The 922,746-nt window shown below is 72.2% G+C and carries 814 protein-coding genes, 13 tRNA genes, 4 pseudogenes and 3 riboswitches (2 of these 834 running past the window's edge); of the genes and pseudogenes, 496 read left to right on the forward strand and 335 right to left on the reverse strand.

Going from position 1 to position 922,746, the window contains the following annotated elements; translation table 11 throughout:
- The 7 genes from dnaA to gyrA all read left to right on the forward strand — a co-directional run.
- On the forward strand, window positions 1–1,375 hold the 3' portion of the coding sequence (dnaA, locus tag ASD16_RS09015) for a chromosomal replication initiator protein DnaA (RefSeq protein ID WP_055916031.1). 170 nt of this gene lie to the left of the window's left edge; only the last 1,375 of its 1,545 coding nucleotides appear in the window; its start codon lies off the left edge, out of view; it ends in the stop codon at window positions 1,373–1,375.
- Window positions 1,376–2,061: 686 nt separating this feature from the next.
- A complete protein-coding gene (gene dnaN, locus ASD16_RS09020; protein ID WP_055916033.1) occupies window positions 2,062–3,192 on the forward strand; it encodes a DNA polymerase III subunit beta in 1,131 nt (376 codons plus the stop codon).
- Between the two features lie 76 nt (window positions 3,193–3,268).
- On the forward strand, window positions 3,269–4,198 hold the full coding sequence (gene gnd / locus ASD16_RS09025) for a phosphogluconate dehydrogenase (NAD(+)-dependent, decarboxylating) (RefSeq protein ID WP_055916036.1): 930 nt from the start codon (window positions 3,269–3,271) through the stop codon (window positions 4,196–4,198).
- A gap of 9 nt (window positions 4,199–4,207) precedes the next feature.
- On the forward strand, window positions 4,208–5,389 hold the full coding sequence (gene recF / locus ASD16_RS09030; RefSeq protein ID WP_055916038.1) for a DNA replication/repair protein RecF: 1,182 nt from the start codon (window positions 4,208–4,210) through the stop codon (window positions 5,387–5,389).
- The gene (locus tag ASD16_RS09035; protein WP_082570730.1) at window positions 5,379–5,939 is read left to right on the forward strand and encodes a DUF721 domain-containing protein; all 561 of its coding nucleotides are present in this window, start codon (window positions 5,379–5,381) and stop codon (window positions 5,937–5,939) included. Before recF ends, ASD16_RS09035 begins: the two co-directional genes overlap by 11 nt.
- A gap of 183 nt (window positions 5,940–6,122) precedes the next feature.
- Window positions 6,123–8,159, forward strand: coding sequence for a DNA topoisomerase (ATP-hydrolyzing) subunit B (gene gyrB / locus ASD16_RS09040; protein WP_055916040.1), 2,037 nt, complete (start codon window positions 6,123–6,125; stop codon window positions 8,157–8,159).
- 49 nt (window positions 8,160–8,208) lie between these two features.
- The gene (gene gyrA, locus ASD16_RS09045) at window positions 8,209–10,815 is read left to right on the forward strand and encodes a DNA gyrase subunit A (protein ID WP_055916042.1); all 2,607 of its coding nucleotides are present in this window, start codon (window positions 8,209–8,211) and stop codon (window positions 10,813–10,815) included.
- A 64-nt stretch (window positions 10,816–10,879) separates the two neighbouring features.
- Here the strand turns inward: gyrA and ASD16_RS22195 are convergent, their stop codons facing one another.
- Entirely contained in the window at window positions 10,880–11,101 is a 222-nt protein-coding gene (locus ASD16_RS22195) for a hypothetical protein (protein ID WP_235523223.1), read from the reverse strand.
- Window positions 11,102–11,183: 82 nt separating this feature from the next.
- On the opposite strand from ASD16_RS22195, the gene ASD16_RS22200 reads away from it, so the two are divergent.
- The 10 genes from ASD16_RS22200 (at window position 11,184) to ASD16_RS09090 (ending at window position 16,604) form a co-directional block, all read left to right on the forward strand.
- On the forward strand, window positions 11,184–11,744 hold the full coding sequence (locus ASD16_RS22200) for a DUF3566 domain-containing protein (protein ID WP_235523224.1): 561 nt from the start codon (window positions 11,184–11,186) through the stop codon (window positions 11,742–11,744).
- Window positions 11,745–11,814: 70 nt separating this feature from the next.
- Window positions 11,815–11,888: transfer RNA gene (locus ASD16_RS09055), tRNA-Ile, on the forward strand.
- Window positions 11,889–11,910: 22 nt separating this feature from the next.
- Window positions 11,911–12,030 carry a DLW-39 family protein gene (locus ASD16_RS22205; protein WP_222595508.1) on the forward strand — a complete coding sequence of 40 codons (120 nt, stop codon included), beginning with the start codon at window positions 11,911–11,913 and terminating at the stop codon, window positions 12,028–12,030.
- A gap of 30 nt (window positions 12,031–12,060) precedes the next feature.
- A tRNA-Ala gene (locus tag ASD16_RS09060) sits at window positions 12,061–12,133 on the forward strand.
- A 401-nt stretch (window positions 12,134–12,534) separates the two neighbouring features.
- A complete protein-coding gene (locus ASD16_RS09065; RefSeq protein ID WP_055916046.1) occupies window positions 12,535–13,293 on the forward strand; it encodes a hypothetical protein in 759 nt (252 codons plus the stop codon).
- On the forward strand, window positions 13,290–14,150 hold the full coding sequence (gene pyrF / locus ASD16_RS09070) for an orotidine-5'-phosphate decarboxylase (protein ID WP_055916048.1): 861 nt from the start codon (window positions 13,290–13,292) through the stop codon (window positions 14,148–14,150). The genes ASD16_RS09065 and pyrF overlap by 4 nt, the downstream gene beginning before the upstream one ends.
- Entirely contained in the window at window positions 14,147–14,767 is a 621-nt protein-coding gene (gene tmk, locus ASD16_RS09075) for a dTMP kinase (RefSeq protein WP_055916051.1), read from the forward strand. Before pyrF ends, tmk (ASD16_RS09075) begins: the two co-directional genes overlap by 4 nt.
- Window positions 14,764–15,456 carry an SDR family NAD(P)-dependent oxidoreductase gene (locus tag ASD16_RS09080; protein ID WP_055916053.1) on the forward strand — a complete coding sequence of 231 codons (693 nt, stop codon included), beginning with the start codon at window positions 14,764–14,766 and terminating at the stop codon, window positions 15,454–15,456. The genes tmk (ASD16_RS09075) and ASD16_RS09080 overlap by 4 nt, the downstream gene beginning before the upstream one ends.
- Window positions 15,453–16,082, forward strand: a complete 630-nt coding sequence (gene ribA / locus ASD16_RS09085) for a GTP cyclohydrolase II (RefSeq protein WP_055916055.1) — start codon at window positions 15,453–15,455, stop codon at window positions 16,080–16,082. Before ASD16_RS09080 ends, ribA begins: the two co-directional genes overlap by 4 nt.
- Window positions 16,083–16,127: 45 nt before the next feature.
- A complete protein-coding gene (locus ASD16_RS09090; protein WP_055916057.1) occupies window positions 16,128–16,604 on the forward strand; it encodes a CYTH domain-containing protein in 477 nt (158 codons plus the stop codon).
- Window positions 16,605–16,620: 16 nt separating this feature from the next.
- On the opposite strand, the gene ASD16_RS09095 is transcribed toward ASD16_RS09090, so the two are convergent.
- Window positions 16,621–17,418: a class I SAM-dependent methyltransferase gene (locus ASD16_RS09095; RefSeq protein ID WP_055916060.1), complete on the reverse strand. Its 798-nt coding sequence runs from the start codon at window positions 17,416–17,418 to the stop codon at window positions 16,621–16,623.
- A 316-nt stretch (window positions 17,419–17,734) separates the two neighbouring features.
- Here ASD16_RS09095 and ASD16_RS09100 point away from each other — a divergent pair, with 316 nt between their 5' ends.
- From ASD16_RS09100 to ASD16_RS09180, 17 genes and pseudogenes are all read left to right on the forward strand, one after another.
- Window positions 17,735–20,233: a PEP/pyruvate-binding domain-containing protein gene (locus ASD16_RS09100; protein WP_055918177.1), complete on the forward strand. Its 2,499-nt coding sequence runs from the start codon at window positions 17,735–17,737 to the stop codon at window positions 20,231–20,233.
- Window positions 20,230–21,444, forward strand: a complete 1,215-nt coding sequence (locus tag ASD16_RS09105; protein WP_055916062.1) for a hypothetical protein — start codon at window positions 20,230–20,232, stop codon at window positions 21,442–21,444. Before ASD16_RS09100 ends, ASD16_RS09105 begins: the two co-directional genes overlap by 4 nt.
- Window positions 21,441–22,223, forward strand: coding sequence for an HAD hydrolase-like protein (locus ASD16_RS09110; protein WP_055916064.1), 783 nt, complete (start codon window positions 21,441–21,443; stop codon window positions 22,221–22,223). The genes ASD16_RS09105 and ASD16_RS09110 overlap by 4 nt, the downstream gene beginning before the upstream one ends.
- A complete protein-coding gene (locus ASD16_RS09115; RefSeq protein ID WP_055916067.1) occupies window positions 22,220–23,920 on the forward strand; it encodes an alkaline phosphatase family protein in 1,701 nt (566 codons plus the stop codon). Before ASD16_RS09110 ends, ASD16_RS09115 begins: the two co-directional genes overlap by 4 nt.
- A complete protein-coding gene (locus tag ASD16_RS09120) occupies window positions 23,907–25,055 on the forward strand; it encodes a hypothetical protein (protein WP_200942917.1) in 1,149 nt (382 codons plus the stop codon). The genes ASD16_RS09115 and ASD16_RS09120 overlap by 14 nt, the downstream gene beginning before the upstream one ends.
- 11 nt (window positions 25,056–25,066) lie before the next feature.
- The gene (locus ASD16_RS09125) at window positions 25,067–25,642 is read left to right on the forward strand and encodes a hypothetical protein (RefSeq protein WP_200942918.1); all 576 of its coding nucleotides are present in this window, start codon (window positions 25,067–25,069) and stop codon (window positions 25,640–25,642) included.
- Complete coding sequence (locus tag ASD16_RS09130) at window positions 25,639–26,268, forward strand: deoxycytidine deaminase (RefSeq protein WP_200942919.1); 630 nt, start codon at window positions 25,639–25,641, stop codon at window positions 26,266–26,268. Before ASD16_RS09125 ends, ASD16_RS09130 begins: the two co-directional genes overlap by 4 nt.
- Window positions 26,265–27,029, forward strand: a complete 765-nt coding sequence (locus tag ASD16_RS09135) for a metallophosphoesterase (RefSeq protein WP_055916073.1) — start codon at window positions 26,265–26,267, stop codon at window positions 27,027–27,029. Before ASD16_RS09130 ends, ASD16_RS09135 begins: the two co-directional genes overlap by 4 nt.
- 109 nt (window positions 27,030–27,138) lie before the next feature.
- Window positions 27,139–28,698 (forward strand): nucleotidyltransferase family protein, encoded by a 1,560-nt coding sequence (locus ASD16_RS09140; protein ID WP_157453866.1) that lies wholly within the window; start codon window positions 27,139–27,141, stop codon window positions 28,696–28,698.
- Window positions 28,695–29,957: a glycosyltransferase family 2 protein gene (locus ASD16_RS09145; RefSeq protein ID WP_157453867.1), complete on the forward strand. Its 1,263-nt coding sequence runs from the start codon at window positions 28,695–28,697 to the stop codon at window positions 29,955–29,957. The genes ASD16_RS09140 and ASD16_RS09145 overlap by 4 nt, the downstream gene beginning before the upstream one ends.
- Window positions 29,954–30,907 (forward strand): hypothetical protein, encoded by a 954-nt coding sequence (locus ASD16_RS09150; RefSeq protein WP_157453868.1) that lies wholly within the window; start codon window positions 29,954–29,956, stop codon window positions 30,905–30,907. The genes ASD16_RS09145 and ASD16_RS09150 overlap by 4 nt, the downstream gene beginning before the upstream one ends.
- A complete protein-coding gene (locus ASD16_RS09155; protein ID WP_055916080.1) occupies window positions 30,904–31,641 on the forward strand; it encodes a HisA/HisF-related TIM barrel protein in 738 nt (245 codons plus the stop codon). The genes ASD16_RS09150 and ASD16_RS09155 overlap by 4 nt, the downstream gene beginning before the upstream one ends.
- On the forward strand, window positions 31,638–32,402 hold the full coding sequence (locus tag ASD16_RS09160; RefSeq protein ID WP_055916083.1) for an HAD family phosphatase: 765 nt from the start codon (window positions 31,638–31,640) through the stop codon (window positions 32,400–32,402). Before ASD16_RS09155 ends, ASD16_RS09160 begins: the two co-directional genes overlap by 4 nt.
- Window positions 32,399–32,671, forward strand: coding sequence for a MoaD/ThiS family protein (locus ASD16_RS09165; protein WP_055916085.1), 273 nt, complete (start codon window positions 32,399–32,401; stop codon window positions 32,669–32,671). The genes ASD16_RS09160 and ASD16_RS09165 overlap by 4 nt, the downstream gene beginning before the upstream one ends.
- A gap of 5 nt (window positions 32,672–32,676) precedes the next feature.
- Entirely contained in the window at window positions 32,677–33,837 is a 1,161-nt protein-coding gene (moeB, locus tag ASD16_RS09170) for a molybdopterin-synthase adenylyltransferase MoeB (RefSeq protein ID WP_157453869.1), read from the forward strand.
- Between the two features lie 1,160 nt (window positions 33,838–34,997).
- Window positions 34,998–35,642: pseudogene (locus tag ASD16_RS22450) on the forward strand (ATP-binding cassette domain-containing protein); the annotation flags it as partial.
- A gap of 104 nt (window positions 35,643–35,746) precedes the next feature.
- Complete coding sequence (locus tag ASD16_RS09180) at window positions 35,747–37,531, forward strand: ABC transporter ATP-binding protein (protein WP_055916088.1); 1,785 nt, start codon at window positions 35,747–35,749, stop codon at window positions 37,529–37,531.
- Between the two features lie 72 nt (window positions 37,532–37,603).
- Here the strand turns inward: ASD16_RS09180 and ASD16_RS09185 are convergent, their stop codons facing one another.
- Entirely contained in the window at window positions 37,604–38,287 is a 684-nt protein-coding gene (locus tag ASD16_RS09185) for a DUF4386 domain-containing protein (protein WP_055916089.1), read from the reverse strand.
- A gap of 130 nt (window positions 38,288–38,417) precedes the next feature.
- Between ASD16_RS09185 and ASD16_RS09190 the strand changes: the two genes are divergently transcribed.
- Window positions 38,418–39,620 carry a sensor histidine kinase gene (locus tag ASD16_RS09190; protein WP_055916091.1) on the forward strand — a complete coding sequence of 401 codons (1,203 nt, stop codon included), beginning with the start codon at window positions 38,418–38,420 and terminating at the stop codon, window positions 39,618–39,620.
- A complete protein-coding gene (locus tag ASD16_RS09195; protein ID WP_200942921.1) occupies window positions 39,608–40,276 on the forward strand; it encodes a response regulator transcription factor in 669 nt (222 codons plus the stop codon). Before ASD16_RS09190 ends, ASD16_RS09195 begins: the two co-directional genes overlap by 13 nt.
- Here ASD16_RS09195 and ASD16_RS09200 read toward each other — a convergent pair.
- The gene (locus ASD16_RS09200) at window positions 40,273–40,920 is read right to left on the reverse strand and encodes a GNAT family N-acetyltransferase (RefSeq protein ID WP_055916093.1); all 648 of its coding nucleotides are present in this window, start codon (window positions 40,918–40,920) and stop codon (window positions 40,273–40,275) included. The genes ASD16_RS09195 and ASD16_RS09200 overlap by 4 nt on opposite strands.
- An 84-nt stretch (window positions 40,921–41,004) precedes the next feature.
- On the opposite strand from ASD16_RS09200, the gene ASD16_RS09205 reads away from it, so the two are divergent.
- From ASD16_RS09205 to hisF, 5 genes are read left to right on the forward strand one after another with little or no spacing between them, the layout of a single operon-like run.
- On the forward strand, window positions 41,005–41,931 hold the full coding sequence (locus ASD16_RS09205) for an ABC transporter ATP-binding protein (RefSeq protein ID WP_055916096.1): 927 nt from the start codon (window positions 41,005–41,007) through the stop codon (window positions 41,929–41,931).
- Window positions 41,928–42,764, forward strand: coding sequence for an ABC transporter permease (locus tag ASD16_RS09210; protein ID WP_055916098.1), 837 nt, complete (start codon window positions 41,928–41,930; stop codon window positions 42,762–42,764). Before ASD16_RS09205 ends, ASD16_RS09210 begins: the two co-directional genes overlap by 4 nt.
- Window positions 42,761–43,579 (forward strand): ABC transporter permease, encoded by an 819-nt coding sequence (locus ASD16_RS09215; RefSeq protein WP_055916099.1) that lies wholly within the window; start codon window positions 42,761–42,763, stop codon window positions 43,577–43,579. Before ASD16_RS09210 ends, ASD16_RS09215 begins: the two co-directional genes overlap by 4 nt.
- A gap of 42 nt (window positions 43,580–43,621) precedes the next feature.
- Window positions 43,622–44,251 carry an imidazole glycerol phosphate synthase subunit HisH gene (hisH, locus tag ASD16_RS09220; protein WP_055916101.1) on the forward strand — a complete coding sequence of 210 codons (630 nt, stop codon included), beginning with the start codon at window positions 43,622–43,624 and terminating at the stop codon, window positions 44,249–44,251.
- On the forward strand, window positions 44,241–45,038 hold the full coding sequence (hisF, locus tag ASD16_RS09225; protein WP_055916103.1) for an imidazole glycerol phosphate synthase subunit HisF: 798 nt from the start codon (window positions 44,241–44,243) through the stop codon (window positions 45,036–45,038). The genes hisH and hisF overlap by 11 nt, the downstream gene beginning before the upstream one ends.
- A 145-nt stretch (window positions 45,039–45,183) precedes the next feature.
- On the opposite strand, the gene ASD16_RS09230 is transcribed toward hisF, so the two are convergent.
- Together ASD16_RS09230 and ASD16_RS09235 are read right to left on the reverse strand one after the other, a co-directional pair.
- Entirely contained in the window at window positions 45,184–48,342 is a 3,159-nt protein-coding gene (locus ASD16_RS09230) for a glycoside hydrolase family 9 protein (protein WP_055916105.1), read from the reverse strand.
- A 191-nt stretch (window positions 48,343–48,533) separates the two neighbouring features.
- Entirely contained in the window at window positions 48,534–49,490 is a 957-nt protein-coding gene (locus ASD16_RS09235) for a hypothetical protein (protein ID WP_082570732.1), read from the reverse strand.
- A gap of 141 nt (window positions 49,491–49,631) precedes the next feature.
- On the opposite strand from ASD16_RS09235, the gene ASD16_RS09240 reads away from it, so the two are divergent.
- Window positions 49,632–50,171 (forward strand): peptidylprolyl isomerase, encoded by a 540-nt coding sequence (locus ASD16_RS09240; protein ID WP_055916107.1) that lies wholly within the window; start codon window positions 49,632–49,634, stop codon window positions 50,169–50,171.
- 73 nt (window positions 50,172–50,244) lie between these two features.
- Window positions 50,245–51,066 (forward strand): rhomboid family intramembrane serine protease, encoded by an 822-nt coding sequence (locus tag ASD16_RS09245; protein ID WP_235523225.1) that lies wholly within the window; start codon window positions 50,245–50,247, stop codon window positions 51,064–51,066.
- Between the two features lie 331 nt (window positions 51,067–51,397).
- Here ASD16_RS09245 and crgA read toward each other — a convergent pair whose 3' ends face one another.
- Window positions 51,398–51,646 (reverse strand): cell division protein CrgA, encoded by a 249-nt coding sequence (crgA, locus tag ASD16_RS09250; RefSeq protein WP_055916109.1) that lies wholly within the window; start codon window positions 51,644–51,646, stop codon window positions 51,398–51,400.
- Window positions 51,647–51,855: 209 nt separating this feature from the next.
- Here crgA and ASD16_RS09255 point away from each other — a divergent pair, with 209 nt between their 5' ends.
- From ASD16_RS09255 to ASD16_RS09265, 4 genes are read left to right on the forward strand one after another with little or no spacing between them, the layout of a single operon-like run.
- On the forward strand, window positions 51,856–52,683 hold the full coding sequence (locus ASD16_RS09255; protein WP_055916111.1) for a DUF881 domain-containing protein: 828 nt from the start codon (window positions 51,856–51,858) through the stop codon (window positions 52,681–52,683).
- Window positions 52,680–53,486 (forward strand): class E sortase, encoded by an 807-nt coding sequence (locus tag ASD16_RS09260; RefSeq protein ID WP_055916113.1) that lies wholly within the window; start codon window positions 52,680–52,682, stop codon window positions 53,484–53,486. Before ASD16_RS09255 ends, ASD16_RS09260 begins: the two co-directional genes overlap by 4 nt.
- A gap of 31 nt (window positions 53,487–53,517) precedes the next feature.
- On the forward strand, window positions 53,518–53,676 hold the full coding sequence (locus ASD16_RS22030; RefSeq protein WP_200942922.1) for a hypothetical protein: 159 nt from the start codon (window positions 53,518–53,520) through the stop codon (window positions 53,674–53,676).
- Between the two features lies 1 nt (window position 53,677).
- Window positions 53,678–54,301 (forward strand): aminodeoxychorismate/anthranilate synthase component II, encoded by a 624-nt coding sequence (locus ASD16_RS09265; RefSeq protein WP_055916115.1) that lies wholly within the window; start codon window positions 53,678–53,680, stop codon window positions 54,299–54,301.
- A gap of 47 nt (window positions 54,302–54,348) precedes the next feature.
- Here ASD16_RS09265 and pknB read toward each other — a convergent pair whose 3' ends face one another.
- Genes pknB through ASD16_RS09300 form a run of 7 tightly spaced genes read right to left on the reverse strand, consistent with a single transcriptional unit; the run spans window position 54,349 to window position 63,047 of the window.
- A complete protein-coding gene (gene pknB, locus ASD16_RS09270; protein ID WP_055916116.1) occupies window positions 54,349–56,343 on the reverse strand; it encodes a Stk1 family PASTA domain-containing Ser/Thr kinase in 1,995 nt (664 codons plus the stop codon).
- Window positions 56,343–57,605: a serine/threonine-protein kinase gene (locus tag ASD16_RS09275; RefSeq protein ID WP_055916118.1), complete on the reverse strand. Its 1,263-nt coding sequence runs from the start codon at window positions 57,603–57,605 to the stop codon at window positions 56,343–56,345. Before ASD16_RS09275 ends, pknB begins: the two co-directional genes overlap by 1 nt.
- Window positions 57,602–59,053, reverse strand: a complete 1,452-nt coding sequence (locus ASD16_RS09280) for a penicillin-binding protein 2 (RefSeq protein ID WP_055916120.1) — start codon at window positions 59,051–59,053, stop codon at window positions 57,602–57,604. Before ASD16_RS09280 ends, ASD16_RS09275 begins: the two co-directional genes overlap by 4 nt.
- A complete protein-coding gene (locus tag ASD16_RS09285; RefSeq protein ID WP_055916122.1) occupies window positions 59,050–60,486 on the reverse strand; it encodes an FtsW/RodA/SpoVE family cell cycle protein in 1,437 nt (478 codons plus the stop codon). Before ASD16_RS09285 ends, ASD16_RS09280 begins: the two co-directional genes overlap by 4 nt.
- 10 nt (window positions 60,487–60,496) lie before the next feature.
- Window positions 60,497–61,801, reverse strand: a complete 1,305-nt coding sequence (locus ASD16_RS09290) for a Stp1/IreP family PP2C-type Ser/Thr phosphatase (protein ID WP_055916125.1) — start codon at window positions 61,799–61,801, stop codon at window positions 60,497–60,499.
- Window positions 61,802–61,805: 4 nt separating this feature from the next.
- On the reverse strand, window positions 61,806–62,327 hold the full coding sequence (locus tag ASD16_RS09295) for an FHA domain-containing protein (RefSeq protein WP_055916127.1): 522 nt from the start codon (window positions 62,325–62,327) through the stop codon (window positions 61,806–61,808).
- Between the two features lie 9 nt (window positions 62,328–62,336).
- Window positions 62,337–63,047, reverse strand: coding sequence for a DUF3662 and FHA domain-containing protein (locus tag ASD16_RS09300; protein ID WP_055918186.1), 711 nt, complete (start codon window positions 63,045–63,047; stop codon window positions 62,337–62,339).
- 181 nt (window positions 63,048–63,228) lie between these two features.
- Here ASD16_RS09300 and ASD16_RS09305 point away from each other — a divergent pair.
- Window positions 63,229–63,311: transfer RNA gene (locus tag ASD16_RS09305), tRNA-Leu, on the forward strand.
- 188 nt (window positions 63,312–63,499) lie between these two features.
- Here ASD16_RS09305 and ASD16_RS09310 read toward each other — a convergent pair.
- The 4 genes from ASD16_RS09310 to ASD16_RS21370 all read right to left on the reverse strand — a co-directional run bounded on the left by ASD16_RS09310 (window position 63,500) and on the right by ASD16_RS21370 (window position 68,440).
- A complete protein-coding gene (locus ASD16_RS09310; protein WP_055916129.1) occupies window positions 63,500–65,140 on the reverse strand; it encodes a hypothetical protein in 1,641 nt (546 codons plus the stop codon).
- Complete coding sequence (locus tag ASD16_RS09315) at window positions 65,137–65,907, reverse strand: site-specific integrase (RefSeq protein WP_157453871.1); 771 nt, start codon at window positions 65,905–65,907, stop codon at window positions 65,137–65,139. The genes ASD16_RS09310 and ASD16_RS09315 overlap by 4 nt, the downstream gene beginning before the upstream one ends.
- Before the next feature lie 878 nt (window positions 65,908–66,785).
- Window positions 66,786–67,862, reverse strand: coding sequence for a DNA cytosine methyltransferase (locus ASD16_RS09320; protein ID WP_055916133.1), 1,077 nt, complete (start codon window positions 67,860–67,862; stop codon window positions 66,786–66,788).
- A gap of 161 nt (window positions 67,863–68,023) precedes the next feature.
- The gene (locus ASD16_RS21370) at window positions 68,024–68,440 is read right to left on the reverse strand and encodes a very short patch repair endonuclease (RefSeq protein WP_369817954.1); all 417 of its coding nucleotides are present in this window, start codon (window positions 68,438–68,440) and stop codon (window positions 68,024–68,026) included.
- A gap of 162 nt (window positions 68,441–68,602) precedes the next feature.
- Here ASD16_RS21370 and ASD16_RS09325 point away from each other — a divergent pair, with 162 nt between their 5' ends.
- The 4 genes from ASD16_RS09325 to dgt all read left to right on the forward strand — a co-directional run bounded on the left by ASD16_RS09325 (window position 68,603) and on the right by dgt (window position 78,853).
- A complete protein-coding gene (locus ASD16_RS09325; protein WP_055916135.1) occupies window positions 68,603–70,369 on the forward strand; it encodes a hypothetical protein in 1,767 nt (588 codons plus the stop codon).
- 53 nt (window positions 70,370–70,422) lie between these two features.
- Entirely contained in the window at window positions 70,423–71,721 is a 1,299-nt protein-coding gene (locus tag ASD16_RS09330; protein WP_157453872.1) for a hypothetical protein, read from the forward strand.
- On the forward strand, window positions 71,718–76,649 hold the full coding sequence (locus ASD16_RS09335; protein WP_055916139.1) for an FtsK/SpoIIIE domain-containing protein: 4,932 nt from the start codon (window positions 71,718–71,720) through the stop codon (window positions 76,647–76,649). The genes ASD16_RS09330 and ASD16_RS09335 overlap by 4 nt, the downstream gene beginning before the upstream one ends.
- Before the next feature lie 542 nt (window positions 76,650–77,191).
- The gene (dgt, locus tag ASD16_RS21375) at window positions 77,192–78,853 is read left to right on the forward strand and encodes a dGTP triphosphohydrolase (RefSeq protein WP_082570736.1); all 1,662 of its coding nucleotides are present in this window, start codon (window positions 77,192–77,194) and stop codon (window positions 78,851–78,853) included.
- A 296-nt stretch (window positions 78,854–79,149) separates the two neighbouring features.
- Here dgt and ASD16_RS09345 read toward each other — a convergent pair whose 3' ends face one another.
- Window positions 79,150–79,725, reverse strand: coding sequence for a type IV toxin-antitoxin system AbiEi family antitoxin domain-containing protein (locus ASD16_RS09345; protein WP_082570737.1), 576 nt, complete (start codon window positions 79,723–79,725; stop codon window positions 79,150–79,152).
- Window positions 79,726–79,959: 234 nt separating this feature from the next.
- On the opposite strand from ASD16_RS09345, the gene ASD16_RS09350 reads away from it, so the two are divergent.
- From ASD16_RS09350 to ASD16_RS09360, 3 genes are all read left to right on the forward strand, one after another.
- A complete protein-coding gene (locus tag ASD16_RS09350) occupies window positions 79,960–80,631 on the forward strand; it encodes a hypothetical protein (RefSeq protein WP_055916146.1) in 672 nt (223 codons plus the stop codon).
- Between the two features lie 82 nt (window positions 80,632–80,713).
- The gene (locus tag ASD16_RS09355; RefSeq protein ID WP_162250292.1) at window positions 80,714–81,742 is read left to right on the forward strand and encodes an ImmA/IrrE family metallo-endopeptidase; all 1,029 of its coding nucleotides are present in this window, start codon (window positions 80,714–80,716) and stop codon (window positions 81,740–81,742) included.
- A 393-nt stretch (window positions 81,743–82,135) separates the two neighbouring features.
- Entirely contained in the window at window positions 82,136–83,239 is a 1,104-nt protein-coding gene (locus ASD16_RS09360) for a restriction endonuclease (protein ID WP_055916150.1), read from the forward strand.
- Window positions 83,240–83,510: 271 nt separating this feature from the next.
- Here the strand turns inward: ASD16_RS09360 and ASD16_RS21380 are convergent, their stop codons facing one another.
- Window positions 83,511–84,839 carry a helix-turn-helix domain-containing protein gene (locus ASD16_RS21380; protein ID WP_082570740.1) on the reverse strand — a complete coding sequence of 443 codons (1,329 nt, stop codon included), beginning with the start codon at window positions 84,837–84,839 and terminating at the stop codon, window positions 83,511–83,513.
- 568 nt (window positions 84,840–85,407) lie between these two features.
- On the opposite strand from ASD16_RS21380, the gene ASD16_RS22210 reads away from it, so the two are divergent.
- The 10 genes and pseudogenes from ASD16_RS22210 to ASD16_RS22340 all read left to right on the forward strand — a co-directional run bounded on the left by ASD16_RS22210 (window position 85,408) and on the right by ASD16_RS22340 (window position 97,199).
- Window positions 85,408–85,728, forward strand: a complete 321-nt coding sequence (locus tag ASD16_RS22210; protein ID WP_055916157.1) for a hypothetical protein — start codon at window positions 85,408–85,410, stop codon at window positions 85,726–85,728.
- Window positions 85,725–86,355: pseudogene (locus ASD16_RS09380) on the forward strand (GyrI-like domain-containing protein). Before ASD16_RS22210 ends, ASD16_RS09380 begins: the two are co-directional and overlap by 4 nt.
- Window positions 86,356–86,482: 127 nt before the next feature.
- Window positions 86,483–87,055 carry a hypothetical protein gene (locus ASD16_RS21710; protein ID WP_157453874.1) on the forward strand — a complete coding sequence of 191 codons (573 nt, stop codon included), beginning with the start codon at window positions 86,483–86,485 and terminating at the stop codon, window positions 87,053–87,055.
- Window positions 87,056–87,267: 212 nt separating this feature from the next.
- Window positions 87,268–88,851, forward strand: coding sequence for a polysaccharide lyase family 1 protein (locus ASD16_RS09390; protein WP_055916159.1), 1,584 nt, complete (start codon window positions 87,268–87,270; stop codon window positions 88,849–88,851).
- Between the two features lie 69 nt (window positions 88,852–88,920).
- Window positions 88,921–90,162 carry a pectate lyase gene (locus tag ASD16_RS09395; RefSeq protein WP_055916161.1) on the forward strand — a complete coding sequence of 414 codons (1,242 nt, stop codon included), beginning with the start codon at window positions 88,921–88,923 and terminating at the stop codon, window positions 90,160–90,162.
- Window positions 90,163–90,424: 262 nt separating this feature from the next.
- Window positions 90,425–92,260 carry an HSP90 family protein gene (locus ASD16_RS09400; RefSeq protein ID WP_055916163.1) on the forward strand — a complete coding sequence of 612 codons (1,836 nt, stop codon included), beginning with the start codon at window positions 90,425–90,427 and terminating at the stop codon, window positions 92,258–92,260.
- Window positions 92,257–95,109, forward strand: a complete 2,853-nt coding sequence (locus ASD16_RS09405) for a hypothetical protein (protein ID WP_055916165.1) — start codon at window positions 92,257–92,259, stop codon at window positions 95,107–95,109. Before ASD16_RS09400 ends, ASD16_RS09405 begins: the two co-directional genes overlap by 4 nt.
- A gap of 58 nt (window positions 95,110–95,167) precedes the next feature.
- Window positions 95,168–95,731, forward strand: a complete 564-nt coding sequence (locus ASD16_RS09410; RefSeq protein ID WP_157453875.1) for a hypothetical protein — start codon at window positions 95,168–95,170, stop codon at window positions 95,729–95,731.
- 29 nt (window positions 95,732–95,760) lie between these two features.
- Window positions 95,761–96,879, forward strand: a complete 1,119-nt coding sequence (locus ASD16_RS09415; RefSeq protein WP_055916170.1) for an FAD-dependent monooxygenase — start codon at window positions 95,761–95,763, stop codon at window positions 96,877–96,879.
- Window positions 96,880–97,070: 191 nt separating this feature from the next.
- Entirely contained in the window at window positions 97,071–97,199 is a 129-nt protein-coding gene (locus ASD16_RS22340) for a hypothetical protein (RefSeq protein WP_255356341.1), read from the forward strand.
- On the opposite strand, the gene ASD16_RS09420 is transcribed toward ASD16_RS22340, so the two are convergent.
- Window positions 97,196–98,647 carry a helix-turn-helix transcriptional regulator gene (locus tag ASD16_RS09420; protein WP_235523226.1) on the reverse strand — a complete coding sequence of 484 codons (1,452 nt, stop codon included), beginning with the start codon at window positions 98,645–98,647 and terminating at the stop codon, window positions 97,196–97,198. The two genes, ASD16_RS22340 and ASD16_RS09420, sit on opposite strands and share 4 nt — an antisense overlap.
- 150 nt (window positions 98,648–98,797) lie before the next feature.
- Here ASD16_RS09420 and aceA point away from each other — a divergent pair, with 150 nt between their 5' ends.
- From aceA to ASD16_RS09435, 3 genes are all read left to right on the forward strand, one after another.
- Window positions 98,798–100,096 carry an isocitrate lyase gene (aceA, locus tag ASD16_RS09425; protein WP_082570841.1) on the forward strand — a complete coding sequence of 433 codons (1,299 nt, stop codon included), beginning with the start codon at window positions 98,798–98,800 and terminating at the stop codon, window positions 100,094–100,096.
- 102 nt (window positions 100,097–100,198) lie between these two features.
- Window positions 100,199–101,839 (forward strand): malate synthase A, encoded by a 1,641-nt coding sequence (gene aceB, locus ASD16_RS09430; RefSeq protein WP_055916175.1) that lies wholly within the window; start codon window positions 100,199–100,201, stop codon window positions 101,837–101,839.
- A gap of 104 nt (window positions 101,840–101,943) precedes the next feature.
- On the forward strand, window positions 101,944–102,723 hold the full coding sequence (locus ASD16_RS09435; RefSeq protein ID WP_055916177.1) for an SDR family oxidoreductase: 780 nt from the start codon (window positions 101,944–101,946) through the stop codon (window positions 102,721–102,723).
- Window positions 102,724–102,726: 3 nt separating this feature from the next.
- On the opposite strand, the gene ASD16_RS09440 is transcribed toward ASD16_RS09435, so the two are convergent.
- Window positions 102,727–103,479: a DUF2510 domain-containing protein gene (locus ASD16_RS09440; protein WP_162250293.1), complete on the reverse strand. Its 753-nt coding sequence runs from the start codon at window positions 103,477–103,479 to the stop codon at window positions 102,727–102,729.
- Window positions 103,480–103,867: 388 nt separating this feature from the next.
- Here ASD16_RS09440 and map point away from each other — a divergent pair, with 388 nt between their 5' ends.
- The 4 genes from map (at window position 103,868) to ASD16_RS09460 (ending at window position 107,389) form a co-directional block, all read left to right on the forward strand.
- Entirely contained in the window at window positions 103,868–104,632 is a 765-nt protein-coding gene (map, locus tag ASD16_RS09445) for a type I methionyl aminopeptidase (protein ID WP_082570741.1), read from the forward strand.
- A gap of 49 nt (window positions 104,633–104,681) precedes the next feature.
- A complete protein-coding gene (locus ASD16_RS09450) occupies window positions 104,682–105,332 on the forward strand; it encodes a nucleotidyltransferase domain-containing protein (protein ID WP_082570742.1) in 651 nt (216 codons plus the stop codon).
- A gap of 29 nt (window positions 105,333–105,361) precedes the next feature.
- The gene (locus tag ASD16_RS09455; RefSeq protein ID WP_157453876.1) at window positions 105,362–105,745 is read left to right on the forward strand and encodes a hypothetical protein; all 384 of its coding nucleotides are present in this window, start codon (window positions 105,362–105,364) and stop codon (window positions 105,743–105,745) included.
- Window positions 105,746–105,871: 126 nt separating this feature from the next.
- Window positions 105,872–107,389 carry a CoA-acylating methylmalonate-semialdehyde dehydrogenase gene (locus ASD16_RS09460; RefSeq protein WP_055916186.1) on the forward strand — a complete coding sequence of 506 codons (1,518 nt, stop codon included), beginning with the start codon at window positions 105,872–105,874 and terminating at the stop codon, window positions 107,387–107,389.
- A gap of 126 nt (window positions 107,390–107,515) precedes the next feature.
- Here the strand turns inward: ASD16_RS09460 and ASD16_RS09465 are convergent, their stop codons facing one another.
- Window positions 107,516–108,442 carry an NADP-dependent oxidoreductase gene (locus tag ASD16_RS09465; RefSeq protein ID WP_055916188.1) on the reverse strand — a complete coding sequence of 309 codons (927 nt, stop codon included), beginning with the start codon at window positions 108,440–108,442 and terminating at the stop codon, window positions 107,516–107,518.
- Window positions 108,443–108,553: 111 nt separating this feature from the next.
- Between ASD16_RS09465 and ASD16_RS09470 the strand changes: the two genes are divergently transcribed.
- The gene (locus tag ASD16_RS09470) at window positions 108,554–109,018 is read left to right on the forward strand and encodes a low molecular weight protein-tyrosine-phosphatase (RefSeq protein WP_055918192.1); all 465 of its coding nucleotides are present in this window, start codon (window positions 108,554–108,556) and stop codon (window positions 109,016–109,018) included.
- Window positions 109,019–109,025: 7 nt separating this feature from the next.
- Entirely contained in the window at window positions 109,026–109,508 is a 483-nt protein-coding gene (locus tag ASD16_RS09475; RefSeq protein WP_055916190.1) for a glutathione peroxidase, read from the forward strand.
- Here the strand turns inward: ASD16_RS09475 and ASD16_RS09480 are convergent.
- Window positions 109,505–110,500 carry a magnesium and cobalt transport protein CorA gene (locus tag ASD16_RS09480; protein WP_055916192.1) on the reverse strand — a complete coding sequence of 332 codons (996 nt, stop codon included), beginning with the start codon at window positions 110,498–110,500 and terminating at the stop codon, window positions 109,505–109,507. The genes ASD16_RS09475 and ASD16_RS09480 overlap by 4 nt on opposite strands.
- Before the next feature lie 103 nt (window positions 110,501–110,603).
- Here ASD16_RS09480 and ASD16_RS21390 point away from each other — a divergent pair, with 103 nt between their 5' ends.
- The 8 genes from ASD16_RS21390 (at window position 110,604) to ASD16_RS09515 (ending at window position 116,038) form a co-directional block, all read left to right on the forward strand.
- On the forward strand, window positions 110,604–110,777 hold the full coding sequence (locus ASD16_RS21390) for a DUF1508 domain-containing protein (RefSeq protein WP_082570743.1): 174 nt from the start codon (window positions 110,604–110,606) through the stop codon (window positions 110,775–110,777).
- Window positions 110,778–110,828: 51 nt separating this feature from the next.
- Entirely contained in the window at window positions 110,829–112,004 is a 1,176-nt protein-coding gene (locus ASD16_RS09485; protein ID WP_055916194.1) for a pyridoxal phosphate-dependent aminotransferase, read from the forward strand.
- Between the two features lie 62 nt (window positions 112,005–112,066).
- A complete protein-coding gene (gene moeB, locus ASD16_RS09490) occupies window positions 112,067–113,173 on the forward strand; it encodes a molybdopterin-synthase adenylyltransferase MoeB (protein ID WP_055916196.1) in 1,107 nt (368 codons plus the stop codon).
- A gap of 2 nt (window positions 113,174–113,175) precedes the next feature.
- Window positions 113,176–114,366 (forward strand): gephyrin-like molybdotransferase Glp, encoded by a 1,191-nt coding sequence (gene glp / locus ASD16_RS09495; protein ID WP_055916198.1) that lies wholly within the window; start codon window positions 113,176–113,178, stop codon window positions 114,364–114,366.
- Entirely contained in the window at window positions 114,363–114,839 is a 477-nt protein-coding gene (gene moaC, locus ASD16_RS09500) for a cyclic pyranopterin monophosphate synthase MoaC (RefSeq protein WP_055916200.1), read from the forward strand. The genes glp (ASD16_RS09495) and moaC overlap by 4 nt, the downstream gene beginning before the upstream one ends.
- Before the next feature lie 71 nt (window positions 114,840–114,910).
- A complete protein-coding gene (locus ASD16_RS09505; RefSeq protein WP_235523227.1) occupies window positions 114,911–115,507 on the forward strand; it encodes a molybdenum cofactor guanylyltransferase in 597 nt (198 codons plus the stop codon).
- Window positions 115,504–115,764 carry a DUF6457 domain-containing protein gene (locus ASD16_RS09510; RefSeq protein WP_055916202.1) on the forward strand — a complete coding sequence of 87 codons (261 nt, stop codon included), beginning with the start codon at window positions 115,504–115,506 and terminating at the stop codon, window positions 115,762–115,764. Before ASD16_RS09505 ends, ASD16_RS09510 begins: the two co-directional genes overlap by 4 nt.
- A gap of 37 nt (window positions 115,765–115,801) precedes the next feature.
- Window positions 115,802–116,038, forward strand: coding sequence for a MoaD/ThiS family protein (locus ASD16_RS09515; RefSeq protein ID WP_055916204.1), 237 nt, complete (start codon window positions 115,802–115,804; stop codon window positions 116,036–116,038).
- A 128-nt stretch (window positions 116,039–116,166) separates the two neighbouring features.
- Here the strand turns inward: ASD16_RS09515 and moaA are convergent, their stop codons facing one another.
- From moaA to ASD16_RS09530, 3 genes are read right to left on the reverse strand one after another with little or no spacing between them, the layout of a single operon-like run.
- Window positions 116,167–117,261: a GTP 3',8-cyclase MoaA gene (gene moaA / locus ASD16_RS09520; protein ID WP_200942928.1), complete on the reverse strand. Its 1,095-nt coding sequence runs from the start codon at window positions 117,259–117,261 to the stop codon at window positions 116,167–116,169.
- Entirely contained in the window at window positions 117,261–117,674 is a 414-nt protein-coding gene (locus ASD16_RS09525; protein WP_055916208.1) for a molybdenum cofactor biosynthesis protein MoaE, read from the reverse strand. Before ASD16_RS09525 ends, moaA begins: the two co-directional genes overlap by 1 nt.
- On the reverse strand, window positions 117,671–118,165 hold the full coding sequence (locus ASD16_RS09530; RefSeq protein ID WP_055916210.1) for a molybdenum cofactor biosynthesis protein B: 495 nt from the start codon (window positions 118,163–118,165) through the stop codon (window positions 117,671–117,673). Before ASD16_RS09530 ends, ASD16_RS09525 begins: the two co-directional genes overlap by 4 nt.
- 254 nt (window positions 118,166–118,419) lie before the next feature.
- Between ASD16_RS09530 and ASD16_RS09535 the strand changes: the two genes are divergently transcribed.
- The 6 genes from ASD16_RS09535 (at window position 118,420) to ASD16_RS09560 (ending at window position 125,080) form a co-directional block, all read left to right on the forward strand.
- Window positions 118,420–119,196 (forward strand): hypothetical protein, encoded by a 777-nt coding sequence (locus tag ASD16_RS09535; RefSeq protein ID WP_055916213.1) that lies wholly within the window; start codon window positions 118,420–118,422, stop codon window positions 119,194–119,196.
- 41 nt (window positions 119,197–119,237) lie between these two features.
- Window positions 119,238–119,330, forward strand: a riboswitch (glycine riboswitch).
- 239 nt (window positions 119,331–119,569) lie between these two features.
- Window positions 119,570–122,494: an aminomethyl-transferring glycine dehydrogenase gene (gene gcvP, locus ASD16_RS09540; RefSeq protein WP_200942948.1), complete on the forward strand. Its 2,925-nt coding sequence runs from the start codon at window positions 119,570–119,572 to the stop codon at window positions 122,492–122,494.
- Between the two features lie 12 nt (window positions 122,495–122,506).
- On the forward strand, window positions 122,507–123,649 hold the full coding sequence (gcvT, locus tag ASD16_RS09545; RefSeq protein WP_055916215.1) for a glycine cleavage system aminomethyltransferase GcvT: 1,143 nt from the start codon (window positions 122,507–122,509) through the stop codon (window positions 123,647–123,649).
- A gap of 36 nt (window positions 123,650–123,685) precedes the next feature.
- Complete coding sequence (gene gcvH, locus ASD16_RS09550) at window positions 123,686–124,057, forward strand: glycine cleavage system protein GcvH (protein WP_055916217.1); 372 nt, start codon at window positions 123,686–123,688, stop codon at window positions 124,055–124,057.
- A gap of 284 nt (window positions 124,058–124,341) precedes the next feature.
- Window positions 124,342–124,575 carry a helix-turn-helix transcriptional regulator gene (locus ASD16_RS09555; protein WP_055916219.1) on the forward strand — a complete coding sequence of 78 codons (234 nt, stop codon included), beginning with the start codon at window positions 124,342–124,344 and terminating at the stop codon, window positions 124,573–124,575.
- A 79-nt stretch (window positions 124,576–124,654) separates the two neighbouring features.
- Window positions 124,655–125,080 carry a (deoxy)nucleoside triphosphate pyrophosphohydrolase gene (locus ASD16_RS09560; protein WP_055916222.1) on the forward strand — a complete coding sequence of 142 codons (426 nt, stop codon included), beginning with the start codon at window positions 124,655–124,657 and terminating at the stop codon, window positions 125,078–125,080.
- A gap of 72 nt (window positions 125,081–125,152) precedes the next feature.
- On the opposite strand, the gene ASD16_RS21715 is transcribed toward ASD16_RS09560, so the two are convergent.
- The 7 genes from ASD16_RS21715 to ASD16_RS09590 form a co-directional block, all read right to left on the reverse strand.
- The gene (locus tag ASD16_RS21715) at window positions 125,153–125,296 is read right to left on the reverse strand and encodes a hypothetical protein (protein WP_157453877.1); all 144 of its coding nucleotides are present in this window, start codon (window positions 125,294–125,296) and stop codon (window positions 125,153–125,155) included.
- 110 nt (window positions 125,297–125,406) lie between these two features.
- Window positions 125,407–126,573 (reverse strand): MalY/PatB family protein, encoded by a 1,167-nt coding sequence (locus tag ASD16_RS09565; RefSeq protein WP_055916224.1) that lies wholly within the window; start codon window positions 126,571–126,573, stop codon window positions 125,407–125,409.
- A gap of 67 nt (window positions 126,574–126,640) precedes the next feature.
- Complete coding sequence (gene metE, locus ASD16_RS09570) at window positions 126,641–128,974, reverse strand: 5-methyltetrahydropteroyltriglutamate--homocysteine S-methyltransferase (protein ID WP_055916226.1); 2,334 nt, start codon at window positions 128,972–128,974, stop codon at window positions 126,641–126,643.
- Window positions 128,975–128,982: 8 nt separating this feature from the next.
- Window positions 128,983–130,020 carry a methylenetetrahydrofolate reductase gene (locus tag ASD16_RS09575; protein ID WP_055916228.1) on the reverse strand — a complete coding sequence of 346 codons (1,038 nt, stop codon included), beginning with the start codon at window positions 130,018–130,020 and terminating at the stop codon, window positions 128,983–128,985.
- Window positions 130,021–130,087: 67 nt separating this feature from the next.
- Window positions 130,088–130,183: riboswitch (SAM riboswitch) on the reverse strand.
- Window positions 130,184–130,335: 152 nt separating this feature from the next.
- Complete coding sequence (locus ASD16_RS09580; RefSeq protein WP_055916230.1) at window positions 130,336–130,551, reverse strand: hypothetical protein; 216 nt, start codon at window positions 130,549–130,551, stop codon at window positions 130,336–130,338.
- A gap of 103 nt (window positions 130,552–130,654) precedes the next feature.
- Window positions 130,655–131,266: a DNA-3-methyladenine glycosylase I gene (locus ASD16_RS09585; RefSeq protein ID WP_055916232.1), complete on the reverse strand. Its 612-nt coding sequence runs from the start codon at window positions 131,264–131,266 to the stop codon at window positions 130,655–130,657.
- A gap of 67 nt (window positions 131,267–131,333) precedes the next feature.
- Complete coding sequence (locus tag ASD16_RS09590; protein ID WP_055916234.1) at window positions 131,334–132,494, reverse strand: TetR family transcriptional regulator; 1,161 nt, start codon at window positions 132,492–132,494, stop codon at window positions 131,334–131,336.
- 80 nt (window positions 132,495–132,574) lie between these two features.
- On the opposite strand from ASD16_RS09590, the gene ASD16_RS09595 reads away from it, so the two are divergent.
- Together ASD16_RS09595 and ASD16_RS09600 are read left to right on the forward strand one after the other, a co-directional pair.
- On the forward strand, window positions 132,575–133,486 hold the full coding sequence (locus tag ASD16_RS09595) for an ATP-binding cassette domain-containing protein (protein WP_055916237.1): 912 nt from the start codon (window positions 132,575–132,577) through the stop codon (window positions 133,484–133,486).
- A complete protein-coding gene (locus tag ASD16_RS09600; RefSeq protein WP_055916239.1) occupies window positions 133,486–134,268 on the forward strand; it encodes an ABC transporter permease in 783 nt (260 codons plus the stop codon). Before ASD16_RS09595 ends, ASD16_RS09600 begins: the two co-directional genes overlap by 1 nt.
- 39 nt (window positions 134,269–134,307) lie before the next feature.
- Here the strand turns inward: ASD16_RS09600 and ASD16_RS09605 are convergent, their stop codons facing one another.
- The 5 genes from ASD16_RS09605 to ASD16_RS09625 all read right to left on the reverse strand — a co-directional run bounded on the left by ASD16_RS09605 (window position 134,308) and on the right by ASD16_RS09625 (window position 144,226).
- Window positions 134,308–134,655: a hypothetical protein gene (locus tag ASD16_RS09605; RefSeq protein ID WP_055916241.1), complete on the reverse strand. Its 348-nt coding sequence runs from the start codon at window positions 134,653–134,655 to the stop codon at window positions 134,308–134,310.
- 22 nt (window positions 134,656–134,677) lie between these two features.
- A complete protein-coding gene (locus tag ASD16_RS22035) occupies window positions 134,678–136,723 on the reverse strand; it encodes a DUF4157 domain-containing protein (RefSeq protein ID WP_055916243.1) in 2,046 nt (681 codons plus the stop codon).
- Between the two features lie 24 nt (window positions 136,724–136,747).
- A complete protein-coding gene (locus ASD16_RS09615) occupies window positions 136,748–138,670 on the reverse strand; it encodes an ATP-binding protein (RefSeq protein ID WP_055916245.1) in 1,923 nt (640 codons plus the stop codon).
- An 86-nt stretch (window positions 138,671–138,756) separates the two neighbouring features.
- Entirely contained in the window at window positions 138,757–143,109 is a 4,353-nt protein-coding gene (gene hrpA / locus ASD16_RS09620; protein WP_055918200.1) for an ATP-dependent RNA helicase HrpA, read from the reverse strand.
- Window positions 143,110–143,149: 40 nt separating this feature from the next.
- Window positions 143,150–144,226: a phosphotransferase gene (locus tag ASD16_RS09625; protein ID WP_055916247.1), complete on the reverse strand. Its 1,077-nt coding sequence runs from the start codon at window positions 144,224–144,226 to the stop codon at window positions 143,150–143,152.
- A gap of 173 nt (window positions 144,227–144,399) precedes the next feature.
- Here ASD16_RS09625 and ASD16_RS09630 point away from each other — a divergent pair, with 173 nt between their 5' ends.
- From ASD16_RS09630 to ASD16_RS09640, 3 genes are read left to right on the forward strand one after another with little or no spacing between them, the layout of a single operon-like run.
- A complete protein-coding gene (locus tag ASD16_RS09630) occupies window positions 144,400–144,711 on the forward strand; it encodes a helix-turn-helix transcriptional regulator (protein WP_157453878.1) in 312 nt (103 codons plus the stop codon).
- The gene (locus ASD16_RS09635; protein WP_055918203.1) at window positions 144,704–145,129 is read left to right on the forward strand and encodes an SRPBCC domain-containing protein; all 426 of its coding nucleotides are present in this window, start codon (window positions 144,704–144,706) and stop codon (window positions 145,127–145,129) included. The genes ASD16_RS09630 and ASD16_RS09635 overlap by 8 nt, the downstream gene beginning before the upstream one ends.
- Window positions 145,130–145,153: 24 nt before the next feature.
- Window positions 145,154–145,531, forward strand: a complete 378-nt coding sequence (locus tag ASD16_RS09640) for a nuclear transport factor 2 family protein (protein WP_055916251.1) — start codon at window positions 145,154–145,156, stop codon at window positions 145,529–145,531.
- Between the two features lie 64 nt (window positions 145,532–145,595).
- Here ASD16_RS09640 and ASD16_RS09645 read toward each other — a convergent pair whose 3' ends face one another.
- Complete coding sequence (locus ASD16_RS09645; protein WP_055916253.1) at window positions 145,596–146,258, reverse strand: hypothetical protein; 663 nt, start codon at window positions 146,256–146,258, stop codon at window positions 145,596–145,598.
- Window positions 146,255–146,800 carry an RNA polymerase sigma factor gene (locus ASD16_RS09650; protein ID WP_055916255.1) on the reverse strand — a complete coding sequence of 182 codons (546 nt, stop codon included), beginning with the start codon at window positions 146,798–146,800 and terminating at the stop codon, window positions 146,255–146,257. Before ASD16_RS09650 ends, ASD16_RS09645 begins: the two co-directional genes overlap by 4 nt.
- Before the next feature lie 146 nt (window positions 146,801–146,946).
- On the opposite strand from ASD16_RS09650, the gene ASD16_RS09655 reads away from it, so the two are divergent.
- Entirely contained in the window at window positions 146,947–147,456 is a 510-nt protein-coding gene (locus ASD16_RS09655) for an aminoacyl-tRNA deacylase (RefSeq protein WP_055916257.1), read from the forward strand.
- Here ASD16_RS09655 and ASD16_RS09660 read toward each other — a convergent pair.
- Window positions 147,446–147,838: a PPOX class F420-dependent oxidoreductase gene (locus ASD16_RS09660; protein ID WP_055916259.1), complete on the reverse strand. Its 393-nt coding sequence runs from the start codon at window positions 147,836–147,838 to the stop codon at window positions 147,446–147,448. The genes ASD16_RS09655 and ASD16_RS09660 overlap by 11 nt on opposite strands.
- 149 nt (window positions 147,839–147,987) lie before the next feature.
- Here ASD16_RS09660 and ASD16_RS09665 point away from each other — a divergent pair, with 149 nt between their 5' ends.
- Genes ASD16_RS09665 through ASD16_RS09675 form a run of 3 tightly spaced genes read left to right on the forward strand, consistent with a single transcriptional unit; the run spans window position 147,988 to window position 152,592 of the window.
- The gene (locus ASD16_RS09665; protein WP_055916261.1) at window positions 147,988–148,317 is read left to right on the forward strand and encodes an STAS domain-containing protein; all 330 of its coding nucleotides are present in this window, start codon (window positions 147,988–147,990) and stop codon (window positions 148,315–148,317) included.
- 55 nt (window positions 148,318–148,372) lie between these two features.
- Window positions 148,373–149,536, forward strand: coding sequence for an exonuclease SbcCD subunit D (locus ASD16_RS09670; RefSeq protein WP_055916263.1), 1,164 nt, complete (start codon window positions 148,373–148,375; stop codon window positions 149,534–149,536).
- Window positions 149,536–152,592 carry an AAA family ATPase gene (locus tag ASD16_RS09675; RefSeq protein ID WP_055916265.1) on the forward strand — a complete coding sequence of 1,019 codons (3,057 nt, stop codon included), beginning with the start codon at window positions 149,536–149,538 and terminating at the stop codon, window positions 152,590–152,592. Before ASD16_RS09670 ends, ASD16_RS09675 begins: the two co-directional genes overlap by 1 nt.
- 88 nt (window positions 152,593–152,680) lie before the next feature.
- On the opposite strand, the gene ASD16_RS09680 is transcribed toward ASD16_RS09675, so the two are convergent.
- Both ASD16_RS09680 and ASD16_RS09685 read right to left on the reverse strand, forming a co-directional pair.
- Window positions 152,681–153,097, reverse strand: coding sequence for a hypothetical protein (locus tag ASD16_RS09680; protein WP_055916267.1), 417 nt, complete (start codon window positions 153,095–153,097; stop codon window positions 152,681–152,683).
- Window positions 153,098–153,209: 112 nt separating this feature from the next.
- Window positions 153,210–154,475 (reverse strand): multidrug effflux MFS transporter, encoded by a 1,266-nt coding sequence (locus ASD16_RS09685; RefSeq protein WP_157453879.1) that lies wholly within the window; start codon window positions 154,473–154,475, stop codon window positions 153,210–153,212.
- A 121-nt stretch (window positions 154,476–154,596) separates the two neighbouring features.
- Here ASD16_RS09685 and ASD16_RS09690 point away from each other — a divergent pair, with 121 nt between their 5' ends.
- The 4 genes from ASD16_RS09690 to ASD16_RS09705 all read left to right on the forward strand — a co-directional run bounded on the left by ASD16_RS09690 (window position 154,597) and on the right by ASD16_RS09705 (window position 157,611).
- On the forward strand, window positions 154,597–155,598 hold the full coding sequence (locus ASD16_RS09690; protein ID WP_055916272.1) for a DUF1524 domain-containing protein: 1,002 nt from the start codon (window positions 154,597–154,599) through the stop codon (window positions 155,596–155,598).
- A gap of 38 nt (window positions 155,599–155,636) precedes the next feature.
- Window positions 155,637–156,341 carry a DUF2993 domain-containing protein gene (locus ASD16_RS09695; protein WP_055916274.1) on the forward strand — a complete coding sequence of 235 codons (705 nt, stop codon included), beginning with the start codon at window positions 155,637–155,639 and terminating at the stop codon, window positions 156,339–156,341.
- A 54-nt stretch (window positions 156,342–156,395) separates the two neighbouring features.
- Window positions 156,396–157,121, forward strand: coding sequence for a M50 family metallopeptidase (locus tag ASD16_RS09700; RefSeq protein WP_055916276.1), 726 nt, complete (start codon window positions 156,396–156,398; stop codon window positions 157,119–157,121).
- Between the two features lie 103 nt (window positions 157,122–157,224).
- On the forward strand, window positions 157,225–157,611 hold the full coding sequence (locus ASD16_RS09705) for a RidA family protein (RefSeq protein WP_055916278.1): 387 nt from the start codon (window positions 157,225–157,227) through the stop codon (window positions 157,609–157,611).
- 59 nt (window positions 157,612–157,670) lie between these two features.
- On the opposite strand, the gene ASD16_RS09710 is transcribed toward ASD16_RS09705, so the two are convergent.
- The 3 genes from ASD16_RS09710 to ASD16_RS09720 all read right to left on the reverse strand — a co-directional run bounded on the left by ASD16_RS09710 (window position 157,671) and on the right by ASD16_RS09720 (window position 160,190).
- Complete coding sequence (locus tag ASD16_RS09710; protein ID WP_055918206.1) at window positions 157,671–158,903, reverse strand: alanine racemase; 1,233 nt, start codon at window positions 158,901–158,903, stop codon at window positions 157,671–157,673.
- Window positions 158,900–159,583, reverse strand: coding sequence for an HNH endonuclease family protein (locus ASD16_RS09715; protein WP_055916280.1), 684 nt, complete (start codon window positions 159,581–159,583; stop codon window positions 158,900–158,902). Before ASD16_RS09715 ends, ASD16_RS09710 begins: the two co-directional genes overlap by 4 nt.
- A 142-nt stretch (window positions 159,584–159,725) precedes the next feature.
- Entirely contained in the window at window positions 159,726–160,190 is a 465-nt protein-coding gene (locus ASD16_RS09720) for a DUF1772 domain-containing protein (protein WP_055916282.1), read from the reverse strand.
- Window positions 160,191–160,356: 166 nt separating this feature from the next.
- Here ASD16_RS09720 and ASD16_RS09725 point away from each other — a divergent pair, with 166 nt between their 5' ends.
- Genes ASD16_RS09725 through ASD16_RS09740 form a run of 4 tightly spaced genes read left to right on the forward strand, consistent with a single transcriptional unit; the run spans window position 160,357 to window position 163,589 of the window.
- Entirely contained in the window at window positions 160,357–160,752 is a 396-nt protein-coding gene (locus ASD16_RS09725) for a MerR family transcriptional regulator (protein ID WP_055916283.1), read from the forward strand.
- A gap of 35 nt (window positions 160,753–160,787) precedes the next feature.
- Window positions 160,788–161,255 (forward strand): DUF2809 domain-containing protein, encoded by a 468-nt coding sequence (locus ASD16_RS09730; RefSeq protein WP_055916286.1) that lies wholly within the window; start codon window positions 160,788–160,790, stop codon window positions 161,253–161,255.
- Window positions 161,256–161,292: 37 nt separating this feature from the next.
- Entirely contained in the window at window positions 161,293–162,030 is a 738-nt protein-coding gene (locus ASD16_RS09735; protein WP_055916288.1) for an MIP/aquaporin family protein, read from the forward strand.
- A 56-nt stretch (window positions 162,031–162,086) separates the two neighbouring features.
- Entirely contained in the window at window positions 162,087–163,589 is a 1,503-nt protein-coding gene (locus tag ASD16_RS09740; RefSeq protein ID WP_055916290.1) for an APC family permease, read from the forward strand.
- On the opposite strand, the gene ASD16_RS09745 is transcribed toward ASD16_RS09740, so the two are convergent.
- Window positions 163,586–164,023: a nitroreductase family deazaflavin-dependent oxidoreductase gene (locus ASD16_RS09745; RefSeq protein ID WP_055918209.1), complete on the reverse strand. Its 438-nt coding sequence runs from the start codon at window positions 164,021–164,023 to the stop codon at window positions 163,586–163,588. The two genes, ASD16_RS09740 and ASD16_RS09745, sit on opposite strands and share 4 nt — an antisense overlap.
- A 140-nt stretch (window positions 164,024–164,163) precedes the next feature.
- Here ASD16_RS09745 and ASD16_RS09750 point away from each other — a divergent pair, with 140 nt between their 5' ends.
- Window positions 164,164–164,793 carry a hypothetical protein gene (locus tag ASD16_RS09750; RefSeq protein ID WP_055916292.1) on the forward strand — a complete coding sequence of 210 codons (630 nt, stop codon included), beginning with the start codon at window positions 164,164–164,166 and terminating at the stop codon, window positions 164,791–164,793.
- A gap of 42 nt (window positions 164,794–164,835) precedes the next feature.
- Here the strand turns inward: ASD16_RS09750 and ASD16_RS09755 are convergent, their stop codons facing one another.
- Together ASD16_RS09755 and ASD16_RS09760 are read right to left on the reverse strand one after the other, a co-directional pair.
- A complete protein-coding gene (locus ASD16_RS09755) occupies window positions 164,836–165,018 on the reverse strand; it encodes an antitoxin (RefSeq protein ID WP_055916295.1) in 183 nt (60 codons plus the stop codon).
- A 27-nt stretch (window positions 165,019–165,045) separates the two neighbouring features.
- Window positions 165,046–166,425 carry an MFS transporter gene (locus ASD16_RS09760; RefSeq protein ID WP_082570747.1) on the reverse strand — a complete coding sequence of 460 codons (1,380 nt, stop codon included), beginning with the start codon at window positions 166,423–166,425 and terminating at the stop codon, window positions 165,046–165,048.
- Between the two features lie 134 nt (window positions 166,426–166,559).
- On the opposite strand from ASD16_RS09760, the gene ASD16_RS09765 reads away from it, so the two are divergent.
- Complete coding sequence (locus ASD16_RS09765; RefSeq protein WP_235523228.1) at window positions 166,560–167,837, forward strand: alpha/beta fold hydrolase; 1,278 nt, start codon at window positions 166,560–166,562, stop codon at window positions 167,835–167,837.
- A gap of 40 nt (window positions 167,838–167,877) precedes the next feature.
- Here ASD16_RS09765 and ASD16_RS09770 read toward each other — a convergent pair whose 3' ends face one another.
- The 5 genes from ASD16_RS09770 to ASD16_RS09790 all read right to left on the reverse strand — a co-directional run bounded on the left by ASD16_RS09770 (window position 167,878) and on the right by ASD16_RS09790 (window position 173,239).
- A complete protein-coding gene (locus tag ASD16_RS09770) occupies window positions 167,878–168,312 on the reverse strand; it encodes a hypothetical protein (protein WP_055916301.1) in 435 nt (144 codons plus the stop codon).
- Window positions 168,313–168,539: 227 nt separating this feature from the next.
- Window positions 168,540–170,309 (reverse strand): carbohydrate-binding domain-containing protein, encoded by a 1,770-nt coding sequence (locus ASD16_RS09775; protein WP_055916302.1) that lies wholly within the window; start codon window positions 170,307–170,309, stop codon window positions 168,540–168,542.
- A 12-nt stretch (window positions 170,310–170,321) separates the two neighbouring features.
- Window positions 170,322–171,038, reverse strand: coding sequence for a polyphosphate polymerase domain-containing protein (locus ASD16_RS09780; RefSeq protein WP_055916304.1), 717 nt, complete (start codon window positions 171,036–171,038; stop codon window positions 170,322–170,324).
- Complete coding sequence (locus ASD16_RS09785) at window positions 171,035–171,601, reverse strand: DUF4956 domain-containing protein (RefSeq protein ID WP_055916306.1); 567 nt, start codon at window positions 171,599–171,601, stop codon at window positions 171,035–171,037. The genes ASD16_RS09780 and ASD16_RS09785 overlap by 4 nt, the downstream gene beginning before the upstream one ends.
- 237 nt (window positions 171,602–171,838) lie before the next feature.
- On the reverse strand, window positions 171,839–173,239 hold the full coding sequence (locus ASD16_RS09790; protein WP_055916308.1) for a glucose-6-phosphate dehydrogenase: 1,401 nt from the start codon (window positions 173,237–173,239) through the stop codon (window positions 171,839–171,841).
- A 98-nt stretch (window positions 173,240–173,337) separates the two neighbouring features.
- Here ASD16_RS09790 and ASD16_RS09795 point away from each other — a divergent pair, with 98 nt between their 5' ends.
- Window positions 173,338–174,117, forward strand: coding sequence for a DUF429 domain-containing protein (locus ASD16_RS09795; protein WP_055916310.1), 780 nt, complete (start codon window positions 173,338–173,340; stop codon window positions 174,115–174,117).
- A gap of 199 nt (window positions 174,118–174,316) precedes the next feature.
- On the forward strand, window positions 174,317–177,205 hold the full coding sequence (locus tag ASD16_RS09800; protein ID WP_200942929.1) for a glycoside hydrolase N-terminal domain-containing protein: 2,889 nt from the start codon (window positions 174,317–174,319) through the stop codon (window positions 177,203–177,205).
- A 50-nt stretch (window positions 177,206–177,255) separates the two neighbouring features.
- On the opposite strand, the gene ASD16_RS09805 is transcribed toward ASD16_RS09800, so the two are convergent.
- Entirely contained in the window at window positions 177,256–179,880 is a 2,625-nt protein-coding gene (locus ASD16_RS09805; RefSeq protein WP_055916312.1) for a DUF6493 family protein, read from the reverse strand.
- Between the two features lie 42 nt (window positions 179,881–179,922).
- Here ASD16_RS09805 and ASD16_RS09810 point away from each other — a divergent pair, with 42 nt between their 5' ends.
- The gene (locus tag ASD16_RS09810) at window positions 179,923–181,290 is read left to right on the forward strand and encodes an SWIM zinc finger family protein (protein WP_055916314.1); all 1,368 of its coding nucleotides are present in this window, start codon (window positions 179,923–179,925) and stop codon (window positions 181,288–181,290) included.
- Here ASD16_RS09810 and ASD16_RS09815 read toward each other — a convergent pair.
- The 7 genes from ASD16_RS09815 to ASD16_RS09845 form a co-directional block, all read right to left on the reverse strand.
- On the reverse strand, window positions 181,244–181,777 hold the full coding sequence (locus ASD16_RS09815) for a hypothetical protein (protein ID WP_055916316.1): 534 nt from the start codon (window positions 181,775–181,777) through the stop codon (window positions 181,244–181,246). The genes ASD16_RS09810 and ASD16_RS09815 overlap by 47 nt on opposite strands.
- Window positions 181,774–182,346: a hypothetical protein gene (locus tag ASD16_RS09820; RefSeq protein ID WP_157453880.1), complete on the reverse strand. Its 573-nt coding sequence runs from the start codon at window positions 182,344–182,346 to the stop codon at window positions 181,774–181,776. The genes ASD16_RS09815 and ASD16_RS09820 overlap by 4 nt, the downstream gene beginning before the upstream one ends.
- Window positions 182,347–182,402: 56 nt before the next feature.
- The gene (locus ASD16_RS09825) at window positions 182,403–183,806 is read right to left on the reverse strand and encodes a hypothetical protein (protein ID WP_055916320.1); all 1,404 of its coding nucleotides are present in this window, start codon (window positions 183,804–183,806) and stop codon (window positions 182,403–182,405) included.
- Between the two features lie 101 nt (window positions 183,807–183,907).
- The gene (locus tag ASD16_RS09830; RefSeq protein WP_055916322.1) at window positions 183,908–184,336 is read right to left on the reverse strand and encodes a type II toxin-antitoxin system VapC family toxin; all 429 of its coding nucleotides are present in this window, start codon (window positions 184,334–184,336) and stop codon (window positions 183,908–183,910) included.
- On the reverse strand, window positions 184,333–184,575 hold the full coding sequence (locus ASD16_RS09835) for a DUF2191 domain-containing protein (RefSeq protein WP_235523229.1): 243 nt from the start codon (window positions 184,573–184,575) through the stop codon (window positions 184,333–184,335). The genes ASD16_RS09830 and ASD16_RS09835 overlap by 4 nt, the downstream gene beginning before the upstream one ends.
- A gap of 33 nt (window positions 184,576–184,608) precedes the next feature.
- Entirely contained in the window at window positions 184,609–185,898 is a 1,290-nt protein-coding gene (locus ASD16_RS09840; protein ID WP_055916326.1) for a glycosyltransferase, read from the reverse strand.
- 13 nt (window positions 185,899–185,911) lie between these two features.
- A complete protein-coding gene (locus tag ASD16_RS09845; RefSeq protein WP_055916328.1) occupies window positions 185,912–188,131 on the reverse strand; it encodes a glycoside hydrolase domain-containing protein in 2,220 nt (739 codons plus the stop codon).
- Between the two features lie 304 nt (window positions 188,132–188,435).
- Here ASD16_RS09845 and ASD16_RS09850 point away from each other — a divergent pair, with 304 nt between their 5' ends.
- Complete coding sequence (locus ASD16_RS09850) at window positions 188,436–189,824, forward strand: DNA cytosine methyltransferase (protein ID WP_055916329.1); 1,389 nt, start codon at window positions 188,436–188,438, stop codon at window positions 189,822–189,824.
- On the opposite strand, the gene ASD16_RS21400 is transcribed toward ASD16_RS09850, so the two are convergent.
- From ASD16_RS21400 to ASD16_RS09865, 4 genes are all read right to left on the reverse strand, one after another.
- Window positions 189,786–190,178, reverse strand: coding sequence for a very short patch repair endonuclease (locus ASD16_RS21400; RefSeq protein WP_082570751.1), 393 nt, complete (start codon window positions 190,176–190,178; stop codon window positions 189,786–189,788). The genes ASD16_RS09850 and ASD16_RS21400 overlap by 39 nt on opposite strands.
- A 105-nt stretch (window positions 190,179–190,283) precedes the next feature.
- Window positions 190,284–191,417, reverse strand: coding sequence for a PD-(D/E)XK motif protein (locus ASD16_RS09855; RefSeq protein WP_082570752.1), 1,134 nt, complete (start codon window positions 191,415–191,417; stop codon window positions 190,284–190,286).
- On the reverse strand, window positions 191,383–194,136 hold the full coding sequence (locus ASD16_RS09860) for a Z1 domain-containing protein (protein WP_082570753.1): 2,754 nt from the start codon (window positions 194,134–194,136) through the stop codon (window positions 191,383–191,385). Before ASD16_RS09860 ends, ASD16_RS09855 begins: the two co-directional genes overlap by 35 nt.
- Window positions 194,136–196,340, reverse strand: a complete 2,205-nt coding sequence (locus ASD16_RS09865) for a DUF262 domain-containing protein (protein ID WP_082570754.1) — start codon at window positions 196,338–196,340, stop codon at window positions 194,136–194,138. Before ASD16_RS09865 ends, ASD16_RS09860 begins: the two co-directional genes overlap by 1 nt.
- A 288-nt stretch (window positions 196,341–196,628) precedes the next feature.
- On the opposite strand from ASD16_RS09865, the gene ASD16_RS09870 reads away from it, so the two are divergent.
- From ASD16_RS09870 to ASD16_RS09900, 7 genes are all read left to right on the forward strand, one after another.
- On the forward strand, window positions 196,629–198,086 hold the full coding sequence (locus ASD16_RS09870) for a DHA2 family efflux MFS transporter permease subunit (RefSeq protein WP_235523230.1): 1,458 nt from the start codon (window positions 196,629–196,631) through the stop codon (window positions 198,084–198,086).
- 77 nt (window positions 198,087–198,163) lie between these two features.
- On the forward strand, window positions 198,164–198,799 hold the full coding sequence (locus tag ASD16_RS09875; protein ID WP_157453881.1) for a DUF6318 family protein: 636 nt from the start codon (window positions 198,164–198,166) through the stop codon (window positions 198,797–198,799).
- Window positions 198,800–199,167: 368 nt separating this feature from the next.
- The gene (locus ASD16_RS09880) at window positions 199,168–199,707 is read left to right on the forward strand and encodes a hypothetical protein (protein WP_055916341.1); all 540 of its coding nucleotides are present in this window, start codon (window positions 199,168–199,170) and stop codon (window positions 199,705–199,707) included.
- A gap of 39 nt (window positions 199,708–199,746) precedes the next feature.
- Complete coding sequence (locus ASD16_RS09885; protein WP_157453882.1) at window positions 199,747–200,328, forward strand: ArsR family transcriptional regulator; 582 nt, start codon at window positions 199,747–199,749, stop codon at window positions 200,326–200,328.
- The gene (locus ASD16_RS09890) at window positions 200,328–200,792 is read left to right on the forward strand and encodes a HEPN domain-containing protein (protein WP_055916346.1); all 465 of its coding nucleotides are present in this window, start codon (window positions 200,328–200,330) and stop codon (window positions 200,790–200,792) included. Before ASD16_RS09885 ends, ASD16_RS09890 begins: the two co-directional genes overlap by 1 nt.
- Window positions 200,793–200,879: 87 nt before the next feature.
- Complete coding sequence (locus ASD16_RS09895; protein ID WP_055916348.1) at window positions 200,880–201,203, forward strand: hypothetical protein; 324 nt, start codon at window positions 200,880–200,882, stop codon at window positions 201,201–201,203.
- A 45-nt stretch (window positions 201,204–201,248) separates the two neighbouring features.
- Window positions 201,249–201,632 (forward strand): SseB family protein, encoded by a 384-nt coding sequence (locus tag ASD16_RS09900; RefSeq protein WP_157453883.1) that lies wholly within the window; start codon window positions 201,249–201,251, stop codon window positions 201,630–201,632.
- A 20-nt stretch (window positions 201,633–201,652) separates the two neighbouring features.
- Here the strand turns inward: ASD16_RS09900 and ASD16_RS09905 are convergent, their stop codons facing one another.
- The 3 genes from ASD16_RS09905 to ASD16_RS09915 form a co-directional block, all read right to left on the reverse strand.
- Window positions 201,653–202,444, reverse strand: coding sequence for a hypothetical protein (locus tag ASD16_RS09905; protein ID WP_157453884.1), 792 nt, complete (start codon window positions 202,442–202,444; stop codon window positions 201,653–201,655).
- A 64-nt stretch (window positions 202,445–202,508) separates the two neighbouring features.
- Window positions 202,509–203,333 carry an LLM class flavin-dependent oxidoreductase gene (locus ASD16_RS09910; protein ID WP_055916353.1) on the reverse strand — a complete coding sequence of 275 codons (825 nt, stop codon included), beginning with the start codon at window positions 203,331–203,333 and terminating at the stop codon, window positions 202,509–202,511.
- 11 nt (window positions 203,334–203,344) lie between these two features.
- Window positions 203,345–204,274, reverse strand: coding sequence for an NAD-dependent epimerase/dehydratase family protein (locus tag ASD16_RS09915; RefSeq protein WP_055916355.1), 930 nt, complete (start codon window positions 204,272–204,274; stop codon window positions 203,345–203,347).
- Between the two features lie 122 nt (window positions 204,275–204,396).
- Here ASD16_RS09915 and ASD16_RS09920 point away from each other — a divergent pair, with 122 nt between their 5' ends.
- The 4 genes from ASD16_RS09920 to ASD16_RS09935 all read left to right on the forward strand — a co-directional run bounded on the left by ASD16_RS09920 (window position 204,397) and on the right by ASD16_RS09935 (window position 206,783).
- Entirely contained in the window at window positions 204,397–205,164 is a 768-nt protein-coding gene (locus tag ASD16_RS09920) for a TetR/AcrR family transcriptional regulator (RefSeq protein ID WP_200942930.1), read from the forward strand.
- Window positions 205,165–205,294: 130 nt separating this feature from the next.
- Window positions 205,295–205,368: transfer RNA gene (locus ASD16_RS09925), tRNA-Arg, on the forward strand.
- An 18-nt stretch (window positions 205,369–205,386) separates the two neighbouring features.
- Window positions 205,387–205,836 carry an HNH endonuclease gene (locus ASD16_RS09930; protein WP_055916357.1) on the forward strand — a complete coding sequence of 150 codons (450 nt, stop codon included), beginning with the start codon at window positions 205,387–205,389 and terminating at the stop codon, window positions 205,834–205,836.
- Between the two features lie 146 nt (window positions 205,837–205,982).
- Window positions 205,983–206,783 carry an RDD family protein gene (locus tag ASD16_RS09935; protein WP_157453885.1) on the forward strand — a complete coding sequence of 267 codons (801 nt, stop codon included), beginning with the start codon at window positions 205,983–205,985 and terminating at the stop codon, window positions 206,781–206,783.
- Here the strand turns inward: ASD16_RS09935 and ASD16_RS09940 are convergent.
- The 4 genes from ASD16_RS09940 to ASD16_RS09955 form a co-directional block, all read right to left on the reverse strand.
- Window positions 206,758–207,705: a hypothetical protein gene (locus ASD16_RS09940; protein ID WP_055918218.1), complete on the reverse strand. Its 948-nt coding sequence runs from the start codon at window positions 207,703–207,705 to the stop codon at window positions 206,758–206,760. The genes ASD16_RS09935 and ASD16_RS09940 overlap by 26 nt on opposite strands.
- Before the next feature lie 85 nt (window positions 207,706–207,790).
- Window positions 207,791–208,204, reverse strand: a complete 414-nt coding sequence (locus tag ASD16_RS09945) for a glyoxalase/bleomycin resistance/dioxygenase family protein (protein WP_055916359.1) — start codon at window positions 208,202–208,204, stop codon at window positions 207,791–207,793.
- 10 nt (window positions 208,205–208,214) lie between these two features.
- Entirely contained in the window at window positions 208,215–208,970 is a 756-nt protein-coding gene (locus tag ASD16_RS09950; RefSeq protein WP_200942931.1) for a uracil-DNA glycosylase, read from the reverse strand.
- 65 nt (window positions 208,971–209,035) lie between these two features.
- Window positions 209,036–210,487, reverse strand: coding sequence for a cellulose binding domain-containing protein (locus tag ASD16_RS09955; protein WP_055916361.1), 1,452 nt, complete (start codon window positions 210,485–210,487; stop codon window positions 209,036–209,038).
- A gap of 163 nt (window positions 210,488–210,650) precedes the next feature.
- On the opposite strand from ASD16_RS09955, the gene ASD16_RS09960 reads away from it, so the two are divergent.
- A complete protein-coding gene (locus ASD16_RS09960; protein WP_200942933.1) occupies window positions 210,651–211,535 on the forward strand; it encodes a DNA-3-methyladenine glycosylase in 885 nt (294 codons plus the stop codon).
- Window positions 211,536–211,645: 110 nt separating this feature from the next.
- Here the strand turns inward: ASD16_RS09960 and ASD16_RS09965 are convergent, their stop codons facing one another.
- The 8 genes from ASD16_RS09965 to ASD16_RS10000 all read right to left on the reverse strand — a co-directional run bounded on the left by ASD16_RS09965 (window position 211,646) and on the right by ASD16_RS10000 (window position 222,938).
- Window positions 211,646–212,122 (reverse strand): TIGR00725 family protein, encoded by a 477-nt coding sequence (locus ASD16_RS09965; protein ID WP_055916365.1) that lies wholly within the window; start codon window positions 212,120–212,122, stop codon window positions 211,646–211,648.
- Between the two features lie 99 nt (window positions 212,123–212,221).
- Entirely contained in the window at window positions 212,222–212,842 is a 621-nt protein-coding gene (locus ASD16_RS09970) for an L-threonylcarbamoyladenylate synthase (protein ID WP_055916368.1), read from the reverse strand.
- Between the two features lie 10 nt (window positions 212,843–212,852).
- Window positions 212,853–213,209 carry a nucleotide pyrophosphohydrolase gene (locus tag ASD16_RS09975; RefSeq protein WP_082570757.1) on the reverse strand — a complete coding sequence of 119 codons (357 nt, stop codon included), beginning with the start codon at window positions 213,207–213,209 and terminating at the stop codon, window positions 212,853–212,855.
- A complete protein-coding gene (locus ASD16_RS09980) occupies window positions 213,206–215,257 on the reverse strand; it encodes an elongation factor G (protein ID WP_055916370.1) in 2,052 nt (683 codons plus the stop codon). The genes ASD16_RS09975 and ASD16_RS09980 overlap by 4 nt, the downstream gene beginning before the upstream one ends.
- Window positions 215,258–215,386: 129 nt before the next feature.
- The gene (locus ASD16_RS09985; RefSeq protein ID WP_055916372.1) at window positions 215,387–216,331 is read right to left on the reverse strand and encodes an FKBP-type peptidyl-prolyl cis-trans isomerase; all 945 of its coding nucleotides are present in this window, start codon (window positions 216,329–216,331) and stop codon (window positions 215,387–215,389) included.
- Window positions 216,332–216,640: 309 nt separating this feature from the next.
- The gene (locus tag ASD16_RS09990) at window positions 216,641–218,323 is read right to left on the reverse strand and encodes an alpha-amylase family protein (RefSeq protein ID WP_055916374.1); all 1,683 of its coding nucleotides are present in this window, start codon (window positions 218,321–218,323) and stop codon (window positions 216,641–216,643) included.
- Entirely contained in the window at window positions 218,320–219,351 is a 1,032-nt protein-coding gene (locus ASD16_RS09995; protein WP_055916376.1) for a TIGR03885 family FMN-dependent LLM class oxidoreductase, read from the reverse strand. The genes ASD16_RS09990 and ASD16_RS09995 overlap by 4 nt, the downstream gene beginning before the upstream one ends.
- Before the next feature lie 89 nt (window positions 219,352–219,440).
- Complete coding sequence (locus ASD16_RS10000; RefSeq protein WP_055916377.1) at window positions 219,441–222,938, reverse strand: bifunctional RecB family nuclease/DEAD/DEAH box helicase; 3,498 nt, start codon at window positions 222,936–222,938, stop codon at window positions 219,441–219,443.
- Window positions 222,939–223,080: 142 nt separating this feature from the next.
- On the opposite strand from ASD16_RS10000, the gene ASD16_RS10005 reads away from it, so the two are divergent.
- On the forward strand, window positions 223,081–224,499 hold the full coding sequence (locus ASD16_RS10005; RefSeq protein ID WP_055916379.1) for a LamG domain-containing protein: 1,419 nt from the start codon (window positions 223,081–223,083) through the stop codon (window positions 224,497–224,499).
- A gap of 49 nt (window positions 224,500–224,548) precedes the next feature.
- Entirely contained in the window at window positions 224,549–226,207 is a 1,659-nt protein-coding gene (locus ASD16_RS10010) for an NERD domain-containing protein/DEAD/DEAH box helicase (protein ID WP_055916381.1), read from the forward strand.
- On the opposite strand, the gene ASD16_RS10015 is transcribed toward ASD16_RS10010, so the two are convergent.
- Both ASD16_RS10015 and ASD16_RS10020 read right to left on the reverse strand, forming a co-directional pair.
- On the reverse strand, window positions 226,204–228,264 hold the full coding sequence (locus tag ASD16_RS10015; protein ID WP_055916383.1) for a DEAD/DEAH box helicase: 2,061 nt from the start codon (window positions 228,262–228,264) through the stop codon (window positions 226,204–226,206). The genes ASD16_RS10010 and ASD16_RS10015 overlap by 4 nt on opposite strands.
- 121 nt (window positions 228,265–228,385) lie before the next feature.
- Window positions 228,386–228,781 carry a helix-turn-helix domain-containing protein gene (locus ASD16_RS10020; protein WP_055916385.1) on the reverse strand — a complete coding sequence of 132 codons (396 nt, stop codon included), beginning with the start codon at window positions 228,779–228,781 and terminating at the stop codon, window positions 228,386–228,388.
- Window positions 228,782–228,885: 104 nt separating this feature from the next.
- On the opposite strand from ASD16_RS10020, the gene ASD16_RS10025 reads away from it, so the two are divergent.
- Window positions 228,886–229,734 (forward strand): SDR family oxidoreductase, encoded by an 849-nt coding sequence (locus tag ASD16_RS10025; protein WP_055916387.1) that lies wholly within the window; start codon window positions 228,886–228,888, stop codon window positions 229,732–229,734.
- Window positions 229,735–229,916: 182 nt separating this feature from the next.
- Window positions 229,917–231,563 carry an ABC-F family ATP-binding cassette domain-containing protein gene (locus ASD16_RS10030; protein WP_055916389.1) on the forward strand — a complete coding sequence of 549 codons (1,647 nt, stop codon included), beginning with the start codon at window positions 229,917–229,919 and terminating at the stop codon, window positions 231,561–231,563.
- Between the two features lie 56 nt (window positions 231,564–231,619).
- Here ASD16_RS10030 and ASD16_RS10035 read toward each other — a convergent pair whose 3' ends face one another.
- Window positions 231,620–232,057 carry a TA system VapC family ribonuclease toxin gene (locus tag ASD16_RS10035; RefSeq protein ID WP_055916391.1) on the reverse strand — a complete coding sequence of 146 codons (438 nt, stop codon included), beginning with the start codon at window positions 232,055–232,057 and terminating at the stop codon, window positions 231,620–231,622.
- Window positions 232,047–232,268 (reverse strand): hypothetical protein, encoded by a 222-nt coding sequence (locus ASD16_RS10040; RefSeq protein WP_055916392.1) that lies wholly within the window; start codon window positions 232,266–232,268, stop codon window positions 232,047–232,049. The genes ASD16_RS10035 and ASD16_RS10040 overlap by 11 nt, the downstream gene beginning before the upstream one ends.
- 147 nt (window positions 232,269–232,415) lie before the next feature.
- Between ASD16_RS10040 and ASD16_RS10045 the strand changes: the two genes are divergently transcribed.
- From ASD16_RS10045 to ASD16_RS10055, 3 genes are all read left to right on the forward strand, one after another.
- Complete coding sequence (locus ASD16_RS10045) at window positions 232,416–233,519, forward strand: Gfo/Idh/MocA family protein (protein WP_055916395.1); 1,104 nt, start codon at window positions 232,416–232,418, stop codon at window positions 233,517–233,519.
- 38 nt (window positions 233,520–233,557) lie between these two features.
- The gene (locus tag ASD16_RS10050) at window positions 233,558–234,544 is read left to right on the forward strand and encodes a TIGR03557 family F420-dependent LLM class oxidoreductase (protein WP_055916397.1); all 987 of its coding nucleotides are present in this window, start codon (window positions 233,558–233,560) and stop codon (window positions 234,542–234,544) included.
- Window positions 234,545–234,647: 103 nt separating this feature from the next.
- Window positions 234,648–235,013, forward strand: a complete 366-nt coding sequence (locus ASD16_RS10055; RefSeq protein WP_055916399.1) for a hypothetical protein — start codon at window positions 234,648–234,650, stop codon at window positions 235,011–235,013.
- Window position 235,014: 1 nt separating this feature from the next.
- Here ASD16_RS10055 and ASD16_RS10060 read toward each other — a convergent pair whose 3' ends face one another.
- The gene (locus tag ASD16_RS10060; RefSeq protein ID WP_055916401.1) at window positions 235,015–235,677 is read right to left on the reverse strand and encodes a response regulator transcription factor; all 663 of its coding nucleotides are present in this window, start codon (window positions 235,675–235,677) and stop codon (window positions 235,015–235,017) included.
- Window positions 235,674–236,861, reverse strand: coding sequence for a sensor histidine kinase (locus ASD16_RS10065; protein WP_055916403.1), 1,188 nt, complete (start codon window positions 236,859–236,861; stop codon window positions 235,674–235,676). Before ASD16_RS10065 ends, ASD16_RS10060 begins: the two co-directional genes overlap by 4 nt.
- A gap of 109 nt (window positions 236,862–236,970) precedes the next feature.
- Between ASD16_RS10065 and ASD16_RS10070 the strand changes: the two genes are divergently transcribed.
- Window positions 236,971–237,552 carry a hypothetical protein gene (locus tag ASD16_RS10070; protein ID WP_055916405.1) on the forward strand — a complete coding sequence of 194 codons (582 nt, stop codon included), beginning with the start codon at window positions 236,971–236,973 and terminating at the stop codon, window positions 237,550–237,552.
- Here ASD16_RS10070 and ASD16_RS10075 read toward each other — a convergent pair.
- Window positions 237,536–237,949, reverse strand: a complete 414-nt coding sequence (locus ASD16_RS10075) for an ATP-binding protein (RefSeq protein WP_055916408.1) — start codon at window positions 237,947–237,949, stop codon at window positions 237,536–237,538. The genes ASD16_RS10070 and ASD16_RS10075 overlap by 17 nt on opposite strands.
- Window positions 237,950–238,089: 140 nt before the next feature.
- Here ASD16_RS10075 and ASD16_RS10080 point away from each other — a divergent pair, with 140 nt between their 5' ends.
- The 6 genes from ASD16_RS10080 to ASD16_RS10105 all read left to right on the forward strand — a co-directional run bounded on the left by ASD16_RS10080 (window position 238,090) and on the right by ASD16_RS10105 (window position 245,049).
- Window positions 238,090–239,178, forward strand: a complete 1,089-nt coding sequence (locus ASD16_RS10080) for a VIT1/CCC1 family protein (RefSeq protein WP_055916410.1) — start codon at window positions 238,090–238,092, stop codon at window positions 239,176–239,178.
- A gap of 58 nt (window positions 239,179–239,236) precedes the next feature.
- Complete coding sequence (locus ASD16_RS10085; RefSeq protein ID WP_055916412.1) at window positions 239,237–240,064, forward strand: ABC transporter ATP-binding protein; 828 nt, start codon at window positions 239,237–239,239, stop codon at window positions 240,062–240,064.
- Between the two features lie 34 nt (window positions 240,065–240,098).
- On the forward strand, window positions 240,099–241,082 hold the full coding sequence (locus tag ASD16_RS10090; protein WP_055916414.1) for an ABC transporter substrate-binding protein: 984 nt from the start codon (window positions 240,099–240,101) through the stop codon (window positions 241,080–241,082).
- A gap of 8 nt (window positions 241,083–241,090) precedes the next feature.
- Window positions 241,091–243,196, forward strand: coding sequence for an iron ABC transporter permease (locus ASD16_RS10095; protein WP_055916416.1), 2,106 nt, complete (start codon window positions 241,091–241,093; stop codon window positions 243,194–243,196).
- A gap of 86 nt (window positions 243,197–243,282) precedes the next feature.
- On the forward strand, window positions 243,283–244,185 hold the full coding sequence (locus ASD16_RS10100) for a siderophore-interacting protein (protein ID WP_055918230.1): 903 nt from the start codon (window positions 243,283–243,285) through the stop codon (window positions 244,183–244,185).
- A gap of 183 nt (window positions 244,186–244,368) precedes the next feature.
- On the forward strand, window positions 244,369–245,049 hold the full coding sequence (locus ASD16_RS10105) for a hypothetical protein (protein WP_157453886.1): 681 nt from the start codon (window positions 244,369–244,371) through the stop codon (window positions 245,047–245,049).
- Here ASD16_RS10105 and ASD16_RS10110 read toward each other — a convergent pair.
- Window positions 244,982–247,357 carry a P-loop NTPase fold protein gene (locus tag ASD16_RS10110; protein WP_055916420.1) on the reverse strand — a complete coding sequence of 792 codons (2,376 nt, stop codon included), beginning with the start codon at window positions 247,355–247,357 and terminating at the stop codon, window positions 244,982–244,984. The genes ASD16_RS10105 and ASD16_RS10110 overlap by 68 nt on opposite strands.
- A 113-nt stretch (window positions 247,358–247,470) precedes the next feature.
- Between ASD16_RS10110 and ASD16_RS10115 the strand changes: the two genes are divergently transcribed.
- A complete protein-coding gene (locus tag ASD16_RS10115) occupies window positions 247,471–248,388 on the forward strand; it encodes a pseudouridine synthase (RefSeq protein WP_055916422.1) in 918 nt (305 codons plus the stop codon).
- Window positions 248,389–248,395: 7 nt separating this feature from the next.
- The gene (locus ASD16_RS10120; protein ID WP_055916424.1) at window positions 248,396–248,692 is read left to right on the forward strand and encodes a hypothetical protein; all 297 of its coding nucleotides are present in this window, start codon (window positions 248,396–248,398) and stop codon (window positions 248,690–248,692) included.
- 27 nt (window positions 248,693–248,719) lie between these two features.
- Here ASD16_RS10120 and ASD16_RS10125 read toward each other — a convergent pair whose 3' ends face one another.
- Together ASD16_RS10125 and ASD16_RS10130 are read right to left on the reverse strand one after the other, a co-directional pair.
- Window positions 248,720–249,778 carry a DMT family transporter gene (locus tag ASD16_RS10125; protein ID WP_055916426.1) on the reverse strand — a complete coding sequence of 353 codons (1,059 nt, stop codon included), beginning with the start codon at window positions 249,776–249,778 and terminating at the stop codon, window positions 248,720–248,722.
- A 17-nt stretch (window positions 249,779–249,795) separates the two neighbouring features.
- Complete coding sequence (locus ASD16_RS10130) at window positions 249,796–251,160, reverse strand: APC family permease (RefSeq protein ID WP_055916428.1); 1,365 nt, start codon at window positions 251,158–251,160, stop codon at window positions 249,796–249,798.
- A gap of 121 nt (window positions 251,161–251,281) precedes the next feature.
- Between ASD16_RS10130 and ASD16_RS10135 the strand changes: the two genes are divergently transcribed.
- The 3 genes from ASD16_RS10135 to ASD16_RS10145 are packed head-to-tail and all read left to right on the forward strand — an operon-like array spanning window position 251,282 to window position 252,961.
- Window positions 251,282–251,605, forward strand: coding sequence for a hypothetical protein (locus ASD16_RS10135; RefSeq protein WP_055916429.1), 324 nt, complete (start codon window positions 251,282–251,284; stop codon window positions 251,603–251,605).
- The gene (locus tag ASD16_RS10140) at window positions 251,602–252,093 is read left to right on the forward strand and encodes a DUF427 domain-containing protein (RefSeq protein ID WP_055916431.1); all 492 of its coding nucleotides are present in this window, start codon (window positions 251,602–251,604) and stop codon (window positions 252,091–252,093) included. The genes ASD16_RS10135 and ASD16_RS10140 overlap by 4 nt, the downstream gene beginning before the upstream one ends.
- Before the next feature lie 40 nt (window positions 252,094–252,133).
- Window positions 252,134–252,961: an SRPBCC domain-containing protein gene (locus ASD16_RS10145; protein ID WP_055916433.1), complete on the forward strand. Its 828-nt coding sequence runs from the start codon at window positions 252,134–252,136 to the stop codon at window positions 252,959–252,961.
- Between the two features lie 276 nt (window positions 252,962–253,237).
- On the opposite strand, the gene ASD16_RS10150 is transcribed toward ASD16_RS10145, so the two are convergent.
- Window positions 253,238–253,759, reverse strand: a complete 522-nt coding sequence (locus tag ASD16_RS10150; protein ID WP_369817959.1) for a gluconokinase — start codon at window positions 253,757–253,759, stop codon at window positions 253,238–253,240.
- Between the two features lie 131 nt (window positions 253,760–253,890).
- Between ASD16_RS10150 and ASD16_RS10155 the strand changes: the two genes are divergently transcribed.
- Window positions 253,891–255,174 (forward strand): MFS transporter, encoded by a 1,284-nt coding sequence (locus tag ASD16_RS10155; protein ID WP_055916435.1) that lies wholly within the window; start codon window positions 253,891–253,893, stop codon window positions 255,172–255,174.
- Between the two features lie 40 nt (window positions 255,175–255,214).
- Here the strand turns inward: ASD16_RS10155 and ASD16_RS10160 are convergent, their stop codons facing one another.
- The 4 genes from ASD16_RS10160 to ASD16_RS10175 all read right to left on the reverse strand — a co-directional run bounded on the left by ASD16_RS10160 (window position 255,215) and on the right by ASD16_RS10175 (window position 260,154).
- Window positions 255,215–256,972: a pyruvate dehydrogenase gene (locus ASD16_RS10160; RefSeq protein WP_055916437.1), complete on the reverse strand. Its 1,758-nt coding sequence runs from the start codon at window positions 256,970–256,972 to the stop codon at window positions 255,215–255,217.
- Between the two features lie 63 nt (window positions 256,973–257,035).
- Window positions 257,036–257,836, reverse strand: coding sequence for a hypothetical protein (locus ASD16_RS10165; protein WP_055916439.1), 801 nt, complete (start codon window positions 257,834–257,836; stop codon window positions 257,036–257,038).
- 72 nt (window positions 257,837–257,908) lie between these two features.
- Window positions 257,909–258,844, reverse strand: coding sequence for a phosphotransferase family protein (locus ASD16_RS10170; protein ID WP_055916441.1), 936 nt, complete (start codon window positions 258,842–258,844; stop codon window positions 257,909–257,911).
- Window positions 258,841–260,154, reverse strand: coding sequence for an MFS transporter (locus ASD16_RS10175; RefSeq protein ID WP_055916442.1), 1,314 nt, complete (start codon window positions 260,152–260,154; stop codon window positions 258,841–258,843). The genes ASD16_RS10170 and ASD16_RS10175 overlap by 4 nt, the downstream gene beginning before the upstream one ends.
- Before the next feature lie 57 nt (window positions 260,155–260,211).
- Here ASD16_RS10175 and ASD16_RS10180 point away from each other — a divergent pair, with 57 nt between their 5' ends.
- Window positions 260,212–260,508 (forward strand): GNAT family N-acetyltransferase, encoded by a 297-nt coding sequence (locus ASD16_RS10180; protein WP_055916444.1) that lies wholly within the window; start codon window positions 260,212–260,214, stop codon window positions 260,506–260,508.
- A gap of 49 nt (window positions 260,509–260,557) precedes the next feature.
- Here the strand turns inward: ASD16_RS10180 and pgm are convergent, their stop codons facing one another.
- The gene (pgm, locus tag ASD16_RS10185; RefSeq protein WP_055916446.1) at window positions 260,558–262,231 is read right to left on the reverse strand and encodes a phosphoglucomutase (alpha-D-glucose-1,6-bisphosphate-dependent); all 1,674 of its coding nucleotides are present in this window, start codon (window positions 262,229–262,231) and stop codon (window positions 260,558–260,560) included.
- An 83-nt stretch (window positions 262,232–262,314) separates the two neighbouring features.
- Between pgm and ASD16_RS10190 the strand changes: the two genes are divergently transcribed.
- Window positions 262,315–263,139, forward strand: a complete 825-nt coding sequence (locus ASD16_RS10190) for a DUF5926 family protein (protein ID WP_055916448.1) — start codon at window positions 262,315–262,317, stop codon at window positions 263,137–263,139.
- Window positions 263,140–263,174: 35 nt separating this feature from the next.
- Window positions 263,175–264,080: a glycosyltransferase family 2 protein gene (locus ASD16_RS10195; protein ID WP_369817960.1), complete on the forward strand. Its 906-nt coding sequence runs from the start codon at window positions 263,175–263,177 to the stop codon at window positions 264,078–264,080.
- Here ASD16_RS10195 and ASD16_RS10200 read toward each other — a convergent pair.
- The gene (locus ASD16_RS10200; RefSeq protein WP_200942934.1) at window positions 264,043–266,373 is read right to left on the reverse strand and encodes a hypothetical protein; all 2,331 of its coding nucleotides are present in this window, start codon (window positions 266,371–266,373) and stop codon (window positions 264,043–264,045) included. The genes ASD16_RS10195 and ASD16_RS10200 overlap by 38 nt on opposite strands.
- A gap of 90 nt (window positions 266,374–266,463) precedes the next feature.
- On the opposite strand from ASD16_RS10200, the gene pheA reads away from it, so the two are divergent.
- Window positions 266,464–267,411 carry a prephenate dehydratase gene (gene pheA, locus ASD16_RS10205; protein WP_055916449.1) on the forward strand — a complete coding sequence of 316 codons (948 nt, stop codon included), beginning with the start codon at window positions 266,464–266,466 and terminating at the stop codon, window positions 267,409–267,411.
- On the opposite strand, the gene ASD16_RS10210 is transcribed toward pheA, so the two are convergent.
- Entirely contained in the window at window positions 267,408–269,249 is a 1,842-nt protein-coding gene (locus tag ASD16_RS10210) for a M48 family metallopeptidase (protein ID WP_055916451.1), read from the reverse strand. The genes pheA and ASD16_RS10210 overlap by 4 nt on opposite strands.
- Before the next feature lie 111 nt (window positions 269,250–269,360).
- A complete protein-coding gene (locus ASD16_RS10215; RefSeq protein ID WP_055916453.1) occupies window positions 269,361–270,524 on the reverse strand; it encodes a diacylglycerol kinase family protein in 1,164 nt (387 codons plus the stop codon).
- 185 nt (window positions 270,525–270,709) lie between these two features.
- Here ASD16_RS10215 and serS point away from each other — a divergent pair, with 185 nt between their 5' ends.
- The 6 genes from serS (at window position 270,710) to ASD16_RS10245 (ending at window position 277,286) form a co-directional block, all read left to right on the forward strand.
- Window positions 270,710–271,975: a serine--tRNA ligase gene (gene serS, locus ASD16_RS10220; RefSeq protein WP_055916455.1), complete on the forward strand. Its 1,266-nt coding sequence runs from the start codon at window positions 270,710–270,712 to the stop codon at window positions 271,973–271,975.
- Window positions 271,972–272,769, forward strand: coding sequence for an HAD family hydrolase (locus ASD16_RS10225; RefSeq protein WP_055916457.1), 798 nt, complete (start codon window positions 271,972–271,974; stop codon window positions 272,767–272,769). The genes serS and ASD16_RS10225 overlap by 4 nt, the downstream gene beginning before the upstream one ends.
- A 208-nt stretch (window positions 272,770–272,977) precedes the next feature.
- Window positions 272,978–274,354 carry an ABC transporter substrate-binding protein gene (locus ASD16_RS10230; RefSeq protein ID WP_055916459.1) on the forward strand — a complete coding sequence of 459 codons (1,377 nt, stop codon included), beginning with the start codon at window positions 272,978–272,980 and terminating at the stop codon, window positions 274,352–274,354.
- A gap of 107 nt (window positions 274,355–274,461) precedes the next feature.
- Complete coding sequence (locus tag ASD16_RS10235; protein ID WP_055916461.1) at window positions 274,462–275,451, forward strand: carbohydrate ABC transporter permease; 990 nt, start codon at window positions 274,462–274,464, stop codon at window positions 275,449–275,451.
- On the forward strand, window positions 275,448–276,407 hold the full coding sequence (locus ASD16_RS10240) for a carbohydrate ABC transporter permease (RefSeq protein WP_055916462.1): 960 nt from the start codon (window positions 275,448–275,450) through the stop codon (window positions 276,405–276,407). Before ASD16_RS10235 ends, ASD16_RS10240 begins: the two co-directional genes overlap by 4 nt.
- A gap of 15 nt (window positions 276,408–276,422) precedes the next feature.
- Window positions 276,423–277,286, forward strand: a complete 864-nt coding sequence (locus ASD16_RS10245) for a DMT family transporter (RefSeq protein ID WP_055916464.1) — start codon at window positions 276,423–276,425, stop codon at window positions 277,284–277,286.
- Between the two features lie 6 nt (window positions 277,287–277,292).
- Here the strand turns inward: ASD16_RS10245 and ASD16_RS10250 are convergent, their stop codons facing one another.
- Complete coding sequence (locus ASD16_RS10250; protein ID WP_055916466.1) at window positions 277,293–277,829, reverse strand: bacterial proteasome activator family protein; 537 nt, start codon at window positions 277,827–277,829, stop codon at window positions 277,293–277,295.
- Between the two features lie 66 nt (window positions 277,830–277,895).
- Here ASD16_RS10250 and ASD16_RS10255 point away from each other — a divergent pair, with 66 nt between their 5' ends.
- Window positions 277,896–279,125 carry an AGE family epimerase/isomerase gene (locus tag ASD16_RS10255; RefSeq protein WP_055916468.1) on the forward strand — a complete coding sequence of 410 codons (1,230 nt, stop codon included), beginning with the start codon at window positions 277,896–277,898 and terminating at the stop codon, window positions 279,123–279,125.
- Window positions 279,126–279,262: 137 nt separating this feature from the next.
- Here ASD16_RS10255 and ASD16_RS10260 read toward each other — a convergent pair whose 3' ends face one another.
- A complete protein-coding gene (locus tag ASD16_RS10260) occupies window positions 279,263–280,243 on the reverse strand; it encodes an NAD(P)H-quinone oxidoreductase (protein WP_055916470.1) in 981 nt (326 codons plus the stop codon).
- Window positions 280,244–280,494: 251 nt separating this feature from the next.
- Between ASD16_RS10260 and ASD16_RS10265 the strand changes: the two genes are divergently transcribed.
- The 6 genes from ASD16_RS10265 to ASD16_RS10290 all read left to right on the forward strand — a co-directional run bounded on the left by ASD16_RS10265 (window position 280,495) and on the right by ASD16_RS10290 (window position 288,797).
- Window positions 280,495–285,141 (forward strand): ATP-binding protein, encoded by a 4,647-nt coding sequence (locus ASD16_RS10265; RefSeq protein WP_162250294.1) that lies wholly within the window; start codon window positions 280,495–280,497, stop codon window positions 285,139–285,141.
- A gap of 85 nt (window positions 285,142–285,226) precedes the next feature.
- Window positions 285,227–285,676, forward strand: coding sequence for a roadblock/LC7 domain-containing protein (locus ASD16_RS10270; RefSeq protein ID WP_055916474.1), 450 nt, complete (start codon window positions 285,227–285,229; stop codon window positions 285,674–285,676).
- Between the two features lie 20 nt (window positions 285,677–285,696).
- Window positions 285,697–286,074: a DUF742 domain-containing protein gene (locus tag ASD16_RS10275; RefSeq protein WP_055916477.1), complete on the forward strand. Its 378-nt coding sequence runs from the start codon at window positions 285,697–285,699 to the stop codon at window positions 286,072–286,074.
- A complete protein-coding gene (locus ASD16_RS10280; RefSeq protein ID WP_055916480.1) occupies window positions 286,055–286,666 on the forward strand; it encodes an ATP/GTP-binding protein in 612 nt (203 codons plus the stop codon). Before ASD16_RS10275 ends, ASD16_RS10280 begins: the two co-directional genes overlap by 20 nt.
- An 86-nt stretch (window positions 286,667–286,752) precedes the next feature.
- Complete coding sequence (locus tag ASD16_RS10285; RefSeq protein ID WP_235523232.1) at window positions 286,753–287,274, forward strand: hypothetical protein; 522 nt, start codon at window positions 286,753–286,755, stop codon at window positions 287,272–287,274.
- Between the two features lie 32 nt (window positions 287,275–287,306).
- On the forward strand, window positions 287,307–288,797 hold the full coding sequence (locus ASD16_RS10290) for a DUF2252 domain-containing protein (RefSeq protein ID WP_082570761.1): 1,491 nt from the start codon (window positions 287,307–287,309) through the stop codon (window positions 288,795–288,797).
- Between the two features lie 129 nt (window positions 288,798–288,926).
- Here the strand turns inward: ASD16_RS10290 and ASD16_RS10295 are convergent, their stop codons facing one another.
- Genes ASD16_RS10295 through ASD16_RS10315 form a run of 5 tightly spaced genes read right to left on the reverse strand, consistent with a single transcriptional unit; the run spans window position 288,927 to window position 291,357 of the window.
- Complete coding sequence (locus tag ASD16_RS10295) at window positions 288,927–289,649, reverse strand: copper homeostasis protein CutC (protein ID WP_055916482.1); 723 nt, start codon at window positions 289,647–289,649, stop codon at window positions 288,927–288,929.
- Window positions 289,640–290,095 (reverse strand): PTS glucose transporter subunit IIA, encoded by a 456-nt coding sequence (locus ASD16_RS10300; protein WP_055916484.1) that lies wholly within the window; start codon window positions 290,093–290,095, stop codon window positions 289,640–289,642. The genes ASD16_RS10295 and ASD16_RS10300 overlap by 10 nt, the downstream gene beginning before the upstream one ends.
- Window positions 290,095–290,325 carry a glucose PTS transporter subunit EIIB gene (locus tag ASD16_RS10305; protein ID WP_055916486.1) on the reverse strand — a complete coding sequence of 77 codons (231 nt, stop codon included), beginning with the start codon at window positions 290,323–290,325 and terminating at the stop codon, window positions 290,095–290,097. Before ASD16_RS10305 ends, ASD16_RS10300 begins: the two co-directional genes overlap by 1 nt.
- Before the next feature lie 10 nt (window positions 290,326–290,335).
- Entirely contained in the window at window positions 290,336–290,581 is a 246-nt protein-coding gene (locus ASD16_RS10310) for a glucose PTS transporter subunit EIIB (protein WP_055916488.1), read from the reverse strand.
- Window positions 290,578–291,357 (reverse strand): GntR family transcriptional regulator, encoded by a 780-nt coding sequence (locus ASD16_RS10315; protein WP_055916490.1) that lies wholly within the window; start codon window positions 291,355–291,357, stop codon window positions 290,578–290,580. The genes ASD16_RS10310 and ASD16_RS10315 overlap by 4 nt, the downstream gene beginning before the upstream one ends.
- Window positions 291,358–291,524: 167 nt before the next feature.
- Here ASD16_RS10315 and ASD16_RS10320 point away from each other — a divergent pair, with 167 nt between their 5' ends.
- Window positions 291,525–292,850 (forward strand): PTS transporter subunit EIIC, encoded by a 1,326-nt coding sequence (locus ASD16_RS10320; protein WP_055916492.1) that lies wholly within the window; start codon window positions 291,525–291,527, stop codon window positions 292,848–292,850.
- Window positions 292,847–294,544, forward strand: a complete 1,698-nt coding sequence (ptsP, locus tag ASD16_RS10325; RefSeq protein WP_055916494.1) for a phosphoenolpyruvate--protein phosphotransferase — start codon at window positions 292,847–292,849, stop codon at window positions 294,542–294,544. The genes ASD16_RS10320 and ptsP overlap by 4 nt, the downstream gene beginning before the upstream one ends.
- A 44-nt stretch (window positions 294,545–294,588) precedes the next feature.
- Here ptsP and ASD16_RS10330 read toward each other — a convergent pair whose 3' ends face one another.
- Complete coding sequence (locus ASD16_RS10330) at window positions 294,589–294,852, reverse strand: HPr family phosphocarrier protein (RefSeq protein ID WP_055916496.1); 264 nt, start codon at window positions 294,850–294,852, stop codon at window positions 294,589–294,591.
- Between the two features lie 109 nt (window positions 294,853–294,961).
- Between ASD16_RS10330 and ASD16_RS10335 the strand changes: the two genes are divergently transcribed.
- A tRNA-Ser gene (locus tag ASD16_RS10335) sits at window positions 294,962–295,053 on the forward strand.
- A gap of 18 nt (window positions 295,054–295,071) precedes the next feature.
- On the opposite strand, the gene ASD16_RS10340 is transcribed toward ASD16_RS10335, so the two are convergent.
- Entirely contained in the window at window positions 295,072–296,292 is a 1,221-nt protein-coding gene (locus ASD16_RS10340; RefSeq protein ID WP_055916498.1) for an MFS transporter, read from the reverse strand.
- An 83-nt stretch (window positions 296,293–296,375) separates the two neighbouring features.
- Here ASD16_RS10340 and ASD16_RS10345 point away from each other — a divergent pair, with 83 nt between their 5' ends.
- Window positions 296,376–296,840: a helix-turn-helix domain-containing protein gene (locus tag ASD16_RS10345; RefSeq protein WP_235523234.1), complete on the forward strand. Its 465-nt coding sequence runs from the start codon at window positions 296,376–296,378 to the stop codon at window positions 296,838–296,840.
- Window positions 296,841–296,985: 145 nt separating this feature from the next.
- The gene (locus tag ASD16_RS10350; protein WP_055916502.1) at window positions 296,986–297,495 is read left to right on the forward strand and encodes a hypothetical protein; all 510 of its coding nucleotides are present in this window, start codon (window positions 296,986–296,988) and stop codon (window positions 297,493–297,495) included.
- A gap of 100 nt (window positions 297,496–297,595) precedes the next feature.
- On the opposite strand, the gene ASD16_RS10355 is transcribed toward ASD16_RS10350, so the two are convergent.
- Both ASD16_RS10355 and ASD16_RS10360 read right to left on the reverse strand, forming a co-directional pair.
- Complete coding sequence (locus tag ASD16_RS10355) at window positions 297,596–298,339, reverse strand: phosphatase PAP2 family protein (RefSeq protein WP_055916504.1); 744 nt, start codon at window positions 298,337–298,339, stop codon at window positions 297,596–297,598.
- The gene (locus ASD16_RS10360) at window positions 298,336–299,013 is read right to left on the reverse strand and encodes a phosphatase PAP2 family protein (RefSeq protein WP_055916506.1); all 678 of its coding nucleotides are present in this window, start codon (window positions 299,011–299,013) and stop codon (window positions 298,336–298,338) included. The genes ASD16_RS10355 and ASD16_RS10360 overlap by 4 nt, the downstream gene beginning before the upstream one ends.
- 129 nt (window positions 299,014–299,142) lie before the next feature.
- Between ASD16_RS10360 and ASD16_RS10365 the strand changes: the two genes are divergently transcribed.
- Window positions 299,143–300,648: an RNB domain-containing ribonuclease gene (locus ASD16_RS10365; RefSeq protein WP_235523236.1), complete on the forward strand. Its 1,506-nt coding sequence runs from the start codon at window positions 299,143–299,145 to the stop codon at window positions 300,646–300,648.
- On the opposite strand, the gene ASD16_RS10370 is transcribed toward ASD16_RS10365, so the two are convergent.
- Genes ASD16_RS10370 through ASD16_RS21730 form a run of 3 tightly spaced genes read right to left on the reverse strand, consistent with a single transcriptional unit; the run spans window position 300,600 to window position 303,669 of the window.
- On the reverse strand, window positions 300,600–301,322 hold the full coding sequence (locus ASD16_RS10370; protein WP_055916508.1) for a glycosyltransferase family 2 protein: 723 nt from the start codon (window positions 301,320–301,322) through the stop codon (window positions 300,600–300,602). The two genes, ASD16_RS10365 and ASD16_RS10370, sit on opposite strands and share 49 nt — an antisense overlap.
- Window positions 301,319–302,680, reverse strand: a complete 1,362-nt coding sequence (locus ASD16_RS21725; RefSeq protein ID WP_055916510.1) for a PIG-L family deacetylase — start codon at window positions 302,678–302,680, stop codon at window positions 301,319–301,321. The genes ASD16_RS10370 and ASD16_RS21725 overlap by 4 nt, the downstream gene beginning before the upstream one ends.
- The gene (locus ASD16_RS21730; RefSeq protein WP_055918246.1) at window positions 302,674–303,669 is read right to left on the reverse strand and encodes an acyl-CoA dehydrogenase family protein; all 996 of its coding nucleotides are present in this window, start codon (window positions 303,667–303,669) and stop codon (window positions 302,674–302,676) included. Before ASD16_RS21730 ends, ASD16_RS21725 begins: the two co-directional genes overlap by 7 nt.
- Before the next feature lie 160 nt (window positions 303,670–303,829).
- Here ASD16_RS21730 and ASD16_RS10385 point away from each other — a divergent pair, with 160 nt between their 5' ends.
- From ASD16_RS10385 to ASD16_RS10395, 3 genes are all read left to right on the forward strand, one after another.
- Window positions 303,830–304,852, forward strand: a complete 1,023-nt coding sequence (locus ASD16_RS10385) for a hypothetical protein (protein WP_055916513.1) — start codon at window positions 303,830–303,832, stop codon at window positions 304,850–304,852.
- Between the two features lie 15 nt (window positions 304,853–304,867).
- Window positions 304,868–305,461 carry a YdeI family protein gene (locus ASD16_RS10390; RefSeq protein WP_055916515.1) on the forward strand — a complete coding sequence of 198 codons (594 nt, stop codon included), beginning with the start codon at window positions 304,868–304,870 and terminating at the stop codon, window positions 305,459–305,461.
- A gap of 60 nt (window positions 305,462–305,521) precedes the next feature.
- Window positions 305,522–305,610: transfer RNA gene (locus tag ASD16_RS10395), tRNA-Ser, on the forward strand.
- Window positions 305,611–305,631: 21 nt separating this feature from the next.
- Here ASD16_RS10395 and ASD16_RS10400 read toward each other — a convergent pair.
- Window positions 305,632–306,864: a low temperature requirement protein A gene (locus ASD16_RS10400; RefSeq protein WP_055916517.1), complete on the reverse strand. Its 1,233-nt coding sequence runs from the start codon at window positions 306,862–306,864 to the stop codon at window positions 305,632–305,634.
- 99 nt (window positions 306,865–306,963) lie between these two features.
- Between ASD16_RS10400 and ASD16_RS10405 the strand changes: the two genes are divergently transcribed.
- A tRNA-Arg gene (locus ASD16_RS10405) sits at window positions 306,964–307,036 on the forward strand.
- A 63-nt stretch (window positions 307,037–307,099) separates the two neighbouring features.
- On the opposite strand, the gene ASD16_RS10410 is transcribed toward ASD16_RS10405, so the two are convergent.
- Complete coding sequence (locus ASD16_RS10410; protein ID WP_055916519.1) at window positions 307,100–307,492, reverse strand: phage holin family protein; 393 nt, start codon at window positions 307,490–307,492, stop codon at window positions 307,100–307,102.
- A 164-nt stretch (window positions 307,493–307,656) separates the two neighbouring features.
- Between ASD16_RS10410 and ASD16_RS10415 the strand changes: the two genes are divergently transcribed.
- Both ASD16_RS10415 and ASD16_RS10420 read left to right on the forward strand, forming a co-directional pair.
- Entirely contained in the window at window positions 307,657–310,125 is a 2,469-nt protein-coding gene (locus tag ASD16_RS10415; RefSeq protein WP_055916522.1) for a glycogen/starch/alpha-glucan phosphorylase, read from the forward strand.
- 115 nt (window positions 310,126–310,240) lie between these two features.
- Window positions 310,241–310,630 (forward strand): DUF5997 family protein, encoded by a 390-nt coding sequence (locus ASD16_RS10420; protein WP_055918249.1) that lies wholly within the window; start codon window positions 310,241–310,243, stop codon window positions 310,628–310,630.
- On the opposite strand, the gene ASD16_RS10425 is transcribed toward ASD16_RS10420, so the two are convergent.
- From ASD16_RS10425 to trmB, 3 genes are all read right to left on the reverse strand, one after another.
- Complete coding sequence (locus ASD16_RS10425; RefSeq protein WP_055916524.1) at window positions 310,631–312,160, reverse strand: APC family permease; 1,530 nt, start codon at window positions 312,158–312,160, stop codon at window positions 310,631–310,633.
- Between the two features lie 240 nt (window positions 312,161–312,400).
- On the reverse strand, window positions 312,401–313,165 hold the full coding sequence (locus tag ASD16_RS10430; RefSeq protein ID WP_082570764.1) for a LysR substrate-binding domain-containing protein: 765 nt from the start codon (window positions 313,163–313,165) through the stop codon (window positions 312,401–312,403).
- Window positions 313,166–313,190: 25 nt separating this feature from the next.
- Window positions 313,191–313,931: a tRNA (guanosine(46)-N7)-methyltransferase TrmB gene (trmB, locus tag ASD16_RS10435; RefSeq protein ID WP_055916526.1), complete on the reverse strand. Its 741-nt coding sequence runs from the start codon at window positions 313,929–313,931 to the stop codon at window positions 313,191–313,193.
- A gap of 230 nt (window positions 313,932–314,161) precedes the next feature.
- On the opposite strand from trmB, the gene ASD16_RS10440 reads away from it, so the two are divergent.
- Window positions 314,162–314,893 carry a BTAD domain-containing putative transcriptional regulator gene (locus tag ASD16_RS10440; protein WP_055916528.1) on the forward strand — a complete coding sequence of 244 codons (732 nt, stop codon included), beginning with the start codon at window positions 314,162–314,164 and terminating at the stop codon, window positions 314,891–314,893.
- 1 nt (window position 314,894) lies between these two features.
- On the opposite strand, the gene ASD16_RS10445 is transcribed toward ASD16_RS10440, so the two are convergent.
- From ASD16_RS10445 to ASD16_RS10540, 20 genes are all read right to left on the reverse strand, one after another.
- Window positions 314,895–322,793, reverse strand: coding sequence for a hypothetical protein (locus ASD16_RS10445; RefSeq protein ID WP_055916530.1), 7,899 nt, complete (start codon window positions 322,791–322,793; stop codon window positions 314,895–314,897).
- A gap of 2 nt (window positions 322,794–322,795) precedes the next feature.
- The gene (locus ASD16_RS10450; protein ID WP_055916532.1) at window positions 322,796–325,906 is read right to left on the reverse strand and encodes a DUF6519 domain-containing protein; all 3,111 of its coding nucleotides are present in this window, start codon (window positions 325,904–325,906) and stop codon (window positions 322,796–322,798) included.
- Window positions 325,891–328,440 (reverse strand): hypothetical protein, encoded by a 2,550-nt coding sequence (locus tag ASD16_RS10455; protein WP_055916535.1) that lies wholly within the window; start codon window positions 328,438–328,440, stop codon window positions 325,891–325,893. The genes ASD16_RS10450 and ASD16_RS10455 overlap by 16 nt, the downstream gene beginning before the upstream one ends.
- The gene (locus ASD16_RS10460) at window positions 328,437–330,869 is read right to left on the reverse strand and encodes a baseplate J/gp47 family protein (RefSeq protein WP_157453887.1); all 2,433 of its coding nucleotides are present in this window, start codon (window positions 330,867–330,869) and stop codon (window positions 328,437–328,439) included. The genes ASD16_RS10455 and ASD16_RS10460 overlap by 4 nt, the downstream gene beginning before the upstream one ends.
- Before the next feature lie 53 nt (window positions 330,870–330,922).
- Entirely contained in the window at window positions 330,923–333,346 is a 2,424-nt protein-coding gene (locus ASD16_RS10465; protein ID WP_055916539.1) for a baseplate J/gp47 family protein, read from the reverse strand.
- Complete coding sequence (locus ASD16_RS10470; RefSeq protein ID WP_055916541.1) at window positions 333,346–333,735, reverse strand: GPW/gp25 family protein; 390 nt, start codon at window positions 333,733–333,735, stop codon at window positions 333,346–333,348. Before ASD16_RS10470 ends, ASD16_RS10465 begins: the two co-directional genes overlap by 1 nt.
- Window positions 333,732–334,061 (reverse strand): hypothetical protein, encoded by a 330-nt coding sequence (locus ASD16_RS10475; RefSeq protein WP_055916542.1) that lies wholly within the window; start codon window positions 334,059–334,061, stop codon window positions 333,732–333,734. The genes ASD16_RS10470 and ASD16_RS10475 overlap by 4 nt, the downstream gene beginning before the upstream one ends.
- On the reverse strand, window positions 334,061–334,573 hold the full coding sequence (locus ASD16_RS10480) for a phage baseplate assembly protein V (RefSeq protein WP_055916545.1): 513 nt from the start codon (window positions 334,571–334,573) through the stop codon (window positions 334,061–334,063). Before ASD16_RS10480 ends, ASD16_RS10475 begins: the two co-directional genes overlap by 1 nt.
- Complete coding sequence (locus ASD16_RS10485) at window positions 334,570–335,658, reverse strand: phage late control D family protein (protein ID WP_055916548.1); 1,089 nt, start codon at window positions 335,656–335,658, stop codon at window positions 334,570–334,572. Before ASD16_RS10485 ends, ASD16_RS10480 begins: the two co-directional genes overlap by 4 nt.
- Window positions 335,655–335,924: a hypothetical protein gene (locus ASD16_RS10490; RefSeq protein WP_055916550.1), complete on the reverse strand. Its 270-nt coding sequence runs from the start codon at window positions 335,922–335,924 to the stop codon at window positions 335,655–335,657. The genes ASD16_RS10485 and ASD16_RS10490 overlap by 4 nt, the downstream gene beginning before the upstream one ends.
- 11 nt (window positions 335,925–335,935) lie before the next feature.
- A complete protein-coding gene (locus ASD16_RS10495; RefSeq protein WP_055916553.1) occupies window positions 335,936–336,637 on the reverse strand; it encodes a hypothetical protein in 702 nt (233 codons plus the stop codon).
- Window positions 336,634–336,876 carry a hypothetical protein gene (locus ASD16_RS10500; RefSeq protein ID WP_055916556.1) on the reverse strand — a complete coding sequence of 81 codons (243 nt, stop codon included), beginning with the start codon at window positions 336,874–336,876 and terminating at the stop codon, window positions 336,634–336,636. The genes ASD16_RS10495 and ASD16_RS10500 overlap by 4 nt, the downstream gene beginning before the upstream one ends.
- Window positions 336,873–338,798: an ATP-binding protein gene (locus ASD16_RS10505; RefSeq protein ID WP_055916557.1), complete on the reverse strand. Its 1,926-nt coding sequence runs from the start codon at window positions 338,796–338,798 to the stop codon at window positions 336,873–336,875. Before ASD16_RS10505 ends, ASD16_RS10500 begins: the two co-directional genes overlap by 4 nt.
- Entirely contained in the window at window positions 338,799–340,085 is a 1,287-nt protein-coding gene (locus tag ASD16_RS10510) for a DUF4255 domain-containing protein (protein ID WP_055916560.1), read from the reverse strand.
- A gap of 3 nt (window positions 340,086–340,088) precedes the next feature.
- On the reverse strand, window positions 340,089–340,919 hold the full coding sequence (locus ASD16_RS10515; protein WP_055916562.1) for a hypothetical protein: 831 nt from the start codon (window positions 340,917–340,919) through the stop codon (window positions 340,089–340,091).
- Complete coding sequence (locus ASD16_RS10520) at window positions 340,912–341,694, reverse strand: hypothetical protein (RefSeq protein ID WP_055916564.1); 783 nt, start codon at window positions 341,692–341,694, stop codon at window positions 340,912–340,914. Before ASD16_RS10520 ends, ASD16_RS10515 begins: the two co-directional genes overlap by 8 nt.
- 3 nt (window positions 341,695–341,697) lie before the next feature.
- Window positions 341,698–342,207: a phage tail protein gene (locus ASD16_RS10525; protein ID WP_055916566.1), complete on the reverse strand. Its 510-nt coding sequence runs from the start codon at window positions 342,205–342,207 to the stop codon at window positions 341,698–341,700.
- 10 nt (window positions 342,208–342,217) lie between these two features.
- Window positions 342,218–343,831, reverse strand: coding sequence for a phage tail sheath subtilisin-like domain-containing protein (locus tag ASD16_RS10530; protein ID WP_055916570.1), 1,614 nt, complete (start codon window positions 343,829–343,831; stop codon window positions 342,218–342,220).
- Window positions 343,832–343,846: 15 nt separating this feature from the next.
- Window positions 343,847–344,719: a hypothetical protein gene (locus ASD16_RS10535; RefSeq protein WP_157453889.1), complete on the reverse strand. Its 873-nt coding sequence runs from the start codon at window positions 344,717–344,719 to the stop codon at window positions 343,847–343,849.
- Window positions 344,720–344,813: 94 nt separating this feature from the next.
- Window positions 344,814–345,596 carry a VOC family protein gene (locus ASD16_RS10540; RefSeq protein WP_055916574.1) on the reverse strand — a complete coding sequence of 261 codons (783 nt, stop codon included), beginning with the start codon at window positions 345,594–345,596 and terminating at the stop codon, window positions 344,814–344,816.
- Between the two features lie 90 nt (window positions 345,597–345,686).
- Here ASD16_RS10540 and ASD16_RS10545 point away from each other — a divergent pair, with 90 nt between their 5' ends.
- Window positions 345,687–346,676, forward strand: a complete 990-nt coding sequence (locus ASD16_RS10545; protein ID WP_055916579.1) for a cation diffusion facilitator family transporter — start codon at window positions 345,687–345,689, stop codon at window positions 346,674–346,676.
- A gap of 82 nt (window positions 346,677–346,758) precedes the next feature.
- Window positions 346,759–348,054 (forward strand): ion channel protein, encoded by a 1,296-nt coding sequence (locus ASD16_RS10550; RefSeq protein WP_055916581.1) that lies wholly within the window; start codon window positions 346,759–346,761, stop codon window positions 348,052–348,054.
- Here ASD16_RS10550 and ASD16_RS10555 read toward each other — a convergent pair.
- Window positions 348,044–348,928, reverse strand: coding sequence for a YhjD/YihY/BrkB family envelope integrity protein (locus tag ASD16_RS10555; RefSeq protein ID WP_055916584.1), 885 nt, complete (start codon window positions 348,926–348,928; stop codon window positions 348,044–348,046). The genes ASD16_RS10550 and ASD16_RS10555 overlap by 11 nt on opposite strands.
- The gene (locus tag ASD16_RS10560) at window positions 348,925–349,866 is read right to left on the reverse strand and encodes an alpha/beta hydrolase (RefSeq protein WP_055916588.1); all 942 of its coding nucleotides are present in this window, start codon (window positions 349,864–349,866) and stop codon (window positions 348,925–348,927) included. Before ASD16_RS10560 ends, ASD16_RS10555 begins: the two co-directional genes overlap by 4 nt.
- 108 nt (window positions 349,867–349,974) lie before the next feature.
- On the opposite strand from ASD16_RS10560, the gene clpB reads away from it, so the two are divergent.
- Window positions 349,975–352,563, forward strand: coding sequence for an ATP-dependent chaperone ClpB (clpB, locus tag ASD16_RS10565; RefSeq protein WP_055916590.1), 2,589 nt, complete (start codon window positions 349,975–349,977; stop codon window positions 352,561–352,563).
- Window positions 352,564–352,567: 4 nt separating this feature from the next.
- Here clpB and ASD16_RS10570 read toward each other — a convergent pair whose 3' ends face one another.
- Complete coding sequence (locus ASD16_RS10570) at window positions 352,568–354,001, reverse strand: PQQ-binding-like beta-propeller repeat protein (RefSeq protein ID WP_055916595.1); 1,434 nt, start codon at window positions 353,999–354,001, stop codon at window positions 352,568–352,570.
- An 83-nt stretch (window positions 354,002–354,084) separates the two neighbouring features.
- Here ASD16_RS10570 and ASD16_RS10575 point away from each other — a divergent pair, with 83 nt between their 5' ends.
- On the forward strand, window positions 354,085–354,705 hold the full coding sequence (locus ASD16_RS10575; protein ID WP_055916597.1) for a TetR/AcrR family transcriptional regulator: 621 nt from the start codon (window positions 354,085–354,087) through the stop codon (window positions 354,703–354,705).
- A gap of 4 nt (window positions 354,706–354,709) precedes the next feature.
- On the opposite strand, the gene ASD16_RS10580 is transcribed toward ASD16_RS10575, so the two are convergent.
- The 4 genes from ASD16_RS10580 to ASD16_RS10595 form a co-directional block, all read right to left on the reverse strand.
- Window positions 354,710–356,950: a glycoside hydrolase family 3 C-terminal domain-containing protein gene (locus ASD16_RS10580; RefSeq protein WP_055916599.1), complete on the reverse strand. Its 2,241-nt coding sequence runs from the start codon at window positions 356,948–356,950 to the stop codon at window positions 354,710–354,712.
- An 83-nt stretch (window positions 356,951–357,033) separates the two neighbouring features.
- A complete protein-coding gene (locus ASD16_RS10585; protein WP_235523241.1) occupies window positions 357,034–357,669 on the reverse strand; it encodes a DUF4190 domain-containing protein in 636 nt (211 codons plus the stop codon).
- A gap of 38 nt (window positions 357,670–357,707) precedes the next feature.
- Complete coding sequence (locus ASD16_RS21735; protein ID WP_055916600.1) at window positions 357,708–358,931, reverse strand: DUF4190 domain-containing protein; 1,224 nt, start codon at window positions 358,929–358,931, stop codon at window positions 357,708–357,710.
- 52 nt (window positions 358,932–358,983) lie between these two features.
- Window positions 358,984–359,775: an exodeoxyribonuclease III gene (locus ASD16_RS10595; RefSeq protein WP_055916604.1), complete on the reverse strand. Its 792-nt coding sequence runs from the start codon at window positions 359,773–359,775 to the stop codon at window positions 358,984–358,986.
- A 125-nt stretch (window positions 359,776–359,900) separates the two neighbouring features.
- On the opposite strand from ASD16_RS10595, the gene ASD16_RS10600 reads away from it, so the two are divergent.
- Window positions 359,901–360,656, forward strand: a complete 756-nt coding sequence (locus ASD16_RS10600; protein ID WP_055916609.1) for an SDR family NAD(P)-dependent oxidoreductase — start codon at window positions 359,901–359,903, stop codon at window positions 360,654–360,656.
- 120 nt (window positions 360,657–360,776) lie between these two features.
- Here ASD16_RS10600 and ASD16_RS10605 read toward each other — a convergent pair whose 3' ends face one another.
- Window positions 360,777–361,379, reverse strand: coding sequence for a TetR/AcrR family transcriptional regulator (locus ASD16_RS10605; protein ID WP_162250295.1), 603 nt, complete (start codon window positions 361,377–361,379; stop codon window positions 360,777–360,779).
- Window positions 361,380–361,450: 71 nt separating this feature from the next.
- Between ASD16_RS10605 and ASD16_RS10610 the strand changes: the two genes are divergently transcribed.
- Entirely contained in the window at window positions 361,451–363,742 is a 2,292-nt protein-coding gene (locus ASD16_RS10610) for an MMPL family transporter (RefSeq protein WP_082570850.1), read from the forward strand.
- A 57-nt stretch (window positions 363,743–363,799) separates the two neighbouring features.
- Here the strand turns inward: ASD16_RS10610 and glpK are convergent, their stop codons facing one another.
- The 3 genes from glpK to ASD16_RS10625 form a co-directional block, all read right to left on the reverse strand.
- Window positions 363,800–365,323, reverse strand: a complete 1,524-nt coding sequence (glpK, locus tag ASD16_RS10615; protein WP_055916612.1) for a glycerol kinase GlpK — start codon at window positions 365,321–365,323, stop codon at window positions 363,800–363,802.
- 92 nt (window positions 365,324–365,415) lie between these two features.
- Window positions 365,416–366,141: an MIP/aquaporin family protein gene (locus ASD16_RS10620; protein WP_055916615.1), complete on the reverse strand. Its 726-nt coding sequence runs from the start codon at window positions 366,139–366,141 to the stop codon at window positions 365,416–365,418.
- 74 nt (window positions 366,142–366,215) lie between these two features.
- Complete coding sequence (locus tag ASD16_RS10625) at window positions 366,216–368,024, reverse strand: glycerol-3-phosphate dehydrogenase/oxidase (RefSeq protein ID WP_055916616.1); 1,809 nt, start codon at window positions 368,022–368,024, stop codon at window positions 366,216–366,218.
- Window positions 368,025–368,184: 160 nt separating this feature from the next.
- Between ASD16_RS10625 and ASD16_RS10630 the strand changes: the two genes are divergently transcribed.
- Complete coding sequence (locus ASD16_RS10630; protein WP_055918257.1) at window positions 368,185–369,180, forward strand: sugar-binding transcriptional regulator; 996 nt, start codon at window positions 368,185–368,187, stop codon at window positions 369,178–369,180.
- 1 nt (window position 369,181) lies between these two features.
- Here ASD16_RS10630 and uca (ASD16_RS10635) read toward each other — a convergent pair whose 3' ends face one another.
- Genes uca (ASD16_RS10635) through ASD16_RS10645 form a run of 3 tightly spaced genes read right to left on the reverse strand, consistent with a single transcriptional unit; the run spans window position 369,182 to window position 374,303 of the window.
- The gene (gene uca, locus ASD16_RS10635; RefSeq protein ID WP_055916618.1) at window positions 369,182–372,766 is read right to left on the reverse strand and encodes an urea carboxylase; all 3,585 of its coding nucleotides are present in this window, start codon (window positions 372,764–372,766) and stop codon (window positions 369,182–369,184) included.
- Window positions 372,763–373,461, reverse strand: coding sequence for an urea amidolyase associated protein UAAP2 (locus tag ASD16_RS10640; protein ID WP_082570766.1), 699 nt, complete (start codon window positions 373,459–373,461; stop codon window positions 372,763–372,765). The genes uca (ASD16_RS10635) and ASD16_RS10640 overlap by 4 nt, the downstream gene beginning before the upstream one ends.
- On the reverse strand, window positions 373,458–374,303 hold the full coding sequence (locus tag ASD16_RS10645) for an urea amidolyase associated protein UAAP1 (protein ID WP_055916620.1): 846 nt from the start codon (window positions 374,301–374,303) through the stop codon (window positions 373,458–373,460). The genes ASD16_RS10640 and ASD16_RS10645 overlap by 4 nt, the downstream gene beginning before the upstream one ends.
- Window positions 374,304–374,481: 178 nt before the next feature.
- Here ASD16_RS10645 and ASD16_RS10650 point away from each other — a divergent pair, with 178 nt between their 5' ends.
- From ASD16_RS10650 to ASD16_RS10665, 4 genes are all read left to right on the forward strand, one after another.
- Window positions 374,482–375,123 carry a TetR/AcrR family transcriptional regulator gene (locus tag ASD16_RS10650; protein ID WP_082570767.1) on the forward strand — a complete coding sequence of 214 codons (642 nt, stop codon included), beginning with the start codon at window positions 374,482–374,484 and terminating at the stop codon, window positions 375,121–375,123.
- A gap of 297 nt (window positions 375,124–375,420) precedes the next feature.
- Entirely contained in the window at window positions 375,421–376,938 is a 1,518-nt protein-coding gene (locus tag ASD16_RS10655) for a sodium:solute symporter family protein (protein WP_055916625.1), read from the forward strand.
- Window positions 376,939–377,024: 86 nt separating this feature from the next.
- The gene (locus ASD16_RS10660) at window positions 377,025–377,528 is read left to right on the forward strand and encodes an amino-acid N-acetyltransferase (protein ID WP_055916628.1); all 504 of its coding nucleotides are present in this window, start codon (window positions 377,025–377,027) and stop codon (window positions 377,526–377,528) included.
- 42 nt (window positions 377,529–377,570) lie between these two features.
- Complete coding sequence (locus tag ASD16_RS10665) at window positions 377,571–378,149, forward strand: GNAT family N-acetyltransferase (protein ID WP_055918259.1); 579 nt, start codon at window positions 377,571–377,573, stop codon at window positions 378,147–378,149.
- Here ASD16_RS10665 and ASD16_RS10670 read toward each other — a convergent pair.
- Together ASD16_RS10670 and ASD16_RS10675 are read right to left on the reverse strand one after the other, a co-directional pair.
- Complete coding sequence (locus ASD16_RS10670) at window positions 378,131–379,033, reverse strand: A/G-specific adenine glycosylase (protein WP_235523243.1); 903 nt, start codon at window positions 379,031–379,033, stop codon at window positions 378,131–378,133. The genes ASD16_RS10665 and ASD16_RS10670 overlap by 19 nt on opposite strands.
- Before the next feature lie 105 nt (window positions 379,034–379,138).
- Window positions 379,139–379,960 carry an oxidoreductase gene (locus ASD16_RS10675; RefSeq protein WP_235523244.1) on the reverse strand — a complete coding sequence of 274 codons (822 nt, stop codon included), beginning with the start codon at window positions 379,958–379,960 and terminating at the stop codon, window positions 379,139–379,141.
- 67 nt (window positions 379,961–380,027) lie between these two features.
- Between ASD16_RS10675 and ASD16_RS10680 the strand changes: the two genes are divergently transcribed.
- Both ASD16_RS10680 and ASD16_RS10685 read left to right on the forward strand, forming a co-directional pair.
- On the forward strand, window positions 380,028–380,708 hold the full coding sequence (locus ASD16_RS10680) for a TetR/AcrR family transcriptional regulator (protein WP_162250296.1): 681 nt from the start codon (window positions 380,028–380,030) through the stop codon (window positions 380,706–380,708).
- Between the two features lie 206 nt (window positions 380,709–380,914).
- Complete coding sequence (locus ASD16_RS10685) at window positions 380,915–381,508, forward strand: hypothetical protein (RefSeq protein ID WP_055916635.1); 594 nt, start codon at window positions 380,915–380,917, stop codon at window positions 381,506–381,508.
- Here the strand turns inward: ASD16_RS10685 and disA are convergent.
- From disA to radA, 4 genes are all read right to left on the reverse strand, one after another.
- Window positions 381,505–382,581 (reverse strand): DNA integrity scanning diadenylate cyclase DisA, encoded by a 1,077-nt coding sequence (disA, locus tag ASD16_RS10690; protein ID WP_055916637.1) that lies wholly within the window; start codon window positions 382,579–382,581, stop codon window positions 381,505–381,507. The two genes, ASD16_RS10685 and disA, sit on opposite strands and share 4 nt — an antisense overlap.
- 91 nt (window positions 382,582–382,672) lie before the next feature.
- Window positions 382,673–383,734, reverse strand: a complete 1,062-nt coding sequence (locus tag ASD16_RS10695; protein ID WP_055916639.1) for a LacI family DNA-binding transcriptional regulator — start codon at window positions 383,732–383,734, stop codon at window positions 382,673–382,675.
- A 68-nt stretch (window positions 383,735–383,802) separates the two neighbouring features.
- Complete coding sequence (locus tag ASD16_RS10700) at window positions 383,803–384,033, reverse strand: hypothetical protein (protein WP_055916641.1); 231 nt, start codon at window positions 384,031–384,033, stop codon at window positions 383,803–383,805.
- Between the two features lie 239 nt (window positions 384,034–384,272).
- Window positions 384,273–385,694, reverse strand: coding sequence for a DNA repair protein RadA (gene radA / locus ASD16_RS10705; RefSeq protein ID WP_055916643.1), 1,422 nt, complete (start codon window positions 385,692–385,694; stop codon window positions 384,273–384,275).
- A gap of 74 nt (window positions 385,695–385,768) precedes the next feature.
- On the opposite strand from radA, the gene ASD16_RS10710 reads away from it, so the two are divergent.
- The 4 genes from ASD16_RS10710 to ASD16_RS10725 all read left to right on the forward strand — a co-directional run bounded on the left by ASD16_RS10710 (window position 385,769) and on the right by ASD16_RS10725 (window position 389,866).
- Window positions 385,769–386,419, forward strand: coding sequence for a TetR/AcrR family transcriptional regulator (locus ASD16_RS10710; RefSeq protein ID WP_082570852.1), 651 nt, complete (start codon window positions 385,769–385,771; stop codon window positions 386,417–386,419).
- Window positions 386,416–387,339 carry an ABC transporter ATP-binding protein gene (locus ASD16_RS10715; protein WP_055916647.1) on the forward strand — a complete coding sequence of 308 codons (924 nt, stop codon included), beginning with the start codon at window positions 386,416–386,418 and terminating at the stop codon, window positions 387,337–387,339. The genes ASD16_RS10710 and ASD16_RS10715 overlap by 4 nt, the downstream gene beginning before the upstream one ends.
- Entirely contained in the window at window positions 387,336–388,949 is a 1,614-nt protein-coding gene (locus ASD16_RS10720) for an ABC transporter permease (protein WP_055916649.1), read from the forward strand. The genes ASD16_RS10715 and ASD16_RS10720 overlap by 4 nt, the downstream gene beginning before the upstream one ends.
- Window positions 388,950–389,017: 68 nt before the next feature.
- The gene (locus tag ASD16_RS10725; protein ID WP_055916652.1) at window positions 389,018–389,866 is read left to right on the forward strand and encodes a hypothetical protein; all 849 of its coding nucleotides are present in this window, start codon (window positions 389,018–389,020) and stop codon (window positions 389,864–389,866) included.
- Here ASD16_RS10725 and ASD16_RS10730 read toward each other — a convergent pair.
- Window positions 389,845–390,681 carry a helix-turn-helix domain-containing protein gene (locus ASD16_RS10730; protein WP_055916654.1) on the reverse strand — a complete coding sequence of 279 codons (837 nt, stop codon included), beginning with the start codon at window positions 390,679–390,681 and terminating at the stop codon, window positions 389,845–389,847. The genes ASD16_RS10725 and ASD16_RS10730 overlap by 22 nt on opposite strands.
- A gap of 68 nt (window positions 390,682–390,749) precedes the next feature.
- Between ASD16_RS10730 and ASD16_RS10735 the strand changes: the two genes are divergently transcribed.
- The gene (locus ASD16_RS10735; RefSeq protein ID WP_055916656.1) at window positions 390,750–391,160 is read left to right on the forward strand and encodes a DUF1761 domain-containing protein; all 411 of its coding nucleotides are present in this window, start codon (window positions 390,750–390,752) and stop codon (window positions 391,158–391,160) included.
- Between the two features lie 51 nt (window positions 391,161–391,211).
- Here ASD16_RS10735 and ASD16_RS10740 read toward each other — a convergent pair whose 3' ends face one another.
- The 4 genes from ASD16_RS10740 to ASD16_RS10755 form a co-directional block, all read right to left on the reverse strand.
- Complete coding sequence (locus tag ASD16_RS10740; protein WP_055916658.1) at window positions 391,212–391,592, reverse strand: VOC family protein; 381 nt, start codon at window positions 391,590–391,592, stop codon at window positions 391,212–391,214.
- 199 nt (window positions 391,593–391,791) lie between these two features.
- The gene (locus tag ASD16_RS10745; RefSeq protein ID WP_235523245.1) at window positions 391,792–393,279 is read right to left on the reverse strand and encodes a cell wall metabolism sensor histidine kinase WalK; all 1,488 of its coding nucleotides are present in this window, start codon (window positions 393,277–393,279) and stop codon (window positions 391,792–391,794) included.
- Window positions 393,280–393,281: 2 nt separating this feature from the next.
- Window positions 393,282–394,019, reverse strand: a complete 738-nt coding sequence (locus ASD16_RS10750; RefSeq protein ID WP_055916660.1) for a response regulator transcription factor — start codon at window positions 394,017–394,019, stop codon at window positions 393,282–393,284.
- Window positions 394,020–394,070: 51 nt separating this feature from the next.
- The gene (locus ASD16_RS10755; RefSeq protein ID WP_055916662.1) at window positions 394,071–394,724 is read right to left on the reverse strand and encodes a TetR/AcrR family transcriptional regulator; all 654 of its coding nucleotides are present in this window, start codon (window positions 394,722–394,724) and stop codon (window positions 394,071–394,073) included.
- Window positions 394,725–394,865: 141 nt separating this feature from the next.
- On the opposite strand from ASD16_RS10755, the gene ASD16_RS10760 reads away from it, so the two are divergent.
- The 7 genes from ASD16_RS10760 to ASD16_RS21420 all read left to right on the forward strand — a co-directional run bounded on the left by ASD16_RS10760 (window position 394,866) and on the right by ASD16_RS21420 (window position 406,357).
- Window positions 394,866–397,370, forward strand: coding sequence for a beta-glucosidase (locus tag ASD16_RS10760; RefSeq protein WP_055916665.1), 2,505 nt, complete (start codon window positions 394,866–394,868; stop codon window positions 397,368–397,370).
- A gap of 92 nt (window positions 397,371–397,462) precedes the next feature.
- A complete protein-coding gene (locus ASD16_RS10765; RefSeq protein WP_055916666.1) occupies window positions 397,463–399,148 on the forward strand; it encodes an ABC transporter substrate-binding protein in 1,686 nt (561 codons plus the stop codon).
- A gap of 60 nt (window positions 399,149–399,208) precedes the next feature.
- On the forward strand, window positions 399,209–400,282 hold the full coding sequence (locus ASD16_RS10770) for an ABC transporter ATP-binding protein (RefSeq protein WP_055916668.1): 1,074 nt from the start codon (window positions 399,209–399,211) through the stop codon (window positions 400,280–400,282).
- Complete coding sequence (locus ASD16_RS10775; RefSeq protein WP_055916671.1) at window positions 400,279–401,256, forward strand: ABC transporter permease; 978 nt, start codon at window positions 400,279–400,281, stop codon at window positions 401,254–401,256. The genes ASD16_RS10770 and ASD16_RS10775 overlap by 4 nt, the downstream gene beginning before the upstream one ends.
- A 1-nt stretch (window position 401,257) precedes the next feature.
- Entirely contained in the window at window positions 401,258–402,250 is a 993-nt protein-coding gene (locus tag ASD16_RS10780) for an ABC transporter permease (protein ID WP_055916673.1), read from the forward strand.
- Window positions 402,247–403,347 carry an ABC transporter ATP-binding protein gene (locus ASD16_RS10785; RefSeq protein WP_055916674.1) on the forward strand — a complete coding sequence of 367 codons (1,101 nt, stop codon included), beginning with the start codon at window positions 402,247–402,249 and terminating at the stop codon, window positions 403,345–403,347. The genes ASD16_RS10780 and ASD16_RS10785 overlap by 4 nt, the downstream gene beginning before the upstream one ends.
- Window positions 403,348–403,702: 355 nt before the next feature.
- Complete coding sequence (locus tag ASD16_RS21420) at window positions 403,703–406,357, forward strand: RICIN domain-containing protein (RefSeq protein ID WP_200942935.1); 2,655 nt, start codon at window positions 403,703–403,705, stop codon at window positions 406,355–406,357.
- Window positions 406,358–406,429: 72 nt separating this feature from the next.
- Here the strand turns inward: ASD16_RS21420 and ASD16_RS10795 are convergent, their stop codons facing one another.
- Complete coding sequence (locus tag ASD16_RS10795) at window positions 406,430–407,041, reverse strand: helix-turn-helix domain-containing protein (protein ID WP_055916676.1); 612 nt, start codon at window positions 407,039–407,041, stop codon at window positions 406,430–406,432.
- A 67-nt stretch (window positions 407,042–407,108) separates the two neighbouring features.
- Between ASD16_RS10795 and ASD16_RS10800 the strand changes: the two genes are divergently transcribed.
- The 4 genes from ASD16_RS10800 to topA all read left to right on the forward strand — a co-directional run bounded on the left by ASD16_RS10800 (window position 407,109) and on the right by topA (window position 412,300).
- Complete coding sequence (locus ASD16_RS10800) at window positions 407,109–408,041, forward strand: NAD(P)/FAD-dependent oxidoreductase (RefSeq protein WP_055916678.1); 933 nt, start codon at window positions 407,109–407,111, stop codon at window positions 408,039–408,041.
- A 97-nt stretch (window positions 408,042–408,138) separates the two neighbouring features.
- Window positions 408,139–408,510 (forward strand): hypothetical protein, encoded by a 372-nt coding sequence (locus tag ASD16_RS10805; protein WP_055916680.1) that lies wholly within the window; start codon window positions 408,139–408,141, stop codon window positions 408,508–408,510.
- Between the two features lie 42 nt (window positions 408,511–408,552).
- Window positions 408,553–409,500, forward strand: a complete 948-nt coding sequence (locus tag ASD16_RS10810; RefSeq protein ID WP_235523247.1) for a phosphatase PAP2 family protein — start codon at window positions 408,553–408,555, stop codon at window positions 409,498–409,500.
- 70 nt (window positions 409,501–409,570) lie between these two features.
- Window positions 409,571–412,300 carry a type I DNA topoisomerase gene (gene topA / locus ASD16_RS10815; protein WP_055916684.1) on the forward strand — a complete coding sequence of 910 codons (2,730 nt, stop codon included), beginning with the start codon at window positions 409,571–409,573 and terminating at the stop codon, window positions 412,298–412,300.
- 22 nt (window positions 412,301–412,322) lie between these two features.
- Here the strand turns inward: topA and ASD16_RS10820 are convergent, their stop codons facing one another.
- Window positions 412,323–412,787 carry a hemerythrin domain-containing protein gene (locus ASD16_RS10820; protein WP_082570772.1) on the reverse strand — a complete coding sequence of 155 codons (465 nt, stop codon included), beginning with the start codon at window positions 412,785–412,787 and terminating at the stop codon, window positions 412,323–412,325.
- Window positions 412,788–412,851: 64 nt separating this feature from the next.
- Here ASD16_RS10820 and ASD16_RS10825 point away from each other — a divergent pair, with 64 nt between their 5' ends.
- The 7 genes from ASD16_RS10825 to ASD16_RS10855 all read left to right on the forward strand — a co-directional run bounded on the left by ASD16_RS10825 (window position 412,852) and on the right by ASD16_RS10855 (window position 418,794).
- Entirely contained in the window at window positions 412,852–413,859 is a 1,008-nt protein-coding gene (locus tag ASD16_RS10825; protein ID WP_055916688.1) for a Gfo/Idh/MocA family protein, read from the forward strand.
- 29 nt (window positions 413,860–413,888) lie between these two features.
- Window positions 413,889–414,515, forward strand: coding sequence for a dTMP kinase (gene tmk, locus ASD16_RS10830; protein ID WP_055916690.1), 627 nt, complete (start codon window positions 413,889–413,891; stop codon window positions 414,513–414,515).
- The gene (locus tag ASD16_RS10835; RefSeq protein ID WP_055916692.1) at window positions 414,512–415,651 is read left to right on the forward strand and encodes a DNA polymerase III subunit delta'; all 1,140 of its coding nucleotides are present in this window, start codon (window positions 414,512–414,514) and stop codon (window positions 415,649–415,651) included. Before tmk (ASD16_RS10830) ends, ASD16_RS10835 begins: the two co-directional genes overlap by 4 nt.
- Before the next feature lie 87 nt (window positions 415,652–415,738).
- The gene (locus ASD16_RS10840) at window positions 415,739–417,307 is read left to right on the forward strand and encodes an alpha/beta hydrolase (protein ID WP_055918270.1); all 1,569 of its coding nucleotides are present in this window, start codon (window positions 415,739–415,741) and stop codon (window positions 417,305–417,307) included.
- A gap of 43 nt (window positions 417,308–417,350) precedes the next feature.
- A complete protein-coding gene (locus ASD16_RS10845) occupies window positions 417,351–417,803 on the forward strand; it encodes a hypothetical protein (protein ID WP_055916693.1) in 453 nt (150 codons plus the stop codon).
- A 33-nt stretch (window positions 417,804–417,836) separates the two neighbouring features.
- A tRNA-Thr gene (locus tag ASD16_RS10850) sits at window positions 417,837–417,909 on the forward strand.
- A gap of 132 nt (window positions 417,910–418,041) precedes the next feature.
- Window positions 418,042–418,794, forward strand: coding sequence for an SDR family NAD(P)-dependent oxidoreductase (locus tag ASD16_RS10855; RefSeq protein ID WP_055916695.1), 753 nt, complete (start codon window positions 418,042–418,044; stop codon window positions 418,792–418,794).
- A gap of 100 nt (window positions 418,795–418,894) precedes the next feature.
- On the opposite strand, the gene ASD16_RS10860 is transcribed toward ASD16_RS10855, so the two are convergent.
- Window positions 418,895–419,143 (reverse strand): SCO4226 family nickel-binding protein, encoded by a 249-nt coding sequence (locus ASD16_RS10860; protein WP_055916698.1) that lies wholly within the window; start codon window positions 419,141–419,143, stop codon window positions 418,895–418,897.
- A gap of 153 nt (window positions 419,144–419,296) precedes the next feature.
- Here ASD16_RS10860 and ASD16_RS10865 point away from each other — a divergent pair, with 153 nt between their 5' ends.
- The 3 genes from ASD16_RS10865 (at window position 419,297) to ASD16_RS10875 (ending at window position 421,727) form a co-directional block, all read left to right on the forward strand.
- Complete coding sequence (locus tag ASD16_RS10865; RefSeq protein ID WP_055916700.1) at window positions 419,297–419,659, forward strand: PadR family transcriptional regulator; 363 nt, start codon at window positions 419,297–419,299, stop codon at window positions 419,657–419,659.
- Window positions 419,659–421,011 carry a permease prefix domain 1-containing protein gene (locus tag ASD16_RS10870; RefSeq protein ID WP_157453892.1) on the forward strand — a complete coding sequence of 451 codons (1,353 nt, stop codon included), beginning with the start codon at window positions 419,659–419,661 and terminating at the stop codon, window positions 421,009–421,011. Before ASD16_RS10865 ends, ASD16_RS10870 begins: the two co-directional genes overlap by 1 nt.
- A 77-nt stretch (window positions 421,012–421,088) precedes the next feature.
- Window positions 421,089–421,727 (forward strand): hypothetical protein, encoded by a 639-nt coding sequence (locus ASD16_RS10875; protein WP_055916702.1) that lies wholly within the window; start codon window positions 421,089–421,091, stop codon window positions 421,725–421,727.
- Between the two features lie 3 nt (window positions 421,728–421,730).
- Here ASD16_RS10875 and ASD16_RS10880 read toward each other — a convergent pair whose 3' ends face one another.
- Window positions 421,731–422,264 carry a hypothetical protein gene (locus ASD16_RS10880; protein ID WP_055916703.1) on the reverse strand — a complete coding sequence of 178 codons (534 nt, stop codon included), beginning with the start codon at window positions 422,262–422,264 and terminating at the stop codon, window positions 421,731–421,733.
- Window positions 422,265–422,434: 170 nt separating this feature from the next.
- Between ASD16_RS10880 and ASD16_RS10885 the strand changes: the two genes are divergently transcribed.
- Complete coding sequence (locus ASD16_RS10885) at window positions 422,435–425,860, forward strand: hypothetical protein (RefSeq protein WP_055916706.1); 3,426 nt, start codon at window positions 422,435–422,437, stop codon at window positions 425,858–425,860.
- A gap of 32 nt (window positions 425,861–425,892) precedes the next feature.
- On the opposite strand, the gene ASD16_RS10890 is transcribed toward ASD16_RS10885, so the two are convergent.
- From ASD16_RS10890 to ASD16_RS10900, 3 genes are all read right to left on the reverse strand, one after another.
- Complete coding sequence (locus ASD16_RS10890; RefSeq protein WP_055916707.1) at window positions 425,893–426,813, reverse strand: hypothetical protein; 921 nt, start codon at window positions 426,811–426,813, stop codon at window positions 425,893–425,895.
- Between the two features lie 29 nt (window positions 426,814–426,842).
- Window positions 426,843–427,763, reverse strand: coding sequence for a hypothetical protein (locus ASD16_RS10895; protein ID WP_055916708.1), 921 nt, complete (start codon window positions 427,761–427,763; stop codon window positions 426,843–426,845).
- 121 nt (window positions 427,764–427,884) lie between these two features.
- Window positions 427,885–429,063: an RtcB family protein gene (locus ASD16_RS10900; RefSeq protein ID WP_055916709.1), complete on the reverse strand. Its 1,179-nt coding sequence runs from the start codon at window positions 429,061–429,063 to the stop codon at window positions 427,885–427,887.
- Between the two features lie 84 nt (window positions 429,064–429,147).
- Here ASD16_RS10900 and ASD16_RS10905 point away from each other — a divergent pair, with 84 nt between their 5' ends.
- Both ASD16_RS10905 and ASD16_RS10910 read left to right on the forward strand, forming a co-directional pair.
- On the forward strand, window positions 429,148–430,176 hold the full coding sequence (locus ASD16_RS10905) for an RDD family protein (RefSeq protein ID WP_162250297.1): 1,029 nt from the start codon (window positions 429,148–429,150) through the stop codon (window positions 430,174–430,176).
- Window positions 430,177–430,236: 60 nt separating this feature from the next.
- Complete coding sequence (locus ASD16_RS10910) at window positions 430,237–430,536, forward strand: hypothetical protein (protein ID WP_055916713.1); 300 nt, start codon at window positions 430,237–430,239, stop codon at window positions 430,534–430,536.
- Window positions 430,537–430,576: 40 nt separating this feature from the next.
- Here ASD16_RS10910 and ASD16_RS10915 read toward each other — a convergent pair whose 3' ends face one another.
- Genes ASD16_RS10915 through ASD16_RS10925 form a run of 3 tightly spaced genes read right to left on the reverse strand, consistent with a single transcriptional unit; the run spans window position 430,577 to window position 433,086 of the window.
- Complete coding sequence (locus ASD16_RS10915; RefSeq protein ID WP_055916715.1) at window positions 430,577–431,005, reverse strand: YdeI/OmpD-associated family protein; 429 nt, start codon at window positions 431,003–431,005, stop codon at window positions 430,577–430,579.
- Between the two features lie 13 nt (window positions 431,006–431,018).
- On the reverse strand, window positions 431,019–431,735 hold the full coding sequence (locus ASD16_RS10920) for a DUF5701 family protein (protein WP_055916717.1): 717 nt from the start codon (window positions 431,733–431,735) through the stop codon (window positions 431,019–431,021).
- Between the two features lie 49 nt (window positions 431,736–431,784).
- Window positions 431,785–433,086, reverse strand: a complete 1,302-nt coding sequence (locus tag ASD16_RS10925) for a DUF3806 domain-containing protein (protein ID WP_055916719.1) — start codon at window positions 433,084–433,086, stop codon at window positions 431,785–431,787.
- 260 nt (window positions 433,087–433,346) lie between these two features.
- On the opposite strand from ASD16_RS10925, the gene ASD16_RS10930 reads away from it, so the two are divergent.
- Window positions 433,347–434,300, forward strand: coding sequence for a D-alanyl-D-alanine carboxypeptidase family protein (locus ASD16_RS10930; RefSeq protein WP_235523249.1), 954 nt, complete (start codon window positions 433,347–433,349; stop codon window positions 434,298–434,300).
- 4 nt (window positions 434,301–434,304) lie between these two features.
- Here ASD16_RS10930 and ASD16_RS10935 read toward each other — a convergent pair whose 3' ends face one another.
- From ASD16_RS10935 to ASD16_RS10950, 4 genes are read right to left on the reverse strand one after another with little or no spacing between them, the layout of a single operon-like run.
- The gene (locus tag ASD16_RS10935; protein ID WP_055916721.1) at window positions 434,305–435,732 is read right to left on the reverse strand and encodes a DHA2 family efflux MFS transporter permease subunit; all 1,428 of its coding nucleotides are present in this window, start codon (window positions 435,730–435,732) and stop codon (window positions 434,305–434,307) included.
- On the reverse strand, window positions 435,716–436,786 hold the full coding sequence (gene ligD, locus ASD16_RS10940; protein ID WP_055916723.1) for a non-homologous end-joining DNA ligase: 1,071 nt from the start codon (window positions 436,784–436,786) through the stop codon (window positions 435,716–435,718). The genes ASD16_RS10935 and ligD overlap by 17 nt, the downstream gene beginning before the upstream one ends.
- A 39-nt stretch (window positions 436,787–436,825) precedes the next feature.
- Window positions 436,826–439,738, reverse strand: a complete 2,913-nt coding sequence (locus ASD16_RS22375; protein ID WP_304438006.1) for a helix-turn-helix transcriptional regulator — start codon at window positions 439,736–439,738, stop codon at window positions 436,826–436,828.
- Window positions 439,720–439,998 carry a hypothetical protein gene (locus ASD16_RS10950; protein WP_055916725.1) on the reverse strand — a complete coding sequence of 93 codons (279 nt, stop codon included), beginning with the start codon at window positions 439,996–439,998 and terminating at the stop codon, window positions 439,720–439,722. The genes ASD16_RS22375 and ASD16_RS10950 overlap by 19 nt, the downstream gene beginning before the upstream one ends.
- Window positions 439,999–440,224: 226 nt before the next feature.
- On the opposite strand from ASD16_RS10950, the gene ASD16_RS10955 reads away from it, so the two are divergent.
- The 8 genes from ASD16_RS10955 to ASD16_RS10990 all read left to right on the forward strand — a co-directional run bounded on the left by ASD16_RS10955 (window position 440,225) and on the right by ASD16_RS10990 (window position 447,818).
- Window positions 440,225–440,587 (forward strand): VOC family protein, encoded by a 363-nt coding sequence (locus ASD16_RS10955; RefSeq protein ID WP_055916729.1) that lies wholly within the window; start codon window positions 440,225–440,227, stop codon window positions 440,585–440,587.
- A gap of 68 nt (window positions 440,588–440,655) precedes the next feature.
- The gene (locus ASD16_RS10960) at window positions 440,656–441,096 is read left to right on the forward strand and encodes an ATP-binding protein (RefSeq protein ID WP_055916732.1); all 441 of its coding nucleotides are present in this window, start codon (window positions 440,656–440,658) and stop codon (window positions 441,094–441,096) included.
- A 189-nt stretch (window positions 441,097–441,285) separates the two neighbouring features.
- Complete coding sequence (locus ASD16_RS10965; RefSeq protein ID WP_055918279.1) at window positions 441,286–442,914, forward strand: chromosome partitioning protein; 1,629 nt, start codon at window positions 441,286–441,288, stop codon at window positions 442,912–442,914.
- Between the two features lie 283 nt (window positions 442,915–443,197).
- On the forward strand, window positions 443,198–443,719 hold the full coding sequence (locus tag ASD16_RS10970) for an RNA polymerase sigma factor (protein WP_055918282.1): 522 nt from the start codon (window positions 443,198–443,200) through the stop codon (window positions 443,717–443,719).
- Between the two features lie 275 nt (window positions 443,720–443,994).
- The gene (locus ASD16_RS10975; protein WP_055916735.1) at window positions 443,995–445,407 is read left to right on the forward strand and encodes a hypothetical protein; all 1,413 of its coding nucleotides are present in this window, start codon (window positions 443,995–443,997) and stop codon (window positions 445,405–445,407) included.
- 173 nt (window positions 445,408–445,580) lie between these two features.
- Window positions 445,581–445,931: a hypothetical protein gene (locus ASD16_RS10980; protein WP_055916738.1), complete on the forward strand. Its 351-nt coding sequence runs from the start codon at window positions 445,581–445,583 to the stop codon at window positions 445,929–445,931.
- A 223-nt stretch (window positions 445,932–446,154) separates the two neighbouring features.
- Complete coding sequence (locus tag ASD16_RS10985) at window positions 446,155–447,105, forward strand: 5'-3' exonuclease (RefSeq protein WP_055916741.1); 951 nt, start codon at window positions 446,155–446,157, stop codon at window positions 447,103–447,105.
- Window positions 447,106–447,269: 164 nt separating this feature from the next.
- Window positions 447,270–447,818 carry a DoxX family protein gene (locus ASD16_RS10990; RefSeq protein WP_235523250.1) on the forward strand — a complete coding sequence of 183 codons (549 nt, stop codon included), beginning with the start codon at window positions 447,270–447,272 and terminating at the stop codon, window positions 447,816–447,818.
- A gap of 4 nt (window positions 447,819–447,822) precedes the next feature.
- Here the strand turns inward: ASD16_RS10990 and ASD16_RS10995 are convergent, their stop codons facing one another.
- Window positions 447,823–448,341, reverse strand: a complete 519-nt coding sequence (locus ASD16_RS10995; protein ID WP_055916744.1) for a hypothetical protein — start codon at window positions 448,339–448,341, stop codon at window positions 447,823–447,825.
- Between the two features lie 114 nt (window positions 448,342–448,455).
- Between ASD16_RS10995 and ASD16_RS11000 the strand changes: the two genes are divergently transcribed.
- Genes ASD16_RS11000 through ASD16_RS11010 form a run of 3 tightly spaced genes read left to right on the forward strand, consistent with a single transcriptional unit; the run spans window position 448,456 to window position 450,277 of the window.
- Window positions 448,456–448,938, forward strand: a complete 483-nt coding sequence (locus ASD16_RS11000) for a ribonuclease H (RefSeq protein WP_055916747.1) — start codon at window positions 448,456–448,458, stop codon at window positions 448,936–448,938.
- A gap of 11 nt (window positions 448,939–448,949) precedes the next feature.
- Window positions 448,950–449,381 (forward strand): hypothetical protein, encoded by a 432-nt coding sequence (locus ASD16_RS11005; RefSeq protein WP_055916750.1) that lies wholly within the window; start codon window positions 448,950–448,952, stop codon window positions 449,379–449,381.
- Window positions 449,378–450,277, forward strand: coding sequence for a hypothetical protein (locus ASD16_RS11010; protein ID WP_082570774.1), 900 nt, complete (start codon window positions 449,378–449,380; stop codon window positions 450,275–450,277). Before ASD16_RS11005 ends, ASD16_RS11010 begins: the two co-directional genes overlap by 4 nt.
- Here the strand turns inward: ASD16_RS11010 and ASD16_RS11015 are convergent.
- The 3 genes from ASD16_RS11015 to ASD16_RS11025 form a co-directional block, all read right to left on the reverse strand.
- A complete protein-coding gene (locus tag ASD16_RS11015; RefSeq protein ID WP_055916756.1) occupies window positions 450,249–450,716 on the reverse strand; it encodes a DUF3806 domain-containing protein in 468 nt (155 codons plus the stop codon). The two genes, ASD16_RS11010 and ASD16_RS11015, sit on opposite strands and share 29 nt — an antisense overlap.
- Before the next feature lie 204 nt (window positions 450,717–450,920).
- Window positions 450,921–455,069: a S8 family serine peptidase gene (locus ASD16_RS11020; protein WP_055916760.1), complete on the reverse strand. Its 4,149-nt coding sequence runs from the start codon at window positions 455,067–455,069 to the stop codon at window positions 450,921–450,923.
- Between the two features lie 152 nt (window positions 455,070–455,221).
- Window positions 455,222–455,815 (reverse strand): protein-L-isoaspartate O-methyltransferase, encoded by a 594-nt coding sequence (locus ASD16_RS11025; protein ID WP_082570775.1) that lies wholly within the window; start codon window positions 455,813–455,815, stop codon window positions 455,222–455,224.
- A gap of 41 nt (window positions 455,816–455,856) precedes the next feature.
- On the opposite strand from ASD16_RS11025, the gene ASD16_RS11030 reads away from it, so the two are divergent.
- Window positions 455,857–457,545: an FAD-dependent oxidoreductase gene (locus tag ASD16_RS11030; RefSeq protein WP_055916761.1), complete on the forward strand. Its 1,689-nt coding sequence runs from the start codon at window positions 455,857–455,859 to the stop codon at window positions 457,543–457,545.
- Here ASD16_RS11030 and ASD16_RS11035 read toward each other — a convergent pair.
- A complete protein-coding gene (locus ASD16_RS11035) occupies window positions 457,542–457,883 on the reverse strand; it encodes a hypothetical protein (protein ID WP_157453894.1) in 342 nt (113 codons plus the stop codon). The two genes, ASD16_RS11030 and ASD16_RS11035, sit on opposite strands and share 4 nt — an antisense overlap.
- Window positions 457,884–458,074: 191 nt before the next feature.
- Here ASD16_RS11035 and ASD16_RS11040 point away from each other — a divergent pair, with 191 nt between their 5' ends.
- The 3 genes from ASD16_RS11040 to ASD16_RS11050 all read left to right on the forward strand — a co-directional run bounded on the left by ASD16_RS11040 (window position 458,075) and on the right by ASD16_RS11050 (window position 460,957).
- Window positions 458,075–459,211 carry a M15 family metallopeptidase gene (locus ASD16_RS11040; RefSeq protein ID WP_055916767.1) on the forward strand — a complete coding sequence of 379 codons (1,137 nt, stop codon included), beginning with the start codon at window positions 458,075–458,077 and terminating at the stop codon, window positions 459,209–459,211.
- A 67-nt stretch (window positions 459,212–459,278) separates the two neighbouring features.
- Window positions 459,279–460,454: an AAA family ATPase gene (locus ASD16_RS11045; protein WP_055916770.1), complete on the forward strand. Its 1,176-nt coding sequence runs from the start codon at window positions 459,279–459,281 to the stop codon at window positions 460,452–460,454.
- 65 nt (window positions 460,455–460,519) lie between these two features.
- Entirely contained in the window at window positions 460,520–460,957 is a 438-nt protein-coding gene (locus ASD16_RS11050; RefSeq protein ID WP_055916774.1) for an OsmC family peroxiredoxin, read from the forward strand.
- A gap of 89 nt (window positions 460,958–461,046) precedes the next feature.
- Here the strand turns inward: ASD16_RS11050 and ASD16_RS11055 are convergent, their stop codons facing one another.
- Window positions 461,047–461,556, reverse strand: coding sequence for a septum formation family protein (locus ASD16_RS11055; protein WP_162250298.1), 510 nt, complete (start codon window positions 461,554–461,556; stop codon window positions 461,047–461,049).
- A gap of 205 nt (window positions 461,557–461,761) precedes the next feature.
- On the opposite strand from ASD16_RS11055, the gene ASD16_RS11060 reads away from it, so the two are divergent.
- The 3 genes from ASD16_RS11060 to ASD16_RS11070 all read left to right on the forward strand — a co-directional run bounded on the left by ASD16_RS11060 (window position 461,762) and on the right by ASD16_RS11070 (window position 466,719).
- On the forward strand, window positions 461,762–464,779 hold the full coding sequence (locus ASD16_RS11060) for an FAD-binding and (Fe-S)-binding domain-containing protein (protein ID WP_369817965.1): 3,018 nt from the start codon (window positions 461,762–461,764) through the stop codon (window positions 464,777–464,779).
- Between the two features lie 9 nt (window positions 464,780–464,788).
- On the forward strand, window positions 464,789–465,085 hold the full coding sequence (locus ASD16_RS11065; RefSeq protein ID WP_055916781.1) for an MTH1187 family thiamine-binding protein: 297 nt from the start codon (window positions 464,789–464,791) through the stop codon (window positions 465,083–465,085).
- A 173-nt stretch (window positions 465,086–465,258) separates the two neighbouring features.
- Window positions 465,259–466,719, forward strand: coding sequence for a hypothetical protein (locus ASD16_RS11070; RefSeq protein ID WP_055916784.1), 1,461 nt, complete (start codon window positions 465,259–465,261; stop codon window positions 466,717–466,719).
- Between the two features lie 6 nt (window positions 466,720–466,725).
- On the opposite strand, the gene ASD16_RS11075 is transcribed toward ASD16_RS11070, so the two are convergent.
- Both ASD16_RS11075 and ASD16_RS11080 read right to left on the reverse strand, forming a co-directional pair.
- A complete protein-coding gene (locus ASD16_RS11075) occupies window positions 466,726–467,697 on the reverse strand; it encodes an alpha/beta hydrolase (RefSeq protein WP_055916787.1) in 972 nt (323 codons plus the stop codon).
- On the reverse strand, window positions 467,694–468,653 hold the full coding sequence (locus ASD16_RS11080) for a zinc-binding dehydrogenase (protein ID WP_055918295.1): 960 nt from the start codon (window positions 468,651–468,653) through the stop codon (window positions 467,694–467,696). The genes ASD16_RS11075 and ASD16_RS11080 overlap by 4 nt, the downstream gene beginning before the upstream one ends.
- Before the next feature lie 46 nt (window positions 468,654–468,699).
- Between ASD16_RS11080 and ASD16_RS11085 the strand changes: the two genes are divergently transcribed.
- A complete protein-coding gene (locus ASD16_RS11085; RefSeq protein WP_157453896.1) occupies window positions 468,700–469,386 on the forward strand; it encodes a DUF5995 family protein in 687 nt (228 codons plus the stop codon).
- On the opposite strand, the gene ASD16_RS11090 is transcribed toward ASD16_RS11085, so the two are convergent.
- The 3 genes from ASD16_RS11090 to ASD16_RS11100 are packed head-to-tail and all read right to left on the reverse strand — an operon-like array spanning window position 469,383 to window position 472,705.
- A complete protein-coding gene (locus ASD16_RS11090) occupies window positions 469,383–470,090 on the reverse strand; it encodes a maleylpyruvate isomerase N-terminal domain-containing protein (RefSeq protein ID WP_055916794.1) in 708 nt (235 codons plus the stop codon). The two genes, ASD16_RS11085 and ASD16_RS11090, sit on opposite strands and share 4 nt — an antisense overlap.
- Window positions 470,091–470,143: 53 nt before the next feature.
- The gene (locus ASD16_RS11095; protein ID WP_055916797.1) at window positions 470,144–471,379 is read right to left on the reverse strand and encodes a homoserine O-acetyltransferase; all 1,236 of its coding nucleotides are present in this window, start codon (window positions 471,377–471,379) and stop codon (window positions 470,144–470,146) included.
- A 6-nt stretch (window positions 471,380–471,385) separates the two neighbouring features.
- A complete protein-coding gene (locus ASD16_RS11100) occupies window positions 471,386–472,705 on the reverse strand; it encodes a bifunctional o-acetylhomoserine/o-acetylserine sulfhydrylase (protein ID WP_055916800.1) in 1,320 nt (439 codons plus the stop codon).
- 451 nt (window positions 472,706–473,156) lie between these two features.
- On the opposite strand from ASD16_RS11100, the gene ASD16_RS22345 reads away from it, so the two are divergent.
- Complete coding sequence (locus ASD16_RS22345) at window positions 473,157–474,584, forward strand: NlpC/P60 family protein (protein ID WP_255356343.1); 1,428 nt, start codon at window positions 473,157–473,159, stop codon at window positions 474,582–474,584.
- A 154-nt stretch (window positions 474,585–474,738) separates the two neighbouring features.
- On the opposite strand, the gene ASD16_RS11110 is transcribed toward ASD16_RS22345, so the two are convergent.
- Both ASD16_RS11110 and ASD16_RS11115 read right to left on the reverse strand, forming a co-directional pair.
- On the reverse strand, window positions 474,739–475,710 hold the full coding sequence (locus tag ASD16_RS11110; protein WP_157453897.1) for a hypothetical protein: 972 nt from the start codon (window positions 475,708–475,710) through the stop codon (window positions 474,739–474,741).
- 220 nt (window positions 475,711–475,930) lie between these two features.
- The gene (locus tag ASD16_RS11115) at window positions 475,931–476,428 is read right to left on the reverse strand and encodes an inorganic diphosphatase (RefSeq protein ID WP_055916810.1); all 498 of its coding nucleotides are present in this window, start codon (window positions 476,426–476,428) and stop codon (window positions 475,931–475,933) included.
- Window positions 476,429–476,580: 152 nt separating this feature from the next.
- Here ASD16_RS11115 and dacB point away from each other — a divergent pair, with 152 nt between their 5' ends.
- The 20 genes from dacB (at window position 476,581) to ASD16_RS11215 (ending at window position 500,581) form a co-directional block, all read left to right on the forward strand.
- A complete protein-coding gene (gene dacB, locus ASD16_RS11120; RefSeq protein ID WP_055918298.1) occupies window positions 476,581–477,993 on the forward strand; it encodes a D-alanyl-D-alanine carboxypeptidase/D-alanyl-D-alanine-endopeptidase in 1,413 nt (470 codons plus the stop codon).
- Between the two features lie 9 nt (window positions 477,994–478,002).
- On the forward strand, window positions 478,003–479,064 hold the full coding sequence (locus tag ASD16_RS11125) for a zinc-dependent metalloprotease (protein ID WP_055916813.1): 1,062 nt from the start codon (window positions 478,003–478,005) through the stop codon (window positions 479,062–479,064).
- On the forward strand, window positions 479,061–480,044 hold the full coding sequence (gene tilS / locus ASD16_RS11130) for a tRNA lysidine(34) synthetase TilS (protein ID WP_055918301.1): 984 nt from the start codon (window positions 479,061–479,063) through the stop codon (window positions 480,042–480,044). The genes ASD16_RS11125 and tilS overlap by 4 nt, the downstream gene beginning before the upstream one ends.
- A 34-nt stretch (window positions 480,045–480,078) precedes the next feature.
- On the forward strand, window positions 480,079–480,633 hold the full coding sequence (gene hpt / locus ASD16_RS11135; RefSeq protein WP_055916816.1) for a hypoxanthine phosphoribosyltransferase: 555 nt from the start codon (window positions 480,079–480,081) through the stop codon (window positions 480,631–480,633).
- Window positions 480,634–480,742: 109 nt separating this feature from the next.
- Window positions 480,743–482,770: an ATP-dependent zinc metalloprotease FtsH gene (ftsH, locus tag ASD16_RS11140; protein WP_055916819.1), complete on the forward strand. Its 2,028-nt coding sequence runs from the start codon at window positions 480,743–480,745 to the stop codon at window positions 482,768–482,770.
- Between the two features lie 24 nt (window positions 482,771–482,794).
- Window positions 482,795–483,403, forward strand: coding sequence for a GTP cyclohydrolase I FolE (gene folE, locus ASD16_RS11145; RefSeq protein ID WP_055918304.1), 609 nt, complete (start codon window positions 482,795–482,797; stop codon window positions 483,401–483,403).
- A gap of 107 nt (window positions 483,404–483,510) precedes the next feature.
- Entirely contained in the window at window positions 483,511–484,380 is an 870-nt protein-coding gene (gene folP, locus ASD16_RS11150) for a dihydropteroate synthase (protein ID WP_082570777.1), read from the forward strand.
- Between the two features lie 2 nt (window positions 484,381–484,382).
- Window positions 484,383–485,657, forward strand: a complete 1,275-nt coding sequence (gene folK, locus ASD16_RS11155) for a 2-amino-4-hydroxy-6-hydroxymethyldihydropteridine diphosphokinase (protein ID WP_055916824.1) — start codon at window positions 484,383–484,385, stop codon at window positions 485,655–485,657.
- Entirely contained in the window at window positions 485,657–486,148 is a 492-nt protein-coding gene (locus ASD16_RS11160) for a DUF3180 domain-containing protein (protein ID WP_055916827.1), read from the forward strand. The genes folK and ASD16_RS11160 overlap by 1 nt, the downstream gene beginning before the upstream one ends.
- A gap of 20 nt (window positions 486,149–486,168) precedes the next feature.
- Entirely contained in the window at window positions 486,169–486,678 is a 510-nt protein-coding gene (locus tag ASD16_RS11165) for a PH domain-containing protein (RefSeq protein ID WP_055916830.1), read from the forward strand.
- Complete coding sequence (locus ASD16_RS11170) at window positions 486,675–488,345, forward strand: PH domain-containing protein (protein WP_235523251.1); 1,671 nt, start codon at window positions 486,675–486,677, stop codon at window positions 488,343–488,345. The genes ASD16_RS11165 and ASD16_RS11170 overlap by 4 nt, the downstream gene beginning before the upstream one ends.
- Complete coding sequence (locus ASD16_RS11175) at window positions 488,342–489,319, forward strand: Rossmann-like and DUF2520 domain-containing protein (protein WP_055916833.1); 978 nt, start codon at window positions 488,342–488,344, stop codon at window positions 489,317–489,319. The genes ASD16_RS11170 and ASD16_RS11175 overlap by 4 nt, the downstream gene beginning before the upstream one ends.
- Window positions 489,316–490,221 carry a pantoate--beta-alanine ligase gene (gene panC / locus ASD16_RS11180; RefSeq protein ID WP_055916836.1) on the forward strand — a complete coding sequence of 302 codons (906 nt, stop codon included), beginning with the start codon at window positions 489,316–489,318 and terminating at the stop codon, window positions 490,219–490,221. Before ASD16_RS11175 ends, panC begins: the two co-directional genes overlap by 4 nt.
- The gene (gene panD / locus ASD16_RS11185) at window positions 490,218–490,670 is read left to right on the forward strand and encodes an aspartate 1-decarboxylase (RefSeq protein ID WP_055916839.1); all 453 of its coding nucleotides are present in this window, start codon (window positions 490,218–490,220) and stop codon (window positions 490,668–490,670) included. Before panC ends, panD begins: the two co-directional genes overlap by 4 nt.
- Window positions 490,667–492,361, forward strand: a complete 1,695-nt coding sequence (locus ASD16_RS11190; RefSeq protein ID WP_055916842.1) for an L-aspartate oxidase — start codon at window positions 490,667–490,669, stop codon at window positions 492,359–492,361. The genes panD and ASD16_RS11190 overlap by 4 nt, the downstream gene beginning before the upstream one ends.
- Window positions 492,362–492,544: 183 nt before the next feature.
- A complete protein-coding gene (locus ASD16_RS11195) occupies window positions 492,545–497,329 on the forward strand; it encodes an endo-1,4-beta-xylanase (protein ID WP_082570778.1) in 4,785 nt (1,594 codons plus the stop codon).
- A 203-nt stretch (window positions 497,330–497,532) separates the two neighbouring features.
- On the forward strand, window positions 497,533–498,429 hold the full coding sequence (nadC, locus tag ASD16_RS11200) for a carboxylating nicotinate-nucleotide diphosphorylase (protein ID WP_055916848.1): 897 nt from the start codon (window positions 497,533–497,535) through the stop codon (window positions 498,427–498,429).
- Between the two features lie 47 nt (window positions 498,430–498,476).
- Window positions 498,477–499,997 carry a lysine--tRNA ligase gene (gene lysS / locus ASD16_RS11205; RefSeq protein ID WP_055916850.1) on the forward strand — a complete coding sequence of 507 codons (1,521 nt, stop codon included), beginning with the start codon at window positions 498,477–498,479 and terminating at the stop codon, window positions 499,995–499,997.
- A complete protein-coding gene (locus ASD16_RS11210) occupies window positions 499,994–500,182 on the forward strand; it encodes a hypothetical protein (protein ID WP_055916853.1) in 189 nt (62 codons plus the stop codon). Before lysS ends, ASD16_RS11210 begins: the two co-directional genes overlap by 4 nt.
- Window positions 500,183–500,248: 66 nt before the next feature.
- Window positions 500,249–500,581, forward strand: a complete 333-nt coding sequence (locus ASD16_RS11215; RefSeq protein WP_055916857.1) for an Lsr2 family protein — start codon at window positions 500,249–500,251, stop codon at window positions 500,579–500,581.
- Window positions 500,582–500,653: 72 nt separating this feature from the next.
- On the opposite strand, the gene xylB is transcribed toward ASD16_RS11215, so the two are convergent.
- The gene (xylB, locus tag ASD16_RS11220; RefSeq protein WP_055916860.1) at window positions 500,654–502,057 is read right to left on the reverse strand and encodes a xylulokinase; all 1,404 of its coding nucleotides are present in this window, start codon (window positions 502,055–502,057) and stop codon (window positions 500,654–500,656) included.
- A 149-nt stretch (window positions 502,058–502,206) separates the two neighbouring features.
- Window positions 502,207–503,394: a xylose isomerase gene (gene xylA, locus ASD16_RS11225; protein ID WP_055916864.1), complete on the reverse strand. Its 1,188-nt coding sequence runs from the start codon at window positions 503,392–503,394 to the stop codon at window positions 502,207–502,209.
- 78 nt (window positions 503,395–503,472) lie between these two features.
- On the opposite strand from xylA, the gene ASD16_RS11230 reads away from it, so the two are divergent.
- A complete protein-coding gene (locus ASD16_RS11230) occupies window positions 503,473–504,678 on the forward strand; it encodes an ROK family protein (protein ID WP_055916867.1) in 1,206 nt (401 codons plus the stop codon).
- A gap of 131 nt (window positions 504,679–504,809) precedes the next feature.
- Here the strand turns inward: ASD16_RS11230 and ASD16_RS11235 are convergent, their stop codons facing one another.
- Window positions 504,810–504,968, reverse strand: a complete 159-nt coding sequence (locus ASD16_RS11235; RefSeq protein WP_055916870.1) for a hypothetical protein — start codon at window positions 504,966–504,968, stop codon at window positions 504,810–504,812.
- A 204-nt stretch (window positions 504,969–505,172) separates the two neighbouring features.
- Between ASD16_RS11235 and ASD16_RS11240 the strand changes: the two genes are divergently transcribed.
- Window positions 505,173–506,198: a lactonase family protein gene (locus ASD16_RS11240; protein WP_055916873.1), complete on the forward strand. Its 1,026-nt coding sequence runs from the start codon at window positions 505,173–505,175 to the stop codon at window positions 506,196–506,198.
- 17 nt (window positions 506,199–506,215) lie between these two features.
- Here ASD16_RS11240 and ASD16_RS11245 read toward each other — a convergent pair whose 3' ends face one another.
- Complete coding sequence (locus ASD16_RS11245; protein WP_055916876.1) at window positions 506,216–506,989, reverse strand: DUF899 family protein; 774 nt, start codon at window positions 506,987–506,989, stop codon at window positions 506,216–506,218.
- Window positions 506,990–507,236: 247 nt separating this feature from the next.
- Between ASD16_RS11245 and ASD16_RS11250 the strand changes: the two genes are divergently transcribed.
- From ASD16_RS11250 to ASD16_RS11265, 4 genes are all read left to right on the forward strand, one after another.
- Window positions 507,237–512,276 (forward strand): glycoside hydrolase family 3 N-terminal domain-containing protein, encoded by a 5,040-nt coding sequence (locus ASD16_RS11250; RefSeq protein ID WP_162250299.1) that lies wholly within the window; start codon window positions 507,237–507,239, stop codon window positions 512,274–512,276.
- A gap of 90 nt (window positions 512,277–512,366) precedes the next feature.
- Entirely contained in the window at window positions 512,367–512,753 is a 387-nt protein-coding gene (locus ASD16_RS11255; RefSeq protein ID WP_055916882.1) for a hypothetical protein, read from the forward strand.
- A gap of 63 nt (window positions 512,754–512,816) precedes the next feature.
- Entirely contained in the window at window positions 512,817–514,151 is a 1,335-nt protein-coding gene (locus ASD16_RS11260; RefSeq protein WP_055916885.1) for a glycosyltransferase, read from the forward strand.
- A gap of 49 nt (window positions 514,152–514,200) precedes the next feature.
- Window positions 514,201–514,941, forward strand: a complete 741-nt coding sequence (locus ASD16_RS11265) for a phosphoglyceromutase (RefSeq protein WP_055916888.1) — start codon at window positions 514,201–514,203, stop codon at window positions 514,939–514,941.
- Window positions 514,942–515,092: 151 nt separating this feature from the next.
- Here the strand turns inward: ASD16_RS11265 and ASD16_RS11270 are convergent, their stop codons facing one another.
- Window positions 515,093–515,500 carry an MmcQ/YjbR family DNA-binding protein gene (locus ASD16_RS11270; protein WP_055916892.1) on the reverse strand — a complete coding sequence of 136 codons (408 nt, stop codon included), beginning with the start codon at window positions 515,498–515,500 and terminating at the stop codon, window positions 515,093–515,095.
- A 119-nt stretch (window positions 515,501–515,619) separates the two neighbouring features.
- Entirely contained in the window at window positions 515,620–516,285 is a 666-nt protein-coding gene (phoU, locus tag ASD16_RS11275) for a phosphate signaling complex protein PhoU (protein ID WP_055916894.1), read from the reverse strand.
- Between the two features lie 231 nt (window positions 516,286–516,516).
- Here phoU and ASD16_RS11280 point away from each other — a divergent pair, with 231 nt between their 5' ends.
- From ASD16_RS11280 to pstB, 8 genes are all read left to right on the forward strand, one after another.
- A complete protein-coding gene (locus ASD16_RS11280; RefSeq protein ID WP_055916896.1) occupies window positions 516,517–516,918 on the forward strand; it encodes a hypothetical protein in 402 nt (133 codons plus the stop codon).
- 31 nt (window positions 516,919–516,949) lie between these two features.
- On the forward strand, window positions 516,950–517,432 hold the full coding sequence (locus tag ASD16_RS11285; protein ID WP_055916899.1) for a DUF1269 domain-containing protein: 483 nt from the start codon (window positions 516,950–516,952) through the stop codon (window positions 517,430–517,432).
- A gap of 130 nt (window positions 517,433–517,562) precedes the next feature.
- Window positions 517,563–518,765, forward strand: a complete 1,203-nt coding sequence (locus ASD16_RS11290; protein ID WP_055916902.1) for a cell wall metabolism sensor histidine kinase WalK — start codon at window positions 517,563–517,565, stop codon at window positions 518,763–518,765.
- Window positions 518,762–519,487 (forward strand): response regulator transcription factor, encoded by a 726-nt coding sequence (locus ASD16_RS11295; RefSeq protein WP_055916905.1) that lies wholly within the window; start codon window positions 518,762–518,764, stop codon window positions 519,485–519,487. The genes ASD16_RS11290 and ASD16_RS11295 overlap by 4 nt, the downstream gene beginning before the upstream one ends.
- 186 nt (window positions 519,488–519,673) lie before the next feature.
- The gene (gene pstS, locus ASD16_RS11300; RefSeq protein ID WP_055916908.1) at window positions 519,674–520,789 is read left to right on the forward strand and encodes a phosphate ABC transporter substrate-binding protein PstS; all 1,116 of its coding nucleotides are present in this window, start codon (window positions 519,674–519,676) and stop codon (window positions 520,787–520,789) included.
- A gap of 90 nt (window positions 520,790–520,879) precedes the next feature.
- On the forward strand, window positions 520,880–521,902 hold the full coding sequence (gene pstC, locus ASD16_RS11305) for a phosphate ABC transporter permease subunit PstC (RefSeq protein ID WP_082570780.1): 1,023 nt from the start codon (window positions 520,880–520,882) through the stop codon (window positions 521,900–521,902).
- Complete coding sequence (gene pstA, locus ASD16_RS11310) at window positions 521,902–522,852, forward strand: phosphate ABC transporter permease PstA (protein WP_055916911.1); 951 nt, start codon at window positions 521,902–521,904, stop codon at window positions 522,850–522,852. Before pstC ends, pstA begins: the two co-directional genes overlap by 1 nt.
- Window positions 522,853–522,863: 11 nt before the next feature.
- On the forward strand, window positions 522,864–523,643 hold the full coding sequence (gene pstB, locus ASD16_RS11315) for a phosphate ABC transporter ATP-binding protein PstB (protein WP_055916914.1): 780 nt from the start codon (window positions 522,864–522,866) through the stop codon (window positions 523,641–523,643).
- A 55-nt stretch (window positions 523,644–523,698) separates the two neighbouring features.
- On the opposite strand, the gene ASD16_RS11320 is transcribed toward pstB, so the two are convergent.
- A complete protein-coding gene (locus ASD16_RS11320) occupies window positions 523,699–524,208 on the reverse strand; it encodes a hypothetical protein (protein ID WP_055916917.1) in 510 nt (169 codons plus the stop codon).
- Window positions 524,209–524,453: 245 nt separating this feature from the next.
- Between ASD16_RS11320 and ASD16_RS11325 the strand changes: the two genes are divergently transcribed.
- The 3 genes from ASD16_RS11325 to ispF are packed head-to-tail and all read left to right on the forward strand — an operon-like array spanning window position 524,454 to window position 526,187.
- Window positions 524,454–524,936, forward strand: a complete 483-nt coding sequence (locus tag ASD16_RS11325; RefSeq protein WP_055916922.1) for a CarD family transcriptional regulator — start codon at window positions 524,454–524,456, stop codon at window positions 524,934–524,936.
- Window positions 524,937–524,949: 13 nt separating this feature from the next.
- The gene (ispD, locus tag ASD16_RS11330; protein ID WP_055916925.1) at window positions 524,950–525,696 is read left to right on the forward strand and encodes a 2-C-methyl-D-erythritol 4-phosphate cytidylyltransferase; all 747 of its coding nucleotides are present in this window, start codon (window positions 524,950–524,952) and stop codon (window positions 525,694–525,696) included.
- On the forward strand, window positions 525,693–526,187 hold the full coding sequence (gene ispF, locus ASD16_RS21425) for a 2-C-methyl-D-erythritol 2,4-cyclodiphosphate synthase (protein WP_082570781.1): 495 nt from the start codon (window positions 525,693–525,695) through the stop codon (window positions 526,185–526,187). The genes ispD and ispF overlap by 4 nt, the downstream gene beginning before the upstream one ends.
- A gap of 29 nt (window positions 526,188–526,216) precedes the next feature.
- On the opposite strand, the pseudogene ASD16_RS11335 reads toward ispF, so the two are convergent.
- Window positions 526,217–527,080: pseudogene (locus ASD16_RS11335) on the reverse strand (EamA family transporter); the annotation flags it as partial.
- A gap of 61 nt (window positions 527,081–527,141) precedes the next feature.
- Between ASD16_RS11335 and ASD16_RS11340 the strand changes: the two are divergent.
- A complete protein-coding gene (locus tag ASD16_RS11340; protein WP_055916928.1) occupies window positions 527,142–528,047 on the forward strand; it encodes a LysR family transcriptional regulator in 906 nt (301 codons plus the stop codon).
- Window positions 528,048–528,129: 82 nt separating this feature from the next.
- A complete protein-coding gene (locus ASD16_RS11345; protein WP_055916931.1) occupies window positions 528,130–528,345 on the forward strand; it encodes a hypothetical protein in 216 nt (71 codons plus the stop codon).
- A gap of 8 nt (window positions 528,346–528,353) precedes the next feature.
- Here the strand turns inward: ASD16_RS11345 and ASD16_RS11350 are convergent, their stop codons facing one another.
- From ASD16_RS11350 to ASD16_RS11370, 5 genes are all read right to left on the reverse strand, one after another.
- On the reverse strand, window positions 528,354–529,301 hold the full coding sequence (locus ASD16_RS11350; RefSeq protein WP_082570858.1) for an NADP-dependent oxidoreductase: 948 nt from the start codon (window positions 529,299–529,301) through the stop codon (window positions 528,354–528,356).
- A 79-nt stretch (window positions 529,302–529,380) separates the two neighbouring features.
- Window positions 529,381–531,297, reverse strand: coding sequence for a glycoside hydrolase family 127 protein (locus ASD16_RS11355; protein WP_055916933.1), 1,917 nt, complete (start codon window positions 531,295–531,297; stop codon window positions 529,381–529,383).
- Between the two features lie 2 nt (window positions 531,298–531,299).
- Window positions 531,300–532,202 carry a carbohydrate ABC transporter permease gene (locus ASD16_RS11360; protein ID WP_082570783.1) on the reverse strand — a complete coding sequence of 301 codons (903 nt, stop codon included), beginning with the start codon at window positions 532,200–532,202 and terminating at the stop codon, window positions 531,300–531,302.
- A gap of 10 nt (window positions 532,203–532,212) precedes the next feature.
- Window positions 532,213–533,118: a carbohydrate ABC transporter permease gene (locus ASD16_RS11365; protein ID WP_055916938.1), complete on the reverse strand. Its 906-nt coding sequence runs from the start codon at window positions 533,116–533,118 to the stop codon at window positions 532,213–532,215.
- Between the two features lie 77 nt (window positions 533,119–533,195).
- Entirely contained in the window at window positions 533,196–534,503 is a 1,308-nt protein-coding gene (locus ASD16_RS11370; RefSeq protein ID WP_055916941.1) for a sugar ABC transporter substrate-binding protein, read from the reverse strand.
- A 292-nt stretch (window positions 534,504–534,795) separates the two neighbouring features.
- On the opposite strand from ASD16_RS11370, the gene ASD16_RS11375 reads away from it, so the two are divergent.
- On the forward strand, window positions 534,796–535,818 hold the full coding sequence (locus ASD16_RS11375) for a LacI family DNA-binding transcriptional regulator (RefSeq protein WP_082570859.1): 1,023 nt from the start codon (window positions 534,796–534,798) through the stop codon (window positions 535,816–535,818).
- A 5-nt stretch (window positions 535,819–535,823) separates the two neighbouring features.
- On the opposite strand, the gene ASD16_RS11380 is transcribed toward ASD16_RS11375, so the two are convergent.
- The gene (locus ASD16_RS11380; RefSeq protein WP_055916946.1) at window positions 535,824–537,176 is read right to left on the reverse strand and encodes a D-arabinono-1,4-lactone oxidase; all 1,353 of its coding nucleotides are present in this window, start codon (window positions 537,174–537,176) and stop codon (window positions 535,824–535,826) included.
- 162 nt (window positions 537,177–537,338) lie between these two features.
- Here ASD16_RS11380 and ASD16_RS11385 point away from each other — a divergent pair, with 162 nt between their 5' ends.
- The 5 genes from ASD16_RS11385 (at window position 537,339) to rlmB (ending at window position 543,223) form a co-directional block, all read left to right on the forward strand.
- The gene (locus ASD16_RS11385) at window positions 537,339–537,971 is read left to right on the forward strand and encodes a TetR/AcrR family transcriptional regulator (protein ID WP_055916950.1); all 633 of its coding nucleotides are present in this window, start codon (window positions 537,339–537,341) and stop codon (window positions 537,969–537,971) included.
- The gene (locus tag ASD16_RS11390) at window positions 537,968–539,209 is read left to right on the forward strand and encodes an MFS transporter (protein ID WP_055916954.1); all 1,242 of its coding nucleotides are present in this window, start codon (window positions 537,968–537,970) and stop codon (window positions 539,207–539,209) included. Before ASD16_RS11385 ends, ASD16_RS11390 begins: the two co-directional genes overlap by 4 nt.
- Complete coding sequence (locus ASD16_RS11395; RefSeq protein WP_055916957.1) at window positions 539,206–540,390, forward strand: alanine racemase; 1,185 nt, start codon at window positions 539,206–539,208, stop codon at window positions 540,388–540,390. The genes ASD16_RS11390 and ASD16_RS11395 overlap by 4 nt, the downstream gene beginning before the upstream one ends.
- A 325-nt stretch (window positions 540,391–540,715) precedes the next feature.
- Window positions 540,716–542,167, forward strand: a complete 1,452-nt coding sequence (gene cysS, locus ASD16_RS11400) for a cysteine--tRNA ligase (protein ID WP_055916960.1) — start codon at window positions 540,716–540,718, stop codon at window positions 542,165–542,167.
- Window positions 542,168–542,215: 48 nt separating this feature from the next.
- Window positions 542,216–543,223, forward strand: coding sequence for a 23S rRNA (guanosine(2251)-2'-O)-methyltransferase RlmB (gene rlmB, locus ASD16_RS11405; RefSeq protein ID WP_055916963.1), 1,008 nt, complete (start codon window positions 542,216–542,218; stop codon window positions 543,221–543,223).
- On the opposite strand, the gene ASD16_RS11410 is transcribed toward rlmB, so the two are convergent.
- The 6 genes from ASD16_RS11410 to ASD16_RS11435 form a co-directional block, all read right to left on the reverse strand.
- On the reverse strand, window positions 543,220–544,506 hold the full coding sequence (locus ASD16_RS11410) for a DUF4032 domain-containing protein (RefSeq protein ID WP_055916966.1): 1,287 nt from the start codon (window positions 544,504–544,506) through the stop codon (window positions 543,220–543,222). The genes rlmB and ASD16_RS11410 overlap by 4 nt on opposite strands.
- Window positions 544,507–544,628: 122 nt before the next feature.
- On the reverse strand, window positions 544,629–545,756 hold the full coding sequence (locus ASD16_RS11415; RefSeq protein ID WP_055916969.1) for an ABC transporter ATP-binding protein: 1,128 nt from the start codon (window positions 545,754–545,756) through the stop codon (window positions 544,629–544,631).
- 178 nt (window positions 545,757–545,934) lie between these two features.
- Window positions 545,935–547,422 carry a PQQ-binding-like beta-propeller repeat protein gene (locus tag ASD16_RS11420; protein ID WP_055916972.1) on the reverse strand — a complete coding sequence of 496 codons (1,488 nt, stop codon included), beginning with the start codon at window positions 547,420–547,422 and terminating at the stop codon, window positions 545,935–545,937.
- A gap of 2 nt (window positions 547,423–547,424) precedes the next feature.
- Entirely contained in the window at window positions 547,425–548,948 is a 1,524-nt protein-coding gene (locus tag ASD16_RS11425; protein WP_157453899.1) for a PQQ-binding-like beta-propeller repeat protein, read from the reverse strand.
- A gap of 55 nt (window positions 548,949–549,003) precedes the next feature.
- Window positions 549,004–549,777: a trehalose-phosphatase gene (gene otsB, locus ASD16_RS11430; RefSeq protein WP_055916978.1), complete on the reverse strand. Its 774-nt coding sequence runs from the start codon at window positions 549,775–549,777 to the stop codon at window positions 549,004–549,006.
- Window positions 549,770–551,218 carry a trehalose-6-phosphate synthase gene (locus ASD16_RS11435; protein ID WP_055916982.1) on the reverse strand — a complete coding sequence of 483 codons (1,449 nt, stop codon included), beginning with the start codon at window positions 551,216–551,218 and terminating at the stop codon, window positions 549,770–549,772. The genes otsB and ASD16_RS11435 overlap by 8 nt, the downstream gene beginning before the upstream one ends.
- Before the next feature lie 95 nt (window positions 551,219–551,313).
- Between ASD16_RS11435 and ASD16_RS11440 the strand changes: the two genes are divergently transcribed.
- The 6 genes from ASD16_RS11440 to ASD16_RS11460 all read left to right on the forward strand — a co-directional run bounded on the left by ASD16_RS11440 (window position 551,314) and on the right by ASD16_RS11460 (window position 555,324).
- On the forward strand, window positions 551,314–553,020 hold the full coding sequence (locus ASD16_RS11440; protein ID WP_055916985.1) for a serine/threonine-protein kinase: 1,707 nt from the start codon (window positions 551,314–551,316) through the stop codon (window positions 553,018–553,020).
- Between the two features lie 105 nt (window positions 553,021–553,125).
- Window positions 553,126–553,296 (forward strand): hypothetical protein, encoded by a 171-nt coding sequence (locus tag ASD16_RS21740; protein WP_157453900.1) that lies wholly within the window; start codon window positions 553,126–553,128, stop codon window positions 553,294–553,296.
- A complete protein-coding gene (locus tag ASD16_RS11445; protein ID WP_055916989.1) occupies window positions 553,293–553,709 on the forward strand; it encodes a hypothetical protein in 417 nt (138 codons plus the stop codon). The genes ASD16_RS21740 and ASD16_RS11445 overlap by 4 nt, the downstream gene beginning before the upstream one ends.
- Before the next feature lie 29 nt (window positions 553,710–553,738).
- Window positions 553,739–554,236, forward strand: coding sequence for a hypothetical protein (locus tag ASD16_RS11450; protein ID WP_055916992.1), 498 nt, complete (start codon window positions 553,739–553,741; stop codon window positions 554,234–554,236).
- 49 nt (window positions 554,237–554,285) lie between these two features.
- On the forward strand, window positions 554,286–555,191 hold the full coding sequence (locus ASD16_RS11455) for a thioredoxin domain-containing protein (RefSeq protein ID WP_055916995.1): 906 nt from the start codon (window positions 554,286–554,288) through the stop codon (window positions 555,189–555,191).
- 56 nt (window positions 555,192–555,247) lie between these two features.
- Window positions 555,248–555,324: transfer RNA gene (locus ASD16_RS11460), tRNA-Thr, on the forward strand.
- Between the two features lie 38 nt (window positions 555,325–555,362).
- Here the strand turns inward: ASD16_RS11460 and ASD16_RS11465 are convergent.
- From ASD16_RS11465 to ASD16_RS11475, 3 genes are all read right to left on the reverse strand, one after another.
- Window positions 555,363–556,178, reverse strand: a complete 816-nt coding sequence (locus ASD16_RS11465) for a M15 family metallopeptidase (RefSeq protein ID WP_055916998.1) — start codon at window positions 556,176–556,178, stop codon at window positions 555,363–555,365.
- 153 nt (window positions 556,179–556,331) lie between these two features.
- The gene (locus ASD16_RS11470) at window positions 556,332–556,949 is read right to left on the reverse strand and encodes a pentapeptide repeat-containing protein (protein WP_055917001.1); all 618 of its coding nucleotides are present in this window, start codon (window positions 556,947–556,949) and stop codon (window positions 556,332–556,334) included.
- Between the two features lie 35 nt (window positions 556,950–556,984).
- A complete protein-coding gene (locus ASD16_RS11475) occupies window positions 556,985–557,656 on the reverse strand; it encodes a response regulator transcription factor (protein ID WP_055918320.1) in 672 nt (223 codons plus the stop codon).
- A 91-nt stretch (window positions 557,657–557,747) separates the two neighbouring features.
- On the opposite strand from ASD16_RS11475, the gene ASD16_RS11480 reads away from it, so the two are divergent.
- From ASD16_RS11480 to ASD16_RS11495, 4 genes are all read left to right on the forward strand, one after another.
- A complete protein-coding gene (locus ASD16_RS11480) occupies window positions 557,748–558,914 on the forward strand; it encodes a sensor histidine kinase (protein ID WP_055917004.1) in 1,167 nt (388 codons plus the stop codon).
- 229 nt (window positions 558,915–559,143) lie between these two features.
- The gene (locus tag ASD16_RS11485) at window positions 559,144–559,572 is read left to right on the forward strand and encodes a hypothetical protein (RefSeq protein ID WP_055917006.1); all 429 of its coding nucleotides are present in this window, start codon (window positions 559,144–559,146) and stop codon (window positions 559,570–559,572) included.
- Window positions 559,573–559,586: 14 nt separating this feature from the next.
- Entirely contained in the window at window positions 559,587–560,174 is a 588-nt protein-coding gene (locus tag ASD16_RS11490) for a signal peptidase I (RefSeq protein WP_055917009.1), read from the forward strand.
- Complete coding sequence (locus ASD16_RS11495) at window positions 560,171–560,998, forward strand: hypothetical protein (protein WP_055917013.1); 828 nt, start codon at window positions 560,171–560,173, stop codon at window positions 560,996–560,998. The genes ASD16_RS11490 and ASD16_RS11495 overlap by 4 nt, the downstream gene beginning before the upstream one ends.
- A 4-nt stretch (window positions 560,999–561,002) precedes the next feature.
- On the opposite strand, the gene ASD16_RS11500 is transcribed toward ASD16_RS11495, so the two are convergent.
- Together ASD16_RS11500 and ASD16_RS11505 are read right to left on the reverse strand one after the other, a co-directional pair.
- A complete protein-coding gene (locus ASD16_RS11500) occupies window positions 561,003–561,812 on the reverse strand; it encodes an SGNH/GDSL hydrolase family protein (protein ID WP_055917016.1) in 810 nt (269 codons plus the stop codon).
- Between the two features lie 13 nt (window positions 561,813–561,825).
- Window positions 561,826–562,503, reverse strand: coding sequence for a uracil-DNA glycosylase (locus ASD16_RS11505; protein WP_055917019.1), 678 nt, complete (start codon window positions 562,501–562,503; stop codon window positions 561,826–561,828).
- A 171-nt stretch (window positions 562,504–562,674) separates the two neighbouring features.
- On the opposite strand from ASD16_RS11505, the gene ASD16_RS11510 reads away from it, so the two are divergent.
- The 3 genes from ASD16_RS11510 (at window position 562,675) to ASD16_RS11520 (ending at window position 563,988) form a co-directional block, all read left to right on the forward strand.
- Window positions 562,675–562,989: a DUF3263 domain-containing protein gene (locus ASD16_RS11510; protein WP_055918323.1), complete on the forward strand. Its 315-nt coding sequence runs from the start codon at window positions 562,675–562,677 to the stop codon at window positions 562,987–562,989.
- Window positions 562,990–563,093: 104 nt separating this feature from the next.
- Window positions 563,094–563,684, forward strand: a complete 591-nt coding sequence (locus ASD16_RS11515) for a LytR C-terminal domain-containing protein (RefSeq protein WP_055917022.1) — start codon at window positions 563,094–563,096, stop codon at window positions 563,682–563,684.
- A 100-nt stretch (window positions 563,685–563,784) separates the two neighbouring features.
- A complete protein-coding gene (locus ASD16_RS11520; RefSeq protein ID WP_055917025.1) occupies window positions 563,785–563,988 on the forward strand; it encodes a cold-shock protein in 204 nt (67 codons plus the stop codon).
- Between the two features lie 50 nt (window positions 563,989–564,038).
- On the opposite strand, the gene ASD16_RS11525 is transcribed toward ASD16_RS11520, so the two are convergent.
- Complete coding sequence (locus ASD16_RS11525) at window positions 564,039–565,529, reverse strand: glycoside hydrolase family 15 (RefSeq protein WP_200942937.1); 1,491 nt, start codon at window positions 565,527–565,529, stop codon at window positions 564,039–564,041.
- Window positions 565,530–565,816: 287 nt separating this feature from the next.
- On the opposite strand from ASD16_RS11525, the gene groL reads away from it, so the two are divergent.
- Window positions 565,817–567,442 carry a chaperonin GroEL gene (groL, locus tag ASD16_RS11530; RefSeq protein ID WP_055917028.1) on the forward strand — a complete coding sequence of 542 codons (1,626 nt, stop codon included), beginning with the start codon at window positions 565,817–565,819 and terminating at the stop codon, window positions 567,440–567,442.
- Between the two features lie 59 nt (window positions 567,443–567,501).
- Here groL and ASD16_RS11535 read toward each other — a convergent pair whose 3' ends face one another.
- Window positions 567,502–568,728, reverse strand: a complete 1,227-nt coding sequence (locus tag ASD16_RS11535) for a pyridoxal phosphate-dependent aminotransferase (RefSeq protein WP_055917030.1) — start codon at window positions 568,726–568,728, stop codon at window positions 567,502–567,504.
- 225 nt (window positions 568,729–568,953) lie between these two features.
- Here ASD16_RS11535 and urtA point away from each other — a divergent pair, with 225 nt between their 5' ends.
- The 8 genes from urtA (at window position 568,954) to atzF (ending at window position 580,306) form a co-directional block, all read left to right on the forward strand.
- Window positions 568,954–570,213 carry an urea ABC transporter substrate-binding protein gene (gene urtA, locus ASD16_RS11540; protein WP_055917033.1) on the forward strand — a complete coding sequence of 420 codons (1,260 nt, stop codon included), beginning with the start codon at window positions 568,954–568,956 and terminating at the stop codon, window positions 570,211–570,213.
- A 74-nt stretch (window positions 570,214–570,287) separates the two neighbouring features.
- Window positions 570,288–571,172: an urea ABC transporter permease subunit UrtB gene (urtB, locus tag ASD16_RS11545; protein WP_055917036.1), complete on the forward strand. Its 885-nt coding sequence runs from the start codon at window positions 570,288–570,290 to the stop codon at window positions 571,170–571,172.
- The gene (gene urtC / locus ASD16_RS11550) at window positions 571,169–572,263 is read left to right on the forward strand and encodes an urea ABC transporter permease subunit UrtC (RefSeq protein WP_055917038.1); all 1,095 of its coding nucleotides are present in this window, start codon (window positions 571,169–571,171) and stop codon (window positions 572,261–572,263) included. Before urtB ends, urtC begins: the two co-directional genes overlap by 4 nt.
- Window positions 572,260–573,123, forward strand: a complete 864-nt coding sequence (urtD, locus tag ASD16_RS11555; protein ID WP_235523252.1) for an urea ABC transporter ATP-binding protein UrtD — start codon at window positions 572,260–572,262, stop codon at window positions 573,121–573,123. Before urtC ends, urtD begins: the two co-directional genes overlap by 4 nt.
- Window positions 573,116–573,808, forward strand: a complete 693-nt coding sequence (gene urtE, locus ASD16_RS11560; RefSeq protein ID WP_055917041.1) for an urea ABC transporter ATP-binding subunit UrtE — start codon at window positions 573,116–573,118, stop codon at window positions 573,806–573,808. The genes urtD and urtE overlap by 8 nt, the downstream gene beginning before the upstream one ends.
- 25 nt (window positions 573,809–573,833) lie before the next feature.
- Entirely contained in the window at window positions 573,834–574,538 is a 705-nt protein-coding gene (locus ASD16_RS11565) for a GntR family transcriptional regulator (protein ID WP_055917045.1), read from the forward strand.
- A 288-nt stretch (window positions 574,539–574,826) separates the two neighbouring features.
- Window positions 574,827–578,429 (forward strand): urea carboxylase, encoded by a 3,603-nt coding sequence (gene uca / locus ASD16_RS11570; RefSeq protein ID WP_055917047.1) that lies wholly within the window; start codon window positions 574,827–574,829, stop codon window positions 578,427–578,429.
- Entirely contained in the window at window positions 578,426–580,306 is a 1,881-nt protein-coding gene (gene atzF / locus ASD16_RS11575; RefSeq protein ID WP_235523253.1) for an allophanate hydrolase, read from the forward strand. The genes uca (ASD16_RS11570) and atzF overlap by 4 nt, the downstream gene beginning before the upstream one ends.
- Before the next feature lie 106 nt (window positions 580,307–580,412).
- Here atzF and ASD16_RS11580 read toward each other — a convergent pair whose 3' ends face one another.
- The 5 genes from ASD16_RS11580 to ASD16_RS11600 all read right to left on the reverse strand — a co-directional run bounded on the left by ASD16_RS11580 (window position 580,413) and on the right by ASD16_RS11600 (window position 584,249).
- Complete coding sequence (locus ASD16_RS11580) at window positions 580,413–580,688, reverse strand: DUF4031 domain-containing protein (RefSeq protein WP_055917050.1); 276 nt, start codon at window positions 580,686–580,688, stop codon at window positions 580,413–580,415.
- Between the two features lie 30 nt (window positions 580,689–580,718).
- Complete coding sequence (locus ASD16_RS11585; protein ID WP_055917053.1) at window positions 580,719–581,009, reverse strand: WXG100 family type VII secretion target; 291 nt, start codon at window positions 581,007–581,009, stop codon at window positions 580,719–580,721.
- Window positions 581,010–581,195: 186 nt separating this feature from the next.
- On the reverse strand, window positions 581,196–581,960 hold the full coding sequence (locus ASD16_RS11590; RefSeq protein WP_055917055.1) for a hypothetical protein: 765 nt from the start codon (window positions 581,958–581,960) through the stop codon (window positions 581,196–581,198).
- A 43-nt stretch (window positions 581,961–582,003) separates the two neighbouring features.
- Window positions 582,004–583,518 carry a cell wall metabolism sensor histidine kinase WalK gene (locus ASD16_RS11595; RefSeq protein ID WP_082570788.1) on the reverse strand — a complete coding sequence of 505 codons (1,515 nt, stop codon included), beginning with the start codon at window positions 583,516–583,518 and terminating at the stop codon, window positions 582,004–582,006.
- Window positions 583,515–584,249 carry a response regulator transcription factor gene (locus ASD16_RS11600; protein WP_055917059.1) on the reverse strand — a complete coding sequence of 245 codons (735 nt, stop codon included), beginning with the start codon at window positions 584,247–584,249 and terminating at the stop codon, window positions 583,515–583,517. The genes ASD16_RS11595 and ASD16_RS11600 overlap by 4 nt, the downstream gene beginning before the upstream one ends.
- Before the next feature lie 181 nt (window positions 584,250–584,430).
- Here ASD16_RS11600 and ASD16_RS11605 point away from each other — a divergent pair, with 181 nt between their 5' ends.
- The gene (locus tag ASD16_RS11605) at window positions 584,431–585,192 is read left to right on the forward strand and encodes a type 1 glutamine amidotransferase (protein WP_082570789.1); all 762 of its coding nucleotides are present in this window, start codon (window positions 584,431–584,433) and stop codon (window positions 585,190–585,192) included.
- Window positions 585,193–585,240: 48 nt separating this feature from the next.
- Here ASD16_RS11605 and ASD16_RS11610 read toward each other — a convergent pair whose 3' ends face one another.
- From ASD16_RS11610 to ASD16_RS11620, 3 genes are all read right to left on the reverse strand, one after another.
- A complete protein-coding gene (locus ASD16_RS11610; RefSeq protein ID WP_055917063.1) occupies window positions 585,241–586,902 on the reverse strand; it encodes a DNA repair helicase XPB in 1,662 nt (553 codons plus the stop codon).
- Entirely contained in the window at window positions 586,899–589,298 is a 2,400-nt protein-coding gene (locus ASD16_RS11615; protein WP_055917066.1) for a helicase-associated domain-containing protein, read from the reverse strand. The genes ASD16_RS11610 and ASD16_RS11615 overlap by 4 nt, the downstream gene beginning before the upstream one ends.
- Window positions 589,299–589,408: 110 nt before the next feature.
- Window positions 589,409–589,987, reverse strand: coding sequence for a DUF6318 family protein (locus ASD16_RS11620; protein WP_157453901.1), 579 nt, complete (start codon window positions 589,985–589,987; stop codon window positions 589,409–589,411).
- A gap of 51 nt (window positions 589,988–590,038) precedes the next feature.
- On the opposite strand from ASD16_RS11620, the gene ASD16_RS11625 reads away from it, so the two are divergent.
- Window positions 590,039–591,259: a M20 family metallopeptidase gene (locus ASD16_RS11625; RefSeq protein ID WP_082570790.1), complete on the forward strand. Its 1,221-nt coding sequence runs from the start codon at window positions 590,039–590,041 to the stop codon at window positions 591,257–591,259.
- Window positions 591,260–591,261: 2 nt separating this feature from the next.
- Here ASD16_RS11625 and ASD16_RS11630 read toward each other — a convergent pair whose 3' ends face one another.
- Window positions 591,262–591,603 carry a TraR/DksA C4-type zinc finger protein gene (locus tag ASD16_RS11630; protein ID WP_055918342.1) on the reverse strand — a complete coding sequence of 114 codons (342 nt, stop codon included), beginning with the start codon at window positions 591,601–591,603 and terminating at the stop codon, window positions 591,262–591,264.
- Between the two features lie 125 nt (window positions 591,604–591,728).
- Here ASD16_RS11630 and ASD16_RS11635 point away from each other — a divergent pair, with 125 nt between their 5' ends.
- Genes ASD16_RS11635 through ASD16_RS11650 form a run of 4 tightly spaced genes read left to right on the forward strand, consistent with a single transcriptional unit; the run spans window position 591,729 to window position 597,004 of the window.
- Window positions 591,729–592,112, forward strand: a complete 384-nt coding sequence (locus tag ASD16_RS11635) for a cold-shock protein (protein ID WP_055917071.1) — start codon at window positions 591,729–591,731, stop codon at window positions 592,110–592,112.
- A 2-nt stretch (window positions 592,113–592,114) separates the two neighbouring features.
- Window positions 592,115–593,233: a DUF3027 domain-containing protein gene (locus tag ASD16_RS11640; RefSeq protein WP_082570791.1), complete on the forward strand. Its 1,119-nt coding sequence runs from the start codon at window positions 592,115–592,117 to the stop codon at window positions 593,231–593,233.
- The gene (locus ASD16_RS11645) at window positions 593,230–596,253 is read left to right on the forward strand and encodes an ATP-binding protein (RefSeq protein WP_055917074.1); all 3,024 of its coding nucleotides are present in this window, start codon (window positions 593,230–593,232) and stop codon (window positions 596,251–596,253) included. Before ASD16_RS11640 ends, ASD16_RS11645 begins: the two co-directional genes overlap by 4 nt.
- 10 nt (window positions 596,254–596,263) lie before the next feature.
- Window positions 596,264–597,004: a CAP domain-containing protein gene (locus ASD16_RS11650; protein WP_157453902.1), complete on the forward strand. Its 741-nt coding sequence runs from the start codon at window positions 596,264–596,266 to the stop codon at window positions 597,002–597,004.
- Between the two features lie 10 nt (window positions 597,005–597,014).
- Here ASD16_RS11650 and ASD16_RS11655 read toward each other — a convergent pair whose 3' ends face one another.
- Entirely contained in the window at window positions 597,015–597,257 is a 243-nt protein-coding gene (locus ASD16_RS11655) for a DUF2530 domain-containing protein (RefSeq protein WP_055917080.1), read from the reverse strand.
- 81 nt (window positions 597,258–597,338) lie between these two features.
- Here ASD16_RS11655 and ASD16_RS11660 point away from each other — a divergent pair, with 81 nt between their 5' ends.
- Entirely contained in the window at window positions 597,339–598,838 is a 1,500-nt protein-coding gene (locus ASD16_RS11660; protein WP_055917083.1) for an NCS2 family permease, read from the forward strand.
- A gap of 52 nt (window positions 598,839–598,890) precedes the next feature.
- Here the strand turns inward: ASD16_RS11660 and ASD16_RS11665 are convergent, their stop codons facing one another.
- Window positions 598,891–599,508 carry a low molecular weight phosphatase family protein gene (locus ASD16_RS11665; protein WP_304438007.1) on the reverse strand — a complete coding sequence of 206 codons (618 nt, stop codon included), beginning with the start codon at window positions 599,506–599,508 and terminating at the stop codon, window positions 598,891–598,893.
- Between the two features lie 215 nt (window positions 599,509–599,723).
- Between ASD16_RS11665 and ASD16_RS11670 the strand changes: the two genes are divergently transcribed.
- The 3 genes from ASD16_RS11670 (at window position 599,724) to ASD16_RS11680 (ending at window position 602,910) form a co-directional block, all read left to right on the forward strand.
- Window positions 599,724–600,332, forward strand: a complete 609-nt coding sequence (locus tag ASD16_RS11670) for a hypothetical protein (RefSeq protein WP_055917086.1) — start codon at window positions 599,724–599,726, stop codon at window positions 600,330–600,332.
- A gap of 123 nt (window positions 600,333–600,455) precedes the next feature.
- The gene (locus ASD16_RS11675; protein ID WP_055917088.1) at window positions 600,456–602,321 is read left to right on the forward strand and encodes a DUF4012 domain-containing protein; all 1,866 of its coding nucleotides are present in this window, start codon (window positions 600,456–600,458) and stop codon (window positions 602,319–602,321) included.
- Between the two features lie 67 nt (window positions 602,322–602,388).
- Window positions 602,389–602,910, forward strand: a complete 522-nt coding sequence (locus tag ASD16_RS11680) for an LPXTG cell wall anchor domain-containing protein (RefSeq protein WP_055917091.1) — start codon at window positions 602,389–602,391, stop codon at window positions 602,908–602,910.
- A gap of 386 nt (window positions 602,911–603,296) precedes the next feature.
- On the opposite strand, the gene ASD16_RS11685 is transcribed toward ASD16_RS11680, so the two are convergent.
- Complete coding sequence (locus ASD16_RS11685; protein WP_055917094.1) at window positions 603,297–604,853, reverse strand: polysaccharide biosynthesis tyrosine autokinase; 1,557 nt, start codon at window positions 604,851–604,853, stop codon at window positions 603,297–603,299.
- A gap of 208 nt (window positions 604,854–605,061) precedes the next feature.
- On the opposite strand from ASD16_RS11685, the gene ASD16_RS11690 reads away from it, so the two are divergent.
- From ASD16_RS11690 to ASD16_RS11700, 3 genes are all read left to right on the forward strand, one after another.
- A complete protein-coding gene (locus ASD16_RS11690) occupies window positions 605,062–606,570 on the forward strand; it encodes a sugar transferase (RefSeq protein ID WP_235523255.1) in 1,509 nt (502 codons plus the stop codon).
- Window positions 606,571–606,638: 68 nt separating this feature from the next.
- Window positions 606,639–607,688 (forward strand): glycosyltransferase, encoded by a 1,050-nt coding sequence (locus ASD16_RS11695; protein ID WP_082570863.1) that lies wholly within the window; start codon window positions 606,639–606,641, stop codon window positions 607,686–607,688.
- On the forward strand, window positions 607,685–608,812 hold the full coding sequence (locus ASD16_RS11700) for a glycosyltransferase (protein ID WP_055917103.1): 1,128 nt from the start codon (window positions 607,685–607,687) through the stop codon (window positions 608,810–608,812). Before ASD16_RS11695 ends, ASD16_RS11700 begins: the two co-directional genes overlap by 4 nt.
- Window positions 608,813–608,849: 37 nt before the next feature.
- Here ASD16_RS11700 and ASD16_RS22350 read toward each other — a convergent pair whose 3' ends face one another.
- On the reverse strand, window positions 608,850–610,133 hold the full coding sequence (locus tag ASD16_RS22350; RefSeq protein WP_082570794.1) for a glycosyltransferase family 4 protein: 1,284 nt from the start codon (window positions 610,131–610,133) through the stop codon (window positions 608,850–608,852).
- On the opposite strand from ASD16_RS22350, the gene ASD16_RS22040 reads away from it, so the two are divergent.
- The 6 genes from ASD16_RS22040 to ASD16_RS21745 all read left to right on the forward strand — a co-directional run bounded on the left by ASD16_RS22040 (window position 610,128) and on the right by ASD16_RS21745 (window position 616,429).
- The gene (locus ASD16_RS22040; protein ID WP_082570795.1) at window positions 610,128–610,712 is read left to right on the forward strand and encodes a DapH/DapD/GlmU-related protein; all 585 of its coding nucleotides are present in this window, start codon (window positions 610,128–610,130) and stop codon (window positions 610,710–610,712) included. The two genes, ASD16_RS22350 and ASD16_RS22040, sit on opposite strands and share 6 nt — an antisense overlap.
- 16 nt (window positions 610,713–610,728) lie before the next feature.
- A complete protein-coding gene (locus ASD16_RS11710; RefSeq protein WP_157453904.1) occupies window positions 610,729–612,186 on the forward strand; it encodes an oligosaccharide flippase family protein in 1,458 nt (485 codons plus the stop codon).
- A 44-nt stretch (window positions 612,187–612,230) separates the two neighbouring features.
- Complete coding sequence (locus tag ASD16_RS21440) at window positions 612,231–613,178, forward strand: glycosyltransferase family 4 protein (RefSeq protein ID WP_162250302.1); 948 nt, start codon at window positions 612,231–612,233, stop codon at window positions 613,176–613,178.
- The gene (locus ASD16_RS11720) at window positions 613,165–614,256 is read left to right on the forward strand and encodes a glycosyltransferase family 4 protein (RefSeq protein WP_082570797.1); all 1,092 of its coding nucleotides are present in this window, start codon (window positions 613,165–613,167) and stop codon (window positions 614,254–614,256) included. Before ASD16_RS21440 ends, ASD16_RS11720 begins: the two co-directional genes overlap by 14 nt.
- A gap of 488 nt (window positions 614,257–614,744) precedes the next feature.
- Window positions 614,745–615,395, forward strand: coding sequence for a glycosyltransferase family 4 protein (locus ASD16_RS11725; protein ID WP_157453905.1), 651 nt, complete (start codon window positions 614,745–614,747; stop codon window positions 615,393–615,395).
- Complete coding sequence (locus ASD16_RS21745) at window positions 615,392–616,429, forward strand: hypothetical protein (protein ID WP_157453906.1); 1,038 nt, start codon at window positions 615,392–615,394, stop codon at window positions 616,427–616,429. Before ASD16_RS11725 ends, ASD16_RS21745 begins: the two co-directional genes overlap by 4 nt.
- Here ASD16_RS21745 and ASD16_RS11730 read toward each other — a convergent pair.
- Window positions 616,381–617,754 carry an O-antigen ligase gene (locus tag ASD16_RS11730; protein ID WP_055917122.1) on the reverse strand — a complete coding sequence of 458 codons (1,374 nt, stop codon included), beginning with the start codon at window positions 617,752–617,754 and terminating at the stop codon, window positions 616,381–616,383. The genes ASD16_RS21745 and ASD16_RS11730 overlap by 49 nt on opposite strands.
- Window positions 617,755–618,112: 358 nt before the next feature.
- Between ASD16_RS11730 and ASD16_RS11735 the strand changes: the two genes are divergently transcribed.
- From ASD16_RS11735 to ASD16_RS11745, 3 genes are all read left to right on the forward strand, one after another.
- Entirely contained in the window at window positions 618,113–619,438 is a 1,326-nt protein-coding gene (locus tag ASD16_RS11735) for a UDP-glucose/GDP-mannose dehydrogenase family protein (protein ID WP_055917124.1), read from the forward strand.
- A 2-nt stretch (window positions 619,439–619,440) separates the two neighbouring features.
- Complete coding sequence (locus tag ASD16_RS11740; protein WP_162250303.1) at window positions 619,441–619,935, forward strand: CAP domain-containing protein; 495 nt, start codon at window positions 619,441–619,443, stop codon at window positions 619,933–619,935.
- Between the two features lie 113 nt (window positions 619,936–620,048).
- A complete protein-coding gene (locus ASD16_RS11745) occupies window positions 620,049–620,900 on the forward strand; it encodes a class I SAM-dependent methyltransferase (protein ID WP_055917128.1) in 852 nt (283 codons plus the stop codon).
- 419 nt (window positions 620,901–621,319) lie between these two features.
- On the opposite strand, the gene ASD16_RS11750 is transcribed toward ASD16_RS11745, so the two are convergent.
- Window positions 621,320–621,748, reverse strand: coding sequence for a VanZ family protein (locus ASD16_RS11750; protein WP_235523256.1), 429 nt, complete (start codon window positions 621,746–621,748; stop codon window positions 621,320–621,322).
- Between the two features lie 60 nt (window positions 621,749–621,808).
- Between ASD16_RS11750 and ASD16_RS11755 the strand changes: the two genes are divergently transcribed.
- The 5 genes from ASD16_RS11755 (at window position 621,809) to ASD16_RS11775 (ending at window position 629,404) form a co-directional block, all read left to right on the forward strand.
- The gene (locus ASD16_RS11755; protein WP_055917134.1) at window positions 621,809–622,231 is read left to right on the forward strand and encodes a MarR family winged helix-turn-helix transcriptional regulator; all 423 of its coding nucleotides are present in this window, start codon (window positions 621,809–621,811) and stop codon (window positions 622,229–622,231) included.
- Window positions 622,228–623,559 carry an MFS transporter gene (locus tag ASD16_RS11760; protein ID WP_055917137.1) on the forward strand — a complete coding sequence of 444 codons (1,332 nt, stop codon included), beginning with the start codon at window positions 622,228–622,230 and terminating at the stop codon, window positions 623,557–623,559. Before ASD16_RS11755 ends, ASD16_RS11760 begins: the two co-directional genes overlap by 4 nt.
- A 141-nt stretch (window positions 623,560–623,700) precedes the next feature.
- Complete coding sequence (locus ASD16_RS11765; RefSeq protein WP_162250304.1) at window positions 623,701–626,688, forward strand: Ig-like domain repeat protein; 2,988 nt, start codon at window positions 623,701–623,703, stop codon at window positions 626,686–626,688.
- 86 nt (window positions 626,689–626,774) lie between these two features.
- Window positions 626,775–628,589, forward strand: coding sequence for a DUF4012 domain-containing protein (locus tag ASD16_RS11770; protein ID WP_055918348.1), 1,815 nt, complete (start codon window positions 626,775–626,777; stop codon window positions 628,587–628,589).
- A 119-nt stretch (window positions 628,590–628,708) separates the two neighbouring features.
- Complete coding sequence (locus ASD16_RS11775; RefSeq protein WP_055917141.1) at window positions 628,709–629,404, forward strand: hypothetical protein; 696 nt, start codon at window positions 628,709–628,711, stop codon at window positions 629,402–629,404.
- A 74-nt stretch (window positions 629,405–629,478) separates the two neighbouring features.
- Here ASD16_RS11775 and serC read toward each other — a convergent pair whose 3' ends face one another.
- Window positions 629,479–630,612, reverse strand: a complete 1,134-nt coding sequence (serC, locus tag ASD16_RS11780; RefSeq protein ID WP_055917144.1) for a phosphoserine transaminase — start codon at window positions 630,610–630,612, stop codon at window positions 629,479–629,481.
- Window positions 630,613–630,736: 124 nt separating this feature from the next.
- Here serC and ASD16_RS11785 point away from each other — a divergent pair, with 124 nt between their 5' ends.
- From ASD16_RS11785 to ASD16_RS11800, 4 genes are all read left to right on the forward strand, one after another.
- Window positions 630,737–631,441 (forward strand): metal-dependent transcriptional regulator, encoded by a 705-nt coding sequence (locus tag ASD16_RS11785; protein ID WP_055917147.1) that lies wholly within the window; start codon window positions 630,737–630,739, stop codon window positions 631,439–631,441.
- A 326-nt stretch (window positions 631,442–631,767) separates the two neighbouring features.
- Window positions 631,768–631,933, forward strand: a riboswitch (cyclic di-AMP (ydaO/yuaA leader).
- Window positions 631,934–631,935: 2 nt separating this feature from the next.
- Window positions 631,936–632,709, forward strand: a complete 774-nt coding sequence (locus tag ASD16_RS11790) for a C40 family peptidase (protein ID WP_055917152.1) — start codon at window positions 631,936–631,938, stop codon at window positions 632,707–632,709.
- 293 nt (window positions 632,710–633,002) lie between these two features.
- Entirely contained in the window at window positions 633,003–633,464 is a 462-nt protein-coding gene (locus ASD16_RS11795; RefSeq protein ID WP_055918351.1) for an HNH endonuclease, read from the forward strand.
- 127 nt (window positions 633,465–633,591) lie between these two features.
- Window positions 633,592–634,530, forward strand: a complete 939-nt coding sequence (locus ASD16_RS11800; protein WP_055917155.1) for a universal stress protein — start codon at window positions 633,592–633,594, stop codon at window positions 634,528–634,530.
- Here the strand turns inward: ASD16_RS11800 and ASD16_RS11805 are convergent, their stop codons facing one another.
- A complete protein-coding gene (locus ASD16_RS11805) occupies window positions 634,531–635,013 on the reverse strand; it encodes an Lrp/AsnC family transcriptional regulator (protein ID WP_055918354.1) in 483 nt (160 codons plus the stop codon).
- Between the two features lie 193 nt (window positions 635,014–635,206).
- On the opposite strand from ASD16_RS11805, the gene ASD16_RS11810 reads away from it, so the two are divergent.
- On the forward strand, window positions 635,207–636,370 hold the full coding sequence (locus tag ASD16_RS11810; protein WP_055917158.1) for a CAP domain-containing protein: 1,164 nt from the start codon (window positions 635,207–635,209) through the stop codon (window positions 636,368–636,370).
- 76 nt (window positions 636,371–636,446) lie between these two features.
- Here ASD16_RS11810 and rocD read toward each other — a convergent pair whose 3' ends face one another.
- The 3 genes from rocD to ASD16_RS11825 form a co-directional block, all read right to left on the reverse strand.
- Window positions 636,447–637,649, reverse strand: coding sequence for an ornithine--oxo-acid transaminase (rocD, locus tag ASD16_RS11815; RefSeq protein ID WP_055917161.1), 1,203 nt, complete (start codon window positions 637,647–637,649; stop codon window positions 636,447–636,449).
- On the reverse strand, window positions 637,646–638,491 hold the full coding sequence (gene ddaH, locus ASD16_RS11820; RefSeq protein WP_055917164.1) for a dimethylargininase: 846 nt from the start codon (window positions 638,489–638,491) through the stop codon (window positions 637,646–637,648). Before ddaH ends, rocD begins: the two co-directional genes overlap by 4 nt.
- Before the next feature lie 105 nt (window positions 638,492–638,596).
- Complete coding sequence (locus tag ASD16_RS11825) at window positions 638,597–639,079, reverse strand: SRPBCC family protein (protein ID WP_055917167.1); 483 nt, start codon at window positions 639,077–639,079, stop codon at window positions 638,597–638,599.
- 34 nt (window positions 639,080–639,113) lie between these two features.
- On the opposite strand from ASD16_RS11825, the gene ASD16_RS11830 reads away from it, so the two are divergent.
- Complete coding sequence (locus tag ASD16_RS11830; protein WP_055917170.1) at window positions 639,114–640,103, forward strand: aldo/keto reductase; 990 nt, start codon at window positions 639,114–639,116, stop codon at window positions 640,101–640,103.
- 2 nt (window positions 640,104–640,105) lie between these two features.
- Here ASD16_RS11830 and ASD16_RS11835 read toward each other — a convergent pair whose 3' ends face one another.
- On the reverse strand, window positions 640,106–640,846 hold the full coding sequence (locus tag ASD16_RS11835; RefSeq protein ID WP_055917173.1) for a hypothetical protein: 741 nt from the start codon (window positions 640,844–640,846) through the stop codon (window positions 640,106–640,108).
- On the reverse strand, window positions 640,846–641,301 hold the full coding sequence (locus tag ASD16_RS11840; protein ID WP_055917176.1) for an OsmC family protein: 456 nt from the start codon (window positions 641,299–641,301) through the stop codon (window positions 640,846–640,848). The genes ASD16_RS11835 and ASD16_RS11840 overlap by 1 nt, the downstream gene beginning before the upstream one ends.
- Before the next feature lie 101 nt (window positions 641,302–641,402).
- On the opposite strand from ASD16_RS11840, the gene ASD16_RS11845 reads away from it, so the two are divergent.
- From ASD16_RS11845 to ASD16_RS11880, 8 genes are all read left to right on the forward strand, one after another.
- The gene (locus ASD16_RS11845) at window positions 641,403–641,876 is read left to right on the forward strand and encodes a septum formation family protein (protein WP_055917179.1); all 474 of its coding nucleotides are present in this window, start codon (window positions 641,403–641,405) and stop codon (window positions 641,874–641,876) included.
- Window positions 641,877–641,880: 4 nt separating this feature from the next.
- On the forward strand, window positions 641,881–642,273 hold the full coding sequence (locus ASD16_RS11850; protein ID WP_055917182.1) for a DUF4280 domain-containing protein: 393 nt from the start codon (window positions 641,881–641,883) through the stop codon (window positions 642,271–642,273).
- A gap of 116 nt (window positions 642,274–642,389) precedes the next feature.
- Window positions 642,390–642,962 (forward strand): DUF4255 domain-containing protein, encoded by a 573-nt coding sequence (locus ASD16_RS11855; protein WP_055917185.1) that lies wholly within the window; start codon window positions 642,390–642,392, stop codon window positions 642,960–642,962.
- Window positions 642,959–645,169 carry a carboxypeptidase regulatory-like domain-containing protein gene (locus ASD16_RS11860; protein ID WP_055917188.1) on the forward strand — a complete coding sequence of 737 codons (2,211 nt, stop codon included), beginning with the start codon at window positions 642,959–642,961 and terminating at the stop codon, window positions 645,167–645,169. The genes ASD16_RS11855 and ASD16_RS11860 overlap by 4 nt, the downstream gene beginning before the upstream one ends.
- A gap of 1 nt (window position 645,170) precedes the next feature.
- Complete coding sequence (locus tag ASD16_RS11865; RefSeq protein ID WP_055917190.1) at window positions 645,171–647,693, forward strand: carboxypeptidase-like regulatory domain-containing protein; 2,523 nt, start codon at window positions 645,171–645,173, stop codon at window positions 647,691–647,693.
- Between the two features lie 13 nt (window positions 647,694–647,706).
- Window positions 647,707–653,694: a carboxypeptidase regulatory-like domain-containing protein gene (locus ASD16_RS11870; protein ID WP_055917194.1), complete on the forward strand. Its 5,988-nt coding sequence runs from the start codon at window positions 647,707–647,709 to the stop codon at window positions 653,692–653,694.
- Window positions 653,695–653,715: 21 nt separating this feature from the next.
- Entirely contained in the window at window positions 653,716–654,642 is a 927-nt protein-coding gene (locus ASD16_RS11875) for a PaaX family transcriptional regulator C-terminal domain-containing protein (RefSeq protein WP_235523257.1), read from the forward strand.
- 160 nt (window positions 654,643–654,802) lie between these two features.
- Window positions 654,803–656,023: a cellulose binding domain-containing protein gene (locus tag ASD16_RS11880; RefSeq protein WP_055917197.1), complete on the forward strand. Its 1,221-nt coding sequence runs from the start codon at window positions 654,803–654,805 to the stop codon at window positions 656,021–656,023.
- Between the two features lie 46 nt (window positions 656,024–656,069).
- Here the strand turns inward: ASD16_RS11880 and ASD16_RS11885 are convergent, their stop codons facing one another.
- The 7 genes from ASD16_RS11885 to ASD16_RS21750 are packed head-to-tail and all read right to left on the reverse strand — an operon-like array spanning window position 656,070 to window position 662,171.
- Window positions 656,070–656,594 (reverse strand): hypothetical protein, encoded by a 525-nt coding sequence (locus ASD16_RS11885; protein ID WP_055917200.1) that lies wholly within the window; start codon window positions 656,592–656,594, stop codon window positions 656,070–656,072.
- Complete coding sequence (locus ASD16_RS11890; protein WP_055917203.1) at window positions 656,591–657,139, reverse strand: phage tail protein; 549 nt, start codon at window positions 657,137–657,139, stop codon at window positions 656,591–656,593. The genes ASD16_RS11885 and ASD16_RS11890 overlap by 4 nt, the downstream gene beginning before the upstream one ends.
- Window positions 657,136–659,082: a putative baseplate assembly protein gene (locus ASD16_RS11895; RefSeq protein ID WP_055917207.1), complete on the reverse strand. Its 1,947-nt coding sequence runs from the start codon at window positions 659,080–659,082 to the stop codon at window positions 657,136–657,138. Before ASD16_RS11895 ends, ASD16_RS11890 begins: the two co-directional genes overlap by 4 nt.
- A complete protein-coding gene (locus tag ASD16_RS11900) occupies window positions 659,082–659,504 on the reverse strand; it encodes a GPW/gp25 family protein (RefSeq protein ID WP_055917210.1) in 423 nt (140 codons plus the stop codon). The genes ASD16_RS11895 and ASD16_RS11900 overlap by 1 nt, the downstream gene beginning before the upstream one ends.
- Window positions 659,501–661,261 (reverse strand): phage baseplate assembly protein V, encoded by a 1,761-nt coding sequence (locus tag ASD16_RS11905; protein ID WP_055917213.1) that lies wholly within the window; start codon window positions 661,259–661,261, stop codon window positions 659,501–659,503. The genes ASD16_RS11900 and ASD16_RS11905 overlap by 4 nt, the downstream gene beginning before the upstream one ends.
- The gene (locus ASD16_RS11910; RefSeq protein WP_055917216.1) at window positions 661,258–661,959 is read right to left on the reverse strand and encodes a LysM peptidoglycan-binding domain-containing protein; all 702 of its coding nucleotides are present in this window, start codon (window positions 661,957–661,959) and stop codon (window positions 661,258–661,260) included. Before ASD16_RS11910 ends, ASD16_RS11905 begins: the two co-directional genes overlap by 4 nt.
- Window positions 661,959–662,171: a hypothetical protein gene (locus ASD16_RS21750; RefSeq protein WP_157453907.1), complete on the reverse strand. Its 213-nt coding sequence runs from the start codon at window positions 662,169–662,171 to the stop codon at window positions 661,959–661,961. Before ASD16_RS21750 ends, ASD16_RS11910 begins: the two co-directional genes overlap by 1 nt.
- A gap of 94 nt (window positions 662,172–662,265) precedes the next feature.
- Between ASD16_RS21750 and ASD16_RS11920 the strand changes: the two genes are divergently transcribed.
- Genes ASD16_RS11920 through ASD16_RS11930 form a run of 3 tightly spaced genes read left to right on the forward strand, consistent with a single transcriptional unit; the run spans window position 662,266 to window position 665,604 of the window.
- Window positions 662,266–662,646, forward strand: coding sequence for a hypothetical protein (locus ASD16_RS11920; RefSeq protein ID WP_162250305.1), 381 nt, complete (start codon window positions 662,266–662,268; stop codon window positions 662,644–662,646).
- 42 nt (window positions 662,647–662,688) lie between these two features.
- On the forward strand, window positions 662,689–663,606 hold the full coding sequence (locus ASD16_RS11925) for a hypothetical protein (RefSeq protein WP_055917225.1): 918 nt from the start codon (window positions 662,689–662,691) through the stop codon (window positions 663,604–663,606).
- Window positions 663,607–663,663: 57 nt separating this feature from the next.
- Window positions 663,664–665,604 carry a hypothetical protein gene (locus tag ASD16_RS11930; RefSeq protein ID WP_055917229.1) on the forward strand — a complete coding sequence of 647 codons (1,941 nt, stop codon included), beginning with the start codon at window positions 663,664–663,666 and terminating at the stop codon, window positions 665,602–665,604.
- Window positions 665,605–665,935: 331 nt separating this feature from the next.
- On the opposite strand, the gene ASD16_RS11935 is transcribed toward ASD16_RS11930, so the two are convergent.
- From ASD16_RS11935 to ASD16_RS11950, 5 genes are read right to left on the reverse strand one after another with little or no spacing between them, the layout of a single operon-like run.
- Window positions 665,936–666,400: a phage tail protein gene (locus tag ASD16_RS11935; protein WP_055917232.1), complete on the reverse strand. Its 465-nt coding sequence runs from the start codon at window positions 666,398–666,400 to the stop codon at window positions 665,936–665,938.
- The gene (locus tag ASD16_RS22045; protein ID WP_186814811.1) at window positions 666,393–666,566 is read right to left on the reverse strand and encodes a DUF6760 family protein; all 174 of its coding nucleotides are present in this window, start codon (window positions 666,564–666,566) and stop codon (window positions 666,393–666,395) included. Before ASD16_RS22045 ends, ASD16_RS11935 begins: the two co-directional genes overlap by 8 nt.
- A gap of 5 nt (window positions 666,567–666,571) precedes the next feature.
- The gene (locus ASD16_RS11940; RefSeq protein WP_082570802.1) at window positions 666,572–667,042 is read right to left on the reverse strand and encodes a hypothetical protein; all 471 of its coding nucleotides are present in this window, start codon (window positions 667,040–667,042) and stop codon (window positions 666,572–666,574) included.
- Window positions 667,039–667,518: a phage tail protein gene (locus tag ASD16_RS11945; protein WP_055917234.1), complete on the reverse strand. Its 480-nt coding sequence runs from the start codon at window positions 667,516–667,518 to the stop codon at window positions 667,039–667,041. Before ASD16_RS11945 ends, ASD16_RS11940 begins: the two co-directional genes overlap by 4 nt.
- A 32-nt stretch (window positions 667,519–667,550) precedes the next feature.
- Window positions 667,551–669,119 carry a phage tail sheath C-terminal domain-containing protein gene (locus tag ASD16_RS11950; RefSeq protein ID WP_055917237.1) on the reverse strand — a complete coding sequence of 523 codons (1,569 nt, stop codon included), beginning with the start codon at window positions 669,117–669,119 and terminating at the stop codon, window positions 667,551–667,553.
- Window positions 669,120–669,407: 288 nt separating this feature from the next.
- Here ASD16_RS11950 and ASD16_RS11955 point away from each other — a divergent pair, with 288 nt between their 5' ends.
- The 3 genes from ASD16_RS11955 (at window position 669,408) to ASD16_RS11965 (ending at window position 673,412) form a co-directional block, all read left to right on the forward strand.
- Window positions 669,408–672,026: a LuxR family transcriptional regulator gene (locus tag ASD16_RS11955; RefSeq protein WP_055917241.1), complete on the forward strand. Its 2,619-nt coding sequence runs from the start codon at window positions 669,408–669,410 to the stop codon at window positions 672,024–672,026.
- A 10-nt stretch (window positions 672,027–672,036) separates the two neighbouring features.
- Window positions 672,037–672,225, forward strand: coding sequence for a hypothetical protein (locus ASD16_RS11960; protein WP_055917245.1), 189 nt, complete (start codon window positions 672,037–672,039; stop codon window positions 672,223–672,225).
- Between the two features lie 89 nt (window positions 672,226–672,314).
- Window positions 672,315–673,412, forward strand: coding sequence for a right-handed parallel beta-helix repeat-containing protein (locus ASD16_RS11965; RefSeq protein ID WP_055917248.1), 1,098 nt, complete (start codon window positions 672,315–672,317; stop codon window positions 673,410–673,412).
- A 1-nt stretch (window position 673,413) separates the two neighbouring features.
- Here ASD16_RS11965 and ASD16_RS11970 read toward each other — a convergent pair whose 3' ends face one another.
- The gene (locus ASD16_RS11970) at window positions 673,414–674,736 is read right to left on the reverse strand and encodes an FAD-binding oxidoreductase (RefSeq protein WP_055917251.1); all 1,323 of its coding nucleotides are present in this window, start codon (window positions 674,734–674,736) and stop codon (window positions 673,414–673,416) included.
- A 196-nt stretch (window positions 674,737–674,932) separates the two neighbouring features.
- Here ASD16_RS11970 and ASD16_RS11975 point away from each other — a divergent pair.
- Together ASD16_RS11975 and ASD16_RS11980 are read left to right on the forward strand one after the other, a co-directional pair.
- Window positions 674,933–675,005: transfer RNA gene (locus ASD16_RS11975), tRNA-Arg, on the forward strand.
- Window positions 675,006–676,122: 1,117 nt separating this feature from the next.
- Window positions 676,123–676,938, forward strand: a complete 816-nt coding sequence (locus ASD16_RS11980; protein WP_055917254.1) for a hypothetical protein — start codon at window positions 676,123–676,125, stop codon at window positions 676,936–676,938.
- A gap of 13 nt (window positions 676,939–676,951) precedes the next feature.
- On the opposite strand, the gene ASD16_RS11985 is transcribed toward ASD16_RS11980, so the two are convergent.
- From ASD16_RS11985 to ASD16_RS12005, 5 genes are all read right to left on the reverse strand, one after another.
- Complete coding sequence (locus ASD16_RS11985) at window positions 676,952–678,415, reverse strand: serine/threonine-protein kinase (protein WP_055917257.1); 1,464 nt, start codon at window positions 678,413–678,415, stop codon at window positions 676,952–676,954.
- Between the two features lie 135 nt (window positions 678,416–678,550).
- Entirely contained in the window at window positions 678,551–679,675 is a 1,125-nt protein-coding gene (locus ASD16_RS11990; protein ID WP_055917260.1) for a site-specific integrase, read from the reverse strand.
- Window positions 679,675–679,878, reverse strand: a complete 204-nt coding sequence (locus tag ASD16_RS11995; RefSeq protein WP_055917263.1) for a helix-turn-helix domain-containing protein — start codon at window positions 679,876–679,878, stop codon at window positions 679,675–679,677. The genes ASD16_RS11990 and ASD16_RS11995 overlap by 1 nt, the downstream gene beginning before the upstream one ends.
- A 29-nt stretch (window positions 679,879–679,907) precedes the next feature.
- The gene (gene mobF / locus ASD16_RS12000; protein WP_235523258.1) at window positions 679,908–682,787 is read right to left on the reverse strand and encodes a MobF family relaxase; all 2,880 of its coding nucleotides are present in this window, start codon (window positions 682,785–682,787) and stop codon (window positions 679,908–679,910) included.
- A 245-nt stretch (window positions 682,788–683,032) separates the two neighbouring features.
- A complete protein-coding gene (locus tag ASD16_RS12005) occupies window positions 683,033–683,545 on the reverse strand; it encodes a hypothetical protein (RefSeq protein ID WP_157453909.1) in 513 nt (170 codons plus the stop codon).
- A gap of 486 nt (window positions 683,546–684,031) precedes the next feature.
- Here ASD16_RS12005 and ASD16_RS12010 point away from each other — a divergent pair, with 486 nt between their 5' ends.
- Together ASD16_RS12010 and ASD16_RS12015 are read left to right on the forward strand one after the other, a co-directional pair.
- Entirely contained in the window at window positions 684,032–685,273 is a 1,242-nt protein-coding gene (locus ASD16_RS12010; protein WP_082570803.1) for a 26S protease regulatory subunit, read from the forward strand.
- Window positions 685,274–685,394: 121 nt separating this feature from the next.
- On the forward strand, window positions 685,395–686,612 hold the full coding sequence (locus ASD16_RS12015) for a hypothetical protein (protein ID WP_157453910.1): 1,218 nt from the start codon (window positions 685,395–685,397) through the stop codon (window positions 686,610–686,612).
- Window positions 686,613–686,806: 194 nt separating this feature from the next.
- On the opposite strand, the gene ASD16_RS12020 is transcribed toward ASD16_RS12015, so the two are convergent.
- A complete protein-coding gene (locus ASD16_RS12020; RefSeq protein WP_055917280.1) occupies window positions 686,807–688,420 on the reverse strand; it encodes an LCP family protein in 1,614 nt (537 codons plus the stop codon).
- A gap of 153 nt (window positions 688,421–688,573) precedes the next feature.
- Between ASD16_RS12020 and ASD16_RS12025 the strand changes: the two genes are divergently transcribed.
- The 4 genes from ASD16_RS12025 (at window position 688,574) to ASD16_RS12040 (ending at window position 691,264) form a co-directional block, all read left to right on the forward strand.
- Complete coding sequence (locus tag ASD16_RS12025; RefSeq protein ID WP_055917283.1) at window positions 688,574–689,026, forward strand: hypothetical protein; 453 nt, start codon at window positions 688,574–688,576, stop codon at window positions 689,024–689,026.
- Between the two features lie 35 nt (window positions 689,027–689,061).
- Window positions 689,062–689,541, forward strand: coding sequence for an isoprenylcysteine carboxylmethyltransferase family protein (locus tag ASD16_RS12030; protein ID WP_055917285.1), 480 nt, complete (start codon window positions 689,062–689,064; stop codon window positions 689,539–689,541).
- A 38-nt stretch (window positions 689,542–689,579) separates the two neighbouring features.
- Window positions 689,580–689,990 carry a hypothetical protein gene (locus ASD16_RS12035; RefSeq protein ID WP_055917288.1) on the forward strand — a complete coding sequence of 137 codons (411 nt, stop codon included), beginning with the start codon at window positions 689,580–689,582 and terminating at the stop codon, window positions 689,988–689,990.
- Between the two features lie 134 nt (window positions 689,991–690,124).
- Window positions 690,125–691,264, forward strand: a complete 1,140-nt coding sequence (locus ASD16_RS12040) for an endo-1,4-beta-xylanase (RefSeq protein WP_055917291.1) — start codon at window positions 690,125–690,127, stop codon at window positions 691,262–691,264.
- 77 nt (window positions 691,265–691,341) lie between these two features.
- On the opposite strand, the gene ASD16_RS12045 is transcribed toward ASD16_RS12040, so the two are convergent.
- Window positions 691,342–691,983, reverse strand: a complete 642-nt coding sequence (locus ASD16_RS12045; RefSeq protein WP_055917294.1) for a helix-turn-helix domain-containing protein — start codon at window positions 691,981–691,983, stop codon at window positions 691,342–691,344.
- 5 nt (window positions 691,984–691,988) lie between these two features.
- A complete protein-coding gene (locus tag ASD16_RS12050; protein ID WP_055917297.1) occupies window positions 691,989–692,423 on the reverse strand; it encodes a VOC family protein in 435 nt (144 codons plus the stop codon).
- Between the two features lie 169 nt (window positions 692,424–692,592).
- Between ASD16_RS12050 and ASD16_RS12055 the strand changes: the two genes are divergently transcribed.
- Window positions 692,593–693,783: a hypothetical protein gene (locus ASD16_RS12055; RefSeq protein WP_055917303.1), complete on the forward strand. Its 1,191-nt coding sequence runs from the start codon at window positions 692,593–692,595 to the stop codon at window positions 693,781–693,783.
- Between the two features lie 29 nt (window positions 693,784–693,812).
- Here ASD16_RS12055 and ASD16_RS12060 read toward each other — a convergent pair whose 3' ends face one another.
- The 5 genes from ASD16_RS12060 to ASD16_RS12080 all read right to left on the reverse strand — a co-directional run bounded on the left by ASD16_RS12060 (window position 693,813) and on the right by ASD16_RS12080 (window position 697,865).
- Window positions 693,813–694,319 carry a DUF6584 family protein gene (locus ASD16_RS12060; protein WP_157453911.1) on the reverse strand — a complete coding sequence of 169 codons (507 nt, stop codon included), beginning with the start codon at window positions 694,317–694,319 and terminating at the stop codon, window positions 693,813–693,815.
- A gap of 188 nt (window positions 694,320–694,507) precedes the next feature.
- Entirely contained in the window at window positions 694,508–695,743 is a 1,236-nt protein-coding gene (locus tag ASD16_RS12065; RefSeq protein WP_157453912.1) for an RNA polymerase sigma factor, read from the reverse strand.
- Window positions 695,740–696,066 (reverse strand): YciI family protein, encoded by a 327-nt coding sequence (locus tag ASD16_RS12070; protein ID WP_055917312.1) that lies wholly within the window; start codon window positions 696,064–696,066, stop codon window positions 695,740–695,742. Before ASD16_RS12070 ends, ASD16_RS12065 begins: the two co-directional genes overlap by 4 nt.
- A 25-nt stretch (window positions 696,067–696,091) precedes the next feature.
- A complete protein-coding gene (locus tag ASD16_RS12075; protein WP_055917315.1) occupies window positions 696,092–696,691 on the reverse strand; it encodes a dihydrofolate reductase family protein in 600 nt (199 codons plus the stop codon).
- Window positions 696,692–696,740: 49 nt separating this feature from the next.
- Window positions 696,741–697,865 (reverse strand): epoxide hydrolase family protein, encoded by a 1,125-nt coding sequence (locus tag ASD16_RS12080; RefSeq protein ID WP_055917317.1) that lies wholly within the window; start codon window positions 697,863–697,865, stop codon window positions 696,741–696,743.
- 90 nt (window positions 697,866–697,955) lie between these two features.
- Here ASD16_RS12080 and ASD16_RS12085 point away from each other — a divergent pair.
- Window positions 697,956–698,701, forward strand: a pseudogene (locus ASD16_RS12085) (DinB family protein).
- Here the strand turns inward: ASD16_RS12085 and ASD16_RS12090 are convergent.
- Window positions 698,702–699,091, reverse strand: a complete 390-nt coding sequence (locus ASD16_RS12090) for a hypothetical protein (RefSeq protein ID WP_055917320.1) — start codon at window positions 699,089–699,091, stop codon at window positions 698,702–698,704.
- Window positions 699,092–699,145: 54 nt separating this feature from the next.
- Here ASD16_RS12090 and ASD16_RS12095 point away from each other — a divergent pair, with 54 nt between their 5' ends.
- Window positions 699,146–699,883, forward strand: a complete 738-nt coding sequence (locus ASD16_RS12095; protein WP_055917322.1) for a hypothetical protein — start codon at window positions 699,146–699,148, stop codon at window positions 699,881–699,883.
- Here ASD16_RS12095 and ASD16_RS12100 read toward each other — a convergent pair.
- Window positions 699,868–700,650 (reverse strand): class I SAM-dependent methyltransferase, encoded by a 783-nt coding sequence (locus ASD16_RS12100; protein WP_055917325.1) that lies wholly within the window; start codon window positions 700,648–700,650, stop codon window positions 699,868–699,870. The two genes, ASD16_RS12095 and ASD16_RS12100, sit on opposite strands and share 16 nt — an antisense overlap.
- Before the next feature lie 357 nt (window positions 700,651–701,007).
- On the opposite strand from ASD16_RS12100, the gene ASD16_RS12105 reads away from it, so the two are divergent.
- Window positions 701,008–702,438, forward strand: a complete 1,431-nt coding sequence (locus tag ASD16_RS12105; protein ID WP_055917329.1) for an MATE family efflux transporter — start codon at window positions 701,008–701,010, stop codon at window positions 702,436–702,438.
- On the opposite strand, the gene ASD16_RS12110 is transcribed toward ASD16_RS12105, so the two are convergent.
- Window positions 702,410–703,033, reverse strand: a complete 624-nt coding sequence (locus ASD16_RS12110; RefSeq protein WP_055917332.1) for a TetR/AcrR family transcriptional regulator — start codon at window positions 703,031–703,033, stop codon at window positions 702,410–702,412. The genes ASD16_RS12105 and ASD16_RS12110 overlap by 29 nt on opposite strands.
- A 101-nt stretch (window positions 703,034–703,134) precedes the next feature.
- Between ASD16_RS12110 and ASD16_RS12115 the strand changes: the two genes are divergently transcribed.
- From ASD16_RS12115 to ASD16_RS12125, 3 genes are all read left to right on the forward strand, one after another.
- Window positions 703,135–704,628 (forward strand): MFS transporter, encoded by a 1,494-nt coding sequence (locus tag ASD16_RS12115; RefSeq protein WP_055917334.1) that lies wholly within the window; start codon window positions 703,135–703,137, stop codon window positions 704,626–704,628.
- A gap of 78 nt (window positions 704,629–704,706) precedes the next feature.
- Window positions 704,707–705,390 (forward strand): TetR/AcrR family transcriptional regulator, encoded by a 684-nt coding sequence (locus ASD16_RS12120; protein ID WP_235523260.1) that lies wholly within the window; start codon window positions 704,707–704,709, stop codon window positions 705,388–705,390.
- A gap of 48 nt (window positions 705,391–705,438) precedes the next feature.
- Entirely contained in the window at window positions 705,439–706,413 is a 975-nt protein-coding gene (locus ASD16_RS12125) for an NAD(P)-dependent alcohol dehydrogenase (RefSeq protein ID WP_055917337.1), read from the forward strand.
- Here ASD16_RS12125 and ASD16_RS12130 read toward each other — a convergent pair.
- Entirely contained in the window at window positions 706,403–707,347 is a 945-nt protein-coding gene (locus tag ASD16_RS12130) for a right-handed parallel beta-helix repeat-containing protein (RefSeq protein WP_157453913.1), read from the reverse strand. The genes ASD16_RS12125 and ASD16_RS12130 overlap by 11 nt on opposite strands.
- Before the next feature lie 354 nt (window positions 707,348–707,701).
- On the opposite strand from ASD16_RS12130, the gene ASD16_RS12135 reads away from it, so the two are divergent.
- The 6 genes from ASD16_RS12135 (at window position 707,702) to ASD16_RS12150 (ending at window position 715,651) form a co-directional block, all read left to right on the forward strand.
- The gene (locus ASD16_RS12135; RefSeq protein ID WP_055917342.1) at window positions 707,702–709,012 is read left to right on the forward strand and encodes a helix-turn-helix transcriptional regulator; all 1,311 of its coding nucleotides are present in this window, start codon (window positions 707,702–707,704) and stop codon (window positions 709,010–709,012) included.
- 117 nt (window positions 709,013–709,129) lie between these two features.
- On the forward strand, window positions 709,130–709,252 hold the full coding sequence (locus ASD16_RS22355; RefSeq protein ID WP_255356347.1) for a hypothetical protein: 123 nt from the start codon (window positions 709,130–709,132) through the stop codon (window positions 709,250–709,252).
- Window positions 709,253–709,345: 93 nt separating this feature from the next.
- On the forward strand, window positions 709,346–709,468 hold the full coding sequence (locus ASD16_RS22360) for a hypothetical protein (protein WP_255356348.1): 123 nt from the start codon (window positions 709,346–709,348) through the stop codon (window positions 709,466–709,468).
- Between the two features lie 473 nt (window positions 709,469–709,941).
- Window positions 709,942–714,618 carry a hypothetical protein gene (locus tag ASD16_RS12140; protein WP_055917345.1) on the forward strand — a complete coding sequence of 1,559 codons (4,677 nt, stop codon included), beginning with the start codon at window positions 709,942–709,944 and terminating at the stop codon, window positions 714,616–714,618.
- Between the two features lie 38 nt (window positions 714,619–714,656).
- Window positions 714,657–714,995: a hypothetical protein gene (locus ASD16_RS12145; protein WP_055917348.1), complete on the forward strand. Its 339-nt coding sequence runs from the start codon at window positions 714,657–714,659 to the stop codon at window positions 714,993–714,995.
- 5 nt (window positions 714,996–715,000) lie between these two features.
- Window positions 715,001–715,651 (forward strand): dienelactone hydrolase family protein, encoded by a 651-nt coding sequence (locus ASD16_RS12150; RefSeq protein WP_369817971.1) that lies wholly within the window; start codon window positions 715,001–715,003, stop codon window positions 715,649–715,651.
- Between the two features lie 144 nt (window positions 715,652–715,795).
- Here ASD16_RS12150 and mscL read toward each other — a convergent pair whose 3' ends face one another.
- The 3 genes from mscL to ASD16_RS12165 form a co-directional block, all read right to left on the reverse strand.
- Window positions 715,796–716,386, reverse strand: a complete 591-nt coding sequence (gene mscL / locus ASD16_RS12155) for a large conductance mechanosensitive channel protein MscL (protein ID WP_200942939.1) — start codon at window positions 716,384–716,386, stop codon at window positions 715,796–715,798.
- A gap of 67 nt (window positions 716,387–716,453) precedes the next feature.
- On the reverse strand, window positions 716,454–717,137 hold the full coding sequence (gene cpaB, locus ASD16_RS12160) for a Flp pilus assembly protein CpaB (RefSeq protein ID WP_082570805.1): 684 nt from the start codon (window positions 717,135–717,137) through the stop codon (window positions 716,454–716,456).
- 306 nt (window positions 717,138–717,443) lie between these two features.
- The gene (locus ASD16_RS12165) at window positions 717,444–717,782 is read right to left on the reverse strand and encodes an FmdB family zinc ribbon protein (protein ID WP_055917356.1); all 339 of its coding nucleotides are present in this window, start codon (window positions 717,780–717,782) and stop codon (window positions 717,444–717,446) included.
- A 147-nt stretch (window positions 717,783–717,929) separates the two neighbouring features.
- Here ASD16_RS12165 and ASD16_RS12170 point away from each other — a divergent pair, with 147 nt between their 5' ends.
- Complete coding sequence (locus tag ASD16_RS12170) at window positions 717,930–720,497, forward strand: penicillin acylase family protein (protein WP_055917358.1); 2,568 nt, start codon at window positions 717,930–717,932, stop codon at window positions 720,495–720,497.
- On the opposite strand, the gene ASD16_RS12175 is transcribed toward ASD16_RS12170, so the two are convergent.
- Window positions 720,487–721,125, reverse strand: a complete 639-nt coding sequence (locus ASD16_RS12175; protein ID WP_055917360.1) for a 5-formyltetrahydrofolate cyclo-ligase — start codon at window positions 721,123–721,125, stop codon at window positions 720,487–720,489. The two genes, ASD16_RS12170 and ASD16_RS12175, sit on opposite strands and share 11 nt — an antisense overlap.
- A 121-nt stretch (window positions 721,126–721,246) precedes the next feature.
- Here ASD16_RS12175 and galU point away from each other — a divergent pair, with 121 nt between their 5' ends.
- The 5 genes from galU (at window position 721,247) to ASD16_RS12200 (ending at window position 725,336) form a co-directional block, all read left to right on the forward strand.
- A complete protein-coding gene (galU, locus tag ASD16_RS12180; RefSeq protein WP_055917363.1) occupies window positions 721,247–722,149 on the forward strand; it encodes a UTP--glucose-1-phosphate uridylyltransferase GalU in 903 nt (300 codons plus the stop codon).
- Window positions 722,150–722,175: 26 nt separating this feature from the next.
- The gene (glp, locus tag ASD16_RS12185) at window positions 722,176–723,411 is read left to right on the forward strand and encodes a gephyrin-like molybdotransferase Glp (protein ID WP_055917367.1); all 1,236 of its coding nucleotides are present in this window, start codon (window positions 722,176–722,178) and stop codon (window positions 723,409–723,411) included.
- Window positions 723,411–724,010: a GNAT family N-acetyltransferase gene (locus ASD16_RS12190; RefSeq protein ID WP_055917370.1), complete on the forward strand. Its 600-nt coding sequence runs from the start codon at window positions 723,411–723,413 to the stop codon at window positions 724,008–724,010. The genes glp (ASD16_RS12185) and ASD16_RS12190 overlap by 1 nt, the downstream gene beginning before the upstream one ends.
- Window positions 724,011–724,073: 63 nt before the next feature.
- The gene (locus ASD16_RS12195; RefSeq protein WP_055917373.1) at window positions 724,074–725,210 is read left to right on the forward strand and encodes a hypothetical protein; all 1,137 of its coding nucleotides are present in this window, start codon (window positions 724,074–724,076) and stop codon (window positions 725,208–725,210) included.
- Between the two features lie 53 nt (window positions 725,211–725,263).
- Window positions 725,264–725,336 (forward strand) — tRNA-Ala (locus ASD16_RS12200).
- Window positions 725,337–725,392: 56 nt separating this feature from the next.
- On the opposite strand, the gene ASD16_RS12205 is transcribed toward ASD16_RS12200, so the two are convergent.
- From ASD16_RS12205 to ASD16_RS12215, 3 genes are all read right to left on the reverse strand, one after another.
- The gene (locus tag ASD16_RS12205; protein WP_055917376.1) at window positions 725,393–725,908 is read right to left on the reverse strand and encodes an SRPBCC family protein; all 516 of its coding nucleotides are present in this window, start codon (window positions 725,906–725,908) and stop codon (window positions 725,393–725,395) included.
- Window positions 725,905–726,264, reverse strand: a complete 360-nt coding sequence (locus ASD16_RS12210) for a helix-turn-helix transcriptional regulator (RefSeq protein ID WP_055917379.1) — start codon at window positions 726,262–726,264, stop codon at window positions 725,905–725,907. Before ASD16_RS12210 ends, ASD16_RS12205 begins: the two co-directional genes overlap by 4 nt.
- A 92-nt stretch (window positions 726,265–726,356) precedes the next feature.
- Complete coding sequence (locus ASD16_RS12215; protein WP_055917383.1) at window positions 726,357–726,632, reverse strand: GlsB/YeaQ/YmgE family stress response membrane protein; 276 nt, start codon at window positions 726,630–726,632, stop codon at window positions 726,357–726,359.
- 102 nt (window positions 726,633–726,734) lie between these two features.
- Here ASD16_RS12215 and ASD16_RS12220 point away from each other — a divergent pair, with 102 nt between their 5' ends.
- A complete protein-coding gene (locus ASD16_RS12220) occupies window positions 726,735–727,736 on the forward strand; it encodes a bile acid:sodium symporter family protein (protein ID WP_235523261.1) in 1,002 nt (333 codons plus the stop codon).
- A gap of 44 nt (window positions 727,737–727,780) precedes the next feature.
- Window positions 727,781–729,256 (forward strand): family 20 glycosylhydrolase, encoded by a 1,476-nt coding sequence (locus tag ASD16_RS12225; protein ID WP_055917386.1) that lies wholly within the window; start codon window positions 727,781–727,783, stop codon window positions 729,254–729,256.
- 12 nt (window positions 729,257–729,268) lie between these two features.
- Here the strand turns inward: ASD16_RS12225 and ASD16_RS12230 are convergent, their stop codons facing one another.
- Window positions 729,269–731,416: a dolichyl-phosphate-mannose--protein mannosyltransferase gene (locus tag ASD16_RS12230; RefSeq protein WP_235523262.1), complete on the reverse strand. Its 2,148-nt coding sequence runs from the start codon at window positions 731,414–731,416 to the stop codon at window positions 729,269–729,271.
- Between the two features lie 67 nt (window positions 731,417–731,483).
- Between ASD16_RS12230 and rsmI the strand changes: the two genes are divergently transcribed.
- Window positions 731,484–732,350, forward strand: a complete 867-nt coding sequence (gene rsmI / locus ASD16_RS12235) for a 16S rRNA (cytidine(1402)-2'-O)-methyltransferase (RefSeq protein WP_235523264.1) — start codon at window positions 731,484–731,486, stop codon at window positions 732,348–732,350.
- 208 nt (window positions 732,351–732,558) lie between these two features.
- Here rsmI and ASD16_RS12240 read toward each other — a convergent pair whose 3' ends face one another.
- Both ASD16_RS12240 and ASD16_RS12245 read right to left on the reverse strand, forming a co-directional pair.
- A complete protein-coding gene (locus ASD16_RS12240; protein ID WP_055917389.1) occupies window positions 732,559–733,482 on the reverse strand; it encodes a cytochrome d ubiquinol oxidase subunit II in 924 nt (307 codons plus the stop codon).
- Window positions 733,479–734,678: a cytochrome ubiquinol oxidase subunit I gene (locus ASD16_RS12245; protein WP_055917392.1), complete on the reverse strand. Its 1,200-nt coding sequence runs from the start codon at window positions 734,676–734,678 to the stop codon at window positions 733,479–733,481. The genes ASD16_RS12240 and ASD16_RS12245 overlap by 4 nt, the downstream gene beginning before the upstream one ends.
- A 148-nt stretch (window positions 734,679–734,826) precedes the next feature.
- On the opposite strand from ASD16_RS12245, the gene ASD16_RS12250 reads away from it, so the two are divergent.
- From ASD16_RS12250 to ASD16_RS12295, 10 genes are all read left to right on the forward strand, one after another.
- A complete protein-coding gene (locus ASD16_RS12250) occupies window positions 734,827–735,939 on the forward strand; it encodes a sorbosone dehydrogenase family protein (protein ID WP_055917395.1) in 1,113 nt (370 codons plus the stop codon).
- Window positions 735,940–735,970: 31 nt separating this feature from the next.
- Window positions 735,971–737,764 carry a methionine--tRNA ligase gene (gene metG / locus ASD16_RS12255; protein WP_055917398.1) on the forward strand — a complete coding sequence of 598 codons (1,794 nt, stop codon included), beginning with the start codon at window positions 735,971–735,973 and terminating at the stop codon, window positions 737,762–737,764.
- Window positions 737,764–738,666: a TatD family hydrolase gene (locus ASD16_RS12260; protein ID WP_055917401.1), complete on the forward strand. Its 903-nt coding sequence runs from the start codon at window positions 737,764–737,766 to the stop codon at window positions 738,664–738,666. The genes metG and ASD16_RS12260 overlap by 1 nt, the downstream gene beginning before the upstream one ends.
- 214 nt (window positions 738,667–738,880) lie before the next feature.
- Window positions 738,881–740,017 carry a ubiquitin-like domain-containing protein gene (locus ASD16_RS12265; RefSeq protein WP_235523265.1) on the forward strand — a complete coding sequence of 379 codons (1,137 nt, stop codon included), beginning with the start codon at window positions 738,881–738,883 and terminating at the stop codon, window positions 740,015–740,017.
- A 339-nt stretch (window positions 740,018–740,356) separates the two neighbouring features.
- The gene (locus tag ASD16_RS12270) at window positions 740,357–741,610 is read left to right on the forward strand and encodes a resuscitation-promoting factor (protein WP_082570868.1); all 1,254 of its coding nucleotides are present in this window, start codon (window positions 740,357–740,359) and stop codon (window positions 741,608–741,610) included.
- Between the two features lie 68 nt (window positions 741,611–741,678).
- Entirely contained in the window at window positions 741,679–742,626 is a 948-nt protein-coding gene (gene rsmA, locus ASD16_RS12275) for a 16S rRNA (adenine(1518)-N(6)/adenine(1519)-N(6))-dimethyltransferase RsmA (protein WP_055917410.1), read from the forward strand.
- Entirely contained in the window at window positions 742,623–743,561 is a 939-nt protein-coding gene (locus tag ASD16_RS12280) for a 4-(cytidine 5'-diphospho)-2-C-methyl-D-erythritol kinase (protein ID WP_055917413.1), read from the forward strand. Before rsmA ends, ASD16_RS12280 begins: the two co-directional genes overlap by 4 nt.
- Before the next feature lie 47 nt (window positions 743,562–743,608).
- A complete protein-coding gene (locus ASD16_RS12285; RefSeq protein ID WP_055917417.1) occupies window positions 743,609–743,938 on the forward strand; it encodes a helix-turn-helix transcriptional regulator in 330 nt (109 codons plus the stop codon).
- Between the two features lie 2 nt (window positions 743,939–743,940).
- Entirely contained in the window at window positions 743,941–744,411 is a 471-nt protein-coding gene (locus ASD16_RS12290; protein WP_055917420.1) for an SRPBCC domain-containing protein, read from the forward strand.
- Window positions 744,412–744,458: 47 nt separating this feature from the next.
- Window positions 744,459–745,160: a hypothetical protein gene (locus ASD16_RS12295; RefSeq protein ID WP_157453914.1), complete on the forward strand. Its 702-nt coding sequence runs from the start codon at window positions 744,459–744,461 to the stop codon at window positions 745,158–745,160.
- Between the two features lie 5 nt (window positions 745,161–745,165).
- Here ASD16_RS12295 and ASD16_RS12300 read toward each other — a convergent pair whose 3' ends face one another.
- Window positions 745,166–746,350: an LCP family protein gene (locus tag ASD16_RS12300; RefSeq protein ID WP_082570807.1), complete on the reverse strand. Its 1,185-nt coding sequence runs from the start codon at window positions 746,348–746,350 to the stop codon at window positions 745,166–745,168.
- An 87-nt stretch (window positions 746,351–746,437) separates the two neighbouring features.
- Here ASD16_RS12300 and ASD16_RS12305 point away from each other — a divergent pair, with 87 nt between their 5' ends.
- The gene (locus tag ASD16_RS12305; protein WP_055917428.1) at window positions 746,438–748,225 is read left to right on the forward strand and encodes an ABC-F family ATP-binding cassette domain-containing protein; all 1,788 of its coding nucleotides are present in this window, start codon (window positions 746,438–746,440) and stop codon (window positions 748,223–748,225) included.
- On the opposite strand, the gene ASD16_RS12310 is transcribed toward ASD16_RS12305, so the two are convergent.
- The 3 genes from ASD16_RS12310 to ASD16_RS12320 are packed head-to-tail and all read right to left on the reverse strand — an operon-like array spanning window position 748,222 to window position 750,567.
- Window positions 748,222–749,406, reverse strand: a complete 1,185-nt coding sequence (locus ASD16_RS12310) for a CynX/NimT family MFS transporter (protein ID WP_055917431.1) — start codon at window positions 749,404–749,406, stop codon at window positions 748,222–748,224. The genes ASD16_RS12305 and ASD16_RS12310 overlap by 4 nt on opposite strands.
- Window positions 749,407–749,410: 4 nt before the next feature.
- Window positions 749,411–749,935 (reverse strand): MarR family winged helix-turn-helix transcriptional regulator, encoded by a 525-nt coding sequence (locus tag ASD16_RS12315; protein WP_055917434.1) that lies wholly within the window; start codon window positions 749,933–749,935, stop codon window positions 749,411–749,413.
- 35 nt (window positions 749,936–749,970) lie between these two features.
- Entirely contained in the window at window positions 749,971–750,567 is a 597-nt protein-coding gene (locus tag ASD16_RS12320) for a TetR/AcrR family transcriptional regulator (protein WP_055918375.1), read from the reverse strand.
- A gap of 104 nt (window positions 750,568–750,671) precedes the next feature.
- Between ASD16_RS12320 and ASD16_RS12325 the strand changes: the two genes are divergently transcribed.
- From ASD16_RS12325 to pth, 8 genes are all read left to right on the forward strand, one after another.
- A tRNA-Gln gene (locus tag ASD16_RS12325) sits at window positions 750,672–750,743 on the forward strand.
- A 75-nt stretch (window positions 750,744–750,818) separates the two neighbouring features.
- Window positions 750,819–751,340, forward strand: a complete 522-nt coding sequence (locus ASD16_RS12330; RefSeq protein ID WP_157453915.1) for a hypothetical protein — start codon at window positions 750,819–750,821, stop codon at window positions 751,338–751,340.
- A gap of 66 nt (window positions 751,341–751,406) precedes the next feature.
- Window positions 751,407–751,682 carry a hypothetical protein gene (locus ASD16_RS12335; RefSeq protein WP_055917439.1) on the forward strand — a complete coding sequence of 92 codons (276 nt, stop codon included), beginning with the start codon at window positions 751,407–751,409 and terminating at the stop codon, window positions 751,680–751,682.
- Window positions 751,683–751,746: 64 nt separating this feature from the next.
- Entirely contained in the window at window positions 751,747–753,360 is a 1,614-nt protein-coding gene (gene glmU, locus ASD16_RS12340) for a bifunctional UDP-N-acetylglucosamine diphosphorylase/glucosamine-1-phosphate N-acetyltransferase GlmU (protein ID WP_055918378.1), read from the forward strand.
- The gene (locus ASD16_RS12345; protein WP_055917442.1) at window positions 753,357–754,340 is read left to right on the forward strand and encodes a ribose-phosphate diphosphokinase; all 984 of its coding nucleotides are present in this window, start codon (window positions 753,357–753,359) and stop codon (window positions 754,338–754,340) included. The genes glmU and ASD16_RS12345 overlap by 4 nt, the downstream gene beginning before the upstream one ends.
- A gap of 53 nt (window positions 754,341–754,393) precedes the next feature.
- Window positions 754,394–755,041 carry an SIMPL domain-containing protein gene (locus ASD16_RS12350; protein WP_235523266.1) on the forward strand — a complete coding sequence of 216 codons (648 nt, stop codon included), beginning with the start codon at window positions 754,394–754,396 and terminating at the stop codon, window positions 755,039–755,041.
- A 225-nt stretch (window positions 755,042–755,266) separates the two neighbouring features.
- The gene (locus tag ASD16_RS12355) at window positions 755,267–755,896 is read left to right on the forward strand and encodes a 50S ribosomal protein L25/general stress protein Ctc (protein WP_055917448.1); all 630 of its coding nucleotides are present in this window, start codon (window positions 755,267–755,269) and stop codon (window positions 755,894–755,896) included.
- Window positions 755,897–756,160: 264 nt separating this feature from the next.
- Entirely contained in the window at window positions 756,161–756,781 is a 621-nt protein-coding gene (pth, locus tag ASD16_RS12360) for an aminoacyl-tRNA hydrolase (protein WP_055917451.1), read from the forward strand.
- A gap of 63 nt (window positions 756,782–756,844) precedes the next feature.
- Here pth and ASD16_RS12365 read toward each other — a convergent pair whose 3' ends face one another.
- The 4 genes from ASD16_RS12365 to ASD16_RS12380 form a co-directional block, all read right to left on the reverse strand.
- Window positions 756,845–759,001 (reverse strand): right-handed parallel beta-helix repeat-containing protein, encoded by a 2,157-nt coding sequence (locus ASD16_RS12365; protein ID WP_055917454.1) that lies wholly within the window; start codon window positions 758,999–759,001, stop codon window positions 756,845–756,847.
- A gap of 391 nt (window positions 759,002–759,392) precedes the next feature.
- Complete coding sequence (locus ASD16_RS12370) at window positions 759,393–761,009, reverse strand: right-handed parallel beta-helix repeat-containing protein (RefSeq protein ID WP_235523267.1); 1,617 nt, start codon at window positions 761,007–761,009, stop codon at window positions 759,393–759,395.
- 225 nt (window positions 761,010–761,234) lie between these two features.
- On the reverse strand, window positions 761,235–762,326 hold the full coding sequence (locus tag ASD16_RS12375) for a glycosyltransferase family 1 protein (RefSeq protein WP_055917460.1): 1,092 nt from the start codon (window positions 762,324–762,326) through the stop codon (window positions 761,235–761,237).
- The gene (locus ASD16_RS12380) at window positions 762,323–763,243 is read right to left on the reverse strand and encodes a glycosyltransferase family 2 protein (protein ID WP_055917463.1); all 921 of its coding nucleotides are present in this window, start codon (window positions 763,241–763,243) and stop codon (window positions 762,323–762,325) included. Before ASD16_RS12380 ends, ASD16_RS12375 begins: the two co-directional genes overlap by 4 nt.
- Before the next feature lie 69 nt (window positions 763,244–763,312).
- Here ASD16_RS12380 and ASD16_RS12385 point away from each other — a divergent pair, with 69 nt between their 5' ends.
- From ASD16_RS12385 to ASD16_RS12425, 9 genes are all read left to right on the forward strand, one after another.
- Window positions 763,313–764,407, forward strand: coding sequence for a glycosyltransferase family 4 protein (locus ASD16_RS12385; protein WP_055917466.1), 1,095 nt, complete (start codon window positions 763,313–763,315; stop codon window positions 764,405–764,407).
- Window positions 764,408–764,516: 109 nt separating this feature from the next.
- Complete coding sequence (locus ASD16_RS12390) at window positions 764,517–766,049, forward strand: sugar transferase (protein ID WP_055917468.1); 1,533 nt, start codon at window positions 764,517–764,519, stop codon at window positions 766,047–766,049.
- Window positions 766,050–766,160: 111 nt separating this feature from the next.
- Entirely contained in the window at window positions 766,161–767,375 is a 1,215-nt protein-coding gene (locus ASD16_RS12395; protein ID WP_055917471.1) for a DUF1972 domain-containing protein, read from the forward strand.
- Between the two features lie 5 nt (window positions 767,376–767,380).
- Window positions 767,381–768,181 (forward strand): CDP-alcohol phosphatidyltransferase family protein, encoded by an 801-nt coding sequence (locus ASD16_RS12400; RefSeq protein ID WP_082570870.1) that lies wholly within the window; start codon window positions 767,381–767,383, stop codon window positions 768,179–768,181.
- Entirely contained in the window at window positions 768,178–768,873 is a 696-nt protein-coding gene (locus ASD16_RS12405; protein WP_055917474.1) for a hypothetical protein, read from the forward strand. The genes ASD16_RS12400 and ASD16_RS12405 overlap by 4 nt, the downstream gene beginning before the upstream one ends.
- A 1,794-nt stretch (window positions 768,874–770,667) precedes the next feature.
- Window positions 770,668–772,232 (forward strand): PKD domain-containing protein (locus tag ASD16_RS22235; RefSeq protein WP_235523306.1); only part of this gene is annotated, 1,565 nt, incomplete at its 3' end.
- A 522-nt stretch (window positions 772,233–772,754) separates the two neighbouring features.
- Window positions 772,755–777,971, forward strand: a complete 5,217-nt coding sequence (locus ASD16_RS12415) for a PKD domain-containing protein (RefSeq protein ID WP_055917479.1) — start codon at window positions 772,755–772,757, stop codon at window positions 777,969–777,971.
- Window positions 777,972–778,036: 65 nt separating this feature from the next.
- Window positions 778,037–779,029: a glycosyltransferase family 2 protein gene (locus tag ASD16_RS12420; protein WP_055918384.1), complete on the forward strand. Its 993-nt coding sequence runs from the start codon at window positions 778,037–778,039 to the stop codon at window positions 779,027–779,029.
- A gap of 80 nt (window positions 779,030–779,109) precedes the next feature.
- Complete coding sequence (locus ASD16_RS12425) at window positions 779,110–780,399, forward strand: oligosaccharide flippase family protein (protein ID WP_157453917.1); 1,290 nt, start codon at window positions 779,110–779,112, stop codon at window positions 780,397–780,399.
- Between the two features lie 4 nt (window positions 780,400–780,403).
- Here ASD16_RS12425 and ASD16_RS12430 read toward each other — a convergent pair whose 3' ends face one another.
- From ASD16_RS12430 to ASD16_RS12445, 4 genes are read right to left on the reverse strand one after another with little or no spacing between them, the layout of a single operon-like run.
- The gene (locus tag ASD16_RS12430) at window positions 780,404–781,423 is read right to left on the reverse strand and encodes a glycosyltransferase family 4 protein (protein ID WP_055917487.1); all 1,020 of its coding nucleotides are present in this window, start codon (window positions 781,421–781,423) and stop codon (window positions 780,404–780,406) included.
- Window positions 781,420–782,490 (reverse strand): glycosyltransferase, encoded by a 1,071-nt coding sequence (locus tag ASD16_RS12435; RefSeq protein ID WP_055917489.1) that lies wholly within the window; start codon window positions 782,488–782,490, stop codon window positions 781,420–781,422. Before ASD16_RS12435 ends, ASD16_RS12430 begins: the two co-directional genes overlap by 4 nt.
- Window positions 782,487–783,791 (reverse strand): O-antigen ligase family protein, encoded by a 1,305-nt coding sequence (locus ASD16_RS12440; RefSeq protein ID WP_055917492.1) that lies wholly within the window; start codon window positions 783,789–783,791, stop codon window positions 782,487–782,489. The genes ASD16_RS12435 and ASD16_RS12440 overlap by 4 nt, the downstream gene beginning before the upstream one ends.
- Window positions 783,788–785,887: a polysaccharide biosynthesis tyrosine autokinase gene (locus ASD16_RS12445; protein ID WP_055917495.1), complete on the reverse strand. Its 2,100-nt coding sequence runs from the start codon at window positions 785,885–785,887 to the stop codon at window positions 783,788–783,790. The genes ASD16_RS12440 and ASD16_RS12445 overlap by 4 nt, the downstream gene beginning before the upstream one ends.
- A gap of 310 nt (window positions 785,888–786,197) precedes the next feature.
- Here ASD16_RS12445 and ASD16_RS12450 point away from each other — a divergent pair, with 310 nt between their 5' ends.
- The 15 genes from ASD16_RS12450 to ASD16_RS12520 all read left to right on the forward strand — a co-directional run bounded on the left by ASD16_RS12450 (window position 786,198) and on the right by ASD16_RS12520 (window position 803,819).
- Window positions 786,198–786,647 carry an adenylyltransferase/cytidyltransferase family protein gene (locus ASD16_RS12450; protein ID WP_055917498.1) on the forward strand — a complete coding sequence of 150 codons (450 nt, stop codon included), beginning with the start codon at window positions 786,198–786,200 and terminating at the stop codon, window positions 786,645–786,647.
- A gap of 148 nt (window positions 786,648–786,795) precedes the next feature.
- Window positions 786,796–790,461, forward strand: a complete 3,666-nt coding sequence (gene mfd / locus ASD16_RS12455; protein WP_055917501.1) for a transcription-repair coupling factor — start codon at window positions 786,796–786,798, stop codon at window positions 790,459–790,461.
- A gap of 67 nt (window positions 790,462–790,528) precedes the next feature.
- Complete coding sequence (locus tag ASD16_RS12460) at window positions 790,529–791,134, forward strand: hypothetical protein (protein WP_157453918.1); 606 nt, start codon at window positions 790,529–790,531, stop codon at window positions 791,132–791,134.
- A 41-nt stretch (window positions 791,135–791,175) separates the two neighbouring features.
- Window positions 791,176–791,763 (forward strand): MazG family protein, encoded by a 588-nt coding sequence (locus tag ASD16_RS12465; RefSeq protein WP_055918387.1) that lies wholly within the window; start codon window positions 791,176–791,178, stop codon window positions 791,761–791,763.
- Window positions 791,764–791,891: 128 nt separating this feature from the next.
- Window positions 791,892–793,445: a Re/Si-specific NAD(P)(+) transhydrogenase subunit alpha gene (locus tag ASD16_RS12470; RefSeq protein ID WP_055917507.1), complete on the forward strand. Its 1,554-nt coding sequence runs from the start codon at window positions 791,892–791,894 to the stop codon at window positions 793,443–793,445.
- Between the two features lie 4 nt (window positions 793,446–793,449).
- Window positions 793,450–794,832, forward strand: coding sequence for a Re/Si-specific NAD(P)(+) transhydrogenase subunit beta (gene pntB / locus ASD16_RS12475; protein WP_055917510.1), 1,383 nt, complete (start codon window positions 793,450–793,452; stop codon window positions 794,830–794,832).
- A gap of 86 nt (window positions 794,833–794,918) precedes the next feature.
- Window positions 794,919–796,199 carry a phosphopyruvate hydratase gene (gene eno, locus ASD16_RS12480; RefSeq protein WP_055917512.1) on the forward strand — a complete coding sequence of 427 codons (1,281 nt, stop codon included), beginning with the start codon at window positions 794,919–794,921 and terminating at the stop codon, window positions 796,197–796,199.
- A 410-nt stretch (window positions 796,200–796,609) separates the two neighbouring features.
- Window positions 796,610–797,068 (forward strand): septum formation initiator family protein, encoded by a 459-nt coding sequence (locus ASD16_RS12485; protein ID WP_235523268.1) that lies wholly within the window; start codon window positions 796,610–796,612, stop codon window positions 797,066–797,068.
- 21 nt (window positions 797,069–797,089) lie between these two features.
- Window positions 797,090–797,599 carry a DUF501 domain-containing protein gene (locus ASD16_RS12490; RefSeq protein ID WP_055917515.1) on the forward strand — a complete coding sequence of 170 codons (510 nt, stop codon included), beginning with the start codon at window positions 797,090–797,092 and terminating at the stop codon, window positions 797,597–797,599.
- 192 nt (window positions 797,600–797,791) lie between these two features.
- A complete protein-coding gene (locus tag ASD16_RS12495; protein WP_082570808.1) occupies window positions 797,792–798,745 on the forward strand; it encodes a Ppx/GppA phosphatase family protein in 954 nt (317 codons plus the stop codon).
- 340 nt (window positions 798,746–799,085) lie between these two features.
- On the forward strand, window positions 799,086–799,415 hold the full coding sequence (locus ASD16_RS12500) for a PadR family transcriptional regulator (protein WP_055917522.1): 330 nt from the start codon (window positions 799,086–799,088) through the stop codon (window positions 799,413–799,415).
- Window positions 799,412–800,530 carry a hypothetical protein gene (locus ASD16_RS12505; protein WP_055917526.1) on the forward strand — a complete coding sequence of 373 codons (1,119 nt, stop codon included), beginning with the start codon at window positions 799,412–799,414 and terminating at the stop codon, window positions 800,528–800,530. The genes ASD16_RS12500 and ASD16_RS12505 overlap by 4 nt, the downstream gene beginning before the upstream one ends.
- A 97-nt stretch (window positions 800,531–800,627) precedes the next feature.
- Window positions 800,628–802,100 carry a GH1 family beta-glucosidase gene (locus ASD16_RS12510; protein WP_082570809.1) on the forward strand — a complete coding sequence of 491 codons (1,473 nt, stop codon included), beginning with the start codon at window positions 800,628–800,630 and terminating at the stop codon, window positions 802,098–802,100.
- A 70-nt stretch (window positions 802,101–802,170) separates the two neighbouring features.
- The gene (locus ASD16_RS12515) at window positions 802,171–803,658 is read left to right on the forward strand and encodes an NAD(P)/FAD-dependent oxidoreductase (protein ID WP_055917528.1); all 1,488 of its coding nucleotides are present in this window, start codon (window positions 802,171–802,173) and stop codon (window positions 803,656–803,658) included.
- A gap of 87 nt (window positions 803,659–803,745) precedes the next feature.
- Window positions 803,746–803,819, forward strand: a tRNA-Leu gene (locus ASD16_RS12520).
- A gap of 66 nt (window positions 803,820–803,885) precedes the next feature.
- Here ASD16_RS12520 and ASD16_RS21445 read toward each other — a convergent pair.
- The 6 genes from ASD16_RS21445 to ASD16_RS12550 all read right to left on the reverse strand — a co-directional run bounded on the left by ASD16_RS21445 (window position 803,886) and on the right by ASD16_RS12550 (window position 809,112).
- Entirely contained in the window at window positions 803,886–805,250 is a 1,365-nt protein-coding gene (locus tag ASD16_RS21445) for a family 43 glycosylhydrolase (RefSeq protein ID WP_157453920.1), read from the reverse strand.
- 135 nt (window positions 805,251–805,385) lie between these two features.
- Window positions 805,386–805,709: a PQ-loop repeat-containing protein gene (locus ASD16_RS12530; protein WP_055917531.1), complete on the reverse strand. Its 324-nt coding sequence runs from the start codon at window positions 805,707–805,709 to the stop codon at window positions 805,386–805,388.
- 109 nt (window positions 805,710–805,818) lie between these two features.
- Complete coding sequence (locus tag ASD16_RS12535; RefSeq protein ID WP_055917534.1) at window positions 805,819–806,253, reverse strand: VOC family protein; 435 nt, start codon at window positions 806,251–806,253, stop codon at window positions 805,819–805,821.
- Window positions 806,250–807,110, reverse strand: a complete 861-nt coding sequence (locus tag ASD16_RS12540) for a siderophore-interacting protein (protein WP_055917537.1) — start codon at window positions 807,108–807,110, stop codon at window positions 806,250–806,252. The genes ASD16_RS12535 and ASD16_RS12540 overlap by 4 nt, the downstream gene beginning before the upstream one ends.
- Before the next feature lie 155 nt (window positions 807,111–807,265).
- Complete coding sequence (locus tag ASD16_RS12545) at window positions 807,266–808,138, reverse strand: ABC transporter permease subunit (RefSeq protein ID WP_055917540.1); 873 nt, start codon at window positions 808,136–808,138, stop codon at window positions 807,266–807,268.
- On the reverse strand, window positions 808,135–809,112 hold the full coding sequence (locus ASD16_RS12550; RefSeq protein WP_055917542.1) for an ABC transporter ATP-binding protein: 978 nt from the start codon (window positions 809,110–809,112) through the stop codon (window positions 808,135–808,137). The genes ASD16_RS12545 and ASD16_RS12550 overlap by 4 nt, the downstream gene beginning before the upstream one ends.
- Window positions 809,113–809,308: 196 nt before the next feature.
- On the opposite strand from ASD16_RS12550, the gene ASD16_RS12555 reads away from it, so the two are divergent.
- The 3 genes from ASD16_RS12555 (at window position 809,309) to ASD16_RS12565 (ending at window position 812,666) form a co-directional block, all read left to right on the forward strand.
- A complete protein-coding gene (locus ASD16_RS12555; RefSeq protein WP_055917544.1) occupies window positions 809,309–810,133 on the forward strand; it encodes a Bax inhibitor-1/YccA family protein in 825 nt (274 codons plus the stop codon).
- 97 nt (window positions 810,134–810,230) lie between these two features.
- Window positions 810,231–811,616 carry a cystathionine beta-synthase gene (locus tag ASD16_RS12560; protein ID WP_055917547.1) on the forward strand — a complete coding sequence of 462 codons (1,386 nt, stop codon included), beginning with the start codon at window positions 810,231–810,233 and terminating at the stop codon, window positions 811,614–811,616.
- A gap of 42 nt (window positions 811,617–811,658) precedes the next feature.
- Window positions 811,659–812,666: an acetylxylan esterase gene (locus tag ASD16_RS12565; protein ID WP_055917550.1), complete on the forward strand. Its 1,008-nt coding sequence runs from the start codon at window positions 811,659–811,661 to the stop codon at window positions 812,664–812,666.
- Here ASD16_RS12565 and ASD16_RS12570 read toward each other — a convergent pair.
- Window positions 812,659–813,246 carry a TetR/AcrR family transcriptional regulator gene (locus ASD16_RS12570; RefSeq protein WP_055917553.1) on the reverse strand — a complete coding sequence of 196 codons (588 nt, stop codon included), beginning with the start codon at window positions 813,244–813,246 and terminating at the stop codon, window positions 812,659–812,661. The two genes, ASD16_RS12565 and ASD16_RS12570, sit on opposite strands and share 8 nt — an antisense overlap.
- Window positions 813,239–814,102: an alpha/beta fold hydrolase gene (locus ASD16_RS12575; protein WP_055917556.1), complete on the reverse strand. Its 864-nt coding sequence runs from the start codon at window positions 814,100–814,102 to the stop codon at window positions 813,239–813,241. Before ASD16_RS12575 ends, ASD16_RS12570 begins: the two co-directional genes overlap by 8 nt.
- 110 nt (window positions 814,103–814,212) lie before the next feature.
- Here ASD16_RS12575 and ASD16_RS12580 point away from each other — a divergent pair, with 110 nt between their 5' ends.
- Genes ASD16_RS12580 through ASD16_RS12590 form a run of 3 tightly spaced genes read left to right on the forward strand, consistent with a single transcriptional unit; the run spans window position 814,213 to window position 816,452 of the window.
- A complete protein-coding gene (locus ASD16_RS12580; RefSeq protein WP_055917559.1) occupies window positions 814,213–814,623 on the forward strand; it encodes an FKBP-type peptidyl-prolyl cis-trans isomerase in 411 nt (136 codons plus the stop codon).
- 56 nt (window positions 814,624–814,679) lie between these two features.
- Complete coding sequence (locus ASD16_RS12585) at window positions 814,680–815,504, forward strand: MerR family transcriptional regulator (protein WP_055917562.1); 825 nt, start codon at window positions 814,680–814,682, stop codon at window positions 815,502–815,504.
- Between the two features lie 33 nt (window positions 815,505–815,537).
- Window positions 815,538–816,452, forward strand: coding sequence for a transglutaminase-like domain-containing protein (locus ASD16_RS12590; RefSeq protein WP_055917565.1), 915 nt, complete (start codon window positions 815,538–815,540; stop codon window positions 816,450–816,452).
- On the opposite strand, the gene ASD16_RS12595 is transcribed toward ASD16_RS12590, so the two are convergent.
- Complete coding sequence (locus ASD16_RS12595; RefSeq protein WP_055917568.1) at window positions 816,449–817,693, reverse strand: D-arabinono-1,4-lactone oxidase; 1,245 nt, start codon at window positions 817,691–817,693, stop codon at window positions 816,449–816,451. The two genes, ASD16_RS12590 and ASD16_RS12595, sit on opposite strands and share 4 nt — an antisense overlap.
- Before the next feature lie 9 nt (window positions 817,694–817,702).
- The gene (locus tag ASD16_RS12600; protein ID WP_055917571.1) at window positions 817,703–818,554 is read right to left on the reverse strand and encodes a CPBP family intramembrane glutamic endopeptidase; all 852 of its coding nucleotides are present in this window, start codon (window positions 818,552–818,554) and stop codon (window positions 817,703–817,705) included.
- Window positions 818,555–818,621: 67 nt separating this feature from the next.
- On the opposite strand from ASD16_RS12600, the gene ASD16_RS12605 reads away from it, so the two are divergent.
- A complete protein-coding gene (locus ASD16_RS12605) occupies window positions 818,622–818,909 on the forward strand; it encodes a SelT/SelW/SelH family protein (RefSeq protein ID WP_055917574.1) in 288 nt (95 codons plus the stop codon).
- Window positions 818,910–819,278: 369 nt separating this feature from the next.
- Here ASD16_RS12605 and msrA read toward each other — a convergent pair whose 3' ends face one another.
- Window positions 819,279–819,947, reverse strand: a complete 669-nt coding sequence (gene msrA, locus ASD16_RS12610) for a peptide-methionine (S)-S-oxide reductase MsrA (protein WP_082570812.1) — start codon at window positions 819,945–819,947, stop codon at window positions 819,279–819,281.
- Window positions 819,948–820,140: 193 nt separating this feature from the next.
- On the opposite strand from msrA, the gene ASD16_RS12615 reads away from it, so the two are divergent.
- Genes ASD16_RS12615 through ilvA form a run of 3 tightly spaced genes read left to right on the forward strand, consistent with a single transcriptional unit; the run spans window position 820,141 to window position 823,870 of the window.
- Window positions 820,141–821,373, forward strand: coding sequence for a cystathionine gamma-synthase (locus tag ASD16_RS12615; protein WP_055917578.1), 1,233 nt, complete (start codon window positions 820,141–820,143; stop codon window positions 821,371–821,373).
- Window positions 821,370–822,674 carry an AI-2E family transporter gene (locus tag ASD16_RS12620; RefSeq protein WP_082570813.1) on the forward strand — a complete coding sequence of 435 codons (1,305 nt, stop codon included), beginning with the start codon at window positions 821,370–821,372 and terminating at the stop codon, window positions 822,672–822,674. The genes ASD16_RS12615 and ASD16_RS12620 overlap by 4 nt, the downstream gene beginning before the upstream one ends.
- Complete coding sequence (ilvA, locus tag ASD16_RS12625; protein WP_055917581.1) at window positions 822,671–823,870, forward strand: threonine ammonia-lyase; 1,200 nt, start codon at window positions 822,671–822,673, stop codon at window positions 823,868–823,870. Before ASD16_RS12620 ends, ilvA begins: the two co-directional genes overlap by 4 nt.
- 54 nt (window positions 823,871–823,924) lie before the next feature.
- On the opposite strand, the gene greA is transcribed toward ilvA, so the two are convergent.
- Together greA and ASD16_RS12635 are read right to left on the reverse strand one after the other, a co-directional pair.
- Window positions 823,925–824,410, reverse strand: a complete 486-nt coding sequence (greA, locus tag ASD16_RS12630) for a transcription elongation factor GreA (RefSeq protein WP_055917584.1) — start codon at window positions 824,408–824,410, stop codon at window positions 823,925–823,927.
- 249 nt (window positions 824,411–824,659) lie between these two features.
- Window positions 824,660–825,121 carry a DUF4307 domain-containing protein gene (locus ASD16_RS12635; protein ID WP_235523270.1) on the reverse strand — a complete coding sequence of 154 codons (462 nt, stop codon included), beginning with the start codon at window positions 825,119–825,121 and terminating at the stop codon, window positions 824,660–824,662.
- 146 nt (window positions 825,122–825,267) lie between these two features.
- On the opposite strand from ASD16_RS12635, the gene mca reads away from it, so the two are divergent.
- Genes mca through ASD16_RS12650 form a run of 3 tightly spaced genes read left to right on the forward strand, consistent with a single transcriptional unit; the run spans window position 825,268 to window position 827,332 of the window.
- Entirely contained in the window at window positions 825,268–826,152 is an 885-nt protein-coding gene (gene mca, locus ASD16_RS12640) for a mycothiol conjugate amidase Mca (RefSeq protein WP_055917587.1), read from the forward strand.
- Window positions 826,149–826,511: a hypothetical protein gene (locus ASD16_RS12645; RefSeq protein ID WP_055917589.1), complete on the forward strand. Its 363-nt coding sequence runs from the start codon at window positions 826,149–826,151 to the stop codon at window positions 826,509–826,511. The genes mca and ASD16_RS12645 overlap by 4 nt, the downstream gene beginning before the upstream one ends.
- Window positions 826,508–827,332 (forward strand): carbon-nitrogen hydrolase family protein, encoded by an 825-nt coding sequence (locus ASD16_RS12650; protein ID WP_055917592.1) that lies wholly within the window; start codon window positions 826,508–826,510, stop codon window positions 827,330–827,332. The genes ASD16_RS12645 and ASD16_RS12650 overlap by 4 nt, the downstream gene beginning before the upstream one ends.
- 4 nt (window positions 827,333–827,336) lie before the next feature.
- Here the strand turns inward: ASD16_RS12650 and ASD16_RS12655 are convergent, their stop codons facing one another.
- Window positions 827,337–828,056 carry a hemolysin III family protein gene (locus ASD16_RS12655; RefSeq protein WP_055917597.1) on the reverse strand — a complete coding sequence of 240 codons (720 nt, stop codon included), beginning with the start codon at window positions 828,054–828,056 and terminating at the stop codon, window positions 827,337–827,339.
- Window positions 828,057–828,306: 250 nt separating this feature from the next.
- On the opposite strand from ASD16_RS12655, the gene ASD16_RS12660 reads away from it, so the two are divergent.
- Together ASD16_RS12660 and ASD16_RS12665 are read left to right on the forward strand one after the other, a co-directional pair.
- On the forward strand, window positions 828,307–829,068 hold the full coding sequence (locus tag ASD16_RS12660) for an isoprenyl transferase (protein ID WP_055917600.1): 762 nt from the start codon (window positions 828,307–828,309) through the stop codon (window positions 829,066–829,068).
- A gap of 376 nt (window positions 829,069–829,444) precedes the next feature.
- Window positions 829,445–830,812 (forward strand): PhoH family protein, encoded by a 1,368-nt coding sequence (locus ASD16_RS12665; RefSeq protein ID WP_055917603.1) that lies wholly within the window; start codon window positions 829,445–829,447, stop codon window positions 830,810–830,812.
- Between the two features lie 44 nt (window positions 830,813–830,856).
- Here the strand turns inward: ASD16_RS12665 and ASD16_RS12670 are convergent, their stop codons facing one another.
- Entirely contained in the window at window positions 830,857–831,318 is a 462-nt protein-coding gene (locus ASD16_RS12670; protein ID WP_055917606.1) for a MarR family winged helix-turn-helix transcriptional regulator, read from the reverse strand.
- A 58-nt stretch (window positions 831,319–831,376) separates the two neighbouring features.
- Here ASD16_RS12670 and ASD16_RS12675 point away from each other — a divergent pair, with 58 nt between their 5' ends.
- Complete coding sequence (locus ASD16_RS12675; RefSeq protein WP_055917609.1) at window positions 831,377–832,000, forward strand: class I SAM-dependent methyltransferase; 624 nt, start codon at window positions 831,377–831,379, stop codon at window positions 831,998–832,000.
- A 4-nt stretch (window positions 832,001–832,004) separates the two neighbouring features.
- Here ASD16_RS12675 and ASD16_RS12680 read toward each other — a convergent pair whose 3' ends face one another.
- The 4 genes from ASD16_RS12680 to ASD16_RS12695 are packed head-to-tail and all read right to left on the reverse strand — an operon-like array spanning window position 832,005 to window position 839,887.
- Window positions 832,005–832,727 (reverse strand): ABC transporter ATP-binding protein, encoded by a 723-nt coding sequence (locus ASD16_RS12680; RefSeq protein ID WP_055917612.1) that lies wholly within the window; start codon window positions 832,725–832,727, stop codon window positions 832,005–832,007.
- Window positions 832,724–833,770, reverse strand: a complete 1,047-nt coding sequence (locus ASD16_RS12685) for an ABC transporter ATP-binding protein (RefSeq protein WP_055918400.1) — start codon at window positions 833,768–833,770, stop codon at window positions 832,724–832,726. The genes ASD16_RS12680 and ASD16_RS12685 overlap by 4 nt, the downstream gene beginning before the upstream one ends.
- Window positions 833,771–833,795: 25 nt before the next feature.
- Window positions 833,796–836,597: an ABC transporter permease gene (locus tag ASD16_RS12690; RefSeq protein WP_055917615.1), complete on the reverse strand. Its 2,802-nt coding sequence runs from the start codon at window positions 836,595–836,597 to the stop codon at window positions 833,796–833,798.
- On the reverse strand, window positions 836,594–839,887 hold the full coding sequence (locus ASD16_RS12695; protein WP_055917619.1) for an FtsX-like permease family protein: 3,294 nt from the start codon (window positions 839,885–839,887) through the stop codon (window positions 836,594–836,596). The genes ASD16_RS12690 and ASD16_RS12695 overlap by 4 nt, the downstream gene beginning before the upstream one ends.
- A 184-nt stretch (window positions 839,888–840,071) precedes the next feature.
- On the opposite strand from ASD16_RS12695, the gene ASD16_RS12700 reads away from it, so the two are divergent.
- Window positions 840,072–840,704: a PadR family transcriptional regulator gene (locus ASD16_RS12700; protein ID WP_055917622.1), complete on the forward strand. Its 633-nt coding sequence runs from the start codon at window positions 840,072–840,074 to the stop codon at window positions 840,702–840,704.
- The gene (locus tag ASD16_RS12705; RefSeq protein ID WP_082570816.1) at window positions 840,701–842,323 is read left to right on the forward strand and encodes a DHA2 family efflux MFS transporter permease subunit; all 1,623 of its coding nucleotides are present in this window, start codon (window positions 840,701–840,703) and stop codon (window positions 842,321–842,323) included. Before ASD16_RS12700 ends, ASD16_RS12705 begins: the two co-directional genes overlap by 4 nt.
- A gap of 96 nt (window positions 842,324–842,419) precedes the next feature.
- On the opposite strand, the gene ASD16_RS12710 is transcribed toward ASD16_RS12705, so the two are convergent.
- Complete coding sequence (locus ASD16_RS12710; RefSeq protein ID WP_055917625.1) at window positions 842,420–843,817, reverse strand: class II fumarate hydratase; 1,398 nt, start codon at window positions 843,815–843,817, stop codon at window positions 842,420–842,422.
- Window positions 843,818–843,838: 21 nt separating this feature from the next.
- Window positions 843,839–844,474 carry a carbonic anhydrase gene (locus tag ASD16_RS12715; protein ID WP_055917627.1) on the reverse strand — a complete coding sequence of 212 codons (636 nt, stop codon included), beginning with the start codon at window positions 844,472–844,474 and terminating at the stop codon, window positions 843,839–843,841.
- A gap of 139 nt (window positions 844,475–844,613) precedes the next feature.
- Between ASD16_RS12715 and ASD16_RS12720 the strand changes: the two genes are divergently transcribed.
- Genes ASD16_RS12720 through ASD16_RS12735 form a run of 4 tightly spaced genes read left to right on the forward strand, consistent with a single transcriptional unit; the run spans window position 844,614 to window position 848,986 of the window.
- Window positions 844,614–845,909, forward strand: coding sequence for an extracellular solute-binding protein (locus ASD16_RS12720; protein ID WP_055917630.1), 1,296 nt, complete (start codon window positions 844,614–844,616; stop codon window positions 845,907–845,909).
- Entirely contained in the window at window positions 845,906–846,865 is a 960-nt protein-coding gene (locus ASD16_RS12725) for a carbohydrate ABC transporter permease (RefSeq protein WP_055917633.1), read from the forward strand. Before ASD16_RS12720 ends, ASD16_RS12725 begins: the two co-directional genes overlap by 4 nt.
- The gene (locus ASD16_RS12730) at window positions 846,865–847,713 is read left to right on the forward strand and encodes a carbohydrate ABC transporter permease (protein WP_055917635.1); all 849 of its coding nucleotides are present in this window, start codon (window positions 846,865–846,867) and stop codon (window positions 847,711–847,713) included. The genes ASD16_RS12725 and ASD16_RS12730 overlap by 1 nt, the downstream gene beginning before the upstream one ends.
- 16 nt (window positions 847,714–847,729) lie before the next feature.
- Complete coding sequence (locus tag ASD16_RS12735) at window positions 847,730–848,986, forward strand: ABC transporter ATP-binding protein (protein ID WP_055917639.1); 1,257 nt, start codon at window positions 847,730–847,732, stop codon at window positions 848,984–848,986.
- Window positions 848,987–849,007: 21 nt separating this feature from the next.
- Here ASD16_RS12735 and ASD16_RS12740 read toward each other — a convergent pair whose 3' ends face one another.
- Both ASD16_RS12740 and ASD16_RS12745 read right to left on the reverse strand, forming a co-directional pair.
- Window positions 849,008–849,940: a carbohydrate kinase gene (locus ASD16_RS12740; RefSeq protein WP_055917642.1), complete on the reverse strand. Its 933-nt coding sequence runs from the start codon at window positions 849,938–849,940 to the stop codon at window positions 849,008–849,010.
- Entirely contained in the window at window positions 849,937–850,221 is a 285-nt protein-coding gene (locus ASD16_RS12745) for an exodeoxyribonuclease VII small subunit (protein WP_055917645.1), read from the reverse strand. Before ASD16_RS12745 ends, ASD16_RS12740 begins: the two co-directional genes overlap by 4 nt.
- Before the next feature lie 139 nt (window positions 850,222–850,360).
- Here ASD16_RS12745 and ASD16_RS12750 point away from each other — a divergent pair, with 139 nt between their 5' ends.
- Entirely contained in the window at window positions 850,361–850,825 is a 465-nt protein-coding gene (locus tag ASD16_RS12750) for a hypothetical protein (protein WP_055917648.1), read from the forward strand.
- A 50-nt stretch (window positions 850,826–850,875) separates the two neighbouring features.
- Here the strand turns inward: ASD16_RS12750 and xseA are convergent, their stop codons facing one another.
- Window positions 850,876–852,132 carry an exodeoxyribonuclease VII large subunit gene (gene xseA / locus ASD16_RS12755; RefSeq protein ID WP_055917651.1) on the reverse strand — a complete coding sequence of 419 codons (1,257 nt, stop codon included), beginning with the start codon at window positions 852,130–852,132 and terminating at the stop codon, window positions 850,876–850,878.
- A gap of 135 nt (window positions 852,133–852,267) precedes the next feature.
- Here xseA and ASD16_RS12760 point away from each other — a divergent pair, with 135 nt between their 5' ends.
- Window positions 852,268–853,326 carry a 4-hydroxy-3-methylbut-2-enyl diphosphate reductase gene (locus ASD16_RS12760; RefSeq protein WP_055917653.1) on the forward strand — a complete coding sequence of 353 codons (1,059 nt, stop codon included), beginning with the start codon at window positions 852,268–852,270 and terminating at the stop codon, window positions 853,324–853,326.
- A gap of 218 nt (window positions 853,327–853,544) precedes the next feature.
- On the opposite strand, the gene rmuC is transcribed toward ASD16_RS12760, so the two are convergent.
- Window positions 853,545–854,891 carry a DNA recombination protein RmuC gene (gene rmuC, locus ASD16_RS12765; RefSeq protein ID WP_055917656.1) on the reverse strand — a complete coding sequence of 449 codons (1,347 nt, stop codon included), beginning with the start codon at window positions 854,889–854,891 and terminating at the stop codon, window positions 853,545–853,547.
- Between the two features lie 137 nt (window positions 854,892–855,028).
- On the opposite strand from rmuC, the gene ASD16_RS12770 reads away from it, so the two are divergent.
- From ASD16_RS12770 to ASD16_RS12800, 7 genes are all read left to right on the forward strand, one after another.
- A complete protein-coding gene (locus tag ASD16_RS12770) occupies window positions 855,029–855,796 on the forward strand; it encodes an ABC transporter ATP-binding protein (RefSeq protein WP_055917659.1) in 768 nt (255 codons plus the stop codon).
- Window positions 855,772–857,331, forward strand: a complete 1,560-nt coding sequence (locus ASD16_RS12775; RefSeq protein WP_055917662.1) for a hypothetical protein — start codon at window positions 855,772–855,774, stop codon at window positions 857,329–857,331. The genes ASD16_RS12770 and ASD16_RS12775 overlap by 25 nt, the downstream gene beginning before the upstream one ends.
- 27 nt (window positions 857,332–857,358) lie before the next feature.
- Window positions 857,359–858,432: a redox-regulated ATPase YchF gene (gene ychF / locus ASD16_RS12780; protein ID WP_055917665.1), complete on the forward strand. Its 1,074-nt coding sequence runs from the start codon at window positions 857,359–857,361 to the stop codon at window positions 858,430–858,432.
- Between the two features lie 22 nt (window positions 858,433–858,454).
- Entirely contained in the window at window positions 858,455–858,841 is a 387-nt protein-coding gene (locus ASD16_RS12785; protein ID WP_055917668.1) for a hypothetical protein, read from the forward strand.
- 45 nt (window positions 858,842–858,886) lie between these two features.
- A complete protein-coding gene (locus ASD16_RS12790) occupies window positions 858,887–859,111 on the forward strand; it encodes a hypothetical protein (protein WP_055917670.1) in 225 nt (74 codons plus the stop codon).
- 210 nt (window positions 859,112–859,321) lie between these two features.
- Entirely contained in the window at window positions 859,322–859,750 is a 429-nt protein-coding gene (locus ASD16_RS12795) for a hypothetical protein (protein ID WP_055917673.1), read from the forward strand.
- Between the two features lie 172 nt (window positions 859,751–859,922).
- Window positions 859,923–860,867, forward strand: coding sequence for a sugar phosphate isomerase/epimerase (locus tag ASD16_RS12800; RefSeq protein ID WP_055917676.1), 945 nt, complete (start codon window positions 859,923–859,925; stop codon window positions 860,865–860,867).
- A gap of 59 nt (window positions 860,868–860,926) precedes the next feature.
- Here the strand turns inward: ASD16_RS12800 and ASD16_RS12805 are convergent, their stop codons facing one another.
- Window positions 860,927–861,364 carry a hypothetical protein gene (locus tag ASD16_RS12805; protein ID WP_157453923.1) on the reverse strand — a complete coding sequence of 146 codons (438 nt, stop codon included), beginning with the start codon at window positions 861,362–861,364 and terminating at the stop codon, window positions 860,927–860,929.
- Between the two features lie 190 nt (window positions 861,365–861,554).
- On the opposite strand from ASD16_RS12805, the gene ASD16_RS12810 reads away from it, so the two are divergent.
- The gene (locus ASD16_RS12810) at window positions 861,555–863,726 is read left to right on the forward strand and encodes an MMPL family transporter (RefSeq protein ID WP_082570873.1); all 2,172 of its coding nucleotides are present in this window, start codon (window positions 861,555–861,557) and stop codon (window positions 863,724–863,726) included.
- Between the two features lie 9 nt (window positions 863,727–863,735).
- Here ASD16_RS12810 and ASD16_RS12815 read toward each other — a convergent pair whose 3' ends face one another.
- Complete coding sequence (locus tag ASD16_RS12815) at window positions 863,736–865,004, reverse strand: lactate 2-monooxygenase (RefSeq protein WP_055917684.1); 1,269 nt, start codon at window positions 865,002–865,004, stop codon at window positions 863,736–863,738.
- A 52-nt stretch (window positions 865,005–865,056) separates the two neighbouring features.
- Between ASD16_RS12815 and ASD16_RS12820 the strand changes: the two genes are divergently transcribed.
- A complete protein-coding gene (locus tag ASD16_RS12820) occupies window positions 865,057–865,830 on the forward strand; it encodes a VOC family protein (protein WP_055917688.1) in 774 nt (257 codons plus the stop codon).
- Window positions 865,831–865,874: 44 nt separating this feature from the next.
- On the opposite strand, the gene ASD16_RS12825 is transcribed toward ASD16_RS12820, so the two are convergent.
- Entirely contained in the window at window positions 865,875–866,153 is a 279-nt protein-coding gene (locus ASD16_RS12825; RefSeq protein WP_055917690.1) for a GlsB/YeaQ/YmgE family stress response membrane protein, read from the reverse strand.
- Between the two features lie 91 nt (window positions 866,154–866,244).
- Between ASD16_RS12825 and ASD16_RS12830 the strand changes: the two genes are divergently transcribed.
- Entirely contained in the window at window positions 866,245–866,901 is a 657-nt protein-coding gene (locus ASD16_RS12830) for a response regulator transcription factor (RefSeq protein ID WP_055917694.1), read from the forward strand.
- A 41-nt stretch (window positions 866,902–866,942) separates the two neighbouring features.
- Complete coding sequence (locus ASD16_RS12835) at window positions 866,943–867,671, forward strand: bifunctional 2-polyprenyl-6-hydroxyphenol methylase/3-demethylubiquinol 3-O-methyltransferase UbiG (RefSeq protein WP_055917697.1); 729 nt, start codon at window positions 866,943–866,945, stop codon at window positions 867,669–867,671.
- Here the strand turns inward: ASD16_RS12835 and ASD16_RS12840 are convergent.
- Window positions 867,662–868,330, reverse strand: coding sequence for a hemerythrin domain-containing protein (locus ASD16_RS12840; RefSeq protein WP_055917700.1), 669 nt, complete (start codon window positions 868,328–868,330; stop codon window positions 867,662–867,664). The two genes, ASD16_RS12835 and ASD16_RS12840, sit on opposite strands and share 10 nt — an antisense overlap.
- Window positions 868,331–868,437: 107 nt before the next feature.
- Between ASD16_RS12840 and ASD16_RS12845 the strand changes: the two genes are divergently transcribed.
- Window positions 868,438–868,920: a CGNR zinc finger domain-containing protein gene (locus ASD16_RS12845; RefSeq protein ID WP_157453924.1), complete on the forward strand. Its 483-nt coding sequence runs from the start codon at window positions 868,438–868,440 to the stop codon at window positions 868,918–868,920.
- Here ASD16_RS12845 and ASD16_RS12850 read toward each other — a convergent pair.
- Window positions 868,911–869,459, reverse strand: coding sequence for a GNAT family N-acetyltransferase (locus tag ASD16_RS12850; protein WP_055917706.1), 549 nt, complete (start codon window positions 869,457–869,459; stop codon window positions 868,911–868,913). The two genes, ASD16_RS12845 and ASD16_RS12850, sit on opposite strands and share 10 nt — an antisense overlap.
- Window positions 869,456–869,920 (reverse strand): nitroreductase family deazaflavin-dependent oxidoreductase, encoded by a 465-nt coding sequence (locus ASD16_RS12855; RefSeq protein ID WP_055917709.1) that lies wholly within the window; start codon window positions 869,918–869,920, stop codon window positions 869,456–869,458. Before ASD16_RS12855 ends, ASD16_RS12850 begins: the two co-directional genes overlap by 4 nt.
- Window positions 869,921–870,284: 364 nt before the next feature.
- On the opposite strand from ASD16_RS12855, the gene ASD16_RS12860 reads away from it, so the two are divergent.
- The 3 genes from ASD16_RS12860 (at window position 870,285) to ASD16_RS12870 (ending at window position 874,918) form a co-directional block, all read left to right on the forward strand.
- Window positions 870,285–872,123 (forward strand): ABC transporter family substrate-binding protein, encoded by a 1,839-nt coding sequence (locus ASD16_RS12860; protein ID WP_055917712.1) that lies wholly within the window; start codon window positions 870,285–870,287, stop codon window positions 872,121–872,123.
- Between the two features lie 189 nt (window positions 872,124–872,312).
- Window positions 872,313–873,833, forward strand: coding sequence for an ABC transporter permease (locus tag ASD16_RS12865; RefSeq protein ID WP_055917716.1), 1,521 nt, complete (start codon window positions 872,313–872,315; stop codon window positions 873,831–873,833).
- A complete protein-coding gene (locus ASD16_RS12870) occupies window positions 873,830–874,918 on the forward strand; it encodes an ABC transporter permease (protein WP_055917719.1) in 1,089 nt (362 codons plus the stop codon). Before ASD16_RS12865 ends, ASD16_RS12870 begins: the two co-directional genes overlap by 4 nt.
- A gap of 23 nt (window positions 874,919–874,941) precedes the next feature.
- Here ASD16_RS12870 and ASD16_RS12875 read toward each other — a convergent pair whose 3' ends face one another.
- Window positions 874,942–875,550, reverse strand: coding sequence for a PH domain-containing protein (locus ASD16_RS12875; protein ID WP_157453925.1), 609 nt, complete (start codon window positions 875,548–875,550; stop codon window positions 874,942–874,944).
- A 79-nt stretch (window positions 875,551–875,629) separates the two neighbouring features.
- Between ASD16_RS12875 and ASD16_RS12880 the strand changes: the two genes are divergently transcribed.
- From ASD16_RS12880 to ASD16_RS21450, 7 genes are all read left to right on the forward strand, one after another.
- Window positions 875,630–877,474 (forward strand): ABC transporter ATP-binding protein, encoded by a 1,845-nt coding sequence (locus tag ASD16_RS12880; protein WP_055917726.1) that lies wholly within the window; start codon window positions 875,630–875,632, stop codon window positions 877,472–877,474.
- A gap of 192 nt (window positions 877,475–877,666) precedes the next feature.
- Entirely contained in the window at window positions 877,667–879,478 is a 1,812-nt protein-coding gene (locus ASD16_RS12885) for an ABC transporter substrate-binding protein (RefSeq protein ID WP_162250306.1), read from the forward strand.
- A 106-nt stretch (window positions 879,479–879,584) separates the two neighbouring features.
- Window positions 879,585–881,525, forward strand: a complete 1,941-nt coding sequence (gene typA, locus ASD16_RS12890; RefSeq protein WP_055917732.1) for a translational GTPase TypA — start codon at window positions 879,585–879,587, stop codon at window positions 881,523–881,525.
- Between the two features lie 7 nt (window positions 881,526–881,532).
- Window positions 881,533–882,483 (forward strand): PIG-L family deacetylase, encoded by a 951-nt coding sequence (locus tag ASD16_RS12895; protein WP_055917735.1) that lies wholly within the window; start codon window positions 881,533–881,535, stop codon window positions 882,481–882,483.
- A gap of 5 nt (window positions 882,484–882,488) precedes the next feature.
- On the forward strand, window positions 882,489–882,908 hold the full coding sequence (locus ASD16_RS12900) for a DUF6113 family protein (protein ID WP_157453926.1): 420 nt from the start codon (window positions 882,489–882,491) through the stop codon (window positions 882,906–882,908).
- Window positions 882,905–883,390: a flavin reductase family protein gene (locus tag ASD16_RS12905; RefSeq protein ID WP_055917741.1), complete on the forward strand. Its 486-nt coding sequence runs from the start codon at window positions 882,905–882,907 to the stop codon at window positions 883,388–883,390. Before ASD16_RS12900 ends, ASD16_RS12905 begins: the two co-directional genes overlap by 4 nt.
- Window positions 883,391–883,546: 156 nt before the next feature.
- Window positions 883,547–887,224 carry a VanW family protein gene (locus ASD16_RS21450; RefSeq protein WP_082570822.1) on the forward strand — a complete coding sequence of 1,226 codons (3,678 nt, stop codon included), beginning with the start codon at window positions 883,547–883,549 and terminating at the stop codon, window positions 887,222–887,224.
- Here ASD16_RS21450 and ASD16_RS12915 read toward each other — a convergent pair whose 3' ends face one another.
- A complete protein-coding gene (locus tag ASD16_RS12915; protein WP_055917744.1) occupies window positions 887,225–887,497 on the reverse strand; it encodes a hypothetical protein in 273 nt (90 codons plus the stop codon).
- An 84-nt stretch (window positions 887,498–887,581) separates the two neighbouring features.
- Here ASD16_RS12915 and fdxA point away from each other — a divergent pair, with 84 nt between their 5' ends.
- From fdxA to ASD16_RS12930, 3 genes are all read left to right on the forward strand, one after another.
- On the forward strand, window positions 887,582–887,908 hold the full coding sequence (gene fdxA, locus ASD16_RS12920; protein WP_028050935.1) for a ferredoxin: 327 nt from the start codon (window positions 887,582–887,584) through the stop codon (window positions 887,906–887,908).
- A gap of 10 nt (window positions 887,909–887,918) precedes the next feature.
- Window positions 887,919–889,049: a succinyldiaminopimelate transaminase gene (gene dapC / locus ASD16_RS12925; RefSeq protein ID WP_200942941.1), complete on the forward strand. Its 1,131-nt coding sequence runs from the start codon at window positions 887,919–887,921 to the stop codon at window positions 889,047–889,049.
- Window positions 889,050–889,247: 198 nt separating this feature from the next.
- Window positions 889,248–890,546, forward strand: a complete 1,299-nt coding sequence (locus tag ASD16_RS12930) for a citrate synthase (protein ID WP_055917746.1) — start codon at window positions 889,248–889,250, stop codon at window positions 890,544–890,546.
- Between the two features lie 21 nt (window positions 890,547–890,567).
- Here ASD16_RS12930 and ASD16_RS12935 read toward each other — a convergent pair whose 3' ends face one another.
- Complete coding sequence (locus tag ASD16_RS12935; RefSeq protein ID WP_055917749.1) at window positions 890,568–891,455, reverse strand: hypothetical protein; 888 nt, start codon at window positions 891,453–891,455, stop codon at window positions 890,568–890,570.
- Window positions 891,452–892,399, reverse strand: a complete 948-nt coding sequence (gene dapD / locus ASD16_RS12940; protein ID WP_055917751.1) for a 2,3,4,5-tetrahydropyridine-2,6-dicarboxylate N-succinyltransferase — start codon at window positions 892,397–892,399, stop codon at window positions 891,452–891,454. Before dapD ends, ASD16_RS12935 begins: the two co-directional genes overlap by 4 nt.
- A 44-nt stretch (window positions 892,400–892,443) precedes the next feature.
- Here dapD and dapE point away from each other — a divergent pair, with 44 nt between their 5' ends.
- The 6 genes from dapE to ASD16_RS12965 all read left to right on the forward strand — a co-directional run bounded on the left by dapE (window position 892,444) and on the right by ASD16_RS12965 (window position 898,532).
- The gene (gene dapE / locus ASD16_RS12945) at window positions 892,444–893,532 is read left to right on the forward strand and encodes a succinyl-diaminopimelate desuccinylase (RefSeq protein ID WP_055917754.1); all 1,089 of its coding nucleotides are present in this window, start codon (window positions 892,444–892,446) and stop codon (window positions 893,530–893,532) included.
- 68 nt (window positions 893,533–893,600) lie between these two features.
- A complete protein-coding gene (locus tag ASD16_RS12950; protein ID WP_055917758.1) occupies window positions 893,601–894,422 on the forward strand; it encodes a TIGR00730 family Rossman fold protein in 822 nt (273 codons plus the stop codon).
- A complete protein-coding gene (gene folP / locus ASD16_RS12955; protein ID WP_200942942.1) occupies window positions 894,419–895,327 on the forward strand; it encodes a dihydropteroate synthase in 909 nt (302 codons plus the stop codon). The genes ASD16_RS12950 and folP (ASD16_RS12955) overlap by 4 nt, the downstream gene beginning before the upstream one ends.
- A complete protein-coding gene (locus tag ASD16_RS12960) occupies window positions 895,324–896,592 on the forward strand; it encodes a hypothetical protein (RefSeq protein ID WP_055917761.1) in 1,269 nt (422 codons plus the stop codon). The genes folP (ASD16_RS12955) and ASD16_RS12960 overlap by 4 nt, the downstream gene beginning before the upstream one ends.
- Before the next feature lie 177 nt (window positions 896,593–896,769).
- Entirely contained in the window at window positions 896,770–896,937 is a 168-nt protein-coding gene (locus ASD16_RS21455) for a DUF3117 domain-containing protein (RefSeq protein WP_013772033.1), read from the forward strand.
- Window positions 896,938–896,987: 50 nt separating this feature from the next.
- The gene (locus ASD16_RS12965) at window positions 896,988–898,532 is read left to right on the forward strand and encodes a M17 family metallopeptidase (RefSeq protein ID WP_369817975.1); all 1,545 of its coding nucleotides are present in this window, start codon (window positions 896,988–896,990) and stop codon (window positions 898,530–898,532) included.
- Between the two features lie 46 nt (window positions 898,533–898,578).
- On the opposite strand, the gene ASD16_RS12970 is transcribed toward ASD16_RS12965, so the two are convergent.
- Both ASD16_RS12970 and ASD16_RS12975 read right to left on the reverse strand, forming a co-directional pair.
- The gene (locus ASD16_RS12970; RefSeq protein WP_055917767.1) at window positions 898,579–899,460 is read right to left on the reverse strand and encodes a dienelactone hydrolase family protein; all 882 of its coding nucleotides are present in this window, start codon (window positions 899,458–899,460) and stop codon (window positions 898,579–898,581) included.
- Window positions 899,461–899,689: 229 nt separating this feature from the next.
- Window positions 899,690–900,322 carry an O-methyltransferase gene (locus ASD16_RS12975; protein WP_055918414.1) on the reverse strand — a complete coding sequence of 211 codons (633 nt, stop codon included), beginning with the start codon at window positions 900,320–900,322 and terminating at the stop codon, window positions 899,690–899,692.
- A gap of 173 nt (window positions 900,323–900,495) precedes the next feature.
- On the opposite strand from ASD16_RS12975, the gene sigE reads away from it, so the two are divergent.
- From sigE to ASD16_RS13015, 8 genes are all read left to right on the forward strand, one after another.
- Window positions 900,496–901,107: an RNA polymerase sigma factor SigE gene (sigE, locus tag ASD16_RS12980; protein WP_055917771.1), complete on the forward strand. Its 612-nt coding sequence runs from the start codon at window positions 900,496–900,498 to the stop codon at window positions 901,105–901,107.
- Window positions 901,104–902,102, forward strand: coding sequence for a zf-HC2 domain-containing protein (locus ASD16_RS12985; protein ID WP_055917774.1), 999 nt, complete (start codon window positions 901,104–901,106; stop codon window positions 902,100–902,102). The genes sigE and ASD16_RS12985 overlap by 4 nt, the downstream gene beginning before the upstream one ends.
- Window positions 902,099–903,664, forward strand: coding sequence for a S1C family serine protease (locus ASD16_RS12990; protein WP_055917777.1), 1,566 nt, complete (start codon window positions 902,099–902,101; stop codon window positions 903,662–903,664). The genes ASD16_RS12985 and ASD16_RS12990 overlap by 4 nt, the downstream gene beginning before the upstream one ends.
- 60 nt (window positions 903,665–903,724) lie before the next feature.
- Window positions 903,725–904,120 (forward strand): twin-arginine translocase TatA/TatE family subunit, encoded by a 396-nt coding sequence (locus ASD16_RS12995; protein ID WP_055917780.1) that lies wholly within the window; start codon window positions 903,725–903,727, stop codon window positions 904,118–904,120.
- Between the two features lie 69 nt (window positions 904,121–904,189).
- A complete protein-coding gene (gene trpS, locus ASD16_RS13000) occupies window positions 904,190–905,230 on the forward strand; it encodes a tryptophan--tRNA ligase (protein WP_055917783.1) in 1,041 nt (346 codons plus the stop codon).
- Window positions 905,227–905,799 carry a 2'-5' RNA ligase family protein gene (locus ASD16_RS13005; protein WP_055917786.1) on the forward strand — a complete coding sequence of 191 codons (573 nt, stop codon included), beginning with the start codon at window positions 905,227–905,229 and terminating at the stop codon, window positions 905,797–905,799. The genes trpS and ASD16_RS13005 overlap by 4 nt, the downstream gene beginning before the upstream one ends.
- A gap of 9 nt (window positions 905,800–905,808) precedes the next feature.
- The gene (locus ASD16_RS13010; RefSeq protein WP_055917789.1) at window positions 905,809–906,840 is read left to right on the forward strand and encodes a YihY/virulence factor BrkB family protein; all 1,032 of its coding nucleotides are present in this window, start codon (window positions 905,809–905,811) and stop codon (window positions 906,838–906,840) included.
- Between the two features lie 126 nt (window positions 906,841–906,966).
- Entirely contained in the window at window positions 906,967–907,956 is a 990-nt protein-coding gene (locus ASD16_RS13015; RefSeq protein ID WP_055917792.1) for a YihY/virulence factor BrkB family protein, read from the forward strand.
- A gap of 31 nt (window positions 907,957–907,987) precedes the next feature.
- Here ASD16_RS13015 and ASD16_RS13020 read toward each other — a convergent pair whose 3' ends face one another.
- From ASD16_RS13020 to sdhC, 5 genes are read right to left on the reverse strand one after another with little or no spacing between them, the layout of a single operon-like run.
- Window positions 907,988–908,758, reverse strand: a complete 771-nt coding sequence (locus tag ASD16_RS13020) for an aminoglycoside phosphotransferase family protein (RefSeq protein ID WP_235523272.1) — start codon at window positions 908,756–908,758, stop codon at window positions 907,988–907,990.
- Window positions 908,759–908,809: 51 nt separating this feature from the next.
- Entirely contained in the window at window positions 908,810–909,574 is a 765-nt protein-coding gene (locus ASD16_RS13025) for a succinate dehydrogenase iron-sulfur subunit (protein WP_055917799.1), read from the reverse strand.
- Window positions 909,574–911,424, reverse strand: a complete 1,851-nt coding sequence (gene sdhA, locus ASD16_RS13030) for a succinate dehydrogenase flavoprotein subunit (protein ID WP_055917801.1) — start codon at window positions 911,422–911,424, stop codon at window positions 909,574–909,576. Before sdhA ends, ASD16_RS13025 begins: the two co-directional genes overlap by 1 nt.
- A 33-nt stretch (window positions 911,425–911,457) precedes the next feature.
- Entirely contained in the window at window positions 911,458–911,916 is a 459-nt protein-coding gene (gene sdhD / locus ASD16_RS13035) for a succinate dehydrogenase, hydrophobic membrane anchor protein (RefSeq protein WP_055917804.1), read from the reverse strand.
- Window positions 911,916–912,287 carry a succinate dehydrogenase, cytochrome b556 subunit gene (sdhC, locus tag ASD16_RS13040; RefSeq protein WP_369817984.1) on the reverse strand — a complete coding sequence of 124 codons (372 nt, stop codon included), beginning with the start codon at window positions 912,285–912,287 and terminating at the stop codon, window positions 911,916–911,918. Before sdhC ends, sdhD begins: the two co-directional genes overlap by 1 nt.
- Before the next feature lie 191 nt (window positions 912,288–912,478).
- On the opposite strand from sdhC, the gene ASD16_RS13045 reads away from it, so the two are divergent.
- The 10 genes from ASD16_RS13045 to ASD16_RS13090 form a co-directional block, all read left to right on the forward strand.
- Window positions 912,479–913,579, forward strand: a complete 1,101-nt coding sequence (locus tag ASD16_RS13045; RefSeq protein WP_055917810.1) for a mannose-1-phosphate guanylyltransferase — start codon at window positions 912,479–912,481, stop codon at window positions 913,577–913,579.
- Between the two features lie 106 nt (window positions 913,580–913,685).
- Window positions 913,686–914,858, forward strand: coding sequence for an amidohydrolase (locus ASD16_RS13050; protein ID WP_055917813.1), 1,173 nt, complete (start codon window positions 913,686–913,688; stop codon window positions 914,856–914,858).
- Between the two features lie 208 nt (window positions 914,859–915,066).
- Window positions 915,067–916,164, forward strand: coding sequence for a BMP family protein (locus ASD16_RS13055; RefSeq protein WP_055917816.1), 1,098 nt, complete (start codon window positions 915,067–915,069; stop codon window positions 916,162–916,164).
- A gap of 125 nt (window positions 916,165–916,289) precedes the next feature.
- On the forward strand, window positions 916,290–917,897 hold the full coding sequence (locus tag ASD16_RS13060) for an ABC transporter ATP-binding protein (protein WP_055917819.1): 1,608 nt from the start codon (window positions 916,290–916,292) through the stop codon (window positions 917,895–917,897).
- Window positions 917,894–919,183 carry an ABC transporter permease gene (locus ASD16_RS13065; RefSeq protein WP_055917822.1) on the forward strand — a complete coding sequence of 430 codons (1,290 nt, stop codon included), beginning with the start codon at window positions 917,894–917,896 and terminating at the stop codon, window positions 919,181–919,183. The genes ASD16_RS13060 and ASD16_RS13065 overlap by 4 nt, the downstream gene beginning before the upstream one ends.
- A complete protein-coding gene (locus tag ASD16_RS13070; RefSeq protein ID WP_055917825.1) occupies window positions 919,180–920,478 on the forward strand; it encodes an ABC transporter permease in 1,299 nt (432 codons plus the stop codon). Before ASD16_RS13065 ends, ASD16_RS13070 begins: the two co-directional genes overlap by 4 nt.
- 5 nt (window positions 920,479–920,483) lie before the next feature.
- Complete coding sequence (locus ASD16_RS13075; RefSeq protein ID WP_082570824.1) at window positions 920,484–920,879, forward strand: cytidine deaminase; 396 nt, start codon at window positions 920,484–920,486, stop codon at window positions 920,877–920,879.
- Complete coding sequence (locus ASD16_RS13080; protein ID WP_055917828.1) at window positions 920,876–922,168, forward strand: thymidine phosphorylase; 1,293 nt, start codon at window positions 920,876–920,878, stop codon at window positions 922,166–922,168. The genes ASD16_RS13075 and ASD16_RS13080 overlap by 4 nt, the downstream gene beginning before the upstream one ends.
- A gap of 39 nt (window positions 922,169–922,207) precedes the next feature.
- A complete protein-coding gene (locus tag ASD16_RS13085; RefSeq protein WP_055917831.1) occupies window positions 922,208–922,429 on the forward strand; it encodes a hypothetical protein in 222 nt (73 codons plus the stop codon).
- Between the two features lie 37 nt (window positions 922,430–922,466).
- Window positions 922,467–922,746, forward strand: partial view of an adenosine deaminase gene (locus tag ASD16_RS13090; RefSeq protein ID WP_082570825.1) — the start only. Its footprint extends 887 nt past the window's final position; only the first 280 of its 1,167 coding nucleotides appear in the window; its start codon is at window positions 922,467–922,469; its stop codon lies beyond the right edge, outside the window.

Consider the following 922,746-nt stretch of genomic DNA (forward strand, 5'->3'; position numbering starts at 1 on the left):
CCTGGAGTCTCGCGTCCGTGGCGAGGTGACGGCTGCGCTGAGCGCGGCCCTCGACCGTGAGGCGCGGTTCGCGATCACGGTGGACCCGGAGCTCGCGGAGGACGCGCCGCCTGCCCTCCGGGTGGTCGGCTCGGGTGCGGACCAGCGCCACGAGCCGTACAGCCAGTCCCGCGACGAGCGCGAGGCCGACGAGGCAGATGCGCGTCGCGAAGCCCGCCCTGATCTGTCGCTCGTTCCCGACGACGGTCAGGACGACCGCGACGACCAGGTGCGTGAGCGCCGGTACGGCGGCCGCAACGACGACCGGCCGCCGCCGGCGAACCGACGGATGCCGGCGGAGCCCGCGCGTCTGAACCCGAAGTACCTCTTCGAGACGTTCGTCATCGGCAGCTCGAACCGCTTCGCGCACGCTGCCGCGGTCGCGGTCGCCGAGGCGCCGGCCAAGGCGTACAACCCGCTGTTCATCTACGGCGACTCGGGTCTGGGCAAGACGCACCTGCTGCACGCGATCGGCCACTACGCGCAGAACCTGTACCCGAGCGTCCGGGTGCGGTACGTGAACTCCGAGGAGTTCACGAACGACTTCATCAACTCGATCAGCGAGGGCAAGGCAGGCGCGTTCCAGCGGCGTTACCGCGAGGTCGACGTGCTCCTCATCGACGACATCCAGTTCCTGCAGGGCAAGGAACAGACGATGGAGGAGTTCTTCCACACGTTCAACACGCTGCACAACGCGAACAAGCAGGTCGTCATCACGTCCGACCTGCCGCCCAAGCAGCTGAACGGTTTCGAGGACCGCATGCGGTCGCGCTTCGAGTGGGGCCTGATCACCGACGTGCAGCCGCCCGACCTCGAGACGCGCATCGCCATCCTGCGCAAGAAGGCCGGCAGCGAGCGGCTCCAGGCTCCGCCGGACGTCCTGGAGTACATCGCCAGCAAGATCTCGACCAACATCCGCGAGCTCGAGGGTGCTCTGATCCGGGTCACGGCGTTCGCCAACCTCAACCGGCAGCAGGTCGACCTGTCGCTCGCGGAGATCGTCCTCAAGGACCTGATCACCGACGACCAGACGACGGAGATCACCGCGACGCAGGTCATCGGCCAGACGGCGGCGTACTTCGGCCTCAGCATCGACGACCTGTGCGGGTCCAGCCGCTCGCGCGTGCTCGTCACCGCCCGCCAGATCGCCATGTACCTGTGCCGGGAGCTGACGGACCTGTCCCTGCCGAAGATCGGGCAGGCCTTCGGTGGGCGGGACCACACCACGGTCATGCACGCGAACCGCAAGATCCGTGAGCTCATGGCGGAACGCCGGTCGATCTACAACCAGGTCACCGAGCTGACGAACCGGATCAAGCAGCAGAACAGAGGCTGACGGGCCCTAGTTATCCACAGCTGTCCACAGGCACCTGGGGACACTTGTGACGAGGTTCACCCATTCGGCGCACCCATCCCCCTGAGGCGTGCTGACGCTCCTCTGACCTGCGATTACGCCGTAAAGCGGACATCGTGGGAGCAATGTGTGCGTTCACAAAGGGGTGATTCGGGCTTCCGGGGATGAGACAACTCTCACCGTCGAAACGATACGAGTCCCTTGACTCCAACCTTCACCCTCCGGATGAGACATGCATGGGACGAATCTCCACACCTGTGCACTCACCTGTGGACGACGGTGGATGACACGCCATCGAGGTGTGGACGGGACGCCCCCGAGCGGTGGACACAGACGCGGCCTTCTCCAGCCGTCCACGGTCGTCCACCGGACGTCCGAATCGGCCCACACCCCGGGTACACAGCCTGATCGGGGCGTGACCTGCACGGACATCGACGATCCACACAGTGCACAGGACCGATGACGACGATGACACTTCTCTAGATGGGGGATCCACACACCGCCAGAGGACGTGAGGCGGCCGGCGAACGACACGGCTGTCGTTGTCATCCCCATGCCCGTACCGAGCGTCGGACCACTCGCGTAGTGTTCGCCTGACGCCTGCCCGCCCGGACCCCGCACAACCCGTGACGGCACACCGGCCAGGCCAGCTCGACGAGAGGTGAGGTATGAGGTTCCGGGTCGACCGTGACGTTCTCGCGGACGCCGTCACGTGGACGGCGCGCAGCCTGCCCACTCGGCCGCCGGTCCCTGTCCTGGCAGGTGTCCGCCTCGAGGCCGACACCACAGGCACGGTCCAGCTCTCGAGCTTCGACTACGAGGTCTCCGCGCGGTCGCAGATCCCCGCCGACGTGAGCGAGGCCGGCACCGTCCTGGTCTCGGGCCGTCTGCTCGCGGAGATCTCCCGCGCCCTGCCCGACAAGCCGGTGGACGTGGTCCTCGACGGCACCAAGGTCGTCGTGACCTGCGGTGCCAGCCGGTTCACGCTCCTGACGATGCCGGTCGAGGACTACCCGAACCTCCCGGTGATGCCCCCGACCACGGGAACCGTCGACGGCGACGAGCTCACCCACGCGGTCGCCCAGGTGTCCGTCGCCGCGAGCCGCGACGACACGTTGCCGCTGCTCACGGGCGTGCGCGTCGAGATCGAGGGCGAGAAGGTCACGCTGCTGGCCACCGACCGCTACCGGCTCGCGCTGCGCGAGCTCACGTGGAAGCCGTCGTCCCCGGACATCTCGACCGTCGCGCTCGTGCGTGCCCGGACGCTGTCCGACGCCGCCAAGTCGCTCGGCAGCGCCGGCTCCGTCACGGTGGCGCTGTCCACCGGCTCGGGTGTCGACATGATCGGGTTCGAGGCGGCCGGCAGGCAGACCACCAGCCTGCTGGTCGACGGCGACTACCCCGCGGTCCGTCGGCTGTTCCCCGACGAGACGCCCATCCACGCCATCGTCAGCACGCACGCACTGGCGGACGCTGCCAAGCGCGTGAGCCTCGTCGCGGAGCGCAACACGCCGATCCGCCTGTCGTTCAGCGAGGGACAGGTCGTCCTCGATGCCGGCCAGGGCGACGACGCGCAGGCGTCGGAGGCGCTCGAGGCGACCCTCGTCGGTGACGACATCTCGGTGGCGTTCAACCCGCAGTTCCTGCTGGACGGTCTGGGCGCGCTGAGCACCACGTTCGTCCGGCTGTCGTTCACGCACCCGAACAAGCCCGTGGAGTTCACGGGCCAGGAGTCGCTCGACGGCGAGGACAACCCGGAGTACCGGTACCTGCTGGTCCCCATCCGCTTCGCCAGCTGAGGCCGGCAAACCGGCGCACCGCCGTCACGTGCGGCACAGTGGGACGCGCGATCGCGGCTCCGAGAGAGGCACAGTCATGCACATCGGTCTGGTGGGTCTGGGCAAGATGGGTGCGAACATGCGCACCCGCATCCGTGCCGCGGGCATCGAGGTCACGGGGTACGACCGGAATCCGGACGTCACCGACGTCCCCTCGCTCGAGGCGCTGGTCGACGCGCTGCCCGCGGGTGAGCGTGTCGTCTGGGTCATGGTGCCCTCGGGCGTCATCACCGACAGCGTCGTGAACGACCTCGCCGGTCTGCTGACGGCGGGTGACGTCCTCATCGACGGCGGGAACTCGTACTACCAGGACGACCAGAAGCACGCCGACGTGCTCGCCAAGATGGGTGTCGACTTCCTGGACGCCGGCGTCTCGGGCGGCGTCTGGGGCCTCGAGAACGGGTACGGCCTCATGGTCGGAGGCGACGCAGCCGTCGTCGAGAAGGTCATGCCGGTGTTCGACGCGCTGCGTCCGGAGGGCCCGAGGGACGAGGGCTTCGTGCACGCGGGGACGGTCGGCGCCGGCCACTTCGCCAAGATGGTGCACAACGGCATCGAGTACGGGCTGATGCAGTCCTACGCCGAGGGCTACGAGCTGCTGGCCGCGAAGGACCTGGTCACGGACGTGCACGGCACCATGCGGGCGTGGCAGCGCGGGACGGTCGTGCGGTCCTGGCTGCTGGAGCTGCTGGTCAAGGCGCTCGAGCAGGACCCGGGCCTGGGCGAGATCGACGACTGGGTCGAGGACTCCGGCGAGGGCCGGTGGACGGTCGACGAGGCAATCGACCTGGCGGTGCCGGCACCGGTGATCTCGGCCTCCCTGTTCGCCCGGTTCCAGTCCCGGCAGGAGGAGTCCCCGGCGATGAAGGCCGTGGCCGCCCTGCGCCAGCAGTTCGGGGGCCACGCCGTGAAGCCCGCGGGAACGACCGGACCGGTCACCGGCACTCCGCCGTCGCAGTCGCTGTAGCCGGGACCGATGTACGTCGCCCACCTCTCCTTGACGGACTTCCGCTCGTACGCGCAGGTCGAGCTCCCGCTGGAGCCGGGGATCACCGCGCTCGTCGGCCCCAACGGGCAGGGCAAGACGAACCTGGTCGAGGCGCTGGGCTACGTCGCGACGCTCGGCAGCCACCGGGTCCCCACGGATGCCGCGCTCGTGCGCGCGGGGACCACCCGTGCGGTGGTCCGGGCGAAGGTCGTCCGCGAGCTGGAGCCCGGGCGTCTGCGCTCGACGCTCGTCGAGATCGAGGTCACACCCGGCAAGGCGAACCGGGCGCGCGTGAACGGCGGCTCGCCCACCCGGGCGCGGGACGTGCTCGGCATCCTGCGCACGGTGCTCTTCGCGCCGGAGGACCTGTCCCTGGTCAAGGGCGACCCGGACGGCCGACGACGCTTCCTCGACGACCTCCTGGTCCAGCTCACCCCGCGGGTCGCGGGGACGGTCGCCGACTACGACCGGGTGCTCCGGCAGCGGTCGGCGCTGCTGAAGTCCGCAGCCGTGGCGCGTCGGGGTGCGGGGGCGGACCTGCGCACGCTGGACGTCTGGGATGCCAAGCTCGCACAGACCGGGGCGCAGATCATCGTCGCGCGCAGGAGCCTGGTCAGGGCGCTGGCGCCGCACATCGAGAAGGCATACGCGCAGGTCAGCGCCGGTCAGGGCGATGCGATCGTCACCTACAAGGCGTCGTTGGACGCGGTGCTCGAGACCGATGACGACACCGCCGGCGTCGACCTGGTGGAGGCGCAGCTGCTCGAGGCGATGGGCCGGCTGCGCAGCAAGGAGATCGAGCGCGGAGTCAGCCTCGTCGGGCCGCACCGGGACGACCTGGTCCTCACGCTCGGCGGGCTGCCGGCCAAGGGGTATGCGAGCCACGGGGAGTCGTGGTCGTTCGCGCTGGCGCTACGGCTCGCCTCGTACGAGCTGCTGACCCGTGGCGACGAGGGGGTCGGCGGCGACTGGGGACCGGACGGTGAGCCGGTGCTGATCCTCGACGACGTGTTCGCGGAGCTGGACGCCCGCCGACGCGACCGACTCGCGGAGCTCGTCGCGCCCGCACGGCAGGTGCTCATCACGGCGGCGGTGGCCGACGACGTCCCGGCTCCGCTGGCCGGGGCACGGGTGGACGTCATGGGCGGGGAGGTGGCACGTGTCCTCTGAGGAGCTCTTCCCCGAGCCGAAGGCGGCAGACACCCCGCTCCGGGACCTGGTCGAGCTGACCCCGCCGCGCCAGGTGGCGCTCGGTGCGCTGGGCCGCGCGAAGGCAGCGGCGGCACAGCGCGGCTATCGGCCGGGCGATCCCGCCCGTCGTCGGCCCTTGGTCCCGGTGGCCGTGGGGACCGCCGGGCCGGGCGCTCGCGACCCGCAGCTCATCGGCTCGACGGTCAGCGGCCTGCTCGACCAGCTCGGCGGGCCGTCCGACCAGGTCGCGGGCGTGCTCAAGCACCGGTGGTCGGAGCTCGTCGGTCCGCAGGTGGCGGAGCACTGCGAGTACGTGTCGTTCGAGGGTGGGGCCCTGACGCTGCGGGCGCACTCGACGTCGTGGGCGACGCAGCTGAAGTTCCTGGCGCCGGCGATGCTGGGCCGGTTCGCCGCGGATCTCGGCGAGGGGATCGTCCTGGAGATCACGGTGCTGAACCCGGGTGGGCCCCGGTTCAAGACGGGTCCGAAGAGGGTCGCCGGACGCGGCGAGCGCGACACGTTCCGCTGACCGAGGAATGCGTGGCTCGACGCCGGTGGGAAAAGAGGGTCCAGGCCCGTCCACCAGGTAGACTGTGAAGGTCATTCCTGGCGCGCCTGTGCCTGGAACTCCAGCGTCATGGAGTGATCCGCCCCGGAGAAGTTCGGTCGGCGCCCTCCGTCGCGTGTGAGAGCTTGAGGAGCACCACCGCCCGTGGCCGAGCAGAGCACCACCCCGTCCAGCACGACGAAGAGCCTCAAGGACGGCAACGGCGGGTACGACGCCAGTGCGATCACGGTGCTCGAGGGGCTCGAGGCGGTACGCAAGCGTCCCGGCATGTACATCGGCTCGACCGGCGAGCGCGGCCTGCACCACCTGGTGTCCGAGGTCGTCGACAACTCCGTGGACGAGGCCCTCGCCGGCTACTGCGACCACGTCGAGGTCACGCTGCTCCCGGACGGCGGTGTGCGCGTGGTCGACAACGGCCGTGGCATCCCGGTCGCGATCCACCCGACCGAGGGCCGTCCGACGGTCGAGGTCGTCATGACGATCCTGCACGCCGGCGGGAAGTTCGGTGGCGCGGGCTACGCGGTCTCGGGCGGTCTGCACGGCGTCGGCATCTCGGTCGTGAACGCGCTGTCCACGCGCGTGGAGACCGTGGTCAAGCGCGACGGCTTCGTCTGGCAGCAGGACTTCTCCGACGGCGGCAAGCCGCTGGGCGAGCTGCAGAAGGGCGAGCCCACCGACGAGACCGGCACGTCGCAGACGTTCTGGGCCGATCCCAGCATCTTCGAGACCACCGAGTACGACTTCGAGACGCTGCGCGCGCGCTTCCAGCAGTACGCGTTCCTCAACAAGGGCCTGCAGATCTCGCTGACGGACGAGCGCCCGGAGCACGTGACCGCCGGCGACGAGGTCGCGGGGGACGACGAGACCGCGCCGACGTCGCGGAACGTCACCTACAAGTACGACGACGGCCTGGTCGACTACGTCAAGCACCTGAACAGCGCCAAGAAGGTGGAGGTCGTCCACCCCGAGATCATCGACTTCGAGTCCGAGGACACCGAGCGCCGGATCGCCGTCGAGATCGCCATGCAGTGGACCAACGCGTACTCCGAGTCGGTGCACACGTACGCGAACACGATCTCGACCACCGAGGGTGGCACGCACGAAGAGGGCTTCCGTGCCGCGATGACGTCCCTGATCAACCGCTATGCGCGGGAGAAGGGGATCCTCAAGGAGAAGGACGAGAACCTCACGGGTGACGACATCCGTGAAGGCCTGACGGCCGTCATCTCCATCAAGCTGGGCGAGCCCCAGTTCGAGGGCCAGACGAAGACGAAGCTCGGCAACACCGAGGCCAAGACGTTCGTGCAGCGCGTGGTCAACGAGCAGCTGGGCGACTGGCTGGACTCGCACCCGACCGAGGCGCGGGACGTCATCCGCAAGTCGATCCAGGCCGCGTCCGCGCGGATGGCGGCCCGCAAGGCCCGCGAGGCGACCCGCCGCAAGGGGCTGCTCGAGTCCGGCGGCATGCCGGGCAAGCTCCGCGACTGCCAGTCGAACCGTGCCGACGAGTGCGAGGTCTTCATCGTCGAGGGCGACTCGGCCGGTGGCTCCGCGGTGCGTGGGCGCAACCCGCGTACGCAGGCGATCCTCCCGATCCGCGGAAAGATCCTGAATGTCGAGCGCGCCCGGCTGGACCGCGCGCTGGGCAACCAGGAGGTCCAGGCGCTGATCACCGCGTTCGGTACCGGCATCGGCGAGGACTTCGACCTGTCCAAGCTGAGGTACCACAAGATCGTGATCATGGCCGACGCCGACGTCGACGGTCAGCACATCCGGACGCTGCTGCTCACGCTCCTGTTCCGCTACATGCCCAACCTGATCACGCAGGGGCACGTGTACCTGGCGCAGCCGCCGCTGTACCGGATCAAGTGGTCGAACGCCGAGCACGACTACGTGTACTCCGATCGCGAGCGGGACACCGTCATCGTCGACGGCCAGGCCGCCGGCAAGCGGCTGCCGAAGGACAACGCCGTCCAGCGGTACAAGGGTCTGGGCGAGATGGACTACCAGGAGCTGTGGGAGACGACCATGTCGCCCGAGCACCGCACGCTCCTGCAGGTCACGCTCGACGAGGCCGCGGCGGCGGACGAGATCTTCTCGGTCCTCATGGGTGAGGACGTCGAGTCCCGCCGCTCGTTCATCCAGCGCAACGCGAAGGACGTGAGGTTCCTCGACGTCTAGTCGAGGAGCTCCGTCGTCCGAACCGCCCGCACCGAAGTAAGGAACCACGTTGAGCGAGACCACCGGCAACGAGATCGAGCACGGCAACATCGAGCAGATCGACCTGCAGCTGGAGATGCAGCGGTCGTACCTCGACTACGCCATGTCCGTCATCGTCGGCCGTGCACTGCCGGACGTCCGCGACGGGCTGAAGCCGGTGCACCGCCGCGTGCTCTATGCCATGTACGACGGCGGCTACCGTCCGGACCGCCAGTTCTCCAAGTGCTCGCGCGTGGTCGGCGACGTCATGGGCAAGTACCACCCGCACGGTGACACGTCGATCTACGACGCCCTCGTGCGGCTGGTCCAGGACTGGTCGCTGCGGTACCCGCTGGTGTCCGGCCAGGGGAACTTCGGCTCCCCGGGCGACGACCCGGCCGCCGCCCCGCGGTACACCGAGTGCAAGATGGCTCCGATGTCCATGGAGATGGTCCGGGACATCGACAAGGACACCGTCGACTTCCAGGACAACTACGACGGCCGCACGCAGGAGCCGACGGTCCTGCCGTCACGATTCCCGAACCTGCTGGTCAACGGCTCGGCCGGCATCGCGGTCGGCATGGCCACGAACATCCCGCCGCACAACCTCCGTGAGGTCGCCGAGGGTGTGCAGTGGCACCTGGACCACCCGGAGGCATCCCGCGAGGAGCTTCTGGCGGCGCTCCTGCAGCGCGTCAAGGGCCCGGACTTCCCCACCGGCGCGACAATCCTCGGGCACAAGGGCATCGAGGAGGCGTACCGCACAGGTCGCGGCTCCATCACGATGCGCGCGGTGGTCCAGGTCGAGGAGATCCAGGGCCGGATCTGCCTCGTCGTCACCGAGCTGCCGTACCAGGTGAACCCGGACACGCTGGCGAAGAAGATCGCGGACCTCGTCCGCGACAACAAGGTGACGGGCATCGCGGACATGCGCGACGAGACGTCGGGCCGCGCCGGCCAGCGCCTGGTGATCGTGCTCAAGCGCGACGCCGTCGCGAAGGTCGTGCTGAACAACCTCTACAAGCACACGCAGCTGCAGGAGACGTTCGGCGCCAACATGCTGGCGCTGGTCGACGCGGTCCCGCGCACGCTGAGCATCGACGCGTTCGTGCGCCACTGGGTCACCCACCAGCTCGAGGTCATCGTCCGCCGCACCGCGTACAAGCTGCGCGAGGCGGAGGCGGACATCCACATCTACCGCGGTTACCTCAAGGCGCTCGACGCGCTCGACGAGGTCATCGCCCTCATCCGCCGCTCCCCTGACGCGGACGAGGCCCGCGCAGGCCTGATGGACATGCTCGACATCGACGAGCTGCAGGCCAACGCGATCCTCAACCTCCAGCTGCGTCGGCTCGCCGCGCTGCAGCGCCAGGAGATCCTCGAGCGGTACGCCAAGCTCGAGGCGGAGATCACGGAGTACCGGGCGATCCTGGAGTCGGAGGAGCGCCAGCGCGACATCGTCTCCGAGGAGCTGGCCGAGATCGTCGCGAAGTACGGCGACGAGCGGCGCACCACGATCCTGCCGTTCGACGGCGAGGTCAACGTCGAGGACCTCATCGCCGAGGAGGAGATGGTCGTCACGATCACCCGCGGCGGCTACGCCAAGCGGACCCGGTCGGACAACTACCGGGCGCAGCGGCGCGGCGGCAAGGGCGTGCGCGGTGCACAGCTGCGCGAGGACGACCTGGTCGACCACTTCTTCGTCACGACGACCCACCACTGGCTGCTCTTCTTCACCAACCTCGGCCGCGTGTACCGCGCCAAGGCGTACGAGCTGCCCGAGGGCGGTCGCGACGCGAAGGGCCAGCACGTCGCCAACCTGCTCGCGTTCCAGCCGGGCGAGAAGATCGCCCAGGTGCTCGACATCCGCGACTACACCAAGGCCGAGTACCTGGTGCTCGCCACGCAGCGTGGCCTGGTGAAGAAGACGCGCCTGTCCGACTACGACTCGAACCGGTCCGGCGGCGTCATCGCGATCAACCTGCGCGAGGACGAGGACGGCCTGCCGGACGAGCTGGTCTCGGCACGCCTGGTCGACTCGGACCAGGACCTGATCCTGGTGTCCCGCAAGGGCCAGTCGGTGCGGTTCACCGCCTCCGACGAGTCGCTGCGGCCCATGGGCCGGGCCACGTCGGGCGTCACGGGCATGAAGTTCCGGGCCGACGACGAGCTCCTGGCGATGGATGTCGTGCGGGAGGACGCCTACCTGTTCACCGTGACGCAGGGTGGCATCGCCAAGCGCACCGCGCTCACCGTGGAGAACTACCGTCAGCAGGGCCGTGGCGGTCTGGGCATCAAGGTCGCGAACCTGCCCGAGGCGAACGGTGACCTGGTCGGTGCCCTCGTGGTGGACCCCGAGGACGAGGTTCTCGTCATCATGGAGCGCGGCAAGATCGTGCGATCGGCCACCGCGGAGGTCAACGCCACGGGTCGGACGACGCAGGGTGTCATCTTCGCCAAGCCCGACAACGGCGACAGGATCATCGCCGTCGCCCGCAACACTGAGCGACACCTGGCCGACGAGGCAGGTACCGTGGGCGCTGAGAATGGCCAGGTATCGGACGTCCCGGACTCCCCTGACGATGCAGAGGTGCCGGCCGCCGAGACCGTGACCGACCCGTCAGCGGAGGACGCATGACCGATTCCACGCCCCCCTCGATCCCGCCACGCAAGCGCCCGACGACTCCGACGACCGCCGGCCGTCAGACGACGTCTGCGCCGCGCACGGGATCCGGACCGACGTGGAGCGACGGCGAGGACGCGGCGACGCACGTCCCGAACCTCAACGGTTCGAACGGGTCGACCGCGTTCACGGTGCCCGCGAGCGTCATGCCCCCGACGGTGACCCCGACGCGGACGTCCACGTCGGCGGCCCGGACGGCGACGCCGATCCGTCCGGAAAGTACCGACACCCTGACGGCCACCGCGACATCTCCACAGGATCGTGACGGTTCCGTCCCCGGAACCGGCGCTGAGCCCGAGCCTCCGTCACCGATGATGGTGGCGGTGGACACCGCCACCGTCTGGCTCAAGAAGGCCGGCGTCGCCACGTCCGCCGCGTTCACTGCGGCCACCCGACCCCGTCCTCCCAAGGAGCCGTCCATGACCACCACTCCGGCGGCCCCCCGGACGGCGACGTCGACCGACAACCTCACGGGAGCGCGACCGAGCACGGGGCGCATCCCGACGGTCGGATCGCACGGCGCACCGCGTCGGGTCCGCCTCGCCATCTCCCGGGTCGACCCGTGGTCCGTGATGAAGCTGTCGTTCCTGCTGTCGGTGGCCGTCGGCGTGATGATCGTCGTCGCCGCAGCCGTCATCTGGTTCACGCTCAACGGGTTGCAGGTCTTCACCAAGGCCGACGACCTGGTCACGCAGATCACCGGGACGGAGAGCGGGATCGACATCCTGCAGTACGTCGAGTTCCAGCGGATCATCTCCGGCGCGACGCTCATCGCGGTCATCGACGTCTTCCTGCTCACGGCCCTCGCGACCATCGGCGCGTTCCTCTACAACATCGTGGCGGCGCTCGTCGGCGGCGTGCACGTGACCATGACGGACGAGTGATCACCGGTTTGGGCGGTGCCCCTGACCTGGGGTAGTCTCATCCGGCGCCACTGCGGCGCGCGTAGTGCACGGGCCTATAGCTCAGACGGTTAGAGCGCTTCCCTGATAAGGAAGAGGTCACAGGTTCAAGTCCTGTTAGGCCCACTCCCGACCCGTGGGGGAACCGATGAAGAAGCTCCTGCTCCTGGCGGCCGTTGCCGCCATCGGATTCGTCGTGTGGCAGAAGTACGCACAGGATCGTGACGAGCGAGACCTGTGGGCAGAGGTCACCGACACGTTCGAATGACGGTCGGGTCCTCGGCGCTTTGTCAGGCACGGGGCCATGGCGCAATTGGTAGCGCACCTGCTTTGCAAGCAGGGGGTTAGGGGTTCGAGTCCCCTTGGCTCCACGCAGCACTCACCCTCGACCCCACGGGTCGGGGGTGTCTGCTTTTCCGGAGTCCTCCGCGGCCCGCGGGTGACGGTGTCCGTCTCACGATACGGATGCGGATCTCCGGCGGTCGAGGGTGCGCGACGGAGCGCCCGCGCCGGGGCGCCGAGCACGACCGACATCCGCGCGAACGTCGAGATCCGGACGTATCGGGCGCGGTCCCGAAGCGCGCTCGCGCTGCCCTGACAGAGCCGGCAGCTGCCGCCCCCACGCTGCACGAGCGCGTGACCTGCACGGTCGCGCTTCCCTGGTCGGTCCGCCACCGGTAAGTTCTCGCGGCGGCGATGAAGCCCGCCCGAGCCGATGCCGACTCCCGGCACCGCGAGAGCTGTGAATCCTCCACGACCGAAGGGGCACCGCGTGCCGACGGAACTTCGCACCAGGGCCGGTCTCGGCACCGCACAGTCCGCGTTCGACGACCTGCGGGCGCAGCTCGCGGTGGCGACGGCGACGTCCGGCGACGGCGACTCCCTTGCGCAGACCGGACGCCTGCTGGCCGACGCGTTCGCGGACCCGCGCAACGGTGCCGCGATCCTCGGCTCCTGGGCCGACGCGATAGACGCCGGTGTCGAGCTCGACCGCGGCCGGTCCCAGATGCACAACAACGGGTTCTCGAAGATCTCGCTCGCCCGGTTCGGCGCGTGGAACCTCCGGCTGCACGTCTGGCCCGCGGGGCGCGGCGATGCGCGGATCCACGACCACCGGTGGTCCTTCGCGTCGATCGCGGTCGACGGGGCGCTCGACGTCATGAACTACACGCCCGACCACGACGCCACGGGCGAGGGCCGGCACACGTATCGCCTCTACGACGCCACGGGCGCCGGCGAGAAGCGGCTCGAGCGTGTCGAGGACGCGGTCCTGCGCCCCACGAGCGCCTACCGGATCGCCGCGGGCGCGTTCCACGTGCTCGACTACCGGGACCCGCACGTCGTCTGGAACACCACCTCGACGGACGCGGTCACGCTGATGCTGTCCGGTCCGGCACGGCGTGAGTACTCGCACTCGTACGGTGCTCGGGACGTGACCGAGGTCCTCCCCGCGCCCGCGGTCGTCGACGATGGGAGCGCGACCACGCAGGTACGCGCCCTCGCAGCGAGGCTCGACGGGAGGGTCTCATGAGCACCGTGGTCCCCTTCGGCCGGCGGCTGCACGACGCGATCGAGCGGACGGGGCGGCTCTGCGTCGGCATCGACCCCACGTCGAAGGACCTCGCCGCGTGGGGGCTGCCCGACGACGCGCGGGGTGCCGCACGTCTCGCGGCCACGATCGTGGAGGCGTCGGCCGGCCGGGTGCCGATCGTCAAGCCGCAGTCGGCGTACTTCGAGCGGTTCGGCCCGGGCGGAATCGACGCGCTCGCGCAGACGATCGGACTCGCGCACGAGGCCGGTCTCCTGGTCCTGCTGGATGCCAAGCGCGGCGACATCGGCTCCACGAACGCGGCGTACGCGGAGGCGTACCTGCGGGTCGGGGCGCCGCTGGCGGTGGACGCGATCACGGTGTCGCCGATCGCGGGCGTCGGGTCGCTCGACCCGTTCGTCCACGTCGCGCGCGAGGAAGGCGCCGGGCTGTTCGTGCTGGCCAGGACGTCGAACCCGGAGGCGCACCAGCTCCAGTCGTCCCGGGACCAGGACGGCCGGACGGTCGCGCAGAACGTCCTGGAGTGGCTGCGCGTCCAGAACGGCGACGAGGAGATCGGGTCGTTCGGGTGCGTCTTCGGCGCCACCGTGGAGGACAGCCGGGAGTGGCTCGACGGTCTCGACGCCTTCGTCCTGGCTCCTGGCGTCGGCGTCCAGGGGGCGACGCCCGACGACCTCGCGCGGCGCTTCCCGAACGGCCGCCTCGTGCTGCCGACGACGTCCCGCGCGATCGCGGCGGCCGGGCCGTCGGTCGACGCGGTGGCGGAGGCCGTCGCCTCGATGGCGGCGGCGTGCACCGACGCGCTGCGCGGCGCGGTCGACGAGGAGGTGTCCCGATGACCCGCGGCAAGCTCGTCGCGGTCTGCGGCATCGACGGGTCGGGGAAGACGACCCAGATCGAGCGTGCGGTCGACCACCTGCGGTCGCTGGACCACGAGGTCCTGGCGACGCGGCAGCCGACGGACCGGTACCGCCAGGATCCGACCGTGCGCGCAGCCCTGGACCTGCAGCTCGACTTCCGCGAGATCGCCCCCGAGCTGGCGCTGTTCGCTGCGTTCGACCGCTTGCGGCACCTGCGCGAGGTCGTCGTCCCGGCACTCGACGCCGGGACGTGGGTCGTCACGGACCGCTACGTCTACTCGAGCTACGCCTACTTCCTGAGCCGGGGGATCGCTGACGTCGAGTGGCTCGCTGCCCTGAACCGGCACGCGCCACGACCCGATCTCACGATCGTCGTGGACGTCCCCCCGGAGCTCGCTGCGGCGCGGATCATCCGGCGGGACGGCTCCTCACGAAAGCGCGAGGAGCTCGACCTGGAGCGGATGACCGCCGTCCGGGCCGCGTTCCGGGACCAGCCGTGGGGCGGTCACGCCAGCTACCACCTCGTCGACGGCACGGAGCCTGCGGACATCGTCTGGCAGTCGGTGCAGAAGCTGCTGGACGGGCTCTCGGCATGAGCTCCGCGCTCGTCCTGGGGGCGAACGGCGGCGTCGGGCGCGAGGTCGTCGCCCAGCTGACGGCGGCGGGCTGCGCCCAGGTGGTGACGGCGGACCGCACCGGTGACGTCGACCACCGGGTCGACGTCGCCGACTCGACGGAGGGGTCCGGCTACTCCCGGTGGCTCGCCGGGCTGGACCGAGGAGAGCCCGTGCCGGACCTCCTCGTCTGGTCCGTGGGCGTCTACCCGCGCGTCCCGCCGCACGCGTACGGCGCCGGCGAGCTCCGGGCGGTGCTCGACTCGAACCTCACCGGCTTCCTGATGTTCGTCGGAGCACTGACGCGCGCGCAACGTCGCGACCAGCGGCAGCGTCGGTTGGTCGTGGTGGGGAGCCAGGCCGCCGCGACGGGGGGCACGGACGCGGTGTACGCGGCGTCGAAGGCCGGGCTGACCGCGGCGATGAAGTCGCTCGCCCGGGAGTACTCGTCGCTGCGACTGATCGCGAACTGCGTCAGCCCGGGTCCCACGGACACGCCGATGGCGGCGGTGATGGGCGACCGGCGCGCGCACTACGAGAAGACGATCCCCTTGGGGCGCTTCAACCGCGCGGCGGAGGTGGCGCAGGTCGTCGTCTGGCTGCTCACGCAGGCGCCTGAGGCCGTCCTGGGTGCGGTCATCGACATCGACGGTGGGCTGGTGCGGCGATGAGCGTCCGGATCCTCGAGCGGACGGGCCCGATCCGTCTGCGCAACGAGATCGGCGAGTTCACGCTCGAAGCGTTCATCGTCGCCGAGGGCCGCGCGATCGACACGCACCTCACGCTGACGTACGGGCAGCTCGGCGACACTGTCCCCGTGCGGATCAACTCCGCCTGCCTGACCAGCGAGGTGTTCGGCGACGACCGGTGCGACTGCGCGTGGCAGCTGGAGGAGACGCTGCGCCGGATCGTCGACGCCGGTTCGGGCGTGATCCTCTACCACCCGAACCAGGAGGGCCGAGGGATCGGCCTGTTCCGCAAGATCCAGTCCTACCAGCTGATGAGCGAAGGTCTCACGACCAACGAGGCGTTCGCCGCGCTGGGCGAGCCCACCGACGCGCGGACGTACGGTCCGGCGGCGAGCATCCTGCTCGAGCTCGGCATCCGTCGGGTCAGGCTCATCAGCAACAATCCCGAGAAGGCGAACGCGCTGCACGACGCCGGCATCGAGGTCGTCGAGGTCGACGACGTCATCGGCTCGCACAACCCGCAGTGGCGGGGGTACCTCCTCAGCAAGGCGCAGGACTTCGGCCACACCATCTCGTTGCCGGTCCACGCGAGCACGATCGGTTCCTAGGGGCTCCGCGCCACGGTGCGCACCGACCGACACGAGGAGGGTCCAGTGCAGGAGATCGAGCGGAAGTTCCTGCTCGCGTCGGTTCCGGCCGGGGTGCGCGAGTGGGTGCCGATCCGGCAGGGCTACCTGGCCGTCGGCACCGATGCCGCGGTCCGGGTCCGCCAGCACGGCGACCGCTGCTGGCTGACCTGCAAGCGCGGCGTCGGGATGGTCCGGGACGAGTGGGAGGTGGAGCTCACGGCCGACCAGTGGGAGACGCTGTGGCCTGCGACGACGACGGCGCGCGTCGAGAAGAGCCGCGGTCACCTGGCGGTCGACGATGCCATCGCGGTCGTCGACGTGTTCCACGGCGACCTCGCCGGGCTGGTCCTGGCGGAGGTCGAGTTCCGGACGGAGCAGGACGCCCGCGCCTTCGTGCCGCCGGCGTGGATGGCTCACGACGTCACGGACGACCCGCGGTACGGGAACCGGTCGCTGGCCGTGGCCGGTCTCCCGGCCCCCGGCGGGGAGACCCGAGAGTGACGGCGGTCCGGCCCGGTCAGACGGCTCTGCCCACGACGACGTAAGAGGCCGCGCTGCCCTCGGCCAGGGCCGTCGTCCGCGTGCGTCCGTGATCCGTCGAGAACCACTCGACCTCGAACCCGCACGTCCGCAGCAGGGCCGCGATCTCTGCCGGGGACACGAAGCGGCGGGACGACTCGAAGGTGAACCTCTCGCCGTCGTGCTCGTACGTCTGCGTCCGCTCCTCGACGAGCCCGGACATCCTGCGCCGGTCGTGCCTCGTGAGGAGAGGCTCCTCCTGCACGACCACGTCCCGCTGCTCCCACACGTCGACGCCCACCGCCAGCGTCTTCGGCCAGAACAGGTCGAGCACGACGACACCGCCGGGGGTCGTCGCGCGCCGGACGTTCCGGAGCATCGCGACCTGGTCGCTCTCGCTCAGGACGTAGTTGAACGTGAACCAGGAGAGGATGCACAGGTCGAAGGTCGACGTGAAGGGCGCCCTGCAGAAGTCGTGCTGGACCAGGCTGACGCGGTCCCGCGCCGACGAGGGGATCTTGCTCTCGAACACCTGCAGCATCTTCGGGCTGATGTCGACGCCGATGACCGTACGCCCCGCGTCGAGGAGCGGGAGCGCGACCCGGCCCGTCCCGCAGCCCAGGTCGAGCGTCACGCCCGCGCCGTCCGACAGCTCCAGGTAGAGGGGCAGGTCCGCGCGTCCGGTGGCCGCGCACACGTCGTAGAACTCGGAGTACTTGTCATAGAGGGACTCGACGTCGTCGTACGTCGGGAGCGGCGTCTCGGCCGCTCCGACCGTCGTCTGCGCAGTGCTCATCTCTCGTCTCCGTGGGCTCGCCGAGCGTCGGTTCCGACAATCGATCGCGGAGCCTACAGGCCTGTCGACCTCGGCGAACGGCCTTTCGGCACACCGGTGTGGAGGCCCGTCGGACCTGTCCGGTCCGTCCGCATGGTCGGTTTTGCGCCGCGTCACGGCGAGCCGCTACTGTTCCGACGCTCCGCAGGGACAACAGGTCGGTCACCACTGTGACGACCGCTGTGACTGGGAGCGACATCGTCGGCGCGACCACGTGCAGACGTCCGACCGCGACGACGCGGGCGCCCCGGCGCCGCGCCTCAGGGGGTGGCCACCGATGATCCTGACCGGACCCGAGATCGAGCGCGAGCGCGCCGACGGGCGGATCACGATCGAGCCGTTCACCCCCGAGCAGGTGAACCCCAACAGCTACAACTTCCGGCTCGGCCGGACGCTGCGGGTGTACCGCGACGGCGTGCTGGACGCGCGGGCCGAGAACCGGTACGACGAGATCGAGATCCCGGACGACGGCTACGTGCTCGAACCGGGCCACCTGTACCTCGCGCACACGGTCGAGGTGCTCGGCAGCGAGCACTACGCACCGACGTTCGCGGCGCGCTCGTCCGTCGCGCGGCTGGGCGTCTTCATCAACCTCTCCGCGAGCCTCGGTGACATCGGCTACTGCGGCCAGTGGACGCTGCAGCTGTACTCGCTGAACCGGGTGCGGGTGTACCCCGGCCTGAACATCGGCCAGATGATGTGGTGGCGCCCGCAGGGCGACGTCGCGCTGTACGCCGGCAAGTACCAGGGCTCGACCGGCCCGCGCTCGAGCGACCTGCACGTCGACTTCGAGAAGCAGATCGCCCGCCAGCGCCTGCCCCACCTGCGTGCGAGCGTCGACGTCCAGGAGGTCGGCCCGAAGTTCGCGGCGTTGTCCGCCGCGGCGTGCACCGCGAGCGTCCCGGAGGCGTTCTGCATCCCGGCCGGCGAGCTCGAGCAGTCGCTCGACCCGTCGACTCGTGCGGCGCTCGCGGAGGCGTTCGACGACCTCCAGGCGACCGTCGGGGCGTTCTTCGGCGAGAGCACGGCACGCATCGAGCAGATCGCCGAGCAGGTCGTGATGAGCGACGAGCTCGCGCGGCTCGTGCGCTGGCGGGTGCGCGAGCTCGTCGCCGGCAGGCCCGGCCTACGGCTCGCCGTCCGCAGCTCGGGCATCGCCGAGGACACCGCCGGGTCGAGCCTCGCGGGGGTGCACGACTCGGTGCTCGGCGTCACGCAGGACGACGTGGTCGCCGCGGTCGAGCGGTGCTGGCGCTCGGTGTACGCACCCAGCGCCATCGCGGCGCGGCTGCGAGCCGGTGACCTGGACTGGACGCCACGCCTCGCCGTGTTCGTCCAGCGGCAGGTGGAACCGGTCGTCGCCGGTGTCGCCTTCACCGGGCAGGACGGCGTCGAGGTCGTCGTCGAGTACGTCGAAGGACTCGCGGACGTCCTCGTCTCGGGGGTGACGGTGCCCGTCATGGTCACCTCCGTCCAGCTCGCCGCGGACCAGGAGGGCGACCAGGTCCAGCACCGTGGCACCCTCACCGACGTCGTGGCGCTCGCCCGGGACCTGCACGAGCGGCACGGCCGTCCAGTCGACGTCGAGTGGGCCGCCGACGCCGACGGCGTCCACCTCGTCCAGGTCCGCCCCCAGACGTCGACCGCGACCGTGACGGACAGCGCGACGCCGTGGTTCGAGGCGCACGATCTCTACACCGAGGACCTCTCCCCGGGGTTCACCCTCGGCGAGGTCGCGGGCGTCTACGGCAGCTATGTCGGCAAGCGCGCGCCGGCCTACCGGTTGGCCGTGGCGACCGGCGTCGCGGTGGGCCGCGGTTGGGTGTGCCGGCTGAACGGCAAGGCCCTCGCCGACGACGACACCGTCGCCCGGCTGCGCTCGCTGGTCGACGGCGGTCCGGCGGACGAGTGCGTGCTGGACCTCGGCGAACACGTCCGGCAGATCGTCGTGCCGAAGGAGCGGCTGGTCGAGCACCTCACCGAGTTCGTCGGCGGCCCGTCGGGCACCGCGCTGCGCTCGTTCGTGATGCGCGACTTCCTGCGCGGTGAGCTGGGGATGATCAGCCGGCTCGCCGGCGACGGCATCGTCGTGGAGTTCACCGCAGACGGTCTGATGGCGCTGAACCGGGGGACGGCGGGTGCGCGGGCCCTCACCGTGCCGAACCGGGCCGACCTTGCGGCCGGCCCCGTGATGTCCGTCGACGAGGGCGGCGAGGCGCTCGTCCCCCACCTCGACGAGATCGTCCGCCTCACCGAGGCCATGCGGGACGTCCACGGCGAGGTGACCCTCGAGTGGGTCCTCGTGGGCGGACGGCCCCACTTCGTCGACTACTCGGCGCTCGGTCAGGACGTCGTGACCATGGATGCGTCGGGCATCGTGCAGATCTCGCCCGGGACCGCACGGGGTCCGCTGCTGCGCCTGCGGGACGACGCCCTGCTCGCCCGTCTGTCGGTGGGCCCGGCGGTGAGCATCGACAAGGCGACCGCGGTGGTCGAGCACGACGGGCTGCGCGCGATCATCGCCCGCGTCGCGGCGCTGCCCGACGCGCCGATCGTCCACGCCAGCCGGCCGTACGCGGTCCTGTCCGTCCTCATCGGCCACGTCGCGGGCTTCGTGTTCGACCAGGGCTCGACGCTGGGGCACCTGCCGATCCTGCTGCGCGAGGCGGGCGTGCCCGCCGTGGCGGTCGCGGACCTGGACCTGGCGGACGGCACCGAGGTGGTCGTCAGCGACGGCACCCTGACGACTCTCGTCGCGGCGGGAGCACGCGCATGAGCACCGCGACGTGGCTGGTCGTGGGGGGCATCCACCTCCTCAACGGGACCGCCCCCCTCCGGCCGGACGAGCCGGTCGTCACCGTCCGGATCGAGTCCGGAGCCACTCCCACCTGGGGTGACAACACGGTCGTGCTCCGCTGGGACACCCTCGGGACGGTCGAGCTCACCGCTCGCCCGGCCGGGGACGCGCCGGCGTCACGGCTCCGGGCGACCGGCAGCACCCTGTTCGACCGGATGCGTCCCGGCGCCGAGCTGCGCGCCCTGGGCGGCACCGCCGCAGGCGCCCTCGTGCCTCTGTTCCTGGTGCACGCGGTCACGGACGCCGACGCGACGCGGGTGCACGTGTACTCGCAGATCCGGTTCCTCGCCGAGGACGCGTGCTTCATCCGGACGACGTCCGAGCCGCTGGTCGTCGGGGACCCGCAGGAGCTCGCGTGGCTCCCCGAGGCCGTGCGGCTGCACGCGCGTGACGCGCTCTTCCTCAACAACCACCAGCGCTCCTACCGGCGGTGCTTCCACGGCATGGAGCTCGAGCACAAGTACACGCTCGACCCGCCGACCGCCGACATCTGGACGCTGACCTGCGACCTCCTCGACGCGGTGCGCGACGGTGACCTCCCCGGCCACGTCCTGGAGTACCACGACGAGTTCCAGGCGTGGGACTACCTCAACCACCTGTACCGGGTCGAGGCGCCGGAGGACGACCGCGGCTACGTCTCGTTCATCCCCACCACGGACGGCAAGAACCTCGTCAAGCGCAAGTGGTTCGCCGCCGACGCGTTCTCGCGCCGCGAGGAGCACACGTACGGCGTGGAGCTGACCGACGCCGGCTTCGACGACTACGTCGCCGGCCACCTCGGCGTGACGGCCACCCGGCTCCCGTCGTTCCGGCGGGCGCGGTACGACGTGAACTTCGAGAGCCTGCGCACCGGCCACGTGTACGGGATCTTCTTCGACACGGTCACCCTCGTGGCTGACCCGGAGGTGCGCATGCAGCAGTGCGAGCTCGAGTACCTGCGCAGCCGGACGGTGCTCGAACCGGACGCCGACGCGGTGCTCGACGAGATGAGCGCGCTGGCGGCGTGGCTCGAGGGCTTCCTGCGTGCGCACGGTGTGAGCGACACGCAGGGCTGCTACTCGAAGCTGAGCTTCCTGACCGACAGCGTCGCGGCGCAGCCGCACCTCGCGGTCCAGGTGGGTGCGCGATGAGGGCGCTCGACGGGACGCGCGCCGTCCTCATGGACCTCGAGGGCACGCTGTACGCGGCCGGGCAGAGCCTGCCGGGTGCGGCCGACGCGATCACGGCCCTGCGCACCAGCGGCATCGCCGTCCGGTTCCTCACCAACATCGACTCGCGCACGCCGCACGAGATCGCCCTCGAGCTCGTCGGCCTGGGCCTGCCGGTCCAGGCCGAGCACCTCTCGACGCCGGTGACGGCGGCTGCGGAGGTGATCGCTCGCTCGCCCGGAGCGCGGGTGCTCGCGCTGATGTCGCCGGCGCTCGCCGCGAACCTGCCGTCCGTCGTGGCCGAGCCGCCGTACACGCACGTGGTCGTCGGCGACTGCCGCGAGGTCCTGGACTACGCCCTCCTGGACGCGGCCTTCCGTGCCGTCCGGTCCGGTGCCGAGCTCGTCGCGCTGCAGCGAGGAAAGTACTTCAAGCGTCCGGACGGCGACCACGTCGACACCGGGGCGATCGTCGCCGCCGTGGAGTACGCCGCGGACGTGACGGCGCGCGTCGTCGGCAAGCCGTCGGTCGAGTACTTCCAGGCGGCGGCCGTGTCCGCCGGGGTCGACCTCGCGGCGTGCCTGGTGATCGGCGACGACGCGACGACCGACATCGCGGGCGGGCGTGCGGCCGGTGCCGTGACCGTCCAGGTCCGCACGGGCAAGTTCGCCGACCAGTCGCGCACGGGTGCGGGCGAGCAGGCGGACGTCACGCTCGACTCGGTCGCCGACCTGCCAGCCCTGCTCGTGGGGCGCTCGTGACGGTCCTGTGGGTCGTCTGGGACGCCGCGGCGGCCTGGGTCGTCGACCGGCTGGTCGACGAGGGAGCGCTCCCAGCCGTGAGCGGGCTGCGCGCCCGTGGGGTCCGCGCGGCGGCCCGACCCCCGCAGCCGAACTGCCAGACCGCGCCCTCGCTGGCCACGCTGTTCACGGGCACCTGGACCGACGAGCACGGCATCAGCGGGTTCACCGTGCCGTCCCCGCGCCCCGCCGCCGTCGACGACCGCAGCTCCGGCTTCCAGCCGGGGCTGCTCGCCCGGCCGCCCGTCTGGCGCACGCTCGGTGAGCGCGGCGTCTCGGCGAGCTTCGTGCACGTGCCGTGGGTCGTGGACGAGGAAGGTGCCGTGCCGGACTACGTCCACGCGGCGGTCGAGGCGTACAGCGACCGGGTGGTTCGGTGCGCGCTGCTCGCGCTGACGGACGGCGAAGCGTGGTCGTGGCCGGTCCGCGAGCACACGGTCGAGGTCGGGCGCCGCGGGGACGACGTCGTGATCACCACCGGCTGCGACGAGCACGTGCTCGCCGCCGACCGGTCGTGGACGCCCATCCGCCTCCCGGAGCGGACCGGCTTCTGGGTGTCGCGTGTCCGCACGGCCGACGGCGGCGAGGCTCTCGTGCGCACGGGGAGCTGGCGGCCGCGGGCGGCCGGGTCGGACCGGGCGGCGGTCGCGCTCCTCGAGGACGCCGAGGTGTTCGCCGGCGAGGGTGTCGGCTCCCTGTACCGGGCGGGCGCCTTCGGGCCGCGGCTCGTGGACGGGGGCGACGGCGAGGCCGAGGGCACGTTCCTCGGCTCCCTGTCCTGCGTCGCGGCGTCGTTCAGGTCCGCGGTGCGCGCCGTCCTCGCCGCCCCCCTGCCGGACCTCGTCGTGGTGTACCTGCCGCTCACGGACGATGTCGGCCACGAGCTCCTGGGCTGGTGCGACACCCGGAGCGCGGCGTACCGCGCGGACGTCGCCCCGCAGGTCTGGGACGTCGTCCGGCGCTGCTACGCGTGGGCCGACGAGGTGATCGGGGACGTCCTCGACGCGGCCGACCTCGACGCCGGGGACACCGTGCTGCTGACCGCCGACCACGGGATCGTCGGCAGCGCCTGGCTGGTGCACCCCAACACGGTGCTCGTCGGGTGCGGCCTCGCGGCGGCCGGGGTGGACGGGACGGTCGACGCAGCGTCGTCGTCGGTCCTCTACCACCCGGCCGGCAACGGCGCCCTCGTGGTCAACACCGACGACCGGCTGCACGGCCGCGTCCCGGCCACGGCGGCAGGGGACGTGCTCCGTACCGCGATGCACGCCCTCCTCGCACTGCGTGCTCCGGCGGGCGGACCGGAGCCTGTCGTGCGCGGGTTCGTCGGCGAGCTCGGCGAGCCGCTCGACCCCCGCGACGTCGAGGACACGCGCGACGTCGCCTACCTCGTGCTTGCCGACGACTACCAGCCGAGCGCCGCGCACCACCCGGGGCAGGCCGTGCGGCCGATGCTCAAGAGCGCCTCCCACGTGGTCAACACCGGGGACTCCCGGCTGCACGCGACGTTCGCGGCCGCCGGCCCCGGGATCCCGGCGGACACGGACTGGGGCACCGTGCCCAACACGCTCCCGGCCCACCTCGTCACCACGGCGCTCACCGCGGACCCGGTCGCACCCGGCCTGGCCCTCGGGGAGCCGGTGGGTGGTCGGCGATGACACCCGCAGCGCACCTGTCCTGGACCCGACGCACGAAAGGCACCCCGTGATCGAGTACCTGTCGTTCCTGAGCACGGTCGTCCGGCTCGACGTCGACGAGGACGCGCTCCCCGCGCTCGCCGAGGTCCGCCGGTTCTTCCGGCACTCCCTCTCGCCCCACGCCGACCAGGAGCCGACGTTCGTCGTCACCGTCGCGAGCTACGTGCCGGAGCGTGACGTGCCGGCCGAGGTCTGGGCCGGCGAGCGCGTCGACATCCGGCGCAGCACGGCACCGGCGTTCACGTTCGACGCGCACCTCGTCGACCACGGCCGCCGCCGCACCTACATCAACCGCCGCACCTGGCTCGACACCCCCCGGGACGCGCGGACCGATCCCCGCTTCGCGCTGCGGGTGGCCGAGGGCTGCACGATCCAGGTGGTCGACTTCCTGCGTGACCTCGTGATCCGCAACGAGGAGTCGTCCGGCACGGTGATCCTGCACGCCTCGGGCGCGACGGACGGCACGACGGTCGTCGCGGTGACCGGTCCGAAGGGGGCCGGCAAGACCACGACCCTGCTGTCGATGCTCCGCCGGCCCGGCTGGTCCTACTTCACCGGCGACAAGCTGTTCTGCCGGCTCACGGACGACGGCGTGGACGTGTACCCGTGGCGCGACTACCCGCACGTGGGCGTCGGGACGATCCTCGCCGACGAGCGCCTGGCGGACCTCGTCCGCAGCCAGGTGGACCCCGGGCTCGACGACCGGCCCGCCACGGACAAGCTGCTGCTCGACCCGGACCTCTTCGAGGGCTGGCTGGGCTCGGAGTTCTCCGCACGACCCGGCCGGCTGGGTGCCCTGCTGCTGCCGCGCGTCCAGCCGGGGCGGGCGTTGCGGACCACGCCCGTCGACGACGCGAACGAGCGGTGGGCCGCGTTGCAGCGGTCCATCGAGAGGCAGGCGGACACGTCGTTCTTCACCTGGCAGTCGTACCTGGTGCCGGACTACACCCGCTTCTTCGCGTCCCTCGCGCAGCTGCACGAGGCGCTGCGCGACGTGCCCGTCCTGCGCGTCGAGGGCACGCTCGACGTGGATCCGGCCGCTGTGCTCACCGCGGGCGACGAGGGCCGGCTCGTCGCGCACGGGACGTCGGTGTGATGGGCGCGGGCGTGACCGTGGATCCGGTCGCCGACGTCGAGCGCGGGCAGCTGCGCATCGCGGTCATCGGTCTGGCCGGTTCGGGCAAGTCGACCTTCGCGGGCGTCGTGGCCGAGCTCGCGCACGAGCGGGGGCTCCGGTGCGCCCGGCTGGGCCTCGCCGCTCCGCTGTACGCCCTGCAGGAACGCGTCTACGAGGCCGCGCGGACGCCGCTGCGGGAGGGCGCCCAGGACCAGGTCCTGATGGAGACGCTCGCCCGCGCCCTGCGTCGGATCAGCCCGACCTCGCTCGTGGACCACTTCCTCGACCGCCTGGGGGCCGTCGAGGCGGACGTCGTCGTCAACGACGACCTGCGGGACCCGCACGTCGACGCCGTCCGGCTGGCCGCGCAGGGCTTCCGGGTCGTCCGGGTCCGTGCGACCGAGCCCGTGCGCGCCGCCCGCCTCTCGGGCCGGGGGGACCTCACCCGCTCGGACCGGTCGACGGACGAGCTCGACCGGATCGTCCCGGACGCGGTGATCGACAACGACGGCGACCTCGACGCCTTCCGTGCGGCGGTCCGGGCGCTCGTCGGGAGCTGGCTGTGATCCTCACGGGCGCCGACATCGCACGCGAGGTCCGCGCCGGCATCATCGAGATCGGCGAGTTCGATCCGGCGCGGCTCGAGCCCAACAGCTACGGGTTCCGGCTCGCACCCGAGCTCGTCCGCTACGAGACGGACGCCATCGACTGCTACGCGCCGCCGGTCACGGTGCGCGAGCACATCGGCGCCGAGGGCTACGTGCTCGAGCCGGGCCGGTTCTACCTCGGCAGCACGATGGAGGCGATGGGCAGCGCCCGCTACGTCGCCACGCTCCACGCCAGCCGCTCCGTCTCGACGCTCGGGATGTGGATCCAGTTCTCCGCGCCGCTCGGACACTGCGGCAGCGTCTTCCCCTGGACTCTCGAGATCGCCGTCGCGCAGCCGCTGCGGGTCTACCCGGGGATGCTCGTCGGCAAGCTGGCGTTCTGGGCGATGCAGGGCGAGCCCCTCCAGTACCGCGGCAAGTACACCGGCTCGACCTCGACCGTGGCGTCCCGGCTCGGCGCCGAGGGCCCCGCCGTGCCGCGGGTGCACGGGCCCGTCGCGCTCCGGACCCGTCGGCACGGGTCGCGCCCGGCTGCGCCCGGGCTGACGCGCACCGGCCCGACCGACGCGCAGGGCCTGTCGTGAGCGCCGTCGTCCTGGGACACCTCAGCGACCTGCATCTCGACGGCGGCGCGGCGGCGCGCGACCGCGTCGAGGCTGCCGTGGCGCACCTCGCGAGGATGGCGGCCGGGTTCACCGCCGTCCTGGTGACCGGTGACGTGAGCGACCGAGGTGCGGCGGAGGACTACGAGACCGCCGGGGCGCTCCTGTCGTCGCTCCCGGTGCCGGTCCTGCTCGTCCCGGGCAACCACGACGACCGGGCCGCGTTCGCCTCCGGTCTCCTCGGCCGCGACGGGCACGTCCCGGGCGCCCCGGTCGACCAGGTGGTGGTGGCGGGTGCCGTGCGCTTCGTCCTGCTCGACTCGACGGTCCCGGGCGAGCCGTGGGGCCGGCTCGCGCCGGAGAGCCTGGCGCTCCTCGCCGAGGCGGCGTCCACCGCGGACGGGCTCCCGACGGTCGTCGCGTTCCACCACCCGCCCGTGGCGCTGGGCATCCCCGAGATCGACGCGATCCGGCTGCGCGACGCCGACGAGCTCGCCTCCGTCGTCCGCGCGCACGAGCGGATCGTCGCGGTGCTCTGCGGGCACGCGCACACGGCGGCGGCGGCGACGTTCGCCGGGCGCCCGCTGCGGGTCGCGCCCGGCGTCCGGTCGACCGCGGCGCTGCCGGGAGAGCCGTCGGTCGGCGCCATGGTGCCCGGCGCACCGCCCGCCGCCGCGGTTCACGTGCTGCGGGACGGCGACCTCGTCACCCACGTCCGCGCCTTCTCGGGGTTCCCGTCGTGACCGGGGGCGGACCGCGTGCAGGACGACCACCGATACCGCGTGACCCGCGGGCGAGCCGCACGTGCGACCGCCCGCCGCACCATCCGACCGTGACGACCTGGAGGACCCGATGACCCCGTTCCAGACGATCCGACGTGCGCTCGTGTGGGCCGCCGGCGGACCGACGGCGCCCGACCTGTCCGACGTCCCGCAGGGCGAGCTCCTCGCCGCCGTCCGGCAGCACCGGCTCGAGGCCCGTCTGCTCGCCCGCGCGCGCCGCGAGAACGTCCCGCTGCCTGCAGGGCTCGAGGACCGGCTGGCCGACGCGCACGCCACGATCGTCGACGGGGTGCACGCGCAGCTGCGGCTGTTCACGACGGTGCGCGACGCGATCGTCGACGTGGAGCGCGGGCCGGGACTGGTCCCGATCAAGGGATTCGGTCTGTACGCGCTCACGAACGACCTCGAGCACCTCTCGCGGAGCGCGGACATCGACGTGCTCGGTGCCGACCCGAAGGGTGTCGCCGCCGCCGTCGAGGCCACGGGTGGAGCGGGCTACCACTTCCACGGCGAGGAGCACCCGTACGTGTTCGCCCACATGGACGCGCTCGAGGTGCACAGCCGCTACATCGTGACGGGCATCGACGCCGCCCTGCGCGCCGACGACGTCGACGTCCGTCGCCGCACCGGCAGGCTCGCGCTGGCGACGCCGTTCTCCATCACGTCGATCACGTACGACGACCTCGTGGACCAGCTCGCACCGGGCACCGGGCCCGCGGAGGGCATCGACGTGCTCCGTCCGGAGATCGCGGTGCTCATCCGGTGCGCGCACGTGTACGTCGGGTACGCCATGGAGGCCCAGCCGCTCCCGTGGGCGACGGTCCGCCTCGAGGAGCTCGCTCAGATGCGCGACTACCTGGCGCTCGACTCGTTCGACGCCGCGCGGTTCCGCGAGCTGCACGAGCGCTACGACGCCGGGCTCGTCACCGACTTCGCGCGGCGGCTGCACCTCGACCTCTTCGGGGCCGACCCGTTCGACGCGGTCCTGGGCGGCGCACCGGTCCGCGACTGGTTCCCGCACAACCTGTGGTGGGACGGCATCGGGGCCGGGTTCGCCGTCGACCTTCCGTGGGACGTCGAGAACCTCGTCGGGTGCGCGGAGGACTTCGGCGACCTCGCCACGGTCCTCGGGGCGTCGCCCGTGGTCCTGCCGGAGGGGGGTCGGGTGACGGTCTCCCTGCTCGACGACGAGGCCGACGACCACGCAGAACGGTACGTGTCCCACGGGTACGGCGGGGGTCTCGGTCCTGTCCGCCTCGAGCTCGAGGAGACGGCCGCCGGCCTGCGCGCGACGGTCCGCATGCCCCCGGTCGCCGACAGCCAGATGGCCGCCATCGGGTGGGCGACGGGCAACTTCCGGTACGAGCTGTTCTACCGTCCGCTCGACGGCAGCCACGACTTCAGCGACTACTCGACCACCCCGTCGTTGCTCCCGCCGGTGGTCCGCTCCTGCGAGCACGACGAGCACGGGGTGACGCTCGACGTCGAGCTGCCGTGGCCTGCGCTCGGGCTCAGTGCCGCTCCGGGGTCGGCGGACCGGCTCCCGCTCACCTTGCGCGCCAGGGTGCAGGAGCGCCCCTGGGACGACGTCGTGGGCGGCGTCGTGCTGCCGCTGGAGCTGTGTCGATGAGCGCATCGCCCGACCTCGGGTGCTGGCCGACGGCCGAGCGCGACGACGCGATCCTGAGCAGCGTCCTGCTCGTGGCCGACCCGCACGCCCAGGAGGCGGCGGCCGACTACTGGGACATGTCGCGCAGCGCTCACCTCGCGGTGGTCGCTGCCGTGCGCGCGCTGGACGACGCGGACGTGGCCGGCGCGCTCGACGACGTGCTCGCCGAGCCGTCCGAGCCGTCCCGGCTCGCTGAGCTCGCGCGTCTCGTCGCCCGGGGGTCGGCGGCCGGTGACCCGGCGTGGGATCGCGTCGGCCGCGTCGCGCTGCAGGCGGACGCGCTCGGGCGGCTGGCCGCGCACCTGGGCCCGGAGCACCGGCCCGGCGGTCCGGTGATCACGGCGGAGGACCTGCTGGCGCTGACGTCGCTCGCGCCCGCGCGTCCGCCGGCGCCGGCGAGCGCGCCGGTGTGCGTCGTGATCCCCTTCCGGGACCGCACCCCGACGCGCTCGCGCCTGCGCAACCTCCTCGCGTGCGTCCGCGCGCTGCAGGACCAGAGCGCCGACCGCGCGGCGTACCGGGTGGTCGTCGTCGAGGCGGACACGGAGCCGCGATGGGCTCGCGAGATCTCGGCCGTGGCCGACGACTACCTGCACCTGCCCGCGTCGGGGCACTTCAACAAGGCGTGGGCGGTCAACGTCGGCGTCGTCCAGCGCGCGACCGGCGCGGAGCTGCTGTGCGTGCTGGACGGGGACGTCCTCGTGGATCGCGACTTCGTCGCGCGCAACGTCGCACGGTTCGGCGTCCGGGGTGTGCAGGCGCACCTGCCCTACCGCGACGCGCTGTGTCTCGACGAGGCGTCGTCGAGCCACGCGATCGCCGCGCGCGTCCTGGAGGGCCGGTCCGAGAGCCCGCTCGCCGAGCTGCGGGGCGTCGTGCTCAGGCGCCCCCCGGGGCACTGCGTGTGGGTGCGGCGCGGCCTGTTCGAGCGCGTCGGGGGGTTCGACGAACGGTTCGAGGGCTGGGGCGGCGAGGACCTCGACCTGGTGTTCCGGCTCGACGTGGTGGGTGCCGTGGACCGGTACCCCGACCCCCTGCTCCACCTGTTCCACGACCGCCCGCAGACCCAGGAGAACGGCCGGCGCTTCTACGCCGGGCGGCGCCTGCTGTCCTGGAACCCGGTGGGACCGGTGGGCCAGCTCGATGCGCCGGCCACGTCGCACGACGACGACCTCGCCGGGCTCATCGAGCACGTCGACGACGTCCCGGCGTCGACGTGAGAGCGGTGCTGTGTCTCGACCCGCGCACGCCGTTCGACCGGATCGAGGAGGTGACCCGCGCGGCACGGCTCGACGGTGTGGTCGTGGGCATGGACGCGGCGGACGACGACGACCTGTGCGCCCGCCTCGCGGACAGCGCGCTGCGCGTGATCGTCAACGTGCCGCTGCTGCACTCCCCGGAGGTGCTGGCGGAGCATCCGGAGCTCTACGCGGTGACGAGCACCGGCCGCCGTGCCGCCGTGGACTGGCTGCACATGGCCTGCCCGAGCTCGGAGCGGTTCTGGGAGCTCCAGTCGGCACGGATCGCCGACCGGGTCGCGCGGCTGGAGCCCGACCTGGTGTCGCTCGACTTCGCCCGGGGCTTCGTGCGGTGGGAGACGGTGCCGCCGGGAGCGGTCGCCGCGGACATCGAGCACGGCTGCTGCTGCGCTCGGTGCGTAGGCGACCGGCCGTACGGGCTGGCTGAGCTCGCGCGTCGTCGCACCGACCTCGTGACGGCCCGCGTCGCGCAGGCGGCGGACCTGGTCCGGAGCGTGCACCCCGGCGTGCCGGTCGCGGTGAAGGTGGTGCCGTGGCTGGCGGCCGACCACGAGGGTGCCCGCGCGTGGGCGTGCGGGCAGGACCCGGCCCGGCTGGCCCCGCTGGTGGACGTCCTGATGCCGATGTCGTACACCGCGATGATCGGCCGCCCCGCCCAGCACGTCCGCGACGTGCACGACGAGCTGAGCGGCGCGACCGGCCTCCCGGTCATGCCCTGGCTCCAGGCCGCGCACGCCGACGAGCCGGGCGACCTGCCGCTCGACGTCGTCGCCCAGATGCTCGCCGCGGTGGAGCAGGACGCAGAGCACGGCTACTGCGTCTTCCACCTCGACGGCATCGCCCACCGACCCGAGCTCCTCGCACTCCTCGCCGAGGGCTCACCGATGTCCGACCTGAAGGAGATGCTGTGACTGACCTCGAGCTCGACGTGTTCGGACCGGAGCCGTGGCTGCAGATCGGTGAGCGCGCGTTCCGCTCCCGCCTGCTCCTGGGCGTCGAGCAGTACACCGAGCCGGCGCTCGTGCGCGACGTCCTGGACGGCAGCGGCGCCGACGTGTTCATCACGACGTACGACCTGGAGCGCACGCGCAGCAGCCTGCTGCTGTCGGACCTGGACCGCGAGCTCGACCTCGACCGGTTCATCTGGATCGGCACGACGTCGTTCGCGCACTCGGCGGCGGACGCCGTGGCGACCGCCCGGCAGCTGCGCACCGCCCTGGGCCTCGACATCATCAAGCTCGACGTGCGGGACACGACGAACATGCCGGACGCCGAGGCGACGATCCTGGCCGCCAAGGAGCTCCTCGCGGACGGGTTCAGCCTGCTGCCGTTCATCCTCCCGGAGGTCGAGACCGCCCGGGTGCTCGAGGGCATGGGCTGCTCGGCGCTGCGTCTGATGGCCGCACCGGTCGCCAGCTACCGCGGGATCGTGGACGCCGAGCCGCTGCGCGCCTGCATGGACGCCGTCGAGATCCCGACGGTCGTGGAGGGCGGGATCGGCAGCCCCGCCGACGTGACGCGTGCCTTCGAGCTCGGCGCCGACGCGGTGCTGGTCAACACGCTCGTGGCCCGTGCCGCGAGTCCCGAGCGGATGGCACGGGCGGTGCGTCACGCCGCGCTCGCCGGAGGGCTCGTCCGGGCATGACGACCGACGCAGGCGTGCGGTGCTCGGCGGTGCTCCTCGACGTCGACGGCGTCCTGGTGACCACCGAGGGTGCCGTGCTCGAGCTGTGGGCCGAGGTCTGCGCACGCCGGGGCCGCGCGGCGCCGGGCGAGGAGTCGTCGACCCACATCGTCGGGTGCAGCCCGGAGCACACGGTGCGCCACCTCTTCCCGGAGGCGGACGCGGCCGGGGTCGAGGAGGTCCTCGCGATCGTGCGGACGCTCGAGCCCGGGCTGCGGTCGGCACCGGTGCCGGGCGCGGCCGACCTCGTGCGAGGGCTGCACGCCGCGGGGGTGCCGGTCGCCCTCGTGACCGGCGCCTCGCGGGAGCGGCTGGCCGCGGTGGTCGGGGCGCTCGGCCTGCACGACGAGGTCACCGCCACGGTGACCTGGGGCGAGACGCGCGGCAAGCCGAGCCCGGACCCCTACGTGCTCGCCGCGCGGCGGCTCGGGCTGGACGCGGCCGACTGCGTCGTCGTCGAGGACGCGCCGGCCGGCGTGACGAGCGCGGTCACCGCCGGCGCGACGTGCATCGGTCTCGCCCCGCCGGCGTCCGCGGAGCGGTCCGCGCTCGAGCAGGCGGGGGCCGCCGCCGTCGTCGGCACGGTGCTCGACCTGCGGGTGAGCGCGAGCGCCCCGGCGCCCGGCACGACCGCGTACGCCGTCCGGCTCGGCGAGCACGCGTACCTCACAGCCGGGGCGAACGACCCCGCACAGTCCGCACCACGAGAGGAACCTTCATGACCGCGACCATGCTGCTGCCCGCCGTCCTGGCCGGACGGGCCGGTGGCGCCCGGACCCTGCACGTCACCGGTGCGACGATCGCCGAGGTGCTCGAGCACGTCGGTGCCGAGCACGCGGACCTCGTCGAGGTGATCCGCGGGCGCGAGGGCCTCTCGCGCTACGTGAACGTGTACGTCAACGAGGTCGACGTGCGCGGCTCCGGGGGTCTCGACACGCCGGTCGCGGCCGGCGACGAGATCGCCGTCATCCCTGCCGTGGCGGGGGGCTGAGCGCCGTGACGACGACCACCGCTCCCCGCGTCGTCGTACCCGGGCCGCTCGTCGAGCCGACGCACGACCTCAGCCGGGAGGAGATCGCCCGGTACAGCCGCCACCTGCTCCTGCCCGAGGTGGGCCTCGAGGGGCAGCGCCGGCTGAAGTCCGCACGCATCCTCGTCGTCGGCGCCGGCGGCCTCGGCGCGCCGATCCTGACGTACCTGGCTGCGGCAGGTGTCGGCACGCTCGGGGTGGTCGACGACGACGTCGTGGACGCCTCCAACCTGCAGCGGCAGGTCCTGTTCGGCTCGGACGACCTGGGCCGGCCGAAGGTCGAGGTGACCGCCGAGCGGCTCGCGACCATCAACCCGCACGTCGAGGTAGTCGCGCACCCCGTCCGCGTGGACGCCACGAACGCGCTCGACCTGTTCGCCGGCTACGACCTCGTCCTCGACGGAGCCGACAACTTCGCGACCCGCTACCTGGTCAACGACGCGTGCGTCCTGCTCGGCCTGCCGTACGTGTGGGGGTCGGTGTTCCGCTTCGAAGGGCAGGTCAGCCTCTTCTGGGAACGGTACGGGCCGCAGTACCGCGACCTGTACAGCGAGCCGCCGCCCGCCGGCCTGGTGCCGTCCTGCGCCGAGGGTGGGGTCCTCGGCTCGTTGTGCGCGATGATCGGCGCGACGATGGCGAGCGAGGCCCTCAAGCTCGTCGTGGGCGCGGGCGACCCGCTGGTGGGGCGCCTGCTGGTCCTCGACGCGCTGAGCATGCGGTGGCGCAGCTTCCCGATCGCCCGCCAGCCGGGCACCCTGCGCGTCGGCTCGCTCGACGAGTGGGACTACGTCGCCCGGTGCGACCTCCCCCAGGCCGCGCCCGGTGCGGACGACCAGATCACGCCCGCCGAGCTCCGCCGCCGGCTCGACGAGCCCGACGGAGCGCGCCGGTTCGCGCTCGTCGACGTGCGCGAGCCGTTCGAGCACGAGCTCGGCGCGATCCCGGGCAGCATCCTGCTTCCCCGGGCCCAGGTGACGACGCCCGAGGGAGTCGCGCTGCTCAGCGAGTTCGACGACGTCGTCCTCTACTGCAAGTCCGGGGCGCGCTCGCAGGCGTGCCTCGCCCGTCTGCGGGACGCCGGTCATCCGGGCGTCCGCAGCCTCGCTGGAGGGATCGACGCATGGTGATGTCCTGGTACAAGACGGCGGTGGTGCCTCGGGTCGACACGGCACGGCTCCTCCCGACGGGCGGGGCAGGGCTCGTCCTGGCGCTGACGCTGCTCAACGTCGTCCTCGGGCTGCTCCCCGTCGTGTTCGTCCTCGCCACGAGCGCCGTGGTCGGTCACGTCCCGCTCGCGGTCCAGGGCGGCGTCGGCTCGGACGCGTGGGACGCGCTGGTGCGTTACTTCCTCGTCGCCGCGGCGGCGTTCGGCGGCCAGCAGCTGCTCACGCCCGCGCAGACGGCTCTCGGCATGCGGCTGAAGCGTCGGGTCAACGGGCGGCTCCGCGACCGCATGCTCGCGAGCACGCTCCGCTCGACCGGCATCGGGCCGATGGAGGACCAGGCCACGCTCGACGCACTGAGCGAGGCGACCCGCCAGATGGACTCCGACACCATCACCCCGGGCGACGCGTGCGCCGGCCAGCTCGCGCTGATCGCGCGGTACGTGCGCCTCGCCGGCTTCGCGCTCGTCGTCGCCGTCGTGTCGACGTGGTGGGCCGCCGCCGCGCTCGTCGTCGCGACCCTGGTGTTCCGCTACGGGCAGCGGGGCGGTCTGCGGAAGTACTCCACGGCGTGGTCGACGGTCGTGGGCGTCCGCCGCCGGGCGGAGTACCTGCGCGACGTGTCGATGGGTGCCGGCGCCGCGAAGGAGATGCGCGTGTTCGGCCTCGCCGGCTGGTTCGCCGACCGGTACGAGGAGTCGACGCGCGAGATGCTCGCCCCCGTCACCGCGCGCCGCCGACGGATCTACCTGCGTCCCTACCTGGTGTACACGTCGGTGGGCCTCGCCATCGCGGCCGGCGTCCTCGTCGTGATCGCGCGGCTCGCCGTGTCCGGTGACATCGACCTCACGGGTCTGACGCTGGGACTGCAGTCCGTCGTCGCGGCGCTCCTGCTCGGCGAGTACTACCCCGAGGCCGACGTCGCGACGCAGTACGGGATGCAGCAGATGTCGGCGCTGCGCGAGTTCGAGACGCGCATCGACGACGCGCAGGAGGCCGCGCCGCCGCACGGCCGGACGGCCGTCCCGGACGGCAGCACCACGCTGCGGTTCGAGGGGGTGGACTTCCGGTACCCGGGCAGCTCGCGGGTCGTGCTCGACGGACTGGACCTCGAGCTCACCGCGGGCCGGAGCACCGCGCTCGTCGGCATCAACGGTGCCGGCAAGACCACGCTGGTGAAGCTGCTCACGCGCCTGCACGAGCCCACGGCGGGCAGGATCACGTGCGACGGCGTCGACCTGACCGAGATCGACGTCGCGCTGTGGCGGCGCGAGGTCTCGGTGATCTTCCAGGACTTCGTGCGGTACGAGCTCACCGCGCTCGACAACATCGCGCTCGGTGCCGCGCACGTGCCGGTACGTCGGGAGGCGGTGCGCGAGGCAGCACGACGCGCCGGGATCCTCGACGTCCTGGAGCGGTTGCCGCTCGGGCTCGACACGCCGCTGTCCCGCGCGTACGAGGGAGGTGCGGACCTCTCCGGGGGTCAGTGGCAGCGGGTCGCGATCGCGCGCGCCCTGTACGCGCTGGACGCGGGCGCCCGGGTCCTCGTGCTCGACGAGCCCACCTCGGCGCTCGACGTCCGCGCCGAGGCGGCGTTCTTCGACCAGTTCGTCGAGCTGACGCGGGGCGTGACGTCCCTGCTGATCTCGCACCGGTTCTCGAGCGTGCGCCGCGCCGACACGATCGTCGTCGTGGACGGCGGGCGGGTCGTCGAACAGGGCTCGCACGACGAGCTGCTGGCCGCGGACGGCCACTACGCGCGACTGTTCCGGCTCCAGGCGGAACGCTTCGAGGCCGGGCTGGACGTCGACGGCGACGAGGTCCCGGCGGACATGGCGACCGCCACGTCCGGGACGGCAACGGGAGGACGGCTGTGAGACAGACACTGAGCGGTTCGTGGGCTCTCATGCGCCTGGCGTACCGCATCGATCCCCGCCGGCTGCTGCTCGCGCTGGTGCTGATGCTGCTGCAGGCGCTCGCGCTGCCGCTGTCCGCGCCCGCCCTCGCCGCGGTGACGGACGCCGCGGTGGCCGGTGACGCGTCAGCGGCGACGAGTGCCGCGGTCGTCGTCGCGGTCCTGGTCATCGCGTCGTTGACCGCCGGCCACTTCGCGCACATCTTCTACTTCGAGCTCGGCGACCTCGCGGTCATGAAGCTGGAGCGCGAGCTCGTCGAGCTGGCCAACGGGTCACCGGGCCTCGAGCACCACGAGCGCCCCGACTACGCGGACAAGCTGCAGGTGCTGCGCGGCGAGCTCCACCGGTCGGGGTGGGGTTCGATGCAGGCGCTGCTCTCGAGCGTCGGGCTCGCCGTCGCCGTCGTGCTCACGGCGGTGCTGCTGGGCCGCGTCAACCCGTGGCTCCTGGCGCTGCCGCTGGCCGCGGTCCCGCCGCTCGTGCTGGGGCGGCGCGCGGAGAGCAGGCTCGCCGCGGCACGCGAGAGTGCCGCGCTGGAGAGCCGGCGTGCGCGTCACCTGTTCCTGCTCGCGAACGACGCGGGCCCCGCGAAGGAGCTGCGGGTGTGCGGGCTCGAGGACGAGCTGCGCTCGCGGCACGCTCGCGCGTGGGAGCTCGCGACGACGACCCTGTGGCGCGGTGAGCTGCAGGCGGGAGGGCTCCGGGTCGCCGGCCAGCTCGTCTTCGCCGCCGCGTACGTGGGGGCGACGCTGCTCGTCGTGCGGGACGCGGTCTCGGGTCAGCGGACCGTCGGCGACGTGATCCTCGTGATCACGCTCGCCGCGCAGGTGAACCAGCAGGTGACGTCGTCGGTCACGATCCTCCAGCAGCTCCAGCGTGCCGCGCGCACGGTCAACGACCTCGCGTGGGTCCGCCGGGTCGTGTCGGCGGAGACGACGCCGGGGACGGCTCCCGCTCCGGACCAGCTCCGGACGGGAATCACGTTCGAGGACGTCGCCTTCACGTACCCCGGTACGGACGCTCCCGTCCTCGCGGGGGTCGACCTGACGCTGCCGGCGGGGAGCACCGTCGCGATCGTCGGGGAGAACGGTGCGGGCAAGACGACGCTCGTGAAGCTCCTGTGCCGCTTCTACGAGGCGAGCAGCGGTGTGGTCCGCGTCGACGGCGAGGACCTGCGGGACATCGACGTCGACGCGTGGCGAGAGCGGGTGTCGGCCGGGTTCCAGGACTTCTGCCGGTTCGAGCTGGTCGCCCGGGAGAACGTCGGCGTCGGCGACCTGGAGAACATCGCGTCCGAGGATGCGGTCCTCGGGGCGCTGGGTCGCGCACACGCGCTCGACGTGCTGGACCGGCTCGACGACGGGCTCTCCACCCAGCTCGGCACGACGTACACCGACGGCGCACAGCTCTCGGGAGGTCAGTGGCAGAAGCTCGCGCTGGGCCGCGCCATGATGCGCGAGGCGCCGCTGCTCCTCGTGCTCGACGAACCGACGTCGGCGCTCGACGCCCAGGCCGAGCACGACCTCTTCGAGCAGTACGCGCGCCACGCGAGGCATGTCGGAGAGCTCTCCGGGGCGATCACGCTGCTCGTCTCGCACCGGTTCTCGACGGTGCGGATGGCCGACCTGATCCTCGTCGTCGCCGACGGGAGGGTGGCGGAGTCGGGCAGCCACGAGGAGCTGGTGGCGGCCGACGGTCTGTACGCCGAGCTGTTCGACCTGCAGGCCGCGGCCTACCGCTAGTCGGGGCCACGCCCTGGACGACGCGGGACATCGATGACCGATGTCCCGCGTCGTCGTCTCATGAGCAGGTCGTCACCGGGTGAGGACAGGCAGCTCGGCCGGGGCGGGCCGACGCACGCCGCGGACCAGCAGGTACCCGATCAGGGTCAGCTCGGCGACGGTGGTGACCGTGGCGACGACGCCGGTCAGGACGGTCGCGTCGGGAAGACCGAAGAGGATCACCGGGTCGAGCACCCAGGCGACGGAGCCGGCGATCAGGAGCACGCCGAGCCAGGTCGGGAACAGGGTGGTCCGGACCGCGGCCCAGCCCATCGGGAGCAGCCAGAGACCGAAGAAGACCCCGCCGAGCGCGTAGCCGTACCTGTGCAGGTCGAGCAGCAGCAGGGTGGTCGCCGCGTCGTACGCGGGGTCGGTCGCGGTGAGCAGGGCGACGACCTGGAACGTGAGGTTGACCAGGATCGAGCCGGCGCCGACGGCGACGAACACCAGGAGTGCGGTCCCCGCCCGGCGGTGCACGCCGTCGAGCAGCCGGAAGAGCGTGAGGCCGAGGAGCACGAAGACGACGGCCATGAGGATGTCGGCCACCAGGCTGAGCCGGAACAGGGTCTCGTGCTCGACGATCCCGGCGGCGGTGGCCGCCGCGTCGGCGGGCACGTACACGGAGCCGCGTGCCACCAGCTGCGCCCAGGCGCCGAGCACGGCGAGCAGGAGGTACAGGGTGCCCGCGGTGCGCGCGAGCGTGAGTGGTCTGGTCATGGCCCCACCGTGGCGGTGCCCGGTACGCCGCAGCATCGGCGCTGCGGTCAGCCCAGGCTCCACCGGACGGTGGAGACGGAGCGGCCGGAAGGTGGGCGAAGGGCGCTGACCCACTGCCTAGGCTGCCGTCATGCTCTTCGCGACCCCGACCCCCCCGCAGGCCGCGCTGTCGCGCTGGTCCCGGGTGTGGCGTTACTTGGTCGCGGCCGTCGTGGGGCTGGGCGCCTGGGCGGTGACGCTCGCCGAGCACACCAGCTTCATGCCCGAGCTGAGCGGCGTCGTGGTCGTGCTGACCGCGCTCGACCTGCTCCTCGGGGTGGTCACCCTCTGCCTGCTGCCGCTGCGCCGGCGGTACCCGGTGGCGGTCGCGTGCCTGACCCTCGCCGCCACGACCGTCTCGACGGCGAGCATCGGGCCGGCGACGATCGCGCTGGTCTCGATGGCCACCTGGCGCCGACGGTCGTGGGTGGTCGTCACCGCAGCGGTCGCGCTCGTCACGGGGGTGGTGTCGGAGGTCTACTACCGCACGGCCTTCCCCGGCCCTCCGACCGAGGGCTTCGAGGTCCTGCTGGCCGTCCTGGTCGGCATCATCTACTTCATCGCCACGATGGCCACGGGCTACTACATCGGCACCCGTCGCGAGCTGGTCGCGTCCCTCCAGGAACAGGTGGCGACGGCGGACCGCGAGCGGGAGCTGGCCTCGGAGCGGGCGCGAGACGCGGAGCGGACCCGGATCGCGCGGGAGATGCACGACGTCCTGGCGCACCGGATCTCCCTGGTCGCGCTGCACGCGGGAGCGTTGGCCTACCGGGACGACCTCACCCGCGAGGAGACCCGGGAGACGGCGCAGACCATCCAGTCGAACGCGCAGCTCGCCCTCAGTGAGCTCCGGCAGGTGCTCGGGGTGCTGCGGGCCGGGGCGGACGCGGTCGGCATCGAACCTCCGCAGCCCACCCTGGCGGAGCTTCCCGCCCTGCTGGCCGACGCCCGGGAGGCCGGGTCGGACGTCACGCTCGACACCACGGACCTGGCCGGGGAGCCCGGACCGCAGACGCTGTCCCGCACGTCGTTCCGGATCGTCCAGGAGGCCCTGACCAATGCCCGCAAGCACGCACCCGGTGAGCCCGTGAGCGTCCGGCTGGCCGGCGGACCCGGCGGCCGGCTCCAGATCGAGGTGCGGAACAGGGTCGGCGCGCTGCCCGGCGGGCGTCCCGGCGGGGTCGGCCTCGCGGGCCTGACCGAGCGGGCCGAGCTGGCGGGCGGCGAGCTCGAGCACGGCGTGGGGCGCGACGGGCAGTTCGTCGTCGAGGCGAGGCTGCCGTGGCCGGCGTGAGCACCGTGCGCGTGGTCGTGGTGGACGACGATCCCCTGGTGCGCGCCGGGCTGCGGATGATCCTCGGCGGTGCGCCCGACCTGGACGTCGTGGGCGAGGCGGTCGACGGGCAGGACGCGCTGGACGTGATCGCCCGTGAGCTCCCCGACGTGGTGCTCATGGACATCCGGATGCCCCGGATGGACGGGCTCGCGGCGACCCGACGGCTCAAGGAGCGAGGCACCAGCGCGCGCATCATCGTGCTGACCACGTTCGACACCGACGAGATGGTCCTGACCGCCCTCCAGCTCGGCGCCTCCGGGTTCCTGCTCAAGGACACCGCCCCTGCCGACCTCGTCGTCGCCGTGCGTCGGGTCGCGCTCGGTGAGCCCATGCTGTCGCCGAGCGTGACCAACCAGCTGATCGCGGCGGTCACCCGACCGTCCGACGACGGGCGGCGACGCAAGGCCCGCACGCTCCTCGCGCGCCTCACCGAGCGGGAGCGGGAGGTGGCCGACGCGGTGTCCGACGGGATGACGAACACCGAGATCGCCCGGTCGCTGCACCTCGGGGTCGCCACGGTGAAGACGCACGTGGGCAGCGTGTTCACCAAGCTGGAGGTGACCAACCGCGTGCAGGTGGCGCGGTACGTGCACGACGCTGCCGACGACCGCTAGATGCCGAGCTGTTCCCGGGCGCCGTCGACGCCGACGAGGGTGACCTCGGGACGCAGACCGGCCGGCCGCGCGTCCCAGGCAGCACGGTCCAGCACGTACCGACGGCTCGTGGCGGGCTTCCCCTCGCGGGCGAGGACGTCGACGCCGTTCTCGGTGTAGCCGATGCGGCGCGTGACGCCGTTGGACGGGGCGTTGTCGTCGAACGCGCTGGTCGTCGCGCGCAGGCCGTCGAACCCCTCGAAGAACAGGTGCAGGATCATCAGGCGCATGCGGGTGCCGATGCCCTGACCGTGGTGGCGCAGGCCGAGCCACGAGCCGGTCTCGGCGGTGCGCGTGACGGGGAAGTCGTGGGCCCCCAGTCCCTGGCTGCCCAGCACCTCGCCGTCGCGCACCACGGCGAGCTCGAGGTTCCACTTCGCGGGGGTCGCCGACGCGCGCGCACCCCACTGGTAGGTGAGCACGCTGCGGGCCACCTCGGTCGGGGTGCCGCGCGTCCAGGACACGGTGAACGGCATCGCGTCGGGGGTGTGGACACCGTCGGCGGCCAGCCGCGCGAGCGCGTGGACGTCCGCGTCGTCCATGTACCGCAGCTCGAGGTCGCCGCTGCGGACGCGCAGGGCTGCGAGGGGCCAGAGGTCGTCCATCGGTGCAGGCTGCCCGGCGACGCTGCCCCGGTCAACCGGATTGTGCTGGGGCGCTGTCGGTCGTCTCGTCTAGGTTGGACCGCTGTGACCGCACCCGTCATCGCCGCCCACGGCCTCACCAAGCGCTTCGGCGACTTCACCGCCGTCGACGGCATCGACTTCGAGGTCCCGCCCGGGGAGTCGTTCGGTCTCCTCGGCCCCAACGGTGCGGGCAAGTCCACGACCATGCGGATGGTCGGAGCGGTGTCGCAGCGCACCGCCGGAGACCTGACGGTCCTCGGCCTCGACCCCGACTCCCACGGCCCCGAGATCCGCTCGCTGCTCGGGGTGGTGCCGCAGGAGGACAACCTCGACACCGAGCTGCGCGTGCGCGACAACCTGATCGTCTACGGCCGCTACTTCGGCATCCCCCGGTCGGTGTGCGCGACGCGGGCCGACGAGCTCCTGGGCTTCGCGCAGCTGGAGGAGAAGCGCAACGCCAAGGTCGACGACCTGTCGGGCGGCATGAAGCGGCGCCTGACCATCGCCCGCGCGCTGATCAACGAGCCGCGCATCCTCATGCTCGACGAGCCGACGACCGGCCTCGACCCGCAGGCCCGGCACGTGCTCTGGGACCGGCTGTTCCGACTCAAGGAGCGCGGCACCACCCTGGTGCTCACCACGCACTACATGGACGAGGCCGAGCAGCTGTGCGACCGGATCGTGGTCGTCGACAAGGGCGCGATCATGGCCGAGGGCAGCCCGTCCGCGCTGATCCGGCAGTACTCGACGCGCGAGGTGGTCGAGCTGCGGTTCGGGTCGGAGCGCAACGCGGAGGCCGCGGTGCGGATGGCCGGGCTGGTGGAGCGGATCGAGGTGCTCCCCGACCGGGTGCTGCTGTACGCGGACGACGGCGAGGCGGTGCTGGAGCGCGTGACCGACCTCGGCCTGCACCCGACGACGTCGCTGGTGCGCCGGTCCAGCCTGGAGGACGTGTTCCTGCGGCTCACGGGACGGAGCCTCATCGAATGACGACGACTCTGACCGACGCAGCCGTCGCGGCCGCGGCCAAGCCCCGGCGGTTCGGCGCCTGGTACATCGCGGAGCACCAGCTGCGCGGCATGAAGGCGTACGGCTGGACCATCGTGGCCGGCAGCGTCGGCAACCCGCTGCTCTACCTGCTGGGCATCGGGCTCGGCCTGGCGGCGTTCCTCGACCAGCCGATCGCGTCCGGCGCCGACGGGCTCGTGGACTACGTGTGGTTCGTCGCGCCCGCGCTCCTGGCCACGGCGGCGGTCACGGTCGCGATGGACGAGTTCACGTTCGTCATCATGGCCGGGTTCAAGTGGCGCCGGATCTTCTGGGGCATGAACGCGTCCCCGATCGCTCCGCCGCAGATCGCCGCCGGGCTGGTGATCTCGGTGGTGCTGCGGATGCTGTTCACCTGCACCATCTACTACCTGCTCATCCTGGCGTTCGGCGCGGTGGGCGACCCGGTGACCGGAGCGCTCATGCCGCTGGTCGGCGTGCTCGGCGGGTTGGCGTTCGGCCTGCCGCTGATGGCGTTCTCCGCGAGCCTGACCGAGGACAAGGGGCAGTTCGCGCTGGTGCAGCGGTTCGTCTTCACGCCGCTGTTCCTGTTCTCGGGCACGTTCTTCCCGCTCACCACGCTCCCGGTCTGGTTGCAGTGGATCGGCTGGATCTCGCCCCTGTGGCATGCGAGCGAGATCGGCCGGACCCTCTCGTACGGGTCGCCCCCGGGGGCGTGGCCGGTCGGCTGGCACCTCGCGGTCCTGGTCGTGCTCGCCGTCGTCGGCTGGGTGGTCGCGCGGCGCGTGTTCGTGAGGAGGTTGCGGGCCGGATGACGACCACCACGACCGAACCCACCCACAAGGCCACGATCAGCTCGCTGTACGCGCGCAACGCGCGCGCGGTCGTCGCCCGCGGGCTCAAGGCGACCAAGAGCAGCAACTGGGTCATCGTGCTGTCCGGCTTCTTCGAGCCGGTGTTCTTCCTGCTGGCGATGGGCCTCGGGCTGGGCACGTTCATCGGCGACGTCGAGCTGCCGAACGGCACGTCGGTGTCGTACGCGGCCTTCATCGCGCCGGCGCTCCTCGCGGTCTCCGCGATGAACGGCGCCGTGTACGACTCGACGTGGAACGTGTTCTTCAAGATGCACTTCGGCAAGCTCTACGACGGGATGCTCGCCACGTCGCTGGGCCCGCTGGACGTGGCGTTCGGCGAGATCACGTACGCACTGCTGCGCGGCGGTGTCTACGCCATCGGCTTCCTGACCGTCATGCAGGTCATGGGCCTGAACCTCGCGTGGAGCGCCGCGCTGGCCATCCCCGCCGTGCTGCTCGTGGCGTTCGGGTTCGCCAGCGTCGGGATGGCCGTCACCAGCTACATGAAGACGTTCCAGCAGATGGACTGGATCAACTTCGTGATGCTGCCGATGTTCCTGTTCTCGGCGACGTTCTACCCGATCACCGTCTACCCCGGCTGGATCCAGGGACTGATCAAGGCGCTGCCGCTGTGGCACGCCGTGGAGCTGGTCCGTGGCCTGACGCTCGGGGTGCTCGACGGCTCGATGCTCACGCACGTGGCCTACTTCGTCGTGATGATCGGCCTGGGTCTGGCGTTCACGACCGTCCGGTTGAGGGCGCTGTTCCTCGACTGACGTCCGGCATGTGAGACAGGTGTCCAGTGTAGGATTGGGCAAGTGATCGGGATCATCGACTACCGCACCGGTAATTCGCAGAGCATTTCTTATGCGCTCGAACATCTCGGTGTCCCGCACGCGCTCGTGACCAAGCCGGGTGAGTGCGACGAGGTCGACAAGTACATCCTGCCCGGGGTCGGAGCCGCCGGCGTGACCATGGAGTCGCTGGCGCAGGAAGGGTGGATCGACCACCTCACCGAGAAGGTTCTGGGCGATGGCCAGGGGTTTCTCGGCGTGTGCGTCGGGCTCCAGGTGCTGTTCGAGCACTCCGCGGAAGGGGATGTCGAGTGCCTCGGCTGGCTCCGGGGCAGCGTCCACGAGTTCGACAACTCCCAGGTCCGCGTGCCGCACATGGGCTGGAACAATGTCGACGTGCGCGGCGACCACCCCTTTTCCCGCGCATTCACGCCGGGTGGCTACTACTACTTCGTGAATTCATTCTTTGCGCGGCCCACCGACGATTCCACCCTGGTTGGTGTGACCACGTACGGCCAGGAGTTCGCGGCGGCCGTCGCGCACAAGAACATCATGGCGACGCAGTTCCACACCGAGAAGAGCGCGCGCGCCGGCCTGCAGGTGCTCAAGTCGTTCTGCGACCTCGACATCAAGGACGTGAACGATGCTCGCTAACCGGCTCATCGCCTGCTTCGACGTCAAGGACGGGCGCGTCACCAAGGCCCAGCAGTTCCAGGACAACATCGACGTGGGGGACCCGGCCGAGCTGGCCGACCGGCTGTACCACGAGGACGTCGACGAGATCGTCATCTACGACATCATGGCCAGCGCCCAGAAGCGGCAGATCGACCTGGCCATGGTCCGCAAGGCGGCGCACCGCACGTTCGTCCCACTGACGGTCGGTGGCGGCATCCGGCACCTCGAGGACATGCACGAGGTCCTGCGCGCCGGTGCGGAGAAGATCAGCATCGACTCCATGGCCGTCCGCAACCCGCAGATCATCACGCAGGGGTCGGTCGAGTTCGGCCGGCAGTGCATCGTGCTGAGCATGCAGGTCAAGCGCGTGGAGAAGACCGCGAAGATCCCCAGCGGCTACGAGATCGCCATCGACGGTGCGCGGACGTTCACCGGCATGGACGCGGTCGAGTGGGCCAGGCGGGGTCAGGACCTCGGGGCCGGCGAGATCGTGGTGAACAGCATCGACCGCGACGGGACGGGATCCGGCTACGACCTGGACATCACGCAGCAGATCACCGAGGCGGTCTCGCTGCCGGTCATCGCGTCGGGCGGAGCGGGCCTGGTCAGCCACGTGGCGGACGCGTTCCGGATCGGTGCCACGGGGGCGATCACGAGCTCGATGCTCTACTCGCCGCGCGTCGAGCACACCCTCACCGTCGGGGAGATGAAGGCGCAGCTGGCCGACCTGGGCGAGCGTGTGCGCCCGGTGCACAGCGCCGACTGACAGCGCACGCTCACGACGGGCGCCCCCTCACCGAGGGAGGCGCCCTTCGTCGTCCCTCCCCGCCGACCCACCCTCGTGCACGCCGAAGGGCGCCCACCCCGGTCAGCGAGGTGGACGCCCTTCGTCGTCGCGCAGTCGTCTCAGGTCAGCCGACCGTGCAGGTCGCCCCGTTCACCGTGAAGGCGGTCGGGGCCGTGTTGGTGCCGGTGTGCGACCCGTTGAACCCGATGTCCGTGCTGGCCCCCGGGGCGAGGGTGGCGTTCCACCCGAGCCCGGTCGCCGTCACGGCGGACCCCGTCTGGGACCACGTGGCGCTCCAGCCCTGGGTCACCTGCTGGCCCGAGGGGAAGGTGAACGCGAGCTTCCAGGTCAGCGGCGAGGTCGACGTGTTGGTGACCTTCACGCTGCCCGTGAAGCCCACGTTCCAGCTGTTGGCCGAGTACGTCACGGCGCAGCTGCTGGTGGACGTCGTCGGGAGGGTCGTGAAGGTGACCGACGAGCTCGCCGCCGAGGTGTTGCCGGCCGCGTCCTTGGCCCGCACCGCGTACGTGTACGCGGTGTTCGCCGTGAGCCCGGTGAGGGTCGTCGACGCCGACGTCGGCGAGGCCACCAGGGTCGAGGTCGAGCCCTGGACCCGGTACACGTCGTACCCGGCCAGCCCGCTGCCACCGGAGTCGGTCGACGCGGTCCAGGTGAGGGTCGCGCCGGTCTGGGTGATCGACGAGGCCGCCGGGGTGCCGGGCACGGTGGGCGCCGTGGTGTCGGCGGCGGTCGTGGTGGTGAACGTGACCGCGGTCGAGGGCGACGAGGTATAGCCGAGCGAGTCCTTGGCCCGCACCGTGTAGGTGTACGCGGTCCCGGCGGCGAGGCCGGTGAGCGCGAACGTCGTGCCGGTGGCCGTGCCGACGACTGTGCTCGTCGACCCGCTGACCCGGAGCACCTCGTACCCGCTCAGCGGGTTGGTCCCCGCGGTGGAGGCCGTCCAGGTCAGGGTGGCCCCCGACGAGGTGACGGACGACGCGACGGGGGTCCCCGGCGTGGTCGGCGGGATGACGCCGTCGTTCGGGGCCGCCGTCGTGAACGTGCCGGCCGACGACGCGGCCGAGACGTTGCCCGCGACGTCCTTCGCCTTGACCGTGTACGAGTACGCGGTGCTCGGCGTGAGGCCGGACAGGATCGTCGACGCCGACGTGGTGGAGGCCACGAGGGTCGAGGTCGACCCCTGCACCCGGTACACGTCGTACCCGGCGACACCGCTGCCCGAGTCCGTGGACGCCGTCCAGCTCAGCGACGCACCCGTGGAGGTGATGCCGGACGCCACGGGGGTGCCGGGCACGCTCGGTGCAGTGGTGTCGGTGACCGTGCCGGTGGGCTCGGTGCCCCAGATCAGCTTGCCGCCGTCATAGAGCGTGATCGCCTTGGTCTTGGCCAGCGCGGTGCTGTTCAGACCGGCTGCCGACGGGTCGTTCGCCGCGTTCCACGTGGAACCGCCGGTCACCCGGAACTGCAGCTCACGCCGGTGCTGGGACTGACCGCCGGGGTAGATGTTCTGGCCGACGCAGCTCAGCTCGGCGTAGTAGAGCGTGCCGCCCGCGCTGACCGGCTTCGCCGTCTGCGGACCGCACTCGCTGTAGTTGGCCGAGAGCGACAGGTTCGCCGCCGAGTCACCGGAGTCGAGCGTGAACCAGTAGCGCAGCGTGCCGTTCTTCAACGCCCGCGCCGGGAACGCCGACTGGTTGCGGATCATGGCCTTGACCTCGGTGAACGTGCCACCGGGGGGCTGGTTGAACATGGCCTCGACGAAGATCTCGTCGCCGTCCGGCTGCTCGGCGACGGGGAAGCCCGACAGCGCGGTGCCGCCGTACTCCTGCGTCAGCCGCGCGAGCGCGCTCGAGAACCCGGCGTTGTAGTCCGTGGCCACCTCGTTGGCGGTGTAGTCGGACCGCAGGTCGGTGTAGGAGTCGTTCGCCCCGCTGGGTCCGCCGACGAGCGCGCCGTACAGGACGTGCCGCGTCGCGGTCGGCGCGGTCAGGGAGTCGAGCCATGAGCCGTGCGCGGTGCGGTGGTGCGGGTTCTGCGGCGGGTTGGCGCCGAAGCCCACGACGTAGCTGGACTTGCGGGGGTTGTCGCCGAGCGCGTAGTTGATCTGGCGGACACCGAAGTCGTGGTACCGCGCCTTGCGCGTGGCGTCGGTCAGCCAGTCGGAGTAGACGAGCGCGACGAACGACGTGTTCGCGGCGTAGCGCAGCGATCCCCACGAGTCGAGGACGGCCTGGCCGCCGGGCGAGTACGGGATCCGCTGGCCGTTCACGCCGACCGTCCAGTAGTCGAGCCACCGGTTGGCGTCGTCGATGTACTGCTGCTTGCCGGTCGCCATGGCGAGCAGCGGGTACATCGCGTAGGACTTGTCGTCCCACGCGACGGTCCACTTGTAGGACCGGGTCGTCGTCTGGTTCTCGACGCTCAGCTTCTGGTACTCCGCCTCCGCCTTGGCCAGGTACGTGGCGTCACCGGTCGCCTTGTAGAGCCAGTACGCGCCCCAGACGAGCTCGTCCTGGTAGCCGGACCACGACTTGTAGTACGCCGCCGCGGCTGTGACGCAGTCGGAGTACTTGCCGCGGTACGTGTCCGCGAACGAGTAGAGCTGCTTGGCGTGCGACAGCAGCGTCGCGGAGTAGGTCGGGTCGTCGGTCTTGAACACGATGGACGCCGACGCCAGCGACGCTGCGGTCTCGCCGGCGACGTCCGATCCGGGGCAGGACGCGCTGACCTTGTACGACGGCCGCGCCATCGCCATGACCTCGGCGGGTCCCCACCACTTGTGGTCGGCCTCGCCGTCACCGATCTGCACGTAGAGCTCGTTGGGCGCGGTGTGCGCCTTGATGAAGTAGTCGTTGACCCACCGCAGGTTGCCCTTGAGCTCGTCGAGCTGGCCGGCCTTGGTGTAGCCCTGCGGCGCGGCGATGGCGCCCCACGCGAGCATGGTCGAGCTGAACGCCATCGGCAGGCCGAACTTCACGTGGTCGCCCGCGTCGTACCAGCCACCCGTCAGGTCCTTGCCGACGTCGGCGCCGTCGGTCAGCGCGGAGTCGCCGCGCCACGAGACGGGATTGTCGGCGGGCAGGTCACCGGCGCGCTGCGCCTGGTAGAAGAACATCGACTTCTGGAGCGCCTCGGCGTAGTTGTACGCCGGGTCCGCGGCAGTGGCGGCGCCGGCCAGCGGGGCGACGAGCAGCCCGGCGGCGACAGTGAGTGCGGTCGAGCACGCGATCGCGACGCGACCGCGGGATCTGGGGCGGGGCATGGGGTCCTCTTCCACGGCACGGGAGAAACAGGGGCCGGCGGGTGGCCCCGGCGTCGCCTCGCTGCGGCCCCGGCACGACGCGCCTGGCGCATCGTGCAGAGCGCCTGGTCCGAGGGTCAACGGCCAAAACGTTTCGGTAGACGACGACGGCCCCCGGTCCGAGGGGACCGGGGGCCGTGCGACGAGCTGGGTCAGACCTGCTTGTCGCGCTCCTCGAGGTCACGCACCGGGTCGGGGATGGGGCCGGCGGTCGGGTCCACGACCGGACCGGCGCCGGTGTCGACGACCGCGGGGGCCGTGACGTCGTCCGCCGGCTTCGTCGTGCGCCGCGTCGTGGCCTTCTTCGCCGCGTCCGTCGCGCCCGCAACCTTCTCCTTGGCGGCGTCGGTCGCCTCGGCAACCTTCTCGGTGGCGTCCGCGACCTTCTCCTTGGCGGCGTCCGTCACGGCGGAGACCTTCTCGGCGGCCTTGCGGGTGGCGTCGCGTCCCTTGGCGACGGCGCTGCCCGCCGCCTCACCGACGGCGTCGGCAGCATCGCCGACGCGGGTGTGCGCGGTGCCGGCGTCCGTCGGCTCCCACGGCTCGGCCCACGGGTCCACGCTCGAGCGCGAACGCGTCCAGGCGGCGACCCCCGCCCCGATGCCGATGAGGGCGGCGAGCAGCCAGAACACCTTGGCGCCGGTGTGCTTCTTCTTGCCGGACGCGGCCTCGGCCGCCGCGGCGAGGGCGGCCGCCTGCTTCTTGCCACCCTTGGCGGCGCTGCCGGCGGCCTGCTCGACCGCGGCGCCGGCGCGGACGGCGGCATCGTTCATCGCGGCGACCAGCTTGGGCAGGAGGTCGTCGACCAGCTTGTCGTGCGCCGTGTCGATGGCGGGCGACACCTTCTCGGCGGCGCTCTCCACCTTCGGCGCGGCTGCCTTCACGCTCTCCTTGTACAGGTGCTCCACCCGCGGCAGCAGCCAGTCGATGGCCTGCTCGACCTTCGGGGTGGTCCAGTCCTTGGCCTGGGCGGCCGCATCCCCGGCCTTTGACGCGGCGGTCCCGGCGGTCTCCTTGGCGCTCTTGGCGGCGTCGGCGAGCGTGGCACCCAGGTCGGCCAGCTTGTCGCTGTCGACTTCGATCTTTGCGCGGCTCTTGGTGAACGGCATTCTCGGCTCCCGGGTCGTCGGCTGCACTGGCCTCCCACTCTGCCACCGAGCGCGCGGCAGCGCAGGGGCTGTGGCCTGCAGACCTGTGTGATCCACGGCGTGATCTCCCTGCTCCCGAGGGCAGCGTGCGAGACTTCTCGCATGTTTGCGACCCTCCACACGACCGCCGGAGACATCCGGATCGAGCTGTACCCCAACCACGCGCCCCGCACGGTGCAGAACTTCACGGGGCTCGCCACGGGATCGACCCCGTGGACGGACCCGACCACCGGTGAGGAGCGGACCGACCCGCTGTACGACGGCGTCGTGTTCCACCGTGTGATCTCCGGGTTCATGATCCAGGGCGGGGACCCGCTGGGCACCGGCCGCGGGGGTCCGGGGTACACGTTCGACGACGAGATCCACCCCGAGCTGTCCTTCAACGAGCCCTACCTGCTCGCCATGGCCAACGCCGGCAAGCGCCTCGACCCCACCACGGGCAAGGTCGGCGGCACCAACGGCTCGCAGTTCTTCATCTCCGTGGCCCCCACCGAGTGGCTCAACGGCAAGCACACGATCTTCGGCAAGGTCGCCGACGACGAGAGCCGTGCCGTGGTCGACGCCATCGAGAGCACGCGCGTGCGTCCCGGTGACCGTCCCGTCGAGGACATCGTCATCAACTCGATCACCATCGAGGACTGAGGGCACCATCAGTCAGTCCCCCGACCCGGGCGCGCCGGTCGCGCCGCCGGTCTGCCCTCGGCACCCCGACCGGGTGTCGTACGTGCGGTGCCAGCGGTGCGGCCGGCCGACCTGTCCCGAGTGCCAGCGCCAGGCCGCCGTCGGCATCCACTGCGTCGACTGCGTCGCCGAGGCCGCCCGCGCGCTGCCGACCACGCGCACCGCCCTCGGTGGCGTCCGGCACGCGGGCCGGCCGATCGTCACGCTCACGCTGATCGGCCTGTGCGTGGTCAGCTTCGTCCTGCAGCTCGTCGTGCCCACGTGGACGACGCGCTGGCTCTTCGCGCCGATCCTCCTGGTCAGCGGGACGCCCATCGTCGCGCTGGAGGAGCCGTGGCGCTTCCTCACTGCGGCGTTCCTGCACTCCCCCGGGCAGTACCTGCACATCGTGTTCAACATGATCGCGCTGTGGTTCGTGGGGCCCACGCTCGAGAACACCCTCGGCCGCGCGCGGTACATCACCCTCTACCTGATGTCGGCCGTCGGCGGCTCCGTCGGCTCGGTGCTGCTGGCCAGCGCCACGGACAGCTGGGGCGTCAGCACGGTCGGTGCGTCCGGTGCGGTGTTCGGCCTGTTCGGCGCGATGCTCGTGATCAGCAGACGCCTGGGCGGCGACGTGCGCGGCATCCTCGTGCTCATCGGCATCAACCTGGCGCTCGGGTTCGTCATGTCGGGTGTCGCCTGGCAGGCGCACCTGGGCGGGCTGGTCACCGGTGGCCTTCTCGCGGCCGCCTACGCCTACGCGCCGCCGGCCCGGCGCAAGCTCGTCGCGATCCTCGCGCCGGTGGCGCTCGGTGTCGCGCTCGTCGTGGCCACGCTGCTCACGTACGCGTCGATCGGCGTCCTCTCCTTCTGACCGGTCCGGTGACGGCGATCCGGCGCGAGCCGCTGAACGACATCGTGCGGTGCTGCGCGCGCCCGCCGCACGATGGCCTGGAGAGCCGGTTTCGACGGCGCCAGCACCGTCCCCACCGTTCCCCACACCTGTGGAACTACAACCGTGTAGTTATCCACAGACTTGTGCACCACTGGGGACAGAGCCGATGTTCCTGCAGGTCAGAAACGCTGGTTGTGGACAGGTCGTCGGGTGAGGGTGGGGACGAAGCGGACATCGGGCGGGCCGGCCCCGGGGTCGACGAAGGCGCCGCCCGCGAGTGCGGACGGCGCCCATGGACGTGCGACCGGCGTCAGCGCCAGCGCGTGGTCATGGCGAACCCGGCGACGATGAAGCCGAACCCGATGAGCAGGTTCCACTGGTCGATGCCCGGGATCGGGTACTGCGACTGCGTGAGGTACGTGACGACGATCCAGGCCAGTCCGAGGATCATCAGCCCGAGCATCACGGGGAGGAACCAGGGTGCGTTGACCTTGGGTCCCGTCGACTTGGCGGGCGGCGGTGTGTACGTCGCCTTCTTGCGCGACTTCGACTCAGGCACGTCCGGTGCTCCTGTCCTGCGGCGATGCGGCCCTCGGGCCACGGGGGACCACGCGGGTGACGTCGTGGTCGTAGGGCGGTCGATCATGTTGCGACGGGACCGCATCGTCACGGACTCGTCGCTTCGTGACCTAGCGTAGTGCCCGCCCGTACTGTGCCCGACGTCGCACCCGCACCCCGTCGTCGGGCGTCCCGTCCCAGGAGCCGTTCGTGACCGACCACCCGCACCGCGCGCGTCGCTTCGTCGCGCGCGGCACGCTGTCGGTCGCGCTCGTCCTGGCACTGTCAGGTGCGCTCTTCGCGGCGAACGCCAAGTTCGCGCGGGCGTCCGGCGAGCGCCACCCGCAGGACCTGAAGGAGCTGGCCCAGGTCGAGACGGAACGGGTGGAGCGGCTGTCCTCCGAGGTCGACTCCCTGCGCGCGGTCGTCGACGACCTGACGGCGAGCGAGAACGCCGGGACGCCCGTGGGCGAGCCCAGCACCGCGTACGTCGTCGAGGGCGGGATCGTGCCCGTCACCGGGCCGGGCGTGACCGTGCGTCTCGACGACGCACCCGCCGACTCCCCGCGACGCGAGGACGCGCTGGCCGACACGCTCGTGGTGCACCAGCAGGACCTGCAGGCCGTGATGAACGCCCTGTGGGCCGGCGGTGCCGAGGCGATGACGCTGATGGACCAGCGGGTGATCTCGACGAGCGCCTTCCAGTGCGTCGGCAACGTCCTGAAGCTGCACGGGCGGGTGTACTCACCGCCGTACGTGGTGCAGGCGATCGGCGACCCGGGCGACCTGCGCAAGGCCCTGAACGCGTCGCCGGCCGTCCAGCTGTACCTGCGTGACGCCGCGGAGGTGGGCCTGGGCTGGTCCGTCACGGACGCGGACCAGCCGCTCGAGCTCGCCGCCTACTCGGGCACCACCGAGCTGAGCTCCGCGACGGTTCCCGACGGCATCGAGATCCTTCCTGGGCTGGAGGCGGCCGAGGAGGCCCAGCGGGCCAGTACCGGACCCACCAGCACGCCCGGACCCGAGGACAAGCAGTGAGCAGCGAGACGACGACCGAGCCGGCTCCGCTCAGCCGGCGCGAGCGCCGCAAGGCGGGCCGCAGCCATGCCCGCGACGTGGCCTACGGGATCGTCGGGGTGATCGGCGAGCTGCTGATCACGCTCGGCGTCCTGCTCTTCGCGTTCCTGCTGTGGCAGCTGTGGTGGACGGACGTCGTCGGCAACCGGGTGCAGGCCGACATCGTGGCGGAGCTCCCGTTCGAACCGGTGCCGACGGCCACACCGACCGCTTCCGGTGCACCCGCCGGACCCGTCGTCGCGCCGCCGCGTCGCGACGAGCCGCCCGTCATGGCGGAGCCGCCGCACGCCACGACGTTCGCGACGATCCAGGTGCCGCGCTGGGCGGGTGAGCCGGAACGCCCGATCAGCCAGGGGACCGACCGGGCGACGGTGCTCGACGTGCTCGGCGCCGGACACTACGAGGGCACGGCGATGCCCGGGGGGCTCGGCAACTTCGCCGTCGCCGGCCACCGGACCACGTACGCCAAGCCGTTCAACCGGGTCGAGGAGCTGCAGGTCGGGGACCCGCTGGTCATCCGGACGACCGACAACATCTGGTACGTCTACCGGGTGACGTCGACGGAGATCGTGGACCCGTCGAACGTCGGCGTCATCGCGCCCGTGCCCGGCGACCCCGGCGCGGTGCCCACCGAACGCCTGATCACGCTGACCACCTGCCACCCGATGTTCTCCGCACGGGAGCGGTTCATCGTGCACGGCGTCCTGGACTACTGGGCGCCCACCTCGGACGGGACCCCGGCCGAGCTGCTCGGTGGCGCATGATGGTCACCTGCACGAGGGACGGAGGACGCTGATGTACGGATGGCTGTGGCACCGGCTGCCCGGACCCGCCGCCGTGCGCGCGCTGATCCTCACGGTCGCGGCACTCGCTGTGCTGGCGGCGTGCTTCCTGTGGGTGTTCCCGGCGGTCGCGCCGTTCATGCCGTTCAACGAGACCACGGTGGGTGAGTGAGATGACGCGGATCCTGGTGATCGACAACTACGACTCGTTCGTCTACACGATCGTCGGCTACCTCAACCAGCTCGGCGCGGAGACGGTCGTGGTCCGCAACGACGCGGTGCCGCCCGTGGCGGAGCGCACCGGGTTCGACGGTGTGCTGGTGAGCCCTGGTCCCGGTACGCCTGCCGACGCCGGCGAGAGCATGCAGGTCATCCGCGACTGCGCCGACGCGGGCCTGCCGATGCTCGGGGTGTGCCTGGGCCACCAGGCGCTCGGCGAGGTGTTCGGCGGCACCGTCACGCACGCCCCGGAGCTCATGCACGGCAAGACCAGCCAGGTGGAGCACAAGGGCGAGGGTGTGCTCGCCGGACTGCCTTACCCGTTCACCGCCACGCGCTACCACTCGCTCGCAGTCGTCAACGACACGGTGAGCGACGAGCTCGAGGTCACGGCCACCGCCCACGGGATCATCATGGGTCTGCAGCACGTGAGCCTCCCGCTGCACGGGGTGCAGTTCCACCCTGAGTCGGTGCTCACCGAGGGCGGCCACCGCCTGCTCGCCAACTGGCTCGAGATCTGCGGCGACGACCAGGCCGTGGCGCGCTCCGAGGGGCTGCACCCGCTCGTCCGCCTCTGACGCACGACGAAGGGGCCGTCCCAGCCGGGACGGCCCCTTCGTCATGCTCAGGTGTTCGTCGGTTTCGGCGTCGGGTTGCCCGCCGGCCCCTTCGCCACGTGGATGTCGATCTGCTGGTCCAGCGGGACCTCGTCGCCCGACGTGGGATCGGTCCGGATCACGGTGCCGACGGGGGACTCGGACTGGTCGTCGATCCGGTTGAAGTTGCTCAGCCCGAGCGCCTGCAGCTGCTGCACCACCTGGTCGTACGTCTTGCCGACCAGGTCGTTCGGGATGATCGCCGTGGTCGGTGCGATGGCGACCTGCAGGTTGATGACCCGGCCCTGCTTGACGGGCGTGCCCGCGGGGACGTCCTGCGCGACGACCGCGTCGGGCGCCTGGCTGGTGGACTCGACCGGCGACGTGTTGACCTGCAGCTTGGCGTCGTTGAGGACCTGCGTCGCCTCGGCCTTCGTCTTCCCGACGACATCCGGGACCAGCACGTTGCCCGTGGACACGAAGAGGGTGACGCTGGACCCGGCGCTCACGGAGGTGCCCGAGGCGGGGTCGGTCTTGGTGACCTGACCCTGGGGGTAGGCGGGGTTGTCGTCGTCCTGCCGGTTGGCCGAGACGGTCAGACCCGCGTCCGTCAGGATGTCGGTCGCCTCCTGCTCGGTCCTCCCGGCGACGTCCGGCACGGCCAGGCTGGCAGGCCCGGTCGAGATGATGGCCTTCACGGACGACTCGGGCTCCACCGGGGTGCCCTCGGCCGGTTCGGTGCGGATGACGTGCCCGGACGCGACCTCGTCGCTCGCCTCTTCTGCCCGGTCGTACACGAGGTCCGCATCGGTGATCTTCTGCTTGGCGTCGGCCTCCAGCATCCCGGCGACGGCCGGCACGGCCACGGTCGTGTCCGGGGCGGTCTTGTTCGCGTTCGCGATCAGCAACGCGACGATCCCCGCCACCGCGAGCACGGCGATCGCGATGAGGAGGGGCAGCAACCAGGGCCGCTTGTTCTCCTCCTCCTCGACGTCCGGGCCTGTCGTCGCCACTGCGGCGCCGGTGGACGCCCACGGCGACGTGGCGGGCGGCATCGTCTGCGTCGTCGCGACCGGCGGGGCCATGACCTGCGTGGCCTCGGTGGCGGGCGTCGCCAGGAGCGCCGCGGCGGCGAGCGCCCCGACTGCGGGCGCACCCACGGCACCGCCGCGCACGGCGGCCTCCAGGTCGGAGCGGAACTCGGCGGCGCTGGAGTAGCGGGAGTCACGCTCCTTGGCCAGGGCCTTGAGCGTGATGCGGTCGAGCGAGTCCGGCACGTCGGAGGCGAACGTCGACGGCACCGGCGCGGCCTCCCGGACATGCTGGTAGGCCACGGCCACCGGCGAGTCGCCGGTGAACGGCGGGCGGCCGGTGAGCAGCTCGAAGAGCAGGCAGCCGGTGGAGTACAGGTCGGAGCGGGCGTCCACGGTCTCGCCGCGCGCCTGCTCCGGCGACAGGTACTGCGCGGTGCCGATGACGGCCTGCGTCTGGGTCATGGTCGCGGCGGAGTCGGCCATCGCGCGGGCGATGCCGAAGTCCATGACCTTGACCGCACCCGTCGGGGTGAGCATGACGTTGGCGGGCTTGATGTCGCGGTGCACGATGCCCGCGTGGTGCGAGTACTCGAGGGCGGACAGGACGCCGGAGGTGATCTCCACGGCCTCCTCGATCGGCACGGCGTGGCCGTCGCGCAGGATGTCCCGCACCGTGTGGCCCTCGACGTACTCCATGACGATGAACGGGACGTGGGCGACGACGCCCGTCGGCTCCGTGAAGACGTCCTCGCCGGTGTCGTAGACCGAGACGATCGCGGGGTGGTTCAGCGCGGCGGCGGACTGCGCCTCGCGCCGGAACCGGTTCTGGAACGACGGGTCCCGGGCCAGGTCGGAGCGCAGGATCTTGATGGCCACCGTGCGACCGAGCCGGGTGTCGTGGCCGATGTGCACCTCGGCCATGCCACCACGGCCGATGAGCTCGCCGACCTCGTACCGTCCGGCGAGGGTGCGGGATCCGTCGTCCACCACTAGGCGTCCTTTGCTTCCGTCGATGCAGGGTTCGCGGCGAACGCCGTGGACCCGTTGTCGGTGATCATCCCATCCCGGGCATCGGCACGAGGGTAGTGGGCCACGGAGGCCACGAGCTGAGTTCGGTCCTGCGCAGGTCCGTCGGCGTTGGTGATCCTCGTCGCAAGGGCTGCGCCCAGCAGGCCGATGAGCAGCAGGACGAGCGCGAGGAGCGGCCACGACAGCCGGCCGGTCCGGCCCAGCCGCACCCCGGTGGTCGTCGACGCCCGGCGGGCTGCCGCGCGACCCGTGGGCTCCTCGGTCCGGCGGGTCCGCCGTGGCGGGTACGACGGCGGGGGACCGGCGGGCGCGTCGACCGGCGCGGACGTGGAGGTGGACGCGGTCGCGAACGTGTCCGGGGTGCGCTGCAGCTTGCTGATCAGCACCGGGATGCCCGAGGGCGGCGTGCGCGGGACCAGCTTGTCCAGCAGCTGCGCCAGCTCCTCGCCCGACGCCGGCCGCGCGGTCGGCTCCTTGGAGAGCAGCCGCAGGACCAGGGCGGCCAGCGGCTTGTCGACGCTCGCGGGCAGGGGCGGGACGGCGTTGTTCACGTGGGCCACGGCGATGTCGACCGCCGTCGGGCCGGTGAAGGGCCGGTGCCCGACGAGCGCCTCGTACGCGATGATCCCCAGCGAGTAGAGGTCCGACAGTGGCGTCGCGGGCTTGCCGACGGCCTGCTCGGGCGACAGGTACTGCGCCGTGCCCATCACCATGCCCGTGGCGGTCATCGTGACCTGGTTGCGGGCCAGCGAGACGCCGAAGTCGGTGATCTTCACGCGCCCGCCGCGGCCGAGCAGGATGTTGCCCGGCTTGACGTCGCGGTGGACCACGCCCGCCAGGTGCGCGGCGTGCAGGGCGCGCGCCGTCTGGGCGAGGATCGGCAGCAGGCGCCGGGTGGGCAGCACGGGCTCGCGCTCGAGCAGGTCGGACAGCGGCTCGCCGACGACGAGCTCCATGATCAGGAAGCCGGAGCCCTCCTGCTCGCCGTAGTCGAACAGCTGCGCGATGTTGGGGTGCGACAGGGACGCGGAGTTGCGGGCCTCGGTGCGGAACCGTTCGAGGAAGCCGCGGTCGCCCGCGAACTCCGAGCGCAGCACCTTGACCGCGACCGGGCGGGCGAGGGCGTCGTCGTACCCCTCCCACACCTCGCCCATGCCGCCGACGGCGATCTGCCGGACCAGCCGGTAGCGCTCGCCGAGCAGGAGACCCGATGCCGTCTTCACGATCCCAGCACCGCCTCGATGACGGCCTTCGCGATGGGTGCCGCGACCCGTCCGCCCGTCGCCTCGTTGCCGGCGTTCCCGCCGTGCTCCACGATCACCGCGACCGCGACGCGCGGGGCGTCGGCCGGCGCGAACGCCGTGAACCACGCGTGCGGCGCCTGACCCTCGGCCGTCTGGGCGGTGCCGGTCTTGCCGGCCACCTGGACGCCGGGGATCTGCGCGGCGGCGCCCGAGCCGCTCTCCACGACGCCGACCATCATGTCGCGCATCGACGCGGCCGTGCCGGGCGACATCGCGGTCGAGTACAGGGTGGGCTTCGTCTCCGAGACCCGGTGCAGGTCCGCCGACCGCACGGTCTGCACCGTGTAGGGGGTCATCAGCTGGCCGTTGTTCGCGATCGCCGCCGAGACCATCGCCATCTGCAGGGGCGTGGCCCGCACGTCGCGCTGGCCGATGGCCGACTGGGCCGTGACGGGCTGGTCCATGTCCGCGGGGAACACGCTCTCGGCGACCGGCATCGGGATCGTCAGGTCGGGGTCGTTGAACCCGAACCGCTCCGCCTGCGTCCGCAGGGCGTCCGCCCCGACGTTGAGGCCCAGCTGCCCGAACGCGGTGTTGCACGAGACGCGCAGCGCGTCGGCCAGGGTGATCGGGTCGGCGCCGCAGCCACCCCCACCGAAATTGCCGATGGTCGCGGTGGTCTGCGGCAGCGTGAGCCGCTCGGGCGCGGGCAGCGTGCTCTCGGGCGTGTACTGACCGCTCTCGAGGGCCGCCGTCGCCGTCACCAGCTTGAACGTCGACCCCGGCGGGTAGGTCTCCTGGGTCGCGTTGCTGCGCAGCGGGTTACCGGGCGCCACGCTCAGCGCCTGGTACGCCGCACCCGCGGCCGCGATGTCGTGCGACGCGAGCGCGTTGGGGTCGAAGCCGGGCGTGGAGACGAGCGCGAGGATCTTTCCGGTCGACGGCTCGATCGCGACGACCGCGCCCTGCTGGCCGGCCAGACCGTCGAACGCCGCCTGCTGCGCGGCGGGGTTGATCGTCGTCTCGACGGCCGCACCCTCCGGCTGACGGCCGGTGACCAGGTCCCGGATCCGGGAGAAGAACAACCGGTCCCCGCGTCCCGTCAGCTCCTCGTTCGCGGCCCTCTCCAGCTCGGTCCGACCGTTGACGACGGAGTAGAAGCCGGTCATCGCCGAGTACAGCTCGCCGTTCGTGTACGACCGCTGGTAGCCGTAGGAGTCCTCGACCTTGGTGGACAGGGCGATGGCCTCCCCGGCGACGACGATGGGTCCGCGGGCGTTGCCGAACTCGCGGTACAGGGTGCGCACGTTGCGGCTGTCGTTGTTGAGGCGCTCGGCCTGGAAGTACTGCACCCAGGTGGCGCTGGCCATGAGCCCGACGAACATGACGAGGACGACCGTGGCGAGGCGGCGGAGCGGGGTGTTCATCGCACCCCCCGCATGACCTCGGTGGGCTGGTCATCCTCGTTGCTGCCGCCGACGACCGGAGTCCCCGCGACGGGCGTCAGGGACGGCTTCATCGACGGTGCGGGCCGACGGGCCTCGTCGGAGATCCGCAGGAGAAGGGCCACGATGACCCAGTTGGCGACGAGGGACGAGCCTCCGTACGCGATGAACGGCGTGGTCAGGCCCGTCAGCGGGATGATCCGGGTGACGCCCCCGACCACGACGAACGTCTGCAGCGCCACGATGAACGCCAGACCGCCCGCGAGGAGCTTGCCGAAGCCGTCGCGTACCCCGATCGCCGTGCGCATGCCGCGCTCCGTGAGGATCGCGAAGAACAGCAGGACCGCCAGCAGGCCGGTCAGGCCGAGCTCTTCACCGAGGGACGCGACGATGAAGTCCGACTCGGCGAACGGCACCAGGTCCGGCCGGCCCTGCCCCCAGCCGGTGCCGAACAGGCCGCCGCTGGCCATGCCGAACAGGCCGCGCACCAGCTGCCCGGAACCGCCCGGGCTCTGGTCGAAGACGGCCGGGTCGAACGCGTGCAGCCACGCGTCGAAACGTGCTCCGACGTGCGAGAACGCACTGGCCGCGAGGACGGCTCCGACGACGAACAGGAGCAGGCCGATGACGACCCAGCTCAGGCGCTCCGTGGCGAGGTACAGCATCGCGACGAACAGGCCGAAGAACAGCAGCGAGGTGCCGAGGTCGCGCTCGAGGACGAGGACGGCGACCGACGCACCCCAGACGATGAGGATCGGGCCGAGGTCCCGCGGGCGTGGCAGCTGGAGGCCCAGCACCTTCGGACCGGCGAGCGCGAGGGTGTCGCGATGGGTGACCAGGTAGCCCGCGAAGAAGATGGCGAACGCGATCTTGGCGAACTCCGCCGGCTGGAACCCGACCCCGCCCACCCGGACCCAGATCCGGGCACCGTTGATGAGCACGCCCAGGCCGGGGATCAGCGGCAGCATGACGAGCACGAGACCGGCGATCATCGCGGTGTACGTGTACCGGCGCAGCGTGCGGTGGTCCCGCAGCAGGATGATGACCGCGGCGGCGAGGACCACCGAGATCGCCGTCCAGACCAGCTGACGCTGCGCGAACGTGTCCTCACGGCCCCGCGCCGCGTACGCGAAGTCGATCCGGTAGATCATCGCGAGGCCGATGCCGTTGAGCGCCACGGTGATCGGCAGGATCACCGGGTCCGCGAACGGGGCGCGCCACCGCAGCACCAGGTGGATGCCGACGGCGAGCGCGGCCATGCCGAGCCCGTAGCCGATGACGTCGGGCGGGACCTTGTTCGTGGTGCCGATGCCGGCGAGCGCGTACGACGCCACGCCGATGGCGAGCGCGAGCAGCAGCAGACCGAGCTCGACACCCCGGCCGGCCCGCACGCGGTGCGGCTGGACGGTAGCCATCACGCGCGGCTCACGGTGTGGCCGTCCCGGAGGGGACGGAGGTGGGACTGGTCGTCGGTGAGGGCCGAGGCGACGGGGCCGTGTCCTCCTCGAGCATCGCGACCAGGTCGCGGGCGTCGTCGAGGGAGTCCGCGTGGATGGTCTGCTCGACGCGTTCCCGCAGGTAGCGCGAGTCGAGCTCGTCCAGGGACGTGCCGGTGCGCTCGACCACGGAGGACAGCGCGACCGGCCCGAGCGTCTGCGGGAGACCGCGGAAGATCACGACCTCGTCGTCGTCGACCCCCACGTAGTACTGCGTCTGCGTCCAGCTGTACGCGACCAGGACGGCGCCGACGATGACCGCGGCGATCCCGACCCACACGACGACCGTCCGCCAGCGGCGCGGTGCGGGCGGGTGCTCGTCCTCGTCCGTCGCGGCCTCGGCGGGGGCCGACTCCTGCGCGTCGTCGTCCACCTGCGCGGCCCGGGCCAGGCCGGCCGCCCGTGCCGCGGGACCGTCGGCCGCGGACGTCGGGTCGTTGCGGGTCAGCGCAGCCGCGCCGACCACCGTGGCGTTCGTCGTCGGTCCCTCGCCGTCGGCGACGTCGTCGAGCTCGACCACGTCGGCGAGCACGACGGTGATGTTGTCCCCGCCGCCGGCCCGAAGCGCGAGCTGGACCAACCGGTCCGCACACGCGTCGACATCGGAGATCGTCGCCATCGTCTCCTCGATGGTCTCCGCGCTCACGAAGCCCGAGAGGCCGTCCGAGCACAACAGCCAGCGGTCGCCCTTGCGTGCCTCCCGGACCGACAGGTCGGGGGTCACCTCCGGGTCGAAGTCGCCCAGCACGCGCATCACGACGGACCGCTGCGGGTGGTGCTCGGCCTCCTCGGGCGTGATCCGGCCGATGTCCACCAGGTGCTGCACGAACGTGTGGTCCGTGGTGACCTGCGTGAGGACGCCGTCGCGCATCAGGTACCCGCGCGAGTCGCCCAGGTGCACCATCGCGAGCTTGTTGCCGGCGCGCAGGATGGCGAGCACCGTCGTGCCCATGCCGCTCAGCTCCGGGTCGGCGTCGCTGCGCGCGATGATCTCGTCGCGGGCGTCCGCGAGGGCCGTCTCCAGCTGGTCCAGCGCGTCGTCGGGACCGTGCGACTCACCGTCCAGCGGCGCGAACGCGGCGACCGCGACCGAGGACGCGACGTCGCCGCCCGCGTGGCCGCCCATGCCGTCCGCGACCATCAGCAGGTGCGGACCGGCGTACGCCGAGTCCTGGTTGTTGGAGCGCACGAGTCCGACATCGGACCGCGCCGCATATCTGAGTGCGACGGACACCGGGTTACCTCTGCAGCTCGAGAACGCTCTGGCCCACGCGGACGGGTGTACCCGTCGGGACGGGAGTCGGAGCCTCGACGCGCTGGTCCGCCACGAACGTCCCGTTCGTCGATCCGAGGTCCTCGACGAACCACTGGCCGCCCTGCGGGAAGATCCGTGCGTGCCGCGACGACGAGTAGTCGTCGTCCAGGACGAGCGTGCAGCCGGGCGCGCGACCGATGAGCACCGACGACGTGCCCAGCGGGACGATCGTGCCGCGCAGCGGCCCCTCGGTCACGACGAGCCGGCCGGGGCCGCTCCCGCTGCGCGCCGACCGCGGGATGCGGGTCGGGGCGGTCTCGGGTCTGGCCGGCTCGGTCGCGACGGCGGCGGCCGCCGCAGCGGGCACCGCAGCCTTGCGACGACGCCGGTCGGTGATGCGCGTCCCGTACAGGTCACGGCGCAGCACACCGATGGCGAAGAGCACGAGCACCCACAGCAGCGCCAGGTAACCCAGCCGCAGCAGGGTGATCGTCAGTTCACTCATGTGCCGGCGTCACTCGTCCAGGTCCGGCTCGCCGCCTGTCCAGAACAGGATCCGGGTGCGCCCGATGGTCAGCGTGTTGCCGTCCAGCAGGGTCGCAGCCGGAACCTGGTGGCCCTCGACGAAGAGTCCGTTGGTCGAGCCCATGTCCGTCGCGACGACCCCGTCACCGGTCACCCGGATCTCCAGGTGCCGCCGCGAGACGCCCGGGTCGTCGACGATGATGTCCGCCTCCGAGCCGCGACCGATGACCGTGACCGGCCCGGTGAGGATGTAGCGCTGACCGTCGATGTCCACCAGAGGATGCCGCGCGCTGGGCGCCGACGTGGCCGACGCGGGTGCGACCGCCCCGCGCACCGTCGCGCTGTGCACCCGGAACCGCGCCGCCTCGAGCTCGCTGTCCTCGCTGAACGACACCGTCACCGGCCCTACGAACGCGTAGCGCTGGCTCGCTGCATAGTCGGTGACGTTGTTGGCGAACTCGTCCGCCAACGCCTCCGCACCCCACGACTCCACCTGGTCGTAGTCGGCAGTTGCGAGCTCGATCGTGAACTCGTTGGGCACGACAGTGCGATCCCGCCCGACGACGGCCGCCCGGTCATCGACCTCGCGGCGCAGCGCGCTGGAGAGGTCGAGCGGCTTGAGCTCGCTCTTGAAGGCCTTGGCGATGGCGTTGTTGACCACCCGCTCCACGCCGTTCTCGAACCTGTCGAGGATGCCCACGCCCACCTCCCCAGTCCCTCGTGCACGTCTACGTGCAGGTGTCCCACCCGCAATCCGCCTTGATCGTATCTGTGACGCGCCAGTACGGGGTCGGAAGCCGGGTGATGTGCGCGCGGCGACCCTGGGAGCCTTCCCGACTGTTCAGGAGCAGCCCCTGCATCGTGCTAATGTTCTGCGGCGCGCGCGAGTGGCGGAACGGCAGACGCGCTGGCTTCAGGTGCCAGTGTCCGAAAGGGCGTGGGGGTTCAAATCCCCCCTCGCGCACAGAAGGGTGGTTCCCGAAAGAACCGCCTGAGCAGTACCGAAACTCCCGGTCAGGGTTCTCTGGCCGGGAGTTTCGTCGTTGGTGGGCCCTCGGCGGGGCCGGCAGGCGGGGTGTCGGGGCGCGTTTGCGGCGCGCTGGAGCGTCGCTTCGTGCCGGTCGTGCGGTGTTCGCGGGCGCCGGGTGAAGGTCAGTCGGGTTTCCGTTGTCGGTAGCCGCGCGTGCGCGTGTGACGGTCGAGTGGACGGACGTCGGGTGGTTCGCCGAGCTGCACCTGCCATGGTTCGGGCAGCCCCCGGGCGGTGTACCAGGCGTGCAGGCGTTCGGTGTTGCGGCCGGCGAGCGTGAACGCCAGGAGCAGGGTGGTCGCGCCGAGTCCGGTCATGTGGAAGAACCCGCGGCTGATCCTGAGGTTGTTCGACTTCACCTGGGCGTTGAGCCCTTCGACGAGGGACCGCCTGTTGAAGGACAAGGTCCAGGGGGTCGACTGCCACGGCAGGGGTTGGCGGTCGCGTTCCAGGTCGGTGTCGCGGATGGTTACGACCTTGCTGCATCCGCAGGGCACGCCTTGGACGCAGGTCGTGGTCGGGACGCTGTACGGCAGGCGCATGGACTCGGGGTTGTTCGCGCAGCGCACGTGCTTGGCGAGGGCGGGGCCTTTGAATCGCTGGGTGCGGCGGGTGTCGTCGTGGCGTGAGTGCACGGTGAACTGGAACGGGATGCGCTTGTCGAATTCGTGCCGGGACGCGGCCTTCTTCGCGGCCGAGTCCGCGGGGCCCGATGGCTCGAGTTCGACCAGCCCGGGCGGCAGAGCACTTGTGTACAGATGCCCGTCGCGCCACAGCGTCCCGGCGACGGGACCGGGATGTGTTCCGCGCTGGCTGGTGTGCAGGTCCATGGTGATCGCGATGTTCCGCTCGCGCAGCGGCCGCGCCAGGCTCAGGGCTTTGGCCGTGCTGTAGCCGCGGTCGAGGAGCACCTCGTCAAGGTTGCCGAGTAGATCGATGAGCGTCAGGGCAGCTCGTGCGCGGTCGGTGATCCCTGGGCGCAGAGCGAGTCGAGCGGTGAGCTGTGGGATCGAGTCGGCGCCGATGGCAGGGACGTAGGTTGCGAGGTGCGCTTCGTATCCGACGTACATCTCGGTGGGGTGTTGCGGTGTCGCGGTGCGCTTGCCCCACCGGGCGTCAGGGTCGGTGGGGCACCGTTCGCGGCCGTCAGCGTCGATGAACTTGGCGCGGGCCGTGGTGTGCGACTCGATGTCCGTGCCGTCGAGAGCCACTGAGGTGCTCCGCAATGCGGAGTCCGGCAGTGACGTCTGGATGATCGCCGTCGCGACCTGATCCAGGCCGCTACGCATGGCCGGGCACTGGAGCGGGCACGCGAACACCTCGCCGGTCTCGGCGTCGGCCCTGAGCTCGTGGTTGTGCCGGACGTGGGCACCCCGGGTGGCGGCCCCGATCAGCGCGTGGACACCGGAGAGCACCTGACGGTAAGTCGGGCGGACCCCACCGGGAAACCCAAGCCGCTGCAGCTCGAAAGGGCGCAGCAATGCGATGGCGCGCATGACCTGGCGGATGTGCATCTTGTTCGGCGAGCTCATCGCGTGGAAGAGGACGGCTGCCGCGACTGCGTCGACCGGTACCTTGCGCGGCCGACCGGTTCGCGCCGTCCGAGCAGCGACCAGATCTTGGAACACGCCCGCGTCCGCTTGAGCGCGTGCCCGGGCGATGCGCTGCTCCACGGTCATCGGGTTCGCGATGTGTACGACGTCGCTGCGTCCGCTGGCCGACTTGGACGGCAGCGGGAACTGCAGCGAACGTCGTGAGGTCATCGACGCGCCATCGACTCGATCAGCTGGTGAACGTCCGTTGGTCGCATGTGGGCAATGGCCTTCTCGAAAGCGCTCGCCGAACTGACCGCGGCCATCTCGGCGAGCCCACGCAGGTTCACGTCGTGGTCGAGATGGGCCACCAACCACGTCACACGTAACCGGTAGGTAGTCAGCCTCGGGCAGTCCTCGGGGAATTCGGCCTTCTCCAGCATCCGCGACAGGCGAGAACTGACCCATTCGCTCTCGACCTTGCCGATGAGCCGTGAACCTGGATCCTCAGCCGCGATCGCCAGCAGAGGTTCTTGGTAGGGGGCTGTGATGGGGACCGTGCGCGGACGGTCGCCTACGAGGCGAACGCACCACACGCCGGACACCGTGATGAGGTCATTGGTCGTCACATGCCCGATCTCGCCGGGATGCACCCCGGCACCCAACCCGAGCCCGAGGATCACGGTGAGATGCCGCCGCCGCACCGCAGTCGACTGCTGTCCGGCCACCTCCCACAGCCGGGCGATCTCCGCCCGCGTGTATGGCACCGGACCAGACCGCTTCCCGATCCGGTCCAGCTCGGGCCACGGTGCCCGCCGGGTCAGCTCCCTGCTGTAGCGACGCATCTCGGAGCGGATCGTGGCGCGTGACTCCAAGCGGAACGCATCGCAACCGACCTTCGTGTACCGGTCGACCTGGTCGGGGGTCAGCATCACCTCACGGTCGAGCGGCAGTCCTTCGCCGTGAGCCCACGCGACGAAGCGGGACAGCACCGTCATCGCGCGCCTCGCTTCGCCCTCTCTCGTGGGGTCAAGGTCTCGAGCGAGTTGACGAGTGAAGCCGCCGATGGCCGACCAGGTATCCGCGGAGGTGTGCCTCGGGACATACGTCCGGATACGTGACTCGGCCTCCGCGCGGGGGTCGCCGACGTCCGCCCGCCGCCGTCGGGCAACGGGGATGTGGGCGGACACGAACGCGTCGGATGTTTGAAGTGGCTCGGCGTGGCGGTTGACTGCGGGAGTTCTGGAATCCGATGATGGGCGCACGAAAGCTCCTCTTGACGGCGGGTCTTTCCATGCAGCGGCGGCAACCGCTTCGAGTGCGACTTGGCCGGGATCACGAGTCCCGGCCTTTCGCATGTCAGGAGATCGGCGACCTGCGCCGCGCGAGGGTCAGGGCATGCGGCCTGCCGAGGAGCCTTGGAGCGCATCAGCGAGGAGCGCCGTGGCGGTAACGCTGACGGGGCGACCCGTCGCGTTCGCGCGATCGAACAACAGGCGTGCCAAGTAGGCCGGAATTCGTATCTCGACGCGGACGAGTTCCTCAGGCCGGTAGAGGCGGTTACGAGAAGACGGCCGACCCGCCCGGGCTGGCGCTACGTGAACGGGAGCGGGGCTTGTGGTCTCGGGCACGACGCTTACCCTTCAGATTTTGTCCGCTGCAGGGCGATCTCCCAGCAGCGACCGGAGTAGCAGTCCGGTGTCACCCCGGATGGCAGGTCCGGGCGAGCAAAATCTTCCAGGCAGGACATTCCCAGGTTAGGTGCCTCACCCGGGCGATCCCAGCGACTCGCCCAAGGCTTCGCTACCAACTTGTTAGCCCCGCCGATGTCGATGTATTTGGCAGATCCCGAAGAACTCCTGCCAAAGCTTTCGGACTACGGCTTGGGGGCGGCGGGGTTTCCAAACACGTCGCCGGCGATGAGCCGAGCCACGAGCGTCGACGCGAGGGCCGGGGGAACCGCATTGCCGATGATGACCGCCAGTTGAGTCCTGGTCACCGCAGAGTCGAACGCGAAGTAGTCGGGGAAACCCTGGATCCGTGCGGCCTCGTGCGGCGTCAGGGTGCGACAGAGGGATGGGTGCATGAACCTTCCCTGTCCCAGGCTGCCGAACCCGCTCGTGATCGTCTGCGCGGGTTCCTTCCACTTCAGGCGCCCGTACATGGAGACGTACGAGTGCTCGCCCTGGTGGCACAGCGGCCGGAGGCGGTTCGGGAGGTCGTGCTCATCGTTCTCGATCAGCCACTGCATCCGTGCCAAGTTCTCCGCGCTCGGACGCGAAGGCGTGTCGACCCACGAGGTGGACGCCTTCTTCTCCAGGTCGCCGATCGCCCATCGGAGGTCTCGCGACTTCTCGGTGCCGGCGTCAAGCACCGAAGCCAAGTCGAAGTCCTCATCGACGAGCTCATTTCGCACGCCCAACAAGACGTGACGGCGCCGCTTCTGGGGAACGCCGAGACGAACGAGCTCGACGATCGAGTTCGTCACCGTGTAGCCGGCGGAGGTGAGCGCCTTGCTGGCCCGGTCCACAACACCCTCGGAGTCGTGGACGACGGCCGGCACGTTCTCGATGAGGACGACCTTCGGGCGGAGTACCTCAGCCGCACGAGCCATTCTCAGGTAGAAGCGGTTCTTGGGGTCATCGCGGCGGGTGTGGTTGTTGAGGCTGCTGTGGCCTTGGCACGGTGGACCGCCAACCAGGATGTCCAGCGAGCCCACGGAGCGGGCAGCCGAAAGTTCGTTAGCGGTCGGCTCGCCCCCGAGGTCACCGTCGAAGATAGTCTCAACGGCGGCCACCTGGGTCTTCGCCGATGGGAAGTTCGCTTTGTACGCCCGGATGGCCGCATCTTCGAAGTCGACGGCGAGACGAACGTCCACGGCGAAACCACTCGCGTTCGCCGCCTCGGCTGTGCCGAGAGTCAGGCCTCCGCACCCGGCGAACAGGTCGACCACGGAGAGAGTTCTCGCTCCACTCTCGAACGCGGGCCGCTGCCTGCGACGGAGTGGGTGCACCGTCGACAACGAACATCACTCCCTGACGGCTGCGCGAGGTTGGACCAGTCCAACTTCCGAGCGTACTCGAGCGCGCTGACACCGTGTGCGACTCGCTCAGGTCATCGTGCTCCGGTCCTGGATGAGACCAGGTCTGCCGCCGCTGATACGTCCGCCTTGATCTCACACTCCCACACTCTGACTCCCGTCCAGCCAGCCGCAGACGCGAGCTCGAGCGCACGGGCGTCACGCGCACGGTTCGCATCGATCTTGGCTTCCCACAGCGCGACGTTCGGCCCTGTCCTGGGAGTCCACGTGTGGCTCTTGTGCCCGTGCCAGAAGCATCCGTCGACCCACACCGCGAGCCGGTGGCGGGGTAGGACGAGATCCGGGTTGCATCCTCGTCCCAAGGAGACGTGCAGTCGGAATCGCAACCCTCGTCTGTGCAGTTCGCGCCGCAGCGCCAGCTCTGGAGCGGTGTTTCGAGACGAGCGCCCGCGGAGGTGCCGGCCCTTGTCGGTGCTCACCCACCTGTCCACGTGACCTCCGGCCCGACGCAGGCGTGCTCCACCTGTCTCGCCAATTCTGATTCATCCGCGTTCGTGCCGCGACGTCCCATGGCCGGGTCGAGTAGATCGGTCGCACCCTCACGGTAGGTTCCATTCCAGACGAAGGAACGGTCGGCGGGGGGACGAACAGCGATGGCGCTCGAGGTCAACATTCACGTGAGTCGCCTGCGGCGATTCCAGCCATTCCAACCCGACAGTGCGGAACTCATCTACGAACAGACCGACCCGAACGAGCCGTCGTTCCGTGTCGCGACCCTCAGCTACCTCGAGCAGTTGATCGAGGTGCCCGAGACTCGTCTGATCGTCCTGACGGGCGACGCAGGCCACGGCAAGACCAGCCTCTGCGCTCGACTGCTCGAGGAGCTGGGCAGAACGCCCGCAGAGGCGGCTGAAGCTGTTCGCCTACTCGGAGACGCCTCCGCGCCAGCCGCCTACACCAAGGCCGGTCGGCCGCTCTCGCTCCTAGTCGATCTCAGCGCACTTGAGACCGATCCCGCTTCGGAGCTGCTGGTCAAACTGCTCGACTCGCCCGACGACGGCGTCGCCATCGTCTGCGCCAACGAAGGTCATCTGAGAAGCTCCGTCGCCGCTGACGAGTCCGGCCGGGTGAAGGTGATCACGCAGACCCTTGAGGCCGGAATTGAGCACGGCACGGTCGCCAACGCGGACCTGACCGTCCACGTGATCAACCTGAACTACCAGTCAGTCGCACCAGACGCCGCTGGTGGGCTGGTGGACTGGGCGGTGCACACGTGGGGCGCTGACCGCAGACGGTGGCGCGCCTGCCAGCGGTGCGACGCTCGTGCTGTCTGCCCGATCTTCGCCAACCACCAGGCACTGGCCGACGACGGACGCGGTACGGAGCGACAGGCCGCCTTCCGTCACGTCTTCAGCACAGCGGAACTCACCGGTGCGGTCGTAACCACCCGGCAAGCTCTGGCGTTGACCGCACATTCCATCAGCGGCGGTCTCGTCTGCGAAGACGTCCACAAGCGATACCGCCGCGATGACTTGGATCGATCCTGGCAGTTCCCCTACCTATACCACCAGGCACTCTTCGGGGACCGCCTCACGCCGCAGAAGCGACGGCAGGTGCCCGCATTCCAGGCGATCAGGCGCCTCGACCCGGGCAGGACAGCACTGCGGTGGGTCGACGACACCCTGGATGCGGAGACCGCGAACGCGTCGTTCCTCCCCCCTGTGCCTTCCGGCGACGAAGGCAGCCCAAAGTCTCGAACTGCCGCTCAGCGCGAGTCGGAGCTCCTGCGATCAGCGATCGTCTTCCTGCGCCGCCTCGACTACTTCGAAGGGACGAGGCACAACCGACTGAGCCGACTCGGCCTCGAATCGGGCGACGAGTTCCTAGCAGTGAACAAGGGCACTCGCGAGGGTCTCGTCAGAGTGCGCGACGCACTGCTTCGCGGCCTCGAAGCCGTCCAAGGAGTCCATCGAGCTGGAGACTCTCCGGACTTCCTGGTCCTAGACCCTGCATTCTTCTCTCATCGCAGTCGAGCGGCTGTGATCGCCAAGCGGATCCAAGGCAAGAGCGTCGAGATCGTCTCGCAGAACCAGCAATGGATCGCGACCGGAACGCTGCAGCCACACCTTCCTCTCGCAGTGGAATGGGCGAGCCGATCTGTCTACGTCCGCCTGCCGGGAGCGGACGGGAGCGTGGTTCCTGTCCAGCTCGACCTCATGCGATTCGAACTGTTGATCCGCTGGGCAGCCGGGCTGAGCAGTCGCGGCCAGCACGAGGCCGAGATACGCAGTCTCACCAGCGCGCTGGCTGCCCTGGCGCCGAACGCGGGCGTCGACGACGACATCGGCGTTCTCGTCGGCGGCGAGCGCCGGACCCTCACGATCGACGTGGGCGATCGCATCAGGTCTGGGGGTGCGTAATGGCTACGGGGCACGATCGAGGCGGCGCTTCACTGGTTCAAGAGTTGTTCGGCGTGAACGTCCAGGAGCAGGGTCGCGGGTTCTACGTCTCGCTGGAACTGTTGGCCATTGCGCGTGGCGTAGTGCTGCTCGACCCCGCCCAGTTGCTCGCTCCGACGAGCGGCACAGTGAGTTACGTGCGCGCCTCACACGATCTCGCTAGGCGGATCGCGGTCGGCGAAGAACTGCCGCCCGAGACGCTCGACTCCGCGGTGCAAGGGGATGCAGCCTACGAAACGCTGTCTGCGCTCCTGTCGTCCCTGCTGGTGGAAGTTCCAGGGCGGCGGCGCACGCCGCGTTGGTTCTCGTCGCACTTCTACCCGTTCGTCGGCGAACTGGTCCACTACGACGCGGTCCAGCGACGGGGCACTCCGTCGATCGAGCGTTATGTCTTTCGCGACGGTGGTGGGTGGGCTTACCACGTTCTGCGCTCCGATCCGGAGGCTCCGCGACGAATGGAGACCCGCGACGGGCTCGCCTCGCTCGTCGGAGACAGTGGCAGTCCGCTCGGACGAGTCGCTGCAGCGCTGCAGTCACACGACACGGCCCGGCCGTCCGAGTTCGCCGACGAGTCGGAAGCAGAGAGTGAACCGAGAGACGCAGACAGTCCGTGGCCGGAGCTGCTCAGGCGTGGCGTCCACTACATCGTCACTCGTTCCCAGGTACCTCAAGCGAAGAGGACCGAGAGTCTCATGCACTGGGTGCCGTACTGCCTGGCGCGCCATCAACTGCATCTTGCACGAAGGGCGCTCGGTGAACCGGACGCGGTGATCCTGCTCGACGCGAGCCGCGATGCCAACCCGCTTCGGCGACGCTCGCAGGAGAGCCTCGAGAGGTTTCGCTGGGATATCGCGCGAGCGCTCACGGAGCGGGCCTCCGAGCACCACCGCGCGGCCAGCGAAAGGGGAGACGTCGAACAGGCCGAGCGCTGGGCGAAGTTCGCTCAACCAAACGCGAACATCACGAAGTCGCCTCGAGCCTTCTTCTCGGAGACTCTGGCCGCTGTGGGCGCCCTCAACTCCACCAGCGGTCGAAGGCACTTCACCTTTAAGCCTCCAATGCTCGAGGCGCTCGTGGCCGCGCTCCTCAAGCCGGGTGAGGAGGTCGAGTTCTACCGGTTCTGCCAACGTCTGCACGCCGAACTCGGGCTCATCGTCGATGACCGGACGGCGCGTACTGCCGGGTTGACCACCGACATCGACGCGGGGGTGTTCGCGCTCAACGCAGATGCCTTCAAAGCTCGACTCGCATCGGCCGGCCTGCTGACTCACTACTCCGACGCGACGAGCATCATTCATGGGGAGCCGAGATGACGCCGGGCGTTGCTGAAGTCGTCGGAGCGGTCGTCGCGACTGTGGCCTGGGAGTCCCTGCTGACAACGGCCCCCGGTCCGAGGCCTGCGTTGCGCGTGGCGGGATTCGCGAACGAAGAGGTTGTCGCCGCGCTGACTGCGTTGGAGAGGCTGGATCGCGAGCGAGGCGCCTCCGGCCTGGTCATCAAGGTCGGAACCAGACTCCCTGTCCCAGGCATCCCGACCGACTACCTCCTACACGAGGGCCAGACGCTCACGTACTGGCGCAACCAGAACGTGAGAGCGATCGTGCTGTTCGACTGGGATGCGCAGCGAGACGAGGAAGGCCTGGCGGCAGTCAATCGTCTCGACGACATGAGTCTGCTGAACGAGGAGGCTGGGGACGACAACGGACGCTTCGAGCTGGTCAACCGCGCAGCCTGGGAATTCGCTGGTGGCTCCGGGGAGCCTCCGAGTCACCTGGCTTCTGTTCTGAGCGTGGTCCGAGAAGCTGTCGGCGCGAACGGCCGGCTCTCGCTACGCCGCTGGACGGGGTACGTCATCGCATCGTGCCTCGAAGTTCAGCGGGCCCCCTTGCGCACTCCCGACGTGGTGGAGCGTGCCGCGGCAGAGAGCCTCCGCGAACTCGATCTCTTCCCCGACGTCGACTTGTTCGTGAGCCCCGCCGCAGCACGCTCTCGGCTGGCCAGAAACGGTCACGTGAGCCAGGGCAACCAGCCCACTGGGTCGTTCATCTCAGATGACGATGTGCTCGACCGTATCGCCACTGCCGAACTGTCGTCGGCCGCACTGGACCGGTTCGGGCTCGCCGACCCGGAGGCGCGCGAGCGAATGCGTCAAGTGGTCCGGGGCGGGGGCGCCAACGCACGCGCTGGACTGGACCTCAGCCTGTGGCTCGAGCTGTTCGAACGACGTGCAGAGCGCGCGGGGCTGGGACAGCAAGTCAGAGCCTCGATCGCTACTCAGGCCGAACCCCGGCTTCCCGAGTTCGACGAGCTCGAGGTGGAGGCAGGTCTCGATCACAGTGAGCAGAGAGCTGCCGAGCAGCTCCTCCGCGCTGAACCACCCGAGGCCCTGCGGCCGCTCATCGAAACCCTGCCCGCTGCGCTGCGCCGGCGTGTGGAGAAGGTTGCCTTTCCCGATTCTCAGATCGAACCGGACCCGCTGCGGGCTCTGCTCCATGCGCTGAGTGTTCTCGATGACGGCTCGGATGCTGCGGCAGAGCTTCGTTTCGAAGGGCCAGACGAAGTCGGAACCTGGTCGAGGTGGCTCTTCGCGTTCCTGTACGGCCCAACCCTCGCTGGTGTTCGGGAACGGGCGGAGGAGGGGCGGCTGACACTCCGCGTGCAGGACGCGCTGCTGGGTTCCATCGCTAGACCCGAACTGGTCGATGACAGCGATTTCGACGCATCATCGGCGTGGGCGCCGCTCCGACTCGTCGTGTCCATCTCGGACGTCGGGGTCCGCCGGTTCCGATGGGACCCGTTGGCCACCCCAGGACTGACTGCCTTCGCTGCCTTGGTCGTCGGATACTCGGTGGTCCCAGGCGAACAGTTCGACGGCGACCTCGAAGCGTTCTTCGAAGGGCTCAACGATCCCCGGGAATGGGAGCGGCAGGTCCACGCGACCAGGTCTGGCCCGGTCTCGGATCGACTGGCGGAGCTCAGATCCACACACCTTGGAAGCTGGAACGCTGGTATCGATGCGGACTCGCTCGATCAGTACCTCGCCGAGTGGGAACCGATCCTCAACGACGCCCGACAGACTCTCGTGCCGGCGAACGCGCCGAACGAAGACCTGGCAGCAGTGGTCCTCACCGACGTTCTCCAGCTGAGTCAGAGTCGTCTGGTCATGCTCGCGACGCACCCTTTGCGCCTACGCTGGCTCGCGCGACACCTGCGACGAATGTCGAAACTCCTGGTTCAGTGTTTGGCAACCGGACTCGACCTGAACCAGGAGAACAACGAGCTCTTCTTCGAGTGGCTGCAGCGTGTGTCGCCGCATCGGACGCCACCCCTCATCGTCGGTCCAGACGAGATCGTCGCGATCGCCGTTCGTGAATCAGGCGGACACGAGGAGTACGTTCCGCTGCGTCAGAACGGGCGAGAGTCGCGAGACTGGCTCGCCGCTGTCGATGACGCGGCTATCGAGGAGCTCGTCAAGGTCATCGCCTCCTACGTGGAGACCTATCCTCACAAGTTGGACGGACTGTCGCTCCTCCTCCTCGACCGTGACGGGTCCCCTCGACTGCCACTCCGGCTAGCACGGAGGATCAGGGCCAGAGTCCCGAGGATCCGCTTCGAACTCCTCGTTCTCACGCATCCTGCGGGGCATCACGACATCATTCGAGCGTTCGACGCGGAGTTCGTCGACGACGAAGTGGGCGAAGAGCGCCTCCTGCCGGACGTGCAACTCGTCCTCCAGGACTGGGTGCCCGACACCGACCCGAATCTCGAGTCATACCGGGACCGCGTTGATCTTGCCCTGGCGCCCGCGCTGTTCGGCACGCGGACCACGCTCAACCAGAAGACGAGAGACGCATCGGCCGGAATTTCGGGTTCGTACGACCCGTGGCTGCATCGATCCACGCACGACATCGAAGAGAGCAGCCAGAACGTCGTCCGCGCCATGCTTCCTGGACAGCGAGATCCCCTGCTCGAAACCTGGTCGACCTTGTGCGTTCGGCACGACGCGCACTCAGCCGTCGCACCGCAGGCGATTTCGAACACCGACTACTTCGAGATGCAGGTGAGGTTCGACCGTCATCAGAAGCTCTTTCGGGAACTGCATCACGTAGCTCACTGGGTCGTGACCCTCGACGCCTTCATCGGGCGTGATCAGATCGATGCGCTCGACGACAAGCCAGACGTCATCCTGGTGCGGCCAGGGGTAGGGAAGAACGAGGCCTACACACTCATCGTCAGCTCCGCCACGGGACGACGGTTCGTGGTCCAGCGCCTCGAGCGCAAGCTGAGGGAGATCCGCGTCACCGACGACCTCTCGGCCGGCGCGACGGCTGAGCGGATCTACGAAGTCGGCCGCAACGTGGTGCCCGGCGCCGTTCTCCGCGCACTGGGGTTGGGCAGGGCCACGAACGAGATAGTCGGGCTGGTGGCCAGCAGATTCGCTGTCGCACAGCAGATGCCTGTGCGGACCGATCGGTCGGGGCTGGAAGTCTGGATCAGTTTCGACGAGCAGCAAGGTTGGTTCGGCCGGAGCCAGAGAACGCGCGCCGACCTCGGGCGGTTCCTGCTGACTCTGGACGAGGACGACGAGGTTCGGCTCGAGATCCTCGTAGTCGAGTCGAAGTTCCGGCAGTCGTTCGACATCGGGGCCGCCGAGCAGCAGCTCGACCGCACGACCGAGCTGTGCCAGGCGGCGTTTCGGTCTGGTGAGGCCCCGCCCGACGACCGGGAGTTCTGGCTCCAGGAACTCGCAGCCGCGGTCGAGCAGACGAGTGCGATCCGCCAGTCTGCGGCCGAGCTACCTGCGCGCCGACTCCTGGATCCGGGCAGCGAGTCACCGGAGACTCGGATTCTGGGCGCACTCCGCACAGGTCAGGTGGTGCTGGATTCGGTTCAGGGCGTCGCCGTAGCTGTCGCCGCGGCCAACTTGGACCATGCTCCGGTCGCCTCGGAACTTGGTGCCCACACACTGATCCGGTTGAACCAGCCCGAACTGCGGAGGGTGATCGGCGACCTCGTTGCCGGCACCGACCCGTCGGCTGGAGCTGTCGTGAAGCCGCAGGTCGCGAGCCCACGCGCCTCAAGCAGAACTGAGCTGCCCGCCGGCACGTCTGCCTCCGAGCCTGCAGCCGAGGACGCTCGCAGCACCGCTGTCGAAGCGGCGTTCGAGGCACTCACACCGCGACCTTTGGACGTCGGGCTGGGTGAGTCTGAACTCAAAGTGCGGTACGAGCGCGTTCTCGATGTGCTCCGCGTGCACAACGTTCCAGTGACCCCTGCCAATGCCGAGCCATGGATTGAGGGACCCGGCTTCTACGTGCTGCGGGTTGCGCCGAAGGCGGGCGTGACCGTCGACCGAGTCGTGAATCGCGTCAACGAGATTGCACTCGCTCTTCAGCTCCCAGCCGGCCACCAGATCCGTACCTCGCTGGACCGAGGCACGATCGTCTTCGAAGTCCCCAAGGTTCCGGACGAGCGCTATCCAGTCCTGGCGAGTGATCTCTGGGAGATCTGTCGCCCAGAAGTTGGCCGGCTCATCGTTCCCATAGGCGCCGACATCGCGGGTCAGCCCGTCCAGTTGGACTTCTCGTCTCCGGACTCGCCTCACTTGTTGGTGGCGGGTACCACTGGGAGCGGCAAGTCAGTCGCGCTGGAGACCATCCTGCACGGGCTGATCAGGTACCCGTCAGACTCGCTGCGACTTCGACTGGTCGATCCGAAGGGGACCGAACTCCTGGACTTCCAGGACGACCCGCACACCGACGGTCTCATCGGAGGCGATGCAGTCGATGCTGTCGAGATCCTTGAGGACGCTGTCGCAGAGATGCAACGCCGGTACGAACTGATGCGACCGCTCCGAGCTCGCAATCTAGTTCAGTACAACCAGGCAGTTGAGGCCGAGGATCGAAAGCCGTGGGTGGTCATCGTTCTGGATGAGTACGCCGACCTGACCAGCGATCCGGACGACAAGACTCGGATCGAGGCGCTTCTGCGCCGGCTGACTCAGAAGGCCCGCGCGGCCGGGATCCACGTCATCGCCGCGACACAGAGGCCCAGTGCTGACGTCATCTCGACGACGATCCGCTCGAACCTGCCCGCGCAGCTCGCTCTCCGAGTCAAGACCGCAACGGACAGCCGGATCATCCTCGATGAGGGAGGAGCAGAGGCCCTCGCTGGACAGGGCGATGCGCTGCTCCGCACCGCCAGAGGACTGCAGAGGCTCCAGGTCGCGTGGTCTGGGTAGGCATGTCGACGTGGCCGTCAGCACTGCGAGGTGACGCGCCGGTCGCGCGAAGTGGCCATGGCCAACGCGATGTGACCGGTGTCTTTGAACCACGAGAGTGACTTCGGGTGTGAAAAACGCGGCGCGCGGGGACCGCGCCTCTGCCGCTGCCGAGGACTTCGTGTCAGAGTGACGTGGTACTCCTAGCGAATCGACGGGCACGCGACGATGCGTCTGCTCGTTCAGGGCGGAGCCGGTCGGCCGGCGGACGAGGAGAAGGACTATGTCACTGACAGACTTCGCGGCCTGCGATGTCGACGCGATGAATGCCAGGCAGATCACAGATTTTGCGGAATCTGTGGGTCGAGCAGCGATTGCGCAGATCGAACAGAATGATGGCCCCACAGCGTACGGGCAACTGGTAGCGCATTTGGCTGCCGAATCGCGGCTCGGCGTGTCAGAGGTGGCGTTCGGGATAAGCGTTGCCTCGACGAGCCTCGGGCTCTTGACCATTGAAGCGAGTAGTAGAGGCCGAACTGTACGACGTGGCGCACGCGCCGCCCATGTCCGTTGAGTCCTCCGGTCTAGAGCCCTCGGAACCAGAGGCCCGAGAGCTTTGCGACTCCCGACTCCTTGCGGATCCAGAGGTACAGCGCCTCCGACAGTCGCGGCAGGCCGAGAATCGCGGAACCCAAGATCGCCGGAGTAGTTCTCAACGCGACCTAGCCCGTGTGTTGTATTCGCCCTATTTTCAGCGATTGGCTGGGGTGACTCAGGTCGTCTCGCCTGATCCCCGAATGCCGCAGTTGCACACTCGGCAGACCCACTCTCTCAAGGTCTCCCTGGTCGCCAAAGAACTGGCGGAGGACGTAATTGGAAAAGCTCGTTCGAATCCGGAAGATGCTGCGACGATAGGTCGCCTTGGCGGTATTGACTCCGTGGTGTGCGAGGTTGCCGGGCTGGCGCATGACCTCGGCCACCCGCCCTTCGGGCACCTGGGAGAGATTTTGCTCGATCGTTTCATTAGGGCACAACCACCATTCGGAGCGGCGTGTCCAGAGGCCCCGACGGATCTTTCCCAAACTGTCGATACGGCAGCTCTTGAGTTCTGCGACGTGGACTCGTTGACATCGCAGGGCTTTGAGGGGAATGCTCAGACATTCAGAATCGTGACGCGACTGGACAGACATAGGGTTCCTACCGAGACTGGAAACTATGTCGGGCTGGATCTTACCGCAGCGTCACTCGCGAGTTTGCTCAAGTACCCCTGGTGGCGCGCTGACGGGGACAACGGCGGCCGCTACGTCAAGAAGTACTGCGTCTATCCCGATGACATCCCAGAATTCGTGCGCGCGCGTTCGTGGACTTCGGGCTTGGTGGAGCGTCAGCAGCAGACACTTGAGGCGTCTTTGATGGACCTCGCCGACGACATCACATACGCCATCCACGATCTTCAGGACTTCATGCTGGCCGGGATGCTCGACCCCACGGACGCGCAAAAGGCCCTGGAACAGCAGTTGGGATTGATGGAGAAGGGTGACTATGTGGACTTTGGCGGAGATGGAGAGGGCTCGAAGCGAGCGCGCATTCTGCATGAAAAGAGTGCGCACAAGATTCCCTCACCGCTTGAGCGGGCTTACCGCCAAGCGGTCAACCACCAAGAAGGGTTTGCTGATCGAGAGCACTACATCGATGCGCTGACATCGACGCTTGAGTACTTTGAGACCGATCTGAGCGAACATTATGCAGGAACGCTGAGACAAGACGTGCAAATACGGAAGGCGTTCGGCGATATCGTTGGCACATTGGTAAGCGACGTTGTGTGTCGGCAGGCCCCGGGCTGGAAGGATGGTCCACACATTCATCCTGGCGCGGAGGCGTGGCACCGAATCCTGGTACTAAAGACGCTCGGGCGAAGCCTCATCGTCGACAGTGTCCACGTTGGTGTCGTTCAGCGTAGTCAGCGCGCAGCGCTCGTAGGTCTATTGCAAGACCTAGACGATTGGCTGGCGAGCTCGCCGGCCCTGAAAGAGATTCCGGAACCGCTTAGAACGTACCTTCGAGAAGATGACGCGGAGTTGAGCGAGCACTCGGTACTGCAACACAAGGGCGTTCGCACGCGGCGGTGCATTGCGGACCACGTCAGTTCATTGACGGACTACAAAGCCATGCAATGGGCAGCCTGGCTCCGTGGTGGCTCGCTACCCGTGTTGGGCGACCTTTGAGTGGAAGTAGGAGGCGGCGCACGGTGACCGGCCGCTCAGTGGCTGAATCCTGTCGTCTCCGGAACGCGCGTCGAGTGCTGGCTCGTTTCGGCGATATGCGGTCCGAATGCCGGAGAGAGTGCACGGTTAGTGCGAATGTCGCTACTCAAGTGTGACATCGAGTAGTTAACGGATGCAGAGTGCAACATTTAGTGGCGCGCCTGCCTCGTCCAGCATCTTCCGCCGAGCGGCGTCACCAACGGCGTCGCGCGGGCTGACATCCGGTACCTATGAGGGTGCCTGTGTGGCTTCGGCCCTCATTCGCGTGCCTCGAGCGCGGCGCTGAGTCGCGCGGCGTCGTCGTTGCGGACCGCTCCGGTGCGCTGGCCTTGGTCGATCGCTGGGCGAAGCAGGTACGTCGGCGTCCCGCGCTCCAGGCACTGCTCGATCGCGGTCGCCGGCGTGGCGATCCGCATCTGGTGCCACCAGGTGACCTGCCGGGCGGTGAGGCGTTGCACGTGCACGACGTACCGGGCGTTGTCGCTGCGGCGGATCCGCAGTGGCTGCGGCACGGTCACGTGGTAGCGGGCAGGGTTCACGTCGCTGAGCTCGTGCAGCTGCAGGGCGGTCTCGTGGCTCAGCGCAGCATCAGGGTCTCCGGTGCGCAGCAGGGCGACCTGGTACTGCTCATCCGCGATCCCGGGCAGGTGCGGGTACCGGTAGATCCCGTGCGCGACCCGATCGAGACGACCGCGCGCCACCAGGTTGTCCACCGCCCCCGCCGTCAGCCCCAGGTCCTCAAGCGCCTGGCGCCGAGTGAGCAGCCCGTTCTGCTCCAGCGCGCGCTCACGCAATGCATCGCGAGCGAGAACCCTGCGTCTCTCCGCCACCATGCCAAAAACATATCAGTTATGATGCACTATTGACGGTCCCTCGACCTTGGCGGCGCACTAGGGAGGATCGAGCAATGACGGCGCAGGTCAGTGCGCTCGGACTCGGTTCGGGGGGATGAGCATGATGACTACCTGTTGTGGAGACCGACACGCCGTTGCTGACCTGCGCAGATTCCGGTTTTGCGCACGAGTGTGAGACCCTGTCGGTACAGGTGTTCGACCAGTGGAGGCAGCATGAACGTGTCGGGCTTCGACCCCATCCTCGCCACTACCTACGTCGGCGATGACGCGCTGGTGCGGCTCTCGCAGTTGGGGATCGCCCCCAAGCGGCTGGATGCTGCACTCGACGCCGGTGACATCGGCGCGCGGCAGGCTGACCGGTTCAGTCCAGTGATGGCTGCCGGAACACGCCGATGGCTCGACACGGTCCAGGTCCTTCGCTCTGGCCTGGCGGAAGATGGGTGGTCGCTCGACGACACTCGCAACTCACCCCGCGTTATTAGCCCGCAAGGTCGCGCGGCTGTCGTGGCTGTGAGTGGCGGACCCGGAACGGGCATCCCTGAAGCGGATCCGCGGACCGCGAGGCCCCGCGGAGTCACGTCGGTGAGTGCCGTGCACGTCAATCAGCAGCTTGAACTCGATGGCGTGATCGAAGCGGTTCTCGCCGATATGGCTGCGGAGCGCAACACGGGCGTCGAGACCTGGTTCCTGCTCTACTTCCGAAGCAAGACCGAAGGGCTTCGCGCCGAGCTCTCGCGCCCGGTGTCAATTTCTGACGGCGGCAGCGTTCGAGCGTGGGCTGAACGGATCATCCTGCCAACGCGAACGTTCGATGACGCGACGATCCTCCCGATCGATGCAGGTGGTAGCGATGACGTCGACTTCGACATCCCCGTCGCACGCTGAGGCGCGGCTCAACCCCACGCGCATCACTCTCGCTCGGGAGCTTCGCGGCATATCGAAGACGGAGCTCGCTCGCGTCCTCGGTATGACTACTCGCGCACTTCAGGACTATGAGTCCTTGGGTGCGCCGAAGTCACGTCAAGGGGATCTTGCGGACGCGCTGGGTGTCGAGCCGTCCTTCTTCGCACTGCCTGAGCGCGAGCGCATGTCGCCGGACCAAGGGTTCTTCCGAGCGCTGAGGCGAGCGACGGCTGGCCAGCGGCATGCGGCCATCGCAGCCGCAGATGTTGGCGTGGAACTCTATGAGTGGCTCGCTGAGCGCTTCGTTCTGCCCAAGCTCGCCCTGCCGGATCTCGACGACCAAGAACCCGAAGCTGCGTCAGCTGCGCTGCGGTCGGTGTGGGGACGGGGGCAGGAGCCGATGCCCAACCTGATCCAGCTCGCAGAGGCGCACGGCGTGCGCGTGCTCAGCATTCCGCCCAACGCAAGAACGGTGGACGCGTTCAGTACGTCCCGCGATGGGCAGGCGTACGTCTTTCTCTCGACGGAGAAGTCCGCAGAGCGGTCGAGGTTTGATCTAGCGCACGAGTTGGGTCACCTCGTGATGCACACCCGTGTCCCACCAGGGCACATTCAGTCGGATGCCGAACTTCGCCGGCAAATCGAGCAGGAGGCCGATGCTTTCGCATCCGCGCTCCTGATGCCACGAAGTGCGCTGCTGGCGGATGCGAGCAGGGAACCGGCAGTGCCGGAGATATTGCGTCTTAAGAGCCGCTACCGGGTGTCTGCGATGGCGATGACTCGTCGGCTACATGACGTCGGACGCCTAAGTGACTGGTCTTACAGACAGAACTGCGTCCAGTTGGCACAACTCGGGTACCGCTCGAGCGAGCCAGGTGGGATGCGTCGCGACCTTTCACGCGTCTTCGCGATAGTGTTCCCGACGTTGCGTGCGCAAGGGATCGGTAGCGGAAGCCTGAGGGATTCGCTCGGCTTGACTGCGGAACTGCTCCACGACTTGACCTTTGGACAGGTAACGATCTCTGTAAATGGTCTCGATCAAACGACGGTGCACGCGCGGCCTTCGCTGAGGGTGATTCAAGGAGGCGCATAGCAGGTGCGCGCTACTCGCTGACGAGGCCGACAGCCTGCTTCTGATGGAGACTGCAGTTCGCGCGTGGACGGAACCATGCCGTGAGCGAGTTCTGCAGTGCTCCGAATGACGCTTCACTCACGTCGCCGGCGTTGGCGACGGCCGAGGCCGTTCCCCGCTCGGGAACGCACGGTCGTGTGCGATGTTCACGTCGGTGGCCCACAGGTGCAGAAGCGACGCCTTGACGTGTCGTCTTACCTGCGGTTCAAGGGTGGGCAACTCGCGAGTACCAGCGGGCCTTTCGTGGAGCGCGATCGTCGCTCAAGCCCCTTGGTGCAGTTAGATGAGCGTCGACAAGCAAGCCGCGCCGCGTCATCCGTCACTCTGCGGCCCATCTCCAGTGGGGACGTGCACATGAAGCTCGAGCAACTGCGGGGCTACGTGCTTGAAGAGGTGCTGTGCTACCTCCTCAAGTCATCCGGATACGACCTCCTAGCGCGTTCGGACGTCGACAACGTCGAACTCTTCTGGCTGGGAAATGGATTGAACGTCCGCGGCCGTGGCACCGATCACCAGGCAGACGTGCTTGGCCAACTCGCATGGACACCGGCCTTCTCCCGACCGCTACGGCTTTTTGTCGAGGCGAAATTCCGCGGAAGCCCCATCGGTGCTGAGGAGGTCCGCGAGGCGGTCGGGATCCTCGCTGACTTGAACACTCGATACAGCGGCTGGGGTCAGGGCCCATTAGTCCGACGGCACTCGTACCGCTATGCGGTCTTTTCGGCTTCGGGGTTCACGACACCCGCCGCGCAATACGCGATCGCACACGAGATATCCTTGGTCGATCTCCGAGACGGAGCCTTTGCCCACCTGCTCGCCGCTGTCCGCGACAACGTGCCGATTATCAACAACGCGATGCCGGACGGACGGACGGGTGCGAAGCCAACGGTCGTGCTGAGGACCGTGCTGCGAGCGATGCTCCACACGGATGGTGGCCAGGCACCGGTCCAGATGGGGGACCTCCTCGGTCGCATCATCGAGAATCTGCCCAATGATGCGCGTCAGGGCGCCGAGCCACGAGCGGTTGACGGTCTGATCTCTGCCAGCCGTAACCTCGTGGACGCAGTCACGACCCAGCAGCCAATCCTCGTCGGCATGCCACAGGCCCCGTTCTTTTTGGCGATGCGGCCATCGAGGCTGGAGGACTTCATGACCCACGTCGCGCGCGTGGGCGACCACCCCGTCCACATGGACGCTGAACTCAGCGCCGACCAGGTCGCAATGAGGCTGTGGCCAGTGGGATCGCATGCGTACGAGTTGAGGTTCTCTCTTCCGAGCGAGCTCGCTCGATACGTTCTGGATAGTACTGACGAGACGGCACGCCTGCGCAGCGTCAAGCGCGAGGCGCTTGCGCATATCACCACGACCGCCGTTCAAGGAGGACAGTTGCGTCCGGTCCGGCTGCTCTACCAGCCGCAACCCCGGTCGCGGTCGGTGCTGGAGGGCACATGGAGGTGAATGGGGCGCTCCCTTCGTTGGGAGCTGACGCCTCACATGGTCTCCGGTGAACCCACACCGAGCACCTGCGCGGCCTCGGGAATCGCTGCAAATCCGCTCGGATAGTCCGGCGCACCTCGGCGACCATGGGCACGGCACTCTCACGACGTTCACGCGGGCAATTACTAAGACGTCCTGTGAAACGGGTGTTTCCAAGGGGTGCAGTTCGCTGGACCCGCCGGGGCGACCCAGTTCCTGCCGGTCGCGCCCTGCCGAACGAGCGCCGGGGTGACTAGCCTTCGTCGACAATCGGCACCCGGTGCTCCTGAGCCCAGTCTTTCAACGCCGCTCTGCGGGCGCCCTGCCAGAACGCCCAGACAAGTCCTCCGTCGAGCGTGAGCTGTGGCAGTTCGGGATATCCGTACGCATGCCCAAGCGCATGGTGCAGTCGTGCCGCTGCCGCGACCATCCCGACTCCTCCTTCAGCGAGATCGCCAATCTGAGCGAACGTCGAGACTGTCGGGGGCGACGACAACCGCCTGCCGGCGACGGCCGGGTTGCCTGCGCGCCAGTTTCCAATGACTGTAGATCCGACGTGCACGGCCGGTCGCACGCTAACCCGAACCTCCGCCATCCCGTCGGCGTATGCCCGTTCGTGCGCGTGCACCGCCAGGTATTGGAGCGACCATGCGATCGTCTCGGCGAGAAGCTCGTCGGATAACACGAGAACGGTCGGGTCCGCCCCATCTGGCACGAACAATCTCACTGCGACCGCCCCAGCACCATCGGTGTGGAGTTCGGTTACCGCCCCATACGGCGTCTCGGTGGCGTTGTGTTCGGTGTCGTCGGCCCGGAGTCGCTGATATCCGACGCTGGCGCGCTTGAAGTGGCGGTCCTCCCTCCCGCCCAGAGTGCCCACCCGAGTCTCGCGGGCAGCATTCTCAAACTCGACGAAGGTGGCCCTTGTAAGGGTGACCTCGCCCGGCAGCTCGGGCAAGAGGGCGACGACCATCCATGTTTCCCGGGAGTTTGGTAGTTGTGACGTGAGTTCGGACTCGACGTATTCGAGACGACTCCGGCGCTCTGTTGCGTCGGCCAAGCGCGCGCGATACGCCGCTGCGACTTCGGGCTCGGAGAGGTATCGAGTCGTTGAGCCGTTGCGCGTGGGGAATCTGAGACTGTCGTTGACGAGTACTGCGTGTGGCGCGAGGTAGCTGCGGGGCACTGCGATCAGGATGAACCCATGAGTGCCATCCGAGCCGTCTGGCACCAGAATGACGTCGAACGCCGGAAGTGGCGAGAGGCCGGCGGCGACCACCTGACGCATTCGTGCCGCTTCGGCATCGGAGATTTCTACGCCGTCAGCGCGACTCGCGCGAGCGTGATCGTCCTCCGCCACGCCGATGACGATCAGACCCCCCGCTGTGTTGGCGAGTGCGGCGACGTCTCCGGCCAACGACCGCTTGTCGGCGTCGGACCGGCCGTAAGTCGACGCCTTGAAGTCCAGATCGAACGCCTCCGTTGCGCCAGCGTCGACGAGTCCTCGCACCTGATCGGCGGTGATCTCGTCGAGGCTGCCGCCAAGGAGTCCCGCAAGACGTCGCGATCGTAGTCTCCCCATAGGGCTGAGCCTAGAAGTCGCCTGCCTCCATCTGGCCTATTGGCACGGAATCTCAGCCTCCTGAACTGGACCAATACCGGTCTGGGGGCGGTGTGCCTGGAAGAGCCAAGGTGGTGTGCCTGGAACGGCGTCGTCGTGTGCGTGCCCCGAGGTCAGCGAGTTCTGGGAACCACCCACAGAAGAAGGTCCCGGTCAGAGTGATCTGACCGGGACCTTCGTCGTTCTGCCGCCGGGCCGAGCGGGCCCGATAGGGTCCGCCGACATGACGCCTACCTGCTGGTCCGCGTGGCACGAGCGGTACGTCGACCCGGACGGTCCGTCGGCGACGAGATGAGCGCGACGGCCGATGCGACCGAGGCGAACGAGGTCCGACCTCGCGTATCAGGCGCTCGACCTGGTGGGTCTGCTGCGTGGGTCCGAGCAGGGTCATGGCACAGACGATGACGCTCCCGACCCACGCCGCTGAGTGCGCGCGGCGACGGCCGCCGGTTCTCGCTCTTGTGCCAAGGCCCAGCCGTCGAGGAGGGTCGACCTAGCTGCTGTCGCCGCCGACACCTGGGGGAACGCCATGTCCAACATCGCCCGCCGATGCTCCGACGCCACGTGCCCCGCGCACGGCCAGGTGCAGGCGACCCCGACGTGCGCTGTGTGCGGCAAGCCGACCGAGTGGACGGTCCTGCGCGTGCCGCCCCCGGGGACCGGACCGATCGCGCCGATCTACTCGACGCCGATGCCGCTCAAGGAGCAGCAGGAGCAGCCGCACCTGCGTCCGGCCGGCACCGAGACGCGCACCTGCACCAACCCGGCCTGCGCCGACTTCCATCTGGTCCAGGACGCGACGGTCTGCGCGGGGTGCGGGCACGCGACGGTCGTCGCGAGGGCTCTGTGACGGACCGGGTCGACCTCAAGAAGTCGCTCGACAGCTACCAGGCACGCCGGGGGCAGTTCCGGGTCGTCGACGTGCCCGACCTGCAGTACCTGATGGTCGACGGTCACGGTGACCCGAACTCGTCACCGGCGTTCACCGACGCGGTCGAGACGTTGTACCCCGTGGCGTACACGCTCAAGTTCGCCAGCAAGCGTGACCTCGGGCGCGACTACGTCGTCCCGCCGCTCGAGGGTCTGTGGTGGGCGGACGACATGGAGTCGTTCACGGCGGCGCGGGACAAGGCCCGGTGGGACTGGACGTTGATGCTCCTGGTCCCGGACTGGTTGGGCGAGCAGCTCGTCGCCGCGGCCATCGAGAAGGTCGCGGCGACGAAGCGGCCGGCGCGGCTCGACGACCTGCGGCTGCAGACCTTGTCCGAGGGGCGGTGCGTGCAGACGTTGCACGTCGGCTCGTTCGACGACGAGGCCGCCGTGCTCGCGCAGCTGCACCACGAGTTCATCCCCGGACCACGGGCTGCGCATGGCCGGGACGCACCACGAGATCTACCTCAGCGACTTCCGGAGGGTCGCGCCAGAGAAGCAGCGCACCATCCTCCGGCAGCCGGTGAGCTCTGCGCCTGTTCTGTGAGTCGACGGCTCGAACCCGGCTCTGCCAAACCGCGCCCTCCATCAGCCGCTCTGTGGTCAGATGTCCATGCGCACTCACCTTCCACCCGGTGCTGCTGCGCAGGAGCAGTCTCCGAGAGGGGCGTCGCGTGAGCGCACGACAGGTGGTCGTTCGTCGGGCCTCGGGAGTCGTCGCCGTGCTCACGGCCGTCCTCCTCGTGGCGTCGTGCGGTGACGGTGGGATCTCACTTCCGAGCCCGACCCGGATCCCGACGCCCACGATCACGATCCCGTCGCTCCCGACGCCGACCCCGACGATCACGATCCCGTCGCTCCCGACGCCGACGCTGCCGTCGCGTCCCACCCCGACCGAGACCGCCGTCGCGCCCGAACCGACGCCGACGGAGCCGGAACCGGAGCCCACCGCGGAGCCGACCCCGGAGCCGACGGAGCCGGCACCCGTGCCGGTCCCGACGCAGGAGCCGACGGAGACGGCTGTCGCCCCCGAGCCCACGCCGACTCCCACGCCGACCCCGACCCCCACGGCGACCCCCACGCCGTCGCCGGAGGTCACGCCGTCGCCGTCCGCGTCGACCGACGAGCCGGCCGAGTCGACCGCGGACGGGACCCCGGCGTGGGTCTGGTGGCTGCTCGGGCTCCTCGTCGTCGGCCTCGGCGTCGGGATCCCGCTGATCATCCGGGCTCGTCGACAGGCTGAGTGACAGACGCCAGATCCCGCCACGCCCGTGCCGGGAGCGCGCGTCTCGTCGCGCCCGCATATGAGAAACACCGTGCCGAATCGTTTAGTCATTCGGCGTACGGAAAGCGGTCTCCTACGATCCAGAAACCGGTTGCTCACCCTCCCGACACCGGAACGCCCGGCTCCGTGGGTCGAGGTAGCGGCCTGAACTCCAATGACGAAGATGAGGCAACGATGAGACGAGCATTCGCACGACGGCCCCTCGCGGCGGTGGCCACCCTGGCCATGGCCACCACGATCGGCGTGACCGCCATCTCGATGTCCGCCGCGCAGGCCGCCACCGGCGGGGTGACCGGCTACGCGACGCAGAACGGCGGCACCACCGGCGGCGCCGGCGGGGCGACCGTGACCGCCTCCACCGGAACCGCGATCCACCAGGCGCTGTGCAGCCGCGCCAGCACCAGCACCCCGATCACGATCCAGGTCTCGGGGACGATCACGGTCGGGAACACCTCGCAGGTGTCGGGCAGCTGCTCCACCGCGTCCGGCGTGATCGAGCTCAAGAACATCAGCAACGTCACCATCGTCGGCGTGGGCGGCGGTGCCACGTTCGACCAGATCGGGATCCACATCCGGGACTCGAAGAACATCATCATCCAGAACGTCACCGTCAAGAACGTCAAGAAGTCGGGCTCGCCCACCTCCAACGGCGGCGACGCCATCGGCATGGAGAGCACCGTCCGCAACGTCTGGGTCGACCACGTGACCCTCGAGGCGTCGGGCGGGGAGTCGGAGGGCTACGACGGACTCTTCGACCTGAAGAACGACGTCGAGTACGTGACGCTGTCCTACTCGATCCTGCGCAACTCCGGTCGCGGCGGGCTCATCGGCTCCAGCGAGACCGACACGGGCAGCGGGAACATCACGTTCCACCACAACCTGTACTCGAACCTCGACTCGCGCACCCCGCTGCTGCGCGGGGGCATCGCGCACATCTACAACAACTCGTACGTGAACCTGAACGAGTCGGGGATCAACTCCCGGGCCGGCGCCAAGGCCAAGGTGGAGAACAACTACTTCAAGAACTCGAAGGACGTCCTCGGCACGTTCTACACGGACCAGGCGGGTACCTGGCAGGTCGCGGGGAACATCTTCGACAACGTCACCTGGTCGGCCAAGAGCAGCGAGAACAACCCGGCCGGACCGAACGTGGTGTCGACGACGTCGGTCAGCATCCCGTACTCGTACAGCCTGGACGGCGCCAGCTGCGTGCCCAACGTCGTCGCCCAGACAGCCGGTGCCAACACGGGCCTGAGGGTCTCGGACGGCTCGTGCACCCCGACGACCCCGACGCCGACCACCACGCCGACGTCGACCCCCACGTCGACCCCGACCTCCACCCCGACGTCGACGCCTACCCCGACCCCGACGTCGACGACGCCGAGCGGGACGAACCTCAGCCTCAGCTCGAGCGCGGGTGCGGACGGGTCGAGCAAGGGCAGCGGGACCAGCTACGGCAACGTCAGGGACGGCTCCCTGAGCACGTACTGGTCGCCGAGCGGCTCGACCGGCAGCATCTCGATCAAGTGGGGATCGGCCACCAAGGTCGCGAAGGTCAACATCCGGGAGACCTCCGGCGCCACCGGCCGGATCGGCGCGTGGAAGCTGATCAACGCCGACACCGGCGCGGTCCTGAAGACCGGCAGCGGGGCGGGCGTCATCAGCTTCACGGCCACGTCGCTGAAGAAGATCACCTTCGAGATCACCGGCGCGTCCTCCACCCCGCAGGTCGCGGAGTTCGAGACCTACGCCAGCTGACCTGAGCCGCGCGACCCGCTTCCGGGCGGGTCGCGCGGCTTCCATCCCCAGACCAAGAAGAGGCACACGATGAGACGAGCACCAGCACGACGGCCCCTGGCGGCCTTGGCCACCCTGGCCATGGCGGCCACGATCGGGGTCACCGCGATGTCGATGTCCGCCGCGCAGGCCGCGGCCGGGAACCTCAGCCTGGGCGCGGGCGCCGACGGGTCGAGCAAGGCCAGCGGCACCAGCTACGGCAACGTCAAGGACGGCTCCCTGAGCACGTACTGGTCGCCGAGCGGCTCCACCGGCACCATCTCGATCAAGTGGGGCTCCGCCACGACGGTGTCGTCGGCGAGCATCGTCGAGACGTCCGGCGCGAGCGGCCGGATCGGCAGCTGGAAGCTGATCAACGCCGACTCCGGCTCGGTCCTGAAGACCGGCAACGGTGCGGGTGTCATCAGCTTCAGCTCGACGTCGCTGAAGAAGCTCACGTTCGAGATCACGAGCGCGTCGTCCACGCCGCAGGTGGCCGAGTTCGAGACGTACGCCGGGGGTACCGCGCCCACGTCGTCGCCGACGTCGTCGCCGACGTCGTCGCCCACGTCGAGCCCGACGTCCTCCCCGACGTCGTCGCCCACCGCGCCGCCGTCCGGCTCGTGGCCGTCGGCCACCGGGACCAAGAAGGTGTCCTCGACGATCAACGTCTCGGGCACGCTCGACGGCGGGTACGTGCGGTACTACGGCATCTCGTCGGGTGACCAGAACGAGTCGCAGCCGCCGATCTTCCAGCTCTCCGACGGCGCCACGCTCAAGAACGTCATCATCGGCACCGGTGCCGGCGACGGTGTGCACTGCACCGGGACCTGCACGCTGGTCAACGTGTGGTGGGAGGACGTGGGCGAGGACGCCGCCACGCTGAAGGGCTCGTCCAGCTCGCAGGTCATGACCGTCAACGGCGGCGGCGCCAAGGGTGCCTCGGACAAGGTCTTCCAGCACAACGGCCCGGGCAAGTTCGTCATCAAGAACTTCACGGTGACCGACTTCGGCAAGCTCTACCGCTCGTGCGGCAACTGCTCCAAGCAGTACGCCCGCACCGTCGTCGTCGACAACATCAAGGTGACCGCGCCGGGCAAGTCCCTGGTCGGGATCAACTCCAACCTCGGTGACAAGGCCACGATCACGAACGTGACGATCTACAACGACTCGTCCAAGAAGATCTCGATCTGCGACGAGTACAAGGGAGTGACCTCCGGCGAACCGTCGAAGATCGGCTCCGGACCGTCGTCCGCGTGCGGCTACTCCACCTCCTCGATCACCTACAAGTGACGGCACGAACGATCCCGGACCCCTCAGGGTCCGGGATCGTTCCGGTCGCAGCGAGATCGTGGGTCCGGCCCGAGATCGTGGGTGCGGACGGTCGATCTCGCGTCGAACCCACGATCTCGGTGACGGTGCGCGGACGCGGGGGTCTGCGACGATGCCGGCGTCAAGCGCGTGGTCTCCGGTGTGGGCGAGGGGGGGCATGGCGATCGCGTTCGTGCACCAGCTTCTGGCCCTGAGATGACCTCGTCGGCCCTACAGTTCACGCGTGCGTGAGGACCAGAGCACCTTCCAGGTCGACCTTCGCGGCATCGTCGACCTCCTGAGCCATCACCTGTACTCCGGCCCGCGGGTGTACGTCCGCGAGCTGATGCAGAACGCCGTCGACGCCGTCACGGTGCGGGGTGCGGCCGACGACCGGCCCGCGCTGCTGCTGGTCCCGACCGACGTCGCGCCCGACGGCCGGCTGCACGCGATGGACTCCGGCGTGGGCCTCGACGCCGACGACGTCCGCACGTTCCTCGCCACCATCGGCCGGTCGAGCAAGCGCGACGAGCTGGGTCTGGCGCGCTCGGACCTGCTCGGGCAGTTCGGCATCGGCCTGCTCAGCTGTTTCATGGTCAGCGAGGACATCGAGGTGGTGTCCCGACGGGCCGACGGGCCGTGGGTGCGGTGGGTCGGGCACGCGGACGGGACGTACGAGCTGACGACGCTGCCGGACGGCCTGGACGCGGGCGACGAGCGGGCGGACTGGCTGGCCGACGGGCCGGGCACGTGCGTGACGCTGGCCCCGCGGCGCGGCACGGAGCACCTGCTCGACAGCGTCTCCGTCGTCGACCTGGCCCGGCACTTCGGCTCCTACCTGCCCCACCGCGTCGTCGTGCGCACGGCTGCGGGCGAGGTCGAGGCGAGCCTGCAGACGCCACCGTGGCGGATCGAGGACCCGGAGCGTCGCCGAGCCGCGGGCGTCGACCTCGCGACAGCCGAGCTCGGTGGTACGCCCTTCCACGTGCTGCCGATACGGGTGCCGCAGGCCGGGCTCGACGGTGTCGCCGTGATCGGTGGGCACCGCGCGGCCAGTGCCAGCCAGGGACGACACCGCGTGCACCTCAAGGGCATGCTCCTGTCCGACCAGGTGGCCGACCTGGTCCCGGAGTGGGCGTTCTTCGTCCGGTGCGCGGTCGACTCCCAGCTGCTGCGTCCGACGGCCAACCGGGAAGCGCTCTTCGACGACGACCTGCTCGAGCACACACGCGCCGAGATCGGCGCCCAGGTGCGCGCGTGGCTGGTGCGCATGGCCTCGACGCAGCCCGAGCGCATGCAGCGGTTCCTCGCCATCCACCAGGTGGCCGTCAAGGCGATGGCGCTGCAGGACGACGACATGCTCCGGATCCTGCTGCCGCTCCTGCCGTTCGAGACCAACCAGGGCCGGTGCACGCTGCCGGAGCTGATGCGGACCACCGACGTGGTGCGCGTCGCGGCGACCGTCGACGACTTCCGCCAGGTCGGCTCCGTCCTGGCCGCGCAGGGCGTCGCCGTGGTGAACGGTGGCTACACGTTCGACCTGGATCTCGTGCGCCGGCTGGTCGACGTCGAGCCGACCGCCGTCGTGGAGGTCGTCCAGCCCGGGGACATCGACGGGCACGTCCGGCTCGTGCCCGACGAACGGCTGCGGGAGGTCGCCACGGCGCTCGCGGACGTCCGCGACGCGCTCGACGGCGCCCAGGTGGACGTCGAGCTGCGGACGTTCGCACCCGTGTCGCTGCCCGCGCTGCTGCTCGACGAGAGCGAGCGGCGCGACCGCCGGGAGGTGCGCGCCGCTGCCGCCGAGGCCGACGACGTGTGGAGCGCGCTGCTCGGTGCGTTCGACGACGGCGGCAGCGACCGGCCCCGGCTCCTGCTCAACGACGCCAACCCGACCGTGCGCCGGATCCTCGTGCTGCAGGACGTCGCGCTGCGGCAGGTCGCCGCCGAGTCCCTGTACGGGCGGGCGCTGCTCGCCGCCGGCCGACGGCTCCGCCCCGTCGACACCGCCCTGATCGACCGCTCGTTCAACACGTTGCTCGACCGTGCGGTCGACGAACCCGGAGGGACCCTCGCGTGACCGTGACCCGAGCCGAGGTGCAGCAGCTGCTGGACCAGGTGACCCTCACCCCCCGGTTCGAGCGGACCGCCGCCGCGGAGGAGCTCGTCCGCGTCGCCGACGCCTCCGCCGACGACGAGATGCGGTTCCGGGCGAGGCTGGAGCTCGTCGAGTCGTTCTTCTACGCGACCGCGAAGCACCGGATGTTCGCCCCGTTCGCGTTCCTCGTCCAGTGCTACGACGCCGAGCCCGACTGGCTCACGGACCACGACCGCTACCGGGTCCTGTGGCTGCACAAGTGGATGGTGGTCGACCTCCTCGACCACCCGGAGATCTCGCTGGACCAGCTGGAGACGGTGCTCGACGGGATGCGTGACCGGTACGCCGCTGCAGGTGAGGGGCTCGCTCCCGTGCTCAGCTGCGCCTACGTCCTGCACGCGCACGTGCACGGCGCCGCCGCGTCGCAGGAGCAGTACCTCGCGTGGCGCCGGGCGCCCCGGACGCGGCTGTCCGACTGCGAAGGCTGCGAGCCGGACCAGCGGATCTCCCACCTGGCCGAGCTGGGCCGGCACGAGGAGGTCGTCGACGAGCTCGGTCCCGTGGTGCGCGGCGAGGTCGGGTGCTCCGAGCAGCCGCAGCGCGCCGTCAGCATGGCGCTGGCGTCGATCGTCGAGCTCGGTGACGTCGAGACGGCCGCCGCGTCGCACCGCAGCGCCTACCGCGCGAGCCGTCGCAACCCCGGGGAGACGGGCGCGGTGGCGCGGCACCTGGAGGTCCTGGGCCGCACCGGCAACGTCTGCCGCGGGCTGGAGGTGCTGGCGGAACAGCTCGACGCGCTGGACCGTCCGTCGTCGCCGATGACCGGGATGCAGCTCGCCGCCGCGGCGACGCGGCTGCTGCGCACCGTGGTGGCCTCGGGCGACGGTGACCGGCTCGTCCACGGGCGCGGCCGGGCGCCCGAGCGCGCGGTCGACCTCCTCGCGCGCGTCGAGACGCAGGCGCTCACCACCGCGCAACGGTTCGACGAGCGGAACGGCACGACGGTCGTGGGCGACCGGGTCCGGGCCTGGATCACGGCGCCCGACCTGCCGGCCCTCCCGCTCGGCACGACCCATCCCGACCGTGCGACGACGCCGCAGCTCGACCTGCCGCGGGTGCCGTCTCATCCCGCCCTCCAGGAGGACGTCGACCTGGACGCCCTGGACCTCACCGCGCTGGCCGACCTCGCCGACCTCGCGCAGCGCGTCGCGCACCGCCCGACCTGGGACCGGCTGGCCGCGCACTGGGTCACGCGCCGCGAGGCCGACCTGCCCGTGGTGCGGGCGCGCGCCGACCTCGACGCGTTCTGCGCGTGGAGCTCGATCGACCCGGAGCCGGCACTCACGCGCAGTGCCGCGCAGCTCTACCGGGACCTCGGCGACGAGGCCGAGGCGGTCCTCGTCGAGCTCCTGGGCGACCTGCGTGCGGGTCTGCCGACCGACGCTCCCGCGGTGCTCGCCGCGGTGGAGGCCACGGGGACGGGCAGCCAGCGAGCCCTGGCCCGCTCCCGGTTGGCCGTGGACGCGCCCGACGAGCTCGCCACCCGGCTCCGCACCGAGGCCCTGGACGTGCTGGCCACGCTCGGTGAGCTCACCCCGCACGACCGCGGGCTCGTCGCGCGCCTGCGCCTCGCGACCGCGCCGGACGGCCCCGTCCTCGAGACGGTCGCGGACGGTGAGGAGCCTGAGGTGCGGGTCCAGGTCCTCGGCGGCCGGTCCGGCGCCGCCGCGAGCTCCGGCGACCTCCCCGGCGCGTTCGCGCTGCTCGACGAGGCGGCTGCGGTCGCGCGAGCGGCCGGTGCACCCGCGCTCGCCCTCCACGTCGAGGCGGCACGCGCCCGGGCGCTCGTCGCGTCGGGTGAGCACGAGCGCGCCGAGGCCCACGCGATGTCCGTCGCGGCGGCGGCCCTGGACGAGGACCTCGCCGACATCGCCATCGACTGCCGGACCTTCGTCGCGCTCGTCATGGCCCAGCGGGGCCGCGAGCTCGAGGCGATCGAGCTGGCCGAGTCGACCCTCGGGATCACGCCGCGCGCGGGGGTCGTGCCGCGGCGGCAGCGCGCGTACCGGACCGAGCAGCGCCTGAGCCTGCTGGACCTCGCCTCCCGCCTGTCGTCGGCGATGGACGAGCCCGACCGTGCCGAGGCCCTCGCGCGCGAGGCGGTCGAGCTCGCGACCGGCACCGACGGGACCGCCGCGCACGCGTGCCACGCCCTGCACCGCCTCGCCGGCCTGCGGGAGTCGGCGGACGCGGTCGAGGCGACCCGCCTGTACGCCGAGGCGCTCGCCGCGGCCCTCGGCAGCGGGCAGGACGCCGCGGCGCTCGTCGTCCGGCGCGACCGCATCTGGGCGCGGTTCGACGCCGACGGGCTGGACGCCGCGCTCGCGGACCTCGAGGACGCCCGCAGCGCCAACGAGTCGGCGCACGCCCGCGTCCTCGCCGACCCGTCCTCCGCGGGAGACCTGGCCACCTGGGACTTCCCGTGGGAGGACGCCACCCTCCGCACGCTGTCCGCGCAGCTCCTGGAGCACGCGGGTGAGCACCAGCGCGCGCTCGACGCCCTCGACGACCTGCCGGCCACGTGGGCAGCGCTCGGCGACGGCGCCCGAGCCCTAGACGCCGAGAGCCTGCGGGGCGTCGCGCTGCTCGAGCTCGGCCGGGACGTCGACGGTCTCGCGCTGCTGGACGACGTCGCGTTGCGTGCCCGGGCCGCCGGAGCGACGCAGGTGAGCAACCACGCGGCCAGCGCCGCGGCGATGTGGCTGGACCAGGCGGGCCGGCCCGAGGAGGCCCAGGCGTTCTGGGAGCGGCACTTCGGGGACGACGGGTGATCGGCGTTCGCGGCGTGTGCGGCGCCGACGTGTCAGTGGTCGGTTGCACCCTGGACCCATGATCACTCTCTCGTGCTCGTGCGGTTCCGCGGGGACCACCCGCCGTCACCCCATGCGCGGCCTGTCCGCCGACGAGCGGGCGGCGCTGATCCGGGACGCGTTCTCGGTGAGCGGGGGCTTCCTCGCGCTCGAGGTCGACGCGTCCTGGCACCCGGGCTCGGTGGAGCCCACCGAGTCGTGCGTGGTGCTCGCGGACCTGGACTCCCTCGACGCGTCGGCCGGGCTCGACGCCGACGGCGCCAAGGCGATCCGGGACCTGCTGGAGATCGGACACGTCGGCGGTCAGCCGCTGCCGGCTCCCGTCGAGGTCGGGTCGGTCCGGTTCCGGGTGGCCCCGGCCGACGAGTTCGGGCCCGCGATGTCCTACCTGGTGACCGACGGCACCGAGACGCTCCTGGAGGCGACCGTGCCGGTGCCGCACGACGACCTGCTCCCTGCGCTCGTCGCCGTGCACAGCGAGCGTGGCGTGCCCGGCCTCACGGCTCTCGACGCGCTCGCCGCACGGTTCGGTCTGGCGACGGCCCTCGCACACCTCGGCCGGGAGCGCGCCGCAGTGGCGTGAGGCCCCCGCTCGCCTGACACGATGTATCCATGCAGGTCACCGTTGTGGGTGCAGGGATCGGCGGGCTCGCTGTCGCGGTGGGTCTCCACCGCCGCGGTCACGAGGTGACGGTGCTGGAGCGCAGCCCGGATCTGTCGGCGCTGGGTGCGGGCATCTCCCTGTTCGCCAACGGGCTGACCGCCCTCCGCCTGCTCGGCCTCGAGGACGAGGTCCGGGCGATCGCGGCGCCGGTCGGCACCGGGATCAGCACCGGTCAGCGCCAGCCTTCGGGTCGCTGGCTGGTGCGGATACCCGAGGGGACGGTCGACGACCTGGCGGTGGTGCACCGCGCCGACCTCCAGCGTGTCCTGCTCGACGCACTGCCTGCGGGTGTCGTGCGGACCGGCGTCGAGGTGGCGGCGGTCGAGCACGCACGCGGGACCGTCGTCGACGCGTCAGGGGCGCGGACGGCGGCGGACCTCGTCGTCGGCGCCGACGGGCTGCGCAGCGCGGTCCGGGGCACGTTCGCGCGCGGCGCAGACCCGCGGTACGCCGGGTACACCGCGTGGCGGGGGGTCACCGACGCGCCGGTCGACATCCTGGGCGGGGCCGGCGAGACGTGGGGGCGCGGGGAGCGGTTCGGGTACGTGCCGCTGCGGGACGGCCGGGTGTACTGGTTCGCCGTCGCCAGCCTCCCCGCCGGCGCGCTGTTCGCGGACGAGCACGCCGAGGTCGCGCGCCGGTTCGGCCACTGGCACGCGCCGATCCCCGCACTGGTGGCAGCGACCGGCACGGTCCTGCGACACGACATCCACGACCTCGACCGCCGGCTGCCGACGTTCGTGCAGGGGCGCGTGGCGCTGCTCGGCGACGCGGCGCACGCCATGACTCCGGACGTCGGCCAGGGCGGTGGGCAGGCGCTCGAGGACGCAGCGACCATGACCGTCCTGGCCGATCGCGGCGACCTGCGGGCCGCGTTGCACGAGTACGACCGGCTGCGACGCCCGCGCACCCAGTCGATCGCGAGCCGGGCGCGGAGCGTCGGTCGCGTCGCGCAGCTGCGCTGGGCACCGGCAGCCGCGACACGCGACCTGCTCCTGCGGCTCCTGCCCGACGCGGCGTCCGCGCGCGCTGCGACGGCGATGGTGCGCTGGGAGCCACCCGGGTAGCCGGGGACGCCCGACCGCCGCTCAGGTCGGGTCGAGCGCGGCGCGGACCAGCGCCGTCGCGACGACGAGCAGGTCGGCCCGGGACATCCGGCGGTCGGCCGGGCCGGTCAGCTGGTCGAGCACCACCCCGTCGATGCAGCCCCGAACCAGAGCGAGGCGGCTGAACCCCCGAGCGGGCACAGCTCGCTCTCATGCTCGCGCTGTCGCTCGCGAACCTGGTCACCGCGGTGGTGCTGCTGCCCGCGCCACCGATCGTCCTCATGGCGGTCGCGTCGGTCGCGTTCACCGTGGCACTGCGGAGGTCGTACACCACGACCTAGCTCGTCGGCGCGTGCCGGTCGAGGAACCGGTAGACCTCGGTGGTGTCCACGCCGGGGAACACCCCGACCGGCAGCGCGGCCAGCAGCGATGCGTGCGGGCGGGCGCTGGGCCAGGACTTGTCGGACCAGCGCTCGGCCAGCTCGGTCGGGGGCTGTCGGCAGCACATCGGGTCCGGGCACTTCGAGGCCGCGCGCTCCGTGGTCTCGCGCCCGCGGAACCAGCGGACGTGCGCGAACGGCACCCCGACGGACACGGAGAACGCCCCCTGCGACGACGGCTGCACGCGGGACGTGCACCAGTACGTGCCGGACGACGTGTCGGTGTACTGGTAATACGGCGTGAACCGGTCGGGCAGGGTGAACACCACGCGGGCGGTCCACTGTCGGCAGACGGGCTGCCCCTCGATGGCGCCCAACGGGTCCGCGGGGAACTTCACGCCGTCGTTCTCGTACGCCTTGTGCAGGGTGCCGCCCTCGTGGACCTTCATGAAGTGCACGGGGATGCCCAGGTGGCGCGTCGCCAGGTTGGTGAACCGGTGCGCGGCCGTCTCGTAGGGCACGGCGAAGGCGTCGCGAAGGTCCTCCACCGACAGCCGGCGCTCGGCCTTCGCCTCCTGGAGGAACGGCACGGCGCCGTCCTCGGGCAGCATCATCGCGGCGGCCAGGTAGTTCGCCTCGACGCGCTGGCGCAGGAAGTCGCCGTAGTCCTTGGGCTCCGCGTGGCCGAGCACGTGGCTCGCGATGGCCTGGAGCAGCGGCGAGCGGGCGTCGCTGGTGCCGGGGTTGCCCTGGGGCAGGTAGATGCGGCCGTGCGCGAGGTCGGTGACGGACCGGGTGGAGTGCGGCAGGTCGGGCACGTAGTGGAGGCTGAATCCGAGATGGGCGGCGATGTCCGCGGTGGCTCTCTGCGAGAGCGGACCGCCGGGGTGGTCGATCGCGGTGAGCAGCGTGCGGGCGTGCGCCTCCAGCTCCGGGAAGTAGTTGTCCTGCGCGCGCATCCGGATCCGCAGCTCGGCGTTGGCTCGGCGGGCCTCCTCCGGGGTCGCGGCGTTCTCCATGAGCAGGCGCTGGATCTCGGCCTGCAGACGGACCAGTGCCTCGAGCGCGTCGGCAGGCAGGGACCGACCGACCTTCACGGGTGAGACGCCGAGCGACGCAAAGAGCGGTCCCCGCTGCGCACGCTCCAGCTCGACCTCCAGCGCCGCCCGCCGCGTCGGCGGCTCGGTGCGCAGCAGCTCGGACAGCGGGACGTCCAGCGCCTCCGCCACCTGCGCGAGCAGCGAGAGCTTGGGCTCGCGGTGACCGTTCTCCAGCATCGAGACCTGCGAGGGTGCGCGACCGATCGCAGCACCGAGGTCGTCGAGCGTCATGTTCCGGCCCGTCCGCAGGTGCCGGATCCGTCGTCCCAGCACCAGCGTGTCCAGGCCACCGTTGGCCGTCGTCGTCATGCCGTCCACCATCGCCCGAGCCTGCGCTTCTGTCCAGGAGAAGGATTGCCGATCTTCTGCGGACTGTGTGTGAGAAGAACCGCCGAACACCAGGGAACGTGGAGGTCAGGCCGAAGGGCCGAGAAGAACGCCCCAATGACGGAGGACACGATGAGCACGTACAGGCACGGCGACCAGACCGAGACCGCGGCCGAGCTCGCGGCGAGCTGGGACCTCGACGCGCGCTGGGCCGGCATCCGCCGCACCCACACCGCCGAGGACGTCGTCGCCCTCCGGGGGTCGGTCCGCGAGGAGAGCACGCTCGCCCAGCGCGGCGCCGAGCGGCTCTGGGAGCTCCTGCACTCGCGCACCCTGGTGCCGGCACTGGGGGCACTGACCGGCAACCAGGCCGTGCAGCAGGTCCGCGCGGGACTCGAGGCGATCTACCTGTCCGGCTGGCAGGTGGCCGCCGACGCCAACCTGTCCGGCCAGACGTACCCGGACCAGTCGCTGTACCCGGTGAACTCGGTGCCCGCGGTGGTGCGTCGGATCAACAACGCGCTCCTGCGCGCCGACCAGATCGAGTTCGCCGAGACCGGTCGCCGGTCCCGCGAGTGGCTCGCGCCGATCGTCGCCGACGCCGAGGCCGGGTTCGGTGGGCCCCTGAACGCCTACGAGCTCATGCACTCGATGATCTCCGCGGGCGCGGCGGGCGTGCACTGGGAGGACCAGCTCGCGGCCGAGAAGAAGTGCGGCCACCTGGGCGGCAAGGTGCTCGTCCCGACGTCGCAGCACGTGCGAACCCTGTCCGCCGCGCGGCTCGCGGCCGACGTCGCCGGGGTGCCGACGGTCATCGTCGCCCGCACCGACGCGCTCGGCGCGGACCTGCTGACGTCGGACATCGACCCCCGCGACGAGCCGTTCCTCACCGGTGAGCGGACCGCCGAGGGTTACTACCGGGTGCGCCCGGGCCTCGACCCCGTCGTCGCCCGCGCCGAGGCGTACGCGCCGCACTCCGACCTGATCTGGGTGGAGACGTCGACCCCCGACGTCGCCGCCGCGATCGAGTTCGCGGAGCGGATCCACGACAGGTTCCCCGGCAAGCTGCTCGCCTACAACTGCTCGCCGTCGTTCCACTGGCGCTCGCAGCTGGACGACCTGCAGATCGCGCGGTTCCAGCGGGAGCTGGCCGGCCACGGGTACGTGTTCCAGTTCATCACCCTGGCCGGGTTCCACGCCCTCAACCACTCGATGTTCGACCTCGCCCGCGGCTACGCCGAGCGCGGCATGAGCGCGTACGTCGAGCTGCAGGAGGCCGAGATCGCCTCCGAGTCCGACGGCTACACCGCCACGCGTCACCAGCGCGAGGTCGGCACCGGCTACTTCGACCGCGTCGCCACCGCGATCAGTCCCGAGAGCGCCACCCTCGCGCTCGCCGGCTCGACGGAAACCGCCCAGTTCACCCACTGACCTCCCGCGAGCTCGGTGCTCCGCGTCGAGCTCGGTAGCTGCACCTACCGAGCTCGACCGGAACCACCGAGCTCGGCGGCCCCAGAACCAGGAGCACCCGCCATGACCATCACCATCACACCGCCGACCACCCGACCTCGGCTGGAGATCACCGGACCCGACGTCGCCGGGACCGACCAGATCCTCACCTCCGAGGCGATCGACTTCCTCACCGACCTGCACGTCCGGTTCTCCGGCCGACGCCACGACCTGCTGCTGGGCCGCCAGCACCGCCGCACGCGGTTCTCCAACGGCGCCGACCCCGACTTCCTGCCCCTGACGGCGGGCATCCGGGCGGACTCGGGCTGGCGCGTGGCCGGCCCCGGACCGGGCCTGGAGGACCGCCGCGTCGAGATCACCGGCCCCACCGACCGCAAGATGACGATCAACGCGCTGAACAGCGGCGCGAAGGTCTGGCTGGCGGACATGGAGGACGCCACCAGCCCGACGTGGACCAACGTCATCGGCGGGCAGCACTCGCTGTTCGACGCCATCCGTGGGCAGATCGACTTCACGTCCCCGGAGGGCAAGGAGTACACGGTCGGTTCGGTGACCCCGACCATCGTGTTCCGCCCGCGCGGCTGGCACCTGACGGAGAAGCACCTGGAGTTCACGGACCGCGCGGGCCAGATCTGCGCGGCGTCCGCGAGCCTCGTCGACGCCGGCCTGTACCTGTTCCACAACGCGCAGGCCCTCATCGACTCCGGCCGCGGGCCGTACCTCTACCTGCCCAAGCTGGAGGGACACCTGGAGGCACGCCTCTGGGACGAGATCTTCCGGTTCACCGAGACCTACCTGGGCCTGCGGTACGGCACCATCCGCGCGACGGTCCTCATCGAGACCATCACGGCCGCGTTCGAGATGGAGGAGATCCTCTACGAGCTGCGCGACCACTGCGCCGGCCTGAACGCCGGCCGCTGGGACTACATCTTCAGCGTCATCAAGAACTTCCGCGCTCGCGGACCTCGGTTCGTCCTGCCGGACCGCGGCAGCGTCACGATGACGGTCCCGTTCATGAAGGCGTACACCGAGCTGCTCGTCGCCACCTGCCACAAGCGGGGCGCGCAGGCCATCGGCGGCATGAGTGCGTTCATCCCCGACCGCCGCGACCCGGAGGTCACCGACAAGGCGTTGGCGCAGGTCAGGGCCGACAAGCAGCGCGAGGCAGGGCAGGGGTACGACGGCACCTGGGTGGCTCACCCCGACCTCGTGCCCGTCGCCCGGGAGGTGTTCGACGAGGCCCTCGGCGACCGCATCGACCAGCGGCACCGCCTGCGTGAGGACGTCCACGTCACCGCGGCGCAGCTGCTCGACATCCCGTCCGCCGGCGGCGGTGAGCCCGGAGCCGTCACCGACGGTGGGCTGCGCGGCAACGTGTCCGTGGGGGTCCGGTACCTCGAGGCATGGCTGCGGGGCATCGGCGCCGTCGCCATCGACCACCTGATGGAGGACGCCGCGACGGCCGAGATCTCGCGGTCGCAGGTGTGGCAGTGGGTCCACCAGGGCGTCGTGACCGCCGAGGGCACCCGCATCGACGCCGCGCGGGTCGAGCAGGTGCTCACGGAGGTGCTGGCCGACCTCCCGCGAACGGCCGACGACCGGTACGACGACGCGGCGGACCTGTTCCGGCAGGTCGCGCTGGCCGAGGACTTCCCGACGTTCCTCACCGTGCCGGCGTACACGCAGTTCCTGGTCGTGCACTGACCAGCCAGTGACCGACGCAGCCCGGGCCGCCCATCCGGTCCGGGCTGCGTCGCGTCCGGCAAGGGGCTCGTCGGCACCCCGAGCTGTGCGCCAGGATGTCCCGCATGGTTGACGACGTACGCCCTGTGCTGGTGACCGGTGGGACCGGGACCCTGGGCCGAGCCCTCGTCCACACGCTCCTCGACGCCGGGGTCCCCGTCCGCGTGCTCAGCCGTCGCGACCGCTCTCCCGCGGCGCCGCCCGAGGCGCAGTGGGCGGTCGGCAACCTGCTCACCGGCGACGGGCTGTCCGAGGCGGTGACCGGGGTGAGCGCGGTGGTGCACTGCGCGAGCGACCCGCGCAGGCCCGACGACGACCTCGACGCCGCGGTGCAGCTGCTGCTCGCCGCCCGCGCGGCCGGGGTCCCGCACCTCGTGTACGTGTCGATCGTCGGTGTCGACCGCGTCCCGTTCGCGTACTACAAGGCGAAGCACCGGGTGGAGGAGATCGTCGAGGACGGCGGCGTGCCGTGGACGATCCTGCGCGCCACGCAGTTCCACGACTTCGTCGCGACCCTCCTGGACTACCTCTCGCGCGGACCGGTCGCTCTGGCGCCGGCGGGGATGAGCGACCAGCCCGTCGACGTGCGCGAGGTGGCGTCCCGTCTGGCCCAGCTCGTCGCCGCAGGCCCGTCCGGCAGGGTCGAGGACCTGGGCGGCCCGCAGGTGCTCACCACCACCGAGCTCATGCGGACGTACCTCGCGGCGCGGGGTCGGCGTCGACCGGTGTGGACCGTGCCGTTCCCCGGGCCGCTGAGCGGGTTCCGCCACGGGCACCACCTGACGCCCGCGCACGCGACCGGGCGGCTGACGTTCGCGGAGTGGATGCAGTCGCGGTCGCGCTGACCGTCAGCCGAGCTCCCAGGTCCAGTTCCCGGCCTCGTCGACGATCTGGACGTAGACGGTCGTCCGGACACCGTCGGGGTCGACGGCGACGCACTGGAACGACGTCACCTTGCCCGCGACCAGCTGCTCGGGGCACTGCACGGTCGTCGCGACACCGGTCTTCTCGGCGATCCCGGCGGAGATGCCCGACTCGATGGCGAGGGTGTCGATGAGACCCGTCGGCTCGACCGCACCCTGTCCGTCGTCGCCCGAGAGAGCCGCGCGGACGACAACGGTCACCAGGACCGCGCCGATGACCACGCCGACGATCGACAGCCCCAGCGCCCACCGCGCTCGCGTGCGACCCACCGGCTGACCACCGGCGGACTCCAGCGCCGTGGCCCGCCTCAGCCCGACGACTGCCAGGACGATCCCCACGACCGCCGCGACGGGCACACCGAGCACCGAGAGGATCGCGACCACGAGCGCGACCCGCGCCGGGGTGTTCCTGACGGGCGCGTGCTTGCCGCCGTCGTGGTGCGCGTCGTGAGGTGTCGGCGCGCCGAAGTGGGGGGTGTCGGCCGGCTCGGCGACGGGTGCGGCGGGTGGCGGTGGTGGGACGACGACGGATGGCGGCGCGGGGACGACGGGTGTCGGCGCGGGCGTCGGCTGGACGCGGTCGGTCCACCGTGCCCCGTCGAACCAGCGCTGACGGCCCGGGTTGCTGGGGTCGGTGTACCAGCCAGGGGGTGCGATCCCGAAGGATGGAGCGGGCAACGCCACCTCCCTTCATCGCGACAGTGCCGGCGTCGCCCCCCAGCATCGGCACCCGGCGGGGTGAACTTGAGCATTTGCGACGAAACACGCTCTCGGAAAAACCCCTTGGCGCCTCGGCCGAGCCGGACGTACGGTCGTCGGACACGGGAAGGAGGTGGTCCAGGACATGTTCTATTCCAGGACGCGTGAGGTGACTGTCCGCTAGTCGCCCGAAAGTACTCGGACGGATTGCACAGACGATCCGCCCGCAGGCCCACCCGGACCGGCGAGCGAATCCATGGCAGTCACCGCAGCCCGTGGGAGCCGCGACCTCGTCCTTCGCGGCAGGGCCTCCTCGGAGGCCTGGCCCACGGGCTGTTGCCTGCCCATCTCGTGGCAGGCTCTGTGGGTGGCCCTCAAGAACCCTGCTCAGATCACCCAGATGCGCCCCGCCGGGAAGTTCGTCGCGGGAGTGCTCTCCTCCTTGCGTGACGTCGCCCGCGAGGGGATGACGCTCACGCAGCTGGACGCGCACGCGCACCAGATGATCGACGCGGCCGGCGCGCACTCGGTCTACCTGGGCTACCACCCGTCGTTCGGCGCGATGCCGTACCCGGGCGTGCTGTGCACGTCGGTGAACGATGCCGCCCTGCATGGCCTGCCGTCCGACTACGTGCTCGTCGACGGCGACGTGCTGAGCATCGACTTCGCCGCCCAGGTGCAGGGGTGGGTGGCCGACTCGGCGCTGACCTTCCAGATCGGCACCCAGTCACCTGAGGTCACGGCGCTCATCGAGACGACCGAGCGCGCCCTCGCCGCCGGGATCGTCCAGGCACGCCCCGGCGCCCGGATGGGCGACATCTCGTCGGCCATCGGCACCGTCGGTCGCGCCGGCGGGTACGGGATCAACGCCGACTTCGGCGGCCACGGCGTCGGTCGGACCATGCACGAGGACCCGCACGTCCCCAACCTCGGCCGCCCCGGCACCGGGCTGAAGCTCAAGGCCGGCCTCGTCATCGCGATCGAGCCGTGGTTCATGGCGGGCGGCGACGACTACACGATCGACGCCGACGGCTGGACCATCCGCACCGCCGACGGCTCGCTGGCCGCCCACGCAGAGCACACGGTCGCGATCACCCCGGACGGCCCCCTGGTCCTGACAGCCCGCGACTGAGGTTGCAACATATTGCCGATGGTGGAAAGATTCTTCCACCATCGGTACTATGTTGCGAGGCGACGTGGACTGGAACTACCCGGAGCGGGCGTTCGGCAGCGGTCTGGAGGCCCCGGTCCTTCGCGCGCTGTGGCGCGCGGGCACGCACCTCACGGGCGCGCAGGTGCATCGGGTCACAGGTACGGGGACCGATCGAGGGGTCCGCTACGCGTTGGCGAGGCTCGTCGAGCACGGCATCGTGACCGCGACTCCCGTCGGAGGCTCCGTCCTCTACGACCTCAACCACGAGCACCTGACCTACCCGGCCGTCGACGCCGCGTTCCGAGCACTCGATCCGTGGAACCAGCTCGCGACCCGTCTGCAGGCGCTGATCAGATCCTCCTTCGGGCCCGGATCCAGCGACGACGTGACGGTCGCCGTGTTCGGGTCGGTCGCACGCGGTGAGGCAGAGCTCGGTTCGGACCTGGATCTTCTGGTCGTCGTGCCAGACGTCGACGAGCGGGCTCACGCGTTCACGGACCAGCTGGACCGACACGGACGCGACTGGACCGGTCAGCTGGTGCAGGTGTACCTGACCACGCCGGCCTTGCTCGCAACAGCGCGTGAGGCGGACGATCCGATCGTGGCGTCATTCCTCGACGACGCCAAGCGCTTGGTCGGGCCCGACATCAAGGCGCACCTGACCGGACCGCGCCGGTGAGCCCGCGCGGCGGCGCGCGCCTGCGCACCATGTCAGCGACGGACATCCGCACGCGTGCGGCGACGGCCCGCAAGTACCTCGAGATCGGTGAGCTCGTCCACGACGAGGAACCGGACGAGGCGCCGTCCCGCCAGGTCGCCGGCGGGCTCGCGGTTCTGGCCGCCATCGCGGCGTCGGACGCGATCTGCGGGTCGCGCACCGGCTCTGCACCCCAGGGTCAGGACCACGCGCAGGCCGTCTCCGTCCTGGAGGCCACCCAGCCGGACGGGCGGGCGCTGGCGACGCACCTGCGTCGGGTGCTCGACCACAAGGCGAACGCCCACTACGGCACGACCTATCTGACGGACGACACCGTCACCAGCATGCTGCGCCACGCGAGATCGCTTGTCGACGCCCTCGAGTCGACGATCTGAGCACGACGTCCGCGGATTCGTGCGTCCCCACGACCGGATCTGCGGACGTTGGTTGTTCTTGACGGTGGACTTAGATTGGCTCGGTCCGGCAATGCCGTCGGATCACGCACGAAAAGAGGGCCCCTGATGTCCGCGCTCGTCGACACCGCTCCGCTCATCGGTCACGTCGTCGGGGGGCAGGTGACGACGCCCGAGGGGTCGCGGACGCAGGACGTGTTCGATCCGGCGACCGGGCAGGTGACCGGCCGGGTGCTCCTCGCGGAGCAGGCCGACGTCGACGCGGCTGTCGCGGCGGCGGTCGTCGCGGCGGAGAGCTGGTCGCAGGAGCCCGTCGCCAAGCGGACCGCGGTGCTGTTCGCGCTGCGGGAGCAGATCGTGCAGCACACCGACGAGCTGGCCGCGATCATCACGGCGGAGCACGGCAAGGTGCTGGCGGACTCGCACGGGGAGATCGCCCGCGGGCTCGAGGTCATCGAGTACGCGTGCGGCATGCCGCAGCTGCTCAAGGGCGAGTACACCGACCAGGCGGCCATGGGCGTGGACGTGTTCTCGTTCCGCGAGCCGCTGGGCGTGGTCGCCGGGATCACCCCGTTCAACTTCCCTGCCATGGTGCCGCTGTGGATGGCGCCGATGGCGATCGCGACGGGCAACGCGTTCGTCCTCAAGCCGTCGGAGCGGGACCCGTCGGCAAGCCTGTTCCTGGCGAAGATGTGGAAGGCGGCCGGGCTTCCCGACGGGGTGTTCTCCGTGGTGCAGGGCGACCGGGTGGCCGTCGACGCGCTGCTCACGCACCCGGACATCGCCGCGGTGTCGTTCGTCGGGTCGACGCCGATCGCGCAGCACGTGCACGCCACGGCGACAGCCCACGGCAAGCGGGTGCAGGCCCTCGGCGGTGCGAAGAACCACGCGGTCGTCCTCGCCGACGCGGACCTGGACCTCGCGGCCACGCACCTGACCGGTGCGGCGTTCGGGGCGGCCGGTGAGCGGTGCATGGCGATCTCGGTCGCCGTGGTCGTCGACGACGTCGCCGACGCCCTGCTGGAGCGCCTCACCGCCGCAGCGCAGAGGGTCCGCGTGGCGCCCGGCAACGACCCGGACTCCGACATGGGCCCGGTCATCACGCGCGCCTCGCAGCTGCGCATCGAGGAGATCGTCACGGACGCGGTCGACAGCGGGGCCTCGGCACCGGTGGACGGTCGGGGTCACACGGTGGCCGGGCACGAGGACGGGTTCTTCGTCGGCCCCACCATCCTCGACGGCGTCACGACGGACATGCGCGCGTACGCCGAGGAGATCTTCGGGCCGGTGCTCGTCGTGATCCGTGCGGCGGACCTGGCAGAGGCGATCGACCTGGTCAACGCCAACCCGTACGGCAACGGGACCGCGATCTTCACGTCGTCCGGGGACGCGGCCCGCACGTTCCAGCGCGGCGTGAACGTCGGCATGATCGGCATCAACGTGCCGATCCCCGTGCCGGTCGGATGGCACTCGTTCGGTGGCTGGAAGAACTCGCTGTTCGGCGAGAGCCACATCTACGGCCCGGAGTCGGTGCGGTTCTACACGCGCGGCAAGGTCGTCACCAGCCGTTGGCCCGCGAGCCCGGCGACGGCCAAGTTCCACTTCGGCCGCACCACCAGCCACTGACGCAACGTCCGCACTCGACGGGGCTGGAACCCGATGGAGTGCGGACGTCGCGCAGGTCGAGCACGCAACGTCCGCAGTCGAGCGGGGAAGTGCCCCATCGAGTGCGGACGTTGCGGGTCGAGCAGGTCAGGCGACGCGGACGACGACCTTGCCGCGGACGTGGCCGGTCTGGCTCGCCTCGTGGGCTGCCGCTGCGTCGGCCAGGTCGAACACCTCGGCTACGTCGACCTTCACCGTGCCGGCGTCGAGCAGGGCGGTGAGGGCGTCGAGGTCGGCCGTGTCGGGGCGGACCCAGACGTAGTGGCCGCCGAGCTCGTCGCGCGCCGCGGCGTCGACGATGGACGCGACCGTGCCGCCGTCGGCGAGGAGCGCCTTCGACGTCTCGACGAGGTCGTCACCGCCGTAGTCGAGGATGACGTCGATGCCGTCCGGTGCGAGTGCGCGCACCTGGTCGACCAACCCGTCGCCGTACTCCACGGGCTCCGCCCCGAGGCCGCGCAGGTACTCGTGGTTGCGTGCCGACGCGGTGCCGATGACGCGCGCGCCCAGCGACCGGGCGATCTGCACGGCGAACGCGCCGACGCCGCCGGTCGCGGCGTGCACGAGGACGGTCTGCCCGTCGCGCACACCGGCGCGCAGGATGGTCTGGTAGGCCGTCAGCCCGGCCAGCGGGACCGCGGCTGCCTCCTCGAAGGACAGCGTCGACGGCTTGCGCGCGATCGTCCGGACGGGCGCCGCGACGTACTCGGCGAACGTGCCGCCCTGCACCCAGTCGCGGCGGACGTACCCGTACACCTCGTCGCCCACCTGGAGCTCGGGGGTGTCCAGGCCGACGCGCTCGACGACACCGGCCACGTCCCAGCCCGGCACCGCAGGGAAGGTCACGTCCATGATCGCGTCGAGGTACCCGGCGCGGACCTTCCAGTCGACCGGGTTGACCGCGGCGGCGCGCACGCGGACGAGGACACTGTCGGGGCCAACCTTGGGGGTCGGCTGCTCGGTGAGCTCGAGGACGTCGGTGCCGCCGTAGCGGGAGTAGGTGATTGCTCGCATACCTGCCGACAACCAGGCGGCGCCGCGTGATGTTTCCCGTCGTGGCGGACGTCACGTCGCGGAGGTGACCGGGCAGGCGATCATGGCTGGGTGTCGAACCCCTACTCCGTCATGGTCGTCTGCACCGGCAACATCTGCCGCTCCCCGATGGCCGAGATCGTGCTCCGCGAGCGGTTCGCGGCCGCGGGCCTGGCCGACCAGGTGGTCGTCGACTCCACGGGCATCAGCGACGAGGAGCACGGCAACCCGGTGGACCGTCGCGCCCGCGCCGTCCTGGTCGCCCACGGCTACCCGGCCGGCGACGGCCACCGGGCACGCCAGGTCGAGGCCGACGACCGGCGTGACCTGGTGCTGGCGATGACGAGCGCCCACGCCCGCGCCCTGCGCGGGATGGACCCGGTGCTGTACCGGTCCTTCGACCCGCAGGCGGTCGGCAACCTGGACRTCGCCGACCCCTGGTACGGCGGCCCGCGGGACTTCGAGGCCTGCCTGACGCAGATCGAGGCGGCCGCCGACGGCATCGTCGACCATGTGCGCAACGTTCTGGGGAATGCGCGGCCCGTCACGAACAGTTGACCGAGGCATGAGCCTCGACGAGATCCCCCTGACCACCCTGCGCGGCGACACCACGACGTTCGGCGCGTACGCGGACCAGGTCAAGCTCGTGGTCAATGTCGCCTCACGCTGCGGCCTGGCGCCGCAGTACGAGAAGCTCGAGCAGCTCCAGAGGACCTACGGCGACCACGGGTTCACCGTCCTCGGCTTCCCCAGCAACCAGTTCCTGCAGGAGCTCGGCTCCGAGGACGCCATCGCGGAGTACTGCTCGGCGACGTGGGGCGTGACGTTCCCGATGTTCGCGAAGACCAAGGTCAACGGCCGGTCCCAGCACCCGCTCTACGCCGAGCTCACCAAGGCGCCGGACGCGTCGGGCAAGGCTGGTCGGGTCATGTGGAACTTCGAGAAGTTCGTCGTCACGCCCGACGGTTCGGTGCACCGGTTCCGCCCGACGACCGAGCCCGACGCGCCGGAGATCGTCGAGGTCATCGAGAAGGCCCTGCCCGCCTAGAGCCAGGAGTTCCGGCGGAACGCTCGGTGGAGGACGACGCAGATCGCCCCGATGCCCGCCAGCACGATCCAGAAGCCGACCGGCGAGTGCATGGCCGGCAGGTAGTCGAAGTTCATGCCGTACAGACCGGCGATTGCGGTGGGGACCAGCGCGATCGCCGCCCACGCCGAGATCTTGCGCATGTCGGAGTTCTGCTGGACGGTCACGCGATTCTGCTCGACGGTCACCTGCGCGAGGTCGGCCTGCAGGACGTTGGTGAGCAGCGCGTCGGCCGCCTCGATGAGCTCCGCGGCCCGCAGCGCGTGGTCCTGGACGTCGCGGAAGTAGGGGCGGGCGTACGCGGGGATGCACGGCACCTCCTCCTCGGCGAGCCGGGTCAGCGGACCCACCAGCGGCACCACGGCGCGACGGAACTGCTGCACCTCGCGCTTGAGCTTGTAGATGCGCTCGGCGTGGTCGTGGCCCGGGTCGTCGCCGAACACTTGGTCCTCGATCTCGTCGAGGTCCTCGTCGATCGCGGCCGTCACGTCGAGGTACTGGTCGACGGACCGGTCCAGGATCCCGTGCAGCACCGCGGGCGGACCGTGCAGCAGCATCTCGGGGTCCGCCTCCAGCGCGGCCCGCACCTGCGCAGGGATCGTCGTGTCCCCGTGCCGGACGACGATCACGAACCGCTCGCCCAGGAAGATGGCCAGCTCGCTGACCTCCACCACCTCGACGTGGTCCACGTAGTGCACGGGCTTGACCACCGCGAACGTCACGCCGCTGTACCGCTCGAGCTTGGGCCGCTGGTGGGCGCGGATCGCGTCCTCGATGGCGAGCTGGGGCAGCTCGAAGCCCTCGGCGATGGCGTCGAACTCGTCGGCCGTCGGCTCGACCAGGCCGATCCAGACGAACCCGTCCTCCTTCTCGGCCTCGCGCACAGCGACGCGCAGGTCGTCCAGCCGGTGACGGCGACGGCCGTCGGAGTAGAGGGCGCAGTCGACGATCACAGGTCGAAGGCTAGACCGCGCGGTCCGGCGCGTGACGCGGCACACTGGCCGGACCGTCGACACACGCCGACGGCGACCGTGGACGACACCCTCGGAGGCTGGCGTGAAGTTCGAGCTGTACAAGGACAAGGGTGGCGAGTTCCGGTTCCGGATCGTCGCCACCAACGGGAACGTCCTCGCAGCCAGCGAGGGCTACTCGGCGAAGGCGTCCGCGCAGGCCGCCATCGACCGCATCAAGTCGGACGCGGCGGGAGCCGCGGTCGTCGACAACAGCTGACCACCGCACGGGCCCGGCACCGACGCCGGGCCCGTGCGTCACGATGTCCCCATGAAGGTTGCCCGCCGCGCCCACGTCCCACCGTTCGCCGTGATGGAGATCCTGGCCGCCGCCAACGCGCGCAGGGCCGCGGGCGAGGACGTGCTCAACCTCTGCGCGGGCGAGCCGTCGACCGGGGCGTCGGACGTCGTGCGGCAGCGGGCGATCGACCTGCTCACGAGCGGTGGCGGTCTCGGCTACACCGAGGCCCTCGGCGTCCCCGCCCTGCGGTCCGCGATCGCGCAGCACTACCGCGACCGGTACGACGTCACGGTGGATCCCCGACGGGTCGCCGTCACCACCGGGTCCTCCGGCGGCTTCGTCCTCGCGTTCCTCGCGGCGTTCGACGTGGGCGACCGGGTGGCGCTCGCGGTCCCCGGCTACCCCGCGTACGCGAACATCCTGGCCGCGCTCGGCTGCGAGGTCGTGGTCATCCCGTGCGGCCCCGAGACCCGATACCAGCCGACCGTCGCCCAGCTCGCCGCGCTCGACCCACCGGTCGACGGGCTGGTGGTCGCCAGCCCGGCCAACCCGACCGGCACGATGATCGACCCCGACGAGCTCGCCGCGCTCGCGGCCTGGTGCGGCACCCACGGCGTCCGGCTGGTCAGCGACGAGATCTACCACGGCATCACGTACGGCTCCGAGCAGACCGCCACGGCCGCCCAGTACCTCGACAGCGGCGCCGTCGTCGTCAACTCGTTCTCCAAGTACTGGGCGATGACGGGCTGGCGGCTCGGCTGGCTGATCCTCCCCGACGACCTGGTGACGGTCGTCGACGCCCTCGCCGGGAACGTGGCCCTGTGCCCGCCGGCGCTCGCCCAGCACGCGGGGGTCGCCGCGCTCAGCCCCGAGGGGTACGCGTCCGCCCGGCAGAACGTCGAGCGGTACGCCGCCGCCCGGGAGCACCTGCTCGCACGCCTGCCCGAGCTCGGCTGGTCGCGGATCGCCCCCGCCGACGGCGCGTTCTACCTGTACGGCGACATCTCCGCCAGCGGCCTCGACTCGATCACGTGGTGCGCGCGGCTGCTCGACGAGGCCGGCGTGGCACTGACGCCGGGCACCGACTTCGACCCCGTCGACGGGCACCACTGGGTGCGGCTCTCGTTCGCGTCGTCCGTCGACGTGGTCCGCGCCGCGGTGGACCGGATCGTCGCGTGGCAGCGGACGCTGGACCCGACCCCGTGACGTCACTCGTGCCGGGTTCAGCGGTGGACGTCGCGTCGCCCGTCGGGACGTAGGTTGGTCGCGTGCCGCTGCCTGCCCTGGTCCCGCCCGGACCGCCTCTGACCCCTGCGCAGGTCGAGCGCGGGTCGCGGCACCTGCTGCTCGCGGAGATCGGGGTCGACGGTCAGCGCCGGCTGCGCAACGCGCGGGTGCTCGTCGTCGGGGCGGGCGGTCTCGGTGCTCCGGTCCTCCAGTACCTCGCAGCGGCCGGCGTCGGGACGATCGGGATCGTCGACGACGACGTGGTCGACGTCAGCAACCTGCAGCGTCAGGTGATCCACGGGACCGCGGACGTGGGTCGCGCGAAGGTCGACAGCGCGCGCGACACGGTCGCGGCGCTGGACCCGGACATCCGCGTGGTGGTTCATCCCACGCGGCTGACCAGCGAGAACGTCGACGAGATCCTCGCTGGGTACGACGTCGTCGTCGACGGCACGGACAACTTTCCCACCCGCTACCTGGTCAACGACGCGTGCGTGCGCCTCGGCCTGCCGGAGGTCTGGGGGTCGGTGCTGCGGTTCGACGCGCAGACCACGGTGTTCTGGGGCCGGGCCGGGGTCCAGCTGCGCGACCTGTTCCCGACCCCACCGCGCGACGACGAGGTCCCGTCCTGCGCGGAGGCGGGTGTGCTCGGCGCGCTCTGCGGGCAGATCGGCTCCGTCATGGCCACCGAGGTGGTCAAGCTCCTCACCGGCACGGGCGAGCCGCTGCTCGGCCGCGTGCTCGTCGTCGACGCCCTGCGCGGCCGGTGGACCGAGGTCCCCCTCGTCGGTCGCCCCACACGAAACCCGATCCCGGAGGTCCTGCCCATGTCCGACGTCCCCGTCGTCACCGCCACCGAGCTGGTCCGTCGGCTCGCCGCCCGCGAGGCCGGCACCGACGACTTCCTGCTGATCGACGTGCGCGAGCCCGCCGAGTACGCCCAGGCGTCCATCCCGGGTGCGGTCCTCGTGCCGCTCGGGTCGGTGTTCGACGGCACCGCGCTGGCCGACCTGCCGCGCGACCAGGAGATCGTCGTGCACTGCCAGGTGGGCGCCCGCTCGCTGACCGCCGCGAAGATCCTGCGCGGGGCCGGCTTCGACGCGTCGAACGTCGACGGCGGGATCCTGGCCTGGATGGACGTGCGCTGACCGTGCGCTCCCTGACCGATCACCGCGCGGCCGCCCTCGCGCTGGCCGCCCCGCTCCCCGCGGTCGAGGTGTCGCTCCAGGACGCCGACGGGCTCGTCCTCGCGGACGACCTGCGGACCGACGAGGCCCTGCCGCGCTGGGACAACTCGGCGATGGACGGGTACGCGGTCCGCAGCGCCGACGTCTCGGCGCTGCCGGTGTCTCTGCGGGTGGTCGCGGACCTGCCGGCCGGGTCCGCCGACGAGCCCGTCGTGGTCGCCGGGTCGGCCGCGCGGATCATGACCGGAGCGCCGGTCCCCGCGGGTGCGGACACGATCGTCCCCGTCGAGCTGACCGACGCGGGGACAGTGACGGTGCTGGTCCGGGACGCTCCGGTGGCGGGCACGCACATCCGCCGCGCGGGCGAGGACGCCGTCCCCGGTGACGTCGTCGTCGCCGCGGGCACGCTGCTCGGTCCCGCCGCCATCGCTGCGGTCGCCTCGCTCGGCCGTGCGACCGTCCGGGTCCACCGCCGACCGCGCGTCGCCGTCGTCTCCACCGGCGACGAGCTCGTCCCGCCGGGCTCGCCGCTGCGCCGTGGCCAGATCCCCGACTCCAACTCCTGGCTGCTCGCGGCGGCCGTCCGCGAGGCCGGCGGAGTGGCTGTGCGGATCGGCCCGGTGCCCGACGACGTCGACGCGCTGCGCGACCTGCTCCTGGGCCTCGACGTCGACGCGATCGTCACCTCCGGAGGCGTCAGCGTCGGCGCCTACGACGTGGTCAAGGCGGCGCTCCTCGACCAGCCGGACGTCGAGTTCCTCCCCGTCGCGGTCCAGCCCGGCAAGCCGCAGGGCCTCGGCCGGCTCCCCGGTGGCACCCCGATCTACACGCTCCCGGGCAACCCGGTGAGCTCGTTCGCGTCGTTCGAGATGTTCGTCCGCCCGGCCCTGCTGCGGATGCGGGGGCTTCGCGACGTCGAACGCCCGACCGTCCTGGCGGTCGCCGACGAGAGCTGGACGACACCGCCCGGTCGCGCGCAGCTCATGCCCGTGCGCTGGGTCGGCCCCGACCGCGTGGCCCGCGCCACCGCACGCGGCTCCGGTTCCCACCTCGTCGCCCGACTCGCCCTGGCCGAAGGGCTCGCCGTCATCCCCGCCGAGATCGCGCAGGTCGCCGCCGGCGACCGCATCACCGTCCTGAGAGTGAGCCCATGAGCGAGCAGTTCACGCACCTCGACTCCGCCGGGCACGCCCGCATGGTCGACGTGACCGCCAAGCAGCCGACCGTCCGCGCCGCCACCGCCAGCGGGCGAGTCGAGTGCGGACCGTCCGTGGTTGCCGCCCTTCGCTCCGGGGATGTGCCGAAGGGCGACGTCCTGGCGGTCGCCCGCATCGCCGGGATCGCCGCCGCCAAGCGCACCCCCGAGCTCCTGCCGCTCGCGCACGTCATCGGCGTGCACGGGGTCGTCGTCGACCTCGACCTCACCGACGACGGCGTGACCATCACGGCCACCGTCCGGACCGCCGACCGCACCGGCGTCGAGATGGAGGCCCTCACCGCCGTCTCGGTCGCCGCGCTCGCCGTCGTCGACATGGTCAAGGGCCTCGACAAGTCCGTCCGCATCGCCGACGTGCAGCTGGAGGCGAAGTCCGGCGGCCGCTCCGGCGACTGGCGGCGCGACGCGTGACGGAGCCGGGCGGCGACACGGCCGGACGCGCGCCCGCTAGCGAGACGGCGGGGCCGGTGCGCGGTGGCGTCGTGGCTCGTCCGGACTTCGACGCGATCGTGCTCGCCGGCGGGCGTGCTCGTCGGCTGGGCGGAGCGAGCAAGCCCGACGTCGAGGTCGGCGGGGTCGCCCTGCTCGACCACGCGCTCGCGGCCGTGGCCGGCGCGGCGCACGTGGTCGTCGTCGGCCCCCCGCAGGTGGCGCGCCCCGGGATCGCGACGGTGCTCGAAGACCCACCGGACGGCGGACCCGTTGCCGGTCTGGCGGCCGGGCTCGACGCGCTCCCCGCCGACGGTCCCGACATCGTGGTGGTCCTCGCGTGCGACGTCCCCGGCGCTGGACGCGTCCTCCCCGCCCTGCTCGCGGCGGCGGAGGTGACCGGTTCGGACGGCGCCCGGATGATCGGTGCCGACGGCCGACCGCAGCACCTCGTCGCCGCGTACCGGCGCACCGCTCTGCGTCTGGCACTGGACGCACTCCCGGCGGTGCGCGGCGCGGCGATGCACGCCCTCGTCGGCGGTCTGCGGCTGGTGGACGTCGCCGACGACGAGGGCGCGACCGCCGACGCCGACACCTGGGCCGACGTCGAGCGCCTGGACGCCACGCTCAGTGACAGGATCGACCCATGACCGACGACCCTCGCCGCGCCCCGGGCGCAGACCTGCCGGACTGGATCGACCAGCTCACGACGGCGCTCGGCGTCGAGCGGGAGCTCGTCGACATCGAGCGGCTGCTCCAGGTGTCCTCCGACGTCGCCCACCAGGTCGCCCGCCCGGCGGTCCCGGTGACGATGTTCGTCGCCGGGCTCGCCGCAGCGACCTCCAACCCGTCCGACGTCCTCGCGTGGATCGAGTCGCGCGCCGCCGCGTGGCCGGCCGGCGAGTGATCCTCGTCCGCCACCCCGCCGCACGGAGCGCCGAGCTGTGATCACCGTCCGCTACTTCGCCGCCGCCGCGGAGGCCGCCGGGGTCGACACCGAGCAGCTCCCCGCGGGCTCGGCCGCGCAGGTCCGCACCGCGATGGTCGCGGCCCACGGCGCGGGCCTGGACCGGGTGCTCGGCCGCTGCTCGCTGCTGGCCGACGGCACGCGTGTCGACGGCGACGACCCGGTGCCGGCAGGGACGACCCTGGACGTCCTGCCCCCGTTCGCCGGCGGCTGACAGGCTCGGGCCCAGCCGCACACGCCCAGCGACGGTCGTGAAGAGTTCGTCGCGCTGGGCAGGACGAAGTCTTCACTCAAGCGGGCGGCGGCTCGGCCGTGCTCCCGCGGGCGCGAGGGCGGGCGTGGTCAGCCGCCGATCGCGCTCATCGGGCGGTCGGGCTGCAGGAAGCTCGGGTCGTCGATGTCGTGCCCGGCCTTCTTGCCCGCCAGGCACCGGCGGTACGCGTCCGCCAGGGCGGTGTCGACATCGACCGCGGTGGGTGCGGGCCGGGCGGGCGCCGTCGTGCCGATCCGCACGGCCTGTCCGGGCCCGATGCCCAGCGCCGCGGCGTCGGTCGCGTCGGTCGAGCCGCGCAGCAGGTCCCGCACGTTGGTCTCGGTCTGGGAGAACAGGCACGCGCGCAGCTGGCCGTCGGCCGTGAGGCGCAGCCGGTCGCAGGCGCCGCAGAACGGCTGGGTGACCGAGGCGATGACGCCGACGGTCGCGGGGCCGCCGTCGACGGTCCAGAGCTCGGCGGGTGCGGCACCGCGGCCGGGCACCTCCGTCAGGGTGAACTCGGCGGTGAGGCGCTCGAGGATCTCCGCCTGCGTCACCATCTGCTGGCGGTCCCACGTGTGGCCGGCGTCGAGCGGCATCTGCTCGATGAACCGCATCTGGTAGCCACGCTCGACGGCGAACCGCGTCAGGGCGACCACCTCGTCGTCGTTGACCCCGCGCATGGCCACGGCGTTGATCTTCACGGGGTGCAGCCCGGCGGCGTCGGCGGCGGCGATCCCGGCGAGCGTCTCGACCAGCTTGTCGCGACGGGTCAGCTCCAGGAACTTCGCGCGGTCGAGGGTGTCCAGGCTGATGTTCACGCGGGACAGCCCGGCGTCCTTGAGGTCGGAGGCCAGCCCGGGCAGTCGCAGCGCATTGGTCGTCAGGGACACCTCGGGGCTCCCCGCGGGGCCGGTGAGCGCGGTGAGCCGACGGACGACGTCCACGATGTCGACGCGCAGCAGGGGCTCGCCGCCGGTGAGCCGGATCTCGGTGATGCCCAGCGAGACGCCCACGCGCGCGACGTGCACGATCTCCTCGGTGCTGAGCATGGTCGACCGCGCGAGCCACGGCACGCCCTCCGCAGGCATGCAGTACGTGCAGCGCAGCGAGCACCGGTCCGTCAGCGAGATCCGCAGGTCGCGGTGCACGCGCCCGAACCGGTCGACCAGCTGCTCAGTCATCACAGACCCACCCATACGTGCGAACCGTCCTCGAGGACCTCACGCTTCCACACCGGCAGCTCGGCCTTGACCGTCTCGACGAGCGCACGGCACACGTCGAACGCCTCGGCCCGGTGCGCGGTGGACACCGCGGCGACGATCGCGGCCTCCCCGACGGCCAGGTGCCCGATGCGGTGGCTGACGGCGACGCCGATGACGTCCTCCTGCTCTGCGGCGGCCGAGGCGAGGCGTTCCAGGACGTCCTGCGCGGTCGGGTGCGCCGTGTAGTCGAGCCCGACCACCCGGCCCACGACCGACGGGTCGTGGTCGCGGACCAGCCCGACGAACGTCGCCACCGCCCCGGCCCGCGGGTCACTCACATGTTCCACGTGAAACTGCAGGTCGAGGGGCTGTTCGACGACGCGCGCGATCATCGGTGATCCCCTCCCGCCACCTGGTCGAGCACGTGACCGACGAGCGGCAGCAGCACGTCGAGACCATCGCGCACGCCGCCCGGCGAGCCCGGCAGGTTGACGACGAGCGCACCGTCCTGGGTCACGCCCGCGAGCCCACGCGAGAGGACAGCCGTCGGGACGGTCGTCGCGCCCTCGCGCCGGAGCAGCTCGGCGATCCCGGGCAGATGCCGGTCGATCACCGGGAGCGTCCCCTCGGGCGTCTGGTCGCGCGGGCCGACGCCGGTCCCGCCGGAGGTGACGACGAACCGGGCACCCGCACCAAGAGCCGCTCGCAGCGCCGACTCCACCGACTGCGACCCGTCCGGCACGACCACCACGTCGGCCACGGTGAAGCCCGCCGCCGCCAGCCTCTCGACGGCCGCGGGACCCGAACGGTCCTCGCGCTCGCCGGACGCGGACCGGTCGGACACGACGACGACCGCAGCCAGGAGAGGTGGGGTCGTCTGCACCCGGCCAATGTACGCACGGGCGACAGGCCGCGGAAAAGCGGTGCACCTCGCGAACACTCCCGACCCGACGCGATCCCGCGTACAAGGCCAGCCGCCCGTCGGACTCAGGGAGCCATCCCGACCCGGACGGCCGAAGGCTCACTCCACCGTTCGGTGGACAGGTCGCACAACCGGCTCGGCGTGTGCCCGGGGCCGCTACGGTCCGACCGGGGTGACGCCCGTCCCACGCGCCACGAAAAGGGGGTGACGGCACGATGAAGCGGATCCTGCTCTCGACGCTCCTTGCTCTCGCGGTCGCGCCGCTCACTGCGACGGTGGCGTGGTCGAGCGACGACACACGGCCACCCGACGAGGTGACGGCGTACTTCGAGGACGGAGCGGCGGCGGCGTTCGCTGGGATGACGTCCGACCCCGCCGTGCTCGACACGAAGGACGGCGCGTCGCGGACGGCCTCGCCGAGTGACGGCGAGGTCTCGTTCGGCCCGCCGCGGACCGTCCACCAGTTCACCCACGCCTACACGCGGGGCGACACCCGCGGAGACATCATCGAACCTGATGGCACGTGGATCGCCCCGGTCCTCGACAGTCTTGGGGACAGCGTGGGGACCGCGTTGGTGTGGTACCCGCCAGGTCAGCCAGACCCGGAGATCGCCGCCATCGAGTGGGACCCGCAGCTCGGGGAGCGACTCGCTTCCGCCCCTGCTGATCCCCTGGTCCACGTCGGCGAGGACGATGCGTGGTTCACGCTGAAGAACAACCAGCTTCGCGGGCTGGACGGGTCGCACGTCTCCGTCGTGACGTACGGGAGGGCGCTCGCATCGCACCTCGCGGTGGCGGACACGAGCCCCGATCCCGACTCCGACCAGGTCGGCGGAGGCCCGATCCTCGTGTCGGACTCCGTGATCTTCCGACCTCGCGGAATCGCCACCGCCCTGGCGATCGGAGCTGCACTGGTGCTCGCGGGTGCTCTGCTTCGACGACGGCACCGCGGTTCCCACCCCCTGCCGCTTGCGGACGAGGAGTCCAGCTAGCCGGCACCGGGTACGCTGACCTCACAACTTCACACGCTGCTCGAACCGCGGCGGGAGAGCTCCCGCGCACGTGCGGGACGCCGAAGGAGCAACCCCCCCGGGAATCTCTCAGGCCCCTGTACCGCCACGGCGAGGCAACTCTGGAAAGCGGACTGACTCCTCCGAGGACGAGGTCCCACCGACGGTGCAAGCCGGCGCGCCCCGACAGGCGGACCGGCAAAACTCTCAGGTCGCGCGTACCCAACCGCGTAATGACAGAGCGGGGAGCCCACCCACCGTCCCGGCACGTCCGGACGACCCAGCGGAGCAGCCCGTGACCACCGATCTGAGCCAGTTGCACGATGCCGTCGTGAGCGGTGTCCCCGCCATCCACCTGGACACGTCGTCCGACGCCGTGCCGTTCACCAGCGTCGAGCACACGCCGGCTGCGGAGGTCTTCGCGGACCGCCACATCGGCCCCCGCGGCGGGGAGACCGCGCACATGCTGTCGGTCGTCGGGTACCACTCCCTGGACGACCTGGTCGACGCCGCCGTCCCCGCGAGCATCCGCACGGACCGGCCGCTGGACCTGCCCGCCGCGCGCTCCGAGGAGGAGGTGCTGGCCGCGCTGCGCACGATCGCGGGACGCAACCGGGTCATGACTCAGATGATCGGCCAGGGCTACTCGGACACGATCACGCCCGCCGTCATCCGTCGCAACGTTCTCGAGTCGCCCGCCTGGTACACCGCGTACACGCCGTACCAGCCGGAGATCGCGCAGGGTCGGCTCGAGGCGCTGCTCAACTTCCAGACGATGGTCACGGACCTCACGGGGCTGGACGTGGCCAACGCGTCGCTGCTGGACGAGGCCACCGCGGTCGCCGAGGCGGTCGCGCTCATGTGGCGCGCGGCCCGCGGCAAGGCCGGCACGGTCGTGCTCGACGCCGACCTGTTCGGCCAGTCGCTTGCCGTCACACTCGGCCGCGCGGAGGCCATCGGCCTGCCGGTCATCGTCGCGGACCTCACCGACGGGCTGCCCGAGATCGAGGGCGACCTCATCGGAACCGTCGTGCAGCAGGTCGGTGCGTCGGGCCGTGTCCGCGACCTGAGCGTCGTCGTCGCGCAGACCAAGGAGCGCGGCGGGCTGGTCACGGTCGCCGCCGACCTCCTGGCTCTGACTCTGCTCACCTCCCCCGGCGAGCTCGGTGCCGACGTCTCGGTCGGCTCCGCCCAGCGCTTCGGCGTCCCGCTGTTCGGCGGCGGCCCGCACGCGGCGTTCATGGCGGTACGCACCGGGCTCGAGCGGATGCTGCCCGGTCGGTTGGTGGGCGTGTCCATCGACGCCGACGGTGCCCGGGCCTACCGCCTCGCGCTGCAGACGCGGGAGCAGCACATCCGCCGCGAGAAGGCGACGAGCAACATCTGCACCGCGCAGGCGCTGCTCGCGATCGTCGCGTCGATGTACGCGGTCTACCACGGGCCTGACGGCCTGCGGGCGATCGGTGAGCGCGTGCACGCGCGCGCGGCGGGCCTGGCCGAGCTGCTGACAGGTGTCGGCGTGACGGTCGAGCACGACACGTTCTTCGACACCGTGCGCACCGTCGTTCCCGGCAAGGCCCGTGAGGTCGTCGCGCAGGCGGCCGCTGCCGGCGTGAACCTGTGGGCGCCGGACGACGACCACGTGCAGATCGCTGCCGACGAGCGCACGACCGACGACCACGTGCTCCGGATCGTCCTCGCGTTCGCCGCCGCCGGCACGACCACGCTGGAGGCTGAGGACGGGACCTACGCGTTCGGCTTCTCCGGCACCGACGGCTCCGACGCGCTGCCGGCCGGCCTGCGTCGGACCAGCGCCTACCTGCAGCACCCGGTGTTCCACCTGCACCGCTCCGAGACGGCGATGCTGCGCTACCTGCGGCGCCTGTCGGACAAGGACCTGGCCCTCGACCGCACGATGATCCCCCTGGGCTCGTGCACCATGAAGCTCAACGCCACGGCCGAGATGGAGCCGATCTCCTGGCCGGAGTTCGCCACCATCCACCCGTACGCCCCCACGGACCAGACTCTCGGCTACGCGGAGCTGGTCACGGAGCTGCAGGACTGGCTGGCGGAGATCACCGGGTACGCCGCGGTGTCGGTGCAGCCGAACGCGGGGTCGCAGGGTGAGCTGGCCGGGCTGCTCGCCATCCACGGCTACCACGCGTCGCGCGGCGACAAGCGCGACGTCTGCCTCATCCCCGCGTCCGCGCACGGCACCAACGCGGCATCGGCGGCGCTCGCGGGCATGCGGGTCGTGGTGGTCGCGACGGCCTCCGACGGCTCGATCGACCTCGACGACCTGCGCGCCAAGCTGGAGAAGCACGGCCCCGAGGTCGCGGCGATCATGATCACCTACCCGTCGACGCACGGCGTCTACGAGGAGGGCGTGCGCACCGTCTGCGAGCTCGTCCACGAGGCCGGGGGTCAGGTGTACATCGACGGCGCCAACCTCAACGCGCTCGTCGGCCTGGCCCGTCCGGGCGAGCTCGGGGGCGACGTCAGCCACCTCAACCTGCACAAGACGTTCTGCATCCCGCACGGCGGCGGCGGTCCGGGTGTCGGACCGGTCGCGGTCGCGGCGCACCTGGCTCCCTTCCTGCCGGGCGACCCGACACCGGCGTCGACCGCGACGAACGCGGTGGCCCCGGTCAGCGCCGCCCCCTGGGGTTCGGCGGGCATCCTCCCGATCTCCTGGGCCTACGTCGCGCTCATGGGTCCCGACGGCCTGAAGACCGCCACGGAGACCGCCGTCCTCGCGGCGAACTACCTGGCCACGCGCCTGTCCGGCCACTACCCGGTGCTCTACACGGGCCCGAACGGCCTGGTCGCGCACGAGTGCATCCTCGACCTGCGGGACATCACCAAGGAGACCGGGGTGACCGCGGAGGACGTCGCCAAGCGGCTCATGGACTACGGCTTCCACGCGCCGACGCTGTCCTTCCCGGTGGCCGGCACGCTCATGGTGGAGCCCACGGAGAGCGAGGACCTGGCCGAGCTGGACCGGTTCGTCGACGCGCTGGTGGCCATCCGCGGCGAGATCGACGCCGTCGAGGCCGGCCGCTGGACCGTCGCCGACTCCCCGCTGCGCAACGCTCCGCACACCGCGGCGTCGGTCAGCACCGACACCTGGGAGCAGGCCTACCCGCGCGAGCTCGCCGCGTTCCCCGTGGCCGCGCTCCGCGAGGGCAAGTACTGGCCGCCGGTCCGCCGGATCGACGGGGCGCACGGCGACCGCAACCTGGTCTGCTCCTGCTCGCCCATCGAGTCCTACGCCGAGTAGAGGACACAGCACATGACGGACATCGAGTCCCCGCTCCACGCCGAGCACGTCGCGCTGGGGGCTGCCCTGACCTCCTTCGCCGGCTGGCAGATGCCCCTGCGCTACACCTCCGACATCGCCGAGCACAACGCCGTCCGCACGGCTGCGGGCCTGTTCGACCTGTCGCACATGGGGGAGATCGGGGTGACCGGTCCGGACGCCGGCCGGTTCCTCGACTTCGCGCTCGTCGGCAACCTCTCCGGCCTCCGGGTCCTGGGTGCGCGCTACACGATGATCTGCGCCGAGGACGGCGGCGTCGTCGACGACCTGATCGTGTACCGCGACACCGACGACACGTTCCTCGTCGTCGCCAACGCCTCCAACCACGACACGGTGCTGGCCGCGTTCGCCGACCGGACCGCCGGGTTCGACGTCACCGTCGAGGACCGCTCCGCGCAGACGGCCCTCATCGCCGTGCAGGGCCCGCGTGCGCTGGAGATCCTGCGCGCCACCGAGGGGCTCGCCGAGGCGGGGCACGACGCCGAGACGCTGAAGTACTACGCGGCGATCCCGATGACGTTCCAGGGCAACCCCGTCTTCGTCGCGCGGACCGGCTACACCGGGGAGGACGGCTTCGAGTTCTTCCTCGACGCCGGGCTCGCCCCCGCCCTGTGGCGCGCGTTCCTCGCGGCCGGCGAGCCGTTCGGGCTGGTGCCCGCCGGCCTCTCCGCGCGCGACAGCCTCCGCCTCGAGGCCGGCATGCCGCTGTACGGCAACGAGCTCGACCGCTCGACCACCCCGCACGACGCCGGGCTCGGCCGTGTGGTGAAGCTGGACAAGGTCGACGACGAGGGCAACCCGCTCCCGTTCGTCGGCCGCGCCGCGCTCGAAGGACGCGCCCAGTCGGAGCCCGCCCGCGTGCTCGTCGGGCTCGAAGGCCTCGGCCGACGGGCCGCGCGACACGGGTACCCGGTGAAGCACTCGACCGCCACAGACGCACCGACGGTGGGCACCGTGACGTCCGGTGCACCCTCGCCGACCCTCGGCCACCCGGTCGCGATGGCCTACGTGACGCCCGAGGTCAGTGCTCCGGGCACCGAGCTGGCGGTTGACGTGCGCGGACGCTTCGAGCCCGTGCGGGTGGTTGCTCTTCCCTTCTACCGCCGACACCGGTAGACCAAGCCCTAGAAGAAGACGACAGGAGCCTCACCCATGACGGAGCTGCCCACCCACCTGCACTACACGGTCGAGCACGAATGGCTGGATGACGGCGCCCCCGCGACCGTCGGCATCACCGGGATCGCGGCTGACGCGCTCGGCGACATCGTCTACCTCGAGCTCCCCGCCGTTGGCGAGGAGATCACCGCCGGCGCGGTCGTCGGCGAGATCGAGTCGACCAAGTCGGTCTCGGAGCTGTACTCCCCGGTGTCCGGCACGGTCGTCGAGATCAACCAGGCTGCCGTCGAGGACCCCTCGGTGGTCAACTCCGACCCGTACGGACAGGGCTGGCTGCTGAAGGTCGACGTGGCATCGACCGGTCCGCTGCTGACCGCTGCTGAGTACACAGCGCAGAACCCCGGCTGAACCTCAGCGGCGTCACCGTCGTTGTCCCGATGTGAACCGCGCCACGCGCCCTGGTCAGTCGTCCGGGTGAAAACCGGAACTGATCATGCGTTCGGCGTATCAGTCGGGGCGATCGGCGTTCATTGTGGGTGGCAAGCGCGATCGGGCGCATGGCGGGGGGGAACCCGCGCATGAGGAGATTGCTGGAAGTGGCGTCATGGCTCACCACCAGCCCTCTCTCATCCGGTACGCAGCCCAGAGCGAGACCCGGACCCCCCGGATCTCGCAGCACACCGGAGGACATCATGAGCATGTTGGAGACGAGCAGGACCGTCGGGCTCTCGAACGACGCACTGACGCGCCGCGAGCGGGTCGTGCTGGCGGAGCTCGCCGAGGACGTCACCCTGGAGGAGATCGCGACGCGGCTCTTCGTGACGAGGAACACCGTGAAGTCGCAGGTCCGCAGCGTGTACCGCAAGATCGGTGCCTCGACGCGGGCCGAGGCAGTCGCCTGGGCCGTCGAGCACGGTATCCGCTGAGCATGGTCCGACGGCTCAAGAAGACGGGCCGTCCCTTCAGCCCCACGTCCGCGGCACGCGGGCCTGGCAGACTCACCGCATGAGCGCACCCGTACTCGTCGTCGCTGCAGCCATCGTCGACGACCTGGACGACCCACGAGAGCTGCTCGCCGCTCGGCGGGCGGTTCCGGCGCGTCTCGCCGGCCGGTGGGAGTTCCCTGGCGGCAAGGTCGACGCCGAGGAGTCCCCCGAGGACGCCCTGCACCGGGAGATCCGCGAGGAGCTCGGCGTGCGCATCGGACTCGGTGACGAGGTGGTCGGTCCCGACGACGGGATGTGGCGGCTGTCCGACGACTACGTGATGCGCATCTGGCTGGCGGAGGTCGTGGAGGGCACGCCGGAGCCGCTCGTCGAGCACGACGAGCTGCGGTGGCTCGCGCCGCGCCAGTGGCACGACGTGCCCTGGTTGGATGCGGACGTCCGCATCGTCGACAGGCTCGCGAGCCTGTCGGTCCGTCTCAGCTGAACTGCTGCTTCGAGCGCCCCGCCGACCTGCTCTGGCGAGCCCCTGCCCTCTCCGGTGCGGGGCGCTGCTGTGTCACCAGCGGTGGTTGCCGTTCTTCATGCACGTCTGCCCGGTCCCGCGGCAGTAGCTGCACTCCCCGGACCAGCGCTTGCGGCCGGCACCGTCGCAGCGCTCGCAGACCTGCACCGCCGAGCTGCACTCATCGCACTTCACCACGTCGATCTCCCATGACTTCGTTGTACAGGCGTGGGCCTTTTCGTGGGCTCCGTAGGGAGGGATCGGCACGTTCCGGGGGTGGACATGAGCCCTCGGGCGACGAGTCTTGGTCACGAATCGGTTGCGACGCCCTCCAGGCCGTGAGCGAGCCGGGCGACAGCGTCCGTCAGGGTCGCCGTCGAGGCGGCCAGGTTGAGGCGGACGAAGCCGGTCCCCTCGACGCCGAACGTCGGACCGGGGTTGACCGCGAGACGGCCGCGCTGCAGGGCGAGCCGCGCCGGGTCCGCTCCCTCCCGGACGGCGTCGAGCGCGCGCAGGTCGATCCACGCGAAGTACGTCGCCTCCGGTGGTGACCACACCGCGGCGGGCAGGTGCTCGCCGAGCAGGTCCGCGACCAGGCGCTGGTTGTGCCGGAGCCCGTCGAGCACCTCGTCCAGCCAGGCGCCGCCCTCGGCGTAGGCGGTCCGCTGGGCGAGGGCACCGAGGTGCGTGACCCCGTCCGCGACCACAGCGGGGAGGCGGGCGAGGTCGTCGACCGCCTCCGGTCCGGGCACGGCGACAGCGGCACGCAGGCCGGCGAGGTTGAACGCCTTGGACGCGGAGTGCAGGGCGATCGCGTCGGGGATCTGCGTCGTCGTGGGCACGAACCGGCTGCCGGGAGCGAGCACGAGGGGTGCGTGGATCTCGTCGGCGACCACCCGCACGCCGTGCCGGGCGGCCAGCTCTCCGACCGTCCGCAGCTCGGCCGACGTGTGCAGAGTGCCGGTGGGGTTGTGGGGGTGGCAGAGCAGGTACGCGGCCCGGCGTCCGGTCGCGGTGGCCTCGCCGAACGCCCGGTCGAGCGACTCGAGGTCGAGCCGGCCGTCAGGACCGAGCGGGGCGGTCAGCAGCCGGCGGTCGGCATGTGCGACGAACGCGGCGAACGGCGGGTACACCGGCGGGCTGATCACGACCGCGTCGCCCGGGCCGGTGACCAGCCGCAGGACCTCGACGGCGCCCAGCATCACGTCCGGGACCAGCCGGGTGGCGGCGACCTCGACCGTCCAGTCCCACCGGTCGGCCGCGAACGCCGCCATCGCCTCGGCGTACGCGGTGCCCGACGGGTACCCGGTGTCGCCGAGGCGCATCGCGTCGGTGACCGTGCGGACCACCACCTCGGGCTGCGGCACGTCCATCTCCGCGACGAACAGCGGCAGCACGTCCGGCGGGTAGTGGCGCCACTTCTCGCTGGTCCGTCGTCGGAGCAGGTCGAGGGGGACGGTGTCGAAGATCGTCACCCGACCGACCCTAGGCGCACGACAGCCCCGGACACCTGCTGGCGTCCGGGGCTGTCGTGGGTGTGAGTCAGAGGGTGGCGCGAACCGTCCGCGTCGCGGCGAGGATGTGCTCCAGCGACGGGGCGACCTCCTCGTAGCGGCGGGTCTTCAGGCCGCAGTCCGGGTTGACCCAGAGCTGGTCGACCGCGATGGCCTTGACCGCCTCGGTGAGCAGCTCCTCGACCTCGGCCTCGCTGGGGACGCGCGGCGAGTGGATGTCGTAGACGCCCGGGCCGATCCCGCGCGGGTAGCCGGCCGCCGAGATGTCGCCGAGGATCTCCATCTTCGAGCGGGCCGCCTCGATGGACGTCACGTCGGCGTCCAGGCCGTCGATCGCGCCGATGATCTCGCCGAACTCCGAGTAGCACAGGTGCGTGTGAATCTGCGTGTCGGGGCGGACCCCGGCGGTCGACAGGCGGAACGAGCGCACCGACCAGTCGAGGTACCCGGCGTGGTCCTCGATGCGCAGCGGGAGGAGCTCGCGCAGGGCGGGCTCGTCCACCTGGATGACGGCGATGCCGGCGGCCTCGAGGTCGGCGATCTCGTCGCGCAGGGCGAGGCCGACCTGGTTGGCGGTGTCACCGAGCGGCTGGTCGTCGCGGACGAACGACCACGCGAGGATGGTCACCGGGCCGGTGAGCATGCCCTTGACGGGCTTCTCCGTGAGCGACTGCGTGTACGACGACCACTCGACCGTGATCGGCTTCGGCCGCGACACGTCGCCCCACAGGATCGAGGGACGCGTGCAGCGCGAGCCGTACGACTGGACCCACCCGTTCTGCGTCACGGCGAACCCGTCGAGGTTCTCCGCGAAGTACTGGACCATGTCGTTGCGCTCGGGCTCGCCGTGCACCAGCACGTCGAAGCCGATCTTCTCCTGCAGGTCGACGACGCGACGGATCTCCGCCTTCATCTCCTCGTCGTACTGCGCCTCCGTCAGCTCACCCTTGCCGAACGCCGCGCGGGCGGTGCGGATCTCGGTGGTCTGGGGGAACGAGCCGATGGAGGTCGTCGGGAGCGGCGGGAGGTTGAGGCGGGCCGCCTGGGCGACCTTGCGCTCGTCGAACGGGCCGCGGTTGAAGGCGCTCTCGTCGAGGGCGGCGACGCGGTCGCGGACCTCCGGGTTGACGACGCCGGGCGCCGTGCGGCGGGAGTTCACCGCGTCGGTGGCGGCGAGCAGCTGCTCGTGGATCGCCTCGCGGCCCTCGGTCAGACCCTCGGCCAGCGTGACGACCTCGACGACCTTCTCGTCGGCGAACGCGAGCCAGCTCTTCAGCGTGGCGTCGAGGTTCGGCTCGTCGGTGGTCGTGTGCGGGACGTGGAACAGTGACGTCGACGTGCCGACGGTGACCGCGGCGGCGCCGAGGCCCTCGAGCTGCTCGAGGATCGCCAGCTTGGCGTCGAGGTCCGCACGCCAGATGTTGTGGCCGTCGATGACGCCGGCGACCAGCGTCTTGGTCTCCAGGCCGGGGACCGACTCGGCGGGCGCGTGGCCGCGGACCAGGTCGATGCCGATGGCCTCGACGTCCGTGGCGGCGAGCACCGGGAACGCCGCGCCGAGGTCGCCGTAGGGCGCGGCGACGAGGATGGCCGGACGCGCCGGGCGGGCCAGCTCGGTGGCCAGGGCGCGGTACGCCTCGATCACGGAGGCGAGCAGCTGCTCGGCCGGCACGCCGACCGAGTCGGAGACCAGCGCGGGCTCCTCCAGCTGGACCCAGGTGGCACCGGCGGCGGCCAGGTCCGTGAGCAGCTCGGCGTAGACGGGCAGCAGGTCCGCGAGGCGGTCGATGGGCGCGAAGCCCTCCGGCGCGTCCTCCGTGGCCTTGGCCAGGGCGAGGTACGTGACGGGGCCGACGATGACCGGACGCGTGAGGACGCCGTCCGCGAGGGCTTCCTTGAACTCCCGCACCGGGCGGTCGCTGGCGTAGCGGAAGGTGGTCTCCGGGCCGATCTCCGGGACGAGGTAGTGGTAGTTGGTGTCGAACCACTTGGTCATCTCGAGCGGCAGGTCGTCGCCGCGGCCGCGAGCCACGGTGGAGTACCCGGCGAGGTCGAGCGCACCGTCGGCGCCCACGACGTCCGCGAAGCGGGCCGGCACGGCACCGACCACGGCGGTCGCGTCGAGCACGTGGTCGTAGAACGAGAACGCGCTCGGGATGGCCGGCACGTCGGTGGCCAGGCCGAGCTCGGCGAGGCGCGTGCGGGTGCGCTTGCGCAGGTCGGCGGCGGTCGCCTCGACCTCGTCGGCCGACGTGCGACCGGCCCAGAACGCCTCGAGGGCCTTCTTCAGCTCGCGGCGCGGGCCGATGCGCGGGTAGCCGAGCACGGAGCTGGCGGGGAACTGCGGGTTCTTCTCGGTCATGGTGTTTCTCAGTCCCTCGGGGGTCGGGCGGGAGCCGTGTCCTGCGGCCAGCTGGCCAGGTCGGGAGCTGTCCGAGCTCCGCCGTCGAGGTGTGCACCCTCGAGCAGGTCAAGTGCGGCATGGTGCTGGTTGAACGTGTACAGGTGGACGCCGGGTGCTCCGCCGTCCAGGACGCCGTTGACCAGGTCGACGCTCGCGCGGATGCCCCGGCGATGGCGGTCGAGCTCGTCGTCGGCGGAACCGAGCAGGTCGAGAAGGTCGTGCGGTACCGGGACGCCGGTCAGCTCCTGCACGCGCAGCAGCCGGGCCGGGTCGGTGGTCGGGATGATGCCCGGGATGATCGGGATGGTCACGCCCGCCTCCCGGGCCTCCGCCACGATACCGAGATAGTCCTCCGCGTCGAAGAAGACCTGCGTGATCGCGAAGTCGGCGCCGGCCTCCTGCTTGGCCAGCAGCGAGGCGACGTCCTGCGCGCGGGTGCCGCCGGTGGCGTGGTTGCCGCGCGGGAACGCCGCGACCGCCACGGACAGCGGACGCACCCGCGCCCGCACCGCCTGCGAGGGGCTGTCCGCGCAGCGCTGCGCCTCGATCTCCCGCAGCAGCTCGACCAGCTCGCCCGCGGTCTGGAGGCCGTCGGGGTGCGCCTCCCAGTTGCTCTGGTCGGTGGGCGGGTCGCCGCGCAGGGCGAGGAACGACCGCAGGCCCTCGTCGAGGAACTCCCCCACGATCGTGGTGATCTCCTCGCGGGACGTGCCGACGCAGGTCAGGTGGGCGATCGGGTTGAGCGACGTCTCGCGCAGCAGCCGGCGGACGAGCGCGCGCGTGGTCACCCGGGTCTTGCCCGAGGCGCCGTACGTGACCGAGACGAAGTCGGGCTTCACGGTCTCGAGCGCCTGGATGGTGGCCCACAGCCGGGGTGCCGCGTCGGGGTTGCGCGGCGGGAACAGCTCGAACGAGATGGTCGGCCGGTCGTTCGCGGCCTGCGCGCGCGGCCTGGTCGAGGCGTGCAGACCGGGCGTTCGCGGCTCCACGGCGGCGGCGCTCACGGCGCGACCGACCGGGTCGTCTGGCACCGGTGCGGTGCGGGGACACATGACCTGCGGGACATTGCTCACTCCATCGCCCCTGGCGGAAGCACCCACACCCTCGCGAGGAGGGGGGTTGCTGCGGCGTCGTCGAGCCAGGTCTCTCGGCCGCTCTGGATGGTAGGCGTGATGGTAGACCGCAGATCACATGCTGGGCAACGGTGCTCGACAGATGAGACGTGGGCGTCCGTGGTGTGTGCGTGCCGATGTCACCGTGCCCGTCCGCGCGCACAGCGGAGCGAGGGAGCCCGCAACGGCGGGCGCGTCCGTGCCGCGTCAGTGCGGACGGCGAGGGGCGAGGGTGCTCGTGTGCATGCGGCTGCGCTGCGACGGGACGTCGAACCAGGAGTTCGGAGAGCCGGCCGGGACGGTCAGGAGCCCGTCCTGCACCGCCTCGAGGATCTCGGCATCGGGGACGACGTTGTCCGCCAGAGCCTCGGCCGCCGCGCGCGCGGCATCACGCCGTGCGTCGGAGTCGGGCTTGTCCGTCATGCGGGGCACTGTAGTCCGCGTCTTGACGCATGCCGAGAGCCCGGAGCGAGCATCACCCGCCGGGAGTAACGGGCACCCCGGTCGCCCGGGACGGTCGCAGCCGTCAGGCAGGAGAGGTCTGCAGGTCAGCCACGCGCCAGGCACCGGTGACCGTGGGGCAGGTCGCCAGGTGGTCGTCGACGACGCCGCAGGCCTGCATGGCGGCGTACGCCGTGACGGGGCCGACGAACCGGAAGCCCAGCAGCTTGAGCTCCTTGGCGAGCGCGCGGCTCTCGGGCGTCTGCGCCGGCACGTCCGCCCAGGTGGCGGGGCGCACGTGCGTGGACCGGTCGGGGGCGTGCGACCAGAGCACCTGGTCGAGCGTGCGGCCCGACGCGTGCAGGTCCCGCAGGGCGCGACCGTTGGCGATGGTCGACTCGATCTTGGCGCGGTTCCGCACGATGCCGGCATCCGCCATGAGCCGGGCCACGTCGTCGTCACCGAACGCCGCGACGACCTCGGGGTCGAAGTCGGCGAAGGCCGCCCGGAACGCGGGCCGCTTGCGCAGGATGGTGATCCACGCGAGCCCGGACTGGAACGCCTCCAGCGCGAACCGTTCGTAGAGGGCGTGCTCCCCGTGCACGGGCCTGCCCCACTCCTCGTCGTGGTACTGCTCGTAGACGGGGTTGCCGTCGCCGAAGCAGCGGCCGGTGCGCGGGACGTCGGACGAGGTCATGCGCCGAGTCTGCCGCGCGCCACCGACACGCAGAGCCCAGCTGTGGACGGTGCGGGCTGTGGGCGGCTCAGGAGGCGTGCGTGATCAGACGCTCGATCCCGTCGAGGATGAGCACGGTCCCGAAGTCCAGGGAGTCGTCGTCCGCGGGAACGTCGTCCGGGTACGAGAACGCGCCGTCGGCGGCGGCCCGCCGCAGGCTCGGGTGCTCGTCCGGGGACGCGAGCGTGCTGATCAGCGCACCGAGGTCCGGCGCCGGAGCACCGTCCGCGGTGCTGCCGACGGCTGCGGTCCGACCGGCGCCGCTCAGCTCCTCGCCGACCCGGAGCCGGTCCAGCGTGTGCGAGGCGAGCAACCCGATCGCGCCCACCTTCTGGTGCTCGGACAGCGGGGTGCCGTCGAGCGCGGAGAGCATCGCCTCCATCCAGGCGAGCCGTCCCGGACCCACGGCGTGCATGACCTGGGACGTGCGCGCGAGCCACGGGTGCGCGTGCAGGATCGGCTGCTGGACCGCGAGGACGAGCTCGAGCCGCTCCCGCCAGCCGCCGACCTCGGGACCCACGACCGGGGGTCGGCCGCCCGCGCGGTCGGACATGAGGCTCAACACCTCGTCCTTGGACGAGACGTAGCGGTACAGCGACATCGTGGTGAACCCGAGCGACTCCGCCAGCCGGGCCATCGAGACGCTCTCGATCCCCTCGGCGTCGGCCAGCGCGATGCCCGCGTCGGCGATCTGCTCCAGCGTGAGGCCTGGTCGGGGACCCGGGCGGCCGGGGGGAGGCGTGCGCCAGAGCACGGCGATCCCCGGCGGCAGGTCCACCGGCACGCTCTCCGCGCCGGCCACGCGCACCGCGTGCCGGCGGGCCTTCTCCGCCTCCCGGGCGGCCTGCTGCTGGGCGAGTGCGGCGGCGCGCTGGGCCTTCTCCGCCTCCCGGAGCTGACGCGCGGCCTCGCGGACGGCCTGCTGCGCGGCGCGCTCCTGCTCCTTGCGCCGCTGCTCGGCCTGCTTGAGGGCGTCCTGCTCGGCGCGCAGGCGGTCGCGCTCGCGGCGGTCGGCGTCCTTCTGGGCGTCCCGCTCGGCCTTCTCGTGGTCGCGTCGGCGGCGTTCGGCCTCCTTGGCCGCGGCGCGCTCCGCCTTCTCCCGGTCCCGTCGCAGCAGCTCTGCCTCGCGACGGGCCTCCTCGGCCTCGCGCCGAGCGAGCTCCGTGTCTCGTGCCTCGTCCTCGTCCACGACACCTCCTTGACCCGTGATCCTATAAGTGTGTATGAAGTACACACACAGTTTACGGCATACACAGAAGGGAGAACGCGATGAGTGCACCTGTCGTCATCGCCACGGGGCTGCGCAAGTCCTACGGCGACCTCACCGTGCTCGACGGCGTCGACCTCGAGGTCGGCTCGGGCGAGGTGCTCGCCCTGCTCGGGCCCAACGGCGCCGGCAAGACCACCACCGTGCGCATCCTGTCGACGCTGCTGCGGCCCGACGGGGGCACCGCCTATGTAGCCGGCAAGGACGTCGTGCGGCAGCCCGCCGAGGTGCGGGCCGCCATCAGCCTCACCGGGCAGTTCGCGGCCGTCGACGACCTGCTCACGGGCGTCGAGAACCTGCACCTCATGGCCCGGCTCGCGCACCTGGGGCGTGCCGAGGTCCGCTCCCGGAGCGCCGAGCTGCTCGAGCTCTTCGACCTCACCGACGCCGGCCGGCGCGTGGTCAAGACCTACTCCGGCGGCATGCGACGGCGGCTCGACCTCGCGGTGGGGCTGCTGTCCCGGCCGCAGGTGGTGTTCCTCGACGAGCCGACGACGGGGCTCGACCCCCGCAGCCGCAACGACCTGTGGGACGTGATCCGGTCGGTCGTCGCCGCCGGCACCACGGTGCTGCTCACCACGCAGTACCTCGAGGAGGCCGACCAGCTGGCCGACCGCATCGCGGTCATCGACCACGGGCGGGTCATCGCGAACGGGACCGCCCGCGAGCTCAAGGGGGCGGTCGGCTCCGCGCACGTCGAGCTGCGCCTCAAGGACGGTGCGGAGGAGCGCTTCACCACCGACGGCTCCGTGCCGGACGTCCGGCGGATCCTCGCCGACATCGAGCGCCGCGGAGTCGCCGTCGACACCTGGGAGGTCCGCTCCCCCACGCTCGACGACGTCTTCCTGACCCTCACGGGCCGGCCCACCGAACCCGAGAACGTCCCCGCCCTCGTCGCCTCCCGGGAGTCCTGATGACCACGCTCACCACCGCACCACCGGCCCTCGGCTGGACCGCCCACGACACGGCCGCCCTCATCGACCGCTGCCTGCGGCGCTCGCTGCGGCAGCTCGACACGGTGCTGCTGTCCGTGATCCTGCCCGTGATGCTGCTGCTGATGTTCGTCTACGTGTTCGGCGGCGCCATCCAGACGGGCGTCGACTACGTGAACTGGGTGGTCCCGGGGATCATCCTGCTGACCGCGGGGTACGGCGCCGCCAACACCGCGGTCGACGTCGCCAGCGACATGACGGGCGGCATCATCGACCGGTTCCGGTCGCTGCCCATCCGGCCCACGGGGGTGCTCACGGGTCACGTCGTGGCGAGCCTGACGCGCAACGCGGTGTCCACCGCGCTCGTCTTCGGGATCGCGTTCCTCATCGGGTTCGACGCGGCCGCGTCACCGCTCGAGTGGGTCGCCGCGGTCGGTCTGATCGCCCTGTACGTGATCGCCCTGACCTGGGTGGCCGTCGCCATCGGGATCGTCGCGTCCGGCCCCGAGGCCGCCAGCGGGTTCACCTTCGCGGTGCTCTTCCTGCCCTACGTGTCGAGCGCGTTCGTGCCGCCCGAGACGATGCCCGAGGCCCTGGAGACGATCGCGACGTTCAACCCGGTCACCCCGATCACCGACACCCTGCGCGGGTTGCTGCTCGGCACGCCCGTCGACGGGTCGGCGCTCCCGGCGTTGCTCTGGTGCCTCGGCATCGTGCTCGTCGGGCGGGTCGCGGCCGGTCTGCTGTTCCGGCGCGGCGTCTGACGTGCACGGGGCTGTGCGTCCCTGCGCAGCCCCGTCGCGTCACTCCCGGCCGGAGAACGAGCCGCCGAGGCCGTCGATCCGCGCCAGGTCCCGGTCGTCGTCGGCCGGCGCGACGGCCCACAGCAGCAGGTCGCCGTTGACGGCCGTCTCGACGGTCAGGTCGGTCTGCGCGGCGTAGCCCCGGAGCCGCTCCTGGGCCGCGGCCGCGTCGGCGTAGTCCGCGAACAGGTAGACCGAGACGTGCGCCTGCCCGTCCGGCCAGTCGAGCCCCAGGGCGTCGGCGGCCCCGACGTCCTCGGCCGTCGGGACCGCGTCGGCGTCCCGGACGCCGTCGGTCAGGCGCAGGAGCGCCAGGATGCGGTCACGCTCCTCGGCGATGCCGGTCATGCGGTCTCCTCGGTCGTCCGTGTCACTTCGCGGGCAGCTTGGCCTTGGCGTTCGTCCAGTCGCCCTTCTTGACGTAGCTCGTGAACGACGTCCAGGCCGTCCCCAGCTCGGCGTCGCTCATCGTGCTGGTCTTCGCCTTGTGCGCCGCCTTGAACTTGGTCTCGAAGAGGTCGAGCTTGCCCTCGAAGTAGATCTGCGCGAGCACGGTCTCCTGGTCGGTCTTCGATCCGCCGAGGATGTAGATCATGTCGCGCACGAACGCCACCTGCTTGGGGTAGTTGGTCCGCTCGGGCCCACCGTTCTTCGCCGGTGCCGCGTTCTGGTCGGTCAGGACCCGCGTGAAGTACTCGGTGATGCCCTCGTTGAGGTCGAAGCCGTACGTGTTCAGGACGTCGTCCGGTGCGTAGCGATGCATGCTCTCGTGGATCGCCGTGCTGGGGGTGCCACGGTCGGCATGCAGGATCGCCGGGCCGTCCGCGTTCTTCGTCGACGCGTACGCGTTGGTCGACTTCTGCTCCGCCTCGGAGTCGCTCGGGAACTCGACGCCGTAGACGATGGCCCAGTCCGCCGGCGAGATGCTCGCGACGTAGCCCTCGCCCTTCTTCCCCGCCCCGACCGCCGCCTCGACGAACGGCTTGAGGTGCGAGTAGTCCTCGATGTTCGTCTTGATGAACTCGTCGGCCTCGGCACCGGTCAGGTGGTGCTTCGTCTTCTTCGACGAGTCGAGCTTGTCGGTCTTCTTCACGTTGGTGTCGACCGCAGCCAGGAGCGACATGTAGTACAGGTCGCCCAGGTGCGTCCGGCCCTTGGCCATCGCGTCCGGGTCGGTCGCGATCGCCTGCTTCTCCGCGCCGCTGAACCCGTTGATGATCACGCGCAAGGCGTCCATCCGGGTCTTCGCGACGCCCTTGTTCGCGGGGGCCGTCTGCGGGTCGCAGGCCGCCTCGAAGCGCTCCTTGGCGGGCTTCGGTGGCGTCACGACCTCCGGGGTCGCGACCACCTCCGGGGTGGCGACCACGGGCACGGTCGTCGTGGGGGCGACCACCTCCGTCGTGGCGGTCGTGTCGGTCGGCGCGACGACGCCCGTCGGTGCCCCCGTCTCGGGCGCGGTGTCCTCGACCTTCGGTGTGTCGACGACGGGGGTGGTCACCTCCGGGGTGGTGTCCACCGGCGTCTCGACGGTCGTGGCGACCGGTGTCGTGACGGTCGGTGTCGTGACGACGGGTGTCGTGACGGTCGGTGTCGTGACCGGCTTCGCGATCTTCGTGATGGACGGGACCGGGGTCTTGGGCTCGACCGGTGTGGTGACCTTCGCGGTGACCGGCGACGGCACGGGCGTCGTCGTCGCGAGCTTCTTCGTCTTCTTCTTCTTGCCGCCGAGCAGCGCCTTGAACGGGTTCCACCGCCGGACAGTCCCCGCGCGTTCGGCCTGGCGGCGCAGCGGCGCGAGGGCCTCGGCGGGTCCGGACGACTCGGCCTGGGCGACGGGCGCCGACTCGGCCACCCGGGCGGTCTGGCGCTGCAGCCGGCGCACGGCGCTGTCGGCCATCGAGTCCGCGGCGGCCTCCGCGGGGTCGTCGGCGGTGCCGATGACGGGTCCCTGCGCCGAGCTGGGCCCGCTGCTGCCCTGGACGACGTGGGCCAGCTCGTGGGCCAGGAGGTGGTCGCCGCCGGACGTCCCCGGCGCGTACGTGCCCTTCGTGAAGTACACGTCCGACCCCGCGGTGAACGCGGTCGCCTGCACGGAGCGCGCGATCCTGTCCGCCTCGCCGTCGTCGTGGATCCGGACCCCGCCGAGGTCGACTCCCATCGCGGCGCCCATGCGCTCGGCGTGCTCCGGCTCCAACGGCCTGCCCCCGCCCTGGCGACGGCGCAGGGCAGTCCCGATCTCGGGCGCGACAGTGGTGCCGCCCAGCGGGTCCTCTCCGACGGACCGGCGCTGGATGCCCGTCGCGAGGCCCGGGACGGCCACCGGCATCACGACGTCGCGGCGCAGCGCCGGGGCGGCCGGCGCGGCCGCGCGGGCGGGTGCCTTCTCGAGCGCGGTCCGGTCACGTCCAGCTGACATGGCGGGCCTCCTTCCGTGTCCCTGTCACTGTGCGAACCCGTGCTCCGGGACGCGACGGCCGAGCTTGTGGTGCTCCGCGACCGTCGCGGCGAGGACATGACGCATGCCGACCAGCTCACCCGCGGCCACGGCGTCGTACGCGGCGGCGAGCACGATGTTGCGGATGTCGCCGCCCGCGAGCTCCACCTCCTGCGCTAGGTGCGCCACCTGCACCGGGTCGGCCGGGTCGGTGGTGACGCGCGCGAGGTGCCGCTCCCAGAGACGCTGCCGGGTGGGCACGTCCGGGTCGGGGAAGTGGACGATGAAGCTCATCCGTCGGCTGAACGCGGGGTCCAGGTTGCCGCGCAGGTTGGTGGCCAGGACGGTGACCCCGTCGAAGCTCTCCATCCGCTGCAGCAGGTACGCGACCTCCTGGTTGGCGTACCGGTCGTGCGCGTCCTTCACGTCGGAGCGCTTCCCGAACAGGGCGTCCGCCTCGTCGAAGAAGAGCAGGACGTTGAGGCTCTCCGCCTCGTGGAAGACGCGTTCGAGGTTCTTCTCCGTCTCCCCGATGTACTTGTCGACGATCGACGCCAGATCCACCCGGAACAGGTCGAGGCCCAGCTCGGCGGCCACGACGTGCGCGGCGAGCGTCTTGCCGGTGCCGGGGCTGCCGCTGAAGAGCGCGGCGATGCCGGTCCCCTTCCCGCCGACGTCGACCAGGCGACCGTCCGCGAGGACCTCGTCGCGGTGCGCGGCCCAGGACACGAACCGGTGCAGCGGGCGGGACACGTGGTCGGGCAGGACCAGGTCGGCGAACGTCGGTGGGCGGGTGGGCACGAGCGCGGGACCCGACGTGATCGAGCCGCCGACGCGCCGGGCGGCCGCACGGGCGGAGTCGGCCGAGATCTCCGTCCCCGTGACGTCCGCGAGCGTGGTGGCGTACCGCGCGGCGTCGGCGATGACCTCGGGGGCGAGCCGGAAGGTCGCCAGCCGGTGGTCCGCGATCCCGGCACCGAGCTCCCGGTCCCAGACGAGCGCGCGGTCCTCGGTGGTCACGGCGGGGGCTTCGAGCACGAGCGGGTGGTAGGCGAGCCAGAGCGGCTGCCAGGGCCGGTCCCCGACCGCGAGGACCGGGACGACGGACTCGGCGAGCGCGGCGAACAGGGTGGCCGGGTCGTGCTCCGCGAGCCGCTCCGCGTGCACGAGCACCAGCCCGGCGCCCTGCAGTGCGGCCTCGCGCGTCGTGACGGCGAGGACGTGCCGGAGGTCGGCGTCCGGTGCGACGCGGGCCAGGTCGAGCGCGAGGCAGCCGATGCCGGCCGCGGACAGGGCCGCCGCGGCCAGCGACAGCCCTCCCGAGCCGAGGGGTGAGCGGATCCAGACCAGGGGCTCGCCCGCCTCGACGGCCGCCGCCAGGAGCCCGTCGACGTCGAGCCGGCCCACGGGCACGGGCAGGACGAGCGCGGGCGTGAGCAGCGGGTCGGGATCGTCGACGCCGACCAGGTGGGCCAGCACCCGGTCCGGGACCCACAGCTCCCGGCTCAGCCACAGCGCCGGGGCGGGCGCCACCTCGAGCAGGCCGTACCGACGCGTCGGCGCCGTGGGACCCAGGTAGGTCGGCCCGGCGCCGGAGAGCGTCGGCAGGGACGCGAGCTCGAGGGCGAGGCCGACCGTGGCACGCGCCGGCGACGGACCACCGCGCAGCAGGCCGAACGCCAGCGCGAGGTTCGCGTCGAGGTCCGGGGCGGAGGCGATGGTCAGCAGCTCGGCGTCCTGCTCGTCGAGGCCGAACACGTCCGCGAGCCCGGTCAGCCGGTCGTCCTGCAACGGGCCCGGTTCCGCGTGCTCGTCGCGCAGGACCGCGAGGACGTCGTCCAGCCTGCGGCGGAGGTCGGCGTCGAGACCCTGCCGGCGGTCCCCCGCGACGCACACCTGCTTCACCAGCGCGGCCAGACGCTCGCGCATGCCCTGCCCCCTGTCGATGCGCCGACGCGACGCCGTGCCCCGTCGGCGGTCGTCCTTCCGACTGTCACATATCGGGCACGCGTTTGCTAGGCCCGAGCGGGTGAGGTCAGGGCCTTCCTGATGCGGGTCGTCGACACCGGGACCGGCGTGCCCAGCTGCTGCGCGAACAGGCTCACGCGCAGCTCCTCGAGCAGCCAGCGGACCGCCGTGACCTCGGGATCGTGCGGGCGCTCGGCGACGGCGTCGTCGTAGAGCGCCTCGACGTCCTGCACCTGCCACGCCAGGTCCGCGTCGCGCTGCGGGTTGTCGGCGGCCTTGACGAGCCGGTGCCGCGCCGCCCTCAGGTAGCGGGCCAGGTGCGGGAGGCGGTCGGCGCCGGTCTCGCTCACGAAGCCGTCGTGCACCAGCCGGGCGGCCTGCTCGCGGATGTCCTGCGCGGTGGCCAGCAGCGCGAGGCTGGACCGGGAGCGGATCTCGGCGTCGAGCTCCCGCCACGCGGTGAGGACCGCGACGAGGTCGGTGACGACCGTGAACACCGTGTCCTCGAGGCGGTCCCGGACTGCCGTGCGCACCGCGGTGTAGGCGTCGAGCGTCCGGATGCTGGTGGCCGGTGCCGTCAGCAGGCTCTCGATCGCGGCGAGCTGCACGTCCCTGACCAGCGCTTCGGTGCTGGGATACGGGCTCGCGGCGAGCGTGAGCGCCTGCGTGCCGGTCCACCGGGTCGTGATGCGGCCCGTTGCGAGGCCGACGTCGAGCAGGAGGAGGCGACGCAGGCCGCGACGCGACGCCTCGGGCACGGCGGACTCGTCGGCGAGCGCGCGGACGGCGACCGTCCCCTTCTCCTCGACCAGCGACGGGTACGCGCGGACGCGTCCGACCTCGACGACCTCGGGGAGCTCGGGCAGGTCTGCGGGCCACGTGGTCAGTCCGGTGCGCTCGACGTCGACCGCGGGTGCCGTGCTCGGTGCGGTCGAGCCGGCCGTGGACGGGCGCGCGAGCGTCGGGGCCGTCGTGGATGGCGTCGGCGTGTCCGGCGACGCCTTGCGCGCCTCCTCCATCGCCGCGCGCACGGCGGTCCGGACGGCGTCGTCGACGGCCTGCTGGGTCTGCGCCGCGAGCCGACGCTGGAGGACCGCCAGGTCCTTGCCCTCGTCCACCACTCCCCCGCGGTCGCCGACCACCCGGAACGTCATGCGCAGGTGCGGCGGCAGCCGGTCGTCGTCGAACGCGTCCTCGGGCACGTCGACGTCGCGCAGCTCGCGCACCGCTCGGCGGAACACGTCGCGGAACGACGGTGCGGCGTCGCCGGCGCGGACCGTGTCCTCCCAGTCGGCGGTGTGCTCGGTCATCCAGGCGTCGACCCCGCGGGCGACGTCGGGTGCGGGGACGAGCTGGACGCGTACGGGCTTGGGAAGGGAGCGGATCGTGGCGGTGACCAGCTCCTCACGCAGACCCGGCACCATCCAGCCGAAGCCGTCGGGCGTGAGGCGCGCGAGGGTCGACAGCGGGATGTGTACAGTCACGCCGTCCGCTTCTGTACCGGGCTCGAACTGGTACGTGAGCGGGAGGCGGAGGTCGCCCTGCGGCCAGCGCGACGGGAACGCCGACTCGTCGATCGCGCCCGCCTCGCCCACCAGCAGCTCACGGGTGAACGTCAGCAGGTCGGGGTCGTCGCGGCGGGCGGACTTCCACCACTGGTCGAAGTGCCGGCTGGACACGACGTCGTCGGGGACGCGCTCGTCGTAGAACGCGAACAGCGTGTTGTCGTCCACCACGAGGTCCCGCCGGCGGGCCCGTGCCTCCAGACCCTCCGCCTCGGCCAGCAGGCGGCGGTTCTCGTGGAAGAACGCGTGGTGGGTGGTCCACTCGCCCTGCACCAGCGCGTGCCGGACGAACAGCTCGCGGGCGTGCTCGGGGTCGACCTTGGCGTACAGGACGCGACGCTGGTTCACGATCGGGACGCCGTACAGCAGCACCTTCTCGAACGCCGTCGCTGCACCCTGCTTGGTGGACCACGCGGGCTCCGAGTAGGTGCGTCTGACCAGGTGAGCGCCCACTTCTTCGGCCCACTCCGGCTGGATGCGTGCCACGTCGCGACCCCACAGACGCGAGGTCTCCACGAGCTCGGCGGCCATGACCCAGGCCGGGGGCTTCCTGGCCAGCCCCGAGCCGGGGAAGATCGCGAACCGCGCGCCGCGTGCTCCGAGGTACTCGTTGCGGGCGCGTCGATCAGTCCTCCCCGGCGTCTTCCCGCGCGACGGCGCAGCGACCTCCGTCGCCTCCTGCATGCCGATCTGCGAGAGCAGCCCGGCAAGGATCGCGACGTGGATGCGGTCGCCGTCCCACTCGAGCTGGAGCCCGTCGGCCTCCTGTGCCGAGCGGGGGGCGTTCACGACGATGCCCAGCGGCTTGGCCAGCTCACGCAGCTGCGTGACGACGTCCTGCCACTCGCGTATCCGCAGGTAGTTGAGGTGCTCCGACCGGCACATCCGCCGGAACGCCGACCCGGACAGATCCCGCTGCTGGTCGCGCAGGTAGTGCCACAGGTTGAGGTAGGTGAGCAGGTCAGAGGTGGGATCGGTGAAGCGGGAGTGCGACAGGTCGGCCTTCTCGCGCTCCTCGACCGGCCGCTCGCGGGGGTCCTGGATGGACAGTGCGGCGGCGATGATCATGACCTCGCGCGCGACCGACCGGCGACCGCCCTCGACGATCATCCGCGCGAGCCGGGGGTCCATCGGGAGCTGCGCGAGCGCGCGGCCGGTCTCCGTCAGCCGGCCGTCGCCCAGCGCGCCCAGCTCCGTGAGCAGCTGGACGCCGTCGCGGACCGCACGCGTGTCCGGCGGGTCGACGAACGGGAAGTCGCCGATGTCCTCCGGCGTGGTCGCGACACCCACCGCGATCATCTGCAGGATGACCGACGCGAGAGATGTACGAAGGATCTCCGGCTCGGTGTACAACGGCCGAGTGTCGAAGTCGTCCTGCGAGTACAGCCGGATCGCGATGCCGTCCGCGACACGACCGCAGCGGCCCGACCGCTGGTTCGCGGACGCCTGCGAGATGGGCTCGATCGGCAGGCGCTGGACCTTCGTCGCCTTGGAGTAGCGCGAGATGCGGGCCGTGCCGGGGTCGATCACGTAACGGATGCCCGGCACGGTCAGCGACGTCTCCGCGACGTTGGTGGACAGCACCACGCGCCGGTTCTGGTGCCGCTCGAACACCCGGTGCTGCTCGGCGGCCGACAGCCGGCTGTACAGGGGGAGGAGCTCGACCGCGTTCGGGCTGCGCGGGTCGGTGACGCGGACCCCGAGCGACGAGCGCAGGGCGTCCTCGGCGTCGCGGATCTCCCGCTCGCCCGACAGGAACACGAGGATGTCGCCGGGACCCTCGAGGCACAGCTCGTCGACGGCCTCGCAGATCGCCGTCATCGGGTCGCGGTCCTCGGCGCCCCGCTTCTTGACCGGTGCGCCCTCTTCGACGTCCGGGGACAGCGGCCGGTACCGGATCTCCACCGGGTAGGTGCGGCCGGTGACCTCGACCACCGGGGCGGGTTCGCCCGCTGCGTCCGCGAAGTGCCGGGCGAACCGGTCCGAGTCGATCGTCGCGGACGTGATGACGACCTTGAGGTCGGGGCGCTGGGGGAGCAGCCGCGTCAGGTACCCGAGGATGAAGTCGATGTTGAGCGACCGCTCGTGGGCCTCGTCGATGATCAGCGTGTCGTAGGCCCGGAGCATCGGGTCCCGCTGGATCTGCGCCAGCAGGATGCCGTCGGTCATCACCTTGACCAGCGTCGACTCGCTCGACTCGTCGGTGAACCGCACCTGGTAGCCGACGATCCCGCCCAGCGGAGCGTCCCCGACGAGCTCCTCGTTGATGCGCTCCGCGACGCTGCGCGCGGCGATCCGGCGCGGCTGCGTGTGGCCGATCTGTCCGGCCCGGCCGCGACCGAGCTCGAGCGCGATCTTCGGGATCTGTGTCGTCTTGCCCGACCCGGTCTCACCGGCGACGACGACGACCTGGTGGTCGCGCAGCGCCTCGCTGATCTCCGACCGGCGTGCGCTGACGGGCAGCTGCTCCGGGTAGACGATCGGCGGGAGGTCGACCGCGTGGCGGACCTCGGCCGCACGCGCGCGGCGGGCGGCGGCGCGGGCGGGATCGTCGCGACCCGACGAACGGCGACGCGGCTCGTCGCGACCCGACGAACGGCGACCCGGCTCGTCGCGGCCCGACGAGCGCGACGAACGCCGGCTCGAGCCGGGCCGGTCCGACGAAGGCGGGTCTGACGGCTGCTGATCGGACGAGGGCTGCCGGGGGGCGGCATCCGCGGCCGGCGCCGGCTGCTCCGCCGTCGTCGGCCTGCGCCGGCCCCGTCCGCGGCTCCTGCGGGGTCGCCCCGCACCGGACCCGGGCGGGTCGACGGGGGAGGGGGGCGGCGTGCTCACGACGTCCCAGTCTCCCAGGTGCACGCCGCCGACCGCTCCTTCATTCGTCGTCGGCGAACGCGCGGTACGGCCCGACGGGTGCGGCGGACTCGCCCCACTCGTCGTTGGCCCAGGCCGCAGCGGCGCCGAGGAGCCCGGCGACGGCCGGCAGGGTGGACCGCAGCCGGACCGCTCCCCAGCGCCACCGGGTGGTGAGCAGCTGTCGGTAGCTCGGCGACGGGACGCCCTCCGGTCCGACGCGCGGGCGGTCCTCGTCGGCGCCGAACAGGAGCCAGCCGGTCATCGCGAGGATCCACGCCGCCGAGGCCAGGTCGACCGACCGGGTCCAGCCGGGCTCGTGCACGAGGTCCGGCAGGTGCGTGCCGAGCGTGGCCGTGAACCGGTCGAGCAGCTGGTCCGTGAAGCCCGGCGGCGGGTCGAACACGCACCAGCAGGTGGAGAACGGCATCGCCGCGTAGGCCGCGTCGTAGGCGGCGTGGTGCACGGTCGCGCCCTCCAGGTCGACGAAGCGCCAGCCGTCCGTCGTGCGGATCGCGTTGTCCGGGCACGTGTCGGTGGGGGAGACCACGTCCGAGGCGGGGTCGCGGTGGTCGAGGGTGGCGACGAGGTCGAGCTCCGCATCGAGAGCGCCATCGGGCGGGAGGCCCAGGACGTCGTCGAGAAGCATGCGCGCACCGGTCCGAGCGGCAGCCGACGGCTCGTCGGCTGACAGGTCACCCAGCGCGGTGCCGAACAAAGCGGTGGCGTCCCGCGACCGGCCGAGCGCGTCCGCGAGCGCCTCGACCCACTCGAGCGCACCCGCCCACGCCGCCGACCGGTCGTGGCCGAGCAGCAGGTCGGCGAGCGTCGGACCGGACCCCAGGTCGGTCATCACGATCAACCCGTGCACGCGGTCGACCGCGAGCAGGTCGGGCGTGTGGTCGAGCACCGTGAGCCCGGCGACCTCCCGGGTGAACGCGGCCGTCGACCCGTCGGGGTAGCGCTTGACCACGACCGGGCCGGACGGGGTCAGGCAGCGCAGCACCAGCGACCTGGTCGAGCCGCCGAGCGGCTCCGGGTCGGTCACGGGCGCGCCCAGGGCGACCGACGCGAGCCGCAGGGTGTGGTCGGAGAGCATGCACGTCCTTCCGTCGCGGGGAGCGACCAGCATGACGCCGCCACGCGACAGCTGCTGCGTCGTTCCGGCGACGTCGTCCCCCGACTCTTCTCGTCGGTGCGGCCGGGGTCTTGTCGGACGCGTGAGGCAGAACTATGGTCTGTTTGTACAAACAAGAACTTGTGGAGGTTCGGATGGCCGATGTCGCCCCTGCGCTGCGAGCGCTGGCCGACCCGGGTCGTCAGCGCATCCTTGCTGTCGTACGTGACCGACCCGTCGCGGTCGGCGACATCGCCGAGCAGGTCGGCATGTCGCAGCAGGCGACCTCGCACCACCTGCGGGTGCTCCGCGAAGCCGGTCTGGTCACCGAGCAGCGCGACCGCACGCGGCACCTGTTCGTCGTGCGGACCGACGGCCTGGCAGCCGTTCGCGACTACCTGGACGACTTCTGGCCCACCCACCTGCGTGCCCTGAAGAGTGCGGCCGAGGCGGCGTCCCGTGGCTGACTACGCGACGTCCATCCACATCGACGCGCCCCCCGAGATCGTGTTCTCCCACCTCGTGGTCGCCGAGCGCATGGTGACGTGGATGGGCCACCGCGCCTCGCTCGACCCCGTGGTCGGCGGCGAGTTCGCCGTCGACATCGGCGGGTCGCTGGTGCGCGGTGAGTACGTCGAGGTCGAACCGCCGCACCGGGTCGTCGTGTCCTGGGGGATGGCCGGGAGCGACGACCTGCCGCCCTCGGCGAGCCGCGTCGAGTTCGTGCTCACGGCCGTCGACGGCGGCACCCGGGTCGACCTGTCCCACACGGGCCTGCCGACGAGCCGCGCCACCGGGCACGCCGACGGCTGGGCGCACTTCCTGCCCCGCCTGGCGACGCGCGCGGCAGGCGACGATCCCGGCCCCGACACCTGGGCCGGCTGACCGACCACCACCGAAGGAGGAGCCATGAAGCAGCACGTGCTCGACCTCGTGACCGCCTACCAGGACGCCTGGACGTCGGGGGACCTCGACTCCGCGGCGACCTACCTCGCGCCGGACTTCCGGTTCGAGGGCGCCGGCGCGTCGTTCACGTCGGCAGACGACTTCCTGCCGTTCCTCGCCCGGTTCGGTGGGCGGATCGGGCGCGGCTGGCGGCAGGTCGCAGCGTTCGGCGACGGCGACGAGGCACTCGTCATGTACGAGCTGCGAGGTCCCGCCGGCCAGGCGCTGCCGCTGACCGTCGACCACTTCGTCGTGCGTGACGGCAAGATCGCCGCCGAGACGCTGGTGTTCGACACCGCCGCCTTCGGGCAGGCGATGACGGGCGCGGCTGCGAGCCACTGACGACCCCGGCGGCACCGAGCCGTCAAGCGGTCGCCGTCTCGTCGTCGACCGCCCCGCCGCGCCGTCAGTCCATGCAGAAGAGCTTGACCTCGGCGATGCCGAGCGCGTCCGGCCCGTACATCTGCGCGAACAGCGCCGCGTCCTGCTCCGTCGCGAAGTAGGTCGAGACCACCGACGCGTTCTCGGGCAGCCCGAGGGCTTCGGCGGCGCCCTGGTCGCAACCGAGGTCGCCTTCCGAAGGCTGGTACCCGAGCTCGGTGATCCGTGCCTCGGCGGCGTCGGCCTCCGGAGAGTCGAACGAGTCGACGACCGCCACGTACGTCCCCCAGACCACGGCGCCGTGCACGAGGTCGGCCGCCTGGGGTGGCGTCGCCGGCGGTGTCCTGAGGGTGGCCGTGGGCGAGGGGCTCAATGACGGTTCCGGCGTCTCTGACGGCTCCGCCGTCTCCGACGGGGACGGCGCGGGAGCCGGGCTCGACGTGACCGTCTGGTCCGGCGCGACGGGCAGCTGCTCAGGCGGTGCCGTGAACGCGTTCGCGGTCACGATGCCGACGGCGAGGACGGCGGCGGCTCCCACGGAGACAGCGGCGATGCGGCGGGTGCGGAGACGTCGGATCTGGGTACGGATGTGCAGGGCCTCCGCTCGGACGTCGGGTGCCGCGAGAGTGGAGATGCGGGCCTCGTGGTCGGCCAGCTCTCCCAGGAGGTCGCGCAGCGGGAGGGTCATGGCTCGCTCCTTCCGGTCCGGATCGTGGTGACGGCGGTCGCGTCGTCCGGCAGGACGTCCGGCCCGAGCGCGGTGCGGAGCTTGGCGGTGGCGTCGGACAGGTACCGCTTGACGGCGCCGGTGCTCAGGTCGAGCTCGTGAGCGATCTCCGGGACGGTGAAGTCGTCGAAGAACCGCAGGACCGCGACGGCGCGCTCACGCGGTGCCAGGCCGGCGAGGGCGGCGCGGACATCGAGCACAGCCGCCGTCGCGTGCTCGGGTGACGGGGCGTGGTCGGTCTCGGCGAGGAGGTGGGCCCTGGCACGCCAGGAGACCGAGCGCCGCGTGGAGTCGATGAAGATCGTGCGGATCACGGCGCGGACGTAGCCCTCGGCGGAGTAGACGTCGGTGAGGCTCCGCGGCTTGGCGAACGTGCGGACGATCGCGTCGTGCGCCAGGTCCTCCGCCTCGCTCCGGTCGAGCGTGAACAGGGCGGCATAACCGACCAGCGCCGAGCGCCGGTCACGCAGCACCTCCTCGAGCACGTGGTGCCAGACCGGCACGCGTCACCCCCTTGTCCGTCCGAGCAAGCCGTCATGGAAGACAACGAGCGCCCACCCCTAACCGTTGGGGTCGGCGACGGGTGATGACACGCGACGCGTCTCTGGCTGCCGCGTGCGTGCCTCCGGCTCGGACCTACAGTGGCCCGATGAGCGATGGCGCCGCCGCACAGACCGAGGGGGAGCGTCGTGCACTCTCCGGGCTCGAGACGTCGGGCATCGACTTCCAGGTGACCCGGCACGGGCGGGTCGGCTCGTTGGCGGAGGCGGCGGAGGCGCGCGGCATCGACCCCGCCGGCATCGTCAAGACGATCGTGGTGCGCCGCGGGGACGACGACTTCCTCTTCGTGCTCGTGCCCGGCGACCGGACCATCTCGTGGCCCAAGCTGCGCGCGCTGCTCGGGGTGTCCCGGCTGTCGATGCCGGACGCGGACACCGCCAAGGACGTGACCGGCTACGTGCGCGGCACCATCACGCCGTTCGGGTCGCTGACTGCGTGGCCCGTGGTCGCCGACTCGCGCATCCGCACGCGGACGGTGTCCATCGGCGGCGGGGCGCACGGTGTCGCGGCGACCGTCGACGGCGCCGAGCTGGTGAAGGCGCTCGACGCCACGGTCGCGGACGTGACCGAGCCGGAGCCCGAGCGCGCTACTTCGTGACGAAGGTCGTCGGCCGGACCGTGAGGATCACGCGCTTCGGGGCGTCGGTGATCTCGTAGTCCTGGCCGTACCGCGTCTGCAGCGACTTGTAGAAGCTGGCCACCTCGTCGTCGGGGATCGTCTCCACGACGGCCCCGCGGACCTCGAGCGACCGGTACGGGTCCTCGGGGTCGTGGATCGAGATCGCGACCCGCGGCTCGTTCTGCAGGTTCTTGAACTTCTGGCGGGTCGACGTGTGCGTGAACCGCAGCACCTCGCCGTCCCACACGAACCACATGACGCTGCTGTGCGGCGAGCCGTCCGGCGCGACCGTGGCGAGGTGGGCGAAGAGGGGCCGCTCCAGCAGGTCGGCGTGGCTGGCGGGGAGCTCGTGGTGGGCCATCGCACGAGGCTAGCTCCGCTGCCGCACGGGAACCTCCCGGCGTCCACATCCGTTCGCGATGTCGTAGGTACCCCGGTGCCCGGAGGGGTAGCGTCGAGCCGCCGGAAAGCAGATCCGGCCACGGGGGCGAGAGCTGAGGAGAGTTCGACGTGATCGATCGCGCGCCCGCGGCCGGAACCATCCGGGTCGACGCCCAGGACACGAAGACCGTCATCAGCCTCGTCGGAGAGATCGACGCCGCCCTGCGCGACGAGGCCGGGGCGTGCATGGGCGTCGCGCTGGTCAACGGGCTCCCCGTGGTCATCGACTCCACGCTCGCGACCTTCATCGACTCGTCCGGCATCGCCTTCGTCCTGCAGCTGCACCTCGCGGCCTCCGCGGAGCAGATCCCCGTGACGCTCCTCGACCCGCACCGGGTGCTCCGGGACGTGCTGGAGATGGTCGGCCTCTCCGGCGAGGTGCCCGCGGCGACTGTCTGACGCCACCCCGAGCCCGGTCAGCGGGTGTGTCGGTGGGCTGGTCTACGTTCGCCGCATGCGGTTGTTGCACACGTCGGACTGGCACCTGGGCCGGTCGCTGCACGGGGTCGATCTCCTCGACCACCAGGCGGCGTACCTGGACCACCTGGTCGACGTCGTGCGCGCCGAGGACGTCGACGCGGTGGTGGTCGCGGGGGACGTGTACGACCGCGCGATCCCGCCCGTGGAGGCCGTGACGCTGCTCTCGGACACGCTCGCGCGGCTCGCGGAGCACACCACGGTCGTCGTCACGTCCGGCAACCACGACTCCGCGACGCGGCTGGGTTTCGGGTCGGCGCTCATGCGGGACCGGGTCCGGCTCCGGACGCGGGTCGCCGGGCTTGCGGAGCCGGTCGTTCTTCCCGACGACGAGGGCGACGTGCTGGTGTACGGCATCCCGTACCTGGACCCCGACTTCGCACGCGTCGAGCTGGCCGACGGCCCTGAGCTGCTGGCCCGGTCGCACCAGGCGGTGGCGGCTGCGGCGATGCGACGGATCCGCGACGACCTGGCCGGTCGTCAGGGCTCTGTCCGTCCGCGGTCGGTGGTGGCCGCGCACGCGTTCGTGATCGGCGGCGCCCCGACCGACTCCGAGCGGGACATCCGCGTCGGTGGCGTCGACCAGGTGCCCGCCGGGGTGTTCACGGGGGCGGACTACGTGGCGCTCGGGCACCTGCACGGCCCGCAGCAGGTGTCCGGTGTCGACGGCACGGTCCTGCGCTACAGCGGGTCGCCGCTCGCCTACTCGTTCTCCGAGCAGCACCACGCCAAGTCGACGGTGCTGGTGGACCTGTCCGGCGGTCAGGTGCGCACCTCGCTGGTCGCCGCCCCGGTGCCGCGCCGGCTCGCCGACGTCACCGGCACGCTCGAGGAGCTGCTGGGCGCCGCGGGCGATGCGCACACCGACGCGTGGGCGCGCGTGACCGTCACGGACGCACACCGCCCGGAGGACCTGTACCGCCGCGTGAAGCAGCGGTTCCCGCACGCGCTCGTGGTGCACCACCGCGCGGCGGTCTCGGCGGAGTCGTCCCGCACGAAGATCGTCACCTCCGCACACGACCCGCTCGACGTGACCGCCGACTTCCTCGCGCACGTCACCGGGCACCGCCCGACGCCCGCCGAGGCCGAGGTGCTGCGGCGCGCGTACGAGGACGTCGCCGCGATGGAGCGGAGCGCCTGATGCACCTGCGCACCCTCACCCTCCAGGCGATCGGGCCGTTCGCCGGCCGGCACACCGTCGACTTCGACACGCTGGGCCAGGCCGGGCTGTTCCTGCTCGAAGGGCCGACCGGGTCGGGCAAGTCGACGCTCATCGACGCGATCGTGTTCGCGCTCTACGGGAAGGTCGCGTCCGCCGAGGCGTCGGAGGACCGGCTGCGCTCCGCGTACGCGGCCGACGACGTCGAGAGCGTGGTCGACCTGGTCTTCGAGGTACCCGCGGGCATCTACCGCGTCCGACGCACCCCGGTGTACCAGCGGGCCAAGCGCCGGGGCAGCGGCACCACCACGGCGAACGCGTCGGTGAAGGCGTGGCGGCTGCCTGCCGGGACGGTGCTGGATCCGGCGACCCTCGACTCCGTCGGTGTGCCGCTGGGCAACCGGCTCGACGAGGTCGGCGCCGAGATCCAGAAGGCCGTCGGCCTGGACCGCACACAGTTCGTGCAGACGATCGTGCTGCCACAGGGCGAGTTCGCACACTTCCTGCGTGCCAAGCCCGAGGAGCGGCGCGGGCTGCTGCAGAAGATCTTCGGCACCGAGGTGTACGAGCAGCTCGCGCTGCGCCTGGCGGAGCTGCGTCGGGAGAGCGACCGGGCCAGCGCGGCGGCGCGGGCGGCGCTGTCGTCCGGCACGTCGCAGCTGGTCGGGGCCGCGCGGCTCACCGACGACGAGGCTGCGGACGTCCGGGCAGCGATCGAGGCGGCCGTGGTGCGGGGCGACGGGCTGGTGGCCGCGGTGCGGTCGGTGGTCGTCGGGCGGACGGACGAGCTCGACGGGTGGGCCGCCGGTGCGCGTGCTGCGGCGGTCGCGGCCGACGCCGTGCGCCAGGCGGCACGCACGCACCTCGACGAGACGACGGCAACCCACGCCCTGCTGCGCCGCCGCGACGGACTGCGGGCGGAACGCGCAGCACTGGAGGCCGCGGCGGACTCGAACGCCGAGGCGATCCTGCAGCTCACAGCGGCGCGCGCGGCCCAGGCCGTCCGACCGCTGCTGCTCGGGGCCGAGCGCGCCGCGACCATGCTCGACGCTGCCCGCAAGACGGTGACCGCCGCGCTGGACGGAGCCCCGGACGACATCGCGGCCCCGCCGGAAGGCACCGACCTGCGGGCGCACGTGCAGGCCGCCGGCCGCTCGGCGGCGGAGGCGGCGGGTGCGCTCGCGCGGCTGGTCGACGTCGAGGCCGGGCTCGAGTCCCGTCGCCGCGCGGTACGCCAGACCCGCCACGCGGTCGACGACCTCATCGCGGCGATCGCGGCGGACGACCAGTGGCTCGCCACACGGCCCACCGCACGGGCCGCGCTGCTGACCGAGCTGGAGGCCGCCCGGGCGCTCGCGGCTGCGGCCGGAGAGCGCGAGTCGGCGCTGGCCACGGCGATCGAGACGGTCGCCGCGCACACGGCGCTGGCCGCCGCGGAGCTGGCCCTCAAGAAGGCCGGCGCGGCCCGGAGTGCAGCCGGAGCCGAGGCGGTGCACGCCCTCGACACCGAGCGGGACCTGCGCGCCGCGCGGGTCGCCGACCTGGCCGGCGAGCTCGCGGCCCGCCTCGATGACGGAGACGCGTGCCCGGTGTGCGGCTCCGCGGAGCACCCCGCCAAGGCGGTGCTCGGCGCCGACCACGTGTCCGCCGAGCAGGTGGAGCAGGCCGAGGCCGAGCGGGTCGCGGCCGAAGGCCGCCTGCATGCGGCCGCCGAGCGGTGCAGCGTGCTGGAGGAGCGTGCCGGTGCACTGCGCGCCCGCGTCGGGAGCGGCAACGCGCAGGACGCGACCGAGCGGTGCGACCAGGTGCGCGCAGCGCTCACCCAGTCGCGCTCCGCCGAGGCCGACGTCGCCCGGCTGGTTCCGGCTCTCGACGAGCACGACGCGCAGACCCGGGCCCGGGAGGCAGAGCGGGCGACCGCCGTCGCCCGTCTGGCAGGGGAGCGGGCGACTCTCGAGGTCACGCTCCTGGACCTCGACGCCGCCGAGGCGGAGGTCGTCACCGGGCGGGGGGACCACCCGACGGTCGCCGCGCGCCACGCGGAGCTGCTCGAACGGGTGGCGTCGTCCGCCACGATGCTCGACGCGCTCGCGGAGCAGGACGCCGCGGCGGACGAGCTCCGCCGCCGGCAGGACGAGCTCGCCGCCGGGCTCGACGAGCACGGCTTCGACTCGGCCGACGAGGCTCGGGCGGCCACCGTCGAGGCGGCCGTCCTCGCGGAGCTGGACCGCGTCGTGACCGCGTACGCCTCCCGGCTCGACCGCGCGACCGCCGGGCTGGCGGAACCGGTCATCGCCGCGCTCGCCGACGACCTCGTGGTCGACCTCGACGCGGCGGCGACCGCCGAGGGCATCGCGCGCCTGGAGGCGGAGCGGACCGCGGGCGAGGCGCGAGTGGCGGAGGAGCGGGCTGCCGCCGCTGCCGTCGCGGGCGATGGGGTGGTCGCGTCCGCGACCGCGCTCGCCGACGCACTCGGGACCGCGGGCCCGGTCAGCCGGCTCGCAGACCTGACCGGGGGTGGCGGGGGCGACAACGCACGGAACCTGTCGCTGGCCACGTTCGTGCTGATGCGCCGGTTCGAGGACGTCGTCGCGGCCGCCAACGAGCGCCTGCTCGTCATGTCGGACGGCCGCTTCGAGCTGGTCCGCAGCGACGAGAAGGAGGACGTGCGTGCGCGGAACACCGGCCTGGCCATGCGCGTCATCGACCACCGGACCGAGCAGGCCCGGGACCCGCGCACCCTGTCCGGCGGGGAGACGTTCTACGTGTCCCTCTGCCTGGCGCTGGGCATGGCCGACGTCGTGACGGCGGAGGCGGGCGGGATCGACCTCGGCACGCTGTTCGTCGACGAGGGCTTCGGCTCGCTGGACCCGCACACGCTCGACGCGGTGCTGGCCGAGCTCGGTCGCCTGCGCGCGGGTGGACGTGTGGTGGGGGTGGTGTCGCACGTCGAGGCGCTGAAGCAGTCGATCGCGGACCGCATCGAGATCCGCCCGACGGCCGAGGGCCCGAGCACGCTCACGGTCCGAGCGGGCTGACCGATCGCGCGGTCACCCGATCCGGGGTCGTCGCCAGACCGCAGCTACCGGGCGAGCTGTGGCCCAGCCGCAGTCACCGGGACCGGTGTCACCAGGCCCAGCCGCGGGAGGCGAGCTCGACCTCCTCGCGGAACCGCTCGGCGGGGTCGCCCTTGGCGGCGGGCTGGACCTCGACGCCGGCCAGCTGGCACGCCTCGACCAGCAGCTGGTCGTAGGCCAGCTGCGAGGCGATGATCCGCTCGGCGCGGGCGAAGGTGCGGGGGTCCAGCTCGAGCGAACGGACGTGGTCGGCGACGACGCTCAGACGCTCCTGCACGCGCAGGGTGGTGAACGGGTCGTACTCCGGGGGCCGCGTCGGCCGGATCCGGGCCGCCAGGTGCTCCAGCCGGGTGGCCACGAACGTGCGCCATCGCGGCGGCTCGTCGGGCGACGGGAACAGCTGCCAGATCGCCCCGAAGACGAGCGCCGGGACGAACATCACAGCGGCCAGCATGACCCAGCTCATCGTGCGTCCTTCATCGAGCGCGTAGTGCTCAGATTAGGTCGCAGATGTGACGTGCGCCACAGAGTTTCCGGCTCGTGCGGTTGCGATGTGGTGACGGTCCGCTCTGGCCCGACTACGCCACGGCCAGCTCCGTCTGCGCCGCAACGACGACCTCGTCGGCCTCCTCGGTCTCGTCGAGCGCGGTGCGTGCCCACGAGCGACGGACCGCGACGAGCAGGACCGCGGCGATCACGATGACGCCGGCCATGACGGCACCCATCGTCACGGCGGTCGGCGTCCCGTTGATGCTGGTGAGCGGCGCGATGATCGCGCCGAGCCCGAACTGCAGGGCGCCGAGCAGGGCAGCGGCGGACCCGGCGCGGTGCGGGTTGGAGGCCAGTGCGATGGCCGGTGCGGAGGGCAGCACGAAGCCGGCGGTGCCGAGGGTGAGCACGAGCAGGACGGTCACGGGCCAGAACGGAGCACCGAGGAGCGTCGTCGCGAAGAGGGAGAGGCCGAGCACCACGCCGACGGCGACGGCGCCGGAGAGGATCTGCTCGGGGCGGAAGCGGCCGACCAGGGCACCGTTGATCTGCGACCCGGCGGTGATCGCGACCGCACCGGCGGCGAACACCCAGCCGAACTGCTGCGGAGTCAGGCCGTACCCCTCCTGGAACACGAACGTCGACGAGGCGACGTAGGTGAACATGGCCGACAGATAGAACGCGGACATGAGGGCGAGGCCGAGGAACGGCAGGTCGAGCAGCAGGTCACGGTAGGTGCGCAGCGCAGCGCCCGTGCCTCCCGTGCGCCGCAGCCCCACCGGGAGCGACTCGCGCAGCGCGAACGACGCGACGACGAACAGCACGGCGCCCGTGGCGGCGAGGAACACGAAGATCAGGCGCCAGGAGCCGACGAGCAGGAGCTGGGCGCCGATGGTGGGCGCCAGGATCGGGGCCACACCGACCACGAGCATCAGACGGGCCATCACCTTGGAGACGGCGAGCCCCTCGAACTTGTCGCGGACCACGGCCAGCGACAGGACCATCCCCGCGGCGGCGGTGAAGCCCTGCACGAACCGCAGGGCCGTGAACGCGGTGATGTTCTGCACGAGGACGAGCCCCACGGACGCCAGCACGTACACGACCAGGGAGCTGAGCAGCGGGCGGCGGCGGCCGTAGGCGTCGGAGACGGACCCGATGAGCAGCTGACCGAGAGCAAGACCCGCGAGCGACGCGGCGATGGTCAGCTGGACGGCAGCGGCGGTCGTGTTCAGGTCGTCGGCGATCTCCGGGAACGCGGCGAGGTACGTGTCGAACGTGAACGGCCCCAGGGCGGTGAGCGCCGAGAGCAGGAGGACGAAGCCGACGCTCACACGCGTCGCGGGGGTTCGGACCATGACAGTGCCAAGGTTGCGGGGTGCAATCATCTTCCGCTGTGTCCACGGTGTGGGACGGATCACCCGCTGACCAGGACCTACGTCATCCCTGCGAGGGCGGTCGGGTACCGATACTCAGGGGGTGACGAGACAGAGGACGGGTGGTGCACGGCGCTGGGCCCACGCGCGCATCGCGGCAGCGGTCGGCACGGTCGCCGTGTCGCTCGTCGCCTGCTCCGCCGTCGCGACCGTCGACCCGGAGGTCGGCCTCTCCGTCGCGAGCCCCGCCACGACCGGTACGCCGAGCCCGGAGGAGCAAGCGGCGGCACTGCCCGACACGGAGCCCGCACCGCCGGTCGACGCCGCCGTCGTGGCCGCAGCGCAGCCGCAGACCGCGCTGGCCACTGCTGCGCTGCTGCCGGTCAAGGGCCGCGCACCGAAGACCGGCTACGACCGTGACCTCTACGGCCAGGCGTGGAAGGACGTGGACCGCAACGGCTGCGACACCCGCAACGACATCCTGCGCCGCGACCTCACGGATCAGGTGCTCAAGGACGGCACGAACGGCTGCGTGGTCGCGTCGGGCACGCTGCTCGACCCGTACTCGGGGAAGGCGATCGCGTTCGTCCGCGGTCAGGACACGTCGTCGGACGTGCAGATCGACCACGTCGTCGCCCTGTCGGACTCCTGGCAGAAGGGCGCCCAGCAGTGGGACACCGCGAAGCGGGAGGCGTTCGGCAACGACCCGCTGAACCTGCTCGCCGCGGACGGTCCGCTCAACCAGCAGAAGGGTGACGGCGACACCGCGACGTGGCTCCCGCCCAACAAGGCGTTCCGGTGCGCGTACGTCGCGCGGCAGGTCGGCGTGAAGTACACGTACGGGCTCTGGGTCACGCAGGCCGAGCAGGCCGCGATGGTCGGGGTGCTGTCGACGTGCCCGACCGAGCCGTTGCCGGCGGGCTCAGCGGTCCCGGCCGTCGACGAGCCGCCTGTCATCGAACAGCCGGCCGTGGTCGGTGGCCCGTTCGCCGGCTGCGCCGAGGCATGGGCCGCCGGCGCGGCACCGGTGCACGCGGGTGAGCCCGGTTACGCGCCCCAGCTCGACGGCGACAGCGATGGGATCGCGTGCGAGAAGCGCCCCTGACCAGGCGCAGGGCGGCACGGACCCCCTAGGTTGTTCCCGTGAGCGCACGCGGAGTGGCCATCGGGGTGCTGACCACGTGCGTCGTGCTCGTCGCCGGCGCCTTCGTCGCGGACCGGGTGGCGGAGTCGTCTGCCGAGAAGCAGGTGGTCGCAGCGATCGAGCAGAACCTCGACGTCGTGGGCACCCCGACCGTCGAGCTCGGCGGCTTCCCCTTCCTCACGCAGCTGCTGGCGGGGTCGATCGACGACGTCACGGGCCAGGTCGACGGCGTGACCCTCGACGGGATCGACGCCACGGACGTGACCTTCGACGGGCACGGCGTCAGCACGGCGGAGCCGTACACCGTGAGCACCGCCACGATCTCCGCGACGCTGCCCACCGCGTCGATCGAGCAGATCGTCGCCGACCGCTCGGACCTGGAGATCGCGGTCGCGGTCGACGGGGGAGCGCTCACGGCGTCCGGAGAGGTGCTGGGGCTGCGGCTGGCCGCCGACCTGGTGCCGCGCGTCGAGGACGGCAAGCTGCTCGTGTCGGTCGAGAACGTGCAGATCGCGGGGCTGACGGTGTCCGTCGACGACCTGCCGAACTCGATCGGTGACCGGTTGACCGACATCGAGATCCCCGTCGAGGGCCTCCCGGAGGGTCTGGTCCTGTCCGACGCGACGGTCGTCGCGGACGGCGTGCGCATCACCGCCGACGGCACCGACGTCGTCCTGCCCACCACGGCGCCCCCGGCTGGGTAGGGTCCGTCCTGCCCACCCGGCTGGGTGGACGACGACGGACGAAGGATCCCGCCCGTGGACTGGATCGGCGACGCCTGGCAGGACATCACCACGCCCCAACCGGTGCCGTCGAGCACCACGGTGCTGCTCACCGCGGCGGGGGTGCTGCTGGTGCTGCTGGTCCCGGTCGCGTGGCACGTGGCCCGGCACGGGCTGACGATCGTGCACGAGGCGGCGCACGCGTTCGTCGCGGTGCTCGTCGGTCGCCGGCTGTCGGGGATCCGGGTGCACTCGGACACCTCGGGCCTGACCGTGTCGGTGGGCAAGCCGCGCGGTCCGGGCATGGTCGCCACCGTCGCGGCGGGGTACACGGGCCCCGCGTTGCTCGGCGTCGGCGCGGCGTGGCTGCTGTCCCGCGGGTACGCGGTCGCGCTGCTGTGGATCCTGCTGGTGGTCCTGGTGCTCGTGCTGGTGCAGATCCGCAACTGGTACGGACTGTGGGCGGTGCTGGTGACGGGTGCGCTGCTGGTCGCCGTGACGGTGTGGGGGTCGGCGACCGTGCAGAGCATCGCCGCCTACGCGGTGACCTGGTTCCTGCTGCTGGGAGCGCCCCGCGCGGTGCTGGAGATGCAGTCGGAGCGCCGTCGCGGCCGGCGCCGCGGGGTGCCGGACACGTCCGACGCGGGTCTGCTCGGCCGCCTGACGCGCACGCCCGGCGCCCTGTGGGTGGCCATCCTGCTGCTCGTCTGCCTGGCTGCGCTGGCGCTGGGCGCGGCATGGCTGATCGGCCTGCAGGTCTGACTGCGCTCGTGCGCGACGGGCGGCTCACCGGCGCCCTCCCCGGCCGAGCCGTCCGCTGAGGAAGACTGGTCCCGGTACCGCTCACCACCGGAGAGGCAGTCCCATGACCCGCGAGAAGATCAGCACCCCCGACGCACCGCAGCCCGCGGGCAACTACTCCCAGGGGATCCGGCTGGGGAACCTGGTGTGGACCGCGGGCTTCGGACCGCAGGACCCGGTGACCGGCGAGATCCCCGAGTCGGTGGCGGACCAGACGCGGCGGGTGCTGCGGAACGTCGAGGCGACGCTCGCGGAGGCGGGGCTCGACCTCGGCGACGTGGTCAAGACGACGGTGCACCTGGCCGACCTGGCGGACTTCGCCGAGTTCGACGAGGCGTACGGGGAGTTCTTCCCGTACCCGAAGCCCGCGCGGACGACCGTCGGGTCGCAGCTCGCGGGGATCAAGGTGGAGATCGACGTGGTGGCGGGACGACTGACGCTCGACGACTAGGTCAGCACGCCGTCACGACGACGACGCTACCGACCCACCGATCGCCTGTCCCGAGCCCGTCAGAACCAGGTGGTGACGACGTCCACGACGCGCTGACCGGCGTCGATCACCGGGATGGCCCGCCACTTGTCGAACGCGGTGCACGGGTGGGAGATCCCGAGCTCCAGCAGGTCGCCCACGGCCAGCGCCGTGCCGAGGGGGTCGGTTCCTTCGAGGTACGCGTGCTGGTCGTTGGTGCGCGTCACGTCCCAGCCGACGACGGCCACGGGTGCCTGACCGGCCCGGTGCCGGCGCAGGACCACCGGCAGGCCGGAGTCGTACGGCACGTCCCGCTTGCCGGCGCCGACGATCGCGAGCCCGTCCTCCGGGGTCGAGACCACCTGCGCCCAGACCCGCAGCGCCGGATAGAGGTGGCCGACGATCCGGGTGAACGGCGTCGAGCCCGCGTAGGTGCCGTGGTCGTGCGTGAGGTAGGCACCCGACCGCAGGATCGTCGTGCTGGGCACCCCGCTCACGTCGGATCCGCCCAGCACGTCGGCGACCACGTCGAAGTAGGCGGACCCGCCGGCGGAGAGCAGCACGTGCTCCCGGAGCAGCCCCGCGTCGACGAGCATCTCCGCGACCGCGCGCACCTCGGCCAGGTACTTCCGGGCGGCGTCGACGTCGGCGAGCGCTCCCTCGTAGGCGCTGACCCCGACCAGCTCGACGCCCGGGGTCTGCACCGCGTGCTGCGCCACCGCGAGGGCCTGGTCACCGGTACGGACCCCGGACCGGCCCGCGGCGAACCCGACCTCGAGCAGCACGCGGACGCGACCACCCTCGACGGCCGCTGCCGCCACGTCGACGGCCTCCAGGGAGTCGACGTGGAACAGGATCTCGGTCGACGGCTCGGCCGCCAGGGTCGCTGCGATCCAGCGCAGCACCGTCGGGTCGAGAACCTCGTTGGCGACGAGCAGCCGGCGTACCCCGAACGAGTGCGCCGCGAGCAGCTGGTTGCCGGTCGCCACGGTGATGCCCCACGCCCCGGCATCCAGCTGGGCGGCGAACAGCTCGGGGGACATCGTCGTCTTGCCGTGCGGCGCGAACGCCAGACCGCGCTCGCCGGTGAACGCCGCGAGCTGCGCGAGGTTGTGCACGACCGCGTCGGCGTCCAGGGTCAGCACGGGCCAGGTCAGCGACCCGTCGGTGAGCGTGTGACCAGCGGCGACGAAGTCCGACCGCGTCACCGGGGTGGGACACCAGAAGCCCTTGGTGGTCGGGCCGAGCAGCAGGGGAGGGAAGCGCAGCGTCATGGTGGCCTCACCGTAGCGACGACGCACCTGTTCAGCTCGCGGTTCAGGGCATCACGTTCCGCGGCGGTGACCCACAGCCCGTACGCCGCCTTCACGCGGACCTGCCGCAGCGCGTAGACGCACCGGTACCCGCGCTGCGGCGGCAGCCAGGTGGCCGCGTCGCCCGCGCCCTTCTCCTGGTTGGCGGGGCCGTCGACGGCGAGCAGGTTGGCCGGGTCGTTGGCGAACGCCTCGCGCTGCGCGGCGGTCCAGGTCTGGGCACCCTTCTGCCAGGCGTCCGACAGCGCGACGACGTGGTCGATCTGCACCTCGGCCGAGCCCGGTCCGCGAGCGAACGGGATCGGGACGCCGGTGTAGGGGTCGTCGAGCGTGCCGCTCAGCACCACGCAGTCCTCGACGACCGTCGCGGTGAGGTCGCGGCGCAGGATGTCGTTGCGGGTGTCACAGCCGTTCCGGTCGGCGTCCGCCCACGCCTGCCCGAACCGCTCCCGCTCGTACCCGGTGCTCGGCGCCCGCCCGCGGACCGCCAGCGAGGCGAGCGCCGCCCGCCCCGCCGCGAGGTCCTCGGCCGTCACCGCGTACCGCGCGGCGACGCGCGTCTGCGACCACGCGGGCACCCCGGCGCCGACGGCGAGACAGACGACGAGAGCGGCGAGCCACAGCACCGCGTTCCTGCTCATGTCGGCAGCGTCGCGCGACGCGTCCCACCTCCGGCGGTCGGGTGTGTATGGCCGGGGCTGTGGGCGGCTCACCGACGTGACGCCACCGCCGCTCCCCGACGGCCCGTCCGGTCAGCCCGTCACCCCACGGGAGCGCACTCCGTCACATCACCGCTCGCAGCAACAGCGCCGCGGCCACGACGCCGGCGACCGTCCGCACGTGGTTCCCCGCGGTCCACTCGCTCATCCACGCCGGCCAGCGGGCCGCCTCGGCCTCACCGGCGGGGTCGAGCGCCGCGAGCTCGTTGTTCCGCGGGACGTTGTAGGCGATGGTCACGCCGAGCGCGCCGACCAGGTAGACGGCCGCCCCGGCCGCCAGCCAGGGCGACCGGCCGACCACCGCTGCGACGACGAGTGCGACGCACCCGAGCGTGGTACCCAGCATCGCGAGCATCAGGGGCGGACGCACCGCGGTGATGTTGATCGACTGCATCGCGGCGATTCCCTGCGCCGCCGGGAGGCGGCGCAGGGCGGACATCACGAACGCCGAGAAGGCGAAGAACACGCCGCCGACCGCGGCGGACGCGATGGCCGTCGCGACGGTGAGCACGACGAGCGGGGTGCTCATCAGGACGCCGCGCGGAGGTCGAGGGTGTGATCACGAGGTCTCATGCGACCAGAATCCCGGGGAGGTGCCGGACTTCCTATATCCAGAAGTCGCCGATCCTTGACCAATCGTCCAGGCGCAGGCGTCGCTTGACTTCGAGTGCACTCCAAGGCGCACCATCGACGTCATGAGCGTCGCGGAGTCCGTCGAGACCAGCCTCAGCATCGCCGAGGCGGCCGACGCCACCGGCCTCACCACCCACACCCTGCGGTACTACGAGCGCGACGGGCTGCTGCTCGACGCGGTCGACCGGGCGTCGTCGGGCCATCGCCGCTACTCCGAGGACGACGTGGGCTGGATCCGGATGATCACGCGGCTGCGCGCGACCGGTATGCCGATCCGGGAGGTCCGCCAGTACGCCGACCTCGTCCGGGCGGGCGACGGCAACGAGGCCGAGCGGCTCCAGCTCCTCGTGGCCCACCGCGACCGCGTCCGCCAGCAGCTCGCGGAGGTGGCCACCCACCTGGAGGCCATCGAGCTCAAGATCGGCCTCTACGAGCGCACGACCTGCACACTGACCTGACACGACCCTCACGGACCGCCCCGTACGGTCGTCGGGTGCCCACCGACGACAACCAGAAGACCTCGTCCCGCCAGGCGCTGCGAAGTCTTCACGGTGATCACGAGAGCGCGGGCGCGGGCGGCGGTGGGCCGGAGCCCGAGAACGTGTCGCGACGGCCCACGTCGCGGGTGGTCGCCGGGCTCGTGGCGGTCGCGCTCGTCGCGGTGGGCGTCGCGGTGTCTCGAGTCGAGCACCCCGCCGCCGATCCCGTCGGCGACGCGCTCTACGCCGCGTTCGTCTTCGCGCTCCTCGTGCTGATCGCCCCCCGCGCCAGGTCGGGCGTCCTCGCGGCAGTCACGTTCGGGATCTGTGCCGTCGTCGAGCTCGCGCAGCTCACCGGTGTTCCCGCGGCGATCGTCGACGCGGTGCCGGTCGCCCGGTACGCGCTGGGCACCACGTTCGTCGCCGTCGACCTGCTCGCGTACGCGGTGGGTGCGGCGCTGGCCTGGGTCGTGCGACGCTGACGGTCCGAGCAGCGACCGACGAAGACCGAGGGGACCCATGGATCCGTCGTACAGCCTGGCCGTACGGCTGACCTGCGAGTTCATCGGCACCGCCATCCTCATCATCCTGGGCAACGGCACGGTCGCGAACGTGCACCTCAAGGGGTCCAAGGGGTACCGCGGCGGGTGGTCGCTCATCGCGATGGGGTACGGCTTCGGCGTGATGATCCCGGCGCTCATGTTCGGCGGGATCAGCGGCAACCTGATCAACCCGGCGTTCACCATCGGGCTCGCCACGTGGGGGCTGTTCCCGTGGTCGGAGGTCGCGCCGTACATCGTGGCGCAGATGCTCGGGGCGATCGCCGGGCAGGTCGCCATCGTCGTGACGCACAAGCCGTACTACGACCAGACGACGAACCCCGAGGACATCCTCGCCACCTTCTCGACCATCAACGCGGCCCACTCGCGCCTCAACGGGTTCCTGTCCGAGCTGCTGGGCTCGGTGGTGCTCTTCTCCTGCGCGCTGGCGATCATCACCTCGCCGCTGACCGAGAACGAGCCGGCCGTCGCGCACCTGGCTCTCGGGTTCCTGGTCTGGGGACTCGTCGCCGGCCTGGGCGGGCCGACCGGTCCGGCGCTCAACCCGGCGCGTGACCTGGGCCCGCGGATGGTGCACGCGGTGCTGCCTCTGCGGCACAAGGGGTCGTCGCAGTGGGACTACGCGTGGGTGCCGGTGGCGGCGCCGATCCTGGGCGGGATCATCGGCGTCGGCGGCTGGTACCTGCTGCTCGGCTGACCGCTCCGCAGGACACATCGGGCGATGACCGGCATGCTCGTTGCCGGGGGTGGGCCATGTCAGCGAGCACGAGCATCTTCCGGCGCAAGTCCGTCGAGGACTCACTCGAAGAGTCGCTGGACCCCGATCGGGCGCTGCGGCGGACCCTGACCACGTGGGACCTCATCGTCCTCGGGGTGGCGGTGGCCGTCGGGGCGGGCATCTTCTCCGTCGGTGCCACGGCGGCGGCGAACTACGCCGGGCCGGCGGTGATCGTCTCGTTCCTCATCGCCTCGGTCGTGTGCGGTCTGGCCATCATGTGCTACGCCGAGTTCGCCTCGACGCTGCCGGTCGCCGGGTCGGCGTACACGTTCTCCTACGCGTCGATGGGGGAGTTCGTCGCGTGGATCATCGGGTGGGACCTGATCCTGGAGATGCTGCTGGGGTCGGCGGTGATCGCGAAGTTCTGGGGCGTCTACCTGTCCGATGCGTTCGGGCTGTTCGGCATCGACATCCCCACGACCCTGAGCCTCGGGAGCGTGGACGTCGAGTGGGGACCGGTCGTCATCGTCGGTATCTTCACCGCGCTGCTGGCCCTGGGCACCAAGCTGAGCACGCGTGTGAACAGCGTGTTCACCATCATCAAGGTCGCGATCACGCTCTTCGTCATCGTGGTCGGCTTCTTCTACATCAACACCGCGAACTTCTCGCCGTTCGTGCCGCCGTCGCAGCCGGCCCCGGAGCGGACGTCCCTGGAGCAGCCGGTGTTCGCGTTCCTGTTCGGTCTCGAGCCCACCGCGTACGGCGTCATCGGGGTGCTGTCCGGCGCGGCGCTCGTGTTCTTCGCGTTCATCGGGTTCGACGTCGTGGCGACGACCGCGGAGGAGACCAAGGAGCCGCAGCGCACGGTGCCGCGCGGCATCCTCGGCGGCCTCGCGATCGTGACCGTGCTGTACGTCCTGGTGACGATCGTGGTGACGGGGATGGTGTCCTACACCGATCTCGCGGAGGCGGACACGCCCTCGCTGACCACGGCGTTCGTGCTGGTCGGCGCGGACTGGGCAGGCAAGGTGATCTCGGTGGGGATCCTGGTGGGTCTGACGTCGGTGCTCATGGTGCTGCTGCTGGGCCTGACGCGGATCGTCTTCGCCATGAGCCGCGACGGCCTGCTGCCCCGTGGCGCGTCGCGGACCTCCCACAAGTACGGCACCCCGGTCCGGCTGCAGATCGGCGTCGGCATCGTCGTCGCCCTGATCGCCGGGCTGTCCGAGGTGGAGCTGCTCGAGGAGATGATCAACATCGGGACGCTGTCGGCGTTCGTGCTGGTCAGCTTCGGCATCCCGATCCTGCGCCGGACGCGCCCGGACCTGCCGCGCGGGTTCCGGGTGCCGTGGTCTCCGGCGCTGCCGATCATCGCGGGCGTCGCGTGCCTGTGGCTGATGGTGAACCTGACCACGCTGACGTGGCTGCGGTTCCTCGCCTGGCTGGTCGCCGGGGTGGTCATCTACTTCGCCTACTCGTACCGCCACTCGGTCGCGGCGAACCCGCACCATGACGCGAGGACGGGCGCGAAGCTCTAGTCGACGGGCTCCAGCACGAACACCGGGATCAGCCGGTCCGTCTTCCTCTGGTAGCTCTCGTAGGCGGGCCACACCTCGTTCGCGCGTGCCCACCACTCGTCGCGCTCCGCGCCGGAGGTCTCGCGCGCGACGTAGTCCTTCTTCACGGCACCGTCCTGCAGCTCGACGTGCGGGTGCTCGACGAGGTTCCGGTACCAGGCGGGGTTCTCGGGAGTCCCGCCCTTCGAGGCGACGACGGCGTACCGGCCGTCGTGCTCGACGCGCATCAGCGCCGTCTTGCGGAGCTTGCCGCTGGTGGCGCCGACGGAGGTCATGACGATGACGGGCTTGCCCTGCAGCGTGTTGGCCTTCGCGCCGTTGCTGGCCTCGAAAGTCTCGGCCTGCTTTCGGGCCCAAGCGGACGTGCTCGGCGAATACTCTCCGGTCAGTGGCATGACCGGTGCAACGACGCTCAGGCGGAAGCGCATTCCCCCGCTGCTCAAGCGCGCCCTTGTACCAGCCGATGACACCGGGTCACAGGGTGCTACCCCCCAGCGCCCTCTCCGCCGCCGACGCGGCCTCAGATCGGAGCTCGATGAAGTTCAACCCGCCGCCCAACTGGCCGACCCCGCCCGAGGGTTTCGTGCCCGAGCCGGGCTGGACCCCGGACCCGACGCTGCCGGCGCCGCCCCCCGGCTGGCAGCTCTGGGTCGAGGACGACGTCGCCCTGCCCGGCGAGACGACCGAGGCCACCCGGCACTACAAGCAGGCCACCACGTCGTTCTTCGTGGGCGTCGGCTTCTTCCTCGCCGGGGCGATCTCGACGATCGTCACGGCGAACTCGACCACCGGGATCTACTGGTGGGGCGGCATGATCGTCGGCGTCATCGGCCTGGTGCGCGCGTTCACGGAGTACCGCACGGCCCGCAAGGACGGCGCGCCCAACCTGACCGGGCTCGCCAAGGGAATCGTCGCCGTCGGCCTCGTCGCGGTGCTCGGCACGGGCGCCGTCGCGGCGTCGAGCTTCGTGTCCTCCGAGTCCCTCGAGACCGGCGTCGGCTCCTGCTGGACCGTCGGCGACGACGAGATGGCCGAGCCCGTCAGCTGCGACTCCGACCACCTCTACAAGGCGGTCTCCGAGGTCAGCGACCCGGAGCAGTGCCCTGACGAGATGTACCTCGAGGCGGACGCCGAGAACGGCGTCCTCTGCCTGCAGGAAGACTGAGACCGCGATGCGGGGCGGTCGACCCGACCGCCCCGCACCGGGCTACTTCTTCTGCTCGTCGAGGTACGTCTTGGCCTTCTCGACGACGCTGTCGATCTGGGCGTCCTGGCTGTCGCTCGTCTTCGCCTTGACCGCCTCGGCCGCCTTCTCGATGACGTCCTTGGCCTGGTCCTCGTGACCGTCGACGGCCGCCTTCGCCTGGTTGACCAGGTCTTCGATACCCATGATGACGTCCTCCTTCGTGATGACGTCTCAGTCTGCGACGCCGTCGGCGAGCGCGCCCGGTGAGCCGTGCTCACGGGTGGTCCGCGGCATCGCGGCCGCGGCCACCACCGTGGCCAGCGCGACGACGGCGACCGCGACGAACGCGACGGTGACCGCGTCCCCGAACTGCTCCGGGTCCTGCGTCGGGGTGTCCCCGTGCATGAGCCCGTTGACCAGCGCGCCGAGCGCCGCGACGCCGACCGCGCTGCCCATGGACCGCGAGAACAGGTTGGCGCCGGTGACCACCCCGCGCTCGTTCCAGCCGACGCTCGACTGCGCGGCGATGAGGCTCGGTGACGCGACGAGCCCGAGCCCCGCCCCGATGACGAAGCAGGCGAGCCCCACGGCGAGCACCGACGGGTGGGTCGACGCGACAACGAGGCCGACCGCGCCGACCACCACGACGGAGGAGCCGATGAGCGCCGTCGTGCGGAAGCCGAACCGCAGGTAGAGCCGGCCCGACTGGGACGCGGAGATGGGCCAGCCGATCGTCAGCGCCGCCAGAGTGAGCCCCGAGGTCAGCGGCGAGACCCCGAGCAGGGCCTCGAGGAACGTCGGCACGTACGACGTCAGGCCGATGAGGATGACCCCGACCCCGACCGAGACCAGCGACGCCGCGAGCAGCAGCCGGCGCGAGAACACCCACAGCGGCAGCACGGGCTCGTCGGCCCGCTGCTCCACGCGCACGAACACCACCAGCAGCAGGGCGCCGACGACGAACGCGCCGACGCTCGGCACCGACAGCCACTCCCACGCGTTGCCGCCCTCCAGCAGCGCGAGGATGAGCAGGCTCATGCCGGTGGTCAGCAGGAGGCCACCGGCCCAGTCGATGCGGTGACGCGTGTGCTCGACGGTCTCGTGCAGGTGCCGGACCAGCAGCCACGCCGCCGCGAGGCACAGCGGGATGTTGACGAAGAAGATCCAGTTCCAGGACAGGAACTCGGAGAACAGCCCGCCGAGCGTCGGCCCGACCACCGACGAGATGCCCCACACGCTCGCGATGTACCCCTGCGCCTTGGCCCGCTCCGCGACCGTGTAGATGTCGCCCGCGATGGTGATCGCCATCGGCTGCACCGCTCCCGCGCCGAGGCCCTGCACCGCGCGGAACGCGATCAGCGCCGGCATGCTCCACGCGAACCCGCAGAGGACCGACCCGAGCAGGAACAGGCCGATGCCGAGCAGGATCACCGGCTTGCGCCCGACGGTGTCCGCCAGCTTGGAGTAGATCGGGACGCTCACCGCCTGCGTCAGCAGGTACACCGAGAAGAGCCACGGGAAGCTGGTGAAGCCGCCGAGGTCCGCGACGATCGTCGGCACCGCGGTGGCCAGGATCGTCGCGTCGATGGCGACCAGGCCGGTGGTCACCATGATCGCGATCAGGATCGGTCCGCGCTCGGACCGGAAGCCGACTCCGATCGTGTCGGTGCGCGTGGAGCTCAGGGTGGGCCTCCTCGGGGATCAGCCCCCAGCATGCGGCACCCCCGGAGCCTAGGCTCGTCGACGTGACGCGCGAGTATGCGATGACCGGGTTCACCGTCCGCGAGCACCGGGTCGAGGTTCCGGTCGACTGGTCGGCACCGGACCGGTTCGGGTCGATCGAGGTGTTCGCTCGCGAGCTGGTGGACCCCGAGAAGGCGTCCGACGACCTGCCGCTCCTGCTGTTCCTGCAGGGTGGGCCGGGCGGCCAGGGACCTCGACCGCTCGGTGGTGGATGGGTCGCCGCGGCACTCGAGAAGTACCGCGTGATCCTCCTCGACCAGCGCGGGACCGGCCGGTCGTCGCCGGTCGACGGACGGGTCATCAGCGGCGTCGTCGATGCTGCCGGTTACCTGGCGTGCTTCCGCGGCGACGCGATCGTCGCCGACGCCGAGCACCTGCGGTCCACCGTCTACGGGGGCCGGCAGTGGGCGACCCTGGGGCAGTCGTACGGCGGGTTCCTCACCCTGACCTACCTGTCGCGGCACCCGTCGGCGTTGACCCGCTGCTACGTCACCGGGGGACTGCCGCCCGCCACGGTCGACGCCGAGGCCGTCTACGCGGCCACGTTCCGACGGCAGGCGGCGCGCAACCGGGAGCTCGCGCGCCTGCACCCGACCGACGTGCCGCTGCTCGGCGCCGTCGCGGACCTCCTGTCCGACCGACCGGTCGTCCTGCCCACGGGGGAGCCGTTCACGGTCGAACGGCTCCAGCAGCTGGGGCAGGGGCTGGGGATGAGCACGGGGGTCGACGCGGTCCACTGGTTGCTCGACACAGCGCTGACCCCCGCCGGCACGCTGTCCGACGCGTTCCTCGGGGCCGTCGTCCGCGAGACCGGGTTCGACAGCAACCCGCTGTACGCGGTGCTCCAGGAGGTCATCTACCACCAGGGCACCCGGTCACCCGGCTGGGCCGCACAGGACGAGCGCGACCGGTGGCCGTCGTTCGCTCCGGACGCCCGCCCGCTCCAGCTCACCGGCGAGACGATCTTCCCGTGGATGTACGAGCAGCACGCCGCGCTGCGACCGTTCCGCGAGGCCGCTGAGTCACTGGCCGCCCGTCCCGAGTGGCCCGCGCTCTACGACCTCGACCGGCTGGCCGCCAACGAGGTGCCCGTGGCGGCCGTGCAGTACTACGACGACCCGTACGTGGACCTGGACCTCGCGCTGGCGACGCCCGTCGGCAACCTGGACGTCTGGATCACGAACGAGCACCTGCATGACGGGCTCCGCGTTGCCGGCGACACCATCCTGCCGAGACTCTTCGACCTGGCGGCGGGCAAAGCCCGCGTCACGGGCCGCTGACTGCCGTCCTCACGTCTCGGGGTCGGCGTGGGGCGCGTCGTCACGTCTCCGGGGTCGGCTCGTGGCCGGGGCGGCCGTGCGTGCGGTTCTCCTCCTTGAGGCGGGCTTCGTACACGTGCCGACGCCCCGCCATGAGCTCGTCGCGGACGCGCTTCTCGGCCGCCTCGAACACCCGGTAGTAGTCCTCGTCGTACGCCTCGACCACCTGGAACGTCCACCGGCCCGGCAGCACGTTGCGGCCGACGAGCTCGGCGCGGAGCTCGTCGGCGAGCTCCGGGTGTCCGGCCTCCGCCAGCTGGTCCAGTGCGTCGGCCAGCTCGTTGTCGGCGCGGCCGGTGAGCCGGTGGAACGCGTAGAGCATGCCGCGGGCGTGCTCGACCACCTCGAACGCGGCCGTCAGCGCCCCGACCGCGTCGACCACCGCCTCGGAGGTCCCAGGCGGTGGTCGGTGGTCGTCGTCACGCTCGTCGGCCATGTGTCGATGGTCGCCGCGCCCGCGACCCGGCGCACGTCGACGCCACCGCCACCTCACGCACGTCGACTCGAGGGTCGCCGTGCAGCGGCGAACCAGCCATGAGTGTCGTGACCTCTGCCCGTGACGACACCCATGGCTTGTTCGCCGCCGATCCCGCCGCGACGAACCCGACATGGGTGTCGTCATCGGGGTCGAGACGGCACCCATGTCGGGTTCGGCTGGCGGGGTCAGGGGCGACGGCCCGGGCCGCCTCCGCCGGGGGCGCCGGCCATGCCGGCGATCGCCTCGCCGGCTGTTGCCGTCGTCGCGACCGTCGTGCCGGTGCTGTCGCCCGCTGCCGCGAGGCCGCCGGTCGTGTCGCCGGTGACCGCGCCGCCCGTCGCGGCCGAGTAGGTGTCGCCGGAGACGACGTCCGCCGACGCGTAGACCAGCGACGAGAAGTCCTTGGTCGACTCGAACGCGGCGACCTCCGTGCCGTCGGCGTCGAGGACGTGGACGACGGTGCCGGCGACCTGCGTCGAGTCGAACGTGAACGCGACGAACGACTGCGCGGAGTCGGCGCCGGGGGTCATCGCCATGCCCGACGCACCGGCCGCCAGGAGCGTGCCGCCCGACACGTCGAACGTGCCGTCCACGTCGAGCGCGCCGTTGCCGTCGTTCGTCGGACCGCTGACGACGGCCGTGCCGCCGGTCATGGTGAGGAACCCGTTGGCGTCGAGGCCGTCGCCGCCGGAGTCGACGACGATCGTGCCGCCGCTGATCGTGAGCCCGACGTCGGTGGACGCCGCAGTGCCGGGCGCCTGCTCTCCGGTCGCGCCAGGGTCCGACGCGTTCACGCCGTCGTCCGAAGCGACGACGCTGGTGTCGCCGCCGGCGATCGTGATGAGACCCGCCTCCAGACCTTCGACGGATGACGTGATGTCGAGCGTCCCGTCGCTGACCTGCAGCGCCTGGTCGCCGTGCACGCCGTCGTCGCCGGCCGCGAGCGTCAGAGCGCCGCCCGCGATGCTCACGACACCGTCGGAGCCGATGGCGTCGTCGGCCGCGTCGACGAGCAGCTCCCCGCCGCCGACCACCACCGAGACCGTGCCGGAGACGCCCTTCGGGGCGGCGTCGTCGGCGAGCGTGGCGTCGTGCCCGCCGCCGGCGACGATGCTCACCGTGCCGTCCGCGAGGATCGCGTCGGTCTGCGCGGCCACGCCGTCGTCCCCAGCGGTGACGTCCACCGAGCCACCCGTGACCTCGACGTACCCGAGGGTCTCGTCCTCGTCGTTGTCGGACTTCAGGCCGTCGCCGCCGGCCGTGATGTCGAGGGTGCCGCCGGTGACCACCAGGTAGTCCTTGCCGCGGATCCCGTCGTCGACCGCGTCGACCGTGATCGTGCCACCGGCGATGACGAGGCCGTCCTTGGCGGCGATCCCGTCGTTGCCGTTGCCGTGGACCGTCAGGGAGCCGTCGCCGGTGATGGTCAGGTCGGCGCTGCTGAACAGGGCCGCGCTCGCCTCGTCGGTGTCGGAGTACGCCGTGGTGTCCGTCAGGACGTTCTCGCCCTCCAGGTGGACCACCACCTGGTCGGCGTCGAGCACCTGGAGCGGGGAGGTGGTGCTGCTGCCGATCGAGGCGTCGTCGAGGATCAGGTGGACGACGCCGTCGTCGGTCGTGCTGACGACGACCGAGCCGTCGGCGAGGGTGCCGCTGAGCCGGTAGGTGCCCGCGGCGGTGATCGTGATCGTGCTGCCGTCGACGGTCACACCGTCCGTGGCGGCGGGTGCGTCGAGGCTGATGGTGACCTCGTCGTCCGAGGCGGTCAGGTCGACGTCGTCGCGGGCCGTGTTGGCGGCCATCGCCTGCTCGACCGTGACGTTGGCGTCGGACGTCGTCGTGACGGTGCTGCTGCCGTCGGTGCTGTCCGCAGCGTCGGCGGTCGCCGTGCAGCCGGCCAGCAGGGCCGCGACGAGGGCGGCAGGGACGAGGATCGTGGCGTTGAGGCGTCGCATGGGGGTGCTCCTTCAGAGGGTGACGTGCCGGTCGAGGACGCGGCGCCACGGGTGGTGGGGGAGGTCGGCGTGCAGGGCGGCCATGCCGGTGCCGTACTTGGAGATGCGCACAGGGCGGTGGCCGTGCCGCCACAGGAGGCGGTCGGTGGAGGAGGGCGTCGACCCGGTCTTCGTCTCGATGACCACGCGGTCCGGCAGCGCGAGGGACGCTCCGGTGATCGCCGACGTCCACACCAGGCCGGTGTCGATGGTCGTGCGGCTCGCTGTGGCCGGGAGGAAGAGGGTCGTGCGGCGGTACGTGCTGACCAGCGTCTTCTCGACGCCCACGCCGCTGTCCAGGACGTCGTCGGCGAACCGGCGACCCTCGTCGGTCAGGGTGTCGCGCTCGTCCGGGTCGTACGGCAGACGCGTCTTGACGGTGCTGCCGCGCGGGCCGCGCGTCTTGACCTCCACCCAGCACAGCGCGGAGTCCACGTAGGTGCGGGTGCGGAGCTTGAACCGCCGACGACGCCGGTGGGCCGCGCCCAGGTAGCTGGTCAGGTCGGGGGTGTCGAAGTAGACGGACTCGTACGCGAAGTCGCGCCGGCCGTCGATCTCGAGGACGCGGGCGCCAGGCTCGATGCCCCGCAGGATCTCCTGGACCGCCTGCGCCGGAACCACGTACTTGCGGTCGATGCGGGTCTGCAGGCTCGCGCGTTCCGTGAGCTCGGCGAGGTCGATGGCCATCATGCCGGGACCCGCTCGCGCACCGAGGCGAGCTCGTACCGGACATCGACGCACGTGGTGTCGTTGACGAGGTCGACGCGCTGCACGATCGCGGTGTGCACGGTCGCGCCGAGCAGCCGTTCCAGGTGCGCGACGAGCGCGGTCTCGTCGGTGATCGCGGAGTCCAGCACCATCGTCTGCTGCCGGTACCGCCGCAGCATCCGCGGGTGGTCCACGACGGCCATGACCGCCACGACGAGCACCATCAGAGCGGCGTTCACGGCGGACGGCGTGGTCGACAACCCGCCCAGCAGCCCGAGCGCCAGCGCCGAGAAGTAGTACGCCACCTCGTGCTGCGTCAGCTCCGTGGACCGCAACCGGATGATCGACAGCACCCCGAACAGCCCGAGCCCGAGGCCCGCGCCGACCGTGCTGCCGGCGAGCGCCGTCGCGACGGCGAGCACCCCGACGTTCACGCCGAGGTACGCGACGACGAGGTCACGCCGGCGGTGCCGGGGGAAGTAGACGCCGAACGCCAAGACGCTGATGGCGACGAGGTCGAGCGCGAGGAGCGCGTACTGAGTCATGGGAACCCTCCTTGTGGGACGGGTTCCATTCAGCGGTGCGTGCCTGTGCCGATGCTGTGCGGGGGCTGAGGGGAGCGTCTGTGTCGGACGCTGTCGTTCCGGGTCTCCGCGTACGACGCGGCGTACGTCGCGCTCGCGGAGCGGTTGGGCGCCGTCCTCCTCACGGCCGACGCACGGATCACCGGAGCGCCGGGCATCACGTGCCCGATCGAGGTGGTGGCGCTGCCTCGGTGAGCCTCAGTCGCCCAGCACCCAGCCGTGCGGCTCCGCCAACCGGTCCGCGGACTCCGGCCCCCAGGAACCCACCGCGTACGGCTCGGGCGCCGCGCGGTCGGCGCGGAGCATCGGGGCGAACGCGGTCCACGCGGACTCGAGGCCGGTGGCCGTGGTGAACAAGGTCCGGTCGCCGACGAGCACGTCCTCCAGCAGCCCGGCGTAGGGCGGCAGCGACTCGCCGGGCTCGACGTCGGACAGCGCGAGGTCGGCGGTCCCGGTGCCCAGCTCGAGGAAGGCGCCGGGCCGCTTGACGGTGGTCGTGACCTTGAGCTCGCCCGATCCCGCCAGGGAGACGATCACGCGGTTGGGGCCGACGGGGGAGCCGAACAGCTCGTCCGGTGTCCGCAGCACGAGCGTCACCTGCTGCGCCGACGCCGCCATCCGCTTGCCGGTGCGGAGCAGGAAGGGGACGCCACGCCACCGGTCGGTGTCCACCCAGAGCCGCGCGGCGACGAACGTGTCGGTCGTCGAGTCGTCGGGCACCCCGTCGATGTCGCGGTAGCCGTCGTACTGCCCGAGGACGACGTCCTGTGCCGGGTCGAGCGGGCGGAAGTGCGCGATGACCTCCTCCCGCGCGGGGCCCAGGTTCGCGGCGTCGAGCCTGCGGGGCGGTTCCATCGCGACCTCGGCGGCCACCTGGAACAGGTGCGTGACCAGCATGTCGAGCGCCGCGCCGGTCGCGTCGTAGAACTCCGCGCGCTGCGCGACGTCGAGCGTCTCGGGCACGTCGATCTGCACCTGCTCGACGTGCTGCCGGTTCCAGATGCCACCGAACAGCTCATTGGCGAACCGCAGGACGTGCAGGTTCTGCGTCGCTTCCTTGCCCAGAAAGTGGTCGATCCGGAACACCTGCTCCTCGTCGAACGCGTCGTGGACGGTCGCGTCGAGCTCACGGAACGTCTCCAGCGACGTCCCGTACGGCTTCTCGTAGACGACGCGGACGCCGTCGGTCAGCCCGGCCTTCTTCAGCGCACGGGTGATCGGAGCGAACGACGACGGCGGGACCGCGAGGTAGTGGATGACGGTGACGTCGCCTCCGAGGGCCTCGCGGAGCCGGTCCAGCTCGCCGGGCAGCTCGTCGGCGCTGTCGTCCTCGCTGACGTCCCCGCAGTACGCGGTGTGCTGGGTGAGCTCCGGCACGCCCTGTGCGGCCTCGTCGTCCCCGAACTCCTCGACGGCGTCGCGCAGCAGCTGGTCGAACTCCTGCGAGCTGATCGGCGAGCGGCCCGTGCCGAGCAGCGCCCACCTCTCCGGCAGCAGGTGGCGTCGCTGCAGCGTGGCCAGCGCGGGGAGCACCATGCGCTTGGCCAGATCGCCGCGCGCGCCGTGCAGGACGAAGATCAGAGGCTCGGTGGGCGCCATCGGGATACATCCTCACGACGGTGACGGTGGGGAACTCGACGGTACGTTCGCTCGCCGATGAGCGCGCGGCGGGCCGGACCGGACGGCAGGGAGCTGTCATGACGACGTATGTCGGGATCGACCTGGCCTGGGCGGCGCGAGCGAAGACGGGTCTGGCGGCGCTCGACGAGGACGGGCGGCTCGTCGCGTCGACGTCCGCGATCACCGACGACCAGATCGCCGCCTTCGTCGAGACGCACGCGTCCGGGACCGTCGTCGCCGCCATCGACGCACCTCTGATCGTCCCGAACGCCACCGGCTCGCGCGTCGCCGAGCAGCTGATCAGCCGCGAGTTCGGCCCGTACAACGCCGGCGCGTACCCGTCGAACCGCTCGCGACCGCTCTTCGACCCTCCGCGCGCCGAGACGCTCTGCGAACGGTTCGGCTGGGACCCCGACCCGGCCACCCCGCCCGGGCGCGACCGCTCCGTCGCGATCGAGGTCTACCCGCACCCCGCGATGGTGGTCCTGTTCGCGCTGGCGACCGTGCTGCCCTACAAGGCGAAGCCGGGGCGGGACGTCGAAGGGCTGAGGACGGCGTTCCTCTCCCTGCTCGGCCATCTGGAGCGCGTGTGCGACGAGCCGCTGCGGCTCACGACGTCGCCACGGTGGGCGCAGATCCGGTCCGCGGTCGCCTCGGCCTGGCGCATCGCCGACCTCGACCGGATCGAGGACGAGGTCGACGCCGTGCTCTGCGCGTACCTCGCGTGGCTCTGGGGAACGGGCTCGCCGACGATGCGCGTGGTCGGTGACGTCGCAGGCGGCTACATCGTCGTCCCGGGCAGCCCGTCGGTCCCTCCGCTGCGTCCGACGAAGGCGGGCTCGTCGTTCCCGGTCTGAACGGAAGGAGATCGCCGTGGGGATCCGGGACCCTCGCGCGACGACGACCGCCTCGCGCCTCGAATGACGTCATACGTAGCATGCACACGATTCGTTTCAGTCCTTGAGTCTCCGAGGACGCTCTGCCACTGTCGCGACAGCACGTTGTGAGCGCTCACATGGCTCCGGCGCGCGGACTGCCACGGCAAAGGAGCCTCCTGTGCAGATCGACCCCACGGACGCGAACCCGGCGCCGACGACCGACGTGACCCGCAGGCAGGTGCTCAAGGCCGCCGCCGTCGTGGCCGGCGCCGCGTCGCTCCCTCTGACGTGGTCGGCGTCGCCCGCGTCCGCGGCCGCCCCACCGGAGGTCGGCACGGCGAACGGCCTGGCGCTCTGGTACGAGCAGGGTGCGGGCACGGACTGGCTGCGTGCGCTGCCGATCGGCAACGGCCGCCTGGGCGCGATGGTGTTCGGCAACGTCGACGTCGAGCGGCTGCAGCTCAACGAGGACACGATCTGGGCCGGCGGCCCGTACGACCAGAGCAACACGCGGGGCGCCGGGGCACTGTCGCAGATCAGGCAGGCCGTCTTCGCCAACCAGTGGGGCCAGGCCCAGACCCTGATCGACCAGAACATGCGGGGAATCCCGGCGGCGCAGCTGTCGTACCAGACCATGGGCAACCTGCGGCTGACGTTCGCCGGCGGGGGCTCCGGGGTGTCGGAGTACACGCGGTTCCTCGACCTGAGCACGGCCGTCGCCGGCAGCTCCTACGTGCAGAACGGCGTGCGGTTCCGTCGCGAGATGCTCGCCAGCGCACCGGACCAGGTGATCGCGGTGCGCCTGACCGCGGACCGGGGCGGCTCGATCACGTTCTCCGCGACGTTCGACAGCCCGCAGCGCACCACGGTGTCCAGCCCGGACTCCACGACCGTCGCGATCGACGGAGTCTCCGGCGACCAGCGAGGGCTGTCCGGCAAGGTGAGGTTCTCCGGCCTGGCGCGGGTGGTCGCCGACGGGGGCACCGTCAGCAGCTCGGGCGGCACGGTGCAGGTGCGGTCCGCCAACAGCGTCACGCTGCTCGTGTCGATCGGCACGAGCTACGTGAGCTACCGCGACGTCACCGGCGACTACCAGGGCAAGGCCCGCACGTTCCTCACCGCGGCGGCCGCCCGGACGTGGGACGACCTGCGCAGCCGGCACGTCGCGGACTACCAGCGGCTGTTCTCGCGCACGTCGCTGGACCTCGGCCGGACGGCCGCGGCCGACCAGCCCACCGACGTGCGGATCTCCCGGCACGCGAGCGGCAGCGACCCCCAGTTCTCGGTGCTGCTGTTCCAGTTCGGCCGGTACCTGTTGATCTCCTCCTCCCGGCCGGGCACCCAACCGGCGAACCTGCAGGGCATCTGGAACGACTCGCTCGCCCCGGCGTGGGACTCGAAGTACACGCTCAACGCGAACCTGCCGATGAACTACTGGCCTGCGGACACGACGAACCTGGCGGAGTGCTACGAGCCGGTGTTCGGCATGATCCGCGATCTCACGGTCACCGGCGCCCGCACGGCGCAGGTGCAGTACGGCGCCGGCGGCTGGGTGACGCACCACAACACCGACGGGTGGCGGGGCTCGTCGGTCGTCGACTTCGCCCAGGCCGGCATGTGGCAGACCGGCGGCGCGTGGCTGGCGACCATGATCTGGGACCACTACCAGTTCACCGGCGACACCGCCTTCCTGCAGGCCAACTACCCGGCCATGAAGGGCGCCGCCCAGTTCTTCCTCGACACCCTGGTGCCAGAGCCCTCGCTGGGGTACCTCGTCACCAACCCGTCCAACTCCCCGGAGCTCGACCACCACTCCGGCGTCAGCGTGTGCGCCGGGCCGACGATGGACAACCAGATCCTGCGCGACCTGTTCCACGGCGTCGCACAGGCCGCCCTGGTGCTCGGCGTCGACGCGGACTTCCGGACCCGGGTGCTGGCCACCCGCGATCGGCTGGCTCCGATGAAGGTCGGCTCGCGCGGCAACATCATGGAGTGGCTGTACGACTGGATCGAGACCGACCGCACCCACCGGCACGTCTCCCACCTGTACGGGCTGCACCCGAGCAACCAGATCACCAAGCGCGGCACGCCCTCCCTCTACACCGCTGCCCGCCGCACGCTCGAGCTGCGCGGCGACGACGGCACCGGCTGGTCGCTCGCCTGGAAGATCAACTACTGGGCGCGGCTGGAGGAGGGCACCCGCGCCCACGACCTCCTCCGGCTGCTGGTCACGACCTCCCGGCTGGCGCCGAACATGTTCGACCTGCACCCGCCGTTCCAGATCGACGGCAACTTCGGCGCCACCTCCGGCATCGCCGAGATGCTGCTGCAGAGCCACAACGGCGAGCTGCACGTCCTGCCGGCCCTGCCGTCAGCCTGGCCGAACGGACAGGTGCAGGGGCTGCGCGGGCGCGGCGGCTACACCGTGGCCGCGCGCTGGGGCGGCGGGCAGCCCGACGAGGTCACGGTCCGGTTCGATCGCGACGGCACCGTCAAGGTGCGCGGCCGGTTCCTCACCGGGACGTTCACGGTCACCGACACCACCAGCGGCGGCACCGTCACCGTCACCAAGCCCGAGAGCGACGCGATCGCGCTGCCGGGACTGGCCGGGCGGACCTACCGCATCGTCGGTCAGGCGCAGCAGCCGCAGCCGACGGGGTACGTGCGGATCTCCAACGTCACCACCGGCCTGGTCCTCGACAGCGGCGGCACCGTCGCGGGCGGCGCCAACCTCAAGCAGTGGAGCTGGGACGCCAGTACCAACCTGCAGTGGCAGCTCGTCGACCTGGGCAGCGGCTGGTACCGCATCGTCAACCGCTCCAACGGGTTCGTCCTGGACAGCTGGGGCAACACCGCCAACGGCGCGGTGTGCCGGCAGCTCGCCTGGAACGGCGGCGTCAACCAGCAGTGGCGCCTGAACGACGTCGGCAACGGGCGCCGCCAGGTCATCAACCGGGGCACCGGGACCGCGCTGGACGGTATGGGCAACAGCACCGCCGGGTCCACCGTCGCCATGTGGGCCCCCAACACCAGCACCAACAACCTCTGGACCGTCACGGCCCTCTGAGCCGGTGCTGGTGGGGCGGGTGCGGGGGCTGACCCCGGGGCGTCGATCGGTCAGCGGGCCGCCAGCCGGGCGGCCGTGCGGGCTGCCTTGGAGCTGCCCGCGAACCCCCGCAACCACGGCTGGAGCGTCGGCGGTGTGGGTCGCCCGGCGCGCAGGAGCTCGTCCTCGAGGACGGCGAGTACCGCGTGCACGCCGTTGGTCGCCCGGTCCGTGTGCGGCAGCGTGGCGGTCAGCGTGTCGACGACGAACGCCGACGCCTGCGACGAGATGGAGGCAAGGTCCTTCCACGACGGTGCCGACCGGGACAGCAGCCCCGCGCCGCCGAACGTCGTGACGCCGTCGGCCAGCACGTCCGCCGTGAGCCGATCCGCCCGCACCAGCCGGTGGACCGCGTCCACCGCGTGCACCCGCTGGTCCGGCCGGCCCGCGGCGAGCCCTGCCGCGAGGGTCACGGCGGCCAGCCGCCCGAGCCTGCCGGGGTGCGCACCAAGAGCGTCCAGGACCGGGATGGCGTCTCGCTCGACCTCGGTGCTGATAGCAGCGTTCAGCACCGAGCCCGCCGTGGAGACCAGGAAGTGCTCGGCGTCGGCGGGCCAGATCGTCGCGGCCCACCCCACGTAGGCGCCGAGGTCCGAGCGGCCGAAGTTCGCGCTCCACGTGTCCGCGACGGGCGTCCGGGCCTCGTCCGACGCCGCGGCTGCGGTGTGCTCGTCCGGCATTCGCCACCCGTCGTCCGACCTACCCAGCTGGCACAGTCCCGTGGGTTGGTCCGCGACCACCTGGTAGAGAGCGTCGGCCAGACGGAGATCCCACGCCCACGAGGTCCACGTGTGCACCCCGCGGCGGTCCTCGTAGCGCTCGGTCTCGGACGCCGTCCGCACCTGCACGTCCAGCGGATGTGCGCGTCCGGCGCCGTCGAGCCCCAGCCGGAGGAGAACCGCGTCGACCTCCGTCACCGTCCGGGTGCGCCCGGCGGCGACCCATGCGGCGCGGTCGTCGCGGTCGAGATCCGGCTCCGCAGGGCCACCCAGGGCGTACCGGACCGGAGCGGGCAGCGCGTCGGCGCCCACCGTCGTCCGGCCCTCCGGGTGCAGCCGCAGGAGCGCGGCGACGAGGTCGAGGGGCGCCGGGTCGGGCGTCCGGGTCAGCCTGTCGATCAGCGTGGCCGCGTGGATCCAGCCGGACGGGTGCTCCGGTGCGGCGAGCAGCGGAGCGGGCGGGCGACGGCCGCGCACCACGTCGGCGACCTCCTCCATGCGGCCGACCAGGTGCGCGACGGGCAGCGTGGCGTTGGTGAGGTAGCCGCTGTACGTGAGCGGTAGCGCAGCGGCGTCCTCACCGAGGCCGACCAGCACCAGGCGCGCCACCGCCGCCCGCAGGGTCGCGGGTGCCTCGCCGTCGCGACGGGCTCGTGCGACCAGGGTGGTCGCACGAGCGCGCAGCGGTGCGAGCAGCCGGGTGTCGGGCGTCGCCGAGAGCCCGGCGAGCACCATCTCCAGCCCGATGACGTCGTCGCTGCCCTCGAGCAGCGCGGCGAGGAGCTCGGTGAGGTCGTTGCCCGTCGCCACAACCGGCGTCGTCGGCTCGAGGTCGGCGGGGACCCGGAGGTCGGGCTCGATCGTGCCGGCCACGCCGAACTCGACGGCGACGCTCGGTGCGAGCACGTCGGCCGCGCCCGCGACGGCATCCGTGTCGCCCACACGGGTGAGGAGCTGAGCGGCCGCGCGCTGGACGTCCGCGTGCGGGTGGCCGAGCGCCGTCGTCGCGGTGCCCACGACGTCGTCGGTTCCCGCCGCACCGTCGGCATGGAGGTCGGCGAGCAGGCGGAGGGCATCCAGGGCGGTGCCCTTGACGGGGGAGAGGGCCGCCGGTGCCATCGCCCGAGCCGTCGCCGGTCCGTCGAGACGCCCGGTCCCCACGAGCGACCGGAGCTGCTTGACCGCCAGCGCGACCGTCGGCTTCACGTCGCTGCGCAGGAGCGACCGCAGCGCGCCCTGCCGAGCCGCGACCTCGTCCTCGCTGGGCTCCAGGGAGACCCAGAACCTACTGAACCAGCCCGCGCGGAACGCGCCGAAGTCACGGTCCAGCGCGGCGAGGCAGCTGTCCAGGACACGGCTGCGGTCCAGGTCGCCCGCGTCGGTGAGCACGCGCACCGTCGCCGCCCAGGAGACCTCCTCGGGCGTGTACTTGTCGATGGCGGCCAGGCTGACCTCGCCGCCGCCCTCGACCTCGAAGATGCGCCAGATGGTCGTGGTCAGGAGCTCCGGGTCGGCCCGGAGCGGGACGGTCGGCGGGTCGCCGCCCAGCCCGCCGATCAGCGCGAGCGCATACGTGTCGTCGTGCGGCGGGCTCACGAGACCGCGGCGCTCGAGGATGCGGACCGTCGTGAAGTCGCCACCCCGATGGCTGAACCGTCCCGCCTCGTCGAGCCGTGTGGCCACCAGGCCGGCGAGCCACCGCGGCGCTCCGGCACCCGGGTCGGCCGGTCGCTCACCGGCGGCCGCGGCAGCGAGCGCGTCGTCGACCCCACGCCACAGGAACAGGTCCCGGAACGACGGACGTTCCTCCTGCCGACGCATCTCGGCGAGCTGCCGTTCGCCGTGCTCGTGGAGCAGCCCGGCGATCACCTCGGTGGGTACTGCCACCAGCTCGTCGTAGGTCGTCGTCGTCCGCACACCGAGATCCTCGCTGATGCGTGTGCTCTAGGGTCGGCGTTTGTGGCGGCGGTCGAGCAGGTCTACCGGTACGCCCGACCGTCGTCGGTCGGCGTCCTCGACGGGCTGCCCGACCTGTACCTGGCGACGAGCGGCGGCTCGGCGGAACCGAACCCGTACTTCTTCGACGGCACCCTGGGCCACGCCGAGCAGATGGCGGCCGCCCTGCTGGTGGTCGCCCGCGTCGCGCGGACCCGGTTCTACGTCCCGCCCGGCATGCTCGCCGCGGTCCTGCGCGCAGCCGACCCCGTGGTCACCAGCAACGGCGACCGTCTGCGGTTCGAGAGCTTCTCGGCGTGCTGCGGGGTGCACGTCCGCCTGGACGCGCTACCCGGAGCGCTCGGCGGTCCGGCCCTGGCGACGGGGACGACGAACGTCGACGTCAACCCGCCCATGCGGCAGGCGCTCGCGGGCGTGTCCGGCGACGACGCGCTGCACCTGTCCGTCGGCGAGGGCCTGACGGTGACGACCGCGACCGGTTCGGTGACCGAGGAGAAGGTGCCGCTGCCCGAGCGCTGGCTGAAGGGCTTCGCGGAGGTTCAGGTGGCGGGCTCGACGATGGTGCCGGTCCTGGAGGTCGGCGCGGTGGAGGCCCGGCGGTTCGTGCAGGGCCTGCCGCGCACCGGGTCGGGTGCGCTGTGGGCCGTGCCGACCGGGCGGGCACTCCGGCTGACCAGCCGTCCGTCGGCGAACGCGGTGCCGGTGGCCGGCGCCCACCGGCTGCGGGTCCTCGAACCCCTGCTCCGGTTCGCGACGGGCCTGCGCGCCTACGCCCCGGCCGTCGCCGGACCGGCGCCGAGCATCTGGGAGCTCGTGCTCCACGACGCCCGGGTGTCCGTGACGCTCAGCCCCGAGGTCAGCCGCGGGTTCTCCGGCGAGGGCGGCGTGCTCCGCGACCTGGCCGACCCGTCGTCCGGTGCCGACGCGGACCTGGTCGCCGCGCTGCTCGCGTTCGAGCCACGGATCGACGTCACGGCACTCTCCGTCGACGCTGCCCTCCCGCCCGAGCGCGTCCTGCGGGCCCTCGGCCGGCTCGGCGCGGCCGGCCGGGTCGGGTACGACGCCCACGACGCCGGCTACTTCCACCGCGAGCTCCCCTACGACCCGGCGGTGCTCCAAGGCATGCACCCGCGGCTGGCCGACGCCCGCGCGCTGGTCGCCGCCGGCGCGGTCGTCGTCGACGGTGACGTCGCGCGCGTGCGCAGCGGGGATGTCGAGTACGTCGTGCGGACCACCGTCACCGGCACGCGCTGCACCTGCCCCTGGTACGGCAAGCACCAGGACTCGCGCGGGCCGTGCAAGCACGCGCTCGCGGTGGAGCTCGTCACGAGCTCGCGACCGGCCCTGGGCGGCGGGGCCGGGTCACCGTGAGCATGAGCGCAGCCCACACCGCCGAGATGCCCGCACCGACGAGGAACCCGATGCCGACGGCCCGCGGCGGGGGGCCGCTGTCCTGGTTGCTGAACGCGAACGACGTCATCCCCCCGCCCGAGCAGGTGACCTCCCGGGTGGTCGGTGCGTAGATCGTGCCGACCAGGGTCACCACACCGAGCGTGGGGTCGTCGGCCGTGAGGTGATCGTCGGCCAGGTCGAGCGTCGCGGGGACCTCCTCCGGCGTGAGCCAGGTGCACGTGACAGCGCGGGGGTCCTGGACGTCCGCGCCCCAGACCGCCAGCGTCCTGCCGCCGGCCTCTCCGCTGGCGCCGGCGGCGACGGGTGCGGACAGCGTAGGACTCGGAGGTGCGCTCGAGACGCGGAGCATGATCAGGCCGACCGTCCCGAACAGCACGACCCCGAACACAGCGAGGAACCCGGACGCGCGAGCAACTCGGCGGAGCAGCGTGCCCAGCTCGCTCACGACGAGATCTCGACGGACTGCAGGATCGTGTCCAGAGGGGTGTCGTCGAACGTGTCGCGCGGGCCGATCGCCTTGACGATGATCTGCTCGCCGGACTCGAGGTCCGCGACGAGCCACCGCGACCGCAGCTCAGCCGTGGTGCCGTCGCTGCGCTGGACGTCGCTGACGAACGTCACGGTGGCGACCGAGGAGGCCCCGGCAAGCTCGCCGCCACCGGTCTCCACGTCGTCGGCCCCCGTCGTCGCCTTCTCGCCGAGCATCAGCGCTCCAGCCTCCGCGGCCGCGTCACGGGTCGGCGAGCTCTGCACGGTCACCAGGACCCCGGCGCGCACGCGCTCGTCGTTCTCGGGTGCGGTGATCGCGACCGTCTCGTCGGTGTCCGAACCCGGGTACAGGTCCGCCCCGGCCGACTGCTCCCACTCCGCCGGGACGTGGAAGGTCGCCGGGCCGACCGCGACGGACTGCCACGACGGGTCGATGCTCGGTCCGGCAGCGGGCGCGTCGGCCGCGCACGCGCTCAGGCCGAGCGTGGCCGTGGCCACGAGCGCGCCCCATCGGGTGTACCTCATGTGGTGCCTCTCTGGTGCGGCCGCGTCGCGCGGCCGGGATGCAGGGGTGGGACGGATCATTGCGCCAGGCAGCCGGAACGCTCGACCATGCCGGCGCCATCCCAGTAGGAGTATCCCGTGGCATGGCGGGTGGTCGCCGTGTAGTCACCGGAGATGCCGACCTTGACCAATGCCTCGACGTCCACGTTGCCCCCGTTGGTCGAGGCGTCGATCGCGTAGTCCTGGCTCCATGTGTAGCCCTCGTCCTTCGCGGTCTGCTGGAAGTCCGACCACGTCTCGCCGTAGTTCAGCGTGCTGACGTCGAAGGCGCCGACCTCCTGGGTGACGCCGGGCACCTCGATCCCGAGGCCGAGCGCGAGCTTCGCCGCGGTGACCCGCTGGCCCTGCGTGTCGAGGGGCACCTGCCAGGTGGTCTGGCGGTAGTCCACGTAGTCCAGCGGGTCGTCCGCCCCGTTGTTGGTCGACGACGTGTCGGCGTAGCCCGATCCGAGGGTGACGAGCCGCATGGCGGTGGCGACCCCCTCGGCGTCGCGGTCCACCTCGACCGTCACCGCGCCGCCGTAGGACGCGACGGCGGACGCGAACTCGGTCCACTCGTCACCCACGGTTCCCGACGCGCGGACGACGCCGGCCGAGCTGGCCGTGAACACGTCCGTCGTCCGGCCGTCGCGGTACTGCGTCTGGCCCTCGTAGATCCCCGCCTCGACGGTGCCGCTGGCGTCCCAGTCGATCAGCGTGGCGAACGCCTCGCCGGACGCGCTGACGCCGACCTTCACGAACGTCGACTCGGCGTCGAGCTGCTCCAGGTCCGACGCGCCGGTCACCCAGTCGGCGAAGTCGCGGCCGATCCAGTGGTCGCCGACCATGTTGTCCTTCACGTCGTCGCTGTCGGCCGCGTGCAGGATGTTCCACGCCTCCTCGTCGCTCGACGCGTAGAAGACGTCGCCGAACTTGAGCTGGTCCGTCACCGAGCCACCGATGCCGATAGCGGCGCCGTACCTGTTGTCGTTGACGATCGCCGTGGCGTCGAAGCCGAGGCCACCCTCGATCCCCGCGCCGACGGCCCCGGTGCGTGTGAGCCGGTGCCGGCCGTCGCCGAGCGACTCGACGAACCACGTCTTGCCGCCTTCGAGCTGGACGCCGAACGCCAGTGACCCCTGCCACGAGCCACCGTCACCCGAGATGACGCAGGGCGGCGGCGGGACGTAGTCCTCGGCAGCACGCGAGGGCCCGCTCGTGCACTCGCCGCCGCCGAGGCTCGTGAGCTCGCACAGCGCCGTCGCCACCTTGTCGCCGAGCGAGAAGCGGGTGAGCCCGGCGACGAGCGCGACCACCAGGAGCGCGACCGCCGCCACGATGCCGACGTACTCGAGGGTGCCGGCGCCGGCATCGGGTCCGCCCGCTGACCGGCGTGAAGACTTCTGGGACGGGTGGCGATCGTCGTCAGCCCTGCGGTGCACGTGGTCCCTGTCGTCGGTCCGGTTCGTCTGCCCGCTCAGGGTAGGGGCGCCGTTGCGCGCGGGTGGCGGTTTCGGCGGCCAGTTCGGTCACAGGGTGACGGTCACGCGGTGGCGGTCACCCAGCGAAGTCGGGGGAAGCGAGCGAAGTCGCGGTCCTGCGACACCCAGGTCGCCCCGTGCTCGATGGCGACGGCCGCGTGCTGCGCGTCGGCGACCAGGTTCCCTCGGGCGTCGGCCGACCGGCACAGCTCCGCGACGAGGTCCCAGTGACGAGGGCCGGGCGCCACCCGCGAGACGTTCGGATGCGCGCGGAGCGAGTCGATCAGGTCGAGCGCGTCCGCGAGAGGCGTGGGCTGCGCGAACACCCGGGGGTGGGTCAGTACGCGCAGCGTGCCTCCGAGGACCGCGTCCGTGAGCCCGAGGGTCTCCGGTCCGTCGACCGTCCGTTCGACCCAACCCCGGAGCTCGAGGTGCTGGGAGGCGTCGCGCCGGAACGCGCCGACCAGCACGTTCACGTCCGGGAGGATCACCGGCCCTCCATCACGTCGAGCAGCGCCGACGAGTCCTGCAGGTCCACGCCGGGGAGCAGGCCACCCTCCCCGACCGGCCGCAGGACGAACGGAGCGCGCTCGGCCGGGACGGTCGCCCGCCGTCGCAGGGCCTCCCGCAGAGCGTCCTCGACGAACGACGTCATGGTCTCGCCGGACTCGGCGGCCGTCGTCTTGACCGCACGGTAGAGGTCGTCGGGAAGGAGCAAGGTGGTGCGCATGCAGATCAGCATACGCGCGATATGCGGATATGCCTAGCCGACCGGTGTCGGCATCCGCATCGCGCGCGCGACGCGGTCGAGGATCGCGTCCAGCACGGCTCCGCGGTCGAACTGCAGGGCGTGCAGACGGGCACGCGTCTCCCAGCCGGCGCGCTCGTCGGGGGACATCGCGAGGATGCGGTCCAGCGACGCGGCGATCGCCGCCGGGGACTCGACCGGGACGATCAGCGCGCAGTCGCCGACGGCCTCACCGATGCCGCCGGTGTCCGTGGTGATGATCGGTCCGCCGCCGGCGAGCATCTTCTCGGCCAGCGCGATGCCGAACGTCTCGACGAACTCCGGCCGCGGCTTGCTCGGCAGCACGTACGCGGCGGACGCAGCCATGAGGTGGGCCTTCTCGTCGTCGTCGACGTCGTCGAAGAACACGATCCGGTCGGCGGCCGACGACGCGGCGGCAAGCTCCTGCAGGCGACCGGCGTCGGGACCGTTGCCAGCGATGACCAGCTGGAGGTCGTCGGAGGCACGGCTCTGCGCGAAGCCCGCGATGAGGTCGTCGACGCCCTTGGCGTGCGCGAGCCGGGAGAGGAACAGGACGTAGCCGTCGGCGGTCAGGCCGCGGGAGGCGAGCACACGCTCGCTCTCGGCGGCGTCGAGGTCCAGGTACGAGCCGACGTCGATCGCCGGGTAGGAGACCGTGACGCGCTCGCGGCACTGGGCGGCGAACGTGGTGCCGTGCTTGGCGTCGATGGCGGCGGCCTCGGCGATGATCAGCTCGCGCGTGTAGTCGCTGACCGCGAGGCACACGTCGTGCTCGAGGTAGCTCGACAGCACGTGCGCCGCGGCCCCGAACTCGTCCTTCTCGACGCAGGCACGGACCACGTTGGTGACGTCGGAGCCGACGGCCTCCGCCACGGTCGTGACGTTCACAGGCAGACCGGTCCGGCGCGCGACGTGCACGGCGTCGGCGACGGCGAGCGAGTGCGGGCTCAGGTACAGCGACATCGCGACCGTCGGGACGCCATCCGTGAACAGCTCCACGAGCCGGCCGACGATCCCCGCGAGCCAGCGCCCGTCGGGAACCTTGTAGTCGCCCACCGGCTCAGGTCGCTCGACGGTGATCCCCGGCGAGTACGGCAGCACACCGTCCAGCGGCTTGAGGGGCAGGCCCGTCGCCTGCAGCCGGTCGATGGGCCACGTGACGATGCGGACGTCGTCGAAACCCCGCTGCAGGGCAGCCTCGGCGAGGTTGCGGGCCTCTCCCGAGTGACCGCAGATGACCGGGTCGGCGCGGACGACGATGACGAGACGGCGGTTCGGGAACACGGCGACTCCTGGGTCAGCGCCGCAACGCGGCGGTCGGAGGATGGGTGCTGACGGACGGCGGCCGGACGGTGGTGCCCCAGTCGCTCGGCGTCGGACCGAGCTCCAGGTGCAGGCGTCCGCCTCGATGGAGCTCCGTTCCGGTGAGCCACGTGCGCTCGAGCCGAACGCCGTCGAGGTGCACGGAATGTACATACTGCGTGGGCCCGTCGGGGGTCGGTTCGACGAATCCGGTGGTCTCGATCGTGAGGTTCCGGTCGCCGACGTCGATGCTCGACTCCCGCCACGCGGGGGCGCTGATGAGGAACAGGTTCTGGCCCGCGACCGGGAAGAGCCCGAGCGACGCCCACACGAACCACGACGAGAGCCCGCCGGAGTCGTCGTTGCCCGGCAGGCCGCCGCGGCCGGTGCCGAACTGGTTCTGCACGATGGCCTGCACCACCTCGGCGGTCCGGTCCGGGCGGCCGGCGTAGTGGTACGACCACGGCGCCTCCATGTCCGGCTCGTTGTTCAGGCCCTCGAACCGGTTGAGCGCGTACCCCGCGGCCATCTCCTCGATCGCCGGCCGGAGCCCCGGCTGGGTGACGGCGGGCGCGCCGAACCCGAAGAACTGGTCGAGCTGCGCGACGAACGCGTCGTCGCCACCCGAGAGCTTGATGCGCGCCGCCATGTCGTGCAGCAGCCGGAACGAGTAGTTCCAGCGCCCACCCTCGTAGTAGGTGGAGTCCTGCAGCAGACCGGTCTCCTCGTCGAATGCGTTGATCCACCGCGCCGCCAGGGGCGTGAACTGCTCGACGAGCGCCGGGTCACCGACGTGTGCCGCGATCTGCGACGTGCACCAGTACCCGAACGCCAGGTCCAGGGTGTGGCTGATCGGGTGCACCTTGCCGCGCAGCAGGAAGTCCTCGCCGTACGTCCGACGCAGGTCGTTGTGCATGTGCACCAGCGCCCAGTCCCAGTCCATGCCCGGCAGCCCGAGCTGGCAGAGGTCGGCCAGGAACGTGTGCGCCAGCGCGGACGCCTGCCGGCTGAACTGGTCGGCGCCACGGGCCATCCGGTACCCGATGGGGAGGTTCCCCTCCTCCTCCGAGATGTACAGCAGCGCGTTCGCCAGCTCGACGGCCTTGTCCGGCATGAGCGTCGTCAGCAGCGGCAGCTGCGTCCGGTAGATGTCCCACATGGTCGCGAGGTCGAACGCGAACGGCCCGTCCGCCGGCCAGAACGGCGACTCGTCCGGCGCCAGGCACGGCTTGATCAGCGAGTGGTACAGCGCCGTCGAGAAGACCGTCTGCTTGTCCTTCGACGAGGTGTCGACCCGGATCTTGCCGAGCGCCTCCTGCCAGGTCGTCGCGGTCGCCGCCCGGCGTTCCGCAAAGCTCGACGGCCCCGGCCCGCACTCCTTCTCGAGGTTCTCCCGCGCCTGGTCGACCCCCCGCAGGGAGAACCCGAACCGCAGCTCCACCACCTGCCCGGGTTCCGACGGCCCCGCCCACATCAGCCCGAACGGCCGCAGCGTCGTCGGCCGGATCCGGTCGAAGTCCAGCCGCGTGCCGCCCGGCATGAGCCGACGGTCGTACCAGAGCAGCTGGCGCCACCGCGGGTCGTCGCACTCCACATGGATCGCCAGCGGAGCACCCTCGACCACGATCTCGCCCTGTGCGATCCCCGGGCTGATCGAGTGCAGGTGCGCCCGCAGCGGCACCGTACGCCCGTGCGGGATCGACAGCCCGCCCAGCGAGAAGTCGATGACCAGCCGCGCGTCCCGGTGCGCCGGGAACGTGTACCGGTGCACGGCGCTCTTCGGTCCGACCGTGATCTCCGCCCGGATGCCCGACTCCAGCGTCGCCGTGTAGTAGCCCGGCTCGGCGCTCTCGTCGACGACGTCCCACAGCTGACCCAGGTCATCCAGCGGCTGCAGCATCGGCGTCACGCGGAAGTAGTTGTAGTACTTGCGGATCGCGCCCGTGCCCGACTGCTGGAAGTGCGTGAAGCCGCTGGCCACCTGCCGGTCGTACAGCTCCGTCGGGAGACCTTCCGTGCCCAGGTCGTACCGTCCGTAGCCCGTCGGGTACGCGCCGCTGTACGCGCACGCGCTGACCATGCCCAACGGGTACGTCGCACCCGGGTGCGTGTTGCCGACCTGCGGCTTCGGCCACCACCACGTCTTCGCGAGGTCGTTCTGCGGCGCCAGGCTCGTGGCCTCCGTGCCGATGAAAGGGTCGACGCGCTCGAACATCCGCCGCTCCTCGCGCACCTCGTCGGGACGACAGGGTCGCGTGCGGGCGACGCCTGCGTCTATGCCTCGTTGGGGGGACGGTACGTCGGGAGTGTTGCGGGGGGGTTTCGGAGTCGGACTGCAACCCAGCGTGTCGACGGAGCTCGAACATCCGTACGACACGCCGGTGCCCGGTCGTTGCCGAACGTTGACTCAGCTGCCAAGCTTAGGTCGAGCCCGGACTACTATCCGAGCGCGGCGCGTGCCAGTACCCCGAACGCATCCTGAGAGACAGGCCGATGAAGTGACTCGTGATGCCAGGACCGTGGCCGAACAGCCCGCACGCTTCAGCTTCGTGGACCTCTTCGCCGGCATTGGCGGCTTTGCTGCGGTGCTTCGCGGCTACGGCGGGAAGCCCGTCTACTCCGTCGAGATCGACAAGCGCGCAGCGAAGGTCTACGAGCTCAACTGGGGTCACAGCCCGCTCGGCGACATCACTAAGGACGCGAACGACGAGGTCATGGCCGTGCCTGCGCACGACATCCTCGCCGCTGGGTTTCCGTGCCAGCCCTTCAGCAAGTCGGGTGCGCAACGCGGTATGGACGAGACCCGCGGCACGCTCTTCTGGAACATCTTGAAGATCATCGAGGCGCATCACCCCACCGTGGTGCTGCTCGAGAACGTCAGGAACCTGGCAGGTCCCCGGCACTTCCACGAGTGGCAGGTCGTCGTGGAGAGCCTGCGCGCTCAGGGGTACCGCGTGTCCGAGACTCCGGCGGTGTTCTCGCCTCACCTGCTACCGCTCGAGGCTGGTGGCCGGCCGCACGTCCGCGAGCGTGTCTTCATCACCGCCACGTACGACCCAGACGATCTGATGGGCGGGGTCGACCCCATGCCGGCGGTGGAGAACCGGAGCTTGCGTGGGGGCGAGGAGTGGGATCTCGAGGCCGACCTTCCGCTCGATCCCGAGCATGAGGTCGAGGGATTCGGCCTTGGCGACGACGAGCGAGCATGGATCGACGCCTGGGACGAGTGGGTGCGCGTCTTGCGGGCAATCCACCAGTCGGAGGCTCAGCGCGTCGGCGAGAAGGCGAGACGACTGCCGGGGTTCCCGGTCTGGGTCGACGCGTGGGTCCATGAGGACGATCTGCTCATCCCCGAGGGGACACCTTCATGGAAGGCCAACTTCCTTCGGAAGAACTCCGCGCTGTACACCGCTCATCGCGACGCCTTCGAGGAATGGATCGAACGTCACGGCGTTCGAGACTTCCCGCCGTCGCGCCGGAAGTTTGAGTGGCAGGCACAGGACACGGCCACGCTCTGGGAGTGCGTCATGCAGATGCGACCGTCGGGTATCCGTGCCAAGCGCGCGACCCATCTGCCGGCGCTCGTCGCCATCACGCAGACGTCGATCGTCGGCACGCGGGAGCGGCGGGTCTCGCCTCGTGAGGCTGCGCGGCTTCAGGGCCTTCCCGACAACTTCGAGTTCGGCGACCAGCCGGCGTCCGCGACATACCGGCAGCTCGGTAACGGCGTGAATGTGGGCGCCGTCTGGCACGTTCTTCGCGAGCATGTGATGAGGGACGAGGCGATCCTCAAGACGACCGAAGCGGGTCGTCGGATCTTCAGTGCCGTCGTCACCGATTCGCCCCAGTCTCCCGACGACGTCATGGAGTCAGTCGTCAGGGACGGCCAGACGCGCGCGAGCGACTGACGCCGCGATCCTGACCGCAGCCGCATGTGGATCTTCGTGTTCCCACACCCGGATCACGATCCACCCGAGCTCGCCGAGGATTCGGTTGGTGTCCTGATCTCGCGCTTGGTTTGCCTCCAGCTTCTGCGTCCACCAGCGGGAGTTCAGACGCGGACTGGTCCCGTGCAGTGGGCATCCATGCCAGAAGCAGCCGTCGACGAAGACCGCGACGCGGGCACGAGTGAAGGCCACGTCGATGCTCCGCCGACGTTGACCTGGCACCGGAAATGCGACGCGATACCGCAGGCCGAGGGCGTGGAGGGCGCGTCGGAGCGCGAGCTCGGGAGCGGTGTCCCTGCGGCGTGCAAGTGACATCCGTCGAGAAATCGAGGGAGACGACGACCCCGGGTGGGGCGGGACATGCTGAGGCTGCGGCACAGTCACGGCGCGAGTCTTTGTGCAGTAGAGACAGCCCGCACGTTAGGGGAGAGCCTTCCTCGGTCCACGGAGCGGAGTCTTGGACAGCGCCAGAACCTTCTCAGCGATGCGCGGCATCCCCGTTGTTGGGTTGCGATCTCCGCGCACGTGGCGTGGAAGCGTCACCTGGAACGTCACCGAGTCCTGCCGGACGTGGTCCAACCCTTCGATGTTCGAGCTCCGGAGCACCCTAATTGCGTCGTCGGCCATGTCATAGAGGCGCTCGAATCGCACCTCGAACGGCCGCTTGAATCTTGGTAGGTGGCAATGCTCGCTGTGGTCGTAGCCCAGGCTCGCGTCGCCTCCGTACTGCCGAACTCTGGCCAAGAAGTCATCTCGGATCTGGTCGTCGACAACTCGGGCAACGATGCTCTCGACCAACTGCGGAACGCTTGTTCCACCGTTCGCGTCCTCCTCGAGCCATCGCAGGCCGAGGCTCAGCAGGAAGATCGACGTCTCTTGGACACCGCCGACCGGGAACCCGAGCTCGATCTGATGAACACCGTTGATGTGATGTTGCGAGGTCGGTCCTGTCGTTGTCTTCACTTCCACCCCGACCGGGCCAAGCTGAAAGTCCCGCGAGGAAGGCGCGCTTCCAGCCCATGCCTCGAGGATCGGCACAGCGCTGCCTGGGGCGGCAGCACGTAGTAGCGCCTGCAGCGCCACAAGCTCGCCGGCCAGTCCGAGCAGAACCTCGTTGCCTAGCGATGCGCGGCGTAGCGCGAGGGCGAGGGCAGGTTCGGTTCGGCGAAAGGCAGCAGGCAGATCGGAATACAGCCCATTCTCGATCAGTTCCGAACAAACAAAGGCCGCAACACCATCGAAGTGTGGGGCGTTCGGGAACACGAAGCGGTTAGCCGCCAATGGTACGCCGGCGGATGTCGTCCATTGCTGGTACTCGAGGGCGTCACGAACGATCGTCACGGTTGGCACCAGCTCGTCGCCGACCACGAACAATTCCAGGCGACCGCGATGGTCGCGTGCAACCGCAAGAGACCAGGCCGCGTCCGCCCATAAGATCGTCCGCGAGTTGCGGTCAGGAGCGGCCTCGAGGGAACCAACCTCGTTCCGGAGCCACTCGAACGACCGCTCGACCGGGCTGTCACTCATCGGTGACTCGCGAGTGAGCTTGGACATGATCCGGACCCCCCAGAGGGATGCTCAGGCCAACGCCTATGGAAACCGCACCCTCGCCGCGGTCGACCAGGTGGAAGAGGATGAGGCCGTCGTTCCCGGGCAGGCGAGCGCCGGATGACGAGACGGCCGCGACCTGGCCGGTCACCTTGCTCTCGAAGTACTCGTCTCCGACGATGCCGCTCGAGCCGACACCACGTGAACCCCACGTAGCATTGAGAGTGCCTCCAGACACTGCCCGCGCCATTCCGTGGATCTCTGCAGGAAGCGAGGCGAGGGGTCCCGTGTGGATCTGCGGTCCATCGCCAAAGCGCAAGCCGATCCAGAACTTGGGCTGTTGCTTCTGGCGCACGTCGAGATCGACGAGGTCCCAGAGCACCGAGGGCTCATCTGTCGTCACCATTCCTCGCACCCGGCGATCGAGGCAAACGGCCCAGAGCCGAAGATAGGCCGCGATCACATAGGGCGACGCGTGGCCGAGGTCGATGCTGCCCTCGACGAAAGGAGCCCGATAGAGGGGCCACGACTGATCGTGCGAGGACAGCCCCGCGTGGTTGGCAACTGATGTCCAACGACTGGCTTCTCTACTGGCCGGGCCGGGGCCGTGGGCGTCGTATCGAAGACCGTCCAACAGATCGGCTGCCTCGAGGAGCCCGACTGGCTCTGGGGCTAGGAGGCCTTGGCGGGCGCCGGCGTCCGGCACCGGAAGAGGGTCGTCGGACAGAACACGAGTGATCAGTCGGAGGTTCACGTCGTCAGTCGCCGCCGGAGTGAGGTGGCGGACGAAGGGCTTCGGACCGGGCCACAACGGTATCCCCCGCACGTTGCTGATCTTCCCCGTCGCCTGGAATGACCTTCCCTGGAGTACCCGGATGTCGGGCGGCAACCCCGTGCTCGACATCGCGGCAAGCACATCGCGGCGCAGCGCTTCGTCGTTCTCGTGATATATCGTGAATTGTTCGATCTGGTCGCGTTGCATGAAAACACGACAAAGGTCGATGATCTTTCCTCGGTAGCCGAACCAACGCTGCATCTGCATCTGCGTGTCCGCGAGGGGTGTATCGGAAGCACGCGTAAAGAGGGTCGTCGTCAGGCCTTCGAGCGTCAGCCCACGTGACATCACATTTCCCGAGACAAAGATCGTCGAGAGATTTTTAGGGGCTCGCCAGATGGCACCGTCGTGCCAGGGCGAGAAATGGGGACGATCGTCCGCGTTCTCGTCGCTGTTTATCACTGCAACGCGGGTCCCCGGGATAACCTCCTCGACGAGCAGCCGACGAACCGTGTCCCAGTCCATCTCCGACGGATCGACTGGCGCATGGTCAACCTCGAGCAGCTCGTGACAGAGGCGAGCTGAACGTCGGTAGTCGGCGAGCCATCGGTGCCACTTCTCGGGGACATCGTCGAGCTCCCGGCGCAGCGCATCGACGTTGAGCCGTCTGCCGAGTCCGTCGCCTGGATGTCCCAGCGACGGGTCGAGGTCGCCGCCCATCGACCAGGTGACGACACGCCGTGCAACGTCGAAGTGTTCTTCCTTCGCGGAGGAGGGGTGGATGAGCATCGACATCGGTTCGAGTCCGGCGGCGTCTCGCGACGAGAACTCCGCAATCTCAGCGGAGCGAGGCCCGACGGCGCCCGGCGACCGCGCCAGCCGAACGGCGCTCGCGACGAGGTATGCACGCACGGAGTCCTGAAGTACGTCGTGCTCGGCTTGATCATCTGTCTCCACACACAGCGGGACCTCGGCCAATGTTCGGTAGAACATCTCGCCACCGGTGTACCAACCGCGGGGGCCGTCAGTAGTGCGGTAGGACGACGAGCGGATCTCGAAGTCGCCTTCCGGTCCCGGTGTGCGGAGGCTCGCGACAAAGTCGCTGGGTGCGAGCGGATTGGCGGGGTCCTGGAGGAAGTTCGCCTGCGGCGTCGCGGTGTACGCAAGATATGTGGAGTACACGTTGTCGGTCTTTGTCTCGCCGGGGTCTCGGCGAGACTCCCACAGGTCGAGGATGCGGCGTGGAACCTGCTTTCGCTGCATTGTCAGGTCGTCGTACGTCGACTCCGCCGCGGTGTCGACCACGGAAGAGTCGTCCGCCTCGTCGTCCATCACAAGCAGATGGAAGGGCTCGTTCGCCAGATGCGCCTCGTCGTAGACGGTGGTGAGAGCGGATGCCAGCTGCTCGAGATGCGCCACATGCTTCATCACTACTGCGATGAGTGGGCGACGTCTGGCAACGAGCGTCTTCGCAAGTTGAGGCGTCAGCGAGTACAACCCTTGCGGACCGCCGGACGTGTGGAGATGTGCGGGAAGGCGCACGCGACGCTGCAGGGGGTTCTCGAGCGTGTCGATCTGTTGGACGACGCGATCAAGTGTCTGGAGCCACAGCGCGGTGCGGGTGCCGCCGAGGATGACGACGGCATTGACTCCACGGTCGAGAGCTTTCGCTGTGACCGCCATCATTGATGCTGTCTTGCCTGATTGGACTGCACCCATCACCAGCCCTCGGCGTTCCCTCGACGCTGGCCACGTGCCCTCGGACGGTGTGCCGGCGCCGAAGATCCCTTGCTCCACGATGTACTCGGCATCTGCGCCGATGACGGTCCGGCTGCGCTCGCCGATGCCCGAGCTCTCGAGGACAGAGGCGTAGGCAGACCACCACGACGATGGTCCGTTGGCTGGCTGCGCGCGGGTGATGCGCTCCAACCCGTGCGGGGCGCCAGTCATCACGTCTCAGTGATGCTGATCAGTCCCCCGAGGCCGGAGTGCCCGAAACGGTCGCGAAGGCGCATATCGACATCGGACGGTGCAACGCCCAGCAGCTCGAGAAGCTCGCCGACTACCCTCGCAATGAAGTCCCACTGCTCTTTGGACTGCGTCTTCTGTGGACGCTTCCACTGTGCGGAGGCCTCACCGATCTGGGGTAGAGCACGGTCGACAACGTCGTCGAGCCTGTCCCCCAGGACCTGACGCGCTGCTGAGAAAGCAATCAAGGTGGCAACCAGCTGGAGCTCCTGCCACTTGCTCTGCCCCTGCGAGTTCTTGAACGACGGCGCCCAGACCTCCATGGGGATAGCCGCGTGGGCATCGAGGCCGCGGTCGAGAAGCAGCATCGCCTCAGTAATCACGCCCTCGCTGCGGAGCGGGTCCTTCGGGTCAGCGGCGACTCGCTTGAGCAGAGCGTTGATCTGGCTTGCGGTCGAGCGTCCGTCCGGTCGGCCATCGTCGAAGTACAAGACCGAGGCCACCCAGGAGAGCAGCTTTGTCCTCTTGTAGCCCGCCTTGCCGAATCCGTAGCTGTCTAGGACAATCCGAGTCGACGAGAGGTCGTACCAGTGCGGTGCCAGGAACGGAGCTACAGCCTCGATGTCGTCGGAGTCGCCCGCCGTCACGAGCACTGCGCGCATGAATGCGAGCCGATGGTAGAGGGCGTTGCGGATCTCCTCGGCGTTGAGGTGCTTGCCCTGCCGGTTGTACAGGGAAAACACCTCGTGAATCTGCTCGGTAGTGACTTGCTCGTACACGATTACCGGCAATCGGTATTTTGACGTCTGCTCGAACACGGTTCGAAGCTGTCGCTGTTCGCCCACCACGTCGATCGATTCGTTGCGGATCTGTGAGTAGTACCGTCCCCGCAATCGGGACAAGTCTCCGCTTAAGGGCTTTACGTCGCCGCTCCGAAGCGCGAAGGGGAAGTAGTTTAATCGCTCGACCTGCGCAGTGAGACTCTGGGTCTCGTACTTCTTCCACAGCTTCTTGAACTTCGGATAGTCCGAGTGGAAGACCTCGAGGAGCTCCGGTTCGTTCCAGTCACGGGCCTTCTCTGCAACCACTTCCAGCGCTCGGGGGTGACGGCCGGTGAAGCGCAGGATCGACGTGAGCCGTTGTTTGCCGTCGACGACCTCGTAGTTCACAGTGCCAGCATCCTGCTGCTTCAAGATGATGACCGACGGAAGTGGAACGCCTCGCAGGACCGACTCGATGAGCATCTGTGCGTCACCTGTCGGCCAGACGTCCGCTCGCTGGTAGGACGGGCTGAGATTGAGCTCTCCGTCGACCGCATACTGCGCGAACTCGGAGATCGGCCAAGTGTCCGCGTAGGCGTGGATGGGTCCGCCGACCTCTGTTTCCTCGTCCTCTACGACTTCGTCCCATGCGTTCGCCCAACGTTGTGTTGCGCTCTCACGCGTTGCCGCGCCCTCAGCCGTCGCCTCCATCTCCTCGAGGAACTTCTCGCGCAGCGAGACGGCGCGCTCGAGCCGTTCTGCAAGTCGCGGAAAGAGATCGTCCGAATGGACGGCAGTGCCTGCTTCGGCCGTCTCAAGACCGAGGGATCGAGCAAGGCTGCGGTCGAACGAGTCCGGCGACGACTGGTCGAGCTCCTCAGGCAGATGAAGCCAGCTCTGCACGAGTGCCACGCGCGCACGCCAGACGCCCCCGTCGTCGAAGCGCACGTCGCTCGGCTCAAGCCGTTCCAGGATCGGCGCAACGCCGACCGGTGTGTCGCCAACCTCCGAGAGAGTGGCAATCCGTTCGGCGATGTTCTGCTCGAGGTCCGAGTCTTCTGACATCTGCGTCCTCTCTGGTAACCCCGCCTTCGGTGCGGGCGGCAAGGTCGAGAGCCGTCGCACGAGGCGCAGCGTCTCGTCGTCTGGCGGAAGTTGGCGGACGGCGGCGTCCAGCAGGCGATTCATTCCGACGAGTGTGATCGTCTCGCCCACGGAGTAGCACATCGAATCCCACGGGGCCTGCAATTGGTCGGCGATGCGTCGCCCACACTCGATCTTTCCCGGTGTATCCCGCAGATCTATTCCGACGAATCGCCCGAGTGCATCGAGGGCCGACTTCTTTTCCTTGCTTCCCGGTCCCAGCGGTTCCACAGGGCGGCCGCCGAGGAAGTACATCCGAGCAGTCGCCTCAGCCTTGGACATAGCACTCGAATACCCGACCACTCGGACTTGTCCCTTGCGCTCGACGAAGGCAGCAGTGCGCTGTTCACCTCCGACAGTACCGAAGCCATCCGCCCGTGTACGCGGGATGCCGGGACGTCCGGACGGGCTCGAAGGTGACCGGCGTAGGCGAGCGTGAGAGAGGCGTTGTCTCAGTCGGAAGTCCCTCGGCGTGCGCGGCGCTCGACGCCGGTGGACGGTGGTCTTCGACGCGCGCGACGGCCACGTCGTCTATCCGCCGGAAGGGCAGCACCGATGACGGACGCGAAAGTGAGGCACTATCAACCCCCGTCCGTCCCCCGCAGCGCCTGGAATGCGCTCGTCGTCCTCATGGCCGGCATGTTCATGGCCCTGCTGGACACGACGATCGTCAACGTCGCCCTCCCGACGATTCAGGTCAGCCTGGACGCGAGCGAGGCGACGCTGAGCTGGATCATCAGCGGCTACGCGCTGGCGTTCGGTATCGCGCTGATCCCGGCGGGTCGGATCGGAGACCGTGTCGGGCACAAGTGGGTGTTCTTCACCGGACTGCTGCTGTTCACGGTCGCGAGCCTGTTCTGCGGACTAGCGCAGAACAGCATGCAGCTGATCGTCGCGCGGGTGGTCCAGGGGCTCGCGGGGGGCATCTTCGTGCCGGCTGTGACGGCGATGATCCAGCTGCTGTTCCCGCCCGCGGTGCGCGGGAAGGCGTTCGCGATCTTGGGGTCGGTCATCGGCGTCTCGACGGCGCTCGGTCCGATTCTCGGTGGGTTGATCATCGAGGCTTTCGGGGACGAGAACGGGTGGCGGCTCGTGTTCTGGGTCAACATCCCGATCGGTGCCATCGCCCTGATCGCAGCCGCGAAGATCCTGCCGGCCGGTGCGGAGGGAAAGGCGAAGGAGGGATACGACTTCGTCGGGTTGGTGCTGCTCACCGCGGGTTTGATCGCCCTGCTGGTGCCGTTGATCGAGGGCCAGGACAAGGGGTGGCCGGCGTGGACGTTCATCACGCTCGCCGCGGGTGTTCTGCTGATCGTGGCGTTCGCGTTCTGGGAGAAGCGGATCGAGGACGCCAACCCGATGGTCCCGCCACACCTGTTCTCCCACCCCGCATTCACGGGCGGGACGATCTTGGCTCTCGTCTACTTCGCCGCATTCACCAGCATCTTCTTCACCATCTCGCTGCTGTGGCAGGCGGGGCTGGGACACACCGCCCTCGAGTCCGGCGTGGTCGGGGTTCCGTTCGCTATCGGGAGCATCATCGGGGCGTCCCAGAGCAACCGGCTGTCGCAGCGGCTCGGCCGCACGGTGCTCGTGGTCGGCACCGCCATGGTGGCCGCGGGTCTCGTCTCGGTCTGGCTCATCCTGCGCCTCGTCCCGGCGACCGATCTCGTGAACTGGGACCTGCTGCTGCCGCTGCTGATCGCGGGCATCGGGAGCGGGCTGTTCATCGCGCCGAACGCGCAGTTCATCGTCGCGACCGTCAACCGGTCCGAAGCGGGTGCCGCCAGCGGGGTGATCAGCGTGATGCAGCGCGTCGGGTCCGCCATCGGGATCGCGGTCATCGGCAGCGTCCTGTTCGGCACCCTGCACATCACCAGCAGGGACCCGGCGCAGATCCAGCAGGCGTTCGTCGACGCCGCCGCGCACGCCATGGCGGTGAGCGCGCTGTTGTCGATCGTCAGCTTCGCGCTGGTGTTCGTGCTGCCGAGGCAGGTCGACGCGCCGGAGCGGGCCGCGGCGGGTTGAGAAGCCAGTCCGCGGGTTGTCCACAGATGTGTGCTCGACCTGGTTCGGCGATGTCCGATTCCACTACGGTCGCGGCCATGTCGAATCGCAGGGGGATCAGTTCTTGGCGCGCCGCTGCGGCGCTCATGGCACTGTCAGGCGTGGTGGCCGGCTGCTCGCCCAACGCCACGGCGCGCGACGATTCGACGGCGCGGCCGTCGGTGTCCGTCAGTCCGAGCCCGACTCCCACGTCGACTCCCACGTCGACTCCCACGGTCGACGGTGTCCTTGCCGATGGAGTGAAGCCTGACCGGCCGGCTGCGCTCGATGAACCGCCGACGGTCGACGGCGCGGTCGCCGTTCTGACGTACTTCCTGAAGCTGTATCCCTACGCGCAGAACACCGGTGATCTGGCGGACATCCGTGCTCTGAGCCACCCGGAGTGCATCTTCTGCACCAGCGTGATCGGCAGCATCGAGGGGCTCGGCACCAAGGGGCTGCACTCCGTCGGTGGGGCCGTTCGCATCGAGGACGCCACCGGTTCGGAGGTCACGCCCGGCCGGTGGTTCTCGGTCGATCTCCGGGCGCTGGAGGGTGCGCAGCAAGAGCTACGAGCGGATGGGTCGGTGGCCAAGGAGTACGAGGCATCGGCGTACACGATGAACGCTGCGGTGATCTTCGAGAACGGCGACTGGAAGATACGTGCGCTGTCCCACGAGGAGATCAAGCCGTGACGCCCAGGGCGGCACTGGTGTCACTCCTCGCCGCCGGACTCATGGTCGTGGTCGCCAGCGGATCGTCGGCAGTCGACTTGGGCGGTGAGGGTGAGGACGAGTCGATCAAGGTCACTGCCTTCGAGGCAAGGCAGACCTACGAGGCGTCCCAACGAGCCAACCCCGCGCTCCTGCTCGTTCGCTATATGCGCGCCCCGCAGTGCAACGTCGCGACGGGCGGTGCGGCAGAACCGGGCGCTCCGGCAGGTCCGATGCCGGCGGATGGCGGTGCCCTCCCCGCGTGCGCGCCGCGGAACGGCTCCCTCCCGATCCCCTCCTGCCTAGACGGCCCACCGGTGCTGCCACTCTGGAGTCAGAGGCGCGCGGACGTGGGAGCGAGCTGGGCCGGGCTGCCGTGGGAGCTCGTGATCGGGTACTCGTGCCCGGAGGACGCGGTGCCGACGCTGACCGCGGAGGACTTCCGGCGCCTGCCCATCGCGCCGCCGGTGCTGACGACTCAGCCGGATCGCGGGTGGGTCCTGGTCAACAAAGAGACGATCGTCATGACCGACCCGGCGGAGCAGGTGTTCCGGACGGAGCTGCTCGGGTACGGCGTCGACGTGATCGCGACACCGACGAGCTACCGCTACGACTTCGGCGATGACAGCGACGACCTGGTGACCGACAGCCCGGGCCACTCGTACCCGGACCACGACACGTTCCACTTCTACGAGACCCTCGGCACGATGCAGATCACGCTGACCACCACGTGGTCGGGCAGGTATCGGGTGGACGGCAGCACGGTGTGGCACGACGTCAACGGCACTGCGGAGACGAGCGTGGTGGGCGCTCCGTTCACGGTCGAGGAGCGCCGCTCCCACCTCGTCTCGAGCCTGTGCACCGACGTCCCGAAGCCGGACGACTGTTGAGGCGCCACCATGCGTTCTGTGCATAGTACTATGCAAGTTATGCATGACTCTGAGTTGCTGCCCATCTTCAGGTCCGATGCTCAGGCGCGCATCTTGGCGTGGTTCCTGCTTGACTCTGACCGCGAAGCTCCCGCCGCATCGTTGGCGGGCGTCGCCGACGTCCACCAGACCACCGCACTGCGCGAGGCGAGCAGACTGGTCGAGGCCGGGCTCTTGAAGGAGAGGCGTGCCGGGCACACGCGTCTGATCAGCGCAGACACGAAGAGCCCCTACTACCTGCCGCTGGTCCAGATCCTCGCCCGGTCGTTCGGGCCTCTCCACGTCGTCGGCGAGGAGCTGTCCCAGGTGGCAGGAGTCCAGCACGCCGAGATCGTGGGTTCCTGGGCGGCACGGTTCCTCGGTCAGCCTGGAGCGCAACCGCACGATCTCGACGTGGTGGTCGTCGGCAAGCCGTCGGGGCGAGAACTTCGACGCGCCGGGGCGCGCATGGAAGAGCGGATGCAGATCCCCGTCCATGTGACGACGATCGCCGCTGACGAGTGGGCGGACAGGGGAAGCGGATTTGTTGTCGACGTCCGCAGGGGACCAACGGTTCCGGTCGAACTCACGGCGGCTGGTTGATGACCCCGGCGGCCCGCCGCTCGCTCAACGACCTGCTGAACGGCCTCGACCTGGAACGGGTGCCCGTTGATGGCCAGACGTGCCAGAGGCTGCTCGACCAGGCGCGGAAGCATGTGCTCACCGCGTCCGCGGGGCTGGACCACCACGACACCGAGGGCGCCTTCCAGATCGCCTACGACGCGTGTCGGAAGGTGTGCCTCGCGTTGGTGCTCTCCATGGGCCTGCGCCCGCGCGGTGAGTCCGAGCACCGCACGACCTTCGAGGCGGCCGCCGCGATCGCCGACAGTGTCGGTGGTCGGACCGCCGTCGACGACGCTGCCGACCTTCGGATGGTGCGGAACAACACGGAGTACCGCGGGGTAGAGGTGAGCCAGGCGGAGGCGAGGGACGCGATCGACATTGCCGGCGAGCTGCTTGTCGGGCTCGCCGTGCCGATCACCGCGATCCTGGCGGCACAGTCCTGAGTACGGATCGGGCGACGACCGACGATGGTCATCCCACCGTCGGTCCCTGGTCACGCATCCGCCACGTCGCACGAGTGGACTGGCCGCATGGCCACCACCCTGGACGCCAGCCGCCTCTACTCCGCCGCCGACCGCCACGAGCCGATCCCGGGCTCGATCGTCTGGGCCGTCGCCCACCCGCTCGGCGAGGTTCCGAGTACGGCTCAAGATCAGCGCTGGGTCGCGGTGATGGGCGAGGTCATGGGCGTCCTGCTGGACACGCCGGGGTGGCCGCACGGGCAGGTGTGGTCGTCGGGGGAGCTGTGCCGGGAGCAGGCGTGGGCTCGGCACGTGGTCGGTCGGCGGACGGGGTTCGAGGTGCACCGGATCGAGGTGGTGACACCGGCGCTGTTCCGGCTGGCGACGAGGTGAACCGCCGGTAGCGTGAACCTCGCCCGCAACGACGAGGGAGCACCCATGAAGGACTTCGACCAGGCGCTGCGCACGGCGGCCCCCGGCACGATCGACGGCGCCAAGCTGCTGACGCGGTTCGCGTACGAGCAGCTCGCGGTCCCGAGTGGTGGCCCGGTGGGGGAGCACTTCGAGGGGTTCATCCCAGCGCTCGTGCAGCGCGACGGCTCGCACCACCTGGTGGCGTTCTCGTCGGTGCAGCGGTTCAAGGACGAGGGCCGACTCGGGGGTGAGGCGGTCGCGATGCCGGTGCGGGAGGTGCTGCTGCGGATGCCGGCGGACGTGGGCATCGTGATCAACCCGGGCAGCTCGCAGGGGTTCGAGCTGGGTCCGGATGCCATTGCGAAGCTCCGCGACGAGCTGACGCGGCCGCACGACGAGTCGCCGTGAGCCGCGTCAGCGCGGGGTGACTACGCGGGCACCTTGACGGTGGTGAGGAACGCGGCTGCCTGGGTGAGGTCGTCGAACTCGTCCTCGACCAGGTCGACGAGCAGGTCGTTGCTCCACAGGATGAGCCGGCCGATCGTGAACTGCTCCTTGGCGACCTCGGGCAGCGTCAGCCCGTAGACGCGCTGCGCGATCTCCTTCTTGCCGCCACGCGCTCCGCCGTAGGTGGAGATGGGCAGGTAGGACTCCGGCGACGTGGCGACGAGGACCCGGGTCAGGGTCGGCTCCTTGAAGCCGGTCATGCCGAGCCCGCCCTGGCCGAGGATCAGGCGGGTGAGCCGGTCGGGCAGCGGCACGGTTGTGGGGCCGTACAGGAGGTAGCGGATGGTGTTCCGGGTGCGGGCCGATGCTTCGCGCTCGCCCATCGTCTTCCACGCCCGGTTGAACGAGGCGGTGGTCGCGTTGGTGGCGCCGGGGGTCTCGTTCACGAACGACAGCAGGTCCTGCGGGTCGCAGTCGGCCACCTCGTCGCGGGCGAACACCTGCTGGTAGTGCGTCCAGTCGTACCCGGGTTCGGTGGGCGGCGACGCCTTGGCCAGCGCGGCGACCTTCTCCCACCGGGCCGGGTCGACGGCGGACCGGTCGGGGAACCGGGCCTGCAGATCGGCCGACGAGGACGGGAGCGGGGCCGACGTCTTCGACTCCCCGCGGGTCCACTGGTGGCTACAGGCGGTGCATCGGATGGTGCGGCGATCGTCCGCCAACCGTTCGACGAGTTCGAGCTCTCCGGACGTACAGACCGGGCATGTCAGCATGGTGCTCCTTCGTCTCTAGGGAGAGTGTGACGCACCGAGCGCTGCTCCGGGGACGAGAGGGGGTCTAGACGAGCAGCGGACCCCGTCGGATCCGGTCCAGGAGCCCGTCCGGGGTGACCGTGTCGAAGTTCCAGTTGGAGTCGATCCACCAGGTGACGCCGGCATCGTCCAGGGCCGCGATCTTGTCCGCCGCCTCGGTCGGGTCGGTCGGCAGCACCCCCTCGGCGACGAGCTCGACCGTCCGGCCGTCGCTGTGCTCGTCCACCCAGGACCGCACGGACCGCCACTCGTCGGGCTTCAGCGGGTCGAACCCGTCCTCCCGCCGGACCGCGATGACCCCGTCGCGCCCGGCGGCCCTGCGCATGGACCGTGGCGCGAACCAGGCGCCGATGACCCAGACGGGGATGGTGCCGCGCACGGGTCGGGGCTGGAACTCCAGGTCGGTGACCTGGTGGTGGGTCCCCGCGTAGCTGAACTTGTCCCCGGTCCAGGCGAGGTCGAGGATCGCGAGCGAGTCGTCGAGGAGCGCGGCCCGTTCCTTGACGTCGGTGGTCTCGCCGGAGACGCGGCTGTACGCACCGTCGTCGACGGCTCCGAGTCCGACGGGCAGGACCAGCCGGCCGCCGGACAGGTGGTCGACGGTGAGGGCCTGGCGCGCGACCTCCCACGGTTTGCGCCGCGGCAGCGAGAACACCATGGCGCCGAGGGTGATCCGGCTGGTCCGCACCGCGGCGGCGCCGAGCACCGTCCACGGGTCGAACGTGTCCATGGGGCCGACGCTGATGCCGTCCCAGGCCATGAAGGCGTCCCAGCCGGCTTCCTCGGCCGCGACGGCCATCTCGACGTTCTGGGCTGCTGACCCGCACGAGGCGGTGACACCGAACTTCATGGGATCCGACGCTACGCCCGACCTCCGACAGCCGTCCTTCCCAGGGTCTCCGCGACCGCTGCGTCCCACGGCGTCGCGACGAGACCGAGCATCCGCGACGACGCCGCTGTGTCCATGACGTACGGCTCCGAGAAGTGGTCGGAGACGCCGGCGACCTCGCGCAACAGCGGCGAGACCAGCCCGAGGGCGCGCACGACGGCCGCCGGCATCGGGCGGATCCGGGGAGCGGGCAGGCCCACGGCGAACCGTTCGCCGAGCTCGCGCACGGTCAGCGGCTCCGCGGTCGGCACGTGCCACGCGCGCCCCCAGGCATCGGGTGTCCGGCCGGCCGCGACGAGCGCGCGGGCGAGGTCGGGCAGGTACGTCCAGCTGTGCGGCTGGTCGACGGCGACGACCGTCCGCACGACCTTGCCGGCCCGCAGCGGGGTGAGGAACCGCGGCCCGACCATCGCCTGGGAGTCGGCGTACGGCCCGAAGTAGTCGGCGGCGCGCACCTCGGTGACCCGCAGGTCACCCGCGCGGTGCCGAGCCTCGGCGTCGCGCCACATCTGCGCGCGAACCATGCCCTTGCGCTCGGTGCTGTCGAGCGGGGTGTCCTCGGTCATCACGGCACCGTGCGTCGCGTAGCCGTACAGGTTGCCGACGGAGACGAGGACGGCACCGGTCCGGGCGGCCGAGTCGAGCAGCGCCGCCCACAGCGGGGGCCAGTCGGTGGGCCAGCGGTGGTACGGCGGGGCCGCGCAGTTGTAGACGACGTCGGCGCCGCGGACGGCTGCGGTCAGGGCGTCGACGTCGGTGGCGTCGACGGCGGCGTGCGTGATCCGGCCGGCGGAGGTGCCGCCGGACCGGCTGAGCACCAGGACGTCGGCGCCGTCGTCGGCGAGCAGGTGGGCCAGCGTGGTGCCGACGGCACCCTTGCCGACGATGACGTGACGGGTCATGGCGGACTCCTTCGTGGGAAACGAGAGCAGTGCTCTCTGCTGTGAGCAATGCTCGCACAACACGCCGGCGCAAACAAGAGCAGTGCTCGCAGTTTCTCGACGGAGGAGGCACACTGGCGTCCGTGACCGAGCCGACGACACCGCCTCCGGGTGCACACGACGGAGCCGTGGCCGGACCGATCCCGCTCCGCGCCCGCGACCGGGCGCGCGCCGAGGTCATGTCCGAGCTGCTCGCCGCCGCACGCGCCCGATTGGAGAGTGAGGGGTCCGCGGCGCTGAGCCTGCGCGCCGTCGCGCGCGACCTCGGCATGGCGTCGTCGGCGGTCTACCGCTACGTCCCCTCGCGCGACGCGCTGCTCACGCTGCTCATCATCGAGGCGTACGACGCCGTCGGGGAGGTTGCGGAGAAGGCCGCCGGCTCCGGAAGCGACCCCGCGCAGACGTGGCTGGAGGTCGCGCGCGCCGTGCGCCGCTGGGCCCTCGACCAGCCGTACTCGTTCGAGCTCATCTACGGCACCCCGGTTCGCGGCTACCGCGCGCCGGACGACACCGTGCGCGCCGCCGTCCGACTGTGGGGAGTCATCATCGGGCTGTTGATGCGGGCCGCCGGCGAGGGCGTCCTGGCGCCGACGGGACCCGACTTCGACCCGGCGGGCCGCATGGCACCCGAAGCGCTGGCGACCGCCGGATGGACCGACCCCGACGAGGTGCCCGACGAGATCGCCCGGATCGCGGTCCGGTCGGCGACCCTGTTCACGTCCCTCGTCGGGGCGATCTCCGTCGAGCTGTTCGGCCACCTGCACCACGTCGCGCAGGACTACGCGCGGTTCTTCGACGTCACGATCGCCACGTCCGCCGCGGGCGTCGGCCTGCGCATCTCGCTGGACTGACCAGGAATTCACTGGCCCGATCGCCCGCCCGGACCGCACCCTGGTCCCCGCGGGCGCAGGTCGCCGGCGGGTCCGTGACGGTCCCGCCCCGGGAGGTTCGACTCCTCCGCTCGCGACCACACACCGATCCGCCCCGCTAGCTCAACAGGACAGAGTGCCGGCCTACGACGCCGGAGGCTGCTGGTTCGACTCCAGCGTGGGGCACTACCGAAAGGTTCGACGATGGCGGGAGTACTCGTCCTCAACGCGGGCTACGAGCCCCTCCAGCGCGTCTCGCTCGCGCACGCCGTCCGCATGCTCCACCGCCGGGTCGCCGTCGTCGAGGAGGCCGTCGACGGCCGCACGTTCGGCCCGTACCCGCTGCCTGCCGTGCTGCGCCTGGTCCGCTACGTGCAGATGCGCTGGCGTCACCGCACGGGCGTCCCGACGTGGTCGCGCGCCGGGATGCTGGCGCGCGACGGCCACCACTGCGCGTACTGCGGCACGGGCGGCGCGCTGACCGTCGACCACGTGATGCCTCGCAGCCGCGGCGGCGCCAGCTCGTGGCTGAACACGGTCGCCGCCTGCGGCGCCTGCAACCACCGCAAGCGCGACCGGACCCCTGCGGAGGCGGGGATGCGGCTGCGCCTCGAGCCGAGGGTGCCGACGCACCTGGAGCTGCTCCGGGGATGAGCTCGGCCTGATCGCCGGCAGATCGAGGTGGCGCTGGTCGCATCCGTGTGACGACGCTCAACCGGTCGGGCGGACGTGTCGATGGGGTGGCAGCACCCTCGTCGGCCGTCCGCTCGCCGGCGATCGCCACGTCGCACAGGAGACCCGTGAGCACCCAGGACCCGTACCAGCCGAACCCGGGGAGCGGCTGGCAGCCGACCCCGAACCCCTCCGGCCCGGGGGTTCCGGACCCGTACGCGCAGCCCGCCTACGGCCAGGCGCCCGCGGACCCGTACGGCCAGCCCGCCTATGGCCAGCCCGCGTACGGCCAGCCCGCCTACGGGGAGCCCGCGTTTGCTCAGCCCACCTACGGTCAGCCTGCCTACGCCCAGCCCTCATACGCCCAGCCCGGCTACGGTCAGGCCGCACCCGCGTACGGGACACCGGCTCCGTTCGGCGCCCCCACCGACGGCATGCCGACCTACGGCGCCCCCGTCGTCGGATACCCCGGCTACTTCGTCGGCTACGGCGTCGTCCACGCCCCCTGGATCCAGCGGGTCGGGGCGTACATGCTCGACTCGCTGGCGATCCTGCCCTACTTCGCGGGCCTGCTGGTCATGTCGGTCGTGACGGAGCCGGGGTTCGACCGGTACGGCACCCCCACGGACCAGCCCACCGCGACGGGCGCGATCGCGTTCGGCGTCGGTGCGCTGGCGTCCCTCGTCCTGTGGGGCTGGAACCGCTGGGTCCGCGGCGGCCGGACCGGGCAGTCGTGGGGCAAGAAGGCGGTCGGCCTGACCATGCAGGGTGACGCGACCGGTGCGCCGATCGGCGTCTGGATGGCGTTCGTGCGCGACATCGCGCACTACGTCGACGGGTTCTTCTACCTCGGGTACCTGTGGCCGCTGTGGGACACCAAGCGTCAGACCTTCTCGGACAAGCTCACCAAGACGGTCGTCGTCCGGTGACGTCGGTGCGGAGCGCCGCCGCGTAGGCGCTCCGCACCACGCCCTCGGCGACCTTGCCGAACATGCAGTAGTCGTCGTCGGTGGCCGCGGCGGACTCGTCGTAGAGCTTCGCGGGCCAGTCCCAGAGCATGAAGCCGCGGACCCAGTCGCGTCGCGCGGCCGCGGTGAACGCCGCCTCGTACCAGTCGGCCTGCGCCTGCTGCGACGGGGCACCACGCAGGTTCCAGTCGTTGGGCAGGGCGGGGGAGCCGACGCGGCTGGGGCAGCCGGCCTCCATGAAGAAGAACGGCTTGCCGAACGCGGCCACGACGGGCTCGATGCGGTCCAGCTGCTTCTCCCAGTCGTCGAGCGGGTAGTAGCCCGACGAGGAGATGACGTCGACGGCGTCCCACCAGCCGACGTGGTCCTCCTGGTACTTGTCGCAGTTGTAGGTGACCAGGCCGTCGTAGACCGCGCGGACCTCGGCGATCAGGGCGCGCCACTGGGTCTCGCGGCGGTCCGACTGCACCATCTCGCAGCCGATGCAGAGCATCTCTGCGCCCTCCTCGGCCGCGATGCGCGCGTGGTGGACGATGAACTCGGTGTAGCTGGCGAACCACTGGGACCACGTCGGCTCCGGGGGGACGTCGATGTCGAAGAAGTTGATGTGGGCGCGCCACGTGCCGTTCCGGACGTTGACGACGGGCTTCAGGCAGACCTTCAGCCCGCGCGCCTTGGCCTGCCGGATCGCCCACCGGACCTCGTCGTCGGTGACCGTCGGCCGGTCGCGGAACTGGATCTGCGTCGACTGCGGGGTGTCCTGCAGGGCGCCCAGCGTGATCGCGGTCCAGTTCACGCCGAGGCGTTCGACCATGAGGTCCATCGACCCCTCTGCGTCCGGACCGCCCCACGTGCCCCGCACGCCGGTCCAGCCCCAGGTCATGCCTGCCACGTAGCCGAGGTCGCCCACGCCATCCCCTTCGATCGCCGGTGACCACCCTACGACTTTCTTAGGGTGACGAACAAAGTCAGTGCATCCAGGGCGTGAACGTCACGCCGACCAGCAGGCCCTCCGGGCTGAGCAGCCGGGACGTCGTCTGGCCCCACGGCTCCTCGGTGGCCCCCTTGAGCACCCGGTGACCCGCGGCGGTCAGCTCCGCGACGGCGGCGGCGACCGCCGCGACGGTGGGGACGTCGAACTCGATCCAGGCCTGCGGGACCGGCACGTCCGCCGGCCACGGTGCCGACCCGAACGTCGACTCCGCGGCCTGCGCGAGCGGCCACAGCGCGAACGCCTTGACGCCGTCCAGGTCGTCGTTGGTGAGGTACCCGGGCGCCGGCTCCTCGAGGGCGACGCCGAGGCCACCGGCACCCCAGAACGCCCGGGCGGCGTCGCCGTCGCGGGTGATCGGACCGAACCCTGCGACGAAGGAGATCTCCATGCCTCGGACGCTAGTCCCGGCCTCCGACGCCCGACAGGTCGCGCGCGCGCACCAGGACCGCGTCGAGCATCTCCGGGGTCAGCCGACCCGTGAAGGTGTTCTGCTGGCTGACGTGGAAGCAGCCGAGCAGCACGAGCTCGGCACCGTCCGGCCCGGCGAGGACCAGCTCCACGCCGTGGCCGAACGGTGGCCGCGGACGAGGCACCGCCCACCCCTGCTCGGCCAGCGTGGTGAGCAGCGCCTGCCACCCGAACCCACCGAGCACGACGATCACGCGCGGGCGGACCAGCGCCAGCTCCCGGCCGAGGAACGGCCCGCACGTCCGGCGCTCCAGCGGGGTGGGCGCGTTGCCGGGCGGGGCGCACCGCACCGGGGCCGTCACGCGGATGTCCGTGAGCGTCAGGCCGTCGTCGCGGGCGGTGGAGGTCGCCTGCGACGCGAACCCCGTGCGGTGCATCGCCGCGAACAGGAAGTCCCCCGACCGGTCGCCCGTGAACATCCGGCCCGTGCGGTTGGCGCCGTGCGCCGCGGGGGCCAGGCCGACGACGAGCACCGACGCGCCCGGGTCGCCGAAGCCCGGGACCGGCCGTGCCCAGTACGTCTCGTCGCGGAATGCCGCCCGCTTCTCGACGCCCATCAGCTCGCGCCACTCGACGAGCCGAGGGCACGCCCGGCACTGCGGGACCACCGCGTCGAGCGCGGCGAGGTCGCCGGCCCCGTGCGCGGCACGGACGACGTCGTCGGGGGTCGTCAGCGGCTGGTCCACACGTCGCACCGTACGACGGCCCCGACCGCTGGTCGCGGTCAGGGCCGTCGAGGCGGAGCGGGCGGTCAGCTCGCCGTGCAGGGCACCGCGCCGTTCGTGGGCGGCGTGCCTGTGCCGAGGAACCCGAATGCCGTGGACCGGCCGCCGGCGAGCGAGCCGTTCCAGTCCGTGTTCGTGACCGTGACCACCTGCCCGGACGTCGTGGCGTGACCCGACCACAGCTGGGTCAGCGCGCCCCCCGCCGGCAGCGTGATCGTCGTCCGCCACCGGCTGATCGCGGTCCCGGCCGTCACGTCGACCGACGCCTGGTAGCCGCCGGGCCACGTGCCGCCGACCGTGAGCCTCGCCGTGCACGCCGACGGCTGGGAGGTCGGGGTCGGGGTCGGGGTGGGCGTCGGGGTGGCGGTCGGCGTGGGGGTGGGTGTCGGTGTCGGTGCGCCACCCAGCGGGAGGGCCTTGAGGTAGCTGGTGAGCTGGGCGGCGATCACCTTGTCGTCGGCGACCGACGGGTGCCAGTGGCAGCCGCTGTAGTCGAGACCCTCGTTGCCGTAGTACCAGTACGCCACGCGGCTGTCGCCGGCGGCCTTCTCCTCCCGGACGACGCGCTGCGCCAGGTCCGGCAGGTCGGTGCCGGTCTGCACGTACGTCGCGCTGACCACGATGTACGTGTCCGGCCCGTACTGCGCCCGCAGCGTGTCGATGAACCCGTGGTACGCGGTGACCCACGCCTCGCGCAGCGCAGCCGGGGTGGCCCAGGCCTCGTTGCCGTTGAGGGCCGTCGAGAAGTCGTTGACCCCGAGGCCGACGACGACGGCGTCCGGCTGCCAGTCGGCCGGGGGGTCCCATGCGTCCGTGCTGAACGGCAGGGCGCGGTCGTAGTACGTGCGGTAGCTGGTGCCCTGCTCGCCGCCCGCGTAGTTGCGCACCATCCCGCGCCCCGAGAACGCGTTGATCTGGTAGTCCGCACCGAGGGCCCGGGCGGTCACCGCACCGAACGACAGGTCTGCGTTCGTGGTCCGGGTGACCTGCTCGCCGGTGCAGTCGCGGCTCGTGGACGTGTTGCCGTAGCCGGCCGTGTAGGAGTCGCCGACGAACTCGAGCTGCAGGTCGCGTTTGGCGGGCGCGGACAGGATCACGCTGCCGTTGACGGGCACGAAGCCACCGAACGTGCTGGTCGCCCACGGCACCTCGCTGCGCTTGACGACGCGCACGGTGTGCTCGCTGTTCGACAGGCCCTCGACGCGGTGCGTGACCCGACCGGGCGTCACGAGCGTCGTGGGAGTGCCGCCGTCGATCGAGATGTCGTAGTCCCCGGTGGCGTCGTCGAGCTCGATGCCGACGCCCGTCCCGCGGAACCGCCCCTCGAAGTAGACACCGGGCCACGCGTGCTGCCACGTGTCGCCGCTGGCGACGACCCGTCCGGCGGTGTGGGCGGTGCTCGCGAGGCTCGAGGTGTCGGCGGCGGCGGCCGCCACGGGGACCAGGGCCGCGCAGGTCGCGATGGCGGTGAGCGTCATGGCAGCACGCAGTCGTCGCACGCCAGTTCCCTTCGTCGGGGTTCGGCCGGCCGGTCGGCTGCGGCGCGCTCCTTCGTAGCGTCCGGGCGACGGGCGGTGCACCGTGTGAAGCGCTTCGACGCGGCTGACGGCCCGTGTCAGACCCATGGTCGAGGCTGGAGCCATGACCGCCGCCGTCCTCGCGCTGCCCGCCACCGCCCCGTTCGACTTCGATGCGTCCGTCGCGTTCGTGTGCGGGTTCGCGCCGACGCGCGGGGAGCAGGGGGCCGGCGACGGCAAGCTGATCGTCGCGATGCGGGCAGCCGGATCCACCGTGCTCGCGACCGTGACAGCAGCGGCCGACGCGCCGGGCGTGCAGGTGTCGCTGCGGGCGGACGGCCCGCTCGGCGCCGAGGTGTCGTCCGCAGCGGCGGCGCGCATCGCCTTCTGGCTGAGCCTCGACGACGACCTCGCACCGTTCTACGACATCGCGCGCGACGACGTGGCGTTCCGTCCCGTCCTCGAGCGCCTGCACGGCTACCACCAGGTGAAGTTCGCGTCACCGTGGGAGAACGTCGCCTGGGCGATCCTGGCGCAGCGCACCCCGATGCCCCTCGCACAGCGCGCCAAGCGTGCGCTGATCGAGCATGTCGGCAACGCCATCGAGGCGGACGGCCGCACCTGGTGGGCGTTCCCGGATGCCGAGCAGGTCGCCGGGCTGGACCCGGCCGCCTTGGCGGAGGTCGTCGGCAACGAGCGCAAGGCGGGCTTCCTGCACGAGTCCGCGCGGCGGTGGACGGCGTTCGACGAGCAGCTGCTGGGCACCGCTCCGCACGACGAGGTCCGCGACCTGCTGCTCGGGCTCCCGGGCATCGGGCCGTGGTCGGCGTCGTTCGTGATGATCCGCGGGCTCGGGCGGATGGAGTCGGTCTCCGCCGACCGCGAGATGCTGCGCGCCGCGACGCGCGTCTACGGTCACCCGGTCGACGAGGCCGAGCTCGCGCGGCTCGCGGAGCCGTACGGGGCCTGGGCCGGGTACTGGGCGCACTACCTGCGCGCCAGCTCCTGAGCGGTGATCCAGCCTTGCCGTTCCCCCGGCAGCAGCCTGCGCGACCGACTCGGAGCCGAGGCGGCCGACTGTGCTGAGACCGCATCCGTGCAGGTGAGAGAAGTGTCAGGTCAGCGAGGGAGCCACTCGTCCAGCAGCGCGAGCGCCGCCCCGGCTGAGGTCACCGCCCGCGGTCCGTCGTCCACCTTTTGACCGTCCGTCGTCGTCAGGGTCCACCCCGCGACGCCGATCACCGGCACCCCCGTCCGGACCGCCAGCGCGACCTCGCTCAGCGTCCCCCAGGACCCGCCGACGCTCACGACGACGTCGCTGGACCGCACCAGCAGACCGTTGCGCAGCTCACCCAGGCCGGTCGGGACGGCGACCGAGACGTACGGGTTGGCGTCGGCCCGGTCGGTGCCGGGGAGCAGTCCGAGGACGACGCCACCGACCCCCGCAGCGCCCCGAGAGACGGCCTCCATCACCCCGCCGAGCCCGCCGCAGACGACGACGTGCCCGCGCTGTGCCAGCCCGCGCCCGAGCGCCTCGGCCTCGCGCAGCTCACGCTCGTCGGCCGACGACGGCCCGACCACCCCGACGTACGCCATGTCCGCCTCCTCAGGCTCGAGCTCGGTGGTTGGCGTCGAGCTCGGTGCCTCGAACCGCCGAGCTCGACGCGAACCACCGAGCTCGGCCGCAGAGCCGCGTCAGCTGAAGCGGTCCGGGTCGCCTGCGCCCACCCGGACGACCTCCGGCGCGCCCTCCGTCCAGTCGACCACGGTCGTGGGTTCCGTGCCGCAGTCGCCGGCGTCGACCACCGCGTCCAGCACCCCGTCGAGCTCCTCCTTGATCTGCCAGCCCTCGACCATCGGCCACTCGTGACCGGGCATCAGCAGGGTGCTCGACAGGAGCGGCTCGCCCAGCTCGCGCAGGATCGCCTGGGCGACCGGGTGGTTCGGGATGCGGACGCCGACCGAGCGCTTCTTCGCGTGGGCCAGCCGCTTGGGCACCTCGGGGGTGGCCAGCAGGATGAACGTGTACGGGCCGGGCGTCGCCGACTTGATGGCACGGAACGCGCTGTTGTCCAGGTGCACCAGCTGCCCCAGCTGCGCGAAGTCGGCGCAGACGAGCGTGAAGTGGTGGCGGTCGTCGAGGTGCCGGATGGCGCGGATGCGGTCCGCACCCGCGTGGTTGTCGATCCGGGAGCCCAGCGCGTAGCAGGAGTCCGTGGGATAGGCGATGACCGCGTCCTTGCGGAGCAGCTCGACCACCTGCGCGATCGACCGCGGCTGGGGGTTCTCGGGGTGGACGTCGAAGTACCGGGCCATGGTGACGAGGCTAGGGCTTGTGCGGCGCGACGCCACGCACGGCGTCGGCGGCGAACCGGCGGTGGGAGTCGGCCAGCTTCGCCCGGGCGGCCTCGCCGAGGTCGACGCCGAGCACGTCCGCGAGGCACACGAGGTAGACGAGGACGTCGGCCATCTCCTCCGCGACGCGCGCGTGCCGGTCCGCCGACGAGAACCGGGCGACGGCCTCGTCGGCGGGCACCCACTGGAACAGCTCCGCCAGCTCGCCGACCTCCCCGACGAGCGCGAGGATCACCGACTTCGGGTCGTGGAACTGCTGCCAGTCGCGCTCGGTGCTGAACTCCCGGACCAGGCGGGTCAGCTCCGCCAGCTCGCGTTCGTGCGTCACGCGGGGACCAGGTGGTCGGGGCAGACCTCGAACCGGTCGGGCTCCATGGTCAGCTCCGCGCGCCCGCCGGTGATCGAGCGCAGGTCCAGCACGTACCGGGCGAGCTCGGCCTCCGGCACCGACGCCTCGATGAGCACCAGGCCGTCGTCGAGGGACGTCGTCGCGTTGATGTGCCCGCGGCGGGCGGACAGGTCGCTCATCACGTCGCCCTGCGCGGCCATCGGTACCGTCACGGACACGTGGCTGATGGGTTCGAGCACGGTGGTGCCGGCGGCGTGCAGCGCCTCGCGGACACCGGTCGCGGCGGCGGTCCGGAACGCCATGTCGGAGGAGTCCACCGAGTGCGACTTGCCGTCGTAGACCTCGACGCGCAGGTCCACCACGGGGTACCCGTGCGGCCCGCCCGACGCCATGGCCTCGATGACGCCCTTGTGCACGGCCTGGACGTAGGTGCGCGGGATCGCCCCGCCGACGATCGCGTCGACGAACTCGAACCCCGACCCGCTCGGCAGAGGCGACACCCGCAGCTGGACCACCGCGAACTGCCCGTGCCCACCCGACTGCTTCTTCACCTTGCCCTCGGCCTCGACCGGCTTCCGGATGGTCTCCCGGTACCCGACCGGCACGGGCGACGTGCTCACGTGCACCCCGAACACGCGGGCCAGCCGCTCGAGCGCGACGGTCAGGTGGGTGTCGCCGAGCCCGCGCAGGACGGTGCTGTCGCCGGAGCGGTCCACGCGCAGCGTCGGGTCCTCGGCGGTGAGGCGGGCCAGGGCGGCGGACAGGCGGTCGTCGTCGGACTGCGTGACCGGCTCCAGCGCGAGCGCGTACACGGTGGCCCGCTCGCGCGGGGGCCGGGCGGTCATCGACGCGCCCGGCCCGGTTCGTTCCGCCAGCAGGGTCCCCGACGGGGTCCCGGTGAGCTTGGCGACGGCACCGATCTGCCCCGCCGGCACCGCGTCGACCGGCAGGTGCTCCTTGCCGCGCAGCCGGAACAGGCCCGGGATGCGCTCCTCCGTCCTGGTCGCGGTGTTCAGCAGCCGGTCGCCGTTGCGGACCGTGCCGGACAGGACGCGGAACATGGTGACCTGGCCGACGAACGGGTCCGCGAGCGTCCGGAACGCGTACAGCAGCGTCGGACCGTCGGGGTCGGCGGCGACCTCGACCTCGGTGCGGCCCGCCTGCACGCGCGCGGTCCGGTCCGCCGGCGACGGCCCCAGCTCGCACAGCAGGTCCGCGAGCCGGTCGACGCCCACGCCGGTGACCCCCGACGCCAGCACGACCGGGAAGGCCGCACCGGCCACGACCTCGTGCGCGAGGGTGCTCTCCAGCTCCTGCGTCGTCGGCACCTCGCCCGACAGGTAGCGCTCCAGCTGGTCGTCGTCGTGCGCGACGATCTCCTCGGTGATCTCGTCGTGCAGCCGGTGCTCCTCGTCGGCGAGCCCGGTCGGCAGCGCCTCCGTGTGGTGGTGGCCCTCGCGGTCGTACGCCAGACCCTCCTCGCTGAGCACGTCGGCGACGCCCGTGAACGCGGTCTCCTCGCCCAGCGGCAGCTCGAGCGGGACCAGCCCGTCGCCGAACGCCTCGCGCAGGTCCGCCAGCACGTGCCGGAAGTCCGCGCGGGCCTTGTCCTCCTTGGTGACGACGACCATGCGCGGCACCCCGGCGTCGGCCGCGAGCCGCCACGCCGTGTGGGTGCCCGCCTGGACGCCGTCGACCGCGCTGACGACGATCAGGGCCAGGTCCGCCGCCGCGAGGGCAGCGTCGACCGACCCCGCGAAGTCCGCCGACCCGGGGGTGTCCAGCAGCGTCACGTCGTAGGTGTTGCCGTCCGTGGCGGTCCACGGAAAGGGCGCGACGCCGAGGCCCAGGGAGATGCCGCGCGCGATCTCCTCCGGCTCGTGGTCGCTCACCGTCGAGCCGTCCTCGACGCGACCGGTCCGGGTCAGGACACCGGCCCGATGCAGCAACGCCTCGGTGAGGGTCGTCTTGCCGGAACCGACGGCGCCCAGCAGCGCCACGGTGCGGATCCTCGGCGTCGTCGCCATGGTCTCTCCTGCGCTCGTCGGGGCCGTGGCCCTTTCCCGACACCCTAGGACGCCACGAGCCCGGGACGCGAGGTGCGTCCCGGGCTCATGAGCGAGGCGAGCAGGGTCAGCTGCCCGCCAGCAGGCTTGTCAGGAGGCGGCGAGGATGTCCACGACGAAGATCAGCGTCGAGTTCGCCGGGATGGACTCGCTGGCCTGGTCGCCGTAGCCCTTGTCCGGGGGGACGACCAGGAGCACCTGGCTGCCGACGGTCTGCCCGGCGAGGCCCTCGGTCCAGCCCGGGATGACCGCGTTCAGCGCGAACGTCGCGGGCTCGCCGCTGTCGAAGGACGACTCGACGGGCGTGCCGTCCCACAGGAACAGGCTGTAGTTCACGGTGAGCGTCTGGTCCGCGGTGACCTCGGCGCCGGTGCCCTTGATGAGCGGCTGCACGACGAGCGTGGTCGGCGGGTCGCCGGCGACGGGGGTCACCGTCGGCTTGCCGTCGGCGTCCAGCGTGACCGTCGGCAGGCCGGCGGCGGGCGTCACGGCCTCACCCTCGGGTCCGTCGAGCGGCTTCGGGGTGTCCTTGGCCTCGACGACCTCACCGACGACGACGTTGGTGCCACCCTCGGCGGGGAGGGCGAACAGGATGCGGACGCCGACCTGCTGGCCGACGAGCGCGTCGTGCAGCTCGGGGAGCAGGTTCTCGTCGGCGACGATCTTCTCGGGCGTCGTCGAGTACGTGTCACCCAGCTCGCTGCCGTCGGTGCCGTTGACCGCGGCCGTCTGGATGGAGAGGGTCTGACCCTCCTCGATCTCGTCGCCGTCACCCTCGTCGACCACGCGCACCGTGAGGGCGGAGACCTCGAACGGGGTGGTCGGGAGCGTGATGGTGGGCTTGCTGCCGGGCTCGCCCTCGACCTCGACCTTGGCCAGCGCGGCGGCGTCGGCGGGGTTCGCGGTCGACGTCGACGACGCGGACGGCGACGGGTCGTCGGCGGAGCCGCCCGAGCAGGCGGTCAGCGCGAGGCCGAGGGACAGGGTGAGAGCTGCTGCGGCGAGGCCGCGGCGGGCGGTGGTCGTGCGGCGCACGAGGGTCCTCCGTCGGGTTCGGGTCCCGCCCGGGGAGGCGGCGGACCTCGGCACGGTACGCGAGATTGCTGGGAGTCCGCTGAGTGAGCCGGTGGTTGGGCGGAGCGAAACGGTTCAGGTGCGCGGGACGCCGGCGCTCCGCCGGACCCGTCCCGACTGACCCGTCGGCACGCCGAACCCGACATGAGTGCCGTCATCCGCGTCATTGCGGCACCCATGTCGGGTTCGGCGGCTGCCGACCAAGGCATGAGGGCCGTCGACGCTGGGCGATGCGGTAGGCATGGCTTGGTCGGCCGGCGGGGCCGGCGGTCAGAGCAGGCGGCGGTCGTCCGGGCGGACCACGCGGAGCCAGCGGTAGCCGTAGCCGTCGAGCTCGACCTCGACAGCCCCGCGGGCGTCGATGGTGCACGAGCCGTCCTGGAGCAGGTCGACCAGCTGGACGGTGTCGTCGCAGTCGGGCAGCCGCAGCGGGACCATCGCCGGCTCGGTGCCCAGGTTGTGCAGGGCGATCAGCGACCCGTCGTCCCAGGTGCTGCGGTGCGCGAGGACGGCGGGGTGCGGCTGGTCGAGGATCTCGGCGCGGGGCGTCCAGCCGAGCTCGGGGCACTCGCGGTAGCGCCGGACCAGCAGCTGCACGAAGGACAGGAGCGAGTCGGGGTCGCGCCGCTGGTCGGCGACGTTGACGTGCTCGGGGGCGAACCCGCCCTCGGTGACCGGCCCGGACAGGGCGCGCTTGGACGCCCGGGAGAACCCGCCGTTGACACCCGACGTCCACTGCATCGGGGTGCGGACCGCCAGCCGTCCCTCGGCCGCCAGGTTCTCGCCCATGCCGATCTCCTCGCCGTAGAACAGCACCGGGGTGCCGGGCAGCGAGAAGAGCAGGGAGTAGACCATCCGGATGCGGCGCGGGTCGCCGCCGAGCATCGTCGGGAGGCGCCGCCGCAGGCCGCGGTCGTAGAGCTGCATGTCGGGGTCGGGGCCGAAGGCGGCGAACACCTCCTGCTTCTCGTCCTCCGACAGCTTGTCCAGGGTGAGCTCGTCGTGGTTGCGGACGAACGTGGCCCACTGGGCGTCGTGCGGGATCTCCGGCCTCTGCTCGAGGGCCTTCGCGATGGGCCGAGCGTCCTGCCGGGCGAGCGCGAGGTACAGGTTCTGCATCCCGATGAAGTCGAACTGGAGGGTCAGCTGGTCGCTGTCGGCCCCGTCGCCACCGAAGTACTTCTGCTGCTCGGGGTACGGCAGGTTGACCTCGCCCATGAGGATCGCGTCGCCCACCCGCCGCGTGAGGAACGCACGCAGCTCCTTGAGGAAGTCGTGCTTGTCCTCGACCTTGTCGCCCGGGGTCTTGGCGGCGTCCGCCAGGAAGAACGGCACGGCGTCCACCCGGAACCCGCTCAGGCCGAGCTCCGCCCAGTACCCGATGACCTTCGCGATCGCGTCCCTGACCTGCGGGTTCGCAGTGTTCAGGTCCGGCTGCTGGTGGTAGAACGTGTGCCGGTACCACTCACCGGTGGCGTCGTTCTTGGTCCAGATGCCCGTCTCCTTGTCGGGGAAGACGACCTTGTCCTTGGTCGACGGCGGCTTGTCCGAGCGCCACACGTAGAAGTCGTGGAACGGGCTGTCCTTGCTCTTGCGTGCACTCTGGAACCACGGGTGCTTCTCCGAGGTGTGGTTCACGACGAGGTCGACGATCACCCGGATCCCGCGGTCCTTGGCCGTCCGGATCACCTCGACCAGGTCGCCGGCGTCGCCGAGGCGCGGGTCGACCCCGTAGAAGTCGGAGATGTCGTAGCCGTCGTCGTAGTCGGCCGTCGGGTAGAAGGGCATGAGCCACAGGCACGTGACGCCGAGGTCGGCCAGGTGGTCGATGCGCTGGACCAGGCCGGGCAGGTCGCCGACGCCGTCGTCGTTCCAGTCCATGAACGTCTCGACGTCCAGGCAGTAGATGACGGCGTTCTTCCACCAGAGGTCGCCGGTGTCGTGGATCCTCATGCGGTCACCTGCTTCAGCTGCGGGAGGAGGTGCTCGGCGGCCATGTCGACGAACGCGTCGAGGGTCGCGCTGCGGGGGGTGGCGGTGCGTGCGGCGTCGTCGTGCTTCTCGTCGCTGGGTGCGGGGTCCGTCGCCACCTGGTGCAGGTAGACCGCGTCGAAGCCGATGGCCACGAGCTCGCTGATGCGGTCGGCCAGGCGCGCCGGGTCGTGGTCGACCAGCACGCTGCGGCGCAGGGCCTCGTCGCCGACGTGCGTCCCGAGGGAGTCGAACGCCTCCGGGGTGTCCAGGTCCCACGCCACCGGCGGACCGAACACCTGGCCGGCCATCTGGTCCCGGGCCACGGCCAGGGCTGTCTCCGCGTCAGGCGCCCACGACACGTGCACCTGCAGGGTCAGGGAGCCTCGCCCACCGGCGTCGCGGTACTCCTGCACGACCTGGTGGAGGACCTCCGGCGACTGGTTCACCGTGACCAGACCGTCCGCCCAGTCGGCGTGCGCGCGGGCCGTCGCGGGCGTCACCGCGGGGCCGATGAGCAGCGGCTTCTCGTCGGGAAGCGTCCACAGCTTGGCGCGATCCACCGTGACCAGCCCGTCGTGCGTGACCTCCTCGCCGTCCAGCAGCGCGCGGATGATCCCGACGCACTCCCGCAGGCGCGCGTCCCGCTCCGCCTTGGCCGGCCAGCGCCCGCCGGTGATGTGCTCGTTGACGTTCTCGCCGGAGCCCAGCGCCACCCAGAACCGTCCGGGGAACATCGCGGCGAGCGTCGCCGCGGCCTGCGCGATGATCGCCGGGTGGTACCGCTGGCCCGGTGCGTTCACGACGCCGAGCGGCAGCCCCGTCGTCGCCAGCGCCGCGCCGAGCCACGTCCAGGCGAACCCCGAGTGCCCCTGCCGGACCGACCAGGGCGCCCAGTGGTCCGAGCACATGGCCGCGTCGAACCCCGCCTGCTCCGCGCGCTGGGTGGCCGCGAGGAGCGCTGCGGGGTGGACCTGCTCGTGCGAGTTGTGGAATCCGACGATGGTCATGGGGATCGGTTCTACCCGCTGCGGGGCGGGTCCGCGCGGCGAGCGAGGGCATCGTGGCCGTCGAGAATGCCCTGAGTCGCGCTAGGGCGTCACGATCCGGGACCCAGGGCATTCTCGACGGACGGTGGACCAGGCACGACCGTCGACGCTGACAGCCCGATGAATGCGCCCAGCTCCGCGAGGGTCTCCGGGCGGGTCGGGAGGTAGTCGGTCAGGCGGGCCGAGCGGACGATGATCGCGCACCACTGCGCCCGCGAGACGGCGACGTTCAGCCGGTTGCGGTTCAGCAGGAACTCCATCCCGCGCGGCACGTCGTCGGCGGACGACGCGCAGGTGGTGACCAGGACCACGGCCGCCTCCTGGCCCTGGAACTTGTCGACCGTGCCCACCCGGACGTCGGCGATCCCGGCGGCGTCCAGAGCTCGTCGGACGGTCCAGACCTGCGCGTTGTACGGGGCGACGACGAGGACGTCCTGGCCGGTCAGCGGCCGGGTGGTGCCGTCCGTCCAGCTGCGTCCGAGCAGGTCGCGGACCTGCTCGACGACGACGGCAGCCTCCTCGGGCGACGAGACGGCGTTGCCGACGTGGTCGACGACGATCGTCCGCAGGCCGGGCGGGACGCCGTCGAGCGACCGCTCGGCGGTGCGCGGGACCGCGTCCAGCCGGTCCTCGTACGACAGGTGCGAGACCGCCGCGCAGAGCGTCGGGTGCATCCGCCACGTGCGGGCCAGGAAGTAGCCGAGCTCGTCGGGAAGCGTGTCGTGCCCGTCGACCAGCCAGCCGAGCGCCGAACGGTCCACCGGCTCCGGGTGCCGGCCCTGCGTCACCTGCGGCAGCTGCTGCGGGTCCCCGAGGAGGAGCAGGTTCCGGGCCGACGTCGACACCGCGATCGTGTCCGCGAGCGAGAACTGCCCCGCCTCGTCGATGACGAGCAGGTCGAACCCGCCGGCCGGGACGCGGTCACGGCTGGTGAAGTCCCACTTGGTGCCGCCGATGACGAAGCCGCCGGGCTGCCGGGCGTGGAACGCGACCGCGTGCTTGCCCTGCGGCAGTGACTCCCAGACGGCGTCGTCGGGATGCTCGTCCTGTGGCTTCTTGCCGATGCGCTCCGCCGCCAGCCCGGCGTCGTTCACCGCCCGCAGCATGTTCTCGACCACCGCGTGCGACTGCGCGACGACGCCCACCTTCCAGCCCTGTGCCGCGAGCGCCGCGATCACATGACCGCCCGTGTAGGTCTTGCCGGTGCCCGGCGGTCCCTGCACGGCCAGGTAGGAGCCGTCGAGGTCGAGGACCGCGTCGATGAGCGCCTCGGTGGTGCCGGTGACGTCGTCGGGCCGGGGGAGCGGGAGTGCGCGGGTGCGCGGGGGGATGCGGCGCAGGAGGTCGATCGCGGGATGCGCGGGCAGGCTGGCGTCGATGCCTTCCACCAGGGCGCGGATGGCGGCGACGACGGTCGTCGTCTGCGGGGGTGCCGACGGCGCGAGGGCCATGGGCAGGCCGGGCTCCGGGACCGCGTTCTTGGGGAGCCGCTCGACCACCCGCAGGACGTCCCGCGTGCCGGACGGCGAGTCGGTCGCACGTTGCGACGTGACCCCGAGGATCTCGATGCTCTGCGTCCACCCGCGGTGCCCGGTGCTCGAGGTCTTCGCGTAGGCGGGCGGCACGTCGTAGAGGGCGTACGCCTTGCCGCCGGCGCGCAGGTCGCTGCCCGGTTCGAGGTGACCCGCGACGCGCAGGACGCGGCTGTAGGTCGATCGTCCCGGGCCGATGCTCCAGTCCTCGACCACCTCGGGAGTCCCCTCGACCAGCAGCGTGCCGCGAGGGTCCATCCACTCGGCCGGGTCGGACTGCAGCCGGTCGAAGTGTGCCCACCAGAACGGCTTCTCCTCCCGCTTGTGATAGCCGACGGCCGCCGCGAGCATCCGGAGCGCCTGCCGGTCCCGGGCGTCGTCGAGCCCCTCGGCCGTCGCCAGGAGCCCGACAACCAGCGGGTCCTCCTCGGCGGGTTCGTGGACGTCGGCGACCGCGGACCCCGTCGGCGCCGGACCGTGCGCCAGCAGCCAGTCGCGCAGCCGCAGCGTGGACTCGCAGTCGTACCGGTTGTACTCGCCGATCTCGTCGAGCTTCGCCTGCCACGCGGTCGCGTTCCCGGCGTCCCGCAGGTCGCACGCCTCCGCGTACTCGGTGATCGAGTCGGTGGCGGTCGTGACCGCCCCGCCGCGCTTCTCCGACCCCATGTAGAGGGGTTCGAGCTTCTTCAGCGAGTACGAGCTGCTGCCCACGCGCAGGCCGCGGCGGACCGTCGCGTACAGGTCGACCAGGACGCCGTCGCGCAGGAGCTGGTCGACCGCGTCCTCGCCGACGCCGTGGCGGCCCGCGAGCCGGAGCAGGGCCGACCGCTCGTACGGGGCGTAGTGGTAGACGTGCATGCCCGGGTGGGCGGCGCGGCGCTGCTCGACGTAGGCCAGGAAGTCGACGAACGCCTGCTTCTCCTGGGCGCGGTCGTGTGCCCAGTACGGCCGGAACGTGCCGTCGGGCTCCACCACCCCGAACAGGTACTCCAGGCCCCAGTCCGCGGGCTCGTCGGCCGGGACGGTGTCGTCGGTCCAGAGCGGGTCGCCCTCGAAGTCGAAGAAGATGTCGCCGGGGTCCGGCACGGGCAGGTCGCTGATCGCGGCGGGCTCGATCACCTCGAACACGAGCGGCTCCGACGCGGTCTCCTGCCGGACCTGGAGCGCCGCCTGCCGGCGCAGGTTGGCCAGCGTCGCGACGCCGATGCCGGGGACGGGCCCGGTGCTCGTCGCCAGCTGGTCGATCGTGCCGACACCGGCCGCCGCCAGCCGCGCACGCTGCGTCGACCGCATCCCGGCCACGAGGAGGACGTCCCGGTGCGCGGCCACCTGGACCGCGCAGGTCTCGCACTGCCCGCACGCCCGGTAGCGGGGGTCGCCCCAGGCCACCGGCGTGCCCCCCGAGCGGTGCTCGTCGAGCAGGCCCTCCAGGCGGGCGCGGCGCTCGCGGTAGAGCGGGAGCAGGTCGGCGAGGCGATGGCTGGAACGGGAACGGTCGCCGAGGATCAGGTGCACGTCGGCCGTCACCGGGATCCCCGCGGTGACCAGCTGGTCCGCGTACGCCGTCAGCTGCAGCAGCGCCGTGACCTTCACGCTGCGGGCCAGCTTGGTGTCGAGCACCGCCCACCGGTCGCCCTCGCGGACCACGAAGTCGGCCCAGCCGGTGAACCGGCCGTCGAAGAACCCGGCCTGGTAGACGACGTCCGCGTCCGACGACAGCGCGGCGAGCGTCGAGGCCTGCACGCGTTCCAGCGCGGCCCGCTCGCCGGCCTCGTCGTACCGCGGGCGCTCGATCGTGACGACGTCGCCCGTGGCGCGGTAGGCGTCGAGGACAGCTCGCTCATGTGCGGTGCCCAGGGCGGACACCCGTTCCAGCATCGCGTCGGCCGCGATCGGCGCCGGCTGCGACCAGCCCAGCCGACCGTCGAGGTTGCTCAGCACCGCGAGCTCGCAGGCGGCGGCGTTGGCGAGGTCGCTCGGGCTGAGGACGAGGCCGCCGTCGGCGAGGAGGAACATGCGCCGAGGGTAGAGGGCGGCCCGGACACGGCCGTGACCGCCGCGGATCACCCGTTGGGCTGATACCCACCTATACCGGACGCCCGCTACCGTCCGAGCGCAGCCCTGCGGCACCGGCCCGGGGCGTAGCAAGGGGGCCCCAGTGCGCGCAGCCAGCTTTCGGATCAGTGCCGTCGCCGTCGTCGCCGCGGCGGCGCTCGTCGTGCCGGCGGTGTCCGCGTCCGCCTCGGCACCCGCGCGCGGCAAGGCTCCCGTCGTGACGGCGGCCCGGATCTCGGACCCGCTGGCCGCGTGCGCCGTCGGCTCCGCACGGCCCTGGGTCCGGAGCACCACCCCGACGCTGCGCGCGACGCTCACCGACCCCGACGGGCAGGCGGTCAGCGCGACGTTCGCCGTGGTCGACTCGCGCGCCCGCGTCGTCTGGGCGTCCGGCGCGTCCGGTCAGCAGGCATCGGGCCAGTCGCACGCCGTGACCGTTCCCGAAGGGAAGCTCGCCGACGGTGGCACGTACACCTGGCTGGTCACCGGCCGGGACGACGGCGGCCGCTGGGGGCTGCCGAAGCTCTGCCAGTTCACCGTCGACACCGCACCCCCCGCCCTCCCGGCCATCACACCCGTGGCGGGCGAGCCGGCGGTCTACGCGGAGGACGCGTCGTCCGGCGGCGTCAGCCAGCGAGGCTCGTTCACGCTGAGCGACGAGTCGACCGACGTGGTGTCCTACCAGTACGAGTTCCTCGGCAGCGCGCCCGGGCAGGTCCCTGCCACGGCCCCGACGATCTCCTACACGCCGACGACGTCCGGCCCGCAGACGCTGCAGGTGTATGCCGTCGACCGGGCGGGCAACGTGAGCGAGAGCCGGCTCTACCGCTTCACCGTCGCCGCAGTCGTGACCGGCGGCGGCAGGTGGCTGCTCGACGAGGGTGCCGGCGACGTCGCCACCGGCACCGGCGTCCCGCTGACGCTGACCCCGAGCACGACGTGGACGGCCGGTCCGCTGGCCGAGCTCGCCGATCGTGAGTCGGACCGCGCACTCCTCTTCGACGACCCCGCCGACGGCGCCGCGGCCGCCGGCCCCGTTCTCGACACGACGCACCCCTTCACCGTCTCGGCGTTCGTGCGCCTCGACGCGCTCGGCACCCAGGGCGCCGCGGTGAGCCAGGACGGGTTCACGCTCGGCTACGACACCACGGGGTGCGCCGACGGCGTGCCGGCCTGCTGGACCTTCGCGACGAGCGGGGGCGACACGTCGGTCACGCGCTCGGCAGGAGCCGCGAACCTCGGCTCGTGGGTCCACCTCACCGGGACCTACGACGCGGCGGGAGGCACGATCGCCCTCTACGTCTGCGAGATCGGCACGGCCGACGAGCCCGGAGACCTGGTCCCCGTGACCGGCGGGCCGGTCCCGGTGACCGCGGTGCCGTCGTCGGCGGGAACGTTCCGGCTCGGTCAGGGGTCCGGGGGTGCAGCACCGTTCGCGGGGGCGATCAGCTCGGTGACCGTCTCCGAGGGAACCGTCGCCTCGACCACGTCGGTCCGGCGGGCCTGCTCGGCGGGTGCCTGACCGCGCCGCGCCTCTGACGCGGGCGTCGCGGGTGCGCTAGACACGTCCCATGCCTCGCCTCTACCCCGAGGACCCGGTGTTCCGGGACGACGTCGGTGCCGAGCGCACCGTGTGGGAGGCGCTGCGCGACCAGCTTCCCGACGACGTCGCGCTGTTCGCCGGGGTGGGTCTTCAGGACGGCGCGACCGAGCGGGAGATCGACCTGCTCGTCGCGTGGCCGGGGGTCGGGCTCGCGGTGATCGAGGTCAAGGGCGGCCACGTCACGCGTGAGGCCGGGACGTGGTGGCAGGGGTCGGGGGAGCGTCGGCACGAGATCGACCCCGTCCGCCAGGTGCAGGACGCCCGGCACGTGCTGCACCAGCTCCTGGTGCGCTACGGGTACGACGCCGCCCGGGCGCGCACCGCGCACGTCGTCGCGCTCCCGCACGTGCACGTCCCGCAGGACTGGGCCGCCCCCGAGCTGCCGCGGACCATGCTGCTGGACCGCACCGACGTCGCGAGCGCCGCCGGGCTGGTGAGGCACGCGATCGACGGTCACGGCGCCGGGTTCGCGCCGCTCGACGAGGCGGCGATGGACGGGCTCGTGCACTTCCTCGCCGGCAGCTTCCCCTCCCAGGTCGAGGTGCTGGCCACGGCCGCGGCGTTCGAGGACCACCTCGACCACCTCACCCGCGACCAGGCGAAGATGCTCGACCACCTCTCGTCCTTCCACCGGCTCCAGGTCGTCGGCGGCGCGGGGACGGGCAAGACGTGGCTCGCCCTCGAGCAGGCCCGACGGCGCGCGGCGGCCGGTGAGCGCGTCGCGCTGCTTTGCTACTCCCGCGGGCTCGGGCGCTACCTGCAGCGCATCACGCGGACGTGGAGGCCGCGGGAGCGCCCCGCGTTCGTCGGGCTGTTCCACGACCTGCCGATCGCGTGGGGCGCGCAGCAGGGTGCGGACGACGACGTGGACTTCTTCGAGCGCATCCTTCCGGTCCGCCTCGGCGAGCTCGCGGACAGCCGGCCGCGGGCCGAGCTGTTCGACACCGTCGTCGTCGACGAGGCGCAGGACTTCGGTGAGCAGTGGTGGCCGTCGCTGGTCCGGTGCCTGCGCGACCCCGACGGCGGTGGTCTCTTCGTGTTCCTCGACGAGGCCCAGCGGGTGTTCGGCCGGGACGGCGTCGCGCCCATCGCGACCCCGCCGGTCCACCTGGACGAGAACCTGCGCTCCACCAAGCAGATCGCGCAGCTGTGCGGCTCGCTCCGGGACGGCGTGACCCGGCCGCGTGGCACGGACGGCGCCCCCGTGCGCATCCTCGACGTGCCGTTCGAGCGGGCCATCGAGGTCGCCGACGACATGGTCGACACGCTGCTCGAGGAAGGCTGGCTGCCCGGTCAGGTCGCCCTGCTGGCCACCGGCTCGCGGCACCCGATGCAGGTCGAGCTGGTGGGCGGCGCCGGGCACGCCGGCTACTGGGACGGGTTCTTCGCCGGGGAGGACGTGTTCTACGGCCACGTCCTCGGGTTCAAGGGGTTGGAGCGGACCGTCGTGATCCTCGCCGTGAACGGCTTCCGTGAGGTCGAGCGGGCTCGCACCCTGCTCTACACGGGGCTGTCCCGCGCCCGGGTGCTCCTCGTGGTGGTCGGGCCGCGCGCGCAGATCGAGCACATCGGCGGCGACGGGGTGCGCAAGCGGCTCGAGCGGGCCGAGGTCTGGCAGCCCGGTTAGGCGCCGAGGAACCAGGCCGCGATGACGGCGCCCGAGGTGCCGACGTCGAACGAGCGCACCTCGGTCGCGGCAGCGGCGAGGTCCGCCACGAGACCGTCGTCGGTGTCCACCGTCCCGCGCGCGTGGACGACGACGGCCAGCGGGACCCGGTCGGACTCCGTCGGTGCCAGGACCGCGCCGACGCGCTGCACCAGCTGCCGGTAGGACCGGCTGGCGGCGAGGACCACGACCACGTCGACGGCCGGCAGGTCGAGGCCCTCGTCGAGGACCTTCGGCGCCGTGACCACCCTGAGCTGGTCGCTGCGCAGGTCGCGCAGGGTGTTGCGACGGACCTCGGGTTCCAGGCCGTTGTGCAGCCATGCCGCCGGGACGCCCGCCGCGCGCAGACCCGCCGCAGCAGCGTCGGCGCCGTCCTTCGTGTGCGTGAAGACCAGCCCGTGGGTGGACCGTGCGAGCGTCGGCGCGAGCGTCGCGAGGGCGCCGGTCTTCGCCGACGACGTCGCCAGCAGGTCCCGCCGGGTGCTCACCGCGCGCAGGTACGCGCTGGCGTCCGCGGCGGCGCCGGCGTTCTCCCGCCAGCCGCCCTGGAGGCGGATGACGTCCTCGACGAACCGGCCCGGGGTGCACCCGAGCCCCGCGAGTCGCTCCGTCAGCTCCGTGATCTGCGCGGACAGCACGTCGTGCTCCGCCTGCTCGTCCGCGTCGAGGTCCACCGCGACGAACGCGAGCCGGAACGGCGCGATCGCCCCGTCCTTGCGGCCACGGCGCAGGTCGCACCCGTCGAGCACCGCGCCGAAGTACGGCCGCAGGACCTCGTCGAAACCCGGGTCCTGCCGTTCCATCGCCGACGTCAGCCCGAGCCGGGCACCGAACCCGTCACGCAGCGTCTCGGCCGGCCGCGCCGACCCGTACTTGTGCACCTCGTCCGCGATGACCAGCCCGGCCCGGCCGTCCTCCAGCAGCTGGTGCCCGAACGCCGCGCTGACCAGCGACACCAGCACGTCGCACTCGTCGAACGTGTGCGCCGTCGTGATGTCCCGTCGCCCGATCGACAACCCCGGCAGGTGCAGCTCCAGCGTCGAGAACCACTGGTCCAGCAGGTCCGACGTCGGCACCAGGACCAGCACCTTCTCGCCGCGCGTGAGGGCGTCCCACGCCGCGAGCACCCCGACGACCCCGCGGCCCCGCGCACTGACCGCCTCGACGATCCCGCGCCGCTCCTCCGCGAGCCACGCGTCCAGCACGTCCTTCTGCCACCGACGCAGCTGTGGTCCGACGTACCGGACCTCGCCGCCCGGCGGGAGCGGACCGCGCTCGACGGCCGGCGGCGTGGCGAGCGCGCGGAACAGCCCACCGGGGGGCGTCACCGGTGCGGTGCTGAACGGCTCCGCAGGGGCTCGGTCCTCGGGGGCGACCCGCACCGGGAGCGGCTCGGTGACGCGGTGCGTCGGGTTGGTCACGGGTGCCGGTGCCGTCGTCGTGACGCTCGCCGGATCGACCACCGGCGCACTCGTCGGCTCGACCGTCGGCACGAGGACCGGCTCGACCGTCGGCACGAGGACCGGCGCGAACGTCGGCGCGAACGGAGCGGCGACGCGCTCGCGGACCGGCACCTCGACGGGTGCCTTCGCGACGGTCGCCAGGCGGGCGCTCACGGGTATCCGCACCGGCAGGGCTGGGGTCGGGGGCTCACCCTGGAGCCGGACGGAGGGCCGGCCCGCAAAGGCCGCGGCCGGCAGGATCCCGCGCGGTGGCTCGGACGGTCCCGAAACCGGGGAACCGGCACGCTCGCCGAACGACGCCGCCGGCACGATCGCCTGACGCCGCGGGGTCGGAAGATTCAGGAGCGACGCGGGGTGGCCGGCACCGAGGGCACGCCAGCGCGGCGGCGTGCTGCCGTCGGGGCGGAGCCGCGGGTCGCCGACGAGGAGCTGTTCGATCTCCGCCGTCGTCAGTGCGTCCTGACCGCCGTCGGCGACGCTCAGGGTCAGCTCCGACGCCGTCTGCAACGGGCGCGCGCACAAGGCAGCGTGCAGCACGTCGCTCGGTGTCGACACAGTGCACCCTCCTCGTTCTCGCCGCGCGGAGCGACCTCCGCATCCGATGCCCCCGATGTGTTGTCGGCATCAGCACGGTTCGAGTTCAGTCGCGCACCGCAACTCGTTCCCGGGGCGTGGCCTATGCCTGTGGCCGGGAAGGGTCCGGCCGGGCGACGATGTCGTCGGCGTTGTCCACGATCCACTCCATGAGCGGCAGCAGCCGCGTGACCAGCTCGGACCCGAGCGGGGTGAGCGAGTAGTCGACGCGCGGCGGCACGCTGCCGGTGACCTCGCGGTGCACGATCCCGTCTGCCTCGAGGGTGCGCAGGGTCTGCGCGAGCATCTTCTCGCTGATGCCCTCGACGATCCGGCGGAGCTCGCCCCACCGCATGGTGCGGTCGGAGAGTGCGACCAGCAGGAGCACTCCCCACTTGCTGGTGACGTGGTCGAGCACGGTGCGCGACGGGCACGCGGCGGCCAGGACTCCGTCGGTGAGGAGCCGGTCCAGGACGCTGACCTCATTGCTTACCGTCACGTGCGTACCTTACGACAAAGTGGGTACCGACGGCCGGGAAGGCGCTGCGCGGAGCGGGGGTTGGGCTGGAGGACAAGCGAAACGCCTTTCGAGAGGAACCACTCATGTCCGTCGTCGTCACCGGTGCCACCGGCCACCTCGGCCGTCTCGTCGTCGAGCACCTCCTTGCGGGTGGGCTGTCCGCCGACCAGGTGGTCGCCGCCGCCCGCCGCCCGGCGGGGTTCCCCGAGGGGGTCCGCACCGCCGCGATCGACTACGACGACCCGGCCTCGCTCGAGGCGGCGTTCGCGGGCGCAGAGTCGGTGCTGCTCATCTCGGGCACCGACGTGGGTCAGCGCGTCGCGCAGCACGGCCGGGTCATCGACGCCGCCAAGGCCGCCGGTGTCCGCCGCGTCGTCTACACCAGCGCCCCGCACGCCGACACGACCGCGCTCGTCCTCGCTCCGGACCACAAGGCCACCGAGGAGCTGCTGAGGTCGTCCGGGCTGGCGTGGACCATCCTGCGGAACAACTGGTACACGGAGAACTACGTCGGCGCCGTCGAGCAGGCGCGCGCCACCGGTGTCCTGCTGACGAGCACCGGCGACGGCCGCGTCGCCAGCGCCTCCCGCGACGACTTCGCCGCCGGCGCCGCCGCAGTGCTGGTGGGCGGCGACCACGAGGGGCGCGTCTACGAGCTCACGGGCGACGTCGCGTGGTCGGCCGACGAGCTCGCCGAGGCGGCGACGGCCGTCCTGGGCGTGCCCGTCGTCGCTCAGCAGGTCTCCTCCGACGAGCACCGCGCGATCCTCGTGGGCGCCGGTCTCGACGAGGGCACCGCGGGCTTCGTCGCGACGCTCGACGCCGACATCCGCCGCGGCGACCTGGCGGACGCCACCTCAGACCTGCGCACGCTCATCGGCCGCCCGACCACCCCGCTCGTCGACGGGCTCCGCGCGGCGCTCGGCCAGTAGCCGTACCGCGACTGCAGGTGGCGGTGACCGGCCGCACCGCTGGGGCGTCCTCGCGAGGGCGTCGGTGACGTAGATGGCCCTCGAAGCGTGGTGTCGAAGCGCATCCAGGGCGAGAAAGAACGCGCTTTCCGACGGGAGGCCCGCGTACCTTCACATCTCCGCCGAGCAGGGAGAATGACCGCATGACCGCAACCGTCCAGGCCAAGAACGTGGGGGCCGGGTTCGGCGATCGCGAGCTGTTCTCCGGTGTCGACCTCGTGGTCGCGCCCGGCGACGTCATCGGCCTCGTCGGCCCCAACGGCGCCGGGAAGTCCACGCTGCTGCAGATCCTCGGCGGCCGGCGCCAGGCCGACAGCGGCAGCATTGCGGTGTCCCCCGCGCACGCGCACCTGGGATACCTGGCGCAGGAGATCGAGCGTGTCGACGGCGAGTCCGTGCGTGACCACCTCGGCCGGCGGACCGGTGTGACGGACGCGCAGGCCGCGCTCGACCAGGCGGCCGACGCGTTCGGCGCGGGGGAGGAGGGGGCCGACGACGCCTACTCCGAGGCGCTCGAACGCTGGCTCGCGCTCGGCGGCGCCGACCTGGAGGCGCGCCTCGGCTCGGTGGCCGACGACCTCGGGCTCACCGTCGACCTCGACCACCCGATGACCGCGCTGTCCGGGGGCCAGGCCGCCCGGGTCGGCCTGGCCGCGCTGCTGCTCTCGCGCTACGACCTCTATCTCCTCGACGAGCCGACCAACGACCTGGACGCCGCCGGCCTGGACCTGCTCGAGGACTTCGTCGACCGCTCCGAGGCCGCGATCGTCGTCGTCAGCCACGACCGCGAGTTCCTCAGCCGCACCGTCACGGCCGTCGTCGAGATCGACCGCAGCCTGCAGCGCGTCACCACCTACGGCGGCAGCTACGACTCCTACCTCGACGAGCGCTCGATCGCCCGTCGCCAGGCGCGCGAGGCCTACGAGGGGTACGCCGCCCGCCGCGACGCCCTCAACGCCCGCGCGCGCATGCAGCGGGCGTGGATGGAGAAGGGCGTGCGGAACGCGCGCCGCAAGGCACCCGACAACGACAAGCACATCAAGAACTTCCGCGGGCAGACGTCGGAGAAGCAGGCCGCGAAGGCCCGGCAGACGGAGAAGATGATCGAGCGCCTCGACGTGGTCGACGAGCCGCGCAAGGAGTGGCAGCTGCAGATGACCATCGCGACCGCCGGTCGGTCGGGTGCGGTCGTCGCGGTCGCCCGGCACGCGGTCCTGACCCGTGGCGGGTTCACGCTCGGCCCGGTCGACCTCCAGCTCGACTGGCGCGACCGGGTCGCGGTCACCGGTCCCAACGGAGCGGGCAAGTCGACGTTGCTCGGCCTGCTCCTGGGCCGGTTGCAGCCGACATCCGGCGCGGTCGACCTCGGCTCGGGCGTGCTCGTCGGCGAGGTCGACCAGGCGCGTCGGGCGTTCGAGGGCGACGAGCCCCTGGTCGACGCGTTCTCCCACGAGGTGCCCGACTGGCCCACGGCCGACGTCCGCACGCTGCTCGCCAAGTTCGGTCTCGGCGGACACCACATCCACCGGCCGGCGTCCTCGCAGTCGCCCGGCGAGCGGACCCGAGCCGCCCTCGCGCTCCTGCAGGCTCGTGGCGTGAACCTGCTCGTCCTCGACGAGCCGACCAACCACCTGGACCTGCCGGCGATCGAGCAGCTGGAGTCGGCGCTCGACAGCTTCGACGGGACGATCCTGCTGGTCACGCACGACCGCAGGATGCTGGAGACCGTCCGCCTGACCCGCCGCTGGCACGTCGAGGACGGCCAGGTCACCGAGGTCACGGCGGACTGACCGCGACGGGAGGACCTCGTGCCGCTGGACACCCGAGGACGCCGTCACATCGATCGCTACACCGGGATCAGGGAGACGAGCTCCCGGTCCGGAGCGAGCAATGCCGCGCGGATGCCCGAGTCGAACGTCGCGAGGACCGCGCCGGCCGTCGCGGCGAGGTTGACCAGGTGGAAGTCGGTGACCTGCCGGTGACCGACCAGTGCGTCGCATCGGATCATCGGTTCGGCGAGGCTCGTGCCGTCGGGGATCCAGGTGTGACCTGGCAGTCCTCGCATCGCTCCCAGGGCCTCGCGCGCGGCCGCGGGACTGATCTGCCGGCCCGTCACCAGCGGGTTCGACTGGAGGCGGAGGAACGCCGTCTCGGTCATCGGAGTGGTCGCCCACCGGGTGGCGTGCGCGAACCACCGGTGTGCGGCGTGATGGTGGACGTGCCCGGCGTTCGCGAGAGCGATCAGGGCGTTCGCGTCGAGCAGGTAGAGGGGATCAGTCGTCATCGCGGTGACGTGCCACGAGCTCGTCCGTGATGTGGTGGCCAGCTGTGGCGTCGAAGACGGGGAAGCCGCTGCGGCCTGTGGTGATCGGGGGATCCTGCAGTCCCCGGCGCGCGAGCTCGGACACTGCGGCACCCAGCGACGTGCCGTTCTGCGTAGCGAGTGCGCGGGCCGCAGCAAGGACTGCGTCGTCGATCTCGAGCGTCGTCCGCATGCGTGTCATCGTAGCATCACCGCATCACCGCATCATCGGTCATACCCCGACCGTATGTCTGGTCGCCCAGCTCGCGTGGCCGTCATCCACAGGCCCAGGGTTACGCTCGCTCGGTTCGTGGCACTCGACGGCGAGGACGGTTTCCCGATGGCGCAGGCACCCATCCGGTTCGGTGTGGTCGGCAGCGGGTGGCGGGCGGAGTTCTTCGTCCGCATGACCCGGCTGATGCCGGAGCGGTTCCAGTGCGTCGGCGTGGTCACGCGGTCGGCGGAGCGCGGGGCAGAGGTCGAGCGGGCGTGGGGTGTGCCGACGGTCCGCACGATCGAGGAGCTCGTGACCGCGGTCGGCCCGACCACGGACCGCCCCGAGTTCGTCGTCGTGTCGGTGCCGTGGCCTGTGACGCCGGACGCGACGCGCGAGCTGGTCGGGCTCGGCATCCCCGTGCTCGCGGAGACACCGCCCGCGCCCGACGCGGACGGGCTGCGCGAACTGTGGGGCGACGTGGGCTCGTCGGGTCTGGTCCAGGTGGCCGAGCACAGCCCGTCGATGCCGTCGCACGCGGCCCGGATCGCCGTGGTCGACGACGGCCTGATCGGGAGCGTGACGAGCGTACAGATCAGCTCCACGCATCTGTACCACGCGGTCGGTCTGATCCGCCGGCTGCTCGGCGCGGGCCGCGGCGAGGTCACCGTGCGGGCGACGATCGTCACCGCGCCGCTGATGAGCCCGCTCGCGCGGGACGGCTGGACCGGCGCGACCGAGCCCGTCGACGCGTGGAACATCCTCGCGACGCTCGACTTCGGCGACGGCCGCAGCGCCCTGTACGACTTCACCGACAACCAGTGGCACAACCCTCTGCGCACCAACCGGATCGTGATCCGCGGCTCGCACGGGGAGATCGTCGACGACACCGTGACGCGCTGGGTGGACGACCGCACCGTGGTCAGCTCGCCGATCGTCCGGCGCGTGACCGGCCTGGAGCAGAACCTCGACGGGTTCGACCTGGAGCACCTCAGCCTCGACGCCCGCGTGCTCTACCGGAACGCGTTCCAGGGTGCCCGGCTGGCCGACGACGACATCGCGGTCGCCGCGCTGCTCGACGCGACCGGCGCCTGGGTGCGCGGCGACGGCCCGCCGCCGTACCCGCTGGCCGACGGCTGCCAGGACCACCTGCTGGGGTTGGCGATCGAGGAGGCCGGCCGCACGGGCGAGCCCGTCCGCACGGCCCGGGAGGCCTGGGCGGACGCGTAGCGGATGCGCCGTCGCGGGCGTGGTGCGACCGTCGGTCGGTGACACGTTTCGGCTACACGCTGATGACCGAGCAGTCCGGACCGAAGGACCTGGTCCGCTACTCCATCGCCGCTGAGCGCCTCGGGTTCGACTTCGAGGTGTCCAGCGACCACTACTTCCCCTGGCTCGACGCGCAGGGTCATGCACCGCACGCCTGGACGCTGCTGGGCGCCGTCGCCCAGGCGACCGAGCGGGTGGAGCTCATGACCTACGTGACCTGCCCGACCCTCCGGTACCACCCAGCCGTCGTCGCGCAGAAGGCCGCGACGCTCGGGGTGCTCTCCGACGGTCGGTTCCAGCTCAACGTCGGCGCAGGGGAGAACCTCAACGAGCACGTGGTCGGTGAGCGCTGGCCCGCGGTGGGCGAGCGCCACGACATGCTCGAGGAGGCGATCGAGATCATCCGCGCGCTCCTCACCGGCGACCGCGTGAACTTCGCCGGCGACTTCTTCCAGGTGGACTCCGCGAAGATCTGGGACCTTCCCGACGAGCCGATCCAGATCGGGGCGGCGGTCTCCGGGCCGGACTCGATCCAGCGGTTCTCCCAGCTCGTCGACCACCTGGTGGCCGTCGAACCGGACGCCGACGCGATCCGCGCCTGGGACGACGCGCGCGGCCACGCCCTGCCGGAGTCGCGCAAGATCGGGCAGGTGCCGATCAGCTGGGACCCCGACCGGGACAAGGCCGTCGAACGGGCGCACGAGCAGTTCCGGTGGTTCGCCGGCGGCTGGAAGGTGAACGCCGACCTGCCGACCACGGAGGCGTTCGACGCCGCCAGCCAGTTCGTCCGGCCGTCCGACGTCGCCGAGCAGATCCCGTGCGGCCCGGACCTGGACGCCGTCGTCGAGGCGGTCTCCGCGTACTGGGAGGCCGGGTTCACCGACATCGCGATCGTGCAGGTCGGCGACGAGCGCCAGGACGAGTTCCTGTCGACGGCGGCCGGACCCCTGCTCGAGAAGCTCCGCGCCGCAGCACCCACCGACTGAGGACCGGGCCGGAGGGCAGCGGAGGGTAGGGGTCGCGGAGCGGCACCTGCCCGCAGCGGAGCGCAGGCCCGGGCCGACCATGAGAACTGAGAGGAATCCGCACATGGCTGTCACCGCATTCGGCGACCTCCCCCTGGCCGACCGCGACCGGGCCTGGGACGGCGACGCCGCCGAGAAGCGCGTCCGCGCCTGGGCGAAGGCCGAAGACGAGCCCAACGAGAAGTACCGGGACGCGCACGTCTGGTACGACGCCGACGCCAAGGAGAACTTCACCGCGTACAAGCTGCTGATCGCGGACGTCATCGACGGACGTCTCCGGGCCGTGCCCCGCGGGGTGTTCGCGGCCGCGGCCGTCATGCAGGGCTCCCGCGGCGGCGTCGACGTCCCCGACAAGGACCGCGACCGCATCAAGAGCCACCTGGCGAAGTACTACAAGAAGCTCGACGAGACCCCGCCCTGGGATCAGTAGGTCACTGCCGCACGACGCCCGTCTCCACCGCCACGAGCGCCGCCTGCAGTCGCGACGTGCAGCCGAGCTTCGCCAGCACGCGCGTGACGTGCGTCTTCGTCGTCGCCTCGGTGATGTCGAGCGCACGCGCGATCTCCGCGTTCGACATCCCGGCACCGAGGCACGCGAGCACGTCGCGCTCGCGGGCGGTCAGGTCGTCGACGCCCGGCGCCGGGGTGGGGGTGGGGGCCGGTGCCTGCGCGGCGACGAGGTCGGCGAGCAGTCGACGGGTCACCTCCGGGGCGAGCACGCCGTCCCCGGCGGCGACGCGGCGGACGGCGTCGACCAGCTCCGCGGCTCCGACGGTCTTGAGCAGGAAGCCGACGGCGCCGGCGGCGAGCACCCCGCGGACGTACTCGTCGAGGTCGAAGGTGGTCAGGGCGAGGACGTCCGCGAGTCCTTCGGCGACGATCGTGCGGGTCGCCTCGATGCCGTCCGTGCCGGGCATCCGGATGTCCATGAGCACCACGTCGGGCCGCAGCGCCCGGGCGTTCGCGACGGCGGCGGCTCCGTCGGCGGCCTCCCCGACGACGGTGATCCCGTCGGCGCCGTCGAGCATGAGCCGCAGCCCGGCGCGGATCGCGCCGTGGTCGTCGGCGACGAGGACCCGCACGTCGTCGGTCATGAGACGACCCGCGGCAGGGACGCGCGCACGACCCACCGGCCCTCGGACGGGCCCGCCACGAGCGTGCCGCCGAGCGCCTCCGCGCGCTCCCGCATGGTGAGGAGCCCGATGGCGGTGCTCGGCGGCGGCGCTGCCGCCCGGCCCAGGGGGTTCGTCACGACGACCTCGACGCCGTCGCGTCCACCGACGGTGACCTCCACGGCCGCCCCGGGGGCGTGCCGGGCGGCGTTCGTCAGCGACTCCTGCACGATCCGGAAGGCGGCCTGGTCGGTCGCCGCCGGCAGGGGCGAGGGTGCGGCACCGACCACGACGACCTCCTGTCCGGTCGACCGTGCGGCGGCGACGAGCGCGTCGAGCCGGGCGAGACCCGCGGGCGCGGTGACCGGGTCGGGCCGACCGCGCAGGACCAGGATCATCGACCGCATCTCCGCCAGGGCCTCGAGCGCTCCGGCGCGGACGGTCCGCAGGGTGTCCCGGTCACGCGAGGTGTCCGCCGACGCCAGGGTGGCCTCGGTGTGGATGGCCACGGCCGACAGGTGCCCGGCGACGACGTCGTGCAGGTCCCGGGCCATGCGCGCCCGCTCCTCGCGCACAGCGGACTCGCGGTCGAGCTCGGCGATCCGCATGGCGTCCGCCGCGACCGCCTGGGCCAGATCGGCGCGCTCCCGCTCCAGCTCGGCGAGCTCGGTGCGCTGCCGCACGTCGGACGCCCACCACAGCGGAGTCCCGTAGATCGCGACGGCCTGCAGGAACGTCACGATGGCGGCCCGCGGCTCGCTCCCGGTGGCCAGCATGAGGACCGGTCCGGCCACGGCCACCACGGCGACCGTCCAGACGATCCGGCGCCGCGCGACGGGGGACGTGATGAGCGCGGCGGTGTACAGCGCGTCGAACAGCACGACGAAGATGACGATGCCGCCGCCGAGGTACCCGTCGAGCGCCGCGAGCGCCGCGACCACGACGAGCGTCGCGACGGGGTGCCGCCGCTTGGCCAGGAGTGCGGTCGCCGCGCACCCGAGGATCAGCAGGTGCCACCAGACCGCGTACTCGCCGACCACGGTGCCGGCGAGCGCGCGCGGAGGTCGACCGGCCAGGCCGATCATCGCGAGCGCGACGCCGAGCACGACGAGAGTGCCGGCGACCGCGCGGTCGTCCTCCGTCCACGCGCGCAGGCGGCGTCCCATCCGGCCATCCCAGCACACCGGTGCGGCCGGACCGTCGTCCGAAGGATGTACACGGGCATGATGCCGATGCCCGACGCGCTGCCACCGCGACCGCGGTCAGGGTGGACGCATGATCGACGCCCTCCGGGAGAACCCCGTCGCCGCCCTCGTCGTTGCGTGCGAGATCGCGTTCTGGGTGTTCCTCGCCGCCGCCGTCGTGGCCCGCTACGCGCTGCACTGGCACCGGACGTCCACGGTCCTGCTCCTGTGCGAGCCGCTGCTGGAGGTGGTCCTGCTCGTCGCGACGGTCGGGGACCTGCTGCGCGGCGCCGAGCCCACCTGGACCCACGGCCTCGCGGCGCTGTACCTGGGCTTCACGGTCGGGTTCGGCAAGCTGACCGTGCACAAGGTCGACGCGTGGGTGGCGTTCCGGTTCGCCGGGGGGCCTGCTCCGGAGCCGCGACCGCGCGAGGGTGCGCCCGCGCGCAGCTACGAGTGGCGGCTGTGGGGGCGGGTGGTCGTCGCGTGGCTGGTGTCGTGCGGAGTGCTCGGCATCCTCATGCTGGTCGCGACCGCGCCCGACCAGCGCGAGGTGCTCGCCTCCTGGGCGGGCCGCGCGACGCTGGTGCTCGTCGGGTGGCTGGTGCTCGGCCCGCTCTGGTCGGAGGTGTCGACGCGGGCCAGGCAGCCGAGCGTCAGCGCTCGGTCGTGAAGCGGTCGAGCTCGCTGACGTCGTCGTGGCGGAGCTCGAACCAGACGGCCTTCGCCGCCTCGCCCTCCTCCTCGGAGGTGCCCCAGCTGCTGGCCAGCCGGTCCACGAACATCACGCCGCGGCCACCGAGGGCGGTCGGCGGGGGGTCGCGCACCACGGGGACGTCGCGGACGCCGTCGGTGACCTCGACGCGGGTCCGCTCCTCGTCGACGTGCACGCGCAGGACGACGGGCGGGTCGGCGTGGGCCACCGCGTTGGTGACCAGCTCGCTGACCAGGAGGACCAGCAGGTCGAGGCGCCCGTCGTCGATGCCGCTCTCCGAGAGCCGCTCCCGGGCCCAGTGCCGGGCGGGCGCGATCGCGGAGAGCGAGGGCGTCACGGCCGTCTCGGCATACATCGGCAGCCTTCCGGAGAGTGGGACGGGAACGACGACGGACTTCCGTCGACCCCAGCCACGGTCATGCACATCTGATGATTCGGCAACCTGAACACCGCTCTGAAGTCAGTTTTGCCCCTGGCCGGCTGGGATCATGAGGCGTGCAGACCACACCGACCGCACGTCCGACCCCGTCGAGGAGCCAGGTCCGCCGGTGGCGGCAGTACCTCGCCGACGAGCGCGCGGAGGGTGCCGTCTACCGCGACATCGCGTCCCGGCGCACCGGCGAGGAGCGCGAGATCCTGCTGGCGCTCGCCGACGCGGAGCGCCGGCACGAGCAGCACTGGCTGGACCTGCTGGGCGACGACGTCGGCAAGCCGCGCCTGGGTGACCTGCGCACGCGCATCCTCGGGGTGCTGGCCCGCCGGTTCGGGTCGGTGTTCGTCCTCGCGCTCGCACAGCGGGCGGAGGCGCGGTCCGGGTACGACGACGACGCGGACGCGACACCGACGATGGCCGCCGACGAGGCGATCCACGAGGAGGTCGTCCGCGGCCTGGCCACGCGGGGCCGGAACCGGATCTCGGGCACGTTCCGCGCGGCGGTGTTCGGGGCGAACGACGGCCTGGTCAGCAACCTGGCGCTGGTGCTCGGCATCGGGGCGTCGGGTGCGGCGACGTCGGTCGTGCTGCTCACCGGCCTGGCCGGTCTGCTGGCCGGGGCGCTGTCGATGGGTGCGGGGGAGTACGTCTCGGTGCGGTCCCAGCGGGAGCTGCTCGAGGCGTCCCGGCCGGGGCTGGCCGCCCGGGCGGCTCTGCCGCACCTGGATGTCGACGCCAACGAGCTGGCGCTGGTCTACCGGGCCCGCGGGATGGAGCCGGACGAGGCGCAGGCGCGGGCCGACGAGGTCCTCGGGTCGCTGGGCGACCCGGACGCGCTGGCGCAGGAGCCCGTCGACGTCGACGAGCACGAGTCCGTCGGCACGGCCGTGGGCGCCGCGGCGGCGAGCTTCTGCTTCTTCGCGTCGGGGGCGGCCATCCCGGTGCTGCCGTACCTGCTGGGTGCCGAGGGCCTCACCGCTGTGGTGTGGGCGTCGGTGCTGGTGGGGCTCGCGCTGCTGGCCACGGGCGCGACCGTCGGGGTGCTGTCGGGGGCGTCGCCCGCGAAGCGCGCGCTGCGGCAGCTGGCGATCGGCTACGGCGCCGCGGGTGCGACGTACCTGCTCGGGCTGGCCTTCGGTGCGACCGTGTGATGTTCGTCATCTGAACAAGGGTTGGCAACCCTTACTTAGTTAAGGCTAACCTCAGCCGGTGACCTCCTCCGAGCGAGACGCCCTGTGCGGTGACGGCCTCACGCTGGCGTACCACGGCACTGTCGTCGTGACGTCGGCAGACCTGCGCCTCCAGCCCGGCCAGGTCACCGCGCTCATCGGCCCCAACGGCTCCGGCAAGTCGACGCTGCTGCGTGCGCTCGCGCGGCTGCACAGCCCCGAGTCCGGCACGGTCAGCCTCCCCGGCGTCCCCGACGCGCACGCCCTGTCCGCGAAGGACTTCGCCCGGCGCGTGACCCTGCTGTCGCAGTCGCGACCGACGCCGTCGGGGGTCAGCGTCCGGGACGTCGTCGGCTACGGCCGCCACCCGTACCGCGGCCGCTGGCGCCAGAACGACGCCGACGGCCCGCGCGCCATCGCCTGGGCGATGGAGGTCACCGGTGTCGGGTCGATGGCCGAGCGGGGTGTCGACGAGCTCTCCGGCGGCGAGCTGCAGCGCGTCTGGCTGGCCACCTGCCTCGCGCAGGACACCCGCGTCCTGCTGCTCGACGAGCCCACCACGTACCTCGACCTGCGCTACCAGGTCGAGATCCTCGACCTGGTGCGTGACCTGGCCGACGACCACGGCGTGGCCGTCGGCGTCGTCCTGCACGACCTCGACCAGGCCGCCGCCGTCGCCGACCACGTGGTGCTGCTGCGCCGCGGCGAGGTCGTCGGCTCCGGCCGCCCGCACGAGGTGCTCACCGCCGACGCCCTGACCGAGACCTACGGCATCCGCATCGACGTGGAGCGCGACGAGACCACCGGCCGGGTCCACACCCGGCCCGTCGGCAAGCACACGCACCGCCAGCACCTGACCACCGTCTAGAAGCCCCTGCTCACCAACCTCTGAGGACACCCCTGTGCGCAAGACAGCCCTTCCCGCCCTGCTCGCCGGTGCAGCGTTCCTGCTTACCGCCTGCGGCACCACCGAGGACGCCGCCGACGCTCCGTCCGCGTCCCAGGCAGCCTCCGGCGAGACCATCACGATCGAGGACGACCGCGGCACCGTCGAGCTCGACGGCCCGGCCGTCAACGTCGTCTCGCTCGAGTGGGGACTGACGGAGAACCTGCTCACGCTCGGGGTCACGCCGGTCGGCGCCGCCGACGTCGCGGGCTACAACACGTGGGACACGGTCGTGCCGCTCGACGAGTCGACGCCCGACGTCGGGATGCGCGGCGAGCCGTCGCTGGACGCCATCTCCGCCCTCGAGCCCGACCTGGTGGTCACGACGACCGACCTGCCGGCCGAGGTCATCGAGCAGATCGAGGCGGAGTACCCCGTCATCGCCCTGCGCGGCTCGGACGCATCCGACCCGATCGCCAAGATGCGCACCACCCTCGAGATCCTCGGCGAGGCGACCGGCACGTCCGACGCCGCGGAGGCCGCGCTCGCGGACTTCGACGCCAAGGTCGCGGACGCCAAGACCGCGCTCGACGAGGCCGGTCTGACCGGTGCCACCTACACGATGGCCGACGGCTGGATCTCCGACGGCGCCGTCTCCATCCGCATGTACACGCCCGGCTCGTTCCTCGGCGGCGTCGCCGGCGAGCTCGGTCTCCAGAACGCCTGGACCGGTGAGGGCGACCCCGACTACGGCCTCGCGCAGACCGACGTCGAGGGCCTGACGGGTCTCGGCGGGGACGTGCACTTCCTCTACGTCGGCAACGACACCGACGGCGGCGACGCGTTCAAGGACGGCCTGACCGGCAACGCGATCTGGGAGCAGCTGCCCTTCGTCGTCGCGGGCCAGACCACGCGGCTGCCCGACGGCATCTGGATGTTCGGCGGACCGGAGTCCGCTGCCGCGTTCATCGACGCGACCGTCGCGGCCCTGACGGCCTGACGACCAGCATGAGCGTGATCGCAGAGGCAGGACCCGCGGCGCCGAGCGCTGCGGGCCCCGCCCCCGTGCGCCGGACCCGGCCGGGTGCGATCGTCGCGGTCTTCGTCGCCGCGATCGTCGCGGTGGTCGTGCTCGCGGTCGTCGACCTGACGCTCGGCACCTCAGCCGTCGGCGTCGGGGACCTGCTCGGCCTGGTCACCGGGTCCGGGGATGACGAGGCCCTCGCGGTGCTCGTCGCGTCGCGCGCCCCGCGGGTGCTCGCGGCGCTGCTCGTCGGCACCGCGCTCGGTCTGTCGGGCAGTGCGCTGCAGTCCGTCGCGCGCAACCCGCTGGCCTCGCCCGACACCCTCGCCGTCAACGCCGGCGCCTACTTCACGGTCGTGCTGGCCGCGGTCACCGGGCTCACGCTGCCGTTCGCGGTCAACGGTGCGCTCGCGTTCGTCGGCGGTCTCGCGGCGGCCGCACTGGTCCTGGCCATCGCGCGCGGCGGCGCCGAGGGGCCCACCCGGCTGGTGCTCGCGGGGTCGGCCACGATGCTCGCGCTCTCGTCGCTCACCATCCTCCTGATGCTCCTGTTCGAGCAGGAGACGATGGGGATGTTCGCGTGGGGCGAGGGCTCGATCGTGCAGTCCGGCACCTCCAAGGTGGCCCAGGCGGCGCCCGTGGTGCTGCTCGCCGGGATCGCCCTCGTGCTCTGGGCGCGCCGCCTCGACGTGCTCGCGCTCGGCGACGACACCGCGTCCGTCCTCGGTCTCGACGTCCGCCGCACCCGCATCGTCTCCGTCCTGCTCGCCGTGCTCCTGGCCGCGCTCGCGGTCACCGTCGCCGGCCCGATCGGGTTCGTCGGCCTGACCGCGCCGGTCATCGCGCGGCTGGTCGCGGGACGTGTGCCCGGTATGGCCCGGCACCGGCTGCTCCTGCCGCTGGCCGCCCTCGCGGGGTGCATCGTCGTGCTCGGTGCCGACGTGCTGCTGCGGCTGGCCGTCCCCGGGGTCGCCTCCGTCGCGGTCCCGACCGGCATCGTCACCACGCTCTTCGGTGCCTCCGTGATGGTCTGGCTGGCCCGCCGCCTGCGCGACTCGGGTCCGACGCGCAGCACCGCGTCGGTCGGCGCCCACCCCGCCTCGCGCGTCCGGGTCGCCGTCGTCGTCAGCGTGCTGGTCGCGGCCGTCGCCTGCGCGCTGGTCGCCGGCTTCCTGCTCGGCGACCGCCTGCTGCTGATGGGCGACGTGGCGAACTGGTTCGCGGGTGTCAGCGGGCGGCAGGTGTCGTTCGTGCTGGACCAGCGCACCCCGCGCGTGCTCGCCGCGCTCCTGGCCGGCGCCGCGCTGGGCCTCGCCGGGACCACGGTGCAGGCCGTCGCGCGCAACCCGCTCGCCGAGCCGAGCCTGCTCGGCATCACCGGCGGCGCCGGCGTCGGCGCGGTGCTCGCGATCGTGCTCTTCCCCGGCGCGAGCTTCTGGGTGGTCTCCGTCGCCGCCGCGGCCGGGGCCCTGAGCACGTTCGCGCTGGTCTACGCGCTGGCCAACCGCCGCGGGCTCAGCTCCGACCGGCTGGTGCTCGTCGGCATCGGCGTCTCGGCGGCCGCCACGTCGCTGATCACACTGATCGTCGTCCTAACGAGCCCGTGGAACACGACGATGGCGCTCACCTGGCTGTCGGGCTCGACCTACGGGCGGACCGCCGTGCAGGTGTGGCCCGTGGCGGTCGCGCTGCTGGTGATGGTCCCCCTCGTGGTCCGCTGGCGTCGGGACCTGGACGTCCTCGCGGTCGACGACGACGTGGCCCGCGTGCTCGGCGTGCAGCTGGAGCGCACCCGGCTCGGCCTGCTCGTCGTCACGGCCCTGCTCACCGCCGCGGCGGTCACCGCGATCGGCGTGGTCGGGTTCGTCGGCCTCGTCGCGCCCCACCTGGCCCGCTCGCTGGTCGGCTCGTCGCACGCCCGGGTCATCCCCGTCGCGGCCCTGCTCGGCGCGTTGCTGGTCAGCGTCGCGGACACCCTCGGCCGCACCGTGATCGCCCCGGCCCAGATCCCGGCCGGTCTGCTCACGGCCATGATCGGCACCCCCTACTTCATCTCCCTGCTGTGGCGGACCCGGAGGAGCGCACTGTGACGAACACCGTAGTGAGGGAAGCCTCACCTTCCTCTACCCTGAGCGACGTGACTGTTTCGGTGGAGGCCCCGGCGCTGCCCTTCCGCATGTTCGCCGTGCAGGTGGCCGCGGTGCAGCCGATGTGCCCGAGCGTGGTCCGCGTGACGTTCACGGGCGACGACCTGGACCGGTTCGCGGACAACGGGTTCGACCAGCGCATCAAGTTCTTCCTGCCGCTGGACACCGTGCCGTACGACGAGCTGCTCAGCCTCCAGGACAGCGCCGACTGGTACGGCCGCTGGCGCGCGATGCCCGACGAGAAGCGCCACCCCATCCGCACCTACACCGCCCGCGGGGTCCGCCAGGAGCGCCGCGAGGTGGACGTCGACATCGTCCTGCACGGCGACCTCGGCCCCGCCTCCCGCTGGGCCCTGGCCGCAGCGCCCGGCGACGACCTGGTCATCCTCGGCCCCAACGCCGACGCGACCGGCCCGCACGGCGGCGTCGACTTCGTGCCCCCGGCGAACACCGACCGCCTCCTCATCGCCGGCGACGAGACCGCCCTGCCCGCCATCGCGGGGATCCTCGAGCGCCTGCCCGCCGACGCGCGCGGCGAGGCCCTGATCGAGATGCCGCTGTCCGGCGACCGCCTCCCGTTGGCCGCCCCGGACGGGGTGACCGTCCGCTGGTACGGCCGCGACGGCCGGGCCCACGGCGAGCTGCTCGTCCCCGCCGTGCAGGCCGCCTGCGCGCGGCTGCTCCCCGGACAGGCGCCCGCGCCCGACGTCGACCTGGAGGACGTGGACGTCGACGACGGCATGCTCTGGGAGGTGCCCGTCGACGAGACCGGTGCCCCGCTGCGCGCCGACGCCGCCCTCTACGCCTGGCTCGCCGGCGAGGCCGCGGTCATCAAGACCCTGCGCCGGCACCTGGTCGCCGAGTGCGGCGTGGACCGCAAGGCCGTCGCGTTCATGGGGTACTGGCGCGCAGGGCGCTCCGAGGCGAACTAAGCCCCGTCGGGCACCCGGACGAGCATCACGACCCACTGCCCCTCACCGTCGAAGCTCTCGGCCATCGGCTCCGGGACGGCGAACCGTGGACGAGCGCGTGCTGTGGGAGGTCCCCGTCGCCTCTTGCCGCGGGAGCCACGCCGACGGACACTGAGCGAACCCTTCCGGTCGGAGGTGCTCGACATGCGCGACGACTCCACGTTCCCTGACGCTCTGCCGATGCTCGCCGTCGGGCGTCATCGGGACCCCAGCGACGGGGGCTGTCTCATGGAGTGGGTGAGCCTGCTCGCCGGCGAGCGCTGGAGCGACCATCCTGCCTGCACCCATCCTCTGCTCGCCCACCTCGCTCGCTCGGTCAACGACCGCGCGAGCGACGCGTCCCGGCCCGCGCTCATGCGCCTGCTCCCGCTGCTCACCGGTGCTCGCAGCGACGACCGTTCGTGGTCGCTGGAGATCGCCGCGGTGACCGTGCGGCACGCCCTCCGGCGGGCGGGGGCGCAGGACGGGCGCGAGCTCGCCGTCGCCCTGCTGACGCTCGACCGGCTGCTCGGTCCGACCGACGGGCGCGCACCGGCCGAGAGGCGCGCGACGACCACGGAGGTGCTCGCGACGGTGCCGGCAGCCGCTGCGTGGGCCGAGGACTTCACGCGGGCGATGGGACCGCCGCGGCACGTCCGCGGCCTGACGCGCGGGATCGTCGACGTCTCGCTGGCCACCGTCTCCGCGGCGTCCGACGCTGACGACGCGCTCGTCGCGATGCTCACCGACGCAGTCCTGACCTGCCAGGACCTCGCGGTCATCGACCGCGCTCGCTCGACGAGACCCGAGCGGTTCGACCGGACCATGGTGGGCGCTCAGGGCTGACCCCCGACGTCGGTGTGTCGCGGCCGGGTGCGCCGACGAGCTGGATCAGGTTGGCGGCGTCGACCAGGAGCGGCAGGTCGGCGAGCGGAAGCTCGTCGTGCTCGGCCAGCACGACGTCCATCCACGCGGCCACCCGACCTCCCTCGGGCGGGTTCGCTCGCAGGAGCTCCAGCAGGTCGTCCGGGCTGTTCTCGAGGTCGGTGCGGCGCAGCAGCGCGGCGACCGAGACCGGATCGGTGAGGCACAGGACGACCCACAGCACGAGCCTGCGCTGCACCTCCGGAGACGGTGGGTTCTCGGACCGGTACAGCGCGATCTTGACGAACCGGTGCACGTTGACGGCCCGCTTGATCCCCCGGGGGTTGTCGTCGAGCAGGACCTGGTAGGTGGCCATCGCGTCGGACTCGGCCGGGGTGTCGGCCAGCGGCAGGTCGGTGGTCGTGCCGGAGATCTGGGCCACCTGCGAGAGGTCGATCTCGAGCCCGCGCACGAGCTTCCCCCCGGGACGAGGACCGGCGACGGTCCTGGTCGCCGGCTCGACGGGCGTCGGGAGGGTGAACAGCGACCGGACGTAGGCGCTGCGCGTGGCCGTGCTCGTCGGAGGCAGCCGGATGGAGAACTGCACGATCTTCTCCAGGTACTCGTGCGCGAAGCTCTCCTCGTGGAGCTGGTAGGCGACCGGCAGCTTGTCCTCGTCGGAGTCCCGGTAGTGGCGGAAGACCGCGCGGCGCACCATGTCGCCGTCGATCGCGAGGAGCGTGTAGACGGCGCTCTGGGCGAGAACCACGTTGATCGCCTGGAGGATCTCGACGACCTTGTCCTCGGCGCACCGGTCGAGGTCGTCGACCATCACCACGACCCGCGTCCGGGGTCGGATCCTGCGTAGCCACCCGAGCGTGAAGCGCAGGTCGTCGACGACGTCGTTCTGGTAGCCGCGCCGGGCCGAGTGGTCGGGGCGAGCGAGGTACTCGTGCACCCGCTCGGACACCGGCTGCGCGAGGCGGTAGGCGGCGGCGACCAGCACCAGGACGGCGACGAGGGTCGGGCTGTACGTCCCGAGCGTGAGCGCCAGCGGGTTGGTCTGGGTCGTGGTGGCGAAGTTCCAGTCGTTGAGGCCGGCGACCAGCGCGGAGAGGCTCAGAGCGAGCACCACGCTGACCAGCGCGCCGAGGACCAGGGCGCGACGGTTGCGCCAGGCGTAGCTCCACTGCACCCGCACCCGGTCACGTCGGCTCAGCGACCTCTCCGCCGCCGTGATGACCTCGGCCGCCAGTCCCGCCCACGCCTGCTCGGCGTTGCTGTAGACCCAGGCGTTGAAGTCGACCGGCAGGAGGTCGAACTGGGCGGGGTTCTCGGCGGTCTGTCGAGCTGCCTGGCTCCGGACCAGCCGCAGGAACGACGACTTCCCCTTCCCCCACGGCGCCTCGATGCCCACGCACATCGGTCCGGTGCCTTTGTGCATGAGCAGCTTGGCCGTCGTGAGCGCGAGCCCGGTCATGCCGAGCGTGTCCTGGTCGGTGGGCTGGTCCGCCGAGAGCGCACTGTCGTCGTAGGTGAGCCGGCTCTCTCCCGGTGGAGCGTCGCCCGAGTACCGCGGAAGTCGTGTCACCGGTCCGATCAGCTCGGTGAGGGGATCGAGGTCCAGACCGTCCGCGACGGTCACCGCCAGGATCACCGGACTGCGCGCCAGCGTGTCCAGGACGGCGGTGATGTCGGGCACGGGCCCGTCGGCGGTGTCCAGGAGCAGCACGAGGACCTCGCCCTCCTGCAGCAGCGACGGTGCGCCGTCCGGGTTGTCGATGACGTCAGCCAGGTAGGTGAGCGTGTCGATCTCGAACCGGCCGGCCGCCACGGCCTGCGGGAGCCGTTCGACGAAGTCGCCCCACGCCGGCGACGCCGCGGCACGTCGTGCGAGGGCGGCCCACCGCGCGCCTCGCTCCTGGTCGGCCAGGTCGCCGAGCAGCTGCCCCTGTCGGGTCGTCAGCCGCTCGACGTCGCCGACCAGCGCCGCGAGCATGGTGCCCAGTCCCGCCGGACCGGGAACGACGTAGCGCGCGGTCAGGAGCCGTCCGTCCTGCGCCGGGGCGACGCAGGCACGTTGGAGCGAGTACAGCGAGGCGCCGTCGGGCACGACGACGACGCGTCGGCTCCCCGACCCGGTCCGGTCCGCGGCCGCCTCGAAGACGGGCCTCGCCCACGACTCCAGCGTCTCCTGGACGGCGGACGACGTGGAGCTGCTCGCCTCGCGTGGCGACTCGCGCGGGAGCGCGTCACTGCGTGCGGGCTCCTCCGAGGGTTCCGTCGCCACGGGGCTCACCTCCGCTCCATGACCGGCACGAGCAGGAGTGTTGATCGTCTCGTACTCGACGGGTGTCAGGCGACCCCCGTCGCTGCGGGGCGCCCCGCCGTAGCATCGGCGGGGTGCCCCCCAGATCGCCCCTGCCTGCCCGGCACGGTCTCGACGCCGCCCGGCTGCGGACCCCCGACCGCGACCGGTCGCGCGCGGACGAGTGGCCCACGATGGGCGCCTGGCTGCGGGACCGGCTGCCGGAGCACGTGGACGTGGCGGCGATGCTCGAGGCGCAGCGCTTCGTCGACGAGGACGGCCGCGCGGTGCGCGAGGACGATCCCTACGCCCCGCACCGGTTCGTGTGGTTCCACCGTGACCTGCGCGACGAGCCGGAGGTCACGGCGCCCATCCACGTGGTCCATCACGACGAGCGCCTCGTGGTCGTCGACAAGCCGCCGTTCCTGTCCTCGATCCCGCGTGGGCGGCACGTCATGCAGAGCGTCGTCGTCCGTCTGCGCGCCGAGCTGGGACTGCCGGACCTGTCCCCGCTGCACCGCCTGGACCGGGTCACGTCCGGCCTGCTCATGCTGGCGACCGAGCGGCAGTGGCGAGGGCCGTACCAGAGCCTGTTCGAGCACCGCGCGGTCGACAAGACGTACTGGGCGCTGGCGCCGCTGCGCGACGACCTGACGTTCCCGGTCGTCGTGCGCAACCACCTCCGCAAGGAGCGCGGCTCGTGGCAGGCGGAGGTGGTGCCGGACGCGCCGGTCAACGCGGAGACGCTGGTCGAGCTCGAGTCGGAGGTCGACGGCCGCGGCATCTACCGCCTGACGCCCCGTACCGGCCGCACGCACCAGCTCCGGGTCCACCTCGACGGGCTCGGCATCCCGATCGTCGACGACCCGCTGTACCCGGTGGTGCACGACGTCGACGTCGACGACTTCAGCCGACCGCTGCAGCTGCTCGCGGGGGAGGTCGCCTTCACCGACCCTGTCGACGGCACCGCGCGACGGTTCCGCAGCGTCCGCCGCCTGCCGCTGACGGCGTAGCGCGACCATGGTCCCCACGAGGCCGTCCCGTGGCGTCGCAGGCCTCGCACTGCTGCTCGCGCTCCTGGTCGCGGTCCTCGTCGCGCTCGTCGCGTCACCGCCCCAGCGCGCCGACGCGACGATCACGTCCGGCGCGGGCGGGGTCACCGTGAGCGGCACGGGTGTCGGACGCCTCGTGGTCCTGGTCGGCGGCGAGCGGCACGAGCTCGAGGTCGACGGGACCTTCGCGCGCCTCGTCCCGGCGGGGTCCGACGAGGTGGTCACGGTGATCCTCGACGGCGAGACCCTGGCGCGACGCCCGTAGGACGCTGCGTGACCACCGCCCGACCCGTCAGTGGTCGTGGCGGTGGTGGGCGTCGGGGTAGTGCTCGTGGGTGTGGGTGACCACCTCGTGGGTGTGCACGTGCCGGTGGCGGACGCCGGGCGCGACGAGCTCGCCGTGCTCGTGGTCGTGGTGGCCGTCGTCGTGGGTGTGCCAGTGGTCGTGCGTGACGGCGTGGTGGGTGTGCTCGTGGCCGTGCTCCTCGCTCAGGTGCAGCCACGTCCCGACGGCCATCAGCGCGCCGGCGACGAGCAGCTGCCAGGTCACCGCGTCGCCGAGCGCGACGGCGAGGACGGCGCCGAAGAACGGGGCCACCGAGAAGTACGCGCCCGCTCGCGCGGTGCCGACGTGCCGCAGCCCGACGATGAACAGCACGAGGCTCAGCCCGTAGGCGACGAACCCGAGCACCAGGGCCGCCCCGGTGGCCCGCAGGGACGGGAGCTGCGCGCCGAGCACGAGCGCGAGGATCAGGTTCGTCGGACCGGCGACCGATCCCTTGACCGCGACGAGCCAGGTCGCGTCCGTCAGCGACACCTTGCGGGTCAGGTTGTTGTCGAGCGCCCAGCACGCGCACGCCCCGACGACCGCGAGCGCGGGCCACACGCTGGTGACCTGCGCCTGCGCGGTCGGCACGGCGATGACGACGGCACCGGCGACGATCGCGGCCATCCCCAGGACGACCCGCCTGCCCGCAGGCTCACGGAACACGACCCACGCGATCACGGCGGTCAGGACGCCCTCGGCGTTGAGCAGCAGCGACGCCCCCGACGCGGGCATCGAGGCCAGGCCGAACATCAGCAGCACCGGGCCGGCGATCCCGCCCGCGGCGACGGCGCCGACGAGCCACGGCACCTCGTGGCGGGCGAGCCGGACGCGCGGCGCTCGTCGGGCCAGCCGCCAGACCCACATCCCCAGTCCGGCGCCGACGTAGAGCAGGCCGGCCAGCAGCCACGGGCTGACCTCACCGAGCAGGAGCTTGGCCAGGGGGGCGCTGGCGCCGAACAGGACGGCTGCGAGCAGCGCGGCGCGCACACCGGCGTTCCGGAGGCCGCGCGAGGAGTCGCTCACGACCCCATGATCCCTCGTCAGCCTTTCAGCCTCGCCGGGTCCGCGTCGACCTTGCCCACGACCAGTCGGTTGATCACGTAGAGCACGACGCCGATGGCGAGCAGGAGGCCGGCGCGGAGGTAGACGTCGGCCTCGCGGCCGGTCACCGGGGACGCCAGCACCAGCGACACCAGCGCACCGACCACCGGCACCCACGTCGGGGCCCGGAACGAGGGGCCGTCGTCGCCGTCGGCGGGCTCGTCGTCGGGCTCCTTGCGCAGCACCAGCACGGAGACGTTCACGACGACGAAGACCAGCAGCAGGAGCAGCACCGTGGTGTCGGCGAGCCCCGCCAGGTCGCCGGTGCTCACCAGGGTCAGCGCGATGAGCAGGGTGAACGCGATCGCCACGTACGGCGTCTGGCGGCCCTGGTGCACCCGACCGAGAACCTTCGGCACGATGCCCTCGCTCGACATCCCGTAGACCAGCCGCGACGCCATGATCATGTTGATCAGCGCGGTGTTGGTGACGGCGAGCAGGGCGATGATCGCGAACAGCCCGGGCGGGAACGTCAGGCCGGCCACCTTGACCACCTCGAGCAGGGGACCGGTGGACCCGGCGAGAGTCTCGGTGTCCACCAGCATCGACGTGGTGAACGCGACGCCCAGGTAGATGAGGCCCGCGACCGTGAGCCCGCCGAACAGTGCGCGCGGGAAGTCGCGACGAGGCTTCTGCGTCTCCTCCGCCAGGTTGACCGAGTCCTCGAACCCGAGCAGCGCGTAGAACGCGAGGGCGGTCGCGCCGAGCACCGCGACGAGCGGTGCCCCCTCGGTCTCCAGCTCCAGTGCCCGCCCCGGCTCGCCGTCGCCGCTGACCAGGGCCCATGCCCCGATCGCCAGGATGACCAGCAGGCCCGTGGCCTCCACGATCGTGAGGACCACGTTGACGCGCACCGACTCCGAGATGCCGAGCAGGTTCACCGCGGAGATCGCCAGCAGGAAGAACCACGCGGCGGCCAGCGTCGGGACCGTGAGGAACTCGGCCAGGTAGTCGCCGCCGAACGCGCGGGCCGCCGCGGACGCGCTGGTGATGCCGGACATCATCACGGCGAACGCGACCATGAACGTGAGGAACGGGCGCTTGAACGCGCGGTTGGCGTAGAGCGCGGCGCCGGCGGCCTGCGGGAACCTGCCGACGAGCTCGGCGTACGACGCCGCCGTCAGCCCGGCCAGCACGAATGCGCACAGGAACGGCAACCAGATCGCGCCGCCCACCTCCGCGGCGACCTTGCCGGTGAGCGCGTAGATCCCCGCGCCCAGGATGTCGCCGACGACGAACAGCAGCAGCACCTTGCGGCCGATCGTGCGCTTCAACGGCGTGGTCATGACCTTCTGCTCGCTCATTCGTCGCCCCCTGCTCGCTCGACCGCGTCTCGGCCAGTCTTCTGCCGGAAGCCCCCCGCCGCGCGTTCACGCGGATCCCTGCCTACGCTCGGACACTCAGACGAGTCAGGGAGGACTGCGCATGATCAAGCGAGTCGTGTTCGTCGCGGGCGTCACCGCGGGGTACCTGTTCGGCACTCCGTCCGGGCGTCGGCAGCTGGACAAGATGAAGGTCTGGGCCGTCGACGTGTGGCGTGACCCGCGGGTGCAGGAGCACGTGCAGGAGTACGAGGCCCAAGCGGCCGCGTTCGCCAAGAAGCAGGGTGCCGCGGTGTGGGAGAAGGCCGTCGACTCGGCCAAGGGCGCGATGTCGTCGTCGACCACGAAGCACTCGTCCAACGACGGGTCGCCGACCGTCGTCGAACCGCTGATGGACGCGGACGACGCCAACCCCGGGCAGCGGTGACCCCCACGCCGCTGCCCGCGGCCCCCGGGCAGGAGTCCGTCTGGGACTACCCGCGGCCACCTCGGGTCGAGAGCACGCCCGAGCTGGTCGTCGTGACGCTCGACGGCCTGCCCGTCGCGACGACGACCGACGCCGTCCGCGTGCTCGAGACCAGCCACCCGCCCGTGTACTACCTGCCGTTCGACGCGTTCGAGCCGGGGGTGCTGGAGGCGGCGGTCGGCTCGTCGGTGTGCGAGTTCAAGGGAGTCGCGTCGTACGTGTCGGTGCGTGCCGGCGGTCGCCTGGTGTCCCGCGTCGGCTGGACCTACCCGACGCCGCTGCCGGGGTACGAGGTCCTCGCCGACCGTGTCGCCCTGTACGCGGGCGACCTGCGCTGCACCGTCGACGGCGAGCTGGTGGAGCCGCAGCCCGGCGGCTTCTACGGCGGCTGGATCACCTCCCGCGTCGTCGGCCCGTTCAAGGGAGCTCCAGGCACGCGCGGCTGGTGAGCGTTGACGTGTGACTAATTGGTCACCTAATGTGGTCGGCATGGACGAGGACCTGGTGTTCAAGGCACTTGCGGACGCCACCCGTCGCCACCTGCTCGACCAGCTCTACACGCGTGACGGCCGCACGCAGACAGAGCTCGAGCAGGGCCTCGAGATGACCCGGTTCGGGGTCAGGAAGCACCTGCTGGTGCTCGAGGAGGCGGGCCTCGTCGTCACGCGACGATCCGGGCGGGAGAAGCTCCACTTCCTCAACGCCGTCCCGATCCAGCTGATCCACGAGCGGTGGATCGACAAGTACGACGTGCTCGGCGCCGAGCGCCTGCACGCGCTGACCGACCTCAAATCAGCCCTGGAGAGCACCATGACCACGCAGACCGACACGGCCACCACGACCGTCCTCGTCAACCGCATCTGGATCAAGGCCGACACCGCCACCGTGTGGAAGGCCATCACGTCGCCCGAGTGGAACGCCCGGTACGGCTACAAGAGCCCCTCGACGTTCGACCTCACGCCCGGCGGCGCCGCCGCGACGCTCCCGTCCGCCGACATGGTCGCCTACGGCGCCCCGGCCGACCAGCCGATCCTCGACGGCGAGGTGCTCGAGGTCGTCGAGGGCTCCCGCCTGGTGCTCACCTGGCGCACGCTCTGGGACGACGAGGCCCGCGCCGAGGGGTTCACCCGGCTGACCTACGAGCTCGAGGAGCGCGGCGCGGGCATCACGCAGCTGACCGTGCTGCACGACGTGACCGGCGCACCGCGCACCGCGTCGCTCGTCTCCGGCGACCTGCCGGAGTTCGGCGGCGGCTGGCCGCAGATCCTGTCCGACCTCAAGACCCTCCTGGAGACGGGCGCGTCGCTGGAGTCCTGACGGGTCGCGCACGGGCCGGTCGCCTCGGTGACCGGCCCGTCCCCGCGCCGCGGGCCGGCGAGCTCGGTGCTCCGCGCCGAGCTCGGTGGTTCGAGCTGCCGAGCTCGGCAACAACCACCGAGCTCGAGGGCGAGACGGGTCGCCGTCTCACCACCGGGGTCGCCCGGTCGCCCGGGTTGCCCGGGTCGCCCGGGTTGCCCGGGTTGCCCGGCGAGATCGTGGCTTCGGCGCGAGATCGTGGGTGCGGACGCACGATCTCGCGCCGAACGCACGATCTCAGTCGACGGGCGGGTTGGGGTCGTCGCGCAGGAGGCGCAGGGCCTCGTCGGCGATGGCGTCCGGGGGGCCCGCGACCGGGACGTCCACGCCGTCCTCGTCGGCGGCCAGCGGTTCCAGGGTCGCCAGCTGGCTGGCCAGGAGCGTCGCCGGCATGAAGTGGCCCGTCCGCGCCGCGAGCCGTCGCTGCAGCTCCTCCGGCGGGACCACCAGGTGCACGAACCGCACGCGGCCGTGCGCGGTGCGCAGGACGTCCCGGTAGGAGCGGCGCAGCGACGAGCACGTCACGACGGTCGGTCCGCCGGCCGACGACATCGCGTCCCGGATCGCCCGCAGCCACGGTCCGCGGTCGGCGTCGGTGAGCGCCCGACCGGCACGCATGGCCTCGACGTTCGCCGCCGGATGCAGGTCGTCGCCCTCGATCATCGGCCGCCCGAGCCTCTGGGCCAGCAGCACCGCGGTCGTCGACTTCCCGGTCCCGGACACCCCCATGACGACCAGGTGCTCGGGCAGGCTGCTCACGCGGGACAGCCTCGCACGCCTCCACCCCAGCCCCACCCGAACTCGTCACCGCGCACTGAACTCGTCACTGGGCGGCGGGCGGCACCGCGCCCGTGAGCGGGGTGTGTCGCTCGGGCAACTAAACTCGTCCGATGCCCTCGTTCGTCGTCGACACCACGCCTCTGCGTGTCAGTCCGGCGTTCCGGCGGCTGTGGTGGGGGCTGTCGATCTCCAACCTCGGGGCGCAGCTGACGGTGGTCGCGGTCGGGCTGCAGGTGTACGCGATCTCGGGGTCGACGGCGTCGGTGGGCCTGCTGGGCCTGTGCGCGCTCGTGCCGCTGGTGATCTTCGGGCTGTACGGCGGCGCGATCGTCGACCACTACGACCGCCGCCGGGTCGCGCTCGCCGCGTCGTTCGTGACGTGGGCGGCGACCATCGGTCTGGCGGTGCAGGGGTGGCTCGGCAACTCGCAGGAGTGGGTGCTCTTCGCGCTGGTCGCGGTGCAGTCGGGGGCGTTCGCGGTCAGCACGCCGGCGCGCTCGGCGATCATCCCGCGGCTGCTGGACCCCCGGCTGATGCCGGCCGCGAACGCCCTGCAGACGCTCGGGTTCAGCGTCGCGTTCACGGTCGGTCCGCTGCTGGGCGCCGCCCTGGTGGCGGCGTTCGACTACGGCGTCGCGTACACGGTCGACGCCCTCCTGTTCACCGCCGCCCTGTTCGCGGTCTTCCGGCTCCCGCCGCAGCCGCCGATGCCGTCGGAGACCCGGCGCGAGCGCGTGGGGCTGGGCTCGGTGGTGGACGGGTTCCGGTACCTCGGGACGCAGCGGAACGTGCGGATGACGTTCGCGGTGGACCTGGTCGCCATGATCACGTCGTCGCCGCGGGTGCTGTTCCCGGCGGTCGGGCTGGTCTACCTGGGCGGGGGGGCGACGACGACCGGGGTCATGGCGGCGTCCGCGGCGGTCGGCGTCGGGCTCGCGGGGCTGTTCTCCGGCGGCCTGGCGAGGATCCGCTGGCAGGGCCGGATCATCGCGGTGGCCATCACGGTCTGGGGGCTGGCCGTCGCCGGGTTCGGGCTGACGCTCGTGCTGGCCGGCCGGTCGCACCCGGACCAGGTGCTCTGGCTCGCGCTCGCGATCGCGGTGCTCATGCTGGTGGTCGCCGGAGCCAGTGACGCGATCAGCTCGGTGTTCCGGCAGACCATCCTGCAGACGGCGACGCCCGACGACATGCGCGGCCGGCTCCAGGGCGTGTTCATCGTGGTGGTCGCGGGCGGGCCCCGGCTGGGCGAGGCGCTGCTCGGCGGTGCCGCGTCGAAGATCGGCGAGGGCTGGGCCGCGGTGGTCGGTGGCTGCCTGTGCGTGGTGCTGCTGTGGGTGCTCGTCCGGTCGCAGCGCTCGTTCTGGGACTACGACGCCCGCCACCCGGTGCCCTGACGCGACCGCGAGCCCGGCAGTTCGTCGGGAGGTGCGGCGGTCACGGGCGCGGGACGTTGCGGAGGTTCGAGCGGGCCATCGCCATGACCTCGCCCAGCCCGCCGCCGAGCACCTCCTTGCTCATCGCGGCGGTGAACCCGGAGACCTGCGCGCGCGTGATCTTCGGCGGCAGCGAGAGGGCGCGCGGGTCGGTGACGAGGTCGATCAGCGCCGGGCCGTCGTGGGAGAACGCCTCCCGGAGCGCGGCGCGTATCGACGTGGGCTTCTCGACGCGCACGGAGGGGATCCCCACCGCAGACGCGATCGCCGCGTAGTCGACCGGGGGCGTGTCGGTGGCGTAGGAGGGGAGGCCGTCGACGAGCATCTCGAGCCGGACCATGCCGAGCGTCGCGTTGTCGAAGACGACGATCTTCACGGGCAGGTCGAGCACCTTCACGGTGATGAGCTCGCCCAGCAGCATCGACAGGCCGCCGTCACCGGCCATCGCGACCACATGTCGGCCGCCCCCCGACAGGGCCGCGCCGATGGCGTGCGGGACGGCGTTCGCCATCGACCCGTGCAGGAACGACCCGATGACCCGACGACGACCGTTGGGCGTGATGTACCGCGCCGCCCAGACGTTGCACATGCCGGTGTCGACGGTGAACACGGCGTCGTCAGGAGCCTCCTCGTCGAGCAGGACGGCCGCGTACTCGGGGTGGATCGGCTCGGTGTGCTCGACGTCCTTGGTGTACGCGCCGACCACCCCGCTCATCGCGCGCTCGTGCTTCTTGAGCATCTGGTCGAGGAACCGGTGGCTCTTCTTGGGTTTCACCAGGGACAGCAGCGCCGTCATCGTCTCGCCCACGTCGCCCAGCACCACGAGGTCGTTGCGGGTCCGTCGGCCGAGCCGGGTGGGCTCGATGTCCACCTGCGCGGTGCGGACGCCGGACGGCAGGAACTGGTCGTACGGGAAGTCGGTGCCGAGCAGGAGCAGGAGGTCGGCGCCCTCCATCGCGGACTGGCACGCGCCGTACCCGAGCAGCCCGGACATGCCGACGTCGAAGGGGTTGTCGACCTGGATGACCTCCTTGCCGCGCAGGCTGTGCCCGACGGGCGCGTTCAGCAGCCGGGCCAGCGCGAGGACCTCCGACCGCGAGCCGCGCACACCGGCCCCGGCGAAGATCGTGACCTTGCCCGCGGCGTCGATGGCCTCGGCGAGCGCTCGCACGGCACCCTCGTCGGGAACGACGCGCGGGGCCGGCGGGGGAGTGAGGACGTCGACGCCGGCGTCGGGTGCTTCGAGGTCCGCGATGTCGCCCGGCAGGGTGAGGACCGCCACGCCGGGGGCGCCGTAGGCGTGGTGGATGGCTGACCGGATCACGCGGGGCGCCTGCGCGGCGGTCGAGATCATCTCGCTGAACACCGAGCACTCGAGGAACAGCCGGTCGGGGTGGGTCTCCTGGAAGAACTGCGTCCCGATCTGCGCGCTGGGGATGTGTGATGCGATGGCCAGGACGGGGACGCGGGACCGGTTCGCGTCGTACAGGCCGTTGATCAGGTGCAGGTTGCCCGGCCCGCACGACCCCGCGCACACGGCCAGCCTGCCGGTCAGCTCAGCCTCGGCCGCCGCCGCGAAGGCCCCGGCCTCCTCGTGCCGCACGTGCACCCACGCGATGTCGACGCCGTCCTCGCGCGCGCGGCGGACCGCGTCGACGACGGGGTTGAGGCTGTCCCCGACGATCCCGTAGATGTGCCTCGCACCGGCGGCGACCAGCTGGGCGACGAGCAGGTCAGCGATCGATCGACGACGTGGCACGGGTGACCTCCGGGGGGTTGGACGGTCCCTCCATCGTCAGCCTGGGTCGGTGGCGCCGCACCCTCAGTCGGCGCGGAGGGCCTGGACGTACCGCGTGGCGGTGTCGAGCGCCGTCGCGACCGCCTGGCCCGGTGTGTCGCCGACGACCTGCACGCGGACGACGATGCCGTCGCGCGCAGCCCAGAGGAGCGCCGCGGAGTACGGGTCGGCGGCGATGCTGCCATCGTCCTGGAACGACGCCTCGTCGCGGGTGAGCGCCCACGCCGTCCAGCCGGGCAGGTCCACCTCGGACACACCGGAGGCGGACACGACGGTCCGCGGGATGTAGGTGCCGTCCGCGTTGTCCACGCGGGGCGTCTCCCTGTCGACCGCCCAGCCCTCGAGGTCGGCGGCCTCCGTCGCGACGGCGGTCTGCGCGGACTCCACGTCGGGCATCTCGTACACCTCGATCACCCGGCTCGCGCCGCCGGCGACGGGCAGCTCGATCGGGTCACCCAGGGCGAAGGCGTGGCCCGCCAGGGACGCGGCCCGCACGTCGATGAGCAGCGGGTTGCCGCACTGGGGGAGGACCGGGCCGGGCAGGGCCGTCTCCTCGGCCTGCGTGGCGGCGAGCTGGTCGAGGTACTCCTGCGCCTCGGGCGAACCCGGCTCGTACTCGTCGCAGCGGTCGACGGTCGCGGTGGGGACGAGCGACTCCATCAGCGCGGCCGTCGCCTCCTCGAACGTCAGCGGGGCGCGCGTCGGGGTCGAGGAGGCCGAGGGGGACGCCGACGGGTCGCCGTCCGCGGAGCAGGCGCCGAGGGCGAGGAGCGCGACGACGGCGACGAGACCGCGGGCCGGCCGGGCGAGGCGGAGGGGGAGCACGCGCCCATCCTGACGGACCTGCTGCCTCTCACCGGACGGCATCCACGGGTGAACCCGCGTCGGCGGAGCGCGTCACGCCAGCGCCGCGAGCGCCTCGTGCAGGTTCGCGGTGACCGCCGAGCGGTGCGGCTCCACCCAGTCGCCCTCGAACCTGCGCGGGGTGATCTCGATCATCATCACCAGGCAGAGCCGCATCCGGTACAGGTCCAGCCGGGTGCGGGCCGACGGGCTGTCGATGTCGAGTGGTCCGTACCCCTCCAGCACGGCGGGTGTCCCCGGTTCGCGGCCCATGGGGTCGATGCCGACGAGGTCCGCCAGCGGGTCGCCCCAGAACGCGCGCTCCGGGTCGATGACGCCCACGACCTCGCCGGTGGTCTCGTCGACGAAGAGGTTCCCGGCCCAGAGGTCGGTGTGCACGAGCGCCGGCCGGTCGACGTCGGACAGGACGGCCGCGTGCCTCTCCAGGGCGCTGCGCACGGCGGAGGACGGCACCGGGACGGACCAGCGCGCGGCGTCGTCGAGAAGCTCGTCGATCATCCCGGTGAACGACGCGGCCCAGGAGGACGCCAGCCGCCCGCACGGGTACCCGAACGCAGGACCGGTCAACCGGTGCAGGGCGGCGAGCACCTCACCGGTCCCGCGCTCGGCTACGGCTGTCCGAGGGTCGGAGGGTCCGAACCCCGCGTCGACCAGCGGCACCCCGGGCAGGTGGCTCACGACGAGGGCGTCGCTGGGCAGCACGGTCCGCGTGAAGTCGGTCAGCAGCACCGTCGGCATCCTCAGGGCGGGCAACGACGAGGCCAGCTCGTACACGAGCGCCTCGGCGCGCAGGAGGTCGTGCTCGTACGCGAGCAGCTGGTCGGTGGCCGTCGGGGCGGTCTTCACGATCACCCGCGACCCGTCGGTCAGGGTCACCCGGTACGTCGTCGCGAACTGCCCACCGGTGAGGAGCTCGATGTCCTTGAGCACGCCGAGAGGCGCGACGAGCGAGGTCAACGCGTCGATCACGCGTCGAGGCTACCGACCGAGCGGGCCGGCTCGACAGACTCGGCGATCTCGCACGCGGCGACGGCCGCGCCACCGGTCGCCGACGGTGACTCGGCCTCGACGGAGTCGTGCACGTGGTCGCCACCGTCCCCGCGCAGGGTCCGCAGCGCGGCGAGCGTGGCGACGACGGCCGCCCCGGCGGCGATGACCACCACGAGGAACCCGGCGTGCGACCCGTGGAGGTCGATCTGCGCCCCGGCCACCGACGACCCGACGGACACCCCGACGCCCAGCGACGTCCCCACCCACGTCAGCCCCTCGGTCAGCCGCTCGCGCGGGACCAGGTCCTGCACGAGCCCGTTGCCGTTGATGAGGGTGGGCGCGATGGCGAACCCGGCGACGAACATGACGGCCGCGAGCGCGACGAGCGACTCGACGAGGAAGAAGAAGCAGACGCCGACGGCCAGCGCGACCATCCCGGTGGCGAACCGCAGGTACAGGGGCCGCTTCCAGGTGCGGGTGCCGTAGAGGAGCCCGGAGATGAGCGAGCCGAGCGCGAAGATCGCCAGGATGATGCCGGCCGCCCCCTTGGAGCCGGACTCCTCGGCGAACGCGACGGTCGCGACGTCGGTGGCGCCGAAGATCGAGCCCATCGCGACGAACACGATGGCGAGCACCACCATGCCCGGCCGGCGCAGCACGGACCCCTTCGGGCGCGGGCTGCCGACGGGTGCGGGTGGCGGTTCGGTGCGGCGCAGGGACAGGAACCAGTACCCGCCGACGAGCATGGCGACCAGGGGCACGACGAGCCCGGCGGTGGGCGCGACGCCGGTGGCCAGGAGCGTGGCCAGCACGGGGCCGACGATGAACACGAGCTCGTCGAGCGCCGACTCCAGGGAGTACGCGGTGTGCATCCGGTGAGGGTCGGCGCCGAGCACGCGGGCCCAGCGCGCCCGGACCAGTGACCCGAACGACCCGATGCCGGCGCCGGTCACCACGGCCGCGACGTACAGCCAGGCCTCGTGGGTCTCCAGGGTGGCGGCGACGACGAGGCCGACCAGGCCGACGGCGGCGATCGCGACGGCGGGCCGCATGACGCGCCCCTGCCCGTGCCGGTCGACCAGCCGCGCCAGCTGCGGGGAGCACAGGGCCTGCGCGATCACGTAGACGGCGGACACCCGGCCCGCGAGCCCGTAGGAGCCGTACAGCGAGGAGACCATGAGCACGATGCCGATGCCGACCATGGACATCGGCAGCCGCGCGAGCACGCCCGAGCCGGAGAACGCGAGGGCTCCCGGGCGCGTGAGCACGTCGCGGTACGGCTGGAGCATGCATTCAGTGTGTCATCCGCTCTTCCGCACGGCCGCGCGGTGCTCCACCATTCAGGCATGACGGACGTGCAGGTCAGCGACTCCCCCGACGAGCACCGGTTCGAGGCGCGCGCGCCCGACGGGGAGCTGCTCGGCTTCTCGGTGTACGACACGATCGGGAACACCGTCGTGTTCACGCACACCGAGGTGGACCCGCAGTTCGAGGGTCAGGGCATCGCGTCGACCCTGGTGCAGGGTGCCCTGGACGCGGTGCGCGCGAGCGGGCGGGACGTCGTCGCGTTCTGCCCGTACGTCAAGGCGTGGATCGGTCGGCACCCCGACTACCAGGACCTGGTGCGCGCGCCCCAGCGATGAGAAGCCCCCAGGGGAGTGGTCACCCCGGGGGCCCCTGCTCGTGGGTGGGCTACGCGCCCAGTGCCGCCGACACCACGTCCTTCGCCTCCGCCTGCACCTGCGCGAGGTGCTCGGCGGACACGAACGACTCGGCGTAGATCTTGTAGACGTCCTCGGTACCGGACGGCCGGGCCGCGAACCACGCGTTGTGCGTCGTGACCTTGAGGCCACCGATCGAGGCGTTGTTGCCGGGTGCGTTGGTCAGCTTCGCGGTGATCGTCTCGCCGGCCAGCGACGTGGCGGTCACCTGGTCGGGGGTGAGCTTCGACAGCGTCGCCTTCTCCTCCCGGGACGCGGCGGCGTCGACGCGGGCGTACCAGGACTGCCCGAACTCCGCGACGAGGTCCTGGTGGTGGGCCGACGGTGACTTCCCGGTGGTCGCCAGGATCTCGGAGGCCAGCAGCGCGGGCAGGATGCCGTCCTTGTCGGTGGTCCACACGGTCCCGTCCTTGCGCAGGAACGACGCCCCCGCCGACTCCTCGCCGCCGAACCCCACCGACCCGTCCACCAGGCCCGGCACGAACCACTTGAACCCGACCGGGACCTCGAGCAGCCGCCGGCCGAGCCTGTCGGCCACCCGGTCGATGAGGCTGGACGACACCAGCGTCTTGCCGATCGCCGTCCCGGCCGGCCACTCCGGGCGCGCCCCGCCGTACAGGTAGGCGATGGCGACCGCGAGGTAGTGGTTCGGGTTCATCAGACCGTCGGACGTCACGATCCCGTGCCGGTCGGAGTCGGCGTCGTTCCCGGTCGCGATGTCGAACGGTGCCGGGTCGCCCGCCATGCGGCTGACCAGCGACGCCATCGCGTACGGCGACGAGCAGTCCATCCGGATCTTGCCGTCCCAGTCGAGCGTCATGAACGCCCACCGCGGGTCCACCGTCGGGTTCACGACGGTCAGGTCGAGCCCGTAGAACTCGCCGATCTCGCCCCAGTACTCCACCGACGCGCCGCCCAGCGGGTCCGCACCGATCCGGACGCCCGACGCGCGGATGGCGTCGACGTCGATGACGTTGGCCAGGTCCGCGACGTACGACGACAGGTAGTCGTGCTTGAGGGTGGTGTCCGCCGCCAGCGCCGTCTCGATGCTCACCCGCGGGACGGACTTCCAGCCGGACGCGAGGATCTCGTTGGCGCGGTCGGCGATCCACCCGGTGGCGTCCGACCCCGCGGGGCCGCCGTCCGGCGGGTTGTACTTGAAGCCGCCGTCGCGCGGGGGGTTGTGCGACGGGGTCACGACGATCCCGTCGGCCAGGCCGGGCCCGTGCGTCCGCACGCCCTCGGAGCTGCCCGCGCCGTTGTGCCGCAGGATCGCGTGCGATACCCCGGGCGTCGGCGTCCAGGAGTCACGGGCGTCGACGTGCACCTCGACACCGGCCGCGGCCAGCACCTCGAGGGCGGACCGCCACGCGGGGTCGGACAGCGCGTGGGTGTCCCGGCCGATGAACAGCGGACCGTCGGTCCCCTGGTCGCGCCGGTACTCGACGATCGCGGCCGTGATGGCGACGATGTGCGCCTCGTTGAAGGCGGTGTCCAGCGCCGACCCGCGGTGGCCGCTGGTGCCGAACGCCACGCGCTGGGCCGGGTCGTCGAGGTCGGGTTCGCGGTCGTAGTACGCGCCGCTGAGGGCGTCGAGATCGACGAGGTCGGACGGCTGGGCAGGTGTTCCGGCGCGCGGGTCCATGCGGCGATCCTCCCCCAACGTCCGGGATGCCGCGACCCCCTGTCCGGCTGGTCGGCCCGGTGAGGACCGGTAGCCTTTCCGGCATGGCCAAGAACTCGTCCGACTTCGTGCTGCGCCCGTTCGAGGGGCTCCCCGGTGAGCCCGACTGGGTGGCGCTCAAGGAGCTCGTCCCCGCCGCGACGGCGACCGCCCGCACCACGAAGAAGTACGGCGCCCGCGACGTGCTCGTGACCACGGTCCTGCCGACCAGCTGGCCCGCGCTGCACCGCGCCGACGGCATGATCCTGCTGGCGCTGCAGACCACGAGCAGCTCCAACGACGTCAGCCGCGACCTGGCGCACGCCCTGCTCGAGGCCGTCGAGGTCGAGGCCGGCACCGCCGTCGAGACCGTCGGCCTGCCCGAGCCCGGTCCGCGCCTGCAGGACGTGCTGGACCTGAGCGTGCCGTTCGAGGTCACCGTGCACGACTCGTTCGCGTACTGGCTGGCCCCCGACACCGAGCGCACCCCGGACCTGCAGGCGGCGATCGAGGAGGCCGACGGCGGCATCATCGACACGGTCAAGCTCGAGGCCGCCGACGCCGCGTACTGGTGCCGGATGGGTGCCCGCGAGTTCCTGCGCTGGGCGCAGCCGCACGAGGAGCAGGTGGTGCTCGACGCGCTGTCCCGCCTGCACGCCAAGCGCGAGTCCGGCTTCGAGGGCGCCAAGTTCGTCGGTTACTTCCGGTCGGCCGGTCTGGTCGTGCCGGTCTGGGAGCTGGCCAAGGGGTCGGAGGCCGAGGACATCGAGAAGCCCGTCGCCGACTTCCTGCCCCGGTTCGAGGCCGCGCTCGCGGACACGTCGCCGCTGGACGCCAACGAGCGCCGTGCCCGGGCCGGTCTCGTGGCCCGGCAGGTCACCCTGCGCTGACCAGCGGGACCTGCACAGATAGATAGGGTGGCGACGTGACGCGCAAGGGCGGCAAGGCCGCCGACGACCAGGCGGGTGCTGCCGCTCCGACCCCTCCCGTCGAGTCGGTCGACACGGTCCCGACCCCGTCGGTGGCGGCACGCAAGGCGGCCGTCGACGAGCGCAAGGCGGCCGCCCACAAGGCGCGCCAGCGTGTCGCCGTGATCATCCCCGCCAAGGACGAGTCCCGGCGCATCGCGGCGACCGTCCGCTCGGCCCGCGCGATCCCGCACGTGGACCTGGTGCTCGTGGTCGACGACGGCTCCGAGGACAACACGCAGCACGTCGCGCGGGAGGCCGGTGCGGTCGTCGTCCGGCACTCGCACAACCGGGGCAAGGCCGCCGCGATGGAGACGGGCGCGGCGGTCGTCGCCATGCGCGACGCCCCGGACCGTCAGCCGCGGATCCTGCTGTTCATCGACGGCGACCTCGGCGAGACCGCGGTCAACACGGCCCCCCTGGTGCCGCCGGTGTTCGAGGGGCACGCCGACCTGGCGATCGCGCTGATCCCGCCGCAGCCGGGTGCCGGTGGCCGCGGGATCGTCGTCGGTGCCGCCCGCCGGGCGATCACGTCGATGACCGGGTGGACGCCGACGCAGCCGTTGTCGGGGATGCGCTGCCTGACCCGCGAGGCGTTCGAGGCGGCGACCCCACTGGCCCACGGCTGGGGCGTCGAGACGGGCATGACGATCGACCTGCTGCGCCGCGGCTTCCGCGTCGTCGAGGTGCCGTGCGACCTGAAGCACCGGCCGTCCGGGTCGGACCTCAAGGGTCAGATGCACCGCGCCGCGCAGTACCGGGACGTGCAGCTCGCGGTCAACGCCCGCCGGGTCCGCCGCGCCGCCGGTGCCGTGAAGCGCACGGTCACCCCCGAGCAGAAGCCTCCACAGACGCACCGCTGACCGGCTCGTCCCGCCCGCCGTCGGGGGCGGGTTCGTCCAGCCCGCCGTCCGGGGCGCCCAGGCGCCACTGCGCGGCTGCGGCCACGAGGCACGGGACGGCGAGCGCGATGCCGGTGGCGGGGACGACGATGCCCGAGTCGTTCATGAGGAACCCGACGGTCAGCGCGGCCGCGATCGAGGCGACCGCCGGACGGAGCAGCGGGACCGCCCGGGTCAGGCCGGCCAGCGGCCCCTGACCCATCAGCTCGCCGCGCCGCGGGCGGCCGCCGACGACCACCAGCCACGTCAGCGCGATGCCGCCGATGGCGGTCACCAGGTACCGCCACGACGTCAGCACGCGCAGGTTGACGGCGATCTTGCGCCCGACGACGTCCCACAGACCGCCGTCGAGCACCGTGGCGAAGAAGCGGCCCAGGTGGGTGCGGTCGGCCGGCGGGCGCATCCAGTCGAGCACCGCGAACCCGCCGACCACGACGACCCCGACCAGCCCGATGAGCGCGACCGACCTCCAGCTGACCTTCCGCCCGCTGACGACGATCGTCAGCATCGCGAACGCGAGGATCAGCGCGGGCGGGCCGCCGAAGTCGCTGCCGAGGCCGGGGGCGCCGTCGACGACCACGATCAGGAGCCCGAGCCCGGCGACGACGGCGGTCGCGATCCCCCGGCGGCCGCGCCGCAGCAAGGGGTCGGCGATCGCGACGGCGAGCAGCAGCCCGGCGGCCGTCAGGAGCGCGAACGCCTGGTTGCTCATCCCGTAGAAGCGCGCGGCGAGGACCCGGTGGGCGCCCATGGGGGAGTCGATCACGAGCGTGGACCCCGTGCAGGCGTCGACCACGAGCACCGCGACGGTGACCCCGGCGACCACCCCCGCGGGCCCGAGCAGGTTGCGTCGCCAGGGACCGACCAGCGCGACGGTCGTGATGACCGCCACCCACCCGAGCAGCACCCACCAGAATGCGGCGACCGGCGTGCCCGACTGCCACCACGGGATCGTGTTGGTGAGGAACGACGCGACGGGTGCGGCGGCGAGCGCGAGCGCGGAGACCTGCAGCACGCGCAGGGCCGGTCGCAGCGGCGCGCGGTCCGAGCGGCCGCGGCGGGTCAGGATGATCGCCGCGGCGATGAAGAGCACCGCCTGGACCAGCACCAGGCGCGCCGAGTACGTGCCGCTGACCCGGGTGACCATCGTGGCGTGCCGCTGGATGTCGAGGAGCTGGGCGACGCGCGCGGTCGGGGTGCCGGTGGCCGGTCCGGGCAGGATCACCGCGCCGCTCAGGGAGGCCGCGCTGCTGTCGAGCCCGATGCCGTCCAGCAGGGTCGGGGTCACGTCGACGGTCTGGATGAGCCCGGCCTGCCGGGTGGAGCCCGAGGTCAGCAGGCTGTCGACGTACTCCTCGCCGTTCGGGGCGACGCCGGTCGCGGCGGCCAGCTGGAGCGCGGTGCGCCCCGAGTCGGCGAGCGAGACGACGAGGACGGTCGCGCCGGAGCGCTGGGCGCCCGCGATCGCGGCGCCGATGCGGGCGTCGATGACCTGGGCCTGGAAGGCGCGCGACGGCTCGATGATCGCGTCCGGCGTCGACACCTCGGGCGGCAGCGGCTCCTCCAGCTCCTCACCGGGGGCGCTCGCGGTGGGCTGCGGGGTGCTCGGCCGGGGGGTCGTCGCGTACCCCGGGTCGCGCAGCGAGCCCGCGTCGACGACGACGAGCCGGGACGCGCTCAGGGCGTCGCGCACCGCGCGGGTGAGGCCCGTGCTGGTCGCGGGGAGGGTCTCGTGGGTGCCGACGGGGATTCCCGCGGCGTCCGCCAGGGCGATCGCGGCCCCCGGGCCGATGCCCGTCGCGGGTGTGGCCGAGTCGACGAGCATGTCTCCGAGGAACCCGGGCTGCGCCCCGTACGACTCGGCGTCGGCCGCGGCCACGTAGTCGTCCCAGCCGGGCACCTCGCCGCTCTCGCCCGGGTCGCGCAGGGTGCGGCACGTGCCGTCCTCGGCCCGCACGTCCGCCGCGCGGGTGCCGGTGGAGACGGCCAGCCACCCGTCGGCGGGGCAGGCCCGGGACGCGACGCTCCGGGCTGCGACCAGACCGACCGAGCCGTCGCGGGACAGGCTCCACAGGGCCGGGGTGGTCAGGGTGGTGACGTCGTCCCAGCGGACGCCGGTCATGCCGACGAGGAGCACCGGGGGCTCGTCCGCGGCCTGAGCGGGAGTCGCCAGGAGGATGCCTGCGAGGCTCAGCACCAGGGCGAGCACCGCACCGCGGAGCACGGACGCGCGCGGGCGGGCAGGGGTCAGCACCGTTCCAGCCTACGGGCGCACTACCCTCGACCCCGGCGACGCTGACGGGTATCCGTGCAGCGTGCACATCATCTGCACGGGAGGGACGCCATGTCCGAGGGGCTGCCGCGGTACGCGTACCTGGGTCCGGCCGGCACGTTCACCGAGGCCGCGCTGCGTCAGGTCGTGGCCGTCGGGGACTGCGTCGACCTGCCGGTGTCCGACGTGTCGTCGGCCATCGAGGCCGTCCGCACGGGCGACGCCGACTTCGCGGTGGTAGCCATCGAGAGCACGGTCGAGGGCGGTGTCACGGCGACGCTCGACAGCCTCGCGGGCGGCGACCCCCTGGTGATCGTGCGGGAGATGCTCGTGCCGGTGCAGTTCACGCTCGCCGCCGCGCCCGGCGTGCGGTTCGAGGACGTCCGACGCATCTCCGCCCACCCGCACGCGTGGGTGCAGTGCCGTCGCTGGCTGGCGCACCACCTGCCGACCGTCGTGCACGTCCCGGCGACGTCGAACACCGCCCCTGCAGCGCTCATCGCGGCGGGCGGTGCCGAGCTGGGCTTCGACGCCGCGCTGGTCCCGCCGGCCGCCGTCGACTCCTACGGTCTGGTCCCGCTCGCCACCGACGTCGCGGACAACGTCTCCGCGCAGACCCGGTTCGTCGTCGTCGGCCACCCTGGCTCCGTGCCGCCGCCCACCGGCGCGGACAAGACGACCCTCGTCGTCCACCTGCCCGACGACGAGGCCGGTGCGCTGCTCGCGATGCTGGAGCAGTTCGCGGTGCGAGGCGTGAACCTGTCCCGGATCGAGTCGCGGCCGATCGGCGACGCCCTCGGCCGCTACTCCTTCTCGCTCGACGCCTGGGGGCACATCACCGACGAGCGCGTCGGCGAGGCCGTCATGGGCCTGCACCGCCGCTGCCCGTACGTCCGGTTCCTCGGCTCCTACCCGCGCGCCGACGCCCTCGCGCCGACCGTGCACCTGGGCACCGCGGACACCGACTTCGTCGGCGCGCGCGAGTGGCTCAAGGCGCTCCGGGGCGGCTCAGCCACCTAGGACGGCGCGCCCTCGGGTTCGTACGCGAGCAGCCGCTCGAGGAGCCGCAGCGAGCTCTCCTTGTCGAGCGTCTCGCCCGTCCACGTCTCCTTGAGGGACACCGTGCGGCCGTCGTGCAGGGTCAGGTCGGCCTGCAGCGGTGTCCGCTTCGCGATGCGCGCGGTGGCGATCTGCTCGTACGCGAGGAACCGGTGGTAGGACGCGAGCTGCACGACGGACCCCGACTGCAGCAGCGAGATCATCCGGTTCTTGCCGTACTCGTCCTTCTTCGGTGTCGGCACGAGGATCATGCCGATGTCGAGGACGAGCACGTCGTGCTTGGTGCCGTCGACCTTCACGCTGGCCAGCCCGCCGAGCACCTCCCCGCCGTGCGCCGAGGCGACCTCGGCGACCTGACCGGTGGACGTGACGTCGACACCGATCTCGGCGAGCCGCGCCCGAGCGGCCCCCACCGTCTCCGGCAGCAGCGCGGCGCTCGCGACGGGCGAGAGGTCGAGCACCTGGTCGTCGCGGCCCACCAGCTCGGCCGGGCCGCTCCACGAGTGCCGCCACCGGGCGACCCCGGCCTGCACGGCGGCCTGCGAGACCAGCAGCTCCAGGAGGTCCGCGAGCTGGTCGTCCTCGGTGCCGAGGTCCTTCTCCAGCGCGGCGCGACGGCCACCCGCGATCACGTCGAGCACGGTGCCCAGGTTCGCGCGCTGCTGCCCGGCCACCCGGGCGGCGGCGCGGTACACGATGTCGGCGGTCCGCTGGCGGGACAGCACGAGGGAGGTCGCGGTCAGCTCCTCCCACTCGAGCTGCGTGCGGCCCTCGACCCTGAAGACGCGCGCAGCGAGCTCGGTGGCGTGCGCCTCGAAGCCGGGGATCAGCGCCCACGCCGGACGCGCGTCCCGGGCCACCGCCACGTCGGGCATGCGGTCCATCGCCGCCACACGGACCGCGATCGACGGGTGGCTGTCCCACCGCGACTGCTCGGCCGGGGGCGCGTCGTCGCGCATCTCCGCCAGCTCCGCGGTCCGCGCCGCGACCAGCTGCCCGAAGCCGCCGAAGAAGCCGTGCGACGTCGTTGCGTACCCGGACTCCCACGCGTCGTTGAGGTAGTTCTGCAGGTAGAACGACCAGGCGGCGTCCGCGACGGGAAGCTCGCGCAGTGCGCTCTGCGCGGTCGCGCGCCCGGCGATCCGCACGGAGAGCTCGTCCGCCTCCAGCTCCTGGCGACGGCTGACCGCCGCGGAGACGACGAAGAACAGCCGGGCGTACAGGCGCAGGAACCAGCCGACGACGTTGCCCGACAGCTGCTCGATCGTCGCGACGATCGCCTGCTGGCCGCGGTAGGTCAGCGGGCCGAGGCGGGTGTGGCTGTTGGAGTAGTGACCGAGCTCGTGCGCGAGCACCGACCGCAGCTGTCCCACGTCGAGCGTCTGCAGCAGCGGGACACCGAGATAGAGGTGCCGGGTGCCGCCGACGAGCCCGAGCAGTCGCGTGTCCTCGGAGACCGCCGCGTTGACGTCGGGGAGCAGCCGGATGTCGTCGGGCGCGCGGGTGCCGGCTGCGTCGGCGAGCTCGCGGACGGTCTCCCAGAGTGCGGGTGCGTCGGCGGTCGTGAGCGTCGGACCCACCTCGGGCTCCGGGCGTGCCCGGGCGACCTTCCACAGGGCGACGACCACGCCGACCGCGATCGCGGCGGTGAAGAAGCCGAGCTTGGCGGCGGCGGCCTCGGCGTCGGACTGGAACGCCCACCAGCTGAGCGCCCCCATCCCGACGATGATCGCCAGCGCGACGACGTAGAAGCCGGCCAGCAGGACGGCCGAGAGCGCGGCGCGCAGGGTGGTGGTCACGGGGGTCCTTCCGGTGCGAGCCGCGACGTCACGGCCTCGTTCGCCGCGGATCGTAGCGGTCCCGACCGGCACCGCGGGCATCGCTGACCGGGTTGCCCTCGAAGGTCCGGGTCAGGCCACCGCGACCCGGACGACGAGCGCCGCGTGGTCCACCCTCGCGGACAGCTCGGTGACGCGCCCGACGATGTCGCCGTCCACCTGGACGTGCTCGCCGCCCTGCACCACGACGCGGACCTCCTGCGCCCGGGTGTGGTCGATGCGGCCGATCTTCGCGGGCAGGTCGTTGCGCATCCCCGCGCCCTGGAGCATCACCTCGCCGAACAGCTGCGCCCAGCCGGCGATGCCGCCGCGCGTGTCGATCGCGGCGATGTCCAGCCACCCGTCGTCGAGCACCGCGTCGGGCAGGAGCGTGATGCCGCCCGGGAGCTTGCCGCAGTTGCCGATGAGCAGGCTGCGCAGCCGGGTCGACGTCATCGGCTGGTCGTCGAGCCGGACGTGCACCCGGGTCCGGCGGCCGTGCAGGTGCCGCATCCCGGACACGAAGTAGGCGATCCAGCCGACCCGCGCCTTGAGCTGCTCGTCGGTGTCGGCGACCATCGCGGCGTCGAAGCCGAGTCCGGCGATGACGAGGAAGATGTGGTCCCTCGGGAGGTCGGGCAGGGTCGACGACAGGACGTCCGCCGCATCGGTCACCGGGTCGTCGATCTCCGACTGCCACCGGTGCACCCGCAGCCAGCCGACGTCGATCGTCCGGTCCCGCCCCTCCAGGGCGGTGCGCAGCGACGCCATGGGGTCGCTCAGCGGGAGGTCGAGGTTGCGGGCCAGGAGGTTCCCCGTGCCGAGCGGGATGAGCCCCATCGGGACGCCGGTGCCGACGAGCCCCTCGGCCACCGCCCGCACCGTCCCGTCCCCGCCGATCGCGACGACGACGTCCGCCCCCTTCGCGACCGCGTCCCGCGTCTGGCCCACGCCGGGGTCCGCGATGGTCGTCTCGAACCAGAGCGGCTCGGGCAGGCCCTGCTCCGCGCAGGCCGCGTGCACCGACGCCTTGAGCGCGGGGACGTCCTGCTTGGAGGGGTTGGCGACGAACGCGACGCGCTGACCGGACTCCTCGACGTCCCGGGCGAGCCGCAGCTCCCGGGCGCCCGGACCGTTGCGGGGCGACTCGATCCGCCGGCGCAGCTCCCGCTGCCGCAGCCACAGGATCGCCACGAGGAGAAGGGACGAGAGAGCCACGACGGCCGCGCACACGGCCACCCACGCCTCCCAGGTCATGGGGCGAATCTACGGCCCGCGCCACGCGCCGCGGTGCGGCGCATGCCGACGGGTGCCGAGATCGCCGAGCTCGGCAGCTCGCGCCGAGCTCGGCTGGTCAAGCCACCGAGCTCGGCGGGAGCCACCGAGCTGGGTGCCGACCGCTGCCGTCAGGAGCCGCGCGAGAGGGTCGGTAGGGTTCTCGGGTGATCGATCTGCGGCTCCTGCGGGAGGATCCTGACCTTGTCCGCGCCAGCCAGGTGACGCGGGGCGACGACCCCCACCTGGTCGACCAGGTGCTCGACGCCGACGCGCGCCGACGCTCTGCGCTGACCCAGTTCGAGACGCTGCGGGCCGAGCAGAAGTCCCTGGGCAAGCTGGTGGCCCAGGCCCAGGGCGACGAGAAGCACGCGCTGCTGACCCGTGCCAGGCACCTCGCCGAGCAGGTCAAGGGGCTGCAGGGCGACGCCGAGGCGGCCGAGACGGTCGCCACGGAGCTGAGCCGCAGGATCTCCAACATCGTCGAGGAGGGCGTGCCCGTCGGCGGTGAGGACGACTACGTCGTGCTCAAGCACGTGGGCGAGCGGCCCGCGTTCGACTTCCCGGTGCGCGACCACCTCGAGCTGGGCGAGGGCCTCGCGGCCATCGACACCGAGCGCGGCGCCAAGGTGTCCGGCGCCCGGTTCTACTACCTGACGGGGATCGGCGCGCGCCTCGAGCTGGCGCTGCTGAACGCGGCCGTCGACAAGGCGATGAGCGCCGGGTTCACGCCCGTCATCACGCCGACGCTGGTCAAGCCCGAGATCATGGCGGGCACGGGCTTCCTCGGCGCGCACGCCGACGAGATCTACCACCTGCCCGCCGACGATCTGTACCTGGTCGGCACCAGCGAGGTCGCGCTCGCCGGCTACCACTCGGGCGAGATCCTCGACCTGTCGGGCGGGCCCAAGCGGTACGCCGGCTGGTCGGCCTGCTACCGGCGCGAGGCCGGCTCCTACGGCAAGGACACCCGCGGGATCATCCGCGTCCACCAGTTCCACAAGGTCGAGGCGTTCAGCTGGACGACCGTCGAGGACGCCGCCGACGAGCACCGCCGCATCCTCGGGTGGGAGGAGGAGATGCTGGCGCTCGCCGAGCTGCCGTACCGAGTCATCGACACCGCCGCCGGGGACCTGGGCTCCAGCGCGGCCCGCAAGTTCGACTGCGAGGCGTGGCTGCCCAGCCAGGAGCGGTACCTCGAGCTGACGTCGACGTCGAACTGCACCACGTTCCAGGCGCGCCGGCTCGGCGTCCGCGAGCGCACGGCGGACGGCTCGACGCGCGCGGTCGCGACGCTGAACGGCACGCTGGCGACGACGCGGTGGATCGTCGCGCTCCTGGAGAACCACCAGCAGGCAGACGGGTCGGTGCGCGTCCCCGCGGGGCTGCGCCCGTACCTGGGCGGCCTCGAGGTGCTGGAGCCGGTGCGATGACCCGGTGCCGCCTCGTCGCCCTGGACGTCGACGGGACGCTCATGTCCTACGACGGCGTCATCTCCGACGAGGTGCGCGCGGCGGTCCGTGCCGTGCGGGACGCCGGTCTGCACGTGGTGCTGGCGACGGGCCGCGGGGTGCACTCGGCAGCGCCGGTGGCGATGGAGCTCGGCCTGACGGAGGGCTGGGTCGTCTGCTCGAACGGTGCCGTGACCGCGCGCCTCGACCCGGGCGTCGAGAACGGCTACGAGATCGTCCGGGTGGTCACGTTCGATCCCGGCCCCGCGCTGCGCACGATCGCGATGGAGCTGCCCGACGCCCTGTACGCGGTCGAGGACCTCGGGCTGGGCTTCCGCGTGTCCGCCGACTTCCCCGACGGCGAGCTGTCCGGGGACCTCGAGGTCGTGTCCTGGGAGGAGCTGACGTCGACGCCGGCCACGCGGGTCGTCATCCGCAGCCCCGACAGCACCCCCGAGCTCTTCCACGAGCTCGTGGAACGCGTCGGGCTGCACGAGGTCGAGTACGCCGTCGGCTGGTCCGCGTGGCTCGACCTGACGCCCGGTGGGGTGTCGAAGGCCAGCGCGCTGGAGGAGGTCCGGCAGCACCTCGGCGTGCAGCCGCACGCGACCGTGGCGATCGGTGACGGCGGCAACGACGTGCAGATGCTGCGCTGGGCGGCCCGTGGTGTCGCGATGGGCCACGCGTCCGAGGCGGTCCGCGCGGCGGCCGACGAGGTCACGGGGACGATCGGGGACGACGGCGCACTCGCGGTCCTGCACAGCCTGCTGGTCTGACGCGCCCGCCGACGATCTCGACCGTTCTGACGGCCCTTCCGCACGAAATCCGTGGTGCGAGGGCGCTGTGGCTCGCCTGTGACTCAATCGTGACCGGATTGCCCGGTCTTTACGGTTGCGTCCGTGTTGCGTAACGGCTTGCATCGCTTGCAAGGGTGCCGTGCACAGCCGCCGGCACCTATCCGGAGCATGACGACGTGGAGGTCTCATGAACGGCACACGCAGGCGCCGCAGCCATCTGGCAGCGGCCGCGGCGGTCGGAAGCCTGGCCCTGGTGCTCACCGCCTGTTCGGGCGGGGACGACGAGGGAGGGGGCGGCGACGCCACCTCGGACGTCGACTGCACCGCGTTCGAGCAGTACGGCGACCTCGAGGGGAAGTCGATCAGCGTCTACACGTCGATCGTCGACCCCGAGTCGGTCCAGCAGACGGACTCGTACAAGCCCTTCGAGGAGTGCACGGGCGCGACCATCGAGTACGAGGGCTCGCGGGAGTTCGAGGCACAGCTGCCCGTCCGCCTGCAGGCCGGCAACCCGCCCGACATCGCGTACATCCCGCAGCCCGGCTTCCTGGCCTCGATCGTCGCCGACTACCCGGAGGTCGTCGTGGCGGCTCCGCAGCCGGTCATCGACAACGCCAACGAGTACTACACCGAGGGCTGGGTCAACTACGGGACGGTCGACGGAACGCTCTACGCGACGCCGCTGGGCGCCAACGTGAAGTCGTTCGTCTGGTACTCCCCGGGTGCGTTCGAGGAGAACGGCTACGAGATCCCCACGACGTGGGACGACCTCATGGCCCTCACCGACCAGATCGTCGCCGACCACCCCGACGCCAAGCCGTGGTGCGCGGGCATCGAGTCCGGTGACGCCACCGGCTGGCCGGCCACCGACTTCCTGGAGGACGTGCTGCTCCGCACGGCCGGTCCGGACGTCTACGACCAGTGGGTCACGCACGAGATCCCGTTCAACGACCCCCAGGTGCTCGATGCCCTGCAGACGGTGGGCGGCATCCTCAAGAACGACGAGTACGTGAACGGCGGCCTGGGCGACGTCCAGTCCATCGCCACGGCGCCCTGGAACGAGGCCGGCAACGGCATCCCCGACGGCACCTGCTTCCTGCACCGCGCGGCGAACTTCTACCAGGCCAACTGGGACCCGAGCCTGAAGGTCGCGGAGGACGGCGACGTCTACGCGTTCTACCTGCCCGGCACGAGCGCTGACGACAAGCCCCTGCTCGGCGGCGGCGAGTTCGTCACCGCGTTCGCCGACCGCCCCGAGGTCGCCGCGTTCCAGGCGTACCTGTCCAGCCCGGAGTGGGCCAACGCCAAGGCGGCGGCCACCGGTCAGGGCTGGCTCAGCGCCAACAGCGGCCTCGACCCGGAGCTGCTGCAGTCGCCGATCGACAAGCTCTCGTTCGACCTGCTCACGGACGACAGCTACACCTTCCGGTTCGACGGCTCCGACCAGATGCCCGGTGCCGTCGGCGCCGACGCGTTCTGGAAGCAGATGACCGCATGGATCGGTGAGGACCAGTCCGACGAGGCGACCCTCGACAACATCGAGAAGGCCTGGCCGGCCTCCTGACCGGCGATGAGGACCGGGGTGGGAGCCGTCGGCACGGCGGCTCCCACCCCGCGTTCTGGGCGTATCGTCCGAGCACGCCACCTCGATGACGAGGGAAAGGGTGAGGAATGGACTGGTTCATCCACGCGGAGACCGTGGGCCACAAGTTCGCGTTGATGGTGATCGCGATCCTGCTGTTCGTCGGCATCATGGGGGCGATCCTCTTCGGGATCGACAAGCTCAAGAGGGTGCCCATCTGGGTGGTCGTCGCGGGGTTCCTGGGTCCCACGCTGATCTTCGTCGTCTTCGGCCTCGTGTACCCGGGGCTCAACACCATCAAGGCATCGCTCTTCGACGCCAAGGGGAAGAACTTCGTCGGTCTCGAGAACTACGTGACCGCGTTCACGGAGGACCAGTTCCAGACGGTGCTGCGCAACACCTTGCTCTGGGTGGTCCTCGTGCCTCTGCTCGCCACCGCCATCGGCCTCGTCTACGCGGTGCTGGTCGACCGCACGCGGTACGAGCCGCTGGCCAAGACGCTGATCTTCCTGCCGATGTCGATCTCGCTCGTGGGCGCCAGCATCATCTGGAAGTTCGTCTACGAGTACCGGCCGAACCAGGGCAGCATCCAGCAGATCGGCCTCGCCAACCAGATCCTCGTCTGGTTGGGCCTGGAGCCGTACCAGTTCCTGCTCAACCAACCCTGGAACACCCTGTTCCTCATCGCGGTGATGATCTGGATCCAGGCGGGCTTCGCGATGACGGTGCTGTCGGCCGCCATCAAGGCCATCCCCGACGACATCACCGAGGCGGCCCGGCTCGACGGCCTGCACGGCGTGGGCATGTTCCGGTTCATCACCGTGCCGAGCATCCGTCCCGCGCTCGTCGTCGTCCTGACGACGATCGCGATGGGCACGCTGAAGGTCTTCGACATCGTGCGCACGATGACCGGCGGCAACTTCAACACGTCGGTCGTGGCCTACGAGTTCTACACGCAGAGCTTCCGTGCCCAGAACGCCGGGCTCGGTGCCGCGCTCGCGGTGATCCTGTTCATCCTGGTGATCCCGATCATCGTCTACAACGTCCGGCAGCTCCGCCTCTCGGAGGAGATCCGATGAGCTACGCCTCTGCACCCCTGCCTCCCGCAACGCTCGTCGAGCCGGAGGAGGTCGACACCACCCGCACCCGCAAGTCGTCGCGCCTCTCCCGGGCCGAGGCGCGTGCCGCGGCCGCCAAGGGCAAGCTCAGCTCGCCGTGGACCTCGCTGATCGCGATCCTCATCGCGATCGTGTGGACCGTCCCGACGTTCGGCCTGCTCATCACGTCGTTCCGGCCGAAGTCGGAGATCCGCACGTCCGGCTGGTGGACCCTGCCGTGGAACTTCGAGCTCACGCTGGAGAACTACCAGGAGGCGCTGTTCGGCTCGTCGACCAGCCTGGCCACCTACTTCGTGAACTCGATCGTCATCACCCTGCCGGCAGTGATCATCCCGATCTCGCTCGCGCTGCTGGCGGCCTACGCCTTCGCGTGGATGGACTTCAAGGGCCGCAACATCCTGTTCGTCGCGGTCTTCGCGCTCCAGGTGGTGCCCATCCAGGTCACCCTGATCCCGCTGCTCTCGCAGTACGTGGACTGGGGGATCGCGGGGTCGTTCTGGGTGATCTGGTTGTCGCACTCGATCTTCGCCCTGCCGCTGGCCATCTACATCCTGCACAACTTCATGAAGGACATCCCGCCGTCGCTGGTCGAGGCCGCGCGGATGGACGGCGCCGGCCACGTGAAGGTCTTCTTCCAGGTGCTCATGCCCCTGCTCACGCCCGCGATCGCGTCCTTCGCGATCTTCCAGTTCCTGTGGGTGTGGAACGACCTGCTCGTTGCGCTGACGTTCGCCGGCGGGACCACGGACGTGGCACCGCTCACCGTGCGGCTCGCGGAGCTGAGCGGGACGCGTGGGTCGCAGTGGCAGCTGCTGTCGGCGGGTGCGTTCATCGCCCTCGTCGTGCCGCTCATCGTGTTCCTGTCGCTGCAGCGGTACTTCGTGCGCGGCCTGCTGGCGGGGTCGGTCAAGGGGTAGCCCTAGCCTGAGGCCGTGCCCGCACCCCTGCTCTTCGTCGTCTCCGGACTGACGCAGTACCTGGGTGCGGCGCTCGCGGTCGGCATCTTCGGGACGATCGCCGCGGCCTCGGTCGCGTGGCTGCGCATCGCGGTCGCGGCGGTCGTGCTCGTCGTGTGGCAGCGCCCGTGGCGGTCACGGTGGCACCTGCCGGACCTGCGCACCGCCGTCGTGTTCGGGGCGGTGCTGGCCCTGATGAACGTGGCGTTCTACATCGCCATCGACTACCTGCCGCTCGGCACCGCCGTCGCGATCGAGTTCCTCGGGCCCGTCGCCGTCGCCGCCGTGACCGGGCGCGGCTGGCGCGACCGGGTGGGCATCGCGGTCGCCGCCGTCGGCGTGGTGCTGCTGGCCGGGGTGTCCCTGGACACGGGGCCGGACGCGGTGATCGGCCTGGTGGCCATCCTCGTCTCGGCGGGGTGCTGGGCGGCCTACATCCTGCTCGGCCGGCGCGTGGCGCGGGCGGCGAACGGCGGGATCACCGGGCTGTCCGTCGCGATGGCGGCGGGTGCGGTGCTGTTCGCGCCGTTCCTGGCCGGTGGTGCGGCGCCGGTGCTGCACGACGCACGGCTGGCGGCCCTGGTGGTCGCGATCGCCGTGTGCTCGTCGGTGGTCCCCTACGCGCTCGAGCAGGTCGTGCTGCGGAGGGTGCGGGCCGCCACGTTCGCGGTGCTGCTGGCGATGCTCCCGGCGACCGCCGCGGTGGTCGGCGCCGTGCTGCTCCAGCAGGTGCCGCACGGGCTCGAGGTGGTCGGGCTGCTGCTCGTCTCCGGCGCCATCGTGCTCACGGGCCTCGACCGGGAGGACCCACCGACGACGGAGGCACCCCCGCCGGCGTGACGGGCCCTACAGGTACTGCCCGGTCGACGGGTCGGGGGAGCCGTCGGCACGCGGGACCGGGACGGGCGCGCCGGGGTGCGGGGGCCCGGCGGGCAGCTGCCGACGCATCCCGGCCAGCTGGCCCTGCGCCGCCACCTGCTGGGCCACCAGAGCGGTCTGGATGCCGTGGAACAGCCCCTCCAGCCAGCCGACCAGCTGCGCCTGGGCGATCCGCAGCTCGGCGTCGGACGGCGCCTGGTCCTCGACGAACGGCAGCGTGATCCGGTGCAGCTCCGCGACGAGCTCCGGGGAGAGGCCCTCCTCGAGCTCGTGCAGGGACCGCTCGTGGATCTCCGCCAGCCGGGCGCGCGCCGCGTCGTCGAGAGGTGCGCTGCGGACCTCGTCGAGGAGCTGCTTGATCATCGTGCCGATGCGCATGACCTTCGCGGGCTGGCCGACGAGCGTGGTGATGTCCTCGGGCTCGTCGTCGTCCGGCACCGGGTCCAGCACCTCCACGCGCGGCTTGTCGTCGGTGGGGGCGTCCTGCGCGTCGTTGTCGGTCACCCGGGCATTCTCACCGACTGTGGTGCCCGGCGCAGCCCCTCCGTCCGGCTGGCTAGGGTGTGCGCCATGGCCTGGCTCACCACACCTGCCCATGCCCGGTGGCTCGAGGACGAGACGGACCGGCTCCTCGACTTCGGACGCGCTTCGGTCGTGCCGGGGGGTTTCGCTCGCCAGGACGAGGCGGGTGCCGCGGTCGACGGTCCGCTCGAGCTCTGGATCGCGTGCCGGATGACGCACGTCTACGCGATCGGTCACCTGCTGGGCCGCCCGGGCTCCGCCGCCCTCGTCGACCACGGTCTGGCCGCGCTCACGGGCGCGTTCCACGACGCCGAGCACGGTGGCTGGTTCGCCGAGGTCGAGCGCGACGGCACCCCGCGGGACACCGACAAGGCCGCCTACCCGCACGCCTTCGTCATCCTCGCCGCCTCGAGCGCGACCGCCGCCGGCCGACCGGGCGCCCGCGCCCTGCTGGACGAGGCGCTCGCCGTCTCGGTGCAGCGGTTCTGGGACGACGCCGCCGGCATGGCCGTGGAGCAGTGGGACCGGACCTTCACGACGCTCGACGGCTACCGCGGCGTCAACGCGAACATGCACACCGTCGAGGCGTACCTCGCCGCGGCGGACGTCACGGGCGACCGCATCTGGCTCGACCGCGCGCTGCGCATCGTCGAGCGCGTGGTGCACGGCTGGGCCGCCGGGAACTCCTGGCGCATCCCCGAGCACTTCGACGCCGACTGGGTGGCGGACCTCGAGTACAACGTGGACACCCCGGCGCACCCGTTCCGGCCCTACGGCGCGACCATCGGCCACTGGCTGGAGTGGGCGCGGCTGACCCTGCACGCCCGCGCCGCGATCACCGCCCGCGGTGACGTCGCCTCCGCCTGGATGCTCGAGGACGCGGTCGCCCTGTTCGACGCCGCCGTGCGCGAGGGCTGGGACGTCGACGGCGCCCCCGGCTTCGTCTACACGGTCGACTGGTCCGGCGCACCCGTCGTGCGCGAGCGGATGCACTGGGTGGCCGCCGAGGGTGTCGCCGCCGCTGCTGCCCTGCACGCCGCGACCGGCGAGGCCCGGTTCGACGACGCCTACACGCAGTGGTGGGAGTACATCGGCGCGCACCACCTGGACCGGGTCGGGGGGTCGTGGTGGCACGAGCTCGGCACCGACAACCAGGTGTCCCGCACGGTCTGGTCCGGCAAGGCCGACCTCTACCACGCGGTTCAGGCGACCCTGATCCCGCGCCTCCCGCTGACCCCGGTCATCACCCCGGCCCTCGCGGCAGGCCTGCTCGACTAGCTCTGTCGCGCAACGTCCGCACGTCCGGTCGTCCTGACGCTCGAGTCCGCGGACGTCCCACTCCCACACCCGTAGCGTCCGCACATTCGGTCGTCGGGACGCTCGAATGTGCGGACGTCGCGCGGCGGAAGCAGGGGTCAGGGGATCAGGAGGACCTTGCCGAAGGCCTCGCCCGACTCCAGCAGGCGGTGCGCGTCGGCGGCCTGGTCGAACCCGAGGCGGGCGTGCACCACCGGCCGCACCCACCGGTCCTCGACGAACGGCCACGCGTGCCGACGGACCCCGTCCATGATCGCGACCTTCTGCTCGAGCGGGCGGGAGCGGAGCATCGTGCCCAGCACGCTCGCCCGCTTGGCCAGCAGCACCGACAGGTCCAGCTCACCGCGTCGCCCCTGCTGCATCCCGATGACCACCAGGCGTCCGTCGTCGGCGAGCATCGCCAGGTTCTCCGCCAGGCCGCCGCCGCCCAGCACGTCGAGCACGACGTCGGCACCGTGCCCGTCGGTCGCGGCGAGCAGGCGGTCCACCAGCCCGGGCTCGTGGTGGTCGAGCGCCGCGTCCGCACCCAGCGCGAGGACCCGAGCGGTGCGTTCCGGGCCGCCGGCGGTCGCCAGGACGCGTGTGCCCAGGGCGCGGGCGAGCTGGACCGCGACGGTGCCGACCCCGCCCGAGCCGCCTCGGACGAGGAGGATCTCGCCGGGCGTCAGCCGGGCGGCGCGCAGGTTCGACCACACGGTCGCCAGGCCCTCGGGCAGCGCGGCGGCGTCGACGGTCGACAGGTCGTCGGGCAGGCGCAGCGCGAGCCCGACCGGGACGGCGACCTGTTCTGCGTAGCCGCCGCCCGCGAGCAGGGCGGCGACCCGGTCCCCGACCTGCGGGTCGTCGGGACCCAGTGCCAGCCCGCGCGCGACGACGGTGCCCGAGACCTCGAGACCGGGCCAGGCGGGCGTTCCCGCCGGAGGCGGATAGTGCCCTGCCCGCTGCAGCAGGTCGGCCCTGTTGACGCCGGCCGCTGCGACCCTCACGATCAGGTCGCGCGGTCCCGCCACGGGGTCAGGGACGTCCTGCACGGCGAGGACGTCCGGATCGCCCGGCTTTGTGATGACGACCGCTCGCACGTCCGCACAGTAAACCCGGGAGCACTCCGCCGACGCAGTCAGCCTCGTTGCTAGCACATGACACCCGAACGGGGTGTCATGTCGCCGTATCCGGGGGGGTGAGGTCCATGGCAAACTCTGCCGTTGGCTAATGGTCTGGTGTCCAACAGCCGATGAACGCCAACGGGACACCTCATCGGTCAACTGACCGGGACAGCACGACCGGTACGAATGGTGGCAACACCCGTTGCCGGAACACGGAAGGGAACGACATGCTGCGACGGCTCGGCATCCGCGCCAAAGTGATGGCTGTCCTTGCCGTCCCCATGATCGTGCTGCTCGCAGCCGGTGGGTTCATCTCGTGGAACGCCATCCAGGAGCTGCGGTACGCCAAGGCCGCCGACAGCGTGATCACGACGCTGCAGGCGTACACCCCCGTGTCGAGCTCGCTGCAGGCCGAGCGGCTCCTGTCGCTCAACGGCGGCTCCGCGGAAGACATCGCCGCAGCGCGTGCCCAGACCGACGCCGCGCTGAACGCGGTCCGGCCCATCACGGCCAAGCTCGACCTCAGCCAGTTCCCGCAGCCGGTCGTCGACCGGTTCGTCGAGGTGCAGCTCGCGCACAACACGATGCTCCCCGCCGTCCGTACTGGCGTCGACATCAAGTCGCAGCGGGCCCAGCTCGAGAACAACTACGCCGCGATCATCGAGGGCCAGCTCAGCCTCATGGAGCAGGTCGCCAACAGCCTCGAGAACCGCGACCTGGCGCAGTACGTCACCGCCTACCGCGAGATCGGCACCACCGCCGACAACCTGGTCGTCGAGATGATCGACGGCATCGCGCTCCTCGGCACCCGCGCGCCGGCCCCTGCCTCGGTCCGCCAGTACGACACGCAGACCGCCGCCACCGAGCTGGCCCGCGCCCGCTCGCACGCCGCGATGGACGCGCTCGGCGTCGACTCCCTGGTCATGCCGACCAAGGACCCGACCTCCAACTTCACCCGGATGCGGGCGCCCCTCCAGCAGGGCAACCCGGCCGGCTTCGCGCTGATCGACCCCGTCGCGTACGTCGGTGAGATCCAGCAGCAGCTGGTCAGCCTCTCCGAGCTCAACACCGGCGTGCTGGACGAGGCCCACAAGGTCGCCTCCGCCTCGGCGGACGAGGCCCAGGCCCAGGCTCTCGTCACCATCGGCATCGTGGTCGCGGCCCTCGTCGCCTCCCTCTTCTTCGCCCTCCTCGTCGCCCGAGGGATCGTCGTCCCGCTGCGCCGCCTGACGAAGGCTGCCGCCGACGTCCGCGAGCAGCTGCCGCGACTGGTCGAGCAGGTGGCCATCCCCGGTGAGGGTCCGGAGATCACCCTGGCGCCCATCCCGGTGACGTCCCGCGACGAGGTCGGCCAGCTGGCCGCAGCCTTCAACTCGGTGAACTCGACCACGGTCCAGGTCGCCCAGGAGCAGGCCGCGCTGCGTGGCTCCATCGCGGAGATGTTCGTCAACGTCGCCCGCCGCGACCAGGTCCTCCTCAACCGCCAGCTGTCGTTCATCGACTCCCTGGAGCGTGCCGAGGAAGACCCGAGCACCCTGGCGAACCTGTTCCGCCTCGACCACCTCGCCACCCGCATGCGTCGTAACGCGGAGTCCCTCCTCGTCCTCGCCGGCATCGACTCCGGTCGTCGTCTGCGCGACGCCATGCCGCTGTCCGACGTCGTCCGCACGGCCTCCTCGGAGATCGAGCAGTACGACCGGGTCGAGCTCGACCTGCAGGTCGACCCGCACATGCACGGCTTCAACGCCCTCGGCGCCGCGCACATGCTCGCCGAGCTCCTCGAGAACGCGACGATCTTCTCCGAGCCGGAGACGCCCGTCACGGTCACCACCGGTGTCTCGGGCCAGTTCGTGGTCGTCCGCATCCTCGACCAGGGCCTGGGCATGAGCGACGTGGAGCTCGAGGCCGCGAACTCGAAGATCATCTCGACGTCCGCCAGCGACTCCCTGGGCAACCAGCGCCTCGGCCTCTTCGTCGTCGGCCGCATCGCCCAGCGCCTCGGTGCCGACGTGCGGCTGCTCAAGGCCGCGCACGGCACCGGTACCGAGACGATCGTCCGGTTCCCCGCCACGCTGTTCGTGATGACGGAGACCAACCTGTACGGCAACGGGGCGCCCGCCGCCCTGGCCGCACAGCGCAACGACCCGGGCCTGCCGCAGATCGAGGCGCCCGTCGTCGAGGAGGTCAACCTCGCCGCGCTGACGGACGGCCAGACCTCGCTCGGTCTGCCGCACCGCCGCCGTCGTGACGACGGTTCCGACGAGCCCGTCGGCCCCATCCCCGTCACGGAGCTGGCGCAGTCCACGGGTCTGCCGAGCCGGTCGAAGAAGACGTTCGACGAGGACAACCTCGTCCTGCCCGAGGCCCCTGACGGCCACATCGCCCCCGAGATCTCCGCGGCAGGCTCCGACTGGAAGCCCGCGACGGTCGCGCCCCTCAAGGGTGGTCTGCCGAGCCGCAGCCGCGCCTCGACGTCCGCCTGGGCCAAGCCCGAGGAGCCGGCTCCGAGCGGCCCCGCCCCTGCCCCCGCGCCCGCGGCCCGTGCCGGTCTCTTCTCCGGCTTCCGCGGCCGCACCGAGGCCACGTCCACCGACACCGGCGAGAACCTCGTCGTCCCGGGCCTGCAGTCCGAGGACCAGGAGCGCGCACAGCTGCCCGCGCAGTCCAACGCCGTCCGCGCACCGTGGATGTCGAGCGGTGCCCACGCCGCGCCCGTCGAGCCGATGGTCGTCCCGCAGCTCGCGGACGACGACGACTCGTGGGAGGCGCAGGAGGCCGAGAACCGCGAGGCGCAGAACGTCGCGTCCGCTGCGGCTGCCGTGCAGGCCGAGGCGGCCCCCGTGCAGGACGAGGCACCCGCCTGGGAGCCGACGCCCGCCTGGGACACCGCGCAGGTCGAGGCTCCGGCTGCCGAGGCCGCGGCCTGGGAGGCGCCCGCCTGGGACGCCCCTGTCGCCGAGGCCGTCGCGGCCGAGGTCCCCGTCTGGGAGGCGCCCGTCGCCGAGGTCCCGACGTGGGAGGCCCCCGCCGCCGAGACCGCTGCGTGGGAGGCTCCCGCCGCCGAGACCGCTGCGTGGGAGGCGCCCGCCGACGAGACTCCCGGTTGGGGTGCTCCCGTCGCCGACGCTCCCGTCTGGCAGGACTCCACCACGTCGCAGACCCCCGTCTGGGACGACACCGCTGACCAGACCCCTGCCGAGGCTCCCGCCTGGGACGTGCTCCCCGCTGCCGAGACCGGCGCGGAGACCTTCACGCAGGCTCCTGCCTGGGACGCACCGGTCGTCGCCGAGACGCCCACCTGGGAGGCGCCCGCCGCCGCCGCGTCCGCCTGGGACCAGACGGCCGTCGACGACGAGCCCGGCTGGGAGGCACCGGTCGTCGGCGACGACGCCCCCGCCGCCCTGACGTCGCGCTCCGCCGCCCCGGCGCCGGAGGAGGAGGTCGCAGCTCCTGCGGCCGCCGTACCGGTCGCACCGGCCGCGCCCGTCCGGACCTTCACGTCCTACAGCGGCTACGCCGGCTGGGGCGCTCCCGCCGCGGACGCGTACCAGCCGTCGGACCGCCTGCTCGACGAGGCCCGTGCCTGGCACACGGGCGCCATGCCGATCGTCCCGGAGGCTGCCGTCGCAGCTGCCGCGCCGGTCGAGGCGCCTGCTGAGCCCGTCGAGGAGCCGGCCCCGGCCGTCGACGACGCCGCCTGGCCCGTCCCCGCCTGGGAGCCGCCGACCTGGCAGTCGCCCGAGTGGGCCGAGCAGCCGGCCGAAGCTGCTGCCGAGGTCGAGGTCGAGCCCGAGGTCGAGCCTGAGGTCGCGGTCGTCGACGGTGTCGCGTTCCAGCGCGTCTACCTCGAGCCCGAGCCGTCCGGCGACGCCCCCGTCGCGTCCTACGTCGCACCGGAGCCTGTCGTCGAGGAGGCTCCCCAGTGGGCAGCTCCCGCGCAGGAGGCGGCGCCGGCGTGGCCGACGTTCCAGGCCCCCCAGCAGGTCGAGGCTCCGACGCAGGTGTTCACACCGGTCGAGGTCGCTGCAGCCGTCGAGCCGGAGCGCGCACCGCAGGCACCCGTCTACCAGGAGGCCCCGGTCGCGTACGCCGCACCCGAGGCCGCCGCGGCCCCGGCGTGGGCCCCGACCGCACCCGCCCAGGCAGCTCCGGCCGCCCAGGCTCCGTTCGCCGAGGTCGTCCAGCCGCAGTCGGACGACGCCAAGGGCCGCCGCAAGTGGGGCCTGTTCGGGCGGAAGAAGGGTGACGACGGCGCTCCGGAGGTCTCCGGACCCGTCCCGGTGCAGAGCGCGCCCGCCCCCGCCGCCCAGGTCGCCCCCGTGCGGACCTCGGCGTGGACGGCGGACTCCGCCGCCCCGCAGTCGCCCACGGGTGCCGACTCGTCGCAGTCGTGGATGGCGTCGACCACCTGGTCGGCACCGGCCGCTCCCGCGCCGCACGCTCCGGCCCCGCTGGAGCCCGTGTCGGCAGGGACGTGGGCTCCGCCCGAGTGGGCCGCACGGCCCGGCAGCAACGCTGCGCCGTCGCAGACGGTCCCGCAGCCCGCGCTGCCGCCGTCGGTGGCACCCCGGGTCGGCACGCTCGACGACGAGGTGGCAGCGATGCTGGCCCTCCGTTCGGACATCCAGGAGCAGGCACTCTCCGAGCTCTCCCAGCTGTCGGCCTACCGGCCGGCCGCCTCGGGTGGCAACGCGGAGCGCCTCACCAAGCGAGTCCCCACAGCTGTCCCGGCGACGACCGTCACCGAGGACGAAGGGAAGCCCGTGCAGCGTGATGCGGACCAGCTCCGGTCGCGTCTGTCGAGCTTCCAGTCCGGGACCTCTCGTGGCCGTCGTGCCACGGAGGACCCGTCCGGCCAGAACGGCGTGAGCTGATGACTGCCCCAGACCCCACAACCGTCGTCACCGCCATGGTGGCGTCTGACCCCGCAGTCATCGACTGCACCAGCAAGGAGGAAGTGTGACCGCGCTCAGCACCGAGGCAGCCAACTTCGGCTGGCTCCTGGACAACTTCGTCCGGACCGTGCCCGGCACTCGCCACACACTCGTGGTGTCTGCGGACGGTCTTCTCATGGCGATGTCCGAGCAGCTCGACCGCACCAGCGGCGACCAGCTCGCGGCCATCGTCTCCGGGATGTCTAGCTTGACCCGAGGCGCCGCGCGCCAGCTCCGTGCGGGGGAGGTGCGTCAGGCGATCATCGAGATGGACAACTTGTTCCTCTTCCTCATGAGCGTCTCGAACGGCTCCGTCCTCGCCGTGGTCGCGGAGTCGAGCTGCGACGTGGGCCTCATCGGCTACGAGATGGCGATGCTCGTCTCTCGTACCGAAGCGACCCTCACCCCGCAGCTCATCTCCGAGATGCGTGGCCAGCTCCCTATCGACGGCGCCACCCGCGCCCCGGTGGCCTGAGGCCACGGGGAGTCTGAACCATGAGCGAGCACATCGAGTACGAGGCCAGAACGGTCCGGCCCTATGCCGTGACCGGTGGCCGCGTGCGCTCGGCGCGCTCCGACCTGCCTCTCGAGGCGCTGGTCGAGGCAATGCCGGGTGCCGTGACGAGCCAGGGTCTTCCGCCTGAGAAGCGGGCGATCCTCCAGCACGCCGCGTCCAACTACATCTCGGTCGCCGAGCTTTCTGCTCTGCTCCACCTGCCGCTCGGTGTGATCCGGATCCTCGTGTCCGACCTCGCCGACCAGCAGTACGTGCGTGTGCACACCTCACAGCCGGTCGAGGTCAACACCGGTGAATCGCCTGCCCTGTCCCTCAGCGTGCTGGAGAGTGTTCTCAATGGCATTTCCGCCCTCTGACGCCGCTGTGGCCGCTCCGGCGGGCACGGCAGGAAGCGTCGCTCCCACAGTCGTCAAGATCGTCGTCGCCGGCGGCTTCGCCGTCGGCAAGACGACCTTCATCGGCTCCATCTCGGACATCGAGCCCCTCAACACCGAGGCCGCGATGACCGAGCACTCGGTCGGCGTCGACGACGCCGGCGGTGTGTCCGACCGCAAGACCACCACCACGGTGGCGATGGACTTCGGTCGCATCGCCCTGCCGGGGTCGCTCTGGCTCTACCTGTTCGGTACCCCTGGCCAGGACCGGTTCCTGTTCATGTGGGACGACCTGGTCCGCGGTGCCATCGGCGCCGTCGTCCTGGTCGACACCGACCGGCTCGACCAGTGCTTCCCGGCCGTGGACTACTTCGAGAGCCGTGGCATCCCGTTCGTCGTGGGTGTCAACTGCTTCGACGGCGTCGCCAAGCACCAGCTGGACGACGTCCGTGAGGCGCTCGCGATCCCGGCGCACGTGCCGGTGCTGTACACGGACGCCCGTTCGCGTGCGGCAACCAAGCAGGCCCTGATCTCCCTCGTGCAGCTCGCGATGGAGCGTCTGCGCAGCCGGTGACCACACAGGTCTCACCCGACCGCGGCCGGCCCCTGCAGGGGGGCCGGCCGCCGTCGTTCCCCGACGCCGTGAGCGATCATGGTGAGATGCCCGTCCCGTCACCGCTCCCGCGAGGTGGTGGCGGCGTGCTGCCGCAGCCGCGGCCGGCGGGTGACGACGCGATGCGCCCGGTCGCGCCACCCCCTCGGGTGTCGCGGGTGTACGCCGACGGCTCGGCGCTGTCGCGGTACCTCGTCGGTGCACCGTGCCGTGAGCAGTGGCTCGCGTGGACCGCCGAGCACGAGTCGCAGCTGGTGACCACACCGCTCGGCCTGACCGAGCTGCGACGCGTCGCACAACCGCGCGGGGTCGAGGCGACGGGAGTCGCGCACGACGTCGAGGAGCGTGTCGAGGTGATCCGCTTCTCCGATCAGACGCTGAAGGCGGCGACGAAGGTGTCGGGCGTCCTCCCGCCGTTCGTCGCGCTGCACATCGGGGCTGCCCTCGCGCACCCGGACGTCTCCAGCGTCGCGACGTACGAGGTCCAGCTGGCCCAGGTGTCCGCCCTGCACGGGCTCACCGTGGTGTCCCCGGGGTGGCCTTCGTCCTGGTGGGAGCGCGAAGGCTAGGCACGGCGGCTCCACGAGCCTAGGTTCGGAGCATGACGGACGACGGCGGTACACAGGCCTCGACGGTGCTCGATCCCGGAGCTGTCGGTCCCGCCCCGCCGCTGACGCCGACCCGGCGTCGAGCCCCGAACCAGGTGCACCTCCTGAGCCGCAACGAGCGTGAGGCCAGAGGATCGGCCGCCCGGGTGCTGCTCCCGCGCGAGGCCCTCGCGGACATCGGGACGACGACGAAGCGCCCCGACCCGGTCGACCAGCTGGTGTCCCAGGGCCTGTCCCGGGTGACCGAGCTGCTCCCGCTGCGGTACGGGCGGATGTCGTCCTCCGCGTTCGCGTTCTACCGTGGCGCGGCGCTGCTCATGGCCTCCGACCTCGCTGCGACCCCGGACTCGGGGCTCGACGTGCAGCTGTGCGGTGACGCGCACATGTCGAACTTCGGTCTCTACGGCACCCCCGAGCGCCGGCTGCTCTTCGACCTGAACGACTTCGACGAGACGCTCCCCGGCCCGTTCGAGTGGGATGTCAAGCGGCTGCTGGCGAGCGTCGAGATCGCCGCGCGCAGCATCGGGGCGGGCGCCAAGGAGCGCCGGAAGATCGCGACCGACGTCGCGAAGTCCTACCGGACGGCGATCCGGGAGTTCGCGGCGCGGCCGAACATCGACGTCTGGTACGCCCGGCTCGACGTCGACGACTTCCTGCGGGAGCACGGGGGGTCGTTGGGGAAGGCGCAGTCGAGGACGACGGCGTCGACCGTGAAGAAGGCGCGTAGCCGGGACCACCTGCGGTCGGTGGAGAAGCTCACGGAGGTCGTGGACGGCCGGCGACGGTTCCTGTCCGACCCGCCGCTGGTGCAGACGCTGGAGGAGCTGCTAGGTGACGGTGCCCGGGTGTTCCGGGACGCGATGAGCGAGCTCGTGCGGGCGTACCAGTCGACGCTCCAACCGGACCGCCGGCACCTCGTCGGGCAGTACCGGCTCGTGGACATGGCCCGCAAGGTCGTGGGGGTGGGCAGTGTCGGTACACGGGCGTGGATCCTGCTGCTCGAGGGCGCCGACGACAGTGACCACATGATCCTGCAGGCCAAGGAGGCGCAGGCCTCGGTGCTCGAGCAGTTCCTCGGGGCGAGCGAGTACACGCAGTCGGGGCAGCGGGTGGTCGAGGGCCAGCGGCTCATGCAGGCGGCGAGCGACGCGATGCTCGGCTGGCAGCGGACGCACGGGATCGACGGCGTCCAGCGCGACTTCTACGTCCGGCAGCTGCGCGACTGGAAGGGGTCGGCGGTCATCGAGGAGATGCGGCCCGAGGGCTTCAGCCGGTACGGCGGACTGTGCGCGTGGACGTTGGCACGTGCGCACGCACGGTCGGGGGACCGGGTGGCCATCGCGTCCTACCTCGGCGGGTCGAAGGCGGCCGACGAGGCGTTCGCCGACTACGCGGCCGCGTACGCCGACCGCAACGAGTCGGATCACGCGGCTCTCGTGGCTGCCATCGGTTCCGGCCGTCTCGCGGCGGTGCACGGGATCTGAACCTCGAGCTCCACGACGTCCGCACTCCCGCGGGCTCGGGGGCGCACGAGTGCGGACGCCCGAGCGTGGGGCGCCGTAGCGTCCGCGCTCCTGTGGGTTCAGGGGTGCGCGAGTGCGGACGTCGTGAGGTCAGTCTCGGCGGAGCGCCGCGGCCGCTGCCGACACGAGCGCCGGGTCCGTCGTCGTGTAGCCGGAGGTACCGCCGCCGGGTCCCCCGGACTCGTCGACGTGCCGGCTGGCGGACAGGTGCACGGCGTCGACCCCGACGGCGACGAGCGCGGGGATGTCCGCAGGCCGCACGCCGCCGCCGGCCATGACCTGGAGGCGCCCGCCCGCGAGCGTGACGGTGGACGCCAGCCGGTCGACGCCGTCGATGCTCGCCGCGGCACCGCCGGAGGTGAGCACGCGGACGACGCCGAGCGAGGCGAGGTCGTCCAGGGCACCCGCCAGCAGGGGGACGGTGTCGAGCGCCCGGTGGAACGTGACCTCGCGCCCGTCGGCCGCATCGACCAGCCGGGAGACGGCGCCACGGTTCACCGCGCCCGAGGCGGTCAGCGCCCCGACGACGACCCCGGCCGCGCCGGCACGCACGGCTGCGCGCACGTCCCTGACCTGCACGTCGAGCTCGTCGGCGGTGTAGACGAACGACCCGGCGCGGGGCCGGACGAGCACGTGCACCCCGACGTGCGGCGGCAGTGCGGCGACGGTGGCGTCGAGGAGCCCGATGCTCGGCGTCAGGCCCCCGGTCGCGGCGAGCGCGGCGCACAGCTCGAGCCGGTCGGCTCCGAGGTCGGCGGCCAGGACCGCCCCGGCGACGTCCTGGACGGCGATCTCGAGGAGGGTCACGCCCACGACAGGAGCGGCTCGCCCGCGGCGACGGTGTCGCCGGGTCGCGCGAGCCGGGTGAGGTCGTCGGCACCTGCCTCGAGGCCCACGACCGGGCAGACCGGGGAGCGCCCGCCCAGCGCGGACGGGTCCCAGCTCACGACGACCTGCCCCGCGGAGACGACCGCTCCTTCCGCGGCGTGCAGCGTGAACCCGGCTCCGCCGAGCTCGACCGTGTCGATGCCGAGGTGGACCAGCACCGCCCGGCCGTCCTCGTGCTGCACGACGAACGCGTGCGGGTGGAGCTTCACGATGGTGCCGCCGATGGGGGAGATGACCTCCGAGCCGGCGGCGAGCGGCGGGTCGAGCGCGAGGCCGGGGCCGACGAGCTCGGCGGAGAACACGGGGTCGGCGACCTCGGACAGGCCCAGGACCTGACCGCTCACGGGGGACAGGACGGTCAGGGTCGTCATCAGCGCAGGTCCTCGATGTCGGAGGCGAGCGTGTCGGCCTCGGGTCCGACGATCACCTGGACGGCCACACCGGACCGCACGACGGCGATGGCGCCGGCCTTCTTGAGCCCGGGCTCGTCGACGAGCGCGGGGTTCTCCACCTCGACGCGCAGGCGCGTGATGCACGGCTCGAGGTCGAGGACGTTGGCGTCCCCACCGAGCGCCGCGAGGATCTGTTCTGCCTTCGTCATGTCCTGCTCCTCACATCAGCTCGTCGAGATCGGTGGCGATGAGGTCGACGTGCGGCCCCACCACCACCTGGACCACGCGTCCGGAGATCATCACGCCGAACGCGCCGGCGGCACGCAGCGCGGCGGCGTCGACGCGGCTGGCGTCGCGCACGAGCGAGCGCAGGCGCGTGGTGCACGGCTCGATCTCGTCGATGTTGTCGACCCCGCCGAGCGCGGCGAGGATCGCGGCGGCCTGGTCTCTGCTCTGCGGCCTCATTGCCGTCCTCCTGGGGTGGGTGCGGTGAGCTCGGTGCGTCGCCGGGGGACCAGGGCGGGCCGCGGGGCGCGCAGGGGCACCCAGACGCTGTAGCGGTCGGCGCGGTAGCAGGCGCGGGAGAACATCGTCGCGCTGTCGACGGAGTAGGTGCGGCGCTCGGCACGCAGCACGGCACGCGCGTCGCCGAGCCCGAGCAGCGACGCCTCGGTGTCGGTGGCCTCGTCGGCGGACAGCGTGTCCTCGCCCCACTCGGGGGCCAGCCCGCGCTCCCGCAGCGCCTCGTACATGCTCGCCGGGGGCCCGTCGTCGAAGAGGGTGGGCGCCAGGGCGACAGGCACCCAGGCCTGCTCGATGCAGATGGGGACGCCGTCCGCGCTGCGCACCCGGTAGAGGAAGTGCACCTTCTGACGCGGCTCGAGCTCGAGCGCGGTGGCGACGTCGGGGGTCGCGGAGACGACTTGGGCGGCCAGCACGGTGGTCGCGGGTTCCATGCCGCGTCGGCGCATCTCCTCGCCGAACGTGGTCAGCCGCATCTCGAAGTCCATGCGCTGCGGGGCGACGAACGTGCCGCGCCCCTGTTCGCGCACCAGGACGCCGTCGGTCACGAGCGTGTCGACGGCCTGCCGCACGGTCATCCGGGACAGGCCGAACTGCTGGCTGAGGTGGCGTTCGGACGGGATGGCGTCGCCGACCTGGAGCTCCTGCGCGACGAGGGTGACCAGGTGGTCGCGCACCGTCAGGTACTTGTGCGCGCTGCCCTGCTCCGACTCGTCCACGCGCGGCCACTCCTTTGTGAGGCGACGGTCGTCGCCGTCTCGACGTGACCCTTGACACATCATGAGGTCTAGACCAGTCTGCTCGCAACTGGTCCAGACCAGACATCGTGACTGTCTGGAACTTTCCCCCTCAGAAGCATCCCAGGACACCCAACGAGGAGTGCTCCATGACCACCGCCACCGCGGACGCCCCGGCGTCCACCGAGAAGCGGGGCTTCCCCGGCCTCGCCCAGCTCCAGCGCATCGGCCGCTCGCTCATGCTGCCGATCGCCTCCCTCCCGGCCGCCGCGCTGCTGCTGCGGCTCGGCCAGCCGGACATGCTCGGCGCCGACGGTCTCGGCGCCCACCTGCCCTGGATGCTCCCGGTCGCCGACGTGCTCGGCGCCGCGGGCAACGCGCTGTTCGCCAACCTCGCGCTGCTGTTCGCCGTCGGCGTCGCGGTCGGCTTCGCCCGCAAGTCCGACGGTTCCACGGCTCTCGCGGCCGTCATCGGCTACCTCGTGTTCAACGGGGTCTGCACCGCGCTCTCCCCGTACGTGCTGGAGAAGGCGGGCGAGGGCGAGACGCAGGAGGTCATCAACTACGGCGTCCTCGGCGGCATCGTCATGGGCCTCGTCGCGGCGCTGCTGTTCCAGAAGTACTACCGGATCAAGCTGCCCGCGTACCTGGCGTTCTTCGGCGGCCGTCGGTTCGTACCGATCGTCACGGCCGGCGCCGCGATCCTCGTCGCCGTCGCCGGCGCGCTGATCTACCCCGCGTTCAACAGCGGCTTCACCGCCGTCGGCGACTGGGTCACCAGCTCGACGATCCTCGGCGCCTTCGTCTACGGCACCATGAACCGCCTGCTGGTCCCCATCGGCCTGCACCACCTGCTGAACTCGCTGCCGTGGTTCCAGTTCGGCTCCTACACCGACACCAACGGGGACGTCTGGCACGGTGACATCGCGCGCTTCCTGCACGGCGACCCGACGGCCGGCACCTTCATGACCGGGTTCTTCCCGATCATGATGTTCGCGCTCCCCGCGGCCGCCCTGGCGATCGTGCACACGTCCAAGGCGAAGAACCGCAAGGTCATCGCGGGCATCATGGGCTCCGCGGCGCTGGTCTCGTTCGTCACGGGCGTCACCGAGCCGCTCGAGTTCGCGTTCGTCTACGTCGCCTACCCCCTCTACGTCATCCACGCGATCCTGACGGGCACGTCGCTCGCGCTGGTCAACGCCCTGGGCATCAAGGACGGCTTCGGGTTCTCGGCGGGCGCCATCGACTACCTGCTGAACTTCCGGATCGCGACGATGCCGCTGCTCCTCATCGTCGTCGGCCTCGGGTACGCCGCCGTCTACTACTTCCTGTTCCGGTTCGTCATCACGCGCTGGCAGCTGCGGACGCCTGGCCGGGAGGACGACGACGACCCGTCGACGACCCCGACCCTCGAGGACCAGCCTCCCGCGGAGAAGACGCCCGAGGCGGCCGACGAGAAGGCGTCCGCCCGATGACCTCCGCGGTCGTCGCCGCCCCGCTGACCCTGACCGGGATCGGGGTCAGCCCAGGACGTCGGGCAGGTGTCGTGGCGCGCATGCCCGACGCCCCGCCGGCGCCGTCGCCCGAGCCGTCGGCTCCGGGCACGGACCTGGAGGCGGCGGCGACCGCGGTCGACCAGGCGGCGGCACGGGTCCGCGACACCCTGGCCCGCGCCGCCGACGCGGCGAGCGGGGAGGCGGCGGACATCCTCGCGGTCACCGCGGCGATGGCCGCCGACCCCTCGCTCGCCGACGAGGCCCGGCGGCGGGTGGTCGAGACCCGGTCCACGCCCGCGAGGGCGGTGTGGGACGCGGCCGAGCTGGTCGCGGAGCAGCTCAGGGCCCTGGGCGGGATGTTCGCCGACCGGGCGCGCGACGTGCAGGACGTGCGCGACCGGATCATCGCGGAGCTGCTCGGCCTGCGGGCGCCGGGCGTGCCGGACCCGGGGACGCCGTTCGTGCTGGTGGCGCGGGATCTCGCCCCCGCCGACACCGCACGGCTGGACCCGGCGCACGTCCTCGCGATCGTCACGGCCGGTGGCGGACCGACCGCGCACACCGCCATCCTGGCGCGGTCGCTCGGCATCCCGTGCGTCGTCGCGGTGGCCGGGGCGCTCGACATCGCCGACGGGGAGACCGTGCTCGTCGACGGGTCGACCGGCGACGTCGTCCGGCACCCGTCGGCGGAGGCGGTCGACCGCGCCGCGCACGCCCGCCCCCGTCCGACCCGGCTGGAGCACCCCGGGCGCACCGCCGACGGGCACCGCGTCGCGCTGCTGGCCAACGTCGGCGACCCCGCCGGAGCGGCCGCCGCGGCGGACACCGGCGCCGAGGGGATCGGGCTGTTCCGCACCGAGTTCGGGTTCCTCGGCCGGACCACGCCGCCGAGCATCGCGGAGCAGGTCACGGCCTACGCGCGGGTGTTCGACGCGTTCCCCGGGCGACGCGTCGTGATCCGCACGCTCGACGCCGGTGCCGACAAGCCCCTGCCCTTCGTGACGGCCGCGGGCGAGCCCAACCCGGCGCTGGGGGTCCGGGGCCTGCGCACCTCCTGGGCGCACCCGGCCGTGCTCGACGACCAGCTCGCCGCGATCGCGCAGGCCGCGGCGGCGTCGTCGGCGGACGTCTGGGTCATGGCGCCGATGGTCGCGACGGCCGACGAGGCGGACGCGTTCGTCGACCGCTGCGCCGGCCACGGGCTGCCGCACGCCGGGATCATGGTCGAGGTCCCCGCCGCCGCCCTCCGCGCCGCCGACCTGCTCGACCGCGCGCAGTTCGCCAGCCTCGGCACCAACGACCTCACGCAGTACGCGATGGCGGCCGACCGGGAGCTCGCCGGGCTGGCGCAGCTCTCGACGCCGTGGCAGCCGGCCGTGCTCTCGCTCGTGCAGCTCGCCTGCGCGGGCGGTCTGGCCCGGGACCGACCTGTCGGGGTCTGCGGCGAGGCCGCGGCCGACCCGGCACTCGCACCCGTCCTCGTCGGGCTCGGCGTCACGTCGCTGTCGATGACGGCGCGGGCGCTTCCCGACGTGGGTGCGGTGCTTGCGTCGGTCACGCTGGAGGAGTGCCGGTCGCTCGCCGCGCTGGCGCTCGCCCAACGGACTGCCGACGAGGCGCGGTCAGCCGTACGGGCCGCGCTCGGGGACGTGCTGGAGGCGACAGGCCTCTAGGCCGACCGCCTTCGTGCGCGGCCGCCTTCGAGCCCGGCCGCCTTCTAGGCCGTCTGCTGCAGGAACTGCTCGAGCACGTCGATCGACGCGGCCGCGTCGGCGTCGTCGTCGGCGGTGGCCAGCACGACCTCGTCGCCGGACCCGACACCCAGCGTCATGATCGCGAGGATCGACGCGGTCGCGACGGGCGTTCCCCCGGTCTTCGCGATGGTGACCTTCGCGGGGAGCCTGCCGGCCGCCGCGACGAACTGGGCGGCGGGGCGCGCGTGCAGCCCCTCGGGAAGTGCGACGACGACGGAACGCTGCATGGCCTGCCTCCTGGCTGGTCGACGATGACGCGCTCGACCCTACTGGTCTAGACCATGTCTGCGCGAGTGCTTGTGGGAGACTCGTGCCGCTGCGGGCTCGTCCCGCACGGGAGGGCTGTCTGAGCGGCCGAAAGAGACGGTCTTGAAAACCGTTGGAGCGGGACAACCCCGTTCTCGTGGGTTCGAATCCCACGCCCTCCGCCCTGTGAGGAACGCAGGTCAGCGCGGGACGGGCTCGGCAGCCGGACGGACGGTGTTCGCGGCTCCCGCGCGGTGCCCGATCCGGGCGACCACCAGGCCCGCGACGCCCAGGGCCAGCACCAGTGGCGAGCCGATCTCCAGCGCGCGCAGCAGGGTGGAGCTCGTGGCGAGGGCGCCGATGCCGAGCGCGGCAGCCGCCTGGAGGACGTAGGCGACGACGTAGGCCGCGGACAGCACGGCCGCGCGGTGGTGCACGGGCGCACTGAGCGTCACCAGACCGAGGCCGCCGGAGAACAGGAGGCTGTAGCCGGCGCCCGCGACGACCGACGAGGCGAGGAAGAGCGGGAGCGAGTGGGCCAGCCCGGCGCTGATCAGGAGGGCGAGGCCGAGGGCTGCGGCAGGCGGCCCGATCGTCACGGCTGTGCGCGGGGCCAGGCGCCGGGCCAGCACCGCGACGACGCCGATGACGACTGCGGACACGGAGATGATCGCGCCGCCGACGAAGGCGTCGTCCGACCGCACGAGGTCCCGGGCGATCTGGGCGCCGAGCGCCAGGAAGATCGCGCCCATCGCGTAGGCGCCGCTGACCGCGAGCGTGCCGGCGACGAAGGGCGCGCGGGCGTCGCGCGGGACGTGGGGCCTGCGCGGTCGCCACGGGCCCGCGGTCTCGTCGCGCGTGTGCCGGGGGAGCAGCCAGACCAGGACGGCGCTCACGGCGGTGACCACGACGAGCACCCAGAACGTGAGGTGCGTGGGCCACGGCCCGTACTGCACGAGCGCGCCGCCCACGAGCGTGGCGAGCGCGAGGCCCGTGGCCGTCGCCGCGGTCGTGGCCGAGCTCGCCCGCGCCTGCTGACCGGGGCTGCTGAACTCGATCATGGCCGCCGTCGCAGGGCTCAGCGAGAGGCCGACGCCGACACCCATGAGCGCACGCCCGACCAGCACCCAGGCGAGGTCCGGGGCGAGCCCGAACGCGAGCGCCCCGAGCCCGAGCGCGGCGAGGCCGTACAGCATGGTGGCGCGACGGCCGATGACGTCCGACAGATTGCCGAACAGGACGAGGACCGGGACGAGCACCAGCGGGTAGACCGCGAAGATCAGGGTCGTCGTCGCCGGCGTCAGGCCCCACTCGTGGGCGTAGAGCGGGTAGACGACGGTCGGGGCGCCGCTGGCCCAGAGGGCGAGGCCGGCGACGAGAGCGGCGGTCCAGAAGCCTGCGCGGCGGTCGAGCTGGGGCACGTCGTCTCCCGGGGTACTGAGTAGGTTCGGCCAACCTAGCACTCTGACTAGGTTTCGCCAATGCAGGGCGTATGATCGGCGTCGTGACCCGCTCGCTCACCGCCGTCGACAGCCGCTGCTCGATCGCCCGCGGCCTCGAGATCCTGGGCCAGAAGTGGACCCTGCTGATCGTCCGCGAGGCCTTCAAGGGTCGGACCCGCTTCGCGGAGTTCCGGGAGCGTCTCGGGATCGCGCCGGACGTGCTCGCCGACCGTCTGAACGCGCTGGTCGAGAACGGCATCCTCGAGCGCCGCGCCTACCGCGAGGCCGGGGAGCGCGAGCGCGAGGAGTACGTGCTGACGGACGCGGGCCGCGATCTCGCACCGGTCCTGGTCGCGATCCGCGACTGGGGCGACGAGCACCGGCCCACGGGCTTCGGTCCCGCCGCGCTCCCGGTCGAGGCGGCCACGGGGGCGTCGGTGCGGATGGCGTTCCTCACCGACGACGGGCGCGAGGTGCAGGCGCGCGACGTGGGGCTCGTGCGGGGGCCGGGAGCCGAGCGGTTCTAGCGACGGACGTCTGCGCGCCACGGGGGACTAGCAGGACCGGGGCCGAGATCTCCCGCCCACGTCGACCGCTGACCCACTGCCGGTGATGTCCGCGTCCGGGAGGAGGGCGGTGCGCAGGAAGGATCCGCTCATCTAGGTTTCGCGCATGGGTTCGTACACCGAGGTCGTCCTGCAGCTCACGTTCACACCCGACACCCCGGACCATGTGCTCGCGGCGTTCTCCGCACTCGCCAAGGCCGCCCCTGGCAACCCCGAAGCACCCGAGCTGCCCGCGCCGCATCCTGTTCAGGACGAGGACTGGGGGGATTGGGAACCCACCGACGAGGTGAGCGACCCGGCCGCCGACCCGGAGCCGTGGATGCACAACTGGCCGTTGTGGTTGAGCACGTCGATGAGTGTGGGAACCACTCCGCATGCGCAGCTGGCGTGGTCAGCAATGGGAACGTGGGTCCTCAGCTGTCGCTGGGGGATCAAGTCCTGGCCCGACGCCATTCTTCCCGCCTTGCAGTGGCTCGGTCCGTTCCTCGAGGGCTGGGATCGGCAACCGACCCTGTTGGGATACATGACCGGAATCGATCCCAGACCGACGCTCGTGTGGCTGTGGCAGGGACGCATCAGCCTCGAGAACCTCACCCCTGAGGACGAGAGGAACTAGTGGTGACGGCGGCAGTGCTGGCGGACCTCTTCCTCGTGACCAGGCGCGGCCGCTGAGGCCGGGCGGTTGGCTCGTCCGCACGCCCGATTGCTCGTCCGGCTCACGGCCCGCCGGGAGCGAGCTCGACGTCCCGGCGGAGGTACCACCACGCGAGCAGCGCACAGACGACACCGTTCGCCAGACCGACGACGACGTCCGTGGGGTGGTGCATCCCGCGGTAGAGGCGCGCTGTCGCGACCGCGCACGGCACGAGGAGGCAGACCACCGTCAGCCCCCACCGCAGCCACGGCCGGGTGATCCGCTGGCACAGCAGGGCGAGCGACACGTAGAGCGCCGCCGAGGCGCTGGTGTGCCCGCTCGGGAAGGCCGTGGTCGGGGGCGAGTCGTCCAGCAGGCCGACGTCGGGACGTCCGCGGCCGACGAGCAGCGACGACGTGAAGAAGAGGACCGCCTGCATCCCGAGCGCGATCGCCGGCACGACCGCCAGCCACCACTGCCTGGTCCGCCACCAGAACAGCGCGACCACCAGCACGCACGCGGCGATGGCGAACTGGGTCTGCCCGAGGTCCGACAGCACCAGCGTGAGGGTGTTGAGACCTGCGGTGCGGCGCGCCTCGAACCACCGGTCGACGCCGGTCTCGGCCGGCAGGTCACCGAGCGGCCCGACGATCAGGAGGCCGATCCCGACCATCACCAGCCACCAGAGCGCCGCGGGAAGGATCGCCCGCCGCGCCAGGTCACGGCATGCGGACCCGAAGGTGGGCACGGACCTGTCGATCTCGTAGCGGTGCACGAACGTGTGGACGGAGCCGTGGCTCCTCGTCTCGCCGACGAGCAGGGTCATGAGGGTCCTTGTGTCGAGGGCCGTGGTCCCCAGCCCTGGTAGCCGATCGCGGAGGCGCCGACGACCGCGGTGCCGAGCAGCACGCCCGCGATCACGTCGGACGGGTGGTGCACACCGAGCAGGACGCGGTCCGCGGCGGTGGCCAGCGTGACGGTGCCGGCGACGACCGGGACGACGACCCGGCCGCGCGGCCCGAGCAGCGGCCAGAGGAGCAACGTGGTCGTCAGGGCCGCGGCGGCGGTGTTCATCGCGTGGCCGGAGGGGAAGCTCGACCCCGGCGCGTGCTCGAGCGCGTCCTCCACCACGGGCCGCGCCCGCTGGACGAGCCCCTTCGCGCCGGCTTGCAGCACCCACGCGACCATGACCGTGAGGAACGCCCACAACGCGCGCGTCGGCAGCCCGTGCCGCCGCCAGAGCCGCAGGCAGACCAGGCCCACGGCCAGGTTGACCCAGATCGGCTGCAGCAGCTCCTGCCACACCGCGAGTGCGTGGAGGAACCCGGGGTGCTCGCGGGTGAACGAGGTCGCGACGACGATCGTCTCCTCGTCGACCCGCGAGAGCCCCGGCGCCTCCGCGCGGACGAGGTAGGCGAGGACGGCGACGGGCACCGACACTCCCGCTCCGAAGGCGACCGCCCGCAGGAGGGCACGGCGACGCAGCGGGGGCTGAGGCATCCCCGCAGGCTAGGAGACCGCGGGGTTCTCGGCTCGTTGGGCAGTCGTCGGGTGGTGGACGTCACCCGGTCGTGGTCGGCGCGCGGGTTCCGGCGGGCGCTCGGTCCGGTGCCCGCCTAGGCTCACGGCGTGCCCCGACGCCATGTCCAGCTGCACGCCCGCCCGCCGCAGGAGGCGCAGGGGGAGGCTGTCGACGTGCTCGTGCGGCGCGGTCTCGACGACCTGCGCGTCGAGCTCGGCGTCCCGGCCGACTTCCCGGCGGACGTGATCGCCGAGGCGGAGGCTGCCGCGGCCGGTGCACCCGACGGCGAGCGGTCCGACGCGACGGACGTCCCGTTCGTCACGATCGACCCCGAGGGTTCGAAGGACCTGGACCAGGCGGTCCACATCGAGCGTCGCGACGGTGGGTTCCGGGTGCGGTACTCGATCGCCGACGTCGCTGCGTGGGTGTCGCCCGGGGGTGCTCTCGACGACGAGGCGCGCGACCGCGTCGAGACGCTGTACGCCCCGGACGGCCGCACGCCGCTGCACCCGCCGCTGCTGTCGGAGGGCGTCGCGAGCCTGCTGCCCGACCAGGTGACGCCGGCGCTGCTGTGGACGATCGACCTGGACGCGGAGGGTGCCCCGGTCACGGTCGACGTGCGCCGCGCCTCTGTACAGAGCCGTGCGCAGCTGACGTACGTCGGGGCGCAGGCGGCTCTCGACGACGGCACCGCGGACGAGACGCTCCAGCTGCTGCGGGAGGTCGGCATCCTGCGGGAGGCGGCCGAACGGGCACGCGGCGGCATCACGCTGCCGACCCCGGAGCAGGTGGTCGAGCAGGGTACCGACGGGGTGTGGACCCTGGGCAGCCGCGCGACCCTGCCCGTCGAGGAGTGGAACGCGCAGATCTCGCTGCTGACGGGCATGTGCGCGGCGCGGATCATGCTGGACGGCCGCATCGGCATCCTGCGGACGCTGCCCGACGCTGACCCGCGGGACGTGGCGCGGCTCCGCCTCTCCGCGCACGCGCTGGGCGTGCCGTGGCCGGAGGGCGCGACGCCGGGCGACGTCATCCGCGATCTCGATGCGGCGAACCCGGCGCACGCGGCCCTGCTCACCGACGCGACCTCGCTGCTGCGCGGCGCCGCCTACGTGGCGTTCGACGGCGAGGTCCCGTCGTTCACGATGCACGCTGCCATCGCCGCGCCCTACGCCCACACGACCGCGCCGCTGCGCCGGCTGGTGGACCGGTTCGTCGGTGAGACGTGCCTCGCCCTGTGCGCCGACCGCCCGGTGCCCGACTGGGTCCGCGACGCGCTGCCGGAGCTGCCCGGACTGATGGCGTCGGGGGACAAGCACGCCGCCGAGTTCGAGCGCGGCTGCCTGGACCTGGTCGAGGCGGCGCTCCTGACCGGGCGGGAGGGCGAGGAGTTCGACGGTGCGATCGTGGACGTCCGCCCCGACCGCGACACCGGGATCGTGCAGCTGCGCGACCCGGCCGTCCGCGGACGGATCGAGGGTGCCGCCCTGCCGTTGGGCGAGGACGTCCGGGTGCGGCTGACCGAGGCGTCGGTGGCGCAGCGCAAGGTGCTGTTCGAGCTTGCTCAGGCCGACTCGGCCTCGTCCTCGGCCCCGAACCTCGATCGCAGATAGTCCGCGTACCCCGCGGGTGCGCGTCCGACCAGGCGCCCCGAGGTGATCACGTCGCAGGTGTCCGTCGCGACGATGCGCGCCCCGGACGCGACGAGCGCGGCCACCAGGTCGACGTCCTCGTGCGCGGGCCGGTCGGGGAAGCCGCCCGCGCGCAGGTAGGCGTCGGCGCGGACGCCGAGGTTCGCGCCGTGCACGTGCCCGTTGGGCCGGCCCGGGACGCGGGTCGCGCGCCACCCGGCCAGCTGGGTCGGGGTGAGGTCGACGGGGTCGGGTCGCACCGTGCCGACGACGACGTCGGCGCCCGCGTCGGCGAGCCGCACGTGCTCCAGGATCCAGCCCTCGGGTACGGCTGAGTCGGCGTCGGTGCTGGCCAGCCACGTCTCGCGTGGGCTGGTCGTCGCGCGGTCGAGAGCGTCGCGCACGCCCGCGGCACGAGCGGCGCCGACGCGGCCCTCGTCCAGGTCCACGAGCCGGACGTCGAGGTGACCGAGCGCCACGGAGCGGGTGCCGTCGGTGCACCGGTCGAGCACGAGCACCAGGTCGACCGTCAGGTCGGGCAGCACCGCCCGCGCGGCCTGTCGGGATGCCTGCAGCGCGCTCAGGCACCGGCCGACCAGGGCCTCCTCGTCACGAGCCGGGACGACGACGACGACATGAGTGATGCGGGGTCTCATGCCAGACCTGTCCGCTGCGCCACCGATCGCGGGTCGTCGCCGTACACGTCGAGCAGCAGGTCCTTCTCGCGGTGCTCCGCCAGCAGCGTGAGGTCGGTGGTCCGGCGCAGCACGCGGTGCACCTCGTCCCCGGTCAGCGGGTACGCCTCGACCGGGTGGCGCCAGTGGCAGGCCACCAGGGTGCCCCCGGGTGCGAGGCGAGCGCGCAGGTCGGCGAGCACCCGGTCGAGCGTCGGGCGGTCGACGTAGTAGCCGACCTCCGAGAGGACGACGAGGTCGAACGAGCCCGCGGGCACGGCGTCGGCCACGTCCGCGACCTGCACGTGCACCTGCGGCAGGTCGACCACGCGCTTGCGAGCGCGCTCGACCGCGGCCGCGGACACGTCGACGGCCAGCAGGTGGTCCGCGCGCTGCGCCAGCTCGGCGGTCAGCACCCCGATCCCGCACCCGACCTCCAGGACGTCCCGGTAGCGGTCGTCCGGGAGCGCTGCGAGCGTCAGTGCGCGCTTGCGCTGCTCGTACCACCGGTCGGTGTACCCCCAGGGGTCGTCGTGCCGGTCGTACGTGGCGTCGAAGAACTCGCCCGCGAGCGTCGGGCGGGCAGGCTCGTGGGAGACGACGATCTCGACGTCCCGGTCGAACGTCCGCAGGAACGCGGGGTGCAGCGTCGGCGCATCCGTCGGGTCCGACGACAACGGCGCGACCTGCGTCGCGTGCGCCGCGACCGCCCGGTGCTTGCGGACCACCGACCGGTCCGCCAGCTCCACCACGCGGAGCTGGTCCCACGGCACCCGGGGGTCGTCCGGGGTGGCCCAGTGCCACATCCAGATCGGGTACTCCAGGAACGTGCAGCCGAGCTCGTCGGCCAGCGCCGCGCAGACCTCGCCCACGATCCGGTGGTCCCGGTGACCGTCGCCCCGCCACGTCGCGACGAGCTGGTCGACCGGTGCGCCGTCGGCCAGCAGCGCCCGCAGGTCGGCATCGATCGCCTCGCGGACCTCGCGCAGGCCGCCGTCCGGGTACCCGAGCAGCGTGACGGGGGAGGCCGGCGACAGGACGTGCACCGCCTCCACGACCTCCGCCCACCGGCGAGCCGCCAGGGCCTCGGCGTCGAGCGTCGGGGAGCCGGGATGGGAGGCGCTGCCGTCGGAGACGATCACGACCTCGGCCGGGCACCCGGCGTCCGCGAGCTCCGCGAGGATGCCGCCGACGCCCAGGGTCTCGTCGTCGGGGTGCGCGGCGACCACCACCGTGCGGCCTGTCCGGCGCAGCGCGAGCGCGGGCAGGTCCCGGAACCGTGGGTCGGCGGACCAGGCAGCGGCGGGGGTGCCCGGTGCGCGACCGTCGAAGGTCACCACGGCCGTGCCCCCGCCGCGATCGTCTGCCCCAGCGACGCGTCGTCGCGCTCGGCGTGCTGCTGGCGGACGTAGACCTGCAGGTCGGCCACGCGCTTGGCGTGCTCGGCCTCGAGCGCCAGCGGAGCCGGGCCCAGGGCGTGCGCGGCACGCGACAGGACGTCCTCGCAGGCGCTCGCGACCGTCGCGCGGACCCGCTTCGCCAGGAGCCGGCCCTGCGCGGCGTCGAGCCCGTGCGCGTCGACGAGCGACGCGGCCTCCGCGAGCGCGCGACGGGCGTCCTCCAGCCGGCGGTCGACCGCCCCGAGGTGCATCGCGAGCAACGGGTCGTCGCGCTGGGCCGCCTCGGCGTGCACCCGTCGGCCGATGCCGACCGCGCCACCGAACCAGCAGGCGGCGACCCCGATCCCGCCCCACCAGAACCCGGGTCGCTCCAGGTACCAGCCGGGAGTGCCGACGGGCGTCGCGGCGACGTCGTCGAACGCGACGGCCGTGCTGGGGATCTCGGCGAGCCCGCGCGACTCCCACACCTGGTCGAGCGGCCGGACCCCGGGGTCGTGCAGGTCGACCGCGAACAGCGCTCGTCCGCCGCCGGCCAGGTGGGCCGTGACCAGGGCGGCGTCCAGCACCCCGGCCAGCGAGCACCAGGGCTTGGTCCCGTGGAGCCGCCAGCCGTCGCCGTCGTCGATCGCGTCGAGCCGCACGCCGGGGCCCTCCGCCGCGTAGACGCCCCACGTGCGGTCGTCGCGGTCGGGCGTGCCGGCCTGCGCGAGGATCGCACGGGCGTCCAGGTGCGGCTCCACCGCGCGGGCGACGCCGAGGTCGGTGGCGCCGAGTGTGGCGAGCAGCTCCCACAGCTCGCGGGTCGCGCCCTCGCCGGGGCGCAGGCGGTCCGGCCAGGTGGCGCGCAGGGCGTCGTCGACCGTCCGGGGAACGTCGAGGATCGGCCCGCCCGTGCGGAACGGCAGCAGGCGCACGGCGTCGTCGACCATCGTCGTCATCTCCGGGGGCAGCGCCTCGGACCGCTGCTCGATCCGTCGTCCCAGATCATCACCGGCTCGCGCCGGACGCGCGACCTGGGACGACACCCGTGCGCAGACGCAGGCCCGCGTGGCAAGGTCGGAGCGTGCACCCGAGCGCCGGACCGATCCGATGAGCGAGCTCGACGAGGTCGTCGACGACCTCTACTCCGGGCCGCCCGCCGAGTTCGTCTCCCGACGGTCCGCCGCGGTGAAGGCCGCCCGCGCGGACAAGGACCGGGAGCTCGCGGAGGCCATCGGCGAGCTGCGCAAGCCGACTGTCTCCGCCTGGCTGGTCAACCTCCTGGTGCGCGACGACGCCGACCTCGCCGGGCAGATCGTCGCCCTCGGCGAAGGGCTTCGCGACGCGGAGAAGTCCCTCGACGGCCCCGCCCTGCGCGAGCTGTCCAAGCAGCGCCGGCAGCTGGTCCGCTCGCTGGTCGCCCGGGCCCGCAAGCTCGCGCAGCCGACCGGGCAGAAGATCGGCGACGCCGTCGTGCAGGAGCTCGACGCCACCCTCACCGCCGCCCTGGCCGACCCGGCGGTCGCTCGCGAGGTGGTCTCCGGCAGGCTGACCGCCGCGCGCGAGTACGCGGGGTTCGGCAGCGCGGACTCGTCGGACGGCGAGACGCCGGCCCCCCCGGCGCCGCGACCGCCGAAGCCGCCCAAGCCGACGCCCGCCCGCGGGAAGCTGCGGCTGGTGGGCGAGTCGGAGCGGGCCGAGCCGACCGGTGAGTCCGCGGCGGAGCGCGACCGTCGTCGCCGCCGCGAGGAGCGCGAGCAGCGGGCACGCGACGAGGCGCAGGCCGCGTGGGAGCAGGCGGACCGCGCGGCGTCCGAGGCGAAGCGCCGGCACGACGCGGCGGTCGCGGCCCGCGACGAGAGCGCCGCGGAGGTTGCGCGGACCGAGGAGGCTGCCGCTCGCGCGCACGACGAGGAGGACGACCTGGTGCGCGCGCTCGCGGAGGCCCGCCGCAGGCTCGCCGCCGCCGGGAAGGCCGCAGCGGTCGCCGACAAGGAGGTCGGCACCGCGCAGCAGACCCTCCGGGCCGACGAGCGCGAGCTCACGACGGCGGAGCGCGAGCTGCACCGCGCGGAACGTGCGCGGGACGCCGCCGCTGCCGCCCGCGAACGTGCCCACCCGGCCGGCGACTGACGACGAGGAGGACGGATGGCAGGCAGGGACGACGCCCCGCGGGTGCACGCGGAGACGGCCGAGGAGTGGCGCGACTGGCTCCTGGCGAACCACGCGACCGAGTCCGGCGCGTGGCTGGTGTCGTGGAAGTCGACGACCGGCCGACCCTCGGTGGGCTACGTGCGGTCCGTCGAGGAGGCGCTGTGCGTCGGCTGGATCGACTCGTCGGGCCGGAAGCTGGACGACGAGCGGTCGATGCTCTGGTTCACCCGCCGCAAGGCCGGCAGCGGTTGGGCGGGGACCAACAAGGAGCGGGTCGTGCGGCTGGAGGCCGAGGGCCGGATGACGCCGGCCGGCCGCGCGATGATCGACGCGGCCAAGGCGGACGGCTCGTGGACCCTGCTCGACGACGTCGAGAACCTCGTCATCCCGGACGACCTCGCGGCGGCGTTCGAGCGGCACCCCGGCGCGCGGGAGAACTTCGACGCCTTCCCGCCGTCGGCCCGTCGCGCCATCCTCGACTGGATCGTGCACGCCAAGCGCGACGCGACGCGTGCCGCGCGGCTGGAGGAGTCGGCACGGCTCGCGGCGCAGAACGTCCGGGCCAACCAGTGGGTACCCAAGGCGTAGGTGCAGGTCAGGGGACGCTTTGGTGGTGGGCCACCCGCACGGGTACCCTGTGCTGGTCCTGGAGACGTCGCATAGCCCGGTCTAGTGCGCGACCCTGCTAAGGTCGTGAAGGCGTAAGCCTTCCGTGGGTTCAAATCCCACCGTCTCCGCTCTCACAACAGCTCGAACCCTCAGGGTTCGGGCTGTTGCTGTGTCCGGCCCCGCCGGCCCAGGACCACGTCGCCGACGATCACCGCGAGCAGCACCCCGTTCGACACCCAGTTCAGGGCCAGCGGCGTCAGCGCGTCCCGCAGCAGGAACACGGCGAGCACCACGACGACGCCCACGAGGTGCGCCACCGACCACCGGCCGCCGGTCGCCCGTCGGAAGAACGCGTTGCCCAGCAGGTAGACGGCCGCCGCACCGCAGATGAGCCCTGCGGTCCACGTCCCGGTGTGCCCGAGCGGGTGCTCGAGGACGAGCTCGTCGGCGACCGCCGTGAGCACGATGCCCACGATCAGCAGGAACGGGACGTACGTGTAGGCGGTCTGCGCGACCATCCCCGGGTTGGTCTGCGACGAGAAGTACGCGGTGGCGGACTGCTCCGACCGGTCGAAGAACAGCAGCCACATGAGCACGGTGCTGGCGAACGCGGCGAGGAACGCCAGCAGGGTCGTGGCGTCGAGCTCCAGCTCCGCGAACGCCGTGCCGGTCACGATGATCGACTCGCCCAGGCTGATGATGAGGAACAGGGACACCCGCTCGGCCATGTGCGACCCGCGGACCGACCACGTGTGCGGGTTGGTCGGCCCGAGACCCGGCACCCAGAACAGGGCACGGGGCCCGGCGACGTCGAGCAGCGCCGCGACGACCCAGAGCACCAGCCGCGTCCGCTCCTCGTGCGTGAGGGCCCCGGCGATCCAGAACGCCCCGGACACGCTCAGCCACACGGTGATCCGCACGAAGTTCTGGGCGTTCTCGGGCCAGTGCCGGCCCATCGCCCACACCGTGAACAGGGTCCGGCCCACCTGGATCAGCACGAACGGGACCGCGAACAGCAGCGCCTTGTCCTCGAACGCCTCCGGGATCGCGCTCGACATCAGCAGCCCGAGCCCCATGAGGACCAGCAGCATCGTGCGGACCGGCACCTTGTCCGGGTCCAGCCAGTTGGTCACCCAGGTGGTGTCGATCCACAGCCACCACACCGCCCAGCCCAGGATCAGGGTGTGCACCAGCGTGGTCAGGTCGGGGTGCGCGATGAGGCTGTGCGACAGCTGCGTGACCGCGAACACGAACACCAGGTCGAAGAACAGCTCCACGTAGCCGACCCGGCTGCTGTCGTGCCCGTCGCCGTGCCGCAGGACGTCCGCCCGCATGCCCCAGTGCCCGCCGCCCGTGCCGATGCGGTTCGTGGTCGTCGACATGGCCGCGATCCTGCCACGAGCGTGTGACGGCTCACGTGCCTACGGTTTGGGCGACCGGGCTCCTGGCCTGTATCGTCGTCTCCGGCCCTGCGGGGTCATGCGCCCGTAGCTCAATGGATAGAGCATCTGACTACGGATCAGAAGGTTGGGGGTTCGAGTCCCTTCGGGCGCACACGGAACAACGGCACCCCACGGGGTGCCGTTGCTCGTTTCCGGGACGATGCGACGCTGAGCGTCAGACCTCGGCGCGGCGCTTCTCGACGCGGTTGCGCAGGAAGATCAGCGGGAGGATCAGCGCGCCGAGCATCGTCACGATCCAGACGGTGAGCGAGCCGAACACCCACGCGCTGGTGCCGCTGATGGTCAGGCCGTCGCCGACGAGGGTCGCCACCCACAGCGCGGCCACCGTGGAGACCAGGCCGACACCGCCCGTGAGCGCGTTCGCGTACTTGCGGGACATCACCAGGAACCACGGCGTCAGGATGCTCTGCAGGACGGCGAACACGACGACGGCGACGAGGAACCCGGAGGCCGTCACGGTGAACCCGTCGACGATCAGCGACGCGATCCAGAGGCCCAGGGCCGCCGACGCCAAGAAGATGAACGCCCGGATGAGGAAGACGACCATGCGCGCACGCGCTCCTTCGTCGGTGGCGGTCGCAGGACTGCTCCCGGCCCTTGAGGCTCACAGTAGGGACTGGCCGCACGCGCCGCCAGGGTGTGACCAGTCCGTTTGTTACGAGTGATCGCACGATGGGCCCCAGGTCCGGCGCGCCCGCTACCGTGGCGAGGGTGACGGACAACACGACCCCCATCGCCACCCCTGAGCACACCGTGGACGGCTTCGTCAGAGAGTTCCTCCGGGAGCTCAACTTCGGTCAGGGCACCGACCTGACGCGCGCCTCGGTGAACGACAAGTACCTCGCCATGGCACGGACCGTGCGCCACTACCTGATGGTCCGGTGGCTGGCCACGCTGCGCCGCCAGTACCAGATCCAGGCGAAGTCGGTCGCGTACCTGTCGGCGGAGTTCCTCCTGGGCCGGCAGCTGGACAACGCGCTGCTCGCCGCGGACCTGGACGAGGTCGTCGAGGAGGGGCTGGCGTCCCTCGGCATCGACCTGGCGGAGCTGCGTGAGGCGGAGGTCGAGCCCGGCCTCGGCAACGGCGGCCTCGGACGGCTCGCAGCATGCTTCATCGACTCGCTCGCGACGATGAACGTGCCCTGCATCGGCTACGGCATCCGCTACGAGTACGGGATCTTCCGCCAGACGTTCGTCGACGGCTGGCAGGTGGAGAAGCCCGACAACTGGCTGGCGCTCGGGTCGCCGTGGGAGTTCCCGCACCCGGAGTCGGCCGTGACCGTGGACTTCGGCGGCCACACCGAGCAGTACGACGACGACGGCGTCACCCGGTCCCGCTGGGTGCCGGGCTGGAGCGTCCTCGGCGTCCCCTACAACTACATGGTCCCCGGCTTCGAGAACGGCCGCGTGAACACCCTGCGGCTGTGGAGCGCGCGTGCGACGCGTGCGTTCGACCTGGAGATCTTCAACGCCGGCGACTACGCGCAGGCCGTCCGGGCGCAGACGTTCGCGGAGAACATCTCCAAGGTCCTGTACCCGGAGGACTCGACCCCGCAGGGCAAGGAGCTGCGCCTCCAGCAGCAGTACTTCTTCGTCGCGTGCTCGCTGCGGGACTTCCTCGACCAGGTGCTGCCCTCGGACTTCGACCTGCGCACCCTGCCCGAGCGCATCATCTTCCAGCTCAACGACACCCACCCCGTCATCGCGATCCCCGAGCTCATGCGGATCCTCGTCGACGAGCGCGGCTGGGAGTGGGACGAGGCCTGGGCGATCACCCAGAAGTGCTTCGCGTACACGTGCCACACGCTGCTGCCCGAGGCGCTCGAGGTCTGGTCCGTGGAGCTCCTGGGCAAGCTGCTGCCGCGACACCTCGAGATCATCTACCGGATCAACGAGGACTTCATGGCCGAGCTGCGCGAGGCCTACCCGGACGACGAGCTGCGCGTGCGCCGCATGTCGATCATCGCCGAGTACCCCGAGCGGGCGGTCCGGATGGCGTACCTGGCGACGGTCGCCGGGTCGAAGGTCAACGGTGTGGCCGCCCTGCACTCGCAGCTGCTCAAGGACAAGGTCCTGCACGACTTCTCCGACCACTTCCCGGACAAGTTCACCAACGTCACCAACGGCGTCACCCCGCGTCGGTTCGTGCGGCTGGCCAACCCGGGGCTCTCGGAGCTGATCACCTCCGCGATCGGCGACGGGTGGGTCACTGACCTGGACAAGCTCAAGGAGCTGGAGCCGCTGGCCGACGACGCCGGCTTCCGGGAGGCGTTCCGCCAGGTCAAGCGCGCGAACAAGCTCCGGCTGGTCGACGTCCTGGCCGCACGCGACGGCATCACCGTCGATCCCGACACGATGCTCGACGTCATGGTCAAGCGCCTGCACGAGTACAAGCGGCAGACCCTCAAGCTCCTGCACGTCGTCACGCTGTACGACCAGGTGACGTCGGGCGCCGTGAAGATCGAGGACGTCACCCCGCGGACGTTCGCGTTCGGGGCGAAGGCCGCTCCCGGCTACCGGATGGCCAAGCAGACGATCGGGCTGATCAACGCGGTCGGCCGGACCATCAACACCGACCCCGCGCTGCAGGGCCGGCTCACGGTGGCGTTCCCCGCCAACTACAACGTGACGCTCGCGGAGAAGCTCATCCCCGCGGCGGACCTGTCCGAGCAGATCTCGCTGGCCGGCAAGGAGGCGTCCGGCACCGGCAACATGAAGTTCGCGCTCAACGGTGCCCTGACCATCGGCACCGACGACGGCGCGAACGTCGAGATCCGCGAGCTCGTCGGCGACGACAACTTCTTCCTCTTCGGTCTGCTGGAGCCCGAGGTCGCCGAGATCGTGGACCGCGGGTACCACCCGACGTCCTACTACGAGGAGAACCGCTCGCTGCGGCACGCGCTCGACCTGATCGCGTCGGGGGCGTTCTCCGGCGGCGACCGGGCGACGTTCGAACCCATCGTGTCCAACCTGCTGTCGGAGGACCGGTTCCTGGTGCTGGCCGACTACCAGGCGTACATCGACGCCCAGGAGCGGGTCGACGAGGCGTATGCGGACACCGAGGGCTGGACCCGCTCGGCGGTGCTCAACGTGGCCCGTTCCGGGTTCTTCTCCTCCGACCGCAGCATGCGCGACTACATCGACCGCATCTGGGGCACGCACCCCGTGCTGCCCGAGTAGGTCCACCCTGCAGCGTCCGAGGAAGTGAGCGCTCCAGCAGCCACGTCCTCGGACGTTGCGGCGTGTCGGCGGGGCCTACCCTTGACGCGTGACACCCGCGAAGAAGTCCCAGGAGATGAAGGCGTCCACGGCCGCCGCCAAGCTCGACGTGTACCTGCCGGCGACCCCGGAGGACTTCCAGAACCGGATGATCACGCGCGACGAGCTCACCGAGCTGCAGCGCAACCCCCCGCAGTGGCTGGTGGACCTGCGCCGCGAGGGGCCGCACCCGCGCAGCGTCATCGCCGGCCGGCTGCGCATCTCCATCAGCGGCCTCGCCCGCGGCGGGATCACGGACCCGCTGACCACCGAGGAGATCGAGGCGCTGCAGGCCGAGCCGCCGAACTGGCTGGTCCGCGAGCGTGAGATCGCCGCGCAGGTCCGGCTGGAGGAGCGTCTGCAGGAGTCGCGCGAGGCGGACCGCAAGGCCGAGGCCGACCGCAAGGCGGCGTCCGGCAAGGGCTGATCACAGCCCCCCGTGGGGCGGTTCGAAGTCGGGCACGAGCACGGGGGTCTCGCGGTTGAGCGACTCCCCGCGGAAGTACGGGCGCAGCGACACCTTGGCGGCGCACGCGACCATCAGCGGCACCCCGAGCGCGAGCATCCCGACGCCGATGACGAACACCCCGCCGATGCCGCCGAAGCTGGTGTAGCCGTAGTCGGGGTCGAGCATGTCCCGCGCGGAGATGCCGAACGCCCACAGCATCCCGAGGAAGCCGAGCACGGGAAACAGACCGCGCAGGAAGAAGTTGCGTGCGCTGGTGAAGATGGACCGCCAGAAGTACACGACGCAGGCCAGCGCGGTCACGGCGTAGTAGAACGCGACGGCCAGGCCCAGCGACGCGATCGAGTCGAAGAGGGCGTCCTCGCTGAGCAGCTTGAGGACGATGTAGAAGACGCCCGCGGTGACGCCCATGACGATCGTCGAGAACGAGGGCGTCTTGAACACCGGGTGCACGCGAGCGAACTGCCCGGGCACCGCCTTGTAGATGGCCATGGCGAGGGTGCCGCGGGCCGTCGGCAGGATGGTGGTCTGGGTCGACGCCGTGGCGGACACCGCGATGACCAGCAGCAGGACGAACGCCATCACCGGACCGAGCATGGGCCCGCCCAGGACGGTGACGACGTCGTCGATGTTGGCCTCGTTGTTCAGGCCGATCCCCGTGGTGCCGAACCCCGCGTACGCCTGCACGGCGACGGCGACCAGGCAGTAGGTGACCAGGAGGATGACGGTGGCCAGCACCGCGGCGCGCCCGGGGGTGCGCGCGAGGTCCTTGGTCTCCTCGTTGACGGCCAGGCACGCGTCCCAGCCCCAGTAGATGAACAGGCACAGGATCACGGCGGCGGCGATGGCCGACGAGGTCAGTCCCGCGGGGTTGAACCAGGACCACTCCGGCAGCACGGCCTGCGGTCCGGCGGTCCCGGCGTAGACCTTCCAGAGCGCCAGGATGCTCAGCCCACCGAGCACGATGAACTGGAAGATGACGAGGACGTTCTGCAGCCGCTCGCTGACGATGATCCCGCGGTAGCTCACCCACGTCATCGCGACGATGAACCCGACCCCGAGGAGCAGGACGGCGATGCGGTTCTCGGCGACCTGGTCCAGGCCGAACGCGCGCAGGAAGTAGACGGCCGCGACCTCCGCGACGTTGGCCAGCACGATGATCCCCGAGACGGCGACGCCCCAGCCGCCCAGCCAGCCGACCCAGGGCCCCAGCGCCTTGGCGCCCCACGTGAACGTGGTCCCGCAGTCGGGCATGACCGAGTTGAGCTCGCGGTACGCGATGGCGGTCAGCAGCATCGGGACGAACGCGATGAGGAACATGGCCGGCGACTTCTCCCCGACCGCCAGCACCACGTAGCCGAGCGTGGCGGCCAGCGAGTACGCCGGGGCCGTCGACGCGAGACCGATGACGGTGTTGCCCCAGAGGCCCAGGCTGCCGGAGCTCAGCCCTTTGGCGGCAGCAGGGGACTCGTCGGTCACGGCACTGCTCATCGGACCTCCCGGCTCGCGTCGTCGCGGTGCCTCCGAAACCGGACAGTACTCCCGCCGACTCCCGCACGGGCGGCGACGGCCCAGCCGAACCCGACATGGCTGCCGCGAACGCCCCGATGACGACACCCATGTCGGGTTCGTCGATGCGTCCGGCGACGACCAAGCCATGGGTGGCGCGACGGGACCGCGTGAGGGCACTAGGGCTTGGTCGCGGGAGAACGGTGAGGGTGGTGGCGTGCGTCAGCGGCCCGGGCGGGGCTTGCGCGGGTTGGGCATCTTCGACGTCGACCGCCCCGTCCCACCCTTGCTCTTCCCTGCCGCACCCTTGCCCGAGGTGCCCTTGGCCGACCCCGCGCCCGGCTTGCGACCGCGGCCGGTCGGTTCGGGGGGCGGTGGGGCACCTCGGCCGCGGGAGCTCGTGGCGGTGCGGCCGCGGACGATGCCGATGAACTCCTCGGTCAGGTCGTCGTAGCGGTCGGTGACCCAGGCGAGGCCCACGGCGGACCCGGGGGCGTCGCGCACGATGCGGGCGGTCAGGCCGCGGCGCTGGTGCAGCCGGCCGAGCGACTGCGGCAGGACGATCACGGCGACGCCGGCGGCGACCAGGTCGATCGCGTCGGCCGTGGTCGAGACGGGGTCGCCGGCGAACGGGGTGCCGGGTGGGTCGGCCCAGTGCAGCTGGTCGTCGAGCGGCACGACGAGCGTCTCGTCGTCGAGGTCGGCGGCGTCGATCTCGTCCACGACGCTGACCACGTGGTCCTTGGGCACGACGACGACCGTGGCCTCGGTGTACAGGGAGATCGTCGACAGGTCGTCGCCGAGGGCCGGCAGCCGCACGAGCGCGACGTCCGCGCCACCGGAGCGCAGGACCTCCACGGCCTGGTCGGGGGACGTGTGCACGAGCTCGACCGGCACGTCCGGCAGCCGCTGCTGCCAGACCCGGAGCCACCGGTCGGGGTTGACGCCCGGGACGAGCGCGAGGCGGAACACGGCGGGTGCGGTCACGGGGTGCTCCGGGAGGTGGGGGCGGTCATCGGACGCGCCGGAAGACCAGGTCGTGGACCTCGTGACCGAGGTCGAGGCCGCGCTGCTCGAACTTGGTGACGGGCCGGTGCGGGGGCCGCGGGGTGAACCCGTCGGCGGTGTTCCCCAGGAACGGGTCGGCGGTGAGCGCCTCCAGCATCGCGTCCGCGTAGTCCACCCAGTCCGTCGCGCAGTGCAGGGTGCCACCCACGCGCAGCCGCGACCGCAGCAGCGCCACGTGCGACGGCTGGACGAGCCGGCGCTTGTGGTGGCGGACCTTGGGCCACGGGTCGGGGAAGAAGACGTGCACGGCGTCGAGCGACTCCTCGGGCAGCGCGTTGCGGACCAGGTCGAGCGCGTCCCCGTGGGCGACGCGGACGTTGGTGATGCCGGCCCGGTCGAGCAGCCCCAGCAGGTTGGCGACGCCCGGCAGGTGCGCCTCGACAGCCAGGTAGTCGCGCGACGGGTCCGCGGCGGCCATCGCGGCGGTCGTCTCACCCATGCCGGAGCCGATCTCGAGGACCAGCGGCGCCGACCGTCCGAAGAGGGTCACGGTGTCGAGCGTGCCGTCGGCCGTCAGCGGGACGGGTGAGTCTGCGTCGTGCACCGAGAAGCCGAGCCGCGGCCACAGGAACCGCAGGGCGTCCTCGCGCTCGCGGCCGAGCGGGGCGCGGCGCGGGTGGAACGTGCGCAGCGGCTCGTGGGGGCGCGCGGCGACGTGCCGGAACGCGTCGGACGGGAGGCTCACGATCCGCCAGCCTAGGCGCCGTCCTCGGGGGCGGGGTGCGGGCGGGTGCCCGGAATCGCCCGAGTGGGAGGGATATGTCCTGGACCCTTGTCCCGCACCTGCACGGATGACTAGAACAGAAGCACAGGTCCAACCCCGACGGAGCCGGTGGGTATCACCCGGTGCCCGGGGCTGCTCCTTGCATGAGGGTGCACCGGTGCGCGACGCACGAGCCAGCGGGGGGACGCGGCATGCCCAACGGCGGGGGAGTCGTCCAGCTGAGCGTCATCGACGGCTTCGAGCTGCGCGTCGCCGGGACGGCCGTCGAGCTCGCACCCGCGTGTCAGCGGCTCGTCGCCTTCCTCGCGCTCTGGGAAAGGCCGGTGACCCGCTCGTTCATCGGCGGCTCCCTGTGGACCGGCAGCGACGAGGAGCATGCCGGGGCCAGCCTGCGCTCCACCCTGTGGCGGCTCCCGTCGCGGGTGCTCGTGCGCGCGACGCCCACGCACCTCGCGCTGGGGGACGGCATCTCCGTCGACTACCGCGACGTGGTGCTGTGGTCGACGACCGTGCTGGCCGGGACCCTCGACGTCGGGCCGTCGCCGTGGACGGTGCCGCGCATCGCGGCGCTCACCGGTGAGGTGCTGCCCGACTGGTACGACGACTGGGTGCTCCCGGCACGGGAGCGCTACCGGCAGCTGCGGCTGCACGCGCTGGAGTCGCTGTGCGAGCGGTTGGCCGACTCGGGGCGGTTCGGGGAGGCGCTGCTGGCCGGGCTCGGTGCGGTCGTGGTCGAGCCCTTGCGCGAGAGCGCGCATCGTCGGGTGATCGACGTGCACCTGCGCGAGGGCAACGTGGTCGAGGCGCTCCGGCAGTACCGCGCGTACGAGCGGATGCTCCGCGAGGAGCTGTCGCTGGAGCCCTCGCCTGACCTGCGCGCACGGGTCGCGCCGCTGCTGCGTGGGACGGCTCGGCTGGCCTGAGTCACGGCGCCGTCCAGTCGATGCCCTTGGCGACCGCCTTGGTGATCGTGCCCTGCAGCCGGCTCGGAGTGAACTTCGGGCTCCGCGCGAACGACAGCTCCCCGCCCGTGAGGCCGGTGATCTCGATGCCGCGGGTCTGCACCGTGCCGATGTCCTTGAGGCGCAGCAGGATGCTGTCGAGCGAGAGACCCTGGAGCCCGAGCTGGAGGCTGCCGGGGTTGGGTGGGCTCGTCGGGCGGACCGACGGGGTGTCGACCGCGGGGATGCCGCCGTCGAACGTGAGCCGCATGAGGGCGTCCTTCGAGAGCACCACCTGGCCGGTGGCGGACGGGGTGTTGACTGGCACGGTGATGGGGGCCTGCGAGCGCACATTCAGGTGCCCGACGAGGCTGCGCACCTCGAGGCTGTCGAGGAGACGGCGGGACTTGCGGCGGGCCTCGATCCGGTCGGCCAGGTCCTTCTTCGGCGGGTCCTCGCTCATCCGGAAGATCGCGGACCACAGAGCGAACCGGTCCACCATCGCGCGCCGCAGGTCCACCGGGTGCAGGTCCCAGGCGAGGAACTTGATCCAGTCGAAGTCGTCCGGGCGGTTCACGCCGCGCGAGTCGTTGCCCTTGGAGGCGTCCGGCGGGTTCTTGAGGGCGTACACGCCGAGCTCGAGGGTGCCCGCGGTCGTCAGCCGCAGCAAAGGGTCGCGCCCGGCGAACTCGACGACGACCTCGCGCACCTGGAAGTGCGTCTCCTCATCCGCGTACGTGGCCTCGATGCCCGCCTTGAGGATGTTCTTCTCGAACGTGGGGACGTCCACGGCGCCGGCGGCGATCGGGACCACGAGCGGTGTCTTCGAGCCGATGTGGATGTCCTTCCAGCCCACGGCGTCGGCCAGCAGGAACAGCTCGACGGCGAGGCTGCCGTCCATCGCCTCGAACACCGGACGCAGCCCTTCGAGGTCGAAGTCCGTCGACGACGGCGGCTTCTTCGCGGGCGGGTCCTGCTCGACGGGCGGCTCGGCCGCGGGCGGGGAGAGCGTGAGCAGGTCCAGGTCGAAGAACGCCTCGTCGATCGTCACCTCGGGGAGGTAGAGGCCCTTCTTGCCGGTGACGGACGCGGTGGGCGTCGAGAACTCCAGGGTGCCGGCGCTCGCCTTCTTCAGCTTGATCCACGCGACCCGGCGCCCGTCGCGGAGCATCTCGTACTCGAAGTCCTCCAGCTGCGACTTCGTCACCGTGAGCTTGCCGCCCTCGAGCACCACGCGGTCCGCACCGAGCTTGCCGAACCGGACCCGCCCGCCCGGGATCTCGGCGAGCTTCGCCATGGTGACCAGCGGGTCGCGCACCTCGATCCTGGTGCCGCCCGTCGACAGCCAGTCCATCGTCGCGAAGCCGGTGGTGAGCGCCAGGTCGCCCTTCAGCTTGTCCTTCAGTGCGACCTGCACGGGCAGGTTGATGGACAACGCCGAGAGCGAGCCGGTGATCGCGCCGGTGTCGAGGTCGTAGACGAAGTCCTTCTGGTACTCGCCCGCCGAGGTCATCCCCCGCGTGAGCGAGAGACCGCGGATGGTCACGGGCGCGACCATCGGGCTGGGCGGGATCCACACCCAGTTCTGGCCGACCTCGATCTTCAAGGCCGAGAGCATCGTCGAGTCGATGTCGAGCCGTTCGACCACGACGCGCTTGAACGGTGCCGTCGAGGTGTGCACCTCCTTCGCGCCCCAGCGCTCCAGCCGGACCTTCGCGTGGATGCCGAGCAGGTCGACGGCGCCCGCGTCCACACCCTTGTCGTCCTTCGACGTCAGCCGGAGCGCCTGCCCCCCGACGACCGTCTTCAGGTCGAACGACGCCAGCCTGACGTGGTCGATGCCGAGCCCGGACGGATCCTTCGGGTCAAGGCCGCCGATCCGGATCTCGTCGGGACCGACGTCGATGGTCGCCCCGGTCAGGCCACGCAGCTCGGCGGACGCGTTGACGTCGCCACTGAGCTTGACGTCCCCTGATCCGCCGCGGACGACCGCGACCAGGTGACCGCCCCGGTTGAGGTCGAGCTGGATCGACGTGAAGCCGACGTGGCCGTCCACGGACAGCGTCTTGCGGATCTGGCCGCTGAAGTCGGCCTGGATGTCCGCGATCTCGACCTTCTCCTTCGCCGGTTGCAGGTGCACCCGGCCCACGGTCAGCGCGTGGTCGCCGTGCGCGGGCTTCGCGGAACGCCCGAGCGAGATCTCGATCGGCAGGTCGCGGTACGTGAGGTGGTCGGCGGCGACGTCGTGCAGGTCGATGTCGTCGACGATCCACCGGTCCTTCGCCTGGTGCGCCGCGACCGTGACCTGCCGGACCGTGACAGGTCCTGCACCGACCACCTTGCCGGTGCCGATCTTCCAGTCGACGGCGCCCAGCTCGATCTTCTCCAGCGTCGCGCTCGCGGTCAGGCCCGCCTTCGTCTGCTCCACGTGGGCGCGCTTGAGCGTCGCGGTCGTGATGGTCACCTTGCCGTCCGGCGAGCGGTAGCTGGTGCCGAGCGCGACGAGGTTGCGGACGTCGAGCGAGAACCGGCGACCGCCCACCGTGAGGTAGGAGAACGCGAACGTCGGGTCGCGGCCCGAGGACGCCGGGTCGGTGACGAGCCGGCCCTCGACGGTGGTCGCCTTCGCGCGCTCCTTCGCCGTCGTGAGCGAGCCGAGCACGACCGAGTACCGCAGGTCGACCGACCCGACGCTGCCCGCGCCGGCGATCAGTGCCCACCCCGCGCTCTCCCGTGCGAGCTCGACGCCGTCCGCGCGGAGGTCGTGCAGCGAGCCGTCGACCAGCTCGGCGTGGACGTGTCCGTCCTTGCCGGGCATGTCGACCGTGACGTGGGACCCGGCCAGCTTCGCGATCCGCACGGTGTGCAGGACCACGCCGGTCAGCTCGCGGCCCTTCGGGGTGCTGCGGTAGGTGATCTCGGCGTCGATCCGCAGACCGTCGAGGCTGACCTGCTTGGCGCGGATGCCGTCGACGTCCGAGCCGATGGCGACGTCGTCCACGACGAGCCCGTCGACCGCCAGGTCCGGGATGCTCACGCGGTTCTCGCTCGCCAGGACCGTGCCGGACAGCTTGGCCAGCGTGACCTTGCCGATCGACCCCTGCGCCAGCTGGATGCCCTTCACGGTCGCGTCGGTCAGGGCGACCCGCGGCATGGTCTGGGCGAGCAGCAGCTCCGCCGGGTCGACGTCCGCGCCGCCGATGCGGAGCCCGCCGGTGCGCAGCGCGACCTCGAGCGTCCCGGAGACCTCGTCGATGGTCGCGCCCGGCAGCGCGATGTCGGTGAGCACCGCGGGCACCCTGAAGCGGAGCTCGGCGGTGCGCGGGTCGAGCTCGCCGGTCACGCGGCCGAGGGTGATGCCGCCGATCTCGATGCCGAGCAGCCGGCGTGCGTCGTCGGTGAGCTCGCGCACCCACTGGGCGGCCTTGGCGCGCTTGGTGGCGTCGGCGCCGTGCTCCGCGGTGACCCGGGCGCGTTCGAGCGCGAGCAGCGCGAAGTGGGCGGCGGCGAGCCGGTCGCGCAGCCGCTTGTTGCCGGGGATGACCTTGAGCGCGGCGAGCTGGTCCGCCACCTCGCGCGCCGGGGGCAGCGTGTCGGCCTTGATGACGATCGCCGGCTGCGGGGGGTCGGTCTTCACCACGCGCGTCTCGTCGATGACGATGGAGCTCGTGGTGCCCTTGACCAGGTCGCCGAGCGTCGGTGACTTCCCGGCGAGGAACTGGTCGACGAGCGACTTGTCGTCGAGGTACCCCGCGCCGTACCCGAAGGCCTGGGCGGGGCCGGTGGTCGCCAGGTGGACGCCCTTCAGCTCGATGCCCGCGGTCTGGATGTTCCCGGAGACGGGCCCCAGGGTGACCGAGCCGATGTCGACCGAGACGCCGGCGGTCGCGCGCAGCCTCTTCGTCAGCGCGACCAGCTCGAGCCGCTCCTTCTCGGTGAGCGAGCCGGGGTCCCGCCGGTCCTTCGCCTCGAGCTCGACCAGCCGGGCCTCGTCGGCGGTCGTCTCGGACGTCGCGGCGAGCGTGGCACGCTCCTCGTCGGTGAGCTTCTCGCCGCGGCCCAGGCGCGCCTCGAGCTCCTTCTGCTTCTCGGTGGGCTGCAGCGCCTTCACCTGGGCCTTGAGCTCGTCGATCCGGCGCCGCAGCGCCCGGACGCGCATCTCGAGCTCGAGCTTCTCCGGGTTGTCCGGCATCAGCGGACCCGCGGCCTTCTCCAACGTCGCGATCGCACCCTCCAGGGTCGTGATCGTGGTGTTCAGCGACGCGGGCAGGCTGAGGCCGACACCGGCGTGCAGGTCGGTCAGGACGATCGAGCGGACCTGCACCCCCGCACCCATCGAGAAGCCCTCGATCGCGAACCGCTCGATCGACACGTTGAACGCCCGCAGCATCGCGACCGCGTCCGCGGCGCGCTGCGCGGCCGTGCGGGGCGGTGCGAACTTCCCGTCTGCGGCCAGGCCCCACAGGTGGGTCAGCACCGACGGGGTGGGGTCGACCTTGCCCTTCACGTAGTCGGACCCGAGCGAGAAGATCTTCGCGCCGATCCCGCCGGTCGGCGCCGGGAAGGGCAGCAGGGCCAGGTCGAGCAGCGTCTTGTCGCCGGGGACCGTCCCGAACACGTTGACGAAGTTGCTGAGCATCTGGAACAGCGGCCCGAACACGGGGACGGGGAACGCGGAGTGGCCCTCGGGCATCGGCTGGTTCATCGCGCCGAGCGCGTCCCACGAGCCGTCCTGCGTCGCGGCGAACGCGAGCTTGGCCAGCTCCAGCAGCGCCACGGAGAACGCGCCCGAGCCGATGTAGACGAGGTCCTGGATCCGCAGCCCCTCCAGGCGCGCGGCAAGGAAGCTGGGCTTGGTGTACTTGCGGTCGCTGAACCCGGCGGTGATCTTCAGGCCCGTCATGCTGACCCGGCCGGAGCGGAACGACTTGCCGGGCAGCACGATGTTCACGCCGACGAGCTGCAGGTCGGGCACCCGCAGCTTGACCACGAAGCCGTCCTCGAACGTCGCGTCGACGCTGAGCGCGTTGGCGGACTGTGCGGTGTCCAGCTGGACGCCGCCGAGGTCGCCGCCGAGCGCCCACTGCAGCTCGCCCAGGTTGAACGCCTTGAGCCGCATGGTCTTCCCGGACAGGTCGGTGCCGCTCCCGAGCAGCAGCGGCACGACCACCACCAGGCCGCGACCGAGCACCTTGAGCGCCGACCACCAGACGAGCTCGCCGCTGGGTGTCACGTCGTTCGGCGTGTAGACCGTCCGCTTGGCATCCTCGTCGTAGAGCGCCAGGTCCTTGACCATGGCGGTGAGGCGGAGGTTGCCCTTGGCGCGGACGTCGACGCGCACCTCCCGCGACTTCTCGAACACCCAGGCGCGGTCCTCGGCCGCGTACGCGAGGTTGATCAGCGCGCGCAGCTCCGGGGCCGTCGGCTCGGTCCACAGCCGCTCGTCGCTGAGCCGGGCTCGCAGGGCGTCCCGCGTCGGCAGGTTCTCGTCGCGACCCGTGGCCAGGATCGTCGGCATCCGGCGGCGCATGTCCGCGGACAACGACGCCCAGACCTTGGTCCAGGCCGACGAGTTCTCCTGCGCGAAACGGATCTGGTCGGCCGGTGACAGCGCCCGTACCGCGAGGGCGGCGAGCCACGCGTCCCGCTGCGTGAACGTCAGCCAGCCGAACACCCCCGGCAGCCGGTCGAGCACCTCGGCGACCAGCCGTCGAGGGTCCCGCAGCTGGTTGAGGTCGAGCACCTCCGCGCGGCCCGCCTCGCCGAACAGGTAGTCGTCGGGCAGCTTCGTGATGACCTTCTGGATCACCCCGCGCAGGTCGAGCCGGCGAACGATCGCGGTGCGCAGGGGGAGGTCGACGGGTGCCGGGCGGCCCGCGGAGTCCGTGACCCAGGGGGCGGGTCCGCCCTGCGGGTCGCGGCCCAGGAGGTCCCGGACGAGGCTGCGCGCGAAGGGCGGGACCGGCAGCCGCGCCCAGTCCGCCGCGAGCACCTCGGCGTAGTCCTGGAGCAGCTTGGCGGGCACGGTGAGGTCGGCGCCTGCGACGACGTACTCGGAGCCGACGCCGGTGTACTCCCCGCTGCGCACGATCTCGTCGGGCAGGTTGCTGGTCAGCCGTTCGAACCACTTGCCGTTCTCGAGCGCACGCCACGCGTCCTGCGCCTCGATCGGCGCGCTGCGGACCAGGAGGTAGGCGAACCGGGCCTCGGAGTCCCAGACCTTCCAGTCGAGGATCCCGTACGACAGGAGCGTCGTCGCACGGGCGAGGTTGACGAACGGCGAGCGGGCGGCCAGCACGCTGCGCAGCGCCCACCCGGTGCCCGGCGCGAACCGGTCGTCGGTCGAGAGCTCGTCCAGGAGCTTCTCGACGAGGCCCGCCGCATCGAGCTGCTGAACCACGGAGGCGAGACGCTTGTCGACCGCCGGTGGCGCGTTGGTGCCCGCGACCGCAGGCTTCGGTGCGGTCGCCGCCGCGACGAGCGACGCCCGGGTCACGGGTGCGGTGTCGACCGCCGGCTCGCCCGGGGGCGTCGGGCACAGCGGTGCGAGCAGCTCGAGGGCCTGCCGCGCGGAGTCGCCGGAGGCGTCGCGCAGCAGCCGGGTCAGCCGGTCGACGAGGATGCCGTCCGTCGGCCCGTTGCGGTACCCCGACAGGTCGGACTCGACCTTGATCGCGGCCTCGAGGTCGGCGACGTCGCTGCCGAGTCCCGGGGAACGGCCGATGAGCGCACGGAACTTGTCCCGCTGCTTGCCGCCGAGCAACGAGTTCAGGGCAGGTGCACCCGCGCGGCGCAGAGTGGCCAGGAGGCCGCGCATCGCGACCGGCGACAACCGCTCCGGGTCCACCGGCGCGATCGCCTCGCCGAAGCCGCGGTACCAGTCGACGTTCGGGTTCCACTTCTCGGCGAGCGCGGTGAGCTCCTTGTCCGACATCGCCGAGAGCACCGCGACCGCCGTCTCAGGGAACTTCGCGTGGTGGTCCGCCGTGAGCCGGCCGAGCTTGACGCGGGTCTCGGGCTCCAGGCAGCGCACCAGCGCGCGGGCGATCACGAACGACAAGGGCGCCAGCAGCCGCAGGCACGTCTCGACGCGCTCCACCTTGAGCTCGAGCGAGAAGTCGTTCAGCTCGGACGTGATCCGGGCGATGTCGACGGCGTGGTTGGCGCGGACGAAGCCTTCGAGCTTCAGCTCGGTCGACTCGACGTCCGGGCGCTGCTCGGCCCACGAGAAGAGCAGCTCCCAGTCCGGCTCGACGCCCGTCGCGTCCACGTCGCGTGCGCGCCGGCCGTCGGGCAGGGCCTCGCGCGGCACCCACAGCGGTCGGCCCTGGCGTGCGGCGGCCGCGAGCCCGGCGGCCTCGGCCTCCGCGCGCGTGACGTCGGGGGCCCTTCCGCCGGTCCGGCGGTTCTCGTGCTGGCGGACGTGGGCGAGCTCGTGCGCGAGCAGGGCGAACGTGCGGTCGAGGTCGTCGAGCCCGCCGACGAGCGTGATCCGGCCGTCCGGCGCCGTCAGCCCGCGCGCCCCGCCGGTGCCGCCGAGCACGTCGAGGCGGACGCGTGACGGGTCGACCCCGAGGGAGGGTGCGAGCCGGGGGACCGCCGCACCGACGTACGCCGCGCTCGGTCGTGGCAGGTGGCCACCCGGCCGGGTGGGTGTCGGGACCGTGCGGGGACGGCGTTCGCGGGCCCGCCGGTCCGCGCGGTTCTCGCGGTCGGCGCCGTCGTGCACGGGGTCGTCGTGCGCCCACCGGTGGGCGAGCGTGACCGCGTGCGTGGGTGCGGTGGCGCGGCCGACCGCCCGCCCGGGCGCCGACGAGCGTGCAGCCGTCCGGCCGTCCGTGCCGGTGCCGGTGCTCGTCGCGGTGCCCGCGGTCGCCGCCATGCTCACCCGATCGTGTTGAACGGCAGCCAGGTGTCGAGCGGGGCGGGGAACGGCCGGTTCTCCGGGAGGAAGACGAACCCCGCGACGACGTTGCCGGTGATCGCCGCCGCACCGACGGCCGCGACCGCCAGGGCGTAGGTGCGGTCGTTGCGGCCGCCACCGACGACGTTGCCGTTCACCGCCGCGGAGCCGAGCCCCAGCACCGCCGCCGTGAGCGTCGCGTGCAGGCTGGTGAGCCGGTTGGAGCTCACCGTCGCCGCGTCGGCGTCGGCGCTGTTGCTCACCTCGCCCTGACCCCGCTCGGTCGCTCGGGTGTAGACGAACAGCGCCGGGCCGGTGGTGCCCTTGTCCGGGACGGCGCACTCCACGATGTTCGCGTCCACCGAGAGCGTGGTGCGGATCCCCTCGCGCTCCTCGTCGATGAGCGCGAGGGTGGCGATCCAGCCGATCAGCACCGGGACGAGGTTCGCCTCGAGCATGATCGTCGGGGAGGTCGGGACGGTGACCGCGGGTGCGTCGACCGTCGTGATCGGCGTGTTGAAGAGGGCGGACGTCGCGGTGGCGCGGGACCGTGCGCGCGTGGTGGTCGGCGCCGCCGTGCCGTCCGCCGGGTCGGTCGTGGGGTGGTCGCGCAGCAGGGCGGACACGAGCGAGGACATGCCGCGGGTGCGCAGCTCCGTCGCCTCGGTCAGCCGCGCCTTGGTGTGCGCGCTCTCCCACTGCACCAGGCCGCGCGGCCGGCGGTCCTCGAGGTCCGGCAGCGGGTGGACGGCCGCGAACATGGCGAGCAGCACGAGGACCGGGTCGAGCAGCCCACCGCCGACGGCCGCGCGGGCGAGCGCCGCGGCAGGCTCGCGGCCCCCCGCGACCTCGTACTTCCCGGTGAGGTCCGTCGAGGCCAGCGCCTCGGAGTCGACCAGCCAGAAGCCGCCGTAGCAGCGCTCCACCTGGTTCCGCGCGATCGTCACCTGGCCGAGGCGCGCCGAGACGAGCAGGGGTGCGGCGATGCCGACGAAGCGGTTGTCGGTGATGATCGCGTCGTCGAGCAGGGCGGGGAGGCGGGCGGCGCCCAGGGCTCGGGTCGCGCGCTCGCGGTTGTCGCGGGTGAGCGCGGTGTCGCCGAGCAGGTACCCCGCGAGCACGCGGCGCGCACCGTCGCCGACGATGGGCGCCAGCGGGTCGTGCAGGAAACGGTTGCCGGTGAGCCGCAGCCCCCACTGGGCGCCCGCGGCGAAGACGCCGACGCCGAACACGTGCCGCGGCATCGTCTGCGCGACCTCCGGCGTCGTCTCGTGCTCCCCGACGGTGAACCGGAACAGGCAGTCGGCGACCTCGAGCACCGCGCAGCTCACCGGCCGGATCCCGATGGACACCCACAGGTTGCCCACCTGCGAGTTCACAGCGTCGGAGACCGCTGCCGTGAAGCCGGTGTTCGCCAGGCCGGTCACCCGGCCGGCCACCGCGGGAACCTGGGGCAGCTCGAGCTCGAAGCCCGTGATCGAGACGTTGTCCGCCTCGATGAGCAGCACCATGCCCTGCCCGAAGTCCTTCACGGCCTCGGGCCGCACCGCGAGCACCGCGGCGCCCGAGCAGCCGCGCAGGGTCACGTTCGAGTGCCGCTCGCGCAGGACCAGCGGGCGCACCAGCTCGTAGCGGCCGGGCGAGAAGCAGAGCGTCACGCGGTCGCCGCGCTCCTTGATGGACCGCCCCGCGACGGCGGCGTCGAGCAGAGCCTGCAGCCGGGGCGCGTCGGACGGCCGGACCTCGAGCGTGCAGCAGCCGTCGTCGTCGAGCTCGGTGAGCGGGTCGAAGGGGTGGCGGCAGTCCTCCAGGAGGTCGAACACCCCGTCCTGCCAGCCGATGACGGCCAGCGGGCAGACCCACTGCCGGGGACCGTCGGGCGGCTGCGGCGTCCGCAGGTAGCGCGCGGGGTACACGGTCGTGGGCGTGCTCGGCCGGACCGCGACGCACCAGAAGTCGTCGACGTGCGGGACGCCCCCGGTGGCCAGGCTCAGGGTGACCTGCATGCCGGTGCCCGTGAGCGCGACCGGTGTACCGAGCGTGACCCCCGTGAGCTGCTCCTGCCAGACCCGCAGGTACAGCTGGGGGTCGTCGTCGTAGTCCGACGGCAGCGCGGTCGGGAACGCGACCGTCTTGGTGTCCGGGTCGTACGGGGTGGCCAGCACGCCGACGACCCCGCCCAGCGCGGCGACCCAGCCCTCGACCTGGCCGTCGGTGCTGGTCAGCTCCGCCGAGGCACGCAGCACCTGCACGGGCTGCCCGGCGCGCGGACGGTGGTGGTCGTCGACCGGGCTGCGGTCGAGGGTGAGCACCGGTGCGGCGCTGTCGTCGGGGGTCACGCGGTACAGCGCCGACGCGTCGTCGTACCCCCACACGGCCGTGATGGTGCCGTCGTCGGGGTCGATGCCGGTGATCTGGAACCGGATGCACTGGTTCTCCGCGCCCAGGTAGCCGCCGGTGCTGGACGGCTCGCACGGGTCGCCGACGTCCGGGTCCTGCTGCCAGGTGACCAGCAGGCGCGTCCCGGACGCGAGCTGCATGGTCGCCGGGTCGAACGACAGGCCCTCGGCGGCCCAGCCCTTGAGGTCGAGGCCCAGGGCCCCCGCGCACGTGGAGGCGTCGGTCGGCCGGCGGACGATGTGCTGCACCAGCCGCGTGCGGGCCGCGCCGTCGGGCCCGCCGAGCGCGACCTCGTAGAGCGCCGGGTCCTCCACGGCCGTGACGTCACGCTCCGTGACGAGCAGCAGCACGTGCTCGCGTCCTGCCCGGTCCACGTCGACGACCGGCTGGTCGAGCCACTCCGGCTGCTTGTCGGTGGTGATCGCCTCGTCGAGCACCACGCGCAGGCCACCGACGTACATCGTCCCGGCGCCGATCGTCAGGTCGGTGCCCGACGCCGGGCCGACCGCGTAGCCGTCGTCCGGGGTGCCCGCCGGGCCGACGACGTCGAGCAGCACCTCGCGGCGCTCCTCGGCGTCGATGGTCCGCTGCTCGTTCTGCTCCGCCTCGAGGGCGACCCGCCCCTGCTGGGTGACCACGCCGGCGTACCGCCGGGCGGGGTCGAACGACAGGCGCGCTACATCGGTGGCCATGGTCTGCCTCTCGTGAGCTCACCCTCCGGGTCGGCCGCGGGCAGGTGCACGAGCACCGGCGCGAGACCGACGGGGAGGTATTCCTGCAGCTTGATCAAGAGCGAGCGGTCCTTGACCGCGGCGGCGTCCCGGCAGAACGCCCCCATCTCCGACCCGGCGTGGCTGCCGGTCAGCAGGCTCGGGTCGCCCGCGGTGTCGGCCCCGAGGATCGCGCTGTCGGCCCCGTCGGGCAGCTGTGCGTAGCCCCACTCGCCGAACCGGCGGCTGACCATCACGGGTGCCCCGGGGGCGATCCGGACCGACTCGTACCGGCGCGGCAGCGCGCTGCCCGTGGACCAGGCGCTGAACCGCACGCACCCGTCCTGCGCGTCGCGCACCCGCACCACGTCGTCGAGCAACGACTCGCTGCACTCGAGCCGGTGCACGTACGCCGGCCCGAGCAGCGTGGTCCGGCACAGCTCGACGAGGCCGGCGTCGGTGGCCAGGGCGGCGTCGGCGAGCGCGACCGGGAACGCCTCAGCCAGCAGCTGCCGGTTCAGCGCGGCCAGGTCCGGACCGGTCGCGGGCGGGCTCAGCGCGGCGGCTGCCGTCGTGTCGCGCAGCGGGCGGTCGGCGAAGCGGGTGGGGGTCCAGACGAGCGGACCGTCGACGACGGCCTGCAGGTCCGCGACGACCGCGGCCTGGTCGTCGGGTGGGACCTCGGCGCCGTCGACATAGGCCGCCGCGGCGGTTGCGGCGGTGCCGGTGAGCTGGCCGGCGAGCCACGTCGTGAGCTCGTCCCGCTGGTGGTGCAGGGCGCTGAGCACGGCCTGCGGGTCCCGCAGCCAGGTCAGCGTGCCGGGCTCCTCGGTGGGCAGGCCCTGGACCACCGAGTCGGTCACGGTGAGCCGCTCGACCAGCCCGCCCGCGCGGACCCGGACGGGCCCGGTGATGCAGCGGTCCAGCACGAGTGACCCCACCTGACCCTCGACCCAGAGGGTCACGGGGGCCAGGTCGCGGCCGTCGACGCTGCTCTGCCACAGGGTCGGCGGGGTCGCGGCCGCGCCGCTGGTGCCGGGGTCGAGGGTGCAGCAGGTCAGCCGCACCTCCTCGAACGCGCCGCGCAGGACGACGTCCGTGCCGCTGACCAGCAGGCCGGCCAGGTGCAGGACGGGGGTCGTCGTCGGGGCGCCGGTGAACACCCACGGTGCGGAGCCCGGGGCCAGCCGGATCACGGCCCGCTCGCCCTGGGCGGCGCGCAGCGTCACGTCCTCGATCGGGGCGGCGACCGAGCCGACGTCCGCCGTCGTGGTCAGGGTCCGGCCGTCGTCGACCACGATCGTCCCGGTGCTGCCCAGGGCGCCGATCGCGATGGGCAGGTCGATGGCCGAGCCGCCGTCCAGGTGCAGCCGGGGGAGTGCCTCGTCCGGTTCGTCGACCCCGACCTGCCGGCGGTCGTACGGCCCGGCACCGATCCGCGAGAACAGGCCGTAGTGGTACCCGACCTCCAGCTGCGTCGTCGTGCCCGGCGCGGTCCGGAACCGGCCGACCTCGGGCCACACGGTGACGTCCGCGAGCTCGAGCGGGTCGGCGGTGCCCTCGGGCGTGACGGAGAGGCTGCGCGGCCACAGGCTGGCGTCGGGGTCCGGGAACTGGGTCGGGTCGGGCGGCGTCGCGGTGACCGAGGCCCACAGCGGCTCCGTCAGGGGCGCCGGCACCTGCCAGACGTCGATCGGCAGCCACGTCTCGCCGTAGTCGTTGCCGCCGCGGGCGGCCGCGGTGAACAGCGGCACCTGGCGGCCCGTCGGGTCGAACGCGTAGTGCCCGGGGCAGCCGGCGACGGGGACGGGCGTCGCCCGGTCGACCCCGAACGAGACCGTCCGCCACAGGAAGAACCCGACCTTGGGGATGCCGTACCAGCCGAGGTCGCCGCGGCCGACCCGCACGTCGAGCCGGTGCGCGTACTCGTCGAACGCGGTGTGCGCGAGGGTCGCGCCGAGCGGGTGGCGCAGGTCCGCCCAGCCGCCTGCCGGGGTGCCGGTGAGGAGGCCGGTGAGCTGCTCGGCGTGCTGCAGGGCGCGGGCACCGGTGGGGTCGGGGTCGTCGGCGGGCCGGCCGATCGCGGGGTCCAGCCCGTGCCGCGTGCGCGCGAGCCGGCGGAACATCTCGATGGCCCGCGTCTCGTAGCCGGTGACGTCGTGCGCCAGCTGCTCGAGCAGCGCGACCGTGCCCTTGCGCCGGCGGTAGGCGATCGTGTTAGCGACGTCCAGGCGGCGTCCCCGCGCGTCCATCGACGGGACCAGGTTCGTGGCCAGCAGGTCCGCGAGGTACGGGATGACCCAGGTGTCGCACGTCTCGATCGACTGGTCCTCCCAGAGCCGGTCGATGCTGCGCCGGACGACCGCCATCGACGCGCCGACCCGCTCCAGCAGCTCGCGCAGCGGCCCGTCCCCGTCGACGGTCTGGCTGTCGGCCGCCCGGTACACGGCCGGCAGCAGCGACCAGAGCTTGGCGGCGTACCGCTCCTCGTAGGCGTCGTGCACGGGGGTGCTCATGGGGTCACCTCCGCGAGGGACACGTGCAGGTCGGTCGGGGCCAGGGTGAAGAACCCGCCCTGCCCCGGGTCGAACCGCGGCCCCGGGGTCGTGTACTTGTACCAACCCCACCACCAGCGGGTGAGCGTCAGCTGCGACGTCGACAGCACGCCCGGCACCTCGCAGACGACGCGCTCGATCTCGCTGCGGTACAGCGGTTCGCCCAGGGTGCGGGCGCCGGGGGCGAACAGCCCGTCGGTGTCGTCGAGCAGCGCGGCCGTGACGGCGGCGACCACGTCGGCGGCGACGAAGCTGACGTCGACGCTCAGGGCCAGCGACAGGGCGGCCCGGCGCCGGACGGCGGGGAGCACGACGAGCGGGCGGTTCGGGTCCGCCTGCGCAGCGAGCGCCTCGCGGGCCGACGCGAGGGCGCCAGCGTCGTCGCCGACGTACACGTGCACCGTCGGGCGCTGCTCGGCCGCGTCCCACTCGAGCACCGCGCTCGCTCGGCGGACGCCCGGTGCCGCGGCCGCGACGGCGGCGTAGTCGTCGCTGCTGATCGCCCGCCCGAACGTGAGCACCGAGCGCGGGGCCAGCCAGCGCACGTCGGCGGCCGGCTCGGGGTCCGCACCGCCGACCGGCACCACCGGGTTGCGCACCGAGCGCAGGTTGGGCACCGACGTGAGCACCTGGGACAGCGCGCCCACGGGCGGCACCGCGGCGCCCGAGCCGACGCGGTAGGTGGCGACGACGGCTGCACCCGTCGGCAGGCGGGTCGTGCGCACGTGCGTCGCACCCTCGTCGTCCACCCACGTCTCGAACACCTGCTCGTCGGGCCCGTGCCCGTAGAGCGTCGGCACCTCGGTCCAGTACCGTCCGCCGACGCGCAGGACCACCGTGGAGGAGTACCCGTCGCCCGACCTGCCCGGTGCCGACGCGAGGTACGTGACCGGTGACTTGGCGAGCGCGAAGTCCTGCCCCGGCAGGCTCGCCTGGCCGGTGCCCAGCACCTCGTCGCGCACCGTCGCCCCGCGCGAGACCTGCACGAGGTCCCACAGCACGGTCAGGGGGGCGCGCAGCGCGGGGGCTCCGGCACCGCCGCCGACGGTGACGTCGTTGGTGCCCGGCTGCGGCGTCAGCGTGACCCGGGCACCGGTGCCGTGCGCGTCCTCGACGAGGGCCGTCCGCGCGACGCCCGCGGCCACGGCCGGCGGACGGGCGAGCGTGAGCTTCCCGCCGAGGCCCGTGACGGTCGCGACGGGGGTGTCCAGCAGCACCCCGACGTCGTTCCAGCCCGCGCGGACGGTGACGGTCGCGGCACCCGACTGGTAGCCGGCCAGGTTGGCGCCGCTGTGCACGCCGACCGTGAGCGTCGAGACGACGACCGGGATCCCGGGCACGTCCCCGGTGGGCGGGGTACCCGGGGAGGCAGGCAGGGCGTTCGCGTACCAGAGCGACTCCGCGTACGAGGAGAGCCGGACGACGTCGAACGACGCTCCCGGGCTCACGCCGAGGCCGGCACCGGGCTTCTCCACCAGCAGCGGGTCGCCCGCCTTGAGGAAGCGCGCCGCGCCGTCGAGCACCAGCGTGGTCCCCGTCGCGACGGTCGCTCCGGCGGGCAGCGACGACAGGTGCATCGTGCGCGTCGAGCGTGCGAGGCGGTAGTCGCCCGCCACGGCCGAGCCGGGCAGCGTGCCGGTCCCCGCGAGCAGGACGCGGGTGTTCTTCCGACCGCGCGGGTCGCGCTCGACGACCGTCCCGGTGACCTGCACGACGACGGCCGGGTCGTTGGCCGACGCCCAGGCCTTGGTCCGCAGCAGCAGGCGGTCGCCCACCGCGATCGACGTGGGGACGCCCTTGACCAGCACCCCGCCGCGCGCGAGCAGCCGCAGGTGCGGCGGGACCTGAGCGGCTCCCGGGGCCGACGACGGCGGCGGCCCGTCGACCGCGGCGGTGGTCGACAGGTCGTCGGGCAGCGCGGCCGGCACGCTCGTCGGCTGGGTGAAGGTGGTGACGGACGTCGTCTCGAAGGTCTGCGACTCCATCCCGGGGGTGGCCTTCGACGCGATCGCGGTGCCCGCCGGTACGACCAGGGGAGCCGGCCCCGACGCCACGACCGCCAGCGTCGCCGTCGCGCCGATCCCCGGCCGCGGCCGGTACCCCAGCAGCGAGACCAGCCGGTGGATGCTCGTCTCCTGCACGGCCGTGCCGACGTAGTGCTCGTTCGCGATCCGCTCGTTGTAGAACGTCAGCACGTCCGCGATGTAGGCCCACCAGTCGACGACCTGCAGACCGAGGTCGGTCCCCGCGGTGGGCCGCCACACGTCCAGCTCGGTCTCGCCGGGCAGGTGCTCGAGCAGCGCGCGCCGGAACGTGGGGAACACCCCGACGCGGTACGCGATCTGGTCGAGGCCGGCCGGGTTGGACACGACGATGGTGCTCGGCGGCACGCCGCACTCGCCGCGGCAGTCGCAGCCGCAGCACGCGCAGGACAGGGTGACGCTCACTTGCCCCCCAGGACGACCACACGCAGGGACCCGCGGTCGGGGTGGTTGGGGTCGTCGGCGACGCGCAGGATCTCGTCGCGCGCGGCCGGGACCGTCTCGGGCATCGGCACGTAGTCGGGGACGTAGCCGCGCCGCCGGTAGGTGACTGCGACGACGCCGTCGACGCCGACCGCCGCCTGCACCGCCGCCTCGAGCTCGCTGCGCTGCAGCGGGTCACCGAACGAGAGCCGCCCCGGGGCGAAGAACGCGGGCGAGCCGTCGCGACGGGTGCCGGTGCCGAGCTCGGTGAGCACCGCCGCCTCGACCTCGCCGCGCAGCGCCCACGACTGTGCGCAGACCGTCACGACCAGGTCGATGCCCGCGTACCGGGGGTCGGGGGTGTAGACCTCGTACCCCGCGATGCGCCGCCGCCCGAGCAGCCGGACCAGCTCGACGTGCTGGTCGAGCGTCAGCTGCTCCGCCGCGCGCGGCTGTGCTGTGGTGAAGACGGTGAGCCACGACCCGGTCCACCGCATCGACGTGCCGGCGTCGAGCACCCACGGCAGCTCGCGCGCGGTCGCGTCGTAGTCCGCAGCGCGCACGGCCCGGAACTGACGGGCCCGGAAGGCGAAGGGCGCGTTCGCCCGCACGTGCTCGAGCGTCTCGGCGTCCGCCCCACCGGTGGACGCGAACGGGTTGGTGGCCGAGAGGAGCACGCCGGCGAGCTCGGGCGGGACCGTCGTGATCGAGTCCGCGGCGACGACCCCCGCGGCGCCCGCCCCGACGCGGTACGTGACGTCGAACGTCGACCCCGCGGCCGGCAGCTCGCCGAACTCGCCCGTGCCGTGCCGGACCGTGTCGCCGGCACCGTCGTACTCGAACCACGGCACGCCGCCGGTGCGGTCCGGCCGCACGTCGCGGTAGGCGACCGGGTCGACGGTGTACGCCGCCTCGTAGAGCCCCGCGTCGAGCAGGGACCGGCGCCAGCGCCACGTGCGCGGGGGGTCACCGGGGTCCGCCGGGCGCTGCACCACGTGCAGCTCGGGCAGCGGGGTCCCGGTGTCGTCCGCGAGCCAGGCGAGCTGCCCGGCCGTGAGCGTGTGCTGGTACTGGGGGACGCCGTCGCCGCAGCCGACATCCGGACCGGTGCGCGTCACCGCGGCCAGCGGGGCGTCCGGTCCGGCCGGGTCCGGGTCCGCCACGTACGTCTCGGTGTAGCGGCGGCCCTGCGTGGCGGGCACGAGGTTGCCGGCCAGGTGGGTGCGGGCCAGCGCGTGCTCGGAGCGCAGCGCCTCGGTGCCGTCCCAGACGATCCGGGTGACCGGCTGCCCGAACAACCGGTCCTGCTCCTCGAACGCGCCGACCAGGTGCACGACCTCGCGCACGGGTGCGTCGGCGGCCGTCGGCGCCGCGGTGTCGATCAGCAGGGCGATGCCCTCGGTGCCCGTCTGCGGGTCGCCCACGGGGAACGCGAACCCGTGCCCGGCCACCCACATCTGCGTCGCACCCGCCGGCAGGCACGCCTGCGAGTCGTCCCACAGGTACGGCAGGATCCGCGGCGCCGGACCGCCGCCGCTGTGGTCGGACCGGTTCCAGCGCGGGTCGACGGGCAGCGTCCCCGTCCGCAGCTCCGCGGTGTCGTGGTCGACCAGGCCGTCGCCCAGCTCGAAGTCGAGCGCGCCACCGTCCGGCTGCGGCGCACCCACCACGAGGCCCACCGGCACGCCCGCGGCGGCGACGTCGACCTGCACCCACGCGCGGGCCGACGTCGCGGGCCGCGGCTCGTAGTCGACCAGCCGGGCCAGCCGGACCGCCGCGACGCGTTCGGTCGCGGTCGCCAGGGCGGCCTGCAGCCCGATCCGGTCCTGCAGCAGGCTCAGGTCGTCGCCGACCGCCGAGAGCAGCTCCGCGAGCACCATGCCGGCGTCGGGCTCGTCGCGCTCGACCCACGCGGGGTACGCGGCGGCCGAGTAGTCGAGCAGCGCGGCCCGGAAGCCCGCGTAGTCCTTGGCCAGGTAGTCGATCACCGGGCTCGGACCGGTCGGCGTGTCCTCGTCGTCGCACGTGAGGCAGTCGAGCGTGGACGGGCACCCGGCCTTGAAGGTGAACCCGATCGCCGCGTAGTACTCGTCGAGCACGGTCGAGCGGACCGTCAGCGTGTACGTCGAGAAGTCCCCGCGGAACGGGGTGCGCAGCGCGAGCAGGGGACGGCCCGCGTCGTCGACCGACCAGTCCGCGGCGGTGACCGGCAGCACCGGCACGGTCGGGGTCGCGTCGCCGCCGGTGATGGTCACCGGGTTCGTCGCCGCGAGCGTGCCCTGCACCGGGACGGTGGTCAGGAAGTGCACGCGCAGGTTCGTCTGGTCCGGGCTCGTGATCTCGACGAAGTCGATCCCGTTGAGGGTGGTGGAGGCGAGCAGCGTCGCGAGGCGGTCGGGCATCAGCTCACCTGCACCGCGAGGGTCGAGAGCGTCTGCGTCTCGACGAGCGTGTACGTCACCGTGACCAGCAGCGTGCCTTCGTCGAGCCCGTTGGACGGGTCGGACCCCGCCAGGACGTCGACGCGCTCCAGGTGCACCTGGTCCGCGAGCCACGTCGCCAGCGCCTGCTGCACCTGCATCGTCACCGTCGCCACCAGCGCGTCCGACTGCGGCGCGAACACGAGCCGACGCAGCCCGCACCCGAACGTCGGCAGGTTGACGCGCTCGCCGGGGCTGGTGAGCAGCAGCTGGTGGACGAGCTGGTTGACGTGCTCCGGGTACGGCGCGCGCGCGACCTGCCCGGCGCCGACGTCGACGCGCAGCGGGAAGGCGTAGTCGTGGCGGATCACAGCCCGCTCACCTGCGCCTGCGTCGCCTGGATCATGACGGTGCCCTGCACCGCGCCGTCGCCCGCCTTGCACATGCCGACGCTGTCCATGGAGAGCGGCTTGGAGCCGTCACACGAGCTCTGGAGCACCGTCGACATCCACTGCACCTGCAGGCACGGGTGCGGGTTCGGGCCCAGCATGAACGCGCACCCGCCGATGGTGAACGTGTCCGAGTCGAGCACCACGGGACCGCCCCCGACCGTCACCTTGGAGTTCGCCGGGGACACGGTGACCATCCCGCCGTGCGGGCACATGAGCGTGGAAGACGCGTTCAGGAGGTCGCCCATCACGTCACCTCCAGCGCGCCGTCGTTGATGGAGACGTTCGAGTCGCCGACCGCGACCGACTTGCCCCCGCGGGACGTCGTGACGCCGTTGCTGTCGAACGCGACCTTGCCGCCGCCGGAGTCCTCGAGCGTGACCTCGTCGGCGTCGTCGTCGAACAGCAGCTGGTGCGGTGCGGCGGTGACGAGCCCACGGACCTTGGGCGCGGCGTCGGCGGGCAGCTCGCCCGAGCGCCAGAAGCAACCTGCCCAGATGGGCTGGGACACATCGCCGCCCTCGAACTCGATCCACACCGCGGCACCGGCGTCGGGCACGAGGAACAGCCCGACGTCCTTGCCGGCGTACGGCACGCACGGCAGGCACCAGCCCGACGCCTGGTCGCCGAGCACGGCCGGCACCTTCGCCTTGATCCGCAGCGTGCTCGCGTCGACGTCGACCACGGTGCCGCGGTACTTGCCGTAGAACCGGTCGCGCACCCGGTCGACGAGGTCGAAGAGCTGGTCGTCGCGGCTCATGCTGCCGCCCCCATCGCGTTGCGGACCAGCACGAACGTCGCCTGGTGGCTCTGCTTGGTGATGGTGTGCCGGACGCTCCACACCAGGTAGGACCCGGACAGCAGGGCCCCGCAGCCGACGACCGACGCGATCATCCCGACGCGCGGCACGGTCTTGAGCACGGCGATGTCCGCGGTGCCCTCGCAGCGCGAGAACCAGCCGGCCTCGCGCAGCAGGCCCGCGGCGCGCTGCGGCAGCTCGGCGGTGTCCGCAGCGGCTGTGAGCCGGACCGTGCGGTCCTTGCCGGTGAACCCCGACAGGGGTGTCTTGCCCAGCGGGGACAGCCCCGAGTCGGACGTGTCGGCGCTGACCCCGTCCTCGTCGTCGTCGGTCAGGCTCGCCTGACGCGCGGCCACGGCGGTGGGGCGACTGGCGTCCCACGTGAAGTCGAGGACCGGGGACGTCTGGACGTCGACCGAGTTCACGTCGATGGTCAGGGCGGGCGCGCCGTCGAGGGACGGTGCGGCGAACCAGCCGGTCCGGACCCCGGGCTTGTCCGCACAGGTCACCCGGCACCAGCGACCCGTCCGCCGCGCCAGCCGACGCAGGAAGTCGATGTCCGACGCCCGCTGCATCAGGGTGTGCTCGTCCTCGGTGTGCACCGGTGCGTCCTCGGAGCTGTTCTGCGGGGCGGGCGTCGCGCCGTACGACTGGAAGATCGCGCTCGCGACGTCCACGTCGGACATCCCCGCCCACTCCTTGACGTTCTCCGTCAGGCCCATGAGGACGGTCGCGTCCTGGCCCCACACCTCCACCCGCGCGCCCGACGGCCCGGCCGGCACGTGCACCTTGTGGGACAGCACGTACCCGTCGAAGATGCACTGGTCCGCGCCGCCCTCGGGGGTCACGACGACTGCGATGTTGGCGTACGGGCCGATGCGCGCGTCACTCACCCAGGTCAGCTCGCCGTCGGTGACGCCCACCGGCAGCTGCAGTGAGATCGCACCCGGCAGGTCCGCGTTCTCCTCGATCTCGAGGCCTGCGACCACGTCGTAGAAGGCGGTGTCGGCCGGGGTGCCGTCGAACAGGACCTGGTACTCGCTCACGGGCGCTCACCGCCCGGGATCGCGATCAGGTCGCGTGCCGCGAGCGCGTCGGGCGCGATGACCCCGTTGGCGTCGCACAGGCGCCAGCCCGCGGTCGCGTCGTGCAGGAAGCGGTGGGCGACGAGGTCCAGCCGCTCGTCGGAGGACCGCCGGTGCCAGCCGACCACGGGCGCGCTCGTGGGCGCGGGGACCCGCAGCACCGTCACGACGGTCCCGTCCGGCAGGGTCACCTCGTACGTCCCCGAGTCTGCGTAGCGGCTGGTCATCGTCGGCCCTCTCAGATCGGCAGCATGCCGAGGATCGACTCGGCGGAGTTGACGAGGTTCGCGACGGCGAGCGCCTCGCGCAGGGTCTGGGTGTAGTCGACCGCGACGCCGGCGACCTCCTTGAGAGGGCCGGTGGTGTGCGCGAGCTCCTTGGCGGTGAGCACCCGGAGCGTGATCTGCGCCTCGGCCTTGGTGGGGTTGAGCAGCGTGTCGTAGAGGCGCTCGGTGACCGTGAGGGCCGTGACGCGCACCGGCACGATCCGGCCGGGGCCCCACACGAACAGGACGGTGTTGATGGTGTTCTCGGGCACCTTCGACTTCGGCGCGGGCGTGCCGCCGAACGCGCTGCCCACCGCGGCGGTCACCTTCCCCAGGAGGCCGTCCTGGGACGCCTTCGACGGGTACAGCAGCATCTCGAGCGCGGCCAGGCGCGAGTACACGCCGCTCACGCTGGCCAGGGCACCCGACGCGGAGCCGTTCGCGATGGAGTCGGCCGCGTCCAGGGACAGCGAGAACGAGAACGACTCGCCCGGGTTGCCGGTGACCGCCATCGGGTTCTCGGTGGTCTGGTTGGCCCCCGACGACGGTGCCTCGGGCTGGGTCCACGAGTGCGACATCGTCTCGGGGTTGTACTGGAACACGATGATGTTCGGGATGGGGATCAGCGGCGTCGGCATGAACTCGACGAGGGCGCCGCGCAGGTAGAAGCTCATCGCGCCCCCTCGACCCACAGCGCGTCGGCCACCTGTGCGGCGATCGCGTCGGCCAGCTGCTCGAGGTTGGCGCCGGTCTCCGGCCGGACGTCGACGGTGGCGGCGGCGACGGGCCGCACCGCGCGGTCGGGGAGTCGGCCCAGGGCCAGGGCGACGAGGTCCGCGAGACGCCGGGCGTCCTGCTCGGACAGGTCGCCGGCCTGGAGCGTGAGCCGCTCGATACGCACCTGCGGCTTCATCGCAGCACCGCCACGGGCTCGACCGTCGGCGCCTGGACGCGCAGCACCGTGCCGCGCTTGACCAGCTCGCGGCGGGCGGCATCGACCACGTGCCCCGTGCCGATCAGCTCGTCGCGGTCGCGGGCGTCGAACGCGGCGGCCAGCGCGACGGACTTGATCTCGGCCCCCGTGAGCTCCAGCTGCTCGGCGAGCCACGGCAGGTCGAGGTCGTCGTCGGTGACCGGCTCGCCCGTCGACGTGACGGGCAGCAGCGCCGAGCGCCACAGCCGCAGCCGCTCGCCGGGGGTGGGCTGGACGAAGTCGACGACGACCCGCAGCCGGCGCAGGAACGCGGCGTCGAGGTCGCTCTTGCGGTTGGTGGCCAGCACCGCCACGCCGCGGAACGAGTCGAGCCGCTGCAGCAGGTAGTCGATCTCGATGTTGGCGTACCGGTCGTGGGCGTCCTGCACCCGGGTGCGCTGACCGAACAGGGCGTCCGCCTCGTCGAACAGGACCATGACGTTGCTGCGCTCGCACTGGTCGAACACGGCAGCCAGGCGCTTCTCGGTCTCGCCGACGTACTTGTTCACCACCTCGGCCAGGTCGACGCGGTACAGGTCGAGCTCGAGCGAGCGGGCGAGCACCTGGACGGCCATCGTCTTGCCGGTGCCGCTCGGCCCGGCGAACAGGGCGGTCGTGCCGCTGGCGGACGGTGCGAGCCGGCGGAACTCCCACGTGTCCAGGACCTCGAGCGACCGGAGCACCTGCGTGCGCAGCCGGGCCAGCTGCGCGGCGACGGACTCGGAGACCACGAGGTCGTCCCAGTCGTACGGGCACGCGAGCGCGGTCATGGACTCCAGCGGTCCCGACCGCAGGCGGCGGCGCAGCACCCCGGTGGCGACCTCGCCCCCGGCGTCGGCGGCGCTGGCCCCCGCGGCGACGTCACCCGGGGACAGCTCCCAGTCGGTCACCAGGCGAGGGGCCGCGTGCGGGGTGCGGTCCCGCCAGAGGCCCTGGCGCTGGGCGACCGTCAGCCCGGGGACGTCCCAGGACAGCCGCACGGCACCCGAGCGCGTGGTGGAGGCCGTCGGCCGCGCGACGAGCGTGAGGGCGCCGGGTGCGGTGTCGACGCCGGTCCGCTCGTCGTCGTCGGCCACCCAGACGGGCAGCGCGTCGAGCAGGCGGGCGGTGCGCAGGGCGCGGACGGGGTCGCGGCCGTCCAGCTGGACCGCGGGCCGGTCGAGGGCCGCGGCGAGCTGTGCCAGCAGGGTGCGCCGGCCCGTCCCGCGGGCGCCGACGAGCTCGACCTCGACGCCCACGCCGCGCACCGCGGTCACGGCCTCGACCATCCGCTCCAGCAGCACGGGGTGCAGGCACGCGAGGCCGTCGGTGCTCAGCGGGGTTGTCGTCCGGTGGAAGTCCGCCCAGCCGGGTTCGCCGGCGACGAACGCGGCGACCTCCGGGTCGACGGCCCACGGCGTGGTGCCCGACCAGCCGGCCTCGACGGGCTCCGCCAGGCTCCAGCCCGCGAGCGCCGAGCCGGGACCCGGCCGGTAGCCGCGCGGCCAGCCCCACAGTCGCGCGCCGAGCGCGGGCGACGGTGCGACGGGCCCCGGGCTGTCCTCGAGGTAGCCGAGGACGCGCAGCAGCCGGGGGTCCAGCTCGCAGGCCGCCAGGAGCGCCAGCCACTCGACCTCGCGAGGTGGGACGGCGAGCGTGGCGGCGATCCTCGACCACGCGGGGTCGTCGGCGAGGGCGTGCCGGGCGGCCGCGGCGGCGGGGTCGACGGCCTCCTGCAGCACCCGCTCGACCGCGTCGTGCGCCGGGCCCGTCGCCAGGATCTCGTCGACCTCGTCGTGCCCCGCCGCACGGGCGAGCCACCGCGTACGTGTGGCGTCCACGTGCGCGGCGACCAGGCCCCGCACCGCGAGCTGCCACTCCACTCAGACCACCGCCCACAGCGCCGGGTCGGACTCGACGTCCGCGACCCGCAGGCCGACCGGGTAGGTGCCCGCCGGTGTCCCGGTGGGGGCCTCGAAGGTGATCGTGTTCGCGCTGTGCTGCCACTGCCCGGGCCCGGGGGCCGCACCGTCGGCGATCCGGACCAGCGGCACGGTGCCCAGCTGCAAGGTCGCCCCGGTGGCCGGGACGGCGCGCACGCCGAGCGTGTAGACGCCGCCGGCCGCGGTGATCTCGGGCCCCGGCCCGGGGTCCACCCACGGCGCGACCCGCAGCGGCACGGGGTCGGCCCGGAACCCCGGCAGCCCCGGGCGCGACACCGTGAGCTCGTAGGTGCCCGCGGGCGTCGGGGTGCCCTCCGGTGCCCGCAGGATGAACGGCACCCCGTGCGCGGGCGGCGAGCCGTACGGCGGCGCGAGCGCGACCTTCCACGTCACCGTCACGTCCGTCTCGGTGACCACGGGACCGGCGCGCGACACCAGCAGGATGCGGTCGGCGTCGTCGAGCATGAGCCCGTCGACGCGGACCTCCTGCCCGGCGACCGCCGCCGGAGCCGGCGCCAGGCTGGCGGGCGACTGCTCGTACGTCTCCTGGACGAGCCCGGGGCGGATGTAATGCACCGTGCGCCGGGTGCCGAGCAGGCGGGGCAGGGTCGGGTCGCCCGACAGGTCGACGGGGTCGGCGGTGAGCACGACCTCCTGGACCGGCGGCGCGGGCGCCGGGACGACGTCGGAGAACAGGAACACCACGCTGACGCGGTACTGGGCGGTGGTGCGCAGGGGCAGCCCGAACGCCTGCCAGAGCCGGCTGAGCTCGTCGAACGTCGGCGACTCCAGGACGAGGGTCGCGTGGCTGGGCACCACGGAGCCGGGCGGCGGCGTGGCCGTCGGCAGCGCGAACGTGCCGTGCTCGTGCAGCGCCTGCATGGCCACCCCGAGCACCTGCTGCTCCTGGGTGTAGCTGACCTTGGACTGCGTCGAGAGCATGTACCAGAGGTCGATCGAGAGGGGTTCGAACGCGACCGGCTGCTTGCCGACCCCGCCGCCCGACTGCGCGGCCTGCGTCCAGAAGGAGTTGGCCAGGTACTTGTCCGCGCTCACGTGGAACAGGTAGAGGTTCAGCTCGCAGTCGTCGCTCGACGGCTTCTCGGGATGCTGACCGGAGACCCCCACGGAGAACGGCGGCGGGCCGCCGCCCCACACCGGGCTCGCGGCGAGCGCGGCGGTGACGAAGCCCCGCAGCGTGTCCGTGACGATCGACAGGTCCTGCATCGCTCAGCCCTGCCCGAAGCCGTAGGGGACGGGCTGGCGGCTGAGCCGGCCGACCGGCTGCGCGACGGCGGCGACAGCCGGGCGGACCGGCGCGGGCGCGGGTGCCGGCTGCGGCGGCGGCGGTGGGGTGATCGTGACCTCGATCGTGCCCACGTGGACCTGGGGCGCCTCGGGGCGGGCGGTCCGCGCGGCGGGCCGGGCGGGGGATCGCGCCTCGACCACCGGTGTGACCGGGCGGGCGGGCGGCGGCGTCGCGGCGGGCGGCCGTGCGGTGGTCGCGACGGGCCGTCCCGCGGGCAGCGAGCGGGTCATCAGGCGCTCGAACGCCCGGGTCACGCGGGCGTCGAGGTCGGCCGGGAGGCCGACGGGCAGGTCGACGACGGGCCGGTCGGCCGGCCGGACCGGGACCGCAGGCGGCCGGTCCGCGTGCTGCTGTGCGGGTCGGACCGGTGCCGGGTCGGGCGGCGGGCTGGTCCGTCGGGAGGGTTCGCGCGGTGCGACCTGGGTCCTCGCGCGCTCCTCCGGGGCATGGGGCTCGGGCGGTGGCGGCACGAGCCGCAGCGGTGCAGGCGCGTGCGCCGGGGCCGGTTCGTCGTCGCGGGCGACCGGCGGCCGGGTCGTGCGTCGCGGTGCGGGCGGCTCGGGATCGTCCTGGGGTGGTGCGGTCGTGCTGACCGGCGACCGTGGGACCGGTCGTGCCGTCTCCTCGGCCTCCGGCACCCGCACCGTCGGTCGCCACGCGATCTGCCGGGGTGCGTGCGCGGCCGAGCCGCCCGCCTGCGGTGCGGCCTGCAGGAGGCGGTCGAGGTAGCCGGGACGGCGCCGGTCAGCCAACGCCGACCTCCTCGAGCACGTGGGCGGCGCCGCCCACGATGAGCTCGGCGAACCGGCGGCGACGGGCTGTCGGCATCCGCAGGATCTCGTCGGACCCCCACCCGTACGCCGAGGCGATCAGGTGCACGTCGTCGTACACCGCCCGGGCGAGGAACCGCAGGTCGGCCAGGCACATCTCCCGGGCGTCGACGTCCAGCAGCACCCCGCGCGCACACTCGGGGCACGTGCCCGCGACGTCGGAGCGCAACGTCGGCCCGAGCGCCGCCATGGCCCGCTCGACGACGCGCACGGGGGCGGTCAGGGGGTACGGGCGCACGCAGCGCGAGAGCAGGAGCGCCCGCGGGTCCTCGGCGGCCGCGGCGTCCAGGACGTCGTCGACCGTGGGCACGCGGACCTGCACGCCCGCCGAGACGGTCCACCAGCGGGGCTCGTCGGGATCCTGCCGCGCACCGCGGGGCACGCGCGGGCGCAGGTGGTCGGCGTACGCGGCGAGGCTGAACGACACGTCCACGTCGGCCCCGCAGTGCGCGCAGGTGCCCTCCGCGACGAACGCGTCACCACGCACCTCCCGCCGCCGCGCGAGGACCAGGACGTCGACGTCCCCCACGGGTAGCGCACCCGCGTCGATCGCCCGGTCGTCGGCGTCGACGACGGACCGCGAGACGAACGCGAGCGCGCCGAGCAGACCCGGTGCGCAGTCCGCCAGGGCGATGTCGTCCTCGCCGGTCATGGGGCGCCACCGGGCCCGCTCGCCGGAGACCGGCAGGCGGAGCACGGCTCAGAACTCCTTCGGCTCAGCCAGCGAGAGGTCGTGCTCCCAGCCCTCGTTCTCGAGCTTGATGTGCTCGATCGCGACGGCGTTGGTCCCGGCGTCGAGGTCGGGCAGCGCCTGGTACTCCGAGACCCACGCGCGGTGCACCAGGTAGCGGTGCACGGGCTGACCCTGCTCGTTGAGCAGCTCGATCCGGATCTCCTTGCGGAGCTTCGACAACGACGAGCTGGGCGATCCCTTGTCCAGCAGCTGGGCGGCGTTCGCCCACTGCTCGAACGCGTCGTCGTGGGTGACCCCCCGCTCCAGGGTGATGGGCTCGTACTTCGTGCGGCCCAGGCCCTTGCGGATGATCGCGTAGCCACCCTCCTTGTACTCGACGACGTCGGAGGAGCGCTTGATCGAGCCGACCTTGCTCACGCCCGCCACGGGCGACGTGCTCGTGTCGAAGAAGACGAGGAAGCGGTAGCTCTTGTACGGGTCGAACCGCGAGACGTTGACGCTGAACGGCTTCGGCATCGGTCGGCTCCTAGCTGTGGGTCTGGCCGGCGAGCTGCGCGATCTTGAGGATCACGAACTCGGCGGGCTTGAGCGGGGCGAACGCGACGACGATGTTGACGATGCCGTTCGCCTGGTCGTCGGGCGTCGTCGTGGTCGCGTCGCAGCTGACCTGGAACGCCGTGCTCGGGGTGGTGCCCTGGAACGCGCCCTGGTTGAACAGCCCGAGCATGAAGTTGTCGATCGTCGACTTGATCGACACCCACAGGGGCACGTCGTTGGGCTCGAAGATGACCCAGCCGAGGCTGGCCACGAGCGACTGCTCCAGGAACAGGGTCATGCGGCGCACGGGCACGTACCGGTGCTGCTGGAACGCGGGGTTCGCCGCGACCAGGGTGCGGGCGCCGAACACGATGGTGCCGATGCCGGGGAACGTCCGCAGGCAGTTGACGCCGAGCGGGTTGAGCGTGCCCTGCCGCGGGTCGGTCATGACCCCGGACGGCACGACGCCGAGCGTGTTGTTCACGGTCGCCTCGTACCCGGCCGGTGCCTTCCACACGCCGCGGTTGGTGTCCTCGCGCGCCATCACCCCGGCGACGAACCCCGACGGGGGGATCGACAGGGGCGCACCCGTGGTCGGGTCGGGCGAGCGCAGGTACGGGAAGTACAGGGCGCCGTTCTCGCTCTTCGGGATGATCCGGCCCGGCACGGCGTCGGCCATGATCTCGCCGATCATCGGGAGCGGGAACCCGGTCGGGTCCGCCACCGCGTCGGCGGGCGGGTCCGCGATCATGAACGCGCGCTTGCGCTCGGCGACGGCCAGGGCGATGCTCACGACCCCCGGGTCCCAGATGCCCGGCGTGAGCAGCAGGTTGAAGATCGGGATCTTGTCGAGCGCCTTGTCCTCCTCGAACGCGTCGTTGAAGTCGCCCGGCGAGTACGTGGTGAACGGCGTGACCGGCAGGTTCGAGTCGAACGGGGTCGGCCCGAGGGCGCCCGGCCACGCGGTCGGGTACGCGGCGGTCGGCGCGACGGTGACGATCGAGGAGACCGGGGCGGTGGTGGTGCCGAGGCGCTTCTCGAGCGTGTTGTTGGCGTCGGCCGGCGCCGGTGCCGGGTTGAGGGTGACGCGCCGGAACGTCTCGGAGCGGCTGGCGTAGCCCACGGTCACGTCGGCGATGTCGAACGTGCCCGGCGTCGTCGACTCCTTGAGGTTGGTCAGCGACACCGTCAGCGCGTGGGAGCCGTCGACGGGCTCACGGCCCGTGAAGGTGATCCCGACGGTCGCCGTGCCGAGCGTCAAGGACGGCGGCAGCACCGGCGTGGGTGCGCCGCCGCCGAACGGGTGCAGCTGTGGCTGGAGGGCGACCACCCAGGCGATCGCGCCACCGTTGGCGAAGAACTGGAACACCGCGCGGCCGACGTCGTCGGTGAGCCAGTCGACGCTGAACAGGCCGCCGAACTCCCGCTCGTAGTCGGAGAAGCTGAACAGCTGGACGGCGGCGCCGTAGTGCTGCGGCCTCGTCTTGAACGGGTGGGTGTAGCCGACGAAGACCGTGACCGACGTCGGCGCCGCGGTGATCGTGTGGGAGCTGCTGAGGATCTCCTCGACGTAGATCCCCGGGTAGGTGGGTGTGACGGGCATGACCGGACCTCCGGGTCAGGACGTGTAGAGCAGACCGTTGGCGGTCAGGCCTGGGGCCCCGCCGGTGAGCGTGGTGGTGGTGGAGCCGAGCGGCGGCAGCGCCGCACCCGACTGCGGCGCCTCGGCCTTGACCAGGTACGCGACCTGCGCGGGCAGCTGGTCGAGCGTCTGCAGCGTGACCTTCGTGTTGGTGCCGGTCTCCTTGGAGGAGTCGTAGACGACCGTGACGGTGAAGGTGGTCCCGGAGGGGTCCAGCGCGACCGCGGCGCTCAGGCCACCGGTCACCGTGTAGCCGGCGGCGGGCAGGAGCGTGAAGAGGACCTTGGAGTCGTCGGCGCTCTTGACGTCGAGCCCGGCGGCCGGCACCACGGTCGGCGCGACGACCTTGGGCAGGTCCGTCGCCGCGTTGATGCTCGACTGCTTCACGACGGCGACGCCCGTGCCCTTGAGGGGGTCACCGGCCGTCCCCGTGGGGGAGTCGACACCGATCGCCAGGGCGGCGGCCTTCGCGGTCGCGAGCCCGGGGTAGACGTTGGTCTGCACGGCCTTCAGCGAGAGCTTGGCCACCAGCGGGGCGCCGGCCTCGACCGTCGTCGTGACGACGATCCCGTTGCCCTCCGGGCCCGCGTGCTTCGCGCTGAGCGAGATGGCCGGTCGAGGAGGGGGGACGGGTGGGGGGTTGAGCTCTCCGGCGGCGGCTCGGGCCGTGGCCAGGGCGAGCAGGGTCGTCTTCTCAGCGGGGTCGAACGCGCTCGCCCACGCCGTCTTCAGCTCGAGGATCGACCCGTTGAGCTGCAGTGCCGACAGCGGCACGAACTTCTGTGCCCCGTCGGAGTTGGTGAAGCTGATCGGCGCGGAGCCGATCACGTCTACTGGGGCTGCGGTCATCGCAACGCTCCGCTCTCGTCGTCGGACCTCGACGAGGAGATGGTGTCGACGCAGCCGTCACCGAGCCGTCACGGCAGCGTCACCGCCGCGCGGATCAGGACGCGGAAGCCGGTCCCATGAGCGCGAAGACCTCTCCGAACGGCCCGGACACGATGGTCATGCGTCCGAAGGGCGTGTCCGACGGCGGGCTGACGACCGTGCCGCCCAGCTCGGCGACGTGCGCGGCCGAGGCGTCCGTGTCGGTGACGGCGAAGTAGATCGTCCACGCGGCCTGCGCGGCGGTCCCGGCCTGTGCGCCGTAGCCGCCGACGCCGGCCGCGGGGTGGCCGTCCAGGGACAGGGACGCGTAGGTGAAGCCGGGGGCGCTGAGGTCCTCGACGTCGTAGCCGAACACCTCTTGGTAGAACGCGACCGCCGTCGGCTGGTCGTGCGACATGACCTCGCACCACACCGTGGAGCCGGGCTCGTCGACGACGTCCCACCCGGTGTGCGAGGCGGCCTCCCAGACGCCGAAGACTGCCCCGGTGGGGTCGACGGCGATCGCCATGCTGCCGAAGTCCATGATCGGCATCGCCGGGACGATCTCCTTGCCGCCGGCCTCGGCGACGGCGGCGACGGTCGCCGCGAGGTCGTCGGTGGCGAGGTAGACGCACCACGCGGGCGGAGGGGCGGGGTCGTCGCCCATGGGCTCGCCGAGCCCGACGACGCGTCGACCGTCGACGAAGGCCTGCGCGTAGTAGCCGACCTCCGGGCCGCCCACCTCGAACTCCCAGCCGAGCAGCGGCCCGTAGAACGCCCGCGCGACGGCGAGGTCGGGGACGGTGATGTCGGCCCAGGCCGGGGTGCCGGGGGGCCAGGCCTCGCGTCGGGTGGTCATGACCTCTACCCAACACCCGGACCAGCACAGATGCATCTGAAGTACCGCAGAGAGGGAGACATCACCCTGCCCGTGTGCTACTCACGTGACATGGCGGACGTACCGGACGACGACGCGGAGTCCGCCGTCGAGATCACGGGGCGGCCGTCGGCGCAGGCGTCCGGCTCGGAGAGTGCCCTGACCGTCATCGTCGCGTTCGCCGCCAACCTGCTCATCGCGGTGGCCAAGAGCGCGGCGGCCGTCATCACGGCGTCGGCGTCGATGCTCGCGGAGGCAGCGCACTCGTGGGCGGACGCCGGCAACGAGATCTTCCTGATCATCGCCCAGCGCCGCGCCGCCAAGCCCGCGGACTCCGAGCACCCCTTCGGCTTCGGCCGGGAGGTCTACGTGTGGTCGCTGTTCGCGGCGATCGGGCTGTTCGCGGTGGGTGCGGGGGTGTCGATCACGCACGGCATCTCGGAGCTGCTGCACCCGGAGCCCGCCGGCAACTTCATCGTCGCGTACGTGGTGCTCGCGGTGTCGTTCGTGCTGGAGGGGATCTCGTTCCTGCAGGCGTCGCGGCAGGCGAAGCGAGCCGCCGCGACGCAGGAGCGCGACCTGCTGGAGCACATCCTGGAGACCTCCGACCCGACCGTGCGCGCGGTGTTCTTCGAGGACGCGGCCGCCCTGGTGGGCATCCTCATCGCGACGCTGGGGATCGGGCTGCACCAGGTCACCGGGTCGCCGGTGCCGGACGCGATCGGGTCGATCCTGGTCGGCGTCCTGCTCGCGGTCGTCGCGGTCGTGCTCATCGACCGGAACCGCCGGTTCCTCGTCGGCCAGGTGGTGGACCCGCGCCTGAACGACGCGGCCGTCCGTGCACTGCTCGCGCTGCCGGAGGTCGAACGGGTCACCGAGCTGCGGCTGGAGTTCGTGGGTGCCCGGCAGGTGTACCTGACGGGAGCGGTGGACCTGACCGGGAACATGGCCGAGGACGCCGCGTCGCACGTCCTGGCGTCGCTGGAACGCCGGCTGGCGAAGACGCCTGCGGTCGTCGGCGCGACGCTCTCGCTGTCCGAGCCGCAGGACCCGGCGCTGTGACCGGCGGCGCCTGCACCGACCGGGGCCAGGCCTGGGTCGACGACCACCGTGATGCCCGCACCGTCGACGAAGGAGCACCCACATGACACAGGAGCCCTCGCCCGTCGTGACGGAGGAACCGTTCCGGGTACCGGTGCTGAACCTGCTCCGGCTCGCGGTGCCGGCCGTGGTGGTCGGGATCGTCAGCGCCTTGACGCTCCTCGGTCTCAGCCGCCTGGCCGGCCTGCTGGAGCACTGGATCTGGGACGACCTCAGCGTGGCGGTCGGGCTGACGTCCGACTCGGCGCTGTGGATCATCGGGGTGCTGACGGCGACGGGTCTGCTCATCGGGCTGGTCGTCCGGTACGTGCCGGGGCACGCGGGGCCGGACCCGGCGACCCTCGAGCTCGTCGCGGAGCCGCTGCCGCTGCGGGTGCTGCCCGGGCTGGCGCTGGCTCTGGTGCTGATGCTCGCGGGCGGCGTGAGCCTCGGCCCCGAGAACCCGATCATCGGCATCAACGTCGGTCTCGCGGTCGGGATCGGGATGCGGTTCCTGCCGCAGGTGAAGGCCCCGATCTGGCTGATGATGGCCGTCGCGGGGACGATCGGCGCGATGTTCGGCACACCCGTCGCGGCGGCCCTGCTGTTCTCCGAGCTCGACCCGGGGGACCGTCGCGTCCCGCTCTGGGACCGGCTGTTCCCGCCGCTCGTCGCGGCCACCGCGGGATCGCTGACGATGATGCAGCTGGAGGATCTCGACCTGTCCGTCGACGTCCCCTCGTACACGTACGGCGGCCTGGACGACCTCGGCCTCGCGATCGGCATCGCGATCGGCTCCGCGCTCCTCGGCCTGGTCGCGGTGTACCTGTTCGTCCCGCTGCACCGGATGTTCCGGCGGATCGGCCACCCGGTGCTCATGCTCACCACCGGCGGACTGATCCTGGGTCTGCTGGGCGCGCTCGGCGGCGAGGTGACCCTGTTCAAGGGCCTCACGCAGATGCAGGAGCTGCCCGGGCTGGCCGCGACGACCACCGCGCTCGGCTTCCTGGCGATGGCCGGGATCAAGCTGTTGGCGATGCTCGTCGCGGCGACGTCCGGATTCCGCGGCGGACGCATCTTCCCCGCGCTGTTCGTCGGCGTCGCGCTGGGGTTCGCGATCCACCAGGCCGTCGACGCGGTGCCGCTCGCCCTGGCCGTGAGCGCCGCGGTGGTCGGCATCGTCGTCGCCGCCACCCGCAACGGCTGGCTCAGCATCTTCATGGCGATCGCGGTGGTGCCGCAGGTCACCCTGCTGATCCCGGTGGTGCTGGCGACGCTCGCCGCGTGGCTCATCGTGACCAACCGCCCGGCGCTGGTGGCGCCCGCCGACCCGGAGCCAGCGCCCAGCGCTACTCCGTGAGGGTCCGGGGAGCTGTCGCGTCGTCGTTGCGGCGGCCTCGGACCAACCGCCCGAGCCTGCCCTCGTCCTCGGCGCACGCGCGGCCGGCGACGGTCGCCAGGACGAGCGCGAAGCTGAGCGCGAACATCCACCCGATGTAGGCGAACACCAGGCCGAGCACCCCGAACTGCTCCGCGCCGGTCTCCAGGACGATCGGCAGGTAGATGATCCCGACGACGCTGAGCACGCTGAGCAGGACGGCCGTGACGCCACCGGTGAACGCGAGGGCGCGCAGCGGGATCTCGGCGCGCAGCAGCGCCCACGGGACGTACGTCCACACGACCGTCCAGACGACCAGCCGCAGGCCGAAGTCCCAGAGCTCGGGCAGCGGCGTCCCCTCGGTGGCCTGCCGGGTCAGCTCGAGCAGCACGACGGCCAGGATCAACGCCAGGATGATCGCCAGCCACCGCCACGCGGCGTGCAGCCCCGGCCGCTTGACCTGCCACACCTTGGCGTACATGCGCTCCAGCGCGCGCGAGTAGCTCGTCGCGGTGATGAGGGCGACGACGAGACCGAGCAGGCTGACGCTGCTGCCCACCGTCGCATCCGTGGACACGCTGTCGGCGACGGCGTCCCTGGTGGCGTCCGAGAGCCCCATGCTGTCCGCCATGAACGAGGCGAACCCCGGTTGGGTGGGGCGGAACGCCGCCATGACGATCATCACCGGCACCACCGAGACGAACGCCTGCGCGGCGAGCGTCATCGCCCGGTCGAACGGCTCGATGGCGACGAACCCGTCGATCGTGCGCTGCACCAGGCGGCCGACCGGGGTGCGGCGGTAGCGCACCGCGATCCGGAGGGCGCGTACCCGCGCACGCTCGACGGCGGTCGTCACGGCAGCCGGGCGTCCAGGAACGCGAGGACCTCCGCGAGATACGTGTCGCGGGCCGGGGCGGGGGACAGCGCGAGGTCGTGCGCGCCGCCGGGGATCTCGACGAACGTGACGTCGGGGCCGAGGTTCGGGGCCAGCCGCTTCATGTCCGCCACGTCGAGCACCGAGTCCGTGGTCAGCAAGGCGTCGTGCCAGGCGTCGTCCGGGCCGGACGCGTCGGACGCCAGGAGCAGCACGGGCACGTCGACGGCCAGGCCGCGGGCGACGCGCGCATGGCCCCGACGCACGGCCCGAGCGAACCCCGCCCGTGCCGGGAAGCCGTCCAGCGGCTTCCACGCGAGGTCGTACGACCACTCGCCGCCGGTGCCTTCGTGCAGGGCGCGACCGTAGAACGGCCCGATCTTGCCGACCACGAGGCGGGGTGCGACCCGGCCGACGCCCCGGAGCACGGCGGTGAACACCGTGCGCTCGAACCACGAGCCGCGCAGGTCCAACCACGGGCTGTTCAGCACGAGCGCGTCGATGAGGCCCTCGCCACGGCGCGCGTCGGCCCACAGGGAGGTGACGAGCCCGCCCATCGAGTGTGCGAGCAGCACGATCTCGTCGTGGCCCTCCCGCAGCAGACGGATCGCCGCGTCGATCTCCTCCGCGTACGTGCCCAGGTCGGTGATGTAGTTGGGCGGGCGGCCGTCGCGGATGGACCGGCCGTAGTCGCGCAGGTCGAGCGCGTAGACGTCGTACCCGTGGGCGCCGAGGGCGTCGGCGAACTGCGTGTGGAAGAAGTAGTCGACGAAACCGTGCACGTAGAGGAGCGCGCGTCGCGTGTCCGTGCCCTCGCGATGGACCAGAGTGGCAACCGGGTCGGGTGTCCCGCCGTCGGGGCGCAGGGGGAGGGTGCGGGCGGTCCAGCCGGGTCCGAGCACGTCGGTGTCGTCGGTCATGGCGTGATCGTCGCACGGGGCGACTCTCCGAGTGGTCCGTAGAGTTGAGCGGAATAGACTCAACTTCGGCCGTCGTTGCGACTAGCAGTCGATCACTCAGGAGGTCATGTGGACGCCAAGTTCACCACCCGGTCCCAGGAGGCCCTCGGCGACGCCATCCAGCAGGCGTCCGCCGCCGGGAACCCGCAGCTCGAGCCCGCGCACCTGCTCAACGCCCTGCTCCAGCAGGAGGGCGGCGTCGCCAACGGGCTGCTCGACGCCGTCGGCGCCGACCGCACCGCCCTCGGCCGCGCGGTCCGGGGCATGCTCGTCAGCCTGCCCACGAGCAGCGGCGCCACCGTGGCGCAGCCGTCCGCGTCCCGGGCCACGTCGACCGCGCTCGAGGCCGCCTCCTCCGAGGCCCGCTCGCTCGGCGACGACTACATCTCGACCGAGCACCTGCTGCTCGGCCTCGCCACCGGGCAGTCCGGGATCGCCGACGCGCTGCGCGCCCAAGGTGCGTCCCGCGACGCGCTCGCGGCCGCGCTGCCCGCCGTGCGCGGGTCCGCGCGCGTCACCACCCCGAACCCGGAGGGCACCTACAAGGCGCTCGAGAAGTACGGCGTCGACCTCACGCAGCGTGCCCGCGACGGCAAGCTCGACCCCGTCATCGGCCGCGACTCCGAGATCCGCCGCGTCGTGCAGGTGCTGTCCCGGCGCACCAAGAACAACCCGGTCCTCATCGGTGAGCCCGGCGTCGGCAAGACCGCCGTCGTCGAGGGGCTCGCGCAGCGCATCGTCGCGGGCGACGTGCCCGAGTCGCTGCGCGGCAAGAAGCTCGTCGCGCTCGACCTGGCCGCGATGGTGGCCGGCGCCAAGTACCGCGGCGAGTTCGAGGAACGGCTCAAGGCGGTGCTCCAGGAGATCACCGGGTCCAACGGTGAGGTCGTCACGTTCATCGACGAGCTGCACACCGTCGTCGGCGCCGGTGCGGGCGGCGAGGGCGCGATGGACGCGGGCAACATGCTCAAGCCCATGCTGGCCCGCGGCGAGCTGCGCCTCGTGGGTGCCACGACGCTGGACGAGTACCGCGAGCGCATCGAGAAGGACCCCGCCCTGGAGCGCCGGTTCCAGCAGGTGTTCGTCGGGGAGCCGTCGGTCGAGGACACCGTCGCCATCCTGCGCGGGCTGAAGGAGCGGTACGAGGCGCACCACAAGGTCACCATCGCCGACTCCGCGCTGGTCGCCGCCGCGACCCTGTCCGACCGGTACATCACCGGCCGCCAGCTGCCCGACAAGGCCATCGACCTGGTCGACGAGGCCGCGTCCCGCCTGCGCATGGAGCTCGACTCGTCGCCCATCGAGATCGACGAGCTGCAGCGGGCCGTGACCCGGCTCGAGATGGAGGAGGTCGTGCTCTCCGAGTCCGACGACCCCGCCTCGACGGACCGCCTGGCCCGGCTGCGCAAGGACCTGGCCGACCGCCGGGAGGACCTCGCGTCGCTGACCGCGCGGTGGGAGAAGGAGAAGGCGGGGCACAACCTCGTCGGCGACCTCAAGGCCCGGCTCGACGCCCTGCGCTCCGACGCCGAGCGGCTGCTGCGCGAGGGCGACCTGGCCGGTGCCGCGCGCATCCAGTACGGCGAGCTGCCCGCGCTCCAGGAGCAGATCGCGGCCGCGGAGGCCGACGAGGAGGCCATCGACGCCGCACCCGACGCCCCGCCGATGATCGCCGAGAAGGTCGGTCCCGACGAGGTCGCCGAGGTGGTCGCGCAGTGGACCGGCATCCCCGCCGGCCGCCTGCTCGAGGGCGAGACCGCCAAGCTCCTGCGCATGGAGGAGGTGCTCGGGTCTCGCCTGATCGGCCAGAAGACCGCGGTAGCCGCGGTGTCCGACGCCGTCCGCCGCTCCCGCGCGGGCGTGTCCGACCCCGACCGCCCCACCGGCTCGTTCCTGTTCCTCGGGCCCACCGGCGTCGGCAAGACCGAGCTGGCCAAGGCGCTCGCGGACTTCCTGTTCGACGACGAGCGCGCGATGGTCCGCATCGACATGTCGGAGTACGCCGAGAAGCACTCGGTCGCCCGGCTCGTCGGCGCGCCCCCCGGGTACGTCGGGTACGAGGAGGGCGGTCAGCTGACGGAGGCCGTCCGGCGCCGGCCGTACTCGGTGGTCCTCTTCGACGAGGTCGAGAAGGCGCACCCCGAGGTGTTCGACGTGCTGCTGCAGGTGCTCGATGACGGCCGCCTGACCGACGGCCAGGGCCGCACGGTCGACTTCCGGAACGTGATCCTGGTGCTCACGTCGAACCTGGGCTCGCAGTACCTGGTGGACCCGATGCTGTCCGCCGACGAGAAGCGCGAGGCCGTGATGTCCGCGGTGCGCTCGTCGTTCAAGCCGGAGTTCCTCAACCGGCTCGACGACGTGGTCCTGTTCGACCCGCTGTCGCTCGACGAGCTCGGGCACATCGTCGAGCTCCAGGTCGCGGCGCTGGCGAACCGGCTCAAGGACCGGCGGCTCACGCTCGAGGTCTCCCCGGCCGCGCGCGAGTGGCTGGCGCTGGAGGGGTACGACCCCGCCTACGGTGCGCGACCGCTGCGGCGGCTGGTGCAGCGCGAGATCGGCGACCGGCTGGCCCGCCTGATCCTGGCCGGACAGGTCCACGACGGCGACACCGTGACGGTGGACCGCGGCGAGGACGGCCTGGTGGTCAGCAGCTGACCGGTCAGCCGAGCCCGACCACGGTGCCCAGCGGGCCGGCGCCGACCAGGTGCCGGCCCGCCGAGACCGGGTACGTGACGGTGTCCGGGAGCGCGAGGCGCCGGACGAACGCGCCGTCGCGACGGTCCAGCACGGTGAGGTATGCCGTGCCGAACCCGTCCTGCGGAGCCTCCACCAGAATGACGTGGGCGCCGTCCGTCAGCAGCTGGCCGACGTAGCTCCCCTGCTGCCGCGCGGCCGTCCACCGGGTCTCGCCGGTGCGGGCGTCGAGGGCTACCACCGCATCGTCGCTGGTCAGGAAGACCATGCCATCGATGATCAGCACGTCCTCGTCCTGGTAGGGAGGGACAGAGATGTCAGCTTCCCAGAGCTGCTCCCCGGTGCCGGCGTCCCACCCGGACGTGATGCCGCCCACCGACACCTCCAGCCCGGGCACGCTCCCGTCGTCGACCGTGCGGTCGAGCAGCCGCCCGGTGACCTCGACCGGCGGCTCGCCGGGCCGGACGACCCGCTGGATCCGGCCGCCCGGGTCCGAGCGCTCCGTCACGAACCAGCCCTCCTCCGTCGTCCCCCAGCCCGTCGTGCCGGGTTCCGTCGGGACGCGGTCCCCGGACGCCGACAGCACGATCGGGCCTCCGGGCGTGCCGAACACGACGACCACCCCGCCCCCGGCGCCGATCCACGGCTCCTGCTCCGACGGCTCGGGGTGCCGGTACCGCCAGAGCTCCCTGCCGGTGAGCGGGTCGGCGGAGACCACGACGACGTGCCGATCCTCGACGACCGCGGTCGCGGCCAGACCGGGCAGGACCGCGAGCGACGCCACAGGGGGCCCGGGACGGTCGGCCAGCACGTGCCCGTCGGCCAGGTCGAGCACGACGATGCGGGACTCGGTGCCTGGACGAGGCTCGATCGCGCCCGGGGTGGGGCCGTCGGTCACCAGGCAGACGACCCGCTCGGGCTCGGCGCCCGGCTCGGCGTCCGGCGTGCAGGTGCTCGCGTTCGGGTACAGCGGATCCGTCTGCGCCGGGTCCGGTCCGCGCAGCGTCGTGGACCAGAGCTGGTCGCCGCTGCGCAGGTCGACCGCGTCGTAGGAGACCGCGCCGTCCGGCCCGACGAGCACGGCGTGCAGGGCGTCGTGCGCCACGAGCCCGTGGGCGAGCGCGCCCGTGCCCGGTTCGGACCGCCACAGCGCCTGCACGCTGTCACCGACCGGGTCGATGGCCCCCGGCAGTGCGGCGATCCTGGCATCCGCGGCCCGTTCGAGGGCGTCCGACCCCAGCTGCACCCCGGCAGCCAGCACGGCTGCGGCGACCGGCACGGCGAGCAACCACCAGCGCTTCCGCGACCGGGTGCGGGTGCCGGGTTCCTGCGCGACAGCGTCGTCGGCGTCGTCCGCCTCGACGAGCTCGACCGTGGTGAGCGCGTCGCGGCGGGGCATAGCCGGACAGTACCGTCGCGGTGCCCCGTGGCTGTCGCGTTCGCCGGCGACCAGGCCGCTCGCCGGCCTGGCATCCTGGGTCCATGACGACCGAGGCCCCCACCAGTGCGCGATCGGGTGGCTACGCCAGGGGTCGGGCCACCCGCGAGGAGATCCTGGACGTCGCGATGCAGCTGTTCGGCGAGGTCGGGTACCGCACGGCCTCCCTGCGCGAGGTGGCCTCCCGCGTCGGCATCTCCCACCCCGGGCTGCTGCACCACTTCGGCAGCAAGGCCGTCCTGCTCGCGGCGGTGCTGGAGCGTCGGGACGAGGTCGACGACGCCGCGTTCGAGGCCGACCTCGCCGCCGGGTACGACTACGTCGACGCGATGGTCAGAGTCATCGAGCGCAACGCGTCGCGGCCCGGGATCGTCGAGCTGTTCGCGACGCTGTCGGCGGAGGCCACGTCACCCGACCATCCCGCGCACGCCTGGTTCCAGGACCGGTACCGCCGCGTGCTCGACCGCGGGGCCGCCGAGTTCGAGAGCCGGCGCGCGGTCGGCGAGCTCCGCCCCGGCCTGGACCCCCTGACCGCGGCCCGTCTGACCGTCGCGGTCATGGACGGCATGCAGATCCAGTGGCTCCTCGCGGCCGACACCCCGGAGGCCCGCCCGGACATGGCAGCGACCCTGCGCGCCCACGTCGCGACGCTGCTCACGTCCTGACGCGTCAGCCGGCGGCGGCCTTGGCCACCAGCGCGTCCAGTGCCTCGCGGTCGAAGCCGACCAGGCCGAAGTCGGCGATCACCTTGGCCGGCATCTGCAGGATCATCGCCTGCATGGTCTCGTCGAGCGGGCCCATGTCCGCCGGCGGCACCAGGGCCGACTGCAGCAGGGGACCGCCGACGGGGTGCGCGAACCACTCCTCGATCGTCGACATCACCGTGAGCTCACCCCAGAGCGGCTCGCCCTCGACGTCGACAGACACCGATCCGCGGAGGTCGCGGGACGACGCTCCGACCTCGATCACGAACTCGCCGCCCTCGACCACCCAGCGGTGCAGGCCGGGGTGCCAGTAGGACAGGTCGCGGGCCCCGAGCGTGAACGACACCTCGCGGGACTCGCCCGGCTCGAGCGTGACCTTGGCGAACGCCTTGAGCTCGCGCGTCGGCCGCAGGACGGAGGCCTCGGGGTCGCGGACGTAGACCTGGACCACCTCGGCGCCCGCCACCGAGCCGGTGTTCGTGATCGTGGCGGTCACGGCGACGTCGGTGCCGTCCGCGGTCGCGGCCACGTCGGAGTAGCCGAACGTCGTGTACGACAGGCCGTGACCGAACGGGTAGGCCACGTCCATCGCGCGGGTGTCGTACCAGCGGTAGCCCACCAGCACGCCCTCGCCGTAGCGGACGACGCCGGCCTCGCCGGGGAAGTTCCCGAACGCGGGGGTGTCCTCGATGCGGTGGGGGATCGTCTCGGTGAGCCTCCCGGACGGCGTCCGGACACCGAGCAGCAGATCGGCGACGGCCGACCCGCCGGCCTGCCCGCCGAGCCACGTCTCGAGGATCGCCGGGGCCAGGTCGCGCCAGTCGGTGACGCTGACCGCCGAGCCGTTGGCGAGCACCACGACGACCCGCGGGTTGACCTCGGCGATCGCGCGGAGCGTGGCCACCTGATTGTCGGGCAGCCCGAGCCGCGGGCGGTCGTAACCCTCGGACTCGTCGGGACCGGGCAGGCCGAGGAACGCGACGACGGTCCGCGCGTCACGCGCCACCGCCACGGCGTCCGTCAGCAGCGCCTGGTCGTCGCCGGCGGGTCCGCCCGCGATGGTGAAGCCGGCCGCGAACGGGAACGCGCCGCCGGTCGCCCGCAGCGCGTCCAGGGGTGCGTCGAGCCGCGTCGGGTTGACCTGCGACGAGCCGGCGCCCTGGTAGCGCGGGGTCCTCGCGAACTCGCCGATGACGGCGACGCTCTCGGCGGAGGTGAGGGGCAGCAGCCCGCCGTCGTTCTTCAGGAGCACGGACCCGGCGGCGGCGGCCTCGCGGGCGAGCTCGTGGTGGGCGTCGACGTCGAACGAGTCGTCTGCCTCGACGCCCGGCAGCGACCGGGCGACCAGGTGCAGCACGCGGCGTGCGGCGACGTCGAGCACCGCCTCGTCGAGCGAGCCGTCGCGGACCGCTGCCACGACCTCCTCGTCGGGACGCGGTCCCGCGGCGGGCATCTGCAGGTCGAGGCCGGCCGCCAGGGCGGGGACGCGGTCGTGCACCGCGCCCCAGTCGGAGACGACGAGCCCCTCGAAGGCCCACTCGTCGCGCAGGATCTCGGTGAGGAGCCAGTGGTTCTCCGACGCGTACGTGCCGTTGACCTTGTTGTACGCGCACATCACCGTCCACGGCTGCGCGCCCGTGACCACCCGCTCGAACGCCGGCAGGTAGATCTCGCGCAGCGTGCGCTCGTCGACCTCGGCGGACACGCGCATGCGGTCCGACTCCTGGTTGTTCGCCGCGAAGTGCTTGAGCGACGTCCCGACGCCCTGGCTCTGGATGCCCCGCACGATCGCGGTGCCCAGCTCGCCGGCGACCACCGGGTCCTCGGACACGTACTCGAAGTTGCGACCGCACAGCGGCGTCCGCTTGATGTTCACGCCCGGGCCCAGCAGCACCGCGACGTCGTTGGCCCGCGTCTCACGGCCGAGCGCCTCGCCGACGCGGGTGACCAGCTCGACGTCCCACGACGAGCCCAGCGCGGCGGCCGTCGGGAAGCAGGTGGCGGGCACGGAGTTGCCGAGCCCCAGGTGGTCGGCGTCCTCGGCCTGCTTGCGCAGACCGTGCGGACCGTCCGTGACCATGACGGCCGGGACGCCCGCGCGCTCGACGCCCTGCGTGTGCCAGAAGTCGGAGCCGGACGTCAGCGACGCCTTCTCCTCCAGGGTCAGCTGAGCAAGGACACGTTCGACGTCGAAGACCTGCGTCATCGCGGGGTTCCTCCTCGGTGGGGTTCGTTGTCCGCCACCATAGCCCATTACCTACCACGTGGTAAGAGTCGGGTCGGCCCCGGTCAGGGAAGCTCGGCGGTCCCGTCCAGGAACGAACCCGTGACGCCGCCGCCGTCGACGACCGCCAGGCACAGCCCGACCCGGTCGCCGTCGGACCACGAGCGCTCGGTCGGCGACCAGGTCACCGTGCGGACGCCTGCCTCGATCTCGCTCTCGTCGAGCACGCACGCCCGAGCGACCCGGGCGTCGGCGGACTGCTGTCCCGGCCACACCGCGTCCGTGGCGAACGTGAACTCGGTGACCACCTGCGCCTCGTGCGGGTCGGCGCAGGGGACGACCCGCACCGTGTCCACCGGCCCGTCGTCGGGCACCGACAGCACGCAGTTGCCCGTGACCAGCTGCTGCGCGCGGGCGTCCCGCGCCGCAGGCACGTCCGCGGGCAGCGGGCGGGTCGCCAATGTCGTCAGCACGGCGATCGTCACCCCGACGACCAGGGCGATCGTCCCGACGGCACCGAGCACCGCCCCGGCGATCGCGAGGCCCCGCCCGCGGGTGTGCCGCGCCGCGAGGCGCCGGAACGCGACGGCCGCCAGCACCAGAGCCGCCGGACCGAGTCCGAGGATCCCCAGGACCAGCGACCAGACCGCCGTCGGCTCGAGCCGGGCGCGCGGTTCCACCCACCCGGGGGCGTAGTGCACCTCCGGGTAGGTGTAGGGATCGCGGGCGTCGCTCAGGACTACGCCCCGGCGCCCGCGAGCACGAGAGTGCCGTTCACGGCCGACCCGGTCATGCCCGGCTCGTCGCCGTAGTAGACGCAGTAGGCGGACGTGAGGCCGCCGGCGAAGTCGTCGGGGTGCGGGTAGTAGAGCTCGATGTTGCCGTTGTCGAAGTAGCCGGGGACGAGCGACTCGGTGAGGGCGTCGCACGCGTCCCAGGCGTTGTTGAACGCCGTGTCGTACTCGTCGTCGGGGTCGAGGCTCACGGGGTCCGACATCGGGACGAGGGCGACGACCTCGGCCTCGTGCGGGACGGTGCAGTCGACCGGGTCGGTGTCCGCCATGTCGTACTCCCACGCGTACGTGGTCAGGCAGGTGCCCGCGGTGAGGTCGGTGCGGAGCGCGAAGTCCGGCAGGTCGGACGCCGTGTCCGAGCCGGTCGCACCGTCCTCCATGCCGTCCTCGAAGCCCTGCTCGACGTCGTCCCAGAAGCCCGACGAGCTGCCCGCGGCGCTCAGGAACACGATGACGAACACGATGTACGCGGCGATCGCGAGCATCGTGAGGATCCCGAGCGCGCCGATGGCGATGCCCGCGATGGCCCAGCCCCGGCCTCCCTTGCCGGAGACCTTGATGCGACGCAGCGCCGCTATGCCGAGGCCGAGCCCGACGGGGCCCGGGATGCCGCCGAAGAAGAGCAGACCGGCCGTGCTGGTGACGAACGAGGCGATCGCCATGCCGTCGGTGGGCTGCGGCGGGCCGTACGGCTGGCCGTAGCCGTACGGCTGCGCGCCGTACGGAGGCGGTGTCTGCTCGTAGCCGGGAGCGCCGTACTGGGGGGCGCCGTACGCGGGCGCCCCGTACTGGGGCTGCGGTGCTCCGTACTGCGGAGCCCCGTACTGCGGCTGCGGCGCCGCGTACTGCGGTGCGCCGTACTGCGGTGCCGCCGGGCCGGGCTGCGGCTGGCCGTAGGGCGTCGGACCGCCGTACTGCGGTGCGTCGGGACCGGGCTGCTGCTGGCCGGACGGTGCCGTGCTCGGCGCGGCCCGCGTCGGGATGGGCTGCGTCGGCGGAACGCCGTACGGGTCGGTCGGAGCGGTCTCGCCGACCGGCGTGCGCACCGCCTCGTACCCGCTCGGCGCCACGGGCTCGTGCCCGCTGGGCGCGATCGGCTCCGTCGGGGCCGGGTCGGGGACGGCGTAGGGGTCGGGAACCGGAGCCGGCCCCCCGGGCTCGTTGCTCATGCGCGCACGCTAGCCCACTGCGCGCCCGCGACGACTGCGCTTTCCACCGACATCACCCGGCGATCTCGAGCACGACCGGAACGTGGTCGGACGGTGCCTTGCCCTTGCGCTCGTTGCGCTCGATGGTCGCACCGGTCACCCGGGCGGCGAGCGCGGGCGTCGCGTAGGTCAGGTCGATACGCATGCCCTCGTTCCGGGGGAACCGCAGCTGCTGGTAGTCCCAGTAGGTGTAGGTGTGCTCGGCGGGGAGGTGGACGCGGGAGACCTCGGTGTACCCGGCGTCGGCGATGGCGGTGAACGCCGCACGCTCGGCGGGGCTCACGTGCGTGCGGCCGGCGAACCAGCTCATGTCCCAGACGTCGGTGTCCAGCGGCGCGATGTTCCAGTCGCCGACGAGGGCCACCTGCGCGTCGGCGTCGGCGGCGAGCCAGCCCTGGGCGGCGTCGCGGAGCCGGCCGAGCCAGTCGAGCTTGTAGGTGTAGTGGGGGTCCTCGAGCTCGCGGCCGTTGGGCACGTACAGGCTCCAGACCCGCACGCCGCCGCACGTCGCCCCGAGCGCCCGGGCCTCGGCGGCCGCCGGGTCGCCCCAGGTGGGCATGCCGGGGAAGCCGACCTCGACGTCCTCGATGCCGACCTTCGAGACGATCGCGACGCCGTTCCACTGGCTGAACCCGGTCGTCGCGACCTCGTAGCCGAGCGCCTCGAACCCCTCGCGCGGGAACTGGTCGTCCTTGCACTTGGTCTCCTGCAGCGCGAGGACGTCGACGCCCGTCCGTTCCAGGAAGGCGAGCGCTCGGTCCGCTCGTGCACGGATCGAGTTGATGTTCCAGGTGGCCAGACGCATGGGGCAGGACGCTACCCGGCGGCACCGACGGTTGAGCCGACCGGACGATTCGGACATTCAGGTGTTGAGCGGGACGAACCGCTCCCGTACGGTGCAGGACAACAGTCCAGCAGGAAGGCACCGAGGTGGAGGACGCGCTCACCGGCCGTCGCGCGCTCGTCACCGGCGGCGCCTCCGGGATCGGCCGCGCGGTCGCGGTCGCCCTGGCCCGGGCAGGGGCGGACGTCGCCGTCACCCACCTGTCGCACGACGCCACGGCCGTCGTCGCCGAGATCAAGGAGACCGGCCAGATCGCGGCGTCCTTCCAGGTGGACGTCCGCCGCAGCTGGGACGTCGACAAGGCGGTCGGCGAGGCCGCGGCGGCGCTCGGGGGCGGCATCGACATCCTCGTCAACAACGTCGGCGGACCGGTCGACCGGCGCGCCGTGCCCTCGATGGACGACGCGCACTGGCACGGCGTGCTCGACCTGAACCTGTCCTCGGCGTTCTACGCCAGCCGGGCCGCGCTCGCGGTCATGCCCGACGGGGGTCGCATCATCACGATCGGCGCCCAGGCGGCGCGCAGCGGCGGCGGCACAGGGATGGTGGCGTACACCACCGCGAAGGCGGCGCTCGAGGGGTTCACCCGGGCGCTGGCGCGCGAGCTCGGACCGCGGCGGATCACGGTGAACGTGGTGGCGCCGGGGTTCGTCGGCGGCACCCCCCTGCACGCGACGTACACGCCCGAGCCGGCGCAGCGTGCCGCGGTCGCCGCGTCCGCGCTGAACCGGGCGGGTGCGCCCGACGACATCGCCGAGGCGGTCCTCTTCCTGGCCTCGGAGGGCGCGTCGTTCGTCACGGGCACGGTCCTGGACGTCAACGGCGGCGCGTACTTCAGCTGACACCGCCCTCGACGACGTCCGCACTCCGGCAGGGTGGAACCCGCACGAGCGCGGACGCACGCGCGTCGACATCGACGACGTCCGCACTCCGGCAGGGTGGAACCCGCACGAGTGCGGACGTTACGAGAGGGGGGTGGGGTCTGCGGGCCAGCCGCTGACGGCCGACCACGCCCAGGACGCCACGTCCTGCGCGGGGGGCAGCGGGTCGCGCTCCAGCCACGCGACGAGCACGCCGATGACCGACCCGGCGAGCGCCGCGGCGGCGATCGGCACGGGCAGGTGCGCGAGCGCGGGGGGCGTGCCGTGCAGCTCGAGGCCCTCGGTCGCCAGCGCCGCGATGCGTCGGCGCAGGCGGGTGACGGCGACGGGGGAGCCGTGCTCGCCGAGCGCGCTGCGGTAGAGGCTGACGTTCTCGGCGACGTGGGTGGCGTAGCGGACCAGCACGTCGGGGGGCGTCCTCGTGCCGACTCCGGGGTGGATCTGGGTGAGGTCGGCGCCGACGAGGGTGGCCTGCGCGTCGAGCGCGTCGGCCAGCAGCGTGTCGGTGTCGGGGTAGTGCTGGTAGAAGGTGCTGCGGTTCACGGTGGCCCGGTCGGCGACGTCGGCGACGGAGATCTCGTCGAGGCTGCGTTCCCGTGCGAGGGCGAGCAGGGCATCCTGGAGGAGCCGTCGTGTGCGCAGCACTCGCGGATCCACCCGGGCGCCTTCGTCCTGGATCGTCACCCGACCCATGATGCCACCGACAAGTAACCGACACCTGTCGGGTATCCTGCACCGTCGACCAAGGAGTGAACATGGCACGCGTGCTGGACCGTCTGGGCCGGGGAAGCTTCCGCCACCGCTGGATCGTGCTCGTCGCGTGGCTGCTGGTGCTCGCCGCCGCGGCCTTCGGCGCCGTCGCGTCGGGGCTGAACATCTCGGACTCGTTCTCCATCCCGGGCACCGAGTCCCAGCGGGCGCAGGAGCTCGTCGCGGAGCGGCTGGGTGACCAGGCCGCCGACGTCGGCTCGGACAGCAGCATGTCGGCCCAGCAGGGTGGCGACACCTCGAGCGCGCGCGTCGTCGTCGGTGTCCCCGAGGGCGAGTCGTTCCTCACCGGGACCGGGATCCCGGACGTCCTGACCGCGCTCGCGCCCGTCTCGAGCGCGCAGGACGTCGTCGCGGTCTCCGACCCCGTGACCGCCCAGGCGGTCGCCCCGGACGGCAGCGTCATGTACGTGGACGTGTCGTTCGGCGTGGGGGTCGACGACATCCCCGACGCCACGACGGCCGCCCTCGAGGACGCCGCGGCGAGCCTCGAGGCCGACGGGTACGAGGTCGCGCTGGCCGGCGGGCCGTTCACGGCACCGCTCGAGCTCGCGGGGCCGATGGAGGCGATCGGGCTCGTCGTCGCGCTGATCGTGCTCGTCGTGACCTTCGGGTCGCTCCTCGCGGCAGGGATGCCGATCCTCACCGCGCTGCTCGGTGTCGGCATCGGGGTCGCGGGCGTGCTGTCGCTGTCGGGGATCGCGGACATCTCCTCCTCGACGCTGACGCTCGCGCTCATGCTCGGCCTCGCCGTCGGCATCGACTACGCGCTGTTCCTGCTGTCCCGGCACCGGCAGCAGCTGGCCGACGGGATGTCCCCGGAGGCCTCCGCCGGCCACGCGGTCGGCACCGCCGGCAGCGCGGTCGTGTTCGCCGGGACCACCGTCGTCATCGCCCTCGCGGCCCTCACGGTCACGGGCATCCCGTTCCTCGCGGCCATGGGGCTCGCCGCGGCCGCGACGGTCGTCATCGCGGTGCTCGTCGCCGTCACGCTGCTGCCCGCGATGATGGGCTTCGCCGGCGAGCGGCTGCGCCCGCGCGGCCGGGCGCTGAAGCAGGCGGAGCACTCCCGCGAGGCCCGCAACCGCTGGGGCGCGCTCGTCACGACGCACCCGATCATCACGCTCGTCGTCGCCGCGCTCGTGCTGCTCACGATCGCGGTCCCCGCGCTCAGCCTGCGGCTCGGCCTGCCGAACGCCGGCCGCGAGCCCGAGGGCTCGGGCGACCGCGCGGCGTACGAGATGCTCGCCGACGGGTTCGGCCCCGGCTTCAACGGCCCGCTCGTCGTGCTCGTCGACGCGGCCGAGGACCCGAGCGCCCTCCCGGCCGCGGTCCAGTCCGTGACGGAGACGGTCTCCGCCCTCCCCGACGTGGCCTATGCGGCCCCCATCGCGGCCCCGGGTGCGACGGACGGCGCCGAGGGTGCGCTCATCGTCGTCATCCCGACCGGTGCGCCGGACTCGGAGGAGACCGCCGACCTGGTGCACGCCATCCGTGACGCCCGCCCGGATCTCGAGGCGAGCACCGGCACGCAGCTGTGGGTCACGGGCGCAGCCGCCGCGAACATCGACATCACCGAGAAGCTCGCCGACGCGTTCCCGCTGTTCCTGCTCATCGTCGTCGGGCTCGCGATCGTCCTGCTGCTGGTCGCGTTCCGCTCGCTGCTGGTGCCGGTCACCGCGGTGCTCGGCTTCCTGCTGACCATCGCGGCGGCGTTCGGCGCCACGACCGCGGTGTTCCAGTGGGGCTGGCTGGCGCCCGTCTTCAACGTCGACTCGACCGGTCCGCTGCTCAGCTTCCTGCCGATCCTGCTGGTGGGCGTGCTGTTCGGTCTGGCGATGGACTACCAGGTGTTCCTGGTGTCCCGGATGCGCGAGGAGCACGTGCACGGCGCCGAGCCGACACCGGCCGTCCGCCTCGGGTTCGCCCACGGCGCCCGCGTGGTCCTCGCGGCGGCGCTCATCATGATCTCGGTGTTCTCGAGCTTCGTGTTCAGCGGCTCGGCGCAGATCGGCCCGATCGCGTTCGCGCTGGCCATCGGCATCCTGTTCGACGCCCTCGTCGTCCGCATGACGATGATCCCGGCCGCCATGACCCTCCTGGGCAGGTCCGCCTGGTGGCTGCCGCGCTGGCTCGACCGGATCATCCCCAACGTCGACATCGAGGGAGCCGCGCTCGACAAGACCGGTGCCCACACGGCTGCCGCGCCCGTCGACGAGGTCCCGGAGGGCGCGCACACGGGCGCCCACGCCGCGCACGGGGTGCACGCCGCCGAGTGACGAGACGAGGGCCGGGGTGCCTCGTCGCACCCCGGCCCTCGCCCGTCACGCCAGTGCTCAGTGCACGTCGTCGTCGACCCAGTCGAAGGTCTTGGTGACGGCCTTCTTCCAGTTGCGGTACTGCCGGTCACGCTCGTCGTCGGCCATCGCCGGCTCCCAGCGCTTGTCCTCGGCCCAGTTGTCGATGACGTCCTGCTCACCGTTCCAGAACCCGACGGCGATGCCGGCCGCGTAGGCCGCACCGAGCGCGGTCGTCTCGGCGACCTTCGGCCGGACCACCGGGACGCCGAGGATGTCCGCCTGGAACTGCATGAGCAGCTCGTCCTGGACCATCCCGCCGTCCACCTTGAGCTCGGTCAGGTCGACACCCGAGTCGGCGTTCATGGCGTCCAGCACCTCACGGGTCTGGAACGCCGTCGCCTCGAGCGCGGCCCGGGCGATGTGCCCCTTGTTGACGTACCGGGTGAGGCCGACGAGGGCGCCGCGGGCGTCGGACCGCCAGTACGGCGCGAACAGGCCCGAGAACGCCGGCACGAAGTACGCGCCGCCGTTGTCCTCGACGGTCTTGGCCAGCTCCTCGATCTCCGGCGCCGTCGAGATGATCCCGAGGTTGTCGCGCAGCCACTGGATCAGCGAGCCGCTCACCGCGATCGACCCCTCGAGCGCGTACACGGTCGGCTGGTCACCGATCTTGTAGCAGACCGTCGTCAGCAGGCCGTTCTTCGACGGGACCGGCGACGTGCCCGTGTTGATGAGCATGAAGTTGCCGGTGCCGTACGTGTTCTTGGCCATGCCGACCTCGAAGCACGCCTGCCCGAAGGTGGCCGCCTGCTGGTCGCCGAGGATGCCGGCGATCGGGACACCCGGGACCATGCCGCCCTCGCGACCCTTGCCGTACACCTCGGACGAGGACTTGATCTCCGGCAGCATCGACAGCGGGATCCCCATGTCGTTCGCGATGTCCGCGTCCCACGTGAGGGTCTCGAGGTCCATCAGCATCGTGCGCGACGCGTTGGTCGGGTCGGTGACGTGCACGCCACCGTCGACCCCGCCGGTCATGTTCCACAGCACCCACGAGTCGGTGTTGCCGAACGCCAGGTCACCGGCCTCCGCCTTGGCCCGGGCACCCTCGACGTTGTCGAGGATCCACTTGACCTTCGGGCCGGAGAAGTACGTGGCCAGCGGCAGGCCGACCTTCGCCTTGTACCGGTCCGCCCCGCCGCCGAGCGCCCCCAGCTCCTCGGCGATCTTCTGCGTACGGGTGTCCTGCCAGACGATCGCGTTGTAGACCGGCTTGCCGGTGGTCCGGTCCCACACGACCGCGGTCTCGCGCTGGTTGGTGATGCCGACCGCGGCGAGATCCTTGTAGGTGAGGTTGGCACGGGTCAGCGCGAGGCCGACCACCTCGCGGACGTTCTTCCAGATCTCCTCCGCGTTGTGCTCCACCCAGCCGGCGCGCGGGAAGATCTGCTCGTGCTCGATCTGCCCGGTCTCGACGATCTGGCCGGAGTGGTCGAAGACGATCGCTCGGGAGCTCGTGGTGCCCTGGTCGATGGCAAGGACGTACTTGGTGTCGGGCATGGTGAAGATTCCTCCGGTGGTTCGGGTGGCCCGGACGGCGCTCGCGGGGGGTGAGGAGCGCCGCCCGGACAGGGGACGACTGTGCTGTGGGGTCAGCCGATGTAGACGGACGCCACGAGGCCGGCGATCGCGCCGCCGACGAGGGGGCCGAGGACCGGCACCCAGGAGTACCCCCAGTCGCTCGCGCCCTTGCCCCGGATGGGCAGGAGGGCGTGCGCGATGCGCGGACCGAGGTCACGTGCGGGGTTGATGGCGTAGCCGGTGGGGCCACCGAGGCTGGCGCCGATGCCGACCACGAGGAGGGCGACGGGGATCGCCCCGAGCGCGGCGGGCGTCTTCGCGAACGCGAGGATGACGAAGACGAGGACGAAGGTGGCGATGGTCTCGGTGATGAAGTTCCAGCCGTAGGAGCGGATGGCCGGACCGGTGGAGAAGACGGCGAGCTTGGTGCCGGGGTCGGCGTCCTCGTCGAAGTGCTTCTTGTAGGCGAGGAACGCGAGTGCCGCGCCTATCGCAGCACCTGCCATCTGGGCTGTGACGTAGAGGAAGCCGTTCGCCGCGGTCACGGGGATGCCCGGCGCGAAGTTCTCCGCCCCGCTCGTCCAGATGCCCATGGTCACCGCAGGATTCAGGTGAGCCCCCGACTTGTACGCGACGTACACACCCGAGAAGACCGCGAGTCCCCATCCGAAGTTGATGAGGAGCCAGCCGCCGTCGAACCCCTTGTTCTTCGGCAAGATGACGTTCGCGACCACACCGGCGCCGAGCAGGATCAGCATGCCGGTACCCATCACCTCCGAGATGAAGGCGTCACCCATTGTGTAGTCCACTGTCGACCCTTTCTGACGGACATCGTTGTCACGTGCGCCCCGCGGAGGACCGCGGGGAGTTCTCAGGTCCCGACGGGTCCGGACGACCCCTTCCCCGCGGGTGACCCCGGCTTGGTGCCTGCGTCGACCGAGGCGTCGGTGAGCATCGGCGACACGTCGGTGGCCCGCAGCCGCACCTTCACGGCCTCCGCGTCGTCCAGCTCCTGCGCGGCGGCGTCCTCCGCCTCGCACCGCGCGCGGTACGCCTCGATCTCCTGGCTGCGCGTGTGCGCGTCCCAGCCGAGCACCGGCGCGACGAGGTCGGCGATCTCCTCGAGGGCGCCGACCCCCTTGTCGGCCTGCTCGTAGTTGAGCCGGGTGCGGTGCATGAGGACGTCGTCGAGGTGCAGCGCGCCTTCGTGGCTGGCGGCGTAGACGATCTCCGCCCGGATGTACGCGTCCGCGTTCGTGAGCGGGTCGGCCAGGGTCGGGTCGGCGTCGACGAGGTCGATGAGCTCGCCCAGCAGGGACCCGTAGCGGTGCAGCAGGTGGTCCATGCGCGGCCGCGTCCAGCCGTACTTCTGGCTGATCGCCCGAGCCTGGCGCTGGAACACCTGGAGGCCCTCGGCGCCGACCAGCGGCAGGTCGTGCGTGATCGACGGCAGGCTGGTGGCGCGGCTGCCGATGGCGAAGTCGACCGCGTCCTTGGCCATCACGCGGTAGGTGGTGAGCTTGCCGCCGGCGATGACCGTCAGGCCCGGCGCCGGAGCGGCGACCGTGTGCTCGCGCGACACCTTCGCCGAGCTGGTGCCCGCCTTGACCTGCGGCTGGAGCAGCGGACGCAGGCCAGCCCACGTGCCGATGATGTCCTCGCGCGTGATCGGCCGGGACAGGACGGTGTTGGCGTGGTCGATGACGTAGTCGATGTCCGCGCTCGTCGCGACGGGGTGGATCAGCTCCTGCTCCCACGGGGTGTCCGTCGTGCCGATCACCCAGTACCGCGACCACGGGATGATGAACAGGACCGACTTCTCGGTCTGCAGGATCAGCCCGACGTCGCCGGAGATGCGGCTGCGCGGCACGACGATGTGCACGCCCTTGCTGGCCAGCACGCGGAGCCCGCCCTCGGCGCCCGCGAGCGACTCGGTCTGCTCGGTCCACACGCCGGTCGCGTTGATGACCGCCCGTGCCCGGACGTCGATGTGCTCGCCGGTCTCCAGGTCCACCACCTCGGCGCCGGTGACCGCGCCGCCAGTGGTGGTCTGCAGGTCGGCCACCTGGGTGCGGGACGCGGCGTGCGCGCCGTAGCTGACGGCGGTGCGCACGAGGGTCTCGACCAGGCGGGCGTCGTCGACGCTCGCGTCCCAGTACCGCACCGCGCCGATGGCGGCGTCGTGCCGCAGGTCCGGGAACAGCCGCTCCATGCCCTTGCGGGTCAGGTGCCGGTGGATGGGGAGCGCACGCTTCGACCCGGTGACCGACGCGAGGGTGTCGTACAGGGCCACGCCGGCGCCCACGTACGCCCGCTCCCAGACGCGGTTCTCGAGCGGGTAGAGGAAGCTGACGGGCTTGACCAGGTGCGGCGCCAGGCGGTTGATCAGCAGGTCACGCTCGGTGAGCGCCTCGCGCACCAGGTGGAAGTCGAGCATCTGGAGGTAGCGCAGCCCGCCGTGCACCAGCTTGCTGGACCGGCTCGACGTGCCGCTGGCCCAGTCCTGCGCCTCGACGATCGCCGTGGACAGTCCCCGGCTCACCGCGTCGAGCGCGATGCCCGCTCCGGTCACGCCGCCACCGATCACGAGGACGTCCAGCTCGTTCCCGCGTTCAGCACTCCCACGCATCGCGTCGAGTGCGTCCTGTCGTGCCTGGGCCGTCAGCGGCGCCGTCCTCATCCGTCGTACCCCCGGTTGGTGTGGTCGCTGTGCCGTGCTGTCGTGCTCGATCCGGCTCGCCCGGTACGGGCTTGCTCGCTATCGTCGTCACCAGGCGAACGAACGCGCAACCGGGGTGCACAAACGTGCAGTGACGCGTGCGGATCGGGAGGGGGTCGCGATGTACATCGAACGGGAGCAGGACGTCCTCCGGGCGGCGTCGATGTACTACCTCCAGGACATCAAGATGGAGGTCATCGCGCGGCACCTGGGCACGTCCCGCTCGACGGTCTCGCGGCTCATCAAGCGCGCCAGGCAGTCGGGCCTCGTCGAGATCACGCTGCGCCCGGCGAGCACGCGTGCACCGGGCCTCGGTCGGACGATCGCCGCGGCGTTCGGTATCGATACCTACGTGGTCCCGGTGCCCGACTCCGCCAGCCACATCGAGCGCCTCGACCAGGTGTCGATCACCGCGGCCCGCCTGCTGTCCTCGTGGTTCGACTCCGACATGGTGCTCGGCGTCGCGTGGGGGACCACGCTGGCGTCGGTGTCCCGGTACCTGGCGCCCAAGCCGACGCGCGGCTCCGCGGTGGTCCAGCTCAACGGCGCTGCGAACATGCGCACGAGCGGCATCGAGTACGCCAGCGACCTGATCTCCACCTTCGGCACCGCGTTCGCCGCCGCCGTGCACCACTTCTCGGTGCCCGCGTTCTTCGACTACCCCGACACCAAGGCCGCGATGTGGCGCGAACGCTCGGTCCGGCGCGTGCTCGACATGCAGCGGCGCGCGGACATCGCGGTGTTCTCCGTCGGCGCGGTCGCGGGGGCGGTGCCGTCGCACGTCTACTCGGCGGGCTACCTCGACGACGCCGACGTGAAGAACCTGCACGACGAGGGCGTCGTCGGCGACGTCTGCACGGTCTTCCTGCGCGCCGACGGGTCCTGGCAGGACGTGCACCTCAACGAGCGCGCCACCGGTCCGACCCCCGTCGAGCTGCAGCGGGTCCCGCGCCGGGTCTGCGTCGTGGCCGGCGACAACAAGGTCGCGCCGTTGCTCGCCGCACTGCGCGCCGGGGTGGTGACCGACCTGGTCGTCGACGAGATCACCGCGACCGGGCTGCTGGACGCGGCCGAGCCGCCCCACCCGCGGCGGGTCCGTGCGCGGGTGCCGGGGTAGCTCACGCCGCCGTCGTCACCGCCGCGGGCTCGACGATGACGAGCACCTGGCCGGGACCCACCTGGTCGCCCGGGGTCACCACGATGTCGACGACGGTCCCGCCGATCGTGGCCGTGACCGGCGCCTCCATCTTCATCGCCTCCAGGGCGAGCAGCTGCTGGCCGCGCTCGACGACGTCGCCGGGACGCACGTCGACCCGGAAGACCGTCGCGACGAACGGCGCCTCCACGCCCTCGCACCCGTCGGGGACCTCGGTGTCGACGGTCGTCGCGGGTGCGTCGGGCTCGATCACGCGGTCGAACTCGCCGGCCGCTGCCCACGCGTCCCGCTCGGCGCCGAACGCCGACGCCTGCTGCGCGCGGAACGCCTCGATCGACGGGGCGTTCTCGGCCAGGAACCGCTGGTGCTCCGCGATCGAGAAGGTGCCCGGGTCGATCGCCACGTCGAGACGGCCGGCCGCCATGTCCGCGCGCATGTCCAGCAGCTCGTCCGCGCCCACGGGGTACCAGGAGATCCGGTCGAAGAACCGGAGCAGCCACGGGGTGCCCGGCTCGAACGGCCTGTGCCGGGCGTGCGTGTCCCAGACCTGGATGGTGCGGCCGACGAACTGGTAGCCGCCCGGTCCCTCCATCCCGTAGATGCACAGGTAGGCGCCGCCGATGCCGACCGCGTTCTGCGGGGTCCAGGTGCGGGCCGGGTTGTACTTGGTGGTGACCAGGCGGTGCCGCGGGTCGAGCGGGGTCGCGACGGGGGCGCCCAGGTACACGTCGCCCAGGCCCATGACCAGGTAGGACGCATCGAACACCGTGCGGTAGACGTCGTCGACCGAGCCCAGCCCGTTGATCCGGCGGATGAACTCGATGTTCCACGGGCACCAGGGCGCGTCGTCGCGGACGCCGGCCATGTACCGCTCGATGGCCTCCCGGGTGGCCGGGTCGTCCCAGCTCAGCGGCAGGTGGACCGTGCGGCTGGGCACGACGAGGTCGGTGGTGGCCGGCAGCGCGTCCTCGATCTCGCGGACCAGGTCGAGGGCCGTGCGCAGCGGGAGCCGGTCGGGGTCGACGTGCAGCTGGAGCGAGCGGATGCCCGGCGTCAGGTCGACGATGCCGCGCAGCCCGTCGTGGTCGACGCGGTCCTGCACCTGCTGCGCGAGCGCGTGCACGCGCATCCGGGACGCCAGGTCCAGGGTCATCGCCCCGTACTCGACCAGCAGGTTGTCGTCGCCGCTGCGGCGGTAGGTGACCGCGGTGTCGCTGTCCTTGCGCGCGAGGATGCCGCCGTCGTCGTGCGCGCTCCTCGTCGCCCGTGGGGCTCGTTGTGGGCGCGTCCGCAGCGCGTCGGCCTCGGCCTCGTCCACGGGCACGAACCGCACGGTGTCGCCGGGCCGCAGCTGACCCAGCTTCCACAGCTGGCCGAGCGCGACCGTCGCCGGGCACGTGAACCCGCCGAGCGACGGACCGTCGGGACCCAGCAGGATCGGCAGGTCGCCCGTGTAGTCGACGGCGCCGACCGCGTACGGGGTGTCGTGGATGTTCGACGGGTGCAGGCCCGCCTCGCCGCCGTCGGGTCGTGCCCAGGTGGGCTTGGGGCCGACGAGCCGGACGCCCGTGCGTGCGCTGTTGAAGTGGACCGCCCACGTGGTGGCGTAGAACTCGGCGACGTCGCCCGGCGTGAAGAACTCCGGTGCGGCGTGCGGGCCCTCGAGCGCGCCGATCCGCCAGTCGCTCGTGATGAGCGGTCTCTCCGTCGTGGGGACGGGTCGTGCGGGCCCGGACGCGGCGCCGATCGCGAGCTGGTCGCCCGGGCGCAGCGGGACGCCGGTGGTCCCGCCGATGCGGCCGAGGTCGAACGTGGCCGCTGACCCGAGCACCTCCGGGACGTCCAGGCCGCCGCTGACCAGCAGGTACGTGCGCATGCCGACGGCGGGTGCGCCGATCGCCAGGACGCCGCCCGCCGGGATCTCGACCGGCTCCCACTGCGGGACCGGCACGTCGTCGAGCGTGACCGCGGCCGGTGCACCGGTCACCATGACTGTGGCGCCCGTGACGAACCGGAGCTCCGGGCCGGCCATCGTGCACTCCAGGCCGGGCGCACCCTCCGGGTTGCCCAGCGCGGTGTTGCCCAGCCGGAACGAGAGATCGTCCATCGGCCCCGACGGTGGGATGCCGACGTGCCACAGCCCCGTGCGGCCGGGCCAGTCCTGGACCGTCGTGAGCATGCCCGGACGCAGCACCTCGATGCGCGGCGTCTCGTCGTGCAGGTGCGCGAGCGTGCCGGTGTGGTGCAGCGCGGCCGCGACCTCGGGGGCGTGCACGATCGTGCGGAGCAGGCCGACGTTCGTCGCGATGCCGGTCAGGCGGGTGGCGGCGAGCGCCTCACCGAGCGCCGCCCACGCGGTCTCGCGGTCGGCACCGGCGGTGATGACCTTGGCCAGCAGGGGGTCGTAGTGGGTGGACACCTCGCTGCCGGGCTCGATCCAGGTGTCGACGCGTGCGTCGGAAGGGACCTCGAACGCGGTGATCGTGCCGGCGCTCGGGAGGTGGTCGCGGTCCGGGTTCTCGGCGTAGACGCGGGCCTCGACGGCGGCTCCCCGCGGCTCCAGGGGCGTGTCGACGACGGACGTGTCGCCCTGGGCCAGGCGCAGCATCCACGCGACCAGGTCGACCCCGAACACGGCCTCGGTGACCGGGTGCTCGACCTGCAGCCGCGTGTTGACCTCGAGGAACGCGGCCTCCTCGCGCACCGCGTCGTAGACGAACTCGACGGTGCCCGCGGACCGGTAGTCCACCGACTCGGCGAGCGTGCGGGCCGACGAGGCGATGAGCGCGCGGACCTCGTCGGGAAGCCGGGGCGCCGGAGCCTCCTCCACCACCTTCTGGTGGCGGCGCTGCAGGGAGCAGTCGCGGTCGCCGAGCGTGACCACGCGGCCCAGCCCGTCGCCGAACACCTGCACCTCGACGTGCCGCGCGGCCGTGATGAGCCGCTCCAGGTAGACGCCGGCCGAGCCGAACGCGGCGCCCGCGGTCCGGCGCACGGCCTCCCAGGCGTCCCTGAGCTCGTCGGAGTCCTTGCATGCGCGCATGCCGATGCCGCCGCCGCCGGCGGTCGCCTTGAGCATGACCGGGTAGCCGATCCGCTCCGCGGCCGCGACCGCCTCGTCGAGCGTGTCCAGCAGCCCGGTGCCCGCGAGCATGGGCATGTCCACCGCGCGGGCCGCGTCGCGAGCCGTGTGCTTCGAGCCGAACAGCTCCAGCTGCGCCGGAGTCGGCCCGACGAACGCGATGCCCGCCTCCTCGGCCGCACGCGCGAACGCCGCGTTCTCGGAGAGGAACCCGTAGCCCGGGTGGATCGCGCCCGCGCCCTGGGCGAGCGCGACCTCCAGGATCAGGTCGCTGCGCAGGTACGACTGCGCCGCCGGGGCCGGGCCGAGGCGGACGGCCGCGTCCGCGAGGTGCACGTGGGCGGCGCCCGCGTCGGCGTCCGAGTAGACCGCGACCGTGCGCAGGCCCAGCGTCTTCGCGGTCCGCAGGATGCGCACGGCGATCTCGCCACGGTTGGCGACGAGGAGGGTGTCGAAACCGCTCATGGCTGTGCCTTCCGGTCGGTGCGGCCCTGCGCTCCGCTCCCGGCGGGTGACGCTCCGCGCCCCCCACCGTCCGCTGCGCTCCGGCCCGCACCTCCCGTCACCACCATGCGCACCGGCGTCGGGTCGAAGCCGTTGCACGGGTTGTTGATCTGCGGGCAGTTGCTGACGACCACCAGCACGTCGCGCTCGGCGCGCAGGGAGACCGACAGGCCGGGTGCGGAGATGCCGTCGACGATGCCGAGAGCGCCGTCCGGGTCGACGGGCACGTTCATGTACCAGTTGATGTTGGAGACCAGGTCACGCTTGCCCAGGCCGTACCGGCCGCCCTCGGCGAGGAAGTTCTCCGCACACGCGTGCTGCGCCCAGGTGTGGTTGCCGTAGCGGAGGGTGTTCGACTCCTTCGAGCACGCGCCGCCGAGGGTGTCATGCCGGCCGACCTCGTCGGCGACCACCGTCATCAGCGGCCCGTACTCGCAGTCGCGCAGGACGGAGCCGGTGGTCAGGAACACCGAGTCCTGACCCTGGATGGTGTCGGGTGCGCTGTAGCGCAGGGTGGTGTCGACGGCGTCGAACACCAGGAAGTCGACGGCCTGGTTGCCGCCGAGGTCGACGATCGTCAGGACGTCGCCCGCGTGCACCACGGCGGACCAGGGTGCGCGGGCGGGGACGACGTCGTCGAGCAGCGTGCCGGTCATGCGATCCCCCGTGCGGTGAGGTCGGCCTGGGTGTTGACGAAGGCGCGGCGGCCCTCGGGTGTGGCGTCCCAGAGCGGGTCGGTGTCCTTCGTCGGCTGACCGGTCCAGGCCAGCACCTCCAGCGGCGTGCTGACGTACTCGCGCGGGTCGAGGGGGTGCGCGGTGTTGGCGACGAGCAGCAGCAGCGGCACCTCGGCGCGCAGCGTGATCGCCGTGCCGGGGCCGGCGCACCCCTCGAACACCGGGCGGCCGTCGGTGTCGATCCGGACGCCCTGGAAGAACGAGATGCTCGGCGGCAGGTCGCGTCGGCCCAGGTCGTGCTTGGCCGCCGCGAGAGCGAACAGCTCGCGGCCGGCGGGCGTCGGACCCTGCGCGCTGCCGTCGCCGTACCGCTCGTCGTTGCGGGCCCGCGTCGTCGTCCCGTAGAGCGCGTCCTGGCGGCCGGACGTGTCGCCGACGATGCTCGCGAGCACCCGCCCCTGGTCGCTGAGCAGCAGGTGGCCCGCGGTCAGGTAGACCTGCCACTGGACCTTGACGGTGTCCGCGACGTTCAGCCGCTCCCACGGGCGGTCCAGCCGGTAGGCGAGGACGTGCGCGCACGCGTCGCCCTGGACGTCGGTCAGCCGGACGTGGGTGCCGCGTGCGACGGCGAGGTGCGTGTAGCCGCCCCCCGCCACGACCTCGGCGTGCACGAGCGTGGCCGGGTCGACCTCGCTCGGCGGCGTGGGGAACGACCGGGCGGGCCGCGTGGGCATCGTGGCGACCGTGCCGACGGCGTCGGCCTCCTGCGCCCGGGCGTGCTCACGGGCGCCGGCGGTGGTCCCGGTGGTGGTGGCGGTCATCGCGTCCTCGATTTCTGTCGACTGACAGAAAAAGAGTCACGCCACGACGTTCCGCCGCGATCACCGCCAGGTAAACCTCCTGTTACGCGGCCCGCTGCGTCCGCACGATCGGTCGTTCTGGCGACCGGATGTGCGGACGTTAAGGGGGTTCGGGGGACGGTGGTAGCGTCGGCTCGCCATGGCACGCAGACCCGGTCGACCGCGCGCGAGCGGCGACCCAGACGGTGAGCGCGACACCCGTCGCGACGTGCTCGACGCGGCCGCCGCCCTGTTCTGCACCGTCGGCTTCACGTCGACCAGCACCCGCGCCATCGCCGACGCGGCCGGTGTGCGCCAGGCGTCGATCTACCACCACTTCGCCGGGAAGGACGCGCTCCTGCTGGAGCTCCTGCTCGGCACGGTCCGGCCGTCGCTCGAGCTGGCCGACGCGCTCGCGACGGGCACCGAGCCGGCCGCCGCACGCCTGTGGACCCTCGTGCACGCCGACGTCGGTCTGCTCTGCGCCGGGCCGGTCAACCTCGGCGTGCTCTACATGCTCCCCGAGGTGGCCGGCGAGCAGTTCGCCGAGTTCCACGCGCTGCGGTCGCGCCTGCGGGCCCGGTACAGCGAGCTCGCGACGGCGGCCGACGACGGTGCCGACGACCGCGGCGCCCTGGTCCTCGGGCTCGTCGAGTCGGTGATCGTGCGCCGCCGGGACACCCCCGACCTCGACGTCGCCGCCGTGCAGGACGCGGTTGCCGACGGGGTGCTGCGGCTGGTCGGCTGCACCCCCGCCGAGATCGCGCTGGCCCGCGCCGTCCCGGTCGCGCTCGCGGTCTGACCTGCCGGCCGGTCGCGCGCGGGCCGCGCCGCTGGTCCAGCGCCCCGGTCAGCCTGGCGAACCCGACATGAGTGCCGGGAACGGCTCCAGAACGACGCTCATGTCGGCTTCGACGAGGCCGGGTCGCCTACGCGCGCGCGTACGCGGGTGCTGCGGTCGGCGATTTAACACAAGCGTTTCGTGCGCGCATCGGGCCGGACACAGGCCGGGTGGTCAATGAACCTGTCGGACGACAGAAACTCTGCCGGCCGGTTCGTCGAACCCCCCAGACCTGTTCGCCGTCCCCTCGGAGCCCCCATGATCATCGCCGGAGTCGGACTCTCCGTCCTCGCCGTCGTCCTCGTCGGCATCGTCGTCGCCCGCAAGGTCGACGGCGACAGCGCCAACTACCTCGTCGCCGGCCGCCGTCTCGGCGTCCCGCTCGTCGCGGCCTCGCTCATGGCGGCCGCCGTCGACTCCAACGCCACGGTCGGGAACACCGACCTCTCGGCATCGTTCGGGTTCTGGGCAGGGGCGTCCCTGGCGCTCGGCCTGGCCATCTGCCTGCTGCTCACGGGCCTGTTCCTGGCCAAGCCGATGAACCGCATGAAGCTGTTCACGCTGGCCGACTTCTACCGGCTCCGGTACGGCCGGGGGGTCGAGGTGGCGTCGTCGGTCTTCATGATCTTCGCGTTCGCCATCCTCATGGCCGGCAACCTGGTGGCCTGCGGGTTCCTGCTGGAACGGTTCCTCGGGCTCGACTACACGGTGGGTGTGCTCGTCGCGATCGCGCTGGTGCTCGTCTACACGATCGGCGGCGGGATGTTCTCCGACGCGTACACGGCCGCCGTCCAGATCGTCATCACGATCGTGGCCACGGCGTCCCTGGTGATCTGGTTCGGCATGACGTACGGCTTCGAGGTCGCCGACGGCATGGGGCCGTTCGACCTCGAGCAGCTCACCCAGACCAGCGCGGGCGCACCGATCAACTGGGCGACGCTCATCGCGCTCGGCATCGGCGACATCGTCGCGATCGACTTCATGCAGCGGATCTTCGCGGCCCGGAACCCGGAGACCGCCCAGAAGTCCTGCTTCACCGGTGCGGCCGGCACGGCGGTCATCGGCATCGCGTTCGCGATGGTCGCTCTCTCGGCGTCGTCGGTGCTCGGTCTGACCACGGAGGCGGGACCGATCCTCTTCCAGCTCCTCGACGACTACGCCCCGGCCGGCCTGACGGTCCTCGTCCTGTCCGGCATCGTCGCGGCGTCGTTCTCGACGGCGTCCGGGGCGATCCTGGCGACGTCCGCCGTGGCGGTCCGCAACATCTTCGGCGTCCGCCGGGTCACCGCCGTCAAGGAGGCGGGCGTCCGCGACCCGCTCCTGCTGTGGACGCGCGTGGCGATGATCCCGATCGTCGTGCTCGGTGTCTCGGTGGCCCTCAAGGTCGCCCAGACGGGCATCCTGCTGACCCTCGCGTTCGATCTCATGCTCGCCGGGCTGCTGGTGCCGTTCATCCTCGGGCTGTTCTGGAAGCGTGGCGGGACCCGGGCGGCCGTCGCGGCGCTCGTCGTCGGTGTCACGGTCCGCCTGGTGCTCTTCGTCCTGACGCCCACCGTCTACGGCGTGCCGAACGACGTCTGGTACATCCCCAACGACCTCATCGACGCGTCGTTCGACGGGTGGCCGACGTTCTGGGGCTTCGGCGCCTCGCTGATCGCCTACCTGGTCGCCGCCGCGATCTGGCCGCGCACCGTCTCCGAGGAGGCCTGGTCCATCGCGGACGGCATGCCCGACGAGACGGTCGTGGCTCCGCGCGAGCCCGAGCCCGCCGTCTGAACCGACCGGCGCACGGCCCGGTTCCCGTCGTCTCGGGAGCCGGGCCGTTCCGCGGGTCGCGACGGGCTCGCCAGTAGGTTGGCCCGATGTCCTTCCGTGTCCGCCCCGCCCTGCCGGCCGACGTCCGCGCCATCCGCGCGCTCGTCGAGCCGTATGCCGCCGAGCGCATCCTGCTGGCCAAGGAGTGGGTCGGCTACTACGAGGCGGTGCAGGAGTTCCTCGTGGTCGAGGCCGAGGACGGCGTGGTCATCGGCTGTGGCGCGCTGCACGTCATGTGGCAGGACCTCGCCGAGATCCGCACCCTCGCCGTCGACCGGACCTGGCGTGGCACCGGCATCGGGCACGCGCTGCTCGACGCCCTGCTGGAGCGTGCCGGCGAGCTGGGCCTGCGCCGGGTCTTCTGCCTGACGTTCGAGGTGGCGTTCTTCGAGTCCCACGGGTTCCACGTGATCGAGGGGACGCCCGTGACGCCCGACGTGTACCTGGAGCTGCTGCGGTCCCACGACGACGGCGTCGCCGAGTTCCTGGACCTCGCCCGCGTGAAGCCGAACACCCTGGGCAACACGAGGATGCTGATCGAGCTGGCCTGAAAAAGCGTGGGCTGCCCGCCGTCGCTCGGGCACGCTCGCCGGGTGAGCACCTACCTGGCCACAGACCGCCTGACCCTGCGCCCCTTCACCGCCGACGAGGCCGACCTGCTGATCGAGCTGGACAGCGACCCGGCGGTGATGCGTTTCCTCTCCGGCGGCGAGCCGACCCCGCCGGAGATCGTCCGCGAGGGTCACCTGCCGAGCATCCTGGCGGGCTACGAGCGGTGGGACGGCCGGTTCGGGCTGTTCGCGGCGCGGGAGACGGAGAGCGGGGCGTTCGTCGGGTGGTTCTGCCTGCGCCCCGAACGGGACGGTCCGCTGGACGAGGTCGAGCTCGGGTACCGGCTGCGCCAGGACGCGTGGGGCAAGGGGTACGCCACCGAGGTCGCGGCGGCGCTGGTGGACAAGGCGTTCTCGGAGCTCGACGTGCAGGTGGTCTGGGGCGCGACGATGTCTCTCAACCGTGCTTCCCAGAAGGTCATGGAGAAGGTCGACATGACCGTCACGGAGACCCTGGCGACCCCGGACGACATGCTGGCCGTCGAGGGGTCCGAGCTCGGCGGGTTCCGGTACGAGATCACGAAGGAGCAGTGGGAGGGGCGTCAGGTCGGCAGCCGGTAGGTCGGTGGGTCGTCGTCGCTCGCTGCCGGGTCGCGGGTGACCAGGCCGTCGGCGACGAGGGCGTCGACGCAGCGGGCCAGCTGCCGGGCGTCGGGCCACACGGCGTCCACGGCGGCTGCAGGTACCGGGCCGAGCGCGTCGCGCAGGAGGGCCATGACCCGCCCGCGCACCTGGCGGTCGGTGCCGGTGAACGTCTGGACCTTCCGGCGGCCGGCGTGCTCGTCGGCGGGACGTCCCGCCGCGAACCAGGCGCACACGTCCCGCACCGGGCAGGCGTCGCAGCGCGGGGAGCGCGCGGTGCACACCAGTGCGCCGAGCTCCATCGACGCGGCCGCCCACCGGGCCGCGGTCGCGTCGTCGTCAGGGACGTACCGGGTCGCGCGGCGGACCTCGTCGACCGTCTGGCTCGGCGCGGGCAGCGCGACCCCGTCGACCGTGCGCGCGAGCACCCGGCGCACGTTGGTGTCGAGCACCACCGACCGGCGCCCGTAGGCGAACGCGAGCACCGCGGCGGCCGTGTACGACCCGACCCCGGGCAGGGCCAGCAGCTCGGGCTCCGACGACGGCACCACGCCGCCGTGCCGCTCGACGACCGCGCGGGCGCACTCCTGCAGCCGCAGTGCGCGACGCGGGTACCCCAGCCGGTCCCACGCGCGCAGCACGTCGGCCGTCGACGCCGCGGCCAGGTCCGCCGGAGCGGGCCAGCGAGCCATCCACGACCGCCACGCCGGCTCGACCCGGACCACCGGCGTCTGCTGGAGCATGACCTCGCTGACCAGCACGCCCCACGCGGTCCGGTCCGCCGCCCGCCACGGCAGGTCGCGCGCGTGCACCCCGAACCAGGCGAGCACCGGCTCGCGAAGCTCGGCGGGGGTCACGGGCACCGCAGCATCCTGCCCCAGTCCGTGACCCTCGGCCGCGCCAGCCACGGTCGAGCGCACCGCGGTCGTCGGCATCCACGGCCGCGCGGTCCCGACCGCGGGCCGGCGCTACGCCGCCTCGGGCCGGCCGTAGCCGAACTGCGCGCGCGTGAGGGCGTCGAACGTGCGGTCCGGCAGGTACGTCGCGAGCGCGACGGCGAGGCGAGCGCCCCTGCCGACGCGGTACCGGGTCCTCGGCTTCCGCTCCAGCGCCGCACGGATGACGACCTGCGCGACCTGGTCGACGGTGCTCATCTGCCGGACGACCGCGGCGCTCGCGAAGTACGCCCGCATCCGCTCGGCCATCCGCTGGTACGGGCCGGCGCCGGACGCCTCGGACAGCCGATCCATCGCCGTGTCGTGCCAGCCGGTGTCGACGTAGCTGGGCTGGACGACGGCGACGTCGATGCCGAACTGTGCGACCTCGCCGCGCAGGGAGTCGGACAGAGCCTCGAGCGCGAACTTCGACGCGTGGTACCAGCCGCCGAGCGGCGCGGCGAACTCGCCGGCGAGCGACGACACGTTGACGACGCGGCCCGAGCCGGCCGCTCGCATGCCCGGCAGGACGGCCTGCATCAACCGGGCCGCGCCCAGCACGTTGACCTCGAGCTGGCGGCGGGCGTCGTCGATGGACGTCTCCTCGACGGAGCCGAACTCGCCGTAGCCCGCGCAGTTGACCAGGACGTCGATGGCGCCCGCGTCGTCGAGCACCCGGCGCACGGCTGCGTCGACGGACGCATCGTCGGTGAGGTCGAGGGGGACCGGGACGACGCCCGCGGGGACGTCGTGCGTGCGACGGGCGGCGCCGTAGACCTGGTGGCCCGAGGCGGCGAGCAGCTGCGCGGTGCGGCGGCCGATGCCGGAGGACGCGCCGGTGACGAGGACGATCATGGCCATCTCCTTGGAGGTTTACTGTGAACGTGATTCGCATTTACAGAAGTACCGTACGATGGACGCCATGGCAGGTCAAGGGGACGGGTCGAGGGCGTTGCGAGTTCTGTGGGGCGCCGAGGGCGGTGCCCCCCGTGGACCTCGGCCGCGGCTGTCGCTGCCGCAGGTCGCGGATGCCGCGGTCGGCCTCGCCGACGCGCACGGGCTGGACGGCGTGACGCTCGCGAACGTCGCCGCCGGGCTCGGGATGACCACGTCGGCGCTCTACCGGTACGTCGACTCCAAGGACGTCCTGGTCGAGCTCATGGTGGATGTCGCGGTCGGCGAGCCGCCGAGGCTGACGGCCGGCACCTGGCAGGACGCCTCCCGCGAGTGGGCGTGGGCGCTGCGCGAGCGCTACCGGCTGCATCCCTGGCTCGCGCAGGTCGTGCCGACCGGCGCGCCCCGGGTGCCGAACCCGGTCGCGTGGATCGCCGTGCTCGTCGAGGCGCTCGAGCACGCCCCCGGGATCGACGGCATGCGGGTGGCCCTGCTGCTCGACGGCCTGGTCCGCAGCCATGCGGCCGTCGCCGGCGTCTCGGGCTCCGCACCGCCCGAGTGGCTCCCCGACGTGATCGCCGCACAGCACCCCGTGCTCGCGTCCGCGATGGACCGCGACTGGTCCGACCCGGACGCCGAGCTCACGTTCGCCCTCGACGTCCTCCTGCGCGGGCTGTCGACCAGCGCGCAGGACGCGCCCGACCTCTGATCGCGGCTGGTGCCCGCCGCCGGCTGATCGTCGAGCGTCCACCGAGAAAGAACCACCGCGGGCCGCCTGCACCTCGTCCGAGGAGCGACCGCGCCGTCGTCCGTCTCGATCTCTGAGCACCACCGCGCGTCGGCCGGGCGGGTCGGCGAACCTTGCCTCTACGGTGGTCGCGCCGCGGGGTCACGCGGCGCTGGTCTGGAGGATGCATGAGCGACTCGCGACGCCTGCCCGCCCGCGTCTACTGGGTGCGTCGGTTCGTGGTGCTCGGCATCCCGCTGATCATCATCGCGGTCGTCGTGTGGTTCTTCGTGGGGCGCGACTCGGGGGAGGACCCGGCCGCCCAGGGCGGCACCTCGTCGGCACCGGTCGAGCCCGAGCCGAGCGAGACCCCGACGGACACCGACGGCGTGGGCGACTGCGCACCTGCCGCCCTGGCCCTCGCGATGACGGCCGACGCCACCTCGTTCGCGCCGGGCGTCAGCGCGACGTTCACCGTCGCCGTCACCAACACCGGCGCGGAGCCCTGCCTGGTCGACGCGGGCGAGGCGCAGCGCGAGATCGTCATCACGTCCGGGTCCGACCGGGTGTGGTCGAACCGCGACTGCATCGCGCCCGGCACCGAGACCCGCACGCTGCTGCTGGCGGGCGGGCAGACCGACACGACCCCGTTCGCGTGGAACCGGATCCGCTCCGCGGACGGCTGCCCGGCGGACCTGCCGGCACCCGGCGCGGGCACCTACTCCGCGCAGCTCAACCTCGCCGGCGTCAGCGCACCCGCAGCGGTGTTCGGGCTGGGCTAGACGTACCGCTCGAGGATGCTCGACTCCGCGAGCCGGGACAGTCCCTCGCGGACCGCCCGGGCGCGCTGCTCGCCGACGCCGTCGACGGCCATGAGGTCCTCGATGCCGGCCGCGAGCAGCTTCTGCAGACCGCCGAAGTGCGCGACCAGGCGGTCGACGATGGCGCCGGGCAGGCGCGGGACCTTGGACAGCAGGCGGTAGCCGCGCGGACCGGCGGCGGCGTCGAGCGCGTCGCCGCCGCCGGGCAGGCCGAGCACGCTGGCGATGCGGGCGTTGTCGAGCAGCTCGGTGGAGTCCAGCTCCGCCAGCTCGTCGAGGACCGAGTCGACCTCGCGGCGGCTGGTGTCGACGTAGTCGCGGATGATCAGCGCCCGGTCCGAGCCGATGCCGCCGACCAGCTCGTCGAGCTGCAGGGTCAGCAGGCGCCCGTCGGTACCGAGCTCGACGACGTAGCCCTCGATCTCCTCGGAGATGCGGCGGACCATCTCGAGGCGCTGCACCACGGCGGACACGTCGCGGACCGTGACCAGGTCCTCGATCTCGAGCGCGGACAGAGTGCCGCTGACCTCGTCGAGCCGCGACTTGTACCGCTCGAGGGTGGCCAGAGCCTGGTTGGCGCGGGACAGGATGGTGGTCGAGTCCTCGATGACGTGCCGCTGGCCGCCGACGTACAGCGCGATGATCCGCATCGACGCCGAGACCGACACGACCGGCAGCCCGGTCTGCTTGGCAACGCGCTCCGCGGTGCGGTGCCGGGTGCCGGACTCGGACGTCTCGATGGTGACGTCGGGGAGGAGCTGCACGGCCGCGCGCAGGATGCGGGAGATGCCCGCGTCCACCACGACGGCGCCGTCCATCTTGGCCAGCTCACGCAGGCGGGTGGCGGAGAACTCCACGTCCAGCACGAAGCCGCCGGAGCAGATGCTCTCGACCGTCTGGTCGAAGCCGAGGACGATCAGCGCACCCGTGCGACCCCGCAGGATCCGCTCCAAGCCGTCGCGAAGCTCGCCGCCGGGCGCGACGGCGGCAAGGGTCGACCTCAGGAGGTCGTCGGGGGCGTGCGAGTGGGGCACGGTTGCATGGTAACGACGAGCGCCGACGTCAGCCGCAGCGACCCGCATGCCGGACCCGTTCGCCGTCACGCGTTCGCCCGTTCGACACCGCTCACGCGCTGTGCGGAGGTGCGGTGCTGTCGCGGACGACGAGGTCGACGAGGATGCGGTGCTCCTCCGCCTCGGGCGGGGCACCGCTGCGGGACCGAGCGATCGCCGAGGTCAGCGCCAGAGCGGCCGCCTTGCCCTTGGCGTCGAAGTCCTGGCGCACCGTGGTCAGGGCGGGCCGCATCCGGCGCGACAGCGGAGAGTCGTCGAAACCGACGACGGAGATGTCCTCGGGCACGCGCAACCCGGCGTCCTCGGCGGCGTGCACGACCGCGGCGGCCATCAGGTCGGAGAAGCACAGCACCGCGGTCGGGCGGTCGGGGCCGGCGACCAGCGCCCGCGCGCCCTGCGAGACGTCCGGCTCGGCGTTGTCGTGGACCGACATGACGGCAGGCGTCACCCCGGCTTCCGCCAGCGTCTCGAGCCAGCCGGTCTGGCGCTCGCGGGCGACGAAGTTGGAGCCGGCGAGGGAGAGGTCGGACGTCCACCCGGGCGGCCTCGTCGAGTTCATGGTCAGGACGGCGATCCGCCGGTGGCCCAGGTCCAGGAGGTGCTGGGCGCCCAGCCGGGACCCGTGGCGCTCGTCGAGGAGCACGCTCGACGCGTCGTCGACGGGCTCGCCGTCGACGAACACCAGCGGGAGCTTGCGCTTCACGAGCCAGTCGACCGCGGGGTAGTCGGCGGCGCAGCCGTAGATCAGGGCGCCGTCCATCGGGATGTCGCGGGCGGGGATCCTCCCCTCCGAACCGCTCGACGGGAGGAGCACGACGGCCATGCCGGTGGGGGCGAGCTCCTCGGCCACCGCACCGAAGAACGCAGCCGCCATGGGGTCGAGGAACGCCGTGCCCACAGACTCGGTGAGCAGCACTCCGACCGCTCCCGTGGTCCCTCGCGCCAGGGCCCGCGCCGACGGGTCGGGACCGACGTACCCGAGGTCGGCGGCTGCGTCGAGGATCGTCCGTCGCATCTGCGCCGACAGCTGGTCCGGGCGCGAGAAGGCGTTGGACACCGTCATGCGGCTGACGCCCACGCGGTCCGCGATCGTCTGCAGGGTCACCCTGGACACGACGCCACCCTGTTCCGCTCCATGCGGGACAGGGTAGGTCGCCGGGACGAGTCCCGGAGGGCTGGCCGTCATCGCGCCGGGTGACCGGCCTCGCAGCCGTTCGCGGGTGCGACCGCGTCGGCCAGGTGGTGCAGGGCGCCGGCGAGCGTGCGCCGGGTCCGCGGGGCGTGGGTGCGGCGTGTGCGCGGACGCGGTGCGTCCTCGGGCACCTCGGGTGCCCAGGGGCGCGCGCTCTCGGCCTCGTGCCGTGCGGCGGTCACTCCGAAGAGCAACCCGAACTGGGGCGTGTCCATCGACATCAGGGGGTTCTCCTGTCGGTCCGTCGTTCTTCTGTACCGCTAAAGTAACCCTGATCTCTGTACCGGTCAAGAGGACGCGAGAACTGGATCGCAGAGCGAGTGGACCGAGGCCCGCTCGGGCTCCGGGTGCCGAGGTCCGGCACCAGCGCTGCCGTTGTGGCGGGCCGGGCGACGCCGACGGGTCAGCGACTCCCGGCACCAGCGCTGCCGTGGTCGAGGGCCGCGCGCCGCCGACGGGGTCAGCGACTCCCGGCTGACGCCAGGTCCGGCACCAGCCCCGCCGCCGTCACGGCCTCGCCCAGGTCCGCCGCGGTCAGGACCGTGAGCCCGGCGGGCGGTGTCGCGCCGTCGAGCGCACCCGCCGGCACGATCGCGCGCGTGAAGCCGAGCCGGGCTGCTTCGGCCAGCCGGCGACCGACGCCGGACACCGTCCGGATCTCCCCGGCGAGCCCGACCTCGCCGATCGCGACCAGCCCGCGCGGCAACGGCACGTTCTCGCGCGAGCTCACGGCGGCCAGCGCCAGGGCCAGGTCCGCGCCCGGCTCCATCACGCGGGCGCCGCCGATGGTCGACACGTAGACGTCCTGGTCCGCCAGCCGCGCACCGAGCCTGCGCTGGAGCACGGCGAGCACCATGGCCAGCCGGCTGCTGTCCACCCCGCTCGTGGTCCGGCGCGGGTTGGGCACCGCGCTGGGCGCGACGAGGGACTGCACCTCGACGACGAGGGGACGGCGACCCTCCAGCGTGACGGTCAGGCAGGTGCCCGGGACGGCGTGCAGGGCCTGGGAGATGAACAGCCCGCTCGGGTCCGCCAGCCCGACGATCCCCGTCTCCGACAGGTCGAAGCAGCCGACCTCGTCGGTCGGGCCGTACCGGTTCTTGGTGGCCCGCAGCATCCGCAGGCGCGAGTGCCGCTCGCCCTCGAACTGGCAGACGACGTCGACGAGGTGCTCGAGCGTGCGCGGGCCGGCCACCGACCCGTCCTTGGTGACGTGCCCGATGAGAACGACCGGCAGGTCCCGGGACTTGGCGGCCTGGATCACCGCCGTGGCCACCTCCCGCACCTGGGACACGCCCCCGGCGGTCCCCTCGACCTGCGCGGACGCGATGGTCTGGATCGAGTCGAGCACCAGCAGGTCGGGGTCGACGTGCTCGATGTGCCCGAGGACGGTGCCCAGGTCGGTCTCCGCGGTGAGCAGCAGCTGCGGGTCGAGCGCGTGGATCCGGCCGGCCCGCAGGCGCACCTGCGCGGCGGACTCCTCGCCGGTGACATAGAGGACCTTGCGTCCGGTCCGAGCCGCGCGCGCGGCGACGTCGAGCAGCAGGGTCGACTTGCCGACCCCCGGCTCGCCGGCCAGCAGCACCACGGCGCCCGGCACCAGGCCGCCACCGAGCACCCGGTCGAGCTCGTCGACCCCGGTGGGCCTGGCCCGCGCGGTCTCGATGTCGATCTGGTCGATCGGCCGCGCCGGGGAGCGCGTCGGGGAGGTGGCGACCGTGCGGGGCGCCCCGCCGCCAGGGCCCGTGTCCTCGAGGACCGACCCCCACGCCTGGCACTCGCCGCAGCGGCCGACCCACTTGCTCGCGGTCCAGCCGCACTCCGTGCAGCGGAAGGCCGGGCGGGCGCTGCGGTCGGGCCGCTTGGAGGAGGTCGAGGTCACGCGCCGCACGGTAGCCGCAGGCTCTGACACGACCCTCTTGCGCCACGGCTGAACACACGTTTAACGTAGTGAACGTGCGTTCAGAGGACCTCACCGCCCGCGCCCGGATCCGGGACGCGGCGGTCGCGCGCTTCGGTCGCGACGGGTTCCGCGCGCCGGTGCGCGCCATCGCGGAGGACGCCGGGGTCAGCGCCGGGCTGGTGATCCACCACTTCGGCTCCAAGGACGCGCTGCGCGCCGAGTGCGACGCGCACGTGCTGCGGGTCATCCGCGAGGAGAAGTCGTCGGCGATCGCGGAGAAGTCGCCGGCCGAGACGATCGGGATGCTGGCGCGAGTGCAGGAGTACGCGCCCCTGTTCGCCTACATCGTGCGCAGCCTCATGGACGGCGGGGCGCTCGCGGCGCACTTCGTCGACGGGTTGATGGACGACGCCGCGGACTACCTGGAGGCGGGTGAGGCGGCGGGCACGGTCCGCGGCTCGAGCGACCCCCGCGGGCGGGCGCGTCAGGTCGTCGCCGCCCAGGTCGGTCTCATCGTGATGGCGCAGCTGGACGCGGCCGCGGGCCGGGGCGTCGCGCCGACGGACGACCCGGCCAAGGCGATCGACGAGCTCACCAGCCGCACCATGCTCGCCGGCCTCGAGCTCTACACGCACGGCCTCTTCACCGACAGCAGATACCTCGACGCCTATCGGCACTTTCAGCAGGACAAGGAGAAGTCATGACCGACGCCATCGCGGTCAGCGGACTCGTCAAGTCGTTCGGCGCCAAGCGCGCGCTCGACGGGTTCGACCTCACCGTCCGCACGGGGGAGGTGCACGGCTTCCTCGGCCCCAACGGCGCGGGCAAGTCGACCACGATCCGCGTGCTCCTCGGGCTGCTGCGCGCCGACGCCGGGGACGTCCGGCTGCTCGGGGGCGACCCGTGGCGCGACGCCGTCGCCCTGCACAGGCGGCTGGCGTACGTGCCCGGCGAGGTCAACCTGTGGCCCAACCTGTCCGGTGGCGAGTCGATCGACGTGCTCGGGCGCCTGCGAGGTGGGCTCGACCCCGCCCGTCGCGACGCCCTCATCGAACGGTTCGAGCTGGACCCGCGCATCAAGGGTCGCGCCTACTCCAAGGGCAACCGGCAGAAGGTCGCCCTCGTCGCGGCGCTCGCGGCGGACGTCGAGCTGCTGCTCATGGACGAGCCGACCAGCGGCCTGGACCCCCTCATGGAGGCGGTCTTCCAGCAGGTCGTGCAGGAGGCCGCCGCCGACGGGCGCACCGTGCTGCTGTCCAGCCACATCCTGGCCGAGGTCGAGGCCCTGTGCCGTCGCGTCACGATCATCCGGCAGGGTCGCGCGGTGCAGAGCGGGTCGCTGGAGGAGCTGCGCAGCCTCACCCGCACCACCGTGACCGCGGGCCTCCGTGACGCCGACGAGGCCGAGCGCACCCTGACCGCGGTCGACGGCGTGCACCACGTGCAGCGCGACGACGGCCACCTGACCGTCGACGTCGACACCGCCTCGCTCAACGACGTGCTCGCGCGGCTGACCGGGTTCGGTGTCCGGTCGCTGACCGCCCACCCGACGCTCGAGGACCTGTTCCTGCGCGAGTACAGCGAGGAGCTGGCCACTCTGGGCGTGCACGAGGAGTCGCGATGAGCGCGGTCGTCGACAACCGCTCCAGCGAGCTCGCCGGCACCCGAGGCCTCGTCCGGGTCGCCCTGCGCCTGGACCGGTGGCGCACGGCGATCTGGGCCGTCGCGGTCGCCGGGCTCACGCAGGTGTCCGTCAGCGGGTTGTCGCAGGTCTACTCCACACCCGAGTCGCTGGCCGGCCGGGCGCAGCTCATCTCGTCGCCCGCGGCGACCGCGCTGGCCGGCCCCGGGTACGGGCTCGACGACTACACGGTCGGCGCGATGACGGCCAACGAGCTGGGCCTCTGGCTCATGATCCCGGTCGCGATCATGGCCCTGCTCACGGTGACGCGGCACCTGCGGGCCGCCGAGGAGGACGGCCGGCTCGAGCTCGTGCGGTCCGCACCCGTCGGTCGCGACGCTCCCGTGGTCGCCGGGCTGGTCGCCGCGGTCGTCGCGACGGTGGTCGTCGGAGGGCTCACGTTCCTCGCCCTCGTGTCGACCGGCCTCGACGCGGTCGGCTCGCTCGCGCTCACGGGCGGCATCGTCATGGTCGGGCTGGTCTTCGCCGGCATCTCCGCGGTCGCCTCGCAGCTGACCGCGCACGCGCGGGCGGCCAGCTCGCTCGGCATGGCGGCGCTCGGGGTCGCGTTCCTGCTGCGGGCGGTCGGCGACGTGCGCGGCCCGGAGAGCACCAGCGTGCTCACGTGGCTGTCCCCGTTCGGGTGGGCGCAGGCGACGCGCGCGTACGTCGACGAGCGGTTCTGGCCGCTCGCCATCGGCGTCGTCGTGGCCGCCGTCCTGGTGGCCGTGGCGTTCTGGCTCGTCGGCCGTCGCGACCTGGGCACCGGGCTGCTCGCCGAGCGGCTGGGCCGTCCGCGGGCGTCGGCACGCCTGTCGGGGATGGTCGCGCTGACGGTGCGGCGGCAGTCCGGCGCGATCCTCTCGTGGGGACTCGGGATCGTCGTCATGGGCGTGTTCATCGGGCTCCTGGCCGGCGAGATCGTCGACTTCGTCGCCGACGAGCCCCAGCTCGCGCAGATGTTCCCGACCGGCCCGAACGGTGCCGCGGCGTCGGCCTTCGCGCTCTACACGGTCTTCCTCGCGGTGATGGCGGGCGCGTACGCCGCGACCGCCGTGCATGCGGCACGGACGGAGGAGAACGCGACGCGCGGCGCGATCGTGCTGGCCGGACCGGTGTCGCGGGTGCGCTGGCTGGGCTCGCAGGTGGGAGTCGCGGCGGTCGCTGCGACCGCGATCATGCTGGTCACAGGCCTGCTGATGGGCCTGACCGCGACTGCCTCGCTCGGTGAGCGCTCCGTCGCGCAGCTGGTCGGCGCGACCGCGGTGACCCTCCCCGCGGTCGGGATCATGCTCGGCGTCGCGGTCGTCGTCATGGGCGTCGCGCCCCGGGCCTTCGGGCTCGTCTGGGCCTACGTGACGTACGTCGGCGTCGTGGGCCTGTTCGCGGCGCTGCTGCCCGACGGCTCCGACGTCCTCTCGCCGTTCACCTACACGCCGCAGCTGCCCGCCGAGGCGATGGACTGGCCGCCCGTGCTCCTCCTCGCCGCCGTGGCCGTCGCGCTGAACGCAGCGGGGCTCGCCGCGTTCCGGCGTCGTGACGTCGTCGGCTGAGTTTCCGTCGGTAGGCTGCGGGGCGTCCGGCGAGGGTTCGGGCGACGCGACGCGATGGGGGAGCCCCGATGAGCGACACCGGCCGTCCCGGCCCCGAACGACCGGCCGGTCAGCCGACGCCGCCGATCTCGAACTGGCAGGCGATGCAGCCGAAGCCGCCCACCGCGCCGATCCCCACCACCGCGGACGCCGGGCCGACCGCGAGCCCGCCCGCCGGACCGCGCGCAGGCGTGCCGGCCGCGTTCGCCGCGCAGCAGGCCGCACCAGCAGCCGAGCCGGACCCGGCACCCGCTGCGTCAGGTCGCCCCCGCTGGCTGATCCCGGCGATCATCGGCGTCGTCGTCCTCGTGATCGCCGCGGTCGTCATCGGCATCGTCGTCAGCTCCGGCGACGACACCACCGACGACGCACCCCCGGCCGTCGCGACCACCATCCTGCTGCCCTCCCCGACGCCGACCATCGAGGCCGTCGCTCGGCCCGCGACCAGCGCCTTCGCGGTCGCCCTGCCGACGACCGTGCTGCAGTACGCGCTCGCGACGTCGGCCGCCGACCCCGAGTGGCAGGCCGCTGGTGCCATCGAGGCCTACACGGAGACCTACACCGACGGCGGCGCCGCTACCGTCACCGTCCGCTCCGGCCAGTGGGAGACGGCCGAGGAGGCCTCCGCGTTCGCCGCCACGCTCGTCGCCGCGTTCCCGCCCGCGCCTGCCACCCCGGACCCGTCCGCGTCGCCCACGGGACCGACCCTCCCGCAGAGCGGCGACGTCACCGCCGGCGGGGCTGTGGCCGGCACCTACTCGATCGTCGACGCCGGCAACGGGACGGGCATCGCGGTCTGGGTCAACGGGACCTCGGTCTTCCAGGCGACCGCCCCGGTCGCAGACATCGTCGACCTCTACAACGCGTTCCCGCTCTGACGCCTCAGCTGCTGAAGCTGCCGGCGGTAGGCGCCCGGTGTGGTGCCCGTCGCTGAACGGAAGTCGCTGGTCAGGTGCGCCTGGTCGGCGTACCCGAGCTGCACGGCGATCGCGGCGAGGTCGTCGTCGCCGTGCGCTGCGATCGCCCGCGCGGCCTCCTGCAACCGGATGCGGCGGGCCGCCTGCTTGGGTCCGATGCCGAGGGTCGCCGACAGTGCCCGCTGGATCGTGCGCTCGCTGACTGCGAAGTGCTCCGCGAGCGGGGTGCCGGTCTGGCGGTAGGCGCGTGAGCGCAGCTCGTCGAGGACCCGGTTGGCCAGCAGGCGGGTGGGTGGCGGCGGGTTCGCCCGCAGGCGACGGCCGATGAGCTCGTCGGCGGCCCGGGCGCGGTCGTCGGGGGTGCGCGCAGTCGCGATGTCCGCGAGGAGGGCGCGCAGCCCGCCCTCGGTGAGCGGGATCGTCGCGTCAGCGAGGTCCTGCGGTCGGAGCGTGCTCAGCACGGCGAGCCCGGCGGGGCGCAGCCGGATCGCGAACACGTCACCCGACCCGGCGATGCGCCGCCGCCACGCCCGGCGGTGCAGCCCGGTGACGACGAGGTCGGCGGGGACGTCACCGGCCTCGACGGTCAGCGTGACGGCTGGTAGGTCGACGATCGTCTGGTCGACGACCTCGCCCTCGTCCAGGTGCCAGCGCACGTGCCAGTACGTGTCCACCACGTCGCGGACGGCGGGGTCGGGGTCGATCCACCGCGCGGCGTAGCGGACCAGGTTCTCGGGGTGCAGCACGCCCGAGGCCTCGTCGGGGCGGATGCGCATGCTCCACGATCGCGGTCGGTGTCGTCTTTCTCCAAGACCTTGCCGCGGGCCGGTGCCGACCATGGCACGTGATCTCCCACGTGACCGACCTCAGCTGGCTCGCGATCGGCATCGCGACCCTCGTCTACTACCTCCTCGGTGCCCTCTGGTTCACGCCGCTGTTCGGTGCTGCCTGGGACACGGCCATCGGGTACACCCGGGTGCGTGGTGAGCGCTTCTCCGCCGCGTACTACGTGGTGCCGCTGGTCAGCAGCCTGCTGGTGACGGTCGCGATGGGTCTCCTCGTCGCCGCGGCCGGGATCGAGGAGCCGGTGGACGCCCTCGTCCTCGGTCTGGTCGTCGGCATCGGGGTCGCCCTGGCCGTCTCCGTGAACAACGCCCTGACGCCCCACACGCCGCACCCGTTCCGCCTGGGCGTCATCACGGGTGGGTACCACGTCGTCGGCATCGTCGCGGTGACGCTGATCGTCGCGCGCTAGCGCCGACCGGTCACGGCTGACGCGACGATGCCCGTGGCGGAAGCCCGCGGGTCAGCTGGCCTCGATGATCGACAGGATGTTGCCGCCCGGGTCCGTGAACCAGGCGATCAGCGGGCCGCCGCCGCGGAACACGTAGTCGTCGTCGGTCTCCGTGGGGGTGCCCGCGTACTTCTCGAACTGCACGCCGCGCTCCCGCAGCTCCGCGACCGTGCCGGGGACGTCCTCGACGGGGAAGTTGAGCACCGTGTAGCCGGCCGGCGCATGTGCCGGGCCCTTGGGGTAGACGAGCACCTCGTGACCGCTGTCGAAGCGCAGGAAGAGCATCCCGTTCTCCTCGGACACGTCGAGCCCGAGCACGTCGGCGTAGAACGCCCGCGCGGCCGGCACGTCGTCGGTCGAGAACCCGCTGAACGCCTTGCTGAGATCGGCCATCACCACTCCTCGGAGACATCGTCGGCAATCCCGTCCAGGCTCCCGCGCCCACCCCGCTCCCGCGACCGCAACGTCCGCACAAAGGACTGCTGGGACGCGTTCATGTGCGGACGTTGCGGGGGCGAACGCCGGGACGTCCGCACACAGGAGCGTTGGGACGCGTTGATGTGCGGACGTCGTGGGTTTGCGCGGAGGGCGGCTACCTCGCGGCCGGGAGGGTGACCGTGAACGTGGTGCCCGGGCCGCTCGACACCGTGATGGTGCCGGCGTGGGCGGTGACGACCGCGTGCACGATCGCCAGGCCGAGGCCGGTGGACCCGGTGGCGCTGTTGCGGGAGGCGTCGCCGCGCGTGAACCGCTGGAACAGGCTCTCGCGCAGGGCGGGCGGGATGCCGGGGCCGTCGTCGGACACCTGCAGGACGACCGTGTCGCCGGCGCGGCGGACGCGGGCCGTCACGGCGGTGCCGGCGGGCGTGTGCAGGCGGGCGTTCGACAGGAGGTTGGCCAGCACCTGGCGCAGGCGGTGGTCGTCACCGAGCACGAGGGCGTCCTCGAGGTGCTCCTCCGAGGGCAGGTCGAGGCGCCAGTCGTGGTCGGGGCCGGCGGCGTGCGCGTCGGTGACGGCGTCGATGGCGAGCACCGTCAGATCGACGGGCTCGGTCGCCAGCGGTCGGCCGGCGTCCAGGCGCGCGAGCAGCAGCATGTCCTCGAGCAGCGCGGTCATGCGCTCCGACTCGGACTCGACGCGGGACATCGCCTGCAGCGCACTGACGGGCACGTCGTCGGGGGAGCGGCGCACGAGCTCGGCGTACCCGCGGATGGAGGCCAGCGGGGTGCGCAGCTCGTGGCTGGCGTCGGCGACGAACTGGCGCACCTGCGACTCGGACTCGTACCGGGCGCCGAGGGCCTGCTCGACGTGGCCGAGCAGCTTGTTCAGGGCGGCACCCACCTGCCCGACCTCGGTCGCGGGATCGGTGTCCCGGGCGGGCACGCGGTCGGCGAGGACCACCTCGCCGCGGTCGAGGGGCAGCCGGGCGACGCGGTTGGCGGTGCCGACGACGCGGTCGAGCGGTCGCAGCTCGCGGCGCACGAGCACCATGCCGGCGGCCGCGGCGACGAGCAGGGCGAGCGCCGCGACGACGATCTCGACGGCGACGAACGAGGTGACGGTGCTGGTCACGGACGTGGTCGGCAGGGCGGTGACGTTCGTCGTCCCGTCGGTGGCGACGGTGGCGATCGCCCGGTAGCCGCCCAGGTCGGACAGGACGATCGAGACGGGTTCGCCGTCGGTCGGCACGGCGAGCAGCTGCTCGGTCTGCGTCGGGTCGAGCGCGACCAGGTTGCCGTCGTCGTCGACGTACCCCGCCTGCAGCGCGGTGAGGTCGGCGGGGTCGGCGCCGTCGGGCACCTGGACGTTGACGGTGCCCGCGTCCTGGCCGGGTCGGAAGGTGCTGCCCGGTGGTGCGGGCAGCTCGTCGGCCGCCTGGTCGGGGGCGACGGCGATGCCGCCCACCCGCACGGGGCCGTCGACGGTGCGCCGGTGTGCGGCGGTGAGCTTCTCGTCGAGCTGCGTGGTGAGCGAGCTCTGCAGCGCGAGGGTGGACAGCGTGCCCATGGCGGCCGCCACGACGGCGACGAGCGCCACGACGACGACGACGAGCCGCCGACGCAGCGTCCAGCGGCCCACGATCAGGAGGACGGCTTGAGCACGTACCCGACGCCGCGCAGGGTGTGCAGCATGGGGGTGCGGCCCTTGTCGATCTTGCGCCGCAGGTAGGACACGTAGAGCTCGACGATGTTGGCCTGGCCGCCGAAGTCGTACTGCCAGACGCGGTCGAGGATCTGGGCCTTGGACAGCACGCGCTTCGGGTTGCGCATGAAGTACCGCAGCAGCTCGAACTCGGTGGCGGTGAGGCGGATGTCCTCGCCGCCGCGGGTCACCTCGTGGCTGTCCTCGTCCATGGTCAGGTCGCCGACGACGAGCGTGGCCTCCTCGCGGGACGAGACCGCGCCGGTGCGGCGCAGCAGGGCGCGCAGGCGGGCGACGACCTCTTCGAGGCTGAACGGCTTGGTGACGTAGTCGTCGCCACCGGCGGTGAGGCCCGCGATCCGGTCCTCGACCGCGTCCTTGGCGGTGAGGAACAGCACGGGGACGTTCGGGTGGGTGGTGCGGACGCGGCGGAGCACGTCGATGCCGGACAGGTCGGGGAGCATGACGTCGAGCACGATGACGTCGGGGTCCAGCGTCTTGGCGGCGCGGACGGCGGCGTGGCCGGTCAGTGCGTGGTCCACCTGCCAGCCCTCGTAGCGCAGGGCGGTGGACAGCAGCTCGGCGAGGGTCGGCTCGTCGTCGACCACGAGCGCGCGGACAGGGGAGCCGTCGGCGCGGGACAGAACCTCCGGGCGACGGGTGGTGGTCGTTGTCATGACCCCACTGTCGAGGCGTTACCTGGCGTGCGCCTGGAGCGAACCTGTGAATTACCTGAGCGGGTGCGGCCGGCCCGTGCCCAGCAGTGCCGCGGTGAGGATCGCCTCGATGGCGAACGTCGTGGCGGCCGGGAGGTCGACGCTGTCGTCGAGCAGCCACTGCACCTGAAGGCCGTCCATCACGCCGATGATCGCGCTGGCCGCCTGCGCGGCGACGTCCTTCGGGACGGCCCCGCCGCCGACCTCGACGATGGCCGCCTCGATCTCGCCGCGCAGGATGGTGAACCGGTTGGTGACCCAGCCGCGCGCCGGGTGGTCCTCGGTGACGGACTCGCCGGTGAGCACGGTGTAGCCCTGGACGATGCCGCGCCGGTCGACGTTCATCCGGGCGGTGCGCACGAGGTGCTGGAACAGCTCGATGCCGTCGGGGATGTGCTGACCCTCGAGGTCCCGCACGTCCTCCTTGTCGCGGTACTCGAGCACCTCGACCAGGAGCGCCTCCTTGGAACCGAAGTGGTGCAGGACGCCCGCGTGCGTGATGCCGACCTGCTCGGCGACCTCGGCGAGCGAGCCGTTCTTGTAGCCCTTGGACCCGAACGTGTGGGCGGCGGCTCGCAGGATCTCGGCGCGGCGCTCGGTCGTGGCCTGGCGGGGCTGCCGTGCGCGGCGCTGTGGCGCTGCGGCGGGGGGAACGGCGTCGTCCATGACCGAACCATAGCGCCGCGTGGGAAGTTACTGACAAGTCAGTAAGCGATACCAAACCGTGATCAAGAACTTACTGACATGTAAGTAAGTCGTGCGTAGATTCGCCGCAGAAGACGACGACGTCCGATCGGAGAACACGCGGTGTCCCTCGACACAGCCATCCAGCCGCCCACGGCTGACAGGCCGCTGGCCGACCTCACGGCCGCCCTCAGCCTCGAGGAGAAGGTGCGCCTGGTCGTCGGGGCCGGACTGTGGTCCACCACCGCGATCCCGCGCATCGGCCTGCGCGCCATGCACGTCTCCGACGGCCCCGCCGGGGTCCGCGGCGTCTCCGACTCCGCCGACGAGACCTCCGCCTCGTTCCCCGCGCCCAGCGCGCTCGCCGCGACGTGGGACGTCGACCTCGCCGACGAGGTCGGCCACGTGTTCGCCGCCGAGGCCCGCCGGCACGGGGTCGACGTCGTGCTCGCCCCGCAGGTGAACCTCCAGCGCACACCCGTCGGCGGCCGGCACTTCGAGTGCTACTCCGAGGACCCGGTGCTCACCGGCGCCATCGCGGTGCACGTGGTCCGCTCCGCGCAGGACCGCGGCGTCGGGATGTGCGTCAAGCACTTCGTCGCCAACGACTCCGAGACGCAGCGCACCACCTACCGGTCGCGCGTCGACGAGCGGACCCTGCGCGAGGTGTACCTGGCGCCGTTCGAGCAGCTGGTGCACGAGGCCCAGGCGTGGTCGGTCATGAGCGCGTACTCCGGGATCGACGACGGCACCACCGCCGCGACCGCCGCCGAGCACCGCCCGCTGCTCACCGGGGTGCTCAAGGACGAGTGGGGCTTCGACGGCGTCGTCATGAGCGACTGGGTGGCCACCACGTCGGTCGCCGCGTCCGCCGAGGGCGGCCTCGACCTGCAGATGCCCGGGCCCGACGGGCCCTGGGGCGACGGGCTCCTCGACGCCGTCCGGTCGGGCGACGTCAGTGAGGACCTCCTCGACGCCAAGGTGACCCGCCTGCTCCGGCTGGCCCAGCGCGTCGGGGCCCTCGACGGGTTCGCCCCCTCGGGCACCCAGCGGGACCGGGTCGCCGACGTCGACGTCCGCGGCGTCCTGCGCGAGCTGGTCTCCCGGTCGATGGTCGTCCTGCGCGACGACGAGCACGCGCTGCCCGTCGCCCCCGACGACGTCACCCGGATCGCCCTGCTCGGCCCCAACGCCGTCCACCCGTTCGTGCAGGGCGGGGGCTCCGCGTACGTCCGTCCGGACCGCGCCACGACGCCCGAGGCCGCGCTCCGCGACGCGTTCGGCGAGGTCGAGGTCGACGTGCACCCCGGCGCCGTCTCCCGTCTGCTGCCGCCCGCGCTCGACCTCGCCGGCCGCTGCACCACCCCCGACGGCCATCCCGGAGCGCTCGGCGAGCTGGTCGATGCCGACGGGACCGTCCTGGTCACCACCGACGTCACCGACTGGCCCGGCTGGCTGCGCGAGGTGCCCGGCCCCGCCGTCGCGCTGCGCCTGCGGACCACCGTGCGGCTCGACGAGCCCGGCCGGCACGAGGTCGGCGTCGGCACCGTCGGCAGGCACCGGATCACCGTCGGCGGGCAGGTGCTCTCCACCAGCGAGCACGTGGTCGGCGCCGAGGTCATCCTGGACTCCAGCGTCAACCAGCCGGTCCCCGCGACGCTCGTCATCGAGGTGACCGAGCCGACGACCGTCGAGATCGATGCGCTCGTGCAGGCCGTCCACCCCGTCGGGTACGCCAGCTTCGCGCGCGCCGAGCTGGTGCACCGCGTCCCCGGCACCTCCCCGGACGAGCTGCTCGCGGTCGCCGTCGACGCGGCCGCCGCGGCCGACCTGGCGATCGTGGTCGTCGGCACCAACGAGGAGATCGAGTCGGAGGGGTACGACCGCACGAGCCTGGCCCTGCCCGGCACGCAGGATCAGCTGGTCAAGGCCGCGCTCGCCGCGAACCCCCGCACGATCGTCGTCGTCAACGCCGGTGCCCCCGTGCTGCTGCCGTGGCTCGACGAGGTGCCGTGCGTCCTGTGGGCGTGGCTCGGCGGCCAGGAGTGGCCCGACGCGCTCGCGGACGTGCTGACCGGGATCACCGAGCCCACCGGGCGGCTGCCCTGGACGCTCCCCGCGCACGAGTCCGACGTGCCGGTGCCCGACGCGGTCCCCGTCGACGGCGTCATCGAGTACCACGAGGGCGTCCACGTGGGGTACCGCTCGTGGCTCCGGCTCGACCGCACGCCCGCCGCCAGCTTCGGGCACGGTCTCGGATGGACCACGTGGGAGTACGAGGCCGTCTCGCACACGGTGGACGCCGACGGGTCCGTCGTTCTGGACGTCCGCGTCCGCAACACCGGCGCCCGCGACGGTCGCGAGGTGGTCCAGGTCTACGTCGAGCCGCCCGGCACGGACGAGAACCGTCCGGTGCGCTGGCTCGGCGGGTTCAGCGTCGTGCACGTCGCAGCGGGCGCGCACGCAGATGTCCAGGTCCGGGTGGACGCCGATGCGTTCCGGACCTGGGACAGCGCACTGCCCGGCTGGGTCACCCCCGCCGGTACCTACCCGATCCGCGTCGGCCGCTCGTCGAGCGACCTGCGCCTCAGCGTCGACGTGGCCGTGCTCAGTACCTCGTCGGCATAGGCACGGCCCCCGCAAGTCCCGGTCCGGCGAGATCCGCAGTCCCGTCGGACCGGCACGACCAGCAGTTTCCGCATCAGTGCAAGGAGGCACTCGTGAGAATCCGCAAGCTCTCGACGGTCGTCGCTACGGCGGCCACCCTCGCGTTGCTCGCCACCGCCTGCTCCGGCGGCGGCGGGAGCAGCGACGACAGCACCGGGGGCGCAGATGGCGTCTCGGACAAGATCCTGACGATCGGCATGCCGAACGGCCCCCAGCAGCCGAACCAGAACCCGCTCGCGAACGGCTCCGCGTCGCTCTCGCTCGGGTACGCGTTCGCGGTCTACGAGTCGCTCATGCAGGTCAACGAGCTCAAGCCGACGGACCCCCCGACGCCGTGGCTCGCCGAGTCCGTCGAGTGGAACCCCGACTCGACGCAGGCCGTCATCACGGCCCGTGAGGGCGTGAAGTGGTCGGACGGCACGGACTTCACCGCCGACGACATCGCGTTCTCGATCCAGCTCCGCAAGGACAACAAGGAGCTGAACACCGACTTCCCCGACCAGTACGGCGACATCACGGTCGACGGCAACACGGTCACGGTGAACTTCGAGTCCGGCCAGTACGTCAACCGCGACAAGCTGCTCAAGCTGCTCATCGTGCCCAAGCACCTGTGGGAGAGCCAGGACCCGGTGACGTGGACCGACGACGAGATGATCGGCACCGGCCCGTTCAAGCTCAAGTCCTTCACGCCGCAGGCCGTCACGCTCGAGCCGAACACCGACTACTGGGGCGAGACCCCGAAGGTCGGCACCCTGCGGTACGACACGTTCAACGACAACGCCGGCCTGACCACGGCGCTCACCACCGGTGAGGCGCAGTGGGGCTGGACGTTCATCCCGGACTTCGAGAACACGTTCATCGCCAAGGACCCGGAGCACTTCCACCAGGTCGCGGGCGGTGGCTTCGGCGTCGACGTCCTCTACCTGAACAACGAGACGAAGCCGTTCAACGACGTGGCGTTCCGCAAGGCGCTGAACATGGTCGTGGACCGCGCGGACATCTCGGCGACGGCCGGCTACGGCGTGTGGCCGCAGATCAAGAGCGTGACCGGGCTGCCCCAGCCGTCGGGTGACGCGTTCATCTCGGACGCGTACCTCGACCAGGAGCTCACGGTCGACGTCGACGGTGCCAAGGAGGTCCTCACGGACGCCGGCTACACCTGGGACGGCGACGCGCTGGTCGACCCCGACGGCGAGAAGGTCTCCTTCACGCTCCAGAACCCGACCGGCTGGACGGACTACCTGGACGCGCTCGGCATCATCAGCGAGGGCGCAGCCGCCCTCGGTGCGGAGGCGTCCGTCGAGGGCGTCGTCCAGGACACCTGGTTCAACGACATCATCCCGTTCGGCAACTTCCAGGCGTCCCTGCACTGGACCGACGGCGGCAGCACGCCGTGGAACATGTACTCCAACATCATGGACGGCGCGTCCTACGTGCCGCTCGGTGAGTCGGCGACGTGGAACTTCGGTCGCTACAAGAACGACGCCGTCACGGCGGCCCTGGCCGACTTCAAGGCCGGGACCGACGACAACGCCCGCTCCGCCGCGCTGGACATCGTCCAGAAGGCGTTCGTGGACGACGTCCCCGGCCTCGTCATCTGGTCCCGTCCCGCCGTCGCGCAGTACTCGACGGTCAACTACACGGGCTTCCCGACCGACGAGGACCCGTACGCGAACCCGCAGCCGACGGGTCCGCAGGCCGCTCTGATCCTGTCGAAGCTCGTCCCGACGGAGGACTGAGACGAGGGGTGCGGCGGGCGGACGCCTCCGCCCCCGCACACACGACCCCAAGGTGAACCGATGAGCCCCCCGCACGAAGAAGACGCGCCCGTCCTGCAGGCGATCGACCTCCGCAAGCACTTCCCGGTGCGCGGCACCCGCGCCCGCAAGGTCGTGCACGCCGTCGATGACGTCAACCTGTCGCTCTACCGCGGCAAGGTCGTCGCGCTGGTCGGGGAGTCCGGCTCCGGCAAGTCCACGATCGCCCGGCTGCTCGCGCAGCTCATGCCCGTCACCGGCGGCCAGATCCTGCTGCACGGCGAGGACGCCACGGCGAAGAACCGGACGGCGTTCCACCGGTACGTGCGCCGCGTGCAGATGATCTTCCAGGACCCCTTCGGGTCGCTGAACCCCGTGCACACCGTGCGGTACACCCTGACGCGGAGCCTCAAGATCCACCGCGGTCGCCTGCGCGGCGTCGAGCTCGAGGCGGCCCTCGACGAGCTGCTCGACCGGGTCCAGCTGCGCCCGGCGGCCCGGTACATCGACAAGTTCCCGCACGAGCTCTCCGGCGGTCAGCGCCAGCGCGTCGCCATCGCCCGCGCGCTCGCGGCGAACCCCGAGGTGCTGCTCGCCGACGAGCCGATCTCGATGCTCGACGTGTCGATCCGCCTCGGCATCCTCAACCTGCTGCGCGACCTGCGGGACCGCCTGCAGCTCGCGATCCTCTACATCACGCACGACATCGCGTCGGCCCGCTACTTCGCGGACCGGACGATGGTCATGTACGCCGGCCGGATCGTGGAGAGCGGCGACTCGGAGTCCGTCACGCAGGACCCCAAGCACCCGTACACCCAGCTGCTGGTGCGCTCCGCGCCGGACCCGGACGACCTGGAGTCCCGCGCCCGGGGCGCCCGCGGCGAGGCGCCGAGCCTGGTGGCCCCACCCGACGGGTGCCGGTTCAACCCACGCTGCCCGTTCGCCACCGACCTGTGCCGGACCGAGGTGCCGCCCTTGCTGCCCGTGGGCGAGGGTCGCGAGGCCGCCTGCTGGGGCTACTCCGACCGCGAGGACCGCCCGGCGCTGGGCTCGGTGCTCGACGCGTACGGCGAGCGCCCGGCCGTGGACGTCTCGGTGCTGGAGGTCGACCGATGAGGTTCTTCACCCGACGCATCGTCTTCTACGCGATCACCGCCTGGGCGGCGATCACCATCAACTTCTTCATCCCGCGGATCATGCCGGGCGACCCCGTGAGCGCCCTGATCGCCAAGAACCAGGGCCGGATCAGCCCCGACGCCGCCGAGGCGCTGCGGGCACTGTTCGGGCTGGACGAGAACATGTCGCTGTGGGACCAGTACGTCGCGTACTGGAAGCTGCTGCTGCACGGTGACCTGGGGATCTCGTTCACGTACATGGCGCCCGTGGCCGACGTCATCCGGCAGGCCCTGCCGTGGACCATCGGGCTGGTCGGCGTCGCGACGGTCATCAGCTTCACGCTCGGCACCCTGGTCGGCACCGGCATCGGGTGGCGCCGCGGGACGTGGATGGACGGGCTGCTGCCGCTGTCCACGTTCTTCTCGGCCGTGCCGTACTTCTGGCTCGCCCTGATCGCCATCTCGCTGTTCTCGGTGACGCTCGGCTGGTTCCCCGCGAGCGGCAGCTACGACCGCAGCATGGTGCCCACGCTGTCCTGGGAGTTCATCGGGTCGGTCATCTACTACGGGTTCCTGCCGGCGATGACGATCGTGGTGTCGTCGATCGCGGGCTGGATGCTCGGGATGCGCAACATGATGGTCACGGTGTCCTCCGAGGACTACGTCACGGTCGCGCAGGCCAAGGGCCTCAAGGAGCGGACCGTGCGGATGGGCTACGCCGCCCGGAACGCGATCCTGCCGCAGGTGTCCAGCTTCGCGCTGTCCCTCGGCTTCATCGTCGGCGGCACCCTGGTCATGGAGATCGTCTTCTCCTACCAGGGCATCGGCTACTACCTGTTCAGCGCGGTGAACGCGAAGGACTACCCGCTCATGCAGGGGTGCTTCCTCGTGATCACGTTCGCCGTGCTCCTCGCCAACATGGCCGCCGACGTCGCCTACGGCGTGCTCGACCCCCGCACGCGACAGGAGGGCTGACATGACTGTCGAAGCCGCGTTCTTCGAGGACCTGGAGATCACGCCGGACGCGACCACTCCGCGCAAGGGCAGGCGCCGGTTCCTGTTCATGCGCAACGCGAAGGCCCTCACCGGCCTCGTGATCCTCGGGTTCTTCTTCCTCATCGCGATCATCGGCCCGTGGATCGCGCCGTACGACCCGAACGCGCGGTCGTCGGCCATCCTGCAGTCCCCGTCGTGGCAGCACCTCATGGGCACGACGCACCAGGGGCAGGACGTCATGAGCCAGCTCATCCTGGGCACCCGCAGCGTGCTGGTGGTCGGGTTCGTGGCGGGGACCGTCGCGACGGTGATCGGTGTGCTCGTCGGCGTCACCGCGGGCTACATCGGCGGGGTCGGCGACGAGTCGCTCTCGGCGCTGTCCAACGTGTTCCTCGTGATCCCGCAGCTGCCGCTCATCATCATCATCGCGGGCCAGCTGCCGTCGGCCGGCGGGCTCACCGTCGCCCTGGTGATCGCCGCGACCGGCTGGGCGTGGGGTGCCCGCGTCCTGCGGGCGCAGACCCTCTCGCTCAGGAAACGCGACTTCGTCGAGGCCGCACGGGCCAACGGCGAGAGCACGTGGCGGATCATCACCGCGGAGATCCTGCCCAACCTCACGGCCATCATCGCCGCGGGCTTCGTCGGCACCGTCGGGTTCGCCGTGCTGTCCCAGATCACGCTCTCGTTCGTCGGCATCACGCCCACCAACGAGTGGAACTGGGGGACCGTCCTGTACTGGGCGCAGGCGCAGCTGGCCCTGCAGCGCGGCGCGTGGTGGTGGTTCGTCCCCGCCGGTCTGCTCATCGCCCTGCTCGGCATGGCGCTGACGCTCATCAACTTCGGGATCGACGAGTTCGTCAACCCGCGCCTGCGGTCGGTCGGGCTGAACGCCCGGTCGATGCGCAAGCGCAAGATCCGTCCCCGCATCGGCTTCACGCCGGTCGTCTACGAGGCCAAGGAGGATCGCGCATGAGTGCCGAGACCGCCCAGCGCGCGTTCCGGGCGAACGCCGCCGCGACCGACCCGGTGCTGGAGATCAAGAACCTCTCGGTCGACTACGGGTACGACGAGGACCCGACGCACGTGCTGCGCCAGGTCTCGCTGACCCTCAACCGCGGCGAGGTGCTCGGCCTGGCCGGCGAGTCGGGCTGCGGCAAGTCGACGCTCGCGTACGCGGCCACCCGGCTGCTCCCGCCGCCCGGCCTCATCACCGGCGGGGAGGTCATCTTCACCGACCGGTCGGGGCAGCAGACCGACATCCTCACGCTGAACGACGCCGAGCTGCGGGCCACCCGCTGGCAGGACCTGGCGATCGTGTTCCAGGGCGCGATGAACTCCCTCAACCCGGTGTACCGGATCGGCCGGCAGATCGCCGACGGCATCTCCGCGCACCTGCCGGGGGTCACCAAGAAGGAGGCGCTGGAGCGTGCCGCGGGCATGCTCGAGCTCGTCGGCATCTCCGCGGACCGGCTGCGCGACTACCCGCACCAGCTCTCGGGCGGCATGCGCCAGCGCGTGATGATCGCGATGGCCCTCGCGCTCGACCCGCAGGTGCTGATCATGGACGAGCCGACGACGGCCCTCGACGTGGTCATGCAGCGGCAGATCGTCGAGCAGATCGCCGAGCTGCGCGAGCGGCTCGGCTTCTCGGTCATCTTCATCACGCACGACGTGTCGCTGCTGATCGAGATCGCCGACCGCATCGCGATCATGTACGCCGGCGAGATCGTCGAGGACGCCTCGGCGCAGGACATGTACCGACGCCCGCGGCACCCGTACTCCGACGCCCTGCTGCACTCGTTCCCGCCCCTGCGCGGTCCCCGCCGAGAGCTCACCGGCATCCCGGGATCGCCCCCGGACATGTCGAACCTGCCCACCGGCTGCCCCTACCGGGACCGCTGCGCGTTCGCGTTCGACGCCTGCGCGGCGATCACCCCGGAGCTCGTCGCGCCCGCCGTCGAGGGCGACGACCCGCGCCGGTCGGTCGCGTGCCTGCGCCACGACCCCGCCGCCGTCGCCGCGGCCGGCTTCGAGCCGCAGCCCGTCCCGGTGGAGCTGTCGGTCCGCTGATCCCCGCCCTGCCCCCGGCTCCCTCTCCACAGGGCTGCTAGCCGGGGGCGGGGCGGCCCTGCACCGAGCACCGGCGCTCGCAGCAGCTCAGCGACCAGCACCCGCTTGTCGAGCGGTTGGTCGAGCCCAGCCCCCATGCCCACGTCTATACGTTTAGGCGCGCCACGCGATTGACCGCATACATCATACGAGTTACGTTTTCGCCCGGTACGACCCGGAGGACCCCGAACAACGAAGTTCGATGAGAGCCGTCGTCTATCGCTGCCGCGCTCACTGCCGAGGCGCGCGATCAGCCGTCAGGAGGCACGCCCAGATGCTCCGCACCCGTCACCCGCGTCGATCAGCTGCAGCCGCTGTGGCGCTCGCCCTGGTCGTCGGAGGAGTCACCGCCGCGGCGACACCGGCCACGGCCGCCATCGACGGCACGACCCAATCCGCCGCCGCAGGACAGCCGGCCGTCGCAGCACAGCCAGCTGCAGCGGTCGCACCGGCCGGCGCCACCGCGACCGCCTCGGTCGACCTGGCCGGGACGTGGAGCTTCACGCCGAAGGGTCGAGGGGCGACCTCGATCACCGTGCCCGGCGGCGGCTGGTACAAGCAGGGCTTCACCGACGTGACCGAGGCGGTGTACTCGCGCAGCATCACCGTGCCCAACTCGGGGCAGCCGCAGTCGACCTGGATCGAGCTCGGTGCCGTCAACCACGAGGCGACGCTCTCGGTCGACGGGCGCGTGGTCGCCACCCAGACGACGTCGTTCACCCCGTCGAACTTCGACATCTCCTCGTTCGCCGCCCCCGGTACCACCCACACGATCAGCGTCAACGTGAAGGGCCGCGGCGCGTTGAAGGCAGCCAACGGCCGCTACCTGGTGCCCGACGCAGCCGACTGGTCCGAGGCGGTCCCCCAGGGGATCTTCCGTTCGGCGTTCCTGAAGGTCTACCCGGCGGTGTACGTCAGCGACACGTTCGTGCGTCCGTCGGTGGCGAACAAGACGTTGAGCTACGACGTGACGGTGCGCAACACCTCGGGCAGCTCCCGGTCGGTGACGTTGACGGGGTCGCTGTCGTCCATCAACGGAACGGCTTTCAGCTATCCGGCACTGCCCAGCCGTACGGTCACCGTGGCGGCCCGCTCGACCGCGACCGTGACCGTCGGGCCGGTCGCGTGGAACCTCGACAGCACCTCGTACTGGTGGCCCAACGTGCCGTACCGGTCGGGCTACCGAGCGCAGCTGCACGGGCTGACGGTGCATGCCGTCACCGATGACGGGCAGACCAGCGACGCCACCTACCGGTTCGGGTTCCGGGAAGCCACGCAGAACGGGGAGTACTACTACCTCAACGGCGTGCGCGTGAACTTCCGCGGCGACAACCTCCAGGGTGCCGACTACGACCGGGTCAACAACGGCGGCAAGGGCGACGCGTTCGACACCCTGCCCGGTTTCCTGCCCCCGTCGTCGGGCAACGGTGGCTGGCCTCAGGCCGTGGACAACTACCAGCGGCTGAACTTCAACGTGGTGCGCATCCACCAGGAGCCCGCGAGCCCGTACATGTTGGATGTCGCCGACGAGATGGGCCTGATGATCATCGGTGAGACCGCGATCCGCGGCTCCTCCGGCAAGCAGGACTGGATCACCGGGCACGACAACATGGTCAACCACGCCCGTGCGCTGGTCCTGCGCGACCGCAACCACCCCGCGATCATCCGCTGGAGCCAGTCCAACGAGCCGAACCAGAGCGGCCAGGACTCCGAGCAGTTCGAGAAGGACCTGTACGCGGCGATGAACGGCGCCGACGGCACCCGGCCGATCATCGCCGAGCTGGGCGTCAACGCGAACCTCAACTCGTATCCCGGGATGACGTACTCCAACTTCGCGGTGATCCCGCACTACGTCGACGGCTTCGGCAGGTACGGCGAGCGCCTGATCACTGTGAACGGGCGGCCCGACGGCGAGGGCGAGTTCATCTGGCCGGCGTGCAACACCAAGCAGGGCTTCGAGTGGTTCGCCACGGCAACCCTGGCCAAGCGCGGCAAGGACGCCTCCGACCTCCGTCCGTACACGCTGCTGTCCGCCTGGGCCAGCGTCATTCCCGGTGTGCGGACCGGCGACTTCGTCCCGGAGGAGGGCGGTCGCCCTGTCTACGGCGCGGACAACCTGCCGGACCCCTGGAGCAACCCGCAGATCCAGCGCGTGCAGGCGGCGTTCAACCCGGTGGCCGCGGTCGACCTCCCCTACTGGTCGGCCTCCGGCAACTCGGACTCGAACGGCACCTTCCCGCTGGCGAGTGCCGTGCCCACCTACGCCCGGAACGCCACGGTCACCCGCACCATCACCGTGTTCAACGACGACTTCACCACCACGTCGGTCGGCTTCACCTGGACGGCTCGGCTCGATGCGCCGGACGGCGCGGTCGTCGCGTCCGGGAGCACGACCCTGACCGTCCCGCTCGGCTCGCGGGTCACCCAGCCGGTGTCCTTCACCGCGCCGGCCACCGGCAGCCGCGTGTACCTGCAGCTGTCGACCACGAAGTCCGGTCGCTCCGTCTTCACCGACGCGGTGGAGTACTTCAACCTCGGCGGAGGCGGAGGCGGAATCGAGCCGGGCACCTACCGGATCGTCAATCGCAACAGCGGCAAGCCGCTCGCTGTCGCAGGCAGCTCCACCGCGGACGGTGCCAAGGCGGTCCAGCAGAGCGGCACAGGCACCTGGACCGTCGCCACGGCCGCTGACGGCTCCTACACCCTCCGGTACGTCCCGAGCGGAAAGCTGCTCGACGTCAACGCCAAGAGCAGCACGCCCGGGCTGCAGCTGCAGCAGTGGACGGCCAACGGCGGCACCAACCAGATGTGGTTCCTGCGGCCCACCGGCAACGGCTACTACACCATCGTCAGCCACGACAGCGGACTGGTGGCGGACGTCTCCGGTGCCGCGACGAACGACGGGGCGCCGGTCGTGCAGTGGGCCGGCAACGGCGGGGCCAACCAGCAGTGGCAGCTGACCCGGCTCTGACCGGACCACCCGGTTCTCGCCGGCGGCCAGGGGCGCCGACCGCTACCCCTGGCCGCTCGGCCGGCCCACCTCTCACCCGCCGACGGCGCTCGTCCGCTCCTGTTCCTTCGATCGCGGCCGCGCTCTGACGTGCACGCGGGCTCCCTGGGCGCCGAAGATGCTGAGCAGCTCGACCGGTTCCGAGGTCTCGTTCCCGAACCAGTGGGGGACGCGCGTGTCGAACTCGGCGGCCTCGCCGGGCGGCAGGACGAGGTCGTGCTCGCCGAGCACCAGGCGCAGGTGCCCGTCGATGACGTAGAGCCACTCGTAGCCCTCGTGCGAGTTCGTCTCCGGGTCGGGGTGCGGGCCGCCGGGCGGCAGGACCAGCTTGTAGACGATGAGCCCGCCGCTGCGTCGGGACAGCGGGATGACCGTCATGCCGTGCTCGATCACCGGACGCGGGTGGATGCGCGGGTCGCCGGTGGCGGGAGCCCCGACGAGCTCGTCGAGCGGCACCCGGTACAGCGCCGCCAGGGGGACCAGCAGCTCCAGCTGCGGCCGCCGGGCGCCCGACTCCAGGCGGGACAGGGTGCTGACCGAGATGCCGGTCGCGTCGGACGCCTGCGCGAGCGTCAGGTCGCGCTGCTGCCGGACGGCCCGGAGCCGGGGCCCGACGGTCCGCATGAGCTGGTCGACGTCGTCCATGCCCAGCAGTTTGCCACTTCGGCAACGATGCTTGCCGGTTCGCGACGGGCCGTCCGATGCTGGCTGCATGAGAGATGTGATTGTCATCGGTGGTGGTGCTGCGGGTCTGAGCGGGGCGGTGACGCTGGCGCGGGCCCGCCGGTCGGTGCTGGTGATCGACGACGGCACCCCGCGGAACGCCCCGGCGGACGGGGTGCACGGGCTCCTCGGGCAGGAGGGCGTGTCGCCGCTGGAGCTGCTGGTGCGCGGCCGGTCCGAGCTCGCGGGCTACGGGGGATCGCTGCGGACCGGCCGGGTCGTGGCCGCGGAGCGCGAGGGCGACGGGTTCGTCGTGACCCTCGACGACGGGACGACCGAGCAGGCGCGACGGCTCCTCGTCGCCACCGGGCTCGTCGACGACCTGCCCGACCTCCCCGGCCTGCGGGAGCGCTGGGGCCACGACGTCCTGCACTGCCCGTACTGCCACGGCTGGGAGGTGCGCGACCAGCCGATCGGCGTGCTGGCGACGTCCGAGCGTGCCGTGCACCAGGCGCTGCTGTTCCGGCAGTGGTCCGACGACGTGGTCCTGCTCCAGCACACCGCACCGGCGCCGACGCCCGAGCAGGCCGAGCAGCTGGCCGCTCGGGGGATCCGCGTCGTCCCCGGGGAGGTCGTCGAGGTGCTCGCCACCGACGGTCGGCTCAGCGGCGTCCGGCTGGCGTCCGGCGAGGTGGTGGAACGGTCCGCTCTCACGGTGATGCCGCGGTTCGTCGCGCGTCTCGACGGGCTCGCCGGCCTGGGCCTGAGGGCGGTACCGCACGAGATGGGCGTCGGCGAGCACGCCGCCTCCGACCTCATGGGGGCGTCCTCCGTGCCCGGGGTGTGGGTCGCCGGCAACGCGACCGACCTCATGGCGCAGGTCACGGGGGCGATGGCGGCGGGCACGCGCGCGGCGGCCGCGCTGAACATGGACCTGATCGCCGAGGACACGACGCGTGCCGTCGTCGACCTCCACAGGTAAAGAGACGGTCACGTCCAGGGTGTCCACAGACCCAGCGGGTGGAGTGGGTGTCGAGCACGCGGAGGACCGCGTGACCGACAGAGCCGGGAGGCCCGCCATGAGCACGGTGACCCCAGACGTACCGGACGCATCCGTCAGCCATCGAGGTGCCGGCGAGGCCACCGTCGCCCCCGCCTGGATCACGGCCAACGTGCGACCGGCCGGGTCGTTCGGGCGCGCCGACGTCGGCCGGCTCCGCGACCTGCTGGGCGTCCTGTCGGCGTCGGCGTCGCTGGTCGTGCTCGACCTCGCGGCCACGAGCCTGCGCAGCGGGCGCGCCGCCGACGCGATCGACGAGGCCGGGTGGGAGCTGGAGCGGCGCGGCGGGTGCCTGCTGTGCATCAACGCGGACGACGACGCCCGGGCCCGGCTCGGCGGCTGTCGCCACGCCGTCGTCGTCGGACCGGGGGAGCCGACGCCCGTCCCCTGATCGGGGCCCGTCGCACCCGGCCCGGTGACCTACCGTTGTCCGGTGAGCGACGCCCCCACCCTCCCCGCACCGGTGCGCCCGACGCCCGACGCCCGGGACCGTCGCGGCGTCGTGGTCGCGGTGGCGATCGCCGTGGCGGTGCTCTCGTTCGCTGGGGTCTTCCTGCTGTGGCGGGTGTTCGTGGAGACGCTCGCCGGTCAGCAGGTGGAGAACGCCGCGTTCCAGGGCGCCCTGCACGGCCAGACGCGGCTGTGGGTGGTCGCCGAGCGGGTGCTGGACGTGGTCTCCGTCGGGTTCATGGCCGCCGTCCTCATCGCCGCGATGGTCATCGCCGTGCTGCGCCGCCGCTGGTCGCTCGCCGTCCAGGTGGCCGTCCTCATGATCGGCGCCAACCTCACCACGCAGGTGCTGAAGAAGTGGGTGTTCTACCGCCCGGAGCTCGGCGTCGAGGCCGACTACGGCAACACCCTCCCCAGCGGTCACACCACCGCGGCCGCCTCCGTCTCGGCCGCGCTGCTGCTCGTGGTGCCGCCGCGCGCCCGCCCGTGGGCCGCGGTGCTCGGCGCCGGGTACACGACCGCCACCGGGATCTCGACGCTCATCGGCCAGTGGCACCGGCCGTCGGACGTCGTCGCGGCCGTCCTCGTGGTGCTCGCGTGGACCGCGATCGCGTGCGCGATGGTGGCGCTCACCCCTGCGCGCGCGTCGACGGCGACGGGTGCGCTCCGGATCGCGGGCGACCGGCCGCCGACGCCCGCGACCATGCGCGGCGTCGTCGCGGGGCTGCTGATCGTCGGGGTCGGGGCGGGGGCGTCGGCCGCCGTCGCGCTGTCCCACACGTGGCAGAACCTGGACGACCTGGACGCCCGCGCGGAAGAGGTGACGGCATATCTCGGTGGTGCCGCGGGCGTGCTGATGGCGTCCTGCCTGGCGTTCGCCATCATGCTGCTGCTGCGCCAGGCGGCAGCATCGCGATTGCCGCGGGGTTGACGCGACGCCGTAGAGTCCCCAACGTCGCACGGGCCGACCGACCCGTCGAAGTCTGAGAAGGGCCTGACCGATGTCTGCAGGGCGCAAGCTCGTGATCGTGGAGTCGCCTGCCAAGGCGCGCACGATCGCCGGGTACCTCGGCGAGGGGTACGACGTCGAGGCGAGCGTCGGGCACATCCGTGACCTCCCGCAGCCGTCGGAGCTGCCCGCGGACATGAAGAAGGGCCCGTTCGGCAAGTTCGCCGTGGACGTCGACAACGGCTTCGCTCCGTACTACGTGGTCGACGCGGACAAGAAGAAGAAGGTCAGCGAGCTCAAGAAGCTCCTCAAGGACTCCGACGAGCTCTTCCTGGCCACCGATGAGGACCGCGAGGGCGAGGCCATCGCCTGGCACCTGCTCCAGGAGCTCAAGCCCAAGGTCCCCGTCAAGCGCATGGTGTTCCACGAGATCACCCCGGAGGCCATCCAGCGCGCCCTGGCCAACACCCGTGAGCTGGACGACCGGCTGGTCGACGCCCAGGAGACGCGGCGCATCCTCGACCGGCTCTACGGGTACGAGGTCAGCCCGGTGCTGTGGCGCAAGGTCCGCCAGGGCCTGTCCGCGGGCCGCGTGCAGTCCGTCGCGACGCGGCTGGTGGTCGAGCGTGAGCGCGAGCGCATGGCGTTCGTCGCCGCCGACTACTGGGACGTGACCGGGACGTTCGCGGTTCTCGACGACGCCGAGCCGTCCTTCTCTGCCCGCCTGACGTCGGTCGACGGCCGCCGGGTCGCCAGCGGCCGCGACTTCCTCGACACCGGGCAGCTGCGCGCCGCCGACGTCGCCCACCTCGACGAGGCGCGGGCCACCGCCCTGGTCGCCGGGCTGGCCGACTCCGCGTTCTCCGTCGCGTCGCTCGAGACCAAGCCGTACACGCGCCGCCCTGCGGCACCGTTCACCACCTCGACCCTCCAGCAGGAGGCGTCGCGCAAGCTCCGGATGGCGTCCCGGCAGACCATGCGCACGGCGCAGGGGCTGTACGAGAACGGCTACATCACCTACATGCGTACGGACTCCTCGTCGCTGAGCTCGCAGGCGATCGACGCCGCGCGCCGGCAGGCCTCGGAGCTGTACGGCGCCGAGTACATCCCCGACGCGCCCCGGGTGTACGCCAGCAAGGCGAAGGGCGCCCAGGAGGCCCACGAGGCCATCCGCCCCGCCGGTGACCACTTCCGGACCCCCGCGCAGGTGGCCAAGGAGCTGTCGGGTGACCAGTTCCGGCTCTACGAGCTGATCTGGAAGCGCACGGTCGCCTCCCAGATGGCCGACGCCCGCGGGCAGACCGCCTCCGTCCGCCTCGGTGCCACGGCTGCCGACGGCACCGACGTCCTGTTCTCCGCCTCCGGCACGGTCATCACGTTCCGCGGGTTCCTCGCCGCGTACGAGGAGGGTCGCGACGTGTCGCGCTACGCCGAGGAGAGCGAGGACGCCGCGGCCCCGGCCGAGAAGGACGACGCGCGACTGCCCAAGATGGCCGAGGGCGACGAGATGTCCGCGTCCGACCTCACCGCCGACGGCCACCGCACCTCCCCGCCGCCCCGCTACACCGAGGCCTCGCTGGTCAAGGCGCTGGAGGAGCGCGGGATCGGCCGGCCGTCGACGTACGCCGCCACGATCTCCGTGATCCAGGACCGCGGGTACGTGACCGGCCGCGGGCAGGCGCTGGTGCCGTCGTGGCTCGCGTTCGCCGTGACGCGGCTGCTCGAGGAGAACTTCGACTGGCTGGTCGACTACGACTTCACCGCCGAGATGGAGGAGGACCTCGACGCGATCGCGGCGGGGGACAAGGACCGGGTGGCGTGGCTGTCCCGGTTCTACTTCGGCGACGGCACGGGCAACGAGGAGGGCGAGGGTCTGCGTGACCTCGTCGCGAACCTCGGTGACATCGACGCCCGCGAGGTCAACTCGATCCCGATCGGCGAGGGCATCGTCCTGCGCGTCGGCCGGTACGGCCCGTACCTGGAGGACTCGAACGCCGAGCCCGCCGAGGACGGCACCACGCGCCGCACGTCCGTGCCCGAGGAGCTGGCCCCCGACGAGCTCACCGTCGCCAAGGCCCGCGAGCTGCTGGAGACGCAGCCCGAGGGCGACCAGGTGCTCGGCACCGACCCCGTGGCCGGCACCCCGATCGTCGCGCGCAACGGCCGCTACGGCCCGTACGTCACGGAGATCCTGCCGGACCCGGAGATCGACACGTCCCTGTCGGCCGCCGCCCAGAAGCGCGCGCTGGCCGCCGCCCCGAAGCCGCGGACTGCGTCGCTGTTCAAGTCGATGTCGCTCCAGTCGGTCACCCTCGACGACGCCCTCCTGCTGCTGTCGCTGCCGCGCGTGGTCGGCGTCGACCCCGAGTCCGGCACCGAGATCACCGCGCAGAACGGCCGCTACGGCCCGTACCTGAAGAAGGGCACGGACTCGCGCACGCTCGCGTCGGAGGAGGCGCTCTTCACGACGACCCTCGACGAGGCCCTGGCCATCTACGCCCAGCCCAAGCGTGGGCGAGGCGCCACGTCCGCACCCCCGCTGCGCGAGCTGGGCGACGACCCGACGTCGGAGAAGCCGATCACGGTGAAGGAGGGCCGCTTCGGCGCCTACGTCACCGACGGCGTCACCAACCGGACCCTGCCGCGCGACCTCACGCCCGAGTCGATCACGCGCGAGCAGGCGATCGAGCTGCTCGCGGAGAAGCGCGCATCGGCCCCCGCGAAGAAGAAGGCCCCCGCCCGACGCGCGCCGGCGAAGGCCAAGGCTGCCGCCAAGAAGTAGGGGCGGTACCCCCTGCACGGCGTCAGACGTCGCGGCCGAACAGCCGCTCCGCGTCGACGTCGGGGTCGGTCAGACCGTCCAACGCCGTGACGACCGCGCGCTCCTCCCAGCGGAAGTGCGACTCGAGGATCGCGGCCAGCCCGTCGATCTCGCTGCGTGCCCGCGCGAGGTCGGTGCTGCTGGTCAGCACCTCATCGATGCTCTGCAGGATCCCCGCGACCACGTGGTGGTCCCGGGTGAGCCCGTCGAGCGTGTCCCGCAGCTCCGGGTACTGCTCCGCCAGCGCCGGGAACGCCGTCCGGTCCTCGCTCGTGTGATGCCGACCGACCGCGCCGCAGAACGCGAGGCAGTGCGTCCGCAGGTCGGGGGTCAGCGCGGACGTCTCGTCGAGGCCGTCGAGCAGCCGGTCCAGCTCGTCCCGCAACCGGTCGTGCACCTCCACCAGCTCCTGCCCCCAGGCGGCAAGACGGTCGGGGACGGAAGGCACCCCGACATCTCACTACGCCCGGCCGGGATCGGCCAGCCCCACCGCGCGCGCTAGGTTGTCGCTCATGGCTGATCGCGCTGAAGACCCTCGCTCCGCACCGCCGATCCGCTGGGGCATCCTCGGCGCCGGCAACATCGCCGCGACGTTCGCGGCGGCCGTGAACGCGCACACCCGCGCGCAGCTGGTCGCCGTCGGCTCGCGCAACCGCGACCGCGCGCAGCGGTTCGCCACGGCGCACCACATCCCGACCACGCACGTGGGCTACCGCGAGCTGGTCGAGGACCCGCAGGTGGACGCCGTCTACATCGCGACGCCGCACTCCGAGCACAAGGAGCAGGCGCTGCTGGCCATCCGCGCCGGCAAGCACGTGCTCGTCGAGAAGGCGTTCACGCGCAACGCGGGCGAGGCCGAGGAGGTCTTCGCCGCCGCGCGCACCGCCGGGGTGTTCGTCATGGAGGCGATGTGGACGCGGTTCCTGCCGCACGTCTACGCGCTGCACCAGGTGATCGACGCCGGGGAGATCGGGGAGATCATCAACCTCTCCGCCGACCACGGCCAGGCGTTCACGTACGACCCGAAGAGCCGGCTGTTCGACCCGGCGCTGGCCGGCGGCGCCCTGCTGGACCTGGGCGTGTACCCCGTCTCGTTCGCCCACGACTTCCTCGGCGTCCCCGATGCCGTGCAGGCGGTCGGGCAGCTGACCACGACGGGCGTCGACGGTCAGATCTCGATGGTCCTGTCCTACGGGGACCGGGCGCAGGCCACCCTGTCGACGACGATGTGGGCCAAGACCCCGACGATGGCGCTCATCTCGGGCACCGAGGGCAACATCGTGGTCAAGGGCAGCTTCTACGCACCGACCTCGTTCCACGTGCAGCGGCTTGACGGCCGGGTCTGGGAGTTCAACCAGCCGGGTACCAAGGGCCTGCAGTACGAGGCCGCGGAGGTCGCCCGCCGGGTGGCGGAGGGCGCCACGCAGAGCCCGCGGATGACGTGGGACAACACCCTCGAGGTGCTGCGCACGATGGACACCATCCGGTCGCTGGTCGGCGTCACGTACCCCGGGGAGTGACGTCGGACCCGACGGTTACCCTTGCGCACGTGACGACGCTCCCTGGCCTGTTCCTCTCGTTCGAGGGTGGTGACGGCGCCGGCAAGTCGACGCAGGCGCGTCTGCTGGGCGAGTGGCTGACCGGGCTCGGCCGGGAGGTCGTGCTGACGCGCGAGCCCGGCGGGACCGAGCTCGGGGTACTCCTGCGCGACGCGGTCCTGCACGGCGACCACGTCGACGCCCGCACCGAGGCGCTGCTCTACGCCACCGACCGCGCGCACCACGTGGCCTCGCTGGTCCGCCCGGCGCTGGCCCGCGGCGCGGTGGTGGTGACCGACCGGTACCTCGACTCGTCGGTGGCCTACCAGGGCAGCGGCCGGGACCTGGGGGCCGACGAGGTCGAGCGCCTCTCGCTGTGGGCGGTCGACGGACTGCTCCCGGCGCTGACCGTGCTGCTCGACCTCGACCCGGTCGCGGGCAAGGCGCGCCTGACGGGGGACCCGGACCGGCTGGAGCGGGCCGGCGACGAGTTCCACCGCCGCACCCGCGAGGCGTTCCTCGGCCGCGCCGAGGCCGAGCCGGGTCGCTGGCTCGTGCTCGACGCGACGCGGCCCGTCGACGAGCTCGCGGCGCAGATCCGGTCCCGGGTCGCGGCCCTGCTCGGGGTGGCGGCGTGACCAGCGTCTGGGACGACGTCGTCGGCCAGGAGCCTGCGGTCGAGGTGCTGCGGCACGCGATCGAGGACCCGGCGGCGATGACCCACGCGTGGCTGCTCACCGGCCCGCCCGGCTCGGGCCGGTCCAACGCCGCCCGCGCGTTCGCCGCGGCGCTGCAGTGCGCGACCGGCGGCTGCGGGACGTGCCACGACTGCACCACCACCCTGCGCGGCCTGCACCCGGACGTCACGGTCGTCGCCACCGAGGGTGTCTTCATCCGCGCCGAGACGGCCCGCCCGCTGGTGGAGCTCGCGCAGCGGGCGCCGTCGCAGGGGCGGTTCCGGGTCATCATCATCGAGGACGCCGACCGGCTGAACGACACCAGCGGCAACTCGCTCCTCAAGGCCATCGAGGAGCCGGCCGGTCGCACGGTCTGGGTGCTCTGCGCGCCGAGCCCGCAGGACGTCCTGGTCACCATCCGCTCTCGCAGCCGCTCCGTGGCGCTGCGCGTGCCGCCGGTCGACGCGGTCGCCGCGCTGCTGGTGTCGCGGGACGGCATCGACCCGACGGTGGCGGCCGTCGCGGCGCGCGCGGCGCAGAGCCACGTCGGGATCGCCCGTCGGCTCGCCCGGGACCCCGAGGCTCGCGCGCGACGGTCCGCGGTGCTGGGCATCGCGGCGAAGATCCGCGGGGTGGGCGACGCCGTGCTGGCCGCCGGGGAGCTCGTCGAGACCGCGCAGGCCGATGCCAAGGCCGCGACCGAGCAGCGGGACGCCGAGGAGAAGGCGGAGCTGCTCCGGTCCATGGGCGCCGAGGGGGCAGCGACCCTGCCGCCGACCCTGCGCACCCAGGTCCGGCAGCTCGAGGAGGACCAGAAGCGCCGGGCAACGCGGGCGCAGCGCGACGTCCTCGACCGCGCGATGGTCGACCTCCTGTCGCTCTACCGCGACGTGCTCGTCGTACAGCTGGGCGCCGGCGTCGAGCTGGTCAACGTCGAGCACGAGGAGTCGGTGCGGACCCTCGCCGGGTCGAGCACCGCCGAGCAGACCCTGCGCCGGATGGACGCGGTGGGCCAGGCCCGCACGCGGCTGGCGGGGAACGTCGCCCCGCTGCTGGCCGTCGAGGCGATGGCGGTGGCCTTGCGCCCGCAGGGCTGACCGACCGCCTGTGCAGATCGGGTGACGGTCCCGCGCATCCGGCGGACGACGCTCCGGACGCTCAGCATCGACGGCTACCGTGTGCGCATGCCGCTCTCCGCACGCCTCGTCGCGCCCACGAGCGTCGGACGCCACCCGCGGCACCGCGCCGCCGTCGCCGTGGTCGCTGCCGCGCTCGCTGTGGTCGTGCTGCTCGCGGGGTGCGTGTCTCCCAAGAACCAGGCGTCGGGCCAGATCGTCGAGTCGCCGACCGCGGAGGCGACGGGAGAGCTCGCGCGGTACTACGGGCAGCAGCTGGAGTGGACCGCGTGCGAGCAGGGTGAGTGCGCGACCGCGCAGGTGCCGCTGGACTACGCGGACCCCGCCGGACCGTCGATCGGCATCGCGCTCGCGCGCGCCAGGGCCACCGGCGGCGAACCGGTCGCCTCCCTGCTGCTGAACCGGGGCGGCCCCGGAGCGTCCGGTGTCGACTTCGTCAGCCAGGTCGCGGGGATGGTCAGCGCCGACATCACCCGGCAGTTCGACCTCGTCGGGTTCGACCCGCGCGGCGTGCAGCGCTCCAGCCCCGTCACGTGCGTCGACGCTGCCGGGCTGGACGAGATCATCGCCTACGACGCCGACTACTCGACCGACGCGGGCATCCAGGACGTCATCGACATGTACGGCGAGCTCGGTGCCGCGTGCGAGCAGAACACGGGCGCGGCGCTCGGCCACGTCGACACCGTGTCCGCGGCCCGCGACCTCGACATCCTGCGCGCGGCGCTCGGCGACGCGACGCTCACCTACCTGGGCTTCTCCTACGGCACCCTCCTCGGCGCCACCTACGCCGCGCTGTTCCCGGAGAAGGTCGGCCGGCTGGTCCTCGACGGCGCGAAGCCGCCCACGCTGACCTACCTCGAGGTGTCCGAGGGGCAGGCGGTCGGCTTCGAGAACGCGCTGCGCGCCTACATCACCGACTGCCAGGCCGGCCCCCGCTGCCCGCTGGACGGGTCGCTGGAGGACGGGCTCGCGCAGATCAGCGAGCTCTTCGAGCGCGCGAACGCCAACCCGCTCCCGACGGGTACCGACCGCGCCCTGACCCGGTCGCTCGCGTTCTCCGGGATCGCGCTCCCGCTCTACGCGCAGTCGTACTGGCCGCTGCTGACGCAGGCCCTGACCGCCGCCCTCGACAACAACGACGGCTCGATGCTGCTGCAGCTGGCCGACCAGTACTACGACCGGCAGCCGGACGGCACGTTCAGCACCAACTCGACCGTCGCGTTCAACGCGATCAACTGCCTCGACAACCCCGGCTCCGCCGACTTCGCGACGATGCGCGCCGAGGCTGCCCAGATCGAGGAGGCCGCTCCGACGGTCGGCTACTTCTTCGGCTTCGGCGGCACCGTGTGCGCCCAGTGGCCCGTCCCCGCGGTCGGCACCCTCGACTCCTACACCGCCGAGGGCGCCGCACCGATCCTCGTCGTCGGCACCACGGGCGACCCCGCGACACCCTACGAGTGGGCCGTGAAGCTGGCGGACCTCCTGTCGTCCGCCACCCTCCTGACCTACGAGGGCGAGGGCCACACCGCGTACGGCTCCTCGAACGACTGCATCGCCGACACCGTCGACGCCTACCTGCTCACGGGGGCCGTCCCCGCCGACGGGACCCGCTGCTGACGTTCCGGTTGCCGCGCCGTCGCCGACGGGTGACCGTGTCGGGATGAGCTCCCTGGTCGTCCGTTCGCTCCTGCTCGGCTGGGCCGCAGGCGCCCGCTCGTCGCTCGGACCGGCGGGTCCGACGATCACGGGCTCGGGCGGCCTGCTGGCACGCGCCACTGCGGCGGTCGGTGTCGTCGGCGAGATCATCGCCGACAAGCTCCCCATCGCACCGAGCCGCCTGGAGCACGGCGGAGCCCTCGTCCGCGCGACGTCGGGCGCGATCGGCGCCTCGATGCTCGCCGCACGCGAGCGCGTGAACCCCGTGGCGCCCGCGCTCGCGGGCGCGATCGGCGGGCTCGCCGGCGCGTACGGGGGAGCGGCCTGGCGGTCCTGGGCCGTCGGCCACCTCCCCGACTGGCAGGCGGCGATCGCCGAGGACGTCGTGGCACTCAGCGCCGCCACTCTCGCCTGCAGCGCTCGCTTTGGAGCGCCGGGGGTCGGCCAGGTACAGTAAGCGGGCTCGCCGGGGTCCACGGGTCCCGACGACGCCGCCTTAGCTCAGTCGGCAGAGCGTCTCACTCGTAATGAGAAGGTCAAGAGTTCGATTCTCTTAGGCGGCTCCGACCCGAAGGCCCCCCACCGGCAGGAATGCTGGTGCGGGGCCTTCGTCGTGGGCTGCGTGTCGACGAGGGTGCTGAACCGGGGACGATGGACCGGGTCCGGTAGGACGCATCGGGGCTAGCCTCGTCTGTATGGCTACCTATGACGTGGCCGATCGAGCCGCGATCGTCACGGGCGGCGGATCAGGCATCGGGAGGGCGACGGCCGAGCTCCTGGCGGCCAACGGGGCGCGGGTGCTCGTCGCGGACGTGTCGGACAGTGCGACGGTCGTCGCGGAGGCGATCACCGCCGGCGGCGGTGTGGCATCGGCATTCATCGGAGACGTCACCGATCCGGACGGATGCCGGGCCATGGTCGCAGCGGCCGGTGAGCTCGGGGCGGTTCGCATCGCCGTGAACAACGCGGGCATCGGCGGCGAGATCGCGCTCACCGCCGACTACGGCCTGGAGAGCTGGCGCCGGGTCATCGAGGTGAACCTCAACAGCGTCTTCTACTGCATGCAGGCCGAGCTGCCGGCGATGGTCGCGGCCGGCGGTGGGTCGATCGTCAACATGGCGTCGATCCTCGGGATGGTCGGCTTCGGCATGTCCTCCGCCTACGTCACGGCCAAGCACGGCCTGCTCGGGCTGACGAAGAACGGTGCGTTGGAGTACGCGGCGCAGGGTGTCAGGGTGAACGCCGTCGGGCCCGGGTTCATCGTGACGCCGCTCCTGGATGCGAATCTCGACCAGCCGACACTGGAGTTCCTCGCCGGCAAGCACGCCCTCGGGCGTCTGGGCCGGCCGGAGGAGGTCGCCGCTCTCGTGGCGTTCCTGGCCAGCGATGCGGCGTCGTTCATCACCGGGAGCTACCACCTGGTGGATGGCGGCTACACCGCCTCGTAGTCTTCTGCCGCACGAGCGTCGAACGTCCGGCTCGTACAGGTGCGCGAGCCATGGACGTCGACACGGGGCCGCGGAATGCGGACGGCCTGGGCCGTCTGCGCTAGGCCTCGACCGGGACCGGGTAGATCTCGACGGCCGGGTGACCGGTCCGCTCGTGGATGCGCAGGACCGCGTCGGCGCTGGGAGCCTCCGAGACGCACCAGACCATCCCCGACTCCGGGTCTCCCCACGCACTCTGGAAGTCGACCCCCTCCTCGCCCTGGATGTCGAGGTCAGCCTGGTGCGCGGCCTTGAGCGCCTCGGGTGTGATCCCGATCATCCCGTGGTGAACGTCCATGAACTTCGGCATGGCTCCGACCTCCTCGGCGGATCACCGATGCACGATGTGCACCGGTTCGTCCTAGTTCTACTCCGAGTCGAGAGCGGTGGATAGAGGGCTTGCCCTATACCTAGATCCGCTAGGGTTGGATACCTAGCACATCAAGGTAGAGGAGCAGTCGGCGTGCGCATCGACAAGGACCTGGTCGCCGCCTCGGCGACACCGCTCGTGCTCGGGATCCTCGCGGACGGTGACCTCTACGGGTACGCGATCCTCAAACGCGTCGGTGAGCTCTCCGGCGGGCGCATGCAGTGGACGGACGGCATGCTCTACCCCCTCCTGCACCGGCTCGAACGGCTCGGCCACGTCTCGGCGTCCTGGGGGACGTCCGAGTCGGGCCGGCGCCGCAAGCACTACGCGATCACCCCGACCGGCCGGGCGGCGCTCGCCGAACGGCAGGCGCAGTGGAACGTCGTCGCGGACGCTCTCCGGCAGGTCTGGGAGGCGGCGCCGCGGCCCGCCACCGTCGTGGAGGTGTGGGCGTGATGACGCACGACGACGAGCTCGAGGCGCAGATCGACCGGTGGCGCGGCTACGTGCACCGACGGCAGGTCATCTCGTCGGCGGACGTCGACGAGCTCGAGGACCACCTGCGCGGCCAGGTGAGAGACCTGCGCGCGACCGGTCTCGACGACGACGAGGCATTCCTCGTCGCCATCAAGCGCCTCGGCAACCTGGACGCCGTCTCCCGCGAGTACGCCCGTGAGCACTCGGACCGGCTGTGGAAGCAGCTCGCCCTCGTCCCGGACGACTCCCGCGGATCGCCGGCGCCCCGGTGGCGGGAGCTCGCGGTCGTGCTCGGGCTCGCGGTCGGTGCGGGCGTCGCGGTGCGGGCCGGGATCGCGTGGTTCGGCGACGACGAGGTCGCGCTCGCGCGCAACGTGGCCCTGCTCGTGGTGCCGTTCCTCGCCGCGTACCTCGGGTGGAAGCGCCGGGTCGGCGTGCGGACCGTGGCGGCGATCGCCGTGCCGTTCGTCGTGCTCGCCGTCGTGCTCAACGTGTACCCGTTCGTCCCCGAGGGGTCGACGGAGGTGCTCGCGATCATCCACGCACCCGTCGTCCTGTGGCTGCTGGTCGGGCTCGCGTACGTCGCCGAGTCGTGGCGCTCCGACGGCCGGCGCATGGACTTCGTACGGTTCACGGGCGAGCTCGCGATCTACTACACGCTGCTCGCGCTGGGTGGCGGGGTCCTCCTCGGCCTCACCGCCGGGGTGCTCCAGCTCGTGGGCGTCGACCCCGAGCCGGTGATCACCCAGTGGGTGATGCCGTTCGCCGTCCCGGGCGCCCTCATCGTCGCCGCCTGGCTCGTCGAGGCCAAGCAGGACGTCGTCGAGAACATCGCGCCGGTGCTGACCCGGATCTTCACGCCGCTGACCATCGCCATGCTCGTCGCCGTCCTCGTCGCGCTGGTCGCCTCCGGGGGCCTCGTCGAGGTGGACCGCGAGCTGCTCATCCTCATGGACGCGATCCTCGTGCTGGTCCTGGCGCTGCTCCTCTACTCGATCTCGGCCCGCGACCCGCTCGCGCCGCCCGCGCTCGCCGACTGGCTCCAGCTCGTCATGGTGGGGGCTGCCCTCGCGGTCGACGCCGTGATGCTGACCGCGATGCTCACGCGGATCGCGGAGTTCGGCACGAGCCCCAACAAGATCGCCGCGCTCGGCCTCAACCTGCTGCTGCTCGTGCACCTCGGGGTCTCGGCGTGGCGCAGCGCCCGGTTCCTGCGCGGCCCGGGAACGTTCGCGGAGCTCGAGCGCTGGCAGACGCGGTACCTGCCGGTCTACGCCGCCTGGGCCGCGATCATCGTGATCGCGTTCCCGCCGTTGTTCGACTTCGCCTGACGGCTCGACGACGCGGGCACGAAACTGCTCCTCCGTGTCGCGCACCGATCACGGGTGACAAGTCCTACATTGCAGACATGGCAGACATCCTGTTGGGCATCCTCGCGATCCTCGCCGGGGGCGCGATGCTCTTCGCGGGGCAGTTCGTGCTCCGGCTCGTCCTCCCCATCTGGGGTTTCTTCGCCGGGTTCGCCTTCGGGGCCGGGCTGTTCGCCGAGCTCGCGAACGAGAGCTTCCTCGGCACGGCGCTCGGCTGGGTGTCGGGGTTCGTCTTCGCCCTGATCTTCGCGGTGCTCGCCTACCTCTACTACGCGGTGGCCGTGATCCTCGCGATGGCGGCGTTCGGCTACGTGATCGGCGCGGGCCTGATCGTCGCCCTGGGGATCGACTGGAGCTGGGTCGCGGTTCTCGTGGGCGTGGTCGTCGGCGCGATCTTCGGCATCGTGTCGGTCGTCGGGAACATGCCGATGATCGTGCTCGCCGTGGCCAGCTCCATCGCCGGTGCGGTGAGCGTGGTCGCCGGCCTGATGCTGCTCGTCGGCTCCCTGAACTCCGCCGACTTCGCGGAGGGCGGCTTCAGCGGCGCGGTCGACGTGGCCTGGGGCTGGTACCTGCTGGCGCTCGTGCTGGCGCTGATCGGCTTCATCGTCCAGACCCGAGCGCGGGTCGCGGTGCGCCGCAGCATCAACGAGGCCTGGCTCGCCGAGGCCCGCTGACGGTCAGGGCGTGGATCGGACCTCCCACGCCGCACGGCGGAGGTACCCCCACGACGAGATCGCGAGCACGACCGCCGACGCGACGACGGCCGTGGCCACCGGACCCAGCCAGGGCACGGGGATGAGGAAGAACACGTCGGTGTCCGTCAGGCTCGTCGGCCACCCGGTCAGCACCCGCAGGAAGAGGTAGTACGTCAGGTCCCAGACGGTGAACGCGACGAAGAACGCGGCCACCCCGTGCCAGAACCGGCGCCCGGCCAGCACCGCGACCGCGGCGAGCATGAGGATGGTCGCGGCTTCCCGCACCGTCTCGGCGCGGGCCAGGTCCGGCTCGATGAGCAGCGTCCTGACGGGCTCGACGAACCGGATGATCCCCAGGTCGAGGTAGACGCCTCGCACGGGAGCGTCGTAGACGAGCTGCGAGCCCAGCGCCAGGCGCAGGTAGTGGACCACCGCCGCCTCGACGTACCCGAAGCCGATGCCGAACGCGACCAGTGCGCCGTAGCGCAGCCAGCGACCCTGCGAGATGCTCCCCATCCGCGCATCGTGCCCCGCCTGGACCGTCCGGGTGAACCGTACGCTGGCAGTGCTCGGTCTTTGCGTTCATCGGTGACACGTGTCACTGTATGGGAGCGCACCCACGCCGCATCGACGCGGCGGTGATGCCCCCGGACCACTCGACAGCGCACGAACGAAGGACATCGGCAATGGCGTCGCAGACTTTCACGGCCGCACCCACGGACGGGCTGGCCCGGCTGCCCGACGCCCGCGAGGCCGGGCTCGTCGACCTCGACGGACGACGCTTCTACCGCATCACGTCCTACGACGACCTGCCGCCGTTCTTCATGACGCTCGTCGGCGCGAGCGACCTGTGGCTGTTCATCTCCAGCACCGGCGGCGTCACGGCCGGGCGCGAGGAGGCCGACCGCGCGCTGTTCCCGTACGCCACCGAGGACAAGGTCGCCGCGGGTGCCGGCCGCACCGGCGGCCTGACCCTCCTGCGTGTGGGCACCGTGTTCTGGCAGCCTCTCGCGCCCCGCAGGCCGGGCGACCCGCACGTCGAGCGCAACCTCTACAAGGACCCGATCGGCACGACGCTCGTGTTCGAGGAGACGCGGGCGGACCTGGGTCTGCGCGTGCGCGTGTCGTGGCGCACCGCCGCCCGGTTCGGCGTCGTGCGCGAGGTCGAGCTCGCCTCGACGACCGACCGGCAGGTCCGGGCGGAGGTCCTCGACGGGTTCGTCGACCTTCTGCCCGCGGGCGTCACGGTGCAGACGCAGGGCGAGCTGAGCAGCCTGCTCGACGCGTACAAGCGTGCGGAGGTCGATGCAGCGACCGGTCTCGGGCTCGTCTACCTGAACTCGACACTCACGGACAAGGCCGACCCGAGCGAGTCGCTCTCGACGACCGTCGCGTGGCAGGTCGGTCTCGACGACGCCGACCACCTGCTGTCCACGCGCCAGGTCGGCGCGTTCTCGACGGGTCGCCCCGTCGCAGCGGAGCGGGAGGTCCGCGGCGAGAAGGGCGCCTACCTGGTCCGCGCCCACCTCACGCTCGCGCCCGGCGAGCAGCGCCGCTGGAGCGTCGTCGCCGACGTCGACCAGAGCGCCGCCGACGTCGTGCGGCTCCAGACCTTGCTCGCCGACCCGGTCGCGGCCGCCGCTGCGCTCGCCGCGGACGTCGAGGGCACGCGCGCGCACCTCGACCGGCTCGTCGGGACCGCCGACGCCGCGCAGGTCACGGGCGACGAGCTGGCGACCGCGCACCACCGCGCGAACGTGCTGTTCAACGTCATGCGCGGCGGGGTCCTCGTCGACGGCTACACCGTCCGCACGGCCGACCTGCGAGCGTTCGTCGGCCAGCGCAGCCCGCGGACCGCGGCCCGGACCGGTGCGTGGTTCGACGCGCTCGCGGCGACCGAGCAGCTGGACGACCTCGTCGCGCGGGCCGACGCGTCCGGCGACCCGGACCTGCTGCGGCTCGTGCGCGAGTACCTGCCGCTGACGTTCAGCCGCCGGCACGGCGACCCGAGCCGCCCGTGGAACAGGTTCCGGATCGCCCTGACCGGCGAGGACGGCGAGACGCTCGTCGACTTCCAGGGCAACTGGCGGGACATCTTCCAGAACTGGGAGGCGCTGGCCTGGTCGTTCCCGGAGTACGCCGAGTCGATGGTCGCGGTCTTCCTGGACGCGACGACGGCCGACGGGTACAACCCGTACCGCATCTCGCGCTCCGGCATCGACTGGGAGGTGCCCGAGCCGTCGAACCCGTGGGCGAACATCGGCTACTGGAGCGACCACCAGGTGATCTACCTGGTCAAGCTCCTGGAGGCGTCGCGCCGGTTCCACCCCGGCCGGCTGGAGTCGCTCGTCGACCGGCCCGTCTTCACGCACGCCGACGTGCCGTACCGCATCGCGACGTACGCCGAGACGGTCGTCGAGCCGATCGCGACGATCACGTTCGACACCCAGGCGGCGTCGCGTGTCGATCGGCGCATCGCGACCGAGGGTGCCGACGGGCGGCTCGTGCACGGGTCCGACGGTGACCTCGTGCGCGTGTCACTCGGTGAGAAGCTCCTGCTGACCATCCTCGCGAAGGTCGTCAACCTGGTGCCCGACGGCGGCATCTGGATGAACACCCAGCGCCCCGAGTGGAACGACGCGAACAACGCGCTCGTCGGCAAGGGCCTGTCGGTGGTCACCCTCGCGTACCTGCGCCGCGCCCTGACGGTGGCCCGGGACCTGCTGGCCGACGAGCTCACGGTGACCAGCGAGCTCGCGGGCCTGCTGACGGACGTGCACGCCGCGCTCGACGCACACCTCGCGCAGGCGGGCACCGGGTTCGACGACCGGGGACGGCGGGCCGTCATGGACGACCTCGGGGCCGCCGGCACCGCGTACCGGACGCGCGTGTACGCCGGGTTCAACGGCGAGCGCACGACGGTGACCGCGGTGCAGGAGTTCCTCTCGGTCGCGCAGGTCTACGTCGACACCGCGCTGCGGGCCAACCGTCGCGAGGACGGCCTCTACCACTCGTACAACCTGCTCGACCTGCGCGACGGGGCGGTCGTCGGCCGTCTGCAGGAGATGCTCGAGGGTCAGGTCGCCGTGCTGTCGTCCGGCCTGCTGACCCCCGCGGAGGCGCTGGACCTCGTCCGGGCGCTGCGTCGCAGCGCGCTGTACCGGGCGGACCAGCACTCCTACCAGCTCTATCCCGATCGCGAGCTGCCGACGTTCCTGGAGCGCAACCACGTCACCGCGGAGCAGGCCGCGTCCGCGCCGCTGCTGGCGTCGCTCGTCGCGGCCGGCGACACGTCGGTCGTGCTGCGCGACGTGCGCGGCGAGCACCGGTTCGCGCCCGGCCTGCACAACGCACGGGACCTCGACGCGGCGCTCGACGCGGCGGACGTCCCGGGGGTCGCCGACGGTCGCGACGCGGTGCTCGACGTGTTCGAGCAGGTGTTCCGGCACGCCGAGTTCACCGGTCGGTCGGGGTCGTTCTTCGCGTACGAGGGACTGGGCAGCATCTACTGGCACATGGTGGCCAAGCTGCTGCTCGCCGTGCAGGAGAACCACGAGCGCGCGGTCGCCGAGGGGTCGGACGCGGACGTCGTCACGGGCCTGGCCGAAGCCTACGAGGACATCCGGCTCGGGCTCGGCTACTGCAAGACCCCCGACGTGTACGGCGCGTTCCCCGTCGACCCGTACTCGCACACGCCCGCCGGCAAGGGAGCCCGGCAGCCCGGCATGACCGGCCAGGTCAAGGAGGAGATCCTGACCCGGCTCGGCGAGCTCGGGCTGCGGGTCGAGGGCGGGCGCGTCGTCGTGCGGCCCGGGCTGCTGCGCGCCGGCGAGTGGACCACGACCCCGACGACGTTCACCTACCACGACGTGACCCAGCAGGAGCACCGCGTCGCGCTCCCCGCGGGCTCGCTCGCGTTCACGTTCTGCCAGGTGCCGGTCGTCTACCGGCGTGCCGACGGGCCGGGTGCGACGCCGACCGTCGTCGCGCACCTCTCCGACGGCTCCAGCGTGTGCGGAGTCGACGGCACGCTCGACGCCGACGTGAGCGCGCGGCTGTTCCGGCGGACGGGCGACGTCGTCCGCGTGGACGTCGAGGTGCCTGCCCGCTGACGGGACGCAGTCGTCCACGGGTGCGGGATCGGTCAGGCGGGTACGCACACCGCCATCTGGGCCAGCGGGACCCCGATCCGCTGCTCGCCGAGCGCCGCGTCCATCTCCCCGGTGAACGTCAGGCCGTCGTAGGCGACGACGTTGTCGGTGGCGTCGTAGCAGTACTCGTCTCCCGGGATGCTCGCGTACTGCTGGGGCGTCGGGAACGCCTGGGCGACCCACTCGTCCCACGTGACCGGGCGTCCGTCGAGGTACGCGATCGTCGGGTCCCAGGTCAGCTTGGCGAAGCCGGTGGTCGACGACATCGGGGACGGGTAGCCGTAGGACGCCCACTGCGGGTAGCTCAGCTTGGTGGTGGACCCGTTGAGCTTCATGAAGATCTCCGCCGAGGTGGACCACTGGTAGAAGATCGTGTCGGGGTGCACCTGGTACGCGGGGGCGGCGGGCGAGCCCGACGCACGCCACTCGTCGAAGGTCAGGCGGTGCGGACCGGCCGCGTTGTACGCGTAGATGTCGGGCGAGTTCAGGAACGCGCGGTAGTACGTGCCGGCGGGCGTCCAGGTGACCGTCGGGTTCGGGTAGCCGACCCGGCTCCACTCGTCCCACGTGAGCGCGTGGGTCTCGGACACCGTGGGCCAGCCCGGGATCCGAGGTGCGGCGATGATGGTCGGCGACCAGGGGGCCCGGTCGTAGCGGACGCTCGGCACCAGCCGCGGGGTCGGGTAACCCTGCGACGCCCACTCGTCGAAGGTCGCGAGGTTGAGCATGTAGCCGCCGTAGCCACTCGGCCTCGACCAGTACAGGTCGGGTCCGTACGGGACCGAGAAGAAGCCGTAGTGCGGGTGGTCGTCCGGGTTCGGGACGTACGGCGCGGCGGTGGCCGGCGACACCCCGAGGGCGAGCGCCAGCCCCAGGGCCAGGGTCGCGAGACGGCCGGTCCGGCGTCGGGACATCGAGGTTCCTTCGTTCTGCTGGTGAGGGATCAGCCGGCTGCGCAGACCGGGATCGACTCGAGCGGGACGCCCAGGCGCTGGACGGCGACCGCCGGGTCCAGGTCGGTGTCGACGGTGAGGCCGAGGTAGCTCACGACGTTCAGCGCGGCGTCGTAGCAGTACGTGTCGCCGGGCAGCACCGGGACCTGCACCGGCGTCGGGAAGGCCTCCGCCACCCAGTCGTCCCACGTGAGGACGGAGCCGCCGTCATCCTCGATGTAGGCGATCGACGGGTCCCAGGTCAGCTTGTAGAAGCCACCGGCCTGCCGGACCGGGGTGGGGTAGCCGTACGACGCCCACTGCGGGTAGCTCAGCTTCTGGACGGCCCCGTCGAGCTCCATGAAGATCTCGGCCGACGTGGGCCACTGGTAGAAGGTGGTGCCCGGCGCGGTGCCGAACACCATCGGCGAGGGCGTCCCCGAGGCGACCCACTCCGGGTACGTCAGCGCGTGCTCCTCCATCGTGGCCCTGAGCACCGCGTAGATCACCGGCGAGTTGACGTACTTGCGGAAGATCGTGCCGACCGGCCGCCACGTAACCTCCGGTGACGGGTAGCCGACGGCACCCCAGCCCTCGTAGGTCAGCGCCACGGTCTCCGTCGAGAAGCGCCAGCCCGGGAACTGCGGGACACCGATGATCGTGCTCGACCAGGGGGCGCGCTGGTACAGCGACGGCACCGGGCGCGGTGTCGGGTACCCCTGCGAACCCCACTCCGCGAACGTCGCCGGCCCGAGACTCGTCCCGCCGGCGACCTTGCGCACCCACCACAGCGTCGACGAGTACGGCACCGAGTAGAAGCCGAGCTCGGGCTGGGAGATCCCGGGCGGTTCGGCCGCCGCAGGGGGTGCGCCGAGCAGTGCTGCGAGGCCGATGCACGCGGCCGTGGCGAGGGCAGTCAGGCGTCGGTGCACGGGGAGCCTCCTGGGACGGTGGCTGCACAGTAGTGGGACATAGCGGGCGCCCGTGGGCGGTTCTCGCGGCGTCACCCGAACGGCGGAGCGGGGCGGAGATCCTCCGATCTCCGCCCCGCCGTCAGTCGCCCTTCACGTTGACGATCTGGTGCAGGACGTGGCGGACCTCGACCAGGTCGGCGGCGTCGGCCATGACCTGGTCGATGTCCTTGTACGCCGCCGGGATCTCGTCGATGAACGCGTCCGTGTCCCGGTACTCGATGCCCGTCATGGCCTCGCGCAGCTGCTCGTGCGTGAACAGCCGACGCGCGGCGGATCGCGAGTGGTTGCGGCCGGCACCGTGCGGCGACGAGTTCAGCGACAGCGCGTCGCCCTTGCCCGTCACCACGTACGACGCCGTCCCCATCGACCCCGGGATCAGCCCGGCGTCACCGACACCGGCCTTGATCGCGCCCTTGCGGGACACCCACACCGTCTTGCCGAAGTGCTTCTCCTGCTCCGTGAAGTTGTGGTGGCAGTTGACGCGCTCGGCCTCGACGACCGGCTCACCCATGTGCTCGGAGATGGCGTCGACGACGCGGTCCATCATCTCCTCGCGGTTGAGCAGGGCGTAGTCCTGCGCCCACCGCAGCTCGCGGATGTACGCCCAGAACTCGTCCGTGTCCTCGACCAGGTACGCGAGGTCGCGGTCGGGCAGCGAGATCCACCACTTCGCGCACAGGTCGGCCGCGACCTTGATGTGCCGCTGCGCGATCCGGTTGCCGACGCCGCGGCTCCCCGAGTGCAGGAACAGCCACACCGTGTCGGCCTCGTCGACCGTGACCTCGATGAAGTGGTTCCCGGACCCGAGCGAGCCCAGCTGCAGACGCCAGCGTCCGGCGTCGGCACCCGGGTCGAACCCGGCGGCCGCCGCGGCGGTCTCCAGCGTCTCGACGCGAGCAGCAGCCGTCGCCGTGAGGCGCTGGTTCACCCCGCCCGCCGACAGCGGCACCGCCTTCTCGATGGCCTGCCGCAGCGTCGCCAGCGACCCCCGCCCGCGGACCTCGTCCGACGTCCACTGCGTGCGGACGGCGATCATGCCGCAGCCGATGTCCACGCCGACGGCGGCGGGGATGATCGCGCCCAGCGTCGGGATGACGCTGCCGACCGTCGCGCCCTTGCCCAGGTGGGCGTCGGGCATGAGGGCCAGGTGCGGGTAGATGAAGGGGAGGGTGGAGGTCGCGACTGCCTGGGCCCGGGTGTTCTCCTCGAGGATCGATGCCCAGCTGATCAGCCGCGGGCTGAGGTGCTCGCGTGTCATGAGGCGGGAGCCTGGCACGAGTTCGTGGGCCACGTCGCCGTGAATCTCCGGACGCGCACCACCCTGACCTGCCACGATCTGCCCGTGACCGACACCGCGACCCTCCCGGCGGACCTCGCCGAGCCGGTCGGCGGTCCGCCCCTCGCCCCGTGGTCGCGCCGGGTCGTCGCCGCACTCCTCGACGGGGCGATCCTCGGCGGGGCGACGTGGGTCGTGCTCGGGTCGGGCGCGTCGGAGCCGTCGCTGGCGCCCACCTTCACCCCCGGTGCCGCCCCGGAGCAGGGGTGGTTCACCAGCCCGTGGCTCGTCGGCCTCCTGGTCGCGATGCTCGCCCTGCAGGGCTGGACCGGCGCGACGCCGGGGAAGCGGGTGGCGGGTGTGGCGATCGTGCGGCTCTCCGACGGGCTGCCGGTGGGGTTCCTCGCCTCGGCTCTGCGGGTCGTGGCGCACCTGCTCGACGGGATCTTCCTCATCGGCTACCTGCGGCCGCTGTGGAACGTCCGCAAGCAGACGTTCGCGGACTCGATCGTCGGGACCCTAGCTGTCCAGACCCGCGAGCCTCCTGCGCACCCGTGGTTCGCGCGGTTCCGGCACGAGCGGTCCGCGTGGCGCTCGGCCGTGGTGACCGTCGTGGCGGTCTCGCTGTGCCTGCTCGGGGTGGCGTTCTCGTCGACGCAGACCGGTGCCGCCTCCGAGTACGAGACCGACGTGCCGTGCGCGGCGGACGTGCGCTCCGCGACCGCCTCCGTGCAGGCCTCCCGGCACGTCCAGACGTTCGTCGACCGGCGGCTGTGGGTGACCCGCGCCAGCACGGAGGCCGACCAGACGGCACTGAGCATCACGTGGACCTGGGTGGACACCGGACCGTCGCCGGCCCGTCGCGTGCACGAGATCGACATCCTCGATGCCGACGGCATGGTGGTGTCCACCATCGAGCAGGAGGTGGCGTTCGACCACCCCGCCGTCCTCGACCCCGTGCGGATCACGCCGTCCGACCTGTCGTCCGCCGGCGGTCCGGGCTGGACCGTCGAGTCCCGGCTCGTCTCCGACGGCACCACCGTCGCGTCGTGCGTCGTGAGCCAGCAGGACTGGGACGCCGTGCATCGGGGCTGACCTGCGTCACCGCTACGGTGACGGCCATGGACCGTCGCCCTCCCGTGCCGAGCTGACGCGATGCCGTCCTACCGGGTCACCGCCGCGATCGGCCTGCTGCAGCCCGGCGTCGCCGCACCCGACGTGCTGCCCCAGGCCGTCGCCGTCGCGGAGGCGATGACGACCGTCGAGGCCCACGACGTCGCCGTCGTCCGCGGCCAGGCGCGCATCACCGTGCGGTTCCAGGCTGACGACGACCAGACCGCGCGACGGGTCGGCTGGGCGGTGCTGGCCCGGCTCGACGAGCTCGCGGACATCAGCGGACGCAGCGTGACCCGCCGGTTCGGCTCCCGCTGGTACCCGGTGCGCGCGCAGACCTGAGCCCTCGCGTCCGGTCGATCGCGAGGCTCCTCGCGGTCGTCTATCCCAGCTCGGCGGCGGCCTTCGCGATCCGGCGCTCGCGGGTCTCCGGCGTCTTCGCGGCCTCGATCGGCTCGACGATCGCCCGCTGCCTGCTGAACGACAGGGCGTCGAACGCCGCGCGGGCCGGGCCCGCCAGGGCCGCCGCGAGGTCGTCGGGGACCTCGACCGTGCGCGGGGCGTCGTCGTGCTCGATGTCGACGTCGACCTCCTGGCCGGCCTCGACACCCGCGGCCGCACGGTTCTCCGCGCTCAGCGGCAGCATCGTCTCGCCGCGGTACGGCGTGACCGTGCTCCGGTACGAGTGGCCGTTGATCGTCACGACGACGGGGAACCGCGCGCCGCGATCCATCGCCGCGACCGTCTCGGCGGGCACGGGGATGCCCGTCGCCGACTTCCCGCTCAGCTGGATCGTGCTGCGAAAGCGCATGCTCGCACCCTAGTCACGCGTCGGCGCGCACGAGCCGGTCCGCCGCGGACGCAGCACCGAGCCACGTGTGCGGGTTGCGGTCCCAGCACCAGCCGAGCTTCGCGCGCCGCTCGCTGATCCACACCGCCGGCACCCGCTGGTTGGTGCCCGTGCGCGACGCCAGCAGGGAGAAGCACTTGTTCGGCCGCAGCATGTCCGGCCGCACGACGACGAGCGCCACCCCCTCGTCGATGGTCAGCGGCGTGCGGCCGCGGCCGGTGATCGTCACCAGCGCGTCCTCGGGCCGGACGTTGCACAGGTCCGAGCCGGTGTCGACGCCCCACAGCAGGTAGGGCTCCGTGGGCACCTGGACGCCCGGGAGCGGCCGGTAGGTCGGCGCCTCGTCACGGTCGATGACGCTCACCCCGAGCCTGCTGCCGCGCCGCATCGCGGGGGCGACGTCGTTGAGGTCCAGGCCGGGCAGGACGAGCACGAACGGCACGTCGTCACCCTCGACGGCCGGCGGCGCGGTCGGGGTCGTCGCGACCTCCGCGAGCGGCGCGAGCCGTGCACGGAACGCCGCCGGGTCCTCACCGAGCAGCGTCGCGACCCCGAGCTCGACGTACGCGGTGACCTGACGGTCGAGCTCCGCGCGGACGTCGGCCCCGGGGTCGAACGCCGTCGCGGCCGTCGACGGAGGCGCGGTGACGGTGGGCAGCTGCGGGTCGACGGCGGTCACGGGGACGCCCACGGTTCCCCCTCGGGTCGGCGGTCCGGATCAGACCCACCGTCCCACGGGGTCAGAGCAGCGGCACACCCTGACCGAGGACCAGCGGGTTGCCGACCGCTCGCGCCGGCCGCGTCCGGCCCTCGGAGTAGGTCACCGTGCGGTACAGGTGCGCGACGACGAGGCTCGGGGCCCCCGCGTCCGACGCCTCGACGAACACGGCGTCACCCTCCTGCGCCGACAGCTGCCCGAACCAGACGACCGCGGCACGCGCCGCTCCGGTGCTGCGCACCCATGCCCGCGCCTCCTGGAGCGCACGCGCGGCGTCACCCTCGAAGCGGTGCGGCTCGACGCTCTGCGTGGGGCTGCCGTCCACCACCGCGAACGGCCCGGGGGTGCCGCCCGGCGCGAGCGCGAGCTCCAGGGCCTGCTCCAGCACGCCGAGGGCGATGTCCTGCGCAGCCCGCGACGGCGGGTGGGGGAGGTCGGCGGGGACCCGGTAGGTCGGCTCCGGTGCCGGGGCCGGCTCGACGGCGGCTGCCTTCGGGAAGGCCGACGCCAGCGACGTGTGGACCGGTCGCGACGGTCCCGTGCTCAGAGGGCCGGGTGCAGGAGCGACGACGTGCGGGGTCGGGAAGGCTCCCGCGGCGTTCGCGAAGTACCCCGCGGGTCCCGCGCCGGCGGCAGGGCGCTCCGGCAGGCGCGTGCCGGGGGCGGGCTCGGCGACAGCCGGGACCTGCGACGACGCGGGTCCGCGGGTGGGCAGGGGAGTGGCCGCGCGTTCGGGGAGTGCGGTGGCGGCCCGTGCGGGCAGGGCGGCGGGCTCGGCTTCCCGCGTGGGCAGCGGCGCGGGCTCGTCGGCTCGGACCTCGTGCGCGGTGCGCGTCGGGACGCGCGGCGTCGGCACCTCGTGCCCGGCCGGCGACGCCAGGTGGGCGGCCGCCGCGGCGACGTACTCGGCGACCCAGGTCGGGGTGCAGCCCGTGCGCCAGCGCGTCGCGACGTCGGCCAGCGGCAGCGCCGCGTCCTCGCCCGAGGCCGACACGACGGCCGGGGTGGGTGCGGCGCCGGCGGTGCGCAGAGCCCAGCGGGAGCCGGGGACGCGAGCGACGACCAGGTCGCCGACCCCGACGCCGAGCGCCATGACCATGGCCTGCGGGACGGGTGCGCCGGGCTCGGCCGCCCAGCGCGTCCGCGTGGCGTGCAGCAGCGCGCCGACGGCCTGGAGGTCCGTCAGGTCGGCGCCGCTGGCCCGGAGATGGCCCCGGGCCCGGTCGAGGTGCCCCAGCTCGTCGGCGGTCAGGGGCCGCACCCCGGGAGGGGTGGCGTGGGCGCCGGACGCGGGGAGGGACAGCGTCGGGCGCAGATCAGTCATGTGGGCGGATCGACCCGTCGACGGGTTGCCTTGAGCGACCGGGCAGCGGTTCCACCGGATGGCGGCGGGTGCGGCCGGGGACCGGCGAGCTCGGCGCCGGCAGGGGGTGGCCGTTACCCTGGGCGGCGGATCGAGACCGTCGCCCGCACTGGAGAACGCCCATCCGCCGACCCTCGCGCAGCATCGTCGCTGTCGTCGCCGCCGCCCTCGTGGTCGGCGGTGCGGGTGGTGCGTGGGCGTGGACGGAGCGCGAGGACCGCGTGGCCGCCGAGCAGGCCGCGACGCAGGAACGCGCGGCGGACGCCCTCGAGGCCCAGGCCCGCGACGCCGACGTGCTCCAGGCGCAGGCCGCCGACGCCGCCGCGGTCCACGCCGCCACCGTCCGCGCCGACGCCCGTGCCACGCTCGCCGCGGCCGCCGAGCACGCGCGCGCGACGCTCGCCGCGACCCAGGACGGTGTCGCCGACGACGCGGTCCGACAGTCGCTCGCCGCGGTGCTGGCGGAGGCCGACGCCGCCCTCGCGGCCACGGACCCCGCAGCCGCGACCGGCACGACGGGTGCGCGCAGTGCCACAGGGCTCCGTGCGGTCACCGCCGCCCTCGCCGCCGCCGACGCCGCGGTGGGCGCTGCGCACGATGCCTGGCTGCAGGCCGAGGCCGCCGCTGCTGCCGCGGCCGCCGCGGAACGACCCACGCCGAAGCCGGCAGCCGAGCCGGCGGCCGGTGCTGCCGCGCCCTCGTGCGAGACCACCTACAACGGCCCGCCGTTCTACACCTCGCCCGCGACCTCCGGCGGTGACGGCTCGAACGGCAAGCTGCCCCCCGAGGCGCTCACCGCGATCTCGTGGGACGTCGACCCGCACGGCACGCCGTACTACCTGACCAACGCGGCGGCGGCCGCGCTGGAGCGGCTCAACTCCGGGTTCCGCGCCCGGTTCGGTCACTCCCTCGACCTCGACCTCACCTACCGCGACTACGACACGCAGGTGGCGATGCGGGCGGCGCTGGGGTCGATCGCCGCGACGCCGGGCACGTCGTCGCACGGCACGGGTCTGGCCCTGGACGTGCCCGAGCTCCCCTGCGAGTACGGCTGGGACACCCCGCAGCGTGACTGGCTGGTGAGCAACGGTCCCGCGTACGGGTGGGTGTCGCCGTCGTGGGCGGGCCGTAGCGGCTCGAACCCGGAGTACTGGCACTTCGAGTACCGGGGCTGACGGCTCAGCTCGGGGGCCGGACCGCCTCGGCGCTCGACGGCACCGTGAGCAGCGAGATCACCGCGCCGCCGGCGAGCAGCCCGGCGCAGGCGAACATCGCGACACTGTTGGCCGACTCCAGGGCGGCCGGGTCGGTGAGGGACGACCCGACGCCGGCGACGAGCGGCAGCACCGCGATGGCCAGCAGGCCGGCGACGCGGGCGACGGCGTTGTTGACCCCGCTGGCCACGCCGGCGAGGTGGTCGGGGGCGGCGGCCAGGGCGGTGGTCGTCAGGGGCGCGACGGTCGCTGAGAGGCCCAGCCCGAACACGACGATCCCCGGCAGGACGTGCGTCAGGTACGGGGAGTCCGGGCCGATCCCGGCGAGCATGACGGCGCCGACGGCGCACACGAGCGGGCCGACCGTCATCGGGATCTTCGGGCCCATGATCGTGCTCAGCGCACCTGCCCGCGGGGACAGCAGCAGCATGAGCACCGTGACGGGCAGCGGGGCCAGGCCGGCGGCCAGCGGGGAGTAACCGGCGACCACCTGCAGGGTCACGACGAGGAAGAAGAACAACCCCGAGATCGCCGCGTAGATCAGCAGCGTCGCGGCGTTGGTGCCGGCGAACGGCCGCCAGCGGAACAGCTTCGGCGGCAGCAGGGGAGCGGTGGCGCGGGACTCGACGACGACGAACGCGACCATCGCGAGGACGCCGAACGCCAGCGTGCCCAGCACGAGGGCGTCGGGCGTGCCGCGCTCGGTCCAGACGGTGAAGCCGTAGGTCAGACCCGCCAGACCGAGCGCGCCCAGGACCGTGCCGGCGATGTCGAGCTTCTTGACGGCCGTCGGGTCCGCGCTCTCCGGCACGTGCCGGACCGACACCCACACGACGGCCGCGGCGAGCGGCAGGTTGATGCCGAAGATCCAGCGCCAGGTGGTGACCTCGACGATCCAGCCGCCCAGGAACGGCGCGACGGCCCCCGCGATGCCGCCGAGACCGGACCAGGCACCGATCGCGCGCCCGCGGTCCGTCCCGCTGAACGTCGCCTGGATGATCGCCAGCGACCCGGGCGTCAGCAGGGCGCCGCCGACGCCCTGGAACGCGCGAGCGGCGTTGAGCACCCCGATGGTGGGTGCGACCGCGCACAGCAGCGACGCGACCGCGAACCAGACGACGCCGACCAGGAACACCCGGCGCCGGCCGAACCGGTCGCCGAGCGAGCCGCCCAGCAGCAGGAACGCCGCCAGGGTCAGCGCGTAGGCGTTCACGGTCCACTGCAGGTCCGCGGTGCTGGCGTCGAGGTCCTCGGCGATCGTCGGGAGCGCGATCGTCACCACGGTGGCGTCGATGAACGCGATCGCAGACCCGAGGACGGTCGCGAACAGGATCCAGCGCCCCCGGGCGGAGGCGTAGACGATGGCGCCCGCAGGCTCAGCGGGGGCGGTCACGGTCCTTGCTCGGCTGGACGCGCTTGGGCTCACCGGGCATCTTCGGGTACTCGGGCGGGTAGGGCAGGTCGCCCTCGCCCTCGTCGCGCTCCTGCCGATCGGCCAGCTCCAGCAGCGACGCGATGGAACCTCGCGGTTCGACGTGGCCGACGAGCGCGGCGAAGAGGTCCCCGACCTCCGCGAACCGGGCCGGCATCGTCGTGACGTCGAAGTCGTTCGGGTGCACGTCCGCGACCTCGTCCCAGCGCAGCGGTGCGGAGACCGTGGCACGGGGGTTGGTGCGGATCGAGTACGCCGACGCGATGGTGCGGTCGCGGGCCATCTGGTTGTAGTCGATGAAGATCTTCTGACCGCGCTCCTCCTTCCACCACTTCATGGTGACCTCGGCGGGCATCCGGCGTTCCAGCTCCCGACCGAACGCGATGGTGGCGCGGCGGGCCTCGACGAACGTCCAGCGCGGCTCGATGGGGACGAAGACGTGGATGCCTCGCCCGCCGGAGGTCTTCGGGGTGCCCTCCAGGCCGTGCTCCGCGAGCAGCTCCCGCACGTGCGGCGCCACGCGGGCGGCGTCGTCGAAGTCGGTGCCGGGCTGCGGGTCCAGGTCGATGCGCAGCTGGTCGGGGGAGTCGACGTCGTCGCCGAGCACGGGCCAAGGGTGGAACGTCAGCGTGCCGAGGTTGGCGGCCCACGCGACGACGGCGAGCTCGCTGGGTGCCACCTCGTCGGCCGTGCGACCACTCGGGAACGCGATCCGGGCGGTCTTCACGTACTCCGGGGCGCCCTGCGGGACGCGCTTCTGGTAGAACGCATCACCGGTGGAGTCCATCCGGGTGGCCAGCTTGGCGCCCTCGAACACGCCCTTCGGCCAACGCTCCAGCGTGGTCGGCCGGTCCAGCAGGGCACCGAGGATGCCGTCGCCGACGGACACGAAGTACTGGACGACGTCGAGCTTGGTCAGCCCGCGCTCCGGGAAGTAGACCTTGTCCGGGCTGCTGACCCGGACGGTCCGGCCGCGCACCTCGAGCTCGACCGCGGGGGTCTTCGACGGGGACATGCCCTTCAACCTAAGGGCTGCGCTGGGTACGTGCCCAGGTCAACCCGCACCGATCAGCCCCCGCTGGTGCGCGACCGACACGGCCTCCGCGCGGCCCGAGACGCCGAGCTTGGCCAGCAGGTTGGAGATGTGCACGGACACCGTCTTGGCGGAGATGAAGAGCTTCTCGCCGATCTGCCGGTTGGACAGCCCTTGCGCCACGAGCGCGAGCACCTCCGCCTCGCGGGCGGTCAGCACGTCGACACCCCCGACACGGACGCCCGGCAGGTCCAGCCGCCCGCGTCGCGCGAGCCCGCGCACGGCAGTCGCCAGCGGGACCGCGCCCATCGCGTCCGCGTGCGTCAGGGCGAGCCCGGCCTCGTCGCGCGCGGCGTCGCGGTCGCCGGCCTCCAGGAGCGCCTCCGCGAGCCGGAACCGGCTGCGTGCGACCTCGTAGCGGTACCCGTAGTCGAACTCCGCGACAGTGGCCCGCCACAGGTCCACGTCGTTGACCCCGGTGAGCCGCGAGTGCTCGGCGTGCGCACGCGCCAGCCACGCCCGCCCCTCCGGCCCCAACCGCCCGCCACGCGGCCGCCCGCGCTCCGCGGTCGTCCTCGCGCGCTCCAGCAGCCGGTCGCCCAGCGCCACCCGCTCCGACACGTCCCGCCCGAGCAGCCGCTCCTGCGTGGCCGCGTCGGCCAGGGCGCTCATGGCCAGTGCGACCAGCCAGATGCCACCCAGGAAGTAGTCGGACCACGCGCGCCACAGGTGCTCGAGCAGCCGCAGCGCCAGCGCGATCGCCTCGTCGAGCTCACCGCGCCACGTGTGGGCGTCGATGGTGCAGCCGCCCGCGACCAGCGCGATGAGGCCGTCGCGCGACCAGCGCGGCTCGAGGGCATGACCGCGCTCGGCGGTGTCGGCGTCCCCGCGGGCCGCGGCGGCGTACAGGTTGACGGCGATCAGGGTGTCGGCCAGCTCGTCGGGGACGGCGCCGATGGTGGCCGGCGTCAGGTCCCCCGAGACGTACCGGATGAGCTGCGTGAACATGTGCAGCTCGACCCCGTAGACGCTCCATGTCATGCCCAGCGACCGGGCCCGCTCGACGCCGTCGGCGGTCACCTGCGTGGCGCCCGGGAGGTCGCCCGCGTAGTACCGGTTGCTGGCCAGGTTGTACATGGTGCGCAGCTCGGTGGCGTAGTCGCAGGCCTCCCGGGCGCGGGCCAGCGCGCTGCGCAGCAGCTCGGCCGCGCGGTTCTCGTCGTCCACCACCAGCACCGCCAGCGTGGTCAGCGCGTCGGACTCGGCGTCGGCCGCGCCGGCCTGTCGCGCGAGCTCGACCGCGCGCGTCGCGCTGGCCACCGCCTCGTCGTCCAGGTCGGCGTTCAGCGCGCTGCGCGCGTACGTGGCGAGCGCCCACGCGCGGGCCGGGGTCGCGGTGTCGGGGAGCTCGGCGAGCGCCCGGGACGACTGCTCCAAGGCGTCGTGCACGGACTCGACGCCCAGCAGGTACCGCGCGAGGCTGGTCCGCAGGCTGGCCTGGCGCTGGACGTCGGAGGCGGTCTCCTCCACGGAGGCGCGCGCCAGCTGGACGGCCCGGTCGACCTGCCCGGCCCGGCTCGCGGCGGCCGCGGCCGCGACGAGCACGTCGATGTGGTCGGTGCCCAGCGTCGCGGTGACCTCCGGGACCGCCTCCCACAGTCGCAGCACGACCTCCAGGTGCCGCAGCTCCTCCGCGGGGGCCAGGACCTCGTGCGCCTGGTCGGCCGCGTCGAGCGACGCCCGCAGCGCCGTCGGCAGGTCCGGGGCGCGCAGCGCGTGCGAGGCCAGCTGCGACGACGGCCCGAGCGTGGGGTCGTCGCGGAGCACCCGCAGGTACGCGCGGTGCAGCGACGACTGCTCCCCGGGCAGCAGGTCCGTGTACACGGCCTCGGCCAGCAGGGCGTGCCGGAACGCGATGAGCTCGTCCTCGCCGACCAGGACGTGGTGCGCGACGGCCTCCCGCAGCGCGGCGTCCACCGCGCCGGGGGCGGTCAGCTGCGCGTCCCCGTCCGCGGTGACCGCAGCGCGCAGGAGCGGCTCGGACACCCGGCGCCCGGCGGCGGACGCGATGCGAGCCAGGCGCTGGACCGACGGGTCGAGCAGCTCGAGGCGGGCGCGCAGGACGTCGGCGAGCGACCACGGGAGCTCGTCCGCCTCGGCGCCGGCCTCCAGGAGCTCCTCCGCGAAGTACGCGTTGCCCTCCGACCGGTCGATGACCCGGCGCAGCGTCGACTCGGTGAGCGGGCTGCCGCTCAGGGCGGTGGTGAACTCCCGCAGCTCGTCGTCGGTGAACGGCGACAGGTCCAGCCGCTCGACGCGGGGGTGCCGGCTCAGCTCGGTGGCGACGGGCCGCCACGGGTGACGTCGGTGCAGGTCGTCGGTGCGGTAGCTGGCGACGACGAGCAGGTGCTGGTCGCGCAGCCGCGAGACGAGGAACCGCAGGACGTCCCGGCTGGAGGCGTCCGCCCAGTGCAGGTCCTCGAGCACCAGCAGGAGCGGGTGCCCCGGGCGGCCGACCGCGCCGAGCACCTCGACCAGCCCGTCGAACAGCTGGAGCCGGTTCGACTGGTCGTCGGGTGCGGCCCCCGAGCCGGACGGGCCCGGCAGCAGCCGCGCGAGCGCGGGACGGTTGGCGACGACCGCACCGACCCCCTCGGGGTCGAGCGCGTAGAGCTGGGACAGTGCCTCCGCGAACGGCAGGTACGGCAGGCCGATCTCCCCGAGGTCGACGCAGTGCGCCACGACGACCCGCGCCCCGGACGCGTCCGCCAGCTCCGCGACGTGCCGCAGCAGGCGGGTCTTGCCGACCCCCGCGTCGGCGCCGATCAGCACCGCGGTGGGCTCGCCGACGCCCGCCCGCTGCAGGGCCAGCGTGAGCTGGTCGACCTGCAGCGCGCGGGCGACGAAGGGTGTGCTCATCGAGCCGCGTGCCATGTCTCCGATCCTCGCAGCAGCCACCCACGCGGCGCACTCACCTTCGGGCGGGTGGCCTTCTCGGGAGCGGCCGGAGCGGGGGCAGCGGCCGCGACGTGGGCCGAACCCGGCTCGTGCGTGGTCGCCGCGAGCAGGTCGTCGTGCTCCCCGCCGCGCTGGTCGTGCGTGTCCCCGTACGGGGTGTGGCGCAGCGCCGTGAACAGGCGCTCGTGACGGTAGGCGAGCTCGGCGTCGAGGCCAGGTCCCCAGAAGTCAGCCATGGTGTCCTCCTCATGAACGCCGGACGATCTGCCCGGCTCTCGTTGACATGGACGACTCTCGTCGTGAGGGTGCGGGCAGCGGATCGGTCGGTCGACGGGTCCTGGGCGACCGGATGCGCTGAGGATCGCCTGAGGCGAGAGGTCCGGGGTCTGAGGTGGTGCGGGAACGGTCTGAGGTACCTCAGAACCTGTCGCCGGCGCGCGGCGGAGGTGCACGATGAGCCCCATGGGACTCGTGCAGGTCGCCCAGCGGGCGCTGGACCTCGACCGAGCGGCCGTGTTCTACACCGACCTGCTCGGCAGCCCTCCGACCGCCCGGTTCGACCCGCCCGGTCTGCTGTTCTTCGTCCTCGACGGTGTCCGTCTGCTGCTCGACGTCAACGCGCCGTCCGCGCTGGTCTACCTGCGGGTCGACGACGTCGCCGCGACGGTCGAACGGCTGCGCGGCCAGGGCGTCGTCGTGGAGTCCGAACCGCACGTGATCTTCCGCCACGAGGACGACACGCTCGGCCCCGCCGGGACCGACGAGTGGCACGCGTTCGTCCGCGACTCGGAGGGGAACCTGGTCGGTCTCGTGCAGCTCGGCTGAGCTCGTTCACCCGGACGTGCCCGTGGCCACCTCGGGCAGGAACGGACCGGGTCGGGCAGGCTGGGCGGGTGGGCGATGTGCGAGACCTCCGGAGTGCGAAGAGTGCGCGTCGTCGAGACGCGCAGGTCATCGACGACGAGCTCGTCGTCAACGCCGAGCGCTCCGCCCCCCGGGCGGCGCGGCACTGGGTGATGCAGACCATCGCCGGGGCCGGCGTCGGCGGGGCGTCGAACCAGGTGGTCGAGCTGCTCACGGGTGAGCTGGTGTCCAACGCGGTCGTGCACGGTCCCGACGCGGGGGCGGTGCGCGTCCAGGTCCGGATCGACGGCGAGGTCGTGCGCGTCGGCGTCCGTGACACCGGGGGCGGCACCCCGACGGTCGGGCACCCCGAGCCGACCGCCCCGAGCGGGCGCGGGCTCGCCCTCGTCGAGGCGCTCTCGTCGGCCTGGGGCACCCAGGTCCACCCCGACGGCAAGACGGTCTGGTTCGAGGTCCGCACGGACGAGTGAGTACCCGACACGCCCGGGATGTCCGGAGGTGCCGGATCTCACGCACCGGCCCGTCCGGCCCGCTCAGAAGGTCCCCCGGAACCATTCGTACAGCGCTGGCCTGCGGTTCCACGATGCACGCGGAGCCTGCGCGGCGTAGTTTCGGGGGCGGACGACTGGGAGCGAGGGGCAACTAGACCATGAGTGATCATGAGTGACGGCACCGACGGGAAGAACGCGTCGACGACGACGACCCGACTGCCCGACATCCGCGCCGAGGTGCGCGAGGACGGCACCGGCGAGATCTCGATCGACGGTGTCGTCGAGCGGGTGCGGATGGCGAACCTGGCCGAGGCGGGCGCGGCGATCACGACCCGGATCGCGGAGCTGGCGGGGTCCGTCGGGCAGCCCGTGCCCGTCCAGGTGCGGGACCCCGACGGGGTCTGGTCGCTCCTGATCCACGCCGACGGCCTCGTCGACGAGGCGCCGGGGGCGCTCGACGACCAGAAGGACACGGCGGACGACACCCCGGCCGAGCCGCGCCCCACGACCACCGACGACTCCGCGACCGACACCGCGAAGCCCGGCCCGGACCCTGCTCGCACCGCTGCGGCCGACGCGGCGAGCACCGACCGGCCGACGCCGACCCTGCCGGCGACAGCCTCCCTGACCGCCCCGCCGACGCCCGTCACGGAGCCGGCACCGCCGTCCGCGACCGCGGCGTCCGGCCCGGCGAGCGCCCCGACGCCCGCGACGACCCGAGGGCCGGCGGCGACGCGCGCGACGACCGCCCGGGCACAGGAACCCGAGCCCGCCGCGACCTCTGCGGCTCCGGAGACCGTCAGCGCCGGCGGACTCACCGGTGCCCGGCTGGGGACGCCCCCGCCCGGACCGGCCCAGCCCCTCCCGACACTCGACGACCTCCTCGCCGCGCGGCACCCGGCAGCCGCCGGCGGACCGGCGGAGCACGGCTGGCGCGCCGGCGTCCGTCGCCTCACGTTCGGCGGCATCTCCCCAGGTCCCGGGCGTGACGAGCGCCGCCGACGCATCGCCGCGGCCTCCGTGCGGCGGACGCTGGACGGCCCCAAGACGATCGTGGTCATCAACCCCAAGGGCGGCGCCCACAAGACGACCGCGACCATGCTGCTGGCGGCGACGTTCGGCCTCCAGCGCGGCGGGTACACGCTCGCGTGGGACAACAACGAGACGCGCGGCACGCTCGGGTGGCGCTCGTCGCACGCCGACCACACCCGCACCGCCGTCGACCTCCTGAACGCGCTCCCGGCGCTCGGGCCCGCAGGTGCCGTCCGCATCGGCGACCTCGACGGGTTCGTCCGCACGCAGCCCACCGAGCAGTTCGACGTGCTGGCGTCCGACGAGAACTCTGCGTCGGCGTCGTCCGTCGACGCGGACTCCTTCACGTCGCTGCACCAGGTGCTCTCCCGCTTCTACCGGGTCCTGGTCATCGACACCGGCAACAACATGCGCGCCTCGAACTGGCAGGCGGCCGTCGGCGCCGCCGACCAGATCGTCGTCGTGTCCACCGTGCGTGAGGACACCGCGCAGTCGGCCGCCTGGGCACTCGACGCGCTGCGCGCCACCGGGCACGACGAGGCGGTACGACGTGCGGTCACCGTCCTGTCGGCCCCCGAGCCGAAGGTCGACAAGGACCTGCAGAAGCGGCTCCGCTCGCACTTCGGCGCACTCACCCGGGCCGTCCTCGACGTGCCGCACGACAAGGCGCTCGTCGCCGGCGGCCCGATCGACTACGACGCGCTGAGCACGACGACCCGCGACGCCTGGCTCCGAGTCACCGCGGTCGTCGCCGACGGTCTCTGACGCCTCGAACCCGACACCGGTGCCGCCATCGGGCGCCGGAACGTCACCGGCGTCGGGTTCGGCGCCGGGACGAGATGAGGCGTCGCAGGGACGCCCCGAAATCCCCTGCCGCCCTCGTGCAAGATCGGACGCGCTCGCCACAGAGAGCAGGTGAGAGCGTCCGTCCGACCACGAGCAGGGGAGCACAGTGCCGCCGACTCCGAGCACGCCCGGCAGCGAGACCGTCCGCGCGGACGGCACGTCGCGGGGTGACACCGGCCCGGTCTCCGGCACAGTGGTCGGCATGGCCGACGACGCGGACGGCAGCACCCCTGGCAGCACGTCGCCACATGACGCCGCCTGGTTCGAGGCGCTCGTCCTGCAGCACGCCACCGCCGTGCACCGGTTCATGGTCCGTCGTGCCGGTCGCGACGAGGCCGAGGACCTGGCTGCCGACGTCCTGACGGTCGCGTGGCGCCGCCGCGCGGACGTGCCCGACGGCGCCGAGCTGCCCTGGCTGTACCGGACCGCGGGGTTTGTCGTCGCCAACCACCGTCGCAAGGGTCGCCCGATCCCGGTCGGCGACGTGCCCGACGAGGTCGACTCGGACGACCCCGCCGTCCGCGCGATCCAGGAGGAGCGCGTCCGCGAGGTGCTCGGCGCGCTGAGCCCTCGCGACCGGGAGATCCTGCTGCTGAACGCGTGGGAGGGCCTCACGGGTGACGCGCTGGCCCAGGTCCTCGACATCGGCCGCGGCGGCGCCGACGCCGCCCTGAGCCGGGCCCGCGCCCGCCTCCGCGAGGCCTGGGCGTCGGCGGAGGCCTGACGCCCCGCCCGGCGATGTGCCGAGCTCGGCACCCCGCGCTGAGCTCGGCAGCTCGAACCACCGAGCTCGACGCGAACCACCGAGCTCGTCGCTGACGCCGAGCTCGCCGGCGCTCGGCCCGCCCCAGCCGCGAGGGCGTGGGTTCGTCGCGAGACCGGGGGTGCGGACCCACGATCCCGCGTCGAACCCACGTTCTCGCCGGACGTCCGTGCAAGGGGTGGCGTGGTCGGGACACATCAGGGGTAGAGGGCAACCCCGAACCAGGAGGCACGACCGTGGACGACCGCACCGAGAACGACAAGGCCACCGAGAGCACACCGGAGGCCACCGCCGACGACGTCGCGTTCGCGCGGCTGCAGGCGGCGGATCCCGCGGTGGGCGTGGACCCGAACCTGCCCGCGCTGTACGCGGCGGTGTCGGACCGCACGGGAGTGGCCGTCGCGGCTCCGGGCGACGAGCTCGCGGCGCGCCGTGCCCGCCGTGCACCGCGCTGGCTGCAGGTCGCGGCGGTCGTCGCGGGTGTGGCCGTCATCGGTGGCGGCAGCTACGCGTACGGGCTGAGCAGTGCGCCGGAGACCGTGACCGCCGCGCCCCCGATCTCGCTGGACGGTGCCGGGGCGGCGCGGGACGAGGCTGCACCGGAGGCGGCGTCGATGGCCGGCGGCGGGGTCGCCATGAACGACTCCTCGAAGCTGATGTACCCGTGGTGGGGCGGCCGGACCGTGTTCACGGCGAGCGGGCTGTCGACCGAGGGCGGCTCGGGCGACGCGTGGGGGTTCGACGCGGCGGGCGCCTGGTCGCAGGAGGCGGCGGCCGCGGCGGCTGCGGCGCTCGGGGTGTCCGGGCAGCCGCGGCTCGAGTACGGCACGTGGACCGTCGGCCCCAACGACGGCTCGGGTGCGTCCGTGTCGCTGTCGCCGGACGGCCTCGCGAGCCTGTCCTACTACGACCCGACGAGGGACCCGTGGAACTGCGTGCGGTCCGCGCCGGACGAGATCGTCGAGCCCGACACGGGCGAAGCCGCCGAGGGGAGCGTCGGCGTGCCGGAGCCCGCGATCGTCGACCCCCCGGCCGACTGCACGTCGTCGGCGACCGCCCCGACGGGCGACGCCGCGATCGCGGAGGCGAAGGACGCCCTGTCGTCCGTCGGCGTCGACCCCGCCGGCTACCAGTTCACGGCGGCGACGGATCCCGGGAGCCCGCAGGTCACCAACGTGAGCGCCAGCCAGGTCCTCGACGGACAGCAGACCGGGGTCACGGCCAACGTCACGCTCGTCGCCGACGGCGTCCAGTCCCTGTACGCGCCGATGGCGCCGCTGGTCGCGCTGGGCAGCTACGACGTCGTCAGCCCCACCGAGGCCGTGGAACGGCTGGGCGACCCGCGGTTCGGCGCATCCGGCGGCGGTGACGTGATGCCGCTGGCGGCCGAGGGCATGCGGGCCGACGACTCCGTCTCGTCGGAGCCGACCGAGCCGACCGTGCCCGCGACGCCGACCGCCGGCAGCCCGCTGGCATGGCCGGTCCAGGAGGTCACGCTCGTCTCGGCCCGCCTCGGGGTCGCGCTGACGACCCTCCCGACGGGTGCGTCGGTGCTGGTGCCCACGTATGAGCTCGCCGACGCGGACGGGGTCACGTGGAGCGTGATCGCAGTGGTCGACGACCAGCTGGACTTCTCCGCGGTGGGCTGACGCCCTCCGGAGAACAGCACGGAGGCCGGTCGACGTCGGAGGGACGCCGACCGGCCTTCGTCCTGCCGAACCCGTGATCTCGCGGTCGAGCACGCCATGAGTCGCGCCATCGGCTCACCTTGCGCGACTCATAGCATTCTCGCCGCGGGTGCAGCCGTCGGTACCGTGGCGACGTGACCGTCTTCCACTGGAACGAGGCCGCCCTGTACGGGCACTCGCTGGAGTTCCTCTGCTCGGTCGATGGCGTCGCGCAGGCGCGCGTGCTGGCCGAGTCGGCGGAGGCGCAGAGGTCGCCGACCAAGGCGGACCGGATCGCCGGCCGGCATCCTCTGGTCGAGGTGGCGACGGCCCACCCGGGCGTTCTGCTCTGGCGGTTCGCGCCCGATGGCTCGACCCGACCGGACCCCCTGGACCCCGAGTGGACCGTCGGCGGCGACTCCGCGCGTGCTCTGCGGGAGGCGGACTACGACCGCTTCAACGCGGTCCAGACGGCCGCCCGGCTGCGTCGGCGCCACCGCCCCTGAGCCGCACGCGGGCGAAAGCGCTGGTCGTCGTGTCGTCGGCGGACCTACCCTCCCCCCGAACCCGCCCAAGGCGCGCCTACCCGGTACGGGTGCGTCCAGCCCGCAGTCGGTGAGGGTGGTTGCCCGTTCGAGCCGGGCCGGGTCCGAAGAGGGGTCCTCGTGCTGCGGGCGCGAAGGACCCCTCGCCCACCTCTCGTCGGCGGTTGCTGACAGACTCTCGGCCATGGCCGAACGCTCCGAGAAGCTGCTCCTGCTGGACACCGCGTCGCTGTACTTCCGGGCGTACTTCGGGGTGCCCGACTCGGTGAAGGCGCCCGATGGGACGCCGGTGAACGCGGTCCGTGGGCTGCTGGACATGATCGCGACCCTGGTGAGCACGCACCGGCCGACGCGGCTGGTCATGTGCTGGGACGACGACTGGCGCCCGCAGTTCCGGGTGGACGCGATCCCGTCGTACAAGGCGCACCGCGTGGCGGTCGAGGTGCCCGGCACGACGGGCGCGGAGGAGATCCCGGACACCCTCGCGCCGCAGGTGCCGATCATCGTCGAGGTCCTCGCGGCGCTCGGCATCACGCGGGTGGGGGTGCCGGGCTACGAGGCGGACGACGTCATCGGCACGCTGGTCGCGCGCGAGGTGGCGAAGAAGGACCCTGCCGTGGTCGAGGTCATCACGGGGGACCGGGACCTGTTCCAGCTGGTCGACGACACCGTCCCGGTGCGGGTGCTCTACACGATCCGCGGCATCCGGGACCTGACGACCATCGACCAGGCGGTGCTGAAGGAGAAGTACGGCGTCCCGTCGGGGCCGGCGTACGCGGACATGGCCGTGCTGCGCGGGGACCCCAGCGACGGGCTGCCGGGGGTGCCGGGGATCGGCGAGAAGACGGCCGCGCAGCTGATCCACCGCTACGGCTCGCTCGCGGGGATCCTCGCCGCGCGCGACGCCGGCGACCCCGGGCTGACGGCGACGCAGAAGAAGCGCCTCGTGGAGTCGGCGGACTACCTGACGGTCGCGCCGGCGGTCGTCCGGGTGGCGCCCGACGCGCCCGTGGGGGACATCGACGACCGGTTGCCGCACGTCGTGGCGGACGCCGACGGGCTCGTCGCGCTGGCGGAACGGTGGGGGCTGGTCTCCAGCGTGAAGCGCGTGGTGGACGCTCTCGCGCTGGGCTGACGTCGTCACCCGCACGGGTGAACTGCGCCGAACGGGTGGAAGTCGGGCGTATCAGACATGGACGCCTGTCCTCCTGCTGTGACGTGGTTACCGACCGGTAGCCATGTCCAGCCGGGGACGACGCCGGCACCGCACCCCCGTACTCGGGTGCTGACCGGAAAGGCATGACCATGTCCACCGCCCCCACCCTCAAGGCCGCGACGCGCCACGCTCCCAGCCCGGACAACACGTTCGTCCACCACGCGTCCACGACCCCGTCGGTCGTCGACCGCGCCGTCGCCGGCCTGGCGACCGTGCTCGCCCGGCACTCCATCACCGCCCTGCGGATCAGCCTCGGTCTGGTGTTCCTCGGCTTCGGCGTCCTGAAGTTCTTCCCCGGCATGAGCCCGGCGGCGGAGCTGGCCGAGCGGACCATCGGCACGCTCACGTTCGGGCTCGTCGGCCCGACCGCCGCGCTGCTGCTGACCGCGATCATGGAGACCGTCATCGGGCTCACCCTGGTCACGGGCCTGTTCCTGCGGACCGGTCTGGTGATCCTCGCGGGTGCCCTGGTCGGCATCATGTCGCCGCTGGCGCTGTTCTACGGCGAGCTGTTCCCGGCCGGCGGGCCGACCCTCACGGCTCAGTACGTGCTGAAGGACATCGTGCTCGCGTGCGCGGGTGCGGTCATCGGCGCCGCCGCGCTCGGTGCGCGGCTCCGCCTCCCGGAGTGAGCCGTCAGTCGTTCACGAAGACGTCGGGGCCCGCCTCGCGCCAGCCGCTCGCGGCGGCCGGGATGGGCCCCGACGACGCGACGACGAGCAGGGTCTCGTCCACGGCGACCCGCGCGGTGGGCGTGGGCGGCGCGCAGGTGAGAGCGGACAGCTCCCCGGGCTGCACGGTGACGACGCACAGCGAGCCGGCAGACCCGACGGCGGCGTAGTGCCGGCCCGAGGAGGTCTCCGTGAGGAACCGGGTGGTGCTCCGGTCGATGCGCAGGGTACCCAGGTCGTCCGACGACAGCCGGTCCCGGGACACCTGCTCGGCGGCGAACTGGGGCAGCAGGGTGGACGCGTCGACGGAGTGGTCGGTGAGCAGCGGACCGCCCCGTGCCCACAGGAAGCCCACGGCCACGAGCAGCGCGGCCGCCACCATCGCCACCGGGGTGACGAGCGCCGGGCGACGGCGCGAGATCCCGACGCTGCGGAAGTCGTGGAACGCCTCGGAGAACAGGTCCGTGTCGTCGAACGTGGTCATGGGGACACATCGGCCGATCCCGCCGTCCACGTGAGCGGGTGTGTACCGAATGACCCCGTTCGGGCGAGTGCCGCTGGTCGTCCCACGGTCCGGGGCACGGCAGAATCACTCTCCGTGATCACGGTCAGCACCGACGGCTCCTGCCTGCGCAACCCCGGCGGCGCCATCGGGTGGGCCTGGGCCAACCACGACGGCTCCAGCGCGAGCGGTGGCCACGCCTCGGGCACCAACCAGATCGCCGAGCTCATGGCCGTGCTCGAGGCGATCCGCTCGCACCCCGGCGACCAGCCCCTGGTGATCCAGGCCGACTCGCAGTACGCCATCAAGTGCGCGTCGGTGTGGGTGGCCGGGTGGAAGCGCAAGGGATGGCGGACGGCCGCCGGGGGGCCGGTGCAGAACCTCGCGCTCATCCAGTCCATCGAGGCCGCCATCGCGGAACGGCCCGGTCCGGTCACGTTCGTGTGGGTGCGCGGGCACCAGGGGGACCAGTTCAACGAGCGTGCCGACGAGCTCGCGGGCATCGCGGCCCGGGGCGTCCGCGACGACGGCCCGGCACGGGTCGCCGTCCTGCAGCCCGAGCCGGACGTCCTCTTCTAGGAGCTGCGCCGGTGGACGATCAGGAGCGCGAGGCCAGGGTCGGCCGCATCGTGACGTGGTCCCTCCTCGCAGTGCTGACCGTCTGTGCCGTCGGCGGGCTCGAGCTGTGGCCGCTGACGGCGTTCCGCCTCTTCAGCGAGGTGAGGACCGCCGACCAGTCGAGGCTCGAGCTGGTCGCGGAGCACCTGGACGGGACCGACGAGCCGTTGCTCGTCGCGGAGACGAACCCGGTCCTGGTGACCACCGACCGGCAGTTCCCCGACCTTCCCCGTGAGCCCGAGGAGGTCCAGCGCGAGATGGTCCTCGCGTGGCTCGACGTCTCGGGCGTGGACCCGGCGACGGTCGGGTCGGTGCGACTGGACAGGATCGCCCGGCACTACGACGTGGACACCCACACGTGGGCCGACGTCGGCCGGACGACGATCGTGGACGTCGACCTGTGAGGCGGCTCTGGGCACGGGTGGACGAACGCCTGGTGGCGCCGGGCCCGGGGTTCCGGGTGGTGGAGATCCAGGTCCTCCTGGCGGCCGTCGTCGCGCTGCGCCTCGCCACCCGCGACTGGACGCAGATCGCCGAGCGCCCCGCTGCGCTGCGCGACGGCCTCACGGTCATGAGCTGGTACACCGGCACGCCGCCGCCGTGGGCGCTCGTCGCCGTCCAGGTCGTCGGCCTGGCGTGCGCTCTGCTGGTGGTCGCGCAGAGACGGCCACGCCTGGCGTTCGCCGGGCTGTGGATCGCGTACACCTCGCTCACGGCGCTGTGGGGGAGCTCCGGGAAGGTCATGCACAACGACGTGCTGACCGTCCTGGTGGCCGCGGTGTTCCTCGTCGCGGCCGGCCCGCCGAGAGACGCCTGGGCCGACGTCCGGGTCCGCTACGGCTGGCCGCCGCGGACGGCGCTCGCGGTCATCGCGCTGGTGTACGTCGTGTCGGGCGCGCAGAAGCTGGTGCACAGCGGGCCGGGGTGGGTCTTCAGCGACAACATGACCTGGATCCTGCGCCTGGGCCTGTCGGCACACCTGTCGGGCGGCGCTGATCCGGTGGCGCAGGACCTGGCCCGGACCGTCGCCGACCACGGCTGGATGAGCGCGTCGCTCGCCGGTGGTGCGCTGCTCCTCGAGCTGACCGCGCCGCTGTGGCTCGCGGTCCGACGCACGAGGCTGCTGTTCGTGCTCTCCGTGACGCTGATGCACGGCAGCATCTGGCTGTTCATCGGCCTGGACTACTGGGCGTGGCCGATGACGGTCGCGGCCGTGGCCGTGCCGATGGCGCTCGCCCCGGACCGTCCGCTGTGGAGACGGCGCCGCGCGGTCAGTGCGGCTGGTGCGCCACGGCGATGACCGCGAGCGCGCCGCCCGCCGTCTCCTCGACGTAGTCCTTCACCCAGCCGACGGGAGCCGTGCCCCACGACTCGGCGACCGCCGCGACCGGGAACACGACCAGGTCGATCTCGGGGTGGGTCAGGACCAGCTCGGGGGCGCCGTCGGCACGGGCCGAGCCCCACACGAGCATGGGGACCCGCTGCGCGACGAGGTCGCCGAGCGAGACACCGAACGCGTGCACCAGCGACTCCGGGTCGGTGCGGTCACGCTCCTCGGACTGCAGCCAGATCGCCTGGACGCGGTCGAAGAGGTCGCCGAGCGTCTGCGTGTCGACGGTGCCCGCGCACAGACCGGTGATGATCTCGCGGTGCTGCGCGGCCCAGACCTGCTCGGCGGCGTTCAGCGGGTCGACCTGGACCGTGTGGCTGTCGTCGGCGGGCGTGTGCGGGTGCGGCACCTCGCCACCGTCGGACGGCCTCGCTGCTCGTCTGAACAATCCCATGCCTCTCCTATCGACGCCGACGACCCGGCGCTTGAACCTGAGATCTGTCGGGTCGCCCGGTCGGCACTCTGGTCTCCGCGGGCAACCGAGCCTGAGGGGAGCGACGTGGGCCGCGCCGACCCGGAGGTCGACGCGGCCCATGTCACAGGAGCCGGAGGCTCAGCTCTTCGTCACGGTCAGCGTGTGTGCCGCGACCGTCGGCAGGTAGCCGCCGTTCCCGGTGTAGTACGCGACCACGACGCTCGACCGCTGCGCCGCCGGCAGGGTCACGGTGGCGGTGCCGTCGGCGAGCGGCACGGTGGCCACCCGCTGCAGACCCACCGTGAACGTGACCGACCCGGTCGGCACCGGAGCGCCTGCGCGTCCGGTGATCGCGACGGTGACCTTGGCCTTCGCGCCCTTGGCGACGGTCCACGAGTCCGCCGTGAGCGCCGCCTTGCTCGTCGCGGGGGTCACCCGGTACGACCGCTGGGTCTGCGAGCCGGTGACTTCCGCACTGCCCGCGTAGACGGCGGTCAGCTGGTGCGTCCCCGCGGCGAGGTCCGCCGGGAGGGCGATCGTCGCGGTGCCCTTGAGGCCGTTGACGACGAGCTCACCGGAGCCGAGCACCTTGCCCTTCTCCTTGATCTCGACGACCCCGGTCGGTGCCGTCGTCTCGCCGGTGACGACGACCGTGGCCGTCGTGACCGTCCCGAACGAGGCCGAGTTGTTCGACAGCGTGAGGGCCGACGTCGAGCTCGACTTCTTGATGTCGACCGGGACGACCGCCGACGTGGACGGCGCGTACAGGCCGCTGTCCGGCGTGAACGTCGCACTCAGGGAGTGCGCGCCCGCGCCCAGCTTGACCTTGACGGCCGCCTTGCCGGCCGTGACGGCCGACGAGCCGATCTCCGTCTGCCCGTCGAGGAACGACACGGTGCCGGTGGCCTCCTTCGGGGCGACGGTGGCCGTGAGCGTGAGCTCCTGGCCGGCCTTCTTGCCGCCCGTGACCGCGAGCGTCGTGGTCGTCGGCGTCGCCGCCGGGACCGTGACGTCGACCACCTGGACGCGGGACACGGTGTCCGCGTTCTGGTGCTGGAACACCAGGAGCTGGCCGTCGGCCGCGCCCGTGCCCTTGTGGACCGGGATGACGGCGCCGTCGGCCCCGAGCGTGGAGAACGAGCCCGGGATGTCGTTGTCGAACCAGAACGGCGGGTCGTACGGGTTCACCGTGAACGACTCGACCGTGTCCAGGAGCCCGGAGTCGGCGGCCGCGTAGTCGGAGTACGTCGACACGGAGATCGTCGGGGTGGAGCCGGCCGGGATGCCCGCCCAGTCGAGCCCGATCGGGGCGATCAGGACGTTGTTGTCGAACACGCCCGACTCGACGGTGCCGGAGAACCCGTTGATGAGCTGGACGTCGAGGTTTTCGCCGGTGACGTAGTCGAACGTCGCGGCGATCGTGACGTCGGCGTCGTCGTTGTACTTCTGCACGACCGTCTCCAGGTCGTACGCGCCGTCGCCGTCGATGTCGATGTCGATGACGGGGATGACGTAGCGGCCGAGCGTGGCCCACTCCCCGTCGGTCGCGATGCCGATGCCCAGGAGACCCGTGCTCGGGTCGCCGCCGGCTGCGGCGACCGCGGGTGCCGTCGAGGCCCAGCCCACGTACCGGATGTCACCGGCGGCGGTGGCCGACGGCGACGTGACGAGCCCCGGAACGGTCTCGAGCTTGGGGCTCGTGGCCGCGAGGTTCAGCGGGCTGGTCAGCGAGTACCAGCCACCGGACGCCACACCGCGGCCCGAGATCGCGAGGTCCGCCGTCGCCGCTGCGGCGTCGGCGAACGCGACCGGGGAGGCCGTGAGGTCGGAGACCAGTCGCGGTGCCGCCTGCAGCGGGACCCGCAGGCTCGTCGAGCCCGAGGTCAGGACCAGGCGGCCCGAGACCTCGGAGACGTACTCGCGCGGGATGCCCGCCTGGATGGCAGCCGACGTCGGGTCGAGCTCACGCTGGAGCGTGGCCGGGTCGGCTGTGAGCGTGAGGGTCACGACGGCGGACTTCCCGGGCGCCAGGGTGATCGAGGCCGGGGTGGCCGTGATGGTGGCGCCGCCGGACGTCGACGAGCTCGACACCGAGGTGGTGTACCGCTGGCTCGTCGAGCCGTAGTTCTTCACGGTCACGGTCTTCTTGGCGACGACCGTGCTGTCACCCACCGGCACGACACCCCAGGTCACCGAGGTCTGCTCGGGGTCCTGGGTGTTGTAGGCGATGACGTTGGTGTTGACCGCGTCGAACGCGTCGACCCGACCGGACCCGACCCGCTCCGGCCCGTAGGCCGTGCCGGTCCCGCCCGGACCCGTCCAGATGTCGTGCGTCGCGGTGTTCACGACGGCTGCCTTGACCTGCTCGGCCTCCCAGCTCGGGTGGGCCGCGCGGACCAGGGCGGCGATGCCCGCGACGTGCGGGCTCGACATCGAGGTGCCGGACAGGGAGTTCGGCTGGTTGCCGGCACCCGAGGCCGCGGACAGGATCTGCGTGCCGGGAGCGGCGACGTCAGGCTTGCCGTGGCCCAGCGAGCCGTGCACGCCGCGCGACGAGCCGCCGTTCAGCATGTCGCCGGCGATGTCCTGGACGACCGTGCCGGCCAGCCCGGGGCCGATGTGGACCGTGAGCGTGCCGGCCTGGATCTCCGGGAGCAGCAGGTCCGTGGTGGAGGCGGTCATCTGGAAGCCGGGGATGGCGGCGTTGCCCGAGATGCCGGCCGGGAACGGGGTCAGCTCGGTGGGCAGCAGCACGCCGACCGCACCGGCGGCCGTCGCGTTGTTGAACCGGACGACCGACCCGCAGCGGCGGGCGGTGTCGTCGTCGTTCCACCAGAGGTAGGCGACCTTGCCGGCGACGGCGGCCGCCTGGGCCGCGGTGAACGCGGTGCAGCCGTCGAAGTTGCTGCCGGGGTTGCCGACGGGTGCCGTGACGTCCGCGCCGCCGTAGGCGACCGAGTTCTGGCCGGAGTGGATGCCGACGAGCGCCGGGTTCGCCGCAGCGGTGACCTCGACGCCGTCGTACGTCTGCGGGGCGCCGACGGAGTTCGCGACGGTCAGGGCGCTCGCGGCGTTGCCCGGGCCACCCCCGATGTCGGTGATGTCACCGGCGTTGCCGGACGCGATCACCATGACCGTGCCGAGCGCGGTCAGCGCGTCGATCAGCAGGTTGTCCGGGTCGTCGGCGGGGGAGCCGTCGCTGCCGAGCGACATGTTGACCACGTCGAGCCGGTCGCTCAGGTCGCCGTCGGCGTTCGGGTCGGCGGCGCGGTCGAGGGCCAGCGACGTCAGGTTCGTCGAGCCACCGATGTCACCGAACACCTTGAGCGCGAAGATCCCCGCGCCGGGTGCGGTGCCGGGGCCGACGAGCCAGTCGGAGACGTCGGTGAGGCCGCTGTAGTCGCCCTCGAACGTGGTGCCGTCGGGCAGGACGCCGTAGCCGGCGGCGGTGCCGGAGACGTGGGTGCCGTGCCCGACGTTGTCGGACAGGTAGGTGCCGTCGATCGGGTTCTCGTCGGGGCTCGGCACGGGGGTCGCGCCCTCGAGGTCGTCGCTCGCGCTGTACAGCGCGCCGGCGAAGTCGTACCCGCCGATGAACTTGGCCGGGTCGTAGAAGCCCGCGGGGACCGGGCCGGAGCCGTCGGTGCCGTAGGCCTCCTGGTACGCCTCCACCGTGCCGGGGCCGCCGAAGTCGGCGTGCGTGTAGTCGAGACCGGTGTCGATGACGCCGATGCGGACGCCCTCGCCGGTCTGGCCGGTGTCCTGCCACACCTTCAGCGCACGTGTGAACTCGACGTTGTGCGCGTTCGTGGCGGTCTTCGGGGTGACGCGGTAGACGGCGACCACGTCGGGGGAGTCGGCCAGCGCGCGGACCTGCTCGGCGTCGCCGGTGACCAGCGTGCCCGCGACGAGGTTGGTGAGCGTCGCGATCTGCTTCGGCGCGGCGGAGGAGGCCGAGCGGGCGGTGACCTGCTGCGGGACGACCTCGTCGGCGAGCGCCTCGGTGTCGGCTGCCGCCTCCTTGACCTCGGCGGGGGTGCCGCCGTCGGCCGTGATGTCACTGCCGGACTTGGCGTCGAGCTGGACGAACGCGGTGACGTTGCCCTTGGCGTCGACCAGGTCGCGGGCGAGCTTGCTGTCGAGCCGCCCCTCGATCGCCTTGGCGTTCCCCGCTGTCGGGCCGTCTGTCGGCGGTGGTGCCGCCGAGGCGCCGCCGGCGCCGAGTAACGCTGTGCTGACCGCGACGGACAAGGCGGTGACGGCGGCGAGGACGGGTCGACGTGGCATGTGCGCATCCCTGGCTCGAGGAGGATCGACATGCGTGCAGCGGAGCGTGACGGTAGTCACAAACAGGCGCACGCCCGGTGCACGTTACTGGCAGGTACGGCATTCGTCACCTTCTGGCGAATTGAGGGGTTCGCGAGGTGTGGCGAGCGCCCTCAGCGCAGCGGGACGAAGGTGTAGGAGCCGTGCGTGGTGACACGCGTCCGGCCTGCGACGCGCTCCACGAGGTGCATGGTCGAGCGCACCGGGATCACGAGGCGACCCCCGTCGGCGAGCTGGTCCACGAGGACCGTCGGCAGCGACCGCGGCGACGCCGACACGAGGATCCGGTCCCACCCGCCGTCGACGGGCCGCCCGAGCGCACCGGGCGTCGCCGGCTCGATGCGGGCCCACGGGAGGTCGCAGGCGGCGAGGTTCGACGAGCCCCACGCGGCGAGCTCCGGGTCCAGCTCGAGCCCCAGCACGACGCCGTCCGGGCCGACGAGGCGCGCGAGCAGGGCCGTCGTCCACCCCGAGCCGGACCCCACATCCAGGACGCGCGCGCCGACGGGCACCTGCAGCAGCCGGAGCATCGACGCGACCGTGCTCGGCTGCGAGTTCGTCTGCCCGCGCCACAGCGGCAGCGGCCGGTCCTCGTGCGCACGGTCGCGCTGCTCCTCGGGCAGGAACCGCTCGCGGGCGAGCACCCGCATCGCGTCGGCCACGTCGGCGGCACGCGTCGGGTCCGTGTCCTCGCGACCGTCGCGCATGTGTCGAGCCTACGATCGGCGCACTGTCCGAGGGAGGTGCGGTGGCCGAGTACGACGTCGTGGTCGTCGGGTCCGGGTTCGGCGGGTCCGTGGCGGCGCTGCGCCTCGTCGAGAAGGGCTACCGCGTCCTGGTGCTCGAGGCGGGTCGCCGGTTCACCGACGAGACCCTGCCGCGGACGTCGTGGGACGTCAGCCGGTTCCTCTGGGCCCCGCGCCTGGGGTGGCTCGGCATCCAGCGGATCCACGTGCTGCCCGACGTCGTCGTGCTGGCGGGCGCGGGCGTCGGTGGCGGCTCGCTCAACTACGCGAACACCCTCTACCGCCCGACGTCCGACGCGTTCTACCGCGACCCGCAGTGGGCGGACCTCACCGACTGGCGCGCCGAGCTGGCACCGTTCTACGACCAGGCGAGCCGGATGCTCGGCGTCGTCGACAACCCGACCTGCACGCCCGCCGACGAGGTCGTGCGCAAGGCCGCCGACGACCTGGGCGTCGGGCACACGTTCCGGCTCGCCCCCGTCGGCGTGGTGTTCGGGCCGCCCGGCGAGGTGGTGCCGGACCCGTTCTTCGGCGGCGCGGGACCGTCGCGACGCGGCTGCCTGGAGTGCGGCGAGTGCATGACGGGCTGCCGGCACGGCGCGAAGAACACGTTGCCGACGAACTACCTGTACCTGGCCGAGCGGGCGGGTGCGCGCGTGGTCGCCGAGACGACGGTGACGTCGATCCGCCCACGCGGGCAGGAGTGGGAGGTGCGGACGACCCGCACCGGTCGCCGTGGTGGGAACAGGACGGTCACGGCGGGCCAGGTCGTGGTCGCGGCCGGGACCTGGGGCACGCAGGAGCTGCTGCACCGGATGAAGGCGACCGGCACGCTGCCCGGGCTCTCGGACCGGCTCGGGGTGCTGACGCGCACCAACAGCGAGTCGCTCGGCGGGGCGGCGACCCGCTGGCGCGGCTGGCGGCGCCGCCCCGACATGACGCGCGGCGTCGCGATCACGTCCTCGGTCCACCTCGACGACCACACCCACCTCGAACCGGTGCGCTACGGGCGGGGGTCCAACCTCATGGGCCTGCTCAGCACGGTGCTGACCGACGGCGGCGGGCGGGTGCCGCGTCCGGTGCGCTGGCTGGGGAACGCCCTGCGGCACCCGGGGCAGGTCGCCTCGCTCGTGCTCGGCCTGGGCAGCTGGTCGCAGCGCACCGTCATCGGGCTCGTGATGCAGACCGGCGGCGCCTCGATCACCGTGCGTCCGCGGCGCACGTGGCGCGGCACCACCCGGCTGACGTCGTCCCCGGGCGAGGGTGAGCCCAACCCGACATGGATCCCGGCCGCGAACGCCGCCTACCGGCGGATGGCCGCGCATCTCGGCGGCTTCGCGGCGAGCAGCCTGGGGGAGGTCGCGGACGTGCCGATGACGGCGCACTTCCTGGGCGGCTGCACGATCGGCCGGTCAGCCGCCGACGGGGTGGTGGACCCGTACCACCGGGTGTTCGGGCATCCGGGGCTGCACGTCGTCGACGGGTCGACCATCTCCGCGAACCTCGGCGTCAACCCGTCACTGACCATCACCGCCCAGGCCGAGCGGGCCTTCGCCCTGTGGCCCAACACCGGTGAGCCGGATCCCCGGCCGGCGCCGGGGGAGCCGTACGTGCGGCTGGCGCCGGTGCGTCCCGTGCGGCCGGCGGTGCCCGCGTGGGCGCCCGGAGCGCTGCGCCTGACGGTCCTCTAGCTGCTCGACCCGGCGGTGACCACCGGGATCATGCCCGTGCGCGGGACGTCGGCGGCCGACGCGGCGGGCACGAACTTCGGCTTGCGGCCGGGGCGACCCCGCTCGCGGCGCATCTCGATGCCGTCGAGGGTGGTCGCGCGCCAGACCGCGCCGCCGTTGAGCCGGCCGTCGGGCTGCGGCAGCCACGGCACCTTGCGGGAGAGCCAGACACGGATGGTGGCGTGCTCGACCCCGAGCCGCTCGGCCAGACGGGCGATGTCGTAGAGGTCGTCGAGGCCGCGGACGGGGCTGCTCCCGACCGGTTCGAGGGGCTTCGCAGGCGGCAATTCATGGGGCACGGCGGCATCGTAGCCGCCCGAGTCTATGAATTGTGTGACGAAGCCGTAACGAGATCCTCACCAGATCTCCCCCGCCCAAAGGGCTCAAGTGTCCTGGACGGCCGTCCGATGAACTTAACGTGTTACGCGTGAGTTACAAGATTCCCTCCCGAGGTCGGTCCACCGGTGGCCGGCACGCTGCGGCACGCCCTGTGACCGTGCGTGCAGCCACCCATCCGGCCCGCCTCGCGCAGGGTGCGGTGGTCACGACGCTCGCCCTGAGCATGTGCGCCATGGTCGCCGTGTCGGCCAACGCAGGTGATGGTGGGAGCGCGCTCATCCCCGCCGCGCTCGTGCCCGCAGCGGTCCAGGTCGACCGCGCCCGCGCCGGTGCCGTCGACGTCGCCACGGACGCGATCGAGGTTGCGCAGACCGTCCAGGCCGAAGGCGCGCAGGTCTCCATCGACGCCGCCCAGCTCGATGCCCTCGAGGCCGCGACCGCCCACCTGGACGACCTGATCGTCGAGGCGACCGGCGACGACCCGGCCGAGACCCGGGACACCGCGTCGTCCCGCGCGGGCGAACGCGAGGACACGACCGCGGCGGAGGCCGTCACCGCCACCCCCGCCCCCGTCGACCCCAACACCCCGATCGACCCCGCCTCCGTGTTCGAGCAGGTGCCCGCTCCGGCGCCCGTGCCGCTCGTCCCGCCGACCGCCGGCAAGGAGGACGCGACGACCGCCGAGCTGCGGGAGGCCGTGGCCGCCGTCGCGACCCTCACCACCTCCGTCCGGCAGAGCGCCGAGGCCAAGCGCGTCGCGGACGCCGCCGCCGCGCAGGCCGCCGCCGAGGCCGCCGCCGCCGCTGCCGCCGCGCAGGCCGCCGCGGACGCCGCCGCGCAGGCCGCAGCAGCGCAGGAGGCCCAGCGGGCCGCGTGGAAGCAGTCGCTCCTCGGGTACGCCAACGGCAAGATCCCGGACTCCGCGCTCTGCGGCGTCGACTTCGACGCGTCCGTGCGCCTGCGCTGCGACGCCGCCGAGCAGCTCGACGTCCTCAACGACGCGTACCGGGCGCAGTTCGGCAGCAACCTCGTCGTCAACGACTCCTACCGCTCCTACGCGGGCCAGGTCGCGTGCAAGCGCACCAAGGGCTACCTGTGCGCGACGCCGGGAACGTCGAACCACGGCAGCGGCATCGCGGTGGACCTCGGCGGCGGCATCGACTCGTTCGGGACGAAGCAGCACCGGTGGATGGCCTCGCACGCGCCGGACCTCGACTGGGGGCTCCCGTCGTGGGCCACCTGGGGCGGCAGCAAGCCCGAGGCGTGGCACTGGGAGTACCTCGGCTGAACCTCGGCTGGTCCAGTCCCTGCGCAGATCGGTCCGCACCGGCGTCGCGGCCCTTACGATCGGGCGCATGAGCACCTCGGCCGAGCCGGGGCGGACATGGCCTCTCGTCGGCCGTGCCGCCGAGCTCGACGACCTCGACGACCTGCTGTCGACCGCCGCCGACGGGGTCGGGGTGACCGTCCTCCTGGAGGGTGAGGCGGGGGTCGGCAAGACCAGCCTGGTCGACGCGCTGCGCGGCTCCGCCCGCCTCCTCGACGTGGAGCTGCGGACCGCCCAGGCCACGGCCGTGCGCAGCTGGCCGTTCGCGCTCCTGTCCGACGCGCTCCTGGTGCGCTCGTCCGCTGGCGGCGGCGGGCACGGGCCCGGCCGCAGCCCCGTCGAGACAGAGCTCGCGGACCTGCTCGACGCGATCTACGCCGACCCGGCACGCTCGGGCGCCCGGTTCGACCGGGCCACGGAGCTGTTCGCGGCCCTCCTGCGCCGCCACGGTGACGTCCGCCCGTGGGCGCTCGTGCTCGAGGACGTGCACGAGGCGGACGCCCCCTCGCTCGCCGTCCTCCTCCAGCTGGCCCGCGAGGGAGCCGTGCCGCGGGCGCTCGTCGTGCTCACCATGCGGCCGGTGCCGTACCGGCCCGAGCTCGCCGAGCTCGTCGCCGCGTGGACCCGCGCGGGTGCGCGGTACCTCGAGCTCCGGCCGCTCAACGCGCGCGCGACCGTCGAGCTGGCCGAGAACCTCGTCGGCGGGCCCGTCGGCCCGTCGCTGCGGGGCACGCTCGCGACCACCGGCGGCAACCCGCGGCTGGTCGCGGACGTCGTGCGTACCGCCAGGGCCGCCGGTGCTCTGGTCGCCTCCGACGGGGTGCTCGACTCGACCGGCTCCCGCTGGATGGACCCGCTCGACGAGGTGGTCCGCCGCCGCGTGGAGTACCTCGGGGCCGACGTGCTGGCGCTCCTCGGCCAGGCGTCCGTGCTCGGCACGTCGTTCGTCATCGCCGACCTCGCGTCGCTGGCCGGCGACCCCGTGGCGGACTGCTGGCGCACCCTGCGCCACGGGCTGGCCGCGGGTGTGGTCCGCGCCCGCGGGGACAGGCTCGTGTTCGGTCACGACCTGGTCCGGGAGGCCCTCTACAACGGCCTCGACCCCGACCAGCGGCGCGCGCTGCACGCCCGTGCCGCGTGGGCGCTGCGCCAGGCCGGCGCACCCTCGCAGATCGTCACCGGGCACCTGGAACGCGCGCGCTGAGCGGCGCTCCTGCCTAGCGTGGGGGTGCGGGCGTCCGCCCGCTCCGCCCACAGCAAAGGAGCACCATGTCCACGCGCACCGCTCGGACCGCCTGGAACGGCACCCTGATGGAGGGCAGCGGGCAGGTCGAGCTCACCAGCTCCGGCGCCGGCACGTTCGACGTCTCGTTCCCGAAGCGGACCGCCGAGGAGGCCGGTGGCACCACGAGCCCCGAGGAGCTCATCGCGGCCGCCCACACGTCCTGCTTCGCCATGCAGCTCTCCGCCGTGATCGCCGAGGCCGGCGGCACCCCCGTCGCCCTCGAGGTCAGCGCCGACGTGACGCTCCGTCCCGACCCGGCCGGCGGTCTGCACATCACCACGATCGCCCTGACGGTCCGCGGCGAGGTCGACGGTCTCGACGCCGACGGCTTCCGCGCCGCGGCGGAGAACGCCAAGGCCACCTGCCCGGTGAGCAAGGCCCTGACGGGCACGGAGATCACCCTGGACGCGTCCCTCGCCTGACGCGCTCCCTCTCACCACCGCAACGTCCGCACTCCTGCGGGGTGCAGACCCCCGGAGTGCGGACGTTGCGGGTCGCGGCGGCGCAGGGGTCAGCGTGCGGCGGCCGCGAGGGTTCCCGTGACCTGGCCGTCGGGCGAGGAGATGAAGCACATGATCTCGCGGTCGCCCTCCGCCCAGGACTCGGGCGTCGGGAAGAACGACGCGAGCTCGAGGGACGACTCGTCGTAGGACAGGCCGACGAACGTGGCGAACTGCTCGTAGCAGAACGTGTCCGACGCGTCGATGATCGCCTGGTCGCCGGGGTACTCGCCCTCGGGCATGTCGGTCGCCGCGTAGGACTCGCTGTCGTGCGGCTGGTCGCACGGGACCGTCGGCACGGAGGAGACCTCCTCGACCTCCTCGGACTGCGATGCGTCGTTGAGGCAGTCGCCCACCTGGAGGGAGAAGACGTCGGCCTCGCTCGACTCGGTGATCTCGCCGGAGGTCTCGTCGCGGACGGCCGGCTCCGGGGTCTCGTCGAGGATGCCGCAGCCGGAGATGCCGGCGAGGGCGAGTGCCAGGAGGACGGGGGCCGCGACACGGGCGGTGGAGGTGCGCATCATCATCTTCTCGTTCGGGGTGGGGCCATCGGTCGACGGGCCCGCGAGAGAGTAGCGACCGGCACCGCCACAGCGCCGGGGCATTTCAGGATCAACGGTGTGAAAACGGACACATCGGTCCCGATCCTCCCGATCGCACGGCATGGCGTGACCAGCCCTCGGTGACGTGTGCGGGGGAGTTGGTCCTCGATGGGAGACTGCCCCCGTGGTGGCCGTGACCGAGACCGTGGCAGACGGTGTGAGCAGCGCCGACGTGGTGCAGGCGTTGCGGTCCGCGCTGCGCGGAGCGGTCGACGACAGCACCCGCCGGCGGGCCGAGTACTCCACGGACGCGTCGAACTACCGCGTGGTCCCGCAGGTCGTGGCGTTCCCGCAGGACACCGACGACGTGCTCGCGGCCCTCTCGGTGGTGCGCGAGCTCGGGATCCCGCTGACCGCTCGGGGCGGTGGCACGTCGGTCGCCGGGAACGCGGTCGGGACCGGGGTGGTGCTCGACTTCTCGCGGCACGTCAACCGCATCCTCGACATCGACCCGGCCGCGCGCACGGCCCGCATCGAGCCCGGCGTCGTGATGGCCAGCCTGCAGAAGGCCGCCGCGCCGCACGGCCTGCGGTTCGGGCCCGACCCGTCCACGCAGGCGCGCGCGACGCTCGGCGGGATGATCGGCAACAACGCGTGCGGGCCCCGAGCGGTCGCGTACGGGCGGACCGCGGACAACGTGCTCGCGCTCGACGTGGTGGACGGCACGGGCCGACGGTTCGAGGCACGCTCCGGCGCGGGCGCACTGGACGTCGTCCCCGGTCTCGACGCCCTCGTCCGGGGCAACCTCGACACCCTGCGGACCGAGCTGGGCCGGTTCGGCCGGCAGGTCTCCGGCTACTCCCTCGAGCACCTCCTGCCCGAGAAGGGCACCGACCTGGCCAAGGCGCTGGTCGGCACGGAGGGGACCGTCGCCACGCTGCTCGGCGCGACCGTGCGGCTGGTCCCGATCGCGGCGGCGCCCGTGCTCGTCGTCCTCGGCTACCCGGACATGCCGACCGCCGCCGACGCGGTCCCGGCCCTGCTCGCGCACAGCCCGCTGGCTATCGAGGGCATGGACTCCCGGCTGGTCGACGTGGTGCGTCGCGTCCGCGGGGCCGCCGCCGTGCCGCCCCTGCCGGCAGGTGGCGGCTGGCTCATGGTGGAGGTCGGCGGGGACTCCCTCGACGAGGCCCTCGAACGCGCGCGTGCGCTCGCTGCCGACGCGGGGACCACCGCCGTCGGACTGTTCCCGCCCGGGCCGGAGGCCGCCGCGATGTGGCGGATCCGCGAGGACGGTGCGGGCCTCGGCGGCCGGACGCCGTCGGGCGAGCAGGCGTGGCCCGGGTTCGAGGACTCGGCCGTGCCACCGGAGCGGCTGGGGGCGTACCTGCGCGAGCTCGAGGCGCTCATGGCGTCGCACGGGGTCGACGGCCTCGCCTACGGGCACTTCGGCGACGGGTGCGTGCACCTGCGTCTCGACATCCCGCTGGAGCGCTCCGGCAACCCGCTGCGCGCGTTCATGACCGACGCCGCGACGCTCGTCGCCTCGCACGGCGGCTCGCTGTCCGGGGAGCACGGCGACGGCCGCGCCCGCTCGGAGCTCCTCCCGGTCATGTACTCGGCCGAGGCGATCGACCTGTTCGGCGCCTTCAAGGACCTCCTCGACCCGCGCGACCTGCTCAACCCCGGCGTGCTCGTCCGCCCGCGCCCGCTCGACGCCGACCTGCGCCGCCCGTGGGCCCGCCCGCTGCTCTCCGACGGTCACGGCTTCTCGTTCGCGCACGACGCCGGGGACCTGACCACCGCCCTGCACCGCTGCGTCGGCGTCGGCAAGTGCCGGGCGGACAGCACCGCGACGAGTGGGTTCATGTGCCCGTCGTACCTGGCGACCAAGGACGAGAAGGACTCGACCCGCGGCCGCGCGCGCGTGCTGCAGGAGATGGCCAACGGCACGCTGGTCTCCGGCGGCTGGTCGTCGCCCGAGGTGCACGACTCCCTCGACCTGTGCCTGTCCTGCAAGGCGTGCTCCTCGGACTGCCCCGCAGGGGTCGACATGGCTCAGTACAAGTCCGAGGTGCTGCACCGTACCTACCGCGGGAAGCTCCGACCGAGGTCGCACTACGCCCTCGGCTGGCTGCCGCGCTGGGCCCGGCTGATCACCCGGGTCCCGGGTCTGGCCGCGCTGACCAACGCGGTGCTCGGGGTCCGCCCCGTCGCGCGCGCGGTGCTCGCCGGGGGTGGCATGGACACCCGCCGCGAGATGGTGACGTTCGCGCGGCGACCGTTCCGGGCGTGGGTCCGCGGGGAGGGCCGCGACATGGTCACCCTCACCGGCCGCGACCACGCCGGCCGCGACGGCGGCCGTCGCCGACGGAGCGCCACCGACGTCCGAGGCGGCGCCCGGCCCCGCGACCAGTTCCGGGGACGGCCCGGCAAGGGGACCGGAGGCGGCGGCGGCCGCAAGCCGCAGGTCGTGCTGTGGACCGACTCGTTCTCCGACACCCTCGCGCCGTCCGTCGCGCAGGCGGCCGTCGCCGTGCTCACCGCCGCCGGCTACGAGGTGCTGGTCCCGCAGGACGACGCCTGCTGCGGCCTCACCTGGATCAGCACCGGCCAGCTGGACGGCGCCAGGAAGCAGCTCACCCACCTGCTCGGCGTGCTCGGGCCGTTCGCGGTCAACGGGATCCCGATCGTCGGGCTCGAACCGTCGTGCACCGCGGTCCTGCGCTCCGACCTGCGCGACCTGCTGCCCGACGACCCCCGCGCGGTCGCGGTCGCCCGGGAGACGCGCACGCTCGCGGAGCTGCTCACCGCGCCCGCCCCCATCGGCCCCGGCGACCGCTGGCAGGTCCCGGACCTCTCCGACGTGACCGCGGTCGTGCAGCCGCACTGCCACCACTACTCCGTGATGACGTGGACGGCTGACCGTCGACTGCTCACCGACGCCGGTGCGCAGTTCTCGGCGCTCGCGGGCTGCTGCGGGCTGGCCGGCAACTTCGGCATGGAGAAGGGCCACTACGACGTGTCGGTCGCCGTGGCGGAGAACGCGCTGCTGCCGGCGCTGCGCGATGCGGCCCCCGGGGACGTCTACCTGGCGGACGGCTTCTCGTGCCGCACGCAGGCCGACCACCTGGCCGGCGTCCAGGGCGTGCACCTGGCGGAGCTGCTCGCATCGCACCTGCCGGCGTCCTCGCGCGCCTAGGCTGGCCGGATGCTCGTCGCCTTCTCCGTCGCCCCGCTCGGTGCGGGCGAGTCCGTGACCGCCGCCGTCGCCGATGCCGTGCGCATCGTCCGCGAGTCCGGGCTCCCGAACCGCACCGACGCCATGTTCACCACCCTCGAGGGCGAGTGGGACGAGGTGATGGACGTCGTGAAGCGTGCGACCGAAGCCGTCGGCCGGCACGGCCACCGGGTCAGCCTGGTGCTCAAGGCGGACATCCGCCCGGGCCGGTCCGGGGAGCTGACGGGCAAGGTCGAACGCGTCGAGGCGGCGCTGTCCGACGGGTGACCATGAGCACGTTCGGGTGATGTGACCGATCTCGTGCAGGCACGCCGGGCCGACGGGCTGACGGGCTGAGCGCGCTGTGGGACAGTGTGGTCGCACGTGTGCCGGTCGGGGCTCGCGTGCGGACAAACGGGAACGTGCAGCTGGCGGCGGCGTGCCCAGGAAGGCCGGGACTGATGCCTCTCTTCGAGCTCGACGACGGCCGGCCGCGCCTCGTCCAGCCGATGCAGCCCCTGACCGGATCGTTCGCGCAGGAGTGCGCCTCCCTCCTGTCGCACCACCTCGCCGCGATCGCCGGTGAGCCCCTGTTCGCGGTCCGGTCCCGGACCAACGCCCCCGACCACGCCGACCTGCCCGAGCTGCTCGCCCTGGACGCCACGGGCCGCGCCGTCGTCGTCGACGTGGTGCAGGTGGTCGACGACGACGCCGTCATCTCGGCACTCCGGCACGCCGGGGCGGCGTCGCGGATGACGACGACGGACCTGGCGCGCGCCTACCACCCGGACCCGAGCCGGTTCGCGGTCGACTTCGCGGCGTTCCGTGAGCAGGCGGCGTTCGGCGCCCAGTCCAGCCGTCGTGAAGGTGTGCGCCTGGTGCTGCTCTGCTCGGAGGTCGCCGCCGAGGCCGGTGACACGCTCGGCTTCCTGCGCGGCCCCGGTCGGCACGTCGACGTGCTGCAGGTCGGCGTGGTGCGCGGCGTGGACGACCGACGGCTCCTGGACGTCTCGCCGCTGGCCACCCACGAGGGTGCGCGCCGCTCCGTCGAGCCGACCGCCCTGCGCCTGGTCCGCTCGAGCGAGGGCTTCGCGGGGGGCAGCTACGAGCAGCCGGTCGCGCCCCAGCCGCACGTGCGGACGCCCGCCACCGGTGAGCTGCGCGCCGTGACACCCCCGCCGACTCCCGCGGTGCCCGCACCGACCCCGCTGCGCACGCCCGCGACGACGGCGCCGATCCCGCAGGCGACCCCGCGACCTGCTCCCAAGCCGACGCCGGTGCCCCAGCCGACGCCCGCGCCCCAGCCCGCGTCGGTCCTGCAGCCGGCGGCCGACAAGCCGCGGGGGTCGGCGACGGTGCAGGATGCGCCCACCACGCTGACCCCGGTGCTCGGGCTGCGGTCCGCCGCCGACCAGGTGGTACCGCGCACGCCGCCGCGGGACCGCGCCGAGCCGCTCGTGGCCGGACCGCGACCGTTCGCGCCGCTGCCCGCCCCGCTGCCGATCTCCTCGAGCTTCCCGACGATGAGCCCGCCCGCGCCGCCGACCCCTCCGGCACCGCCCGCGGAACCGCCGAGCCCGCCGACCTCGGCCGGGCCCGAGACCACCAAGGAGATCGCCCCGATCCGCGAGTCGTGGCCCGACGGCGCTCCCCGCGCCCTGCCCGAGCTGGCGACCCTCGCCAAGAGCCGTCGCGCGATCACGACGCTGGTCTGGGTCCGCGCCCGACGCGGCCAGCGTCTGCTCGCGATGCTGCGCACCGACGGGCTGATCGAGCTGCCGACGGGCGAGCTGCACGCCGACCCCGACGACGCCGCCTCGGCCGCCGTCTCCGCGGAGAACCCGGTCGACGGCTGGCGCGCCTGGCGGCTCGGCGAGGGCGGACCGACGCTCGCCGAGGCCACGGGCGTCCTGCGACCGTAGGTCGCGTCAGCCCCAGCCGTACGCGGACGACCAGCGGTCGATCTCCGCGTAGAACCGCTCGCGCACGGGCCGGGGCGACAGGGCGAGGTCGTGCACCCCGTCGCGGACCCGGACCACGGTCACGTGCGACCCCAGCTGGACCGCGCGACGTGCCAGGAGCTCCACGTCGAGCACCACGTCGGCGTGCCGCATGTCCTCGCTCCAGCGCGGGCTGATGACCGTCCGGCTCGACGCGCACATGAGGATCGGTGCCTCGATGGACAGCCCGCGGGCGACCCGCGCGTGCCCCGCCATGATCGCCAGCAACCAGCCGGCCCGGACCGGGAACGACGGGGTCGGTCGCCAGGTGGTGTCGTAGGTCCACTCCCCGCCGCTCGCGCTGCTCAGGGTGCGCGCGTAGTAGCCGGGGTCGATGTTGGGCAGCGGCGCCTTCGGCTGGAACCGGGCGATCCGCGCGACCGCCGGGGCGCTGATGTGCCGGAGCACCGACGACCCCTGCAGCTCGAGCCACGGGCTGTTGAGCACCAGCCCGCTGAGCTCCCCGGGGTGCCGGTTCGCCCACAGGGCCGCGACGAGCCCCCCGGTCGAGTGCCCCATGACCATGACGCGGGCGCGCACCCCGAGGTCGCCGGTGATGACGTCGAGCGACGCCTCGAGCTCCTCGTCGTACGTCTCCAGGTCCGCGACGTACCCGGGCGTCTGCCCCGGTCGCAGGCTGCGGCCGTACTTGCGCAGGTCGAGGGCGTAGAACGCGGCACCGCGGGCGTGCCAGTACTCGGCGAGGCCCGTCTGGAAGAAGTAGTCGGACCAGCCGTGGACGTAGAGGATCGCGCGGGACGGCCGGAGCGGCTCGGCCGTCGGTGGTGCGTAGCGGACGAGGCTCGCGACGACGTCCCCCTCGTCGTCGGGCTGCAGCGCGAGCGTCCGCACCCGGTAGTCGGGCCCGAGGATGTCCTCGGTCCACCCGTGACCGGTCACGGCTCGAGCACGATCTTGCCGAACTGGTCACCGTCCACGAGCCGCTGCACGGCAACGTGCGCGTCGGTCAGGGCGAACGTGGAGTCGACCAGCGGCCGCACCCCCGTCCGCGCGAGGAAGGCGAGCAGGTGCCCGAGGTCGTCGCGGGTGCCCATGGTGGTGCCGACGACGGTGATCTCCTGGAAGAAGATCCGCGTGAGCTCGGCCGGCTCGGCGTCCCCGCTGGTGGCACCTGCGACGACGATGGTCCCGCCCGGCCGCACCGACCGGACCGAGTGCGACCAGGTGGCCTTCCCGACGCTCTCCAGCACCACGTCGGCCCGGGGCACGCGCGCTCCGGGCTCCACCGCGGCGGCCGCCCCGAGCGTCAGGGCGCGGGCCCGGCGCTCCTCGGACCGGCTCGTCACGACGACCTCCAGCCCCGCCGCCGCGCCGAGGAGGATCGCGGCAGTCGCCAGGCCGCCGCCGGCGCCCTGCACGAGGACCCGCTGCCCGGGGGTCGCGCCGCCGGACCGGAAGAGCATCCGGTAGGCGGTGAGCCACGCGGTGGGCAGGCACGCGGCCTCGACGAACGAGAGCTCGGCGGGCTTGTCGACGAGGTTCCACGTGGGCACCGCGACCTGCTCCGCGAGCGTCCCGGGGTACCGCTCGGACAGCAGGCTGCGCGGCTCGTCGGCCCCCACGCCGTGCCCGCTCGCCCCGCCGATCACACCGTGCACCACGACCTCGCGCCCGTCGGCGGTGACCCCGGCGGCGTCGGTGCCCAGGGTCATCGGCAGCTGCTCGGCGCGGATCCCGACCCCGCGCAGCGTCCACACGTCGTGGTGGTTCAGCGCGGCGGCGCGCACGTCGACGACCGACCAGTTCTCGCGCGCCTCCGGAGCCGGCCGCTCACCGACCTCCAGCGCGCTGACGGGGTCGTCGGACGAGAACCGGGCGGCGTAGGCGGCGATCACCGGCCCAACGTATCCGTCGAGCGGCCCCTCTGTGATGCTGGACGACGTGAGCAGCGCAGCCATCGGGGCGGTCGTCGCGGAGATGGACCGCGTCCGCGCGGGGCTGCCGCGGCGCGACGGGATCGCGGTGTTCGTCGACGTCTACCGGCAGGTCACGGCCCTGATGGCCGAGCGGGTGACCGACGGGACGTTCGCCGACCACGCCTTCGTCGAGGATCTCGACGTGCGCTTCGCGCGGATCTTCCTCGACGTGCCACGCAACCTGGCGGCCGGCCGGCCGGTGTCGAAGGCGTGGGAGCCGCTGATCGAACGCCGCATGACCCGGGGCGTGCTGCCGATCCAGCTGGCGCTCGCCGGCATGAACGCGCACATCAACCACGATCTCGCGCTCGCGCTCGTCGCCACGTGCCGGGCGCGCCGCCGCGAGCCCGGGTCGAGGGCGGTCCACGCCGACTTCGAGAAGGTGAACGCGGTCCTCGCGGAGGTGGTGCGGCCGATCCGGCGCTCGTTCCTCGACGAGGCCGTCATCCGCTACGGCGCCGGCGCGTCCCCGCTGGTGGACCTGGTGTCGAACTTCTCCATCGACAAGGCGCGCGACGCCGCGTGGGTCTCCGGACTGAGCCTGTGGCACCTGCGCGGTATCCCGTTCGTCGGCGACGCGGTCCGCGACTCGCTGGCCCGGACGGTCGGCCTCGTGAGCCGCCAGCTGCTCACGGTGGTCGAGCTCGACTAGAGGATGGGCAGCATCCGGCCGAGGTCCGGCACGCCGTCGGACGTGTAGCGCGGGTGCAGGGCGACGGCGAGCTGGTCGACGTCGTACGCCTGGCGGCCGGTAGCGAGGCGGACCCAGAGGCGGGCGTCGGCGATCTCGAGGCTCCAGCCGCCGCGGGCCACGACGATCTCGAGGAGCGCGTCGGCCACCAGCCGCAGGGCCTCGGGGTCCACCGGGTCGGACCCGCGCGGCACCGACCGCGCGAGGTCGTCGGCGTGCACCACGAGCTCCAGCACCCGGGACACGGTCATCGTGCTGAGCAGCACCGGACCGCGGCGGGCCTGCACCACGCGGTCGTCGGGGCCCAGCTCGTCGAGCCTCTCGAACGCCGCGCGCGCGCGGGAGTCGATCTCGGACAACGGGTCGTGCGCGATCTCCGCGGCAAGGAGACGCGTGGTCTCCGCGATGTCCTCGGCGCGACCGAGATACGTCCCGACGTACTCGGCGAGCGTGTACGGCACCGTGCCCTCCGGCAGCGGCGAGCACACGGCGAGCGCCTCCATCGCGCGGCCCAGGTGTGCCACGAGCTCCGCGACGGTCCAGCCCTCGAGCACGGACGGCTCGTCGGCGACATCGGCGTCGACCACGTCGGTGACCCAGGACCGGAGGCGGTCCCACTGGGCGTGCAGGGCGGTGCGGGCGTCGGCGAGCTCTCCGGAGGGCATGAGGCCATCGTGCCCGCCCGGGCGCCCCGACGCCCCTTTTGTCCCGGATTCGGCTACCGCCGGGCGCCCTGCTCCAGGAACTCGTGCACGTACGCGCCCACCAGGTCCTCCTCGATGAGGAAGCCGTCGTGGCCGTAGTCCGAGTGGATGGTGTGGAGGGAGGCGCCGGGGATGCCCGACGCGATCCGCTCCGACTGTGCGGGCGGGAAGAGCCGGTCGGAGTCGACGGCGATGACGAGCGCGCGCGCGGTGATGGAGCCCAGTGCGGCCGTGACCCCGCCGCGGTCGCGACCGAGGTCGTGCGTGATCATCGTCCGCGTGAGCACCACGTAGGTGTTGGCGTCGAACCGGCGGCTCAGCTTGTCGCCGTGGTGGTCCAGGTACGACTGCACCGCGAACCGCCCGCCTTCGAGCGGCTGCTCGCCGCCCTGCGGGATGCGGCCGAACCGCTGGTCCAGCTCCTTGGCGCTGCGGTAGGTCTGGTGCGCGATCTGCCGGGCCAGGCCGAGGCCGACGTGCGGGCCGTCGCCGTCCGCGGCGTCGTAGTAGTCGCCGTCGCGGTAGCGCGGGTCGGCGCGGACGGCGGCCAGCTGGGTGTGGAACCCGGCGATCTGGTCGCCCGACGTCTGTGCGGCGGTGGCGATCGCGGCGATGGCCTCGACGCGCTCGGGGGCGCTCGCCGCCCACTCCAGCACCCGCAGCCCGCCCAGCGACGCCCCGATGACGAGCGACCACGCGTCGATGCCGAGCAGGTCGGACAGGCGGATCTCGGCGGCGACCTGGTCGCGCACCGTCAGCAGCGGGAACCGGCTGCCCCACGGCTTCCCGTCGGGCCCGGGCGACGCCGGTCCGGTGGAGCCCTGACAGCCGCCGAGGACGTTGGGTGCGACGACGAACCAGCGGTCGGTGTCGATCGGCGCGCCCGGTCCGACCATCGACGACCACCAGCCGGGTGTCGGGTGCCCGTCGCCTGCCTCGCCCGTCACGTGCGAGTCGCCGGTCAGCGCGTGCAGCACGAGCACCGCGTTGGTGCCGTCCTCGTTGAGCTCGCCCCACGTCTCGTACGCGAGCCGCACGGCCGGCAGGCGGCCACCGGACTCGAGCTTGAGCGGGCCGAGGTCGGCGAACTGCCGCCGGCCCACCGGGTCGCCGTCGCGCCAGGCGGCGCTCGCGGGGACGGGTGGTCGGTCGTTGGGCGTGACCCGGGACCCGAGCGTCCGGGGGCGGGCGGGGGTGAGCGTCGCCGACCCCGTCGTGGGGTCCGACGGGGTCGGCGGCGTCGTACTCATGCTCGGTCAGGCACCCTTCGCTGCGCGGAACCCGGCATCCAGGTCAGCCAGGATGTCATCGATGTGCTCGATGCCGACGGCGAGCCGGACCAGGCCGGGGGTGACGCCGGACAGCGCCTGCTCCTCGGGCGTGAGCTGGCTGTGCGTCGTCGACGCCGGGTGGATGACGAGCGAGCGCACGTCCCCGATGTTGGCGACGTTCGAGTGCAGCTCCAGCGCCGACACGAACGCCTGACCGGCCTCCGTGCCGCCCTCGAGCTCGAACGCGAGGACAGCACCAGCGCCCCGCGGCGAGTACTTCAGCTGGGCGGCGTGCCACGGGCTCGACTCCAGGCCGGCGTAGTGCACCGTGCCGACGTCGTCGCGCGCCTCCAGCCAGGCGGCGACCTTCTCGGCGTTCTCGACGTGCCGCTCGATCCGCAGCGACAGGGTCTCGATGCCCTGCGCGATGAGGAACGCGTTGAACGGGGAGATCGCCGAGCCGAGGTCGCGCAGCAGCTGCACCCGGGCCTTGAGGATGAACGCGAGGTTGACGCCGAAGAGGCCGCCGACGCCGAGGTCCCGCGCGAACACGAGCCCGTTGTAGGACGGGTCCGGGGTGTTGTAGTTGGGGAACCGCTCCGGGTACTGCGCGAAGTCGAACGAGCCGCCGTCGACGATCACGCCGCCGATCGCCGAGCCGTGACCACCCAGGTACTTGGTCGCCGAGTGCACGACGATGTCCGCGCCCCACTTCAGCGGGTTGATCAGGTACGGCGTCGCCACCGTGTTGTCCACGATCAGCGGCACCCCGGACTCGTGCGCGACGCCCGCGACGAGCTCGATGTCGAGGATGTCGGCCTTCGGGTTCGGGATGGTCTCCGCGAAGAACAGCTTGGTGTTCGGCTGGACTGCGTCCTTCCACGCCTGCGCGTCGTGGGGGTCGGTGACGAACGTCGTCTGGATGCCCAGCTTGGGCAGCGTGTAGTGCAGCAGGTTGTAGGTGCCGCCGTACAGCGACGGGCTGGCGACGATGTGGTCACCGGCCTCGGCGATGTTGAGGATGGCGAGCGTCTCGGCCGCCTGCCCCGAGGAGACGAGCAGAGCGCCGACGCCGCCCTCGAGGTCCGCGATGCGGTTCTCGACGACCTCCTGCGTGGGGTTGCCGATGCGCGTGTAGATCGGGCCGAGCTCCTTGAGCGCGAACCGGTCGGCGGCCTGCTGCGCGGAGTCGAAGACGAACGACGTCGTCTGGTAGATCGGCAGTGCGCGGGCGCCCGTGGCGGGGTCCGCGGTCTGGCCGGCGTGGATCTGGCGGGTCTCGAAGTTCCAGCTCTCGTTGCTCACGGTTCAGCGCTCCGTTGTCGATAGGGATCTCATGGACCGCGGAGGGGCTTCGGGCAGCCGACGTCCGTCCCGCGGAGGGGGTGGGAGTGGCGCACGGATCGAGCCATGGCTCGGGCGGGACGTCGAGGCCGCCGTGGTGGCGACCTGCCCGCGGGCACAGCCGAGCGTGCGCTGGGTCAGCGACACATTCGGCGGGACATGGCCTGAGAGTAAGCCGACCCGTCCGACGACTGAAACAGCCGTCTCATCAGGTGGTCATCAGGCTTCTCATCAGGCGCCATTGCGGCGAACGGGTGATCTCTGCCTGATCCTGTCCGGTTCCTCCCAAAGCACATGGGTGTGACTCGTGGGACTGGTGTGACACGTGTTCTCTTCTGAGGTTTCCGCCGGTAGCGTCCCTCGGGAACGGCCGCCGATGGCCGGTCACGGAAACGTCGGGGAGGGCGTCCAGGTGAGCCACAGCACGACCATGCGCAGGGCCTCGCGAGGCCTCGTCGCCGGCGCGCTCGTCGCCACCCTGCTCGCAGCAGGCGCCTCCAGCGCGCTCGCCGACCCGACGCCCCCCTCCGCGCAGGACGTCCAGCGTGCGCAGGGCGCCGTGAAGTCCGCGGAGCGCTCCGTCGCCTCGATGGAGGTCCGCCTCGCCCAGCTGAGCGCCGAGACGGACGCTGCCGAGCTCAAGGTCCAGCAGGCCGGTGAGGCCTACAACCGCGCCGTCGTCGACTCCGACGCGGCCCAGCAGGCCTCCGACGACGCCGTCGCCCGCTCGACCGAGGCGGAGGCCACCGCCGAGGACGCCCGCCGCCAGCTCGTCGCGATCGCCCGCGAGGTCGCCCGGTCCGGCGGCTCGACCGACCTGCTCCAGGCGCTCCTGTCCTCCGACGGCTTCCAGGACGTGGCCCGTCGCACCACCGCGCTCGACCGCATCAGCGGCAAGGCCGACGAGGCCGTCCAGACCTACCGTGCCACCCAGCTCGTCGCCACCACCCTCGCCGAGCGCGCGACCGAGGCCGCCGCCGCAGCGAAGGCCGCCAAGGCCTCGGCCGCCGACGCCCTCGCCGCCGCCGAGCAGGCACAGACCGACGCCGCCGCCGCGCAGACCGCCGCCGCAGCCGAGCGCGACGGACTCATCACCGCGCTGGCGGCCGCCCGCCAGACCAGCGCCGAGGTCGAGCGCGCCCGCCAGGACTTCGTCGACCAGCAGCGCCGCGAGCGCGAGGAGGCCGCCGCTCGCGCAGCCGCCCTGCGCCCGGTCGCCGCGCCGCCGACCACGCCGAGCACCCCGAGCACCCCGAGCACCCCCGCCGCGCCTCCGGCCTCCGGCGGCGGCACCACAGCACCCCCGGCGACGACCACCCCGCCCGCGACGACCACCCCGCCCGCGACGACCAACCCGCCGCCGGCCACCACGAACCCGCCGCCGGCCACCACGAACCCGCCCCCGGTCGTCACCCCGCCACCCGCGTCGTCGGACCCCTACGGCCTCGGCTCCGGCCGCTCCCGCGGGTCGGCAGCCGGCGGAGCCGCCGCGCTCGCGTGGGCGCAGACGAAGACCGGGCTCCCGTACGTCTGGGGCGGCGTCGGCCCCGACGGCTACGACTGCTCGGGCCTGACGATGAGCGCCTGGCGCACCGCCGGCGTCAACCTGGCGCGCACCACCCGCGACCAGTACAAGCAGGTCCTCAAGATCAGCTACAACGACCTGCGCCCCGGCGACCTCGTGTTCTGGTCCACCAACCCGAAGAACCCGGACGCGATCTACCACGTGGCCATCTGGGCAGGCGGCGGCCAGATCATGGAGGCCTCCAAGCCGGGCGACCCCCTCCGCACCACCTCCATGCGCTGGGGCAACACGATGCCCTTCGCCGGCCGCCCGTAACCCCTCTTCTCCTCTGCAACGTCCGCACTCCGACGGGTTCCAACCCGCCCGAGTGCGGACGTTGCAGCGTCTCAGTCATGACGTCCGCACTCCGGTGGGTTCCACGCCAACCGAGTGCGGACGTTGGTTGCGCGTGGGGCAGTTCGGCGCCTCGTCAGCGTGTTCCCGGAGACCACCCCGCCTGGCGGAGGGCGCGCTCGACGGCGTCGAGGTGCCGCGCCGGGTCGAGGCGTAGTCCGAGACTCGGGATCCGCAGCACCGTCTGACCGGCAAGCGCGATCTCGTTGTGTCTCAGGCTGTCATCGATCCACCGAGCGGGTTCGAGGTGGCCGATGCCGTCGATCTCGACGACCACCCGCCAGCGTGACCATCGGACATCGAGGTACGACGTTCCGTGCGGTGAACGCTCCACGACCTGCCGATCGGGTTCCGGCAGCCCGCGAGTGCGGCAGTGACCGGCGAAGTCGAGCTCGTTCAGGGAGTGCACGCCACCGGCGACGTCGCGGAGCACGGCGCGGAGGAGTGCGCGTCGCTTGTCGCGCCGGATCCGGTCGAGCACCTCTGCGACGGGATCGACCGTCGTCAACCGTTGCTGCACGGCGGCGACCAGCAGGAGCGACGCCTCCCGGTCGGTGCGTGCCCACAACGCCGCTTGGACGGTGGCGACCTCCGGCCGTGCCCGCGGGACGCCCGTCGTGAGCACGTCCTCGTCCCGCCACCTGCGAGTCTCGTGCACGCGGACGCCGGGTGGTGGAGGGACCGGGTGCGAGGACTTGGGCGCCGCGATGTGCACGAGCCCGTCGTCGTCGATCCCCCGGAGCCCTGCTGCGATCAGCGCGGAGAGCCCTGCAAGCGCTGCCCGCGGTCGAGCTCCGGCGGCCGCTCGTGGAGCGCACTCCAGCACGCCGAGCCACCAGGCGACCTGATCACCTGGTCGCGGCTGTGCGACGGCGAGCGTGTTCCTGCCGACCGGTCGCCACCGGTCTGCGACGAGCTCCGCCTCCAGCTGCGCGGCCGTGACGCCGAGCCCGCGGATCTGAGGACGGGTGAGCAGCCCCGCCTGTGACGCCGCGTGTGCTGCGACCCGTGCGCGGCGGTCCACCCGCGGCTGCCGATCCGTTGCCATGGACACACGCTCATGTCCAGGGCCGGCTGCCCGGTGCCACGGACCCCGACCTGTGGACACGCCACTGGCGCATGGGACCGGTGGACGCCTCGCGACCCCCCGACAACGTCCGCACCCGAGTGGCTCTGAACCAGCACGAGTGCGGACGCTACGGAGAAGATGCAGCAACGTCCGCACTCGAGCAGGTTCCTACCTGCAGGAGTGCGGACGTTGCGGGTGGCTAGTGGTTGTAGTAGTTCGTGTCGATGGCTCGCTGGCGGCTGCGTTCGATCTCCGCCTCCGCCTCCGAGCGGCCTACCCAGTGAGCGCCCTCGACGGACTTGCCCGGCTCCAGGTCCTTGTAGACCTCGAAGAAGTGCTGGATCTCGAGGCGGTGGAAGTCGGACACGTCGTCGATGTCCTGGCGCCACGCGGCGCGCTGGTCGCCCGTCGGGACGCAGAGCACCTTGTCGTCGCCGCCGGCCTCGTCGCGCATGCGGAACATGCCGAGCGCGCGGGCGCGGATGAGGCAGCCGGGGAAGGTCGGCTCCTCCAGCAGCACCAGGGCGTCGAGCGGGTCGCCGTCCTCGCCGAGGGTGCCCTCGATGAAGCCGTAGTCGTCGGGGTAGCGGGTCGAGGTGAACAGCATCCGGTCGAGGCGGATGCGCCCCGTGGCGTGGTCCACCTCGTACTTGTTGCGCTGACCCTTCGGGATCTCGATCGTGACGTCGAACTCCACAGTGCTCCTCCGCCCCACGTCCGCGGCCGGCGGTCGCGACACTTGTCGTCATGCGGCGCGCCGAAGTGTCAGGGGCGCCCTTGTCTCGGACAGTAGTCTGACGCACCGCGGGACGGGGCGTCCCACCGGGGGACGAGCGAGGCGGGGTGACGATGACCACAGCGGCGAGGGTCGTCGGCGTCAGCGCGCTCGTCCTGGTGCTCGCGGGCGGGGCATACGTGACGGGCGACGCGTACGACGTGGTCCCGGGGATGGTCACGCTCGCGGAGCCGCCGCCGGACCCGCTGCCGTTCCCGACGGCCCCGGGCGCGGTCGAGCCGGTGGACACGGTCCCCGCGCTGGCGAACCTGGACCCGCAGGCGCCGGTCCCGGCGTCGACGACCGTGCAGGCGCTGGTCGACGGTCTGGTCAAGGACCCGCGCATGGGCGCCAGCGTCGGCGTGGTCGTCGCGGACCAGCTGACGGGGGACGTGCTCGGCGGGCACCTGCCGGGGGACGGCCGCACACCGGCGTCGACGGCGAAGCTGGTCACGGCCGTCGCGGCCCTGAGCACCCTCGGACCGGACGTGACCTTGCCGACGAGCGTCGTGCGCGGCCCGGGCAACAGCATCGTGCTGGTCGGCGGCGGGGACATGATGCTCGCGGCGGGTGCGGGCGACCCGAACGCGGTCGAGGGCCACGCCGGGCTGGCGGACCTGGCCGCGCAGGTGGCCGACGAGCTGAAGCTCGAGGGCGCGACGACGGTGAGCCTCGGCTTCGACGACTTCCTGTTCAGCGGTCCGACGCTGAGCCCCACGTGGAACCCGGCCGACATCGCGGCCGGGTTCGTCGCGCCGGTGACGCCGCTCGCGGTGGACACCGCGAAGATCCGGCCCGGTGAGTACCCGCCCCGGTACGCGGACCCGTCGCTGGCGGCGGCGAACACGTTCGCGCAGCGGCTGGCGGAGGTCGGGATCGCGGTGGACGGGAGCCCGCGGCGGACCGAGAAGCCGGAGAGCGGCAGGGAGCTCGGCGTCGTGCGGTCGGCGACGCTCGACGGGATCGTGCACCACTTCCTGGACACGTCGGACAACGCGATCACCGAGGTGGTCAGCCGGCTCGTGGCCATCGACCAGGGGCTCCCGGCGTCGTTCGACGGCGGGACGACCGCGGTCCTGCACGCGGTCGGCGTCGCGGGCGTCGACACCTCGGGGGCGCACCTGTCGGACGCGTCGGGTCTCGGGGCCGGGTCCGTCCTGCCGCCGGAGCTCCTGCTGGGACTGCTGCGGCTGGCGACGGACCCCGCGCACGGCGTGCTGCGGGACGTCGCGACGGGCATGCCGATCGCGGGGCTGACGGGCACGCTGAGCGACCGCTACACGCAGTCACCGGCCCGCGGGCTGGTCCGTGCGAAGACGGGCAGCCTGCCGCACGTGACGTCGCTCGCCGGCACGGTGCTCGACGCCGACGCGCGCCAGCTGGTGTTCGTGGTCCTGGCCGACGCGACCCCCGACGGCGGCCAGTGGGGTCCGCGCGCGGCCATCGACTCGTTCGTCACCGCGTTGTCCGGGTGCGGCTGCGGTTAGTTTGGCCGGGTGGAGACCACCGAAGGACTTGTCGACTGGGAGCTGGCCACCCGGATCGCCGGGCGGCTGGCCGCCCCGGGACCGGTCGCGGACCGCGCGGAGCTGACGGCGCTGGTCGACGAGCTGCGCGACGCCGCCGGCCGCGCGGCCGTGCACGCCTCGGCGATCACCGGGCTCGCGGCCGCTGACGGCACGCCGCCGGAGCAGGTCTCGACGGTGCTGGTGGTCGACCGGCCCCGCTGGGCACAGGCCAACGCCGAGGTGTTCGCCGCGATGACCGGCCCGCTGGCGGGTGCTGCACCGTCGGCGACGGCACGCGCGGGTGCCGCCGTGCAGGTGGGCGGCGTGCTGGCGCTCCTGTCCGGCAAGGTGCTCGGCCAGTTCGACCCGTTCACGTCGGACGCGAGGGGGAGCAGTCGCGGTCGCCTGCTGCTCGTCGCACCCAACGTCCTGCACCACGAGCGCCGACTGAAGGTGGACCCGTCCGACTTCCGCCTCTGGGTGGCGCTGCACGAGCAGACCCACGCGCTGCAGTTCGCGGCGGCACCGTGGCTCGCTGACCACCTGCGCACGCGGGCCGCCGAGCTGCTCACGGACCTCGCCGCCGACAAGGCGCTGGTCCCGCGGGTCGGGGAGCTGCTGGGGGCGGTCGCGCGGGCCGTCACGGGCGGTGCCGATGACGGTGTGGGTGTGCTCGACCTGCTCTCGACGCGGCAGCGGGAGGTGTTCGAGGAGGTCGGCGCGGTGATGGCGCTGCTGGAGGGGCACGCGGACGTCGCGATGGACGAGGTCGGTCCCCGGGTGGTGCCGAGCGTGCGCAAGATCCGCAAGGCGTTCGAGGCGCGACGCGACGAGGCGGCAAGGTCGCGCGGCGTGGACCGGGTGCTGCGCCGGCTGCTCGGCCTGGACACCAAGCTGGCGCAGTACCGCGACGGCGCGGCGTTCGTCCGGGCCGTGCGCAAGGAGGTCGGGCTCGACGGGCTGAACGCGGTGTGGACGTCGGCGGACCACCTGCCGCTGCCCCAGGAGATCGTCGACCCCCGGGCGTGGGTGCGTCGGGTGCACGGGTGACCGGTCCCGCCCGCGAGGTGGCGGCCGTGCGCTCGGCGGTCACTGCCGCCGTCGCCGACCTGCCGCCGGGCGCGCTGGTCCTGGTCGCCTGCTCGGGCGGACCGGACTCGCTCGCGCTCGCGGCGGGGACGGCGTTCGTGGCACAGAGGGCGGGGACGCCCTGGCGCGCGCGGGCGGTCGTCGTCGACCACGGGCTGCAGGAGGGGTCGGCGCAGGTGGCCGACGACGCCGCGGCGGCCTGCCGGGGGCTCGGTCTGCCGGCGGTCGTGGTCCGCGTGGCGGTCGACGGCCGGGGCGAGGCGGCTGCGCGGGACGCGCGGTACGCGGCGCTGGACCGGGTCGCCGACGAGCTCGGCGCGGCGGTCGTGCTGCTCGGCCACACGCTCGACGACCAGGCGGAGACCGTGCTGCTGGGCCTCGCGCGCGGGTCGGGCGCCCGGGCGCTCGCGGGCATGCCGGCGACGCGCGGACGGTTCCGACGGCCTCTGCTCGGACTGCGCCGGTCCGACACGCTGGCCGCCTGTGCGGCGCTGGACCTGCGCCCCTGGCACGACCCGACGAACGACGGCTCCCACGCCGACGCGTCGGTGCGCAGCCGGGTCCGCGACGACGCGCTGCCGACCCTGGAGCGCGTGATCGGCCCCGGGGTGGCGGAGGCCCTGGCCCGGTCGGCCGCGCAGCTGCGCGACGACGCCGACCTGCTCGACACGCTGGCCGACGATCTGCTCGCCGCCGCCCGCACGGCCGACGGTCTCGACATCGAGGTGCTGCGAGAGGCCCCTCCGGCTCTGCGCACCCGCGCCCTGCGGTCCGCCGCGATCGCCGCCGGGAGCCCGGCCGGTGCGCTCGGCCGCGCGCACGTCCTGGCCGTCGACGCGCTGGTCACCGACTGGCACGGGCAGGGTCCCGTCGCGCTCCCCGGGGGGATCGTCGCCGGCCGGGCGTGTGGCAGGCTTGCCCTGGGCACGGCCCCCGCGTAGCGCGGTCACGGGCGGATCAAGAGGAGCAACTGCGGTGGACCCTGCGGACATGGGCGACGACCTCGAGAGGGTGCTCCTCTCCGAGGAGCAGCTGCACCAGAGGCTCGACGAGATCGCGGCGCAGATCGACGCCGACTACGAGGGCAAGGACCTGCTCCTGGTGGGTGTCCTCAAGGGTGCGGTCATGGTGATGGCGGACCTCGCGCGCCGGCTGCACTCGTCGGTGCAGATGGACTGGATGGCGGTCTCGTCGTACGGCTCGGGCACCAAGTCGTCCGGCGTCGTGCGGATCCTCAAGGACCTCGACGCGGACCTCACCGGCCGGCACGTGCTCATCGTCGAGGACATCATCGACTCGGGCCTGACCCTGTCGTGGCTGCTGTCCAACCTGCGCTCCCGTGGCCCGGCCACGGTCGAGATCGCGACGATGCTGCGCAAGCCCGAGGCGTCCAAGGTCGACGTCGACGTCCGCTACGTGGGCTTCGACATCCCCAACGAGTTCGTGGTCGGGTACGGCCTGGACTATGCGGAGAAGTACCGGAACCTGCCGTTCGTCGGCACGCTCGCTCCGCACGTCTACGGCGCCTGAGGTCGAGTGCGCCCTCGGTGAACACGGTCGGTCCCGCCCAGGTTCCCCGTGTAACTTCGAGGCCACCTGTCCCGCGAGCGGAGGTTGAGGGGTTCTGCCCCGATCGCCCATGAACGTCAAGCGACTAGCCCGTGGCCCCATCCTGTGGGTCGTCATCGCCGTGATCCTGCTGTACATCGGCGCGTCCACGCTCGCAGCCCCGAAGATCAGCAAGATCGACACGTCGGACGGCATGACGCTGATCGAGGACGGCAAGGTCGACCAGGCCAAGATCACCGAGGGCGTCCAGCGCGTCGACCTGACCCTCGCGGAGGACTTCGTCAAGGGCGACGACAACCTCGGCAAGCTGGTCCAGTTCAACTACGTCGTGCCGCAGGGCGAGGCGGTCGTCAGCGCGATCGCGGACGCCGACCTGGACGAGGGCTACACCTCGGTGGTCCCGCAGACCGCGTGGTGGGCCAGCCTCCTGAGCTTCGTCCTCCCGCTGATCATCATCCTGGCCATCTTCTGGTTCCTGATGTCGAACTCGCAGGGTGGCGGCTCGCGCGTCATGAGCTTCGGCAAGTCGAAGGCGAAGCTGGTCAACAAGGAGTCCCCGCAGGTCACGTTCACCGACGTGGCGGGTGTCGACGAGGCGGTCGAGGAGCTCCAGGAGATCAAGGAGTTCCTCGCAGAGCCGGCCAAGTTCCAGGCCGTCGGCGCCAAGATCCCCAAGGGCGTCCTGCTGTACGGCCCGCCCGGGACCGGCAAGACGCTGCTGGCCCGCGCGGTCGCCGGTGAGGCGGGCGTGCCGTTCTACTCGATCTCCGGCTCGGACTTCGTCGAGATGTTCGTCGGCGTCGGCGCCAGCCGGGTCCGTGACCTGTTCAACCAGGCCAAGGAGAACGCCCCCGCGATCATCTTCATCGACGAGATCGACGCCGTCGGCCGCCACCGTGGCGCGGGCATGGGCGGCGGGCACGACGAGCGCGAGCAGACGCTCAACCAGATGCTCGTCGAGATGGACGGCTTCGACGTCAACGCGAACGTCATCCTCATCGCGGCCACCAACCGCCCGGACATCCTCGACCCCGCGCTCCTGCGTCCGGGTCGCTTCGACCGCCAGGTCGCCGTGGACCCGCCCGACCTCAAGGGCCGCGAGCGGATCCTCACGGTGCACTCGCAGGGCAAGCCGATGGCGCCGCACGTCGACCTGAACGTCGTCGCCCGCCGGACCCCCGGGTTCACCGGTGCGGACCTGGCCAACGTGCTGAACGAGGCCGCCCTGCTCACCGCGCGCACCGGCCAGCAGACGATCACGGACCACACGCTGGACGAGGCGATCGACCGGGTCATCGCAGGACCGCAGAAGCGCACACGGATCATGAACTCCAAGGAGATCAAGATCACCGCGTACCACGAGGGCGGTCACGCCCTGGTCGCGGCCGCGCTCCGGTACACCGACCCGGTCACCAAGGTGACGATCCTGCCGCGCGGCCGGGCCCTCGGGTACACGATGGTCATGCCGACCGAGGACAAGTACTCGACCACCCGCAACGAGCTGCTGGACACGCTGTCCTACGCGATGGGCGGGCGCGTCGCCGAGGAGCTCGTGTTCCACGACCCGACGACGGGTGCCAGCAACGACATCGAGAAGGCGTCGGCGACGGCCCGCAAGATGGTCACGCAGTTCGGGATGAGTGCGCGGCTCGGCGCGATCCAGCTCGGCCAGGCCTCCGGCGAGGTGTTCATGGGCCGCGACATGGGCCACGGGAGGGACTACTCCGAGGACGTCGCCGCGTCGATCGACCTCGAGGTGCGCGCCCTCATCGAGCGGGCGCACGACGAGGCCTGGGAGATCCTGGTCGAGTACCGCGACGTCCTGGACGCCCTCGTGCTGGAGCTCCTGGAGAAGGAGACGCTCAACCAGGAGCAGCTGGCCACGATCTTCGCGCCCATCACCAAGCGCCCTCCGCGCCAGGTGTGGCTGTCCAGCGAGCAGCGCGCCGTCTCGGAGCGCCCTCCGGTCATGACGCCCGCGGAGCTCGCGGCGCAGAACGGCCACCCGATCATCCCCGAGGACGAGGCGGCGGAGGCCTTCGGCTTCCCGTCGGAGAAGATCATCGAGGTCCCGCCGTCGCAGACCCCGGACGCGTAGGCGCCGGGCATGACGCAGGAGCAGATGACGGGCATCGGGCCGGTGACGTTCACCGGGGCGGCCGTGGGCGAGTACGACGAGGGTCGCGTCGAGGCCGCCATCCGGGAGCTGCTGCTCGCGGTGGGGGAGAACCCCGACCGCGAAGGGCTGCGGGAGACGCCGGCGCGGGTCGCGCGGGCGTACCGGGAGATCTTCGCGGGCCTGTACCAGGAGCCCGGCGACGTCCTGACCACGACCTTCGACATCGGCCACGAAGAGATGGTGCTGGTCAAGGACATCGAGGTGTACTCCACCTGCGAGCACCACCTGGTGCCCTTCCACGGTGTCGCGCACGTCGGCTACATCCCCGGCACGGACGGCCGCATCACGGGGCTGAGCAAGCTGGCCCGGCTGGTCGACGTCTACGCGCGACGCCCGCAGGTGCAGGAACGACTGACGTCGCAGATCGCCGACGCACTGGTCGCCGAGCTGGAGCCACGCGGCGTGCTCGTCGTCGTCGAGTGCGAGCACCTGTGCATGTCGATGCGCGGCGTCCGCAAGCCCGGGTCGCGCACGGTGACCTCCGCGGTCCGCGGGCAGATGCGCGACGTGGCCACGCGAGCCGAGGCCATGAGCCTCGTGCTCGGTCGCTGATCGACCGCCGCGTCGGCCCCTAGGCTCGCACCGTGACAGGACCCGGTTCCTCCGCCCGTCCGGCCCCGCTGTCCCCGCGGCTGCACGCACTGGGACGCACCCTGGTCATGGGCGTCGTCAACGTCACCCCGGACTCCTTCTCGGACGGCGGCCGCTGGTTCACGCCCGGCGCGGCGGTCGCGCACGGCCTCGAGCTCGTCGAGCAGGGGGCGGACCTGCTGGACGTCGGCGGGGAGTCGACCCGGCCGGGTGCTCGCCGGGTGGCCGTCGACGACGAGCTCGCACGCGTGCTGCCGGTGATCGAGCAGCTGGTGGCGCGCGGTGCCACCGTGAGCATCGACACGACGCGCGCGGTGGTCGCGCAGGCGGCAGTCGAGCGCGGCGCGTCGATCATCAACGACGTGTCGGGCGGCCTGGCCGACGACGAGATGTACGGGGTGGTGGCCCGGACCGGCGCGGTCTACGTCGCGATGCACTGGCGCGGGCACGCGGACGTGATGGACGACCTCGACGACTACGACGACGTCGTGACCGACGTGCGGCGCGAGCTCGGGAGCCGCGTCGCGGCGCTGCGGGCGGCGGGGGTGCGCGACGAGCAGGTGGTGCTGGACCCGGGTCTGGGCTTCGCGAAGGCGGGGAGCAGCAACTGGCCGCTGCTCGCGCGGCTGCCGGAGCTGGTGGCCGACGGCTTCCCTGTGCTCGTCGGTGCCAGCCGCAAGCGGTTCCTCGGTCACCTCCTGGCAGGCCCGGACGGCGAGCCGGCCCCTCCGCTCGCGCGGGACCGTGCGACGGCTGCGGTCACGGCGCTGGCGGCGGCGGCGGGAGCCTGGTGCGTGCGGGTGCACGAGGTGGCAGGCTCGGCCGACGCGGTACGGGTGGCGGCTGCGTGGCAGGGCGCCCACCGGTCCGGCACCACCGAGGACGAGGACGAGCTGGCCGTGGACGAGGACGCGAGAACCGGAGGGAGCACGCGGTGACCATGAACGACGAGAGCCGACAGGACGCGCTGGACACCAGCGGGCGCCGGCTCGACCAGATCAGGCTGTCGGGCATCACGGCCTTCGGCTACCACGGCGTGTTCGAGCACGAGCGGCGCGAGGGGCAGACGTTCGTCGCGGACGTCGTCGTCCACCTCGACACCCGGCGGGCGGCCGCGCGCGACGACCTGGCGCACACCCTGAACTACGGCGAGCTGGCGGAGCAGGTCGCAGCGGTCCTCGCGGGGGAGCCGGTGGACCTGATAGAGACCGTCGCGGAGCGCATCGCGGCGACCGTCCTGGCGTCCGGCATCGTGCAGGCGGTCGACGTGGCCGTGCACAAGCCGAACGCACCCATCCAGGTGCCGTTCGACGACGTGGTCGTCGCCATCCACCGCGACCGCACCAAGCTCCCGGCCGCGGAACCGTACGTGCCCCGCGCAGCCGTGGGCACCGAGCCGGTGTCGCGCCCGGTGCCGACCGCGACGGCGTCGTTTCCGGTCACCCCGGCTCCCGGCGCCCCGGTCGTCCCGTCCGGCGCCCCGGGTGTCGCGTCCGCTGCCTGGGCGGACGCGGTCGCGCCGGCGCCGGGGGCGTTCTCGCAGGGTCCCGACGGCCCGTCGGCCGAGCTCGAAGCGGTGCCCGCGGGGGAGGCGCTCGTCGTCGGCGAGGTGGTCACGGACGTCCTCGACCAGGCTCCTGACGGTCCCGTCGAGGTGGTGCTGGCGCTCGGCGCCAACCTGGGACCGGCTCAGGAGACGCTCCGCGCGGCCGTGACCGACCTGGCGCGGACCCCGGGGATCGAGGTGCGCGACGTCTCGGCGCTGGCGCGGACGTCGGCGGTCGGCGGGCCCGAGCAGTCCGACTACCTCAACGCGGTCGTCCTGGCCTCGACCACGCTCGCCCCGCGGGCGCTGCTGCGCGCCACACAGGCGATCGAGCACGCGCACGGGCGTGAGCGGCACGAGCACTGGGGCCCGCGCACGCTGGACATCGACATCGTGCTGTACGGCTCGGTGCTCGCCGTGACGGACGACCTCGAGCTCCCGCACCCGCGGGCCCACGAGCGCGCGTTCGTGCTGCAGCCGTGGGCGCAGGTCGACCCGGACGCGATGCTGCCGGGGCTGGGCGGGGGACCGGTCGGTGCCCTGGCCGCGACCGCGCCCGACCGCGACGGCGTCCGCTGGCTGGCTCTCGACTGGCTGACCACCGCGATCCCGGCGGTCAGCGGCGACACCGGGGCGGTCCCGGCCGGTCCGGAGGCCCAGAACACGTGATGCACCGAACGCGCTGGCAGACGCTCCTGCTGGTCACTGTGGTCGTCGCTGCCGTCACGTGGATCGTGCTGCGCGCGGTCGCGGGCCGCGGCGGGATGCTGCCGACCGTGCCGCCGCTGGTGGTGGCCGTCGAGCTGCTCATCGCCGGGGTCGTGTTCTCCATGGGCTGGGCCGTGCGGCAGTTCCTGCGCGGCAAGCGACCGCTGCTGAACCCGATCCGGGCGGCTCGGACCGCGGTGCTGGCGAAGGCGTCCTGCTACACCGGTGCGCTCCTCGCCGGCTGGTACGGCGGCCAGGTGCTGGCTCTCGTCGGCGACCTGAGCGTGCCCGGGAACGGGTCACGCGCGATCGCGGCCGGCATCGCGACGGCCGGCGCCCTGGTGCTCGCCGGGGTCGGTCTCCTCGTCGAGTGGTTCTGCCGGGTGCCTCCACCCGAGGCCGGGGCCGAGGCGGCGCACGAGCACCCTGCGGCGGATCCCAGCGCCCCCTGAGCGGGTGGAAGGATGGGGCCATGACCTCCGACGCCGTCCCCGGCACCCGCGAGCCGTTCGACCCCACCGACGTCACCTGGACGCCGGTGTCGAGCCGGCTCGTCGGCGCGCGCCTGACGGTCACAGCCATCGTGCTCGGGCCGGTCCTCGTGCTGCTGGTGCTCCTGGCGGTGCTCGTCGGGGAGGTCTGGCTCTGGGTTTTCCCGGCGGTGGTGGCGCTGCTGATCGGGTGGATCGCCTGGTTGGTGCCGCGGCAGGTGCGTGCGCTGGCGTACGCGGAGCGTGCCGACGACCTGCTGGTGCGGCGCGGGATCATGTTCCGCTCGCTGGTGGTGGTCCCGTACGGCCGCATGCAGTACGTCGACGTCAACGCGGGGCCGCTCGCGCGCAAGTTCGGGATCGCGTCCGTCCAGCTGCACACGGCGTCGCCCGCGACGAGCGCGTCGATCGACGGCCTGCCGCCGCACGAGGCCGCGCGCCTGCGTGACCGGATGGCCTCCCGCGGCGAGGCGCGGCTGGCGGGGCTGTGACGAGCACACCCAGCACGCCGAGCACGCCCGACGTCGAGACGACCAGCGACGAGGACGTCACCGGCTGGCGGCGGATGCATCCGGTCACCCCGGCGCTCAAGGGCTGGAAGGTCCTGGTCGCGGTGCTGGCCATCGGCTGGTTCCAGGTGGGCGAGAACATCGAGCAGGCCATCGACCTCCTGCACGGGCCGGCGTTCCTCGCGCTCCTGGGCGGCATCCTGCTGATCGGGCTCATCGGCTTCGGGTACTCGGCGGTCGCCTGGCGGGTGACCCGGTTCGCGGTCACCGACGAGGCCGTGCACCTGCGCACCGGCATCCTCTTCCGGCAGCAGCGCCAGGCGCGGCTCGACCGGTTGCAGGCCGTCGACGTGGTGCAGCCGCTGCTGGCCCGGCTGGTCGGCCTCGCCGAGCTCAAGCTCGAGGTGGCCGGTGGCAGCGGGTCGGCCGTGTCGCTGGCATTCCTGCGCGAGGCGGACGCGGAGGCCTTGCGCGCGGAGCTGCTCGCGCTCGCGGCGGGGCTGCAGCGGCCAGGTGCCGTGCCCGTGCCGGTGCCGGTCGAGGGGAGCCGTCCAGACGCGGCCGTGGCTCCCGTGCCGTTCGAGGTCGCCCCCGAGCGTCAGGTCTACGAGCTGCCGATGGGTCGGCTGGTCAGCGCGACGCTGCGGTCCGGCGCCGTGCCGGTGATGCTGCTGGTGGTCGCGGGCGCGATCACGCTGGCCATCGTGTCCCGGGACATCAGCGCCGCGTTCGTGCTGCTCGCGCCGCTGTTCGCCGGGGTCACGTTCGTGTGGAGCCGGATCAACCAGGGCGCCAACTTCCGTGCTGCGATCTCGCCCGACGGCATCCGGCTGCGGCACGGGCTCACGGAGTCGCGCGCGCAGACCGTGCCGCCCGGCCGGGTCCAGGCGATCCGGCTGCGGCAGGGTCCGCTGTGGCGCGGGCCGGACTGGTGGCGCGTCGAGATCAACGTCGCCGGCTACGGCCAGGGCGACCAGCAGCAGCGGGACACCGTCCTGCACCCGGTGGCGACGCGCGGCGAGGCGATGACCGCGCTCTGGCTGGTGCTGCCGGACCTGGGCGTGCAGGACCCGGCGGCGCTCGTCGAGGCGGCCCTGACCGGGATGGACGACGACGGCGGGTTCACCGCGGCTCCACGCCGGGCGCGCTGGGTGGACCCGGTCGGCTGGCGGCGCCACGGGGTCCGGGTGACCGAGCGGGCCCTGGTGACGCGGTCGGGTCGGATCTGGCGCAGCGTCGACGTCGTCCCGCACGAGCGCACGCAGTCCCTCGGGCTCGAGCAGGGGCCCATCCAGCGTCGGTTCGGGCTGGCGTCGTTCGTCCTGCACTCCACGCCCGGCCCGGTCGCGCCGCGCGTCAACCACCTCGACGCGGGCGTCGCCGCCGCGCTGCTCGACGAGCAGTCCGAGCGTGCCCGCACCGCCCGGGCGTCCGCGACGCCGGAGCAGTGGATGCGCGCGGTGGGCGCTCCGACCCCCGACGTCCCGGACCCGGTGCCGACGACGGCACCCCCGCAGGACCTCCCGAGCCCGGTGCCGACGGTGTCGAGCCCGGACTCGGCGACCACCGGTCCGGCCGGCGGGACGGCCGGCCGAGCCCCCGAACAGCCCGGTCCGACCCCTCCGCCGGCCGTCGGAGCGGGCGCGTGACCCCACCGGACCCGGCGTCCCGTCCGGGCCGGCTCGGGGTCGGCGTCGTCGGCTCGGGGCGGGTCGGCGCGGTGCTCGGCAGCGCGCTGCGAGGTGCCGGCCACCCGGTGGTGGCGGTGTCGGCCATCTCGGAGGCGTCGCGCGAGCGCGCGGCGACGCTGCTGCCCGGCGTCCCCGTCCTCGACATCCCCGAGGTCGTCCGCCGCTCCGAGCTGGTCCTGCTCACCGTCCCCGACGACGCGCTGGCCGACCTGGTGCGCGGTCTGGCGGACGTCGGCGCGTGGCAGGTGGGGCAGATCGTCGTGCACACGTCGGGCCGGTTCGGGGTGGACGTGCTGGCGCCCGCGCGTGCGGCGGGAGTCATCCCGCTGGCGCTGCACCCGGCGATGACGTTCACGGGCACGTCGCTGGACCTGGCGCGGCTGGTCGGCTGCTCGTTCGCGGTGACCGCTCCGTCGCCGGTGCTGCCCATCGGCCAGGCCCTCGTCGTGGAGATCGGCGGCGAGCCCGTGGTGCTGGCCGAGGAGGCGCGGGGTCTCTACCACGCGGCGCTGGCGCACGGCGCGAACCACCTGGTCGTGCTCGTCGCGCAGGCCGCGCAGGCGCTCGCGGCGGCGGGCGTCGGCGATCCGGGACGCATGCTCGGCCCGCTGCTGGAGGCGGCCCTGGACGGAGCGCTGCGCGCGGAGGGGACGGACGGGCCTGGCGCTATCAACGCGCTCACGGGTCCGGTGCGCCGCGGCGACGCCGGGACGGTCCGCGAGCACGGTGTGGCGCTCACCACGTTCGCTGCTGCCACGGGAGCGGTCGACGTCGTCGCGGGATACCGTGCCCTGGCGCGCTCGGCGACCGGGCGGGCGCTCGCGGCGGGCCTGATCTCACCGGCTGCCGCGCAGGAGCTTCTGGACGGCATCAACGAGGATGCCGGTGCGTTGCACGTGGAGGACGGGCCGGACCCGCAGGAGGACGAATGACCACGCAGACCACGACGCCGACCCTCGTGCACACGCGCGAGGCGCTGGCGGCGGCGCTCGCCGTGCAGGACGTGCAGGCGGTGCCGCGCACCGAGGGGTACGCCGGGACCGCGCACTCCGCCCGTCCGCACCGGCGGGCGGTCGTGATGACCATGGGTGCCCTGCACGCCGGCCACCTGTCGCTGGTCGCGCGGGCCCGGGAGCTCGCGGACGCCGTCGTCGTGACGATCTTCGTCAACCCGCTGCAGTTCGCGCCGACCGAGGACCTCGCCCGGTACCCGCGTGACCTCACACGCGACCGCGCCCTGCTCTCCGGTCCGGGGCTGCTGGGTCCCGACGACATCGTCTTCGCCCCCGGCCCGGAGGTCGTGTACCCGGACGGCGACCCGGTCGTGCGCGTCAGCGCGGGTCACATCGGGGACGTGCTCGAAGGCGTCAGCCGGCCGGGTCACCTGGACGGCGTCCTCACGGTCGTGCTCAAGCTCCTGCACCTGACGCGGCCGGGGGTCGCGCTGTTCGGCGCCAAGGACGCGCAGCAGCTGGCCGCGGTGCGTCGCATGGTCCGCGACCTCGACGTGCCCGTCACGATCGAGGCGGCACCGATCGTCCGCGACGACGACGGGATCGCCCTGTCCAGCCGCAACGCCTACCTGAGCGCCGACGAGCGCCGCCGGGCCCTCGGGCTCTCCCGGGCACTGCTCGCCCGGGGCGGTGCCGAGGACATCCGCGCGACCGCGCGGGCCGCGCTCGCGGGGACGGACGTCGACTACGTCGCGCTGGTGGACCCGGTGACGTTCGCCGAGGTGCCCGCGGACTTCGTCGGCGAGGCCCTGCTGCTGGTCGCCGCAACCGTCGGGACCACCCGGCTCATCGACAACGGACTCGTGGAGGTCGGCGCGTGACGTCACTGGTGCGCACGATGATGACCGGCAAGATCCATCGCGCCACCGTGACGCAGGCGGACCTGCACTACGTCGGCTCCATCACGGTCGACGCGGACCTGCTCGCGGCGGCGGACGTGCTGCCCGGTCAGCAGGTGGACGTCGTCGACGTCACCAGCGGCGCCCGGCTGACCACGTACGCGATCGCGGGCGAGCCGGGGTCGGGGCAGGTCTGCATCAACGGCGCCGCCGCGCACCTGGTGCACCCGGGCGACGTCGTCATCCTCATCGCCTACGGGCAGCTGTCCGACGCGGAGTCCCGCACCTACGAGCCGCACGTCGTCCTGGTCGACGACACCAACCGGATCGTGTCGGTCGGGGACGACCCCGGGCAGGTGCCGGACGACTGGTCAGGGCTGCAGCCGAGCGGGCTGCCGTTCGCCGAGGGCCGCGCGACGGTCGCTCGGTGACCCGCCTCGCCACCCGGCTGGCGGCCCCGGAACCGGGCTGGACGGTCGAGGCCGACGCGGTCGTCGTCGGCTCCGGGATCGCCGGTCTGACGGCGGCCCTCGAGCTGCGCACGCGCGTCCCCCGGGTCCTGCTGGTGACGAAGGACATCCTCGCGTCGGGGTCGACGGTGTGGGCGCAGGGTGGCATCGCCGCGGCGCTCGACCCGTCGGACTCGCCCGCCGCGCACCTGCAGGACACCCTGGTCGCCGGCGCGGGCCTGTGCGACCCGCGCGCCGTCGAGGTGCTGGTCACCGAGGGTCCGCAGCGCGTGCGCGAGCTCGTGGCGCGCGGTGCGGTGTTCGACACGACCGCCGACGGCAGCATCTCGCTGACGCGCGAGGGCGGTCACCACGCCGACCGCATCGCGCACGCGGGCGGTGACGCGACGGGGGCGGAGATCTCCCGGGCGCTCGTCGCGCAGATCGAGGCCGTGCGCGACGACCCGGGCATCGAGGTCATCGAGCACGCGCTCGTCCTCGATGTCCTCACGGGTCCGCCCGGACCGGACGGCAGGCCCGGGCGCGCCTGCGGCGTGACGCTGCACGTCATCGGCGAGGGGCAGCGGGACGGCGTCGGCGCGGCTCTCGGCCGCGCGGTCGTGCTGGCCACGGGCGGCATCGGCCAGGTGTATCGCTCGTCCACCAACCCCGCGCAGGCGACCGGCGACGGGATCGCCGCGGCCCTGCGCGCCGGCGCGGTGCTGGGCGACGTCGAGTTCGTGCAGTTCCACCCGACGGTGCTCTGGCTCGGCTCGGGCGTGAAGGGACAGCTGACCCTGGTGTCCGAGGCGGTCCGTGGCGAGGGTGCGCTGCTGGTGGACACCGACGGCGTGCGGTTCATGCCTGATGTGCACCCCATGGCCGAGCTCGCGCCGCGGGACGTCGTCGCGCACGCGATCGTCCGGCGCATGAAGGAGACGGGGTCCGACCACGTCTGGCTGGATGCCCGGCACCTCGGCGACGAGTTCCTGCGCTCGCGCTTCCCGACGATCAACGAGCGCCTGCTCGAGCACGGCATCGACATGACCACCGACCTGGTCCCCGTCGCCCCGGCTCAGCACTACCACTCCGGCGGCGTCGTCACGGACCTGGTCGGGCGCACGACCCTGCCGGGCCTGTACGCAGTCGGTGAGACCGCGTGCACCGGCGTGCACGGCGCGAACCGGCTCGCGTCGAACTCCCTGCTCGAGGGTCTGGTGTTCGCCACCCGCGCGGCCCGGCACATCGCCGCGCAGGTGCAGCAGGGCGCGCTGCGTCCACTGGAGCCCGTCGCGCGGCCCGGCGACGAGGCCCTGGTCGCGGCCGCGTCGCGCGCCCGGGTGCAGCGGATCGCGTCCGACGGGCCCGGCCCGCTGCGCTCCGGCGACGGCCTGCGGCGGGCAGTCGCCGCGCTTGCCGCCGTGCCGACCGACGCGCACCTGCGTTCCGACGAGGGCCGTCGGCTCGCCGCCCCGCAGGTGGCCGAGTGGGAGACGACGAACGTGCACCAGGTGGCCACGGTGCTGACGGCTGCGGCGCTGGAGCGCGAGGAGAGCCGCGGTGGGCACGCGCGCAGCGACTTCCCGGAGACGGACCCGTCGTGGCGGGTGCGCCTGGAGCTGTCGCTGGACCCGAAGGGCGACCTGATCTCGCGTCGCGCCCCGCTGACCTGAGAGCCCTGCCCGGACCTGTTCCGCGGCGTCACTCTCCTGAGCGAATCTCCGACACTATCGGCATAACGATCGATACCGTCGGAGAGTTTCGATACCTCCAGCACTAGTGGAGTGCCCGCGCTCTGCTTAACCTCTCCCAAGGATCGCCCGAATCCGGGCATACGTCTGCGCAAGGGAGCGTCGATGAGACAGGCACGATCGCCACGGAATCATTTCGAAACTATCGGGGTCGCGCTGGCCACGGCCCTGGCGCTTGCCGCGGTCCCGGCGGCGGTCGTGAGCACGGGAACGGCGGCACTCGCCGCCGATACGACCCTCGTGTCCACCGACTTCTCCGACGGCACGCTCGGCGGCTGGACGCAGAGCGGCGGTCCGACGCTGTCGCACGTCGAGGTGGACGGCAACCCTGCTCTGCAGGTGGCGAACCGCACCGAGGACTTCGACGGCATCCAGACGCCCGCGGGCCTGTTCGAGGACGTCGAGCCCGGCACGGTCCTCACGCTGTCGATGCGTGCCCGGCTGGCTCCGGAGACGGCCGGCTCGGCCGGGGTGCGCCTCGTCGTGAAGCCCGCCTACGGGTGGGTGGGGAACACGACCATGACGGCTGACGCCTGGTCGACGGTGACCGGCACGTACACGGTGCCGGCCGACGCGGACCCCGCCGCGCTCCAGGTCTACGTCGGCACCGGTGCTCTGACCGGCCCGTACACCTACCTCGTCGACGACATCGTCATCACCGCACCCGCCGCGGCGCCGACCGACGAGACCCTGGTGTCCACCGACTTCACGGACGGCACGTACAGCGACTGGGCGGCCAGCGGCGGCGCGACGCTGTCGGTGGTCGACGTCGACGGCAACCCCGCCCTGCAGGTGGCCAACCGCACGGAGGACTTCGACGGCATCCAGACCGCCGCCGGCCTGTTCGCGGACGTCGCGCCCGGCACCGAGCTGACGCTGTCGATGCGGGCGCGGCTCGCTCCGGACACGGCTGGTTCCGCCGGGGTGCGCCTCGTCGTGAAGCCCGCCTACTCCTGGGTGGGCAACACCACGATGAGCGCCGACGCGTGGACCACGGTGACCGGCACCTACGCCGTGCCGGCCGACGCCGACCCCGCGACGCTGCAGGTCTACATCGGCACGGGCGCGCTGGACGGCCCCTACACCTACCTGGTGGACGACATCACGATCACAGCCCCTGCCGGTGAGGAGCCGGAGACGCCCGACGTCCTGCCCGGTGGCGCCCTCAACCCCACGACGACCCCGGTCTCCGCAGCGCAGGGCACGGGCAACCGGTCGGCGCTGACGTTCGACGACGGCCCCAACGGCGCGGACACCACCGAGCTGCTGGACTTCCTGGCGGCCAAGGAGATCCACGCCACCTTCTGCGTGATCGGCCAGAACATCCAGGCCGCCGGCGGCGCCGACATCCTGAAGCGGATCGTCGCCGACGGTCACACGCTCTGCAACCACGGCACGTCCTACGACGTGCTCGACGGCACGCAGGCGGAGGTCGAGCAGGACCTCGCCGACAACCTGACGATCATCCGGACCGCCCTGGGCAACCCGTCGGCGCAGGTGCCGTTCTTCCGCGCCGCCAACGGCGTGTGGACCACGGCCAACCAGAACGCGGCCGTGGCGCTGGGCATGCAGCCGCTCGCGGTCACGAACACGATCGCGGACTGGGAGACGCAGGACGAGGCGACGCTCACCACCCGGCTGCGCACCGCCATGAAGTCCGGCGAGGTCGTCCTGATGCACGACGGCGGCGGCTCGCGGGCCGGCACGGTCGCGGCGGCGAAGACCGTCATCCAGGAGCGCCTCGACGAGGGCTGGACGTTCACCCTGCCCGCCGTGACGCTGGCCCCGAGCCAGCCGCCGGGCACGGCAGTGATCAGCGCCGACTTCGAGGACGGGCTGCAGGGCTGGATCCCGCGCGCGACCGGCGAGGGCCAGGGCACCCTGGCGGTCACGACCGAGCTGGCGCACGGCGGCGCACAGGCCGCCGTGCTCACCGAGCGCACGTCCCAGGGCCACGGGATCGGGTTCGACGCCACCGGCGTGCTTATCCCGGGCACCAGCTACGAGTACTCGGCCTGGGTGCGGTTCGCGCCCGGCCAGACCGCCGACGACCTGTGGCTGAGCCTGGCCCGCACGGTTGGCGACAGCACCTCCTACGACACGCTCAAGCAGTTCACGGGCATGTCGAACAGCGAGTGGGTCCAGGTCACCGGCACGTTCCAGATGGCCGCGGCCGAGTCGGCGCTGCTGTACTTCGAGACGCCGTGGGAGAACGGGGACCCGGGCAACACGTCCGACTTCCTCGTCGACGACGTCGTGGTGAAGGTCCAGGACCCGCTGCAGGTGCAGGACCTGACGCCGATCAAGGACACGGTCGACTTCCCTGTCGGCGTCGCGATCGACAGCCGCGAGCAGACCGGGGCGCAGTCGGAGCTCCTGCTCCGGCACTTCGACCAGGTCACGTCCGAGAACTACATGAAGCCCGAGGCCTGGTACGACGCGGAGAAGAACTTCACGCCGCACCCCGAGGCCGACGCGATCATGCAGTACGCCCAGGAGAACGGGATCCGCGTCTACGGGCACACGCTCGCCTGGCACAGCCAGACGCCGGCCTGGTTCTTCCAGGACGACGCGGGCGTGGCGCTCACCACGAGCGAGGCCGACCAGCAGATCCTCAAGGACCGGCTGCGGACGCACATCCACTCCGTGGCGCAGCACCTGAGCGACACGTACGGCGAGTTCGGCAGCGACACCAACCCGCTGGTCGCGTTCGACGTGGTCAACGAGGTGGTCAGCGACAGCGGCGAGTTCGCCGACGGGCTCCGTCGCAGCGAGTGGTACCGGATCCTGGGCGAGGAGTTCATCGACCTGGCGTTCCGGTACGCGGACGAGGCGTTCAACGACGAGTTCGCGGCCGCGGGTGCCGACCGTCCGATCACGCTGATCATCAACGACTACAACACCGAGCAGGGCGGCAAGCAGGCTCGCCTGCACGCTCTGGTCGAGCGTCTGCTCGAGCGCGGTGTTCCGGTCGACGGCGTGGGGCACCAGTTCCACGTCAGCCTCGCGATGCCGGTGTCGGCGCTCGAGGCGGCGCTCACCGCGTTCGAGGACCTTCCCGTCGTGCAGGCCGTGACCGAGCTCGACGTCACCACCGGCACGCCGGTGACCGAAGGGAAGCTCGTCGAGCAGGGCTACTACTACCGGGACGCGTTCCGGATCTTCCGGGCGCACGCCGAGAGCCTGTTCTCGGTCACGGTGTGGGGCCTCACCGACGGCCGCAGCTGGCGCAGCGACTCCGGCGCACCGCTCGTGTTCGACGACCTGCTGCAGGCCAAGCCGGCCTACGTCGGGATCGTCGACGACGAGCTGCCGGCCCGGCAGCGCACGGCGAACGTCTTCGCAGAGGACGTGCCGCTGGCCGACCCGACCTCCGACGTCCGGTGGTCGCAGCTCCCGCTCAACGTCATCGACGACGCGACCGCCTTCCAGCTGCGCTGGGCGCCGGACAACCTGACGGCGTACGTCTCGGTGGACGACGCGACGGCGCAGGACACGGACGCGATCGAGATCGCCTACGCGGGCCAGACGGTCACGTTCGGTCGGGACGGCTCGGGCGACGTCGACGGCATCGTCACGGAGCGCGACGGCGGGTACGAGGCCGTCGTGAAGCTCCCGCTCGCCACGCCGGTGGCGGAGGGCGGCACGCTGCCGTTCGACCTCCGGGTGACGGACGGGTCGGGCACCGACACGAGCACCGTCGCGTGGAACACGCCGGGTGCCACGGGCACGCTCACGCTGATCGAGCCGCTCTCGTACGCCGAGGTGGGTGCCGTCCAGACGGCCCCCGCGATCGACGGCGACGAGGACCCCTCCTGGGCCGACGCCACCACCGTCCGGACCGACAAGCAGACCAACGGCACCGGCGGCGCGACCGCGGAGGTCCGCACCCTCTGGAAGGACAACACGCTGTTCGTGCTCGCGGAGGTCACCGACCCGATCGTGGACGTCTCGGGCTCCGACCCGTGGATCCAGGACTCGGTCGAGATCTACGTGGACCCGGGCAACTACAAGAACGGCTCCTACCGGTACGACGACACCCAGATCCGGATCAGCGCCACCAACGTGGTCTCGTTCGGCACGGGCGACGAGGCGTTCCAGCAGAACCGGCTGGTCAGCGCCACGCGGCTCACGGACACCGGCTACGTCGTCGAGGCGTCGATCAGCCTCCTCGAGGACGGCGGCGCGGGCAGCTTCCAGGGTGTGGACCTCCAGGTGAACGACGCCAGTGGCGGCGCGCGCACCTCGATCCACAACTGGGCCGACCCGACCGGCGCCGGCTACCAGAGCACCGCCCGCTGGGGTGTCCTGCAGCTGGTCGAGGCGGACGCCCCGTCGTCGACCACCATGCTGACGGCAGCCCCGTCGAGCCAGGTGTTCGGCTCGTCGTCGCGGGTCACGCTCACCGCGACGGTCACGGCCGACGTGGCCGTGTCGGGACCGGTCGACTTCGTCGCCGGGGACACCGTGCTCGGGACGGCGACCCTGCGGAACGGCACGGCCACCCTGCGGCTGCCGGCGTCCACGCCCGCCGGCAGCTACGACGTCGTCGCCCGGTTCGCCGGCGACGACACCGTGACCGGCTCGGAGTCGACGGTGGTCACGGTGGTCGTGGACAAGGTCACCACGACGACCGGTCTCACGGTCACGCCGGGGTTCCTGTTCATCCCGTCGTTCGCGGTGGCGACGGTCGCGACGAACAACGGGAAGATCCCGTCGGGCACGATCGAGATCCGTGAGGGCACCAAGGTGGTCAAGCGCCTCAGTGTGGTGCTCGGCATCGCGATCGGGACCGTCCCGTCGGGCAAGCACACGTACACGGCGACGTTCGTCCCGAGCGACACCGCCAACGTGAGCCCGAGCACGAGCGCACCGGTCAAGACCCGCTGACGGGCCGGGGGTCGGCCTCCGCGCCGTCCGCTGACGTCCCGTGAGCACCGCACGCCGTCCCGGGGAGGGGGTCTCCCCGGGACGGCGTGCGTGTGTCCGCATCCCGGCGCCCGGTCCCGGACGAAGTCGGCGTACCGGTCGTCCGCCTCACCACGATGTCGTCACTCCGGCGAACGCCGGACGAACGCCGCTACCGTGACGCCGTGACCTCCCCGACCCTCGCCCTGGACCCCGCCTGGATCGCCCGCACGGTCGCGGTCGCGCTCGACGAGGACCTCGGCCCCGCGCCGGGCCGGGACGTGACGACGCAGTCGACGATCTCGCCGCACGCCGTCGGCGCCGCGGATCTCGTGGCCCGGCAGGACGGGGTCGTCGCGGGTCTGGTGGTGATCCCCGAGGTCGTGGGCCAGGCTGCCGCGCGGCTCGGGCTGGCCGTCCCGTCCGTCGACCAGCGCGTCGCCGACGGCGCCCGGGTCGCCCGCGGTGATGTGCTGGCCGTCCTGACCGGTCCCGTGCAGGTGCTCCTCGTCGCCGAGCGGACGCTGCTCAACCTCGCGTCGCGCGCGTCGGGCGTCGCCACCCACACGCGCCGGTGGGCGGACGCTCTGGAGGGCACGGGCGCCCTGGTGCTGGACACGCGCAAGACGACCCCGGGGCTGCGCGCGCTGGAGAAGTACGCAGTGCGCTGCGGCGGCGGGACCAACAAGCGCATGGGGCTGTACGACGTCGCGATGGTCAAGGACAACCACGTGGTCGCCGCGGGGTCGGTGGCCGCCGCGATCGAGGCGGTCCGCACGCGGTTCCCCGACGTGACCATCCAGGTGGAGGCGGACACCCTCGACCAGGCGCTGGAGGCCGTCGGCGCCGGCGCCCGGTTCCTGCTGCTGGACAACATGCCGACGCCGCTGCTCGCGGAGGTCGTCGCCGCGGTGCGTGCCGTCGACCCGGGGGTCGAGCTCGAGGCCACGGGCAACCTCACGCTCGACCGTGCGCGCGAGGTCGCGTCGACCGGCGTCGACTACCTGTCGGTGGGCGGGCTGACGCACTCGTCGCCGATCCTGGACCTGGCGCTCGACCTGGAGCCGCTGCAGCGGGTGTGACGGACGAGCCAGCGGGTGCACGAGACGTGCGCCGGTAGGATCGCCCGGTGAGCGAGACCCCCCAGAGCACCCCTGCACCCGACGACGCCCCCGAGCAGATCCGGGTGCGGCGCGAGAAGCGGGACCGGCTGCTCGCGGCAGGCGTCGAGGCGTACCCCGTCGGGGTGCCGCGCACCCACACCATCGCGCAGGTCCGCGCCGAGCACCCGGACCTCGAGCCGGGGCAGGAGACGGACGACGAGGTCGGCGTCGCCGGCCGCGTGGTGTTCGTGCGGGTCGGCGGCAAGCTCTGCTTCGCCACCCTCCAGGACGGCGAGGGCAACCGGCTGCAGGCCATGTTCAGCCTCGCGGCGGTCGGCGAGGAGCGGCTCGCGGCGTTCAAGACGGACGTCGACCTGGGCGACCACCTGTTCGTGCACGGTCGTGTGATCGCGTCGCGTCGCGGTGAGCTCTCGGTGTTCGCCGACGAGTGGCAGCTGGCAGCCAAGTCGCTGCGCCCGCTGCCCAACCTGTACGAGGGCGTCGAGCTGTCCGAGGAGGCGCGCGTCCGGCAGCGCTACGTCGACCTCATCGTGCGTCCGAAGGCCCGCGAGACGGCCCGCCAGCGTCCCGCGCTCATGCGGTCGCTGCGCGACAACTTCCACCGCCGCGACTTCGTCGAGATCGAGACGCCGATGCTGCAGACGCAGCCCGGCGGTGCCGCGGCGCGTCCGTTCGTCACGCACATGAACGCGTTCGACATGGACCTGTACCTGCGGATCGCGCCGGAGCTGTTCCTCAAGCGCGCATTGGTCGGGGGCATCGAGCGGGTCTTCGAGATCAACCGCAACTTCCGCAACGAGGGTGCCGACTCCACGCACTCGCCGGAGTTCGCGATGCTCGAGGCGTACGAGTCCTACGGCGACTACGACACGATGGCGGCGCTGACCCAGGACCTGGTGCAGACCGCGGCGCAGGACGTGCTCGGCACCTCCGTGGTCGCGATGCCCGACGGCGAGGAGTACGACCTCGGGGGCGCGTGGGCGAGCCTGAGCATGTACGGGTCGCTGTCGGAGTCGCTGGGTGAGGAGATCACCCCGCAGACCGGCCTGGACGCGCTGGCGGTGTATGCGGACAAGCTCGGGATCGAGACGGACCCGAAGCGAATCAGCCACGGAAAGCTGGTCGAGCTGCTCTGGGAGCACCAGGTCGGCGATCATCTGTTTGCGCCCACATTCGTGCGGGATTTCCCGGTGGAGACGAGCCCGCTCGTGCGTGATCACCGCACCATCTCGGGTGTCGTCGAGAAGTGGGACCTCTATGTGCGCGGGTTCGAGCTGGCGACCGGGTATTCCGAGCTCGTCGACCCGGTGATCCAGCGGCAGCGCTTCGAGGCGCAGGCGTTGCTGGCGGCCGCGGGCGACGACGAGGCGATGCGCGTAGATGAGGACTTTCTCATGGCGGTGGAGTACGCGTTGCCGCCCGCAGGCGGGATCGGGCTCGGGATCGACCGGTTGCTCATGGCACTGACCGGCCTGGGTATCCGTGAGACGATCCTGTTTCCCCTCGTGAAGCCGCTGGGCTCATGAACCCCCTGTTCACGGCCCTGGCCGCCCTGCTGCCGTCCATCGGCGTCGGATTGCTGTTCTGGTTCGCCATCCGCGCGCTGGTCAATGCCGACCGCACCGAACGGCAGGCATTGGCCAAAATGGACGCCGCCGAACGCGCGGCAGAAGTTGCCGGGAATAAAGATCAATCCGGCCCGTCCGTTTGACGCCTTAAAGTGCCGATGCGATAGTGAACGCGACAAGCATTCCCCCCGCATCGCATGGAGAACACAATGGCGCAGAAGGTTCAGGTCCTGCTGGTCGACGACATCGACGGCGGAACTGCAGACGAGACCGTGACGTTCGGGCTCGACGGCGTCACCTATGAGATCGACCTGACCTCCGGTCACGCGAGCGAGCTGCGTGACGCATTTGCCCAGTGGGTCGGTCACGCACGCAAGGTCGGCGGCCGCACGGCCGCGAAGTCGACGGCAGCTCGTGGGCGGCGCTCGTCGTCCAGCGACGCCCAGGCGATCCGTGAATGGGCCAAGGAGCACGGGCACCACGTGTCCGAGCGCGGCCGCATCTCCGCGGAGGTCAAGGCCGCGTACGACGCGTCGCACTGATACGTCGCACGAACGACGAGAGCCCGGTCCCGGGGGGGTGCCGGGCTCTCGTCATGTCTCTGCTCGCGCTGCTCAGGCGGGTCGTACACCCGTGAGCTCGCGCACCGCGGCGTACTGCTCGCGAACCCGCGCGACCGGGTCGCCGGTGAACACCGTCGCCTCGGTGGCCGAGCTCCAGGACGGCGGCGTCGCCGATCCGGAGAGGACCCACGCGGCCTGGCGGGCGGCCCCGTCGGCCACGTACTCGCCGGGCGTCGGGACGCGGACGTCGAGGCCGAGCACGGACGGCGCGATCGCCCGCACCGCCGCGGACTGCGCACCTCCGCCGATGAGGAACAGCCGCTCGACCGCGACGCCCTGGGCCCGCAGCGCGTCGATCCCGTCGGCGAGCGCGCACAGCATCCCCTCGACCGCGGCGCGCGCCAGGTGCGCCGGGGTCGTGTTACCGAGGCGCAGGCCGTGCAGGGCGCCGGTGGCGTCGGGCTTGTTCGGCGTGCGCTCGCCCTCCAGGTAGGGCACGAGGACGAGCCCGTCGGCACCCGCCGGCGCGGACAGGGCCAGCGTGGACAGACCGGCGTGGTCGACGCCGAGCAGCCGTGCGGCGGCGTCGAGCACGCGGGACGCGTTCAGCGTGCAGGCGAGCGGGAGGAAGCCACCCGCGGCGTCGGCGAACCCGGTGACCAGGCCCGACCCGTCCGCCGTGGCCGCGGACGCGATCGCCGAGACGACCCCGGAGGTGCCGATGGACACGGCGACGTCGCCGGGCAGCAGGCCGAGCGCGAGAGCCGCGGCGGCGTTGTCGCCCGCGCCGGGCCCGAGGACGGCGCCGCCGGTGGACCGGGGGCCCGCCTCGGACGGGCCGAGCACGCGGGGGACGAGCGCGTCGTGCCCCAGGGCCAGCTCGAGCAGGTCGTGCCGGTAGTCCTCGGTGGCGGGGGACCAGTAGCCGGTGCCGGAGGCGTCCGAGCGGTCGGTCACCAGCGCGTCGAGCCCTGGTGCGCCGGCGAGGCGCCAGGTGAGCCAGTCGTGGGGGAGGGCGACGGCGGCGACGCGCGCGGCGTTCTCCGGCTCGGCGTCCCGCAGCCAGCGCAGCTTGGTCACGGTCAGGGAAGCGACGGGCACGGAGCCGACCGCGTCGGCCCACGCCTGCGGTCCGCCCAGCTCGTCGATGAGCTGCAGCGCGGCCGGTGCCGACCGGGTGTCGTTCCACAGCAGGGCGTCACGGACCACCTCGCCGCGGGAGTCGAGCGCGACCATGCCGTGCTGCTGACCGCCGACGGAGACCGCCTCGACGTCGTCGAGACCGCCCGCGCTGACGATCGCGGACTTCAAGGCGTCCCACCAGTACCAGGGCGCCACCTCCGTGCCGTCGGGGTGGGACGCGCGCCCGGAGCGCACGAGCGCGCCCGTGTCGGCGTCGCGCACGACGACCTTGCAGGACTGCGTCGACGAGTCGATGCCGGCGACGAGAGCCATGGTCTACCTCCAGGTGAACCCGCAACGTCCGCACTCGTGCGGGGTGGACCCCTCCGGAGTGCGGACGTTGCGATGAGACGAGGCGCAACGTCCGCACTCGTGGGGGTCGGAGCCCTGTCGAGTGCGGACGTTGCCGGAAGGGGGCTGGGTCAGCGGGCGCCGAGGGCGTGCTCGAGGGCCAGCTGGTTGAGGCGGACGAAGCCGAAGCCGCGCTCGGCGACGGCGTCGACGTCGAGGTCCTCGTAGGCGGAGCGGTCCGCGAGCAGGTCGGCCAGGGTCTCGCCCGCGGCCAGCGTCGGCTGCGAGAGCTCCAGCACGCCGGACTCCTCGAACGCCGCCTGCACCTCGGGGTCGGCGCGGAACGCCTGCGCGCGCTCCTTGAGCAGCAGGTACGTCGCCATGTTGGCCGACGCGGAGTCCCACACGCCCTGGAAGTCCTCGGTGCGCGACGGCTTGTAGTCGAAGTGGCGCGGGCCGTCGTACGTCGGGCCGCCCGACGGGAAGCCGTTCTCGAGCAGGTCGACCGTGGCGAACGCCGAGAAGAGGTCGCCGTGGCCGAAGACCAGGTCCTGGTCGTACTTGATCGACTTCTGACCGTTGAGGTCGATGTGGAAGAGCTTGCCCGCCCACAGCGCCAGCGCGATGCCCTGCGTGTAGTTGAGGCCCGCCATCTGCTCGTGGCCGACCTCGGGGTTCAGGCCGACGATGTCGGAGTGCTCCAGGCGGTCGATGAGAGCGATCGCGTGGCCGATCGTCGGCAGCAGGATGTCGCCGCGGGGCTCGTTCGGCTTGGGCTCGAGCGCGATGCGCAGGCCGTAGCCCTTCTCCTTGATGTACGCGGCGACGGTGTCGATGCCCTCGGCGTAGCGGTCGTGCGCGGCGTTGAGGTCCTTCGCGGAGTCGTACTCGGCGCCCTCGCGGCCACCCCACATGACGAACGTGTCGGCGCCCAGCTCGGCGGCGAGGTCGACGTTGCGGACCACCTTGCGCAGGCCGTAGCGGCGCACCCGGCGGTCGTTCGACGTGAACGCCCCGTCCTTGAAGATCGGGTGGCTGAACGTGTTGGTGGTGACCATCTCGACGGTGATGCCGGTCTCGTCGAGGGCGCCCTTGAAGCGGGCGAGGATCTTGTCGCGCTCGGCGTCGTCCGAGCCGAAGGGGACGACGTCGTCGTCGTGGAACGTCACGTGCGCGGCGCCCAGCTCGGCCAGCTTGTGGACCGACTCGACCGGGTCCAGCCACGGGCGTGATGCCGAGCCGAACTGGTCCTGGGCGTTCCAGCCGACCGTCCAGAGGCCGAACGAGAACTTGTCTGCACGGGTGGGCTGCGCTGCCATCACGCGTCTCCTCATCGAGATGAATCCGGTTTAGTTTGCCGGATGAATTTATCTCGCCCAGCCGGTAGGGTCAAGCGCATGCCGCAGCCCGAGCCCCGCGACCCTTCGCGCGTGGCCCGGCAGGCCCAGATGCGGGACCAGAACCTGGGGGTCGCGCTGCGGGGCATCGTCGACGCCGCGCAGCCCCCGTCCCGCGCCCAGCTCGCCGCGTCGGAGGGACTCGCGCGGGCGACCGTCTCGGGCCTCGTCGACCACCTCATCGAGGCCCGCCTGGTGCGCGAGCTCGAACCCACGCAGACACAGCGCGCGGGCCGCCCCGCCGTCCCCCTCGCCCCCGCGCGGGGGACCGTCGCGGGCATCGGCATGGAGGTCAACGTCGACTACCTGGGCGTCCGCGCGCTCGACCTCGCCGGGGACGTGCTGGCCGAGCACGTGGAGCTCGACGACCTGCGCGGGGCCGAGCCCGCGGTCGTCCTCGACCGCCTCGCCGCACTCGTCGCCCCCGTGCTCGACGGGCTGCGCGGGGGCGGGGTCCGCGTCGCCGGCACCGCGCTGGCGCTGCCCGGGCTGGTCGACCGGGTCACCGGCCCCCTGCGGGTGGCGCCGAACCTCGGCTGGCGGGACGTCGACGTCGTGGGCGCCCTGTCGGCCCTGACCGGTTTCCCGCCGCGCGTCGCCAACGAGGCCAACCTCGCCGCCCGCGCGGAGGCCCACGCCCGCCGCGGCTCGCCCAGCTTCGCGTACGTCTCCGGCGAGGTCGGCATCGGTGGCGCGATCGTCCTCGACGGCGAGATCTTCCCCGGCCGGCACGGCTGGAGCGGCGAGATCGGGCACATCGTCGTCGACGCCTTTCGCGGTCCCCGCGCCTCCGACGGGAGCCTCGAGGCGCTGGCCGGCCAGGACGCCATGCTCCGCGCCGCCGGGCTCCCGCCGACCGCCCGCCTCGACGCCCTGCTCGACGCGCTCTCCGCAGACGATCCCCGCGCGACCGCCGCCGTCGCCCAGGCGGCCCGGGCGCTCGGCGTCGCCCTGGCGAGCGTCGCGAACGTGGTCGACGTCGGTGAGGTGGTGCTCGGCGGCACCTTCGGCCAGCTGTTCGAGCACGTCCACGACGAGGTCGCCGCACGGCTCGACGAGCTCGTGATCTTCGCGCCGTGGTCGCCGCTGGAGGTCTCCCCGGCACGCGCGGGCCAGTACCCGGCCATGACCGGCGGCGCGCTGGCAGCCCTGAACACGGTCCTCACGGACCCGGCGGAGTGGCTCCGCACCCACGAGACCCCCTGACCCCTCACAACGTCCGCAGATTCGGTCGTGGGAACGCGCGACGGTGCGGACGTCCGCGGGCTCACCGCGCAACGTCCGCAGGTTCGGTCGCTGGACGCGCGACGGTGCGGACGTCCTGGGGATGTCCGGTGTCAGCCGGCGTTGCGGAGCATGAATTCCGTCTCGGTGTCGCGGCCCATGTACGGATCCGGCGCCGCCTCCGTCTCGACGCTCGCGATGGTGTCCTCCAGCCGGACCGGCTCGGGGAGCACCGCGTACTGCGATGTCGCGGGAGTGTTCTGGTCGGTCATCGTCGCCACCTCGCTGGAGCCGCACGTGCTGCCCCGACTGTAGAGCCACCACCCTCGCCGCTCCGAACATCTGGTCGCAGGAGCGCTCGCCTTCTCGGATGTCCGCACGTTCGGTTGCCAGGACGCGCGAACGTGCGGACGCCCTGGGGTTGAGCGCGGGCGTCCGCGGGCCGGGGCGCGGGTGGCGCCGTAGGCTCCCTGGTCGTGAGCGCGCAGCAGACACCCTTGTGGATCGGTACCTATCCCGTCGCCGGGGCGGGGACGCCCGTCGGGCTCGGCGAGGGGATCTGGCGGGTCGACCTCGATCCCGCGACCGGTGCGCTGACCAACGCGCGGCAGGTCGTCGAGACGCCGTCGCCCAGCTTCCTCGCGCTACGCGGCACGGTCCTGTACGCGGTCAACGAGCGGACGGACGGCACGGTCAGCGCGTTCGACGTCGTCGGGGACACGCTGGTGCACCGGGCGACGGTCCCGTCGGGCGGCGCGGACCCGTGCCACCTGGTGCTCGACGCGGACGGTCGCACGCTGCTGGTCGCCAACTACTCCTCGGGCACGCTCGGCGTGCTGCCGCTGGACGAGGACGGCGGTTTCACGACGCAGGGTCCGGCGCAGGTGCTCGGGCACGTCGGGTCGGGTCCCGACGAGGACCGCCAGGAGTCGCCGCACGCGCACTTCGTCACCCTCGACCCGAGCGGGGCGTATGTGCTCGTGGTGGACCTGGGCACCGACGAGATCCGCCGGTACCGCCGCGAGGACGGCCGGCTGGTCGAGGACGGCGTGGCCGCGGTCCTCCCTCCGGGGAAGGGTCCGCGGCACCTGACGTTCAGCGCCGACGGCCGGTTCGCCTACGTGGTCGGCGAGCTGGACGTCACGGTGCGGGTGCTGGAGTGGAAGGCGGGCGTCGGGACGCTGGTGCAGACGCTGCCCGCGACGACCGTTCCCGCCGAGGAGCGCCGCCTCCCGTCGCACGTCGTGCGCGACGGCGACCGGCTGCTGGTCGGCATCCGGGCGTCGGACGTGCTGGCGCGGTTCAGCATCCGCCCGGACGGCCTGCTCGAGCCGGTCGCCGACGACGCGCTGCCGGGTGCGTGGCCGCGCCACCTCGACGTCGTGGACGGGTGGACGGTCGTCGCGGAGCAGGTGTCCAGCGGCCTGGCGGTCCTCGATGCGGACGGCGCGGTGGTCAGCACGCTCGCGCTCCCGTCGCCCACCTGCGTCCTGCCGGCCTGACGGCTCCCGCCCGACCCTCAGTGGTGGTGGCCCATCCGGCCGAGGGTCTGCTCGGGTGTCGCGCCGGGGCGGGTCCACTGGGGTGCGGGTCGGCTGGTCGGGCCCACGTCCGGGCGCCGGTCCGCGTCGGTGCGCCAGTACCAGCACGGGTCGTTCCCCTCGGGCCAGCCGTCGGGGGAGTCCTCCCAGGCCTCGCCGCGGCCGTACGGCGTCCGGTCGAGGAGCCCGAACGGGCCGGCCACCGCCTCGACGCCGCGTCCGGTCGTGGAGTACGTGAGGAAGACGCGGTCGCCGTCGCGCAGGAAGCAGGTGAAGGACCCCATGTCGTCGCCGATCGGGGCGGCGACGTCGCGGACCGAGAACCAGGGCTGCGTGTAGCCCATGAAGTCGACGTAGGGCGCCACCTCGTCCCACGGGCCGGTGGTCACGACGGCGAACGAGACGCCGCGCGCCTGCACGTAGACGGTGTCCCGCAGGTGCCAGGCCGAGACCGTGCAGCCCTCGCACTGGCCCTGGTGCGGGGCCCCGTCGTGCCACATGTGCTTGTAGACCATCAGCTCGTCGCGACCGTCGAACAGGTCGCGGAAGGGGACCGGGCCGTCGGGTCCGACGACCGGGGTGGACCCGTCGATCTCCACCATCGGCAGTCGTCGGCGGGCTGCGGCGAGCCGGTCGCTCTCGTGGGTGTGGGCCTTCTCGCGGACCAGCAGCTCGTCGCAGGCGGCCTGCCAGGTGGCCATGTCCACGACGGGCGGGCGTCCGGGGGCGGTGGTGGTGGGTGCGGTCGTCATCTTGTCCTCCGATGTCTCGCCGGGTGGTCACCCGACGCCTCATGACGTGGACGAGAGCAGCTTCTCGACACAACCGACTCGCGACATCGTCCGTTACCAAATCGTGATCTTCCCGACTTACCGCCCAGTAAGTGATTGTGATTGTCTGACGAGAACGCACGCGTCGGCGGTGCAACGAGGCACTCACCCGGCCCGCGCGGACAGTGGCTGCGCAATGGGGCCCGGCCACGTCATCAGGGGAGTGACCGTGCGTCGTGCCGACCGTCTGAACGCCCTTCCCGCGAGCCTCGCCGCTCTGGCGCTGGTCGTCCCGCTGGCCCTGGTCGGGCTCGCGGCGCCTGCTGCCGCTGCGCCCGGCGACCTCGCACGGACAGGGACGGCGACGGCCGACAGGAGCCAGTCCGACGGCGACGGCACGTTCCCGCCCGACGCGGCGATCGACGGCGACCCGGCCACCCGGTGGGCCAGCGGCAACGGGCCGGACGAGGACGTCGAGTTCACGGCCTGGCTCCAGGTCGACCTGGGCGCGGAGGCGTCCGTCGACCACGTGGTCCTGGCGTGGGAGGCCGCGTTCGCCGCGGGGTACGAGGTCCAGGTGGCGACCGAGCCCGACGTCTGGACCACCGTGCACACCGAGGCGGCGGGTGACGGCGGCACCGACGACCTCACGTTCGCGGCCACCGACGCCCGCTACGTGCGCCTGCAGATGAACCAGCGCACGAGCTTCGACTGGGACCCCGCCCGCCCGCACTGGTACGGGTACTCGCTGTTCTCGTTCGAGGTCTACGGCACCGCGACGCAGGCCGCGGTCGCGTTCGCCACCTCCGGCACCACGGTCCCCGCAGGCGACGACGCGACCGTCCCGCTGATCCTGGCGACCGCCGCGGCCACGGACACGACCGTCCGCGTCCGGTCGACCGGCGGTACGGGCGTCGCGGGCACCGACTACACCGCGGTCGACGAGACGGTCACGTTCCCGGCCGGCACCACGGAGGCGACGGTCACGGTCCCGACCGTCGACCACGGCCCGCTCGGCCAGGCCCGCACGGTCGAGCTCACCCTGTCCGAGCCGTCCGAGGCCCTGGTGCTGGGCGGCCGCACGACGAGCACGGTCACCATCACCCCGCACGGCGACCTGCCCGACGTCGGCGGCGTCACGGTCCTCGACGACTACGAGTCCGGCGTCCCCACCGGCTACACCACGTGGGGCATCAGCGCGCCGGTCACCCCCGTGCTGTCGACGGCGCCCGTCGACCGCGGAGGCAGCGGCCTGGTCGCGACCGTCGGGGGAGCGCCCGCCGCGGGCGACTGGTTCGGCTTCACGCACGACATCGCCGCCACCGACTGGTCGGCGCACGACGGCTTCACGTTCTGGTTCCTGGGCACCGGCGGCGGCGGGCTGCTGCGGTACGAGCTGAAGAGCAACGGCCAGCTGTTCGAGCGGAGCGTCACCGACGACACCGCGGGCTGGCGCCAGGTCAACGTGGCGTTCTCGCAGCTGCGGCTCAAGGGCAACCCGGCGTCCGACGCGCGCTTCGACCCGTCGGCGAGCACCGGGTTCGCGGTCACGCTGACCGACCTGGGCGCCGGTGCGTGGACGTTCGACGACCCCGGTCTGTACGACCGGGTGAGCACGATCGAGGACGCCGAGGGTGATGTCCCCATCGTGGCGCCGGGCAGCACGGTCGGCATCTTCACGTGGGGATCGGCCGCGGACCTGGTGCGCCTCGGTGTCACGGAGCAGGAGCGCGAGGGCGTCCCGGCCGGCAACCACGTCCTGTCGGGGGACTACCAGATCCCCTCGGGCGGCTGGGGCGGGTACAGCCAGAACCTGGCGGCCGGTCAGGACTGGAGCTCGTTCCGGGGCATCCGGCTGGCCTGGTACGCCTCCCAGCCGACGCGTCCGGCGTCGCCGACCGCGGGCGACGACATCAAGGTCGAGCTCAAGGACGGCGGCCCGGACGGCGAGCACTCCGAGGTCTGGGCGGCCACCTTCAAGGACAACTGGTCCAGCGACGGCAGCCGCTGGAAGATCGTCGACCTCCCGTTCTCGCAGTTCACGCTCAGCGGCTACCAGCCCGGCGACGCCGCGACGCGCAACGGCACCCTGGACCTGACGTCCGCATGGGGTTACGCGGTCACGTTCGTGCCGGGCACCGCGATCCCGGTCTCGTGGGCGATCGACGACGTGCAGCTCTACGGCTCGGCGGTCCCGGCCGCGACCGCGACGGTCACGTCCAGCGACGTGGTCCTCGTCGACCCCGGCGAGACAGCGCACGTGCCCGTGACCCTGACGACGACGGACGGCCAGCCGCTGCCCGTGGACGTGACGGTCGAGTACGCGAACGGCGACGGCACCGCCGAGGCCGGCACGCACTACGACGCGTTCAGCGGCACGCTCACCTTCGCCGCGGGCACGGCATCGGGGACGACGCAGACGATCGACGTGGTGACCCACGCGACGGCCGCGGTGGACGATGCCCGCACGCTGGCCGCCGAGCTGGACCCGACGGGCGCGGCGGTCGGAACCGCACCGAAGGTCGTGCTCAACGCCGTGGGCGCCGCGTACCTCGACCCGACGAAGGACACGGCCGAGCGCGTCGAGGACCTGCTGGGCCGGATGACGCTGGCGGAGAAGATCGGCCAGATGACACAGGCCGAACGCCTGGGCCTGCAGTCGCCGGCGCAGATCGCGGACCTCGGCCTCGGCTCGGTGCTCTCCGGCGGCGGCTCGGTGCCCCTGCAGAACACGGCGACCGGCTGGGCGGACATGATCGACGGCTTCCAGCGGCAGGCTCTGTCCACGCGCCTGCAGATCCCGCTCCTCTACGGCGTCGACGCCGTGCACGGCCACAACAACGTGGTCGGGGCGACGATCTTCCCCCACAACGACGGCCTGGGTGCCGCGCGCGACGCCGACCTGGTCGAACAGGTCCAGCGCACCACCGCGCAGGAGGTCCGCGCGACCGGCGTCCCGTGGGCGTTCTCCCCGTGCCTGTGCGTCACGCGCGACGAGCGGTGGGGCCGCTCCTACGAGTCGTTCGGCGAGGACCCCGCGCTGGTGACGGCCATGGCCGACGCGGCGATCGTGGGCCTGCAGGGCAGCGACCCGAGCGACCTCTCCGGACCGGACAAGGTCCTCGCGACGGCCAAGCACTGGGTCGGCGACGGCGGCACCACCTACGACCCGGCGCTCGCGGGCTCCGGGTACCCGATCGACCAGGGCATCACGCGCGTCGACAGCGTGGACGAGCTCCAGCGGCTGCACGTCGACCCGTACGTGCCCGCGATCGAGGCGGGCGTCGGCTCGATCATGCCGTCGTACTCAGCCGTCTCGATCGCGGGGGCGGACCCCGTCCGCATGCACGAGAACGGCGCCCTGAACACCGACCTGCTCAAGGGCGAGCTCGGCTTCGACGGGTTCCTCATCAGCGACTGGGAGGGCATCGACAAGCTGCCCGGCGGCACGTACGCGGACAAGGCGGCCCGGTCGGTGAACGCGGGCCTCGACATGGCGATGGCGCCGTACAACTTCGGCGCGTTCATCACGTCCGTCACCGGGGCGGTCGACGACGGCGACGTCACGCAGGAGCGGGTCGACGATGCGGTGCGGCGGATCCTGACGCGGAAGTTCGCGCTCGGACTGTTCGACGCGCCCTTCGCCGACCGCTCGATGGCGGCCGACGTCGGCTCTCCAGAGCACCGCGCGGTGGCCCGCGACGCGGCGGCGAAGTCGCAGGTGCTGCTGAAGAACGCTGACGGCGGCCTGCTCCCGCTCGCCGCGGACACCAAGGTCTACGTCGCGGGCTCCAACGCCGACGACCTCGGCAACCAGGCGGGCGGCTGGACGATCTCGTGGCAGGGCGGCTCGGGCGACATCACGCCGGGCACGTCGATCCTCGAGGGCATCCAGGCGGCCGATCCCGCGGTCACGTACTCGAAGGACGCCTCCGCCCCGGTGGGGGACGCACAGGTCGGCATCGTCGTGGTCGGCGAGACGCCGTACGCGGAGGGACAGGGCGACGTCGGCAACAACGGGAAGTCGCTGAGCCTGAGCCAGGCGGACCGCACCGCGATCGACACCGTCTGCGGCGCGCTGCCGTGCGCGGTGCTCGTCGTGGCCGGCCGCCCGCAGCTGGTCACCGACCAGCTCGGGGCGATCGACGCGCTCGTGGCGTCGTGGCTGCCGGGCACCGAGGGAGCGGGCGTCGCCGACGTCCTGTTCGGCGCGCGGCCCTTCACCGGCCGCCTGCCCGTCAGCTGGCCCGCCGCCGCGGACCAGGTCCCGGTCAACGTCGGCGACGACACCTACGCGCCGCTGTTCCCGTACGGCTGGGGCCTGCGCACCGACGCGCAGCGGGATCGGCTCACGGCGCTCGTCGCCACGCTGCCCGACGGTGACGCGCAGGACGCCGTCCAGGCCGTGCTCGACGCACCGGTCTGGGACGGGACGGCTCTCGACCCGGCGCGCACGGGTCCGGCGGTCCGGTTGCTCGCCGCGGCGGCCGCGGAGCTGAACGGCACGGACCGTGACACCGCGAGCGCGGCGGGCACCGTCGTGTCGCTCGTCCGCGACCTCGCGCAGACGGCCTCGGCGGCCGACGACGCCGGGACGACGGCGGACGCTGAGCACGCGCTCATGTCCGGCGACGCCTCCGGAGCGGTCGACCTGCTGGCCGACGTCCTCGGCGTCTCCACGGCGCCGCCTGTCGCGTCGACGACGAGCCTGTCGCTCTCGTCGTCCGTCGCGATCTTCGGCAGGCCGGTGACGGCGAGGGTCGCAGTGACGGGCGGGTCGCCGACGGGATCGGTGCAGGTGCTCGTCGACGGCGCGTCCGTGGCCACCGCGACCCTCGCCGCCGACGGCACCGCGAGAGTCCGGCTCCCTGCGGACGTCGCCACCGGCCGGCACCAGGTCGTCGCGGTGTACGGGGGAGCCCCGGACGCCGACCCGCCGGTCCTGGGATCGAGGTCCGCGCCCGCCGCGCTCACGGTGACGAAGACCCTGCCGTCGGTCGGCACCGACGGCACCGACTGGACCGTGCGCCGCACCGACCCGAAGGACATCCACGTGCAGGTCGCGGGCGTCGCGGGCGTCACCCCGACCGGCACGGTCGACGTCTGGGTCAACGGCGCGCGTCGCGGCTCCGCCACCCTGGACGCCCGTGGCACGGCGGTCGTGACGTTGCCGAAGGGCACGACGACGTCGCTCGTGGTCGTCACCTATGCGGGTGACCGCACCTACCTGCCGTGGATCGCCGCACCCCATCTGCTGGTGGTGCGCTGACTCCAACGGGTGACTCTGGCCGGAAAACCTCCAGGACCTGCACGAACGTGCCGATCCCCTGTCGTCGACGACGAACAAGGAGGTTCCGCGATGCGCAACGGCTTCGACATCTACCGGGTGGGTCCGGACCGGAACCACCAGGAGCCGCAGAGCCCCTGGGGATGGACGCCCCGCCGCGGTGAGGTGCCCACCGGCGAGACGGTCGTGCAGGACCACGACTACACGCTGACGTACACGGGGAACGACCCGCAGCTGGCTGCGGCGTTCGCGCGTGGCGCCCGCCTGATGGAGATCGTGTCGCTCTGGCCCGAGCTCTCCTTCTACCCCTCGGCGGCCGGCGGCTTCCTGCCCGACGGCAACATCTTCCCGATCCGAGGCGACTACAAGCCGCCGAGCGGGTTCAGCGCCCTGCGGTCCAAGCTCAGCAGCAAGCGCTCGTCCGGCGCGCACGCCGCGGAGGCCGCCTCACAGCCGTGACGCGCCCGGTTGCGCTCTGTGCGTGAGAATGGGGTCAGACCCGTCCGCGAACAGGAGCACCCGTTGACCCTCGAGCACGCCCCGCGCGTCGCCATGCTCTCGGTGCACACGTCCCCGCTGGACCAGCCCGGGACCGGTGACGCCGGGGGCATGAACGTGTACGTGATCGAGCTCGCGCGTGCCCTGGCGGCCCGCGGCGCGCGCGTGGAGATCTTCACGCGCGCGACGTCGTCGGACCAGCCCGAGACGGTGCTGCTGGCCGGGGCCGACGCGCTCGGGCAGCCCATCGTCGGCGACGCCGCCCGCACGGTCCTGCTCGCCGACGAGGTCGGTCCGGGCGTGACGCCGCCGATCCTGGTGCACCACGTGCCCGCCGGGCCGTTCGAGCGGCTCGACAAGAACGACCTGCCGGGCGTCCTGTGCGGGATGGCCGCGGGTGTCCTGCGCTGGGAGGCCGCGCGCCGGCCCGGCTGGTACGACGTCGTGCACTCCCACTACTGGCTGTCCGGGCAGGTCGGCCAGATCGCGGCGGACCGGTGGGAGGTGCCGCTCGTGCACACGGCCCACACGTTGGCCCGCGTGAAGAACGCGTCGCTGGCACCCGGCGACACCCCCGAGCCGACCGCGCGCGTGGTCGGCGAGGAGCAGCTGGTGGCGGAGGCCGACGCCCTGGTGGCCAGCACCCCCGTCGAGGCCGAGGAGCTGGTCGAGCTCTACGGTGCCGACCCCGCCCGCGTGCACGTCGTCGAGCCCGGCGTCGACCTGGACCGCTTCGTGCCGGGCGACCGCCTGGAGGCGCGGCGGTCGCTGGGCCTGCCCGCCGACCGCCAGATCGTGCTCTTCGCGGGCCGCGTGCAGGCCCTGAAGGCACCGGACGTGCTGGTCAGCGCACTGGGCGTGCTGCGGGCGACCGGGCGACCGGTGCCGCTGCTCGTCGTGCTCGGCGGTCCGTCGGGACGGTCCAGCGCCGTCAAGGAGCTCCAGGCGCTCGCGTCGATGGCCGGTGTTCCCGACGACGTCCTCGTGCACCCGCCGGCCGACCGGGACACGCTCGCGCGCTGGTACCACGCGGCCGACGTGGTCGCGATGCCGTCGCGCAGCGAGTCGTTCGGGCTCGTCGCCGCCGAGGCCCAGGCCAGCGGCGTCCCGGTGATCGCGGCGTGCGTCGGGGGGCTGCGCACGATCGTCGACCACGACGTGTCCGGCCGGCTGGTCCGGGGCCACGACCCGGAGGTGTGGGCCGACGTGATCGCCGACGTGCTGGCCTCGTCGGAGGACCGTGCGCGGTACGCGGTGGGGGCGCGCCAGGTGGCGGAGCGGTTCGGCTGGGAGACCACCGCCGACCAGATGCTCAAGGTGTACTCGGTCGCCGGCGAGGTCCGGGCGTCGCGCGTCTGAGGGTCGGACGTCCCGGGACGTCCGCACATCGCTGCGGCAGGATGGGCGTATGACCTACACCCTCGTGCTGCTCCGCCACGGCGAGAGCGAGTGGAACGCCAAGAACCTGTTCACCGGCTGGGTCGACGTGCCCCTCTCGGAGAAGGGCACCGCGGAGGCCGTCCGCGGCGGGACGCTGCTGACCGACGCGGGCGTGCTGCCCGACGTCGTGCACACGTCGCTGCTGCGCCGGGCGATCACGACCGCCAACCTCGCGCTCGACGCCGCCGACCGGCACTGGATCCCCGTGAAGCGCTCCTGGCGCCTGAACGAGCGCCACTACGGCGCGCTGCAGGGCAAGGACAAGAAGCAGACGCTGGAGGAGTACGGCGAGGAGCAGTTCATGCTCTGGCGCCGGTCCTACGACTTCCCTCCGCCGGACATCGAGCTGGGCTCGGAGTTCTCGCAGGACGCCGACCCGCGCTACGCCGGGGAGCCCATCCCGCGCGCCGAGGCGCTCGAGCAGGTCCTCGTCCGCGCGCTCCCGTACTGGGAGTCGGACATCGTCCCCGACCTGAAGGCCCGCAAGGTCGTGCTGGTCGCGGCCCACGGCAACTCGATCCGCGCGCTGGTCAAGCACCTGGACGACGTCGACAGCAGCACGATCGCCGGGATCAACATCCCCACCGGCATCCCGCTGCTGTACACGCTCGACGAGGAGACGCTGAAGCCCACCAACCCGGGCGGCACGTACCTCGACCCGGAGGCGGCAGCCGAGGCCATCAAGGCGGTAGCCAACCAGGGCCGCTGACCCTCTCTCTCACAACGTCCGAGGAAGTACGCGCCATGACGCCTACATCCTCGGACGTTGTTGTGCCGCCGGGGGTCTCGCCGTCCGTCGAAGACGCCACCCCCTGACCCGCGACGTGCGCACTCGATGGACCTGGAACGGGCCTCGGGGGTCAGCGGGTGGCGTCGAAGGACGCGATGGCCGCCTTCGACGCGGAGCGGCGCCAGGCTTCCTCGACCAGCTCGGCGAGGGCGTCCCAGTCAGGGTTGTGGGCGGCGTCGAGGTGGGCTCCGATCCAGCCGAACCGGCCCAGGTACGGCGCCACGAAGTACCGCTCGGGATCGCGCGCGACGGTCGCCTGCTGCTCGTGCCGGTCGGCCTTGCACCAGAGTGCGAGGAGGCCGTCGGCGTGGTGATCGGGGAGGATCCACGCGAACCGGCTCCCACGCGTGAAGAACCCGGTGTTGCCGTACTCGTCGATCTCGGCCGAGGTGTCCGGCAGCTGCGCGACGACGGCCCCGAGCCGGTCCCGCGCGGTGGCGACGTCGTCGTCCCCCCACCCGAGCACCCGCGCCGCCATGCGACCCACGCTACCGACGTCCCCGACCGCCCGCGCAGGCTCGAGCTCGGTGCTCGCGGCCGAGCTCGGTGGCTGGAACCACCGAGCTGGGCGCGGAGCACCGAGCTCGGCGCTGCCGATCAGTTCGCGGTGCGGTCCAGCTCCGGGCGGGCGGCGCCCGTCACCAGGTACGTCACGCGGCGGGCGACCGAGACGCCGTGGTCGCCGAACCGCTCGTAGTACCGGCCGAGCAGGGTGACGTCGATGGTCTCCTGCGTGGTGCCGGCCCAGGAGCCACCGAGCAGGGCAGCGAACGTGTCCTCGTGCAGCTCGTCGAGGAGGTCGTCGTCCTGCTCGATGCTCTCCGCCAGCTGGATCTCGCGGCTGTGCAGCAGCGTGGTGGTGCGCCGGGCGACGCGGACGGCGGCGTCGTGCATCTCGGCGAACGTTCCGGAGAGCGCCTGCGGCACGGCGTGGCGGGGGTACCGCCCGCGGGCCACCTGGGCGACGTGCCGGGCGAGGTCGCCCATGCGCTCCAGCGAGGCGCTCATCCGCAGCGCCGACACGACGATCCGCAGGTCCGTGGCGACGGGCTGCTGCTGCGCGAGCAGCAGGACGCAGCGCTCGTCGAGGTCGCGCTCGATGGCGTCGATGGCCAGGTCGTCGGCGATCACGGACTCCGCCAGCGCGAGGTCGGCCGTGAGCAGCGCGATGCCGGCATTGGTGATGGCCTGCTCGACCCGGCCGCTCATCGCCGCCAGGTCCTCGCCCAGCTGGTGCAGCTCGGCGTCGAAGATGTCCCGCATGTGCTCCCTCTCGTGCCGCGACGGCAGGTGCCGCGCGCAGCGACAGGCTGCCACCGGCAGGTGAACAGCCGGGCGCGGGCAGGTGAACGGACGACGGCCGTTCTGGGGGGACGGGCCATGCGCAGCGATGTGCGGCGATTCGTCCCCATCGTGCCCCGCGAACCCCTAGCCTGCGAAGAGATGTTCCTGCTGGTCGAATCGTCGGAGAAGACCCACAGAGGGAGACGCGCGATGGCACAGAAGGTCACTGCCTGGGTCGGCTGGGTGTGGTTCGCGGCGTTCGCGATCCTCGTCTCGGGACTGTTCAACATCATCTCCGGGGCGGTGGCGGTGTTCTCCCCGAAGACGGTCCTGTCCTGGTCGCCCGACGGCATCGCGGTCGTGGACGTGTCGACGTGGGGGTGGGTGCACCTGGTCCTCGGGGTGCTGCTCCTGTTCGTCGGGTTCGCGCTGTTCTCCGGTGCGGGCTGGGCGCGGGTCTTCGCGGTCGTGCTGGTGATCCTGAACCTGCTCGCGCAGTTCGTGTCGCTGCCCGTCACGCCGTGGTGGTCACTGATCGCCATCGTCCTGGACTTCTTCATCCTGTGGGCCCTGACGGTCCACGGCGACGAGGTCGCCAGGGCCAACCGCTGAGAGAGTTCGAACGGGGAGAGAGAGGGACGAGATGACGACATTCACCGCATGGAAGTTCGACACCGCCGACGGGGCGCAGAAGGCCGTCACGGCGCTGAAGGGCGCGCAGAGCGACGGACTGGTCAAGATCGTCGACCACGCGGTCATCAGCTGGCCGGAGGGTGCCGACAAGCCCGAGATGCACCACTCGCACGACGACAAGCTGCGGGGTACCGGCTGGGGCGCGTTCTGGGGCCTGCTGTTCGGTGGCATCTTCTTCGTGCCGCTGCTCGGTGTCGCGGTCGGCGCGGCCGCCGGGGCGATCACGAAGGCCGTCTCCGCGGTCGGCATCCCGGAGAGCCAGCTCGACGAGATCCGTGCGCAGATCACCGTCGGGACGTCGCTGCTGTGCGCCGTCACGGAGAACGCGGACATGGACCGGCTCGGTGAGCGGATGCACGGCCTGCACAGCACGCTGGTGGCCACCAACCTCACGGACGCCGAGCGGTCTCTGCTGATGGAGACGTTCGGCTGAGCCCGAGGATCCCGGGAGCCGCTCGCACGAGCGGCCCCGGGTGAACTGCCGGTGAACGCTCGACGGCGGCGTGGCGCGCAGGGGCCACATCGGCGCGGCGCACCGTCCGGCGCGTCCTACTGTGAGTGTCGTGGACGGGATCGACGGGCTCATGCTCCTCCTCGCCGGCGGCCTCGGCCTGCTGGTGGGGATCTGGGCGACCCTGGCGTTCCGGTGGAGCGAGCGGTCGCAGCACGGTGCGCCGTCCCTGCCGACGCCGGCGCTGGACGACGGACTGGTCCGCACGCTCGCCGTGCTCCGGTCGGCCGCGGTGGTGCTCGACGAGTCCGACCAGGTGGTGCGGGCGAGCGCACCGGCCCACGCCCTCGGCATCGTGCGCGACGGGCGCGTGGCCCCGGCGGCGATCCGTGACCTGATCGCGCTGGTGCGACGGGACGGGGTCATCCGCGACGAGGTGCTCGAGGTGCCCCGCGGCCCGGTCGGTCCGGGCGTGCTGATGGTCCAGGTTCGGGTCGCTCAGGTCAGCGCCGACCACCTGGTGGTGCTGGCGGAGGACCTGACGCAGGCGCGGCGCCTCGAGGCGATCCGGCGCGACTTCGTCGTCAACGTCTCGCACGAGCTCAAGACCCCGGTGGGCGCGCTGGCGCTGCTCGCCGAGACGGTGCAGGACGCTGCCGACGACCCGGAGGCCGTGCGCCGGTTCGCGGGCCGGATGCAGGCGGAGGCCACGCGGCTGTCGGCGCTGGTGCACGAGATCATCGAGCTGTCGCGGCTGCAGGTGGCGGGGGCGCTCGGGCAGGTCGGGCTGGTCGACGTGGACCAGGTCCTGTCGGAGGCCGTCGACCGCGCCCGCACGACCGCGGAGGCCAAGCACGTCCGGCTCGACATCGGTGGCGTGCGCGGCACGCGCGTGCTGGGGCAGCACGACCTGCTGGTCACGGCGGTGCGCAACCTGCTGGACAACGCCGTCGCGTACTCCGGCGAGGCGTCGCACGTCGGCGTGGGGGTGCGGACGGACGGCGACCTGGTGGAGATCGCGGTGGTCGACGAGGGGATCGGCATCACCCCGGCCGAGCAGGAGCGCGTGTTCGAGCGGTTCTACCGGGTGGACCCCGCGCGCTCGCGCGACACCGGCGGCACCGGCCTCGGCCTCTCGATCGTCAAGCACGTCGCGGCGGACCACGGCGGTGAGGTGACGGTCTGGTCGCAGCCCGGTCGCGGGTCCACGTTCACGCTGCGGCTGCCGCGCGCCGAGGAGGAGCCCACGTCGACCGTGAGCCAGCTGCCCGTCACCGACATCGAAGGAGCGCACGTGCGCCGGAGCGCGTCATGACCCGGATCCTGCTCGTCGAGGACGAGGAGTCCTACCGGGACCCGCTGACGTACCAGCTGGAGCGGGAGGGCTTCGACGTGGTCACGGCCGCCACCGGCCCGGAGGCGCTCACGAAGTTCGACGAGTTCGGCGCGGACCTCGTGCTGCTCGACCTCATGCTCCCCGGCCTGCCGGGCACCGAGGTGTGCCGCCGGCTGCGCCTGGTGAGCGACGTGCCCGTCATCATGCTCACCGCGAAGGACGACGAGATCGACAAGGTGGTCGGCCTGGAGCTGGGTGCCGACGACTACGTCACCAAGCCGTACTCGTCGCGCGAGCTGCTGGCCCGCGTCCGCGCGGTGCTGCGCCGCCGGGAGGCCGTCGTGGTCTCCGCGGGCACAGCCGGTGCTCCGCCGTTCCACGAGGACGACGACGAGCTGCTGGTCGCCGGGCCGGTGCGGATGGACGTCGAGCGGCACACGGTCCGCGTGCGCGACGAGCTGGTCGCCTTCCCGCTCAAGGAGTTCGAGCTGCTCGAGCTGCTGCTCCGCAACGCGGGCCGGGTGCTCACGCGCGGGCAGCTGATCGACCGCATCTGGGGCTCGGACTACGTCGGCGACACCAAGACGCTCGACGTCCACGTCAAGCGCGTCCGCGCCAAGATCGAGGTCGACCCCGGCAACCCGCTGCTGCTGCAGACCGTCCGAGGGCTGGGCTACAAGCTCACCGACGACGGCGAGTAGCCCCGACGACGACGCCCCGCCCGCCCTCGGCGCGCGGGGCGTCGCTGCGCCCGGACACCCGTCCGACTCGTCGGCCACCGTTCACCTGGGGTTCACCCGATGCCGTCCACCCGGTCACGTGCACTTCCTACGGTCAGCATCGCCGCGCACACATCGGTGCGCACCTGATCGACAGGACGGAACACAGTGAAGCTCTCCCTCCACGGCCGGATCGGCGCGATCGCCCTCACCGGCGCCGTCGCCCTCTCCCTCACGGCCTGCGGATCGGACGACCCCACCGGGTCCGGCGACAGCACGTCCGGCGCCCCCGAGCAGGCCAGCGAGCTCAGTGGTGACCTGAACGGCGCCGGCGCCACGTCGCAGGAGAAGGCGATGGATGCCTGGCGTGCCGGCTTCCAGAGCGCCAACCCCGACGTCAACGTCAACTACGACCCGGTCGGCTCCGGCGGCGGTCGCACGCAGTTCCTCGACGGCTCGGTCCAGTTCGCCGGCACCGACTCGGCGCTGACGAGCGAGGAGCTCGAGCAGGCCAAGGGCGTCTGCACCACCGGCGCCATCGACATCCCGGTCTACATCAGCCCGATCGCGGTCGTCTTCAACCTCGAGGGCGTCACCGAGCTCAATCTCTCGGCGGCCACCATCGCGGGGATCTTCGACGGCAAGATCACCAGCTGGGACGCCCCCGAGATCGCCGCGGAGAACCCCGACGCCACGCTCCCGGCGACGGCGATCACGCCGGTCCACCGCTCCGACGAGTCGGGCACCACGAAGAACTTCACCGACTACCTGGCGAAGGCCTCGGGTGGCGTGTGGACCTACGAGGCGGACGGCAACTGGCCCATCGAGGGCGGCGAGTCGGCGCAGGGCACCTCGGGCGTCATCCAGACGGTCCAGGGCGGCGACGGCACGATCGCGTACGCCGACAACTCCGCCGTCGGCACGCTCGGCGTGGCCAGCATCAAGGTCGGCGAGGAGTGGGTCGCCCCGTCCGAGGAGGCTGCCGCGGCCGCGGTCGACGCCTCCCCGCGGGACGAGGAGCGCGCCGACGGCGACATCGTCATCAAGATCGACCGTGAGACGACGGAGGCCGGCGCGTACCCGCTGATCCTCGTGTCGTACTCGATCGCGTGCCTCGAGTACGCCACGGCCGAGCAGGCCGACCTGGTCAAGGGCTTCCTCAGCTACGTGGTGAGCGAGGAGGGCCAGTCCGCGTCCGAGGATGCAGCCGGTTCCGCGCCGCTGTCCGAGACGCTCCGCACCGACGTCCAGGCAGCGATCGACTCGATCACCGCAGCCGCCTGACGTCCACACCCGCCGGTGGCGGGCCCGCCTCGGGGGGAGGACGGGTCCGCCGCCGGCGGCGCACCACCCACCACGAGCAGCAGGAGAGAAGTGACCAGCACCCAGAGCCCGCCGACGCAGGACGGTGTGCGCCCGACCGAGGACGTCGAGTCCCCGCGGCCGGGCCGCCGCCGTCGCACGCGTGTGGTCGACAGGGGCGCGAGCCGAGTGTTCCGGTGGACGGCCACCGGCGCCGGCGCCCTCATCCTCGTCGTGCTCGTCGCGGTCGCCGCCTTCCTGGTGCTGCGCGCGTGGCCGGCGCTGACCACCCCGGCCGCCGAGCTGACCGAGAAGGTCTCGTGGATGGGCGAGGCGACCTCGCTCCTCGACTTCGTGGGGCCGCTGATCTTCGGCACGGTCCTCGCCGCGGCCCTCGCGCTGGTGATCGCGACGCCGATCGCACTCGGGATCGCGCTGTTCACCTCGCACTACGCGCCGCGCCGGCTGGCCTCGGGCCTCGGCTACCTGGTCGACCTGCTCGCGGCCATCCCGTCGGTGGTCTACGGCCTGTGGGGCGGCCTGGTGCTCGCGCCGATGGTCAAGCCGATCTGGGCGTGGCTCAACGAGTACCTCGGGTTCATCCCGTTCTTCGCCGGCACCGTCTCGCCGACCGCCCGCGTGCTCATGACGGTGGGCCTGGTGCTCGCGGTGATGATCCTGCCGATCATCACGGCCGTGAGCCGCGAGGTGTTCCTGCAGACGCCGCGGCTGCACGAGGAGGCGGCACTCGCCCTGGGGGCGACGCGCTGGGAGATGATCCGGGTCGCGGTCCTCCCCTTCGCGCGCTCGGGCATCGTCTCGGCCGCGATGCTCGGCCTGGGCCGGGCCCTCGGCGAGACGATGGCCGTCCTGATGATCCTGTCGCCCGGGTTCCTGTACTCGTTCAAGCTCCTCGAGGCGGGGCAGCAGCAGACGATCGCCGCCAACATCGCCGCACAGTTCCCCGAGGCCAACCCGCTCGGTGTCTCGGCACTGATCGCCACGGGCCTCGCGCTGTTCGTCATCACGCTCGTCGTCAACATGGCCGCCCGCGCGATCGTCGCGCGCCGCAAGGACTTCTCGGGAGCCAACTGATGAGCGCCACGACCCTCCCCGAGGGCAACGCCGAGCTCCGCGCGCTCCTGCGCCAGGTCGACAAGGGCCGGCACCGCCGGGACCGCGTCATGAAGGTGCTCATCTACGCCGCCTTCGTGCTGGCGATGCTGCCGCTGATCTCGGTCTCCTGGACCGTGCTCGTGAACGGTATCGAGCGCTTCAACGCCTACTTCCTGACGCACTCGATGCGCGGGGTGTACGGCGGCATGGACGCGGGCGGCATCTACCACGCCATCATCGGCACGCTCGAGATCACGCTCTTCGCCACCCTGATCTCGGTGCCGATCGGCCTGCTCACGGCCATCTACCTGGTGGAGTACGGCCGCGGCGCGCTCGCGCGGTCCGTCACCTTCTTCGTCGACGTGATGACGGGCATCCCGTCGATCGTCGCCGGCCTGTTCGCCTACGCGCTGTTCGCCGTCATCCTCGGTCCGGGCATCCGGATGGGCGCCGTCGGCTCCGTCGCGCTGTCCGTGCTGATGATCCCGGTCGTCGTGCGCTCGTGCGAGGAGATGCTGCGGCTGGTGCCCAACGAGCTGCGCGAGGCGGCGCTCGCCCTGGGTGTGCCGCGCTGGCTCGTCGTCATCAAGGTCGTCCTGCGCACCTCGATCGCCGGGATCGGCACCGGCATCACGCTCGCGATCGCCCGCATCATCGGCGAGACCGCACCCCTGCTGATCACGGTCGGCGTCATCGACTCGATCAACTTCAACCTGTTCGAGGGCCGGATGATGACGCTCCCGGTCTATGTCTACCGGCAGTACTCGCAGGGCCTGGTGCCCTGCACGCCCGGCGACCTCGAGTGCATCCCGACCATCAACTACGACCGGGCCTGGGCCGCGGCGCTGACGCTGATCCTCATCGTCATGCTGCTCAACCTGATCGGCCGCCTGATCACCCGCTTCTTCGCCCCCAAGAACCTCGGCTGAAAGACAGACCCATGGCACAGCGCATCGACGTCAAGGACCTGAACATCTTCTACGGCGACTTCCGGGCCGTGGCCGACGTGGAGATGGCGGTCGAGCCCCGCTCGGTGACCGCCTTCATCGGCCCGTCCGGCTGCGGGAAGTCGACCTTCCTGCGGACGCTCAACCGCATGCACGAGGTCATCCCCGGGGCACGCGTGCAGGGCAGCGTCGCGATGGACGGCGTCGACCTGTACGGCTCCGACATCGACCCCGTCGCGGTCCGCCGCCAGGTGGGCATGGTGTTCCAGCGCCCGAACCCGTTCCCGACGATGTCGATCGCGGAGAACGTGCTGGCCGGCATCAAGCTGAACAACCGGCGCATCTCCAAGGGGGACGCCCAGGACGTCGTCGAGGCCTCGCTGCGCGGCGCCAACCTCTGGAACGAGGTCAAGGACCGGCTCAACCGGCCCGGCTCGGGGCTCTCGGGCGGTCAGCAGCAGCGGCTGTGCATCGCGCGCGCCATCGCGGTCAAGCCGCAGGTGCTGCTCATGGACGAGCCGTGCTCGGCGCTGGACCCGATCTCGACCCTCGCTATCGAGGACCTCATCGCGGAGCTGAAGTCCGACTACACGATCGTCATCGTCACGCACAACATGCAGCAGGCCGCGCGAGTCTCCGACCGGACGGCCTTCTTCAACCTCGCGGCCACGGGCGAGCCGGGCCGGCTGGTGGAGATCGACGACACGGCGACGATCTTCTCCTCCCCGCGGGTGCAGGCCACGGAGGACTACATCTCGGGCCGCTTCGGCTGAGCCTGCACGCAGAAGGGGCCGTCCGATCCCGGACGGCCCCTTCTGTGCGTTCTGATCAGTCCTCGGCGGGTGCGGTGGGCACCTGCGAGGCGTACTCGGGCAGCGTGCCGTCGAGCACCGGCACCTGCTCGACGATCGAGCCGTCCTCGGGCGTGGAGATGGTCACGGGGACCAGGCCGCCCGGCGGGGCGTCGATCGCCTCGAACGTCACCTCGGCGTACCCCTCGTCCTCGGCGTCGCTGACCCCGAGGAGCACGGTCTCCTTCGGGCCCAGCTCGACGATGGTCTCCTCGTCACCGATCGCGAGGGTGACCGAGCGGTCCTCGTTGCTGTCGTTGATGAGCCCGCCCTGGAGCGTCCCGGGGTCGCCCTGCGCCGCGACGAGCACGTGCAGGTTGCTGCCGCGCACGTCGCCGAGCACGAAGCGGACCCCGTCCGACGCCGAGTACACGTCCTGCGTGGTGATCGGGTTGGTCGCGGAGCAGCCGGCGAGCGTGAGCCCGGCGACGGCGACCCCGACGACGAGGGCGGCTGCCCGGAGGGTGCGGGGGCGGGGCGAGGTCACGGTGACTCCTCGGGACGTCGGACGCTACGGGCTGGGCTGGTGGACGGAGCATCTCCGCCGGGCCCCAGCCTAGCCGCCGCGCGCGCCTGCGCCGGGCGTGCAGGACGCGTGACCGGCTCGGGCGAAGGGGGGGCGGTGTCCTGCCGGTGACCTGCCGGTTGACCTGCGCAGATGCCGGTAATCACGCGGCAAAAGGCCAAAAACGGCGTGATAAGATACCCCTCTGCGAAAGGGGACACCTGCAGATGACTTTCACTGTTGGGGAGACCGTTGTCTACCCGCACCACGGTGCGGCATTGATCGAAGAGATCAAGACCAGGACCATCCGCGGAGAGGACAAGCTCTACCTCAAGCTCAAGGTCGCTCAGGGAGATCTCACCATCGAGGTCCCGGCTGAGAACGTGGACCTGGTGGGCGTGCGCGACGTCGTCGGTCAGGAAGGTCTCGACAAGGTGTTCGAGGTCCTGAGGGCGCCGTACACCGAAGAGCCGACCAACTGGTCCCGCCGCTACAAGGCGAACCTCGAGAAGCTCGCGTCGGGCGACGTCATCAAGGTGGCGGAGGTCGTGCGCGACCTCTCGCGCCGGGACGCCGACCGCGGCCTGTCGGCGGGCGAGAAGCGCATGCTCGCCAAGGCCCGCCAGATCCTCGTCTCGGAGCTCGCACTCGCCGAGCACACCGAGGAGGAGAAGGCCGAAGCGATCCTCGACGAGGTCCTCGCATCCTGACGCCACCACCACGGTGAGTGTCGCTGCAGTACTGACTGCCGCCGGGAGCGGCAGCAGGCTCGGTCATTCCCTCCCGAAGGCCCTCGTGCCCCTGGGAGGTCAGTCGCTCGTCGCGCACGCTGCCCGGAACCTTCTGGCGGCGCGGGCGGCGGGCGACGATCGCGTCCGGGTGCTGGTGGTCACCGCACCCGCGTTCCACCTCGACGCGATCGCCCGCGAGCTGGACGGTCTCGAGACCGAGGTCACGCTGCTGGTCGTCGCCGGCGGCGCCACCCGGCAGGCGTCGGTGGCCGCCGGTCTGGCTGCGCTCGACGCCGACCAGCGCGCGACCGACGTCGACGTGGTCCTGGTGCACGACGCCGCCCGTCCGCTCGCGCCCGCGTCGCTGGTCGCCCGCGTGATCGAGGCGGTGCGGGACGGGCACCCCGCGGTGGTGCCCGGCCTGCCGGTGACGGACACGATCAAGCGCGTCGCACCGCACCGTGGCGTGACCGTCGAGCCGGTGCTCGAGACGGTCCCGCGCGCCGAGCTCCGCGCCGTCCAGACGCCGCAGGGGTTCACCCGGGACCTGCTGCTGCGGGCGCACGCGCACGGTACCGACGACGCGCACGACGAGGAGCTGGCCGCCTCCGACGACGCCGGCCTGGTCGAGCGGCTCGGCGAACCCGTGTGGGTCGTCGCGGGCGACGAGCGGGCCGCGAAGATCACGACCGCGCGGGATCTCGCGGTCGCCGCCCTGCCGACGGAGAGCGACGAGTGAGCACCCTGCCCCGCACGGGGATCGGCGTCGACGTGCACGCGTACGACCTGGACCCCGCACCCGGCGACGTGATGCACCTCGCCGGGCTCGCCTGGCCCGGGGAGCGCCCGCTCGCGGGGCACTCCGACGCGGACGTCGCCGCGCACGCCGCCGCGGACGCGCTGCTCTCCGCGGCGGGTCTGGGTGACCTCGGGTCGAACTTCGGCACGTCGGAGCCGCAGTGGGCCGGTGCGGCCGGTGCCGTCCTGCTGGCAGAGGCGGCGCGACGGGTGCGCGACGCGGGGTTCGCCATCGGCAACGTGGCGGTCCAGGTGATCGGCAACCGCCCGAAGGTCGGTCAGCGGCGCACGGAGGCGGAGGCGGTGCTCTCCGAGGCCGTCGGCGCGCCCGTGAGCGTCTCCGCGACCACGACGGACGGGCTCGGGCTCACCGGTCGTGGCGAGGGCGTCGCGGCGATCGCGACCGCGCTGGTCGTGGGCACGTCCGGCTGACGCCGGCGCAGGCTGCCCAGCAGCACCCCCGCGAGCACCAGCGCACCGCACGCCAGCTCGATCGCTGACGTGCGCTCGCGCAGCAGCAGCCACGAGGCGCCGATGCCGACCACGGGCACCAGCATCGAGAACGGGGCGACCGTGCTGGACGGGTGCCGTCCCATCAGTGCGCTCCACAGGCCGGAGCCCACGAGCGTCGCCACGACGACCGTGAAGAGCAGCCCCGCCAGTGCGAGCAGACCCTGGGTGCTGCCCAGGTCCTGGAACGACCCGGCGATCGCGGCGGGACCCTCGACGAGCAGGGACAGTGCCAGCAGTGGCAGGGGTGGCACGACGGACATCCACAGCAGCAGCCGGAACGGGTCTCCGGGCTGCGCCTGCATGGCACGGCGGTTGCCGAGGTTCCCGACCGCCCAGCCGAGCCCTCCGCACAGGGTCAGCAGGACCGGGACCAGGGTCGCGCCGCCGGCCAGCCCGGCGCGGTGCGCGGCGATGCCCGCCAGGCCGACGACGGCGAGCAGGATCCCGGCACCCTGGCGCGCGGTGATGCGCTCGCGCAGGAACACCCCGGCCAGCAGCACCGTGAACGGGGCGGAGGACTGCAGCACGAGCGAGGCCAGCCCGGTCGGCATGCCGCTGGACATCGCCAGGTAGAGGAACACGAACTGCAGGATGCCGAACCCGAGGCCGTAGAGCAGGATCCAGCGCCGCCCGGCGGTGGGTCGGGGGACCAGCAGGAGGGTCGGGATCGCGAGCAGGGCGAACCGGAGCGCGACGAGGAAGAACGGCGGGAACTGTTCGAGGGACAGGTGGATCGCCGGGAAGTTCAGCCCCCAGAGCACGGCGACGAAGGCGGCGATGAGGCGGTCGCGGGTGGGCATGGTCCCGAGCATGCGCGCCCGTCACCGTGCAGCACCATCGAATCGTGATGACGTGACGCTGTAGCGTTGCTGCATGGATCCGCGCACGCTCGAGACACTCCGGACCGTCGGCAGCCAGGGGGGCGTGACGGCCGCCGCGGCGGTGCTGCACCTGACGCCGTCGGCGGTGTCCCAGCAGGTCGCGCTCCTGCAGCGCGAGGTCGGCGTGCCCCTGACGGAACGGGTCGGTCGAGGCCTGCGGCTGACCCCGGCCGGCGAGGCGCTGGCCGAGGCGGCGGTGGACGTGGCGGTCGCCCTCGAACGGGCGCGCGCCGCGTGCGACGAGTTCCTGGAGCGGCCGCAGGGCGTCGTGCGGGTGTCGGCGTTCCAGAGCGGCGCCCAGCTGCTGCTGCCGGCTCTGCTCACGCGCGTGGCGGGGATCGAGGGCATCACCCTGGAGTGCACCGACGAGGACGTCGCGCAGGACGACTTCGTGGCCCTCACGGACCGGATGGACGTCGTCGTCGCCCATCGACCCGACGACGGCCTCGGGTGGTCGGGCGGCAGGGCGGTCCAGGTGGTGCCGCTGCTGCGCGAGCCCCTCGACCTCGCGGTCCCGCTCGACCACCCGCTGGCACAGCACGCCGAGGTCCGCCCGGACGACCTGCGCGACCTGCCGTGGATCGCCGTGCGGGAGGGGTTCCCCGTCGCGACCGTGCTCGGCGCGGTCGGCGCCCGCTCGGGGGAGACGCCGCGGATCGTGCACCGCGTCAACGACTTCCACGTGGTCGAGGCGCTGGTCGAGGCCGGTCACGGGGTGTCGCTGCTGCCCCGGTACACCTTCGGGGGCGGGGCGCGCGTGCGGCTGGTGCCGCTGGCCGGAGTCCGGGCCGGCCGCAGGATCGATGCGCTCGTGCGGCGCGACCGCGCCGAGCGGCTGGTGGTCCGCCGGGTCCTCGACGAGCTGCGTGCGCTCGCGGTGGATATCGATACCGCCTAGCGCCCGGCGTGTGCCCGCACGTCAGCGGCGTGTCCGAAATCTGGGGTAGCGTCCCGTCCCCCAGTCCAGTACCGTCCCCGGCGTGACACAGTCGTCGGACGCCAAGACCGAGAGGCTCCCCATCGTGGGAGCGCTCGCACGCCCCCACCTGCCGGTCCGGGACAACGGCGTCCAGGCGATCCGGATCCGCGTCCGTGTCCCGCTCGACGTGCTGGAGGCGACCAGCGCCGGACTGCGGGAGCTCGACGAGCACAACCGCCGCGAGATCAGCGAGACGCCGCCGCCGCTGCCCTTCTGAGAGCGCCCTCAGGGCACCAGTACGAGCTTTCCCGCGTGTCCCGCCTGCCCGTCCCGGTGGGCCTGGGCGACGTCCGCGAGGGGATAGGTCCGCGCGACGCGGACGTCCAGCGTGCCGTCGGAGGCCAGCTCCGCCAGCTGCGCCCGCGCCGCCTCCCGCACGGCGGTGCCGGGATCCGCACCGGGTCCGCCACCCAGGGCCTTGATGCCCAGGTCACCGGCGCGGCCGAACCCCGCGATCGTCGCGACGCGGTCGCGGTCGGCGACCAGGGCGACCGACGTGTCGAGAGCCTCGTCGGTGCCGACCGTGTCGATGGCGACCGTCACGGCGCCGGTGTGCCGGGTGGCCTCGAGCACCCGCTCGAGCAGGCCGTCGCCGTAGGCCACCGGGTTCGCGCCCAGGTCACGCAGGTCGTCGTGGTGCCGCGGGGAGGCCGTCGCGATCACCTGGGCGCCGCGCAGGACCGCCAGCTGGACGACCATGCGGCCCACGCCGCCCGAGCCGCCGTGCACGAGCACGACGTCGCCGTCGCGGGTGCCGGTCGCGCTGAGCGTGTGCACGGCTGTGGCTCCGGCCAGCAGCAGCCCGGCGGCCGCCGGCCAGTCGAGGTTCGCCGGCCGTCGCACGGTGACCTGCTCGGAGACCACGATCCGGTCGGCGTAGCCACCCTTCACGCGCCACGCGATGATCTCGTCGCCGGGGGAGAGCCAGCGCACCGACGGCCCGACCGCGCTCACGACGCCGGACACCTCGTACCCGAGCCGCATGGGCAGGTTCTCGGGGTTCGTGCCGTAGACGCCGGCGTAGGCCTTCCAGTCGGTCGGGTTGACCCCCGCAGCCCGGACCTCGACGAGGACGTTGCCGGGACCCGGCTCGCCCGGGTCGACGTCGACGAGGCGGAGGACTTCGGGACCGCCGTACGCGCAGGCGACGACGGCCCTGCTGGTGATGGCCACCGGCACACTCTGCACCTGACCCGGGCCCGAGGGCCAGAGCCAGCCTGCTGGGGGCGCGCCGATCACCCCGTCGGGTGACTCACGCCAGCGGCAGCCACACCCGCATCGTCGACGGTCCCCGGTTCGCCCAGTCGTGGTACGCGATCAGCGGTGCCTCCGTGCGGGGCTGGTCCGCCGGTGGCGGCGGGGCGCCGTACGGCCAGGCGTCGTCGGCAGGCGCCGCGGTGACGACGGTGACCAGCACGCGCCCGTCGACCTCCCGCACGCCGGCGTCCAGGTCGAGCAGCACCCCGGACACGTCGGCGCCGTCGAGGTCGACGGACTCCAGGGCCAGCACCTCCGGTCCGCGCTCGACCACGACACATCCCCGGACGGCGTCGATGCGGGGGTCGGGGCTCGACACGCGGGGCCCCATCGGCAGGTGCAGCTCGACCACGTCGCCCGCGGCGAACCGCCGGTGCACCGAGACCGTGCCGGCGGGGGCCGGCCGCGCGCCGTCGGGGGTGCGGAGCTCGGCGCCGTCGGCCCACGAGGGCACCCGCAGGGTCAGTGTCCACGGCCGGTCCTCGGTGGTCGCCACGGTCACGCGGACGACGCCGTCGCTCGGGTAGGCCGTGTCGACGTCGAGCTCCACGCGGCGGCCGTCGGCCAGCGTCGTGCGGATGCGGGACGGCGCGTACTGGTGGAGCTGCAGGCCGTCGTCGTCGGTGGTCGCTACGTACGCCGCGAGGCTGGCCAGCGTGCGGGCGACGTTCGGCGGGCAGCAGGACACGGCGAACCACGGGGCGCGCAACGACGACGACGCCCGAGGGCTCGCGACGTCCGTCGGCGGGACCGTCCCGGGCACGCGCTGGTGCAGCGTGTTCGTGTAGTAGAACGCGGTGCCCTCCTGCGACGGCGACGTGGCGACGACGTTGAACAGCGTGCGCTCCACGAGGTCCGCGTACCGGGGCAGGCCCTGGGCCAGCAGGAGCCGCCACGAGAACATCACCGAGCCGATCCCGGCGCACGTCTCGGAGTAGGCGCGGTCCGCGGGCAGGACGAAGTCGTGGCCGAACGCCTCGCCCTCGTGCTGCGAGCCCTGGCCGCCGGTGACGTAGGTCCGGCGCGCGACGGTGTTCTCCCACTGCGTGGTCAGCGCGTCGAGCAGGTCCTCGTCGTCGGTCTCGACCGCGACGTCGACCGCGCCCGCGGCCAGGTAGTTGGCCCGCACGGCGTGCCCGCGCAGCACGGTCGCCTCCCGCACCGGCACGTCGTCCTGGTAGTACGCCCGGCCGAGCTCGATGTCCGCGAGCGTCCCGGTGCCGCGGCGCTCGACGAACAGCGCGGCCTGGTCCACGTAGCGGCGCTCCCCGGTGGCGCGCCCGAGCTCCGCGAGCGCGGGCTCGATCTCGGCGTGCCCGCAGACGGACGCGATCCCGTCCGGGCCGAACGTCTCGACCACGTGGTCGGCCGCGCGACGGGCGACCCCCAGCAGGCCGTCGTCGGCGTCGGGACGCGTCCGGGCGCGGGCGACCGCCGCCTGGAAGAGGTGACCGAAGCAGTACAGCTCGTGGCCCCACTCCAGGTCGGAGTACCGCGGACGCTGCCCGGCCCGGCCGAAGTTGGTGTTCAGGTAGCCGTCGGCCTCCTGGGCGGCGGCGACGCGCCCGACGATCGCGCGGAACCGGCCGTCGAGGGCGGCGTCGTCCGTGCGGCCGATCTCCCACGCCATGGCCTCGAGCAGCTTGTAGACCTCCGAGTCGGAGAACTCGCGGCCCCCACGGTCGAGGTCGGACAGCGTGCCCGCCGCGGCGGCGTCGAAGTTGGGGATCCAGCCCTCGCGCTCCATCCAGTGCTCGATGTGCGCGAGGCTCGCGGAGCCGTTGACGGCCTGCCGCTGCGCCCAGAAGCCGCCGGTGATCTGCACGTCGGCGAGCCCGAGGGGCCGCAGGGTGCCGTGCGAGGGTGCGACCGGTGTGGAGGCGGAGCCGGCGGTCGTGGTGGTGGTGGTCATCGTCATCCCTTGAGCGCACCCGACATGAAGCCGCGCACGTAGTGTCGTTGGAGCAGGAGGAAGAGCACGATGCAGGGCAGCGCGAGCACGACGACGCCCGCCTCGGTGGCGCCGTAGTCGACGACGCCCTGCACCTGGCCGCGCAGGTTGGACACGGCGAGCGGGAGAGTCATCTTGTTGGAGTCGTTGATGAGGATCAGCGGCGCGAAGAAGTCGTTCCAGGCCGCGAGGAACGCGAACAGCCCGACGGTGATCAGGCCCGGGCGGACCGCCGGCAGCAGCACCCGCCACAGCGCCGAGAACGACGAGCACCCGTCGACCATCGCGGCCTCGTCCAGCTCCCGCGGGATCGACTCGAACGAGATCCGCATCATGAACGTCGAGAACGGCAGCTGGAACATCGTGAGCACCAGGGCCACCCCGACCAGCGAGTTCTGCAGCCCGAGCGTGTTGAGCAGCACGTAGAGCGGGATCAGCAGGGTCGCGTACGGGACCATGAGGATGGCCAGCGTGAGCATGAACAGGGCGTTGCGGCCGGGGAACCGGAACCGCGCGAACGCGTAGCCGCCGAGCGTCGAGATGAGCAGCGTGAGCACCACGCACAGCCCGGAGACGAACACGGAGTTGAACAGGTACTGCCCGATGCCGGCCTGGTAGTGGGCGAGCGTGACGTAGTTGCCGAAGCCCCAGCCGTCCACCTGACCGGTGCCGGGGTGCGGCGACACGGAGGCCACCGAGGTCCACACCAGCGGGAACAGGAAGATCACGGCGAGCGCGCCGGAGAACACCCAGAACGGTGTGCGCAGCGCGAGACCGGCGATCGTCGTGGGAGGTGCGGACCGGTGCGTCGGGAGGATCGCCGGGACGTCGGCGTCGGGGTGGTTCTGCACGCTGGCGATGGTCATCGTCGGCCCCTCAGCTCTCGTCCGAGCCGCGGAAGGCGCGGAGCTGGACGACGTTGATGACCACGAGCGCGGCCAGGACGAGCACGGAGAGCGCCGCGGCGACGCCCAGGTCGTTCTGGCCCTGGAACGCGACCGAGTAGATGAGCTGGACCACGGTGATGGTGCTGTTGTCCGGGCCGCCCTTGGTGAGGATGTAGAACTGCTCGAACGCCAGCAGCGACCCGGTGACGCACAGGATCGTGGTCAGCGCGAGGGTCGGCTTGAGCAGGGGGATCGTGATCTTGCTGAACGTGTGCCACCGGTTGGCGCCGTCCATGCGGGCCGCCTCGTAGATGTCCCCGGGGATCGACTGGAGCCCGACGAGCATGAGCAGCATGTAGAAGCCTGCGTACCGCCAGACGATGAGGAACAGCGTCGAGGCCAGCGCGGCGTCGGGCGAGCCGAGGAAGCTCCAGCCCATCCGCTCCATGAAGGGCGCCAACGGTCCGGCCAGCGGCGAGTACAGGACGTAGAAGAGCAGCGACGCCGACGCCAGGCCCAGCGCGCTCGGCACCAGGAACGACGTGCGCAGGAACCCCTTCCAGCGCGACGACTCCTGCACCATCAGCGCCAGGCCGAGCCCGAGGGCGATCAGCAGGACGGTCGCCAGGATCGTGTACTTCAGCGTGAACACGACCGAGTCCACGAAGAACCGGTTGTCCACCGCGGCGGTGAAGTTGTCGGGGAAGTTGATGCCCTGGTCGCCGGAGAGCAGCGGCCACTTCGACGCGCTCATCCGGAACACCAGCGCCAGCGGCACCACGAACAGGACGAGGACGAACAGGGCGGTCGGCGACGCGTAGGCCCAGCCCCGCAGGCGGTGGCCGGTCCTGCGCGTCGTGCGGGGTGGTGCGGGAGTGGCCGTCTGGACGGTCATCGGGGTGTGCCTCTCGTGCGGTCTTCCGGGGGCGGGAGGTGGGGTGCCGCGGCGTGACGGCACCCCACCAGTCAGGCCTACTGCCCGAGGACCGCCGTGATCTCGTCGTTGTCCGCGTCGACGTTCGCCCCGTCGCCGAGGACCGCGTCGCGCACGAGGGTCAGCCAGGGGCTGCTGGGTGCGTTGAACGCCTGCTGGAAGTTCAGCGCGACGGGGGTGTCACCCTGGCCGGCGACCTCGTTGATGGTCACCAGGCGCGGGTCCTGGGCGGCGTACTCGTTGTCCGCCAGGTCGGCACGCGACACGACGTCGTTGTTCTTGGCCAGCACGCCGACCTGCGCGTCCTCGGACATCATCCAGGACAGGAAGTTCCAGGCCTGGGCCGCGTTCTCCGAGTCCTTGGAGACGCCGATGCCGTCACCGCCGACGAACGTCGAGGCGCCGCCCTCCGGTCCGGGGATGCCGGACACGCCGACGTCGAAACCGGTGGTCGACGACAGCAGCGTCGCCGGGTAGAACATCAGGCCGACCTTGCCCTCGGTGAAGCCGGCGGTCCACGTCGGACCGGCCTCGTCCTCGGACGACGGGAGCACCGCGCCGGAGTCCCAGAGGTCCTTCCACGTGGAGTAGATCTCCTTGGCCGTGTCGCTGTTCAGCAGCGACTCGGTGCCGTCCTCGTTCATGACCTGCTCGCCGTCGGCCCAGACCGACGGGAACCAGGTGAAGACCAGACAGCCGCCGCAGTTCAGGCCGGTCGCCGTGCCGTACGTGTCGGGCTTGTTCAGCGCCTGGACCGCCTTGGCGGCCTCGGCGTACTCGGCCATGTTCGCGGGCGCCTTCTCCGGGTCGAGCCCGGCCTCGGCGAACAGGTCCTTGTTCCAGAACAGCATCGACAGGTCGAGCACGAACGGCAGGACGTGCTCCTTGCCGTCGGCGGTGCCGGCCGCGAGGTGGCCCTTGTTGATCTCGTCCTTGAAGCTCAGGCCGTCGATCTGCTCCGTCAGGTCCTGGAACAGGCCCTGCTGCACCCAGTTGGGCACGTAGACGATGTCCGCGGCGAACAGGTCGGGCAGGCCGTCCGAGCCGGCGGCGGCGCCGACCTTGGCGACGTAGTCGTCGTTGGGCACGACGGTCAGCTCGACCTGGTTCTCGTGCGAGTCGTTGTAGGCCTCGACCAGCAGCTTGGCCTGCTTCTCCAGGGGTGCGCGGGTCCAGAGCGTCAGCGTGGTGCCGTCGTCGGTGCCGTCCGGGCCCGCCGTCACGGCCTCGTCGCTGCCGCCGCCGTCGTCGGCACTGCTGCACGCCGCCAGACCGACCAGCAAGCCGGCCGTCACGATCCCGGCGGCCAGGCGGGTGCCTGCCGACCGGGTGCGGGTGATCCTCATGGGCGTCTCCTCGTGCTCTTCGTCGAGCGGGTGCCGTCGTCGGCACCCCGGGGTTCATGGCGCGAAACCCTTGTCGGTGTCCGCGGATCGGAGGGGGCGCACCGGCCGGTCCTGCGAAGCCGATCTGGCGCCCTGACGTGCACGCCTAGAACGATCCCGACGAACCGGCCCGATCCCGAAACAAGCCGAAAAGGTTTTCTGAAGATAGAGCGGTGGGCGGTGGCGCGTCAACGGGGTGCTGCGGTTACAGTTCGATCACGAACGGCATTCGCCCCACGAGGAGGTGGTCCCGGTGGCCCGCGTCGAGCAAGCCCGCGCTGTGACGCTCTCCGACGTCGCGCGCCTCGCCGGGGTCTCCGTGGCGACCGCCTCGAAGGCGCTCAACGGGCGTGACCAGGTCAAGGACACCACCCGGCAGCGGGTCGTGGAGGCAGCCGAACGGCTCGCGTTCAGTCCCAACCCGCTCGCCCGCGGCCTGCTCGCCGGGCGCACCGGCACCGTCGGCCTGCTGACCAGCGACCTCGAGGGCCGGTTCGTCATCCCGATCCTCATGGGGGCCGAGGACGCGTTCGGCGCCGGCAAGGTCAACGTCTTCCTCTGCGACGCCCGCGGGGACACCATCCGCGAGCAGTACCACCTGCGGGCGCTGCTCAGCCGCCGCGTCGACGGGCTCATCGTCGTCGGCCGGCAGACCGACCCGCGACCGTCGCTCGGGCACGCCATCCCCGTCCCGGTCGTCTACGCGTACGCCCCGTCCGACGACCCGTCCGACCTGTCGATCACCCCCGACAACGTCAGCGCGGGCCGCATCGCCGTCGAGCACCTGATCGCGTGCGGGCGCACGCGCATCGCGCACATCACCGGCGAGCCCGCCTACGCCGCCGCCCGCGACCGCGCCGACGGCGTCCGCGCCGGGCTGCACGCCGCCGGGCTCGAGCTCGTCGGCGACGTCATGTACAGCGAGTGGTCCGAGGGGTGGGGTCGCGACGCCGCGGCCGTGCTGCTGACCCGGCACCCCGACATCGACGCCATCCTGTGCGGCTCCGACCAGATCGCCCGTGGCGCCCTCGACACCGCCCGCGACCTGCGCCGGACCGTCCCCGACGCCCTCGCGGTCATGGGGTTCGACAACTGGGAGGTGCTGACCACCAACTCCCGGCCCGAGCTGACCAGCATCGACGCCAACCTGCAACAGCTCGGACGCACCGCCGCCCAGCGGGTGTTCGCCGCGCTCGACGGCGTCGACACCGGGTCGGGGACCGAGTACGTGGCCGGCCGCCTGGTGATCCGGGGCTCGACGGTCGCGAAGCGGTAGAGGTCCTACGCCGCGACGCGGTGACTCGACCCCAGTAGACGGTCCAGGTACGGGTTGCTGAAGACGCCCGTGGGGTCGGCCTCGGCGCGGACGCGCTGGGCGTCGCCGAACCGGGGGTACAGCGCGCCCAGCTGCTCGGCCTCGAGCCAGTGCATCTTGCCCCAGTGCGGCCGGCCGCCCACCTGGGCGACGATCCGCTCGACGGCCGCGAAGTACCGCGCGTACGGCAGGCGCAGGTACTGGTGCACCGCGACGTACGCCGTCTCGCGCCCGTGCGCCGTCGAGAGCCACAGGTCGTCCGCCGCGGCGAACCGCACCTCGACCGGGAACGGCACGCGCTCGCCGCTCGACTCGATCCAGGCGTCGATCTCGGTGAGCACGTGGACCAGCTCGTCGCGCGGGACCGCGTACTCCATCTCCCGGAACCGCACCCGGCGGGGGGACACGAAGACCTCGGCCGACGGGGCCGTGTAGCGGCGCGAGGACAGGGCGCGTGCGGCGAACCCGTTGATCGACGCCGTGGTCGACGGGGCCAGGGTGGCGACGCCGTTCGCCAGCGAGAAGACCGCGTTGGACAGGAGCTCGTCGTCCACCCACGCGCGCAGCCGCGGCAGGGGGACCACGACGTCGTCGGGCACGCGGTTGTTGCGCTTGGTCAGCGCGCGACGCGTGTGCGGGAACCAGTAGAACTCGAAGTGGTCGTTGCCCTCGACGAGGCCGTCCGGGCCGTCGAGCTGCTCGAGCACCTCCTCGAGCGGCCACGGCTCCTCGCGGGCCTCCAGGCGGTAGGCCGGCACCACCTCGAGGGTGACGGCGGCGAGCACGCCGACGCTGCCCAGGCCGAGCCGGGCCAGCTCGAACAGCTCCGGCTGCTGCGTCGGCGAGGTCTCGACGACGTCGCCCGTGGCCGTGACCAGCCGGGCGCCGACGACTTGCGTGGCCAGCCCGCCGAGCCGCGCGCCGGTGCCGTGCGTGCCGGTCGAGATGGCCCCCGCGATCGACTGCTTGTCGATGTCGCCGAGGTTGCGCATGGCCAGACCGCGGTCCGCCAGGAGGGTGTTCAGAGCCCCCAGCCGGATGCCGGCACCCACGGTGACGTGCGTCGTGCCGTCGTCCTGGGGCGCGACACGCTCAAGCGCGTCCACCGAGTCGAGACGGATGTGGACGCCGTCGGTGACGGCGACGGGGGTGAAGGAGTGGCCCCCGCCCAATGCCCGGACGCGCAGCCCCTCGGCCGCGCCCCCGCGCACGGCTGAGGAGAGTTCTCCCAGGTCACGGGGGTGCAGCACCCGGCGAGGCGTCGCACGTGCGGTGCGCGCCCAGTTTTGCCAGTCGCCGGATGTCGACAGTCGTCCCATAATGGTGACAGGTTGTCTTGGTCGGTTGTCCAAGTCAAGTGCGTCAAGTCCTTGACTATCGTGACAAGTGCTATTGAACTGTGCACTGGGGGAGGCGTCGGCCTCGCCCACCGGGCGGTGGTCGGCCGGTGGGGCCGTCGCTAGAGGGAGGGGAACCCTGTCATGAACCGCTTGCCTGTGGCCGAGAGGCGCGAGCAGCTGATCGAGGCTGCGCTCGCCGTCGCGAGCCGGGACGGCATCGACGCCGCCACCGTGCGCGCCGTCGCCGCAGAGGCCGGCGTCTCGCTGGGGGTCGTGCACTACTGCTTCCAGGACAAGGACGAGCTGCTGCGTGCGATGGCGCACGCCATCACGTCGGCCAACCTCGAACGCAGCCTCGGTGAGCTACCGCCGGAGGCCGACGACCCCGAGTCCGTCATCGAGGGTGTCATCGACGCCCTGTGGGCAGGCATCCGCGACTCCCGCGGCCCGCAGCTGCTGAGCTATGAGCTGACGACGTCCTCGCTGCGGCACGCCGAGCTCAACCAGGTCGCCATCGAGCAGTACCGCGGTCAGTGGGCGGCCGCCGAGCAGGTCCTGGACCTCGTCGAGCGGTCGGCTCACGTCAGCTGGTCGGTCCCGCGGGGCACTCTCGCGCGCACGGTCGTCGCGGTCATCGACGGTTTCTCCCTCGCCTGGCTCGTCGACGGCGACAGCGAGGCAGCCCGCGCCGGGCTGCAGGGCTTCGGGCGCTTCCTCGCCACGGTGGCCGTCCCGTCCTCGCTCGAGGCCGATGCCGCCGCGACCCTCGCGTGAGCGCCCCTGCTGCTGAGTCGGCCCGTCGCGCCCGGATCGCGGTCTCGGCCGGGTTCGCCGGCCAGGGCTTCGCCTACGCCACCGTGCTGACCAGCCTCGAGGGGTTCAAGGACCGGTACGGCATCGACGACGGGCAGGTCACCCTCGTCGTGCTCGGCGTCTGCCTCATGGCCGCGGTCGGCACGGTCGTCGCCGACCGGGTCGCGCGCACCGCCGGGGGAAGCAGGATCGTCCTCGGAGCGGGCCTCCTCATCGTCGCCGCCGCCGTCGTGGTCGCGGCCGTGGCCCCCGTCTTCGCCGTGCTGGCCCTCGGGTTCGCGGTGTACGGCGTCGGGCTCGGCATGGTCGACGCCGGCACCAACATGCAGGCCGTGGCCATCCAGCGTGAGTACGGCCGGTCCCTGCTCACCGGGTTCTACGCCTCCTGGTCCGTCGGCGGCATCGCCGGCGCCGTCTTCGTCGCGGCCACCGTCGGTCGCACACCGACCGACCCGGTCGCGGTGGCGCTGCTGGCCGGGACTCTCGTGGCGGTCCTCGCGGCGGTCGGCGTGCTGCGCGCCGGCTGGCGCGTCACCGTCCCGGTCCGCGCGGACGGCGTCGCGAGGCCCGACGAGGCCCTGGCCCTGCCCGTGTCGGGTGGCGGCAAGCCCGTCGTCCCGTGGGGGGCCGTCCTCCTGCTCGGGCTCGGCGTGGTCGCGTTCTACGTCGCCGACACCGCGATCTCCACCTGGAGCACGATCTACCTCGGCGACGTCCTCCTCGCCGCCGCGTCCTTCGCGCCGCTGGGCTACGCCGCGTACCTCACGACGACCCTCGCGTCGCGGCTCGCCGGCGACCCGCTCGTGCGGCGGTGGGGCCGCGTGGTCGTGCTGCGCACCGGGGCGCTCGTCGGCGCCGCCGGGCTCGTGCTGGTCGTCGCGGCGCCCGGACCGTGGGCCGGCCTGGCCGGGTTCGCGGTCGCCGGTGCCGGCCTCGGCGTCATCGCGCCGCTGTGCTTCTCCGCCGCCGGGGACCTCGCTCCGGGGCACGCGGACGCGGTCGTGGCGCGGCTCAACGTCTTCAACTACGTCGGTGCGGTGCTCGGCGGCGTGCTGGTGGGCGCCATCGGCAGCACGTCGTCGCTGCACTACGGTTTCGTCGTGCCGATCGTGCTGGTGGTCGTCGTGGCGGTCTTCGCCGGCCGCTTCGGCGTGACCCGGCACAGCGGCGCACCCGTCACCGCCGGAGCCGGTGCATGACCCGCACCCTCGGCGAGCGTCTCGACGAGGCGACGCGGGGTCTGGCCGCCCCTCTGGCCGTGGTGGACCTCGACGCCCTCGACGCCAACGCGGCCGACCTCGTGGACCGGGCCGGCGGGACGCCGATCCGCGTCGCCAGCAAGTCCGTCCGGGTCCGGCACGTGCTCGATCGCGTGCTCGCGCTGCCCGGGTTCGCCGGGGTCATGGGCTACAACGTGCGCGAGGCGCTCTGGCTGGTCGCGCAGGGCGTCGACGACGTCCTGCTGGGCTACCCGAGCGTCGACACCGGCGCGCTGGACGCCCTGGCTGCCCACCCGGTCGCCGCCCGCGCCGTCACGCTCATGGTCGACGACGCCGCCCAGGTCGAGCTCGCCGCCCGAGCGGCCGACGCCCACGGCACCACGCTGCGCCTCTGCATCGACGTCGACGCCTCCCTCAAGGTGCGGTTCGGTCCGGTCGCCGCACACCTCGGCGTCCGGCGCTCGCCGGTGCACTCCGCGGCCGACGCCGGAGCGCTCGCCGCCGTGATCGCCCGCCGGTCCGGGGTCGACGTGGTCGGCGTCATGTTCTACGAGGCCCAGGTGGCCGGGCTGCCCGACTCCTCGCCCGCCGTCCGTGCCGTCAAGCGGCTGTCGATCCGGGACCTCGCCGTCCGCCGCGCCGCGGTCGTCGACGCCGTGCAGTCCGCCGTCGGGCACGAGCTGTCGCTGATCAACTCCGGCGGCTCCGGCTCCGTGGCGTCCAGCGCGGCCGACCCGGTCGTCACCGAGGTCACCGCCGGCTCCGGCCTGTTCGTGCCGACCCTGTTCGACGCCTACCGCTCGTTCGTCCCCCGGCCCGCCGCGTTCTTCGGGCTCGATGTCGTCCGCGTCCCCGGCCCCGGCTTCGCCACCGTGTTCGGCGGCGGCTACATCGCCTCCGGTCCCGCCACGAAGTCCCGCCAGCCGCGTCCCGTCTGGCCTGCCGGGCTGGCGCTGACCAGCCGCGAGGGCGCCGGCGAGGTGCAGACGCCGTTACGGCTGTCGAGCGGCGCGGACCTGCGCGTCGGGGACCGGGTCTGGTTCCGGCACGCCAAGTCCGGCGAGGTCATGGAGCGCTTCGACCAGGTCCACCTGGTCCGCGGCACCACGATCGAGTCCACCGTCCCCACGTACCGCGGCGAGCACCACACCTTCGGCTGACCGTTCCTGCGCGCAACGTCCGCACATCCGGTCGCCAGGACGCGCGAATCCGCGCGGACGTCCCCGCGCTTCCGGCCCAGCGTCCGAGCATTCGGTCGTCAGAGCGCTTGAATCTGCGGACGTCCTCGGTGCTGCCGCGACGTCCGCGTTGGAACGTGCTTGGAGGCCTCTCCTTTGCGGACGTTCGCGAACCCTCATCCGTAGCGTCCGCACTCGTAGGCGCTGGGGGGCGTCGTTGTGCGGACGTTGCGCGGGTGAGTGGGTCGGCGTCGGGGGTTGTGGGGGTGCGGGAGGCGGGAGGGTTCCGCGCCGGTAGCCTTGACCGGTGACCCTGCGCCTCTTCGACACCGCGACCCGGACGGTGCGTGACTTCGTCCCACTCGTGCCGAACGAGGTGGGCATCTACCTGTGCGGGGCCACGGTGCAGGCGCCGCCGCACATCGGGCACCTCCGCTCGGGCATCGCGTTCGACGTGCTGGTGCGCTGGCTGCGCCGCACGGGGCACCGCGTCACGCTCGTGCGCAACGTCACCGACATCGACGACAAGATCCTGGCCAAGGCCGCCGACGCCGGTGAGCCGTGGTGGGCGTGGGCCGCCACGAACGAGCGGGCGTTCACTGCGGCCTACGACGCCCTCGGTGTGCTGCCGCCCAGCTACGAGCCGCGGGCGACCGGCCACGTGCCGTCGATGGTCGAGCTGATGGACCGCCTCGTCGAGACCGGCCACGCGTACACCACCGGGCCTGGCGACGTGTGGTTCGACGTGCGCAGCTACCCCGAGTACGGCGCGCTGACCAACCAGCGGGTCGACGACATGATCCCCGCGCCCGACGGCACCGTCGACGACGACGCCAAGCGCGACCCCCGCGACTTCGCCCTCTGGAAGGCCGCCAAGCCGGGCGAGCCCGAGACGGCCTCCTGGGACACCCCGTTCGGCCGCGGCCGGCCGGGCTGGCACCTCGAGTGCTCGGCGATGGCGCAGCGGTACCTGGGCGAGTCCTTCGACATCCACGGCGGCGGCCTCGACCTGCGCTTCCCCCACCACGAGAACGAGCAGGCCCAGTCGCGGGCCGCCGGCTACGGGTTCGCGCAGTACTGGCTGCACAACGGCTGGGTCACGCAGAGCGGCGCCAAGATGAGCAAGTCGCTCGGCAACGGGCTGCTGGTCACCGTCGTGCTGGCCAAGGAGCGCGCGGCGGTCCTGCGCTACGCGATGACGGCGGTGCAGTACAGCTCGATGCTCGAGTGGACCGACGACACCCTGCGCGAGGCCGAGGCCACCTGGGACCGGCTCGCCGGATTCGTCGAGCGCGCCGCCGAGAAGGTCGGGGTGGCCGACGACGCCGAGGTCGCGGGCGCCGAGCTGCCCGCCGAGTTCGTCGCCGCGATGGACGACGACCTCAACGTGCCCGCCGCGCTCGCTGTCGTGCACGAGCACCTGCGCACCGGCAACTCCGCGCTCGCGCGCGGTGACCTGGACGAGTCCCGAGACGCGATGGTGGTGCTGCGGGCCATGCTCGACGTGCTGGGCCTCGACCCCGGCGGCAGCCAGTGGCGCGCCCACGGCAGCGACGCGCGCTACGCCCGGGCGCTCGAGGCCGTGGTCGCCGCCGAGCTGGAGGCCCGCGCGCAGGCGCGCGCCGCCCGCGACTTCGCCACGTCCGACGCCATCCGGGACCGCCTCGCCGCGGCCGGCATCGTCGTCGAGGACTCATCTACCGGAGCGCGCTGGTCACTCGCCGCGCGTGCCGACACCGACCACCGAGACGAGGGCTGAGCCCCGCGAGAGCGGGCGGCTCGGCTCCACACGAATGGAGAACTGAACATGGCCGGAAACTCTGAGCGCCGCGGCGCCGTCCGCAAGGGCGGCTCCAAGAAGGTCGCCAGCGCCGGGACGGGCGGCAAGAACCGCCGGTCCCTCGAGGGCAGGGGGCCGACGCCCAAGGCGGAGGACCGCGAGTACCACCCCGCGCACAAGGCGAAGCTCGCCGCGGAGCGCCGGGCGGTCGCCGGGACGCGCGGCACGTCGGGACGCCAGTCGGCCGGCGCCAGCCGGAGTGCGGCCGGGTCCAAGGGCGGGCGGAAGAGCTCGACGCACGAGATCGTGTCCGGCCGGAACTCGGTGGTCGAGGCGCTCCGCGCGGGCATCCCGGTCTCGACCGTGTACATCGCGTCCCGCCTGGAGGGTGACGACCGCACGCGCGAGATCATCAGCGCCGCCGGGAACTCGAACTACCCCCTGCTCGAGGTCAGCCGGTCCGAGCTCGACCGCCTCACGGACGGGTCGGTGCACCAGGGTGTCGCCATCCAGGTGCCGCCGTACGCGTACGCGGACGACGACGACCTGCTGGACGCCGCGGCGGAGACCGACCGACCGGCGCTGATCGTCGCGCTCGACGGTGTGACCGACCCCCGCAACCTCGGGGCGGTCCTCCGGTCGGCCGGCGCGTTCGGCGCGCACGGCGTGCTGGTGCCCGAGCGGCGCGCGGCGGGTGTGACGGCGTCGGCGTGGAAGGTGTCCGCGGGTGCTGCGGCGCGCGTGCCGGTCGCGCGGGTGACCAACCTGGTGCGCACGCTGCAGGGGCTCAAGGCGGCGGGCGTGTTCGTCGTCGGGCTGGACGGCGGCGGCGACGTGTCGATCACCGACCTGCCGTACGCGACCGACCCGCTGGTGCTGGTCGTCGGCTCCGAGGGCAAGGGCCTGTCACGACTGGTCCGCGAGCAGTGCGACGCCATCGCGTCGATCCCGATCGCGTCGGCCGTCGAGTCGCTCAACGCCGGTGTCGCCGCGGGCATCGCGCTCTTCGAGGTCGCCCGGCAGCGCAGCAGCTAGCCGATGATCTGGTCCGGGTCGATGGCCGGGAACATGTCGGTGTCCGGGATCTCGCCGGCCTGCACGCCGAGGATCGCCTGCTCGTCGGGGCGCGTCGGCAGGATGTTCTTCACGTAGCTCTTCGCGGCCTGCTTCATGGGCACGTCACGGCCCTGCTGCTCGGACAGGTACCAGCGGTGGTCGAGCAGCTCGTGGTAGATCTGCGCGGGCTCGAGCTTGCCGCGCAGGTCCCGGGGGACGCTGCGGACGGCGGGCTCGAAGATCTCGGTGAGCCAGTCGTGCGCGACGAACGACTCGTCCTCGCGTTGCCGGTCGGTGGCGGCACGGAACTCGTCGAGGTCGTTGAGCAGGCGGCGGGCCTGGTTCTCCTGCACGTCCAGGCCGGTGAGGCGCATGAGCCGACGGGAGTGGTGCCCGGCGTCGACGACCTTCGGCTGGATCCGGACGCTGGTGCCGTCGACGTCCGTGGTGATGTCGAGCTCGCCGACGTCGAAGCCGAGGTCGTTGAGGCGGTCGATGCGGGCCTGCACGCGCCAGCGGTCCCCGAAGGTGAACGACTCGGACTCCGTCAGCGCACGCCACAGCTCGCCGTACCGCTCCGCGAGGGCGTCCCCGATGGCGACGGCGTCGACGTCCTCCTCGAGGAACTCGCCGGCCTGCAGGTCCATGAGCTCGCCGATGATGTTGACGCGGGCGACCTCGAGGTCGTAACCGCGCTGACCGTCGGACAGCCGGTCGTGCAGGTCGCCGGTCTCGGCGTCGACCAGGTACGCGGCGAACGTCTCGGCGTCCCGGCGGAACAGGGTGTTGGACAGGGACACGTCACCCCAGTAGAAGCCGACCAGGTGCAGCCGGACCAGGAGCACCGCGAGCGCGTCGATGAGGCGGGTCGCGGTGTCGGGGCGCAGGGACTGGCTGAACAGCGCGCGGTACGGGAGCGAGAACTGCAGGTGCTGGGTGATCAGCACCGCCTCGAGCGGCTCGCCGTCAGGGTCGCGCCGGCCGGTGATCACGCCGACCGGCTCCACGCTCGGCACGTCGAGCCGGCGCAGCTGGCGCAGGAGCTCGTACTCCCGGTACGCCACCGTCTCGCCGATCTCCTTGACGGCGATGACGCGGCCGGACATCTTCGCGAACCGCACGATGTGCCGGGAGATGCCGCGGGGGAGGGCGGCGAGCGTCTCGGCCGGCCACTCCTCCAACGGGATGTGCCAGGGCAGGTCGAGCAGTGCAGGGTCGGGCGAGGCCGCGGTGATCTGCAGGCGCTGCGGCGTCGGGCTCATGGGTTCGATCCTCTCAGAGAACGCCCACAGGGCAGCCTGACGAAAGCGACAACGGGCCGCCGGAAACACGAGCAGGGCGGTCCCGGCCGAAGCCGGAACCGCCCTGTCGGGTGGTGCGAAGGTCAGGCCTCGATGCGCTGGCCCGAGCCCGCGTGGAACAGGTGCGTCTCGCCCTCGCGGATCCGGACGTAGATCGTCTCGCCCTTGGAGGGGACCTGGCGCGGGTCGACGCGCACGATGACCTGAGCGTCGCCGGCACCGGAGTGCACCGCGTCGGCGTGGCCGAACTCGTTGGTCAGCGAGCCGTAGACGAACGCGTCGGAGCCGAGCTCCTCGACGATGTTCACGATGACCGGGATGCCGTCCGGCGTGCCGGCGGGCACGACGTCGAGCGACTCGGGGCGGAACCCGACCGTGACGTGGTTCTTGTCGTCGTCGGTGAACTGGCTGATGACCGAGCGCTGGACAGCGACGCGGGCGCGGCCCAGGTTGGCGACACCGTCGAGCACGGGGAACGTGCCGATGTTCATGGCCGGCGAGCCGATGAAGCCGGCGACGAAGACGTTGGCCGGGGTGTCGTACATGTCGCGCGGCGTGCCGACCTGCTGCAGGAGTCCGTCCTTGAGGACCGCGATGCGGTCACCCATGGTGAGGGCCTCGGTCTGGTCGTGCGTGACGTACACGGTGGTGACACCGAGACGACGCTGCAGCGACGCGATCTGCGTACGGGTCTGGACGCGGAGCTTGGCGTCGAGGTTCGACAGCGGCTCGTCCATGAGGAACACCTGGGGCGAACGCACGATGGCGCGGCCCATGGCGACGCGCTGACGCTGGCCACCGGAGAGGGCCTTCGGCTTGCGGTCCAGGTACTGGGAGAGGTCGAGGATCTTGGCAGCCTCCTCGACGCGCTGACGGATCTCCGCCTTGGGGGTGCCGGCGATCTTGAGCGCGAAGCCCATGTTGTCGGCGACCGTCATGTGCGGGTACAGCGCGTAGTTCTGGAACACCATCGCGATGTCCCGGTCCTTCGGCTGGACGTCCGTGACGTCGCGGTCGCCGATGAGGATGCGGCCCGCGTTGACGTCCTCGAGCCCCGCGAGCATGCGGAGCGAGGTGGACTTACCACAACCGGAGGGGCCGACGAGGACGAGGAACTCGCCGTCCTCGATGTGCAGGTCGAGCGCGTCGACCGCGGGGCGCTCGGTGCCCGGGTAGACCCGGGAGGCCTTGTCGAAAGTGACCGTTGCCATGGCTGATCAATCCCTTCACCGGCAGGTACGTGCCGGACGATCCGTAGTGAAGAGTGTCAAGAGTGTCCTCGATGACACGGGCCCCTGAAGGAGGGATCCTTCGGTGGCCCGCGGTCATCATGCCATACCGGTGTGGAACGTCCACACCCGGGTGTGACGAAGGACACTGACCCCGCTGTCACCCCACCAGGACCCCGGACCCGTCCCGGAACCTCACCAGGAGCCGCCCGGCGTACTCGCTGACCTGGTCGACACCGCCCGGGTCGCGGGCCAGGTGCCGGGCGACGTCGGCCACGCTGGCGAGCCGTCCGTCGGCCCGGTCGAACCCGCGCAGGGTGCGGTCGGCGGTGACGACGACGACGAGCGAGCCGTCGGTGCCCACGTACACCGGGGGTGCGCCGACGTGCGCGACCCAGCGGGCCACGCCCGACCGGGCGTCGAGGGCGCGGACCTCGTGACCCTGCGCGACGTGCACGACGCCGTCGACGAGCAGGGCCTCGCCGGTCGTGCCGGTGAGGCGCCAGAGCTCCTCCCCGGACGTGGCGTCACGACCGACCAGGGAGGCTTCGCCGGCGGCCTCGCTGTCCGAGAGCAGCACCACGTCGGGCGCGCTGCCGTCGTCGACCGCGAGCCGGGCCGGCCGCTCGCCCACCGCGGTGCGCGTGCCGTCGCGGGTGACGAGGATGCCCGCGGGGACCGCGAAGGCCCGCCACGGTGTCCACACCAGCGTGCCCGCGCGGGCCAGCTCCGCCCAGCCGTCGGACTCGACCGTCACGTCGCCGCGCGGCTCCCCGTCGGCACCGAACAGCCAGGCGTGCCCGCTGTCGGTCAGGAGCACCCGGTCCTCGTCGCTGGTCAGGTCGGCCCGGGAGCGGATCACGCGGTCACCGAGGCGCACCGCGTGGACCTCGGGCACCAGCGGGGTCCGTCCTTGCCACCGCACCTCGCCGGTGGCGGGGTCGGTCGCGGTGAGGGTCCAGCGCACGGCACCTGCGGCGTCCCGGTGCGGGGTTGCGACGACCAGGTGCGACCCCGTCGCCGACCACAGCGACCCGGCTGCCAGGCTGATGGTCGCCAGGCTCGCGCCGGTCGCCGGGTCGAGCACGAGCAACGGGGTGACGGCGCCTCCGGTGGCCACGGGCGAGACCTCCGCCGCGCAGACAGCCAGGGGGCCGTCGGCGGAGGTCGTCGTGGTGCAGCGCACCCAGACGGCGGGGAACTCGGAGCGTCCGCCCGGCGGCAGCGCGTCGTCGAGCGAGTACGGCACGGACCACAGGACGTCGCCGGTGTCCGGGTCGGTGCCGCGCAGGTCGACCCCGCCGAGGTGGTACCGCGCGCCGATGGCCCAGCGCCCGGTGGCGTCGTCGGCGACGAGCGAACCCGCGCTCGGCGCCCACGGTCGCAGCGCGCCCGGCGGGTCGTGCAGCGGGCTGAGCACGCCGGGCACGTCGGCCAGGTACTCCAGGCGCTCGCGCTCGCGGGCGTCCAGCACCGTCTGCACGCCGACGAGCGCGAGCACCAGGGCGGCGCCCGCACCGGCCAGCCAGGCGGCGTGCCGTCGTACCCACGTGGGCGCCCGGCCCGTGCCCGCGTCCTGCGGCCCGATGAGGCCTTCGTCGTCCAGCTCGACGGGGGCGAGGTGCGCGTGCGTGACCGTGGAGGCCATGGTCAGCCCAGGACCGCCACGGCGCCGGTGTCCATCCACACGTACAGCCGGGGGTCGTGCCAGCCCGACTGGAAGCCCTGCACGAACACCGCCGACCGGTCCCCGGCGACCTCCTGCGCGAGGTCCGCGGTCCACGCCAGCGCGCCGTCGCTCAGCGTGTACGCCTCGAGGGTCACGCCGGGGCCGGGCAGCAGCAGGTAGCGGCCGTCGGTCGACAGCTGCTGGGGCATGTGGTCGATCTCGGTGGTCCACAGGACGTCACCCGTGGTGGCGTCCACCGCGAGCAGGGTCTCCGTCGTCGCGACGTACACGGTCCCGTCCAGCAGGAGGCCGGTCACGATGGTGCCCGCGACGTGCCACAGCACCGCGCCCGTCGCCGCCGAGCGACCGGAGAGGCCGTCGGCGCCCCCGGGGGCCTGCCCCACCGTGAAGAGGACGTCGGGCGCGGACCCGTCGTCGACCGCGAGCCAGCCGGCGGTCTCGTCGATGGGGACCCGGGTGCCGTCGGCGAGCAGCAGCGTCCCGCTGTAGGCGGACGACGTCCACGTGCTCTCGATGAAGACGCCCGACCGGGCCCGCTCGAGCCAGGAGCTGTCGTCGAGCTGGACGTCGAGCCCGGGTTCGCCGGCCGCCGAGAGGACCCAGGCGTGCGCGTCGACGGTGAGGACGAGGTCGTCGTCGAACGCCTGGAGCGACGCCGTACCGCTGGGCTCCTCGTCACGTGCGGCCACGGTCCGGGGAGTCGTCCACGTCCAGCGCGCAGCGCCGCTGACGATGTCGGTCGCGCCGACCTCCCACCGGCCCGTGGCGTCCGGCACGGGCTGCGCGACGACGAGGCTGTCGTCGACGAACGCCAGCCCCCAGCCGCCCTCGACCTCGCGGTCCGCCAGCAGCCGGCCGTCGGCCGGGTCGATCACCCAGACGGACGACGGCGGGATGCCTCTGACCTCCTCGCCGAACTGCTGGGAGACGCACGCGGCCACCTGCGACTCCCCGTGGGGGACGGCGCTGCAGGAGATCCACAGCTCCGGTGACGCGCTCGTCGGGGTCGGCTGTGGGGTGGGCAGGTCCACCGGGGTGCGCCACGCGACCGCGCCCGTGCCGGGGTCGAGACCGACGATCACGGGGTTGCCCGACGCGTCCTGCACGCCCCCGACGAGCCGGTCGTCCACCACCGCGCCGGACTGGAGCACGGGTGCGAGCTCCGGCCCGGCCCGCCAGAGCACCCCGATCGACGCGTCCACCGGCGGCACGATCCCCGGGATGGCGGCCAGCGCGGCCACCCGGGCGTCCTCGCGATGGTCGAGGACGAGCTGGGTGACGGCGAGCGAGCCGATGACGAGCGCGACCGACGCGACGAGCCAGGGAGCGTGCCGGCGCACCCAGGTCCGTGCCGCGAGGACGTCGTCGGACACGTCCTCGACCTCGAGCAACGGCTCCGGCACGCGCGGGCCCGGGCGGGAGCGGCCCTGTTCGAGCTCGTCCACAGCCTCGACGAGCTCGACCTCGCGCATGCGGCCGGGCATGAGGCGCACGCTACGCCTCGGTCCCAGCACCGACCAGCAGAGGGCGGGTGAGGTCCTACAGCCCGTCGGCGAGGGTCGCGAGCGCTGCCACGAGCTCGTCGGGGCCGTCCACCCGGTACCGCGCGGCCGTCGTCCCGTGGCCCACCTTGACGGTCACGTCGTCGTCGCGGAGCGCCTCGAAGGCGTGCTCGTCGGTGACGTCGTCGCCCGCGTACAGGACCACGGGTGCGCCGAGCTCGTCGCGCAGCGCCGTGAGCGCCTCGCCCTTGCTCGCCCGCAGGACCGAGATCTCGACGACGTCCTTGCCGTGCAGGACGCCGGAGCCGAGCCGTTCCCCGAGGGCGATCGCCTCCTGCTCGGCGGGTTCGGCGACGGCCGGCTCGGCGAGGCGGGTGTGCACGACGACAGCGGTCGGCTTGGTCTCCACCCACACGCCGTCCCTGCCGCGCGCGATCCGTGCCGCCTCCGCGCCGAGCGACGCCAGGCGGTCGGCCTGCTCGTCGGTCAGCTGGACGACGTCACGGTCGAGCCCGAACGTGGTCACGCGTGCCCGCTCGGCCCCGTGGCTGCCGATGAGGAACGTGCCCGCGGGCACGTGGGCGAGGACGTGCAGGTCGTGCATGGCCCGGCCGGACACCAGCGCGAGCGCGACCCCCGACGTCCCGGCGAGCCGGGCGAGCACCTCGACGCCCGCCGGGAGGATGCGTGACGCGGACGGGTCGTCCTGCAGCGGGGCGAGGGTGCCGTCGAAGTCGAGGGCCACCAGGAGCGGGCGGCGGGCCGGGTCGTCCGCGAGCGCGGTCAGGGCCGTGCGCAGCGCGTCAGTCACGGGAGGCTCGCACGGGGACGGCGTTGAGGGCGGCGAGGAAGTCCTCGGACCAGGCGACGACGTCGTGCCCGAGCACCCGCCGCCGCAGCCTGCGCATGCGTTTGCGTGACTCGCGGGCGTCCATGTGCACGGCGTACGTGATCGCGTCCTTCATCCCGTCGATGTCGTGCGGGTTCACCAGCACCGAGCCGGTCAGCTCGTCGGCGGCGCCCGTGAACTCGGAGAGCACCAATGCGCCGCGGTCGTCGGACCGGGCCGCGACGTACTCCTTGGCCACCAGGTTCATACCGTCGCGCAGGGCCGTGACGAGCATGACGTCCGCCGCGAGGTAGAGGGCCGCCATCTCCTCCATGGGGAACGACTGGTGCAGGTACTGCACGGGCGCGTGGCCCACCTGCCCGTAGTCGCCGTTGATCCGGCCGACGAGCAGCTCCACGTCGTCGCGCAGCTGCTGGTACGCGCCCACGTTCTCCCGGCTCGGGCTGGCCACCTGGACCAGCGTGGTGCTCTGCGGGGAGAGGCGGCCGTCGAGCAGCAGCTCGCCGTACGCCTTGATGCGGTGCCGGATGCCCTTGGTGTAGTCGAGCCGGTCCACGCCCAGGAGCAGGAACTCGGGGTCGCCCAGCTCGCGGCGGATCTGCAGGGCGCGCTCGCGGACGGCGTCGGTGCGGGCCAGCTCGTCGAACGCGTGGGAGTCGATCGAGATGGGGAACGCCGCGGCGCGGACGTGCCGGCCGGGGCCCCTGTGCCCCTCGGCCTCGTTCAGCGTGACCATCTGGCCGCGGGTGGTGAGGTCCGTGAGCCGTCGCACGATGCGCACGAAGTTGGCCGCGTCGCCCGCCCGCTGGAAGCCGACCAGGTCCGCGCCCAGGAGCCCCTCGATCACCTGGACGCGCCACGGCAGCTGCGCGAACAGCTCCAGCGGCGGGAACGGGATGTGGTGGAAGTACCCGATGCGCAGGTCGGGACGCAGCTCCCGGAGCATCTTCGGGACCAGCTGGAGCTGGTAGTCGTGGACCCAGACGGTCGCGCCCTGTGCAGCCTGGTCCGCGGCCGCCTGCGCGAAGCGCCGGTTCACCTTCTGGTAGGAGTCCCACCACTGGCGGTGGAACGCCGGGGGCTCGATGACGTCGTGGTAGAGCGGCCAGAGGGTGTCGTTGGAGAAGCCCTCGTAGAACTTCTCCAGGTCGTCCTCGGTCAGCACGACCGGGATCAGCTCGGTGCCGTCCACGTCGAACGGCTCCAGCTCGAGGTCGGGTGAGCCGCCCCAGCCGACCCACGCGCCGGACGTGCTCGCCATCACCGGCGCGAGCGCCGTGACGAGACCGCCGGGGGATCGGGTCCAGGTGGGTTCGCCGTCGTCGTCCAGGCTCACGTCCACGGGAAGACGGTTCGCGACGACGACGAAGTCGTAGCCGTGCGCGGGCGCGTCGGAAGGCAAGACATCAACTCCTCGGGTCGTGACCGACCCTATCCGTGCAGGTCGAACCGCGCGTTGCCCAGCAGTCTGCGCGGGGCGGCGGATACGGTGCCTGGATGGAACGGATCGGGCTGGAGCCGGGCTCGGAGATCGGGGGCTACACCGTCGTCGCCCCGCTCGGCTCGGGCGGCATGGGGACCGTGTACCGCGCCGTGGACGGTGGCGGCGACGCCGTCGCGCTCAAGCTGCTGCACCCGCACGTCGGGTCCGACGCGGTGACGCGGGACCGGCTGCGCCGCGAGGTGCACGCCCTGCAGAAGCTCAAGCACCCGGGAGTCGCCGCGGTGCTGGACGCCGAGGCCGACTCGACGGAGGCGTTCCTGGTCACCGAGCTGGTGGCGGGCGACAACCTCGAGGAGCACGTGCGCGAGCGCGGCACGCTCGACGCGGAGGAGCTGCTCGACCTGGCCGAGGGGCTGCGCGACACGCTCGTCGCGGTGCACGGCGCCGGCGTGGTGCACCGTGACCTCAAGCCGTCGAACGTCATCATCGGCGACGACGGCCCCGTGCTCATCGACTTCGGGCTCGCGCAGGCCGCCGACGACTCCAAGCTGACCTCCGACGGACTGGTCCTGGGCACCCCCGGGTACCTGGCGCCCGAGCTGCTGGACGGCGAGGAGCCGGACGACGCGTCCGACTTCTGGGGCTGGGCGGCGGTCCTGGTGTTCGCCGCCACGGGCCGGCCCCCGTTCGGCTCCCGCCCGCTGGAGGCGGTGCTCGCGCGCGCCCGCTCGGGCGACGTGGACCTCGACGGCCTCGGGCCGTTGACGGCGACGGCGCTGCGTGGCGCGCTCGCCCCCGACGCGGCGGACCGCACCGCCCCGGACGACGTGGTCGCCGCGCTCACGCTGGTGGTCGCGGAGGGGGAGCCGGTCGCCGACGAGACCGAGACCACCGTGCTGACCGCCGACGACGTGGTCGGGACCACGGTGCTGGGCCCCGAGCCCGCGACCGTGGCGGTCGCGCCGGTGGTTGCAGCCGCGGCCGTCGCGCCGGTCGCGGCAGCCAACGACGGGCAGACGCGGGCGTTCGACCCGACCGCGGTCGACGAGCCGGAGGACGAGGAGTGGGAGGACGACCCCGAGGGGGTCGACTGGATCGAGGAGGACCTCGACGCGTCCGAGGAACCGGAGCCCGAGGGATCCGGCTACGAGCGCCCACCGGCGCTGCGGCGCTGGGGCACCCTGCTCGCGGCCGCTCTGCTGCTGGGCTCGGCCGGCGCGCTGTACCCGGGGATCGCCCTCGTCGTGTTCGTGCTCGTGGTGGTGGTCGTGCGGACGATCGGCTCCACCGTCGAGGCCATGTACGGGCGGCGGGAGCGGGCCGGCGTCCGACGCTCGGACCGGCCGATCGCCGTCGCGACCGCGCCGTGGCACCTGCTGCGCTCGGTGGTCGGGCTGCTGCCGTCGCTCGTCGTCGCCACCAGCATCGTCGTCATCGTGCTCGGGGTGTCCTGGTGGCTCATCGGCAACGACCACTGGACCGTGGGAGGTTCACCGTCCGGCCAGGAGCCGCAGGGACTGACGGCCACGATCCTGGTCGGGGCGCTCGTGCTGATCGGCGCGGCCGTCGTCTGGTGGGGTCCGTTGTCCCTCATGACCCGCACCGGCGCCCGGCGCGTGCTCGCGGTCGTGGCCCCGGGGCCGCTCGGAGCGCTCGTCGCGACCGTCATCCTGCTGGCCGCGTCGGCCGTCTTCATCGTGCAGATCCTCACGGGCGCACCGATCACCTGGGCGCCGCTGCCCACCCCCGTGCTGCCCTAACCGATTTGGACGGACGGTTTCCCGTCTCGCGATGCGGGACCCGCCTGGCGTGTCGAGCACTCACCCTCTTGGGTGAAGGCTCGGTGACCGGGGGGAGGCGCACACATGTCCGCAGAAGCAGAGGCCGAGGTCGTCGCGGGACGGCGCAGCAACGGTGACGTCGTGCGTTTCGACCACCGCAACGGGGCGCTCGGGGTGTTCCGCGGCGACGTGATCGTGGCGTACTTCCGTCCCGACGAGGGCTACGAGTACTTCCTGCGCGAGATCGCCAAGTGACCGCCTTCGAGGAGGCGTTCACCGCGGTGGTCCGCGCTCGCGGCGTGTGGCGCGACGACACCCCCGCGGACCTGCTCGACCGCTGGGCGAGCTTCGTGGCCGAGTGCGAGCGCGGCTACCGGGGCGACGAGTTCGCGTACGGCAACGAGGCGATGGCCCGCACCACGATCGAGGCCGCGATGCGCGACCCGAGCCTCACGGGCTTCCCGGAGATGGCGGGGTTCCGGCGCCGGGTGATGACGATCGACGCGCGGTTCCAGCCGCTGCTCATGGAGCACGCGTTCCCGGGGATCGACCCCGAGGAGTGGTGGCTGCGCGGGATCGTGCGCCGGGCCGGCGGGCGGCTGGCGCAGGACTGGAAGCGGTCGTTCGGGTTCGACGTCGAGGTCGTCCGACAGCCTCGCGTGACGTGATCACAGCCGCGCGCTCTACGCTGTGCCGCATGATCGCGCGAGGAGGGCCGCACCGGGCCGTCCCGCGCCTGTCGCTGGCCGTCGCGGTCGCGTTCGCCGGGCTCGCCGCCGTCGTCGCCGCCCAGGGCCGGGTGCTGCTGCACGACTGTGTCAGCGCCGCCGGTGTCCTCGGCCCGCTCGGGTTGCGCCTGTCGGTGCTCCGCGACGCCGCGGACTGCCCGGAGGGCACGTACGGGCTGGGCTCGATGTCGCAGGGCGCCGTCGTCCTGCTCACCGTGGCTGCGCCGGTCGCCTCCCTGTACCTCCTGCTCACCGTGTGCGGCGTCGGTCTGTCGGCCCTGCTCGTCCGGGCCGCGCGACAGGTGCGGCTGCTCGTCGGCCGGGCTCTGCGCGGCGCCTGGCGTGCCGCCCGCCCGCTGCCGGTGCCGAGCCGCCCGAGCCTCCAGCCGGGCCCGGTCGTCGCCACCTGGACGGAGCGGGTGCTGGTGGGCGGCATCGCGCGACGGGGTCCGCCGGTCGTGGCCTGACAGCCACCCCGACCCAGTCCGCTGCCCGACCCACGTACCAGGAGCACCCATGCCCACCAACGACCCGCGTCCCACCAAGGCAGTACGCCGCGACGAAGCCCGCGCCAAGGCTGCGCAGATGCGCAAGGAGCAGGAGCGCAAGGCCAGGCGGAACCGCATCCTCGCGATCAGCGGCCTCGTCGTCGCCGTCGTCGCGCTCGTCGCCGTCGTCTTCTCGATCCTCAACCAGAACAAGGCCAACGAGGCCGCCAACTCGAACGTCACCTACGGCCAGGGCGCCGAGAACGTGGTCGCGCCCGCGCTCGACGACGTCACCGCGCCTGCCCCCGCCAACGACAAGGGCGGGATCCCGGTCAGCGGCTCGGGTGGCGACGACGTCGGCACCGCCGGTGACGGCGACGTCGACCTCACCATCTACTTCGACTACATGTGCCCCTACTGCGGCCAGTTCGACGAGACCAACGCCGGCGACCTCGACGCGATGCTCGAGGAGGGCGGCGTGACCATCACATACCACCCGGTCTCGATCCTCGACCACCTCTCCGCGGGCAGCTCGTACTCGACGCGCACGGTCAACGCCACCGCGATCGTCGCGGACAAGTCGCCGGAGCACTTCACCGACTTCGTGACCGCGCTGTACAAGGACCAGCCGGAGGAGGGCACCTCGGGTCGCTCCGACGCCGAGATCGCCCAGATCGCCGAGGACCTCGGCGTCCCCGCGGAGGTCACCGCGACGTTCACGGACACCGTGGACGGCACCTTCGCCACCCAGGACGAGGAGTCCGTCGAAGGCACCTGGCGGATCTTCGCCCCGTGGAGCGCCGCGACGACCGCCCAGGCGGGGACCGACCGGCCCGAGTTCTCGACGCCCACCGTGCTGATCAACGGTGAGCCGTTCCAGGACTGGCAGACCCCCGGCGCCCTGAAGCAGGCGGTCGACGCCGCCAAGTCCTGACCCTGCGGTGACCGGGCGCCCCAGCAACGGGGCGCCCGGTTATCCTGGGCGCGCCCGCCTCCTTAGCTCAGTCGGCCAGAGCACCTGTCTTGTAAACAGGGGGTCATCGGTTCGAATCCGATAGGGGGCTCCACCTCAGCACCGCCGCGGACACCGACGGGCGCTCCGCGCCTACTGCACGGGGGCCCCGCGTGACGTCCGGGCGTTCTCGATCGAGCTCCGCAAGGCGTCGAGCTCGTCGTCCGAGAGGTCGGCCGCACCCTGCTGGAGAAGCGGGACGAGAGCGGAGGCCAACCGGTTGACGTCGCCGGCGCCGGTGATCCCCTCGGACCGGATGACATCGAGGATCGTGAGGCGGATCCTCTCGAAGAACTGGGCCAGCGCGTCCGGGGAGGACAGGACCTGACCGACGCCCTCATGGGCGTACCTCGTGAGCGTGGACGGTCCCCAGGCGTCGCTCGGCGCGAGGTCGCCGAGGTTGTCGCGCAGCGTCTCCGCGATGATCTCCTTGAGCTCCTGGCGGCTGAAAGGCATGTCGTCCTCCTCGTCGTTCCGGTGCAGGTCGGCCTCCGGGTCGTACTCCCAGTGCCACGGCTCGTCCCGCCCGGACCCGCCTTCTTTCGCCCAGCTGGGTTGGTACCAGCCGAACTCGCCACCATGGGCGGTGAGCCAGAGGTACCGCGCGTCGCGGTACCCGTCCGACATGATGAGGTCGGCCGCGAGTCCCTCACTGTGGATGGACCTGCCGGCGCCGATCGCGTCCGCGTCGGTGCCGGACAGCTCGGCCTGCTCCGCGGTCGTGCGGTACCCCGCGAGGGGGAGCTTGTCTGACATGCCGACGAAGTCCTGCCCGGCCGCCCGGGCTGCCGCCGACACCCGGCCGAGTGCGGGCGCTGCGTCGAGGCGCAGCCGGTGGCCGGTCGACGTGGCCGCCAGCTGCGAGTCCGGCAGGCGTCCGTTCTGGTCGCTGATCTTGGCGTGTGCCATGTCAGCCTGCCGATGCACCTAACCGCGTCATAGCGGTCATCTCCCCCGCGGTACGCGTTGTGCGCGTACGAGCACCCTTTTTCGCGAGTCCACGGTACTGCGCGGGGGACAATTCCTGTCAAGGTGCGCAGATCGGACGGTGCGGAGCGCCCGTCAGTCCACCCGCAGGTCCAGGCCCATCGCCTCGATGATCGTGACGGCCTGCGGGAGCGTGATGATCGCCCGGTCGAGGGTCACCGTCGTGGGGTCGATGCCCGCCAGGTCGCTGCCGCGCAGGTCGCAGCCCGTCAGGTCGGCTCGGTCCAGCCACGCGCCGGACAGGTCGCAGTCGCGCAGCGTGCCGCCCGCGGCCCGGACGCCGGTCAGGTCCGCCTCGCGCAGCCGCACGCCGGTGAACGACGCCGAGTGCAGGTCCGCCTTGACCAGCGAGACGAACGACCAGTTGCCGCCCTCGATCTTGGCGATGTCCCAGGTGCAGTCCTCGAACCGGGAGCCGATGAGCTTGCACCGCTCGAACCGGACGTCGAAGAGCGTGGACCGCGTGAACGTGCAGTTCATGAACGCGGCGTCGGTGTGCACGGAGGCATTGAGCTTCGCGTGCCGGAACACGCACTCCTCGAACACCGCGCCCACCCCGAACGCCTCGGTCAGGTCGAGGTCGACGAACTCCACGTTGCGGAACTCCTGGCCGGACAGGTCCCGGGCGTACCAGTCCTCCCCGCGGACGGTCGTCGTGGTGGTCGGGGGAGCGGAGTCGCGCTGCTCGGTCATGCGTCGATCATGGCGGGTGAATCCGTGCCGGCGGATCAGGTGGCCGGGCCGGTCTCCTCGAGCAGCCGGAGGGCGGCGCTGACGCGGGGGTTGCGCTGCGGGTCGGCGTCGATCCCGAGCGTCGCGTACATGCCGTTGACGTGGTTCTGCACGGACTTCTCGGTGATCCCCAGCCGGTCGCCGATGCCCGCGTTCGAGAGTCCCGAGGCCAGCAGCCGGAGCACCTCGTACTGCCGGTCGGTCAGCCGCGCGACGTCGGACCCGGCCCGCGGCGTCATCCGGGCCAGCAGGGCGGGATCGAGCACCGTCTCGCCGACGGCGGCGGCGCGCACCGCGTTGACCAGCACCTCTTCGCTCGTCGACGACGTCTTCGACAGGTAGCCCCAGCCGGCGGCGACGTCCGCGGGCAGGTCCAGCAGGAGGTCCATCGCGTCGTGCGCGGACAGCAGGAGGATGCCCAGGGTGGGGGTGCTGCGGCGCAGCGTCACGCCGAGGGCGATGCCGTTGCCGTCGGGAAGGTCGATGTCCAGGATCACGCAGTCGACGGTCCCGGGACGCAGCACGCGGGCGGCCTCCGTGGCGGTGCCGACGGCAGCGACGACCTGCAGGCCGGCGGTCCCGGACAGCGTGTGCTCGAGCATCGAACGGAACAAGGGCTGGTCCTCGACGATCGCGACGCGGAGGAGGCCGGTGCTGGGAACTGTCATCGCCGCCAGTATCGTCTGCGGCCGGGTCCGACGCGCGGGCTCACGCGGGTGGACGATGAACGTCACTCGATCGCGGACGGAGGGGAGCACGATGGCTTCGTCCTCGAACGACTCCGCCGCCGTCGTCGCGGAGCGGCGGCACGACGACCGGCAGGACCGGATCGTGCTCCTGCGGGGGTCGGCGATCATCGCGCTCGGTTACGGGGTCGGCGCAGCGCTCCAGTCCACCTACGTCTACGCGAACCTCGTCCCGGCGTGGGAGTCGGTGTCGCTCGGGTCCCGGCTGGCGGCGAACGCGACGGCGGTCGTGGTGCTCATCGCGGTCCTCGCGGCCGTGCAGGCCCACCGGGCGCGCCCGTGGTGGCTGAAGATCCTCACCGTCGTCGGCGCCGCGACCGCGGCGGGCGTCGCCCGCTACCTGGCCCAGCTCGCCTTCGGCGTGTACGAGGACCCGACCGAGTCGACGCGCGACGCGGAGGTGCTCAGCGGGTTCCTGCTCGGCGTCATCTCGGCGGGCATCGGGATGTGGGCGCTCACCACCCGGCAGATGTCCCGCGCCCGGACCCGGGCGGCGACGCGGGAGGCCGTCCACGTCGAGCTGGCGGTCAAGGCGCTGGAGCAGGAGGAGATCCGGGTGCGCCGCGCGGTGGCCGAAGGGCTGCACGGCACGCTGCAGTCGAAGCTGATCCTGGTCGACGCCCGCCTCGGCGAGGTCCTCGGCCGCGCCGACGGTCTGGACGCCGCCGACGTGGAGTCCTTGGCCTGGGTCCGTGCCGAGCTCGACGAGGCGCGCGAGATCGACGTGCGCCAGATGAGCCGGCTCCTGTACCCGGACCGCCTCGAGCTGGGGCTGGTCCCCGCGCTCCGGGCGCTGCTGGGCCGCCTCCCCGCGAGCATCGCGACCCGCCTGACGGTGAGCGACGCGGTCCGGTCGATCGACGACCCCACCTGCTCGCGGCTGACGGTCAGCGAGCGGCTGCTCGCCGTGCGCGTGGTCGAGGAGGCCGTGTCGAACGCGCTCAAGCACGGGCCGGCGACGTCGGTCGCCGTCACGCTCGACGTGGTGGACGACGTCCTGCACGTGAGCGTGCGCAACGACGGCGACCTGTACGTCCCGGCGTCCGCCGGCCTGCCGTCGGGCACCGCCCGCCTGGACACCCGGCTCTCCTTCGTCGGGGGCCGGCTGTCGCTGACGCCGGGCACCGAGAAGGGCGCTCACCTCGAGGCGTGGCTGCCGCTGGGCGCAGGTCTGGTCTAGATGGACTGCTGTCACAAGTTGGACGACTGTCCTACTTGACGGATGTGCCGTCTATGTGCTGGGTGAAAGAATCCGGCAAGCCGGGCGGGCGGGGTGCTGCCACCCAGAGCCGATCGGGTGATGCTGCCGATGTCACCTACGTTCGCGGTCGACCGCCTCTCGGCGTGTCTCCGTGAGCGGGTCTCGGTGAGGTGCCGATTCCCCGCACCTTCCCGATCAGGAGATCACCATGGCTTCCACCACGTCCAAGAAGTCGCGCAAGGGTCTGGCTCTCGGCCTGGCCGTCCTCGGCGTCGCCGGCCTGTCGCTCGCGTCGGCCGCGACCCTCACGCTCAACTCCGCGACGCTCGGCAGCGGCGTCAAGGTCGTCGCCTCCTGCGACACCGACGGGATCGACGTCTCCTACGGCACGTCCTTCCTCGCCACCATCCCGGGCTACCGGGTCACCACCGTGACGCTGAAGAACGTCGACGCCTCGTGCGCCACCAAGACCGTCACGGTGGACCTGCTCGACGGCATCACGGCGTCGGCCGTCAGCATCGGCAACGTCGCGCCCGTCGCGCTCACGCTCACCACCGGCACGTCGCAGGCCCTGACCGTCGTCGGCACGGTCGACGCTGCCGCGGTCAAGGGCGTCGCCGTCGTCATCAACGGCTGACCTCGACCTCCTAGGTGACCGAGACCGAGCACGACGAAGCACCCGGCGCGTCCGTCGCGCGCCGGGTGCTTCGCGCTGCTCCGGGTCTCCTGGGGTACGTCGTCACGATCGTCGCCGCGATCCTGCTCTGGCCGACGAGCCTCGGCGGCTGCACGACCCTGACGATCGTGTCGGGGCACTCGATGGAACCGACCTACTACACCGGCGACCTCGTGATCGCGCGGTGCGGTGAACCCGAGGTCGGCGACGTCGTGGTCTACCAGCCGGCGACGCTCGGAGGCGCCCGCATCATCCACCGGATCATCGGCGGCGACGCGGACGGCTGGGAGATGAAGGGCGACAACAACAGCTGGGTCGACCCGTTCGCCCCGGCGGGCGACGAGGTCCTCGGGGTGGCCAGGATCCACCTGCCGAAGGTGGGTCTCGCGGCGGCGCTGCTGACCAGCCCGCTGCTGTGGCTGAGCCTGCTGGTCATCGCCCTGGCGATCTTCACCTGGCCCAGCGCGACCGACGAGGACGACGACGACGAGGACGGCGGCGACGTCCCTGCGCACGGACCGGGTGTCGACGAGCAGCCGCTCGCGGTCGGAGCGGCACCGTGACCGCGCGGCGGGTGCGCACGCTCGTGATCCTGCTGGTCGCCGCCCTGGTGGCGACCGGGATCGTGGGTGCGAGCGCTGCTCAGCTCACCGTCGGGTCCGCGACGCTGCTGTCCATCAGGAAGGCGCCCTGCACGACGGCCACGGTCGCGGTGACGCACGGGCTCATCAGCACGACCGACCAGAAGACCTCGTCCGTCGTCGTCACGGTCCCCGCCTCGTGTGCGGGGCTGCCGCTCGCGCTGCGTCTGTACAAGGCGGGCGGGGTGGCAATCCACACCGCAGACCTCACGGTCGCGTCGGCGTCGGCGCCGACCACCACCATCACGCTGGCCACCGTCGACCGCTACGCGCCGTCGGAGGTCGTCGGGGTCGCGATGACCCTGGGGACCTGGGGCGTGCGGACGGCCTGGACGTCGACGGCCGTGACCGTGCCGGCGCTCTCGTGCGCGGTCGTGCAGGGCAACCCGAACTCCACCTGCGTCGCGACGGTCACCAGCGCGACCGAGTGGGGCTACCCGACGACCACCGACTTCCTGCGCTCGATCACCATCAGCTCGACGTCGAACTCCCCGGTGACGTGGCAGCTCACGATCAACCTCTCGGACCCCGGCTTCCCGTTCCTCGCGAAGGCGCTGGCCGACGGGCAGGGCGGTCTCGTGCTCGTCAGCACGTCCGGCTGTGGGGCCTCGCCGCGGACGGTCACCGTGCAGGGCACCACCGCGTGGGGCGGCTACGAGAAGGTGTCGTCGGACACCCCGCGGCAGCTCGAGGTGCACGGCTACGCCAGCAACCAGCCCTCGACCATGCTCCTCAACTGCCCCTGACGGGTCACTCCACCGGCGACAGCTCCGGGCGCTTCGGCGAGCGGTCGTCACCCGACGACGTCCCGCGCAGCCGCCGCGTCGCCCACGGGTAGAGGTGCTCGCGCACCCAGGCGGCGTCCTCGCGGGCCTTCTGCATCCGCGGGGTGGGCGGCAAGGGGGTGAGCGGGTCGTCCCAGGCGGCGTCGTCGGGGGTCAGGCCGAGCCCGACGAGTGCGCCCTGCGCCACGCGGGCGTGCCCGTCGGTGGTCAGGTGGATGCGGTCCTCGGCCCACATCCGCCAGTCGCGCAGGGAGCGCATGCCCCACAGGTCCACGACGTAGGCGCCGTGACGGCGGGCCATGGACCAGATGAGGGAGTTGTAGATCCCGACGCGGCTGCGGGTCGCCTTCATCAGCGGGCTGTCGGCCGCGTCGACGCCCGTGCCGAGCAGCACGTCGACACCCGCCTCGCGCAGCCGGACGACGCCTGCCTCGAGGTTGCGGGCCATCCGGTCGACGTCGGCACCGGGCCGGAGCAGGTCGTTGCCGCCGCCGACGAGGCTCACCAGGTCCGGGCCGAGGGCCAGGGCGGCCGGGACCTGCTCGACGAGGATCGGACGCAGCAGCCGGCCGCGGATCGCGAGGTTCGCGTACTCCAGCTGCGGCTCTCCCGCGGCGCTGCGGCGGGCGGACAGGTGCGAGGCGAGCAGGTCGGCCCAGCCGCGCTGCGGGGCCTCGCGGCCGTCGGGGTCGTCCCAGAGGCCCTCCGTGAACGAGTCGCCGATGGCGACGTACCGGGACCAGCGGGGTGTCGGGGCGGCTAGCACGACGGACATCCTGCCCCGACGGTCACCCGAGCGACCAGTCCACCGGCTGTGCCCCCTGCGCCACCAGGAGCTCGTTCACGCGGGAGAACGGCCGGGACCCGAAGAAGCCGCGGCTGGCGGACAACGGGCTCGGGTGCACGCTCTCCACCGTCGGCACGTCCCCCAGGGAAGGCTTGAGCGACTGGGCGTCGCGTCCCCACAGCACCGCGACGAGCGGTCCGCCGCGCTCGACGAGGGCGGCGATCGCCCGGTCGGTCACCGCCTCCCAGCCGTGCCGACGGTGCGACGCGGGCGCGCCCGGCCGGACCGTGAGCACCCTGTTCAGCAGCATCACGCCCTGGTCCGCCCAGGGGGACAGGTCCCCGTTGCGCGGGGGCGCGACGCCGACGTCGGCCACCAGCTCGGTGAAGATGTTGGTCAGCGACCTGGGCAGGGGCCGGACGTCGGGCTGCACCGAGAACGACAGCCCCATCGGGTGCCCCGGCGTGGGGTACGGGTCCTGCCCGACGATCAGCACGCGCACGTCGGCGAGCGGTCTGCGGAACGCCCGCAGGACCGCGTCGCCCGCCGGCAGGTAGCTGCGGCCGGCCGCCACCTCGTCGCGCAGGAACTGCCCTGCGGCACGCAGCTGCGGCTCGACGGGCGCGAGCGCGACGGCCCAGTCGGGGGCGACGAGCTGGTCCAGGGGTGCGGCGGTCACGCGGGCGAGGGTACCGAGTCGCCGGTGCGCGAGCGCGAGAGCGGCACACGGGGGACGACGCGCCGCGTGGAATGACACGCGTGTCATTACGGTCGTACGATGACCGAGGTCGCCCCGCGGTACACCGCGTCGGAGGCCGAAGGGCAGCACCACGAGAGCACAGGAGGACGCATGGACGCCGCGACGATCGCCATCGGATCGCTCGAGCACCCCCGCAGCGTCCAGCCGGCCTCGGCCGAGGGGCTCTCGGAGCGCGACGAGCAGGTCCTCGCATTCGAGCGGCAGTGGTGGAAGTACGCGGGTGCCAAGGAGTCGGCCATCCGTGAGCTGTTCGACATGTCGGCCACCCGGTACTACCAGGTGCTCAACGCCCTGATCGACGACCCGGCGGCCCTCGCGCACGACCCGATGCTCATCAAGCGACTGCGGCGCATGCGCTCGTCGCGGCAGCGGGCGCGCACGGCACGCCGCCTCGGGGACGCCTGATCCGCCCCGGTGGGCGGTCCGTCCGACGTCCTCGCACGTGACACGGCACACGTCGTGCCTCAGGTGGACCCGTCCTCACGACCCGAGCCGTTAGCCTGTCCGGCGTGAGCAAGGCGGAGTACTCCTACCCCGAGGACGAGTTCGATGTCCCGTCGAACCCTGACGTCCCCCGCGGGGTGCATCGCGCACCCCGGTCCGTGTGGAGCAGGTGGTGGAAGTTCCTGGTCGTCCTGGCCCTCCTGCCCGTGCTCGCGTTCACGCTGGTGAACCTCGCAGCGCGCGACGGCAACCTCCCGTCGCTCCCGGGCACCTCGAACTCGCCCGAGGCGGGCGACGAGACCACGACGGAGCCCCCGACCGAGGGCGAGGCACCGGCGGACACGGAGACGACGCCCGCCGAGGAGCCTGCCGCCCCGGCTCCCGTGCTGACCACGCCGGTCGCCGTGCTCAACGCCGCCGGCATCGGCGGGATCGCCGGGGAGCAGGCCGCGAAGCTCACGGCCGCGGGCTTCACGGCGGTGACCACCGGCAACGCGGACCCGACCGAGGACGACTCGACCGTCTTCTACACGTCGGAGGACCTGCGGCCGACCGCCGACCTCGTCGCGCAGACGCTCGGCCTGACCGAGGTCGTCCTGCTGGCTGCCGACGAGCCGGGCATCACCGTGCAGCTGGTCAGCGATCCCGACGCCTGACCGAGCCGCATCGGCCCTGGTCGGAGCCCGAACGCGGCCACTAGGCTCTCGCGCACCGGGCGCCGGCGGAGTGCTCGGCACCGGACGTCGAGGAGTGCGCATGGCTCAGGGCATCGTGAAGTGGTTCAACGCGGAGAAGGGGTACGGCTTCATCACCCCCGTCGGGGGAGGCCAGGACCTCTTCGTGCATTTCAGCGCCATCCAGTCGGACGGCTACCGGTCCCTCGACGAAGGCCAGGACGTCGAGTTCGAGGTCGGCCAGGGCACCAAGGGGCCGCAGGCCGAGCAGGTCCGCGCCATCTGACCGTCGTCCGTGCGGGCCGTGCACCCCCCGGTGTGCGGCCCGTCGGCGTGTCAGTCCTCCAGGGCGTCGAGCGCGAGCAGCACGCACGCCGCGCTCCAGCCGAGCGGCGCCACGGCGGCCGGGGAGCCGTCGGCGAGGACCTTCTCCGGGAGCGACCCCGACGGGGTGCGGTGGGTGTCGAGGAACGTGAGCCAGCCGTCGGCGAGCTCGGTGTCGCCGGTCTCCGCGGCCACCCACGCGTAGAGCGAGGTCTGCGGGGTCCAGGAGACGCCGTCGTCGCGCCACCCGGCGCCCGGCGCGAGGCCGTTCGCCGGTCGCACCATGGTCGTCGCCGACGCCCGCCACGCCTCCTCGACGCCGGGGACCGCGCTGGTGAGGAACGGCGGCAGCAGGAAGGCGCTGGCGGCGTCCGCGTGGCCGCCGACGGCGTACCGGGCGAACCCGGTGGCGCCGAACGCGCGGATCACGGCGACCTTGGAGCGGATCGACGCGTCGAACGCGGACCGGGACAGCGCGTCGTCGCCGGCGAGGTCCAGGACGACCGAGGCCTGCTGCAGCCCCGCGACCAGAGGGGCGACCGTGCCCAGGGTCAGCGTGTCCTCGGGCACCTCCCAGTAGTCGGGCGACGCCGGCGGCAGGCCGTCGAGCGCGACCAGCGAGATGGCGTACCGCGCGGACCGCTGGACCAGCGGCAGCAGGCGCTCCGCGGCCTCGGCGCGCTCGGCGGGGCCGGCGATCTCCGCGAGCACGAGCCCCGACGCCCACAAAGCCCAGCCGGTGCCGTCGGTCTGCACGCCACGGTCGTCCGGCGGGCCCGAGCCGTCGGGGAGGTACCGCGCCTCGAACGAGCCGTCGGCGGACTGGACGCGGTCGAGGAAGCCGAGGATCTCGAGGGCGTCGTCGACGTGCCCGGTGCGCGCCAGGGCGACGGCGACGAACGAGGCGTCGCGCGGCCACACGTACCGCCACTTCTCCGACCAGGCGGCCACCGCGGCGCCGTCGGGGAGCTGCAGCGCGTGCAGGTCGAGCAGCGCCGCGCGGGCCATGTCCTCGTACGGTCCGCCCGCACCCGGGACGGTGCCCGCGGCGAGCCAGGCCCGCTGCCGGTTGGCGACGGACGCGGCAGCGGTCACGGTCGCGCCGCGCTCCCCGGCCCGCGATCCGGCGACCACCCGCGCGAGCGTCGAGGCGGCCGGGTCCACGACGTGCGTGCCGGCCAGGAACGTCGCGTCGGTGCCGACGGCGAGCGGGACCCGCCGACCGCCCGGCAGCGTGGTGAGGCCCTCGAGATAGAGCGGGATGGTCGCGTACGCGGGGGCGGCCGGCTCGGCGACCACCACCGGCACGGCCGGGGCGTCGGTGGCGAGCGCACCGGTGGGCGCGGTGGCGACGAGCAGGGTCGACCCGGTGGTGACGAGGGCGGTCGCGACGAGTGCGCCGGTCCGGCGGCGGCGGTGCGCGTGCCGGCCGTGGTGTGCGGGCGCGACGACGCCCGCGGCGGGACGGCCGCGGTTCTCGACGTCCTCGTCGTGATCCTGCACACGCGCACGATAGTCGGGTCGTGCTCCGGCGCGGGCGGCCGCAGCCCCGGGCGAGGGTGCGCGACGGGGCCCAAGGCCGGTCTGTCGGGTCGCGCTGTGGGTGAACGCTGCTTGCACTCTCGGGGGTCGAGTGCTAACCATTGACTTAGCACTCTCCGGTGGAGAGTGACAGAACCACCACGGCCGTCCGGTGAGGGCCGTCGCACGCGGGACAAGACCGCGGGTGACGTGCCCGTCCGTCGCGGGCACCCTCGGCCGACCCGAACCCAGTGAAGGATCACAGCCCCATGGCCAAGATCATTGCCTTCAACGAGGAGGCCCGCCGCGGCATCGAGCGGGGACTCAACATCCTCGCCGACACCGTCAAGGTCACCCTCGGCCCGAAGGGCCGCAACGTCGTCCTGGACAAGAAGTGGGGCGCCCCCACGATCACCAACGACGGCGTCTCCATCGCCAAGGAGATCGACCTCGAGGACCCCTTCGAGAAGATCGGTGCGGAGCTCGTCAAGGAGGTCGCCAAGAAGACGGACGACGTCGCGGGCGACGGCACCACCACCGCCACCGTGCTCGCCCAGGCGCTCGTGCGCGAGGGCCTGCGCAACGTCGCGGCCGGCGCCAACCCGATCGCGCTGAAGAAGGGCATCGAGAAGGCCGTCGAGGCCGTCACCGCTGCCCTGCTCGCGCAGGCGAAGGACGTCGAGACCAAGGAGGAGATCGCCGCCACGGCCGCCATCTCCGCCGGTGACCAGGCGATCGGCGACCTGATCGCCGAGGCCCTGGACAAGGTCGGCAAGGAAGGCGTCATCACCGTCGAGGAGTCCAGCGCGCTGGGCCTCGAGCTCGAGCTCACCGAGGGCATGCGCTTCGACAAGGGCTTCCTGTCGGCGTACTTCGTGACCGACCCGGAGCGTCAGGAGGCCGTCCTCGAGGACGCGTACGTCCTGCTCGTCGAGTCGAAGATCTCGAACGTCAAGGACCTGCTGCCCCTCCTGGAGAAGGTCATCCAGGCCGGCAAGCCGCTGTTCATCGTTGCCGAGGACGTCGAGGGCGAGGCCCTGGCCACGCTCGTCGTCAACAAGATCCGTGGCCTGTTCAAGTCGGTCGCCGTCAAGGCCCCCGGCTTCGGCGACCGCCGCAAGGCGATGCTGCAGGACATGGCCATCCTCACCGGTGGCCAGGTCGTCTCCGAGACCGTCGGTCTCAAGCTCGACACGGTGGGCCTCGAGGTCCTCGGTACGGCGCGCAAGATCGTCGTCACCAAGGACGAGACCACCATCGTCGAGGGCTCCGGCGACGCCGCCCAGATCCAGGGCCGCGTCTCGCAGATCCGCGCCGAGATCGACAACTCCGACTCGGACTACGACCGCGAGAAGCTCCAGGAGCGCCTCGCCAAGCTCGCCGGCGGCGTCGCCGTCATCAAGGCGGGCGCGGCCACCGAGGTCGAGCTCAAGGAGCGCAAGCACCGCATCGAGGACGCCGTGCGCAACGCCAAGGCGGCCGTCGAGGAGGGCATCGTCGCCGGTGGTGGCGTGGCGCTCATCCAGGCCGGCAAGACCGCGTTCGAGGGCCTCAAGCTCGAGGGCGACGAGGCGACCGGTGCGCAGATCGTGAAGCTCGCGATCGAGGCTCCGCTCAAGCAGATCGCGATCAACGCCGGTCTCGAGGGTGGCGTCGTCGTCGAGAAGGTGCGCAACCTCCCCGTGGGTCACGGCCTCAACGCCGCGACCAACACGTACGAGGACCTGCTCGCCGCGGGCGTCAACGACCCGGTGAAGGTCACGCGCTCCGCGCTGCAGAACGCGGCGTCCATCGCCGCGCTGTTCCTCACCACCGAGGCCGTCGTGGCCGACAAGCCGGAGCGCAACCAGGCGCCGGCCGGCGGTGGCGGCGAGGACTTCGGCGGCGGGTTCTGATCTCGCGCTGAACCACACGGACGGGCTGGTCACCTTCGGGTGACCGGCCCGTTCGTCGTCTACTGCCGGTAGCTGGACAGGAAGTTGCCCATGCGCTCGATGGCTTCGGCCAGCACGCGGGCCTCCGGGAGCGTGACGATGCGCAGGTGGTCCGGGGTGGGCCAGTGGAAGCCGGTGCCCTGCACCAGCAGGATGTGCTCGCTGACGAGCAGGTCGTAGACGAGGCGGGCGTCGTCGCGGATCTCGTGCACCTCCGGGTCGAGGCGCGGAAACAGGTAGAGGGCGCCGTCGGGCCGGACGCAGTCGACGCCGGGGATAGAGGTCACTCCGCGGTAGGCGACGTCGCGCTGCTCGTGCAGCCGGCCGCCGGGGGCGATCAGCGCGTCGATGCTCTGGATCCCGCCGAGGGCGGCCTGGACCGCGTGCTGGGCGGGGACGTTCGGGCACAGGCGGGTGGACGCCAGCAGCGTGATGCCCTCGAGGAAGCCGGTCGCGTGCTCGCGGGGGCCGGTGATGACGAGCCAGCCGGAGCGGTAGCCGGCCACGCGGTACGTCTTGGACAGGCCGTTGAACGTCAGGCACAGCAGGTCGGGGGCGACCGTGGCCATCGGGATGTGCTGGGCGCCGTCGAACAGGATGCGGTCGTAAATCTCGTCGGAGAGCACCAGGAGGCTGTGCTCGCGGGCGATCGCGGCGATGCCCTCGAGCACCTCGCGCGAGTAGACCGCGCCCGTGGGGTTGTTCGGGTTGATGACGACGATCGCCTTGGTCCGGGGGGTCACCAGCGAGCGGATGTGCTCCAGGTCGGGCTCCCAGCCGGCGGGCTCGTCGCAGCGGTAGTGGACGGGCACGCCGTCGGACAGTGACGTCATCGCGGTCCACAAGGGGTAGTCCGGCGAGGGGATGAGCACCTCGTCGCCCTCGTCGAGGAGCGCCTGCATGACCATCGTGATCAGCTCGGAGACGCCGTTGCCGAGGTAGACGTCGTCCACGTCGATCTCGGGGAAGCCGGGCTCCGTCTCGTACCGCGTCACCACCGCGCGGCGGGCGGACAGGATGCCGCGGGAGTCGGTGTAGCCGTGCGCGTGGGGGATCGCGGCGATGACGTCGCGCACGATCTGGTGGGGGGCCTCGAACCCGAACGCGGCGGGGTTGCCGGTGTTCAGCCGCAGGATCGTGTGGCCCTCGGCCTCGAGGCGGACCACCTCGTCCAGGGCGGACCCGCGGATCTCGTAGAGCACGTTCTTGAGCTTCGACGACTGGTCCAGCGGACGGTGCAGCGGCATCTGTCGAGAGTATCCGGCGCTGTGACTCGACTCGTGACGGAACTGAGCCCGACCCGAAACAGACCGTTTACGCGGGCTGGTCTGTGCCCGAAACACCCCGTCCCTAGGTTCGTCACCCATGGGCACAGGGATGTATACAGCGCGGGACACAGCGCGGTGTCGTGCGTCATCCCGGCCCGAGTCCGGATCCGCCCCACAGCTCGTCTCCAGCGAAAGGCCTCTCCGTTGACCAGATTCAGTACGCGCGCTCTTGCCCTCCCGGCGGCCGCCCTGACCGTCGCCCTCGCGGTGGCGGGGTGTGGCGCCCGCACCTCCGACGACCCGGCCGACGCCGGGACGGCGGCGTCGGCCTCGTGCGTCGACACGTCCGGCGACACCGTCAAGATCGGCTTCCTCAACTCGCTGTCCGGCACCATGGCCATCTCCGAGCAGACCGTCCGGGACTCCCTCGACCTGGCCGCCGAGGAGATCAACGCCGACGGCGGGGTCCTGGGCAAGCAGCTCGAGATCGTCGCCGAGGACGGCGCCTCCGAGCCCACCGTGTTCGCGGAGAAGGCCGAGAAGCTCATCTCCTCCGACTGCGTCGCCGCGGTGTTCGGCGGCTGGACGTCCTCGTCCCGCAAGGCCATGCTCCCCGTCTTCGAGGCGAAGGACTCCCTGCTGTTCTACCCGGTCCAGTACGAGGGCCTGGAGGCGTCGCCGAACATCTTCTACACGGGTGCGACGACCAACCAGCAGATCCTGCCCGGCATGGACTACCTCAAGGAGCAGGGCAAGTCGAAGATCTTCCTGGTCGGCTCCGACTACGTCTTCCCGCGCACGGCCAACAAGGAGATCGTCGCCTGGGCCGGCGCCAACGACGTCGAGATCGTCGGCGAGGAGTACGCCCCGCTGGGCCACACCGACTTCGCGACGATCGTGAACAAGCTCAAGGGGTCCGGCGCGGACGCGGTGTTCAACACCCTCAACGGTGACTCCAACGTCGCGTTCTTCAAGGAGTACAAGAACGTCGGGCTGTCTGCGGACACCCTCCCGGTCGTCTCGGTCTCCATCGCCGAGGAGGAGGTCGGTGGCATCGGCATCGACAACATCGTCGGCCAGCTCACCGCGTGGAACTACTACCAGACGGTCGACAGCCCCGAGAACACCACGTTCGTCGAGGCGTTCAAGGCCAAGTTCGGCGACGAGCGCGTGACGTCCGACCCGATGGAGGCGGCATACACGTCGCTCTACCTCTGGAAGGGCATGGTCGAGAAGGCCGAGTCGTTCGACGTCGCTGCCATCCAGGAGGCGGCCGGCGGCGTGACGTTCGACGCCCCCGAGGGCACCGTCACGGTGAACGGCGACAACCACCACATCGCGAAGACCGCGCTCATCGGGAAGATCGGCCCCGACGGGCTCATCTACACCGAGTGGTCGTCGGACGGTCCCATCGAGCCGGACCCGTTCCTCGAGGGCTACGACTGGGCCGAGGGCCTGTCCTGACCCATCCCTGACGCGGTGGCCCGGCGGCTCTGTGACGCCGGGCCACCGCCCCTCATCCAGGAAGGACGGGTCGGATGGACGCCCTCGTCTCACAGCTCTTCGCGGGCCTCAGCCTGGGGTCGGTGCTGCTGCTCGCGGCGCTCGGCCTGGCGCTGACGTTCGGTCAGATGGGCGTCATCAACATGGCGCACGGCGAGTTCATGATGGCCGGCGCGTACACGGCGTTCGTGGTGCAGGGTGTGATCGCCGACGCGGGCGTCTCCCTGCTGGTCTCGCTGGTCATCGGGTTCCTCGTCGGCGGCCTGCTCGGGCTGCTCCTGGAGATCACGCTCATCTCGCGCATGTACAAGCGGCCGCTGGACACGCTGCTGGTGACGTTCGGCGTCGCCCTGGTGCTCCAGCAGCTGGCCCGCGACGTGTTCGGCGCCCCCAACGTGGACGTCCGCGCCCCCGCGTTCCTGTCCGGTGCCGTGCAGATCCTCGGCGTCGGCATCCCCAAGACGCGGCTGTTCATCCTCGCGCTCGCGCTCCTGTGCGTGCTGGCGCTCTCCCTCGTGCTCAAGCTCAGCCCGCTCGGCCGGCGCATCCGGGCCACCGTGCAGAACCGGGACCTGGCCGAGACGTCGGGCATCTCGACGCGTGCCACCGACCGGCTCACGTTCTTCGTCGGCTCCGGCGTGGCCGGCGTCGCGGGTGTGGCGCTCACCCTGCTCGGGTCGGTCGGTCCGACGCTGGGCACCAACTACATCGTCGACGCGTTCCTCGTCGTGGTCGTCGGCGGCATCGGGCAGCTCAAGGGCGCCGTGATCGCGGCGTTCGCGCTCGGGCTGCTCCAGGCGGGCTTCGAGTACTCGACCACCGCGAGCATCGCCAAGGTGCTGCTCTTCGTCGTCATCGTCGCGTTCCTGCAGGTCAGACCGCAGGGCCTCGTCTCGGTGCGGACCCGGAGCCTCGCATGAACCCCCGCATCCGGATCTGGGGCGGCCTCGTGATCGCCGCCCTCCTGCTCTTCGGCGTCGCGCCGGCGATGCTCTCCGACTTCCGGCTGAACCTGCTCGCCAAGTTCTGCTGCCTCGCCATGGTCGCCGTCGGCATCGGCCTGGCCTGGGGGCGCGGCGGGATGCTCGTGCTCGGGCAGGGCGTGTTCTTCGGCCTCGGCGGCTACCTCATGGCGATGCACCTGAAGCTCTCCGACGCCGGCCCCGGCGGGGTGCCTGACTTCATGCTGCTGTACGGCGACGGCACGGTGCCCGGCTGGTGGGAGCCGTTCCGGGACCCCGTCGTCACGATCCTGGCGATCCTGGTGCTCCCCGCCCTCGTGGCCACCCTGCTCGGGCTCGCGGTGTTCAAGCGCCGGGTCCGCGGCGCGTACTTCGCGATCCTGTCGCAGGCGCTCGCGGCGGCGTTCGCCATCCTGCTGGTCGGCCAGCAGAAGGTGACCGGCGGCACCAACGGGCTCAACGGGTTCCAGTCGTTCTTCGGGTTCACGCTCTCCGACCCCGTGAACAAGCGGATGCTCTACTTCATCGCCGCGGGCGTCCTGCTCGCGATGGTCGCGATCGTCCGGCTCGTCATGAACTCCCGCTACGGCGAGCTCCTCGTGGCCGTGCGCGACCAGGAGAACCGCGTCCGGTTCCTCGGCTACGACCCCGCGATCGTCAAGACCGTCGCGTACGCGATCGCCGCCTGCTTCGCGGCCATCGGTGGCGCCCTGTTCACGCCCATCGTCGGGATCATCTCGCCGGCCGACGTCGGCGTCGTGCCCTCCATCGGGTTCCTCGTCGGCGTCGCGATCGGCGGTCGGGCGACCCTGCTCGGGCCGGTGCTCGGCGCGATCGGGGTGTCGTGGGCGGAGACCTCGCTCTCGGAGTCGTTCCCGTCGTTCTGGATCTACTTCCAGGGCGCGCTGTTCATCCTCGTCGTCGCCTTCCTGCCCAACGGGCTGGCGACGCTGGGCCGCCTCTTCCGTCGACGGCGCGCCGCGCCCGAGGAGCCCGAGGCTCCGGTCGCCGAGCCCGCCGCCCTCGAGACCTCCGGGAAGACCTCATGAGCGACGAGATGCCGACGACCGCCGCACCCCTGATCGGCGAGGGGTCGCTGGACCCCGACGCGCTCGAGCAGGTGATCGCCGCGGACGACGCCCGGTTCAAGCACGACTACCTGGAGATCCGGGACCTGCGGGTGGTGTTCGACGGTTTCGTCGCCGTGGCGGGCGTCGACCTGACCGTGACGCAGGGCGACCTGCGGTTCCTCATCGGACCCAACGGCGCCGGGAAGACCACGATCGTCGACGCCATCACGGGGCTGGCGCCGGCGACCGGGTCCATCCGGTTCGGCGGCGTCGAGCTCGTCGGGAAGCCGTCGCACAAGGTGGCCCGGGCGGGGGTCGGTCGGACGTTCCAGACGGCCAGCGTGTTCGACGAGCTCACTGTGCTGCAGAACCTCGACATCGCGGCGGGCTCCCGTCGGAAGGCGCGCGTCATGCTGCGGCGTCGGACGGGGATCCCGGACGCCGTCGAGGCCGCGTTGGAGACCGTCGGTCTGACGCACGCGCGCGACTCGCTGGCCGGGGTCCTGGCGCACGGGCAGAAGCAGTGGCTGGAGATCGGGATGCTGCTCGTGCAGGACGCCCGGCTGCTGCTGCTCGACGAGCCCGTCGCCGGGATGAGTCAGGCCGAGCGCGAGGAGACCGGGCAGCTGCTCCAGCGGATCGGCGCGCAGCGCACCGTGGTCGTCGTCGAGCACGACATGGAGTTCCTGCGCAGCTTCGCCTCGTCGGTGACCGTGCTCCACCAAGGGTCGGTGCTCAGCGAGGGGACGGTCGCGCAGGTGCAGGCGGACCCGAAGGTGGTCGAGGTGTACCTGGGCCGTGGGGCCGGGGCACGAGGAACTGGAGCGTCGGATGCTTGAGCTCACAGGGGTGCACGTCGGCTACGGCCGCACGTCCGTCGTGCACGGGGTCGACGTCGAGGTGGCCGACGGTGGCGTGACGGCGATCATGGGCCACAACGGTGCCGGCAAGACGACGCTCCTGCGGGCGGCGGTCGGGCTGCTGCCCGTGCGGAGCGGGCGCGTGACCCTGTTCGGCGAGGACGTCTCTCGTCTCAGGCCGCACCAGCGCGTCCGCCGGGGGCTCGCCTACGTGCCGCAGGGCCAGCAGTCGTTCGGCCAGCTGACGGCCCGGGAGAACCTCCAGCTCGTCGCCGACGGTGCCGGGTCCGCCGGGGCGTCGCGGATGGCCGATGCGCTCGACCTGTTCCCCGCGCTGCGCGAGTTCCTCGGCCGACGCGCCGGCCTGCTGTCCGGCGGCCAGCGCCAGCAGCTCGCCATCGCGCGTGCCCTGCTGACCGGGCCGCGCGTCCTGATCCTCGACGAGCCCACCGAGGGCATCCAGCCGTCCGTCGTGCAGGAGATCGAGCACGCCATCGGCACCCTCAGCGCCGGCGGCCTGTCCGTGCTGCTGGTCGAGCAGCACGTCGGGTTCGCGCTCGGGGCGGCGGGGCAGTACTACGTGCTGGAGTCCGGTCGCGTGACGCGCTCCGGCGCCGGGGGTGCGGACCAGGAGGCCGACGTGCGCGCCGCGATGGCCCTATGAGCTGGGAGGTCTACGCTTCGTGACCATGAGCACGGGTGGGACGACCGGGCTGTCCGAGGATCCGCGATCGCTGCGTGACGTGGTCTATCAGCAGCTGCGCGACGAGATCCTCAACGGACGCATCTCCCCGCGGGAGCGGCTCACGGAACCCAAGCTCGGAAAGCTCTTCGACGTGTCCCGCACCCCCGTCCGCGAGGCGCTGTCCCGGCTGCTGTCCGACGGGCTCGTGGAGCGCACCGACTTCGGGTACGCCGTCGTCGTGCCCAGCCTGGAGGACCTGCGCAACCTGTACGAGCTGCGCATCACCCTGGAGCTGCGCGGCATCGCCCGGGCCATCGAGAATCCGCAGGTCCGGCACGACGAGGAGCTCCTGCGCACCGAGCGGGAGAAGTGGGCCGAGCTCCGCGACGCCCCGCCCGAGCCTGACGCCAGCTTCGTGCTGTTCGACGAGGGGTTCCACCAGGTGCTCTCGCGGTCGTCCGGGAACACCCAGCTCACCGGCGCCCTGGTCACCGTGAACCAGAAGATCCGGGCCGTGCGCATGCACGACTTCGTCGAGACCGACCGCATCACCGCGACCATCGACGAGCACCTCGAGATCCTGACCCTGGTGCTCGCCCGGGAGCTGCCGTCGGCCCTGACCGCCCTGCACAAGCACGTGGGGGAGTCGCTGGAGGTCGTCATGGAGCGCGCGACCCAGTCGATGACCCGCATGGCCCTGGCGGGCTGACTCGCCCGCCCCGCACCCGCCACCCCACCGCAACGTCCGCACATTCGGTCGCCAGGACGCTCGAATCCGCGGACGCTGCGTCGGTCCAGTCGGGACGTCCGCACTCGTGGGGGTTCCGGCGCGCCCGAGTGCGGACGTTGGGGTGGTAGGCGTAACGCACCGTTTACGCGAGGGCGCGGGGCGGGAAACACGGTCTCCGTAGCGTGCCGGATACCGGGGTGTATACATCCCGCGCCGGGCGCCCCACGGACGAGCCCGGCCCACGCACGACCGCATCCGGGGGACGCCGTGTTCGACACCCTGCTCGTGGCCAACCGCGGCGAGATCGCCGTCCGCATCCTGCGCACCGCGCGCGACCTCGGCCTCAAGACCGTGGCGGTGTACTCCGACGCGGACGCGGCGGCCCCGCACGTGCGGCTCGCCGACGTGGCGGTGCGCCTCGGCCCCGCCGCCGCGAGCGAGAGCTACCTGCGGCCCGAGCTCGTGCTCCACGCGGCCGCCGAGACCGGCGCCGGCGCGATCCACCCCGGGTACGGGTTCCTCTCGGAGAACGCGCAGTTCGCCCGCGAGGTCGAGGCGGCCGGCATCGCGTTCGTCGGCCCGACGGCGGCGCACCTGTCGGTGTTCGGCGACAAGCACCAGGCACGCGAGGCGGCGCAGGCGGCGGGTGTCCCGCTGGTCGCCGGCAGCGGGCTGCTGGGGTCGGTCGACGAGGCGCTCGCAGCGGCGTCCGTCGTCGGCTACCCCGTCATGGTCAAGGCTGTCGGCGGTGGTGGGGGCATCGGCATGCAGGCGTGTGCCGACGCCGACCAGCTGGTGGCAGCGTTCGACCGCGTGCAGCGCCTCGCGGCGGCGAGCTTCGGCAGCGCCGGGGTGTTCCTGGAGCGGTTCGTGTCCCGGGCGCGGCACCTGGAGGTGCAGGTGTTCGGCGACGGGGCCGGCCGGGTGGTGAGCCTGGGGGACCGCGACTGCTCGTTGCAGCGGCGCAACCAGAAGGTGGTCGAGGAGGCCCCGGCGCCCGCACTTCCCGACGAGGTCCGCGCGATGCTGCACGAGTCCGCCCGGGCGCTCACCGCGTCGGTGTCCTACCGGTCCGCGGGCACCGTCGAGTACGTGTACGACGTCGACCGCGGCGAGGCGTCGTTCCTCGAGGTCAACACCCGACTGCAGGTCGAGCACCCGGTGACCGAGGCCGTGACGCGCGTCGACCTGGTCGCGTGGATGCTGCAGCTGGCGCAGGGCGACTCGTCGTTCCTGGACGAGGTGCCCGACGAGGGACCGGCGATCGAGGGGCACGCCGTCGAGGTCCGCGTCTACGCCGAGGACCCCCGCAAGGACTACCAGCCCAGTGCCGGCCTGCTCACGGAGGTCGTCTACCCCGAGGACCCGTCGGTCCGGATCGACGCCTGGGCCGAGACCGGGCAGCAGGTGACCAGCCACTACGACCCGATGCTCGCCAAGGTCATCGTGCACGCGGCCGGCCGCACCGAGGCGTTCGCGGCGTCGCGTCGCGCGCTCGCCGCCACCCGGTTCACGGGGGTGCAGACGAACCTCCCGCTGCTGCGCGTGGCCGTCGCCCTGCCGGACGTGCTCGCCGCGACGCACACCACCGGGACGCTCGCGGGCGTCACCGACGACGAGCCCTACATCGACGTCGTGCGTCCCGGCGTGATGACCACCGTGCAGGACTGGCCGGGACGGCTCGGGTACTGGGACGTCGGCATCTCCCCGTCGGGGCCGATGGACGACCTCTCGTTCCGGCTCGGCAACAGCGCGCTGGGCAACGCCGACGGTGCGCCCGGGCTGGAGTGCACGCTGACCGGACCGCGCCTGCGGTTCAGCCACGAGACCGTCGTCTGCGTGACGGGTGCGCCGGCGCCGGTGACCGTCGACGGGTCGCCGGTGCCGCAGTGGGAGCCCGTGACGGTACCCGCCGGCGGCGTGCTCGACGTGGGCGCTCCGCACGACGCCGGCCTGCGCACCTACGTCCTGCTGCGCGGCGGGCTCGACGTGCCGCTGTACCTCGGGTCGGCGTCGACCTTCTCGATGGGCGGCTTCGGCGGGTACACCGGCCGCGCGCTCGTCGTCGGCGACACCCTCGTGCCCGGGATCCCGCTCGGCCCGCCACCGGTCGCGGTACCCGAGGAGGTCCGGCCGCAGCTGGTGCACGAGTGGGAGGTTGCGGTCCAGGAGGGACCGCAGCCGGCACCCTCGTACTTCACGCCGGCGGACATGGAGATGTTCTACGCCTCCACGTGGCAGGTGCAGACCCACGCCAACCGCACCGGCATCCGGCTGACCGGGCCGAAGCCGCAGTGGGCGCGGCCCGACGGGGGCGAGGCGGGCCTGCACCCGTCGAACCTGCACGACAACCCGTACTCGGTCGGCGCGCTGAACGTCTCCGGAGACACCCCGATCCTGCTGGGTCCCGACGGCCCGAGCCTCGGCGGCTTCGCCTGCCCGCTGACGGTCGTCGTCGGCCACCGCTGGAAGATGGGCCAGATCCGCCCCGGCGACACGGTCCGGCTGGTGCCGGTGCCGGACGCGACCGCGGACGCCCTGCGCACCGACGACGCCCTGCGCGCGTCCGCGCACCTCGGCCCGGACGTCGCGACCGGTCCCGACGGTGACGACGGCGTGCTGGCCCGGGTCGCCGGCACCCCCGACGTCGTCTACCTGCGCGGCGGCGACGACAACGTGCTCGTCGAGTACGGCCCGATGGTGCTGGACCTCGGCCTGCGCATGCGAGTGCATGCCCTGGGCGAGGCGCTCAAGGGCACACCGGGCGTCATCGACATCACGCCCGGCGTCCGCAGCCTGCACGTGCACGTCGACCCGTCGGTCATCTCGGTGCGCGCTCTCGTCGACGTCCTGGTCGGGCTCGAGGCGTCGCTGCCCGCGACCGAGGACCTCGTGGTGCCCAGCCGTCGCATCCACCTGCCGCTGTCGTTCGACGACCCGGTGATCGCCGAGGCTGTCGCGCGCTACCAGGCCGGTGTCCGCCCGGACGCGCCCTGGCTGCCGTCGAACATCGAGTTCGTCCGGCGCATCAACGGCCTGCCGTCCACCGACGACGTGTTCGACACGATGATGGCCGCCGAGTACCTGGTGCTCGGCCTCGGCGACGTCTACCTCGGCGCCCCGCTGGCCGTCCCGCTCGACCCCCGGCACCGCCTCATGACCACCAAGTACAACCCGGCGCGCACCTGGACCGCCGCGGACACCGTCGGCCTCGGCGGCCAGTACCTGTGTGTCTACGGCATGGACTCGCCCGGTGGCTACCAGCTGGTCGGCCGAACCGTGCCCATCTGGTCCGGGCACCGGCAGCGCGGGGTGTTCGAACCCGGCAAGCCCTGGCTGCTCCGGTTCTTCGACCGTGTCGTCTGGCACCCGGTCGCCGCCGACGAGCTGCTCGCCCAGCGCGACGCGTTCGCGTCCGGACGCCTGGACGTCGAGGTCGAGCACGGCACGTTCTCCTACCGCGAGCACCTCGAGCTGCTGGCCGAGCACGCCGACGACATCGCCGAGTTCCAGTTCCGGCAGGCCGCCGCCTTCGCCGACGAGCGCGCCGCGTGGGAGCTCGCGGGCGAGTTCGACGCCACCGAGGAGGAACCCGCCCACACGGGAGACCTCGGCGCCGGCCCAGGCGAGATCGAGCTGCTCGACGGCTGCATCCTCGTCGAGGCGCCGATGGTCGGCAGCGTCTGGCGGATCGAGGCGCAGGCAGGCGAGCAGGTCCGTGAGGGCGACCTGCTGATCGCGCTCGAGGCCATGAAGCTCGAGCTTGGTGTCCAGGCACCCGCCGACGGGACGGTGCTGAAGGTCCTCGTCGAACCCGGGCAGCACGTCGCGCCCGGCGCGCCGCTGGCGATCCTGGCGGTGGGCGCATGACGCGGACGACGATGAGCGACGTGACCAGCACGGACGGTGTGACCGGTGAGGCGATGATCCCGACGACGTCCGACGCGGGCGACGACCTCGTGGCCGGTGCTCCGTCGCCCGCCTCCGTCGGTGTCGCGGAGAGCCGCGTGCGTCGCGCCTACGCGCGGATCGCCGAGGTCGACCGACCCGAGGTGTGGATCTCCCTCCTGCCCGAGTCCTCGGCGATCGCCGCAGCCCGGGCCGTCGACGCCCGGCTCGCGGACGGTGCGGTGCTGCCGCTGGCGGGGCTCACGCTCGCCGTGAAGGACAACATCGACGTCGCCGGCCTGCCGACGACCGCCGCGTGCCCCTCCTTCGCGACGGACCCCGCGGGCCGACCGGGTCAGGCACCCGCGACCGCACCGGCCGTCCAGGCGCTGGTCGACGCGGGTGCGGTCGTCCTCGGCAAGACCAACCTCGACCAGTTCGCGACGGGGCTCGTCGGCGTCCGCAGCCCGTTCGGTGCCGTCCGGCACGCCACGCTCCCGGACCGCGTCTCCGGCGGGTCAAGCTCCGGGTCGGCGGTCGCGGTGGCGCTCGGCATCGCGGACATCGGCCTCGGCACCGACACCGCCGGTTCCGGGCGCGTGCCCGCGGCGTTCGGCGGACTGGTCGGCATCAAGACCACGCTCGGCCTCGTGCCGACCACCGGCGTCGTCCCGGCGTGCCGCAACTACGACGTCGTCACCACGTTCACCCGCGACCTCGACCTCGGCGTCGTCGCCACCCGGACGATGATCGGCGCGGACCCGACCGACCCCGCACGCCGGTCGTGGCCGGTCGACGTGCGCCTCGGCCTGCGGTCCGCCCCGGTCGTCGCGGTGCCGCGGGACGAGGACCTCGCGCCGTTGTCGCCCGGCTGGCGGGCCGCGTTCGACGCGGCGGTGTCCTCCGTCCGCGCGACGGGCGCGCAGATCAGGACCGTCGACATCAGCGGCATGCTCTCGGCCGCGCGCCTGCTCTACGACGGCGCGATCGTCGCCGAGCGGTACGAGGCCGTCGGGCCGTTCCTCGCCGGTGCCCCCGACGCCGACCCGACCGTGCTGTCGATCATCCTGTCCGGCCGCGACACGCCCGCGCACGCCTACGTCGCGGACCGCGCCCGGCTGGCCGTCGCCAAGGTCGAGGCCGAGCAGGTCCTGGCCGGCTGCGACCTGCTCCTGCTGCCGACCACCACCGAGCACCCGACGATCGCTGCGGTGCAGGCCGACCCCCTCGCCATCAACCGCCGTCTGGGCACGTACACGAACTTCGTGAACCTCCTCGACATGGCGGCCGTCGCGATCCCCGCGGGGGAGGCCGACGGCGGACCATTCGGGATCACCGTCCTGTCCCGCGCGTTCGACGACCAGCTCGCCCTCGACCTGGCAGCCCGCCTGCTGCCGAGTGCCGACGACACGTCCGCCCCGGCGGGCAAGCCGGCCGACAGGAGCGATGCGGCCCCGCTGCTCGTCGAGACCGGCGTCGACGTCCTCGTGGTCGGTGCCCACCTGCGCGGCCAACCCCTCAACGGCCAGCTCGACGAGCTCGGCGCCCGGTTCCTCCGCGAGGTCCGTACCTCCGACGCCTACCGCCTGGTCGCGCTCGACACCCAGCCCCGCAAGCCGGGTCTGGTGCGAGCCGGCCCGGGTGCGGGTGCGCCGATCGCGGGGGAGGTCTGGCGGCTCTCGCCCGGAGCGCTCGGCACGATGCTCGCCGACCTGCCCGCCCCGATGTCACTGGGCCAGGTCGAGCTCGCGGACGGCACCTGGGTGGTCGGCTTCGGCTGCACGGCCGAGTCCGGGTCCGCCGGAGCCGACATCACGTCGAGCGGCGGCTGGGTAGCGGCGCTGCGGCAGGGGCTCTGACCGCGGGTCCGGATGAGGCCCGTGCAGGCGACCGAGCCGCGAGCCGCGGCACGGGCTGGGTCCGGTCCGCGGTGGCACCCGACCCCGGGGCCTGCGGCCCGCGCCGCTACCGGCGCCTCACGCGATCCCGTGCCGGCACCCGCAGGCCCGACGCCCGCAGCCGACGGATCAGCTCCTTGGCACTGACCAGCTCCGCGCCGAGTGCGACCAGCTCCTCGATCCGCTGGTCCGGCACGTCGTAGTGGTCCCGGTCGAACCCGCGCTCGGGGATGCCCGCCCGGGCGGCGAACGCGTGCAGCTCCTCCAGCGACGAGTCGCTGACCAGGTGCCCCCAGAGCATGCCGTGGTTCGGCCACATCGGAGGGTCCACGAGCACGGTCACCGCCCGAGCGTAGGCGCGTCCCCGCGTTGGCTACACGGTGAACAGGCGCGACGCCTGCGACTCGGCCTCGGCGTACGTGCGGGCCGCCGACTGCATCGCCGCGACGATCTGCTCGAGCGACGCGTCCAGACGCGTCTCGGTGGCCGTCCAGTCGGCCAGCACCCCGGTGAACGCCGTGGCAGCCGCACCGCGCCACGACCCCTGCAGCTCGGCCAGCTGCCGGTGCATCGCCGCGACCTCGCTGCGGATCGTCCCGGCGCGCGCCTGCACGCTCGCCGCCGCCGTCGCGACCTGCGCGCTGTCGACCTCGTACCTGGTCATCGGACCTCCATCGGTGAGGGCCGGGCGTTCCCGGCTCATGCCACGGGACGCTAGAAGCGTCGACGGCGCGACATCGGCCCGTCGGCGCGGTCGGGGGAGACGTGCGCGGATGCGCGGGCTGTGGGCGGCTCGACGAGAAACAGGCCCACCCGCACACAGGACGGCGGGGCGGCGGCGACAGGAACGTCAGGTGCGAGCGGCGTTCGAGCCCTCGTCTGCGGTCCCGTGCCCGGTGTGGGCGGCGGCCTCGGAGGCGGCGGCATCGATCCCGCGCAGCTCCTTCTCCAGCCGCTGCAGCTCGCCCGACAGGTTCTGCCGCGCAGGCTCCTCCCAGGCCGACCCGAGAGGGCTGACGAAGAGCGAGGGCCGGGCGAGGAGCTTGTGGATGATGCGGACGCGCGCGCGCACGTAGTCCTCGAGCGGCAGGTGCGAGTACTCGGCGCGGATGTCCTGCACGTACGCCTTGTACTTCTGCGGCTCGGTGGCGAGCATCGCCAGGTCGGCGTCGCACAGGACCGCGCAGTCGAAGTCCGCGGGGTTCGGGGCGTGCCGGACGAGGGCGACGACGAGGTCGTGCACGCGCTGGGCGCGGGCCTCGGGGACGCCGAGGGCGATCAGCTCGTCGAAGGCCAGGCGCGCGCTGGCTATCTCGTCCTCGCCGCCGCGGTTGGCGTACGCCTTGCGGTCGGCGGCGTCGAAGATCGCGCCGTGGTACCAGGCGGCGAGCCGTACGACGTCGGGCTGGTGGGTCTCCTCGACCAGCTCGTCGACGCGGATGAGCACGTCGACCAGGTGCTTCAGGTTGTGGAACGACCGGCCGGGCGAGCCCCAGCGGTCCACGAGCGCCTGACCGGCGTCGCGGATCTGCTCGGTGGGGGCGGTGGCACCGGCCCCGACGGCGCTGCGTACGAACGCGGACAACAACCACTGCGGTGCGTCATGGACGCCCATGGATCAGCCTTACTCCGACGGCAGGAACCCGCCATGTTAGCCCTCACACCTGAGGGTCGTGGGCCGGAACGGGGAGCGCGATCTGGACGGTCGTCCCACCTCCCGGTGTCTGTGCCAGCCGCACCGAGCCGTCGTGCGCGGCGACGATCGCGGCGACGATCGCCATGCCCAGGCCCGCCCCGCCGGAGTCGCGGCCGCGGCTGGCATCGACGCGGTAGAACCGCTCGAACACACGCGTGGCGTGCTCCGGGTCGATGCCGGGTCCGTGGTCGCGCACCTCGATCGCGCCCTCGCCGCTCGGCAGGAGGCCGACGGCGATCTCGACGGGCGTGCCGGGCGGGGTGTGCTGGACGACGTTCCCGACGAGGTTCGCGAGCACCTGACGCAGCCGCGACTCCTCGCCGACGACGACACACGGACCGGCCTGCGCGCCGTCCTGGAGCGGGACCAGCCGGGTGGGACGGGCGGGGTCGAGGGCGTGCAGGTCGCTGACGGCGTCCGCGGCGAGCACGGTGAGGTCGACGGGGCCGGTGCGCATCGGGCGGCCCTCGTCGAGCCGGGCCAGCGCGAGCAGGTCCTCGACGAGCGCACCCATGCGGGTCGCGGACTGCTCGATGCGGCGCATGGTGTCGTCAACCTGGTCGGTCGTGGTCAGAGCGCCCATCCGGTACAGCTCGCCGTAGCCGCGGATGGTGGCCAGGGGGGTGCGCAGCTCGTGGGAGGCGTCGGCGACGAACCGTCGCATGCGTGCCTCGGACGCGGTCTGCGCGCCGAACGCCTGCTCGATCTGCGCGAGCATCCCGTTGAGCGCGGCGGAGAGGCGGCCGACCTCGGTGTGCTCGGACGCGGCGGGCACGCGCTGGGACAGGTCGCCGGCGGCGATCGCGGCGGCGGTGGTCTCGATCTCGCGCAGCGGCTTGAGGGACCGGCGGACCGCCCACGTGCCGGCTGCTGCGCCGAGGAGCACGATGCCGAGCCCGGTGAGCAGCAGGACGAGGCTCATGTGCCGGACCGTGCGCTCGATGTCGCCCAGCGGCAGGGCCACGACGATGGAGCCTGCAGGTGTGCCGTCCGAGGTGTAGATCGGGTAGGCGACGGCTCGCCAGGAGGAGCCGGCCCGCGTGGAGTCGACCGTGAACGGCTCGCCCTCGTTGGCCTCGAGCTGCGCGGTGGTCAGGTCCGGGACGGTCGGGGTGCCGTAGCGGGCGGCCGCGGACGGCGAGATGCTGGCGTCGTCGACGTTCCCGACCTCGACGCGGACGTAGTAGTCGCTGGGCGTCATGCTGCTGCCGAAGCCGCGGCTGAGCGACTGCACCGTGTTCTGGGCCAGCTCCTCGCTCTCGGTCCGCAGCTTGTTGTCGACCTGCCCGACGAGCGTGCCACCGAGCAGCGCGGCGCTGGTGGCGCCCGCCAGCACGAGGCCGACGGCCAGCAGGACGGTGACGATGCCGACGAGCCGGGAGACGAGCGTCGTGCCCGCCCACCAGCCCCGCAACGGGCCGAGGCGCCGAGGAGGGGCGGGCGGAGAGTCCTCGTCGACCGCGACCTCAGCCGTCACGACGACTCGCGCAGCAGGTACCCCACCCCGCGCTTGGTGTGGATGAGCGCGGGCAGGCGCCTGCCGTCGGCGTCGTCGAGCTGGTCGATCTTGCGCCGCAGGTAGGAGATGTAGGACTCGACGATGTTCGCGTCGCCGCCCCAGTCGTACTGCCAGACGTGGTCGAGGATCTGCGACTTCGACAGCACGCGGCCGGGGTTGAGCATGAGGTAGCGCAGGAGCTTGAACTCGGTGGGGGACAGGTCGACGGGATGCCCGGCGCGGACCACCTCGTGGGAGTCCTCGTCGAGCTCGAGGTCGGCGTACCGCAGCACGCTGGTGTCGTCGTCGAGACCCGGCCGGGTGCGGCGCAGGACCGCGCGGATCCGGGCGACGACCTCCTCCAGGCTGAACGGCTTGGTGACGTAGTCGTCGCCGCCGACGGTCAGGCCCTGGACCTTGTCGGCGGTGTCGTCGCGCGCGGTGAGGAAGAGCACGGGGACGTGCTGGCCCTTCTCCCGCAGCCGGCGGGTGACGGTGAACCCGTCCATGTCGGGGAGCATCACGTCGAGCACCACGAGGTCCGGCTCGACCTCGCGGGCGAGTCGCAGCGCGGAGCTCCCGTCGGCGGCGGCGTAGACCTCGAAGCCGGCGAACCGCAGGGAGGTCGCCAGCAGCTCGCGGATGTTCGGCTCGTCGTCGACGACGAGCAGACGCGCCTCGGGCGTGCCGGACGGGTGGGAAGTCGACATGGGTCGAGTCTCCACCTGGAGACTGGGAGTTCGCTGGGTGAACGCCGGACGTCGAGCCGGTCATGACGCGCACGCGTGACAGAATTCACCTGCCCGCGAATATGGACGACTGACCTGCAAGGGGACAGATGGGTCATCCGTTCCCTGTGATCGGACCATCCGACGGGGGTACCGTCTCCGCGTGACCACCCCCCTGCACGGCGACCGTCGCCCGGTCGTCACCGTCATCCAGAGCTCTCCCGACGTCCCCCTCGACCGCTTCGGCGAGTGGCTCGGCGACGTCGAGCTGCGCATCGTCGCGGCGTTCGCCGGTGAGAGCGTTCCCGTCGCGGGCGAGGTCGGCGACGGCCTCGTCGTCCTCGGCGGGCACATGTCGGCCTATGACGACGCGACCGCCCCGTGGCTGCCGGAGCTGCGCGAGCTGCTCGCCGACGCCAGCACCCAGGGCGTCCCCACGCTCGGCATCTGCCTCGGCGCCCAGCTGCTCGCCGCAGCGCGTGGCGGCCGCGTGCAGGTGGCGGCCCCTCCCGGGCGCGAGTCCGGGATCGTCGACGTGCGCTGGCGCCCCGAGGCCGCCGGTGACGCCGTCGTCGGCGCCGTCGCGGCGCTCGCGGACAGTCGCCACAGCACCCCGCAGCCGAGCATGCACGCGGACGCCGTCGTCGACCTGCCCCGCGGCGCGGTCTGGCTGGCGTCGTCGGCCATGTACCCGTACCAGGCGTTCCGCATCGGATCCGCGTGGGGCGTGCAGTTCCACCCCGAGGCCGGCGCGGACACCCTGCGCGGCTGGGCCGACAGCCACGACGACGTCGACACCGACGTCGTGCTGGCCGCCTACGTCGCTCGGCAGGACGAGGTCGAGGCCGTGGGTCGCGCGCTGGCCGAGTCGTTCGCGGCCCACGTGCGTGCGAGCGCCGACGAGCCCGAGGCCGTCTCCGTCTGACGACACACGAGAGCGCCCGACCCCACGGGTCGGGCGCTCTCGTCATGCCTACGAGGGCTCGCTCGCGGGGTCGAGCCCCAGGTCCTCCGCGTCCACGATCGAGTACGCGTACCCCTGCTCGGCGAGGAAGCGCTGCCGGTGGGCGGCGAAGTCCTGGTCGACGGTGTCGCGGGCGACGACGGTGTAGAAGTGCGCGGTCCGACCGTCGCCCTTGGGGCGCATGATCCGGCCGAGCCGCTGCGCCTCCTCCTGGCGGGACCCGAACGAGCCGGACACCTGGATGGCGACGGACGCCTCGGGCAGGTCGATCGAGAAGTTGGCGACCTTGCTGACGACGAGCTTGGTGATGTCGCCGGCCCGGAACGCGTCGAACAGCCGCTGGCGCTCGTGCACGGTGGTCTCGCCGGTGATGAGGTCGGCGTCCAGGTGCTCCGCGAGCGTGTGGAGCTGGTCCAGGTACTGCCCGATCACCAGCGTCGGGTCGCCCTCGTGCTTGGCGACGAGCTGCTCCACCACCCGGTTCTTCCCGCGGGCGGTGGCGGCGAGCCGGTACTTCTCCTCCGGCTCCGCGGTCGCGTAGGCCATGCGGTCGGCGTCGGGCAGCGTGAGGCGGACCTCGACGCAGTCGGCGGGCGCGATGTAGCCCTGCGCCTCGATGTCCTTCCAGGGGGCGTCGAATCGCTTGGGCCCGATGAGGCTGAACACCTCGTCCTCGCGGCCGTCCTCGCGCACCAGGGTCGCGGTCAGGCCGAGCCTGCGACGCGCCTGCAGGTCCGCGGTCATCCGGAAGATCGGCGCCGGGAGCAGGTGGACCTCGTCGTAGACCACGAGGCCCCAGTCGCGGGCGTCGAGCAGCTCGAGGTGCGTGTACACGCCCTTCCGCTTCGTCGTGAGCACCTGGTACGTCGCGATGGTGACCGGGCGGATCTCCTTGCGCGCGCCGGAGTACTCGCCGATCTCGTCCTCGGTGAGCGACGTGCGCTTGACCAGCTCGTCGCGCCACTGCCGGGCGCTGACGGTGTTGGTCACCAGGATGAGGGTCGTCGTCGACGAGCGGGCCATGGCCCCCGCGCCGACCAGCGTCTTGCCGGCGCCACAGGGGAGCACGACGACGCCCGAGCCGCCGTGGAAGAAGCCGTCGACGGCCTGCTGCTGGTACGGGCGCAGCGCCCACCCGTCCTCGAGCAGGTCGATCTGGTGCGCCTCGCCGTTGACGTAGCCGGCGAGGTCCTCCGCCGGCCAGCCGAGCTTGAGCAGCACCTGCTTGAGATGGCCGCGCTCGGACGGGTGCACGATCACGTCGGTCGCGTCGATGCGGGCACCGAGCAGGCCGGCGGTGCGCTTGGAGCGGACCACCTCGACCAGCACCGCCGGGTCCAGGGCGTGCAGGACCAGGCCGTGCACCGGGTCCTGGATGAGCTGCAGCCGGCCGTAGCGGGACATCGTGTCGGCGACGTCGACCAGCAGCGCGTGCGGCACGGGGTAGCGCGAGTACTGGAGCAGGACGTCGACCACCTGCTCGGCGTCGTGGCCAGCGGCGCGCGCGTTCCACAGGCCCAGCGGCGTCAGCCGGTACGTGTGCACGTGCTCGGGGGCGCGCTCCAGCTCCGCGAACGGGGCGATCGCGCGACGGCAGGCCTCCGCCTGGTCGTGGTCGACCTCGAGCAGGAGCGTCTTGTCGCTCTGCACGATGAGGGGGCCGTTGGTCACGAAGTCTCCTGTTGCTCGTCTGACGGTGTCGCGCGGGTGACGGTCGCGATGCGGTGCACCGCCACCGTCAGCTCGGACTCACGAGCGGTATCGATGGCCCGCAGCCGGCCGCCCTCGACCCGCAGGGGTCGCAGCAGCCGCCGCTGCGGGACGCCGTGGGAGCCGACCAGCTCGACCCACACCTCGGCCTTCTCGGCCGCCGCCTCACGCAGGAGCACCAACGCGTCGACGGGGTCGGCTGTTCCCGCACCCGGTGCGGGTGCGCTCGCGGGGGCCGGCGGGCGACGTGCCGGTGCGGGAAGGATCGTGCCCGGCACGCGCTCGGCCTCGTCGGCCTTGCGCTCGGCCTCGGCCCGCCGCAGCTGTGGCACCAGGGCGAGCAGCCGGTCGTCGGTGAGAGTCTCCCGGGCGCTCGTGGGCGCAGCGTCCGACGCCCGACGGCGGGCGCCCGCGGTGGCGCGGCGGCCGACGCGACGGATCGCCGACACCACGTGCACGACCTGCCCGTCCGGCCCTTCGGCGACGGGCGCCAGACCGTGGGCCCGCAGGGCTTCGACCAGCTCGCGGGCCGGTGCCTGCGCCGCCAGGACGGTCGGCGCCAGGCGGATCAGGCCGAGCGACGCCAGTCGCGGGTCCTCCGCCAGACCGGCCAGCAGCGAGGGGTCGTCGGCCCGGACGTAGCCCGCGGCGGACCCGACCCGGAGGCGACCGTGGCGTCGTGCGGCGTCCCGGACCAGGTACTCCAGCGGCTGCGGCACGCCCGCCCGGGCGTGGGCGGCCAGCTCGGCGATCAGCCCGTCGGCGGTGGCTCCGGCGTCCAGGGCGCGGCGGACGGACTCCGGGGTGAACCGGACGGTCAGCGCGCCGCCGCGGGACTCGACGTGGGCCGTGCGGTCCAGGAGGTCCTCCAGCTCGGGGCTGGGCCGTCCCGGGACGACACCGGTGAGGTCACCCTGCAGGAGGATCTCGTCGACGGCGGGGGGTAGGGCCGCGGCGAGCGCGTCCGCGGGGTCCGCGGCGCCGACCAGCGGAGCCGTCTCCAGGAGCAGCGCGCGGCCCGCGTCGGACAGGGCACCCGCGCCGAGGATGCCCAGGCGGCCGGCCTCGACGAGCATCGCGTGGACCGCGGCGGGCGGCGGCACGGACCGCGGGGTCCGCCAGCGCAGGACGGCGACGACGTGCGCGGCGTCCATCGCGGTCCCCGGCGGGGTGTCCGCGAGCACATCGAGCACGGCACGCCGCAGCCGCGGCGCCCAGGTCCGCTGCAGCTCGGGGTCGAGCGCGGCCCGCACCCCGCCGCGGTCGTCCCTGCTGCCGACGAGCCACGGCGTGCGCAGGGTCGAGCGCCACGTGCGGGCCAGGGCGGCCCAGCGGTCGGGCACGTCGCGAACCGCCCACTCGTCGACCGCGACCGTCGGCGCGAACGACGGGTTGTCCTCGCCGTCGTCGGCGACGAAGGCCGCGGCGCCCGCGAGCTCGATGACGAAGGCGGCCTCCGCCTCGTCCGTCTCCAGGTGGGACGCCACGCGCCGCAGCTCGCGCACGCCCAGGCCGCCGCCGCGCAGCACACCGGGCGGTGCCTGCTCCCAGAGGCGGACCAGCCGGGCGACGAGGAGCACGATCCGCTCGCCCGCGGCGGCCGACTCGGCGGCGACCAGCGTGTGGCTCCGGTGCGGGAGGTCGTCCGGGAGCTGCGGTGGGAATGCCGGGGCCGCGTGCGTGCGACCTCCGCGCAGGGCGAGGGCGACCTCGCGGGGCAGGACGACGTGGCGCGAGTCCCCGGGCAGGAGCAGGTGGCGACGGAGCAGCCAGTCGACGGCCGCGGCGGCCGCGGTGCTGTTGGACGGCGCCAGCCCGATCGGCGGACCCCACAGCAGGGCGTCCAGCACCGGGCGTGCACCCGCGGGTGCGGTCCCCAGGAGCGTCGGCAGGTCGTCGAGGTCGACGGGCTCCGCCGGGGTGCCGCGGCGGATGCCCGCGTCGGCCGACGCCAGGCCCGCCGGGTAGGGGCCGAGGATCTCGGCGAGGCCGGGTGACGGCTGGAGCGGGGCGTCCGGGGCGTCGGAGTCCGGGTAGACCAGGGTGCCGATCACGGCGAGCCGCAGCGCCCGCTCGACCAGCCGGGCGCCGGTCTCGTCCGTCGCGCCGACCGCCGCGGGGAGGTCTGCCGCGGTGACCGGGCCGGGGTCGGAGAGTGCCACGACCGCCTCGATCACCTCTAGCACGCTGGCATCGACGCCTGCGAGCGCCCGTTCCAGGCTGGACCGGCTGGTCGCGCGGACCGCGAGGGACGAGAGGGTCGCGGGAGACGGGGACGCCAGGTCCGGTCGGCTGCGCAGGAGCGCGACGAGCTCGTCGTCGCTGCGTTCGCGCAGGTAACCGGTGAACGTGGGCATCCGCACAACCTTACGCGGCGCAGGGCGTCGACGGGGGCTTGGCTACTGACCAGTAACGGCGGGCGGTGCGCGGTGTGCCTCCTCGACGGTCTCAGACCGTCGAGGGCCGATCACGACTCCTGGCGGGCCGGGTCCACGCTCTGCACCTGCCAGGCCTGACCGTCGTGCACGAGGACGAGGGTCACGATGAAGTGCACGATGTCCGGCGCCACCCGCGGCGTCTCGTACATGTCCATGGTCACCGTGAAGGTGCCCGGTGCGTCCTCGGTGGCGGTGACCGTCCGGATGTCGACGGCCTGCTTCGACGCCGGGTCCGGGTTGGCGGCCCCGTCGGCCACAGCCCCGCAGGTGGTGCAGGCGGGGCTGCTGAGGGCCGTCCACGGCGCGACGTCCCCGGTCCTGAGCACGTACGGGTAGAGCTCCATGAGGTAGCGCGCGACGTCCTGGGCGCCCTCGACGCTCGCGGTCTGGTCCAGGGCTGCCGGAGCGGTCGGTGACGAGCCGTCCGTCGGCGCGGCCGGTGTCTCGGTCGTCTCAGGGCTGGCGGTCTCGGTCGCCGTCGGCGCGACCGACGTGGCCACGGTCGGGGTGGGGGTCGGCTCAGCAGGCGTCGAGCCTCCGCAGCCTGCGATGGTCGCGACGGCGAGCCCGACGGCGAACGGGAGCGTGAGCACGCGGTGCGAAAGCATGGCCGCGAGCGTAGTGGCGCCCGGCCCGCGGGCGTCTGGCAGTCTCGACACGTGCCACTCTCGCCCGAGACCCTCGCCGCCCTGCGCTCCGACGCCGCCGCGCAGCTGCCCTCGCTCGTCGAGCTGCGCCGTGCCCTGCACCGCACCCCGGAGATCGGTCTCGACCTGCCCGTCACCCAGCAGCTCGTGCTGGACGCGATCGCACCGCTCGACCTCGAGGTCCGCACGGGCTCCGGGCTGAGCTCGGTGGTCGCGGTGCTGCGCGGCGGTCGCCCCGGCCCGGCCGTCCTGCTGCGCGGGGACATGGACGCCCTCCCCGTCACCGAGGACTCCGGCGAGCCGTTCGCCTCCGAGCGTGACGGCGTCATGCACGCGTGCGGCCACGACCTGCACGTCGCCGGGCTCGTCGGCGCGGCACGGCTCCTGGCGGACCGTCGCGACCAGCTCGCGGGCGACGTCGTCCTCATGTTCCAGCCCGGGGAGGAGGGCGACCACGGGGCGCGCCTGATGATCGACGAGGGCGTGCTCGACGCGGCAGGCTCGCGCGTCGTCGCCGCGTACGGCCTGCACGTGATGTCGTCCGTGCTGCCGACCGGCCTGGTCGCCTCGAAGGCCGGCACCATGCTGGCCGCCGCCGACTCGGTGGTCGTCACCGTCCAGGGCCGCGGCGGCCACGGGTCGATGCCGCACCTCGCTGCGGACCCCGTGCCCGTCGCCGCCGAGATCGTCCTCGCGCTGCAGGCGATGGTCACGCGCCAGTTCGACGTGTTCGACCCGGTCGTCGTCACGGTCGGCAGGATCGCGGCCGGCACGACGAACAACGTCATCCCCGCGACCGCCGTGCTGGAGGCGACCGTCCGCTCGTTCTCCGAGGCGACGCACGCGCTGGTCCCCGAGCGGTTCACCCGTGTGGTCGACGGCATCGCCGCCGCACACGGTCTCACCGCGACCGTCGACTACCGGCGCGGGTACCCGGTCACGTCGAACACGCCCGCCGAGGTGGACCGCCTGTCCGGCCTGGTCCGCGAGATGCTCGGCGAGCAGGCGTACCTGACCGCCCCTCAGCCGCTGTCCGGTGCCGAGGACTTCTCCTACGTGCTGCAGCAGGTGCCCGGCACGTACTTCGGCCTCGGCGCGACCCCCGTCGGCGAGGACCCCGCGACCGCCGCGTACAACCACTCCGCCCAGGCCCGGTTCGCGGAGGAGTCGCTCGCCGTCGGACCGGCGGTCCTCACGGCGCTGGCGATGGACCGCCTGGCCGAGGGCGGGTAGGTCTACGCGCAGCCGACGCAGGTCGTGGCGGTGGGGCGCGCCTCGAGCCGGCCGGCCGCGATCGGCTCGCCGCACCGGGTGCAGATCCCGTAGGTGCCGTCCTCGATCCGGGCCAGCGCGTCGTCGACCGACTCGAGCCGCGCCTCCGCGTCGCGGACCAGGGCGTCCACCTGGGCCCGTTCGAACGCGATCGTCGCCCCCTCGGGGTCGTGCTCGTCGTCGGCGTTGCTGTCGCGGGACGCGTCGACGACCGCACGGTGCTCGCCCTGCAGGGCGGCCAGGCGCTCGAGGGTCTGCGTGCGCAGGTCCTCGAGGCGGGAGCGGGCGTCCGTGGTCGCGGTCATGACCAGCACAACGCCGAACCGTCGGTGAGCCTTCCGGACGCGGTCCGAGCCCTGCGGGGATTTTCGCGGGCCGTGGCCGGTAACCTTGTGGCCAGTACGTCTTCTTCTCATGAACGGGGTTCACCGTGCCTACCGGCAAGGTCAAGTGGTTCGACACCGAGCGCGGCTTCGGGTTCATCGCCGGCGACGACGGCGGCGAGGTCTTCCTGCACGCGTCGGCACTGCCCGAGGGCGTCAACGCGCCGAAGCCCGGCGCCAAGGTCGACTACGGCGTCGCCGACGGCCGGCGCGGTCCGCAGGCCCTGTCGGTCAAGCTGCTGGACCCCGTGCCCTCTGTCGCGAAGGCGTCGCGCAAGCCCGCCGACGACATGGCCGTCATCATCGAGGACCTCATCAAGGTCCTCGACCGCGTCGGCAACGACCTGCGTCGTGGCCGCTACCCCGAGAAGGCTCGTGGGGTTCAGTACGCCGCCCTGCTGCGAGCCGTCGCGGACGACATCGAGGCCTGAGCATGCCTGCAGCAACCAAGGACGCGGTCCTCGGATCGGCCGTCGACCTGGCCCGTGAGGTCGCGGTCGGCCTGGCCGAGGACCCCTCCGACGTCGGCGAGTACCTCGGCATGGTCGTCGAGGGCGAGCGGCTGGTGTCCCACCGGTTCGCGTCCGCCGCCCGCGGCTACCGCGGCTGGGAGTGGACCGTCACGGTCGCCCGCGTGCCGCGCGGCCGGACCGCCACCGTCTGCGAGGCCGAGCTGCTGCCCGGCCCCGACGCGGTGCTCGGGCAGGCGTGGCTGCCGTGGTCGGAGCGCATCCGCCCCGGCGACATCGGCCCCGGCGACGTCCTGCCGTTCAAGGCCGACGACCCGCGTCTCGAGCCCGGCTGGACCCCGACGGGGGACCCCGAGCTGGACGACGTCGCGATCGACGAGCTCGCCCTGGCCCGCGTGCGGGTGCTGTCGCCGGAGGGTCGCGACGAGGCCGCCGAGCGCTGGTACCGCGGCCCGCACGGTCCGACGAGCGCCGGCTCGCTCGCCTCGGCCGCCGCGTGCGGCAGCTGCGGGTTCCTGGTGCCGCTGCAGGGGTCGCTGGGCCAGGTCTTCGGTGTCTGCACCAACCAGTGGTCGCCCGACGACGGTGTCGTCGTCAGCGTCGACCACGGCTGCGGCGCCCACTCCGAGACCGACGCGGAGGCCCCGCCGACCGACTGGCCCGCTCCCGACCCGTTGATCGACGAACTGAGCCTCGAACTGGTCCAGCTGGCTCAGCCCGCGGCGCCGGACGAGCCGGAGGCCGCTCCGACCGTCGAGACGCCGACGGACGAGGTCGCGACCGACGAGGTCGTTACCGACGAGGCCCCGACGGACGAGGTCGCGACCGACGAGGTCGCGACCGATGAGGCTCCGGTCGACGAGGCCCCGACCGACGAGGCGGCGACCGACGAGGTCGTCACCGACGAGGCTCAGCCCGAGGAGACCGTGCCCGTCGAGGTTCCGACGGACGACGCCGGTCCCGACGACGCGTCGGTCGAGTCCCCGGAGTCGACCGACGCCCCGGACCTCGACGCACCGGACGACACGACCCCTCCCGACTCCGCCGAGGAGTCCCCGGCCCGCCCCGACCCGGAGCCGTGACCGCCGACGCCTTCGGGACGGCCGCCCTGCGCGCGGCCGTCCTGGGGGCGTGGCGGGTCTCCCCGGCGAGGCTGCGGGAGGACGCCAACACGGAGGAGGACCACGCCCGCGGCTACTACCGCGACCGCGTGGTCGTCGAGCTCGCACAGAACGCCGCCGACGCGGCCACGCGCGCGGGGGTGCCGGGTCGGCTGCTCCTGCGGCTGGCACGCACGGAGGGCGACCGGCTGGTGCTGGTCGCCGCGAACACGGGTGCACCCCTCGACGCGGACGGCGTCGGGTCGCTGGTGTCGATGCGGGCGTCGGCCAAGCGCGACGACGCCCGGGCGGTCGGCCGGTTCGGCGTGGGGTTCGCCGCGGTCAGGTCGGTGTCCGACGAGATCTCGGTGCTGTCCACCACGGGCGGCTTGCGGTTCAGCGTGGCCGACACGGCGGAGCTGCTCGCGGAGTCGGCGCAGGACAACCTGGCGCTGGCGGACGAGGTGCGCCGCCGCGACCGTTCCCTGCCGGCGCTCCGGCTCCCGTTCCCCGCCGAGGGCACCCCGCCGACCGGCTACGACACCGCGGTGGTCCTGGAGCTGCGGGACGAGGTCGCGGCCGACGAGGTGCGCTCGCTCCTGCACGACGTGGGCGACCCGCTGCTGCTGGCGCTGCCGGGCCTGGTCGAGATCGTGGTCGACGACGACACCGGCCCGGTCCGGCGGCTGGCGGACGTCGCGGAGCGCTGGACCGTCGCGACGGGGGAGGGTGAGCTGCCCCTGGCCCTGATGGCCGACCGCCCGGTGGAGGAGCGTTCGGCCCGGGCGTGGCGGGTCACGTGGGCGCTCCCCCGGGTGGAGCTCGCTCGCGCGGAGCAGGTGGTGCACGCGCCGACGCCGACCGACGAGCCCTGCACGGTGCCCGCGCTGCTCGTCGCGACGTTCCCGCTGGACCCGTCCCGCCGCCACGTCGCGCAGGGCGCGCTCACCGAGGCCGTCCTCGACCATGCCGCCGACGTGTACGCGCGCCTGGCGCACGGCCGCGCGGCCGCCGGGCACGACGCCCTCGCTCTGGTCCCGACGGGCCTCGCCGCGGGCGCTCTCGACGCCGCCCTGCGGGACCGCATCGTCGACCGCCTGACGCGCACGCCGCTGCTCGTCCCTGCAGCGCCCGTCGACGACGGCGGGCTCGTCGTCCCCGAGCGGGCCGTGGCCCTGGCGGGCTCGTCGGTGCACGACCCGGGCGCCCTGGCCGCGCTGGGTCGCCGGGTGGCGGCGCTCGTCGTCCTGCCGACCGGGCGCGAGTCGCAGGCGCGGGCGGTCGGCGTGGAGATCCGCTCGCTGGCGGACGTCGTCGAGGACCTGCCGGCCGCGAGCGACGGCGGCTGGGTCGACCTGTACGAGGCCCTCGCGCTCCTCGCCGACGACCCGCAGTCCCGCGAGGCCCTGGGCGCTGTTCCGGTGCCGCTGGCCGACGGCCGCGTGGTGCGGGGCGCCCGGGGCACCGTCGTGCTCGACCCCGGGCTCGTGGAGCGCCTCGGCGAGCGCGCCCTGGAGACGCTGGGCCGCTGGGGCGTCCGCGTGGTCGACCCCGCGGCGGCGCACCCCGTGCTGGAGCGGCTCGGCGCGCAGGCGCCCGACGCCCTGGGCCTGCTCACGCACGACACGGTCCGCCAGGCCGTCGTGGAGCTCTCCGACGACGAGAGCGAGGCCGACGACGTCGTCGACACGGTCCTCGCCCTCGTCGGCGCGACGGAGGGCGCCACCCTGCCCAGCGACGCGCTGCCATGGCTCGGTCTGCTCCCGCTCCCCGCCGCGGACGGTGACCGCACCCCCGCGGACAGCCTCGTCCTGCCCGGCTCTCCCGCGGCGCAGCTGCTCGACGACCGCGTCCTGGGCACCGTGTCGGCGGACGCGGTGGACCGCTGGGGCGCGCAGGTGCTCACCGCGGTCGGGGTCCGCGCCGACCTGGTCCTGGTCCGTGTCCCGGACGTCCTCGCCGACCCTGCCTCGCTGCGGGACGGCGCGACGGACTCCCCGACCCTGGCCGCGCAGTCGCTGGACGGCTGGGACGACTACCTCAGCCACCTGGGGGAGCGGCTCGGTCGCGGGGCGTACGTGGGGGAGGCGGTGGCGGTCGCCGACCTGGACGCCGTCGACCCGGAGGCGTGGCCGCGGGTGCTCGGACGCATCGCGGGGGAGCCGGCGCTGCGCCGGGCGCTCGTCGACCCGGTGCGCGGTGAGTCGTCGGCCCTGGCGCCGTCGTACACGTCGTGGTGGCTGCGGGAACGGTCCGAGCTGGGTCTCGGGCGGCCGTTCGCCGTCGGGGACCGTCTGAGCGCGCTGCTGCCCGCCGCGCCGGACGCCGTCGCCCACCTGGACGCCTCGGTGCAGCGGGCGCTCGGCGGCGTGGCCTCGCTCGAGGAGCTCGACGGTGCCGGGTGGACGCACCTGCTCGACGCCTGGGGGCCGATCGGCGTCCCGGTCGACCCCGAGCTCGCCGTCGCCGTGTGGCGGTCGATGGCTCCCGACGAGCCCCCGGAGCGGCTGCCCGCGGTCGTCGGACCCGGCCGCGTGGCCGTCGTGCACGCCGAGGACGCCGCCGTCGCCGACCACCCGATGTGGTACCAGCGCACCGACGTGGCGGCCCTGGTGCCGGGCACGGAGGCGACCGCCGCCCTGCTCGACCTGCCGTTCGCCGGCGACCTGGCCGACGGCGCGGTGACGTCGGGCGGCGAGGTCGACGACGTCCCCGCCGACGTGCGGACGCTGCTCCCCGACGCACCGGACACCTGGGTGCAGCACGACGACCTGCTGGTGGACGGGGCCCCCGTCGACTGGTGGGTCGAGGACTCGGTCGTGCACGCGGTCCACCTCGCGGGCCTCGCGGCGGGTCTCGCGCAGGCGGCCGACCGGTGGGACCTGCGCTACGCGGTCGAGGTCCTGCTCACGGCTCCGGACCGCGCTGCGGAGATCGCCCTGGACGTGGTCGAGGGGGGTCGCCGGGAGGGGAGACTGTCCGATCTGTCCGGAAGCGGATAACCTCCCGGAGGTGCACCCGTTCCCCGCCGTCCCGGACAGCCGCCCAAGTCGGCGAGCGCTGCGGTCGGCGACGCCTCGGCGGCACTGGCTCCGCACGGCATCCCTGGCGCTGGTCTGCACGTTGGCCCTGGTCGCGGTCCCGTTCGCACTGACCTCGCCCACCGTCCAGCCCCACATCCCCGACGCCTTCGAGCTGGCGGCTCCGCGCGACGGCGGCCCCGTCTCCCGGTCGGGAGGCCGCGCGCCGGCTGCTGAGTCGGCGGCGCCGACCACGGACACCCCGGCCACGGAGGCCCCGGTCACGGGCACCCCGACGAGCGACACCCCGGCGGCCGCAGCACCGGTCGTCCCGGCGCCCGCTCCGGAACCCGCCCCCGCCCCGGTCCCCGCCGCGCCGACGATGGTCGAGCAGATCGTCACCCGCACCAACGAGGAGCGAGCCGCGGCCGGCCTGCCCGCCCTGGCCGTCTCGGACTGCGCCGCGCAGCAGGCGGTCGCGCGCACGGCGTTGCTCGCCGCGGAGAACCGGTTCGAGCACGACCCGCTGGAGCCCATCCTCGAGGCCTGCGCCGCACGGGCAGTCGGCGAAAACCTGGCCCTCGGCTACCCGACGGCCCTGGCCGTCGTCGCCGGCTGGATGGGGTCCGACGGCCACCGCGCGAACATCCTCAGCCCGACGTACACGCACATCGGTGTCGGCTGCACCGAGGGCCCTCGGGGCATCCTGTGCGCTCAGGTGTTCGTGGCCTGAGCGGCGCGCGTCAGCGCCGGCGTTCTGAGTTCCGGCGGGCCCACAGCACACCGAAGAGCCCCAGGAGCACGCCGGTCGCGCACACCCACGCGGGCATCCACGACGCCTCGTCGCTCCCCGCCAGCACGACGGCGACGACGAACGCGACCGCCCAGACGCCCGTACCGACGAGCATGACCCGTCCGAGGTCGACGTCGACCGGCGGCGGCGGGGTCCGGGTCGGGTGCAGCAACCGGGCGATCAGCGAGGGCACCGGCAGAGCCTAGTCGGCCGGTGTGGAAGACCGTTATCGCATCGTCAGACGCACGAAACACAGGTCTGCGACACTGCGCGCATGTCTACGACCCCCACTGCGCAGACGGAACGCACTGCGCCCCCGACGAACGCTGTCGACCGCTACTTCAAGATCACCGAGCGCGGCTCGACCATCGGTACCGAGATCCGCGGTGGTCTCGTCACCTTCTTCACGATGAGCTACATCATCGTGCTCAACCCCCTGATCATCGGCACGGTCCGCTCCGGCGACGGGCTGTTCCTCGGCGGCGGTGACGTCCCGAACCTGACGGCCGTCGCGGCGACCACCGCGCTCGTCGCGGGCGTCCTGACCATCCTCATGGGCGTCGTCGCCAACTTCCCGCTGGCCCTCGCCGCGGGGCTCGGCCTCAACGCCGTCGTGGCCTACTCCATCGCTGCCCTGCCGGACATGTCCTGGCAGGACGCCATGGGCATCGTCGTGCTCGAGGGCCTAATCATCCTCGTCCTCGTGCTGACCGGGTTCCGGGCGGCGGTGTTCCGGTCGGTCCCCGTGGAGCTCAAGACGGCGATCAGCGTCGGCATCGGCCTGTTCATCGCGTTCATCGGCCTGGTGGACGCGGGCTTCGTGCGGATCCCCGCCAGCATGGCCGTCCCCGTGGAGCTCGGCATCGGCGGGTCGCTGGGCAGCTGGCCGCTGCTGGTGTTCGTGTTCGGGCTGATGCTCGCGATCATCCTCATGGTCCGCAATGTCAAGGGCGCCATCCTCATCGCGATCGTCTCGGCGACCGTGCTGGCGTTCATCATCGAGCTCGTCGGCAACATCGGCAGCAAGACGGACGAGACCGGCGCCGTGGTCAACCCCGCCGGGTGGGCCCTCGACGTCCCGTCCTGGCCCGAGGGCGGCATCTTCGCGACCCCCGACTTCTCGCTCGTCGGCCAGTTCTCCCTCTTCGGCTCCATCGAGTCCATCGGGGTCGTCGCCGTCCTGCTGCTCGTGTTCTCGCTCCTGCTCGCGGACTTCTTCGACACGATGGGCACGATGGTCGCCGTCGGCAGCGAGGCGAAGCTGCTGGACCAGGACGGCAACCCGATCGGCACCCAGAAGATCCTCGTCGTCGACTCGATCGCGGCAGCCGCCGGTGGCGCGGGCAGCGTCTCGTCGAACACCAGCTACATCGAGTCCGCCTCGGGCGTCGGCGACGGTGCCCGGACCGGTCTCGCCTCCGTGGTGACCGGCATCGCGTTCCTGCTGGCCACGTTCCTGGCCCCGCTGGTCTCCATGGTCCCGTTCGAGGCGGCCACCCCGGCGCTCATCGTCGTCGGGTTCCTCATGGTCACGCAGATCACCGGCATCGACTGGAAGAACTGGGAGCTCGCCATCCCGGCGTTCCTCACCATCATCCTGATGCCGTTCACCTACTCCATCACCGCGGGCATCGGCGCGGGCATCATCACCTTCGTCGTCATCAAGCTGGCCGTCGGCAAGGTCCGCGACATCCACGCGTTCATGTGGGTGGCGTCGGCGATGTTCCTCGTCTACTTCCTCATCGGCCCGATCAAGAGCCTGCTGGGCGTCTAGCAGCAGCACGCACGACGGAGGCCGGGTCCCGACGGGGGCCCGGCCTCTCGTGTCAGCGGCGGACGGCCGCCACGATCGTGTCGATCGCGGGCACCATCAGGCCGAACGACGTGTCGTAGAGCGCCTGGCCGCCGCCGTAAGGGTCCACCACGTCGTCGTCCGCGGGCCGGTGCGCCACCAGCCCACGCCGGCTGGCGGCGAGCGGCACCAGCGCGCGGAGGCGGTCCGCCGTCGTGGCGTTCGCCCCCGGGAGCGTCGCCGGGTCGACGTTGGCGACCAGCCGCGCCAGCTCCCGCAGCGTGAACGTCCGCCGCACCGCCGACGGGACCAGCTCGACGATCGCCGAACGGTGCTTCCGCGTGAGCCCGAGCACCAGGTCCGCCTGCTTCACCATGTCCGGCATCAGCTGCCGGGCCTCAAAGCCCCGCGGGTCGACGCCCTGGCCCGCGACCAGCGCCGCCATCTCGTCGGTCATCGGGTAACCGGCGACCGCGCCCGTGCCGGCCGAGGCCACCTCGATCGCAGGCGCGAGCCCACCGGCGCCGTCGCGCCCCCGGTACGCCGCGCCCAGACCGGCAGCCAGCAGCCGCTCGGCGGCCGGCGACCGGCAGATGTTGCCGGTGCAGACGACGAGGACGCGGAAGGGCTCGGCCAGGTCGGTGGGGGTCACGGTCCCTATCTTGCGGTGCGCTGCGCGCTTTCGGAGCATCCGGTGACCCGATCGGCGCAGCGGTTCCACCCTCCGAAGCCCCGGGGACGTCGCTCGGCACATTCGGGCAGGCTCCGGCAGCAGAGGGTGGGCCGGGTGGGGAATCGTCGCTATTGTCGGTTTCGGGCATGGACGAGCGGGCCGGGGGCGGCGCCGACGATCTGGGGGACTGCCGAATGAAGCGAACCTCGCGCACCATCGCGACGGCTGTCGTGGCAGCCGCTCTCGCGCTCTCGCCGCTGGCAGTCTCGGCGGCCGGCGCCGTGGTCGTCGTCCCGAGTCCCAGCGACACCTCCACGGCCACGGCGACGCCCACAGAGACTCCCACTGCGACACCCACGGTGACCCCGAGCCCGCCGCCGCCACCGACGGGCTCCTGCGCCGTGAGCATGGGCTCCACCACGGTCGGGACCTCGTTGACCGTCAGCTGCTCCGGCCTGGTACCGGGCGCCGTGCACAGCATCACCGTGACGTCCGCCGACTCGGCGACCCCGGACTCCGCGATAGCCGTCGCCGGTGAGAAGACCACGTCCAAGACGGCGGGAGCGGACGGTGCGCTCGTCGGCGTCGTCACCCTCAGCGCTGCCGGCACCTACACGATCGTGGTCCGGGACCAGACGAACACCGCGCTCAGCACCCACACCGTCACGGCGGTCGCGCGCGTCACGCCCACCCAGCTCAGCGAGACGGGCGTGGACCCGTTGCCGATCGTCCTGGGTGCCGCCGCACTCATCGCCCTGGGTGCCGGCGCGCTCGTGCTCGTCCGGCGTCGGCAGGCCTCCTGATCGGTCGGGCGCACGTCGCCCGGCACGCTGCTCCCCGCCTGACCGGCTGACTCAGGGGCCGCCGGTACCATTCCGACCGCGTCGCCTGCCCGGGCGGCGGCTCGGCCAGGGGAGAGAGACGTCGTGACGCACCCGGGATGGGGAGACGGCTGGAACGCGCAGCCGGTCCCCGAGGCGCCCGAGCACCCGGAGACGGTCCGCCGACGACGCACCAGCTACGTCCGTGCGCGCCGGCGTCGCAACCTTCGCCGCGTGCTCGTCGGCTGTGGGGTCGCACTGCTGGTCGTCGTCGCCCTCGGTGCCTGGCTGGCCGTCGACGCGAAGCGCGCAGCCGACGCGCTCGGGGCCGCGAAGGTGGACGTGCAGGACCTCCAGGAGCAGGTGCGGGCCGGTGACTCCGATGCCGCCGACAAGACGCTCGTGCAGCTGCAGGCGCACTCTTCGACGGCCGCCACGGCGACCAGCGGACCGGCCTGGACCCTCGCGGGCAGCCTGCCGTGGGTGGGTCAGAACGTGGACGCCGTGCAGACAGTGACGCAGGCCGTCGACGACCTCGCCCAGCAGGCCCTCCCCTCGCTCATGCAGGCCACGACGCTCGTCGACCCCGGCGCGCTCGCGCCCGTGAACGGTCGTGTGGACCTGGCACCGCTCCAGGAGGCCGCTCCCGCGATCGTCGCGGCCGACGAGTCCGTGCAGATCACCGCGGAGCAGCTCGACGCCATCGACACCTCCGCGCTCCTCGCGTTCGTCGCCGAGCCCGTCGAGGCCCTGCGCGACCAGGTGGCCGACGTCGCCGTGACCACCGCGACCGCGTCGCGCGCCGCCCAGCTGGTGCCCGCGATGATGGGCGCCGACGGGCCACGCAACTACCTGGTCCTCGTCCAGAACAACGCGGAGCAGCGAGCGACCGGTGGGATCCCCGGCTCCGTCCTGCACCTGCGTGCCGACGCCGGCGCGGTCACCGTCGTGGCGGAGCGCTCCGGCGGCTCGCTCAGCGGGCTCACCGATCCGGCGCTGCCGCTGACCGACGCGGAGCTCGCGCTCTTCGGCCCCCTGCTCGGCACCGACATGCGCGACGTCACGTTCACGCCCGACTTCCCGCGCTCCGGCGAGATCGCCAAGGCGATCTGGGAGCAGCAGGTGGGCGGCACGATCGACGGCGTCCTGTCCGTCGACCCGGTCGCGCTCGGCCTCGTGCTCGACGCCACCGGGCCCGTGCAGCTCTCCGACGGGACGATGCTGACCGGGGACGACGCGGCGCAGCGGCTGCTGAACCAGGTCTACCTCGACCTCGAGGATCCCCAGGACCAGGACGCCTTCTTCTCGGACACGTCGCAGTCGGTCTTCGCCGCGGTCGTGGGCGGCCAGGGCGACGTGCCGGCGGTGATGGACGCGCTCGCCGAGGCGGCCCGGCAGGGCCGGTTCATGGTGTGGTCCGCCGACGAGGGCGAGCAGGACCTCCTGGCCCCGACGGTCCTCAGCGGTGCGCTGCAGGGGGTCGACGGTGACTCGGCCGAGATCGGCGTCTACCTCAACGACGGCACGCAGGCCAAGGTCGGCTACTACCTGGACCTGACCATCGAGGCCGAGGCGACAGAGTGCCGCCCGGACGGGTCACAAACCGTCCACGCCGTCGTGACATTGCACTACGACGCACCCGCGGATGCCGCGAATCTGCCGTCCTACCTGGTCGGCCTCGACAACATCGTGCCCCTCGGTGATATTCAGACAAATACCCTCATTTACGCACCCGAGGGCGGCGGAATCGATTCAGTGCGGGTGAAACCCGATCCCCAGGGCCTGCTCGCCCAGATCCACGACGGCCTGGGGGTAGGAGGCCGGACATTCACCCTCAAACCGGGCGAAAGTGGAACGCTGGACCTGGACATCGTCACCGGAAAGGAACAGCGCGGTGACGTGCACATTCGCTCCACACCCACCGCCCGCCAAAAGGGTGACGCAGTCGTCGCTTCCGCGTGCGAGAAGTAGCAGGTACGGTTGCCTCTAGTTACATCTCGCCACTCCAGTAACACGACCTGTCCGGGGGGACACACACATGAAGATTCGTCGCACCGCTCTGGTCGCTGTCGCTGCCGTTGCACTCGCGCTCGTTCCGTCCGCCGCATTCGCCTATGGCGCCGGCGACTACTCCAACAAGGGCACCGTGTCTGACACCACGCCCGCCGCCGGTCAGAGCTTCACCGTGACGGTCACCGGCCCCGCCGGCGCCCAGGTCACGCTGACGATCACCAGCAACCCGGCCTCGATCCCCGACTCCGCGATCACCATCGCCGGGACCAAGTCGCTCACCAAGACGACGAACTCCTCGGGCACCGCGGTCTTCACCGTCACGCTGAGCCAGTCCGGCACCTTCACGCTGGTCGCCACGGACACCGCGTCCGGTGCCGTCCTCAGCTCGCAGGCCGTGACCGTCGCAGCCGCTGCCGGCAGCACGGGCAGCCTGAGCTCGACCGGTTCCAACGCGCTGCCGATCGCCCTGGGCGCCGGTGCGCTGGTCCTCGTCGGCGCCGGTGGCGTCGTCCTGGCCCGTCGTCGCTCGGAGAACGCCGCGGCCTGAACAGCCTCGCACTGACCGAGAGCCCCGCACCGGATGGTGCGGGGCTCTCGTGCGTCCGGGGTGGACTGAGCCTTCGATGATGCCGCCTGTGCGGGGCGTGGAGCACTGCCGCACGGCGCTCGCCGACAGTCGACGGTCGCCGCTCTGCCGACGCGTCGTGTCGTGGCCGTCACCATCTGCCGACGGCCGTCCACCCGTGACTGTGCGTCGGCAGGACAGCGGTCACCCGCGCTCGGCTGCCGCACGCCCCCCACGACAGCCAGAACCCCTTCGACTGCACAACTGAGTACCGAGCCCCATGAGGGCGCACGCGCGGCAGACGGCGGAACGAGCGCGGCCCCGGACCAACTGGTCCGGGGCCGCGCTCGCGGTGCAGGTGGGGTCGCTCAGCTGCTCGGTCGCTGGTGCTGCGCGGGCGGGTTCTGCGACTGCTGGCGCTGGAAGTCGAGCAGCTGCGTGTCGCTCAGGGAGTCACCGGGCCACAGCGTGGTCGGACCGGTCACCACCGACGGCTCGGACGCCTGCGGCGCGCGGGCAGGCGGCGCACCCTTGCGCTTCCGACGGCCGCCTCGGCCCGAGTCGGCCGCGGTGGCCGGCGTGGGCGTGTAGTCGTAGTACGCGTACTGGTCGCTCTGCTTGCGCTTCTGCCGGTTGACGACGATCCCGAGGATCCGGGCACCGACGGTCTCCAGGGCGCCGACCGACTCCGCCAGCTGGTTGCGGTGCAGCTTGTCCGCGCCCACGACGAGCAGCGCGCCGCCGGTGAGCTTGGACAGGATCGCCGCATCCGTGACCGGCAGCAGGGGAGCCGTGTCGATGATGACGACGTCGTACTGCGACGTCAGCTTCTCCAGCAGGTGCGCCATCGCTAGCGACCCGAGCAGCTCACTGGGGTTCGGGGGAACCTGGCCGGCGGGCAGGACGTGCAGGTAGCCGTTGCCCCAGGGCTGAATGACGTCCTCGACGCTCGCACGGCCGATGAGAACCGTCGTGAGGCCGACCTTGCCCTCGAGGCCCATGTACTTGGCCACCGACGGGCGGCGCAAGTCGGCGTCGATCAGCGCGACCCGGGTACCGGCGTCGGCCAGCGTGATCGCCACGTTGATGGACGTCGTCGACTTGCCCTCACCTGGCAGCGACGACGTGATGACGATCGACTGCGGACGGTCGGCGATGTCGAGGAACTGCAGGTTCGTGCGCAGCCGCCGGAACGCCTCCGACCGCTGGCTGTGCGGGCTGCTCTGGACGATCAGGGGGTGCTGGGGGGCTTCGGGGTCATCGGGGATGATGCCGATGACTGACGTGTCCGTGACGCGGGCGACGTCGGCGTCGGAGCGGACGCGAGTGTCCAGCACGGCCCGGAGCACGGCGACGCCGACGCCGAGCGCGAGGCCGAGGAGCATGCCCAACGCGAGGTTCAACTTGCGGTTCGGCGAGGAGGGCCCCGTCGGCGAGACGGCGTCACGCACGATAGAGATCTTCACGGCGGATGGGCTGCCATCGCTCGGCGTCTCGAGGTCCGCAATGACCGTCTTGAACTCCTTGGCGATGGCATCGGCGGTGGCAGCGGCCATCGCCGGGTTCTCGTCGGTCACGGAGACGTTTATCAGTGACGTGTTCAGCGGGGAACTCGCGCTCACCCGAGACGCGAGAGCCTCTGCCCGCGCAGCGAGGCCGAGGTCGTCGATGACAGGCTGGAGCACGAGCGGACTGGTGACCAGTTGGGTATAGGAGGAGACCTGCTGGCGCGTGAAGTTGGAGCCCTGAAGCAGGTCGTTCGACGACTCGCCGGTCTTGACCGAGACGTAGAGCTGCGTCGACGCCTGGTACAGGGGAGTAGTGGCAAGCGACGCCGCTACCCCAAGTGCAGCGCCCAGCAGCGTGAACATGGCAATGGACAGCCACCGCTTACGCAGAATGACCCAATAGTCCTGAAGCTCCACTGCCCTGTTCTCCCCTGCTCGGATATGACCGCCGCAAGTCTCTCATAGCCCATGATCATGCAGATCGCCGGGTGAAAACACGCGCCGGCGGAGTCTTGTCCCCTTTAGGCCGGATCTGTCGATTCTGCTTGGCCACGCGCCGATGTACGATTCCACGAGACGTTTTCAGAGGGCGCGCTCCGCTGAGGACGGACAATGGGGGGTAAACGTGGCCAAATCGGACACGCGCGAGCCTGCAGTGCGCTTTGTGCCGCAGCAGTTCGTGCGCTCGGCGAACGTGCCCGCTGCCAGTGCAAACCCCCGATGGCGCGATCTCGCCGTCCGACTGTGGACAACTGACGCGGCGGCCGTCGTCGTCGCCGTGGCCGTCGCATACTTGGTGCGATTTGACCACACCGGCCTGGCGATCGTCTCAGGCGAGTTCTCTCCGTCGTACCTCTCCGTCTCGGTCGCGCTCGCGGTGGCATGGCTCGCCGCGCTTGCATTGGGTCGGTCACGAGACAGGCGCGTCCTTGGCAGTGGACCGGCCGAATTCTCCCGCGTCTTCAATGTGACCTGGAAACTCTTCGCGGCGGTCGCTGTCGTCGCCTATCTGCTGCGTATGGAGATCGGTCGTGGCTACCTCGGCTTCGCCGCACCGCTGGGGCTGGGACTGATCCTCGGTGGCCGCATGTGGTGGCGTCGCTGGTTGCATGCCCATCGCGATGCTGGCCAGTACCAGTCGGGGATTCTCGTCATCGGGCATCGCGACAAGGCCGCGGGGCTGATCGGGGAGTTACACAAGAACTCCCGCGTTGGCTTCATGGTGCTAGGTGTCTGCGTTCCCGCGGGCGAGATCCTCGATGGCGAGCACATCGGCGGGGTCCCGGTGCTCGGTGGGATGGACCGCGCCGCCGAGATCGCTGAGCGCATCGGTGCTTCAGCGGTCGCGGTGACAGGCGCCGATGCAATCACCGCCGATACGGTCCGGCGGCTCGGCTGGGACCTTGAGGGAAAGGGCATCGACCTCGCCCTGACCCTGTCGCTCGTGGACGTCGCCGGTCCCCGCGTACTCATGCGCCCGGTCAGCGGGCTGCCGATGATGTACGTCGACGAGGCGAGGTTCACCGGCGGAAAGTACATCGCCAAGTCGTTGTTCGACTGGCTGATGGCAGCGGTGATCACAGTCCTCTTGCTCCCCGTGCTCGCGGTCGTCGCACTCCTGGTCCGGGTGACCAGTCAAGGGCCGGTGCTGTACCGGCAGGAGCGCATCGGAAAGGACGGTCGACGATTCTGGATCTTCAAGTTCAGAACCATGGTTGTCGGCGCGGACAAGCGGCTCTCCGAGGTGCTCGCTGACCAGGGCGCGAGCTCGGTGGGGATGTTCTACAAGCCAACGAACGACCCGCGTGTGACGTCTGTCGGCCGTGTACTGCGCAAGTACTCCCTCGATGAGCTGCCGCAGCTGCTCAACGTCCTGACCGGTGACATGAGCCTCGTCGGCCCCCGGCCCCAGATCGATGCCGAGGTCGCCCAGTACGACCGAGCGGCGCACCGACGGCTCCGGGTCAAGCCCGGCCTCACGGGTCTGTGGCAGGTGTCCGGTCGGTCGGGCCTCGCGCCCGAGGACGGCATCCGCCTCGATGTCAGCTACGTCGAGAACTGGACGCTCTTCGGCGACCTGCTCATTCTCGCCCGAACAGTCAAGGTCGTGGCGAGCGGCGAGGGCGCTCGCTAGTGGCCAGTGGTGTCCTCGTCCACGAATGGCTTGCTCGAACCGGTGGCTCGGAGAATGTCTTCGACGCCATGGTCGACGCGTTCCCCGATGCGGAGCTCTTGTGTCTGTGGTCCGACGTTGAAAACCGCTACCCCGGTCGCCGACTCGAGGAGACGTGGGTAGCTCGAACTCCGTTGCGGCGGAGCAAGATCGCAGCACTGCCGGTGATGCCGACGACGTGGCGCCGCCGCCCAGGTGCGTATGACTGGGCTCTGGTCAGCTCACATCTGTTCGCGCACCACGTCACCTTTCGCGACCAGTCGTCTGGCTTCCGCAAGTACGTGTACGTGCACAGCCCTGCCCGCTACATCTGGGAACCGTCGGTCGACGGCCGGGGGTCATCCGTGGTCTCCCGCGCCGTAGCGCCGGCACTTCGCGCCCTCGACCGTAATCGCGCCGCGGAAATCACCGATCTCGCTGCGAATAGTGAGTACGTCCGATCGCGGGTCCAGAGGACCTGGGGCCTCGACGCGACTGTCGTCTACCCGCCGGTCGACATCGACCGAATCTCTGCCGTCGATGACTGGGCCGAGGGACTGACGGGCGCCGAGGCCCGCATCATCGAATCGCTACCACCGGTCTTCCTACTCGGGGCGTCGAGACTCGTGGCGTACAAGCGGCTCGACCTGGCGCTCCGGGCCGGCGACTGCGTCGATGTTCCCGTCGTGATTGCCGGCAGCGGACCCGATCTGGCGAAGCTCCAGAGCCTCGCTCGCGACATCTCCGTACCCGTGACGTTCATAGCCGAGCCGAGCGATGCCCTCCTTTTCGCGCTGTACCAACGATGCCTCGTGTACGTGTTTCCCGCCGTGGAGGACTTCGGCATCATGCCGGTCGAGGCGATGGCGGCGGGAGCACCCGTAGCCTGCGGGATGATCGGCGGTGTCACGGAATCGGTCGTGGACGGGGTGACAGGCGCCCACATCGACTTCGACGACATGCGTGCGGTCCGGTCCGGTGTCGAGGCAGCGGCCTCGATGCGCGGGAGCGGCCCCAACGACCTCGCTACACGGTTCGGAACAGCGGTCTTTCGGCGGCGAATCCGGGAGTTCGTCGACGTCGAGAGTTGGAGCGAATGATCGACCCCGAGCTTCCTCCGGTCGTCGTCCTCTCCACCGCTGACTTTCACTCCGACGTCTGGACTAACAAGCAGCATCTTGCGAGTCGTCTTGCTGTCGATACCCGCGTGACCTACGTCGAGTCCTTCGGCCTTCGGCGCCCCCGCGTCCTCCCTTCTGACCTTGCCCGAGTAGTTCGGCGCATCGGCCGAGCCGGGACTCCGAGTCGGCAGGCCCCCGGGCCAGAGAACCTCGAGGTCATCAGTCCTGTGGTGGTGCCCTTCCACGACCGGGCACCTGCGCGCTGGCTGAACCGTCGGATCGTCGACCGACTACAGGTTCCTGACCTCGACAACTCTGTCCTCTGGACGTTCTCGCCGGTCACGTACGGTCTCGCGGATCGCGCCAGGTCCGTCGTTTACCACGCTGTCGACCTGCTTCACACGCAGCCTCGCGCGTCGGCTCGAGCCATCCTTGACGGTGAGCGCCATCTCGTCCGCACCGCCGACGTGGTCATTGCCAGCAGCGAAGGCGTGCGCGCGCACCTCCGCTCCATGGGGCGCAAGGACGTGCTCCTCTGGGAGAACGTCGCAGATACCGACGTGTTCGCAGTGACGAGCACACATCGGCAACCGCGAGCGGTATTCGCTGGCAACCTCACGTCCACCAAGGTGTCGAGCCGGCTCTTACTTGGCGTCGCCGACGCAGGGATCGATGTCGTCGTCGCCGGGCCACGCGCGATTGACGGTGCTGACGGGCGGCGGACATTTGACGACGTGCTGGCGCATCCGCGCATCGAGTACGTGGGCGTGCTGAAACCCTCTAGTCTTGCTGACCTGTTCGCATCCTCTATGGTCGGTCTGATTCCCTACGAGTTGAACGACTACACGGCGGGCGTGTTCCCGCTCAAGGTCTATGAATACTTGGCAGCTGGCTTGGCGGTGGTTTCCACACGACTGCCGAGTCTCGCCGGTCTCGACGATCCAGGAGTCGCGTGCCATGGCGACGAACAATTCGTCACTGCTGTGGTCGACTCGGTCGAGAGTTTCACCGAAGATGCTGCTGGCGAACGCTCGCGCTCGGCGTCGACCCATTCGTGGACGCGCCGAGTGGACGACGCTCGAGACCTGCTGCGCAGGCTCTAGGAATCCACGTCTGAACTGGGCGGGGTAGTGCCTGCAGCTACGCGTGGATGAGATCTCGGACTACCTCGTCGGTCTGAGCCGCCCATCGGTCGAGTGAGTGGTTCACTGCCCATTCACGACCAGGCGTGAGGCCATCTTGAGGAACGAGAGCGAGCGCCGCCGACGCCCAATGCTGAGCATCGACATCGGCCGACAGAGATGCTCCGCCGATCGACTCGACGAGCCCGCCAAACCCACTGCTCTCGTCAGCGATCACCGGCAGGCCGCACGCAGCTGCCTCGAGAATGACGGTGGGTAGGCCTTCGCCGGCTCCGGTCGAGGTGAAGAGCAGCACGCTCGCGGCGCGCAGGTACGTCGAGACGTCATCGACATGGCCTACGGCCCTCACGGACGGCCCGGCCGCGGACCGGACTTCGTCCAGCATCGGGCCGCCTCCCACGAGAACCGTCTGCCCGGCAAAGCGTCGCCCAATCGCTAGAGCCTTCTGGGGCCGCTTCGACGGTGCCATTCGTCCCACCCAGAGCAGCACTGGGGCGTCCCGTTGCAGGCCGAGCTCGGACCTCGCGCTCCGTCGCTCGGCTTCTGTCGCCGGCCTGAGCTTGGCTGTGTCCACACCATTCTCGACAACCTCAACTCGCGTACGTGCGCCAACGACGCGTCGAACGCTCCCTGCCACCAGCTCGGAGACGCAGATGATGCCCCCAACGCGGCGAGCGGCGCGCGCATACCCCCGGAGGAGCGGGAATGCTGCGGCGGCGCCGGGCAAGACGCCGTGCTCCGTCCACACGACTGGTGCGTATCGGCTGACGGGACCGGTTAGACCCAATTGTTCTCGCTTGAACTGGAGGTGGGAATAGTCAATTGGCCGCCGCGAAATTGCTCGTCGAACGGCATCGCGCTCGTGGGGAAGTTGTGTGAGCCCACCAACGATGGTGCGGCGTCCCCATTTGGGCGATAGACCGATATCGTCCTCAGGGAATCCCGAGTCGATCCAGCCAGGGACGTGGCCGACGAGCCTCGGCTCATAGCCGAATGTCGCCGAAAGCGTTGAGTAGAGGGAGGTCAGGTACTTCTCGGCTCCCCCAATCGTTGTCGATTGGGCAATGACGACTGGTCTCACGTGCACACGGTACCCCGAAGCACGATCGCAGCCGTGGCCCCACCGTCCCAACCGTGTTGCACGGACTTGGCCCGAGTCAGTGGAGCCCGGCTCCCGACTCAGTGTGCAAATCGACCAGTTTGTCCGCTCCTGGCGCGGCGAGTACATGTGGCGGCGGTCCGTACACTGGTCGGGAGCCAGAGGAGAGGCTATTTGATGCATCCGTCGAATCCCCGGTCGCCGATCACCGTCGGCTACCGGTTCGCAAGCGCTCGCGTTCGTGATGCAAAGCAGGCCGCACTCGACGTGGCGTCCATCGCGCCATGGCACCGGGGGCGAGTCCTATCGGTGGAACTGTGCGGCGGCGAGGTGCACCCCACCGCCACGCTCCACCGAGGAGTGCGCGTCCACGGAGCAAATGGAGTCGTGATTGGGCCGAGGTCGATCGTTGGTCCGGAGTGCATCGTCGACGGACGCGGGGGACTCATTCTTGGATCAGATGTCAATGTGAGTGGAAGGGCGCAGCTCTGGTCGGCGCAACATGACTGGCGTTCGCCGGACTTTGCCTTCGTTACCGCGCCGGTCCACGTTCACGATCACGTCTGGATCGGTCCGAACGTCGTGGTGCTTCCGGGAGTGACGATCGGAAAGGGTGCGGTTGTCGCCGCCGGAACTGTAGTGACGCGCGACCTCGAGCCGATGGGGCTCTACGCTGGCGTTCCTGCGCGAAGAATCGGCGAGCGGCCGTCGGGTCTCCGATATCGACTGCCTGTCGCCAAGCGCAAGGCCTGGTGGCAATGACGGCGCTGACGTGCGCATGAGCCAGGTCGAGCCATCAAAGGCGGCGGTTCAGCGCGAGCCAATCTCGCGAAGAGCAGTCTCTAGAGCTGCTGCGATTCAGATCGTCGTGCGCGCCCTCGGAATTATTGCCGGAGCCGCGGTCGCCGCGATTCAGGCCCGGTCGCTGGGACCTTACGAGTTCGGTGCACTGTCCGGGGTATTTCTTCTTGTCGGTATCGGCACGGTGGTCTCGGACCTCGGCATCACCAGCACTGCCGTAAGCCTGTTGGCGCGTGGCGGTGTCGCGCGTCCCCCGGTGCTGACCGCAACCGTACTTGCGCGGTTTGGGCTGGGCTTGATCTTCGCGGTCATCGCCTGGGTGGCTGCAATCACGCTGTTGAATCTGCGCTCTCAGGCCGTGCTCGTAGCACTTGTGCTCAGCACTTTACCGATGGGCGCGCTGATTGGATTGCAGTCGGTGGCGATCGCCGACCTGCGCCTCAGTGTGCAGAATGCGATCCTTGCTTTCCAGAGTGGCGGCTGGCTCGTTGCCGTCGTGATCGTCGCAGGTTTGGACTTGCCGATAGTTTGGTACGGCGTCACCTACCTGGCGCTCACTTTGGCGCAGGGAGGACTCGTCCTCTGGCTATGTCGTGACACTGCGTGGCTGAGCCTCAGGGCGGGTGTCCGCGAGCTGCGTCCGCTCCTCCGCCAGGCCATCCCACTTGGGCTCGGGGCGATCGGCGTCACGGCGTACTATCGATTGACTGGAATTGTTCTGCTCGCCATCGCGGGACCTACCCAATTTGCTCAGTACGCGGTTGCGTTCCGCCTCCTCGAGGCTATGCAAGTGCTCCCCGCCACGCTTTCATCGGTCTACCTTCCGCTGCTCTCGCGCGCGTTCGGGGATTCATCAGCGCGACGGCGGGTGTGGGGCCGGCTTGTACGACTCACCCTTGCTTCGGCGATCGTCGCCGTGGGTTGCGCTGCTGCTGGTGCCAGCGGTTTCATTTCCTGGATGTTTGGCACGGAATTCGAAGAGGCCGGCACCATCTTTGCGGTACTTGTCTGGTCGTTCGTCCCCGGAATGCTCGGCTGGCTCGTGACGAGTGCCCTGACCGCCGCTCGCCAAGTCAGGGCTTACGCGGTTGTTACCGTGGTGGGCGGGGCTGTCAGCCTAGGCATCTCGGTGCTCCTGGTGCCTAGCTACGGTGCTAGTGCTACCGCCTGGATCGCCGTCGGGACCGAGACGGCCATCGTCACCGCTTTGCTTGTGCTTCTCCACGCCCGTGCTGGTCTCGGCATTGGTTGGCGGTCGTGCGCTCAGGCACTCATCATCGCAGTGGTGATGTGGGCGACGACTGGTCTGCTCGATTTCGCACCCTATTGGGTCGTTGTGGCCGTCGTGGGCGTGGTCGGCGTATCAGCCAGTTTTGTCTCGCGCCTAGTGTCGACGGCCGACGTGCGTCTCTTCCTCTCGCGGCGGCTCGCGTGATGGCGAGTACTCCGTCCTTGGCACGCAGCCTCATAGTGAATGTCGTGAGCCCGGATCCAGACGATCGTTGGCAGGGAGTCGAGAGGTTTTGCCACTCGCTGGTCGGGGCGCTGAACGACTTGCAGCACGATGCGATGGTGGTTTCGGTCGACGACGCGGGGATCCGCAATGCTGACGTCGTCATCACGAATGCTCAAGTCGTCGTGCGAACACGCCAACCGCGGGTGCACGTCTACCATGGTGTCGCGCTTCCGCAGATGCTGCGATCTCACGCTGAATCATCCCTTCGGTGGCGCGTGAAAGCGGCAGTCGCTCAATCGGCCGCTCAGTTCCGCGCGGGGGTCGGAGCGCATCGGGTCTCGGTGTCCCGGAGCACGGCGCGAGAGCTCCGACGTGTCTACGGGTTCGGCAGCACCGTGCTCGCCAACGGGATCGACACCACGGCCTTCCAACCGCGGTCCGAGACTGGGGATCGTGGCTCCGGCGCCGCCGACCGTACCGCGCTGTTCATCGGCCGTCCCGAATGGCGCAAGCGGCCTGACATAGCCGTACATGCTGCACGCGCACTCGGCTACCGCATCCTCCTCGCCGCGGGACGTCCATTCGATGGCATGGAATGGCTTGGCCGGCTCTCGGAGTCGGACCTTGCAGCGGCTATCGCGAGCGCGGACGTCGTCTTGATGCCTACACAGTACGAGGCCTGCTCCCTGGCATTTCTCGAGGCTCTGGCGGTGGGAACTCCGACGGTGACGACGACGGCCGGTTGGGTGCCGGACCTTGTAGCGGCGGTCCCCGACTACGCGCTGCTCGTGGCCAAAGTAGGCAGCGCAGAGTCGTTCGAACGCGCTCTCGGTCGCGCGTTGGATCCACCCGCTTCCGAGGCCATGCGACACGCGAACGCCTTCGTACGGCAGGAGTGCTCGCTCGAGTCGTTCGGCCAACGGTGGTCCGATTTTCTGCAGAGGGTGGTGCGTTCCGATGGTGATGCGTGACCCTGTCGACGGTCAGTTGGCGTCTGCATCTAGTAGGACGGTGATTGCGTCGTGGCCCGCGCGCAAGAATCGACGCGAGAACCCCTATCAGGCGCTTCAGTCCGCGGCATTGGAAGTCCGTGGTTACACGGTGCGGGAGTTCGATCTGCACGCCATCGCCTCATCGAACTGCCGGGTGTGGTGGTGGCACTGGCCGGACGCGCCGATTGCGGCCGGCTCTGCCCTGGGGGCCTGGCGACGGTTCGCCTTCCTCCTCCTCCTGCTGGGGATCGCAAAGATTCGCCGCGTCACCATCATCTGGACGGTTCACAACCTCGACGACCACGACTCGGTGCGCCCCCGGTTGAGCAGAGCAGCGCGCGCGGCCCTGACAACTGGTGTCGACGCCCTGCATTACCTCTCCAGCTCCGCTCGATGCGAGGCCGAGTCGCGGTGGCCGCGCCTTGCGAGCCGTCCCGCGATCGTCACTCTGCATGGCGACTATCGAACTGTCGTGTCCCGGATCTCCCACGAGGAGGCTCGCTCGCGGCTCGACATTGATCTTGGCTCGCGCCTGCTGGGCTTCGTGGGGAAGATTCGGCCCTACAAGGGTGTGGACACTCTCGTCTCCGCGTTCGCCGAAGTACGTGATCCACGAGCCCACCTCCTCGTTGCAGGTGAGGTGTCGCCGGAAGTTGGTTCATGGTCAATCGCCGGTGAACGCACTTCCACAATTCTGCGGCGCCTCAGTCAAGACGAGATCGATGCAGTGATCTCGGCGTGCGACCTCCTGGTCCTGCCATACGCGCGAGTGACGAACTCTGGGTCTGCCGTGCTTGCCCTGAGCCTCGGGCGTCCGATCTTGGTGCCCGAGATCGGGGCGCTGCCAGAGCTCGCTGCTGTTGTCGGTCCAGACTGGGTGAAGACGTACTCAGGATCTCTCGACGGAGCGTGCTTGGAGCGGGCCTTGGAGTGGGCCTCGGCCGACCGGGACGAGGCCGGCCCGGACCTTGCCGAGCTGGACTGGGATCGAATCGGTGTTTCGCTCGCGCAACTCGTCGAAGCTGCGCGAGCAAAGCGGCAACGGGGTGCGGCGTGAAGGCAGTTGTGGTGAGCGTCGAGCCACCGTGGCCCGCAGACACTGGTGGCCGCGTCCGCACTGCTCACGTCGCGACCGCGTTGCTCGACAAGTTCGACGGCGTGACTGTTGTCACGCCTGATCGTCCGGGCGAACGAGTGGGGCAGCCGCCGCCCGGGGTCGAGCTCGTACTCGCACCATGGCAGGAGTGCGGCGCTTTGCATGGTCGCGTCGGTCTCGCCCCGCGGCTCGGGCGTGCGGTCATCGGGGACGCGCGCGCTCTGACGGCGACGATCGGGGCACAGTCCGCGAGCGTCGCCGTGTGGAGCCACACGTACCTGGCCGCGGTCGGTGGTGCTCGTCTCCGAGTTCCGCAAGTGGTCGATGTTGCGAACGTCGAGACCGACCGCTTCCGGTCCCTCGCAACTAGTGGACCGCGAGTGAACAGGGCGTCTGCTCTCCTGGAATGGTCGAAGGCGTTGTACTGGGAGCCTCGTGCGCTCTCAGCGATGGACCTTGCACTGACGTTGACGCCCCATGACTTCGAGGTAGTTCGCCGGATGGGCGGTCGACCGGTGATGGCGGCGAACGGAATGTCGCCGAGACTGTCGATGCCGTCACCTCCCGACGGTGTCGTCCTCGCGGTCGGCGACTGGCGTTACGGGCCGAACCGGTCCGGCCTGGCAGCGTTTCTCGCGCAAGGCTGGCAGCAGGTTCTTGACGTCGTCCCTGGGGCTCGAATGCGAGTGGTTGGGCGCGGCGCGGAGGGACTCCCGCGGGCGTCTGGTGTGGAGCCGGTTGGATTCGTCGCGGAGCTGAGCGAGGAGTACGCCCGATCGGCCGTGGTGCTGGCCCCAGCGACCACGGGAGGGGGAGCGCAGCTCAAGGTTGCTGAGGCGTTGGCCTACAACCGGCTGGTTGTCGGGCCTCCATATGTGGAGCGGTCGCGACCTTCCGAGGTGCCGGATGCGGCCGTCCGAGGCACCCTCACCCTGCCTTCCTTGGTCATTGACCGGCTGTGTGATGTGGACGAGCGACACGCGACGGAGCGCCTCCTCGGCCATGCGACAAGCGGCCTGACCTGGACGCACACGCTTGGTGACGCCGTCGAACGGATCTGGCGCCTTGCCTCGATGGCACGCGAGGGGCGTACGGCGTGAGAATCCACGTACTCGCGAACTACCCACTGGACAAGATGCGGCGACTCGCCGAGCTGAGCGAATCGCCCGCGCATCACGCGTGGGCGACGGATGCTCTGGGTCGGCGGCACGAGCTGAGTCACGCGAGGTTCCGAGAGCCGGCAGATCAGGGGCGCGCGGAGCAGATCTCGCGTGCGCTGCGACTGCGCCTGGGGCAGCTGCGCCAGGAGATGGAGGTCTTCAGCGTCGCACCCGACCTGGTCTACGCGGCTGACGAGCGGACAGGAGCGGGGCTCGGAATGCTGCCCGCCGGGACCAGGCCGTGGAAGCTCGTCACCGTTGTGCATCATCCGATCACGCGCGGTGCACTCTCTAGCCGGACACTGCGCGGAACTGACCTTGCCATCTGTCTTGCGTCGAGCACCGCTGACACAGCCAGGGCGAGGGGTGCCCGCGGCATTGTCACTGCACGCTGGGGCCCTGACCTCGCCGCACGTGCGTACTCAGTAGTTGCCGATGAGAGCGCGGGCGTTGTCAGCACCGGTAAGTCAAACCGGGATCTAGACCTTCTCGCGCGCGCTCTCGATGCGACGGGCATGTCTGGTCTCATGTTCGGTCGTGGCTCGGCAGGCGAGCTCCCGCCAGGATCGAACGTTCGGACAGCTGGAGCCGCCGACGCCGAAGAAGATCCAGCCGCCCCTGGCGCGTTCCTGGCCACGTCGGTCATCCGCTGGACTGCACGAGCGAGCGTCGTCGCGGTTCCTACGCGGGACCCTGACCGGCTTACCGGTCTGACGGAGGTGAACGATGCGCTCGCTCTCGGTAAACCCGTCGTGATGACGAGGAGTCGGCATTTCCCTTTCAGTGTGAGCGCGATCGGGTGCGGGATCGAGGTTGAGCCGGGCGACGAACGCGGTTGGCGCAACGCCCTCCGTGAACTTGCAGATCCGGCGACACGCGCGGAGATGGGTGCACGGGGCCGGACCTTCGCGGAGCGGTCATGGAACTACGAACTGTTCTGCAAGGACGTAGTCGACGCGGTCGAGGCGATCTGATCCCCCTGTGCGGGACGGCGGGCAACAGCCACACCCAGCACCGCCACGAACAACGTGAGGGATGCGAACTCAAAGAAGAAGTAGTCCTGCGTGAACTGAATCGCGACGCCGAAGACGGCAGCCGCCGCAGGCACGCGCGCGTCATCGGCAGGGCAGCGCAGGAGTGTGACGGCGACGTGGGCAAGCAACACCAGGAAGCCTGCGAGCCCAAGTAGGCCAGCGTCTAGCCCGACCTGGACGTACGTATTGTGAGCGTGCGAGAGTGCCCGCTCTGCAGTGACGACTCCGGACGCCACGAAGGTGCTGAAGCTCTCGAATCCGATACCAAACGGGTGCGAACGAAGAAGTTCGAAGCCAGCCGCTTGCAGCTGCGCGCGCACATTGTCGCCTCCCTGCGCCGTTGCGAACCGGTCGAACGTGGTATCGAACCAGCCCATGCGAAGGCTCAGCGCCAGCCCTCCCGCGACTGCAACTGCAGCTGCAAACGCCCTTGCTCGTCTCCGGGCGGTCACGGCGATGACAACGACAAATCCGACCCCCATCGACACCACTGCACCTCGAGAGTCGGAAGCGAGCACGCTAACGGCAGCCAAGAGAGCGGCCGCCGCAACGACTGTGCGGCGCGAGAGAGAACCCCCGGCGCGCTGGAGAGTGAGCCCCAGACCGACGACCGCGACGACGGCCTCAAACTGCGCGAAGTTGGAGTAGTAGCCGAACGTCGAGTCGTAGACGCCCGGGTTATATGGCGCGCCTACGACCAGATAGACCCCCGCCCGCTGGAGTAGTCCAAAGGCGCCGGAAATCGCTCCCGCGAAAACGATGGTCTGCATGAAAGACCGAGCAAAGTTGATCTCGCTCGAGGTGAATCCGATGACAGCGAGGAGGAAGAGCAGGGCGAGCAGCCAGCGTCCTGTCCCTATCGCGGAGAGGGCTGGTTCGGGCGCGAGGAGAGCAGCGCCTACGAGCCCGACCCCAATCGCCGCGACGGCGGCCTTCTGCAGAGCCGTGACGCGCCCGGACCGTAGAGCGCTCCAGAGCAGGATGGGTGATAGAGCTAGCGCAAGAACTACCGTCGTGGTGAGCCGGAGTCGGTCGAACTCGAAGGGAATATTGCGATCGAGAACAGCCACGACGACGATGATGTGGGCAGCCCTGGATGGCCGCTGGATTGCTAGGGCGAGCGCACCGATCACGAGCAGACCCGCGAGTGCCAGTTCTAGGATCTCAGGCCCGGCTATGACGGCAGCGATCCCGACGAGCAGCGTGGCACCGACGCCTCCGGCCATGACCAGCGTTGGCGCCAATCGGGCGGTGTCGGGGTGCATGGTTTCAGGCTAGATGACCGCGCGCGCGTCGGATTCGCACGCAAGCGTACATAGCGGACACAATTGTGGAAGCGGCCCCCTACGATCCGGGGCCCTGCCCCAATCCCCATAGTGCGCGCGTCTTCCGACGGGCACGCCGCTCTCGTCGCGCTGTCCGACCGCCTTGACCGGTTGTCCTATGTGGCGGTGCTGCGACTCCAGACATGGGCTGCACTCTCGGCTCCTCCGCACAGTCGGCTTGGGACGCGTCGCGGGGGCGGGGCGCGAGGGCGCGAGTTCGGGCGCTCCGAAGCTCAAACAGAGTCGATCGCGCCGGTACAGTTCCAACCGTTCTCGCTCACAGCAGGAAAGAGACGATATGCGCCTGTCGGTCATCGGTTGCGGCTACCTCGGTGCCGTCCACGCCGCGAGCATGGCCCAGCTGGGCCACGACGTCATCGGCATCGACGTCGACGCCAAGAAGATTGAGGCTCTCCGCGAGGGTCGGGCGCCGTTCTACGAGCCGGGACTACCCGAGCTACTGACGGGGGCCGGCGCGACGGGCAGGTTGAACTTCAGCACGGACATGGCGGACGCCGCCGGCAGCGACGTGCACTTCATCTGCGTGGGGACCCCGCAGGTGCACGGTGAGTTCCGGGCCGACCTGACGTACGTGAACGCAGCGACGGCGGAACTCAAGCCTCACCTGCGCGCCGGTGACGTGGTGGCTGGGAAGTCGACCGTCCCGGTCGGAACGGCGGAGGCGATCGCGGAGTCGCTGGCGGGGACCGGCGCGACCCTGGTCTGGAACCCGGAGTTCCTGCGCGAAGGGTTCGCAGTCAAGGACACGCTGCACCCGGACCGGCTGGTCTACGGGGTTCCGACGGACGACGAGGGCGTGCCGACAGCGGAGGGCGCGAGGGCGAAGGAGGTGCTCGACGAGGTCTACGCGACCCCGCTGTCCGAGCACACGCCGCTCGTCGTGACGGACTACGCGACGGCGCAGCTGGTGAAGGTCGCAGCCAACTCGTTCCTCGCGACGAAGATCTCGTTCATCAATGCGATGGCCGAGCTGTGCGAGGCCACGGGTGCGGACGTGACACGGCTAGCCGACGCGATCGGGTACGACGCCCGGATCGGACGGCGCTTCCTCAATGCCGGCCTCGGGTTCGGTGGCGGGTGCCTCCCGAAGGACATCCGCGCGTTCATGGCTCGGGCGGGCGAGCTCGGCGTGAGCGACGCGCTGTCGTTCCTCCGTGAGGTCGACTCGATCAACCTCCGCCGCCGGGTGCGAATGGTGGACCTGGCGCGCGAGGTGTGCGATGGGTCGATCGTCGGCAAGCGCATCGCGGTGCTCGGGGCCGCGTTCAAGCCGGACTCGGACGACGTCCGCGACTCGCCGGCTCTGTCGGTGGCGGCGCAGATGCAGCTGCAGGGCGCGCACGTCACCGTGACTGATCCGCAGGCGGTGGCTAACGCTGAGGCGAAGTGGCCGGACCTGCACTTCGCCGAGTCCGCGCTCGAGGCCGCCAAGGATGCTGACGTGGTCCTGCTGGCCACGGAGTGGCCCGAGTACCGCGAGATCGATCCGGACGCCCTGGCGGCGGTCGTCGCTCACAAGCGCATCTTGGACGGCCGCAACGTGCTCGAGCCCGCGGCATGGCGGGCGGCCGGCTGGACGTACCGCGCTTTGGGGCGTCCCTGACGGTGTCCCGCACGGGGGCGTTCGGGTGGGTGCTGGTCGTGCTCGCCGTCGTTCTCGCGGCGACGGCGGCCTATCTCGTGCTGCGACCGGCACCGTCGAGCCTGGAGCCGTGGTCGGCTGACGGAGCAGATCCGCAGACGTACGCCGCTGACCTCGTCGTCGAGACGAACGCCGCGCGGGCGGACGAGGGCTTGCCGGCTCTGACGGTCTCAGAGTGCGCGACCACTGAGGCGACCGAACGGGCCGACGACCTGAGCGGCGGAGCGGACCTGGAGCACGCCGGTCTGACGCCGGTCATCGAGAAGTGCCCCCCGGCGTCGACGGCCGCCGAGAACCTCGCCAGAGCCGCTGCAACTCCGCACGACGTCGTCGCCGCCTGGCTGGACTCACCGGGCCATCGCGCCAACCTGCTGGACCCGGACCTCTACCAGGTGGGCGTCGGCTGCATGCTCGACGGGGACGAGATGCTCTGCTCGCAGGTGTTCCTCGGCCCCTAGTTCGTACTTGGCCACCACGTTGACGAGGGTCAGGTGATCAATGGCGGCACCGGCGGCCACTGTTGTAGCGCTCGAGCCGGTTTCCAGACGAAGGGTGTCGATACTCTCGACGCATGGGGGAGTTCCGGGATCGGGTCAAGTCAAGTCGGATCGCACCGGCCGCCGCTCTGCCAGGCAGGGCTCGACTCGCTGGACAGCACAGCGCGCGGGTATTGCGGCAGTCCGCGCAGTGGCTGGTCACTTCGCGCGAGCACGAGAACTTCACGTATGACCTCACCGATGTGAACCTAAGCCACCTCGCATGGTTCATCGCGGACGTCGCGGAGGTGCCGGTCGATGAGGCCGAGGGCTACTTGCAGGAGATCCAGGATGACGCGGCCCTTCGCGGTGCCTTGGAGGCCCGAGCGAGGGCCGGTACCCAGCCGGGCCTGGCAGACCGCAAGGTGATGTACGGCCGCCGAGTGGGCTGGTATGCCCTCGTGCGAGCGACGAAGCCAAGCCACGTCGTGGAGACGGGCACGGACAAGGGGCTGGGTGCCTGTGTCCTGGCCGCTGCACTGCTCCGCAATGGATCAGGGCGACTGACGACGATTGATATTGACGCTGCCGCCGGCCACCTCATCGCGGCGCCCTACGACACCGTCACAGACCTTCGTATCGACGACTCGATCGCGGCGATCGGAAAGCTTGAAACCGTGGATCTGTTCCTGCACGACAGCGACCACTCACCGGGACATGAGCGCCGTGAGTTCGAGGCGGTCTCGGCGAAGCTCTCCGACTCCGCGCTGGTGCTGTCGGACAACTCTCACTCGACCACAGAGCTGCAGGACTGGGCTCGTCGTACGGGCCGCAGCTACTCCTTCTTTGATGAGCGGCCGAAAGATCATTGGTATCCCGGTGGCGGGATCGGTGTCGCGCGGGCAGTACTTCGACCAGCAGCAAGTCACCGCACGTCGGGAACGTGACGAACACGCGGCATCGAGCAGTTCGGTGCTTGTCCGGCTCATTGCGCCAGTCGAGCGGCTGCCTTGGCATCGGCTTTGCCCGCCCGTCGAGAAGGACACAGTCCACAGCGGACGCGCGATGGTCTCCACGGTCGACGCGGCCCTCACCCGGCCACGTGTAGATGGTCTGGTCGCAAGCCTCCAAGTCCGTGCGACATAGACCCTGCAGTCGGACAAGACCCGATCGAGCACCCGCGCCGAACCCTTGCGGATGCCACGTCGTCCCATATCCCTCGCCTCGGGGTCGGGTGGCGCGAGCATCCGGCTCCCGACCCGACTGCACCGATCCAGCGGCAGATGAGGGCCATCGACGAGCCCCAGCCCAAGTGGAGCTTCCTGTCGTCGACGACTCCAGGTCACCAGCTCCCGGCCGAGTGCAACTAGGTTGATGCGGCGGGGGCGGCCCCAGGACTGCGGCGGGCAGCGACCAGCAGCGCGACCCCGAGGGCGGTCCCCAGCGTGTTGGCGACGAGGTCGCGCACGTCGGCCACCCGGTGGGGCAGGAACAGCAGCTGGGCGAGCTCGATGGCGCCCGACGTGGCGAGGCCGAGGGCGATGACCGCCCAGGCGGGCCGGTGGGGCCAGAGCAGGCTGACGAGGATGCCGAACGGCACGAACAGGGCGATGTTGGCGAGGAACTCCGTGGCGCTGTAGGTCAGTGCGATGCCGGCGGAGCTGATCCAGCCCAGGACGGTGCGGACGAGGTCGAAGCCGTCGTCGTCGGCGAGCCGGGGCCACAGGGTCACGCGCGCGAGTCCGACGAGGTAGACGCCGAAGAGCGCGATCGTCACCCGCCGGCTCCTCGTCACGGGCCCAGGGTAGGCGACCCCGACTGTCATTACGCAGAGTAATGATCTAAAGTAAGGATCATGCCCTCCTCCCGTGACCTCGCCGGCGAGCTCCGCATCGCCATCGGCCGGGCCTCGCGCAGGATCCGGGCGGAGCGGGGCGAGGCCGGGCTGACGGACCCGCAGTTCACCGTCCTCGCCTGGCTGACCAAGGAGGGTCCGCTGACCCCGGGCCAGCTGGCGGAGCGCGAGCGCATCCAGCCACCGAGCATGACCCGCACGGTCAACTCGCTCGTGGACCTCGGGCTCGTCGCCAAGGCGGAGCACCCGACCGACGGCCGGCAGGTCGTCGTGAGCTTGACGGACGCCGGTGTCGCGGAGGTCGACGAGACCCGCCGCCGGCGGGACACCTGGCTGGCGGATCGCCTCCGACAGATGACCAAGGACGAGCGCGCGCTGCTCGTCGACGCCGCCGAGCTGCTGCGGAGGATCGCCGCTTCATGAGTCCCACGTTCTCCTCGCTGAAGTTCCGGAACTACCGGCTGTGGTTCGCCGGGGCGCTGGTGGCGAACGTGGGCACCTGGATGCAGCGCGTCGCGCAGGACTGGCTGGTCCTCACCGAGCTCACGGACGAGTCCGGGGTGGCGGTCGGCATCACCACGGCCTTGCAGTTCGCGCCGGTGCTGCTGCTGTCCCCGTACGCGGGGCTGCTGGCGGACCGGGTGGACCGGCGCAAGCTGCTGATCGCGACGCAGGTGGGGCAGGGGATCCTCGCCGCCGGGCTGGGCATCCTGGTGCTCAGCGGGCACGCGCAGCTGTGGCAGGTGTACGTGTTCGCGCTCGCCCTCGGGTGCGTGACGGCGATCGACGGGCCGGTGCGGCAGACGTTCGTGGCCGAGCTGGTGCCCGCGCACAAGCTGTCGAACGCGGTGGGGCTGAACAGCGCGTCGTTCAACGCTGCCCGGCTCATCGGCCCGGGCGTCGCCGGGCTGCTCATCGCCGCCGTCGGCACCGGGTGGGTGTTCCTCATCAACGCGGTCACGTTCGCCGCGACGATCTTCTCGCTGACCCGGATGAGGAAGTCGGAGCTGAGCCCGATGCCGACCACCGCGCGCGCCAAGGGGCAGCTGCGCGAGGGCATCGCCTACGTGCGGGGGCGCAGCGACATCCTCGTGATCATGGTCGTCGTCGGTGTCGTGTCCACGTTCGGCCTCAACTTCCAGCTGACCAGCGCGATGATGGCGCGCAGCGAGTTCGGCATGGGCGCGGGGGAGTACGGGATCCTCGGCTCGGTGCTGGCCATCGGGTCGCTGACCGGCGCACTCCTGGCGGCGCGACGGGAACGGCCCCGCGTCCGCCTGGTCATCGGCGCCGCGTTCGGGTTCGGCATCGCGACCGGCGTGATGGCCCTCATGCCGACGTACCTGACGTTCGCGATCGCCTGCATCCCCGTCGGGCTGGCGTCGCTGACCATGATGACGGCCGCCAACGCGACCATCCAGCTGAGCACCGACCCTGTCGTACGCGGGCGCGTGATGGCGCTGTACATGATGGTGTTCCTCGGCGCGACGCCCATCGGGTCGCCCATCGTCGGCTGGATCGGCCAGACGTACGGTCCGCGCTGGGCCATCGGCATCGGCTCGATCTCCGCGCTCCTCGTGGCCACCGGCGCGGCGCTGTGGGCGTGGAAGAAGTGGGACGTCACCGTCCGGTACCACGTGCGCAGCCGGCCCCACCTCGAGGTGCTGTACCCGGCGCTGCCCACGCAGCGCGCGCAGACGGCCGCCCGGCTGGGTGCGCAGGAGGCGGCGGACCGCCAGACCGCGGCGTGACGAGGACCTCCGATTCGGGGGGACGAAAGGCTCATGTTCGGCGCCGAAGGTGACGATTACGGTCCTTTCGGGCTCGCACGGCGCGAGCCGCACGGTCGCCACTGCACAGGTGGGCGACCACGTCTTGCAGGGGGAGTGGACATGCGGCGCAACGGCACCGTGCTGGACCGTCGACGCAGTGCCCGGGTGCGGCGGCTGCTGGTCGCCACCGGTCTGGCGGCGCTCGTCGTCGCCGTCCCGGTCGTGGGTGCGTACGCCGAGGTGCCGGCCACCGGTGTGACGGTCACGGGCCGGGTCATCGGTCCCGACGGGGCTGCCGTGCAGGGCGCCAGCGTCACGCCGCAGCTCGACGGCGTCGGCAGCCTGCCCGCGGTGGTCACGGGCGCCGACGGCGCCTACGCCCTGCGCAACCTGGTCCCGGGCTCTTATGCGCTGCTCGTGGGCGCGCGGCCCGACACCGGTCTCATGTCCGGCTACTACCCGGACGGTGGCACCCCGGAGGTCCCGGCGCGGCTCACCGTCACCACGGCCCCCACCCAGGTGGCGCCGGACACCCGTCTGCAGCGAGGCGCGACGGTGGCCGGGACGATCCGACGGCTCGACGGGACCCCGGTGCCGTACGCGGACGTGTGGGTCGACCTCGTCGGTCCGGGCGGTTACAGCTTCCCCGCTACCACGGACGCCTACGGCAAGTACCGCGCCGTCGGGGTGCGCTCCGGCAAGGTCACGGTGTGGGCCGGCTCGACGCTCAACCAGGAGTGGGGTTCCGACTACTCGGGCATCGGCACCTTCTACGCGGGCGCCACCGGCACACCGCGGCGCTCGCAGGCCACGCAGGTGGTGACGACCGCCGGCGGCTCTCTGACGGGCATCGACATCAAGCTCCCGCCGCGTGGCACGGCACCCGCCGCGCTCGCCATGACCCTCTCACCGGCGCAGCCGACCTTCGGCCGCCCGGTGACCGTGACCGTCCAGGCGTCCGGCGCGGCCGGCACGCCGACGGGCACGATCGACCTCGCCGCGAACGGGTTCGTCGGCGACGCGGCGCTGGACGCCCAGGGGCGCGCGACCGTCACGTTCACGCCCGACGCCGGCATCGACTACGTGGAGCTGACCGCCTCGTACGACGGCAGCGCGACCTATGCCGCCGCGTCGGGCTACCTCGACTTCCAGCCCGGTGAGCCCGTCGACGCGGGTCCGGCGCCCACCGTCACCGCCGCCTCCCCGTCGACGGTCAGCGCTGCGGGCGGCACGCGCGTGACGCTGACCGGCACGGGCTTCGACTCGACGGCTGCCGTCTCCGTCGACGGCCTCGCGGCGCAGAACGTCGTCGTCGACTCGGCCACGTCCCTGCGCGCGACCGTCCCCGCGCACGCCGCGGGTGCGGCCCCCGTCGTCGTGACCACGCGGACGGGCGGGCCCAGCGCCGCCACGAGCCTCACCTACACGATCGAGCCGACGACGCTCACGCTGGTCACGTCGGCCGCCACGGTGGCGGTCGGCAAGCCGGTGACGTTCACGGCGACCGTCACCGCGGCCGCAGGGCCGCCGACGGGTCCGGTGCGGTTCAGCGTCGACGGCGGGACGGCGGTCGAGAAGTCGACGGTCGGTGGGGTCGCGACGTACTCGTCGTCCAGCCTCACGACCGGCAGCCACTCGGTCACCGCCACCTTCGCCGGCGACGGGACCTACAGGTCGAGCACCGCGTCGGTCTCGGTCGTCGCCGTCCCGCCGCCGCCGATCGTCTCGGCTGTCTGGCCCGCGGTCCTGACCACGGACGGCGGCGTGCGGGTGGCGGTCACGGGTACCGGCCTCTCCGACGCCACGGTGGTCACGTTCGGCGGCACGCCCGGCACGGGGCTGCAGGTGGTCTCGTCCACCCGGGTGACCGTCGTCGCGCCCGCCCGTGCCGCCGGTACGGCCCAAGTCCGTGTGACCACGCCGGGGGGGACCTCCACGACGAGCCCGTCGTTCCTCTACGTCGACGTCTCGGACGGTCTGGTGTCGCAGACGCCGCAGCGCGCGGAGTTCCGACGGGACGTCGTCCCGAACGCCCCGATCTGCCTGCAGATCACCGGGACGAACGGCGTCCCGATGGGCGCGACCGGCGTCGTGCTCAACGTGACGACGGTGACCCCGGCCGCTCCTGGCCACGTGCTCGTGTACCCGGACTCCGACGGCACCGGGGCGACCCCGGCGCCGGTCGGCTCGACGGTGAACTTCGAGCCCGGTGCGGACGTCGCGAACGCGGCGTTCGTGGAGCTGCCGGCCAACGGGAAGGTCTGCTACGTCTCCCGGGGTGGCAGCAGCACCGTCGGCGTGGTGCTCGACGTCACGGGCTTCACGATGCCGGGCTCCGGGATCGTGACGCAGGCCTCGCAGCGACTGGTCGACACCCGATCGGGTTCCTCCCACGTCGGGAGCGTCACCGGACCGGTGGCGCCTCGCACGGTCCAGACCGTGCAGGTGCGCGGCGTGGCGGGGGTGCCCGCGGACGCCAGCGCGGTGATCCTCAGCGCCGTGGTGACCAACGTGACCATGCCTGGACACCTGCGCATCTACCCGGCGGGCCCGGACGTGCCCAACACGTCGGTGGTCAACTACGCCCCCGGCAAGGACAAGGCGACGGCGACGATCGTCAGCCTGCCGGCGTCGGGGAAGATCTCCTTCTACTCCGACACCAGCCTCCCGGTCGAGGTGGTCCTGGACGTCACGGGCTACGTCGTCGGGGGCAGCACGTACACCGCGATGCCTCCGAAGCGCGTGCTGGACTCACGGTCGGGCAGCGGGCACCTCGGCCCGATCCCGGGTGCTCTGGCAGCCCAGACCGCCTATCAGGTCCGCCTCGCGGGCTCGGGCGGGATCCCCGCCGACGCGACCTCCGTGGTGCTCAACGTGGTGGCGATCGGCCCCTCCGCGGTCGGCCACCTGCGGATCTACCCGAGCACGGGCGCGTCGACCATCCCGCCGGACGTGTCGAGCATCAACTACGTGCCGGGACGCGACATCCCGAACCTCGTGGTGGTGGCCCTGCCGGAGAGCGGCATCGTGAACCTCTACTCCAGCATGGCCCCCGGGGGGTCGGTGCACCTCGCCGTCGATGTCGTGGGGTACGTCCCGGCCGGCTGACCGCGGCACGGCTGACCGGGTGGATGCCCGGGTGAATTGCGCCGTTGTCGTCCCGTCCGGGTTGTCCGGGATGTCACGCTCGGGTGGTGACTGCTCCCGTCGACGAGCCGCGCGCGCCCGAGGCGAGCGCTGCCGTCGACGAGCCGGAACCCGCTGCTCTGCCGTCACGCCGCGTGACTGCGCGTCGCGTCGCGTTCGCCCTGCTGGGCGTCCTGGTCCTCCTGCTCGTCGCCGCGGGGTGGCTGGCGGTCCGCGCTTACCAGGCGGGCACCTCGCTGCTGTCCGCCAAGGACGTGGTGACCGAGCTCCAGTCGGACGTCGCCGGCGGTGACACCGACCAGCTCGAGGCGCGCCTCCCGGAGCTCCGGGCGGACCTGGCGACCGCGCGCACCGCGACCGCGGACCCGGTCTGGCGCCTCGCGGAGCACCTGCCGTGGGCCGGCGCCAACTTCGAGGCGGTCCGCGTGGTCACGGTCTCCCTCGACGACGTCGTGCGCGACGCGCTGCCGGCGCTCCAGCAGGTCGACGACGTGCTCGCGTCGCGGCAGGCGCCGGGTGCCGACGGCCGCATCGACCTCGGGCCGTTGCTCGCGGCGGCCCCGGACATCGTCTCGGCAGCCGAGGGTGCGCACCGGGCGCAGGCGGCGGTGGTCGCGATCGACACCGGCGCGCTGGTCCCGCAGCTGGTCGGTCCCGTCGAGCAGCTGCAGGACGGGATGAGCCAGGTCGCGGGTGCGCTCGACGCGGGCGCCCAGGTGGCCACGCTGCTGCCGCCGATGCTGGGCGCCGACGGGCCCCGCACCTACCTGCTGGTCTCGCTGAACTCCGCGGAGCTGCGCAGCGCGGGCGGCATCGTCGGCGCGTTCGCGGTGCTGCACGCCGAGGACGGCGCGCTGTCGCTGACCGACCAGCGCTCGACCATCGACCTGAAGGGCATCGACGCCCCGATCCTGCCGCTCACCGACGAGGAGCTGACGGTCGACACGGACAAGCTGGGCCGCTGGGTGCAGGACGCGGTGATCACCCCCGACTTCCCGCGCAGCGCACAGCTGCTCGCCGCGCGCTGGGCGCAGGACATGGGGCAGACGGTGGACGGCGTGATCGCCGCCGACCCGGTGGGCGCCCGCTACGTGCTGGAGGCCACCGGACCCGTGACGGAGCCGGGCGGCAGCACGATCACCGCCGCCGACGTGCTCCAGGTCCTGCTGCGCGACGCATACCGCGACATCGCCGAGCCGGCGACCGCGGACGCGTTCTACGCGGGGGTGGCGGTCGCCATCTTCCGCGCGGTGGGTGCCGGGCAGGGCGACCAGCAGGGTCTGGTGACCGCGCTGGCCCGCGCCGGGAGCGAGGGACGGATCCGGCTCTGGTCGGCGCACGCCGACGAGCAGTCGACGCTGGCGGCGACGACGATCGGCGCGGCGTTCCTCACGGGTGACTTCCCCGACGCCGCGGGCGTGTTCCTCAACGACGGCACGGCCGGCAAGCTCGGCTACTACCTGACGACGAAGGTGACGGTCGAGGACCTGCAGTGCAGCGGCGTCGAGCCGACGGCGACGGTCCGCCTCGACCTCGACTACGACCCGCCCGAGGACGTCGCCGCCCTGCCCCTGTACGTCACGGGTACCGCGCCGACGGGTCTGCCGGTGGGCACCCTGTCCACCAACGTCACCGTCTACGCCCCGGTGGGGGCGTCCCTGCAGGCGCTGGGCCTGGACGACGGGTACGTCTCCGGCACCAGCGCGACCGTGGCGGGTCGCGGCGTGCAGGTGGTCACCTCGACCCTCAGCCCGGGCGCGTCGGAGACCTACCGCGTCACGGTCCCGGTCCGGGACGGGGTGATGTCCGTGTGGACGACCCCCACGCTGACCAGCCCGGGGTTCGTCACCGCATCCTGCTGAGGCGAACGGGTGAAACGGACGTTTCGGACGAAATCACCCGATAATTCGCACCGGTCGGGCCCTTCTAGCGGACACAATGAAACCGAAATGTCCGATTCCTAGACGGGGGCGATCCCATCATGGCCAGACTCATCCGCGGCGCGCTCGTCGCGATCTTCGCGGTCCTCGTGGGCCTTGGTGGCACGATGCCGGCTCACGCAGCCGTTGCACCGTCCCCGAGCCCGACCGTCGAGCTGAACGACGCGTGCGTCAACCCGACGGACTCGTACGGCGTCAAGCGCGTGTGCCAGCTCGACGTGCAGGTCCTCGCGCCCGTGTGCGACAACGAGGTGCCGAAGCTCAGGTACAAGGTCGTCGCCACCGGCACGCCGAACACCAAGGTGACCATCACCTGGATCAACCCGAGCGGCCCGGACGTCGTGTACGCCGACCTCCCGCTCGAGGGCACGGTCAACTGGCCGGGCGCCGTCCAGGACTCCAGCGGCCGCGGCATCGACTGGCCGGGCTGGACGCAGAAGTCTGACGGCTCCTGGGTCGAGGGCGACGAGTTCGACTGGGTCCGCCCCAGCGTGAACGTCCTCTTCCAGGTCAACCCGGAGGCGACCGTCTCGGTGGGCTACCCGCCGTCGAGCCCGAGCTGCAACACGAACCCGCCCGGCGAGGAGGTCCTCGCCTCGAACACGACGACCGCCGTGCTGTCCGCCACCGGCTCTGACGCCGGCCCGCTCGCCGCTCTCGGCGCCGGACTCGTCGTCATCGGCGCTCTGGCCGTCGCACTGGTGGCGATCGCCCGCCGTCGACGCGCGACCTCCTGAGCGACCGCTCCGACGACAGACGCCCGCCCCCCGTGCTGACCACGGGGGGCGGGCGTCTGTCTGGGCCTGGAGCGTCAGACGAGCTGCGCCACCACGTGGTCGACGCAGGCGGTGAGCGCGAGCACGTCGTCCGGCTCGACCGCCGGGTACATGGCGACCCGCAGCTGGTTGCGGCCCAGCTTGCGGTAGGGCTCCACGTCCACGACCCCGTGGGCGCGCAGGACCCGGGCGACCGTGGCCGCCTCGATCTCGGCGTCGAGGTCGATCGTCCCGACGACGTCGGAGCGCAGCGCCGGGTCCGCGACGAACGGCGTCGCCCAGTCCCGGGACTCGGCCCAGCCGTACAGGTGGCCCGCGGAGGTCGCGGTGCGCTGCGCCGCCCACGCCAGGCCGCCGTTGCCGAGGATCCAGTCGAGCTGCTCCGCGAGCAGGACGAGGGTCGCGATGGCCGGGGTGTTCAGCGTCTGGTCCAGCCGCGAGTTGGTCACCGCGGTGGTGAACGACAAGGACTCCGGGACCCAGCGGCCGCTCGACTCGATCCGGGCAGCCCGCTCGATCGCGGCGGGGGAGGCCGCGGCGAGCCAGAGGCCACCGTCGGACGCGAAGGACTTCTGCGGCGCGAAGTAGTACACGTCGGTCTGCGCGACGTCGACCGCGAGACCGCCCGCGCCCGACGTGCCGTCGACGAGCACCAGCGCGCCCTGCGCGCGTGACCCGGCGACCCGCCGCACGGGCGCGACGACGCCGGTCGACGTCTCGTTGTGGGGCCAGGCGTAGGTGTCGACGCCGTCCGCGAAGCCCGGCACCGCCACGCCACCGGGGGCGGCGGAGGTCACGACGGGTTCGCCGACGAACGGCGCGCGCCCCGCGGCGGCCGCGAACTTGGCGCCGAACTCGCCGAAGGTCCCGAAGGCCGCCCGGTCCTCGATCAGGCAGAGGGTGGCCACGTCCCAGAAGAGGGTGGAGCCGCCGTTGCCCAGCACGACCTCGTACCCGTCGGGCAGGTCGAGCAGCGCGGCGAGGCCCGCCCGCACGCGACCGACCAGAGCCCGCACCGGCGCCTGGCGGTGGGACGTCCCGAGCAGGGCGGACGCCGGGCCGGCCAGGGCGTCGACCTGGGCCTGCCGGATCTTGGAGGGACCAGAGCCGAAGCGGCCGTCCGCAGGCAGCAGGTGCGCGGGGATCGTGATCTCGTGAGCAGCGGGCACGAGGCGAGGATAGGCGGTGCCGGCCCCCGACCGTCGGCCCGACCAACTAACCTGTGCACAGCGCGGCGGCCCGCTCCCTGAGCGGATGCTGCGCGACGATGACGCGACGCGGGAGGCCTGAGCAGTGAGCGACCTGATCGACACGACGGAGATGTACCTCAAGACGATCTACGAGCTCACCGAGGAAGGCATCACCCCGCTGCGCGCCCGCATCGCCGAGCGGCTCGGCCACTCGGGCCCCACCGTCTCCCAGACGGTCGCCCGCATGGAGCGCGACGGCCTCGTCGTCGTCACCGGCGACCGCCACCTCGAGCTGACTGCGGTGGGCGAGGGCAAGGCCGTGCGCGTCATGCGCAAGCACCGCCTCGCCGAGCGCCTCCTCACCGACGTCATCGGCCTGGAGTGGCCGTACGTGCACGAGGAGGCCTGCCGCTGGGAGCACGTCATGAGCGAGCGCGTGGAGAAGCGGCTCGCGGCGCTGCTCGACCACCCCCACTTCGACCCCTACGGCAACCCGATCCCGGGGCTGGGGGAGATCGGCGAGGAGACCACGCGGGAGACGTTCCTCGACGGGGTCACGTCCCTCGTGAGCTACCGCGGCGGGGTGGGGTCCGACGGCTCCGAGCGTGCCGTGGTCGCGCGGATCGCGGAGCCCCTGCAGGTGGACGTCGAGCTGCTGACGAGGCTGGCGGAGGCGGGCGTGCTGCCGCACCAGGAGATCGTGATCGAGCGCACCGACGGCACCGTGACGGTGTCCCGGCCGGGCTCGGAGACGGTCCTGGACCTGCCTGAGGACGTCGCGCGGCACATCTTCGTCGGGACGCGCTGAGCCCGTCCGGCGCCCGCACCGAACCCGCTGTGACCCCCGTCACACTGCGTCTGTGCACCCCCTGGGAGCCCCCTGTACGGCACGGCCGTGACCTTTCGGGCAGCCCTGTCGAGGGCATCGTGTGCGCGCTCCCACGCCCCTGATCGGCGTCTTTGCAGGTCACCTCGGCGATCCGCGACGCGGTGCAGGTCGACCGTCCAACAAGAAGCAAATCTCTCGTGACCAGAACGTGACAATCGCGGTGAGGGTCCTGTACGTTCGACCTGCTTACCCGGAACCCTCCTCCAGGAAAGCCCTCGAGCGGAACGCCTAACCCTGCCGCCGCCACGAGGTCCGCACTGACCGCCGGCAGGGGCGGGGGACCCAATTGCGGGCACCGGAAGTTCGGTGTCCTTGGGGTGAAGCCGGAGATCCGATCTCGATCGGGGACACGGCCGGGTGTTCTCCCACCCGAACCCGACAGCTGACCTCGTAGGCATCAGGAGAGGCAACGCGTGACCGTGAGCACCACTCGCGCCCGCCATCGTGCGGCGCGCCGTCCTTCGACGCCACTGACCGAGTTCGCTTCGGCTGCCTCGGACCAGATGGGAACCGTCGGACGCCGTACTGCTGTCGTCGTCGGTGCGTCGGGACTCGTCGTCTCGATGCTCGGCTCGTCCGCCAGCGCAGCCACCGGGGGTGAGGCGGGCGCCCTGCCCGCCGTCGACACTGCCGCTCTGACCGCGTCGGCACGCGCGGTCCTGAACACCTCGCCGGTGGTGACCGCTCCGGTCGAGGCCGCGTGGACGTTCGACGCCCCCGTCGTCACGGCCGAGACGCCCCCGCCCCCGCCGCCGGTCCGTGCGGCTCCCGCCGCGTCGCGCAGCACCACCCGCGCCGCGACCGCGGCGACGACGGCCCCCGCGGAGACGAACAACGCGATCCCGCAGTCGGTCTCCGGCAACGCGGTCCTCGAGATCGCCGCCCGCTACGTGGGCACCCCGTACCTCAGCGGTGGGACCACCCCGGACGGCTTCGACTGCTCGGGCTTCACCAGCTACGTCTACGCGCAGCTCGGCATCACCCTGCCGCGCACCTCGTCGGGCCAGAAGGCCGCGGGCACCATCGTCTCCCGGGCGGACGCCCAGCCTGGCGACCTCATCTGGAGCCCCGGCCACATCTCGATCTACGCGGGTGGCAACGAGCAGATCGACTCGCCCCGCCCGGGCACGACGATCCAGTTCCGCGCCATCTGGCAGAGCTCGCCCGTCTTCATCCGGATCGGCTGACCCCAGCCCTCCGCCGACGAGGCCCCGACGACACCGGTCGTCGGGGCCTCGTCGCATTCCGGCACCGGGTGCGGCCCTCCGCGAGGGGCGGCGCGTACTCTGGCCGTGCACCACGTGAGTTGCTTCGCTTCGCCGGGCCGGCAGCCAGCCGGTCCGACCCCCGAGGTCGGGAGAACGCCGTGCTCATGAATGCGTCGAAGCTGTCCACCGAGGCCGTCGGTGGGGCAGTGTCCGAGGTCGGCTCACCAGGGCTGATCGCGTCCGGAGCACGCACCCTGCTGCTCAACGCCAGCATGGAGCCGCTGTGCATCGTGAGCCTGCGGCGTGCCGTGGTGCTGGTGATGACCGGCAAGGCGACCGTGCTCGAGACCGACGGCCGCGTGCTGCACTCCGAGCACGTGGCCGTGCCTCTGCCGGTCGTCCTCTGCCTGACCCGCTACGTCCACGTCCCGGTACGCCGTCCCGTGCCCCCCACGCGGCGCACGGTGCTGCAGCGGGACGACCACCGGTGCGCGTACTGCGGCGGCGGGGCGGACACCGTCGACCACGTGCACCCGCGCTCACGCGGCGGGCGGCACGAGTGGACGAACGTCGTCGCGGCCTGCGTCCGGTGCAACCACCGCAAGGCCGACCGGCTGCTGCACGAGATCGGCTGGGAGCTGCCGTTCGTCCCGCGGGCGCCGCGGTGGTCGGTGGCGTTCGGGACCACGTCGGTGCGCTCCGAGCCGTTGTGGTCGGCGTACGTCGTGGCCTGACTCTCGTCTTCGTCAAGGATCCACCAACGTATGGCATCATTCCGGCTACTCATGGGTGCGCAGCGTCACCGGTGGGAGGACACTGGAACGAGCGCACGGCGGGCTCGGCTTGAGCACGGAGGCTCGGATGACGCGTGACGATGTGGTCCTCGTCGGGGTGGACGGCTCGGCGGCAAGCCTGCACGCGCTCGACTGGGCGGCGGCGCAGGCCCGCACCCACGGCTGGGCGGTCCGGCTGGTCTGCAGCTACTCGCTCCCGTCGTTCACGGCCGCCTCGCTCGACGGCGGGTACGCGGCGCTGGACGACACCGCGATCCAGGAGGGCGCCAAGGCGGTGCTCGCCGAGGCGACACAGCGGGTGTCGTCGATGGGGGTCCCTGTCTCGGCCAAGGTGCTCACCGGCGACGCCGCGGGAGTCCTCGTCGAGATGTCGCACACGGTCCGGCTGGCGGTCGTCGGGACGCGCGGTCGTGGCGGGTTCGCGGACCGGCTGCTGGGCACCGTGTCGTCGGCCCTGCCCGCGCACGCGTACTGCCCCACCGTCGTCGTCCCGCTGCGGGAGGCCGGCAAGGCGCTGCCCGACGACGCGCCCATCCCGGCTCCGCGGCCCGTGCAGCGGATCGTCGTGGGCGTCGACGGATCCCCCCAGGCCGAGCACGCGCTGCGGTACGCCATCGGCGAGGCGCGAGCCTGGGGTGCGTCACTGACCGCTGTCGCGGGCGTGCCGGTGGGGTCGATGTCCGGGATCCTCGCCTGGCTGCCGGCGGCCGTCGACCACGAGCAGGTGCTGCGCGACGTCACCGAGGGCCTGAACGTGGTCGTCGACCGTGCGCTCGCCGATGTCACGGACCTGACCGTGCGCCGCATCGCGCTCGACGGCACGGGTGCGGAGCTGCTCACGGAGTTCTCCGTCGCCACCGACCTGATCGTCGTCGGCTCCCGCGGCCGCGGCGGGTTCGCCGGGCTGCTGCTGGGATCCACCAGCCAGGCCGTCCTGCACCACTCCGACTGCCCCGTCATGGTCGTCACCAACCGGTGCGCCACCGCCGAGGCCGCGGTCGGGTAGTCAGCCCTCGGGTGCCGGGGGGACGTCCGGGCGGCGGACCAGGGCCGAGAGCACGACGGTGGAGCGCGTCCGGGCGACGAACGGTTCCGCGGCGAGCCTCTCGACCACCCGCTCCAGGTGCCGCATGTCCCGCGCGCGCACCTGCACCATGAGGTCGACGTCCCCGGTCACGGTGCTCGCCGCCACCACCTCGGGGTAGTGCTCGACGGCCGCGCGCATCGTGGCCGGGCTGGTGGAGCCCTGGCAGAACAGCTCGACGAAGGCCTCCGTCTGCCACCCCATCGCGGCGGGGTCCAACCGCACCGTGAACCCGCGGATGACGCCTCGCTCACGCAGCCTGTCCACGCGCCGCTTCACGGCCGGCGCCGAGAGCGAGACCTGCTCTCCGACCTGCGCAAACGTCGCCCGGGCATCGAGCGCGAGGACGCGAAGGATGGCGGTGTCGAGGGCGTCGAGCCCGGAGTCGTCGGTCACGTCCCTCATCATCGCGGACCGCGTCGCACCTGAACCGTCGACTCGCTCTCGATTGGTGCGGTGGCGGAATCGATGGGAGCGTGCTCGCAATACGCCGAACGGGTGATTCAACAAATGCGGCATCTTGCCTCAAGGCGGACGCCGCACATGCCGAGATCAGGGGGAGCCCCAGTGTGCTGGGGTCTGACGAGGGGTAGGCGACATGGTCAAGGAGACCGACAAGCGGCTCGACGTGGTCCCGAGCCAGCGGCCGTCGGTGGTCAGTGCACCGACTCCCGTGATCGCGGACCCACCGACCGTCCTCGACGTCCCACAGCCACACGCCGCACCCTCGCCCCTCGTCGAGCCACAGCCGGTTCCCTCCGCACCGCGGTCGGTCGGGGTCCGGCGGGCCGTCTGGGTCGGGCTCGCCGCCGCCGTCGTCCTCGCCGTCGCCGCGGGCGGTAGCGTCTACGCCGCCGAGCAGCGGGCCCAGGAGGCCGAGGCCGAGGCGCTCGCCGCCGGGATGCGCGTGGACCAGCACCTGCTGGCCGCCGCCGGCGACGTCGCGGCGCAGCGCAGCACCGACGCCGTCGTCGCGCAGGCCGCCTACGAGAACAGCCGCGCAGCCCTGGCCGCCACCGCGCAGGGCACCGTCGACCACGCGAACGCCGTCCTCGCGGTCGTCCCGAACGCTGGCGACGGACCCCGGACGGCCCTCGCCGGCGCGTCCGGTGCCGTCGGTGCAGCGCTGGTCGCCCCGAACGTCAGCCAGCGGGCACTCCGCTCGCTCGTCGCCGGGGTCGCCGCACCCGAGAAGGCCGCCACCGACGCGCAGGTCGCGTGGCAGGTGGCCGAGGCAGCGCGCGTCGCCGCCGAGCAGGCTGCCGCCGCAGCGGCCGCGGAGGCTGCCGCAGCCGCACGTTCGTCCACGAGGTCCCCGGCGCGGTCCACCACCCGGTCGACCGCTCCGACGACCACCTCGTCGGGTTCCGCGCCCGTCGCACCCGCCCCCAGCGGCATCCCGTCCGGCGGGAAGGTCTGCAGTGGCTCCGGCGGGTCCGGTGCGGGCGAGTCGAGCGTCTCGGCGATCGGGTCCGCGATCAACGACTACCGGGCGTCGCTCGGGCTCCCGACGCTGTCGGTGTCGCGCAGCGGCAGCCTCGTGTCGCACGCGATCGACATGGCCAACGCCGGCGGCATCTGGCACTCCGGCGGCGACAACATCGTGGCCTGCGTGAGCAACGGCTCGGCGTCCTCGATGGTCTCCGCCTGGTCCCGGTCCGCCGGGCACGACGCCCAGATGCGCCGCACCGACGTGTCCAGCATGGCGGTCGGCGGCGCGAGCCTGAACGGCTGGCTCTTCGGCGCAGTGAGGTTCAGCTAGCACCCAAGCAACGTCCGAGCATGTGGTCGCCCTGCCGACCACATGCTCGGACGTTCCGGCGTGAATCCCGCGGACGTCAGCGGAGGGCGTCGGTGAGGCGGTCGGTCGCCAGGTCGAGGTCCTCGAGGGTGATCGTGAGCGGGGGGGCCAGGCGGATGGTGCTGCCGTGGGTGTCCTTGGCCAGCACGCCGCGGGCCAGGAGGCGCTCGCAGAGCTGGCGGCCGGTCACCGGCGGCGTGACGTCCAGGCCGGCCCACAGGCCCACGCGGCGGGACGAGGCGAGCAGGCCCTCGTCGACGAGCGTGTCGAGGCGGGCGCCCCAGTGCAGGCCGAGGGTCGTGGCACGTGCCTGCAGCTCCCCGGTCTCCAGGAGGCCGATGACCGCGAGGCCCACCGCGCACGCCAGCGGGTTGCCGCCGAACGTGGAGCCGTGGGTGCCCGCGGTGAGGACCCCGAGGACGTCGGCACGACCGACGACCGCGGACACGGGCATGACCCCGCCGCCGAGGGCCTTGCCCAGGGTGACCAGGTCGGGCTTCACGCCCCACAGCTCGGACGCGAGCGTGGTGCCGGTCCGGCCGAGGCCGGACTGGATCTCGTCGGCGATCAGCAGGACGTCCTGCGCGGTGCAGAGGGCACGCAGGCCGGGGAGGTAGTCGTCGGGCGGGATGACGACGCCCTGCTCGCCCTGGATGGGCTCGACCAGGACGGCCACGGTGGTCTCGTCGACGGCATCCCGCACGGCGTCGACGGAGCCGTACGGGACCACGCGGAACCCGGGCGTGTACGGGCCGAAGCCGCGGCGCGCGTCGGGGTCGGTGGAGAACGACACGATCGTCGTCGTGCGGCCGTGGAAGTTGCCGTCGACCACGATGATCGTCGCGCGGTCGGCGGGCACGCCCTTGACGTCGTAGCCCCACTTGCGCGCGGCCTTGATGGCGGTCTCGACTGCCTCGGCGCCCGTGTTCATCGGCAGCACCATGGGCGGACCGGCGACGAGCGGGCCGATGAGGGCTGCCAGGCGGGCCGCGAACGGCTCGAGCAGCTCGTGGTCGAACGCGCGGGACGTGAGCGTGAGCTTGTCGATCTGCGCGTGCGCGGCTGCCGTCAGCACCGGGTGCCGGTGTCCGAAGTTGAGAGCGGAGTACCCGGACAGCAGGTCCAGGTAGCGGCGGCCCTCGTCGTCGGTGACCCAGGAGCCGAGCCCCTCGACCAGCGTGACCGGCAGCGGGTGGTAGTTGGGAGCGAGGACGGAGGCCTCCACCCCGGTGAGCGTCATCGTCCTGAACCGGCCGCGGGGCGGATCTCGAGCGTGCAGCACTTGGCGCCGCCGCCGCCCTTGAGCAGCTCGCTGGTGTCCACCGGGATGGGGTTGTAGCCGCGCTCGGCGATCGCTGCGGCCAGGTCGACAGCACCGGGGGCGACGACGACGTTCAGGCCGTCGGAGACCGCGTTGAGGCCGAGGGCGACCGCGTCGCGCTCCGTGGCCTCGACCGCGTCGGGGAACAGCTGGCGCAGGACCGCGCGCGAGCCGGCCGAGAACGCCGGCGGGTAGTACGCGATCTGCGGGTCGGCAGGGTCGCTCGACAGCACGGCGAGCGCGGTGTCGAGGTGGTAGTAGTGCGGGCTGACCAGGTCGAGCGAGATGACCGGGCGACCGAACAGCTCCTGGAGCTCGGCGTGCGCGGCGCGGTCGGTGCGGAAGCCCGTGCCGGCCAGGACCAGGTCGCCGACGACGAGCAGGTCGCCCTCGCCCTCGTTGGTCTCACCGGCGGTGTGCGTGACGTAGCCGCGGTCGGCGAACCACTTCTGGTACGCGGGGCCCTCCGGCTGGCGCTCGGCGTAGCGGAACTTCGCGGAGTAGACGACGCCGTCCAGGACGGTCGCGCCGTTGGCGGCGTAGACCATGTCCGGCAGGCCGGGGATCGGGTCGATCGTCTCGACGGTGTGGCCGAGGTCGAGGTACACGTCGCGCAGCGTGCGCCACTGGCGGACGGCCAGGTCGGCGTCGGTGTACTTCGTCTTGTCCATCCACGGGTTGATCTCGTAGGACACCGTGTAGTGGACCGGTTCGCACATGAGGTAGCGGCGATCGGTACGTCCGGGGGCGGTCGGGGTCATGAAGGCTCCTCGTGGCGTGTCGTTCCCCCAAGGCTACGAGCCGGTACGGCCCGGACCGTTCAACTCGCATTGCGCGCTCGGGCGCGATCCATTGCGTGGCTGACGCTAACCGCGGCGATCTGTTGCGCGAGCCTCCCGCCGGGCTTTCAGAAGCGCGTATCGCACCATGACGCCGAGGAACGGGGAGACCAGCGCGCCGGTGAGTCGGCGGGGGAGCGGCCCTGCCAGATAGACGTCCTCGCTCCAGAAGACCCGGCTGGAGGACGGCCCGGCGGGGACGACGACGATGGTCGCGTGCCCCTTGAGCACGTGCCCGATCTTGGTGAACGTCGCGATGCCGGGCTCCCAGCCGACGGGCGGGTCGTAGCGGTCCACCGTCATCACGTCGGCGAGCCCGGGGAACCCGCGCCGCGCGAACGGCCCCGACACCGCGGTCACCGTGGCACCCGCGCGCGCCGGCCCGTCGAGCGACACCCGGGTCAGCGGGATCCAGCGCTCGTGGTTGCGCAGGTCGGCGACCAGCGCCCACGCGGTCGTTGCATCGACCGGGAAGGACCGGACCACGGCGTCGATCGGGATGCTCGTCACGCGCCCATCGTCCGCGCGGGTAGCGTGCCTGTCCATGGAGAGCAGGCTGCTGGGGCGAACGGGTAGGTCGGTCGGGGTCGTGGGGCTGGGGTGCTGGCAGCTCGGCGCGGACTGGGGGTCGGTGTCCGACGAGGCGGCGCTGGAGGTGCTCGGGGCCGCGGTCGACTCCGGCGTGACGTTCCTCGACACCGCCGACGTGTACGGCGACGGCCGCTCCGAGAAGCTCATCGGCTCGTTCCTGGCCGCCCGCGGACCGAACCACGGTGTGACCGTCGCGACGAAGATGGGCCGCCGCGCGGACCCGCACGTCGCCGACGCGTACACGCTGTCCTGGTTCCGCGCCTGGACCGACCGCTCACGCGAGAACCTCGACGTCGACACCCTGGACCTGGTGCAGCTGCACTGCCCGCCGTCCGAGGTGTTCCGCCGGGAGTCCACGTACGACGCGCTCGACGTGCTCGTCGACGAGGGCCGCATCGCGGCGTACGGGGTGTCGGTGGAGACCGTCGACGAGGCGCTCGAGGCGATCATCCGGCCGCACGTCGCCACCGTGCAGATCGTCCTCAACGTGTTCCGTCGTAAGCCGCTGGAGCAGGTGCTGCCGCTGGCGGCCGCCGAGGGTGTCGGGATCATCGCGCGCGTACCGCTGGCGTCGGGGCTGCTGTCCGGGAAGTACGACGAGGACACGCAGTTCGCCGCCGACGACCACCGGTCCTACAACCGCACGGGCGAGGCGTTCGACGTGGGCGAGACGTTCGCCGGGGTGCCGTTCGAGGTCGGGGTCGCCGCCGCGCGCGAGGTCGCCGACCTGACGCCCGCGGGTGCCACGACGGCCCAGCTCGCGCTGCGGTGGATCATCGACCAGCCCGGGGTGTCCGTCGTGATCCCCGGCGCACGCTCCGCGGCCCAGGCCGTCGCGAACGCGCAGGCGGCCGCACTGCCGCCCGTCGACGAGGAGACGCTCGACGGGTTGCGCGGGGTGTACGACGGGCGGATCCGCCAGCACGTGCACGCCCGCTGGTAGGCCTACTTCTTCGAGCCGATCCGCTTGAGACGGCCCGTCAGTCGCTTGGGCTCGGCGGGCAGGATCACCGGCGCGTCGTCGGGTCCCGCGATCTCGATGACCCGCGGGAACGTGAGCGGCGGCGGGCCGAACGCCTTGCGCGCGCCCTCGATCACGTTCTTGCCCAGCGCGCGCGCCCCCGCGACACCGATGACCAGGCCGATGCCGAACGGGATGATGCGCCCGAAGGCCAGGCCGGTCTGCTTGGACACCTGCGTCCGCACGAAGCGCCGCGTCATCGTGGTGTTCACCTTGCGGACCGTCGCCATCGGCATCCGCGTCAGCAGCGAGCGGGCGACGCTGACGGTGGTCAGCTCCGCACCGTCGGTGACGATCTTGGCGCCCGCGTCCCCGAGGATCGTGGTCAGCAGGAGCGCACGACGGCGGTCCGCGTCCTCGACCTCGATGCCGTGCACGCTGGCCACGGCGAGCGCGAACGCGGCCGACGCCCCGAAGAACGTGGCGATGTCGCTCGCCGTCAGCGCCAGGGCGACACCGGTGCCGACCGCCGGGGCCGCGGCCGTCGCACCGACCGCACCGCCGGTGCTCTGCACCACGAGCAGGTACTCCTTCTCCAGGAGTCGCACCAGCTGCTCGGGCGTGGCCTGCGGGTTCCGGCGCCGCAACGACTCGACGTGCGCGTGGATCGTGGAGGACGGGATGGTCACGGCCTTCGCGAGGGCCGCCTCGACGATGCCGGCCATCAGCGCTCCCCGGTGACGGTCAGCTGGACGTTCGCACCCGCGTCGAGGGTGCGGCCCACGGTGCAGTGCGCGTCGATGGCACGGTGCACGACGGTGATGAGGCGCTCGCGGGCCTCGGGGTCGAGCGAGCTCAGGTCGACGACCAGCTCCTCGGCGAACGCGGGGTAGCGGTCCTCGTCGCCGGCCATGCCCGTGACCTTGATGACCACCTCGACGTCGTCCCCCAGCCGGTGCGCGAGCTTGGAGTCGGCGGACAGGCCGCTGCAGCCGGCGAGCGCGATCTTCAGCAGCTCGCCCGGGCTGAACGCGCCGTCGACCTCGACCCCGCCGATGCTCACCTCGGCGCCGCGCGAGTTGCGGCCCGTGTACAGGCGCTTCCCCGTGCGCTCCACCCACAGCTCGGTGTCGCCGGCGTTCTTGGTGATGTCGGGCGCTGTCGTCTGCTCCGTCGTCATCCCGCGATCCTGCCACGGGGCGCGGCAGGTCTCTTGTCGGACGCAAGTTACGCAACGACTACGGATGGACGGCTCCGGCGCCGCTCCTAGGCTGCACACCCATGAGGGTGTGGGGCGGGGTGCTGGCTGTGGGCGCGATCCTGGTGCTCTCGGGCTGTTCCCTCTTCGACCGGGACGACACCGACCAGGTCTCCGTGTTCGACGTCGAGGTGGGTGACTGCTTCACGGCGCCCGAGGAGATCACGACGACGTTCACCACGCTGGACCGGGTGGAGTGCGAGACACCGCACGAGCAGGAGGCGTACGCGCTCGCGACGTACACGGACCCCGGGACGGACACGACGCCGAAGACGTTCCCCGGCGAGGCCGCCCTGAAGTCGTTCGCGGACGGCGCCTGCGCGCAGGAGTACGCGGACTACGTGGGCGTCGACTACCGCGACTCCGAGCTCTTCTTCACGTACCTGCTGCCGTCGCCGCGCAGCTGGGAGCAGGACGAGGACCGCACGACGCTGTGCTTCGTCACGACGACGGACGGCGTGCAGCTGACCCAGTCCGTGCACGGGACGAAGTGGTGACCTGATGGGCAAGCCTGCTGCGACCGCGACGGCCATGCTGCAGTGCAGCTTCGGCATCGCACCGTCGACGCTCGTCGTCCTGCCGCTGGCGCGCGTGCTGGTGGAGGGCAAGCCGGCGGCGGCCATCACCGACATGGTGCCCGGGGCGAACATCCCGCCCTTCGGCATGTGCACGAGCCTGGCCAACCCGACGGTCGCGGCGGCGACGGCGGCCGCGGTCGGCGTGCTGACCCCCATGCCGTGCATCCCCGCGACGGTCGCGCCGTGGATGAACGGGGCGACGCAGACCCTCATCGGCGGCAAGCCCGCCCTCACGATGGGCGCCACCTGTCAGTGCGCGTACGGGGGCATCATCCAGATCCTCAACCCGGGCGCGATGAAGACCCTCGAAGGCTGACGCGGCAACTTCGGTAGCGATTACCGATGCTCCTGCGGAGGGCCCCTGCATAGCCTGCGGATGTCCCGTCGTGCCTGGTCATGCGGGCGGTTGACGGGCGTCGAGGGGAGCAGGCCGTGCTGATCCCGGTGGTCGAGGACGGTCTGGAGAGCCTCCTGCGCACCACACTGCCGCTGTCCACCGAGCAGGGCGACATCTCCTTCGAGGCGCCGTCGAGCACGTGGTCGGCGCAGGTCAACCGGCTCACGATCAACCTCTTCCTGTACGGGGTGGCCCGCAGCAGCCAGCCGTCGCGCGGGCCGTCGACCAGGGCAGCCACCAACGGCTCGACAGAGCGGCGGCACGCGCTGCCGATGGTGCAGCTGTCCTACCTGGTCAGCGCCTGGGCCGGGTCGTCGCGCGACGAGCACCTGCTGCTGGGTGACGCGCTGACCCGGCTGCTGGCGTACCAGGTGCTCCCCGGGAGCCACCTGCCCCGGTCGTTGTCCTCGGGCGTCCAGCTGGCGCTCGCCGCCGACGACCACAACCGTCCGCGCGACGTGTGGTCCGGGCTGGGCGGCTCGCTCAAGGCGTCGTTCACGTTGCTGGTCACGGTCGCCGCGGACGCGTACGACTGGGAGGCCGCCGCGCCCGAGGTCACCTCCGTGTCCGGTTCGGCCGTCCCGATCAGGGCGGGCGTCAGCCCGTGAGGGTCAGCAGCACGGTCGAGCGGCTGGACGTGTCGCCCGGCAGCTCCGGGGTGGTCCCCCTCGAGGTCATCAACACCTCCGAGGTCATCGAGTCGTTGTCGGTGCGGGCGATCGGCCTGCCGGAGGCGCTCGTGCGGTCCGAGCCGTCGGCGCTCGCGCTCTTCCCGGAGGCGTCCGGCGCGTTGACGCTGACCCTGGACCTCCCCGACGCGTTCCCGGCGGGGACGTACCCGCTGACGTTCGTGATCGCGGGCAGCGCCCCGGGGGCGACGGAGGCGTTCCACGACCTCGACCTGGTGGTGCCGCCGCACCCGCGCCTCGCGCTGACCGCCACGCCGTCGCGCGTCCGGACGCGGGGCCGGGCCGCGTTCACCGTCGAGGTGCGCAACGAGGGCAACGTGCCGCTGGACGTCGCGCTGCGGGCCGTCGACACCGACCGGACCCTGCGCACGTCGCTCACGCCGTCGACGCTCGCTGTGCCCGCCGGCGAGGTCGCGACCACCACGGTGCTCGTGCGCGGCCCGCGTCAGCTGCTGGGCTCCGACCGGGACCGGCCGCTGCGCGTGGTCGCGCAGGCGACCGACACGACCGCCGACGTCGAGCTGGTGCTCCGGCAGAAGTCGACGTTCAGCCGGGGGCTCCTCACCGCGCTCGTCCTGCTGTCGATCCTCGCGGCGTGGGCGCTGGCGTTCGTCCTCGGCATGCGCGAGGTGCTCGGTGCGGACCCGTACGCCAAGGTGGCGCCGCCGTCGTTCTTCGTGAACACCGAGACCGCCGAGGGCACCATGCCGGAGGGCATGCCTGCGGGCGCGATGCCGAAGGAGGGGCCCGTCCCGGCGGGCACCGGTGCGACGGTCACCGGCCTGGTGCTCGGCGAGACCGACCAGCAGGGCGTCGGGCGCGTCACCGTCACGGCGTGGCGGCAGGGCCGGGACGCTCCCGTGGAGGTGTCGTCGGCGGCGACGCAGGCCGACGGCAGCTACTCGCTGGCGGGCCTCTTCCCCGGTCCGTACATGCTCGAGGTCGCCGCGGAGGGGTACGAGACGACGTGGTACGAGTCGGGGACCTCCTTTGGTACAGCGACCCAGGTGGACGCTCTCGCGCAGCAGGTGGCGACCGGGGTGGACCTCGCGGTCGCGGGCGACCCGGCGTCGATCAGCGGGAACGTCGAGACCGGTGAGGCACCCGGCACCGTGGTGGTGCAGGTGACCGCCAAGCCGGCCTGGACGGGGGCCGACCCCGCGACCGAGTACGTCACCGCGACGGACGGGACCGGCGCGTACACGTTCGCGGGGCTGCCGGCCCCGGGCACCTACGAGCTCGCGTTCGTCGCGGAGGGCTACCAGCCGACCAGCCTGTCCGAGCGGGTGCTGGGCGGTCAGTCGCGGTTCGCGCTCGACGTCACGCTCGGGGCGGGACCGGGGCAGATCGCGGGGACCGTGACCGACGGGTCGGCGCCCGTCGGCGGCGTCGAGGTGAGCACGACGATGGACGGGAAGCCGGTGGTCGTCGGGACACCGACCGTCGGGCAGGTCGGCCAGTTCGTCGTACCGAACCTGAAGACGCCCGGCACCTACGTCCTGACGTTCACCAAGCAGGGGTTCAGCACGCAGACCGTGGTCGTCGACCTCGGCCCCGGCGAGCAGCGCGCCGACCTGCGGGTGGTGCTGTCCGGCGGCGCGGGGACCGTGACCGGCAGCGTCGTCGACGCGAACGGTGCCGGCATCGGTGGCGTGACCGTGACCGCGGGAGGGTCGGCGAACACCGTCACCACCACGACCCTGACGGCCGGGTCGGTGGGGTCGTTCACGCTGACCGGGCTGGCCACCGGGTCGGTGACGCTCACGTTCAGCAAGACGGGGTACACCTCGGCGAGCGTGCCGGTGACGCTCACGGTCTCCGGTCCGCCGGCCCCGGTGGCCGTGACTCTCACGTCGGCGCTCGGGAACGTGACCGGCCGGGTGTCGCAGAACGGCGCGGGGGTGCCGGGGGCGACGGTCCAGGCCACGGACGGGACGATCACGCGCTCCACGACGTCCACGGCGTCCGGCGGGTTCGGCGCGGGCACGTTCCTGCTGCCCGACCTGCCCGCCGGCACGTACACGGTGTCCGTGACGAACGGTGGCGCGGTGCTGGCGACCGCCGTCGTCACGGTGCGACCCGGGGCCACCACGTCGCAGGACCTCCCGATCGCGGGGAGCCCCTGACGTGCGCCTGTCGGTCGAGCCGCGGCGCGCCGTCGCCACCCCCGGGACCCCCACCACGTTGGGGGTCGTCGTCACGAACGGCTCCGACGTCATCTCCGGGTACGTGCTGCGGGTGCTCGGCGCGGACCCGTCGTGGGTGGAGATCGAGGACCCGTCGCCGCGGCTCTTCCCCGGCGAGTCGGTGTCCGTCGCGATCGTCCTGACGCTGCCGGAGGGGATCCCGGCGGGTGAGCGCCGGGTGTCCGTGCAGGTCCGCGACGTCACGGACCAGGCGGCCATCGCCATCGAGGACGTCACGATCGACGTCCCCGCTCTGCCGCGCACGACGGTGAGCCTCGAGCCCGCGACCGTCACGGCCGGCAAGGTCGCCGCGTTCGCCGCCGTGGTGCGCAACGACGGCAACACCGTCCAGCACGCGCGGCTCGTCGCACGCGACCCCGAGGCAGCCACGACCTACACGTTCGACCCCGACGGGTTCAGCCTCGCGCCGGGGCAGAGCACGTCCGTGGCGATGGCCGCGAGCGCGAAGCGCCCCTTCGTGGGCGACCCGCTGCTGCGGCCGTTCGAGCTGCGGCTCGACGGCCCGTCCGCACTGCCCGCCGATGCGCCGCCGGCCGCGTCGGGCGTCTTCGTGCAGAAGCCGCTGCTGTCCCGGGGCATGCTCGGGCTGCTCGGGCTCCTGCTGGCCATCTCGACGTTCGCTCTCATCATCACGATCGCGCTCAGCTCGGTGGTGGGGCGGTCGGCCGCCGACCGGGACCTCGCGATCCAGGTGGCGCAGGCGCGGCAGGCAGCGGCGCAGACCGGGACGTCGACGGTCGAGGGCACGGTGATCCAGCTGAGCACCGGCGTCCCCGCACAGGACGTGACCGTGCTGCTGTTCGGGGCGGAGGATCCGTCGCAGCCCGTGAAGACGCAGGCCACGGGCACGGACGGGACGTTCGCGATGTCGGACCTGCCCGCCGGGGAGTACACGATCCAGGTGACCGGCGCCGGGTTCGCCCCCACGTGGTACCCGTCGGCGGCCGCACAGCCGGACGCGCAACCGGTCGAGCTCACCACCGGGCAGACCGTCGGGGACCTGACGGTGGTGGTCGGCGGCGTGCCCGCGACGCTGACCGGCACCGTGACGGGGGAGGACGTCGGGGGCGCCCAGCTGACGGTCGAGCTGCCGCTGGACGTGCCGCCGCTCGCGGGCGAGGTCCAGCCGGAGGCCGGCGAGGCGACCGCGACGGGGAGCACAGGCGCGGTGGTGCGGACCGTCCCGATCGGCGCCGACGGCACGTTCACGGTCGCCGACCTGCCCTCGCCCGCGGTGTACGACCTGGTGGTCGCCAAGGCCGGGTTCGCCAGCGCGGTGCAGCGCGTGGACGTCGCCGCGGGGGAGGACCGCAGCGGGATCCAGCTGTCGCTGCTGACAGGCGACGGATCCATCGCCGGCTCGGTCAGCGGGGCCGACGGGCCGGTCGGTGGGGCGACCGTCGTCGCGACCGCCGGGCAGGCCGTCGTGGAGACGGTCACGCTCACCGAGGACCCGGTCGGCTCGTTCACGCTGCGCGGGCTGCCGACCCCGGGGTCGTACTCCGTCGTGGTGACCGCGGAGGGATTCGCCCCGGCGACGCTCAACCTCACGCTGACGCCCGCCCAGGAGCTCACCGGCGTCTCGGTGCTGCTCGGCCAGGACCAGTCGAGCATCGGCGGGCAGGTGAGCGTGCCGGGCGGGGACCCGAGCGGGGTCGTGGTGACGGTGACCGACGGGGCGGTCACCGCGCAGACGGTCACGACGTCCACCGCACCCGCGGGGAGCTGGGAGGTCACGGGTCTGCGCGTGCCGTCCACGTACACGGTGACGTTCTCCCGCGCCGACCTGGAGTCGCAGGTGCTCTCGGTGAGCATCGACGGGTTCGGGAACGTCACGTCCGGGGCACCCAGCGCCACCCAGGTGAACGCCACGCTGCGGGCTGCGGACGGCACGATCTCCGGGACCGTCCGGCAGAGCACCACGACGGGGGCCACGAGCGCGGTCGGGAACGTGACCGTGACGGTCAGCTCCGGGACCACGCAGCGCGTGGTGACCACAGCGTCGACACCGGCCTCCGAGGTCGGGCGGTACGTCGTCGACACGCTGCCGCCCGGCACCTACACCGTGACGTTCTCCCGGGCCGGGACCCGCCCGACCTCGACGATCGTCGTGCTGGCGGCGTCGCAGAACCGCGACCTCAGCCCGGTCCTCGTCGCCCCCGCCTCGATCACCGGCACGGTGACGCAGGGCAGCCAGGTGCAGGACGGGCGGGCCGTCCTGCTCTACCTCGCGGCGCAGTACGGGACGGCGGCGGGGCCGGTCGCCACCACCACGACCGCCGCCGACGGGACCTACGCGTTCCAGGACGTCAGCGCCCCCGAGCACTACATCGTCGAGGTCCGCACCACACCCTCGGGCACCGTGCTGGTCACCTCCACCCCGCAGACCGTCAGCGCGAGCCAGCAGCTCACGGTCAACCTCACCATCCCCTCCGAGAACTGAGCCGAGGATCGACGTGGCCGTCGCACCGCAGCGCACCACCAAGGGCGCCCCGAGCGTCCTGGCCGAGCCCGGCGCGCACGCGTCCCCGGGCCAGTCCGCGGTCCTGCGGGTGCACGCGCGCAACATCACGACGGGGGCCCAGGACCTCGCCTTCTCCGCGATCGGCCTCGAGGGTGCGTGGCTGCCCGCGCCGGTCGCGGTCCCCGGGGTGCCCGCGGACGCCACCGTCACGGTCGAGCTCCCGCTCCTGCCCCCCGTCGGTGCGGCGCCGGGCGACTACCCGTTCGTCGTCGCGGTGGAGGCCCGGACCCCCGGAGCCGCACCCGCGACGACGCTGGCCGAGGTGGTGCTGCGGGTCGACGGCGTCAGCGACCTGGTGCTCAGCGTCGAGCCCGCAGACTCCCGGACGGTCCGCAGGCGCGCGATCCAGGTGGTGCTGGCCAACACCGGGGAGCAGCCGGTCCGGGTGCGGCTCGACGCGCACGGGGACGCCGACCTCGCCGTCGCCCTGAACGCCGACGACGTCGACCTCGACCCGCACCAGACCATCCGCATCCCCGGGCAGGTCCGGGCACTGCGGCCGCGCATGGTCGGCAGCACCCGGCGGTCGCCGTTCCACGTGGTCGCCACGGGTGCGCGGGCGCCGCAGCGGTTCGACGGCTCCGTCGCGCTGCGCCCCCTGCTCACGTCGACCGTGCTCAAGGCCGTCGCGATCACGATGGTGTCGCTCCTGTGGATCGGGGCCGTGCTGGCGGCGCTGCCGCTGGTGTCGCAGGTGGTCGCGGACCGGTCGCAGGAGCAGGCGAAGAAGCCGTCGGACGAGTCGACGGACGGCGGGGGTTCCGACGGGGGTTCCGACGGCGGCTCCGACGGCGGCACCGAGGAGGAGGCGCCGCCAACCGGCCCTGCGCCACTGGTCCCGGGCGTCCGCGTCGCGGGGCAGATCACCGGGTCGGAGCCCGCGGGGGTGCAGGTGCAGGTGGCGCCCGCGTCGGCGTTCGCGCCCGAGGGGACCGAGACGCCGCCGGCGACGGCCGCAGGCGCCGAACGACGGCTGGTCGCGCTCGCAGCGCTCACCACACCCGGCCGCGTCGCCGCGCTGGCCGCCGCCGCCCCGTCACCGTCGACCGGCGCAGGCAAGATCCTGGGCACCGCGCTCCCGGTCGAGCTGACGGACCAGGCCTCGCAGCGGCGCAGCACGACGACGGACGAGAAGGGCACGTGGGCGTTCGCCGACCTGTCCGCGACGGGCCGCTACCTCATCGTGCTGTCGAAGCCCGGGTACCAGACCCAGCGCTACCTGGTCACGGGTGCGGAGGCGGCCGCCGCCCCGCTCACGCTCGAGATGGTCCCCGGCAACGGCCGGATGTCCGGGACGATCACCGGTCCCGACGGACCGGCCGGCGGCGTCGAGATCACGCTCTCCGACGGCACGACCACGGTGACCACGAGGACCGCCAGCAGCGGGCAGGTCGGGCGCTGGGAGGTCGACGGGCTGTCCACACCGAGCACCTACCTGGTCACCGCGGGGACCGAGCGCCTGGGCGCCCAGTCCGTGCTCGTGCGGCTGGAGGCCGACGGCACGCGGACGGTGAACCTGGCGCTGCGCAGCGGGGTCGCGACGCTGTCCGGGACCGTGCGCGGCACGGACTCCCTCGGCGGGTTCGGGGGGCTCGGCGGGCTGACGGTGACCGCGTCGGCGGGGGAGGTCACGCGCACCGCGACCACGGTGACGGGCGAGCGCGCCGGCACCGTCGTGCTGCCCGACCTGCCGGTGCCCGCGTCGTACACCGTGACGGTCTCCGGACCCGGCTACGCGACACAGACGCGGCAGGTCGACCTCGGGCCCGAGGGTGTCGACCCGCTCGACATCGTCATGACGTCCGTCGGCGGGGTGGTCGAGGGCACGGTCACCGAGACCGGCGGAGGAGGCCTGGCGGGGGCGGGTCTGACGCTCGACGGACCGACCGGCACCTACAAGACGATGGCGTCGTCCGACGGGTCCGGCACGTTCCGGCTGTCCGGTATCGACCCGGGGCAGTACGTGCTCACCGCCACGATCTTCGGGCACGAGCCCGGGTCCGCGCAGGTCACCGTGACCAGCGGGAGCACATCCCGGGCGGACCTGGTCCTGGCGCCCATCCCCGGCGACGGGCTCGTCGCCACCTCCCGCATCCGTGGCAGCGTGCGCGACGCGAGCACCGGCGGGCAGATCACGTGCCCGAACGCGCCCGACGAGGACGAGGAGTGCACGATCACCGTGACGGGCGACTACACCGACTCCTCGGGCACCACCCAGCACGGCACAGCGATCACGGTTCCCGACAAGGACTACTACTTCCCCGACTCCCCGACGGGCCTCCTGCCCGGGCTGTACCGGCTCACGATCTCCGCGCCGGGGTACGAGGACGGCCACGTCAACGTCACCGTGCCCATGGGGCAGACCGTCGAGGCCACGCCGGTCGCGCTGGAGCAGTCCCCGTCCATCGTCGGGACCGTCCAGGCGCGGGTGGGAAGCATGTCCGACGGCACCTGCGTCATCGCCGTGCCGACGACGCCGGGGGTCGTCGAGCCGACCGCCCCGTGCACCGGCGAGGGGCCGAGCTGCACGATCACCGGCGGGGCCTGCACCACCCTCGGGGTGAACGGGTCGTACGAGATCAACCGCCTGCGCGCGGGGCCGTACACGGTCTTCGTCCGGCCCGGTCCCCTGAACACGCAGTACCTGCCGCCCGCGCCCGGGAAGGTGTCGCTGGTGCCCGGGTCGTCACGCCGGTTCGACGCGGTCCTCGACCGGCTCGGCCGGCTGAACGTGACCGTGATGCGCTCCGACGGCAGCTCTCTCGTCCCGAGCAAGGACGCGACGGTGGTCGCCGTCCCCGTCGCGCCGGTCGGGGCCGCCCCCTTCCCCGCCCCTCCCACGGACGACACCGGGTCCACGCAGGTCGTCGGGCTCCCCAAGGACACGTACCTGGTGAGCGCCACGAAGGTCGGCTCGGGCTCGGGTTCCGCGGCGCCGGTCACCGTCGGGCTGAACCAGGAGATCGTCGTCTACGTCGTCCTCACGGTGGCCGTCGAGAAGGTCACCGGCAGGGTGGTGACGCAGCCGGGCGCCGGCCTGCAGGACCCGGTGGGCGGGGCCAAGGTCACGGTCACCGCCACGACGGGGTTCGCCGGCCTGAACCCGGTCCGTCAGTCCGGCTCGGTCGACACGCCGTCCGCTCCGGACCCGGACCCCGGCAGGTTCACCGTGTGCACCAGCGCGGACGACTGCCCGGAGGAGACCACCCACCCGGCGAGCACCATGCTTCTGCCCGCGATCCAGTCCCGCGTCGACGTGCAGGTCACCGCGCCCTTCTACCAGCCGTACTCCGCCACCGACCTCCCGATGTCCGACCTGGCCACCATCACGATGACGCCCTCGGGCGTGCCCTTCGACGGGATCCTCACGTTCGTGCCGCCGCTCGACGCTGACGAGCTGAAGGAGGCGGTGGGCAAGGTGCGCTTCTCGGTCCAGGCGGCGCCGCCCGGCGTGGGAGAACTCTCGCTGTCCGCCGTCGCGGACGGCTCGACGGCCAGGGTCGTCTGGTCGGACACGACCCAGCCCCAGGACAGCACCGGGCCCGACGGCAGCCGGCTGATCCGGCCGGGGAGGTACACGGTCACGGCGACCCTGCCCGGCTACGACCCCGCGCCGCTGCCGTTCACCGTCAAACCGGGCAGCGTGATGCAACCGCAGGCCGTCTTCACGCTGAGCAAGTTCGGGTTCCTGCGGGTGTCCGTCGGGACCACCCAGAACCCCGCACTCCCGGTCCAGGGCGCGATCGCGACGCTCACCCTGCCGACCGGGGTGACCGAGCAGAGGGAGGCGAACCCGGGCGACACCTACGTCGACTTCGGCGACCTCCCCACCGGCCGGTACACGGTCGAGGTCCGGGCCCCCGGCCACGAACGCGTCACCACGCAGGTGAGGCTCGACGCCGGGGACGACCGGGACGACGCCAAGCTCGTCACCGTGCGCCGTCTCGGGCTGGTCGAGGGAGTCGTCAGGTCGGTGCTGACGCCGGGCCTGGAGCAGGAGCTCGTCGGCGCGCAGGTGTCGGTGCGGCAGGGCGTCGGAGGCACACCCTTCGTCGGTAGGACCGGGTCCACGGGGGAGTACCGCGTCACCGGCACCGCGGTGTCGGACGGCCTGGTGGCGGGCGGCTGGCAGGTCGACGCGACGGCTCCGGGGCACGAGACGATCGCCGCGACCGAGGTGACGGTGCCGAACGCGCTCGCGGCACCGCTCGAGGACCTGGACGTCCACGTGCCGGACATCCTCCTGCCGGCCAGGGCCGGTGGCCTGCAGGTGCGCGCCTACGACGGCAGCACGGTGGTGCCCGGCCTGACGATGCAGCTCAGCTATCTCGACTCCACCGGTCCGCGCACGATCACGCCGACGTGCCGCCCCGGCGACGCCGCCCCGTGCCCCCCGGACCTCTACGTGTTCTCGAACGTGCCGCCGCTCTCGTACAACCTCAACATCTCGGGCGGGTCCTTCTCGCCGCTCTCGCTACCCGTGACGATCCCGCCCGGCCAGACCCCGTCCATCAACGTGCCGATGACGACCCCCTCGGGGTCGATCCAGGGCGTCGTCCAGCACCAGCGAGCCAACGGCCGGCTCGACGCGGTGTCGGGCGCCGTCGTGACCCTCACCCCCGCGACCGGCGACCCCCGGAGCGTCACGTCCGACACCAACGGCCAGTACACGTTCCCGGTCGTCGTGGCGGGGACGTACACGGTCTCCACGACGGTCGACGGGCTCGGCGCCAGCAGGACCGTCGCCGTGCAACCCGGGCAGGGCATCGTCGTCGACCTGCTGCTCCAGGACGTCACCCGACAGGTCCAGGTGACCGTCACGTCGGCGAACGGCACGGACCTCACGGGTGCCCTGGTCAGCCTGACGAGCGCCACCCTGACGGGTCCGGCCGCGCAGCCGGTCGTCCGCACGGGCGCGGGCGCCAGCACGTACACGACGACGTTCAACCAGGTGCCGGCGGGCGACGACTGGACCGTCACGGTCTCGGGCCCGTCCGGGCACCTCGGCACGCACACGGCACCGCTCGCCGTGCCCGCCACCGGGACCGGGGTGGTGCCCGCCGCGGTGACCGTGCGCGAGACGCAGCTCGCGCTGCGTGCCACGTCGGCCGCGACCGGTGCGCCCTCGACCGTGCTGGCGACCGTGACGCAGGGCGCCACGGCGACCCCCGTGACGGTGGCCGTCGGCGGCGGTGACTCCGTCCTGTTCCTGCCCGACGCCGCGGCCACCGTCACCGCGACCGTCGCGGGCGGCTGGGTGGTCACGGTGACCGGCGGCACCATCCCCGCGGGCACCACGTTCCGCTCGGTGACCATGGACGTCACCGGACGCCCGACGACGACGTCCGCGACGGTCGGTGCCGCGACGGTCGCGACCGGCGGGACCGTCTCGGTAGCCACTCGCGTCCAGCCGGCATCCGGGGGCGGCACGGTGGAACCCGGCACCCTCCAGCTGCAGCGACGCACGCCGGCCGGCGTGTGGACCGACGTGGGCGACGAGGTGGTCGCCACGGGAGGCAACCAGACGGTCACCGCGACCGCCGACGCCGGCTGGGGCACGGGCGTCGTCACGCTGCGCGTCGCGTACTCCGGCGCCGGGTCGTGGGGGGCGTCCACCAGCCCGGAGGTGACCGTGACGGTGCAGACGCCGACGACCACCGCGCTCGCGGCCGCCGCGGGGGTCCTCACCGCGACGGTCACCCCGTCGGCCGCGACCGGCACCGTCGTGTTCGAGGTCGTCCCGGCGGCCGGGCCCGCGACGGCCATCGCCACGTGCAGCGCCGTCGCGCTGACGGCCGGTGTCGCCACCTGCACCTACGCACCGGCGGCGGGGGTCACGGAGAACGTCCGGGCGAGGTACACCGGTGCGACGACCTTCGTGGCGTCGCAGAGCGCGAACGTGTCGATCTCGAGTCCGTGACTCACGAGCTAGGTTGACCGCGTGGATGTCCAGGCGGTCGAGGTGGACGCGCCTCGCGTGCAGTCGGGGCCGAGCCCGCAGCACCTGCTCTCGACGGTGCTCGGGGAGTACCTCGACTCCACCGAGGCCGAGCTGCCCTCGACGACCGTGGTCGCCGTGCTCGGCGAGTTCGGCATCAGCCCGGCGAGCGCGCGGGCCGCGCTGTCGCGGCTCACCCGGCGGGGCATCGTCGCGGCGCGGGGCCGGCCGCCGGTGTACAGCCTCACCCCGCCGACGATCGCGCGGCACCGGTCGACGATGCACCGCTTCCTCGCGTTCGGGGCGGCCCCGCGGCCGTGGGACGGGACCTGGCTCGGGGTCGCGTACTCGCTCCCGGAGTCCCGTCAGGCGCAGCGGCACGCGGTGCGCAAGCGGCTGGGCGAGCTCGGGTTCGTCCGGCTGTACGACAGCACGTGGATCAGCCCGGACGGCGACGCCGGGCCGGTGCGCAGCGCGATGGGCGAGATCTTGGGCGGCGTCCCGGGTGCGCGCTGGTCCGTGCTGCATGTGCGGTTCGACGACGAGACCGACCCGGCGGCCGCCTACGACCTGACCGGCCTGGCTCTCGCGTACCGACGCTTCGTCGACGAGCACGTGGCGCTGCGGGCGGCGACACGCGCGGGGCGGGTCGGTGCCGCACAGGCGCTCATCGCGCGCACCACGCTCATGGACGCCTGGCGGTCGTTCGCGCTCACGGATCCCGACCTGCCGGCGCACCTGCTGCCCGACCCATGGCCCCGGCAGGCGGCGCGTGAGCTGTTCCTCGAGATCCACTCGGCGCTCGGGCCGCTCGCGCAGGAGCGACTCGTCGAGGTGATGGAGCCGACCTGGCCCGACGCCGCGTCGTGGGTGACGCACTTCGTCGCGGCCGACGACCCCGCCGAGCCACCCCGGGGCGGAATCGTTTAGCACCGGGCGGACGCCGCGGAACGTCTAGACATATTTCCTGACTGCCGCAACGGTGGCTGCACAGACGCTCGACCGGTGTGTGCCCCGGCGGGTCCAACGCCGGCGTCCGTGGCCTCCGTCGGCGCACCGGACAAGCATCGCGCGACCTCGGAGGATTCCCATGAGACGACTGCTCACCCGTGCCGCTCTGACCGCGACCCTGGCCGCCGCCGCCGTGCTCGGCTCGTCCGCGCTCCTGCCTGCCGTCGCGGCACCGGGAGGCTCGGGTCCGTACCCGGCTGACTACTCGACGGCCGGCAGCCTGCCGAACCACACCATCTACCGCCCGTCGACCCTGCCGTCCCAGCGCATGCCGATCGTCGTCTGGAGCAACGGGGCCTGCTCGGCGGACGGCACCTCCGCGGTGAACTTCCTGAAGGAGATCGCCTCCCACGGCTTCCTCGTGATCTCGAACGGCAACCCGGGTGGAGGCGGCAGCTCGAGCTCGTCCTGGCTCACCCAGTCGATCGACTGGGCCGTCGCGGAGAACTCCCGCTCGCAGAGCGCGCTGTACAACCGCCTCGACACGAGCAAGATCGGCGTGGCCGGCTTCTCGTGCGGCGGGATCGAGGCCTACGCGGTCTCGGGCGACCCCCGGGTCACCACGACCGGGATCTTCAGCAGCGGCCTGCTCAACGATGCCGACGACTACCAGCTGCGCAGGCTCGACCACCCGATCGTCTACATCATCGGCGGGCCCAGCGACATCGCGTACCCGAACGCCATCGACGACTGGGGCAAGCTCCCCTCCGGGCTGCCCGCGTTCATGGGCAACCTGAACGTCGGGCACGGCGGGACGTACGGGCAGACCAACGGCGGCGAGTTCGGCCGGGCGGCGCAGCTGTGGTTCCGGTGGCAGCTCAAGGGCGACACGACGGCGGGACGCGCGTTCGTCGGGCAGAACTGCGCGCTGTGCGGCAACGGGTGGACGGCCCAGCAGAAGAACCTCACGCTGGGCCCCGACCCCACCCCCACGCCGACACCGACCCCCACACCGACTCCGACGCCCACAGTGACGCCCACTCCGACGCCGACCCCCACGCAGGGCACCTCGGGGTGCAGCGCGACCTACACGGTGTCCGACCAGTGGCCCGGCGGCTTCGTCGCGAACGTCGCGGTGACCGCGCGCTCCGCGGTGACCGGGTGGACGGTGCGGTTGACGCTGCCCAGCGGCGCCACGGCCGGCCAGGCGTGGAACGGGGTCATGACGGGCAGCGGGGGATCGCTCAGCGTCGCCAACGCGGCGTGGAACGGTCGGCTCGCGGCCGGGCAGAGCACGTCGTTCGGGTTCCAGGGCACGGGCACCGGGGCAGGCGCCACCGTGACCTGCGAGGCCGCCTGATCTGTCGGTGCGGCGGACCCACGAGGTCCGCCGCACCGCCGGCGCGTCAGAAGAGCCAGACGACCAGCAGCGTCAGCGGGACGACGATCCACGCCGTCACCAGCACCACGACCCACGTGCGCGGGTGCCCGCACGGCTCCGGCGGGGGTGGGGGCTGCACGATGATCACCGGCTGCGGAGCGGGCGGCGGGGGAGGCGGTGGCGGCGGGGGCGGGTTCATGTCCGCCCCGCACCGGACGCACACCGCGGCGTTCGGCAGGTTCAGCTCGTTGCACACCGGGCACGCCAGCGTGGCAGGGGTCGCGGTCCCGGACGCACCAGGTGCGCGGCGCAGGGCGTCCTCGGCGCGGCCCTCGACCCCGGCCGGCGCGACCGACGGGCGGGCCCAGAACAGCGGGTAGTCGCACGTCGGGCAGAAGTCGGTGGCCAGGCGTTGGTCGGTGTGGATTGCCGACGGGGTGCCGCACTCGGGGCAGGGGATGACGATCGTGCCCGTCGGCTCCACCAAGCCCACCGGCTCCAGCGGCGCAGTCGGGTCCAGCGAACCCGGCTCGTCGACGACGTCTGTCATGACGCCTCCCTCTCGGCCAGTCGTTCGGGCGTCGGCCAGATGCGTCGCTGCGCCACCCAGATCTCCGCGTGCACGTGCGCGGGCACCTCGTCGAGCACCAGCGACAGGAAGTCCGCCTCCTCGAGGAGCCCGGTCGAGGGGACCTCCATGACCACCCAGGCCGGCCCGACGGGGGCCGCGCCCTGCTCGAAGACGCCGCCGCCCTCGCTGACGATCACCGGACCGCCCGAGTACAGCTCGAGCAGCCGGGTCAGGCCGGCGGTGGTGCCGCGCAGCTGCAGGGTCGCCGCAGCGGTCGACAGGATGCGCCGCTGGACGGCCTCGCCGTACTCGGGGTCGATCCCCGGCAGGCCGAGCCACTGCGCCATCCACCGGATCATCTCCGGCGGCGTCAGGCGAAGGTCCGCCAGGTGCGCGAGGTTGTCGGCGTGCGCGACGAGCGTGCCGGCCTGCTCCTGGAAGATCGACACGAAGCGCACGAAGAAGTCCTCGGACAGCATCCCCAGCGGGAGCTGGCGCAGCAGCCAGTCCTGGTCGCGGCTCATCGCACCACCACGCGGTGCTCGGCGGACAGGAACAGGGTGTGCGGCTCCAGCACGATCGACTCGCGACCGCCGCCGATGCGACGCCCGGTGCGCAGGTCGTACTCGAACAGCTGGAGCTCGTCGACGGACAGGACGCCCTCCACGGCCTCGATCACCTGCGTCACGGCGGTCGCGGTCAGCGTCGTGTCGAACGGCCAGCCGGTGCGGTCGGCCCCGCCGGTGAGGGGGTGCACGAAGCGGGTCAGGGCGTCGACGATCCGCTGCCGGACCATCGCGGCCGGTCGGCCGGGCAGCGTGCGGACCAGTGCCGCGACGCTGACGCCCTGGTAGTACGGGGTGCCCAGCTCGATCGGCACGCCGACCATCCGCCGCACGTCCAGAGCCGCCCCGACCGCCGCGTGCAGCTCGGCGGACAGCGCGAAGTCGTCGATCTTGTGCAGGCGCGGGTCCGTGCGCAGCTGCGGCACGACGAGCACCCGGACCACCGACGAGCCGGTCTCGGCAGCGGGCAGGCACCGCGCGCGGGCCACCTCGACGGACGCCTGGCGTGCGATCGCCTCGAAGTCCGACGCAGTGACGGCCCGCTGCCCGGTGCGCAGCGTGAGCGGTCCGCGGGCCTTGGCCTCCTGCGGTGTCTCGGCGTCGACACCGCCCGTCGCGGGCTCGAGGTTGGTCACCGACGCGACGAACGGCAGGGCGGTGCGCAGCGCGGTGAGCGTGCGGGTGCCGAGGTTGCCGTGCGCGCCGCCGCCCGAGCGGTAGCCGGTGACGCGGATCTCGGCGCCGTCCTGCGGGATCGCGCCGTGCTGGCGGACCACGCCGTCGGGGTGCCGGATCGCGGGCCCGAACTGCACCTCGCCCGTGTTGGAGTCCCACACGACGTGCCGGTCGTCCGGTCCCGACGCGGAGAAGTCCGGGACCTCCTGCCACGTGTGCGTTCCGCGGCGGTCGACGACCACGACGTGCTCGTCGTCGCGACGGGCAGCGACAGGGGTCGTCGCGACGAGGAACGACTGCCCGGTGACGCCCGTGGAGCGACCGAGCAGCTCGGCCGGCTGCGCGCTGGCGTGCTCCGCGGGGACGGTGATGCCGATCGCCTGCAGCGCGATCGACGCGATGCGCGGCGACGCCTGGTACGTGGGCTGGCCCGGCTGCGGTCGCAGCAGGCGGACGCGCAGCCAGTGCGCGAGCGTGCCGCCGAGCACCAGCGGCTCGTGCTTCTGCGGGACCAGCAGCACCACGGACCCGGCCTTGTTCAGGCCGCCGGTGCCGTCGGACTCGACGATGGTCCGCACCCACGCCGTGCCGTTCCAGGCCTCCCACGCCAGGGGCGGGTTGCGGGGGTCGACGCCGATGCCCTGCGCGTCGGCGGCCAGGTCCAGCCGGATCGCGAACCCGGCGAGCGACTCCTTGGTGCCCAGGTACAGGGCGTCACCTTCGGCCAGCGGGGAGGACGGGAAGCAGACCGCCGACTGGCCCGGCAGCGTCAGGTCGTCCCAGACGTCCGTCGACGCGAGGTGCGCCGCGTTCGACGTGTGCGCGGTGGTCAGGGTCGGCGGGCTGACGACGGCCTCGCCCGCCGTGGAGAACACGGTCGCGTCGGCGTCGTCGAGGGCCGTCGAGACCTCGGTGCCCTCCGGGATGCGGACCACCCGGTCGGCCGGGGAGGACAGCCAGAAGGTGAGGTTCGCGCGCGCGACGCTCGGCGGGAACGGCTCGATGCCCACCAGGTTGAGGAAGTGCACGTACATGCGGTCCGGCACCTGGTTGACGCGGTAGAGCACCATCTCGCTGACCCACGCGAACAGCTCGATCAGGGCGACGCCCGGGTCGGATACGTTGTGGTTGGTCCACTCGGGGGTGAAGCGCGGGATCAGGCGCTTCGTCTCGTCGACGATGTCCTGGAAGGTGCGGTCGTCGAGGTTCGGCGGGTCGAGCGGCATCAGGCGTCCTCGCGGGGGATCACGTAGAAGGGGTAGACCAGGTTGCGGCGGTCGTTGGTGGCGCGGACGCGGTAGGCGATGCGGATCTGGACGGTCCCAGAGGACTCCGCGTCCTGCTCCGGGGTGACGTCCTCCACCTCGATCCGCGGCTCCCACTGCGCGAGCGCGTCCCGGACCGCCTGGCTGATGAGGCCCAGCAGGTTGGCGTTGACGGGCTCGAACATGAGGTCCCAGATGCGGCACCCGAACTGCGGGCGCATGAGCCGCTCGCCGGGGGCGGTCAGCAGGACGACCCGGATGGAGTCCTCGAGGTCCCCGCCCGCGCGGGTCAGCGCGATGGCGCCGGTGTGGTCGACGCCCAGCGGCCAGGTGAACCCGCGGCCGACGAAGTCCGACGTCGGCGTCGTGGAGAGCTCGCTCAATTGATCTTCACCATCGCTCCCTTGACCTCGAGGATGCCGCCCGCCTCGACGGCCGCCATGCCGGTGCCCTTGAGGGAGGCCTGCGTGCCCTGCAGCTTGAGCGCGCCGGTGGCCTTGGTGTCGATCTCCGCGGCGGACGTCTCGATCTTGGTCTTCGCCTTGATGGTCACGGTCATGGCGTCGATCGTGATGCCGCCCCTGCCGTCGAACTCGATGAACGACGAGCCGGCGGTGATCTTCAGCGGGATGCCGTCCGGCACCTTGAGGTCCGCCCGGTCCTTGCCGATCCGCAGGCTGTGCTTGAGGCCCGCCGCGGCGAGCAGCACGTGCTGCGTCGCGGGGGCGGTGCCGTCGCTCATCTCCAGGACGTGCCCGAGCCGGCTGGTCAGCGCGCGTGTGACGACGGAGCCGTTCTGGTCCACGGCCGCCGTCGGCGTCGTCGACTTGCTCCCGTACAGCCCGCCCAGCACCACGGGCCGCGTCACGTCGTCGTCCTCGAAGCCGATGAGCACCTCGTCGCCGACCTCCGGCAGCACCACCTGGCCGCGCCCCGCCCCCGCGCCGAGCCCCAGCACGCGCGCCCACGTGGTGGTGGCCACGTCCGACGCCGTGGCCAGCGAGACGCTGACGCGCCCCATCCCGTCGGGGTCCCGGACGTTGTCGACGATCCCGACGGCGAGCCCGGTGCGCCGGAAGCTCGACACCGGCGCGACGGTCTCCCACGGGTCCGACAGCTGCACAGGATCGCGGTCGCCGGCCACGAACCGGGTCTCCGCGTTGCCCCCCATCCAGGTGTTCGTGACCTCCCGGACGTAGTAGTTGCCGTTCGACGGACCGGCACCGCCGACGGTCACGCGCCCGCCGGGGACCATCAGCGCCGTGTACTGCACCTTCCCGGTGGCAATGACGCGCCCCGTCCGGGCGGCGACCGCCACCGCGGCCGTCGTCGCGTCGCTCTGGGAGCGCGTCGCCGCGCGCGCGTCGACCCGGGTGTACGTCGGGGCGCCCCGCGAGCTCACGTCGAAGCCCGCCCGGGAGGTGGGAGTCGTCGACGTGCCGACCACCGGCGACTGCGCCACCGGGTCCCAGCCGCGCACCGTGACCTTGGTGTCGCCGTCGCCCACCTGCCGGGCCGAGAACGCGATGACGTCCCTGCCCACCATGATCGAGACCGGCTGGGCGCCCGGTGCGCTCCCGGTGACCGCCGACCACATCGAGAACGTGTGCCCCGCGATGCACCAGTCACGGCCGGTGCGCTGGGCGATCTCGTCGATCAGTCCCAGGGCCGTGTCGTTGCGCAGCGCATACTTCACCGGCGCCGTCGGCAGGTCGATCGTGCCGAGCGAGAGCCCCGCCTCCTGGACCAGGCGCGACACGATGTCCTTGTAGGAGATGTTGGTGAACGACTCGATGTTCGTGTCCCGCAGCAGGTTGTACCCGCGGTCCTGGACGACCACGGTCAGCGTCGCGCCGCGGTACCCGTCGACCTCGCTGGCCACCGAGGTGACCGTGCCGTCGAAGACCGTGCCGAGCAGGTTGTCGTAGCCGGCGGCCACCGACACGGCCTTCCCGATGTTCAGCTTGCCCGACCCCACGACGGCGTAGTTCTCGTCGACGAACGTCAGCGTGCACCGCCCGACCGTGCGCAGCCCCAGCTGCACCCGCACCTGGAGGATCTGGTAGTCCTCGGGCAGCTCGACGCCCTCGGCCGTGATCTTCAGGTTCACCGCCTCGTAGGCGACCAGGGGGCTCGTCATGACTCGAGCTTCGGGATCGTCAGGATCGACCCGGGCCGCAGCGCCAGCGGGTCGGCGATCGCGTTGGCGGACGCCAGCAGCCGCCACTTCGTCGAGTCGCCGTAGTACTGCGCGGAGATCCGGTCGAGGGTCTCGCCCGCCTGCACCCGGTGCACCCGGTGGGGCCGCGGGGTTCCGGACGTCGGGTTCTGCTTGCCGAACGCCTGCGACTCCTCGTACTGCCGCAGCACCAGCCCCATCGTCGCGCGCAGCGGCATGCCCGTGCTGGAGAAGTACGTGAACGTCAGGTCGAGGTGCGCGATGACCGCCTTGAACGAGTGCAGGTCGCCCCAGTGGAACGTCACGTACGGCGGGCGGGCGCTGTGCTTGGTCTCGTCCGTGCCCGGAAGGGCGGGGTCCACCTCCATCAGGTCGACGATCTTGCCCGTGTGCGCGCTGACGTCCGTGCCCCTGTCGGTGGTGTCGAAGAACAGGTCCACCCGCAGCACGCCCGCGTTGGCGCCCGTGTACCGCAGCCGCGTGACGCCGCGCCCCGGCTGCGCCGACCCCGCCCACGTGTTGCTGCGCGTGATCTTCAGCTGCGCCGGGTTGAACAGGCACGGGACCTTGGTGCCGTCCTCGGTCTCCAGGAACGCCTTCTGGCTGCTTGCCGGAGTGCTTGCCGGAGGGCTCGACGGAGGGCTCGACGGGGGTGCCATCAGAACACCTCCGACCCACGACGCCACGCCCGACGCTCGGTCTCTTCCTCGAGCCGTTCCTCGACGATCCGCAGGACCGCCTCGCGGAACTCCGGGTCGTCGTACGAGCCCAACCCCGACCCTGTGGGCGTGAACAGGCCGTCGATGCTCTTGTCGACGCCGGAGTTGTCGAAGTCGGCGAAGGCGGCACGCCACGCGTCGTCGATGCTCATGTCCGGATTCCCCTCACCGGGTGGGTGGAAGCGCCGCACCACGTGCGGCGAGCCGGCGGGAGCGCCGAACGTCATGGCCGTACCGGTCAGGGCCGTGGTGCTTGACGGGCCGCCCGAGGTCCGCGTGGCCAGTGCCGTCGCGACCGCCGACGACGGCACCGGCGGGCTGTCATGGGCAGGCGTGCGGCGCACCACCGTGCGCGGCGGCAGCACGTTCCACGACGACGGCAGCTGCGGCGGGCTCGACCCGCTCGCCGGCACCGGAGGCTGCCCGGCGCTCCGCCCCGCGAGCGAGGTCCGCGAGCCGCCCGGGCTCCACGGGGTGTGCCCTGCGTGTCCCGAGATCGACCGCCGGACAGCCGCCCCCGGCGGGAGGCCCACGGTGCCGACGCTTGCCCTGCTCGCGGGCGGGGCGCCCGGGGTGCCCGCGCCTGCCCGGCTCATCGCCGGAGCGTCGGCGCTGCTCAGCGCGTAAGCGGCGGCTCGGCCGAGCGTCGGTGCGCCGGGATGGGCGGTCGTGGGCGCCGTCGCCCCGCCCGTCGCCCCTACCCCTGCGCGTGCCAACGAGGCGAAGCCGTGCGGGCCCGGGACGCCGGCCGCGTGGTTCGACGTGGGGGATGTCGTGGCGACGGTCGAGGGCGTCGCGCTCGCGCCGGCGAGAGCCGTCGAGGCGCCACCGGGGCCAGCCGTTGCCGCGCCGGTCGTCGCGGCTGCGTCCGCGGTCCCGGCGGCTGGGCTGGTCGCCCTCGCTGCAGTACCCGTCGTCATCGCGGACGTCCTCGTCGTTCCCGCGGACGGCGACCCCACCCGGCGGCGGACCGGCGACGCCGCCGAGAGGATCGACGGTCCCGCGGCCGACGCACCGCCTGCAGCAGCGACGACGGTCGGCGCCATGAGGCGCAGAGCGTGTCCCGGCCCGGCGATGAGCCTCTGCTGCTCGCTCCCCGCGGCACCGCTCGCGTCGGCCCGGCCCCACCCACCGGCCGTCGACGGGTTCGCCGGGCTCCGCGACCCCGCACCCGATGGGTTCGCAGGGCTCCGCGTGCCAGCACCCGACGGGTTCGCCGGGCTCCGCGACCCCGCACCCAACGCGTTCGCGGGGCTCCGCGTGCCAGCACCCGACGGGTTCGCCGGGCTCCGCGACCCTGCACCCGACGGGTTCGCCGGACTCGGCGTGCCAGCACCCGACGGGTTCGCGGGGCTCCGCGAGAGCGCGCCCGACGGGTTCGCGGGGCTCCGCGTGCCGGCAGTCGACGAGTTCGCCGGGTTCCACGCGCCGGTCGCCGCGCTCGCCGACGCGTACGCGGCAGCGGCCCCCATGGGCGGTGCGGAGAAGCCTCGGTGGTCACGCACGGGAGCCGCTCCGGCGCCGACCGACCGGCGCACGTCGACCCCTTCGATGCCGAGCCCGAACCCCGACGGACGGGTGCGGTGATGACTCGCACGGCGGTGCCCGGTCCCGGGCAGCCGCCCGTCCGCCGTCGGTGCGCTCGTGGGGTCCTGGCTCGACACGGCACCCGCGTCCGCCGCCGAGCCGCCCGCCGATCTGCGCACGGAGGACGTCCCTGACCTGGAGCTCGGCCCCACCGACGAGCTGGCGGCCGCTCCAGCGCCGCCCGTCGCTGACAGCGAACCGACGGTGCCCGACCTGTCGTCCGCTCCGCCGATCCCCGACGCCGGTGCGGCCGACGCGGTCCCGTCGGCGGCCGGCCCCGCCCCTGCCGAGGCGCCGCCCGCCGCGGATCTGCCCGACACCGTCGCAGAGCGTGACGCGCCGCCCGATGCCGAGGCGCCCGTCGCCGATGCTCCCGTGGCACCCGCGCCCGTCGCCGACGTGACGGGTGGTCCGCCCCCCGATACCGACGCCCCGGACGCGGACGCAGCGCCCGACACGGCCGCCCCGGACGCCGGCACGAGGCGTGACGCACCCGCCGCCGACGCCGTGCCCGGCGCTGACGAGGCAGGTGCGGCACCGCCCGAGATCGACGCCGTCGCGGCCGGTGATGTGCCCACGGTGCCGGCGGTCCCGGGTGCCGCCGCCGCTCGTGTCGACGGCGTCGGTGCGCCGGTGGACGACGAGGTGCCCACCGTCGGGACGCCGGACGCGGCCGCGCGCGATGCGGTGCCGTGCGCCGGCGCTGCTGACCCCGCGCGACCGGCCGCGCCGACCTGCGCCGACGAGCCGCCGGCAGTCCGCCCCGAGCCGGTCGGTCCGACGGTCCGTGCGGAAGACCCGGCGGCGGCGGATGCGGCGGCGGACGCTGCCGAGTCTGCGGCGACGGCGGCCACCGCCGCGGTGGTCGGAGCGACCGAGCGGCGGACCGGCGCGGTCGGGTCGGCCAGCGTGCCGTGCGACTGGAACATCCGTCGCGCCAGCGTGCGGCGTACCGCGCTGGCCAGCGGGCGGTGCGCGGGAGAGGGCAGCGACGGCCCGATCGACGATCCGACGACCGGCCCCAGAGGCGCGCCGAACCCCCTGCGGACGTCCGCTGCACCACCGGACGCGCCGGAACCACCCGCCCCCGCGCCGAGCTCGGCACTTCGAGTCGAGCTCGGTAGCTGCAACCACCGAGTTCGGTGCGAAGTGCCGAGTTCGGCGTCGGTCGCGGCGTCCAGCGGGGCCGACGCACCGGCGGACGCGGACGGATCGGTCGTTGTGTGCCCGGTCGCGGCGGAGACGTTCTCGGTGGATGCGTCGGAAGGGCTCGAGGCGGTGGACGTGTCCGCCGGTGCCGTCGCGGAACGGTCGGCGCCAGGTGCACCCGCACCCGTTGCGGAAGGGTCGGCGCCGGGTGCGGGCGCGCCTGCGTCCAGGGACGACCGTCGCACCTCCGCGGGGGCGCTCGACGGTGCCGAGGTCATGCCGATCGATGCGGAGCTCGGCGCGGGTCCGACGGTGGCGGGGGTCCCGGTTCGTGGCGTCCGTGGGCTCGCCGTGACGGAGGCGGTGACCGGCGAGACGGTCGTCGTCGGTCGCGGCGAGGCACCTGACGGCACCGCCGCTCCGGAGGTCGACCGTCGGACCGCGTCGGGAGCGACCGTCGGGGACCCGCCGGACGCTGACGAGGGACGTGCGCGTGCCGCGGCACCCCCGCCCGCCGCCCGCGCCGACGTGGAACCGCGCCGGGAGTCGACGGTCGCGGTGGCCAGGGCGCGGCGGCGCAGCAGTCGGCCGGACGGTGCGGGCCGGGCGCTGGATCCGGGCGGGAGCGTCGCAGCGGAGGGAGCCCGGTCACCTGTCACGGCGGACGACGCTCGTCCGGGCCCCCCGTCGTTCCCCGGTCGTGCGGGTGGTCCGGCGCGCGTGGCGGGGGACCGCATGACGCGGGCGTCGGACTTCATGGTCATCGTCCCGGCGGCGCGCACGTCCTCGGAGACGCGGACGGGGATCGTCGTCGGCGCGAGGCGCGTGGTGCTGCCACCCGGGCGGTAGCTGGCCTGGTCGGGGACGCGCGCGAGCATCCGCGGCAGGCCCCGCGGCGAAGGTGCGACCGCAGCCGACCGCACGACGGACACGTCGGACCACCACCGCGGCGGCTGCACGTCGGCCGGGCCCGAGCCGACCGAGACGGAAGCCGCGGGCCCGACCAGCGACCGGCGGACGGCCACGGACCGCCCCCACCCGGCGGAGAACCGCACGGACGACGACGCGAGCGACCCGATGGGCGACGGTCGCGCGTGCCCGAGCACCGGTCCGGGCCGACGCAGCCGCACCCCGATGGCCCGGCCCAGCCGGGTGCGCGGGTCGTCGACGGGAGACGCGGTCACAGCGTCTTCGCCCGGAAGCCGTTGTGCGCGACCTCGAGGGTCTCGGTGAGCGAGTCGGCGATGTCGGCGCTGAGGGTCGGCCCGCTCCACGCGACGGCGAACACGCCCTCGAACTCCCAGGAGCGCAGGCGCTCGCCGTTGTTGCCGAGGACGGTCACGGCGCCGGTGGACCGCGTGAGCTTGTTCTGGTTGCCGGCGAACCCCTCACCGGACGACTTGCCCACCCAGGTGAACAGGGCGTCGGAGTTCACCAGCCCGCGCTTGAACACCAGGTGCGGCCACCGGATGACACCGGGGAACTGCTGCACGTACTGGTTCTGGCCGCCCTCGACGTACTCGTGGGTGGACACGGTCATCTGCAGGCCGGTGATCTCCTTGAACGCGCCGATCTCGACGCCGTCCACCTCGAAGACGAAGTTGGCGGCGACGGGGGCGTCGCCACCCAAGGGCTCCTCAGGCACTCTCCCTCACCGCCTCCCACGCTCGGGCGTTCATGGCCGACACGGCACGCACCATGCGGACGCGGTCGAGGTGCTCCAGGTCGAGCAGCTCGTCCATGGGCCAGTGCAGGTGGTACGCGAGGAACGCGATCTCCTGCCAGAGCGCCTCGGTGGGGTAGCGCAGCATGGGTCCTACCGGGCCTCGGTCCGGATCTCCTCGATCGACGCCCGGCCGGGACGGCTGAGCACCGGGGTCGGGACCTCGTCGGAGACGAAGGGCGGCGGCGCCGGAGCCGGAGCGGGAGGCTCCGACCCCGGCAGCGGCCCTGCCTCCTGCTGCGCGGCGACGAACTCGTCGAACTCCTCCTGCGACCCGAAGTTGATCACGCCGTAGAAGTCCTGCAGGTACGCCAGGTCCGCCGCGAAGAGACCCTCGATGTCGTGCGGCGTGACCAGGTCGAGCGACCCCAGCGTCTCCACCACCCGCGCGAGCACCACGATGGTCAGCCGCGGGTCGTCCGGGCCGCTGATCGTGGGGTCGCGCAGGGGTTCCAGCTCGTCGCGCGCCGTCGCCAGGCGCATGACACCGTCCCGGTGGAGTCCGCCGTCGCGGTCCACGTACCCCCGGGGGAGCGTGAACTCGTAGCGGGTCTTGAGGCTCACTTGATCCGGGCGAGCGACTCGATGGTGAGGGTGATGGTCTCCTTCACCGGGTCGTTCGAGTCGACGCTCAGCTGGTCGGTCGAGATCTTGCTGGGCCAGCCGTTGGTGAAGTTGAACCGCGCGACCTCGACGTGGGTCGAGTCGTACATGACGATCGACCCGTTCTTGCGGTTGTTGGTCCGGTCCGACTGCAGGATGCCCTTGCTCATGATGTCGTTGAACCAGCCCCACATCTTGTCCTGCGTGGAGTCCGGTGGTGCCATGCGGACCAGCGAGAGGTCGGGCGCCTTGTTGCGGCCGGCCAGCGTCTTGACGGTCTGGGACTTCCCGTCCTTGCCCACCTGCTGGGTGGTGGCCACCTCCATCTCGACGTCCAGTCCGGACACCGAGGCGAGGATGGTGACGACGGAACCGTCGATCTCCAGGAAGAAGTTCTGGGCGATGATCGGATCGACGGCGATCAGGTCGTTCGGCATCTACGTGCTCCTTGGTCGGTGAGGGGGCGCGCTCAGGACGCGATCTGCTTGTTCTGGCTGATGCGGAAGATCACGAACTCGGCCGGCTTGACGGGCGCGATGCCCACCTCGACGACGAGCTTGCCCGCGTCGACGGACTCGGGCGGGTTGGTGGTCTCGTCGCAGCGGACGAAGAACGCCTGGTCCGCGCTGGCGCCGAACAGCGCGCCCGCCGACCACAGCCCACGCAGGTACGCGTTGAGCGTGCGCTTGACGCCCTCCCACAGGGCCACGTCGTTGGGCTCGAACACGGCCCACTGGGTGCCCTCGAGGATCGTCGCCTCGATCATGTTGAACAGCCGTCGGACGTTGATGTACGTCCAGTCGGTGTCCGAGGTGAGCGTCCGGGCGCCCCAGATGCGGATGCCGCGCTGGCCGAACGGTCGGATCGCGTTGATGCCGAGCGGGTTGAGCACCCCTTGCTCCGCTTGCGTGATGGAGCGCTCCACGTCCAGGACCCCGCGGATGGTGTCGTTGGCCGGGGCCTTCCACACGCCGCGGGTCTCGTCGGTCCGCGCCCAGACGCCGGCCACGTGGCCCGACGGCGGGATGAGGATCTCGGAGTTGCCGTTGGAGCCGGTGGGGTTCTCCACCTTGATCCACGGGTAGTACAGCGTGGCGAACGCGGAGTCGAACTGGGCCGTGTCAGTCCGCCACTCCTTGACGGACTGAGGCGACAGCCCGGGGGGCGCGTCGAGGATGGCGACGCGGTTGGCGTGCAGCTCGCAGTGCGCGATGAGGCTGGTCTGCACCGCCTTCCACAGGCCCAGGTCCAGGGTGCCGTCCGCCTTGGTGGCGGCCGTGACCAGGTCCGGGACCAGCACGATCGTCACGTCGTCGGCGATCGCGAGGCCGGCGATGCCGGTGCGGGCGGACTCGGACCCGGCGAACTTGCGGCCGTTGACCGGGACGGGCTTGGCGGCGGCCTGCTCGAGGGCGTACGCGCCGGGCTTGAGCAGCTCGAGCTGGCTCTTGAGGTCGACGTCGTCAGCAAGCTTGATCTCGACCTTGACGCGCGTGGAGGTCTTGTTGATGACCGTCGCAGCGTCGCGCGGGCCACCGAGCGTGAGGTCGTCGTAGCTCTCGACGGCCTCACCGCCGTCGACGATCGTGATGCTGAACGGCGCCGGCCCGTCGTGGTCGTCGGCGACCTCGGACGTCTCGACGACCACCGTGAGGTTGGCGTCGGGCTCCACGGACTCCACCGAGATGGGCAGGCCGAGCGAGCGGTCCGCGGCCGGCAGCGCCAGGCGAGCGGGCTCACCGGACGGCTCGGCGTTGGGCACGCGGACGATGTAGGCGAGGCTTCCGCCGTTCAGGAAGTAGCCGTAGACGGAGAGGGGCAGCAGCGCACCCTCGACGAACCCGCCGTACAGGCTCTCGAACTGGTTCCAGCTGGTCACGAGCCGCGGGGCGAGGCCCTGCGGGTCGTTCGGGTCATCCAGCGGCGCTCGCTCCGTGAACCCCACGAACGCGGCCACAGCGGTGGGGGCGGACGCCAGCACCTTCTGGGTCGAGGGGATCTCTTCGACGTAGACGCCGGGCGCGGTGTAAGTAGGCACTGGCCATCCTCTGCTCGGTGCGTCCCGCGCCGGGCCGGCAATCTGACCGGTCACCTGACCTGCACGGGAACGCTGCGACGCGGGTGTGTCGATCGCCACGGTAAGGACGCATTTGTCCGTGCGGCATCGGTAATCGCTACCGAGGTTTGCTCGAGGTCGGATCGATGTTTGAACCTGGACGCAAAGCGCGCATAAGGTGCGAACCGACAAGCTCGTTGTGACTCGCGCAATGCCACCGCAGACGGCAGGGGGCGAGAGTCCTGGTGCTCATGGGTGAGTGGAGCTGCTGTGGCGGCAAACGCCGAGGTCCCGTCCTCGTCGACGACGGTCCTGCCCGAGAGCCTGGGTGCCGTCGCGCGTCGGACGCTCGTCGTGCGCCCTCTCACCGAGCAGGTCCGCGCCGAGGTGCAGTCCGGCCGTAGCGTGCTCGTCGTCGGCGACGCCGGGGTCGGCAAGACGCACCTGGTCACGGCCGCTCTGGCGCACCTGTGGATCGGCACGCCGACGTCGCCGATGCCCACGGTCGTGAGCGTCTCCGGCGCCACCTGCCCGACGGGCATCCCGCTGGGCGCGCTCGAGCCGCTGCTGGGTGACGTCGCGATCAGCTCTCTGGGCAGCTTCGCGCGGGCTGTCGACGCCCTGGCCGCCTCGTTGCGCGCACGTTCCCGCGGCGGTCCGGTGATCCTGCGGGTCGAGGACGCCCACCTGCTCGACCGGGGCAGCAGCCAGGCGCTCGCGTGGATGGTCCAGCAGCACGAGGTGCAGCTGGTGGCGACGGCCCGGTCGTCGGCCGTGTCGCAGTCGCCGTGGCTGGAGCTGTGGAAGGACGACGTCGTCGAACGCATCGACGTGCCGCCGTTCACGCTCGCCGAGGTGCAGCGGTGGCTGGTCGGGGAGCTCGGTGGGCAGGTCAGCCTCGACACGGTCCGTCGCGTGTGGTCCGAGACGTCCGGCAACCCGTTCCACCTCGGGGAGGTGGTGGCCGGCGCCCTCGAGCAGCAGGGCGGGGCGTGGGTGTGGGTCGGTGGTGCGACGCCGGGCCGACGGCTTCTCGACGTGGTCGCGCACGACATGTCCCGGCTCAGCGGCGACGCTCGTGTGGCCCTGGAGATCGCGGCGCTCGTCTGCCCCGTCTCGCTGGGCGTCCTGCTCGACATGGTGTCCCGGCCCGTCGTCGAGGAGCTGTCCCGCGTCGGGCTGGTCTCCCTGTCCCCGCGCCTGACGGTCGCGGGCGAGGGGGACGTCACGGTCGACCTCGCGCACGCGCTCTACGCGGAGGCGGTCCGCTCGGGGGTCCCGCGGGCGCGTCGGCGCGAGGTGCTGGAACGTGTCGCCGGCCTGGCCAACACCGGGCACCGCACGGGCGCCGCGCTGGTCCGCTCCGTCGCGCTGGCGCTCGACTGCGACCTGGCCGTCGAACCGTCCCGGCTCGATGCCGCGGTCGACGCCGCGTTCGAGCTCCAGCAGCCCGACACCGCCATCCGCCTGCTGACCTCGGCCCTGCGCCAGACGCAGCCGGGCGACCTGCGCACCGCCGAGCTGGCGCTGCAACGTGCCGACGCCTGGTGGCACCTGGACGACGCCGGGCGGGCGTCGCGGGACCTGACCGACGTCTTCGAGGTCCTGTGGGAAACCGTGCGCGCCGACGCGCCCACCGTGCAGCTCATGGTCGCGGCGACCGCGCTCCGCGCCCGGATCGCCTACCACCGCGACGGCGACCTCGACCAGGCGCTCCGCGCGTTCGACATCGCTGCCCGGTGGATCGTCGAGCGCGGCGGCGAGCACGTCGGCCGCGGCCTGCGGGAGCTCGAGACCGCGCGGCTGACCCGGCTCGGCTACGGCGGGCGCCCGCGGCTCGACGACGCCTGCGCCGTGCTGCTCGACCCGGCCGCCGACAGCGCCGCCGTGCCGCTGGCCGCCCCCACGATCGTCGGCCTCGCGCAGTCCGGACGGTTCACCGACGCCGCCCACCTGGCCGCCCGCTCCGCCCAGCTGGCGGGCGCGCACCACGACCAGTACCGCTGGGGCCGCGGCGAGGTCGCCGTCGCCGCGTTCCTCACCACCCTCTGGTCCGGCGACGTCACGACGGCCGAAGGCGTCGTCGACGCCCTGGACCAGGAGAGCAACGCCGCGGTCGACTGGGTGGCCGTGCACGTGACCCGCGGCCTCATCGGCATCGCCCGCGGCTCCTGGATGCAGGCCCACGCCGACCTGCACGCCGCCAGCGCCCGCCACGAGCACAGCGACATGGGGGGCGTCGCCGTCTACAGCCGCGCGGCCGAGGCCCTGGCCGCGGCCGCGTCGGGCGACGCCGCCACGGCTCGCACCCTGCTCGCCGAGAACGCCGACGCCACCGCGCGCGCCATGGCCGGTGTCGACGGCGAGGTCCAGCTCCTGCGTGCCGACACCCTCGCCTGGCTCCGCGACCCCCGTGCCGTCGACGAGGCCCGCGCGCTGGTGGGCTGGGCCCGCGAGCGCGGCCTGTGGAGGGTCGAGCTGGAGGCCCTGCACCGCTCCGCCGACCGCCGCCGACCCGGCACCCGCCCCCGCGGCGTCGACCCCGAGGTCCAGCGCCGCGTCCGCGAGCTCGCCCCGCTGGTCGACGGACCCCGCGCGGCCGCGATCGTCCGGCACGTCCAGGCCCAGTCCGCCGGTGACGACGACCTCGTCCGCATCGCCGAACGCGAGCTCAACCGCTGCGGCCTCTGGCTGCCGCCCGTCGAGACCACCGTGTCGCTCACGCGCCGCGAGCAGGAGATCGCCTCGCTGGCCGCCGGCGGGCTGACCAGCCGCGCGATCGCGTCGCGTCTCACCCTGTCCGTCCGCACCGTCGACTCGCACCTGGCTAGGGTGTTCGCCAAGACCGGGGTCCACTCACGCGAGGGGCTGTCGGCGGTGCTTCGTTGAGAGGGTCGAGATGACGTCGAAGAGCTCAGCCGGCGGCGCGGCCGGAGGTGGCGCGGTCTACGGGATCGGTTTCTTCGGCGCAGCGGTCTACTACTTCTCTGCCGGGGACAACTTCTGGGACTTCGTCCTGGCGATCCCCAAGGCGATCATCTGGCCCGCGATCCTCGTCTTCGAGGCGCTGAAGAGCTTCTACGGATAGATTGCCTTTACGGGCGAAATCGGGCGAAAAGGTTGATTTCGGACGTGACCGACGAGCACGCTCGAAGTCGCCTTTCTACGGAGACCCTGATGCGAGCTCTTCTGACCGTCGTGGCCACGCTGACCGCACTCCTCATTCCCACGGCCGCGTCGGCGGGCCCGGTCGCGGTCACCTGCGACACGACGCTGGTGGTCAACACCGTCCTCCAGCAGGACCTGACCTGCCCCGGCCCAGGGCTGCGGCTCGCGCCCGGCGTCACGCTCAACCTGAAGGGCCACACCCTCACCGGCACCCCGGGCAACGTGGGGATCGAGGTCGACGCCGCGGGCGCGAACACGATCGTCAACGGCACCCTGGCCGGCTGGGGGCTGGGCGTCGACACCTACAACTACCCGGAGGACCTGGCGGGGGAGCGCACGCTCAAGGTCGACAGGGTGGTGTTCCGGGACATGCGCGTCGGCATCGACACGTCCGGTGAGAGCACCACCGGGCGCTACCCCAAGACGACGACGATCACCCGGTCGACGTTCACGGGCAACGAGATCGGCATCACGCAGGCCTGGTTCGGCTGCAACCTCACCGTCTCGCGCACGACGTTCGCCGACAACGTCGTCGGCGTCTGGGTAGACGAGGCCTGCGCGACGATCACGGACAGCGACTTCCTGCGCAACACCGCCGGGCTGCGGGTCTACAGCGGCAACGCCACGGTCGAGCGGTCCCGGTTCGTCGACAACACCATCGGCATGCGGACGAACGACATCGGCGGGATCGACGCCACGGAGATCAAGATCACCGGCGGGGAGGTCGGCATCTCCCTGTTCGACAATGCCGGTGTCACCCTGCGGTCCAGCGTCGTCACCGGCGCAGACATCGGCGTCTTCCTGCAACGAGGAGCACCCGCGACCCTCGACGCGAACACCTTCCGCGCCAACGGCGTGGCCATCGTTCAGCTCGACGAACCGAACGGCGGCGTGGTCATCACCAACAACACCCTGCGCCTGAACGGCGAAGGGATCGTCCTGCAGCCCGCGCCCTCACCCGAGTACAACCAGGTCGGCGGGAACGACGTCCGCCGCAGCACCGGGTGGGGCATCTACGCCCCCGGTGCGCTCGACCTGGGCGGGAACGTCGCCCGGAACAACGGCAGCGAGCCCCAGTGCGTCGGGGTGGTGTGCAGCCCGAGCTGACCTACGCCGGCGGGATGTTCTGGTTGAGCCGGAACGCGTTGTCGGGGTCCCACGCCGTCTTCAGCTCCTGGAGTCGCGCGTAGGTGGCGTCACCGTAGGCCCGGTGCACCCCCGCGGCGCCCTCGACCCCGAGCGCGTTGACGTACACGCCGACGCTCCACGGCGCGATGGTCGCCGCGAGCCGCCGGCACGTCGCCGCGTGGCGCTCGTCGTCGGCCGGGTCCTCCCACTTGGCGCCGACGTCGTACTCGAACCGCGTGTTGCGATGCGCGAACGCCGTCGTCCCCGGGTCGACGTCCGCGATGGCACCGCCGTACGCGACGAGGCTCGCCGCCCCCACGTCCGCCCCGGCGTGAGCGAGGAACGCCTCGAGCGCCGCGTCGGGCAGCTCCTGGACGTAGTGGCTCTTGGCGTAGCGACGCCAGCCGTGCGCCGCGCCGACGTCCGACTGTCGTTGCAGGTCCAGGTAGCTGATCGGCCTGACGCGTCTGGCTTGTGCCGTGCCGAGGTCGTCGAGCTCCGCGACCAACGGTGCAGCGTCGTCGGGCGGACCGACCCAGACGAACCCGAGCGTCAGCGGCCCCCCGGCGCTCACCTCCGCGAAGAGCGTCGCGCGCCTCGGTGCGTCGTCGGACCTCGCCAGCCACGTCCGCAGCGCATCGAGCCCACGCGCGGGGTCGAGATCCACCTCGGCGACGAGCGCCTGCGTGCCGACGACGTGCAGCGTCAGGTCGAACCGCGTCACCACACCGAAGTTCCCGCCGCCACCCCGCAGGCCCCAGAACAGGTCGGGATTCTCGTCAGCCGATGCACGGACGAGCTCCCCGTCGGCGGTCACCACCTCGTACCCGAGCGCGTTGTCGCAGGTCAGCCCATACTGCCGACCGAGCCAGCCGACGCCCCCACCGAGCGCCAGGCCACCGATCCCCGTGTGTGACACGATCCCCGCCGTCGTCGCGAGCCCGTACGGCTGCGAGGCCGCGTCGAGCGACCCGAGCAGCGCCCCACCCTGCACCTGCGCCGTGCGTGCTCCTGCGTCGACGGCGACGCCCCGCATCCGCGACAGGTCGATCATCAACCCACCGTCCGGCACCGCCCACCCAGCCGCACTGTGCCCGCCGCCCCGCACCCCGATCGGCAGACCGAGCTCCCGCGCGACCCTCACTGCGGCGCGAACGTCATCCGTGCCCGCGCACCGGACGACGTACTTCGGCCGGCGGTCGACGGCACCGTTCCAGACAGCGCGCGCTGTGTCGTAGTCGGGGGAGTCGGGGACGAGGACATCGCCCTCGAAGCTAGCGGGCAGGGGTCCGGCCATCGGCATGTCACGACTCTGGCGGCTGGCGGGCTGGTCTGCCAAGGGCCAGGCCACGACCTGGGCACGTCCTGAGGTCGTTCCCGACCGCCTCTCCGGTAGGCTGCCTGCGTTCGTGAGGCCCTCCTGCGAGGGCGGCGCGGACGCTCGCCAGGATCGCTACGGCAGTAGTCGGAGCCCCGCTTCGGCTTCTGCCAGATCCTGCGCGCCTGTAGCTCAGGGGATAGAGCACCGCTCTCCTAAAGCGGGTGTCGGCAGTTCGAATCTGCCCAGGCGCACAGTGTGTTGTTGCAGGTCAGAGCGATCAACGACGCGGCTCGTGTCATCGATGCGACCGCAATGTCCGGCTCGTGGTCAGCATGTGGTCAGCAGTCCCGTCCCCCGTGGTTTGGTCCGGACTCCCGCTGAAGCGCAGCTGCTAGCTGGTTGGCCGGCTCGGCTCGCGCCCAGTGCGGGCGCGCGGGCATGGCACGCTGCGATTGTGACCATCGATCCGGGAGAACTCCTGCGACGGGTGGTCGCGGATGTGTTCGACGGGTTGGCCGACTGGGACCTACTCCACCGGAAGCGGACCGGCGCCGGCCTGGCTGTCGCGCGAGCACGTGGCCGCGTCGGCGGCCGCCGACCGTGATGACCGTTGAGAAGCGTGCGGCGGCCAACGAACTGCTGGTTCGCCCTGAAGCCATCTTTGCTGGGGCTCTCGGCGTTTCGCCGGTTTCCCTTCGCCGCGACCTCGATCTGAAGTCCCACCACTGACGGGGACAAACGCAAGAGGCGGCGCTCCCCTCCCACGGGGAACACCGCCTCTTGGGCGATGAGGCTCCTGCGACCAGTCGTAGCATCGCTTTCGCCCCACAGAGACGCACCGCGAGGGGCAAACCCCTTGCGTCTCAATCGCCAGAGGTTTGTGCTGACGACGGATCCGTTCGTCGTGGTCACCGGGCAATGGGCCAGCCTCCACGAGTCCTGCACCGTTGGTCACCGGGCAATGGGCCGGCCGCTCAACCTCTCGTACCTGCGAAGGTAGCAGCCAGGCGACCGGGCGTCAAGACCCGGAGTTGACACCGACACGAACACCTACTACAATTCGCGCACCCCACGCTAGTGGAGCATTTGCGGATACGTTAGTAGAGACGCCTGCACTACGCTTGTGGATCACAGACTAGTACGCTCTGGGTTAGAAGTAGAGAGGGCACATTGATGCCGCGTAATACGGTCGAGGCTAGTTCACCCCTGGGGCCGGGAGCCACGCCCCTTTTCGTGGACTTCAGCAGCTCGGCCCTTGCTCCGGCCTCGACGAGCGAGCCGTGGCCTGACCGCCTACTAGTCTCTGCGTCTGCACTGGCAGCAGCTAGAGAGATCGACACCACTTCGGGGCGGCGCACAGCAACTCCCGTGCGGAAGATCTTCGTGCGGCTGGACTCCAACAGGACGCCCCGCCTGGCACAACTACTCCAGGTCGGCGGTCGAGGCGGTGGTGTCGCACTCAAGCTGTATCTCGCCCTTCTGTGGCGCTGCTCGAGTGAGCCGTACCAGACGAGCAAGCCACACCGCGCGTGGGCGACCCTCCTCGGCCTAGAGGAGCCGGAGGGCAAAGGGGCTCGGCGGGTGGCCGCCGCACTCAAGACCCTCGAAGGTCTAGGGCTCGTCTCCGTGCGCCGTGTCCCTGCCGAGCCCAACGTGGTGCAGCTGCTCGACGAGAGCGGCGACGGCTCCGAGTACGCCCCACCGTCCACCGAGTACGCGCGCGCCCCAAAGGGAGAGGTGGGCGACGCGCGAAGGGCCCGCAACGTCTACTTCAAGGTGCCGTCCAAACTGTGGCTCGAGGGACACATCCAGAGCCTCGACGCACCAGGACTAGCAATGCTGCTGATCTTGCTTGCGGAGCAGGCGGACATTCGCCCGGTGTGGTTCAGCACCGACGTGTTCCCACAGCGGTACTGCATCTCTCAGAAGTCGCGAGCAGCAGGGACTCTCCGGCTCGTTGAGCGCAACCTGCTCCGAGTCGAGCGGCAGCCGCTAAGCGAATTCCCCGGGCAGACGTCAGTCTTCGACCGAAAGCGCTCCCGCAAGCTCTACAACCTTGCGGGAGCGGCGGCCGAGGGTCCAGCCCCCGAAGCGGCGGCCGAGACTGGACCCAAACCTGCGAGACAGGCGCGCCCGGCACGACTTAAGACGCTCAGGCGCCCGACACGCCCCCCGAGTGGCTGAGCGGAGACAAGCCCTAGCTGCGCCGCCACGAGCTCGAGGTATCCCGTTCTGGCAATTGGCTGGGCATCTGCAAACTTCCCGCCGCAGCAGAGGCGAGCCAGCCGATCCACCGGTCGACAAACTCGCGGGGGTCATCCCGATCGATCTTCGCAACCGGCCACGCGAGCTGCTCGGTGCCCGTCACGTTCGAGAACGCGATGCCAGCAGACTGCGGATCCAAGCTATATGGCACCACGGTTGGCTGAACTCCGAACGCTGATGACATGAACGCGAGTTCGTACCAGGAGAACTCCCCGCTGACCTGGGCGTCGCAGTACCAGAGAGAATGTGACCGGCCCAGCCAACCGCGGCTCTGCTGCTGCCGGTGGACCGTCAGTGCCGCTGTTGCGATCACCTCAAAGGGACCGGACCACTCGCTCGCCGCCTGCGGGGACGTAGCCACAAGTTTCGCGCCTGCCAGTGTCGCCTTGAACAGTTCCTCCGCCCTAGGACGGTGCTGGACCTCACCAGCGTTCCCGACGCCCTCCATCACTTCCGTGAGCAGGGGCTCGATGAGCGACCCGTGCGACTGGACAGCTACCGCCATGAGGCGTCCACGACGGTCAGCCTCGCTCTCACTTGCCCGTTGTTGAGCGAACGCGGTGGCCATCTCAGCTCGCACCGTCTCGCTGACGCGCGCCAGCGCGCTGGCGCCGGGAAGGCTGGGCTCGGCAGAGGCCTGAGCCAATCGCGCCAGCACGTTGGCCGCCGCCGGGCGCGATCCAGGAGCCTTGTAAAGGCACTCCTCGATGATCGCGCGCAAGCGAGTCGGCCCAACCGGCGAAGGCACGTCGTGCAGATGCGCATCACGAAGCTCTTCGAACGTTCCGGTGAACGGAAGCCCGCCGCTCACGAGCTGGTAAGCCGTGACCCCAAGCGCATAGATGTCGGTCTTCGACGTCGCGGTCTCAAAGGTCCACTGCTCTGGCGCGGCGTACTGGGGCGTCCAGGAGAACTTGCGTGTGTCAGCGGCGGTGCTCGCATCTGCGTACTTGGAGATGCCGAAGTCCGCCAGACACCAACGCCCTCCCAAAAGGAGCACATTCGCCGGCTTCAGGTCCCGGTGCACGATCTGACCGTCCAGGCTAGCCAACGCGCGTGCGATGTCCTCCAAGATGTCGATGACCTCGGCCAAGTCGGGAGGGTCGTCCCGCAGCCGCTGCTGGAGCGACATCTCTGCCCGAGGCATCACCAGGACCAAGAAGTCCTCATGCTCCCCCTTGTCCAGGATCGGGACGACGTTCTGTGCGTCGGATGGCAGGTCACCAAACAGGAGCTCGCGGTCAGCGCCCGGCTGCTGGGGCACCAGTTTCGCCACAGCGTCTGTGCCGCTCTCGTCGAACACCTCGAACATGCGGCCGAAGCCCGCGCGGTCGGCGCCAGCCAAGGGCCCGCGGACCTCCCAGGTCTTCTTCTGGAGCTTGAGCTTTTCCGACATGTTCGAACGCTAGCGGCCGATACCGACTGAACATCGGTCCACGCGAGTGTTCACCCGCGTCCACAGCCTCCTCCGCCACGGAACTACAGAGATTCAGGCCTAAACGGCGCGCCGAAGGGCTAAGCGGGCAGCCCGTCAATTCGCCGGGATGCTGGTACTCGGTCCGGGGGCCGACGGCTCGGGGAACATAGGCATTCGCTCCATCGCCACCCAAGGCGCCTCCGAAAACAGGTGGCCGTAGAGGTCCATCGTCATCGTCGCGGTGGCGTGCCCGAGGATCATTTGGACCGCCTTCACATCGGCACCGGCGGCGATGAGCAACGACGCCGCCGTGTGGCGGAGGTCGTGGATCGTCGTGCCGGCCAGGCCGACCGCCTGCGTTGTCTCGGTCCAGCGGGACCGGACGCGGAAGTTGGTGTTGGTCCAGATCGCGCCCGTCGGGCTGGGGAACAGGTACGAGCCGGACACGGCGCTGTCGATCCGGTCACGGACGTAGTTCTCGAGCGTCGGCGGGACCGGCACGGTGCGGGTCTGGTGGGTCTTCGTCGGGCCGAAGATCGCCCCGCTGGTGCGCTTCGACTGCGGGGCGGCGCGGTGGATCCGCACACCGAGGCCGTGCGGCGTCTGGACGACGTCGTCGACCCGTAGCGCGCACATCTCGGAGAATCGGCAGCCGGCCAGGCCGAGGAAGAGCACGACCGGCCGGCAGTTCGACGGCATTGCGTCGGCGAGCTTGCCCAGTTGCTCCGCGCGTAGCCAGTGCGGCTCACGCTTGGTCGTGCCCTTGGGGAGCGGGATTGAGCGGGCGACGTTGACGGAGATCCGACGGTCGCGGACGGCGTAGTCGAGCACGAGTCGGATGACGGACAAGACGCGCCGCCGGGTGGCCGTCGCCAGCCCGCGGACCGTCATCGCCGTGAGCACTCGCTCGACGTCCGTCGCTGAGATCACGGCGATCGGGAAGCGCCCGAGCAGAGGGATGACGTAGGAGTCGAGCAGGAACTGCGTCGTCTCCTGGCTGCGGACCGCGAGGTGCTGGCGCGAGCCCTGCCACTCCTCGGCGAGCGACTCAAAGGACACCCGACCGCGAGCCGGATCGATCCAGGTGCCGCTCTGGAGCTTGACCAGCTGGTCGGCCTCCCAGCGCTTGGCGTCGGTCTTCCGCTGGAACGACTTCTCGGCAATGACCCGGTGCTCGAAGAAGACCTTCGCGCGCCAGGTCACCGTGCCCGAGGGGAGCGTCCGCCGGGTGACGGACATCAGCGTCGGCGCGGCTGCGCGGGCTCCCGATCGACCCACGAAGCCGGGATGAGGATGACGGTCCCGAGCCGACGGCAGGGGATCTGCTCGGTCTCCGCGAGGTGGTAGAGCGTCCGCACCGGCACCCCGAGGACGGCTGCCGCGTCCTTGACGCGGTAGTACTGCCGAGCAGCGGCGACGGCGGTCTGCGTGGTTGTCGACATGGTCGTTCTCCTTCGATGGGTTGGGTTGGTCACCACCGCTCCAGTACCGGTCCATCGGGGACCGGGCTGGGCGGGGGCGTCAATGGGCGCGGCGCCATCTGTGGACGCAGCGGCGGGATGGCGGGCTGTGGGCGGGCCGGCGATAGCGGCGGCTGTGGCCGCTCCGGGTGGTGAGCGGCCCAGGTCTCGGTGCCCGACATCTCGGCGTGCGTCGTGGCGAGGATGCGGTCGAGCAGCTCCCGCACGCCCTCGGGTTCGCTGCCGGGGAGGCAGTCCGGATCGGGTCGGTCGGTGGCGACGTAGAGCCGGTTGAGGTGGCGGCCGCGGGTGACGGCGACGTAGAGGTCTTCGCGGCCCATGCCGGCGGTGATGACGGTGTGGGTCTCGTCGACCGTCATCCCCTGGGACCGGGCGGTGGTGGTGGCGTAGCCGAGCTCGACGGCCTCCGCCACGTACGTCGCCGGCAGCGTCAACGACGCTCCGGTGGGCTTGTTGATGGGTTGGACGCGGAGACCGCCGTCGGGCAGGACGGCGGTGATCTGCCACAGGTCGCCGTTGCGGACGAACCCGTCGCTGGTGCGCAGCCGCCGATTGTTGCGACGGGTCACGATGCGATCGCCGACGCCGCCGGTCAGTCCGTCGCTCAACGTGATGCCTGCGGTGCGAATGGTCCCGGTGCGGATGCGCTCGGCGCGGCTGCGAGCGTTGAGCTCGTTCACGGTGCGCCGGTCCGCGGCCGCGAGCAGGACGACACTGCCGGTCGCTTCGGCGTCGAAGGCAGTGGTGAGGGCGTCGTCGAGCATGTCGTCGTGGGTGCCGTGGCTGACTCGATGGTGCCGGATGTAGGCGTCCAGGGCGGCGGGTTGGCCGTGGCGCAACTCGAGGGTGGCGCGGGCCTCCCAGGGGTGGCTGAACCGCCACAGGGTGCGCAGCTCGGCGGTCGGTCCGCGGCGGGCGAGCATCCCGAACCCGCCGCCGGCGTCGACCGCTCCGCGCTGCAAGTGGTCGCCCACCAACAGCACCTTCGCCTGGGCTGCGGCGGCCTGCTGGACGAGGGCGGCCAGGGTGCGAGTGTCGGCCATCGATGCCTCGTCGACGATGATCAGGTCCCCCCGTCGAAACCGCCACTGCTCCTGCTCGACGGCGAGCGCGTAGCGGCGTTGGTTCGCAGTCCGGTGATCTTCGTACGCGCCCGTCGGGTCGCTCAGCTCGGCCGTGTGGGCGGCGTACCGCAACGCCCGCTGCGCTGCGCCGTCGCCGACCGATTCGTAGAGCCACTTGGCGGTCGTCTCGCTCCGTGCGCCCAGGGCCTCCGAGAGGGTCGCCGCTGCGGTGGCTGATGGAGCCAGCCCGATCACGGCGCCGCGGGTCTCTCGCCACTCGTCGGCCAGCGCAGCCAACGTCGTGGTCTTTCCGGTGCCGGCAGGGCCGACGAGGACGTCGAGCTGCCGCGGCGAGAGCAGCACGGCCTTGGCGGCTTCCCGCTGGTCGTCGGACAGGTGCGCCATGCGACCGTCGGCGAGGCGTTCGGCCAGGGGATGAATGCCGAGGGGCACGGTGGCTTCCGCCGCCTCGAGCAGCGTGCGTTCCGCCTGCAGGAGCTCGAGCGAGGTGAACGTCTCCTCCCCGACCCGACGGCGGGTCGGTTCGGTGTCACCGTCGAGCCGCACGCACGCTCTGCTCGCCTCGGTGACGATCGTGCTGGTCAGCTCGAGCCGGTCGTCGGGGGAGGCCATGCGTAGCTCGAGCGACGAACGCAGCGCGGCTGCGCCGAGGTTCCAGGTCGACCAGACCGATCGGCGTTTCGAGACGTCCTCGAGGACCTGGGCGACGATTGCCGCGCGGACCTCCGGGCCGACATCGCCGGCCCGCAGAGGCCGGCTGTAGCGGCCGGCCAGGGCGCGGGCTGCCAGGTCGACCGGTTCGATGCCGGTCAACCCACGCGCCCGGTTCGCCCAGTCGGTCAACAGCTCGTGAAGCGCGCAGACGACCTTGGGCGGCCGGGTCTCGCGCGTCAGGTGCTGGCGCGCCCTCGTCGTCTCCACCCGCGATGGTGCCCGTCCGTGCTGCTCAGCGAACTCCTCGGCCCACCGCTGCTCGGCGCAGTGGATCTGCTCCGACCGCGCGGAGAACTCGGCCAGCAGGTTCTCGCCGACGCCGTCGACCTCGAAGGCGGGGTTGCGACGCTCGCCGCGGGATCTCATCGACCACGTCGCGCCGAGCCGCCGCGACACCTCGTCGCCAAGCGACGCGTCGTACAGCTCCGAGACGGTTACCACCGCGGCGTGCAACGTCCGGCCGTCCACCGAACGCCACGCACCGTCGGGTCCCTGGACCTTGTTCGCGACGACGACATGCGTGTGCAGGTTCGGGTCGCCGGCTCGGGAGTCCCAGTGATCGAACGCGGCGGCGAACATGCCGCGCGTCCGGACCTGCCGACAGCCGGCCGCACCGACCCTCGTCCGGATCACCGAGTGCTCCACGAACTTCAGGGCCGTCGTCAGCGCCGCGCGGTGCGCGTCGTAGAGAGCGGTTCGCGTCCGGTCGTCGGCCAGCCCCCAGAGGACCGAGACCGACTTCGGCGCCGTGAAGGTCAGGTCGTAGCCGGCGACGGTGTGCCGGCCCTCGCCGGGCACGATCTGCTTGTAGGGCTTGCCCAACGGCTCGAAGGTGATCGGGTCGCGGCCGTCGCGGAAGACCGCCGTCATCGCAGCCTCGGAGACGGCCGCGCCGACCCTGAGCCGGCCGTCGCCCAGTGCGCTCAGACCACCGCCGATCCACCGGCCGTGCGGGTTACCCGTCAGCTCGTAGTACGCAGCGAGCGAGTCGCCAGCGGCCAACCCCGCGTCGCCAGCCGCGACGTGCCGCGTCAGGTACGCGTATCCGTCGCCGACGGTCAGCTTGTGCATCGACAGCACCGCAAGCACCTCCCGTGGGAGCGGCTCTGGCGAGTGCTCCTACAGATAGGTGCGCGGAAATGTGCGCAAGACGCGAGGTAGATTCCGCCGCCGCGCAATCAGTGCCGCGGGTGCGACGAGTACGGCTCCGAACCCTCCTCGCCACCGAGCACCGCGAAAGGAGCCACGGGCGGCGGGTTGGGTGTGCCACGGGAGGCACCACGGCTCCACCACAGGGTCAGCCAGTCTCGTCGGTCTTACCGCCGGAAGTACCCGTGTGCGATAGCCGCCGGGTGGTACGTCGAGCGGCGGCTGAGCGGCCGAATACGCCTGGTCAGGCGGGCTCGGCTACAAGACCTCAACCGTCTCGGCCGCCGCTCGAAGTGCTTCGGCATCCACGGTGAAACTCGACTTGTCCACGCCGAGGCGGGGTCGGCGACGGTGAGCACCGGGTCTTCGGGCGGCGGCGCTGGGGTCGACCACAGGGTGCTCGACCACTCGCGGCCGCCGCCACCCAACTGGGTGAGCTCCGTCGGGTCTGCTGCCGGCCAGTTGTTCCGGATGTGGCGCCCGGCGACGGCGGCGGTACGTCCATCGGCGATCTCCACTCCGGAGGAGAGTCCCGCGCCGAATGTCGGGTGCATGCGATCTTCGAGGTGGGGATCCAGACGACACCGGACGGCCAGCTCGATCTGGAGTCCGGCGGTGTAGCGAGTGAGGCCGACGAGAAGGATCGCCACGTCCGCGGGCCGTCCGAGGATGCCGCTCACGCCGAGAGCGGAGGGGGCTCGGTTCTCCGCCGGTCCGAACCGGGATCTCGCCTGCGCGACGTCGTCCGCGTTGCCGGAGACAGCCAGGGTCGAATGCATGAGGCCGACCCTCGTCCGCATCCCGTAGGTGGTCAACGTCTTTCGTCCTGGAGCCGTCTGCCATCGCTAGAGCCGAGCTGCGTGGGCCGCACAGTCTTTAGCGGCTCCTCGGCGACGGGCAACTCGCTAGCGAAGGAACACAGCCCCGACTCTTCTTGCACTCCGTTCTGAAACGGCGTGCTAGAAAACGACGCCGCAGCCGGCAGATGTGTGGCGAGTCGCCGACCCAGCTACGGCTTAGCCGTCGTCCTCGGGCCGTCGCTGCTCCCGCTCCAGCGGTCGGCGCCCGAGGTGCGGGATGACGGGGGCATTTTGGCCAAGATGGTCGATCGCTGCGCGCTAGGCTCGACTCATGGCGGCAACGGGTGACTTCTTCCAGGCGTATCGATGACTGTCGGACCTGAGGAAAACGCCAGCAGTGTATTGATCGGCACACCCGGCACGGTTTCCTTCGTCGAATCCGACGGCAGGACCTTTCACGTGCAACTGCAAGGAGGCGGCGCCGCTCGCGTCGGATCGGGTGAGCTGGTCTCGCTGAGCCGCGGTGACAGCGTCCTCGTGAGTCAGACTGGATGGCACGCGTTGCCTAAAGGCACGTGGCTGGATCCGGTGTCGGTGGGGGTCGTTCGCAAAGTCTTCAAAAAAGGTGTCTTGCTGGAGACAAATCTAGGAATTCGCCTGATCAAGAAGCGGCCGAGGAAGCGGCTCGGTCTCGCTCCGGGAAACACAGTTGAATATGACGAGCAAAACGGTGTTACCAAGGTCATTTCCGCATCCCCCATTCGACTCCGTGACGTCGGAGTCGATGATGACGTTCTGACCGAATACGAGTATTCCGCCAATGGTCAAGAGCGGTTGAGTTTCGATTCGTTTGGCGGGTACGAATCGGTTGTGACGCGAGCGAAGGAACTAATCGAGACGCAACTCGAGCACAGAGAGGAGCTGCGGGAGATTGGCGCGCAACCCGTCAAGGGCGTCATCTTCACAGGTCCGCCGGGCACGGGCAAGACCCATCTGGCTCGAATAATCGCCCAGGTGTCCGAGGCCACATTCTATTTGGTAAGCGGCCCCTCGATCGTGAGCAAGTGGGTTGGTGACAGTGAAGAAACGCTACGGCGACTCTTCGCGGAGGCTGCGACCCAGGAGCGAGCGATCATCTTCTTCGACGAAATCGATAGCATCGCCGCCCGACGAGGTAACGACTCAAATGGCGAGTCCAAACGGGTCGTCGCACAACTCCTCACGCTGCTGGACGGGTTTGAAGCGGCGAGTAACGTGGTCGTTATCGCAGCCACGAATCGTATAGAAGACATCGACGAAGCGCTTCTGCGACCGGGACGATTCGATTGGGAGATCGAATTCGCCCTGCCTTCGGTGCAGGACCGCTATGAAATCCTGCAGGTTCGCGCAAAGGGTCTGAAGACTGTAGGTGTCCTTCCCCTCGAAGAGATCGCTCAGTTGACCGACGGTTGGTCAGGAGCGATGCTCACCGCAATATGGACCGAAGCCGCGATCTTGGCCGCTAGTGATAAGCGGCAGGCAATCGCGGACGAGGACATGGCGAGGGCATACGAACGCGTAACGAGTCGACCGGTCCATGCCAAGCGAGAGGCGGCAGGTGTCCTTTAAATCATGGTGGCAATCCAAGAGGCGCCGAGGGAAGCACGCTTCGACGTCAAAACAAGCCGCTAAACTCCCCGTTCTCCGCGAATTTGTCTATCTCGACGCAGTGAGTCTGCACAGTTTGCTCGTGTCTCAAAAGAGCACCCTCCTCGAGCACGTCTCAGAGGAGATGAGTCGAGCGGCCGAGGCGGAGCTCACGAGCTCAATCAGTGCAGACGCCGTGGTCGCGAAGGGCGAAGTTGCGGCGCGTTACCAAACGAGCAACAGCAACAGCATTCAAACCTCAAGGAAAGCGATTATTCAAACTCTCTTTAAAGAGTTTCGCGAATTGTCTCTTAATTTCTTGCTCGCACCGCCATACGACGTTTCGCCGTTGCCTGATACCCAGGCAATCGCATCGAGCGCCGAATCGGATATAGTCTCTTCCAGCGCGGCCTTTGCCCGCGGAACACTTGTAGAGATCGAAGTTGAGCTGGCAGTCGACCCCGTGTTCGAACTGGGCACGATGATGACTGAGTGGACGGCCATGGCTGACGAATTCCCTGGCATGTTCGCCGGCGCTGGGGGACTCGAGACCTTGCTGGACGCCCAGCCTGTGATGAGGGTGCTCGACAGGCTGCTCGCGGGACTAATTCCAATAAAGGCCACGGCCACGAAGCATGTCGTTGTACAGGCTGGCGGTCAGGAGTTCGTGGTCCATAAGGATGCGCTCGCAGGGTTCGATATTGAGCAGCGTCCGCTGACCCTGGTCGGAGTAACGGAGCATATAGGGTACTGGAAGGATATTCGGCGAGTGCTCTTTGCTGGCGGCAGGTTCACTGTGCTGTGCCGGGTTGCGCGCGACGGGCTTCACGACAGTTGGACGCCGGTCAAGCTCGCCGATCTGTTTAGCGAGGTTGCCCCCGACCTTGTGGGTCAAATAAACGCAATCCGTTTCCCAGGTCGAGCAGGGGGCGGCGTTCGGGAAGACGGAAATCCCACGAGTGCGCTTGGCATCGCAATGCTGGACTATCGGGATGCGCTTGTTCTAATGAGCGGTGCGAATTGGCCAGGCGATGCCGACAACGCTTTTCGCGCACTTCAGAGCCATTACTCCGCGAGCTCGATGTCGGCGTCGCTCCAGCGGGAGGCGTTCGACGCCGTCGGCGCGCTCGTCCAAGAGCGGCTGGATTTCGTCATGGAAGACGCCGGCGGCGATCTCGAGGCTCGAAGGCGAGCGCGCGAGTCGGCTGGCCTGCCACTCTTCCCCACCCTTGTTCCCTCAGCGCCGGCTCAGGCGGTCCGGGCGGTGCCACCGAGTCAAGAGCGACTGCTCGACGTCGAAGTGATCGCCATCTACTGGTAGATGCGACGAGAATTGCTGGGCCCGAGGCGTGGTCAGCATGTGGTCAGCACGAAGCTCGGAAGAGATGCACTTGTCGCCTTACATGCATGTATTTCCGCAGGTCAGGCCGCTGTAGGTTATGCCATGCCGAACTCCTAAAGCGGGTGTCGGCAGTTCGAATCTGCCCAGTGCGGATGAGTCCGTGGTCGCCCCGTCTACGGACCGGCACCGAGTTGTTCGTCCAGCGTGTCAGTGCGTAGCGCGTCCATCAGGATGCCGAAGGGCGCGGCGTCGGGCACCAGCGCGGGGGAGTCGCCGGTGGTCACGACCGTCGTCGGGACGGGCACCACCTGCACCTCCCCGGGGCCGAGGTCACGGACGCTGGTGAGCAGTCCGACCAGCTCGGATCGGTCGAATCCTTCGTCGACGGCGACGGACCCGGAGACGACGCCGAGCAGCCGCAGCCATGCGGCCGGGTTGCGCCGGACGTCGTCGTCCCCCAACCGGTCGAGGATCGCGCGGAGCCACACCGCCGAGCGTGCCGACCGCGACACGTCGTCGACGCCGTCCCCGCGGACCCAGGCGAGGGCTTCCTCGCCGGTGAGCCGGTGGAGGCCGGCGGGGAACACCTGACGGCCGTTGACCATCAGCCTGTTGTCCAGGTCGACCTCCACGCCGCCGAGTGCGTCGGTCACCCGGGCGAACGTCTCGGAGTCGGTGAGCGCCACGTGGTCGAGGCGCACGTTCGTCAGCTGCTCGACGGTCTGCACCGCGCCGGCCGGGCCTCCCTGCGCGAAGGCGGAGCGCAACGTCCCCGGACCCGTACCGGGCACGTCCACGGAGAGGTCGGGGGGCATCGCGATGACCTGCACGCTGGACCGGTCGGCCGAGACGTGCGCGAGCATGACCATGTCGGTCTGGGCGGCCGCGGCGGCCCAGTCCTGGCCGCCCTCGGTGCGGACGTCGTCGGTCGAGCCGAGCACGAGGATGGTGACGGGGGCTGGTCCGCCGACCTTCGCGGGCGGGGGAGGGTCCGGCCGGTCTGTCAGCACGGGGTCGGGGAAGCGCTCGAGCCGGTTGTCGAGCGCCCCGGTGACGACGAGTGCCCCGCCCGTGGCGACGACGATCAGGAGGACCAACGATCCGACGACCGCGATCGCGATGTTCCGGGCGCGGTGGCCGGGCGACGTCCGCGGTACCTCCGGCGGGGGCGGGCCCGGCTCGTCGGGAGGCGAGAGCACCGTCCACGCTATGCCGTCCACGGCGGCCCGGACCTGGTCGAACGACCTCTCGTACCCGCGTCGGCCGGTCGCGGCGGGATCGGGGATGTCGTCGTCCTCGGCCACCGGCGGTGCGGTGCCCACGCGGTGCGCCGCTGCGGCCTGGGCCAGAGCGGACAAGCGTGCCGCGACGTCGCCCTCGGGCAGGGCCGACGGGCCCAGGGACGTGGCGACCCGGTCCAGCTCACACAGCGTGAAGGTGCGCCGGACGGCCGCCGGCACCTTGCGGACCACCGCCGACCGCTCGCGCCGGGTGGTGGTGAGGACGAGGTCCGCCGACTCCACCATGGCCGCGCTGAGCTCCCGCGGGTGATGGCCTTCGACGGCCAAGTCTTCGCGCGCGAGGAGGTCCCACATGTGCTGCGGGACCGGATCGTCCGGCTCGACGTGGATTCCGGCGCTGGTCACCGTCACGGCGCTGTCCGCCCCGAGCCGTGCGCGCAGGAGCCGCTCGGCCGCGAGCGAGCGACCTACGTTCGCGCTGCCGACCAGCAGCACGTCGAAGCGGCTCGCCACGGCCGTCGACGGGGCTCCCTCGGCCGGGCTCATCGAGCAAGTCTGTGGTCCAACTTGGACGCCCGCTATAGGAGGCTTGGGTGGAATTGTCTCGCCGGGAGAAGCGCCCGTCCTGAGCGGTCGCCACTGGAACCCCGTTCCTTATGGCGTGGGTGCAGTGGTCCTCGTGTGCAAGCATCCGGCGCTATGGAGTTCGACTACAGGCTCACGGGACTGGGCTGGGCCGAGGCGCGCGTCTCCGACGGATCGTCGACCGCGACGATCACGGCGTCCTACCTGGACGACGCACTCGGGGATCTTCTGGAGGCCGTCGGCGTCCTCCTGGAGGGCGCCGAGGAGGCTCGGTGCTCGTGGACCGAGGAGCCGGGAGAGTCTCGGTGGATCTTCCGCCGTGAGGGTGCTGCCGTGCAGCTTCGAGTGCTGGTCTTCCCTGGCATGTACTCCCACGAGCCGGACGGGACCGGCGTGCTCGTGTTCGACACCCGGCAGCCTCTTCGCGAGGTCGCACGTGCGATCGCGACGGGAGCGCAGGCCGTCCTGGACGAGCACGGGGAGGACGGGTACCTGCAGCGCTGGTACGAGCACCCGTTTCCGTCCGGCCATCTGGAGGCGATCCAGGTCTGGTTGAGCGCGAGCTGAGGTCCGACGGCGTGCTCACCCGCCAGAATGCGGGCATGTCGCAGAGTGCTGACGGAACCGTGGCGTTCCGGCTCTGGCCGCCGGTGGCGGTCGGTGCGCCGCTGCTGGCCGGCTGGCTGGCCACGGTGGTGTGGGGTGACCCGGTCGAGCTCGGCGCGTGGCGCGTCCCGGTCGGCTGGGTGCTCGTGGTCGTGTTCGTCGGGTGGAACGGCTGGGCATTGTGGCTCTTCCGTCGGCACAGGACGGGGCTGCTACCGGGACACGAGACGAGCGCGATGATCGAGGAGGGGCCGTTCCGGCTCTCGCGCAACCCGCTGTACGTCGGACTGCTCGTGCTCTACGTCGGGCTGGCGCTGTCGGCGCCGACGTTCTGGGGGCTCGTACTGTTCCCGGTCGCGGTGCTGCTCGTCCTGTGGGGCGCGATCCTCCCTGAGGAGCGGTTCCTGCACGAGCGGTTCGGGGCGCCCTACGACGACTACAGCCGACGGGTGCCTCGCTGGCTGGGCCTCAAATAGCTGCACGCCGCGGGAGCCGGCGACGGGAGAATGCCCGCATGGCCAGGCAGCGTCGCGAACCGTCGTTCCAGGAGGTCGTGGACGCGCTGAAGGCGACGCCGACGGCCAGCACGGCGATCCCGGAGGCGCCGGGCATCTACGCCGACGGCACGGTGATCGCGCCTGATGGGCGCGCGTACCTCGAGGTCGCGAGCGACGTCTCCTCGGCGGTCGCCTTCGACGCGGCGGCGGCGGGCGCGCAGGTGGTCTGGGACTCGTGCGGCTGCGGTGGCTACTGCGCTCTCACCTGGTTCGACGAGGCCGAGGTGGCTCGCATGGTCGCGTCGGGCCGGCCGACGATCCGACGGACGAAGAAGGCCTACGGCAGCATCGCTGAGCACCGCAGCGCCGATGGGCGCGCGCTGCTGCTCGTCGAGAGGGACGTGCGCTGGGGCAGTGTTCTCGGCTGACCCTGACCGGCCCTCACTGCTTGCGAAATCGTTATCGACATCGTTACCGTCGTGGACTTCGGACAAGTCCGACAGCTGAGCCCAACGCTGTCGGCACCCGATCGGAAGGAACAACGATGTCCCATCCATCAACCATGAAGCGCGTCGCCACCGTCGTGGCGTCGGCAGTCACCGTCTTCGCCTTGTCGGTCCCCGTCGCACAGGCCGGACACCGGGAGCCGACGCTGCGCTCCGAGGCGCCGCGAGATCTCAAGATCGGCAGCGCCGTGTGGGGTCAGCGGCACCTCCTCGACTACAACCGCAAGCACCCCACCGAGTTCCAGCGCATCCTGGCCGCGGAGTTCAACTCGCTGACCCCCGAGAACGACATGAAGTGGGCGGAGGTGCACCCCGAGCCGGGCGTCTACGACTTCTCCGGTGCGGACGCCGTCGTGGCCTTCGCGCGGGCGAACCACCAGGAGGTCCGCGGGCACACTCTGCTGTGGCACAGTCAGAACCCGCAATGGGTGGTCGACGCGAGCGCCGACTGGACCTGCGAGGAGGCGCGTGACGTCCTCGAGGACCACATCCGTACCGTCGTCGGCCGCTACGCGGGCAAGGTCTACGAGTGGGACGTGGCCAACGAGATCTTCCAGGACGACTGGGACGCCGGCGGTGTGCGGCTGCGCACCGAGGCCAACCCGTTCCTCAAGGCGTGCGCCGACGACCCGGTCGGCCTGCTCGGCGACGCCTTCCGGTGGGCGCACGAGGCCGACCCGAAGGCGCGGCTCTTCCTCAACGACTACAACGCCGAGGGCATCAACAACAAGACCGATGCGTACTACGCCCTGGCGCAGGAGCTGCTCGCCGACGGCGCGCCGCTGCAGGGCTTCGGCGCTCAGGGTCACCTGAGCCTCCTGTACGGCTTCGACGAGTCGATCCAGGCGAACTTCGAGCGGTTCGCGGCCCTCGGCCTCAAGGTGGCCGTCACCGAGGCCGACGTCCGTATGCCGCTCGGTGACGACGGGGAGCCGGACGCCGAACAGATCGCACTCCAGGCAGAGCGGTACGACAAGATGCTGCAGGCCTGCGTCAACGTCTCCGCCTGCACCAGCTTCACGGTCTGGGGCTTCGACGACGGGCGCTCCTGGGTCCCGGGCGTCTTCCCCGAGGGCTACGCGACGATCATGACCGAGGACTTCGAGAAGAAGCCGGCGTACTACGCGCTGCTCGAGACCCTCACCGACGCCACCCCCGGCACGTCGCCGCGCACGCCGCCGGGCCGGAACAGCTAGCGCCACCAGCGGAGGCGACGATGGCGCGTGGGCCCAGGAGGGCCTGCGCGCCATCGTCGTACGGAGAGTGCCCCCGGTCAGGCGGCCAGGTGGAACGTGCTCGCGAAGCGGTCGAGGAGGATGCCCGGGCCGTGCAGCACATCGACCACGCCGGTCGCGATGGCGCGGTCGGGGGCGAGCTCGCCGGAGATGAGCCGGCGGATGTCCGGGCCGGTGGCGAACGCGAGGTCGACCGGTCCGTCGCCGCGCGTCACGTCGAGGGTGGAGCCGTCCACGCGGATGAGCAGCTCGGCGGAGCCGAGTCGGGCCGCGTAGGCCGTCGTGGGCAGGTCGACCGCGACACGAGGCCGGAACGCGGTGCGCAGGGTCATCGTCATCGCGTCAGGGGTGATGACCTGCTCGTCGCGCGGGTCGCCCAGGGTCTTGAAGCCCCAGGCGCCGAGCGCCAGCACGACGGGTTCGAGCTCGCGACCATAGGGCGTCAGCTCGTAGATGATGATGCGGGAGCGCGGTGCCCGGCGGATGACACCGGCCGCCTGGAGCTCCTTGAGCCGCGCCGCCAGGATGTTGCTCGGGATGCGGGGGAGCCCCGCGGCGAGCTCGCCGTAGCGGCGCGGCCCGACGAGCAGGTCGCGGACGATGAGCATGGCCCAGCGCTCCCCGACGAGCTCGAGGGCCTGCGTGATGCCGCAGTACTGCCCGTAGTCGCGTGCGGCCATCGCCCTCAGGCCTGCTGGTCGGCGAGCGTGTCGGCGCTCGGGGCTGCGGCGGCCGGGTCGAACCAGCCGAGCTCGAGGATGTTGCCGTCGGGGTCGTTGAGCTGGCGCTGGTACATGAAGCCGTAGTCGGTGGCGGGGTGCGGCTCCACGCCGCCCGCGGCGAGCCCGTCCGCGAGGGTCGCGTCGACTGCTTCTCGGCTGTCGAGGAAGACGGCGGTCGACACCGACGGGTTCTTGGCCGGGTCGCCGATCGGCAGGTCGGTGAAGGTCTGGAAGTACTCGCGGGTCAGGACCATGAGGTAGCTGTGGTCCTCCTCGACGATGAAGCAGGCGCCGTTGTGGTCCGACATGGCGGGGTTGGGGGTGAAGCCGACCGCCGTGTAGAACGCCTTCGCGCGCTCCAGGTCGGTCACGGGCAGGTTCACGAACATCGCGGTCATCGTCGTCGCCTTTCGCGGGTCTGGGGTTCTGCGAACGGCTCCACACTTGCAAAAAACAAGTGACCCGTCAAGGGATGCGAGGTCGATGGACGCGGCACACTCACGACGGCCGCAAGATCGGCATGCTCGCCGACATAGACGGGGTACCGGGCTTTCGACAGGAGACGACGTGGACGACGACGGAACCAGCTCGCCGCGACCTGCCGAGCCCGTCGACGGCGATGACGTGGTCGTGGTCCAGCCCCGAACAACCCGCCGCCGTGGCACCCGCGTGCTGGTGGCGAGCGCGGCCGTCATCGCTGTCGTCGGTGTCGTCGTCGCGCTGCCGTGGCTGCGGTCGAACGTGCCCGGCGCGGCCGGGCAGGGCGACTGGCCGGGTCAGTTCGTGCGATGCGGCGAGCCGGTGGCGGACGTGGTCACGGCGGGCGCTCCCGAGGTCGTACCCGTCGACGTCTCGATGCTCGACAACGCCACGGAGGTCGGTGTGCACGAGGAGTGGACGGCGGCCGTGACGGCGAGCTCGACCGACCCGACCGCTCAGGGCTGGATCTACGGCACCGACCTGACGCTCGTGCGCGACGGCGTTGTCGTCGCGGTGCAGGACGGACCGCAGGTCCCGCTGCCGCAGGACGTCGCGCAGTGGACCGGCGACTACGCCGTCGCGCCGCTGCCCCAGTGGAGCGAGGTGTCCCTCCGGCTGGCGTCGTGCGACCAGTACCTGCACGCCGACGGCTCGCCGGAGGTGGCGCCCGGCACCTACGACCTGGTCGTCTCGCAGACCCTCGGCCTGCAGTCGGAGAACGGCACGGTCGGCGGGTGGGGCGTGGCCGTCACGACGGTGACCGTCGTGGCCGACGGAGACGCCGCGCCCCCGGAGCCCACCGCCTGCGGCGCGCCCACGGCCGGTCTGGAAGCGTTGGCGTCGCAGGAGAGCAACCCCGCGCCGCTGTCGCTGGAGGTGCTGCCGACGGTGGTCGACGGCCCCTACGGGTATGAGCTCGTCGTCCGTGCGACGAACACCGGCACAACCTCCATCGACGCGACGACCGGGCACCCGCTGGTCGTGATCACCCGCGACGGCGTCATCGTCGGCGGCCTCGACGGGCTCGACGAACCTGCGCTGCCGGCCGTCCTGGCCGTCGGTGGGCACGCGGACTACGACGCCCGCACCAGTGCCTTCGACTGCACGACGATGGGCGAGGGCACGCACGCGAGCACCGGCGACGGCGACCCGCTGCCGCCCGGTGAGTACGAGGTCTGGGCGGTGATGTCGTTCACCGGCGACGGACTCACCCCGACCCGCGCCGACCGCGTGGGCACCCTCGTCGCCGGCGGCCCGGAACCGTTCACCATCGACTGACCGGGTGCCGCCGCCACGGCGGCAGCGATCTAGACGATCCAGTCGATGATCGTCGCCACGCCGATGGCGACCAGGGTGATGAGCACGACGATGCCGACCACGCAGCCGACGCCGGACGCGATGCCCTCCCCGCGAGTGCCGATGTCCCGGCCGCGATCGGTCCACTCCAGCTTCTTGCCGGCCTTGGCCTCCGCACGGGCGCGGACGTCGAGGAGTCGCAGCTGCGCGTGCTCCGTCGCTGCCGCCGTCTCGTCGGGCCCCGGCCAGCGAAGGCCGCGCATGATCCGGACGGGGTTGTTGCCGCAGGCCTGTTCGAACGCAGCCACCTCGGCCGGGTCGGGGTGCTCGCTGAGGTACGACCAGCGGCCGGCTTCGACGAGGTTGCCGTCGAGCCGGTAGACGTCGGCGAGGCGTTCCCGCGCCTCGAGCCGGTGCGGGAGGCTGAGGACGAGGCTCTTCAGGCGGGTGCGTGCCATCTGGACGTCGCCCGCGCGGAGGTCCTCGTCGACTTTCGCCAGGGTGCGTTCCACGGTCACGGCGCTCACGGTAGGCGTCCCGGCTGCCGAGACGTGAGCTCAATAGCGGCACAGTATGAAGACTTCGTCCTGCTGGGTAGGACGAGGTCGTCACGTTGTCGAGTGGATCCGGACAGGCCCTGGGCGCGCCCTGTTGCTCGCAGTTCTCGCAGAGGTGTGAGTCACGGCCGCGCGCAGATGCCGTTGGGCTAGCCGAGCTCGTCGCGACGGCGCGACAGGTACGCGGTCTCGGCGGTGTTGCCGGCGAGCGCGATGGCCCGGTCGTAGGCCGCGCGTGACTCGACGCGGCGGTCCAGCCGGCGCAGCAGCTCGGCGCGGGTGGCGTGGAACGCGTGGTAGCCGTCGAGCGCGTCCCCGAGGCGGTCGACGGCGGCCAGCGCGGTGTCCGGACCGTCGACCTCGGCGACGGCGACCGCGCGGTTGAGGGCGACGATCGGCGACGGGTCGAGGCGGACCAGCTGGTCGTAGAGGGCCACGACCTGTGACCAGTCGGTGGCGCGGGCGTCGCGCGCGTCCGTGTGCACGGCGTTGATCGCGGCGAGCAGCTGGTAGCGACCGGGTGCGATGCCTGAGGCCAGCCGCTCGCGCACGAGTTGGTGTCCTTCGGCGATCAGGGTGTCGTCCCAGGCGTCGCGATCCTGCTCGGCGAGGACGACGAGGGACCCGTCGGCGGAGACGCGGGCGGGACGTCGGGCCTCCGTGAGAAGCATCAGGGCGAGCAGGCCGGCCACCTCGCCGTCCTCCGGGAGGAGCGTGCGGATCAGCCGGGTCAGCCGGATCGCCTCGGCGGTCAGGTGCGGGCGCACGGGGTCGGTGCCGGGGCCGGTCGCGAGGTAGCCCTCGTTGAAGACGAGGAACAGCACGGCGAGCACGCCGCTGGTGCGCGCGGGCAGGTCCCGCGCGGACGGCACCCGGTAGGGGATGCGTGCGGCGGCGATCTTGGCCTTCGCGCGGGTGATCCGTTGCCCCATGGCGGCCTCCTGCACCAGGAAGGCACGGGCGATCTCCGGCACGGTCAGCCCGCCGACCATCCGCAGCGTCAGCGCGACCCGTGCCTCCATGCCCAGCGCCGGGTGGCAGCAGGTGAAGATCAGCCGGAGCCGGTCGTCGTCGATCGCGCCGAGCGGCTCGGGGGGTGTGCCGTCGGAGAAGCCGGTGAGTCCGGAGAGCACGAGCGCCTCCCGGTGCTTGTCGTCCCGCTTGTTCTCACGTCGGATCCGGTCGATCGCCTTGCGGTGGGCGGTCGTGGTCAGCCACCCGCCGGGGTTGGGCGGGACGCCGTCGAGCGGCCACCGTTCCACGGCCGTCGCGAACGCCTCCGCCGCCGCCTCCTCGGCGAGGTCGAGGTCGCGGTACCGCCGGGCGAGCGTGGCGACCAGCCGGGCCCACTGCTCCTGGTGGGCCCGGGCGATCGCGTCGTTCACGCCAGGAACGGCCGCACCTCGAGTCGTCGGTTGCAGGCCTTGGACCCGTCGGCCATCAGCTCGAGCGCGACGTCGAGGTCGGGGGCGTCGATGATCCAGAAGCCGGCGATGTGCTCCTTCGACTCGACGAAGGGCCCGTCGGTGAACAGCGGCTGCTCACCCCGGCCGTCGATGACCGTCGAGGTCTCGGGTGCGCCGAGGCCGCCCGCGAACACCCAGTGGCCGCCGGTCCGGAGCCTGTCGTTGAACTCGTCGATCGCGACCATCTCCTCGTCGGTCCCGGAGTTGGTCCTGTCGTCGATCACGGACACGAAGTACTGCATCTCACTCACCTCCGAGGTCATCCTGCTACGCGTACTGGGGGCGGCCGGAGGGCCGGTAGGTCTGGGCCAGGATGCCCGTCGGGAACCTGCGCGAGTCCACGAGGTCGAGCGCGTGGTCGAGGCCCTCGGCCGGGAACAGCCTCGTCCCCGCGCCGACGATGACCGGGCAGACGATCAGCGTCAGCTCGTCGACGAGCTCGTGCTCGAGCAGCCAGCGGATCAGCTGGCCGCTCCCGTGCACCTGCAGCTCGCCGCCGGGCCTGGCCTTGAGCTCGCGGATCGCCGACTCCAGGTCACCGGACAGCACGGTCGTGTCGGCCCACTGCGGGTCGGTGAGGGTGGTCGACGCGACGAACTTCGGGCGCGAGTTCAGGGCGCGCACGAACGGGTTGTCGACATCGTCGCGCACCCCCCAGTACCCCGCGAAGAGCTCGTAGGTGCGCCGGCCGAACAGGAACGCGTCGGCGCGCAGGTAGCAGTCGCCGATGTAGGCGGTGGACTCGTCGTCACCGAGCGGCAGCGCCCACCCGCCCCGGTCGAACCCGGGGTCGAGGGTCGGGTTGTTCCCGCCGTTCGCCTGCATCACGCCGTCGACGGTGATCTGGGTGTTGGTGACCAGCTTCATGGTCGTCGCCCCTTCCGAGGCACCCCTCGTGGGCGACCTCTCACCCTTCCTACGAACGGGAGCGTCCCGATCCGACACTCCCCTCGAAGATGAAGCCCCGCACCCGCTGCGCCATCGCCTCCGGCACCTCGGCGACCGTGAAGTGACCACCCTCGGCCAGCCGCTCGAACACGCGCAGGTCGCGGTAGAACCGCCGCGCCACCGACTCGGGGTTGTCGTGCTCGTGCCGCTGGACGAACACGGCGGCGGGCACCTCGACCGGGGGGATCTCGGCGTCCCCTCCGTCGACGTAGGTCCCGAAGGACGTGCCGATGCTCTGCGTCGCCCAGTACAGGGTGGCCTCGGTGAGGATGCGGTCGCGTGAGATCCGTCGCTCCACGGCCGCCGGGTCGCCCGCCGGGGTGTCGCTCCACTCGACGAGCTTCTCGGTGAGCCACGCGAGCAGACCCGCCGGCGAGTCGTTCAGCGCGGCCGCGAGGGTGTCGGGCCGGGTGCCCTGCACGTGGGCGTAGCCAGCCTGGTCGTACCAGCCCGTCGCCATGCGGTCGTAGAACGCGCGCTCGGTCGGGTCGGTGGTTGCCTCCCGCTCGTCCTGCGACAGGAAGTGCGCGTGCGTGACGACGATCCCGGCGACCGCCTCGGGGTGCGTCGCGGCGACGAGGTCGCTCACGTTCGCGGTGATGTCCTCGCCGTACGTGACGTAGCGGGAGTAGCCCAGCACGTCCGTCATGAGCGTGTGCGCAAGCTGAGCGAGCCGCTGCTCGGTCGGAGACTCGTCGAGCGGTGGCGAGAACGCGAACCCGGGCAGGCTCATCACGACCACGTCGACGTCCGGCAGCAGGTCGACGAAGTCCAGCTGCAGCGCGAACGTGTGCGGCCAGCCGTGCATCACGAGGAGCGCCGGCGCGTCCGGGCTGGCCGACCGCCGATGGACGACGTGCAACGTCGCACCGTCGACGTCCGCGAGGAACTGCGGGTGCTCGTTCAGCCACGCCTCCCGGGCGCGCCAGTCGAACGTCTGCCACGACGCGACGAGCTCCCTCAGGTACGCCGACGTCATGCCCGACACCGGCCGACGGGGAGAGTCGTCGAGGAAACGGGTGCGCGCCAGGCGGTCGCGCAGGTCGTCGAGGACCGGCTGCGGCACGTCGACGACGAACGGTCGGAGCGTCATCGGCCCACCGTAGTAGGACCGTCCGACATCCCGATGTCAGAGGGTCCAGGAACGATCGACGCGACGGACCCCGCCGACGAGGAGAGCACCATGGCAGCCTTCACCCGCTCTGACGACCTACAGGGTGCGACGTTCGTCGGCGTGAACCTGCGGGGCGCGCGGTTCATGGAGTCCGACCTGTCCGGGATCGTGATGCGCGGGGTCGAGGTGGTCGACGCGGACATCGACGCACCGTGGCTGCCCGACGCCGACTTCTTCCGGGTCAACGGGGTCGACGTGATCCCGTTCGTCGAGGCCGAGCTGGACCGCCGGTTCCCGGGCCGGTCGCAGCGGCGTGCGGCGGACCCGGACGGGCTGCGTGACGCGTGGGCCGTGCTGGAGCGCACCTGGGCGGCGACGCTGGACCGGGTCGCCGCGATGCCCGACGGGACCGTCGACGTGTCGGTCGACGGTGAGTGGTCGTTCGCGCAGACGCTGCGGCACCTGGTCCTTGCCACGGACACGTGGCTGGGCAAGGCGATCCTGCGGCTCGACCAGCCGTTCCACCCGCTCGGTCAGGTGGACGCGGGGACGACGGTCGCCCGTCGATCTTCAGCTCGGAGACCCCGACGTATGCCGAGGTCCTGGAGGCGCGGGCCGGTCGGGTCGCGATGGTGCGTGACCTCCTGGCGGGCATCACTCCCGACGAGCTCGACGAACCTCGCTCGAACCCGCACGCCCCGCAGCGCCCGGAGACCGTCCGCTCCTGCCTGCACGTGATCCTCGAGGAGGAGTGGGAGCACCACCGGTTCGCCGTCCGCGACCTCGACACGATCGCGTCCCGCAGCGCCGCCTGATCAGGCCGGAAGCAGCCCGCCCTCGAACGTCGACGCGTCGCCCTCGAACGGGCGCAGCGTGTCCGGGGCGGGGAACGGCAGCACGTAGCTGGCCGTCACGACGTCGACGGCGCCGAAGTCGTCGACCTTCACGACGACGCGCTCGGGCGTCACCTCGACGATGCGCACGCGCTCACGGGTGCCGTCCGGCAGGTCGAGCTGGTACAGGTCGGCGAGCCAGTGCAGGCCGCGCTCCTCGAGCGCCTCCTCGGCGGTGAGCCAGTCGACGGTGCCGGTCGCCTCACGCCCGAGGGCGTCGTGCGCGACGAAGCCGTCGCCGTCCGGGCGGATCCAGCCGAGGCGCTCGCGGTCTCCGGGGCGTCGGTGCTCGATCCAGCTCTCCGGGGGCATCGCCCGAGCGTAACGACCATCAACTCTCGGGCTGCGCGCGCCGATGACCACCATGTGCTGTCCGATCTCCCGCCGGGAACCGTCCTGTCCGACCCCGTCGGGCCGCTGCTCGACCTCGTGGTCCACCTGGGGATCTGGGCGGCGCTGGTCCTGACCCTGGTCTGGCTGCGGTTCGTCTGGTGGCGCGAGCGGATGATCCGCAAGCTGGCGAAGGAGTACCCGGAGAGCGCCGACCAGCTGCGTCGCTCCGCACGATCGGTCTCTGTGCTCGGTCGGGGGCGCGCCGTCATACCGCCGGACGCCTACGCCCAGACGCACCGCGTGGTGGTGGCGCCGCTCGGTGACGGCCGGCCGGGCGAGTCCTTCTGGGGCCCGGGGCTGAACGTGGCCACCGGTGACCTCGGCCCGGACGGTTCCCGCCAGGACGTCCGGGTGGTGCTGGCCGAGCGCACGAACATGCTCGTGGTCTGCCTCGGCCGCGTGGGTCAGCGCACCGGCGACTTCGAGCTCCGCCCGGCCGCGGAGCGGCCGCAGGTCGCCCGGGACCTCTACGTCGCGCCGCAGGCAGCCATCGGTCCGGTCGACCGGGTCGACTCGGCGCTCGGTGTCGGCTGGCGCACGACGTGCACGTTCGGCAGCGCGGCGACCCTCACCGACACGCACGTCGACCACGACGGCTGGGCGTTCGTCATCGGCGTCCTGTCGTACTCGTGGCACGCGCGCGCCGTCGAGGCGCTCGACGAGATCCTGGCCACCTGGCAGTGGATCGAGGCCGATCAGCCGGTCGCCTGAGGGACGCGCGTCGCCACCCACAGCTCCTCGGCGGGCCACTGCCGCGCCCAGTCGGCGGAGACGATCTCGTAGAACGCGTGGTCGTCGCCGTCGGGCGGTGCGTACAGCTCGTGCAGGGCGTCGACGACGAACCCGGCCCTGCGCAGCAGCCGGACCCAGTCCCCGTGCGAGGGGTGGAACTCGACCCCGCCCCCGGGCCACTGCACCTTGTACGCCTCGCGCTGCCCCCGCAGCAGCTGCTCCTCGGCGACGCCCTCGTCCTCGGGCACGCAGAGCGCCGACAGGTGGCTGTTGGTGAGGAACACGAGCCGACCGCCGGGGCGCAGGAGGCGGGCGGCCTCGGGGAGCCAGCGTTCCGGGTCGCACCAGGCGGCGGCGCCGTGCTCGCTGACGACGAGGTCGGCGCACCCGTCGGCCAGCGGGACGTGCTCCGCGTCGCCCTGCACGAGCGGGAAGACCGGGCCGTGCAGCCGTTGCAGCCGCCGCGCGGTGACCAGCTGCTCTCCCGACAGGTCCACAGCGACCGTGCGGGCACCGGCGCGGGCGAGCCAGGCGGAGAAGTACGCGGTGCCGCTGGCCAGCTCGACCACGTCGAGCCCGCGGACGTCTCCGAGGACGCCCAGCTCGCGTTCCGGGACCGCGAACAGCCCCCAGACCGGCTCGGGCCGGACCCACAGCTCCTCGGCCGCCGCGTCCGTGAAGCGTTCGTTCATGACGGCCCACAGCGCCCGGTTCAGGGCGGTCTCGTCGGCTCGGCCGTCGGGCATCTGCCGACTCTAGGCCGTACGGGGGTAACGGGGTCAGCTGTGCGATCGACGTCTGGTTCCCCGGCGACGCACGACCGAAGGTCACCTCGACGGGCATCGACGACGTGGAGTCGACCGAGGTCCCCGGGGGCTGGCAGATCAGCGGGTGCGCCGCGGGCACGTACTCGCTGGCGGTGACCTCCTAGCCCTGTCCGATCTCTCCCGATACTCGGCTCGTCGTACGCAACGTCACAGGTGAAGTCCCCGAAAAGGGCTTCGCCGGCGCGGAATCGTATCGATACGATCGAGGCACGACGCGACCCGGCACCACCGACCACCGCGGACGTCCTACCCGCTCTCCAGTCCCAAGGTCTCGCTGTGCCCAAGGTCCTCACCGCCGGTCGTCCCTGGCGTGTCATCGTCCTGTTCGCCATCCCCCTGCTCGTCGGCAACGTCGTCCAGCAGCTCTACCAAGCGGCCGACGCCGTCGTCGTCGGCCGCGTCCTCGGCGTGGACTCGCTCGCCGCCGTCGGCGCCACCGGCGCGCTGCTGTTCCTCCTGCTCGGCTTCGCGTGGGGCATGACGAACGGCTTCGCGATCCCGACCGCGCAGGCGTTCGGCGCGGGCGACCACGCAGCGGTGCGCCGGTCGGTCGCGGCCGGGACGGTCCTCTCGGCGGCGACCAGCGCGGTGCTCACCGTGGTGGCGCCGCTGCTGGCGGGACCGGCGCTGCGGCTGCTCCGGACCCCCGAGGAGCTGCTGCCGGAGGCGACGACGTTCGCCGTCATCAGCTTCCTGGGCGCCAGCACGATGATGTTCTTCAACTTCCTGTCGGCGATCATCCGGGCGATCGGCGACTCGCGCACCCCGCTGGTCTTCCTGACCATCAGCTGCGTCCTGAACGTCGTCCTCGTGGTCGTCGCGGTCGGCGGTCTGGGCATGGGTGTGGCCGGTGCGGCGGTGTCGACGGTCCTCTCGCAGGGCGTCTCGGTCGCGCTGTGCCTCGCGTTCGTGCGGCGCCGCGTGCCGGTCCTGCACGTGCACCGCGAGGACTGGCGGGTCAGCAGGGTCGAGCTCCGTCGGCACCTGCGGCTCGGTCTGCCGATGGGGTTCCAGGCGTCGATCATCGCGATCGGCACGCTCGCCGTGCAGGTGCGCCTCAACGAGCTGGGTTCCGACGCGGTCGCCGCGTACACGACGGCCGTCCGCGTCGACGGTCTCGCGGTCGCGCTGCTGGCCTCGCTGGGCCTGGCGGTGTCGATGTTCGTCGCGCAGAACCTCGGCGGGGCGCGGCCGGACCGCATCCGGCGCGGGGTCGTGCAGGCCATGTGGCTGTCGGTCGGGGGCTCCCTGGTCCTCGGCGTCGTGCTCGTCACCGGCGGCTCCGCGATCGTCGGGCTGTTCGTCGGCGAGGGGGAGCAGCGCGTGGTCGACATGGCCGCGCACTACCTGCTCGTCAACGGCGTGCTGTACGTCGTGCTGGGCGTGCTGTTCGTGCTCCGTGGCGCGCTCCAGGGGCTCGGGCAGACCGTGGTCCCGACGCTCACCGGCGTGGTCGAGCTGATCTGCCGGGTGGGCGCCGCGAGCGTCCTCGGTGCGGCCTACGGCTACGGCGGTGTCGTGTGGGGCAACCCGCTGGCGTGGATCGGCGCCGTCGTCCTGCTGGTGCCGGCCTACGCGGTGGCGTCGCGACGCCTCGCGCTGGAGCCCGTGCTCACGACCGCGGCTCCGCGGCGGATCACGCGGCTGCGGCGGCGCGGACCGTCGGCCCGCAAGACGGTCAGGCGTCCGCGGGTCCCGACGGCCTGACGGCCAGCGGCAGGATGACCGAGTCGATCATCTGCTCGACGAACTCGTCGTCGATGCGGTGGCCGGCCACCATCTTGCGGTAGGCGATCATGGCGGGCGCGACGGCGGCGACCATCTCGAGGTCGATGTCGTCGCGCAGCTCACCGCGTGCCTGCGCCCGCTCGAGGAGGCCTCGCATGAGGCTCACGCGCGAGCGGACGAACTGCTGCTGGAAGGCGGCGGCGACGGCGGGGTTCTCCTTGACCGCGGAGATCACGCCGGACATCAGCTCGGAGTCGTCGGACCGCTTGCGCCCGAAGCGGACCGCCAGCAGGTCCGAGCGGAGCGAGCCGGTGTCGGGGACGTCATCGGCGCTCATGGGGGTGCCTGGAGCGCAGAGCATGGCGTCGATCGTGAGCTGCACCTTCGAGGGCCAGCGGCGGTAGACGGTCGCCTTTCCGGCCCCCGCGCGGTCGGCGACGGCGTCCATCGTCATCCCGTCGAAGCCGCGTTCGGCCAGCAGCTCTCGGGTGGCCAGGAGGATCGCGTCGTCCTTGGACTCGTCGCGGCGACGACCGGGTCGACGACCCACCACCGCTGCCTCGTCGACGCTCATGGACCCACTGTATCCGGAGAAATCGATACCGAGGGGTTCCGGAACTCACCAGTTCCGTATTACAGTCGTTCCACCGACCACGACGTCCCAGGAGCATCCTCATGTCCACACCCACGCAGGCACCGCCGGAGAGCCGGCACCGCTGGCTCGTCCTGGCCACGGTCGCCCTCGCCCAGCTCATGGTCGTGCTCGACGCGACCATCGTGAACATCGCGCTGCCCTCCGCCCAGGCGGAGCTCGGCTTCAGCGACAACGACCGCCAGTGGGTGGTCACCGCCTACGCGCTCGCCTTCGGCAGCCTGCTGCTCCTCGGCGGCCGCCTCTCCGACATGTTCGGCCGTCGCCGCATGTTCCTCATCGGCCTCGTCGGCTTCGCCGCCGCGTCCGCGCTCGGCGGCGCCGCGCAGACGTTCGAGCTGCTCGTCGGCGCCCGCGCACTGCAGGGCGTGTTCGCCGCGGTCCTCGCCCCGGCCGCCCTGTCCGTGCTGACCACCACCTTCACCATCCCCAAGGAGCGTGCCCGCGCGTTCGGCGTGTTCGGGGCCATCGCCGGCATGGGCGGGGCCATCGGCCTCCTGCTCGGCGGCTACCTGACCGAGAACTTCGACTGGCGCTGGAACCTGTACGTGAACGTGGTCATCGCCGTGATCGCGTTCGCCGCCGGCACGATGCTCCTGTCCCGCACGGACGCCAAGCACGACACCCGCATCGACGTGCCCGGCGTGATCCTCGCCTCGACGGGTCTCTTCCTCCTCGTGTTCGGCTTCTCGCAGGCCGAGCCCCAGGGCTGGGACGCGCCGGTCGTGTGGGGCTCGCTCGCCGCCAGCGTGGTGCTGCTCGTCGGCTTCGTCCTGCGGCAGCGCACCGCGGAGCACCCGCTGCTCCCGCTCTCGATCGTCCAGGACCGCGACCGCGGCGCTGGCTTCCTGGCGATCCTCGTCGCCGGGTCCGGCATGTTCGGCGTCTTCCTGTTCCTCACCTACTACCTGCAGCTGACGCTCGGGTACGGGCCGATGCAGACCGGCACGGCGTTCCTGCCGATGGTGCTCTTCATCGTCATCACCGCGCAGATCCAGACGAACTTCCTGGTCCCGCGGTTCGGCCCGAAGATCGTGGTGCCGCTGGGCATGGCGATCGGCGCCGGCGCGATGCTCTGGTTCACCACCCTCGACCTCGACAGCGGCTACCCCGCGGTGCTGGTCGGCCTGATCGGCATGGGGATCGCGATGGGCTCGATCATGCCCGCCTCGTTCCAGATCGCCACGCTCGGCATCGCGCCGCGGCAGGCGGGTGCCGCGTCCGCGATGGTCTCCACCAGCCAGCAGGTCGGCGGGGCGATCGGCACCGCGGTGCTGAACACCCTCGCCGCGACGGCGGCCACCGCGTACGTCGCCGACCACGCACCGGCCACCCCCGAGGTGATCGCCGCCGGAGCGCTGCACAGCTTCTCCGTCGCCTACACCTGGTCCGCGGGGATCTTCCTGTTCGGCGCGCTCCTGACCGCATCGCTGTTCCGCACCCGCCGGGACCGCGAGGCCCGGCTCGTCGCCGCCGCCCCGGCAGTCCGTGACGAGGCGCCGGTGCTCGCGCACTGACCCGCACGTCCGAGAGGCTCCCACGGCCGTGTGCCGCGGGAGCCTCTCGTACGATCCGGGGAGGAGAGAGGTGATGTGGTGACGGCCGAACCGGCGCTGACGCCTGGGCAGCGGCTCCCGCTCAGCCGCGAACGTGTGCTGCGCACGGCGGTCGCGATCGCCGACGAGCACGGCATCGAGGCGGTCACGATGCGTCGGGTCGGCGACGAGCTCGGCGCCGAGGCGATGTCGCTGTACCACCACGTCGCGAACAAGAACGACCTGCTCGACGGGGTCGTGGACCTGGTGGCGCAGGAGATCAACGACGTCGTCGACGGTCTGGACACCTCCGGTCCGTGGCAGCCCGTCGTCCGCGCGCGGATCCTGGCCGCCCGGCAGGTGCTGCTCCGGCACCGCTGGGCACCGGGGCTGCTGGCCACCCGCTCGGCGCTCAGTCCGCACGTGGTGCTCTACCACGACCGGCTCGTCGGGCTCCTGCACGGAGGCGGGTTCTCCTACGACCTCGCCCACCACGCGCTGCACGCCCTGGGCAGCCGCGCGCTCGGCTTCTCCCAGGAGCTGTTCGACCCGGGCGCGGGGGCGTCGGCCGGGCCGCTGCCCGCTGAGCTCGCAGCCGCGGTGCCGTCGCTCGTCGCGATGCTGTCGGAGGTCGCGCACGACGACCCGGGCGCGACCCTGGGCTGGTGCGACGACCAGACGGAGTTCGAGTTCGGGCTGGACCTCCTGCTCGACGGGCTGGATCGTCGGCGGACGGGCTCTTGACCAGCCTTACGTTGTAAGCCACTCTGGCTTACAACGTAAGGAGGCGCCATGAAGGCGATCGTGCAGACCCGGTACGGCTCACCCGACACGTGCACGCTGGAGGACGTCGACGACCCGGTTCCGACGCCCGACGAGGTCCGGGTCCGCATCCGCGCCGCGTCGCTGAACGCCCGCGACTGGCACCTCATGCGCGGCGACCCGTACCTCGCCCGCCTCGCACCGGGCTTCGGGCTGCGCGCCCCGACGCTGCGCATCCGCGGCTCCGACTTCGCGGGGACGGTCGACGCCGTCGGCACCGAGGTCACCGGCCTGCGCGTCGGCGACGAGGTGTACGGGCTGCGCGACGGCGCGCTCGCGGAGTACGTCTGCGCGCCGCAGCGGCTGGTGGCCCGCAAGCCGTCGAACCTCACGTTCGAGCAGGCCGCCGCTCTGCCGATGGCGGGGATGACGGCGCTCCAAGGGCTGCAGGGCCGCGTCGGTCCTGGTCAGAGCGTCCTCGTCAACGGCGCGTCCGGCGGGGTCGGCACGTTCGCCGTGCAGCTGGCGCACGCCTGGGGCGCCGAGGTGACGGCCGTGTGCAGCACCCGGAACGTCGAGCTCGTGCGGTCTCTCGGTGCCGACCACGTCGTCGACTACACCCGACACGACGCGCTGCGGGCCGGCCGCCGTTACGACGTGCTGTTCGACCTCGTCGCCAACCGCTCCCTGCGGGACCTGCGCCGGGCGCTGACGCCCACCGGGACGCTGATCCTGTCCGGGGGTGGTGTCTTCGACGGCGGCTCGGTGCTCGGTCCGATCGGGCTGCTGCTCCGGAGCAAGCTGGTGGGACCGTTCGTCGGGCAGCAGATCGTCTCGCTGTCGACGTCACCGGCTACCGAGCACCTCGACGTCCTGCGCGAGCTGGCCGAGGCCGGCACGATCGTGCCGGCCATCGACCGCTCCTACCCGTTGCCCGCCGCCGCCGACGCGCTGCGGTACCTCGAGACCGAGCACGCGCGCGCGAAGGTCGTCATCACGATCTAGCGCAGACCACCCCGACGCAGTCCACGCCGTTGCGCGACGCCAGGTTGCCGCCGAGGTCGACCGCCAGCGGCACGAACAGCCCGTACCCGTCGTTGCGGGTCGCGGTGTTGTCTCCGACGTGCGCGACGGTGTCGATCACCACGCCGTCGCCGTTGCGGGTCAGCGTGTTGCCCAGGACCGTCAGGTCCTCGACCTCGAACGGTGTGCCGGCGCTCTGCGAGAGCAGCCCGGTGCCGTTGCGCCGGAACACGTTGTCCTCGACGACCGTGCGGACCCCCGCGTGCACCGCGACGTCGTTGCCCACGAAGACGCTGCCCGCGACGCGGTCGGTGCCGGGGCTCCCGTCGGGGAAGATCATCCGGGACGAGAACGCGGTGCCGTTGTCGTGGAACGCGCTGTTCTCGACGCTCGACAGGCACGCGTCGGCGCCGATCGCCGTGGTGTTCTCGCGGAACACCGAGGAGGCCACGGTGATGTCGCCCTCGCTGCACGACAGTGCCGTCCCGTTCCGGGCGAAGGTGGACTGACGCACGACCGCGCCTCCGGGGGGTCCGATGCTCAGGGCGGTGTCGTTGTCCTCGAACGTCGACCGCGTGACGTCCGCGAAGATCGAGAAGCCGCCGAGCACCAGCCCGTTGTCCCGGAGCACCGCCCTCTCGAACGTCAGGCTCGAGCTGACCAGGTCGGCGACGACGGCGTTGTCCTGCACCACGACGCGCCGCAGGGTCGCGGTCAGCGTCGACGCCGCCGGGAACACCGACGCCCAGCCGCGCACGGTCCCGTTCCGCACGGTGACCGGCGGGTCGTTCTGGACGTCGGCGAACGACACGTCGAGCGCGACGCCTCCGACGTCCCGCCCCGGGCCGACCAGCGCGTGGCCCCGCAGGTCGAGCACGGTCCCGGGCGCGAGGACCAGGCCCACGTCGGTACACACCAGATCACCGGTGAGCGCCACCGTCCCGGACACGGAGTCCCCGCACGCAGGCCCACCGCCCGGACCCGCCGCTGCCGTCGTCGCCGCCCCCAGCAGCGCGACGCACGCCGCTCCCAGTACCGCCGTCAACCTCGTCGACCCGCGCATGGTGAACCCCCCGATCGAGTGTCGGGTGTCGGCCCCCGCCGCACCGGCGCGGCAGCGCGACCGGCCCCGGGACCACTATGCGCAGGTCCCGATGCGTCCGGAAAGTCTGAAAGATCCCGAATGTGCTTATCACCCGGTCGGGGGAGGCGCGCCCGTCGCCGGACCCGTCGGCTACCGGTGGCACCCCACGGTCCCTATCGTGAGTACGTGAATCCGCTGAGCCGACGAGTGCGCGACGCCCGCGAGAAGGCCGGGCTGAGCCAGGGCGAGCTCGCGCGGCAGGCAGGAGTGCACCCGACGTACATCTCGCACGTCGAGAACGACCGTCGCGCTCTCGGTGAGGACGCGCTCGCCAGGGTGGCCGAGGTGCTCGGCGTCTCGGTGCCCTACCTGCTCGACGGCGAGCAGGCCCCGGACTACCGGTCCGCCGAGAGCGCGCTCGTCGAGGCACGCCGGCTGTCCCGCATGGGCGAGGCGCGGGCAGCCGCGGACGTCCTCGCGCAGGTGGACGTCTCGGCGCTGGACGTCGACGCCGCCGCGCGGGTCGGGCTCGCGCACGCCGAGGCTCTCGACCTCGCCGGTGACCTCGAGGGATCGGTCGAGGCGCTCGAACGTCTCTGCACGCGGCTGATGGACGCGCACCGGTACCTGCAGGCCGCGTACGCCGCGATGCGGATCGTCATGGCCCTCACCGAGATCGCGGACCTGCACCGGGCCGTGTCCCGCGGGGAGCACCTGCTGGCCCAGCTCCCGGCGTCCGTCGCAGGCAGCGACGAGGTGGTCCGGCTCGAGTCGACCATCATCTGGGCCTACATCGCCCGCGGTGACGCGACGTACGCGCGCTATCGCGGCCGGCAGCTCCTCGCGCACACGCGCCAGCACGGGTCGGCCCGGGCGGTGTCGTCGGTGCACTGGAACCTGGCGTTCGTCGACGACGCGCTGGGGGACCCCGACGCGGCGCTCGCGCAGCTCGAGTCCGCGATCGCGCTGGCCGGAGCGGACGAGATCGACCGCGACCTGCCCCGCCTCCGCCTGGACCGGGCGTTCCTGCTCGTCTCCGTCGAGCCGCCCCGCGCGGAGGAGGCGCTCGCAGACCTCGACGCCGCACAGACCGCCCTGGAGATCAGCGAGTCACAGATCGAGCTGGCGCGTGCTGACTCCGTCCGGTCGCGCGCCTGGTTGCTGCTCGACGACGCGGCGACCGCGCAGCAGTACGCCACCCGCGCCGTCGAGCTGTTGCGGGAGGGCGTGCGCCGCGACTCGGCGTCCGCGCACGAGGCGCTCGGCGACGCGATGCTCGCCCAGCGGGCACGGCCCGAGGCCGTCAAGGAGTACCGGTCGGCGGCGGAGCTGCTCGACATGATCTCGTCCGGACGGTCCGCCGCGGTGCTCTGGCGCCGCATCGGGGACCGTCTCCGGGTGGCCGGCGACGAGGACGAGCGGGTGGTCGAGGCCTACGGCCGCGCGCTCGCCGCAGCCGGCATCCGTGGGGTCCTGCCCCCGCCACCGAGGGCATGAACTCGCACAACAGTGCTGTCTACCCCCTAGTGTCCTGCGTCATTGCGCCCCAGACATGGGCTAGGGACCATTCCAGGTGTACCGGAGAGTCCGGTGCACGCTCGGAAAGGTTCCCTCATGAAGAAGCTCAGCATCGCCGTCGTCATCGCCCTCACCGCGCTCGCCGGTGTCACCAGCGCCACGGCGGCCTCCGGCGCCACCCAGCAGGTGGCCGCTCCGTGCTGCAAGCACATCATCTGACACCCACGACGACAGGCGCGTCGCCACACCCGCCCCCGCGGTCCGTGGCGACGCGCGATGCCCGGTCAGAACGACCAGCTGGAAGGTTCGACCATGAAGAAGCAGAGCATCGCCCTCGTCCTCGCTCTCGCCGCCCTCACGGGTGCCGGGGGAGTCATCGCACCCGTGACAGACGCCCAGACGTTCACGATCCCGTGCTGCAAGTCAGGCACCTGAGCACGGCAGCACCGAGGTGTCCCGCACCCCTCGTGGGCGGGGGCGCCCACCTCGTCCCGCCGGCCGGTGGGCGTCCCCGCACGACGCCCACCGGCCCGCCGGGCGCCCGCCGGACCGCGCACGTCGGGGTCCGGCGCCCACCCCTCCTGCGCGGTGCGTGACGGTTGCCGCCCGACGCCGCACCCTGGACCGTCCTACTCCTCCAGGATCAGCCGGGATCCAGGTGATTCTCAGGTTCGAGGATTCACCCGGAAGGACGGCCTGGACGTTTGACCAGCACCACATTCGTGCCGCACACTCGTCCTGACGGTGCGCATCGCCTGCCCCCTGCGCGGTGCGCACCGTCTTCACGTCCGGAGAGCGGGACGGGTCCCCTGACCCGTCCCGCTCTTGGCGTCCCAGGGGGGTCCGACCTGCTCCGCCTCGGCGCGCCATGCCCGTGATCACGCGGCGGCGCGGTTAGCGTTCCCAGGGTGACCGTCCCCGTGCGCACCTCCGGCCCGGGACCCGACCAGGCTCCTGAGACCGGCGCAGACCCAGCCGACCGCCCGATGCTCGTCGAGCCCCCCAGCCCTGCCGAGCTCCTCGAAGGCTCCGTCGCCACCTGGCGCGCGGCCCTCGTCGAAGCCGCCGGCGGGTCGACGCTCGTCGACGTCGAGCTGCTCGGCGACGCCGCGCTCGACCTGTCCGCCGCGCACCCGTCGGGGATCTCCCAGCTCTACGCCGGCCGTGAGACCCGACTGTCCAACCTGGTCCGCGAGGGCGCCGCCCTGTCGACCGCGCGACGCCGTGCCCGTGCCGTGAGCGCACGCGCCGCCGTGTACGCCCAGCGCTACGGCATCGCCCCCACCTCGCTCGCGATCGGCGTCGCCACCTGGACCGAGCGCACCACCCCGGACATCGCGAGCGACGACGTCGCCGCGCTCGCGTCCGTGACCCGGCAGCGGGCTCCCGAGGGCGAGCAGCAGCCGGAGGCGGCACCCCGCGTCGTGCGGGCCCCCGTCCTCCTGCGCCCCGTCACCCTGCACGCCCGCGGCTCCGGCGAGAGCGACTACGAGCTCGCGCTCGAGCCGTCGCTCGAGGTCAACCCGGTGCTCGCACGGGCCCTGCGGACGCGTGGCGCGCTCCTCGACCCCGGCGCGGTCGCGCGCGGCACGTTCACGTCCAACGGGTTCGACCCGCGCGGCGCGCTGCACCGGCTCGCGTCCCTGGGCGAGGCCGTCCTCGACGACTTCTCGATGAGCGAGCGGGTGGTCGTCGGCACCTTCGTGCACCCCGGCCAGATCCTCGTCGACGACCTCGACAACCTGTCCGGCACGCTCGAGCGCCACGAGGTGGTCTCCGCGCTCGCGGGCGTCGAGGAGTCCCGGACCCGGCTGCAGCGCGTCCTGCCCGCTCCGGTCCGCGGCGACCGCGACCCCGGCCACGAGCGCGGCGTCGGCGACCTCGACCCCGCACAGCAGCACGTCCTCGACGTCGTCGCGACCGGGACGCACCTGTTCGTCGACGCCCCCGCCGGTGCCGACGTCACCGGCACGCTCGCCGCGCTCGTCGCTGACGCGGCCGCCACCGGCCGCACCGTGCTCTACGTCCCCGGGCACCGTCGTGCGGCCACGGCGCTCGCGGACCGGCTCGCGACCCTGGGCCTGGGGGACCTGCTGCTGGACGTCGCGCCCGAGGCGGGGTGGCGGTCGGCGATCTCCCGCCGCCTGCTCGGCGCGATGACGCTCGAGGCACCCGCCGTCGACGCGCACGGCGTCGTCGCGCTGCGCAGCGAGCTCGTCAGCACGCGCGAGCGCCTCCGGGCCTACGTCGACGCGCTGCACGCGGAGCGCGCCCCCTGGGGTGTCTCGGCGTACGACGCCCTCCAGCAGCTGGCCCGCCTGACCTCGACCCGGCCGACCCCGAAGACGACAGTGCGCCTGTCGCCCGACGTCGCACGTGTGCTCGACGCGCCCCGTCGTACGGAGCTCGCCGGTGCCCTTGTGCAGGCCGGTGAGCTCGGGGCGTTCCGGGTCCGTCCCACCGACACACCCTGGTACGGCGCGGACCTGCGGACGCGTGCCGACGCCGACAACGCGGTCCGCCGGCTCGAGCGCCTGCTCGACTCCACCCTGCCGGGGCTGGTCGCCCGCACCGCGCAGGTGGCCACCGAGACCGGGCTGACGCAGGCGACCACCGTCGTCTCGTGGGTCGAGCAGCTGACCATGCTCGACGGTGTCCGCGCGGCCCTGGACGTGTTCCAGCCCATCGTGTTCGAACGCACCGCCGCGGACCTCGTGGCCGCCACCGCCACCAAGGAGTGGCGTGCGGAACGCGGCATGGACATGGGCTACTGGCTGCGCCGACGGCTGCGCAAGCAGTCCAAGGACATGGTCCGCCCCGGCCGGCCCGTCGCCGACCTGCACGCGCGCCTCCTCGAGGTGCAGGCGCAGCGCGAGGTCTGGCAGGCCCACTGCCCCTCCGGTGGGTGGCCGCGGCTGCCCGACGGCCTCGAGCACATCGAGGAGGAGCTCGCCGCTGTGCGCGCCGACCTCGACGCGCTCGACGAGGTCCTCGTCACGACCCCCGGCGGTGGCGGCCTGTCGAGCCTGCCGTTCGCGACGCTGACCGAGCGGCTGACCCGACTGCGGTCCGACACCGGCGCCCTCGCCGACCTCCCCGAGCGCACCGGGCTCCTGCACCGCCTGCGGTCCGCGGGGCTCGGGGCGCTCGTCGACGACCTGGCCACCCGCCGGATCGACCCCGCCCTCGCACCGGCCGAGCTCGACCTGGCCTGGTGGAGCACGGTCATCGAGCAGATCCTCGGCGAGGACCCCGCGCTCGCCGGGTACGACGGCGCCGCTCTCGGTGCCCTGTCCGCCCGGTACGCGACTCTCGACCGCGCCCACGTGAAGAGCCTGTCCGGCCCGGTCCTAGGGGCGGTCGTCGGCCACGTGTCGCAGACCCTGCGCCAGCACCGCGAGCAGGCCGAGGCGCTCTTCGCGGACCTCGTCGAGGAGCGGCTCACCTCGATGCGGGACACCGTCGTGCGGCACCCCGAGGTGGCCCGGCGGCTGCGGCCCGTGATCGCCGCCAGCCCCATGCTGGTCCCGCAGGTCCTGCCGCCGACCCGCACCGTCGACCTGGTCGTCATCGACTCCGCCGCACATCTGCCTGTCGAGGTCGCCCTCGCCGCCGTCGCCCGCGGTCGTCAGGTCGTCGTCGTCGGTGACGCGCGCTGCGCCTCGGGCAGCGCCGTGCGGGAGCTCGCGGCCGTGCTGCCGTCGGTCGCGCTGCGTGCCGACTCCTCGCGGCGCGACCCGTACCTGACCGCGTTCCTCGCCGCGCACGGCTACGCCGGTGTGCTCCGCCCGACGCCCCTGCCGCAGCACCGGCCGCTCGTCAGCCTCGACGTGGTCGACGGCACCGGGATGCCGGACCCGACGAGCGGGTCGGTCGACTCGACGCGCGAGGAGGTCGAGCACGTCGTCGAGCTCGTCCTCACCCACGCGCTGCTGCGGCCCGACGAGTCGCTCGCCGTCATCACCGCGACCCCGACGCACGCGGAGGCCGTCCGGGAGGCGGTCCTGTCCGAGGTCCGCGGCAACCCCGCCCTCGCCGCGTTCTTCGACTCCGGCCGCGTCGACCCCTTCGTCGTCACCGACCTGCCCAACGTCGCCGGTCTGCGCCGCGAGGCGATCATCCTGTCGCTCGGTCTCGGGCGGACCCCGCACCGTCGTGTCCTGCACACCTTCGGTCCGATCACCGGACCCGGGGGCGACGCTCTGCTGCTGGACGCCCTCGGCTCCACCCGGCACCGGCTCACCGTCGTCGCGTGCTTCGGGTCCGACGACCTCGACCCCGAGCGCCTGCGCGGCCCCGGCCCCCGGCTCCTGGCGGACCTGCTCGCCTTCGCGGCCCGCCGCGGGGGCGGCCAGGACGTCGCCGACCTCGTGACCCCGCCCGAGCCGATCGACCCGCTCCTGCGGTCGCTGGCCGCCGCGACCGCCGCCGCCGACAAGGCCCTCGCCGACGCGACCGAGCCCGACCGTCTCCTGCTGGACCTCGCCGAGCGCCTCTGGAAGCACGGCCTGCTCGTCGAGGCCGACCACGGCATCCCCGGCGGCGACCGGATCCCGCTCGTCGTAGGCCACCCGGACCTGCCCGGCGAGATGCTCGTCGCCGTCCTCACCGACGACGAGGGGTACACCGCCGAGCCCAGCGTCCGCGTCCGCGACCGCCTCACCGCCGACCGCCTCGAGCGCGTCGGCTGGAGCGTCATCCGCGTCTGGTCCGCCGCCGCCTTCATGGACCCGCAGGCGGAGGTGGACCGCATCCGCCGCGCTGTGCACGCCCGCGTGCCCGCTCCGGCCGCGCCCCGGACCGCACCCCTGCAGCTCGGCCTGATCGACGAGGTCGACGACACCGAGGAGCTGCCCACGCCCGCGTCGTCCGCACGGTCGGCGGCGCGCGCGGCTGCTCGCGCGGCAGCCCACACCGGCGAACCCCGACCCGCGACCGGGGTGTGGTCGACGATCGAGGTCGTCGAGGCGGTCGCCGCCGCGCGTGCTGCGGCACCTGCCGCTGACCCGCCGACGGCCCCGAACGCCGAACCCGCCGCCGCCGACGCGGGCTCCATGGGTTCCCACGGTGCCGCTGTTTCCGCCGGTGCTGCTGACGGCGCCGGTGCCGCCGGTTCCGCTGGTGCTGCGGATGCGGCCCGTTCCGAGGCTGCTGCCGGTGCTGCTCGTCCCGACGGTGCGGCTGGTGCTGCTGACGCCGCTGGTGCTGCTCGTCCCGACGGTGCGGCTGGTTCCGACGGCACCGCTGGTGCCGCGGGTCCCGACCGTGCCGCTGGCTCTTCCGGTTCCGACGGTGCCGCTGGCTCTGCCGGTTCCGCCGGCGACGACCCCCGCCCGCCGAGCCGCGCGCTCCAGCTCGCCCTCGCGGTGCCCACCCGGCAGCGGCCCGACGTCCGACGCGGTCTGCCCATCGGCGCCTACAGCGACGACCAGCTGGACGAGCTCGTCGCGTGGCTCCAGTCCGACGAGCAGGAGCGGACCCGCGAGCAGCTGGCCGCCGCGCTGCGCGACGAGCTGGGCATCACGCGCCGGTCCTACCGGATCGACACCGCGGTCCGCAGCGCGATCACCCGCGGGATGCGCTGACCGGCTCCCGGGGCTCCCTCGGGTGGGATCATCGGACGGTGTCGTCGACCGAGCCGCCCCAGGGTGCACCCGCACGCCGCCCGCGGCGAGCCGTCCGGCTCGCGGGCACGGTCGGTGGGGACGACGCCAACCTCGTCTCGTCACACCCGGCGCCCCGGGTAGACGCTCACCGTGACGACGCTCCACGTGACCTCGCTCGTGGCGACGCGGCTGCCGCAGCCGGTCGCAAGGGCGACAGCGGGCCGACGAACGCCCCGCCCGGGCACGAGCCGGCGGTCGCGACGCGGAGCGCCGACGACTCCGACGTCGGCTGGGGCGACCGGGAGGCCGGCTCCAACGACGACCGCCTGCACCAGGACAAGCCACCGCACTGGTGACTCCTGTGTCAGACCCGCGCGAGACGATCGCGGGGCCAACCCATCGACCATCCGCACGACCCGAAGGAGACACACCCATGGCCGAGGTCCTGCTCTTCCACCACGCCCAGGGGCTCACGTCCGGTGTCCTCGACTTCGCGGACACGCTCCGCGACGCAGGACACACCGTGCACGTCCCGGACCTGTACGACGGGCACGTGTTCGAGGACATCGAGTCCGGCCTCGCGTACGCCGACGAGGTCGGGTTCCCGATCGTGCTGGGACGCGGACAGGCCACGGTCGACACATTGCCGGAAGCGCTCGTGTACGCCGGATTCTCGCTCGGCGTCCTGCCCGCGCAGATGCTCGCTCAGACACGCCCCGGCGCGAAGGGTGCCCTGTTCTTCCACTCGTGCGTCCCGACCTCGGAGTTCGACAGCCCGTGGCCGAAGGGTGTGCCGGTGCAGATCCACGGCATGGACGCCGACCCGTTCTTCGCCGGTGAGGGTGACATCGACGCAGCCCGCGCCCTGGTGAAGGAGTCCCCCGACGCGGAGCTCTTCGTCTACCCGGGCGAGGAGCACCTGTTCGCGGACAACAGCCTGCCCTCGTACGACCCCGCCGCCGCCCAGCTCCTCACGGAACGCACGCTCGCCTTCCTCGCGGCGATCCGCTAGCCACCACGGCGAAGGAGAGTCGCCGCCCGCAGCCCGAGGCCGGGCCGGGCGGCGGTCGTCATGCTCGGCGGTTCACCATGCGGTCGACCAAGCCATGAGTGGCGATGACTCTGCCCACTGCGCCACTCATGGCTTCCTCGCGGCTCAGAGGGGCTTCGGCGGGGTGGTCGGGCTCGGGGGGATGGACGGCGGGAGGTCGGGACCGGAGGTCGAGCCGGGCGAGGTGGCGGCCGTGCCTGCGGGACCCGTCGCGGGGCCGGTGCCGGCGTCGTTGACGATCGCCGGCGTGAGGCGGTTGGCGAGCAGGTCGCGGATCTCCTGCAGCAGCAGGATGTCCTCGGCGGGTGCGGCCGGCTCCTCCTCCTCGCCGCTCTTGCGCCGGGCTGCCAGGGCGTTCATCGGCAGCACGATGAGGAAGTACACGGCGGCGGCGGTGAACAGGAACAGGATCAGCGCCTGCAGGATCAGGCCGAACGAGAAGTGCGCCTCGTTGATCGTGAACGCCCACACGCCGCTCAGGTCCGGCTTCCCGAAGATCGCCGAGATCAGGGGCCCGATCAGACCGTCGACGATCGACTTCACGACCGCGCCGAACGCGGCACCGATGACGACACCGACGGCGAGCTCGATCGCGTTCCCGCGGGAGATGAAGTCCTTGAACCCCTGGAACACCTTCGCTGTCCCCTGGAGCCCCTGCCGTGCGCCGTTGATCCCTGTGCTGAGCCTGTCGGTCATTCTGCCCCCTCGGGCTGGATGTCGGTTGTCCGGCGCCCACCGTGCAGGGGCGTCTCGGGTCGGACGATCATGGCACGACGACCGCGGAGAGCAAGGCGGACGCAGCAGCCCCCGCGAGGGCCGGCGCCTCGTCGGGAGACACGGCGAGGAGCACCGGGACGGAGTCGTCACCGGCTCCGCCGAGGCCCAGCGCGCTCTGGGTCGACGCGGTCCGGCGGGCCACCGGCAGGACGAGCGCCCTGGTCGCGACGACACCTCCCGGTCCGCCCTCCGGGGTGGCGGCGAGCACGTCGACGCGCATCCCGGGCGAGAGCAGACCGGCGACGGCGGGATCGGCGAACCGGACGGTCGCGACGACCGTGCCGGGCGGTCCGCGGACCTCGTCGTCGGCCAGGAGACCGGGCACCACGGGGCTGCCCGCCGTGATCGGGACCGCTGTGGAGGTCTCGTCCACCGCGGAGGGGTCGGTGAGTGCACCGTCGGGGACGACCGCGACGGGGAACTGCGCCACCCGCACGTCTGCCGTGGTCAGCGCCGTGCCGGCCGCGAGCGCGTGCGCCGCGACGAGCACGGGCGCGGTGGGTGGTTCGACCGGCCGCAGCGCTTGGACCGTGCAGGCGGCGGCGAGCCCGAGGAACACCGCGCCGACCGCGAACCGTGCGCGCCAGAGGGTGGCGCGCAACGCCAGGGGGAACGGTCGTCGACGGTGGGGGAGCGGTGGCGGCCGACCGGCGAGCAGGTGCGGGTGCATGAGGGCAGACGCTAGGTGCGTCGGCGCCGAAGAGCCCGGGCCGATCCCGAGCGCGTGGACGGGGCCGAGATCCGGTGGGCTGGGGGCGGCTCGACGCCTCTCGCTCGACGTACGCGCGTCGCGAGACGAGACGGCACCCCCACCGCAGGCGACGGCGCTCGCTCACGACGCAAGGGTCGCGAGACGAGACCGGCGCCCGCACCCGCAGGCGACGGCGCCGCCCCTCGCGCACGACGCACGCGTCGCGGAACGAGACCGGCGCCGCCACCCGCAGGTGACGGCGCCGGGAGGCTCAGGGCGGGAAGGTCAGCTCGAGGCCGCAGGCTTGGCCGCAGGGGCGGGTGACGACGACGAGCCCGACGACGACGAGCCCGACGACGAAGAGGACGTCGAGGTCGAGGTCGAGGAAGACGAAGGAGTCGCTGCCGGGGTCGACGCGGCCGGGCTCAGGGCGGTCGACTTCGCACCGGCGCGTGCGTCGTTGCGGTAGAAGCCGGAGCCCTTGAACACGACGCCGACGGAGGAGAAGACCTTGCGCAGGCGACCTTCGCACTCGGGGCAGACGCTCAGCGAGTCGTCGCTGAACGACTGCACGATCTCGAAGGCGTGACCGCACGCCGTGCAGGCGTAGGCGTAGGTGGGCACTGAAGTTCTCCTGAGAGAGGTCGGAAAGGTCTGGCACTCGCATCGTCCGAGTGCCAATCGTAACGGTTCGCTCGCCCGGCACATTCCGGGCGTCCGCGCGGGGCGCTCCGACAGCCGGAGCCGGGGCGGCAAAGTACCCTCCGAAGCGTGTCTCGTCGCCGCCTCGTCCGTCTCTCCGTGATCACCGTCGCCGCTGTGGTCGTCGTCGCCCTCGTCGCGGTGATGGTCACGGCCGTCATCGTCGTGCGGCGGCCGCTGCCGGAGGTCGCCGGCGAGAAGGAGCTGCCCGGCCTGGCCGCCGACGTGACGGTCACGCGCGACGACCGCGGGGTCCCGACGATCACCGCGACGACGTCGCAGGACCTGTTCCGGGCGCAGGGCTACGTGGCCGCGCAGGACCGGTTCTTCGAGATGGACTACCGCCGCCACGTGACGTCGGGGCGGCTGTCGGAGCTGGTCGGCGAGAACGAGGACGCGCTCGCCGCGGACAAGGTGATCCGGACCTTCGGGTGGCGCCGGGTGGCCGAGCAGGAGTGGGGGCTGCTGCAGCAGAGCACGCGCGACGCGCTCCAGGCGTACGCGGACGGCGTGAACGCGTACCTCGACGGCCGGGACCCGGGCGCGATCGCCGTCGAGTACTCGGTGCTCGGGCTGCAGGTCGACGTCGGCCCGCCGGCGCCGTGGGACCCCGTCGACTCGCTCGCGTGGCTCAAGGCGATGGCCTGGGACCTGCGGGGGAACTACGACGCGGAGCTGGAGCGCGCCGCGTCGTACTCGACGATCGGCGACATCGCGCGCGTCGACGAGCTTTTCCCCGCCTACCCGCAGGACGTCAACCTGCCCATCCTGACGGCGGCGGACCTGCCGGCGACGACGGCACAGCAGGCGTCGGCGACCACCGCGGAGCTCGACCTCGACAGCGCCGACCTGCAGGCGGCCATGGCGTCCGCGGCGGCCGCGCTGGACGCGGTGCCGCACCTCATGGGCGACGGCGAGGGCGTGGGCTCGAACTCGTGGGTGGTCTCCGGCGACCTCACGGAGTCGGGCAAGCCGCTGCTGGCCAACGACCCGCACCTGGGCATCTCGGCGCCGGGCATCTGGGAGCAGATCGGGCTGCGGTGCGACGAGGTCTCCGCGCAGTGCCCGTACGACGTCACCGGCTTCGCGTTCGCGGGCATGCCGGGCGTGGTCATCGGCCACAACGCGTCGCTCGCGTGGGGGCTGACCAACCTCGGAGCGGACGTCACGGACTTCTTCCTCGAGCGTGTGGAGGAGGGCACCACCCGTCGCGACGGCGCGCAGGCGCCGATCACCGAGCGCGAGGAGACCATCCACGTGAACGGGGGCGACGACGTCCTCCTGACGGTGCGGGACACGGTGCACGGGCCGCTGGTGTCCGACGTCCTGGACCTCGTCGGCGTCGGCACGGCACCGGTCCCCGACGACGCACCGGGGCGCAGGTTCGAGGTCTCCCTCGGCTGGACCGCCCTGCAGCCGGGCCGGACCATGGACGCGGTGCTCGCGATCAACGTCGCCCAGGACGCCGCGGACATCCAGGAGGCCGCCGCGCTGTTCGACGTGCCGTCGCAGAACATCGTCTTCGCGACGACGGACGGCCACATCGGCTACCAGGCGCCCGGCCGCATCCCCGTCCGCGCGAGCATCGCCGGTGGGCCGGTCCCGTCGGACGGCACCTGGCCGCGGCCGGGGTGGGACAGCCGGTACGAGTGGCAGGGGTTCGTCGACCCGGCTGCCATGCCGCGCGCGCTGGACCCCGTCGAGGGGTTCATCGTCACCGCCAACCAGGCCGTCACCCCGGCCGGTGTGGGCCCGTTCCTGACCGACGACTGGGACTACGGCTACCGCGCGCAGCGGATCCGCGAGCTGCTCGGGTCGGCCACGTCGGACGGCAAGGTCGGTGTCGACGACATGGCCGAGATCCAGTCGGACGAGCACAGCCCGTACGCGGACGTGCTGGTCCCGGTGCTGCTCTCCCTGGACATCGAGGACCCGTTCTACGACGACGGGCAGGAGCTGCTGCGCACCTGGGACCGGGTGCAGTCGGTGGACTCGGCCGCGGCGGCGTACTTCGCGGCGGTCTGGGCGGACATCCTCGCCGCGGCGTTCGCCGACGACCTCCCGGACGGCTACGGCCCCTCGGGCGGCTCGCGCTGGCTCGAGGTCGTCCGGCAGCTCGTCGACCAGCCCGCGTCACCGTGGTGGGACGACAAGTCGACGCCCGGCGTGGTCGAGGGGCGCGACGAGGTGCTGACCCGCGCGATGGTCGCGGCTCGCCGCGAGCTGACCGCCGCGCTGGGCCGGGAGGCCACGGACTGGCGCTGGGGGCAGCTGCACCCGGCCGCGCCCGAGCATCCCGTGCTCGGCGGGACGTCACTGCCCGGTCTGGTCCGGAACCTGGTCAACCCCGACCCGGTCGCCGTCGGTGGCGGGTCCTCGATCGTGAACGCCACCGCGTGGAACGCCAGCTCCGGGTCGTTCGCGGTGACCGCGGCTCCGTCCATGCGCATGGTCGTGGACCTGGGCGACCTCGACGCCTCGACGTGGGTGACGCTCACGGGCGCCTCCGGCCACCCGGCGAGCGTGCACTACGCCGACCAGCTGGGCGCGTGGTCGCGGGGCGGGACGTTCCCGTGGCCGTTCACCCAGGCGGCGACGGAGGCGGACGCCCGCGACCGGTTGACCTTCACGCCGTGATGGGGTGCCACTCCAGCGGTGTCGCGACGGCGTCGACCAGGCGGTCGTGGCGCTCGCGGGGCAGCGGGCGCTTCTCCGCGTCGTAGAGCTCCTCGGGGAACACCAGGGCGACCACCGGAGCACCGGGCCGGAGGTGCTCGAGGGCCCGGTCGTACCAGCCGCCGCCCTGGCCGAGCCGCGCGCCGGTGGTGTCGACGGCGAGCGCGGGGGCGATCACGACGTCGGCGTCGGCGAGCGCGGCCGCGCCGAGGGTGGGGCCGCCCGGCTCGGGCGGGCGACCCGGTGCGCGTTCGCGCAGGTCGTCGGGGCCGGCGTACTCCGCCCAGTCGCGCTGCAGCCCGCTGCCCAGCACCGGCAGGAGCAGGCGCACGCCGCGCGCGGCGAGGGCCTCGAGCAGGGGGCCGGTGCCGGGTTCCGTCACGCGGGACGCGTAGACCGAGACGCAGCTCGCGTCAGCGACCGCCGGGATGGTGAGCACGACGTCCGCCAGGGCGTGCGCGGCGGCATCACGCAGCCGGACCGAGCGGATCTTGCGGGCGTCGCGGATGGCCATCCGCAGCCGTTCCTTGACGTCTTCGACCTCGTCCCCCTCGGACACACGCGGATACGGCTGGGCGACGCTGCTCATGAGACCAGTGTCGCCCACCTGCGCAGACGCCGACGACCGACCGAGGTATGAGTTTGTGACGTCGTCCACGTGGTGACGGACGCCACAGCGCATCGTCCGGAACCGCCGTTATGGTCCCGTCATGACGATCCACAAGGCAGTCATCCCCGCCGCGGGCCTGGGCACCAGGTTCCTTCCCGCCACGAAGTCGACGCCCAAGGAGATGCTCCCGGTCGTCGACAAGCCGGCGATCCAGTACGTCGTGGAGGAGGCCGTCAAGGCCGGCCTCGACGACGTCCTCCTCATCACCGGCCGCTCGAAGCGCACGCTCGCCGACCACTTCGACGCCGTCCCCGAGCTCGAGGCCGCCCTGGAGGCGAAGGGCGACCTGGAGCGGCTTGCCAAGGTCCGCGAGTCCACCGACCTGGGGCACGTGCACTTCGTCCGTCAGGGTCAGCCCAAGGGTCTGGGCCACGCCGTGCTCCAGGCCAAGCACCACGTCGGGCAGGAGCCGTTCGCGGTCCTGCTCGGAGACGACCTGATCGACGAGCGCGATGAGCTCCTCAGCACGATGCTCGCCCTCCAGGAGCGGACCGGCGGCTCCGTCATCGCGCTGCTGGAGGTCCCGCCCGCCCAGATCTCGATGTACGGCTGCGCCGCGGTCGAGCCGTTCGACGGTGCGGCAGATCCTGACCAGGTCCGGATCACCGCCCTCGTCGAGAAGCCCCCGGCGGACGAGGCGCCCAGCAACCTCGCGATCATCGGCCGCTACGTGCTGCACCCCGCGGTGTTCGAGGTGCTGGAGAACACGGCACCCGGCCGTGGCGGCGAGATCCAGCTGACCGACGCGCTCGCGACCCTCGCCGGTCTGCCGGCTTCCGAGGGCGGCGGCGTGTACGGCGTGGTGTTCCGCGGTCGTCGCTACGACACCGGGGACCGCCTCGACTACCTCAAGGCCGTCGTCCAGATCGCGGTGGACCGCCCCGATCTGGGACCCGACTTCCGTGCCTGGTTGGGCGAGTTCTCCCAGACCCTGTCCGACTGACCTGTTCGGCGGGGCAGAATGCCCGCATGAGATCGGTCCAGGATCACCTCGCGGCCGTGCTGGCCGCCGTCGGACCGGTCGCACCGCTCGACGTCGTCCTGCGTGACGCCGTCGGCTGCATCCTCGCCGCCGACGTCACGGCCACCCACGACCTGCCGGCGTTCGCGGTCGCGGCGCGTGACGGTTACGCCGTCGCCGCGTACGAGACCGCGGGCGCCGGCTATGCGAGCGCGCAGTCGCTGCCGGTCGCGCACGACGTCCGGCCGGGCGCCGGTCCGCTGCGACTGGTGCCCGGCACGGCGGTGCGGATCGCGTCCGGGGCGGCGCTGCCGCTCGGGGCCGACGCCGTCGTGCCGCTGGAGGAGACCGACCGCGGGACCGCGCGCGTCGCCATGCAGCGCCCCGCGGTGCCCGGCCAGCACGTGCGTCCGGCGGCGTCCGACGTCCGGGCGGGCGACGTGGTGCTCGAGGCGGGCACCCGCCTGGGCGCCCGGCAGCTCGCCCTGGTCGCCTCGATGGGTCGCGGGCGGCTGCGCGTGCACCCCACCCCCCGCGTGGTCCTGCTCTCGGTCGGCGACGAGCTGGTCGAGCCAGGCGCGCACGCCGACCGTTCCGGTCACGGGGTCTTCGAGACCGATGGGCACGCGCTCGAGGCCGCGGTCCGGGACGCGGGCGCCGCGTCGGTCCGGGTCGGCATCCTCGGCGACGACCGCGCGGTCCTGCGGGAGGCCATCGAGGACCAACTGGTCCGCGCGGACCTGCTCGTCATCACCGGCGGGCTGTCCGAGCTGACGCACGACACGGTCAAGGACGTGCTGGCGACGATGGGCAGCGTGCGGCTGGACCAGGTCGCGATGACGCCCGGGCAGAGGCACGGGTTCGGCACCGTGGCCGACGACCTGGCCAGCGACAAGTCCGTCCCGATCTTCGCCCTGCAGGGGCATCCCGTCGCCGCGCAGGTCTCGTTCGAGGTGTTCGTCCGGCCGGCGCTGCGTGCCATGGCCGGGCACGCCGAGGTGTTCCGCCCGTCGGTCGCGGCAGAGGCAGTCGAGGGGTGGGTCTCGCCGCCGGGGCTGCGCCAGTTCGTCCCGGCGACCGTGCTCGGGTCTCCCGACGAGGGCTACCGCGTGACACCGATCGGCGACCCGTCGGCGCCGACGGTGAGCTCGCTCGCGCACGCCAACGCGCTCGCGGTCGTCGGCGAGCAGGACCTGACCGTGCACCCCGGACAGGTGATCCACTGCCTGGTCCTGGAGGGCTGATGGTTCCCGGATGGCCCGCCGTGCTCGTCGAGGGTGACGTGCGCCTGCGCCCGCTGCGGCGGCGCGACCAGGACACCTGGATGGCGCTGCGCGCGCAGAACGCCGCGTGGCTGGAGCCGTGGGACGCCACCAGCCCTGTCCCGGTCACGGGTCCACGACCCTCCTTCGGCACCTTCGTGCGCACCCTGTCCGCGCAGGCGCGCGCCGGCGTCACGCTGCCGTTCGCGATCGACCACGCCGGTCGCCTCGTGGGTCAGCTGACCGTCTCCTCGATCGTCTACGGTTCCCTGCGGTCCGCGGCCATCGGCTACTGGGTCTCCGAGCACGTCGCCGGGCTCGGCATCACCCCGACCGCCGTGGCGCTGGCCACGGACCACTGCTTCGACGCGCTCGGGCTGCACCGCGTCGAGATCAACATCCGCCCGGAGAACGGCCCGTCGCTGCGCGTCGTCGAGAAGCTCGGGTTCCGCGACGAGGGGGTGCGCGAGAAGTACCTGCACATCCAGGACCGCTGGTGCGACCACCGCACGTTCGCCCTGACCGTCGAGGACGTCCCCGAGGGGCTCCTGTCACGCTGGCGGTCCCGCACTGTCGGGTGACGCACAGGCCGACACGCCGTCGCGGTCCCCGGTGGGTGCCGCCCCGACGCCTACCGTCGTGACGTGAACGATCTCGCAGGACCGGTCGCGCTCGCGCTGGTCGGCCTGTGGGTGGCATACCTGGTGCCGCACAAGCTGCGACACCGGCAGCAGCTGCTGGAGTCCCGGGCGGACGACCGGTTCTCCGAGGCGCTGCGTGTGGTCGCGGTGAGCGACCGGCGCAACCGCCAGGAGGCCGTCTCCGGGCCGACAGTGAGCAGTACCGCGGGGTTGCTGACCCCGGGCAAGGGGCTCCCGGTGGCCACCGGGAGCGCGACAGGAGGCACCACCGTGGACCGACCGCACGGCACCCAGGACAGGATCACCGCCGACGCGGCCCGCCGCGCCGCGCAGGCTCGGGCCGCCCGGGCAGCCTCCGTCGCCCGTCGTGGGGCTGCTGCGCGCCGTCGCGCGCTCCTGGCCGGGTTCCTCGTCGTCGCGACCGTCGTCGGCTGGACCGCGGTCGGTCTCAGCCCGCTGGTCACCTGGGTCGCCGGCGTCGTCCCGACCGTCCTGCTCGGCTCGGTCCTCGTGCTCGGCCGGCGTGCGGTCCTCGCGGGCCGGGAGGCCGACGAGGCCTGGGAGCAGAAGATCGCCGACGAGCGCCGGGTCGCCTCCGGCCCGCGCACGGGTGCGATGCGTGCCGTCGCGACTGCCACGAAGGCAGCGCCCGCGGCCCCGGCTGCTCCCGTGGCTCCTCCCGTGGCTGCTCCCGTCGAGGCGCCGGCGGCGTTCGTCACCGGCCGGGCCGTGCACCCGTCCGACGCCAGCACCGAGGTGTTCGCGCGCATCGTCGCGGACAAGGGTGAGTCCGACGGCCCCGCCCGCCACGCGTCGACCGGGCAGGTGCCCGTCGTCCGCCGCTCCGTGGCGGAGCGGACCGGGGAGACCGCGACCGTGCCCGCCCCCGAGCTCGGGGTCGACGGTGAGGACGCCTGGTCGCCGGTCCCCGTCCCGCGTCCGACGTACACGATGAAGGCCTCCGCGCCGCGCCGCGAGCCTGCGCCGCTGGAGAACCTCGAGGGGTCGACGGCCGCCCGCGCCGCCGACGTCGAGGCACCCGCGGACGCCGAGCGCGCACCTCTCGAGGCACCCGTCGAGACCACCGGCAGCATCGACCTGAACGCGGTCCTGGCGAAGCGTCGCGTCGCCGGGGAGTGACCCCCGGATTTCGCGATCCACCGGGGCCTGGTGTTAGTCTTTAGCCCGCTCGCGGGGCTGTGGCGCAGTTGGTAGCGCGTCTCGTTCGCAATGAGAAGGTCAGGGGTTCGAATCCCCTCAGCTCCACCCGCACACGAAGGCGGCCCCCCATCGGGAGGCCGCCTTCGTCGTTCGAGGAGGGGTCAGGCGAACAGCGCTCGGTAGTAGTCCGACTGCGCCGGGTGGTAGTCGCCGAAGTCCAGCGCGGCGACGTCGGCGCCCGTCTCCGCGGCGACGAGACGGTCGAGGTAGTACTCCCAGCCGGGGCCGACGCCGGTCGCCATCTCCGCGTCCGGAACGGACTGGCTGAACGTGAGCGTGGTGGTGCCCAGGGTGGCCGGGTTCTCCGCCAGCTCGAGCACGAAGTGCCAGGTGGTCTGCTCGCCGACCACCTGCGAGGTGAGCGAGACGCGGCGGGGTGGTTCGCAGTCGTGGATCGTGAAGGACTCGGGCTTGGCGTCGTCGCCCTCCGCGTTCATGCGGAAGAGGACCGACCCGCTGCTCGGGTCGCCGGTCCAGGTGCCGATCCAGCGCTCGAGTCGGTCGGACTCGGTGATCGCCGCCCACACGGACTCGATCGGGGCGCGGAAGGTGCGGTCGATCACGACGCTGTCGTAGCCGTCGCGGGTCTCGCGGCGGCCGGTGGGGCTGGGGGTCATGCTGTCTCCTCCACGGGGTCGGACGGGGTAGCGGCGCGATGGTCGCGGACGGTGCGGCGGACCTCGAGATCCAGGCCGTCGAGCACCGTCTCGTCGAACCGAGGCCGCGGGCCCAGGTCCTGGAGCAGTGCCCGGACCGGGTCCAGCCCGTCGGCCAGCAGGGCGTAGTGGCGTTCGCGTCCGTGCGTCTGCGCGCGGACCAGGCCGGCGTCGACGAGCACGCGCAGGTGCTTGCTGACGGCCGGACGGCTGATCGGGTGCAGGGCGGCGAGGTCCACCACCCGTGCGGGGTTGCGCGCGAGCGTGCGCAGGAGCTCGCGTCGCACCGGGTCGGCGAGCGCGGGGAACGGGTCCATGGACTATTGGTAACCAATGGGTTACCAATCTGTCAAGACGAAGGCGGCCACCCGTCCGGGAGGCCGCCCTCGTCGTGCGCAGTGCGTGGAGCTCAGAGGATGCTGCGGCGACGGCCGCGGCTGCCCGAGACGGCGGCCACACCGATCGCGGCGAGCACGACCTGGAACAGCAGCTCGATCCAGTCGACGCCCGCGGTGTCCTGGACACCGACGAGGCTGGCCAGGTACGTGCCGATGAGGGCCGCGACGATGCCGATGAGGATGGTCACGAGAAGGGAGATGCGCTGACGGCCGCGCACGAGCAGACGGCCGAGGATGCCGATCACGGCGCCGATGATGATGGCGGAGATGATGCCTTCGGGTGTCATGTGTGGAACTCCTTGACTTCGAGGGGTTCGTCCGGGTACGACGGATGAATCTAGGGGGGATCCGTCGGATCCGCGCGCTGAGCGCGGTGACAGAATGTCGCCGTGCCCTCCGCCATGCCCGCCGACGACGCCGGGCGGAGCCTCTGGGCACTGGCCCTGCGCTGGGTCGACCCGCTCGTCGTGATGATCCTGTCGGCGCTCCTGCTGGGGCTGCTGCTGCCCGCACGCGGGGTGGTCGCGGACGTCCTCGACGTCGTCCGCACGGCCGCGATCGTGCTCCTGTTCTTCCTCTACGGCGCGCGCATGGCGACCAGCGAGGTGCGGGCCGGCCTGCGCGGCTGGCGGCTGCAGGGGTCGATGCTCGCGGCCACCTACCTGGCGTTCCCCGTGCTCGGTCTGCTGGTCCAGCTGCTGCCGGACGTCGTCGTCTCGCCCGAGCTCAAGACGGGCCTGCTGTACCTGTCCCTGCTGCCCTCGACCGTGCAGGCGTCGGTGGTGTTCACCTCCGTCGCGCGCGGGAACGTCGCGGGGGCGATCACCGGGGCGACCATCTCCAACGTCGTCGGCATCGTCCTGACGCCCCTGCTCGTCGGCGTGCTGATGGTCCGGACCTCGGGGCAGGCCGGCGGGAGCCTCGCAGGGATCCTGCTCCAGCTGCTCCTTCCCTTCGCCGCCGGGCTGCTGGTGCAGCGGTGGCTCGGCCCCTGGCTGCGCGCGCGCCCGCACCTCACCCGCGTGACCGACCGGAGCGTGATCGTGCTCGTCGCGTACACGTCCGTGAGCCAGGCGACGGTGTCGGGGGCGTGGTCGCACGTCACCTGGGTCGCCCTCGCGATCCTGGTCGTGGTGTGCGCAGCGATGCTTGCCGCGGTGCTCCTGCTCGCCTGGAACGGCGGCGGCCGGCTCGGGCTCGAGCGGGGCGACCGGGTCGCGCTGCTCATGTGCGGGTCGACGAAGAGCCTGGCGACCGGCCTGCCGATGGCAGCCGTCCTGTTCGCGCCGGCGCTCGCTGCGAGCGTGGCGCTGCCCGTGATCGTCTTCCACCAGCTCCAGCTGGCGACGTGCGCGGTCCTGGCGAGGCGACTCGCGGCCCAGGTCGAGTAGCGTCTGCCCGGAACGATTCGACCCGCAGCCCCCGAGGACCCCCCGTGCCCGATGTCATCGCCGTCATCCCGCAGCCTGCGCACCTCGAGCCGACCGGCGACGCGCCGTTCGTGCTGACCGAGGCGACGACCGTCGTGGTCGACGGCAGGCCGGACCTGATCGGCATCGCGGTGCTCGCCGCGGACCTGCTCGGCCGGGTCGGCGGCCGGGCCGTCGAGGTGCGGTACGCCGAGAGCAGCCCGAGCAGCGCGAGCGGCGTCGTCCGGCTCCGGCTCGTCGAGTCACTCCCGCCGGGCGACGAGGCATACCGCCTGACGTCGCGCAGCGGCCGCATCGACGTCGAGGCCCGCACCCCCGCCGGGCTCGTGCGCGCGATCGTGACGCTGCGCCAGCTGATCGTGTCCGCGCCCGGCGGGATCGTGCAGGTCCCCGCCGTCCGCATCGAGGACGCGCCGCGCTACCAGTGGCGGGGGCTGTCGGTCGACGTCGCCCGCCACTTCGTGCCCGTACGCGACCTCAAGGTCGTCATCGGCCTCATGGCGCACTACAAGCTCAACGTGCTGCACCTGCACCTCACGGACGACCAGGGCTGGCGGCTGCACGTGCGGTCCCGGCCGCTGCTGACCCGGCTGTCCAGCAGCACGTCGGTCGACGGGGACCCCGGTGGCTTCTACACGGCCGAGGACTACGCCGACCTCGTCGCGTACGGGGCGGTGCGCGGGGTGCGCGTCGTGCCGGAGGTCGACGTCCCCGGTCACGTCAACGCCGCGACGCACGCCTACGGGGAGCTGAACCCGACCGGTGAGCCGGCCGACACCTACACGGGGATCGAGGTCGGCTTCAGCCGGCTGCACGCGGACCTGCCTGCGACGGGCCCGTTCCTCACGGACGTGTTCTCCGACGTCGCCGCGATGACCCCCGGCGAGTACGTGCACATCGGCGGCGACGAGGTCCTGACGATGGAGGCCGACGAGTACGCCACGCTGGTCGCCGCCGCGTCCGCCGCCGTCCGCGCGGCCGGGAAGAAGGTCGTCGGCTGGCAGGAGATCGCGCACACCCCGTTGGAGCCGGGCACCGTCGTGCAGTACTGGGACACCCGCGTGGACCCGGCGCCGTTCGTCGCCGCTGCGCAGGCGGGCGCGTTGCTGCTCATGTCCCCGGGCTCGAAGGCGTACCTCGACATGAAGTACGACGCGAGCACCGAGCTCGGCCTGGAGTGGGCCGGTCACATCGAGCTGCGCGACGCCTACGACTGGGAGCCGTCGACCCTCATCGAGGGCGTCCCGGCGGAGTCCGTGATCGGCGTCGAGGCGGCCGTCTGGACCGAGACGCTGCGCGATCTGCCTGCGCTCACGCAGATGCTGCTGCCGCGCCTCGCCGCCATCGCCGAGGTCGCCTGGTCCGCACCCGAGCGGCGCGACTGGGACGACTTCCGCGTCCGGGTCGCCCGGCAGGCAGCGTTCTGGGACCGCCTCGGGCTGTCGTGGTACGCGAGCCCGCAGGTGGACTGGGCGCGCTGAGGCGTCAGCCCGTCACACCCACGTCTGCAGCCACATGTGCGAGTGCCAGAAGGCGTACGGCACGATCCACGCGGTCCAGATCGGGTAGAAGAACGCGCTGACCCCCACGATCAGAGCGACGAGCACCCCGCAGCCGACGATCGCCCAGCGTCTCTCACGCGGGTCCAGGTCCTTCGGACCGATCACCAGGCCGATGACGTAGACCAGCGTGAGCACGACCCAGGGGGCGAACACGATCGAGTAGAACGCGAAGATCGTGCGGTGCTCGTAGGCGAACCACGGCAGCCAGCCGGCGACGATGCCGGACAGCACGGCGCCCGCACGCCAGTCGCGGTACCGGAACAGCCACACGACCGCGACGATGATCGCCGCCGCCGCGCACCACCACAGGACCGGGTTGCCGAGCGCGACGATCGCCTGCGAGCAGCTGGCCGCACCGCACGCGTCCTGCGCCTGCTGACCCGTGAGGCCGGAGACCTCGGGCGGGTAGAAGAACGACGTCGGCCGCCACTGCACGATCCAGCCGAGCGGGTGCGCCGAGTACGAGTGCGGCGTCTCCAGCCCGTTGTGGAACCCCCACATGTCCTGGTGGTACTTCCAGAACGAGCGCAGCGCCGGGGGGAGCCACAGGACGCCCTGGTCCGGGTTCTGCTCCGCCCAGAGGCGCCCGTAGGCCTGCCGGTGCTTGAACCACGACCACCATGAGCCGACGTACACGACGAGCGCGATACCGACCATCGAGATCCCCGCGACGACGCCGTCCTTGAGGATCCCCGCGCGCCACCAGTGCCGCACCCCGACGCTCCGTCGTGCCGTGATGTCCCACGCGACGCTGAGCAGCCCGAACACGGCCAGGAAGTACATCGCCGACCACTTGGTGCCCAGGGCCAGGCCCAGCAGCACCGCGGCCGCGAGCCGCCACCAGCGGACGCCCAGACGTGGCCCGTCGCGGAGGTCCTCACCCGCGTCGACGCGGAGCGCGGTCCGCTCCGCCAGCCGTCGCCGGGCCTGGTCGCGGTCCAGCAGGAGGGCGCCGAACGCGGCGAGGACGAAGAACATGAGGAACGGGTCCAGCAGGCTGATCCGTGACATCACGATCGCCTCGCCGTCGATCGCGAGCAGCAGACCCGCGAGCGTGCCCAGCGCCGTCGACGCGAACAGCCGCCGGCCGATGCGCGCGACCATGAGCACCGCGAGGACCCCGCAGACCGCCGCCGCCATGCGCCACGCGGCCGAGCTGCCGGGGCCACCACCGAAGTGGATCCCCAGCGCGATCAGCCACTTGCCCACCTGCGGGTGCACCACGTACGAGCCGACGTCCGTCAGGCCGCTGGTGTCGCCCGCCTCGAACGCCGGGTTCGGGTCCTCGCCCCACGTCGCCTCGAAGCCGTTGACCAGCAGCGAGTACGCGTCCTTGACGTAGTAGGTCTCGTCGAACACCAGCTTGTGCGGGCGGCCCAGCTCCCAGAACCGCAGCACCGCCGCGAGCACCGTCACCGCGAGCGGCCACAGCCACCCCGTGAGCCGGTCGCGCGGGGTGGCGTCGAGCCGGAGCGTCTCGTCGCCGAGCAGGCGCCGCAGCAGCCGGCCCCGGGTGGACTCCTCGGGCCCCTCGACCTCCCGCGGCTCGTCCTCGAGGACGAGCACGGTGCCCGGGGCGGGGTTCGCGTCGAGCGCCTCGGCCGCACCCGCGGCGTGGGTAGCCCGGACGGAGCCGGCCGCGGCGGCCAGGCTGGTCTCCGCGACGACCGGGGGTGCGACGGCGACCTCGGTGTCCTCGACCGCCTCCGTGTCCTCGACCGCCTCGGTCTCGTCGACCGCCTCGGTCTCGCCGATCGTCTCGGTCTCGTCGACTACCGGGTGGTCGTCGACCACCGGGGTCTCGACGACGGACGAGGTGCCGTCGGCGACAAACGCCTCGTCGGCTGCCGGTGCCTCGTCAACGACTGGAGTCTCGTCGGCTTCCTCGGGCTCGTCGACGACCTGGGCCTCAGCGACGGCCGCGGTCTCGTCAGCCAACGGCGCCGGGTGGGAGCTCGCGTCGGGCGTCCCGTCGGCCGGATCGGGGGTCGTCGTGCGCTCGTCGGGATCCGGGGACGGGGTGGGGACCTCCTGACGTTCGGTCAGGGTCGAGGCGTCGTCGTCTCCGGTGGGCGGCACGCGGGTCATCGTAGGGGCGGTCACTGTGCTGCGGGAGGGGGGTCCGGGAGGTGGCAGGCTGAACCGCGTGACCCCTGTGAGCCCCACCGCGCACCCGTCGGGCCGTCTCGTGCTGGCCGCCACGCCGATCGGCAACACCGAGGACGCGTCGGCGCACCTGCGTCGGCTGCTCGCGGAGGCGGACGTCGTCGCCGCGGAGGACACCCGCCGGCTGCGGGACCTGGCGAGGAGGCTGGGGGTCGAGATCGGCGGTCGGGTGCTCAGCTTCCACGAGCACAACGAGGTCGAACGCTCCGCGGAGGTGCTCGCTGTCGTGGCGGGCGGGGGCACGGTGGTCGTCGTGACGGACGCCGGGATGCCCGCGGTGTCCGACCCCGGGTTCCGGGTGGTGGGGGCCGCGGTCGCTGCGGGTCTGCCGGTCACGGCGGCACCGGGACCGAGCGCCGTGCTGACCGCGCTCGCGCTGTCCGGTCTGCCGACGGACCGGTTCTGCTTCGAGGGCTTCCCGCCGCGCAAGCCGGGCGAGCGGGCGCGGGCGTTCGAGCTGCTGGCCGACGAGCGCCGCACGATGGTGTTCTTCGAGGCGCCGCACCGGCTGGACGACACCCTGGCGGCGATGGCCGTCGCGTTCGGCGGCGACCGGCCGGCCGCGGTGTGCCGCGAGCTGACCAAGACATACGAGGAGATCGTCCGGGGTCCCCTGTCGACGCTCACCGAGTGGGCGTCCGCGGACCAGGTGCGCGGGGAGATCGTCGTGGTGGTCGGCGGGGCGGTGAAGGCGGTGGAGCTGTCGACGGCGGACCTGGTCGCCGAGGTCCTGTCCCGCACGGACACGGGCGACCGCCTCAAGGACGCGGTCGCCGAGGTGGCTGCAGCGGCAGGCGTCCCGAAGCGCGACCTGTACGCAGCAGCCCTGGCAGCGAAACCCCGCTGACCAAGCCGTGAGTGCCGTGTCGGCGACGGTGGACGTCGCCCATGGCTTGCTCCCTGAGGACGACCTCACGCGTGAGGCGCCCACCAAGCCCTGACTGAAGCGTCGGGGCCGGTGAACGTCACTGAGGGCTTGGTCCCCGCGTCGAACCCGACCTGGATGACGTTCTGAGCGTCGTCGCGGCACCCGTGTCGGGTTCGGCGACGGCGGGTCAGTAGAAGACCGCGTCGCGGGGGCCGACCGGGTGCCGGAACGTCCACCAGACCCACGCCTGGGCCGCGAGCAGCACCGGGACGCAGGCGAGCAGCACCAGCTCGAGGGTCGGCGCGGGGGAGGCCGCGGGTGCCAGCGCGATGGCGGCGGCGACCACCGGCAGCACCCCGCCGACGACCACCGCGGCGAGCGCCCGGTGCAGCCGACCGTCCGCGAGCGCCGGCCGGGCGACGAGCGCGGACCCGGAACCGGCCAGCACGACGAGCGGCGGCAGCACGGCGCTGAGCGGTCCGTCGGCGGGGACGAGGACGACGTACGCGATCGCCGCGGCGGCGAGCAGCCCCGCCGACCAGGGCAGGGACCGCCGGGCCAGCCGGGTGGCGCGCTCGCGCAGGACGCCCGAGGTCCGGGTGGCCACGAACGTGGTGCCCAGGACGCGCGTGACGGCGAGGGCGGACAGGGCGGCGAGGACCGGCACGACCACTCGAGCGGTCAGCGACGGCTGCGGCGGGAGCCACACGAGCGCGCCGCCGAGCAGGGCACCGGCCGACAGTGGCAGACCGACCGAGGCGGCCACGATCACGCGCTCCCAGAAGGCACGCCAGCGGATGCCCGGGCGGCGGCTGCGCAGCCACACCCCGGCGTCGCGCAGCACCCACGACGCCAGCAGCGCGATGACCAGCGGGTACGCGACGAACAGGAGGTCGCGCTCGAGGTCGTGGAAGCCGGCGAGCAGGATGCCTGCTGCGGCGACGAGCCAGACCTCGCCCGCCAGGAGGAACGGCCCGAGGGCGGTGAGCACGGTCCGGCGCTCGCCGGGGGTCCGGCCGACCTGGCGCAGCGTGGCGCCGAGCCCCTGGGTCATGCCGTCGAGCACGGCCCAGCCGGCGAACGCGCCGACGAGCAGCACGGTCCAGATCATCGGGACACCTCCGCGAAGGTCAGGGGCTCGTCGGCCTCCCGGGCGTGCAGCGGCGGGGCGCCGAGCGTGGGGGAGGCCGGTCCGAGGCGGGCGAGACGGGCGAGCAGGACCCAGTCGACGACGGCCAGGGTGGCGATCAGCCCGACGAGCACCGCGAGCGAGACGAGGACGGTCGTGGCGCTGTGCGCGGAGGTGGCGTCGGACGTCCGCAGCACGCCGACGACGACCCACGGCTGGCGGCCGATCTCGCGGGCCAGCCAGCCGAGGATCGCCAGCACGAACGGCACGGGAAGCACCGCGGTGAGGAACCCGTAGACCGCCCGTCGGAACGGCAGCCGGAACAGCGCGCCGCGGACCATGAGCGCCAGCATCGGGAACGCACCGAGGAACAGCGCGAAGCCGCCCAGGATCATGAACCCGAGCGCGACGCCGACGACGGGGGACTGGCCAGACTGCTCCCCGTCGGTGAAGTAGGAGAACTGCGAGAACCCGAACCCGACCGCGAGCAGGGCTCCGACCGCGCCGACGACGACCCCCGTGCGCAGCGAACGCTGGAACAGCTCGTCGAACCCGGTCTCCCGGCGCAGGTGCCAGGCGCTGACGCCGATCACGACGAACGCCCCCGCCAGCAGGCACGCGCCGATGATGTGCCCGAGCGACAGGACGGCCGCGGGGTTGAGCACCAGCGCGGCGCTGTCGGTGATCTGCGCGACGCCGTCGTGGAGCTCGAAGCCGACCGGGTGGCGCAGGAACCCGTTGGCGACCATCACCGCGAACGCCGAGGCGTACCCGGTGAGCACGACGAGCCAGAACACGACGGTGTGCACCCACCGGTTCAGCTGGTGCCAGCCGAACACCCAGAGCCCCAGCAGGGTCGACTCGAGGAAGAACGCGACCATCGTCTCGATCGCCAGCGGCGCGCCGAACACCTCCCCGGCGACGTCGAGGAGCCCGGGGAAGTGCAGGCCGAACTGGAGCTCCAGCAGGATCCCCGCCACGATGCCGAGCGCATAGTTGACGAGGTACAGCTGCCCCCAGAACCGGGTCGCGCGCTCGTACACCTCCTGCCGGGTGACCGCCCACCGGGTCTGGAAGATCGCGACCACGGGTCCGAGGCCCAGGGTCACGAGGACGAACAGGAAGTGGAAGCCCGCGAGCAGCGCGAACTGCGTACGGGCGGCGTCGACGGCGCTCACGAGACGGACGCTAGGCCCGCGGGACGGCCGTGGACCCTGCTCCCAGGGGAAGACCGGGGGCGGTTCCGGGTGGTCCCGGAGGTGCGCGGGCGCCCAGGTCAGGGTGGTCCCGGAGTGCGGGGCCGGATGGCCCGTGATCGGCTGAGGCATGGCTGTGCGACCGGTGACCTGGATCGGGCTCGTCGCCGCGCTCGTCGCGCTCGCGGGGTGCAGCCCCGACGACAGCCCGGATGACGGCCCGACGACGCCGACGACGACCGCGGAACCCGCTCCCGCGACCGTGGAGGTGACCGAGGTCGACGACATCCTCGGCGACCTCGACATCCCCTGGGGGCTCGCGTTCCTGCCGGACGGGCAGGCCGTCGTCACGCTCCGGGGGGCGGCGGGTCTCGTGCTCGTCGGCCCGGACGGTGCGGCGACGGACGTGACCGGGCCGGGTGCCCACGAGCTCAGGGACCTCGTGGTCCCGGCCGGCGAGGGCGGTCTGCTGGGCGTCACCGTGCTCGGGTCGGAGGGGTCGGCCGTCGACCTGGCCCTCTACGCGACCACGGCCGACGACAACCGGGTCCTGCGCGGGACCCTCGACGGGTCCACCCTCGGGGAGCTGCGGCCGATCCTCACCGGCATCGAGAAGGCCGGCAACCACGACGGCGGCCGCCTCGCCGTCGGCCCGGACGGCTACCTCTACGTGACCACGGGCGACGCGGGCGACCCTCCGTCGGCGCAGGACCCCGACAGCCTGAACGGCAAGATCCTGCGCATCACGGCCGACGGCGACCCAGCGCCCGGCAACCCCGACGAGGGCTCGCCGGTGTGGAGCCTCGGGCACCGCAACGTGCAGGGGCTCGGCTGGGCGCCCGACGGCCGCATGTTCGCCTCGGAGTTCGGCCAGAACACGTGGGACGAGCTCAACCTGATCGAGCCGGGCGGCAACTACGGCTGGCCCCAGGTCGAGGGGATGGGCGACGGCTTCGTGCAGCCCCTCGCCGTCTGGCCGACCACCGACGCGTCCCCGAGCGGCCTGGCCGTCACCGACGAGGGCGTCTACCTGGCCGGGCTGCGCGGGGAACGGCTGTGGCGCGTGCCGCTGACCGAGGACGGCGTCGGCACCCCGCAGGCGCTGCTGGAGGGCGAGCGCGGACGGCTGCGCGCGGTCGAGCCGGCTCCTGACGGGTCGCTCTGGGTGGTCACCGGGAACACCGACGGCCGGGGCGACCCCCGCGACGGCGACGACCGCATCCTGCGGGTGGTCGTCGACTGAGCGCTCGCGCGTGCTCACCTAGGATCGGCGCATGTCCCGCATCCTCTCGGCCGTCGCGTGGCCCTACGCGAACGGCCCCCGCCACATCGGTCACGTCGCAGGCTTCGGTGTCCCCTCGGACATCTTCAGCCGCTACATGCGGATGGCGGGCAACGAGGTGCTCATGGTCTCCGGTACCGACGAGCACGGGACGCCGATCCTGGTGCTGGCCGAGCAGGAGGGCGTGAGCCCGCAGGAGCTGGCGGACCGCTACAACCGCGTGATCGTCGAGGACCTGACCAACCTCGGGCTGTCCTACGACCTGTTCACGCGCACGACGACGCGCAACCACTACGCGGTCGTGCAGGAGATGTTCCGGACGGTGCACAAGAACGGCTACATGATCGAGCAGTCGACCATGGGGGCCATCTCGCCGAGCACGGGCCGCACCCTGCCGGACCGCTACGTGGAGGGCACCTGCCCGATCTGCGGGTACGACGGCGCGCGCGGCGACCAGTGCGACAACTGCGGCAACCAGCTCGACGCGATCGACCTGATCAACCCGCACAGCCGGATCAACGGGGAGACACCGAAGTTCGTCGAGTCGAACCACTTCTTCCTGGACCTGCCGGCGTTCGCCGGGGCGCTGGAGGCGTGGCTGAGGACCCGGACGGACTGGCGCCCCAACGTCCTGAACTTCTCGCTCAACCTCATCGACGACCTGCGCCCCCGCGCCATGACGCGGGACATCGACTGGGGCATCCCGGTGCCGCTGGAGGGCTGGGAGGACAACCCGAACAAGCGCCTCTACGTGTGGTTCGACGCGGTCATCGGGTACCTGTCCGCGTCGATCGAGTGGGCACGCCGCCAGGGCGACCCGGACGCGTGGCGCCCCTTCTGGAACGACCCCGAGGCCCTGAGCTACTACTTCATGGGCAAGGACAACATCACGTTCCACTCCCAGATCTGGCCGGCCGAGCTGCTGGCCTACGACGGTCGCGGGACGAAGGGCGGCTCGCCGGGGGCCTTCGGGACCCTCAACCTGCCGACCGAGGTGGTCTCGAGCGAGTTCCTCACCATGGAGGGCAAGCAGTTCAGCTCGTCGCGCGGGGTCGTCATCTACGTGCGCGACCTGCTGTCCCGGTACCAGCCCGACGCGCTGCGGTACTTCCTGTCGGTCGCCGGTCCGGAGACCCAGGACTCGGACTTCACGTGGGCGGACTTCAAGACGCGCACCAACTCCGAGCTGGTGGCGGGCTGGGGCAACCTGGTCAACCGCACGGCGAGCCTGATCCACAAGAACTTCGGCGAGATCCCGGCGCCCGGCGAGCTGCTGCCGGTGGACCAGGGCCTGCTCGCGACGACGTCGGCGGGCTTCGACAAGGTCGGCGGGCTGCTCGGCACCCACCGCAACCGGGCCGCGGTCAGCGAGGCGATGCGCGTGGTCCAGGAGGCCAACCGGTACATCTCCGAGACCGAGCCGTGGAAGCTGACGGGGGACCGCGACCGGCTGGGCACCGTGCTGCACACGGCCGCTCAGGCGGTGTCCGACGCCAACACCCTGCTGGCGCCGTTCCTGCCGCACTCCGCGCAGAAGGTGCACGAGACGTTCGGCCGCACGGGGACGTTCTCGCCGCTGCCGCGGATCGACGAGGTCACCGACCTCGACGACGACTCGCGCCACTACCCGGTGATCACCGGCGACTACGAGCTCGGCCGGACGGTCGCGCCGTGGCGGTCGAGCCCGCTCGTGCCGGGGACGCCCGTCGCCAAGCCCGTTCCTGTGTTCACCAAGCTCGACGACTCGATCGTCGAGGAGGAGCTCGACCGGCTGCGCCAGGCGTGATGGCGCGGTCGAGAGAACGGGGCTGGCCAGCGCCGCCCGAGCCGCTGCCGGTCGCCGTCGTCGACAACCACACGCACCTCGACACGGTCGTGACGTGGGAGGCGGAGGGCTGGGACCCGACGCTGGACGACCACCTCGAGCGTGCGGCGTCCGCCGGCGTGACCCGCATGGTCCAGGTGGGCTGCGACCTCGACGCCATCACCTGGACCGACCACGTCGTCCGGACGCACGACGCGCTGCTCGGCGCCGTCGCGATCCACCCCAACGAGGCGGTCCGCCACGCGGGCGTGCTGGAGGCGGCTCCCGACGGGCTCGATCCCGGCCGGGCCCACGACGTCTCGCTGGCCGACGCGATCGCGCGCGTGGAGGCGGTGGCCCGCGCCAACCCCCGCATCCGCGCCATCGGCGAGACCGGACTGGACCACTTCCGCGCGGGCACCCGGGGCCGGGAGGTCCAGCGCGAGGCGTTCCGGACGCACATCGCGCTGGCCAAGGAGCTGGGCCTGGCGCTCCAGATCCACGACCGCGACGCCCACGACGAGGTGGTCGAGGTGCTGCTCTCCGACGGCGCCCCGGACCGCACGGTGTTCCACTGCTTCTCCGGCGACGCCGCCCTGGCGCGGCTCGCGGTGTCCCACGGCTGGTTCCTCTCGTTCGCTGGCCCGGTCTCCTTCGGCGCGAACGACGCCCTGCGGGACGCGCTGCGGGAGGTGCCGCCCAGCCTCCTGCTCGTCGAGACGGACGCGCCCTACCTGACCGTGCACCCGTTCCGCGGCCGGCCCAACGCCCCCTATCTGCTGCCGGGGACGGTCCGCACGGTCGCCGAGGTGACGGGACGGCCGCTGGCGGAGGTCTGCACCGCGCTCGCGGCCACGTCCGAGGCCGTCTACGGGACGTGGTGACCGGTATGGCCCGGTCTGTCGCCGGACGGTCGGGTGATGGAGGTCCCGCGGGGCGGGCCTCGGGTTACCGCGTGGGTCACGGATCGGTTACGGTCGGACCTGCGTCCAGGACGGACGCATCTTTGTGAGCCCACCCGAGAGGACCCACCGCGTGAGGCCGGACCAGGAGCGTGCGACGCACAGTCGCCCCTTCCGTGGTCGACGAGCCGCGCGCGTGGTGGCCCAGGCCGCCGTCCTGGCCGTCGTGGCCGCGGCGACGAGCGCGTTCGCGGTCCTGCACAAGACGGTGACGGTCGACGTCGACGGCACGTCCGTGGAGGTCGAGGCCTTCGGCCGGACGGTCGAGGACATGCTGGCGAGCGCCGACATCGAGGTCGGTGAGCGTGACCTGGTCGCACCCTCGCTGGACCAGCCGATCGCGCGGTCCGGCCAGATCGTCGTGCGGCACGGGCGGGAGCTGTCCGTCGAGGTGGACGGCTCGGAGCGCTCGGTGTGGACCACGGCGCTGACGGTCGGCGAGGCCGTCGACGGTCTCGGGCTGCGTGACGACGAGGTGCGCCTGTCGGCGTCCCGCTCCGCGGCCCTCGGCCGGGACACGCTGCGCGTCTCGACGCTCAAGACGATCCACCTGGTGGTCGACGGCCAGGTCATCGACGGGCTGAGCAGCGCCGCGACGGTGCGCGACAGCCTGCGGGACATCGGGCTGATCCTCGAGGAGGGCGACCAGGTCTCGGTGCCCCTCGACTCCACCGCCGTCGACGGGCTCGTGGTCCTGGTGACCCGGGCCAGCACGTCGGGGGAGACGGTCACCGAGGCGATGCCGTTCGAGTCCACCGAGGTCGAGGACCCGGGGATGATCAAGGGCAACACCGTCATCGCCACCAAGGGCAAGGCCGGCGTCCGCACCACCACGTACCAGCTCGACATCGTGGGCGGCGTGGTCGTCGGTCGCACCGCGGTCGCGTCGGTGGTCACGGTCGCGCCGGTCGCCCAGGTCACCCGGGTCGGGACCGCGGAGCTGCCGGACCCGTCCGTCGTCGCGGTCGAGCCGGGCACCGCCCAGGCGCTCGGCAAGGAGATGGCGGCGGAGCGCGGGTGGGGCGACGACCAGTTCGCGTGCCTGCTGGCGCTGTGGAACAAGGAGAGCGGCTGGCGGGTGAACGCGGAGAACAAGTCGTCGGGTGCGTACGGCATCCCGCAGGCGCTCCCGGGCAGCAAGATGGCGACCGTGGCCGACGACTGGCGGACCAACGCGGCCACGCAGATCACCTGGGGCCTGAACTACATCGGCGGCCGCTACGGCGACCCGTGCGGCGCCTACGCGCACAGCCAGGCCAAGGGCTGGTACTGATTCACCCGTTTCGCGTGTGAGTCCGCTCACGTGCGCTGACGTGGGGGAACGCCGCGCCGAGGGTTGAAACAGGGCACATCCCTACCGCATTCGAGGGTAGGCGCGCTTGGCAACGCGATCACGATTCGGTTACGGTCGAGCCCGCCCCGCGATCTGGACACCGGCCCACCTGTGCCGGCAGACGTTCCGCAGGGTGGTCGGCGCCCGCTCCAGGCGGGCCGCCGTGACGGCCGGATCGGGGATCCGGGACCGACGGGCGACATCCCTTCGCGGGTGTCCACGGGCTTCGAACCAGAGGCGCACCGCCGGGTGCCGCACACGCGACACGCACCGCACCCCGTGCCCGGGCACCTCGACGGCTGGAGCCCCGTGCAGTTCTCGACCCTGATCCCTGGTCTGTCCGCGCGAGCTCGCGCCACGTCCTCCCCGGACGAGTCCCCCACGACGGGCCACCGGTCCGGTCGGGCACGCATCCTGCCCATCACCGCCGCCGCAGCGGCCCTCGTCCTCGCGGGCGGGACGGCAGCGTTCGCGCACGCGCAGAAGACGGTCACGCTCGACGTCAACGGCGAGGTCGCGCAGCTGAGCACGTTCGCGGGGTCGGTCGACGGCCTCCTCGACGACCAGGGTGTCGTCGTCGGCGAGCGCGACGTCGTGAGCCAGAGCGGCGCGCTGCGCGAGGGTGCGGAGATCGTGGTGCGGCACGCGCACCAGGTGTCGGTCACCGTCGACGGCCAGGAGACGTCCGTCTGGACGACCGCGCTGACCGCCGACGAGGCGCTCGACTCCCTCGCCGCCCGCGGGCAGTCCGTGGCGCTCGTCGCGTCCCGGTCCGCCGCCGGTGGCCGCCCGGAGCTCGCGCTCGACCTCACGCTGCACGGTCCGGCGGACGTTGTCGTCGACGGCACCACGCTCGAGGTGACCGATGCCGACGCCTCCGTCGCGCAGGTGCTCGGCGAGCTCGGCGTCACGCTGAACGCGCTCGACCGCGTGTCCGTGGTGCAGGGCGCCTCGGGCCGGGTCCAGGTGGTCGTCAACCGCGTCGTCGTCCAGGACGTCACGTCCACGCAGGAGGTCGCGTTCGCGTCGACCACGCAGCAGGACGCCGCCCGCTACACCGACCAGAAGCGCACGCTGACCGCCGGCGTCCCCGGCGTCCGCACGCTCGTCGAGCGCGTCACCACCGTCGACGGCGTCGAGTCCGGCCGCGTGACCGTGTCCGACGCGGTCACCCAGGCACCGGTCGACGAGGTCCTGAGCGTCGGCACCAAGACGCGCCCGGTCGTCGTCAAGACGCCTTCCGCAGCGGCTCCCGCCGCGACGGGGACGCCGGTCACCGCCGGCGGCGACGCCGACTCCCTCAACTGGGCCGCCCTGGCGCGCTGCGAGTCCGGTGGCAACCCCACCATCGTGTCGTCGAACGGCCTGTACTACGGGCTGTACCAGTTCTCCCTGTCCACGTGGAAGGGCGTCGGCGGCGCGGGTCTCCCCTCGGAGGCCTCGCCCGACGAGCAGACCGCACGCGCCAAGATGCTCTACAACCGCTCGGGCGCCGGTCAGTGGCCCGTCTGCGGGAAGAACCTCTTCAGCTGATCGCACGCGAGACCCCCGTCCAGGCCTCCTGGGCGGGGGTCTCGTCGTGCTCGCCTAGGCTCGTGCGCATGTCGACCATCACCACGCTGCTCGGGCCTGCGGAGATCCGTGAGCTCGCGGAGCGCGCGGGGGTGCGCCCGACCAAGCAGCTCGGGCAGAACTTCGTGCTCGACGGCGGTACGGTGCGCAAGATCGTGCGGCAGGCCGACGTCGAGCCGGGCGACCGCGTCGTCGAGGTCGGACCGGGGCTCGGGTCGCTGACCCTCGGGCTCCTGGAGGCGGCCGCCGACGTGGTGGCCGTCGAGATCGACCCGACGCTCGCGCGGCTGCTGCCGACCACGGTCGCGCGGCACGTGCCCGGCCTGACGGTCGTCGCAGGCGCCGACGACGAGCCGGTGGTCCTGCGCGACGACGCCGGCCGCGACCGCCTGACGATCGTGCTGGCCGACGCGCTGGACGTGCGCGCGCTGCCCGGCCCACCGCCCGTGGCGCTCGTCGCCAACCTGCCGTACAACGTGTCGGTGCCGGTCCTGCTGACGTTCCTCGAGCGGTTCGACAGCCTCGAGCGCGTGCTCGTCATGGTGCAGGCCGAGGTGGCCGACCGCCTGGCCGCCCCTCCCGGCAGCCGCACGTACGGGGTGCCGTCCGCGAAGGCCGCCTGGTACGCGTCGGCCCGCCGGACCGCGACGGTCGGCCGCTCGGTCTTCTGGCCCGCGCCCAACGTCGACTCGGCGCTGGTCCGCTTCGACCGGCGTGCGGCCCCGGCCACCGACGCGTCCCGGGAGGCCGTGTTCGCCGTCGTCGACGCCGCCTTCGCGCAGCGCCGCAAGATGCTCCGCTCGGCCCTGTCCGCGCTGGCCGGATCCTCGGACCTGGCCGTGGCGGCCCTGGAGGCGGCCGGCGTCGACCCGCAGGCCAGGGGCGAGCGCGTCGACATCGCGGGGTTCGCGCGCATCGCCGAACAGCTCAGGCACCTCGGGCCTACCAGCGGCCGACCTGGCATTGTGGAGCCGTGACGCTGACCCCCGTGGCCCCGCTGCCCGAGCACGAGGTCAGGGTCCGCGCGCCCGGCAAGATCAACCTGTCGCTGCGGGTCGGGCCGCGTGAGGACGACGGCTACCACGCGGTCTCGACCGTGTTCCAGGCGGTGTCGGTGTTCGAGGAGGTCGTCGCGACCCCCTCGGAGCAGCGCACGCTGACCGTGAGCGGACCGCAGGCCGAGCTGGTGCCGACGGACGGGTCGAACCTCGCCCTGCGCGCGGCGGCGCTGCTGGCGGACCGGGCGGGGATCGACGACGGCGTCCACCTGCACCTCCACAAGGGCGTGCCCGTCGCGGGCGGCATGGCGGGTGGCTCGGCGGACGCTGCGGCGACGCTGGTGGCCTGCGACGCGCTGTGGCGCACCGGGCTGAGCCGGGACGACCTGCTGGAGCTGGCCGCCGAGCTGGGGTCGGACGTGCCCTTCTCGCTGGCCGGGCACACCGCCGTCGGCTCCGGGCGCGGTCACCTGCTGACGCCGGCGCTGAGCCGGGGCGAGTTCCACTGGGCGTTCGCCGTGCAGGACCGGGGGCTGTCCACCGCCGACGTCTACGTCGCGTTCGACGACCTGCACGGCACCGCGCTGGTGCCCGACCAGGACGACGACGTCCCCCTGATGCAGGCGCTGCGCGCGGGGGACCCGCGGGCGCTCGGTGCCGCGCTGCACAACGACCTGCAGATGGCGGCGCTCGAGCTCGATCCCGGGCTCGCGGAGCCGCTCGCGGTGGCGCAGGACGCGGGGGCGCTCGGCGTCGTCGTGTCCGGGTCGGGTCCCACGGTCGCCGCCCTGGGCCGCAGCCGCCAGCACGCGCTCGTGCTCGCGGCGGCGTTCACGGCGTCCGGCGTGGCCGACCGCGTCCTGACGGCCGCCGGCCCGGTGGCCGGTGCCCGCGTGGTCAGCTCCACGGACTGACACCCCTCGGCCTTGACATCTCGTCGCGACCAGTAATACTTAAGAACATGCTTAACAATGGCGAGCTGGACAAGGTCTTCAAGGCCCTGTCCGACGCGACCCGACGGGCGATGGTGGAACGACTCACGCGCGGTCCGGTGTCGGTCAGCCAGCTCGCCGAACCGTTCGCGATGTCCCTGCCGGCGGTCCATCAGCACCTGGCCGTGCTCGAGGACGCGGGCATCGTCACCTCGCACAAGATCGGCCGCGTCCGCACGGTCCAGCTCGCCACCGATGCCCTCACCGGCGCGGGGGAGTGGATGGGCCGGCAGAAGCTGCCCGCCGAGCGCCGGATGGACCGGCTCGGCACGTACCTCGCCTCCACGAAAGGACCCTGACCATGCCCACCGAGACCACCACGAGCACCGTCACCCACGCGACCTTCGTCGTCGAGCGCACCTTCGACGCCCCCCTCGACCGCGTCTGGGACGCGTTCGCCGTGCCGGAACAGCACGCACAGTGGTTCGGGTCGGAGGAGAGCTTCACCGAGACCGAGGCGCACGAGGACTTCCGGGTGGGCGGGCAGGCCGTCCAGGACGGCCAGTGGCACGGCGGCCCCACGAGCCGCTACGTCGCCACGTACACGGACATCGTCGAGCGTTCGCGCATCGTCGCCACCTACGACATGTGGGTCGACGGCGAGCACCTGTCGACGTCGCTCAACTCGACCGAGTTCGAGGCGGTCGACGGCGGCACGCGCGTCACCTACACCGAGCAGAGCGTGTTCCTCGACGGCAAGGAGGACGGCAGCCAGCGCGAGTCCGGCTTCCAGGGCATCTTCGACGTGCTGGCGGCGTACCTGGCCGGCTGACGCGCGTCGGCTTGCGCCGCATCGGCCACCCGCGGCAGGGTGCCGCCATGCGCGCCACGACATCGTCCCTGATCACGGTCGTGTGTGCGCTCACCCTCGTGGGGTGCGGGTCCGCCGAGCCGGCGGCGCAGGAGGCGAGCCCGACGGTGACCACCGACGCGGCGCCCACACCGACACCGACACCGACGTGGACGGCGCCCACGGACCTCCCGGCCGAGGTCATGCTGCCCCAGAACGCCTGGGACTCCATCGGCCCGGACGGCTCGCTGGAGGAGTCGGAGGGCGTGGTCGCCTGGATCGTCGAGGAGACGTGCGCCGCCGGGAGCCCGGCCGGCGGCGTCGCGATGCGCACCGTCAGGCAGGGCTCCGGCGAGTTCGAGACGAGGTTCGGTGTGCACCAGGTCGTCGTGCTCGCCGACGCCGACGCCGCGGTGGCCGAGGCCGACCGCCTGGCCGCCGCACTGACCGCGTGCCCCCCGTCCGTCGCCGGCGGCTCCACGACCTACGTCGTCGAGCCGCTGGCCGTCGGGGCGCAGGGGATCGGCGTCGCCACCCGCTACTACGGCGGCGAGGGCCCGCTGGACGACGCGATGGGCACCCACCTGGCGGTCACACGGCGCGGGAACGCGGTCACCCTCGTCGCGGTCCACGGCGGCGAGGGCACGGTCGGCACCGCACGTGAGGCCGTCACGGCGAACGCGCAGGCGGCGTGGGAGCTCCTGTGCAGGTACGACTCCGCGGGCTGCTGAGGAGCTCAGCAGGTCGACGAGTCGTCCGCCGAGGTCAGCACGCCACCCGGCGGTGACCAGGGCGTCTCGACGACCGGCGGCGGGGTCGGCGTCCCCACGGGTGGAGCCGTGGGCGTGACCTCGGTCGCCTGCGCCTCCCCGACGGGCTGGTCGGCGGCGATCCGCGCCCACAGCTCGGCCGCGGCAGCGGTCGCGACCCTCCGGTTGGTGTCTCGCGGGTCCGGCTCGGTCGGCATCGACGCGAACACGATCCGCTCCGCCCGCAGGGTGCGCAGCGACAGGCCGAACCCTGTCAGGTCGGTGAGGTCGCGGAACCCCTCGCTGGCGGTCAGGGAGCTCGTCGCCGCCTGCGCGAACCGCAGGAGCGACGTGGGGCTCGTGAGCACCTCCTGGCTGAGCACCGAGCGGGTCATCGCGGCCATGAGGTCGTGCTGGCGGGTGATCCGACCGGTGTCCGACCCGTCGCCGATGTCGTGCCGGGCCCGCGCGAACTGCACGGCGGTCGTGCCGTCGAACACCTGCGGACCGGCGGGGACGTCGAGTCCGGTGTCCGCGTCGCTGAGGTCGGTCGGCAGGCAGATGGGCACCCCGCCGATCGCGTCGACCATGTCCCGCAGCCCCACGAAGTCCACGAGCACCAGGCCGTCCAGCCGCACCCCGGTGAGCTGCTCGACCGTCTTCCACGTGCACCCGGACGCCGACTCGATGTCCTGGCCCTCCCGCCACCCGAGCGCGAACGCCTCGTTGAACTGCCGGCTCTCGCGCGCGGGCGTCGTGCTGCCGTCCGTCATCGTGCAGGACGGCCGGTCGGCCATCAGGTCGCGGGGGATCGACACCAGCTCGACCCGGGACCGGTCGGCCGCCACGTGGGCGACGATCGTCGTGTCCGAGTTCATGCCCTCGTTCTCGCCGCCGATCGTGGCGTTCTCGTCACTGCGGTCGTCGGACCCGATGATCAGCAGGTTCACCGGCGAGCCCGCCCGCGCGTCCCCGGGGGGTGGCTCCGACACCTGCGGCCGTGCGCTCTCGTCGCCGACGAGGCCGGCCAGGTCGACCTCCTCGACGTTCCCCTGGAGCTCCCGGTAAACGGCGGCCGCGGCCGCGACGGTGAAGACGAGGACGCCCACGGTCGCCAGGCCGATCGCCCGGGCGGCTCGGCGAGGTGGCACTGTGCGCGCGTGCTGGCTCATCCTTCGGACGCTAGTGCGCAGGTCAGTGCCGTTGCCGGTGGTCGGCGTGGAGGCCTTGTGCGGGTGTGCGGGTAGCCTTCACAGGACATGGCACACCTTCTCGGCGCGGATCGCGTCACGCTCGCGCTGGGTACGCGCACCCTCCTCGACGAGGTCTCCCTCGGGCTCGACGACGGCCAGCGCATCGGCGTCGTCGGCCCCAACGGCGCCGGCAAGTCCACGCTGCTGCGCGTGCTGTCCGGTCTGCAGGAGCCCGACGACGGCCGCGTCACCCGAGCCGGTGGCGTGCGGATCGCGGTGCTGGACCAGCGCGACGACCTGCTGGCCGGCAGCACCGTCCTCGACGTGGTGCACGGGTCCGCCGACGAGCACGAGTGGGCGACCGACTCCCGCATCCGGTCGGTGCACGCCGGGCTGCTCGGGGACGTGTCCCTCGACGCGGACGTCGCCACCCTGTCCGGTGGCCAGCGCCGACGGGTCGCCCTGGCGGCGCTGCTCGTGCGCGACGACGAGGTCCTCGTCCTCGACGAGCCCACCAACCACCTCGACGTCGAGGGCGTGGCGTGGCTCGCCGCGCACCTGGTCGACCGGTACCGCGGCTCCAACGGTGCGCTCGTGGTCGTCACGCACGACCGCTGGTTCCTCGACGCGGTCTGCACGCGCACGTGGGAGGTTCACGACGGCACCGTCGACCAGTACGAGGGCGGGTACGCCGCGTACGTGCTGGCGCGCGCCGAGCGGGCCCGTACGGCGTCGACCACCGAGGAGAAGCGCCAGAACCTGCTGCGCAAGGAGCTCGCGTGGCTGCGCCGCGGCGCACCGGCGCGGACCAGCAAGCCGAAGTTCCGCATCGATGCGGCCAACGCCCTCATCGAGAACGAGCCGCCGCCGCGCGACCAGCTCAGCCTGACCCGGATGGCGACCGCGCGCCTCGGCAAGGACGTGCTCGACATCGAGGACGCGTCGGTGGTCTACGGCGACCGGGTCCTCCTGCACGACGTCACCTGGCGGCTCGGCCCCGGCGACCGGGTGGGCCTGGTCGGCGTCAACGGCGCCGGCAAGACCTCGCTGCTGCGGCTCCTGTCGGGGCGGCAGCAGCCGACCACCGGCCGGGTCAAGCGCGGCAAGACCGTGCAGGTGGCGGAGCTGACCCAGGACGTCGAGGAGCTCGACGAGCTGGCCGGGCTGCGGGTGATCGAGGTGATCGAGAGCGAGAAGCGCTCGGTCGTCGTGGGCGGCAAGGAGCTCACCGCCGCGCAGCTGGTCGAGCGGCTCGGGTTCGACCGGGAGCGCTCGCGGACGCCGGTGCGGGACCTCTCCGGTGGCGAACGCCGTCGGTTGCAGCTGCTGCGGCTCCTCGTCGGCGAACCCAACGTGCTGCTGCTCGACGAGCCCACCAACGACCTCGACACCGACACGCTGGCCGCCCTGGAGGACCTGCTCGACGGCTGGCCGGGCACCCTGATCGTCGTCTCGCACGACCGGTACCTGCTCGAGCGGGTGTGCGACACGCAGATGGCCCTGCTGGGCGACGGCCTGCTGCGCCAGCTGCCCGGCGGCGTCGAGCAGTACCTGGACCTGCGCCGCACCGCGACGGCGACCGCCGCGTCCCCGCTGGACGCCCGCCCGGCGGCCGAGGTGGCCCCGGCCGCGGTCTCCACCGCGGACCTGCGCACGGCCCGCAAGGAGATCGCCCGGATCGAACGCCGGCTGTCCCGGATCGCCGACCAGGAGGCGACCCTGCACCAGCGGATGTCCGACCAGGCGACGGACCACCAGGCCGTGATCGCGCTGGACGCGGAGCTGCGCGCGCTGGCCACGGAGAAGGACGAGCTCGAGGCCGCCTGGCTGGAGGCCGCGGAGATCGTGGGCTAGGAAGCCTCAGGCTCCCGGCGCATGCTCCGCAGGCCGAGCCCCGTCGAGACCCCCATGGTCACCACGGCGCCGAGCACGACGAGGAGCGGTGCGGTCCACCCGCCGCTGGACGCGTGCACGGCACCGAGCACGCTCGGACCGAGGGCGGCACACCCGTAGCCCAGGCTCTGCACGGTGGCGGACATGCGACGCGCGGCGGCCTGCGACCCGGCGCTGGAGGCGATCACCGTGAAGATCACCGCGAAGTTGCCGCCCTGCGCGACGCCGGCGAACGTGCACCACACCGGCCACCAGCCCGGCGCGAGCAGCAGTCCGAGGGGGAGCACGGCCCAGCCGACCGCGATCGCCGCGGCCACGGCGGCGACCGGCGCGCGCCGACCGAGGGCGACCGGTACCGCGATGCCGCCGACCATGCCGAACAGCTGGAACAGCGCTGCCGCGCCGCCCGACGCGGCCCGTTCGAGCCCGAGCGTGTCGTGCAGGACCGACGGCAGCCAGGCACTCACCGCGTAGTACCCGAACGCCTGCCCGGCGAACGCGACGGCGAGGAACCAGGTCACGGGCCGCCGCCAGACGTTCGGGGCGTTCGCGCTCGTGGGCAGCGCCACCGGCTCGGCACGCGAGAACGGGTACGCCCGCTGCCACACGACCAGCGCGACGACGGCGAGCAGCCCCCACGACGCCAGCGCCCAGCGCCAGCCCACGACGTCCGCCAGCGGAGCGGTCAGCGTCGTGGTCAGGACGCTGCCCCCGTTGAGCGCGGCCGTGTACAGGCCGGTCACCCGTGGCACGTGGCCGGGGAAGTCCCGCCCGATCACCACCGGCACGGCGACGTTGCCCGCGGTGATCGCGACCCCGATCAGGACCGTGCCGACGAGCGCGGTGCCGAACCCGTCGGCGGACCGCAGCAGCGTGCCGGCCAGGACCGTCACCAGCGACGCCGCGACCACCCGCCCGGTGCCCAGGCGCCCGAGCAGCACGGCCATGAGCGGGGTGGCCAGCGCGAAGCAGAGCACCGGGATCCCCGTGAGCAGGCCGACGGTCGCGGCGCTCAGTCCGAGGTCGGCCCGGACGTCGTCGACCACCGGCGCCAGCGCAGTGATCGGGGCGCGCAGATTGAGCGCGTACAGCAGCACTGCCGCCAGCAGCAGCCCCCGCGCTGCCGACCGGGCAGCCGTCATACCCTCACGACGCGTCGAACGGCGCGGTCACCTCGCGCAGCAGGTCGGCCAGCCGGTCGCGGTCCGCCTCGTCGAGGTCGCCCAGCAGGCCCCGCTCGACGTCGAGCAGGTCCGCGAACGCGGCGTCCACCCGGTCCAGGCCCGCGGGCGTGAGCTGCACGAGCACGCCGCGACGGTCGTCGGGCGCCGGCTGCCGCTCGACCAGCCCGTGCTCCGCGAGGCGGTCGATCCGGTTGGTCATCGTGCCGCTGGTGACCAGCGTCTGGGTGAGGAGCGCCCCCGGGGACAGCCGGTACGGCGCCCCCGCGCGCCGCAGCGCGGACAGCACGTCGAACTCCCACGTCTCGAGGTCGTGCCGCGCGAACGCCGAGCGGCGCGCGAGGTCGAGGTGCCGGGCGAGCCGGCTGACGCGCGAGAGGACCGTCAGGGGGCGGACGTCCAGGTCGGGGCGCTCGCGTTCCCAGGCGAGGACGATCCGATCGACCTCGTCGCGGGCCCCCGGGGCGTCCGGAGGGGTGCGTGCCACCATGACCCGAGATTACTCGACGTCGAGAGAGATCCCTCTCAGGTGCGGGTGAGCGTCGGCCTGCGCTCGAGCGCCGACAGACCGTTCCACGCGAGGTTCACCAGGTGCGCCGCGACGACGTTCTTGCTGGGGCTGCGCGCGTCGAGCCACCACTGCCCGGTGAGCGCGACCATGCCGACCAGCATCTGCGCGTAGATCGGCGCCATCTTCGGGTCCTGGCCCTGCTTCTTGAACTGGTCCGCGAGCATGTGCTCGACCTGCGTGGCGACGTCCCCGATCAGGCTGGAGAACGTGCCAGTCGCCTGCGCCACGGGAGAGTCCCGCACCAGGATCCGGAACCCGTCCTCGTTGGTCTCGATGTACCCGAGCAGCGCCAGAGTCGTCCGCTCGACCAGCGCCTTCGGGTGCCCCCCGACCTCCAGCGCACCGCTCAGCGCGCCGGTCAGCGACTGGATCTCGCGGTCGACGACGACGGCGTAGATGCCCTCCTTGCCGCCGAAGTGCTCGTACACGACCGGCTTGGACACCTCGGCGCGCGCGGCGATCTCCTCGATGCTGGTGCCGTCGAAACCCTTCTCCGCGAACAGCCGCCGTGCCACGTCGACCAGCTGGGCGCGGCGCTGCGTCCCCGTCATGCGGGAGCGGGTCGCACGCTTGCTGTCGTTGGCCACGCGCCCATCATGCCGTGAGGGGGTGTCGTGGCTGGCAGACTTGGCGCCCTCGACGCGTGAGGCGTCGGTCCGCCCTGGTGTAACGGCAGCACGCCGGCCTTTGGAGCCGTGCAGTCCAGGTTCGAATCCTGGGGGCGGAGCCGTGCGTCGTGATCGAGGCCCTTCCGTGACACCGTCGACGCCCGCCCGCCCCGATGCGCGGATACGTTGCAAGGGTGACGGCACGAGCGAGCAGGGTGCGCCGGACGACGGCCGCCGCGGGCGTGGTCGTCCTGCTGGCGCTGACGTCGACGGCGTGCAGCCCCCTGACGGTCGGGGTGCTCGGCGTCGGCGCGGACGGCGACGGCTCTCCCGTGGCGTACCTGCAGGTGTGCGACCAGCACCTCGACTCGGTGTTGCTCTACTCCCCGGACGTCGACGGCGAGCGGGGCGGGGAGTGGACCGCGACCACGCCCGTCTCGGACTCCGCGGTCCTCGACCTGCAGGACCCGGGCGACGGGTGGACGGTCCGGACGGCCCTGCCTGACCTCCTGCCCGGCACGAGCTACAGCCTCCATGCGTGGTCGTCGAGCAGGTTCAGCAACGTCGGCGCCGAGAGCGTGCAGTTCACCGCCGACGACCTCGCCGCCCTCCGGCCTGGGGACGTGCGGCGTCGGGAGGGCGATGTCGTCGTCGTCGAGAGCGAGGCGGACTTCGCGAAGCACGCGTGCGATTACGTGGACGGCCTGTACTCCTGACGGCCGCGCGAAGCCTGCGCGTCGTCCTGATGGGCGCCCCGCCGTCCAGGAGGTACGGTGCGAGGCATGGCGACGACGCGCGACCTGCGTGCTGCATACGTCCTGCTGGGCCTCCTGGTGTTCGCCGTCGTGTCCCAGGTGGTGGACCTCGCCGTGGGTGCACCCGAGGTCGGCGTCCGGGTCGCCGTGATCGTCGTGGCCGCCCTCGGAGCCGTGGCGACCGGCGTGTGGATCGCGCGGCAGAGACGGGTGCCTCCACCCGCGCCGCGGCAGTTCACTCCGGCTCCCGAGGAGGCGCCCGACGACCCCGGCCCGGCGGAGGCGACCTCCGTGCGCGGGTAGAGTGCACCCTGCGCACGAGATCCGCCGCCCGAGACCCGGGCAGATCCGCGAGGAGCACCCGCAGGTGACGTTCCCCCGCCCGGCCGCCGTCGTCGTCCTCGCCGCAGGTGAAGGAACCCGGATGCGCTCGGCAACCCCCAAGGTCCTGCACACCCTGGCCGGGCGCAGCATGCTCGGCCACGCGCTGGCCACGGCACGCGAGCTCGAGCCCGGCCGCGTCCTGGTCGTCGTCCGGCACGAGCGCGAGCAGGTCGCCGCGCACGTCGGCGACATCGACCCGCAGGCGCTCCTCGCCGACCAGGACGAGATCCCCGGCACGGGCCGCGCGGTCCAGGTCGCGATGATGTCGCTCGACGCCGCCGCGCAGGCCGACGCCGCGCACGACTCCACGATCGGCTCGGCCACGCACGCGCAGGTCTCCGGGGCCGTCGTGGTCATCGCGGGCGACGTCCCGCTGCTGGACGCCGGCACGCTGGAGGAGCTGCTCGCGGCGCACCACGCGGACGGCAACGCCGTCACGGTGCTGACCACGCAGGTCGCGGAGCCCACCGGGTACGGCCGGATCCTGCGCGAGCCCGGCACGGGGGACGTGCTCGGCATCGTCGAGGAGAAGGACGCGGACGACGCGCAGCGCGCGATCACCGAGATCAACTCCTCCATCTACGTCTTCGACGCCGACGTCCTGCGCGGCGCGCTCGGGCGGCTCGGCCGCAACAACGCCCAGGGCGAGGTGTACCTGACCGACGTGCTGGCGATCGCTCGCACCGACGGCGGCCACGTCCGTGCGCTGCAGACGGACGACCCGGTGCTCGTCGAGGGCGTCAACGACCGCGTCCAGCTGTCGGTGCTGCGGGCCGAGATGAACCGCCGCATCCTCGAGACCTGGATGCGCGAGGGCGTCACGGTCGTCGACCCGGCCACCACCTGGGTGGACGTGGACGTGGAGCTGGAGCGGGACGTCACGATCCTGCCCGGCACGCAGCTGCACGGCGCGACGGTGGTCCGCGAGGGCGCGACCGTCGGCCCGGACACCACGCTGACCGACGTCGAGGTGGGCCCGCGGGCCAGCGTCGTGCGCACGCACGGCACGCTCGCGGTCGTCGGAGCCGATGCGAGCGTGGGGCCGTTCGCGTACCTGCGCCCCGGCACGGTGCTCGGCGAGAAGGGCAAGATCGGCACGTTCGTGGAGACGAAGAACGCGCAGATCGGCACCGGCTCGAAGATCCCGCACCTGTCCTACGTGGGCGACGCGACCATCGGCGAGCACACGAACATCGGCGCCGCGTCGGTGACCGTCAACTACGACGGCGTGAACAAGCACCACACCACCATCGGCTCGTACGCCCGCACGGGGGCCGACAACATGTTCGTCGCCCCTGTGAGCGTCGGCGACGGTGCATACACCGGCGCCGGCAGCGTGATCCGTCGGGACGTGCCCTCGGGTGCGCTCGGTGTGAGCGCCGGGGCACAGCGCAACATCGAGGGCTGGGTCGCGCGGGCGCGCGCCGGGACGGCCGCGGCGAAGGCAGTCGTCCGCCCGTCCGCCGCCGACGAGCTCTCCCCGCAGGCCCGCGCCGAGCGCGACCGTGCCGCCGCAGCATCCGCCGACGCACCCCCGACCCCGCCGCCTGCACTGCCGGACTCCTCCGGCTCGAACCCGAAGGACTCCGCACGATGACCGGGATCATCTCCTCGGACGGCGAGAAGCGTCTCGTGCTCCTGACGGGTCGCGCGCACCCCGACCTGGCGACCAGCGTCGCCACCCACCTGGGCATCGACCTGCTGCCGACCACCACCTACGAGTTCGCCAACGGGGAGATCTACACCCGGTTCGGGGAGTCCGTGCGTGGCGCCGACACCTTCGTGCTGCAGTCGCACTCGTCGCCGATCAACACGTGGATCATGGAGCAGCTGCTCATGGTCGACGCCCTCAAGCGGGCCTCCGCCAAGACGATCACGGTCGTCGCGCCGTTCTACGGGTACGCCCGGCAGGACAAGAAGCACCGCGGGCGCGAGCCGATCTCCGCGCGCCTCATGGCCGACCTGTTCAAGACGGCCGGCGCCGACCGCCTCATGAGCGTCGACCTGCACGCCGCACAGATCCAGGGCTTCTTCGACGGGCCGGTCGACCACCTGTGGGCCATGCCGATCCTCACGGAGTACGTGCGCAGCCGCGTCGACACCTCCAACGTCACGGTGGTCTCGCCGGACGCCGGCCGCATCCGCGTCGCCGAGCAGTGGGCCGCCAAGCTGGGCGGCGGCCCGCTGGCGTTCGTGCACAAGACGCGCGACATCCGCAGCCCCAACAAGACGGTCGCCAACCGGGTCGTCGGTGACGTCGAGGGACGCAGCTGCGTGCTCGTCGACGACCTCATCGACACCGCCGGCACCATCGCCGGCGCGGTGCGCGTCCTCATGGAGGCCGGGGCCAAGGACGTCATCGTCGCCGCGACGCACGGCGTCCTGTCCGATCCCGCGGTGGACCGTCTGCAGAACTGCGGCGCCCGCGAGGTCGTCATCACGGACACGCTGCCCATCGCCGAGGACCGCCGCTTCCCGCAGCTGACCGTGCTGTCCATCGCGCCGCTCATCGCCCGGGCGATCCGCGAGGTGTTCGACGACGGCTCGGTGACGTCGCTCTTCGACGGCCAGGCCTGAGCCTCATGGACGGTCGCGACGAGGACACGCGCCGGCGCGCACCTCGTGGCGGGGTGACCGTCACGGGGGCCGGTGAGGCCGAGGCCGTGCCGGACACGGCGATCGCGGACCTCGGCGCCGAGGCACGGGGTGCGGACGCCGAGCGTGCACTGGCCGAAGCCGGGCTGTGCCTCGACCGGATGCGCGTGGTCCTGCGCGATGCCGGGGTCGACGACGTCGCGATGCGGACCACGCAGTCGAGCATCTGGACCGACAGCTCCGCGACCGGCTCGTCGCGCGTCGTGGCCCGGCTCGGCCTGCAGGTCACGTTGCGCGACGTCGCGGTGGCCGGGGACGTGGTCGGTGCGGCCGTGGCAGCCGGCGGCGAACCCGCCCGGATGGACGGTATCCGGCTAGAGATCAGCGACCCCACCGAGCCGCGCGCACGCGCACGGGAGGCCGCGTGGGCGGACGCCGTCGCGCGCGCGACGCAGTGGGCCACGCTGGCGGGTCGACGCCTGGGCGAGGTCCAGTGGGTGACCGAGGGTGGCGCCGACGCCGCACCGCTGCGGATGGGCCGCATGATGGGCGTGGCGAAGGCCATGTCCGTGCCCGTCGAGGCCGGCCAGCAGACCGTGTCCGCCGAGGTCACCGTGCGGTGGGCGTGGGGAGACGGTGCAGATGACGGCGACGGGTTGGGTTCCGGCCGGTCGCTCGGGTAGGCTCTCCAGGTTGCCTCGGCGAGGGACGAAGGACGGTCGACGAAGTTCCACGACCACCTGCGCTCCGTGATCGACTGGGCGAGCGCCTCCGCGTGCCCGTCCTGCGTCCCGCGTCGAGGCCACCACACCTGTCTCGATCTGCGTCGCCGGCTCCCGCCGCGCACGCCACACCATCACATCGCCACGTCAGCGACACTGCGCCGACGTCAGCACCGGGGAGTACACGTGTCCGAGGTCAAGCTTGCCGCCACCACCCGCACGGAGTTCGGCAAGGGCGCCGCACGCCGCCTGCGCCGTGCCGACCAGATCCCTGCCGTCCTCTACGGGCACGGCTCGGACCCGCTGCACGTCGCCCTCCCGGGCCACGCGACGATGCTCGCGGTGAAGCAGGCCAACGCCCTGTTCGCCATCGAGCTCGACGGCAAGACGACGCTGGCCATCACGAAGGACGTCCAGCGCGACGTCGTGAAGAACACCATCGAGCACGTCGACCTGCTCATCGTCACCAAGGGCGAGAAGGTCTCCGTCGACGTCCCCGTCACCGTCGTCGGCGAGTCCGCGCCCGGCACCATCCACGTCGTCGAGACGCAGACGCTGTCCCTCGAGGCCGAGGCGACGCACCTGCCGACCGAGGTCGAGGTCTCCATCGAGGGCCTCGCGGGCGGTTCCTCCGTCAGCGCCGGCGAGATCACGCTCCCCACGGGCTCGGTCCTGCTGACGGACCCCGAGATCACGGTCGTCTCCGTGACGGTCCCGCACGCGTCCGCCGAGGACGTCGCGGCCGAGGCCGCCGCCGCCGAGCTCGCCGCGTCGCAGTCGGCCGCGTCCGCCGCCGCCGCCGAGTCCGAGGGCTGAGCCGAAGCGCAGCGCAGGGTGAGGGTCGCGTAGCGGCACTCGCCCGGAGCGGAGCGCAGGCTCGGCCCGACCATGGGCACCTGGGCTGAGCCGAAGCGCAGCGCAGGGTGAGGGTCGCGTAGCGGCACTCGCCCGGAGCGGAGCGCAGGCTCGGCCCGACCCTGGGCACCTGGGCTGAGCCTCCATCCCCACGACGCCCGGTACCGTTCCTGACGGTGCCGGGCGTCGTCGTCCCCGCACGTACCCCGCAGGAGGAGATCCCCGATGAGCGACGGACCCTGGCTGGTCGTCGGCCTCGGCAACCCGGGACCGCAGTACGCGGGCAACCGGCACAACGTCGGTCAGATGGTGCTGGACGAGCTGGCGCGCCGTACCGGGTCGACGTTCGGCGCCCGCGCGTCCGGGCTGCTGTCGCGCCGGCCGCAGGCAGCGGTCGCCGAGGCGCGTCTCGGGGTCCTCCCCGGCGGCTTACCGGGCCCGCGGGTGGTGCTGGCGAAGCCGACGACGTACATGAACGTGTCGGGCGGTCCGGTGGCGGCTCTCGCGAAGTACTACGACGTGCCGCCGGAGCGGACGGTGCTGGTGCACGACGAGCTCGACATCCCGTTCGCGGACGTGCGGCTCAAGCGCGGTGGTGGCGAGGGCGGGCACAACGGCCTGCGGGACACCACGAAGGCGCTGGGCACCAAGGAGTACGTCCGCGTGCGCGTGGGCGTCGGTCGCCCGCCCGGTCGGATGGACCCGGCGGACTACGTGCTGCGCGACTTCGCGAAGGCGGAGCTCAAGGACCTGCCGTGGCTGCTGGACGCCGCGGCGGACGCGGTCGAGCTGGTGGTCACCCAGGGCCTGGAAGCGGCGCAGCTGAAGTTCCACACCAAGGCCTGACGTACCAGGCCGGACACGACGACGCGGGGCGAACGTGCTCGCCCCGCGTCGTCGGTACCGTGCTCAGCCCTTCTGGACCGCGGCGACGGTGCCGTCCGTGAAGACGTTGCGGGCGGCGGTGATCTTGGTGGTGGTCGGCGAGATGATCGCGCAGTTGTAGTGCTTGGTGTCCCGGCCGAAGACGTTGTCGGTGATGACGATGCCGGCGAACGGTCCGCGGCCCTTCTCGGCGAGGTTGATGGTGCAGCCGCCGCCGTCGGCCCAGTTCTTGACCACCTGGACGTCGGACACGATCCCGCTGTCCTGCGTGAACTGGATGCCGCTGTTGGTGGCGCCCTCGATGGTGTTGCCGAGGATCCGGATGTTCGAGCCGGCCTGGATCTGGATGCTGTCGTCGTGGCTGGCACCGCCGCCCTGGAGCGGGTCGCTCGCGTAGTGCACGTTGTCGTGCAGCCAGGACGACTCGATCCGCACGTTGCCGCCGGTGAGGTGGAACGTGTCGATGACGTGGTGGATGTTCGAGCGCTGCACGGTGATGTTGAAGCCGCGCACACCGTCGATGTACGGCGACGGGCTGGAGGCGTAGAGCTCGCTGTCCTGGATGGTGACGCTCGCACCGGCCGAGTTGGACGTCACGAGCGCGCGCTGGATCGTCGTTGCGGTGCCGCGGATCCGGGTGTTCTTGATGACGACGCCCGGGGCGTTGATCTTGACGAACCCGTAGATGTCGAGCGAGTCGACCACGGCGCCCGCGGTGCTGATCGTCAGGTCCCCGTCGTGCCGGGTCAGCGCGACGCCTGCGGGGACGCCGGTGTTGCTGCCGCTCGGCTTGACGGCGCCCGGCACGGTGACCGCACCGCCGGTGACCGGCGGGGCGGGTGCGGGTGCGGGAGCCGCAGTGGGCGTGGGGGTCGGCGTCGGCGTGGGGGTCGGGGTGGACGTTGCCGTCGGGGTGGGTGTCGGTGTCGGCGTGGGAGTCGGTGTCGGCGTGGGGGTCGGCGTCGGCGTGGGGGTCGGCGTCGCGGTCGCCGTCGGTCCGGGCGTCGCGGCGACGGAGCCGATGACGTAGCCGACGACCGCGGGCGTGATGCGGACGCTCGCCTGCGCGCTCGACAGGGTGATCGTGTCCATGTTGGCGCCCCCGAGGGGGACCAGCGCCTGGTTGCGTGCGGGGGCGTCGGGTGAGGCCACCAGGAACGACGTCTTGCTGCACGCAGCGCTCGCCGTGGTGCCGGGGCAGGCGGCGACGGCAGTGGGCTGCCACGCACCGGTGCCCCGCAGGCCGAGCAGGACCGCGGTGGCGTTGTCGGGGACGTTCGGCAGGGTCAGCCTCAGGGTGGAGCCGGACTTCACGACCCCGGCCGGCAGGTCCTGGGGCGTGCCGAGCGGCTGGAGCCGGCCACCACGCTGCTGCGCGGCGCTGGCGACGTAGTACCCGTCGACGTCCACGCTCAGGCGGTGGCTGCCCTGCTGGTTGAACAGCTGGACCTGGTTGCCGGCGCCGAGCTTGACGACGACGGACGCCTGGCGGGCCCGTGCGGCCTGCGTGTTCAGCACAGAGGTCGACGCGCAGGCGGTGGTGGTCTGGCCGGCCGGGCACACGGCGACGTAGGAGGACTCGGTGCTGGCGCGGGACGTGACGCGCAGCGCCACGGCCGTCGCCCCGGCGGGCGCGCCGGCCAGGGTGAGCACCTGCGAGCTCCGGCCGCTGACGGCGAGGTCGTTGGCGACGCGGCTCGGGTCGACGGGGACGTAGAGCGAGTCGTTCGGAGCGGCGCCCACGGTCGAGTCGACGGTCCAGCCGTGCAGGTCCACGTACGCCCGGACGGGGCTCGTCGTGTGCAGGGTGACCGTGCGGCTGCTGGGGGTCACCGGCACGGTCACGGTGACGGATCCCGGCTCACCCCCCGGGACGACGAGCTGCGGGTGCGCGATGCAGGCGGCGGACGCGCTGGCGCCCTTGCACACCGAGACGGACGTGGTCCTGGTGCTGCGGGAGGCGGTGAGCTGCAGGGTCGCGGCGGTGGTGCCGGCGGGCACGGACGAGAGGTCGAAGGTGAGGTCCTTCGAGGCCGTGACGTCGGTGCCGGCGAGGACCCGCTGCGGGTCGACCGGGCGGTACGCGGTGGTGGCCACGGACGACGCCGGGGCGACGACGGTGACCACGAGACCGACGGCCAGTGCCGCGACGGCTGCGAGGGCGGGAGCGGAGCGACGCACTGCCGTCGCACGGGCCGCCGTCGGTGAGGTGTGTCGCGGAGCCGATGAACGGCGCTTCACGGCGTGTCGTCCTCGCAAGGGCGTCTCCAGAGTCAGGCGTCCACGGTGTCAGGCGGGCTGTCGATGCGGCGCTATGAGTTGGTGGGGTCTGTCGGTGTTTGTCGCCCGGTGTCGGGGTGCGCCCACCATAGGCGACTGCTCCATCTGGGGGAACGCGCGCCTCTCGGACAACCGTCCTGATCGGCGTAACCATTTCGTGACCTGCGGGAACGTGGACGGGCGTTCGTCTCACCATGCGAGACCGCTTCACCCGATCCGCACGGTGGAGACGCCGGAGCCCGCCCCCGAGGCGAGTCGGGGGCGGGCTCCGGTGAGGCGGACGGGCTGTGGGTCAGCTGCCCTTGCGGACGCTGGCCACCAGGCCGTCGGTGTAGAAGTTCGCCGACGTGCTCAGCACGGTCGTCGTGGGCGCGATGATCGCGCAGTTGGCCACCTTGGTGTTGCGGCCGAACGTGTTGTTGCTGATGGCGACGCCCTGGAACGGACCCATGCCCTTCTCGGCGAGGTTGACCGTGCAGCCACCGCCGTCGGCCCAGTTCCGGTCCACCGTCACGTTCGAGACGATGCCCTGGTCCTGCGTGAACTGGATACCGGTGTTGTACGCGCCGGAGATCGAGTTCCCGACGATCTTGATCCCGGAGCCCTTCTGGATCTGGATCGAGTCGTCGTGGCTCGGGGTGTTGTTCTGCGCCGGGTCGACCTCGAAGTGCAGGTTGTCGTGCAGCCACGAACCCTGGATCGTCACGTTGTTGCCGTAGATGTGCGCGGCGTCGATGACGTGGTGGATGTTGACGCGCGTGGCGGTGAAGTTCCATCCGCGGATGCCGTCGATCCAGCCGCTCGGGGAAGCCGCGAAGAGCTCGCTGTCCTGGATGGTGACGCTGGCGGTGTCCGACGTGCTGGACAGCAGCGCGCGCTGCACGTTCGTGGCCGTGCCGCGGATGATCGAGTTCTTGATGGTCACGTTGGGGGCCGTGACCTTGACGAAGCCGTAGATGTCGAGGCCCTCGACGACCGCGCCGGGCGTCGAGATCGTGAGGTCGCCGTTGTAGCGGGTCAGGACGGTGCCGTTCGGCACGCCGGTGTTCCCGAGGCCGGGCTGCACGGTGCCGACCGCGGGGGCGGCGGCGAGGGTGCGGGCGGCGGAGGTGGGTCCGGCCCAGACGTCGGAGACGCGGGTGGCGATCGGCGCGTTGGTGATCGCCGACGCGGTGTAGGTGTTCACGCCGATGCCGCCGGGGACCTGCAGGGCCGCGGTGCTGTCGGCGGCGGTGAGGGTCCAGGCGGCGGGCTCGGCGGTGCCGACGGCCCACACCTTGGCCTGCAGCGTGGTCGCCGGGGTGCCCTTGACCTGCAGACGGACCTGCAGCTGGGCGGTACCGGCGAAGCCGAGGCCCGTCAGCGTGGTCGTCGAGAGCGTGGTCGTGGTCTTGCCGACGACCTTGATGAGGGAGGTGCGGATGCTGCCGTCGGCGAGGAGCTTGCTGCGGAGCCGGTAGCCCTGCGTCGTGTCGACCGCACGGCCCACGACGTCGACGTCGACCGCGCCGCCGACAGGCTTCTTGTCGAGGCTCACGCGGGCCTGGACCTCGGTGTCCGTCGAGCGCACGGCGGCGAGCCCGGAGTACAGGTTCCAGCCGGCCTGGCGGACGGACATGGACGCGCTCCCACCGGACACGGCGTAGTCGGTGGCGACGCCGCCGACCGTGGTCCAGGCGCCGCCGGTGGTGGCGGTGCCCCACCCGCCGGCCACGGTGCGTCCGAAGCCGTCGACGGCGACGGGGGCGAGCTCGGGGGTGGCGGCCGGAGACAGGGCGCTCGGTATCGACGTCGCCGCGGTGGCGGGCGTCGCGGAACCGACGAGCGAGAGGGCGATCGCACCGACGCTCAGGGCGACGATGCCCCGACGAGCGATCGGTAAGTAAGCGCGGGGGCGCACGGAAGTCACAGTTGTCTCCTATTGGGGGGGTGCCGGAGCTACCGACCCGTCCGTTATTTCGGCGGATGGCGCTAACACCATGAGCCATAACGGCAGGAGGCTGAAATTGCGCAAAAGGGACCGCATGCCCTTTGCGCGGGTTAGGGATATTGGTCCGCTATGTCCGATCAGACATATGACCCAAACGCGTGACCTGCAGGAATGTCGTGAAATCAGCCGACATCCGGGCCCTTATCAGTGCAGATCGGCCAGCGCATCCCGAATTGCTGTGACGAACGACACAGCGGAACGGTCCCAGCTGTAGCGAGAAACCTGTGCGCCCGCCGTGCCGCTCGGGGCGAGATGTCCGGAAAATGCGTCGGCGAGAAGTCGGCCGAGTTCACCCACCGGATCGGGACCGGTCGGGTCGAAGTACGTGCAGGCGTCGCCACCGGCCTCCGGGATCGCCGTCGCGGACGACGCGACGACCGCCGTGCCCGCCGCGAGCGCCTCCAGGACCGGGATTCCCCAGCCCTCGCCGAGGCTCGGGAAGACGAACACCGTCGCCTCCCGGTACAGGGCCCACAGCTCGTCCTGCGGGACCCCGGTGAGGTGGATCGCGCGCGGTTCGGCCGCGAGCGCGGCGAGCACGTCCGGGTCCTCGTTGTCGTCGGCGCCCACCACGACGAGCCGGGCGTCCGGGTCCGGCACGTGCACGAACGCGGCGAGCGCGGTGCGCAGGTTCTTGCGGGGTTCGAGGCGGCCCACCATGAGCGCGAACCGCGTCCCGGCGGGGACGCGGTCCGGCAGCGAGCCGGGGAGGAGTGCTGCCGTGGCGTCGACGCCGTTGTTGATCACCGAGATGCGCTCGACGGGTCGGCCGTACGCCCGGGCGATCTCCCGCCGGCTGTACTCGGACACCGTGGCGACGGCACCGGCGCGGCGCACGGACCAGCCCACGAGCAGCTTGTTGCGCCAGCGGGTCTTCCAGCCGAAGAAGGACGGGTGGGTCTCGAAGAGGACGTCGTGCACCACCACGAGCTGGCGGCGGGCGTCGCGCGGGGGACTGAAGTACTGCGTGACCAGCAGGTCCAGGCGGTCGCGTCGGACCGCCGCCGGCCAGAAGCGCAGGTTGCGGCCCAGCGGGCCACCCGCCGGCAGGACGCGGTGCTCGAACGGCACGCCGGGCCCGAGCAGGCCGGCCACGTGGTCCGCGTCCGCGGAGTACACGACGAACGTGAGGTCAGGGGCGAGCAGGGGCGCGCGGCGCAGGATCTCCAGCACCCAGGTGCGGGTGCCCTGGTACTTGCCGTCGAGCACGTGGGCGTCGATCCCGATCCGGGTCATGCGCCGGCCTCTCGTCGTCGGCCCGTCAGGAGCGCCCGGACCGCGAGCAGCGTGCCGGAACAGGAGCCGCGGACGACGGCTCCGACCGGGCTCCAAGGGTGCAGCAGCTGCCTGCGGCCGCCTCGCAGCAGCACGGACCAGGCGTAGGCGGGCTGGGTGAGCAGCCAGCGTCCGACGTCGCGCGGCCCCAGGTGCCGGGCGGCGAACAGGAGCCGGTTGCGGCAGTTGTAGTAGTAGTACGTCGACGACTTCGCCCGGCCGCCCGCCGTCGGCTCCTGGGTCCCGCCGACGTCGTGCAGCACCTCGAGGTCCTGGCGCACCAGCAGCGAACCGCCCGCGCGGGTGCACCGGTAGGAGAGGTCGACGTCCTCCCAGTAGAGGAAGTAGTCGTCGTCGAACCCGCCGAGCTGCTGCCACCACGCGGTGCCGGCGGCGAGGCAGGCGCCGCTGAGCCACCCCTGCGTCTGCGGCGTCGCGGGGGCCTCGATGTTGCGCGTGCGGCCGGCGCGCAGGTCGATCCGCCCGCCGGTGAACCAGGGTCTCCCGTCCGGCCGCAGGACCCGGGGGGACACGAGCGTGCGGGGCGTGGCCGCAACCTGCTCCGCGAGCTCGTCGAGCACGTGGGCGTCGACGGCGGCGTCCGGGTTGACGATGACGACCGACGTGCAGCCCAGCGCGACGGCCCGGGCGACCCCGGTGTTGACCGCGGTCCCGAAGCCGGCGTTCGTCGCGTTCTCGATCAGCTCCCAGCCGTGCTCGTCGCTCACCGCGCGCACGGCTTCGCGCGCGCTCGACCCTCGGAAGTTGTCGACGACGACGACGGTGGACGGCGTGCGCATCGCGGTGCGAGGCAGGCCGGTGAGGTTGGCGCGAAGCAACGAGGCGGAGCCGAAGCTCACGACGACGATCCCGAGCACGGGGGAGACGTTATCTTGTCGGGCACTGTCGGCCGGCTGGCAGGTGGGGTGAAGAGGGAGGTGAGAGCGGTGGCCACGTCGCGCACGGCGTCGTCGCGGGTCCGTCTGTACGAGACGGTGCGCACCGCTCACCTCGAACGGGCGCGCGAGCTGACACCCGCCTCGATCGTCTACCGCCGGCGGCGGTACGACTTCGATCCCGCGGTCGCTGCCGGCCTCGACCTGATCGAGGCGGGTCCGGTCGGCGCCGCCGTCGTGCTCGCCCGGTCCGACGTCCGCGAGCTCGAGATCAACGAGCCGTTGATGGTGTCGAGCCTGCGCCGCACGGCCCTCGCCCTGGCCGCCGTGACCGTGGCGGGGTGGGCCCGTCGCCGACGGACGGTCGTCGTCACCTACGCGATCGCCAACGACGACCCGTTCCGGCCGCCGCGTCGCCCCGGCGTGCTCGGTGCCGTGCGGCGACGCCTCGACGCCGCGCTCATCGCGGGAGTCGCGCGCCGCGTCGACCGGATCGCCTACGGGACGGACGCATCGCGCGACCTGTACGCCGGGCTGGTGCCCACGCTGCGCGCCGTGGCGACGTCCATCCCGGCCCTGCCGACCGCGTGCACGTGCGGGCCCGCGCAGGACGGAGCGGCGGGATCCGTGCTGTTCGTCGGTGCGTTCGAGCCCCGCAAGGGTGTCCTGGACCTGCTCGCCGCGTGGCCCGAGGTCGCGCGGCAGCGACCGCACGCCCGGCTGACCCTCGTCGGGAAGGGCCCGCAGCAGGCGGCGGTCGAGGAGCTCGTGGCCGGTCGCGAGGACGTCACGCTCGTCGTCGACCCCCCGCGGGCGCGGGTGCACCAGCTGCAGCGTGAGCACTCCGTCGCGGTCCTGCTCTCCCGGCGGACGCCGACGTGGCGCGAGCAGGTCGGCCTGCCCGTGGTCGAGGGCCTGGCGCACGGCTGCTCCGTGCTGACCACCACGGAGACCGGGCTGGCCTCCTGGCTCGCCGGGCACGGTCACGCGGTCGTCGACCCCGACTCGTCCGCGGCCGAGGTCGCCGCACAGGTCGTGCGGCTCCTGGACGAGGGTCGCCCGAGCGCCTCGGTCCTGGCCGACCTCCCCGACCGCGACGGCCGGCTCGAGGCGGACACCTGGCTCTTCGGGACGTCACCCGTGTGAGCCAGCGCACAGACCTCAGCCGGGTGAAATCGGGTCATGGCGGATGAATCGGACAATACGTACGTAATACGTTCATCTCCTGTCCAACAAAGCCGGGGGAGGTTCGAGCATGACGTTGACGGTCGGGCACGGTGCCGACAACACCGACTCAGGCGTCGAACGCCGCCGCCCCGCCCTGCACCCGCGGCGGTCGTGGGCGTCGTCCGAACCCTTCGTCCGGCGCTCGACGCCGCACAACTCCTCGTCCGTGCTCGCCGTCCCGTGGCGCAACGCCGCCGGCGGCTACCAGCACCTGACCATCGCGATCGACGTCATCGCCGCCGGCGCGGCCGTCACGCTCGCCGCCGCCCTCGGCACGGGCTCGTTCGGCTCGGCGCTCCTGCTCGGCGCGGTCGCCGTCCTCGTCTTCACCGCGATGGTCACGATCATGCGCGGCTACGAGCGGCACAACCTCGGCGACGGCCCCGACGAGTTCCAGGCCGTCCTGCGTGCCTCGGTCGTCGTCGCCGCCGCGCTCATGGCGCTGGCGTACCTGACCCCCGTCGAGGTGCCGCGCAGCGCGGTGCTCATCGGCGTCCCGCTCCTGGCCGGCACGGCGTTCCTCGGCCGCTACGCCCACCGCCGCGTCCTGCACCACTCGCGCAACCAGGGCCAGGCGATGATGCGGACCATCGTCGTCGGCGACACCGCGTCGGTGTCCGGCGTCGCCCACGACCTCGGCGTCGCGTCGCACCACGGCTACCTCGTCATCGGGGCGTGCCTGTCGGACGTCGTCCCGGAGAACCTCCTCGAGGTCCCGGTGCCCACGCTCGGCTCGCTCGCCGACGTGCCTCAGGTGGTCGTCGACTACGCCGTGTCCGTCGTCGTCGTGGCCGGGAACGCGCTGAGCGGTGACGCCCTGCGCCGCCTGTCCTGGGCGCTGCGGCGCGCCGGCGCCGAGCTGGTCGTGGCCCCCGGGCTGGTCGAGGTCGTGCAGGAGCGCGTCTCCATGCACCCGACCGCCGGCTTGTCCCTCATGCGCCTGGAGATCGAGGCACCGCGCCGCCGGCTGCTGGCCAAGGCCGCCATGGACCGCTCGCTCGGGCTCCTCGCGCTGCTGCTCGCCTCGCCGGTAATCCTCGCCGGTGCGCTCGCCGTCCGGCTGACCTCGCCCGGCAAGGCGTTCTACACCCAGACCCGCGTCGGGGTGGACGGTCGCGAGTTCACCATCTGGAAGCTGCGCAGCATGTACGTCGACGCCGACCGGCGCCGCGCGGAGCTGCTCGCGCACAGCGACCGCGACGGCCTGATGTTCAAGATGACCGAGGACCCGCGGATCACCCCCGTCGGGCGCGTCCTGCGCCGGTTCTCCATCGACGAGCTCCCCCAGCTGTTCAACGTCGTGCTCGGCGACATGTCCCTGGTCGGGCCGCGGCCGCCGCTGCGCGAGGAGGTGCGCGGCTACCACGACGCCGTGCACCAGCGCCTGCGGGTCAAGCCCGGCATCACGGGGCTGTGGCAGGTGTCGGGCCGGGCGGACCTGAGCTGGGAGGAGTCGGTCCGGCTGGACCTGCGGTACGTCGACAACTGGTCCGTCACGATGGACCTGATGATCATGTGGAAGACCTTGCGCGCGGTCGTCTCGGGGGCCGGCGCGTACTGACCCGCGGCACACGGAGCCGGCTCTGCCGGTCGACCCCGGACGGCGGTACCGCCCCGGAGCCTGACAGGGTAGACATCGAGGCTCATGATGAGCAGTGGGAGGAATCGGTCGATGGTTGCCACCACCGCCCGGGCGTTGCGCATCGCGCTCGTCGGGACGCGCGGGGTCCCGGCTCGGTACGGCGGGTTCGAGACGTGCGTCGAGGAGGTCGGCGCCCGGCTCGTCGACCGTGGGCACGACGTGCTCGTGTACTGCCGAGGCTCGGAGGACGCCGGTTCCTCGTACCGCGGCATGCGGCTCGTGCACCTGCCCGCCGTCCGCAAGCGCTCGCTGGAGACCCTGAGCCACACGGCGCTGTCCGTCGCGCACCAGGTCCGCTACCCGGCCGACGCCGCCATCGTGTTCAACGCCGCGAACGCCGCCCTGCTGCCGGTGCTTCGAGCGCGCCGGATCCCCGTGGCGACGCACGTCGACGGTCTGGAGTGGAAGCGCGCGAAGTGGGGCGGTGCCGGTCGCCGGTACTACCGCACCGCGGAGTCGCTGGCCGTGCGGTGGTCCGACGCCCTGATCGCCGACGCCGCCGGCATCGCCGACTACTACACGGCCGAGTTCGGCGCCCCCACCGAGCAGATCGCCTACGGTGCCCCCCTCCTCGACGCCGTGGGCAGCGCCAAGCTGGCCGACCTGGGTCTGACGCCGCGCGGCTACCACCTGGTCGTCGCGCGCTTCGAGCCCGAGAACCACGTCGAGCTCATCGTCGAGGGCTACCGCCGGTCCGGCGCGACGCTGCCCCTGGTCGTCGTCGGCTCCGCTCCGTACGCCGACGAGTACACCGCGCGCATCGAGGCGGCGGCCGACGGCCGGGTCCGGCTGCTGGGCGGCGTCTGGGACCAGGACCTCCTCGACCAGCTCTACGCCAACGGCCTGCTCTACCTGCACGGGCACAGCGTCGGGGGCACCAACCCGTCGCTGCTGCGGGCGATCGGCGCGGGTGCACCGACCGCCGCCTTCGACGTCTCGTTCAACCGTGAGGTGCTCGGCCCGGCGGGCCGCTGGTTCGCGACGCCGGACGACGTCACCGCGGCGGTCGAGGACGCCGAGCGGGACCCGGTCGGCGCGATCGCGCGCGGGGCGGAGCTGCGTACCCGGGCCGCCGACTACGACTGGGACGCTGTGGCGGACGCGTACGACGACCTGTGCCGACGGCTCGCCGCCCGCGCGTTCGCGGGGGTCCGGCGCCCGTCCGGCCGGCGTCGTGGCATCGTCGACGAGACGCCCGCACGACCGGTCCAGCAGCAGGCCGTCCGCGGAGAGGTGACGACGTGACCGAGGTGACCAAGGTGTCGCAACCAGCTCAGCCCGACCCCCGGACCGTCGCCGCGTCCGAGTCGTACGCGGAGACGCTCGCGCGGCTCGGGAGCGTGCAGAAGGGTGCCCGCGGCGCCCCGGCGTACTCGCGGTTCGTGAACCGTCGGGCCGGTCGGCTCCTGGCGGCGGCGTGCTACCGCGCCGGGCTCACCCCGAACGCCGTCACCGCGATCAGTGCCGTCTGGACGTTCAGCGCGATCGCCGTGCTCGCCCTCCTGCCGCCGTCCTGGTGGGGCGGGCTGCTCGTCGCGTTCCTCCTGCTCGTCGGCTACGCGTTCGACTCCGCCGACGGGCAGGTCGCCCGGCTGCGCGGCGGGGGGTCCATCGCCGGCGAGTGGCTGGACCACCTCATCGACTCCATCAAGGTCGCCAGCCTGCACCTCGCGGTGCTCGTGGGCCTCTACCGGTACGACGCTGTCCCGGACGTGTGGCTGCTGGTCCCGCTGGCGTACTCGGCGGTGTGGTCCGTGCTGTTCTTCGCGATGATCCTCAACGACCAGCTGCGGCGACAGGCGGGCGTGACCATGCGCGCCACCGCCGGTGAGCGCGCCCCCGTGCTGCGCTCCCTGATCGTCGCCCCCACCGACTACGGCGTGCTGTGCCTGTCCTTCGTGCTCTACGGCGCGACGACGCTGTTCATGGGTGTGTACACCGCGCTCTGCCTGGCCACCGCCGGGTATCTCGCGCTGGCCGTGCGCTCGTGGTTCCGAGAGATGACCGGCCTGCGGCGACCGCCGAGCCAGGCGCGTGGAGGAGAAGCGTGACCCTGGATTCGACCGAGGACCAGCAGTCCGGCCGGCCCCGTTGGCTCGTCCCCGTCGCGATCGGCGCGGGCGCGGTCGTGCTCGCGGCGATCGTGTGGGCGGCCGTGGCCTCCGGCGCGTCCGACGACGACGCCGCCCCGACGGCCTCCACGAGCAGCAGCGCGACGGCGACGGCGACGTCGGCGGAGCCCGAGCCCAGCGCGTCGGCGACCGCCCCGGACGCGACGCCGAGCACGGAGCCGGTCGAGCCGCCCCCGAGCACGGACCCGGAGGCACCGTTCGTGCCGGGCACGGAACCCGCCGTCCCCCTGACGTCGACCGCGGAGTTCGGCACCGGCATGTCGGCGCGGGTGGCCGGGCTGGAGTCGGTCGCGGGCGAGGCGCAGGGACCCGGCGAGGTGTCCGGTCCGTCCGTGCGCGTGTCGATCGTGCTGACCAACGGCACCGGCGCGGCCGCCTCCCTCGACTCGACGGTGGTCAACCTGTACGCCGGGGCCCAGCTCACCCCGGGTGAACCTCTCAGCGGGCCGGGTGTCAGCGTGTTCTCGGGCACGCTCGCCCCGGGCGCCGAGGCGACGGGCGTCTACGTCTTCCGCGTGCCCGCCGACCTGCGGGACCGCCTCCAGATCACCGTGAGCTACGACCCGACGTCGACCACGGTGCTGTTCGAGGGGCCCGGCCCCGCGGCCTGAACATCCGACCATTTCACCCGGTCTGTCCGGTTTCGTGCTAGTTCGGTCCTCGTAGGATCGGCGTGGGTCGGCCCCCCGGCCGCCCGCTGCCGAACGCTACGAGGATGTGTCATGTCGGTGTACCTCTCTGATGCCCGGCGGTTCGTCGCCGCGGCGACAGCCGTGCTCGTGGCCGCTGCCCTCCTCCTCGTGCTCCCCGGAGCCCAGACCGCGCACGCGGACACCTCCCCGCCGGCAGGTACACCCGCCACAGTCAGCGCCGATGGGCTGCCGACCGTGCAGATCAACGGGGTCGTGTGGCAGCAGGCGCTGGTCGGCGACACGGTGTTCGCGGGCGGCGAGTTCAGCAACGCCCGCCCCGCCGGTGCCGCAGCGGGGGTGAACACGGTCCCGCGCTCGAACCTGCTCTCGTTCGACGTGCGCACCGGCGTGCTCAACCCCTCGTGGGCCCCCAACCCGAACGCGCAGGTGCGCGCCGTCGTGAAGTCGCCCGACGGCCGGCGCGTCTACGTCGGCGGGAACTTCACCAGCATCTCCGGGCAGTCTCGCTACCGCATCGCCGCGTTCGACGCCGCCACCGGAGCGTTGATCACGACGTTCAACGCCGGGACCAACTCTCAGGTCCGCGCCATCGCGGCGACCAACACGACGGTCTACGTGGGCGGGATCTTCACGCAGGCCGGCAGCTCGGCGCGCACCCGCCTCGCCGCGTTCAACGCCTCGAACGGCGCGCTCCTGCCCTGGGCCCCGACGGTCGACGACGGCTCGGTCAGCGCCCTGACCGTCTCCCCGGACGGCACGTCGGTGATCATCGGCGGCAACTTCCTGTCCTTCAACGGCGACCCCGCGGCACCCGACGGGCTCGCCCGCGTCGACGCCGTCAGCGGTGCCGTGCTCCCGTTCCCCGCGACGACGCGGATCCGCAACGGCGGCTCGGCCGGATCGATCCTGGGGCTGTCGGGCGATGCCGACAACATGTACGGCGTCGGCTACACGTTCGGCCGCAGCGGCGGCACCCTCGAGGGCGTCTTCGCCGCCGACTGGGACACCGGCGAGCTGACCTGGGTCGCGGACTGCCACGGTGACACCTACGCGGTGTGGCCGCAGGGCGACGTCGTCTACGCCGCGAGCCACCACCACTACTGCGGCAACATCCGGGCCAACCCGCAGCTCGACGAGTGGGAGTTCTACCGGGCCGGCGCGTTCACCAAGGCCGCGACGCAGCTCGAGGGCCGGGAGCACCTCGGCTACACGAACTTCGAGGGCCTGCCCGCCCCGACCAAGCTCAACTGGTACCCGGACCTGGACACCGGTACGTTCACCGGCCAGAACCAGGGTCCGTGGGCCGTCACGGGCGACAGCCGCTACATCGTCATGGGCGGCGAGTTCCTCAACGTCAACTTCAAGCGGCAGCAGGGCCTCGTCCGGTTCGCGGTGCGGGACATCGCGCCGAACGACCAGGGCCCGCGGTTCAGCGCCCTCGACTTCACCCCGAACCTGCGGCCCGTCGGCGCCGGTGCGGTGCGGATCTCCTGGCCCGCGAACGCGGACTTCGACAACGAGCTGCTGCGGTACAGCGTGATCCGCAACGGCGCGGTCGTCTGGACCGGCGACAAGTCGTCGCAGATCTGGGACCGGCCCTGGCAGGGCTGGACCGACACGGGCCTGACCGTCGGCGCCTCGTACAACTACGCGGTCCGGGTCGCGGACCCGTTCGGCAACACCGTGACCAGCCCGACCGTGGCGGTCGTCGCCGACGGCACCGGACCGGTGAGCGCCTATGCCCAGACGGTGATGGCCGACGGTGCGTCGCACTACTGGCGCCTCGGTGACGGCGGCACGACCGGCGCGATCGACACGGCGGGCATCGACGACGCGATCACCGGGACCGCCCTCACGCGCGGTGCGGCCGGGGCGATCGCCGGCGACTCCACCTCGGCGTTCACGTTCGCGGGCACCAGCAACAGCCGCGTGATCGGCAACACCCGCGAGCAGAACCGGAACACGGTCTCGGTCGAGGCCTGGGTCCGCACCACGTCCAACCAGGGCGGCTGGATCGTCGGGTTCGGCAACAGCGCCAGCCTGACCGGTACCAGCAGCAGCCGTGACCGGCAGCTGTACATGGAGAGCGGCGGGCGTGTGCAGTTCGGGTCCAGCCCCGGGCAGAACCGCACCGTGCGGTCGGCCGCGTCCTACAACAACGGGCAGTGGCACCACATCGTCGGCACCCTCGGCGCCTCGGGCATGAACCTGTACGTCGACGGTGTGCTCGTCGGCTCCCGCACCGACACGACCACGGGCCGCAACATGTCGGGCTTCTGGCGGATCGGTGGCGACAGCCTCAACGGGTGGCCCAACCAGCCGGCGTCCAGCAACCTGGCCGGCACGATCGACGAGGTCGCCATCTACCCGAGCGAGCTCACGGCCGGGATCGTGGCCGCGCACAACACGCTCGGGCGCACCGGGGCGGCCCCGAACCAGCCTCCGGTGGCGGCGTTCAGCAGCCCGACGAACGGGCTCGCCGTGGACGTCGACGGCTCGACCTCGGCGGACCCGGACGGCGTCATCGCGTCCTACGCATGGTCCTTCGGTGACGGCGGGACGGCGACCGGGGTGAACCCGCCGGCGCACAGCTACTCGACCGCGGGCACCTACACGGTGACGCTGACGGTCACGGACGGCGAGGGTGCCACCGGTGTGGCCACGCGTGACGTGACGGTCGCACCGCCCGCACCGAACCAGCCCCCCGTCGCGGCGTTCACGGCCACCCCCTCGGGGTTGTCGGTCACCGTGGACGGGTCCGGCTCGAGCGACCCCGACGGCACGGTCGCCTCCTACGCCTGGAACTTCGGGGACGGCGGCACGGCGACGGGTCCCACGCCGCCGGCGCACGCCTACGCGGCCGAGGGCACCTACACGGTGACGCTGACGGTCACGGACGACGACGGTGCACCGACGACCCTCGCGAAGGACGTCACGGTCACGGCCCCGCCGGCGAACGCACCGTTCGCGGTGGACACGTTCAACCGCACGGTGGCGAACGGCTGGGGCTCCGCCGAGACCGGTGGCGCGTGGACCGTGGCCGGGGGAGCGACGAACTTCTCCGTGGCTCCGAACATCGGCACGATGCGGGTGACGGGTGCCGGGTTCCGGCTGTCGTCCTTCCTGCCGGTGTCCACCACGTCGACGGACCTGACGACGCAGGTGTCGATGAACGTGATGCCGACAGGCTCGGGGACGGACCTGGAGCTGGTGGGTCGGTCGGTGGGGACCACCGACGGGTACCGGTTGCGGCTGAAGATGCTGTCCACGGGTGTGGTGCGGGCGTCGCTGGTCGGGATCTCGGCCGGCGTGACCACNGTCGGTGGGGACCACCGACGGGTACCGGTTGCGGCTGAAGATGCTGTCCACGGGTGTGGTGCGGGCGTCGCTGGTCGGGATCTCGGCCGGCGTGACCACGACGGTCAGCCAGGTGAACGTGCCGGGCGTGACGTACGCGGCGGGTCAGACGCTCGCGGTGCGGTTCCAGGTGGACGGCTCGGGCACGACGACGCTGCGCGGCAAGGTGTGGGTGGCGGGGACGCCCGAGCCGGCGGCGTGGACGCTGACCGGCACGAACACCACGGCTGCGCTGCAGGTCGCGGGCGGTGTCGGGCTCTCGGCCTACACCTCCAGCACCACGACGACGCTGCCCGTGGTCGTCAGCTGGTCGCAGCTCTCCGCAGCGCCCGTCGTGTAAAACGGGGGCACGCAACCGGGTGGTGAGTATCACCCGGTTGCGTGTCCAGTTCACCCGGCGGTCACCCCATTAGGGACGAAATGTCCACTTAGGCTCGGTTTGCACGGCACCCCAGCCGTCCCCCCGAACGCCCGAGGTGCCCATGTTCTCGTTCCGCGCCCCGCTCACCCGACTCGTCGCAGGCGCTGTCGCCGGGGTCCTCGGCCTGGCAGGCCTGACCGCCCTGGCGTCGCCCGCCGCCGCGGACTCCTCACCGGCGGTCCCCACGACGCCGACGACGATCGCAGCCGACTCTCTGCCGACGACTCAGATCGACGGCGTCGTCTGGCAGCAGGGCGTCGCCGGGAGCAAGGTGTTCGTCGGTGGCGAGTTCACGAACGCGCGACCCGCGGGTTCTGCCGCAGGGGTCAACACGGTGCCCCGGGCGAACCTGCTCGCCTACGACATCGAGACCGGTGTCCTCGACGCTGCGTTCGCGCCCAACCCGAACGCCCAGGTACGCGCGGTCGCCGTCTCGCCGAACGGCTCGCGGGTCTACGTCGGAGGCAACTTCACGACGATCGCCGGGCAGGCGCGGTACCGCGTCGCGGCGTTCGACACCGCGACGGGAGCGCTCGTCGCCACCTTCAACCCGGGCCTCGACTCGCAGGTCCGCGCGCTGGTCGCCACCGATACGACGGTCTACGTCGGCGGTGCGTTCACCAGCGCCAACGGTGAGCCGCGCAACCGGCTGGCCGCGTTCCGGGCCTCCGACGGCGCGCTCCTGCCGTGGAACCCCAGCGCGGACAACGGCACGGTCAGCGCGCTGACGGTCTCGCCCGACGGGTCGATGGTGATCGTCGGCGGCAGCTTCACCACGCTCAACGGGAGCGGCACCCCCGGCTACGGCCTGGCGCGCGTCGACGGCGCCACCGGCGCGTCGATGACGCTGCCCATCAACTCCCTCATCCGCGACGGCGGCACGCAGTCGTCGATCACGAGCCTGACCTCCGACGGCACCAGTTTCTACGCGACCGGCTACGTGTTCGGGAGCACCGGCAACCTCGAGGGCACGGCGCGGGGCGACTGGGCGACCGGCTCGCTCGTGTGGGTCGAGGACTGCCACGGGGACACGTATGCCGCGTGGCCCGGCGAGGACGTCGTGTACGCCGCGGGCCACCCGCACTACTGCGGCAACGTCGGCGGCTTCCCGCAGACCGACCCGTGGTCGTTCTACCGTGCGCTGGCGTTCAGCAAGGCAGCGACCCAGACCGTGACAGCCGACCCGTACGGGTACTTCAACTTCGCGGGCAACCCCGCGCCGACGCTGCTGCACTTCTACCCGGAGATCAACACGGGCTCCTACACCGGCCAGGGCCAGGGGCCGTGGACCGTCACGGGCAACAGCGACTACGTGCTCTACGCCGGTGAGTTCACGATCGTGAACAACAAGGGCCAGCAGGGCCTCGCGCGGTTCGCGCGGACCGGCAAGGCGCCCAACAAGCAGGGTCCGCGCGTCGGCTCCGCCGCGTTCGCCCTCGCCGGCACCTCCTTCGCCAGTGGCACCGCACGACTGAGCTGGCCCGCCAACTATGACCGCGACAACGAGTTCCTCACCTACACGCTGTCGCGCAACGGCGTCCCGGTGCACACCGTGACGGCGCCGTCGTCCGAGTGGAAGCGCCCGACCATGGGCTTCCTCGACTCGGGCCTGACGCCCGGCACCACGTACACGTACCGGCTGAAGGTGGTGGACCCGTTCGGGAACAGCGCCATCAGCGACCAGGTCCCGGTCACCGTCGCCGCCGAGGGTGCGGTCAGCCCGTACGCGCAGGGCGTCATCGCCGACGGCGCCTCGACGTTCTGGCGCCTCGGTGAGGCGTCGGGCACCCCGGTGTTCGACTGGGTCGGCTTCAACGACGCTGTCGCGGGAACCGGGGTGACGCGCGGCGCCGCCGGCGCGATCAACGGTGACGCCAACGGCGCGTCGACGTTCGACGGCACGCCCAACGGCCGGGTGAGCACGACGACCCCCATCACGGGTCCGGACTCCTTCGCGGTCGAGTCCTGGGTCCGCACCACGTCCACCCGCGGCGGGAAGATCATCGGCTTCGGGGCGTCGTCCACCGGCAGCTCGGGCAGCTACGACCGCATGGTCTACATGGACAACGGCGGGAAGATCTGGTTCGGCGTCTACCCGGGCGAGGTGCGCACGCTGAGCACGCCGTCGGCCTACAACGACGGCCAGTGGCACCACGTGGTGGCCTCGATGGGCCCCGACGGGATGAAGCTCTTCGTCGACGGCCGGCGCGTCGCGCAGCGCTCCGACACCACGCTCGGTCAGGCCTACACCGGCTACTGGCGCGTGGGTGGCGACAACCTGGGCGGCTGGCCCAACCAGCCGACGTCCGCGTACCTCGCGGGCACGATCGACGACGTCGCGATCTACCCCGCGCCGCTGTCGTCGTCCAAGGTGCTCGAGCACTGGGTCACCTCGGGTCGCGTCTCGACCGTCCCGCCGGCGCCGGCGGACGCGTACGGTGCGGCCGTCTACTCGGCCAACCCCGATCTGTACTGGCGCCTCAACGAGGCGTCCGGCACGGTCGCGGCCGACGCGGGGATCTCCGGCGTCAACGGCACCTACGGGTCGCTGGTGACCAAGGGCGTCACGGGCGCGCTGTTCGGCGTCACCAACAAGGCCGTCGGCACCCTCGGCAGCCAGAACAGCCGGATCGTGAGCACCCAGCAGGTGGCCGCGCCTGGGGTCTACTCCGAGGAGCTGTGGTTCCGCACGGCCACGAACAACGGCGGCAAGCTCATCGGCTTCGGTGACGCGACCACGGGGACGTCGGGCAGCTACGACCGGCACGTGTACATGGAGACCAACGGTCGCCTGACGTTCGGCACGTGGACCGGGGTGGCGAACACCATCACGACGCCGCTCGCGTACAACAACAACCAGTGGCACCACCTGGTGGCCACCCAGTCGGCGGCGGGCATGCGCCTCTACGTCGACGGCGCCCTGGTCGGCAGCCACCCGCAGACCGGGGCCCAGACCTACTCGGGCTACTGGCGCGTGGGCGGTGACACCACCTGGGGTCCGCAGCCGTGGTTCGCGGGCCAGCTCGACGAGGTCGCGGTCTACTCCACGGCCCTCGACGCGCAGACGGTCACCAACCACTACGCGCTCGGCACGACGGGCCTCCTGCCCAACCAGAGCCCCGCGGCGTACTTCACGGCGACGCCCACGGACCTGTCCGTGGCGCTCGACGCGACGGGTTCGTCGGACCCGGACGGCACCATCGCGTCCTCGGCGTGGACGTTCGGCGACGGGGGCGTCGCGACGGGCAGCTCGACCTCGCACACCTACGCCGCACCCGGCACGTACACGGTGACGCTCACCGTCACCGACAACCAGGGCGGCACGGCGGCGACGTCGCAGCAGGTCACGGTCACGGCACCCAACCAGCCGCCGGTCGCCGCGTTCACCGCGACGCCCACGGACCTGGTCGTGGCCGTCGACGCGGCCGGCTCGTCCGACCCGGACGGCACCGTCGCCTCGTACGCCTGGGCGTTCGGTGACGGCGCGACGGCCACGGGTCCCACGGCGTCCCACCTGTACGCCACGGGCGGCACGAAGACGGTGACCCTCACGGTGACCGACGACGACGGAGCAGCGACGACGGTGGCGCACGACGTCACCGTGGTGGCACCGAACCAGTCGCCGCTCGCCGCGATCTCGGCCACGACGTCCACGCTCTCCGTCGACGTCGACTCCGCGGGCTCCTCGGACCCCGACGGCACGATCGTCTCGACGGCATGGACCTTCGGGGACGGTGCGTCGGCGACGACCGCAGCCGCGTCGCACACCTACGCGGCGCCCGGCACGTACACGGTGACGCTCACTGTCACGGACAACCGCGGCGGCACCGCCACGGCGACGACGGAGGTCACGGTCGCCCTCGCGAACGTGGCTCCGGCGGCGGTGTTCACGGCCACCCCCACCGGCCTCACGGTCGGTGTGGACGCCACGGGCTCGGGCGACTCCGACGGCTCGATCGTGAGCTACGCGTGGAACTTCGGGGACACCACGACCGGGACCGGTCTCACCACGTCCCACGTCTACTCGGCGAGCGGCACCTACACGGTCACCCTCACGGTGACCGACGACGACGGTGCGACCGGCTCGACCACGCAGGACGTCACGGTGGTCAAGCCGAACATCGCTCCGGTCGCGGCATTCACCGCGACGCCGACGGACCTGACGGTCGCGGTCGACGCCTCGACGTCCACCGACGACGGGACGATCACCTCCTACGCGTGGACCTTCGGGGACGAGGGCACCGCGTCCGGGATCACGGCGAACCACACCTACGCGGCGGCCGGCACCTACACGGTGACCCTCACGACGACCGACGACCAGGGCGCGAGCAGCTCCACCACGCACGACGTCACGGTCGCGGCACCCGTGCCCAACCAGGCGCCGGTCGCGGCCTTCACCACGACGGCGGCGTTCCTGTCGCTCGCCGTGGACGGGTCGACCTCGAACGACGCCGACGGCACGGTCGCCTCCTACGCCTGGACCTTCGGGGACGGCGCCACGGCAACCGGCCCGACACCGCCCGCACACGTCTACGCGGCGGCGGGTTCCTACCTGGTGACCCTCACGGTGACCGACGACGACGGCGAACCGGCGACCACGTCGCGCACGGTGACGGTCACGGCACCGCCGGCGAACCTGCCGTTCGTCGTCGACGCCTTCAACCGCACCACCACGGGTGGCTGGGGCTCGGCCGACACGGGTGGCGCATGGACCGTGGCGGGCGGTGCGACCAACTTCTCGGTCACGCCGGGCATCGCGGCGATGCGGGTGACGGGTGCCGGGTTCCGGCTGTCGTCCTTCCTGCCGGTGTCCTCGACGTCGACGGACCTGTCGACGCAGGTGTCGATGAACGTGATGCCGACAGGCTCGGGGACGGACCTGGAGCTGGTGGGTCGGTCGGTGGGGACCACCGACGGGTACCGGTTGCGGCTGAAGATGCTGTCCACGGGTGTGGTGCGGGCGTCGCTGGTCGGGATCTCGGCCGGCGTGACCACCACGGTCAGCCAGGTGAACGTGCCGGGTCTGACGTACACGGCGGGTCAGACGCTCGCGGTGCGGTTCCAGGTGGACGGCTCGGGCACGACGACGCTGCGCGGCAAGGTGTGGGTGGCGGGGACGTCCGAGCCGGCGGCGTGGACGCTGACCGGCACGAACACCACGGCTGCGCTGCAGGTCGCGGGCGGGGTCGGGCTCTCGGCCTACACCTCCAGCACCACGACGACGCTGCCGCTCATCACCCGGTGGAGCCAGCTGAGCGCCCGGCCCGTCGTGCCATGATCGCGTCGGAACAGGAGTGGTCGGCGGCGCAGGGGGCGCCGTCGGCCCTCGCAGGGGGAGGGCACGTGACCGACTCGTCAGGCGGGCTCGAGGTGGTCGTCGGGGTGCTGACGTACAAGCGCCCGGACGACCTGCTCGCGGCGCTGCCGCTGCTCGTGGCGCAGGTCCGCACGCTCGTGCCGGCGGGCACGGTCCTGGTGGTCGACAACGACCCCGCGGCCAGCGCCCGGGACGTCGTGCTCGACCTGGTTCACAGTGGGCCCGTCCCGGGCCTGGTGCGCTACGTGCACGAGCCTGAGCCCGGCATCGCGGCGGCCCGCAACCGCGCGCTCGACGAGACCGGGTCGGCGGACCTGCTGGTCTTCATCGACGACGACGAGCGACCGGTCGACGACTGGCTCGTCCGCCTGGTCGAGACGTACCGCGTGGACCGGCCGACGGCCGTCGTCGGCCCCGTGGTCTCCGAGTACGAGCAGCAGCCCGACGCGTGGGTCAGCGCCGGACGGTTCTTCGACCGGCGCCGGCTCGTGACGGGCACCGAGACGTCCGTCGCCGCGACCAACAACCTGCTCCTGGACCTGGCGCAGGTGCGCGCGCTCGGCCTGCGATTCGACCAGCGGTTCGGTCTGAGCGGCGGGTCGGACATGCTCCTGACCCGGCAGCTCTCGGCGGCCGGTGGGCGCATGGTGTGGTGCGACGAGGCCGTCGTGGTCGACGTCGTCCCGCCGGACCGGGTCACCCGCCGGTGGGTGCTCGCGCGGGCGTTCCGCAGCGGCAACACGTGGAGCCGGACGTCCCTCGTGCTCGCCGACGGTGCGCTCGGGCGCGGTCTCGTCCGGGTCCGGCTCACCGCCCAGGGTGCGGTGCGGGCGCTCGGTGGGATCGCGCGGATGGGGGTGGGGTTCCTCACCCGGTCGCTCGCGCACCGGGCCAAGGGTCGCCGCACGCTCGCGCGCGGCGCGGGGATGCTCGCGGGCGCCTATGGCACCGTGTACGTGGAGTACGCCCGGGACGGCAGCCGCACGGTCCGCGCGACGAAGGTCTCGACGTCGTCGTGACACGGACGGACGGGGGCAGCATCTCGCAGGCCGACGACACCCAGCCGGAAGCGAAACCGCGGGGCGGTTCCGCCCGGAAGATGACGATCACGCTCGTCGGGAACTTCTTCCCGGCCGCGATCGCGCTGGCCACCGGGCCGATCCTCGCGCAGTCCCTCGGCGTCGAGGGCCGGGGCCAGGTCGCGGCCGCGACGGCTCCGCTGGGGCTCGCGATCGCACTCATGACGTTCGGGGTGCCCGAGGCCGTGTCCTACGCGGTCGCCCGGCACCCGCGGCTGGTGCGCACGGCCGCCCGCAACGGGTTCCTCATCATCATCCTGGCGGGGCTGCTCGCCACGGGCGCCGTGCTGGCCGCCCGCGGCTGGCTCAGCGGCGGGGACCTCGACATCCAGCACCTGATGGTCGTCGCGTCGCTCGCGGTGATGCCGACCCTGCTGCTGGGCGTGCTGCGGGGCATCGCGTCCGGTCTGCAGCAGTGGACCATGGTCGCCTCGGAGAAGGTGCTCGCCTCCGGCCTGCGCCTGCTGGTGCTGCTGCCCCTGTGGCTGACCGGGCACCTGACCCCGTTCACGGCTGTCGTCGTGCTCGCCGCGATGCCGGTCATGGGCGCGATCGCGTACGTGCGCCTGCCGCGCCGGCTACCACCGGCGGAGGTCGACACCGAGAACCTGGCGTCGAAGAAGGCCATCACCGGGTACGGGATGCGGCTGTGGATCGGGACGATCTCCGGGGTCCTGCTCTCGCGCGTCGACCAGACGCTGATCACCCCCCTGAGCAGCGCGTACCAGCTGGGCCTCTACGTCGTGGCCGTCAACGTCAGCGAGATCCCGCTGATCATCCACCGGTCCGTCCGGGACGTCACGTTCGTCACCGACGCCCACCGCAGCGAGGACGCCAAGCTCGCGGCGTCCGCGCGCATCTCGACGCTGATCTGCACGGTGGTCGCGCTCGGGCTCGGGCTCACGATGGGCTGGTGGCTGCCGATCCTGTTCGGCGAGGAGTTCGCGCCCGCGGTGCCCATCGCGGCGCTGCTGCTCGTGGCGGTGGTGCTCAGCACGCCGGGGTCGATCGCCGGCGCGGGCCTGAGCGCGCGCGGCCGCCCGGGTCTGCGCAGCATCGCCCTCGTGATCGCCTGCGTGATCAACGTCGGGCTGCTGATCGTCCTCGTCTCCGAGTACGGCGCCCTGGGTGCCGCGTGGGCGACGGTCCTGGGCTACCTGCTCTCGAGCGGGCTGAACCAGTTCTTCCTCAAGCGGCTGTTCGGCGTCTCGATGCTCTCGTTCTACGGCATCCGTCGTACCGACATCGTGATCCTGCGCCGGTACGCCGCCGGTGTCGGCCGGGTGCTCCGGCCGCGCCGCCGACGCTGAGGCTTCAGGCGATGCCGACGGCCGCGGCCATGTTGTCGACGAGGTGCACCGACGTCAGCCGGTCCTCGATCGCCGCCCGAGCGCGCAGGCCCAGCGCGTGCGCGGCGGCGGGGTCGTCCAGCAGCTCGACCACCGCGTCGGCCAGGTCCTCGGGTGCCTCCGTGGGGACGAGCCGGGCGTTGTCGCCGTCGACGACGTAGTCCTCCACGCCGGGGGTGCGGGTCAGCACCACGGGGCGCGCGGTCGCCATCGACTCGAGCGAGACGGTGAGCCCGGACATGTGCAGGTTGGGACGCGTCGCGACGGCGACGACGCTCGCGCGGGCGTAGAGCTCACGCAGCTCGACGTGCGACAGCCGCGGCACCTTGGTCACCCCGGGCGGCGGCGTGACGTCGGAGGAGTTCTGGACGACGATCTCGACGTCGGGGCGGGCGTCGTGCACCCGGGCGAGGGCGGCGAACAGGGTCGCCGGATCCCGGTCCCGGTCACCCCCGACGCTGACCACCAGCGGGTGGTCGGCGGGAGGCCGGGCCGCGAAGAAGTCGGCGTCGACGCCGAACGTGAAGAACGAGACCCGCGTCCCCGAGCTGCCCAGGGCCCGCTCGAGCGGCTCCACCTGGGCCCGGCTGTTCACGAACACGGAGTCCATCCGGCGCAGCACGTCGAGGGTGCTGCGGACGCGCGCGCTGTCGGGGTCGGCGGCGAGGGCGTCGGTCAACCAGATCGCCCCCGCGTGCATCGACGCGTGGGGTGCCAGGACGAGCATCCGGCGGGCCAGGTTCTCGTCCCACGCGATGCCGAGGTCGGCGCCCGTGCGGCGCGACGGCCGCAGCATCGCGCGCAGCCGGTCCGCCCGCGTGGGCTCCGGCAGGCTCCGACGGGTCACCGTGACCCCCGGCCGCGCCAGCAGGTCCAGCCCGTAGGGCCAGCGCCCCGGGACCTCCCCGCGCTCGTGCCGCGCCGTCCAGGAATCGACGTCACGTTCGCTGCGGAACATGACCTCGACCTGTCGGGTGGTGCTCATCGATCTCCTCGCACGGGTGCAGGGGCGTGGGTGTCGGGGCGGACCCGGGCCAGCGCGGCGCGGAACGCGTCCGCGTGGGCGGGGGCGACGACGGACCAGTCGCGCGCGGACAGGTCGGGCCGGCCCGGCAGGTCTGCGGGTGCGGTGCGGGCCAGCGCGGCGGCGAGGTCCGTCGCGCCGACGACCCCGTCGAACGTCGGGATCCAGGCGCTCCCGACCTCGGCCGCGAGCTCGGTCGCCGTGCGTCCCGCCGGGACCAGCACGGGCCGGTCCAGGGAGAGCGCCAGCAGGGCGACGCCGGAGTTGTGCAGGTGCCGGTACGGCAGCACCACCACCTGGGCGGCGCTGATCTCGGCGGCGAGAGTCTCGTCGTCCACGTACTCCAGCCGCACGCCGATCCTGCCGTCCGCGGCGGCCTGCTCCCTGACCGACCGGCCGAGCGCCGCGTCCTCCGGGTACCCGACGACGCGCAGGCTCGCGTGTTCGTCGGGCAGCTCCTGGAACGCCGCCAGCAGGTCCTCGACGCCCTTGTACGGGCGCACGAGGCCGAAGAACAGGACCCGTCCGGGCACCACCTCGCCGCGGGGGAACCGCGCGAACCAGTCGCGGTAGTGGGCGTGCGCGATGGTCACGACGGGCGCGTCCGCCGCCGCGTCGACCGGCAGCGGGGTCGCCGGGTTGAGCCGCACGAACAGCGTCGTGAGCCGGTCCGTCCGGCGCAGCAGGAACCGCTCGACGCGCCCACCGGCCTCGTGCGGTGCCGCGTTGTGGAGCGTGCGGACCACCGCGGTCCGGCGCACGCGCAGGCGCACGAGCAGCGCGGCCGTCGCCGCCTGCCGTCCCAGGGTGCGCAGCCGCGAGCTCCCGCGCGGGAGCTTCTCCGGCCAGTGCACGTGGAACACGTCGTACCGCCCCCGCAGGGCACGCCGCCACGTGAACGTGCTCGCGACGACGTCGGCGGGCAGCTCGGCGAGCAGCTGGACCAGGTACGGGTTGGTGGTCGGGCGGGGGCCGGGGAACGACTCGAGCACGGAGATGGTCCGCGCTCCGGTGGTCTCCGTCGTCATGCGCTGGTCACCTGGGGGGTCGCCTGTCTCGCGGGGAGGGTCTCGTCGGCCGGCTCGTCGGGTCTCGTCGTCTCCCGGCGCACCAGCAGCAGCCCGAGCCCGAGCACCAGGCCCGGCATGGAGCTGAGGATCGGTCCGAACGCGAAGTTCCACAGGAACAGGCAGGTCAGGTAGATCACCAGGGCGGGCGCGGTGCGGCGGGCGACGAGCGTCGCCAGGGACCAGATGGTGATCCCGAGCATCGCACCCGCCAGCACGAGCCCCGGGATGCCGAAGTTGGCCCAGAGGTCGGCCACGAGCGCGTGCAGCTTGATCTCGGTGCCGAACATGTAGTTCTCGACGTAGCCGTTGTTCGGGTCGTAGTTGAGGTCCGCCATGCCCGACTTGGCCACCAGGATGTCGTCGAGGTTCGCGATCACGCCCACCCCGAACCCGATCGGACGGTCCTGCGACAGCGCGATGCTGGCACCCCACTCGGGACGCCCGCCGAGCAGGATCGATCCGGACGCCTCGACCTGCGCCTGCGACCGCTCCTGGGTGGACTCGCCGAGGTAGCCGTCGAGGATCAGCGTCGTCCCCACCGAGTACACGCACGCGGCGACACCCGCGAACAGCGCGATGGTGGCCAGCGCGCTGGTCCGTCGTCCCATGGTCGTGGGACGCAGCTGCCACGCCACGAGCAGGGCGGTCAGCAGGAGGGTCGCGAACGCGGACCGCGAGTCGTTCAGCGCGGACGCGCCGGCCAGGCCGAGCAGCAGGACGATCTCCACGGGCCGGGGTCGGCTGCGCATGACGAGCGAGAGCAGCAGCACGATCAGCGCGTACGAGATCCCGTGCTTCCACGGGTTCACCGGGTTCGGCGGCTCCACCACGAGCAGCCGGGCGATGATCCCCGCGGCAGCGGCGAGCCCCACCACCCGCAGCGGCAGCACGGTCCGTGCCCAGAGCAGCAGCCCGATGCTGCACATGCCGCCGATCATCAGCAGCGTGGTCGAGCGCACGACCAGCGGGTTCACCGCGTGGTCCGACGACGCCACCGCGCTGAGCCACAGCCCGGAGGCCAGGGCCAGCGCGCTCAGCCCGATGATCACGCGCGCGCCGACGAACTGCTTCGTGGCCTTCCACCAGACGGGCGCCAGGGCGAGCGACACCACCGTCGCGCTGGTGATCGCGTCCTTGACGGGGAAGGCGAGCGTGATCGCCGCGACCCCGCCGAACGCCAGGATCTGGCTCGACGACCACCCGGCGTCCTGCGCCCGCGGTCGGTTGGCGACCGCGGCGGGGACGTCGGCGACGCTCACGGCCGCCAGGGGGCCGCAGGCACGACCTGGATCCGGTGCTCGAGGTCGTCGGGCGCGTCGAGCTCGTCCGGCTCCGCGGCCCGGGACGCCTCGTCGTCGTGGTCGAGGGACGGCTCGGCGACGGACGCCGAGTACGTGGCCTCGTCGTCGGACGGCGCCGTGGTCAGGGGGGCGTCGAGCGGGTCGTCGAGGACGGCGACCGGACTCGGGCGGGGCTCGTCCTGGGTGGCGGAGCGGACGTGGTGACTGGCCGGCTGGTCGGCAGCGGTCTGCGCCGTCGGCTGCCCCGTCGCGACGAGCGGACCCTCGGTCTCCTTCGCGGTCGGGTGACCGGCCTGCCCGTTGGTGGCCCGTCCGCCGGCAGGGGTGGACGCCTGGGTGCCGGCGGGCTCGCCGGCCGGCTGAGCGGACGCGGTGCGGGGCTGGTCGGTGCCGGTACCCCCCGCGACCTGGCCGTCGGTCACCTGCGCGGCGGCCGGGACGGTCGGCGGCGAGACCCGCGCCGCGACGTGCGCGGCGAACTTCGACGACGCCCGGGCCGTGTCGAGCTCGTCGATCTCGTCCAGGTCCGGACCGGGCTCGGCCCGCTCGACCGGAGCAGGCACGGGGGTGGTGACGACGGGGGCGACCGGGACCTCGCGGGGGAACACCGCGGTCGTCCCGACGGGGGTCGCCTCACCACGGCGGGCGCGGGACCGTCGCGACGCACGCTGCGGCCGCTCGCCGGTTCCGTGCCAGCGGGCCGTCGCCTGCGGGGTGGACCCGTAGACGTAGGTGGCTCCGACGTCCTTGCCGGACACGCGGTTGAAGACGAGGCCCAGGACGCGGCCACCGGCCGTCGAGAGCGTGGCGAGGCCGTCTGCCAGCTGGTGGCGGTGCACCCGCTTGGACCCGACCACGACGAGCGCCCCGTCGGTGAGCCGGGACAGGACCGCGGCATCCGTGACGGGCAGCAGCGGCGCCGAGTCGAGGATGACGACGTCGTACGACGAGGCGAGCTCGGCGAGCAGGTCGACCATCGTCGTCGAGTCGAGGAGCTCGCTCGGGTTCGGCGGGACCTGGCCGGACGGGAGGACGTCGAGCATGTCTCCCCAGCGCTGCACGACGTCGGCCACGGTCGCCTCGCCGATGAGCACGGTGGTGAGGCCGACGGTGCCCTCGATCCCGAGGTGCCGCGCGATCGACGGGCGGCGCAGGTCGGCGTCGACGAGCAGGACGCGGGCGCCACCCTCGGCCATGGCCCAGGCGAGGTTGATCGACGTGGTGGTCTTGCCCTCGGTGGGCAGCGACGAGGTGACGACGATCGACCGGTTCGGTCCGCGCAGGTTCAGGTAGCGCAGGTTGGTGCGCAGGCGGCGGTACGCCTCGGCCTGGTCACCGAACGGCTGGCTGCGCATGACGGCCGCCTCGTGCGCCGACTTGCGGTCGTAGCGCACGGTGCTGAGCACGGCCACGTCGCTGACCCGGCGGATGTCCTTCTGGGTCCGGACGCGGGTGTCCAGGATGGTGCGGGCCAGCGCGAGCACGACCCCGATGGCCAGGCCCACGACGAGCCCTGTCACCGCGTTGAGCTTGGTGTTGGGCGTGAACGCGAACGACGGGGGCGTGGCCGGCGAGATGACCGTCATCCCGACGTGCGGGGTGGTGTCGTCACTGCCGGCGCCCTCGATGCGCTCCACGGCTCGCGCGAGCTCGGTGCTGACGGTGTTCGCGATGTCCGCGGACTTCTCCGGGTTCCCGCTGACGGCGGAGATGTCGAGGATCAGGCTGTTGATCGGGCTGGTCGCCTCGACGGAGTGGGCGAGCGAGCGGGCCGACGTGTCCAGGCCCAGCTCGTCGATCACCGGGTCCAGCACGTACGCCTTGGTGGCCAGCTGGGCGTAGGACTCGATGCGGTTCTGGGCGTACGTGGACCCCTGGAGGGACTCGCCGACCGTGGAGCCCGCCTGCTCGGAGACGAACAGGGAGGCGGTCGCCCGGTAGCTGGGCGCGATGGTCTGGGAGTAGCCGTAGCCGCCGACGAACCCGAGCACACCGAGCGCGGCGATCATCAGCCAGTGCTTGCGCAGCAGTGCGAGGTACTCGCTCGGTTCCATGGTCACCCCTCCTCGATCACGGACGGGATCGATGGTTCACGGCACCTGTGTAGGCCCCGGCTCGATTGTCCAGGATGTGCCGCCGCCATGGTGAGGGCGCATGGGGGCGATATGTGGAGATACGAGGTAATTCACCCGACCAGTGGAACGTACCGCCACCAGCACGGACGTTCCCGTTGGGCCGTTCGTGCAGCCTCGGGTGAAGTACGCCACGAACTATCCCCTTTGTCCGACTTGCACCCCTATCGTGAACGGGTCGGACCACTCGGGTCGGCGGGCGAGCAGGTCGAGACAGCACAGGAGGCGACGCGTGGCGCGAATCGTCGGGTACGCCCCTGGCGCGTACGACCTCTTCCACGTCGGTCACCTGAACATCCTCAAGCACGCCAAGCGGCGCTGCGACTACCTGATCGCCGGCGTCGTCGCGGACGACATGCTGGAGCTGACGAAGGGCCGTCGCCCCATCGTCCCGCTCGCGGAGCGGATGGAGATCGTCCGGCACATCTCCTACGTCGACGAGGTCGTCGCGGAGGTCGTGCCCGACAAGGTCGAGACGTGGCGGTCGGTCGGGTTCGACGTGATCTTCAAGGGCGACGACTGGCGGGGGACCCCGAAGGGGGACCGGCTGGAGCGCGACTTCGCGGCGGTCGGCGTCGAGGTCATCTACTTCCCGTACACGATGCACACGTCCAGCACGGCGCTGCGCCGGGCGCTGGCGGTGTTCGACGACTCGGACCTGGTCGAGTCGGAAGTCGGCTGACCCAGCTCGGCTGACCCCAGCTCGACCCCGCCCCCGTGTCGGTGGGGCGCCCTAGACTGACGACGCACCCCGGGTCCTGTGGATCTGGGGCATTCGCGTTGCTCGGGACGGCTCCGGGCGAGCCGTTCGCGCACTATCTAAGGACCCCATGGACCTCACCGGCCTCCTGCCCGCCCTGCTCGCCGACCCTGCGGCCGCCGCGGCCGTCGAGAACGTCCGCGCTCGCGGCGAGCTCGACGTCGTCGGCCCCGCGGGGGTGCGGCCGCCGCTGCTGGCCGCGCTCTCGTCGGGGCGCCCGCTCGTCGTCGTGACGGCCACGGGCCGGGACGCGGACGAGCTGGCCGCCGCGATCCGGTGCTACGTGCCGGCCGACGACGTCGCGGTGCTGCCGTCGTGGGAGACGCTGCCGCACGAGCGGCTGTCGCCGCGCAGCGACACCGTCGCCCGGCGCCTCGCGGTGTTCCGGCGCCTCGCGCACCCCGAGACCGAAGGCCACGCGGGCCCGGTCCGGGTGCTCGTCATGCCGGTCCGGGCGCTGCTGCAGCCGGTGGTCGAGGGCCTCGGGGAGCTGGTGCCCGTCGCGATCAGCACCGGCGACCGGGTGGACCTGGCGGACCTCGCGGAGCGGCTCGTCGCGGCGGCGTACACCCGCGTGGACATGGTGGAGAAGCGCGGCGAGTTCGCGGTGCGCGGCGGGATCATCGACGTGTTCCCGCCGACGGAGGACCACCCCCTGCGCGTCGAGCTGTGGGGTGAGGACGTCGAGGAGATCCGCTGGTTCTCGATCGCGGACCAGCGCAGCCTCGAGGTGGCCGACCACGGCGTCTGGGCGCCGCCGTGCCGGGAGATCCTGCTCACCGACGCAGTCCGCGCCCGCGCCGCCGAGCTGGTCCCGCAGCTGCCCGGAGCGGTCGACATGCTGGACAAGCTGGCGGCCGGCATCGCCGTCGAGGGCATGGAGTCGCTGGCCCCCGCGCTGGTCGAGTCGATGGTCCCGGTGCTCGACCTGGTCCCGGACGACTGCCTGCTGGTGATGGTGGACCCGGAGAGGGTGCGGCGACGCGCGCACGACCTGGTGGCCACCACGCAGGAGTTCCTCGAGGCGGCGTGGACGTCCGCAGCGGCCGGTGCGGCGACACCCCTGGACCTGTCCGCGGCGAGCTTCGCGTCGTTCGCGGAGATCCGCGCGCTCGCGGCCGTGCGGGGGCTGGGGTGGTGGACGCTCTCGCCGTTCTCCCTCGACGTCGACGCGACGGAGGCGGCCAAGCCGGACGACTTCTACGAGGGCGCCACCGGCACCGGCCACACCGCGGCGCGCAACCTGGCACCGCACGAGAGCCGCATGGCCGACGACCTGGCCGCGACCGCGCAGACGCTGGTGATCTCGGCGCGGGACGTCGAGCGCTACCGCGGCGAGGTCGCCCGTGCGGTCGCCGACGTGCGCGTGCTGCAGCAGGCCGGCTGGCGGCTGGTCCTGGCCACCGAGGGGCACGGCCCCGCGCAGCGCATGGTCGAGCAGCTCAAGGCCGCCGAGGTCCCGGCGCGGCTGGTGGGGACCATCACCGACGAGCCCGAGGGCGGGGTGGTCCTCGTCGTACCCGCACCCGTCGGCCCCGGCTTCGTCGCCGAGCCCCTGCACCTCGCGGTGTTCTCCGAGTCGGACCTCACGGGCCGCGCGGGGACGTCGACGCGCGACATGCGCAAGATGCCGAGCCGGCGCCGCAACGTCGTCGACCCCCTCCAGCTGCGCCCGCACGACTACGTGGTGCACGAGCAGCACGGCGTCGGGCGGTTCGTGGAGCTGGTGCAGCGGACCATCGGCTCCGGCTCCACCGCGGCGACGCGCGAGTACCTGGTGATCGAGTACGCGTCGAGCAAGCGCGGCCAGCCGGGGGACCGCCTCTACGTGCCCAGCGACCAGCTGGACCAGGTCACCAAGTACGTGGGCGGCGAGGCGCCGTCGCTGTCCAAGATGGGTGGCGGCGACTGGGCGAAGACCAAGGGCCGCGCCAAGAAGGCCGTCAAGGAGATCGCCGCCGAGCTCATCCGGCTGTACTCCGCGCGCATGGCCACGGCCGGGCACGCGTTCGGCCCGGACACCCCGTGGCAGCGCGAGCTCGAGGACGCGTTCGCGTACGTCGAGACCCCGGACCAGGCGGCCACGATCGACGAGGTGAAGGCCGACATGGAGAAGCCGATCCCGATGGACCGGCTGGTCTGCGGGGACGTCGGCTACGGCAAGACCGAGATCGCCGTGCGGGCCGCGTTCAAGGCGGTGCAGGACGGCAAGCAGGTGGCGATCCTGGTGCCGACGACGCTGCTGGTCCAGCAGCACCTCGACACGTTCAGCGAGCGGTACAGCGCGTTCCCGGTCACGGTGAAGGCCCTGAGCCGGTTCCAGTCGCCCAAGGAGTCGAAGGAGGTCGTCGCCGGGCTGTCCGACGGCACGGTCGACGTGGTCATCGGCACCCACCGGCTGATCACGGGCGAGGTGCGGTTCAAGGACCTGGGCCTGGTGGTGATCGACGAGGAGCAGCGGTTCGGCGTCGAGCACAAGGAGACGCTCAAGGCGCTGCGCACCAACGTCGACGTGCTGGCGATGAGCGCGACCCCGATCCCGCGCACCCTGGAGATGGCGGTCACGGGCATCCGCGAGATGTCGACGCTGGCCACCCCGCCCGAGGAGCGCCACCCCGTCCTGACGTTCGTCGGCGCGTACGACGAGAAGCAGATCAGCGCGGCCATCCGGCGCGAGCTGCTGCGCGAGGGCCAGGTGTTCTACGTGCACAACAAGGTCGACTCGATCGAGCGGACCGCGTCGCGCCTGATGGAGCTGGTCCCGGAGGCCCGGGTCGCGGTGGCGCACGGGAAGATGAACGAGCACCAGCTCGAACAGGTGATCGTCGACTTCTGGGAGAAGCGGTTCGACGTCCTGGTGTGCACGACCATCGTCGAGACCGGCCTGGACATCTCCAACGCGAACACCCTCATCCTCGAGCGCGCGGACCTGCTGGGCCTCTCGCAGCTGCACCAGCTGCGCGGGCGGGTGGGTCGTGGGCGCGAGCGCGCGTACTCCTACTTCCTCTACCCGCCGGAGAAGCCGCTCACGGAGACCGCGCACGACCGGCTCCAGACGATCGCGGCGAACACCGACCTCGGCGCCGGCATGGCCGTCGCGATGAAGGACCTGGAGATCCGCGGCGCGGGCAACCTGCTGGGCGGCGAGCAGTCGGGGCACATCGAGGGCGTCGGCTTCGACCTGTACATCCGCATGGTCGGCGAGGCGGTGGCCAACTTCCGGGGCGACGTCGAGGAGGAGCTGCCCGACGTCACCATCGAGCTGCCCGTCGACGCGCACATCCCGCACGACTACATCGCGCACGAGCGCCTGCGGCTCGAGGCGTACCGCAAGATCGCGGCGGCCGCGGACTCGGCGGCCCTGGGCGAGGTCCGCGCGGAGCTCGTCGACCGCTACGGCGCGGTGCCGTCGGCCGTCGACAACCTCTTCGAGGTGGCGGAGTTCCGTCAGCACGTGCGCAACAGCGGGCTGTCCGACGTCACCGCGCAGGGCAGGTTCGTCCGCTTCGCGCCCGTCGACCTGCCGGAGTCGGCGCAGCTGCGGCTCAAGCGGCTCTATCCCGGCGCGGTGCTCAAGCCCGCGACGCGGACCGTCCTGGTGCCGTGGCCGATGACGGCGCGGCTGGGCGGCAAGCCCGTGCAGGGCCGCGAGGTCATGCTCTGGGCCCGGCAGTTCATCGACGCGGTGGTGCGGGGGGACGTCTCCGCGGCGGCGTCCGTGGGCACCGGCAGGTAGCGGGGATTCACTGGTCGGGGCCCTACGATGACCCCGATCGACGAGCGACGACGCGGGAGGTCCGGCGGTGGCGGTGCAGTGGCGTGCGGGAGTGCGGGCAGCGGGAGTGCTGGTCGCGCTGGTGACGACGGCCGGTCTGGCGGGGTGCGCAGGGCAGCCCGGGGCGGCGGCCGTGGTCGACGGCACGGCGATCCCCACGGCGGACGTCCAGGCCGCCCTGACCGAGCTCCTGCCCTACTACCAGGGCGCCACGACGACGAACCTGCTGGCCGTCCTGGTGCAGGAGCCGACGGTCGTCGAGCTCGCCGAGGAGAAGGGGGTCGGGGTCTCCGACGAGGACGCCCAGGCCCTGCTGGACCAGGTCGTGGAGCAGAAGACCCCCGACAGCACCGCGACGTTCACGGAGCCGTCGCTGGCGGTGGCGCGCTACTCGATCGCGTACAGCAACCTCGAAGGTCTCCCGGACGCCGCCGCGATGGGCGAGGAGATCGACACCCGGCTGCGCGAGCTCGACATCGAGGTCAACCCGCGGTTCGCGTCGCTGGAGGACGGCTTCCACATCGCCGCGCCGGCCCCGCTCCCGTGGATGGTCGTCCCGCAGGCGGGCTCGACCGCCGACGACGGCAGCACCGAGCCCGCCCCGACCCCGGCGCCGACCCCGACCGCGAAGTGACGTCGTCGCAGCCGGACTCCCTCCGCGCACTCGTGAGCGTGATGGACCGGCTGCGCTCGCCCGGCGGCTGCCCGTGGGACGCCCAGCAGACGCACGAGTCGCTGGTGCCGTACGCGCTCGAGGAGGCCCACGAGCTGGCGGAGGCCATCGAGACCGGGGACCGGAGCGGGCTGCGTGAGGAGCTGGGCGACCTGCTGCTGCAGGTGGTGTTCCACGCGCGCATCGCCACCGAGCACCCGAGCGACCCGTTCGACGTGGACGACGTCGCCGCCGACCTGGTCGCCAAGCTGGTCCGGAGGCATCCGCACGTGTTCGAGGACGCGGAGGTCGAGGGTGATGTGCACGTGCAGTGGGACCGGCTGAAGAACGCGGAGAAGCAGCGCGGCTCGGCCCTCGACGGTGTCCCGCTGGCCCTGGGCGCGCTGGCGCGCGCGCAGAAGATCGCCGGGCGCGCGGGTCGGGCAGGGCTGACGACGCACGCCCCCGCCGGGGACGGTCTCGGGGAGCGGCTGCTCGCGCTCGTGCTGGAGGCGGAGGCCGCGGGGGTCGACGCCGAGGGTGCACTGCGTCGGACAGCGGCGGCCTGGGAGCAGGGACTGAGGGCGGACGAGTCGGTCGCGGGCTCCTGAGACGGACGACGATTCCTCCGAAGGACGGAAGGAAAGCGCTTGCCGAAGGTCCGTTCGAGCCCGTAGCCTGCCCGTGCCCGCCATGATGAGCGCGACACCCGACCACTGGACGACGGAGGAACGCAGCGATGCGCATCGGCATCCCGATCGAGAGCCGACCCGGCGAGCGGCTCGTCGCCGCGACGCCGAAGACGGTCGGCCAGCTGGTCGGCCTCGGCTACGAGGTGGTCGTCGAGAGCGGCGCCGGCGACTCCGCGACGTTCCGTGACCAGGACTACGCGGCCGCAGGCGCGACGGTCGGCGGCGTGGCCGACGTCTGGCACGCCGACGTCGTCGCCAAGGTCAACCCGCCGACGGACGCCGAGGTGGCCTCGTTGCGCCGGGGCGCCACGCTCGTCGCCATGCTCGCGCCCGCGTCCAGCCCGGCGCTCGTCGAGGACCTGCACGCCCGCGGCGTGACCGCGCTCGCGCTCGACGCGGTGCCGCGCATCTCCCGGGCGCAGGCGCTCGACGTTCTGAGCACCATGTCGAACGTGGCCGGCTACCGCGCGGTGGTCGAGGCCGCCGAGGTCTACGGCGGCATGTTCACCGGGCAGGTCACCGCGGCGGGTAAGACACCGCCGGCGCGCGTGTTCGTCATCGGTGCGGGCGTGGCCGGGCTGGCGGCGATCGGGGCCGCGGGCTCGATGGGTGCCCGCGTCCGCGCGTTCGACGTGCGGCCCGAGGTCGGCGAGCAGATCGAGTCGATGGGTGCGACGTTCGTGCAGGCCGAGGCCGCACAGCAGGCGGTGAGCGCCGACGGGTACGCCAGCGCGCTCACGCAGGAGCAGGAGCGGCTGACCCAGGAGATGTACACCGCCGAGACGGCGGACGCGGACATCGTCATCACGACCGCGCTGGTGCGCGGGCACGCGCCGACCACCATCACCGCGGCGATGGTCGCCGGGATGCGGCCGGGCAGCGTGATCATCGACCTCGCGGCCTCCGGCGGCGGCAACTGCGAGCTGACCGTGCCGGGCAAGTCCGTCGTGACGGAGAACGGCGTGACGGTCGTCGGGTACACCGACCTGACCAGCCGGATGCCGCAGCACACGTCCCAGCTGTTCGGCACCAACATCGTGCACCTGCTCCAGCTGCTCACCCCCGGCAAGGACGGGCAGCTGGTGCTCGACCTGGACGACCCCGTGCAGCGGGGGATGGCGGTCACGCACGACGGCGAGGTGCTGTGGCCACCGCCCCCGGTGCAGGTGTCGGCGGCCCCGACCGCGGTGGCGGGGCCCACGGACGAGGAGCGAGCGGCGTCTGCGGCGGCCGCCCTGGCCGACAAGGCCAGGCGTCGGCAGCGGAGGAACGTCGTCCTCGCGTTGCTGGCCGTCGTCGTGCTGCTCGGCATCTCGTTCGCGCCGGCCGTGTTCCTCGGCCACTTCACCGTCTTCGTGCTCGCGGTGATCGTCGGCTACTACGTCATCTCCAACGTGAGCCACTCGCTCCACACGCCCCTGATGGCCCAGACCAACGCGATCTCCGGGATCATCCTGGTCGGCGCGCTTCTGCAGATCGGTGACGACAGCTGGCTGGTGACCGTCCTGGCGGTCATCGCCGCGTCGGTGGCCAGCATCAACGTCTTCGGGGGCTTCCTCGTCGCCAACCGCATGATCCGCATGTTCCGGAAGGACGCCTGACCCCGTGCTGACCTCCGTGGCCCAGGCTGTCTACCTCGCCGCCGCCGTCCTGTTCATCCTCAGCCTCGCCGGACTCTCGAAGCAGGAGACCGCCCGGCGCGGCAACGTCGCCGGCATGGTGGGCATGGCGCTCGCCCTCGTCGCGACCGTCGCGCTCGCCCTGGAAGGCTCCGAGCGGCCCGTCGAGGTCACCGGCACGCTGATCCTGGTGGTGTTCCTCGTCGGCTCGACCGTGGGCACCTGGCAGGCGCGTCGCGTCGAGATGACGCAGATGCCCGAGCTCATCGCGATCCTGCACTCGTTCGTCGGCCTCGCGGCGGTGCTCGTCGGGTACAACTCGTTCCTCACGGAGCCGTCCGACCCCGCCCACCTGGTCGAGGTGTTCCTCGGGGTGCTCATCGGTGCCGTGACGTTCACCGGCTCGATCGTCGCCTACCTGAAGCTGTCCACGAAGATCAGCTCTGCGCCGATGACGCTGCCCGGCCGCAACTGGCTCAACCTGGGCATGGTCGTGGTGTCCGGCGCGCTGCTGGCCTGGTTCCTGAGCAGCGGGAGCGTGTGGCCGCTGCTGCTCATGACGGTCGTCGCGCTCGCCCTCGGCTGGCACCTGGTGGCGTCCATCGGCGGCGGTGACATGCCGGTCGTCGTCTCGATGCTCAACTCCTACTCCGGGTGGGCGGCCGCCGCGGCGGGCTTCATGCTCAGCAACGACCTGCTCATCGTCACCGGCGCGCTCGTCGGCTCGTCCGGTGCGATCCTCAGCTACCTCATGTGCACGGCGATGAACCGCTCCTTCGTCAGCGTCATCCTCGGCGGGTACGGCACCGCCGGCGGGACCGTCGTGGCGGCGGACGCCGAGCTCGGCGAGTACCACGAGATCAAGCCGCCCGAGGCGGCGGAGCTGCTCGCCGACGCCCGCCGCGTGGTCATCACCCCCGGGTACGGCATGGCCGTCGCGAAGGCCCAGTACCCCGTCGCGGAGCTCGTGGCCAAGCTGCGTGCGCGCGGTGTCGACGTCCGGTTCGGGGTCCACCCGGTCGCGGGCCGGCTCCCGGGGCACATGAACGTGCTGCTCGCCGAGGCCAAGGTGCCGTACGACATCGTGCTCGAGATGGACGAGATCAACGGCGACCTGGCCGACACCGACGTCGTCCTCGTCATCGGCGCCAACGACACCGTCAACCCGGCGGCGCTCGACGACCCGTCCTCCCCGATCGCCGGCATGCCCGTCCTCGAGGTGTGGAAGGCCGCCCGGGTCATCGTGTTCAAGCGGTCGATGGCCACCGGCTACGCGGGCGTGCAGAACCCGCTGTTCTTCCGCGACAACACCTCGATGCTGTTCGGGGACGCCAAGGACCAGGTCGAGCACATCATGCTGGCGCTCTGAGTCCACGGGTCGAAGGGCCCGGTACGGGCGGCTGGGGAAGTCACTAGGGTGAGGTCGTAAACCCACCCGCTTCCAAAGGAGCACCCATGGCCAGCATCGAGGCCGTCGGCGCCCGCGAGATCCTGGACTCGCGCGGCAACCCCACTGTCGAGGTCGAGGTCGCACTCGACGACGGCACCATCGCCCGCGCCGCCGTGCCCTCCGGCGCCTCGACCGGCGCGTTCGAGGCCGTCGAGCGCCGTGACGGCGACTCCGCCCGCTACCTGGGCAAGGGCGTCGAGGAGGCCGTCAGCGCCGTCATCGACGAGATCGCCCCCGAGCTCATCGGCTTCGAGGCCACCGAGCAGCGCCTGATCGACGGTGCGCTGATCGACCTCGACGGCACCCCCAACAAGGGCAAGCTCGGCGCCAACGCGATCCTCGGCGTGTCGCTCGCCGTGGCCAAGGCTGCTGCCGACTCGGCCGACCTGCCGCTCTTCCGCTACCTCGGCGGCCCGAACGCGCACGTGCTGCCGGTCCCGATGATGAACATCCTCAACGGTGGGTCGCACGCCGACTCCAACGTCGACATCCAGGAGTTCATGGTCGCCCCCATCGGTGCGGCCACGTACCGCGAGGCGCTGCGCACCGGCGTCGAGGTCTACCACTCGCTGAAGTCCGTGCTGAAGAGCAAGGGCCTGTCGACGGGTCTCGGCGACGAGGGCGGCTTCGCCCCGAGCCTGGGCAGCAACCGCGAGGCGCTCGACCTCATCCTCATCGCCATCGAGAAGGCCGGCTTCACGCCGGGCGTCGACCTGGGCCTCGCGCTCGACGTCGCCGCGACGGAGTTCTTCAAGGACGGCGCCTACCAGTTCGAGGGCAAGGCCCTGTCGAACGAGGAGATGTCGGCCTACTACGAGCAGCTGGTGAAGGACTACCCGCTGGTCTCCATCGAGGACCCGCTGTCCGAGGACGAGTGGGAGGGCTGGTCCCACCTGGTCGCCACCATCGGCGACAAGGTCCAGATCGTCGGCGACGACCTGTTCGTCACCAACCCCGAGCGCCTGCGCAAGGGCATCGAGCTCAAGGCGGCCAACTCGCTGCTGGTCAAGCTCAACCAGATCGGCACGCTGACGGAGACGTTCGACGCCGTCGAGCTGGCCCAGCGCAGCGGCTTCACGACGATGACCTCGCACCGCTCCGGCGAGACCGAGGACACCACCATCGCCGACCTGTCGGTGGCCACGAACGCCGGCCAGATCAAGACCGGTGCCCCCGCCCGCGGCGAGCGCATCAACAAGTACAACCAGCTGCTCCGCATCGAGGAGGAGCTGGACGACGCTGCGCGCTACGCCGGTCGCTCCGCCTTCCCGCGGTTCTCGGCCTGACACACCTCGAAGGCCGGTCGCCCTTGCGTGGGTGGCCGGCCTTCGGCGTGCCCGATCCTGTGAATGTCGCGTCCGGCGCGCCACGGGATCCGATATCCGGGCAGGTCGGGGCGGTACGGGGCAGAATCGACGCCATGTCTGCCCCCCGACGCCCGGCGTCCCCGAGCGCCCCGGGTCGGCGTGCGGCGGCTCCGCGGTCCGGGACCCCCACGCCAGCGGCAGGCGTGCCGCGCGGGAACGCCGGCAGTCGTCCGTCGGCGCCGCGCTCCGGAGCGACACCGCGCGTCGGCCCGACCCCGTCGTCGTCGCCGAAGCCCTCCTCGTCGCGACCCTCCGCCACCCGGCCTGCCACCCGCGGGACACCCACCCCGCCCCGCGGAACCCCGCGTGCGGAGCGGGTGCAGCTGCGGGTGCCGCGGCTGTTCACCGTCCGCGCGATGGTGTTCTCCTGCGTTCTCCTGCTGGCGTTCGTGCTGGTGTACCCGACGCTGCACTCGTACCTGCAGCAGCGCGTCGAGGTGGACCAGCTGCGGGCCCAGGTGGAGGCGGCTCGGCAGCGCAACGACGACCTCGAGGCGGACCTGCGGCGCTGGGACGACCCGGCGTACGTGACCGCACAGGCGCGCGAGCGGCTGTCGTTCGTGCTGCCGGGGGAGAAGGCGTTCCGCGTCGTCGACCCCGAGACCGTCCCCGACACCGCGCCGACCGCCGACGGACCCGCCACCGTGCTGGACTCCGGGTCGACGCTGCCCTGGTACGCGAACGTGTGGGAGTCGGTCGAGGTCGCGGGCGAGACCCCCGTGCTGGGTGCGGAGGATGCGGCGTCGCCGGGCGACAATGGGACGCCCGCACCGCCCGCCGGCGGCTGACCGGACCCCCTGCACGAACGGATCGACCCTGTGGCTCCCACCTTCGACGACGTGACCGACCAGGACATCGCCGTGCTCGCCGAGCAGCTCGGCCGGCCCCCGCGCGGGGTCGTCGGCATCGCCGCCCGCTGCGTCTGCGGCCGTCCGCTCGTGGTCCGCACGGCCCCGCGGCTGGATGACGGCACCCCCTTCCCGACGACGTACTACCTCACCTGTCCGCCGGCGGTCGCGGCCGTGAGCACCCTCGAGGCCGGCGGGCTGATGAAGGAGCTCACCGCGAGGCTCGCCGAGGACGAGGAGCTGGCCGCCGCGTACCGCCGCGCTCACGAGGCCTACCTGGTGGACCGCGAGGCGCTCGGCCACGTCGAGGAGATCGCGGGCATCTCGGCCGGCGGCATGCCGACCCGCGTGAAGTGCCTGCACGTCCTGGTCGGCCACGCGCTGGCGGCGGGCCCGGGCGTCAACCCGATCGGCGACGAGGCCCTCACCCTGATCCGCGACGACTGGCGCCCGGACCGCTGCACCTGCTGACCGCGGCTGCATCACCGGACGTCCGCACGATCGAGCGCCCGGACGACCGATTCCGCGGACGTCACCTGTCCGTGAGGGCAACGTCCGCACATTCGCGCGTCCCGACGACCCGATCCGCGGACGTCCGAACTGTGCGCGCTCGTCCTCGGGCGTTGCGGGTGGGGCTCGTGGTCCGGTGCGAGGATGGTCCGCGTGACTCGTGTGGCTGCCATCGACTGCGGGACCAACTCCATCCGGCTGCTCGTCGCCGACGTCGACCCGGACGCCGGGACGCTCGTGGACCTCGACCGGCGGATGGAGGTCGTGCGGCTCGGTGAAGGCGTGGACCAGACCGGTCGGATCGCCCCCGAGGCCCTCGCGCGGACCCTGGACGCGGCCCGTCGCTACAACGACATCTGCACGGAGCTCGGGGTCGAGGCGATCCGGTTCGTCGCCACGTCGGCGTCGCGCGACGCGGAGAACCGGGCGGACTTCGTCGACGGGGTGCGTGCCGCGCTGGGCGTAGAACCGGAGGTCGTCGCCGGGCAGGAGGAGGCCGAGCTGTCGTTCCGCGGAGCCACCGGTGTGCTCGGCGGGCGGCACCCCGGACCGTTCCTCGTGGTCGACCTCGGTGGCGGCTCGACGGAGCTGGTGCTGGGCACGACCGCCCCCGAGGCGGCGCTCTCCATGGACGTCGGCTGCGTGCGGATGACCGAGCGCCACCTGCGCAGCGACCCGCCGACCGCCGCCGAGATCGCCGCCGCGCACGCCGACGTCGGCGCGGCGCTGGACACCGCGTCGGCCGTCGTCCCGCTCGGCAAGACCGTCACGCTGGTCGGCCTCGCAGGGACCGTCACCACCGTGACCGCCCACGGGCTCGGGCTGCCCGCGTACGACCCCGACGTCATCGACGGGTCGGTCCTGCCGGTCGACGTCGTCCTCGCGGCGTGCGACGACCTCCTGGGGCGGTCCCACGAGGACCGTGCGGCCCTGGGCTTCATGCACCCCGGCCGCGTCGACGTCATCGGCGCCGGCGCGCTGGTCTGGGCGGACGTCATCCGTCGGGTGCGCGACGAGGTCGCCGCCGCCGGCGGGGAGCTGACCGAGGTGGTCACCTCCGAGCACGACATCCTCGACGGCATCGCCTGGAGCATCGCCACCCGCTGACCACCGGATGGGCCGCAACGTCCGCACATTCGAGCGTCCCCACGACCGATCCTGCGGACGTCGTGGCTGGAGATGCCGCGAGGTCCGCACTCCGTCGGGTTCCCACCCACGCGAGCGCGGACGTCCGCATGGTGGGGCGACCTGGGGGCCGGAGCTGCGGACGTCCGAGGGAGTGAGCGCGCGGCGACACGCCTGGCGCGTGGTGGACGGTAGTGCGCAATGTGTAATAGCGTCTCGCCTGCGGGAGCCGGAGGGGGTTCCCGCACCAGCTCGCCGGTCCGGTGCCGTCGGTCGCCCTGCGGGGCGGTCGACGCCACCGGGCGCGAACCCCGGAGGACCCATGGACACCACACAGCTGCTCAAGGGCGTGCTCGACCTGGCGGTGCTCGCCGTCGTCTCCGACGAGGACGGGTACGGGTACGACGTCGTCCGTCGGCTGCGCGCCGCGGGCATCGAGGAGGTCGGCGACGCGTCGGTGTACGGGACGCTGCGGCGCCTGTACTCGTCGGGGGCGCTGACGTCGTACGTGGTGCCCAGCGACGAGGGGCCGCACCGCAAGTACTACGGGATCAACGCGCAGGGCCGGGCGATGCTCGAGGCGCAGCGCAAGGACTGGCAGGAGTTCGCAGGCACCATGGGCCGCCTGCTCAAGACGGAGGTCGTGCGATGAGCGTGCTGGACACCACGGACGTGCTGGACGTCGCCGGGTACGCCTCGGCGGTGCGCCGCAGCCTCGCCGACCTGGGCCCGGAGCTGGTCGACGACCTCACCGACGACCTCGAGGCCGACCTGGCGGAGGCGCTGGACGACGAGCGGCACGTGGCGCACGGCCGCGGGGTCCTGGAGCAGTTCGGGCCGCCCGAGGACTACGCCGCTGAGCTGCGGGCGGCGGCCGGACTGGCACCGGCGACGGCTCCGGGTCGACGGGTGCGGTTGAGCGACCCGGTGGACGACGCCCGCCGGTTCGGCCGCTGGATCCTGCGGCGGCTGCGCGCGCTGACGTGGTGGGCGCCCGTCGAGGCGTTCCTGATCGCCCTGCGGCCGGTGTGGTGGCTGCTGCGCGGGTGGGTCGTCTACCAGCTCGTCGCGATGATGTCCGGGGCGTCGGGGTGGCTGCCGCGGAACCTTGCGGCGTTCCTGGTGCTCGTGGGCACGGTGGTGCTGAGCGTGCAGTACGGCCGGGGGGTGTGGTTCCAGTCCCGTCGCGTCGCGTGGGTCGCGGTGACGGCGAACGTGGTCGCGGTCGTCGCCGTGCTGCCCCTGCTCGGCGGGGCGCACGACCGGGTGCTCGCGAGCGAGTCCGTCTACGCGGACTACACGGCGGGCCGGCTCGGCGTCGGCGGAGGCACCCAGACGATCATCCAGGACAAGGCGGTCGACGGGGTCGTCGTCGACGGCATGCAGGTGAGCAACCTGTTCGTGTACGACGCGGACGGCAACCCGCTGACGGACGTGCAGGTCTACGACGACCGCGGGCGCCCGGTGCGCACCACGTTCGACAACGGCTTCGATCAGTACTGGTTCCCCGAGGCCACGGAGCCGTGGTCCTTCGTCAGTCGCGTGGACACCGACGGTCGTGCCCGGTGGAACGTCTACCCGCTGCAGGGTGCGCCGACGTCCGAGTTCACCTACGACGACGCGGGTCTGCAGGTGCTGCCGGCGGGGTCCAGCGCGACGACACCGCCCTGGCCGTTCGCGAAGGCGCCGTCGCTCGACGACCCCCCGGAGGCGGCGATCGGCGCGGAGGGCCCCGTCCCGTCGCCGTCGCCCACCAGCACGCCGTGACCTCCGTCGGCGGCACCCGGCGAAACGGGTGCCGCTGACGCCCTCGGGCTGCGAGAATGGGCGGTGGGAACGCTCCCACCGCTCAACGAGGAGAGGCATGCCCGCTCAGCCGAACCGCCGCACGGTCCTGCAGCTCGGTGCGGGGGTGGCCGCCGCCGGTGTGCTGGCGGCCTGCACGTCCGACGGGTCGGTGACCGCGACGCCGACGCCCACAGCTCCCGGGTGGCTGCCGCCCGCCGAGCCCATGGCGTTCCCCGCGGGCTTCGTGTGGGGCGCGGCGACGTCGGCCTTCCAGGTCGAGGGCTCGACGACGGCGGACGGGCGCGGCCCGTCGATCTGGGACACGTTCGCGGCGACGCCGGGGCGGATCAGCGACGGGTCCACGGGCGACCCGGCTGCCGACCACTACCGCCTGTGGGAGTCGGACCTCGACCTGATCGCGGACCTCGGGCTGCCCGCCTACCGGTTCTCCGTGGCGTGGCCACGGATCCAGCCGACGGGCTCCGGTGAGGTCAACCAGGCAGGGGTGGACTTCTACCGGCGGCTGGTCGACGGGCTGCTGACGCGCGGGATCCACCCGGCGATCACGCTCTACCACTGGGACCTGCCGCAGGCGCTGCAGGACGACGGCGGCTGGACGGTGCGCGACACCGCGGACCGCTTCGGGGAGTACGCCGCGATCATGTTCGAGGCACTGAAGGACGTCGACGCCACGTGGCTGACGATCAACGAGCCGAAGACGACCGCGTACGTCGGCCACCGGTGGGGCGCGCACGCTCCGGGGATCAGCGACGTCGACCAGGCGGCCGCCGCGATCCACCACCAGCTCCTGGGGCACGGCCGGGCGGTGCAGGCGTTCCGGGCGAGCGGCGCCGCCGGGGGCATCGGCATCGCGCTGAACCTGCTGCCCGTGTACCCGACGAGCCGCGAGGCGGACCCGGCAGCGGTGCGCACCGACGCCGTCGAGAACCGGATGTTCCTCGACCCGGTCCTGCTGGGGCGCTACCCGTCGGACGCGCTCGGGTCGAAGCCGGGCCAGCTGCCCGCCGATGGCGAAGCCTTCGAGGCTCTGGTCCAGGACGGCGACCTCGAGGTCATCAGCGAACCCCTGGACGTGCTGGCCGTCCAGTACTACGGCGTGACCGGGGTCGATGACGTCGGCAACCAGGTCGAGGTGTACCCGACGTCGGCGGCGGTGTGGCAGCAGGTCCACCCCGAGGGCCTCTACGACCTGCTGATGGACCTGCTCATCGACTACCCGGACGCCCCCCCGCTCGTGATCACCGAGAACGGCATCCCGGACCCGACGTCCGAGGGGACCACCGACGACCCGGAGCGGCTCGAGTTCCTGCGCGCGCACCTGCAGCAGGCCGCACGGGCCATCGGCGACGGTGTCCGGCTCGTCGGGTACTACGCGTGGTCGCTGCTGGACAACTTCGAGTGGGCCGAGGGGATGAGCCAGCGCTGGGGGCTCGTGCACGTCGACTTCGAGACGCAGGAGCGGACGCCCAAGGCGAGCGCGGAGTGGTACTCGTCGGCGGTCCGCGCGAACGAGGTTGCACCGTCCTGAGTTCCCACTGTGCGCATCATCACCGGCCTCCCGTGGGGCGTTCACCCCCCTGCGCCGTTACCGTTGAGGCATGCCTATCCCCGTCTCCGACGTCGCCACCACGTCCAGCACGGATGCGCCGGCCCGTCCGGGCAAGCCGCGCAAGGTGCCCCGTGTCGTGATCCTCGGCGGCGGCACCGTCGGGCTGTACACCGCGCGTCGGCTGCGCAAGCGGCTCGGCAAGCGCGAGGCGGCCATCGTCGTCGTCGACCCGCGCCCGTACATGACGTACGCGCCGTTCCTGCCCGAGGCCGCAGCCGGGTCCATCGACCCCCGCAACGTGGTCGCGCCCCACCGTCGTGCCCTCAAGGGTGTCGACGTGCTGCAGGGCAAGGTCAGCGAGATCAACCACTCCGGCCGCACGGTCCAGATCACCCCCGAGGAGGGTGACCCGTACTGGATCACCTACGACCACCTGGTGGTCGGCCTCGGCTCGGTCGCTCGCACGCTGCCCATCCCCGGGCTCGCGGAGCAGGGCATCGGATTCAAGAACGTCGAAGAGGCCATCGCGGTCCGCAACCACGTGCTCAACCGGATCGACCTCGCGGCCAGCACCTGGGACCCGGAGCTGCGCAAGCGCATGCTCACGTTCGTCTTCGTCGGCGGCGGGTTCGCCGGCATCGAGGCGCTCGGCGAGGTCGAGGACATGGCCCGTGCCGCGGTGAAGTACTACAAGGCCATCGAGCAGGAGGAGCTGCGCTTCGTCCTGGTCGAGGGGTCGCCCCGCATCCTGCCCGAGGTCAGCGAGGAGCTCGGGGGGTACACGCTCGAGCAGCTGCGCAAGCGGCAGATCGAGATCCACCTGTCGACGTTCCTGAACAGCTGCGTCGACGGCCACGTGGTGCTCTCGAACAAGCTCGAGTTCGACGCCGAGACCATCGTCTGGACCGCCGGCGTGAAGGCCAACCCGGTGCTGCAGAACTCGGACCTGCCGCTGGACAAGATGGGCCGGGTCACGTGCAACGCGGCCCTGCAGGTCGTCGACGCGGAGGGCACGGTCGTGGCCGACGCGTACGCCGCCGGTGACTGCGCGGCCGTCCCGGACCTGTACAACCCGGGCCAGTTCTGCCCCCCGAACGCCCAGCACGCGCTGCGCGAGGGGAACCACCTGGGCGACAACCTGGCGAGGGTCCTGCGCTCGGCCGAGGTGACCGACTACAAGCACAAGAACATCGGTGCCGTCGCGTCGCTCGGCATGTACAAGGGCGTCGCGCAGATGTTCGGCCGCATCAAGGTCCGCGGCTTCCTCGCGTGGGTCCTGCACCGCACGTACCACGTGGCGGCCATGCCCACCTGGAACCGCAAGATCCGCATCGCGGCCGGCTGGACCGGCGCGCTGCTGCTGCGCCGCGAGGTGGTCGCGCTGGGCACCCTGCACGACCCGCGCGCCGAGTTCCGTGCCGCGTCGGTGCCGGCCAAGCCGCGTGCCGTCGAGCCGGGCGAGGCCGACCCGGCGTTGCCGCCCCAGAAGGCGGAGCCCGGATCGCCCGCAGCGAAGAAGTCCGCGAAGACCGCCTGATCGGCTTCGGCGCGAGCCCTCGACCCCCCGCGGGGTCGAGGGCTCGCGTGCTGTGGGGGCTGGCAGGATGAACTGACGACGACAACAGCCCCCGTAGCCCAACTGGCAGAGGCAGCCGGCTTAAACCCGGCACAGTCCGGGTTCGAACCCCGGCGGGGGCACGTCCTCGCCGGTCGCGCGGACCGGGCCGGCGCACGGACCGGGAAACGGGCCGGCCACCTGACGGCTCAGCTGACGACCGGCCAGCCCGCCGAGTCCCAGCTCAGCCGGTTGATGCCGAGCCGCGAGTCACCCGCGTCGGTGTAGTAGTGGTAGAAGAGGATCGTCCCGTCCCCGTCGGTCAGGGTCGCGGAGTGGCCCGGCCCGTGGATGGATCCGTGACCGGCGAGGATCTGCGTGCCGCCGCCGCTGGTCATCGCGGTGCCGGCGCGGTCCACGTACGGGCCGGTGACCGACGTCGAGCGCCCGACCATGATCCGGTACGTGCTCGCGGCGCCCTTGCAGCAGTTGTCGAACGACGCGAACAGGTAGTAGTAGCCGCCGCGGTAGTAGATGTCCGGCGCCTCGATGCCGCCGCTGCGTGACGCGACCGACGTCATCGAGCTCCCCGACCGCAGGCCCGTCGCCGGGTCGATCGCGATGACCTTCAGCCCGGACCACCACGACCCGAAGCTCAGGAACCACCGGCCCTGCTCGTCGACCACGAGGTCGGGGTCGATCGCGTTGTAGTTGCTGGAGCTCGTGGTGCTCACCACGAGACCGCGGTTGGTCCAGGTGCCGGCGTTCCCGCTCGGGCTGGTGGCCAGGAAGATCGCCGAGTTCATGCTGCCGAACGTCGACGCCGAGTAGTACAGGTAGTACTGGCCGTTGCGGTAGGACAGGTCCGGCGCCCACAGGTCGCCCGTGGTGTAGCTCGACGTCCACGGTGTGCCGTTGGGGAACGCGGAGCCGACGTCGCTCCACGCCGTGCGGTCCGACGACGTCTTCAGCGGGATGCCGCGGCCCGTCGTCGCGACGAGGTAGGACCCGTCGGGACGCTTGACGACGGTCGGGTCGTGAGCCCAGGTGGCGCCGGTGATGTTCCCCGGACCGGGGTACGACGCGGGCACGGACCAGCGCTGGTTGGCCCCGCCGTTGCAGGTCCAGAGTGCGACCGGGGTGCCGTTCGCGGTGCGGGAGCCGGTCACGTCGACGCAGAGCTTCGACTGCTGGTGGACCAGAGAGCCGTTCGATCCCCAGGCGAACCGCTGGTTGGCACCGCCTGTGCAGCTCCACGAGATGAGCTTGGTGCCGGGTGCCGTGCCCCAGTTGAGGGCGTCGAGGCAGCGGGTGCCGTCGAACGTGCGCAGCTCCCCGGCCGACGTGAGCGTCCAGCCCTGCCCGGCGACGCCGTTGCAGTCCCAGATCTGGATGCCGGCCCCCGGCGTGGCGTCGTTCCCGTTGACGTCGAGGCACCTCCCGGACTGCGCCGAGACCAGCGGCGGTGCGGCGGCCTGTGCGGCGGGCGCGAGGGCGGTGAGCGCCGCTGTGGCAACCAGCGTGGCGACGGCCGCAAGGGCGGCGAACCTGCCGGTGCGGGTGCGTGCTGTCATGGTGGTTCCTCCGTGACGACGTCGTGACGGCTCGTCCCCCGGGAGCGCGGCACCCGCACGGACGCACGGCACGTCTTCGGACCGTGTGAGCGCTAACATCGCGCCTCCGACGTGCGACGGCAACACGTGAAGCGGTTAGGCGCGCGCATTCGGGGTAGCGCTTACCCGCGGACGCGATCCGCGTGACCGGCGCACTAGCGCGATCGTCAGCAGCGCGAGCGGCACGTTGACCAGCCCCGGCGCTCCGACCCAGAACGACCCGGTCACCACCGCGTAGGCGCCCCAGAGCGCAGCGTTGACCAGGAGCAGCACCTGCGTGGAGATCGACACACCACCGAGCTGACCCCCGTCGTGACGGTGCCGCCACACGCGCGCGGCCTGCGGCCACCAGAGGACGAGCGAGACGACGGACGCCACGAACCCGATGCCCTCGGTCAGGAGCAGGGTGGAGGTCGGCATGGCACTCCACCCCCTTGCACCCGACGGACTCGACGCAGACACCGTCGCGTCCGCGCCGGGACCGCCGCCTCGGGGGAGCCCCCCAGAGCGGTTGCCCGGACCCCCGGGGTCAGACCACGCAGAACTCGTTGCCCTCAGGGTCCGCCAGCACCACGTGGTCGAGCCCGTCTCGCCCGCCGTGCTCGGCGAGCACGGTGGCGCCGGCCGCGGTCAGCCGCTCCACCGCGGCCCGGAGCAGGACCTCGCGCTCGTCCTGCGGCACCGACCGCCCGCCGGACACCCGGAGATCGAGGTGGAGGCGGTTCTTGACCACCTTGCCCTCGGGGACCTTGAGGAACGAGAGCGACGGCAGCACCCCGGCCGGGTCCGCCAGGTACGCGCCGTCGTCCAGCTCGTCGTCGGGCACCTCGTGGTGGCGCGCCCAGGCCTCCCACGTCGCGAACCCGTCGGGCGGCGGCGGGGTGACGTAGCCGAGCGCCGGACCCCAGAACCGGGCCATGAGCGCGGGGCTCTCGCAGTCGAACGTCACGCTCCACATCGTCATGCGAGCCCCTCCGTCGCCTCGGACTCCTCGATCGTGGCCAGCCAGTCGCGCTTGGTGGCGCGCCAGCCCTCGTCGTCGGCGCCCAGCCGCCAGTAGCCGGACACCGACAGCTGCTCGCGCGTGACGCCGCGGTCGGCGCGCAGGTGCCGGCGCAGCTCGCGGACCACGCCGGCCTCACCGTGCACGAATGCGCTGACGGGCGCCGGCAGCTCCGGGAGCGCGACGACGGTGTCGACGAGGGCCAGACCGGCGACCGCAACGCCCTGGTGCACCCACAGGACCTGCATGCCGGCGGGCGAGGCCAGCGGGATCTCGTCCTCGGGGCCGTGCACCTCGATCACGGCGTGCCCGACGGCGTCGGCGGGGAGCCGCTCCAGGGCGACCGCGATGGCGGGCAGCGCGCTGGCGTCCCCGGTGAACAGGTACGACGCCGCGTCGGGGTCGGGAGACCAGGCGCCGCCGGGGCCCACCAGGAGCACCTCGTCACCGGGCTGCGCGGACGCCGACCACGGTCCGGCGATGCCCTCGTCGCCGTGCACCACGAAGTCGAGCGTGAGCTCGCGCGCGACCGGGTCCCACGTGCGGACCGTGTAGGAGCGCTGGCGGGGCTGCTGGTCGGGCGGGAGGCTCGCGCGCACCGCGTCGAGGTCGAGGCGGCCGTCCTCGCGCAGCGGTCGGCCGGCGCCGGCCGGCAGGAAGACCACCTTGACGTAGGAGTCCGCGTGCGGCGACGGCTCGAACGCGGCCAGGCCGGGGCCGCCGACGACCACCCGGACCATCGTCTGCGCGAGCTGCTCGGTCCGGACCACCTCCCCGACGAGCGGTGCGGGGCGGGGCCGGGCCGGTGCGTCGGTCATCGAGGTCCTTCGTCGGGGTGGGCGTTCCTGCGGCGGCCCACGCTAGCCGCTGTCAGGACCGGGTGCCGTGGGCGTCGAGGCGCTGGGCGAGGTCGTCTGAGATCGACGACGGGGACGGTCCGGGATCCGGACCGTCCCCGCCGCTGTGCGTCAGATCAGGCGTCGCGCCGCTTGAGCAGCACGGCGGCCACGCCGAGGATGACGACGATCCAGGCGATCAGCACGCCGTAGCCCGCCCACGCGGTCAGGTCGACGACGCCCGGGCCGCTGGACGCGGCGGCCACCTCGAGCTGCTCGGTCGTCTGCGTGAACTGCTGGCCCGCCACGCCCGGAAGGAACGGGAACGCCTGCTGCAGTGGCTTCCACGGGATGGCGCTGAACAGGATCGGGGCCACCAGCAGGACACCCAGGACGGTCGCCAGCGCCGCCGCCGAGTGACGCATGAGCGCGCCCAGGGAGTAGGAGAACAACGCGATCGTGGCCAGGTAGACGGCGGTGCCGACGAGGGGCCGGATGATCTCCGGGTCCGTCGCGTCGACCGAGAAGCCCTGGCTGTCGAAGAACAGCCACTGCAGCGCCATGGCGATCGCGACCGCGACGACCGCGACGGCGAACACCGAGACGACCAGCACGATCGCCTTGGACCAGAGCATCGGCAGACGCTTGGGCACGGCCGTCAGGCTGGACCGGATCATGCCGGTGCTGTACTCGCTGGTGATGGTGAGCGCTCCCAGCACGGCGACGGCGAGCTGGGCGAGCGTCACCGCGATGCTCAACGGGTCCAGCGGGTTGCCGGCGGTGCCCTCGGGCGGGCCGCCCTCCTCCGGGCTGGGGACGTTGACGAACGCCAGGCTGATCAGGACGACCAGGCCGACGGTCGCGATCAGGAAGATCGAGAGGGTCCAGGTGGTCGAGCGGACCGACCAGAACTTGATCCACTCACCGCGCAGCAGGTGGCCGAAGCCGAGCTTCTGGTCCTTCAGCGGGGTGGCGTGGCGGTGGGGCTCGGTGGCGACGGCGGTGCTCATCGGGCGTCCTCTCCGGTGGTCGTGGCAGCGGCGTGGGCGCCGGCGTGCCGGGACTCCTCGCCGGGGAGCGCGGCCGAGTGGTACTCGACGGCCTCGGACGTCAGGGACATGTACGCGTCCTCCAGCGAGCCCTGCAGCGGCGTGAGCTCGTGCAGGACGATCCCCGACGCCGCGGCGATCTCACCGACCTCGGCTGCCGTGGCGCCGTGCACCTCGAGCAGACCGTCCTCGGCGGGCGTCACCGTCACGGCGGGGCCGGCCAGGCGCGCCGCCAGGTCGGTGGCCTGCGGGGAGCGCACGCGCACGGTGGCGCGGGTGGCCTCCGAGATGACCGTGTCCACCGGGCCGTCGGCGATGATCTTGCCGCGGCCGATGACGATGAGGTGGTCCGCGGTCACGGCCATCTCGCTCATCAGGTGCGAGGACAGGAAGACCGTGCGGCCCTCGGAGGCGGCCAGGTACTTGACCAGGTTGCGCACCCAGAGGACGCCCTCGGGGTCGAGACCGTTGACCGGCTCGTCGAGGATCAGCGTCTGCGGGTCACCCACCAGGGCGGCCGCGATGCCCAGGCGCTGCCCCATGCCGAGGGAGAAGCCGCCGACCCGCCGCTTGGCGACGGTGTCCAGACCGGTCATCGAGATGACCTCGTTGACGCGCTTGTCGCCGATGCCGTGCGTCGCGGCGATGGCGCGGAGGTGGTTGCGGGCGCTGCGGCCGGTGTGGACCGCCTTCGCCTCGAGCAGCGCGCCGACCTGCGTGAGCGGGGAGCGGTGCTCGGCGTAGGGGCGGCCGTTGACGGTGACGGTGCCGTGCGTCGGCCGGTCGAGGCCGACGATCATGCGCATCGTGGTGGACTTGCCGGCACCGTTGGGGCCCAGGAAGCCGGTGACCCGGCCGGGCTGCACGGTGAACGAGATCCCGTCCACCGCCGTTTTGCTGCCGTATCTCTTGGTGAGGTCGTGGGCCTCGATCATCACTGTTCCTCGTGTCTCGGGAATGGGGCCGTGTCGACCCTAGGGGTGTGCGGCAAGGCCTTACATCGGACCAAGGGGGGATCCGCCCCCACCGAATGGCCGAGGCGCGACAGACCTGGGAACGAACACGCCCCCGTCGGCGTTCGCTACGGTGACAGCCTCGTCTGACAGCGCCCGATCCGTCCAGGAGGACGCCATGGCCAATCCGATCTTCAACAACAGTCCGGTCTTCCAGGACCCCGTCCAGCGCAAGGGCCAGAAGTCGCCCGCGTCGACGGTCTCCTACGGGACCCCCGGCCCGCAGGTCGCGGACGCCGCGACGCTCGACCAGATGTACGACGCCCCCGCCGCGACCACCCGCGAGACGGGCCGGCTGACGTACGACGACGTCATCATGAAGACCGCCGGCCTGCTGGCCGTGCTGGTCGTCACCGGTGCAGCCACCTGGGTGCTCGCGCCCGGCCTGTGGATCTTCGGCGCGATCGTCGGCCTCGTGCTCGGCCTGGTCAACGCGTTCAAGAAGGAGCCGAGCCCGCCGCTGATCCTGCTCTACGCCGCGGCGCAGGGTGTGTTCCTGGGTGGCCTCAGCCAGTGGTACGAGTCGTTCTACAACGGCATCGTGGGGCAGGCGGTGCTCGCCACCATCTCGGTGTTCGCGGTCTCGCTCGTCCTGTTCAAGTCCGGCAAGGTCCGGGTCACGCCGAAGTTCCAGCGCACCCTGCTGATCGCGATGGTCGGCTACCTCGTGTTCTCGCTCATCAACCTCGGTCTCATGCTGTTCGGGGTCGGCGGCGGCACGTACGGCCCGCTGCGGTCCGGGTGGATCGGCGTCGCCGTCGGTCTCATCGCCGTCGTGCTCGCAGCCGCGATGCTCATCGTCGACTTCGACTCCATCAAGCGCGGGGTCGAGGCCGGTGTCCCGGCCAAGCTCGCGTGGACGGCGGCCTTCGGCCTCGTCGTGACGCTGGTGTGGCTGTACCTGGAGCTGCTGCGGATCTTCGCGATCCTGCGTGGCGACTGAGCTCTGACCTGATAGCCGTCGGCCCGGGTGCGATGATCGAAGCGCACCCGGGCCGACGTGTGTCTGCCCGCCCCGCCACCCATGGGAGCAGTCAGTCGTGAAGTACGCGAAGCACATCTCGGAGCTCGTCGGCGGCACCCCGCTCGTCCAGCTCACGTCCGTGACGGCAGGCCTGACGGCGACGATCCTCGCCAAGGTCGAGTACATGAACCCCGGCGGATCCGTGAAGGACCGCATCGCCCTGAAGATGATCGAGGCCGCGGAGGCGAGCGGCGAGCTCATGCCCGGCGGCACGATCGTGGAGCCGACCAGCGGGAACACCGGCGTCGGCCTGGCACTGGTCGCCCAGCGCAAGGGCTACCGCTGCGTGTTCGTCTGCCCCGACAAGGTCAGCCAGGACAAGCGCGACGTGCTGCGCGCGTACGGTGCCGAGGTCGTCGTGACCCCGACCGCGGTCGCGCCGGACCACCCCAACTCGTACTACTCGGTCTCGGACCGGCTGGCCAAGGAGATCCCCGGCGGCTGGAAGCCGAACCAGTACGCCAACGCGAACGGCCCGGCCAGCCACTACGAGACGACCGGCCCGGAGATCTGGGCCGACACCGAGGGCCGCGTCACGCACATGGTCGCGGGCGTCGGCACGGGCGGCACCATCACCGGCACCGGCCGGTACCTGCACGACGTGTCCGACGGGCGGGTGGTCGTCATCGGCGCCGACCCCGCCGGGTCGGTGTACTCCGGCGGCGACGGGCGGCCGTACCTGGTCGAGGGCGTCGGCGAGGACTTCTGGCCGACCGCCTACGACCCGACCGTCCCCGACGAGATCATCGCCGTCTCCGACGCGGACTCTTTCGCGATGACGCGACGGCTCGCCCGCGAGGAGGGGCTGCTGGTCGGCGGCTCGTGCGGCATGGCCGTCGAGGCGACCCTGCGCTTCGCGCGCCGGCTCCAGGAGGAGGACCCCGCCGCGGCGGAACGCGCGGTGATCGTGGTGATTCTGCCCGACAGCGGGCGCGGCTACCTGTCCAAGATCTTCAACGACAAGTGGATGCGGTCCTACGGGTTCCTGGCCGCCGACGAGGGCGCCACCGTGGCCGACGTGCTGCGCACCAAGACCGGCGCGCTGCCCGACCTCGTGCACACCCACCCCAACGAGACCGTCCGCGACGCCATCGAGATCCTGCACGAGTACGGCGTCTCGCAGATGCCCGTCGTCGGCGCGGAGCCGCCCGTGAAGATCGGCGAGGTCGCCGGTGCGGTCAGCGAGCGCGAGCTGCTCGACGCGGTGTTCTCGGGGGACGCGGAGCTCTCGGACCGCGTCGACCGGCACATGTCCGCCGCGCTGCCGCTGATCGGGTCGGGGGAGAGCGTCGAGTCGGCGCGGTCGGCCCTGCAGAAGGCGGACGCGCTCATGGTGGTCGACGACGGGTCGCCCGTCGGCGTGCTGACCCGCCATGACCTGCTGGGTTTCCTGGCACGGTAGTTTCTCCGTCATCGGGAAACGCTGTCCGTCCGAAGGAGCACGATGGCCCTGTTCGACCTTCCCCTGCCCGAGCTCGAGCGCTACCTGCCCGAGCTGGACGAGCCGGAGGACTTCGACGAGTTCTGGACCGCCACCCTCGCCGAGGCCCGGACGTTCGACCTCGGCCTGACCGTCACGCCGATCGACTCCGGGCTGACGGTCATCGACGCCTTCGACGTGACGTTCGCCGGCTTCGGAGGGCACCCGATCAAGGCGTGGCTGACGAAGCCGGCGGGCGCGGGACAGGACCTGCCCGCGGTCGTCGAGCTCATCGGCTACGGCGGCGGGCGCGGGTTCGCGCACGAGCGGCTCGCCTGGGCCGCCGCCGGGTACGTGCACCTGGTGATGGACACGCGCGGGCAGGGCTCCACGTGGGGTGCCGGCGGCCACACCCCCGACCCCGCCGGCTCCGGGCCGGCGTCGCCCGGCGTGATGACCCGCGGGATCCTCGACCCGCACGACCACTACTACCGGCGGCTGATCACGGACGCCGTCCGTGCGGTCGACGCCGTCCGGGCGCTCCCCGAGGTCGACCCTGCACGGGTGACGGTCGCGGGGATCAGCCAGGGCGGCGGCCTCGCGCTCGCGGTCGGCGGGCTCGTCGAGGGTCTTGCTGCGGTGCTGCCCGACGTGCCGTTCCTGTGCCACTACCCGCGTGCGCTGGGCATCACCGACGCGTTCCCCTACGGGGAGCTCGTGCAGTACCTCGCGGTGCACCGCGACCAGGAGGCGACGGTGCTCCGCACGATGTCGTACCTCGACGGCGTGCACTTCGCGCGGCGGGCGTCGGCACCGGCGCTGTTCTCCGTCGCGCTGCGGGACCAGACGTGCCCACCGTCGACCGTCTTCGCCGCCTACAACCACTACGCGGGGCTGTCGTCGGCCCGGCCGGCGACCGACATCGAGGTCTACGCGTTCAACCAGCACGAGGGCGGCCAGGCCCACCAGCTCGACCGCCAGCTGCGCTGGCTGCGCTCGTTGCTGGCGCAGGAGGCGGTGCCGGTCAGCTGACCGACAGGCGTTCCAACCCGCCGACGAGGCCCGCGACGAGGAAGTCGAAGCTCGCGTCCACGTCGTCGGGCATGCCGAAGCCGCCGTCGAGCTCGAGCACGACGAACCCGTGCACCGCGGCGCGGACGGCGCGCACGGCGTCGATCCGTCGGTCGTCCGGGACGCCGAGCGCGGTCACGGCGTCGGCGATCTCGTCCACCACCCGGATGCTCGCCTCGCGGACGGCGTGCGCGTCGGGGTCGTGCACCCAGGCCGCCCCCTGGACCGCCTGGTAGCGGCCCGGGGAGCGTCGGGCGAGGTCCCGGATCGCGCGCGCCATCGCGGGGACCAGGTCGGTGCCCGAGTGGACCCTGCGGACGGACCGGAGGGCGTCGCCGTACTGCTCGATGCAGACCAGCGCGACGTCGCGGCGCAGCGCGGGCAGCCCGGCGACGTGCTTGTAGAGGCTGGGGACCGCGACGCCGGCCCGGGCCGCGACGGCGGCGAGGGTCAGGTCCGCGAACCCGGTCGGGCCGCCGTCGTCGACGACCGCGAGGGCCAGGTCGACGACGGCGGCACGGTCGAGCCCTGCCCTAGGCACGCGCGCTCGAGCGGACCTGGAACCGGCCGGCGGCGTCGCGGGGGAGGTCCGCGAGGAACGCCAGCGTGCGGGGGACGACGACCTCGGGCGCCTGGTTCTGCGGGTAGTGCGCGACGTCCGGGATGAGGGTCACGTCGGCGTCGATCGCGCCGCGCAGCCACTCCGCCTCCGCCGCGGGGTCCGTGAAGTCGGGGTCGATGGCGCCCACGAAGGCGATGGCCGGAGCCGTGATCTCCGGGACGCGGGCCTCGACCGGTGCGTGCGTGAGCTGGACGGTGAGGTGCCGGAAGGAGCGCAGGTGGGCGGGGTCCTTCATCGCGGCGCGCAGGTCCGCGACGTGCTCGTCGAGCCACGGTGCCTTCGTCCCGCGGTTGAGGTAGCCGCGGTAGTAGGACGCCCAGAGCGCCGCACCCCAGGGGCGGGAGAACAGCACCCGCTCGAGGCCGTGCAGGACCGCGACGGCGATCGCCGGCATCGGGCGCTCGCGCAGGAACGGGCCGGTCAGGACGAGGCCCGCGACGAGGTCGGGTCGCTCGGCGGCGGCCCACGCGGCGGCGCCCGCGCCCATCGAGTTGCCGACGAGGAGCGCGGGCCCGCCCAGGTGCTCGACGAGCGCGAGGGCGTCCTGGCCGGTCACGACGTCGCCGTGCGTGGCGAAGGTGGTGTCGGAGTCGCCGTGGCCCCGCAGGTCCATGACAGCGACGCGGTGGCCGGCCTCGACGAGCGGGCCGGTGAGCTCCCGCCACGTGCTGCGCAGGTCTCCCATGCCAGGGATGAGGACGACGAGCGGACCGGCAGCCGGACCGTCGAGCGAGTAGGCGATGCGCCCCTCAGGGCGGCTCAGGTGCTGTGTCATGAGACAAAAGCTAATGGCATTAGCCAACGCCGTCAACCCCTCGGTTCGGCGTCTGTCGGTCGGGGTTGGCAAGATGGGCCCGCACTGTCATCCACCGAAGGAGTACCCCCATGTCCGCAGCGCTGCCCGAGGTCTCCGGTTCCTTCGGCCAGAAGCCGACGCTCACCTTCCCCGACGCCTCGCCGTCGGCCGAGCTCGAGGTCGTCGTCCTGTCCCGCGGCGACGGCGCCCTGGTCGAGGCCGGCGACGACCTCGAGGTGCACTACCTCGGCCAGTCGTGGCAGGGCGGTGTGTTCGACAACTCGTACGACCGTGGCTCCTCGATCAGCTTCCCCATCGGCATCGGCCGGGTCATCGGCGGCTGGGACGAGGGGCTGGTCGGCCAGCAGGTCGGCTCGCGCGTCCTGCTGTCGATCCCGTCGCACCTGGGCTACGGCGACCGCGGCGCGCCGCAGGCCGGCATCCAGGGTGGCGCGACGCTGGTCTTCGTGGTCGACATCGTCGGCACCAGCAGCAACTGACCCTCTGCGACGGGCCCCTCTGCTCCGGCGGAGGGGCCCGTCGCTATCCTCGGCCCGTGGCGGGCGACGAGGTGACCATCGGCGACTTCGCGCGCCGGTCGGGCCTCTCGCTCAAGGCGCTGCGGCTCTACGACGCCCGCGGCCTGCTGGAGCCGGTGCGGGTCGACCCGGCCAGCGGGTACCGGTACTACGACCTCGGGCAGCTGGAGCAGGCGCGCACCATCTCCTTGCTGCGGCGCCTGGAGATGCCGCTCGGCGCGATCGCCGACGTGCTGGCCGAGCCCCGGGGGCAGGCGGCCGCGATCCGGTCCTGGTGGGTCGATCGCAGGCGTGACCTGGCGGACCGGGGGCCGGAGCTGGACCTCGTGCTCCAGTCCCTCGGCGCCGCGGACAGCCCGGCACACCCCGGACACTTCGGTGTCGACGACGTCGTCGTCCGGCCGGTCGAGGCGCGAACCGTGGCGACGGTCCGCCGGCACGTCGCGCAGGAGGACCTCGTCGCGACCTTCGCGTCGGACGCGCTGGAGCTCCGCGCGTTCCTCGACGGCGGCGGTGCGTCGTACGGGACGGAGTTCTGGGTGCTGTTCCACGGCGCGGTGGGCAACGACGGGGACGGCCCGATCGAGACGTGCGTCCCGTACGAGGGGGCTGTTGTCCCGGCCGGCTCGATCGTCCTGCGGCAGGAGCCGGCGCAGACGCTCGCGTACGTGCCGGTCACCGCGGCCGACTGCCGGTACCCGCAGATCATCGGTGCGTACGTCGCGCTGGAGACCTGGTTCAGCACGGGTGGTCGCCGCGCGGCCGGTCCGCCCCGGGAGATCTATCCCGTCCCGTGGTCGGACGAGGGCGTCGTCGCACACGTCGCACAGCCGGTTGCTTGACCCTGCCCCAGGGGCAGACGCCACGCTGAGGTCATGCCCGACCTCGCCGCGTACGCCAGCCACAGCCCGTTCACCGACCCCGGCCGCCACGCCGCGCTGCTGGCGGCCGTCGACCCCGACCCGGCGGCCCTGCACCGGGCCGCGTGCAGCACGGTCGTCCACTACCGGGCCGGCGCCGAACAGCTCGCTCCGGGCCAGGACGCCGACATCGACCTGCGCTGGCTGTCCGACATCCTCGGCGAGGCCCAGGAACGTGCGGCCGGACCGCTCGACGCCGCTCGCCCGGCTGCCCAGCAGATCGCCGGCTGCTGCCGCGACCACACGCTGGTCGCGATCGGGGTCCTGCGCGAGCACGGCATCCCGGCGCGCAGCCGGGTCGGCTTCGCCGGCTACTTCCGGCCCGGGTTCCACCACGACCACGTGGTCGCCGAGCGCTGGGACGGGTCCCGCTGGGTGCGCTTCGACGCGGAGCTGAACATGGCCGAGAACTGGTTCGGCTTCGACTCGCACGACATGGCGACCGGGCTCGGAGCGCCGTTCGAGACGGCGGCGGAGGTGTGGCTGGCGCATCGTCGCGACGGTCTCGACGTGTCCACCTACGGCGTCGACCCGTCCCTGCCCGAGCTGTGCGGGCCGGAGTTCGTCCGCGGGTACGTCGTGACGGAACTCGCACACCGCGAGCGCGACGAGCTGCTCCTGTGGGACGTCTGGGGCGACACGCTGCCCGAGACGCCGACGCCGGGCGAGGAGCTCGACCGGCTCGCCGACGCGATCGCGGAGCTGCTCGTCGCCGCGGACGCCGGCTCCGCGAGCGCCGAGGCGGAGCTGGAAGAGCGGTACGCGAACGACCCGCGGCTGCACCCCGGCGGGGGAGTCATGACGCTGTCGCCGACCGGACGCGTCGGCGACGCGGACCTCCTCGCGAAGGTGAACCGCTGGCGGTCCTAGAGGACGTGCCGCTCCAGGAAGTCGTTGCGGAACACGCCGTCGGGGTCGGTGCGCGCGACCAGCGCCCGGAAGTCGTCCCAGTGCGGGTAGAGGCGGGCGAGGTCGTGGTTCTCGTCGGCGAAGAGCTTGCCCCAGTGCGGTCGCGCGTCGAACGGCGCCAGTGCCGCCTCGATCGTCGGCAGCACCGCCTCGACCTCCGCCTGCCGGGGCAGCCACGTGAAGTGCAGGCCGACCCGGGGACCGCCCTGCGCGCCGGACAGCCACAGGTCGTCGCCGGCCATCGTGCGGACCTCGGTGACCTGCAGCAACGGGGACACCAGGCTGCTCAGTGACCGGACGGCCTCCAGCGCGGCGACCGCGTGGGCGCGCGGCACCAGGAACTCGGACTGCAGCTCGTCGCCGTTGCTCGGCGTGAAGTCCATCCGGAAGTGCGGCAGGCGGTCGTGCCACGGGCCCGGCTCGCCCAGCTGCGCGGTGCAGTTCACGGGGTCGATGCCGGGCAGCGGGTGGCGGGGTCCGTCGGCGGGCGTCGTGCCGAACAGGTCGGTGCGCAGCGCGTAGGCCGGCGTGACGCGCGTCTTGCGCCAGACCTGCGCGATGGTGTCGCCGGTCCAGTCGGTGAAGAGGCTCACGGAGTCGGCGCTGCTGGTGATCTCGTCGAGGTGAGCCAACGCCTCCGCCCACGGCAGGTCGACGTGGACCTCCTGCGCGACGTCGTAGGTGGGCTCGATGTCGAGGGTCACGCGCGTGACCACCCCGAGCGCACCCAGCGCGACGACGGACCCGGCGAAGTCCTCGTCGCCGCGGCGGACCGTCCGCAGCGTGCCGTCGGGTCCCACGATCTCCAGCGCCGCGACGGCGGACGCCAGGTTCCTGCTCGCGTCGCCCGATCCGTGCGTGGCGGTCGCGACCGCGCCGGCCACCGAGATGTGGGGCAGGGACGCCAGGTTGTGCACGGCCCAGCCGGCGGGGTGCAGGTGCTGCGCCAGCGTCCCGTAGCGGGTGCCGCCCGTGACCGTGACGGTCCGCGCCTGCTCGTCGATTACCGGGGCCGCCTCCAGGGCGTCCAGCGCGACCAGCGCGGCGGGATCGTCGGCCAGGTCGTTGAAGCAGTGCCGGGTGCCCAGCGCTCGGATCCTCGGGGAACCCGCGACGAGCTCCTGCAGCTCTTCGACGGAGCCCGGATGGTGCACGACCCCCGCGCGGTAGGTGTAGTTGCCGGCCCAGTTCGTCAGCGTCACCGGACCAACCTACGGCGCGGGCGCCGTGATGAAGATGTCGAACATGCTCGGGTCGTGCGCGTGCACCAGCACCATGAACACGAACAGGTCGAACAGCAGGTGCACCGCCACCACGTACGTCAGGGACGTGGTCCGACGGAAGATCCACCCCTGGATCAGCGCGAACGGGATGGTCAGCAGCGGCCCCCACGCGCGGTAGCCCAGCTCCCACAGGAACGACACGAACACCGCCGCCTGCAGCAGGTTGGCCAGCCAGAACGGGAAGTGCGGCCGCAGCAGGGCCAGCACGACGCAGATGAAGAACAGCTCGTCCCAGATGCCGACGGCGTTCACGCCGACGAACAGCCGCAGCACGTCGCCCGTGCCGTCGAGGTCCGGCCAGTTCTGCCACACCCCCGACCCCAGGAAGTACGCGGGCAGGATCAGGTACGCCGCGAACGCCACCGCCACCAGGTACAGCGCCTGCCAGCGGTCCCAGCGGCGGCCCGTGCGGACGGGGAAGTGGATCTTGTCGTCGTGGAACACCCGGCTGGAGAGCAGCGTCGGCACGATCACCGCCGCACCCAGCGCCACCGTGAACCGGAGCATGCCCACGTTGGACAGGTCGGCCTTCAGGGAGATCGTGCTGATGATCACCTGGCCGAGCGCGATGAGGGCGAGGTCCCTGCCCAGCCGCCTGTCGACGACGAGCCCGAGGGCGACGCCCAGGACCAGCGGCACGTACCCGAGCGGGCGGACGTGGACCGCGAACAGCAGGATCGCCGCCCCGCACACCAGCGCCGCGGCCAGGATGCGGAGGGCGTCGTGCCCTCGCGCCCGGTCGGCGGCCGGGGCGGTGCTCGTGCTGAGCGCGTCTGTCACGGGTGGGCCTCCGGGGTGTCGAACCAGCAGTCTGACTGCTCGTCGGCCGCTGGGCGACACTTGCCCCATGGACCTCCCGCGCGTCGCGATCACCTATTGCACCCAGTGCCGCTGGCTCCTGCGCGCCGCCTGGTACCAGCAGGAGCTGCTGACCACGTTCCACCGCGAGCTCGGCGAGGTCGCGCTGCGGCCCGCGACCGGCGGGGTGTTCCGCGTCGAGGTCGACGGCGTCCTCGTGTGGGACCGGTCGGAACGCGGCGGGTTCCCGGAGCTGCCCGAGCTCAAGCGCATCGTGCGCGACCTCGTGGCGCCCGACAAGCCGCTGGGGCACACGGACCGGGTGGCGCAGGAGTGACCGAGATGGACGTTCGTGCAGGTGGACCGGGGTCCAGCGCCCGATGGACGACCGTGGACGGTGTCCGTCCAGCGTCGATAAGTTCGCCGCGGACCGACAGGGAGAGCGACCCGGTCGGTCCACCACAGACGCTCCCGAGGGCGGCTGGCCGGGAAACACGGGGGACTCCGGCCGGCCCCATGACGGGCGGGTGACCGACAGCGGGGGCTCCTCGGTCACCCGCCCGTACATCTCCGGGCGAGCGCGTCCGCACGCCGGGCGCGAGATCGTGGCAACGTCACGAGATCGTGCGTGCGGACCCACGACCTGACGTCGAACCCACGATCTCGTCGCCGCTACGCACGCGGTGCGCAGCGGCGACGAGCAGGGTCAGGCGCCCGTCGGGCGGGGGCAGGACACGCCGGTGCCGCCGAGGCCGCAGTAGCCGGCCGGGTTCTTGTCGAGGTACTGCTGGTGGTAGCCCTCGGCGTAGTAGAACGTGCCGGCGTCGTCGGCGGACCGGATCTCGGTGGTGATCTCCCCGAAGCCGGACTGGGTCAGCCGCGGCTGGAACTCGTCACGGGTGCTCCGTGCGGCGAGCTCCTGCTCGGGCGTGGTGGTGTAGATCGCCGACCGGTACGTGGTGCCGACGTCGTTGCCCTGCCGGTACCCCTGCGTCGGGTCGTGCGACTCCCAGAAGGTGCGCAGGAGGTCGCCCGCGGAGACGACGGTGGGGTCGTACGCGATCATCACGATCTCGGTGTGCCCGGTCATGCCGGTGCACGTCTCCTCGTAGCTGGGGAAGGGCGTGAACCCACCCTGGTAGCCGACGGCCGTCGTGACGACGCCGGGGATCTTCCAGAAGGTGCGCTCCGCGCCCCAGAAACAGCCCATCCCCACGTACAGGACCTCGGTGCCCTCGGGCCAGGGGCCCTGCAGGGGGGTGCCGAGGACGGTGTGGGTGGTCGGGACGGTGTACGCGTAGCGCTCGCGGCCGGCCAGGGCCTTCTCGGGGGTCACCATCGTGGTCTTGAGGGCGGAACCGAACAGCCAGTTCATGGTCGTGATCCTCTCCGGGAGCCCGGTGGGTCAACCCGGTCCTCCCGGGATCTGCAACGGTACGCACCTGCCGCATGTTCCCGGCGATGTGGTGATTCCTTGACCGAACCGATACCTGACCGAGAGCGCACTCGCCCATGACCTGGAACGCACCTGCCGGGCGGTCCGGGCGCGAGCGCCTAGCCTGGGAGCTGTGACGAACCACGCGCATCCCCAGGACGACGACTGGTCCTCCGCAGGCTTCTCGACCCGCGCCATCCATGCAGGTCAGGACCCGGACCCCACGACCGGGGCGGTCGTGCCGCCCATCTACGCGACCTCGACCTACAAGCAGGACGGCGTCGGCGGGCTGCGGGGCGGGTACGAGTACTCGCGCTCGGCCAACCCGACGCGGACCGCGCTGGAGTCGGCGCTCGCCGCAGCGGAAGGCGGGGCGGCGGGCTTCGCGTTCGCCTCCGGCCTCGCCGCGGAGGACACCCTCCTGCGGGCGACCCTGCGGCCCGGCGACCACGTCGTCGTCCCCAACGACGCGTACGGCGGCACGTACCGCCTGATCGCGCGGGTGTTCGGCCCGTGGGGCATCGAGCACACCCCGGTCGACCTGTCCGACGCCGACGCGGTGGTCGCCGCCATCCAGCCGGGCCGCACCAAGGTCGTCTGGGTCGAGACCCCGACCAACCCGCTGCTCGGCATCGCCGACATCGCGGTCCTCGCCGCGCACGCCCGTGCGGCGGGTGCGCTGCTCGTCGTCGACAACACCTTCGCGACGCCCTACCTGCAGCAGCCCCTCGCGCTGGGGGCGGACGTCGTCGTGCACTCGACCACCAAGTACATCGGCGGGCACTCGGACGTCGTCGGCGGGGCGCTCGTCGTCGCGGACGGTGCGCAGCTACCTGTCGACCTCGAGGGTCCGACGGGGACGACGAGCCTCGCGGACGCCGTGCGGTTCCACCAGAACGCCTCCGGTGCGGTCGCGGGGCCGTTCGACGCGTGGCTGACGCTGCGCGGCCTCAAGACGCTCGCGGTGCGGATGGACCGGCACCAGAGCAACGCGCGCGCGGTCGCCGACTTCCTCGTGGCGCACGACGCGGTGACGTCGGTGATCTACCCCGGCCTGGACAGCCATCCCGGTCACGAGGTGGCCGCCCGGCAGATGACCGGGTTCGGCGGGATGATCTCGTTCCGGACGGGCAGCGAGGCGTCCGCGCTGGCGGTGTGCGCGGCGACGCACGTGTTCACGCTCGCGGAGTCCCTCGGCGGCGTCGAGTCGCTGATCGAGCACCCGCACCAGATGACCCACGGGTCGGTGGCGGGCACCGCGCTGGAGGTCCCCGACGACCTGGTACGGCTCTCCGTGGGCATCGAGGACGTCGCCGACCTGATCGCCGACCTCGACGCCGCGCTGGCCGCCGGACGCGACGCGTGAGCGCCGCCGAGCCGCGCCTCCCGAACCCTGACGGCACCTCGGTCCCCCCGTCGGTCCGCAACGCCGCCGCGTGGTCGTGGCGCCTGCTGCTCATCGGCGCCGCCCTCGCGGTGCTCCTCTGGCTCCTCAGCGAGCTCAAGGTCGTCGTCGTGCCGATCGCGGTGGCCCTGCTGGTCACCGTGCTGCTCGCACCGTTCGTGGGTTGGCTGGTCCGGCGCGGGCTGCCGCGCGTGGCGGCCGTCGGGATCTCGCTCGTGGGCCTCGTCCTCCTCGTGGCAGGGCTGCTGACCCTGGCGGGCCGCTCCATCGTCAAGGGCTTCGGTGAGCTCTGGGACCAGGCCGCGCAGGGCATCGACAAGCTCACCAACTGGCTCGCCGAAGGCCCGCTCCAGCTCACGACGACCGACATCTCCGGCTGGATGGAGAAGATCCAGGGGTCGCTCAGCGGCGGCAGCTCCGAGCTCGTCACGGGGGCGCTGCACGCCACGACGACGGTCGCGCACGTGGCAGCGGGAGCGCTCATCACGCTGTTCTGCACGTTCTTCTTCCTGCTCGACGGTCGCACCATCTGGGCGTGGATCGTCGGGCTGCTGCCGCGTGGGTCCCGCGAGCACGTGCACCAGGCCGGCCGCCGCGGGCTGGTCACCCTCGGCGCCTACACGCGCACGCAGATCCTCGTCGCGGCCGTCGACGCGGTCGGCATCGGCCTCGGCGCGGCGATCCTGCAGGTGCCGCTCGCGCTGCCGCTGGCCGTGCTGGTCTTCCTCGGCTCGTTCATCCCCATCGTCGGTGCCGTGGTCACCGGGTCGATCGCGATCCTGGTCGCGCTCGTGTCCAACGGGCCCGCGACGGCCCTCTGGATGCTCATCGTCGTCATCCTCGTGCAGCAGCTCGAGGGGCACGTGCTCCAGCCGTTCCTGATGGGCCACGCGGTGTCCCTCCACCCCGTCGCGGTCCTGCTGTCGGTCGCGGCGGGCTCGTTCGTCGCGGGCATCGTCGGTGCGCTGTTCGCGGTGCCGATCGCCGCGACCCTGAACACCGTCCTGCTCTACCTGCACGGGCACGACAAGTTCCCGCAGCTGGGCACCGACGACCACATCCCCGTGCGCGGGCGAGGGCATCCCGTGCTCGACCGCGCCATCGCGCAGGTCGCCGAGGCGACGTCGGAACGGGTGGCGACGGAGGCGGAGGTCGCCGAGCGAGCCGACGCGGACCAGCCGCCCGCCACGGTCGACACGGTGGCGGAGGACGCCGGCGAGCCTGGTGGCCCGGACGACGCGTCCCCACCGAGCCCGCGATGACCGACCTCGCCGACATCCGTGCGGCGGCGGCGCTGCTCGAGGGGGTGTCCGACCGCACCCCGGTGCAGCTCAGCAGGGCTCTGTCGCAGGTCTGCGGCGCCGAGGTGTGGCTCAAGTGCGAGAACCTGCAGCGCGCAGGCTCGTTCAAGCTGCGCGGAGCGTACGTGCGGATGGCACGGCTCACGCCCGAGGAGCAGGCGCGGGGCGTCGTCGCGGCGAGTGCCGGCAATCACGCGCAGGGGGTCGCGCTCGCGGCCCGGATGCTCGGCCTCACTGCCGTCGTATTCATGCCGGCCGACGCCGCCCTGCCGAAGATCGCCGCGACCCGCGACTACGGCGCCCGCGTGGAGCTGGTCGGCGCCAGCGTCGACGAGGCCCTCGTGCACGCCCGGGAGTTCGCGGAGCGCACCGGAGCCGTGCTCATCCACCCGTTCGACCACGAGGACGTCGTCGCGGGGCAGGGCACCATCGCGCTCGAGATCGTCGAGCAGGTTCCCGACGTGGCCACCGTCGTCGTCCCGATCGGCGGCGGGGGACTGGCCGCCGGGGTCGTCGCCGCGCTCGCCGAGCTCCGGCCCGACGTACGCGTGATCGGCGTGCAGGCCGCCCGCGCGGCCTCCTACCCCGGGTCCCTCGCGGCCGGCCACCCGATCCCAGCGCCCGAGCTGCGGACCATGGCCGACGGCATCGCGGTCGGCCTGCCCGGTGCCGTGCCCTTCGAGATCCTGGCCGGCCATCACATCGAGGTGGTGACCGTCTCCGAGGAGGACCTGTCCCGCGCGCTGCTGCTCGTCGCGGAGCGGGCCAAGATGCTGGTCGAACCCTCCGGGGCGGCCGCCGCGGCGGCGGTCATGGCGGGCGTGGGGCCGCTCGAAGGGCCGGTCGTGGTGATCCTGTCCGGCGGGAACATCGACCCGCTGGTGCTCATGCGGGTGGTCCGGCACGGGCTCGCGTCCGCCGGGCGGTTCCTGCAGCTGCAGGTCCGGATCGACGACACCCCCGGCGCGCTCGCCGACCTGCTGCGCGCCCTGGCGGACACCGGCGGGAACGTCATGCACGTCTCGCACGCGCGGACGGTCGGCGACCTGCAGCTCGACGAGGTCGCGATCGTCGTGCAGGTCGAGACCAAGGGTCCCGACCACTGCGAGTACGTCGTGGAACAGCTCCGGGCGGCGGGCTACCGGCTCGGCACCTGAACGGCGACGAGGCGCCACCCCCAGCAGGGGTGACGCCTCGTCGTGGAGCTGGTGTCAGCCCGCGAAGGGCTTCGCGTCCGTGATCTTGACCTTGATCTCACGCCCGTTCGGCGCGGTGTACGAGGTCGAGTCGCCGATCTTCGTGCCGTTGATCGCGGCACCGAGCGGCGACGTCGGCGAGAAGACCTCGATGTCGGAGGTCCCGGCGATCTCGCGGGAGCCGAGCAGGAAGACCATCTCGTCGCCCGCCACGAGGGCCGTCACGACCATGCCGGGCTCGACGATCCCGTTGTCCGGGGGCGTCCCGATCTGGACGTTGCGCAGCTTCTCCTTCAGCTCGCGGATGCGGGCGGCCTGCTTGGCCTGCTCCTCGCGAGCGGCGTGGTAGCCGCCGTTCTCCTTGAGGTCGCCCTCGTCGCGCGCAGCGGCGATGCGTTCGATGACCTCGGCGCTTCCCTCACCTTCGAGGTGGGCGAGCTCGGCCGTGAGGCGGTCGTAGGCCTCCTGGGTCAACCATGTGGCCGCAGTCGTATCGGTCACGATCGCTCCTTTCCTGACGTGTGTGTCGGACGGGCCGACGTCTGCGCCGGCCGGGGGGCCAGTGCTCGGCAGTCCGATCGGCCGGACGCATCCTGCGGACGCGTCCGGGTAGCGGGTACTGCAGGGGTGCTCCGCCGTTCCCTCTCGGTCGAGTGGACCCGTGGTGGCGCCGGACCGGGGCGGCGTTGAAACGAACAGGATAGCAAGGCGGGGGCGACGGAACCGCGAGATCACCCGTCACGCGCCCGATCAGGGCGCGGGGTCCTCCACCAGCGCGCAGGAGTCCACGATCCCCGTCACGGCGAGCTCGGTGGTCTGCACGGTGGCGGTCACGCGACGGGTGGCCGTGTCGGCGGGGCCGACCTCGACCGTGCGGACACCGACCTCGGCGTAGGACTCGGACAGGGCCGTGAGCGTGCAGGTCACGGTCGACTCCTTGGGCTTGGTCACCTCGAAGGTCACGTCGACCGACTGGGACCCGTTCACCTTGAAGCCGACGTCCTTGTACGACACGGGCTTGCCCGCCATGGCCAGGCCGATCCAGACCACGACGGCGAGCCCGACGACCGCGGCGAGCACGATGACGATCCGCCCGCGCCGGGCGGACCGTGCGGTCGGCTCGGGACCGTACCGACCGGCGGGCGGCCGGGTGGTGGACTGCTCGGGCCTGTCATCACCGGCGAGCGGTCGGGCGGCGGGCGACTCGGTCACGACGGTCCTCGTGGTGGTGTGGTGGCGCGACGCAGGTGCCGCGTGAGCGATCATTGTCTCTCGTCCAACCACCCGCCCGTGCCGAGCGGACCGCGACCCGCGCGGTCCCGGCGGGCCATCGGCGGGCGACCGACGGGAGGCCCGAGGTGACCGGAGAGCGGCTGCGCCTGATGGCGGTGCACGCCCACCCCGACGACGAGTCGAGCAAGGGCGCCGCGACCACGGCGAAGTACGCGGCCGAGGGCGTCGACGTCCTCGTCGTGTCGTGCACGGGTGGGGAGCGCGGCGACGTGCTCAACCCGCAGCACCCCGCGGTCGAGGGCGGGCTGGACGGCATGCGGGAGTACCGCAAGCACGAGATGGCCGCCGCGGCGCTCGCGCTGGGGGTGCAGCACCGGTGGCTCGGCTTCGTCGACTCCGGGCTGCCCGAGGGCGACCCGCTGCCGCCGCTGCCGGAGGGGTGCTTCGCGCTCGTCCCGCTGGAGGAGGCGTCAGCCCCGCTGGTCGAGCTGGTCCGCGAGTTCCGGCCCCACGTGATCACCACGTACGACCCGTCGGGCGGCTACCCGCACCCCGACCACATCATGTGCCACCGGGTGTCGGCCGAGGCGTTCGACGCCGCCGGCGACCCGGAGCGCTACCCCGGTCTCGGTGAGCCGTGGACGCCGTCGAAGCTCTACTACAACCACGGCTTCTCGCTCGCGCGCATGCGGGCGGTGCACGACGCGATCGTCGCCGCCGGGCGCGAGTCCCCGTTCGGCGACTGGCTCGACTCCCGGCAGGCCCGCGAGGTGCCCGAACGCGAGGTGACCACGCACATCGAGTGCTCGGCGTACTTCGCGCAGCGGGACGACGCCCTGCGTGCCCACGCCACCCAGATCGATCCCGACGGCTTCTTCTTCGCGGTGCCGCGCGAGCTCGAGGTCGCCCAGTGGCCCACCGAGGAGTACGAGCTCGCGTCGTCCCGCGTGCCGGTCACGCTGCCCGAGGACGACCTGTTCGCCGGCCTGCGTGGGGGCGACACCGCATGATCGGCCTGCTGCTCGCCGCGGCACCCAGCCCTTCGCCGTCGGACGTCACGATCGACGGCACGCCGGTGGGCTCGCCGGGGTTCCTCGGGTTCGTGTTCACGTTCGCGCTCGCGATCGCCGTGGTCTTCCTGTTCCTCTCGCTGACCAAGCAGCTGCGCGTCGTCGACCGCCGGGCGAAGTCCCTCGGGCTCGACGACGAGGACGAGGGCGACGACCGCACGGCCGGTCCGCACGCCGACCTCGGGATGGTCGACGCCGGCGCCGGGGGACCGGATCTCGAGGTCGACGCGGACGTCGAGGTCGCCCCGCGGGACGTCGCGCCCGAGGAGAAGCCCGACGACCCGGGCCCTCTGCGATGACCCCCGCGCCGCCGCAGCGGCCCGCCGTGCGCGTGACCGTGGCGCAGCTGCAGGTCAGCGACGACCACACCGCCAACCGCGAGGTCGTGGAGGACGCCTTCCAGACGGCGTCCCGCGCCAGCGCGGACCTGCTGGTGCTGCCGGAGTACGCGTCGGGGTTCGACCCCCGCGGCGTCGGCGCGGAGCACGCGGAGCCGCTCGACGGCCCGTTCGTGACGATGCTGCGCACGAGGGCGAGGGCCACGGGCGTGGCGGTGCTGGCCGGGACGACGCTGCCGGCGGACGGCGACGACCCCCGCGCGGTGAACGCGGTCGTGGCCGTCGACGGGACCGGGGAGCTGGTCGGGGTGTACCGCAAGGTGCACCTCTACGACGCGTTCGGGCAGCGGGAGTCGGACCGGCTGGTGCCGGGTCCGTCGGACGCCCCGCCGCTCGTGCTCGAGGTGGGCGGCCTGACCTTCGGGGTGCTCACCTGCTACGACCTGCGGTTCCCGGAGTCGGCGCGCCGCGTGGTCGACGCGGGCGCGCAGGTGCTCGTCGTCCCTGCCGCGTGGGCGGCCGGGGAGCTCAAGGCGATGCACTGGCGGACGCTCGCGATCGCCCGGGCCATCGAGAACACGGCCGCGGTGGTCGCTGTGGGGCAGGCCGGGCGGGGGGTCACCGGGCGCTCGCTCGTGGTGGCGCCCGACGGCGTCGTCGGCCTGGAGGTGGACGAGGCGGCGCAGGTGCGGACCGTGGACGTGGACGGTGCGGCGCTGCTGCGCGTCCGGGAGCAGAACCCGTCGCTGAGCAACCGGCGCTACACGGTGGTCCCGGTCTGACCCGTCAGGCCGAGCCGTACGACGCCATCGACACCGCGATGTAGTGGCAGCCGTACCCGACCACCGTCAGCACGTGGAAGATCTCGTGGAACCCGAACCAGCGCGGGCTCGGGTTCGGCCACTTGGTGCCGTACACCACCGCGCCGAGCGTGTAGGCGAGGCCGCCCCCGGCGATGAGCAGCACGATCGCCAGGCCGCCGGACCGGTAGAACTCGGGGAAGAACCAGACGGCGACCCAGCCGAGCGCCACGTACACGGGGACGTAGACCCAGCGGGGGGCGCCGAGCCAGAACACGCGCGCGAGCAGGCCGACGAGGGCACCGGACCACACGACGATGAGCAGCGTGCGGGCGGTGTCGGCCGGGAGCAGCAGGACCGACAGCGGCGTGTAGGTGCCCGCGATGATGAGGAAGATGTTGGTGTGGTCGAGCCGGCGCAGCACCCCGGCGACCTTGGGTGACCAGTGGCCCCGGTGGTAGACCGCGCTGGTGCCGAACAGCATCACGGCGGTGAGGCCGAAGACGGCGGTGGACCACTTGGCCAGCGGCGTCGGGGACAGCACGACGAGCACGATCGACGCGACGAGCACGAACGGGGTGACGCCCGCGTGGATCCAGCCCCGCAGGTGCGGCTTGACGGCGTCGGCCAGTCCCGTGTGGGCCTCGGACGGCGCCGCGGCCGGTGCGCCCGGCTGTCCTGGGGCGGGCGCGGGGGAGGAGCTCATGGACCGGACTCGATTCGTCAGCGGAAACCTACGACACCGTAGGTTACGACACCGTAACTAGGGTGTCGACCGTGTCGCGGGCGATGTGACGCGGTCGACGCTGCCCTCGGAGACACCCCCGAAACTACCGCTGGGCGAGCCCTGTGAAGGTCCCGTGCACTGTCGTCCCGCGGGCGGCGACACCGGGTCCGCGGAGCGCCCCCGGCGAGTACGGTGAGCGGGTTCCCGTCGCCTGGACCAAGGAGTGCGCGTGCGTCTGCCCCACCCGCTCTACGGGCTGTACGAACGCCGGCTGGCGGCGTCGCTCCCGAAGGACGGACTGCCACGGCACGTCGGCGTCATCCTCGACGGCAACCGCCGCTGGGCACGCAGCGTGGGGGAGTCCACCCGGCACGGGCACCAGGCGGGTGCGGACAAGATCGCGGACCTGCTCGAGTGGAGCGAGGACATCGGGGTCGAGGTCGTCACGCTGTGGATGCTGTCCACGGACAACCTCGCGCGAGGTGCCGACGAGCTCGAGCAGCTGCTCGGGATCATCGAGGACGCGGTCGGGTCGCTCGCGGCGACGGGGCGCTGGCGGATCCAGGCCGTCGGCGCGCTCGAGATGCTCCCGGACCACACCGTCAAGGCCCTCGTCTCCGCGGAGGAGGCGACCGCCGGCGTCACCGGCCTGCACGTGAACGTCGCGGTCGGCTACGGCGGGCGCAAGGAGATCGCCGACGCCGTGAAGTCGTTCCTGCGGCAGCACGCCGACGCAGGGTCCAGCCTGGACGAGCTCGCGGAGGCGTTCGACGTCGAGCACATCGCCGAGCACCTGTACACGAAGGGCCAGCCGGACCCCGAGCTCGTGATCCGCACGTCGGGCGAGCAGCGGCTCGGCGGGTTCCTGCTCTGGCAGAGCGCGCACTCCGAGTTCTACTTCTGCGAGGCCTACTGGCCCGACTTCCGGCGGGTCGACTTCCTGCGCGCGGTCCGCGCGTACGCCGCGCGGGAGCGGCGCGGCGGACGATGAGTCGTCCGGGTTAATTCTGCGGACGGCCGTCCAGCTCGTTCGAGGACCTTCTGACGCTCCGACCTGCGGGTCTGTTCCGCGGGTGCGCCGAGGGCTCCGAACGGCCCTCGTGAACACCGTGTAAACACCTTCGCGTGCCTCCCCGTGGGGGCCCTGTGACGGGCTTATGTTCCGCCGTAGAGGACAGCGACCGCCGTCCCCGGGAGGCCAGCCCATGGAGCATCCGCTCCGGGAGGAGGGCCGGATCCGGCCCTCTGTTCCTGGAGGGGCCGACCGCCCCCGTCCCGTCGCCGTACGTCGGTGCGTGGTCCTGCTCTGGCAGGACGCCGGTGTCCGGTGCCCGTCTCGGCGCACGTAGCGCCGAAGGGAGCCTGCCGTGGTCAGCAACGCGCAGCACGACCCCCAGTCGGACGTCATCGACGGCCGCAAGACCCACGTGCTCGACACCTCGGTGCTCCTCTCAGACCCGCGGGCGATCCTGCGGTTCGCGGAGCACGACGTGGTCCTCCCCGTCGTCGTCATCACGGAGCTCGAGGCCAAGCGGCACCACGCCGAGCTCGGCTACTTCGCCCGGTCCGCACTGCGGATGCTGGACGACCTGCGCATCGAGCACGGCCGCCTCGACATCCCGATCCCCCTCGGGACCGAGGGCGGCACGCTGCGGGTCGAGCTGAACCACACGGATCCCAGCGCCCTGCCCGACGGGTTCCGGCTGGGCGACAACGACACCCGGATCCTCGCGGTGGCGGCCAACCTCGCCGCCGAGGGGCGGGACGTGGTCGTCGTCTCCAAGGACCTGCCGATGCGCGTCAAGGCCTCCGCGGTGGGGCTGACCGCCGAGGAGTACCGCGCCGAGCTGGCCGTCGACTCGGGCTGGACCGGCATGGACGCGCTGGACCTGTCCGAGCAGCAGATGTCGACCCTGTGGGAGCACGAGACGATCCCGCTCGCCGACGTGCCCGCCGGCTTCGGTACGGGCACCCCGAACCCGAACGACCTGATCTGCCACACCGGCGTCGTGCTGCACAGCCCTCGCGGCTCGGCACTCGGCCGGGTGACCGCGGACAAGCACGTGCAGCTGGTCCGCGGTGACCAGGACGTGTTCGGTCTGCACGGGCGCAGCGCGGAGCAGCGGATCGCGATCGACCTCCTGCTCGACGAGGAGATCGGCATCGTCTCGCTCGGCGGGCGCGCCGGGACCGGCAAGTCGGCGCTCGCCCTGTGCGCCGGGCTGGAGGCGGTGCTGGAGCGTCGCCAGCACCGCAAGGTCATGGTGTTCCGGCCCCTGTACGCGGTCGGCGGCCAGGACCTCGGCTACCTGCCCGGGAGCGCCGACGAGAAGATGAACCCCTGGGCGCAGGCCGTCTTCGACACCCTCGGGGCCCTGGTGTCCAAGGAGGTCGTCGAGGAGATCATGGACCGCGACATCCTCGAGGTGCTGCCGCTCACCCACATCCGCGGACGCTCGCTGCACGACGCGTTCGTCATCGTCGACGAGGCCCAGTCGCTCGAGCGCAACGTCCTGCTGACCGTGCTGTCCCGCATCGGGCAGAGCTCGCGCGTGGTGCTCACGCACGACGTGGCCCAGCGCGACAACCTGCGCGTCGGCCGGCACGACGGGGTCGCGGCGGTGATCGAGGCGCTCAAGGGCCACCCCCTGTTCGCGCACATCACGCTCACCCGTTCGGAGCGCTCGCCCGTCGCCGCGCTGGTGACCGAGCTGCTGGAGAGCATCGAGGTCTGACCGACCGCCGAACGCCCGGGCACCCCGCGTGGGTGCCCGGGCGTTCACGCGTGCTCGTGACCGGTCTGGAGCTCCCGGACGAGCGCGCCGAGCCCGATGCCGAGCGCGTGCCGCTCCTCGGGGCTCAGCCGGGCGAGCAGCCGGCCGTGGTGCTCGCTCAGCTCCGCGCCCACGCGGTCGGCGACGTCCCGCCCGTGCGCGGTCAGCGTCAGCCGGTACAGGCGCCGGTCGTCGGCGTCGCGCTCGCGGCTCAGCCAGCCGCGCTCCTGCATCGCCGCCGCGAGACGGCTCACGGTGCTCTTCTCCAGGCCGAGACGGGCGGCCAGCTCCTGCTGCGACAGGGCGCCCGCCTCGACCAGCTCGCCGAGCGCGAACGTCTCCGACACCGACAGCCGGATCCCGGCGTGCTCATGGGACGGCTGGACCGGCTCGAGGAAGCCGCTCGAGCGCGCGATCTGCTGGATGAACCGGCGCAGGTCGTCCTCGGGGAAGGTTGTGCTCTGCAACTGTTTCGCCTACTGTCGTCGTAAGAGTTGTGACGTACAACTGTAGGGGAGAACCTCCATGACCGACACCGAGCACCACCAGCACCGCCGCCCGCACGGACGCCTGCACGGCCTCCTGACCACGCACGGCCACGGGATGGGGCCCATGGACGACCCGGCACGCTACGAGCGCCTCTCGGGTCGCGTCGCGTCCCGGCTCTACCGCCGCGTCGCCCGCGACGTCAGTGCGCTGCGGCTCCCCGACGGAGGCCGCGTGCTCGACGTCGGCACCGGACCGGGGACGATGCCGCGGCGCATCGCCGAGACCGCGCCCGGGCTCCAGGTCGACGCGATCGACGTCGCGCCCGAGATGATCGCGTGGGCGCAGCGGACCACGACCCCGGGCGTGACCTACACGGTCGCCGACGTCGCGGCGCTGCCCTGGCCCGACGCCACCTTCGACGTCGTCGTGTCCACCCTCAGCCAGCACCACTGGCCCGACGTGGACGCCGGCCTGCGGGAGGTCCGACGGGTGCTGCGACCCGGCGGGCAGGCGTGGGTCTACGACGTCCGGTGGGCGCTCCCGCAGGAGGAGTCCGTGGCCGCGTCGCTCGGGACCGGCACCTCCGTCGTGCGGGAGCGGCGGCTCGCCCGGTCGTCGTGGCTGAACCCCATCGGTCGCCTGGTGCTGCGCCCCGTCTGACTCGTCAGCCTGCGACCAGCTTCCCGTCGGCGATGTGGATCACGCGGTCGGCCAGCGACACCATCAGCGGGTCGTGCGTGGACACGATGGCCGTCATCCCCTCGGCCTCGACGACCGCGCGGATCAGCGCCATCACGGCCGTGCCGGTCTCGGTGTCCAGCTGGCCCGTCGGCTCGTCCGCCACCAGGAGGCGGGGGGAGTTGGCCAAGGAGCGGGCGATGGCGACACGCTGCTGCTGCCCGCCGGACAGCTCGCCCGGGCGCTGCAGCGCGTGGGGGCCGAGGCCGACCAGGTCGAGCAGGAGCTGGACGCGGGCCTCGCGGTCGGCGGTCGGCAGCTTGCGCAGCCGCAGCGGCACCCCGACGTTCTCCGCGGCGGACAGGACCGGCACCAGGCCGAACGTCTGGAACACGAACGAGACGACGTCCCGGCGCAGCTCGACCAGTCCGCGCTCGTCGAGCGAGGAGACCTCACGTCCGTCGACGACCACGCGGCCGCCGTCGGGCCGGTCCAGGCCGCCGACGACGTTGAGCAGCGTCGTCTTGCCCGATCCCGAGCGGCCGACGAGCGCGACCAGCTCGCCCGGCGCGACCGTGAAGGACACGTCCTGGAGGGCGTGCACGGCCGCCGAGCCTGTCCCGTAGGTGCGGCTGACGTGCTCGACGCGGACGACGGGCTCGGTGCTCGTGGCGTCCGCCGGGACGGCGGTGGTGAGGGCGGTGGTCACCGGTCGGCCTCCTGGTCGGCGGGGGGAGCCGGGACGACGGGCGTCGACCCTGTCGGCGGGGCCGAGTGCCGCCCGGACGGTCGGCCGGGGTCACGCGTGGGCACGGGCCGGTCCGGCCACAGCGACACGTGCGACTCCTCCAGGGCGAGCCGCACCCGGCCGACCAGGTTGAGGGCCTCCCGGTACTCGCGCGGCAGCTGCACCCGGCCGGCCCGGTCGAGCACCGCCAGCTCCTCGGCCACCACGTGCTCGGTGCCGTCGTCGCGGGTGTGCGTGCGCCGGACGGTCTCGGAGCTGGTCCGACCGTCGCGGATGGCGACCGTCCGCTGCACGTGCTCGCTCACCCCGGGGTCGTGCGTGACGATGACGACCGTGGTGCCCAGCTCGCGGTTGACGGTCCGCAGACCTTCGAGGACGTCGTGCGACGTGGCGGAGTCGAGCTCGCCGGTGGGCTCGTCGGCGAACAGGACCTGCGGGGAGTTGGCGAGGGCGACCGCGATCGCGACGCGCTGCTGCTCGCCGCCGGACATCTGCCCGGGCCGGCGGTCGGCGCAGTAGCCGACGCCGAGGACCTCGAGCAGCTCGGCCGCCCGGCGGTCGCGTTCCTTGCGCCGCACCCCGGCGAGCGCCAGCGGGAAGGCCACGTTCTCCGTGCCGCTCAGGTACGGCACCACGTTGCGGGCGGTCTGCTGCCAGACGAACCCGACCATCGAGCGTCGGTACTCCACCCGCTGCTTGCTCGACATCGCCATGAGGTCCCAGGGGCCGACCCGCACCTTGCCGGCCGTGGGGACGTCCAGGCCGGACAGCACGGACAGCAGCGTCGACTTGCCCGAGCCGGAGGCGCCGACGATCGCGAGGAGCTCACCCTCCTCCACGAGCAGGTCGAGGCCCTGGAGCGCCTGCACCTCGACGCCCTCGGACTGGTAGATGCGCACCAGCGAGTCGCACACGATGAGCGCGTGCTCGCCGAAGTCGCCGGTCCGCTGCCGGGCGCGCGCCTCGAGCGCGCCGAGCGTGGGTTCGTCCTGCACAACCGTCATGAGTGCCTCCACCCTGTCGTCCGGTTCATCGCTCGCCCACCCGGAGCACCTCGCCCAGCCGGTCCCGCCGCCGGACCGCCGACTCGACGCCCACCGCGACCGCGAGAGCGCCCAGCACCACGACGGTCGCCCCGACGATCGGGACCCACGTGACCTGCAGGACCGTGGCCGCCGGGTGGCCCGTCAGCAGGTCGAGACCCAGCGCACCTGTGAGCACCCACGGGACCGCGATGCCGATCGCCGTCCCCGCCAGCACCGCCGAGAGCGCGAGCGGAGCCAGCTCGCCGAACGTCATCGCACGGGCCGTGCGCGCGTCCAGGCCGAGCGTCCGCAGCGCCGACAGCGTCCGTCCGCGCTCGCGGCTGGTGGCCACGACGGTGAGCACCAGCGCGAGCGCCGCGTAGCCGGCGAGGACCAGGCCCGTCGCGACGAGCAGCGCCAGCAGGCCGGCGTTCAGGGGCGACGTCTGCCACGTCGTGAGCCACGCGTCACGCTCGATGACGGTGAGGCCGGGGGTGGCGGTCAGTCCCGCGTCGCGGACGGCGGCGACCGCCCCCGGGCCGTCGACCCAGGTGGTCGTCGTGCGGACGTCGTCGGCGAGCGCGTCGGCGAACACCTCGCGGTCGACGACCACGACGCCCTCCGCCTCCGTCAGCGTCGACGCGTTCGCCGGCAGGACCGGTGGGTCGCTGACGGTGCCGACGACGTCGAGGTCGACGAACCCCTGGGCGCCGAGGAGCGCGGGGGTGATGAGGGCCGCCGTGCTCTGCAGCGACGGGGAGATGAGCGCCGGGATGCCGCCGTCTGCGCTCGCCGACCCGAGCTCGGCCAGACCCGGGTCGACCGTGCGGCCGTGGGCGGCAAGGATCCGGGCGAGCTCCGCCGCGTCCACCATCAGCACCTGCGCCTTGACCCCGCTGGAGCTGCCGAACGTCCGGTCGCTCAGAGCGGTGGCCCGGGCGACCCCGGTCACGCCGGTCGCGTTGCGCAGGTCCGCGACGACGTCGTCGTCGAGGTTCCCGTCGACCCGCACCTGCGCCCCGACCACGATGTCCGCGGCGGTGCGCTGCCCGGCGGTGACGGTGACGGCCATGGTGCCGCAGAACACGACCAGGGCGATGGCGATCATCAGGGCGAGCAGAGGGACACGCGTGCCGCCCGTGCTGCTCGCCCGGGCGGTCGCGACCACAGGCACCAGGCCGCGCCGGTGGGACGCGAGCCTCGACAGCGCGCGCAGCGTGGGCGGGAGCGCCCGGGCGACGAGGACGGTCGCGGCGCAGGCCAGCAGGACCGGGGTGGCGGCGAGCAGGAGGTCGACGCCCCCGGTGGCGGTCTGCACGAGCCCGCGTCCCCGCGTCGAGACCAGGGCGGCGACGGCGATCGCGACGAGCGCGAGCTCGCCGGTGAGGCGGCGGACGCGGCGCCGGCCGAGCGCTCGCTCGCGGTCGGCACGGTTCGCGGGCAGCCGGCGGCCCGTCCACGCTCCGGCCACCACGACCGCCGCGGCGATCGCGGGCGCTGCGACGGCCACCACCACGATCACCGCCGCCGTCAGCCAGCTGCCCCGAGGGTCCGGCGCGACCAGCCAGGCGAGCGCGGCGCCCACGGCGGTGGCGACGGCGACGAGCGGCACGCTCTCCGTCAGCGCGCGCAGGGCGACCGAGGCGATCGACGCCCCGCGGGCGCGCTCGGCGAGCAGGAACGTCTCTCGCCGGACCACGAGCAACCGTGCGGCCAGCACGAGCGTGAGCGCCCCGACCGCGGCGAGACCGACGAGCAGCACCGACGCCTGAGCGGTCGCCCCGAGGAGGCGGGCGTCCGCCGAGCGCAGCACCCTGTCCAGCTCGCTGTCGACCGACGGCGTGCGCCCGTCGGACCCCGCCAGCGGACCCGGCTGGGCGACGATCTGCGACACGGCACGCGCGACCTCTCCGGTGTCGGTGGCGCGCAGTGTGGCCGCGACGGTCGGGAACCGGAAGGCCGTGCTGGTCGACTGGGACGACTGCATCGCGAGCATGGCGTCGGGCAGCGAGGCGTCCGAGACGAGGAGCCCAGCACTCCCGAGGACCTCGGCTGCGGCGGGCGGGGGTTGCAGGTCGAGGAGGTCGGCGTACGTCGACCACACCGGCGACGTGACGTCGGCGGGCTCGTACAGACCGGTCACGACGGCCACGGCGTCGCCGCGGGTCGGCCCGTTGAGCGGCAGACGCTGCCCGACGGCGAGGCCGAGCTGGTCCGCGGCGGCGGCCGACACGCCGACCTCGACGAGGCGCGGGTCGGCCGAGCGGGCCGGGTGCTCGGGGGACGTGCGCGGCTCGATCCCGGAGACCCACCGGACCACCGGCGCGGTCGTGGTCGGGGTGCCCAGGTGGACGAGCCGCGTCGACACCAGGTCGTCGCCCAGCCGTGCGGTGAGCGGCGCGCTCCGGACGGCGGTCACCACGGGACCGGTCACGGCCTGCACGGACTCCGGCAACGAGGTCCGCATGTCCGTCGCCGCGTTCGCGACCAGGGTCGCCGCGTTGTCGACGCGCGCGGGCTGCCCGTCGGGCCCGACGGCTCCGATGCCCGGACCGCTGCCCAGGACGGTCACCACGTCCGCCGGCGGTCCGGCGTCCCGGACGGCACCCTGCACGCCCGCGTCGGCCATCCGCAGCACGATCCGGGGGACGGCGAGCGCGATGAGCACCGTGACGGCCAGCACGACCGCGGCGAGGACGAGCAGCCCGGCGTCCTGGCGGCTCCGTCGGCGGGCGACGAGCACCGCGTCGCCGCTGGTCGAGCGCCAGCCCGCAGCGGCCCGTGCGCGCACGGTCGTCGTGGTCATCGCTCGTCCCCCAGTCGCAGCAGCTCGCCCGAGGCCCGGCGCAGCAGGGAGCTCGTGGTGAGCGCCACGGCTCCGCCCACCAGCACCACGAGCGCGACGACCAGGGCCGCCTGCGTGGGCCACGGCCACTGGACGACCACGGCCGGGACGGGCCGGCTGCCCTCGGCGGACACCGTGACGAGCGGGGCGACCACCTGACCGAGGACCGCCCCGAGCACCAGACCGGCGACCAGGCCGAGCACGCCGACGATCCCGTGCTCGACCAGCACGGAGCGGACCAGCCCGGATCGCGCGGCCCCGAGGGCCTGCAGCCGGGCCAGCTCGAGGCGGCGCGTGCGCACCGACACCGTCGCGCTCATCGCGAAGCCTGCGACCGCGAGCGCCACCGCGGCCACCGTCACGATCCACAGCGCCGCCTGCACGCCGACGCGCAGCGGCCCGTCGGTGGCCACCTCGCGTGCGGTCACGCGGTCGACGGCGATGCCGAGGTCCTCGACGCGGACCTTCTCCACCAGTGCGGGCGCGCTCGCGTCGGGCACCTGGAGCCACCACTCGTCCAGCAGCGGGTCCGTGGACGAGCCGAGGAGGGCCGCTCGTGTCAGCAGGTCACGGTCGACCAGCATCGCCGCACCGGTGGGCAGGCCGGGCAGGTAGGCGACCACCCGGTCGACGACCACCGGGAGCCGGACGCCTTCGAGGTCGATCTCGAACGCGTCGCCTGGCCCGGCGGAGAAGGCAGCCGCGAGGGTGTCGGTCACGACGACCCGGAGGGCGCCCGGCGAGGGGAACGTCGTCGCGGCGAACGCCGAGCGGCCGAACAGGATCTCGAGGAGGTCCACCGCGCCGGACACGTGCAGCGCCTCGCCGTCGGTCCGGATGCCGAGCAGGGGCCGGTTGCCGTTGTCCTGGAGCGCGCCCTGGACCGTCCAGGTCACCGCGGTGAGCGGCACCGGGGTGACGGTGTCGGTGTCGGCCCCCGCGGGTCGTTCGACGGCGCGCAGGTTGCTCACGATCACGTCGACCTGCGCCTCCGTCGACGGACTGTCGAACAGCCCGTCCGTGTCGGTGGACTCGGGCAGGATCTGCGCGACGAGGCCGACCAGCTTCAGGCCCGGGGCGGTGGCGGGCAGAGTGGCACCGACGTCGACCGAGGTCGCCCCGACGGGCACGGGGGGCAGCTCCACCGGGGTGCGGGTCCCCAGTGGGTCCTCGACGACGAGGCTCACCAGCAGGACTCCCGGCAGGGGGGCGGCCAGGGAGCTCTGGAGGTCGAGGAGGAGGCCGCTGGGGGAGCCGGGGAGCGCGATGCTCGTCGCCGGCGCCGCAGGCCGCAGCGGTGCCGCGAGCGTGCCCCAGGACGGCGAGATCCGGCCGCGCAGCAGGGCGTCGGCCTGCGTGGTGTCGACCGCGAGGAGGTTCACGGACCGGCCCCGGGTCTCGCCCGCGCTGTCGGCGGGGTAGCCCAGGTCGACCGACCGGAAGGTCACCGGGCTGGTCGCCTGGGCATCGTCCAGGGTTGCGACGGTGCTCGACTGGGCGATGCCCGAGCCGGCCACGCGGTCCAGCCGGACGTCGGTCCCGACGGCGAGGTCGACCTGGTCGCCCTGGGAGGTCCGCCACGTGCTGAGGAAGGACTGGGAGAACGTGCCGACCGCCAGGGCGAGCGTGAGCAGGAGCACCGCGCCGGCCGCCCGACCGGGGCGCCGGCCGACCTCCCACGCGGCGAGCGGGGAGACGAGCGACCGGCTCCGAGCCGCCATCCGCTCGCCGACGCGCGCGATCAGCGGCAGCAGCCGCAGCGCGAGGACGGCACCGGCGAGCAGCAGCAACGCGGGTGCGGCCACCAGGAGGGGGTCGATCCGACCGGGACCCGCCTCGGCGACGGGGGACCGGTAGGCGCGCAGCTGCCATACGGCGAGCCCCGCGAGCACGAGGAGGGCGACGTCGGCGCCGGAGCGCGCCAGCCCGCCGCGACGGTCCTGCCGCACGAGCTGCTGCTCGGCGTCGACGACGCTGCCCCGACGGCGCAGGAGCGGACCGAGGAGAACCGCCGCGAGCACGAACGACGAGACCGCGCACGTGATCCAGAGCGACGGGGGTCGGCCCGGGTCGTGGTGCAGACCGGCTTCCGCGAGAGGGCCGACGGCGGTGATGGCCTGGAACAGCAGCCCCGCCAGCCACGGTGACACGAGCGTCGTCACGAGGGCGACGACGGCCGCCTCCAGCGTCGCCAGGCGCAGGAGCTGGCGGCCCGACGCGCCGCGCGAGGCCATGAGGGTCTGCTCGGGCGCCCGCCGGTCGGCCAGCAGGCGTGCCGCGAGCAGGAGGACGGTGACGGCGAGGACGACGAGCATGAGGCCGACGATGACGAGGCTGACCCGGGTCACCGCGAGGTTGCTCTGCGCCACGTCGATCGTGGCCGCCAGCCGGGAGCTGAACGCGCTCGAGCTGGTGAGGTTGGTGGTGGCGGAGACCAAGGAGGCCTGGGCGGTGTCGAGCCGGCCGCGCAGCGCGTCGACCGCCCCCGGCGGGCTGTCCACCAGCTGCGGGGACGCGACGAGGGTGGCCTGCGCGACCGAGCCGGGGTCCGTGAGGGTGCCCGGGGCGACGACGAACGGTCCCCAGGCGTCGGTGGCCAGGAACCCGAAGCTGCCCGGCACCGGGTACCGCGGATCGTGCTCGGCACCGAGGAGCAGGTCACGGGTCCACCCGCTGGCGGGCCCGTCGAGCTCATGGATCCCGACGACGACCACCGCGCTGTCCTCGTACGTGGTGAAGCTCATGACCGGGAGCACGGTGCCGATGGTCCAGCCGTACTTCTCGGCGGCGACCTTCGGGACGGAGACCTGGACCCGCCCGCCGTCGTCCGTCGCGGTGGTGGGCCACTGGCCGGTCAGCAGGGTCGCGTGCGACGGCACGTCGGGGTAGTCGGCGAGGTAGGCCATCGGCTGGATGTAGCCGTCCTCGCCGGTGAGCCGGTACATGGGCGAGGTGAGCCACGCGGTCCGCGTCGACGGGACGTCGCCCAGGAGCTCGTCGAGATACGCCTCGGCGGCGTCGGTGGCGACGAGCGGGCTGCCGCGCTGGAGCGTGAGGTCCACGTCGATGTCGGTGGCCGTCGCGGGGGCCCGCGTGAGGGCGGTGTCGAGGGCGCGGTGCTCGCTGGTGAACAGCAGGAGGGCGAAGGTTCCGAGGAGTGAGGCACCGATGAGGGCGACGGCCACGACGGTCGCCAGGAGAGTCCGCTGGGCGGCGGCGCGGTGGCGTAGCACGCGCAGGCTCCAGCCCATCCGACCTCCTCGTCCCGGGGCGCAGCAAGAGAGGGACGTCACTGCGCGGTCCGGCGATCGTAAAGGAGTCGCAACGACGTGTGGGAGCGATCCCGCAGTTGTGATCGAACCGATACGAACTGGCGCGACGCGCGCTGCTCCGCGGGGTATATTCCAACCGGAATAATAGATCCGGAGGTAGGACATGGCCGAGCTCTCGGCGGTCGCGGTGCTCGTGCTCGGGCTCCTGCACGAGCAGCCGATGCACCCGTACCAGCTGCACCAGACCCTCGTGGAGCGCGGTGACACCCGCATCGTGCGCGTCAACCCGGGCGCCGTCTACCACGGTGTCGAGCGGCTCGAGCGCGACGGTCTGGTCGAGGTGGTCGGCACCGACCGCACAGGCAAGCGTCCCGAGCGCACCACCTACCGGATCACCGACGCCGGCCGGACCGAGTTCGCCGTCCGGCTCACCAGCCTGCTCGGCGACGAGCACCCGGCCTACCCGCTCTTCTCGGTCGGTCTGGCCGAGGCCAACGAGCTGCCCGTCGACGAGGTCGTCACCCAGCTCGTCCGCCGGCGGGACCGCAAGGTCGCGCACCGGGACCGACTCTCCGTGTCCTACGACTCGCTCAGCCGGCTGGGCCTGCCCCGGCGGTACCTCCTCGACGTCGAGCACGACCTGGCCACCCTGCGCGCCGAGATCGACTGGCTCGGCCGCACCGTCACCGAGCTGCAGTCCGGCGCCCTCGACTGGACCAGCCCGATCCCTGACTCGTTCCACGAGGCGAAACGCGCCCTGCGCGCCGCCGATCCACTCCCGAAGGACATCTCATGAGCTCTGAGCAGCCTCGCGCGCTCGTCGACCTGCACGGACGCAGTCCGTGGAGCATCCTGCCCGCCCTCTGCCTGGGCTTCTTCATGATCATGGTCGACACCACGATCGTGAACATCGCGATCCCGTCACTGGTCACGGCGTTCGACGCCGACCTGACGGCGGTCGGCTGGGTCAACAGCGCCTACCTGCTGACGTTCGCCACGCTGCTGCTGGTCACGGGCCGCCTGGGCGACCGGTTCGGGCCGCGGCCCGTCTTCGTGCTCGGGCTCGTCATCTTCACGGTCACGTCGCTGCTCTGCGGCCTGTCGGGGTCGATCGAGATGCTCATCGTCGCCCGCGCGCTCCAGGGCGTCGGCGCCGCGCTGATGACCCCGCAGACGATGTCGATGATCACGCGGGTCTTCCCGCCGCAGAAGCGTGGCGCGGCGATGGGCCTGTGGGGGGCCGTCGCCGGCATCGCGACCATCACCGGCCCGGTCCTCGGCGGCCTGCTGGTCCAGACGGTGGGCTGGGAGTGGATCTTCTACGTCAACATCCCCGTCGGCGTCGTCGCCCTCGTGCTCGCGCTGCGGACGCTCCCCACCCTCCCCACGGCGAACCGCTCGTTCGACGGCCTCGGTGTCCTGCTGTCCGTGGTCGGCATGTTCCTCGTCGTGTTCGGTCTCCAGGAGGGCGCGACCTACGACTGGGGCACCATCACCGGACCGATCACGGTGTGGGGCGTCATCGGCGCCGGCGTCGCCGTGCTCGTCGGCTTCGTCCTCTGGCAGCGCCACCGCGGCAGCGACGCGCTGCTGCCGCTGACCCTGTTCCACAGCCGCAACTTCTCGCTGTCCAACGTGGCCGGCGGTGCCGTGACCTTCGCGATGATCGGCATCTTCTTCCCGTTCACGCTCTTCCTGCAGGAGGTCCTCGGCCTGAGCCCGCTGAACGCGGCGCTCGTCGGGCTCCCGGGTTCGCTCCTGTCCGGCGTCGTCGCCCCGTTCGCGGGCCGGCTGTCGGACAAGGTCGCCGGCAAGTGGGTCGTCGCCAGCGGGTTCGCCATCCTGTCGGTCGCCATCACGTGGCTCGCGCTCGCGGTCCAGCCCGACGCCCCCGTCTGGCACCTGGTCCTGCCGATGACCCTGTTCGGCATCGGCACCGGCGCGCTCTTCTCGCCGCTGGCCAACCTGGCCACCTCGGGTCTCGACGGCCGCACCGCCGGCGCCGGCGCCGGCGCGTTCAACACGACCCGGCAGATCGGCGGCGTCATCGGCTCCGCGGCGATCGTCGCCATGCTGACCTCGCGGCTCGCGGTCACCATCCCGGCCGCCGCCGAGGCGGCCGCCGACCAGGTCCCCGAGCAGTTCCGGCAGTCGTTCGTCGACGGGTTCGCGTCGGGGAACTTCGCCAGTGGCGCGGCCCCGCAGCTGCCGTCGACGGTGCCGGCCGATGTCGCAGCACAGATCGGGCAGGTCGCGCAGCAGGCGGTGCACTCCGGCTTCGCCACCGCGGTGACGCAGACGATGCTGCTCACGGTCGGTGTGCTGGTGCTGGGACTCGTCTCCAGCCTGGCGATGAAGGGCGGCCGCCCGCTGCACCACCCGGCCGCCCCCGAGCGCGTGGCCGCCGAGGTCTGACCGGTACGACGACGGCCCCGGGGGTGATCCCCGAGGCCGTCGTCGTCATCGTGAAGAGTTCGTCGCGCCAGGTGCGACAAGGTCTTCCGCCTGATGTCAGGCCTGCGGCGGCCGCGTCATGCTCAGGACGTCCAGCGCGCTGTCCAGCTGCTCCTCGGTGACCTCGCCGCGCTCGACGAAGCCGAGGTCGATCACCGCGGCACGGACGGTGATCCCGTGCTTGACGGCGTGCTTGGCGATCTTCGCCGCGGCCTCGTACCCGATCACGCGGTTCAGCGGCGTGACGATCGACGGCGACGACTCGGCCAGGGCGCGGGCCCGCTCGACGTTGGCGACGAGCCCGACGACGGTCTTGTCCGCGAGCAGGCGCGACGCGTTGGCCAGCAGACGGACCGACTCCAGCACGCCCGCGGCGATCACGGGGATCTGCACGTTGAGCTCGAACGACCCGCTCGCACCGGCCCACGCGACGGTCGCGTCGTTGCCCACGACGCGCGCGGCGACCATCAGCACGGCCTCCGGGATCACCGGGTTGACCTTGCCGGGCATGATCGACGAGCCCGGCTGCAGGTCGGGGATCGCGATCTCGCCGAGGCCGGTGTTCGGGCCGGAGCCCATCCAGCGCAGGTCGTTGCAGATCTTGGTGAGGCTGACCGCGATCGTGCGCAGCGCGCCCGACAGCTCGACCAGCCCGTCGCGCGAGCTCTGCGCCTCGAAGTGGTCGCGGGCCTCGGTCAGCGGCAGGCCGGTGTCCTCGCGGAGCAGCGCGATGACCCGCTGCGGGAAGCCCGCCGGGGTGTTGATGCCGGTGCCCACCGCGGTGCCGCCCAGCGGGACCTCCGCGGTGCGGGGGAGCGCCGACTCGAGCCGCTCGATGCCGTACCGGACGGCGGCCGCGTAGCCCCCGAACTCCTGGCCCAGCGTCACGGGGGTGGCGTCCATCAGGTGGGTGCGCCCGGACTTCACGACGGTCGCCCACTCGGCGGACTTCGCCTCCAGCGACTCGGCGAGGTGCTCCAGCGCCGGGATGAGGTCGCGGACGACGCCGGCCGTCGCCGCCACGTGCACCGACGTCGGGAACACGTCGTTCGACGACTGCGACGCGTTGACGTGGTCGTTCGGGTGCACGTCGCGCCCGAGGAGCCGCGTCGCCAGCGTCGCGAGGACCTCGTTGGTGTTCATGTTCGAGCTGGTGCCCGAGCCGGTCTGGTAGACGTCGATCGGGAAGTCGCCGTCGTGCGCGCCGCTCGCGACGTCGTCGGCGGCGGCGACGATGGCGTCCGCGACGTCCTGCTCCAGCACGCCCAGCTCGGCGTTCGCGCGGGCGGCGGCCTTCTTGATGCGGGCGAGCGCCTCGATGTGGCTGCGCTCGAGGCGGCTGCCGGAGATCGGGAAGTTCTCGACCGCCCGCTGGGTCTGCGCGCGGTAGAGGGCGTCGACGGGGACGCGCACCTCACCCATCGTGTCGTGCTCGATGCGGAACTCAGAAGTCATGCCAGCCATCCTGCCGCACGCTCAGGGCTCGACGTCCCCCAGCGACTCCGTCAGGTGCACGGTCCCGTCGGCCAGCGTGTACTCGAGCCCGATGATCGCCACCCGCCCCTCGGCGACCGACTCCGCGAGGGAGCGCGAGTACCCCTGGATCATCTGCACGGTGTGCCGCACGTGCTCGTGGCCGAGGACCGCGGGGTCGAGCGTGTCCAGCGCACCCAGGCCGCCGCCGCCCAGGTTGACGATGCTCGGGATGACCCGGTCGACGATCGCGCGCACGAAGCCCGTGGGCAGCTCGCCCGTCGTGAGGGCCGTGGTCGCCGCGGCGACCGCGCCGCAGCTGTCGTGACCGAGGACGACGACCAGTGACGCCCCCAGGACGTCGACGCCGTACTCGATCGACCCGACGACCGTGGTGTCGAGCACGTGGCCGGCGGTGCGGACCACGAACACGTCACCGAGCCCCTGGTCGAAGATGATCTCGGCGGCCACCCGGGAGTCCGAGCAGCCGAAGATCACCGCGAACGGGTACTGCGCGACGCTCAGCTCGGACCGGTGGTCGACCCCCTGCGACGGGTGGAGCATCTCGCCGCGGACGAACCGCTCGTTCCCCTCGCGCAGCGCGGACCAGGCTTCGGCAGGTGTGGTGGGGCGTGGCACGGCGTCATCGTCGCAGGTCGGGACGCGGTTGGGGAGACCGGCTCAACGTGCGAGAAATGCTGCCAGCGGTGGCGCGCATGGGCCGAACGGGTGTAGCCCTTGGGTGTGAGGCGTCGAAGCCTCGGTTCGGAGGTGCTCCGTGCGACGACGCACACGGGCGCTCGCCCTCGTGCTGGGGGTGGGGCTCGTCGCTCCGTTGGCAGCCTGTGCAGGATCCGGGTCCGGGACACCCGTCCTCACCTGGTACATCAACCCGGACGACGGTGGCCAGGCCGAGATCGCCAAGCAGTGCACGGAGGCTGCGGCCGGTCAGTACATCATCGAGACGTCCGTCCTGCCGCGCGACGCCAGCGCCCAGCGCGAGCAGCTGGCCCGACGGCTGGCCGCCAAGGACTCGTCGATCGACATCATGAGTCTCGACCCGCCGTTCATCCCGGAGATGGCCGAGCCCGGTTTCCTGGCCCCGGTGCCGGACGACGTGGCGCAGCGGGTGACGGAGAACGTCGTGGCCGGTGCGCTGGCCGGGGCGACGTGGGGCGACAAGCTCGTGACCGTCCCGTTCTGGGCGAACACGCAGCTGCTCTGGTACCGCAAGTCCGTGGCGAAGGCGGCAGGGCTGGATCCGGCCGCGGCGCCGGTGACGTGGGACCAGATCATGACCGCGTCCCAGGACCAGGACAAGTACCTCGCCGTCCAGGGCACCAAGGCCGAGTCGCTGACCGTGTGGATCAACGCGCTCATCGCCTCCGCCGGCGGCACGATCATCGAGAACCCCGAGGCTCCGGCCGACGAGGTCACTCTCGGGCTGGACAGCCCGGCGGGTGAGGCCGCCGCGACGATCATCGGCACGATCGGCAAGGAGAACCTCGGCGGGCCCGCCCTGCCGACGGAGGACGAAGGGGCGTCGCTGGCAATCTTCCAGGGCGACAAGGGCTCCTTCATGGTCAACTGGCCGTTCGTCTGGTCCGCCACCAAGGCGGGCGTCGAGGACGGCACGTTCGACCAGGCGCTCCTCGACGACATCGGCTGGGCGCTGTACCCGCAGGTGACCGCCGACCAGCCGACCGCTCCGCCCTACGGCGGGATCAACCTCGGCATCGGGGCCTTCAGCAACTACGTCGACCTCTCCTACGCGGCCGCCGAGTGCATCGTGACCCCCGAGCACCAGGCGCAGTACTTCGCGACGAACGGCAACCCGCCGTCCAACACCGAGGCGTACGACGACCCCGCGGTCACCGAGGCGTTCCCGATGGCGGACGTCATCCGGGAGTCGCTCGAGCTGGCCGTGCCGCGGCCGCAGACGCCGTACTACAACGAGGTGTCCACCGGCCTGCAGCAGACGTGGCACCCGCCGAGCGCGGTGACCCCGGAGGTCACGCCGGCCGAGTCGAGCGACCTGATCACCGCCGTGCTTCGAGGGGAGCAGCTGCTATGACCACGGTCGCCGACAAGAGGCCGGACCTGCGCGACGCAGCAGCGAAGGCCGGCCGCAGCGACCGTGCGAGGTCCGAGGCCCGACTCGGCTGGCTGCTCGCCGGACCGGCGTTCGTCGTCATGCTCGCCGTCACGCTCTACCCGATCCTGCAGGCCTTCTACGACTCGCTCTTCCACTTCCGGCTCACCGCCCCGGACGACAAGAGCTGGGCCGGTCTGAGCAACTACGCGGTCGTGCTGACCGACCCGCTCTTCTGGCAGGCGCTCGGCGTCACCGTCTTCATCACCGTCGTGACCGTCGTGGTCGAGCTGCTCCTCGGCTTCGCGCTCGCGCTCGTCATGCACCGCGCGATCAAGCAGCTCCGCGGTCTGCTCCGCACGGCGATCCTGGTGCCGTACGGGATCATCACGGTGGTCTCGGCATTCGCCTGGTTCTACGCGTTCGACATCAACTCCGGGTACATCAACCACTGGTTCGCCTGGGTGCCCGGGATCAGCACGGACCTCAACTGGTTCGCCCAGCAGGGCACCAGCCTCTTCGTCATCATCCTGTCGGAGATCTGGAAGACCACGCCGTTCATCTCCCTCCTCCTGCTCGCCGGCCTCTCACAGGTGCCGACCGAGCTGGAGGAGGCCGCGGAGGTCGACGGTGCCACGTGGTGGCAGCGCCTGACGCGGGTGGTCCTGCCGAACATGAAGGCCGCGATCATGGTGGCGGTCCTGTTCCGGGCCCTCGACGCGTTCCGGATCTTCGACAACGTGTTCATCATGACCAACGGGGCCAACGGCACCGAGGTGCTGTCGCTGCTCGCCTACCGGACGTCGATCGGGCGGCTCGAGATCGGCCTCGGCTCCGCGATCTCCGTGCTGCTCTTCCTGTGCGTGATCGGCATCTGCTGGGTCGCGGTGAAGCTCTTCAAGGTCGATCTGGCCGGCGGCGCGAGGGGGGCGGGCTGATGAAGCAGCTGTCGACGAGGGCGAAGTGGGCCTGGGCCCTCATCACGATCTTCGTCATCTCCTACGCGCTCTTCCCGATCGTCTCGATCTTCGCGACGTCGTTCAAGCTGCCGTCCCAGCTCAACCTCGGGCTGTTCTGGCCGAAGACCTGGTCGACCGTCAACTACGAGGAGATCCTCGCGCCGGGCGGGTCCGCCCAGACGCTGTTCCTGTCCTCGCTGCGCAACTCGATCGGCATCTGCCTGATCGCCACGGCCATCGCGGTCGTCCTGGCCACGCTCGCGGCGTACGCCATCGCCCGTCTCGACTTCCCCGGCAAGCGGCTCGTCCTCCTGACCGCCCTGGGGGTGTCGATCTTCCCCGTCATCTCGATCGTCACGCCGCTGTTCAACCTGTGGCGCAACATCGGCCTCTACGACACCTGGCTCGGGCTGATCATCCCGTACCTGTCGCTGACGCTGCCGATCTCCATCTGGACGCTCGCGGCCTTCTTCCGGCAGATCCCGTGGGAGCTCGAGCAGGCCGCCCAGGTGGACGGGGCGACCACGTGGCAGGCCTTCCGCAAGGCGATCGTGCCGCTCGCCGCACCGGGCGTGTTCACCACCGCGCTGATCGCGTTCTTCATCGCGTGGAACGACTTCGTCTACGGCATCTCGCTCACGTCCACCGACCGCGCCCGTCCCGTCCCGGCCGCGCTGGCGTTCTTCACCGGCGCCTCGCAGTTCGAGGAGCCGACGGGGTCCATCTCTGCCGCCGCCATCATCGTGACCATCCCGGTGGTCATCCTCGTCCTGCTCTTCCAACGCCAGATCGTGTCCGGCCTGACCCAGGGCGCCGTCAAGGGCTGACCACGAAGGAGATCCGATGGCCGCCATCACTCTCAAGGACATCGTCAAGCAGTACGGCGACGGCTTCCTCGCCGTGAAGGGCGTCAGCCTGGACATCGCCGACGGCGAGTTCGTCATCCTCGTCGGCCCGTCCGGCTGCGGGAAGTCGACGCTGCTGCGCATGATCGTCGGCCTCGAGGACATCACCGCGGGCGAGCTGACCATCGGCGGGACCCGCGTCAACGACAAGGCGCCGCGCGACCGCAAGCTCGCCATGGTGTTCCAGAACTACGCCCTCTACCCCCACCTGACGGTGTTCGAGAACATCGCCTTCCCGCTGCGCCTGCAGAAGGGGCAGTTCACCGAGCAGCAGATCACCGAGAAGGTCGAGTTCGCCGCCAAGACCCTCGAGCTGCAGGACCACCTGCAGCGCAAGCCTGCGAACCTGTCCGGCGGGCAGCGGCAGCGCGTCGCGATGGGCCGCGCGATCGTCCGGGAGGCGCAGGCCTTCCTCTTCGACGAGCCCCTGTCCAACCTCGACGCCAAGCTGCGCGGCCAGATGCGCACCGAGATCGCCCGCATGCAGCGTCGCCTCGGCACGACGACCGTCTACGTCACGCACGACCAGACCGAGGCCATGACCCTGGGCGACCGCGTCGCGGTGCTCCGCAAGGGCGAGCTCCAGCAGGTCGCCAGCCCGCGTGGCCTCTACGAGCAGCCCGTGAACCTCTTCGTCGCCGGCTTCATCGGCTCCCCGCCGATGAACTTCCTGCCGGGGGAGGTCGACGGGTCGACGATGCACCTGCCGTTCGCCGACGTCCCGATCTCCGCCGACCTCGCGTCCAAGCTCGGCGGCAAGAACCTCGTCATCGTCGGCATCCGCCCGGAGCACTTCGAGGACGCCAACCTGCTGGAGGAGTCCAAGGTGTCGTCCGGCGTGACGTTCACCGCGCCCGTGGACGTCAGCGAGTGGCTCGGCTCGGAGCTCTACGCCTACATCCCGTTCGAGACGAACCCGAACGTCGCGCAGACCCTCGAGGAGCTCGACCGCGACCTCGACGGCGAGGGTCTGCGCACCCAGCTCATCGTCACGCTCGGGTCCGAGACGAAGGTCCGCGACGGCGACGACGCGAACCTCTGGTTCGACCCCGCCCGCATGATGGTGTTCGACCCCGAGACCGGCGAGAACCTCACCTGGGACGCGGAGAGCGCGAAGACGATCGACCAGGAGAACGAGGCCGACCGCAAGGCGTCGCTCGAGCGGGCGCAGGCACGCGAGAAGGCCAACGCCTGACGTTCGCTCCGGATCGTCCGCTCAGTCGAGCTCGGCCGAGCGCGGCGGGTTCGCGCCTGCGCGCGACACCGTGATCGCGGCGATACGCGCACACCGCTCCAGGACGCCCTCCACCGTGGCGGCGTCGACGTCCGCCAGCGCCTGCCGACGGTCCGCCCCGAGCAGCCCGGCCGACCAGAGCCCGTCGATCAGCCCGCCCATGAACGAGTCCCCGGCACCGACGGTGTCCGCGACCTGCACCTTCGGGGCCGCCACCGACATCCGCGCCCCCGCGGACGTGCTCGCGAACGCCCCCTCACCGCCGTGCGTGACGACGACGAGCGACGGCCCGGACCGGCTCCACTCCTCGGCGATCTCCGCCGGCGCGACACCCGGGTGCAGCCACGCGAGGTCCTCGTCGCTGACCTTCACGACGTCCGCCAGCCGGACCAGCGCGTCGACGACGGGCAGGGCGTGCGCGGGCGAGCCCATGAGCACGGGCCGCAGGTTGGGGTCGTAGGTGATGGTCGACGTCGCGCGGCTGCGCGCCACGATCGTCGCGACCGCGGCGCCGCCGGGCTGCAGCACCGTCGCGATCGAGCCTGTGTGCACGACGAGGGGGTGGCCGGGCTCCTCGTCCCACGTCTCGGGCAGGTCCCACTCGAGGTCGAACTCGTACGACGCGGTCCCCTCGGCGTCGAGGTGCGCGGTCGCCACGGGGGTGCGCACCGCCGAGCGGTTGCCCTGCAGGACGTTGACGCCCGAACCGCGCAGGTGCCGGCGCACCAGGTCGCCGTCCGTGTCCTGACCGAGCCACGTCAGCAGGTCCACGCGGCGCCCGAGACGGCCGAGCCCGAGCGCGACGTTGGCGGGGCTGCCGCCGGGGTGCTGCGCGCGGCTGCCGTCCGGGCGTGTGACCACGTCGATGAGCGCCTCGCCGATGACGAGGGCCCGGTCTGCGGTCTGCGTGGTCATCGGATCTCCTCGTCGTCGTCGGTCGTGTCCGTCGTCCGGGCCGCGGTGTCCCGCACGGCACTGAGTCGCTCGCGTGCCCCGTCCAGCCACTCCTGGCACCGCGTCGCCAGCGCCTCGCCGCGCTCCCAGAGCGCGAGCGACTCCTCGAGCGTCGCTGCCCCGGCCTCCAGCCGGGCGACGACCGTGACGAGCTCGTCGCGGGCCTCCTCGTACCCGAGGGCGGCGACGTCCGCGTTCGGGTCCGAGGACGCGGGCGGAGAGGACTGGGACGGCTTCGGCACGGGGACAGTCAACCAGGACGAGCCCACACCGTCGGCCGGCGTCCGCGCGCTCGGCCGCGCGTGCCGTGATGCCTGCGACACCCGCACGCTCGGTACGGTCGCCGGTGCGGGCACACCGTCGTGACGTCGGGAGGGCGGCATGAGACTGACATCGCACGACGGGACCGCCGCCGAGCTGCGCCTGCTCGGCTACGAGCGCCCTGCGCCACCGCAGGGGCGCGAGGACTGGGATGCGAACTGGCTCTACCTCGCCGGGCGCTTCACGCTGCCCGACGGACGGTCCTGGACGTTCCGGGACGCGTGCCTGACCACGTGGGAGGCGCGTGAGCTGGGGGCGTGGTTCCGCCGGGTGGTGTCCGGTGTCGAGCCCGCCGCCGGGGACGCTCGGGTCCGCGGGTTCACGGAGCCGAGCCTCGCGGTCAGCCTGGCGCGTCGGACGGACGGCGTCGTGACCGTCCGCGTGCACCTGGCGGTCGAGGCCCGACCGCCGTGGCTCGACGAGGACGTCGACGAGCACGTGCTGGAGCTGTCGATGGGCCTCGCCGAGCTTGCGCGCGCAGCGGACGCCTGGGACGAGGAGATCGCGGCGTTCCCCGAGCGCTGAGCCGTGCTCCGCGACCCGGGGCTGGGGACATCGACCAGTCCGCGCCCGCCTCAGCCCGTCGTGACCGTCGCGGCCAGCTCCCCGCGGGCGACCCGGATCCGCAACCGCTCGTCGGGCGCGACGTCGTCCGGGTCGCGGACCACGTGCCCGTCGGCGCCCTGCACCACGGCGTAGCCGCGGTCGAGCGTGGCGGCAGGCGACAGCGCCCGGACCTGAGCGGCGAGCCCGGCCACCTCGGCGCGGCCGTGCACGAGCGCGGTGTGCAGCGACCGGCGCGCACTCTCGCGCAGGGCGTCGACGCGGTGCTCGTGCACGTCCACCAGCGTCGTCGGGTTGGCCAGCACCGGCCGGCTGCGCCAGTGGTCGAGCCCGCTCTGCTCCCGGGTCAGGCGGTGCGTGAGTGCAGCCCGGGCACGCAGCCGCGCCTGGGTCAGCCGCGAGCGCTCCTCGCTGACGTCCGGCACGATCCGCTTGGCGGCGTCGGTCGGCGTCGAGGCGCGGAAGTCCGCGACCAGGTCCAGCAGCGGCGTGTCGAGGTGGTGCCCGATCGCGCTGACCAGGGGCGTCCGGCAGGCGGCCGCCGCACGCACCAGGGACTCGTTGCTGAACGGCAGCAGGTCCTCGAACGACCCACCGCCGCGCGCGACCACGATCACGTCGACGCGCGGGTCCCGGTCCAGCTCCGCGATGGCCGCGCTGACCTCGGGCACCGCCCGCGGTCCCTGCACGGTCACGCGGCGGATCTCGAACTGCACCGCCGACCACCGGGCACGCGCGTTGGAGACCACGTCGTGCTCGGCGTCTCCCTGCTGGGCGACGATCAGCCCGACGACCGCCGGCAGGAACGGCAGCGCACGCTTGCGCGACGGCTCGAACAGCCCCTCGGCGCCGAGCACGCCCTTGAGGTGCTCGATCCGCGCGAGCAGCTCACCCAGCCCGACCAGCCGCACGTCGTCGGCGGCGAACGTCAGGGTCCCCTTCTTGGCGTGGAACTGCGGTCGGGCGTGCACGACGAGGTGCGCGCCGTCCGCGAGCTTGTCCGCGAGCTTGTCGATGGCGAACGCCGGGGCCGTGACCGACAGCGACATGTCGAGGTCGGTGTCGCGCAGAGTCAGGAAGTAGAGGGTGTTCCACTTCTTCAGGTTCAGCACCTGCCCCTCGACCCACACCGGCGGCATCTTCGCGATGTAGTCGGCGATCTTCGGGGCCAGGTGCCGCACCGGCCACGGGCGGTCGGGGGTGGTGTCTGCCGCGCGCAGCGGGGGAGGGCCGGCCGTCGCCGGGGTGCTCAGGGGGCCGGTGCTCACGCGCCCAGCCTGCCTCATGGCACCGACATCTCCGGCCGCGCCGCATGTGACCGGGCCGTGCGGGTCGGGTGCAGGTCACACCTGCTGGGCGCCTCCGAGCCGGGCCGACGCGGCCCGCCGATCTAGACTCGGACCGTGACCTCCCCGACCGTCTCCGCCTCCGGCACGCCCTCCGGCACGCCCGCCACCGGCAAGCGCGTCCTGCTGGCCGCCCCCCGCGGCTACTGCGCGGGCGTCGACCGCGCGGTCATCGCCGTCGAGAAGGCGCTCGAGCACTACGGCGCCCCCGTGTACGTGCGCAAGGAGATCGTGCACAACCGGTACGTCGTCGAGACCCTCGCCGCCCGGGGTGCCGTGTTCGTGGACGAGACCGACGAGGTGCCCGAGGGCGCCCACGTCGTCTTCTCCGCGCACGGCGTCTCGCCCGCGGTCCACGCGCAGGCGGCGGCGCGGAACCTCCAGACCATCGACGCGACCTGCCCGCTGGTCACCAAGGTCCACAAGGAAGCCGTGCGGTTCGCGTCCGAGGACTACGACATCCTCCTCATCGGGCACGACGGCCACGAGGAGGTCGAGGGCACGTACGGCGAGGCGCCCGACCACATCCAGGTGGTGAACTCGCCGGACGCCGTGGCCGACGTCGTCGTCCGAGACCCCGACCGGCTCATCTGGATCTCGCAGACCACGCTCTCCGTCGACGAGACCATGGACACGGTCCGTCGACTGCGCGAGCGCTTCCCCAACCTGCAGGACCCGCCCAGCGACGACATCTGCTACGCCACCCAGAACCGCCAGGTGGCCGTCAAGAAGCTGGCGCCGGAGTGCGACCTGGTCATCACGGTCGGCTCGGCGAACTCGTCCAACTCCGTCCGGCTGGTCGAGGTCGCCCTGGACGCCGGTGCCCGGACGTCCTACCGCGTCGACCAGGCCTCCGAGATCGACCTCGCGTGGCTCGACGGCGTCACCACCGTCGGCGTCACGTCGGGCGCATCAGTCCCGGAGATCCTGGTCAAGGACGTCCTCGCCCTGCTCGCCGAGCACGGCTTCGGCGACGTCCAGGAGGTCCGCACCGCGACCGAGGACCTCATGTTCTCGCTGCCCCGCGAGCTGCGCGCCGACCTCAAGGCCGCCGGCAAGGCCCCGGCCGTCCCGCGCCGCGAGGGCCGCACGTCGCTGGACGTCCAGACCGCCTGACCGGGAGCAGCCCGCCGCGTGACCACAGCGGCGTCGTGCCCCCCGGTCGAGCGGCGTCGCGAACCCAGCCCTGAGTGTCGCCGAGCGTGCCCGCGCCGCCACTCATGCCCTGTTCGCGACCGCGCCCCGTCTGTCCCCGCCGAACCCGACAGGGGTGCCGCCCTCCGGCCCTGAACGCCCTCCATGTCGGGTTCGACGCGCGCTGTGCGCCGGGGGTGTCAGGCCGTCGACGCGTCCGGGGGTTGCGCCGCGCGCTCGGCGCGCAGGGCGCGGTCGTCGCGGTCGGCGCGGCCGTCGAACATGACGATCAGCTCGTCGGCCGACGCCACCAGCTCCGGGGCGCTGACCGCGGACAGCTGCGGGTTCACGGGGGCGGGGGTCTCCAGGCCGCCGTCGACGACGTGCAGGTCCGCGAACCGGCGGGCGCTGACCAGGACCCGGGTCTCCAGGGACGACACCGTCTGGTTGTAGGCGCCGGCCGCCGAGTCGATGGCGCGGCCCAGCTTGGCCAGGTGCGCGCCCATGGTCGCGAGGCGGCCGTGCAGCTCCTTGCCGAGCGACAGGACTGCCTGCGCGTTGCTGGCCAGGGCGTCCTGCCGCCACGCGTACGACACGGTGCGCAGCAGGGCGAGCAGGGTGGTCGGCGTCGCGATGACGACGTTGCGCTCGAACGCGTACTCGATCAGCAGCGGGTCCTGCTCGGCGGCGGCGTGCAGGAACGACTCGGCGGGCACGAACATCACGACGAACTCCGGTGCCGGGGCGAACTGGTCCCAGTACCGCTTGCCCGCCAGGTCGTCGACGTGCGCGCGGACGTGCCGGGCGTGCGCCGCGAGCCGCTCGGCGCGGACGCGCTCGTCGGTGGCCTGCGCGGCGTCGAGGAACCCGAGGAACGCGACCTTGGCGTCGACCACGACGTTCTTGCCTCCCGCGAGCTTGATCACCATGTCCGGCCGGAGCAGCCCGTCGTCGGTGCGCACCTGGTCCTGCTCGACGAAGTCGACGTGCGCGAGCATCCCGGCGGCCTCGACGACCCGCTTGAGCTGCAGCTCGCCCCACTTCCCGCGCACCTGCGACGAGCGCAGCGCGGTGACCAGCTGGGCCGTCTCGCCGCGCAGGTGCTCGGAGGCCAGGTGCATCGCGCGCACCTGCTCACCGAGCGCGGCCTGACCGGCGGCGCGCGCCTGCTCGGCGGTCGACAGCTCGACGCGCACCTGGTCGAGCGTGCGGGACAGCGGCTCGACCATCGCGCGCACGGCCTGCTCGCGCTGTGCGAGCTCCCCGACCTGCGTCTGGTGGTCGGCGGCGAACCGCTGGTGCGCGAGCGCGAGGAACTGGTCGCTGCTCGTCGCCAGGGCGTCGGCGGCGAGCGCCCGGAACTGGTCGGCCAGCCGGTCGGAGTCCGCGAGCCGGGCCTGCGCCCCGTGCCGCTCGGCCTCGAGCAGCGCTTGCGCGCGCGCGGCCTCGAGGTCGGCGGCGCGCAGCCGGGACGACGCGAGCATCCAGCCCACGAGCCCCCCGACGACGGCGCCGATCGCGAGTCCCAGCAGCAGTCCTGTGTCCATGCGTGCAGGCTCCCAGCAGCCACCGACACGCCGTGGCATCCCACGCCATCGGCGTGCCCCGCGCATCCCCGCGGCATCCTGGTGACATCCCACCGGAGGATGAGGCACGGCGGGTCGGCGACGCCTACGGTGGTCCGATGTCGAACGCACCCGCCCTCGAGCTGCGCGGACTGTGGCGCAAGTTCGGGGACAAGATCGCCGTCTCGGGCATCGACCTCGTCGTCCCCGCCGGCTCGTTCTACGGTCTGGTCGGCCCGAACGGTGCCGGCAAGACGACGACGCTGTCGATGGCGACAGGCCTGCTGCAGCCCGACTTCGGCACGGTGCTCGTGCACGGGCACGACCTGTGGGCGTCCCCGATCGAGGTCAAGGCCATGCTCGGCGTGCTGCCCGACGGCGTCCGCCTCTTCGACCGCCTCACGGGCGAGCAGCTCATCACCTACGCCGGGCTGCTGCAGGGGCTCGACCGCGAGACCGTCGCCGCGCGCGCCACGGACCTGCTGGCCGCCCTGGACCTGACCGCCGACGCGACGAAGCTCGTCGTCGAGTACTCCGCGGGGATGACGAAGAAGGTCGCACTCGCGTGCGCTCTGGTCCACGCCCCTCGGCTGCTCGTGCTGGACGAGCCGTTCGAGGCGGTCGACCCGGTGTCCGCGGCGAACATCCGCGACATCCTGCGCTCCTACGTCGGCTCGGGCGGCACCGTGATCGTGTCGTCGCACGTCATGGACCTGGTCCAGCGGATGTGCGACCACGTCGCGGTGATCGCGGCGGGACACGTGCTCGCAGCCGGCACCATCGACGAGGTCCGCGGTGGCGGCAGCCTCGAGGACCGCTTCGTCGACCTCGTGGGTGGCCGCGTGAGCGGGGAGGGTCTGGCGTGGTTGCGCACCTCGTCCGCCTGAAGCTCACGCTGCTGCGCAACGCGCTGCGGCGCAGCCCGTGGCAGGTGGTCGGGCTCGTCGTCGCCTCGCTGTACGGGCTGGGCGCCCTCGTGCTCGTCGTGGCGTCGATGGCCGTGCTCAGCGTGCAGGAGCCCGACATCCGAGGACTCGTCACCGTGCTCGTCGGGTCGGTGCTCGTCCTCGGCTGGTGGGTGGTGCCCCTGATCGCGTTCGGGCTGGACTCGACCGTCGACCCGGCGCGGTTCGTCACGTTCGCCATCCCGCGGCGCTCCCTGCTGACGGGTCTGGCGATCGCCGGAGTGATCGGGGTGCCCGGCCTGGTCACGGTCGGCGCGGCGCTCTCGATGGCGGGCGTGTGGTGGCGGACCCCCGCGGCCCTCGTCGTCGGGGTCCTCTGCGCGGCGCTCGCGGTGGCGACGTGCGTGATCGGTGCGCGGGCGACGACCTCGGCCGCCTCCACCCTGGTCACGGGCCGGCGCTTCCGGGAGGTGATGGCGGCTGTCGCCGTGCTGCCGATCATCGTCATCGGACCGGTCATCGGTCGGGTGACCTCGGGCACCACGATCACCGAGGACCTGCTCCGCCAGGTGGCGGAGGTCCTGTCGTGGACCCCGTTCGGGGCGTCGTGGGCGGTCCCCGGGGACGTCGCCGACGGTCAGTGGGGTCTGGCGGCGGCGCGCTTCGGGATCGCCGTCGTGACCCTCGCCGTCGTGGCTCTCGTCTGGGACCGGGCGCTCGCGCACGCGCTGGTCAACCCGGCCCACCAGAAGGTCTCGTCCAAGGGTCGAGGGCTCGGCTGGTTCGACCGTCTGCCCGCCACGCCGCTGGGCGCGGTCACCGCGCGGTGCCTCACGTACTGGGCGCGGGACCCGCGGTACGCGCTCGCGGTGGCCGTTGTACCAGTGCTGGCCATCGTGCTGTACATCGTGAACCCGGGCGGTGACACGGTCCTGCTCATCGGCCCCATCGCCGCCTATCTGATGGGCTGGGGCATCTCCGCAGACGTCGCCTACGACGGCACAGCGTTCTGGACGCACGTGGCCGCGCCGCTGCGGGGCACCGCGGACCGGTTGGGCCGCGTGATCGCCGCCGGGGCGATCGCGGTGCCCGCAGTCACGATCCTCGTGGTCGGCTCCGCGCTGATCGCACGCCAGCCGCACACCGTCCCCGCGCTGCTCGGGCTGTCGTTCGGGGTGCTGCTCACGTCGCTGGGCGGCTCCAGCATCCTGTCCGCGCTCGTCGTCTACCCCGTCCAGCTCCCGGGCGAGAGCCCGTTCCAGACGAAGCAGGGCGCGTCGACGGCCTCGGTCGTCTCGCAGCTGGTCGGCTGGCTGGCCGTCATGGCGCTGTGCCTGCCCGAGATGATCCTCGCGCTCATGGCCGTCCGGGGCGGGTCGGTGGCGCTCGGGTGGGTGACGCTCGTCGTCGGCCTCGTGCTCGGCTCGACGCTCCTGGCGATCGGGGTGCGCGTCGGCGGGCGGACGCTCGACCGAACCGGTCCCAGCCTGCTGAGCAAGATCGTGGCGTTCGCCTGACGGGAGGCCCCCGTAGACTTCCCCGACGTGGCACTCACCATCGGCATCGTCGGCCTGCCCAACGTCGGCAAGTCCACCCTCTTCAACGCGCTGACCCGCGCACAGGTCCTCGCAGCGAACTACCCGTTCGCGACGATCGAGCCCAACGTCGGCGTCGTCCCGCTGCCCGACCCTCGGCTGGAGACCCTCGCGGAGCTGTTCGGCTCCGAGCGGATCCTGCCCGCGACCGTGTCGTTCGTCGACATCGCCGGCATCGTCAAGGGCGCCAGCGAGGGTGAGGGTCTGGGCAACAAGTTCCTCGCCAACATCCGCGAGGCCGACGCGATCTGCCAGGTCACCCGCGTGTTCGCCGACCCCGACGTCGTGCACGTCTCCGGCGCGGTGAACCCGAAGGACGACATCGAGATCATCGCCACCGAGCTGATCCTCGCGGACCTGCAGACCCTCGAGAAGGCGATCCCGCGCCTCGAGAAGGAGGTGCGGGCCAAGAAGGCCGACGCCGGCCTGCTCGCGGCGGCCCAGGAGGCGTTCGCGATCCTCGAGACCGGCCAGACGCTCGCGGCCAGCGGAAAGAAGATCGAGCACCTCGACGAGCTGCAGCTCATGACGAGCAAGCCGTTCATCTACGTCTTCAACACCGACGACGCCGGCCTGGCCGACACCGCGATGCAGGACGAGCTCCGCGCGCTCGTCGCCCCCGCCGACGCCATCTTCCTCGACGCCAAGTTCGAGTCCGAGCTGGTCGAGCTGGAGCCCGACGAGGCGCGCGAGATGCTCGCCGACAACGGCCAGGAGGAGGCCGGGCTGGACCAGCTGGCACGCGTCGGCTTCCACACGCTCGGACTGCAGTCGTACCTGACCGCCGGCCCGAAGGAGTCCCGCGCCTGGACGATCCACCGCGGCTGGACCGCCCCGCAGGCCGCCGGCGTCATCCACACGGACTTCCAGAAGGGCTTCATCAAGGCCGAGGTCATCTCGTTCGACGACCTCGTCGCCGCCGGCTCCGTCGCCGCCGCCCGCGCCGCCGGCAAGGCCCGCATCGAGGGCAAGGACTACGTGATGGCCGACGGCGACGTCGTGGAGTTCAGGTTCAACGTCTGACCAGGCGTGCACGGCGCATCCGATGACAAGCCTGCTCGCTCGGCTCAAGGGCACCGAGCTGGCTCAGGTGTGGTTCGTCAGGGACTACCTCCAGTTGATCTTCGAGAGCGATGGGGATCACTGGTCCTTGCAGTGCTGGGTGTGGCCGCGCGTCGTCGTCGACAGCGTCGAGACTGCATTCGGTGCCTCGGCGTACCGGGATCTGCTCTGCGGGCTCATCGGCGAGGAGGTCGTCTCGACGTCCTCAGACAGAGGCCTCACCGTCCAGTTCGGCGCGTCGGCACTCGTCCTGGATTCCTCTCCGGATGAGCCGGAGGGTCCCGAGATTGCGATGCTCCACGTCCATGGTGGACAGGGCGAATCGATGGTGTGGGTGCCGGGTGGGGAGTCGTTCCAGCACCTGGCGTGAAGCGACGTGGTGGAGTTGCGCCACCGGAGACATCTGGAGCCAGGCATGGACAGCGACTGGACGCTGCAGTCATTGACGCTCGACGAAGCCTTCCGGGCGGCGTACTTCATGATCGATCAGTACGTCGCGCTGGAGTCCAGCCCTGACGTAGGCCTGGTCCTCCTCCACCAGTACATGAAGTCCGATCCCGCTCGATGGGATGACTGGACCGCCTCGGTGCGACGCGCGCTCTCGAACGAGAGCGCGCACCAGGACTGGCTCCACGACTGAGCACCGGGGACGACGGGTCTCGCTGATGTTGAACGGCTACGCAATGCCGTGGAGTTCCGCTTCAACATGTGACGCCGTCCGGAAGGCCTGCGCGCCGAGCGGGTGAACCTCTGTCGGTTGTCCCGGGGTGCCCCGGTTCGGGCGGGTGACTTCCGTCCGGCGCCGCACCGACCGGACCCGCCGTGACGTGGGCGCCGTACGCTCGCAGACATGAACCAGGCCGAGGATCTCGCCAGTGTGGAACGCCTGTACGCAACGCTCGAGACGAGCGCGCTCCTGGCGCTCCTGCCCCTGATCGACACGCTCTCGGAGCGGGTTCGTCAGGAGATCGAGCGCATCGGCGGGCCCATCACGTCCATCTCGGAGGCGCAGAAGCACGCCGCCCTGTTCGAGTCCGTCACGGCGGGTCTCACGGGCCTCGCGAACCAGTGGCCGGGCAGCGACGCCTTCCAGGAGATGCAGGCGCAAGTGGACGCGGACAAGGCCAAGCTGCAGGCCAGAGCCGAGTCGGCCCGTGCGTTCGAGGCCGAGGCCCTGGACAGGACGTTCGTGTACTCGATCAACCTGCACCAGCGCCGGCAGCTCGCGATCTTCGAGCTCGAGCGACGCGGCGTCCTGCCGACGTGGTTCAGCGCGTAGGTCGCTGGGGGGACCCGGGCGACCGAGAAGGCAGCTCTCCAGGACGCCGCACCGTGCGCGACGGGCCTTTCCAAGCTGCGCGATCGCGGTTTACGGTGCCAAGTACTCGGACGTCGAGCGGGCAAGGAAGGCCGGTCGAGCGTTCGGCGACGTGGCGCCTCGGGAGCACCTGATGGAAACCCTGCACGGATCGTGGGCCCGCACCCTGCGTGGCTTCATCGTCGCGACAGTGGTCGCACTCTTCCTCGCAGCCGGTGGTGTCAGCCCGGCCTCCGCAGGCCCTCCGGGCCACGCCGGCAGAGGGATACCGACGAGCAAGATCTCGGTCCAGCTGTGGACGTTCGCGGAGTACATCGGCTTCGGCACGGACGCCGCCACCATCGCTCGGACCGAAGAGGTGTTCAGCCGACTCCGGGAGATGGGCTACCGGAACGTCGAGCCGTTCACGTTGAGCGGCCTGAGTGCCGAGCAGTACCGCGCCCTTCTCGACAAGTACAGGCTCAAGGCCTCCGCGCGGCACGTCGACGTCGGGACGCCGCAGAACCCGGCCGACCTCGACCAGATCCTGCGGGACAACCGGACGCTGGGGATCACGTTCTTCGGCTCCGGGGCGACGCCGATCTTCCCGCCGATCTACACCACCGAGGCGGAGTGGGTCGCGTACGCCGACTACCTCGACGGGCTCGGCGCCGTCGCCCGCCGGCACGGCCAGACCCTGATGGTGCACAACCACGACATCGAGTTCGAGACGGTCTTCGGCGACCGGACCGTATTCGACATCCTCATGGCCAACACGGAACCGAAGAACGTCGTGTTCCAGCTCGACCTCTACTGGGCGACCAACGGCGGTGGCATCGACAACCCGCTCGACGTGATCGAGCGGTACGGCAACCGGATCAAGCTGTTCCACGTGAAGGACATGGCTGCCGGCCCGTTCCCCGGTCGGATCGAGATCGTCGGCGAGGGGATCATCGACTTCCCGTCGATCTTCCGAGCCGCCGGTGGCAGCACGAAGTACTACGTCGTCGAGCACGACCCGCGCTTCGGAGACCCGACGTTCGACCCCTTCGAAGCCGCCCAGGTGGGCTTCGACTACCTCGACCAGGTGACGTTCTGAGGCGGCTCTCGCGGTGACGAAGCCGCCGGCTGCGCACGCGACTGCAGGCCAGCTGACTGCTAGGGGCGCTCCCGGAGGAGCCGGTGCTCGTCGGTTGACGGGTCGTAGGCGAGCACCGCGGACTCGGAGCCGCCACCCTCGTGCATGAGCACGACGGGCTTCCCGGTCGAGCGCCCCACGAGGGCGATCACCGCGAGGACGGCGTCCGTCGAGTGCTGGTCGACGAGCTCGCGCAGGTCGATGTCGAAGGCGACGTAGCCCCAGCTCGGGAAGAAGTTCACCTGGACGGTGGGCAGCGGGTGGACGGCCAGGGTCGGGTTCTCGTCCGTGTCGGGGGCTGCCGCGACATCCGGTGAGGTCGGCCATCCTGATCGCCCGAGCGCGTCGAGGACGGCGGGCCAGTCGTCGGCCGTCGACCCGACCGCCTCGGCATCGGGCAGGTGGCCGGTGTCCGGTCCGAAGGCTTCGACGAGGTCCGCGTGCGACGGGGTGCTCACGCGCTGCAGCATGCCATCGGACGCGAGACGGGAACCGGCTCCGCCACCCGATCGGCCGAAGGTGCCGGTGCGCCTCCGTCGACCGGCCGGTGCCGGACGGGCTCGTCGGCCGATGTGACGGGTGCGGGCGCGTCGGGACGATCGACGGGCGCCGCCGACCGTCGGCGCCTGATCCCTGGAGGCTCCGATGATGTCGCATGCCCTGTCTCGTCTCGGGCGCGTGGCCGCCCGCCGTCCGTGGGTGGTGATCGGCTCGTGGGTGCTGCTGGCCGTGGTCGTCGTGGGAGCGTCGAGCACCGCCGGCACGGAGCTGGAGGACTCGTTCCGGGTGCCGGGGCTCGACTCGCAGATCGCGAACGACCTGCTCGCGGAGGCGGGGTCGGACCAGGCGGGTCCGACGGCGCAGGTCGTCGTCACCCCCGCTGACGAGGGCGTCACGTTCTTCGACTCGGCTGTCGCGCGCGACGCCCTCGCGGAGCTCCAGTCCGCGGCCCAGGAGACACCCAACGTGCTGAGCACCACCGACCCGGCCGGTGCGCTCGCGGCGGGGACGGGAACGGACGGGCTGGTGTCGCCCGACGGCCGGGTCGCGCTGCTGCGGGTGCAGTACCCGCTGATCGAGGACCTGTCGGTCGCGGACCTGGACCGGCTCAAGGAGCTGGGCGCGGGGGTCGACGCGTCGGTCCTGCGGGTCGAGATGGGCGGCGACCTGTTCTTCGCGTTCGAGGACACGACGGCCGGACCGGGGGAGCTGGTCGGGGTGGTGGCGGCGCTCGTGATCCTCTTCGTGGCGTTCGGCTCGCTGGTCGCGGCGATGATCCCGGTGGGCATGGCGGTGCTCGGTCTCGCGGTCGGGCTGGGAGTCATGCCGTTGCTCGGGCACCTGGTCGAGATCCCCAGCTACGCGCCGGTGCTGGGTGCGATGGTCGGGCTCGGGGTGGGTATCGACTACGCGCTGTTCGTGATGACGCGGCACCGCGACTACCTGAGCCGGGGGATGAGCGTCGAGGACTCGGTGAGCCGCGCACTGGCGACGGCGGGTCAGCCGGTGGTGTTCGCCGGGGGGATCGTGGTGGTGTCGATCCTCGGTCTGGCGGTGGCGGGGGTCCCGTTCATGACGGCCGGCGGCATCGCGATCGCCGTGGTGGTCCTGCTCATGGTCGCCGCCTCGGTCACCCTCCTGCCGGCGCTGCTCGGCCTGGTCGGGCGCCACGTGGTCGGTCGCCGTCGGATCGCCCAGGAGGGGCCGGGCTGGCAGCGGTGGGTCCGGCACGTGACCCGCCACCCGGGCGTCTACGCGGTGGGCGTGACGGCGCTCCTGCTCGCGCTGGCGGCGCCGGTGACGGCGCTGCGCGTCGGCATCCCCGACGACGGCGCGCTCCCGGCGGACTGGACGCAGCGGCAGGCGTACGACCTGCTTGCGGACGGCTTCGGACCCGGATCGAATGGCCCGCTGATCATCGCGGTCGAGGTCAACGGCGACGACGGCGCGGTCGAGGCGCTGACGGCCGCCGTCGCCGCCGACCCGGGGATCGCGTCGGTCGCCCCGGCGTCCGTCGACGACACCGCGGGCATCGCGACGATCGTCGCCGTCCCGAGCACCGGACCCCAGGAGCGGGCGACCACCGAGACGGTCGAACGGCTGCGGGCGGAGGTCTTCCCGGTGTCGCTCGACGGGAGCGCTGCCCGTGCGCACGTGGGCGGGCAGACCGCGAACTTCGCCGACGTCGGCGTCCGCGTGAACGACCGGCTGCCCGCCTTCATCGGCGCGGTCCTCCTCCTGTCGTTCGTGCTCCTGATGCTCGTGTTCCGCTCGGTGCTCGTCCCGCTGAAGGCCGTGCTGCTGAACCTGCTGAGCATCGGCGCGTCGTACGGCGTGATGGTGATGGTGTTCCAGTGGGGCTGGGGCGCGGACCTCATCGGCCTGGAGTCGACCGTGCCGATCGTGTCCTTCATCCCCATGTTCATGTTCGCGATCCTCTTCGGGCTGTCCATGGACTACGAGGTGTTCCTGCTGTCGAGGGTCCGCGAGGAGCGCGCCGCCTCGGGGTCCGACGACGAGTCCGTCGTGCACGGGATCGCCCGCACCGGCCGCGTCATCACGTCGGCGGCGCTCATCATGGTCTCCGTCTTCATGGCGTTCGTGCTGGGCGAGGACGCGGCGACCAAGATGTTCGGGGTCGGGCTGGCGACGGCGGTCCTCATCGACGCGACGCTCGTCCGGCTCGTGCTGGTCCCGGCGACCATGAAGCTGCTCGGTTCCGCGAACTGGTGGCTGCCGGGCTGGCTGGACCGCCTGCTCCCGCGGGTCGAGCTCGAGGTGGACGTGCCGGAGCCGGAGCGCGAGCTGGTCCGGGTGTGACTCCTCGACTCAGACCGGAGCCAGCAGGTCGGGCCCGATCTCGTCGACGGACCGCACCCCGGACAGCGCCATCGTCAGGTCGAGCTCCGCCCAGACGTGCTGCATGACGGCGCGAGCGCCCTCGGCGCCGGCGAGGGCCAGGCCGTAGACCCACGGTCGGCCGACGAGCACGGCCGTCGCGCCGAGGGCGATCGCGGTGACCACGTCGGCACCGCTGCGGATGCCGCTGTCGAACAGCACGGGGATCCGGCCGTCGACCACCTCGACGACCGCGGGCAGGGCGTCGAGCGAGCCGATCGCCCCGTCGACCTGCCGCCCACCGTGGTTGGACACGACGATCCCGTCGACGCCGTGCTCGAGCGCGAGCGCGGCGTCGCCGGGGTGCTGGATGCCCTTGAGCACGATCGGCAGGGACGTCCGCTCACGCAGCCGTGCCAGGTCGGTCCACGTGAGCGACGACCGCGAGAACACGTCCAGGAAGGTCTCGACGGCGGCGCGGGGGAGCGGCGACCGGAGGTTGTCGCGCGTCCGGCCGGGGTAGTGGCGGGCCATCGAGTGCAGGGCGCGCACGGCCGACGGCGTCGGGCGCGGCGACGGCCCGGCAGAGGGCTCCCGCGCCTCGACCAGGCGACGGAAGGCCGGGTCGCTCGTGTACTGCGCGATGCCCTCGCCGCGCGCGAACGGCAGGTACGCGAGGTCGAGGTCGTGGGTGCGCCAGCCGAGCACGTGCGTGTCGAGGGTGACGACGAGCGCGTCGCTGCCGATCGCCTCCGCGCGCGACACGAAGGAGTCGACGACGTCGTCGTCCTTGCTCCAGTAGAGCTGGAACCAGCGCGGCGCCTCGCCGAGGGTCCGGGCGACGTCCTCCATCGGGACGGACGCCTGCGACGAGATCACCATCGGCAGGTCCAGCGCCCGAGCGGCGCGGGCGACGGCGTGGTCGGCGTCCCGGTGCGCCAGCTCGAGCACCCCGATGGGGGCGAACAGCAGCGGGGCGGGCAACCGGCGCCCGAACAGCCGGACCGACGTGTCGCGATGCTCGACGTCGACGAGCGTGCGCGGCACGATCCGGCGCCGGTCGAACGCGTCCCGGTTGGCCTGGACGGTGCGCTGCCGGCCGGCGCCGCCCGCCACGTAGGCCCAGGCGACCTCGCTCATCCGTGCACGTGCGGCGGCTTCGAGCGCCGAGGGCTCGACAGGGACGACCGGCCGCCGGCCGAACACCCCCGCCCGGTAGATGCGGGACTGGACCGCGCGGCCGACGGCGTCGTTGCTCACGTGTCGCAGTCTGGCACTGCGCGACGCAGCGGCCGGTGGTTGCCTGGACCGCATGGGTGTGACCGACGAGCTGATGGCGATCGAACGGGAGCTCGCGCTCGGGCGCGGCGACGTGTACGCGCGGGTCCTCCACGACGACGCGGTGGTGGTCGTCCCGGGTGCCGTGCTCACCAGGGCGCAGTGCGTCGCCGCGATGGACGAGTCGCCCGGCTGGGACGACGTCGACCTCGGCGCACCGCAGCTGGTCGAGTCCGGGACCACGGCGACGGTCGTCTACGACTTCACGGGCGCCCGCGGGCGCGATACCTACCGCGCGACGCTCGCGTCGACCTACACGCGGGACGGTGCCGGCACCTGGCGTCTGCTGCTCCACCAGCAGACGCCACAGGAACGGCCCTCGGCCCACGCGCTGCCGGGTCCGACGCAGCTCAACCTCGTCGTCTCCGACGTCGCTCGCGCCGGAGAGTTCTACCGCGACCTCGGCTGGGACGTCGGCGAGCCCGTCGACCCGCACGCCGAGATCCGGTTCGAGGGGCTGAGCGTCGAGCTGGACGAGCACCGGTCGGTCGCCTTCTGGAACAGCGGCAGCCCGGACGACGACGCGGCGGCGACGGTCCTGTCGATCCACCTGGGCAGCCGCGAGGAGGTCGACGCCGTGTGGACGCGGATGACGGGCCTCGGGTACGAGTCCCGGCAGCGGCCGTTCGACGCGTTCTTCGGCTCGCGGTTCGCCGTGCTCGCGGACCCGGACGGGCACCAGATCGGTCTGCTGAGCCCGAGGTCCGACGCGCACCGCTCGGATCCGCCGCAGCCCGCACCGCGGTGAGCCGAGCCGCCGGCCCCGGTCCGCAGACCGGGGCCGGCCGGTCGTCAGCGCGTGACCGAGCGGCGACCGCCGACGCGGATCCAGATCAGCAGCACGATGATCGCGCCGATGATCGACCCGATGAGCCCGGCCGGCTGCAGGAAGCCGTCGGACGCGTCGTTGCGGAACAGCAGGTAGCCGAGGAACCCGCCGACGAACGACCCGATGATCCCGATGACGATCGTCATGGCGATGGACAGGTCCTGCTTGCCGGGGACGATGAGGCGCGCGAGCAGCCCGGCGACGAGCCCGACGATGATGATGGTGACGATGAGTCCCAGCATGGTGGTGCCTCCTCTGGAGTGGTTGTCGCTCCCTACAACACCACCCCTAGGGCGGGTGCAGTACACCCCTAGGGGGGTCTATCGTCGCCGTATGCCCGCACCGATCACCGTGGCCCTGGTGGACGACTACGACGTCGTGGTGATGGGCGTGGCCAAGATCCTCGACCAGTACCGGGACCGCGTCGTGGTGGCCGAGATCGACACGAACACCCCGGTCAGCGACGCCGTCGACATCGTGCTCTACGACGCGTTCGCGCAGCCGGAGTCCGACCAGCAGGAGATCGGGGTGCTGCTGCGCAACCCGGCTGCGCGTCGCGTGGTCGTGTTCACCTGGAACTTCCACCCCGAGCTCGTGGCCAGCGCCCGGGAGCAGGGCGTGCGCGGGTACCTGTCCAAGGCGCTGCCGGCGCGCGAGCTCGTCGCGGCCCTCGAGGCGGTCCACGCCGGCGAGGTCGTGGTCAGCGAGGTCCCGGGCCGCGCCCGCCCGGCCAACGGCCTGGACTGGCCGGGGCGCGACGAGGGCCTGACGGACCGCGAGTCGGAGGTCCTCGCCCTGATCACGCAGGGTCTGAGCAACGCCGAGGTGGCCGCGCACACCTACCTCAGCCCGAACACGGTCAAGTCCTACATCCGGTCGGTCTACCGCAAGATCGGTGTCGAGAGCCGCACGAAGGCGGTGCTGTGGGGTGTCGACCACGGGTTCGTCCCCGACCACCGCCGCATCGACCACTGGCGCGGGGGACCGTAAAGGCGGAGACGACACGCACGGGTCGGACCTAGCGTCCCGGCATGGCCGACGACGGATTCGAGGTTCCCCGCCTCGCGCAGCTCTACGACCCCCTCGACCCCGACCGCGGCGACCTCGACGTGTACGCGGCGATCGTCGACGAGCTCGGCGCCCGTAGCGTGCTCGACGTCGGCTGCGGCACCGGGACGTTCGCGCTGCTGCTCGCAGCCCGCGGGCTGGACGTGACCGGGGTGGACCCGGCGGCGGCGTCGCTGGACGTGGCCCGGGGCAAGCCCGGAGCCGACGCCGTCCGGTGGGTGCACGGTGACGCGACGACTGTGGGGGAGCTGGGCGTCGAGGTCGCGACGATGACCGGGAACGTCGCCCAGGTCTTCCTGACCGACGAGGCGTGGACGGCCACTCTCGACGCCCTCCACGCTGCGCTGTCCCCGGGCGGTCACCTCGTGTTCGAGACGCGTCGTCCAGAGCGCGAGGCGTGGCGCGAGTGGACCCGCGAGGCGACCCACGAGGTCTCGGTCGTCGACGGGGTCGGCCAGGTGGAGACGTGGACCGAGGTGACTGAGGTCCGCGGAGAGCTCGTCACGTTCCGGTCGACGTGGGTGTTCGCGTCGGACGGTGCCGTGCTGACCTCCGACTCGACCTTGCGGTTCCGGGACCGGCGCACGATCGAGTCGTCGCTGGTCAGCGCCGGGTTCGGCGTCCTCGACGTGCGCGAGGCCCCGGACCGTCCCGGCCGGGAGCTGGTGTTCGTGGCCCGCCGTCAGCCGTAGACCCGGGCCCGGTGGGCGGCGAACTGGCGCCGGCCCACCAGCCGCCACAGCACGCGGGCAGGTGCCGGCAGGTTGGTCCGCAGCCAGCCTGCGCGCTGGTCGGCGGGGACGACCTCCAGGATCCAGCCGAGCTGGAGGAAGAGGCGGTCCTTCGGGACCGACGCCATGCCGTGCTCGTGCAGCAGGTTCCACTCCCGCTGCGACATCACCGTGGACGCCGTCGGCAGGATCTGCGTCTCCTCCTGGCCGAGGTGCGCCAGGAGGGTGTCCCGCACGTCGTCGAGCAGCGAGGCCACGGCGTCACGCTCGGTGCCGCCGGCCGACTCCTCCCACGCGTCCAGGAGGCCGTCGAGCCGCTCCAGCTGCGCGGCCGTGGCGGCGTGCTGGGACCGCATCAGGCCGACGTGGAGCGCGCAGGCCGGCGCTCGCTTCTCGAGGGTGTCCCAGAGCAGCAGGTCCTCGCCCTCGTGGTGGTGATGGAGCGCCCCGGCGACCTCCCGGACATGGTCGGCGACGGCGAGCATCCGAGCGGTGTCGCCGTCGGCGACCCCACGGACCAGGACCGGGGCGTCCGTGAAGGCGCGACGGAACAGCGCGTGGATCGTGAGCATGTCGGACGTGTCGCAGCCGAGCTTCTCGGTGCTGGTGACGGCGGTCATCGTGCGTCCCTCTCTCGTGGGCGGATCGGTCAGTGCGTCACCAGTAAAACCAGTACGCTGGTGATGACTATGGTGGCGAGCCGCTGACGACGTCAAGGGAGGTGTCCATGCCGGACCAGCTGCTGCAGTGGGTCGAGCTCGGGAGCGAGCCGGGCGTCGCCCCCGGACCGCTCGAGCGCGTGCGCGCGCTCCTCAACACCGACGACCGGTTCCACGGCACGGACCACCTGGCTGACGGCCCCGCCGGTCTGGTGGCGTTCCGCGACGCCGTGCGCCGCTACCTCACGACCGGCGACGCGGCCGGTCTCGACGCGCTCGCGGCCGCCCACCCGCTCGTCGTCGCGTTCGGTGCGGGCGCTGCGACCCTGGAGCCCGCGGGCGGCGACGCCGTCGTCGCCGGGCTGCTCGCCGACGTGCACCGGTCCCACGCCGCGGGGGAGTGGACCCGCCTCAAGGCGTGCGCGAACCCCGACTGCCAGTGGGTGTACTACGACGGCTCACGCAACCGCTCCGGGCGATGGTGCTCGATGAACGAGTGCGGCGACGTGATGAAGGCCCGCGCCTACCGCCGGCGGGCCCGTCAGGCCTGAGGGCTCACGAAGGCGTACATGTCCATGTCGCGGCGCTCGTCGCCGACCTTCTGCCACGAGCGCAGGAGCCCCTCGCGCACGAAGCCCGCGCTGGTCGCGGTCCGCGCCGACGCCACGTTCCACGGCTCGACGTACAGCTCGATTCGGTCGATGCCGCGCACGGTGACCGCCCACCGGACCAGGGTGCGCAGGGCGTCCCCGGCGAGCCCGCGGCCGCGGTGCGAGCGGGCGATCCAGTACCCCGCGGCCGCGCGGCCGAGGTCGATGTCGCGCAGCCCGAGGTAGAGGTGCCCGACGGCGAGGTCGGTGGCACGATCGGCGACGGCGAACGCGTATCCCGCGCCGGTCGTCAGGCGGTCGGCCTGTCGGGCGAGGTAGGCCAGGCACGCGTCGTCGTCGCCGAACGCCGGCACCGAGGTGATCAGAGGGATCAGCGGGTCGGTCGTCGCCTCGCGGACCAGCGGGAGGTCGGCGCGGGAGAAGGCGCGCAGCCTGACGGCGTCCCCGACGAGCGTCGGCAGGACCAGCGGGGTGCTCACGCCCGGTCCAGGCGGAACACCCGCAGCTCTCGGTCGGTGCGGCCGGCGTAGTCCGCGTACGCGGGCCAGACGGCCAGCAGCGCGGGAAGCAGTCGGGCGCGTTCGTCCGCGTCGGCGAGCGTCGCGACGACCGGCGTGGTGGCGCCCGCGATGGTGACGGTCGCGTGCGGGTCGGCGAGGAGGTTGCCCGACCAGGCGGGGTGGCGGTCCTGCCCCCAGTTGGACCCGATGAGCACCCAGCTGTCGCCGTCGACCGCGTACAGCAGGACGGCCTCGCGAGGCTGCCCGGACGTCCTCCCGGTCGTCGTGAGGACGAGGTGGGGGAGTGTCGGCCTGCCGAGGATGCTGAGCCGGCCGCGGCTCGCCTTGTGCAGCCGTCGGTCGAGCTGGGACGTCGCTCGGCCGATCCGGGCGAACCAGCGGGTGCGCCCGACCCTGCGGACGATTGCGGTGAAGCCCATCGAAGGAGTGTCCCCGACCCAGGACCCTGGACGGACGACAGACGCGCAGGTGGGGCGGTATGTCCGGCGGCCGAGCGCGTTGCTATAGCACGACCCTCTCGGATGGTGTCTGATGGGGTTGTCCGTGGGCGCGCCTCATGTAACGCACCAGAAACATGCGGGGCGCCACGCGGCCGGTTCCAGATGGTGAGACGTACCGCTCAGTATCAATCGCGTAACAATCGGGTTGCGCTCTGTGAACTGTCCGCTTTGTCCACTATTCGCTTGACTACCGTGTCGCCACACCCCGGCGGACTCTGGACCGCGTGCTGGGCGGTACTCCCGCGCAGCACCACAGAGCCCACCACCCTTCTCGGGAGGAAAATTGAGGATCACACGCAAGGCCGCGTTCGCAGCGGTCGCCGCGACGAGCGTGCTCGCTCTCGCGGCATGCTCCAGCGGCGGCGGCAGCGACGACGCGACCGACGACGCGGGCATCAACACCGAGACGTCCGTCAACATCGCCTGGAACCAGCCGTTCTACTCGGCCAACGGCAACAGCACGACGGGCAACGCCACGGCGAACAACGTCATCCTGTACCTGCTGAACTCGGGCTTCTGGTACTACGACGCCGACCTCAACCTGGTCCAGGACGAGTCGTTCGGCACCTACGAGAAGGTCTCTGACGACCCCCTGCAGGTCAAGTACACGTTCGCCGACACCGCGAAGTGGTCCGACGGCACGCCCGCCGGCCCCGCCGACCTGCTCCTCGAGTGGGCCGCCCAGAGCGGCAAGTTCAACAACGTCGAGGCGGAGTACGACGAAGAGGGCAACATCACGAACCAGGACGCCCTGGACGCTGGTGTCTACTTCGACGCGGCCTCGCCCGCGATGGCCCTCGTCGAGGAGACGCCCGAGATCGACGGCGACTCCATCACCCTGACCTACACCAAGCCGTTCGCGGACTGGACCACGGCCATCTCGATGAACCTGCCGGCGCACGTCGTCGCGCAGCGCGCCCTCGGGATCGAGGACGCCGGCGAGGCGACCGACGCTCTCGTCGCCGCCATCGACGAGGGGAACGTCGAGGACCTCTCGCCGATCGCCAAGTCGTGGAGCACCGACTGGAACTACGCGTCGATGCCGTCCGACGAGGACCTGCTGGTCACCAGCGGCGCCTACCAGATCACGGAGTTCGAGCAGGAGCAGTTCATCACCCTGACCGCGAACCCGGACTACGAGGGCGACCACAAGGCCGTCTTCAACAAGGTCACGGTCCGCTACAACGGCGACCCGATGGGCCAGGTCCAGGCACTGCAGAACGGTGAGGTCGACCTCATCAACCCGCAGGCCACGGCCGACGTCAAGACCGCTGTCGAGGCCATCGAGGGCCTCGAGGTCGAGTCCGGCCCCGAGGGCACGTACGAGCACGTCGACCTGCAGTTCGCCAACGGTGGTCCGTTCGACCCGGCGACCTACGGCGGCGACGCGGAGAAGGCCAAGAAGGTTCGTCAGGCGTTCCTCAAGACGATCCCGCGCGACCAGATCATGGAGAACCTGATCCAGCCGCTCGACCCGACCGCAGAGCTCCGCAACTCGTACACGCAGGTTGCCGGCTCGCCGATGTACGACCCCATCGTCGAGGCCAACGGCCAGGCCGAGGCCTTCGCCCTGGACATCCCGGGCGCCACCGCCCTCCTCGCCGAGGCCGGCGTGCCGGCCGTCACGGTCCGCCTGCTCTTCGACCCGGAGAACACGCGCCGTCAGAACGAGTACGAGCTCATCAAGGCGTCGGCCGCCCAGGCCGGCTTCGACGTCCAGCCCTACCAGGTCCAGACGGACTGGGGCACGGACCTCTCGAACGCGACGAGCTTCTACGACGCAGCGCTCTTCGGCTGGCAGTCGACCTCCACCGCCGTCACCGAGTCGGACGCGAACTACCGCACCGGTGGTGGGAACAACTTCTACGGCTACTCCAACGCCACGGTGGACGGGCTCTTCGACGAGCTCCAGGTCGCCACGGAGCAGTCGGACCAGGAGCCGCTCCTGGCCCAGATCGAGACCGAGCTCGTCAACGACGCGTTCGGTGTGACGATCTTCCAGTTCCCCGGCGTCACCGCCTGGAACCCGGAGAAGATCGGCAACGTCTCGAAGCTGACGATCGCGCCGACGATCTTCTACGGCTTCTGGGAGTGGACCGCGGGCGAGGCCGCGTCCGAGTGATCCACGGTTCCTCCGCCGGGCGCTGAGCCCGGCGGAGGAACCTCCCGGTCAGACGTCACCGGGGCGCCGGAACCACGAGTCTCGGCGCCCCGGTGACGTGCCTGTGGTCGTTCGACCCCGGACCGCGGCGGCCGCAGGGATACGATCCCCCCGACCCGTGGTGCCCGATCCCAGCGAGGTAGCCCACCCGTGCTGAACTTCCTGCTCCGCCGCATCCTGGCGGGACTGGCCACCCTCTTCGTGGCCCTCTTCCTCATGTTCGTCCTGGTCGACGCCGCAATCGACCCGCTGCAAGACCTCCGCGAGAGCACGGCGCCGAACAAGGCGCAGCTGATCGCTGCGCGCATCGACCTGCTCAACCTGGACACCAACGTCGTCGTCCGGTTCTTCATGTGGCTCGGCAACCTGTTCACCGGCGACTTCGGTGTCGCGTGGCGCTCCATGCAGCCCGTCAAGGACCTGCTGGTGCACGCGATCGGCTCGACGCTGCAGCTGGTCACCGCCGCGACCATCCTGTCGCTGGTCATCGGTGTCACCGTCGGCATCGTCAGCGCCCTGCGGCAGTACAGCGGCTTCGACTACGGGATCATCTTCCTGTCGTTCCTGCTCTACTCGCTGCCCTCCTTCTGGGTCGCCGTCCTGCTCAAGCAGTGGGCCGCGATCGGCTTCAACGACTTCCTCAAGGACCCGGTGATCGCCTGGTCGGTGATCGCCGGCATCGCGGTGGTCGCAGGCCTGTTCTGGTCGCTCGCCGTCGGCGGGCGACCCGCACGCCGCTGGCAGGTCTTCGGGGTCGCCGCGGTGTCGACGTTCGCGATGTTCGCCTACCTGCAGCTCTCGGGCTGGTGGGAGCGGCCGCAGATCGGCCCCATCCTGCTGCTGATCCTCGCGGGCGGTTCCGCGGTGGCCATCGCCGCGGTGTTCGCAGGCGTGCACAACCGCCGCGCGATGTGGACCGGGCTCACGACCGTAGGCGTCGGGCTGGCGCTGTACCTGCCGATGCAGGTCGTCTTCGACTCGATCGACGAGAACAACTGGATCATCTTCGGGCTGGCCCTGCTCGCCATGGCGGTCGGGTTCCTCATCGGCCGCCTCTACGGCGGTCCCGACTGGGGCATCTCCGCGCGCACCGGCGCAGCGGTGGCGTTCATCACCGGCGGGCTCATCTTCATCGACCAGGTCATGCAGGTCTGGCCGCCGTACTTCAAGGCACTGAGCGGGCGGCCGATCCCGACGTTCGGTGACCGCACCCCGGGACTGGGCGGCAACTACTGGGTCGGCGTGCTGGACGCGTTCACCCACCTGCTGCTGCCGACCGCGACGCTCGTGCTCATCGCGTTCGCCGCGTACACGCGGTACTCGCGCTCGAGCATGCTCGAGGTGATGAGCCAGGACTACATCCGCACCGCGCGGGCCAAGGGCCTGCCGGAGCGGGCCGTCGTGGTCCGGCACGGGTTCCGCAACACGCTGATCCCGCTCGCGACCATCGTGCCGATCGACATCATCACGCTCATCGGTGGCGCGGTCATCACCGAGGCGGTGTTCGCGCGGCCCGGCATGGGCCAGCTGTTCGTCCGCTCGCTCAACGACGCCGAGATCGAGCCGGTGATGGGGTACCTCCTCATCACGGCGACGCTCGCCATCATCGCCAACATCGTCGCGGACATCATCTACGCGTCGATCGACCCGAGAATCCGGTTGGACGCATGAGCACCTCCACGCACCCCGAGACCCCCTCGTCGGGCGACACCGTCGAGAACGCGATCGAGCTCCAGGACGTCGTCGGGCTGTCCCAGGGGCAGATCGTCCGCCGCCGGTTCTTCCGGCACAAGGGAGCGCTCGTCGGCCTCGCCGCCCTCGGCGGCACGATCCTGCTGGCCGTGACCTCCGTGGGCATCGGACCCATCCCCGGCTGGTGGATGTGGACCGGCTACGAGACCGGCAACCCGATGTCGAACCCGGGTGGGGCCCCGACGCTGAGCCTCTTCCCGCCCGCGTGGGGAGACCACCCGTTCGGTCAGGACGAGCTGGGCCGGGACATCTTCGCCCGCGTCATGCACGGCGTGCAGACCTCGCTCATGGTCATGTTCGTGATCGGCATCGTCGCCGGCGTCATCGGCGTCCTCGTGGGCGCGATCGCCGGTTTCTACCGCGGCGGCCGGGACACGGCCCTGATGCGGTTCACCGACCTGGTGATCACCGTGCCGACGATCGTCATCGGCGCCGTGATCGGCAAGCTCTCCGGTCAGATCAGCGCGATCGTCTTCGCCATCTCGCTCGGGCTCATCCTGTGGACCACGCTGTCCCGGCTGGTGCGAGGCGAGTTCCTCGCCCTGCGCGAGCGGGAGTTCGTCGACGCGGCGCGCGTGGCCGGTGCCAGCAGCGGGCGGATCATCTTCAAGCACATCCTGCCCAACGCGATCGGGACGATCATCGTCAGCACCACGCTGCTGATGAGCTCGGCGATCCTGCTGGAGACCGCGCTGTCCTACCTCGGCTTCGGCATCACCCCGCCGACGATCTCGCTGGGCCAGATGATCCAGACCTACCAGCAGGCGTTCTCGACGCGGCCGTGGCTGTTCTGGTGGCCCGGCATCTTCATCGTGATCATCGCGCTGAGCGTGAACTTCATCGGTGACGGCCTGCGCGACGCGTTCGACCCGCGCCAGAAGCGGATCCCGTCGGAGCGCAAGATGGCCAACGCCATGAAGGCGGACGGCTCGGCGCGGGGCGCACTGACGTCGACCATCCCGAACCAGTCCGGCCCGATGGCCGGCAGCGGGTACGGGCAGTGATGAACGCCCCCGGTGCGTACGGCTCAGGCGGTGGCCAGCACGGCCACCGCCGTGCCGACGAGCACCAGGAGCGCCGCGATCGTCGCGACGTGCCAGTGGCGCTCGGGGCGGATGCCCCCGGCGGTGCGGGCCTGCTCCGCGTCGCGCAGGAAGCCGGCGTCGGCCAGCGCCCGGTGTCGGTCGCCGATCGCTGCGGCGACGTCCTCGGCGGTGCCGGGGAGCCGGGCGTCCGTCGTGGCCGTCACGGCCGCGTCGTCGGTGGGACCCGTGGACCGGTGCATGCGGGCGGCCGTGCCGCTCGATCGTGGTGCCGCCCAGGCGGTCACGTCGCCGTCGGTGGTGTGCAGGACCAGCGACCACTGCACGGTGAGCCCGCGGTAGGTGGGCCAGGGCACGTGCGTGCTGCGCAGCGGGTTGCGGACCAGCACCCCGCCGTCGCTCACGACGACCGCCGGACGCCAGAACAGCGCCCAGACCAGCAGGACGACCACACCGGCCAGCGGCAGCGCGCGGACCACCTCACCGAGGCCGTCCTGCACGCCCACGGCGACCACGGCGACGAGGGCGACGACGCCCGCGGCAACCGTGAGCGCACGGCCGTACCTCGACGAGAACTCCAGAGTGGGACGCACATGCCCATGCTCGCAGAACCGCAGGTGGCGACCGTCCGATGCGGACGCGCCCACCGTGCGCAGGAAGGATCCTGATCACGTGGCCATCGACATCTCGGACGCCCCGCCGCCCACCGACACCCGCACGCCCGTGCTGCAGGTGCGGGACCTCGGCGTCGACTTCTACGTGGACGGCACGTGGTACCCGGCCGCGACCGGCATCAACTACGACGTGCGGCCCGGCGAGGTCCTCGCGATCGTCGGCGAGTCCGGCTCCGGCAAGACGCAGTCCTCGATGGCCCTCATGGGCCTGCTCCCGCCGAACGGCCGGGCCCGCGGCTCGGCCGTGATCGGGGACCGCGAGCTCATCGGGATGCCGCCGCACAAGCTGCGCCGGATCCGCGGCAAGGAGATCGCGATGATCTTCCAGGAGCCGATGACCGCGCTGAACCCCGTCTTCACCATCGGCTTCCAGATCATCGAGACGCTCCGGACCCACTTCGAGATGGGGCCGGCGGACGCCCGCGTGCGTGCGCTGGAGCTCCTGCGCCTCGTCGAGATCCCCAACCCCGAGACCCGGATCGACGCGTACCCGCACCAGCTCTCCGGTGGTCAGCGCCAGCGCGCGATGATCGCCCAGGCGCTGGCGTGCGACCCGAAGCTGCTCATCGCGGACGAGCCGACGACGGCGCTCGACGTCACGGTGCAGGCCGAGATCCTCAAGCTCATGCGCGACCTGCGCTCCCGCATCGACTCGGGCATCGTCCTGATCACCCACGACATGGGCGTCGTCGCCGACATGGCCGACACGATGATCGTGATGAAGGACGGCAAGGTCGTCGAGCAGGGTGAGGCCCGCCAGCTCTTCGCGAACCCGCAGCACCCGTACACGATCAAGCTGCTCGACGCGGTGCCGCACCTGGGCCGCAGCGCCGAGATCCAGGCCGCGGAGCAGTCCGGGACGAGCGCGACCCCGGTCGCGGACGCCCCGACGGTCACCACGTCGGACCGCGCGGTCGTCCTCGAGGCCAAGCAGATGGTCATCGAGTACCCGGGCCGCCGTCGCACGCCCGCGTTCCGCGCGGTCGACGGCGTGGACCTGACCATCCGCGCCGGTGAGGTCGTCGGGCTGGTCGGTGAGTCCGGCTCCGGCAAGACGACGATCGGTCGCGCGATCGTCGGTCTGCAGCCGGTGACCGGGGGTTCGCTGCGGATCGTCGGCCAGGACATGGTGGGAGCGACCACCAAGGACCTCAAGCCGCTGCGCACCAAGGTCGGGATGGTCTTCCAGGACCCGGGCTCGTCGCTCAACCCGCGCCTGCCGATCGGCGAGTCGATCGCGGAGCCGCTGCTGCTGCACCGCGGGCTGAAGGGTGCCGCCATGTCGACGGCGGTCGAGACGCTGCTGGACCAGGTCCAGCTGCCGCGGGCCATGCGCAACCGGTACCCGCACGAGCTGTCCGGTGGTCAGCGCCAGCGCGTCGGCATCGCCCGCTCGCTGGCGCTGGAACCGCAGCTGCTGGTGGCCGACGAGCCGACGTCCGCGCTCGACGTCTCCGTCCAGGCGACCGTGCTGGCCCTGTTCCAGGACCTGCAGCGCGAGCACGGCTTCGCGTGCCTGTTCATCAGCCACGACCTCGCCGTCGTGGAGATGCTCGCGGACCGCATCGCCGTCATGCACAACGGCAAGCTGGTCGAGGTGGGGGAGACCGCGCAGGTGGTCAACCACCCGCAGGACCCGTACACCCAGCGGCTCCTGGCTGCGGTGCCGGTGCCGGACCCCGCCGCGCAGCAGGCCCGTCGCGAGGCGCGCGACGCCCTCCTCGAGGCGCAGCGCGACGAGCTCGAGCGCGAGGAGCTCCTGCACGCCCAGGACGCCGAGAAGATCGACGCGCACGACATCACCGACGTCGACAACGAGCGGATGACCGGCCGCGGGTTCTGAGCGGCCACAGCCGAGCAAGGACAGCGAGCGCCGTTCCCTGCGGGGACGGCGCTCGCGGCGCGTCCGTCTCTCTTCTGCCGATTCCGACGGATGTGTCCGGCATGGTTGACCTTCAGGCGGAAACGACCGATACCCCTCGATGACGGGGTGCGGTGGTCCGCCTCGATCATGTCGGTCTGCGGGAGGCGCGCGGTGTTCAAGGGGTCACGTTTCGGGGTCGTCGCGCTGGTCGCGCTCGCGGCGGTCGCAGGCTGCACGCAGGAGACGCCCCAGCCGGACCGCAGCGGCACCGTGGTCGTGACGCTGGGGATGCCGTTCACGTCGCTGAACGGCGGCACGGCCGAGGGGCGGGCGCCCGGCAGCACCCTGGTGCGCTCGTTGGTGCAGGCCGGGTTCGTCTCGCTGGACCAGGACGGCACCGCGGTCTTCGACGAGGGGTTCGGCTCCGTCGAGAAGGTCAGCGACTCGCCCCTGACCGTGAGGTACACGATCGACCCGTCGGCGACGTGGTCGGACGGGACGGCCGTGACCCCCGCCGACCTCCTGCTGGAGTGGGCGGCGCGCAGCGGACAGCTCGACGACGTGACCCCTGAGCTCGACGCGCAGGGCGGGATCACCAACAACGACGAGCTCGACGCGGGGGTCGCGTTCGCGGCGGCGTCTCCGGCGCTCGCGCAGGCCCAGCAGCTGCCGACGGTGGACGGTGCGACGCTGACGCTCGTCTATGCGACGCCCGTGCCGGACTGGCAGGTCGCGCTCGACGTCAACGTCCCCGCGCACGTGGTGGGGCAGTCGGCGCTGGGGGTCGAGGACCCGACGGAGGCCGCCGCCGCGGTGACGAAGGCGATCGTCGACGAGGACAAGGAGGCGCTGAGCTCGATCTCCGAGGCCTGGCGGACGGACTTCGAGGCCGACGCCCTCGCGCAGCACGTCGACCAGGCGGTCACCACCGGGCCGTACGCGGTGGACGTGATCGTGCCGGGCGAGCGGGTCGAGCTGGTCCGCAACGAGGCGTACGAGGGCGCCGGCGCCGCGAGCTACGACCGCGTGGTGGTGCGCACCGACCTGGAGCCGCTGGAGCAGGTCGAGGCGCTCGCGGCCGGCTCGGTCGACGTGGTGGCTCCGACGGACACCCGCGACGTGCTCGACGCGCTGGCGGAGGTGACCGGCGCCGACGTGCGCACGGGGGGCGACAGCACGCTCCAGCTCCAGGTCCAGGCAGCCGGGGTCGGCGCGTTCGACCCCGCCACGTACGGAGGTGACTCCGCGGTCGCGTCGGCCGTGCGGCAGGCGTTCCTGCTGACCGTGCCGCGGGACGCCCTCGTCTCGACGGTCGTCGCGCCGCTGTGGCCGGAGGCGGTCGTCGCCGCGGCGCTGCTGCCGACCGTGGGCCCGGACGCCGGGGGTGACGTGGCGCCGAGCGGTCCGGCGGACATCGCGGGCGCGCGCCGGCTGCTGGACGAGGCGGGCGTCACCGAACCCGTCACGGTGCAGGTGCTGGTCAACACCACCGACCCCCTGCGGGCCGCGATGCTCGCCCTGATCACCGAGTCGGCCTCCGACGTCGGGTTCGAGGTCGAGCCGTACACCCCGGTCGACGGTCTCGGTCCGGACCTCGTGGGGGCGCCTGACGCGTGGGACGCGGCGCTGGTGCCGGTCCCGCAGTCGGACCTGCCGCTCGACTCGGTGCTGTCGCGGTGGCGGACGGGAGGCGCGACGAACGTCACCGGCTGGTCGGACCCGGCCACCGACGCCGCCGCGGCGACGCTCGCGCAGACGGTCGACCCTGACCCGAGCACCGTCGAGGACCAGCTCGCCGCGGTCGCGGAGAGCCTCGACGCCGGTGGTGCGGTGCTCTCGCTGGTGCGACAGCCCGTCGTGGTCGCCACGCGGGGTTCGGCCGCACCGACCGCCGGGACGACCCCGGCGGCGCCCGACGTGGAGCCGCTGGCGCTCGGCCGGGCGGACCTGACCGACTGGTGGGCCTGGGCGCGCACCGGCTGACGTGGGTCTGGTCACCTTCTGACGCACGCGGACGGGTGGGCGGGTAGAATCGATCGGCGCGACCGGCGACCCGGCGCGCTCCCCACCTTCTGAGATGAGTTCCCCCATGTCTGAGCCCACGTCTGCGCCGACAGGCACGAGCGTGCGCAACGACCTGCGCAACGTCGCCATCGTCGCTCACGTCGACCACGGCAAGACGACGCTGGTCGACGCCATGCTGTGGCAGTCCGGGTCGTTCGGGTCCCACGCCCACGTGGACGAGCGCGCGATGGACTCCGGCGACCTGGAGCGTGAGAAGGGCATCACGATCCTCGCCAAGAACACGGCGATCCGGTACACGGGTCCCGCGGCCGCGGAGATCGGCGAGCCCGGCGGCATCACCATCAACGTCATCGACACCCCGGGGCACGCCGACTTCGGCGGCGAGGTCGAGCGCGGCCTGTCCATGGTCGACGGTGTGGTCCTGCTGGTCGACGCGTCCGAGGGCCCGCTGCCCCAGACGCGCTTCGTGCTGCGCAAGGCGCTCGTCGCCAAGCTGCCCGTGATCCTGGTCGTGAACAAGACCGACCGTCCCGACGCCCGGATCACCGACGTCGTGCACGAGGCCACCGACCTGCTGCTGGGCCTGGCGTCCGACCTGCACGAGGACGTCCCGGACCTGGACCTCGACGCGATCCTCGACGTGCCCGTCGTGTTCGCCGCCGCCAAGGCCGGCCGCGCGTCGCTGAACCAGCCCGCCGACGGTGGCCTGCCGGACTCGGAGAACCTCGAGCCGCTGTTCAAGACCATCCTCGAGCGGATCCCCGCGCCCACCTACACCGAGGGCGCGCCGCTGCAGGCGCACGTCACCAACCTCGACGCGTCCCCGTTCCTCGGCCGCCTCGCCCTGCTCCGCGTCTTCAACGGCACGATCCGCAAGGGTCAGACCGTCGCGTGGGCCAAGGCCGACGGCACCCTGGCGAACGTCAAGATCACCGAGCTGCTGGAGACCAAGGCGCTCGAGCGCGTCAGCACGGACTCCGCAGGCCCCGGGGACATCGTCGCCGTCGCCGGGATCGAGAACATCACCATCGGTGAGACGCTGACCGACCCCGACGACCCGCGTCCGCTGCCGCTCATCACGGTCGACGACCCGGCGATCTCGATGACCATCGGCATCAACACCTCGCCGCTGGCCGGCCGCGGCGGCAAGGGCCACAAGGTCACCGCCCGCCAGGTCAAGGACCGGCTCGACAAGGAGCTCGTCGGCAACGTCTCGCTCCGCGTCCTGCCCACCGAGCGTCCCGACGCGTGGGAGGTCCAGGGCCGTGGTGAGCTCGCGCTGGCCATCCTCGTCGAGCAGATGCGTCGCGAGGGCTTCGAGCTGACCGTCGGCAAGCCGCAGGTCGTCACCAGGAAGGTCGACGGCAAGGTGCACGAGCCCGTCGAGCGCATGACGATCGACGTCCCCGAGGAGTACCTCGGCGCCGTGACCCAGCTGCTCGCGCAGCGCAAGGGCCGCATGGAGACCATGTCGAACCACGGCACCGGCTGGGTCCGCATGGAGTTCCTCGTCCCCGCGCGTGGCCTCATCGGCTTCCGCACGCGGTTCCTCACGGACACCCGCGGCACGGGCATCGCGTCGTCGATCTCCGAGGGGTACGAGCCGTGGGCCGGCCCGATCGAGACCCGCATCAACGGCTCGCTCGTCGCCGACCGCTCGGGTCCCGTCACGCCGTTCGCGATGATCAACCTGCAGGAGCGCGGCTCGTTCTTCGTCCAGCCCACGCAGGAGGTCTACGAGGGCCAGATCGTGGGCGAGAACTCGCGCAACGAGGACATGGACGTGAACATCACCAAGGAGAAGAAGCTCACGAACATGCGGTCCGCGACGGCCGACAACTTCGAGAACCTCATCCCGCCGCGCAACCTCACGCTGGAGGAGTCCCTCGAGTTCGCCCGCGAGGACGAGTGCGTCGAGGTGACCCCGACCGTGGTGCGCATCCGCAAGGTGGTGCTCGACCAGACCGAGCGCGCCCGCATCACGGCCCGCGCGAAGCGCGCCTGACCTCGGCATGACCGGAGGGCTCCTGGCGGTGCACGCGCACCCCGACGACGAGTCCCTCGCGACCGGCGCGCTGCTCGCCACCTGGGCAGCCGCCGGTCGTCCCGTCACCGTCGTGACCTGCACGCGCGGCGAGCGGGGTGAGGTCATCGGCGCGCGCCTGGCCCACCTCGAGGGTGACGGACCGGCGCTCGCCGAGCACCGCGACCACGAGCTGGGCAGGGCGCTGGCCGCCCTCGGCGTGCGGGACCGCGGGTACCTCGACACGATCCCCGGCCCGACGCAGGAGCGCTTCGAGGACTCCGGCATGGCGTGGGTGGGCACCGGCCGTGCCGGGCTTCCCGACGAGGTCCCCGAGGGAGCGTTCGTCGGCGTCGGGCTCGAGGAGGCCGCCGAGCGGCTGGCCCGCGTGATCCGGTCGCGCCGCCCCGACGTGGTCGTCACGTACGAGCCCGACGGCGGCTACGGCCACCCCGACCACGTGCGCACCCACGAGGTGACCCAGTGGGCGCTCGACTTCGCCCGCGAACGACCCGACGAGGCCTCACCCGCGTTCTCCGTGCCCGTCGTGCTGTGGGCCGTCCAGGGGCGCCTCGCGCTGCAGCGCGGCATGCGTGCCCTGCGCGGCGACGCGGTCGTCGCCGCGCTCGGGTCGCTGCACGGTGACCTCGAGCTGCCGGACCCCGTCGCCGAGCTGCCCTCGGTCGCCGTCCCGGACGACGAGATCGAGATCGAGGTCGACGTGCTGCCCGTGCGCGACCGCGTCCTGGACGCCCTGCGCGCCCACGTCACGCAGGTCCAGGCGATCCGCGCCGTCGACGACGACCGTGGGCTCGTCGCCTGCTACGCCCTGAGCAACGGCATCCTGGCGCCGGTCCTGCCCACCGAGGCGTACCGGCGGGGGACCGGCGGCTCGGGTGCGGACGTCGTGTGGCCCGCCGGCGTGCGCCCGGTAACGTGACGCGCGTGCAACGCCTCTCCGCCGGCGCCGTCGCCTCGACCGTCGCGGCCCTCCTGCTCGGAGTCCTCGTCGGCACCCTCGGCACCGTGATGCACCGCAGCATCCCGCCGTGGGGGGTCGTGGTCTGCCTCACCCTGGCTTTCGTCGCCGCGATCACGGTCCGCGCCTGGACCGGGTTCGTCGCGCTCGGCGGCTACGCGCTCGGTCTCGTGGTCACCGTCCTGGTCCTCACCGTGTCCGGCCCTGGGGGTGACACCCTCGTGCCCGACGGCCAGGCCGTCGGCTGGGTGTGGCTCCTCGGATCGGCCGCCGCGACGATCGTCGTCGCACTCCTGCCGCGCGGGCTGTTCGACGACCGCCCACGGCCGCCGCGCCCAGCCGCGGAGCCGGTGATCGAGCACGAGCTCGCGGACCCACCTCCGTGAGCGAGCCCGACGTGTTCCGCTCCGCCGTGGCGCGGCTGCCCGCGGGCGTCGCCGTCATCACGCTGCGCTGGCGGGGCACCCTGCACGCCATGACGGCGAGCGCGATCACCTCGGTCTCCCTCGATCCGCCCATGCTCCTGTTCTGCGTCCACACCGACGCCCGGTTCCGCGACGCGCTCGACGACGTGGACACCTGGTCCGTCAGCGTCCTCGCCGACGACCAGGCCCACACCGCCGACTGGCTGGCCTCCCCGGGACGGCCCGCGATCGACCAGCTCGCCCGCGTCCCGCACCGGCCGGCGCCCGTCGCCGACGCGGTCTGGGTCGACGGTGCCGCGGCCTGGTTCGACTGCCGGACCGACTCCGTGCACCGGGCGGGCGACCACGACGTCGTCGTCGGAACGGTCCTCGTCGCCGAGCAGGGAGCCGCCGGTGCCGGTGGCCTCGTCCACCTGCGCGGCCGCCTGCACGGCGTCCGCTGACACCTCGCCGACGGCGTCGAGGCATCCCGTCGCGGTCGCGGCTCGGCGATACGGGTGAGAACGTTCCCTCGCCGTCGTGATGCGGCAGATCCAGTTCCCCGAGGCACGTAGACTCGCGCGGACGCGTTGTGCGCGTGTGGAGCAGCGGGGGAGCGGATGACTAACGGCACCGAGCGCGACGAGCCCGGACAGCGCAGCGAGGACGGGCCCCAGGGCTCCGGTCCTGCGGAGAGCAGCCGTCCGTCGTCGGACCCGGTCTGGCCCGTGTGGGGCGACAGCAGCGCCGCCGAGCCCGTCACGGAGCCCGAGGCGTCGGCGGACGAGCCCGCCGCCGGCGAGCCCGCATCGACCGCTCCTGACGAGGACGCCGTCGACGCGTCAGCCCCTGCCGCCGAGGACGCAGGCGAGCAGACCGCCGATGCGCCCGCCACCGAATCCTCCGCCACCGAATCCTCCGTCGCCGACTCGTCCGTCGCGAACGAGTCGCCGCTGGCCGATGTCCCACTCGCTGAGACGACGCCGGAGCCCGAAGCGGAGGCGACCCTCGGGACGGAGCAGGTCACCGTGCCCGAGCCTGACGCCGAGCCCGAGCCCGAGCCCGACGCTGAGCCCGCGCGCGAGCCTGGAGACGAGTCCGAGCCTGCCGCCGAGCCCGAGCCCGAGCCCGCGCCCGCGCCTGGCGACGAGTCCGAGCCCGACGCAGAGCGCGGGCCCGAGCCAGACGCCGAGCGGACGCCGGAGCCCGACGTGGAGGCGACGCCTGAGTCCGACGCCGAGGCGGCGTCAGAGCCCGAAGCCGACGCGACCTCAGAGCCCGTAGCCGAAGCAGCGTCTGAGCCCGAGGCGGAGCCCACGCCGCCGACCGAGCCCGAGCCCACGCCCGAGGACCACGCGGCGTCCGTCGCCGACGAACCCGTTGCCGGTGCCGGTGCCGTCGACGAGCCGCTGACGGGCGACGAGCCGGTGCCGGCCGTCGCAGCCGTTGCGGCCGTCGCCGACGGGCCCGCGCAGGACCCGTCGATCGACGAGGAGACCGTCGGCAGTACGGACGAGCCGACCGCGGACGAGCAGGTCGTCGACTCGACGGTCGTCGACGACACGACTGCCGACGAGGCGACTGCCGGCGACACGACTGCCGACGAGGCGACTGTCGACGAGGCGATCGCCGACGACGCGACGGCCGACGAGGCGACCGGCGGCGAGGCGCCGATCGACGAGGTTGCCGATCAGGGCAGGTCCGACGCGCGTGTCGACGCCGCACCCGAGCGCACGACCGCAGCCGCGGACCCGACCCCGGCGAGCGCTGTCGATGCACCCGCGCAGTCGGCCGATGCTGCCGAGGAGCCCGCCCGCGACGACGTTGCTGCCGCGACCGAGCCTCCCGCCTCCAGCGTGCCGCCCGCCTCCAGCGTGCCGCCCGCCTCCAGCGTGCCGACCGGCGCGAGCGTGGCGCCCGCAGGCGCGGACGCAGCGCCCACGCCGCCCGAGCCGCCCGCGGGCACGCCCGCTGGTCGCGACGACGCCACCGCCGTCATCCCGCCGGTCGTCGCCGCGCCGCCTGCTCCGGCACCCACGCCGCCACAGCCGGTGGGGACGCTCGCCGCACCGGTCACCCGCACGGTGCCAGGACCGTCGCCGGTCTCGACCGCGCCGACGCCGTCCGGGCCGGTCCCGCCGAGCTCGACAACAGAGGCGGCAGCGACCGCGGCCGCAGCAGCCGCCGGAGCCGCTGCCGGCACGGCCGCAGCAGCAGCCACGACCGGTGCGGCGTCCCCCTCAGGGTCGGCTGCCGCGCCGTACTCGCCGACCGTCGCCGCACCCACGTCGCCCAAGGGGCCGGTGCCCACGCCCGCGTCGCCCGCCCCCGCGGGACCGACCGCAGTAGCGGCGGCCGGAACGACTGCACCAGCTACCGCCGGAACGAGCGCACCAGCTGCCGCTGGAACAGCCGCAGCAGCTGCCGCCGGAGCGACCGCGGCAGGGGCCGCGTCCGGTGCCGCTCCCGCCGCGCCCACCGCCGGTGCGGCCCGGCCCACCGCGCAGTCACCGGTGCAGCCGAAGGCGCCGATCCCGTCCGGCCCGGTGCCGCCGTCGGAGCGTGCCGAGTCGCCGTTGGACGTGTTCGAGGCGGAGGACGGCAAGCGGCGCTGGCCCAAGCGGCTGCTGATCGTCGCGGCCGTCGTCGTCGCGCTGGGTGCGGTGTACGTCGGAGCGTCGTACGCGCTCGCGGACCGGGTGCCGCGCGGTGCGACGGTCGCGGGCGTGGACATCGGTGGGCTGACGTCCGAGGAGGCTGTCGCTCACCTGGACGCGGAGCTCGCGGACGCGACGACGCAGCCGATCGAGGTGGTCGCGAACGACGTCCAGGCCACCATCGACCCGACGGCTGCCGGTCTGACGTTCGACGCACAGGCCACGGTCGACGAGCTGACGGGTGTGGACCTCGCGGAACCGGCACGGCTCTGGGCGCACCTCGCCGGCGTCGGCGCGCAGGACCCGGTGACGTCGGTCGACGAGGACGCGCTGTCCGCGGCGATCTCCGACCTCGGGACGTCGCTGGCGCTCGCGCCGGTGGACGGCACCGTCGTGTTCGTCGATGCGACGCCGCAGTCGACGGCGGCGGTGGACGGCTGGAACCTGGACCAGGCGGGTGCCGCGGACGTGCTGGCGGCCGACTGGCTGGTGGCCGCGCGCCCGATCGAGCTGCCGACCGCCACGGTCGCCCCGGACATCACGCAGGAGGAGACGGACGCCGCTCTCGTCGAGGCGCGGCAGGTGACGTCGGCGCCGGTGACGGTATCGGTGGGCGGTCAGAGCGCGCTGCTCGACGCACCGACGCTCGCGGCGAACGCGTCGTTCGTGCCGACGGACGGAGCGCTGGTCCTGCAGATGAACGGCGACGGCCTCACGGAGGTCGTGCTGGCGCAGCTGCCCGACCTGCTGACCCAGTCGGCGGACGCCCACTTCGAGTTCGTCAACGACGCGCCCGTCATCATCCCGGGCACCCCCGGCACGTCGCTGGACCCGGCGGCGCTCGCCACGAGCGTCGCGGCGGCGACCGCGGCACCGGACCGCACGGCAACGGTGGAGCTGGTCCAGGCGGACCCGTCGGAGTCCACGGCCGAGCTCGAGGCGCTCGGGGTCAAGGAGATCGTCTCGGAGTTCTCGACGCCGCTGAACAGCGAGCCGCGCCGCACGATCAACATCACGAACGGCGCGAGCAAGATCAGCGGCACCCTGATCCGGCCGGGGGAGACGTTCAGCCTGACGGAGGCCCTCGGCCCGATCGACGCCGCGCACGGGTACGTCGAGGCGGGCGCGATCGTGAGCGGTGAGCACACGGACGCGTGGGGCGGTGGCCTGAGCCAGGTCTCGACGACCACGTACAACGCATCGTTCCTGGCGGGCTTCAAGGACATCGAGCACCGTCCGCACAGCGAGTGGTTCTCGCGGTACCCGGAGGGGCGCGAGGCCACGATCTTCACCGGCACCCTCGACATGCGGTGGGAGAACAACACGCCGTACGGGGCCCTGGTCCAGGCGTGGGTCTCCGGCGGTCGCGTGTACGTGCGGGTGTGGGGGACCAAGCACTGGACGGTCGAGTCGATCACCAGCCCGAGGTCCGGGGTCGTCGCGCCGACGACGGTGTACTCGCAGTCGCCCACGTGCGAGGCGCAGTCGGCGGGCAACCCGGGCTTCTCGGTGACGGTGACCCGCAAGACCTACCTGAACGGCACTCTGGAGAAGACGGAGTCGAACTCCTGGCGCTACAAGCCGCAGAACAAGATCATCTGCGGCGCGCCGCCGACGGCGACACCGCCCCCGACGCCCTAGTCAGGTGCCCGTCGGCCGGTGACGCCGGTCGGCGGGCGCCGGCGGGACCAGCTTGGTGAGCACGATGTCGGCGGCGGGCACGCGCACCTCGCCGCGTCGGGTGCGGACCAGGACCCCGTCGTCGTCGACCGCGATCAGCTCGCCCAGCACGTCCGTGTGCTGCGGGACGTGCAGGTCGGGGTGGTCGGGGTGCGGCTCGGGCAGGTCGTCGCGCAGGCGGCGGACGACGACGCGCACCCCCGGCGACCAGCTGCGCCAGCCTCCCGCGCTCATGGGTGTCCCTGTGATGGACACCGCGTCACGGGTCTGCGCATGTGAGCGATACTAAGAGGACCCCTGGCCTGTGGAGGACCGACCGTGACGTATGTGATCGCCGAGCCTTGCGTGGACGTCAAGGACAAGGCGTGCATCGAGGAATGTCCCGTGGACTGCATCTACGAGGGCAAGCGATCGCTGTACATCCACCCGGACGAGTGTGTCGACTGCGGTGCGTGCGAGCCGGTGTGCCCCGTCGAGGCCATCTACTACGAGGACGACGTCCCCGAGCAGTGGACCGAGTACTACAAGGCGAACGTCGAGTTCTTCGACGACCTCGGCTCGCCTGGTGGTGCCGCGAAGATGGGTGAGATCGACAAGGACCACCCGATCATCGCGACGCTGCCGCTGCGCGTGCACGGCGACTGACGCCGCCTCGGTGGGCCTGCTGACCGGCGACCTGCCGGACTTTCCCTGGGACACCCTCACCCCGTTCGCCCAGCGCGCTCGCGCGTACCCGGGCGGCATCGTGGACCTGTCCGTCGGCACGCCCGTCGACCCGACGCCGGCCCTCGTGCGCGAGGCGCTGGCGGCAGCGGCGGACTCACCGGGCTACCCGACGACGCACGGCACCCCCGCACTGCGGGAGGCCGTCGTCGACTGGTTCGCCCGGCGGCGCGGTGTCCGCGGTCTCGATCCGGCGGCGGTCCTGCCAACGGTCGGCTCCAAGGAGCTCGTCGCGTTCCTGCCGTCGCTGCTCGGCCTCGGCGCGGGCGACGTGGTGCTGCACCCGTCGGCGGCGTACCCGACGTACGACGTGGGGGCGCGGCTCGCGGGCGCGACACCCGAGCCGACCGACGACCCGGCCGGGCGGCTCGCCCACGGTGACGACGTCCGGCTCGTCTGGCTGAACTCCCCGGGCAACCCCGACGGCTCCGTGCTGGGCGTCGACCAGCTGCGCGCGGTGGTCGACGCGGCGCGCGCGTCGGCGCGACCGGTCGTCGTGGCGTCCGACGAGTGCTACGCCGAGCTGGCGTGGGACGAGCCGTGGGCGTCGACCGGCGTGCCGAGCGTCCTCGACCCGCGCGTGACCGGCGGCGACCTCACGGGCCTCCTCGCGGTGTACTCGCTGTCCAAGCAGTCCAACCTCGCGGGCTACCGCGCGTCGTTCGTCGCGGGCGACCCGGTGCTCGTCGCGCGGCTGCTGGAGGTGCGCAAGCACGCCGGCATGATCGTCCCCGGTCCGGTGCAGGCAGCCACCACCGCGGCGCTCTGCGACGACGAGCACGTCGCGACGCAGAGGGCCGTCTACGGGCGCCGTCGCCGCGTGCTGCGGGCGGCGTTCGAGAGCGCGGGCTACGCGGTCGACCGCTCGCACGCCGGCCTGTACCTGTGGGTGCGCCCCGAGTCGGGCGGTCAGGACAGCTGGGCCACGGTCGCGGACCTGGCCGGTCTGGGGATCCTGGTGGCACCGGGCGCGTTCTACGGCGACGCGGAGCACGTCCGGGTGGCACTGACGGCGTCGGACGACAGCATCGCGGAGGCGGCGGCTCGTCTGTCCGGGGCGTAGTCCGCCGGGTGTGATGGTCGTCACAGCCGTGCCAACGTCTCGTCGAGGATTGGTCACGGAACGTTCCGCGCGGGTACCGTCGATCCACGCCAACGAGGGCACGCACGCGCAGGCCCAGCAGGCCCATCCAGCGCAGTCGCCGACGACCGGACGCCGCGGGACATCCCCGTCACCCGGGAGTCGCAGGAGAGGAACACCATGTCGGACGTCGTGACCGCCCCGGTCCAGCTGATCGTCGACGGACAGTCCAAGGACCTGCCGATCGTGACCGCGACCGAGGGCAACGACGGCATCGTCGTCTCCTCGCTGCTGCGCGACACGGGCCTGGTCACCGTGGACCCCGGCTTCATGAACACCGCGTCCTGCGAGTCGCAGATCACGTACATCGACGGCGACCAGGGCATCCTGCGCTACCGCGGGTACCCGATCGAGCAGCTGGCCGAGCACTCCACGTTCCTCGAGGTCGCGTACCTGCTCATCCACGGTGCGCTGCCCACGCCCGGCGAGCTCGACGCGTTCGAGGAGCGCGTCAACCGCCACACGCTGGTGCACGAGGACTTCCGCACGTTCATGGGGACGTTCCCGCGCCACGCGCACCCGATGGCCGTCATGGCGTCGGCGATCAACGCGTTGTCCACGTTCTACCCGGAGTCGCTGGACCCGTTCGACCCGGAGACCGTCGAGCTGGCCACGGTGCTGATCCTGGCCAAGACGCGGACCATCACGTCGTACGTGCACCGCGCGTCCAAGGGCGAGCCGCTGCTGTACCCGGACTACTCGCGCGGGTACGTCGAGGACTTCCTGCGGATGACGTTCGCGGTGCCGTACCAGCAGTACGAGGCGGACCCGGTCGTCGTCTCCGCGCTCGACCAGCTGCTGATCCTGCACGCCGACCACGAGCAGAACTGCTCCACCTCGACCGTGCGCATCGTCGGCTCCAGCCAGGCCAACCTGTACGCGTCGGTCGCGGCCGGCATCAACGCGCTGTCCGGCCCGCTGCACGGCGGCGCCAACGAGGCCGTCCTGAAGATGCTCACGGAGATCCAGGCCGACGGCGGCGACGCCACGAACTTCATGAAGCGCGTCAAGGACAAGGAGCCCGGCGTCCGCCTCATGGGCTTCGGGCACCGCGTCTACAAGAACTACGACCCGCGCGCGGCGATCGTGAAGAAGAGCGCCGACTCCGTCCTGTCCGCCCTCGGCGGCAACGACGAGCTGCTCGACCTCGCGATGGGCCTCGAGGAGATCGCGCTCTCCGACGACTACTTCATCTCCCGCAAGCTGTACCCGAACGTCGACTTCTACACGGGGCTCATCTACAAGGCGATGGGCTTCTCCGAGGAGATGTTCACGCCGCTGTTCGCGCTGGGCCGCATGCCCGGCTGGATCGCGCAGTGGCGCGAGATGATGACGGACCCGCAGACCAAGATCGGCCGTCCGCGGCAGATCTACACGGGTGCCGTCTCGCGCGACTACACGGAGCTGGACGCGCGGTAGCGCGCAGGCGGCACTGCCCCGCTAGCTCGCGAGGGTCAGCCGCACGGTCCCCGCGGGCGCGGGTGCCTCCGACGGTGCCCAGGTGCCCGCGGCGCGGTCCCAGGTGCGGTCGGCGACGGTCACCGACGTGAGCGCGAGCGGGTCGGCGACGGAGACGGCCCACTGCGCGACCGCCCAGTCGAGCCGGGTGCGGTCCTCGGGGGCGCCGAAGGCCGAGGTGTCGACGAGCAGCGCACCGGCGTCGCCCGTCGCCACAGGCAGGCCGCCGAGGTCACGCTGTACGCGTGCCACGACCGCGTCGGCCGACGCGACCGCCGGGTCGGGGTCGTGCAGGTCGCAGGTGAGGGTCGCGGGGGACCACCCGGTCAGGGCTGACGCCCACGCACGTGAGCGCGTCTCGTGCTGCGCGTACGCGTCGGGGAACCCGGACCGCTGCACCGCCTGCGCGGCCTCGGTGACGGGCAGGTTCTCGTAGCCCTCGATCGCGACGAGGCCGTCGTAGAAGCGCCCGGTGGCGTACACGGGATCCTGGACCTGCTCCGCGGTGCCCCAGCCCTGCGACGGGCGCTGCTGGAACAGCCCGAGGCTGTCGCGGTCGCCGTGCGTCACGTTGACCAGCTTGGACTCCTGCAGCGCGGTGGCCAGCGCGATCGTCACCGCACGGGCGGGCAGTCCGCGCTGGACGCCCGTGGCCGCGATCAGGGCGGCGTTCTGCGCCTGGTCGGGGCTGAGTCGCCAGCGGGTGCCGTCGAGCTCCGCGACGCACTGCTGCGCCGCGGGCGGCGGCGGGCTCAGACGGTTCAGGGCGACGACCACGCCGACGGTCCCCGCGACCAGCACGGCGACGGCCGCGACGACGGCACAGCCGGCCCGTCGTGCCCGCCGTGCCCCCCGGCGTCGAGCACTCACTCGTTGGCGTGCAGCGTGGCGTTGAGCTGCACGCCCGAGCCCGCGCGGGCGACCGCCTCGACGCCGCCGGTCAGGGAGTTGCGACGGAACAGCACGCCGTCGCGACCGGCCAGCTCACGGGCCTTCACGACGCGCGGCGAGTCCTCGAAGCCGACGAGCGCGACCTTGGTGCCCGCCGTCACGTACAGCCCGGCCTCGACCACGCAGTCGTCGCCGAGCGGGATGCCGACCCCGGCGTTGGCGCCGAGCAGGGTGCGACGCCCGATGGACACGACCTCGCGGCCACCCCCGGACAGGGTGCCCATGATCGAGGCGCCGCCGCCGATGTCCGACCCGTCGCCGACGACGACGCCCGCGGAGACGCGACCCTCGACCATCGACGTGCCGAGCGTCCCGGCGTTGAAGTTCACGAAGCCCTCGTGCATGACGGTGGTCCCGGCGGCGAGGTGCGCTCCGAGGCGGACCCGGTCGGCGTCGGCGATGCGCACGCCGGACGGCAGGACGTAGTCGACCATGCGCGGGAACTTGTCGACGCCGAAGACGGTGACCGGGACACCCGTGGCGCCGCGCAGACGGCCGCGGGTCTCCTCGAAGCCCTCGACGGCGCACGGTCCGCGGTCGGTCCACACCACGTTGGGCAGCGCCCCGAACAGCCCGTCGAGGTTCTGCCCGTGGGGCTGGACCAGGCGGTGCGAGAGCAGGTGGAGGCGCAGGTAGGCATCGGCCGTGTCGGCCGGCGGTGCGTCCAGGTCGATCACCGTGCGGACGACCTCCACGCGGACGCCGCGGGCCTCGTCGACCCGCGCCGATGCGGTCAGCGACGAGGGCGCGGACGCGGCGGGATCGGGTGAGCCCAGGGCGGGAGCGGGGTACCAGACGTCGAGCGTGGTGCCGTCGTCGGTCACCGTGGCCAGGCCGAAGCCCCAGGCCGTCCGTGCAGTCATGGCGACAACCCTAGGTCACCGCGAGGGCGGGCTAGGGTCGCGTCGTGGACACCACCCTGGACCTCTCGTCGGACCTCGTCTCGCTCACCCGTGCCGTGTGCGACCTCCCGTCCGTGAGCGGCGACGAGCGCGCGCTCGCCGACGCGATCGAGTCGGCCCTCACGAGGTACGCGCACCTGGAGGTGCTCCGCGACGGTGACGCGGTCGTGGCCAGGACGAACCTCGGCCGGTCGTCGCGCGTCGTGATCGCCGGCCACATCGACACCGTGCCGATCGCCGACAACCTGCCCACGCGCCTCGTGGGGGAGGGTGCGCAGGCGGAGCTGTGGGGTCGCGGCACCGTCGACATGAAGGCCGGCGTCGCCGTGCAGCTGGCGCTGGCGGCGGAGCTGCGCGAGCCGACGCGCGACGTGACGTGGGTGTTCTACGACCACGAGGAGGTCGCCGCCGAGCTCAACGGCCTCGGTCGGATCGTGCGGGAGCACCCGGACTGGGTGGCGGGGGACTTCGCGATCCTCGGCGAGCCCACGAACGGCGGCATCGAGGGCGGCTGCAACGGCACGCTGCGGGCCGAGGTGCGGCTGGTGGGGGTCGCCGCCCACTCGGCGCGCGCGTGGATGGGCCGCAACGCCATCCACGCCGCCGGCGAGGTCCTGCGCCGGCTCGAGGCGTACACGCCCGCCGAGGTCGAGGTCGACGGGCTGGTCTACCGGGAGAGCCTCAACGCGGTGCTCGTCTCGGGCGGCACGGCGGCGAACGTCATCCCGGACTCCTGCGTCGTCACGGTGAACTACCGCTTCGCGCCGTCCGCGAGCGTCGCGCAGGCGTCTGCCCACGTCCGCGAGCTGTTCGACGGGTACGACGTCGAGATCGTCGACGCCGCACCCGGTGCGCGGCCCGGGCTGGACGACCCGGCCGCGCAGGAGTTCACGCGGGCCGTGCTGGAGATCACGGGCGGTGCCCCCGCGGCCAAGTACGGCTGGACCGACGTCGCCCGGTTCTCCGAGCTGGGCGTGCCCGCCGTGAACTTCGGGCCTGGGGACCCGCTGCTGGCCCACAAGGACGACGAGCGGTGCGTCGTCGGCCAGATCACCGTGGTGCACGCGGCGCTTCGCGACTGGCTGACCGCCTGAGGTGAACGGCGGGTGTCGACCGGGGGAACCGTCCGTCACGGTCCGTCCGGCCGACCTAGAGTCGGGCCATGAGCGACGACGGCGTGTCCGCCCCGGGGCACGGGTACCGCAAGGGCCCGGTCCTGCTGCGCGGTCAGCAGATCCCCACCACCACCTCCGACCAGCGCCTCCTGTCCGGCCCCGGCGACGCCGAGTGGCTGCGGGGTGACCCGTGGCGGGTCATGCGGATCCAGAGCGAGTTCGTCGAGGGCTTCGGGGCGCTCGCGGAGGTCGGCCCGGCCGTCAGCGTGTTCGGCTCGGCGCGGGTCCCGGTGGACCACCCCGACTACGCCCTCGGCCGCGAGGTCGCGCGCCTGCTGGTCGAGGCGGGGTACGCCGTGATCACCGGCGGCGGTCCCGGGATCATGGAGGCGGCGAACCGCGGGGCGCTGGAGGCCGGTGGGCTGTCCGTCGGGCTCGGCATCGAGCTGCCGTTCGAGCAGGGCATGAACGACTACGTGGACCTCGGCGTGAGCTTCCGGTACTTCTTCGCGCGCAAGACGATGTTCGTGAAGTACTCCGAGGGCTTCGTGGTGCTGCCCGGCGGCTTCGGCACGTTCGACGAGCTGTTCGAGGCCCTGACCCTGGTGCAGACGCACAAGGTCATCAGCTTCCCGATCGTGCTGGTCGGCCGCGACTACTGGCAGGGCCTCGTCGACTGGGTGGGCAGCACGGTGAAGGACCGCGGCATGATCTCGGCGGCCGAGCTCGAGATCCTCAAGGTCGTCGACACCGCGCAGGACGCCGTCGACCTCGTGCTCGAACGAGGGGCCGAGCTGCGTGCCGAGGAGCAGGCGGCGGCTGCCGCGACCGCCCACGCGCAGCAGGCTGCCGAGGACTCCGCGCGGTGAGCACGCCGCCGGCCGGCGCGCCGCTGCGCCTGCGGGGCCGCTGGATCGCGCCCGGCCGGCCGGTGGTCATGGCCGTCGTCAACCGGACGCCGGACTCCTTCTACGCCGCGGCACGGTTCGACGACGCGTCCGCCGACGACGCCGTCGCGCGGGCGGTCGACGAGGGTGCGGACATCGTCGACCTGGGCGGGGTGCGGGCGGGCCGGGGGCCGCGGGTCGAGGCCGCCGACGAGATCCAGCGGGTGATCCCGCTGGTCAGACGCGTCCGCGCGCGCCACCCGGACCTGGTGATCAGCGTCGACACCTGGCGAGCGGAGGTGGCGCGGGCGGCCGCCGACGAGGGCGCCGACCTGGTCAACGACACGTGGGCGGGCCACGACCCTGCCCTGATGGAGGTCGCCGCCGAGCGGGGTCTGGGGATCGTGTGCTCCCACACGGGTGGTGCGCGGCCGCGGACTGACCCGTTCCGCGTCGAGTATGCGACGGCCGACGGCGGCGACCCCCTCGACGGGGTGGTCGACGACGTCGTGCGCACGGTGTCGACGGCCGCGGCACGTGCCGTGTCGCTCGGCATCGACCCGGCGAGCGTCCTGGTGGACCCGACGCACGACTTCGGCAAGAACACGTGGCACTCGCTGCACCTGGTCCGGCGCACGGAGGCACTGGTGGCGCTGGGCTTCCCGGTGCTCATGGCCCTGTCCCGCAAGGACTTCGTGGGGGAGTCCCTCGACCTGCCCGCGGAGGAGCGGCTCGAGGGCACCCTGGCGGCGACGTCGGTCGCCGCGTGGCTCGGTGCACGGGTGTTCCGGGCGCACGACGTGCGCGCGACCCGGCGCACCCTCGATATGGTCGCCACCATCCGCGGGGACCGTCCCCCGGCACGGACGGTCAGGGGGCTGGCGTGAGCGAGGTGCAGGAGGTCGGGGACGTCGTCGACGAACCGGCGGCGGAACCCCCCAGCGGCCTGTGGGCGTGGGCGGTGAGCCGGCCGTGGTGGGTCCAGGTGCTCCTCGTGTACGCGGCAGCCCGGCTGTTCACCACGGCGGTGTTCCTGTGGGTCGCCAGCGTCCAGGGCCAGAACGCGTGGACCGGCGAGCACCCGGACTACTTCCCGTACGTCGGCCTCATGTTCGACGGCTCCTGGTACAAGAACGTCGCCGAGAACGGCTACCCGGCCCAGCTGCCTGTGGGCGCGGACGGTCTGGTCCAGCAGAACGCCTGGGCCTTCTTCCCGCTGTTCCCGATGCTCGCGCGCGGGCTCATGCTGGTCACGCGGGCACCGTGGGAGGTCGTCGCCCCGCTGCTGGCCCTCGTCCTGGGTGCCGGCGCGATGCTCGCCATCCACCGGACGGTCGTGCGGGGCGCCCCTCGAGCTGTCGCCGCCCGGCCCGGCCTCCCGCTGGCGACGGTCGCCCTGGTCAGCGTCTTCCCGACGGCGGCCGTCCTGCAGGTGGCCTACACCGAGGCGCTCGCACTGCTGCTCGTCGCGAGCGCCCTGCTGCTGCTCCTGCGTCGCGACTACGGGTGGATGGCGCTGGTCGTCGTCGCGCTGGGGTTCACGCGGGCGGTGGCGCTGCCGATGGCCGTCGTCGTCGTCGCGCACGCCGCAGTCCGGTGGTGGTCGTCGCGCCGCGGGGACGACACGTTCACCTGGCGCACGGGCACCGGACTCGCGGGCCTGACGCTGCTCGCCGCGGCGTCCGGCTTCCTCTGGCCCGCGATCTGCGGGTGGGTCACGGGCATCCCGGACGCGTACCTGCAGACGCAGGAGTCGTGGCGCGGCGTCCGGGAGGTCGCGCCGTTCGGCGGCTGGTTCTACGTGCCCCAGTTCTGGTTCGGCTCCCGGGCCCTGCTGGTGGTGAGCCTGTCCTTCGCGCTCGTCATCGCGGTGCTCGTCGTTCCGGCCGCCTGGCGCCTGGGCCGGGAGCTGCACGCGTGGGCGGCCGCGTACATCGTGTACATCGCCGCGGTCGTGGAGCCGGGCAGCAGCCTGGCGCGGTTCCTGCTGCTCGCGTTCCCGCTGGCGGCCGTGACCGCGGGCGTGGTCACCCGCCCCCCCGTGGCGCGGCGCTGGTGGTTCGGTGCCGTCGTGGTGCTCATGCTCGGCCTGCAGGTGCTGTGGGTCCGCCAGATGTGGCACGCGAACCCGGTGGCGGACTGGCCACCGTGATCGGTGCCGCTGTTGGACGTTCGTCCGATCAGTGGGCTGACCGGCATCCGGACAGGTGAGGGGCCTCGGGTGAACTAGGATGGACACCGGACAACCGGTAGACGAGGCCGACGTGGTGTGCGCCAAAACGCCCCCACGAGCCGCGCGCCGGACGCACGAGCGAAGGAGAGGCCCCGCATGGCCGCGATGAAGCCGAGGACCGGTGACGGCCCGCTCGAGGTCACGAAGGAGGGGCGCGGCATCGTGATGCGCGTCCCGCTCGAGGGCGGTGGACGGCTGGTGGTCGAGCTCAACGCGACCGAGGCCGCGGAGCTGGGTGAGGCTCTGACGTCCGTCGTCAGCTGACGATGGCACGCTCGAGCACGAGGTCGTCGATCGGTCGCACCCCTCCCGAGGTGACCGTCGACGGTGGCAGCATCGCGACGACGACGCTGCTGACTGACGGGTCGACCGACGCGGTCGCCGTCCCTGTGGCCCCGGCGCGCACGGGTGACGACGCGCTGCGCCCGCTCCAGGGCACGGCCGAGGCCGCGGCACGCTACGGCGTCGACCTGGCCGAGATCGGTGAACGAGCACGGCTGACGGGTGCGGCGGGCGAGATCTACGTCCTGCAGCTGCCCCGGCCGGTCGGCTCGTCCGTGACGCTGCCGTGGTCGGGGCTCCCGCCGCGGCTGGTGCTCGTCGGGGTCGGCTCGGGCAGGCCCGCGGACCTGCGGCGTGCCGGTGCTGCGCTCGCCCGGTCCTCCCGCGGCCTGCGCCGGGTGGTCACCACCCTCGGCGCCGAGGCCCACCAGGACGACTCGGCGGCCGCCACGGCCGCGCGCGCCGTCGCTGAGGGCTACCTGCTCGCCGCCTACGTGCCGCCGACCGCGTCGACGTCGGACGGCCCGTCCCGCGAGGCCGCCGAGCTCGTCCTCCTCGGCCGCGACGGCATGCGTCCCGCCGCGGCCGTCTCCGAGGGGCGCACGGCCGCCACCGCGACGTGGCTGGTCAGGGACCTGGCCACCACCCCGTCCAGCACCAAGACGCCTGCCTGGCTCGCGGACCAGGCCAAGCGACTGGCCACCAGGGCAGGGCTCGAGGTCACCGTCCGGAGCACCCGGGAGCTCACGGCCGAGGGTTTCGGGGGCATCCTCGCGGTCGGCGCCGGGTCCGCCTCGTCGCCGCGCCTCGTGACGGTCTCCTGGACGCCGCCGACCGCCGGGGGCCGGCACGTCGTCGTCGTGGGCAAGGGGATCACCTTCGACACGGGCGGCATCTCGATCAAGCCGCGCGAGGCCATGGTCCCCATGAAGACGGACATGACCGGTGCCGCGGTCGCGCTGGCCACGGTGCTCGGGGCAGCCGCAGCGGGGGTCGCGCACCGGGTCACGGCCGTGCTGCCGCTCGCGGAGAACCACTTCGGCGGTGCGTCCTACCGCCCGGGAGACGTGCTGACGATGTGGGACGGCACCACCGTCGAGGTCGCCAACACCGACGCCGAGGGGCGCCTGGTCCTGGCCGACGCGCTGGCCTGGGCGGACGCCACCCTCGACCCCGACGTGCTCATCGACGTCGCCACGCTCACGGGCGCCGCCTCGCTCGGGCTCGGCAAGCAGTACGCCGCCCTGTACTCCGGGGACGACGAGCTGGCCGACGCGCTCGCGGCCGCCGGCGACGCGTCCGGCGAGCTGGCGTGGCACATGCCGCTGGTCGAGGAGTACGAGGAGGCCGTGTCCTCGCAGGTCGCCGACCTGCGGCACGTGCCCGTCGACAAGCACATCGGCGGTGGATCGATCACCGCGGCCCTGTTCCTGCGGCACTTCGTCGGCACGCGCACCTGGGCCCACCTCGACATCGCGGGTCCCGCACGCGCGACATCGGACAAGCACGAGGTCACCGAGGGTGCGACGGGCTTCGGCGCCCGCCTCCTGCTCCGCTACCTCGACGACCTGCGCTGAGGGCACCCCGCGCCGCTCTGGCGACGGCGCGGGGTGCCGATCAGGGTCAGAACGGGCAGCTGGAGCTGGCGTCCGACAGCGCGGTCCCGGACGGGGTCGGGCACAGGAACTGCGTGTAGCGGGTGTCGTTGTCGACGAACCGCTTGAGCCACGCGATCGAGTTCTCGGCGATCGTCGTGTTGGAGGTGTTCGGCGCGAAGTGGCTCGCTCCGCGCAGCTCGAGATAGGTGCGCGGCGTCGACGACGGGAGCGTCTGGTAGAACGGCTTCGCGTGCGACGCGACCGGCGCGATCGTGTCGTTCTGGGCTCCGATGACCAGGGTCGGGGTGGTGATCTCCGGCCACGTCTTGTCGACGTTCCACGGGGTCAGCGGGATCGCCGCCTTGAGGGACGGGCGGTCCTTGGCGGCCTCGAGCGTCCCGCCGCCGCCCATCGAGTGGCCGACGACGGCGACGCGGGAGGCGTCGATCCGGCCGGCCACGGCGCTGCGCTGGGTCAGGTAGTCGGCGGCCGCGAGCAGCTGGTCGCCGCGGGACGCCGGCTGGTCGTAGACCGTGATGGTGTCGATGGTGAACACGACGAAGCCCTGGGACGCTATGCGCGGCCCGAGCCACGCCATGCTCGACTGCCGGGCGGTGTAGCCGGGGGCGACGACCACCGCGCCGAACGTGCCCTGGGACTGGTCCGTCGGGTAGTAGACGGTGCCGCCGCCGAAGCCGCTGACGCCGTAGCGCGAGACGGAGGTCTGCGAGACGGCGAACGAGCCGCGGGCGGCCTGGATGCTCGACCGCGTCGGGTCGGGGCCGCGCTGATAGGGGTTGTCGGCGGCGGCCGCAGGGTTCGCGATGCCGGCGATGCCGCCGACGACGAGGGTGGCGCTGAGCACGGCGGTCGTGGCGGTACGGCGCCACTGGGTCAGAGATGTCACGTCGTTGTGTCCTCTCGGTGGTGCCCCGCCGACCGGTGACGCACGGGGCGATGGTGGGAGATGGCCTCCTTACGACACAAACCGACCGGTCGGTTTTGCAACCTAGCACCGAGATGCCCATTTGTCATGGATTTCCTGTGACGTAGTCATGGCGTCCGGCAACCGGCGCCGCTGACCTGCACGGACGCCACGCACCCGGGGCGCCGTCGAGAAGGGCGGCAGGACGTGCCTAGCGCTTGACCGCCACCAGGAGGCCGTCGCCGACGGGCAGGAGGGACGGGAGCAGGCGGTCGTCGGCGCGCACGATGCGGCCGACCTCGCGGATGGTCGTCGTCGTCTCGTCGCGACGTGCGGGGTCCGCGACGCGGTCGTGCCACAGGGCGTTGTCGACCACGAGCACCCCGCCGGGGCGCAGCAGGCGCACAGCCTGCTCGACGTAGCCGCGGTAGCTGTCCTTGTCGGCGTCGATGAACACCAGGTCGTAGCCGCCGTCGGTGAGCCGTGGCACCACGTCGAGCGCGCGGCCCGAGATCGTGCGCGTGCGGGTGGGCTTGACGCCCTCCTCGGCGAACGCCTCCTTGGCGGCACGCTGGTGCTCGACCTCGAGGTCGATCGTGGTCAGGACGCCGTCCGCCGGCATCCCGCGCAGCAGGTAGAGGGAGCCGACGCCGGTCCCGGTGCCGATCTCGACGACCGCACGGGCCGCCGCGGCCGCGGCGAGCACGCTCAGCGCGGCGCCCGCGCCCGGCAGCACCGGGGTGCACCCCAGCTGTGCAGCACGCTCGCGGGCGCGCAGCAGGATGTCGTCCTCCGGCAGGAACTCCTCGCAGTAGACCCAGCTCTGGGCCTTGTCGGTGGAGATGGTGGCCTCCCGGGGCGCGACGACGTGGTGGTGCAACGGTCGTCGGCCAGCGTAGTCGGCTGCCCTCGGAGGGTGCGGGGGCGCGCGCGGTCCGCTACGGGCGGAACTTCTCGCCCGCTGCAGGCGTTCCTAGCGTTCGAGGCTCACAGGTCTACCTGGGACACTGGGGCACGATGTCACGCACCGAGGAGACCAGCCCTGTGGCCAGCCAGCCCACCCAGCCCGCCGCCTGGCAGGCTCCGTCGTGGGAAGAGATCGTCCGCGACCACTCCGCGCGGGTGTACCGGCTGGCGTACCGCCTCACGGGGAACAAGCACGACGCCGAGGACCTCACGCAGGAGACGTTCGTGCGCGTGTTCCGCTCGCTGCACTCCTACACGCCCGGCACCTTCGAGGGCTGGCTGCACCGGATCACCACCAACCTGTTCCTGGACCAGGCCCGTCGCCGCCAGCGCATCCGGATGGACGCCATGGGGGAGGACGCCGAGCGGTACGCCTCCGGTGACCAGCTCGGCGCACCGGAGCGGGCCTTCGAGCACGGCAACCTCGACCTCGACATCCAGCGCGCGCTCGACCAGCTGCCCCCGGAGTACCGCGCGGCCGTCGTGCTGTGCGACATCGAGGGACTGTCCTACGAGGAGATCGCGGTGACGCTCGGCATCAAGCTGGGCACCGTCCGCTCCCGCATCCACCGTGCTCGCGCGCGGCTGCGCGTCTCCCTCGAGCACCGCGCGCCGTCTGTCGCCTCCGACTCCGACGTCTCCCCGCTGACGGTCCTCGGATGAGCCACCTCGGGTCGCGGATCAGCGCGCTGGTCGACGGGCAGCTCTCGGTGCCGGACACCGAGAAGGCCCTCGCGCACGTCGCCGTCTGCCCCGAGTGCTCCGCCGAGCTGGCCGCCTCCCGCGCCGCGCGCCGCGCCCTGGCCTCCGCCGACGAGGTCACGCCGAACCCCGACCTCACCGCGCGGCTGCTCTCGCTGGCGGGCTCGCCGGAGACCGACCCGTTCGCGGGCGACCCCTTCGCCCCACCCGTGCGGCAGTCGCGGGACGAGCTGGCCTCGTACGGCGTGGCCAGCGGTGGCCTGGGATCGCGCGGCTGGCGGAGCAGCCCGCTGCGCGGAGACGTCGGTCACCGGCGCTCGTCCGTCCGGATCGCCGCGGGCTCGATGGCGGGTCTCGGCGCGGTGGCGGCGATGCTCTTCGTGCTCGGCGAACGTCCCGACGTCGTGCCCACCGTGCACCCCGGCGTCGACCTCGGGCTGCTCGGGCAGGCGACCACGCAGGACCCGGACGCACCGGACCCGCTGGTCGACACGAGCTCCTGGCCCGTCGCCGACGGCTCCGCGGACGCCTCCCACCAGACCGTGGCGTGGCTGCGCTCGCACGCCTGGTCCTTCCCGGCCGAGCTCCCCGACGGCTGGACCGTGACGGCGGTGCGCTGGTCCGGCGACGAGTCGCGGGTGCTCGAGGTCGACGTGACGGGTGCCGACGGGACGTCTCTCGTCGTCACCGAGCAGCAGGGGCGGCTCGAGACGAGCGCGCTCGCCGGGGCGCCCACCAGCGAGGTCGGCGGGCGACAGGTGTACGTGCTGTCGTTCGAGCCGTGGCACGTCGTGTGGCAGGCCGACGGCACGGTCGTCCAGGTGGTCGGCTCGCAGTCGTCCGGCTCCGCCGAGACACTTGTGGGAGCCTTTCCTGGCGGCGCCTTCGACGACGGCGTACCGGCGCGGATCACGCGCGGGTGGGACACCGTGACAGGAGCGCTCGAACGGCCATGACGAACCCCGACGACGGTCAGCCCGTCGCGGTGCCCGCCGGTCAGGACCCCGAGCAGGCCCCGGCCAGCCCGTTCGCCTCGCCGTCCGGCCGCCGTGAGCTGCCCCCGACACCGCCGACACCCACCCCGGACCAGGCGCCGTCGACCGACGCGTCCCCGGCCGACGGCGACGTCACGCCGGCGTCGGCCGCCGCCCCGACTGCGCCCGCCGCGCCGACGCCCCCCGCGCCGCACCCGCCGGGGACCCACTGGTCGGTGCCGCATGGTTCCGTGCCGAGCTTCGCCCCGCCGTCGCCGTCCGTCCCGTCGAACCCGTACGGGCCGGTCGTCCAGCAGCCCGTGCCGGCGCCGTGGGCAGGGATCCCGTACGTCACGACCGGCACGACGGCAGCCGCCGAGCCGCTCCCCGGTCAGCCCGGTGTGCCGCACACCGTCGTCCTGCACCGCAAGCGGCGGCGCACGCTCTCCGCGGCCTGGGTCGTCCCGCTCGTGATCATCGCGCTCGCGGCGGGCGCCGTGGGTGGCGTCGTGGGGTCGCGGCTCACGGAGGACGACCATCTCGCGGACGCGGGGCTGCCCCTCGCTCCCGTCGGAGCCGGTCCGGTGGAACGGGCGCCGGGCTCCGTGGCGGGCATCGCCGCCGGGGTGCTGCCGAGCGTGGTGTCCATCCAGGTCGACGGCCCTGAGGGCAGCGCGACCGGGTCGGGCTTCGTGCTGCGGGGCGACGGCTACCTCGTCACCAACAACCACGTGATCGCGCAGGCCGACGGGGCCGCGTCCACCACGATCACCGTGACGTTCGTCGACGGCAGCGAGCAGGACGCGTCGATCGTCGGTCGGACCGCCGACTACGACCTCGCCGTGCTCAAGGTCGACGCCGACGGCCTGACACCGCTCCTGCTCGGCGACTCGGACGCCGTCGTCGTCGGGGACCCCGTCGTCGCCGTCGGCGCGCCGCTCGGTCTGGCGGGGACGGTCACGACGGGCATCGTCAGCGCGCTCAACCGGCCGGTGTCCGCGGGCGAGGCCACCGAGTCGGACGACCAGGCCTTCATCAACGCGATCCAGACGGACGCCGCGATCAACCCCGGCAACTCCGGCGGTCCGCTGGTCAACGCGGCGGGCGAGGTCATCGGGATCAACTCGGCGATCGCGCAGCCGCCGGGGTCCCTGTCGATGGTCGGCGGCAGCATCGGTCTCGGGTTCGCGATCCCCTCGAACCAGGTGCGTCGCACGGCGGCCCAGCTCATCGAGACGGGCAGCGCGACGTACCCGATCATCGGCGTGCTGCTGGACCAGCGGTACTCCGGTGAGGGCGTGCAGGTCTCGACGGACGTGCAGGACGGCAGGCAGCCGGTCACCGCCGACGGACCGGCCGAGCGTGCCGGGATCCACCCCGGTGACGTCATCCTGGCCATCGACGGGCGGCCGGTGACGGACCCGGACGAGCTGATCGTCGCGATCCGCGCACGCACCCCCGGAGACACCATCGTGCTGCACGTGCGCAGCGGCTCCAGCGAGCGTGACGTGCGCGTGAAGCTCGACGAGTCGCCCACCGGCTGACGTCGGCGGGCCTGTGGATCGCGGCCCGCGAGGCTCAGTCACGGGGGGTACTCTGACCCGGTGTTCGGGATCAACGGCGGTGAGCTGCTGGTGCTGCTCGTCGTCGCCGCGCTGGTCATCGGCCCCGAGCGGCTCCCCGGCTACGCCGAGCAGCTCGGCCAGTGGGTGCGCCGCGGCCGCCGGTTCATCCGGGACGCGAAGGCGCGCGTGGACGAGGAGCTGGGCGACGAGGTCGGCGACGTCGACTGGGCGGCGCTCGACCCCCGCAAGTACGACCCTCGCAGGATCGTGCGGGACGCGCTGCTGGAGGACGACGAGCCGGTACGGCCGGTGAGCACGCCCGCCACCCGGCCACGCACGGGCGCCGCCGCGGCCCGTGCAGCGACCGGGGGTGCCGCGGCCACCGCCGCAGCCGGCACACCTGCTCCGACCCCCTACGACGACGAAGCCACCTGACCGGTCCCGACCCGTCCCCTCCCCGGGAGCGCCGGCACGCCGGCCCTCCCGCCCTGACAGAATGGTCCGATGGTCTTGGCGCCGCACCAGTCGCGCATCTTCTCGGGGATGCAGCCCACGTCCGACTCGCTCCAGCTCGGCAACTACCTGGGCGCCCTGACCCAGTGGGTCGCGCTCCAGGAGGAGCACGACGCCATCTACTGCGTCGTCGACCTGCACGCGCTGACGGTGAGCCCTGACCCGTCCGTGCTGCGTGACCGCACCCGCCGCACGGCGGCCCAGTACCTGGCGGCGGGCGTGGACCCGGACCGCTCGATCCTGTTCGTGCAGTCGCAGGTGCCCGAGCACGCCGAGCTCGCCTGGTTGCTGTCGTGCCACACCGGGTTCGGCGAGGCCAACCGGATGACGCAGTTCAAGGACAAGTCCGGCAAGCACGGGACCGAGGGCACGACGGTCGGGCTGTTCACCTACCCGGTGCTCATGGCGGCGGACATCCTCCTGTACGACACGACGCTCGTGCCGGTCGGGGAGGACCAGCGCCAGCACCTGGAGCTGACCCGGGACCTGGCCCAGCGGCTGAACTCGCGGTTCGGTGCGGACACGGTCGTCGTGCCCGAGCCGCACATCGTCAAGGCCACCGCGAAGATCTACGACCTGCAGGACCCGACGGCCAAGATGAGCAAGTCGGCGGAGAGCCCCAACGGCCTGATCGAGCTGCTGGACGACCCGAAGGTCGTGGCCAAGCGGATCAGGTCGGCCGTGACGGACGCGGAGCGCGAGATCCGGTTCGACCCCGAGGGCAAGCCCGGAGTCTCCAACCTGCTGACCATCTACTCCGCGCTGACCGGCCGGGACATCCCCGCGCTGGAGGCCGACTACGCGGGCAAGGGGTACGGCGACCTGAAGGTCGACCTGGCGAACGTCGTCGTCGACTTCCTCACGCCGTTCCAGGCCCGCGTGCACGGCTACCTCTCCGACCCGGCGACCCTCGACGAGATCCTGTCCGACGGCGCGGACCGCGCCCAGGAGCTCGCCCGCGGCACGCTCGAGCGCCTCTACGACCGCAGTGGCCTGCTGCCGCGTCGGTCGCGCGCCCGGGTCGGCGCGTGAGGCTGCCGGATCGATCCGGCAACCAGGTCCGGATCGGCGTGGCCATCACCGTGCCGGAGCCCTACGGCTCCGTGCTGCAGGCGGCGCGCGCCCGGTTCGGGGATCCGTGGGCGGAGTTCATCCCGCCGCACATCACGCTGCTGGGGCCGACGGTCATCGAGCACGACGAGATCCTCCCGGTCGACGAGCACCTGGCGGCCGTCGCGGAGCAGCACGCGCCGTTCGTGGTGACGCTGCGCGGGACGGCGACGTTCCGGCCCGTCTCGCCCGTGGTGTTCGTCCGGGTCGTCGAGGGGGTGGCGGGCTGCGAGGGACTCGAGGGCAGCGTCCGGTCGGGCATGCTCGCCCAGGAGCTCCGGTTCCGGTACCACCCGCACGTGACGGTCGCCCACGAGGTCCCCGACGACCAGCTCGACGCGGCGTTCGTCGGTCTGGCCGACTTCGACGCCTCGTTCGTCGTCGACAGCTTCCACAGCTACGCGCACGGTGACGACGGCGTGTGGCGGCCCGCACGGGACTTCACCCTGACCGGACCGCCCGCAGATGCCGGGGTCAGCGCCTCGACCTAGGGTCGGGGAATGACGGCTGACCGCACCTCCGGGAAGGACGCCACGGGTCCTGCCGCGGGAGCGGGAGCGGCGCACGCACGTGCGGTCGCGACGGCCCCGGACCCGGCCGAGCCGGCGCCCAAGCCCTCGCTCGTGGGGCGGGCGAAGGCGCTGTTCGCGTGGTGGCAGCACACCCGGCCGGCGCGGGCGAACGCGCGGTTCGGTGCCCGCGGTGGAGGCGTGCTCACCGGCGGCATCGCGTACGCGGCGCTGTTCTCGGTGTTCGCCGCGCTGACCATCGGCTACACGATCTTCATGGCTGTCCTGGGCAGCAACGACGAGCTGCGCCAGAAGGTGCTGGACGCGGTGAACGAGTCCCTGCCCGGCCTCATCAAGACCGGTGACGGCGCCGGCATGATCGATCCCGACTCCCTCGTGCTCAGCGGCAGCCTCACCGTGACCGGGATCGTCGCGGTCGTCGTGCTCCTGCTCAGCGCGATCGCAGCGATGGCGGCCCTGCGCCTCGCGGTCCGGGCGATGTTCGCCCCGGAGACCGGCGCGGGAGCCGGTGGCAACGCGGTGCTCGGCAAGGCGCGGGAGCTGGGCGGGTTCGTCGGCATGGCCTTCGCGGTGCTGCTGTCCGCGGTGCTCACGACCGGGGTGGCCAGCGCGGCGTCGTGGGTCCTCGACTCGCTCGGCTGGGGTGGCTCGACCACGGTCGTGCTGCGGGTGGTCGGCATCCTCGTCGTGTTCGTCGTCGACGCGGCGATCTTCCTGCTCGTCGTCACCGTGCTGGCGGGCGAGCACGCGCCGTGGAAGGACCTGCGCCGAGGTGCGGTCATCGCCGCCGTCGGCATCGGGGTCGTCCGCATCCTCGGCACGGAGGTGGTGGCCGGCAGCGTGAACAAGAACCCGCTCTTCACGTCGGTCGCCGTCATCGTCACCCTGCTCGTGTGGGTCAACCTCATCGCCCGCATCGTCCTGCTCGCGGCGGCGTGGACAGCAGACCCCCCGTTCGTGGAGCCGGAACCGAACCCGGAGGAACCGGCGACCGCCACCTGACGTCGCAACGTCCGCGTCCTCTGCTCGCAGCGTCCGCAGATCCGGTCGTCAGGGCGCTCGATCGTGCGGACGTCAGGCCCGTGACGTCGCCTGTACCGGACGTGCGGGTCGCCCTAGGGTCAGCGCATGTCAGCCGAGGAGACAGGTCCCGCGATCGCGACCGGGCGGGCGCAGGTGCGTGCCGACGACGCGCGCGCCCGGCCCGCAGACCGTCCGTCGCTCGTCGCCCGGGGCAAGGCCCTGTTCCTGTGGTGGAAGCACACCCGACCCGGCCGGGCGAGCGCGCGGTTCCGGGCCCGCAGCGGGGGAGTCCTGTCCGGCGGGATCGCCTACGCGGCGCTGTTCTCGGTGTTCGCCGCCCTGACCATCAGCTACACGGTCTTCATCGCGATCCTCGGCGACAACGACGAGCTGCGCGAGAGGGTCCTCGTCGCCGTCGACACGACCTACCCACACCTCCTGGACACCGGTGACGGCCAGGGCCTGCTCGACCCGGAGTCCCTCGAGCTGTCCAGCAGCCTCACGCTCGCCGGCGTCGTGGCCGTCGTCGTGCTGCTGCTCAGCGCGGTCGCAGCCATGACGGCCCTGCGCAGGGCGGTGCGCGCGATGTTCGCGGCTGAGCTCGGCGGCAATCCGATGCTCGGCAAGGCGCGCGACCTCGGCGGGTTCGTCGGGCTGGTGTTCGCGGTGCTGCTCTCGGCCGTGCTGACCACGGGCGTCGGCACGGTGGCGTCGTGGCTCCTGGGCACCCTCGGGTGGGACGGTCTGACGACGGCCGTGCTGCGGGCGCTCGGCATCCTGGTCGCCTTCGTGGTCGACGCCGCGATCTTCCTGCTGGTGGTCAAGGTGCTGGCCGACGAGCACCCGCCGCGGCGTGACCTGCTCGGGGGTGCCGTGCTCGCGGCGTCCGGCCTGGCCGTCGTGCGGATCCTCGGCACGACGGTCGTCGCGGGCAGCGTGAGCAAGAACCCGCTGTTCACGTCCGTCACCGTGCTCGTCACGCTGCTGGTGTGGGTCAACCTGGTCGCCCGGATCGTGCTGCTCGCGGCGGCGTGGACCGCGGACCCGCCGTACGTCGACCCCGTGAGCCGGCGGAAGGACCCTCAGCCTGCCTGACGACGCAGGCCGACCACCGCGACGGCCGCGGTCAGCCCAGGGCGTCCAGCGCGGCGTGCAGGTCCGGCAGCCGCGACACGAGCACAGCCAGACGGGCGCGCGTGCTCGCAGGCTCACCGATCTCGCCCAGCCGCAGCATCCCCGGGTCGCCCGCCACCTGGGCCGCCGCGATGCGGTCCGCGGCGTCGGTCATGCGGACGACGGTGCGGTCGAGGACCGCGTGCGGGTCGAGGTCGCCGTAGCCGTCCGCGATGGACCGCAGGACGTGCGCCACCTCGGCGGCGTCCGCGTCGGGGAACAGCACGGCGCTGTTCCACGCGAACATCGCCACGTCGTCCAGCGGGATCCCGGGGCCGGCGACGTCCCAGTCGAAGACGCCGGCCAGGTCGTCGCCGTCGAACGCCATGTTGTACATCGCGCTGTCGTGGTGACAGACGATCTCCCCGGGCTGCAGCGCACGCTCGACGAACCGCCACCGTCGGCTCTCCCGCGGGAAGCCGGCGACGACCGCGTGGTACTCGCGCAGCCAGTGCATGGCCGACCGGACCTGCGCGTCGCTGAGCGTCTCCCGGCCGATGTCGAGCACCCGGCCGGGCAGGAACGTGAGGATCTCGCGGTCGCGGTCGTCGATGCCCAGGACGCGGGGGATGCGGGGGAGCCCGGCGTCCGCCAGGAAGTCGAGCAGCTCGTGCACGGCGGGCGTCCACGGGCCGGTCGGGCGGCGGACGGTGTCCCCGACGCGGACGGCCCCGCCGACGTTCCCGCCGGGCAGCGGGATCTCGTCGTCGGGGCCGTGGGTCACGACGGGCAGGCTACCCAGGTGCGGGCGGCGTCGCGAAGCTGAATGCCGAGGTCAGAAGGCGCGCGTGATCATCGCGCGCTTGACCTCTTGGATCGCCTTGGTGACCTCGATGCCACGCGGGCACGCCTCGGTGCAGTTGAAGGTGGTGCGGCAGCGCCACACACCTTCCTTGTCGTTGAGGATCTCGAGCCGCTGGGCGCCACCCTCGTCGCGGCTGTCGAAGATGAACCGGTGCGCGTTGACGATGGCGGCGGGGCCGAAGTACTGCCCGTCGGTCCAGAACACCGGGCACGACGAGGTGCACGCGGCGCAGAGGATGCACTTGGTGGTGTCGTCGAACCGCTCGCGCTGCTCGGCGCTCTGCAGACGCTCCTTGGTCGGCTCGTTCCCGGTGGTGATGAGGAACGGCATGATCTCGCGGTAGGACGCGAAGAACGGCTCCATGTCGACGACCAGGTCCTTGATCACCGGGAGGCCCTTGATGGGCTCGACGATGATCGGCTTGCTCGGGTCCAGGTCCTTGAGCAGCGTCTTGCAGGCCAGCCGGTTGCGGCCGTTGATCCGCATGGCGTCGGAGCCGCACACGCCGTGCGCGCAGGAGCGACGGAACGTCAGCGAGCCGTCCTCCTCCCACTTCACCTTGTGCAGGGCGTCGAGCACGCGGTCGGTGCCGTGCGCGCGGACGGTGAACTCGTCCCAGTACGGCTCCGGGGCGCCCGCGCCGTCGTCGGGGAGGTAGCGCCGGATCTTCAGCGTGACGTCGAAGGACGGGACGGCACCGACCTCGGAGACGGGAGCGTCGAGAGTCGCGGTCATCAGTACTTACGCTCCATCGGCTGGTAGCGGGTCATCGTGACGGGCTTGGAGCCCAGCACGAGCTGGTAGTCCTCGAACAGCGTGGTGTGCGCGAAGGAGCCCTTGTGGTCGCCGTCGCCCTCGGTGCCCCACAGCCGGTGCCCCTTGACGGGCAGCGGCCGCCGGTAGGCCATCGTGTGGCGCATGTAGTTCTTGTCGTCGCGGTCCGGGAAGTCCTCACGGAAGTGCCCGCCGCGCGACTCGTCACGGTTCAGGGCGCCGACGACGACGGTCTCCGCGATGTCGAGCAGGAAGCCCAGCTCCACGGCCTCCAGGAGGTCGGTGTTGAACATCTTGCTCTTGTCCTGGACGGACACGTGCCGGAACCGCTTGTGCAGGGCCTTGATGTCGTCGAGCGCCTGGGTCAGCGACTCCGACGTGCGGAAGACCTGGGCGTTCAGGTCCATGGTCTCCTGCAGGGCCTTGCGGATGTCCGCCACGCGGTCGCCGTCGGGACGCGTGCGGATCTCCTCCAGACCGGCGACGACGGTGGCCGCGGGGTTCTCGGGCAGCTCCACGAATGACGCGGTCTGCGCGTACGCGGCGGCGGAGATGCCGGCGCGCTTGCCGAACACGTTGATGTCGAGCAGGGAGTTGGTGCCCAGGCGGTTGGAGCCGTGCACGCTCACGCACGCCACCTCGCCGGCCGCGTACAGGCCGCGGATGACGTCGGTGGAGTTGCGCAGGACCTCGGCCTCGATGTTGGTGGGGATGCCCCCCATCGCGTAGTGGGCCGTGGGGTAGACCGGCACGGGCTCCGTGTAGGGCTCGATGCCGAGGTAGGTGCGCGCGAACTCCGTGATGTCCGGCAGCTTGGCGTCGATGTGCGCCGGTTCCAGGTGCGTCAGGTCGAGCAGGACGTAGTCCTTGTTGGGGCCGGCACCGCGGCCCTCGCGCACCTCGTTGGCCATCGACCGGGCGACGATGTCCCGCGGTGCCAGGTCCTTGATGGTCGGGGCGTAGCGCTCCATGAAGCGCTCACCCTCGGAGTTGCGCAGGATGCCGCCCTCGCCGCGCGCCGCCTCCGACAGGAGGATGCCGAGTCCCGCCAGGCCGGTCGGGTGGAACTGGAAGAACTCCATGTCCTCCAGCGGGATGCCGCGGCGGTACGCCAGCGCCATGCCGTCGCCCGTGAGGGTGTGCGCGTTGGAGGTCGTCTTGTAGATCTTGCCCGCGCCGCCCGTGGCCAGGACCACGGACTTGGCCTGGAACACGTGGATCTCGCCGGTGGCCAGCTCGTAGGCGACGACGCCCGAGACGTTCACCTCCTCGCCGTCCGGCACGTGGCCGGCCGCAAGGTCGTGGTCGACCAGGAGGTCGAGCACGTAGAACTCGTTGAAGAACTCGACGTCGTTCTTCACGCACTGCTGGTAGAGCGTCTGCAGGATCATGTGGCCCGTGCGGTCCGCGGCGTAGCAGGACCGGCGCACGGCCGCCTCGCCGTGGTTGCGCGTGTGCCCACCGAAGCGGCGCTGGTCGATCTTGCCCTCGGGCGTCCGGTTGAACGGCAGGCCCATCTTCTCCAGGTCCAGCACCGCGTCGATGGCCTCCTTGGCCATGACCTCGGCGGCGTCCTGGTCCACCAGGTAGTCACCGCCCTTGACGGTGTCGAACGTGTGCCACTCCCAGTTGTCCTCCTCGACGTTGGCCAGCGCGGCGCACATGCCGCCCTGCGCCGCGCCCGTGTGGGACCGCGTCGGGTAGAGCTTGGAGATGACGGCCGTGCGTACGCGCGTCGAGGACTCCAGGGCCGCGCGCATGCCGGCGCCGCCCGCGCCGACGATCACGACGTCGTACTGGTGGGTCTGCATCGGTGTCGATGCCTTCCTGTTGCTAGGGGATCGCTACGCCGTGCAGAACGAGGGCAGCAGGTCCGCCGGGGAGCCCGACGGGCACGGGTCGAACGTGAAGATGACGAGCGTGCCGAGCACGACGACGACGACGAACGCGAGGTACAGCGACGCCTTGAGCGCCAGCCGCACACCGTCGCGCTCCGCGTAGTCGTTGATGATCGTCCGCACGCCGTTGGTGCCGTGGATCATCGCGAGCCAGAGCATCAGCAGGTCCCAGACCTGCCAGAACGGCGACGCCCACTTGCCGGCGACGAAGCCGAAGTCGATCGCGGAGACGCCCTCGCCCGCGACCAGGTTCACGAAGAGGTGACCGAAGATCAGGACGAGGAGGACCACGCCGGACGCGCGCATGAACACCCAGCCGTAGAGCTCGGTGTTGCCGCGGGTGGTGAGGCGGGACGGGCGGGGCTTCGGGGGCCGCGGGGCCTTCGGGTCGGCGATGGTGGTCATCACTCGCCTCCGAACACGTGCATGAGGTGCCGGGGCAGGAAGCCGGCCATGGTGACGACGAACAGGCCCATCACGACCCAGAGCATCACGCGCTGGTACTTGGGGCCCTTGGCCCAGAAGTCCACGAGGATGATCCGGATCCCGTTGAACGCGTGGAACACGATGGCGGCGACGAGTCCGGCCTCACCGAGCCCCATGATCGGGTTCTTGTACGTGGCGATGACGTCGTTGTACGCCTCGGGGGAGACGCGCACGAGCGACGTGTCGAGCACGTGCACGAGCAGGAAGAAGAAGATGGCGACGCCGGTCACGCGGTGGGCGACCCACGACCACATGCCTTCCCGCCCGCGGTAGAGCGTTCCGGCCGGCACCTTGCGGGCGGCAGGCGCTGGGGGCGCTGCAGGCACTGGGAGGCCTCCCTGGCGAGTCAGAGGTTCGGACGACGGCGTCCTTGTCTCGTCAACTGTAGTGAACCGATCAGTACGCAACCCGTCGGCAGGGGCCCGCTGTGAGGTATTGCACAGCGCGGAGCAGGGTCTCGGGGCTCGCTACCCTGGCGCCCATGTCGATCACGATCCCCGGATTCCACGCCGTCGTCCCGGCCGGTGGAGCAGGCACGCGCCTGTGGCCCCTCTCGCGCGCGGGCCACCCGAAGTTCCTGCTCGACCTCACGGGATCGGGCCGCACGCTGCTGCAGGCGACGGTCGACCGCCTGCTCCCGCTCACGGGTGACGGGGGCGTGCTCGTCGTGACGGGGACGCGGCACGCCGAGGCGGTGGCCGCCCAGCTCCCCGAGCTCGGCGCGGCCCACGTGCTGGCGGAGCCGTCGCCGCGCGACTCGATGGCGGCGATCGGCCTGGCCGCCGCGGTCCTGCTCGAGCGGCACGGCGAGGACGTGGTCCTCGGGTCGTTCGCCGCCGACCACGTCATCGACGGGGCCGAGGCGTTCCAGCAGACGGTGCGCGAGGGCGTCGTCGCGGCACGGGCCGGGAACGTCGTGACCATCGGCATCGCCGCGACCGGGCCGTCGACCGCGTTCGGGTACGTCCGCTCCGGCGCGTCCCTCGGCCTGGCCGACGCCCCGAGCGTGACCCGTGCCGCCGGATTCACGGAGAAGCCCGACGCCGTGACCGCGAGCGCGTACCTGGCGACCGGCGAGTACCGCTGGAACGCCGGGATGTTCATCGTCCGGGCGCGGGTGCTCCTGGACCACCTGGCCGCGCAGCTGCCGACGTTGGCGGCCGGCCTGCAGCAGATCGCGGCCGTGTGGGACGGGCCGGACCGCGTCGAGGTGCTCGACCGGGTCTGGCCGGGCCTGACCAAGATCGCGATCGACCACGCCATCGCGGAGCCGGTCGCGGCCGCCGGCGGGGTGGCCGTCGTGCCGGGCGACTTCACGTGGGACGACATCGGCGACTTCGACTCGCTCGCGGAGCTCCTCACGGCCGACACGCTCGGCGACGAGGGCCTCGTGCTGCGCGTCGACGCCGACGGTGCCTTCGTCGTGCCGGGGACCGGGAGGACCGTCTCGGTGGTCGGGCTGCCCGGCGCGGTGGTGGTCGACACCCCCGACGCGGTGCTGGTGACCACGCGGGCACACGCGCAGTCCGTGAAGGCGGCCGTCGACGGGTGGCGGGCCCGCGGGCGCGAGGACCTGCTCTGACGGCGGACACCCTCCACCTGTCCCGACCGGCGCGGCTAGGGTCGAAGTCGTGCCTGATCCCCTCGTCGCTCCGCTGACCAGCCTCCGACCCGACCCGACAGAGCCGATGTCGGCCCGGCTCGCGGCCATCCTCGCGGGGCTGCGCGACGAGCTCGTCGAGATCCGTCGCGACATCCACGCGCACCCGGAGCTCGGGCGGACCGAGGTCCGGACCACCAAGCTCGTCGCCGAGCGGCTGCGCGCCGCCGGACTCACCCCGCACCTGCTCCCGGGCACCGGCCTGGTCTGCGACATCGGTCCCGGTCCCGCGACCAGCGGTCGCAAGCGGATCGCCCTGCGGGCGGACCTCGACGCGCTGCCCGTGCAGGACACGAGCGGCGTGCCGTGGGCGTCGACGGTCCGCGGGGTCACGCACGCCTGCGGTCATGACGTGCACACCGCCGCGGTCCTGGGCGCCGGGCTGGCGCTCGCGCAGGTCGCCGACGAGCTCCGCACCGGGGTGCGGCTGGTGTTCCAGCCCGCCGAGGAGGTGCAGCCCGGGGGAGCTCTCGACGTGGTCGCGGCGGGCGGGCTGGACGGCGTCGCGGAGATCTACGCGTTCCACTGCGACCCCAAGGTCGACGTCGGCCAGGTCGGGACGCGCATCGGGCCCATCACGTCCGCGAGCGACGAGGTGACCGTGACCATCTCCGGGCCGGGCGGTCACACGTCGCGACCGCACCTGACCGGTGACGTCGTCTTCGCGCTCGGACAGGTCATCACGCAGGTGCCGGCGATCCTCGGCCGACGTCTGGACCCGCGCTCGGGGGTCAACCTCACCTGGGGCGCGGTGCAGGCAGGGTCGGCGCACAACGCGATCCCCTCGACGGGCACGGTCAAGGGCACGCTGCGGTGCCTCGAGGTGCGCGCCTGGGAGAAGGCGTCGGAGGTGTTCCACTCCGCGGTCGAGCAGGTCGTCGCGCCGCTGGGCGTGACCGTCGACGTCCGGCACCACCGCGGGGTGCCGCCGGTGGAGAACGCGGAGCACGCGACGGGGATCCTGGAGGCCGCCGCGCGCGACGTCCTGGGTGCCGGGTCGGTGCTGCTGACGGAGCAGTCGCTGGGCGGCGAGGACTTCGCCTGGTACCTGACCAAGGTGCCCGGGGCGATGGCCCGCCTGGGCACGCGGACGCCCGGTGGCCACACGTTCGACATCCACCAGGGCGACCTGCGCGTCGACGAGCGTGCGGTCGAGACCGGCGCGCTGCTCCTCGCGCGGACGGCTGTTCTCGCGGGCTGAGACGGAACGTCCGTCACCTGGGCGAACACATACCAAGTCGGTAACGGAACCTGGGCGGATACCAGTCGGTAACCTGCGCGACACGTCCTGATCGTTATGGTCCGAGAATCAATGCCGGGCAGCCCCAGACCTTGTGGCGGCACACCGTCGTGCCATCCGCACGGTCGGCCCAGCCGGACCGGCTGCTGACGAGATTCAGGAGAGTCGCGTGAAGAAGATCATTCGAGTGGCCGCGCTCGGCGGGGCGGTCGCCCTCGCGCTTGCGGCGTGTGGCAGTGCTCCGGAGGACACCACCGAGACGTCCGGCGGCGAGACGTCCGCCGAGACCGTCGACTTCAAGGCCTGCATGGTCTCCGACGCCGGTGGCTTCGACGACAAGTCGTTCAACCAGGCCGGCTTCGAGGGCCTGACCCAGGCCCAGGACGAGCTCGGCATCGAGGTCGCCAGCGTCGAGTCCGCTGCCGACACCGACTACACGCCGAACATCGACAGCCTGGTCGCCGAGAACTGCGACCTGATCATCGGCGTCGGCTTCCTCCTCGAGGACCCGATCCAGACGGCCGCCGAGGCGAACCCGGACATCAACTTCGCCCTCGTCGACAGCTCGTTCTCCGACGCCGACTTCGCTCCGGTCACCCTGGACAACGGCAAGCCGATCCTCTTCGACACCGCGCAGGCCGCCTACCTCGCCGGCTACGCCGCCGCGGCGACCTCCACCACCGGCAAGGTCGCGACCTTCGGTGGCATCCAGATCCCGTCCGTCACCATCTTCATGGACGGCTTCGCGGACGGCATCGCCAAGTTCAACGAGGACAACGGCGGCTCGGTGCAGCTGCTCGGCTGGGACAAGGCCACGCAGCAGGGCGTCTTCGCCGGCAACTTCGACAGCCAGGACGACGGCAAGAACATCGGCCAGTCCTTCATCGACCAGGGCGCGGACATCATCATGCCCGTCGCCGGTCCGGTCGGTCTGGGCACCGCGTCCGTCGCGCAGACGGCCGGCAACGTCGCGATCATCGGTGTCGACGCCGACTGGTTCGAGACCACCGAGTACGGCCCGATCGTCATGACCTCGGTCATGAAGGAGATCGGCCCGGCCGTCTTCGACACGATCAGCGAGGCCGTCGACGGCAGCTTCAGCTCCGACCCGTACGTCGGCACGCTGGAGAACGAGGGCCTCGGCCTGGCGCCGTTCCACGACTTCGAGTCGAAGGTCCCCGCGGACGTCGTCACGAAGCTCGACGAGCTCAAGGCGTCGATCATCTCCGGCGACATCGTCGTGGAGTCCGACGCGTCCCCGAAGTGATCTGACGCAGGACCGCAGGACGACGGCCCGGGCCCAGCGCCCGGGCCGTCGGCCTGTCCAGCACCGACCTCGCGAGGGGGATGGATAGTGTCTGAGGACAGTCGTGACGTCGAAGGAGACGACCGGTGAAGCTGGAGCTGCAGGGCATCACCAAGACCTTCGGGTCGTTGGTCGCCAACGACCACATCGACCTCGTCGTCGAGCCGGGTGAGATCCACGCGCTGCTCGGGGAGAACGGTGCCGGCAAGAGCACGCTGATGAACGTGCTGTACGGGCTGTACGACCCCGACGGTGGCCAGATCCTCGTCGACGACGTGCCCGTGACGTTCGCCGGGCCCGGCGACGCGATGGCCGCCGGCATCGGCATGGTCCACCAGCACTTCATGCTCGTCCCGGTGTTCACCGTCGCGGAGAACGTGGTCCTCGGCCACGAGCCCGTGCGCGGCGCCGGGCTGATCGACCTTCCCGAGGCACGTCGCCGCGTCAAGGAGATCTCCGACCGGTTCGGCTTCCACGTCGACCCCGATGCGTACATCGAGGACCTGCCCGTCGGCGTCCAGCAGCGCGTCGAGATCATCAAGGCGCTGTCCCGGCAGGCCAAGGTGCTCATCCTCGACGAGCCCACGGCCGTGCTCACGCCGCAGGAGACCGACGAGCTGATCGTGATCATGCGCCAGCTCAAGGAGTCCGGGACGTCGATCGTCTTCATCACCCACAAGCTGCGCGAGGTCCGTGCCGTCGCCGACCGGATCACCGTCATCCGGCGCGGCAAGGTGGTCGGCAGCGCCGAGCCGACGTCGACCGAGACCGAGCTCGCCTCGCTCATGGTCGGACGCTCGGTGTCCCTGGGGGTCGCGCGCACCGCGGCGGTGCCCGGCGAGGCGACCGTCCAGGTCCGCCACCTGACCGTCATCGACGACGCGGGCGTCCGGCAGCTCGACGACATCTCGTTCGACGTGGCCCGCGGCGAGATCGTCTCGATCGCCGGCGTCCAGGGCAACGGGCAGACCGAGCTCACCGAGGTCATGCTCGGGCTGCAGACGCCCGTGGCCGGGTCCGTGCTGCTCGACGGCGTCGAGCTGGTGGGCAGGTCCGTCAAGGACGTGCTCGCCGCCGGTCTCGGGTTCGTCCCGGAGGACCGCTCGACCGACGGGGTCATCGCCGACTTCTCCATCGCCGAGAACCTCATCCTCGACCTGCACCGCAACGAGCCCTTCGCCCGGGGTGTCGCGCTGAAGCCCGCCGCCGTGCGGGCCAACGCCGAGAAGCGGATCGCCGAGTTCGACGTCCGCACCGGCTCGATCGACGCGCACGCGAGCACCCTGTCCGGCGGCAACCAGCAGAAGGTCGTGCTGGCACGCGAGATGTCCCGGCCGCTGCGGCTGCTCATCGCGTCGCAGCCGACCCGCGGCCTCGACGTCGGCTCGATCGAGTTCGTGCACTCCCGGATCGTCGAGGAGCGCGACAACGGGACCCCCGTGATCATCGTGTCCACCGAGCTCGACGAGGTCCTCGCGCTCGCGGACCGCATCCTCGTCATGTACCGCGGGCGGATCGTCGGTGACGTGCCGGGCGGCACGGACCGCGACGTGCTGGGTCTGATGATGGCCGGCGTGCCGCTGGAGGACGCCGTGCGGCAGGCCGCCGAGCACCACACGACCCTCGGGGAGGCCGACCTCGAGGCCGAACCGACGACCACCGCCGAGACGGCGATCCCCCAGGAGGAGCTGTGAGCAGCCAGACGCCGGCCCCGCTGCCGGACGCCCAGGTCCCGCCGCCCGGGCAGACCGGTGTCGTCGAGCCGACGGAGGAGTCCGACGGAGGCCGCCGCATCCTGCACGAGATGCTGACGAGCAGCTGGCTCGTGTCGGTGCTCGCGGTGGTGCTGGCGCTGGTCCTCGGCGGCCTGCTCATCGCGGCGGCCGACGCCGAGGTGCAGGCGGCAGCGAGCTACTTCTTCTCGCGCCCCGGGGACCTGATCTCCGCGGCGTGGACGGCGGTCTCCGAGGCCTACGCGGCGCTGTTCGCCGGGGCGATCTACGACCCGCGGGCCGAGACGTTCGCCCGGGCGATCCGGCCGCTGACCGAGACGCTCACCGTCGCGACGCCCCTGATCCTCGCCGGTCTCGGCCTGGGCATCGGGTTCCGGGCCGGTCTGTTCAACATCGGTGCCCAGGGCCAGATCATCCTCGGTGGCATCTTCGCCGGGTTCATCGGGTTCACGTTCGACCTCCCGTTCCCCCTGCACCTGCTGCTCTGCGTCATCGGCGCCGCGCTCGGTGGCGCCCTGTGGGCGGGCATCGCCGGTGTGCTCAAGGCGCGCACGGGTGCGCACGAGGTCATCGTCACGATCATGCTCAACAACATCGCGATCTACCTGGTCGCGTACCTGCTGAGCATCGACGCGTTCCAGCGACCGGGCAGCAACAACCCGGTCAGCCCGCCCATCCCGGACAGCGCGGCGTACCCGTTGCTGCTGGGCAGCGGCTACCGGCTGCACGCCGGCTTCCTGGTCGCCATCGCCGCCGCGGTGTTCACCTGGTGGCTGATGGAGCGCTCGACCATCGGCTTCCGGTTCCGCGCGGTCGGCTCCAACCCCAACGCTGCGCGCACCGCCGGCATCTCGGTGAACGCGACCTACGTGTGGGTCATGCTCACGGCCGGTGCGTTCGCGGGGCTCGCAGGCTCCGCGCAGGTGCTCGGCACGGAGCGGGTCCTCACCGCCGGGGTCGCGGCCAGCTACGGGTTCGACGCGATCACGGTCGCCCTGCTCGGTCGCTCCAAGCCGCTGGGCACGGTCTTCGCGGGCATCCTGTTCGGCGCCCTGCGCGCCGGCGGCGTGGTCATGCAGGCCCGCACCGGGACGCCCATCGACATCGTGCTCGTCGTGCAGTCCCTCATCGTCCTGTTCATCGCGGCCCCGCCGCTGGTCCGGGCGGTGTTCCGCCTGCCGTCACCGGACACGCCACGCGCCCCGAAGCCGGTCGTCCCCGTCACCGCGAAGGAGGTCAGCGCATGAGCGCCCCCACGATCGATGCGACGTCGGCGTCGGCCCGTCCCGCCTCCGAGCTGGTCCTGCCCCCGATCAAGTGGCACGCACCGATCACCTACGCGGCGGTCGCGCTGCTCGGGCTCGTGGTCTTCGGGCTGCTCGCACCGACCGGCGAGCACAGCACGTTCGCCGTCTCGACGACGCGCGACTTCATCCAGTTCACGCCGTTCTCCGTGCCGTCGAAGCTGACCGCGATCATCCTGTGCCTCGCGGCGCTCGCGCTCGCCGGGGTGTCGTTCTACGAGACGCGCCGCCGGGAGAAGGCGGGCGCCTGGCTGCCGATCACCTACGGGTTCCTCATGGTGTTCGCGTTCCTGGTGTGGGCCGTCGCGGGCAAGGACAGCGGGCTGCCGCTCACCGGACTGCTGCAGGGGTCGCTGTTCCTCGCGATCCCGCTGGTGTTCGGGGCGCTCGCGGGTCTGCTCTGCGAGCGGTCCGGCATCATCAACATCGCCATCGAGGGGCAGCTGCTGGGCGGGGCGTTCCTCGCGTCCGTCGTCGCCACCCTCACCGGCAGCGCCTACGCGGGCCTCATCGCCGCGCCCGTCGCGGGCGCCCTGGTGGGCCTGCTGCTGGTGCTGTTCTCGATCAAGTACGTGGTCAACCAGATCATCGTCGGCGTCGTGCTGAACGTGCTGGTGATCGGCGTGACCAGCTACCTGTTCTCCACGGTGCTCAAGGAGAACCCGGACACCTGGAACAACCCGCCCGGGCTGCCGGTCATCAGCATCCCGGTGCTCTCGCAGATCCCGATCCTCGGACCGGTCCTGTTCCGGCAGACCGCGCTCGTCTACATCATGTACGTCGTCGTGATCGTGCTGCAGATCATGGTCTTCCGGTCCCGCTGGGGCCTGCGGCTGCGGTCCGTCGGCGAGCACCCGAAGGCGGCGGACACGGTCGGCATCAAGGTCAACCGCACCCGGCTGCGCGCCACGGTGCTCGGCGGCGCGGTGGCCGGGCTCGGCGGGGCGTTCTTCACCGTCGCGGCGGGGCTGGCGTTCGGCAAGGAGATGACCAACGGCAAGGGGTACATCGCGCTCGCCGCGATGATCCTCGGGCGGTGGAGCCCGAAGGGTGCGCTGGCAGCCGCGCTGCTGTTCGGGTTCGCCAACAACCTGCAGCTCCAGCTGAGCATCATCCAGACGCCGATCCCCAGCCAGATCATGCTGATGACGCCCTACATCGTGACGATCTTCGCCGTCGCGGGGCTCGTCGGACGGGTGCGCCCGCCGGCCGCCGAAGGAATCCCCTACACGAAGTGAGTGCTGTGAACATCGACTGGGACGCCCTCCGGGCGGCCGCCACGGACGTCATGCACAAGGCGTACGCGCCGTACTCGAGCTTCCCGGTCGGGGCAGCCGCCCTGGTCGACGACGGACGCGTGGTCGTCGGCTGCAACGTCGAGAACGCCTCGTACGGGGTCACGCTGTGCGCCGAGTGCTCGCTCGTCTCGGCGCTGACCGTCTCCGGCGGCGGGCGCCTGGTGGCGTTCACGTGCGTCGACAAGCACGGCACCGTGCTCATGCCCTGCGGCCGGTGCCGGCAGCTGCTGTGGGAGCACGGGGGAGCGCGGCTGCTCGTGGAGACCGTGCACGGCGTCAAGCCGATGACCGAGGTGCTCCCGGACGCCTTCGGGCCCGCTGACCTGGAGGAACGCGCATGACCGAGTCATTCGACGCCGTCGACGTCATCGTCGCCAAGCGGGACGGGCACCGGCTGTCCGACGCGCAGATCGACTGGGTCATCGACGCGTACACGCGCGGGGTCGTCGCCGAGGAGCAGATGTCGGCGCTGAACATGGCGATCCTGCTCAACGGCATGGACCGCGCCGAGATCGCCCGCTGGACCGCCGCGATGATCGCGAGCGGCGAGCGGATGGACTTCTCGGGCCTGTCCCGGCCGACCGCGGACAAGCACTCGACCGGCGGGGTGGGCGACAAGATCACGCTGCCGCTCGCGCCGCTCGTGGCCGTGTTCGGGGTGGCCGTCCCGCAGCTGTCGGGCCGCGGTCTGGGCCACACCGGCGGCACGCTGGACAAGCTCGAGTCGATCCCCGGCTGGCGGGCCGCCCTGAGCAACGACGAGATGATGGCGCAGCTCGACGACGTCGGCGCGGTCATCTGCCAGGCCGGGTCCGGGCTCGCGCCCGCCGACCGCAAGCTCTACGCGCTGCGCGACGTGACCGGCACGGTCGAGGCGATCCCGCTCATCGCGAGCTCGATCATGAGCAAGAAGATCGCCGAGGGCACCGGTGCGCTGGTGCTCGACGTCAAGGTGGGCTCCGGGGCGTTCATGAAGGACGTCGACCGCGCCCGCGAGCTGGCCCGGACGATGGTCGCGCTCGGCACCGACGCCGGGGTGCGGACCGTCGCGCTGCTCACCGACATGTCGACGCCGCTCGGGCTGACCGCCGGCAACGCGCTGGAGGTCCGCGAGTCGGTCGAGGTGCTGGCCGGTGGGGGACCCGCGGACGTCGTGGAGCTCACGGTCGCGCTGGCCCGGGAGATGCTCGCGGCTGCCGGCCGGCCCGAGGACGACGTGGCCGCCGCGCTGCAGGACGGGCGGGCCATGGACGCGTGGAAGCGGATGATCGCCGCGCAGGGCGGCGACCCGGACGCGACCCTGCCGGTGGCCCGGGAGACGTCGCAGCTGCTCGCGGACACCGACGGCGTGCTCGCCGAGCTGGACGCGTACGCCGTCGGCATCGCCGCGTGGCGGCTCGGTGCGGGACGCGCCCGCAAGGAGGACCCGGTGCAGGCCGGTGCGGGCGTCGAGCTGCACGCCAAGCCCGGGGACACCGTGCGGGCCGGCCAGCCGCTGATGACGCTGCACACCGACACCCCCGACCGGTTCGGTCGTGCGCTCGACGCGCTGGCCGGCGCGGTCGTCATCGCTCCCGCCGGCGCTGTCGTGCCCGTCCGGCCGCTCGTGATCGACCGGATCGACGCCTGATCCCTCGCGGCGTCGCGCGGACGGGGGCACGATGGACGGATGAGCACCGTGCCCGGAAGTGACGCGTGGAAGGACGCCGGCCTCGCGCCGGTGGACCCGGACGGTCCGCGGAGCCTGACGGACGAGACGGACGACGCCGCGGACCCGGAAGAGTACGAGCCGGGGTTCGCGCGCGCAGACCGCGACGGGCGCGCCGACGAGGCGGACGTCGTCGAGCAGGACACCGAGGTGCCCGCCGATGATGAGGATGCTGACACCTGAGCCCGTTCCTGGTGGTCCGTCCCGGTACGGTGAGCCCATGACCTCCCCCTCCGAGCCCTCGGTGGCTGACGCCCCCAGCGACCCGTCCGAGGCCACCGACCCCGTGGACCAGACGGCCGCCCTCGTCGCGCTGATCCCGACCCTGCCCAAGGTCGTGCTGCACGACCACCTCGACGGGGGGCTGCGTCCCGCGACGATCATCGAGCTCGCCGCCGAGATCGGCCACGAGCTGCCCGCGACGGATGCTGACGAGCTGGGCCGCTGGTTCGTCGAGGCCGCCAGCTCCGGGACGCTCGAGCGCTACCTGGAGACGTTCG

The sequence above is a fragment of the Cellulomonas sp. Root485 genome (genome assembly GCF_001426705.1).
GTDB lineage: Bacteria > Actinomycetota > Actinomycetes > Actinomycetales > Cellulomonadaceae > Cellulomonas.

Bases quoted from the DNA above. Each gene is read 5' to 3' on its own strand.
- dnaN (WP_055916033.1), top strand. From the start codon at position 2,062: ATGAGGTTCCGGGTCGACCGTGACGTTCTCGCGGACGCCGTCACGTGG.
- gnd (WP_055916036.1), top strand. From the start codon at position 3,269: ATGCACATCGGTCTGGTGGGTCTGGGCAAGATGGGTGCGAACATGCGC.
- recF (WP_055916038.1), top strand. From the start codon at position 4,208: ATGTACGTCGCCCACCTCTCCTTGACGGACTTCCGCTCGTACGCGCAG.
- ASD16_RS22205 (WP_222595508.1), top strand. From the start codon at position 11,911: ATGAAGAAGCTCCTGCTCCTGGCGGCCGTTGCCGCCATCGGATTCGTC.
- pyrF (WP_055916048.1), top strand. From the start codon at position 13,290: ATGAGCACCGTGGTCCCCTTCGGCCGGCGGCTGCACGACGCGATCGAG.
- tmk (WP_055916051.1), top strand. From the start codon at position 14,147: ATGACCCGCGGCAAGCTCGTCGCGGTCTGCGGCATCGACGGGTCGGGG.
- ASD16_RS09080 (WP_055916053.1), top strand. From the start codon at position 14,764: ATGAGCTCCGCGCTCGTCCTGGGGGCGAACGGCGGCGTCGGGCGCGAG.
- ribA (WP_055916055.1), top strand. From the start codon at position 15,453: ATGAGCGTCCGGATCCTCGAGCGGACGGGCCCGATCCGTCTGCGCAAC.
- ASD16_RS09095 (WP_055916060.1), bottom strand. From the start codon at position 17,418: ATGAGCACTGCGCAGACGACGGTCGGAGCGGCCGAGACGCCGCTCCCG.
- ASD16_RS09100 (WP_055918177.1), top strand. From the start codon at position 17,735: ATGATCCTGACCGGACCCGAGATCGAGCGCGAGCGCGCCGACGGGCGG.
- ASD16_RS09105 (WP_055916062.1), top strand. From the start codon at position 20,230: ATGAGCACCGCGACGTGGCTGGTCGTGGGGGGCATCCACCTCCTCAAC.
- ASD16_RS09110 (WP_055916064.1), top strand. From the start codon at position 21,441: ATGAGGGCGCTCGACGGGACGCGCGCCGTCCTCATGGACCTCGAGGGC.
- ASD16_RS09140 (WP_157453866.1), top strand. From the start codon at position 27,139: ATGACCCCGTTCCAGACGATCCGACGTGCGCTCGTGTGGGCCGCCGGC.
- ASD16_RS09145 (WP_157453867.1), top strand. From the start codon at position 28,695: ATGAGCGCATCGCCCGACCTCGGGTGCTGGCCGACGGCCGAGCGCGAC.
- ASD16_RS09160 (WP_055916083.1), top strand. From the start codon at position 31,638: ATGACGACCGACGCAGGCGTGCGGTGCTCGGCGGTGCTCCTCGACGTC.
- ASD16_RS09165 (WP_055916085.1), top strand. From the start codon at position 32,399: ATGACCGCGACCATGCTGCTGCCCGCCGTCCTGGCCGGACGGGCCGGT.
- ASD16_RS09185 (WP_055916089.1), bottom strand. From the start codon at position 38,287: ATGACCAGACCACTCACGCTCGCGCGCACCGCGGGCACCCTGTACCTC.
- ASD16_RS09190 (WP_055916091.1), top strand. From the start codon at position 38,418: ATGCTCTTCGCGACCCCGACCCCCCCGCAGGCCGCGCTGTCGCGCTGG.
- ASD16_RS09200 (WP_055916093.1), bottom strand. From the start codon at position 40,920: ATGGACGACCTCTGGCCCCTCGCAGCCCTGCGCGTCCGCAGCGGCGAC.
- ASD16_RS09210 (WP_055916098.1), top strand. From the start codon at position 41,928: ATGACGACGACTCTGACCGACGCAGCCGTCGCGGCCGCGGCCAAGCCC.
- ASD16_RS09215 (WP_055916099.1), top strand. From the start codon at position 42,761: ATGACGACCACCACGACCGAACCCACCCACAAGGCCACGATCAGCTCG.
- hisF (WP_055916103.1), top strand. From the start codon at position 44,241: ATGCTCGCTAACCGGCTCATCGCCTGCTTCGACGTCAAGGACGGGCGC.
- ASD16_RS09230 (WP_055916105.1), bottom strand. From the start codon at position 48,342: ATGCCCCGCCCCAGATCCCGCGGTCGCGTCGCGATCGCGTGCTCGACC.
- ASD16_RS09235 (WP_082570732.1), bottom strand. From the start codon at position 49,490: ATGCCGTTCACCAAGAGCCGCGCAAAGATCGAAGTCGACAGCGACAAG.
- ASD16_RS09240 (WP_055916107.1), top strand. From the start codon at position 49,632: ATGTTTGCGACCCTCCACACGACCGCCGGAGACATCCGGATCGAGCTG.
- ASD16_RS22030 (WP_200942922.1), top strand. From the start codon at position 53,518: ATGTACGGATGGCTGTGGCACCGGCTGCCCGGACCCGCCGCCGTGCGC.
- ASD16_RS09265 (WP_055916115.1), top strand. From the start codon at position 53,678: ATGACGCGGATCCTGGTGATCGACAACTACGACTCGTTCGTCTACACG.
- ASD16_RS09280 (WP_055916120.1), bottom strand. From the start codon at position 59,053: ATGAACACCCCGCTCCGCCGCCTCGCCACGGTCGTCCTCGTCATGTTC.
- ASD16_RS09285 (WP_055916122.1), bottom strand. From the start codon at position 60,486: ATGGCTACCGTCCAGCCGCACCGCGTGCGGGCCGGCCGGGGTGTCGAG.
- ASD16_RS09295 (WP_055916127.1), bottom strand. From the start codon at position 62,327: ATGAGTGAACTGACGATCACCCTGCTGCGGCTGGGTTACCTGGCGCTG.
- ASD16_RS09310 (WP_055916129.1), bottom strand. From the start codon at position 65,140: ATGACCTCACGACGTTCGCTGCAGTTCCCGCTGCCGTCCAAGTCGGCC.
- ASD16_RS09315 (WP_157453871.1), bottom strand. From the start codon at position 65,907: ATGACGGTGCTGTCCCGCTTCGTCGCGTGGGCTCACGGCGAAGGACTG.
- ASD16_RS09325 (WP_055916135.1), top strand. From the start codon at position 68,603: ATGGCGCTCGAGGTCAACATTCACGTGAGTCGCCTGCGGCGATTCCAG.
- ASD16_RS09335 (WP_055916139.1), top strand. From the start codon at position 71,718: ATGACGCCGGGCGTTGCTGAAGTCGTCGGAGCGGTCGTCGCGACTGTG.
- dgt (WP_082570736.1), top strand. From the start codon at position 77,192: ATGTCCGTTGAGTCCTCCGGTCTAGAGCCCTCGGAACCAGAGGCCCGA.
- ASD16_RS09345 (WP_082570737.1), bottom strand. From the start codon at position 79,725: ATGGTGGCGGAGAGACGCAGGGTTCTCGCTCGCGATGCATTGCGTGAG.
- ASD16_RS09350 (WP_055916146.1), top strand. From the start codon at position 79,960: ATGAACGTGTCGGGCTTCGACCCCATCCTCGCCACTACCTACGTCGGC.
- ASD16_RS09355 (WP_162250292.1), top strand. From the start codon at position 80,714: ATGACTACTCGCGCACTTCAGGACTATGAGTCCTTGGGTGCGCCGAAG.
- ASD16_RS09360 (WP_055916150.1), top strand. From the start codon at position 82,136: ATGAAGCTCGAGCAACTGCGGGGCTACGTGCTTGAAGAGGTGCTGTGC.
- ASD16_RS21380 (WP_082570740.1), bottom strand. From the start codon at position 84,839: ATGGGGAGACTACGATCGCGACGTCTTGCGGGACTCCTTGGCGGCAGC.
- ASD16_RS22210 (WP_055916157.1), top strand. From the start codon at position 85,408: ATGTCCAACATCGCCCGCCGATGCTCCGACGCCACGTGCCCCGCGCAC.
- ASD16_RS09390 (WP_055916159.1), top strand. From the start codon at position 87,268: ATGAGACGAGCATTCGCACGACGGCCCCTCGCGGCGGTGGCCACCCTG.
- ASD16_RS09395 (WP_055916161.1), top strand. From the start codon at position 88,921: ATGAGACGAGCACCAGCACGACGGCCCCTGGCGGCCTTGGCCACCCTG.
- ASD16_RS09410 (WP_157453875.1), top strand. From the start codon at position 95,168: ATGATCACTCTCTCGTGCTCGTGCGGTTCCGCGGGGACCACCCGCCGT.
- ASD16_RS09415 (WP_055916170.1), top strand. From the start codon at position 95,761: ATGCAGGTCACCGTTGTGGGTGCAGGGATCGGCGGGCTCGCTGTCGCG.
- ASD16_RS22340 (WP_255356341.1), top strand. From the start codon at position 97,071: ATGCTCGCGCTGTCGCTCGCGAACCTGGTCACCGCGGTGGTGCTGCTG.
- ASD16_RS09420 (WP_235523226.1), bottom strand. From the start codon at position 98,647: ATGACGACGACGGCCAACGGTGGCCTGGACACGCTGGTGCTGGGACGA.
- aceA (WP_082570841.1), top strand. From the start codon at position 98,798: ATGAGCACGTACAGGCACGGCGACCAGACCGAGACCGCGGCCGAGCTC.
- aceB (WP_055916175.1), top strand. From the start codon at position 100,199: ATGACCATCACCATCACACCGCCGACCACCCGACCTCGGCTGGAGATC.
- ASD16_RS09435 (WP_055916177.1), top strand. From the start codon at position 101,944: ATGGTTGACGACGTACGCCCTGTGCTGGTGACCGGTGGGACCGGGACC.
- ASD16_RS09450 (WP_082570742.1), top strand. From the start codon at position 104,682: ATGTTGCGAGGCGACGTGGACTGGAACTACCCGGAGCGGGCGTTCGGC.
- ASD16_RS09455 (WP_157453876.1), top strand. From the start codon at position 105,362: ATGTCAGCGACGGACATCCGCACGCGTGCGGCGACGGCCCGCAAGTAC.
- ASD16_RS09460 (WP_055916186.1), top strand. From the start codon at position 105,872: ATGTCCGCGCTCGTCGACACCGCTCCGCTCATCGGTCACGTCGTCGGG.
- ASD16_RS09465 (WP_055916188.1), bottom strand. From the start codon at position 108,442: ATGCGAGCAATCACCTACTCCCGCTACGGCGGCACCGACGTCCTCGAG.
- ASD16_RS09475 (WP_055916190.1), top strand. From the start codon at position 109,026: ATGAGCCTCGACGAGATCCCCCTGACCACCCTGCGCGGCGACACCACG.
- ASD16_RS09485 (WP_055916194.1), top strand. From the start codon at position 110,829: ATGAAGGTTGCCCGCCGCGCCCACGTCCCACCGTTCGCCGTGATGGAG.
- moaC (WP_055916200.1), top strand. From the start codon at position 114,363: ATGAGCGAGCAGTTCACGCACCTCGACTCCGCCGGGCACGCCCGCATG.
- ASD16_RS09510 (WP_055916202.1), top strand. From the start codon at position 115,504: ATGACCGACGACCCTCGCCGCGCCCCGGGCGCAGACCTGCCGGACTGG.
- moaA (WP_200942928.1), bottom strand. From the start codon at position 117,261: ATGACTGAGCAGCTGGTCGACCGGTTCGGGCGCGTGCACCGCGACCTG.
- ASD16_RS09525 (WP_055916208.1), bottom strand. From the start codon at position 117,674: ATGATCGCGCGCGTCGTCGAACAGCCCCTCGACCTGCAGTTTCACGTG.
- ASD16_RS09535 (WP_055916213.1), top strand. From the start codon at position 118,420: ATGAAGCGGATCCTGCTCTCGACGCTCCTTGCTCTCGCGGTCGCGCCG.
- gcvT (WP_055916215.1), top strand. From the start codon at position 122,507: ATGACGGACATCGAGTCCCCGCTCCACGCCGAGCACGTCGCGCTGGGG.
- gcvH (WP_055916217.1), top strand. From the start codon at position 123,686: ATGACGGAGCTGCCCACCCACCTGCACTACACGGTCGAGCACGAATGG.
- ASD16_RS09555 (WP_055916219.1), top strand. From the start codon at position 124,342: ATGAGCATGTTGGAGACGAGCAGGACCGTCGGGCTCTCGAACGACGCA.
- ASD16_RS09560 (WP_055916222.1), top strand. From the start codon at position 124,655: ATGAGCGCACCCGTACTCGTCGTCGCTGCAGCCATCGTCGACGACCTG.
- metE (WP_055916226.1), bottom strand. From the start codon at position 128,974: ATGACCGAGAAGAACCCGCAGTTCCCCGCCAGCTCCGTGCTCGGCTAC.
- ASD16_RS09580 (WP_055916230.1), bottom strand. From the start codon at position 130,551: ATGACGGACAAGCCCGACTCCGACGCACGGCGTGATGCCGCGCGCGCG.
- ASD16_RS09585 (WP_055916232.1), bottom strand. From the start codon at position 131,266: ATGACCTCGTCCGACGTCCCGCGCACCGGCCGCTGCTTCGGCGACGGC.
- ASD16_RS09595 (WP_055916237.1), top strand. From the start codon at position 132,575: ATGAGTGCACCTGTCGTCATCGCCACGGGGCTGCGCAAGTCCTACGGC.
- ASD16_RS09600 (WP_055916239.1), top strand. From the start codon at position 133,486: ATGACCACGCTCACCACCGCACCACCGGCCCTCGGCTGGACCGCCCAC.
- ASD16_RS09605 (WP_055916241.1), bottom strand. From the start codon at position 134,655: ATGACCGGCATCGCCGAGGAGCGTGACCGCATCCTGGCGCTCCTGCGC.
- ASD16_RS22035 (WP_055916243.1), bottom strand. From the start codon at position 136,723: ATGTCAGCTGGACGTGACCGGACCGCGCTCGAGAAGGCACCCGCCCGC.
- ASD16_RS09615 (WP_055916245.1), bottom strand. From the start codon at position 138,670: ATGCGCGAGCGTCTGGCCGCGCTGGTGAAGCAGGTGTGCGTCGCGGGG.
- ASD16_RS09625 (WP_055916247.1), bottom strand. From the start codon at position 144,226: ATGCTCTCCGACCACACCCTGCGGCTCGCGTCGGTCGCCCTGGGCGCG.
- ASD16_RS09630 (WP_157453878.1), top strand. From the start codon at position 144,400: ATGGCCGATGTCGCCCCTGCGCTGCGAGCGCTGGCCGACCCGGGTCGT.
- ASD16_RS09640 (WP_055916251.1), top strand. From the start codon at position 145,154: ATGAAGCAGCACGTGCTCGACCTCGTGACCGCCTACCAGGACGCCTGG.
- ASD16_RS09645 (WP_055916253.1), bottom strand. From the start codon at position 146,258: ATGACCCTCCCGCTGCGCGACCTCCTGGGAGAGCTGGCCGACCACGAG.
- ASD16_RS09655 (WP_055916257.1), top strand. From the start codon at position 146,947: ATGAGCGATGGCGCCGCCGCACAGACCGAGGGGGAGCGTCGTGCACTC.
- ASD16_RS09660 (WP_055916259.1), bottom strand. From the start codon at position 147,838: ATGGCCCACCACGAGCTCCCCGCCAGCCACGCCGACCTGCTGGAGCGG.
- ASD16_RS09670 (WP_055916263.1), top strand. From the start codon at position 148,373: ATGCGGTTGTTGCACACGTCGGACTGGCACCTGGGCCGGTCGCTGCAC.
- ASD16_RS09675 (WP_055916265.1), top strand. From the start codon at position 149,536: ATGCACCTGCGCACCCTCACCCTCCAGGCGATCGGGCCGTTCGCCGGC.
- ASD16_RS09680 (WP_055916267.1), bottom strand. From the start codon at position 153,097: ATGAGCTGGGTCATGCTGGCCGCTGTGATGTTCGTCCCGGCGCTCGTC.
- ASD16_RS09685 (WP_157453879.1), bottom strand. From the start codon at position 154,475: ATGGTCCGAACCCCCGCGACGCGTGTGAGCGTCGGCTTCGTCCTCCTG.
- ASD16_RS09705 (WP_055916278.1), top strand. From the start codon at position 157,225: ATGACCCGCGAGAAGATCAGCACCCCCGACGCACCGCAGCCCGCGGGC.
- ASD16_RS09710 (WP_055918206.1), bottom strand. From the start codon at position 158,903: ATGACGCTGCGCTTCCCTCCCCTGCTGCTCGGCCCGACCACCAAGGGC.
- ASD16_RS09715 (WP_055916280.1), bottom strand. From the start codon at position 159,583: ATGAGCAGGAACGCGGTGCTGTGGCTCGCCGCTCTCGTCGTCTGTCTC.
- ASD16_RS09720 (WP_055916282.1), bottom strand. From the start codon at position 160,190: ATGAGCACCCCGCTCGTCGTGCTCACCGTCGCGACGGCCATCGCGTCC.
- ASD16_RS09725 (WP_055916283.1), top strand. From the start codon at position 160,357: ATGAGCGTCGCGGAGTCCGTCGAGACCAGCCTCAGCATCGCCGAGGCG.
- ASD16_RS09735 (WP_055916288.1), top strand. From the start codon at position 161,293: ATGGATCCGTCGTACAGCCTGGCCGTACGGCTGACCTGCGAGTTCATC.
- ASD16_RS09740 (WP_055916290.1), top strand. From the start codon at position 162,087: ATGTCAGCGAGCACGAGCATCTTCCGGCGCAAGTCCGTCGAGGACTCA.
- ASD16_RS09745 (WP_055918209.1), bottom strand. From the start codon at position 164,023: ATGCCACTGACCGGAGAGTATTCGCCGAGCACGTCCGCTTGGGCCCGA.
- ASD16_RS09750 (WP_055916292.1), top strand. From the start codon at position 164,164: ATGAAGTTCAACCCGCCGCCCAACTGGCCGACCCCGCCCGAGGGTTTC.
- ASD16_RS09755 (WP_055916295.1), bottom strand. From the start codon at position 165,018: ATGGGTATCGAAGACCTGGTCAACCAGGCGAAGGCGGCCGTCGACGGT.
- ASD16_RS09760 (WP_082570747.1), bottom strand. From the start codon at position 166,425: ATGGTGACCACCGGCCTGGTCGCCATCGACGCGACGATCCTGGCCACC.
- ASD16_RS09770 (WP_055916301.1), bottom strand. From the start codon at position 168,312: ATGGCCGACGAGCGTGACGACGACCACCGACCACCGCCTGGGACCTCC.
- ASD16_RS09775 (WP_055916302.1), bottom strand. From the start codon at position 170,309: ATGCGACGCCTCAACGCCACGATCCTCGTCCCTGCCGCCCTCGTCGCG.
- ASD16_RS09780 (WP_055916304.1), bottom strand. From the start codon at position 171,038: ATGATGGCCATCGACCTCGCCGAGCTCACGGAACGCGCGAGCCTGCAG.
- ASD16_RS09785 (WP_055916306.1), bottom strand. From the start codon at position 171,601: ATGACTCAGTACGCGCTCCTCGCGCTCGACCTCGTCGCCATCAGCGTC.
- ASD16_RS09790 (WP_055916308.1), bottom strand. From the start codon at position 173,239: ATGGCGCCCACCGAGCCTCTGATCTTCGTCCTGCACGGCGCGCGCGGC.
- ASD16_RS09795 (WP_055916310.1), top strand. From the start codon at position 173,338: ATGACGACGTATGTCGGGATCGACCTGGCCTGGGCGGCGCGAGCGAAG.
- ASD16_RS09820 (WP_157453880.1), bottom strand. From the start codon at position 182,346: ATGAGGTACACCCGATGGGGCGCGCTCGTGGCCACGGCCACGCTCGGC.
- ASD16_RS09835 (WP_235523229.1), bottom strand. From the start codon at position 184,575: ATGCGCACCACCTTGCTCCTTCCCGACGACCTCTACCGTGCGGTCAAG.
- ASD16_RS09845 (WP_055916328.1), bottom strand. From the start codon at position 188,131: ATGTTCGAGCGCGTCGACCCTTTCATCGGCACGGAGGCCACGAGCCTG.
- ASD16_RS21400 (WP_082570751.1), bottom strand. From the start codon at position 190,178: ATGTCACTTGCACGCCGCAGGGACACCGCTCCCGAGCTCGCGCTCCGA.
- ASD16_RS09855 (WP_082570752.1), bottom strand. From the start codon at position 191,417: ATGTCCAAGCTCACTCGCGAGTCACCGATGAGTGACAGCCCGGTCGAG.
- ASD16_RS09860 (WP_082570753.1), bottom strand. From the start codon at position 194,136: ATGACTGGCGCCCCGCACGGGTTGGAGCGCATCACCCGCGCGCAGCCA.
- ASD16_RS09865 (WP_082570754.1), bottom strand. From the start codon at position 196,340: ATGTCCAAGGCTGAGGCGACTGCTCGGATGTACTTCCTCGGCGGCCGC.
- ASD16_RS09875 (WP_157453881.1), top strand. From the start codon at position 198,164: ATGTCGAATCGCAGGGGGATCAGTTCTTGGCGCGCCGCTGCGGCGCTC.
- ASD16_RS09885 (WP_157453882.1), top strand. From the start codon at position 199,747: ATGCATGACTCTGAGTTGCTGCCCATCTTCAGGTCCGATGCTCAGGCG.
- ASD16_RS09890 (WP_055916346.1), top strand. From the start codon at position 200,328: ATGACCCCGGCGGCCCGCCGCTCGCTCAACGACCTGCTGAACGGCCTC.
- ASD16_RS09895 (WP_055916348.1), top strand. From the start codon at position 200,880: ATGGCCACCACCCTGGACGCCAGCCGCCTCTACTCCGCCGCCGACCGC.
- ASD16_RS09900 (WP_157453883.1), top strand. From the start codon at position 201,249: ATGAAGGACTTCGACCAGGCGCTGCGCACGGCGGCCCCCGGCACGATC.
- ASD16_RS09905 (WP_157453884.1), bottom strand. From the start codon at position 202,444: ATGCTGACATGCCCGGTCTGTACGTCCGGAGAGCTCGAACTCGTCGAA.
- ASD16_RS09910 (WP_055916353.1), bottom strand. From the start codon at position 203,333: ATGAAGTTCGGTGTCACCGCCTCGTGCGGGTCAGCAGCCCAGAACGTC.
- ASD16_RS09915 (WP_055916355.1), bottom strand. From the start codon at position 204,274: ATGACCCGTCACGTCATCGTCGGCAAGGGTGCCGTCGGCACCACGCTG.
- ASD16_RS09930 (WP_055916357.1), top strand. From the start codon at position 205,387: ATGGCGGGAGTACTCGTCCTCAACGCGGGCTACGAGCCCCTCCAGCGC.
- ASD16_RS09940 (WP_055918218.1), bottom strand. From the start codon at position 207,705: ATGACCTGGGGCTGGACCGGCGTGCGGGGCACGTGGGGCGGTCCGGAC.
- ASD16_RS09945 (WP_055916359.1), bottom strand. From the start codon at position 208,204: ATGGAGATCTCCTTCGTCGCAGGGTTCGGTCCGATCACCCGCGACGGC.
- ASD16_RS09955 (WP_055916361.1), bottom strand. From the start codon at position 210,487: ATGACGCTCACCGCCATCGCGACCTGCGCGGCCCTGGTCCCCGTGGCG.
- ASD16_RS09960 (WP_200942933.1), top strand. From the start codon at position 210,651: ATGACCGCCGCCGTCCTCGCGCTGCCCGCCACCGCCCCGTTCGACTTC.
- ASD16_RS09965 (WP_055916365.1), bottom strand. From the start codon at position 212,122: ATGGCGTACGTCGGGGTGGTCGGGCCGTCGTCGGCCGACGAGCGTGAG.
- ASD16_RS09970 (WP_055916368.1), bottom strand. From the start codon at position 212,842: ATGGCCCGGTACTTCGACGTCCACCCCGAGAACCCCCAGCCGCGGTCG.
- ASD16_RS09980 (WP_055916370.1), bottom strand. From the start codon at position 215,257: ATGGCGACGACGCCGAGGATCCGCACCGTGGCGCTGCTGGGCGCCGTC.
- ASD16_RS09990 (WP_055916374.1), bottom strand. From the start codon at position 218,323: ATGAGGATCCACGACACCGGCGACCTCTGGTGGAAGAACGCCGTCATC.
- ASD16_RS09995 (WP_055916376.1), bottom strand. From the start codon at position 219,351: ATGACCATCGTCGGATTCCACAACTCGCACGAGCAGGTCCACCCCGCA.
- ASD16_RS10000 (WP_055916377.1), bottom strand. From the start codon at position 222,938: ATGTTCCTCCTCGCCGACGGCGGCCTCGTCCTCAGCCCGAGCGACCTC.
- ASD16_RS10010 (WP_055916381.1), top strand. From the start codon at position 224,549: ATGCCTCGCCTCTACCCCGAGGACCCGGTGTTCCGGGACGACGTCGGT.
- ASD16_RS10025 (WP_055916387.1), top strand. From the start codon at position 228,886: ATGTCCGTCGTCGTCACCGGTGCCACCGGCCACCTCGGCCGTCTCGTC.
- ASD16_RS10030 (WP_055916389.1), top strand. From the start codon at position 229,917: ATGACCGCAACCGTCCAGGCCAAGAACGTGGGGGCCGGGTTCGGCGAT.
- ASD16_RS10035 (WP_055916391.1), bottom strand. From the start codon at position 232,057: ATGACGACTGATCCCCTCTACCTGCTCGACGCGAACGCCCTGATCGCT.
- ASD16_RS10040 (WP_055916392.1), bottom strand. From the start codon at position 232,268: ATGCGGACGACGCTCGAGATCGACGACGCAGTCCTTGCTGCGGCCCGC.
- ASD16_RS10045 (WP_055916395.1), top strand. From the start codon at position 232,416: ATGGCGCAGGCACCCATCCGGTTCGGTGTGGTCGGCAGCGGGTGGCGG.
- ASD16_RS10055 (WP_055916399.1), top strand. From the start codon at position 234,648: ATGGCTGTCACCGCATTCGGCGACCTCCCCCTGGCCGACCGCGACCGG.
- ASD16_RS10060 (WP_055916401.1), bottom strand. From the start codon at position 235,677: ATGACCGACGACGTGCGGGTCCTCGTCGCCGACGACCACGGCGCGATC.
- ASD16_RS10065 (WP_055916403.1), bottom strand. From the start codon at position 236,861: ATGGGACGCCGCCTGCGCGCGTGGACGGAGGACGACCGCGCGGTCGCC.
- ASD16_RS10070 (WP_055916405.1), top strand. From the start codon at position 236,971: ATGATCGACGCCCTCCGGGAGAACCCCGTCGCCGCCCTCGTCGTTGCG.
- ASD16_RS10075 (WP_055916408.1), bottom strand. From the start codon at position 237,949: ATGTATGCCGAGACGGCCGTGACGCCCTCGCTCTCCGCGATCGCGCCC.
- ASD16_RS10095 (WP_055916416.1), top strand. From the start codon at position 241,091: ATGAGCGTGATCGCAGAGGCAGGACCCGCGGCGCCGAGCGCTGCGGGC.
- ASD16_RS10100 (WP_055918230.1), top strand. From the start codon at position 243,283: ATGTTCGCCGTGCAGGTGGCCGCGGTGCAGCCGATGTGCCCGAGCGTG.
- ASD16_RS10105 (WP_157453886.1), top strand. From the start codon at position 244,369: ATGCGCGACGACTCCACGTTCCCTGACGCTCTGCCGATGCTCGCCGTC.
- ASD16_RS10120 (WP_055916424.1), top strand. From the start codon at position 248,396: ATGGTCCCCACGAGGCCGTCCCGTGGCGTCGCAGGCCTCGCACTGCTG.
- ASD16_RS10130 (WP_055916428.1), bottom strand. From the start codon at position 251,160: ATGAGCGAGCAGAAGGTCATGACCACGCCGTTGAAGCGCACGATCGGC.
- ASD16_RS10135 (WP_055916429.1), top strand. From the start codon at position 251,282: ATGATCAAGCGAGTCGTGTTCGTCGCGGGCGTCACCGCGGGGTACCTG.
- ASD16_RS10145 (WP_055916433.1), top strand. From the start codon at position 252,134: ATGGACGAGGACCTGGTGTTCAAGGCACTTGCGGACGCCACCCGTCGC.
- ASD16_RS10155 (WP_055916435.1), top strand. From the start codon at position 253,891: ATGCCCTCGTTCGTCGTCGACACCACGCCTCTGCGTGTCAGTCCGGCG.
- ASD16_RS10175 (WP_055916442.1), bottom strand. From the start codon at position 260,154: ATGCTCCAGCCGTACCGCGACGTGCTCACGCGCCCGGGAGCCCTCGCG.
- ASD16_RS10180 (WP_055916444.1), top strand. From the start codon at position 260,212: ATGACGGACGTGCAGGTCAGCGACTCCCCCGACGAGCACCGGTTCGAG.
- pgm (WP_055916446.1), bottom strand. From the start codon at position 262,231: ATGGACCCGCGCGCCGGAACACCTGCCCAGCCGTCCGACCTCGTCGAT.
- ASD16_RS10190 (WP_055916448.1), top strand. From the start codon at position 262,315: ATGGCCAAGAACTCGTCCGACTTCGTGCTGCGCCCGTTCGAGGGGCTC.
- pheA (WP_055916449.1), top strand. From the start codon at position 266,464: ATGTCCGAGGGGCTGCCGCGGTACGCGTACCTGGGTCCGGCCGGCACG.
- ASD16_RS10215 (WP_055916453.1), bottom strand. From the start codon at position 270,524: ATGACCTGGGAGGCGTGGGTGGCCGTGTGCGCGGCCGTCGTGGCTCTC.
- ASD16_RS10225 (WP_055916457.1), top strand. From the start codon at position 271,972: ATGACCCGGTGCCGCCTCGTCGCCCTGGACGTCGACGGGACGCTCATG.
- ASD16_RS10230 (WP_055916459.1), top strand. From the start codon at position 272,978: ATGAACGGCACACGCAGGCGCCGCAGCCATCTGGCAGCGGCCGCGGCG.
- ASD16_RS10235 (WP_055916461.1), top strand. From the start codon at position 274,462: ATGGACTGGTTCATCCACGCGGAGACCGTGGGCCACAAGTTCGCGTTG.
- ASD16_RS10240 (WP_055916462.1), top strand. From the start codon at position 275,448: ATGAGCTACGCCTCTGCACCCCTGCCTCCCGCAACGCTCGTCGAGCCG.
- ASD16_RS10255 (WP_055916468.1), top strand. From the start codon at position 277,896: ATGGCCTGGCTCACCACACCTGCCCATGCCCGGTGGCTCGAGGACGAG.
- ASD16_RS10265 (WP_162250294.1), top strand. From the start codon at position 280,495: ATGCTGCGACGGCTCGGCATCCGCGCCAAAGTGATGGCTGTCCTTGCC.
- ASD16_RS10275 (WP_055916477.1), top strand. From the start codon at position 285,697: ATGAGCGAGCACATCGAGTACGAGGCCAGAACGGTCCGGCCCTATGCC.
- ASD16_RS10280 (WP_055916480.1), top strand. From the start codon at position 286,055: ATGGCATTTCCGCCCTCTGACGCCGCTGTGGCCGCTCCGGCGGGCACG.
- ASD16_RS10285 (WP_235523232.1), top strand. From the start codon at position 286,753: ATGCCCGTCCCGTCACCGCTCCCGCGAGGTGGTGGCGGCGTGCTGCCG.
- ASD16_RS10290 (WP_082570761.1), top strand. From the start codon at position 287,307: ATGACGGACGACGGCGGTACACAGGCCTCGACGGTGCTCGATCCCGGA.
- ASD16_RS10300 (WP_055916484.1), bottom strand. From the start codon at position 290,095: ATGACGACCCTGACCGTCCTGTCCCCCGTGAGCGGTCAGGTCCTGGGC.
- ASD16_RS10305 (WP_055916486.1), bottom strand. From the start codon at position 290,325: ATGACGAAGGCAGAACAGATCCTCGCGGCGCTCGGTGGGGACGCCAAC.
- ASD16_RS10310 (WP_055916488.1), bottom strand. From the start codon at position 290,581: ATGAGGCCGCAGAGCAGAGACCAGGCCGCCGCGATCCTCGCCGCGCTC.
- ASD16_RS10320 (WP_055916492.1), top strand. From the start codon at position 291,525: ATGACCACCGCCACCGCGGACGCCCCGGCGTCCACCGAGAAGCGGGGC.
- ptsP (WP_055916494.1), top strand. From the start codon at position 292,847: ATGACCTCCGCGGTCGTCGCCGCCCCGCTGACCCTGACCGGGATCGGG.
- ASD16_RS10330 (WP_055916496.1), bottom strand. From the start codon at position 294,852: ATGCAGCGTTCCGTCGTCGTCGCACTTCCCGAGGGGCTGCACGCGCGC.
- ASD16_RS10350 (WP_055916502.1), top strand. From the start codon at position 296,986: ATGGGTTCGTACACCGAGGTCGTCCTGCAGCTCACGTTCACACCCGAC.
- ASD16_RS10355 (WP_055916504.1), bottom strand. From the start codon at position 298,339: ATGACCCTGCTCGTCGGCGAGACGAGGAGCCACGGCTCCGTCCACACG.
- ASD16_RS10360 (WP_055916506.1), bottom strand. From the start codon at position 299,013: ATGCCTCAGCCCCCGCTGCGTCGCCGTGCCCTCCTGCGGGCGGTCGCC.
- ASD16_RS10370 (WP_055916508.1), bottom strand. From the start codon at position 301,322: ATGAGACCCCGCATCACTCATGTCGTCGTCGTCGTCCCGGCTCGTGAC.
- ASD16_RS21730 (WP_055918246.1), bottom strand. From the start codon at position 303,669: ATGGTCGACGACGCCGTGCGCCTGCTGCCGTTCCGCACGGGCGGGCCG.
- ASD16_RS10385 (WP_055916513.1), top strand. From the start codon at position 303,830: ATGAGCGAGCTCGACGAGGTCGTCGACGACCTCTACTCCGGGCCGCCC.
- ASD16_RS10390 (WP_055916515.1), top strand. From the start codon at position 304,868: ATGGCAGGCAGGGACGACGCCCCGCGGGTGCACGCGGAGACGGCCGAG.
- ASD16_RS10400 (WP_055916517.1), bottom strand. From the start codon at position 306,864: ATGTCGACGACCACGAACCGCATCGGCACGGGCGGCGGGCACTGGGGC.
- ASD16_RS10410 (WP_055916519.1), bottom strand. From the start codon at position 307,492: ATGGTCGTCTTCCTCATCCGGGCGTTCATCTTCTTGGCGTCGGCGGCC.
- ASD16_RS10420 (WP_055918249.1), top strand. From the start codon at position 310,241: ATGAAGGCGTCCACGGCCGCCGCCAAGCTCGACGTGTACCTGCCGGCG.
- ASD16_RS10425 (WP_055916524.1), bottom strand. From the start codon at position 312,160: ATGAGCAGTGCCGTGACCGACGAGTCCCCTGCTGCCGCCAAAGGGCTG.
- ASD16_RS10440 (WP_055916528.1), top strand. From the start codon at position 314,162: ATGCCCAACGGCGGGGGAGTCGTCCAGCTGAGCGTCATCGACGGCTTC.
- ASD16_RS10445 (WP_055916530.1), bottom strand. From the start codon at position 322,793: ATGGCGGCGACCGCGGGCACCGCGACGAGCACCGGCACCGGCACGGAC.
- ASD16_RS10450 (WP_055916532.1), bottom strand. From the start codon at position 325,906: ATGGCCACCGATGTAGCGCGCCTGTCGTTCGACCCCGCCCGGCGGTAC.
- ASD16_RS10455 (WP_055916535.1), bottom strand. From the start codon at position 328,440: ATGAGCACCCCCGTGCACGACGCCTACGAGGAGCGGTACGCCGCCAAG.
- ASD16_RS10465 (WP_055916539.1), bottom strand. From the start codon at position 333,346: ATGCCCGACCGCCTCGCGACGCTGCTCGCCTCCACCACCCTCAACGGG.
- ASD16_RS10475 (WP_055916542.1), bottom strand. From the start codon at position 334,061: ATGGGCGACCTCCTGAACGCGTCTTCCACGCTCATGTGCCCGCACGGC.
- ASD16_RS10480 (WP_055916545.1), bottom strand. From the start codon at position 334,573: ATGAGCCGCGACGACCAGCTCTTCGACCTCGTCGACCGGGTGCGCGAC.
- ASD16_RS10490 (WP_055916550.1), bottom strand. From the start codon at position 335,924: ATGACCAGCCGCTACGCAGACTCGGGGACGTACGAGGTGACCCTGCCG.
- ASD16_RS10495 (WP_055916553.1), bottom strand. From the start codon at position 336,637: ATGAGCTTCTACCTGCGCGGCGCCCTCGTCGAGTTCATGCCGACGCCG.
- ASD16_RS10500 (WP_055916556.1), bottom strand. From the start codon at position 336,876: ATGAAGCCGCAGGTGCGTATCGAGCGGCTCACGCTCCAGGCCGGCGAC.
- ASD16_RS10510 (WP_055916560.1), bottom strand. From the start codon at position 340,085: ATGCAGGACCTGTCGATCGTCACGGACACGCTGCGGGGCTTCGTCACC.
- ASD16_RS10525 (WP_055916566.1), bottom strand. From the start codon at position 342,207: ATGCCGAAGCCGTTCAGCGTCAACGTCTCGCGGTTCGACCCGTACAAG.
- ASD16_RS10530 (WP_055916570.1), bottom strand. From the start codon at position 343,831: ATGCCCGTCACACCCACCTACCCGGGGATCTACGTCGAGGAGATCCTC.
- ASD16_RS10535 (WP_157453889.1), bottom strand. From the start codon at position 344,719: ATGACCGCAGCCCCAGTAGACGTGATCGGCTCCGCGCCGATCAGCTTC.
- ASD16_RS10540 (WP_055916574.1), bottom strand. From the start codon at position 345,596: ATGACCACCCGACGCGAGGCCTGGCCCCCCGGCACCCCGGCCTGGGCC.
- ASD16_RS10545 (WP_055916579.1), top strand. From the start codon at position 345,687: ATGGCGGACGTACCGGACGACGACGCGGAGTCCGCCGTCGAGATCACG.
- ASD16_RS10550 (WP_055916581.1), top strand. From the start codon at position 346,759: ATGACACAGGAGCCCTCGCCCGTCGTGACGGAGGAACCGTTCCGGGTA.
- ASD16_RS10560 (WP_055916588.1), bottom strand. From the start codon at position 349,866: ATGACCGACGACACCGACGTGCTCGGACCCGGCTGGACCGCCCGCACC.
- ASD16_RS10570 (WP_055916595.1), bottom strand. From the start codon at position 354,001: ATGCCCCGCCGCGACGCGCTCACCACGGTCGAGCTCGTCGAGGCGGAC.
- ASD16_RS10575 (WP_055916597.1), top strand. From the start codon at position 354,085: ATGACGACCGAGGCCCCCACCAGTGCGCGATCGGGTGGCTACGCCAGG.
- ASD16_RS10580 (WP_055916599.1), bottom strand. From the start codon at position 356,950: ATGACGCAGGTCTTCGACGTCGAACGTGTCCTTGCTCAGCTGACCCTG.
- ASD16_RS21735 (WP_055916600.1), bottom strand. From the start codon at position 358,931: ATGAGCAACGAGCCCGGGGGGCCGGCTCCGGTTCCCGACCCCTACGCC.
- ASD16_RS10595 (WP_055916604.1), bottom strand. From the start codon at position 359,775: ATGCGTCTGGCCACCTGGAACATCAACTCGATCCGTGCACGAGCGGAC.
- ASD16_RS10610 (WP_082570850.1), top strand. From the start codon at position 361,451: ATGGCACGCGTGCTGGACCGTCTGGGCCGGGGAAGCTTCCGCCACCGC.
- glpK (WP_055916612.1), bottom strand. From the start codon at position 365,323: ATGCCCGACACCAAGTACGTCCTTGCCATCGACCAGGGCACCACGAGC.
- ASD16_RS10620 (WP_055916615.1), bottom strand. From the start codon at position 366,141: ATGGGTGACGCCTTCATCTCGGAGGTGATGGGTACCGGCATGCTGATC.
- ASD16_RS10625 (WP_055916616.1), bottom strand. From the start codon at position 368,024: ATGAGGACGGCGCCGCTGACGGCCCAGGCACGACAGGACGCACTCGAC.
- ASD16_RS10630 (WP_055918257.1), top strand. From the start codon at position 368,185: ATGTACATCGAACGGGAGCAGGACGTCCTCCGGGCGGCGTCGATGTAC.
- uca (WP_055916618.1), bottom strand. From the start codon at position 372,766: ATGAGCGGTTTCGACACCCTCCTCGTCGCCAACCGTGGCGAGATCGCC.
- ASD16_RS10640 (WP_082570766.1), bottom strand. From the start codon at position 373,461: ATGACCGGCACGCTGCTCGACGACGTCGTCCCCGCCCGCGCACCCTGG.
- ASD16_RS10645 (WP_055916620.1), bottom strand. From the start codon at position 374,303: ATGACCGCCACCACCACCGGGACCACCGCCGGCGCCCGTGAGCACGCC.
- ASD16_RS10650 (WP_082570767.1), top strand. From the start codon at position 374,482: ATGGCACGCAGACCCGGTCGACCGCGCGCGAGCGGCGACCCAGACGGT.
- ASD16_RS10655 (WP_055916625.1), top strand. From the start codon at position 375,421: ATGATCATCGCCGGAGTCGGACTCTCCGTCCTCGCCGTCGTCCTCGTC.
- ASD16_RS10660 (WP_055916628.1), top strand. From the start codon at position 377,025: ATGTCCTTCCGTGTCCGCCCCGCCCTGCCGGCCGACGTCCGCGCCATC.
- ASD16_RS10675 (WP_235523244.1), bottom strand. From the start codon at position 379,960: ATGATCGTCCTCGTCACCGGCGCGTCCTCCGGCATCGGCCGCCGCACC.
- ASD16_RS10680 (WP_162250296.1), top strand. From the start codon at position 380,028: ATGGCAGGTCAAGGGGACGGGTCGAGGGCGTTGCGAGTTCTGTGGGGC.
- ASD16_RS10685 (WP_055916635.1), top strand. From the start codon at position 380,915: ATGAGCGACTCGCGACGCCTGCCCGCCCGCGTCTACTGGGTGCGTCGG.
- ASD16_RS10700 (WP_055916641.1), bottom strand. From the start codon at position 384,033: ATGTCGATGGACACGCCCCAGTTCGGGTTGCTCTTCGGAGTGACCGCC.
- ASD16_RS10715 (WP_055916647.1), top strand. From the start codon at position 386,416: ATGACCGACGCCATCGCGGTCAGCGGACTCGTCAAGTCGTTCGGCGCC.
- ASD16_RS10720 (WP_055916649.1), top strand. From the start codon at position 387,336: ATGAGCGCGGTCGTCGACAACCGCTCCAGCGAGCTCGCCGGCACCCGA.
- ASD16_RS10725 (WP_055916652.1), top strand. From the start codon at position 389,018: ATGAGCGACACCGGCCGTCCCGGCCCCGAACGACCGGCCGGTCAGCCG.
- ASD16_RS10730 (WP_055916654.1), bottom strand. From the start codon at position 390,681: ATGCGCATCCGCCCCGACGAGGCCTCGGGCGTGCTGCACCCCGAGAAC.
- ASD16_RS10740 (WP_055916658.1), bottom strand. From the start codon at position 391,592: ATGGCCGATCTCAGCAAGGCGTTCAGCGGGTTCTCGACCGACGACGTG.
- ASD16_RS10750 (WP_055916660.1), bottom strand. From the start codon at position 394,019: ATGACAACGACCACCACCCGTCGCCCGGAGGTTCTGTCCCGCGCCGAC.
- ASD16_RS10755 (WP_055916662.1), bottom strand. From the start codon at position 394,724: ATGGACGACGCCGTTCCCCCCGCCGCAGCGCCACAGCGCCGCGCACGG.
- ASD16_RS10770 (WP_055916668.1), top strand. From the start codon at position 399,209: ATGAGCCCCCCGCACGAAGAAGACGCGCCCGTCCTGCAGGCGATCGAC.
- ASD16_RS10775 (WP_055916671.1), top strand. From the start codon at position 400,279: ATGAGGTTCTTCACCCGACGCATCGTCTTCTACGCGATCACCGCCTGG.
- ASD16_RS10780 (WP_055916673.1), top strand. From the start codon at position 401,258: ATGACTGTCGAAGCCGCGTTCTTCGAGGACCTGGAGATCACGCCGGAC.
- ASD16_RS10785 (WP_055916674.1), top strand. From the start codon at position 402,247: ATGAGTGCCGAGACCGCCCAGCGCGCGTTCCGGGCGAACGCCGCCGCG.
- ASD16_RS10795 (WP_055916676.1), bottom strand. From the start codon at position 407,041: ATGGACGACGTCGACCAGCTCATGCGGACCGTCGGGCCCCGGCTCCGG.
- ASD16_RS10800 (WP_055916678.1), top strand. From the start codon at position 407,109: ATGAGAGATGTGATTGTCATCGGTGGTGGTGCTGCGGGTCTGAGCGGG.
- ASD16_RS10805 (WP_055916680.1), top strand. From the start codon at position 408,139: ATGAGCACGGTGACCCCAGACGTACCGGACGCATCCGTCAGCCATCGA.
- topA (WP_055916684.1), top strand. From the start codon at position 409,571: ATGTCTGCAGGGCGCAAGCTCGTGATCGTGGAGTCGCCTGCCAAGGCG.
- ASD16_RS10825 (WP_055916688.1), top strand. From the start codon at position 412,852: ATGGCTGATCGCGCTGAAGACCCTCGCTCCGCACCGCCGATCCGCTGG.
- ASD16_RS10840 (WP_055918270.1), top strand. From the start codon at position 415,739: ATGCCGCTCTCCGCACGCCTCGTCGCGCCCACGAGCGTCGGACGCCAC.
- ASD16_RS10845 (WP_055916693.1), top strand. From the start codon at position 417,351: ATGAGCTCCCTGGTCGTCCGTTCGCTCCTGCTCGGCTGGGCCGCAGGC.
- ASD16_RS10855 (WP_055916695.1), top strand. From the start codon at position 418,042: ATGGCTACCTATGACGTGGCCGATCGAGCCGCGATCGTCACGGGCGGC.
- ASD16_RS10860 (WP_055916698.1), bottom strand. From the start codon at position 419,143: ATGCCGAAGTTCATGGACGTTCACCACGGGATGATCGGGATCACACCC.
- ASD16_RS10870 (WP_157453892.1), top strand. From the start codon at position 419,659: ATGACGCACGACGACGAGCTCGAGGCGCAGATCGACCGGTGGCGCGGC.
- ASD16_RS10875 (WP_055916702.1), top strand. From the start codon at position 421,089: ATGGCAGACATCCTGTTGGGCATCCTCGCGATCCTCGCCGGGGGCGCG.
- ASD16_RS10880 (WP_055916703.1), bottom strand. From the start codon at position 422,264: ATGGGGAGCATCTCGCAGGGTCGCTGGCTGCGCTACGGCGCACTGGTC.
- ASD16_RS10885 (WP_055916706.1), top strand. From the start codon at position 422,435: ATGGCGTCGCAGACTTTCACGGCCGCACCCACGGACGGGCTGGCCCGG.
- ASD16_RS10890 (WP_055916707.1), bottom strand. From the start codon at position 426,813: ATGTCCCGACGCCGGACCGGCCGTCTCGCGACCCTGGCCCTGGGGCTG.
- ASD16_RS10900 (WP_055916709.1), bottom strand. From the start codon at position 429,063: ATGACACGCGAGCACCTCAGCCCGCGGCTGATCAGCTGGGCATCGATC.
- ASD16_RS10910 (WP_055916713.1), top strand. From the start codon at position 430,237: ATGCCGTCCTACCGGGTCACCGCCGCGATCGGCCTGCTGCAGCCCGGC.
- ASD16_RS10915 (WP_055916715.1), bottom strand. From the start codon at position 431,005: ATGCGCTTTCGCAGCACGATCCAGCTGAGCGGGAAGTCGGCGACGGGC.
- ASD16_RS10925 (WP_055916719.1), bottom strand. From the start codon at position 433,086: ATGACTGATCTGCGCCCGACGCTGTCCCTCCCCGCGTCCGGCGCCCAC.
- ligD (WP_055916723.1), bottom strand. From the start codon at position 436,786: ATGTCCCCGTCGAAGACCCCCGCGGTCGAGCTCGAGGTGCGCGGCCGG.
- ASD16_RS22375 (WP_304438006.1), bottom strand. From the start codon at position 439,738: ATGGCACGCGGCTCGATGAGCACACCCTTCGTCGCCCGCGCGCTGCAG.
- ASD16_RS10950 (WP_055916725.1), bottom strand. From the start codon at position 439,998: ATGGCTGACTTCTGGGGACCTGGCCTCGACGCCGAGCTCGCCTACCGT.
- ASD16_RS10955 (WP_055916729.1), top strand. From the start codon at position 440,225: ATGGGACTCGTGCAGGTCGCCCAGCGGGCGCTGGACCTCGACCGAGCG.
- ASD16_RS10965 (WP_055918279.1), top strand. From the start codon at position 441,286: ATGAGTGACGGCACCGACGGGAAGAACGCGTCGACGACGACGACCCGA.
- ASD16_RS10970 (WP_055918282.1), top strand. From the start codon at position 443,198: ATGGCCGACGACGCGGACGGCAGCACCCCTGGCAGCACGTCGCCACAT.
- ASD16_RS10985 (WP_055916741.1), top strand. From the start codon at position 446,155: ATGGCCGAACGCTCCGAGAAGCTGCTCCTGCTGGACACCGCGTCGCTG.
- ASD16_RS10990 (WP_235523250.1), top strand. From the start codon at position 447,270: ATGACCATGTCCACCGCCCCCACCCTCAAGGCCGCGACGCGCCACGCT.
- ASD16_RS10995 (WP_055916744.1), bottom strand. From the start codon at position 448,341: ATGACCACGTTCGACGACACGGACCTGTTCTCCGAGGCGTTCCACGAC.
- ASD16_RS11020 (WP_055916760.1), bottom strand. From the start codon at position 455,069: ATGCCACGTCGACCCGTCCTCGCCGCCGTCACCGCCTTGTCCGTCGCG.
- ASD16_RS11025 (WP_082570775.1), bottom strand. From the start codon at position 455,815: ATGCGCGACGGTCGCGAGGACACGGACCCGACGCGTGCCGCCGACGTG.
- ASD16_RS11045 (WP_055916770.1), top strand. From the start codon at position 459,279: ATGAGCACCTCGGCCGAGCCGGGGCGGACATGGCCTCTCGTCGGCCGT.
- ASD16_RS11050 (WP_055916774.1), top strand. From the start codon at position 460,520: ATGTCCACGCGCACCGCTCGGACCGCCTGGAACGGCACCCTGATGGAG.
- ASD16_RS11055 (WP_162250298.1), bottom strand. From the start codon at position 461,556: ATGCGCACCTCCACCGCCCGTGTCGCGGCCCCCGTCCTCCTGGCACTC.
- ASD16_RS11065 (WP_055916781.1), top strand. From the start codon at position 464,789: ATGCTCGTCGCCTTCTCCGTCGCCCCGCTCGGTGCGGGCGAGTCCGTG.
- ASD16_RS11070 (WP_055916784.1), top strand. From the start codon at position 465,259: ATGCCTCTCTTCGAGCTCGACGACGGCCGGCCGCGCCTCGTCCAGCCG.
- ASD16_RS11090 (WP_055916794.1), bottom strand. From the start codon at position 470,090: ATGCCCTCCGGAGAGCTCGCCGACGCCCGCACCGCCCTGCACGCCCAG.
- ASD16_RS11095 (WP_055916797.1), bottom strand. From the start codon at position 471,379: ATGAGTACGACGCCGCCGACCCCGTCGGACCCCACGACGGGGTCGGCG.
- ASD16_RS11110 (WP_157453897.1), bottom strand. From the start codon at position 475,710: ATGGCAACGGATCGGCAGCCGCGGGTGGACCGCCGCGCACGGGTCGCA.
- dacB (WP_055918298.1), top strand. From the start codon at position 476,581: ATGACCACAGCGGCGAGGGTCGTCGGCGTCAGCGCGCTCGTCCTGGTG.
- ftsH (WP_055916819.1), top strand. From the start codon at position 480,743: ATGAACGTCAAGCGACTAGCCCGTGGCCCCATCCTGTGGGTCGTCATC.
- folE (WP_055918304.1), top strand. From the start codon at position 482,795: ATGACGGGCATCGGGCCGGTGACGTTCACCGGGGCGGCCGTGGGCGAG.
- folP (WP_082570777.1), top strand. From the start codon at position 483,511: ATGGGCGTCGTCAACGTCACCCCGGACTCCTTCTCGGACGGCGGCCGC.
- folK (WP_055916824.1), top strand. From the start codon at position 484,383: ATGAACGACGAGAGCCGACAGGACGCGCTGGACACCAGCGGGCGCCGG.
- ASD16_RS11160 (WP_055916827.1), top strand. From the start codon at position 485,657: ATGCACCGAACGCGCTGGCAGACGCTCCTGCTGGTCACTGTGGTCGTC.
- ASD16_RS11165 (WP_055916830.1), top strand. From the start codon at position 486,169: ATGACCTCCGACGCCGTCCCCGGCACCCGCGAGCCGTTCGACCCCACC.
- panC (WP_055916836.1), top strand. From the start codon at position 489,316: ATGACCACGCAGACCACGACGCCGACCCTCGTGCACACGCGCGAGGCG.
- ASD16_RS11195 (WP_082570778.1), top strand. From the start codon at position 492,545: ATGAGACAGGCACGATCGCCACGGAATCATTTCGAAACTATCGGGGTC.
- ASD16_RS11210 (WP_055916853.1), top strand. From the start codon at position 499,994: ATGAACCCCCTGTTCACGGCCCTGGCCGCCCTGCTGCCGTCCATCGGC.
- ASD16_RS11215 (WP_055916857.1), top strand. From the start codon at position 500,249: ATGGCGCAGAAGGTTCAGGTCCTGCTGGTCGACGACATCGACGGCGGA.
- xylB (WP_055916860.1), bottom strand. From the start codon at position 502,057: ATGGCTCTCGTCGCCGGCATCGACTCGTCGACGCAGTCCTGCAAGGTC.
- xylA (WP_055916864.1), bottom strand. From the start codon at position 503,394: ATGGCAGCGCAGCCCACCCGTGCAGACAAGTTCTCGTTCGGCCTCTGG.
- ASD16_RS11230 (WP_055916867.1), top strand. From the start codon at position 503,473: ATGCCGCAGCCCGAGCCCCGCGACCCTTCGCGCGTGGCCCGGCAGGCC.
- ASD16_RS11235 (WP_055916870.1), bottom strand. From the start codon at position 504,968: ATGACCGACCAGAACACTCCCGCGACATCGCAGTACGCGGTGCTCCCC.
- ASD16_RS11245 (WP_055916876.1), bottom strand. From the start codon at position 506,989: ATGACGACCGCACCCACCACCACCGCCCCCGGACGCCCGCCCGTCGTG.
- ASD16_RS11255 (WP_055916882.1), top strand. From the start codon at position 512,367: ATGCGCAACGGCTTCGACATCTACCGGGTGGGTCCGGACCGGAACCAC.
- ASD16_RS11265 (WP_055916888.1), top strand. From the start codon at position 514,201: ATGACCTACACCCTCGTGCTGCTCCGCCACGGCGAGAGCGAGTGGAAC.
- ASD16_RS11270 (WP_055916892.1), bottom strand. From the start codon at position 515,500: ATGGCGGCGCGGGTGCTCGGGTGGGGGGACGACGACGTCGCCACCGCG.
- phoU (WP_055916894.1), bottom strand. From the start codon at position 516,285: ATGCGGGACATCTTCGACGCCGAGCTGCACCAGCTGGGCGAGGACCTG.
- ASD16_RS11280 (WP_055916896.1), top strand. From the start codon at position 516,517: ATGGCACAGAAGGTCACTGCCTGGGTCGGCTGGGTGTGGTTCGCGGCG.
- ASD16_RS11285 (WP_055916899.1), top strand. From the start codon at position 516,950: ATGACGACATTCACCGCATGGAAGTTCGACACCGCCGACGGGGCGCAG.
- ASD16_RS11295 (WP_055916905.1), top strand. From the start codon at position 518,762: ATGACCCGGATCCTGCTCGTCGAGGACGAGGAGTCCTACCGGGACCCG.
- pstA (WP_055916911.1), top strand. From the start codon at position 521,902: ATGAGCGCCACGACCCTCCCCGAGGGCAACGCCGAGCTCCGCGCGCTC.
- pstB (WP_055916914.1), top strand. From the start codon at position 522,864: ATGGCACAGCGCATCGACGTCAAGGACCTGAACATCTTCTACGGCGAC.
- ASD16_RS11325 (WP_055916922.1), top strand. From the start codon at position 524,454: ATGACTTTCACTGTTGGGGAGACCGTTGTCTACCCGCACCACGGTGCG.
- ASD16_RS11340 (WP_055916928.1), top strand. From the start codon at position 527,142: ATGGATCCGCGCACGCTCGAGACACTCCGGACCGTCGGCAGCCAGGGG.
- ASD16_RS11355 (WP_055916933.1), bottom strand. From the start codon at position 531,297: ATGACCACCACCACCACGACCGCCGGCTCCGCCTCCACACCGGTCGCA.
- ASD16_RS11360 (WP_082570783.1), bottom strand. From the start codon at position 532,202: ATGACCATCGCCAGCGTGCAGAACCACCCCGACGCCGACGTCCCGGCG.
- ASD16_RS11365 (WP_055916938.1), bottom strand. From the start codon at position 533,118: ATGACCGTCCAGACGGCCACTCCCGCACCACCCCGCACGACGCGCAGG.
- ASD16_RS11370 (WP_055916941.1), bottom strand. From the start codon at position 534,503: ATGAGGATCACCCGCACCCGGTCGGCAGGCACCCGCCTGGCCGCCGGG.
- ASD16_RS11380 (WP_055916946.1), bottom strand. From the start codon at position 537,176: ATGGGACGACTGTCGACATCCGGCGACTGGCAAAACTGGGCGCGCACC.
- ASD16_RS11385 (WP_055916950.1), top strand. From the start codon at position 537,339: ATGAACCGCTTGCCTGTGGCCGAGAGGCGCGAGCAGCTGATCGAGGCT.
- ASD16_RS11395 (WP_055916957.1), top strand. From the start codon at position 539,206: ATGACCCGCACCCTCGGCGAGCGTCTCGACGAGGCGACGCGGGGTCTG.
- rlmB (WP_055916963.1), top strand. From the start codon at position 542,216: ATGGCCGGAAACTCTGAGCGCCGCGGCGCCGTCCGCAAGGGCGGCTCC.
- ASD16_RS11410 (WP_055916966.1), bottom strand. From the start codon at position 544,506: ATGAGCCCGACGCCGCAGCGCCTGCAGATCACCGCGGCCTCGCCCGAC.
- ASD16_RS11415 (WP_055916969.1), bottom strand. From the start codon at position 545,756: ATGGCAACGGTCACTTTCGACAAGGCCTCCCGGGTCTACCCGGGCACC.
- ASD16_RS11420 (WP_055916972.1), bottom strand. From the start codon at position 547,422: ATGGCCTCCACGGTCACGCACGCGCACCTCGCCCCCGTCGAGCTGGAC.
- ASD16_RS11425 (WP_157453899.1), bottom strand. From the start codon at position 548,948: ATGCCCGGCCGCATGCGCGAGGTCGAGCTCGTCGAGGCTGTGGACGAG.
- ASD16_RS11440 (WP_055916985.1), top strand. From the start codon at position 551,314: ATGGAACGGATCGGGCTGGAGCCGGGCTCGGAGATCGGGGGCTACACC.
- ASD16_RS21740 (WP_157453900.1), top strand. From the start codon at position 553,126: ATGTCCGCAGAAGCAGAGGCCGAGGTCGTCGCGGGACGGCGCAGCAAC.
- ASD16_RS11450 (WP_055916992.1), top strand. From the start codon at position 553,739: ATGATCGCGCGAGGAGGGCCGCACCGGGCCGTCCCGCGCCTGTCGCTG.
- ASD16_RS11455 (WP_055916995.1), top strand. From the start codon at position 554,286: ATGCCCACCAACGACCCGCGTCCCACCAAGGCAGTACGCCGCGACGAA.
- ASD16_RS11465 (WP_055916998.1), bottom strand. From the start codon at position 556,178: ATGGCACACGCCAAGATCAGCGACCAGAACGGACGCCTGCCGGACTCG.
- ASD16_RS11470 (WP_055917001.1), bottom strand. From the start codon at position 556,949: ATGACCGAGCAGCGCGACTCCGCTCCCCCGACCACCACGACGACCGTC.
- ASD16_RS11475 (WP_055918320.1), bottom strand. From the start codon at position 557,656: ATGACAGTTCCCAGCACCGGCCTCCTCCGCGTCGCGATCGTCGAGGAC.
- ASD16_RS11480 (WP_055917004.1), top strand. From the start codon at position 557,748: ATGGCTTCGTCCTCGAACGACTCCGCCGCCGTCGTCGCGGAGCGGCGG.
- ASD16_RS11485 (WP_055917006.1), top strand. From the start codon at position 559,144: ATGGCTTCCACCACGTCCAAGAAGTCGCGCAAGGGTCTGGCTCTCGGC.
- ASD16_RS11500 (WP_055917016.1), bottom strand. From the start codon at position 561,812: ATGTCCGTCGTGCTAGCCGCCCCGACACCCCGCTGGTCCCGGTACGTC.
- ASD16_RS11510 (WP_055918323.1), top strand. From the start codon at position 562,675: ATGGACGCCGCGACGATCGCCATCGGATCGCTCGAGCACCCCCGCAGC.
- ASD16_RS11520 (WP_055917025.1), top strand. From the start codon at position 563,785: ATGGCTCAGGGCATCGTGAAGTGGTTCAACGCGGAGAAGGGGTACGGC.
- groL (WP_055917028.1), top strand. From the start codon at position 565,817: ATGGCCAAGATCATTGCCTTCAACGAGGAGGCCCGCCGCGGCATCGAG.
- ASD16_RS11535 (WP_055917030.1), bottom strand. From the start codon at position 568,728: ATGCCGCTGCACCGTCCGCTGGACCAGTCGTCGAAGCTCAAGAACGTG.
- urtB (WP_055917036.1), top strand. From the start codon at position 570,288: ATGGACGCCCTCGTCTCACAGCTCTTCGCGGGCCTCAGCCTGGGGTCG.
- urtC (WP_055917038.1), top strand. From the start codon at position 571,169: ATGAACCCCCGCATCCGGATCTGGGGCGGCCTCGTGATCGCCGCCCTC.
- urtD (WP_235523252.1), top strand. From the start codon at position 572,260: ATGAGCGACGAGATGCCGACGACCGCCGCACCCCTGATCGGCGAGGGG.
- urtE (WP_055917041.1), top strand. From the start codon at position 573,116: ATGCTTGAGCTCACAGGGGTGCACGTCGGCTACGGCCGCACGTCCGTC.
- ASD16_RS11565 (WP_055917045.1), top strand. From the start codon at position 573,834: ATGAGCACGGGTGGGACGACCGGGCTGTCCGAGGATCCGCGATCGCTG.
- atzF (WP_235523253.1), top strand. From the start codon at position 578,426: ATGACGCGGACGACGATGAGCGACGTGACCAGCACGGACGGTGTGACC.
- ASD16_RS11585 (WP_055917053.1), bottom strand. From the start codon at position 581,009: ATGACCAGGTACGAGGTCGACAGCGCGCAGGTCGCGACGGCGGCGGCG.
- ASD16_RS11590 (WP_055917055.1), bottom strand. From the start codon at position 581,960: ATGGGCGTCCATGACGCACCGCAGTGGTTGTTGTCCGCGTTCGTACGC.
- ASD16_RS11600 (WP_055917059.1), bottom strand. From the start codon at position 584,249: ATGTCGACTTCCCACCCGTCCGGCACGCCCGAGGCGCGTCTGCTCGTC.
- ASD16_RS11615 (WP_055917066.1), bottom strand. From the start codon at position 589,298: ATGCCCACGTTCACCGGTTACCTGCGCGAACGCAGCGACGACGAGCTC.
- ASD16_RS11620 (WP_157453901.1), bottom strand. From the start codon at position 589,987: ATGCTTTCGCACCGCGTGCTCACGCTCCCGTTCGCCGTCGGGCTCGCC.
- ASD16_RS11630 (WP_055918342.1), bottom strand. From the start codon at position 591,603: ATGACCGCGACCACGGACGCCCGCTCCCGCCTCGAGGACCTGCGCACG.
- ASD16_RS11640 (WP_082570791.1), top strand. From the start codon at position 592,115: ATGCCTGCAGCAACCAAGGACGCGGTCCTCGGATCGGCCGTCGACCTG.
- ASD16_RS11660 (WP_055917083.1), top strand. From the start codon at position 597,339: ATGTCTACGACCCCCACTGCGCAGACGGAACGCACTGCGCCCCCGACG.
- ASD16_RS11670 (WP_055917086.1), top strand. From the start codon at position 599,724: ATGAAGCGAACCTCGCGCACCATCGCGACGGCTGTCGTGGCAGCCGCT.
- ASD16_RS11680 (WP_055917091.1), top strand. From the start codon at position 602,389: ATGAAGATTCGTCGCACCGCTCTGGTCGCTGTCGCTGCCGTTGCACTC.
- ASD16_RS11695 (WP_082570863.1), top strand. From the start codon at position 606,639: ATGGTCGACGCGTTCCCCGATGCGGAGCTCTTGTGTCTGTGGTCCGAC.
- ASD16_RS11700 (WP_055917103.1), top strand. From the start codon at position 607,685: ATGATCGACCCCGAGCTTCCTCCGGTCGTCGTCCTCTCCACCGCTGAC.
- ASD16_RS22040 (WP_082570795.1), top strand. From the start codon at position 610,128: ATGCATCCGTCGAATCCCCGGTCGCCGATCACCGTCGGCTACCGGTTC.
- ASD16_RS22350 (WP_082570794.1), bottom strand. From the start codon at position 610,133: ATGCATCAAATAGCCTCTCCTCTGGCTCCCGACCAGTGTACGGACCGC.
- ASD16_RS11710 (WP_157453904.1), top strand. From the start codon at position 610,729: ATGAGCCAGGTCGAGCCATCAAAGGCGGCGGTTCAGCGCGAGCCAATC.
- ASD16_RS11720 (WP_082570797.1), top strand. From the start codon at position 613,165: ATGGTGATGCGTGACCCTGTCGACGGTCAGTTGGCGTCTGCATCTAGT.
- ASD16_RS11725 (WP_157453905.1), top strand. From the start codon at position 614,745: ATGGACCTTGCACTGACGTTGACGCCCCATGACTTCGAGGTAGTTCGC.
- ASD16_RS11730 (WP_055917122.1), bottom strand. From the start codon at position 617,754: ATGCACCCCGACACCGCCCGATTGGCGCCAACGCTGGTCATGGCCGGA.
- ASD16_RS11735 (WP_055917124.1), top strand. From the start codon at position 618,113: ATGCGCCTGTCGGTCATCGGTTGCGGCTACCTCGGTGCCGTCCACGCC.
- ASD16_RS11745 (WP_055917128.1), top strand. From the start codon at position 620,049: ATGGGGGAGTTCCGGGATCGGGTCAAGTCAAGTCGGATCGCACCGGCC.
- ASD16_RS11755 (WP_055917134.1), top strand. From the start codon at position 621,809: ATGCCCTCCTCCCGTGACCTCGCCGGCGAGCTCCGCATCGCCATCGGC.
- ASD16_RS11760 (WP_055917137.1), top strand. From the start codon at position 622,228: ATGAGTCCCACGTTCTCCTCGCTGAAGTTCCGGAACTACCGGCTGTGG.
- ASD16_RS11765 (WP_162250304.1), top strand. From the start codon at position 623,701: ATGCGGCGCAACGGCACCGTGCTGGACCGTCGACGCAGTGCCCGGGTG.
- ASD16_RS11775 (WP_055917141.1), top strand. From the start codon at position 628,709: ATGGCCAGACTCATCCGCGGCGCGCTCGTCGCGATCTTCGCGGTCCTC.
- ASD16_RS11795 (WP_055918351.1), top strand. From the start codon at position 633,003: ATGGAGCCGCTGTGCATCGTGAGCCTGCGGCGTGCCGTGGTGCTGGTG.
- ASD16_RS11800 (WP_055917155.1), top strand. From the start codon at position 633,592: ATGACGCGTGACGATGTGGTCCTCGTCGGGGTGGACGGCTCGGCGGCA.
- ASD16_RS11805 (WP_055918354.1), bottom strand. From the start codon at position 635,013: ATGAGGGACGTGACCGACGACTCCGGGCTCGACGCCCTCGACACCGCC.
- ASD16_RS11810 (WP_055917158.1), top strand. From the start codon at position 635,207: ATGGTCAAGGAGACCGACAAGCGGCTCGACGTGGTCCCGAGCCAGCGG.
- rocD (WP_055917161.1), bottom strand. From the start codon at position 637,649: ATGACGCTCACCGGGGTGGAGGCCTCCGTCCTCGCTCCCAACTACCAC.
- ddaH (WP_055917164.1), bottom strand. From the start codon at position 638,491: ATGACCCCGACCGCCCCCGGACGTACCGATCGCCGCTACCTCATGTGC.
- ASD16_RS11830 (WP_055917170.1), top strand. From the start codon at position 639,114: ATGGAGAGCAGGCTGCTGGGGCGAACGGGTAGGTCGGTCGGGGTCGTG.
- ASD16_RS11835 (WP_055917173.1), bottom strand. From the start codon at position 640,846: ATGGCCGGCATCGTCGAGGCGGCCCTCGCGAAGGCCGTGACCATCCCG.
- ASD16_RS11840 (WP_055917176.1), bottom strand. From the start codon at position 641,301: ATGACGACGGAGCAGACGACAGCGCCCGACATCACCAAGAACGCCGGC.
- ASD16_RS11845 (WP_055917179.1), top strand. From the start codon at position 641,403: ATGAGGGTGTGGGGCGGGGTGCTGGCTGTGGGCGCGATCCTGGTGCTC.
- ASD16_RS11850 (WP_055917182.1), top strand. From the start codon at position 641,881: ATGGGCAAGCCTGCTGCGACCGCGACGGCCATGCTGCAGTGCAGCTTC.
- ASD16_RS11880 (WP_055917197.1), top strand. From the start codon at position 654,803: ATGAGACGACTGCTCACCCGTGCCGCTCTGACCGCGACCCTGGCCGCC.
- ASD16_RS11885 (WP_055917200.1), bottom strand. From the start codon at position 656,594: ATGACAGACGTCGTCGACGAGCCGGGTTCGCTGGACCCGACTGCGCCG.
- ASD16_RS11890 (WP_055917203.1), bottom strand. From the start codon at position 657,139: ATGAGCCGCGACCAGGACTGGCTGCTGCGCCAGCTCCCGCTGGGGATG.
- ASD16_RS11895 (WP_055917207.1), bottom strand. From the start codon at position 659,082: ATGCCGCTCGACCCGCCGAACCTCGACGACCGCACCTTCCAGGACATC.
- ASD16_RS11905 (WP_055917213.1), bottom strand. From the start codon at position 661,261: ATGACGAGCCCCCTGGTCGCCTACGAGGCGGTGAACCTGAAGATCACG.
- ASD16_RS11910 (WP_055917216.1), bottom strand. From the start codon at position 661,959: ATGGCACCCCCGTCGAGCCCTCCGTCGAGCCCTCCGGCAAGCACTCCG.
- ASD16_RS21750 (WP_157453907.1), bottom strand. From the start codon at position 662,171: ATGAGCATCGACGACGCGTGGCGTGCCGCCTTCGCCGACTTCGACAAC.
- ASD16_RS22045 (WP_186814811.1), bottom strand. From the start codon at position 666,566: ATGCTGCGCTACCCCACCGAGGCGCTCTGGCAGGAGATCGCGTTCCTC.
- ASD16_RS11945 (WP_055917234.1), bottom strand. From the start codon at position 667,518: ATGCCGAACGACCTGATCGCCGTCGATCCGATCATCGCCCAGAACTTC.
- ASD16_RS11960 (WP_055917245.1), top strand. From the start codon at position 672,037: ATGACGTCGAAGAGCTCAGCCGGCGGCGCGGCCGGAGGTGGCGCGGTC.
- ASD16_RS11965 (WP_055917248.1), top strand. From the start codon at position 672,315: ATGCGAGCTCTTCTGACCGTCGTGGCCACGCTGACCGCACTCCTCATT.
- ASD16_RS11970 (WP_055917251.1), bottom strand. From the start codon at position 674,736: ATGCCGATGGCCGGACCCCTGCCCGCTAGCTTCGAGGGCGATGTCCTC.
- ASD16_RS11985 (WP_055917257.1), bottom strand. From the start codon at position 678,415: ATGTCGGAAAAGCTCAAGCTCCAGAAGAAGACCTGGGAGGTCCGCGGG.
- ASD16_RS11990 (WP_055917260.1), bottom strand. From the start codon at position 679,675: ATGTCCGTCACCCGGCGGACGCTCCCCTCGGGCACGGTGACCTGGCGC.
- ASD16_RS11995 (WP_055917263.1), bottom strand. From the start codon at position 679,878: ATGTCGACAACCACGCAGACCGCCGTCGCCGCTGCTCGGCAGTACTAC.
- mobF (WP_235523258.1), bottom strand. From the start codon at position 682,787: ATGCACAAGCTGACCGTCGGCGACGGATACGCGTACCTGACGCGGCAC.
- ASD16_RS12010 (WP_082570803.1), top strand. From the start codon at position 684,032: ATGACTGTCGGACCTGAGGAAAACGCCAGCAGTGTATTGATCGGCACA.
- ASD16_RS12020 (WP_055917280.1), bottom strand. From the start codon at position 688,420: ATGAGCCCGGCCGAGGGAGCCCCGTCGACGGCCGTGGCGAGCCGCTTC.
- ASD16_RS12025 (WP_055917283.1), top strand. From the start codon at position 688,574: ATGGAGTTCGACTACAGGCTCACGGGACTGGGCTGGGCCGAGGCGCGC.
- ASD16_RS12030 (WP_055917285.1), top strand. From the start codon at position 689,062: ATGTCGCAGAGTGCTGACGGAACCGTGGCGTTCCGGCTCTGGCCGCCG.
- ASD16_RS12035 (WP_055917288.1), top strand. From the start codon at position 689,580: ATGGCCAGGCAGCGTCGCGAACCGTCGTTCCAGGAGGTCGTGGACGCG.
- ASD16_RS12040 (WP_055917291.1), top strand. From the start codon at position 690,125: ATGAAGCGCGTCGCCACCGTCGTGGCGTCGGCAGTCACCGTCTTCGCC.
- ASD16_RS12045 (WP_055917294.1), bottom strand. From the start codon at position 691,983: ATGGCCGCACGCGACTACGGGCAGTACTGCGGCATCACGCAGGCCCTC.
- ASD16_RS12050 (WP_055917297.1), bottom strand. From the start codon at position 692,423: ATGACCGCGATGTTCGTGAACCTGCCCGTGACCGACCTGGAGCGCGCG.
- ASD16_RS12070 (WP_055917312.1), bottom strand. From the start codon at position 696,066: ATGCAGTACTTCGTGTCCGTGATCGACGACAGGACCAACTCCGGGACC.
- ASD16_RS12075 (WP_055917315.1), bottom strand. From the start codon at position 696,691: ATGAAGCTGGTCACCAACACCCAGATCACCGTCGACGGCGTGATGCAG.
- ASD16_RS12080 (WP_055917317.1), bottom strand. From the start codon at position 697,865: ATGACGCTCCGACCGTTCGTCGTCGACGTGCCGCAGCCGGTCCTCGAC.
- ASD16_RS12090 (WP_055917320.1), bottom strand. From the start codon at position 699,091: ATGCCCCCGGAGAGCTGGATCGAGCACCGACGCCCCGGAGACCGCGAG.
- ASD16_RS12100 (WP_055917325.1), bottom strand. From the start codon at position 700,650: ATGCCCGACGGCCGAGCCGACGAGACCGCCCTGAACCGGGCGCTGTGG.
- ASD16_RS12110 (WP_055917332.1), bottom strand. From the start codon at position 703,033: ATGAGCGTCGACGAGGCAGCGGTGGTGGGTCGTCGACCCGGTCGTCGC.
- ASD16_RS12115 (WP_055917334.1), top strand. From the start codon at position 703,135: ATGTCCACACCCACGCAGGCACCGCCGGAGAGCCGGCACCGCTGGCTC.
- ASD16_RS12125 (WP_055917337.1), top strand. From the start codon at position 705,439: ATGAAGGCGATCGTGCAGACCCGGTACGGCTCACCCGACACGTGCACG.
- ASD16_RS22355 (WP_255356347.1), top strand. From the start codon at position 709,130: ATGAAGAAGCTCAGCATCGCCGTCGTCATCGCCCTCACCGCGCTCGCC.
- ASD16_RS22360 (WP_255356348.1), top strand. From the start codon at position 709,346: ATGAAGAAGCAGAGCATCGCCCTCGTCCTCGCTCTCGCCGCCCTCACG.
- mscL (WP_200942939.1), bottom strand. From the start codon at position 716,386: ATGACCGACAGGCTCAGCACAGGGATCAACGGCGCACGGCAGGGGCTC.
- cpaB (WP_082570805.1), bottom strand. From the start codon at position 717,137: ATGCACCCGCACCTGCTCGCCGGTCGGCCGCCACCGCTCCCCCACCGT.
- ASD16_RS12175 (WP_055917360.1), bottom strand. From the start codon at position 721,125: ATGAGCAGCGTCGCCCAGCCGTATCCGCGTGTGTCCGAGGGGGACGAG.
- galU (WP_055917363.1), top strand. From the start codon at position 721,247: ATGACGATCCACAAGGCAGTCATCCCCGCCGCGGGCCTGGGCACCAGG.
- glp (WP_055917367.1), top strand. From the start codon at position 722,176: ATGAGATCGGTCCAGGATCACCTCGCGGCCGTGCTGGCCGCCGTCGGA.
- ASD16_RS12190 (WP_055917370.1), top strand. From the start codon at position 723,411: ATGGTTCCCGGATGGCCCGCCGTGCTCGTCGAGGGTGACGTGCGCCTG.
- ASD16_RS12205 (WP_055917376.1), bottom strand. From the start codon at position 725,908: ATGACCCCCAGCCCCACCGGCCGCCGCGAGACCCGCGACGGCTACGAC.
- ASD16_RS12210 (WP_055917379.1), bottom strand. From the start codon at position 726,264: ATGGACCCGTTCCCCGCGCTCGCCGACCCGGTGCGACGCGAGCTCCTG.
- ASD16_RS12215 (WP_055917383.1), bottom strand. From the start codon at position 726,632: ATGACACCCGAAGGCATCATCTCCGCCATCATCATCGGCGCCGTGATC.
- ASD16_RS12240 (WP_055917389.1), bottom strand. From the start codon at position 733,482: ATGATCTGGACCGTGCTGCTCGTCGGCGCGTTCGCCGGCTGGGCCGTG.
- ASD16_RS12250 (WP_055917395.1), top strand. From the start codon at position 734,827: ATGGCTGTGCGACCGGTGACCTGGATCGGGCTCGTCGCCGCGCTCGTC.
- metG (WP_055917398.1), top strand. From the start codon at position 735,971: ATGTCCCGCATCCTCTCGGCCGTCGCGTGGCCCTACGCGAACGGCCCC.
- ASD16_RS12260 (WP_055917401.1), top strand. From the start codon at position 737,764: ATGGCGCGGTCGAGAGAACGGGGCTGGCCAGCGCCGCCCGAGCCGCTG.
- rsmA (WP_055917410.1), top strand. From the start codon at position 741,679: ATGTCGACCATCACCACGCTGCTCGGGCCTGCGGAGATCCGTGAGCTC.
- ASD16_RS12285 (WP_055917417.1), top strand. From the start codon at position 743,609: ATGCTTAACAATGGCGAGCTGGACAAGGTCTTCAAGGCCCTGTCCGAC.
- ASD16_RS12290 (WP_055917420.1), top strand. From the start codon at position 743,941: ATGCCCACCGAGACCACCACGAGCACCGTCACCCACGCGACCTTCGTC.
- ASD16_RS12295 (WP_157453914.1), top strand. From the start codon at position 744,459: ATGCGCGCCACGACATCGTCCCTGATCACGGTCGTGTGTGCGCTCACC.
- ASD16_RS12300 (WP_082570807.1), bottom strand. From the start codon at position 746,350: ATGAGCCAGCACGCGCGCACAGTGCCACCTCGCCGAGCCGCCCGGGCG.
- ASD16_RS12305 (WP_055917428.1), top strand. From the start codon at position 746,438: ATGGCACACCTTCTCGGCGCGGATCGCGTCACGCTCGCGCTGGGTACG.
- ASD16_RS12310 (WP_055917431.1), bottom strand. From the start codon at position 749,406: ATGACGGCTGCCCGGTCGGCAGCGCGGGGGCTGCTGCTGGCGGCAGTG.
- ASD16_RS12315 (WP_055917434.1), bottom strand. From the start codon at position 749,935: ATGGTGGCACGCACCCCTCCGGACGCCCCGGGGGCCCGCGACGAGGTC.
- ASD16_RS12320 (WP_055918375.1), bottom strand. From the start codon at position 750,567: ATGACGGGGACGCAGCGCCGCGCCCAGCTGGTCGACGTGGCACGGCGG.
- ASD16_RS12335 (WP_055917439.1), top strand. From the start codon at position 751,407: ATGGCGACGACGCGCGACCTGCGTGCTGCATACGTCCTGCTGGGCCTC.
- ASD16_RS12345 (WP_055917442.1), top strand. From the start codon at position 753,357: ATGACCGGGATCATCTCCTCGGACGGCGAGAAGCGTCTCGTGCTCCTG.
- pth (WP_055917451.1), top strand. From the start codon at position 756,161: ATGAGCGACGGACCCTGGCTGGTCGTCGGCCTCGGCAACCCGGGACCG.
- ASD16_RS12375 (WP_055917460.1), bottom strand. From the start codon at position 762,326: ATGACCCGGATCGGGATCGACGCCCACGTGCTCGACGGCAAGTACCAG.
- ASD16_RS12390 (WP_055917468.1), top strand. From the start codon at position 764,517: ATGACGTTGACGGTCGGGCACGGTGCCGACAACACCGACTCAGGCGTC.
- ASD16_RS12395 (WP_055917471.1), top strand. From the start codon at position 766,161: ATGGTTGCCACCACCGCCCGGGCGTTGCGCATCGCGCTCGTCGGGACG.
- ASD16_RS12415 (WP_055917479.1), top strand. From the start codon at position 772,755: ATGTTCTCGTTCCGCGCCCCGCTCACCCGACTCGTCGCAGGCGCTGTC.
- ASD16_RS12425 (WP_157453917.1), top strand. From the start codon at position 779,110: ATGACGATCACGCTCGTCGGGAACTTCTTCCCGGCCGCGATCGCGCTG.
- ASD16_RS12430 (WP_055917487.1), bottom strand. From the start codon at position 781,423: ATGAGCACCACCCGACAGGTCGAGGTCATGTTCCGCAGCGAACGTGAC.
- ASD16_RS12435 (WP_055917489.1), bottom strand. From the start codon at position 782,490: ATGACGACGGAGACCACCGGAGCGCGGACCATCTCCGTGCTCGAGTCG.
- ASD16_RS12445 (WP_055917495.1), bottom strand. From the start codon at position 785,887: ATGGAACCGAGCGAGTACCTCGCACTGCTGCGCAAGCACTGGCTGATG.
- mfd (WP_055917501.1), top strand. From the start codon at position 786,796: ATGGACCTCACCGGCCTCCTGCCCGCCCTGCTCGCCGACCCTGCGGCC.
- ASD16_RS12465 (WP_055918387.1), top strand. From the start codon at position 791,176: ATGGACCGGCTGCGCTCGCCCGGCGGCTGCCCGTGGGACGCCCAGCAG.
- ASD16_RS12470 (WP_055917507.1), top strand. From the start codon at position 791,892: ATGCGCATCGGCATCCCGATCGAGAGCCGACCCGGCGAGCGGCTCGTC.
- eno (WP_055917512.1), top strand. From the start codon at position 794,919: ATGGCCAGCATCGAGGCCGTCGGCGCCCGCGAGATCCTGGACTCGCGC.
- ASD16_RS12500 (WP_055917522.1), top strand. From the start codon at position 799,086: ATGGACACCACACAGCTGCTCAAGGGCGTGCTCGACCTGGCGGTGCTC.
- ASD16_RS12505 (WP_055917526.1), top strand. From the start codon at position 799,412: ATGAGCGTGCTGGACACCACGGACGTGCTGGACGTCGCCGGGTACGCC.
- ASD16_RS12510 (WP_082570809.1), top strand. From the start codon at position 800,628: ATGCCCGCTCAGCCGAACCGCCGCACGGTCCTGCAGCTCGGTGCGGGG.
- ASD16_RS12515 (WP_055917528.1), top strand. From the start codon at position 802,171: ATGCCTATCCCCGTCTCCGACGTCGCCACCACGTCCAGCACGGATGCG.
- ASD16_RS21445 (WP_157453920.1), bottom strand. From the start codon at position 805,250: ATGACAGCACGCACCCGCACCGGCAGGTTCGCCGCCCTTGCGGCCGTC.
- ASD16_RS12530 (WP_055917531.1), bottom strand. From the start codon at position 805,709: ATGCCGACCTCCACCCTGCTCCTGACCGAGGGCATCGGGTTCGTGGCG.
- ASD16_RS12535 (WP_055917534.1), bottom strand. From the start codon at position 806,253: ATGACGATGTGGAGCGTGACGTTCGACTGCGAGAGCCCCGCGCTCATG.
- ASD16_RS12540 (WP_055917537.1), bottom strand. From the start codon at position 807,110: ATGACCGACGCACCGGCCCGGCCCCGCCCCGCACCGCTCGTCGGGGAG.
- ASD16_RS12545 (WP_055917540.1), bottom strand. From the start codon at position 808,138: ATGAGCACCGCCGTCGCCACCGAGCCCCACCGCCACGCCACCCCGCTG.
- ASD16_RS12550 (WP_055917542.1), bottom strand. From the start codon at position 809,112: ATGATCGAGGCCCACGACCTCACCAAGAGATACGGCAGCAAAACGGCG.
- ASD16_RS12555 (WP_055917544.1), top strand. From the start codon at position 809,309: ATGGCCAATCCGATCTTCAACAACAGTCCGGTCTTCCAGGACCCCGTC.
- ASD16_RS12565 (WP_055917550.1), top strand. From the start codon at position 811,659: ATGGCCCTGTTCGACCTTCCCCTGCCCGAGCTCGAGCGCTACCTGCCC.
- ASD16_RS12575 (WP_055917556.1), bottom strand. From the start codon at position 814,102: ATGACACAGCACCTGAGCCGCCCTGAGGGGCGCATCGCCTACTCGCTC.
- ASD16_RS12580 (WP_055917559.1), top strand. From the start codon at position 814,213: ATGTCCGCAGCGCTGCCCGAGGTCTCCGGTTCCTTCGGCCAGAAGCCG.
- ASD16_RS12590 (WP_055917565.1), top strand. From the start codon at position 815,538: ATGCCCGACCTCGCCGCGTACGCCAGCCACAGCCCGTTCACCGACCCC.
- ASD16_RS12605 (WP_055917574.1), top strand. From the start codon at position 818,622: ATGGACCTCCCGCGCGTCGCGATCACCTATTGCACCCAGTGCCGCTGG.
- msrA (WP_082570812.1), bottom strand. From the start codon at position 819,947: ATGAACTGGCTGTTCGGTTCCGCCCTCAAGACCACGATGGTGACCCCC.
- ilvA (WP_055917581.1), top strand. From the start codon at position 822,671: ATGACCGACCTCGCCGACATCCGTGCGGCGGCGGCGCTGCTCGAGGGG.
- ASD16_RS12645 (WP_055917589.1), top strand. From the start codon at position 826,149: ATGATCGGCCTGCTGCTCGCCGCGGCACCCAGCCCTTCGCCGTCGGAC.
- ASD16_RS12650 (WP_055917592.1), top strand. From the start codon at position 826,508: ATGACCCCCGCGCCGCCGCAGCGGCCCGCCGTGCGCGTGACCGTGGCG.
- ASD16_RS12655 (WP_055917597.1), bottom strand. From the start codon at position 828,056: ATGAGCTCCTCCCCCGCGCCCGCCCCAGGACAGCCGGGCGCACCGGCC.
- ASD16_RS12675 (WP_055917609.1), top strand. From the start codon at position 831,377: ATGACCGACACCGAGCACCACCAGCACCGCCGCCCGCACGGACGCCTG.
- ASD16_RS12685 (WP_055918400.1), bottom strand. From the start codon at position 833,770: ATGACGGTTGTGCAGGACGAACCCACGCTCGGCGCGCTCGAGGCGCGC.
- ASD16_RS12690 (WP_055917615.1), bottom strand. From the start codon at position 836,597: ATGACCACGACGACCGTGCGCGCACGGGCCGCTGCGGGCTGGCGCTCG.
- ASD16_RS12695 (WP_055917619.1), bottom strand. From the start codon at position 839,887: ATGGGCTGGAGCCTGCGCGTGCTACGCCACCGCGCCGCCGCCCAGCGG.
- ASD16_RS12700 (WP_055917622.1), top strand. From the start codon at position 840,072: ATGGCCGAGCTCTCGGCGGTCGCGGTGCTCGTGCTCGGGCTCCTGCAC.
- ASD16_RS12705 (WP_082570816.1), top strand. From the start codon at position 840,701: ATGAGCTCTGAGCAGCCTCGCGCGCTCGTCGACCTGCACGGACGCAGT.
- ASD16_RS12710 (WP_055917625.1), bottom strand. From the start codon at position 843,817: ATGACTTCTGAGTTCCGCATCGAGCACGACACGATGGGTGAGGTGCGC.
- ASD16_RS12725 (WP_055917633.1), top strand. From the start codon at position 845,906: ATGACCACGGTCGCCGACAAGAGGCCGGACCTGCGCGACGCAGCAGCG.
- ASD16_RS12730 (WP_055917635.1), top strand. From the start codon at position 846,865: ATGAAGCAGCTGTCGACGAGGGCGAAGTGGGCCTGGGCCCTCATCACG.
- ASD16_RS12735 (WP_055917639.1), top strand. From the start codon at position 847,730: ATGGCCGCCATCACTCTCAAGGACATCGTCAAGCAGTACGGCGACGGC.
- ASD16_RS12740 (WP_055917642.1), bottom strand. From the start codon at position 849,940: ATGACCACGCAGACCGCAGACCGGGCCCTCGTCATCGGCGAGGCGCTC.
- ASD16_RS12750 (WP_055917648.1), top strand. From the start codon at position 850,361: ATGAGACTGACATCGCACGACGGGACCGCCGCCGAGCTGCGCCTGCTC.
- rmuC (WP_055917656.1), bottom strand. From the start codon at position 854,891: ATGGACACAGGACTGCTGCTGGGACTCGCGATCGGCGCCGTCGTCGGG.
- ASD16_RS12770 (WP_055917659.1), top strand. From the start codon at position 855,029: ATGTCGAACGCACCCGCCCTCGAGCTGCGCGGACTGTGGCGCAAGTTC.
- ASD16_RS12785 (WP_055917668.1), top strand. From the start codon at position 858,455: ATGACAAGCCTGCTCGCTCGGCTCAAGGGCACCGAGCTGGCTCAGGTG.
- ASD16_RS12790 (WP_055917670.1), top strand. From the start codon at position 858,887: ATGGACAGCGACTGGACGCTGCAGTCATTGACGCTCGACGAAGCCTTC.
- ASD16_RS12795 (WP_055917673.1), top strand. From the start codon at position 859,322: ATGAACCAGGCCGAGGATCTCGCCAGTGTGGAACGCCTGTACGCAACG.
- ASD16_RS12800 (WP_055917676.1), top strand. From the start codon at position 859,923: ATGGAAACCCTGCACGGATCGTGGGCCCGCACCCTGCGTGGCTTCATC.
- ASD16_RS12810 (WP_082570873.1), top strand. From the start codon at position 861,555: ATGTCGCATGCCCTGTCTCGTCTCGGGCGCGTGGCCGCCCGCCGTCCG.
- ASD16_RS12820 (WP_055917688.1), top strand. From the start codon at position 865,057: ATGGGTGTGACCGACGAGCTGATGGCGATCGAACGGGAGCTCGCGCTC.
- ASD16_RS12825 (WP_055917690.1), bottom strand. From the start codon at position 866,153: ATGCTGGGACTCATCGTCACCATCATCATCGTCGGGCTCGTCGCCGGG.
- ASD16_RS12830 (WP_055917694.1), top strand. From the start codon at position 866,245: ATGCCCGCACCGATCACCGTGGCCCTGGTGGACGACTACGACGTCGTG.
- ASD16_RS12835 (WP_055917697.1), top strand. From the start codon at position 866,943: ATGGCCGACGACGGATTCGAGGTTCCCCGCCTCGCGCAGCTCTACGAC.
- ASD16_RS12840 (WP_055917700.1), bottom strand. From the start codon at position 868,330: ATGACCGCCGTCACCAGCACCGAGAAGCTCGGCTGCGACACGTCCGAC.
- ASD16_RS12845 (WP_157453924.1), top strand. From the start codon at position 868,438: ATGCCGGACCAGCTGCTGCAGTGGGTCGAGCTCGGGAGCGAGCCGGGC.
- ASD16_RS12855 (WP_055917709.1), bottom strand. From the start codon at position 869,920: ATGGGCTTCACCGCAATCGTCCGCAGGGTCGGGCGCACCCGCTGGTTC.
- ASD16_RS12870 (WP_055917719.1), top strand. From the start codon at position 873,830: ATGAGCACCTCCACGCACCCCGAGACCCCCTCGTCGGGCGACACCGTC.
- typA (WP_055917732.1), top strand. From the start codon at position 879,585: ATGTCTGAGCCCACGTCTGCGCCGACAGGCACGAGCGTGCGCAACGAC.
- ASD16_RS12895 (WP_055917735.1), top strand. From the start codon at position 881,533: ATGACCGGAGGGCTCCTGGCGGTGCACGCGCACCCCGACGACGAGTCC.
- ASD16_RS21450 (WP_082570822.1), top strand. From the start codon at position 883,547: ATGACTAACGGCACCGAGCGCGACGAGCCCGGACAGCGCAGCGAGGAC.
- ASD16_RS12915 (WP_055917744.1), bottom strand. From the start codon at position 887,497: ATGAGCGCGGGAGGCTGGCGCAGCTGGTCGCCGGGGGTGCGCGTCGTC.
- ASD16_RS12930 (WP_055917746.1), top strand. From the start codon at position 889,248: ATGTCGGACGTCGTGACCGCCCCGGTCCAGCTGATCGTCGACGGACAG.
- dapD (WP_055917751.1), bottom strand. From the start codon at position 892,399: ATGACTGCACGGACGGCCTGGGGCTTCGGCCTGGCCACGGTGACCGAC.
- ASD16_RS12950 (WP_055917758.1), top strand. From the start codon at position 893,601: ATGAGCGACGACGGCGTGTCCGCCCCGGGGCACGGGTACCGCAAGGGC.
- ASD16_RS21455 (WP_013772033.1), top strand. From the start codon at position 896,770: ATGGCCGCGATGAAGCCGAGGACCGGTGACGGCCCGCTCGAGGTCACG.
- sigE (WP_055917771.1), top strand. From the start codon at position 900,496: ATGTCACGCACCGAGGAGACCAGCCCTGTGGCCAGCCAGCCCACCCAG.
- ASD16_RS12985 (WP_055917774.1), top strand. From the start codon at position 901,104: ATGAGCCACCTCGGGTCGCGGATCAGCGCGCTGGTCGACGGGCAGCTC.
- ASD16_RS12990 (WP_055917777.1), top strand. From the start codon at position 902,099: ATGACGAACCCCGACGACGGTCAGCCCGTCGCGGTGCCCGCCGGTCAG.
- trpS (WP_055917783.1), top strand. From the start codon at position 904,190: ATGGTCTTGGCGCCGCACCAGTCGCGCATCTTCTCGGGGATGCAGCCC.
- ASD16_RS13010 (WP_055917789.1), top strand. From the start codon at position 905,809: ATGACGGCTGACCGCACCTCCGGGAAGGACGCCACGGGTCCTGCCGCG.
- ASD16_RS13015 (WP_055917792.1), top strand. From the start codon at position 906,967: ATGTCAGCCGAGGAGACAGGTCCCGCGATCGCGACCGGGCGGGCGCAG.
- ASD16_RS13025 (WP_055917799.1), bottom strand. From the start codon at position 909,574: ATGACCGCGACTCTCGACGCTCCCGTCTCCGAGGTCGGTGCCGTCCCG.
- sdhA (WP_055917801.1), bottom strand. From the start codon at position 911,424: ATGCAGACCCACCAGTACGACGTCGTGATCGTCGGCGCGGGCGGCGCC.
- sdhD (WP_055917804.1), bottom strand. From the start codon at position 911,916: ATGACCACCATCGCCGACCCGAAGGCCCCGCGGCCCCCGAAGCCCCGC.
- ASD16_RS13045 (WP_055917810.1), top strand. From the start codon at position 912,479: ATGTCGATCACGATCCCCGGATTCCACGCCGTCGTCCCGGCCGGTGGA.
- ASD16_RS13050 (WP_055917813.1), top strand. From the start codon at position 913,686: ATGTCGGCCCGGCTCGCGGCCATCCTCGCGGGGCTGCGCGACGAGCTC.
- ASD16_RS13070 (WP_055917825.1), top strand. From the start codon at position 919,180: ATGAGCGCCCCCACGATCGATGCGACGTCGGCGTCGGCCCGTCCCGCC.
- ASD16_RS13080 (WP_055917828.1), top strand. From the start codon at position 920,876: ATGACCGAGTCATTCGACGCCGTCGACGTCATCGTCGCCAAGCGGGAC.
- ASD16_RS13085 (WP_055917831.1), top strand. From the start codon at position 922,208: ATGAGCACCGTGCCCGGAAGTGACGCGTGGAAGGACGCCGGCCTCGCG.